This window comes from Actinoplanes sp. L3-i22 (assembly GCF_019704555.1).
Lineage (GTDB): Bacteria > Actinomycetota > Actinomycetes > Mycobacteriales > Micromonosporaceae > Actinoplanes.
In genome coordinates, this window is the sequence record NZ_AP024745.1 from 10789661 (window position 1) to 11706938 (window position 917278).

839 protein-coding genes, 12 tRNA genes, 1 other RNA gene, 3 pseudogenes and 1 riboswitch (2 of these 856 cut by a window edge) are annotated in these 917278 nt (G+C 71.3%); of the genes and pseudogenes, 341 read left to right on the forward strand and 514 right to left on the reverse strand.

Translation table 11 applies throughout. The annotated features are described in order from the left end of the window. Positions 1-1756 carry the beginning of a chromosome segregation protein SMC gene (gene smc / locus L3i22_RS47730; protein ID WP_221324007.1) on the reverse strand. 1826 nt of this gene lie to the left of the window's left edge, so the window shows 1756 of its 3582 coding nt (coding positions 1-1756); it begins with the start codon at positions 1754-1756; its stop codon lies off the left edge, out of view. A gap of 467 nt (positions 1757-2223) precedes the next feature. After that, positions 2224-2418, reverse strand: a complete 195-nt coding sequence (locus tag L3i22_RS47735) for a hypothetical protein (protein WP_221324008.1) — start codon at positions 2416-2418, stop codon at positions 2224-2226. Between the two features lie 1125 nt (positions 2419-3543). Between L3i22_RS47735 and L3i22_RS47740 the strand changes: the two genes are divergently transcribed. The 3 genes from L3i22_RS47740 (at position 3544) to L3i22_RS47750 (ending at position 8484) form a co-directional block, all read left to right on the forward strand. After that, positions 3544-5046: a DUF3492 domain-containing protein gene (locus L3i22_RS47740; RefSeq protein ID WP_221324009.1), complete on the forward strand. Its 1503-nt coding sequence runs from the start codon at positions 3544-3546 to the stop codon at positions 5044-5046. A 211-nt stretch (positions 5047-5257) separates the two neighbouring features. Continuing rightward, entirely contained in the window at positions 5258-7918 is a 2661-nt protein-coding gene (locus tag L3i22_RS54195) for a hypothetical protein (protein WP_255657696.1), read from the forward strand. Then, positions 7915-8484 (forward strand): spherulation-specific family 4 protein, encoded by a 570-nt coding sequence (locus tag L3i22_RS47750; RefSeq protein WP_221324010.1) that lies wholly within the window; start codon positions 7915-7917, stop codon positions 8482-8484. The genes L3i22_RS54195 and L3i22_RS47750 overlap by 4 nt, the downstream gene beginning before the upstream one ends. A 386-nt stretch (positions 8485-8870) precedes the next feature. On the opposite strand, the gene mutM is transcribed toward L3i22_RS47750, so the two are convergent. From mutM to rsmD, 9 genes are all read right to left on the reverse strand, one after another. Continuing rightward, entirely contained in the window at positions 8871-9713 is an 843-nt protein-coding gene (mutM, locus tag L3i22_RS47755) for a bifunctional DNA-formamidopyrimidine glycosylase/DNA-(apurinic or apyrimidinic site) lyase (RefSeq protein WP_221324011.1), read from the reverse strand. A gap of 9 nt (positions 9714-9722) precedes the next feature. Then, the gene (locus tag L3i22_RS47760; protein WP_221324012.1) at positions 9723-10922 is read right to left on the reverse strand and encodes a mannosyltransferase family protein; all 1200 of its coding nucleotides are present in this window, start codon (positions 10920-10922) and stop codon (positions 9723-9725) included. Continuing rightward, entirely contained in the window at positions 10900-11637 is a 738-nt protein-coding gene (gene rnc / locus L3i22_RS47765) for a ribonuclease III (protein ID WP_221324013.1), read from the reverse strand. The genes L3i22_RS47760 and rnc overlap by 23 nt, the downstream gene beginning before the upstream one ends. Next, the gene (locus L3i22_RS47770) at positions 11630-12490 is read right to left on the reverse strand and encodes a phosphate acyltransferase PlsX (RefSeq protein WP_255658785.1); all 861 of its coding nucleotides are present in this window, start codon (positions 12488-12490) and stop codon (positions 11630-11632) included. The genes rnc and L3i22_RS47770 overlap by 8 nt, the downstream gene beginning before the upstream one ends. 111 nt (positions 12491-12601) lie before the next feature. Then, positions 12602-12775 carry a 50S ribosomal protein L32 gene (rpmF, locus tag L3i22_RS47775; protein WP_014694262.1) on the reverse strand — a complete coding sequence of 58 codons (174 nt, stop codon included), beginning with the start codon at positions 12773-12775 and terminating at the stop codon, positions 12602-12604. A gap of 5 nt (positions 12776-12780) precedes the next feature. Further along, entirely contained in the window at positions 12781-13389 is a 609-nt protein-coding gene (locus L3i22_RS47780) for a DUF177 domain-containing protein (protein ID WP_221324015.1), read from the reverse strand. A 75-nt stretch (positions 13390-13464) separates the two neighbouring features. Further along, positions 13465-13962 (reverse strand): hypothetical protein, encoded by a 498-nt coding sequence (locus L3i22_RS47785; protein ID WP_221324016.1) that lies wholly within the window; start codon positions 13960-13962, stop codon positions 13465-13467. Between the two features lie 94 nt (positions 13963-14056). After that, positions 14057-14536: a pantetheine-phosphate adenylyltransferase gene (gene coaD / locus L3i22_RS47790; protein WP_221324017.1), complete on the reverse strand. Its 480-nt coding sequence runs from the start codon at positions 14534-14536 to the stop codon at positions 14057-14059. Then, a complete protein-coding gene (gene rsmD, locus L3i22_RS47795; RefSeq protein WP_221330511.1) occupies positions 14533-15096 on the reverse strand; it encodes a 16S rRNA (guanine(966)-N(2))-methyltransferase RsmD in 564 nt (187 codons plus the stop codon). Before rsmD ends, coaD begins: the two co-directional genes overlap by 4 nt. 401 nt (positions 15097-15497) lie before the next feature. On the opposite strand from rsmD, the gene L3i22_RS47800 reads away from it, so the two are divergent. Further along, positions 15498-16430: a hypothetical protein gene (locus tag L3i22_RS47800; RefSeq protein WP_221324018.1), complete on the forward strand. Its 933-nt coding sequence runs from the start codon at positions 15498-15500 to the stop codon at positions 16428-16430. 97 nt (positions 16431-16527) lie between these two features. Then, a complete protein-coding gene (locus tag L3i22_RS47805) occupies positions 16528-17823 on the forward strand; it encodes an LAETG motif-containing sortase-dependent surface protein (protein ID WP_221324019.1) in 1296 nt (431 codons plus the stop codon). 33 nt (positions 17824-17856) lie between these two features. On the opposite strand, the gene L3i22_RS47810 is transcribed toward L3i22_RS47805, so the two are convergent. From L3i22_RS47810 to L3i22_RS47820, 3 genes are read right to left on the reverse strand one after another with little or no spacing between them, the layout of a single operon-like run. Continuing rightward, entirely contained in the window at positions 17857-18204 is a 348-nt protein-coding gene (locus L3i22_RS47810; RefSeq protein ID WP_221324020.1) for a DUF952 domain-containing protein, read from the reverse strand. Then, positions 18201-20384 (reverse strand): ATP-dependent DNA helicase RecG, encoded by a 2184-nt coding sequence (gene recG, locus L3i22_RS47815; RefSeq protein ID WP_221324021.1) that lies wholly within the window; start codon positions 20382-20384, stop codon positions 18201-18203. Before recG ends, L3i22_RS47810 begins: the two co-directional genes overlap by 4 nt. Next, the gene (locus L3i22_RS47820) at positions 20381-21952 is read right to left on the reverse strand and encodes a DAK2 domain-containing protein (protein WP_221324022.1); all 1572 of its coding nucleotides are present in this window, start codon (positions 21950-21952) and stop codon (positions 20381-20383) included. Before L3i22_RS47820 ends, recG begins: the two co-directional genes overlap by 4 nt. Before the next feature lie 159 nt (positions 21953-22111). Between L3i22_RS47820 and rpmB the strand changes: the two genes are divergently transcribed. Continuing rightward, the gene (gene rpmB, locus L3i22_RS47825) at positions 22112-22303 is read left to right on the forward strand and encodes a 50S ribosomal protein L28 (protein ID WP_122980959.1); all 192 of its coding nucleotides are present in this window, start codon (positions 22112-22114) and stop codon (positions 22301-22303) included. A 68-nt stretch (positions 22304-22371) separates the two neighbouring features. Here the strand turns inward: rpmB and L3i22_RS47830 are convergent, their stop codons facing one another. The 3 genes from L3i22_RS47830 to L3i22_RS47840 are packed head-to-tail and all read right to left on the reverse strand — an operon-like array spanning position 22372 to position 24358. Next, on the reverse strand, positions 22372-22836 hold the full coding sequence (locus L3i22_RS47830) for a GNAT family N-acetyltransferase (protein WP_221324023.1): 465 nt from the start codon (positions 22834-22836) through the stop codon (positions 22372-22374). A 23-nt stretch (positions 22837-22859) separates the two neighbouring features. Next, on the reverse strand, positions 22860-23438 hold the full coding sequence (locus L3i22_RS47835) for a hypothetical protein (RefSeq protein ID WP_221324024.1): 579 nt from the start codon (positions 23436-23438) through the stop codon (positions 22860-22862). Next, a complete protein-coding gene (locus tag L3i22_RS47840; RefSeq protein WP_221324025.1) occupies positions 23420-24358 on the reverse strand; it encodes a thiamine-phosphate kinase in 939 nt (312 codons plus the stop codon). Before L3i22_RS47840 ends, L3i22_RS47835 begins: the two co-directional genes overlap by 19 nt. A 123-nt stretch (positions 24359-24481) precedes the next feature. On the opposite strand from L3i22_RS47840, the gene L3i22_RS47845 reads away from it, so the two are divergent. Both L3i22_RS47845 and L3i22_RS47850 read left to right on the forward strand, forming a co-directional pair. Beyond that, entirely contained in the window at positions 24482-24715 is a 234-nt protein-coding gene (locus L3i22_RS47845; protein ID WP_221330512.1) for an Lrp/AsnC ligand binding domain-containing protein, read from the forward strand. Positions 24716-24717: 2 nt separating this feature from the next. Beyond that, on the forward strand, positions 24718-25386 hold the full coding sequence (locus L3i22_RS47850; RefSeq protein ID WP_221324026.1) for a DUF3515 family protein: 669 nt from the start codon (positions 24718-24720) through the stop codon (positions 25384-25386). On the opposite strand, the gene L3i22_RS47855 is transcribed toward L3i22_RS47850, so the two are convergent. Further along, on the reverse strand, positions 25380-26474 hold the full coding sequence (locus tag L3i22_RS47855; protein ID WP_221324027.1) for a D-alanine--D-alanine ligase family protein: 1095 nt from the start codon (positions 26472-26474) through the stop codon (positions 25380-25382). The genes L3i22_RS47850 and L3i22_RS47855 overlap by 7 nt on opposite strands. Positions 26475-26637: 163 nt before the next feature. Here L3i22_RS47855 and L3i22_RS47860 point away from each other — a divergent pair, with 163 nt between their 5' ends. Further along, positions 26638-27030, forward strand: a complete 393-nt coding sequence (locus L3i22_RS47860) for a hypothetical protein (protein ID WP_255657697.1) — start codon at positions 26638-26640, stop codon at positions 27028-27030. A gap of 470 nt (positions 27031-27500) precedes the next feature. Here L3i22_RS47860 and L3i22_RS47865 read toward each other — a convergent pair whose 3' ends face one another. The 4 genes from L3i22_RS47865 to L3i22_RS47880 are packed head-to-tail and all read right to left on the reverse strand — an operon-like array spanning position 27501 to position 30674. Beyond that, a complete protein-coding gene (locus L3i22_RS47865; RefSeq protein ID WP_221324029.1) occupies positions 27501-27860 on the reverse strand; it encodes a hypothetical protein in 360 nt (119 codons plus the stop codon). Next, positions 27857-28960 (reverse strand): cystathionine gamma-lyase, encoded by a 1104-nt coding sequence (locus L3i22_RS47870; RefSeq protein WP_221324030.1) that lies wholly within the window; start codon positions 28958-28960, stop codon positions 27857-27859. The genes L3i22_RS47865 and L3i22_RS47870 overlap by 4 nt, the downstream gene beginning before the upstream one ends. Then, positions 28957-29952 (reverse strand): NAD(P)H-dependent glycerol-3-phosphate dehydrogenase, encoded by a 996-nt coding sequence (locus tag L3i22_RS47875; protein WP_221324031.1) that lies wholly within the window; start codon positions 29950-29952, stop codon positions 28957-28959. The genes L3i22_RS47870 and L3i22_RS47875 overlap by 4 nt, the downstream gene beginning before the upstream one ends. Next, positions 29949-30674: a 1-acyl-sn-glycerol-3-phosphate acyltransferase gene (locus tag L3i22_RS47880; protein ID WP_221324032.1), complete on the reverse strand. Its 726-nt coding sequence runs from the start codon at positions 30672-30674 to the stop codon at positions 29949-29951. Before L3i22_RS47880 ends, L3i22_RS47875 begins: the two co-directional genes overlap by 4 nt. A gap of 138 nt (positions 30675-30812) precedes the next feature. Here L3i22_RS47880 and cofC point away from each other — a divergent pair, with 138 nt between their 5' ends. The 4 genes from cofC to L3i22_RS47900 are packed head-to-tail and all read left to right on the forward strand — an operon-like array spanning position 30813 to position 34866. After that, positions 30813-31448 carry a 2-phospho-L-lactate guanylyltransferase gene (cofC, locus tag L3i22_RS47885; RefSeq protein ID WP_221324033.1) on the forward strand — a complete coding sequence of 212 codons (636 nt, stop codon included), beginning with the start codon at positions 30813-30815 and terminating at the stop codon, positions 31446-31448. A 10-nt stretch (positions 31449-31458) separates the two neighbouring features. Continuing rightward, complete coding sequence (locus L3i22_RS47890; protein ID WP_221324034.1) at positions 31459-31656, forward strand: cold-shock protein; 198 nt, start codon at positions 31459-31461, stop codon at positions 31654-31656. Positions 31657-31711: 55 nt separating this feature from the next. Further along, on the forward strand, positions 31712-33988 hold the full coding sequence (locus L3i22_RS47895; RefSeq protein WP_221324035.1) for an RNA degradosome polyphosphate kinase: 2277 nt from the start codon (positions 31712-31714) through the stop codon (positions 33986-33988). Then, positions 33988-34866 (forward strand): NUDIX hydrolase, encoded by an 879-nt coding sequence (locus L3i22_RS47900; protein WP_221324036.1) that lies wholly within the window; start codon positions 33988-33990, stop codon positions 34864-34866. The genes L3i22_RS47895 and L3i22_RS47900 overlap by 1 nt, the downstream gene beginning before the upstream one ends. Here the strand turns inward: L3i22_RS47900 and L3i22_RS47905 are convergent. From L3i22_RS47905 to leuC, 4 genes are all read right to left on the reverse strand, one after another. Further along, positions 34823-35233 carry a hypothetical protein gene (locus tag L3i22_RS47905; RefSeq protein WP_221324037.1) on the reverse strand — a complete coding sequence of 137 codons (411 nt, stop codon included), beginning with the start codon at positions 35231-35233 and terminating at the stop codon, positions 34823-34825. The two genes, L3i22_RS47900 and L3i22_RS47905, sit on opposite strands and share 44 nt — an antisense overlap. A 91-nt stretch (positions 35234-35324) precedes the next feature. Next, positions 35325-36086 (reverse strand): HU family DNA-binding protein, encoded by a 762-nt coding sequence (locus L3i22_RS47910; protein ID WP_221324038.1) that lies wholly within the window; start codon positions 36084-36086, stop codon positions 35325-35327. A gap of 161 nt (positions 36087-36247) precedes the next feature. Continuing rightward, positions 36248-36838: a 3-isopropylmalate dehydratase small subunit gene (gene leuD, locus L3i22_RS47915; RefSeq protein WP_221324039.1), complete on the reverse strand. Its 591-nt coding sequence runs from the start codon at positions 36836-36838 to the stop codon at positions 36248-36250. A 16-nt stretch (positions 36839-36854) separates the two neighbouring features. Further along, entirely contained in the window at positions 36855-38309 is a 1455-nt protein-coding gene (gene leuC / locus L3i22_RS47920) for a 3-isopropylmalate dehydratase large subunit (RefSeq protein WP_221324040.1), read from the reverse strand. Positions 38310-38358: 49 nt separating this feature from the next. Between leuC and L3i22_RS47925 the strand changes: the two genes are divergently transcribed. Beyond that, positions 38359-39045 carry an IclR family transcriptional regulator gene (locus L3i22_RS47925; RefSeq protein ID WP_014447202.1) on the forward strand — a complete coding sequence of 229 codons (687 nt, stop codon included), beginning with the start codon at positions 38359-38361 and terminating at the stop codon, positions 39043-39045. Between the two features lie 224 nt (positions 39046-39269). Here L3i22_RS47925 and L3i22_RS47930 read toward each other — a convergent pair whose 3' ends face one another. The 8 genes from L3i22_RS47930 to L3i22_RS47965 all read right to left on the reverse strand — a co-directional run bounded on the left by L3i22_RS47930 (position 39270) and on the right by L3i22_RS47965 (position 43946). Further along, the gene (locus tag L3i22_RS47930; RefSeq protein ID WP_221324041.1) at positions 39270-39938 is read right to left on the reverse strand and encodes an N-acyl homoserine lactonase family protein; all 669 of its coding nucleotides are present in this window, start codon (positions 39936-39938) and stop codon (positions 39270-39272) included. A gap of 378 nt (positions 39939-40316) precedes the next feature. Further along, positions 40317-40392 (reverse strand) — tRNA-Glu (locus L3i22_RS47935). A 316-nt stretch (positions 40393-40708) separates the two neighbouring features. Then, positions 40709-40781, reverse strand: a tRNA-Glu gene (locus L3i22_RS47940). Positions 40782-40837: 56 nt separating this feature from the next. Next, a tRNA-Gln gene (locus tag L3i22_RS47945) sits at positions 40838-40909 on the reverse strand. A gap of 202 nt (positions 40910-41111) precedes the next feature. Then, positions 41112-41906 (reverse strand): fumarylacetoacetate hydrolase family protein, encoded by a 795-nt coding sequence (locus L3i22_RS47950; protein ID WP_221324042.1) that lies wholly within the window; start codon positions 41904-41906, stop codon positions 41112-41114. Between the two features lie 38 nt (positions 41907-41944). After that, complete coding sequence (locus L3i22_RS47955) at positions 41945-42187, reverse strand: helix-turn-helix transcriptional regulator (RefSeq protein ID WP_221324043.1); 243 nt, start codon at positions 42185-42187, stop codon at positions 41945-41947. Then, positions 42187-43026 carry an ABC transporter permease gene (locus tag L3i22_RS47960; RefSeq protein WP_221324044.1) on the reverse strand — a complete coding sequence of 280 codons (840 nt, stop codon included), beginning with the start codon at positions 43024-43026 and terminating at the stop codon, positions 42187-42189. The genes L3i22_RS47955 and L3i22_RS47960 overlap by 1 nt, the downstream gene beginning before the upstream one ends. Continuing rightward, positions 43023-43946 carry an ABC transporter ATP-binding protein gene (locus L3i22_RS47965; protein ID WP_255657698.1) on the reverse strand — a complete coding sequence of 308 codons (924 nt, stop codon included), beginning with the start codon at positions 43944-43946 and terminating at the stop codon, positions 43023-43025. The genes L3i22_RS47960 and L3i22_RS47965 overlap by 4 nt, the downstream gene beginning before the upstream one ends. Before the next feature lie 47 nt (positions 43947-43993). On the opposite strand from L3i22_RS47965, the gene L3i22_RS47970 reads away from it, so the two are divergent. Then, positions 43994-44173 (forward strand): hypothetical protein, encoded by a 180-nt coding sequence (locus tag L3i22_RS47970; RefSeq protein WP_221324046.1) that lies wholly within the window; start codon positions 43994-43996, stop codon positions 44171-44173. 41 nt (positions 44174-44214) lie between these two features. Further along, positions 44215-45156, forward strand: a complete 942-nt coding sequence (locus L3i22_RS47975) for a 3-methyladenine DNA glycosylase (protein WP_221324047.1) — start codon at positions 44215-44217, stop codon at positions 45154-45156. 98 nt (positions 45157-45254) lie between these two features. Here the strand turns inward: L3i22_RS47975 and L3i22_RS47980 are convergent, their stop codons facing one another. Next, positions 45255-45998: a tyrosine-protein phosphatase gene (locus L3i22_RS47980; protein ID WP_221324048.1), complete on the reverse strand. Its 744-nt coding sequence runs from the start codon at positions 45996-45998 to the stop codon at positions 45255-45257. A 254-nt stretch (positions 45999-46252) separates the two neighbouring features. On the opposite strand from L3i22_RS47980, the gene cimA reads away from it, so the two are divergent. Beyond that, complete coding sequence (cimA, locus tag L3i22_RS47985) at positions 46253-47827, forward strand: citramalate synthase (RefSeq protein ID WP_221324049.1); 1575 nt, start codon at positions 46253-46255, stop codon at positions 47825-47827. Here the strand turns inward: cimA and thrS are convergent. The 5 genes from thrS to L3i22_RS48010 form a co-directional block, all read right to left on the reverse strand. After that, the gene (gene thrS / locus L3i22_RS47990) at positions 47806-49008 is read right to left on the reverse strand and encodes a threonine--tRNA ligase (protein ID WP_221324050.1); all 1203 of its coding nucleotides are present in this window, start codon (positions 49006-49008) and stop codon (positions 47806-47808) included. The two genes, cimA and thrS, sit on opposite strands and share 22 nt — an antisense overlap. Positions 49009-49149: 141 nt before the next feature. Beyond that, on the reverse strand, positions 49150-49686 hold the full coding sequence (locus L3i22_RS47995) for a GNAT family N-acetyltransferase (protein ID WP_221324051.1): 537 nt from the start codon (positions 49684-49686) through the stop codon (positions 49150-49152). After that, entirely contained in the window at positions 49683-50678 is a 996-nt protein-coding gene (locus L3i22_RS48000; RefSeq protein WP_221324052.1) for an endonuclease/exonuclease/phosphatase family protein, read from the reverse strand. The genes L3i22_RS47995 and L3i22_RS48000 overlap by 4 nt, the downstream gene beginning before the upstream one ends. A gap of 36 nt (positions 50679-50714) precedes the next feature. After that, entirely contained in the window at positions 50715-52055 is a 1341-nt protein-coding gene (locus tag L3i22_RS48005) for a pitrilysin family protein (protein ID WP_221324053.1), read from the reverse strand. 58 nt (positions 52056-52113) lie between these two features. Beyond that, positions 52114-53439, reverse strand: a complete 1326-nt coding sequence (locus tag L3i22_RS48010) for a pitrilysin family protein (protein ID WP_255658786.1) — start codon at positions 53437-53439, stop codon at positions 52114-52116. 131 nt (positions 53440-53570) lie between these two features. On the opposite strand from L3i22_RS48010, the gene arfB reads away from it, so the two are divergent. Further along, a complete protein-coding gene (gene arfB / locus L3i22_RS48015; RefSeq protein ID WP_221324055.1) occupies positions 53571-54011 on the forward strand; it encodes an alternative ribosome rescue aminoacyl-tRNA hydrolase ArfB in 441 nt (146 codons plus the stop codon). Between the two features lie 379 nt (positions 54012-54390). On the opposite strand, the gene L3i22_RS48020 is transcribed toward arfB, so the two are convergent. Together L3i22_RS48020 and L3i22_RS48025 are read right to left on the reverse strand one after the other, a co-directional pair. Further along, the gene (locus L3i22_RS48020) at positions 54391-55488 is read right to left on the reverse strand and encodes a branched-chain amino acid aminotransferase (protein WP_221324056.1); all 1098 of its coding nucleotides are present in this window, start codon (positions 55486-55488) and stop codon (positions 54391-54393) included. Positions 55489-55652: 164 nt separating this feature from the next. Next, positions 55653-56678, reverse strand: coding sequence for a 3-isopropylmalate dehydrogenase (locus L3i22_RS48025; protein ID WP_221330513.1), 1026 nt, complete (start codon positions 56676-56678; stop codon positions 55653-55655). Between the two features lie 386 nt (positions 56679-57064). Here L3i22_RS48025 and L3i22_RS48030 point away from each other — a divergent pair, with 386 nt between their 5' ends. Next, a complete protein-coding gene (locus tag L3i22_RS48030; protein WP_370644579.1) occupies positions 57065-57400 on the forward strand; it encodes a hypothetical protein in 336 nt (111 codons plus the stop codon). Here the strand turns inward: L3i22_RS48030 and serA are convergent, their stop codons facing one another. The 5 genes from serA to L3i22_RS48055 form a co-directional block, all read right to left on the reverse strand. Then, complete coding sequence (gene serA, locus L3i22_RS48035) at positions 57401-58969, reverse strand: phosphoglycerate dehydrogenase (RefSeq protein WP_221324058.1); 1569 nt, start codon at positions 58967-58969, stop codon at positions 57401-57403. It lies immediately after the preceding gene. A 278-nt stretch (positions 58970-59247) separates the two neighbouring features. After that, the gene (ilvC, locus tag L3i22_RS48040; RefSeq protein ID WP_221324059.1) at positions 59248-60261 is read right to left on the reverse strand and encodes a ketol-acid reductoisomerase; all 1014 of its coding nucleotides are present in this window, start codon (positions 60259-60261) and stop codon (positions 59248-59250) included. A gap of 31 nt (positions 60262-60292) precedes the next feature. Continuing rightward, positions 60293-60811 (reverse strand): acetolactate synthase small subunit, encoded by a 519-nt coding sequence (ilvN, locus tag L3i22_RS48045; RefSeq protein WP_221324060.1) that lies wholly within the window; start codon positions 60809-60811, stop codon positions 60293-60295. Next, complete coding sequence (locus L3i22_RS48050) at positions 60811-62640, reverse strand: acetolactate synthase large subunit (protein ID WP_221324061.1); 1830 nt, start codon at positions 62638-62640, stop codon at positions 60811-60813. The genes ilvN and L3i22_RS48050 overlap by 1 nt, the downstream gene beginning before the upstream one ends. Positions 62641-62781: 141 nt before the next feature. Continuing rightward, positions 62782-65166, reverse strand: coding sequence for a putative bifunctional diguanylate cyclase/phosphodiesterase (locus L3i22_RS48055; protein ID WP_370644312.1), 2385 nt, complete (start codon positions 65164-65166; stop codon positions 62782-62784). Positions 65167-65266: 100 nt separating this feature from the next. Here L3i22_RS48055 and ilvD point away from each other — a divergent pair, with 100 nt between their 5' ends. Continuing rightward, positions 65267-67114: a dihydroxy-acid dehydratase gene (gene ilvD, locus L3i22_RS48060; protein ID WP_221324062.1), complete on the forward strand. Its 1848-nt coding sequence runs from the start codon at positions 65267-65269 to the stop codon at positions 67112-67114. A 152-nt stretch (positions 67115-67266) separates the two neighbouring features. Here ilvD and L3i22_RS48065 read toward each other — a convergent pair whose 3' ends face one another. From L3i22_RS48065 to L3i22_RS48080, 4 genes are all read right to left on the reverse strand, one after another. Next, complete coding sequence (locus L3i22_RS48065; RefSeq protein ID WP_221324063.1) at positions 67267-67875, reverse strand: hypothetical protein; 609 nt, start codon at positions 67873-67875, stop codon at positions 67267-67269. Positions 67876-68059: 184 nt separating this feature from the next. Then, positions 68060-73102, reverse strand: coding sequence for a peroxidase family protein (locus tag L3i22_RS48070; RefSeq protein WP_221324064.1), 5043 nt, complete (start codon positions 73100-73102; stop codon positions 68060-68062). Between the two features lie 146 nt (positions 73103-73248). After that, entirely contained in the window at positions 73249-74016 is a 768-nt protein-coding gene (locus tag L3i22_RS48075) for a hypothetical protein (RefSeq protein ID WP_221324065.1), read from the reverse strand. Further along, positions 74016-75689, reverse strand: a complete 1674-nt coding sequence (locus L3i22_RS48080) for a multicopper oxidase family protein (RefSeq protein ID WP_221324066.1) — start codon at positions 75687-75689, stop codon at positions 74016-74018. The genes L3i22_RS48075 and L3i22_RS48080 overlap by 1 nt, the downstream gene beginning before the upstream one ends. A gap of 128 nt (positions 75690-75817) precedes the next feature. Here L3i22_RS48080 and L3i22_RS48085 point away from each other — a divergent pair, with 128 nt between their 5' ends. Continuing rightward, positions 75818-77539: a BTAD domain-containing putative transcriptional regulator gene (locus L3i22_RS48085; RefSeq protein ID WP_221324067.1), complete on the forward strand. Its 1722-nt coding sequence runs from the start codon at positions 75818-75820 to the stop codon at positions 77537-77539. Between the two features lie 32 nt (positions 77540-77571). On the opposite strand, the gene L3i22_RS48090 is transcribed toward L3i22_RS48085, so the two are convergent. After that, a complete protein-coding gene (locus L3i22_RS48090; RefSeq protein ID WP_221324068.1) occupies positions 77572-79698 on the reverse strand; it encodes a PKD domain-containing protein in 2127 nt (708 codons plus the stop codon). A gap of 263 nt (positions 79699-79961) precedes the next feature. On the opposite strand from L3i22_RS48090, the gene L3i22_RS48095 reads away from it, so the two are divergent. Beyond that, complete coding sequence (locus tag L3i22_RS48095) at positions 79962-80978, forward strand: LacI family DNA-binding transcriptional regulator (protein ID WP_221324069.1); 1017 nt, start codon at positions 79962-79964, stop codon at positions 80976-80978. A 279-nt stretch (positions 80979-81257) separates the two neighbouring features. On the opposite strand, the gene L3i22_RS48100 is transcribed toward L3i22_RS48095, so the two are convergent. After that, positions 81258-83879 carry a bifunctional diguanylate cyclase/phosphodiesterase gene (locus L3i22_RS48100; RefSeq protein WP_221324070.1) on the reverse strand — a complete coding sequence of 874 codons (2622 nt, stop codon included), beginning with the start codon at positions 83877-83879 and terminating at the stop codon, positions 81258-81260. Between the two features lie 195 nt (positions 83880-84074). On the opposite strand from L3i22_RS48100, the gene L3i22_RS48105 reads away from it, so the two are divergent. From L3i22_RS48105 to L3i22_RS48115, 3 genes are all read left to right on the forward strand, one after another. Continuing rightward, complete coding sequence (locus L3i22_RS48105) at positions 84075-84500, forward strand: PH domain-containing protein (protein WP_221324071.1); 426 nt, start codon at positions 84075-84077, stop codon at positions 84498-84500. Positions 84501-84570: 70 nt separating this feature from the next. Further along, on the forward strand, positions 84571-85731 hold the full coding sequence (locus L3i22_RS48110) for a sorbosone dehydrogenase family protein (protein ID WP_221324072.1): 1161 nt from the start codon (positions 84571-84573) through the stop codon (positions 85729-85731). 49 nt (positions 85732-85780) lie between these two features. Beyond that, positions 85781-87448, forward strand: a complete 1668-nt coding sequence (locus L3i22_RS48115) for a metallophosphoesterase (protein ID WP_221324073.1) — start codon at positions 85781-85783, stop codon at positions 87446-87448. Positions 87449-87460: 12 nt separating this feature from the next. Here the strand turns inward: L3i22_RS48115 and L3i22_RS48120 are convergent, their stop codons facing one another. Further along, a complete protein-coding gene (locus tag L3i22_RS48120; RefSeq protein ID WP_221324074.1) occupies positions 87461-88426 on the reverse strand; it encodes a tetratricopeptide repeat protein in 966 nt (321 codons plus the stop codon). Between the two features lie 128 nt (positions 88427-88554). Continuing rightward, on the reverse strand, positions 88555-90054 hold the full coding sequence (gene gatB, locus L3i22_RS48125; protein ID WP_221324075.1) for an Asp-tRNA(Asn)/Glu-tRNA(Gln) amidotransferase subunit GatB: 1500 nt from the start codon (positions 90052-90054) through the stop codon (positions 88555-88557). Between the two features lie 142 nt (positions 90055-90196). Between gatB and L3i22_RS48130 the strand changes: the two genes are divergently transcribed. Then, entirely contained in the window at positions 90197-91645 is a 1449-nt protein-coding gene (locus L3i22_RS48130; RefSeq protein WP_221324076.1) for a M1 family metallopeptidase, read from the forward strand. A gap of 20 nt (positions 91646-91665) precedes the next feature. Here the strand turns inward: L3i22_RS48130 and gatA are convergent, their stop codons facing one another. The 9 genes from gatA to L3i22_RS48175 form a co-directional block, all read right to left on the reverse strand. Beyond that, positions 91666-93129, reverse strand: a complete 1464-nt coding sequence (gene gatA, locus L3i22_RS48135) for an Asp-tRNA(Asn)/Glu-tRNA(Gln) amidotransferase subunit GatA (RefSeq protein WP_221324077.1) — start codon at positions 93127-93129, stop codon at positions 91666-91668. 2 nt (positions 93130-93131) lie between these two features. After that, positions 93132-93431 carry an Asp-tRNA(Asn)/Glu-tRNA(Gln) amidotransferase subunit GatC gene (gene gatC, locus L3i22_RS48140; RefSeq protein ID WP_221324078.1) on the reverse strand — a complete coding sequence of 100 codons (300 nt, stop codon included), beginning with the start codon at positions 93429-93431 and terminating at the stop codon, positions 93132-93134. 45 nt (positions 93432-93476) lie between these two features. After that, entirely contained in the window at positions 93477-95501 is a 2025-nt protein-coding gene (locus tag L3i22_RS48145; protein WP_221324079.1) for a bifunctional diguanylate cyclase/phosphodiesterase, read from the reverse strand. A gap of 318 nt (positions 95502-95819) precedes the next feature. After that, positions 95820-98015, reverse strand: a complete 2196-nt coding sequence (gene ligA / locus L3i22_RS48150; protein ID WP_370644313.1) for an NAD-dependent DNA ligase LigA — start codon at positions 98013-98015, stop codon at positions 95820-95822. 64 nt (positions 98016-98079) lie between these two features. Further along, on the reverse strand, positions 98080-99075 hold the full coding sequence (locus L3i22_RS48155; protein WP_221324081.1) for a methionine synthase: 996 nt from the start codon (positions 99073-99075) through the stop codon (positions 98080-98082). Next, positions 99068-100156: a tRNA 2-thiouridine(34) synthase MnmA gene (mnmA, locus tag L3i22_RS48160; RefSeq protein ID WP_221324082.1), complete on the reverse strand. Its 1089-nt coding sequence runs from the start codon at positions 100154-100156 to the stop codon at positions 99068-99070. Before mnmA ends, L3i22_RS48155 begins: the two co-directional genes overlap by 8 nt. Before the next feature lie 42 nt (positions 100157-100198). Beyond that, positions 100199-101374: a cysteine desulfurase family protein gene (locus L3i22_RS48165; RefSeq protein WP_221324083.1), complete on the reverse strand. Its 1176-nt coding sequence runs from the start codon at positions 101372-101374 to the stop codon at positions 100199-100201. 751 nt (positions 101375-102125) lie between these two features. Next, positions 102126-103058: an electron transfer flavoprotein subunit alpha/FixB family protein gene (locus tag L3i22_RS48170; RefSeq protein WP_221324084.1), complete on the reverse strand. Its 933-nt coding sequence runs from the start codon at positions 103056-103058 to the stop codon at positions 102126-102128. Positions 103059-103072: 14 nt separating this feature from the next. Continuing rightward, on the reverse strand, positions 103073-103852 hold the full coding sequence (locus L3i22_RS48175) for an electron transfer flavoprotein subunit beta/FixA family protein (protein WP_221324085.1): 780 nt from the start codon (positions 103850-103852) through the stop codon (positions 103073-103075). 404 nt (positions 103853-104256) lie between these two features. Here L3i22_RS48175 and L3i22_RS48180 point away from each other — a divergent pair, with 404 nt between their 5' ends. The 3 genes from L3i22_RS48180 to L3i22_RS48190 are packed head-to-tail and all read left to right on the forward strand — an operon-like array spanning position 104257 to position 105390. After that, positions 104257-104643: a YidH family protein gene (locus L3i22_RS48180; RefSeq protein WP_221324086.1), complete on the forward strand. Its 387-nt coding sequence runs from the start codon at positions 104257-104259 to the stop codon at positions 104641-104643. Position 104644: 1 nt separating this feature from the next. Beyond that, positions 104645-104947, forward strand: coding sequence for a DUF202 domain-containing protein (locus L3i22_RS48185; RefSeq protein ID WP_221324087.1), 303 nt, complete (start codon positions 104645-104647; stop codon positions 104945-104947). 38 nt (positions 104948-104985) lie between these two features. Continuing rightward, positions 104986-105390, forward strand: a complete 405-nt coding sequence (locus L3i22_RS48190; RefSeq protein WP_221324088.1) for a PLDc N-terminal domain-containing protein — start codon at positions 104986-104988, stop codon at positions 105388-105390. Between the two features lie 4 nt (positions 105391-105394). Here the strand turns inward: L3i22_RS48190 and L3i22_RS48195 are convergent, their stop codons facing one another. The 3 genes from L3i22_RS48195 to L3i22_RS48205 are packed head-to-tail and all read right to left on the reverse strand — an operon-like array spanning position 105395 to position 110152. Next, positions 105395-107071, reverse strand: coding sequence for an acetolactate synthase (locus L3i22_RS48195; RefSeq protein WP_221324089.1), 1677 nt, complete (start codon positions 107069-107071; stop codon positions 105395-105397). A gap of 12 nt (positions 107072-107083) precedes the next feature. Beyond that, the gene (locus L3i22_RS54200) at positions 107084-109336 is read right to left on the reverse strand and encodes an Hsp70 family protein (protein ID WP_255657700.1); all 2253 of its coding nucleotides are present in this window, start codon (positions 109334-109336) and stop codon (positions 107084-107086) included. Positions 109337-109378: 42 nt separating this feature from the next. Continuing rightward, positions 109379-110152: an enoyl-CoA hydratase/isomerase family protein gene (locus L3i22_RS48205; protein ID WP_221324090.1), complete on the reverse strand. Its 774-nt coding sequence runs from the start codon at positions 110150-110152 to the stop codon at positions 109379-109381. Between the two features lie 76 nt (positions 110153-110228). Here L3i22_RS48205 and L3i22_RS48210 point away from each other — a divergent pair, with 76 nt between their 5' ends. Genes L3i22_RS48210 through L3i22_RS48225 form a run of 4 tightly spaced genes read left to right on the forward strand, consistent with a single transcriptional unit; the run spans position 110229 to position 112591 of the window. After that, positions 110229-110690, forward strand: coding sequence for a DUF6232 family protein (locus L3i22_RS48210; RefSeq protein ID WP_221324091.1), 462 nt, complete (start codon positions 110229-110231; stop codon positions 110688-110690). 25 nt (positions 110691-110715) lie between these two features. Next, positions 110716-111069, forward strand: a complete 354-nt coding sequence (locus L3i22_RS48215) for a hypothetical protein (protein WP_221324092.1) — start codon at positions 110716-110718, stop codon at positions 111067-111069. 44 nt (positions 111070-111113) lie between these two features. Beyond that, entirely contained in the window at positions 111114-111656 is a 543-nt protein-coding gene (locus L3i22_RS48220) for a PAS domain-containing protein (RefSeq protein WP_221324093.1), read from the forward strand. 14 nt (positions 111657-111670) lie between these two features. Then, positions 111671-112591, forward strand: coding sequence for a methyl-accepting chemotaxis protein (locus L3i22_RS48225; RefSeq protein WP_221324094.1), 921 nt, complete (start codon positions 111671-111673; stop codon positions 112589-112591). A gap of 226 nt (positions 112592-112817) precedes the next feature. Here the strand turns inward: L3i22_RS48225 and L3i22_RS48230 are convergent, their stop codons facing one another. From L3i22_RS48230 to L3i22_RS48240, 3 genes are read right to left on the reverse strand one after another with little or no spacing between them, the layout of a single operon-like run. Then, positions 112818-113705: a ribokinase gene (locus tag L3i22_RS48230; protein ID WP_221324095.1), complete on the reverse strand. Its 888-nt coding sequence runs from the start codon at positions 113703-113705 to the stop codon at positions 112818-112820. A gap of 1 nt (position 113706) precedes the next feature. Beyond that, positions 113707-114531: an ABC transporter ATP-binding protein gene (locus L3i22_RS48235; RefSeq protein WP_221324096.1), complete on the reverse strand. Its 825-nt coding sequence runs from the start codon at positions 114529-114531 to the stop codon at positions 113707-113709. 49 nt (positions 114532-114580) lie between these two features. Continuing rightward, the gene (locus tag L3i22_RS48240) at positions 114581-115759 is read right to left on the reverse strand and encodes an ROK family transcriptional regulator (RefSeq protein ID WP_221324097.1); all 1179 of its coding nucleotides are present in this window, start codon (positions 115757-115759) and stop codon (positions 114581-114583) included. A 172-nt stretch (positions 115760-115931) separates the two neighbouring features. Between L3i22_RS48240 and L3i22_RS48245 the strand changes: the two genes are divergently transcribed. Both L3i22_RS48245 and L3i22_RS48250 read left to right on the forward strand, forming a co-directional pair. Beyond that, entirely contained in the window at positions 115932-117476 is a 1545-nt protein-coding gene (locus L3i22_RS48245) for a glycoside hydrolase family 3 N-terminal domain-containing protein (RefSeq protein ID WP_221324098.1), read from the forward strand. 920 nt (positions 117477-118396) lie between these two features. After that, entirely contained in the window at positions 118397-119005 is a 609-nt protein-coding gene (locus L3i22_RS48250) for a type IV toxin-antitoxin system AbiEi family antitoxin domain-containing protein (protein ID WP_221324099.1), read from the forward strand. A gap of 644 nt (positions 119006-119649) precedes the next feature. On the opposite strand, the gene L3i22_RS48255 is transcribed toward L3i22_RS48250, so the two are convergent. Then, the gene (locus tag L3i22_RS48255) at positions 119650-124650 is read right to left on the reverse strand and encodes an NAD-glutamate dehydrogenase (RefSeq protein WP_221324100.1); all 5001 of its coding nucleotides are present in this window, start codon (positions 124648-124650) and stop codon (positions 119650-119652) included. A gap of 211 nt (positions 124651-124861) precedes the next feature. Between L3i22_RS48255 and L3i22_RS48260 the strand changes: the two genes are divergently transcribed. Then, positions 124862-126766 (forward strand): penicillin-binding transpeptidase domain-containing protein, encoded by a 1905-nt coding sequence (locus L3i22_RS48260; protein WP_221324101.1) that lies wholly within the window; start codon positions 124862-124864, stop codon positions 126764-126766. Positions 126767-127435: 669 nt separating this feature from the next. Here the strand turns inward: L3i22_RS48260 and L3i22_RS54785 are convergent. The 3 genes and pseudogenes from L3i22_RS54785 to L3i22_RS48275 all read right to left on the reverse strand — a co-directional run. Continuing rightward, positions 127436-128578, reverse strand: a pseudogene (locus L3i22_RS54785) (arginase family protein); the annotation flags it as partial. After that, complete coding sequence (locus tag L3i22_RS48270; protein WP_221324103.1) at positions 128579-129517, reverse strand: tetratricopeptide repeat protein; 939 nt, start codon at positions 129515-129517, stop codon at positions 128579-128581. Positions 129518-129782: 265 nt separating this feature from the next. Then, positions 129783-130967 carry an NAD(P)/FAD-dependent oxidoreductase gene (locus L3i22_RS48275; protein ID WP_255657701.1) on the reverse strand — a complete coding sequence of 395 codons (1185 nt, stop codon included), beginning with the start codon at positions 130965-130967 and terminating at the stop codon, positions 129783-129785. Between the two features lie 56 nt (positions 130968-131023). Here L3i22_RS48275 and L3i22_RS48280 point away from each other — a divergent pair, with 56 nt between their 5' ends. From L3i22_RS48280 to L3i22_RS48290, 3 genes are all read left to right on the forward strand, one after another. After that, positions 131024-131608, forward strand: coding sequence for a PadR family transcriptional regulator (locus tag L3i22_RS48280; RefSeq protein ID WP_221324105.1), 585 nt, complete (start codon positions 131024-131026; stop codon positions 131606-131608). 67 nt (positions 131609-131675) lie between these two features. Next, positions 131676-132542 (forward strand): helix-turn-helix transcriptional regulator, encoded by an 867-nt coding sequence (locus tag L3i22_RS48285; protein ID WP_221324106.1) that lies wholly within the window; start codon positions 131676-131678, stop codon positions 132540-132542. Further along, complete coding sequence (locus tag L3i22_RS48290; RefSeq protein WP_221324107.1) at positions 132539-133381, forward strand: oxidoreductase; 843 nt, start codon at positions 132539-132541, stop codon at positions 133379-133381. The genes L3i22_RS48285 and L3i22_RS48290 overlap by 4 nt, the downstream gene beginning before the upstream one ends. Before the next feature lie 8 nt (positions 133382-133389). On the opposite strand, the gene L3i22_RS48295 is transcribed toward L3i22_RS48290, so the two are convergent. Next, the gene (locus tag L3i22_RS48295; RefSeq protein WP_221324108.1) at positions 133390-134574 is read right to left on the reverse strand and encodes an acetyl-CoA C-acetyltransferase; all 1185 of its coding nucleotides are present in this window, start codon (positions 134572-134574) and stop codon (positions 133390-133392) included. 82 nt (positions 134575-134656) lie between these two features. Here L3i22_RS48295 and mce point away from each other — a divergent pair, with 82 nt between their 5' ends. The 4 genes from mce (at position 134657) to L3i22_RS48315 (ending at position 139653) form a co-directional block, all read left to right on the forward strand. Further along, a complete protein-coding gene (gene mce, locus L3i22_RS48300) occupies positions 134657-135154 on the forward strand; it encodes a methylmalonyl-CoA epimerase (protein WP_221330515.1) in 498 nt (165 codons plus the stop codon). 250 nt (positions 135155-135404) lie between these two features. After that, positions 135405-136730 (forward strand): cell division protein DivIVA, encoded by a 1326-nt coding sequence (locus L3i22_RS48305; protein WP_221324109.1) that lies wholly within the window; start codon positions 135405-135407, stop codon positions 136728-136730. A 241-nt stretch (positions 136731-136971) separates the two neighbouring features. Next, complete coding sequence (locus L3i22_RS48310; protein ID WP_221324110.1) at positions 136972-138393, forward strand: Laminin subunit beta-1; 1422 nt, start codon at positions 136972-136974, stop codon at positions 138391-138393. A gap of 87 nt (positions 138394-138480) precedes the next feature. Next, positions 138481-139653, forward strand: coding sequence for an AI-2E family transporter (locus tag L3i22_RS48315; protein ID WP_221324111.1), 1173 nt, complete (start codon positions 138481-138483; stop codon positions 139651-139653). 176 nt (positions 139654-139829) lie between these two features. Here L3i22_RS48315 and L3i22_RS48320 read toward each other — a convergent pair whose 3' ends face one another. Then, positions 139830-140630, reverse strand: a complete 801-nt coding sequence (locus L3i22_RS48320; protein WP_221324112.1) for an alpha/beta hydrolase — start codon at positions 140628-140630, stop codon at positions 139830-139832. A gap of 10 nt (positions 140631-140640) precedes the next feature. After that, complete coding sequence (locus L3i22_RS48325; RefSeq protein ID WP_221324113.1) at positions 140641-140976, reverse strand: hypothetical protein; 336 nt, start codon at positions 140974-140976, stop codon at positions 140641-140643. Positions 140977-141029: 53 nt separating this feature from the next. Here L3i22_RS48325 and L3i22_RS48330 point away from each other — a divergent pair, with 53 nt between their 5' ends. From L3i22_RS48330 to L3i22_RS48340, 3 genes are read left to right on the forward strand one after another with little or no spacing between them, the layout of a single operon-like run. Continuing rightward, positions 141030-142523 (forward strand): aldehyde dehydrogenase family protein, encoded by a 1494-nt coding sequence (locus L3i22_RS48330; protein WP_221324114.1) that lies wholly within the window; start codon positions 141030-141032, stop codon positions 142521-142523. A gap of 9 nt (positions 142524-142532) precedes the next feature. Next, positions 142533-143171, forward strand: coding sequence for an ATP-binding cassette domain-containing protein (locus L3i22_RS48335; RefSeq protein WP_221324115.1), 639 nt, complete (start codon positions 142533-142535; stop codon positions 143169-143171). Then, positions 143168-144658 (forward strand): DUF6297 family protein, encoded by a 1491-nt coding sequence (locus L3i22_RS48340; RefSeq protein WP_221324116.1) that lies wholly within the window; start codon positions 143168-143170, stop codon positions 144656-144658. Before L3i22_RS48335 ends, L3i22_RS48340 begins: the two co-directional genes overlap by 4 nt. Positions 144659-144697: 39 nt before the next feature. On the opposite strand, the gene L3i22_RS48345 is transcribed toward L3i22_RS48340, so the two are convergent. Both L3i22_RS48345 and nucS read right to left on the reverse strand, forming a co-directional pair. Next, positions 144698-145111, reverse strand: coding sequence for a hypothetical protein (locus tag L3i22_RS48345; RefSeq protein ID WP_221324117.1), 414 nt, complete (start codon positions 145109-145111; stop codon positions 144698-144700). 60 nt (positions 145112-145171) lie between these two features. Beyond that, complete coding sequence (nucS, locus tag L3i22_RS48350; RefSeq protein ID WP_221324118.1) at positions 145172-145831, reverse strand: endonuclease NucS; 660 nt, start codon at positions 145829-145831, stop codon at positions 145172-145174. A 62-nt stretch (positions 145832-145893) separates the two neighbouring features. On the opposite strand from nucS, the gene L3i22_RS48355 reads away from it, so the two are divergent. The 4 genes from L3i22_RS48355 to L3i22_RS48370 are packed head-to-tail and all read left to right on the forward strand — an operon-like array spanning position 145894 to position 151256. Beyond that, positions 145894-146514: a DUF4126 domain-containing protein gene (locus L3i22_RS48355; RefSeq protein WP_221324119.1), complete on the forward strand. Its 621-nt coding sequence runs from the start codon at positions 145894-145896 to the stop codon at positions 146512-146514. 8 nt (positions 146515-146522) lie between these two features. Then, positions 146523-147848: a hypothetical protein gene (locus L3i22_RS48360; RefSeq protein ID WP_255657702.1), complete on the forward strand. Its 1326-nt coding sequence runs from the start codon at positions 146523-146525 to the stop codon at positions 147846-147848. A 47-nt stretch (positions 147849-147895) separates the two neighbouring features. Continuing rightward, on the forward strand, positions 147896-150508 hold the full coding sequence (locus L3i22_RS48365; protein WP_221324121.1) for an FtsK/SpoIIIE domain-containing protein: 2613 nt from the start codon (positions 147896-147898) through the stop codon (positions 150506-150508). Then, positions 150495-151256, forward strand: a complete 762-nt coding sequence (locus L3i22_RS48370; RefSeq protein WP_221324122.1) for a hypothetical protein — start codon at positions 150495-150497, stop codon at positions 151254-151256. Before L3i22_RS48365 ends, L3i22_RS48370 begins: the two co-directional genes overlap by 14 nt. A gap of 398 nt (positions 151257-151654) precedes the next feature. Here the strand turns inward: L3i22_RS48370 and L3i22_RS48375 are convergent, their stop codons facing one another. Then, positions 151655-152503, reverse strand: coding sequence for a 3-hydroxyacyl-CoA dehydrogenase family protein (locus tag L3i22_RS48375; RefSeq protein ID WP_221324123.1), 849 nt, complete (start codon positions 152501-152503; stop codon positions 151655-151657). A 181-nt stretch (positions 152504-152684) separates the two neighbouring features. Between L3i22_RS48375 and L3i22_RS48380 the strand changes: the two genes are divergently transcribed. Next, complete coding sequence (locus L3i22_RS48380) at positions 152685-153056, forward strand: hypothetical protein (protein WP_221324124.1); 372 nt, start codon at positions 152685-152687, stop codon at positions 153054-153056. Between the two features lie 21 nt (positions 153057-153077). On the opposite strand, the gene murA is transcribed toward L3i22_RS48380, so the two are convergent. Further along, the gene (gene murA, locus L3i22_RS48385; protein ID WP_255658787.1) at positions 153078-154388 is read right to left on the reverse strand and encodes a UDP-N-acetylglucosamine 1-carboxyvinyltransferase; all 1311 of its coding nucleotides are present in this window, start codon (positions 154386-154388) and stop codon (positions 153078-153080) included. A 195-nt stretch (positions 154389-154583) separates the two neighbouring features. Between murA and L3i22_RS48390 the strand changes: the two genes are divergently transcribed. Continuing rightward, complete coding sequence (locus L3i22_RS48390) at positions 154584-155186, forward strand: cob(I)yrinic acid a,c-diamide adenosyltransferase (protein ID WP_221324126.1); 603 nt, start codon at positions 154584-154586, stop codon at positions 155184-155186. Between the two features lie 5 nt (positions 155187-155191). Continuing rightward, positions 155192-155581, forward strand: coding sequence for a VOC family protein (locus tag L3i22_RS48395; protein ID WP_221324127.1), 390 nt, complete (start codon positions 155192-155194; stop codon positions 155579-155581). A gap of 6 nt (positions 155582-155587) precedes the next feature. Here the strand turns inward: L3i22_RS48395 and L3i22_RS48400 are convergent, their stop codons facing one another. The 14 genes from L3i22_RS48400 to glyA form a co-directional block, all read right to left on the reverse strand. Then, positions 155588-156421 (reverse strand): PhzF family phenazine biosynthesis protein, encoded by an 834-nt coding sequence (locus L3i22_RS48400; RefSeq protein ID WP_221324128.1) that lies wholly within the window; start codon positions 156419-156421, stop codon positions 155588-155590. A gap of 138 nt (positions 156422-156559) precedes the next feature. Continuing rightward, complete coding sequence (locus L3i22_RS48405) at positions 156560-157027, reverse strand: DUF2550 domain-containing protein (RefSeq protein ID WP_221324129.1); 468 nt, start codon at positions 157025-157027, stop codon at positions 156560-156562. Positions 157028-157037: 10 nt separating this feature from the next. Then, positions 157038-157319 (reverse strand): F0F1 ATP synthase subunit epsilon, encoded by a 282-nt coding sequence (locus tag L3i22_RS48410; protein ID WP_014694384.1) that lies wholly within the window; start codon positions 157317-157319, stop codon positions 157038-157040. Between the two features lie 74 nt (positions 157320-157393). Then, on the reverse strand, positions 157394-158452 hold the full coding sequence (locus L3i22_RS48415; RefSeq protein ID WP_221330516.1) for an LCP family protein: 1059 nt from the start codon (positions 158450-158452) through the stop codon (positions 157394-157396). Positions 158453-158727: 275 nt separating this feature from the next. Continuing rightward, the gene (gene atpD, locus L3i22_RS48420; protein ID WP_221324130.1) at positions 158728-160170 is read right to left on the reverse strand and encodes a F0F1 ATP synthase subunit beta; all 1443 of its coding nucleotides are present in this window, start codon (positions 160168-160170) and stop codon (positions 158728-158730) included. Beyond that, positions 160170-161099, reverse strand: coding sequence for a F0F1 ATP synthase subunit gamma (locus L3i22_RS48425; protein ID WP_221324131.1), 930 nt, complete (start codon positions 161097-161099; stop codon positions 160170-160172). The genes atpD and L3i22_RS48425 overlap by 1 nt, the downstream gene beginning before the upstream one ends. Before the next feature lie 2 nt (positions 161100-161101). Further along, the gene (gene atpA, locus L3i22_RS48430) at positions 161102-162670 is read right to left on the reverse strand and encodes a F0F1 ATP synthase subunit alpha (protein ID WP_221324132.1); all 1569 of its coding nucleotides are present in this window, start codon (positions 162668-162670) and stop codon (positions 161102-161104) included. A 101-nt stretch (positions 162671-162771) separates the two neighbouring features. Beyond that, positions 162772-163593, reverse strand: coding sequence for a F0F1 ATP synthase subunit delta (locus L3i22_RS48435; RefSeq protein WP_221324133.1), 822 nt, complete (start codon positions 163591-163593; stop codon positions 162772-162774). Beyond that, on the reverse strand, positions 163593-164129 hold the full coding sequence (locus L3i22_RS48440; protein WP_221330517.1) for a F0F1 ATP synthase subunit B: 537 nt from the start codon (positions 164127-164129) through the stop codon (positions 163593-163595). Before L3i22_RS48440 ends, L3i22_RS48435 begins: the two co-directional genes overlap by 1 nt. 43 nt (positions 164130-164172) lie before the next feature. Continuing rightward, positions 164173-164403, reverse strand: coding sequence for an ATP synthase F0 subunit C (locus tag L3i22_RS48445; RefSeq protein ID WP_221324134.1), 231 nt, complete (start codon positions 164401-164403; stop codon positions 164173-164175). Between the two features lie 80 nt (positions 164404-164483). Further along, positions 164484-165275, reverse strand: a complete 792-nt coding sequence (gene atpB / locus L3i22_RS48450) for a F0F1 ATP synthase subunit A (protein WP_370644580.1) — start codon at positions 165273-165275, stop codon at positions 164484-164486. A gap of 12 nt (positions 165276-165287) precedes the next feature. Beyond that, positions 165288-165521, reverse strand: a complete 234-nt coding sequence (locus L3i22_RS48455) for an AtpZ/AtpI family protein (protein ID WP_221324136.1) — start codon at positions 165519-165521, stop codon at positions 165288-165290. A 210-nt stretch (positions 165522-165731) separates the two neighbouring features. Continuing rightward, a complete protein-coding gene (locus L3i22_RS48460) occupies positions 165732-166238 on the reverse strand; it encodes a hypothetical protein (RefSeq protein WP_255657703.1) in 507 nt (168 codons plus the stop codon). Further along, positions 166235-167524, reverse strand: a complete 1290-nt coding sequence (gene glyA / locus L3i22_RS48465; protein WP_255657704.1) for a serine hydroxymethyltransferase — start codon at positions 167522-167524, stop codon at positions 166235-166237. The genes L3i22_RS48460 and glyA overlap by 4 nt, the downstream gene beginning before the upstream one ends. An 81-nt stretch (positions 167525-167605) precedes the next feature. Here glyA and L3i22_RS48470 point away from each other — a divergent pair, with 81 nt between their 5' ends. Then, positions 167606-169054, forward strand: a complete 1449-nt coding sequence (locus tag L3i22_RS48470) for an SDR family oxidoreductase (protein ID WP_221324138.1) — start codon at positions 167606-167608, stop codon at positions 169052-169054. A gap of 364 nt (positions 169055-169418) precedes the next feature. On the opposite strand, the gene L3i22_RS48475 is transcribed toward L3i22_RS48470, so the two are convergent. The 4 genes from L3i22_RS48475 to prmC are packed head-to-tail and all read right to left on the reverse strand — an operon-like array spanning position 169419 to position 172527. Next, entirely contained in the window at positions 169419-170390 is a 972-nt protein-coding gene (locus tag L3i22_RS48475; RefSeq protein WP_221324139.1) for an L-threonylcarbamoyladenylate synthase, read from the reverse strand. Next, positions 170387-170977, reverse strand: coding sequence for a phosphotyrosine protein phosphatase (locus tag L3i22_RS48480; protein ID WP_221324140.1), 591 nt, complete (start codon positions 170975-170977; stop codon positions 170387-170389). Before L3i22_RS48480 ends, L3i22_RS48475 begins: the two co-directional genes overlap by 4 nt. Position 170978: 1 nt before the next feature. Next, positions 170979-171623 (reverse strand): L-threonylcarbamoyladenylate synthase, encoded by a 645-nt coding sequence (locus tag L3i22_RS48485; protein ID WP_255658788.1) that lies wholly within the window; start codon positions 171621-171623, stop codon positions 170979-170981. Positions 171624-171660: 37 nt separating this feature from the next. Further along, a complete protein-coding gene (gene prmC / locus L3i22_RS48490) occupies positions 171661-172527 on the reverse strand; it encodes a peptide chain release factor N(5)-glutamine methyltransferase (RefSeq protein WP_221324141.1) in 867 nt (288 codons plus the stop codon). Between the two features lie 79 nt (positions 172528-172606). Between prmC and L3i22_RS48495 the strand changes: the two genes are divergently transcribed. Together L3i22_RS48495 and L3i22_RS48500 are read left to right on the forward strand one after the other, a co-directional pair. Next, the gene (locus L3i22_RS48495) at positions 172607-174103 is read left to right on the forward strand and encodes a diguanylate cyclase (protein ID WP_221324142.1); all 1497 of its coding nucleotides are present in this window, start codon (positions 172607-172609) and stop codon (positions 174101-174103) included. Positions 174104-174157: 54 nt separating this feature from the next. After that, on the forward strand, positions 174158-175465 hold the full coding sequence (locus L3i22_RS48500; RefSeq protein ID WP_221324143.1) for a PQQ-binding-like beta-propeller repeat protein: 1308 nt from the start codon (positions 174158-174160) through the stop codon (positions 175463-175465). Here L3i22_RS48500 and prfA read toward each other — a convergent pair. Together prfA and rpmE are read right to left on the reverse strand one after the other, a co-directional pair. Next, entirely contained in the window at positions 175449-176540 is a 1092-nt protein-coding gene (gene prfA, locus L3i22_RS48505; protein ID WP_221324144.1) for a peptide chain release factor 1, read from the reverse strand. The two genes, L3i22_RS48500 and prfA, sit on opposite strands and share 17 nt — an antisense overlap. A gap of 83 nt (positions 176541-176623) precedes the next feature. Further along, a complete protein-coding gene (rpmE, locus tag L3i22_RS48510) occupies positions 176624-176848 on the reverse strand; it encodes a 50S ribosomal protein L31 (protein WP_221324145.1) in 225 nt (74 codons plus the stop codon). A gap of 197 nt (positions 176849-177045) precedes the next feature. Here rpmE and L3i22_RS48515 point away from each other — a divergent pair, with 197 nt between their 5' ends. The 3 genes from L3i22_RS48515 to L3i22_RS48525 are packed head-to-tail and all read left to right on the forward strand — an operon-like array spanning position 177046 to position 179631. Then, positions 177046-178116, forward strand: coding sequence for an RNA ligase (locus L3i22_RS48515; protein ID WP_221324146.1), 1071 nt, complete (start codon positions 177046-177048; stop codon positions 178114-178116). After that, the gene (locus L3i22_RS48520) at positions 178113-179009 is read left to right on the forward strand and encodes an AAA family ATPase (RefSeq protein ID WP_221324147.1); all 897 of its coding nucleotides are present in this window, start codon (positions 178113-178115) and stop codon (positions 179007-179009) included. The genes L3i22_RS48515 and L3i22_RS48520 overlap by 4 nt, the downstream gene beginning before the upstream one ends. Before the next feature lie 4 nt (positions 179010-179013). Beyond that, entirely contained in the window at positions 179014-179631 is a 618-nt protein-coding gene (locus L3i22_RS48525; protein WP_221324148.1) for an RNA ligase family protein, read from the forward strand. On the opposite strand, the gene L3i22_RS48530 is transcribed toward L3i22_RS48525, so the two are convergent. The 6 genes from L3i22_RS48530 to L3i22_RS48555 form a co-directional block, all read right to left on the reverse strand. Further along, positions 179628-180203 carry a hypothetical protein gene (locus L3i22_RS48530; protein WP_221324149.1) on the reverse strand — a complete coding sequence of 192 codons (576 nt, stop codon included), beginning with the start codon at positions 180201-180203 and terminating at the stop codon, positions 179628-179630. The two genes, L3i22_RS48525 and L3i22_RS48530, sit on opposite strands and share 4 nt — an antisense overlap. Positions 180204-180214: 11 nt before the next feature. Beyond that, positions 180215-181381 carry a nitric oxide synthase oxygenase gene (locus L3i22_RS48535; protein ID WP_221324150.1) on the reverse strand — a complete coding sequence of 389 codons (1167 nt, stop codon included), beginning with the start codon at positions 181379-181381 and terminating at the stop codon, positions 180215-180217. A 133-nt stretch (positions 181382-181514) separates the two neighbouring features. Further along, a complete protein-coding gene (gene rho / locus L3i22_RS48540; RefSeq protein ID WP_221324151.1) occupies positions 181515-183644 on the reverse strand; it encodes a transcription termination factor Rho in 2130 nt (709 codons plus the stop codon). Positions 183645-183939: 295 nt separating this feature from the next. Beyond that, positions 183940-184884: a homoserine kinase gene (thrB, locus tag L3i22_RS48545; protein ID WP_221324152.1), complete on the reverse strand. Its 945-nt coding sequence runs from the start codon at positions 184882-184884 to the stop codon at positions 183940-183942. 9 nt (positions 184885-184893) lie between these two features. Beyond that, positions 184894-186138, reverse strand: a complete 1245-nt coding sequence (locus tag L3i22_RS48550) for an MFS transporter (protein ID WP_221324153.1) — start codon at positions 186136-186138, stop codon at positions 184894-184896. A gap of 98 nt (positions 186139-186236) precedes the next feature. Beyond that, positions 186237-189509 (reverse strand): efflux RND transporter permease subunit, encoded by a 3273-nt coding sequence (locus L3i22_RS48555; protein ID WP_221324154.1) that lies wholly within the window; start codon positions 189507-189509, stop codon positions 186237-186239. Positions 189510-189548: 39 nt separating this feature from the next. Here L3i22_RS48555 and L3i22_RS48560 point away from each other — a divergent pair, with 39 nt between their 5' ends. Then, on the forward strand, positions 189549-190109 hold the full coding sequence (locus L3i22_RS48560; RefSeq protein ID WP_255657705.1) for a MarR family transcriptional regulator: 561 nt from the start codon (positions 189549-189551) through the stop codon (positions 190107-190109). On the opposite strand, the gene thrC (L3i22_RS48565) is transcribed toward L3i22_RS48560, so the two are convergent. The 5 genes from thrC (L3i22_RS48565) to argS form a co-directional block, all read right to left on the reverse strand. Continuing rightward, on the reverse strand, positions 190095-191144 hold the full coding sequence (gene thrC, locus L3i22_RS48565) for a threonine synthase (RefSeq protein WP_221324155.1): 1050 nt from the start codon (positions 191142-191144) through the stop codon (positions 190095-190097). The genes L3i22_RS48560 and thrC (L3i22_RS48565) overlap by 15 nt on opposite strands. 78 nt (positions 191145-191222) lie before the next feature. After that, positions 191223-191594 carry a VOC family protein gene (locus L3i22_RS48570; RefSeq protein WP_221324156.1) on the reverse strand — a complete coding sequence of 124 codons (372 nt, stop codon included), beginning with the start codon at positions 191592-191594 and terminating at the stop codon, positions 191223-191225. Beyond that, positions 191594-192892 carry a homoserine dehydrogenase gene (locus L3i22_RS48575; protein WP_221324157.1) on the reverse strand — a complete coding sequence of 433 codons (1299 nt, stop codon included), beginning with the start codon at positions 192890-192892 and terminating at the stop codon, positions 191594-191596. Before L3i22_RS48575 ends, L3i22_RS48570 begins: the two co-directional genes overlap by 1 nt. Beyond that, complete coding sequence (gene lysA, locus L3i22_RS48580; RefSeq protein ID WP_221324158.1) at positions 192889-194274, reverse strand: diaminopimelate decarboxylase; 1386 nt, start codon at positions 194272-194274, stop codon at positions 192889-192891. Before lysA ends, L3i22_RS48575 begins: the two co-directional genes overlap by 4 nt. A 2-nt stretch (positions 194275-194276) precedes the next feature. Then, positions 194277-195938, reverse strand: a complete 1662-nt coding sequence (argS, locus tag L3i22_RS48585; protein ID WP_221324159.1) for an arginine--tRNA ligase — start codon at positions 195936-195938, stop codon at positions 194277-194279. A gap of 86 nt (positions 195939-196024) precedes the next feature. On the opposite strand from argS, the gene L3i22_RS48590 reads away from it, so the two are divergent. The 3 genes from L3i22_RS48590 to L3i22_RS48600 all read left to right on the forward strand — a co-directional run bounded on the left by L3i22_RS48590 (position 196025) and on the right by L3i22_RS48600 (position 197613). After that, the gene (locus L3i22_RS48590) at positions 196025-196834 is read left to right on the forward strand and encodes a DUF3105 domain-containing protein (protein ID WP_221324160.1); all 810 of its coding nucleotides are present in this window, start codon (positions 196025-196027) and stop codon (positions 196832-196834) included. Further along, positions 196834-197487 (forward strand): DUF305 domain-containing protein, encoded by a 654-nt coding sequence (locus L3i22_RS48595; protein ID WP_221324161.1) that lies wholly within the window; start codon positions 196834-196836, stop codon positions 197485-197487. Before L3i22_RS48590 ends, L3i22_RS48595 begins: the two co-directional genes overlap by 1 nt. A gap of 54 nt (positions 197488-197541) precedes the next feature. Next, positions 197542-197613 (forward strand) — tRNA-Arg (locus tag L3i22_RS48600). Positions 197614-197986: 373 nt separating this feature from the next. Here L3i22_RS48600 and lepB read toward each other — a convergent pair. Continuing rightward, on the reverse strand, positions 197987-198619 hold the full coding sequence (gene lepB / locus L3i22_RS48605) for a signal peptidase I (RefSeq protein WP_221324162.1): 633 nt from the start codon (positions 198617-198619) through the stop codon (positions 197987-197989). 45 nt (positions 198620-198664) lie between these two features. Beyond that, on the reverse strand, positions 198665-201184 hold the full coding sequence (valS, locus tag L3i22_RS48610) for a valine--tRNA ligase (protein WP_255658790.1): 2520 nt from the start codon (positions 201182-201184) through the stop codon (positions 198665-198667). Positions 201185-201314: 130 nt separating this feature from the next. On the opposite strand from valS (L3i22_RS48610), the gene L3i22_RS48615 reads away from it, so the two are divergent. Further along, the gene (locus L3i22_RS48615; protein ID WP_221324163.1) at positions 201315-203066 is read left to right on the forward strand and encodes an FAD-binding dehydrogenase; all 1752 of its coding nucleotides are present in this window, start codon (positions 201315-201317) and stop codon (positions 203064-203066) included. A 5-nt stretch (positions 203067-203071) separates the two neighbouring features. On the opposite strand, the gene L3i22_RS48620 is transcribed toward L3i22_RS48615, so the two are convergent. Beyond that, positions 203072-205222, reverse strand: coding sequence for a bifunctional polysaccharide deacetylase/glycosyltransferase family 2 protein (locus L3i22_RS48620; RefSeq protein ID WP_221324164.1), 2151 nt, complete (start codon positions 205220-205222; stop codon positions 203072-203074). 117 nt (positions 205223-205339) lie between these two features. Between L3i22_RS48620 and L3i22_RS48625 the strand changes: the two genes are divergently transcribed. After that, the gene (locus L3i22_RS48625; RefSeq protein WP_255657706.1) at positions 205340-206380 is read left to right on the forward strand and encodes a glycosyl hydrolase; all 1041 of its coding nucleotides are present in this window, start codon (positions 205340-205342) and stop codon (positions 206378-206380) included. On the opposite strand, the gene L3i22_RS48630 is transcribed toward L3i22_RS48625, so the two are convergent. Next, complete coding sequence (locus L3i22_RS48630) at positions 206377-206625, reverse strand: hypothetical protein (RefSeq protein ID WP_221324165.1); 249 nt, start codon at positions 206623-206625, stop codon at positions 206377-206379. The genes L3i22_RS48625 and L3i22_RS48630 overlap by 4 nt on opposite strands. 96 nt (positions 206626-206721) lie before the next feature. Continuing rightward, on the reverse strand, positions 206722-207486 hold the full coding sequence (locus L3i22_RS48635; RefSeq protein WP_221324166.1) for an isocitrate lyase/phosphoenolpyruvate mutase family protein: 765 nt from the start codon (positions 207484-207486) through the stop codon (positions 206722-206724). A gap of 59 nt (positions 207487-207545) precedes the next feature. On the opposite strand from L3i22_RS48635, the gene L3i22_RS48640 reads away from it, so the two are divergent. After that, a complete protein-coding gene (locus L3i22_RS48640; RefSeq protein ID WP_221324167.1) occupies positions 207546-208490 on the forward strand; it encodes a DUF5937 family protein in 945 nt (314 codons plus the stop codon). A gap of 15 nt (positions 208491-208505) precedes the next feature. On the opposite strand, the gene L3i22_RS48645 is transcribed toward L3i22_RS48640, so the two are convergent. After that, on the reverse strand, positions 208506-210071 hold the full coding sequence (locus L3i22_RS48645; RefSeq protein ID WP_221324168.1) for a serine/threonine-protein kinase: 1566 nt from the start codon (positions 210069-210071) through the stop codon (positions 208506-208508). Positions 210072-210220: 149 nt separating this feature from the next. Here L3i22_RS48645 and L3i22_RS48650 point away from each other — a divergent pair, with 149 nt between their 5' ends. After that, on the forward strand, positions 210221-211861 hold the full coding sequence (locus L3i22_RS48650) for a CocE/NonD family hydrolase (protein WP_221324169.1): 1641 nt from the start codon (positions 210221-210223) through the stop codon (positions 211859-211861). On the opposite strand, the gene L3i22_RS48655 is transcribed toward L3i22_RS48650, so the two are convergent. Beyond that, positions 211818-212186, reverse strand: a complete 369-nt coding sequence (locus tag L3i22_RS48655) for an SgcJ/EcaC family oxidoreductase (RefSeq protein WP_221324170.1) — start codon at positions 212184-212186, stop codon at positions 211818-211820. The two genes, L3i22_RS48650 and L3i22_RS48655, sit on opposite strands and share 44 nt — an antisense overlap. Before the next feature lie 139 nt (positions 212187-212325). Between L3i22_RS48655 and L3i22_RS48660 the strand changes: the two genes are divergently transcribed. Next, a complete protein-coding gene (locus L3i22_RS48660; protein ID WP_221324171.1) occupies positions 212326-212784 on the forward strand; it encodes a hypothetical protein in 459 nt (152 codons plus the stop codon). A 20-nt stretch (positions 212785-212804) separates the two neighbouring features. On the opposite strand, the gene L3i22_RS48665 is transcribed toward L3i22_RS48660, so the two are convergent. Next, positions 212805-213131 carry a helix-turn-helix domain-containing protein gene (locus L3i22_RS48665; protein ID WP_221324172.1) on the reverse strand — a complete coding sequence of 109 codons (327 nt, stop codon included), beginning with the start codon at positions 213129-213131 and terminating at the stop codon, positions 212805-212807. Positions 213132-213198: 67 nt separating this feature from the next. Here L3i22_RS48665 and L3i22_RS48670 point away from each other — a divergent pair, with 67 nt between their 5' ends. The 3 genes from L3i22_RS48670 to L3i22_RS48680 are packed head-to-tail and all read left to right on the forward strand — an operon-like array spanning position 213199 to position 216244. Further along, positions 213199-214008, forward strand: a complete 810-nt coding sequence (locus L3i22_RS48670) for an alpha/beta hydrolase (RefSeq protein WP_221324173.1) — start codon at positions 213199-213201, stop codon at positions 214006-214008. A 41-nt stretch (positions 214009-214049) separates the two neighbouring features. Next, complete coding sequence (locus tag L3i22_RS48675) at positions 214050-214676, forward strand: TetR/AcrR family transcriptional regulator (protein WP_221324174.1); 627 nt, start codon at positions 214050-214052, stop codon at positions 214674-214676. Continuing rightward, positions 214673-216244, forward strand: coding sequence for an MDR family MFS transporter (locus L3i22_RS48680; protein WP_255657707.1), 1572 nt, complete (start codon positions 214673-214675; stop codon positions 216242-216244). The genes L3i22_RS48675 and L3i22_RS48680 overlap by 4 nt, the downstream gene beginning before the upstream one ends. Positions 216245-216366: 122 nt before the next feature. On the opposite strand, the gene L3i22_RS48685 is transcribed toward L3i22_RS48680, so the two are convergent. Then, entirely contained in the window at positions 216367-216723 is a 357-nt protein-coding gene (locus L3i22_RS48685; protein ID WP_221324175.1) for an STAS domain-containing protein, read from the reverse strand. Positions 216724-217009: 286 nt separating this feature from the next. Here L3i22_RS48685 and L3i22_RS48690 point away from each other — a divergent pair, with 286 nt between their 5' ends. Next, positions 217010-218005 carry an AraC family transcriptional regulator gene (locus tag L3i22_RS48690; RefSeq protein WP_221324176.1) on the forward strand — a complete coding sequence of 332 codons (996 nt, stop codon included), beginning with the start codon at positions 217010-217012 and terminating at the stop codon, positions 218003-218005. A 45-nt stretch (positions 218006-218050) separates the two neighbouring features. Here the strand turns inward: L3i22_RS48690 and L3i22_RS48695 are convergent, their stop codons facing one another. Continuing rightward, the gene (locus L3i22_RS48695) at positions 218051-218410 is read right to left on the reverse strand and encodes a hypothetical protein (RefSeq protein WP_221324177.1); all 360 of its coding nucleotides are present in this window, start codon (positions 218408-218410) and stop codon (positions 218051-218053) included. Between the two features lie 338 nt (positions 218411-218748). Between L3i22_RS48695 and L3i22_RS48700 the strand changes: the two genes are divergently transcribed. Beyond that, positions 218749-218937, forward strand: a complete 189-nt coding sequence (locus L3i22_RS48700) for a hypothetical protein (protein WP_221324178.1) — start codon at positions 218749-218751, stop codon at positions 218935-218937. Positions 218938-218961: 24 nt separating this feature from the next. On the opposite strand, the gene L3i22_RS48705 is transcribed toward L3i22_RS48700, so the two are convergent. Then, positions 218962-219858, reverse strand: coding sequence for a Gfo/Idh/MocA family protein (locus tag L3i22_RS48705; RefSeq protein WP_221324179.1), 897 nt, complete (start codon positions 219856-219858; stop codon positions 218962-218964). A gap of 77 nt (positions 219859-219935) precedes the next feature. Between L3i22_RS48705 and L3i22_RS48710 the strand changes: the two genes are divergently transcribed. Together L3i22_RS48710 and L3i22_RS48715 are read left to right on the forward strand one after the other, a co-directional pair. Continuing rightward, positions 219936-220301 (forward strand): hypothetical protein, encoded by a 366-nt coding sequence (locus L3i22_RS48710; protein WP_221324180.1) that lies wholly within the window; start codon positions 219936-219938, stop codon positions 220299-220301. Then, complete coding sequence (locus L3i22_RS48715) at positions 220294-220734, forward strand: hypothetical protein (protein WP_221324181.1); 441 nt, start codon at positions 220294-220296, stop codon at positions 220732-220734. Before L3i22_RS48710 ends, L3i22_RS48715 begins: the two co-directional genes overlap by 8 nt. A gap of 626 nt (positions 220735-221360) precedes the next feature. Here the strand turns inward: L3i22_RS48715 and L3i22_RS48720 are convergent. The 7 genes from L3i22_RS48720 to L3i22_RS48750 form a co-directional block, all read right to left on the reverse strand. Beyond that, positions 221361-221765 carry a nuclear transport factor 2 family protein gene (locus L3i22_RS48720; protein ID WP_221324182.1) on the reverse strand — a complete coding sequence of 135 codons (405 nt, stop codon included), beginning with the start codon at positions 221763-221765 and terminating at the stop codon, positions 221361-221363. Between the two features lie 114 nt (positions 221766-221879). After that, on the reverse strand, positions 221880-223346 hold the full coding sequence (locus L3i22_RS48725; RefSeq protein ID WP_221324183.1) for a glutathionylspermidine synthase family protein: 1467 nt from the start codon (positions 223344-223346) through the stop codon (positions 221880-221882). Positions 223347-223353: 7 nt separating this feature from the next. After that, positions 223354-223776, reverse strand: coding sequence for a hypothetical protein (locus tag L3i22_RS48730; RefSeq protein ID WP_255657709.1), 423 nt, complete (start codon positions 223774-223776; stop codon positions 223354-223356). Positions 223777-223812: 36 nt separating this feature from the next. Continuing rightward, a complete protein-coding gene (fabG, locus tag L3i22_RS48735; RefSeq protein ID WP_221324184.1) occupies positions 223813-224577 on the reverse strand; it encodes a 3-oxoacyl-ACP reductase FabG in 765 nt (254 codons plus the stop codon). 53 nt (positions 224578-224630) lie between these two features. Continuing rightward, a complete protein-coding gene (locus L3i22_RS48740; protein WP_221324185.1) occupies positions 224631-226277 on the reverse strand; it encodes an alpha-amylase family protein in 1647 nt (548 codons plus the stop codon). Beyond that, the gene (locus L3i22_RS48745; RefSeq protein ID WP_221324186.1) at positions 226270-227220 is read right to left on the reverse strand and encodes a hypothetical protein; all 951 of its coding nucleotides are present in this window, start codon (positions 227218-227220) and stop codon (positions 226270-226272) included. The genes L3i22_RS48740 and L3i22_RS48745 overlap by 8 nt, the downstream gene beginning before the upstream one ends. Continuing rightward, on the reverse strand, positions 227217-227564 hold the full coding sequence (locus L3i22_RS48750; RefSeq protein ID WP_221324187.1) for a PadR family transcriptional regulator: 348 nt from the start codon (positions 227562-227564) through the stop codon (positions 227217-227219). The genes L3i22_RS48745 and L3i22_RS48750 overlap by 4 nt, the downstream gene beginning before the upstream one ends. A 72-nt stretch (positions 227565-227636) precedes the next feature. Here L3i22_RS48750 and L3i22_RS48755 point away from each other — a divergent pair, with 72 nt between their 5' ends. Then, positions 227637-228281, forward strand: coding sequence for a DedA family protein (locus L3i22_RS48755; RefSeq protein WP_221324188.1), 645 nt, complete (start codon positions 227637-227639; stop codon positions 228279-228281). A 10-nt stretch (positions 228282-228291) separates the two neighbouring features. On the opposite strand, the gene L3i22_RS48760 is transcribed toward L3i22_RS48755, so the two are convergent. From L3i22_RS48760 to L3i22_RS54205, 4 genes are all read right to left on the reverse strand, one after another. Further along, on the reverse strand, positions 228292-229569 hold the full coding sequence (locus L3i22_RS48760; RefSeq protein ID WP_255657710.1) for a tachylectin-related carbohydrate-binding protein: 1278 nt from the start codon (positions 229567-229569) through the stop codon (positions 228292-228294). Positions 229570-229636: 67 nt separating this feature from the next. After that, positions 229637-230932, reverse strand: coding sequence for a tachylectin-related carbohydrate-binding protein (locus tag L3i22_RS48765; protein ID WP_221324189.1), 1296 nt, complete (start codon positions 230930-230932; stop codon positions 229637-229639). Between the two features lie 77 nt (positions 230933-231009). After that, positions 231010-231285: a hypothetical protein gene (locus L3i22_RS48770; RefSeq protein WP_221324190.1), complete on the reverse strand. Its 276-nt coding sequence runs from the start codon at positions 231283-231285 to the stop codon at positions 231010-231012. 4 nt (positions 231286-231289) lie between these two features. After that, positions 231290-231424, reverse strand: a complete 135-nt coding sequence (locus L3i22_RS54205; RefSeq protein ID WP_255657711.1) for a hypothetical protein — start codon at positions 231422-231424, stop codon at positions 231290-231292. A 234-nt stretch (positions 231425-231658) separates the two neighbouring features. On the opposite strand from L3i22_RS54205, the gene L3i22_RS48775 reads away from it, so the two are divergent. After that, the gene (locus tag L3i22_RS48775; protein WP_221324191.1) at positions 231659-232642 is read left to right on the forward strand and encodes a LuxR C-terminal-related transcriptional regulator; all 984 of its coding nucleotides are present in this window, start codon (positions 231659-231661) and stop codon (positions 232640-232642) included. Positions 232643-232706: 64 nt separating this feature from the next. Here the strand turns inward: L3i22_RS48775 and L3i22_RS48780 are convergent, their stop codons facing one another. The 5 genes from L3i22_RS48780 to L3i22_RS48800 form a co-directional block, all read right to left on the reverse strand. Continuing rightward, positions 232707-233903, reverse strand: coding sequence for a glycosyl hydrolase family 18 protein (locus L3i22_RS48780; protein WP_221324192.1), 1197 nt, complete (start codon positions 233901-233903; stop codon positions 232707-232709). A 38-nt stretch (positions 233904-233941) separates the two neighbouring features. Then, positions 233942-235222 (reverse strand): chitinase, encoded by a 1281-nt coding sequence (locus L3i22_RS48785; protein ID WP_221324193.1) that lies wholly within the window; start codon positions 235220-235222, stop codon positions 233942-233944. A gap of 168 nt (positions 235223-235390) precedes the next feature. Beyond that, positions 235391-236764, reverse strand: coding sequence for a carbohydrate-binding protein (locus L3i22_RS48790; RefSeq protein ID WP_221324194.1), 1374 nt, complete (start codon positions 236762-236764; stop codon positions 235391-235393). 322 nt (positions 236765-237086) lie between these two features. After that, a complete protein-coding gene (locus L3i22_RS48795; RefSeq protein WP_221324195.1) occupies positions 237087-237788 on the reverse strand; it encodes a membrane protein insertase YidC in 702 nt (233 codons plus the stop codon). A 99-nt stretch (positions 237789-237887) separates the two neighbouring features. Then, complete coding sequence (locus tag L3i22_RS48800; RefSeq protein ID WP_221324196.1) at positions 237888-238160, reverse strand: DUF6412 domain-containing protein; 273 nt, start codon at positions 238158-238160, stop codon at positions 237888-237890. Positions 238161-238228: 68 nt separating this feature from the next. Between L3i22_RS48800 and L3i22_RS48805 the strand changes: the two genes are divergently transcribed. Continuing rightward, complete coding sequence (locus L3i22_RS48805; protein WP_221324197.1) at positions 238229-239410, forward strand: glutamate--cysteine ligase; 1182 nt, start codon at positions 238229-238231, stop codon at positions 239408-239410. A 292-nt stretch (positions 239411-239702) separates the two neighbouring features. Further along, on the forward strand, positions 239703-240920 hold the full coding sequence (locus L3i22_RS48810; protein ID WP_255657712.1) for a polysaccharide deacetylase family protein: 1218 nt from the start codon (positions 239703-239705) through the stop codon (positions 240918-240920). On the opposite strand, the gene L3i22_RS48815 is transcribed toward L3i22_RS48810, so the two are convergent. After that, positions 240910-241728, reverse strand: a complete 819-nt coding sequence (locus L3i22_RS48815) for an Fpg/Nei family DNA glycosylase (protein WP_221324198.1) — start codon at positions 241726-241728, stop codon at positions 240910-240912. The two genes, L3i22_RS48810 and L3i22_RS48815, sit on opposite strands and share 11 nt — an antisense overlap. 172 nt (positions 241729-241900) lie before the next feature. Here L3i22_RS48815 and L3i22_RS48820 point away from each other — a divergent pair, with 172 nt between their 5' ends. The 4 genes from L3i22_RS48820 (at position 241901) to rocD (ending at position 245507) form a co-directional block, all read left to right on the forward strand. After that, positions 241901-242506, forward strand: a complete 606-nt coding sequence (locus L3i22_RS48820; RefSeq protein ID WP_221324199.1) for an ATP-dependent Clp protease proteolytic subunit — start codon at positions 241901-241903, stop codon at positions 242504-242506. 126 nt (positions 242507-242632) lie between these two features. Then, positions 242633-243208 carry a DUF4190 domain-containing protein gene (locus L3i22_RS48825; protein WP_221324200.1) on the forward strand — a complete coding sequence of 192 codons (576 nt, stop codon included), beginning with the start codon at positions 242633-242635 and terminating at the stop codon, positions 243206-243208. Positions 243209-243498: 290 nt separating this feature from the next. Further along, a complete protein-coding gene (gene ddaH, locus L3i22_RS48830; RefSeq protein WP_221324201.1) occupies positions 243499-244296 on the forward strand; it encodes a dimethylargininase in 798 nt (265 codons plus the stop codon). Continuing rightward, positions 244293-245507 (forward strand): ornithine--oxo-acid transaminase, encoded by a 1215-nt coding sequence (rocD, locus tag L3i22_RS48835; RefSeq protein WP_221324202.1) that lies wholly within the window; start codon positions 244293-244295, stop codon positions 245505-245507. Before ddaH ends, rocD begins: the two co-directional genes overlap by 4 nt. Before the next feature lie 315 nt (positions 245508-245822). On the opposite strand, the gene L3i22_RS48840 is transcribed toward rocD, so the two are convergent. Further along, positions 245823-246971, reverse strand: a complete 1149-nt coding sequence (locus tag L3i22_RS48840; protein ID WP_221324203.1) for an FHA domain-containing protein — start codon at positions 246969-246971, stop codon at positions 245823-245825. A gap of 171 nt (positions 246972-247142) precedes the next feature. On the opposite strand from L3i22_RS48840, the gene L3i22_RS48845 reads away from it, so the two are divergent. Further along, on the forward strand, positions 247143-247937 hold the full coding sequence (locus tag L3i22_RS48845) for a hypothetical protein (RefSeq protein ID WP_221324204.1): 795 nt from the start codon (positions 247143-247145) through the stop codon (positions 247935-247937). A 13-nt stretch (positions 247938-247950) separates the two neighbouring features. On the opposite strand, the gene L3i22_RS48850 is transcribed toward L3i22_RS48845, so the two are convergent. Together L3i22_RS48850 and L3i22_RS48855 are read right to left on the reverse strand one after the other, a co-directional pair. Continuing rightward, positions 247951-248991, reverse strand: a complete 1041-nt coding sequence (locus L3i22_RS48850) for a 1-acyl-sn-glycerol-3-phosphate acyltransferase (RefSeq protein WP_221324205.1) — start codon at positions 248989-248991, stop codon at positions 247951-247953. Continuing rightward, positions 248988-249827 carry a patatin-like phospholipase family protein gene (locus tag L3i22_RS48855; protein ID WP_221324206.1) on the reverse strand — a complete coding sequence of 280 codons (840 nt, stop codon included), beginning with the start codon at positions 249825-249827 and terminating at the stop codon, positions 248988-248990. The genes L3i22_RS48850 and L3i22_RS48855 overlap by 4 nt, the downstream gene beginning before the upstream one ends. A 60-nt stretch (positions 249828-249887) precedes the next feature. Between L3i22_RS48855 and L3i22_RS48860 the strand changes: the two genes are divergently transcribed. Then, on the forward strand, positions 249888-250259 hold the full coding sequence (locus L3i22_RS48860) for a MerR family transcriptional regulator (protein WP_221324207.1): 372 nt from the start codon (positions 249888-249890) through the stop codon (positions 250257-250259). Continuing rightward, positions 250241-250588 carry a co-chaperone YbbN gene (locus L3i22_RS48865; RefSeq protein ID WP_221324208.1) on the forward strand — a complete coding sequence of 116 codons (348 nt, stop codon included), beginning with the start codon at positions 250241-250243 and terminating at the stop codon, positions 250586-250588. The genes L3i22_RS48860 and L3i22_RS48865 overlap by 19 nt, the downstream gene beginning before the upstream one ends. Positions 250589-250597: 9 nt before the next feature. Here the strand turns inward: L3i22_RS48865 and L3i22_RS48870 are convergent, their stop codons facing one another. The 7 genes from L3i22_RS48870 to L3i22_RS48900 all read right to left on the reverse strand — a co-directional run bounded on the left by L3i22_RS48870 (position 250598) and on the right by L3i22_RS48900 (position 259619). Continuing rightward, a complete protein-coding gene (locus tag L3i22_RS48870; protein WP_221324209.1) occupies positions 250598-250813 on the reverse strand; it encodes a hypothetical protein in 216 nt (71 codons plus the stop codon). 8 nt (positions 250814-250821) lie between these two features. Beyond that, on the reverse strand, positions 250822-253929 hold the full coding sequence (locus L3i22_RS48875; protein WP_255657713.1) for a cyclic nucleotide-binding protein: 3108 nt from the start codon (positions 253927-253929) through the stop codon (positions 250822-250824). Positions 253930-254130: 201 nt separating this feature from the next. Beyond that, positions 254131-255699, reverse strand: a complete 1569-nt coding sequence (locus L3i22_RS48880; RefSeq protein WP_221324211.1) for a S1C family serine protease — start codon at positions 255697-255699, stop codon at positions 254131-254133. A gap of 39 nt (positions 255700-255738) precedes the next feature. Further along, positions 255739-257292: a HAMP domain-containing sensor histidine kinase gene (locus L3i22_RS48885; RefSeq protein ID WP_221324212.1), complete on the reverse strand. Its 1554-nt coding sequence runs from the start codon at positions 257290-257292 to the stop codon at positions 255739-255741. Positions 257293-257301: 9 nt separating this feature from the next. Beyond that, a complete protein-coding gene (locus tag L3i22_RS48890; protein WP_221324213.1) occupies positions 257302-258015 on the reverse strand; it encodes a response regulator transcription factor in 714 nt (237 codons plus the stop codon). Positions 258016-258084: 69 nt separating this feature from the next. Then, positions 258085-258852 (reverse strand): 1-acyl-sn-glycerol-3-phosphate acyltransferase, encoded by a 768-nt coding sequence (locus L3i22_RS48895; protein ID WP_221324214.1) that lies wholly within the window; start codon positions 258850-258852, stop codon positions 258085-258087. 5 nt (positions 258853-258857) lie between these two features. Further along, positions 258858-259619 (reverse strand): GNAT family N-acetyltransferase, encoded by a 762-nt coding sequence (locus L3i22_RS48900; RefSeq protein ID WP_221324215.1) that lies wholly within the window; start codon positions 259617-259619, stop codon positions 258858-258860. A 93-nt stretch (positions 259620-259712) separates the two neighbouring features. Here L3i22_RS48900 and L3i22_RS48905 point away from each other — a divergent pair, with 93 nt between their 5' ends. From L3i22_RS48905 to L3i22_RS48925, 5 genes are all read left to right on the forward strand, one after another. Further along, entirely contained in the window at positions 259713-260354 is a 642-nt protein-coding gene (locus L3i22_RS48905; RefSeq protein ID WP_221324216.1) for a hypothetical protein, read from the forward strand. 233 nt (positions 260355-260587) lie between these two features. Beyond that, entirely contained in the window at positions 260588-264286 is a 3699-nt protein-coding gene (locus L3i22_RS48910) for a multifunctional oxoglutarate decarboxylase/oxoglutarate dehydrogenase thiamine pyrophosphate-binding subunit/dihydrolipoyllysine-residue succinyltransferase subunit (protein ID WP_221330526.1), read from the forward strand. Positions 264287-264345: 59 nt separating this feature from the next. Next, on the forward strand, positions 264346-264522 hold the full coding sequence (locus L3i22_RS48915) for a DUF6104 family protein (RefSeq protein ID WP_221324217.1): 177 nt from the start codon (positions 264346-264348) through the stop codon (positions 264520-264522). A gap of 110 nt (positions 264523-264632) precedes the next feature. After that, a complete protein-coding gene (gene pta, locus L3i22_RS48920) occupies positions 264633-266705 on the forward strand; it encodes a phosphate acetyltransferase (RefSeq protein ID WP_221324218.1) in 2073 nt (690 codons plus the stop codon). Continuing rightward, positions 266702-267817, forward strand: a complete 1116-nt coding sequence (locus L3i22_RS48925; RefSeq protein ID WP_221324219.1) for an acetate/propionate family kinase — start codon at positions 266702-266704, stop codon at positions 267815-267817. Before pta ends, L3i22_RS48925 begins: the two co-directional genes overlap by 4 nt. Before the next feature lie 165 nt (positions 267818-267982). Here the strand turns inward: L3i22_RS48925 and L3i22_RS48930 are convergent, their stop codons facing one another. The 4 genes from L3i22_RS48930 to L3i22_RS48945 form a co-directional block, all read right to left on the reverse strand. Beyond that, positions 267983-268141, reverse strand: a complete 159-nt coding sequence (locus tag L3i22_RS48930) for a hypothetical protein (protein WP_221324220.1) — start codon at positions 268139-268141, stop codon at positions 267983-267985. Between the two features lie 244 nt (positions 268142-268385). Next, positions 268386-269327, reverse strand: a complete 942-nt coding sequence (locus L3i22_RS48935; RefSeq protein WP_221324221.1) for a zinc-binding dehydrogenase — start codon at positions 269325-269327, stop codon at positions 268386-268388. Positions 269328-269855: 528 nt separating this feature from the next. Further along, on the reverse strand, positions 269856-271037 hold the full coding sequence (locus L3i22_RS48940; RefSeq protein ID WP_255658791.1) for an NADP-dependent malic enzyme: 1182 nt from the start codon (positions 271035-271037) through the stop codon (positions 269856-269858). 213 nt (positions 271038-271250) lie between these two features. Then, a complete protein-coding gene (locus L3i22_RS48945; RefSeq protein ID WP_221324223.1) occupies positions 271251-271619 on the reverse strand; it encodes a S26 family signal peptidase in 369 nt (122 codons plus the stop codon). A gap of 25 nt (positions 271620-271644) precedes the next feature. On the opposite strand from L3i22_RS48945, the gene sodN reads away from it, so the two are divergent. After that, positions 271645-272049, forward strand: coding sequence for a superoxide dismutase, Ni (gene sodN, locus L3i22_RS48950; protein ID WP_221324224.1), 405 nt, complete (start codon positions 271645-271647; stop codon positions 272047-272049). Positions 272050-272145: 96 nt separating this feature from the next. Beyond that, positions 272146-272553, forward strand: coding sequence for an ATP-binding protein (locus L3i22_RS48955; protein WP_221324225.1), 408 nt, complete (start codon positions 272146-272148; stop codon positions 272551-272553). Here L3i22_RS48955 and L3i22_RS48960 read toward each other — a convergent pair. Together L3i22_RS48960 and L3i22_RS48965 are read right to left on the reverse strand one after the other, a co-directional pair. Continuing rightward, positions 272531-273238 (reverse strand): FadR/GntR family transcriptional regulator, encoded by a 708-nt coding sequence (locus L3i22_RS48960; RefSeq protein ID WP_221324226.1) that lies wholly within the window; start codon positions 273236-273238, stop codon positions 272531-272533. The genes L3i22_RS48955 and L3i22_RS48960 overlap by 23 nt on opposite strands. 38 nt (positions 273239-273276) lie before the next feature. Then, a complete protein-coding gene (locus tag L3i22_RS48965; protein WP_255657714.1) occupies positions 273277-273672 on the reverse strand; it encodes a hypothetical protein in 396 nt (131 codons plus the stop codon). A 52-nt stretch (positions 273673-273724) separates the two neighbouring features. Between L3i22_RS48965 and L3i22_RS48970 the strand changes: the two genes are divergently transcribed. Both L3i22_RS48970 and L3i22_RS48975 read left to right on the forward strand, forming a co-directional pair. After that, complete coding sequence (locus tag L3i22_RS48970) at positions 273725-274675, forward strand: diacylglycerol kinase family protein (protein WP_221324227.1); 951 nt, start codon at positions 273725-273727, stop codon at positions 274673-274675. Between the two features lie 411 nt (positions 274676-275086). After that, positions 275087-275341: a WhiB family transcriptional regulator gene (locus L3i22_RS48975; RefSeq protein ID WP_067697263.1), complete on the forward strand. Its 255-nt coding sequence runs from the start codon at positions 275087-275089 to the stop codon at positions 275339-275341. Positions 275342-276364: 1023 nt separating this feature from the next. Here the strand turns inward: L3i22_RS48975 and L3i22_RS48980 are convergent. From L3i22_RS48980 to L3i22_RS48990, 3 genes are all read right to left on the reverse strand, one after another. Further along, the gene (locus L3i22_RS48980; protein ID WP_221324228.1) at positions 276365-277162 is read right to left on the reverse strand and encodes a sirohydrochlorin chelatase; all 798 of its coding nucleotides are present in this window, start codon (positions 277160-277162) and stop codon (positions 276365-276367) included. Continuing rightward, positions 277144-277908, reverse strand: a complete 765-nt coding sequence (locus tag L3i22_RS48985) for a phosphoadenylyl-sulfate reductase (RefSeq protein WP_221324229.1) — start codon at positions 277906-277908, stop codon at positions 277144-277146. The genes L3i22_RS48980 and L3i22_RS48985 overlap by 19 nt, the downstream gene beginning before the upstream one ends. 151 nt (positions 277909-278059) lie before the next feature. Beyond that, positions 278060-279751, reverse strand: coding sequence for a nitrite/sulfite reductase (locus L3i22_RS48990; RefSeq protein WP_221324230.1), 1692 nt, complete (start codon positions 279749-279751; stop codon positions 278060-278062). A 413-nt stretch (positions 279752-280164) separates the two neighbouring features. Here L3i22_RS48990 and L3i22_RS48995 point away from each other — a divergent pair, with 413 nt between their 5' ends. Beyond that, positions 280165-281589, forward strand: coding sequence for a glycosyltransferase family 39 protein (locus L3i22_RS48995; RefSeq protein ID WP_221324231.1), 1425 nt, complete (start codon positions 280165-280167; stop codon positions 281587-281589). A 23-nt stretch (positions 281590-281612) separates the two neighbouring features. On the opposite strand, the gene L3i22_RS49000 is transcribed toward L3i22_RS48995, so the two are convergent. Together L3i22_RS49000 and L3i22_RS49005 are read right to left on the reverse strand one after the other, a co-directional pair. Continuing rightward, on the reverse strand, positions 281613-283160 hold the full coding sequence (locus L3i22_RS49000; RefSeq protein ID WP_221324232.1) for a sensor histidine kinase: 1548 nt from the start codon (positions 283158-283160) through the stop codon (positions 281613-281615). Positions 283161-283189: 29 nt separating this feature from the next. Further along, a complete protein-coding gene (locus L3i22_RS49005) occupies positions 283190-284206 on the reverse strand; it encodes an SIS domain-containing protein (protein ID WP_221324233.1) in 1017 nt (338 codons plus the stop codon). 161 nt (positions 284207-284367) lie between these two features. Between L3i22_RS49005 and L3i22_RS49010 the strand changes: the two genes are divergently transcribed. Beyond that, entirely contained in the window at positions 284368-285909 is a 1542-nt protein-coding gene (locus L3i22_RS49010; RefSeq protein WP_221324234.1) for a tetratricopeptide repeat protein, read from the forward strand. A 4-nt stretch (positions 285910-285913) separates the two neighbouring features. Here the strand turns inward: L3i22_RS49010 and L3i22_RS49015 are convergent, their stop codons facing one another. Next, the gene (locus L3i22_RS49015; protein WP_221330528.1) at positions 285914-286135 is read right to left on the reverse strand and encodes a biotin/lipoyl-binding carrier protein; all 222 of its coding nucleotides are present in this window, start codon (positions 286133-286135) and stop codon (positions 285914-285916) included. Between the two features lie 126 nt (positions 286136-286261). On the opposite strand from L3i22_RS49015, the gene L3i22_RS54790 reads away from it, so the two are divergent. After that, positions 286262-286336, forward strand: a complete 75-nt coding sequence (locus L3i22_RS54790; RefSeq protein ID WP_369700219.1) for a 50S ribosomal protein bL37 — start codon at positions 286262-286264, stop codon at positions 286334-286336. A 37-nt stretch (positions 286337-286373) separates the two neighbouring features. Here the strand turns inward: L3i22_RS54790 and rsrA are convergent, their stop codons facing one another. The 5 genes from rsrA to L3i22_RS49040 all read right to left on the reverse strand — a co-directional run bounded on the left by rsrA (position 286374) and on the right by L3i22_RS49040 (position 289401). After that, a complete protein-coding gene (rsrA, locus tag L3i22_RS49020) occupies positions 286374-286658 on the reverse strand; it encodes a mycothiol system anti-sigma-R factor (RefSeq protein WP_221324235.1) in 285 nt (94 codons plus the stop codon). A 4-nt stretch (positions 286659-286662) separates the two neighbouring features. Beyond that, on the reverse strand, positions 286663-287478 hold the full coding sequence (locus L3i22_RS49025) for a sigma-70 family RNA polymerase sigma factor (RefSeq protein WP_221330529.1): 816 nt from the start codon (positions 287476-287478) through the stop codon (positions 286663-286665). 26 nt (positions 287479-287504) lie between these two features. Continuing rightward, positions 287505-288119: an alpha/beta family hydrolase gene (locus tag L3i22_RS49030; protein ID WP_221324236.1), complete on the reverse strand. Its 615-nt coding sequence runs from the start codon at positions 288117-288119 to the stop codon at positions 287505-287507. Positions 288120-288133: 14 nt separating this feature from the next. Further along, positions 288134-288532: a WhiB family transcriptional regulator gene (locus L3i22_RS49035; protein WP_221324237.1), complete on the reverse strand. Its 399-nt coding sequence runs from the start codon at positions 288530-288532 to the stop codon at positions 288134-288136. 191 nt (positions 288533-288723) lie between these two features. After that, positions 288724-289401, reverse strand: coding sequence for an SOS response-associated peptidase (locus tag L3i22_RS49040; protein WP_221324238.1), 678 nt, complete (start codon positions 289399-289401; stop codon positions 288724-288726). Positions 289402-289550: 149 nt separating this feature from the next. On the opposite strand from L3i22_RS49040, the gene aroA reads away from it, so the two are divergent. From aroA to L3i22_RS49075, 7 genes are all read left to right on the forward strand, one after another. Beyond that, entirely contained in the window at positions 289551-290846 is a 1296-nt protein-coding gene (gene aroA / locus L3i22_RS49045; RefSeq protein ID WP_221330531.1) for a 3-phosphoshikimate 1-carboxyvinyltransferase, read from the forward strand. Between the two features lie 2 nt (positions 290847-290848). Continuing rightward, on the forward strand, positions 290849-291940 hold the full coding sequence (gene rsgA, locus L3i22_RS49050) for a ribosome small subunit-dependent GTPase A (protein WP_221330530.1): 1092 nt from the start codon (positions 290849-290851) through the stop codon (positions 291938-291940). Between the two features lie 34 nt (positions 291941-291974). Further along, positions 291975-292775 carry a histidinol-phosphatase gene (gene hisN, locus L3i22_RS49055; protein WP_221324239.1) on the forward strand — a complete coding sequence of 267 codons (801 nt, stop codon included), beginning with the start codon at positions 291975-291977 and terminating at the stop codon, positions 292773-292775. A 122-nt stretch (positions 292776-292897) separates the two neighbouring features. Next, positions 292898-293611: an ATP-binding protein gene (locus tag L3i22_RS49060; protein ID WP_255657716.1), complete on the forward strand. Its 714-nt coding sequence runs from the start codon at positions 292898-292900 to the stop codon at positions 293609-293611. A gap of 44 nt (positions 293612-293655) precedes the next feature. Next, positions 293656-294219, forward strand: a complete 564-nt coding sequence (locus L3i22_RS49065; RefSeq protein ID WP_221324241.1) for a DUF5709 domain-containing protein — start codon at positions 293656-293658, stop codon at positions 294217-294219. Between the two features lie 113 nt (positions 294220-294332). Further along, positions 294333-295067 (forward strand): family 16 glycosylhydrolase, encoded by a 735-nt coding sequence (locus L3i22_RS49070; RefSeq protein ID WP_221324242.1) that lies wholly within the window; start codon positions 294333-294335, stop codon positions 295065-295067. A 111-nt stretch (positions 295068-295178) separates the two neighbouring features. After that, positions 295179-296417 carry a glycoside hydrolase family 16 protein gene (locus L3i22_RS49075; RefSeq protein ID WP_221324243.1) on the forward strand — a complete coding sequence of 413 codons (1239 nt, stop codon included), beginning with the start codon at positions 295179-295181 and terminating at the stop codon, positions 296415-296417. Here the strand turns inward: L3i22_RS49075 and L3i22_RS49080 are convergent, their stop codons facing one another. Together L3i22_RS49080 and L3i22_RS49085 are read right to left on the reverse strand one after the other, a co-directional pair. Further along, positions 296418-297668 (reverse strand): chitosanase, encoded by a 1251-nt coding sequence (locus L3i22_RS49080; RefSeq protein WP_255657718.1) that lies wholly within the window; start codon positions 297666-297668, stop codon positions 296418-296420. It abuts the gene before it with no gap. Between the two features lie 24 nt (positions 297669-297692). Further along, positions 297693-297947, reverse strand: a complete 255-nt coding sequence (locus L3i22_RS49085; protein ID WP_221324244.1) for a hypothetical protein — start codon at positions 297945-297947, stop codon at positions 297693-297695. A 94-nt stretch (positions 297948-298041) separates the two neighbouring features. Between L3i22_RS49085 and malQ the strand changes: the two genes are divergently transcribed. Next, positions 298042-299967, forward strand: a complete 1926-nt coding sequence (gene malQ, locus L3i22_RS49090; RefSeq protein ID WP_221324245.1) for a 4-alpha-glucanotransferase — start codon at positions 298042-298044, stop codon at positions 299965-299967. Then, the gene (locus tag L3i22_RS49095) at positions 299964-300143 is read left to right on the forward strand and encodes an antitoxin (RefSeq protein WP_221324246.1); all 180 of its coding nucleotides are present in this window, start codon (positions 299964-299966) and stop codon (positions 300141-300143) included. The genes malQ and L3i22_RS49095 overlap by 4 nt, the downstream gene beginning before the upstream one ends. A 241-nt stretch (positions 300144-300384) precedes the next feature. Here L3i22_RS49095 and L3i22_RS49100 read toward each other — a convergent pair whose 3' ends face one another. From L3i22_RS49100 to L3i22_RS49110, 3 genes are all read right to left on the reverse strand, one after another. Continuing rightward, positions 300385-300759, reverse strand: a complete 375-nt coding sequence (locus L3i22_RS49100) for a hypothetical protein (RefSeq protein WP_221324247.1) — start codon at positions 300757-300759, stop codon at positions 300385-300387. Positions 300760-300825: 66 nt separating this feature from the next. Further along, positions 300826-302085 (reverse strand): DUF1501 domain-containing protein, encoded by a 1260-nt coding sequence (locus L3i22_RS49105; RefSeq protein ID WP_255657719.1) that lies wholly within the window; start codon positions 302083-302085, stop codon positions 300826-300828. Positions 302086-302102: 17 nt separating this feature from the next. Next, a complete protein-coding gene (locus L3i22_RS49110) occupies positions 302103-303698 on the reverse strand; it encodes a DUF1800 domain-containing protein (protein ID WP_255657721.1) in 1596 nt (531 codons plus the stop codon). Between the two features lie 82 nt (positions 303699-303780). On the opposite strand from L3i22_RS49110, the gene L3i22_RS49115 reads away from it, so the two are divergent. Together L3i22_RS49115 and L3i22_RS49120 are read left to right on the forward strand one after the other, a co-directional pair. Then, positions 303781-304632 (forward strand): spermidine synthase, encoded by an 852-nt coding sequence (locus tag L3i22_RS49115; protein ID WP_221324249.1) that lies wholly within the window; start codon positions 303781-303783, stop codon positions 304630-304632. A 159-nt stretch (positions 304633-304791) separates the two neighbouring features. Beyond that, complete coding sequence (locus tag L3i22_RS49120) at positions 304792-305841, forward strand: translation initiation factor 2 (RefSeq protein ID WP_221324250.1); 1050 nt, start codon at positions 304792-304794, stop codon at positions 305839-305841. 222 nt (positions 305842-306063) lie between these two features. Here the strand turns inward: L3i22_RS49120 and L3i22_RS49125 are convergent. From L3i22_RS49125 to L3i22_RS49135, 3 genes and pseudogenes are all read right to left on the reverse strand, one after another. Further along, positions 306064-307053: pseudogene (locus tag L3i22_RS49125) on the reverse strand (TerC family protein); the annotation flags it as partial. Between the two features lie 53 nt (positions 307054-307106). After that, complete coding sequence (locus L3i22_RS49130) at positions 307107-307862, reverse strand: pentapeptide repeat-containing protein (RefSeq protein ID WP_221324252.1); 756 nt, start codon at positions 307860-307862, stop codon at positions 307107-307109. Positions 307863-307895: 33 nt separating this feature from the next. Continuing rightward, complete coding sequence (locus L3i22_RS49135) at positions 307896-309095, reverse strand: acyltransferase (protein WP_255657723.1); 1200 nt, start codon at positions 309093-309095, stop codon at positions 307896-307898. A 194-nt stretch (positions 309096-309289) separates the two neighbouring features. Between L3i22_RS49135 and L3i22_RS49140 the strand changes: the two genes are divergently transcribed. Next, positions 309290-310120 carry an alpha/beta fold hydrolase gene (locus L3i22_RS49140; protein WP_221324253.1) on the forward strand — a complete coding sequence of 277 codons (831 nt, stop codon included), beginning with the start codon at positions 309290-309292 and terminating at the stop codon, positions 310118-310120. A 388-nt stretch (positions 310121-310508) separates the two neighbouring features. Here the strand turns inward: L3i22_RS49140 and L3i22_RS49145 are convergent. Together L3i22_RS49145 and L3i22_RS49150 are read right to left on the reverse strand one after the other, a co-directional pair. Beyond that, positions 310509-310582, reverse strand: a tRNA-Met gene (locus L3i22_RS49145). A gap of 166 nt (positions 310583-310748) precedes the next feature. Continuing rightward, complete coding sequence (locus L3i22_RS49150; protein WP_255657724.1) at positions 310749-312212, reverse strand: MFS transporter; 1464 nt, start codon at positions 312210-312212, stop codon at positions 310749-310751. 102 nt (positions 312213-312314) lie between these two features. Here L3i22_RS49150 and L3i22_RS49155 point away from each other — a divergent pair, with 102 nt between their 5' ends. Then, positions 312315-312695, forward strand: coding sequence for a MarR family winged helix-turn-helix transcriptional regulator (locus L3i22_RS49155; protein ID WP_221324254.1), 381 nt, complete (start codon positions 312315-312317; stop codon positions 312693-312695). Here L3i22_RS49155 and L3i22_RS49160 read toward each other — a convergent pair. Next, positions 312610-314037 (reverse strand): MFS transporter, encoded by a 1428-nt coding sequence (locus tag L3i22_RS49160; RefSeq protein WP_221324255.1) that lies wholly within the window; start codon positions 314035-314037, stop codon positions 312610-312612. The two genes, L3i22_RS49155 and L3i22_RS49160, sit on opposite strands and share 86 nt — an antisense overlap. 67 nt (positions 314038-314104) lie before the next feature. On the opposite strand from L3i22_RS49160, the gene L3i22_RS49165 reads away from it, so the two are divergent. Next, positions 314105-314689 (forward strand): helix-turn-helix domain-containing protein, encoded by a 585-nt coding sequence (locus L3i22_RS49165; protein ID WP_221324256.1) that lies wholly within the window; start codon positions 314105-314107, stop codon positions 314687-314689. Here the strand turns inward: L3i22_RS49165 and L3i22_RS49170 are convergent. From L3i22_RS49170 to L3i22_RS49185, 4 genes are all read right to left on the reverse strand, one after another. Next, positions 314670-316610, reverse strand: a complete 1941-nt coding sequence (locus tag L3i22_RS49170) for a galactose oxidase-like domain-containing protein (RefSeq protein WP_255657725.1) — start codon at positions 316608-316610, stop codon at positions 314670-314672. The genes L3i22_RS49165 and L3i22_RS49170 overlap by 20 nt on opposite strands. Positions 316611-317622: 1012 nt before the next feature. Continuing rightward, a tRNA-Met gene (locus tag L3i22_RS49175) sits at positions 317623-317696 on the reverse strand. Positions 317697-317769: 73 nt separating this feature from the next. Next, positions 317770-320772, reverse strand: coding sequence for a UPF0182 family protein (locus L3i22_RS49180; RefSeq protein ID WP_221324258.1), 3003 nt, complete (start codon positions 320770-320772; stop codon positions 317770-317772). 61 nt (positions 320773-320833) lie between these two features. Beyond that, a complete protein-coding gene (locus tag L3i22_RS49185) occupies positions 320834-321865 on the reverse strand; it encodes a PDZ domain-containing protein (RefSeq protein WP_221324259.1) in 1032 nt (343 codons plus the stop codon). Positions 321866-321955: 90 nt separating this feature from the next. Between L3i22_RS49185 and L3i22_RS49190 the strand changes: the two genes are divergently transcribed. Then, entirely contained in the window at positions 321956-323209 is a 1254-nt protein-coding gene (locus tag L3i22_RS49190) for a zinc-dependent metalloprotease (protein ID WP_221324260.1), read from the forward strand. Positions 323210-323365: 156 nt separating this feature from the next. On the opposite strand, the gene L3i22_RS49195 is transcribed toward L3i22_RS49190, so the two are convergent. Continuing rightward, positions 323366-323962: a hypothetical protein gene (locus tag L3i22_RS49195; protein WP_221324261.1), complete on the reverse strand. Its 597-nt coding sequence runs from the start codon at positions 323960-323962 to the stop codon at positions 323366-323368. A gap of 734 nt (positions 323963-324696) precedes the next feature. Further along, positions 324697-325227 (reverse strand): M48 family metallopeptidase, encoded by a 531-nt coding sequence (locus tag L3i22_RS49200; protein WP_221324262.1) that lies wholly within the window; start codon positions 325225-325227, stop codon positions 324697-324699. A 462-nt stretch (positions 325228-325689) separates the two neighbouring features. On the opposite strand from L3i22_RS49200, the gene L3i22_RS49205 reads away from it, so the two are divergent. From L3i22_RS49205 to L3i22_RS49215, 3 genes are all read left to right on the forward strand, one after another. After that, a complete protein-coding gene (locus tag L3i22_RS49205) occupies positions 325690-325863 on the forward strand; it encodes a DUF5679 domain-containing protein (RefSeq protein ID WP_221324263.1) in 174 nt (57 codons plus the stop codon). 203 nt (positions 325864-326066) lie between these two features. Next, a complete protein-coding gene (locus L3i22_RS49210; protein ID WP_221324264.1) occupies positions 326067-327191 on the forward strand; it encodes a hypothetical protein in 1125 nt (374 codons plus the stop codon). Between the two features lie 78 nt (positions 327192-327269). Continuing rightward, complete coding sequence (locus tag L3i22_RS49215; protein WP_221324265.1) at positions 327270-328628, forward strand: AarF/ABC1/UbiB kinase family protein; 1359 nt, start codon at positions 327270-327272, stop codon at positions 328626-328628. A gap of 324 nt (positions 328629-328952) precedes the next feature. Here the strand turns inward: L3i22_RS49215 and L3i22_RS49220 are convergent, their stop codons facing one another. The 3 genes from L3i22_RS49220 to L3i22_RS49230 all read right to left on the reverse strand — a co-directional run bounded on the left by L3i22_RS49220 (position 328953) and on the right by L3i22_RS49230 (position 332034). Beyond that, a complete protein-coding gene (locus L3i22_RS49220; protein ID WP_203742752.1) occupies positions 328953-329315 on the reverse strand; it encodes a WhiB family transcriptional regulator in 363 nt (120 codons plus the stop codon). A 145-nt stretch (positions 329316-329460) separates the two neighbouring features. Beyond that, positions 329461-329769: a hypothetical protein gene (locus L3i22_RS49225; protein ID WP_221324266.1), complete on the reverse strand. Its 309-nt coding sequence runs from the start codon at positions 329767-329769 to the stop codon at positions 329461-329463. Between the two features lie 120 nt (positions 329770-329889). Then, positions 329890-332034 carry an ATP-dependent DNA helicase UvrD2 gene (locus L3i22_RS49230; RefSeq protein WP_221324267.1) on the reverse strand — a complete coding sequence of 715 codons (2145 nt, stop codon included), beginning with the start codon at positions 332032-332034 and terminating at the stop codon, positions 329890-329892. 83 nt (positions 332035-332117) lie between these two features. Here L3i22_RS49230 and L3i22_RS49235 point away from each other — a divergent pair, with 83 nt between their 5' ends. After that, positions 332118-332360 carry a mycoredoxin gene (locus tag L3i22_RS49235; RefSeq protein WP_221324268.1) on the forward strand — a complete coding sequence of 81 codons (243 nt, stop codon included), beginning with the start codon at positions 332118-332120 and terminating at the stop codon, positions 332358-332360. 52 nt (positions 332361-332412) lie between these two features. Here L3i22_RS49235 and L3i22_RS49240 read toward each other — a convergent pair whose 3' ends face one another. From L3i22_RS49240 to L3i22_RS49255, 4 genes are all read right to left on the reverse strand, one after another. Next, positions 332413-333294, reverse strand: coding sequence for a phytanoyl-CoA dioxygenase family protein (locus L3i22_RS49240; RefSeq protein ID WP_221324269.1), 882 nt, complete (start codon positions 333292-333294; stop codon positions 332413-332415). Between the two features lie 85 nt (positions 333295-333379). Continuing rightward, positions 333380-334339 (reverse strand): NAD(+) diphosphatase, encoded by a 960-nt coding sequence (nudC, locus tag L3i22_RS49245; protein ID WP_221330536.1) that lies wholly within the window; start codon positions 334337-334339, stop codon positions 333380-333382. Positions 334340-334386: 47 nt separating this feature from the next. After that, positions 334387-335703, reverse strand: a complete 1317-nt coding sequence (locus tag L3i22_RS49250; RefSeq protein WP_221324270.1) for a pitrilysin family protein — start codon at positions 335701-335703, stop codon at positions 334387-334389. Continuing rightward, on the reverse strand, positions 335700-337007 hold the full coding sequence (locus L3i22_RS49255) for a pitrilysin family protein (protein ID WP_221324271.1): 1308 nt from the start codon (positions 337005-337007) through the stop codon (positions 335700-335702). Before L3i22_RS49255 ends, L3i22_RS49250 begins: the two co-directional genes overlap by 4 nt. A 168-nt stretch (positions 337008-337175) precedes the next feature. Between L3i22_RS49255 and L3i22_RS49260 the strand changes: the two genes are divergently transcribed. From L3i22_RS49260 to L3i22_RS49275, 4 genes are read left to right on the forward strand one after another with little or no spacing between them, the layout of a single operon-like run. Continuing rightward, positions 337176-337589 (forward strand): Rrf2 family transcriptional regulator, encoded by a 414-nt coding sequence (locus L3i22_RS49260; protein WP_221324272.1) that lies wholly within the window; start codon positions 337176-337178, stop codon positions 337587-337589. A 12-nt stretch (positions 337590-337601) separates the two neighbouring features. Then, on the forward strand, positions 337602-338684 hold the full coding sequence (locus L3i22_RS49265; protein WP_221324273.1) for an ABC transporter substrate-binding protein: 1083 nt from the start codon (positions 337602-337604) through the stop codon (positions 338682-338684). 27 nt (positions 338685-338711) lie between these two features. Beyond that, complete coding sequence (locus L3i22_RS49270) at positions 338712-339488, forward strand: ABC transporter ATP-binding protein (protein WP_221324274.1); 777 nt, start codon at positions 338712-338714, stop codon at positions 339486-339488. Beyond that, positions 339478-340431 (forward strand): ABC transporter permease, encoded by a 954-nt coding sequence (locus L3i22_RS49275; RefSeq protein ID WP_221324275.1) that lies wholly within the window; start codon positions 339478-339480, stop codon positions 340429-340431. The genes L3i22_RS49270 and L3i22_RS49275 overlap by 11 nt, the downstream gene beginning before the upstream one ends. Before the next feature lie 9 nt (positions 340432-340440). Here L3i22_RS49275 and L3i22_RS49280 read toward each other — a convergent pair whose 3' ends face one another. Next, the gene (locus L3i22_RS49280; protein WP_221324276.1) at positions 340441-341322 is read right to left on the reverse strand and encodes a hypothetical protein; all 882 of its coding nucleotides are present in this window, start codon (positions 341320-341322) and stop codon (positions 340441-340443) included. 101 nt (positions 341323-341423) lie between these two features. Between L3i22_RS49280 and L3i22_RS49285 the strand changes: the two genes are divergently transcribed. Together L3i22_RS49285 and L3i22_RS49290 are read left to right on the forward strand one after the other, a co-directional pair. Then, positions 341424-342137: a 1-acyl-sn-glycerol-3-phosphate acyltransferase gene (locus L3i22_RS49285; protein WP_221324277.1), complete on the forward strand. Its 714-nt coding sequence runs from the start codon at positions 341424-341426 to the stop codon at positions 342135-342137. A gap of 105 nt (positions 342138-342242) precedes the next feature. Next, positions 342243-342824: an O-methyltransferase gene (locus tag L3i22_RS49290; RefSeq protein ID WP_221324278.1), complete on the forward strand. Its 582-nt coding sequence runs from the start codon at positions 342243-342245 to the stop codon at positions 342822-342824. 139 nt (positions 342825-342963) lie between these two features. Here the strand turns inward: L3i22_RS49290 and L3i22_RS49295 are convergent, their stop codons facing one another. After that, the gene (locus tag L3i22_RS49295; protein WP_014447450.1) at positions 342964-343167 is read right to left on the reverse strand and encodes a cold-shock protein; all 204 of its coding nucleotides are present in this window, start codon (positions 343165-343167) and stop codon (positions 342964-342966) included. Between the two features lie 233 nt (positions 343168-343400). On the opposite strand from L3i22_RS49295, the gene L3i22_RS49300 reads away from it, so the two are divergent. Further along, a complete protein-coding gene (locus tag L3i22_RS49300; RefSeq protein ID WP_255657726.1) occupies positions 343401-343799 on the forward strand; it encodes a pilus assembly protein CpaE in 399 nt (132 codons plus the stop codon). A 29-nt stretch (positions 343800-343828) separates the two neighbouring features. On the opposite strand, the gene L3i22_RS49305 is transcribed toward L3i22_RS49300, so the two are convergent. The 4 genes from L3i22_RS49305 to L3i22_RS49320 all read right to left on the reverse strand — a co-directional run bounded on the left by L3i22_RS49305 (position 343829) and on the right by L3i22_RS49320 (position 353085). Beyond that, positions 343829-347317, reverse strand: coding sequence for an ATP-dependent DNA helicase (locus L3i22_RS49305; RefSeq protein ID WP_221324280.1), 3489 nt, complete (start codon positions 347315-347317; stop codon positions 343829-343831). Then, positions 347314-351570 (reverse strand): UvrD-helicase domain-containing protein, encoded by a 4257-nt coding sequence (locus L3i22_RS49310; protein WP_370644316.1) that lies wholly within the window; start codon positions 351568-351570, stop codon positions 347314-347316. Before L3i22_RS49310 ends, L3i22_RS49305 begins: the two co-directional genes overlap by 4 nt. A gap of 175 nt (positions 351571-351745) precedes the next feature. Beyond that, on the reverse strand, positions 351746-352303 hold the full coding sequence (locus tag L3i22_RS49315; RefSeq protein ID WP_221324281.1) for a TIGR00730 family Rossman fold protein: 558 nt from the start codon (positions 352301-352303) through the stop codon (positions 351746-351748). Continuing rightward, positions 352303-353085, reverse strand: a complete 783-nt coding sequence (locus tag L3i22_RS49320) for a TIGR00730 family Rossman fold protein (protein ID WP_221324282.1) — start codon at positions 353083-353085, stop codon at positions 352303-352305. The genes L3i22_RS49315 and L3i22_RS49320 overlap by 1 nt, the downstream gene beginning before the upstream one ends. Before the next feature lie 198 nt (positions 353086-353283). Here L3i22_RS49320 and L3i22_RS49325 point away from each other — a divergent pair, with 198 nt between their 5' ends. Beyond that, positions 353284-353469 carry a hypothetical protein gene (locus L3i22_RS49325; RefSeq protein WP_221324283.1) on the forward strand — a complete coding sequence of 62 codons (186 nt, stop codon included), beginning with the start codon at positions 353284-353286 and terminating at the stop codon, positions 353467-353469. A 65-nt stretch (positions 353470-353534) separates the two neighbouring features. Here the strand turns inward: L3i22_RS49325 and dapE are convergent, their stop codons facing one another. Further along, the gene (gene dapE / locus L3i22_RS49330; protein WP_221324284.1) at positions 353535-354608 is read right to left on the reverse strand and encodes a succinyl-diaminopimelate desuccinylase; all 1074 of its coding nucleotides are present in this window, start codon (positions 354606-354608) and stop codon (positions 353535-353537) included. Positions 354609-354684: 76 nt separating this feature from the next. Between dapE and dapD the strand changes: the two genes are divergently transcribed. Further along, positions 354685-355632, forward strand: coding sequence for a 2,3,4,5-tetrahydropyridine-2,6-dicarboxylate N-succinyltransferase (dapD, locus tag L3i22_RS49335; protein ID WP_221324285.1), 948 nt, complete (start codon positions 354685-354687; stop codon positions 355630-355632). A 1-nt stretch (position 355633) separates the two neighbouring features. On the opposite strand, the gene L3i22_RS49340 is transcribed toward dapD, so the two are convergent. Continuing rightward, positions 355634-356455, reverse strand: a complete 822-nt coding sequence (locus L3i22_RS49340; protein ID WP_221330538.1) for a LysR family transcriptional regulator ArgP — start codon at positions 356453-356455, stop codon at positions 355634-355636. A gap of 71 nt (positions 356456-356526) precedes the next feature. On the opposite strand from L3i22_RS49340, the gene L3i22_RS49345 reads away from it, so the two are divergent. From L3i22_RS49345 to L3i22_RS49380, 8 genes are all read left to right on the forward strand, one after another. Further along, positions 356527-357129, forward strand: a complete 603-nt coding sequence (locus tag L3i22_RS49345) for a LysE/ArgO family amino acid transporter (RefSeq protein WP_221324286.1) — start codon at positions 356527-356529, stop codon at positions 357127-357129. Between the two features lie 56 nt (positions 357130-357185). Then, a complete protein-coding gene (locus tag L3i22_RS49350; protein WP_221324287.1) occupies positions 357186-358235 on the forward strand; it encodes a MerR family transcriptional regulator in 1050 nt (349 codons plus the stop codon). Between the two features lie 105 nt (positions 358236-358340). After that, entirely contained in the window at positions 358341-359090 is a 750-nt protein-coding gene (locus L3i22_RS49355; protein ID WP_221324288.1) for a class I SAM-dependent methyltransferase, read from the forward strand. Between the two features lie 451 nt (positions 359091-359541). Further along, positions 359542-360030 (forward strand): hypothetical protein, encoded by a 489-nt coding sequence (locus L3i22_RS49360; RefSeq protein ID WP_221324289.1) that lies wholly within the window; start codon positions 359542-359544, stop codon positions 360028-360030. A gap of 78 nt (positions 360031-360108) precedes the next feature. Beyond that, positions 360109-360570, forward strand: coding sequence for a hypothetical protein (locus tag L3i22_RS49365; protein WP_221324290.1), 462 nt, complete (start codon positions 360109-360111; stop codon positions 360568-360570). Then, a complete protein-coding gene (locus tag L3i22_RS54520) occupies positions 360567-361259 on the forward strand; it encodes a hypothetical protein (protein WP_221324291.1) in 693 nt (230 codons plus the stop codon). The genes L3i22_RS49365 and L3i22_RS54520 overlap by 4 nt, the downstream gene beginning before the upstream one ends. A 385-nt stretch (positions 361260-361644) precedes the next feature. Then, positions 361645-362250, forward strand: coding sequence for a hypothetical protein (locus L3i22_RS49375; protein WP_221324292.1), 606 nt, complete (start codon positions 361645-361647; stop codon positions 362248-362250). 36 nt (positions 362251-362286) lie between these two features. After that, positions 362287-363291 (forward strand): SDR family oxidoreductase, encoded by a 1005-nt coding sequence (locus L3i22_RS49380; protein ID WP_221324293.1) that lies wholly within the window; start codon positions 362287-362289, stop codon positions 363289-363291. Between the two features lie 238 nt (positions 363292-363529). Here the strand turns inward: L3i22_RS49380 and L3i22_RS49385 are convergent, their stop codons facing one another. From L3i22_RS49385 to fdxA, 4 genes are read right to left on the reverse strand one after another with little or no spacing between them, the layout of a single operon-like run. Further along, the gene (locus L3i22_RS49385) at positions 363530-364777 is read right to left on the reverse strand and encodes a DUF4407 domain-containing protein (protein ID WP_221324294.1); all 1248 of its coding nucleotides are present in this window, start codon (positions 364775-364777) and stop codon (positions 363530-363532) included. 50 nt (positions 364778-364827) lie between these two features. Next, positions 364828-365481 carry an SIMPL domain-containing protein gene (locus L3i22_RS49390; protein ID WP_221324295.1) on the reverse strand — a complete coding sequence of 218 codons (654 nt, stop codon included), beginning with the start codon at positions 365479-365481 and terminating at the stop codon, positions 364828-364830. Beyond that, a complete protein-coding gene (gene dapC, locus L3i22_RS49395) occupies positions 365481-366578 on the reverse strand; it encodes a succinyldiaminopimelate transaminase (protein WP_221330539.1) in 1098 nt (365 codons plus the stop codon). The genes L3i22_RS49390 and dapC overlap by 1 nt, the downstream gene beginning before the upstream one ends. After that, positions 366575-366901: a ferredoxin gene (fdxA, locus tag L3i22_RS49400; protein WP_221324296.1), complete on the reverse strand. Its 327-nt coding sequence runs from the start codon at positions 366899-366901 to the stop codon at positions 366575-366577. The genes dapC and fdxA overlap by 4 nt, the downstream gene beginning before the upstream one ends. A gap of 82 nt (positions 366902-366983) precedes the next feature. On the opposite strand from fdxA, the gene L3i22_RS49405 reads away from it, so the two are divergent. Beyond that, a complete protein-coding gene (locus tag L3i22_RS49405) occupies positions 366984-367943 on the forward strand; it encodes a GNAT family N-acetyltransferase (protein WP_221324297.1) in 960 nt (319 codons plus the stop codon). Here L3i22_RS49405 and L3i22_RS49410 read toward each other — a convergent pair. The 3 genes from L3i22_RS49410 to mshB all read right to left on the reverse strand — a co-directional run bounded on the left by L3i22_RS49410 (position 367940) and on the right by mshB (position 369896). Beyond that, on the reverse strand, positions 367940-368407 hold the full coding sequence (locus tag L3i22_RS49410) for a hypothetical protein (RefSeq protein WP_221324298.1): 468 nt from the start codon (positions 368405-368407) through the stop codon (positions 367940-367942). The two genes, L3i22_RS49405 and L3i22_RS49410, sit on opposite strands and share 4 nt — an antisense overlap. A 131-nt stretch (positions 368408-368538) precedes the next feature. After that, entirely contained in the window at positions 368539-369015 is a 477-nt protein-coding gene (locus L3i22_RS49415; protein WP_221324299.1) for a hypothetical protein, read from the reverse strand. Continuing rightward, positions 369012-369896, reverse strand: coding sequence for an N-acetyl-1-D-myo-inositol-2-amino-2-deoxy-alpha-D-glucopyranoside deacetylase (gene mshB / locus L3i22_RS49420; RefSeq protein ID WP_221324300.1), 885 nt, complete (start codon positions 369894-369896; stop codon positions 369012-369014). Before mshB ends, L3i22_RS49415 begins: the two co-directional genes overlap by 4 nt. A 154-nt stretch (positions 369897-370050) precedes the next feature. On the opposite strand from mshB, the gene L3i22_RS49425 reads away from it, so the two are divergent. The 7 genes from L3i22_RS49425 to L3i22_RS49455 all read left to right on the forward strand — a co-directional run bounded on the left by L3i22_RS49425 (position 370051) and on the right by L3i22_RS49455 (position 379162). Continuing rightward, positions 370051-371802 carry a prolyl oligopeptidase family serine peptidase gene (locus tag L3i22_RS49425; RefSeq protein WP_370644581.1) on the forward strand — a complete coding sequence of 584 codons (1752 nt, stop codon included), beginning with the start codon at positions 370051-370053 and terminating at the stop codon, positions 371800-371802. 36 nt (positions 371803-371838) lie between these two features. Next, positions 371839-373266 (forward strand): TldD/PmbA family protein, encoded by a 1428-nt coding sequence (locus tag L3i22_RS49430; protein ID WP_221324302.1) that lies wholly within the window; start codon positions 371839-371841, stop codon positions 373264-373266. Next, complete coding sequence (locus L3i22_RS49435) at positions 373263-374693, forward strand: TldD/PmbA family protein (RefSeq protein ID WP_221324303.1); 1431 nt, start codon at positions 373263-373265, stop codon at positions 374691-374693. The genes L3i22_RS49430 and L3i22_RS49435 overlap by 4 nt, the downstream gene beginning before the upstream one ends. A 193-nt stretch (positions 374694-374886) precedes the next feature. Beyond that, positions 374887-375678 (forward strand): hypothetical protein, encoded by a 792-nt coding sequence (locus L3i22_RS49440; protein WP_221324304.1) that lies wholly within the window; start codon positions 374887-374889, stop codon positions 375676-375678. Between the two features lie 12 nt (positions 375679-375690). Next, complete coding sequence (locus tag L3i22_RS49445) at positions 375691-377574, forward strand: fumarate reductase/succinate dehydrogenase flavoprotein subunit (protein ID WP_221324305.1); 1884 nt, start codon at positions 375691-375693, stop codon at positions 377572-377574. Then, positions 377571-378569: a succinate dehydrogenase/fumarate reductase iron-sulfur subunit gene (locus L3i22_RS49450; protein ID WP_221324306.1), complete on the forward strand. Its 999-nt coding sequence runs from the start codon at positions 377571-377573 to the stop codon at positions 378567-378569. The genes L3i22_RS49445 and L3i22_RS49450 overlap by 4 nt, the downstream gene beginning before the upstream one ends. Positions 378570-378592: 23 nt before the next feature. Beyond that, positions 378593-379162, forward strand: coding sequence for a GNAT family N-acetyltransferase (locus L3i22_RS49455; RefSeq protein ID WP_221324307.1), 570 nt, complete (start codon positions 378593-378595; stop codon positions 379160-379162). Here L3i22_RS49455 and L3i22_RS49460 read toward each other — a convergent pair whose 3' ends face one another. Both L3i22_RS49460 and L3i22_RS49465 read right to left on the reverse strand, forming a co-directional pair. After that, positions 379163-379687, reverse strand: coding sequence for a GNAT family N-acetyltransferase (locus tag L3i22_RS49460; protein WP_221324308.1), 525 nt, complete (start codon positions 379685-379687; stop codon positions 379163-379165). 101 nt (positions 379688-379788) lie between these two features. Next, the gene (locus L3i22_RS49465) at positions 379789-380520 is read right to left on the reverse strand and encodes a TetR/AcrR family transcriptional regulator (RefSeq protein WP_221324309.1); all 732 of its coding nucleotides are present in this window, start codon (positions 380518-380520) and stop codon (positions 379789-379791) included. Positions 380521-380606: 86 nt separating this feature from the next. Between L3i22_RS49465 and L3i22_RS49470 the strand changes: the two genes are divergently transcribed. After that, positions 380607-382103 (forward strand): MFS transporter, encoded by a 1497-nt coding sequence (locus L3i22_RS49470; protein ID WP_221324310.1) that lies wholly within the window; start codon positions 380607-380609, stop codon positions 382101-382103. Then, positions 382100-382741, forward strand: coding sequence for an alpha-ketoglutarate-dependent dioxygenase AlkB (locus tag L3i22_RS49475; RefSeq protein WP_221324311.1), 642 nt, complete (start codon positions 382100-382102; stop codon positions 382739-382741). Before L3i22_RS49470 ends, L3i22_RS49475 begins: the two co-directional genes overlap by 4 nt. A gap of 793 nt (positions 382742-383534) precedes the next feature. Here L3i22_RS49475 and L3i22_RS54525 read toward each other — a convergent pair. After that, positions 383535-384761 carry a DUF4328 domain-containing protein gene (locus L3i22_RS54525; RefSeq protein ID WP_221324312.1) on the reverse strand — a complete coding sequence of 409 codons (1227 nt, stop codon included), beginning with the start codon at positions 384759-384761 and terminating at the stop codon, positions 383535-383537. Between the two features lie 230 nt (positions 384762-384991). Between L3i22_RS54525 and L3i22_RS49485 the strand changes: the two genes are divergently transcribed. From L3i22_RS49485 to L3i22_RS49530, 10 genes are read left to right on the forward strand one after another with little or no spacing between them, the layout of a single operon-like run. After that, positions 384992-385846, forward strand: a complete 855-nt coding sequence (locus L3i22_RS49485; protein ID WP_221324313.1) for an ABC transporter ATP-binding protein — start codon at positions 384992-384994, stop codon at positions 385844-385846. 59 nt (positions 385847-385905) lie between these two features. After that, the gene (locus L3i22_RS49490; protein ID WP_221330540.1) at positions 385906-386643 is read left to right on the forward strand and encodes an ABC transporter ATP-binding protein; all 738 of its coding nucleotides are present in this window, start codon (positions 385906-385908) and stop codon (positions 386641-386643) included. Between the two features lie 2 nt (positions 386644-386645). Beyond that, a complete protein-coding gene (locus L3i22_RS49495) occupies positions 386646-387524 on the forward strand; it encodes a branched-chain amino acid ABC transporter permease (protein WP_221324314.1) in 879 nt (292 codons plus the stop codon). After that, positions 387521-388537 (forward strand): branched-chain amino acid ABC transporter permease, encoded by a 1017-nt coding sequence (locus tag L3i22_RS49500; RefSeq protein WP_221324315.1) that lies wholly within the window; start codon positions 387521-387523, stop codon positions 388535-388537. The genes L3i22_RS49495 and L3i22_RS49500 overlap by 4 nt, the downstream gene beginning before the upstream one ends. Next, complete coding sequence (locus L3i22_RS49505) at positions 388534-389796, forward strand: ABC transporter substrate-binding protein (RefSeq protein ID WP_221324316.1); 1263 nt, start codon at positions 388534-388536, stop codon at positions 389794-389796. The genes L3i22_RS49500 and L3i22_RS49505 overlap by 4 nt, the downstream gene beginning before the upstream one ends. A 39-nt stretch (positions 389797-389835) precedes the next feature. After that, positions 389836-390582: an SDR family oxidoreductase gene (locus tag L3i22_RS49510; protein ID WP_221324317.1), complete on the forward strand. Its 747-nt coding sequence runs from the start codon at positions 389836-389838 to the stop codon at positions 390580-390582. After that, positions 390579-391352 carry an SDR family oxidoreductase gene (locus tag L3i22_RS49515; RefSeq protein WP_221324318.1) on the forward strand — a complete coding sequence of 258 codons (774 nt, stop codon included), beginning with the start codon at positions 390579-390581 and terminating at the stop codon, positions 391350-391352. The genes L3i22_RS49510 and L3i22_RS49515 overlap by 4 nt, the downstream gene beginning before the upstream one ends. Then, a complete protein-coding gene (locus L3i22_RS49520) occupies positions 391349-392329 on the forward strand; it encodes a phosphotransferase family protein (RefSeq protein ID WP_221324319.1) in 981 nt (326 codons plus the stop codon). The genes L3i22_RS49515 and L3i22_RS49520 overlap by 4 nt, the downstream gene beginning before the upstream one ends. Beyond that, a complete protein-coding gene (locus tag L3i22_RS49525) occupies positions 392329-393534 on the forward strand; it encodes an acyl-CoA dehydrogenase family protein (protein WP_221324320.1) in 1206 nt (401 codons plus the stop codon). The genes L3i22_RS49520 and L3i22_RS49525 overlap by 1 nt, the downstream gene beginning before the upstream one ends. A gap of 28 nt (positions 393535-393562) precedes the next feature. Beyond that, on the forward strand, positions 393563-394138 hold the full coding sequence (locus tag L3i22_RS49530) for a TetR/AcrR family transcriptional regulator (protein ID WP_221324321.1): 576 nt from the start codon (positions 393563-393565) through the stop codon (positions 394136-394138). A 51-nt stretch (positions 394139-394189) separates the two neighbouring features. Here L3i22_RS49530 and L3i22_RS49535 read toward each other — a convergent pair whose 3' ends face one another. Continuing rightward, positions 394190-396757 (reverse strand): LuxR C-terminal-related transcriptional regulator, encoded by a 2568-nt coding sequence (locus tag L3i22_RS49535; RefSeq protein ID WP_221324322.1) that lies wholly within the window; start codon positions 396755-396757, stop codon positions 394190-394192. A 19-nt stretch (positions 396758-396776) separates the two neighbouring features. On the opposite strand from L3i22_RS49535, the gene L3i22_RS49540 reads away from it, so the two are divergent. Both L3i22_RS49540 and L3i22_RS49545 read left to right on the forward strand, forming a co-directional pair. Next, a complete protein-coding gene (locus L3i22_RS49540; protein ID WP_221324323.1) occupies positions 396777-397148 on the forward strand; it encodes a hypothetical protein in 372 nt (123 codons plus the stop codon). 37 nt (positions 397149-397185) lie between these two features. After that, positions 397186-397407 (forward strand): AlpA family transcriptional regulator, encoded by a 222-nt coding sequence (locus L3i22_RS49545; RefSeq protein ID WP_255657727.1) that lies wholly within the window; start codon positions 397186-397188, stop codon positions 397405-397407. 29 nt (positions 397408-397436) lie between these two features. Here the strand turns inward: L3i22_RS49545 and L3i22_RS49550 are convergent, their stop codons facing one another. From L3i22_RS49550 to L3i22_RS49570, 5 genes are read right to left on the reverse strand one after another with little or no spacing between them, the layout of a single operon-like run. After that, positions 397437-398021 carry a Uma2 family endonuclease gene (locus L3i22_RS49550; protein ID WP_221324325.1) on the reverse strand — a complete coding sequence of 195 codons (585 nt, stop codon included), beginning with the start codon at positions 398019-398021 and terminating at the stop codon, positions 397437-397439. Positions 398022-398047: 26 nt separating this feature from the next. Beyond that, positions 398048-398590 (reverse strand): DUF6886 family protein, encoded by a 543-nt coding sequence (locus tag L3i22_RS49555; RefSeq protein ID WP_221324326.1) that lies wholly within the window; start codon positions 398588-398590, stop codon positions 398048-398050. Positions 398591-398595: 5 nt separating this feature from the next. Next, positions 398596-399684 carry an alcohol dehydrogenase catalytic domain-containing protein gene (locus L3i22_RS49560; RefSeq protein ID WP_221324327.1) on the reverse strand — a complete coding sequence of 363 codons (1089 nt, stop codon included), beginning with the start codon at positions 399682-399684 and terminating at the stop codon, positions 398596-398598. Further along, positions 399681-401090, reverse strand: coding sequence for an aldehyde dehydrogenase family protein (locus L3i22_RS49565; protein ID WP_221324328.1), 1410 nt, complete (start codon positions 401088-401090; stop codon positions 399681-399683). The genes L3i22_RS49560 and L3i22_RS49565 overlap by 4 nt, the downstream gene beginning before the upstream one ends. Further along, positions 401087-401716 (reverse strand): TetR/AcrR family transcriptional regulator, encoded by a 630-nt coding sequence (locus L3i22_RS49570; RefSeq protein WP_221324329.1) that lies wholly within the window; start codon positions 401714-401716, stop codon positions 401087-401089. Before L3i22_RS49570 ends, L3i22_RS49565 begins: the two co-directional genes overlap by 4 nt. Before the next feature lie 105 nt (positions 401717-401821). Here L3i22_RS49570 and L3i22_RS49575 point away from each other — a divergent pair, with 105 nt between their 5' ends. Further along, entirely contained in the window at positions 401822-403360 is a 1539-nt protein-coding gene (locus L3i22_RS49575; protein ID WP_221324330.1) for a long-chain fatty acid--CoA ligase, read from the forward strand. On the opposite strand, the gene L3i22_RS49580 is transcribed toward L3i22_RS49575, so the two are convergent. Beyond that, positions 403349-403771: a (deoxy)nucleoside triphosphate pyrophosphohydrolase gene (locus L3i22_RS49580; protein WP_221324331.1), complete on the reverse strand. Its 423-nt coding sequence runs from the start codon at positions 403769-403771 to the stop codon at positions 403349-403351. The genes L3i22_RS49575 and L3i22_RS49580 overlap by 12 nt on opposite strands. A gap of 182 nt (positions 403772-403953) precedes the next feature. On the opposite strand from L3i22_RS49580, the gene L3i22_RS49585 reads away from it, so the two are divergent. From L3i22_RS49585 to L3i22_RS49595, 3 genes are all read left to right on the forward strand, one after another. Next, a complete protein-coding gene (locus tag L3i22_RS49585; protein ID WP_221330541.1) occupies positions 403954-404268 on the forward strand; it encodes a pterin dehydratase in 315 nt (104 codons plus the stop codon). Positions 404269-404292: 24 nt separating this feature from the next. Beyond that, positions 404293-404655, forward strand: coding sequence for a PH domain-containing protein (locus L3i22_RS49590; RefSeq protein WP_221324332.1), 363 nt, complete (start codon positions 404293-404295; stop codon positions 404653-404655). A gap of 258 nt (positions 404656-404913) precedes the next feature. Next, positions 404914-405120 (forward strand): hypothetical protein, encoded by a 207-nt coding sequence (locus tag L3i22_RS49595; protein ID WP_221324333.1) that lies wholly within the window; start codon positions 404914-404916, stop codon positions 405118-405120. 17 nt (positions 405121-405137) lie between these two features. On the opposite strand, the gene L3i22_RS49600 is transcribed toward L3i22_RS49595, so the two are convergent. The 3 genes from L3i22_RS49600 to L3i22_RS49610 are packed head-to-tail and all read right to left on the reverse strand — an operon-like array spanning position 405138 to position 407570. Next, a complete protein-coding gene (locus L3i22_RS49600; RefSeq protein ID WP_221324334.1) occupies positions 405138-405884 on the reverse strand; it encodes a peptidase E in 747 nt (248 codons plus the stop codon). Further along, on the reverse strand, positions 405881-406714 hold the full coding sequence (locus tag L3i22_RS49605) for a DNA polymerase subunit beta (RefSeq protein WP_221324335.1): 834 nt from the start codon (positions 406712-406714) through the stop codon (positions 405881-405883). Before L3i22_RS49605 ends, L3i22_RS49600 begins: the two co-directional genes overlap by 4 nt. A 31-nt stretch (positions 406715-406745) precedes the next feature. After that, positions 406746-407570: a G5 domain-containing protein gene (locus tag L3i22_RS49610; protein ID WP_221324336.1), complete on the reverse strand. Its 825-nt coding sequence runs from the start codon at positions 407568-407570 to the stop codon at positions 406746-406748. A 303-nt stretch (positions 407571-407873) separates the two neighbouring features. Here L3i22_RS49610 and L3i22_RS49615 point away from each other — a divergent pair, with 303 nt between their 5' ends. Next, positions 407874-408281 (forward strand): MarR family winged helix-turn-helix transcriptional regulator, encoded by a 408-nt coding sequence (locus L3i22_RS49615; RefSeq protein WP_255657728.1) that lies wholly within the window; start codon positions 407874-407876, stop codon positions 408279-408281. 15 nt (positions 408282-408296) lie between these two features. Here the strand turns inward: L3i22_RS49615 and L3i22_RS49620 are convergent, their stop codons facing one another. From L3i22_RS49620 to L3i22_RS49650, 7 genes are all read right to left on the reverse strand, one after another. Then, positions 408297-408782: a GNAT family N-acetyltransferase gene (locus tag L3i22_RS49620; RefSeq protein ID WP_221324338.1), complete on the reverse strand. Its 486-nt coding sequence runs from the start codon at positions 408780-408782 to the stop codon at positions 408297-408299. Positions 408783-408855: 73 nt separating this feature from the next. Further along, the gene (locus L3i22_RS49625) at positions 408856-409446 is read right to left on the reverse strand and encodes a phosphoesterase PA-phosphatase (RefSeq protein ID WP_221324339.1); all 591 of its coding nucleotides are present in this window, start codon (positions 409444-409446) and stop codon (positions 408856-408858) included. 64 nt (positions 409447-409510) lie between these two features. Beyond that, entirely contained in the window at positions 409511-410293 is a 783-nt protein-coding gene (locus L3i22_RS49630; RefSeq protein WP_221324340.1) for a hypothetical protein, read from the reverse strand. 128 nt (positions 410294-410421) lie between these two features. Then, positions 410422-410817: a PIN domain-containing protein gene (locus L3i22_RS49635; RefSeq protein ID WP_221324341.1), complete on the reverse strand. Its 396-nt coding sequence runs from the start codon at positions 410815-410817 to the stop codon at positions 410422-410424. Then, entirely contained in the window at positions 410814-411053 is a 240-nt protein-coding gene (locus tag L3i22_RS49640) for a hypothetical protein (protein WP_221324342.1), read from the reverse strand. The genes L3i22_RS49635 and L3i22_RS49640 overlap by 4 nt, the downstream gene beginning before the upstream one ends. A gap of 103 nt (positions 411054-411156) precedes the next feature. Beyond that, complete coding sequence (gene ychF, locus L3i22_RS49645) at positions 411157-412242, reverse strand: redox-regulated ATPase YchF (protein ID WP_221324343.1); 1086 nt, start codon at positions 412240-412242, stop codon at positions 411157-411159. Between the two features lie 23 nt (positions 412243-412265). Beyond that, entirely contained in the window at positions 412266-413039 is a 774-nt protein-coding gene (locus L3i22_RS49650) for an alpha/beta fold hydrolase (RefSeq protein ID WP_370644317.1), read from the reverse strand. Between the two features lie 75 nt (positions 413040-413114). On the opposite strand from L3i22_RS49650, the gene L3i22_RS49655 reads away from it, so the two are divergent. The 4 genes from L3i22_RS49655 to valS (L3i22_RS49670) all read left to right on the forward strand — a co-directional run bounded on the left by L3i22_RS49655 (position 413115) and on the right by valS (L3i22_RS49670) (position 419085). Next, entirely contained in the window at positions 413115-414086 is a 972-nt protein-coding gene (locus L3i22_RS49655; RefSeq protein ID WP_221324344.1) for a hypothetical protein, read from the forward strand. 148 nt (positions 414087-414234) lie between these two features. Continuing rightward, positions 414235-415731, forward strand: coding sequence for a DNA-3-methyladenine glycosylase 2 family protein (locus L3i22_RS49660; protein ID WP_221324345.1), 1497 nt, complete (start codon positions 414235-414237; stop codon positions 415729-415731). Between the two features lie 147 nt (positions 415732-415878). Further along, positions 415879-416376 (forward strand): methylated-DNA--[protein]-cysteine S-methyltransferase, encoded by a 498-nt coding sequence (locus L3i22_RS49665; RefSeq protein ID WP_221324346.1) that lies wholly within the window; start codon positions 415879-415881, stop codon positions 416374-416376. Between the two features lie 207 nt (positions 416377-416583). Then, a complete protein-coding gene (valS, locus tag L3i22_RS49670; RefSeq protein WP_221324347.1) occupies positions 416584-419085 on the forward strand; it encodes a valine--tRNA ligase in 2502 nt (833 codons plus the stop codon). A gap of 113 nt (positions 419086-419198) precedes the next feature. On the opposite strand, the gene L3i22_RS49675 is transcribed toward valS (L3i22_RS49670), so the two are convergent. After that, the gene (locus tag L3i22_RS49675) at positions 419199-420452 is read right to left on the reverse strand and encodes a Gfo/Idh/MocA family protein (RefSeq protein ID WP_221324348.1); all 1254 of its coding nucleotides are present in this window, start codon (positions 420450-420452) and stop codon (positions 419199-419201) included. Between the two features lie 103 nt (positions 420453-420555). Between L3i22_RS49675 and L3i22_RS49680 the strand changes: the two genes are divergently transcribed. Further along, entirely contained in the window at positions 420556-421137 is a 582-nt protein-coding gene (locus tag L3i22_RS49680; RefSeq protein ID WP_221324349.1) for a hypothetical protein, read from the forward strand. 281 nt (positions 421138-421418) lie between these two features. Here L3i22_RS49680 and L3i22_RS49685 read toward each other — a convergent pair whose 3' ends face one another. After that, positions 421419-422213, reverse strand: a complete 795-nt coding sequence (locus L3i22_RS49685; RefSeq protein WP_221324350.1) for a hypothetical protein — start codon at positions 422211-422213, stop codon at positions 421419-421421. Positions 422214-422267: 54 nt separating this feature from the next. Between L3i22_RS49685 and L3i22_RS49690 the strand changes: the two genes are divergently transcribed. Beyond that, entirely contained in the window at positions 422268-423401 is a 1134-nt protein-coding gene (locus tag L3i22_RS49690) for a DNA recombination protein RmuC (RefSeq protein ID WP_221324351.1), read from the forward strand. Here L3i22_RS49690 and L3i22_RS49695 read toward each other — a convergent pair. Continuing rightward, positions 423394-424455, reverse strand: a complete 1062-nt coding sequence (locus L3i22_RS49695) for a 4-hydroxy-3-methylbut-2-enyl diphosphate reductase (RefSeq protein ID WP_370644318.1) — start codon at positions 424453-424455, stop codon at positions 423394-423396. The genes L3i22_RS49690 and L3i22_RS49695 overlap by 8 nt on opposite strands. A 2-nt stretch (positions 424456-424457) precedes the next feature. Here L3i22_RS49695 and L3i22_RS49700 point away from each other — a divergent pair, with 2 nt between their 5' ends. From L3i22_RS49700 to L3i22_RS49715, 4 genes are read left to right on the forward strand one after another with little or no spacing between them, the layout of a single operon-like run. Further along, on the forward strand, positions 424458-424949 hold the full coding sequence (locus L3i22_RS49700) for a hypothetical protein (protein ID WP_221324353.1): 492 nt from the start codon (positions 424458-424460) through the stop codon (positions 424947-424949). A 46-nt stretch (positions 424950-424995) separates the two neighbouring features. Continuing rightward, positions 424996-425538 carry a hypothetical protein gene (locus L3i22_RS49705; protein ID WP_221324354.1) on the forward strand — a complete coding sequence of 181 codons (543 nt, stop codon included), beginning with the start codon at positions 424996-424998 and terminating at the stop codon, positions 425536-425538. A 9-nt stretch (positions 425539-425547) separates the two neighbouring features. Continuing rightward, positions 425548-426870 carry an exodeoxyribonuclease VII large subunit gene (gene xseA / locus L3i22_RS49710; protein ID WP_221324355.1) on the forward strand — a complete coding sequence of 441 codons (1323 nt, stop codon included), beginning with the start codon at positions 425548-425550 and terminating at the stop codon, positions 426868-426870. 23 nt (positions 426871-426893) lie between these two features. Beyond that, entirely contained in the window at positions 426894-427097 is a 204-nt protein-coding gene (locus L3i22_RS49715; protein WP_221324356.1) for an exodeoxyribonuclease VII small subunit, read from the forward strand. Between the two features lie 396 nt (positions 427098-427493). Here L3i22_RS49715 and L3i22_RS49720 read toward each other — a convergent pair whose 3' ends face one another. After that, complete coding sequence (locus tag L3i22_RS49720; RefSeq protein WP_255657729.1) at positions 427494-428081, reverse strand: DUF4245 domain-containing protein; 588 nt, start codon at positions 428079-428081, stop codon at positions 427494-427496. Positions 428082-428549: 468 nt separating this feature from the next. Here L3i22_RS49720 and glpX point away from each other — a divergent pair, with 468 nt between their 5' ends. Beyond that, a complete protein-coding gene (gene glpX, locus L3i22_RS49725) occupies positions 428550-429590 on the forward strand; it encodes a class II fructose-bisphosphatase (protein WP_221324357.1) in 1041 nt (346 codons plus the stop codon). A gap of 45 nt (positions 429591-429635) precedes the next feature. Here the strand turns inward: glpX and L3i22_RS49730 are convergent, their stop codons facing one another. The 5 genes from L3i22_RS49730 to L3i22_RS49750 all read right to left on the reverse strand — a co-directional run bounded on the left by L3i22_RS49730 (position 429636) and on the right by L3i22_RS49750 (position 435132). After that, positions 429636-431168, reverse strand: coding sequence for a hypothetical protein (locus L3i22_RS49730; protein WP_221324358.1), 1533 nt, complete (start codon positions 431166-431168; stop codon positions 429636-429638). 53 nt (positions 431169-431221) lie between these two features. Continuing rightward, positions 431222-431836 (reverse strand): rhomboid family intramembrane serine protease, encoded by a 615-nt coding sequence (locus L3i22_RS49735; protein WP_221324359.1) that lies wholly within the window; start codon positions 431834-431836, stop codon positions 431222-431224. Positions 431837-431883: 47 nt separating this feature from the next. Beyond that, entirely contained in the window at positions 431884-432675 is a 792-nt protein-coding gene (locus L3i22_RS49740) for a serine protease (protein WP_221324360.1), read from the reverse strand. An 80-nt stretch (positions 432676-432755) separates the two neighbouring features. Further along, positions 432756-433457 (reverse strand): lytic transglycosylase domain-containing protein, encoded by a 702-nt coding sequence (locus tag L3i22_RS49745; RefSeq protein ID WP_221324361.1) that lies wholly within the window; start codon positions 433455-433457, stop codon positions 432756-432758. A 256-nt stretch (positions 433458-433713) separates the two neighbouring features. Beyond that, entirely contained in the window at positions 433714-435132 is a 1419-nt protein-coding gene (locus L3i22_RS49750) for a PhoH family protein (RefSeq protein ID WP_221324362.1), read from the reverse strand. 273 nt (positions 435133-435405) lie between these two features. Here L3i22_RS49750 and otsB point away from each other — a divergent pair, with 273 nt between their 5' ends. Then, positions 435406-436212 carry a trehalose-phosphatase gene (otsB, locus tag L3i22_RS49755; RefSeq protein WP_221324363.1) on the forward strand — a complete coding sequence of 269 codons (807 nt, stop codon included), beginning with the start codon at positions 435406-435408 and terminating at the stop codon, positions 436210-436212. A gap of 145 nt (positions 436213-436357) precedes the next feature. Here otsB and L3i22_RS49760 read toward each other — a convergent pair whose 3' ends face one another. Together L3i22_RS49760 and L3i22_RS49765 are read right to left on the reverse strand one after the other, a co-directional pair. Next, the gene (locus L3i22_RS49760; protein WP_221324364.1) at positions 436358-437128 is read right to left on the reverse strand and encodes an isoprenyl transferase; all 771 of its coding nucleotides are present in this window, start codon (positions 437126-437128) and stop codon (positions 436358-436360) included. Positions 437129-437317: 189 nt separating this feature from the next. After that, positions 437318-439123, reverse strand: coding sequence for a phosphoenolpyruvate carboxykinase (GTP) (locus L3i22_RS49765; protein ID WP_221324365.1), 1806 nt, complete (start codon positions 439121-439123; stop codon positions 437318-437320). Between the two features lie 301 nt (positions 439124-439424). Between L3i22_RS49765 and L3i22_RS49770 the strand changes: the two genes are divergently transcribed. From L3i22_RS49770 to L3i22_RS49780, 3 genes are all read left to right on the forward strand, one after another. Next, the gene (locus L3i22_RS49770; protein ID WP_221324366.1) at positions 439425-440189 is read left to right on the forward strand and encodes a sigma-70 family RNA polymerase sigma factor; all 765 of its coding nucleotides are present in this window, start codon (positions 439425-439427) and stop codon (positions 440187-440189) included. 82 nt (positions 440190-440271) lie between these two features. Next, entirely contained in the window at positions 440272-440718 is a 447-nt protein-coding gene (locus L3i22_RS49775) for a GtrA family protein (RefSeq protein WP_221324367.1), read from the forward strand. Between the two features lie 63 nt (positions 440719-440781). After that, entirely contained in the window at positions 440782-441330 is a 549-nt protein-coding gene (locus L3i22_RS49780; protein WP_221324368.1) for a GtrA family protein, read from the forward strand. Here the strand turns inward: L3i22_RS49780 and L3i22_RS49785 are convergent. The 3 genes from L3i22_RS49785 to L3i22_RS49795 form a co-directional block, all read right to left on the reverse strand. Beyond that, complete coding sequence (locus L3i22_RS49785; RefSeq protein WP_221324369.1) at positions 441272-441847, reverse strand: PH domain-containing protein; 576 nt, start codon at positions 441845-441847, stop codon at positions 441272-441274. The genes L3i22_RS49780 and L3i22_RS49785 overlap by 59 nt on opposite strands. 4 nt (positions 441848-441851) lie before the next feature. After that, positions 441852-442706, reverse strand: a complete 855-nt coding sequence (locus tag L3i22_RS49790; protein WP_221324370.1) for a biotin--[acetyl-CoA-carboxylase] ligase — start codon at positions 442704-442706, stop codon at positions 441852-441854. 196 nt (positions 442707-442902) lie between these two features. After that, positions 442903-444018: a hypothetical protein gene (locus tag L3i22_RS49795; protein WP_221324371.1), complete on the reverse strand. Its 1116-nt coding sequence runs from the start codon at positions 444016-444018 to the stop codon at positions 442903-442905. A gap of 122 nt (positions 444019-444140) precedes the next feature. Here L3i22_RS49795 and L3i22_RS49800 point away from each other — a divergent pair, with 122 nt between their 5' ends. Beyond that, positions 444141-445712 carry an acyl-CoA carboxylase subunit beta gene (locus L3i22_RS49800; protein ID WP_221324372.1) on the forward strand — a complete coding sequence of 524 codons (1572 nt, stop codon included), beginning with the start codon at positions 444141-444143 and terminating at the stop codon, positions 445710-445712. Between the two features lie 195 nt (positions 445713-445907). Here the strand turns inward: L3i22_RS49800 and L3i22_RS49805 are convergent, their stop codons facing one another. From L3i22_RS49805 to L3i22_RS54795, 3 genes are all read right to left on the reverse strand, one after another. Next, the gene (locus tag L3i22_RS49805) at positions 445908-446642 is read right to left on the reverse strand and encodes a M50 family metallopeptidase (protein WP_221324373.1); all 735 of its coding nucleotides are present in this window, start codon (positions 446640-446642) and stop codon (positions 445908-445910) included. A 179-nt stretch (positions 446643-446821) separates the two neighbouring features. Next, positions 446822-447037 carry a hypothetical protein gene (locus L3i22_RS49810; protein ID WP_221324374.1) on the reverse strand — a complete coding sequence of 72 codons (216 nt, stop codon included), beginning with the start codon at positions 447035-447037 and terminating at the stop codon, positions 446822-446824. Positions 447038-447118: 81 nt separating this feature from the next. Continuing rightward, on the reverse strand, positions 447119-449998 hold the full coding sequence (locus L3i22_RS54795) for a protein kinase (RefSeq protein ID WP_370644319.1): 2880 nt from the start codon (positions 449996-449998) through the stop codon (positions 447119-447121). Between the two features lie 101 nt (positions 449999-450099). Here L3i22_RS54795 and L3i22_RS49820 point away from each other — a divergent pair, with 101 nt between their 5' ends. The 6 genes from L3i22_RS49820 to L3i22_RS49845 all read left to right on the forward strand — a co-directional run bounded on the left by L3i22_RS49820 (position 450100) and on the right by L3i22_RS49845 (position 456449). After that, positions 450100-450303 (forward strand): acyl-CoA carboxylase subunit epsilon, encoded by a 204-nt coding sequence (locus L3i22_RS49820; protein WP_221324375.1) that lies wholly within the window; start codon positions 450100-450102, stop codon positions 450301-450303. A 70-nt stretch (positions 450304-450373) separates the two neighbouring features. After that, positions 450374-451018: a hypothetical protein gene (locus L3i22_RS49825; RefSeq protein WP_221324376.1), complete on the forward strand. Its 645-nt coding sequence runs from the start codon at positions 450374-450376 to the stop codon at positions 451016-451018. Continuing rightward, positions 451018-452322, forward strand: coding sequence for a hypothetical protein (locus tag L3i22_RS49830; RefSeq protein ID WP_221324377.1), 1305 nt, complete (start codon positions 451018-451020; stop codon positions 452320-452322). Before L3i22_RS49825 ends, L3i22_RS49830 begins: the two co-directional genes overlap by 1 nt. Positions 452323-452356: 34 nt before the next feature. Then, the gene (locus L3i22_RS49835) at positions 452357-453412 is read left to right on the forward strand and encodes a S8 family serine peptidase (protein ID WP_221324378.1); all 1056 of its coding nucleotides are present in this window, start codon (positions 452357-452359) and stop codon (positions 453410-453412) included. A 288-nt stretch (positions 453413-453700) separates the two neighbouring features. After that, positions 453701-454315 (forward strand): nucleoside triphosphate pyrophosphatase, encoded by a 615-nt coding sequence (locus L3i22_RS49840; RefSeq protein WP_221324379.1) that lies wholly within the window; start codon positions 453701-453703, stop codon positions 454313-454315. A 382-nt stretch (positions 454316-454697) separates the two neighbouring features. Continuing rightward, positions 454698-456449, forward strand: coding sequence for a biotin carboxylase N-terminal domain-containing protein (locus L3i22_RS49845; protein WP_221324380.1), 1752 nt, complete (start codon positions 454698-454700; stop codon positions 456447-456449). Here the strand turns inward: L3i22_RS49845 and L3i22_RS49850 are convergent. Beyond that, on the reverse strand, positions 456446-457087 hold the full coding sequence (locus tag L3i22_RS49850; protein ID WP_221324381.1) for a TetR/AcrR family transcriptional regulator: 642 nt from the start codon (positions 457085-457087) through the stop codon (positions 456446-456448). The genes L3i22_RS49845 and L3i22_RS49850 overlap by 4 nt on opposite strands. A 304-nt stretch (positions 457088-457391) precedes the next feature. Here L3i22_RS49850 and L3i22_RS49855 point away from each other — a divergent pair, with 304 nt between their 5' ends. Further along, positions 457392-458081: a DedA family protein gene (locus tag L3i22_RS49855; protein ID WP_221324382.1), complete on the forward strand. Its 690-nt coding sequence runs from the start codon at positions 457392-457394 to the stop codon at positions 458079-458081. Here the strand turns inward: L3i22_RS49855 and L3i22_RS49860 are convergent. After that, entirely contained in the window at positions 458008-459408 is a 1401-nt protein-coding gene (locus L3i22_RS49860; protein ID WP_221324383.1) for an NAD(P)H-quinone dehydrogenase, read from the reverse strand. The genes L3i22_RS49855 and L3i22_RS49860 overlap by 74 nt on opposite strands. Before the next feature lie 87 nt (positions 459409-459495). On the opposite strand from L3i22_RS49860, the gene L3i22_RS49865 reads away from it, so the two are divergent. Next, on the forward strand, positions 459496-459960 hold the full coding sequence (locus tag L3i22_RS49865; protein ID WP_221324384.1) for a gamma-glutamylcyclotransferase: 465 nt from the start codon (positions 459496-459498) through the stop codon (positions 459958-459960). Between the two features lie 4 nt (positions 459961-459964). On the opposite strand, the gene L3i22_RS49870 is transcribed toward L3i22_RS49865, so the two are convergent. From L3i22_RS49870 to L3i22_RS49885, 4 genes are all read right to left on the reverse strand, one after another. Continuing rightward, entirely contained in the window at positions 459965-460933 is a 969-nt protein-coding gene (locus tag L3i22_RS49870) for a GNAT family N-acetyltransferase (RefSeq protein WP_221324385.1), read from the reverse strand. Positions 460934-460981: 48 nt separating this feature from the next. After that, complete coding sequence (locus tag L3i22_RS49875) at positions 460982-461719, reverse strand: hypothetical protein (protein WP_221324386.1); 738 nt, start codon at positions 461717-461719, stop codon at positions 460982-460984. Between the two features lie 334 nt (positions 461720-462053). Then, complete coding sequence (locus L3i22_RS49880; protein WP_221324387.1) at positions 462054-463058, reverse strand: hypothetical protein; 1005 nt, start codon at positions 463056-463058, stop codon at positions 462054-462056. Between the two features lies 1 nt (position 463059). Next, positions 463060-463695 carry an MBL fold metallo-hydrolase gene (locus tag L3i22_RS49885; RefSeq protein ID WP_221324388.1) on the reverse strand — a complete coding sequence of 212 codons (636 nt, stop codon included), beginning with the start codon at positions 463693-463695 and terminating at the stop codon, positions 463060-463062. 129 nt (positions 463696-463824) lie between these two features. Here L3i22_RS49885 and L3i22_RS49890 point away from each other — a divergent pair, with 129 nt between their 5' ends. Continuing rightward, positions 463825-464766 (forward strand): DUF4349 domain-containing protein, encoded by a 942-nt coding sequence (locus L3i22_RS49890; protein ID WP_255657730.1) that lies wholly within the window; start codon positions 463825-463827, stop codon positions 464764-464766. A gap of 272 nt (positions 464767-465038) precedes the next feature. Here L3i22_RS49890 and L3i22_RS49895 read toward each other — a convergent pair whose 3' ends face one another. After that, entirely contained in the window at positions 465039-466295 is a 1257-nt protein-coding gene (locus L3i22_RS49895; RefSeq protein WP_221324390.1) for an amidohydrolase, read from the reverse strand. A 501-nt stretch (positions 466296-466796) separates the two neighbouring features. On the opposite strand from L3i22_RS49895, the gene L3i22_RS49900 reads away from it, so the two are divergent. Then, complete coding sequence (locus L3i22_RS49900; protein WP_221324391.1) at positions 466797-468719, forward strand: serine/threonine-protein kinase; 1923 nt, start codon at positions 466797-466799, stop codon at positions 468717-468719. A 23-nt stretch (positions 468720-468742) separates the two neighbouring features. Next, complete coding sequence (locus tag L3i22_RS49905; RefSeq protein ID WP_221324392.1) at positions 468743-470395, forward strand: phospho-sugar mutase; 1653 nt, start codon at positions 468743-468745, stop codon at positions 470393-470395. 28 nt (positions 470396-470423) lie between these two features. Here L3i22_RS49905 and L3i22_RS49910 read toward each other — a convergent pair whose 3' ends face one another. Genes L3i22_RS49910 through L3i22_RS49920 form a run of 3 tightly spaced genes read right to left on the reverse strand, consistent with a single transcriptional unit; the run spans position 470424 to position 476423 of the window. Further along, entirely contained in the window at positions 470424-471107 is a 684-nt protein-coding gene (locus tag L3i22_RS49910) for a GPP34 family phosphoprotein (RefSeq protein WP_221324393.1), read from the reverse strand. Positions 471108-471124: 17 nt separating this feature from the next. Next, positions 471125-474424: a CDP-glycerol glycerophosphotransferase family protein gene (locus L3i22_RS49915; protein ID WP_221324394.1), complete on the reverse strand. Its 3300-nt coding sequence runs from the start codon at positions 474422-474424 to the stop codon at positions 471125-471127. Beyond that, positions 474417-476423 (reverse strand): bifunctional glycosyltransferase family 2 protein/CDP-glycerol:glycerophosphate glycerophosphotransferase, encoded by a 2007-nt coding sequence (locus L3i22_RS49920; protein ID WP_221324395.1) that lies wholly within the window; start codon positions 476421-476423, stop codon positions 474417-474419. Before L3i22_RS49920 ends, L3i22_RS49915 begins: the two co-directional genes overlap by 8 nt. Before the next feature lie 134 nt (positions 476424-476557). Here L3i22_RS49920 and L3i22_RS49925 point away from each other — a divergent pair, with 134 nt between their 5' ends. Then, positions 476558-477082, forward strand: a complete 525-nt coding sequence (locus L3i22_RS49925) for an acyltransferase (protein WP_221324396.1) — start codon at positions 476558-476560, stop codon at positions 477080-477082. Between the two features lie 67 nt (positions 477083-477149). Here L3i22_RS49925 and L3i22_RS49930 read toward each other — a convergent pair whose 3' ends face one another. Together L3i22_RS49930 and L3i22_RS49935 are read right to left on the reverse strand one after the other, a co-directional pair. Further along, entirely contained in the window at positions 477150-478433 is a 1284-nt protein-coding gene (locus tag L3i22_RS49930; protein ID WP_221324397.1) for a nucleotide sugar dehydrogenase, read from the reverse strand. Between the two features lie 25 nt (positions 478434-478458). Next, on the reverse strand, positions 478459-479937 hold the full coding sequence (locus L3i22_RS49935; protein WP_221330544.1) for a glycosyltransferase family 4 protein: 1479 nt from the start codon (positions 479935-479937) through the stop codon (positions 478459-478461). 360 nt (positions 479938-480297) lie between these two features. On the opposite strand from L3i22_RS49935, the gene L3i22_RS49940 reads away from it, so the two are divergent. Together L3i22_RS49940 and L3i22_RS49945 are read left to right on the forward strand one after the other, a co-directional pair. Further along, positions 480298-481707 (forward strand): glycosyltransferase, encoded by a 1410-nt coding sequence (locus L3i22_RS49940; RefSeq protein WP_221324398.1) that lies wholly within the window; start codon positions 480298-480300, stop codon positions 481705-481707. Continuing rightward, positions 481704-483836 (forward strand): glycosyltransferase family 1 protein, encoded by a 2133-nt coding sequence (locus L3i22_RS49945; RefSeq protein ID WP_221324399.1) that lies wholly within the window; start codon positions 481704-481706, stop codon positions 483834-483836. The genes L3i22_RS49940 and L3i22_RS49945 overlap by 4 nt, the downstream gene beginning before the upstream one ends. A gap of 55 nt (positions 483837-483891) precedes the next feature. Here the strand turns inward: L3i22_RS49945 and L3i22_RS49950 are convergent, their stop codons facing one another. The 5 genes from L3i22_RS49950 to L3i22_RS49970 form a co-directional block, all read right to left on the reverse strand. After that, a complete protein-coding gene (locus tag L3i22_RS49950; RefSeq protein WP_221324400.1) occupies positions 483892-485448 on the reverse strand; it encodes a glycosyltransferase family A protein in 1557 nt (518 codons plus the stop codon). A 157-nt stretch (positions 485449-485605) separates the two neighbouring features. Further along, positions 485606-486610, reverse strand: coding sequence for a Gfo/Idh/MocA family protein (locus L3i22_RS49955; protein WP_221324401.1), 1005 nt, complete (start codon positions 486608-486610; stop codon positions 485606-485608). After that, positions 486607-487710 carry a DegT/DnrJ/EryC1/StrS aminotransferase family protein gene (locus L3i22_RS49960; RefSeq protein WP_221324402.1) on the reverse strand — a complete coding sequence of 368 codons (1104 nt, stop codon included), beginning with the start codon at positions 487708-487710 and terminating at the stop codon, positions 486607-486609. Before L3i22_RS49960 ends, L3i22_RS49955 begins: the two co-directional genes overlap by 4 nt. 219 nt (positions 487711-487929) lie before the next feature. Further along, the gene (locus L3i22_RS49965; RefSeq protein ID WP_221324403.1) at positions 487930-489966 is read right to left on the reverse strand and encodes a glycosyltransferase family 4 protein; all 2037 of its coding nucleotides are present in this window, start codon (positions 489964-489966) and stop codon (positions 487930-487932) included. Beyond that, a complete protein-coding gene (locus L3i22_RS49970; RefSeq protein WP_221324404.1) occupies positions 489963-491273 on the reverse strand; it encodes a glycosyltransferase in 1311 nt (436 codons plus the stop codon). Before L3i22_RS49970 ends, L3i22_RS49965 begins: the two co-directional genes overlap by 4 nt. 106 nt (positions 491274-491379) lie before the next feature. Between L3i22_RS49970 and L3i22_RS49975 the strand changes: the two genes are divergently transcribed. Beyond that, positions 491380-491868: an 8-oxo-dGTP diphosphatase gene (locus L3i22_RS49975; RefSeq protein ID WP_221324405.1), complete on the forward strand. Its 489-nt coding sequence runs from the start codon at positions 491380-491382 to the stop codon at positions 491866-491868. A gap of 37 nt (positions 491869-491905) precedes the next feature. On the opposite strand, the gene upp is transcribed toward L3i22_RS49975, so the two are convergent. Continuing rightward, entirely contained in the window at positions 491906-492538 is a 633-nt protein-coding gene (gene upp, locus L3i22_RS49980; RefSeq protein WP_221324406.1) for a uracil phosphoribosyltransferase, read from the reverse strand. Positions 492539-492598: 60 nt separating this feature from the next. Between upp and deoC the strand changes: the two genes are divergently transcribed. The 6 genes from deoC to L3i22_RS50010 all read left to right on the forward strand — a co-directional run bounded on the left by deoC (position 492599) and on the right by L3i22_RS50010 (position 499941). After that, positions 492599-493528 carry a deoxyribose-phosphate aldolase gene (gene deoC, locus L3i22_RS49985; protein WP_221324407.1) on the forward strand — a complete coding sequence of 310 codons (930 nt, stop codon included), beginning with the start codon at positions 492599-492601 and terminating at the stop codon, positions 493526-493528. Positions 493529-493533: 5 nt separating this feature from the next. Next, positions 493534-494958, forward strand: coding sequence for an aldehyde dehydrogenase family protein (locus L3i22_RS49990; RefSeq protein WP_221324408.1), 1425 nt, complete (start codon positions 493534-493536; stop codon positions 494956-494958). A gap of 22 nt (positions 494959-494980) precedes the next feature. Next, a complete protein-coding gene (locus L3i22_RS49995) occupies positions 494981-495796 on the forward strand; it encodes an aldehyde dehydrogenase family protein (RefSeq protein ID WP_221324409.1) in 816 nt (271 codons plus the stop codon). Positions 495797-495900: 104 nt separating this feature from the next. Then, on the forward strand, positions 495901-496770 hold the full coding sequence (locus tag L3i22_RS50000; RefSeq protein WP_221324410.1) for a DNA primase: 870 nt from the start codon (positions 495901-495903) through the stop codon (positions 496768-496770). A gap of 64 nt (positions 496771-496834) precedes the next feature. Further along, entirely contained in the window at positions 496835-499138 is a 2304-nt protein-coding gene (locus tag L3i22_RS50005) for a transposase (RefSeq protein ID WP_370644321.1), read from the forward strand. A gap of 92 nt (positions 499139-499230) precedes the next feature. Further along, the gene (locus tag L3i22_RS50010; protein WP_221324411.1) at positions 499231-499941 is read left to right on the forward strand and encodes an HAD family hydrolase; all 711 of its coding nucleotides are present in this window, start codon (positions 499231-499233) and stop codon (positions 499939-499941) included. Between the two features lie 76 nt (positions 499942-500017). Here the strand turns inward: L3i22_RS50010 and L3i22_RS50015 are convergent, their stop codons facing one another. From L3i22_RS50015 to L3i22_RS50035, 5 genes are all read right to left on the reverse strand, one after another. Further along, entirely contained in the window at positions 500018-500608 is a 591-nt protein-coding gene (locus L3i22_RS50015; RefSeq protein ID WP_189328935.1) for an ATP/GTP-binding protein, read from the reverse strand. Between the two features lies 1 nt (position 500609). Beyond that, on the reverse strand, positions 500610-500990 hold the full coding sequence (locus L3i22_RS50020; RefSeq protein WP_203743089.1) for a DUF742 domain-containing protein: 381 nt from the start codon (positions 500988-500990) through the stop codon (positions 500610-500612). 89 nt (positions 500991-501079) lie between these two features. Continuing rightward, positions 501080-501484, reverse strand: a complete 405-nt coding sequence (locus tag L3i22_RS50025) for a roadblock/LC7 domain-containing protein (protein ID WP_014447580.1) — start codon at positions 501482-501484, stop codon at positions 501080-501082. Next, positions 501481-504966, reverse strand: a complete 3486-nt coding sequence (locus L3i22_RS50030; RefSeq protein ID WP_221324412.1) for a nitrate- and nitrite sensing domain-containing protein — start codon at positions 504964-504966, stop codon at positions 501481-501483. Before L3i22_RS50030 ends, L3i22_RS50025 begins: the two co-directional genes overlap by 4 nt. Before the next feature lie 452 nt (positions 504967-505418). Further along, a complete protein-coding gene (locus tag L3i22_RS50035) occupies positions 505419-506540 on the reverse strand; it encodes an adenosine deaminase (protein WP_221324413.1) in 1122 nt (373 codons plus the stop codon). Between the two features lie 26 nt (positions 506541-506566). On the opposite strand from L3i22_RS50035, the gene L3i22_RS50040 reads away from it, so the two are divergent. Beyond that, the gene (locus tag L3i22_RS50040; RefSeq protein WP_221324414.1) at positions 506567-507415 is read left to right on the forward strand and encodes a putative RNA methyltransferase; all 849 of its coding nucleotides are present in this window, start codon (positions 506567-506569) and stop codon (positions 507413-507415) included. A gap of 17 nt (positions 507416-507432) precedes the next feature. Here L3i22_RS50040 and L3i22_RS50045 read toward each other — a convergent pair whose 3' ends face one another. From L3i22_RS50045 to trpS, 12 genes are all read right to left on the reverse strand, one after another. Next, positions 507433-508113, reverse strand: coding sequence for a DUF4272 domain-containing protein (locus tag L3i22_RS50045; protein ID WP_221324415.1), 681 nt, complete (start codon positions 508111-508113; stop codon positions 507433-507435). Positions 508114-508119: 6 nt separating this feature from the next. Next, complete coding sequence (locus tag L3i22_RS50050) at positions 508120-509397, reverse strand: thymidine phosphorylase (RefSeq protein ID WP_221324416.1); 1278 nt, start codon at positions 509395-509397, stop codon at positions 508120-508122. Then, positions 509394-510113 (reverse strand): cytidine deaminase, encoded by a 720-nt coding sequence (locus tag L3i22_RS50055; RefSeq protein ID WP_221324417.1) that lies wholly within the window; start codon positions 510111-510113, stop codon positions 509394-509396. The genes L3i22_RS50050 and L3i22_RS50055 overlap by 4 nt, the downstream gene beginning before the upstream one ends. Positions 510114-510194: 81 nt before the next feature. Then, positions 510195-511463 carry an ABC transporter permease gene (locus tag L3i22_RS50060; protein ID WP_221324418.1) on the reverse strand — a complete coding sequence of 423 codons (1269 nt, stop codon included), beginning with the start codon at positions 511461-511463 and terminating at the stop codon, positions 510195-510197. 4 nt (positions 511464-511467) lie between these two features. Beyond that, positions 511468-512727 carry an ABC transporter permease gene (locus L3i22_RS50065; protein ID WP_221324419.1) on the reverse strand — a complete coding sequence of 420 codons (1260 nt, stop codon included), beginning with the start codon at positions 512725-512727 and terminating at the stop codon, positions 511468-511470. Further along, a complete protein-coding gene (locus L3i22_RS50070; protein ID WP_370644322.1) occupies positions 512724-514202 on the reverse strand; it encodes an ABC transporter ATP-binding protein in 1479 nt (492 codons plus the stop codon). The genes L3i22_RS50065 and L3i22_RS50070 overlap by 4 nt, the downstream gene beginning before the upstream one ends. A 157-nt stretch (positions 514203-514359) precedes the next feature. Beyond that, a complete protein-coding gene (locus tag L3i22_RS50075) occupies positions 514360-515457 on the reverse strand; it encodes a BMP family protein (RefSeq protein WP_221324420.1) in 1098 nt (365 codons plus the stop codon). Positions 515458-515714: 257 nt separating this feature from the next. Then, a complete protein-coding gene (locus L3i22_RS50080; RefSeq protein ID WP_221324421.1) occupies positions 515715-515951 on the reverse strand; it encodes an SCO4848 family membrane protein in 237 nt (78 codons plus the stop codon). 22 nt (positions 515952-515973) lie between these two features. Then, positions 515974-516360: a hypothetical protein gene (locus tag L3i22_RS50085; RefSeq protein ID WP_221324422.1), complete on the reverse strand. Its 387-nt coding sequence runs from the start codon at positions 516358-516360 to the stop codon at positions 515974-515976. An 8-nt stretch (positions 516361-516368) separates the two neighbouring features. Further along, on the reverse strand, positions 516369-517289 hold the full coding sequence (locus L3i22_RS50090; protein ID WP_221324423.1) for a YihY/virulence factor BrkB family protein: 921 nt from the start codon (positions 517287-517289) through the stop codon (positions 516369-516371). Between the two features lie 21 nt (positions 517290-517310). Continuing rightward, the gene (locus L3i22_RS50095) at positions 517311-517841 is read right to left on the reverse strand and encodes a 2'-5' RNA ligase family protein (RefSeq protein WP_221324424.1); all 531 of its coding nucleotides are present in this window, start codon (positions 517839-517841) and stop codon (positions 517311-517313) included. A gap of 5 nt (positions 517842-517846) precedes the next feature. Beyond that, the gene (trpS, locus tag L3i22_RS50100) at positions 517847-518872 is read right to left on the reverse strand and encodes a tryptophan--tRNA ligase (RefSeq protein ID WP_221324425.1); all 1026 of its coding nucleotides are present in this window, start codon (positions 518870-518872) and stop codon (positions 517847-517849) included. A 179-nt stretch (positions 518873-519051) separates the two neighbouring features. On the opposite strand from trpS, the gene galE reads away from it, so the two are divergent. The 3 genes from galE to L3i22_RS50115 all read left to right on the forward strand — a co-directional run bounded on the left by galE (position 519052) and on the right by L3i22_RS50115 (position 522384). Then, a complete protein-coding gene (gene galE, locus L3i22_RS50105; RefSeq protein WP_221324426.1) occupies positions 519052-520026 on the forward strand; it encodes a UDP-glucose 4-epimerase GalE in 975 nt (324 codons plus the stop codon). Continuing rightward, positions 520023-521165, forward strand: coding sequence for a galactokinase (gene galK / locus L3i22_RS50110; RefSeq protein ID WP_221324427.1), 1143 nt, complete (start codon positions 520023-520025; stop codon positions 521163-521165). Before galE ends, galK begins: the two co-directional genes overlap by 4 nt. 391 nt (positions 521166-521556) lie before the next feature. Then, a complete protein-coding gene (locus L3i22_RS50115; RefSeq protein ID WP_221324428.1) occupies positions 521557-522384 on the forward strand; it encodes an ATP-binding protein in 828 nt (275 codons plus the stop codon). Here L3i22_RS50115 and cysN read toward each other — a convergent pair. The 9 genes from cysN to L3i22_RS50160 form a co-directional block, all read right to left on the reverse strand. Further along, positions 522377-523669 (reverse strand): sulfate adenylyltransferase subunit CysN, encoded by a 1293-nt coding sequence (cysN, locus tag L3i22_RS50120; protein ID WP_221324429.1) that lies wholly within the window; start codon positions 523667-523669, stop codon positions 522377-522379. The genes L3i22_RS50115 and cysN overlap by 8 nt on opposite strands. Continuing rightward, positions 523669-524580, reverse strand: a complete 912-nt coding sequence (gene cysD, locus L3i22_RS50125) for a sulfate adenylyltransferase subunit CysD (protein WP_221324430.1) — start codon at positions 524578-524580, stop codon at positions 523669-523671. Before cysD ends, cysN begins: the two co-directional genes overlap by 1 nt. Positions 524581-524631: 51 nt before the next feature. Continuing rightward, entirely contained in the window at positions 524632-525522 is an 891-nt protein-coding gene (locus tag L3i22_RS50130) for a 3'(2'),5'-bisphosphate nucleotidase CysQ (protein WP_221324431.1), read from the reverse strand. Positions 525523-525542: 20 nt separating this feature from the next. Beyond that, the gene (locus L3i22_RS50135) at positions 525543-527282 is read right to left on the reverse strand and encodes a sugar transferase (RefSeq protein ID WP_221324432.1); all 1740 of its coding nucleotides are present in this window, start codon (positions 527280-527282) and stop codon (positions 525543-525545) included. Between the two features lie 137 nt (positions 527283-527419). After that, entirely contained in the window at positions 527420-528031 is a 612-nt protein-coding gene (pth, locus tag L3i22_RS50140; protein ID WP_221324433.1) for an aminoacyl-tRNA hydrolase, read from the reverse strand. Positions 528032-528109: 78 nt separating this feature from the next. Next, positions 528110-528727, reverse strand: coding sequence for a 50S ribosomal protein L25/general stress protein Ctc (locus tag L3i22_RS50145; RefSeq protein ID WP_221324434.1), 618 nt, complete (start codon positions 528725-528727; stop codon positions 528110-528112). 357 nt (positions 528728-529084) lie between these two features. Beyond that, positions 529085-530065, reverse strand: coding sequence for a ribose-phosphate diphosphokinase (locus L3i22_RS50150; protein WP_221324435.1), 981 nt, complete (start codon positions 530063-530065; stop codon positions 529085-529087). 109 nt (positions 530066-530174) lie between these two features. Beyond that, the gene (glmU, locus tag L3i22_RS50155; protein ID WP_221324436.1) at positions 530175-531617 is read right to left on the reverse strand and encodes a bifunctional UDP-N-acetylglucosamine diphosphorylase/glucosamine-1-phosphate N-acetyltransferase GlmU; all 1443 of its coding nucleotides are present in this window, start codon (positions 531615-531617) and stop codon (positions 530175-530177) included. 77 nt (positions 531618-531694) lie between these two features. Beyond that, positions 531695-531765: transfer RNA gene (locus L3i22_RS50160), tRNA-Gln, on the reverse strand. A gap of 145 nt (positions 531766-531910) precedes the next feature. Between L3i22_RS50160 and L3i22_RS50165 the strand changes: the two genes are divergently transcribed. Beyond that, on the forward strand, positions 531911-532609 hold the full coding sequence (locus tag L3i22_RS50165) for a TetR/AcrR family transcriptional regulator (protein WP_255657731.1): 699 nt from the start codon (positions 531911-531913) through the stop codon (positions 532607-532609). Between the two features lie 45 nt (positions 532610-532654). Here L3i22_RS50165 and L3i22_RS50170 read toward each other — a convergent pair whose 3' ends face one another. The 5 genes from L3i22_RS50170 to L3i22_RS50190 form a co-directional block, all read right to left on the reverse strand. Continuing rightward, positions 532655-533080, reverse strand: a complete 426-nt coding sequence (locus L3i22_RS50170) for a DUF4383 domain-containing protein (RefSeq protein ID WP_255657732.1) — start codon at positions 533078-533080, stop codon at positions 532655-532657. Positions 533081-533195: 115 nt separating this feature from the next. Beyond that, positions 533196-534992 carry an ABC-F family ATP-binding cassette domain-containing protein gene (locus L3i22_RS50175; protein ID WP_221324438.1) on the reverse strand — a complete coding sequence of 599 codons (1797 nt, stop codon included), beginning with the start codon at positions 534990-534992 and terminating at the stop codon, positions 533196-533198. Between the two features lie 8 nt (positions 534993-535000). Next, positions 535001-535948 carry a 4-(cytidine 5'-diphospho)-2-C-methyl-D-erythritol kinase gene (locus L3i22_RS50180; protein WP_221324439.1) on the reverse strand — a complete coding sequence of 316 codons (948 nt, stop codon included), beginning with the start codon at positions 535946-535948 and terminating at the stop codon, positions 535001-535003. Then, entirely contained in the window at positions 535945-536832 is an 888-nt protein-coding gene (gene rsmA, locus L3i22_RS50185) for a 16S rRNA (adenine(1518)-N(6)/adenine(1519)-N(6))-dimethyltransferase RsmA (protein WP_221324440.1), read from the reverse strand. Before rsmA ends, L3i22_RS50180 begins: the two co-directional genes overlap by 4 nt. A 31-nt stretch (positions 536833-536863) precedes the next feature. Continuing rightward, positions 536864-537790, reverse strand: a complete 927-nt coding sequence (locus tag L3i22_RS50190) for a TatD family hydrolase (RefSeq protein ID WP_221324441.1) — start codon at positions 537788-537790, stop codon at positions 536864-536866. Between the two features lie 70 nt (positions 537791-537860). Here L3i22_RS50190 and L3i22_RS50195 point away from each other — a divergent pair, with 70 nt between their 5' ends. Then, a complete protein-coding gene (locus L3i22_RS50195) occupies positions 537861-538895 on the forward strand; it encodes a hypothetical protein (protein WP_221324442.1) in 1035 nt (344 codons plus the stop codon). Positions 538896-538970: 75 nt separating this feature from the next. On the opposite strand, the gene L3i22_RS50200 is transcribed toward L3i22_RS50195, so the two are convergent. Together L3i22_RS50200 and metG are read right to left on the reverse strand one after the other, a co-directional pair. Next, complete coding sequence (locus L3i22_RS50200) at positions 538971-540260, reverse strand: PKD domain-containing protein (RefSeq protein WP_221324443.1); 1290 nt, start codon at positions 540258-540260, stop codon at positions 538971-538973. A gap of 374 nt (positions 540261-540634) precedes the next feature. Further along, the gene (metG, locus tag L3i22_RS50205) at positions 540635-542431 is read right to left on the reverse strand and encodes a methionine--tRNA ligase (protein WP_221324444.1); all 1797 of its coding nucleotides are present in this window, start codon (positions 542429-542431) and stop codon (positions 540635-540637) included. Between the two features lie 119 nt (positions 542432-542550). On the opposite strand from metG, the gene L3i22_RS50210 reads away from it, so the two are divergent. Further along, entirely contained in the window at positions 542551-543513 is a 963-nt protein-coding gene (locus L3i22_RS50210; RefSeq protein ID WP_221324445.1) for a hypothetical protein, read from the forward strand. 4 nt (positions 543514-543517) lie between these two features. Here the strand turns inward: L3i22_RS50210 and rsmI are convergent, their stop codons facing one another. Next, positions 543518-544375, reverse strand: coding sequence for a 16S rRNA (cytidine(1402)-2'-O)-methyltransferase (gene rsmI / locus L3i22_RS50215; RefSeq protein WP_221324446.1), 858 nt, complete (start codon positions 544373-544375; stop codon positions 543518-543520). Positions 544376-544435: 60 nt separating this feature from the next. On the opposite strand from rsmI, the gene L3i22_RS50220 reads away from it, so the two are divergent. From L3i22_RS50220 to L3i22_RS50230, 3 genes are all read left to right on the forward strand, one after another. Continuing rightward, positions 544436-546016, forward strand: a complete 1581-nt coding sequence (locus tag L3i22_RS50220; RefSeq protein ID WP_221324447.1) for a dolichyl-phosphate-mannose--protein mannosyltransferase — start codon at positions 544436-544438, stop codon at positions 546014-546016. A gap of 582 nt (positions 546017-546598) precedes the next feature. Beyond that, positions 546599-547294, forward strand: a complete 696-nt coding sequence (locus L3i22_RS50225; RefSeq protein WP_221324448.1) for a hypothetical protein — start codon at positions 546599-546601, stop codon at positions 547292-547294. A gap of 50 nt (positions 547295-547344) precedes the next feature. After that, positions 547345-549663 carry a bifunctional polysaccharide deacetylase/glycosyltransferase family 2 protein gene (locus L3i22_RS50230; RefSeq protein WP_221330548.1) on the forward strand — a complete coding sequence of 773 codons (2319 nt, stop codon included), beginning with the start codon at positions 547345-547347 and terminating at the stop codon, positions 549661-549663. A gap of 52 nt (positions 549664-549715) precedes the next feature. Here the strand turns inward: L3i22_RS50230 and L3i22_RS50235 are convergent, their stop codons facing one another. Then, entirely contained in the window at positions 549716-550960 is a 1245-nt protein-coding gene (locus tag L3i22_RS50235; RefSeq protein ID WP_221324449.1) for a GAF domain-containing sensor histidine kinase, read from the reverse strand. A gap of 143 nt (positions 550961-551103) precedes the next feature. Here L3i22_RS50235 and L3i22_RS50240 point away from each other — a divergent pair, with 143 nt between their 5' ends. After that, on the forward strand, positions 551104-551616 hold the full coding sequence (locus L3i22_RS50240) for a DUF2199 domain-containing protein (protein ID WP_221324450.1): 513 nt from the start codon (positions 551104-551106) through the stop codon (positions 551614-551616). A gap of 249 nt (positions 551617-551865) precedes the next feature. Here the strand turns inward: L3i22_RS50240 and L3i22_RS50245 are convergent. The 6 genes from L3i22_RS50245 to L3i22_RS50270 all read right to left on the reverse strand — a co-directional run bounded on the left by L3i22_RS50245 (position 551866) and on the right by L3i22_RS50270 (position 558257). Beyond that, positions 551866-551942 (reverse strand) — tRNA-Ala (locus L3i22_RS50245). Positions 551943-552302: 360 nt separating this feature from the next. Then, entirely contained in the window at positions 552303-553061 is a 759-nt protein-coding gene (locus L3i22_RS50250; protein WP_221324451.1) for a hypothetical protein, read from the reverse strand. Between the two features lie 112 nt (positions 553062-553173). Continuing rightward, positions 553174-553809: a GNAT family N-acetyltransferase gene (locus L3i22_RS50255; RefSeq protein WP_221324452.1), complete on the reverse strand. Its 636-nt coding sequence runs from the start codon at positions 553807-553809 to the stop codon at positions 553174-553176. Then, positions 553810-555120, reverse strand: coding sequence for a gephyrin-like molybdotransferase Glp (glp, locus tag L3i22_RS50260; protein WP_221324453.1), 1311 nt, complete (start codon positions 555118-555120; stop codon positions 553810-553812). After that, a complete protein-coding gene (locus L3i22_RS50265; protein ID WP_221324454.1) occupies positions 555117-556028 on the reverse strand; it encodes a UTP--glucose-1-phosphate uridylyltransferase in 912 nt (303 codons plus the stop codon). The genes glp and L3i22_RS50265 overlap by 4 nt, the downstream gene beginning before the upstream one ends. 60 nt (positions 556029-556088) lie before the next feature. Continuing rightward, positions 556089-558257 carry a diguanylate cyclase gene (locus tag L3i22_RS50270; RefSeq protein ID WP_221324455.1) on the reverse strand — a complete coding sequence of 723 codons (2169 nt, stop codon included), beginning with the start codon at positions 558255-558257 and terminating at the stop codon, positions 556089-556091. An 80-nt stretch (positions 558258-558337) separates the two neighbouring features. On the opposite strand from L3i22_RS50270, the gene L3i22_RS50275 reads away from it, so the two are divergent. The 3 genes from L3i22_RS50275 to L3i22_RS50285 all read left to right on the forward strand — a co-directional run bounded on the left by L3i22_RS50275 (position 558338) and on the right by L3i22_RS50285 (position 560380). Further along, a complete protein-coding gene (locus L3i22_RS50275) occupies positions 558338-558964 on the forward strand; it encodes a 5-formyltetrahydrofolate cyclo-ligase (protein ID WP_221324456.1) in 627 nt (208 codons plus the stop codon). 270 nt (positions 558965-559234) lie between these two features. Beyond that, positions 559235-559621: an FmdB family zinc ribbon protein gene (locus tag L3i22_RS50280; RefSeq protein WP_221324457.1), complete on the forward strand. Its 387-nt coding sequence runs from the start codon at positions 559235-559237 to the stop codon at positions 559619-559621. A 231-nt stretch (positions 559622-559852) separates the two neighbouring features. Beyond that, positions 559853-560380: a hypothetical protein gene (locus L3i22_RS50285; protein ID WP_221324458.1), complete on the forward strand. Its 528-nt coding sequence runs from the start codon at positions 559853-559855 to the stop codon at positions 560378-560380. A gap of 299 nt (positions 560381-560679) precedes the next feature. Here L3i22_RS50285 and L3i22_RS50290 read toward each other — a convergent pair whose 3' ends face one another. Next, a complete protein-coding gene (locus L3i22_RS50290) occupies positions 560680-560859 on the reverse strand; it encodes a hypothetical protein (RefSeq protein ID WP_221324459.1) in 180 nt (59 codons plus the stop codon). A gap of 64 nt (positions 560860-560923) precedes the next feature. Between L3i22_RS50290 and L3i22_RS50295 the strand changes: the two genes are divergently transcribed. Further along, entirely contained in the window at positions 560924-561256 is a 333-nt protein-coding gene (locus L3i22_RS50295; protein WP_255657733.1) for a translation initiation factor 2, read from the forward strand. Positions 561257-561394: 138 nt separating this feature from the next. On the opposite strand, the gene L3i22_RS50300 is transcribed toward L3i22_RS50295, so the two are convergent. Further along, a complete protein-coding gene (locus L3i22_RS50300) occupies positions 561395-561823 on the reverse strand; it encodes a DUF2231 domain-containing protein (RefSeq protein WP_255657734.1) in 429 nt (142 codons plus the stop codon). Positions 561824-562033: 210 nt separating this feature from the next. On the opposite strand from L3i22_RS50300, the gene L3i22_RS50305 reads away from it, so the two are divergent. After that, positions 562034-562465: a Fur family transcriptional regulator gene (locus L3i22_RS50305; protein ID WP_221324462.1), complete on the forward strand. Its 432-nt coding sequence runs from the start codon at positions 562034-562036 to the stop codon at positions 562463-562465. Positions 562466-562472: 7 nt separating this feature from the next. Continuing rightward, positions 562473-563342 (forward strand): oxygenase MpaB family protein, encoded by an 870-nt coding sequence (locus L3i22_RS50310; RefSeq protein WP_221324463.1) that lies wholly within the window; start codon positions 562473-562475, stop codon positions 563340-563342. On the opposite strand, the gene L3i22_RS50315 is transcribed toward L3i22_RS50310, so the two are convergent. The 7 genes from L3i22_RS50315 to L3i22_RS50345 all read right to left on the reverse strand — a co-directional run bounded on the left by L3i22_RS50315 (position 563277) and on the right by L3i22_RS50345 (position 568230). Then, the gene (locus L3i22_RS50315; protein WP_221330549.1) at positions 563277-564155 is read right to left on the reverse strand and encodes a PD-(D/E)XK nuclease family protein; all 879 of its coding nucleotides are present in this window, start codon (positions 564153-564155) and stop codon (positions 563277-563279) included. The genes L3i22_RS50310 and L3i22_RS50315 overlap by 66 nt on opposite strands. 95 nt (positions 564156-564250) lie before the next feature. Continuing rightward, complete coding sequence (locus tag L3i22_RS50320) at positions 564251-564868, reverse strand: MarC family protein (RefSeq protein WP_221324464.1); 618 nt, start codon at positions 564866-564868, stop codon at positions 564251-564253. Positions 564869-564919: 51 nt separating this feature from the next. Then, a complete protein-coding gene (locus L3i22_RS50325; protein ID WP_221330550.1) occupies positions 564920-565774 on the reverse strand; it encodes a PHP domain-containing protein in 855 nt (284 codons plus the stop codon). Further along, the gene (locus tag L3i22_RS50330; RefSeq protein WP_221324465.1) at positions 565771-566586 is read right to left on the reverse strand and encodes a PH domain-containing protein; all 816 of its coding nucleotides are present in this window, start codon (positions 566584-566586) and stop codon (positions 565771-565773) included. Before L3i22_RS50330 ends, L3i22_RS50325 begins: the two co-directional genes overlap by 4 nt. 9 nt (positions 566587-566595) lie before the next feature. Then, positions 566596-566754, reverse strand: a complete 159-nt coding sequence (locus L3i22_RS50335) for a hypothetical protein (RefSeq protein WP_221324466.1) — start codon at positions 566752-566754, stop codon at positions 566596-566598. A 107-nt stretch (positions 566755-566861) separates the two neighbouring features. Continuing rightward, positions 566862-567536 (reverse strand): DUF6758 family protein, encoded by a 675-nt coding sequence (locus tag L3i22_RS50340; protein WP_370644323.1) that lies wholly within the window; start codon positions 567534-567536, stop codon positions 566862-566864. A 61-nt stretch (positions 567537-567597) separates the two neighbouring features. After that, on the reverse strand, positions 567598-568230 hold the full coding sequence (locus L3i22_RS50345; protein ID WP_221324467.1) for an RNA methyltransferase: 633 nt from the start codon (positions 568228-568230) through the stop codon (positions 567598-567600). Positions 568231-568707: 477 nt separating this feature from the next. Between L3i22_RS50345 and trxA the strand changes: the two genes are divergently transcribed. From trxA to L3i22_RS50360, 3 genes are all read left to right on the forward strand, one after another. Next, positions 568708-569130, forward strand: a complete 423-nt coding sequence (trxA, locus tag L3i22_RS50350) for a thioredoxin (RefSeq protein WP_221324468.1) — start codon at positions 568708-568710, stop codon at positions 569128-569130. A gap of 133 nt (positions 569131-569263) precedes the next feature. Beyond that, a complete protein-coding gene (locus L3i22_RS50355) occupies positions 569264-571189 on the forward strand; it encodes an intein-containing Rv2578c family radical SAM protein (RefSeq protein WP_221324469.1) in 1926 nt (641 codons plus the stop codon). Positions 571190-571658: 469 nt separating this feature from the next. Further along, positions 571659-572066 carry a CoA-binding protein gene (locus tag L3i22_RS50360; RefSeq protein ID WP_221324470.1) on the forward strand — a complete coding sequence of 136 codons (408 nt, stop codon included), beginning with the start codon at positions 571659-571661 and terminating at the stop codon, positions 572064-572066. Positions 572067-572551: 485 nt separating this feature from the next. On the opposite strand, the gene L3i22_RS50365 is transcribed toward L3i22_RS50360, so the two are convergent. The 3 genes from L3i22_RS50365 to L3i22_RS50375 form a co-directional block, all read right to left on the reverse strand. Further along, positions 572552-573487, reverse strand: a complete 936-nt coding sequence (locus L3i22_RS50365) for an SDR family NAD(P)-dependent oxidoreductase (protein ID WP_221324471.1) — start codon at positions 573485-573487, stop codon at positions 572552-572554. A gap of 134 nt (positions 573488-573621) precedes the next feature. After that, entirely contained in the window at positions 573622-574266 is a 645-nt protein-coding gene (locus L3i22_RS50370) for a hypothetical protein (protein WP_221324472.1), read from the reverse strand. Between the two features lie 265 nt (positions 574267-574531). Further along, a complete protein-coding gene (locus tag L3i22_RS50375) occupies positions 574532-575440 on the reverse strand; it encodes a DMT family transporter (RefSeq protein ID WP_255657735.1) in 909 nt (302 codons plus the stop codon). A 161-nt stretch (positions 575441-575601) separates the two neighbouring features. On the opposite strand from L3i22_RS50375, the gene L3i22_RS50380 reads away from it, so the two are divergent. Next, on the forward strand, positions 575602-576300 hold the full coding sequence (locus L3i22_RS50380) for an HAD family hydrolase (RefSeq protein WP_221324474.1): 699 nt from the start codon (positions 575602-575604) through the stop codon (positions 576298-576300). A 5-nt stretch (positions 576301-576305) separates the two neighbouring features. Beyond that, complete coding sequence (locus tag L3i22_RS50385) at positions 576306-576806, forward strand: hypothetical protein (RefSeq protein WP_221330552.1); 501 nt, start codon at positions 576306-576308, stop codon at positions 576804-576806. Between the two features lie 144 nt (positions 576807-576950). On the opposite strand, the gene L3i22_RS50390 is transcribed toward L3i22_RS50385, so the two are convergent. Then, positions 576951-577820 (reverse strand): PhzF family phenazine biosynthesis protein, encoded by an 870-nt coding sequence (locus L3i22_RS50390; protein WP_221324475.1) that lies wholly within the window; start codon positions 577818-577820, stop codon positions 576951-576953. Positions 577821-577847: 27 nt separating this feature from the next. Between L3i22_RS50390 and L3i22_RS50395 the strand changes: the two genes are divergently transcribed. From L3i22_RS50395 to L3i22_RS50405, 3 genes are read left to right on the forward strand one after another with little or no spacing between them, the layout of a single operon-like run. Continuing rightward, entirely contained in the window at positions 577848-579125 is a 1278-nt protein-coding gene (locus L3i22_RS50395; RefSeq protein WP_221324476.1) for a magnesium transporter MgtE N-terminal domain-containing protein, read from the forward strand. After that, entirely contained in the window at positions 579122-579646 is a 525-nt protein-coding gene (locus L3i22_RS50400) for a DUF1003 domain-containing protein (protein WP_221324477.1), read from the forward strand. Before L3i22_RS50395 ends, L3i22_RS50400 begins: the two co-directional genes overlap by 4 nt. Before the next feature lie 21 nt (positions 579647-579667). Beyond that, the gene (locus tag L3i22_RS50405) at positions 579668-580816 is read left to right on the forward strand and encodes an Mrp/NBP35 family ATP-binding protein (RefSeq protein ID WP_221324478.1); all 1149 of its coding nucleotides are present in this window, start codon (positions 579668-579670) and stop codon (positions 580814-580816) included. 39 nt (positions 580817-580855) lie between these two features. Here the strand turns inward: L3i22_RS50405 and L3i22_RS50410 are convergent, their stop codons facing one another. Then, positions 580856-581293 (reverse strand): preprotein translocase subunit TatB, encoded by a 438-nt coding sequence (locus tag L3i22_RS50410; RefSeq protein WP_221324479.1) that lies wholly within the window; start codon positions 581291-581293, stop codon positions 580856-580858. Positions 581294-581362: 69 nt separating this feature from the next. Beyond that, positions 581363-582619: a S1C family serine protease gene (locus L3i22_RS50415; RefSeq protein ID WP_221324480.1), complete on the reverse strand. Its 1257-nt coding sequence runs from the start codon at positions 582617-582619 to the stop codon at positions 581363-581365. 291 nt (positions 582620-582910) lie between these two features. On the opposite strand from L3i22_RS50415, the gene L3i22_RS50420 reads away from it, so the two are divergent. Further along, positions 582911-583483: an O-methyltransferase gene (locus L3i22_RS50420; protein WP_221330553.1), complete on the forward strand. Its 573-nt coding sequence runs from the start codon at positions 582911-582913 to the stop codon at positions 583481-583483. Here the strand turns inward: L3i22_RS50420 and L3i22_RS50425 are convergent. Further along, positions 583448-584848 carry a M17 family metallopeptidase gene (locus L3i22_RS50425; protein ID WP_255657736.1) on the reverse strand — a complete coding sequence of 467 codons (1401 nt, stop codon included), beginning with the start codon at positions 584846-584848 and terminating at the stop codon, positions 583448-583450. The two genes, L3i22_RS50420 and L3i22_RS50425, sit on opposite strands and share 36 nt — an antisense overlap. A 92-nt stretch (positions 584849-584940) precedes the next feature. Further along, on the reverse strand, positions 584941-585108 hold the full coding sequence (locus L3i22_RS50430; protein ID WP_014447667.1) for a DUF3117 domain-containing protein: 168 nt from the start codon (positions 585106-585108) through the stop codon (positions 584941-584943). A 272-nt stretch (positions 585109-585380) separates the two neighbouring features. On the opposite strand from L3i22_RS50430, the gene L3i22_RS50435 reads away from it, so the two are divergent. Further along, positions 585381-586196: a PaaX family transcriptional regulator C-terminal domain-containing protein gene (locus tag L3i22_RS50435; protein ID WP_221324482.1), complete on the forward strand. Its 816-nt coding sequence runs from the start codon at positions 585381-585383 to the stop codon at positions 586194-586196. Next, positions 586193-586978: an enoyl-CoA hydratase-related protein gene (locus tag L3i22_RS50440; protein WP_221324483.1), complete on the forward strand. Its 786-nt coding sequence runs from the start codon at positions 586193-586195 to the stop codon at positions 586976-586978. Before L3i22_RS50435 ends, L3i22_RS50440 begins: the two co-directional genes overlap by 4 nt. Here L3i22_RS50440 and L3i22_RS50445 read toward each other — a convergent pair. The 5 genes from L3i22_RS50445 to ndhC are packed head-to-tail and all read right to left on the reverse strand — an operon-like array spanning position 586975 to position 589509. After that, on the reverse strand, positions 586975-587487 hold the full coding sequence (locus tag L3i22_RS50445) for a hypothetical protein (RefSeq protein WP_221324484.1): 513 nt from the start codon (positions 587485-587487) through the stop codon (positions 586975-586977). The genes L3i22_RS50440 and L3i22_RS50445 overlap by 4 nt on opposite strands. 4 nt (positions 587488-587491) lie before the next feature. Beyond that, entirely contained in the window at positions 587492-588070 is a 579-nt protein-coding gene (locus L3i22_RS50450; protein ID WP_304523448.1) for a DNA-3-methyladenine glycosylase I, read from the reverse strand. Beyond that, positions 588067-588561 carry an SRPBCC family protein gene (locus L3i22_RS50455; RefSeq protein WP_221330555.1) on the reverse strand — a complete coding sequence of 165 codons (495 nt, stop codon included), beginning with the start codon at positions 588559-588561 and terminating at the stop codon, positions 588067-588069. Before L3i22_RS50455 ends, L3i22_RS50450 begins: the two co-directional genes overlap by 4 nt. Beyond that, positions 588558-589079 carry a DivIVA domain-containing protein gene (locus L3i22_RS50460; RefSeq protein ID WP_255657737.1) on the reverse strand — a complete coding sequence of 174 codons (522 nt, stop codon included), beginning with the start codon at positions 589077-589079 and terminating at the stop codon, positions 588558-588560. The genes L3i22_RS50455 and L3i22_RS50460 overlap by 4 nt, the downstream gene beginning before the upstream one ends. Positions 589080-589131: 52 nt before the next feature. Next, on the reverse strand, positions 589132-589509 hold the full coding sequence (gene ndhC, locus L3i22_RS50465) for an NADH-quinone oxidoreductase subunit A (protein ID WP_221324485.1): 378 nt from the start codon (positions 589507-589509) through the stop codon (positions 589132-589134). Between the two features lie 164 nt (positions 589510-589673). On the opposite strand from ndhC, the gene L3i22_RS50470 reads away from it, so the two are divergent. After that, the gene (locus tag L3i22_RS50470; protein ID WP_221324486.1) at positions 589674-591527 is read left to right on the forward strand and encodes a 2-oxoacid:acceptor oxidoreductase subunit alpha; all 1854 of its coding nucleotides are present in this window, start codon (positions 589674-589676) and stop codon (positions 591525-591527) included. Beyond that, positions 591520-592542 carry a 2-oxoacid:ferredoxin oxidoreductase subunit beta gene (locus L3i22_RS50475; RefSeq protein WP_221324487.1) on the forward strand — a complete coding sequence of 341 codons (1023 nt, stop codon included), beginning with the start codon at positions 591520-591522 and terminating at the stop codon, positions 592540-592542. Before L3i22_RS50470 ends, L3i22_RS50475 begins: the two co-directional genes overlap by 8 nt. A gap of 375 nt (positions 592543-592917) precedes the next feature. On the opposite strand, the gene L3i22_RS50480 is transcribed toward L3i22_RS50475, so the two are convergent. From L3i22_RS50480 to L3i22_RS50490, 3 genes are all read right to left on the reverse strand, one after another. Continuing rightward, complete coding sequence (locus L3i22_RS50480; RefSeq protein ID WP_221324488.1) at positions 592918-593934, reverse strand: TrkA family potassium uptake protein; 1017 nt, start codon at positions 593932-593934, stop codon at positions 592918-592920. Positions 593935-594015: 81 nt separating this feature from the next. Continuing rightward, complete coding sequence (locus tag L3i22_RS50485; RefSeq protein ID WP_221324489.1) at positions 594016-596625, reverse strand: adenylate/guanylate cyclase domain-containing protein; 2610 nt, start codon at positions 596623-596625, stop codon at positions 594016-594018. Positions 596626-597536: 911 nt separating this feature from the next. After that, a complete protein-coding gene (locus tag L3i22_RS50490) occupies positions 597537-597749 on the reverse strand; it encodes a zinc ribbon domain-containing protein (protein WP_221324490.1) in 213 nt (70 codons plus the stop codon). Positions 597750-598347: 598 nt separating this feature from the next. Between L3i22_RS50490 and L3i22_RS50495 the strand changes: the two genes are divergently transcribed. Together L3i22_RS50495 and L3i22_RS50500 are read left to right on the forward strand one after the other, a co-directional pair. Further along, a complete protein-coding gene (locus tag L3i22_RS50495; protein WP_221324491.1) occupies positions 598348-599310 on the forward strand; it encodes a hypothetical protein in 963 nt (320 codons plus the stop codon). A 371-nt stretch (positions 599311-599681) separates the two neighbouring features. Continuing rightward, entirely contained in the window at positions 599682-600698 is a 1017-nt protein-coding gene (locus L3i22_RS50500) for a GNAT family N-acetyltransferase (RefSeq protein ID WP_221324492.1), read from the forward strand. A 316-nt stretch (positions 600699-601014) separates the two neighbouring features. On the opposite strand, the gene hemB is transcribed toward L3i22_RS50500, so the two are convergent. The 8 genes from hemB to L3i22_RS50540 all read right to left on the reverse strand — a co-directional run bounded on the left by hemB (position 601015) and on the right by L3i22_RS50540 (position 609513). Next, positions 601015-602004, reverse strand: a complete 990-nt coding sequence (gene hemB, locus L3i22_RS50505; protein WP_221324493.1) for a porphobilinogen synthase — start codon at positions 602002-602004, stop codon at positions 601015-601017. 67 nt (positions 602005-602071) lie between these two features. Then, the gene (locus tag L3i22_RS50510) at positions 602072-603658 is read right to left on the reverse strand and encodes a uroporphyrinogen-III synthase (protein WP_221324494.1); all 1587 of its coding nucleotides are present in this window, start codon (positions 603656-603658) and stop codon (positions 602072-602074) included. Then, entirely contained in the window at positions 603655-604611 is a 957-nt protein-coding gene (gene hemC, locus L3i22_RS50515; RefSeq protein ID WP_221330556.1) for a hydroxymethylbilane synthase, read from the reverse strand. The genes L3i22_RS50510 and hemC overlap by 4 nt, the downstream gene beginning before the upstream one ends. A 5-nt stretch (positions 604612-604616) precedes the next feature. Beyond that, positions 604617-605930, reverse strand: a complete 1314-nt coding sequence (locus L3i22_RS50520; RefSeq protein ID WP_221324495.1) for a glutamyl-tRNA reductase — start codon at positions 605928-605930, stop codon at positions 604617-604619. Then, on the reverse strand, positions 605927-606667 hold the full coding sequence (locus tag L3i22_RS50525) for a redox-sensing transcriptional repressor Rex (RefSeq protein ID WP_221324496.1): 741 nt from the start codon (positions 606665-606667) through the stop codon (positions 605927-605929). Before L3i22_RS50525 ends, L3i22_RS50520 begins: the two co-directional genes overlap by 4 nt. A 232-nt stretch (positions 606668-606899) precedes the next feature. Further along, positions 606900-607541, reverse strand: coding sequence for an HAD family hydrolase (locus L3i22_RS50530; protein ID WP_221324497.1), 642 nt, complete (start codon positions 607539-607541; stop codon positions 606900-606902). A gap of 9 nt (positions 607542-607550) precedes the next feature. Continuing rightward, positions 607551-607799, reverse strand: a complete 249-nt coding sequence (locus L3i22_RS50535; protein ID WP_221324498.1) for a glutaredoxin family protein — start codon at positions 607797-607799, stop codon at positions 607551-607553. Positions 607800-607872: 73 nt separating this feature from the next. After that, on the reverse strand, positions 607873-609513 hold the full coding sequence (locus L3i22_RS50540) for an AMP-binding protein (RefSeq protein ID WP_221330557.1): 1641 nt from the start codon (positions 609511-609513) through the stop codon (positions 607873-607875). A gap of 338 nt (positions 609514-609851) precedes the next feature. Between L3i22_RS50540 and L3i22_RS50545 the strand changes: the two genes are divergently transcribed. Next, positions 609852-610703, forward strand: coding sequence for an ECF subfamily RNA polymerase sigma factor, BldN family (locus tag L3i22_RS50545; RefSeq protein ID WP_370644583.1), 852 nt, complete (start codon positions 609852-609854; stop codon positions 610701-610703). Between the two features lie 175 nt (positions 610704-610878). Then, complete coding sequence (locus tag L3i22_RS50550; protein WP_255657740.1) at positions 610879-612042, forward strand: DUF5667 domain-containing protein; 1164 nt, start codon at positions 610879-610881, stop codon at positions 612040-612042. A gap of 167 nt (positions 612043-612209) precedes the next feature. Here L3i22_RS50550 and L3i22_RS50555 read toward each other — a convergent pair whose 3' ends face one another. From L3i22_RS50555 to L3i22_RS50575, 5 genes are all read right to left on the reverse strand, one after another. Next, positions 612210-613253, reverse strand: coding sequence for a lysophospholipid acyltransferase family protein (locus tag L3i22_RS50555; protein WP_221324501.1), 1044 nt, complete (start codon positions 613251-613253; stop codon positions 612210-612212). 6 nt (positions 613254-613259) lie between these two features. Beyond that, on the reverse strand, positions 613260-614348 hold the full coding sequence (locus tag L3i22_RS50560; RefSeq protein WP_221324502.1) for an NAD-dependent epimerase/dehydratase family protein: 1089 nt from the start codon (positions 614346-614348) through the stop codon (positions 613260-613262). 97 nt (positions 614349-614445) lie between these two features. Continuing rightward, on the reverse strand, positions 614446-614547 hold the full coding sequence (locus L3i22_RS50565; RefSeq protein ID WP_007465623.1) for a 30S ribosomal protein bS22: 102 nt from the start codon (positions 614545-614547) through the stop codon (positions 614446-614448). Positions 614548-614713: 166 nt separating this feature from the next. Next, positions 614714-614926, reverse strand: a complete 213-nt coding sequence (locus L3i22_RS50570; RefSeq protein ID WP_014694808.1) for a helix-turn-helix domain-containing protein — start codon at positions 614924-614926, stop codon at positions 614714-614716. 159 nt (positions 614927-615085) lie between these two features. After that, positions 615086-616006 (reverse strand): proline dehydrogenase family protein, encoded by a 921-nt coding sequence (locus L3i22_RS50575; protein ID WP_221324503.1) that lies wholly within the window; start codon positions 616004-616006, stop codon positions 615086-615088. 89 nt (positions 616007-616095) lie between these two features. Here L3i22_RS50575 and L3i22_RS50580 point away from each other — a divergent pair, with 89 nt between their 5' ends. Then, positions 616096-616659 (forward strand): CGNR zinc finger domain-containing protein, encoded by a 564-nt coding sequence (locus tag L3i22_RS50580; RefSeq protein ID WP_221324504.1) that lies wholly within the window; start codon positions 616096-616098, stop codon positions 616657-616659. Positions 616660-617056: 397 nt separating this feature from the next. Here the strand turns inward: L3i22_RS50580 and L3i22_RS50585 are convergent, their stop codons facing one another. After that, on the reverse strand, positions 617057-617863 hold the full coding sequence (locus L3i22_RS50585; protein ID WP_221324505.1) for a sugar phosphate isomerase/epimerase: 807 nt from the start codon (positions 617861-617863) through the stop codon (positions 617057-617059). A gap of 85 nt (positions 617864-617948) precedes the next feature. On the opposite strand from L3i22_RS50585, the gene L3i22_RS50590 reads away from it, so the two are divergent. Then, a complete protein-coding gene (locus L3i22_RS50590; RefSeq protein WP_221324506.1) occupies positions 617949-618788 on the forward strand; it encodes a hypothetical protein in 840 nt (279 codons plus the stop codon). 6 nt (positions 618789-618794) lie between these two features. On the opposite strand, the gene L3i22_RS50595 is transcribed toward L3i22_RS50590, so the two are convergent. Beyond that, entirely contained in the window at positions 618795-619478 is a 684-nt protein-coding gene (locus tag L3i22_RS50595; protein WP_067697652.1) for a response regulator transcription factor, read from the reverse strand. A 29-nt stretch (positions 619479-619507) separates the two neighbouring features. Continuing rightward, a complete protein-coding gene (locus L3i22_RS50600; RefSeq protein ID WP_221324507.1) occupies positions 619508-620794 on the reverse strand; it encodes a cell wall metabolism sensor histidine kinase WalK in 1287 nt (428 codons plus the stop codon). Between the two features lie 200 nt (positions 620795-620994). On the opposite strand from L3i22_RS50600, the gene phoU reads away from it, so the two are divergent. Then, positions 620995-621648 carry a phosphate signaling complex protein PhoU gene (phoU, locus tag L3i22_RS50605; protein WP_221324508.1) on the forward strand — a complete coding sequence of 218 codons (654 nt, stop codon included), beginning with the start codon at positions 620995-620997 and terminating at the stop codon, positions 621646-621648. Positions 621649-621746: 98 nt separating this feature from the next. Here the strand turns inward: phoU and L3i22_RS50610 are convergent, their stop codons facing one another. Next, positions 621747-622493: a phosphoglyceromutase gene (locus tag L3i22_RS50610; protein WP_221324509.1), complete on the reverse strand. Its 747-nt coding sequence runs from the start codon at positions 622491-622493 to the stop codon at positions 621747-621749. Positions 622494-622606: 113 nt separating this feature from the next. Here L3i22_RS50610 and L3i22_RS50615 point away from each other — a divergent pair, with 113 nt between their 5' ends. After that, positions 622607-624064, forward strand: coding sequence for an MFS transporter (locus tag L3i22_RS50615; RefSeq protein WP_255657742.1), 1458 nt, complete (start codon positions 622607-622609; stop codon positions 624062-624064). A 1109-nt stretch (positions 624065-625173) separates the two neighbouring features. Beyond that, positions 625174-626667, forward strand: coding sequence for an MFS transporter (locus tag L3i22_RS50620; RefSeq protein ID WP_255658799.1), 1494 nt, complete (start codon positions 625174-625176; stop codon positions 626665-626667). A 686-nt stretch (positions 626668-627353) separates the two neighbouring features. Here the strand turns inward: L3i22_RS50620 and L3i22_RS50625 are convergent. Then, positions 627354-627854, reverse strand: a complete 501-nt coding sequence (locus L3i22_RS50625; RefSeq protein WP_221330559.1) for a YbjN domain-containing protein — start codon at positions 627852-627854, stop codon at positions 627354-627356. After that, positions 627848-629155 (reverse strand): D-inositol-3-phosphate glycosyltransferase, encoded by a 1308-nt coding sequence (gene mshA / locus L3i22_RS50630; protein ID WP_370644584.1) that lies wholly within the window; start codon positions 629153-629155, stop codon positions 627848-627850. Before mshA ends, L3i22_RS50625 begins: the two co-directional genes overlap by 7 nt. A gap of 111 nt (positions 629156-629266) precedes the next feature. Between mshA and L3i22_RS50635 the strand changes: the two genes are divergently transcribed. After that, positions 629267-630022: an SDR family NAD(P)-dependent oxidoreductase gene (locus L3i22_RS50635; RefSeq protein WP_221324511.1), complete on the forward strand. Its 756-nt coding sequence runs from the start codon at positions 629267-629269 to the stop codon at positions 630020-630022. 3 nt (positions 630023-630025) lie between these two features. Further along, complete coding sequence (locus L3i22_RS50640) at positions 630026-630778, forward strand: class I SAM-dependent methyltransferase (protein WP_221324512.1); 753 nt, start codon at positions 630026-630028, stop codon at positions 630776-630778. Here L3i22_RS50640 and L3i22_RS50645 read toward each other — a convergent pair. Both L3i22_RS50645 and L3i22_RS50650 read right to left on the reverse strand, forming a co-directional pair. Then, positions 630775-631194: a response regulator gene (locus L3i22_RS50645; protein ID WP_221324513.1), complete on the reverse strand. Its 420-nt coding sequence runs from the start codon at positions 631192-631194 to the stop codon at positions 630775-630777. The two genes, L3i22_RS50640 and L3i22_RS50645, sit on opposite strands and share 4 nt — an antisense overlap. A gap of 154 nt (positions 631195-631348) precedes the next feature. After that, a complete protein-coding gene (locus tag L3i22_RS50650) occupies positions 631349-632656 on the reverse strand; it encodes a S8 family peptidase (protein ID WP_221324514.1) in 1308 nt (435 codons plus the stop codon). A gap of 271 nt (positions 632657-632927) precedes the next feature. On the opposite strand from L3i22_RS50650, the gene L3i22_RS50655 reads away from it, so the two are divergent. Together L3i22_RS50655 and L3i22_RS50660 are read left to right on the forward strand one after the other, a co-directional pair. Further along, positions 632928-633140, forward strand: coding sequence for a hypothetical protein (locus L3i22_RS50655; RefSeq protein WP_221324515.1), 213 nt, complete (start codon positions 632928-632930; stop codon positions 633138-633140). Between the two features lie 35 nt (positions 633141-633175). Then, entirely contained in the window at positions 633176-634993 is a 1818-nt protein-coding gene (locus L3i22_RS50660; RefSeq protein WP_221324516.1) for a PAS domain-containing sensor histidine kinase, read from the forward strand. A gap of 199 nt (positions 634994-635192) precedes the next feature. On the opposite strand, the gene L3i22_RS50665 is transcribed toward L3i22_RS50660, so the two are convergent. The 7 genes from L3i22_RS50665 to L3i22_RS50695 all read right to left on the reverse strand — a co-directional run bounded on the left by L3i22_RS50665 (position 635193) and on the right by L3i22_RS50695 (position 640579). Then, on the reverse strand, positions 635193-635981 hold the full coding sequence (locus tag L3i22_RS50665) for an SRPBCC family protein (protein WP_255657744.1): 789 nt from the start codon (positions 635979-635981) through the stop codon (positions 635193-635195). A gap of 74 nt (positions 635982-636055) precedes the next feature. Continuing rightward, positions 636056-636805: a hydrolase gene (locus L3i22_RS50670; protein WP_221324517.1), complete on the reverse strand. Its 750-nt coding sequence runs from the start codon at positions 636803-636805 to the stop codon at positions 636056-636058. A 117-nt stretch (positions 636806-636922) separates the two neighbouring features. After that, positions 636923-637159, reverse strand: a complete 237-nt coding sequence (gene csrA, locus L3i22_RS50675; RefSeq protein ID WP_221324518.1) for a carbon storage regulator CsrA — start codon at positions 637157-637159, stop codon at positions 636923-636925. Between the two features lie 111 nt (positions 637160-637270). Continuing rightward, positions 637271-637693 carry a flagellar assembly protein FliW gene (gene fliW, locus L3i22_RS50680; protein ID WP_255657745.1) on the reverse strand — a complete coding sequence of 141 codons (423 nt, stop codon included), beginning with the start codon at positions 637691-637693 and terminating at the stop codon, positions 637271-637273. A 17-nt stretch (positions 637694-637710) separates the two neighbouring features. After that, on the reverse strand, positions 637711-638649 hold the full coding sequence (locus L3i22_RS50685) for a flagellin (protein ID WP_221324520.1): 939 nt from the start codon (positions 638647-638649) through the stop codon (positions 637711-637713). An 11-nt stretch (positions 638650-638660) separates the two neighbouring features. Continuing rightward, complete coding sequence (flgK, locus tag L3i22_RS50690; protein ID WP_221324521.1) at positions 638661-640094, reverse strand: flagellar hook-associated protein FlgK; 1434 nt, start codon at positions 640092-640094, stop codon at positions 638661-638663. Continuing rightward, positions 640094-640579 carry a flagellar protein FlgN gene (locus tag L3i22_RS50695; RefSeq protein ID WP_221324522.1) on the reverse strand — a complete coding sequence of 162 codons (486 nt, stop codon included), beginning with the start codon at positions 640577-640579 and terminating at the stop codon, positions 640094-640096. The genes flgK and L3i22_RS50695 overlap by 1 nt, the downstream gene beginning before the upstream one ends. Positions 640580-640822: 243 nt before the next feature. Here L3i22_RS50695 and L3i22_RS50700 point away from each other — a divergent pair, with 243 nt between their 5' ends. The 14 genes from L3i22_RS50700 (at position 640823) to L3i22_RS50765 (ending at position 654938) form a co-directional block, all read left to right on the forward strand. After that, a complete protein-coding gene (locus L3i22_RS50700; protein WP_221324523.1) occupies positions 640823-642082 on the forward strand; it encodes a flagellin in 1260 nt (419 codons plus the stop codon). 148 nt (positions 642083-642230) lie between these two features. Continuing rightward, on the forward strand, positions 642231-643637 hold the full coding sequence (gene fliD, locus L3i22_RS50705) for a flagellar filament capping protein FliD (RefSeq protein WP_221324524.1): 1407 nt from the start codon (positions 642231-642233) through the stop codon (positions 643635-643637). Positions 643638-643700: 63 nt separating this feature from the next. Beyond that, entirely contained in the window at positions 643701-644081 is a 381-nt protein-coding gene (gene fliS, locus L3i22_RS50710; RefSeq protein ID WP_221324525.1) for a flagellar export chaperone FliS, read from the forward strand. A gap of 8 nt (positions 644082-644089) precedes the next feature. Continuing rightward, positions 644090-644410 carry a hypothetical protein gene (locus L3i22_RS50715; protein WP_221324526.1) on the forward strand — a complete coding sequence of 107 codons (321 nt, stop codon included), beginning with the start codon at positions 644090-644092 and terminating at the stop codon, positions 644408-644410. Between the two features lie 177 nt (positions 644411-644587). Beyond that, on the forward strand, positions 644588-644935 hold the full coding sequence (locus L3i22_RS50720) for a flagellar basal body protein (protein ID WP_221324527.1): 348 nt from the start codon (positions 644588-644590) through the stop codon (positions 644933-644935). Between the two features lie 2 nt (positions 644936-644937). Continuing rightward, a complete protein-coding gene (locus L3i22_RS50725; protein WP_221324528.1) occupies positions 644938-645330 on the forward strand; it encodes a flagellar basal body rod protein FlgC in 393 nt (130 codons plus the stop codon). A 2-nt stretch (positions 645331-645332) separates the two neighbouring features. Beyond that, entirely contained in the window at positions 645333-645692 is a 360-nt protein-coding gene (fliE, locus tag L3i22_RS50730) for a flagellar hook-basal body complex protein FliE (RefSeq protein WP_221324529.1), read from the forward strand. 1 nt (position 645693) lies between these two features. After that, on the forward strand, positions 645694-647316 hold the full coding sequence (gene fliF / locus L3i22_RS50735; protein ID WP_221324530.1) for a flagellar basal-body MS-ring/collar protein FliF: 1623 nt from the start codon (positions 645694-645696) through the stop codon (positions 647314-647316). Between the two features lie 39 nt (positions 647317-647355). Continuing rightward, positions 647356-648381, forward strand: a complete 1026-nt coding sequence (gene fliG, locus L3i22_RS50740) for a flagellar motor switch protein FliG (protein ID WP_221324531.1) — start codon at positions 647356-647358, stop codon at positions 648379-648381. Next, positions 648365-649033, forward strand: a complete 669-nt coding sequence (locus L3i22_RS50745) for a FliH/SctL family protein (protein ID WP_221324532.1) — start codon at positions 648365-648367, stop codon at positions 649031-649033. Before fliG ends, L3i22_RS50745 begins: the two co-directional genes overlap by 17 nt. Beyond that, positions 649030-650337 carry a FliI/YscN family ATPase gene (locus tag L3i22_RS50750; RefSeq protein ID WP_221324533.1) on the forward strand — a complete coding sequence of 436 codons (1308 nt, stop codon included), beginning with the start codon at positions 649030-649032 and terminating at the stop codon, positions 650335-650337. Before L3i22_RS50745 ends, L3i22_RS50750 begins: the two co-directional genes overlap by 4 nt. A 999-nt stretch (positions 650338-651336) precedes the next feature. Beyond that, entirely contained in the window at positions 651337-651816 is a 480-nt protein-coding gene (locus L3i22_RS50755; protein ID WP_221324534.1) for a flagellar export protein FliJ, read from the forward strand. Continuing rightward, a complete protein-coding gene (locus L3i22_RS50760) occupies positions 651813-652799 on the forward strand; it encodes a transglycosylase SLT domain-containing protein (RefSeq protein ID WP_221324535.1) in 987 nt (328 codons plus the stop codon). Before L3i22_RS50755 ends, L3i22_RS50760 begins: the two co-directional genes overlap by 4 nt. Positions 652800-652925: 126 nt before the next feature. Beyond that, complete coding sequence (locus tag L3i22_RS50765; protein ID WP_221324536.1) at positions 652926-654938, forward strand: flagellar hook-length control protein FliK; 2013 nt, start codon at positions 652926-652928, stop codon at positions 654936-654938. Between the two features lie 84 nt (positions 654939-655022). Here L3i22_RS50765 and L3i22_RS50770 read toward each other — a convergent pair whose 3' ends face one another. From L3i22_RS50770 to L3i22_RS50890, 25 genes are all read right to left on the reverse strand, one after another. Next, positions 655023-655250, reverse strand: coding sequence for a hypothetical protein (locus L3i22_RS50770; protein ID WP_221324537.1), 228 nt, complete (start codon positions 655248-655250; stop codon positions 655023-655025). Next, entirely contained in the window at positions 655247-656851 is a 1605-nt protein-coding gene (locus tag L3i22_RS50775) for a hypothetical protein (protein ID WP_255657747.1), read from the reverse strand. The genes L3i22_RS50770 and L3i22_RS50775 overlap by 4 nt, the downstream gene beginning before the upstream one ends. Next, on the reverse strand, positions 656841-658883 hold the full coding sequence (locus tag L3i22_RS50780) for a flagellar biosynthesis protein FlhA (protein WP_221324539.1): 2043 nt from the start codon (positions 658881-658883) through the stop codon (positions 656841-656843). The genes L3i22_RS50775 and L3i22_RS50780 overlap by 11 nt, the downstream gene beginning before the upstream one ends. Positions 658884-659029: 146 nt before the next feature. Further along, entirely contained in the window at positions 659030-660115 is a 1086-nt protein-coding gene (locus L3i22_RS50785; protein WP_221324540.1) for a flagellar biosynthesis protein FlhB, read from the reverse strand. Positions 660116-660134: 19 nt separating this feature from the next. After that, entirely contained in the window at positions 660135-660899 is a 765-nt protein-coding gene (locus L3i22_RS50790; RefSeq protein WP_221324541.1) for a flagellar biosynthetic protein FliR, read from the reverse strand. After that, entirely contained in the window at positions 660896-661801 is a 906-nt protein-coding gene (gene fliP, locus L3i22_RS50795) for a flagellar type III secretion system pore protein FliP (protein ID WP_255657748.1), read from the reverse strand. Before fliP ends, L3i22_RS50790 begins: the two co-directional genes overlap by 4 nt. Then, on the reverse strand, positions 661801-662265 hold the full coding sequence (locus tag L3i22_RS50800; protein ID WP_221324543.1) for a flagellar biosynthetic protein FliO: 465 nt from the start codon (positions 662263-662265) through the stop codon (positions 661801-661803). Before L3i22_RS50800 ends, fliP begins: the two co-directional genes overlap by 1 nt. Before the next feature lie 11 nt (positions 662266-662276). Then, positions 662277-663047, reverse strand: coding sequence for a flagellar motor switch protein FliN (gene fliN / locus L3i22_RS50805; protein WP_221324544.1), 771 nt, complete (start codon positions 663045-663047; stop codon positions 662277-662279). Further along, on the reverse strand, positions 663044-663994 hold the full coding sequence (locus tag L3i22_RS50810) for a flagellar motor switch protein FliM (RefSeq protein ID WP_255657749.1): 951 nt from the start codon (positions 663992-663994) through the stop codon (positions 663044-663046). Before L3i22_RS50810 ends, fliN begins: the two co-directional genes overlap by 4 nt. 125 nt (positions 663995-664119) lie before the next feature. Continuing rightward, on the reverse strand, positions 664120-664569 hold the full coding sequence (gene fliL, locus L3i22_RS50815; RefSeq protein ID WP_221324545.1) for a flagellar basal body-associated protein FliL: 450 nt from the start codon (positions 664567-664569) through the stop codon (positions 664120-664122). Positions 664570-664584: 15 nt separating this feature from the next. Next, positions 664585-665652, reverse strand: coding sequence for a flagellar motor protein MotB (locus tag L3i22_RS50820; protein ID WP_221324546.1), 1068 nt, complete (start codon positions 665650-665652; stop codon positions 664585-664587). Between the two features lie 4 nt (positions 665653-665656). After that, positions 665657-666448 carry a flagellar motor protein gene (locus L3i22_RS50825; protein ID WP_221324547.1) on the reverse strand — a complete coding sequence of 264 codons (792 nt, stop codon included), beginning with the start codon at positions 666446-666448 and terminating at the stop codon, positions 665657-665659. 1 nt (position 666449) lies between these two features. Beyond that, positions 666450-666761: a flagellar FlbD family protein gene (locus L3i22_RS50830; protein WP_255657750.1), complete on the reverse strand. Its 312-nt coding sequence runs from the start codon at positions 666759-666761 to the stop codon at positions 666450-666452. Positions 666762-666959: 198 nt separating this feature from the next. Further along, the gene (locus L3i22_RS50835; protein WP_221324549.1) at positions 666960-668234 is read right to left on the reverse strand and encodes a flagellar hook protein FlgE; all 1275 of its coding nucleotides are present in this window, start codon (positions 668232-668234) and stop codon (positions 666960-666962) included. Positions 668235-668284: 50 nt separating this feature from the next. After that, positions 668285-668731: a flagellar hook assembly protein FlgD gene (locus L3i22_RS50840; protein ID WP_221324550.1), complete on the reverse strand. Its 447-nt coding sequence runs from the start codon at positions 668729-668731 to the stop codon at positions 668285-668287. Positions 668732-668887: 156 nt separating this feature from the next. Further along, positions 668888-669376, reverse strand: a complete 489-nt coding sequence (locus L3i22_RS50845) for a hypothetical protein (protein ID WP_221324551.1) — start codon at positions 669374-669376, stop codon at positions 668888-668890. A gap of 7 nt (positions 669377-669383) precedes the next feature. Next, on the reverse strand, positions 669384-669746 hold the full coding sequence (locus L3i22_RS50850) for a response regulator (RefSeq protein WP_221324552.1): 363 nt from the start codon (positions 669744-669746) through the stop codon (positions 669384-669386). Next, complete coding sequence (locus L3i22_RS50855; RefSeq protein WP_221324553.1) at positions 669743-670228, reverse strand: chemotaxis protein CheX; 486 nt, start codon at positions 670226-670228, stop codon at positions 669743-669745. The genes L3i22_RS50850 and L3i22_RS50855 overlap by 4 nt, the downstream gene beginning before the upstream one ends. Then, on the reverse strand, positions 670225-670620 hold the full coding sequence (locus tag L3i22_RS50860; RefSeq protein WP_221324554.1) for a response regulator: 396 nt from the start codon (positions 670618-670620) through the stop codon (positions 670225-670227). Before L3i22_RS50860 ends, L3i22_RS50855 begins: the two co-directional genes overlap by 4 nt. Continuing rightward, complete coding sequence (locus tag L3i22_RS50865; protein ID WP_221324555.1) at positions 670617-671462, reverse strand: protein-glutamate O-methyltransferase CheR; 846 nt, start codon at positions 671460-671462, stop codon at positions 670617-670619. Before L3i22_RS50865 ends, L3i22_RS50860 begins: the two co-directional genes overlap by 4 nt. After that, complete coding sequence (locus L3i22_RS50870) at positions 671459-672655, reverse strand: chemotaxis response regulator protein-glutamate methylesterase (protein WP_221324556.1); 1197 nt, start codon at positions 672653-672655, stop codon at positions 671459-671461. The genes L3i22_RS50865 and L3i22_RS50870 overlap by 4 nt, the downstream gene beginning before the upstream one ends. A 13-nt stretch (positions 672656-672668) precedes the next feature. After that, a complete protein-coding gene (locus tag L3i22_RS50875; RefSeq protein WP_221324557.1) occupies positions 672669-673541 on the reverse strand; it encodes a hypothetical protein in 873 nt (290 codons plus the stop codon). Further along, positions 673541-673978 carry a chemotaxis protein CheW gene (locus tag L3i22_RS50880; RefSeq protein WP_221324558.1) on the reverse strand — a complete coding sequence of 146 codons (438 nt, stop codon included), beginning with the start codon at positions 673976-673978 and terminating at the stop codon, positions 673541-673543. Before L3i22_RS50880 ends, L3i22_RS50875 begins: the two co-directional genes overlap by 1 nt. 1 nt (position 673979) lies before the next feature. Beyond that, on the reverse strand, positions 673980-676328 hold the full coding sequence (locus L3i22_RS50885) for a chemotaxis protein CheW (RefSeq protein ID WP_221324559.1): 2349 nt from the start codon (positions 676326-676328) through the stop codon (positions 673980-673982). Between the two features lie 124 nt (positions 676329-676452). After that, on the reverse strand, positions 676453-677151 hold the full coding sequence (locus tag L3i22_RS50890; protein WP_185038054.1) for a response regulator transcription factor: 699 nt from the start codon (positions 677149-677151) through the stop codon (positions 676453-676455). Positions 677152-677559: 408 nt separating this feature from the next. Between L3i22_RS50890 and L3i22_RS50895 the strand changes: the two genes are divergently transcribed. After that, a complete protein-coding gene (locus tag L3i22_RS50895; protein WP_221324560.1) occupies positions 677560-678219 on the forward strand; it encodes a CAP domain-containing protein in 660 nt (219 codons plus the stop codon). A gap of 4 nt (positions 678220-678223) precedes the next feature. On the opposite strand, the gene L3i22_RS50900 is transcribed toward L3i22_RS50895, so the two are convergent. Further along, complete coding sequence (locus L3i22_RS50900) at positions 678224-679297, reverse strand: UDP-N-acetylmuramate dehydrogenase (protein ID WP_255657751.1); 1074 nt, start codon at positions 679295-679297, stop codon at positions 678224-678226. Between the two features lie 61 nt (positions 679298-679358). Here L3i22_RS50900 and L3i22_RS50905 point away from each other — a divergent pair, with 61 nt between their 5' ends. The 3 genes from L3i22_RS50905 (at position 679359) to L3i22_RS50915 (ending at position 682676) form a co-directional block, all read left to right on the forward strand. After that, positions 679359-680120 (forward strand): maleylpyruvate isomerase family mycothiol-dependent enzyme, encoded by a 762-nt coding sequence (locus tag L3i22_RS50905; protein ID WP_221324562.1) that lies wholly within the window; start codon positions 679359-679361, stop codon positions 680118-680120. A 118-nt stretch (positions 680121-680238) separates the two neighbouring features. Continuing rightward, positions 680239-681642 (forward strand): GH1 family beta-glucosidase, encoded by a 1404-nt coding sequence (locus tag L3i22_RS50910; RefSeq protein ID WP_221324563.1) that lies wholly within the window; start codon positions 680239-680241, stop codon positions 681640-681642. A gap of 20 nt (positions 681643-681662) precedes the next feature. Then, complete coding sequence (locus L3i22_RS50915) at positions 681663-682676, forward strand: LacI family DNA-binding transcriptional regulator (protein WP_221324564.1); 1014 nt, start codon at positions 681663-681665, stop codon at positions 682674-682676. A 57-nt stretch (positions 682677-682733) separates the two neighbouring features. On the opposite strand, the gene L3i22_RS50920 is transcribed toward L3i22_RS50915, so the two are convergent. The 11 genes and pseudogenes from L3i22_RS50920 to L3i22_RS50970 form a co-directional block, all read right to left on the reverse strand. After that, positions 682734-683246, reverse strand: a complete 513-nt coding sequence (locus L3i22_RS50920; protein ID WP_221324565.1) for an O-acetyl-ADP-ribose deacetylase — start codon at positions 683244-683246, stop codon at positions 682734-682736. A gap of 298 nt (positions 683247-683544) precedes the next feature. After that, complete coding sequence (locus L3i22_RS50925; RefSeq protein ID WP_255657752.1) at positions 683545-684345, reverse strand: EI24 domain-containing protein; 801 nt, start codon at positions 684343-684345, stop codon at positions 683545-683547. A gap of 412 nt (positions 684346-684757) precedes the next feature. Then, entirely contained in the window at positions 684758-685126 is a 369-nt protein-coding gene (locus L3i22_RS54530; RefSeq protein ID WP_221324566.1) for a hypothetical protein, read from the reverse strand. 453 nt (positions 685127-685579) lie between these two features. Then, a complete protein-coding gene (locus tag L3i22_RS50935) occupies positions 685580-686464 on the reverse strand; it encodes an alpha/beta fold hydrolase (RefSeq protein WP_221324567.1) in 885 nt (294 codons plus the stop codon). 7 nt (positions 686465-686471) lie between these two features. Then, positions 686472-686792 carry a DUF2516 family protein gene (locus tag L3i22_RS50940; RefSeq protein ID WP_221324568.1) on the reverse strand — a complete coding sequence of 107 codons (321 nt, stop codon included), beginning with the start codon at positions 686790-686792 and terminating at the stop codon, positions 686472-686474. A 60-nt stretch (positions 686793-686852) separates the two neighbouring features. Continuing rightward, positions 686853-687329 (reverse strand): hypothetical protein, encoded by a 477-nt coding sequence (locus L3i22_RS50945; RefSeq protein ID WP_221324569.1) that lies wholly within the window; start codon positions 687327-687329, stop codon positions 686853-686855. A 127-nt stretch (positions 687330-687456) separates the two neighbouring features. Continuing rightward, a pseudogene (locus L3i22_RS50950) lies at positions 687457-687799 on the reverse strand (helix-turn-helix domain-containing protein); the annotation flags it as partial. Between the two features lie 95 nt (positions 687800-687894). Further along, the gene (locus L3i22_RS50955) at positions 687895-688806 is read right to left on the reverse strand and encodes an asparaginase (RefSeq protein ID WP_221324570.1); all 912 of its coding nucleotides are present in this window, start codon (positions 688804-688806) and stop codon (positions 687895-687897) included. Continuing rightward, positions 688803-689636 (reverse strand): 3-keto-5-aminohexanoate cleavage protein, encoded by an 834-nt coding sequence (locus tag L3i22_RS50960; RefSeq protein WP_370644324.1) that lies wholly within the window; start codon positions 689634-689636, stop codon positions 688803-688805. The genes L3i22_RS50955 and L3i22_RS50960 overlap by 4 nt, the downstream gene beginning before the upstream one ends. An 82-nt stretch (positions 689637-689718) precedes the next feature. Further along, the gene (locus L3i22_RS50965; RefSeq protein WP_221324572.1) at positions 689719-690771 is read right to left on the reverse strand and encodes a folate-binding protein; all 1053 of its coding nucleotides are present in this window, start codon (positions 690769-690771) and stop codon (positions 689719-689721) included. After that, the gene (locus tag L3i22_RS50970; protein WP_221324573.1) at positions 690753-691175 is read right to left on the reverse strand and encodes a Fur family transcriptional regulator; all 423 of its coding nucleotides are present in this window, start codon (positions 691173-691175) and stop codon (positions 690753-690755) included. Before L3i22_RS50970 ends, L3i22_RS50965 begins: the two co-directional genes overlap by 19 nt. A 31-nt stretch (positions 691176-691206) precedes the next feature. Between L3i22_RS50970 and L3i22_RS50975 the strand changes: the two genes are divergently transcribed. Next, positions 691207-691941, forward strand: a complete 735-nt coding sequence (locus L3i22_RS50975) for an aminotransferase class IV (RefSeq protein WP_221324574.1) — start codon at positions 691207-691209, stop codon at positions 691939-691941. A gap of 27 nt (positions 691942-691968) precedes the next feature. On the opposite strand, the gene L3i22_RS50980 is transcribed toward L3i22_RS50975, so the two are convergent. Together L3i22_RS50980 and mtfM are read right to left on the reverse strand one after the other, a co-directional pair. Then, a complete protein-coding gene (locus L3i22_RS50980) occupies positions 691969-692526 on the reverse strand; it encodes an FABP family protein (RefSeq protein ID WP_221330563.1) in 558 nt (185 codons plus the stop codon). A 38-nt stretch (positions 692527-692564) separates the two neighbouring features. After that, positions 692565-692669 carry a small membrane protein MtfM gene (gene mtfM, locus L3i22_RS54535; RefSeq protein WP_275408060.1) on the reverse strand — a complete coding sequence of 35 codons (105 nt, stop codon included), beginning with the start codon at positions 692667-692669 and terminating at the stop codon, positions 692565-692567. Between the two features lie 14 nt (positions 692670-692683). Between mtfM and L3i22_RS50985 the strand changes: the two genes are divergently transcribed. Then, positions 692684-693058: a DsrE family protein gene (locus L3i22_RS50985; RefSeq protein WP_221324575.1), complete on the forward strand. Its 375-nt coding sequence runs from the start codon at positions 692684-692686 to the stop codon at positions 693056-693058. Here the strand turns inward: L3i22_RS50985 and L3i22_RS50990 are convergent. From L3i22_RS50990 to L3i22_RS51000, 3 genes are read right to left on the reverse strand one after another with little or no spacing between them, the layout of a single operon-like run. Then, positions 693052-693942: a hypothetical protein gene (locus tag L3i22_RS50990; protein WP_255657753.1), complete on the reverse strand. Its 891-nt coding sequence runs from the start codon at positions 693940-693942 to the stop codon at positions 693052-693054. The two genes, L3i22_RS50985 and L3i22_RS50990, sit on opposite strands and share 7 nt — an antisense overlap. A 24-nt stretch (positions 693943-693966) precedes the next feature. Then, positions 693967-694386, reverse strand: a complete 420-nt coding sequence (locus tag L3i22_RS50995; RefSeq protein ID WP_221324576.1) for an NUDIX domain-containing protein — start codon at positions 694384-694386, stop codon at positions 693967-693969. After that, a complete protein-coding gene (locus L3i22_RS51000) occupies positions 694383-696290 on the reverse strand; it encodes an ATP-dependent DNA helicase (protein ID WP_255658801.1) in 1908 nt (635 codons plus the stop codon). Before L3i22_RS51000 ends, L3i22_RS50995 begins: the two co-directional genes overlap by 4 nt. A 154-nt stretch (positions 696291-696444) precedes the next feature. Between L3i22_RS51000 and L3i22_RS51005 the strand changes: the two genes are divergently transcribed. Beyond that, positions 696445-696951, forward strand: a complete 507-nt coding sequence (locus L3i22_RS51005) for a DUF402 domain-containing protein (protein ID WP_221324578.1) — start codon at positions 696445-696447, stop codon at positions 696949-696951. Here L3i22_RS51005 and sigJ read toward each other — a convergent pair. Beyond that, positions 696931-697821 (reverse strand): RNA polymerase sigma factor SigJ, encoded by an 891-nt coding sequence (gene sigJ, locus L3i22_RS51010; protein WP_221324579.1) that lies wholly within the window; start codon positions 697819-697821, stop codon positions 696931-696933. The genes L3i22_RS51005 and sigJ overlap by 21 nt on opposite strands. Before the next feature lie 78 nt (positions 697822-697899). Here sigJ and L3i22_RS51015 point away from each other — a divergent pair, with 78 nt between their 5' ends. The 3 genes from L3i22_RS51015 (at position 697900) to L3i22_RS51025 (ending at position 700518) form a co-directional block, all read left to right on the forward strand. Further along, positions 697900-698814 carry a hypothetical protein gene (locus L3i22_RS51015; RefSeq protein ID WP_255657754.1) on the forward strand — a complete coding sequence of 305 codons (915 nt, stop codon included), beginning with the start codon at positions 697900-697902 and terminating at the stop codon, positions 698812-698814. Between the two features lie 67 nt (positions 698815-698881). Then, on the forward strand, positions 698882-699508 hold the full coding sequence (locus L3i22_RS51020) for a DUF47 domain-containing protein (RefSeq protein WP_221324580.1): 627 nt from the start codon (positions 698882-698884) through the stop codon (positions 699506-699508). Positions 699509-699510: 2 nt separating this feature from the next. After that, a complete protein-coding gene (locus L3i22_RS51025) occupies positions 699511-700518 on the forward strand; it encodes an inorganic phosphate transporter (RefSeq protein WP_221324581.1) in 1008 nt (335 codons plus the stop codon). A 621-nt stretch (positions 700519-701139) separates the two neighbouring features. On the opposite strand, the gene L3i22_RS51030 is transcribed toward L3i22_RS51025, so the two are convergent. Continuing rightward, positions 701140-702120, reverse strand: a complete 981-nt coding sequence (locus L3i22_RS51030) for a Gfo/Idh/MocA family protein (RefSeq protein ID WP_221324582.1) — start codon at positions 702118-702120, stop codon at positions 701140-701142. An 89-nt stretch (positions 702121-702209) separates the two neighbouring features. Here L3i22_RS51030 and L3i22_RS51035 point away from each other — a divergent pair, with 89 nt between their 5' ends. Then, positions 702210-702980 (forward strand): NUDIX domain-containing protein, encoded by a 771-nt coding sequence (locus L3i22_RS51035; RefSeq protein WP_221330565.1) that lies wholly within the window; start codon positions 702210-702212, stop codon positions 702978-702980. A gap of 245 nt (positions 702981-703225) precedes the next feature. Here the strand turns inward: L3i22_RS51035 and pstB are convergent, their stop codons facing one another. The 6 genes from pstB to L3i22_RS51065 form a co-directional block, all read right to left on the reverse strand. Beyond that, positions 703226-704002, reverse strand: a complete 777-nt coding sequence (gene pstB, locus L3i22_RS51040; RefSeq protein WP_221324583.1) for a phosphate ABC transporter ATP-binding protein PstB — start codon at positions 704000-704002, stop codon at positions 703226-703228. Positions 704003-704015: 13 nt separating this feature from the next. Then, positions 704016-705065, reverse strand: a complete 1050-nt coding sequence (pstA, locus tag L3i22_RS51045; RefSeq protein ID WP_370644585.1) for a phosphate ABC transporter permease PstA — start codon at positions 705063-705065, stop codon at positions 704016-704018. A gap of 32 nt (positions 705066-705097) precedes the next feature. Further along, the gene (pstC, locus tag L3i22_RS51050) at positions 705098-706168 is read right to left on the reverse strand and encodes a phosphate ABC transporter permease subunit PstC (RefSeq protein ID WP_221324585.1); all 1071 of its coding nucleotides are present in this window, start codon (positions 706166-706168) and stop codon (positions 705098-705100) included. A 43-nt stretch (positions 706169-706211) separates the two neighbouring features. Beyond that, positions 706212-707312, reverse strand: coding sequence for a phosphate ABC transporter substrate-binding protein PstS (gene pstS / locus L3i22_RS51055; protein WP_221324586.1), 1101 nt, complete (start codon positions 707310-707312; stop codon positions 706212-706214). A gap of 348 nt (positions 707313-707660) precedes the next feature. Beyond that, positions 707661-708497, reverse strand: coding sequence for a mycothiol synthase (gene mshD, locus L3i22_RS51060; RefSeq protein ID WP_221324587.1), 837 nt, complete (start codon positions 708495-708497; stop codon positions 707661-707663). Positions 708498-708508: 11 nt separating this feature from the next. Next, on the reverse strand, positions 708509-709231 hold the full coding sequence (locus L3i22_RS51065) for a response regulator transcription factor (RefSeq protein WP_221324588.1): 723 nt from the start codon (positions 709229-709231) through the stop codon (positions 708509-708511). A gap of 263 nt (positions 709232-709494) precedes the next feature. Here L3i22_RS51065 and L3i22_RS51070 point away from each other — a divergent pair, with 263 nt between their 5' ends. The 5 genes from L3i22_RS51070 (at position 709495) to L3i22_RS51085 (ending at position 712886) form a co-directional block, all read left to right on the forward strand. Continuing rightward, on the forward strand, positions 709495-710505 hold the full coding sequence (locus L3i22_RS51070) for a hypothetical protein (protein ID WP_255657757.1): 1011 nt from the start codon (positions 709495-709497) through the stop codon (positions 710503-710505). 32 nt (positions 710506-710537) lie between these two features. Next, complete coding sequence (locus L3i22_RS51075) at positions 710538-711368, forward strand: DUF2993 domain-containing protein (protein ID WP_255657758.1); 831 nt, start codon at positions 710538-710540, stop codon at positions 711366-711368. 68 nt (positions 711369-711436) lie between these two features. Then, positions 711437-711514 carry an Ms5788A family Cys-rich leader peptide gene (locus L3i22_RS54800; RefSeq protein ID WP_369009918.1) on the forward strand — a complete coding sequence of 26 codons (78 nt, stop codon included), beginning with the start codon at positions 711437-711439 and terminating at the stop codon, positions 711512-711514. A gap of 176 nt (positions 711515-711690) precedes the next feature. Beyond that, complete coding sequence (locus tag L3i22_RS51080) at positions 711691-712539, forward strand: sulfurtransferase (RefSeq protein WP_221324589.1); 849 nt, start codon at positions 711691-711693, stop codon at positions 712537-712539. Between the two features lie 5 nt (positions 712540-712544). Further along, positions 712545-712886: a DUF1416 domain-containing protein gene (locus tag L3i22_RS51085; protein ID WP_221324590.1), complete on the forward strand. Its 342-nt coding sequence runs from the start codon at positions 712545-712547 to the stop codon at positions 712884-712886. Between the two features lie 335 nt (positions 712887-713221). Here L3i22_RS51085 and L3i22_RS51090 read toward each other — a convergent pair whose 3' ends face one another. Further along, complete coding sequence (locus L3i22_RS51090; protein WP_255657759.1) at positions 713222-714484, reverse strand: AI-2E family transporter; 1263 nt, start codon at positions 714482-714484, stop codon at positions 713222-713224. 180 nt (positions 714485-714664) lie between these two features. On the opposite strand from L3i22_RS51090, the gene L3i22_RS51095 reads away from it, so the two are divergent. Next, positions 714665-714961: a co-chaperone GroES gene (locus L3i22_RS51095; RefSeq protein ID WP_220142867.1), complete on the forward strand. Its 297-nt coding sequence runs from the start codon at positions 714665-714667 to the stop codon at positions 714959-714961. Here L3i22_RS51095 and L3i22_RS51100 read toward each other — a convergent pair. Both L3i22_RS51100 and L3i22_RS54540 read right to left on the reverse strand, forming a co-directional pair. Continuing rightward, positions 714952-716553, reverse strand: a complete 1602-nt coding sequence (locus L3i22_RS51100) for a PrsW family intramembrane metalloprotease (RefSeq protein WP_221324591.1) — start codon at positions 716551-716553, stop codon at positions 714952-714954. The two genes, L3i22_RS51095 and L3i22_RS51100, sit on opposite strands and share 10 nt — an antisense overlap. 72 nt (positions 716554-716625) lie before the next feature. Then, the gene (locus L3i22_RS54540) at positions 716626-717789 is read right to left on the reverse strand and encodes an aromatic acid exporter family protein (protein WP_221324592.1); all 1164 of its coding nucleotides are present in this window, start codon (positions 717787-717789) and stop codon (positions 716626-716628) included. Positions 717790-717810: 21 nt separating this feature from the next. Here L3i22_RS54540 and L3i22_RS51110 point away from each other — a divergent pair, with 21 nt between their 5' ends. Next, complete coding sequence (locus L3i22_RS51110; protein ID WP_221324593.1) at positions 717811-718458, forward strand: metal-dependent phosphohydrolase; 648 nt, start codon at positions 717811-717813, stop codon at positions 718456-718458. A gap of 678 nt (positions 718459-719136) precedes the next feature. Here the strand turns inward: L3i22_RS51110 and L3i22_RS51115 are convergent. Both L3i22_RS51115 and L3i22_RS51120 read right to left on the reverse strand, forming a co-directional pair. After that, the gene (locus L3i22_RS51115) at positions 719137-719409 is read right to left on the reverse strand and encodes a DUF4031 domain-containing protein (protein ID WP_221324594.1); all 273 of its coding nucleotides are present in this window, start codon (positions 719407-719409) and stop codon (positions 719137-719139) included. Beyond that, positions 719406-721205, reverse strand: a complete 1800-nt coding sequence (locus L3i22_RS51120) for a glycerol-3-phosphate dehydrogenase/oxidase (protein WP_221324595.1) — start codon at positions 721203-721205, stop codon at positions 719406-719408. The genes L3i22_RS51115 and L3i22_RS51120 overlap by 4 nt, the downstream gene beginning before the upstream one ends. A 90-nt stretch (positions 721206-721295) precedes the next feature. Between L3i22_RS51120 and L3i22_RS51125 the strand changes: the two genes are divergently transcribed. Further along, positions 721296-726287, forward strand: a complete 4992-nt coding sequence (locus L3i22_RS51125; RefSeq protein WP_221324596.1) for an Ig-like domain-containing protein — start codon at positions 721296-721298, stop codon at positions 726285-726287. Here L3i22_RS51125 and L3i22_RS51130 read toward each other — a convergent pair. Next, complete coding sequence (locus tag L3i22_RS51130) at positions 726226-727137, reverse strand: winged helix-turn-helix transcriptional regulator (protein ID WP_221324597.1); 912 nt, start codon at positions 727135-727137, stop codon at positions 726226-726228. The genes L3i22_RS51125 and L3i22_RS51130 overlap by 62 nt on opposite strands. 25 nt (positions 727138-727162) lie before the next feature. On the opposite strand from L3i22_RS51130, the gene L3i22_RS51135 reads away from it, so the two are divergent. Continuing rightward, positions 727163-728416 (forward strand): MFS transporter, encoded by a 1254-nt coding sequence (locus tag L3i22_RS51135; protein WP_221324598.1) that lies wholly within the window; start codon positions 727163-727165, stop codon positions 728414-728416. Positions 728417-728626: 210 nt separating this feature from the next. On the opposite strand, the gene groL is transcribed toward L3i22_RS51135, so the two are convergent. Next, a complete protein-coding gene (groL, locus tag L3i22_RS51140) occupies positions 728627-730249 on the reverse strand; it encodes a chaperonin GroEL (protein ID WP_221324599.1) in 1623 nt (540 codons plus the stop codon). Between the two features lie 438 nt (positions 730250-730687). On the opposite strand from groL, the gene L3i22_RS51145 reads away from it, so the two are divergent. Then, positions 730688-731194, forward strand: coding sequence for a GNAT family N-acetyltransferase (locus tag L3i22_RS51145; protein WP_221324600.1), 507 nt, complete (start codon positions 730688-730690; stop codon positions 731192-731194). Beyond that, the gene (locus L3i22_RS51150) at positions 731194-731646 is read left to right on the forward strand and encodes a hypothetical protein (protein WP_221324601.1); all 453 of its coding nucleotides are present in this window, start codon (positions 731194-731196) and stop codon (positions 731644-731646) included. The genes L3i22_RS51145 and L3i22_RS51150 overlap by 1 nt, the downstream gene beginning before the upstream one ends. A 221-nt stretch (positions 731647-731867) precedes the next feature. Here L3i22_RS51150 and thrC (L3i22_RS51155) read toward each other — a convergent pair whose 3' ends face one another. The 5 genes from thrC (L3i22_RS51155) to L3i22_RS51175 form a co-directional block, all read right to left on the reverse strand. Further along, positions 731868-733151, reverse strand: coding sequence for a threonine synthase (gene thrC, locus L3i22_RS51155; RefSeq protein WP_221324602.1), 1284 nt, complete (start codon positions 733149-733151; stop codon positions 731868-731870). Between the two features lie 11 nt (positions 733152-733162). Beyond that, a riboswitch (SAM riboswitch) is annotated at positions 733163-733295 on the reverse strand. A gap of 463 nt (positions 733296-733758) precedes the next feature. Beyond that, complete coding sequence (locus tag L3i22_RS51160; RefSeq protein ID WP_221324603.1) at positions 733759-734814, reverse strand: GNAT family N-acetyltransferase; 1056 nt, start codon at positions 734812-734814, stop codon at positions 733759-733761. 12 nt (positions 734815-734826) lie between these two features. Continuing rightward, complete coding sequence (locus tag L3i22_RS51165) at positions 734827-735690, reverse strand: ABC transporter permease (protein WP_221324604.1); 864 nt, start codon at positions 735688-735690, stop codon at positions 734827-734829. Further along, complete coding sequence (locus tag L3i22_RS51170; protein ID WP_221324605.1) at positions 735687-738392, reverse strand: alpha/beta fold hydrolase; 2706 nt, start codon at positions 738390-738392, stop codon at positions 735687-735689. The genes L3i22_RS51165 and L3i22_RS51170 overlap by 4 nt, the downstream gene beginning before the upstream one ends. A gap of 48 nt (positions 738393-738440) precedes the next feature. Beyond that, positions 738441-739028 carry a hypothetical protein gene (locus tag L3i22_RS51175; protein WP_221324606.1) on the reverse strand — a complete coding sequence of 196 codons (588 nt, stop codon included), beginning with the start codon at positions 739026-739028 and terminating at the stop codon, positions 738441-738443. Positions 739029-739128: 100 nt separating this feature from the next. Here L3i22_RS51175 and L3i22_RS51180 point away from each other — a divergent pair, with 100 nt between their 5' ends. Further along, positions 739129-741342 (forward strand): AAA family ATPase, encoded by a 2214-nt coding sequence (locus L3i22_RS51180; protein WP_221324607.1) that lies wholly within the window; start codon positions 739129-739131, stop codon positions 741340-741342. 3 nt (positions 741343-741345) lie between these two features. Here L3i22_RS51180 and L3i22_RS51185 read toward each other — a convergent pair whose 3' ends face one another. The 4 genes from L3i22_RS51185 to L3i22_RS51200 form a co-directional block, all read right to left on the reverse strand. Then, on the reverse strand, positions 741346-741693 hold the full coding sequence (locus L3i22_RS51185) for a DUF3263 domain-containing protein (protein WP_221324608.1): 348 nt from the start codon (positions 741691-741693) through the stop codon (positions 741346-741348). 91 nt (positions 741694-741784) lie between these two features. Beyond that, positions 741785-742783: an ABC transporter permease subunit gene (locus L3i22_RS51190; RefSeq protein WP_221324609.1), complete on the reverse strand. Its 999-nt coding sequence runs from the start codon at positions 742781-742783 to the stop codon at positions 741785-741787. After that, the gene (locus L3i22_RS51195; protein WP_221324610.1) at positions 742780-743757 is read right to left on the reverse strand and encodes an ABC transporter ATP-binding protein; all 978 of its coding nucleotides are present in this window, start codon (positions 743755-743757) and stop codon (positions 742780-742782) included. Before L3i22_RS51195 ends, L3i22_RS51190 begins: the two co-directional genes overlap by 4 nt. Before the next feature lie 40 nt (positions 743758-743797). Further along, the gene (locus tag L3i22_RS51200; protein WP_221324611.1) at positions 743798-744583 is read right to left on the reverse strand and encodes a DeoR/GlpR family DNA-binding transcription regulator; all 786 of its coding nucleotides are present in this window, start codon (positions 744581-744583) and stop codon (positions 743798-743800) included. A 177-nt stretch (positions 744584-744760) separates the two neighbouring features. Between L3i22_RS51200 and L3i22_RS51205 the strand changes: the two genes are divergently transcribed. From L3i22_RS51205 to nagA, 3 genes are read left to right on the forward strand one after another with little or no spacing between them, the layout of a single operon-like run. After that, a complete protein-coding gene (locus tag L3i22_RS51205; protein WP_221324612.1) occupies positions 744761-745693 on the forward strand; it encodes an SIS domain-containing protein in 933 nt (310 codons plus the stop codon). Then, on the forward strand, positions 745690-746616 hold the full coding sequence (locus L3i22_RS51210; RefSeq protein WP_221324613.1) for an ROK family protein: 927 nt from the start codon (positions 745690-745692) through the stop codon (positions 746614-746616). Before L3i22_RS51205 ends, L3i22_RS51210 begins: the two co-directional genes overlap by 4 nt. Beyond that, positions 746613-747698 (forward strand): N-acetylglucosamine-6-phosphate deacetylase, encoded by a 1086-nt coding sequence (gene nagA, locus L3i22_RS51215; protein WP_221324614.1) that lies wholly within the window; start codon positions 746613-746615, stop codon positions 747696-747698. The genes L3i22_RS51210 and nagA overlap by 4 nt, the downstream gene beginning before the upstream one ends. A gap of 3 nt (positions 747699-747701) precedes the next feature. Here the strand turns inward: nagA and L3i22_RS51220 are convergent, their stop codons facing one another. Continuing rightward, positions 747702-748343 (reverse strand): MBL fold metallo-hydrolase, encoded by a 642-nt coding sequence (locus L3i22_RS51220; protein WP_221324615.1) that lies wholly within the window; start codon positions 748341-748343, stop codon positions 747702-747704. Between the two features lie 48 nt (positions 748344-748391). On the opposite strand from L3i22_RS51220, the gene L3i22_RS51225 reads away from it, so the two are divergent. Then, complete coding sequence (locus tag L3i22_RS51225) at positions 748392-748823, forward strand: MarR family winged helix-turn-helix transcriptional regulator (RefSeq protein ID WP_221324616.1); 432 nt, start codon at positions 748392-748394, stop codon at positions 748821-748823. Positions 748824-748877: 54 nt separating this feature from the next. On the opposite strand, the gene L3i22_RS51230 is transcribed toward L3i22_RS51225, so the two are convergent. Then, on the reverse strand, positions 748878-749567 hold the full coding sequence (locus tag L3i22_RS51230) for a phosphatase PAP2 family protein (RefSeq protein WP_221324617.1): 690 nt from the start codon (positions 749565-749567) through the stop codon (positions 748878-748880). Between the two features lie 9 nt (positions 749568-749576). Then, positions 749577-750944, reverse strand: coding sequence for a serine protease (locus L3i22_RS51235; RefSeq protein ID WP_221324618.1), 1368 nt, complete (start codon positions 750942-750944; stop codon positions 749577-749579). 89 nt (positions 750945-751033) lie between these two features. On the opposite strand from L3i22_RS51235, the gene L3i22_RS51240 reads away from it, so the two are divergent. Beyond that, positions 751034-752245, forward strand: a complete 1212-nt coding sequence (locus L3i22_RS51240) for a DUF4032 domain-containing protein (protein ID WP_221324619.1) — start codon at positions 751034-751036, stop codon at positions 752243-752245. Here L3i22_RS51240 and L3i22_RS51245 read toward each other — a convergent pair. After that, the gene (locus L3i22_RS51245; RefSeq protein ID WP_255657760.1) at positions 752242-753939 is read right to left on the reverse strand and encodes a TrkA family potassium uptake protein; all 1698 of its coding nucleotides are present in this window, start codon (positions 753937-753939) and stop codon (positions 752242-752244) included. The genes L3i22_RS51240 and L3i22_RS51245 overlap by 4 nt on opposite strands. 125 nt (positions 753940-754064) lie before the next feature. Here L3i22_RS51245 and L3i22_RS51250 point away from each other — a divergent pair, with 125 nt between their 5' ends. Next, positions 754065-754931 (forward strand): hypothetical protein, encoded by an 867-nt coding sequence (locus tag L3i22_RS51250; RefSeq protein ID WP_221324621.1) that lies wholly within the window; start codon positions 754065-754067, stop codon positions 754929-754931. A gap of 48 nt (positions 754932-754979) precedes the next feature. On the opposite strand, the gene L3i22_RS51255 is transcribed toward L3i22_RS51250, so the two are convergent. Further along, positions 754980-755408 (reverse strand): GNAT family N-acetyltransferase, encoded by a 429-nt coding sequence (locus L3i22_RS51255; protein WP_221324622.1) that lies wholly within the window; start codon positions 755406-755408, stop codon positions 754980-754982. Positions 755409-755527: 119 nt separating this feature from the next. Here L3i22_RS51255 and L3i22_RS51260 point away from each other — a divergent pair, with 119 nt between their 5' ends. Next, the gene (locus tag L3i22_RS51260) at positions 755528-757225 is read left to right on the forward strand and encodes a PQQ-binding-like beta-propeller repeat protein (protein WP_221324623.1); all 1698 of its coding nucleotides are present in this window, start codon (positions 755528-755530) and stop codon (positions 757223-757225) included. A gap of 62 nt (positions 757226-757287) precedes the next feature. Here the strand turns inward: L3i22_RS51260 and L3i22_RS51265 are convergent, their stop codons facing one another. Further along, positions 757288-758373 carry an ABC transporter ATP-binding protein gene (locus L3i22_RS51265; RefSeq protein ID WP_221324624.1) on the reverse strand — a complete coding sequence of 362 codons (1086 nt, stop codon included), beginning with the start codon at positions 758371-758373 and terminating at the stop codon, positions 757288-757290. A 150-nt stretch (positions 758374-758523) separates the two neighbouring features. Between L3i22_RS51265 and L3i22_RS51270 the strand changes: the two genes are divergently transcribed. Together L3i22_RS51270 and L3i22_RS51275 are read left to right on the forward strand one after the other, a co-directional pair. Further along, positions 758524-758597 (forward strand) — tRNA-Thr (locus L3i22_RS51270). Between the two features lie 114 nt (positions 758598-758711). Further along, positions 758712-759650: a thaumatin family protein gene (locus tag L3i22_RS51275; protein ID WP_255657761.1), complete on the forward strand. Its 939-nt coding sequence runs from the start codon at positions 758712-758714 to the stop codon at positions 759648-759650. A 52-nt stretch (positions 759651-759702) separates the two neighbouring features. On the opposite strand, the gene L3i22_RS51280 is transcribed toward L3i22_RS51275, so the two are convergent. After that, positions 759703-761586, reverse strand: coding sequence for a VCBS repeat-containing protein (locus L3i22_RS51280; protein WP_221324625.1), 1884 nt, complete (start codon positions 761584-761586; stop codon positions 759703-759705). Positions 761587-762112: 526 nt separating this feature from the next. On the opposite strand from L3i22_RS51280, the gene L3i22_RS51285 reads away from it, so the two are divergent. Beyond that, positions 762113-764005 carry a VCBS repeat-containing protein gene (locus L3i22_RS51285; protein ID WP_221324626.1) on the forward strand — a complete coding sequence of 631 codons (1893 nt, stop codon included), beginning with the start codon at positions 762113-762115 and terminating at the stop codon, positions 764003-764005. Positions 764006-764072: 67 nt separating this feature from the next. Here L3i22_RS51285 and rlmB read toward each other — a convergent pair whose 3' ends face one another. From rlmB to L3i22_RS51310, 5 genes are all read right to left on the reverse strand, one after another. Beyond that, positions 764073-765206, reverse strand: a complete 1134-nt coding sequence (gene rlmB, locus L3i22_RS51290) for a 23S rRNA (guanosine(2251)-2'-O)-methyltransferase RlmB (protein WP_221324627.1) — start codon at positions 765204-765206, stop codon at positions 764073-764075. Then, complete coding sequence (cysS, locus tag L3i22_RS51295; RefSeq protein WP_221324628.1) at positions 765206-766615, reverse strand: cysteine--tRNA ligase; 1410 nt, start codon at positions 766613-766615, stop codon at positions 765206-765208. Before cysS ends, rlmB begins: the two co-directional genes overlap by 1 nt. Positions 766616-766693: 78 nt before the next feature. Then, entirely contained in the window at positions 766694-768346 is a 1653-nt protein-coding gene (locus L3i22_RS51300) for a S8 family serine peptidase (RefSeq protein ID WP_221324629.1), read from the reverse strand. An 80-nt stretch (positions 768347-768426) separates the two neighbouring features. Further along, a complete protein-coding gene (locus tag L3i22_RS51305; protein WP_255658802.1) occupies positions 768427-769782 on the reverse strand; it encodes an aspartate ammonia-lyase in 1356 nt (451 codons plus the stop codon). A 61-nt stretch (positions 769783-769843) separates the two neighbouring features. Continuing rightward, positions 769844-772780, reverse strand: a complete 2937-nt coding sequence (locus tag L3i22_RS51310; RefSeq protein ID WP_370644586.1) for a BTAD domain-containing putative transcriptional regulator — start codon at positions 772778-772780, stop codon at positions 769844-769846. A gap of 269 nt (positions 772781-773049) precedes the next feature. On the opposite strand from L3i22_RS51310, the gene L3i22_RS51315 reads away from it, so the two are divergent. Next, positions 773050-773550: a hypothetical protein gene (locus L3i22_RS51315; RefSeq protein ID WP_221324632.1), complete on the forward strand. Its 501-nt coding sequence runs from the start codon at positions 773050-773052 to the stop codon at positions 773548-773550. A 199-nt stretch (positions 773551-773749) separates the two neighbouring features. Here the strand turns inward: L3i22_RS51315 and L3i22_RS51320 are convergent, their stop codons facing one another. From L3i22_RS51320 to L3i22_RS51330, 3 genes are all read right to left on the reverse strand, one after another. Continuing rightward, complete coding sequence (locus L3i22_RS51320; protein ID WP_221324633.1) at positions 773750-775417, reverse strand: fumarate hydratase; 1668 nt, start codon at positions 775415-775417, stop codon at positions 773750-773752. A gap of 72 nt (positions 775418-775489) precedes the next feature. After that, positions 775490-776767, reverse strand: coding sequence for a PQQ-binding-like beta-propeller repeat protein (locus L3i22_RS51325; protein WP_221324634.1), 1278 nt, complete (start codon positions 776765-776767; stop codon positions 775490-775492). A 62-nt stretch (positions 776768-776829) separates the two neighbouring features. After that, positions 776830-777315 carry an Lrp/AsnC family transcriptional regulator gene (locus L3i22_RS51330; RefSeq protein WP_221324635.1) on the reverse strand — a complete coding sequence of 162 codons (486 nt, stop codon included), beginning with the start codon at positions 777313-777315 and terminating at the stop codon, positions 776830-776832. Positions 777316-777449: 134 nt separating this feature from the next. On the opposite strand from L3i22_RS51330, the gene hppD reads away from it, so the two are divergent. From hppD to hisC, 3 genes are read left to right on the forward strand one after another with little or no spacing between them, the layout of a single operon-like run. Then, complete coding sequence (gene hppD / locus L3i22_RS51335) at positions 777450-778568, forward strand: 4-hydroxyphenylpyruvate dioxygenase (protein WP_221324636.1); 1119 nt, start codon at positions 777450-777452, stop codon at positions 778566-778568. A gap of 53 nt (positions 778569-778621) precedes the next feature. Further along, complete coding sequence (locus tag L3i22_RS51340) at positions 778622-779689, forward strand: RDD family protein (protein ID WP_221324637.1); 1068 nt, start codon at positions 778622-778624, stop codon at positions 779687-779689. Beyond that, the gene (hisC, locus tag L3i22_RS51345) at positions 779686-780768 is read left to right on the forward strand and encodes a histidinol-phosphate transaminase (RefSeq protein WP_221324638.1); all 1083 of its coding nucleotides are present in this window, start codon (positions 779686-779688) and stop codon (positions 780766-780768) included. Before L3i22_RS51340 ends, hisC begins: the two co-directional genes overlap by 4 nt. 142 nt (positions 780769-780910) lie before the next feature. Here the strand turns inward: hisC and L3i22_RS51350 are convergent, their stop codons facing one another. Continuing rightward, positions 780911-782131 carry an MFS transporter gene (locus L3i22_RS51350; protein WP_255657763.1) on the reverse strand — a complete coding sequence of 407 codons (1221 nt, stop codon included), beginning with the start codon at positions 782129-782131 and terminating at the stop codon, positions 780911-780913. A gap of 46 nt (positions 782132-782177) precedes the next feature. Between L3i22_RS51350 and L3i22_RS54545 the strand changes: the two genes are divergently transcribed. Beyond that, positions 782178-783620 carry an ROK family protein gene (locus L3i22_RS54545; protein WP_304523449.1) on the forward strand — a complete coding sequence of 481 codons (1443 nt, stop codon included), beginning with the start codon at positions 782178-782180 and terminating at the stop codon, positions 783618-783620. Positions 783621-783866: 246 nt separating this feature from the next. On the opposite strand, the gene L3i22_RS51365 is transcribed toward L3i22_RS54545, so the two are convergent. The 8 genes from L3i22_RS51365 to L3i22_RS51400 form a co-directional block, all read right to left on the reverse strand. Further along, positions 783867-784991, reverse strand: a complete 1125-nt coding sequence (locus L3i22_RS51365; RefSeq protein ID WP_221324640.1) for a PQQ-binding-like beta-propeller repeat protein — start codon at positions 784989-784991, stop codon at positions 783867-783869. Between the two features lie 60 nt (positions 784992-785051). Further along, entirely contained in the window at positions 785052-785894 is an 843-nt protein-coding gene (locus tag L3i22_RS51370; protein WP_221324641.1) for a hypothetical protein, read from the reverse strand. 44 nt (positions 785895-785938) lie between these two features. Then, the gene (locus L3i22_RS51375; RefSeq protein ID WP_221324642.1) at positions 785939-786595 is read right to left on the reverse strand and encodes a hypothetical protein; all 657 of its coding nucleotides are present in this window, start codon (positions 786593-786595) and stop codon (positions 785939-785941) included. Positions 786596-786761: 166 nt separating this feature from the next. Next, a complete protein-coding gene (locus L3i22_RS51380) occupies positions 786762-788042 on the reverse strand; it encodes a hypothetical protein (protein ID WP_255657764.1) in 1281 nt (426 codons plus the stop codon). 18 nt (positions 788043-788060) lie between these two features. Next, on the reverse strand, positions 788061-788447 hold the full coding sequence (locus L3i22_RS51385) for a PPOX class F420-dependent oxidoreductase (RefSeq protein WP_255657766.1): 387 nt from the start codon (positions 788445-788447) through the stop codon (positions 788061-788063). Between the two features lie 306 nt (positions 788448-788753). Then, a complete protein-coding gene (gene ispF / locus L3i22_RS51390; protein ID WP_221324644.1) occupies positions 788754-789242 on the reverse strand; it encodes a 2-C-methyl-D-erythritol 2,4-cyclodiphosphate synthase in 489 nt (162 codons plus the stop codon). Between the two features lie 387 nt (positions 789243-789629). Continuing rightward, positions 789630-790343, reverse strand: coding sequence for a 2-C-methyl-D-erythritol 4-phosphate cytidylyltransferase (ispD, locus tag L3i22_RS51395; protein WP_221330571.1), 714 nt, complete (start codon positions 790341-790343; stop codon positions 789630-789632). Between the two features lie 44 nt (positions 790344-790387). After that, on the reverse strand, positions 790388-790873 hold the full coding sequence (locus L3i22_RS51400) for a CarD family transcriptional regulator (protein WP_014447856.1): 486 nt from the start codon (positions 790871-790873) through the stop codon (positions 790388-790390). A 334-nt stretch (positions 790874-791207) separates the two neighbouring features. Here L3i22_RS51400 and L3i22_RS51405 point away from each other — a divergent pair, with 334 nt between their 5' ends. Beyond that, positions 791208-791984 carry a hypothetical protein gene (locus L3i22_RS51405; RefSeq protein ID WP_221324645.1) on the forward strand — a complete coding sequence of 259 codons (777 nt, stop codon included), beginning with the start codon at positions 791208-791210 and terminating at the stop codon, positions 791982-791984. A gap of 264 nt (positions 791985-792248) precedes the next feature. Here L3i22_RS51405 and L3i22_RS51410 read toward each other — a convergent pair whose 3' ends face one another. The 3 genes from L3i22_RS51410 to L3i22_RS51420 are packed head-to-tail and all read right to left on the reverse strand — an operon-like array spanning position 792249 to position 794533. After that, positions 792249-792701: a DUF6023 family protein gene (locus L3i22_RS51410; RefSeq protein WP_221324646.1), complete on the reverse strand. Its 453-nt coding sequence runs from the start codon at positions 792699-792701 to the stop codon at positions 792249-792251. Next, positions 792698-793765 (reverse strand): type III polyketide synthase, encoded by a 1068-nt coding sequence (locus tag L3i22_RS51415; RefSeq protein WP_221324647.1) that lies wholly within the window; start codon positions 793763-793765, stop codon positions 792698-792700. The genes L3i22_RS51410 and L3i22_RS51415 overlap by 4 nt, the downstream gene beginning before the upstream one ends. Further along, the gene (locus tag L3i22_RS51420) at positions 793766-794533 is read right to left on the reverse strand and encodes a bifunctional 2-polyprenyl-6-hydroxyphenol methylase/3-demethylubiquinol 3-O-methyltransferase UbiG (protein WP_221324648.1); all 768 of its coding nucleotides are present in this window, start codon (positions 794531-794533) and stop codon (positions 793766-793768) included. It lies immediately after the preceding gene. Positions 794534-794672: 139 nt separating this feature from the next. Here L3i22_RS51420 and L3i22_RS51425 point away from each other — a divergent pair, with 139 nt between their 5' ends. The 4 genes from L3i22_RS51425 to disA all read left to right on the forward strand — a co-directional run bounded on the left by L3i22_RS51425 (position 794673) and on the right by disA (position 798996). Further along, positions 794673-795500: a UbiA family prenyltransferase gene (locus tag L3i22_RS51425; RefSeq protein WP_221324649.1), complete on the forward strand. Its 828-nt coding sequence runs from the start codon at positions 794673-794675 to the stop codon at positions 795498-795500. A gap of 94 nt (positions 795501-795594) precedes the next feature. Continuing rightward, positions 795595-796278, forward strand: coding sequence for a hypothetical protein (locus L3i22_RS51430; protein ID WP_221324650.1), 684 nt, complete (start codon positions 795595-795597; stop codon positions 796276-796278). Between the two features lie 31 nt (positions 796279-796309). After that, positions 796310-797731, forward strand: a complete 1422-nt coding sequence (gene radA, locus L3i22_RS51435; RefSeq protein ID WP_221324651.1) for a DNA repair protein RadA — start codon at positions 796310-796312, stop codon at positions 797729-797731. Positions 797732-797895: 164 nt separating this feature from the next. Then, positions 797896-798996, forward strand: a complete 1101-nt coding sequence (gene disA, locus L3i22_RS51440; protein ID WP_370644587.1) for a DNA integrity scanning diadenylate cyclase DisA — start codon at positions 797896-797898, stop codon at positions 798994-798996. Between the two features lie 131 nt (positions 798997-799127). Here disA and L3i22_RS51445 read toward each other — a convergent pair whose 3' ends face one another. After that, entirely contained in the window at positions 799128-799637 is a 510-nt protein-coding gene (locus tag L3i22_RS51445; protein WP_221324653.1) for a 2'-5' RNA ligase family protein, read from the reverse strand. A gap of 2 nt (positions 799638-799639) precedes the next feature. Further along, on the reverse strand, positions 799640-800398 hold the full coding sequence (locus tag L3i22_RS51450; RefSeq protein ID WP_221324654.1) for an adhesin: 759 nt from the start codon (positions 800396-800398) through the stop codon (positions 799640-799642). Between the two features lie 166 nt (positions 800399-800564). Here L3i22_RS51450 and L3i22_RS51455 point away from each other — a divergent pair, with 166 nt between their 5' ends. Genes L3i22_RS51455 through L3i22_RS51465 form a run of 3 tightly spaced genes read left to right on the forward strand, consistent with a single transcriptional unit; the run spans position 800565 to position 802917 of the window. Then, a complete protein-coding gene (locus L3i22_RS51455) occupies positions 800565-801461 on the forward strand; it encodes an A/G-specific adenine glycosylase (protein WP_221324655.1) in 897 nt (298 codons plus the stop codon). 53 nt (positions 801462-801514) lie between these two features. Then, entirely contained in the window at positions 801515-802039 is a 525-nt protein-coding gene (locus tag L3i22_RS51460) for a SigE family RNA polymerase sigma factor (RefSeq protein WP_221330572.1), read from the forward strand. Beyond that, positions 802036-802917 carry a hypothetical protein gene (locus L3i22_RS51465; RefSeq protein ID WP_221324656.1) on the forward strand — a complete coding sequence of 294 codons (882 nt, stop codon included), beginning with the start codon at positions 802036-802038 and terminating at the stop codon, positions 802915-802917. Before L3i22_RS51460 ends, L3i22_RS51465 begins: the two co-directional genes overlap by 4 nt. Here the strand turns inward: L3i22_RS51465 and L3i22_RS51470 are convergent. The 12 genes from L3i22_RS51470 to L3i22_RS51525 all read right to left on the reverse strand — a co-directional run bounded on the left by L3i22_RS51470 (position 802880) and on the right by L3i22_RS51525 (position 815568). Continuing rightward, entirely contained in the window at positions 802880-803467 is a 588-nt protein-coding gene (locus L3i22_RS51470; RefSeq protein ID WP_221324657.1) for a DUF4291 domain-containing protein, read from the reverse strand. The two genes, L3i22_RS51465 and L3i22_RS51470, sit on opposite strands and share 38 nt — an antisense overlap. A gap of 17 nt (positions 803468-803484) precedes the next feature. Beyond that, the gene (locus tag L3i22_RS51475) at positions 803485-804009 is read right to left on the reverse strand and encodes a hypothetical protein (protein ID WP_221324658.1); all 525 of its coding nucleotides are present in this window, start codon (positions 804007-804009) and stop codon (positions 803485-803487) included. Between the two features lie 136 nt (positions 804010-804145). After that, positions 804146-806668: an ATP-dependent Clp protease ATP-binding subunit gene (locus tag L3i22_RS51480; protein WP_221330573.1), complete on the reverse strand. Its 2523-nt coding sequence runs from the start codon at positions 806666-806668 to the stop codon at positions 804146-804148. 329 nt (positions 806669-806997) lie between these two features. Next, entirely contained in the window at positions 806998-807354 is a 357-nt protein-coding gene (locus L3i22_RS51485) for an Lsr2 family protein (protein ID WP_221324659.1), read from the reverse strand. 103 nt (positions 807355-807457) lie between these two features. After that, positions 807458-808966 (reverse strand): lysine--tRNA ligase, encoded by a 1509-nt coding sequence (gene lysS, locus L3i22_RS51490; protein WP_221324660.1) that lies wholly within the window; start codon positions 808964-808966, stop codon positions 807458-807460. 61 nt (positions 808967-809027) lie between these two features. Then, on the reverse strand, positions 809028-809786 hold the full coding sequence (locus tag L3i22_RS51495) for a type III pantothenate kinase (protein WP_221324661.1): 759 nt from the start codon (positions 809784-809786) through the stop codon (positions 809028-809030). 54 nt (positions 809787-809840) lie between these two features. Beyond that, complete coding sequence (nadC, locus tag L3i22_RS51500) at positions 809841-810698, reverse strand: carboxylating nicotinate-nucleotide diphosphorylase (RefSeq protein ID WP_221324662.1); 858 nt, start codon at positions 810696-810698, stop codon at positions 809841-809843. Next, complete coding sequence (locus tag L3i22_RS51505; protein ID WP_221324663.1) at positions 810695-812341, reverse strand: L-aspartate oxidase; 1647 nt, start codon at positions 812339-812341, stop codon at positions 810695-810697. The genes nadC and L3i22_RS51505 overlap by 4 nt, the downstream gene beginning before the upstream one ends. 62 nt (positions 812342-812403) lie before the next feature. After that, positions 812404-813360, reverse strand: coding sequence for a septum formation family protein (locus tag L3i22_RS51510; protein WP_221324664.1), 957 nt, complete (start codon positions 813358-813360; stop codon positions 812404-812406). Between the two features lie 92 nt (positions 813361-813452). Then, the gene (panD, locus tag L3i22_RS51515) at positions 813453-813881 is read right to left on the reverse strand and encodes an aspartate 1-decarboxylase (RefSeq protein WP_221324665.1); all 429 of its coding nucleotides are present in this window, start codon (positions 813879-813881) and stop codon (positions 813453-813455) included. Beyond that, positions 813881-814714, reverse strand: coding sequence for a pantoate--beta-alanine ligase (gene panC / locus L3i22_RS51520; protein WP_221324666.1), 834 nt, complete (start codon positions 814712-814714; stop codon positions 813881-813883). Before panC ends, panD begins: the two co-directional genes overlap by 1 nt. After that, positions 814711-815568, reverse strand: a complete 858-nt coding sequence (locus tag L3i22_RS51525; RefSeq protein ID WP_221324667.1) for a Rossmann-like and DUF2520 domain-containing protein — start codon at positions 815566-815568, stop codon at positions 814711-814713. The genes panC and L3i22_RS51525 overlap by 4 nt, the downstream gene beginning before the upstream one ends. 853 nt (positions 815569-816421) lie before the next feature. On the opposite strand from L3i22_RS51525, the gene L3i22_RS51530 reads away from it, so the two are divergent. Together L3i22_RS51530 and L3i22_RS51535 are read left to right on the forward strand one after the other, a co-directional pair. Further along, complete coding sequence (locus L3i22_RS51530; RefSeq protein ID WP_221330574.1) at positions 816422-817435, forward strand: SAM-dependent methyltransferase; 1014 nt, start codon at positions 816422-816424, stop codon at positions 817433-817435. 213 nt (positions 817436-817648) lie between these two features. Then, positions 817649-818773: an NADH-quinone oxidoreductase subunit D gene (locus L3i22_RS51535; RefSeq protein ID WP_221330575.1), complete on the forward strand. Its 1125-nt coding sequence runs from the start codon at positions 817649-817651 to the stop codon at positions 818771-818773. A gap of 39 nt (positions 818774-818812) precedes the next feature. Here L3i22_RS51535 and L3i22_RS51540 read toward each other — a convergent pair whose 3' ends face one another. From L3i22_RS51540 to L3i22_RS51555, 4 genes are all read right to left on the reverse strand, one after another. Then, complete coding sequence (locus L3i22_RS51540) at positions 818813-820252, reverse strand: hypothetical protein (protein ID WP_221324668.1); 1440 nt, start codon at positions 820250-820252, stop codon at positions 818813-818815. 186 nt (positions 820253-820438) lie between these two features. Continuing rightward, the gene (locus L3i22_RS51545) at positions 820439-821440 is read right to left on the reverse strand and encodes a glycine betaine ABC transporter substrate-binding protein (protein WP_221324669.1); all 1002 of its coding nucleotides are present in this window, start codon (positions 821438-821440) and stop codon (positions 820439-820441) included. 141 nt (positions 821441-821581) lie between these two features. Next, positions 821582-822298, reverse strand: a complete 717-nt coding sequence (locus L3i22_RS51550) for an ABC transporter permease (RefSeq protein WP_221324670.1) — start codon at positions 822296-822298, stop codon at positions 821582-821584. Further along, positions 822295-823017 carry an ABC transporter permease gene (locus L3i22_RS51555; RefSeq protein WP_221324671.1) on the reverse strand — a complete coding sequence of 241 codons (723 nt, stop codon included), beginning with the start codon at positions 823015-823017 and terminating at the stop codon, positions 822295-822297. Before L3i22_RS51555 ends, L3i22_RS51550 begins: the two co-directional genes overlap by 4 nt. Between L3i22_RS51555 and L3i22_RS51560 the strand changes: the two genes are divergently transcribed. Then, positions 822990-823988 carry an ABC transporter ATP-binding protein gene (locus L3i22_RS51560; RefSeq protein WP_221324672.1) on the forward strand — a complete coding sequence of 333 codons (999 nt, stop codon included), beginning with the start codon at positions 822990-822992 and terminating at the stop codon, positions 823986-823988. The genes L3i22_RS51555 and L3i22_RS51560 overlap by 28 nt on opposite strands. Here L3i22_RS51560 and L3i22_RS51565 read toward each other — a convergent pair. The 7 genes from L3i22_RS51565 to folP form a co-directional block, all read right to left on the reverse strand. After that, positions 823985-824479: a hypothetical protein gene (locus L3i22_RS51565; protein ID WP_221324673.1), complete on the reverse strand. Its 495-nt coding sequence runs from the start codon at positions 824477-824479 to the stop codon at positions 823985-823987. The genes L3i22_RS51560 and L3i22_RS51565 overlap by 4 nt on opposite strands. Positions 824480-824525: 46 nt before the next feature. Beyond that, complete coding sequence (locus tag L3i22_RS51570; protein WP_370644327.1) at positions 824526-824807, reverse strand: hypothetical protein; 282 nt, start codon at positions 824805-824807, stop codon at positions 824526-824528. Between the two features lie 16 nt (positions 824808-824823). Then, entirely contained in the window at positions 824824-826050 is a 1227-nt protein-coding gene (locus L3i22_RS51575; protein WP_221324675.1) for an ABC transporter permease, read from the reverse strand. Between the two features lie 127 nt (positions 826051-826177). Further along, the gene (locus tag L3i22_RS51580) at positions 826178-826711 is read right to left on the reverse strand and encodes a DUF3180 domain-containing protein (protein WP_255657775.1); all 534 of its coding nucleotides are present in this window, start codon (positions 826709-826711) and stop codon (positions 826178-826180) included. Next, positions 826708-827235 (reverse strand): 2-amino-4-hydroxy-6-hydroxymethyldihydropteridine diphosphokinase, encoded by a 528-nt coding sequence (gene folK / locus L3i22_RS51585; RefSeq protein ID WP_221324676.1) that lies wholly within the window; start codon positions 827233-827235, stop codon positions 826708-826710. Before folK ends, L3i22_RS51580 begins: the two co-directional genes overlap by 4 nt. Further along, positions 827232-827597: a dihydroneopterin aldolase gene (gene folB / locus L3i22_RS51590; protein WP_221324677.1), complete on the reverse strand. Its 366-nt coding sequence runs from the start codon at positions 827595-827597 to the stop codon at positions 827232-827234. The genes folK and folB overlap by 4 nt, the downstream gene beginning before the upstream one ends. Positions 827598-827659: 62 nt before the next feature. Further along, on the reverse strand, positions 827660-828469 hold the full coding sequence (folP, locus tag L3i22_RS51595; protein ID WP_221330577.1) for a dihydropteroate synthase: 810 nt from the start codon (positions 828467-828469) through the stop codon (positions 827660-827662). A gap of 366 nt (positions 828470-828835) precedes the next feature. On the opposite strand from folP, the gene L3i22_RS51600 reads away from it, so the two are divergent. The 10 genes from L3i22_RS51600 (at position 828836) to L3i22_RS51640 (ending at position 841458) form a co-directional block, all read left to right on the forward strand. Continuing rightward, positions 828836-829132, forward strand: a complete 297-nt coding sequence (locus L3i22_RS51600; protein WP_221324678.1) for a hypothetical protein — start codon at positions 828836-828838, stop codon at positions 829130-829132. A 1-nt stretch (position 829133) separates the two neighbouring features. Then, positions 829134-829496, forward strand: coding sequence for a hypothetical protein (locus tag L3i22_RS51605; RefSeq protein ID WP_221324679.1), 363 nt, complete (start codon positions 829134-829136; stop codon positions 829494-829496). A gap of 31 nt (positions 829497-829527) precedes the next feature. Continuing rightward, positions 829528-832833 carry an ATP-binding protein gene (locus tag L3i22_RS51610; RefSeq protein WP_221324680.1) on the forward strand — a complete coding sequence of 1102 codons (3306 nt, stop codon included), beginning with the start codon at positions 829528-829530 and terminating at the stop codon, positions 832831-832833. Between the two features lies 1 nt (position 832834). Next, on the forward strand, positions 832835-834820 hold the full coding sequence (locus tag L3i22_RS51615; protein ID WP_221324681.1) for an MFS transporter: 1986 nt from the start codon (positions 832835-832837) through the stop codon (positions 834818-834820). Positions 834821-834824: 4 nt separating this feature from the next. Beyond that, positions 834825-835370 (forward strand): hypothetical protein, encoded by a 546-nt coding sequence (locus L3i22_RS51620; protein ID WP_221324682.1) that lies wholly within the window; start codon positions 834825-834827, stop codon positions 835368-835370. Beyond that, entirely contained in the window at positions 835367-836488 is a 1122-nt protein-coding gene (locus L3i22_RS51625) for a M23 family metallopeptidase (RefSeq protein WP_221324683.1), read from the forward strand. Before L3i22_RS51620 ends, L3i22_RS51625 begins: the two co-directional genes overlap by 4 nt. Beyond that, positions 836488-837090 carry a hypothetical protein gene (locus L3i22_RS54230; protein WP_255657776.1) on the forward strand — a complete coding sequence of 201 codons (603 nt, stop codon included), beginning with the start codon at positions 836488-836490 and terminating at the stop codon, positions 837088-837090. Before L3i22_RS51625 ends, L3i22_RS54230 begins: the two co-directional genes overlap by 1 nt. A gap of 794 nt (positions 837091-837884) precedes the next feature. Next, a complete protein-coding gene (locus L3i22_RS51630; protein ID WP_221324684.1) occupies positions 837885-840479 on the forward strand; it encodes an FtsK/SpoIIIE domain-containing protein in 2595 nt (864 codons plus the stop codon). Next, positions 840476-841177, forward strand: coding sequence for a hypothetical protein (locus L3i22_RS51635; protein ID WP_221324685.1), 702 nt, complete (start codon positions 840476-840478; stop codon positions 841175-841177). Before L3i22_RS51630 ends, L3i22_RS51635 begins: the two co-directional genes overlap by 4 nt. A gap of 20 nt (positions 841178-841197) precedes the next feature. Beyond that, positions 841198-841458 (forward strand): hypothetical protein, encoded by a 261-nt coding sequence (locus L3i22_RS51640; protein ID WP_221324686.1) that lies wholly within the window; start codon positions 841198-841200, stop codon positions 841456-841458. Between the two features lie 441 nt (positions 841459-841899). Here L3i22_RS51640 and folE read toward each other — a convergent pair whose 3' ends face one another. The 6 genes from folE to dacB form a co-directional block, all read right to left on the reverse strand. Continuing rightward, positions 841900-842526 carry a GTP cyclohydrolase I FolE gene (gene folE / locus L3i22_RS51645; RefSeq protein ID WP_370644588.1) on the reverse strand — a complete coding sequence of 209 codons (627 nt, stop codon included), beginning with the start codon at positions 842524-842526 and terminating at the stop codon, positions 841900-841902. Positions 842527-842543: 17 nt separating this feature from the next. Next, positions 842544-844556 carry an ATP-dependent zinc metalloprotease FtsH gene (gene ftsH / locus L3i22_RS51650; RefSeq protein WP_221324687.1) on the reverse strand — a complete coding sequence of 671 codons (2013 nt, stop codon included), beginning with the start codon at positions 844554-844556 and terminating at the stop codon, positions 842544-842546. Positions 844557-844852: 296 nt separating this feature from the next. Beyond that, a complete protein-coding gene (gene hpt / locus L3i22_RS51655; protein WP_221324688.1) occupies positions 844853-845428 on the reverse strand; it encodes a hypoxanthine phosphoribosyltransferase in 576 nt (191 codons plus the stop codon). A 64-nt stretch (positions 845429-845492) separates the two neighbouring features. Further along, positions 845493-846467, reverse strand: a complete 975-nt coding sequence (gene tilS / locus L3i22_RS51660) for a tRNA lysidine(34) synthetase TilS (RefSeq protein WP_221324689.1) — start codon at positions 846465-846467, stop codon at positions 845493-845495. Positions 846468-846469: 2 nt separating this feature from the next. Then, positions 846470-847528, reverse strand: a complete 1059-nt coding sequence (locus tag L3i22_RS51665) for a zinc-dependent metalloprotease (RefSeq protein WP_221324690.1) — start codon at positions 847526-847528, stop codon at positions 846470-846472. Between the two features lie 61 nt (positions 847529-847589). Further along, entirely contained in the window at positions 847590-849401 is a 1812-nt protein-coding gene (gene dacB, locus L3i22_RS51670) for a D-alanyl-D-alanine carboxypeptidase/D-alanyl-D-alanine-endopeptidase (RefSeq protein ID WP_221324691.1), read from the reverse strand. Positions 849402-849695: 294 nt separating this feature from the next. Between dacB and L3i22_RS51675 the strand changes: the two genes are divergently transcribed. Beyond that, positions 849696-850199 (forward strand): inorganic diphosphatase, encoded by a 504-nt coding sequence (locus L3i22_RS51675; protein WP_221324692.1) that lies wholly within the window; start codon positions 849696-849698, stop codon positions 850197-850199. A 71-nt stretch (positions 850200-850270) separates the two neighbouring features. On the opposite strand, the gene eccD is transcribed toward L3i22_RS51675, so the two are convergent. Further along, positions 850271-851653 (reverse strand): type VII secretion integral membrane protein EccD, encoded by a 1383-nt coding sequence (gene eccD, locus L3i22_RS51680; RefSeq protein WP_221324693.1) that lies wholly within the window; start codon positions 851651-851653, stop codon positions 850271-850273. Between the two features lie 130 nt (positions 851654-851783). On the opposite strand from eccD, the gene eccCa reads away from it, so the two are divergent. Continuing rightward, a complete protein-coding gene (gene eccCa / locus L3i22_RS51685; protein WP_221324694.1) occupies positions 851784-855704 on the forward strand; it encodes a type VII secretion protein EccCa in 3921 nt (1306 codons plus the stop codon). Positions 855705-855773: 69 nt separating this feature from the next. Then, positions 855774-857315 carry a type VII secretion-associated serine protease mycosin gene (mycP, locus tag L3i22_RS51690; protein ID WP_221324695.1) on the forward strand — a complete coding sequence of 514 codons (1542 nt, stop codon included), beginning with the start codon at positions 855774-855776 and terminating at the stop codon, positions 857313-857315. Between the two features lie 252 nt (positions 857316-857567). Here the strand turns inward: mycP and L3i22_RS51695 are convergent, their stop codons facing one another. From L3i22_RS51695 to L3i22_RS51715, 5 genes are all read right to left on the reverse strand, one after another. Next, on the reverse strand, positions 857568-858746 hold the full coding sequence (locus L3i22_RS51695) for a MarP family serine protease (protein WP_221324696.1): 1179 nt from the start codon (positions 858744-858746) through the stop codon (positions 857568-857570). Positions 858747-858773: 27 nt separating this feature from the next. Beyond that, on the reverse strand, positions 858774-859502 hold the full coding sequence (locus L3i22_RS51700; protein WP_370644328.1) for a CoA pyrophosphatase: 729 nt from the start codon (positions 859500-859502) through the stop codon (positions 858774-858776). 58 nt (positions 859503-859560) lie between these two features. Then, complete coding sequence (locus L3i22_RS54805) at positions 859561-860223, reverse strand: TlpA disulfide reductase family protein (protein WP_221324697.1); 663 nt, start codon at positions 860221-860223, stop codon at positions 859561-859563. Beyond that, a complete protein-coding gene (gene nth / locus L3i22_RS51710; protein WP_370644589.1) occupies positions 860220-861017 on the reverse strand; it encodes an endonuclease III in 798 nt (265 codons plus the stop codon). Before nth ends, L3i22_RS54805 begins: the two co-directional genes overlap by 4 nt. A 78-nt stretch (positions 861018-861095) precedes the next feature. After that, positions 861096-862280 carry a CapA family protein gene (locus L3i22_RS51715; protein WP_221324698.1) on the reverse strand — a complete coding sequence of 395 codons (1185 nt, stop codon included), beginning with the start codon at positions 862278-862280 and terminating at the stop codon, positions 861096-861098. Between the two features lie 205 nt (positions 862281-862485). Here L3i22_RS51715 and L3i22_RS51720 point away from each other — a divergent pair, with 205 nt between their 5' ends. The 3 genes from L3i22_RS51720 (at position 862486) to L3i22_RS51730 (ending at position 866765) form a co-directional block, all read left to right on the forward strand. After that, positions 862486-863163: a Crp/Fnr family transcriptional regulator gene (locus L3i22_RS51720; protein WP_014447921.1), complete on the forward strand. Its 678-nt coding sequence runs from the start codon at positions 862486-862488 to the stop codon at positions 863161-863163. Positions 863164-863376: 213 nt separating this feature from the next. Next, positions 863377-864750: a carboxyl transferase domain-containing protein gene (locus tag L3i22_RS51725; protein WP_221324699.1), complete on the forward strand. Its 1374-nt coding sequence runs from the start codon at positions 863377-863379 to the stop codon at positions 864748-864750. An 11-nt stretch (positions 864751-864761) separates the two neighbouring features. After that, positions 864762-866765 carry a biotin carboxylase N-terminal domain-containing protein gene (locus tag L3i22_RS51730; protein ID WP_221324700.1) on the forward strand — a complete coding sequence of 668 codons (2004 nt, stop codon included), beginning with the start codon at positions 864762-864764 and terminating at the stop codon, positions 866763-866765. A gap of 258 nt (positions 866766-867023) precedes the next feature. Here the strand turns inward: L3i22_RS51730 and L3i22_RS51735 are convergent, their stop codons facing one another. The 5 genes from L3i22_RS51735 to L3i22_RS51755 all read right to left on the reverse strand — a co-directional run bounded on the left by L3i22_RS51735 (position 867024) and on the right by L3i22_RS51755 (position 873138). Continuing rightward, positions 867024-868004, reverse strand: coding sequence for a serine/threonine-protein kinase (locus L3i22_RS51735; protein WP_221324701.1), 981 nt, complete (start codon positions 868002-868004; stop codon positions 867024-867026). Positions 868005-868035: 31 nt separating this feature from the next. Beyond that, the gene (locus tag L3i22_RS51740; protein WP_221324702.1) at positions 868036-871635 is read right to left on the reverse strand and encodes an adenylate/guanylate cyclase domain-containing protein; all 3600 of its coding nucleotides are present in this window, start codon (positions 871633-871635) and stop codon (positions 868036-868038) included. Further along, entirely contained in the window at positions 871632-872405 is a 774-nt protein-coding gene (locus L3i22_RS51745) for an MBL fold metallo-hydrolase (protein ID WP_221324703.1), read from the reverse strand. The genes L3i22_RS51740 and L3i22_RS51745 overlap by 4 nt, the downstream gene beginning before the upstream one ends. 95 nt (positions 872406-872500) lie before the next feature. Beyond that, on the reverse strand, positions 872501-872986 hold the full coding sequence (locus tag L3i22_RS51750) for a RidA family protein (protein ID WP_221324704.1): 486 nt from the start codon (positions 872984-872986) through the stop codon (positions 872501-872503). Next, entirely contained in the window at positions 872983-873138 is a 156-nt protein-coding gene (locus L3i22_RS51755) for a DUF4177 domain-containing protein (protein ID WP_221324705.1), read from the reverse strand. The genes L3i22_RS51750 and L3i22_RS51755 overlap by 4 nt, the downstream gene beginning before the upstream one ends. A gap of 115 nt (positions 873139-873253) precedes the next feature. Here L3i22_RS51755 and L3i22_RS51760 point away from each other — a divergent pair, with 115 nt between their 5' ends. Genes L3i22_RS51760 through L3i22_RS51770 form a run of 3 tightly spaced genes read left to right on the forward strand, consistent with a single transcriptional unit; the run spans position 873254 to position 876141 of the window. Then, positions 873254-873976, forward strand: coding sequence for a hypothetical protein (locus L3i22_RS51760; protein WP_221324706.1), 723 nt, complete (start codon positions 873254-873256; stop codon positions 873974-873976). Positions 873977-874009: 33 nt separating this feature from the next. Further along, positions 874010-874963: an ArsA-related P-loop ATPase gene (locus L3i22_RS51765; RefSeq protein ID WP_221324707.1), complete on the forward strand. Its 954-nt coding sequence runs from the start codon at positions 874010-874012 to the stop codon at positions 874961-874963. A gap of 47 nt (positions 874964-875010) precedes the next feature. Then, positions 875011-876141: an ArsA family ATPase gene (locus tag L3i22_RS51770; protein WP_221324708.1), complete on the forward strand. Its 1131-nt coding sequence runs from the start codon at positions 875011-875013 to the stop codon at positions 876139-876141. 19 nt (positions 876142-876160) lie between these two features. Here the strand turns inward: L3i22_RS51770 and L3i22_RS51775 are convergent, their stop codons facing one another. Next, positions 876161-876463: a WhiB family transcriptional regulator gene (locus tag L3i22_RS51775; protein WP_014695048.1), complete on the reverse strand. Its 303-nt coding sequence runs from the start codon at positions 876461-876463 to the stop codon at positions 876161-876163. Positions 876464-876796: 333 nt separating this feature from the next. Here L3i22_RS51775 and L3i22_RS51780 point away from each other — a divergent pair, with 333 nt between their 5' ends. After that, entirely contained in the window at positions 876797-879190 is a 2394-nt protein-coding gene (locus tag L3i22_RS51780; protein ID WP_221330581.1) for a transglycosylase domain-containing protein, read from the forward strand. Positions 879191-879277: 87 nt separating this feature from the next. Here L3i22_RS51780 and L3i22_RS51785 read toward each other — a convergent pair whose 3' ends face one another. Beyond that, the gene (locus L3i22_RS51785) at positions 879278-879730 is read right to left on the reverse strand and encodes a GatB/YqeY domain-containing protein (protein WP_221324709.1); all 453 of its coding nucleotides are present in this window, start codon (positions 879728-879730) and stop codon (positions 879278-879280) included. 25 nt (positions 879731-879755) lie between these two features. Here L3i22_RS51785 and L3i22_RS51790 point away from each other — a divergent pair, with 25 nt between their 5' ends. After that, positions 879756-880649, forward strand: a complete 894-nt coding sequence (locus tag L3i22_RS51790) for a metallophosphoesterase (RefSeq protein WP_221324710.1) — start codon at positions 879756-879758, stop codon at positions 880647-880649. A gap of 74 nt (positions 880650-880723) precedes the next feature. Further along, positions 880724-880800: transfer RNA gene (locus tag L3i22_RS51795), tRNA-Pro, on the forward strand. Positions 880801-881039: 239 nt separating this feature from the next. On the opposite strand, the gene L3i22_RS51800 is transcribed toward L3i22_RS51795, so the two are convergent. After that, positions 881040-881336 carry a hypothetical protein gene (locus tag L3i22_RS51800; RefSeq protein WP_221324711.1) on the reverse strand — a complete coding sequence of 99 codons (297 nt, stop codon included), beginning with the start codon at positions 881334-881336 and terminating at the stop codon, positions 881040-881042. Between the two features lie 151 nt (positions 881337-881487). On the opposite strand from L3i22_RS51800, the gene pyrE reads away from it, so the two are divergent. After that, the gene (gene pyrE, locus L3i22_RS51805) at positions 881488-882018 is read left to right on the forward strand and encodes an orotate phosphoribosyltransferase (protein ID WP_221324712.1); all 531 of its coding nucleotides are present in this window, start codon (positions 881488-881490) and stop codon (positions 882016-882018) included. Between the two features lie 700 nt (positions 882019-882718). Here the strand turns inward: pyrE and L3i22_RS51810 are convergent. Continuing rightward, positions 882719-883774: an aspartate-semialdehyde dehydrogenase gene (locus L3i22_RS51810; RefSeq protein WP_221324713.1), complete on the reverse strand. Its 1056-nt coding sequence runs from the start codon at positions 883772-883774 to the stop codon at positions 882719-882721. An 8-nt stretch (positions 883775-883782) separates the two neighbouring features. Then, positions 883783-885048: an aspartate kinase gene (locus L3i22_RS51815; RefSeq protein WP_221324714.1), complete on the reverse strand. Its 1266-nt coding sequence runs from the start codon at positions 885046-885048 to the stop codon at positions 883783-883785. Between the two features lie 158 nt (positions 885049-885206). On the opposite strand from L3i22_RS51815, the gene L3i22_RS51820 reads away from it, so the two are divergent. The 5 genes from L3i22_RS51820 (at position 885207) to L3i22_RS51840 (ending at position 890655) form a co-directional block, all read left to right on the forward strand. Next, entirely contained in the window at positions 885207-886016 is an 810-nt protein-coding gene (locus L3i22_RS51820) for a hypothetical protein (RefSeq protein WP_221324715.1), read from the forward strand. A gap of 192 nt (positions 886017-886208) precedes the next feature. After that, complete coding sequence (leuA, locus tag L3i22_RS51825; protein ID WP_221324716.1) at positions 886209-887936, forward strand: 2-isopropylmalate synthase; 1728 nt, start codon at positions 886209-886211, stop codon at positions 887934-887936. A gap of 68 nt (positions 887937-888004) precedes the next feature. Beyond that, on the forward strand, positions 888005-888682 hold the full coding sequence (locus L3i22_RS51830) for a DUF1524 domain-containing protein (RefSeq protein WP_255657782.1): 678 nt from the start codon (positions 888005-888007) through the stop codon (positions 888680-888682). Then, on the forward strand, positions 888682-889053 hold the full coding sequence (locus L3i22_RS54240) for a hypothetical protein (RefSeq protein WP_255657784.1): 372 nt from the start codon (positions 888682-888684) through the stop codon (positions 889051-889053). The genes L3i22_RS51830 and L3i22_RS54240 overlap by 1 nt, the downstream gene beginning before the upstream one ends. A gap of 24 nt (positions 889054-889077) precedes the next feature. Next, positions 889078-890655 carry a beta-N-acetylhexosaminidase gene (locus L3i22_RS51840; RefSeq protein ID WP_255657786.1) on the forward strand — a complete coding sequence of 526 codons (1578 nt, stop codon included), beginning with the start codon at positions 889078-889080 and terminating at the stop codon, positions 890653-890655. A gap of 47 nt (positions 890656-890702) precedes the next feature. Here the strand turns inward: L3i22_RS51840 and L3i22_RS51845 are convergent, their stop codons facing one another. From L3i22_RS51845 to ffs, 9 genes are all read right to left on the reverse strand, one after another. After that, positions 890703-891740, reverse strand: a complete 1038-nt coding sequence (locus L3i22_RS51845) for an ABC transporter ATP-binding protein (RefSeq protein ID WP_221324717.1) — start codon at positions 891738-891740, stop codon at positions 890703-890705. Between the two features lie 19 nt (positions 891741-891759). Next, entirely contained in the window at positions 891760-892782 is a 1023-nt protein-coding gene (locus L3i22_RS51850) for an ABC transporter ATP-binding protein (RefSeq protein ID WP_221324718.1), read from the reverse strand. A gap of 11 nt (positions 892783-892793) precedes the next feature. After that, the gene (locus L3i22_RS51855) at positions 892794-893795 is read right to left on the reverse strand and encodes an ABC transporter permease (RefSeq protein ID WP_221324719.1); all 1002 of its coding nucleotides are present in this window, start codon (positions 893793-893795) and stop codon (positions 892794-892796) included. A 104-nt stretch (positions 893796-893899) separates the two neighbouring features. Then, on the reverse strand, positions 893900-895684 hold the full coding sequence (locus L3i22_RS51860) for an ABC transporter substrate-binding protein (protein ID WP_221324720.1): 1785 nt from the start codon (positions 895682-895684) through the stop codon (positions 893900-893902). A 75-nt stretch (positions 895685-895759) separates the two neighbouring features. Further along, on the reverse strand, positions 895760-896767 hold the full coding sequence (locus tag L3i22_RS51865) for an ABC transporter permease (protein ID WP_221324721.1): 1008 nt from the start codon (positions 896765-896767) through the stop codon (positions 895760-895762). Between the two features lie 410 nt (positions 896768-897177). Next, positions 897178-897771, reverse strand: coding sequence for a recombination mediator RecR (gene recR / locus L3i22_RS51870; protein ID WP_221324722.1), 594 nt, complete (start codon positions 897769-897771; stop codon positions 897178-897180). 4 nt (positions 897772-897775) lie between these two features. After that, entirely contained in the window at positions 897776-898099 is a 324-nt protein-coding gene (locus L3i22_RS51875) for a YbaB/EbfC family nucleoid-associated protein (RefSeq protein ID WP_221324723.1), read from the reverse strand. Positions 898100-898567: 468 nt separating this feature from the next. Then, a complete protein-coding gene (locus tag L3i22_RS51880; protein ID WP_221324724.1) occupies positions 898568-901864 on the reverse strand; it encodes a DNA polymerase III subunit gamma and tau in 3297 nt (1098 codons plus the stop codon). A gap of 92 nt (positions 901865-901956) precedes the next feature. Then, positions 901957-902052: signal recognition particle sRNA small type (gene ffs / locus L3i22_RS51885), an RNA gene on the reverse strand. Between the two features lie 83 nt (positions 902053-902135). On the opposite strand from ffs, the gene L3i22_RS51890 reads away from it, so the two are divergent. After that, positions 902136-902223 (forward strand) — tRNA-Ser (locus tag L3i22_RS51890). A 40-nt stretch (positions 902224-902263) separates the two neighbouring features. Here the strand turns inward: L3i22_RS51890 and L3i22_RS51895 are convergent. The 4 genes from L3i22_RS51895 to L3i22_RS51910 all read right to left on the reverse strand — a co-directional run bounded on the left by L3i22_RS51895 (position 902264) and on the right by L3i22_RS51910 (position 904344). After that, positions 902264-902896: a hypothetical protein gene (locus L3i22_RS51895; RefSeq protein WP_221324725.1), complete on the reverse strand. Its 633-nt coding sequence runs from the start codon at positions 902894-902896 to the stop codon at positions 902264-902266. Between the two features lie 211 nt (positions 902897-903107). Next, positions 903108-903449: an STAS domain-containing protein gene (locus L3i22_RS51900; RefSeq protein ID WP_221324726.1), complete on the reverse strand. Its 342-nt coding sequence runs from the start codon at positions 903447-903449 to the stop codon at positions 903108-903110. Positions 903450-903700: 251 nt separating this feature from the next. After that, positions 903701-903910, reverse strand: coding sequence for a hypothetical protein (locus L3i22_RS51905; RefSeq protein WP_089295037.1), 210 nt, complete (start codon positions 903908-903910; stop codon positions 903701-903703). Positions 903911-904254: 344 nt separating this feature from the next. After that, positions 904255-904344: transfer RNA gene (locus L3i22_RS51910), tRNA-Ser, on the reverse strand. Positions 904345-904460: 116 nt separating this feature from the next. Here L3i22_RS51910 and deoD point away from each other — a divergent pair. After that, the gene (gene deoD / locus L3i22_RS51915; RefSeq protein ID WP_221324727.1) at positions 904461-905174 is read left to right on the forward strand and encodes a purine-nucleoside phosphorylase; all 714 of its coding nucleotides are present in this window, start codon (positions 904461-904463) and stop codon (positions 905172-905174) included. A gap of 6 nt (positions 905175-905180) precedes the next feature. Here deoD and L3i22_RS51920 read toward each other — a convergent pair whose 3' ends face one another. The 4 genes from L3i22_RS51920 to L3i22_RS51935 all read right to left on the reverse strand — a co-directional run bounded on the left by L3i22_RS51920 (position 905181) and on the right by L3i22_RS51935 (position 906849). After that, the gene (locus tag L3i22_RS51920) at positions 905181-905627 is read right to left on the reverse strand and encodes a nucleoside deaminase (RefSeq protein ID WP_370644330.1); all 447 of its coding nucleotides are present in this window, start codon (positions 905625-905627) and stop codon (positions 905181-905183) included. Then, positions 905624-906139: a tRNA adenosine deaminase-associated protein gene (locus L3i22_RS51925; protein WP_221324728.1), complete on the reverse strand. Its 516-nt coding sequence runs from the start codon at positions 906137-906139 to the stop codon at positions 905624-905626. Before L3i22_RS51925 ends, L3i22_RS51920 begins: the two co-directional genes overlap by 4 nt. 90 nt (positions 906140-906229) lie before the next feature. Further along, complete coding sequence (locus L3i22_RS51930) at positions 906230-906433, reverse strand: hypothetical protein (RefSeq protein ID WP_221330612.1); 204 nt, start codon at positions 906431-906433, stop codon at positions 906230-906232. A gap of 77 nt (positions 906434-906510) precedes the next feature. Further along, positions 906511-906849 (reverse strand): hypothetical protein, encoded by a 339-nt coding sequence (locus tag L3i22_RS51935; RefSeq protein WP_221324729.1) that lies wholly within the window; start codon positions 906847-906849, stop codon positions 906511-906513. 87 nt (positions 906850-906936) lie between these two features. Between L3i22_RS51935 and L3i22_RS51940 the strand changes: the two genes are divergently transcribed. The 3 genes from L3i22_RS51940 (at position 906937) to L3i22_RS51950 (ending at position 909456) form a co-directional block, all read left to right on the forward strand. Then, on the forward strand, positions 906937-907626 hold the full coding sequence (locus tag L3i22_RS51940; RefSeq protein WP_221324730.1) for a M23 family metallopeptidase: 690 nt from the start codon (positions 906937-906939) through the stop codon (positions 907624-907626). A gap of 223 nt (positions 907627-907849) precedes the next feature. Next, positions 907850-908827 (forward strand): prephenate dehydrogenase/arogenate dehydrogenase family protein, encoded by a 978-nt coding sequence (locus tag L3i22_RS51945; protein WP_221324731.1) that lies wholly within the window; start codon positions 907850-907852, stop codon positions 908825-908827. A 56-nt stretch (positions 908828-908883) separates the two neighbouring features. Next, positions 908884-909456: a DinB family protein gene (locus tag L3i22_RS51950; RefSeq protein ID WP_221324732.1), complete on the forward strand. Its 573-nt coding sequence runs from the start codon at positions 908884-908886 to the stop codon at positions 909454-909456. Here L3i22_RS51950 and mtnA read toward each other — a convergent pair. After that, positions 909453-910415 (reverse strand): S-methyl-5-thioribose-1-phosphate isomerase, encoded by a 963-nt coding sequence (gene mtnA / locus L3i22_RS51955; protein WP_221324733.1) that lies wholly within the window; start codon positions 910413-910415, stop codon positions 909453-909455. The two genes, L3i22_RS51950 and mtnA, sit on opposite strands and share 4 nt — an antisense overlap. A gap of 10 nt (positions 910416-910425) precedes the next feature. After that, positions 910426-912282, reverse strand: a complete 1857-nt coding sequence (locus tag L3i22_RS51960; RefSeq protein ID WP_221324734.1) for a M48 family metallopeptidase — start codon at positions 912280-912282, stop codon at positions 910426-910428. A 123-nt stretch (positions 912283-912405) separates the two neighbouring features. On the opposite strand from L3i22_RS51960, the gene L3i22_RS51965 reads away from it, so the two are divergent. The 4 genes from L3i22_RS51965 to L3i22_RS51980 form a co-directional block, all read left to right on the forward strand. After that, positions 912406-913353 (forward strand): DUF4034 domain-containing protein, encoded by a 948-nt coding sequence (locus tag L3i22_RS51965; RefSeq protein WP_221324735.1) that lies wholly within the window; start codon positions 912406-912408, stop codon positions 913351-913353. Positions 913354-913373: 20 nt separating this feature from the next. Then, a complete protein-coding gene (locus tag L3i22_RS51970; RefSeq protein WP_221324736.1) occupies positions 913374-914432 on the forward strand; it encodes a PHP domain-containing protein in 1059 nt (352 codons plus the stop codon). Between the two features lie 43 nt (positions 914433-914475). Next, complete coding sequence (locus tag L3i22_RS51975) at positions 914476-916146, forward strand: DUF885 domain-containing protein (RefSeq protein WP_221324737.1); 1671 nt, start codon at positions 914476-914478, stop codon at positions 916144-916146. Positions 916147-916601: 455 nt separating this feature from the next. Next, on the forward strand, positions 916602-917278 hold the 5' portion of the coding sequence (locus L3i22_RS51980) for a hypothetical protein (RefSeq protein WP_255657793.1). It continues 430 nt past the right edge of the window; the window shows 677 of its 1107 coding nt (coding positions 1-677); its start codon is at positions 916602-916604; the stop codon falls past the right edge of the window.

Below are 917278 nucleotides of genomic sequence, written 5' to 3' on the forward strand. Positions count from 1 at the left end.
GCAGAGCGTCCAACGACCCCTGCATCCCGGGCCCGGCCGGCGCCGCGATCACCAGCGCGGCTCGGCCGGCATCAGAGATCTTGAGGGTACGGACGGCCTCCACCGCCTCGTCCAGACTCGCCAGCGCGACCGAGTCGGCCAGCGTGTCCAGCGCCGCGGACAGCGCCGTCTCGTGCCCGGCGCGCACGGTCAGCAACGAGGCCAGGCTGCCGAGCAGGCCGGGCACCTGGCCCGGCTTGGCCAGCAGCGCGCCGGCGCCGTCCTTGCGCTGCAGGCCGAGGGCGAGCGCCTCCTCGCGGGCCTTCAGGCTGGCCGCGTCCTTCTCCGCCAGGCGCTCGGAGTCGGACCGCTCGCGGACCACCGCGGCGGCCTTGTCGTGCGCGGCGACCGCCTCGTCGTGCTTGGCGTCCAGGTCGGCGTTGTCCCGGTCGGCGTCCGACGACTCGGCCGAGACCACGTCGACCTCGGCCTGCGCGGCCTCGGCCCGCATCAGCGCGTCCTCGTGCGCGGCGGCCAGGCGCTCGATCTCCTCGGCGGCGCTGCTCGTCCGGGCGCGCGCGGCGTTCACGTTGCCGACGAGCTTGGCCAGGCCCTCCCGGCGGTCGGCGATCGCCTTCGCGGCGGCCCGCAGCTCACCCTCCGCGGCGGCCAGCTGGCGCTCCAGCTCCTGCCGGTGCTCGACCGCCTCGGCCAGGCGCATCTGGTCGTCGGTGAGCGCCTCGCGGAGCTCCTCCTCCTGCTCCCGGACCCGCTCGGCCTCGGCCTCGAGCATCTCCGGGTCCCGGCCCGGGCGCTCGTCGTCCGGGGTGGCGGCCAGGTGCCGGAACCGCTCCGAGGCCAGCTGCTCGGTCGAGCGGAAGCGCTCCTGCAGGGCGGACAGCTTGTACCAGGTGTCCTGGGCGGCCTGCAGCAGCGGCGCGTCCTCGGCGTGCGCGAACTCGAGATCGGCGAGCATCCGCTGGACCTCGCGGTTCTCCTCCTCGACCTCGCCCCGCCGGGACCGCATCGCGGACTCGTCGGCGATCTCCCGGTCCAGCGTCGTCCGCAGCGTGAACAGGTCGTCGGCGAGCAGCCGCAGCCGCGCGTCCCGCAGGTCGGACTGGATGCCGGCGGCCCGGCGGGCCACCTCCGCCTGCCGGCCCAGCGGCTTCAGCTGGCGGCGCAGCTCCGCGGTCAGGTCGTTCAACCGGTTCAGGTTGACCTGCATCGCGTCGAGCTTGCGGACCGCCTTCTCTTTCCGCTTGCGGTGCTTCAGGACGCCGGCCGCCTCCTCGATGAACGAGCGGCGGTCCTCCGGCTTGGCGTGCAGCATCGCGTCCAGCCGGCCCTGGCCGACGATGATGTGCATCTCCCGGCCGATCCCGGAGTCGCTCAGCAGCTCCTGGATGTCGAGCAGCCGGCAGGTGTTGTTGTTGATCTCGTACTCACTGGCGCCGTCGCGGAACATCCGCCGCGTGATGGACACCTCGGTGTAGTCGATCGGCAGCGCGCCGTCGTTGTTGTCGATCGTGAGCGTGACCTCGGCCCGGCCCAGCGGCGCCCGCCCCGCCGTCCCGGCGAAGATGACATCCTCCATCTTGCCGCCGCGCAGCGCCTTCGCCCCCTGCTCGCCGAGCACCCAGGCGATCGCGTCGACGACGTTCGACTTGCCGGAGCCGTTCGGCCCCACCACACAGGTGATGCCCGGCTCCAGCCGCAAGGTGGTGGCGGACGCGAAGGACTTGAAGCCCTTGACCGTCAGGCTCTTGAGGTGCACGGATCTCCGAGGGTCGGCGGTGGTCTCTGCTGGGTGGCAGGCTACCCGCAGGTGGCACATGGGGCGGGGCTACGCCGCGCCCGGCACGTCCTGGCCGACCAGAATATCCGCCGGGGTGCGCTTGTCACCCCCGTGCCGTTCGCCGCTCACCGCCCGTTTCGCAGTCGGTCCCCCGCGCCGCCGGCCGCTCGCCGCTCATGCCGCACCCGGCCCCGGCGCCGACGTCACTCGCGGCCCGTCACGCCCGGCCCGCTACCTGTCGGCCGCGTCGCGCTCGGCCCCGGCGTCGCTCGTGTCGTGCCCGGTTCGGCGGCCTCGGCGCCGGTTTCGCACGGTTCAGGGCTGACAAAAAGCTGCGCGCCGCCACGTGATGTGGAGGCGCGCTTTTCTTCGGTGCCTTCTGTGGTGCGAGGGGGGATGATCGCCGGTCGGTCACCCCGCAGAGACGTCCCGGCGAACGGTCAAGCTCAGGTCAGTGCCGGCTCGGTCAGCCGCAGAATGTCGTCCGCCTCGGCAGCCGCCGCCGCCAGCCGGTCGTTGTCCGCCCGGAGGCGGGTGACCTCGAACTCCAAGGCCTGCACCCTGGAACGCAGTCGGGTGACCTCGTCGAGCAGGCGCCGATCGGGCGCCGCACCTACGTGGCCGTAGAGGGCCTTCGCCATCGTGACTCCTTGTGACGCGGTGCGTCTCATATGTTGTGAATGCTTCGCCGGACTTGACCGGCCGAAATGTGCGCCCAGCGCGAACTGACGCACTGAAGCACTCACGGGCACGCGTGAGCACAGAGTTCTGCCACTGCTGCGGCGGAACTCTACTTAAGTGCGGATGCCCAAGCCACGAATGGAACCGGGGCATGAGGCGGCGCGACTGGCGACATCTCCATAGTCCGCCCGAACCCATGCTCCGTCAAGCCGAGCGCACACGGATGCCCGGCCGACGTCAGTGAATCACGCCACCAGGGGGTCTTGAACAGCGATTATGCGCGTCCCCAGCAGCTTGTCGATCTCGGTGGGACACTCCCCACCGGCTTCACTCGACGAAGTTCGATCAACACCGTACGCGTTGGCCGTCCCTCCGGGCCACTTATTTGATCAAGAAAATCCCACCTCCGCACCCCAACACACTCCCCTTTACTCCCCAATAACTCCCCAGATCACCCCTGCCCCACCCCAGCACCCCCGGCTACCCGCCGTCCCGCCGGCCCCACCACCCCGCCGACCCGTCAGCCGCACCACCCCGGCGCCACAGGTCGGCGTGCCGCACCCCGACATCACAAACCGACCGGCTACACCCCGGCGCCACAGCCCAACCATCTGCGCCACGGTCCTAAGCTCCGCCCGGGGCCGAGCGCGCGGCTGGGCCTGGCGTGGCCGCTGGGTCGCGTGGGTCCTTTGAAACCGCAACCACCCGCGGACGCCGCCCTGGAGGGTCTCGCGTTCTGGGCGCCCCGCGCCCTGCGAGACCCGGAAGGGTCCCCGCGGGAGCGACGGTCAGTTATTGGCCGCAGCCGAGGCAATGAAGAATTTGACCTTGATCTGGAACGCCTGCCGGGGTGGCGCCCGGAGGGGATGGGGACGGACTTCCGGTTCGGGGTGCGGCGGCCGGAGGGGATGATCTCGCCGGGGACGGGGTTCGATCCGGGGTGGGCGCGAGTGCGGCGCGAACAGCGTGGCCTTTCGGGCAAATTCGGGCAAAGCTGGGCGACAAACTAGGACAAAGAGTACGTATTTCTGTCGCCTAGCTGACATGCTCCGGTGGCCTGGGGGCGTTCTGTCGTTGCCCCCAGCGTGAATCCGACCCCGTCGCGCGAGCGCATCTGTCTGCTCACCGGCGGCGGGTACCCGTACCGCCGGGATGCCCTCGGAGGTTGGTGCCGGACGCTCGTCGACGGGCTGCACCGGTTCCGCTTCGAGTTGCTGACCGTCACGGACCGGGAACTGCCGTCCGCTCCCGCGTACCCGCTTCCGCTCAACGTCGGCTCGGCGCGCGCCATCGCGCTGAGCCGCAAACCGGCCCGCTTCGAGCGGCGCCGCGCCCATCTGCCCGACAGCGCCTCGGACGCCGTCGCCCAGTTCTGCCACGGTCTGCTCGACGAGTCGGCGACCGACGTGTTCGCCGACGGGCTGCGCGGCCTCGCCGAGATGGCCGGCAACCGGCCGAGCCCGCTGCCGCGACTGCCGCTCGCCGAGAAGCTGCTCGACGCGTGGCGGTGGGGGCTGCATCCCGAGCCGGACAACTTCCCGAAGCTCAGCGTGCGGGACGCGCGGATCGCGGCGACGCTGCTGCGGCACGCGCTGCGCGCCCTCGCCGTGCCGGTCCCGGACGTGGACCTGGTGCACTGCGTGGGCGGGACGACGCCGCTGCTCGCGGCGCTCGCCGGGCGGTGGCGCAGTGGCACGCCGCTGCTGCTCACCGAGGCGCGCACGCCGGTGACCCGGCGGCGGCCGGGCGAGGAGCGCCTGTCTCCCGCGGTCCGGCTGGTGCTGCGGCGGTTCCGCAGCGCCGTTGCCCGCACCGGATACGCCGAGGCCGAGATCATCGCCCCGCTCAGCGGTTACCACCACGGCTGGGCGCTGGACCACGGCGCGGAGCCGACCCGCCTGGTCCGGGTGCCCGCCGGGGTCGACCCGAAGGAGTATCCGGGGGCGGTCGAGGTGGAGAACCCGCCGAGCGTGGTGTGGGCCGGCAGCGGCGGCCCGGACAGCGGGCTGACCCCGATGCTGGACGCGTTCGCCGAGATCACGGCGGCGTTGCCGGGCACCGTGCTGCACCTGGTCGGGGTCACCGCGAAGCACGAGGAGTACTGCGCCGACCGGATCGAGCAGACCGGTCAGGCCGGCGCGATCCGGATGAACCCGCTGCCCGCCGACCCGCGCGAGCGGTTCACCGTCGGGCAGGTCGTGGCGCACGTGCCGGGGCCGTCCGATCCGCCGTCCCGGCTGATCGAGGCGATGATGTCGGGCCGCCCGGTGGTGGCTCTCGACGTCGGGCCGGCCGCCGAGACGCTCGGCGAGACCGGGGTCGTGGTGCCCGCCGACGACCCGTCCGAGCTGGCCATCGCCATCGTCGACCTGCTGCGGGCGACGCCCCGGCGGCGGGCGCTGGGCGATGCGGCCCGGCAGCGCGCGCTGAACCACTTCACCGCCGACCGGGTGGTGCGGGTGTACGGCGCGCTCTACACCGATCTGGCCGCGCCGCCTCCGGCGCAGGCCTTCGAACTGGCGCTCGCCGTGCCGGCGCCCCGCACCCCCATGCCGGCCACACTGCGCTGGCTGACCAGGGAGGACTGAAATGACGATCACTCCCCCACGCGGGAACTCCGGTACCGCGCGGACCGCGTCACGCAACCGGCGGCGGCGTCCGCAGCCGGGCGAGCCGCGCCATGCGGCGAATCCGCCGGCGTCCGCCCCGGCTGTCACTCCGGCGTCCGCTCCGGCTATCACTCCGGCTTTCGCTCCGGCTTTCGAGGAGGCGCCCGCTTCGCGGCGCCGGAACACCAGGATGCCCGGCGATGGTCCGGGTGGGCGGTTCGGTGACGACTTCGACCAGGATTTCGACGTACGGGCGGAGCCCGGTCCCGCCGAGCCGCAGGACGGGCTCGGCGCGCAGCTCTACGAGGTGATGTCGGACTCCGAGCGGGAGACGGCGGTCGCCGAGACGCTGCTGTTCCGCAGGCCGGACTTCGGCGAGGAGCCGCCGGCCGCCGTGCTGCCGCCCGCCGCCGAGACCATCCTGTTCACCCGGCCGCCGGAGTGGGACGAGCACTATCCGGCCGACCCGGACAGCCACGACTTCGCGCCGCCGGCCCGCCGGGAGGTCAGCCCGCTGACCGAGACGTTCCTGTTCGGGACGCCGGCGCCGCTGTTCGGGACGCCCGCGCCGCACGCACAGGAACCCCGGTCGCCGATCGACGGGGCGGCCGAGACGCTGCTGTTCGCCGGGCTGGCCCGGGCGCTCGCGACCCCGGCGCCCGAGCCCGCCGCGTGGGAGAAGACTCCCGCCGCCGAGCCCGCCGCGTGGGAAGCGCCCGGTCCCCTCGCTTGGGAGACACCCGCGCCCGAGCCCGCGGCGTGGGAGGCGCCGGCTCATATCGCGGACAGCGCGGGGTGGGCCGCGGGCACCGAACTGACGCCGGACGCGATCGCCGAGCCGGTGGACTGGACCGGGGACGGCGGGGGGTGGGCGGAACCTCCGTACCCGCAAATCGCGGAGCAGGACCGTCGCATCGCGGAAGGTCCGCGGCGGGCCTGGGCGGAGATCGATCGGAACGCGGCGCAGCCGCTTCCGGCGCCCTCGCCCTACCCGCGCAAGCGGAAGACCTACCCGGAGGACTTCGAGACCGGGGCGGCCGGCCTGGAGCGGCCCGGACGCGTGGTGAACCGGAAACGGTCCCGGGCCGCCGAGATCGACCGCAACACCCCGGCGCCGGACGCCGCCTATGCACAGGCGCCGAACCACTCGTGGCACGACTCGCTGGTCGAGGGCCAGGACCGGCAGTGGCACGACCCGGTCGTCGAAACGCCGGGCCGGCAATGGCACGACTCGGTCGTCGAGGCGCCGGGCCAGCAATGGCACGACTCGCTGGTCGAGGCGGAGCCGGGCGGCCCGTGGACCGCGGCGAGCCAGCCGGAGCACAACGCCGCCTGGACCACCGCGAATCCGGAGGAGCTGAACGCGGGCTGGACCACCGCGAACCCGGAGGAGCCGAGTGCCGGCTGGAGCGCGGACGACCTGCAGGACCTGAACGCGGACTGGAACCTCGATGATCCCCGCGGACTCCAGGTCGATCAGGCCGGCCTGGTTCCCGAGGACCTGCCCGAGGCCGACCCGCTGCTGCTCGGCGCGGAGACCTCGCGCGAGCTGAGCCCGGCCGCCGAGGCCGCCTGGCGGGCGTTCGCCGTCGGTGACCGCGAGCCGGGCACCGAGATCCGCACCAACCGCCGCGCGAAGAGCCGCTGGACGACGTTCACCGGCGAGTCCGAGCCCGAACAGCCGAAGCGCCGGATCTTCCTCTGGCCGGTGTTCCTGCGCTGCCTGCTCTACCTGGGCCCGCTCAGCGTCGCGGTCGCCGGGGTCGGCGCGCTGGGTCACGTCGCCTGGCCGGTCCCGGCCGTCACGCTGCTGCTCGGCTGGGCCGCCGCACAGGCCCTGACCAGCGTCGGCGTCACCGTCGCCCGGCGGGCCGACCCGGAGGCCGCGGTCCGGCTGATCGGCGTCGGCTTCGCCGCGGTCACCGCCCTGTACTGGGCGCTCGTCTGGATCGCCCCGGCCTCGCTCCTCGGCCACGACCGCCTGCTCGCCGCCGCCGTCGGCGCCGGTGGCCTGGCCACCCTCGCCACGGTGACCGCGGCGCTGGTCACCCGCTCCGAGACCGCGGTGATCCTCTGGTACCTGCCGTGCTGGCTGCTGGCCGGCACCTCGCTCGCCGCCGGCAGCGGGGCGAGCTGGGCCGGGCACATCCCGGTGGCGACCCTGCTGCCGGGCGCGATCGTGGCGGTGCTGATCCGGGCGTTCAAGCCGGCCGTGCTGATCGGCCGGGAGTGCCGGATCCCCCGGCTGACCCCGGCGGAACGGCGGCGCGGACTGGCCTACCTGGTGATCGGGGCCGCCCAGGCCAGCTGCGTGGCGCTGCTCTGGCAGGCCGGTCCGGCCGGCGCCGGCGTGCTGGCGGCGCTGCCGCTGCTGCTCGCGGTGCCGATGCTGGAGGCGCTGATCGGCTGGCACACCGACCGGATCGACGCCGGGCTGGACTCCGCGCAGACCGTCGCCGAGCTCGACCGGCACGTCCGCAACGTCACGGTGATCACGCTGGCCGGGCTGCTGCCGCCGCTCGCCGCCGGTGGGGCGCTGGCGCTGGCCGCGTACCAGCTGCCGTACCAGCTCGCCGCGCTCGGCGGGACCCGGGCCGCGGTGCTCGCGCTGGCCGCCGGCACGCTGCTCGGCGGGGTCTTCGCGATCACGTTCCTGCTGGCCACGCGGGCCCGCACCGGGATCGCCGCGACCCTGGCCGCGGCTCCGCCGGTGGCCACGCTGGCCCTGCCCGTCCTACCGCAACCCGACGCCGGGCCGCTGCCGCTCGCCGTCGCCGTACTGGCCGCGACGCACGTGGCCGGACTGCTCATCGTCGCCATGACCGCCGCCGATCTCCGGAGGACTTCGTGAAAACCCTGTTCCCCGCGTACGCACATCCCAGCCCCGAGCTGGAGCTGGACGCCGACACCTGGATCGTCCGCGAACACCCCGGCGACCGCAGCACGCTGCACCAGTCGCTCGGCCGGATCGACCTGGACTGGGGCTCGCGCTCGCTGGCCGACGTCCTGCAGGACGTCGACGCGTGGCGGGCCGACGGCGTCGAGGGCCTGTTCCTGGACCGCGCCCCGGCCGGCTCCGGCGGGGTCGGGCCGGTCGCCCTCACCGTCCGGCTCGCGGCCCGCCGGGGCCTGCACCGCGTCGTGCTGAACCCGGGGGTGCCGACGCATCCGCTCTACCGCGACCTCGGGGTGCGGATCTGCACGTTCGAGGGGCCGTGGTCGGCGTACCAGAGCTGGGACGGCGACGGGACCCGGCCCGGGGACGGGCACATCGTGCACGGGGTACCGGCCGCGCTGCTCACCGCGGCCCGCCGGCTGATGGGGCGCCGGGGGGCCGGCTTCGGCCTGGCCACCGACGCCAGCCCGGACCTGAGCCCGGCCGGAGCTCCCGGCGGCGGCGCCCACAGCGCCGACTGATTCGACGGTACGGCCGTGAGCGGCGCCCGTGTCCCGCCCTCGGCGGGCCCTTGCCGGCGCCCGAGCCCCATCCTCGCCGCGGCCATTGTCGACGCCGTGCCGTTGTCAGCGCCCCCGCCTGCCCTCGGCGCGACCCTTTGCCCCGCCGGAGCGCGAGGTGGCCACCACCCCGGGTCACCTCGTGCTTCGGCGTGCCCGGGGCTGCGTGCTGGCGCTCCGATGGGATCGGCGGGTGCGTCGAGCACATCGGAGCGTCAGGCGCGGGTTATCCACACCGGCGGGTTATCCACAGGCCGTCCACATGATCTTCCGGGTCTCGCCACAATGGCGGGGAGCTGGAAGGAGGCAGCACGGGGCGGGGCGCACGGCGTACCAAATTGGGGGTTTTATCGGGGTTTTGGCTGGCAGCGGGGGCAGCTGAAGGAGGAGCGGTTCATGAAGCTCTCCCGTCGCATGATGGCGCCGCAGCGTTTGCAGGGCTCGCCCTCCCGGCCGTAGGCGTTCAGCGACCGGTCGAAGTAGCCGCTCTCGCCGTTGACGTCGACATACAGCTCGTCGAAGCTCGTCCCGCCGGCCACGATCGCCTCGGAGAGGACGTCGCGGACGTGGGCCAGCAGCCGGTCCACCGCGGGCTTCGAGAGTTTGTCGGTGGGGCGGGTGCCGTGCAGCTTGGCGCGCCACAGTGCCTCGTCGGCGTAGATGTTGCCGACACCGGAGATCAGCGTCTGGTCGAGCAGGGCGCGTTTGATCTCGGTGTGCCGGCCGCGCAGCCGGGCCGAGAACGCGGTGTCGTCGAAGAGCGGGTCCATCGGGTCGCGGGCGATGTGCGAGATCTCGTCGGGGAGCTCGGCGCCGCCCTCGGAGACCGACAGGCCGCCGAACGTGCGCTGGTCGACGAAGCGCAACTGCGGGCCGCCGTCGGTGAACGTGAAGCGGACGCGCAGGTGCTTCTCGTCCTCGGCGTCGGCCGGCTGCATCAGCAGCTGGCCGCTCATGCCCAGGTGGGCGATGACGGAGTCGCCGGAGTCGAGCGGCAGCCACAGGTACTTGCCGCGGCGGGCGACGTCCAGGACGGTCCGGCCGGTGAGCATGGCGATGAAGTGGGCGTCGCCGGGCAGGTGGCGGCGGATGGCGCGCGGGTGGTGCACCTCGACCGCCGCGATCGTGCGGCCGGTGACCCACTTGGCGAGGCCCATCCGGACGGTTTCGACCTCGGGAAGCTCGGGCAACGGGGGTCCTCACATGGTGTAGGGCCAGATGGTGATCAGGTAGGCGCCGTACCAGAGGCCGAAGACGGCCCACGCGGTGATCGACAGCACCGCGACCCGGGGGCGGGCGCGGGCGGCGGCGACCACCGACGGCAGCAGCGTCAACAGTACGGGCAGCAGCAGCCGTGGCTTGGAATGGTAGAAGCCGGCCTGGCCGTAGACCAGGATCATGGCGATCACCCCGTAGACGACCAGCGGCGGCCACGGCTTCTGGGCCAGCGCGACCCCGGCCGCGGCGAGCGCGGCGAGCAGGATCAGCCCGACGCTGATCTGCACCCAGCCGTCGCCGGTGGTGAACGTCGCGCGCAGGAACTCAACCGTGCTGCGGCCGTAGTCGAACGACGTGCCCCAGCCGGCCGTCTGGATCTTGAACCAGGCGTCCCACTCGCCGACCCGCCAGCCGACCCAGCCGAGGAACAGCGGCACCCCGACCAGTGCGGTCGCGGCCGCCGCGAGCGGCTTGACCTTGTTGGGCGAGTCCCGCAGCGCCAGCAGCGCGGCGACCGCCAGGGCGAGCGCGGCGGCGGCCCCGGTCGGCCGGGTCAGCGCGGCGCCGAGGCCGAGCAGGGCGGCCGGCAGCCAGGCCCGCCGGTGGGCCGCCGCCAGCATGCCGGCGACCAGGGCGAGGAACAGGCTTTCCGAGTACGCCATCGAGAGCACCACGGAGACCGGCGCGGAGCAGCAGATCGCCACCAGCGCCCAGCCGGCCCGCTTGCCGTACAGGGTGGTGCCGAGCAGGTGCAGCGCGACGGCCGCCCCGATCGAGGCGATCCAGGCGACGCCCACGGCGGCGGTGCCGGGCGCGACGCCGAGCAGCGAGACGCCGCGGATCAGCATCGGGTAGAGCGGGAAGAACGCCAGCTCGTTGGCCTGCAGCACGTGATTGTCGTCGAACGTGTACCCGTGCGGGTACCCGTTCGTCGCGACCCGCAGGAACCAGCCGCCGTCCCAGACCAGCAGCCGCTGCCAGACGCCGCCGTTCGACGTCGAGGCGCCGCCCAGCCACCAGATCATCAGCAGCTGGGCGACCCGGGTCAGGGCGAGCAGCCCGATCGCGACGGCGACCCCGCGACCGCCGCCGGCCTTCTCCCAGAGCGATTCCGGCGGCTCCTGGTCGACGGGCTGGTCCGCGGCGACCACGGTCGCCTCACTCGGGCTTGTCGTCGCCATCGGCTTCGTTCCGGTCGGTGAGCGTCCGCCAGGCGGCCGCCGCGGCACGCTGCTCGGCCTGCTTCTTGCTGCGGCCGTCGGACCCGCCGTAGCGGATGCCGGCCACCACCACCCACGCGGTGAACGTCTTCGCGTGGTCCGGGCCGGAGTCCTCGATCACGTAGTCCGGCACGCCCAGCCCGAGCGCCGCGGTCAGCTCCTGCAGGCTGGTCTTCCAGTCCAGCGCGGCGCCCCGGCCGGCCGACTCGGCCATCAGCGGGTCGAAGAGCCGGTGGATCACCTCGCCGGCCGTCTCCAGGCCGTGCTCCAGGTAGATCGCGCCGAGCAGGGCCTCCAGGGTGTCGGCGAGGATGCTCGCCTTGTCCCGGCCGCCGGTGGTCTCCTCGCCCTTGCCGAGCAGCAGGTGCGGGCCGAGCCCGCCGGCGCCCAGGCCGCGCGCCACGTCGGCGAGCGCGTGCATGTTGACCACGCTGGCCCGCAGCTTGGCGAGCTGGCCCTCGGGCAGGTCCGGGTGGTTGTGGAACAGGGCCGACGTGATCACCACGCCGAGGACCGAGTCGCCGAGGAACTCCAGGCGCTCATTCGTGGGCAGGCCACCGTTCTCGTACGCGTACGAGCGGTGCGTCAGCGCACGTTCCAGCAGGTCGGCCTCGAACGGAATGCCGAAGGCCTCTTCCAGGGGGAGGGTTGGGGGACGGCGGCGCTTGTCATTCATGCGATACCTCGTTGTACGACAGCATGGTGGAAGTCAGCAATGCGATGACAGCCGCGAGGGAGGCGCGGCGATGCAGGTCCGCGGCGAACGCGATGCCGCCGGCCAGATCGGCGCCGGTGGCGGCGCCGTGGCAGACCACGACGATGCCGGCGACGCCCAGCAGGACGGCCGCGCGCGTCTCGTCGCGTTGTTGCCCGGAGTACGCCGTCTCAAGAGCCTTGAGCAGGACATTTCCGGTGAAACCATCGGTGACCACCACGTCGGCAGCGGTGCCGCGAACCACGTCGCCGCCCTCGACCAGCCCGGCGTACCGCAGTGGCAGGTCCTCGAGGAGCAGGGCCGCGGCCCGGCGCAGGCGATCGCCCTTGCCGCGCTCGCTCCCGATGGTGAGCAACCCCACCCGGGGGTCGGGGATGCCGTGGACCGCGACGGCGTAGGCGGCGCCGAGCCGGGCGTGCACGGCCAGGGTCGCCTCGTCCGGATCGACGGTCGAACCCACGTCGAGCAGGATCAGGCGACCGGCGGCGGTGGGCAGCACGGCGGCGAGCGGCGGTCGGCGGATACCGGGCCAGCGGCCCAGGGCACGTGCGGCGGAGACGACCGTCACGGCGGTGTCGCCCGCGGAGACCAGCGCGTCGGCCAGGCCCGCGGCGACGGCCTCGGCGGTGGTGCCGCCGGGCACGACGGTGATGCGGTGGCGCTGCGCCGGATGAAGGGCGCGAAGCACCGCGTCGGCGGCTTCAGCCGGGCCGACGAGAGTCAGGTGCAGGGCCGGATCGTCCTCGAGGGCACGCAGAGCGCCGTCAACCACGACGGCGGGAGCCTGGTCCCCGCCGAGGAGGTCGACGGCGATCCGCGCGGTGCCCGGCTCCCCGACAGTCCGCTGTCCGGGAGCCGTGGCACCGGTGGAACGCCACTGCTCAGGTACGACCCGCCCGATGATCGGGCGCGTCACTAGGCGACGTCAGACCTCAAGGACCTGACGGCCGTTGTAGGTCCCGCAGACCGAACAAGCGGTGTGCGGCAGCTTCGGCGACTTGCACTGCGGGCAAGCCACGGTCGAGACCGCGGTCGCCTTCCAGTTCGCCCGCCGCGAGCGGGTGTTGCTGCGCGACATTTTGCGCTTCGGGACGGCCACGGTTACTACTCCTCGTCGAATTTTTGCGGGTGTTGCGGCGGAGCCGCCTCGGGCTGCTCAGCTTTCGTGAGATTGCGCAAAGCGGCCCAACGGGCATCGACTTCCTCGTGGCTGTGGTCAGCCGGAAGGTCGTCGAAATGCACCCCGCACTCGGGGCACAGCCCTGGGCAGTCCGGCCGGCAAAGCGGGTTGGTCGGCAGGGTCAGCACCACCGCGTCCCGTACCGCCGGTTCCAGGTCGAACAGGTCGCCCTGCATCCGGCCCACCTCGTCCTCGTCGGTGGTCTCCTCCGTGGTGCTGGCCTCATAGGCATACATCTCCTTGAGGTACACCGCGAACGAGCTGTCGATCTCGTTGAGACACCGCCCGCACTCGCCCTTGAGCGAGCCACGCACGGTGCCGCTGACATAGACCCCTTCGGAGACCGACGTCATGCTCAGATCGAGCTCGAGGTCGGACCCTTCCGGGATCGAGATCAACTCCAGGTTGAGGTCCGCCGGCGCCGGCACCACCCGTTTCAGGGCACGCGTCGCACCAGGTTGCCGCGGCAGCTTCGTCGTGTCGACGACCAGCGGCTTCCTGGGATCCAGGTGACTCTGCGGTGACTTGGGCATCATGTTCCTCAGCCATGGGTAGGCCGACCGAAAACATTACCTGAGCTTGTACGACATCGTCGAATCGGCTCAGGCTCAGAACGGTAGTGGCCGCTCCGCGTCCTCACCCTGGAAGGTTCCGATCTCGCGGAGCGCATGCATTTTGTCACGGCCGCGCTCGATCGATGCCAGCGCCCTGGTCAGGAACTGCTCGAAGTTCGCCAGCGCGGTGTCGACGTAGTCGTCGACCTCCTCGCGCAGCCGCTGTGCCTCGCCTCGCGCGTCGGCGATGATCCGGGCGCCCTCGTGCTCGGCCGACACGGTGATCTCGTTCACCGAGACCAGGCGAGCGTGCTCGGCCTCGCCCTCGCTGACGATCCGATCCGCCTCGCGACGACCGGCCTCGATGATCCGGTCACGCTCGTCCAGGACGGCGGCCGACTTGCGCAGCTCGGAGGGGAGCTCGGCGCGGAGCTCCTCCAACCGCTCGATCATCTCGCCCCGGTCGAACATGAAGTTCGTCCGTGACATCGGAACCGAACGCGCGTCCTGGACGTGCTCGATGAGCTCGTCGATACGGTCGAGCGGATCCACCGGTGTCTCACTCCCGTCGTCGAACCGCCACCCAGCGTGGTGCGATCACGTTACTGTGCCGCCGCCCGCCCTGGTTCCGGCGCGCCGGTGGCTCCTAATTCTGCTTCAGCCGATTGACCAACCGGGCCAGCACCGGGTCCGGGAGGTACGCCGAGGCGTCGCCACCCCACTTGACCACGTCCTTGACCAGACTGGAAGACAGGAACGAGTACAGCGGGTTGGTCGGCATGAACAGTGTCTCCACACCGGAGAGCCCGATGTTCATCTGCGCCATCTGCAACTCGTAGTCGAAGTCGCTGACCGCGCGGATGCCCTTGACCACGACGTCGGCGCCCTGGTCCCGGCAGAAGTCCACCAGGAGCCCATGAAAAGCCATCACCCGGACATTCCCGTACGGGGCGGTCACCTCGGAGAGCATCTCGAGACGCTCGTCGATGGTGAACATTCCGGACTTCGTCTGATTGATCAGCACCCCGACGATGACCTCGTCGAACAGCCGGCTGGCCCGGCCGACGATGTCCAGGTGACCGTTCGTGACCGGGTCGAAGGAGCCGGGACACACCGCTCGTCTCATGATCGGCGACCGTACCAAAGAGTGGTCTCGCCATAACGCCGGGTGCGGTCGCCGGAGAGGCCGTCCACCCAGCTCAGCGGCTCCGTCCGAGTCGAACGCTCGAACACCACCACCGCGTCCGGGGCCAGCCAGTCGTTGGCGATCAGCTGCTGTTGCACTGTGTCCACCTCGTCACTACCCAGCGCATAGGGCGGGTCGGCGAAGACCACGTCGTACGGTCCCCCGGCCGGGGGATCCGCGAGCACCTGCGTCACCTTGCCGGTGACGAGTCGCGCGGCCGGGCCGACACGGAGCGCCACCACGTTGTCACGGACGACGCGTGCCGCCTTGCTGTCCGATTCGACCAGAAGGACGTGATCGGCACCGCGGGACAGCGCCTCCAGGCCGACCGCGCCGGATCCGGCATAGAGGTCGGCGAACCGCGCTCCGGACAGATCCGTCATCGTGTCGAGGGCACTGAAGAAGGCCTCACGAACCCGGTCAGATGTGGGCCGAGTGTTCACACCGGACGGAACGGACAGACGCCGCCCGCCATGTGCCCCGGCGATAATCCTCGTCATCGTCCACGACGCTAGTGCACCCCAACCGAACGGCCACCAGCGCGTAAACAATTCCCTCGTCACAGGCACTACGCGCAACGGGACCGTTCCGTTGCAGTGAAAAAAGATCACGGGTTCATAACAAGACCCTTATGTGACGCTGAGACGTTTCTTTGATCGCAGGAAGTGGCTAGGGTCGGGCCTCGTTGCGAACGTCCTTCACGGACCGTCCGCAGGCGACGTGGGGAGGCGTCGTCGCAGCCCTCGCTGATTTTCCATAGCGAGCGGCCGATGTCGCGTTGCCTCCTTGCGCACTCTTCTTCCTGACCCCGTTCCCAGGAGTAAAGCGCGTGAACCTGTTCAAGTCCCCCTCTCGTCGGGCCGGCTCCGTCATCGCCGGCACGGCCCTTGGCCTCGTTGGTGTGCTGAGCTCCGCCGTGCCCGCCCTGGCCTGCCACCCCCAGGCCAACGACACCACCACCTGTGCGAACGCCGACGGCAGCTGGGTCGTCAACTGGAAGGTCTCGACCACCGACAACGCGTTCGGTGACGGCTACGTCAAGTCGGTCGAGTACACCCCGGACACCAACAACGGCACGGTCTCCTTCGACGGGATCAAGGCCGACGACAAGCTGTCGCACAACGGTCACATCGAGGCGACCCAGGTTCTGAAGGGCGAGGCCACCACGGCCACCCTCCAGGTCGTCGGCAAGTGGCACAACCGCGGTGGCTGGTTCTACGCCGGCTTCGAAAACGGCCCGGTGACGGCCAGCAAGCCGACCAAGCTGTGCGACGGCCAGCAGACCACGCCGCCGCCCACCGAGACCACCACGCCGCCGACCACCACGCCGACGACGGAGCCGACCACCACCGCGCCGACGACGGAGCCGACCACCACGGCCCCGACGACCGAGCCGACCACGACCGGCCCGACCACCGCGCCGACGACCGAGCCGACCACGGCCCCGACCGACACCCCGGTCGTCACCGAGCCGCAGCTGCTCTACGACACCACCTGTGACACCTTCACGGTCGGTATCGAGGTCCCGGCGGACAACACCACCGACGTCACCGTCAAGTTCACCCCGACCAAGGGCGACGCCAAGACCGTCACCGCCAAGCCGGGCGAGACCAAGACCGTCGACTTCGACGCGTTCGCGGGCCTGAAGGTCACCGCCAGCTCCGAGGGCCAGGCCGACACCACCATCGCGTACGAGGCTCCGGCCGACTGTGACGTGCTCGCCCTGACCGGCACGAACACCAGCACGATCGCCGGTGGCGCCGTTCTGGTCCTGCTCGTCGGCGCCGGCCTGTTCTTCATGGCCCGCCGCCGCAAGATCCGCTTCACCGCCTGATAACTCGGGTGCTTCACCGCTAGCAGCAAGGGGCGCGTCGACTTCCGGTTGGCGCGCCCCTTTCCGTCCCCCCACACACCCCGTACCAGGAGCACGAATGAAGTTCACCCCCCGTCTGCGGAACGTCGCGGCCCTCGCGGCCGGCGCCCTGCTCAGCCTCGGCAGCCTGGTCGCCTTCGCCGCCCCGGCGCAGGCCGCTGTCGGCTGCACCATCGCCGCGAACGCCAAGTTCGAGCACAGCTTCAACGGCCCGGCCGGCACCGCGAGCATCAAGCTGCTGAACGGCCCGATGTGCGAGAACCAGACGGTCCCGCTGTCGCTGGTCTCCTACACCGCGCCGTCGGCGTCGTTCTCGCTGCCGCAGTACGTGCTGGACAGCTCGACCCAGTACTTCACCTCCACCACCCCGGAGAAGAACGGCGAGCTGCGGCTGGACTTCACGGTCGCCGTCCCGACCTGTTTCACCCAGGTCGACTTCGTCTTCGGCGACAAGGTCATCAACCCGCTGACCGACAAGAGCGACCGGTACAACAACGACAAGGTCGGCAGCCCGGCCGCGCCCGGCTCGCAGTCGACGCCGGCCTCGGGTCAGCCGCAGAACGCCTGGTGGAACGGGAACAACGGGGACGGCAAGGACGGCGCCTGCAAGGCCGAGCCGGCCGTCGAGGCGATGCCGGACTGTGACGGCAACGTCAAGCTCTCGCTGATCAACCGGGACACCAGCGTCACCGCGGTGCGCTTCGAGATCACCGCCGACGGTGGCTACTCCCAGAGCGTGAAGGTCGACAAGAACGCCAAGGGCGACGTCACCATCCCGGCCGCCAACGCCAAGGACATCAAGGTCACCGCCGGTGGCAAGGAGCTGTACTCGGGTTCCTGGGCCAAGCCCGCGGAGTGCACCAAGCCCGAGGTCGGCGCCCCCACGACCGAGATCAAGAGCACCTGTGACTCGCTGACCTTCACCCTGGCGAACCCGGAGAACGGCGCCGAGTCGCTGGGCGCGACCTTCACCCCGAACAAGGGCGAGGCGCAGACCGTCAGCGTCAAGGCCGGCCAGACCAAGACCGTGACCTTCCCGGCCGCCGAGGGCCTGACCGTCGCCGTGACCGGTGACTTCCTCAAGCTGAACGGCGACGTCAAGTGGACCGCGCCGGAGAGCTGCACCACCGCGCCGACCACGGCGCCGACCACCGGCTCGCCGAGCCCGTCGGCGTCCGCCACCACGGAGACCCCGGGCACCGCGACCCCGTCGACCAGCTCGACCGACGGTGGCGTCCTCGCGCTGACCGGCTCCAACTCCAGCACGATCGCCGGCGGGGCGGTCCTGCTGGTGCTCGTCGGCGCCGGCCTGTTCTTCATGGCCCGTCGCCGCAAGCTCAACTTCAAGGCCTGATAGCCCGTAGGCCCTGAACGAGGGGCGTCGACCTTACCGGTCGGCGCCCCTCTGCCATGCCGGGAACGACCCGTCGGGCAGCGGCTGGTACTCGTGGACGGCGAGCACGGCGGTGGCGGGCAGAACGCCGTACACATGCGGGAATTGCCGGCCCGAAGGGTCCGGTGGGCTGCCGTCCTCCCAGATGACCGGGACGTCGACCCGGGACGGGTCGATCTCCAGCAGGACCAGGTCGGTCCGGCCGCGGTAGAACAGCGTGGCCGGGACGTGCACCCATTCCGGGTCGGAGCAGTGGACGAAGCCCTCGGTGGCAAGCGAATCAGCGGTGTAACTGTCCGAAACCGACGCCCACACCGAGCGTGGGCAGAGGTGGAAGATCATCCCTTCTCCAAGTACTCGGCGCGGTCCTCGTCGACCAGCGCGGCCACCGAGGCGGCCAGCGCCGGGTGCGCGGTCAGGTCGGGGTCGTCGCCGACCAGCTCGGCCGCCTCGACCCGGGCTTCCTTGATCAGTTTCTCGTCCCGCAGCAGCGAGAGCAGCCGCAGGTGGGAATGCTTGCCGGACTGGGACGCGCCCAGCACGTCACCCTCGCGGCGCTGCTCCAGGTCGATCTCGGAGAGCTTGAAGCCGTCGGTGGTGGAGGCGACCGCGTCGAGCCGCTCGCGCGCGGCCGAGCCCTCCACCGCCTCGGTGTGCAGCAGGCAGACGCCGGGCGCCGAGCCCCGGCCGACCCGGCCGCGGAGCTGGTGCAGCTGGGAGACGCCGAACCGGTCGGCATCCATGATGATCATGACGGTGGAGTTCGGCACGTCGACGCCGACCTCGATCACCGTGGTCGCCACCAGCACGTCCAGGTCACCGGCGGCGAAGCCGCGCATCACCGCGTCCTTCTCGTCGGGCGGCATCTTGCCGTGCAGCATCGCGATCCGCAGGCCCTTCAGATATTCCTGCTCGAGCGCCGGCAGCACCTCGGTGACGGCCAGCGGGGGCCGCCGGGCGGGTTCGTTGTCCGACGGCGGGGCGGAGTCGTCCTCCGGGCCCTCACCGATCCGGGGACACACCACGTACGCCTGATGGCCGGCCGCGACCTCCTCCTTCACCCGTTTCCACGCGCGATCCAGGTAGGCCGGTTTCTCCAGGGCCGGGATCACGTGGGTGGCGATCGGCGAGCGCCCGCGCGGCAGCTGCGACAGCACCGACGTCTCCAGGTCGCCGTAGACGGTCATCGCGACCGTGCGCGGGATCGGCGTCGCGGTCATCACCAGCACGTGCGGCGGACGGGCCGCCTTGGCGCGCAGCGCGTCCCGCTGCTCCACCCCGAACCGGTGCTGCTCGTCCACGACCACCAGGCCCAGGTCGTGGAAGTCGACACCCTCGTACAGCAAAGCGTGTGTCCCCACCACGATGCCGGCGGTCCCGGCCGCGACCTTGGCCAGCGCCGCACGCCGGGCCGCCGCGCCCAGCGAACCGGTGACCAGGGACAACTGCGTGCCGGACGGGTCGCCGTCGAGCTCACCGGCGCGGCCCAGCGCCCCGAGCTGCGCGCTGATCCCGCGGAAGTGCTGGGTGGCGAGCACCTCGGTGGGGGCGAGCAGCGCGGCCTGGCCGCCGGCGTCGACGACCTGGAGCATCGCGCGGACCGAGACCAGCGTCTTGCCCGAGCCCACCTCGCCCTGCAGCAGCCGGTGCATCGGATGCGCCCGGGTCAGGTCGGCGGCGATCTCCTCGCCGACCGACGCCTGGCCCTCGGTCAACTCGTACGGCAACCCGGCGTCGAACTTGTCCAGCAGCCCGCCCTCGACGCGCGGCCGGGCGGTGCCGGGCGCGGCCGCGGCCCGGGCCCGGCGCTGCGCCAGGGTCAGCTGGACGGCGAACGCCTCGTCCCACTTCAGCCGGTGTTTCGCCGAGTAGAGCGCGGCGTCCGAGCTGGGCCGGTGGATCTCCCGCAGGGCGGTGCCGATGCCGACCAGGTTCCGATTCGCCCGGACCGTGGCGGGCATCGGGTCGGCCGGCGGCTCGAACGTGTCCAGCAGGGTGCGCACGCACTTGGCGATCGTCCAGGTCGGCACGGCCTGGGCGGCCGGGTAGACCGGGATCAGCGCGCCGGCGAACTCCTCGATCTCCTCGGCCGCCTCGTCCTGCGTCGCGTCCGCCTTGAGCAGCTGATAGGCCGGGCCGTTGAGCTGCCGCTTGCCACGGAAGTCGGTGACCTTGCCGGCCCACAACCCCCAGCGGCCCCGGGTCAGCTCCCGCTCGCGCCACGCCTGGTTGAAGAACGTGCAGGTCAGGGTGGCACCGGAGCCGTCGCCGATGGTCACCTCGAGCATGTTGCCCCGGCGCTGGCGCATCGGCTTGAGACCGATCCCCTGCACCTGGGCCAGCACGGTGACCTGCTCGCCGATCTCCAGCTGGCGCAGGTCGGTGTGCTCGCCGCGCTCGTCGTAGCGCCGCGGGAAGTGATAGATCAGATCCCCGGCGGTGTGCAGGTCGAGGTGCTCGGCCAGGGCTTTCGCCGTCTTGCCGCCCAGCACCTTGTCCAACGGTGTGTCGGTCGTGGTCATTCGACTCCTGCCAACAGGTGGTAGCGGGGCTGCCCGCCGGCGTAGCACTGCAACTCGATGAACGGCCAGGTGCGGTGCACGTGACCGCGGAGGTCCTCCTCCAGCTCGGGCGGGGCGTCCGCGCCGAGGACCAGGGTGACCAGCTCGCCGCCGCCGCCGAGCATCCGGTCGAGCAGGCGGCGGCTGACCTCGGCCAGATCGGCGCCGATCACGTGCACCTCGCCGTCGACCAGGCCGAGCAGGTCGCCGGCGCGGCACGGGCCGGCGATGGTCAGGGCGTCGCGCTGGGCGGTGCAGACCTCGCCGTACCGGCACGCGCCGGCGGCCTCGGCCATCGCGATCACGTCGTCGGTGAACGGGCGGCCGTGATCGCGCACCGCGAGGGCGGCCAGGGCCTGCACCGGGGAGCGGGTCGGCACCACGCTGACCCGGACGCCGGTCGCCTCCGCCTCGCGGGCCGCGGAGACCGCCACGGCCTGCGTGTTCGCGTCGTTGGGCAGCAGCACCACCGCGGCGGCGCCGCAGGCGTGGATCGCGGCCAGCATCTCGGCGGTGGACGGGTTCCGATCCACCACCAGCGCGCCCTCGGCCTCGAAGAGCGCGGTCAGCCCGTCGCCGGCGGCCACCACGACCGCGCCCCGGGAATCGGCGCTCGGCCGCTTCTCGTCCAGCGGGGTGACCCGGATCCGGAAGGGCCGCCCGGCCTCGACGCCGGCCTCGATGGCCGGGCCGATCTCGGCGACGTGGACGTGCACGTTCCACGTGCCGTCCCCGGTGCCGACCACGACCAGCGAGTCCCCCAGCCCGGCCAGCACGTCGCGGAGCTTCTCGACCGCCGCGGGGGTGGCGTCGAGCAGATACTGCACCTCGTAGCCGAAGCCGGTGCAGTCGTCGTGCTCGTGCGGCGCGGGGGCAGTCACGACCGGCAGCGGCGGCGTCTCGAACGCGCTCTCCTCCACGGTGTCGACCAGCGCGTCCAGAAGCACGCAGAGGCCGCGGCCGCCGGCATCCACCACCCCGGCCCGGGCGAGCGCCGGGAGCTGCTGAGGCGTGCGATCCAGGGCCTCGGCGGCGGCCCGCGCGGCGGCTCGCGCCACGGCCACCAGGTTGTCCGACTTGATCCGGCCGGCCCCCTCGGCGGCGGCGGCCACCACGGACAGCACGGTGCCCTCGACCGGGCGGGCGACCGCGCCGTACGCCGCGTCGGTGGCCTGCCGCAGCGCGCGGGCCAGCTCGCCGCCGCGGACCGTGACCGCGCTGGCGAACGAGTCGGCCATGCCGCGCAGGATCTGCGAGACGATCACGCCGGAGTTGCCGCGGGCGCCGAGCAGGGCGCCGCGCGCCATCCGGCCCATCAGCCGGCCGAGCGGGGTGCGCGGCTCATCCAGCAGGGCGGACTCGATCGCCTCCTGCGCGGCGGTGAGGGTGAGGACCAGGTTGGTCCCGGTGTCGCCATCGGGGACGGGGTAGACGTTCAGGTCGTCGATTTCACGCTGGTGGGCCCGGAGAGCCTCCAGCCCACCGTCGCACCAGCGGTGCACGGCAGCGGCATCGAGGGTCTCCAGCACGCGAAAATCGTACTAACCACCCCTGACAATCGCTGGGTACGCACCCTGACCGGGGGCGATTGGGTGTTCGCCCACCCGGTCGGGTAAGCTCGCCGGGTTGCCTGGCGAGTCTTGCTCCTGGGCCTTTTCAGATCTTCGAATCAAACCCAGGAGTATCCCGTGGCTAGCGTGTGCGACGTCTGTGGCAAGGGACCGGGCTTCGGCCACAACGTGTCCTTCTCGCACCGGCGGACCAACCGCCGCTGGAACCCGAACATCCAGTCGGTGCGTACCCCGGCCGGTGGCGGGACGACCAAGAAGCTCAAGGTCTGCACCTCGTGCATCAAGGCCGGCAAGGTCACCCGCGCCTGAGCTGACAGCTTTGCGGACAGCCGCCTGGTCATCGACCAGGCGGCTTTTCTCTGTCCTTTTGGAAAAAATCAGATCTTCTTTGCGTACGACAACACGCCGTCATGCCCCTTGTAATACCCGAAGTCCTCGATCCGCTCGTACCCCGCGGACTCGTACAGCGCGATCGCCTCGGGCTGCTTGTCACCGGTCTCCAGGATCACCCGCACGCAGCCGGCCGCCCGCGCGGACTCCTCCAGGGCGCCCAGGATCCGCCGGGCCACGCCCTGACCCCGCGCCTCGGGCCGGGTGAACATCCGCTTCAGCTCCGCGTCGGTGCCGTGCCGGCGCCAGCCCGCACTGCCCACGATCCGGTCGTCCTCGGCCCGGACGGCGACCAGGAAGTCACCGGCCGGCGGCCGGAAGTCGGCCGCCGTGATCGGGGTGTCGTCGCCACTGCCGCCGTACCGCTCGGAGAGGTCGCGCATGTTCTCCGCGACCAGCTCCGCCACGCCCGGCTCGTCGAACCGGGCTGTTCTGATCTTGATCTGTCCCACCCGGCCAGCGTAGAACGCCGCGGTCAGGCCTTGGTGGCCGCGTAGCCCCGGATCACATCCGCGATCTCGCCCACGCCCGGGTTCGCCCGGACCTGCTCGGCGAACAGGCTCTCCAGCTCGGCGGAGGGCCCGTTCTCGGCGAGGATCCAGGCCCGCATCCGCCAGGCTCCGCCGCCGAAGATCTCCTCCAGGCGGCTGTCCAGCTCGGTGCGGTCGAGCAGCCCGACAAGGCCGGGCAGCACCTCGTCGAGCTGGGTGACCACGGCGTCCAGGACATGGGTCATGGTCGCCTCGTTGACGATCCGCCAGCTGTCCTCGTACGGACTGACCGGCCCGATCCGGGTGAGCAGCCGCCCCGTCTCGGCCTGGAGGTGCTCCCACGTCGGATTCAGCAAGAGGAAGACGTTGACGAAGAAGCGCGCCTCGTCGTCGGTCCACAGCTTGGCCTGCTGAAACTCGACGATCAGCGCGTCCCGGTGCTCCGAGAAGCGGCGGAACGTCCACTCGTCGGCCTCGAACCCCTGCCCGGCCAGGTAACCACCGAGCCGGACCGCGAACTCGTCGAGCAGCGCCTCGGCGTCCATCACCGGAAGTGATCCCACCCCAGCGGCCCGTTCCACGGCTTGCGATCCACCGTGACGCCGGAGCCGTCATGCACCGAGCCGATCTCCAGCCACCCGTCCGGCAGCCTCGTCCCGGCCGGGAACGTCGCGGCGAACGGGTGATCGTCGCCACCCGCCAGCACCCACTGGTACGGATCCACCCCGAGCGCCTTCGCCGCGTCCCGCATCTGGTCCGGCACGTCGAACGCCCCGGACCGGATGTCGATCCCGACCACGCTGGCCATCGCCAGGTGCCCGACGTCCTGCAGCAGCCCGTCCGACACGTCGATCATCGAGGTCGCGCCGTGCCGGGCCGCCTCCGGGCCGGCCGAGTACCGCACCTGCGGCCGCCGGTACGCCTCGACGAGGATCTTCGGCGTCCGGAAGCCCCGGGACAGCACGGTGTACCCGGCCGCCGCGTACCCGATCCGCCCGCACAGCGCGAGGATGTCCCCCGGCTGCGCCCCGTTGCGCCGGACCGGCTCCAGCCCGCCCAGATCGCCCAGGGCGGTCACCGCGACGGTCAGCGTCGGGCTGGACGACGTGTCCCCACCCACCACCCCCGCCCCGCACAGCGCCGCCTCCGCGCTCAGTCCGTCGGCCAGCCCCTCGGCCCACTCCGGGTCCAGGTTCCCGGGCACGCAGAGCGCGACCAGCAGCGCGGTCGGCGTCGCCCCCATCGCGGCGATGTCGGCCAGGTTGGCGGCGGCGGCCCGGTGCCCGACGTCGGCCGGGCCACACCAGTCGCGCCGGAAGTGCCGGCCCTCGACGAGCACGTCGGTGGAGGCCACCACCCGGCCGTCGGCCGCGCGCACCACGGCGGCGTCGTCGCCGGGACCGAGCAGGGTGGCCGAACCGGCGCCGAGGCGCGTCACAATTCGGCCTATTAGTCCGAATTCACCGGACTCTGCGATGCTCACGTGCACGTCCTTCGATGGTGGCGTCCCGCTGCCGGGTCACTTCGTACGGTAGTTTCACGATCGGGGATCACCGACGGTGGCGGATCAGCGATGGCGGATCTGCGTGGCGGATGGGAGTCGATCGTGGTCCAGGCATACATCCTCATTCAAACGGAGGTCGGTAAGGCCCGTGACGTGGCCGCAGCGATCGAGAAAATACAAGGGGTGGTCCGCGTCGACGCGGTCACCGGGCCGTACGACGTGGTGGTGCTCACCGAAGCACACACGGTCGACGAGCTCGGCGGCCTGATTGTGAGCAAGGTCCAGTACGTGCCGGGCATCACCCGGACCCTTACATGCTCCGTGGTAAACCTCTGAGCATGGTCGACGTGGACACCTCGCAGGACGCCCCCGCTCAGGGGGAGAAAAAGCCGGACAACACCACTCGGATCGCCGCCATCTGGGCGACCGCGGTGGCCGTGCCGATCGTCCTGATCGTGGGGCTCGTCGCTTTTTCACAGATCCGGAAGTCGACGGCGCCGGAGGCCGACCCGGCGCCGGCGGCGAGTGGCCCGGTCGCCGTGCCCAGCACGGCGGTCGAGTTCGCCGCGCCCAAGCTGAGCGAGCGCGCCGCGGACGTCTGTCTCTCGGTCACCTCGCAGCTGCCCACGCAGGTGCGGAACCTGCCGGCCCGCAAGGTCAGCGCCGGCCCCGAGCAGAACGCGGCGTACGGCGAGCCCCCGCTCACCGTCGCCTGCGGCGTCCCGCAGCCGAAGATGTGCGAGACGGTCGACGACACCTCCGGCACCTGCGTGCCGCTGGTCGCCGACCTGCTGCTGATGAACCGGGTCTGCTGGTATTACCAGGACCGGAGCGGGCAGACCACCTTCACGACGATGGACCGCGAGGTCCCGGTGCAGGTGGTCGTGCCGTCGGCGTACGAGAACCGCGCCCAGTGGGCGAACGAGTTCTCCGACATCGTGGTGGAGACCGACAAGTCGATCACCGAGGGCGTGCCCAGCGGGTGCGACCCCGGCCTGGGTCAGTGAAGCCCGGTCCCCCGGCGTAGTGCGGTGCGGATCAACCGGTCCACGACCTTCGGGTACTCCAGGCCGGTGGCCGCCCACATCTGCGGGAACATCGAGGTCGGCGTCATCCCCGGCATGGTGTTGATCTCGTTGAGGAAGATCTCGCCGTCCGGCGTCACGAAGAAGTCGACCCGGGCCAGGCCGGCGCAGTCCAGCGCGGTGAAGGTCCGCTGCGCGAACTCCTGCACCTGCTTGGTCAGGTCGTGGCCGAGCGCCGCCGGGATCGTGTAGCGGCTGCCGACCAGGTACTTCGTCTCGAAGTCGTACCACTCGGCGCCGTCCACGTGGATCTCGGCGAGCAGCGACGCCTCGGGCGCCCCGCCGGCCTCGCTCTCCAGCACCCCGCACTCGATCTCGCGGCCCACGATCGCCGCCTCGACCAGCACCTTCGGGTCGATCTCGCGGGCCTTCGCGATGGCCGCGTCCAGATCGGCCCAGTCCGAGACCTTGGTGATGCCGGTGGACGAGCCGGCCCGCGACGGCTTCACGAAGACCGGCAGGCCCAGCCGCTCCTTGTCCGCCTCGGCGAGCGAGACGCCGGCCCGGAGCACCGCGTACGGCCCGACCGGGATGCCCTCGGCGATCGCGAGCTTCTTGGTGAACTCCTTGTCCATCGCCGCCGCCGAGGCGAAGACGTTGGCGCCGACGTACGGAATCCCGGCCATCTCCAGCATTCCCTGGATCGTGCCGTCCTCGCCGTACGCCCCGTGCAGGACCGGGAAGACCACGTCCACACCGGCCAGTTCGGAGACGCCCTCGACGGCGTCCCGCACGATCAGCTCGGTCGCCGTCGGGTCGGCCGCGAGCACCACCGCGCTGCCCGAGGCGGCGGTGATCTCCGGGAGCTTGGCATCCGCGATCGCGAGCTGCGACGGGTCGCCGGCGGCCAGCACCCAGCGACCCTCCCGGGTGATTCCCACCGGGACCGCCTCGTACTGATCCGGGTCCAGCGCACCCAGGATCGCGCCCGCGCTCACGCAGGAAATGGCGTGCTCAGTGCTACGCCCGCCGAACACGATCGCGACACGGGTCTTCCGGGGGGTCGTCACTCTTCTCTGCGCCTCTCGCTAGCGGGCATGCCGGGGGTGACCCTACTCTGCGTAAGCCAGAATCGGGATTGCGGCGGCCGCTGCCATGGCAGGGGGAGACGAACAGTAAATGGGACCAGCACTCCACGTGATCGCGGGGCCGGGGCCAGGGCAGTTGGCAACGATGGCACACCCCGGTGACGAACCGTGGTCACCGCAGGAGCTGGGTGCGCTGGCGCGCGCCGGCGTCCAGATTCTGGTGTGCGGCGCCGGGCATCGCCCGGCCGCCGCCGAGAGCGCCGGGATCGAGCTCGTCGCCTACCCCGATCCGGACGATTCGGCCCCGCGCAAGGAGGCCACCGCGATGGTCGCGCTCGCCACCCGGCTCGCCCAGGAGGTCCGCTCCGGCCGTTTCGTGGTCACCCAGTCGAGCTCCGAACTCGGCCGCACGACCCTGCTCGCGACGATGACCCTGGCACTCCTGGGCATCCGTCCGGGCGAGGCCCTCCGCCGCATCGGCATCGGCCCCGGCCAACCGGTCCCCCAGGACTGGCTGCACGACTTCGTCGCCCGATAACCCCCACAAAGCCTTATTCGGTACGGCCTGAGCCCCGCCCCACCAAGCCAAGCCGCCCACCAAGCCAAGCCGGCCCGCCAAGCCAAGCCGGCCCAAGCCGCCCCACCAAGCCGCGCCGCCGCGTCGCCGAGCCACGCCCGGGCCGCGCCGCCGAGCCACACCCGGGCCGGGTCGGGCCTCGCGCCGCGCCCGGGCCGAGCCATCGCGCCACGCGCCGGGCCGGGCCGAGGCGCGCCGGGCCGGGCCATCGCGCCGCACTGAGTCGCCGGGCTGCGCCCGCCCAAACCGGGCGCAGCCTTCCGAACCAGCCACACCCCGGCAAATCGGGCGCGACCCAAAGTCGATCAAGAAAGGCCCCACCACCCAGTCCCCACCCCAACCTTGGGGGCAGACCACCCACGACCCATTGTCGTCCGCCAGGCCATGATCACGTCGGGGCCCTGTGGACAACGCGGCGCTGTGGACAACCGCTAAGCGGCGAAGGTCTGTGGTAACGCGCCGGCGTCCCAGAGCTCGTCCAGGTGGGCGAGGAACCCGGTGAGACTGCCCTCCACCGCCCGACGCTCCTCGGCGGACATCGCCGCCAGCGGGTCGGAGAAGATCAGCCCGTCCGGGTGCTTGGCCCGGGTGCCGACGAACTTGCCGCACCCGGTGCACCAGACGTAGCTGACCAGCGTGGGCCGCCGTGCGTTCGCCGGGGCGGTGAAGTACGCCCGCAGGCGGTGCTCGCCGCACCCCGGGCAGTCCCGCTCGCCCGGCGCGAGGAAGAAGCTCTCGCCCTGGGTCAGTGCCGCGACCTCGTCGCCGCTGAAGCTGTTCCAGGCGGTCACTTCGAGGCGTCCAGCGCCTGGCTCACGTCGGCGACCAGGTCGGCGGTGTCCTCGATGCCGCAGGAGAACCGGACGAACCCGGGGGACGTGTCGTCGCCGAACTGCGCCCGCCGGTCGGCCGTGGTGTGCACGCCGCCGAACGAGGTCGCCGCGAACACCAGCTTCGCCGCGGTCAGGAACCGGGCCACCCGCTCGGCGCTGCCCAGGTCGAACGCGACGATTCCGGGAATCCGCCGCATCTGCTCACGAGCGATTCGGTACGACGGGTCGGTGGCCAACCCGGGCCACCGCAGCCCGGTCACGTCGGAGCGCCCGGCCAGCAGCTCGGCGACCGCGGCCGCGTTCTGGCTCTGCCGGGCCAGCCGCAGGTCCATCGTGGCGATCGAGCGGTGCGCCAGCCAGCAGTCGAACGCGCCGGGCACCCCGCCGGTCAGCTTCCGCCAGTTCTCGACCTTGGCCAGCAGCTCCGGGTCGGTCGCCGCCACGTAGCCGAGCAGCAGGTCGGAGTGGCCGGTCAGGGCTTTCGTGCCGGACGCCACGACCAGGTCCGCGCCGAGGGCCAGCGGGTTCTGCCCGAGCGGGGTGGCCGCGGTGTTGTCGACGGCGAGCAGCGCCCCGGCGGCGTGCGCGGCGGCGGCCAGCGCGCGGATGTCGGCGACGTCCAGGCCGGGGTTCGCCGGGGTCTCCACCATCACCAGGCGCAGACCGGCGAAGTCCGGGTACGGCCCGGCGGTCGGCACGAGCACGCTCGCCACGCCCAGGTCGGCCAGCGCGCCGCGGGCGAACGCCCGTACCGGGAAATAGCCGTCGCCCGGGAGCGCGACCGTGTCGCCTGCCTTGACCACCGACAGGAGCATCGCCGTGACGGCCGCCTGGCCGCTGGCGAAAGCCAGCGCCGGACCGCCCTCCAGCTCACCGATCGCGGCCTCGAGCGCCTCGCGGGTGGGTTGCTCGGTGCGCGCGTAGCCGTGCTCGCCCGGCCCGGTCACCGGGTCGAGATGGTACGGCGCGGCGAACACCGGCCCGGGCAGGAACGGCTCGCCGACCACCGGCTCCGGAAGCCCGGCATGAACAGAGCGGGTGCCATCGGCGTACGTCATGATTCGGGTTTCATCTCTCGGGTCATCAGCAGCTTGACGGCGACGCGCGGGTCGGCGCCCTCGTGGCAGACCCGCTCGACCTGTTCCACGATCGGCATCTCGACGCCGTGCGCCCGGGCCAGGTCGCGGATGGACAGGCAGCTCTTGACGCCCTCGGCGGTCTGCCGGGTGGCGATCTGCGCCTGCTCCAGGCTGTCGCCGCGGCCCAGGTGCTCGCCGAAGGTCCGGTTCCGGGCCAGCGGGGAGCAGCAGGAGGCGACCAGGTCGCCGAGGCCGGCCAGGCCGGCGAAGGTGAGCGGGTCGGCGCCGAGCGCCACGCCGAGGCGGGACGTCTCGGCCAGGCCGCGGGTGATCAGCGAGGCCTTGGTGTTGTCGCCGAGCCCGATCGCCGAGGCCATCCCGTAGGCCAGGGCGATCACGTTCTTGGTCGCGCCGCCCAGCTCGCAGCCGAGCACGTCGTCGCTGGTGTAGGGACGGAAGTACGGGGTGGCCAGGGCGTGCTGGACCTGGCGGGCCCGGGCCTCGTCGGTGCAGGCCACCACGGTCGCGGTGGGCTGCTCGGCGGCGATCTCGGGGGCCAGGTTCGGGCCGGAGACGACCACGACGCGGTCGGCCGCGACGCCGGCGGTCTCCACGATCACCTCGCTCATCCGCTTGAGCGTGCCGAGCTCGATGCCCTTCATCAGGGAGACGACCGTGGCGTCCGCCGGGAAGAACTCGGCCCAGTCGGCCAGGTTCCCGCGCAGCGTCTGGGAGGGGACCGCGATCGCGATCAGCTCGGCGCCGGCCACCGCCTCGGCCAGGTCGGTCGTCGCGGTGACCCGCTCGGACAGCCGGATGCCGGGCAGCGAGCCCTCGTTGCCGTGCTGCTCCCGGATCTCCGCGGCGACCTTCTCCCGGCGCGCCCACACGGTGACCTCCGAGCCGGCCTCGCCGAGCACCTTGGCGAACGCCGTGCCCCAGGCTCCGGATCCGATGACGGCGGCCCTCATGACGCGTCCTCCGATTTCGTGACCCGTCGCGCGGGCCGGTCGTAGAGCGCCGGCGGTTCGCCGTCGCGGATCGTACCGAGCAGATCACGGATGCCGAGCATGATCTTCTCGGTCATCTCCTCCAGCACCTGACGGGTCGGCTCGGCGCCGGACCAGCGGCTCAGGTCGATCGGGTCGCCGGTGGTGACCGTCACGGCGGCCCGGGTCATCTTGAGCTTGTTGGTCCGCGGGTCGAACACGCGCTGGGCGCCCCAGTTCGCGATCGGCACCACCGGGGCGCCGGTGAGCAGGGCCAGCCGGGCCGCGCCGGTCTTGCCGCGCATCGGCCACAGGTCCGGCTCCCGGGTGGTGGTGCCCTCCGGGTAGATCACCACCGCGCCGCCCTCGTCCAGTGCGGCGACCAGCGTCTCCAGCGACTTCACCGCCTCCACACTGCCGCGTTCCACCGGCACCTGCAGGGTCTTGACCAGCAGTGGCCCCACCAGTGGCACCCGCCACAGGCTGGCCTTGCCGAGGAAGCGGGGCCAGCGGCCGACCTTGTAGATGTAGTGCGCCACCACGAGCGGGTCGAAGTGCGACACGTGGTTGGGGACCAGGATCACACCGCCCGACTTCGGGAGCTTCTCCTTCCCGAGCCAGGTCCGCTTCGTCCAGAGCGTCATCGTGGGAATCACCAGCATCACCGCGAAACGCTGCCAGAATCCGAGCCGCTGCTGCGTCACGGCCTCCCCCGTCCCTCGATCGGCGACCACGTCGCCCGTCACCTGCGACGAAATCATGCCCCTTCACTGCCCGCCGTACCAGGCAGGGGTATTGCCAGTTAATTCGTGCAAACTTGCTGGGTGGTAGCAAGGAAGTGGATGACGGTCGTGCCGGTCAAGGGGCTGAGTGCGGCGAAGAGCCGGTTGCGGGGCGCGGTTCCGGAGGAACGGCATCCGGAGCTGGTGCTCGCCATGGTGCGGGACACCGCCCTGGCTGTGTTGAGCGCCACCACCGTGGCCGAGTTGATCATCGTCACCGACGACCCGGTGGTGGCCGCGGCGGTCCGGGAGCTCGGGGCCAAGGTGGCGCCGGATCCCGGGGCCGGGCTGAACGCCGCCCTGCGGTTCGGCGCCGACGAGGTGGCCGGCCTCGACGCGTACCGCGCGGTCCTCACCGGCGACCTGCCCGCCCTGCGCCCCGCCCAGCTCGACGCCGCCCTGGCCGCGGCCGACCGGCGGACGTTCGTGCCGGACGCCGAGGGCACCGGCACGGTGCTGCTCGCCGTCCCGCCGCGGGAGTCGCTCGACCCGCGGTTCGGCCCGGGCTCGGCGGCCGCGCATCGGGCCTCCGGCGCGACCCCGCTGGCCGGCGACTGGCCGGGCCTCCGGCAGGACGTGGACACCCCCGCGGACCTGGCGGCCGTGCTCCGGCTGGGGGCCGGCGAGCGAACCCGGGCGCTGCTACGTGATCTCGGACTCAGCCAGGCGTGCACACCGGCCGCCTGCGCCGGGTAGCGTCTGTCGCATGCAGGGCACCATCGCCACGTTCGACGCGGGCACCCACCACGGCACGCTGCTCCTCGACGACGGCTCTGAGCTGGCCTTCGGGGCGGAAGCGTTCGCCCGTTCCGGTTTGCGCCTGCTGAGACTCGGGCAACGTGTCTCGATCGAGGCGGAACCGGACGGCCGGGTGCACCGGGTGTTAATTCCCGGAATCGCCTGAGTTGATCATCCGGTAGTTCGTTTCACGTTCCGCTCGGAACGGCAAGAATGAACGCATGAACCCGCCCCGGACCCCCGAGACCCGCCGGCGTGGCCCGAACGGCCGCTTTCTCCCCCGACCCGAGCCCGCCGACGGCGTCGCAGCAATCGAACCGGTCCCGGCCGAGCCCGTGGTGGAGGTAGAGGTAGCGGTGAACAGCACCGAGGTGGCAGTCGTCCCCGTCGAGGCCGCGTCGGAGGCGGCCGACGTCGCCGACGACGAGTACTTCCTGCCCGACGACCGGTTCCTGAACCGGGAGATGTCCTGGCTGGACTTCAACGCGCGGGTGCTCGCGCTCGCCGAGGACCCGGGCACCCCGCTGCTGGAGCGCGCCAAGTTCCTCGCGATCTTCGCCAGCAACCTGGACGAGTTCTACATGGTCCGGGTGGCCGGCCTGAAGCGCCGGCTGAGCGCCGGCCTGCCGGTCCGCGGCGGGGACCGATCTCCCCTGCGGCTGCAGATCGAGATGATCACCGGGCGGACGGCGGACCTGGTCACCCGGCACGCCGCCTGCTTCGCCGACGAGGTCCGGCCGAAACTGGCCGCGGAGAGCATCGAGCTGGTCAGCTGGAAGGAGCTGGACGCGCCGGAGCAGGGCCGGCTGCGTACGTTCTTCCGCGAGCAGGTGTTCCCGGTCCTCACGCCGCTGGCGGTGGATCCGGCGCACCCGTTCCCGTACATCTCGAGCCGGTCTTTGAATTTGGCCGTTGCCCTTCGCTATCCGGACGGTGACAACCCCGAGTTGTTCGCCCGGATCAAGGTGCCGAACAACGTGTCCCGCTTCGTGACCGTGCAGAACGACGGCCGTGGCGTGCGGTTCCTCCCGATCGAGGAGTTGATCGCCAACCACCTCGACCAGCTGTTCCCGGGCATGCAGATCCTCGAGGTGCACGCGTTCCGGGTGACCCGCAACGCCGAGCTGGAGGTCGACGAGGACCGCGACGAGGACCTGCTGCAGGCCCTGGAGCGGGAGCTGGCGCAGCGCCGGTTCGGCCCGCCGGTCCGGCTCGAGGTGGCCGCCTCGATCAGCGACCACGTGCTCGACCTGCTGGTCCGCGAGCTCGACATGGACAGCCACGACGTGCTGCGGGTGCCCGGTCTGCTCGACCTGTCGGCGCTCTGGCAGGTCTTCGGCGAGTGCGACCGGGATGATCTGAAGGACCGCCCTTTCGTCCCGGCCACGCATCCGCAGCTGGCCGACGGCGAGGTCCCGCGGAGCGTGTTCAACCGGTTGCGTGAGTCGGACATCCTGGTCCACCACCCGTACCACTCGTTCTCCACCAGCGTGCAGCGGTTCATCGAGCAGGCCGCGGCGGATCCGAACGTGCTGGCCATCAAGCAGACGCTGTACCGCACGTCGGGCGACTCACCGATCGTCGACGCGCTGGTCGACGCGGCCGCCGCCGGCAAGCAGGTGGTGGTGCTGGTCGAGGTGAAGGCCCGGTTCGACGAGGTGGCCAACATCGCCTGGGCGCGCACCCTGGAGCGGGCCGGCTGCCACGTGGTCTACGGCCTGGTCGGGCTGAAGACGCACTGCAAGACCGCCCTGGTGGTCCGGCAGGAAGGCAACCAGCTGCGGCGCTACTGCCACATCGGCACGGGCAACTACCACCCCAAGACCGCCCGGCTGTACGAGGACTTCGGCATGCTGACCGCCGACCCCGAGGTGGGGGCGGACGTCACCGACCTGTTCAACGTGCTCACCGGATACAGCCGGCAGACCACGTTCCGGCGCCTGCTGGTCGCCCCGCACGGGGTCCGCAAGGGCCTGCTGGAGCGGCTCGAGGAGCAGGCCAAGATCGCCCGCTCGGGCGGCGAGGCGCTGGTCCAGTTCAAGGTGAACTCGCTGGTCGACGAGGAGACCACGGACGCGCTCTACCGCGCCTCGCAGGACGGCGTGAAGATCGACCTGATCATCCGCGGGATGTGCGCGGTGCGCCCGGGCGTGCCCGGCCTGTCGGAGAACATCCGGGTCCGCTCGATCGTCGGCCGGTTCCTGGAGCACTCGCGGATCTTCCGGTTCGGCGCCGGCGACGACTCGGAGTACTGGATGGGCTCGGCCGACCTGATGCACCGCAACCTGGACCGCCGGGTCGAGGCACTGGTCAAGGTGACCCTGCCGTCGGCGCGCGAGGAGATGCGCTACGTGCTGGAGCTGTCGATGGGCGAGGGCACCGAGGGCTGGGACCTGGACGGCGACGGCCTCTGGCACCGCAACGTCGGCACCCCCGGCAAATCGCAGCTCCACCTGCAGGAGGCCCTGCTGCGGCGCGTCATCGGCAAGAAGAGCTGATGCCCGAACCGGTCCGCGCGGCCGGCGGTGTGCTCTACCGCCCCGGAGCGGGTGGCGTGCCCGAGATCTGTCTGGTGCACCGCCCGCGGTACGACGACTGGAGCCTGCCGAAGGGCACCTACAAGCCGGACGAGCCCGCGCTGGCCGCCGCGATCCGCGAGGTGGCCGAGGAGACCGGCGCGGCCGGCAGTCCGGAGCTGGGGCTGCCCGAGGTGACGTACCGGTTGCCCGACGGGCGGCCGAAGACCGTGCGGTTCTGGTTGATGCGCGCCGCGGACGACGGCCCGATCCAGGACACCGCCGAGGTCGACGAGCTGGCCTGGCTGCCGTTGCCGGAGGCCGCGGCGCGGCTCACCTACCCGGCCGAGCGCCCGCTGCTCGACCTGGTCGCCGGCCTGCCGCCGGTGACGTCGGTGGTGGCGCTGGTCCGGCACGCGCACGCCGGCGAGCGCAAGCACTGGTCCGGTCCGGACTCGCTGCGCCCGATCAGCTCGAAGGGCGCCAAGCAGGCCGCCCGGGTCGCCGAGCGGCTCGCCACGTTCGGTCCGCACCGGCTCTTCGCCGCCACCCCGCTGCGCTGCTCGCAGACCCTGCAGCCGCTGGCCCGGGCGACCCGGCTGCCGCTGGTGGTGGACAACGCGTTCGCCGAGCCGGAGACCGCCGAGGAGCTGCCCGGCCGGCTGGCCGCGGCCCGGGCCCGGCTGGCCCAGGTACGGACCGCCGGCCGGGTCGTGGTGTGCAGCCAGGGCAAGGTGATCCCGGCCCTGCTGGCCTCGGTCGCCCGGGACCCGGACGTGGCCGCCTACCGCACCCGCAAGGGCGAGGGCTGGCTGCTCACCTGGTCCGGCGAGAGACTGCTAGGGATCTCCCGCTGGTGACCTGGTCGGCCCGCCAGTAACCGATCAGGTCGCCGGTGAGCCAGCGCGCCCGCCACAGTTCGTCGCGGCGTGGCTCCCAGTCCCGGCAGGGCAGCAGCGCGAGCCGCCAGCTCAGCACGCCGGCCAGATACCAGCCGTAGAGCGGGATCGCCCCGGCCAGCCCGTCCCGGGCCCGGTAGGACGCCCACGGGGCGAACCCGGCCACCACCAGGCCCGACCAGCCGCAGGTGAGCAACCAGTCCAGCACCGGCCAGCCGGTCGCCCGCTCGGCCCAGTCGCCGAGCGACCAGCCGGGCACGATCGCGACGGCGAACAGCAGTGCCGCGACGCTCGCCCGGGCGACCAGCCCTCTCGGTCTGCGTTCCATGCCCGGACGGTAGGCCCGGCGCCGGGTCCGCCCGGCACAAACGAAAAGGCGTCCACCGTACGGGTGGACGCCTTTCGTTGTTCCGGACCGGTCAGCGAGCCTTGCGGCTGGACGCCGCCCGGGCCGTCGCCGGGCTCTTGGCACGCGCCGAGGACGCCACCGGCGCCGCGGTCTTACGAGCCGTGGCCTTCTTCGCCGGCGTCGCCGTCTTCTTGGCCGCCGCGGTCTTGCCGGCGGTGGTCTTGGTCGCGGTGGTCTTCTTTGCCGCCGCGGTCGTCGCCGTCGTCTTCTTCGCCGGTGCCGCCGCCGTCGTGGCGGTCTTCTTGGCCGCCGCCTTGGTCGTCGTCGTCGCCGGCTTCGCAGCCGTCTTCGCCGCCGTCTTGGTCGCCGCCTTGGTGGCGGTCGCCTTGGTCGCCGGCGCGGCCTTGGTCGCGGCCGTCTTCCGTGCCGCGGTGGCCGTCGTCTTCACCGGCGCGGCCTTGGTGGCCGCGGTCTTCCGGGCAGTGGTGGCAGTCGTCTTCGCCGGGGTGGCTGCCTTGGTCGCGGCGGTCTTCTTCGCCGTCGCGGCCTTGGCGGGCTTTCCACTGGCGACGAGTTCCCGGAAGGTGTTGCCGGCCCGGAATGCGGCGACCGACGTCTTCTTCACCTTCACGGCCTCACCGGTTCGCGGATTCCTTGCGGTGCGCGCATTACGCGTCCGCTTCTCCCAGGATCCGAAGCCGGTGAGGGAAACTTTGTCACCCTTGGCGACGGCGTTCTGCACCTCACTGATGAACGCGTCCAGGGCAATCGTCGCCGTCTTCTTGTCCCCCAGCTTGACGGCGAGCGCCTCAATGAGCTCGGCCTTGTTCACGGTTTCCTCCCGGACGTGAGAACTGGCCCGTCGCAGGCCATTCTGCGCGCACCGTATGCCCTCTGACCTGGAGACACAAACATTCGTGGCAAAAATCCGTTGTGTCCCAACGAAATTCGCCCCCACCGGCGACACCGATGGGGGCGAATTCAGTCTTTGAGTTAAAGAACGACGACCGGCTTGAAAGACGGGCGGTCCTTCTCGTACGCGCTAATCGCGTCCTCGTGGCGCAACGTCAGTCCGATGTCGTCGAGCCCCTCCATGAGACGCCAACGGCTGAAATCGTCGATCGGGAACGGGTATGCCGCGTCGTCCACGCGGACCGCCCGGGCATCGAGATCAACGGTTATCTGCTTTTCCGGCTCGCTCTCGGCGAGGTCCCAGAGGCTCTCCACGATCTTCTGGTCCAGCTGGACCGGGAGCAGCCCCTCCTTGAGCGCGTTGCCCCGGAAGATGTCGCCGAACCGGGCCGCGATCACCACCTTGAAGCCCCAGTCGCGCAGGGCCCAGACGGCGTGCTGACGGGACGAGCCGGTGCCGAAGTTCGGCCCGGCCACCAGGATGGTGGCGCCGGCGTGGGCCGGGTTGTGCAGCACGAAGCTCGGGTCCTCGCGCCAGGCGCTGAAGAGGCCGTCCTCGAAGCCGGTGCGGGTGACCCGCTTGAGGTACACCGCCGGGATGATCTGGTCGGTGTCCACATCGGAACGGCGCAGCGGCATGACCTTGCCGCTGTGGGTGACGAATTTGTCCATGACTGTCTTCCCCTACTCAGAGGTCGGCCGGAGCGGCCAGCTTGCCGATCACCGCGGTGGCCGCGGCGACCTGCGGCGACACCAGGTGGGTACGCCCGCCCTTGCCCTGCCGGCCCTCGAAGTTGCGGTTGGAGGTGGACGCCGCCCGCTGCCCGGGGGAGAGCGTGTCCGGGTTCATGCCGAGGCACATCGAGCAGCCGGCGAAGCGCCACTCGGCGCCGGCGTCCGTGAAGATCTTGTCCAGGCCCTCGGCCTCGGCCTGCTCGCGCACGACGTAGGAGCCCGGGACGATCATCATCCGGACGCCGTCGGCGACCTTGTGGCCACGGATCACGTCGGCCGCGGCCCGCAGGTCCTCCAGCCGGCCGTTGGTACAGGAGCCGACGAAGACCACGTCGACCGGGACCTCGCGGAACGGGGTGCCCGGGGTCAGGTCCATGTACGCCAGCGCGCGCTCGGCGGCGCCACGCTCCTGCTCGTCCAGGAAGTCCTCGGGGTTCGGCACGACGCTGTCCAGTGCGGCGCCCTGGCCCGGGTTGGTGCCCCAGGTGATGAACGGGCTGATCGCCGACGCGTCCAGGACGATCTCGGTGTCGAACTCGGCGTCCTCGTCGGTGACGAGGGTCTTCCAGTACGCCACCGCGGCGTCCCAGTCGGCGCCCTGCGGGGCGTGCTTGCGGCCCTTCAGGTACGCGAACGTGGTCTCGTCGGCCGCGATCATGCCGGCCTTGGCGCCCCACTCGATCGACATGTTGCAGATCGTCATCCGGCCCTCCATGGAGAGCTTGCGGATCGCCTCGCCCCGGTACTCCACGATGTGGCCGTTGCCGCCGCCGGTGCCGGTCTGCGTGATCAGCGCCAGGATCAGGTCCTTCGCGCTCACGCCGGGACGCAGGTCGCCGACGACCGTGACGGCCATCGTCTTCGGCTTCGACTGCGGCAGCGTCTGGGTGGCGAGCACGTGCTCGACCTCGCTGGTGCCGATGCCGAAGGCCAGCGCGCCGAACGCGCCGTGGGTCGCGGTGTGCGAGTCGCCGCAGACGATCGTGGTGCCGGGCTGGGTCAGGCCCAGCTGCGGGCCGATCACGTGCACGATGCCCTGGTTCACGTCACCGAGCGGGCGGATCTCGACACCGAACTCGGCGCAGTTCTTCCGGAGCGTCTCGATCTGGGTGCGCGAGACGGTGTCGGTGATCGTCAGGAGATCGCCGCGACGGGTGTTGAACGACGGATCCGCGTACCCGGTCGGGGTGTTGTGGTCTTCCGTCGCGAGCGTGAGGTCGGTCCGTCGAACGGGCCGGCCGGCCAACCGCAGGCCGTCGAACGCCTGCGGGCTGGTGACCTCGTGCAGCAGGTGCAGGTCGATGAAGAGCAGGTCCGGCTCGCCCTCGGCCGTGCGCACCACGTGGTCATCCCAGACCTTCTCGGCCAGGGTCCTGGGTTTCCCGCTCTGGGGAGTGACTCCCACCATCTGGACATCCTAAATTCTGGAATGTATGTTTCGGCTTGTGGGACACAGTATGAGCGGTGTTGGCGTTCTCGACAAGGCGGTTGTCATCCTCGCCGCCTGTGTCGACGGCGCCAGCCTGGCCGAGTTAGTCGAGCGCACGAAGCTGCCCCGGGCGACCGCACATCGCCTGGCCCAGGCCCTGGAGATCCATCGGATGCTGGTCCGGGACACGCAGGGAAGATGGCGTCCCGGGCCCCGTCTGGGCGAGTTGGCGAACGCCGCACCGGACGTTCTGCTGACCGCCGCGGAGCCCCTGCTTTCCGCATTGCGGGACGCGACGGGAGAGAGTGCACAGCTTTACTTGCGCCGGGCGGACGAACGGATCTGCGTCGCCGCGGCCGAGCGCGCCAGCGGTCTTCGCGACACCGTCCCGGTCGGCTCGGTGCTCCCGATGGTCGCCGGTTCGGCCGCGCAGATCCTGCTCGCGTGGGAGCCGCCGGAGGCGGTGATGCCGCTGCTGCCGCGCTGCAAGTTCACCGGCCGCACCCTCGCCGAGGTCCGCCGCCGCGGCTGGGCGCAGAGCGTCGCCGAGCGCGAGCCGGGCGTGGCGAGCGTCTCCGCCCCGATCCGCGACCGCACCGGCCGGGTGATCGCGTCGATTTCAATAAGCGGTCCGATCGAACGACTGGGCCGCCGCCCCGGCGAGCGTCACGCGATGGCCGTCGTCCGCGCCGGCCAGCGCCTCTCCGGCCTGTAGGACCCGCTTCCCCCGACCCCCCGTCCGCTTGCTTCTCGCGCCCGATGGCCGCCTCCGCGCCCATCGGGCGCGCGCATTTCCACAACCCACCAACCCCTCAAGACAATTTTCCCGTACGGCGGTAGCCCGCGCCCCATGACCTTCGGCCCGTCGCCGCCGCGCTGAAGGCTGACGACCGCCGTATTCAGTGGGATTTTTCGGGCACACGACCCGCGTGACCGGTCTCAGGGGGTCCAGACGGCGTTGTCGTGGGCGAAGAGCACCCGGCGCGGATCCAGGGCCAGCAGCCGGTCGAGCCAGGCCGGCGGCCGCCCGACCCCCGCGCGCCGGCCCAGCACGTCCCCGGTGAACGCGGTCGCGTGATCATGGCTCTGACCGGCGACGATCACCGTGCCGTCGCCGGTGGTGACCACGACCGACTGATGTCCGGCGGTGTGCCCGGGCGTGGGCACGATCAGCACCCCGGGAAGGATCTCGGTCTCCCCGTCGAGCTCGGTCAGGACGGCGCCGGGATGATCGACCAGCTCGGCGAGGTACTCCTCGGACGTCCGCGCCAGAGCCAGCTCGTTCCGCTGTGTGAAGACCGGAGCCCCGGCCAGCTCCGCGTTCCCGCCGCAGTGGTCGAAATGCAGGTGACAGTTGACGACGTACCGAATCTCGTCGATCTTGCCACCGGCAACCGCGAGCGCCTCGCCCAGAGCGACCCGGCGGGGTTGATAGTGCGCGTCCACCCCCGGCACCCGCCCCATCCCGGTATCCACCAGGATCCGGCCGGCCGGATGGTCGATCAGGTAGCCGAGCGCGGGCTCGACCCGCGCCGCCCCGGTCCCGGTCTCCTCGGCCGGCCGGACAAAATACCCATAGTCCACGCGCCGAACAGTGATGTCGGTCATCAGGGCAGTATCCGCACCGCGCCCGGCCGGTCACAGAAACTCTGCCACCAGCAGAGCGGCCACCCACACCAGCCCACACCCCGGCCGCGGCCGGCACGAGCGCCCAGAACCGGCCCACGCCCCGGCTGCACCCAGCGCGATCACCCGCACCAGCCCACTCCGCGACTGCGCCCAGCGCAATCACCTACATGGCGCTCGCCTCAGGGCAACCGGGGCCAGCGGCTCGCTTCCCATCGGCGGCGGGCGCGGGGAAGGCGGCCCCGGGTCCGCCCTGGCCGACGGGTTCGTCCCGCCACTTCCGAGGACCTCCGCTGGATCCTCGACCTGCCGGCTGAAACGAAAGTGGCCCGCATCGCGAACGATGCGGGCCACTTCTCGTGGTAGTCCCAGCGGGATTCGAACCCGCGCTACCGCCGTGAGAGGGCGGCGTCCTAGGCCACTAGACGATGGGACCAAGAGCCTTCCGTACACCGCCTGCTTCAGCGGCGAGAGGAACTTTAGCAGCACCGCAGCCGAATCCTCGAATCGGCCGCCCCGCCTCGTGACCACCCCCACAGCCGCGCCCACCGGCGCCCAAGACCGACCCCACAGCCGCACCCACCGACGCCCGGAACCGGCCCCACAGCTCCGCCCACCCGGCGCCCAGGACCGGCCCCGCAGCCGCACTCATCAGCGCAAGAAACCAGCCCGCAGCCGCACCCACCGACGCCGGAACCGGGCCCGGAATGCGGAAAAACCCGCATCCGACGGATGCGGGTTTCACCTGCTTGTAGTCCCAGCGGGATTCGAACCCGCGCTACCGCCGTGAGAGGGCGGCGTCCTAGGCCACTAGACGATGGGACCAAAAACTGCTGTTGCGGTGAAGCTCCAGCGACGCCAACCCCGAAAGATCGACAGCGCTGGGGTACCAGGACTCGAACCTAGACTAACTGGACCAGAACCAGTTGGGCTGCCAATTACCCCATACCCCATTTGGCCCCGTTTGCTGAGCCGTGGAGAACTTTACCCGAGCCTCCCCGGCCCGCCAAATCGGGTTACCCAAACCCGTCTCCGTGATCATGCAACCACTCCGGGTAACCGCCATTCCGGCCCCAGGAGCAGCTCGAACACCACCGCCGCAACCGGCCGCGCACCACCTCGACGCCGGGGTGGTGGCGCGGCCCGCGGCGGCGGTCAGTCCAGCGCCACCACGGTGTTGCGCAGCTCGCCGATGCCCTGCACGGTCACCGACACGGTGTCCCCCGGCTCGATCTTGCTGACGCCGGCCGGCGTGCCGGTCAGGATCACGTCGCCGGGCAGCAGCGTCATCACGTGCGAGACGTAGGACACCAGGGTCGGGATGTCGAAGACCATGTCCTTGGTCCGGCCGATCTGCCGGACCTCCATGTTCTGCGCGTTGCGGCCGACCTCACACCGCACCTCCAGGTCGCTGACGTCGAGGTCGGTCTCGATCCACGGCCCGAGCGGGCAGAACGAGTCGAAGCCCTTGGCCCGGGTCCACTGCGGATCCTTGCGCTGCAGGTCCCGGGCGGTCACGTCGTTGGCGCAGGTGTAGCCGAAGATCGCCTTCTCGGCGCCGGCCCGGTCGACGCGGCGGGCGCCGCTGGCGCCGATCACGACGGCGAGCTCGGCCTCCTCCTCGACCTGGGTGGTCACCGACGGGATCCGGATCGCGTCGTTCGGCCCGATCACCGAGGTGGACGGCTTGATGAAGATCAGCGGCTCCTTGGGCACCTCGTTGCCCATCTCGGCGGCGTGGTCGGCGTAGTTGCGGCCGACCCCGATCACCTTGCTGGAGAAGATCGGCGCGAGCAGGCGCACGTCCGGAAGCGCCCAGCGCTGCCCGGTGAAGGCCACCTGTTCGAACGGGAGGCTGCTGATCTCGGCCACCGTGAGGCCGGAGGCGCCGTCACCCTCGACGACGCCGAAGGACACTCCCTTGGCATGAACAAAGCGGGCGAAGCGCACGGGTAAACCCCATCTTCAGAAGGACGGACCCCTGAAATCTACGCCGGACGGGACGCCGCACCGAGCCGCGGGAACGGCTCCAGGGCGAACACCACCTCGACCGGGACCTCGAAGTACTGACAGATGCGCAACGCGAGGTGGAGGCTCGGGCTGAACTCGCCCCGCTCCAGGTAGCCGACGGTCTGGTAGTGCACCCCGAGCGCGTCCGCCAGCTGCCGCCGGGAGATGCCCCGCTCGGCGCGCAGCATCGCGATCCGGTTGTACGTGATCTCGCTCGCCATCAGCGCCCCACTCGGGACAGCGCCCGCTCCCGCCGGGCCTCGACGGCCGAGCCGGACTCGCGGGCCGCCATCCGCCGCAGCAGCACCGGGGCCAGCAGCAGCCCGACGACCGCCCAGCCGGCCAGCACCCCGAACGTCTCCAGGTGCCGCCAGGAGTGCCCGATCTCCACCGCGGCCAGGGAATCGGGCAGGAAGACCGAACGCATGCCCAACCCTAGCCAGTACATCGGCAGGACCTGGGCCAGGCCCTGCAGCCAGCCGGGGAAGTCGCTGATCGGATAGAAGATGCCGGAGATCGCGATGGTGCCGAAGATCGGCAGCACCACCAGGGCCATGTTGCGCGGGTCGTCGAAGAGCGAGCCGATCGCCGCGCCCAGCGGCAGGGTGGCCGCGAAGCCGATCGGGATCAGCCAGGCCAGGGTCAGCCAGCCGCCGCCGTCCACCGACAGGCCGTCCACCAGGAACAGGCCGGGGATCAGCTGGATCAGGAAGCCGACCAGCGTCATCCCGCCGATCAGCACCACCTTGCCGGCCAGGTAGCTGGTCATCCCGCTCGGGACGGCCTTGGCCCGCAGCAGCGTGCCGTCCTCCCGGTCCATGATCAGCTGCTGGGCGGTGGTCATCAGGCCGCCCATCGCCATGCCCATGCCGAAGACGCTGGGCAGGGTGCGGGCGCCGAGCGAGAACGAGGTGCCGGGCACCGTCGCGTTCCGCATGAAGAAGACCGTGCCCAGCAGCAGGACCGCCGGGAACAGGTACGACCACAGATCGGTCCCGTTGGTGAGGGTGTGCCGGATCTCGATCCACCCGCGCCGGAACCCCATCTTGATCGGAGTCATCGGGTCGCCTCCGCCTGCTGGACCAGCTTCATGTACGTCTCCTCCAGACTGGACCGGCGCACCTCCAGGTCACCGATGGCCTCGCCGTACTGACGGAAGAGCTCGCGCACATAGGCCGTGGCATCCGCCGTGGAGTGCACGAACCGCTGCCCGTCCCGGGTCCAGCGGATCTCGGTCTCGCCGGCCACCTGCCGGGACAGCTCGTCGGCCGAGCCCTCGGCGATGATCCGCCCGCCGGCCAGGATCAGGATCCGGTCGGCGAGTTTCTCCGCCTCGTCCAGGTCGTGCGTGGTGAGCAGGACCGTGGTGTCGGCCATGTCGGTCAGCTCGTGGATCAGATCGTGGAACTCGCGCCGGGCGGCCGGGTCGAACCCGACCGTCGGCTCGTCCAGGAAGAGCAGCTCGGGACGGCCGACGATGCCGATCGCCACGTCCAGCCTGCGGCGCTGGCCGCCGGAGAGCTTGCTCACCCGGGTGCGCCCGGAGTCGGTCAGGCCGACCGCGGCCAGCAGCTCGTCGACCGGCCAGGGGCGGACGATCCGGTCGGTGGTGAACGGCGCGAAGTGCCGGCCGATGTGCTCCAGCAGCTCACGGACCTGCCACTTGCCGTGGTCGCGCCAGGACTGCAGGACCACGCCGAGCCGGGCCCGCCAGCGCTCGTTGCCCCGCTCCGGGTCGACGCCGAGCACCCGGACGTGGCCGGCCGAGCGGCGCCGGAAGCCCTCGAGGATCTCGATCGTGGTGGTCTTGCCGGCACCGTTCGGCCCGAGCAGCGCGATCACCTCGCCGGGCTGCGCCGCGAAGCCGATGCCGTCCAGCACCTCTTTGGGGCCGTATCGCATCCGCAGGTCACGGACCTCAATGACCGACTCGGCGACCAGCGGCTCGCCGCTGGCGCTCTTCAGTACCGCCTCCGTCATGTCCATCAGGCTATCAAAGCTGTAGTAGATGTACTACATTGCTGAGTATGGCTTCTGTCGTTGTCCTGACGCTGGGTCTCGGGCCCCGGCTGGGGTTCGCGCTGCCCGGCGCACCCGGGCTCGGCTGGCCGCCGGCACGCCGGAACCAGCCCATATCAGAAGAAAACGAAAGCGACGCACCGGTCGCGCCGAAAGAACACGCCGTGGCGGACCTCATTCGCGCCTAACGGTGATCGTGTTGATCGCTTCGGCTAGATACATTGGTGCGATGGGGATCAAGCAGGTGAGGGCACTCACCACCACGCTGCCCTCGGCTACCTGGACACCCCTCGCCCGGGCGCACGCCGAGCGTGCCGACCAGATGACCGCGGGCCACCGCGCCCGCCGGGCGACGGGTGAGAAACACGCCATCGAGGATTTCCTCTACGACTACTACAACACCCGCCCGGCGATGCTGCGCCGCTGGCATCCGGGCGTCGGCGCCGGCCTGACCCCGGCCCCCGACGGCCTGGCCGAGCACGCCGGGTGGAAGTTCTACGCGACCTACGAGGACGACGTCGTCGCCCTCGACCTGGACGCGTTCGTGCACGCCCGGGGCGAGAGCGTGCGGTACATCCACGGCCTGCTCACCGCGACCGCGTCGCGCCCGGTCTTCTCCGGGTGCTTCGGCCTGCACGAGTGGGCGATGGTCTACCGCGACCCGGAGCACCGGCATCAGCTGCCGCTGCGCCTGGGCCAGTCGGAGACCGACAAGGTGGTCGAGCAGCACACCATCCGCTGCACGCACTTCGACGCGTTCCGGTTCTTCACGCCGGAGGCGGTCGGTCTCAACCGGCTGCAGCCCACCCGGGCCACCCAGGTCGACCTGGATCAGCCGGGCTGCCTGCACGCGGCGATGGATGTCCACAAGTGGGCGCAGAAGCTGGGGCCGGCCGTCCCGGGCGCGCTGGCGCTGGACTGTTTCGCCCTGGCCGGCGAGATCCGCCTGCTGGACATGCAGGCGAGTCCGTACGATCTGACCTCCTACGGGCATCCCCCGGTGAAGATCGAGACCCCGGACGGCAAGGCGGAGTACGTGGGCCGGCAGCGCGAGCTGGCCCGCCGGGCGGCCGGGCTGCGCAGCCGCCTGATCCGGGTCTGCGAGGCGCTTCTCGGGCCGGAGGGCGCCGCCCGCAATCGCGAGGCGGTCGCCCCTTACAACCACCGTTGACCGGATTCAGCCAGAAACGCCGGAATCCGCTCTCCCGGGCCGCCGCCCACACAAGCGGCCGCCGCCCACACAAACGGCCGCCGCGGACGGCAGCCGGGTCAGTCGGTCAACAGGTGGCGGCGCATCGCGGCGATCTCGGTCCCGGTGAGGCCGGTCTCGCGGACGTAGTTCTCCACCGACCCGTGCAGCGCGCGCAGGTCGGCCAGGAAGAGCAGCATCGCGGCCGGCGGCGAGTCGAACATGTGCTCGTTGCCGCGCACCGCCTCGGGATCGGTCCGCAGCAGGTATTCGGTGAGCGGCGCCATCGCCTCGGTGGTCAGCGCGTAGTCCGCGGCGATGTCCGCGTCGTCGACCCCGAGCAGGGACAGCGTCAGCGCGCAGACCGTGCCGGTCCGGTCCTTGCCGGCCATGCAGTGCACCACCACCGGGGCGGCCGCCGGGTCGGCGATCAGGCGCAGCGAGTCGCGGATGCTCTCCCAGCCGTCCTCGGCGAAGTTCAGGTACCGATCGGCGAGCCAGCGCTCGTGCACCGTCCCCTCCGGATGGCCGACCTGCTCCCAGTCGACGTGCTGGAGGGTGAGGTTGCGGTAGTCCAGCCCGTACCGCTCGTGGACGCGGCCGAACTTCTCCACCTCGAACGGGCGGCGCAGGTCGATCACGGTCCGGATGCCCAGGGCGGTGAAGGCGGCGGTGTCCGCCTCGTCGATCCGGTGCAGCGAGTCGGCCCGGAAGAGCCGGCGCCAGCGCACCTGACGGCCGTCGAGGCCGGGGTATCCCCCGACGTCGCGGAAGTTGTAGGTGGCGGAGAACCCGAGATTTCGCGAGTAAGATTCGGCAACCACGGCTCCAACCTATCCCCGCGACCGATCGGCGGGGATCGACGGACCCGGGTGACATCGGACTCAGACCCGTCCCAGCTTGTGGATTTGTCGTCCCACCCACCACAGAGCGTGGCATGCTTCGAATCGTGACCCACCTCGTGCTGATTATTCGCACCTAGCGCGCCGGCTGACGATTTCGCCGACGCGCAGACCTCCCGCATCCGCGGGGGGTCTTTTTGTTGTGGTGTGGGTTGACCGACTGAAAGGACCTCCCGATGGACTATCAGGTGTTCGACACGACGCTGCGCGACGGGGGGCAGCGCGAGGGAATCAGCTACACGGTCGCCGACAAGCTCGCCGTCGCGCGGTTGCTGGACGAGTTCGGCGTCGGTTTCATCGAGGGCGGCTGGCCGGGCGCCATGCCGAAGGACACCGAGTTCTTCGAACGCGCGAAGACCGAGCTCGAGCTGAAGAACGCGGTCCTGGTGGCATTCGGGGCGACCCGCAAGGCCAACGTCGACGTGGCCGGGGATCCGCAGGTCAAGGCCCTGCTGGACGCGGGCACCCCGGTGGTCTGCGTGGTGGCCAAGTCGGACGTCCGGCACGTGGAGCGGGCGCTGCGCACCACGCCCGAGGAGAACCTGGCGATGGTCCGGGACACGGTCGAGCACCTGGTCGCGAACGGCCGGCGCGCGTTCGTGGACTGCGAGCACTTCTTCGACGGCTTCCGGTTCGACCCGGCGTACACCTCGTCGGTGGTCAAGACCGCGATCGACGCCGGCGCCGAGCGCGTGGTCATGTGCGACACCAACGGGGGCATGCTCCCCTCGATGATCACCAAGGCGATCAACGAGGTCGTCGAGCGCACCGGGGTGAGCGCCGACCGGCTCGGCATCCACTGCCAGAACGACACCGCGTGCGCGGTCGCGAACACCATCGCCGCGGTCGAGGCCGGGGTCGAGCACTTCCAGTGCACCGCGAACGGATACGGCGAGCGCCCCGGCAACGCCGACCTGTTCGCCGTGGTCAGCAACCTGCAACTCAAGCTCGGGCGGAAGGTCCTACCGGACGGATGCCTGGAGAAGGCGACGCGGGTCTCGTCCGCGCTCGCCGAGATCGCCAATATCGCCCCCGACACCCACCAGGCCTATGTCGGGGCCGCGGCGTTCGCCCACAAGGCGGGCCTGCACGCGAGTGCGATCAAGGTGGATCCGCTGCTGTACAACCACGTCGACCCGGCGGTTGTCGGCAATGACATGCGGATCCTGGTGACCGAGATGGCCGGCCGGGCCAGCATCGAGCTCAAGAGTCGCGAGCTCGGCATCGACCTGGCCGGCCATCCGGACACCCTCTCCACGGTCACCCGGAAGGTGAAGGACCTGGAGGCGGGCGGCTGGTCCTTCGAGGCCGCGGACGCCTCGTTCGAGCTGCTGGTGCGGAGTGAGCTCCCGGGCAGCGAGGTCACCACGCCGTTCACGCTGGAGTCCTACCGGGTGCTGGTCGAGCACCGTGAGGACGGCAAGGTGATCTCCGAGGCGACCGTCAAGATCCGCGTCAAGGGCGAGCGGGTGATCGCCACCGCCGAGGGCAACGGCCCGGTCAACGCCCTCGACGAGGCGCTGCGCGGGGCGCTCTCCAACCACTACCCGGCGCTGAAGTCGTTCGAGCTGACCGACTTCAAGGTCCGGATCCTGGAAGGCACCCACGGCACCAACGCGATCACCCGCGTCCTGCTGGAGACCGGTGACCACCAGCGCGAGTGGACCACGGTCGGCGTGCACGAGAACATCGTCGAGGCCAGCTGGACCGCGCTGGTCGACGCGCTCACCTACGGCTTGAGCAAGAGCTGATCAGGTAGTCGGGCGGCGGCGACCGCGCTGATCAGTGCGATCGCCTCCGCCCCCGGCATCGGGTCCAGCTGCCGCCCGTCCCGCAGCCGCAGCGAAACCAGGCCCTCGGCGGCCTCTCGGGCGCCGATCACCGCGACGTAGGGCACCTTGGACGCAGCCCGGATCCGCGCCCCGAGCGAGCCGTCGTGATGTTCGGAAACCCGCAGCCCCGCGGCGACGGCGTCCCGGGCGAACGACGAGTCGACGCCGAGGGGCATGACGGCCAGTTGGATCGGGGCGTACCAGACCGGGAACGCGCCGCCGTGCTCCTCGATGAGCTGGCCGAACAGGCGCTCCATCGACCCGGCCAGACTCCGGTGGACCATCACCGGGCGGGCCTTGGCGCCGGACGCGTCGATGTACGACAGATCGAACCGCTCCGGCTGGTGGAAGTCGATCTGGACGGTGGCGATGGTCCACTCCCGGCCGGCCGCGTCCACGACCTGCACGTCGATCTTGGGACCGTAGAACGCGGCTTCGCCGGCCTTCACCTCGTACCCAATCCGCTCTGCAGAAAGCGCGCCCCGCAGCAAGGCCTCGCCGGCCGCCCAGGTCTCCTCCCGCCCACCGTATTTCTTTCCCGGCCCGCGCAGCGAGAGCTGGAAGCTCGCCGGCCGCAGGCCGAGCGCGGCGTGGGCCTCCCGCATCAGCCGCAGCACCCCGGCGACCTCGTCGGCGGCCTGCTCGGGCGCGCAGAAGACGTGCGAGTCGTTGAGCGCGATCGACCGCACCCGGGACAGGCCGCCGAGCACGCCGGACCGCTCCTGGCGGAACATCTGGCCCAGCTCGGCGATCCGCACCGGCAGATCCCGGTACGACCGTTGCCGCGCCCGGAAGATCAGCGCGTGATGCGGGCACATGCTGGGCCGCAGCATCAGCTCGTCCGCACCGACCGGCATCGGCGGGAACATGTCGCCGGCGAAGTTCGCCAGGTGCCCGGAGAGCTCGAACATCTGCCGTTTGCCCAGCACCGGCGAGTACACGTGCTGGTAGCCGTGGCGGCGCTCGAGGTCGTGCAGGTAGTTCTCCACCTCGCGGCGCGCGGCGGCGCCGGCCGGGAGCCAGAACGGCAGGCCGGCGCCGATCAGCGGGTCGGAGTCGAAGAGGTCGAGCTCGCGGCCGAGTCTGCGGTGGTCGATCATGACGGGTCTCCTTCGAGAGAGGGCAACCCGCGGCCACGAAACAGGCCCCGGGCGATTGCCCGAGGCCAGAGTCGTCAGCGCGACTCGACGCCGGGAGGTCCCGGCGTGGTCGTCATCGCGCTGCTGTACATGTCGCCGACCTTAGGCCCGGTCGTCATGACGGGCCAACCAGTTTTCCGCGACGATCTGGTACAGGTGGTGGTCCTGCCACTCCCCGGCGATCTTGAGGTAGCGCGGCGCCGTGCCGAACCGCTCGAAGCCGTTCTTCAGCAGCACCCGCTGCGACCGCTCGTTGGTCAGCAGCGTGCCGGCCTCGACCCGGTGCAGGTCGTACTCGGTGAACGCGCGCCGCAGGATCTCGGCGACCGCGAACGACGCCACCCCCCGGCCGGCGTGCGCCGAGGCCACCCAGTAGCCCAGGCTGCACGACTGGAACGGGCCGCGGACCAGGTTGTTCAGGTTGACCCGGCCGATCAGCTCGCCGTCGGCCCGGATCACGTGCGGCAGCGAGCCGCCGCCGCGCAGCACCTCCGAGACGATCTTCCGCTGGCCGTCCTCGGTGTAGTAGCTGTCGTCGCGGATCGGGTCCCAGGGCGCCAGGTAGTCCCGGTTCGCGGCCAGGACGGCGGCCAGCTCGGGCACGTCGTCCACGGTCAGTGGGCGGATGGTCAGGCTCATGACGCCGCCGGCAGGATCAGCTCGGCGACCACGCTGCGGTGATCGGAATCCCGCACCGGGTGAACGGACACCTTCGTCACTCCGATCTGCTCGTCGACAAGAACATGGTCGATGATGACCGGTGGGATCGGATCGCCGTCGTACGGCCCCCAGGTGCCGATCAGGCCCCGGCCCACGGTGTCCGCCGCGTCCCGGTAACCGTGCGCGATCAGCCGCCGCAGCGCGCCGTGGTCCAGCGTGGAGTTGAAGTCGCCGAGCAGGATCCGGCGCGGGTTGTCCCCGTCCGAGCGGGGCTCGTTCGCCAGGTCGGTCTTCCAGCCGGCGAACGTGTCCGGCGCGGACGGCGCCAGCGGATGCACCGACTCGACGAAGACCGGCGCGGCACCCGGCGGCTGGATCGTGCCGAACGTCTGCCAGAAACCGCCACGGTTGCGCTGGGAACCGGGCTCGATCAGCGGAAACCTCGAGTACAGCCCGGAGCCGCTCGCGCCCGGCTCGGCCGCCAGCGAGTGGAACGGCAGCAACTCGCCCAGACCGGCCGCGGCCAGCCGGGTCTCCGCGCCCGGCGAGAACTCCTGCAGCGCCAGCACGGCCACGTCGTTCTGCCGCACCAGGGCGACGATCTCGGCCGCGTCCGCGCCGCCGAACAGCAGGTTCGCGGTCATGAAGCGCACCCGGACGCCCTCCGCCGCGCCCCGGTCCAGATCCGGCAGGGTGCGCGGCAGGACGCACGCCGCCAGCGTGCCGGCGATCACCACGGCCACCACGCCGGCGAGCCAACGGCGAAAGATCAAGGTCAAGAGCAACGGGATCAAAGACCCGATTGCGACGTACGGCGTGAAGGCCATCAGCTGGATCAGCCGCCCCGGCTCCCAGCCCACCAGCCGGAGCCCGGTCCACACCAGACCGGGCACGACCAGCAGCCAGAGCAGAACGGTGACCGAGCGGCGCCGGATCGGGCGCGCCTCCACCGGCGCGTCGATGATCGTCATGGCCGCGACGCTAGTACGTCGCGGCCATGAACCCGGTCACACCACGGCGTCGGAGAGGTCGCCGAACTCGGCGAGCTCCGCGCGGATCTTCTCGCCGTCGCCCTCGACCACCAGCGTCAGACCGTCCACCGCGAGGTGGCGGCCGGCGGCCTCGGACACCTGCTCGACGGTCGTCTCCAGATACTCCCTGCGGAGCGTCTCGTAGTAGTCGTCCGGCAGGCCGTGCACGACCATCCCGGCCAGCGCCCCGGCGATCGCGCCCGGGGTCTGCATCTCCACCGACAGCTGACCGGCCCGCCAGGTGCGCGCCACCGCCAGCTCCGCCTCGGTGACCCCCTCGGCCTGGGTGCGCCGGATCTCGCCGAGCGTGTCCTTGATCGCCGGGCCGGTCACCGCGGTCTGCACGCCCGCGGCCACCTCGAAACGGCCGGCGCGGCGGGTCATCGCGTAGGAGCCGCGGATCCCGTACGTGTAGCCCTTGACCTCGCGGATCAGGTGGTTCAGCCGGGACGTGAACGCCCCGCCGAGCACCGTGGCGGCCAGCGTCATCGGCACGTAGTCCGGGGTGGCCCGCTCCGGCGCGCGATGCCCGATCCGCAGCGTCGACTGCACCGAGCCGGGCCGGTCCACCAGGATCACCCGCGGCTTCGCCGGGATCGCCAGGCCGAGCGGCGCGTCCAGCGACAGCGACTGGCCGGTGGTGTCCGCGAACGCGACCTCGGCCAACTCGGCCAGGTCCAGCCCGTCCAGGTCGCCGGCGACCAGCAGCACGCCCGGCCGCAGCATCCACTCGGCGTGGAAGGCGAGCACGTCGTCCACCGTCACCGCGGCCACCGACGTGGGATCGCCGTGCAGCGGCCGGCTGTACCGCCCGTCCGCGGCGAACAGGGCGCCACGCAGCGCGGCGTCCGCCCGCGGGCCGGGCTGCGCCCAGTCCATCCGCAGCGCGGTCACCTCGTCGTCGCGGACCCGGACCACGTCGGCCGGGTCCAGCTTCGGGGTGCGGGCCGCCTCGGCGGCCAGGCGCAGCGCGCCGACCAGCTGCGGGGCCGGGGCGGAGACCCCGATCCGGAACGCGTCCCAGTCGACCGACGGGGACAGCTCGGCGCCGAGACCCTCCAGGGCCAGGGCGTACGCCGCCGAATCGCGCTTGCGCGTGCCCTCCTCCAGGGACTTGGCGAGCACCGTGGCGGTGCCCTCCCGGCCCTCGGACTCGCGGGCGGCGCTGGCGTCCAGCAGCAGCACCGCGGTGGCCAGCACCTGGCCGGGCAGGTGGGCGGCGATCACGGTGCCGCCGTGCGCGGTGACCCGGCGCAGGACCGGGAACGCGTACGGCCGGGCCGTGCCGGCCTCCGGGCGCGTCGTGATGAGCGTCATTTTGCTGCGCCTTTCTTCGCGTGCTCTCCCGGCCCTTGCTTCGCTGCGGTGCGGTCGATCACGCGGGACCCTCCTCGGGCAGGTAGATGAGGGTGACGCGGGAGTCGGCGCGGAGCATCCGGGTGGCCGCCTCGGTGACGTCGTCCGCGGTCACCGCCTGCCACGCCGGGAGCCGGTAACCGGCGGTCGCCGGGTCACCGAACTGGGTCGTGTACCGCCCCAGCGTGTCGGCCCGGCCGCCGACCGTGGACACCTGCCGCCACCAGCTCGTGGTCAGCAGCGCCTTGGCCCGGTTCAGCTCGTCGTCGGTGACCGGCTCGTCGACCAGGCTCTGGATCACCTCGGCCAGGCCGGCCTCCAGCGTCGCCACGTCCACGCCGTCCTTCGCGGTGGCCGTGATGATCAGCGGGGCCGGGGCGTGTGCCAGGTCGACCCCGTACGAGCCGATGTAGTCCGGCTGGGCGATCCGCTTGCCGTCGGCCAGCCGCTGGTAGAGCCGGCTGCCCCGGCCGCTGCCCAGCACCGTCGCGAGCACGGTGACCGCGTCGTAGCCGGACGTGCCGAACGGGTACGTCCGGTGGGACAGGTAGATCCGCGGGGCCGGGACGGCGGCGGTGACCGTCTCCCGGACCGGCTCGGTGGCCGGCCCGGCCAGGTGCCCGGCCGGCGCCGGCGGGATGTCCGGCACCGGGTCGATCGCGCCGAAGTACTTCTCCGCCAGCGCGAAGACCTCGTCCGGCGAGGCGTCCCCGGTGACCGTGAGCACGCAGTTGTTCGGCGCGTAATACTGCTGGTGGAACGCCTTGAAGGTGTCCAGGCTCGCCGCGTTCAGATCCTCCATCGACCCGATCGTGGCGTGATGGTACGGATGCCCCTCGGGGTAGAGCAGCTCCAGCAGACGCAGCCAGGCGTCGCCGTAGGGCACGTTGTCGTACCGCTGGCGGCGCTCGTTCTTCACCACCTCGCGCTGGTTGTCCAGCGTCTCCTGGGTGAGCGCCGGGACCAGCCCACCCATCCGGTCGGCCTCCAGCCAGAGCGCCAGCTCCAGATGCTCCGACGGCATGCTCTCGAAGTAGTTCGTCCGGTCCGGGTTCGTCGTCGCGTTCAGCGAACCGCCGTTGCCCTGCACCAGCTTCATGTGCTCGGTCTTCTTCACGTGCTGCGAGCCCTCGAACATCAGATGCTCGAAGAGGTGCGCGAAACCGGTCTGACCGGGCGGTTCGTGCCGGGAGCCGACGTCGTACCAGAGATTGACGCAGACGACCGGAGCGGTCCGATCCTCGCTGACGACGACGCGCAGGCCATTCGCCAGCCGCGTGGTTTCGATGGGCCACGGATACCCGGTCGTGGCGACCGGAGCGGTTGGGGACGTCACCCGACCCATCATGCCCTGTAATGCCGTGCTTCGGCCCCGCTGTGCCGGTCCGTTCGCTCTCGGCGTCTCTCCCGGGCTCGCCCCGAATGTCTCCCGATGTCGATCTATAACCCGATGGCGGCGGCGCCGGTCCGGGTGCGATGCTGGGCGACGTGCTTGAGGACGTACGGGTGAACGACCGCCTGACCATCCCGGCGGCGGAGCTCGCGTGGCGTTTCTCCCGCTCCGGTGGCCCGGGCGGTCAAGGCGTGAACACGACCGACTCGCGGGTCGAGCTGTCCTGGGACCTGCTCGGCTCCGACCTGCTGCCCGCGGCGCTGAAGGAGCGCGCGCTCGAGCGGATCGGGGCCCGCCTGATCTCCGGCGTGCTCACGATCACCGCCTCCGAGCACCGTTCGCAGCTGCGCAACCGCGAGGCGGCCGCGGCCCGGATGGGCGCTCTGGTCGCGTCGGCGGTCGCCGCGCCGCCCCGGGCCCGCCGCGCGACCCGGCCGACGAAGGGCTCCGTCGAGCGCCGCATCGCCGCCAAGAAGCGCCGCGGCCAGACCAAGTCCAACCGCCGCGACTACCCCACCGACTGACCCAGAGCACCCCGGCCCACCGGCCGAGCCCGCGCCCCGCGCCACCAGCCCAGCCGCGCTCGCGGACCCGGCTGGCAGTGAGAGCCGCTTCGCGCGCTCGGAACAGCCGTGACCACCAGCCGACGCCGCGAGCCGCGGCTGGGCCTGGCGTGGCCGCCGGCTCGCGTGGGTCCTTTTGAACCGCGACCACCCGCGGACGTCGCCCTGGAGGGTCTCGTGTTCTGGGCGCCCCGCGCCCTTGCGAGGCCCGGAAGGGTCCCCGCGGGAGCGACGATCAGTTATTGGCCGCAGCCGAGGCAAAGAAGAACTTGATCTTGATCCGGAAAGGCCGGCGGAAGCGCAATGCCTCCGCCGGCCTGTGACAAGCGTCTTCGGGTGATCAGAAGACGCGATGCACCCAGCCGAAGCTGTCTTCGGCGCGGCCGCGCTGGATGTCGACGAGTTCCTTGCGGAGGCCCATGGTGATCTCGCCGGGGCCGCCGTCGGCGACGGTGAAGTCGCCGTCCAGGCTGCGGATCGTGCCGATCGGGGTGATCACCGCGGCGGTGCCGCAGGCGAACGCCTCGCGGACCCGGCCGGAGGCGGCGCCGTCGCGCCACTCCTCGAGGCTGATCGCGCGCTCCTCGACCCGGCGGCCGGCGCGCTCGGCCAGCTTGATCACCGAGTCGCGGGTGATGCCGGGCAGGATCGTGCCGGTCAGCGGCGGGGTGACCAGGGTGCCGTCGTCGAGGACCAGGAAGACGTTCATCCCGCCGAGCTCGTCGATGTACTTGCGCTCCACCGCGTCCAGGTAGACGACCTGGTCGCAGCCGTGCTCGATGGCCTCGGCCTGGGCGGAGAGGCCGGCCGCGTAGTTGCCGCCGCACTTGGCCGCGCCGGTGCCGCCGGGGGCCGCGCGGGTGTAATCCGGGGTGACCCAGACCGACACCGGCTTGACGCCGCCGGAGAAGTACGGCCCGACCGGGGACGCGATGACCAGGTAGAGGTACTCCATCGAGGGGCGCACGCCGAGGAAGACCTCGCTGGCGTAGGCGAACGGCCGCAGGTAGAGGCTGCCGTCCTCGCCCTCGGGGATCCACTGCCGGTCGATCGAGATGATCTCGTGCAGCGACTTGAGGAAGATCTCCTCCGGCAGCTGCGGCATCGCCATCCGCTGGGCGGACTGGGCGAACCGGGCGGCGTTGGCCTCCGGGCGGAACATCGCGACGCCGCCGTCGGGCAGCGTGTACGCCTTCAGACCCTCGAAGATCTCCTGCGCGTAGTGCAGCACGGCACTGGCCGGATCCATCGGGATCGGCGCGCGGGCCTCGACCCGGGGCTCATACCACCCCTTGCCGTCGGCGTAGCGCACGGTGACCATGTGGTCCGTGAAGATCCGGCCGAATCCGGGGTTGGCCAGCATCGCGGCACGCTCGGCGTCCGTTACGGGCGCCGGGTTCGGGCGGATCTCGAAGTCGAGGCTGTCACCACCGCTCATGGCAAAGGGACCTGCTTTCTGCGGAAAGACCAAAGAGGGGCACCCAGAGTGCGCCCATGAATCTACCCCGAACGGTCGTTAAAACAACGGTCCTAGGGGCTTCGCGAACTGAACCGGGGCCGCGCAGCGAGTGGGGGCCGGCAGCCCAAAACAGAACTGCGCCGTTAGACGGCGGCGGCGACGCGGTCGCCGACCTCGGCGGTACGCAGCGGCGCGCCCGCGGAGCGGGACGCGACCTCGGCCGCGACCGCCTCGGTTACTCGCGCGGCCTCGGCGTGCCTACCCAGGTGCTCCAGCAGCAGCGCGGCGGAGAGGATCGCGGCGGCCGGGTCGGCGATGCCCTGGCCGGCGATGTCCGGCGCGGAGCCGTGCACCGGCTCGAAGGTCGACGGGAACTTGCGCTCCGGGTTGACCGAGCCGCTGGCGGCCATGCCGATGCCACCGGTCACGGCGGCGGCGATGTCGGTGAGGATGTCGCCGAACAGGTTGTCGGTGACGACCACGTCGTACCGCTGCGGGTTGCTGACCATGAACATGCTGGCCGCGTCGATGTGCTGGTACTCCGTGGTGACCTCGGGGAACTCGGCGGCGACCGCGGCGAAGGCGCGCGACCACAGGTTCCCGGCGTGGGTGAGCACGTTGGTCTTGTGCACCAGGGTCAGGTGCTTGCGGTCGCGGCGCTGGGCGCGGGCGAACGCGTCCCGGATCACCCGCTCGACGCCGTACCGCGTGTTGAGGCTCTCCTCGGTGGCGATCTCGGCGGGAGTGTCCTTGTGCAGGACGCCGCCGGCGCCGACGTAGAGCCCCTCGGTGCCCTCGCGGACCACGACCATGTCGATCTCGCCGGCCTTGATGCCGGCCAGCGGGCTGGTGGTGCCGGGCCAGAGCTTGGACGGGCGCAGGTTCACGTACTGATCGAAGTCGAACCGCAGCTTCAGCAGCAGGCCGCGCTCCAGGACGCCCGGCGGGACGCTCGGGTCGCCGATCGCGCCCAGCAGGATCGCGTCGTGGCCGGCCAGCTCGGTCTGGACCGCGCCGGGCAGGACCTCACCGGTGCGGTTGTAGAGGCGGGCGCCGAGGTCGTACTCGTTGTAGTCCACCCCGGGGAGGACGGCGTCGATGACCTTCCGGGCCTGGGCGGTCACTTCGGTTCCGATGCCGTCGCCGGCCACCACCGCGATCCGCGCCACGCTCACGTCGACTCCCTGCACACGTCCGGACAATCAACACACACCGTAACGCGCCATCCCGGCCTCCGGAACGACAGTCCCATTCCTTGAAAGATCATTTAAGAAAGTCCGGGGAAACGAACAGCCCCCGGATCGCGGCAAACGATCACGGGGGCTGATGCAGCGATGACGCGTGGCTCGGTCCCGCCGAAATCCCACCGCCCGGCCCGCGGCGGACGCCATCACCCGAAGACGTGCCCACCCAGAACGTGCGGCTGGGACCAACGCTAGCGATGCGGACTAAAGACGCGCAAGACGCATCCCCGCGTGTCGGCCTACCGGTTCTCAACGTCAGGCTCCGGTGATGGCACCATGCGCCGGTGAGTTTCGACCTAGTGGTGTGGGCGATGGAGCCCGCGGCGACTCCGGACGCGGTCCGCGCCGCCAACACGCGGTGCGCCGAGGGCGTTCACCCGCAACGCCCGGCCGACCCCCGCGTCGTCGCCTTCTACGATGCCCTGACCAGCAGCTATCCGGATCGGGGGCCACGGGCCACGGCGCCCGGGTCGCCGTGGGCCAGCTCGCCGCTGCACGCCGCGGCGGACCACATCCAGATGCGGCTCGACGAGAACTGCCCGGATGTGGTCCTGGAGACGATCGAGCGGCTGGCCGCCGAGCTGAATCTGGCTCTGCTGGACCTGCAGGACGGCACCGTCTACCCCCCGACCGTGTCCACCGGCTAGTCAGTCGGCGCGTAGGTCGACGGCGGCGGAGTGGGGGGAGTCGATCTCGGCGGCGACCGTGGCCAGCAGGTCCGGGTCGACCGACGAGTCGACGGTCAGGGTCATCAGGGCCGCTCCGCCGGCGGCCCGGCGGGCGACCTGCATTGCCGCGATGTTGACCCCGGCCCGGCCCAGCGTCGTGCCGATCCGGCCGACCACCCCGGGCCGGTCCCGGTAGCGGAAGAACAGCAGCACGCCCTCGGCCGGCAGATCCAGCTCGAAGCCGTCCACCTCGACGAGCTTTCCGGCTGCGCCGGCCACCGCGACGGTACGGCCGTCGGCCAGCGCGCCCCGGACCACGAGCAGGCTCGCGTGCTCGCCGGCGTCCTCCGACGTCGCCAGCCCGACCGCGACCCCGCGCTCTGCCGCCAGCCGGGGCGCGTTCACGTAGGTGACCCGCTCCTCCACCACCGAGGTGAACAGCCCCTTGGTGGTGGCCAGGCCGAGCACCCCGACGTCGTGCGCGGCGACCTCGCCGCGCACCTCCACGGTCACCTCGGCGGCCACCCCGCCGGCGACGGCGGTGAAGACCCGGCCGAGCTTCTCGGCGAGCGGGAGCAGCGGCCGTACGTCCTCGTGCACCGGCCCACCGGTCCCGACGTTCACCGCCTCCGGCACGAACTCGCCGCGCAGCGCCAGCCGGACGCTGCGGGCCACCGCCACCCCCGCCTTGTCCTGCGCCTCGACGGTGGACGCGCCCAGGTGCGGGGTGACCGTCACGGAGTCGAAGGCGAACAGCGGTGACTCGGTCAGCGGCTCGGTCTCGAACACGTCCAGGCCGGCCGCGGCGACCCGGCCGTCGGCGAGCGCGTCGGCCAGCGCGCGTTCGTCGACCAGGCCGCCGCGGGCCGCGTTGACGATGCGGACCCCGGGTTTGACCTCGGCCAGCTGCTTCTCGCCGATCAGGCCGACCGTCTCCGGGGTGCGCGGCAGGTGCACCGAGATGAAGTCGCTCTCCCGGATCAGCTCGTCGAGGGTCACCAGCCGGACGCCGAGCTGCGCGGCGCGGGCCGGCTGGACGAACGGGTCGTAGGCGATCAGGGTCGTCCCGAAGGCGGCCATCCGCTGGGCGACCAGCACGCCGATCCGGCCCAGCCCGACCACGCCCACGGTCTTGCCGAACAGCTCGACGCCCAGGGAGCGTTTCCACCGGCCGGACTTGAGCGCCGCGCTGGCGCTCGCGGTGTTCCGGGCGGTGGCCAGCAGCAGCGCCACCGCCTGCTCGGCGGCCGAGACGATGTTGCTGGTCGGCGCGTTGACCACGAGCACCCCGCGGGCGGTCGCGGCCGGGATGTCGACATTGTCGAGCCCCACTCCGGCCCGCGCCACGACGCGCAGGCGGGGTGCGGCTTCCAGGGCCTCGGCGTCGATCCGGGTGGCGCTCCGGATGATCACCGCCTCGGCCTCGTGCAGTGCGGTGAGGAGCGCGGGCCGGTCGGTGCCGTCCACCTGACGGACGTCGAAGTCCGTGGTGAGTACGTCGATCGCGGCGGGCGCCAATTCCTCGGTTACCAGGACGACGGAAGTCATGGCCCTCCATCCAGGTTCGTCGGCATTGACGGACCCAAATGGTACGGAGGTCGGAGGACTCCGGTTCATTTCATTCACGTCGCCGAGGATTTCCGGAACCAAAAGCGGACAGTGAAGGGCACGGCGATCGCTTTGGACGCGCAGCGGCCAGATCGCCGGGCCCGGCCCGCGCGGGAGCATGCGGTCTGTACCCGGCTGGGCCGGCGTATATGTATATAAAGATTTTTGGGTACGAAAAAGCGCCCGGCCGTGATCGACCGGGCGCCCTTTCTACGGAATTACGCAGTCTCGGTGATCGGGCGGTCCACCCAGCTCATCATGCCGCGCAGCTTCTTGCCGGTGACCTCGATCGGGTGGGCAGCGCCCTCCTCGCGGTACTTCTTCAGCTCGGGGCCGCCGGCCTCGTCGTCCGCGATCAGACGCTTGGTGAATTCACCGGTCTGGATGTCGGAGAGGATCCGCTTCATCTCCTCCTTGACCGACGCGTTGATCACGCGCGGGCCGGAGACGTAATCGCCGAACTCGGCGGTGTCCGAGACGCTGTACCGCATCCGGGAGATGCCGCCCTCATACATCAGGTCGACGATCAGCTTCAGCTCGTGCAGGCACTCGAAGTACGCGATCTCCGGGGCGTAACCCGCCTCGGTGAGCACCTCGAACCCGGTCTGGACCAGAGCGGCGGTGCCGCCGCAGAGCACGGCCTGCTCACCGAAGAGGTCGGTCTCGGTCTCCTCCTTGAACGTCGTCTTGATGACGCCGGCGCGGGTGCCGCCGATCGCCTTCGCGTACGACAGGGCGAGCGCCTGGCCCTCGCCGGTCGGGTCCTGCTCGACCGCGATCAGGGCGGGCACGCCCTTGCCGTCCACGTACTGACGGCGGACCAGGTGGCCGGGGCCCTTCGGGGCGACCATCGCGACCGTCACGTCCGCCGGCGGCTTGATCAGCTCGAAGCGGATGTTCAGGCCGTGGCCGAAGAAGAGCGCCTTGCCGGCGGTCAGGTTCGGCGCGATCGACTCGGTGTAGATCTTGCGCTGGGCGGTGTCCGGCGCCAGCACCATGATCACGTCGGCCCACGCGGACGCCTCGGCCGGAGTCTTCACGGTGAGGCCCTGCTCCTCGGCCTTCGGCCGGCTCTTCGAGCCCTCCTGCAGACCGACCACGACGTCGACACCCGAGTCACGCAGCGACAGCGAGTGGGCGTGGCCCTGGCTGCCGTAGCCGATGACGGCGACCTTCTTGCCCTGGATGATCGACAGGTCGGCGTCGCCGTCGTAGAACACTTCCGCGGTCATGACTTCCTTCTTCTCTGTGTTCGGGGAAAACCTAGGCGGCACGGAGCGCGGGGCCCGTGGTGATGGACCGGGAGCCGCGGCCGATGGCCACGAGTCCGGACTGGACCATCTCCTTGATGCCGTACGGCTCGAGGTCGCGCAGCAACGCATCCAGTTTGTCGGGATTACCGGTGGCCTCGATCGTCAGGGTGTCCGGAGCGACGTCGATCACTCGCGCCCGGAACAGCTCGACGGTCTCGAGCACCTGACTGCGCTGCGCCCGGTCGGCGCGCACCTTGACCAGCAGGAGCTCGCGCTGGACCGACTGGGTCGGGTCCAGCTCCACGATCTTCAGGACGTTCACCAGCTTGTTGAGCTGCTTGGTGACCTGCTCCAGCGGCGAGGAGTCGGCGTTGACCACGATCGTGATGCGGCTGACGTCCGGGTTCTCCGTCTCGCCGACCGCCAGGGAGTCGATGTTGAAGCTGCGCCGGGAGAACAGCCCGCTGACCCGGGCCAGCACCCCGGGCTTGTTCTCGACCAGCACGGAGAGCGTGTGCTTGTTCGTCATCAGAGGTCGTCCTCTTCGAAGGCGGGCCGAACGTCCCGGGCGAACATGATCTCGTCATTGCTGGTGCCGGCCGCGACCATCGGCCAGACCATGGCGTCCTTGCCGACCGTGAAGTCGATGACCACCGGCGCGTCGTTGATCTCCATGGCCTGCTGGATGATCTTGTCGACGTCGTCCTTCGACTCGCAGCGCAGGCCGATGCAGCCGAGCGCCTCGGCCAGCTTCACGAAGTCCGGGATCCGGTGCTTGTGCGTGCCCAGCTCGGTGTTGGAGTACCGGCCGTCGTAGAACAGGGTCTGCCACTGGCGGACCATGCCCAGGTTGCCGTTGTTGATCACGGCGATCTTGACCGGGATGCCCTCCAGGGCACAGGTGGCCAGCTCCTGATTGGTCATCTGGAAGCAGCCGTCGCCGTCGATCGCCCAGACCTGGGCGTCCGGCCGGCCCACCTTGGCGCCCATCGCGGCCGGCACGGCGTACCCCATGGTCCCGGCGCCGCCCGAGTTCAGCCAGGTGCCCGGCTTCTCGAACTTGATGAACTGGGACGCCCACATCTGGTGCTGCCCGACGCCGGCGCAGTAGATCGCGTCCGGGCCGACCAGCGCGCTGATCCGCTCGATCACGTACTGCGGGGCCAGGGTGCCGTCGGTCGGCTCGTCGTAGCCCAGCGGGTACCGCTCGCGCAGGTCGTTGAGCGTGTTCCACCAGCCGGGGTACTGCTCGACGCCGCCGGCCGTGGCGGACACCGCGGCGATCAGCTCGTCGATCACGTGCCGGGCGTCGCCGACGATCGGGACGTCCGCGTGCCGGTTCTTGCCGATCTCGGCCGGGTCGATGTCGGCGTGCACGATCTTGGCGTCCGGCGCGAACGAGTCGAGCTGGCCGGTGACCCGGTCGTCGAACCGCGCGCCGAGCGTGACCAGCAGGTCCGACTTCTGCAGCGCGTAGACCGCCGGGACGGTGCCGTGCATGCCGGGCATGCCCAGGTGCTGCGGGTGCGAGTCGGGGAACGAGCCGAGCGCCATCAGCGTGGTGACCACCGGCATGCCGGTCAGCTCGGCCAGCTTGCGCAGCCCGTCGGTGGCGCCGGCCTTGAGCACGCCGCCGCCGACGTAGAGCACCGGGCGCTTGGCCCCGGCGATCAGCCGGGCCGCCTCGCGGATCTGCTTGCCGTGCGGGTGCAGGGTCGGCCGGTAGCCCGGCAGGTCCAGCGTCGGCGGCCAGCTGAACGTGGTCTGCGCCTGCTGCACGTCCTTGGGGATGTCGACCAGGACCGGGCCGGGCCGGCCGGTGAGCGCCAGGTGGAACGCCTCGGCCATGATCCGCGGCAGCTCCTCGGGCGTCTGCACGAGGAAGTTGTGCTTGGTGATCGGCAGGGTGATGCCCTGGATGTCCGCCTCCTGGAAGGCGTCCGTCCCGATCGCCGCCCGCGACACCTGGCCGGTGATCGCGACGATCGGCACCGAGTCCATGTAGGCGTCGGCGATCGCGGTCACCAGGTTCGTCGCACCCGGGCCGCTGGTCGCCATGCAGACCCCGACCTTGCCGGTGGCCTGCGCGTAGCCGGTGGCCGCGTGCCCGCCGCCCTGCTCGTGACGGACCAGGATGTGCCGGACCGTGGAGTCGAACAGCGGGTCGTACGCCGGCAGGATCGTGCCGCCCGGGATCCCGAAGACGACCTCCACGCCGAGCGCCTCGAGCGACCGGACGAGCGCGCCGGCACCCGTGGTGGCTACCGGGGCGATGGTCGCCGGAGCGGTGTTCACGGCCGCCGCGACGGTGGCCGGAGTGGCTCGATGGGCAAGAGTTTCAGGCGTGGGTCTCGTCATGGCAGTTCAGACCTTTTCGGTTTGGCGTCCGGCACTCGAGCAACAAAAAAGGTCCTCGTGCGAATGCACGGGACCTAGCGCACCCTCCTGTAGCAGGAGTGGTGCGCTCACATAAGTACTCGGGACGCGAAGCACATGCGGCTAACCTTGCCCCATCTCGCGGGCTGAGTCAACTGATCCCACATTTTGATCATCGCCCTTCGCCGAGAATTCCGGATCGGTCGGCAGCAACGCTCTGAGCTGCCGCATTCCCGGTCCGAGCCGGACCACCTGACTCCGGGCCGGTGCGTTGACCAACGGCCCCGAGCGCGGCGCCGGCAGCGGCCGCGGGCCGATCGGGCGCAGCCCGTCGAGGCGCGATTCGAAGTGCTCGGCCGGCACTCCCCAGCCGAACAACGAGCCCTGACCGAGCCGGCAACCCGCCTCCTCGACCACCTCCCGCTGGGCCGGCGTGCCGATCCCCTCGGCCAGCACCTCCAGCCCGAGCCGGTGGCCCAGCCGGACCACCACGTCGACCAGCGGCGCGGCCGTCCCGGTCCGGGACTCCGGCTCGGCGACCAGCGCGTGATCGATCTTGAGAATGTCCACCGGAAGAGTGCGCAGCTGGGTGAGCGACGAGTACCCGGCGCCGAAGTCGTCCAGCGCGATCCGCACCCCGGTCTCGCGCAGCTCGGCCAGCCGCCGGACCAGCTCCTCCATGTCGGTGGCGACCGCGTGCTCGGTCACCTCCAGCACCAGCCGCTGCGGCGGGACGCCCAGCTCGGTGAGGATGTCGGCGACCTGCCGGGGGTAGTCGGCGTTGTGCAGCTCCTTGGGTGACAGGTTCACCGACATCCAGATGTCGTGACCGGCGGCCAGCCAGTCGGCGAGCTGCCGGCAGGCCTGCTCCAGCACCCAGGCGCCGATCCGGTTGATCAGGCCGGACTCCTCGGCCACCGGGATGAACTCGTCCGGCCGGACCGGGCCCAGCTCCGGGTGGGTCCAGCGGAGCAGCGCCTCGGCGCCCACCGGCCGCATCGACGGCAGCGCCACCACCGGCTGGAACACCAGGCGCAGCTGGTCGCGGTCGATCGCGTGGCGCAGCTCGCCGGTCAGCGTGCCGCGGCGGCGCAGCAGCTCGTCGTAGCCGGCCTGGTACTGCTCGACCCGATTCTTCCCGCGCTGCTTGGCGTAGCGCAGCGCCAGGTCGGCGTCGTGCAGCAGCTCGCCGGTGGAGGCCACCCCGACGCTGGCGGAGAGGAAGATCTGACCGCCGTCCACCTCGTAGGGCTCGCCCAGCACCGCGAGCAGCCGGTGCGCGGCGAGGACCGCCTCCTCCGCGTCGCCGCGCATCAGCACCGCGAACTCGTCGCCGCCCAGCCGGGCCGCCACGTCGCCGTCCAGCAGGTTGCGGCTGAGCCGGGCGCCGACCTCGGCCAGCACCGCGTCGCCGACGTCGTGCCCGCGCAGGTCGTTGACGGTCTTGAAGCCGTCCATGTCGATGCCGATCAGGGCCTTCTCGACGTCGCCGGCCTCGAGCAGGGCCAGCTGCAGGCCGCGGCGGTTGGCCAGGCCGGTCAGCGGGTCGGTGTGGGCCAGGTCGCGGAAGTGCTTCTCCCGCTGCCGCAGCTGGACCGTGTAGCGCCGGACGTCGTCCAGCGCCAGGAACTGCCGGGCGACCAGGGCCAGGCCCTCGACGCTGATGCCGAAGTAGCCGTACGCGTCGAGCGTCCCGCCCCGGGCCAGGTGATAGCCGAGCGCGGCGACCACGAAGAGCATCGGGACCACCGCGTACGCCCCGCCGCGCTCCAGCACGTCGCCGGTGACCCGGACCGGCTTGTCGGCGGCCTGCACCGCCCAGGCCACCAGGATCAGCCCGGCGCTGAGCAGCAGCACCGAGGTCAGCACCTGCTCGTCGCCCTGCCGGCAGATGCCGCTGGACACCCCGGCCGACGCGATCGCGGTCAGGCTCACGCCGAGGCCGACCCGGACGGTGTGCCGCCGCGGGCGGTGCGCGTGCAGCGCCAGCACCCCGGTCAGGCCCAGCGCGATCACGCCCAGCACGGCCGGGATGATCACCGAGGCGCATCGGTACGGCGTGGCGTCGCCGAGGATCCGGGTCGGCCGGGCCAGCAGCGCCCAGCCGACGAACCACACCGACGCGGCGATCACCAGGCCGTCCAGCACCTGCCGGAGCGCGGCGGCCGGCCCGCGGGCGGCGCCCGGCAGCGCGACCGTGCCGGCCAGCAGGGCGAGGGTGCCGAACGCCATCCCGATCGCCATCAGCGTGGCCAGCGTCCGGCTGCCGGAGGACATGTCGTGGTGGTGCTCGGTGAGCACCGCGGTGGCCAGGCCGGCCAGGGCGGCCCCGGTGACGATCGCTCCACCCGCGGCGAGCAGCAGGTGGGCCCGGCGGGCCGCGCCGGTGTGCCGGCGGCCCGATCGCCCGAGCAGCGCGACCGCCGGGACGGCGGCGAGCAGGCCGGCCAGGCCCGCCAGCTCCATACCGGACGGTGAGTGCACGGACACACTCTGCCTGATCTTCATCTATCGCGAAAGAGTTCCGGCCCGGGTCCCGGTACCCGGGGCGTCCCGAGCTGTGGACGGCACTGGCGATCGACGCCCTGGCCGGTGGCACTATGGGGAAATGCCTGAGCTGCGCTCCCGGACCTCGACCCACGGTCGAACAATGGCCGGCGCCCGCGCCCTGTGGCGGGCCACCGGCATGACCGACAACGACTTCGGCAAGCCGATCGTCGCCATCGCCAACAGCTACACCCAGTTCGTACCGGGGCATGTGCACCTGAAGGACCTCGGCGGCCTGGTCGCCGACTCGATCTTCGAGGCCGGCGGGATCGGCCGCGAGTTCAACACGATCGCGGTCGACGACGGCATCGCGATGGGCCACGGCGGCATGCTCTACTCGCTGCCCAGCCGCGAGCTGATCGCCGACGCGGTCGAATACATGGTGAACGCGCACTGCGCCGACGCCCTGGTCTGCATCTCGAACTGCGACAAGATCACCCCCGGCATGCTGATCGCCGCGCTGCGGCTGAACATCCCGACGGTCTTCGTCTCCGGCGGCCCGATGGAGGCCGGCAAGACGGTCGCCATCGAGGGCATCGTCCACGAGAAGCTGGACCTGGTCGACGCGATGAGCGCGGCCGCCAACGACAACGTCACCGACGAGCAGCTCGACACGATCGAGCGGTCGGCCTGCCCGACCTGCGGCTCGTGCTCCGGCATGTTCACCGCCAACTCGATGAACTGCCTGACCGAGGCGATCGGGCTGTCGCTGCCCGGCAACGGCTCGACGCTCGCCACGCACGCGTCCCGCAAGGCGCTCTTCGAGGAGGCCGGCCGGCTGATCGTCGAGATCGCCAAGGACTACTACGAGAAGGACGACGAGTCGGTCCTGCCGCGCTCGATCGCCAACCTCAGCGCGTTCGAGAACGCGGTCGCCCTGGACGTGGCGATGGGCGGCTCCACCAACACGGTGCTGCACCTGCTGGCCGCGGCCCGGGAGGCCGGGCTGGACTTCAGCGTCTCGGACATCGACGCCATCTCGCGCCGGGTGCCGTGCCTGAGCAAGGTCGCGCCGAACAGCCCGAAGTACCACATGGAGGACGTGCACCGGGCCGGTGGCATCCCGGCCCTGCTCGGTGAGCTGAACCGGGGCGGCGCGCTGAAGACCGACGTCCGGTCGGTGCACTCGCCGTCGCTGTCCAGCTGGCTCGACAAGTGGGACATCCGCGGCGGGTCGCCGTCGGCCGAGGCGCTGGAGCTGTTCCACGCGGCGCCCGGCGGGGTGCGGACGACCAAGGCCTTCTCCACCCAGAACCGCTGGGCCAAGCTCGACACCGACCAGGAGGGTGGCTGCATCCGGTCGGTCGAGCACGCGTACACGGTCGACGGCGGCCTGGCCATCCTCTTCGGCAACCTCGCCCCGGACGGCTGCGTCGTCAAGACCGCCGGCGTCGACGAGTCGATCTGGAAGTTCACCGGCCCGGCCCGGGTCTACGAGTCGCAGGACGACGCGGTCACCGGCATCCTCGGCAAGGAGGTCGTCGAGGGCGACGTCGTGGTGATCCGCTACGAGGGTCCCAAGGGCGGGCCGGGCATGCAGGAGATGCTCTACCCGACCTCGTTCCTCAAGGGCCGTGGCCTGGGCAAGGCCTGCGCGCTGATCACCGACGGCCGGTTCTCCGGCGGCACCAGCGGCCTGTCGATCGGCCACGTCTCCCCCGAGGCGGCCGGCGGCGGCCTGATCGCCCTGGTCGAGACCGGCGACGAGATCATCATCGACATCCCGGGCCGCAGCATCACGCTCAACGTCCACGACGACGTGCTGGCCCAGCGCCGGCACGAGCAGGAGCGGCGGCCGAAGCCGTTCTCGCCGATCTCCCGCGAACGGCCGGTCTCGGCGGCACTGCGCGCCTACGCCTCGATGGCCACCAGCGCGAGCGACGGCGCCTACCGCCTCGTCCCGGAGTAACCCACGTTTTCCCGGCGCCGGCCAGACTTCCTGGCCGGCGCCATCTTTTCTTTCAAGATCAAAACCGGTTTCCGGTACGGCGGTGAAGCGCGCCCGCCGCGCCACCCCGGTGACCGGCGACCGCCGCGGGTTCGCCGGCCCGACGCCCGCGCCTACTCCGTCGGCCGGTGGCCGCCGTAGGACGCGATAAGCGCGTCCACGACGATCTCGGCGTCCGCCGCGGCCACGTCATCCGGGTAGACCGGAAGCAGATCGTCCCAGATCGGCAGCCACGAACCGTAGAACTGAGCCTGCCCCTCGGGTCGCGCGAAGAACCACAGATGCAGGTGAGCCGCGCCGTCCCCGACCCGGTAGACATGCGCCCGGGTCACGTGCGGCAACGCCTGGACGTGCCGGACGAGGTGCTTGGTGAGCACGCCCATCTCGGCGGCGAGTTCGTCGGGCAACTCGGCCATGTCGTGGTGCTCCCGCGGATGCAGCATCAGGATCAGCGGCACCCCGGCCCCGGCGATCCTGGTCAGCCGCCAGTGCTCGTGGAGCCAGATCCCCTGGTCCCGGTCCCGGCAACTGTCGCAGGCCGAGGGGTCCTCGCCGTGCCGGGGCGACTCCGGCAGAACGGGCGGCCGGAGCGGCGAGACCCGGAGCCCGGCCGGCTCGAACGGGCTCACGTCCCACATCGTCATCCGCGCCAGCGGGAGTCTCCGCTCGTCGTCCGCGGCGGCGAGCGCGCGCTCGTAGAACTCGTCCGGTCGCAATGCCATGGCCGCAGGCTAATACCCACCCGCTCACCATGATCGATCCCGGTCCCGATCCCCCGGCCGGAACGGGCCGCGCCCGCCGGCGCGACTGGCGGGTCGCGGCCGGCGGGCACGGGGCTCGGTGGGTCAGTGGGTCAGTGGGTCAGTGGGTCAGTGGGTCAGTGGCCTCGGGGCTGGGCCCGGGCGGTCAGCGGACCTGGGCGGTGGCGGTTCGGGCGGGGCCCTGGCCCGCGGCGTTGAGGGCCCGCAGGGTGAAGCGGTAGCGGGTGCCGGCGGCCACGCCCGCCGGGGCGGTGAAGGTGGTGGTGCGTTTGCCGGCCGGGAGAGACAGGACGAACGGTGCTCCGGTGAGGGTTCCCTTGCCGGTCAGGCGCTGGACGGTGAGGCGGTAGCCGGTGATCGGGGCGCCGCCGGTGCCGGCCGGGGTGGTCCAGCGGAGGGTGGTGGTCCGGGCGCCGCCGGTCGGGCCGGGGGTGGCCGTCAGGGAGCGCGGGGCGGACGGGGTGGTGCGCGGGGTGACCGCCGCGCTGGTCGTGGACCAGCCGCCGGCGCCGATCTTGTTGACGGCCCGGACCTGGAAGCGGTAGGCCGTGCCGTTCGCGAGCCGGGTCACGGTCTGCGCGGAGGCCGTGGCGGAGGCCACCCGCAGGGCTCCGACCTGGCGATTCTTGCTGTCCAGGACGCGGATCTCGTAGCGGAGGATCGGCGAGCCGCCGTTGCTGACCGGGGCGGCCCAGCGGACCACGGCCAGGGCGTTGCCGCGGGCCGGGGTGCCGATCCGGGCGGCGCCGGGGACCGTGCGGGTGGCCGGCGGGGTCGTCGGCGTCGTGGTGGGACCGCCGCCGGGCGACGGGGTTCCGCCGGGTGACGGGGACGCGGTGGGTGACGGGGTCGGGTCCGGGGTGCCGCTGCCCGGGTCGCCGGTGGGAACGGCGGGGGTCACCCGGTTGGAGACGGCGGAGAACTCGCTGGCGCCGGCCGCGTTCACGGCGCGGACCCAGAAGGCGTAGGGCAGGCCGTTGGTCAGGCCGGTCATGGTCAGCTCGGTGGCGTCCGGGCCGGTCGCGTCGACGCCGACCACGATGCCGGTCTCGTCGTCGAGGGCCTGCACCTCGTAGCCGTAGATCGGGCTTCCGCCGTCGTTCGCCGGAGCCGTCCAGCGGACCACCGCGTTCTCGTCCCCACCGGTCGCCGTCCCGATGATCGGCGCGTCCGGCGCCACCGGAATGACCGGCCCGGTGGGAGGAGCAGTCGTAGGAGCCGCAGTCGTGGGAGCAGCAGTCGTAGGAGCGGCCGTCGTAGGAGCGGCCGTCGTAGGAGCGGCCGTCGTAGGAGCCGGAGTCGTAGGAGCGACGGTCGTAGGAGCAACGGTGACGGGAGGGGTGGTGACGGTAGGTGAAGGCGTAACAGTGGGTGACGGCGTGACCGCTACCGGCGTGACCGCATCGGACGGCTCGCTGAGCGCGCCATCCCCGACCACCGTCTCCGCCCGAACCCGGAACGTATACGCCACCCCGTTCGTCAGCCCGGAAACCACCAGCTCACGAACCTCCGCACCGAGCGACGTGGACACCGTGGTCCCGTCCGACCCGCTGCGGACCAGCGTCACCCCGCTGAGCACCGCCCCGTCCGGAACCGTGACCAGCACGGTCGCCGCCCCGTCCCCGGCGAACGCCGACACCCCCAGGAACGCCTGCAGCCCGGAGATGTCCACGGTCCGGTCGTCGAAGCGGAGCAGTTCGACGTTGCGCACGGTGTCGGTGCCGTCCGGCCCGGAGACCTGCACGCCCCCGACGATCGGGGTTACCGCGTAGGACGCCCGGTCCCCGGCGAATACCGCGGTGTCCAGGTCGTGGGTCGGCGACGACGCGATCTCCCGTACGAAAGCGAGGTCCGCGGGGTTGATCTTGCCGGCCATGACGTCGGCCTCGATCGCGGACAGTGACCGCCCACGGGTTCCGAGACCGACCGTCAGGTAGCGGTCGCCGTCGATGATGTCGTCGCCGCCGCGGCCCTCCAGGATGTCGTTGCCCGGCCCGCCGAGCAGCACGTTCCCCGCTCCCCAGACGCTTCCGGCCAGGTCGCAACCGCGGCCGGTCCGGTTGACGACCGCGGAGACCGGCGTCGTCAGCGACGTCACCACCTGGTCGAGCCCGCGGATCCGGGCCACCCCGGCGGCGTCCAGGGCGTCGCAGCCCATCCGGCCGTCGTCGGTCGGCACCAGGTTGTCGCCACGGAGCGTGTCGTCGTGCACGCCGCCGGAGAGCGCCTCGACCTCGCGGTAGCGGTCCATCGTCTCGCCGGCCGTCTCGGTCACCGGCAGGCGGGCGAGGTCGGCGTCCATCGGCAGGTCGTCCCCGCCCTGATCGGAAGTGGACGCGATGGACCAGTCGAAGCCGGAGCCGCCGTCGTACCGGTCGACGCCCGGGCCCTGGACGCCGATGTCGTCGCCGCCCTCCATGTCGTAGTCGTCGTCGCCGCCCTGGCCGATCAGCACGTCGTGGCCGGGCCGGTTCGCGTCGTCCAGGACGAACGGGTTGCCGCTGTCGCCCTGCAGGACGTCCGGCCCGTCACCGCCCTCTTCCCAGTCGTCGCCGGAGTCGCCCCACACGGTGTCCGCGCCGTCCCCGGCGGTCACCCGGTCGTCGCCCTCGCCGCCGAACACCTCGTCCGCGCCGGTGCCGCCCTCGACGAAGTCGGCGTCGTCGCCGCCGAGCACCACGTCGGCGCCGGGCCCGGCGTCGATCGCGTCGTTGCCGGGCCCGCCGTGCGGCATGTCGGCACCGCCGGAATCGGTCAGGATGTCGTCGCCCTCGCCGGCCAGCACGGTGTCGTCGCCGGTGCCGCCCTCGATCACGTCGTCGCCCTCGTCGCCCCAGACCGTGTCGTCGTCACTGCCGGCGCCGATCCGGTCGGTCCCCTCGGTGCCGAGCCAGATCGACTGGGCCGGGGCCTTGGCCCGCTGCTTGATCGTGCCGTCCGGGAAGCGCAGAAGCAGGGCGGACTCGTCGCACTCGGAGGCCGGGTCGTCGAGGACCCGGGTGCCGGCGACGGTGATCCGGGACAGGTCGAAGGTGCAGTCGGCGGTCGCGAACGAGTCCGCCCGCAGCCCGGTCGCGCCGGTGTTGCGCATGGTGAGCTCGGCGAACGTGTTGCCCTCGAGCTGGCTGCGCAGGTTCATCCCGGCGGTGCGGGCCAGGTAGTAGAGCCGGTCGCCGTTCTGCAGGGCGGTCAGCTGCTTGCTGAAGACGGTGTCGAAGGTGCTGCCGAGCAGGCCGCCGAACGGCTCGCCGGCCTCGGCCAGCCCGCCGATCCACAGGTCGACGTCGTCCAGGCCGGAGGAGGAGGCCGGGGCGTACATGAAGTCGGGTGAGTCCATCAGGGCCTGCGCCGCGGCCCGCTTCGCCGGGACCGTCGCCGCGGACGTGATCGAGCGGTCCGTGCCGTACGCCGCAATGAAGTTGATCAAAGATTCCGGGTTTTTCAGGTGTTCGCCGAAGTCGACCCAGCTCTGGTACGGCGTGAGCCGCACCGCCCGCCGGAACGCGTTCAGCGGCGGCACCCCCTCGGACCGCCCGCGGGCGATGTTGATCGCGGCCAGGTCGCTGGGCAGTCCGAGCAGCTTGTTCCGCAGCGTCTCGGTGACGAACTCGTCGATGTCGTTGCCGACCTGCTTCGACATCCCGGTCACCACCTCGGCGGCGGCCTGTTCCGGGCTGAGCGTCCCGCCGTCGGTGAACTTCTCCGGGTTGAGGAAGCCGTCGAGCAGCGGCACCGAGTCGTCGGAGCCGTCGGCGGCGGTCCGGGCGATCGTCTCGGTCAGCATCGAGTGCCCGAACCGGAAGACGGCGTGCGCGAACTCCGCGTAGATCGCCGGGTTGATCTCGTCCTGGTACGCCTCGAACGGGTCGATCGCCGGCTGGATCTTGCGGGCGAACTCCTCGAAGACGATGTGCTGGTACTCCATCTCGTTGATGAAGCGGGCGGCCTGGAAGAGCCGGGTCCCGGTCCACTCCGCGGAGTCGCCCACGATCCGCTGGAGGTCGCCGACCAGGCGGTTGTGCTCGGAGTGGAAGATCTGATGAATCGCGGTCAGCCCGATGTTCTCGTTGACCCGGCCGTCACCGGCGACGTAGTGCTTGTCCAGCAACGCGGCGTCGTAACCGGGCTGGGACGGGTCGGCGGCGTGGGCGATGTCGGCCAGGAACGGGGTGCCGACGCGCAGCACGTTCGACGGCACGGCGACCGGGGCGGCGGTGTCGCCCTCGACCAGGCCGGTGCTGGTCACGTACTGCGGAAGGCCGCGCGCGGGGCCCGGCACGAAGTTTCCGTACGCGTCGGCCAGCACCGTCGGCACGTTCAGCGCGTCGGCGTCGGTCAGCCGCAGCCCGAGCACGTCAGCGGCCTGCCGCTTCACGTCCGCCCAGGTCGGCAGCCCGCCCGCGGCGCCGCCGAGCAGCCGGCCGGTGTCGTGCGCGATCGCGTCGTACTCGCGCAGGAAGACCTGGTGCGCGGCGTGCGACGTGTAGGTCTGCGAGTTGTCCACGTACGGCGAGACGGTGTTGCCGACCGAAGCCCTGGTCAGCACCATGAACCGCAGCGCCGGCGGCAGGTTCTCGCTGATCACCAGGGGGTCGTCGGCGGCCAGCGGGATGATCACCGCACCGCCGGCCTTGACCGTCAGGTCGACGCCGTGGTCGAAGAACTGCCCGAAGAGCGTGAACCAGGAGTTGTACGGCGCGGAGAGTCCGGCGTCCGGCGTGACGTTCGGGATGCCGGCGGCGGGGTCGTTGCCGTGCGCCGCCGCGACCGCCGCCGGGTTGCCCGTGCTCTGGTCGGCGATCAGGTTGCTGATCATCCGGGGCTGGGCGTCGGTCGCGTTCCGCCCGGTGTAGCCGGGCCGCAGCTGCGCCGGGGCCAGCCGCGGGAAGGCCTGGTCGGAGGCGCCGTAGGTGGTCTGGCCGGCACCGAGGTGGTTGCAGGAGCCGTCGACGGTCCGCAGTCCGAGCGGCTCGGTCGGGCCGATGGCCAGGGCGCCGCACGGTCCGGTCGCGCTGGTGGTGTTCGCGACGTGCGCCTCAGCGATCTTGATCTGCTTGAGGATGTAGGCCAGGTCGGCCGCGGTCACGGTGAACCCCTGGCCGATCGGCGCGGCGTGGGCCGCGGGGGTGACCAGGATCGTGGCGATCAGCACGGTCGCGACGGCGACAACGGAACGGAGCTTCGGCACGGACGCCCTCCAAGGACGATGCCCGATTAGCACGGGAATTTCGTACATGTTGCGATGGGTGGCTGAGGTCCGCCTCAAGCCGAACTGAGGCGGCCTTCGCCAGGCCGCCTCAGGATCAAATTCCGCTCGGGTACGCCGTGAGCACCTCAGTGCCCGTGGTGTTCCGCAGCCTCGTCCAGGTCCGGGACACCGCCGGACAGGTCCACGCCGCCGCCCGCCTGGTTGGCCTCGACGGTCACCCGGTCGGGCGTGGTGCCCGCCGAGCGCGCCATCGCCGCCCGGACCGCCGCGATCCGCCCGTCGCTCAGCAGCGCCCCGAAGTACCGGACCGTCAGCCCGGCCGGCTGCACGCTCGTCACGTAGTGGTTGAGCGAGTCGCTGAGGATCCCCTCGGCGTCCTCCCGCCGCGCCGCCTCGGCCGGGGTGACCCCGTCGGTCACCACGGCGAACGTGAGGTCGTGCACCAGCACCGTCTGCGCCACGTAGAACGCCACGTCACCGGGCTCGTGGTCGCGCATGAACGCCTCGGCCCGCTGCACCGTGACGCCCTCCGGCAGCACCAGCGTCAGCTCCGGCACCAGGTACTTCAGCAGCTCCGCGCTGAACACCGCGAACGTCGCGTCGGTCAGCTCGCCGACCCCGGCCGCCTTCGCCGAGGCCCGCAGCTCCGCGGCGACGTGCGCGCGGTCGGCGCCCTTGGCCGGGAGGATCGCCAGCGCCGCCCGCTCGCGCACCAGCGGCCCGTCGAACGTGGTGGTGGCCAGCTCGTCACCGGCGTCGTCGGTGATCGTGGCCGCCTCGGCCGGCGTCCCGGCCGGGTGCGGCGCGAACCAGCCACCCGACCAGGCCGCCACCGTGAACGCGACGAGCACCAGCGCGAGGCTGAGCACCGGGCCCCGGAGCTTGGCCGGCATCACGTGCCCAGCGGGTAGCTCGCCGCGTACGCCGCGGGCATCTCCGCCTCGGTCTCCGCCTTCGCCGGGTCCATGGTGATCGGGTTGTTGTTCTCCAGGTCGCCGACCGCGAACTGGATCATCATGTCGCTGTCCTCGTGGACCAGGTTGTGACAGTGCGTCATGTACCGGCCGCCGACGTTGCCGTCGCCGGTGGTGAACTGCATGAGCGCGGTGACCGTCTCGTTCTCGCCCAGGTAGAAGACGTCCTTGCCACCGCCCTCCCACGGGTGCGCCTTGCCGTCCGAGGTGGTGTTGCGGGCGATGATCTGGGCGTCGATCAGGTGGATGTGGAACGAGTGGTACCAGCCACCGGACTCATTCACCAGGTCCCAGATCTCCACGTCGTACGGCTTCGGGTTGCCGAACACCCGCTTGAAGCCGGAGTCCTCGACGTCCGCCCAGGTCTCGCCGTTGACGGTCCACTCGCCGTGCTTGCGCTCGACGCGCAGCCGGCGGCGGGCGGTCGCCATGTCCGGGGTGAGCTTGTTGACCTCGACGGCGCCGCGGTTCGCGTACGGCTGCGGGCCCAGATCCAGGGTCGTCGGGATCTGGTACGGGTCGGCGGCGCCGGCGTCGGCGACCACCTCGAACTGCATGACCTTGCCGGTGTTGGCGAAGTCGACGTTGTTCTTGTTGCTCAGGTTCTGCAGCTCGATCTTCGTGCCGACCTTGTACTTCCGGAAGTCGATCAGCACCTCGTAGCGCTCGGCCCCGCCCTGCCGCCACGACTTGACCGCGTTCACCTTGGGCGTCATGCCGGCGTCGTTGCCCACCACGTAGAACGGATCGCCGGTGCTCAGCGCGAACCGCCAGGACCGGGAGATCGAGGCCGCGAGCACCCGGAACCGGTAGACCCGCGGCTTGACCTTCATCTTCGGCCACGGCACGCCGTTGACCATGATGATGTCGCCCATGAAGCCGGCATTGCCGTCCGGCTCGAACGCGACCGACCCGTCGGCGTTGAACGCGACGTCGCTGACCACCAGCGGCACGTCGAATTCACCCTGGGGCAACTGGGCGGTTTCGTACGGGTCTTTCAGGTGATATTGGGCGGCCAGACCCGAGTAGACGTTCTGCGCGGTGTCCCCATGGTTGTGGTCGTGGTACCAAAGGGTCCGTCCCTGCTGCCAGTTCGGGTACTTGTACGTCTTCACCTGACCAGGTTTTGTCTGATCATTGGCATAACCGTCGTACTGCGGCAGGGAGGCGGACCCGTGCAGGTGGGTGACCGTGCTGAACGGGCGTCCGTTGAGCGTGTTCACGTCGGAGAGGGCGTTGCAGATCCGGACCTCGGTGCGGGTCCCCTGCTTCACCCGGATGGTCGGCCCGGGGAAGATCCCGTTGTAGCCGGCGATCGTCGTGCTCAGGCCGGGCAGGATGCTGGCCTTCGCGAGCTTCTGGGTGAGCCGGTACTTCTGGAACGGCCCCTGTTCGTCGACGCCCTCCGCGGCCGGCATCAGCACCGGCGGGCGACGGAACATGTTCGTGTACGGGGTCGGCATGTTCTTGGCCGAGAGCTTGCTGGACGCCGCGACGACCTCGCCACCGGCGGTCATCACGATCAGTCCACCGCCGCCGAGGGCGAGCGCGCCCTTGAGCAGGTCGCGCCGGTTCATACTCCCGCGTGCCATCGGACACCTCTTCTTCCCAGGGTTTACACAGGGAGCCGTAACCTAGAGACCCGTTCTGAGGTGTTCCGTTGGCGATCCTGAAGTCTGCTGTTTCTCAACTCCGGACCGATTCTGGCGATCACCAGAACGTGGGACTCCGAGTCAGCGTGCTGGGACAGCTCACCGTCGTGGACGGCGCCGGTGGCGTGCTGCCGGCCGGTGAGCTGCCCCGCCGGGCCCGCCAGGTGCTGGCCGTGCTGGCCGCCCGGCACGACCGGATCCAGTCCAAGGACGCGCTCGCCGACGCGGTGTGGGGCGAGGACCTGCCGGGCAACCACGCCGGCGCGCTGGAGCACTACGTCTCGGTGATCCGGCGCCGGCTGCAGCCGCAGGGCTCGCCGGCGAACTGGTTCATCGTCACCCGCTCCGGCGGCTACCTCTTCGACACCTCGCGGGCCGGGCTCGACCTCGCCGGCCTGCGACAACTCGTCCGGAAGCTGGACACGCTCGGGCCCGGCGACCCGGAACAGCTGCGGGTGCACGAGGAGATCCTGGGGCTGGCGCGGCACCTGCCGTTTCCGGAGGACCCGTACGCCGACTGGGCCGAGCCGGTCCGCGCCGAGGTCTCGGTCGCCGCCGTGAACGCCCTGCTCCGGCTCGCCGCGGCGGCCCTGGCCGAGGACGCCCCGCGGTCGTTGCGGCTGGCCCACGAGGCGATCGAGCTCAACCCGTTCCTGGAGTCCGGCTACCACGCCGCGATGGCCGCCGCGGTGGCGATGGGCCGGCCGGACGACGCGCTGCGCATCTTCGAGCGCTGCCGCCAGGTGCTGGACAGCGAACTGGGCGTCGCGCCGTCCGCCGAGCTCGCGATGATCAAGCAATCGGTGCTGGCCAGCCGTGCTCCGGCGGCCGATCCGGCGCCCGCGCCGGCGCCGGTCGCCTCGCCCGCGGCCGCCAAGCCCGGTGAGCGGTTCCTGGGCCGGCTCACCGAGATCCGGCTGATGGTCGAGCCGGGCACGCCGCCGGTGGTGCACTTCGTCGGGCCGAGCGGCGCCGGCAAGTCCGCGTTCCTGGCCGAGCTGGGCCGGCACACCCCGGGCCGGATCGGCATCGGCGACGCCGGCCCGGCCGTCGGCGTGCTCCGCCTGTCCTGGCTGCGCAGCGTCCTCACCGACCTGGACGCCGCCCCGGCGGCGATCGAGGCGGTGGACCGGGCGCTGCCCGACCACCCGCTCGGCCAGCCCGACCTGGAGCTGATCGCCGCCACGTTCGACCGGCCGGAGCAGGTCTTCCTGGCCGTCGACGACGCCCGGGACCTGGACGCGGCGAGCGTCGCCGAGCTGGCCTGGCTCAGCGGGCACTGCCCGGGCCTGCGGATCGTGCTGACCTACGACTACCCGTCGCAGCTCTCCGGCCGGCCGCTGGCCGGGCTGGGCACGCCGGTGGTGATGCGGCTCGGCCCGCTCACCGCGCAGGAGTTGGAGCCGCTCGGCGACCCCGGCGTACGGGAGCTGACCGGCGGCATCCCGGCCCTGGTCGCGGTGGCCCGGCGGCCCCGCCCGGTGGCGAGCGCGGTGGCCATGCAGGTCGCCCGGCAGCGCACCGAGTGGATGCCGCCGCTGGCCTGGGAGCTGCTGCGGGTCTGCGCGGTGCTCGGCGACCTGGGCGCGGCCGAGCTGGCCACGCTCACCGGGCAGCCCGTCACCGACGTGCTGACCTGCGTGGACGCGCTGGTGCACGCACACCTGCTGCGGGAGTGCCCGGACGGGAAGGTGGGCCACGCGGGCACCCTGGTGCGTGCCGCGGTGGCCGAGCAGGTCTCCGCCGCGACCGTGCTCTACCTGCGCAAACAGTTGGCGGCGGCCTCCTAGGAAGGAAGCCGCCGCCGTCGGGGTTGCCGGGACTAGTTGGTGACGTTCACCACGATCGCCAGCTGACGACCGCCGGTCGCGGTCACCACGCTGACCGTCCGGACCGTGCCCGGCGCCGGGCCGGTGACCCGGATGCTGAACGCGCCCGCCGCGTCCACGTTCGCCGTGCCGATCACCCGGCCGGTGAGCGTGTCACCGAGTACCGCGGTGATCCGCTGCCCGGCGAGCAGGCTGCTGGTGCCGGTGATCCGCCATTCGTTGTTGCCGGTCCGGTACCGGACGGTCACGCCGCCCGGGAACGTCTCGGCCTGCGGCCGGATGGTGACCCGGTCGGTCGCCGTGCCGCTCGGGTTGGTGGTGGTCAGCTCGAGCACCACCGGCTCGTTGTCGTAGACGAACGCGGCGTTCGGCCCCGGCGAGGCCGGCTGCGGCTGCACCGGGTAGACGAAGGTGGGCTTCGCCGACGAGGCCCCGACCAGGGTCACCGCCGGGCCGGACACCTGCCGCCAGCTGTACGTCTCGGCTCCGGCCGTGCCGGTGCTGTCCAGCGTGACCGTCTTCCCGCGGAGCACGGTCTGGTCCGGACCCGCCTCGGCCACCGGACGGGTGGCCGCGACCACGGTCACCGCGACCTCGGCCGGCTGGCTCTGGCCGCCCGGCCCGGTCACCGTCAGCTTGAACTTGTAGGTGCCGGCCTGGGTCGGCACGAACGAGGCCGAGGCGGTGGTCGCGCCGGTCAGGGTGACCGACGGGCCCTCGCTCTGGGTCCAGTTGTACGTGTCGATCTCGCCGGTCGATCCGGTGCCGTCCAGTTTGACGACCTGACCGACCACCGGGCCCGGGTCGGTGGTGGCCGCGGCGACCGGGGCCACCGGGCCGAACGCCGCGCCCGAGCCGGCCAGCGAGGCGATGGCCGAACCGCCGGCCGACGAGGTCACCGTGATCGCCGCGGGCGGCGCGAGCACGTTGGTGAACGGCTGGCCGGTGATCGGGCCGTAGCCGGTGACACTCAGCACGCCCGGGTTGCTGTCCTGGTCACTGCTGGTGGCGGCGACCGTGAGGGTGTGCGCGTCGGAGTCGTACGCGGCCCGGGTGACCTGCACGACGTCGATCAGCTTGCGGGTCTTCTTCGCGGTCGGGCGGTCCGAGGCGTTGACCACGTCGACGCTCGCGTCCGCGGGCGGCGGACCGGCGAGCGGGAAACGGCCGTAGTAGTGGCCGTTCGACTCGCGCAGCCGGGTGCCGCGGATGCCGAGCGCCGCGTTCGAGGCGATCTCGATGGCCTGACCGGGCTCGCTCGTCGCGTAGACCTCGACCACACCCTTGCCGTCCGGGCCGGTGGTGTACGTGGCCTGGTCGACGTCGACGCCCGCGTTGGTGGCGTACCGGCCCTGGACACTGAACTGGTCGGAGAACCCGACCTGGCCGAGGACCGCGCCGGACCGCGGGTCGAGCTCCTCGATCCGGATGAAGTTGGTGCCGTACGGGCTGCCCACCACCTTGTGGTCGACGCCCGGGTCACCGGTGTAGCCGGCCGGGGCCGCCGGGGCGACCGCCGGGTCCCACTTCAGGAACGGACCGACCCGGCCGTTCAGCACCCCGCCGAACGCACCGGGGATGGTGCCGACGTCCTCGGTCATCCGGACGCCCTTGTCGTCGGCGGTGAGGTCGTCGATGCCGTACGGATGGGTGATCCGGAATCGCCGGCCGGCCGTGGCCGCGAAGCGGATCCGGACCCGGCCGAAGACCATCTGGTCGCCGGGCACGACCGCGTCGTTCGCCCAGGCGCCCTCGACGTTCAGGCCGATCACGGCCTTGGTGCCGTCGGTGAGCGTCAGGGTCGAGTCGACGAGCTGGTAGAAGAACTCGCCCGGGAAGTTGTCCGGGTACGAGACGGGCAGGTCCGGGTTGGGGACCTCGTCGGGCAGGACCGCGCAGAGCGGGTCGTCCGCGGTGTAGCAGGGCTCCAGACGAGCCCCGGTGCTGTCCCGGTACCACGCCGGGAAGCCGTGGTCGGCGATCGGGCCGACCTGGGTGAGCCGGCCGTTCCGGGCGATCGGCGGGGTGATGACGGTGGCGTTGGCGCTGCCCGCCAACGGAGCGACCACCGCCAAGGTCACCCCTACCGTGACCGACCATCGCAACAGATGGTTTCGCATCGGACTCCTTGAGTTTCAGCAGAGTTCCGAGACGATGACGTGGGGCTCAGTGGCCGGGCTCACGTAAACCTGAGTAAAAGCTGAGTCCTCTCTGGCAAAACCCTTGGGGCTCGAAATTCGTATCCCCCTGATCCGGCCGCGCCGGAGAGGGATCGCGGTGGATCTCCCCCTGACTTAACCGGTCAAGTACACTCTGGATGCCGGTTCGGTTACGCCGGTGCTACGCCCGATAAGCTCAGCGCCACGGGACAGAGGGAGACTGAGTGAAGCGGCCCACGATCGCCGACATCGCCCGGCGTGCGGGTGTGTCCAAGGGCGCCGTGTCCTATGCGCTGAACGGTCAGCCCGGTGTCTCCGAGGCCACCCGCAAACGGATCCTCGCGATCGCGCAGGAGATCGGCTTCAATGCGAACAGCGCCGCCCGGGCCCTCTCCGGCGCCCGCGCCCGCGCCGTCGGCCTGACCCTCTGCCGGCCCGCCCGGATCCTCGGCATCGAGCCCTGGTTCATGGGCCTGATCAGCGGTTTCGAGGCCGAGCTCGGTGCCCGGTCCTACGCGCTGACCCTCCAGGTGGTGGCCAGCCCGGAGCAGGAGGTCGAGGTCTACCGCCGCTGGTGGGGCGAGCGCCGGATCGACGGCGTGATCGTCACCGACCTGCGGGAGAACGACGTCCGCATCCCGGTCCTGCATCAGCTCCAACTGCCCGCGGTGGTGATCGGCGGCTCCGGTGAGCCCAGCCCGGTCACCCAGATCTGGTCCGACGACGGCGGCGCGATCACCGAGGCGGTGCGGTACCTGGTCGCCCTCGGCCACTCGCGGATCGCCCGGGTCAGCGGCGTGCCCGACCTGCTGCACACCCAGGTGCGGACGAAGGCGTTCAACGCGGTCTGCGCCTCGCTCGGGCTCGGCGACGCGGTCACCGTGCCGGCCGACTACACCGGCGAGGAGGGCAGCCGGGCCACCCGGCGCCTGCTCATCGGCGGCGACCGGCCCACCGCGATCATCTACGACAACGACGTGATGGCGGTCGCCGGGCTCGCCGTCGCGCAGGAGATGGGCCTGTCCGTGCCGGGCGACCTGTCGATCGTGGCCTGGGACGACTCGCCGCTGTGCAGCCTGGTGCACCCGCCGCTGACCGCGCTCAGCCGGGACGTCTCCGGCTACGGCGCGCAGGCCGCCCGCGAGCTGCTCAACGCCGTCGACGGCAAGAAGGTCGGCAACGTCAAGGCGCAGACCGCCCACCTCACCCCACGAGGCAGCACGGCTCCGCCGCGCAATTAACCCCCTGCTTGGGTACGTCGTGAGCCCGCCGCCCGTCCGGTGACACTCACGCGACCACCTGCCCACTCCCGGCCGCCCCGCGCTCTCGGTCCCGGCTGGCGCTGAGGGCTGTAAAACCGGCCTGAAACAGCCGCCAACACCAGCTGAGAAGCCCGCCCCGCGCCGCCGGCCCAGCCCCGGCCGCACCGCACGCCGGCCCGGCCCGGCGGCAGCGCGGTGGGCGTTTGTCGGATCGGCGCGGGGCTTTGGTCGTACCAAAGCGGGGTTTAACGGGTTTTGTTATTGATTGCGGTCGGCTCGGTGGCTCTCCAGGTAGGCCTCGATGCGCTCGGCCGGAGCCGGCGGGGCCAGCGCGAGGCCCTGGCCGAACCGGCAGCCGGCGGCCGCGGCGCGCTCGATGCTCTCCGGGGTCTCCAGACCCTTGGCCACGATGTCGAGACCGATCCGCCGGGCCAGGCCGACCACCACGTCGAGGGTCGCGGCCTCGGACGCGTCCTGCGCCAGGCTCGCGTTGAGTTTCAACATGTCGACCGGGAGGCGGCGCAGGTTCGCCAGCGAGGTCTGGCTCGAGCCGAAGTCGTCCAGCGCCGCGCGGACCCCGAGTTTCCGCAGGCCGGACAGCGCGGAGACGATCGCCGGCAGGTCCTCGGCGATCCAGGTCTCGGCGACCTCGACGACCAGCCGGTCCGGGGCCATCTGGTACCGCCGCAGGGTGCCGGCGACCTGCTCCGGGAAGCGGGCGGTGAGCAGCTCGCGCGGCCCGACGTTGACCGACACCCAGAACTCGCCGTCGTCGCCGACCCAGTTCCGCAGGTGGCGGCAGGCCTCGTCGAGCACCCACTCGTTCAGCTCGGCGATGATGCCCAGCGCCTCGGCGATCGGCAGCAGCTCCTCCGGCAGGATCGTGCCGAGCTCCGGATGCCGCCAGCGCAGCAGCGCCTCGACCCCGGCCGGGCGGTCGTCGCGCAGCCCGGTCACCGGCTGGAAGACCAGGTCCAGCTCGCCCTGACCGGCCGCGCCGGGCAGCTGGCGCTCCAGCTGCATCCGGCGCTGGAGCTGGAGCTCGACGTCCGGGTCGTACCACTCCACCGAGTCGCGGCCGAGCTGGTGGGCGCGCTGCCGGGCCAGGTCGGCGTGCCGGAGCGCCTCGTCCGGCCCGTCGGCGCCGGCCAGCTCGGCCAGGCCCACGCTGGTCTGCAGGCGCACCTGCGCGCCGGGCAGCTGGAACGGCTCGGCGAGGGCCGCCACGATCCGGGTGGCCAGGGCGTATGCCGGGACCGCCGACTCCGGGGTGAGCACCGCGAACTCGTCGCCGCCCAGCCGGGCCGGCACGTCCTCGGCGCGGGTCAGGGTCCGCAGCCGGCGGGCCACCTCGGTCAGCACCGCGTCGCCGACCTCCCGGCCGTGCGTGTCGTTGACCTCGGCGAGCCCGTGCAGGTCGACCACGAGCAGGGTGCCGTGCGGGCCGGGGCGGCGGCGGAAGGCGAGCAGGTCACGCATCAGCGCCTGCCGGTTCGCCAGGCCGGTGAGCTGGTCCAGGTACGCCAGGCGGTGCAGGGTGCGCTCCAGGTGGCGGCGCTCGCCGACGTCCCGCACGTGCACCACCAGGGCGGCCACCTCGGGCACCGCGCGCTGGTCGGAGATGGTCGACTCGGTGTCCCGCCAGAGCTTGGCGCCGTCCCGCAGCCGGGCGCTGACCAGCACCGGCGGGCCGCCCTCGTGCTCGCCGGCGAGCACCGACCCGATCACCGCGAGCGCGTCGCCGGCGTCCTCCGGGTGGATCATCTCGCCGAACGCCCGGCCCAGCACCTGGTCGTCGCGCAGCCCGAAGAGCCGGGCCGCGGCCGGTGACTGCCAGCGCACGGTGAGCCGCTCGTCGAGCACCAGGGTCAGGTCGGTGGCGCCGGCGACCAGGGAACGGAAGTGCGCCTCGGTGACCCGCAGCCGGCCCGCGTACAGCCGGATGTCGCGGACCACCAGCAACTCCCGCATCACCAGGACGCTGATCATGATGACCGCGAAGATCACGCCCTCGGTGTCGAAGCCGGGGGTGGTCAGCAGGTGCCACACCGCGGCGATCACGCCGACCGCGGCCGGCACCGCGAGCAGCGGATAGCTCGCCAGATAGCGGTCCGGATTGACCGGCTCGGCGGGCGGCACCGGCAGGCCCCGGCGCGAGCCGCCGCCCGCCGCCGCGGCCAGGCCGGCCACCATCGGCAGACCCAGCAGCGGGACGGCCGGACCGGTCACGCCCAGCGCCAGCAGCTCGGCCAGCACCGCGAGGGCGATCAGCACCAGCACCGAGCCGGCCGCGCACCAGACCGCCGGGACCGGGCGCGGCCGGGCCCGGAGCACCACGACGGTGACGATCGAGGCGCCGCCCGCGGTGATCAGCACGGCCGGCAGCGCGGCCGGGTGGGCCTGCCCGTCCGGCGGGATCAGGTAGGCCGCGAAGCCCAGGCTGACGCCGAGGCCGAGCCCGTCGAAGCCGCGCCGCAGCCGGATCGGCCAGTTGCGCGCGGCGCCGGGCAGCAGCGCGGCGCCGAGCACGTAGCACCCGGCGGCCGCGGCCAGCCCCACGGTCAGCCAGACCACCTCGCCGGGCGGCGACCACCAGGGCACCAGCACGGTCAGCGCGGTGGCCAGCGCGCCCATCCCGACGAAGCCGGCGCCGCGACAGGCCACGAACGTGCCGTCGGCGTGATGGATGTCCAGCGCCGAGCGGACCAGGTAGGCGGCGGCGCACAGGCCGGCGGCGCCCACGGCGAGGGCCAGCGCGACCGGGCCGGGCAGCAGGCCGGTGGCGCCGGCGAGCAGCACCAGGACGGCCGTCGACGCGACGGTGAGCAGGGTCGCCCGGCCATGTTCGGGCCGGGCCGGCGGGAGGGGCGGCACGGCCACGACAGGTCCTCTGCGTTCATGCCGAGGGGATCGGCTCCCGACGGACGGGGGCGGAACAAGAGGTCGTTGTATCCGGACAACGATCGATCGGTGGGTCCGGTTACGGCGGCCTCTTCCGGATCGTCGACCATGGACGGTCGCCGGTCAACCAGGGCCTGTGGATAACCCCGCCGGGGGCGGTGGGAAGATGGGTCGGTGAGCAGACGTCCCGCCCTTCGCGTACGCAAGTCCGGCACCGCCCTGGTGGCCTCCGGGATCGCGTTCGCCGGCGCGATGCCGCTGGCCGGCGTCTCCACGGCGTACCTTCCGGTGCTGTTGATCCCGCTCACCGCGCTGATCTGGTCCTGGCGGGCCGGCACCGACGTCTTCCCGGACGAGCTGCGGGTCCGTGCCCTGTTCGGCGGCAACCGCGTCCCGTGGAGCCGGATCACCGAGCTCGCGCCGGACCAGCGCGGCCGGGTCTCCGCGCTGCTGGACAACGGCAACGTGATCCGGCTGACCGGGGTGACCCGGGACAACCTGCCGCTGGTGCTGGCCGCGGCCGGCAAGAGCCCGGCCGCGTCCGAGGACGACGGCGACACCGCCGACGCGGAGGGCGAACCAGCCACCGTGGAGCCGTGACCGCCTCCCCGGGAACTGTCAGGGGTCGCGGTTACCCTGGTCGGCAGACTAGCTAGGGGGTGGTTGAGCCGTGCGTTCCCGCCGGGGCCGTGCCGCGGTCGCGACACTCGCCGTCGTGCTGACCCTGACCTCGGGGTGCAGCTTCGGCCCGCCCGGGCCGGATCAGGCCGGCAGCGCGCCCAATCTGCCCGGCCCGTCGGTCGCCGCCACCGCCAGCGCCGCGGCCGACGACTCGGAGATCGCGATCACCGTGCTGGCCAAGGGCCTCGAGGTGCCGTGGGGCATCGCCTTCCTGCCGGACGGGTCGGCCCTGGTCACCGAGCGCGACACGGCCCGCATCCTGAAGGTCGGGCCGGAGTCGGACGCCGACGGCCTCAAGGTCTCCGAGGCGACCCGCCTCGCCGAGGTGCGCGCCTCCGGTGACGGCGGCCTGCTCGGCATCGCCGTCTCCCCGAAGTATGCGTCCGACAAGACGATCTTCGTCTACTACTCGACCACCACCGACAACCGGATCGGCAAGCTGGTCCTGGGCGGCCCGCTGACCCCGATCCTGACCGGCATCCCCCGCTCGGCGGAGGAGAACGGCGGCGCCCTGGCCTTCGGGCCGGACGGGTTCCTCTACGCCGGCACCGGCGACGGCACGCCCACCGGCACGTTCGCGCAGAATCCGAAGAGCCTGGGCGGCAAGATCCTGCGGATGACCACGGCCGGCAAGCCGGCCCCGGGCAACCCGGTGAAGACGTCGCTGGTCTGGTCCTCCGGCCACCGCAACGTGCAGGGCCTGACCTGGGACAAGACCAAGCGGATGTTCGCCACGGAGAACACCCAGCCCAAGTTCTCCGAGCTGAACATCGTGGTGAAGGGCAAGGACTACGGGTGGCCCAAGGCCGACGGCAAGGCGGGGAACGCGAAGTTCGCCGATCCCCTGGTGGCCTGGCCGACCGCCGACTCGTCGTGCGGCGGGGTGGCCGCGTTCGAGAGCACGGTGGCCACCGCCTGCCTGCTCGGCAAGCGGCTCTACCTGCTGAACGTGACCGGCAACGGCACCGTCCTGGGCACCCCGCAGGAGCTGCTGACCGGGAAGTACGGCCGGCTCCGCGCCCTGGTCGCCGCCCCGGACGGGTCCCTCTGGGTGAGCACCTCCAACCAGGAGGACGCCGGCGAGCCGGATCCGGAGGACGATCGTCTGATCCGGCTCGTCTTCTCGGACGGCGGCGCCGGCCGGAGTTGACGGGTGATAACTGTTTCGCCACGAGCCAGGGTGGGCAGGTGAGCCCGCGATGAGTGAGTTCGCGGCCCCGGCCGCACCCCCCTGGCGCCGTCGCCTCCACTCGGCGGTCGATCTGACCGTCCGGGTGTGGCGGCACCGCTGGTTCCGTAACTCCCGGACAGTCGCCGCCGTCGGCCTGGTCAGCATCACCTCGGCGGTGATCGGCGTGATGCTGTTCGCGCACACCGAGATCGCCGTGGGCCCGTTCAAGGCGGAGATGTCGCTGCGCCCCAGCCTGGTCGGCGGCACCGAGGTGGACATCCCGCCGCTCGGCTCGCTGCACCTGGACAGTCACCGCGGCACGCTGCACCTCAAGGTGGCGCTCGGCTCGCTCGACCAGAGCCGGACCGAGGAGCTGATCGACAACCCGACGGCGATCAGCTCGGCCGGTGACCGGGCCGTCGACGAGGTCACCACCGGGGTGACCCAGCTGGCGCTGCGCGCGGTCGGGCTGGCCGTGCTGAGCGCGATCATCGCGGCCGGGCTGATCTTCCGGAACGTCCGGCGCACCGCGGCGGCCGGGCTCACCGCGCTGATCGCCGCGGCCGGCAGCATCGGGCTGGCCGCCGCCACCATCCGGCCGAACGCGATCAGTGAGCCCCGCTACGAGGGGCTGCTGGTCAACGCCCCGGCCGTGGTCGGTGACGCGCGACGGATCGCGGACAACTACGGGCGGTACGCCGATCAGCTCCAGCAGATCGTCAGCAACGTCAGCCGGATCTACACGACCGTGTCGTCGCTGCCGGTCTACGAGCCGGCCGGCAACACCACCCGCATCCTGCACGTCTCCGACCTGCATCTGAACCCGTCGTCCTGGGGCCTGATCCGGACCGTGGTGCAGACCTTCGACATCGACGCGGTGGTCGACACCGGGGACATGGTCGACTGGGGCAGCAGCGCCGAGACGTCGTACGTCTCCTCGATCCCGTCGATCGGCGTGCCCTACATCTACGTCCGCGGCAACCACGACTCGGTCGCGATCCAGGCCGCGGTCGCCAAGCAGCGCAACGCGATCGTCCTGGACAACGGGCTGACCGTGGTCGACGGCCTGACCATCGGCGGGATCGGCGACCCGCAGTTCACCCCGGACAAGAGCGAGACCAACACGGCCGGCGACAACTCCGGCGCCGAGCTGCTCACCGCGTCCGGCGAGCGGCTCGCCAAGACGATCCAGGACTCCGGCAAGAAGGTGGACATCGCCCTGGTCCACGACCCGGCGATGGCCCAGCCGCTGTCCGGGCTGGTGCCGCTGGTCCTGGCCGGTCACAAGCACAAGCGGTCGGTGGCGATGCTGCCGGCGCGCGCGGCGCCGACGCCCGACCCGTCCGCCTCGGCGATCCCGTCGCCCACGCCGTCCGCCTCGGCCGCGATCCTGGGCCCGGTGTCGACCCGCCTGATGATCGAGGGCTCGACCGGTGGCGCCGGGCTGCGCGGGCTGGAGGGCGAGGAGCCGACGCCGCTGTCGCTGTCGGTTCTCTACTTCGACGAGCATCACGACCTGAAGGCGTACGACGACATCCAGCTGGGCGGGACCGGCGAGTCCAACGTCGAGATGCAGCGCAACGTCGTCGGGCTCGACGACGAGGGCCCGCCACCCAGCCCGACCCCGTCCGTCCCGGCCGGCGTCCCGGCCGAGTCGGCGTCCACGATCCCCGCGCCGGGCCGGTCGAGCCGCTGACCCGGGCGTCCGTCAGGTGACGGCGCGGCGGCGGATCGAGCGGCGCAGGCCCATCGTGCATGACGTGGCGAAGAGGCCCGTGATCAGCAGAAGGGCCACGGCGCCGGCCAACCGGGTGCCGGTGAGAAGTACCGGGACGGCGACAAAGGCCGTGGCGGCCACCGGGATGACCGGAAACGCCCAGCCCGGCAACGCCCGGACGACGCCCCCGCGACTGCCGAGCGCCCAGCGCAGCACCGCGGTGAACAGCGGCAGCACGGCCACCACCGCGAAGCCGCCGAAGATCGCCGCCTCCGGCGAGCCGGCCAGCATCAGGGTCAGGACGCCGAGCACGATCACCACCGGCATCGCGACGGCGTTGACCACCGGCATCCAGCGGGCCACCGGCGACCCACCCTTGGCGAGCACGAGCAGCGCCGCCCGATGGCCGGGAGCGATGGCCAGCGCGGCCCGCGCGGCGTCCTCGGCGGCTCCCGCCCGGCCCTGCGCCGACAACGCCTGGGCGAGCAGCGCGTGCGCGTCGGCGCTGCCCGGGTCCAGCTCGACGGCCCGGGCCGCGGACGGCTCCGCCGAACCCCAGCCGTGCAGGTAGCCCTGGGCGAGCCCGCGCATCAGATGCGCCGGCGCCCGGGCCGGATCCAGCTCGACGGAGCGGTCGGCCGCCGCGAGCGCCGTACGGTACTGACCGAGACCGATCCGCGCCCCGGCCAGCCGGTGCCACGCCCGCGCGTCCTCCGGATGCGCCCGCAGGAACTCCTCCAGCAGGTCGACCGCGTCGGTGAACCGCTGCTCGTGCACCGCCACGTGGGCCGCCGCGACCAACTCCGGCTCGCCCTCGGTGTCCGGCCGCGGCGGGACCGGCCGGGCGTAGGGCACCGGCAGCTCCGGGGTCGCCACCACCGGGGCGCCGACCGGCAGCGCGGGCGCACCGGACGGCAGCGGCCAGGCCCCGTCGGCGGACGGCGTGACGTCGGTCATGGCGAGCTCCCCGGATCGAGGCGAACGAACGATCGCCGGCCGACTCTAATCGACGCTCACGAGTACCCGGAAACGACGTCGCCCGGTCCCCCTGACGGCGGGCCGGGCGAAACGTCGTACCGAAATGGTCAGGAAACCCCGAGCCGGGACAAGATCAGGTCGCGGACGGTCTTGGCGTCGGCCTGGCCTCGCGTGGTCTTCATGACCGCGCCGACCAGCGCGCCCGCGGCCGCCACCTTGCCGTCGCGGATCTTCGCGGCGATGTCCGGGTTGGCGGCGATGGCCTCGTCGACCGCGGTCTGCAGCGCGCCGGTGTCGGACACGACGCCGAGGCCGCGCGCGGCCATCACCTCGGACGGCGAGCCCTCGCCGGCCGTCACGCCCTCCAGCACCTGGCGGGCCAGCTTGTCGTTGAGCTTGCCCTCGTCGACGAGTTTCTGCAGCTCGGCGACGTGCGCCGGGGTCGCGCCGACCTCGGCGAGCTCGACGCCCAGCTCGTTGGAGCGACGGGCCAGCTCGCCCATCCACCACTTGCGGGCGCCGGCCGGCGAGGCGCCGGCGGCGATGGTCTCCTCGATCAGCTCGACCGCGCCGGCGTTGGTGGCCGACTGCATCTCCAGCTCGGTGATGCCCCAGTCCTCGCGGAGGCGGGCCCGCTTGACGCTGGGCTTCTCCGGCTGGGAGGCGCGCAGCTCCTCGACCCAGGCCGGGTCGGGCGCGATCGGGACCAGGTCGGGCTCGGGGAAGTACCGGTAGTCGGTCGCGGTCTCCTTGGAGCGGCCCGCGCGGGTGTCGCCGGTGGTCTCCTGGAAGTGCCGGGTCTCCTGGAAGATCCGGGTGCCCTCGTTGAGCAGCCCCGCCTGCCGGATGATCTCGGAGCGGACCGCGCGCTCGACCGAGCGCAGCGAGTTCACGTTCTTCGTCTCGGTGCGGGTGCCCCACTCGTCGCCGGGCAGGTTCAGCGAGGTGTTGACGTCGCAGCGCATCGAGCCCTGCTCCATCCGCACGTCGGAGACGCCCAGCGAGCGGACGATGTCGCGCAGCTCGGCGACGTAGGCCTTGGCGACCTCGGGGGCGAGCGCGCCGAGGCCGGGGACCGGCTTGGTGACGATCTCGACGAGCGGGATGCCGGCCCGGTTGTAGTCGACGAGCGACTCGGTGGCGCCGTGGATGCGACCGGTGGCCCCGCCGACGTGCAGGGTCTTGCCGGTGTCCTCCTCGATGTGCACCCGCTCGATCTCGACCCGGTACTCCTTGCCGTCCAGCGTGACGTCGACGTAGCCGTCCACGCAGAGCGGCTCGTCGTACTGCGAGGTCTGGAAGTTCTTCGGCATGTCCGGGTAGAAGTAGTTCTTCCGGGCCATCCGGCACCACGGGGCGATGTCGCAGTTCAGCGCGAGGCCGATCCGGATGGTCGCCTCGATCGCGGCGCGGTTCATCACCGGCAGGGCGCCCGGCAGGGCCAGGCAGACCGGGCAGACCTGGGTGTTCGGCTCGGCGCCGAACTCGGTCTTGCAGCCACAGAACATCTTGGTCTGCGTGCCCAGCTCGACGTGCGTCTCCAGGCCGATGACCGGCTCGTAACGGCTGAGTGCGTCGTCGTAGGACGGCAGCGCGATGGTCGTCATGTGCTTCGGCTCCGGCTCACTGCGGCATCGGGATACGGACAGGGGTCAAGCCTAGTCGCCCGGTATGACGGGACGACGCCGGGTTTGCACGTCAGGGTCGGCGGGGCACCCAAAAAATGATCTCCACGATAGCGTGCCGTGCATGTTTCGATCTCTCGCCGGCGTGGCGCTGACCGCGACGGTCCTGTGCGCGGGCTGCACCGACACGCCCGCGCCGCCCGCCGCGAACCCCTCCGCGGCACCGTCCGACGCGGCTCCGGCGGTCGACTACACCGCCTGGTCGGCGGGCCGGTCCACGCCGGTCGCCGACAAGCTCTACCCCGAGCACGGCAATGCCGGTCTCGACGTGCTGCGGTACGACCTGAAGCTCGATTGGCAACCCACGACCAAACAGCTTTCCGGTACGGCCACCCTCCGCATCCGCCCGGCAGCCGCCGCCGGTGCGATCACGTTGGACTTCGCGAACCTGACCGTCGACAAGGTCACCGTCGACGACCGGCCGGCCACCGGCACCGTCGCCGAGGAGAAGCTGACCGTCCCCGCCGAGCTGGTCGCCGACCGGCCGGTGACGCTCGTCGTCGACTACCACGGCACGCCGAAGCAGGTGAAGTTCCCGTCGCACCGCTCGGACGCCAAGGAGGGGCTGGGCCTGCGCCCGACCGCGACCGGTGGCCTGTGGACGATGCAGGAGCCGTGGGGCGCGATGACCTGGTACCCGGCGAACGAGTTGGTCTCCGACAAGGCGCTGTACGACATCAAGGTCACCGTCCCGGCGGGCTGGGCCGCGGTCGCCAGTGGCACCCCGGGACCGGCCGAGGGCGAGTTCAGCTCGTCCGTCCCGGTGGCCGCCTACCTGACCACCCTGGCCGTGGACCGGTACACGAAGGTCACCCAGGCCGGGCCACACGGCGTACAGCTGAATTATTGGGTTTTGCCGAAGGCCGACGACAAGGTGCTGACCTCGCTGAAGAAGTCGCCGCAGATCCTGACCTGGCTGGAGAGCATGCTCGGGGCCTACCCGTTCGAGACCGGCGGCGCCCTGCTGAACGGCTCGGTCTCGGCGATGGAGACCCAGCAGATGCTCAGCATCGGCCGGTCGCTGGCCGGGAAGTGGTCCAAGGACGACCAGGCCTACTTCGAGGAGGTCCTGGTCCACGAGTACGCCCACCAGTGGTTCGGCGACGCGGTCACCCCGTCGACCTGGACCGATCTGTGGCTCAACGAGGGCTTCGCGCAGTACCTGCAGTTCCTCTGGGAACAGAAGGTCCAGAAGTTCAGCGACGCCGACCTGGAACGCTTCCTGCGCAAGCGGGACGCCGAACTGCGCAAGTCGGTCGGCCCGCCCGGCCGGCCGAAGGCCGCCAACTTCGCCGAGAGCAACGTCTACATCTGCGGCGCGGCGATGCTCAAGGAGCTGAACGACGCCCTCGGCGACAAGAAGTTCTTCGCCCTGATGACGGCATGGGTCGCCGAGCACCGGGACACGAACCAGGACCGGGCCGCGTTCATCGCCTTCGTGCAGAAGAACACCGGCAAGGACTTCAGCAAGCTGATCAACACCTGGCTGGACTCCCCGAAGACCCCGGCCTGACCGGGGCCTTCGGGAAACGGTCAGAGGGCCGGCGGGCTGAACGTGCCGATCGCCGACTCCAGGGCGCCGGCGACCCGGTACATCCGGTCGTCGGCCATGGTCGGGGCCATGATCTGGAAGCCGACCGGCAGGCCCTCGGAGAGCCCGCACGGAACCGAGATCGCCGGCCCGCCGTACAGGTTCGTCGGGATGGTGAACAGGTCGGCCAGGTACATCTGGTACGGATCCGACGTGCGCGACCCGAACGGGAACGCGACGAACGGCGTGGTCGGCGAGACCAGCACGTCCACCTTCGCGAACGCGGCCTCGAAGTCCCGCGTGATCAGCGTGCGGACCTTCTGCGCCTGCCCGTAGTACGCGTCGTAGTACCCGCTCGACAACGCGTACGTCCCGAGGATGATCCGGCGCTTGACCTCGGGACCGAAGCCGGCCTCCCGGGTCAGCGACATGACCTCTTCGAGCGAGTGCTGCCCGTCGTCGCCGGTGCGCAGGCCGTACCGGACGCCGTCGAAGCGGGCCAGGTTCGAGGAGGCCTCGCTCGGGGCGATCAGGTAGTAGGCCGGCAGCGCGTACTGGAAGTGCGGGCAGGACACCTCGACGACCTCGGCGCCGAGCTTGACCAGCGCCTCCAGCGACTCCTTGAACGCGGCCACGACGCCCGGCTCGGAACCGTCCCCGGCGAACTCCTTGACCAGGCCGAGCTTGACGCCGGTCAGGTCGCCCTGCAGGCCGAGCCGGGCCGCGGCGACCACGTCCGGCACCGGCTGCTGGATCGACGTCGAGTCCCGCGGGTCGTAGCCGGCGATGACCGAGTGCAGCAGCGCGGTGTCCTCGACGGTCCGGCCGCACGGGCCCGGGGTGTCCAGCGAGGAGGAGAACGCGATCAGGCCGTAGCGGGACGTGCCGCCGTAGGTCGGCTTCGCCCCCACGGTGCCGGTGACGGCGCCCGGCTGCCGGATCGAGCCGCCGGTGTCGGTGCCGATCGCCAGCGGCGCCTCGTACGCCGCGAGCGCCGCCGCCGAGCCACCGCCGGAGCCGCCCGGGATCCGGCCGAGGTCCCACGGGTTGTTCGTCGGCCCGTACGCGGAATACTCCGTGGACGAGCCCATCGCGAACTCGTCCATGTTGGTCTTGCCGAGGATCGGCAGGCCGGCGGCCTTGAGCCGCTCGACGATCGTCGCGTCGTACGGCGGCTTCCAGCCCTCGAGGATCTTGGAAGCGGCGGTGGTCGGGACCCCCTTGGTGGTGACCACGTCCTTGACCGCGATCGGCACCCCGGCCAGCGGCCCGGTGATCTCGCCCGCGTCCACCCGGCGGGCCGCGTCGAGCGCGCCCTCCCGGTCCACGTGCAGGAACGCGTGCACGCGCTCGTCCACGGCGTCGATCCGGTCCAGGTGAGCGGTGGTGACCTCGACGGCCGACACCTCCTTGGCGGAGATCAGCTTGCTGAGCGAAGCCGCGCTCAGCAGGGTCAGGTCGCTCACGGTCATTCCTCCTCGTCCAGGATCCGCGGCACCCGGAACCGGCCCTCGTACGCGTCGGGCGCGCCGGAGAGCGCGGCCTCCTGCGTCAGGCTCGGCCGGGGAACGTCGTCGCGGTACACGTTGGTCAGCGGCACCGAGTGGGAGGTCGGCGGGATGTCCTCCGCGGCCACCTCACCGACCCGGGCGACCGACTGCAGGATCACGTCGAGCTGTCCTGCGAACCGGTCGAGCTCCTCTTCGGTCACGGCGAGCCGCGACAGGCGCGCCAGGTGCGCGACCTCTTCGCGGGAGATGGCGGCCATCCTGCCCCCTTGTGATGTTTGTGCGTCTGCGTGCAAACCCAGAGTCTATTTCGCCGGGCTCCAGGGTCCGCGAAGAACCCCGGGCCGAATGGGCCGATAGCGCGAGAGCCACTCGGCCAGCTCACCGGCGGGCATCGGCCGGGCGTGGAACCAGCCCTGCGCGGCGTGGCAGCCGGCCGCCGCGAGCAGCCGCCAGGTCACGTCGTCCTCGACGCCCTCGGCGACCGCGCGCAGCCCGAGCGACTCGGCCAGCCCGATCACCGAGCGGACGATCGCCGCGTCGCCGCGGTCGGTCGCCATCCCCAGCACGAACGACCGGTCGATCTTGACCTCGGCGAGCGGCAGCCGGCGCAGGTGCTGCAGCGAGGAGAAGCCGGTGCCGAAGTCGTCCAGGGAGATCGCCACGCCCATCCGGTCCAGCCGGGTGATGGTGTCCAGCACCCGGTGCGGGTCGGTCATCAGCGCGCTCTCGGTGATCTCCAGTTGCAGCAGGTCGGCCGGGACCTCGTGGTCCCGCAGCAACCCGCCGACCAGGTCGGCGAACTCCCCGCCGTGCAGGTCGCGCGCGCTCACGTTGACCGCGGCCCGCAGCGGCCGCCCGGCGAACCGCCAGGCCGCGAGCTGGGTGACCACCTCCGTCAGCACCCGGGCGGTGAGCAGCCGCATCACCGGGGTCGGCTCGGCCACCCGGAGCAGCTCCTCCGGCCCGACCAGGCCGCGGCGCGGGTGCCGCCAGCGCAGCAGCGCCTCGACGCCGACCACCTCACCGGTCGCGATGGCGATCTGCGGCTGGTAGTAGAGCACTATCCCGTCGTCGGGCGGGTCGCGGCGCAGCGCGGTACGCAGGTCGGCGAGCAGGGCCAGGCGTTCCGGCGAGGCGTGCGGCGCGTCCGGCCCGTGCACGGTGACCTGGTCGCCGTGCTGCTTGGCCTCGTACATCGCGGTCTCCGCCTCGCGCAGCAGGGTCGCGCCGTCGCGGCGGCCGGACTGCAGCGCGATGCCCATCGAGGCGGTCAGCTCGACCGGGGTGCCGTCCATCGGGAACGGCCGGCTCAGCGCCTCGGCCAGGTGCTCGGCGATCCGCCGGGCCGACGCGGCGCCCTCGACCCGGGTGGCGAGCACCGCGAACTCGTCCCCGCCGAGCCGGACGACCAGGTCGTGCCGGGGCACCGCGGCGGTGAGCCGGTCGGCGACCCGGGCCAGCAGCCGGTCCCCGGCGCCGTGCCCGAGGGCGTCGTTGACGGTCCGGAACTGGTCCAGGTCCAGCAGGATCAGCGCCCGCTGCCGGTCCGGCCCGCGTTCGGACATGGTGGACTGCAGGGCGCGCCGGTTCGGCAGGCCGGTGAGCGCGTCGACCCGGGTGGCCTGCTCGGACTCGCCGGCCCAGCGGACCATCCGGTGCACGGCGTGCAGCGCGAGCAGGGCGAGCGGCAGCAGCACCGGGCTGACCTGCGCGGCGACCAGCAGGACCGGGGCGAGCAGCAGCAGGGCGGCGCTGGCCAGCAGGTCGGCGGGGGCCCGGCGCCGATGCCGCGGCCGCCGTTCCGCGGTCCAGCGCCGCACGACGGCCGCCACGGTGTACCGCGCGGCGATCCAGGCGGCGGCCGCGGCGCAGGTCAGCGCGGCGTCGCGCAGATCCGGCCGGGGTCCGATCCGCCAGGCGACCAGGCCGGCCACCACCGCGGCCGCGCCGAGCCCGGCGGCGTGCTGCAGCGCGAGGTGGATCGTGCGCGGCACGGCGTGCCGCATCCGCACCCCGGCCACCGTCACGGCGATCAGCTGGACCGCCAGTGCGGGCACGAATCCCCAGGCCAGCACGATGGCGAAGGTGAAGCAGGTGGACGGCAGCACGACCCGGCTGACGCGGCGCCCGGGCAGCGGATGCGGCCGCGCGTCGGCCACCACGGCCAGCACCGCCATGATCCAGTACGCCATCGGCAACATGCGGAACGTTCCGGGGGCGACCGCCCAGAGCGCCAGGTCCGCCAGCACGGTCAGACCCGCGGTGACGATCAGCGCACGCCGCAGCCGGGGGCCGGAGGCAGCCGTACGGGGACGAACGGCTTCCATGCGACCTCCACGATTGGCCATGCTCACCGATCGCCTACACGATAGATCCACATGTCGCATTTGCCGCTAATGCACTTACCCGTTATTACATTCACATAGGCAGCCAAACCCTCATTTCATCCCATAGGGGTACAGGCCGCTCAGTCGCGGCGAGGATCGTCCGAAAATCAAGAACTTCATGTCCCATGTCCGCCGGGGTACAGACCGCCGCTCCCGCGGGGACCCTTCCGGGCCTCGCAAGGGCGCGGGGCGCCCAGAACACGAGGCCCGCAAGGGCGACGTCCGAGGGTGGGCACGGTTTACCCCAAAAACCCGTCCTCAGCCCTCCGGCGCGATCTCCGCCACGGCTCGGGCCGCCTCCGCGCCCTCGGCGAGCAGCACCTCGAAACCGGCCTCGTCCAGCACCGGCACCCGCAGGGCGACCGCCTTGTCGTACTTGCTGCCCGGGTTCTCCCCGACCACCACGAACCCGGTCTTCTTCGACACCGAGCCGCTGACCTTGCCGCCCCGGGTGGTGATCGCCTCAGCCGCCTTGTCGCGGGTGAACCCGGCGAGCGTGCCGGTGACCACGAAGCTCAACCCGTCCAGCGGCCGGGGCCCGGTGTCCACCCGCTCGTCGGCCATCCGCACGCCGGCCTCGCGCCACTTGCGGACGATCTCCCGGTGCCACGGCACGGTGAACCACTCCCGCAGGCTGTCCGCGATGATCGGCCCGACGCCCTCCACCGCCGCGAGTGGATCAACCGCCTTGGCCTTCCGCTTCGCCGTGGCCACCTCAGCGGTCCCGGCCTCCGCCCCGGCCTCCTCGATCGAAGCCGCCTCCGCACTGGCCGCCACCGCCACCGGATCGGCCGCCGTCCGCGCCAGCACCTCTTCCAGCGCGTCCATCGACCCGTACTCCACGGCCAGCGCCTCCGCCGCGGTCGGCCCGACGTGCCGGATCGACAGGGCGACGAGCACCTTCGCGAACGGCCGCGACCGGGCCTCCGCCAGGCTCTGCAGCATCTTCCCCGCGTTCGTACCGAGCTGCCCGTTCTTGTTGACGAAGAACGGCACCCGCCGCAGGTCCTCCTCGGTCAGCGTGAACAGGTCGCCCTCGTTGTGCAGCACCCCGGAGTCGAGCAGCGCCTTCGCCGATTTCTCGCCCAGCACCTCGATGTCGAGCACGTCCCGGCTCGCCAGCGTGGCCAGCCGCTGGAACAGCTGCCCCGGGCAGGCCTCGCTGTTGGGGCACCGGATGTCGATGTCCCCCTCCTTGGCCGGCGCCAGCGGCGTGCCGCAGGACGGGCACTCGGTCGGCATCACGAACGCCCGCGCATCGGCCGGCCGCAGGTCGATCACCGGCCCGAGGATCTCCGGGATCACGTCGCCGGCCTTGCGCAGCACCACGGTGTCGCCGATCAGCACGCCCTTGCGGACCACCTCCTGCGCGTTGTGCAGGGTCGCCTGGGACACCTCGGAGCCGGCGACCTTCACCTTCGCCACGATCGCGTACGGCGTCACCCGGCCGGTGCGCCCCACGTTCACCGCGATGTCGAGGAGCCTGGTGGTGACCTCCTCCGGCGGGTACTTGAAGGCGATCGCCCAGCGCGGCGCCCGGCTGGTCGACCCGAGCCGCCCCTGGATCGCCACCGGGTCGACCTTCACCACGACCCCGTCGATCTCGTGCTCGACGTCGTGCCGGTGCTCGCCGTAGTACCCGATGAACTCCCGCACCCCGGCCATGTCGTCGACCACCTTCCAGCGCGTGCTGGTGGGCAGCCCCCAGGCCCGCAGACGGTCATACGCCTGCGACTGCGACACGGGACGGAAACCCTCCCGCGCGCCGATGCCGTGCACCACCATCCGCAAGCCGCGGGACGCGGTGATCCGCGGGTCCTTCTGCCGCAGGCTGCCGGCCGCCGCGTTCCGCGGGTTCGCGAACGGCGCCTTGCCCTGCTCGACCAGGGTCGCGTTGAGGTCGGCGAACGCCTCGCCGGGGAAGTAGATCTCGCCGCGCACCTCGATCAGGTCGGGCACGTCGTCCCCGGTCAGCCGTTCCGGGATCTCCCGGATCGTCCGCACGTTGGCCGTCATGTCGTCGCCGCTGCGCCCGTCCCCCCGGGTCAGGCCGCGGATCAGCCGGCCCTTCTCGTAGAGCAGGTTGATGGCCAGCCCGTCGACCTTCAGCTCGCACAGGAACGGGACCGGCCCGCCGGCGTCCCGCACCGTCCGCTCGGCCCAGGCGTCCAGCTCGTCGAAGCTGAACACGTTGTCCAGCGACATCATCCGCTCGACGTGCGGGACCGTGACGAAGTCGGTGGAGAACGTGCCGCCCACGTTCTGCGTCGGCGAGTCCGGGGTCCGCAGCTCGGGGAACTCGGTCTCGAGCGCCTCCAGCTCGCGCAGCAGCACGTCGAACTCACCGTCGGCGATGGTCGGCGCGTCGAGCACGTAATACCGATACTGATGGCCGCGGATCTCCTCCGCGAGCTCAGCGTGACGCGCGCCGGCCTCGGAACTCGGTGAAGTCACCACAACCTCCGTGTCTCGAACAACCTACGAGGCACGGTAATACCAACCCCCGACAATTCCGGGCTCACACCTCGGAGATCCGCCGGCCCGCCTCGTGACATGCCTTGAGCAGCGCACGGACGTAACCGGGAGCGGCGCCCGCCAGCCCACAGGCCGGGGTGATCACCACCTGCTCGGGCAGCCGGGCCTCCGGGAAGCCGAGCCGCCGCCAGAGCTTCTGGACCCGCTCGGCGATCCGCTTCGAGTCGGGCCGGGTGCCGGGCGCCGGCCGGGTCGGCGCCGCGCCGACGAACAGGCCCAGCCCGGCCTCGATCGCCTCGCCCACCGGGTCGAGGTCCTTGAGCAGCGAGAGGTCGAACGCGGCGGCCGTCGCCCGGGAGTCCCGGACCACCTGCCAGGGCAGGTCCGGCGCGCAGCAGTGCAGCACCACCGGGGCGTCCACGGCCTCGATCACGGTCCGCAGCCCGGTCGCGGCGGCCGGCCCGTCGACCGCCCGGTACGCACTGAGCCCGCTCTCGGTCGGCACCTGCCCGGCCATCACGGCGGGCAGCGACGGCTCGTCGAGCTGCAGCAGCACGGTCCCGCCCGGAATCCGTTTCCGCACGTCGGCGACGTGCCGCCGGAGCCCTTCGGCGAGCGAGTCGGTCAGGTCCCGGACGGCGCCCGGGTCGCGCAGCATCCGCCCGCCGATCGGCAGGTCGAGCGAGGCCGCCAGGGTCCACGGCCCGGCCGCCTGGATCTTGACGGTGCCGGTGAAGCCGTCGGCCTGCTCGGTGAGCTGGTCCAGGTCGCGGTCCAGCAGGTCGGCGGTGTGCCGCTGGTCCCGGCCGGGCCGGGCGGCGATCTGCCAGCGCCCGACGTAGAGCTCCACCGGCAGCTCGACCAGGAAGCCCGCGCCGCGGCCGATCAGGTCCGCACCCGGGCCGCGTTCCGGCAGCTCGGGAAGGTGCGGCAGGCTCGGCAGCTCACCGAGGACGATGCGCTGGGCCTCGGTGATGTCGGTGCCGGGCAGCGAGCCGATGCCGGTCGCGGACCCGGACGGCCACGGGAAGTCAGGCATGCGCCGACGCCCGGAGACCGGCGGTGATGGTGGCCGAGCCGAGCACGATGTCACCCTCCGGGTCGGGCCGGTAGGCGACGATCGCCTGCCCGGCGGCCACGCCACGAGCGGGCGTCGCCAGGGTCGCCGTCAACGACGCCCCGTCCACGGCGACCGACGCCGCGACGACCTCACCATGCGCCCGAAGCTGAACCTCACACCGGACATTCCCCGAAACTTCATGCCAGATCGGGCGGGTGGCGGTCACCGTGTCGACCTCGAGATCCTCCCGCGGCCCCACCGTCACGGTGTTCGTCACCGGAGTGATCGAGAGCACGTACCGAGGCCGCCCGTCCGGCGCCGGAACCCGCAGGTTCAACCCCTTGCGTTGACCGATCGTGTACCCGTACGCCCCGTTGTGGGTGCCCAGCTTCGCCCCGCTCCGCCCGTCCACGATGTCCCCGGGCGCGGCCCCGAGCCGCCCCTCCAGGAACCCCCGGGTGTCCCCGTCCGCGATGAAGCAGATGTCGTGCGAGTCCGGCTTGTCGGCGACCGCCAGCCCGCGCTCGGCCGCCTCGGCCCGCACCCGCTCCTTGGTCCAGTCCCCCAGCGGGAACATCGCCCGGTCCAGCTGCTCGCGGGTCAGCACGGCCAGCACGTACGACTGGTCCTTGGCCAGGTCGACACTGCGCCGCAGCAGCCCGTCGGCCCCGAGCCGGGCGTGGTGCCCGGTGACGACCGCGTCGAAGCCCAGCGCGACCGCCCGGTCCAGCACCGCCTCGAACTTGATCTTCTCGTTGCAGCGCAGGCACGGGTTCGGCGTCCGGCCGGCCGCGTACTCCTCGACGAAGTCGTCGACGACGCTGGCGTGGAACTCCTCGGCCATGTCCCACACGTAGAACGGGATGCCGATCACGTCGGCGGCGCGCCGCGCGTCCCGCGAGTCCTCCAGCGTGCAGCAGCCGCGCGCCCCGGTCCGGTACGCCTGTGGATTACGGGCCAGCGCCAGGTGAACCCCGGTCACGTCGTGACCGGCCTCCTTGGCACGGGCCGCGGCGACCGCGGAGTCGACACCGCCGGACATGGCCGCAAGAACTCGCATACCCCAAAGCCTATCCGGGCGTCCGGCGAGCGATCGCCGGGCTTATCTGGGTGTCTTCCACGCACCGGCCCGGCGGGCCCGCTCGACCACGCCCGGCAGCGCGGCCAGCAGCGCGTCGAGGTCCGCCGCGGTGCTGTCGTGCCCGAGCGAGAACCGCAGCGACGACCGGGCCCGCGCGTCGTCCGCACCCATCGCCAGCAGCACGTGACTGGGCTGCGCCACCCCGGCCGAGCAGGCCGAGCCGGTCGAGCAGTAGATCCCCTGCGCGTCCAGGAGCAGCAGCAGCGCGTCGCCCTCGCAGCCGGGGAAGGAGAAGTGGGCGTTGCCGGGCAGCCGCCGCTCCCGGTCCCCGTTGTAGATCGCGTCCGGGATCGCCGCGAGCACCCGCCGGACCAGCTCGTCGCGCAGGGCGGCGACCCGGTCCGCGTACTCCAGCCGGGCCTGCACGGTCGTCTCCACGGCCACCGCGAACGCCACCACCCCGGGCGTGTCCAGCGTCCCGGACCGCACGTCGCGCTCCTGGCCACCGCCGTGCAGCAGCGGCGTGCAGGTCACGTCACGCCCCAGCACCAGCGCGCCGACCCCGACCGGCCCGCCCAGCTTGTGCCCGGTCAGGGTGAGCGCCGCCACCCCGCTCGCCGCGAAGTCCACCGGCACCTGCCCGACCGCCTGTACCGCGTCGGTGTGGAACGGGATGCCCGCCGCGGCGGCCAGCGCGGCCAGCTCCGGAACCGGCTGCACCGTGCCGACCTCGTTGTTCGCCCACTGCACGCTGACCACGGCGATCTCGTCACCGAAGTTCCGCACCAGCTCGGCGAATCCGTCCGGGTCCACCCGCCCGGCCCCGTCCACCGGCAGGTAGGTCACGTCCGCGTCCTCGTGCCGCCCCAGCCAGTCGACCGCGTCCAGCACCGCGTGATGCTCGACGGCCGAGGCCACCACCCGGCGCAGACGCGGGTCCGCGTCACGCCGCGCCCAGAAAACCCCCTTGGTGGCCAGGTTGTCCGCCTCGGTCCCACCGCCCGTGAAGATCACCTCGGAGGGCCGCGCGCCGATCACCGCGGCGATCCGCTCCCGCGACTCCTCGACCAGTCGCCGGGCGCCACGACCGGCCGCGTGCAGGGATGACGGATTGCCGATCTCCCGCGCCGCGGCCGCATAGGCGTCCAGCGCGACGGAGAGCATCGGCGTGGTCGCCGCATGATCGAGGTAGGCCATTTTTCCCACTCTAGAACCTGTTTCTCGAAGCAACCTTCGCCGTCCTACCGCGCATTCCCGGCACCCCTCGACCGGCTGACGGCGCGCCCGCGCAGTCCACCACAAGATCAATACAACAGATCAAGATCTTCATTGCCTACGCTGCGGCCAATAACTGATCGTCGCTCCCGCGGGGACCCTTCCGGGCCTCGCAAGGGCGCGGGGCGCCCAGAACGCGAGGCCCTACAGGGCGACGTCCGAGGGTGGGCACGGTCTACCCCAAAACCCGGAACGGCCACCGGAGGCTGTCCCGGCTCCACGGGTGGGCGCGACGTACCCCAGTTCCCGGAACGGCCACCGAGGCCGCCTCAGCTCCGCCGATGGGTTGCGCCTTACCCCAAGATCCGACCCCGTGGGAGTTGTCCACACTGCGGCGTCGTCCACAGCCCCCCGGCACGATCTTGGCAAATCGAGCGACAATTACGGCAGAGGCGGTGGCCCCCCTCAGGGTTGGGTGGGCCCTGCTCGCGGGCTGGGTGGGCCCTGCTCGCGGGCTGGGCGGGCCCTGCTCGCAGGCTGGGCGGGCCCTGCTCGCAGGCTGGGCGGGCCCTGCTCGCAGGCTGGGCGGGCCCTGCTCGCAGGCTGGGCGGGCCCTGCTCGCAGGCTGGGCGGGCCCTGCTCGCAGGCTGGTCACGGGCGTGGGCCGGGGCCGTACCCCCAGGAAAGCGAGCGGCCCGGCGGAGGACCGCCGGGCCGTGACCAGAATCGGTCTTTACTTCCGCTTGCGGATCTCGTCCGCGGCCTGCGGGACGACCTTGAACAGGTCGCCGACCACGCCGAAGTCGGCGAGCTCGAAGATCGGGGCCTCGGGGTCCTTGTTGACCGCGACGATCGTCTTCGAGGTCTGCATGCCGGCCCGGTGCTGGATCGCGCCGGAGATCCCCAGCGCGACGTAGAGCTGCGGGGACACCGTCTTGCCGGTCTGGCCGACCTGGAACTGGTGCGGGTAGTAACCCGAGTCGACCGCCGCGCGGGACGCGCCGACCGCGCCGCCGAGCAGGTCGGCGAGCTCCTCGACCAGCTTGAAGTTGTCGGCGTTGGCCACGCCGCGACCGCCGGAGACGACGATGCCGGCCTCGGTGAGCTCGGGGCGGGAGCCCTTCTGCTCGGCGACCCGCTCGGTGACGGTGGCCAGCTTGTCCGCGTCGGAAACGGTCACCGACAGCTCCTCGACGGCCGGGCTCGCCGCGGCGGCGACCGGGGTGGTCGAGTTCGGACGGATGGTCACGATCGGCAGGCCCTTGGTGACCTTGGACTTGACGATCGTGGAGCCGGCGAAGACCACCTGGGTGGCGGTGCCGTCGGCGGCGACGTCGACCGCGTCGGTGAGCAGGCCGTTGTCCAGCTTGACGGCCAGCCGGCCGGCGATCTCCTTGCCCTCCTGGGTGGAGGCGAGCAGCACGGCGGCCGGGGAGACCCGCTTCACCAGCTCGGCGACGGCGGTCGCCTTGGGAGCGGCACCGTGGTCGAGCACGTCCGCACCGGACGCGGTGTAGATCTTGGCCGCGCCGAACTCGGCGAGCTTGGCCTGGTCGGCCTCGCCGAACACGACCGCGGACACCTCGCCGAGCCCACGAGCGATCGTGAGCATCTCGAGCGTGACCTTCTTGACGCCGGCCTCGACGACAACGAGTACTTCAGCCATGACGAGACCCCTTCTCAGACGAACTTCTCGGTGGCGAGGTACGCGACGAGCTGCTCGCCGCCGTTGCCCTCGTCGATGACCTTGGCGCCGCCGCTGCGAGCCGGCCGCTTGGTCCACTCCAGCACCTGGCTGGTCGCGCCGGCCGCGCCGACCTCGTCGCCGCTCACGCCCAGGTCACCCAGGGACAGGCTCTGCAGCGGCTTCTTCTTGGCGGCCATGATGCCCTTGAAGGACGGGTACCGCGGCTCGTTGATGGTGTCCCAGACGCTGACGATGGCCGGCGTCGAGGCGGTGACCACCTCGTAGCCCTCGTCGGTCTGCCGCTCGATGGTCAGCTGCGCGCCGTCCACGGTGAGCTTGCGGGCGCCGGTCAGCGCGGCCACGCCCAGGCGCTCGGCCAGCATGTGCGGGACGACCTGCACGCGGCCGTCGGTGGACTCCGCGCCACAGAGGATCAGGTCGGCGTTCAGCTGCCCGAGGGCGGCGGCGAGCACCTTGGAGGTGGCCACCGCGCAGGAGCCGTGCAGGGCGTCGTCCGACACGTGGACGGCCTTGTCCGGCCCCATCGAGAGCGCCTTGCGGATCGAGTCGGTCGCACCGGACGGGCCGACCGTCAGCACGGTCACCTCGCCGCCGTGCGCCTCCTTGATCTTCAACGCCTCCTCGATGGCGTATTCGTCCATCTCGTTGATGACGTTGCTCGCCGAGCCACGCTCGACGGTGTTGTCGCTCGCGCTCAGGGTGCGCTCGGCACCGGAGTCGGGCACCTGCTTCACCAGTACGACGATGTTCATCGCGCTACTACGACCCTCCTGTATTGAACGCACCGTTGCGATCGACCTGCACACGTCGGCCGGCCTCGCCTGGCCGCGCATTGCCGGATCCAGAACCGTGTCGGCCAGGTTACCCGCCAGTAGCTTTGCTGTTGCCGGCCACCCAGAGTGACACGCCTCACTAGCATGCCCAGGAGGAGGTGTCATGACATGTCCGGCCAATACGCAACGCTCTTGGACGCTGTGAACCTGCCCGGCCCCCATCCTCTCGCAAACGCGAACGACGCGGAGCCGCAGTCCCATGGCCGGTCCGGTCCCGACTCTCCCTGGTGCCGGTGCGGCCGTCCACGGGAAGCGTGCGTGAGTGACGAAGTACGCAACCTGTGGCACCCGCCTTCTTGACCGATCAGGTCAATAATCGGCAGGTGTTCGGAGGCCTGATCCACTGGTTCGACCCGGAGAGCGCCCACACCGAGGGCACCACTCCGGATTACCGGTTCTCGCTGGCCAACGAACGGACGTTCCTCGCCTGGATCCGCACCGGCCTGGCCCTGATCGCCGGTGGGCTGGCCTGCGCCCAGTTCCTGCCGCCGCTGCCGATCGCCCGGCTGCGCGAGATCATCGCGATCACGCTGCTGGTCCTCGGCGGGCTGGTCGCGCTGCGTGCGGTCGATCACTGGGCGCGCGCCGAGCGGGCCATGCGGCTCGGCATCGACCTGCCGCGGTCCAGGTTCCCGGCGATCCTGGCGATCGCGGTGGCGATCGGCGCCCTGCTCCTGGTCGTGAGCGTGTCGTACCGGCTGTTCCGGTGACATGACGCGGGACCCCGGCGCCTCCCCGGAGCGCACCCGCCTGGCCTGGCGGCGCACCGGCATGTCCGCGGCGGTCGTCGCGCTGCTCGCCGCCCGCCCCGCCTTCCACCCCGGCGCCGGGCCGGCCGAGTGGCTGGTCGCCGCCGCCGCGATGGCCGGATGGGCGACCCTGATCGCGCTCGCCCTGCTCCGCGCACCGGGCCTGCGCACCCGCCCGCCACCGTCCGCGGCCCGCACGATCCGGGCCTACGCGCTGATCACCGCGGCCTTCGCGGTCATCGGCGGGTTGGTTGTCATGCTCTGATCGTCGCCGGGCGGGCGCGGGCGGGGCATCATTGCCCCATGGTCCGGTTGTTCATCCTCTTGGTCGCGGTCGAGCTCGTGCTGCTGATCCTGGCGCTCATCGGGTGCCTGTCGGCGGAGCGCGTGCGGGTCCTGCCGCGGCTGCTCTGGGTCCTGGTCGTGGTGCTGATCCCACTGGCCGGGCCGATCGCCTACTTCCTCTGGGGCCGTCCGGGCCACCCGGCGACCCGTCCACCGGCCCGCCCGGTCTCCCCGGACGACGATCCGGACTTCCTGCGCTCGATGGACTCCGAGCAGTCCCGCCGCGACCGCGAGCTGCTCGCCCAGTGGGAGCGTGAGCTGCGCAAGGAGGAGAAACCCCCGCCCCCGCCGCCGGACCGGCACCGGGACGACGAGCCCCAGGCGACCGACGACACGCCCCAGGCCCGCGACGACAAGCCCTGAGGCGTCAGGCCAGGGACGACGATCGTGGATAGGCGTCGGCCGGGTCGGTGAGCACGTTCACCAGGTAGGGGACGCCCGAGTCGAACGCCCGGCGCAACGCCGGCCCCAGCTCGGCGGCCGCGGCCACGGTCTCCCCGGCCCCGCCGAGCGCCCGGACCACGTCGTCGTAGCGGAGCCCCGGCTGCAGGTCGGCGGCCACGTCGAAGCCGTACATCGCCCGCATCGGGTGTTTCTCCAGGCCCCACACGCCGTTGTTGCCGACCACGAGCACCGCGGGCAGCCCCTGCCGGACCAGGGACTCCGCGTCCATCAGCGAGAACCCGGCGGCGCCGTCCCCGATCAGCACACAGATCTGCCGATCGGGGTAGGTGACCCGCGCCCCCATCGCGTAGCCCAGCCCGGTGCCGAGGCAGCCGTACGGCCCCGGGTCGAGCCACGTCCCCGGCTGGGCGGGCTCCAGGTAGCGGCCGGCGTACGACACGAAATCCCCGCCGTCCCCGATCGTGACCGCGTCCGGGGCGAGCACTTTGCGCAGTTCGCCGTACACCCGGGCGGGTTTGATCGGGTCGGAGCCGGCCGCCATCGCCTCGTCGTCCCGCCGGCGGGCCGCGTCCTCGGCCACCCGCAGCCCGGCGATCCAGTCCGCACGATCCGCGGCCGATGCGGCGCGCCCGGCGCCCGGCGTGGAAGAACCGGTGGCCGACGTGGAAAGGCCGGCGCCCGCGGCCAGCCCGGCCAGGATCAGCCGCAGATCGCCGGCGGGCGAGACCTCCGGCGTGACATGCGTCGCACGCTGCCCCACCGCGTCCACGATGTGCACGATTTGCGGGTTCTCACCAAACGCGCCGAATCCCAACCGGAAGTCGAGCGGAGTCCCGACCACCGCCACCACGTCAGCCTGCCCGAGCGCCACCCGCCGCGCCCGTGAGAACGCCAGCGGATGCCCCGGCGGCAGCACGCCCCGCCCCATCCCGTTCGCGAAGACCGGTACGCGCAGCGCCTCCGCGGCGGCCCGCAGCTCGTCGACCGCGTCCCCGGTCCAGACGTCCGAGCCGGCGACGATCACCGGCCGCGCGGCCCGCGCCAGCAGCCGGGCGGCCCGCGCCACCTCGTCCGGATCCGGCTCGGCGACCGGGATCACCGGCCCGGCGGGCGCCACCGCCGACCCGGTCGAGAAGATCACATCGAGGGGCAGATCGAGGAAGGCCGGCCCGCGGTGCGGGGTCAGCGCCGCGGTCAGAGCGGCGGCGATCGCACCGGGAATCGCCGCGGTGTCGCCGACCGTCGCCGCATACTTCGTGACCGGCGCGACCAGCGGCACGTGATCGAGCTCCTGCAGACTCCCGGCGCCCCACCGGAAGGCCGGGGCGCGGCCGCCCAGCACGAGCACCGGGGAGCCGTTGAAGTGCGCGCTGGTCAGCCCGGAGATGCCGTTGGTCACCCCGGGCCCGGCGGTGAGCACCGCCAGCCCCGGGCGGCGCCGCAGCTTGGCGACCGCCTCGGCGGCGAAGACCGCGGACTGCTCGTGGCGGACGTCGTACACCCCGAACCCGGACTCGTGCGCCGCGGCGTAGAGCGGGAAGACGTGGCCGCCGGAGAGCGTGAACATCTCGGTCACCCCGAACGCGCGCAACGCGGCCAGCGCCAGCTCGCCACCGTGCCCGTCGATCGGCTCCGGCATGGCCCGTACGTCCTACTTCGTCTTCAGGTGCAACAGGACCGCGATGTCGTTGAACACGTTGATCGCGTCCTTCTCCCAGGGCACGCCGTTGCCGTAGCCGTACGCCAGGACCAGGGCGATCAGCGGGACACAGATCATCGTCAGGATGCTGAGCAGCACCTGCAGGAACCGGAGGAACGGATTCCTGCGCCGCTGCCGGGCCGGTTTCGGCGGCTTCCGTTTCGGCTCCCGCACCGGGGCCGGGGCCGGCGGCGACACCACCGCCCGGCCGGAGGCCGGCGCGGGCGCCGACGAGATCGGCCGGGCATGCGCCACCGGCTGGGCGGTCCGGTTCGGGCCCGATTCGTTGGTCCTCGGTACGGCGTTCTGCCGCGAAGACCCACCGCCCTGCCGCGCGGGTGCGCCACCCGGCCGCGAAGCGCCGCTGCTCTGCCGCGCGGGCGCCCCGTTCTGCCGCGACGGTCCGCCGCGCTGCTGCGCCGGTGCCCCGTTCGACCGCGACGACAGCGGCGTCCGCCCCTCGTGCGGCGGCGGGCTGGTCGGCATCGTGGCATCCGGATCGGGCTGCCAGTGCGGCGGGTCGGCATCCGGCCACGGGTCGACCGGCGGCCGCATGTGCGGCGGGACGACGAGCTCCGGCCGGATCTCGGTCTCCCGATTGTCCATCCTGGCCGGCCGCGAGGCGGGCGGAGCGGACCGCTGCGCCGGAGCAGCGGAAGCCGGGGCTGCGGAAGCCGGCGCGGCGGAGGTGGATGCAGCGGCGGCCGCCGGGGTCTCGGCGATGGCCGCCCCGGGCTTCCGCGACGGCAGCGTCTCCGCGGCCATCGGCGCCGGCCCCTGCTCAGTCGGCTCCGAGAAGGTTTCCTCGCCGGTCGGCTCCGAGAACGGCGCCGCCAGCTCGGCCAGCGCCGCCGCGGCCTCGGGCGCCGTCGAGTCGGGCGCCCGGGTCGGCAGGGTCGTCCCGGCGGCCTCCGGGATCGACCGGGCCGCCACCGGCTGGGTGACCACCGGCATCGCGCCCAGCTCGGTCGCCCCGTCCACCGCCTCCGGCGCGGCCTGCGCCAGCACCGCCTGGGTGGGCACCGCGGGCGCCGGCTGGGTGAGCACGGTCGCCGAACGCTCCGGGAACGCGGGCATGGACTGCGAGGGCAACCGCATCTCCGCGGTCGGCCCCGGCGCGGCCGGCTCTGAGGTCAGCAGCGCCGCCCGGGCCAGCACGCTGCCCTCGGCGACCACCAGCTCCGGCTGCTCGATGACGACCGGCGGCTCGCCCAGCTCGCGGTGCAGCAGCGTGGCCATCAGCGGGATCCGGCTGGCCCCGCCGACCAGGAACACCCCGGCCAGCCGGCCCTCCGGCAGGTCGGCGTGGGTCAGCAGGTTCCGGGTGATCCGGACGGTCTGCTCCAGCACCGGCCGGGCGACCTCTTCCAGCTCGTCCCGGGTCAGGTGCACCTCGGCGTCGAGCAGCGGCACCACGAAGTCGGCGGACTGCGCCCGGGAGAGCCGCTCCTTGGCGATCCGGACGTCGTCCCAGAGCTGCCGGCGGGCCCGGCGCTCCTCGATCGTGGTCGGCTCGAGCAGGCGTTCCCAGGCATCGGTCCGCAGGTGCTCGACCAGTGCCGCGTCCACGTCCAGGCCGCCCAGGTCGTCGCGACCGTCGACGGCGAGCACCTCGAAGCCGGTGGCGGTCCGCGAGACCAGGCTGGCGTCGAACGTGCCGGCGCCGAAGTCGTGCACCATCAGCACCGAGCCGACCGGCACCTCGCGTTCCAGCACCTCGGCGAAGTAGGTGGCCGCGGCGACCGGCTCGGCGACCAGCCGCGCGCCGGACAGGCCGGCCCGGGCGGCCGCCTCGGCGAGCAGGGTCCGCCGGGCGGCGCCCCAGGTCGCCGGGCAGGTGAGCGTGGTCTCCGGACGGTACGGCCCGACCGCGCGGTGCCACTCCTCGACCACCCGGGCGAGCACCGCGGTGATCAGGTCGATGACCTCGAACTCCCGCTCGCCGAGCAGCACCTGGCCGTCGTCGACGCGGCGTTTCGGGTTCGGCTCGAAGCGGGCCGGCTCGAGCCGGGCGCTGTGCACCGCGTCCCGGCCGACCAGAAGGTTCCCCGCGGCGTCGGCGTAGATCGCGGAGGGCAGCAACGGGGAGCCGTCGACCAGGATCGGCCGCGCCCGGCCGTCCGGCCACCGCGCGACGGCAACGGTGTTCGAGGTGCCGAAGTCGATGCCGAGGGCGTACTTCGGACCACCCTGGTCGATGGACATGTGCGCAGTCTAGGCGGTGCCTGTGACACGTAGCGGTGGTGACTACTGTCCGGTGAACTTCGGCTTGCGCTTCTCGACGAAAGCGGTGGTTCCCTCCACCCGATCGTCGGTGGCGAAGAGCCCGGCGAACAGGTGCGACTCCAGCGCCAGGCCGGCCGCGAGGTCCATGCTGAGTCCGGCGTCGACGGCCTGCTTGGCGGCGCGCAGGGCGAGCGCCGGGCCGGTCACGTACGGCCGGACCAGCTCGAGCGCGGTGGCCAGCACCTGATCGGCCGGGACCACCCGGTCGGCCAGCCCGATCCGCAACGCCTCCTCGGCATCCACCATCCGGCCGGAGAAGATCAGCTCCTTGGCGCGGGCCGGGCCGACCAGCCGGGCCAGTCGCTGGGTGCCGCCGGCGCCCGGGATGATGCCCAGCTTGATCTCCGGCTGGCCGAGCTTGGCGTCCTCGGCGACCACCCGCCAGTCGCAGGCCAGGGCCAGCTCGCAGCCGCCGCCCAGCGCGTACCCGGTGATCGCGGCGACGACCGGCTTGGGGATCCGGGCGACCGCGTCGAACGCCCCGGAGAGCGCCGTGGCCCGGCCCACCATGTGCTGGTAGGTGACCGTGGTGAACTCGGTGATGTCGGCGCCGGCGGCGAACACCTTCGCGCCGCCCCAGACCACGACGGCGCGCACGTCCGGGTCGCCGGCCGCGGCGGTGGCGGCCGCCCGCAGCTCCTCCTGGATCTGCGTGTTGAGCGCGTTCATCGGCGGCCGTTCGAGTCGGATCGTGCCGATCCCGTCCGCGATCTCCAGCCGTACGAACTCACTCACGCCGACCTCCGTTGGTAGCCGTTTGGCCGCCAGCCTACGACGGGTACCGGATAGATTGGACCCCCTGGGAGGAACGATGACCACGTACTACCGGGATCCGGACGTACTGATCACGTCGTCCGGGGTACACATGAACGGCCGCGAGTTCCGCCTGCCCGAGCTGCTCCAGGTCTGGCACACCCGCGGCGACCGCTCCTGGTCGGTGATCGCCAAGCGGGGCGCGCTGGGCCTGGCCATCCTGCTGCCGCTGCTGGTCGGCGCGCTGGCGATCGGCGTCGCGCTGATCGTCCACACGGACGTGGCGCACTCGATCGCCATGCTGATCGGCGGGGTGCTGGTCGGCCTGGCCGTGGTGCCGGTCGCCGACCTGCTGCTGGAGCGGGTCGACCGGTCCTACGACGCGGGCAGCCGGACGATCGAGATCTGGGGCCGGGTGCAGGGCGGCGAGGTGCTGCTGCTCCGCACCACGAACGCACAGCGGTTCGGCCGGATCTACCGCGCCCTGCAACGCGCGATGGAACCCGCCATGCGACCGTGATCGCGTGAACAACGACGGTAACCGCATGGACAAAGACGCCGCCGGCCTCGCCGCTCTGCTCGCCACCTCGGGCGTGCTGCATTTCGTGGCGCCGAAGCCGTTCGACGCGATCGTCCCGCGAGCGCTGCCCGGATCGGCGCGGCAATGGACGTACGTAAGCGGATTTTGTGAATTGGCGGTTGCCGCCGCCATCGCGCATCCCCGCACCCGGAAGGTCGGCGGCCTGGCCGCCGCGGCCCTGTTCGCGGCGGTCTTCCCGGCCAACGTCAAGATGGCCTGGGATTGGCGGAACGCGTCCCCGGCCAAGCGCGCGATCGCCTTCGGCCGCCTCCCGTTGCAGGCCCCGCTGATCGCCTGGGGACTGCGCGTTTCTCGCTGATTCGTCAAAAAGCCGGACCGAAATTCGGCACGATCTAGAACATCATGAGAGCGACGCGGACACGGCCCACCGGGATCGAGCGGACCTTCGGCGACCACGAGATGATCGTCACCAAGACCGATCCACGTGGCGTGATCACCTACGCCAACGACGTGTTCCTGCGGGTCTCCGCGATCCCGGAGGACGCGGCGGTCGGGCAGCCGCACAGCGTGATCCGGCACCCGGACATGCCCCGCGCGGTGTTCAAGCTGCTCTGGGACGTGCTCGGCGAGGAGCGGGAGATCTTCGCCTACGTGCTGAACCTGGCCGCCGACGGCGCCCACTACTGGGTCCTCGCCCACGTCACGCCCTCCTACGACGCCACCGGCCGGGTCGTCGGATACCACTCGAACCGCCGCCGTCCGGCGCCCGCCGCGGTCGCCGCGATCAGCGATCTCTACGCCCGGCTCCGAGCCGCCGAGGCCCGCGAGAGCCACACCCCGGACGCCGTCGCGGCCGGCTTCCAGGCGTTGCGGGACATCCTGGCCGAGCGCGGGATGGACTACGACGAGCTGGTCTGGTCGCTGACGAACGGATCCGCCCGGTGAGGCGGTCCCGGCCGATGAGCACGGCCGTGGCCCCGTCGCCCGCGCCGTCGGCCGAGGCCGCGCTGGCCACGATCGCGGCGATCTGCCGCCGGATGACGGCCGGCGACTTCGAGGCGCGACTCCCCCCGATCGGCGACCACGAGGCCGCGCTGGCCGCCCGCACCGCGCTGAACGCCCTGCTGGACCGGCTCGACGCGTTCGCCCGGGAGTCCGGCGCCGCCTCCGCCGCGGCCGCCGACGGGCGCTTCCACCGCCGCTTCCTGACCACCGGGCTGCAGGGCACGTTCCGGCTGTCCGCCGAGCAGATCAACGCCTCGGTGACCGCGATGCGCCGCAACGCCGACCAGATCGCCGAGGCGACCCGGGCCCGGCACGCGCTCGCCGACGAGCTGGAGTCCGCCGTCCTGACCGTTTCCGAGCAGGTGGCGACGGCGGCGACCGAGATGGGCGCGTCCGCGAACGGCCTGGCCCAGTTCGCCAAGGGCGCGGTCAACGACGCCGAGCGCGGCCTGGACACGGTCACCTCGCTGCGCACCGCGTCCGAGGAGATCCGGCACGCGGTCGACCTGATCAACCAGGTGGCGTCGCAGACCCGGCTGCTGGCGCTGAACGCGACCATCGAGGCGGCCCGGGCGGGCGAGGCGGGGCGCGGCTTCGCGGTGGTCGCGAACGAGGTCAAGGAGCTCGCGAACGAGACCAGCTCGTCCAGCGAGGAGATCATGGGGCAGGTCAACACGGTCCAGCAGGCGGCGGCCGACGCGGTCGGTGTGCTGGAGGCGGTGACCAGGAGCTTCCGCGAGATCAACAACCTGATCGACGGGATCGCGCGGGCGGTCGACGGGGGCGGCGCGGCGGGCATGGCCGGCCTGTCGCAACTCGCCGAGGTGCTGCGCGCCGAGGTCACCCGCTTCCTCAGCACCGCCCGGCAATCCTGACCGCTTCAGATCAAGATCAAATTCTTTATTGCCTACGCTGCGGCCAATAACTGATCGTCGCTCCCGCGGGGACCCTTCCGGTCCTCGCAGGGCGCGGGGCGCCCAAAAACGCGAGGCCCGAAAGGGCGACGTCCGTGGGTGGTTGCGGTTTCAAAGGTCCCCGCGGGCCGGCCTGTGGTTCCGGCCCAGCCGCGCGTCACGGGACCGGCCGGCGCCGAAGGGCGCGTCAGGCGGTGAAGATGGCTTCGATCTCGGCGCGCTCGGGCAGGCCGACGCTGGCGCCGATCTTGCGGACCGAGGCGGCCCCGGCCGCGTTCGCCCAGCGCACCGCGTCGACCAGGTCCCGGCCCTCGGCCCAGGCCACGGCCAGTGCACCGCAGAACGCGTCCCCCGCCGCCGTGGTGTCCGCGACCTCGACCGGGAACGCGGGCACGTGCACGTCCCGCCCGTCCCGGTCGGCGTAGCGCGACCCGTTGCCACTGAGCGTCAGCACCACCCGCGGCACCAGCGCGAGCAGCGCGCCCAGGTCCGACGCGGACCCGCCGGTGATCGCCCGCGCCTCGGTCTCGTTGACCACCAGCAGGTCGACCTGGTCGAGCAGGCCGAGCGGCAGCTCCCGGGCCGGCGCCGCGTTCAGGATCGTCCTGGTCCCGGCGGCCCGACCGGCGATCAGCGCCGCCGCGACCGTGGCCATCGGGATCTCCTGCTGGCAGAGCAGCACGTCGGCCTCGGCGATGCAGGCCCGCTCGTCGTCGGTCAGGTCGAGGAAGGACCGGTTGGCGCCCGGGCTGACCAGGATCGAGTTCTCCCCGGCCCGGTCCACCATGATCACCGCGACGCCGGACGAGCCGTAACTGGTCCGCAGGTGGGTGGTGTCCACCCCGGTCGCCGCCAGCCGGGAGCCCAGCGTGACACCGAACGCGTCGGACCCGATCGCCCCCAGGAACGTGGTCGTGCCACCCGCCCGGGTGGCCGCGATCGCCTGGTTCGCGCCCTTGCCGCCCGGGGTCATCACGAAGTCGTCGCCGAGCACCGTCTCACCCGGCCGGGGCAGATGCTCGGCCAGCCCGACCAGGTCCATGTTGGCGCTGCCGACGACCGCGACCCGGGGCATGTCAGGACGCCCGGGCGGTGTACCGGTCGCCGAACCGGTCCACGATCAGCGGCAGCCCGAACGTCTTCGTCAGGTTCTCCGCGGTCATCACCTCGCCGAGCAGGCCGGCCGCGACCACCGAGCCCTCGCGCAGCAGCAGCCCGTGGGTGAACCCCGGCGGGATCTCCTCGACGTGGTGGGTGACCAGCACCATGGCCGGCGCGTCCGGGTCCAGGGCGAGCTCGGTCAGGTGCTGGATCAGCACCTCCCGGCCGCCCAGGTCGAGGCCCGCGGTCGGCTCGTCGAGCAGCATCAGCTCGGGGTCGGTCATCAGCGCGCGGGCGATCTGGGTGCGCTTGCGCTCCCCCTCGGACAGGGTGCCGAACTCCCGGTCCAGGAACGCGGTCATGCCCAGCTGGGCGAGCAGCGCCCGGGCCCGCTCGACGTCCTGCGGGTCGTACTCCTCCCGCCAGCGGCCGACCACCGACCACGCGGCGGTGACCACGACGTCGAGCACCTTCTCGTCCGGCGGGATCCGGTCGGCGAGCCGGCCGGTGGTGATCCCCACCCGGGTGCGCAGCTCGTTGACGTCGACCCGGCCCAGCCGGTCGCCCAGCACCCAGGCCTGACCGCGGGTCGGGTGCAGCCGGCCGGACGCGATGTTGAGCAGGGTGGTCTTGCCGGCGCCGTTCGGCCCCAGCACCACCCAGCGCTCATCCAGCTCGACCTGCCAGGACAAACTGTTGATCAGGTGATTCCCACCGCGGACGACGCTGACCCGGTCGAACGCGATCACGGTGTCCTCGTCGGGCGGAACGGTTACGGCAGCCTCAGGCACGCCGTCCATCCAACCATGTGCCCACGCTGGCAATTCGGCGGCGTGCCGGGAATGCCCCTCAGTCGGTGGTCGATCCGAACACCTCGTCGCGGACCGCGTCCAGCGCCGTGTAGAGGGCGCCGTGCAGCACCGGCTCGTCGTCCACCCCGGTCACCACGACCTTGGGCGAGACCAGCGTTATCGCGGCCACCTCGCGTTCCACCCGGTCGGCCAGCGCCGTGCCGCCGGCCCGGCCCACCTCGCCGGCCAGCACCACCAGCGGCGGGTCCAGCACCAGGCAGGTCGCCGCGACGCCGAGCGCCAGGCGGCGGGCCAGCTCGTCGAGCACCGGCTCGCCGGCCGGACCGGCGTCGACCGCGGCCCGCACCACGTCGGCGGCCTCGGCGCCGCGGAACCCGTGCTGCTTGCCGATCGCCTTGACCGCCTCGGCCGCCGCCAGGGTCTGGAACGCGCCCTTCACGCCCCGCTTCGACGCGTTGTGCGGCACCTCGGCGCCGCCCACCGGCAGGTAGCCGATCTCGCCGGCCGCACCGGTCGCGCCCTGGTGCAGACGACCGCTGATGACGCTGGCCAGGCCGACGCCACGACCGATCCAGACCAGCGCGAAGTCGGACATCCCGGCGGCCGCGCCGGTGGTCGACTCGGCGACCGCGGCCAGGTTCACGTCGTTGCCGAAGACGACCGGGGTGCTCAGGTCCCGCCGCAGGTCGGCCAGCAGGCCGCGGTGCCAGCGGGGCAGGTCCCAGGCGAAGGAGATCTCACCGGACTGCGGGTCGACGAGACCGGGGGTGCCGAGGACGACACGTCGTACCGAAGTGATGTCGGTCTTGGCGTCGGTCGCGGCCTGGACCACCGCCTGGTGCACCACGCCGACCGGGTCGTCGGTGTCCTTGGTGCTCAGCTCGGAGCGGCCGATCACCGCGCCGGTGATGTCGGCGCAGGCGGCGATCACCGAGTCCGGCCCGACCTCGACGCCGATCACGTGCGCGCTGCCCGGCGTGACCGCGTAGAGCTGCGCGTTCGGCCCGCGGCCGCCGGCCTGCTCGCCGACGCGCCGGACCAGCCCGCGCTCCTCGAGCCGCTCGACCAGCTGGGAGGCGGTGACCTTGCTGAGGCCGGTCAGCTCGCCGAGCTGGGCCCGGGTCAGGGGACCTCGGGAGAGCAACAGGTCCAGCGCCGCGCGGTCGTTGAGTGCGCGCAGCAACCGGGGCGTGCCCGGAAGGCGAGTGGCGGCCATGGTCGTACCCCTAATATTAAAGATTGTTTCCTGTTACAGTGGCGGCGCTCAGCATGCAGCCGCAGCGTAACGGTCGGCAATGTTGCCCGTCCGTACGGTGGCTATCGACTGCGAGCGATCATGGCAGCTCGGCGCCCCCGGTGGCCAGAGCAACGTCACCGGAAGGACACTCATGGCCACCGACCCCGGTCTTCGCCGGCTCGCCCTGCGCACCCTCCTCGCCGCGTTCCCCGGCCCGTCCGCGCCCGACTGGACGCTGGATCTGCTCGCCGACGGACTCGCCGGATTCACCCTGTTCGGCACGAACGTGACCACCCCGGAGGAGCTGACCCGGCTCACCGCGCGGCTGCGATCCGCCCGGCCCGACGCGCTGATCGCGATCGACGAGGAGGGCGGCGACGTCACCCGGCTCGGCCATCGCACCGGCAGCCCGTACCCCGGGAACGCCGCCCTCGGCGCCGCCGACGACCTGGAACTCACCCGTCAGGTGTACGCCGCGATGGCCCGTGACCTGGCCGCGGCCGGCATCAACCTGGACCTCGCGCCGACCGTCGACGTGAACACCGCCGCCGAGAACCCGATCATCGGGACCCGGTCGTTCGGCGCCGAGCCGGGACTGGTGGCGCGACACAGCGCGGCCGCGGTCCGGGGCCTCCAATCGGCCGGCGTCGCCGCCTGCGCCAAGCACTTCCCCGGCCACGGCGCCACGGTGACCGACTCCCACCTCGAACTGCCGACGATCGACGAGCCGCTGTCGGTCCTGCGTGACCGGGACCTGCCACCGTTCGCGGCGGCGATCGCGGCGGGCGCCCGGGCGGTGATGAGCGCGCACATCCGGGTTCCGGCGCTGACCGGGGACGGGCCGGCGACGTTCAGCCGGGAAGCGCTCGAAGGGTTGCTGCGATCCACGTACGGCTTCGGCGGGGTGATCGTCACCGACGCCCTCGAGATGCGCGGGGCCGCCGGAGCCGCCGGGGGGATTCCGCGGGCGGCGGTCGCGGCGCTGGCCGCTGGGGCGGATCTGCTCTGCATCGGGGCGTTGGTGGATCAAGACCTGGTGCTTGCGGTCGCTGACGAGGTCGCGGCGGCGGTCGGGGACGGGAGGCTTGCTCTGGTACGGCTCGAGCAGGCCGCCAACCGCAACGCGGAGCTGGCCGAGTGGACGGCCCACACGCGGGCCACCGCGTCGCCGCAGCCGGCCACGCACGCGCCCCTCGCCTCCGAGATGCCCCGCGACTCCGCCGAGCTCGGGATCGCCGTGGAGCTTCCCCTTGACCCCGCTGAGCTCGGGATTCACGCGGCGCGGCGGGCACTGCTCGTCGAGGGCGAGCCGGCGGCGCTGGGCGAACCGCTGGTCGTGCAGCTCATCACCGGGCACTCGATCGCCGAGGGGAAGGTTCCGTGGGGGCTGCGTCCGTTCCTCGGCAACGTCGAGCAGATCGACGTCGTCGCGGCGGAGACCACCGCCGACCAGCTGATCGAGCGCGCCGCGGGACGCCCGATCCTGCTGGTCGGGCGTCGGGTGCATCAGGCGGCGGCCAGTCGTGACCTGGCGGAGAAGCTCTCGGCGACCTGGCCGACCGGGGTCGTCGAGATGGGGTGGCCGTCGGCCTGGCGGCCCGACGGGGTCCGGGCGTTCCTGGTCACCCACGGCGCGAGCCTGGCCAGCGCCCAGGTGGCCGCCGAAGCCCTCGGCCTCGGCCCGGCCGGCCACTGACCGCCCTTCGGCCTCGGCCCAGCCGACCGTCGACCGACCTCGGCCTCGGTCCGGCCGACCGCTGATTGCCCTCGGCTTCCGATCGTCGCCGGGCCGGTCGCTGACCGACTTCAGCCCGGCCGGCCGCCGACGGCCCCCGCCGGGGCGGTTACTGAACGTTACGCCGACGGTTGATCACTCACGGTAGCGGATATCCGAAAAACCGGACAACCGACGGATAAATCCGCTCATCCGAACGGCCAGAGCACACGCTCAGCACTTCCTCCCCACAGCGTCCATCACGTAGCGTCATGCCCGCAGGTGGATCTGGGGAGACGTCGCGGGAATCGCCCTCGGGAAAAGTGCGACCGCGACGCATGGGTGAGCCGGGCACGGCAGGACTTCGGGAGCAGTCCGCCGCCGCCCGGCTCACCAGCTTTGGTGAGCCCCGTCGACCCAGCATCGCCGGCCCCGAGCTCAGGACTGCCCGCCCCGCACTCACGACTCGCGCGCCGCATCTCCGCCCCGCCGCTCAGGACTCACGCGCCGCATCTCGTGTGGGACCCGCCCACCGCATCTCGCGCCAATTTCGTCCTCTTTGTCGCGTAGGCTTCCTCCCGCCCGGCTCCTGCTCGCACCTTCTTCTTGCGCGGCTCTCCTCCTGAACCGGCCCGCTGCACATCTCTTCTTGCACGGCCCGCCCGCATTTCGCATGTCCGCTGCCCGGCGAATGACCCGCTCAAGCGCCGTCGCGCCACGATTCACCGCGGCCGACCGGTCATCCTGACTCCGCTTCTTGCGGACGGCTGCCCGCCGATCACGGCCGTACCTCTATTTCTTGCGCGTACCACCAAAGCCCCCCCGCGCAGGAGTTATCCACACCGCGCGTCTGTCCACAGGCCCCGAGGCACGCGACGCCCGCCGACGGCAAGCTGCCTGACATGGCACAACTCGACGAGATCAGCCGACACCAGCGCGGAGTGGTCACCCGCCGCCAAGCGCTCGCGGCCGGCGTCTCCGACCGCGAAATAAGGGAACTGGTCCTGACCGGCCAGTGGCAGCGCCTGCTGCCCGGGATCTACGCGACCTTCGCCGGCCGTCCACCGCCGGCCGCGATGCGCTGGGCCGCGATTCTCTATTCCGGCTCCGACGCGATGCTGTGCCACCGCTCCGCGGCCGAGGAGGCCGGTCTCGCCGTCCCCGTGCCCGGCGTCGTCCACGTGCTCATCCCGGAGCAGCGCCGCGTCCGCCCGAACCCGGTCGTCGCCGTCCACCGCTCCCGCCACGCCACCGCCCGGCGGCATCCGCACCGCCGGCCGCCCCAGACCCGTCTGGAGGACACCGTCCTGGACCTGGCCTCGACCGCCGCCGACGCCAAGGAGGCCCTGCACTGGATCACCACCGCCTGCACCCGGCACCTGACCACCCCGGCCCGGATCGCCGACGCCCTGGCCCGTCGACCCCGCCTCACGCACCGCCGGGAGGTAATCGCCCTACTGGCCAACGCCACGAACCGATCCGCCGCACTCCCCCACTGGCCCACCCCATGACCAGCCACTCCACCGCATGACCGGCCCGCCACCGCATGACCGGCCCGCCACCGCATGACCGGCCGCTCCAGCGCATGACCGGCCGCTCCAGCGCACGGCCAGCCGCTCCAGCCCATGACCGGCAGCTCCACCGCATGACCAGCTGTTCCACCGCCGACCCGCCGACCGGCCGCTCCACCGCATGACCAGCTGTTCCACCGCCGACCCACCGACCCATGACCGGCCGCGCGACCTAGTCGCCCCCACTCATCGCGCGGCCATTTCCCCGATTGTCACGAGAGAGGAGACCGCACAGGAACGATTCCACGGAGGACAGCAACTGCCGGCGGCATCCGGCAGGCCCGGCATCCGTGCGCCGGGCAAAGTCCGGGACAGAGCACGTCCCGGACGGTCGGCCGGCGCAACCGCACCGGCCGACCCCAAACCTCATCCACGTCCACCCAGCACACCCGCGCCCGTGCGAGAACCAGGCCAGGCCGCCGGGCCGAGCCGGGCCGCGCCGAGGCGCGCAGCGCAGGGCCGAGGCGCGCCGCTGCGCTGCGCTGAGGCGGACCGAGCCCGAGCCGAGGCCGAGCCTCCGAGCCCGGGGCGAGGCCGAGCCCGGCCCCGGGAACGCTGCTTCCCGGGCGGGGCCGGGAAGTGGGTCAGCTGGCGGACGAGGTTTTTACCAGGGTGCGGATCTGGCGGAGCAGGACCGACAACGCCGCCAGGTCGGCCGGGGACTCGTCCACGTCGCCCATCGCGTTGGAGGCTCGGGCGATGGATGCCGCGTTGACCTGTTCCCACTGGGACACGCGGTCCTCGGGGGCGATCGACGCCGGGGTCGACTGGAGGACCTCGGCCGTCAGGGCGGCCAGGGCCGCGTACAGGTCGTAGCGGAGGGCCATCCGGGCCAGGGTCTGCCAGCGGTCGCCGCGGGGGAGGCGGGAGATGTGTGAGAGGAGGACGTCGACGCCGAAGCGTTCGGAGAGCACGAAGTACACCTGCGCGACCTCGGTGACGTCCCGGTCGATGCCGCTCGCGGTCTCCAGGATGTCCAGCAGGCCGAAGCCGTAGAACACCCGGGCCACCTTGTCGGCCAGGTCGTCAGGGACGCCCTTGCCGGCCAGGGTCGCGACGCGTTCGGAGAACGCGCGGCGTTCGGCGCCGACGATCACGTTCGGGAGTTGCGGCAACAGCGTCTCGACGCCGGGGCGCAGCTTGGTGATCTCGCCGGCCACGTCGATCGGCGAGCGCCGGGTGCTGACCAGCCAGCGGACCGCCCGGTCGAGCAGCCGCCGGGTCTCCAGGAAGGCCAGCGTCTGCGCGGGCGTCGGCACCTTGTTGTCGAGCCCCTCGGCCGCCGCCCAGATGTCACGGAGGCCGTAGACGTCGCGGATCACGACGTACGCGCGGATCACGTCGGCGGCGGACGCGCCGCTCTCCTCCATGGCGCGGAAGACGAACGACGTGCCGCCCCGGTTGACCACCTCGTTGACCAGCGCCGTCGAGATGATCTCCCGGCGGAGCCGGTGGCCGGCCATCCGGGCCGCGTACCGCTCGCGCAGCGGGGTCGGGAAGTAGCGGTGCAGGACCGTGTCGGTCCAGGCCTCGTCGACCAGTTCGTCGGCGAGGACCTCCCGCTCCAGACTGATCTTGACGTAGGCGAGCAGCACCGCGAACTCGGGTGCGCTGAGGCCTTCGCCGTTCTCGTAGCGGAGGGCCAGCTCCTTGTCCGTCGGCAGCGCCTCCAGCTCCCGGTTCAGCTCACCGCGCTGTTCGAGCGCGATCAGCATCCGGCGGTGCACCGGCAGCAGCGAGTGCGCCTGCGCCCGGGCGTTGCCGAGCGCCGTCGCCTGCTCGTAGTTGTCCCGCAGCACCAGCGCCCCGACCTCGTCGGTCATCGCGGCCAGCAGCTCGTCCCGCTCCGGCATGGTGAGCTCGCCGTCGGTGACCGCCCCGCCGAGCAGGATCTTGATGTTGACCTCGTGGTCGGAGCAGTCCACGCCGGCCGAGTTGTCGATGAAGTCGGTGAAGATCCGGCCGCCGATCGGCTTCCCGTTGGCGCCCGGGCCCCCACCGGACCGGGCGAACTCGATCCGGCCCTTCTGGGTGAGCCCGAGGTTGCCGCCCTCGCCGACGACCTTGACGCGCAGTTCGGAGCCGTTCACCCGGATCGCGTCATTGCCCTTGTCGCCGACGTCGGCGTGCGACTCGGAGGCCGCCTTCACGTACGTACCGATGCCGCCGTTGAAAAGCAGATCCACGGGCGCCTTGAGGATCGCCCGCATGAGCTCGCCCGGGCTGACCGCGGTGACCGTGTCGGCCAGGCCGAGGACGGCCCGCACCTCCGGGCTGACCGGGATCGACTTGGCGCCGCGCGGGTAGATGCCGCCGCCTGCGGAGATCAGCGACGAGTCGTAGTCCGCCCACGAGGAGCGCGGCAGGTCGAAGAGCCGCCGCCGTTCGGCGTAGGACACCGCCGCGTCCGGCGACGGGTCCAGGAAGATGTGCCGGTGGTCGAACGCGGCGATCAGCCGGATGTGCTCGGACAGCAGCATGCCGTTGCCGAAGACGTCGCCGGACATGTCGCCGACGCCGACCACGGTGAAGTCCTCGCTCTGGGTGTCCGTGCCCAGGTCGCGGAAGTGCTTCTTGACCGACTCCCAGGCGCCCCGGGCGGTGATCCCCATCTTCTTGTGGTCGTAGCCGACCGAGCCGCCGCTGGCGAACGCGTCGCCGAGCCAGAAGTCCTTGCCGACCGAGATCGCGTTGGCGATGTCGCTGAACGTCGCGGTGCCCTTGTCCGCGGCCACCACCAGGTACGGGTCGTCCCCGTCATGCCGGACCACGTCCCGCGGCGGCACGATCTTGCCGCTCAGGATGTTGTCGGTGACATCCATCAGCGCGGTGACGAAGCGCTTGTAGCACTCGACCGCCTCGTCCCGGTCGCCCGGCTTCTGCTTGAGCACGAAGCCACCCTTGGCGCCGACCGGCACGATCACCGAGTTCTTCACCATCTGGGCCTTGACCAGGCCGAGCACCTCGGTGCGGAAGTCCTCGCGCCGGTCCGACCAGCGCAGACCGCCGCGGGCGACGGCGCCGAAGCGCAGGTGCACGCCCTCGAAGCGGGGTGAATAGACGAAGATCTCGTACTTCGGGCGGGGCTGCGGCAGGTCCGGGATGGCTTCCGGGTTCAGCTTGAAGGCCACGTACGACTTGGGCCGCCCGTCCGCCCCCCGCTGGAAGAAGCTGGTCCGCAGCGTCGCCTCGATCAGCGTCAGGTAGGAGCGCAGGATCCGGTCCTGGTCCAGGCTGTCCACCTGGTCGAGCAGTTCGGTGATCCGCCCGGCCACCTCGCCCGCGCGCCGCCCGCGTTCGGTCTCGCCGAGTTGCAGCGCCGGCGAGAAGCGGACCTCGAAGAGCTCCAGCAGCAGCCGCGCGATGTCCGGGTAGGCGATGAACGTCGACTCCACGTACCGCTGGGAGAAGACGTTGCCGGCCTGCCGCAGGTACTTCGCGTAGGCCCGCAGCACCACCACCTGACGCCAGGTGAGCCCGGCCCGCAGGACCAGCTCGTTGAACCCGTCCACCTCGGCCTCGCCCCGCCAGGTGGCCGCGAACGCGTTCTCCACCTGTGGTCGCACCTCGGACAGGTCCCGGTGCACCTTGGGTGGGGTCAGTCCGAAGTCGTACAGGTAGACCAGCCCGTCGTCGCGGCGGATCTCGTACGGCCGCTCGTCGCTGACCTGCACGCCGAGCGAGTGCAGCACGGGCAGCACCGCGGAGAGCATCATCGGTTCGCCGAACCGGTACACCTTGAACCGGATGTCGTGCTCGTCCGGCTCGGGCGCCCCGTCCGCGCCGAGTTTGCGCCGCCGGTACAGGTGCATCTCCAGCTGGCCGGGCTCCTCGAGGAGTTCCAGCTTGGCCAGGTCCTGCATGCCCTCGTACGGCGTGTGCCCGTTCTTGTAGCTCTCCGGGTACGCGTGGGCGTACCGGTTGAACAGGTTCTTGGCCGGCTCGTCGCCGAGTTTGCGCTCCAGCACCAGGCTGAAGTCGTCGTCCCACATCCGGGTCGCGTCGGCGAGCTTCTCGGCCAGCGTGTTCGGGTCGAGCGGCCCGGGCGGCGCGGCCGGGTCGGTCCGCACGATGAAGTGCACCCGCGCCAGCATCCGCTCGGTCACCCGGGTGGTGTAGTCGACGCCGACGCCGTTCAGCTCGCGCAGCAGGATCTCCTGCATGCGCAGCCGGTTGCCGGTGGTGAACCGGTCCCGGGGCAGGTAGATCAGGCACGAGATGAACCGGCCGTACCCGTCCCGGCGCAGGAACAGGCGCAGTTGCCGGCGGCCGGCCATCCGCAGCACGCCGATGACCGCCTCGTACAGGTCATCGGTCTTGATCTGGAAGAGCTCGTCCCGGGGGTAGGTCTCCAGGATCTGCAGCAGGTCCTTGCCGGAGTGGCCGCGCGGCGACAGGCCGGAGCGGTCCATCACCTCGGTGACCTTGCGCTTGACCACCGGCAGCTCGCGGACGCTGGTCCGGTACGCCGAGCTGGAGAACAGCCCCAGGAAGCGCCGCTCGCCGGCCACCTTGCCGTCGCCGTCGAAGACCTTGACGCTGATGTAGTCGAGGTAGGCGGAGCGGTGCACGGTGGCCCGGGAGTTCGCCTTGGTGATCACCAGCAGCCGCTTCTCCATGGCCCGCCGGTGCGCCTCGGGCGCCATGCTGTCGAGCCGCCGCGGCTTGCCGTCGCCGCGCAGGATGCCCAGGCCGGTCCCGTGCACCGTGTGGAGGACGCCGTCGTCGTCCAGCCGGTACTCCCGGTAGCCCAGGAACGTGAAGTGATCGTTCGCCAGCCACTTGAGCAGGTCGATCGAGTCGGTGACGTCCTTCTCCGGGACCGGCAGCTTGCCCTCCGACCCGCGGGCGGCGGCCAGCTCGTCGGAGATCACCAGGGCCCGCTGGCGCATCCGCGGCCAGTCCTCGACGGCCTCGCGCACGTCGGTGAGCACCCGGCGGACCTCGTTGAGCAGCTGCTCGCGGGCGTCGGCGCGGCGGACCGGATCGATCTCGATCCTTATCCAGCTCTCCACCAGGTCGCCCTCGATGGCGTCGTCCGGCTCGACGTCCGCCTCCAGCTCGCTGAGCGCGCCGAGCGGCTCGCGCCGCACCACGATCAGCGGGTGCACCATCAGGTAGACCTGCAGGTTGTGCGCGGTCAGCAGCGCTATCACCGAGTCGACCAGGAACGGCATGTCGTCGGTGACGATCTGCAGCACGGTGTGCGCCTGGGAGCCGCGCGGCTCGGTGAGGTCCAGCTTCAGCTCGCCGGGCAGCCGGTTACGGGCCAGCTCGCGGTGCTCGATCGCGGCGGAGAACATCTCCTCCGGCGTGTAGCCGACCAGCTCCTCGTCGGGTGCGAACCGCCAGAAGCGGTCGACCAGCGACGCGGTGGCATGGTCCTCGCCGGCTCGCTCCACGGCCTGAGCAACGAGTCGCTCGGCGTTCGGAACCGGCTCGTCGAGATCGCCGTCATCGGTGGACGCACCCAGCCGCCCGGTCAGGGCGAGCCCGGGGCCTGGGGCCGGCAGATCGGGCACAGTCTGCTCGGAACCCTCGTCCTTGTGATCAGAATCGGTCGCTGCCTCGTCGGTGACAGGCATGTCCGGCGCTCCCCTCACCCACCACACTGTGGGTTCGAACGTGTCGGGCACAGCCTAGAACCACCGGGCGCGGGTGCTTCACACCCAGGGTGTGCCAGCCCGACTGGTGGGCTGATATGCGAGGTTTCGCATGGTGCGGGGAAGCGCGAACGGGCCTCCGGCGACTACCGTGCGATCAGCCCAGCAAGTCGTACCCACAGGGGGAAACCTCATGCGTCGCGCCACCATCGGATTGACGACCCTGCTCGTGCTGGTCACGAGCGGACTGGCCGGATGCTCCGGGGACCAGCCACAGGACGCCGTCGTCGCGTTCCTCAACGGCTGGAAGGACGGCGACCTGAGCAAAGTGGGCTTCGTCACCGCGGACGGCGGCAAAATCGCCTCGGCCGACGTGCTGACCCAGATCCGGGACTTCTACGGCGACCTCAAGGACCAGCCGCTCGCCGTCTCGGTCGCCGGCGACCCGGTCGAGGCCGGCGACATCGCCACCACCCCGGTCGACCTGAAGTGGACCCTGCCCGGCAACGTGACCTGGGAGTACAAGTCCAGCGTCCGGATGACCAAGCGCAGCGGCGACGGCTGGCAGGTGATCTGGGAGCCGGCCGTGCTCCAGCCCGACCTGGAGACCGGCGAGAAGTTCCGGCTGCGCCGGGTCGGCGCGCAGCGCGGCACGATCCTGGACGCGACCGGAAAGGCCCTGGTCGGCCCGCAAAAGGTGGTCGTCATCGGGGTCAGCCCGGAGAAGATCAAGGACCTGCCGGCGCTGACCAAGTCGCTCACCGCGGCGTTCAAGAAGATCAAGGTCGACGTCGGCATGACCGACCTGAAGGCCCGGGTCGCCAAGGCCGACGACGGGGCGTTCCTGGATCTGGTCACGCTCCGCCGTGCCGATTACGACAAAATTCGGGATTTGGTACGACCATTGCCCGGCACCGTGTTCCGCGAGGAGACCCGCCAGCTCGCCCCCACCCGGGTCTTCGCCCGCGCCCTGCTCGGCGCCGTCGAGCCGGCCACCAAGGACGACCTCGATCAGCGCCCCGACGAGTTGACCACCGGTGACCAGGTCGGGCACGGCGGCCTGCAGGGCAAGTACGACAAGGAGCTGCGCGGCACCCCCGGCCTGTCCGTGGTGGTCTCCGCCGAGGCCGCCGACGAGTCCGTCCAGGACCAGCCGGTCTTCACCTCGAAGCCGGTCGACGGCAAGAACATCAAGATCACCCTGGACACCGCCACCCAGAACGCGGCCGACGCGGCGCTGGCCGCCGAGAAGCAGCCCAGCTCGATGGTCGCGCTGCGGGTCAGCGACGGCTCGGTGCTGGCGGTGGCGAACGGGCCGGACCCGAGCGCGGTCGACACGGCGCTGACCGGGCAGGTGCCGCCCGGGTCGACGTTCAAGATGGTCTCCGCGTACGGGCTGCTGCAGAAGGGCGCGGTCACCGCGGACACCGCGGTGGAGTGCCCGAAGACGGCGGTGGTGGACGGCCGTACCTTCAAGAACTCGGCCGGCGAGGTGCTCGGCAAGGTCCCGTTCCACGTCGACTTCGCCAAGTCCTGCAACACCGCGTTCGTCGGCCTGTCGCCGAAGCTGGGCGCGGACGGGCTGAAGTCGGCGTCGGGCGCGCTGGGCCTCGGCGGCGACTGGAACATCGGCGTCGACGCGTTCACCGGCAAGGTCTCCGACGGCGCCAGCGCGACCGAGCTGGCCGCCGCCACCTTCGGCCAGGGCAGCACCGCGGTCAGCCCGATCGCGATGGCCGCCGCCACGGCCGCGGTGGCCAAGGGCGGTTTCCAGCCGCCCAAGCTGGTGCTCGACCCGGCGCCGGCCACCCCCGGCACGGCCGGGACGCTGGACGCGAAGTCCCTGGACGCGCTGCGGTCGATGATGCGCGAGGTGGTCACCGGCGGCACCGGCACCGGGCTGAAGGGCGTGGCGGGCAAGCCGGTGTACGGCAAGACCGGCACCGCCGAGTTCGCGAACGACTCGGACGAGACGCACTCGTGGTTCGTCGGCTACCAGGGCGACGTGGCGTTCGCGGTGATGGTGCAGAAGGGCGGCGCCGGCGCCGAGGCGGCGGTCCCGATCGTCAAGCGCTTCCTGACCACGCTGAACAAGTAACGGCAGCCGTCAGGCGACGCCCGGCGGAAACTTCCCGAATCGCGGGGTGTGCAGCGTGAACGCCCCGGCGGCCGGCGGATCGGCCGGCGGCCGGGGTCGCAGCATCCCGGGCCGGGTGGCCGGCAACGGCTCGGAGTCCAGCAGCGGCGCCGAGCCCAGCGGCCGGGAGAGCAGCCGCACCTCGGGCCGCACCGGAGTCGCCCCGACCGGCTCCCCGTCCTCGGCGGGCTCCGGATCGCCCGGCTCGCCCGGCTCGGCGTCCGGCTCCACACTCGAGTCCAGCGCGAACTCCCCCGGGCCCTCGTCCTGTAGGCCCTCGTCCTGTGGTTCCTCGTCCGCCGGCTCGTCATCCCCCGGGGAGTCGTCGTCCGCCGGCTCCGGAGAGTCGTCCTCGGTCAGCTCCGGGAAGTCCTCCTCCTCGAGCGCGGCCGACGCCTCCGCGTCCAGTTCGCCGGTCAGCTCGTCCTCGGCCAGCTCCACGGCGGCCTCGTCGGCGGCATCGAGGCCGGCCTCCCCCGCCGCATCCGCATCCCCGACCGCCGCGTCCGCCGGGTCGACCGGGTCGACCGGGTCCGCATCGGACCCCGCCACGAACTCGGGATCAACGCCCCCATCAGCCACGACGGCATCCGGAAGAGCCGGGTCGGCGACCGCGGCCACGGGATCGGCGACCGGCGGCTCGGCGTCGACCACCGGGGCCACCGGGACCGCCACGGCGGCCGGCGGGACCACCGGGATCGGCGCCCGGGAAGCCGCGAAGCCGTTCGGGACCGAGACGGCCGGGCGCGCCACCGCGGCCACCGCCGCCGCCCGATCCGGCTGGTTGGCCAGGTCACGGCGGGCCGCGATCAGATCGGGTCGCGGCGTGACCGTCCGCACCGGCGCCAGCCCGCTGACCACCGCCGCGGTGATCTCCTCCGCGTACCGCCCGTCCGGGTCGTAGTCCGGGTCGAAGACGGTGATCTCCACCCCGAGGCAGTGCGGCGAGTCGACCAGGCCGGTGAGCAGCAGCTCCAGCTCCGGGAACGCGATGCCGCCGGGATCCGGCGCGTCCACGGCCGGCATCACCGCCGGGTCGAGCACGTCCACGTCGACGTGCACCCAGTACCCCGCGCAGTCGACGAGCTGGTCCCGGGCCCACTGCGCGCTGCGCGCCGCGCCCTCGGCCCGCAGGATCGGCACCGGCCGGGTGATTATCCCGGCGGCCTGCAGGTCCAGCCGGTACTCGTCCTGCGCCCGGATGCCGAGCACCACCACGTCGACGTCCCGGAAGTACGGCCGGCGACTCTCGATCGCCGCCAGGTTCGCCTGCCCGCGGCCGGTGACCAGGGCCAGGTCCTCCCCGGCGGCCGCGCCGACGTACGACGCGTTGCCGGGGTGCCGGAAGTCGGAGTGACCGTCCACGAAGACCAGCCCGATCCGCCCGCCGACCGCCTCGCCGAGCCGGTGCATGGCCAGGCCGGAGCCGATCAGGATGGAGCAGTCCCCGCCGAGCACCACCGGGAACTCGCCGCCGTCGATGATCGCGCCGATCCGGTCGGCCAGCGCCCGGGAGTACGCGGCGATCTCGGCCGCGTGCGCCACCCCGTCGCCGGGCCGCCAGTCGCCCGGGTCGTACCGCGGCGGGGTGAGGCAGCCGGCGTCCCGGGCGGCGAGCCGGGTCAGCAGGCCGTGGTCGCGGAGGGCGCCGGGCGCCTTGGCGCAGCCCGGCACCGACGTCGGCGTCGGCGGGCGCAGGCCGAGATTGGACGGCGCGTCCAGAACGGCGATGCGTCGCACGACGCCCTCCCGCTTTTCTCGATGCTGTGGGATCTAGAAGAGTGCGCTCGCCAGTGCCCTGCGGGCGCCGGCCACCGCCGGGTCGTCCGGCCCGGCGACGGAGAACAGCGACAGCAGATGCTTGCGCACCACGTCACGATCCTCTCCGCTGCTCCGCTTGACCAGAGCGACCAGTCGCGCATATGCGTCGGCGGCCTGACCGCTGAGCACCTCGATGTCGGCGGCGAGCCGCTGCGCCTCGACGTCGGCGGGGTCGGCGTCGGCCCGGGCCAGCACCTCGGCCGGGTCCTGCCCACCGATCCGCCGGTACAGCTCGACCTGCGCGAGGCCGGCCTCGGCGGCCGCGTCGGCCGGCGACTCGGCCAGGATCTTCTTGTACGCCGCCTCGGCCGCGTCCAGGTCACCGACCATCAGCGCGTCGTCGGCGGCGTCGAGCCGCGGGTCCTCCACCGCGGCCGCGCCGGAGTTGACCCCGGCCGCCTTCAGCACCGCGTCGATGTACTGCTTGACCTGCACCTCGGGGAGCACGCCGGTGAAGCCCTCGACCGGCTGGCCCCCGATCACCGCGAGCACCATCGGAATGCCCTGCACCCGGAACGCCTGGGCGAGCCGCGGGTTCGCGTCCACATCGACCTTGCCGAGCACCCAGGCGCCCTGGGCCTCGACGGCCAGTTTCTCCAGCACCGGGGAGAGCTGCTTGCACGGCCCGCACCAGTCGGCCCAGAAGTCCAGGACCACCGGAGTGGTGAGCGACCGCTCCAGGACGGTGCTCTCGAAATTGGCCTCGGTGATGTCGACGATGGTCTCCGGGGCCAGGCCCGGCAGCGTGCCGGGAAGGTCGCCGGACGGGGCGTCGCCGGAGTCGGCGGGACGGCTCGGCGCGGCCGGTTTGGCCGGCGCCGGCGTACGCAGCGCGCTGAGATCGACCGCGCCGCGGGTGAAGATCGACGGAGTGGTCCGTGGGTCGCTCATGGTTACCAAGTCTCGCACGCTGTCCACCCTGTTCGCGCCGCCGCCGCCGGGGCGATATCGCCCGTCACAGTGCTGCCGTCCGCCCAGTCGCCACCTGCCGCTTTACACCCCACATCGCACACCCGTCCCGGCGGCGCACCGGAGTGCTGCATGACAAGGGTTTTCCCCACTATCGGCGGGTGGGCGGAGGCGGCAAAGTCGAGCCGAACCCTTCCATCCCCACCGCCCCGGCAGAGTCCGCCACTCTGCCGGGGTGCGGGCGGGATCACGCCGGCCGGAGCGGCGGCAGGCGGTGGTCCAGGATCCAGGCCTGCGGGTTGCCCTTGCGCATCAGCAGCCGGAAGACCACGGGCATCATGGCGTCCCGGATCGCGGCGCCGACCGGGCCGGCCACCTTGCCGCTGTTGCCGCGACGGCCGTAGGCGGCGACCTTCTCGACGCGCGGCCGCCGGCTCCCCTCGTACGCCAGCAATCCGGTTTTGATCTCGGGATTTTGCCGCAGGCTGTGACCGAGGACGACCGCGTCCTCCAGGGCCTGCGAGGCGCCCTGTCCGCTGGTCGGCGCCATCGCGTGCGCGGCGTCGCCGATCAGCACGATCCGGTCGTCGTGCCAGATCCGGACCGGCCCGAGGTCCTCGGTGTTCCACGGCCCGACCACCTCGTCGCTGGCCCGGACGATCGCCGCGGCCGGCTCCCCGGCGAAGAGCTCGATCAGGTGCGCCTTCCAGGACTCGGCGGTGAACGAGGCGGGGTCGACCGGCCGCTTGCTCGGCGGGTTCGCGAACCACCAGACCGAGCCGTCCGGCGCGGTCGCCCAGCCGAAGAACGCCCGGCGGCCGAACGACATCCGCATCACCCCCGCCGGCGGCCCGTCCACCGGGCCGGCGGTGAACCCGCCGGCATTGAGCAACCCGAGGTAGTGCGGTTCGCTCGCGCCGGGATCAAGAGCCTTGCGGGTACGGGATCGCAGCCCGTCCGCCCCGACCAGCAGATCCGCCCGCACCCGTCGCCCGTCGGCGAACTCCGCCTCGACCGCGTCCGGCCCGGTGACCGCCCCGGTCAGCGCCGCGCCGTAGACGACCGGAACGCCCCGCGCCTCGGCCTCGGCCCGCAGCGCGGCGTAGAGATCCGACCGGCGGATCGTGGTGGTCACCGTCCCGTCCGCGTCCGGCCCGCCCAGCGGCAGCTCGACGAGCAGCCGGCCGGCCGCGCCGTAGAGCCCCATCGTCGCCGTCGGGAAGCCCCGGGCCAGCACCTTCGCCGGGTCGAGGCCGAGCGAGCGGAGCGCGTTGAGCCCGTTCACCGCGACGGTGAGGAACGCGCCGCGCTCGTCGGCGACCCCGCGCTCGTGACGTTCGTAGACGACCGGGTCGAACCCGGCGCTCTGCAGGGCGATGGCCGCGGCGGTGCCGGCGACGCCACCACCGATCACGGCAGCTGTTTTAGTCATAGAATGACTATCCATAGAATGACTATGGTCCGTCAAGAGATCGTAGGCTGCTTGGCATGAAGCGCTCCCCACTTGCGATGCTGCTGCTGGCGCTGCTGGTGGAGGCGCCGATGCACCCGTACCGGATGCAGCAGGTGATCAAGGAGCGCGGGCAGGACCAACTGGTCAACGTGGCCCAGCGCAACAGCGTCTACCAGGCGCTGGACCGCCTGGTGCGGGACGGTCTGGCGCGCGCCGGCGAGACCAGCCGGGAGGCCGGGCGGCCGGAACGGACCGTCTACGAGGTCACCGAGGAGGGCTCGGCCACGCTGCGCCGCTGGCTGCTGGAGATGCTGCCGGCGCCGGCCCGGGAGTTCCCCGAGTTCCCGGTCGCGCTGGCGTTTCTCGCCCTGCTCAGCCCGGTGGAGACCCGGGAGCTGCTGAACCGCCGGGTCGAGACGCTGGCCGAGCGGGTGGCCGCGATCGACGCCCAGGCCCCGCCCGGCCTGCCCCGGCTGTTCCTGATCGAGGACGAGTACCGGGCCGCCATGCTCCGCGCCGAGCTGGCCTGGCTCCGCGGCGTCGTCACCGACCTCGACAACGGCACGCTGACCTGGGACTGGGCCATGATCCAGGAGACCATGGCCCGGTTCGCCGGCTGATCAGACTGGCCCTGACAGGGATAGCTTCGCCCTTGATCCGGCCGGCTCCGCCGGGAGGATTGGGGGCATGGCGCTCAACCGGCAACTCGGCGACTTCCTCAGGTCCCGGCGCGCGGCCCTGACCATCGACGACGTCGGCCTGCCGGCCGGCGGTGCGACCCGCCGGGTGACCGGCCTGCGCCGCTCCGAGGTGGCCCAGCTGGCCGGCGTCAGCGTGGAGTACTACACCCGCCTGGAGCAGGGGCGCGCCGTGCACCCCTCGGACCAGGTGCTGCACGCGCTGGCCGACGGGCTGCGGCTCGACGACCTGGAGCGGCGGCACCTGATCGACCTGGCCCGGCCGGCTCCCACCGCCACCGGCCCGGCGCCGGCCGCGCGGGTCCGCCCCGCGCTGCGGCAGATGATCGAGGCGATGGAGCTGTCCCCGGCCTACGTCCGCGACGCCGGCCTGGACATCGTCGACGGCAACGCCCTCTGGAAGCTGGTCTTCCCGCAGGTTGCCGCGTTGCCCCGGCGGGAGCGGAACATGGCCCGCTGGACGCTGCTGGATCCGGCCGCGCGCGACGTCTGGGTGGACTGGGAGCAGGTCGCCCGGGAGCACGCGCGGGTGCTGCGGGTCACCGCCGGCGCCGAGCCGCACAACCGGCGGGTAGCCGCACTGGTCGCCGAGCTGACCGCCGCCAGCCCGGACTTCGCCCGCTGGTGGGGCGAGAACCGGGTGCACGAGCGGACCACCGGGATCAAACGGATCCGGCACCCGGTGGTCGGCGACCTCGAGCTCGGCTACGAGGTGCTGCGGCCGCTCGCCGATCCGGGACACACCCTGCTCGTCTACACGGCGCCGCGCGGCTCGGTCAGCTCCGAGCGCCTGCGCCTGCTCGCCAGCTGGGGCGCGACCGCGCCCCTCTCCGTGGAAGGAACACCATCACCATGAGCAAGACGTTTCTCGTCACCGGTGTCAGCTCCGGCCTCGGCGCCGCGATCGCCCGGCGGGCGCTGGCGGCCGGGCACCGGGTCGCCGGGACCGTGCGGACCGAGGCCGACCGGGTGGCCTTCGAGACCGGGGGCGCCCGCGGCTACCTGCTCGACGTGACCGAGGAGGACCGGATCGGGCCGGTCGTCGCGCGGGTCGAGGCCGACCTGGGGCCGATCGACGTGCTGGTGGTCAACGCCGGGTACGGCCACGAGGGCACCTTCGAGGAGTCCTCGATGGCCGACCTGCGCCGGCAGTTCGAGGTGAACGTGTTCGGCGCGGTGGCCACCATGAAGGCGGTGCTGCCCGGCATGCGGGAGCGGCGGAGCGGAAGCATCCTGGTGATCACGTCGATGGGCGGGATGACCACGTTCCCCGGCGTCTCCTTCTACCACGGCAGCAAGTACGCCCTGGAGGGCATCGTCGACTCGCTGGCGCAGGAGGTGGCCGGGTTCGGCGTGCACGTGACCGCGGTGGCGCCGGGCGGGTTCCGCACCGAGTGGGCCGGCCGCTCGATGGTCCGGGCCGGCCGCAGCGTCCCCGACTACGACGAGGTGTTCGAGCCGGTCCGGGCCCGGCGGGCGGCCAACAGCGGGCACCAGGTCGGCGACCCGGACAAGGCCGGTGACGCGATTCTCGCCCTGGTCGCGGCGGCGAAGCCGCCGGTGCACGTGCTGCTCGGCTCGGACGCGCTGCGGCTGGTCGCGGCCGGCCGGCAGCGGGTGCGGGACGACCTGGACGCGTGGAGCGAGCTCAGCCGGTCGACCGACCACGCGGACGGCGGCCGGACGATCGGCTGAGCTGGGGGTCAGGCGGCCGGGACCTTGATGATCAGCGCGTCGCCCTGACCACCGCCGCCGCAGAGCGAGGCCGCCCCGGTGCCGCCGCCACGGCGCTTGAGCTCCAGCGCCAGGGTGAGCACCAGCCGGGCGCCGGACATGCCGATCGGGTGCCCGAGGGCGATCGCCCCGCCGTTCACGTTGACCTTGCTCTCGTCGACCTTCAACTCACGCATCGACTGGATCGCCACCTGCGCGAACGCCTCGTTGATCTCGATCAGGTCGAGGTCCTCGACGGTCAGCCGGGCCTTGTCCAGCGCGTGCCGGATGGCGTTGGCCGGCTGGGACTGCAGCGAGCTGTCCGGCCCGGCCACGTTGCCGTGGGCGGTGATCTCGGCGAGCCAGGTGAGCCCGAGCTCCTCGGCCTTGGCCCGGCTCATCACCACGACGGCGGCGGCGCCGTCGGAGATCGGCGAGGCGGTGGCCGCGGTGATGGTGCCCTCCGGACTGAACGCCGGGCGCAGCTTGGCCAGCGACTCGGCGGTGGTGTCCGGCCGGACGCCCTCGTCGGTGTCGATCGGGCCGGGCGCCTTCCGGTCACCGGACGGCAGCGGCGCGATCTCCTCGGCGAACCGGCCCTCGCGCTGCGCGGCGGCGGCCCGCTGGTGGCTGAGCGCGGCGAACGCGTCCTGCTCGGCGCGGCTGATGTTCAGCCGGACGCCGGACTCCTCGGTGGTCGCGCCCATCGAGACGCCGGCCCACGGGTCGGTCAGCCCGTCCAGCGCCATGTGGTCCTTGACCACGGTGTCGCCGAACTTGGTGCCACGGCGCTGGTCCATCAGCAGGTGCGGGGCGTTGGTCATCGACTCCATGCCGCCGGCCACCACGATGTCGAACTCGCCGGCCCGGATCAGCTGGTCGGCCAGGGCGATCGCGTCCAGGCCGGAGAGGCACACCTTGTTGACGGTGACCGCCGGGACGCTCATCGGGATGCCGGCCCCGACCGCCGCCTGACGGGCGGTGATCTGACCGGCGCCGGCCTGCAGGACCTGGCCCATGATCACGTACTGCACCTGGTCGGGGGCGACGCCGGCACGCTCCAGGGCGGCGGCGATGGCGTGCGCGCCGAGGGCCGTACCGCTCAGGTGCTTGAGGTTCCCGAGCAGCCGGCCCATCGGGGTCCGGGCGCCACTGATGATCACGGAGCTGGTCATGGGTCACGTCCGATCTGCGTCGGCGGGGTGTGGTGGGTCACCCGGGCCGGGCTTAACGATGAGTCAGGTCGAGACTAGTGGCATGACAGAGGACACATCGAGTACCGGCCATTTCGAGAATGTCACACTCGCCGGCGTCGAATTGCTCCGGATCGACCATGTCGGCATAGCTGTTCCCGACTTGGACGAGGCGATCCGGTTTTACGAGGAAAACTTCGGTTTGCGGTGTGTGCACCAAGAGGCCAATGACGAACAGGGTGTCCGGGAGGCGATGCTCACCGTCGGTGACGGCACCGGCCCGCGGCTCCAACTGCTCGCCCCCGCCCGGCCCGACTCGGCGATCGCCAAGTTCCTCGACCGCAGCGGGCCCGGCCTGCAGCAACTCGCCTACACGGTGGCCGACGTGGAGGTCGCCTCGGCCGCCCTGCGGGCCCGCGGGATGCGGCTGCTCTACGACACCCCGAAGCGCGGAACGGCCGGGTCGAGGATCAATTTCGTCCACCCGAAGGACGCCGGCGGGGTGCTGGTCGAGCTGGTCGAGCCGGCCGGGGTGGTACGTCTCCCGGGTGATTCAGCCTGACGTGAGCCCGGCCACCTGGCAGGATCGGTGCCATTGAGCAGGTCCGACGACCCCATCGGCCGGGGCCCGATCACCCGAAGCCCCGAGTCAGCAGGTGGCGGCGGGAGGGCGCCGGGCTCCTCCGGTGAGTGACTGTCGTCCTCCGAACGGCCCGGCACCCGCCCGCGCACCAGCTCAAAGCTGATCTACATTGGGGTTCGAGAGTCACTTCGCCCTTGCATGTCCGCCCCCTTCTCGCCAGGATGGCGCAATGCCCCAGCAGCAGGATCAGTCCGTGGACTTCTTCGAAACCGCGAATACCCAGCACGACTTCACCGTCGTCCTGCGTGGTTACGACCGCCAGCAGGTCGACGGCCACATCGGCCGGCTGCTGGCCGCGCTGAACCAGGCCTATCAGGCCCGCGGCGAGGCCGAGCAGCGGATGAACGACGCCCAGCGCCGCCTGCGCCAGGCCGAGCAGCGGCTGAACGTGCTCGAGCAGAAGCTCGCCGACAGCAACAAGCTGCTCGAGGAGAACAACCGGCCGACGCTCTCCGGGCTGGGCACCCGGGTCGAGCAGATCCTGCGGCTCGCCGAGGAGCAGGCCAACGACCACCGGGGCGAAGCCAAGCGGGAGAGCGAGGGCATCCTCTCCGCCGCACGGCTCGAGGCCCGGGAGATCACCGACAAGGCGCGGGCCGAGGCCGCCGCGATGAAGGCGACCGCCGAGCGCGAGGCCGGTCAGGTCCGCACGCACGCCGAGCGCGAGGCCGCCGAGGCCCGGGTCCAGGCCCGCCGCGAGGCCGACACGCTCCGGTCGGACGCCGACCGCGAGACCAAGCAGCTGCGTACGGTCACCGCGCACGAGGTCGCCGAGCTCAAGTCGACCGTCGAGCGCGAGGTCTCCTCGCTGCGCGCCACCGCCGAGCGGGAGATCACCCAGGCCCGGGCGAAGGCCGGCCGCGAGGCCGAGGAGAAGCGCGCCGAGGCCACCAAGATGCTCGCCGACGCCCGGGACAAGCGCGACAAGGACCTGCAGGCCCTGGCCCTGGAGATCGCCGAGCGCCGGGAGAAGGCCGAGACCGAGGAGTCGCAGCGGCACGCCGCCCAGCTCCAGGCCACCCAGAAGATGGTGTCCGAGGGTGAGGAGCGGGCCCGCGCCGCGGAGGACCGCGCCAAGGAGATCGAGCAGCGCGCCGAGAGCCGCCGCATCGAGTCCGAGCGCAGCGCCGCCGAGGCGGTGGAGAAGGCCCGCGCCCTCGCCGAGAAGACCGTCTCCGAGGCCCGGTCCGAGGCCAACCGTCTGCTCAGCGAGTCGCGCACCGAGGCCGAGCTGACCACCCAGGCCGCCCGCCGCGAGGTCGAGGACCTCACCCGCCAGAAGGACGCGGTCACCAACCAGCTGGGGCAGATGCTCTCCGGCCTTTCGGGTCTGGTGCCCGGTGTGGGCGCTGCCGCGGCGGCTCCCGCGGCTGCCGCAGCGGTGGCCGCTGCCGCCGCTCCGCAGCAGGCCACGGCCCCGAAGCCGGGCCAGCCGGCCCCGTCGGCCGAGACCGAGACCGGCGACGAGCCGGTGGCTGCCAAGACGAATTCGTAACCCTCCGTCCCGGTCTCTCCGGTTGCGGACTCCTCGCGAGTACGCAACGGTGAGACCGGTCGGCGGCTTTTGTGACGCGGGCCGTTCCGGAGTTTCTCCGGTGCGGCCTGTCTCGTTTCGGCGCGTAGCCTGGGTTCCGCACGGCACCTGGTCGGACAATTCGTAACTACTCCGCATAGTCCCGCTCAAGCCGGTGTGTAACGACATGCCGTAGGACTAGGCGTATGTGAGGATGGACAGCATGTCGCACGGCGGTGAAATCTTCGGCCTTGGCGGAGACTCGGCCACCGAGCCGAGCTTCGAGACCGCTCTGCGAGGTTATGAGCGGAAGCAGGTCGAGAGATACGTCGCCCGCGCCGAGAACGAGATCGCCGCGCTGGCCGCCGAGCGTGAGCAGGCGTATTCGCAGATCCAGGCGATGGCCGCGCAGATCGAACGGCTCCAGCAGGAGATCACTCAGGCCCGCCGCAACAACGGCGTCTCGGGCGAGGTCTCCTTCCGGCACCTCGGGCACCGGGTCGAGCAGATCCTGGTCCTCGCCGAGGAGCAGGCCGAGGTGATCAAGGCCTCGGCCACCGACGACATCGCCGGCCGGCTCGCCGAGGCGGAGCGGATCCGGGCCGAGGCCGAGGCGCACGCCCACGACGCGGTGCGGGACTTCGAGGTCGCACTCGCCGCCCGCCGCGCCGAGGAGGAGAAGTCCGACACGATCAAGCGCACCGCCGCGGACAAGGCGGTCGCCACCGCCCGGCAGACCGCCGAGCAGATCCGGACCGAGAGCGAGGCCATGCTGGCCCGCGCCCGGGCCGAGGCGCAGCACCTGGGTGACAAGGCGGCGAGCGAGGCCCAGCGGGCCCGCGCCGAGGTGGACGGCTACGTCCAGTCCACCCGGGTGCAGGCCGAGCAGGAGCTGAAGGCGCTGCGCGAGAAGACCAACCAGGAGATCACCACCCGCCGGACGGACGCCGAGCGCGAGCAGTCCGACCTGAAGGCCGCCGTCGAGCACGAGCTGGCGCTGCGCCGGCACGCGGTGATCGAGGAGATGGGCCAGATGCGCGCCGGCGTCGAGAAGCAGTGCGCCGACCTGCGCAGCGAGGCCGACAAGTACGCGGAGGAGGTGCTCCGCCGCTCCGACGAGCAGGCCACCGCCACCCGCAAGGAGCTCTCCACCCAGCAGGAGAAGATCGGCCAGGCCGGCCGTGAGCTGGAGGCCGCCCAGGCCAAGGTCGCCGAGTCCGAGCGCCGCCTGGCCACCGCGCAGGACCACGCGCGGACCGCGGAGAAGGAGACCGAGCTGGTCGAGCAGCGGCTGGACGAGGCCCGCAAGCAGCTGGAGAGCGAGCTGCAGCGGGTGGAGAGCGCGCAGCGGGCCGGCGAGGCCGCCGAGCGGCACGCCACCGACGTCCGCCGCCAGGTGCAGCTGGAGGCGAAGCGGGTGGCCGAGCTGGCCGCCGCCGCGGTGCTGGCCGCCGCCGCGTCCCCGGCCGAGGACCACGAGGCGGACCACAAACCCGCCACCGCCGACAAGGCCCCGCTCACCGTCGCGGAGAAGAACGAGAAGAACGACAAGGCGGAGAAGCCGGCGGCGCAGCCCGCCAAGGTGACCGCCTCGGCGAAGGTGACCGTGCCCCAGGCGAGCCGGGTCCCCGCGGACGCTGAGTGACCACGAGGGCCGCCATCCGTCGATTGGCGGCCCTTGCACCGCGGCGATAGCCTCCGGAGGCTCGTCGTCCGCTGTGGAGGTCCCCGCATGTCATCCGAGCCCGTGGAGGCCCCGGCCGCCGAGCCGGTGCCGGAGCCGGACCAGGTTCCGGCGGCGGCCACCGAGCCGGCCCCGGCGGCGGTCACCGAGCCGGAGGGGCCGGTCGGCAAGAGTCGTTTCGGCGCGCCCGGCCAGCCGCTGAACCGGCGCAGCCCGTTCCTGTTCGGCTTCCTCTTCGGACTGGGCGTGATCGTGGCGTACGCCCTCTTCCTGGGCGTCCGCAACGCCGCCTCGATCCTGGTCCTGATCTTCATCGCGCTGTTCCTGGCGATCGGGCTGAACCCGGCCGTGGTCCGGTTGCGCCGCTGGGGGCTGCCCCGCGGGCTGGCCGTGACGATCGTCGCGCTGCTGGTGGTGGCGCTGCTGGCCGGCGGCATCGTCGCGCTGATCCCGCCGCTGGTGACGCAGACCACCGAGCTGATCAACAACGCCCCGGCGACCATCGACGACCTGCGCCGCAGCGAGACGGTCAACGAGCTGGTGCAGCGCTACGACATCGTGAACAAGGTGCAGAGCGCGGTGAACGCGGGCACGATCGGGAACGCGCTGGGCGGGGTGGTCGGCGGCGCCAAGCTGATCTTCGGGACGATCTTCAACGTCCTGACCGTGCTGGTGCTGACGATCTACTTCATGGCCTCGTTCGAGCGGCTCAAGGAGGCCGGGTACTCGCTGGTCCCGTCCTCGCGCCGGGACCGGGTGCGGCTGCTCACCGACGAGATCCTGACCAAGGTCGGGGCGTACATGGTCGGCGCCATCTCGATCGCGGTGCTGGCCGGCCTGAGCACGTTCGTGGCGGCGATGCTGCTCGGGCTGCCGTACCCGTTCGCGCTGGCCGTGGTCGTCGCGGTCTGCGACCTGATCCCGCAGATCGGCGCGACCATCGGCGCGGTCATCGTCAGCCTGGTCGGGCTGGCCTCGTCGGTCACCGACGGGGTGATCTGCATCATCTTCTTCATCGTCTACCAGCAGATCGAGAACTACCTGATCTATCCGGGCGTGATGCGCCGCTCGGTCAAGGTCAGCGATGTCGCCGCGGTGGTGGCGGCGTTGCTCGGGGTCGCGCTGTTCGGCGTGGTCGGCGCGCTGGTCGCCATCCCGATGGTCGCCGCCATCCAGCTGATCATGCGAGAGGTCCTGGTCCCGAGCATGGACCAGCGTTAAATCAAGATCAAAACCGGTTTCCGGTACGGCGTCAGCCCGGTCCCGCCGCCACCCCCGCCCGCGACGCCCGCCGGCCGCGCCGCGGACCTCGAGTGGCCGCCGCCTCGCGCCGCCCCTCCCCGGCCGAGCGGCGCGGCCGGGGCCGGAGTGGCCGCGGGCTCGCGCCGTACGGGAAATCAGTCTTTGAGGGGTTGGGGAACCTCGACGTCGGCGAAGGCCGCCACCGTGCGATTCGCGTAGGCGTTCATGTCGCCGGTCTCCATCGGCCCGTCCCAGGTGCGCGGCAGCGGCGTCGGCACGCCCGGCGCGACCCGCGCCACGATCCGGTCCAGCACGTTCTCCGCGTCGCCGACCCACAGGTGCTTGGCGCCGGGCATCGGGACGACCTCGGCCTGCGGGATCGCCGCGAACCGCTCGATCGCCTCGGCCGGCCGCAGGTAGTCGTCGTGCTCGGGGATCAGCGCGGTCAGCGGCTTCCCGTCGGCGGCCCACGCGGCCAGGTGCTCCGGCTGGGAGAACCGCAGCGGCGGGGAGAGCAGGACGGCGCCGGTGACCGCCGGCTCCAGGCCGTACATCAGGGTCAGGTCGGTGCCGAAGGACCAGCCGACGAGCCAGATGTCCGGCAGGTCGGCGAACTCGGCGAACTCGATCGCGGCGGCCACGTCGAACCGCTCGGCGTCACCTGCGGAGAACTCGCCGCCGCTGGTGCCGCGCACGCTGCCGGTGCCGCGGGTGTTGAAGCGCAGCACGGCGAGCCCGGCCAGCGCCGGCAGCCGCCAGGCGGCCTTGCGGAACACGTGGCTGTCCATCATCCCGCCGTGCGTGGGCAGCGGGTGCAGGCAGACCAGGGTGGCCACCGGCGGCCGGTCCAGCGGCACGGCCAGCTCACCGACGAGGGTGACGCCGTCCGCGGTGTGCAACTCGATGTCCTCGCGTTTGGCGGGCAGGATCGAGTTGGCGCGGATCTGATTGCTCATGGAGGAAGTGTTACCCATACCTGGGGGCGTTTCTCGACCGCTCCACCCCGGGGCCACGTCGGGCACGGGCGCGCCAGCAACCGGTGTGCCAGTGCCGCCGGTCCGCCCCGTCGCCGAGGTCGTCGGCCGGCCAGGCCACGATGTGCGCCACCCCGGGCCGGACGTCCTGCATGCAACCGGGGCACAGGTAGGTCTTGGTGGCCGCCGCCCCGAAGATGTTGCGCACCATCCACTCGCCGTCCTGCCATTGCTGGACGCGCTGCTCGGTGATGCCGGGACGATCCGGCTGCGGCGGCGGAGTCTCGTCGGACGGCCGGCGGCGGGGGTGATTGCGGCGGGGGCTCACAAGGTTAATCGTACGTAGTGACTCGCCGGTAACATTCGGCCTAGACTCCGGACATGACGGCGACGCACGCTCCCGGCCTGCCCGTGATCGAGGACGGCCAGCTGATCTCCACGAACCCGGCCACCGGCGCGGAGGCGGGTCGGGTGCCGGCCGCCGACGAGAAATCGGTGATCGCCGCCGTCGACCGCGCCCGCGAGGCCGCCGTCTGGTGGCAGTCGCTCGGCTGGGAGGGGCGCAAGACCCGGCTGCTGCGCTGGCGCACGCTGCTGGTCGAGCGGATCGAGGAGCTCGCCGAGCTGACCCGGCTGGAGACCGGCAAGCCGCTGAACGACGGGATCATCGAGATCACCGCCGCCGTCGAGCACCTGGACTGGGCCGCCCGGCACGCCAAGCGGGTCCTCGGCCCGCGCCGGATGCGCACCCGCCTGCTGCTCGCCGAGCACGTCGGCCACCTGGAGTACCAGCCGTTCGGCGTGATCGGCGTGATCGGCCCGTGGAACTATCCGATCGTCACCCCGATCGGCCCGATCTCCGGGGCGCTCGCGGCCGGCAACGCGATCGTCTTCAAGCCCAGTGAGTACACGCCGGTCGTCGGCCAGTGGCTGGTCGACTCGTTCGCCGAGATCGTGCCGGAGCACCCGGTCCTGCAGGCGGTGCACGGGCTGGGCGACGTCGGCGGCGCGCTGTGCCGCGCCGGGGTCGGCAAGGTCGCCTTCACCGGCTCCACCGCCACCGGCAAGAAGGTGATGGCCGCCTGCGCGGAGAACCTGATCCCGGTGGTGATCGAGGCCGGCGGCAAGGACGCGCTGATCGTGGACGCCGACGCGGACGTGCGGGCGGCGGCCGAGGCCGCGGTCTGGGGCGCGATGACCAATGCCGGTCAGACCTGCATCGGGATCGAGCGGGCGTATGTCGTCGAGCCGGTCTACGACCGGTTCGTCGCGGCGGTCGTGGAGAAGGCCGGGAAGCTGCGCACCGGCGAGGAGATCGGCCCGATCACCATGCCGAAGCAGCTCGAGATCATCCGCGACCACATCGAGGACGCGCTGGCCAAGGGCGGCCGGGCGGTGCTCGGCGGGGCGGACGCGGTGAGCCCGCCCTACGTCTCGCCGACGGTCCTGGTCGACGTCCCGGCGAACTCGTCGGAGATCCGCGACGAGACGTTCGGGCCGACGCTGACCATCACCAAGGTCCGGGACGCGGAAGAGGCCATTCAGAAGACCAACGATTCGCCGTACGGCCTGGGCGGCGCGGTCTTCGGCAAGAAGGACGCGATCCGGATCGCCCGCCGGATGCGCACCGGCATGGTCGCCGTCAACGGCACGCTGACCTTCGTCGGGATGGGGAACCTGCCGTTCGGCGGGGTCGGCGAGTCCGGGTTCGGCCGGATCCACGGCGAGGACGGGCTGCGCGAGTTCGCCCGGCCCAAGGCGATCACCGTGCGCCGCGCGAAGTCGCTGCTCCCCGCGATGACCTTCGAGCGCACCCCGGCCCAGGTCAAGCAGATCATCAAGGCCCTGCGACTGCTCTACGGACGCAAGCCCTAGTCTGTCGAGGTGGCTGACCACCCAGCGGTTGAGGTAAGCGATCTCACGGTGAGCTACGGCTCGACACCGGTCCTGGCCGGGGTCGCGCTGACCGTCCCGGCCGGCACCGGCGTCTGCGTGACCGGTGAGAACGGCATCGGCAAGTCCACCCTGCTGCGCTGCGTCAGCGGCCTGCAGCGGCCGGACGAGGGCCGGATCCGGATCTTCGGCGCCGCGCCCGGCTCCAGCCCGGAGTTCTGGGCCGCGGTGGTCACCACCGTGGAGCCGCCGACCTGGTACCCCGGGCTCACCACCCGCGAGCACGCCGAGCTGATCTGCCGCGCGCACGGGCAGGACCCGGACGAGGCCGGCGCCGACGAGGCCCTGGAACGGTTCGGGCTGGCCGGGCACGCCGACGCGATCCCGCCGTCGCTCTCCTCCGGGCAGAAGCAGCGGCTCACCCTGGCGCTGGCGCTGCTGCGGCCGAGCTCGCTGCTGATCCTGGACGAGCCGGAGCAGCGGCTGGACCCGGAGGGCCGGGCCGCGGTCGCCGCGATGCTCGTCGACTACCAGGCCGGTGGCGGCTCGCTGCTGATGGCCAGCCACGACGACAAGTTCGCGGTCGCCTCCGGCGCGGAGCTGACCACGATGGAGTCGCTGACCCGATGACCGTCATCGTGCCGCTGCGGCCGGTCCGCCGCTGGATCCACCAGCGCCAGGTGTCCCATCGGGAGCGCGGCGCGACGCTGGGCAACCTCTACTTCGCGGCGCTGCTGATCGCGGTCGTCGGCGCGATGACCCACCGGCAGCTCGCCAAGATCTTCTGGCCGTCCGCACCCGACCTGGGCACGCTGCCGGCCCTCGCGCTGAGCCTGCTCGGCGTCGCCCTGCTGCTGAAGATCATGCGCGCGGTCGGGCCGGTCACGCTCGGCCGCCCGGCGGCGTACTTCCTGCTCACCGCGCCGGTGAGCCGCCGCCGCCTGCTGCTGCCGTCGCTCCGGCTGGCCGCGCTCACCGCCGCCGGCGCCGCCGCGGTCATCGCCACCGGGATCGCCGGGCACACCGCGCCGCACCACCTCGCCGGGCCACTGATCGCCACCGGGGCGCTGCTCGGCGTGGGCCTGCTGATGATCGCCGTGGTGGCGCAGCGGGCCGGCGGCTGGGCCACCGCCACCGACCGGGTGGCGACGCTGGTCGCGGCCGCCGGGCTGCTCCTGCTGATCGTCGACAACCTGGCGGGCGGCGACCGGCCCGCGATCGACGGGTGGCCGTCCGGGCCGTCGCTGGTCACCGTGGCCGGGGCCCTCGCGGTCGTGGTCGGCGCCGGGACGGCATTGATCGTACGGAATCTGGCCCGCACCCCGGACGACCGCATCCTGGACGCCGCGAAGACCACCGGAACCATCTTCGACACCGCGTTCGGGATGGAGCCGTCGTTCGTCACCGACATGGTGGCCCGCCGCTACTGGGCCCGGCGCCGGCTCACCAGCACCCGCCCGCCGGCCCGGCTCCCGGTCCTCACCGGTCAGGACTTCCTGATGCTGCGGCGGCGCGTGCCCCGGCTGCTGTGGCTGCTCGCGGCCACCCCGGTCCCGCTGCTGCTGGGCGCCGCGCCGGCCTGGGTCACCGCGGTCGCCGTGCTGCTCGGCGCGATGATCGCCGGCGGCACCACGACCCGGACGGTGAACACCGACGCCGGGAACCCGGTGCTGCTCCGGCTGCTCGGCCTGAGCTCCCGCACGGCCCTGACCCAGCGGCTCTGGATCCCGGTCGCGCTGGCCTTCGCCTGGTCACTGATCGCCCTGGTGCTGATGCAGGTCGCCGGGGACCTGCCGGCCGGCCCGTGGTTCCTGCTCAGCGTCCCGGCCGGGGTGACCGGCGGGCTGGCCGCGGTCCGCCGGGCGCGGGCCGGCTTCGTCCGCAACGACATGCTGCCGCTCGACACACCGATGGGCACGGTCTCGACCGGTCCGCTGGTCTACGCGTTCGCCGGGCCGGACGCCCTGATCCTGGGCATCCCGATGGTGATCGCTATCGGCCAGGGCACGCCGCTGACGTGGACGCTGCTGCTCTTCCAGACGGTGCTGGCCGGGCTCGGCGCCCGCGCCTATCTGGCCGGCACCACCGACCCGGAGCGCGTCGAACTCCAAGCCTGACCACCCGGACCGTCCAGCCCGGACCGCCCCGCCCGGCCGTCAGGGGCAGTCGATCTGGTGCCAGGTCGTCGACTTGTAATGGTCCCAGCGCAGCTCGAAGCGCACGCACCTGATCTCGTCCGTCTGACCGTCCGCCCCACCGCGGAACTCGGCGTCGACCCAGGAGTACGGGTCGGCCAGGACCTCGTGCTCATCGGCCCGGGACGCGAGGACCGTCCCGCCGTAGTTGCCGATCGATGCCGTCAGCCTCTCGAACCCGACCGTCGGGTACTCACCGGGGCTGATGTCCGCCACCGCCAGATCGACGTGGCGGGCCAGGACCCGGGCGGTGATGTCGATGGACTGCCACGCCGGGTCGTAGGAGTCGATCCGGTACAGCAGCCAGGCCGCCCCGGCGGCCAGAATCACGAACACCGCCGCGACGAGACCACCGAGGACTTTGATCACCTTCACTGCCGCAGTATGCCCACGGCCCGCAACGCCCGATCGCCGTACCGGAAACCGGGGTTGATCTTAAAAGAGGGTGAGCTCGTTGCGCTCCATGCCGCGGAGCTTGTCGTAGTCGACGACCACGCAGCGGATCCCGCGGTCGGTGGCGAGGACGCGGGCCTGCGGTTTGATCTCCTGCGCCGCGAAGACGCCCTTGACCGGGGCGAGCAGCGGGTCCCGATTCATCAGTTCGAGGTACCGGGTGAGCTGCTCGACGCCGTCGATCTCGCCGCGGCGCTTCACCTCGACGGCGACCGAGACGTTCTCGGCGTCCTTGAGGAGCAGGTCGACCGGGCCGATCGCGGTCATGAACTCGCGGCGGACCAGGGTGTGGCCCTCGCCGAAGGTCTCCGGGTGCTCGGCGAGCAGCTCCTGCAGGTGCGCCTCGACACCGTCCTTGACCAGGCCGGGGTCCACGCCCAGCTCGTACGAATAGTCCTGGAAGATCTCCTCCAGGGTGATCCGCAACTCCTCACCGGCCTTGTTCACCACCTTCCAGACGCCCGGCGACTCCTGCAGCTTGCAGGGCGGGCTCATCCAGTTCAGCGGCTTGTAGGCACGGTCGTCGGCATGGATCGACACCGACCCGTCCGCTTTCACCATCAGCAGCCGGGTGGCCAGGGGCAGGTGGGCGGAGAGCCGCCCGACGTAATCCACAGAGCATTTCGCGATGACCAGACGCACCGGACGACACTATCCGACGGCCCCGGAACGAAAATGTCGCACGCCGGTGCCATGCTGACTCCGTGTTAGAAGCATTGACCGGCACCGGTCTAGCGGCATCCGCCGGACTGAATGCCTACATCCCCCTGATGACCATGGCCCTGCTGGCCCGCTACACCGACGCCATCGACCTGCCGTCCAGCTGGTCGTGGATCACCAACGGCTGGACCATCCTGATCCTGGCGGTCCTGCTCGCCATCGAGGTGGTCGCCGACAAGGTGCCCGTCGTCGACCATGTGAACGACGTGGTCCAGACGTTCATCCGGCCGACCGCCGGTGGCCTGGTCTTCGGCGCCGGCTCCGCGTCGCAGACGGTGACCGTCTCCGACCCCGGCACGTTCTTCAGCTCGCACCAGTGGGTTCCGGTGCTGACCGGCACGCTGATCGCGCTCAGCGTGCACGGGGTGAAGGCGGCGGCCCGTCCGGTGGTCAATGTCACCACGGCCGGTTTCGGCGCTCCGGTGGCCAGCACGATCGAGGACATCAGCAGCGTCCTGCTCGCCGTACTGGCAATTCTCCTGCCAGTGCTGGTCCTCGTCGGACTCGCGCTGCTGGTCTGGGGCGCGGTGTGGGTGTTCCAGCGCCGCAAGCGCCGTAAGGAAGCGAAACTTGCGGGTGTCGAAACGCGTCGACTGTTTGGTTGACTCTCCCGGTGCCCGCGTTCGCCGTTCCCGCTTTCGTCCTGTCCTGGTGGCTGGCCGGCTATCTGATCGGCCGGGATCCCGGGCGGCCGGCGTTGCGCTGGGCGAGCGCGGGGCTGATCGCGTACGCGGTCGCCGTGGTCACCTGGACCACCGCACCGGGTTCCCGGACCGCCCAGATCCTGATCTGTCTCCCGGCCCTGGCCTGGGCCGGGAGTGTGGTCGCGCTGCTGCCGCTGGCCCCGGCCGAGCGGCGCCCGATCGACATCGGCGCCCTGGTGCTCGGCGTGAGCTTCCAGCTGATGGTGGTGGCGCTGCCCGGCGCCGGGAAACTGGTCGCGCTGACCCCGCTGGTCGGCGCGCTGGTCCTGCTCTGGCGCAACCATGAGCAGGTGGTGCCGCGCAGCCTCCCGCTGGCGCTGAGCCTGATGGCGGTGCTCTACGCGGGCAGCCTGGCCGTGCTGCTGCTCCCGGTGGACACCGGCGGCCCGGCCCCGGCGCTCGCCGCGAACGGCCTGGACCTGCTGGTCTTCGGCTATCTGATCGCGGTGGCGCACGCGATGGCCGGCGGCGAACGGCTCCGGCCGGACCTGCGTCGCTCGGTGGTCGCCGGTTTCGCCGTGCTGGTGCTGGTCGGCGGCCCGGCGATGCTCACCATGTACGCGACCCGCGGCGACGACACGGTGGCCGTGCTGCAGTTCGTGCCGCTCGCGGTGGCCGCGACCGCGGCCGGGCTGACCGGGCGGCTGAGCCGGCTGATCGACCGGGTCGCGCTGGCCGGCGACGACCGGCTGCGGCAGGACCGGGCCACCCTGTTCCTGAACGCGGACGCGCTGCTGCGCCTGCGTGAGCGCCGGCGGCTGGCCGAGGTCGGCGAGCCGGAGTTCCTGCGGCTGACCCGGCGCGCGCTGGACGACTTCAACGATCTGAACCGGCTGTCCCGCAGCCCGCTGACCGATCTGCCGGTGGTGGCCCGCCGGGTCGCCGGGCGCGGGGACGATCAGCCCCGGGCGCGGGCCCGGGAGCTGCGGGCGGTGCTGCGCGAGGCGGTGTCGGCGCTGCGGCCGGCCGGCGCGTTCGGCACCTCCGACGACTGGCGGTACTACAACACCCTGCAGTTCTGCGGGGTGCTCGGGCTGAATCCGTACGCCCGGCGGCAGCGGCTGGACGGGCTGAGCCGGGAGGCCCGGATGGCGGTCGACTGGTTCCGGCGCAACGTCCCGCGGGACACCATGCAGCAGTGGCAGCGGGAGGCCGCGATGGTGGTGGCCGGCCGGCTGTGGACCGAGGCCTTTTCGGGCGACAGATCACGACACGCAATGCCTAATCCGTCATAATGGTGGAAAATCGCTAAAATCCCCCCACATGGATTCCGGGGGGTCGCGTGGGTAGTCACCGCAACGCGCTGGTCGCCGTGGTCCGGCAGGAACTCGCCGAGGCCCGGGGCTCGGCGCGGGCGTTGCTGGCCGCCGCGGAGTCCGCCCGAGGCGAGGCGCAGAACCGGCGCCGGCTGGTCCGGGACGCGTACAGCACCTGTCTGAGCCAGCTCACCGCCGCCCGCGAGGCGGCCCGCGACGACGTGCAGCGGCGCTACCGCGGCGAGGCCACCCGGCTCGCCGGGCACCTGCGCGGCCTGGCCACCTTCAGCGCCACCGGCGCGGCCGGCGCGCCCTGGCGGCTGTGGTCGCCGAGCGAGCCGGACCCGGGCAGCCGCCCCGGGCTGCTGCGGATCGGCGCGATCACGTTCGAGGAGACCGCCGCGTTGCCCGGCCTGGTCCCGCTGCTGGACGCCGTGCACCTGCACGTCTCCGGGCCGACCCGGCAGGTCGACGACCTGATCACCGGGGTGCTGCTGCGGGCGCTGGGCAGCACCCGGGCCGGCGACGTGCACCTGACCGTCTACGACCCGGAGAACCTGGGCGGGACGCTCGCCCCGTTCGCGCCGCTGAACCCGACCTTCGTCGGGCCGGGCGGGCTCGGGTCGCTGCTGAACGATCTGGCCGACCACATCTGCCGGGTGAACGAGTCGCTGGGCGGGCAGTACCCGTCGCTGGCCGAGCTGTCCGCCGCCCGGCCCGGGCCGCGCCCCGAACCGTGGAAGCTGGTGGTGCTGCTCGCCGACCGGGCCACCTCGGGCGAGATGACCCCGGCGCAGCGGGCGCAACTGGACCGGATCGTGCGGACCGGGGTCGCCTGCGGCGTGCACCTGGTGGTCCGCGGCCTGGCCCTGGAGGACGACCCGACGGTCGAGCGGATCGTGGTCCGCGACCAGACCGCCACCTGTGGGTCGCTGGGCAGCCTGGAGATCCGGCTGGACCCGCCGCCCCCGCCGGAGCGGATCGCCGCGTTCTGCCGGACCACCGCCGAGCGGATGCGGGCCGGCCCGGACCCGGCCCGGCTCGCCGACCTGGAGCCGGCCGAGTACTGGGCGGAGTCCTCGATCCACGGCCTGGTCGCGCCGATCGGCGACAGCACCGACGGCACGCTGGTCGAGGTGCCGCTCGGCGACGACCCGCCGCACGCGCTGATCGGCGGGCCGTCCGGCTCCGGCAAGACCAACCTGATCTACACCTGGCTCGGCTCGCTGGCCACCCGGTACGGCCCCGAGGAGCTGGCGCTCTACCTGCTCGACTTCAAGGAGGGCGTCTCGTTCGCCCGGTACGTGCCCGGCCCGCGCGACCCCGGCTGGCTGCCCCAGGTGCGGCTGGCCGGCATCAACGTCAACGGCGACCGCGAGTTCGGCCTGGCCATGCTCCGGCACCTGGGCGAGGAGCTGCGAGTCCGGGCCCAGGCGGCCAAGCGCTTCGACGCCGGCAAGCTCGCCGAGCTGCGCGCCGAGGACCCGGGCGGGCACTGGCCCCGGATCGTCGCGGTGATCGACGAGTTCCAGGTGCTGCTGGACGGCCGGGACGCGGTCGCCGACGAGGCGGTCGGGCTGCTCGAGGACCTCGCCCGGCGGGGCCGCTCGCAGGGCATCCACCTGGTGCTCGCGTCGCAGGACGTGGCCGGGATCCAGGCGCTGTGGGGCCGGGCCGGGCTGATCGCCCAGTTCACCCTCCGGATCGCGCTGCCCAAGGCGCGCCGGATCCTGGCCGACGACAACCTGGCCGCCGCGGTCATCCCCCGCTTCCACGCGGTGGTGAACGCCGAGTCCGGGATGTCCGGCGCGAACCGGATCGTGCGCCTGCCGGACGCCGGGGACCGGAACTCCTGGCGGTCGGTGCAGCGCAAGCTGTGGCAGGAACGGCCGGCCGGCTGCGAGGAGCCGCGGCTCTTCGACGGCGACGCGGTGCCCCGGCTGCCGGCCGCCCTGCGGCCGTCCGGACGACTCCCGTCCCCCGCGTCGCCCGGCGCGCAGGCCGGGTCGTCGCCCGGCGCGGTGCTCGGCGAGCGCATCGACGTGGCCGCTCAGCCGGCCCGGCTGCGGCTGGGCCGGATGCCCGGACGCAACCTCGCGGTGCTCGGCACCCGGGCCGACGAGGCCGCCAGCGTCCTCACCGCGGCGGCGCTCAGCCTGGCCGCGCAGGGCCCGGCGCACTTCAGCGTGGTCTGCCTGGACACCGACCTGGTGCCGGCCGCGGCGCGGCTGTTCACCGAGCTGCCGTCGGCGGACTGGTACGACGCCGGCAACGTCCACTTCGACCTGGGCCCGCGCGACGTCCCGCACTACGTCGTCGGCTTCGCCCTGGACGCGGCCCGCGACCCGGCGCTGAAGAAGCTGCTGGCCGAGGGCCCGGAACAGCGGGTCCACGTGCTCGGCTGGTGGCGCACGGTGCCCCGGCTCCGCGACGACCTGGGCGGGATCGGCGCCCGCTTCGACACCATCGGCGCCTGGGTGGCGCTCGACGTGCACGGGGCCGACCTGGCGCCGCTGCATCCCCAACCCGGGGGGCCGGTCTGGTATCCACGGCCCCGGCGGGCGTTGTTCTTCGACCGCTCGGTGCACCGCACACCCGAAGTCATCATCCCGTACGAGGTGAACAGTGACCACACGTGACCGGCAGCCGCCCGCCCGCGACTACCAGTTGATGGTGAGCGCCCTGGCCGAGGTGACCCGGCGGCGCGACGCCGAGCTCGACGAGGCCGAGCAGGCGTATCAGGACAACGCCGCCCGCGCGGCCGGTGAGCTGGCCCGCGCGGAGAACGACGCGCTGGCCGCGGACCGGTGGGCGGGCGCCGCCGCGGCCCAGGTCCTGGACGTGGACCGGGAGGCGGCCCGGCTCTGGAGCCAGCTGCGCCGGGCCCGCGGGCTGCGGGTCCGGGCGCTCGGCGAGGTGCCGGACCCGGCGCCGGTCGAGGCGCTGCCCCGGGTCCTTCCGCAGCGGCGGCCGGCCGATGCCGATCCGGACGGGATGATCACCGAGCACGGCCGGCAGTCGCCGCGCGCGCTGCTGGCCCGCGCCGCCGACCGCCTCGAGGACCGGATCCGCCCGGGCAGCCGGCGGCCGTTGCCGCGCTGGTCCCTCGCGCTGCTCCCGGTGATCGGCGCGGTGGCCTCGACGCTCGCCGGGCTGGTCGCCGCTGGGCTGGTCACTTTCGGTCATCAGATGGTGTTCGGGGGGCTGCTGATCCGCGGGGCGGGCTGGCTGGTCTTCATCCTGGCGCCGTCCGCCGGGGTGCCGGCCGCGGCGTTCCTCGCCCATCGCCGGCTGCGCGCGCGGCTGGACATCGGCGGAATCGGCCTGACCCTGCTGGGCGGCATGGTCGCGGCGACCTTTCTGTCGCTGTCCTTCGCAACCCATTAACCCCATTTGGTACGGCGTCGGCCTCGGTCCCGTGGCCCTCCGTCGCGAGGCTGCGGCCACCCCGGGCCGCCCGGGCGCCGCGCTCAGGGTCCCGGGGACGCGAGGTCCGCTGTGCTCCGGGTCGCGGCGCGGGCTCGCGCTCCCGGCTGGCACTGAGGGTTGTTCTGCGCGCTGGGAGGAGCCGTGAGTGCCAGCCGGGAAGCGGGGCCCGCGTGGCGGCCCGGACCGGGCCGGAGCCTCGCGTCCGCGGGACCCTGGGCGAGTCGCCGGGGCGGCCCGGGGTGGGCCGGAGCCTTGCGACGGAGGGCCACGGGGCCGGGCTCACGTCGTACCAAATCGGATTTTGAATGTCGAAAGCCCCGGAGCGCACCCCGGGGCTTTCGGATGATCGGACGCGGTCAGTAGCTGTAGAAGCCCTTGCCGGTCTTGCGGCCCAGGTCGCCGGCCGTGACCATCCGCTGCAGCAGCTCGGGCGGGAAGAACTTCTCGTCCTGGGTGTCCCGGTAGATGTTGCCGGCGGCGTTGAGCATGACGTCGAGACCGGTCAGGTCGACGGTGGCGAGCGGGCCCATCGCGTGCCCGAAGCCGAGCTTCATGACGGTGTCCAGGTCGGCGGCGGAGATGACGCCCGACTCGACCAGCTTGATCGCCTCGACCAGCAGCGCCGAGAAGAGCCGGTTGGAGACGAAGCCGGCGACGTCGCGCTTGACCTCGACACAGGTCTTGCCGACCCCCTCGGCGAAGTCGCGCGCGGCGGCCAGCGTCTCGTCCGAGGTCTGGTAGCCGCGGACCAGCTCGACCAGCTTCATCATCGGGACCGGCGAGAAGAAGTGGATGCCGACGACCGACTCCGGCCGCGAGGTGATCGCGGCGATCTGGGTGATCGGGATGGCCGACGTGTTCGTGCCGAGGACCGCGCCGGACTTGCAGATCTTGTCGAGCTGCCGGAAGACGTCGTGCTTGGCCTCGACCTTCTCGAAGATCGCCTCGACCACGACGTCGGCCTCGGCGACCGCGTCCAGATCGGTGGTCGGGGTGATCCGCTGCAGGGTGGCCTCGACGTCCTCCTCGGCGATCCTGCCCTTGGCCGCGAAGCGGGTCAGCGAGTCGCGGACCGCCGCGAGACCGCGCTTGAGCGAGGCGTCGTCGACGTCCCGCATCGTGACCTGCCAACCGGCCAGCGCCGAGACCTGCGCGATGCCGGAGCCCATCAAACCGGAACCGATGACCGCGAGACGACCCGCCATGCTCCACTCCTTTGTCAGATGCGGCCACAGTGTAGCGGTGTTACTTAACGGAAACTTAGGCCCCATGGGTGGGGTTTCCGGTTTTCCGCCGACCCGATTCTCCGGTCACGGACCCGGGTTCGCCGGTCCCGTTCGGGGCAAATCACCGGAATACCGACTGCCGCGGTGCCAGACTGTGCGCATGGCCACGAGCGACGGCTGGTACCTCATCGGACCGTTGATCGCCGTCGGGCTGGTCGGCTTCCTCGGCGCCGTGTTCTGGCGCATGGGCCTGCAACCCACCGGCCCCCACGACGGGGAGTCATTCCGGGACGGGTACGCGGCCGGTCTGGCGATCTTCGGCGAACGGGCCGAGCAGGACGACTACGGCCTGCTCTGGCCCGCCGCGGTCACCGACGAGCCCGAGGTCGCCGACGAGATCCGGCGGTTGCTCAAGGACGCGGGCATCCGGGCCACCCAGGCGACCCGGCGGGACGGGCGGGTCAGCGTGCTGGTCTTCGCCGAAGAGGTGGAGGCGGCGCGGCGCCTGGTCGGCGACTCCCCCAGCCTCTAGCTCCCGCCGTCTCGGCCACGATCAGAAATCGAAGGTCGGCTCCGGCACGTCGGTGCGCTCCACCTCGACACCGAGCCGCGCCAGGTCGGCGACGAAGTCCGGGTATCCCCGGTCGATGTGGTGCACCTCGCCCACCTCGGTCACCCCGTCCGCGCACAGTCCGGCGATGACCAGGCCGGCGCCGGCCCGGATGTCGGTGGCCCGCACCGGAGCGCCGGAGAGCCGCGCCCGCCCGTTGACCACCGCGTGGTGCCCGTCGGTGCGGATGTCCGCGCCCAGCCGGACCATCTCGTTCACGAACATGAACCGGCCGTCGAAGATGTTCTCGGTGATCAGCGACGCGCCCTCGGCGACCGCGGCCAGCCCGATCGCCATCGGCAGCAGGTCGGTGGCGAAGCCCGGGTACGGCAGCGTGACGATGTCGACGTGCCTGGGCCGCTCGGTCATCCGGACCCGGAACTTGTTGTCGCCCGGGTCGACCGTCGCCCCGGCCGACACCAGCTTGTCCAGCGCGATGTCCAGGAACTCCGGCCGCACCCCGTGCACGGTCACGTCGCCCCGGGTCATGGCCGCGCCGTAGGCCCACGTGCCGCCGACGATCCGGTCCCCGACCGTGGTGTGCCGGACCGGCTTGAGCGGCCCGTCCACCCCCTCGATGACCAGCGTCGACGTGCCCGCCCCAGCGATCCGGGCGCCCATCGCGGTGAGCATCTCGCAGATGTCGACGATCTCCGGCTCGCGGGCGGCGTTGTCGATCTCGGTCACGCCCTTCGCCAGGACCGCGGCCATCAACAGGTTCTCGGTGGCGCCGACGCTCGGGAAGTCCAGCCAGATCTTCGACCCGCGCAGCCCGGCCGGGGCCGACGCGATCACGAAGCCGTGCTCGTTGGAGATCTCCGCACCCATCCGGGCCAGGCCGGAGACGTGCATGTCCAGCCCCCGGGAGCCGATCATGTCGCCGCCCGGCAGCGCGACCCGCACGTAGCCCCGGCGGGCCAGCAGCGGGCCGAGCACGCAGATCGACGCACGCAGGCGGCGGACCAGGTCGTAGTCGGCCTCGGCGCCGGGCTCCAGCGGCACGTCGATCACCGCCTCGGTGCCCTGCAGCGTCACCTCACAGCCGAGCCGGCGGAGCACCTCCGCCATGATCGCGATGTCGGTGATCCGGGGAACGTTCTCGACGACGCTGCGGCCCTCGCCGAGCAGAGCCACCGCCATCAGCTTGAGTGCCGAGTTCTTCGCGCCACCGACCGTGACGTCACCGGTGAGCGGCGCGCCGCCCTTGACCCTGATCACATCCACGCGGGCCATCGTAGGAGCCGCGACCCACATCCGCCGCACAGGGACCTCCCCCGTGTCGCGATTCCCACCCCCGGACCGGTCCCGCCGGCTTCTTCGCGGCGTGGATCCCGCGCCCGGGCCGGTCCCGCCGGCTTCTTCGCGGCGTGGATCCCGCGCTCGGGCCGGGCACGCCGCCGGGTGGGCGAGGCGCTTCGTGCTCGGCGGGCGAGGACCTAGGCTCGGGTCATGGCTGTGCATCTCACCCGCATTTACACCCGTACCGGCGACGCCGGCCAGACCCGGCTGGTCAACAACGAGGTCGCGGCGAAGACCGATCCGCGCATCGCGGCATACGCCGACGCGGACGAGTGCAATGCCGCGCTGGGCGTCGCGCTCGCGCTGGGCGCGCTCTCCCCCGAGGTACGAACGGTGCTGGGCCGCATCCAGAACGATCTCTTCGACCTCGGGGCGGATCTCGGCAACCCGCTCGACGAGAACCCGCCGTGGCCGCCGCTGCGGATCACCGAGGAGTACGTGACCCGGCTCGAGGGCTGGTGCGACGAGTTCAACGCCGCCCTTCCCGCGCTGGACAGCTTCATCCTGCCGGGCGGCACCCCGGGCGCGGCGCTCCTGCACGTGGCCCGGACCGTGGCGCGGCGGGCCGAGCGGTCGGCGTGGGCGCAGATCGCGGCCGACCCGGAGCGGACCTCGGTGCTGCCGGCCAAGTATCTGAACCGCCTCTCCGACCTGCTCTTCATCCTGTCCCGGGTGGCCAACCCGGACGGCGACGTGAAGTGGGTCCCCGGCGGCGTCCCCGCCGCCCCGGCAGAGTCCGACGACCCCGCCTGATCCCGATGAGCGGCGCGCTGCACCACGTCGAGCTCTGGGTGCCCGACCTCGACGGGATGACCGGGCCGTGGGGCTGGCTGCTCGGCGAGCTGGGCTGGACCCCGTTCCAGGACTGGCCGGGCGGCCGGTCCTGGCGGCACGGCAACGGCACCTACCTGGTGATGGAGCAGTCGCCGGCGCTGTCCGGCACGGTCCACGACCGGCTCGCGCCCGGCCTGAACCACCTGGCCTTCACCGTCGCCGGCCCGGCCGAGGTGGACCGCCTGACCGCGGCCGCCCCGGCCCACGGGTGGGCGCTGATGTTCGCGGACCGGCACCCGTACGCCGGCGGCCCGGACACCTACGCCGCCTACCTCGAGGACGCCTGGGGATACGAGGCCGAACTCGCGACCTGAACCGGGTCAGGCGGCCGGGAGCTCCACCTGGAGGTCGCCGTCGATCGTGGTGACCGCGTGCCCGCCGAGCAGGGTGCGGTCACCGCGGAGGGCGACCCGGACGAAACCGCCCCGCGCCGACGCCTGGTAGCCGACCAACTCGGCCCGGCCCAGCCGCGCGGCCCAGAACGGCGTCAGCGAAGTATGGGCAGAACCGGTCACCGGATCCTCGTCCACGCCCGCGGCGGGCGCGAAGAAGCGGGACACGAAGTCGTAGCCGGCCGCCGGATCCTCCGCGGCCGCAGTGACCAGCACGCCGCGACCGCTCAGCCGGGCGAGCGCGCCGAGATCCGGGGCGAGCGAACGGACCGTCTTCTCGTCCGCCAGCTCGACCAGCACGTCGTCGGTGACCGGGCCGGTCCAGTGCGCCGAGAGCGCCTCCGCGCCGAGCGCGGCGACCAGCGCCGGGTCGATGTCGAGCGGGCTCAGCGGCGAGGCCGGGAAGTCCAGGGTGATCAGGCCGTCGCCGTCGACGTCCGCGGTGAGGATGCCGCTGCGGACGGTCCGGAACCGTACCCGGCCGTCGATCAGCCCGGCCCGGTGCAGGACATGGGTGGTGGCGAGAGTGGCGTGCCCGCAGAGGGCGACCTCGACCGCCGGGGTGAACCAGCGCAGCGCCCAGTCCGCGTCCGCGCCGGCGGGCAGGCGGTGCAGGAAGGCGGTCTCGGAGTGGTTGACCTCGGAGGCGACCCGCTGCATCCAGTCGTCGGCGGGGAAGGCGTCCCCGTCCAGGATCAGGACTCCGGCCGGGTTCCCGGCGAAGGGGCGATCGGTGAAGGCGTCGACGATTCGAATCCGCATGATTCCGACGCTAGGCCCACGTCCCCCCGCCCACGACAGCCAATCCGCAAGCGGTGGAAGCCCCGCGGCCAACCGCCCACCTCCGCCGGCGCCGCGCCGAACCCGGCTTGGAGGCCGGCGCCCGGGAGCGACTCCGCGTCAGCTTTCGAGCTGGCGGGGGCCGAAGATGGACCGGCCCGGCGAACTGCCCGGATCCCGCGGCGGCCCCGCCTCCAGCCAGGAGAGGAAGCCGGTCACCGTGGTCTCGGCCATGGCGATCTCGAGCTGGGTGTCCCCGGTGTCGCAGCGCAGGATCACCCAGTGGCCGGGCATCGTCAGCCGTTCCGGCCCGGTCGGCAGGCGGCGCTCCGCGATCGTCAGGAGTCGCCGGTCGAGCATCCGTTTCGGGCGGATGGCCAGGCTGAACATCTTGTGGAAGCGCAGCTCGTCACCGACGAACTGGCCCAGGCCCGGCGCCCAGCCCCGGCCGGGCACCATCTTGCTGGTGCGGACCTGCAGGCGAATGGTTCCGCCGCCGAGCATGAGCAGCCGGCGGCGGAAGAAGATCGCGAAGAGGAGTACGAGCAGCGCGACGATGCAGATCCCGAAGACTTCGAGAACCCGCATCGCCGGGGTGTCAGTGCTGCTCGGGAGTGGCCGGCGTCGCGCTCTCGGCGAGCACGGTGACGCCGTTCGCGTCGATCGAGAGGAAGCCCCCGGCGACGTCGTAGGTGAGCTGCTCGCCACCGGCGAGTTTCACCCGGACCTGGGACGGCTCCTTGAGCAGGCCCAGCAGCGGCGAGTGGCCCGGCAGCACACCGATCTCACCCTCGGTGGTGCGCGCGACGAGCATCTCGGCCTCACCGGCCCAGACCTTCTCCTCGACGGCGACGACCTCGACGTGAAGTTGGTTGGCCACGCTGTCTCCCTTTGACGCTGCGAACCGAATGGGTGAAAGTCTAATCGGCGCCGGCCGCGGCCGTTCGCCCGGGGCTAGCTGTTCTTGTTGACGAACTCCGGGTGGGCCAGCAGAAACTCTTGGATCTTGTCCTGCTTGACCGCCTCGAAGAACTGGTCGGACCCGTCCGCGAGCTTCTCCCCGAGGTACTTGTTGCCCTCGTAGAGACCGCCGCCGGACAACTTGATCGAGACCATGCTGTCGGTGTCCAGGCCCTTCAGCGCGAGCCCCCAGTCGAGCACGCTGTGCCCGTTGCCGTCGAAGGTGAGCGCGTCACCGGCGGCGCCGAGGATCTTCGTCATCTTGGCCGGGCTGGTGATGACCCCCTTGGTCATCACCTCCTTCGCCATCGCCTTGATGAACTGCTGCTGGTGCCGCTGACGGTCGTAGTCACTGTTGGGCAGGCCGTACCGCTGGCGGACGTAGTCCAGCGCCTCCCAGGCCTCCAGGTGGTAGGTCCCGGGCTTGTACGTCTTCTGCGGTCCGATGTACGGGTGCGCGCACTGGTTGTTGGAGCACTCCGGGCGGCGCGGCCGCGGCTTCCCGTTCGGCTGGAGATGCTCGGACTTGACCGTCATGTCGATCTTCATCGTCACGCCGCCCATCGCCTCGACGATCTTCTTGAAGCCGCCGAAGTTGATGATCGCGCCGGCGTCGAACGTCTTGATGCCGGTGAGCTGGGTGACCGTCTTCGCCAGCAACTGGAAGCCCTGCTTGACGTCGTGCTTCCCGTTACCGACCGAACTGCCGTACGACATCGCGGCGTTGATCTTGGATTTGCCCCCGCCGAAGCCGGTCTTGGAGAAGGACGGGATGTCCACGTAGAGGTCCCGGGGGATGGAGAACATGTAGACCTGGTCCATGCTCGCCGGGATGTGCGCCACGATGATCGAGTCGGACAGCGGCGCGGTGTGGTCGTCGCGCGGGTCGATGCCGGCCATCAGGATGTTGATCGGGCCCTTGATGTCGGCCGGCGCCGCCTTGGTGGCGCCCGCGGCGGGCTCGCCGATCAGGCTGCCGTCGGCATCGATCGAGCCGGTGTACTTCGAGATCAGGGTCGAGCCGGTGACCAGGACGCCGCCACTGGTCACCATGAGCACGGCACCGAAAATCGCGGACAGTCTGGCCCACAGCGGTGCGCGGCGTTTCCCGGACTTAGCCACCCGATCCCCAAACCCTGACGGAACATGAACACGGGACTACCTCTGAAGCGCGGCCAAGCATACCCAAGGCGAATTTCGCGTTTCTGTCGGCCGTTTTCCCGCGAGCGGTGTCTGATTTGTGGTATTTCATCCCTCAGACAACGAGAAGCCGTGCCGGTTGGTACCGGCACGGCTTCCTGTTCGTCAGACTTGTGAAAAGGCTGAGATCAGCCCTTCATCAGCTCGTGCGCGTTCTTCTCCAGGTCCTCGAGACCGCCGCACATGAAGAAGGCCTGCTCCGGGTAGTTGTCGTACTCACCCTCGGAGATCTTCTTGAACGCCTCGATGGTCTCCTTCAGCGGGACCGTCGAGCCGGGGACGCCGGTGAACTGCTCCGCCGCGTAGGTGTTCTGCGACAGGAACCGCTCGATCCGCCGGGCCCGGGCGACCGTGACCTTGTCCTCCTCGGACAGTTCGTCCATACCGAGGATGGCGATGATGTCCTGCAGGTCCTTGTACTTCTGGAGGATCCGCTGGACCTCACGGGCGACCGTGTAGTGCTCGACGCCGACGTACTCCGGCGCCAGGATCCGCGAGTTCGAGGCCAGCGGGTCCACGGCCGGGTAGATGCCCTTGTCGGAGATCGACCGCTCGAGGTTGGTCGTCGCGTCCAGGTGGGCGAACGTGGTCGCCGGCGCCGGGTCGGTGTAGTCGTCGGCGGGCACGTAGATCGCCTGCAGCGAGGTGATCGCCTTGCCCCGGACCGAGGTGATCCGCTCCTGCAGCTGGCCCATCTCGTCGGCCAGGGTGGGCTGGTAGCCCACGGCCGACGGCATGCGGCCGAGCAGGGTGGAGACCTCGGAACCGGCCTGGGTGAACCGGAAGATGTTGTCGATGAAGAGCAGCACCTCCTGGTTCTGGACGTCCCGGAAGTACTCCGCCATGGTGAGGGCGGTCAGGGCGACCCGCAGACGGGTGCCCGGCGGCTCGTCCATCTGGCCGAAGACGAGGGCGGTCTTGTCCAGCACGCCACCCTCCTCCATCTCCAGGATGAGGTCGTTGCCCTCACGGGTGCGCTCGCCGACGCCGGCGAACACCGAGGTGCCACCGAAGTTACGGGCAACGCGGATGATCATCTCCTGGATGAGCACCGTCTTGCCCACGCCCGCGCCGCCGAACAGGCCGATCTTGCCACCACGCACGTACGGCGCGATCAGGTCGAGCACCTTGATGCCGGTCTCCAGCATCTCGGTCTTCGGCTCGAGGTCCGCGAACGCCGGGGGCTTGCGGTGGATCGACCAGCGCTCCTGGATGTCCAGCGTCGACGGGTCGACGTTGAGCACCTCGCCGAGGGCGTTGAACACGTGGCCCTTGGTGACGTCGCCGACCGGCACCGAGATCGGGGCACCGGTGTTGACGACCTCCTTGCCGCGGACCAGGCCATCGGTCGGCTGCATCGAGATCGCGCGGAGCAGGTTGTCACCCAGGTGCTGGGCGACCTCCAGCGTCAGCGTCTTGGTGCCCTCGGAGAGGGTGACCTCGACGTGCAGCGCGTTGAAAATCGCGGGCATACCGTCACGGGGAAACTCGACGTCGACGACCGGGCCGATGACCCGGACGACACGGCCGACAGCGGTCTCCGCCTTAATGGGCTCAGCAACAGCAGTCATCACACATCACTTCCCGCCGCGGCCAGCGCGTTGGCGCCGCCGACGATCTCACTGATTTCCTGGGTGATCGCAGCCTGCCGCGCGGAGTTCATCTCGCGCGTGTACCGCTTGAGGAGGTCGTCGGCGTTGTCCGACGCGCTCTTCATCGCCCGCCGCCGGGATGCCGACTCACTCGCGGCCGAGTCCAGCAACGCCGCGTAGATCCGCGTGTTGAGGTACTTCGGCAGCAGCGCGTCGAGCAGCTCGTCGGCGTCCGGCTCGAACTCGTAAGCCGCTTGCAGGCCCTCGGACTTCTCGGCCTGCACCTCGACCTGAACCGGCGCGAGCGGCTTCGACTGCGAGGTCTGCGTCATCAGGGACTTGAACTCGGTGCTCACGATGTGCAGCTCGTCCACGCCCGGGATGCCCTCGGGACCGAAGGTGCCCTCGGTCGCCGAACCCGCCGCGAACGCCTCGATCAGACCGTCGCCGATCGTCTTGGCGTCGGCGAACGTCGGGCGCTCGGAGAAACCGGTCCAGCTGGCGGCGATCTCCCGGTTACGGAACCGGTAGTACCCGGTGCCCTTGCGGCCCACCACGTACAGCGCCACCTCCTTGCCCTCCGAGCGGAGCTGAGTGATCAGCTGCTCGGCGGTCCGGATGGCGTTGGCGTTGTAGGCGCCGGCCAGGCCCCGGTCACTGGTGATCACCAGGACACCCGCCCGCTGGACGCGCTCCCGCGCGACCAGCAGCGGGTTGTCCACCGAAGCGTTCGACGCCAGGGCGGCCAGCACCTTGGTGATCGCCACCGAGTACGGCCGAGAGGCGTTGACCCGTTCCTGGGCCTTCGCGATCCGGCTGGTCGCGACGAGCTCCTGCGCCTTGGCGATCTTCTTGGTCGACTTGACCGTTCGGATCCGCCGACGCAGCGCCTGTACCTGACCGGCCATGCCTAGTTACCGCTCTCGGTCGCGGCCGAGCCGGACTGGAACGACTTCTTGAACTCGACGACCGCGCCCTCGAGGCTCGCGATGTTGTCGTCGGTCAGGTTGTTCGTCGACTCGATCGAGGTGTAGACGTCGCTCAGGTTCCGCTTGATGTGCTCCAGCAGCTCCTGCTCGAACTTCCGCACGTCGCCGACCGGGATGTCGTCGAGCTGGCCGGTGGTGCCGGCCCAGATCACGATGGTCTGGTCGGTGACCGAGTACGGCGAGTACTGCGGCTGCTTGAGCAGCTCGACCAGGCGGATGCCCTTCTCGAGCTGGGCCCGCGACGCCTTGTCCAGGTCGGAGGCGAAGGCCGAGAAGGCCTCCAGCTCACGGAACTGGGCCAGGTCGAGGCGAAGCCGGCCGGAGACCCGCTTCATGCCCTTGACCTGCGCCGAGCCACCCACCCGGGACACCGAGGTGCCGACGTTGATCGCCGGGCGGACACCCGAGGCGAACAGGTCGGACTCCAGGAAGATCTGGCCGTCGGTGATCGAGATGACGTTGGTCGGGATGTAGGCCGAGATGTCGTTGGCCTTCGTCTCGATGATCGGCAGACCGGTCATCGAGCCGGCACCCAGCTCGTCGGAGAGCTTGGCGCAGCGCTCCAGCAGGCGGGAGTGCAAGTAGAAGACGTCGCCCGGGTAGGCCTCACGACCCGGCGGGCGGCGCAGCAGCAGCGACACCGAGCGGTACGCCTCGGCCTGCTTCGTCAGGTCGTCGAAGACGATCAGGACGTGCTTGCCGTTGTACATCCAGTGCTGACCGATGGAAGAACCGGTGTATGGCGCGATGTACTTGAAGCCGGCCGGGTCGGACGCCGGGGCCGCGACGATCGTCGTGTACTCCAGCGCGCCCTGCGCCTCCAGGGTGCCCCGGATGCTGGCGATGGTGGAGGCCTTCTGGCCGATCGCCACGTAGATGCAGCGGACCTGCTTGGTCGGGTCGCCCGACTCCCAGTTGGCCTTCTGGTTGATGATCGTGTCGATCGCGACCGTGGTCTTACCGGTCTTGCGGTCGCCGATGATCAGCTGGCGCTGGCCGCGGCCGATCGGCGTCATGGCGTCGATCGCCTTGATGCCGGTCTGCAGCGGCTGCTTCACCGGCTGGCGCGCCATCACGTTCGGCGCCTGCAGCTCGAGCTCGCGGAAGCCTTCGTTCGCGATCTCGCCACGGTCGTCGATCGGGTTGCCCAGGGCGTCCACGACGCGACCCAGGAAGGCGTCGCCGACCGGAACCGAGAGAACCCGGCCGGTGCGCTTGACCGGCTGGCCCTCCTCGATGGTCGCGAAGTCACCCAGGATCACGGCGCCGATCTCACGGACGTCGAGGTTCAGGGCGACACCCAGCGTGCCGTCGGCGAATTCCAGAAGCTCGTTCGCCATCGTCGAGGGCAGGCCCTCGACGTGCGCGATACCGTCGCCCGCATCGGAGACGATGCCGACCTCCTCGCGGGAGACCTCGGGCGAATAGGACGAGACGTAGCGCTCTAGCGCCCCCCGGATCTCGTCCGAGGAGATGGTCAGCTCGGCCATCCTCTGCCTTCTCTGTCTAGCTCGGGACGTCGCCGCCACCGAGGGGCTTCTCGATAAGGAATCGAGGGGAAAGGACTATTTGGCGAACGCCTGCTTGGCGCCTATTTGGCGAACGCCTGCTTCGCCGCGTTGAGACGCCGCAGGATCGTGCCGTCGTAGAGATCGGAGCCGACACGGACGCTCACACCGCCGATGATCGCGGGGTTCACATCCACCTTCAGCGAGACCTCGCGGCCGTAGATGGCGGAGAGCTTGGCGGCCAGAGCGGCCTCCTCGGCGTCGCCGAGGGGCTTGGCCACCGTCACGTACGCCACCTCGCGGTCACGCCGGGCGGCGGTCAGCTCGACCAGCCGGATCAGCGAGGCCTCGAAGCCACGGCCACCGAATCCCTCGAGCGCGACCTGGACGAGCCGAACCGTGGTCGCCTGGGCCTTGCCGTTGAGCAGGTCCCCCACCAGCTTAGTCCGGGGGGCCACCGGAGCGCCGATGTCACTGAGCGTGGCCGCGAGCTGCGGCGTCCCGGAGACGATCTGCGAGAACCGGAAGAGCTCGTCCTCGACCTCCGCCAGCGCACTGTCCTTCGCCGCCGAGCTGAGCAGGGTGTCCACACCCAGCCGCTCGGTGGCGTCCAGCAGGTCGCTCGGCTTGGAGAAGCGGCCGGCCACCAGCTCGGCCAGCGCGTTGACGGTCACCTCGGTGGCCTTGCCGGCCAGCAGCGAGCGGAACAGGTCGGAGCGGTCGTCGCCCGGCCGGGACGGATCGGTCAGCGCCCGGCGCAGCCGAGGCTGACCCCGCAGCAGGCCGGCCACCGACAGAAGCTCGTCGGCGACCGTGGCCAGCTGCGCGCCCGTCAACGTGGTGGTGTCGGCGTGGAGCCGCTCCACCGCGTCGGCGAAGGCCTGGATGGTGGCGCCCGACGCCATCAGCGCCTGCCCGCCGTGCCGGCGGCGTCGAGGTCCGCGATGAAGCGCTCGACGGTGCCCCGGGTACGGGCCTCGTCGGCCAGAGCCTCGCCGACGATCTTGCCGGCCAGGTCGACCGCGAGCGTGCCGACCTCGGCACGGAGCTCCCGGACGATCGAATCACGCTGCGCCGCGAGCTGCTCGCGACCGGCCGCGATGATGCGGTCGGACTCCTCGCGAGCCGTGGCGAGCACGTCCTGCCGGATGCCCTCGGCGTCGGCCCGGGCCTCGTCGCGGATGCGAGCGGCCTCGGTCCGGGCCTCGGCGAGCTGCGCACGGTACTGCTCGAGCAGCTCGTTCGCCTCCGCCTGGGCGACCTCGGCACGCTTGATACCGCCCTCGATCGCGTCCACACGGGCGCGGAACGTCTTCTCCATCTGCGGGAAGACGAACTTCATCAGGACGAAGCAGAGCACCGCGAAGGCGACCGTACCGACCACGAGCTCTTCCCACGCGGGAATGATCGGGTTGTGCGGGGCCTTGGCTGCCTCGGCCAGAACAACGATGTTGATCACGGGAACCTCCTGTCGAGGTTGAAGATCAGACCGCGCCGGCCCAGACGAAGCCGAACGCGATACCCAGCAGCGCGAGCGCCTCGACGACGGCGAAGCCGATCCAGACGTACGGCAGGGTCAGGCGGGACGACTCCGGCTGACGAGCGGTGGACTGGATGTAAGCAGAGAAGACCAGACCAACACCGATGCCGGGGCCGATCGCGGCGAGGCCGTAACCGATGGCGGCGGTGCTACCAACAACTTCGGCGAGTGGCATTTCTCAGTTCCTCCTGGTATCTCGCGTGACTGCCACGCGGGACGACAAACGGGGTGTGACTCGAAACAGGTGGAGCAAAATCAGTGCTCGTCGGCGAGCGAGCCCTGGACGTAGCTCGCCGTCAGCACCGTGAAGACGTAGGCCTGGAGACAGATCACCAGGAACTCGAGGAAGGTCAGCGCGATGCTCAGCGCCCAGGACAGGATCGACACTGGGGCGAGCCACGGCGTTGCACTGATCATCGCGAAGCCGCCGAGCGTGAACACCAGCAGCAGGATGTGGCCGGCGAACATGTTGGCGAAGAGACGAACCGCCAGCGAGAACGGGCGGACCAGGAAGTTCGAGAAGAACTCGATCGGGATCAGCAGCGGCAGGATGAAGCCCGGCGCCGGCGGGATCAGGGAGACCTTCAGGTACTTCAGGAAACCGTGCTTCCGGATGCCGACGTAGATGAACATCACGTAGCTGATGACCGCGAGGATCGCCGGGAACGCGATGTGCGAGTTCGGCGAGAGCTGCACGAACGGGACGATGCCCCAGAAGTTGTTCAGCAGGATGAACATGAACAGCGTCGTCAGGTACGGCGCGAAGGCCACACCCTTCGGGCCGATCATCTCCACGGCGATGTTGTTCCGCACGAAGCCGTAGATGCTCTCGGCGAGCCACTGCTTCTTGGTCGGGACGAGTTCCGGCTTCCGGTACGAGACCAGGAAGAAGATGATAATCGCCGCGACCGCCACCCACACCAGGAACGTGATCTTGGTGAACCAGTAATTGTCGTGGGCGCCCCACGGCAGGATGCTGGGCAGGTAGAAGTCCTCGACGCTGGGCGGGAATTCCGCCGCGAGGACCACCGACTGAGCGATCACCAGGGCCCTTTCCTGTCAGGCGCCGAGACGGCGCACGATGAGGTACACACCTAGGCCGACTCCGAGCACCGAGCCGATGCCGGTGAAGATGCCCGGGGTTCCGACGTAGTGGTCGACCAGCCAGCCGATCCCGCCCCACACCAACATGCCCGCGATGAGATAGGTGACCGCCGTCATGCCCGCGCCTGAATCGGGCGGGGGAGGGCCTTCGTCACCGCGGTTGTCGTGGGGGGGTTCCTGACCGGTCATGACGGCCCGAACGATATCAGCCGGAAATACAAGGATGAGCGGGACCCCCCGCACAACCGTAGTTGTCCAGGCGTCAGGGGTCTCGCAACTGGAAGCACACGGTACTCCTGTCGCGCCAAAACGGAACAAGGCACGGCCGGACACATCACCGGTTCGTGGCAGTTGACCGGCCAAACCTCCGCTGACCAGGGAGGACGCCCGTGCTTCAGATCACCCCCGGAGAGTTCGGCGAGTCACCCACCAGGCCTGGACGCCGGTCCAGACCACAACCCCGGCGACCACCCCGAGGCCGAGCGCCTTCTTACCCGACCAATCGGACGAGACGCCAACTGCCAGGATAATGCCGAGCAAAGAGTATTTGACGACATACGTCAACATTCCCAGCGGCATGACCAGGGCCGGGCGCACGGTGTCCGCCCAGGCCACCACCAGCGTGGTGAGGGTGTGGCTGACCAGCACGATCAGGACGCCGCCGGCCGCGGCCAGCGCGGCGGTCGGGCCGCTGACCAGGTAACCGACCGAAGCGGCGCAGAGCATCAGGGCGAACGAGACCGTGGTCAGGAAGCCGAGATGCTCGACCTTCCAGCGCGGATCCTTCGGCAGCGGCGGCAGATCCGGCAGCGGGGTCTCGTCGACCTTCTCCGGCGTACCAGGAATTTCCCCGAAAGCCCCGGAACGTTCACCATCGCGCTCGGCCAAAGGCGAAGAGCCGCTCAAGCCAGAACCTCCTGCTCCACATAGAACGGGAAGCGCCGCACCAGGCCGGTCACCTCCTCGCCGACGTCGGCCAGCCGGGACATCCCGGCGACCGTCTCGGGATCGCACCGCACCGCCACCCCGATCAGCTCCGCGATCCGGCGCATCTCGGGCTCCCGCATCCCCTGCGAGGTCACACCCGGCGCGCCGACCCGGATCCCGGAGGCCACGGCGGGGCGCTCCGGATCGTACGGAATGGCGTTCTTGTTGAGAGCGATCCCGGCGATGGCGCAACGCGCCTCCGCCTCCCGGCCGCTGATCCCCAGATCGCGCAGATCGAGCACGGCGAGATGGGTGTCGGTGCCACCGGTGACCGGGCGCATCCCCTCGGCGGTCAGCCAGGAGGCCAGCGCCTGCGCGTTACGCACGGTCTGCGAAGCGTACCCCTGGAAGGCCGCGCCGCTCGCCTCGCGGAGGGCCACCGCCTTCGCCGCGACCGCGTGCATCATCGGGCCGCCCTGCGCGAACGGGAAGACCGCCTTGTCGATCCGCTGGGCCAGGTCCGCCCGGCAGAGGATCATGCCGCCGCGCGGGCCGCGCAGCGCCTTGTGCGTGGTGCAGGTGACGACGTCGGCGTACGGCACCGGGGACGGGATCGCCCGCCCGGCCACCAGGCCGATGAAGTGCGCCGCGTCGACCAGCAGGTACGCCCCGACCTCGTCGGCGATCTCGCGGAACCGGGCGAAGTCGATCAGCCGCGGGTACGAGGTCGCCCCACAGATGATCAGTTTCGGCCGGTGCGCGAGCGCCAGGTCGCGTACCTCGTCGTAATCGATCAATTCGGAGACCGGATCCACCCGGTACGAGATCGGGTGGAACCACTTCCCGGAGAAGTTCGCCTTGCTCCCGTGGGTCAGGTGCCCGCCGTGCGGCAGCCCCATCGCCAGCACCGGGTCGCCCGGCTCGGCCAGCGCGGCGTACGCCGCCAGGTTCGCCGACGCCCCGGAGTGCGGCTGCACGTTCGCGTGGTCGGCGCCGAACAGCTCGACGGCCCGCGCGACGGCCAGTTCCTCGGCCCGGTCGGCCTGGGCGCACCCGCCGTAGTAGCGGTTGCCCGGATAGCCCTCGGCATACTTGTTGGCGAGCGTCGAGCCGAGCGCGGCCAGCACCGCCGGCGAGGTGAAACTCTCGCTCGCGATCAGCGTCAACGTGTCGCGCTGGCGGGCCACCTCGTCGAGAAGCACGCCGGCGATCTCCGGGTCGTCGCGCTCCAGCGCGGCGAAGTCCGGACCCCAGAAGGTCCTCACCTGGGCCTCCCCGAGCTCGGTGACGCGGCCTGCATCGAGCATATGGCTGAATCACCACGATTCGGGGCACAGTCTGAAGTTATGCGTTGTCTTGTCACGGGTGCGACCGGCTACATCGGCGGCAGGTTGGCCCCTCGCCTGGCCGAATCCGGTCATCAGGTGCGCTGTCTCTCCCGCAGCGCGGGGCGTCTGCGGGACGTCCCGTGGGCCGATCAGGTGGAGATCGTCGAGGCCGACCTCGCCGATCCGGCCAGTCTCCGCCCGGCCTTCGACGGCATCGAGGTCGCCTACTTCCTGATGCACTCGCTGGGTCAGCGGGACTTCGAGCGCCGCGACCGCGAGGCCGCCGCCAACTTCGCCGCGGCGGCACGGGCGGCCGGCGTACGCCGGATCATCTACCTGGGCGGCCCCGAGCCCCCGCCCGGCGACCGCCCGTCCCCGCACCTGCGCTCCCGCGCCGAGGTGGCCCGGATCCTGCTCGCCAGCGGCGTGCCGACGGCGGTGCTGCGCGCCCCGGTGATCATCGGGTCCGGCTCGGCCTCGTTCGAGATGCTGCGCTACCTCACCGAGCGACTGCCGGCCATGGTCTGCCCGCGCTGGGTCGGCAACCGGATCCAGCCGATCGCGGTCCGCGACGTGCTCCGCTACCTGATCGACGCGGCCGGGCTGCCGCCGGACGTGCACCGCGGCTTCGACATCGGCGGCGCCGACGTGCTCACCTACGCCGAGATGATGCGCCGCTACGCCACCGTCGCCGGACTCCCCCGCCGGATCATCCTGCCCACCCGGGTGCTCAGCCCGTGGCTCTCCGCGCACTGGGTCGGCCTGGTCACCCCGGTCCCGAACGCGATCGCCCGGCCGCTGGTCGCCAGCCTGGTGCACGAGGCGGTGGCCCGGGAGAACGACCTCGCCGCGCTGCTGCCCGGGCCCGCCCCGATCGGCTTCGACGAGGCGGTCCGGCTCGCACTGGGCCGGATCCGCGACGCCGACGTGGAGACCCGCTGGACCAGCGCGTCCGGCCGGGACGCGGCCGCCGAGCCGCTGCCCAGCGACCCGGACTGGTCCGGCGGCAGCATCTACACCGACGAGCGGCGCCGCCCGGTGCACGCCCCGGCGGACCGGCTGTGGCAGGTCATCGAGGGTGTCGGCGGGGACAACGGCTGGTACTCGTTCCCGCTCGCCTGGTCGGTGCGCGGCTGGCTGGACCGGCTGGTCGGCGGGGTCGGGCTGCGCCGCGGCCGGCGCGACCGGAACCGGCTGCGGGTCGGCGAGGCACTGGACTGGTGGCGGGTCGAGGAGATCGTGCCCGGCTCACTGCTGCGGCTGCGGGCCGAGATGCGGGTGCCGGGGCGTGCCTGGCTGGAGATGCGCGCCGAGCCGGACGGGGACGGGGGCTCGGTCTATCGCCAGCGGGCGGTGTTCCTGCCGCGCGGGCTGGCCGGGCACCTCTACTGGGCGTCGGTCTGGCCGTTCCACGGGATCGTCTTCAACGGGATGGCCCGGAACATCGCTCGCGGGGCTGAGGGCTGAAAACCGCCGCCCGCCGGTCGGTCGGTCGCGGCTGCGGCCCGCTCGCTGTTTTGCTTGCCAGGCACCGCCCGCTGCTGGTCGCGGCTGCGGCCGCCACTTGCGGGAGTTGCCGCTTGCGGTGGCTTCGGAGGTACGCCGTGGTCCCGCTCCGCCGACGCCGCAAGCCCGCCGGCCGGCCCTCAGGGGTGCCTCAGCCCGGCCGAGGCACCCTCACGACCAGCTGGGCCCGATGCGCTGGCGCCTATGGCTGTTGCGAAGATCGGTTGCGGTCTCGGGCGGTGAGGATCCGGGGCGTTGCCGTGATCGCCGGGCGGCGGCTCACGTCGCGAGAAACGCGCCCGAGCCCGCTGTGGACAACCCCGCCTCAGGCCGCCGCCCGTGCTAGGCGATCCCGCACCGCCAGCCAGTCCTCACCGTCCGGCGGCTCCTGGATCAGGATCGTGGCCACCCCGGCGTCGTCCAGACGATGCAGGGCCGCGTACAGGTCCGCCGCAAACTCACGGGGGTCCGCGGACAGAACCTCAACGATGTCGTACGGCGGGTACCCGACCCCCTCGTACGTCAAAATCGCCGAAGGCGCCGTCAACCCGGCCCGATCCGCCTCCCGCAAGTCCCGCATGAGCAGGGTCTTCGCCCGAGGCGCGTAGTGCCGCCGGCTCATCCCCGGCGACGGCCGGGCCGCGCCGTCCGCGGTCTCCTCGTCGCGCACCGCGATCGCCCCGGTCACGTCCCGGAGCGCCCGCAACGGCAACGCCCCCGGCCGCAGCAGCGTCGGCACCGGCGTGGTCAGATCGAGGACCGTCGACTCGATCCCCCACGAGCTCGGCCCCCCGTCCAGCACCAGCGGCACCTCCGGCAGGCTGCGCACGACGTGCTCGGCGGTGGTCGGCGAGATCGACTCGGAGCGGTTGGCGCTGGGCGCGGCGAGCGCCAGCCCGGACGCCGCCAGCAGGCGCAACGCGACCTCGTGCGCGGGGATCCGGATCGCGATGGTGTCGTTGTCGGCACCGACGCCGGCCAGGTGTGCGGCCCGGCGCACGACCAGGGTCAGCGGGCCGGGCCAGAACGCCGCGGCCAGCTTCTCGGCCGCCTCGGGCCACTCCGCGGCCAGTTCGCGGGCCGCGTCGACGGTGGCGACGTGGACGATCAGCGGGTTCCAGCCGGGCCGGTTCTTCAGCCGGTAGACCTCGCCGATCGCCTGCCGGGAGAAGGCGTTGGCGCCGAGGCCGTAGACGGTCTCGGTGGGGAAGGCGACGACCGAGTCGGCGCGGAGGAGTTCGACGGCCCGGCGCAGCCCTTCGGCATCGGGGGCGGCGATCTGTGGGAAGGCGCTCATGGAAGGAGCAACGTGGCGAGCGGGACCGTGGTGTCCTCGATCTCGTCGCCGACCCGCTGGAACGTCTGGTCGCCGCGGCCCCACGGGTCGTCCAGGTCGTCGGTGAGCAGCGGCGCCGCGCCGGCCCGCAGCCGGTGCACGGCCTCGACGATCGCCACGCCGCGCTGGTGCACGGCGTCCGGTTTCGACTCGGCCGGGGGCAGGGCGGCCTTGTCGACGCCGTGCAGCAGCCGGCCGAACTCGCCGAGGACGAACGTGCGCGCGGCCGCGTCCGGGCGCAGGGCGACCACGTAGTCGTACTGATCGGCGGTCGCGGTGAGGATCAGGTCGGCCTCGTCGATGAAGTCGCCGCGCAGTTTGCGGGCCGCGAAGCCGTCGGCGGAGCCGCGCCGGGCGCGGACCTGACGGGCCGCCGGCGGGTTCATCTCCTCGCCCTCGTGCCAGCCTCCGGTTCCGGCGCTGAGGCTGCGCAGCAGCGGCTCGTCGTGCTTGACCCGGTCGTGGACGGCCCGGTCGAGCAGGCGTTCGGCCATCGGCGACCGGCAGATGTTGCCCATGCAGACGTGCAGGACGGTGAACGGCGCCACCTCAGGCCTGCCCCTCGACGATCTCGGGCACGACGTCGCGCAGCTTCTCGACCGGGATCGAGCCGACCCGCAGCACGCGTGGCACGTCCCCGGTCACGTCGACCACGGTGCTCGGCCACGGATCGACGGCCGGGCCGGCCTCCAGGTAGACGCGCACCGAGTACTCCAGCTGCTCACGGGCCTCCTCGGCGGTCAGCGGCGACGGCGAGCCGACCTTGTTGGCCGTGGTCACCGCCATCGGGCCGACCTCGCGCAGCACCTCGAGGGCGACCGGGTGCAGCGGCATCCGCACGGCGATCACGCCGCCGGTGTCGCCCAGGTCCCACTGCAGGCTCGGCGAGTGCTCCACGATGATGGTCAGCGCGCCCGGCCAGAACGCGTCGGCCAGGTCCCGCGCGGCCCGGGGCAGCGAGTAGACCAGCCCGTCGAGGGTGTGTCGGGAGCCGACCAGCACCGGCGGCGGCACCCGGCGGTCCGACCCGCGGGCGTGGTGCAGCTGGGTGATCGCGTGGGCGGTGAAGGCATCCGCACCGACCCCGTACACCGTGTCGGTGGGCATGACCACGAGCTCACCGCTCTTGGCCGCCTCGACGGCGGCGGCGATGCCGCGATCACGATCGGCGATGGCAGCGCAGTCGTAGAGCATCACGCTGTGCAGTCTGCCATGCGGTTGATCTGCTCAACTAGCGGCGGCGGGCGGTCGCATAGCGTGGGCGGCCGGTGAAGTCCTCGTGCGCGGTCACCTCGGTGAACCGGCCGTCCGCGCGGAGCAGATCGGGCACCGCGGCGCCGTGCACGTCATCATGTTCGATACCGACCGATCCGCCCGATTTGAGAAGAGCACCGGCCAGCGCGATCACCGGCCGGATCACGGACAGCCCGTCGGCCCCGCCGAAGACCGCCTCGGCCGGATCGTGATCGGACACCTCGGGTGGGACCGGAGTGCCGTCCGGCACGTAGGGCGGATTGCAGAGCAGCACATCCACCTGACCGTGCAGATCGGACAACAGTTCCGGATCGGTCACATCACCTTCGACGATCAAAACCTTGTTCGCGTACGGCGTGACGTTGCGCCGCAGCCACGGCAACGCTTCCGCGGACCGTTCCACCGCGATCACCCGGCCGGCCGGCGACTCGTCCGCGACCGACACCGCGATCGCCCCGCTGCCGCTGCACAGGTCGACCACGGTCGCCCCGGGCGTGGTCCGCTCGATGCCCCAGCCGGCCAGCAGCTCGGTCTCCGGGCGGGGCACGAAGACGCCGTCGCCGACCGCGAGTTCCACATGCCGGAACGCGGCCGTGCCGAGCAGATGTTGCAACGGGATCCGGTCCGCCCGCGCGGTGACCAACTCGCGCAGCCGCTCGGCCTCGTCCGCGCGGATGGCGTCGATCAATATCAGCCGCCCACGCGGCACCTGGAGCACGTGCGCGGCCAGCAACTCGGCGTCCACCCGGGGCGAGGACACACCGGACGCCGAGAGTTCGGCGGTCGCCGATGCGAGCTCGGGTGCCAGACGGGTCCGGCGGGGGTGTTCGTCAGGCGGCGTCACGGCATAATCATGAGACGTCGCGCACGCCGGGGATCGGCCGGGTCGCCCAGCGCCGCGCCGAGCCCGTGGGAGGCGCCTGGTGGGTTGGTTGGACCAGCTCGCGGAACATGTCGAGGATCTGCGCCGGGCCGGGGAGCTTCAGCAGAACGGCCGCTCGGCACAGGCCCTGCCGATCCTGGACTCCGTGCTGGCCGTGAGCGTCGATCCCACCGCCCGGGCGTACGCGTTGATCCAGCGCTTCGGCGCCCTGATCAACCTGGGCCGGGTCGCCGAGCTGGCGGCCGCGATGGCGGCCGCCGCCGAGGCGGTCCGCGAGGTGCCGGATCCCTATCTCCGCGGCCAGATGCACGCCTTCGCGGCGCTCGGCGCCCATCTGCAGAGCAATCTGGACCGTGGGGTCACCCACCTGGTGCAGGCGTCCCGCGCCCTCGCCGCGGTGCCGGAACGCGACCAGGAGACCGCCTGGGGCTGGCACGACCTCGCGATGGCGTATTCCTATCTGGGCTTTCACGGCCAGGCGCTGACCGCGATCGAGCAGGCCCGGGAGGTGGGCGCGAGCGCCGGCCTGACCCCCGAGGTGTTCGCCGCCCCCGGCATCCGGCTGCGCAACGCGGTCTCCCTGGACCACTGGGGCGACACCGACGGCTGCCTGCGGGTGCTGCGCGACATCGACGCCGAGCTGTCCCGCTACGTGGCGACCGACCAGCTGCGCCCGGGCAGCCGCGCGGTCTACGGCTACGCGCTGGCCCGCCGCGCCGCCCTGGGCGAGCCGACCGAGGACGGCGCGGCCCGCTGGCTGACCGGCGGCGGCGACAGCGCGCGCACCCGGGACCTACGACACCTCGGCTCGGTCTGCCTGACCATCGCGGCCGGCAAACCGGAGCGCGCGCTGACCATGCTGGAGGCGATCCCGGTCTCCGCCGAGGTGCTCGGCGCCCCGGAGCCCGCCCGGTTACGCAGCATCTGCCACGCCAGCGCCGGCGACCACGCCGCCGCGCACGCCGCCGACCGGTACGCGTTCCGCCTCGCCGCCCAGCGCATCGACCAGCTGCGCGACGGCTACCTGGACGGCGTCGCCGCCCGCCTGGACGCCCAGGAGACGCAACGCGACCCGCACCGGTACGGCGACGAGACGCTCACCGACCCGCTGACCGGCCTGCCCAACCGCCGCCAGCTGGAGCACTACGTGGACGGGCTGCTGGCCCGCGGCGAGCGGGCCGCGGTCGGGGTCTGCGACATCGTCGGCTTCACCACGGTCAACATGCGGCACGGCCGGCACTGCGGCGACCTGGTGCTGCAGCGGATCGCCGGGGTGCTGGCCCGGGTGATGCGCCGCGGCGACTTCGCGGCCCGGTTCGCCGGCGACGAGTTCGTCCTGGTCCTGCCGGGCGCCGGCCCGCACCACGCGGCCGAGGTCTCCCGCCGGATCAGCGCCGCCGCCGCCGCGGAGAACTGGCAGGTCCTGGTCCCGGGCACGCCGATCGGGCTGGCCGCCGGCTGGTCCGAGGTGGGCACCAACGGCCGCGGGCTGAGCGCCGCCCTGGCCGCCGCCGCGGCGAGCCGGAAACCGACCTGAGACGTCCGTGATCGAGCCGGGTGGGTGCCCGGGCCGCATAGGATCGGCGACACCATGGCGATCATCGAACTGGGCGACGTCAGCGCGCCGGACTTCGTCGAGGAGCCCGCGCCGGCACCCCCGTTGCGCCGGATCGGGCTCCGCCGGCCGGTCGCGGCCGTCCTCGCGGTGCTCGCCGCGGTCGCCCTGACCGGCTCCGGGCGGCCCGCCCCACCGTCCTTCGCCGAGAGCTGGTCGGCCGAGATCGGGCTGGACAGCTGGCCCTACCCGTTCGCCGGCATCGTCCTGGTCAACCAGGGCACCCCGGAGAACCAGGAGTCGGTCGCGTACGACCTGGGCACCGGCCAGGTCCGCTGGCGCCTGCACGACAAGGAGCTGCCGTCCTGGCTGAACCCGGACCCGGACAGCAACCAGCTCTACGCCCCCGCGAAGATCCGCACGGTCGAGGTGGACGGCGGCACGACGTACTTCGGCACCGACACCCGGGCGCTGGACGCCGGCACCGGGACGGAGCTCTGGCGGCGGTCCGGCGACGAACTGGCCGCGACCGCCGGCGAGGTGCTGCTCGGCGACCGCGACGACCGGGCCCGGATCACCGGGCTGCACCTGGTCCGGGCCACCGACGGCACCGCGCTCTGGGACCGCCCGATCGACCCGGCCGACAACGTGGTCGTCTCCGAGGACCCGGCGGACACCACCCGGATCGTCCTCGCCACCGCGGCCGGCCGGCTGACCACGCTCCGGTACACCGACGGCGCTGTGCTCGCCACCCGCCAGGTCGACCGGCCGCACACCCAGCTGACCTGGGGTCCGCAGCTGCTCGGCGGGCGGTTCTTCGACGTCCGGCACGACGGTGCGGTCACCACCCTGGTCGCGTACGGGACGGACAGCCTGACCGACCTGTGGCGCTTCACCACCACCGGCGACGTCTACGTCCAGAACTGCGGCCCGGTGCTCTGCGTCAACGACACCCACCTGACCACCGCCCTCGACCCGGCCACCGGCACGCGGCTCTGGCAGCTGCCCAGCGGCGACGCCACCCCGCTGACGAACGGCCGGCTGCTGATCGCCGACAGCCGGCAGATCGCCACCGAGCAGGCCGTGGTCGACGCCCGCACCGGCCGCGCCGTCCGGACCGCCCCGCCGCACAGCCGGATCCTCGCCGTGGACGGCGACCGGCTGCTGGAGCTGCGCGACACCACGACCGCGCCCTACCGCGTGACGATCGCCCGCTGGGACCCGGACACCGGCCGGCGGACCCTGCTCGGCGCGGTCCTCGGCCGCTCCGACACCTGCCAGCTCAGCGGGCACCGGATGCTCTGCACCGGCGCCGGCCGGCTCAGCGTCACTGACGTCGGCTGAGCTCGGTGTCCCCGGCCAGCCGGGCCTCCCGGTCCGCCGCGGCCAGCGCGTCCAGCACCCCGTCCAGCTCGCCACCGAGGACGAGATCGAGGTTGTACGCGGTGTAGCCGATCCGGTGGTCGGTGATCCGGTTCTGCGGGTAGTTGTACGTGCGCACCCGCTCGGAGCGGTCGACCGTCCGCACCTGGGCCTTGCGCGCGTCGCCGGCCACCGCGTCCGCCGCCTCCTGCAGCTGCACCAGCAGCCGGGAGCGCAGGATCCGCATCGCCGACTCCTTGTTCTGCAGCTGGCTCTTCTCGTTCTGGCAGCTGACCACGGTCCCGGTCGGCAGGTGCGTGATCCGGACCGCGGAGTCGGTGGTGTTGACCGACTGGCCACCCGGCCCCGACGAGCGGTACACGTCGATCCGCAGGTCGCCCGGCTCGATGTGCACCTCGACGTCCTCCGCCTCGGGCAGCACCAGCACACCGGCCGCCGAGGTGTGGATCCGGCCCTGCGACTCGGTGACCGGGACCCGCTGCACCCGGTGCACGCCGCCCTCCCACTTCATCCGGGACCAGACGCCGTGGCCGCCCTCCGGCAGGCCCCGCGTCTTCACCGCGACCGAGATGTCCTTCACACCGCCGAGGTCCGACTCCTGCGAGTCGATCACCTCGATCACCCAGCCGTGGCGTTCCGCGTACCGGGTGTACATGCGCAGCAGATCCGCGGCGAACAGCGCGGACTCCTGGCCGCCCTCGCCCGCCTTGATCTCGACGATCACGTCCTTGGCGTCGTTCGGGTCGCGCGGCATGAGCATCTCGCCGAGCTTCTCCTCCAGCGCCGGCAGCACCGCGGCGACCGCCTCGACCTCACTCGCGAACGCCGGGTCCTCGGCGGCCAGCTCCTTAGCGGCGGCCAGGTCGGCGCGCGCGGCCTCCAGCTCGGCGTGCGCGGTGTAGAGCGGCGCGAGCTCGGCGAAGCGCCGGCCGACCCGGCGGACCAGCGCCTGGTCGGAATGGATCGACGGGTCCTCCATCCGCTTCTCCAGATCGGCGTATTCGTCGAGAAGCGCGGTCAGGCGGTCGGTGCTCATCGGTCACTCCAAGTCGTGGAAAAGCGGACCAACACGCGAACGGCGCCCGCCCCGGTTTCCCGGGACGGGCGCCGTTGAAGCAGTTACTTCTTCTTCGCGGCGTTGACCTTGGCGTACTTCGCCTGGAACTTCGCGACCCGGCCCGCGGTGTCGAGGACGCGCTGCTTGCCGGTGTAGAACGGGTGGCAGGCGCTGCAGGTCTCGACGCGGATCTCGCCGCCCTTGGCGGTGCTACGGGTGGTGAAGGTCTCGCCGCAGGAGCAGATGACCTCGGTGGTCGTGTACTCCGGGTGGATGCCGCTCTTCATGTCTGCTCGGTCCCTCTCGATGATGCGGGTCGCCGGGTCGCCCTGTGATGAATGAGGACGGGAACCGGAACCCTTACTGGCCGATGTACCAGTCTGCCAGATCCCGGTAGCAGCCGGAAATCAGGAGGTGCAACTGGTTACGACCTCGATAACGTGAGCGCCCCTTCGGTAATTCCCGCTCACTGAGGACCACCGCCATGACGCTGCTCCACGAGGTCTTCGATCCGGTCAAGCTGGCCGAAGCGGTCGGCAACGGGCTGATCCGGACGCAGCGTCATCCGAGCCTGCCGTTCACGATCTACAACTACACCGAGGCCTGCCAGTACTCCGGCGCTTGGAGCCCGGTCACGCTCGCCTGTCGTGGCCTGATCGTGCACGAGTCCGGACACATTGCGGCTCGTGTCATGAATAAGTTCTTCAACCATTCTGAGCCGTCTGCGCCGGTTCTCGACGCAGCGGCGGCGGTGACGGTCACTGACAAGGTGGATGGGAGCCTGGGCATCGTCTACCACGACGGCTCGGGCTGGGCGGTGGCGACGCGCGGGTCGTTCGCCTCCGATCAGGCGCGGCATGCGACGAACCTGCTGCGTACGCGGTACGCGGAGTTCGTCCCGCCGGCCGGCCTGACGGTGCTCGTGGAGATCATTTACCCGGACAACCGGATCGTCGTCGACTACCGGGGTCTCGACGACCTGGTCCTGCTCGGCGCGGTCGAGATCGCCACCGGCCGCTCGCACGGGCCGGAGGCGGTGCCGGACTGGCCGGGCCCGGTGGTCGAGACGTTCGGGTACGCGACGCTGGCCGAGGCGCTCGCCGCTCCCCCGCGCGACGGGCGGGAGGGGCTGGTGGTGCACTTCACCGCGGCCGACCAGCGGGTGAAGATCAAGTACGCCGACTACGTCCGGCTGCATCGCCTGGTGACCGGGCTCACCCCCCGTACCGTATGGGAGATCTTGGCGACCGGCGGCGACCTGGACCCGATGCTGGCGCCCTTGCCGGACGAATTCCATGTCTGGGCCAGCGGCGTAGCCGCGGAGCTCACCGCCGAGGTCGACGCGCGCGCCGCGGCGGTCGAGGCGGCCTACGACGGGATCGTCGGCGGGCTGCCGGCCGGTTGGGGGCGCAAGGAGTTCGCGCTGGCCGCGGTGCGCAGCCCGCACCGGGGTGAGCTGTTCCAGCGTCTGGACGGTCACGACTACCGTCCTGGCCTGTGGCAGCGGGTTCGGCCGTCGGGAGACAAGGCGGCCGGTGGAGGAGCCGAGGAATGACGCGACTGTTGATCACGCGGGGTCTGCCCGCGTCCGGGAAGACCACGTTCGCCCGCAAGCTGCAGCCCGGGGTGGTCCGGGTGAACCGGGACGACCTGCGGCGGATGCTGCACGGGCAGCGCCTGTTCACGCAGTCGGCCGAGGCGCAGGTCACGCACGCGCAGCGGGCCGCGGTCGAGGCGCTGCTGCGGACCCGGGCCAGCGTGATCGTGGACGACACGAACCTGCGGGCCAAGGTGGTCCGGGAGTGGGCCGAGATGGCCGCCCGGCACGGCGCGTCGTTCGAGGTGCACGACTTCACCGACGTCCCGCTGGCCGAGTGTCTCCGGCGGGACGCCGAGCGGCCCGCGGACGACCAGGTCGGCGAGGACGCGATCCGGCGGATGCACGAGCGGTATCTGGCCGGGAAGAACGTGCCGCTGCCGGTGCCGTTCGTCGACCCGGGTGGGCCGGGCGTCGTCTACCAGCCGGATCCGGAGCTGCCGCCGGTGGTGCTGGTGGACATCGACGGGACGGTCGCGCTGATGGCCGGGCGGAGTCCGTACGAGTGGCACCGGGTCGGTGAGGACGCGCCGAACCCGGCGGTGATCGCGGCGGTCCGGGCGATGCACGCGGCCGGGCACGCGATCGTCTTCTGCTCCGGGCGCGACGAGGTGTGCCGGGCGGAGACCGAGGCGTGGCTGGAGTTGTTCGTCGACGTGCCGTACGAGGGCCTGTTCATGCGTCCCGAGGGGGACAGCCGGAAGGACTCGATCGTCAAGCGGGAGATCTTCGACTCGGAGATCCGGAACCGCTGGCGGGTCGTGGGGGTTTTCGACGACCGCCAGCAGGTGGTACGTATGTGGCGTGCGCTCGGCCTGACCGTGTTCCAGGTCGCGGAAGGGGACTTTTGAGTTGGTGAAGTATCCGCGTACGTTCCATCTGCCCGATTCCCCGGGCGCCTCCGGCGACGACCGGATCCAGTCGGATCTGTCGTGGCTGGACGGTGAGCTCGTGGTGACCGAGAAGATGGACGGCGGGAACCTCACCTTCACCCGGGACGCGATGTACGCGCGGTCGGTCGACTCCGGCACGCATCCGTGGGATCGGCCGGCGAAGGCGCTGTGGGCGATGACGGCGTACAAGATCCCGGACGGGTGGCGGGTCTGCGGCGAGTCGATGTGGGCCCGCCGCAGCGTCGCGTACACCGATCTGCCCGGGGTCTTCCTGGTCTTCGGCATCTGGGACGAGACGGACACGCTGCTGGGCTGGGACGACACGGTGGACTGGGCCCGCCGGCTGGAGCTGCCGGTGGTCCCGGTCCTCTATCGCGGCGGCAGCCTCTCCGAGGCCCGCGCCGCCTGGCTCGCGCTGCGCGAGGAGAAAACTTCCGAGGGGTACGTCGTTCGCGCGGCCGGCCGCATCCCGGCCGCCGAGTTCCCGGTCAAGCTGCTGAAATGGGTCCGGGCCGAGCACGTCCGGACCGACGCCGCCTGGCGCCACCGCGACGACTTCGCGGTCAACGAGTTCGCCTAGCCCGCGGCCGGCCAGCGCGCGGCCATCGCCGCCAGGATCATCCGGTCGAACGGCTCGGCCACTTCGATGCCGTCGCGCCAGCAGATCTCGTCGCCGTCGCCCTCCCGGTCCAGGACGCACAGGACCGCGCCGGCCGACGCGGCCAGGTCGGTGAAGACACGGCGGACGCTGGTGGAGTCCGCGAACAGATGGCTCATGCCGGTGGTGGCTGCGGTGTAGCTGAGGTGGGCGTAGCCGGGGCGCGGCGAGTACCGGTACCAGACGGACAGGTAGATGTAGCCGATCCGGATCGGGTCCTCGGCGCTGTCGTCCCCCTCGGCCCAGGCCCGGATCACGTCGTCGCGGACCGGGAAACGCAACAAGGTGTCGAGCTGAACGTGACCGTCCCCGGCCCGGACGTCGACCGGGTCGGCGCGGAAGCCCGACGTGAACGGGAGAAGCAGTTCCGCACCGTCGGGCAGGGTCACCCGGACCGGGCCCTTGCCGGGGTGGGCGAGGGCGGCGGTGGCCCGGAGCGCCGTCGCGACGTTCCGGGCCGGCAGGTGGATGTCGTACGCCCAGTCGATTCCCATCGAGGACGATGCTAACGATGCGGGCAACCCCGCATGCCCTCGCGAGCCAGGGCGGCCGCGTCGTCGTCGAGGTAGAACGCCGGCCGCAGGTCCAGCTCCTCGTAGTAGCGGTGGAAGACCGGGGTGATGCCGCCGGACATCGGCGGGACGATCCAGGTCCAGTCGGCCGGGACCGGGCGGCCGGCCTTCGTCTCGTTGTCGATGTGCTTGAGGAAGCGCCGTGACTCGGTGTGGTGGTCGCTCATCTTGACCCCGGCCGCCTCGAAGCTGTGCAGGACGGCGAGGTTCAGCTCGAGCAGCGCCCGGTCCCGCCAGAGCGACGACTCCCGGGTGGTGTCCAGGCCGAGCCGGCCGGCGAGCACCGGCAGCAGGTCGTAGCGGTCCGCGTCGGCGAGGTTGCGGGCGCCGATCTCGGTGCCCAGGTACCAGCCGTTGAACGGGGCGAGCGGGTAGTGCACGCCGCCGATGGTGAGCCGCATGTTGGCGATCGCCGGGACGGCGTGCCAGCGCAGCCCCAGCTCGGGGAACCAGGCGTACTCGGGGTGGGTGATCGGGACCTCGCGGATCGCACGCTCGGGCAGCTCGTAGAGCCGGATCCCGTCGGCCGGGGTCTCGATCACCAGGGGCAGCACGTCGAACGCCTCACCCTTGCCCTGCCAGCCGAAGGCGCGGACCGCGGTGGTGAACTCGCGCAGCCGTGGGTCGCCGACCGGCACGCCGTCCTCGGCGCGGTAGCCGGCGTACCGGATCAGTTGTTCGTTCCAGACCCGGGCGTACGGCCGGCCCGGCTGAGCCGCCGGGAAGACGCTGATCACCGCCCGCAGCTGGCCCTCGCCGGCGGTCTGCAGGTGCTGTACGAGCAGCGAGTAGATCTCGTCGGCGGTCCGGGCCCGGCGCCGGTCGAGCACGAGCAGGCTGCGCCAGTAGAGGCGGCCGATGCAGCGGCTCGCGTTGCGCCAGGCCATCCGGGCGCCGTGGGTCAGCTCGTCGGTGGTGTGCACATAGGTGCCGGTGGCGGCGATCTGCGCGCGGACGATGGCGAGTCGTGGCTCGACCGGCCCGAGCCGGGGATTTTCCGTGTAGCAGCGGCGGAGAAAGTCCTCCGCCTCGGCCGGGTCGGCGGGCGCGTCCGGATCCCAGGGCTCGGTCGGTTGGTCCCGGTAGCCGGGCACGAACATCGAGCGCCTCCGGTGAATCGAGGGATGGGGACACCGGAGGTTCGCACGACCCCGTACGGGTCGAACCAGACAGCTTGTGCGACAAAAGCCGCGAGCCCCACCCGATCGGGTGGGGCTCGCGGCTTTTATGCGTTTATTCGCCAGGAGTCGACTTGGCGATCTGCATCAGGAACTCGATGTTGGTCCGGGTCTGCTTGAGCCGGTCCATCAACAGGTCCAGGGCAGCGCCGGACTCCAGCGAGCTGAGCACCTTGCGGAGCTTGTGGATGATCGCCAGCTCCTCCTTGCCCAGCAGGATCTCTTCCTTACGGGTGCTGGAGGCGGAGACGTCCACGGCCGGGAAGACCCGCTTGTCGGCGATCTTCCGGTCCAGCTTGAGCTCGGCGTTACCGGTGCCCTTGAACTCCTCGAAGATCACCGTGTCCATCATCGACCCGGTCTCCACCAGCGCGGTGGCGAGAATGGTGAGCGAGCCACCGTTCTCGATGTTGCGCGCCGCGCCGAGGAAGCGCTTCGGCGGGTAGAGCGCGGTCGAGTCGATACCACCCGACATGATCCGGCCGGAGGCCGGCGCGGCCAGGTTGTACGACCGGCCCAGCCGGGTCACCGAGTCGAGCAGCACGACCACGTCGTGGCCCAGCTCGACCAGCCGCTTGGCCCGCTCGATGGCGAGCTCGGCGACCGTGGTGTGGTCCTGCGGCGGACGGTCGAACGTGGCCGCGATGACCTCGCCCTTCACCGTGCGCTGCATGTCGGTGACCTCTTCGGGCCGCTCGTCCACCAGCACCACCATCAGGTGGCACTCGGGGTTGTTGCGGGTGATCGCGTTGGCCAGGGCCTGCAGCACCATGGTCTTACCCGCCTTGGGCGGGGAGACGATCAGGGCGCGCTGGCCCTTACCGATCGGCATGACCAGGTCGATGATGCGGGTGGTGAGGATGTGCGGCTCGGTCTCCAGCCGCAGACGCTCCTGCGGGTAGAGCGGCGTGAGCTTGTAGAACTCGGGACGCCGGCGGGCCTCGTCGGGCTCCATCCCGTTGATGGTGTCCAGGCGGACCAGCGGGTTGTACTTGTCCCGCCGCTGCCCGTCACCGTCGCGCGGGGCGGAGCGGACCGCACCGGTGACCGCGTCACCGCGACGCAGGCCGTACTTCTTGACCTGCGACATCGACACGTAGACGTCGTTCGGGCCGGAGAGGTAACCGGTGGTCCGGACGAACGCGTAGTTGTCGAGCACGTCGAGGATGCCGGCCACCGGGACGAGCACCTCGTCCTCGGCGACGTGCGGCTCGCGGCCGCCGGTGTCCCGACGGCTGTCGTCGCGCTGCGGGGCGTCCTCGCGGTCCCGGCCACGGCGACGGTCCCGGAAGCGGCTGCGCCGGCTCCGGCGACCGCCTTCGCCGTCCGCGTCGTCGTCGTCGTGACCCTGATCGGTCCGGGGGCCGCGGTCGGCGCCGGTCCGGTCGTTGTCGCGCGGACCGCGGTCGTTGCGGTCGTTGTCCCGCGGACCACGGTCGTTGCGCTCGGGGCGCTCACCGCGCTCCGGACGCTCGCCACGGTCGACCCGCTCCGGGCGCTCGCCGTCGCGCGGAGTGCGCTCCGGACGCTCGGCGCGCTCAGCACGCTCCGGACGCTCGGTGCGCTCCGGACGCTCGCCCCGCTCACCGTCGCGCGGGGTGCGCTGCCGGTCGCGGTTGCGGTCGCCGCGCTCCGGGCGCTCGACGCGCTCGGTCGTGGTGGCGGTGGTCTCGGCCGGTGCGGCCGGGGTCTCGAGCACGACGGGGGCGGCCTCGGTCTGCACCGGGGCGGTCTCGCGGGGTGTCGTCTCGCGAGCGGCCCGCTCGCGGCTGCGCCGGGACGGGCGCTCCGCGGCCGGGGCGGCCTCGGTGGCCGGCGGGGTGGCCGGAGTGCTCTCGGCCGGGGCTGCTGCGGTCTGCGGCACCTCAGCCGGAGCCGGCTGGGCGGGCGCCGCCTGAACCGGCGCGGCCTGAACCGGGGCGACTGCCTCGGTCCGCGGGCGCGGAGCCGGCTCGGTGGCGGCGGAGCCACCGCTCTGACGCTCGGTGATCGCGGTGATCAGCTCGCCCTTGCGCATCCGGGCGGTGCCGGAGATGCCCAGGGAGGCAGCGAGGCTCTGCAACTCGGGCAGCAGCATCGCGGACAGCCCGGTGCCGCCTCGGCGGCGCTTCGTGGCGGTCGCGGTGGTGCCGGCGCCGTCAGCGACGTCAGAAACACCCGACGTCACGTCGGTGGTGTCGCTCAATGGATTCCTTCCGTCGGAAAAACCCGAGTCCACCCGGAACTGCAGCCTGGGCCGGGTGCCCTCGGAACCCGCTTCGCAGCAGCGGCGCGGGGTTTTCATCAGCACGGCAGCTCGACGGTTTCCCTGCCCGTCATACCTTGCCGGGTAGGTCTCGGCGAGTGCAGCGATCTATGGACTGCTGCGCGGCGTAAGCCTTGGTGAGAAGTGAGACGAGCCATGACGGCCCAGAAATCTCGGGGGTGCGCCGAACCGCAGAGATCGCTTGCTTCGCGGCTGTGCTAGGTCTAGAGCGTAATCAACTCTTGCGACCTGCGGCAACAGGACCCCGCTCGGCGTGTTCCACCATACCCCCTTTCACAACAGCACCGGCGCCGTCCACGCCCAGCACTTCGCCGTGCCAGTGCGCGCCCGGGTGGAAATCGGCCGGGACCTCGGTCAATGCCAGTACGGTCGGGCCCGCGCCACTGACCACGGCGGCGACCCCGACCGACCGCAGGGCGGCCACCAGCGACGTGGTGCCGGGCATGCCCTCGGCCCGGTAACCCTGGTGCAGCCGGTCCTCGGTGGCCGGGAACAGCAGCCCCGGATCGCTGGTCAGAGCGTGCGTGAGCAGCGCGGATCGACCGGCGTTGAACGCCGCGTCGCGGTGCGGCACCGTTGCCGGCAGCGCGGCGCGGGCGGTCGCGGTGTAACCCCGCTCGGACGGGACGAAGACCGTCGGGCGCACGCCGGCGGCCGGGTCCAGCCGCACCGCACGCGCGCCGGCGCCCTCGGTCCAGGCCACCGTGAACCCGCCGAGCAGACACGGCGCCACGTTGTCCGGATGGCCCTCGATCTTCGCGGCGATGCGCAGCGCGGCCTCGTCGTCGATCAGCTCGAGGCCGCCCCGGATCAGGCCCCGGGCCAGTTGCACGCCGCCGACGATGGCCGCCGAGGAGCTGCCCAGGCCGCGGGCCTGCGGGATCCGGTTGACGCAGCGCACGGCGAGCCCGGGCGGGCGCTCGCCGAGCGTGTCGAACGTCGTCAGCATGGCCTGGACGACCAGGTGACCGTCGTCGGTGGGCAGCTCGCCCGCGCCCTGCCCGCTGATCTCGACGGTGAATCCGGCCGCGGTGACCGAGGCGGTCAGGTCGTCGTAGAGGGTCAGCGCGAGGCCCAGCGCGTCGAAGCCCGGACCCAGGTTCGCGCTGGTCGCCGGGGTGCTGACGGTTACCGGATCGGTGGCGAAGGTCAGGCCCATCGCCACATGCTAGGGCTTGATCATCTCAGCGTGATTGCCACGCCCGGAGAATCCCGCCATCCGGCGCGTGGCCAGCCACCAGCCGGCCGCGTAGACCACCGTGATCAGGCCGCAGCCGGCCAGCACCACCGACTGGTCGACGTGGTCGACGACCGCGCTCGCGCCCAGCTGGCTGAGCGCGATCGAGAGCGTCGCCAGCATCATGTCGGTGGCGAACACCCGGCCGCGCAACTGGTCGGGCACCTCGGCCTGCAGGGCGTAGTTGGAGAGCACCCAGTTGGTGCCGCCGGCGAAGTGCGCCACGAAGACCAGCAGCAGCACCAGCGGGAACCACGGGGCGAAGGCGACGCCCAGGTAGCCGAGGCCGTACAGGCTCATCGACAGGGCCAGGCCGGTGAACAGCCAGGCCGGCCGGGCCAGCACCGGCCGCATCACGAACGGGCCGACCAGCGCGCCCAGCCCGCGGACCGCGAAGAGCAGGCCGGCGCCCAGCCCGCCGACCCCGTGCGCGACGGCGATCAGCGGGAACACGGTCAGCACGCCGTTGCCGAGGCCGACCGCGGACTTGACGGTGACCAGCGCGGTGATCCGGGGCCGGTGCAGGATGTAGCGCAACGCCTCGGCCAGCGCCCGGCCCGGCCGCGGGCGGTCGCCGCCGGCGACGCGCTCCGCCTGCAGCGGACCCCGGACCAGGACGGTGATCAGGCTGGCGGCCAGGAGTCCGGCCGCGGTCACCGAGAAGCTGACGTACGGCCCGAACGCGCTGCTCACCACGCCACCCAGGGACGCCCCGAGCACGGTCATGGTGCCCCACGCCGAGCCGGCGATCGCGTTCGCGGCGGGCAGGTCGGCCGGGGCCACCACGTTCGGCAGCGCGGCCGAGCTGGCCGGCTGGTAGAACGCCTTGGCCACGGCCATCGCCCCGATCGCGACCAGGGCGAGCGGCGCGGTCGCCGCCGACCGGACCGCGAAGAGCAGCAGCACCGCCACGAACGAGGCCAGGTTCGCGAAGATCAGGATCTTCCGGCGGTCCAGGCGGTCGGCGACGGTTCCGGTGTACGGCAGCAGCAGCGCGTTGATCCCGGTGTCCACGGCCAGCACCAGGCCGCCCCAGAAACCGTGCCCGGTGAGCTCCGGGAGCAGCACCAGCAGCGGCACCATGACGAACCAGTCGGCCCCGAAGACCACCAGCTCAGCGGCGAACAGACGGCGGAAGTCGCGATTACGGGTAAGGACCGAGAGCGTTGCTGGCACGTACCGGAATCTAGTCGTACCGAAGAAAAGGCCGATGCCCGGCCGGAACGGCCGGGCATCGCAATTCCTTATTTCTTACTTATTTTTTCGGTACGGGCTCAGCCCTGCTCCTGCGGCTTGTTCGGCCCCTTCGGCATCTTGAGCACCTCGAACTGATCGGTGTACCCGCGCAGCGCGCCGTTGGGCTGCTCCGCGGACGGCGGCGCGGCGTCGTCGGGCACGGTGACCGGTTCCTCGGCGGCCGGGGTGGCCGGCGCCTCGGGGGTCGCCGGGGCCGCCTCGGCCGCCGGCAGGCCGGCCTTGCGGGCCCGGCGTGCCGCCCGCTTGGTCCGGCGCTTCTCCTTGCCGGTCTCCACCATCGTGTAGAGGGTCGGGACCAGCACCAGGGTCAGCAGCGTCGAGCTGACCAGGCCACCGATGACCACGATGGCCAGCGGCTGCGAGATGAACCCGCCCTCGCCGGTGAGGCCGAGCGCCATCGGGATGAGCGCGAAGATCGTCGCGATGGCGGTCATCAGGATCGGCCGCAGCCGGTGCCGGCCGCCCTCGATCACCGCCTCCCGCACGCCCATGCCGTCGGCGCGGTAGTGGTTGATCAGGTCCATCAGCACGATCGCGTTCGTGACCACGATGCCGACCAGCATCAACACACCGATCAACGCCGGTACGCCGAGCGGGGTGCCGGTCGCCAGCAGCAGGCCGATCGCGCCGGTCGCCGCGAACGGGATGGAGACCAGCAGGATGATCGGCTGCCCGATGCTGCGGAACGTCGCCACCATGATGATGAAGACGATCGCGATCGCCGCCAGCACGGCGAGGCCGAGCTGCTTGAACGCGTCCGCCTGGTCGGCGCTGACGCCACCGACCGTGTAGGAGGCGCCGGGCGGCATGGTCAGCGCGTCCAGCTTGCTGGTCAGGTCCTTGTTGACCTGGCTGAGGTTGGAGCCGGTCACCGAGCCGGTCACCGTCGCGGTGCGGTTGCCGTCCGTCCGGGTCACCTGCTCCGGGCCGTTGACCTCGTTGACCTCGGCCACCGTGCTCAGCGGCACGACGCCCTTGGGGGTGGTCAGCGGCAGCGCCTTGAGGGCGGCCGTGTCGGCCGGGGCGGACCCGAACGAGATGACCACGTCCTGGCTGGCGCCGTCGATGCTGATCGTGCCGGCCGGGGCGGAGCGGAACATGCCGGCCACGGTCTGGCCGATCTGCGCCTCGGTGAGGCCGGCCGCCGCGGCGGCCTTGCGGTTCACCACCACGTCCAGACGCGGGACGCTGGCGGCCAGCGTGGTGTCCACGTCGGCGACCCCGGTGATCCCGGCCATCGCGGCGCGGACCTGGTCGGTCGCGCTGGTCAGCACGTCGTTGTCGGCCGCGGTCACCTCGACGGACAGCTGGCTGCTGCCCAGGCCGGAGCTCTCCTGGCCGATCTTGATCTCACCGGCGTCGGTCAGCTTGCCGAACTCGTCGCGCAGCTGGTCGGAGACCTTCGCCGCGTCGGCGTTCTCGTCCAGCGCCACGTTGAACGTCGCGGTGCCGGCGCCGCCGCCCCCGGCGAACGGGTTCGCCGAGTTGCCGCCGACGGTGACCTGGTACGTCGTCACGTCGTCCCGGTCGGCGATGATTGCCTCGACCTTCTTGGCCGCCTCGTCGGTGGCCGCCAGGCTGGTGCCGACCGGCAGCTCCTGGGTGACCGTGATGCTGTCCTGGCCGGACTCGTCCAGGAAGTTCGTCTCCAGGCGGGTGGAGAGCGCGAACGTGCCGATCAGCACCGCGATGCCGATCAGCACCGTGGTCCAGCGGCGGGTGGTGGCGAAGTTGATGACCGGCAGGTAGCCGCGCTGCAGCGGGCTGCGCAGCTCCTTCTCCTCGGCGGCCCGGCGGATCGCCTCGGCCTCGGCGGCGTCACCCTTCGGCGGGCGCAGGAACCAGTACGCCAGCACCGGGACCACGGTCAGCGCCACGAACAGCGACGCCAGCAGGGCCACCGTCACGGTGATCGCGAAGGACGAGAAGATCTGCCCGATCAGGCCGCCGACCAGGGCGATCGGGGCGAAGACGGCGACCGTGGTGAGCGTGGAGGCGGTGACCGCGCCGGACACCTCGCGCACGGCCGAGAGGATGGCGTGCACCTTCTCCTCGCCGTACTCAAGATGTCGTTTGATGTTTTCCAGAACGACGATCGAGTCGTCCACCACCCGGCCGACCGCGATCGTCAACGCGCCGAGGGTGAGCAGGTTGAGCGTGTAGTCGCCGACCCAGAGCGCGATCAGCGCGACCAGCACCGACAGCGGGATGGAGACCGCGGTGACCAGCGTCGAGCGGACGCTGAGCAGGAAGATCAGGATCACGATGACGGCCATCGCGAGGCCGAGCAGGCCCTCGGTGGTCAGGCTCTTGATCGAGCGCTCCACGAACGGCGCCTGGTCGGTGATCACGGTGAGCTTGGCGCCGGAGTCCTTCTCCAGGTCGGCGAGCATGTCGCGGACCTGGTGCGAGATCTCCACCGGGTTGCCGTCCGGCCGCGCGGTGACCGCGATGCCGAGACTGTCCGCGCCGTCGGTGCGGGTGTAGGACTCCGCGGCCGGCAGCTTGCTCTCCACCGCGGCGACGTCGCCGAGCCGCACCGGCCCGCGCGCGCCGGTCAGGAAGACGTCCTGGAGCTGCTCGACCGTGGTGATCGGGGTGCCGACCTGGACGGTCAGCGACTTGCTGCCGTCGGTGACCGCGCCGGCCGGGATGGAGACGCCGTTGGCCTGCAGCACCGTGGTCAGCGAGGCCGGAGCGACCCCGGCCGCGCCCATCTTCGCCAGATCCGGCGTGATCACGACCTGCTTGGCGCGTGCGCCGGTGACCTGGGTGTCGCGCACCCCGGTGATCCCGTTCAGCTCCGGCACGACGGTCTCGTTCAGCTTGTTGAGCAGGTCGCTCTCGTCGCTGCCGCCCGACGCGGCCAGCACGATCGCCGGGATGTCGTCGGTGCCGCCGGCGAAGACCTGCGGGTCGACGTTGTCCGGCAGCTGCGACTGGATCCGGTTGAGCGAGGTGGTGACCTGGTTGACGGCGGACTGGATGTCCGTGCCGTACTCGAACAGCACCACGACGCTCGTCACGTTCTCCCGCGACGTCGAGGTGACCGTGTCGATGCCGTCAATGCCCTTGACAGCGTCCTCGATCGGCTTGGTGACCTGCTCCTCGACCGTCTCCGGCGAGGCGCCGGGCAGCACCGCGCTGACGAACGCGGCGGGCAACTCGATCGACGGGAAGAGCTGCTGTTTCAAGGACGGGATCGCAAAGAGGCCGAAGCCACTGATCACGATGGCGATCAGGGCTACCAGACCTCGGTTGGCAAGGCTTAGCCGTGTCAGAGCTGACATGGGCGCTCCCCCGAGATAATTTCGTCCGACACTGATAGTTTGCCTGACGCGAACAAATGGTTTTCGATGGGGTCCCGCTGGTACCGTCCGTCATCAGATGGACTCACAACGGCCATCGGCGGGTCACAAGAGGAGTGGGCGCTGAGCGAGAAAGAGCAGCTCATCGCAGAGATCATGGGCGCGCAGATCCGGATGCAACACCTGTTTGCCGACGACCGGTCGGACCCGCTGTTCTCGTCCCATCTGACGATGTCCCAGTTGAAAATACTCTTGTTGCTCGCCCGCCACGGCACGATGGCCGGTGGCGAGCTGGCCCGGTCGGTGGGCGTCGGCGCCGCCGCGCTGAGCGGCATGATCGATCGACTCGTGGTGCAGGACCTGGTCACCCGCACCGAGGATCTGCACGACCGGCGGGTCCGCCGGATCGGGCTCACCAAAGCGGGCAGGGAACTCATCGACGGCATCGTCACGGCCGGGATGGCGAAACACCGCGAGCTCCTCAGCCGTCTCACAGCTGAAGAGCTCGCGGTGGTGTCTCAGGCGACCGACATCCTGCTCCGGGAGGCCGGCGCGGCGCGGCGGGAATCAGGCGAGGTCTAGCGCCTTCGCCGCGATCAGGGCGTCGTTCGCGATCACGGTCGGCGACGGGGCGGTCGAGATGGCCCACTCCGGGTCCTTCAGGCCGTGCCCGGTCACCGTGCAGACCACCCGCGACCCGGCCGGGATCTTCCCGGCCGCCGCCTGCTGGAGCAGGCCGGCCACGCTCGCCGCGCTGCCCAGCTCGACGAAGACGCCGACCTCCCGGGCCAGCAGGCGGTACGCGTTGAGGATGTCCCGGTCGGTCACCGCGGCGATCAGGCCGCCCGACGAGTCCCGCGCGTCGAGCGCCTTGGTCCAGCTGGCCGGGTTGCCGATGCGGATCGCGGTGGCGATCGTGGAGGGCTGCTCGACCACCTTGCCGTTGACGATCGGGGCGGCGCCGGAGGCCTGGAAGCCGTACATCTTCGGCAGGCGCGTGCTGTTGCCGGCCGCCTGGTCCTCCTGATAACCCATCCAGTACGCCGAGATGTTGCCGGCGTTCCCGACCGGGAGGCAGTGGATGTCGGGCGCGTCACCGAGCGCCTCGACGATCTCGAAGGCGGCCGTCTTCTGCCCGTGCAGGCGGAAGATGTTCACCGAGTTGACCAGGGCGACCGGGAAGTCCTGGGAGAGCTTCGAGGCCAGCGCGAGGCAGTCGTCGAAGTTGCCCTCGACCTGGAGCAGCTTCGCCCCGTGCACCAGCGCCTGGGACAGCTTGCCGAGCGCGATCTTGCCCTGCGGCACCAGCACCGCGCAGCCGATCCCGGCGCGGGCGGCGTAGGCCGCGGCCGACGCCGAGGTGTTGCCGGTGGACGCGCAGATGATCGTCTTCGCGCCCTCCTCGACCGCCTTGGAGACGGCCATGGTCATCCCCCGGTCCTTGAACGAACCGGTCGGATTGGCGCCCTCCACCTTCAGGAAGACGTCCGCGCCGACGCGCTGGGACAGCACCGGCGCCGGCACCAGCGGCGTGTTGCCCTCGTGCAACGTGACCACCGGGGTGGCCTCGGTCACCGGGAGCCGGTCCCGGTACGCCTCGATCAAACCCCGCCACATGGCCGGCACTCCTTCGCTCAAGCTGGGCATTCGCGCACAGCGTGCCCCACGCATCCGATCTTTGGGACCGGATGTCCATTATTCAGGACGGTGACTCACGGCCTCGACGTTGTTGCCGTCCGGATCCCGTACGAAAGCGCCGTAGTAGTTCTCGTGGTACTCCGGGTGCAGTTTCGGCTCGTGCAGCACCTCGGCCCCGGCCTTCGTCGCGGCCTCGAAGAACGCGTCGACCGCGGCCCGATCGGCCGCCGAGAACGCGATGTGCGACTCGCGGAAGCCGTCGCCCTCACTCAGCCCGCTGATCCAGAAGTCGGCGTGCTCGCCGACCCCGAACCCGATCGCGACCTGGAAATCCGCCAGCCGCCGGCCGCCCAGCGGGGCCAGCACGGCGTCGTAGAACGCGGCGCTGGCCGCCAGGTCGGTGCATTGGAACCCCACGTGGTCGAGCACTAGCCGGCCCCTCCCTCGACGCGCAGCACACTCGCGATCGAGCGGACGATGTCCAGCCGCGCCAGTGCGTCGACGGTAGCCGCCAGCGCGGCGTCCGGGGCGCTGTGGGTCACGATGACCAGTTTGGCGTCATCCGCCCGGCCGGACTGCCGGACCGTCGCGATCGACACCTCGTGCTGGGCGAAGACCCCGGCCACGGTCGCCAGGACGCCCGGCCGCTCGGCCACGTCGAGGCTGATGTGGTACCGCGTCATCGACTCGCCGATCGGGCGGACGGTCAGCTCGGCGTAGTTGCTCTCGCTCGGCGCCCGGGTCCCGGTCAGCTTGTTGCGGGCCGCCGCGACGATGTCGCCGAGCACCGCGCTGGCCGTCGGGCGGCCACCGGCGCCCCGGCCGTAGAACATCAGCGGGCCGGCCGCCTCGGTCTCCACGAACACCGCGTTGAACGCGTCGCCCACCCCGGCCAGCGGATGGCTCAGCGGGATCATCGCCGGGTGCACCCGGACGCTGACCGAATCCGCCGTGCGCTGAGCGATGCACAGCAGCTTGATCGTGCAGCCCATCTCCTTGGCGCTGGCCATGTCGCCGGCGGTCACCCCGGTCATGCCCTCGCGGAACACGTCGGCCGCGGTGACCCGGGTGTGGAACGCCAGCGAGGCCAGGATCGCGGCCTTGGCGGCGGCGTCGAAGCCCTCCACGTCGGCGGTCGGGTCGGCCTCCGCGTACCCCAGCTCGGTGGCCTCCTCGAGCGCCTCGTTGAAGCCGGCGCCGGTGGAGGCCATCGAGGAGAGGATGAAGTTGGTGGTGCCGTTCACGATGCCGGTCACCGCGGTGACCCGGTCCCCGTGCAGCGACTCGCGCAGCGGGCGCAGCAGCGGGATCGCGCCCGCCACCGAGGCCTCGTAGTAGAGATCGGCGCCGCCCTCGGCGGCCGCGTCGTGCAGGGTGCCGCCGTCCTCGGCGAGCAGCGCCTTGTTCGCGGTGACCACGCTCTTGCCCGCGCGCAGCGCCTCGACCAGCCAGGACCGGGCCGGCTCGATGCCGCCGACCACCTCGATCACCACGTCCACGTCGTCGCGCTTGATCAGGCCCAGCGCGTCCGAGGTGAACAGGGCCGGGTCGATCGGCAGGTCGCCCCGCTCACGGCCGAGCCGGCGCACGGCGATGCCGGCCAGCTCCAGCGGGGCACCGATCCGGGCGGTCAGATCGTCGGCCTGCTCGTGCAACAGCCGGACCACTTCGGTACCGACGGTGCCGCAGCCGAGCAGGGCGAGGCGGACCGGTCTCGTTGGGCTCATCCAACATCCAATGCAAGCAGGTCGCCCTCGGTCTCGCGCCGCACGATGACGCGGGAGGCGCCGTCGCGCACCGCCACCACGGGCGGCCGAGGAACGTGGTTGTAGTTGCTGGCCATGCTCCGGCAGTAGGCACCGGTACCCGGAACGGCAACAAGATCTCCGGACTGCACGTCGGCGGGCAGGAATTCATCCTTCACGACGATGTCCCCGGACTCACAATGTTTTCCCACAACGCGGGCGAGCATCGGCTCCGCAGCCGAGATCCGGTTCGCCAGCGTGGCCGAGTACGACGCGTCGTAGAGGGCGGTCCGGATGTTGTCGCTCATCCCGCCGTCCACACTCACGTACGTCCGGATGCCGTCGACGTCCTTGACCGTGCCGACCTCGTACAGCGTGAAGACGGACGGCCCGACGATGGCCCGGCCCGGCTCGATCGACAGGCGGGGCACCCGGAGCGAGGCCGACTCGCACTCCGACTCGACGATCTTGTTGATCCGCTTGGCCAGGTCGCCGGGGGTCGAGGGATCGTCCTGCGTGGTGTACGCGATCCCGAACCCGCCGCCCAGGTCGAGCTCCGGCAGCTCCACCCCGCGCGCGTCCCGGACCTGCGCCTGCAGCTCCAGGATCCGCCGGGCGGCCACCTCGAACCCGCTGGTGTCGAAGATCTGCGAGCCGATGTGCGAGTGCAGCCCGCGCAGGTCGAGCACGCCCTCGTCGAGGATCCGCGCGCAGGCCGCGAACGCCGCCCCGCCGGCCAGCGAGAAGCCGAACTTCTGGTCCTCGTGCGCGGTCGCGATGAACTCGTGGGTGTGCGCCTCGACGCCGACCGTGACCCGGACCAGCACGCCCGGGCGCTTGTCCAGCTCTTGCGACAGTGCGGTCAGGCGCTCGATCTCGTCGAACGAGTCCACGATGATCCGGCCGACGCCGGCCTCCAGCGCGCGGCGCAGCTCGGACGCCGACTTGTTGTTGCCGTGGAAGCCCATCCGCTCCGGCGGGAACCCGGCGGCCAGCGCCACCGCCAGCTCACCGCCGGTGCACACGTCGAGGAAGAGCCCCTCCTCCTCGACGATCCGGACGACCGCCTTGCACAGGAACGACTTGCCGGCGTAGTAGACGTCGGCGTCGCCGAACGCGGCCGCGAAGTCCCGGCAGCGGGCCCGCAGGTCCTCCTCGTCGAGGAAGTACGCCGGGGTGCCGTAGTCGGCGGCCAGGTCCGTGACGCTCACGCCGCCGATCTGCAACGGCCCGGACTCGGTGCGGGTCACGGTGCGCGGCCAGAGCCCGGTCAGAAGGGCGTTCACATCCTCCGGCGTACGCAACCAGGCCGGACCGCGGTTGCCGAGGTCGCCGTGCAGCGCCCCGGCCTCGTGTGCGCGCATGCCTACATCTTCTCCGGAGCCGAGACGCCGAGCAGCGCCAAACCGTTCGCGATCACCGTACGGGTGGCCTCGGCCAGCCACAGCCGGGCCACGTTCACGTCGGTGGCCGGGTCCTCGCCCTTCGGCAGCACCTGGCAGGCGTCGTAGAACCGGTGCCAGTCGGTGGCCACCCGCTCCTCCAGGTAGACCGCGATCCGGTGCGGCTCGCGCAGCTCGGCCGCGCTGGCCACCACGGCCGGGAACTGGCCGAGCGTCTTGAGCAGGTTGTTCTCCCGCTCGTGGGCGAGCAGCGACGGGTCGTACGAGTCACCGCGGCTGATCTTCTTCTCCACCGCGTTGCGCAGGATCGAGGAGATCCGGGCGTGCGCGTACTGCACGTAGAAGACCGGGTTGTCGCTGGAGTGCTTGGTGATCTCCTCGATGTCCAGGGTCAGCATCGAGTCGGTCGAGGAGCGGGCCAGCGAGTACCGCGCGGCGTCCGCGCCGACCGCCTCGAGCAGCTCGTCCAGCGTGATGATGTTGCCGGCCCGCTTGGACAGCCGCACCGGCTGGCCGGCCCGGACCAGGTTCACCAGCTGGCCGATCAGGATCTCGATGTTCTTCGACGGGTCGTCGCCGGCACACGCCGCGATCGCCTTGAGCCGGCCGATGTAGCCGTGGTGATCCGCGCCGAGCAGGTAGATGCACCGGTCGAAGCCGCGCTCGCGCTTGTTGATGTAGTACGCCGCGTCGGCCGCGAAGTAGGTCTTCTCGCCGTTCGACCGGATCAGCACCCGGTCCTTGTCGTCGCCGAAGTCCGTGGTGCGCAGCCAGATCGCCCCGCCGTCCTCGAAGATGTGCCCCTGCTTGCGCAGCTCCTCGATGGCGTGCTCGACCGCGCCACCGTCGTGCAGGTCCTTCTCCGAGAACCAGACGTCGAAGTGCACGCCGAAGCGCTCCAGGCTCGCCCGGATCTCGGTCAGCATCAGGGCGTAGCCCCGGGACCAGAAGACCGGCAGCGCGGTCTCGGCCGGCTGACCGGCCAGCTCCGGCTCCTCGCTGAGGATCCGCTGGGCGATCTCGGCGATGTAGTCGCCGCCGTAGCCGTCCTCCGGGGCGGGCTCCCCGTTCGCCGCCGCGAACAGCGACCGCGAGAACCGGTCCACCTGGGCGCCCGCGTCGTTGATGTAGTACTCACTGGTCACCTCGGCGCCGGCGGCGGCGAGCACCCGGCGCAGCGAGTCACCGACCGCGGCCCACCGGGTGTGCCCCAGGTGGATCGGCCCGGTCGGGTTCGCCGAGACGAACTCCAGGTTGATCCGCTCGCCGGCGAGCTGCTCGTTCCGGCCGTACGCCGGGCCGGCCTCGACCACCGTGCCGGCGATCGTCCCGGTCACGGCGGCGTCCAGCCGGATGTTCAGGAAGCCCGGGCCGGCGATCTCCACCGACGTGATCCCGTCCCGCTGGGCCAGTTCCGCGGCGAGGGCCGCGGCCAGCTCACGCGGTGGCACCCCGGCCTTCTTGCCCAGCTGCAGAGCGAGCGTCGAGGCGTAGTCGCCGTGCTCGGGATTGCGGGGCCGCTCCACCACGGTCGTCGCGGGCAGCGCCGCCAGGTCGAGGCCGCGCGTCTCGAATACGGCACGAGCAGCTGAGAGAACGGTGTCAGCAAGGTTGGCGGGAGTCACTGGGCCATGCTATCGGGGGTAGACTTCTGCGTTCGGCGGCCACCCGAGCCCCGCCCTTCCCCTTTTTGAAGAATCGACGAGGCGCGATGAGTATGAGCACGCCGGGTCCCGAACGGGTCCCGTCCACCGTGAAGGTCGGCAAGACCACCGGTCAGGGTAAGCCTCCGGCCAACAAACCGGGCGCGAATCGGCCCGGCGGCAAAGGCCAGGGCGGCGGCAAGGGCCGTAAGCCGGTCACCCCGGTGAAGGTGAGCGGCAGCCGCAACTGGGGCCCGATCGCCGTGGCCGGTGCGGTCGTGCTGATCGCCGCCGGCATCATCGGGTACGGCGTGTACGCCTCCGTCCAGGGCTCCCGCGACTGGACCGACAAGCTCGCCGACATCCAGGGCGTCGTCAACTACCGCGCGCAGAAGAACGCGACGCTCGACGACCGGACCCACAAGGACGGCGCGCTCACCTACGTGACCAGCCCGCCGGTCGGCGGCGCGCACAACCCGACCTGGCAGAACTGCATGGGCGACGTCTACACCGAGCCGATCGCCAACGAGCACGCGGTGCACAGCCTCGAGCACGGCGCGGTCTGGGTGACGTACAAGCAGGGCCTCGCCGCCGACCAGGTCGCCGTGCTGCAGAAGAAGGTCGAGGGCAAGGACTACATGTTCATGTCCCCGTACACCGGCCTCGACAAGAACGTCTCCGTCCAGGTCTGGGGCTACCAGTACAAGACCGACGACGTGAACGACGCGAAGATCGACTCCTTCATCTCCGCGGCCCGTCTCAAGGCGTCCATGGAGCCCGGCGCGGCCTGCTCCAGCGGCAACACCACCACCGGCCCGGTCACCGCGGCCACCAGCAACGGCGCCAGCATGGACACGCCCACCACCAGCGGTAGCTGATGATCTCGGACCGCACCTCCCCGGCCGCCCACCCGGCGGCCGGGGAGGGCCCCACCCGGCGTCACTTCGGATACGCCGCGGTCGCCGTGCTGCTCGTCGGCATCGTCCTCGGCGCCGCGATCGGTCTGGTCATCCCCCGCTTCCAGACCCCCGGCACCGACTCGGTCGAGGCCGGCTTCCTGCGCGACATGTCCACCCACCACGCCCAGGCCGTCGAGATGGCGATGCTCGCCCACGCCGGCTCGGACACCCCGGGCATCGTCACCCTGGCCGCCGACATCGCCACCACCCAGCAGGCCCAGATCGGCTACATGCAGGCCTGGCTCCGCGACTGGGACCTCGACCCGACCGGCGACCAGCCGGCCATGGCCTGGATGCCCGACGCCGCCGGCTCGGTCGTCAACGGCCTGATGCCCGGCATGGCCACCCCCGAGCAGCTCGCCACGCTCCGCAAAGCCACCGGCAAAGAGCTCGACGTGCAGTTCCTCACCCTGATGCGGGCTCACCACCTCGGCGGCATCCACATGGCGCAGGAGGCGGAGAAGCTGTCCGACAACAAGGACGTGGACTGGCTGGCCGACAGCATGGTCACCGCCCAGCAGGGCGAGATCCAGCTGATCGACGACCTGCTCAAGCAGGCCCAGGCGGGCTGACCGGTACCGGTTGGCGGTGGTTCCGGACAGCCTGCTAGGCTTTCGAATCACTGGGCCCCCGTAGCTCAGGGGATAGAGCGTCGCCCTCCGGAGGCGAAAGCGCAGGTTCGAATCCTGCCGGGGGCACGATTAGGCAGGCGTCGTTTGTCCGCGGAAAGCGCGGACGCGGCGCCATCGTGCTTTCTAGCCTGGGGCCCGAGCCCCAGACCCCACGCCGGGGATACCCCGGAACCCCATCAGGCCTCGCTTCGCTCGTCCGGGCCGCTCGTGGAGACGTTGCTTCGCTCGTCCGGGCCGCTTTTGGATCGGGCCTCGCTTCGCTCGTCCGGGTCGCTTGTGGAGACGTTGCTTTGCTTGTCCGGGCCGCTTGTGGTTTTGGGATTTGGGGCCATTTGGGTACGGGGTGGGGCTGGCTTGCGTGGCGTTGCCTGGGCGGCGCTCGCGCCGGGGCTTCGGGCGGGTGGAGTTTGCCGGGGCGCCTTGGGGGTGCCCCCGGCGGTTACTTCGCGGCGGGGACGGCCTTGAAGGTGTCGGGGACTGACAAGGACGTCCAGTGGGAGACCGGCCAGTAGATGGCGAAGGCTCGGCCGGCCACCCGGGAGATCGGGACGGTGCCGAGGTCGGCGTCCATGTGGGCCCGGGAGTCCGCGGAGTCGGAGCGGTGGTCGCCCATCACGAAGAGGCGGCCGGCCGGGACGGTCACGTCGAACTTCTCGTCCGAGGGGGCGTCGCCCGGGTAGAGGTAGTGCTCGTCCAGGGCCTGGCCGTTGACCGTCAGGCGGTTCTGCGGGTCGCAGCAGATCACGTGGTCGCCGGGGGTGCCGATGATCCGCTTGATGTACTCCTGCTCGCCCGGGCCGGCGCCCCACGCGGACGGGGGCTGGAAGACGATCACCTCGCCGCGGTGCGGGTCGCGGAACCGGTAGAGGAGCTTGTTGACCAGCACCTTGTCATTCAGGAGAAGGGTGTTCTCCATCGAGCCGGACGGGATGTAGAAGGTCTGGAGCAGGTACGCCCGGACCCCGGCGGCGACGACCACCCCCACCACGATGAGCACCAGGAGCTCGAAGCCCTTGGAGCGGTAAAAGGGACGTTCGCTGATCTTGTCCTCGGACACGGGCGGAGCGTACATCAATCGTCACAGCCCGGCAGGAAACAACCGGGCTGTGACGACTGATCAGGCCAGCCGGACCTCGGCGGTCAGCGGGCCGTCGGCCGCCGCGGTGGTCACCTCGCGGATCACGCCGGCGGCCAGGACATCCCGGCTGACCAGCTGGAACGAGGCGGCCGGGCCGCCCAGGGAGAGGTGCGCCACCTCGCTGCGCATCGACTGCTTGGCCTCCGACTTCGCCTTGCGGACCAGGCCCAGCACGGTGCCGGCGAGGGTGAGCAGGCCGGTCGGCAGGTCCGGGTCGAGGGCGGGGGTGAACTCGGCCGGGGACGGCCACGGCGCGCGGTGCACCGAGCCGTCCTGCCACCAGGACCAGGCCTCCTCGGTGACGAACGGGACCATCGGCGCGAACAGCCGCAGCAGCGTGCCCAGGGCGATCGCCAGCGCGGCGTGCGCGGACCGGGTCGCGGGCTCGGCCGGGTCCCCGTACGCCCGCTCCTTGACCAGCTCCAGGTAGTCGTCGCAGAACGTCCAGAAGAACTGTTCGGTGCGCTCCAGAGCGCGGGCGTAGTCGTACCCCTCGAAGTGTCCGGTGGCGTCAGCGACCACCGCGGCCAGATCGCTGAGCATGGCCCGGTCGAGGGCTTCGGTGACGTCCGCGGCGGCAAGATCAGAGGCAACCCCGAATCGGAGTACGAACTTGGTCGCGTTGAGGATCTTGATGGCGAGCCGGCGGCCGACCTTCATCTGACCGGTGTCGAACGCGGTGTCGGTGCCCGGCCGGCCGCTGACCGCCCAGTACCGGACCGCGTCCGAGCCGTACTCCTCCAGCAACGCCATCGGGGTGACGGTGTTGCCCTTGGACTTCGACATCTTCTTCCGGTCCGGGTCGAGGATCCAGCCGGACAGCAGCGCGGTGGTGAACGGCAGGCTGCCGAACTCCTGGTGCGCGCGGAGCACCGTGGCGAACAGCCAGGTCCGGATGATCTCGTGGGCCTGCGGGCGCAGGTCCATCGGGAAGACCCGCTGGAACAGGTCGTCGTCGGTGCCCCAGCGGCCGGCGATCTCCGGGGTCAGCGACGAGGTGGCCCAGGTGTCCATGACGTCCGGGTCGGCGGTGAAGCCGCCCGGCTGATCGCGCTGGTCCTCGGTGTAGCCGGGCGCGGTGTCGCTGCTCGGGTCGACCGGCAGCGCGGTGGCCGCGATCGGGGACGAGTAGTCCGGCTCGCCGGCCGCGTCCAGCGGGTACCAGATCGGGAACGGGACGCCGAAGAAGCGCTGCCGGCTGATCACCCAGTCGCCGGCCAGGCCGTCCACCCAGTTCTCGTAGCGGGTCCGCATGAACGCCGGGGACCAGGTCATCTCCCGGCCGCGCTCGATCAGGGCGGCGCGCAGCGCGGCGTCCCGGCCGCCGTTGCGGATGTACCACTGCCGGGTCGTCACGATTTCCAGCGGCTTGTCGCCTCGTTCATAAAACTTCACTTGCTGTACGGTCGGCCGCGGCTCGCCGTCCAGCGCGCCGGCCTCGCGGAGCAGCGAGACCATCGCCTCTTTCGCCGAGAAGGCGGTTTTCCCGGACAGGGGCGCATAGGTCGCCGGGTCGATCCCCGAAGGCGGAGTGGCCAGCAGTCGCCCGTCACGGCCCATCACGGGTCGGGTCGGCAGATCCAGCTCTCGCCACCAGATCACGTCGGTCAGATCGCCGAACGTGCAGATCATCGCGATCCCGGAGCCTTTGTCCGGCTGAGCCAGCGGGTGCGCCCTGATCGGCACCTCGACCCCGAAAACCGGCGTACTGGCATTTTTCCCGAAAAGGTGCTGGTACCGCTCGTCATCCGGGTGTGCGACGAGCGCCACGCAAGCCGGAAGCAGCTCGGGCCGGGTCGTCTCGATGTGCACGACGCCGCCGCCGGGAAGCCCGAACGCGAGCCGGTAGTAGGCACCCTGCCGCTCCCGGTCCTCCAACTCGGCCTGGGCCACCGCGGTGCGGAACGTGACGTCCCACAGCGTCGGGGCATCCGCCAGATACGCCTCGCCGCGGGCAAGGTTGCGCAGGAACGCCCGCTGCGAGACCGACCGGCTGTTGTCGTCGATCGTGCTGTACTGCAGCGACCAGTCGACGGAGAGCCCGACCTGGCGCCACACGTCCTCGAACGCCTGCTCGTCGATCGCGGTCAGCCGCTGGCACAGCTCGACGAAGTTCCGCCGGGAGATCGGCAACGGCCGGCTCGGCGGGGTCTCCGGCGGCGTGAAGTCCGGGTCGTACGGCAGCGACGGGTCGCACTGCACCCCGTAGTAGTTCTGCACCCGGCGCTCGGTCGGCAGCCCGTTGTCGTCCCACCCCATCGGGTAGAACACCGCGCGGCCGGTCATCCGCCGGTAGCGGGCGATCGCGTCGGCGTGGGTGAACGAGAACACGTGCCCGACGTGCAGTGACCCGCTGACCGTCGGCGGCGGGGTGTCGATCGAGAAGACCCGGGACCGGGGCGCCGTGCGGTCGAAGGTGTACGTGCCGTTCTCGGCCCATACCGCGCGCCATTTCCGCTCGAGGCCGTCGAGGGTGATCTTTTCTGGCACGGATCTCATCTCGGTCACCGGAAAACCCTACGCAACAGCGCCGGGCGACAACGACCGAGTTTTGCTTTGGTCCCCAGCGACTACCGCGCCGGACGGCCGCCTTGCTTCCATCAAGGCCCAGGAAAAGCGAGGAGGGCTCATGAATCGGCGCACCGTACTTGCGAGCACGGCCGGGGCGGCGCTGGCCGCCACCGGGGCGACACCCGCGTTCGGCGCCGCCGCGGCCACCGACGCGGACGCGATCGTGGTCGGGCACGGGCTGGCCGGGCTGGTCGCCACGGCCGAGCTGGTCGCGGCCGGCCGCAAGGTGCTGCTGCTGGACCAGGAGCCGGAGGCGAGCCTGGGCGGGCAGGCATGGTGGTCGTTCGGTGGGCTGTTCTTCGTCAACTCGGTCGAGCAGGGCCTGATGGGCGTCAAGGACTCCTACGACCTGGCCTGGCAGGACTGGCTCGGCACGGCCGGCTTCGACCGTGGGATCGACGACCCGGCCGGGCAGGACTACTGGGCGTACAAGTGGGCGCAGGCCTACGTGCAGTTCGCCGCCGGGGAGAAGCGCTCCTGGCTGGCCGGGCTGGGCCTGCAGTGGTTCCCGGCGGTCGGCTGGGCGGAGCGCGGCGGCGGGAAGGCCGACGGGCACGGCAACTCGGTGCCGCGGTTCCACGTCACCTGGGGCACCGGGCCGGCGATCGTCGAGCCGTTCGAGAAGAAGGTGCGGGCCGGGGTGGCGGCCGGGAAGGTGGTCTTCAAGTTCCGGCACCGGGTGGACGAGGTGGTGGTCACGAACGGGGCGGTCACCGGGGTTCGCGGGGCGATCCTGGAGGCCAGCACGGCTGCCCGCGGGACGCCCTCGTCCCGTACCGTAATCGCCGATTTTGATCTGAAAGCGCCGATCGTGATCGTCACCTCCGGCGGCATCGGCGCGAACCAGGACCTGATCCGGCAGAACTGGCCGGCCCGGCTCGGCACGCCCCCGGGTTTCATGGTCACCGGCGTCCCCGCGCACGTCGACGGGCGGATGCTGGCGATCACCCAGAAGGCCGGTGGGCGGATCGTCAACCCGGACCGGATGTGGCACTACACCGAGGGACTGCGGAACTACGCGCCGGTCTGGCCGAACCACGGCATCCGGATCCTGCCCGGCCCGTCCTCCATCTGGCTCGATGCCAAGGGGAAGCGGTTCTCCGCGCCGGACATGCCCGGCTACGACACGCTGCACACGCTCGGCACGATCACCGCGTCCGGTTATGACTACTCCTGGTTCGTCACCACGCAGAAGATCGTGGACAAGGAGTTCGCGCTCTCCGGCTCCGAGCAGAACCCCGACCTGACCGGGAAGAACCTCTGGCTGCTGCTGTCCCGGATCTGGCAGACGCCCGAGCCGATCCAGAAGTTCCAGAAGTACGGCGCGGACTTCGTGCAGGCCGCGACACTCCCCGAGCTGGTCGCCGGGATGAACCGGCTGGCCGGGAACAGCCTGCTCGACCCGGCCGACGTGAAGCGGCAGGTGGACGCACGGGACCGGGAGATCGACAACGCGTACAGCAAGGATGCCCAGGTGATGGGCATCCGGAACGCGCTGGACTACCTCGGCGACCAGATCAGCCGGACCGCGTCGATCCACAAGATCCTGGACACTTCGGCCGGGCCGCTGGTCGCGGTCCGCCTCAACGTGCTGACCCGCAAGACCCTCGGTGGCCTACAGACCGACCTGTCGGGCCGGGTCCTGAACGCGGCCGGGGCGGCCATCCCGGGCCTCTACGCGGCCGGCGAGGTGGCCGGTTTCGGGGGCGGCGGGGTGCACGGCTACCGCTCACTGGAGGGCACGTTCCTCGGCGGCTGCCTCTTCTCGGGCCGCCAGGCGGGCAAGGCCGCAGCCGCCGCTCTGGCGTAAAAGGATCAGGAGCGCGGCGTGCCGATCAGGGCGTTCAGCCCGCCGGTGCGCCGCAGCTTCTGCCAGCCCAGCCGGATCCCGCCGAGCGCGGCCAGCGTCGACTGGATCAGCACCAGGTACATCAGCTGGCGGTAGACGAACTGCTGCAGCGGCACCCGCCACAGCGGTTTCAGCGACTCCCCGTCCAGCCGGAACGCGTAGATCGTGCTGATCATCTGGACCGCCAGCATGGCGACCCAGGCGGCCACCGTCTTGACCGGGTCGAGGAAGAACAGGCCGTAGATCAGGAACACGTCAATCAGCGGCGAGAGCAGCGGCAACAGCGTCTGGAACAGGGCCAGGTTGAGCAGCCCGCGCCGCCCGAACCGCCCGCCCGGGCCCTTCTCGAACAGCGCCCCGCGGTGCTTCCACATCGCCTGCATGGTCCCGTAGCTCCACCGGTACCGCTGCCGCCACAGCTGGGACATCGTCGCCGGCGCCTCGGTCCAGGCCCGGGACCGCTCCTCGTAGACCACCCGCCAGCCGGCCCGGATGATCGCCACGGTCAGGTCGGTGTCCTCCGCCAGGGTGTCCTCGCTCAGGCCGTCGACCTGCCGCAACGCCTCCCGCCGGAACGCGCCGATGGCTCCCGGGACGGTCGCCATGCAGCGCATCACGTCGTAGGCGCGGCGGTCGATGCTGAAGCCGACCACGTACTCGATGTGCTGCCAGAGCGCGACCATGCTGTTCCGGTTGGCCACCTTGGCGTTGCCGGCCACCGCGCCGATCCCCGGGTCGGCGAACGGCTGGACGAGCAGGCGCACGGTGTCCGGCTCGAACACGGTGTCGCCGTCCATCATCACGACGACCTCGGTCTTCGCGTGCGCGATGCCGTTGTTGAGGGCGCTGGACTTGCCGCCGTTCGGCTGCCGGACCACCGTCACGTTCGCGTGGCCGAGCGCCTCGGCGATCTCCGCGGTGCCGTCGTCCGAACCGTCGTCGACCACCACGATCTCGATCGGGTGGGTACTCGCCACCAGCGACTTCAGGGTGTCGGCGATGCACTCCTTCTCGTTGTAGGCGGGCACGATCACGGTCACCGGCTCGGCGTACGCCCCGCCCCACGGATCCGGGTCCTTCTTGTAGCGATTGGCATGCTTTCGACCCAAAATCAACATCAGAATCAGCCGTACGACCGTGAGCACGCCCAGTGCGAGCAGCAGGTAGGAGAAGCCGATCGTCACCCCCTTGGCCAGCCGGATCGCGCCGACCACGCCCAGCCCGATCGCGTGATCCCGGCTGCTCGCCGCGGGATTGATCGTGCTGTTGCCGGTGAGCGCCGCCACCGTGGTGAAGGTGTAACCCTCCTTCTGCAGGGCCGGGATCACCGTCTTCAGCGCGGTCGCGGTCTTCGACCGGTTACCGCCGCCGTCGTGGAAGAGCAGGATCGCGCCGGCCCCGTCGTCCGGCATCACCGCGTCGGCGATGTCGGCCATCGTGGCGCCCGACTCCCAGTCCCGGCTGTCCAGGTTGTTGACCACGGTCAGGTAGCCGCGCTCGCCCATGTCGGCCATCACGTTCCAGGTCTTGTTGTCCAGCGCCTTGACCGTGGACGAGTACGGCGGCCGGAAGATCAGACTGGTCACGCCGGCCGCCCCGGCCAGCGCGAACTGGGTCTCCTGCATCTCCACGCCGCGCCGCCGCTCGCCCTTGGAGGACATCTCCGGGTGCGTGAACGTGTGGATGCCGATCTCGTGGCCGGCCTCCTTCACCCGCTTGACCAGGCCCGGGTACTGGCTGATCTGCGAGCCGATCATGAAGAAGGTGCCCGGGACGTCGTACTCCTTCAGCACGTCCAGGATCTGCGGCGTGTACGTCGGGGACGGCCCGTCGTCGAAGGTCAGCACGATCTGGTTGTCCGGCACGGTGACCGTGGTCGTGGTGCTGCCGTCGGTCTGGATGATCGGGCCGCCGGTCAGCGCGGCGCTCGGCACCTGGTCGGTGTCGTCGGTCGCGGCCGCGGCCCCGTCCTGGGTGAACTCGCCCTGCACGATGCCGTTGACGACGAGGATGCAGGCGAACAGCCCGAGCACCACGGTCAGCACGATCCAGCGGGGCGAGGGCACGGGCACCCGGACACGCCGCCGGCGCGCCCCCTCCGACGTCTCGACGGACACCGATCTCCCCCTCGCGGCGCGGCGACGCCGGACGAGGCACGGGCCGGCGCTGGCTCACCAGCCCTATCGGCCGGAATTCCACACACCTGAGGCATTTGCCGGTGAGATAGTGCTCAGGTGGCTTTTCTCCGCTTGGCGTCGGTATCGGCAACCGCCCTTCTCCTGCTCGGCGGCGGCTCCGGTCTCCTCCTCGGCGGCTGTTCCGGGGATGACGACACCAGCGACACCAGCGCGACCACCGCACCGACCACGTCGACATCCGCGTCGGCCGCCGCGATCACCATCCCGGCGACGCTGAAGTCGGCGCCGTACATCGACATCCTCAGCGGCACGGTCGACGTTTCGGACGTGGCCACCAAGACCGGGCAGAAGGACTTCGCGCTCGCGTTCGTGCTGGCCGACAGCACCGCGTGCACCCCCACGTGGGGCGGCACGACGGCGATCGGGGACAGCAAGGTCGCCGCCGAGATCGACAAGATCGACGCGGCCGGCGGGAGCTCGATCGTGGCCACCGGCGGCGCGACCGGCACCTACCTGGAGAGTGTCTGCTCGAAGGATCAGCTGGTCACGGCGTACGAGGCGGCCCTGGACGCGGCCGGCAGCAACCGTCTCGACGTGGACATCGAGCAGTCCGTCACGGTCGAGACGGTGGCCGGGGCGCTGGCCGCGCTGCAGAAGGCCCGGGGCACCGCGATCACCCTGACCCTGCCGGTGGCCGGCACCACGCAGGGCCTCGCCGACGCCGGCATCGAGCTGCTGAAAGCCGTCGAGGACACCGGCGTCCAGGTCACTGTCAACGCGATGACGATGAACTTCGACGCGGCCGGCGGCGGGTGGGGCCTGGCGATGACCCTGGCCGCCGCCGCGGTCAAGGCCGACCTGGCGAGCATCTGGACGGACAAGACCGACACCGAGCTGTACGCGATGCTCGGCGTCACCCCGATGATCGGCGTCAACAACACCGGCGGCACGACGAAGACGGCCGATGCGAAATATCTGCTCGACTGGGCCACCGGCAAAGGCGTGGGATTCGTCCGTTTCTGGTCGGTGAACCGGGACAACGGCAACTGCACCGACGGATCGGTCGCGGCCGACTGCAGCGGCATTTCCCAGACGGAATATCAGTTCACCGACCAGTTCCACGCATTCGCCGATTAGCCCGCCGTGGCGGTGGCGGTGGCGGTGGCCGTCGCGGACGCGGTGGCCGAGGTCGACACCGTGGCCTTCGTGGTCAGCGCCGAGTCGGCGGCCTGGACCACGCTCGCCCCGACGATACCCATGTAGAGCGCGGCGAACAGGGCCACGAAGAAGCCCGTGACGGCGAGCAGCCGCTTGCGGCGCCCGGTCGCGTCGACGAACACCTGGGTGCCTTCCTCGGCCGGCATGGCAGGAGTGCGAATCATCGTTCCGATTCCTTCCGATTGGTCACTCATGACCCTAGGAATGGAATCTACGAATCACCTTTGCCGACCACCGACGAATTCTGTCAATAATTCTCACTAATTGTCGGCAGCGCCATTACTGAGAGCATTCATGCGGCCGTAGTCGACCGCGCCGGTCAACTCCTGGTAGGTACCCGGGCCGAAGACCTCCCGGGCGGCACGGTCCACCAGGCCGTACGCCGCCTGGGCCACCGCCGAGCCGAGGCTGATCCGGGCCACCCTGAGCTTCGCCAGCTCCCCGATCGACGGCGCGCCCGGACCGGCCATCACGTTCACCGGCCCCGGAATCGCCTCGACCAGCGCCCCGATCGCCGCCGGATCGGTCACCCCGGGCACGAAGATGCCGTCCGCGCCGGCCGCCAGGTACGCCCGCCCGCGGGCGATCGCCTCGGCCAGGTCACCGAGCCCGAACAGCAGCGTGTCGATCCGGGCGTTCAGGAAGACCGCCGGGGCGGCCGCGTGCGCCGCGGTGATCCGGGCGACCTGCTCGCCGGCCGACCGGGCGCCGTCCTCCAGGTTGACGCCGGCCACCCCGGCCGCGGCCATCTCGCGCAGGGTGCCGGCCGGATCGCCGTAGCCCGCCTCGACGTCCACCGAGACCGGCACGGACACCGCGGCCACCACCCGGCGGGCCGCCGCCACGGCGAGCTCCCGGGCCAGTGCGTCGCCGTCCGGCGCGCCCAGGCTCCAGGCCACCCCGGCGCTGGTGGTGGCGACCGCGGCGGCCCCGGCCGCGGCGACGATCCGGGCGCTCGCCGCATCCCAGGCGTTGACCAGGACGAGCGGGGAACCGGGCTGGTGCAGGGAACGAAAGTCAGTCACCCTCGGAAGTCTTCGCGCCCGGGCACCCTCGGGACAGCTATTTAGCGGAGACTAAAAGCATGGTCGCGATCGCGTTGCCGCCGGACGCCGCCACCCGGATCAGATTCGCGGTGTCCTGCCTGTGGGAGGTGCTGGCCAGCCTGCGGGTGCTGCACGGGCGCGGGGTTCCGTCCGTACATCGGAAATGGGCTCTGGAACAGCGGCCCGGACCGGACGGCCTGCTCGCCCGGCTGATCCCGCCCGCCGGGGGCTATGCCCCCGATTTTCTGACGCCGCCGCCCGCCGGCCTGACCGCGGACCTGGACGCCGAGCTGGCCGTGCTCCGGGCGACCGGCCCGTCGACGGTCCGCGCGCACCTCGCCCTGCTGCCCGGCGGCACCGACCTCGACCTGTACCGCGATCCGGCGGCCGGCCTGGCCCGGCTCAGCGACGAGATCGCGGCGTACTGGGCGCGGGCGATCGCTCCGGACTGGCCCCGGATGCACGCGCTGCTGGACGCCGACGTCCGCCGCCGCGCCCACCACCTGGCCACCGACGGCGCCGCCGCGGTCCTCAACGACCTGCACGAACGCGTCGCCTGGCGGGACGGCACGCTCCTCGTCGACCAGCGGCACTGCACCGCGCCGGACGTGGCCGACGGCAGCGGGCTGGTGCTGATCCCGTCGGTCTTCGCCTGGCCGTCGGTGCTCACGGTGTCGTCGTGGGGGACCCCGCAGGTCGCCTATCCGGCCGCCGGGGTGGCCACGCTGTGGGAGGAGTCGTCCCGGCTGCCGGGAGCGCTGGACGCGCTGGTCGGGGCCGGGCGGGCCCGGATCCTGAGCGAGCTGGGGAGTCCGCTGTCGACCACCGAGCTGGCCCGGCGGACCGGGATCACCGCGGGTGGGGTGTCCCAGCATCTGCGGATCCTGCGCGCGGCGGGGCTGATCGCCACGCATCGGGAGGGACGGTTGTTGCTGAACTCACGGACCCGGGCAGCGGAGGTACTGCTGAGCGCGGCCGGGTGAGCCCCGCGAACCGGCCTACAGCGGCAGGACCACCGCCGACGGCTTGCCGGCGAAGCAGGTGATCGACATGCGGTATCGGCTCAGCCCGCCCGCGAAGACCACCGACGCGGTCAGCCCCGGCCCGGGATCCACCCGCTCCGCCACGAAGCCCTCGGCCGGCTCCCAGCTGAGGATCTGCGCGTTCCCGGAGACACAGATGGCGTAGACCGCGCCGCCCTTCGACTCCAGCCGGGTGCTCTCCGGCACGTCCGAGGTCGGCGGCGCGCTGTCCCCGGCGCTCGGCTCGGGAACCGCGGACGGGGCCGCCGAGCCCGGTATCGAGGGGTTCGCGCTGGCCGGCAGCTCGCTGGTCACCGCGGCGGCGCGGCGATCCGGCCGGGTGCCGGAGGGGCTGGGCGTGGCGCCGGCCGACCTGGCCACGCCGGGCGGGCCGGCCGCCCGGCTGGCCGGCGGGGCGGCGTCGATGCCGGCCGGCCTCGGATCGCCCTCGCGGGTGACCCACACTCCGGCGACGAGGATGAGCAGCGCCACCATGACGCCGCCGGCGAGCAGCAGCCGGGCGCGCTGCTGGGGCGCCACGAGCCGGCCCAGGGAGATCATCTCGGTCGCGTCGTCGAACCGGGTGGGCGGCAGCTTCGGGGCCTTCGCCATCCCGGCCTCGAACTCCGGGATCTCCGCCGGCTCCACCTCGGCTTCGACCGGAGCCGGGGCGGGCGGGTCCGGGACCGGCGCGGCCGCGGCCCCGGCGTGCTGGGCGGTTATCGAGACGGCCTCGGCCGCGTCGCCCAGGATCGCGGAGACCTCGGCCGCCGACGGCCGGTCCGCCGGATCCTTGGCCAGGCACCGGTCGACCAGCTCGGCCACCCCGGGCGGCACCCCGGGCAGCTCCGGCAACGGCATCGGCTCGGCGTACATGTGCGCCGACAGCATCTGCGTGGTCGTCTCCACCGTCCACGGCGACTCGTCGGCGAGCAGCCGGAACAGCAGCACGCCGAGCGCGTAGACGTCCGAGGCCGGCTCGATCGCGCCGCCGGTGAGACGCTCCGGCGCCAGGTATGCGGGCGTGCCGAGCAGCCCCTCCTCCGGTTCGGCGGGGCCGGCCGCCGCCGCGATCCCGAAGTCCACCACCTTGGCGCCGGACGGGGTCACCATCACGTTGGCCAGCTTGATGTCCCGGTGCACCAGGCCGTCCTCGTGGGCCGCGGCGAGCGCCGCCGCGACCTCCCCGCAGATCCGGAATACCCGCCGGGGCGGCATCGGCGCTTCGGCCAGACGTTGCTGCAGCGTGGGGCCATTGATCAATTCCATGACGACGTACGGAACAAGCGTCCCGTCCTCGTCCGATTCGCCGAAGTCGTGGATCTGCGCGATGTTCGGATGCGACAGGGTCGCCGCCGCCCGCGCCTCGTGCAGGATCCGGGAACGGAACCGGTGGTCGGCGGCGTACCGCCCGGCCAGCACCTTCACCGCGACCGGCCGGTGCAGCACCTCGTCGGTGGCCCGCCAGACCACGGCCATTCCGCCCCGGCCGAGCTCTTCGTGCAGCAGGTACCGTCCGCCGAGCCTCTGTCCCTCGTCCACTCGTCGCAGTGTGCCTAAATGCTCGCCGATTCGCACATCGGCAATCCCGCGAATGCCATTCATCTTTCACATTCCGCAACGCCTGGATATCTTCGGTGCGCGCGGAGAATGCGGAGAATGCGGCGAGCACAACCGGATAAGAGGTTCCCATGGCGATGTCGAAACGGCAGCGGCTGGCCGACGCGGCGCTGAGCCGGCTGCTGGGTCTGGCCCGGGCCGCGAACGGGTACACGGTCGAGCAGGTCAGGACCCCGATGCGGGACGGCGTCCGGCTGCTCGGCGACCACCTCGTCCCGGACACCGGGGAGTCGAAGGGGACGGTGCTGATCCGTACCCCCTATGGTCGTGATCTTCCTAATCCGGTGATGAACGGCCGGATCCTCGCGGCCCGGGGCTATCACGTGTTGTTGCAGAGCGTGCGCGGCACCTTCGGCTCCGAGGGGGTCTTCCGCCCGATGGCCCAGGAGGCCGAGGACGGTCAGGACACCGTGGCGTGGCTGCGCGAGCAGCCCTGGTTCGACGGCCGGCTGGCCACTCTCGGGGCGTCCTACCTGGCCTGGTCGCAGTGGGCGCTGCTGCAGGACCCGCCGCCGGAGCTGCGCACCGCGGTGATCTACGTCGGGCCGCACGACTTCCGTGAGGCGGTCTTCGGGACCGGCGCCTTCACTCTCGGTGACTTCCTCGGCTGGAGCTACCAGATCGCCCACCAGGAGGACGGGCCGGCCGGCCGGGTGTTCAGCATGGTGACGTCACAGCGCCGGCTGCGGCCCGCGCTGGAGGGGCTGCCACTGGCCGACGCGGCCGACCCGGTCCTGCTCGGGCGCGCGCCGTGGTACCGGGAATGGCTCGACCATCCGGAGGGCGACGACCCCTGGTGGACGCCGTACCGCGCGGGCGCCGCGCTGGCCGGCCTGAACGTCCCGGTGCTGCTGATCGGCGGCTGGCAAGATCTATTTCTGGATCAAACCATGATTCAGTACGAGGCCCTGCGCGCCCGCGGCGTCGACGTCGCCCTGACCGTCGGGCCGTGGACACATCTGCAGGCCGGGCTGCACGGCGCCGGGGTCGTCACCCGGGAGAGCGTGGCCTGGCTCGATCAACACCTGGCGGACGGCCCGGCCGCGCGGAAATCACCCGTTCGAGCGTTCCGGACCGGGGAGCGCGCCTGGCACGAGATGCCCGCGTGGCCGCCGGCGACCGAACCGGCCACGTTCCATCTGCGCGCCGGGCGCCGGCTCACCACCGCCGAACCCGAGGGGCCGGAGGGCGTCGCCGAGTTCCGCTACGACCCGGCCGACCCGACCCCGTCGGTGGGCGGGCGGACCCTGGTCGGCTCGATGGGCGTGAAGGACAACCGGCCGCTGGAGGCCCGGCGGGACGTGCTGATCTTCACCACCGATCCGCTGCCGACCGCGGTCGACGTGATCGGGAACCCGGTGCTGGACCTGACGATCACGGTCGACAACCCGCGGGCGGACGTGTTCGTCCGGCTCTGCGACGTCGACCCGCGCGGGCACTCGCGCAACTTCGCCGACCAGTACCGCCGGCTCGATCCGTCGGTGCCGGCCGGGGAGTCGCAGCGGCTGACGCTGACCCTGGACCCGTGCTTCCACCGGTTGCCGGCCGGGCATCGGCTGCGCCTGCAGATCGCCGGTGGCGCGTTCCCCCGGTTCGACCGGAACCCGGGCACGGACGGGGCCGGGCTGGCCGCGTCCGGGCACACCGTGGACGTGACCGGGTCGCGGCTCACGCTGCCGGTGGCCGCGGCAGCTCCATCCACCATTCGGTGAACTGACGGGCCTGCCCGGTGTGGTCGAGACGCAGCACCCACAGGTTGCGGTACTCGGTGTCCGGGTAGACCGTCCGTCCCTCGATCACCGCGAGCTCCTCGGTGATGATCACCGGCTGCCAGGTGAACGTGGTGCTGCCGGGCGGGTCCTGATGGCCGAGCCAGCCGGCGACGATCGCCTCGCGGCCGACCCAGGGCGGGTCGTACGGCGCGGTGAAGTACGCCGCGTCGTCCGCGAAGAGATCCCTGATGTGCTCCGGGTCGTTCGACTCCCACGCCCTGCGGTAGCGGTCCACCCACGCGGTCACCGCGTCCAGGCTCGTCATGGCACCCTCTCCCGGGGTCGACGGTCAATCGCTCGTGTTGACGGTCAATGTGAATCAACACATGGACTGCACACAACAGTCATCAATGTTGATCCAGTCAAGTCAACAGGTGGATCGGCGGCCCGGATAGGGTCGCCGGGTGACTCAGAGCTGGCGGCACCTGCCGCCCCCGGCCCGCCCGGTCGCGACCGCCACCACCGCGGCGGTCGCCGCCGTCCGCGCGGCCGACGCGGCGGCCCTGGATTCCGCCGTCGACGCCCTGGCCGTCCTGGACGCCGCGCAGACCGGCCTGATCCTCGGCACCACCATTCGCCTGCTGCTGGAGGACGGGCACCCGGACGGCCTGGCCGCCGACGACATCCGGGAGACGCTGGCCGGCTGCATCCGCGCGCACCCCGAGGCGCACCCGCAGGTCATCCTCTGGCTGCTGGCCGGCGCGCTCGGCGTCCTGGAGGAGGACAGCATCCCGGCGCCCCGGCCGGACGCCCTGGCCCGCAACGCCGCGCTGCTGCTCACCGACCTGCTGGCCGGGCGGGAGCTGTCGCTCTGGCTGACCGCCGCGCTCACCGACATCCAGCACACGCAGCTGAACGACTGAGCCCGGCCGCGGAGGACGCCTCATCCGTGCTCCCGCGCCCAGGCGCAGATCGCGGCGAGCGGCTCGCGCAGGGTCCGGCCGAGCTCGGTCAACTCGTACTCCACGTGCTGCGGCGGGTCCGGTTTGTACACCCGGCGGGTGACCAGGCCGTCCGACTCCATGCCGCGAAGCGTCTCGGTGAGCATCTTCGGCGTGATCCCAGGGATCCGCCGGCGCAGCCGGGCCGGGCGCTGCGCCCCGTCGGCCAGCGCGTAGATCAGCAGCACCCGCCATTTCACCGCGAGCCGTTCGAGCGCCTGCCGGGTCACGCAGCCCTCTTCCAGCACGTCCGGTACGACCAGCTCCACGCCCACCCCCATGGGTACCCGAAAGTGCCTTCTGTCCGCGCCGCCGGTTGCAGCCTAGCGTCGCAGCGTGACCGAGACAGTGACGTTCTTCAGTGCTGGACTGCGACTCGAAGGGGTGCTCCGATCCGCGCCGGGCCGGCGCGCCGCCGTGCTCACCGGACCGTTCAGCGGTGTGAAGGAGCAGGTGGTGGCCGAGTACGCGGAGCGTCTCACGGCGGCCGGCCTCACCACGCTGACGTTCGACCACCGCGGCTTCGGGGCGAGCGAGGGCCGCCGCGGCCACGAGGACAGCCAGGGCAAGCTGGCCGATCTGCGGGCCGCCGTGAGCGTGCTGGACGGCTACGACCGGGCGCTGGTCGGGGTGTGCCTGGGCGCCGGGTACGCGATGCGCGCCGCCGCCACCGATCCGCGGGTGCGGGCGGTCGCCGGGATCGCCGGGGCCTACAACAGCCCGGCCTGGTTCGCCGAGCGGATGGGCCTGGCCGGCTACCGGGCGGCGCTCGCGGACATGCTGGCCCGCTACGACGAGGAGATCCCGGCGGTGGCGCTGGAGGGCGAGGCGGCGATGCCGGGCGAGGAGCCGTGGTCGTACTACTCGAAGTGGATCGGCTCAGAACACTGGGCGAACCGGGTGACCCGTGGCTCGCTGCACAGCCTGATGACGCTCGACGTGCTGGGCGTGCGCCCGCTGCTGCCGCCGAGCCTGATCGTGCACGGCCGGGTGGACGACTACTGCTCGCCGGAGCTGGCCGAGGCGATGCACGCCGACGAGACGGTGTGGCTGGACTGCACCCGGCACGTCGACCTGTACGACGTGGACGAGCACGTCACGCGCGCGGTGGCAGAGACCGCGGCGTTCCTGGACCGGACCCTTTAATATTTTGCAGTCTCTGCAAAGTTTGTCGTAGCCTCTCCGGCATGAACCGGGACGACAAGCGGCGGCAGACCCGTCGTGCCCTGATCGGCGCCGCGCTCCGGCTCACCGACGAGCGCGGCGCCGATCGCGTCACGGTCGACGAGATCAGCGAGGCCGCGGGCGTCTCCCCGCGGACGTTCTTCAACTACTTCGCCACCAAGGAGGACGCCCTCGTCGGCGATCCCCTGGAGGGCTGCACCGATCCCCGGGCGCTGCTGCTCGCCGCCCCGCCCGGCCCCGCGCTGGCCGCGGTGGAGGCCGCGCTCGCCCCGGCGATCCGGCTGATCCAGGAGGACCGGGAGCTGTGGCTGCTCCGGCTCCGGGTGATCCGGAACAGTCCGCAGTTGCTCCCCCGGCTGGCCGCCATCGCCGCGACCGCCGAGCAGGAGATGAGCACCGCGATCGCGGGACGCCTCGGGCTGCCGCCGGGCCACGCCTATCCGCCGGCGCTGGCCGCGGTCACCGGCGCGGTGCTGCGGGTGGCGCTGATGAGGTGGGCCGAGAACGCGCAAAACGGCGTTCCGGACGTACCGGAAATAAGCCTTTCTGATGTTGTTCGCGAGGCCTTCGGCATGGTCGCCGGCGGCCTGGCGGATCCCACCCCATCGAACGCACGAGGATCTGCATGACCGCTGTACCCGTCCCGACCGACACCGCCGAGGCGACCGGCCGGATGACCCATCGCGAGGTCGTCCAGGCCCTGTCCGGCCTGATGCTGGGCATGTTCGTCAGCATCCTGGCGTCCACCGTGGTCGCCAACGCCCTCCCGAAGATCATCGCCTCGCTGGGCGGCAGCCAGTCCGTCTACACCTGGATCGTCACCACCGAGCTGCTCGCGATGACCGCCACCGTCCCGCTCTGGGGCAAGATGGCCGACCTCTACAGCAAGAAGCTGCTGATCCAGCTCTCGCTCGGCCTGTTCGTGCTCGGCTCGCTGATCGCCGGCCTGGCGCCGAACGTGGAGGTCCTGCTGGTCAGCCGGATCGCCCAGGGCGTCGGCGCGGGCGGCATGTCGGCCCTCGCGATGATCGTGATGGCCGCCATGATCCCGCCCCGCGAGCTGGGTCGGTACTCCGGCCTGTTCGGCGCGGTCTTCGGCGTCGCGACGATCGCCGGCCCGCTGATCGGCGGCGTCCTGGTCGACACGTCCTGGCTGGGCTGGCGCTGGTGCTTCCTGATCGGCGTGCCGTTCTCGCTGGCGGCGATCGCGATGCTGCAGAAGACCCTGCACCTGCCGGTGACCCGCCGGGAAGTGAAGATCGACTGGCTGGGCGCGCTGCTGATCACCGGCGGCGTGAGCACCCTGCTGATCTGGTCGACGCTGGCCGGCCAGCACTTCGCCTGGGCCTCGGCGGAGACCGCCGCGTTCGTCGCGGGCGGCCTGCTCCTGCTGGCCCTGGCCGTCCGGGTGGAGTCCCGGGCGGCCGAGCCGATCGTGCCGCTGGGCATCTTCCGGCACCGCACGGTCAGCCTGACGGTGATCGCGAGCGTGCTGGTCGGCGTCGCGATGTTCGGCGGCACGGTCTTCCTGTCGCAGTACTTCCAGATCTCGCTGGGCAAGTCGCCGACGGTGGCCGGCCTGATGAGCCTGCCGATGATCTTCGGACTGCTGGTCTCCTCGACGGTCGCCGGCCAGCTGATCACCAAGTTCGGCCGGTGGAAGATCTACCTGGTCGCCGGCGCGGTCGTGATGACCGGCGGGATGCTGCTGCTGAGCACCATCGGCGCGGACACCTCGGTGCCGCTGATCTCGGTCTACATGGCCGTGCTCGGCGTCGGCGTCGGCATGCTGATGCAGAACCTGGTGCTCGCCGCGCAGAACGACGTGCCGGCCACCGAGCTGGGCGCCACCACCTCGGCGCTCACCTTCTTCCGCAGCCTGGGCGGCTCGATCGGGGTCAGCGCGCTGGGCGCGGTGCTGGCCGCCAAGGTCACCTCGCTGGCCACCGAGAAGTTCGGCGCCGCGGCCGCCTCCGGCGGCACGGCGAAGGTGCCGGACCTGGCCACTCTTCCGCCCGCGGCCCGAGCGATCTTTCAAGACATTTACGGTACGGCGACCGCCCACCTGTTCATGATCGGCGCCCCGATCGCGTTCCTCGCGGTGATCGCCGTCCTGTTCATCAAGGAGAAGCCGCTGTCGACGCTCTCCGGCGACGAGCGGGCGGCCCAGGAGCAGGCCGGCGCGGCCCTGCACTGATGCCGACGAAACGGCCCCCACCCCGAATCGCGGGGTGCGGGCCGTTTCGTGTTCAGGAGTCGGAATCGGTCAGCCGTCGCCACCCACCCGGGTGAAACGGCCGCGAGGAACGCGCGCGGACTTCAGGAGGGCCGCAGGCCCACCGAGGTGCGCGGCGACGGTGGCTCGGCGCAGCCGAGCAGGCCGACCAGGCCGGAAACCCAGAGTTGCCGGTAGACCGTGGCACTGGGGTGGCTCACCACCAGCTTGATGCCGCTGGCCGCGGCGGTGTGGAAGCACGCCACCAAGATGCCGATGCCGATGCTGTCGATAAGCATCACGCGCTGCAGATCCAGAGAGATCTTGCTGGGTGTCATGGTGGTCAGGACGTCGTTCACGGCGTCCCGCATGACGTGCGCGTTGTCCAGATCCACCTCGCCACTCGGGGCGATCTCGACAGTGCCGTCGGCCAGCTGGCGGGTCGTGATCGGCAGATACACAGCTGCCCTCTCTTCTGGCGTCGGGAGATCCGGCGCCGACTTTCCGCGGGACACGGTGCGACGGCCGATGAAGAGGTCGTACGCACGCGGCGTTCGCTGGGAGACGCCACAGGAACCCGCGTTCCTACAACAATCCGCTGGTCTGCAAGTTACGCCACGTAGGCGCGGAACGCCAGAGTAGTTCATATGGCCGGAATGTGCTGGAACGGTCACTGCGTGGCGACCACGTTGACTGTCCACTGAATTTGAACGAATACTCACCGTATGCGATGGAGCACCGGACGGCATGCGTGACGCCGTACCGGGAGCCGGTTCCACACCGGCCCCGGGGACCGTCTACTTCGACAGCGTCGGCGTCCATGAGGCCCGTGACGTTCTGAATCGTTTCTATCACCCGATGTCGCTGGGGGCGCCGGAGAGCGCGGACACCAAGGTCGGGATGGAGGTGATCCAACTCGGACCGCTCACCGTCGGTCATCTCACGTTCGCCGTGAGCGTGACGCTGGTCGCCGCCGCGGCCGACGCCTACCACGTCACCCTGCCCGTCGCCGGCCGCGTACTGGCCCGTCGCGACGGCCGGGACGTGACCGCCGGCCCGGCCACCGCGCTCGCCTTCGGGCCCGGGGATCCGGTCTTCCTGCGCCCCGAGGCGCACTCCGCGGAGATCGACGTACGCATCGAGCGATGGGCCCTGGAGAGTGAACTCGCCGCGCTCCTGGGTCACCCGGTCGAGGGACCGATCGACCTGCCGGCCGCCTTCGACCTCACCGGCGGCCCGGCGCACAGCTGGAGCCGGCTGATCCGGCTGCTGCACGACGAGCTCGATCACGACACCAGCCTGATCTTCCAGCCGACGATCGCCGAGCAGCTGCGCAGCAGCGTGCTGAGCGGGCTGCTGCTGAGCGTGCCGCACCGCTGGCACGAGGAGTTGATCACGCCGGCCGGCGCCGGGCCGCCCCGGGCGATCCGGCGGGTGCTGGACGCGATCAACGACGAGCCGGACCGGTCGTTCACCGTCGCCGACCTGGCCGCCATCGCGCTGACCAGCGTGCGCTCGCTGCAGGAGGGGTTCCGGCGGCACCTCGGGTGCACGCCGATGGCGTACCTGCAGCAGACCCGGCTCGACCGGGCGCACGAGACGCTGCGCGCGGTCGACCCGGGCATGGTCACCGTTGCCGCGGTCGCGAGCCGCTGGGGCTTCACCCACCTGGGGCGGTTCGCGTCGGCGTACCGGGGCAGGTTCGGGGTCTCCCCGTCGGAGACCCTCCGCCGGCCGGGCTGAGCCTCACTCGCCCGGATCGCACCGCCGCGGCTGCGGCACCCCGCCTCACTCGCCCGGATCGCACCGCCGCGGCTGCGGCACCTCGTTGATCCGCCGGGCGCCCCGCGCCGCCGGTCCACGATGCGCCCCGAAGAGATGGCCACGGCTCGGCACCCAGTCCCGCCACGGGCCCAGCACCGGCGACAACGCGATCGCGTCACCGTCCCCCGGCCCGCGTAACTCCCGCAGGTAGCCCTGCACCCGGGCGGCCGACGAGACGCTGTTCTCGACCAGCTGCCGCATGATCCGAAGGGTCTCCGCGTCCGGGGGCGACGCCGCCGGATCCCGGCCCAGCAGTGCGGCCAGGCCGTTCAGCGCCCGCACCACCTCGCCCGCGTCCCGCTCGGCGTCCCAGAGCCCGGTCATACCGGGCCTGCCTTCGGCGTTCCCTCCCGGCCGTCGCCTGCATTGCCGTTGTTCGGTGCGGCGGGCTGCCGCTCGTTGCGGTCGGTCATGCAGATCTTGTCCCCTCACCTCACGCACAGCCACGGCATCCCGCGGGCCCGCGGGGCCGGTCGTCGGGGCGGCTCACCCCGACCGTGCATGACAGGCGAAAATGTATTCGGCTCGCTACTTTGCGTCCATCCGTAACGCGCAGGTTCTGTCCAGTTAGCGCTCAGTTCGGGCCCCTTGCCCCCGACCGGCGTACAGAATGAGAATCCGGGTACGAAAACCGCCTGGTGGATCACGTGGAGGGGGCCGTCATGAGCACTATCCGGACAGCGTCGGAAGAGAGCGGGCCGCCCGTCTGGCGCACCGGCGCCGAGCAGCCCTGGGACCCCGAGGATCTGGCCGTGGCCCAGGGCAGGTACCCGACGCCGGAGAACATCGCCCGGGCCCGCGCCGAGCTCGACCGCGACGGCGCCGCCGCGATCGAGCGCACCGTTCCCTAGCAGGGATTACGCACAGTGTCCGGCTCAGCCGAGCCGGACCGTGCGGCCCTCCGCGATCGCCTGATCGGCAGCGGCCAGGACCGTCGTCACCCGCACCCCGAACTCGATGTCGACCGGTGATTTCGGGCCGCCCGCGGCGGCCACCAGCAGCTGGTCGACCGCCTTGCCGAACATCTCGACGGCGTCGAACTCGACATCCGGGACCGGCCGCACGCCGGCCGCACCGGCGAACTCGCCGGACTGCCGGGCCGCCGCCGCCGGGGCGTCCACCGAAAGGGTGAGCCTGCTGATCGCGCCACCTTCGTGGCGCAGCACCACCGCGGTCAGGTCGTGCTCGCCGGCCAGGCCGGTGACCTCGGTCACCGGGCCGAGCACCGGCAGGACCAGGGACAGCGCGTGCGGGCCGACGTCCCAGAGACCGCCGCGCTCACGCCGCCACGCCGAGGCGCCGAACGGGTTGTCCGGCGTGAAGATCGAGCCCAGGTGGTCGATCCGGGCCTCGGTCCAGCCACCCGCGGCGATCGCCTCGGCCAGGAACGCCTCGTTCTCCGGCACGAAGCGCCGGGTGAAGAAGACCACCGACGCCACGTCGCCGGCCGCGACGGCCGAGGCCAATTCAAGAGCCTCTTCGGTACGGAGGGAGACCGGCTTGTCCAGCACGAGGTGCCGTCCGGCGCGCGCCGCGCGGATCGCGATCGGCGCCTGCACGTCCGGCGGCAGCGCGATCGCCACCGCGTCCACGTCCGCGATCAACTCGTCCTGGTCCGCGTAGGCCCGGGTCCCGTGCTTGGCGGCCAGTTCCCCGGCCTTGTCCGGGTTCCGCCCCCAGACGCCGACGAACTCGACTTCCGGGTGCCTGGCCAGGGCCTCGGAGTGCACCATGTGTGCCCAGGGGCCGGTACCGAACAATCCGAAGCGCACTGTTTCCCACTCTCCTAGAAAAAGATCTCCAGGGGCCGGAAGTTACCAGCCCAGGCCCACGTCAGTAACCTGGCCGGGTGAACGGTCCCCTCTCGGTGGCGACGATCGTCGTCGCTCTCCTGCTGGCGGCGTGGTATTTCCTGCGCAGCGCGCTCGACCGCGCGCCCAGCCGCCTCGATCTGCTGGGCATGGTGGCGTTCAGCGCCCTGGTCGCGGTCCTGGTCGTCACGGCCGCGGTCGGCCTGATCGGCGGTCCCCGCCCGTCCGACACCGCGACCTTCGGCGGCTACCTGGTCACCACGATCTGCTTCGCCCCGGCCGCCGTCTGGCTGGCCAAACTGGAGCCGACCCGCTGGGGCAGCCTGATCCTCGGCGTCGGCGCCATCGTCCTGCCCGTCCTAGTGCTGCGGCTGCAGCAGATCGCGTCGGTGACCGGTGCCTGACGACTCCCCCTCGACGACCTCCACCCGCCCCCGCGACGCGGCGCTCGGCTCCGGCCTGGGCCGGGTGCTGCTGCTGGTCTACGGCACGTTCGCGCTCTCCGCGAGCGCCCGGGCCCTGGTCCAGATCACCACGCACTTCAGCGAGGCCCCACTGGCCTACCTGCTGTCCGCGCTGGCCGGCGTGGTCTACATCGCGGCGACCGTCGGCCTGGCCGTCGGGGGCGCCCGGGGCCGCCTGATCGCCCTGGTCAGTTGCACGATCGAGCTGCTCGGGGTGCTGATCGTGGGCACCCTGAGCATCGCCGACACGGTGGCCTTCCCGGACGACACGGTCTGGTCCCGCTTCGGCAGCGGGTACGGCTACGTCCCGCTGATCCTGCCGTTCATCGGCCTGTGGTGGATCTGGCGCTACCGGCCGCAGCCGACCGAATAGCCGCGCTGACCAGGACATACCCGGCCTCTGAGTTATCCACAGAAGCCGGTTGTCCACAGGCCACCCGCCGGCCACCGCCATTTCGCGCCATAATTACGGCTGTGGAGGTGGCCCCCCTTGGGTAGGGCGGGTCCTGTTCAGTTGCGCCCCGCTGACTGCCAGTTGATCATCGCTCACTTGATCATCGCCGCCGCCCCGATTTCGGCCTCCGTCCGCGCGGGCAACCAGACCAGGTCCGCCGCTGGTCACCGCCACTGACACCAGACCAGGTCCGCCGCTGGTCACCGCTGCTGGCCAGGCCACGCCCGCGCTGCTCCCGGCGCCTGCCGCCGCTGGTCACCGCTGCTGGCCAGGCCACGCCCGCGCTGCTCCCGGCGCCTGCCGCCGCTGAGGCTGCGGCATGGGCACGGTCGCCGGCCTGCGGTACGCGTCACACGGGCACGCTCCGGCTGGCGCTCACGGCTGGAAACAAGCTCCGGAACAGCCACCAGCACCAGCTCGACCAAGCCAGCTGGCGCTCACGGTCGAAAAGCGAGCCCGGAACGACCGTGAACGCCAGCCCGGTCAGGTCGGCTGGCGCTCACGGTCGAAAAGCGAGCCCGGAACGACCATGGACACCAGCCCGGTCAGGTCGGCTGGTGGGCACGGTCGAAAGGCGACGTGAGGGTCAGGGGTGACTCGTGGTTCAGGTAGAGGACGACCTTCAGGTGCGTCCCGTCGTCGTGCAGCAGGTAGGACGAGGTCATCGTCACCGGGTCGCCTCCGGTCAGGCGGGGCGCTGTCCACTCTGTCCGGGCCAGCACATAGTGCTGATCCAGCCGGGTGCTGGTCAGCTCGGAGAGTTCCGCGCGGCCGATTCCCAGGTCGGCGAACATCTCGGCTCGGCGGGGCAGGGCCCGCAGGAAGTCGGCCCGGCTGACCGGTCGCGCCCCGGCCGCGTCGGCGACCAGGAACTGGTCGGCGAAGCAGGCGCCGACCTCGTCGGGGGCGAGCCTGGTGAACGTCTCGAAGAACTGCTCGACGGAACTCACCGAAACCTCCGGAGATGCGAACGGCGCCGCGCGAGACCACGCGACGCCGACCACATTAAGCAGCTTCCCGGTGAATCATACCACTTTGTCTATTTTATTGATAGCACCGAACGGTCAGTTGTTCGACTCGATGGCGTGCGGCAGGAAGTTGCAGTTGTCCTTGGTGACCAGGCCTTCGACGCCGATGCCCTCGCGGATGCCCATCCCGGCGGGCTCGCCGTCGATCAGCCACGAGCCGATCACCGGGTGCACCGTGCCCTCCAGCCCGTCGAAGGACGGCAGCTCACAGAGCTCCTGCACGACGTAGCGGCCGTCCGACCCGTACTCGGACGGGTTTTCGGTGATCGGCACCCCGTCGCGGACCAGGGTGACCGATCCGCCCTCCCGGCCCCAGATGGGTTTCTTCGCGTAGGACGTCAACTCGGCCGCCTTGGAGGACTCCGCGAAGTACGCCGGCAGCAGGTACTTTCCGCGCTCCGGGTCGGTGCCGAACAACTTCCACAGCACCGGGAGCAGCGCCTTGTTGCCGAGCAGCGCGGCCTTGTAGGGCGGCTCGATCCACACCGTGCCGCGCTTCGACGGGTCGGCCATGTTCCGGAAGAACGCCTTGCCGCCCTCCTCGTGCCAGAACCACTCCCACGGGTAGAGCATGAAGATCACGTCGATCGGCTGGGCGTCGTTCTCCCGGCCCGGCGCCGGCACGTACACCACCCGGTCGCCGGCCACGTCCCAGCCGATCTGGCTCATCGCGATCAGCTCGACCGGGAAGCCGGCCTCCTCGGCCGTGGACATCAGGTAGGCCACGTTCATGCGATCCTCGCCGGAGGTGTCCGACGTCTCGTACGCAAAGAAGATCTTGGGTTTTTCCGGGAGCCAGGTGCGGGCCTCGCGCAGTTTGGCGATGTTGCGCCGCCAGGCGCCCGGGTCGGCCGGCTCACCGTCCGGGGTGGCCTCCCAGCCGACCAGCCGGTCGTGAATGGAGTTCCACTGCCGCCACGGGTGCTGGGTGATGCCGGTCTGGTCCATCCAGTGCCACTGGATCACCGCGGCCTCGACCAGCGATGTCGGCGTCTGCGCGTTGAACTCGAGCAGCCGCGGGGTGCTGCCGGCGCCGTGGTACCAGAGGTCGAAGCGGCCGTAGACGGACGGCGAGAAGTCCGGCGTCTGCATCGGCGTGCGCATGTCCGGGTCCTTGTCGTAGTGCGTCCACGTCTCCGCGTCGCCGTCGAACCAGGTCCGGATGATCTGCTCGTGGGTGTATTCCGGGATGCCGATGCGGCTCAGGAAACACGCCTCCGGCGTGCAGATCGAGGACATGAAACCCCGCCTACGGCCTTCGACGGTACGTCGTGGGCACTGCTCGACCATCCAGTCGCCGGCCTCGAGGCACATGTCGTAGAGCACCGTGGTGGCCGTTTCCAGCTCCTCGATCTCGCCCGCGGTGAAGTCGTAGTACGGCCCCTCCTGCCAGTACGAGTACATCGACCCGTCGGGGAGCACGTCGTCGTTGTACGTCAGCCCGAGACTGAAGTTGGTCAGTTGCCAACCGTCCCGGACCGGGCCGTAGGGAATCCGCCGCATCTAAAGATCATCCACCCGAGGAGCCGTGGCCCGTGGAGCCGTGGCCGGTGGAGCCGCTGCCGCCTTTGCCGACCACGCCGGTCTTGACCGTCCCGTTGCCGACCCGGCCGGTCGACGGCAGCCCGTACGTGCTGCGGGAGGCTGAGTCGTTGTAGGCGAACCGGCTACCGCCGGACGGCAGCTTCTGGCCGACCTTGTAGCCGGAGCGGTAGCTCGGCGAGTGGTAGATGTAGTAGCCCCCACCGCCGTGGTAACCGCTGCCGTTGTTGTCGTCGCAGTAGTCCTCATCGACGATCACGCCGTTCTCGTCGGCGCAGTAGAAACCCTCGTCGTGATACTTGTTGCTGCTGCACGCCGCCGTGCCGCCCGCCGCGAGCAGCAGGAATGTGCTGGTCAGCGACACGCTGCGGGAGCTCATGCGTCGGTTCATCACTTCTTTGTAGCCGCTCTCAGCAAGTTGCCAGTATTAATCTCTCGGCCCACCGGCGACATAAATCACCTGACCGGACACGAATCCGGCACCCTCGCTCGCGAGGAACGAGACGGTGTTCGCCACATCCTCCGGACGACCCGCGCGGGCCACCGGGATCTGACCGATCGACGCCTTCTCGAAGTCGGCGAAGTCCACGCCCATCCGCGCCGCGGTGGCCCGGGTCATGTCGGTGACGATGAACCCGGGGGCCACCGCGTTCGCGGTGATGCCGAACTTGCCGAGCTCGATCGCCAGCGTCTTGGTGAAGCCCTGCAGCCCGGCCTTGGCCGCCGCGTAGTTCGCCTGACCGCGATTGCCCAGCGCCGAGGTGCTCGACAGGCTGACGATCCGGCCGAAGCCGGCGTCCACCATGTGCTTCTGCACCGCGCGGCTGAACAGGAACGAGCCCTTCAGGTGCACGCTCATCACGATGTCCCAGTCATCGTCGGTCATCTTGAAGAGCAGGTTGTCGCGGAGCACGCCGGCGTTGTTGACCAGCACGGTGGGCGGGCCGAGCTCGGCCACGACCCGCTCCACCGCGGCGGTCACCTGCTCCGGCTTCGACACGTCGGCGCCGATCGCGACCGCGGTGCCGCCGGCGTCGTGGATCGCGGTGACCGTGTTCGCACAGGCGCCCTCGTCGAGGTCGACGACCGCCACGGACATGCCGTCGGCGGCGAGCTTGAGGGCGATCGCCTCACCGATGCCGCGGGCGGCTCCGGTGACGATGGCGACCCTCGACGATGCGGACTGCGACACTGCGGCCTCCCGTTGTGATCTTCGCTGCTCCTGACCGGTGACTCTAATCCGAGTCAGGCGGTCCTGTGGAGGCGGATCCAGCGGTAGCCATGTCCGGACACCTTGAGGTCGTCGAGCTTGCCCGGTTCCGGGTACTCCGAGTCGGCCAGGACGTCGTTGGGCAGTTCCGCCTCGCTCGCCAGACTGCTCAGGTCCACGGTCACCTCGTCGGGACCGAGGTTGTGCAGGAACAGCATCGTCCCGGTGTGCCCGTCGGCGCGGTGCACGAGCAGGCTGCGGGGCGCGGGCACGTCGACGTGCGTGCACGAGCCGACGCCGACCTCGGGCGCCTCCCGCAGGGTGCGGATCATGCGCTCGAACCACGACAGCAGCGAGGCCGGGTCGTGGCGCTGCCGGGCGACGTTGATCTGCTCGTACCCGAAGCCGTCGTCGGTGACGACCGGGCGGACCAGCTGGTCCGCGGCGGCGGTGGAGAACCCGGCGTTGGGCAGGCCGTTCCACTGCATCGGGGTGCGGATCGCGTCCCGGCCCTCGAGCGCCAGGTCGTCGCCCATGCCGATCTCCTCGCCGTACCGCAGCACCGGGGTGCCGCGCAGGCTGAACTGCAGGGCGTAGGCCAGCTCCAGCCGGCGCCGGTCGTTGCCGAGCATCGGCGCGAGCCGGCGGCGGATGCCCCGGCCGTAGAGCTGCATGTCCTCGTCCGGGCCGAACTTGGCGAAGACGTCCGCGCGCTGCTCGGCGGTCAGCCGGGACAGGTCGATCTCGTCGTGGTTGCGCAGGAACGTCGCCCACTGGCCGCCCGGCGGCAGCGTCGGGGTGTCCCGCAGCCCGTCGATGATCGGCTCCGGGTCCTCCCGGGCCAGCGCGAGCACCATCTTGGCGTTCAGCATGAAGTCGAACAGCATGTGGATCCGGTTGCCGGACCCGCCCTCGTCGCCGAAGTACGTGACCAGCTGCGCCGGCTCCACATTGGCCTCGGCCAGCAGCACCGCGTCGCTCTTGCGCCACTGCAGGTGCGAGCGCAGCTCGGTCAGGTAGGCGAAGTCCTTGGGCGCGTCCGACCTACCGGGCACGGTCTCCTCGATGATGAACGGCACCGCGTCCATCCGGAACCCGGCCACCCCGAGCTGCAGCCAGAACGCGCAGATCTTCTTGATCTCCTCGCGGACCTCGGGGTTCTTGATGTTCAGGTCCGGCTGGAACTTGTAGAACCGGTGGTAGTACCAGAGCTTCGCGGTCCGGTCGAAGCTCCAGGTCTCGGCCTGTTCGCCGGGGAAAACCATGCCCTGGTGGCGGTCCGCCGGCGCGGTCTCGCTCCAGACGAACCAATCACGGTACGGCGAATCGGGCGACGACCGTGCCGAGACGAACCACGGGTGCTTGTCCGAGGTGTGGTTGACCACCAGGTCGATGATCACCTTGATGCCCCGGTTGCCGGCCTGGTGCAGCAGCTCGGCGAAGTCCCCGAGGGTGCCGAAGCGCGGGTCGACGTTGTAGAAGTCGGCCACGTCGTAACCGTCGTCACGGTCCGGCGACGGGTGGATCGGGTTCAGCCAGATGCAGGTGATCCCGAGCCGGGACAAGTAGTCGAGCCGGCCGATCAGGCCGGGGATGTCACCGATGCCGTCCCCGTTCGAGTCGGCGAACGTGTCGATGTCGAGGCAGTAGACGACGGCCTGCTGATACCACCGGTCACTCATGCACCCTTACTTGTCCCCGCTTCCGGGCGGCAAAACGTTCGCCGCCCCAGAGCGCGACTGCCAATCCCGCGAAGATCGCGACCGGAGCCAGCGCCAAGCCGGCCGAGCGGGTCTGGCCCCCGGCCTGGCCGATCACGATCAGATCCCAGGTCAGCACGACGGCGGCCGGCACGAATCCGATCGCGAGGGACAGCACCACGACACGCGCCCGCACCGGCCGGTCGAGGAGCACCACCGCGCAGCCCACCAGCGAGAGCGGGACGACGAACCCCAGCAACTCGCAGAGCGGCCGGTTCTGCACCGCGCCCGTCGCGGCGAACGAGACCGCGCCCGCCACGACCACCCAGGAACGGCGCCGGCCCAGCACGGAACGGGCCGGGATCGCCGCGGTGAAGGCCGCACCGGTCAGCACCGCGATGATCAAGCCCCAGGCCATGCGGTTCGCGTACCACGACGACATGAACGACATCTCGGCCACGTCGGCGACCAGCTCGGCCAGGAACGCGGGGCCGCAGAGCAGGGCCGCGACGCGATGGCGGCCGCGCAGCGCGGCGACACCGACGGCCAGCCAGGCGAGGGCCCGTAGGGACGAGCCGAACACGTCAGACGGGCCGAACAGCTCGATCGGCGCCTGATGCAGCCGGGGCACCACGCTGTCGAGCACCATGAACACGGCCCCGGCCGTCATGAACAGCGCGGTCAGCAGCGCGGTGACCGCGGCGGCGGCGCGCCAGCCCGTACCGAAAGCGGATCTTGATTGTTGGGCGAAGCGGACCGTGAGGGCCGAACGCAGCAGGTCCACCGCATCGGCCGGGCTGGGGAATCGACGGCCGGGAGGTGAGCCGGCCAGCAGCACGCCGAGGATCTCCTCCTCGTAGACGGCTCGGTGATCGGCCGGATAGAACCGCAACAGCCTGCGGTAACGCGACTCCAATGTGGTCACGCGGGGGCTCCCCCGAGGTTGGCGCGACGGACCTTCAAACGGGTCTCGGCGATGGTGGCCTGCTGGCGCAGGCGGGCGGACTCGGTGGCCAGGCTCTGCTCGCCGGCTCCGGTGAGGCGGTAGTAGCGGCGCAGGCGGGACTGGACGACCTCCTCGCGGTCGACCTCGATCAGGCCGTCGATCCGCAGGCGGTCGAGGGCGGCGTAGAGCGTGCCGGCGCGCAGCCGGACCCGCCCGCCGGTCATCGTGGCCACGTCCTCGATCACGGCGTAACCGTGGCGGGGCTCCTCGGCCAGCGCGGTGAGCACCAGAAACGTGGGCTCCCGCATCGGGGCTTCGCTCATGGCGGAAGAATATACCGATGATCGGTATATACGGAAGTGGTTGCCATCGTGATCGCCGGGTACCAGTGATGGATGGCAGAACTGAGCGGACTGGCCGGTTGGGTCGCCTCGGTCATCGACACGCTCGGCGAGACCGGAGTCGGCCTGCTCGTGGCCCTGGAGAACCTGGTTCCGCCGATCCCCAGCGAGATCGTGCTGTCCATGGCCGGGTACCTGGCCAGCGAGGGCCGGGTCAGCCTGGTGCTGGTGTGGGCCGCCGCGACGCTCGGGGCGCTGATCGGCGCGCTGCTGCTCTACTGGCTGGGCCGGGGGCTCGGCGAGGAGCGGCTGCGGCGCTGGCTGGACCGGATCCCGCTGGTCGACGCCGCGGACCTCGACCGGGCCGACCGGTGGTTCGAGCGCCACGAGAACGCGGCCGTGCTGGTCGGGCGCTGCGCTCCGGTCGTGCGCAGCCTGGTGTCGATCCCGGCCGGGGCCAACCGCATGCCGGTCGGGCGGTTCGCGCTGTTCACGGCGATCGGCAGCGGGGTGTGGAACGCGCTGTTCGTCGGGGCCGGGTATGCGCTCGGGTCGCGTTGGCAGGACGTGGAGAAGTACAGCCACTGGTTCGACTACGGGGTGTGGGCGTTCCTCGCGATCACCGTCGGCTGGTGGATCACCAAGAAAGTGCGGAAACGGCGGAACGCGGCCGCCCGGGTGGACGACCGCGCTTCCTGACCGCGTTCTCTCAGGTGTTCGACGGCTGAGCGGAGAGCAGGATCTGCGTCCAGCCCCGGGTGTCCACCGGGTCCGCGGTGTAGTAGGTGAGGTCAGCGCCGGACAGGTCGAACGGATTCGCGTCGTAGTAGTGGTACATCGCGCCGTCCGAGGTGCGGCCGTAGTAGACCCCGTGCCCCGGCGAGACCAGGTGCGAGAAGGTGCTCCACCGGCTGGCCAGGGTGGCGCCGGACCAGCCGCCGTCCGCGGCGATGTGGTACGACCGCAACTCACCGGCGGTGCTCACACCGAGCAGCCAGTCGTCGCCGGTCGAGGTCAGGTTGGTCAGGGTGAAGCCGGTGCCGATCACCTTGCGCTGGCCGATCTGCTCCGCGCCCGGCTTGTCCCGGGAGACCACGTACTGGATCAGGGTGCCGTTGGCGATGCCGTACAGGTGGCCGTAGCCGTCGTAGGTGAGCTCGTCGTGGGTCCAGCCACTGGCGATCAGGGCGGGTGGGCTGAACGTCAGCGAGGTGTTGTTGGTGATGACGTCGACGCGGTAGAGGACGCCGGCCGGCGACGTGACCAGCAGCGTGTTGAAGTTCAGGGTGGCCAGCGCGACCGGGACGAAGCCGAGGGTGTCGGTGCTGGTCACGGTCTTGGTGCGGTCGCCGGTGGCGTTGGCGATGGTGCTGTAGGTGAGACGGCCGTCGGCGAGTGCGCCGTAGATCGAGGCGGTGCCGGCGGGCGGGCCACTGAGCGCGTCGACGATCCGCTGCGCGTCGGCCGCCTGCGGCTGGTACCGCTCCGGGTACGCGGAGACCTGCACCTTCTGGCAGACAGTACCGACCGCCTCGTCCTGCCACGCGTTGTCCGGGTAGGCCCGCACCATCTTGTCCAGGAAGGCGTTCGTGGCCCACGCCGGGTTGAGCCGGTCGGACGCCGAGCCCCAGGAGTCCAGCTGCTGGAAGAGGCCGACACTGGAGTCATCGCCCCCGGTCACGTTCCGGAGGGTGCTCTCCACGATCGTCGTGGTGACCGCGATCACGGCCGCCCGGTCGGACAGGCCGCGCTGGTGCACCGCGTCGATCACGGCACGGGCGCAGGACACCCGGTAGGCGGTCATCGCCCCGGTGAGCGAGCCGGTGAGGACGGTGTTCAGCTGGGTGGCGGTCGTGCCGTCGGCGGCGGTCGGGCCCCCGGAGACGCAGTCGACCGTGGTGTCGGCGTGGGCGGCGGTCGGGGCGACGAGGGTTAGCAGGCCGGCCAGCACGGTCGAGGCGGCCAGGCCCAGGCGGGAGATCTTCATCGGACTACGACTCCAGGGGCGAGGAGGGGTGCCCGGCGCCGCGCGGGCGCCGGGCGGGGCGGAGATATCAGGCGCCGGGCGGGGTGACGTAGCCGGAGATGGCCAGGTCGTCGGCGCCCGAGCGGGCGGTGTCCGGGTCGATCACGGACTTGCGCACTGCGTCCGACTGGTTGCCGCCGACGACGGTCAGCGTCCCGTCCGGGTGCACGGCCGTGATGATCTGGACGTGGCCGCCACTGGCGTCCTCCGGCGTGCCGTAGATCACCCAGTCACCGATCTTCGGGCTGCCCTTCGCACTGCCACTGCGGGACTTGAAGAGGCCGTTGGACTGCCCCCAGGCGCCCAGGCCGCGAGCGAAGTTGGTGGACGGGACCGAGCTGACCCCGGCCTGCTTCCACACCCACTTGGCGAACATCGCGCACCAGGCGATCTCCCCGCACCCGGATCCGTACTTCGTGCAGTTGGACTCGGGGGTCCCGACCTCGGCATTGGCAGCGGTGACGATCTTCGAGCGCAGCGGGTTCACCGGCGCCTTGTACGTGCAGGTCTCCGGGCTCGCCGAGAGCAGGTTCTGGGTCCAGCCACGCGAGGCCACCGGGTCGTCCAGGTGGTAGGTGATGTCCGAACCGGAGCCGTCGGTCGGGTTCTGGTCCTCGTACCAGTACATGGCGCCATCGGGGTTCTTGCCGTAGTAGAGGCCACCGCCCGGCGAGAGCAGGTTCGCGAAGCTCTGCCAGCCGCGGTCGTCCAGCTGAGAGCGGACCCAGGTGCCGCCGTCCGGGATGGCGTAGCTGAGCAGCTGACCGTCCGACGTGGTGCCGACGATCCGGTCGTCGCCGGCGCCGGCCAGCGTCTTCAGCGTGAACCCGGTGCCGATCACCTTGCGCTGGCCGATCTGGTCGGTGCCCGGCTTGTCCCGGGAGACCACGTACTGGATCAGGGTGCCGGCGGCGATGCCGTACAGGTGCCCGTGGCCGTCATAGGTCAGCAGGTCGTGGGTCCAGCCGCCGCCGAGCGCGACCGGCGTGCTGAAGACCAGGCTGTCGCTGTTCGTCGTGATGTCGACCCGGTAGAGCGTGCCTCCGGTCGAGGTGATCAGGACGGTGTTGAAGTTCAGGGTGGCGATCGTCTTCGGGGTGAAGCCGAGGGTCGCGGTCGAGGAGACCACGTGCGTGAGGTTGCCGTTGTCCGGGTCGATCACCGAGTACGTGAGGCGGCCGTCGGCGAGCGTGCCGTACACCGACACGTTGCCGGTGCAGCTCGCGTCGGCGAACGCCGGCGCGCTGGTCATCGTCGTGGTCACGGCGACCGCGCCGAGCATCATCGGAGCGGCCATCAGAACACCGGCGAACTTGCTGCGCATCTTGGACATGATGATTGGACCCTTTCCGGGGTGGCATTCGAAGAATGGAGAGAAAATCAGAATAAAAAGAGCGAGAATCAAATTTGCGGTACGCCGGAGCGAACGTTTCCGAGTGCCCAGCGCCGCAGTGTCGCGGAGCTTCGCAGAGCGCGCTCCACCACTTCCCGGGCGACCTCGGGCCCGGTGGCCGCGAGGTAGATCCCGATCTCCAGTTGCCCGTCCGGGCCGGCCCGCGCACTGATGTGTTCGACCTGATCAGAGGGCCGCACGTGCGCCCAGAGGATGTCTCGGAGGGTGGCCGCCGCGACCGGTGGCCCGGCGCCGGGCAGGAGCGTCAGCAGGGTCATCCGCATGCGGTCATTCCCAGATCAGGCCGTCGGTGCTGAACGTCGTGGCGCTGGTCGCGGTCGGCCCGGAAACGGTCGAGGCGACACCAGCGACAGCTCCGGCGACGATCAGGAAAAGAGCGGCGAGCTTGATCGAAAAACGCATGGCGGTACCCCGTTCGGAATTCGTGGAAGTTTGTTTCTTTCGCTTCGTTCGCCCCGCGGCGTCCGTCGCTATGAATAGTTTTCCCCGGGCCGGAATGCAAAGGAAGGGGTACGGCCTGGACGCAAGCGGCCATGGCCCATCGCGTCCACCGGCCTTGCCCGCCCGCGACCCCCCGTGACAAGATCGGCGGGCATCGCTGGGGAGCGAACAGGCCTACGGGGAGGGCTGACGTTCATGCTGGCTGCGCTGGGTTTGGACCGTTCCGCGGAACGCGTCTATCGGGAGATGCTCGCCCGACCGGACATCGGCATCACCGAGCTGGCGGACGCCGCCGGCATCACCGTCGACAAGACACGCGAGGCGCTGGACAGCCTCTTCGAGCTCGCGCTGGTCCGCGAATCCGCCGACCGGCCCGGCGTCACCCACGCGGTGAGCCCGGAGGTCGGCCTCCGCCAGGCGCTGGCCCGCCAGCAGGCCGAGCTCGCCGCCCGGCAGCAGCAGGTCGCCGAGTGTCAGACCGCGGTCCTGCAGCTGATCGAGGACTTCGGCACGAGCCGGCCGGCGTCGGACGGGTCGATGGTCCGCAAGCACGAGGGCATGGACGCGGTCCGCGACACGCTGGACCGGATCAGCCGGGAAGCCCAGTTCGAGATCCTGACCTTCATGCCCGGCGGCGCGCACAAACCGGCCTCGCTGGAGCACGCCCAGCGCAACAATCTGGCGATGATGGCCCGCGGCGTCCGCTTCCGGTGCATCGGCCTGGACAGCATCCGCAACGACCCGGCGACGCTGGACTACGCCCGGGTGTTCAGCGACAACGGCGGCGAGTACCGGACCACGCCCACCCTGCCGCCGCGGATGATCCTGGCCGACCGGCGGTCCGCGCTGGTGCCGATCGATCCGCAGAACACCGGCGCCGGCCTGCTCGAGTTGGTCGGACCGGGCCTGGTCATGCCGATGCTCGCCCTGTTCGAGCAGATCTGGGACATCGCGACGCCGTTCGGCGCGGTCGCCGACCCGGAGCGGGAGGGCCTCACCAAGCAGGAGCAGGTGCTGCTGAAGCTGCTGGCGCAGGGCCTGACCGACCTGGCCGCGGCGACCCGGCTGGGCGTGTCCCAGCGGACCGCCCGGCGGATGGTGGCCGGCCTGATGGAGCGGATGGAGGCCCGCAGCCGCTTCGAGGCCGGCCTGAAGGCGGCGCAGCGCGGCTGGCTGTGAAACGAAGCGAGGGGTGGCCCTTGTGGGCCACCCCTCGTCTACTCAGTGATCAGAAGCTCAGCGATCAGAAGCCCGCGCTGATCTTGGTGAAGGCCCAGTCGGACTGCGCGATGCCGGAGCAGTCGGAGACCACGCCGCCGCCGGCGCAACCGCGGTCCCGGTTGACCGACCAGAAGGTGAAGCGGGCCAGGTTGTTGTTCCTGGCGTAGTCCCGGAGCCGGGTCCAGGTGTCGACCGTGGTCAGCTCCTGCTGGTCGGAGAGACCGTTCATGCCGGAGATGCCGATGTGCGCGTAGGCCTGCGCGTCGGTGTAGCCGAAGGTGGTCTTGACCAGGTTCTTCAGGCCCTCGGTCGCGCCGACCGTGGAGGCGTACATGTCCGCGCCGCCGCCGAAGTCGAACGGCATCTGGGTGAAGATGTCGATGTTCGCGCCGAGCGCCTTGGCCTGCTGGACCAGCCGGGTGCCGTAGTAGTTCGGGCCGGTCGGCGAGGTGCCGAAGGTGACGATGGTCTTCACCGACGGGTTGTTGGCCTTGATGACCTTCAGGGCGCCGAGGATCCGGTCCTGCACCGCGGTGTTCTCGAACTCGTCGGTGTTCTCGATGTCGATGTCGATCGCCTTGAGACCGAAGGCGTTGATCACCTTCTGGTACGCGCCGGCCAGGGCGTCGACCGTGGTGCAGTTCGGGCCGAGCTTGTTGCCGCTCCAGCCGCCGATCGACGGGACGACGTCCGCGCCGGCCGCCTTGATCTGCGAGATGTAGCTGGCGTGCACGCCGCCGGTCAGGCCGGACTCGCCGTCCCACACCGGGTTGCAGCCGTTGGCCAGCACGAACGCCATCGTGAAGGACTTGATGCCGGTGGCGTTGACGACCGTGGCCGGCGCCGGCGGGTTGCCCCAGCCCGGGTAGACGTACGGCGCCGAGGCCATCTTGGTGCCGGTGGTCGGCGGCGTGGTGGTCGGGCCGGTGGTCGGCGGGGTCGTGGTCGGCGGGGTGGTGGTGCCGCCACAGGCGCCGCCGTCGATCCAGACGTCCCACTGGCCGCTGTGCGTGGCCGGCGACTCGTTCTGGGTCCACCACTTCGCGGTGTAGTTGTGGCCGCTCTGCGAGGCGACGTTGTCCTTGACGTACACCGAGCTGGCGGACCAGGCGGGGGCGCACGCGGTGGCCGCGCTGGCGAAGGTCATCGGGAGGACGGCCGCGGCCGTGCCCACCGTGGCGACCGACGCCAGGAGCGCGATCTTCCTGCTGAACTTCATGTCGGGGAGCTCCCTGGGGGTGAGGGGTGGGGGAACGATCAGGGCAGGGTGGACAGGTGCGGGTCGATCGTGTTGGCCCAGTTGTTGCCGTTGGTGACGTCCCAGTTGATCGACCAGGTCATCGCGCCGCGGATGCCCGGGTAGGTCGCCGGCGGCTTGAACGTCCCGCAGTTGGTGCCGCGGGCCAGGCAGTCCAGGGCCGCGTTGACCACCGACGGGGCGACGTATCCGCCACCCGCGGCGCTGGTGCTGGCCGGCAGGCCGAGCGAGACCTGGTCGGGCCGCAGGCCGTTCTGGGTCTGGATGCAGGCGAGCGCGGTCAGGAAGTTCTCGTTGCCCTGGCTGTACGCGTTCATCTGGTCGCAGCCGAGCATCGCGCCGGAGTTGTAGAACTGCGTGTGGACGACCGTGAGGATGTCCTTGATGGACAGCGCCAGCGCGAAGTACGACGAGCCGGTGCTCTGCATGTCGATGGTCTGCGGCGCCATCGTGATGATCAGGTTCGCGCCGGCCTTGGCCCGCAGCGACCGCAGCGCGCTCGCCATGTAGGTCGCGTTGAGCCCGTTCTCCAGGTCGATGTCGACGCCGTCGAAGCCGTACGCCTGGATCAGCGAGTAGACCGAGTTCGCGAACGCGGTGGCCGCCGCGTCACTGGCGACGCCGACCGAGCCCTTCTCACCGCCGACCGAGATGATCACCTTCTTGCCGCGCGAGTGCAGCGTGGCGATGTCCGCCTTGAACTGCGCGTCGGTGTAGCCGCCGACCGCGCTCGCCAGGCCGGGGTCGAGGGTGAAGCTGACCGCGCCCGGGGTCGAGGTGGCGTCCGCGAAGGCGACCGCGATCAGGTCGTACGTGGTGGGGACGGCGGCCAGCTTGAGCGGCGCCGCGCCGTTCACGAAGTTCTGCCAGTAACCGGTGAGGAAGTGCGCCGGGAGTGATCCGGTGCCGGTCGGCTGGACGGTCGGGCTGGTGCTGACGGTGGGGCTCACCGTGGGGCTGCTGGTCGGGCTGCTCGTCGGGCTGCTGGTCGGGCTGCTGGTCGGTGGCGTGGTGGTGGTGCCCCCGCCGCAGGTCCCGTTGTCGATCCAGACGTCCCACTGGCCACTGTGGGTGGCCGGCGACTCGTTCTGGGTCCACCACTTCGCGGTGTAGTTGTGCCCACTCTGCGAGGCGGCGTTGTCCTTGACGTACGTGGCCGTCGAACTCCAGGCCGCGGCGCAGGCGGTGGCGGCCGAGGCGTCACCCGCGAACCAGGTTGCCGTGCCTGCGGCGGCCAGGGCCGTGACCGTCGCGAGAAGTACCGATCGGGAGCGCTTCATAGCTGTCCTTCCATGCGCCTCCGGTGAGATACGTCAATCTTTAAGACTGTTAACAGTAAAAGTAAAGGGGGTGGGAACCTTAAATATCTTTAAAACTCGATCCGTTACAAAGGCACGACAACGAGCCGTGACCACTGGTCAGCGGCCACGGTCCATTGATAATCTTTTTTACTTGCGGAACTGGATCCAGTTCACGTTGACGAAGTCCGCCGGCTGACCGCTGGTGAAGGTCAGGTACACCGTGTGACTCCCGGTCACGTTCGAGACGTTGCCCGGGATCGACGTCCAGGTCTGCCAGCCGCCGGTGCTGCCCAACGCGAAGCTGCCGATCGGGGCGTTGCTCCGGCTGTCGATCCGCACCTCGATGAGGCCGCTCACCCCGCTCGCGGCGCCGGACGCGACCCGGGCCACGAAGTCCTTCACCCCGCCGGTTCCGAAGTTCACGTTGTCGAACTGCAGCCAGTCACCGTTCGCGATGTAGCCGACGTCCTGGCCACCCTCGGAACACGTCTCGACCGTCACCCCGGCCGCGGCGTTGTACGACTCGGCCTGGATCTGCGCGTACGCGTCCCGGCTCCCGCTCGCCGGCGGCGTGGTGGTCGGCGGCGTGGTCGTGCCGCCACCCGACGACTGGTACACCGCCACGTAGTCGACCAGCATCGGCACGCCGGACTGCGTCGCCGAGGTCGGCCCGCCCCCGAACGCGGCCGGGAACCCGCCACCCATCGCCACGTTCAGGATCACGAACACGCCGTGGTGGGTCGCGTTGTTCCAGGTGGTCGCGTCGACCTGGGACGAGTTCAGGGTGAAGTAGTTGCTGCCGTCCAGGTACCAGCGCAGCTGCTCCGGCGAGGTGCTGCGGTCATACTCGATCGCGTAGGTGTGGAAGCCGGTCTGACAACCCGAACACGCCCGCTCGCCGCTGGTCAGGCCGGTCGTCTCGTTGCAGACGCCGCCCGGGTTCGTCCCGCAGTGCAGCGCCGCGAAGACCGAGGACCGGCCGTTGATGTCCTCCATGATGTCCCACTCGCCGATGCTCGGCCAGTTCGTCGCGCCGACCGGCCGGGCCGCGTCACCGAGCGCCCAGAACGCCGGCCAGTAGCCGGCCGCCGCCGCGCCGCTCACGTTCGGCTGCTGGATCCGTGACTCGATCCGCACCTTGCCGCCGGCCGGCGCCGCGAAGTCGGTGCGCTGCGTCTCCACCCGCCCGGACGTCCACGCCCCGGACGAACTCCGGATCGGCTTGATCGCCAGGTTGCCGGCGCCGTCCTGGTACACGTTCGCGGTCGAGTCGGTCATCGTCTCGACCTCGCCGGTGCCCCAGTTCGCCGCGCCGCCGGGATAGCCGGTGCCGGTGTCGTAGAGCCAGTTCGACCGATTCAGCCCAGTCCCGGACGCGCCGGTGAAGTCGTCGCTGAAGACCAGCGACATGCCGGCCGGCGGGGCGGGGACCGCCGCTTGGGCCTGCGACACGAAGGTGACGGACGCGCCGACGGCCACGACCGCCGCGGCGACGGCGAGAAGTCTTCGGGGAGCTGCCATGGGGAACACGCCTTTCCGCGGGGATGGGGGGACGTGAGAGCGCTCTCAGAAGAAGATTGCACGCTTGTTTCCGCAACTTGTCAACGGATGTCGATGCCTCCGGACCATCAAGATCTTTATTGCCTCGGTCCGCCGGGGTACAGATCGTCGCTCCCGCGGGGACCCTTCCGGGCCTCGCAGGGCGCGGGGCGCCCAGAACGCGAGGCCCTCCAGGGCGACGTCCGAGGGTGGTTGCGGTTTAAAAGGGCCCCCGGCCAAGGCCCAGCCGCGCCTCCCGGCCCAGCCGCAACACCGGGCGCGGCTGGAGCGGACGGGGCCAGGGTCAGGTGGTCGGGGTGGGGACCAGGCGGCGGCGGACCAGTTGTTCGGTGGCGGTCCAGGCGGCCGAGGTGACCAGGTAGAGGCCGCCGGCCAACGGGAGCCAGGCGACGGCCAGGACGGACAGCCAGGGGAGGTATTTCAGCATCTTGGCGGTCATCGCGGTGGCCTGGGCCGTGGGATCCGCGGACTCCGCGGAAGCGGCGGGCAGTACCGGGGCGATCGCCCGGCGGGAGGTCCACCAGGCGATGCCGGCGGCGAGCGCCAGGAGGACCGCGAAGACCGGGAGCCCGGCGGAGAGGTGGGCGGTCAGCGGAACCCCGGCGATCGAGCCGGCCGGCGGGTTCATCGCCACCCGGTACATGACCATGAAGAACGGGGCCTGGGCGAGCGCCGGAAGGAGCCCGGCGAACGGGCCGATGCCGTGTTCCCGCTGCAGGGCCAGGGTCGCGGTGGCCAGCTCCATCGGGTCCTTGTGTTTCTTGCGGAGCTTCGCCACCTCCGGCGCCAGCACGGCACGGCGGCGCTCGGTGCGGATCTGCAGGTAGGTGAGCGGCGTCAGGCCGGCCCGGACGAGCAGGGTGAAGACGACGATCGCGCATGCGGCGGCGAGGCTGCCGGCGACCGGGTCGAGGTGTACGGCAAGGCTGGTGATGCCGGCGTGCGCGGCATCGACGACGGCGTGGAAGAGACCGGAAATGGACATGGACGTACCCCAAGGGTCCGAAGGTTTTGGACACTGAGGCGGCGCGCAAAAAGCACAAAATGCCCGAGGAGAGCAGAAAGAGTAAGCGCTAGAAGGCTTTTACGCGGCCGCGGGGCACGCGGTCGGGGCTCGCGGACGCGGACGGCCGGGAGCACCCGGATCCAGCAGCCGCGGCGCGGCCCGGCGGACCCGGCGGGCGAACGCCCGCAGACCCGGCAGCAGGCCGGTGGCCGGCACCGGGACGGCGACCGCGGCGACCAGCAGCAGCGCGGCGGTGACCAGAGCCAGCGCCAGGACCAGGCGCGGGCCGCCACTCAGACCGGGCTCGAGCAGGGCAGTGCCCGCCAGCGCCCAGTACCCGAGAAGCAGCATGCGACAAGCCTACCGCCGGCGGGCAAGGTCCGGTTTCCCGAGGAAACCCGCCGGGTAACCCTGCGCCCATGGAACCCGGTGCCGAGGGCACGACGACAATCGACCCGCGACTGGCCGCCCGCGCCGAGCGACGGGACCTTCTGACACTCGGGATCGAGGAGGAGTACCTGCTCGTCGACGCGACCGAGCCACGGGGCGTGGAGACCGTCGAGGCGGTGATCGAGCAGGTCTCGGAGGAGCTGCGGGCCAGCGTCCAGCACGAGTACCTGCGCAGCCAGATCGAGGTGGCGAGTCCCCCGCAGCTGGAGCTGGTCGGGCTCTACGAGGCGATGACCACCCTGCGGACCGGGCTGGCCGACGCGGCCGAGCGGGCCGGGTCACGGCTGGTCGCGGCCGGGTGCGGGCCGGCCGCCGGGCCGAACACCCGGCTGGTGGACAAGCCGCGCTACCACCGGATGCGCGAGCGTTTCGGGGACCTCTCCCCCGGTCAGGGCCTGTGCGGGACGCACGTGCACGTGAGCATCCCGGACGACGAGACCGGCGTGCGGATCCTCAACCACCTGCGCCCGTGGCTGCCCGTGCTGCAGGCGGCGACGGCGAACTCGCCGCTGTTCGGCGGGCGGGACACCGGGTACGCCAGCTGGCGCTCGATGATGTGGGAGCGCTGGCCCACGGTCGGCCCGACGCCGTACCTCCAGTCGTACGACCACTACCTGACGCTGATCTCGGACCTCGAGGCGAGCGGCGCGATGCTCGACGAGGGAATGCTGTACTGGTACGCCCGGCTCTCGGCGAACTATCCGACCGTGGAGATCCGGATGGGCGACGTGACGCCCACGCTGGACGACGCGATGCTGCTCGCCGCGCTGGCCCGCGGGCTGGTCGCGACGCTGCTGGCCGAGGTGCGGGACGGCGCCGAGGCCCCGGACGTGCCGCATCCGCTGCTGATGGCCGCGCACTGGCGGGCCGCCAAGGACGGTCTCGAGGGGCTCGGCCTGGACATGGCGAGCCGGGAGCCGCGGCCGGCCTGGCGGCTGTTGCGGCAGCTCGTCGACTACGTGCGGCCGGAGCTGGAGCGGCACGGCGACGGGCAGCTGGTGACCGTCCTGACCGACCGGCTGCGGTCGCGCGGGACCGGCGCGGCGCGGCAGCGGGCACTGCTCGCGAAGGGCGTCCCGGTGGCCGGGGTGGTCGACTGGCTGGCCCGGACGACCCGCGGCGAGACGGAACGCGATGAGAATCTCAGCTGAACGGCAACAGATATTGCACACAGCTTTACGGTGAGTGACCAGCCTAAACAGCGATGAGTGACGGCGCGATGACCGATCTGGTATCGCGCCTGATCTTGTCAACCGGTAGGCATGACCAATGCCGCCGTATACCTCGCCGCAACTGACGAGCCCCGGCGACGTAGCCGCGACGGGTGGGCGGCACCGTCGGCCGGATTCAGCCGACGGCTCGGAGAGCGTGACGCGGGTCACCCCGCGCACGGATTTCCTGGGGCCGTCGCTGCGCTCCTCTGTGGACGCCCCCGAGCCATCGGTGACACCGACCCGGAGCGCTCGCCACCGCGCGGGCGACACCGGGTCGTACAGCACCGTCCGTACCCCCAAATCAACGCCATCGCGCAGCGCGCGGCACTCGGCCGGCCCGGCGCGGTCTCGCGCGAAGCGGCCGGTCAGCGGCTCGCACCGCGCGCCCGGCACGCTGCCGCTGGAAACCTGGCTGGAAGCGGCCCGGAACCGGCCGACGACCGTGCTCGGCACCCTGGTGGTGGCCGGGCTGCTGATCACCGCGGTGCCGCTGTCCCAGCCGGGCAAGAGCGACCCGGGCGAGCTGACCGCCGCCGCGCAGGCCGCGGCCTCGGCGCAGGCGGCGAAGCAGCGCGACAAGAACGGCGACACGGCCGGGAAGCAGAGCGACGCGCAGGCCGATCCGGTCGCCGGCGGCGCCACCCGGCCGACCCCGGAGGCGACCGTCACCGGCCGCCCCGCCGGGCTTCCGTCGACGCCGCTGGCGCAGGGCGCCGGCCCCGGCAGATCGCTGCTCACCACCGGCGGGCAGCAGGTCGCGCTGACCTTCGACGACGGCCCGGACCCGCAGCAGACCCCGAAGATCCTGGCGATGCTCGACCAGTACCAGGTGAAGGCCACGTTCTGCCTGGTCGGCTCGCAGGCGAAGAAGCACCCGGAGCTGGTCCGGCAGATCGTCGCGGCCGGGCACACCCTGTGCAACCACACGTTCGACCACGACCTGACGATCGCCAAGAAGAGCACCGCGACGATCCGGGCCGATCTGGAGAAGACGAACGCCGCGATCCGGGCCGCGGTGCCGGACGCGAAGATCGCGTTCTTCCGGGCGCCGGGCGGCAACTTCACCGACAAGCTGGTGAATGTGGCGCACACCGAGGGGATGTCCTCGCTCTACTGGGAGGTCGACCCCCGGGACTGGGAGCACACCGAGAACGAGACCGACGCGGACCACGTCAAGCGCGTGATCGCGTCGGTGAAGAAGGGCGTCAAGCCGGGCGCGATCGTGCTCTCGCACGACTTCAACCAGCCGGACACGATCGCGGCGTACAAGGAACTGCTGCCCTGGCTCGCGGAGAACTTCCAGCTGGGCGTCCCGTCCGGCACCGGCGAGACCCCGCGCACCCCGGCCACCACCGAGCCCACCCCGGCCACGCCGTCCCCCAGCACCACCGTCGAGCCGATCGCCCCGACCACCGCCCCGACGGCGACGCCGGCCGCTACCGCTTGACGGCCGGCTGGCAGGTCGGACACCAGTAAAGATTGCGCCCCGCCAGCGGGCCGATCGCCACGGCGGTGCCGCAGACCAGGCAGGGCTGGCCGGTGCGGCGGTAGACGTACACCTCGCCGCCGTGCCGGTCGACGCGCGGCGCCCGGCGCATCGCCTCCGGCGTGTGCCGGGTGTGCACGGTGTCGATCCGGCCGCGGGCGACCCCCTCCTTCATCAGGGCGCGCAGGTCGTCCCAGAGCGCCGACCAGCACTCCCGGTCGATCGCGGTGCCCGGGGTCAGCGGCGACAGACCGGCCCGGAAGAGCACCTCGTTGGCGTAGATCAGCCCGCAGCCGGCCACGATGGACTGGTCCAGGAGCAGGGCGAAGAGCGGCTTGGTGCTGGACCTGACCCGGGTGTACGCCCGGCTCGGGTCGGCGTCGTCGCGCAGCGGGTCGGCGCCGAGCCGGGCGCGCAGCAGCTCCACCGCCGGCGGCTCGAGCACCTCGCACGCGGTCGGCCCGCGCAGGTCGAGCCAGTGCCCGGGGCCCGCCATCCGCATCCGGACCTGGCCCACCGGGTCGGGCAGCGGCGGCTCGCCCTCGGTGAACTTGCCGTACAGCCCGAGGTGGACGTGCAGGATGCGGTCGTCGTCGTAGTGGTGGAGCAGGTGCTTCCCGTACGCCTCGGTGTCGCGCAGCACCCGGCCGTCGAGCAGCGCGGCACCGCTCGCGAAGCGGCCCTGCGGGCTGGAGACGGCCACCGGGTGCCCGGCGAAGAGCTCGCGATGGCGGGTGGCGAGGCGGTGAATGGTATGTCCCTCGGGCACGAGCCAAAGGTATCCGCCGACACCGCGGCACCCGACTCTGCGTGATCAGTACCACGCGCCGCCGGGCATTCTGCCGTGAGCGGATTCGCCCTGAGGGGAATCGCTGGGATCTGACACTCCCCTTGGGAGAGGGTGTGAGACGTAGACGAGCGGATGCGAGAGGGTTGGGCTCATGACTGTTGACACGACCATGCGCGGTGGCGGCGCGTCCTTCGACGACCAGGTCTTCGAACGGCTGCTCCGGGAGCGGATCATCTTCCTCGGCAGCGAGGTCAACGACGAGGTGACCAACCGGATCTGTGCGCAGATGCTGCTGCTCGCCTCCGAGGACGCGGAGCGCGACATCGCGCTGTACATCAACTCCCCCGGCGGCTCGATCAGCGCCGGGATGGCGGTGTACGACACCATGCAGTACATCAAGAACGACGTGGCCACCATCGCCATGGGCATGGCGGCCTCGATGGGCCAGTTCCTGCTCTGCGCCGGCACCGCCGGCAAGCGGTACGCACTGCCCCACGCCCGGGTGATGATGCACCAGCTCTCCGGCGGCATCGGCGGCACCGCGGCCGACATCGCCATCCAGGCCGAGAGCATGCTGCACATCAAGCAGGTGATGAACGAGCGGATCGCGTTCCACTCGGGCCACACCCCGGAGGAGATCAACCGCGACTCCGACCGGGACCGCTGGTTCACCGCCCAGCAGGCGAAGGACTACGGCCTGGTCGACCACGTGATCAGCAAGGCCTCCGACGTGAACGCGGTCTCGTCGCTGGTCTGATCCACGGTCCTCGGTCCGAGGGGCGCACAGCATGGGCTGTGCGTCCCTCGTGTCGTTTCCGGGCCACGGGGGTATAGAGCCCGGTAACAGGACATCCCCGAGGATTCGCCAGAAGGAGGTGCTGACGTGAGGATGCCGACCTTCTCGCGTACGGCCACGAGTGACACCGACGAGACGACGGCCCGGGTTCCGGTCCAGACCCGCCGGGACGACGAGCCCACCACGCAGACCATCACCAAGCCGCGCCCGACCAGCACGGTCACCCCGCCCACCGAGACCGAGCGGAGCAGGCCGATCACGGTCGGCCGCCCGGTCACCCCGGCCGAGCCGGTCACCGCGAGCGCCAAGCCGGTCACCGCCGAGCCCGCCCGGGTCCGCCGGCCGCGGGCCAGTGGCCTCGCCACGGTCGGCCTGATCGTCAGCATCGCCGGCATCGCCCTGGTGCTCTCCGGCCCGCTCGCCGGCTGGGGCATCGGCGTGGCCGGTCTCGGCCTGCTGCTCTCGGTGGCCGGGCTGAGCGCCACCCGCAAGCAGCACGTGGCCGGCAAGGGCGACGCGATGATCGGGATCGCCGTGTCGATCGGCGCGATCGTGCTCGGCGTGCTGGCCCTGAACGGTCAGCTGAGCTGGCTCGGCACCGACACCCAGCCGGCCACCAACCTGCGCGAGTGGCTTGACGCACAGTTTGCGAACCGGTTCTGACGGGTACCTGACATCTACCGGCAGCGATACGCTGGTCGGTAAACCTTCGGAACCGGGACGACCCGTAGCGGTCGGCCCGCCCCGAATTCTCGGCGGTTCGCCGGGCAATCCGGCGGTTCGCCGGACGACCCGCACGGGCGCCGGGAGCGGTATGAAAATGCCGCCCCCGGCGCCCGTGTGGTGTGTACACAACGAATCTCCACCGGCCCCGAAGATCACGCAACGATCCGCCGCCGGACGCAACATCAAGCCGGGGTACGTGATACTCCCGCGCACCTAGCGTCTTCCCCATGACCGCCAAGCGCCGCTATCTGATGTGCCGGCCCACCCACTTCGCCGTCACCTACCGGATCAACCCGTGGATGGATCCGACCGCGCCGTACGACAACGCGCTGGCCGTCCGCCAGTGGGAGAGTCTGCGCCAGGTCTTCCTCGACCTCGGGCACACGGTCGACCTGATCGACCCGCTGCCCGGTCTGCCGGACATGGTCTTCGCCGCGAACGGCGGCACGATCGTCGACGGTCGCGCGCTGGGCGTGCAGTTCCGCGACGCCGAGCGGGCCGACGAGGCGCCGGCGTACGCCGCCTGGTTCGCCGGGGCGGGCTTCGAGGTCGAGATGCCCAAGCACACCAACGAGGGCGAGGGCGACATCCTGCTCGCCGGGGACGTGCTGCTGGCCGGGACCGGGTTCCGCACCTCGCACGCGTCGCACGCCGAGACGCAGGAGTTCCTGCACCGGCCGGTGATCACGCTGCAGCTGGTCGACCCGGCGTACTACCACCTGGACACCGCGCTGTGCGTGCTGGACGAGACGAACATCGCGTACCTGCCGGCGGCGTTCTCGCCCGGTTCGCAGGCCGTCCTGCGGCAGCTCTTCCCGAACGCGATCATCGCGAACGCCGAGGACGCGGCGGTCCTCGGGCTCAACGCGGTCAGCGACGGCCGGAACGTGGTGCTGCCGGTGCAGGCCGTGAACCTGGCCGATGAGCTGCGCAAAGCCGGATACCATCCGATCGGGGTCGACGTGTCCGAGCTGCGCAAGGCCGGCGGCGGCCCGAAGTGCTGCACCCTGGAGGTCCGTCCGTGACAACGGTTGAATTCCGTACGCCGGCCGCGCTCGCCGACGCCGAGCGCTGGACCGCGCACAACTACCACCCGCTGCCGGTCGTCGTCGCCGAGGCCGAGGGCGCCTGGGTCACCGACGTCGACGGCCGCCGCTTCCTGGACATGCTCGCCGGCTACTCGGCGCTGAACTTCGGGCACCGGCACCCCGCGCTGATCGCCGCCGCGCACGCCCAGCTGGACCGGCTCACGCTGACCAGCCGCGCGTTCGTGCACGACCAGTTCGCCACGTTCTGCGCGGGCCTGGCCGAGCTGTGCGGCAAGGACCTGGTGCTGCCGATGAACACCGGCGCCGAGGCGGTGGAGACCGCGATCAAGGTGGCCCGCAAGTGGGGCTACCAGGTCAAGGGCGTGCCGGACGGGCAGGCCGAGATCATCGTGGCGGACGGCAACTTCCACGGCCGGACCACCACGATCGTCAGCTTCTCCACCGACCCGCAGGCCCGGGCCGACTTCGGGCCGTACACGCCGGGCTTCGTGGTGGTGCCCTACGGCGACGCCGCCGCGCTGGCCGCCGCGATCACCCCGAACACGGTCGCGGTGCTGGTCGAGCCGATCCAGGGCGAGGCCGGCGTGCTGATCCCGCCGGCCGGGTACTTCGCGGCGGTCCGGGAGGCGTGCACCGCGAACAATGTGCTGCTGATCGCCGACGAGATCCAGTCCGGCCTGGGCCGGACCGGGAAGACGTTCGCGATCGAGCACGAGGGCGTCGTCCCGGACATGTACCTGCTGGGCAAGGCGCTCGGCGGCGGCATCGTGCCGGTCTCCGCGGTCGCGGCGAACCGGGACGTGCTGGGCGTGCTCAAGCCGGGCGAGCACGGCTCGACGTTCGGTGGCAACGCGCTGGCCTGCGCGGTCGGCTCGGCGGTGGTCGAGCTGCTGCGGACCGGGGAGTTCCAGGAGCGGTCCGAGCGGCTCGGCGAGCGGCTGCGGGACGGGCTGTCCGGACTGATCGGCAAGGGGCTGCTGGCGGTCCGCGGGCGCGGTCTGTGGGCCGGGGTGGACATCGACCCCGCGCTGATGACCGGGCGGGAGGCCTGCGAGCGGCTGGCCGAGCGCGGGGTGCTGGCCAAGGACACCCACGACTCGACGATCCGGCTCGCGCCGCCGCTGGTGATCACCGAGGCGGACCTGGACCACGCGGTCGCCCAGCTCGCCGCGGTGCTGGCGGGCTGAGACCCGATCCGAAAGGCGCCGCTGCCGAGACCCGTCACCGGGCCGGCAGCGGCGCCTTTTCCGTCTTTCAAGATCAAAACCGCGATTTGGGTACGGCCGGTGCCCGGCCCCCAGCCGCGACGCGCGGCTGGGGATCGCCTCGGAAGCCACCTCGCGTGGGTCCTTTGAAACCGCGCCCAACCGCGGACGTCGCCCTGTAGGGCCTCGCGTTTTTGGGCGCCCCGCGCCCTGCGAGGACCGGAAGGGTCCCCGCGGGAGCGACGATCAGTTATCGGCCGCAGCCGAGGCAATAAAGATCTTGAAGTTGATCTTCGGTTATCGGCCGACCGGGCGGATGGCCATCGTCGGCGCCTCGGCCATCACCGACTGCGGCTGGACATTGCCGCCGTTCGCCCAGAGCTTGGCGCGGCCGACGTGGATGCCGGCGTAGAGCTCGACGATGTCCTCCGCGGTGAGGACCCGTGTCTCGTCGCGGTGCAGGGTGACCCGCTCCTCGTCGTCGAACGAGCCGTTCGGGCGGAAGCCGGTGCCGTTGGTGCTGATGTCCTTCGCGGTGATCTCGCCGGCCCGCAGGGCGAACCGGACGTGACCGCGACTGATCCACTTGCGCGCGTCCGCGGTCAGCCACTGGCCGAGCATCACGCCGCCGCCACCCTCCGGCGCGCGGCCGACGACGACCGGCTGGTCCTCCGAGACGGTGAACCGCTTGCGGATCACGCCGTCGATCCGGACCGCGAGCACCTCGATGGCCGGGCGCGGACCGGCGTCCTTGAGCCGCTCACCGTGCCGCGGGCAGGTCGGCACGCCGGCCCGCAACGCCGGCGGCGGCTGGGCGACCGGGCTGGTGAACGTGCGCATGTCCGCGAACGGGCTGTCCGAGTCGCCGCCGGTGCCGAACGTGGTGCAGTTGAAGTCCGGACACTTCCAGAGCCGCGCGAGCAACCGGTCACCGAGCGGCGAGCGGGTCGTCGGCGGGACCGTCTCGCCCCGGCCGACCCGGGCCACCAGCGCCGGACCGCCCTGCTGCGACACCAGGGCCAGCAGCCGGCCCGGCTCGGCGACCCACGGCCGGGTGGCGCGGAAGCGGTCCTCCCGGTCCCGGGTGAGCACCGGCAGGCCGAGCATCTCGGCCACCTCCAGCACCCGGTCGTCCATCTGCGGCACGACCTCGACCTTGCCGTCGTCGGCCCAGCGGCGCACGACCATCCGCTCGTTCGACGTGAGGTCGGTGTCGGAGAGCAGGCCGCGCGGGGCGATCACGTAGACCGGGACGTTCTCCTCGGCCACGTACCTCCCGTAGGCGTCGACCAGCAGCCCGAGCCGGACCAGGCTGGCCGGCCGGCCGCCGTCGAGATCGGCGTACCGCACGACCTCCGACAGATCGACCACCGCCCGAGCCAGCGCCGGGTCGGTGGTGAGCTGGGCCTCGATGGCGTCGAGGACCTTGCTGACCTCGAATCTCACGAGTCCTCCCCCTGTCCTGCAAACACGTATACCTCCGGTCATCATGCCCCGGACATGATCCGAGCGGCGAACCGGGCGGACGCCACGCCACGCTTTGCCCGCGGGTGTCCGTTTGCCGATTCTCACGATCGGGAACTTTCGTCATCGATGGTTCTTAACGAGAGGACACCCATGCGGACTTCACGGCTCGCTCTCACGGTGGCCACGGCCGCCCTCGCGGTGGCGGGCTGCACCGCGAACGGGACCACGGCGACCTCGTCGTCGGCTGCCCCCGAGGCATCGGCGGCGACCCCCACCACCAGCGCCGACCCGGCCGCCGTCAAGGCGCTGTCGGACGCCGCGGCGAAGCTCGGCGACACCAGCTTCAAGATGACCATGACGAACGGGAGCGGCTTCCAGCTCGTCGCCAACATCGACACGCCGCACGGCAACGGCAACGCGGAGATGTCGGCGAAGGGCACGAACACCTCGCTCACCGTCAAGACCCTGCTGTTCGGCCAGGACCTCTACGCCCAGATCCCCGGGGTCACCACCGGTGACACCTGGACCCACCTGGACATGGCCCGGCTGCCGGACGGGGCGAACATCGGGCTCAAGCCCGGCCAGATCGACCCGGCGAACACCGCGCAGCTGCTGACCAGCACGTCCGACGTGCAGACGGCCGGCGAGGGGGCGTACTCCGGGACGGTCGACCTGACCAAGGCGGCCGGGGTGGCCGGGATCGACAAGGTGACCGTCGACGGGTACGGCGCGGACGCGCAGAAGGTGCCGTTCGAGGCCACTCTGGACCCGCAGGACCGGCTCGAGACGCTGACCCTGCGCCTGCCCGCGGTGAACAACGCGACGACGCAGCCGCTCGTGGTCAAGTACAGCGACTACGGCCAGACGGTGACCGCGGAGAAGCCGCCGGCCGGTCAGATCACCGAGGCGCCGGCCAACGTCTACCAGGCGCTCGGCGGTAAGTGACGGCTCAATGAGGTCAGACGCCGCGGTCCATCCACCAGGGCCGCGGCGCCGGCTTGTTCTCCTCGATCCAGGCGTCGATCCGGGCCCACCAGGCGTAGAGCCAGTCGACCCGCTCCTGCTCGCCGACCGGCACCTCCTCCGGCGGGACGCTCCAGAACCGCATCACCAGGCGCTTGTCCATCGGCAGCTCACGCCACACGTCGCCGACCGTGACCATCCGGTCCAGCCCGGTGTGCGCCACGAAGATCACCCCGGCGTCCGGCGCCGCGTCGATCGCCGCGAGCAGGCCACCCGGCTTCGGCGGGAGCAGGTTCCGCAGGTTCTCCGCCTTCACCGCCATCTCGTCCAGGCCGCTGGCCCGCAGCCGGGCGATCGCGTTCACCTTGCGGCGGGGCGTGAAGTTGCCGCCCTCCGGGAAGATCACGAACGCGTCGTTGTCGTCCAGCCCGGTGGCCAGCTCGCCGATCTGCTCCTCGAGCGTGTCGGTGGCCGTCCGCCCCGGCGTGATGAACCGGTTGGGCAGGCGGTTGAGCAGCACGTCCACCGCCGGATCCCACTGCAGCGCGGCCTTCAGCACGATCCGCGGCTCCCGGGCGAACCAGTTGACCAGGGCGTGGATCAGGGTGAACGAGTCACCCGGGCCGGCGTGCCGGCTCACCACGATCTCCGGCCGGCCCGGCTGGGCGGTGTCCGGATCGGTGCCGACCACGTCGATCGCCAGGTGCAGCGACCAGCGGGCGAACCAGAACAGGGTGCGCAGGAACCAGCCGGTCACCACGTAGTGCGCCCGCTGGAAGAACGGGTTCCGGATCCGCAGGCCGAAGCCCGACGCCAGCCAGAGCGCGGTCAGCACGATCAGGGCGGCGGCGTCCCACACCACATAGACGATCAGCAGGAAGACCAGCCGGGGCACCCGCAGCCGGCCCGGGACCAGCGGCGACACGGCCAGCGCGAAGAGCAGCCAGATCGGCAGAGTGGTGAGCAACGTCACGGCGAGCAGGACGACGGCCGGGGCGATGACGAGGCGGCGGACCCAGGTCGGCGGAAGTCTCACGGCAGCGGGTGCACATTGGCGGCCAGGTAGCGCCGGGACGCGGTGTAGGCCCGGCTGATCCGGCGGCCGACCCGGGCCATGTCCCGGTACGCCCACGGGGAGTCGTCGCCGCCCTCGGCGCTGCCACTGGGCAGGACGTGCACCCGGACACCGGTCGGCAGGGTCGCCATGTCCCGGGCGAAGCGGTGCCGCCGGGCGATCTCGAACGCCACCTGCGCCACCTCCCACGGCCGTCGGGGCACCGCGAGTGGTCGCTCCACCCGGCCGACCTGGAGCACGAAGATGAGCCGCGCGCCGAGCCGGACCGCCTCACTGATCGGGATCGAGTTCACGATCCCGCCGTCCACGAAGTGCTCCCCGCCGATCTCCATCGGCGGCAGCAGCCCGGGCACCGCGGACGAGGCGAGCACCGCGTCGACCAGCGGTCCACTGTCGAACCAGTGCTCGGCGGCCCGCTCGATGCTGGCCGCGCAGCAGTGGAACGGCACCTTCAGATCGCCGAACGTGGCGGCCTCGCCCAGCTCACCCTCGAGCAGCCGGCGCAGCGGGAGCGGCGAGTGCAGGTGGGTGCGGGCCGCGAACCGGCGCAGCTGCCGGCCGATCGAGTCGCCGTAGACCGCCGCCGCCTCCGGGGACGCCCAGAGCCGGACCAGCCGGTCGGTGACCGCCTCCCCCGGCTCGGCGGCGACCAGGGCGCCGTTCACCGCCCCGATCGACGTACCGACCACCACGTCCGGGCGGAAGCCGGCCCGGAACAGGGCACGCAGCATGCCCACCTCGACCGCCCCGAGCACACCGCCACCACCGAGCACGAACGCCACCGGACCGTCGACCATGTCGCCCATCGTTCCACGAGGCTTGCCTTGACGCCGGTGTCAGGCCGTAGCGTCGGCGGCATGCTGATCGGGGAGCTCGCGGAGCGGGCCGGGACGAGTCCGCGCACGCTGCGGTACTACGAGGAGCACGGGCTGGTCCGGGCGCGCCGGGACGCGAACGGCTACCGGCAGTACGACGACGGCGAGCTGCGCGTCGTGCACGAGATCCGCACGCTGCTGGCGTCCGGGTTCGGCCTGGACGACATCCGGCCGTTCGTCGCCTGCCTGCGGGCCGGGAACAGCGCCGGGCACGTCTGCCCGGACTCGGTCGCGGTGCTGCGCCGCAAGATCGCCGAGGTGGACGACTACCTCGGGCAGCTCACCGACGTCCGCGCGCGCCTGCACGACCAGCTCAATCAAGCATTGGAGAACCCATGCCGGCGAGCCCGCTGATCACGATCACCGACGCCACCTTCGACGAGCTGGTCCGGCAGGCCCGGCAGCCGGTGGTGGTCGACTTCTGGGCGACCTGGTGCCCGCCGTGCGGGCCGATGTCCCGGGTCCTCGCCGAGCTCGCCCCGGAGTTCGACGGGCGGCTGACGATCGGGACGCTGGACGCCGACGAGAACCCGGTGAGCACGCTCGCCTACCGGGTGATGGCGATGCCGACCCTGCTGTTCTTCACCGGCGGGGTGGTGACGTCGTCGATCGTCGGGGCGCGGCCGAAGTCGGTGCTGCGGGCGGCGCTCGGGAACGTGGTCACGCCGTACGTCAATCGGTAGTTTTCTCTTTCAATCGAGCTCGGGCATCGCCACCGGCTGGGGCCGGGGGTGGCAGGCGCCGCACTGCACGGCGTCCTCCACCACCAGGGCCTCGGCCCGGTCCCGGTGCACCGACCTGGTGATCTCCAGAACGTACGGGCCGAAGCGCGCGTGCTCGGCGCACACGCCACGCCCGCAGAAGCGGCAGGCGCCCCGGGCCGACTCGGCACAGAACCAGCAGAGCATTGTTCCCCCTATTGGCCGGAGGCCGTCGCCTCCGTCGTCGGCACCGTGGTCGGCGTGGTCGTCGGCGGCGTCGTCGTCGGCGCAGTGGTCGCGGCCGTCGTCGTCGGAGCCGTCGTCGTCGGCCGGGTCGTCGTGGGATTCGTGGTCGGCCGGGTGGTCCGGGTCGGGACCGTGGTCAGGGTCGGCGTGGCACTCGTGGAGGCCGACGGGGACGGGGACGCCGACGCGCTGGCGCTGCTCGAGCTGACGCTCGGGACCGGCGCGACGCTGCCGGACGGCTCCGCCGAGGCGGACGGGAACGGCTCCTCGGTCGGCTCGCCGCCCTCGGTGCCGGTCGTCGGCGGGGTCACCTTGACCCCGTCACCACAGGTCAGCGTGGTGCCGGTGGGCTCACTGGGGACACCGCCGGCGGTGACCGTGCCGGTCGAGACCACGACCGTCGTCAGGTCGGCCGAGAACCAGGCCTTGCCGTCGTTCGTGACGTCGCCGGCGGACCGGGCCACGGTCAGGGCGAGCGGACGGTACGCCCCGCTCGTGCCGGTCGTGCCGGCCAGCACCCGCCCGGTGGCCAGGCTCACCTGGCCGGACGGGGCCGCCTGACGGCCGCTCGCCACCGACGCGGCGTCCAGCGTGAGCCGGGTGCCGGGGCAGATCCGCAGCGCGCCGCCACCCGGGAAGGTGAGCCAGGCGCGGCCCTTCTTCGGGGCCTCGACCTGCGCGCCGACGGCCAGATAGCGCCGGTCGCCGACGGCCAGCTTGTCCTTGACCCCGCCGGTCTGCACGGTGGCGGTGCCCTCGTCGACGGTGAGCAGCGCCTTCGCGCTCGGCATCTCGGCCCAGGCCGGGCCGGCGCTGAGATCCAGGGTGACCCCGCCGAGCACGACGACCAGCAGCAGGCTGACGAACACCCACATCCGCTTCTCGAAGTGCCGGTCGACGTCGAACTCCTCGTCGCTGTCCGGCGGGCCGGGCGGCACCGCCAGCGGCGGGTGCACGGCGCCGGGCCGGACCGAGTGCGGGCTGCCGGGGCGCAGGCTGGGCATCGGCGCGCCGGGCCGGGCCTCGAAACCGATCAGCGGCGGCAGGTCCGAGGCGTCCGGGATGATCCAGAGCCGGACCGGGGTACGGGTCTGCGCCACCATCCCCGGCGTGCCGTCCCCGACCGGGCCGACCAGCGTGCCGCGGCGCAGCTCGACGCCGTCCGGCATGGCGATCACCCCGGACTCGACGACCACCGCGTGGGTCGGGCCGTGCAGGATCACCGGGGCGCCCGGCTCCAGGTCGACCGGGTGCGCGGCGGCGATCAGCGCGAGCTGCTGATCCTCCTCCAGGCCGGCCAGCGCCGGGGTGTCGGCGAACAGCGCCTCGGCCTCGGCCCGCTCCATCGGCGGCGGGCCGGGCAGCGGGCCGACCACGGTGGCGACCGTCGAGGTCGGGATCGCCAGCAGGGCGGCGCCGCCGGCGGCGTGCCAGTCCAGCGCGGCGGTGCGGTTGGTCAGCGCGGCGGCCAGGCCGACCACGATGCCCGGGCCGGCGTGGTGCCGGATGCTGCCGCCCGGGTCGCCGGGGCGACGGCCGTGCAGGGCGCCCTCGACCACCACGTAGACCGCGGCCGGCTCCTCGCCGGCCAGCACCAGCTGCCGGCCCACCCGCGGGTGCTCCCAGCGGGCCCGGGCGGCCAGCGACTGCAGCGCCGGCTCGGGCAGGCCGCCCAGGTCGGAGGCGTGCAGCGCGGCCATCCGGCGCGGCATGTCGCGCTCCTGGTCGCGCTCGGCGGCACGCCGGCGCCACCGGCGCCAGCCGCTGCCGAACCGGCCGGCCAGGAAGTAGAGCGGCGGGGCCAGCAGGCCCAGCACCATCACGGCCAGGAGCAGCTGGGACGCGACGCCCTCGTACCAGAGGCCGAGGACCAGGCCGGCGACCCGGTCGGTCCACAGGCGGTAGCCCAGCGCCACGGCGGCGGCCAGCCAGAAGAGGGCGAGCAGGCCGTACAGCGCGATCAGCCGGCCCTCCCGGTCCAGCACCGACCAGCGCGGGCCCCGGCGGCGCAGCCGGCCGCTGATCCAGGCCAGGCCGCGGGCCCGCAGGTCGGGGATCTCCAGCCAGTCCATCAGCAGGTACTGCCCGTCCAGCGGCAGCAGCGGGCTCATGTTGAAGAACGTGTGCAGGTAGAACAGGAAGGCCAGCTTGAAGGCGAAACCGCCGGTGGCCGGCGCCGCCAGCCCGATCACCTGGACCAGGCCGGCCAGGGCCAGACCGGTCGCCGGGCCGGCCGCGGTGACCGCGATCCGGGCGCGCCGGCCGGCCATCCAGACGTCGCTGGTGTCGACGAAGACCGTGGGCAGGCCGAAGTTCAGCAGCAGCCCGGCGGACGGCACCTCCCGGCCGACCCGCTTCGCCGCCAGCGCGTGCCCGAGCTCGTGCAGGGCCATCGCGACCACGTTGAGCAACAGCAGCGAGATCGCGCCGAGTAGGTAGGAGTCACCCGAAAGGAACAGGGCGTGCCCGCCCCGCTGCCAGCTGAGCACGAACAGCACCCCGCCGACCGCCGCCAGCAGGGTGCCGAGCCAGACCGCGGGCCGGGTGAAGAGCAGCTTGCCGACGCTGTTGTAGAGGCCGGTGAGCGCGGCGTCGACCGGTACCGAGAGGACCCGGCGGCCCCGGATCGGCGGCTTCGGCGCGGGCGCCCGGCTCATCTCGCGCAGCGGGCGGAAGGCGTCCCGCGGGAGGTCCTCCAGCATCCGGTTGCCGGCCAGGTCGGCGACGACCCGGCGGACCTGGTCCGGGGCGAGCCGGCCGGCGATCCGGGCGAACTCGGCGACCAGGCGGGCGACCGTGCAGGAGCCGTCCATCATCAGGGCGAGCTGGTACTCCTCCGGGCTGAGCCGGAGGTAGCAGCTGCGGCCGCCGTCCTCGGGGGAGCGGAGCATCACGTACCGCCCACCGCGGACGGTGCTGCGGTGCCGGACCTCGATGCCACCGCGCAGCTCGGGACGGGCGCTGCCGGGTTTCAGCCGGTCGGCGACGGCATGCCAGAGGCCGGAGTCAGCGGGACCGGGGTCCGCGCCCGGGGCGCGTCCGGCCAAAGCTTCCCAGACGCTGGTCCGGGTCTCCACGTACGTCAACTCGCAGGGCCTCTCACTTCGCCGCCGATGGCGCTAGGAGATTAGAAGGTCTCCTGACCAAAACGCGAGCCCCCGACGGCAATATTGCCCGTTCGTCGTGAAGGTCCTCAATCGCGGCATAGATAGGAATACGGCGGGTGACGTGCCCACCCCTGGTCACGTCACCCGCCGTAGCGAAAGGAGCTGAAGTCTTTACTGGGACTCTTGCAGCGTCACGGAGACCTGCTTCTCCGCCCCGTTCCGGGTGAAGGTGATGGTCATCTTCTGCCCGACGGTGCCGGACTGGACCGCGGCCACCAGGTCGTCCGACTCGCTGATGTCCTTGCCGTCGACCTTGGTGATCACGTCACCCTGCTGGATCCCGGCCTTGCCCGCGGCGCTGCTCGCGGTCACCTGGCTGACCAGGGCCCCGCCGTTCTCCGCGGTGGTGACGCTGACGCCGAGCGCCGGGTGGCTGACCTTCTTGCCGGACATCAGGGACTCGGCGACGGTCTTCGCCTTGTTGCTCGGGATCGCGAAGCCCAGGCCGATGTTGCCGGAGCTGGAGCCGGAGGTGGCGATCGCCGAGTTGATCCCGATCACCTCGCCGTTCACGTTGACCAGCGCGCCGCCCGAGTTACCCGGGTTGATCGGGGCGTCGGTCTGCAGCAGGCCGGTCATCGTGGTGCTGGTGCCCGACTGCTGTTGCTGCTGCGACTGGCCGAACGGGTCCGAACCCTGGCCCTGCTGGTCACCCTCGCTGCTGGACTCGATCGTGCGGTCCTTGGCGCTGATGATGCCGGCGGTCACCGAGCCCTCCAGGCCGAGCGGGCTGCCGAGCGCGAGCACGGTGTCGCCGACCTGCATCTGCGAGCTGTCGCCGAAGGTCGCCGCCTTCAGCCCGGAGACCCCGGTCGCCTTGACGACGGCCAGGTCGGTCCGCGGGTCGGTGCCGACGATCGTGGCGGTGGCCTTCTTGCCGTCCGCGAAGATGATGTTGACCGTGTCGCCGGTGGCGGTGGCCACCACGTGGTTGTTGGTGACGATGTAGCCGTCGGCGCTGAGGACCACGCCGGAGCCCTCACCCGTCTGGGTGGTGATCGAGACGACGCTGTCCTGCACCGCGGCGGCGATCTGGGCCAGCGACGAGCGGTCCACCACCCGGCTGACCGCGGTGTTGCCGGACTTGACCCCGGCCGTCGAGCTGTCGTCGTGCATCGCCAGCGCGGTCGCGGCGCCGACCCCGCCGGACAGCAGCGCGATCAGCACCGCCGCCGCGCCGGCCAGGATGAACTTGCGGCCGCGGCCGTTGCGCGGGGGCTCGTTGCCGCCCGCCTGGGCCCAGACCGGGACGACACCCTCCGGGTTGGTGGTCTGCTGCCAGCCGCCCTCCGGGGTCTGCTGCCAGCCCTGGTACTGCGGCTGCTGCGGGTACTGCCCGTAGCCGGCCTGCTGACCGTAGTGCGGGTAACCGGAGGCCGGCGTCGCGGAGACCGGCTGCTGATGCGGGTATCCGGAGGCCGGAGTCGCGGAGACCGGCTGCTGCCACGGGGACTGGGGTGCCTGGGCCGGCTGGGGCGGCTGCGGGGCGGCCGGCGGCTGGGGGGCGTGCTGCGCCCACGGGTTCTGCTGGGTGGGCGGCACCGGCGGCGCGGGGGCCGCGGACTGGTGAGCGGCGGCCGGCGGCTGTGCCACAGTCGCCTGCTCAGACTCCACCCGCTCCGTGCTGCTGTGCTCAGCGTCGGCGTCCGCGGGCTGCGGGTTGGACTCGTTCTCGTTCATGTTCCCTACTCTGCCCCGTGCGACTCGTACCGAACTGTGCTAGTCCTGGATGTTTTCTGTGAACCCTTTATCCACATTTATGGTCGGCAGCGTAACCCGGAACGTGGCGCCCTTGCCGGGCTCGCTGAGCACGTCCACGGTGCCGTTGTGGGACCGCACGATGGCGGCCACGATGGCCAGCCCGAGGCCGGTCCCGGTGGCCTCCCGATCGGTGTTCCGGGTCCGCGCGCCGTCCGCGCGGTAGAACCGCTCGAAGACCCGGGCCCGCTGCTCCTCGCCGAGGCCGGGGCCGGTGTCCGACACCTCGACCACGGCCCGATCCTCGCCCTCGGCGTGTATCCGCAGCGTCACCGTGGCCTCGGCCGGGGTGTGCACCAGCGCGTTCATCATCAGGTTGCCGATCACCTGGCGCAGGCGGGCGTCGTCCCCGTACGCCACCAGGCGCTCCGGCTCGTCCCGTACGTCCAGCTCGATCGTCCGGTCCGGCGCGGTCGCCCGCGCGGCCTGCACCGCGTCCATCGCCAGCACCGGCAGCTCCACCGGCGCCAGGTTCAGCGGGCGCTCCCGGTCCAGTCGGGCGAGCAGCAGCAGGTCCTCGACGAGCAGGCCCATCCGGGCGGCCTCGTCCTCGATCCGCCGGACCAGCCGGGCCACCGCGTCCGGGTCGGACACCGCGCCCTGCCGGTAGAGCTCGGCGAAACCGCGGATGGTGGTCAGCGGGGTACGCAGCTCGTGCGAGGCGTCCGCGACGAACTGCCGCATCTTCTCCTCCGAGCGCACCGCCCGCCCCTCGGACAGCTGCGCGGACTCGGCGGCGGCCTTGGCGTGCTGCTCGGAGGCGGCCCGGGCGTGGAAGGACATCTCGATCTGGGCGAGCATCGAGTTCAGCGCGGTGGAGAGCCGGCCCAGCTCGGTGGTCGGCTCGCCACCGTCCACCTCGGGGTCGGGGACCCGCTGGCTGTAGTCGCCGGCGGCGATCCGGCCGGCCGTGCGCTCGATCTGGAGCAGCGGGACCAGGCTCTGCCGGACCAGGGCGGCGCCGACGATCGCGAGCGCCAGCAGGACGCCGACCCCGACCAGCACGTCCACCCAGATCAGCCGGGCGATGACCGCGTCCACCCCGGTCATCCGCTGGACGACGTAGACCACCGAGCCGGTGTCGGTCACCTCGGCCAGGATCCGCCACATGTACTTGCCGTTGATCGAACGCACCGTGTACGTCTTGCCGTCGTGCGCCTGGACCGCGGCGACGCCCTTCAGCACCGGCGGGAGATCCTGCTCCGAGACGTGCAGGCCCTTGGCCGCCCGGCCGGTTCCGCTGACCGAGGCGGCCGCGATCATCCAGTCCATCGGCATGTACACCTGGAACTGGGCGTCCGCTATCTCGCCGAGGTCGTTGTAGACGTCGTGCAGCTGCCCGTCCATCCGGCTGATCATGTACGTGTGCAGCGCGATCGTGCTGGCCGAACTGATCAGGGTGAGCGCGGCGAAGACCAGCACCAGCACCGACGCGACCAGTTTGGTGCGGAGGGAGACCTTGCGCAGATTCGTCTGCTGCGGGAGCGCGAAGCGGACCCGCTCGGTGATTGCCATCAAGACGACCTAGACAGCTGGTTTGCGCAGCACGTACCCGACCCCGCGGAGGGTGTGGATCAGCCGCGGCTGCACGTTGTCCACTTTCCGTCGCAGGTACGAGATGTACGACTCGACGATGTTGTCGTCACCGCGGAAGTCGTACTTCCACACGTGGTCGAGGATCTGCGCCTTGGAGAGCACCCGGTTGGCGTTCAGCATCAGGTACCGCAACAGCTTGAACTCGGTCGGCGACAGCTGCACCCGGGTGCCGGCGCGGTACACCTCATGGGTCTCCTCGTCGAGCTCCAGATCCGCGAAGACCAGCCGGGACGGCTGCTCCTCCCCGGCCGAGGTGCGCCGCAGGACCGCCCGGATCCGGGCGGTGAGCTCCTCCAGGCTGAACGGCTTGGTGACGTAGTCGTCGCCGCCCAGGGTCAGCCCGCGGATCTTGTCGTCGGTGCCGTCCCGGGCGGTGAGGAAGACCACCGGGGTGCGTTGCCCGCCCTCGCGCATCAGCCGGATCACCTCGAACCCGTCGAGGTCGGGGAGCATCACGTCGAGCACGACCAGGTCGGGCGCGGCACTGCGGGCCGCGCTGACCGCGGCGCTGCCGCTGGTCGCGGTGGTGACGTCGAACCCGGCGAAGCGCAGGCTGGCGGAGAGCAACTCGAGGATGTTCGCGTCGTCCTCGACGACGAGCAACTTCGCCTCACTCTGCTTGGGCTGGGTCTGAGCGGCCATGCGGCCATTCTTTCCCCGGCCCCTGCGCCCTCGCTGCAGGCTTGCTGAAAATTATCTGTGAGGAGTACGTCAGGCGGCCAATCGGTACCCGTGCCCGGCCATGCTCCGCTCGGCGGCGCGGGCCAGCGCCTTCCGGTCGGCGCCCGGCATCGGCCGCAGCGCCGGCGCGGTGATCACGGTGATCGTGGTCCGGCGTACCCGGGCCACCCGCAACAGCGAGGCCACCAACGTGTCGTCGCCGATGAACGACGCCTCGGTGGTGTCATAGATGATCGAGGTAGGCACCACCGGGGCGCCGGAGTCGATCGCGGCCTGGAACAGCGCCGGACGGAACCGCCCGTGCTCGCCGCCGCAGAACGTGGTGCCCTCCGGGAAGGCCGCGACCGACCGGCCGGACCGCAGCGCGTCGGCCACCTCGCGGACCGTCACCGGCAGCTCCCGCGGCCGGCTCCGGTCGATGAAGATCGTGCCACTGCGCCCGGCCGTGCCGCCGATCCCGGGCCAGCCCTTGACGTCGTGCTTGGCCACCAGGCTCACCGGCGAGACCGCGATCAGCGCCAGGATGTCCATCCAGGAGATGTGGTTCGCGACCAGCAGGCTGCCCGGGCGCGGCACCGGGCCGCGCAGGACCAGCTTCACCCCGAGCGCCGACAGCAGGCCCCGGGCCATCCCCCGGACCGCGCGGCCGTGCAGCAGCGCCACGGCCAGCGAGCCGACCAGCATCACCAGGGCCATCCCGGCCAGCCGCAGCCCGGCGGTCCACGCCGAGGCCCGCGGCCCGCCACCCGGCCGGCAGCGGTCCCCGCAGGTGGAGGCGGGCTGCCAGAGCGTGCTCATCGTGGTCATCGCGACGCGCCCAGGAAGTGCCGCCGGTACCGCGGGTCAAGCCGGTCCAGCGAGAACAGCACGTAGAAGTCGACGCAGTCGAAGGCCGGGTCGAAGGCCGGCTCGCCGCAGATCCAGCTGCCCAGTCGCAGGTAGCCCTTGAGCAGCGGCGGCACCGCCACCTTCGGGTCCGGGACCAGGCCCGCCGGGGGCGTCCACGGGTTGCGCGGGATGACCCGGAGCGCCGGCGGCGCCAGGTGCTTGCCGTTGATCCGCTCCCGGACCCCGGCCGCGACGACGCCGCCGTCGGCCAGCGGCACCGAGGCGCAGCCGCCGAGCCAGCGCAGGTTGTTCAGATGCAGGTAGCGGGCGATGCCACTCCACATCAGATTCATCACCGCGCCGGTCCGGTGATCCGGATGCACGCAGGAGCGGCCGATCTCCACCAGCTGGTCGCGCAGCGGGCGGAGGGCGCTCATGTCGAACTCGTCGTCGGCGTAGCGCCGGCCGGCCCGCTCGGCGGCGCGCGGCGGCATCATCCGATAGGTACCGACCACGTCACCGGTCGCATCGTCGCGCACGATCAGGTGGTCGCAGAACTCGTCGAACTCGTCCACGTCGTGGCCGTCGACCGCGGTCGTGAGGGTCGCTCCGAGCTCGCCGGCGAAAACGTCGTGGCGCAGTCGCTGGGCGGCCTTCACCTGTGCCGCGTCGTCCGCGATGAGAAGCGTGTAGCCGCTGGTCCCGGTGGGTGCGGCGGCTGTCATCAGAACTGCCATGTGATCTGTGTAAGGGTGACAACTGCCGATGGAGTGTCGCGTCAGGTGGCGATGCGTGTCCGGTAAATGAACGGCTTGTGCGATCGTCGGAGGATGCGTATCCCGGCACGCTTCAACGGCCCGCCCGGCACCGGAAACGGCGGGTGGTGCGCGGGCACTTTCGCCGTCGCCACCGGGGCCACCCAGGTGACCTTGCGCCTGCCGCCACCCCTGGAGACCGAGATCAAGATCAAGGACGATTCGGCGTACGCCGGTGACCGCCTGATCGCCACCACGGGCGAGGGCGACGCCGGCCCGGGCGTCGAGCCGGTCTCCTGGGACACCGCGGTGGCCACCTCCCGGGACTATCCCGGCTTCCGCGCCCACCCGTTCCCGACCTGCTTCGTGTGCGGTCCGGAGCGGGCCGAGGGCGACGGGCTGCGGATCTTCCCGGGGCGCCTTCCGGACGGCCGTACCGCCGCGCCCTGGTCTGTTCCGGACGAGGTGAGCGTGCCGCTGCTCTGGGCGGCGCTGGACTGCCCGGGCGGCTGGGCCGCGATCCGCGAGGACAGCGCCTACGTCCTGGGCCGGATCGCGGTCGCGGTGGCCGAGCTGCCGGAGCCGGGCGCACGCTGCGTGATCACCGGCACGGTGGCCGAGTCGGCCGGGCGGAAGGCGCTCGTCGATTCCGCGGTGCACGGCCCGGACGGGCGCCGCCTGGCCGTCGCCCGAGCCACCTGGATCAAGGTCAGTTGAGATCACTGTCGCCCAATCCCACCCGCCCGGCCCCGCACACCCCAGCCCGGGGTCACGATCACGCGCGATCAAAGTCTGCAAGTCCTGGTTGGTCACAGACCGGACGTCCGGGCGGGGCGCGCTCATGCACGGCGTAGCCTGGTACCGGATCCTAGCCCGTCGCGCGTGACGAGTCGGGCCTGGGCCGGAGTAGTCACGTGATGACAAACACGGTGAAAGAGGCGAACGCGGCAGTGTCGACGCAGCAGACTTCGCAGGACAACCCACTCGCGGATTTCGGTCCCAACGAGTGGATCGTCGACGAGATGTATCAGCGGTACCTTGCTGATCCGACCAGCGTCGACCCCGCCTGGCACGATTTCTTCGCGGACTACAAGCCGGCGAACGCCCCCGGCGCGATCGTGACGCCCGACGAGGCGACCGCGGCGAACGCGACCAAGAGCGCCGCCAAGGCCGGGACCGACGCGCCCGCCGCCGTCACGGTGGCGCAGCCCAAGTCGGTGACCCCACCCACGCCGGCGAAGAAGGCGGAACCGGTCAAGGCCGCGCCCAAGCCGCAGGTCCAGTCGGCCCCGGCCGGGGCGAAGACCACGGTCCTGCGCGGCGTCGCCGGCAAGATCGTGCAGAACATGGAGGCCTCGCTCCAGGTCCCGACCGCCACCTCGGTGCGCGCGGTGCCGGCGAAGCTGATGATCGACAACCGGATCGTGATCAACAACCACCTCTCCCGCGGGCGGGGTGGCAAGGTCAGCTTCACCCACCTGATCGGCTGGGCGCTGGTCCGTGCGGTGGTCGCGCACCCGGAGATGAACAACAGCTACGCCGAGGTCGACGGCAAGCCCACCCTGGTGCAGCCGGAGCACGTGAACCTCGGGATCGCGATCGACCTGGCCAAGAAGGACGGGTCGCGCACCCTGGTGGTGCCCTCGATCAAGAACTGTGAGCAGCTCGACTTCCGGCAGTTCTGGCAGGCGTACGAGGACATCGTCCGCCGCGCCCGCCGCAACGAGCTGACCATGGACGACTACAACGGCACCACGATCTCGCTGACCAACCCGGGCGGCATCGGCACGGTGCACTCGATCCCGCGCCTGATGAACGGGCAGTCCGCGATCATCGGCGTCGGCTCGCTGGAGTACCCGGCGCCCTACGCCGGCATGAGCGACGAGACCCTCACCGACCACGGCGTCTCCAAGGTCACCACGCTGACCAGCACCTATGACCACCGGGTGATCCAGGGCGCGCAGTCCGGCGAGTTCCTCAAGGTGATGCACGAGCTGCTGCTCGGCGGCCGGGACTTCTACGACGAGATCTTCACCTCGCTGCGGATCCCGTATGAGCCCGTGCGCTGGGTGCGGGACGTCGCGCGCACCTCCGAGGGCCAGATCGACAAGGCCGCGCGGGTGATCGAGCTGATCCACGCGTACCGGGTGCGCGGTCACCTGATGGCCGACACCGACCCGCTCGAGTTCACCATCCGCAAGCACCCCGACCTGGACGTGCTCCAGCACGGCCTGACCCTGTGGGACCTGGACCGCACGTTCCCGGTCGGCGGCTTCGCCGGCAAGGAGAAGATGCGGCTGCGCGACGTGCTCGGTGTCCTGCGGGACAGCTACTGCCGCCGGATCGGCATCGAGTACATGCACATCCAGGACCCGGAGGAGCGCCGCTGGGTCCAGGAGCGGATCGAGGTCAAGTACGCCAAGCCGGACACCGACGAGCAGAAGCAGATCCTGCTCCGGCTGAACCGGGCCGAGGCGTTCGAGACGTTCCTGCAGACCAAGTTCGTCGGGCAGAAGCGGTTCTCGCTCGAGGGCGGCGAGTCGCTGATCCCGCTGCTGGACGCGGTGCTGCGGCTGTCCGCCGAGTCGGGGCTGGACGAGATGGTGATGGGCATGGCCCACCGCGGCCGGCTCAACGTGCTCACCAACATCGTCGGCAAGCCGTACGAGAAGCTCTTCAACGAGTTCGAAGGGTGGATGGACCCGAAGTCGGCGCACGGCTCCGGCGACGTGAAGTACCACCTGGGCCAGACCGGTAAGTACACGACGCCGGACGGCCAGCACTCCACCACGGTCAGCGTGGTCGCCAACCCGTCCCACCTGGAGGCCGTCGACCCGGTCCTGGAGGGCATCGTCCGGGCCAAGCAGGACCGCCTGGACCTGGGCCTGCACGGCTACACGGTGCTGCCGGTGCTGGTGCACGGCGACGCCGCGTTCGCCGGCCAGGGCGTGGTCGCCGAGACGCTGAACCTGTCCCAGCTGCGCGGTTACCGCACCGGCGGCACGATCCACGTGATCGTGAACAACCAGGTCGGCTTCACCACCGCCCCGGAGTACAGCCGCTCGTCGATGTACTCGACCGACGTCGCCCGGATGGTCGAGGCGCCGATCTTCCACGTCAACGGGGACGACCCGGAGGCCGTGGTCCGGGTCGCCAAGCTGGCCTTCGAGTACCGCCAGACGTTCAACAAGGACGTCGTGATCGACATGATCTGCTACCGCCGCCGCGGTCACAACGAGGGCGACGACCCGTCGATGACCAACCCGCGGATGTACCAGATCATCGACACCAAGCGCAGCGTCCGGAAGCTCTACACCGAGGAGCTGATCGGCCGCGGTGACATCACCGTGCAGGACGCCGAGGAGCAGCTGCGCGACTACCAGTCCCGCCTCGAGGAGGTCTTCAAGGCCACCCGGGACGCGGCCGGCCGCCCGCCGCGGCCGCACATCATCGCCGAGGAGCCGGAGCCCGAGGTCCGCTCCGCGATCCGGGCGGACGACGTCCGGGCGATCGGGCAGGCGCACGTCGAGCTGCCCGAGGGCTTCACCCCGCACAAGCGGGTCCAGCAGCTGCTGGACCGGCGCGCCAAGATGTCCACCGACGGCGGCATCGACTGGGGCTTCGGCGAGCTGATCGCGTTCGGCTCGCTGCTCGCCCAGGGCGTCACCGTCCGGCTCGCCGGGCAGGACTCGCGCCGCGGCACGTTCACCTCGCGGCACGCCTCGATCGTCGACTCGAAGACCGGCAAGGACTTCCTGCCGATCTCCACGCTGACCACCGGCACCGCGCGGTTCTTCGTGCACGACTCGCTGCTCTCCGAGTACGCCGCGATGGGCTTCGAGTACGGCTACTCGGTGGAGAACCCGGACGCGCTGGTCCTCTGGGAGGCCCAGTTCGGTGACTTCGTCAACGGCGCCCAGTCGATCGTCGACGAGTTCCTCTCCTCCGGCGAGGTGAAGTGGGGCCAGAAGTCGTCGCTGGTGCTGCTGCTCCCGCACGGCCAGGAGGGCCAGGGCCCGGACCACTCGTCCGGCCGCCCGGAGCGCTTCCTGCAGCTCTGCGCGCAGGACAACATGCGGGTGGCGAACACCACCACCCCGGCGAACTACTTCCACCTGCTGCGCCGCCAGGCCCTGTCCAGCAAGCGCAAGCCGCTGGTGGTCTTCTCGCCGAAGTCGCTGCTCCGGCACAAGCTCGCGGTGTCGTCGGTCGCCGACTTCACCACCGGCGGGTTCCAGCCGGTCCTCGGCGACGCCGGGGTCAACGGCCAGGCGCTGGACGCGGCCAAGGTGAAGCGGGTGCTGCTCTGCTCGGGCAAGGTCTACTACGACCTGTTCCAGGCGCGGGCCGACCGGGGCATCACCGACACCGCGATCATCCGGATGGAGCAGATCTACCCGCTGCCCGTCGAGGAGCTCAAGGCCGTCCTGGCGCAGTACCCGAACGCCGAGGACTTCGCCTGGGTCCAGGAGGAGCCGGCCAACCAGGGTGCCTGGTCGTTCGTCGCGCTCAACCTGCTCGAGCACCTGGAGGGCGTCCGGCTGCGGCGGATCTCCCGCCCGGCGGCGGCCGCTCCGGCGGTCGGTTCGGCCAAGATGCACGAGGCCGAGCAGCAGGCGCTGATCGAGGCGTCGCTGCCCCGCCCGTGACGTTCTGAACTGATGGGGGCGCTCCGCCGCGGCGGGGCGCCCCCTTTTACGATTCCGGCATGTACTTCACCGATCGGGGCATCGAGGAGCTGGCTCAGCGGCGCGGCGAGGAGACCGTGACGCTCGAGTGGCTCGCCGAGCAGCTGCGCACGTTCGTCGACATGAACCCGGAGTTCGAGACCCCGATCGAGCGTCTCGCCACCTGGCTCGCGCGCGACGACGAGGACGAGGAATAACCCCGAGACCCCGATTTGGTACGGCGTGAGCACCCGCCCGGGCCCAACGGTTGTCCACCGGCGGGACCTTCGGCCCGGCGGCCCGGACGCCCGGCCGGTAGGTTGAGGGCGTGGCGCGCAGTGTCTATGTAGCGGGTTTGGGCCCGGGTGTCGGTAAGGGCACGGTCGCCCTGGGGATCGTCGAGCTGTTGTCTCGACAGGTCGCCGGAGTCGCGGTGTTCCGTCCGCTGGTGTCGGCGGCGGACAGTGATCCCCTGCTGTCCACCCTCCGCGAGCGTTATCGCGGGCCGGTGCCCCTGGCCGAGTCGTTCGGGGTCACCATGGCCGAGGCGTCGGCCCTGATCGCCGACGGCCGGCGCGAGGAGCTGATCGGCCGGATCGTCGAGCGCTATCGCGCGGCCGAGCGGCAGAGCACCTCCGTCGTGATCATCGGCAGCGACTTCGCCGACCCCGGCGCCGAGGCGCGCGACGAGCTCCCCCGCGAGCTGGCCTTCAACGCCCGCCTGGCGACCGAGTTCGGCAGCGTGGTGGTGCCGGTGGTCAGCGGCGCCGGCCGCAGCCCCGAGGCGCTCGCCGCGGCCGCCCGCAGTGCCTACCATTCGCTCGCCGACCTCGGCGCGACCGTCGCCGCGGTGATCGCCAACCGGGTTCCCCCGGGCGCCCCGGTCGTTCCGCCGCCCGGCCTGCCGGTCCCCTTCTGGGCGATCCCGGAGGTGGCCGTGCTCGCCGCGCCCACGGTCGGCGAGGTCGCCCGCGCGCTGGACGCGACAGTCCTCTCCGGCGCCCCGGCCGCCCTCGACCGCGACGTGCTGGACTACGTCGTCGGCGCCGCCCACGTCCCCACCGTGCTGGACCACCTGACCGACGGCGCGCTGCTGATCACCCCCGGCGACCGGGCCGACCTGCTGGTCGCCGCGAGCGCCGCGCACGCGGCCGGCACGGTCACCCTCGCCGGGCTGGTGCTGACCCTCGGCGAGCCGCCCGACCCGCGCGTCGTGCAGGTCATCGAGCGGCTCAACACCGGCCTCGCGATGCTGGTCACCAAGGGCGACAGCTTCCACACCATCGCCCTCTCCGACCGCGTCCAGGCGCGGCTCAGCACCCCGCGCAAGGTCCAGGCCGCGCTCGGCGCCTTCGAGGCGCACGTGGACACCACCGAGCTCTCCAAGGTGCTCGACGTGGCCCGCTCGTCCCGGGTCACCCCGCTGATGTTCGAGAACGACCTGATCGACCGGGCCCGCACCGACCGCCGCCACCTGGTCCTGCCCGAGGGCACCGAGGAGCGGATCCTGCGCGCCGCCGAGACCCTGCTGCGGCGCGGCGTGGCCGACCTGACCCTGCTCGGCGACCCGGCCGAGATCAACCGGCGGGCCCGGGAGCTCGGCGTCGAGCTCGGTGACGCCCGGCTCGTCGACCCGGCCACCAGCCCGTGGCGGGACGACTTCGCCGCGCGCTACGCGGAGATCCGCAAGCACCGGGCGGTGACCCTGGACCTGGCGTACGACGTGGTCCGCGACGTGAACTACTTCGGCACCATGATGGTCGCCGCGGGTTATGCCGACGGCATGGTCTCCGGCTCGGTGCACACCACCGCGGCCACCATCCGCCCGGCCTTCGAGATCATCAAGACGGTGCCCGACGTGTCCGTCGCGTCCAGCGTCTTCTTCATGCTGCTGGCCGACCGGGTGCTGGTCTACGGCGACTGCGCGGTCAACCCCGACCCGGACGCCGCCCAACTCGCCGACATCGCGCTCTCCTCGGCGACGACCGCGGCCGCGTTCGGCATCGAGCCGCGCGTCGCGATGCTCTCCTACTCGACCGGCAGCTCCGGCGCGGGCGCCGACGTGGAGAAGGTCGCGGCCGCCACCGCCCTGGTCCGGGAACGGCGCCCCGACCTGCCCGTCGAGGGCCCGATTCAGTACGACGCGGCCGTCGACCCGGCCGTCGCGGCCGCCAAACTGCCCGGCAGCGCCGTCGCCGGCCAGGCCACCGTGCTGATCTTCCCGGACCTGAACACCGGGAACAACACGTACAAGGCCGTCCAGCGCTCGGCCAACGCGGTCGCCGTCGGCCCGGTCATGCAGGGCCTGCGCCGCCCGGTCAACGACCTGTCCCGCGGCGCGACGATCAAGGACATCATCAACACCGTGGCCATCACGGCGATCCAGGCGGGAGCGAAATGACCCGGGTGCTGGTGCTCAACTGCGGCTCCTCGTCGGTGCGCTACAAGCTCTTCGACGGTGACAAGGCGCTGGCCAAGGGCCACATCGAGCGGATCGGCGAGGACGGCGGCGAGGCGCCCGACCACGACGCGGCGCTGCGCGGCCTGATGGACCGGCTCGACCTGAGCGACCTGGCCGCGGTCGGGCACCGGGTCGTGCACGGCGGCGAGCGGTTCACCTCGGCCACCGTGATCACCGACGAGGTGGTGGCCGCGGTCGAGGAGCTGATCCCGCTGGCGCCGCTGCACAACCCGGGCGCGCTGACCGGCGTCCGGGTGGCCCGCAAACTGCTGCCGGACGTGCCGCAGGTGGCCGTCTTCGACACCGCGTTCCACTCGACGATCCCGCCCGAGGGGGTGCTCTGGGCCGTCGACCGGGAGCTGTCCCGGCGGTGGGGCCTGCGACGGTACGGATTCCACGGGACGTCGCACGCGTATGTCTCCCGCGAGACCGCCCGGATCCTCGGCCGGCCCGCCGCCGAGACCAACGTGATCACCCTGCACCTGGGCAACGGCGCCAGCGCGGCCGCGGTCCGCGGCGGCCGGTGCGAGGCCACCTCGATGGGGATGACCCCGCTCAGCGGCCTGGTGATGGGCACCCGCTCCGGCGACATCGACCCGAGCCTGGTCTTCCACCTGCACCGGGTGGCCGGCCTGCCACTCGACCAGATCGAGGACTCGCTGACCCGGCACGGCGGGCTGGCCGGCCTGGCCGGCGCGAACGACATGCGCGAGGTGCTCCAGCGGCGCGAGTCGGGGGACGCGGACGCGGAGCTGGCCTTCGACGTCTACATCCGCCGCCTGAAGGAGTACGTGGGCTCCTACCTGGCCGTCCTCGGCCGGGTCGACGCCATCACGTTCACCGCCGGCGTCGGCGAGAACGCGCCGGTGGTGCGCGCGGCCGCGCTGGCCGGCCTGGAGCCGCTGGGCATCACCGTCGACCCCACCCGCAACGAGGCCGGTGAGCTGGTCATCTCCCCGGCGGGTGCGGCGGTCGCGGTGTGCGTCGTGCCGACCGAGGAGGAACTGGAAATCGCCAACGAGTCCCGGCGAGCCCTCGCCTTGAACCCCTAGCCCGCCACCCTCACCACCCAGCCGCACCGCCCGGCCATCCGACCTCACTGACCGGCACGCGGCTTGATTGTCGACCCGCGCTCGGGCGTGCTTCCGTGGCGGGGTGTCCGCTCTCCGCCCGGCTCGCGCGGGCGGCCGCGGAGCCGGGCGGGTGAGACAGAGTTCCTACAGGGCGAGCCAGGCGATCAGGGCGATCACGACCACGGCGGCGACGACGCCACCGATGATGTAGGGCATCTTCGACGATGCCGCGTCCTCCGGCTTTCCGGTGAACGCCCGGAACGCCTCGGTGTTCCCACTCGGGTCGACGCTGTTGTCAGACATGCGCCCGACCCTAACCAAGCCACGCACGCTTTCGCCAAGAGCACGACGCCCCGACGGACGTCCTGTGCGACACCACTTCCGGTCGCCCCGAGGGGGTGTATCCCAGGGCCGCGAAACACCTCCGCGGATCCGGCACCGGCCGATGCCGGAAGCCGCCTCGCGGGCCGGCGGCACCGGCTGAGGGCGGAGCCCGGTGTGTCGCCGGCACAGGCTGAGGGTGGACGCAGTCTCGCGGGCCGGGCGGTCAGTGTTCGATGAGCACCTTGCCGAAGACCTCGCCGGAGGAGAGGCGGCTGAAGGCCTCCGCGATGCCGGCGAACGGGTACCTGGAGTCGATCACCGGGTGGAGCCGGCCGGCGGCGCACATCTTCAGGAGCTCGGTCAGTTCGGCGGGGGTGCCCATGCTGCTGCCGAGGATCTCCAGCTGCATGGCGAAGACCCGGCGCAGGTCGACCCGGGCCAGGTGACCGCCGGTCGCGCCGCAGACGACGATCCGGGCGCCCGGGGCGGCGCACTTCATCGAGTGGTCGAAGGTGGGCTCGCCGACCGACTCGATCACCACGTCGACGCGTTCCGGGAGGCGGGCGCCGGGCTCGACGGCGACCGCGCCCAGCTCCGCGACCCGGTCCCGTTTCGCCTGGTCGCGGCTGGTTGCGTAGACCCGCTTGCCGAGCGCCACCCCGATCGCGACCGCCGCGGTGGCGACCCCGCCGCCGGCGCCCTGGACCAGGACGGCACCCGCGTCGGCGGCCCGGCCCCGGGTGACGAGCATGTGGTACGCCGTCAGCCACGCCGTGGGCAGACACGCCGCCTCGGCGAACGACACCCCCTCGGGGATCGGCAGCAGGTTCTCCCGCGGGGCGGCGACCTGATCGGCCAGCGTGCCGGGATACCGCTCGGAGAACAGTGAATACCCCCGAGGGTCGGCCTTGTCCTCGACCACCGGGTAGACCAGCACCGGAGCGCCGTCCGGGGTCACGCCGGCCGCGTCGCAGCCGAGGATCATCGGCAGCCGGTCGGCGGGCAGCCCGACCCCGCGCAGCGACCAGATGTCGTGCTGGTTGAGTGAACTGGCCCGCACCTCGACCGGCACCCACCCGTCCGGCGGAGCGAAGGGCAGGTCACCGACGGTCAGGCCGCTCAGCGGCGCGTCAGGCTGGAGCGAGGAGGCATAGGCGGCGCGCATCCCCCGACCCTAACTCCGCCCCCACGTCCCGCACATCGATCAACCCGAAATCCCCGCCCGCGGCCGAGACACCCCACGGCCCCAGCCACCAACAGCGAGACTCGCCCCGGGCCCGTGCCGCTCGCGCCTCCGGCTGGCCCTCAGGGTCGCTCATCCGGCCTGAAGCAGCCCTCAACACCAGCCGAGAGCGGGAGGCGCGTGGCGGCCCGGAGTCCGACGAGGGTCGCGTGGGTTCTTTGAACCGCAACCACCCTCGGACGTCGCCCTGTAGGGGCTCGCGTTCTGGGCGCGCCAGCGCCCTGCGAGGACCGGAAGGGTCCCCGCGGGAGCGACGATCTGTACCCCGGCGGACCGAGGCAAAGAAGAATTTGATCTTGATCTTGGGAGGAACGAGCCCGGAAAAGCGGCGCGCCGCCCCACCAGGTGGTGGGACGGCGCGCCGAGGAAGAGACCGAGGGCCAGGCAAGCCGACAGGACCGGTTTGGCGCCTGAGCCAGGCAAACTGGCTGGTCCGGGTGGGTTTCGGGGTCAGGCCGGCTGGCGGGCCTGGGCCGGGGTGGAGGCCGGCGCGGGGGCCGGGGCCGGGGCCGGAGTGCGGCGGGCGACGCCGTCGCGGATGGCTGCCTCCGCGACCGCTGCCGCGACCGCCGGGGCGACGCGGGGGTCGAGGGGTGACGGAACGATCGCTTCCGGACGGAGATCGTCGGAGACGATCGCGGCGATGGCGTCCGCCGCCGCCACCTTCATCGCGTCGGTGATCGTCGTGGCGCGGACGTCCAGCGCGCCGCGGAAGATGCCCGGGAACGCGAGGACGTTGTTGATCTGGTTGGGGAAGTCGCTGCGGCCGGTGGCGACGATCGCGGCGTACTTGTGGGCGATCGTCGGGTGGACCTCGGGGGTCGGGTTGGCCAGCGCGAAGATGATCGCGCCCGGCGCCATGCCGGCGAGGGCCTCCTCCCCGATCGTGCCGCCGGAGACGCCGACCAGCACGTCCGCGCCGATCAGGGCCTCGGTGACGCCGCCGGTGCGACCGGAGATGTTGGTGGTCGCGCCGAGCTCGGCCTTCATCCCGGACAGGTCGCCGCGCTCGGCGTGGATGATGCCCCGCGAGTCGACGACGATCATGTTGGCGCCCTGGACGCCCGCGGCGATCAGGGTCCGGGTGATCGCGACCCCGGCCGCGCCGGCGCCGCTGATCACCACCCGCAGGTCGGCGAAGGAGCGGCCGAGCAGCTTGGCGGCGTTGCGCAGCGCGGCGAGCGTGACGACCGCGGTGCCGTGCTGGTCGTCGTGGAAGACCGGGATGTCGAGCTCGGCGTCGAGCCGGCGCTCGATCTCGAAGCAGCGCGGCGCGCTGATGTCCTCGAGGTTGATCCCGCCGAACGACGGGGCCATCGCCTTGACCGTGGCGATGATGCCCTCGACGTCCTGGGTGTCCAGGCAGATCGGGATCGAGTCGACCCCGCCGAACTGCTTGAACAGGACCGACTTGCCCTCCATGACGGGCATCGCGGCCTTGGGCCCGATGTTGCCCAGCCCGAGCACCGCGGAGCCGTCGGTGACGACGGCGACGGTGTTGGCGGTCCAGGTGTAGTCGGGGTAGAGCGACTCGTCCTCGGCGATGGCCTCGCAGACCCGGGCGACGCCCGGGGTGTACGCCAGGGACAGGTCGTCCCGGCTGGCCAGGGGAACGGTCGCGCTCATCGTCATCTTGCCCCGGCGGTGCAGGTCGAAGACCGGATCGGCGGCGAGGGCAGGATCGAGCTCGAAACTGAAGAATGACACGGTGAACTCCACACGGCATCGACATTGATACGTGGCACCTGCACAAACTGGTCGCGAGTATGCGCCAGGAGGCGGTGCGATGCGGGGGTCACCCGGGAAAGCGACCGCAGCGCGGGTGTGCGCTGGGGATACTGGAGACTAACGTAACCGCCCTGGGCTGGGGTAGTAGCGAAACACCACGCGGCCGATGACATCTGCCACGCCGTACGCACGTGAGTCGTCCTGGACGAACTCGTTGTCCCCTTCCAGCCACCAGCCGTCGTCCTGTTCCCGCATCGTCCGCTTAACGACGAGCAGGTCCGGGCGGGAACGGAAGCGGGCGACAACGATGTCGCCGGTCCTTACCGAGCCGCCTCGACGGACGATCAGGGCATCCCCGTGGCGCAGCGCCGGGGCCATCGACGGGCCGCTCACCAGCACGGCGAACAGTGGTAATTGCCATCTCAAGGCATCAAGCCTCCGTCGCGTTAGCCCAAGGATGTAAGGGGTAGTGTCAAGGCGGATCATCGCAAATTTCTATGGAGGAGTCCTGATGCGACTTCCGCGTTTCCTCACCCCGAGCAACGTGGTCAGCGCCCACTGCGACCTGCCGTGCGGCGTCTACGACCCGGCCCAGGCCCGGATCGAGGCCGAGTCGATCAAGGCCATCGCCGAGAAGTACGCGGCGAACACGGACCCCGAGTTCCGCACCCGGGCGATCCTGATCAAGGAGCAGCGCGCCGAGCTGGTCAAGCACCACCTGTGGGTGCTGTGGACCGACTACTTCAAGGCTCCGCACTTCGAGAAGTACTCGAACCTGCACCAGCTCTTCAACGAGGCCACCAAGCTCGCCGGTGCCGCCGGCGCCAAGGGCTCGGTCGACGTCGCCATCGCTGACCAGCTGCTCGGCAAGATCGAGGAGATCTCCAAGATCTTCTGGGAGACCAAGCAGGCCTGAGCAGTACCGGAGCCGGCGCGCTCGCATGAGCGCGCCGGCCTCTGCAATAACTCGCTGTAACCGGTTAGAGTCTCCACCGACAGGAGGAGGTCGCGGGTGAGTCAGTTGACCCAGACGGAGCCGGAAGTCGGAGACGACGTCGTTCTCCTGACCGTTCCCGCCGACGGTGGTTACCTCGGCGTGCTCCGGACAGCCACCGCGGGCCTCGCCGCCCGCCTGCACTTCGCCCTCGACGAGATCGAGGATCTGCGCATCGCCGTGGACGAGGCCTGCGCGATGCTGCTGGCCATCGCGACCCGCGGCGCCGAGCTGGAGTGCCGGTTCGCGGTCACCGACGACGCGCTGACCGTCGAGGTCACCGTGTCGACCGTGCGCGGCGCGCGGCTGCCCTCGGAGTCGTCCTTCGCGTGGAAGGTGCTGACCGCGCTGACCACGTCCGCCTCCGCCGAGGCGAACGGGCAGTTCGCGACGATCCGCCTGCTCACGCGCCGGACGGAGTACTAGTCGCCGCGGCGATGTAATCGAGGTGCCGGGCAGCGGTGAGCATGGCCGCGCCGGCGTCCCGGACCACCAGATGGTCCAGCAGCTCCCGATGGTCGGCGTCGATCCGCGACCAGTATTCCGGCGGCAGGTCGGCGACCACCTCCTCGCCGTAGGAGGCCTGGTAGAGCGGCCTCCCGACCAGCTCGAACAGCGGATTGCCGGTCGCCTTGGCGAGCACCCGATGGTAGGCCGAGTGGGCCGCCATCATCGTGTCGAAGTCGTCGCTCGCCGGGTCGAACAGCGCCGCGCGCAGCTCCACCAGGTGAATGTCGGTACGCCGCTCGGCCGCGAGCCCGGCCGCCGGCACCTCGAGCGCCCGCCGCAGCTCGAGCAGATCCGCGAGACCGACCCCGGCCGAGTGCGCGAGCAGCGCGAACCCGGTGGAGAGCCCCTCGGCCAGCTGCCCGGCATCCGGGTGCGAGACGAAGCTGCCGCCGGTCACCCCGCGGGTGGTCACGATCAGATGCTGGCTGGCGAGCAGACGTAGCGCCTCACGCACCGTGCTGCGACTGACGCCGATCTTGACGCACAGCTCGGGCTCAGGCGGCAGCCGCTCGCCGGGCTGCAGCCGCCCCGAAGTTATCTCCGCCCGTAACTCGTCCGCTAGCTGCTGATAGGCGGGCGGGCGCACCGTTGAGCCGGTCACTCGTCCAGGTTAGGCCCTGATCGGCCACACCGGACCCGCTAATCGACACCCAACGCCCGACTACTTGCCGGGACCAGCACCAGCACCGCGGTGATCGCGCCGAGAACCAGCAGCACGAGGCCCAGCCAGACCGGCCCCAACTGGACCAGGAAACCACCGGTGGCCAGCACGAACAGCTGCACCACGACGGCCGGGCCACGAGCCCGGACCTTCCGCCGGCCCAGGCCCCGGGCGACGAAGAAGATCACCACGGCGGCCAGGGCCGCCATCCCGGTCAGCGAGGCCGCCACGCCGAGGTTCGCATCATGGCTGGTCAGATCAAGGACAATTAGGTACGCCGTGAGCCCGGCCATCCCCACGCTCTGCAAATAGAGCAGCCGCACGCCCCAGTCGAGGGTCGCGGCCACCGAAGTCACGGGATTCTCACCGGTCACGGCTGCACCATACCGGCAGTCAGAACCGGTTCCGGCAGGTAAGGTGCCGCCCATGCGTGCGTTGCTGGTGGTCAACCCCAGAGCGACGGCGACCACCGAGCGCAGCCGGGACGTCCTCGTCCGGGCGCTGGAGAGCGCCGTCGATCTGACCGTCCGCTACACCGAGCGTCGTGGCCACGCCGCCGACCTCGCCCGCACCGCCGCCGAGAACGGCATCGACGTGGTGGTCACGCTGGGCGGCGACGGCACCGTCAACGAGGCGGTCAACGGACTGATGACCGCGCCCGGGGCGCTCACCGGGCTGACCGGCCCGCCGGCCTTCCGGTTGCCGGCGCTCGCCGTGGTCCCGGGCGGATCGACCAACGTCTTCGCCCGCGCGCTGGGTCTCCCCCGCGACTGGGTGGACGGGACGAGCGTGATCCTCGACGGACTCCGCGACGGCCGGCACCGGGTGATCAATCTCGGTCGCGCCGACGATCGCTACTTCACCTTCACGGCCGGCCTCGGCTGGGACGCCGCGGTGATCCGCCGGGTCGAGCAGGCCCGGCTGCGCGGCCGCACCTCGACGCCGGGCCTCTACGCGCGGTCGATGGTCAGTCAGTTCTTCACCGGCGTCGACCGGTCCGATCCGCCGATGGCCCTGGAACGTCCGGGTGAGACACCGGAGGCCGGTCTGGGCACGGTGATCATTCAGAACACGGCCCCCTGGACGTACGCCGGCGACCGTCCGGTGGACCCGAATCCGGACGCATCATTCGATCTCGGGCTCGATGTCTTCGCCCTGCGTAAACTCAAGGTTTCCGCAACAGCCAAGACGGTGACACAACTCGCGTGGCGATCGGGTGATCCGCGGGGTAAACAAGTAGTTCGTCTGCACGACCTTGCCGAGTTCACCGTGATCGCGTCCCGACCCCAGGCATTCCAGCTGGACGGCGACTATCTCGGCGAGCGGCAGAAGGTGCACTTCGTGTCCGTCCCATCAGCGCTACGTGTGATCTGCTGACGCCGGGGTACGTCTTTCGGGACTTGCTCACGATCCGTTACAGAAACACGGGCAAAAGGTCGGCGAAGTGGCCGGGACCGTACTACATTGATGGGAGCGTTCGTCAACCGGCTCTGGCAAGAGCAGCAGAACCGGACATAAGGGTGCGTGAGGCAGCTCACCCGCTGGAAGAAACTTCCAGCGCTACCCTTGACATCGCGAGAGTTCGTGAAAGCATTCACAAGCGATAAGAAGTAACCGGTAGCGGCTTGTGCGCGTTCCTAAACAAGAAGCGCAGAACGGCTACCAATCACAAAGGCTTGCTGACGCTCCGGTGAGTGTACGGGTACAACCCGTCGGCACTGCGGGCGCATGCATATAGGTAAACAGCACTGTTTTCATTACCCCATCCGAAACAAGGAGTTTGCCGCCATGGACTGGCGTCACGATGCGATCTGCCGCGACGAGGACCCGGAGCTGTTCTTCCCGATCGGGACGTCCGGCCCCGCGCTCCTGCAGGTCGAGCAGGCCAAGGCCGTGTGCCGGCGGTGCCCTGTGACCGAGTCTTGCCTCCAGTGGGCACTCGAGTCCGGCCAGGACGCCGGCGTATGGGGCGGAATGAGCGAAGACGAACGGCGCGCGGTCAAGCGTCGTGGCGGCCTTCGGGTCTCCGCTCCCACTGCCTGATTTCAATCCCCCACACAGCATTCGCGCCCCGAGCCATGTCGGCTTCGGGGCGTCTTGCTGTTTCGGTTCGCTTACCCACTGCTGCCATTCCGCTGAGCGTCAATTCGATCACCGTACGTTTCCCCGTACTCCTGAAATGATCTCGAAATTGGCGCTTGATCGGTTTCCGTCGCTACTCCGGCACACTCCGCTGTGGATCATCCAATCTCGACTTCGGTTGTTGCATAGCGCAGAGTGATCGTTACTTTGGGTAGCAGATCGTTGGTGATCGACTTGTGGGTGGGGATGGCGGGGGATCCGGGTCGATGGCTCGGGTGGTTGTCCACAGCAATGGGTTGTCCACAGGGCGGCAGCGGGATCTTGCCGTTTCGCGGGACAATTGCCATTGGGGGGGACCCCCAGGTAGTAGGTGTGCTGGCCGGCTTCCTTGAGCTGATCGCCTGGCCTCGGGCCGAGGCTGGGCACGGCGGCTCGCCAGGCGGCGTCCGCGTCCGGTCACCCACGGCGGCGCCAGCCAGGGCCGAGGCTGGGCACGGCAGCTCACCAGGCGGCGTCCGCCTCCGGTCACCCACGGCGGCGCCACCCACGGCCGAGGCTGGGCGCGGTTCCTGCCCGGGGGGGGGTACGGGCGGTGCCGGCGGCGGCTGCCACTAGCGGCTGTCATCCGCTCGGGTACGCGACCACCAGCGCCGGCCGAGCCGCTTCAGCCGGCGACCACGGCCACAAACGGCCCTCAGCGACGGCCGCCCTCCGCCGGCCGTCATCCGACCGGGTGACAGCAGTGGGCGCGAGTTGCGGTTGTGACGGGGCTCTGGACGTACCCAAGCAGGCAGGTGACCGCGACCGCCCACGACCGGAAACCGGCGGCCGCCACCGTGACCAACAGCGGACGCCGCCTGGCAAGCCACCGCGCCGAGCCGCCAACCGCCACAGGCGGCCGCCACCGTGACCAACGGCGGACGCCGCCTGGCAAGCCACCGCGTCCCGCCGCCAACCGCAACTGGAGGCCGCGACCGAGCGGTCTCAGGCCGCGGCGGCCATCCGCACACCGGCAGCCGCCACCCGGGCACTGATCAGCCCGACCAACTCCGGCGCATCCCCGAGCGGCTCCGCCACCGCGACCGCCCCGGCTTCCCGAGCCGACTCCACCGCCATGTCATACAGCAACCCAGGCGCGAGGAAGTACCCCGCCACGGCAACCCGCCGGGCACCGAGCTCCCGCAGCCCCCGCACCGCGTCCCCGGCCCGAGGCCCCACCCCGGACGAATAGGACACCGCCGCCGGCACCCCCAGCCGGGCCCCGAGGGCCGCCGCCGCATGCTCCACCGTCCCGCGAGCCGCCGCGTCCCGGGTCCCGGCAGCGGCCAGGACGATCCCGTCGAACCCGGCCGGCGGTAGCCGCCGGACCAGCCCGTCCAGCAGCAAACGAGGGACCCGCACCGGAGTCCCGACCGGCGGCCCGAGCACCTCGGCCAGCACCACGTCAGCCGCCAGGGACGACGCCAAGGCGACCACCGCGGGAAGATCAACCCGTCCGTGGTACGCCGAGGTCAGCAGCAACGGCACCAGCACCGCCCGCCGGGCCCCCAGCCCGGCCAGCACGTCGAGCGGCCGCGGCCCGGCATGGTCCAGGTAGGCCGCCCGCACCAGCCACTCGGGCCGGGCCCGCCGCACCGCCCGGGCCAGCGCCTCGGTCGACTCGGCCGCCCGGGGGTCCCGGCTGCCGTGCGCGACGAGCACCACGGCGGGCCGGGGCCGCAACGACCGCGTCTTGACAAGGCGCGGCTCGGCGAGGCCCGGGATCAGACGTGCAGACCGCATTCGGTCTTCTCGAACATCGCCCACCGGCCGGCCCGCGGGTCCTCGCCGGCCTTCGTCTGCCGGGTGCACGGCCAGCAGCCGATCGAGCCGTAGCCCTTCTTGAACAGCTCGTTCACCGGCACGTTCCACCGGCTGATGTAGCGGTCCACGTCCGTCTGGGTCCAGGCCGCGATCGGGTTGACCTTGACCTTGCCCTTCTTGGCGTCGAACGCGACGACCGGCGTGTTGGCGCGGGTCGGCGACTCGTCGCGGCGCAGGCCGGTGGCCCAGGAGTCGTACTCGGCGAGGGCGCGCTCGAGCGGCTCGACCTTGCGCATGAAGCAGCACTCGTCGGGGCTGCGGGCGAAGAGCCGGGGACCGTACTCCCCGTCCTGCTGGCCGACGGTCATCCGCGGGCGGATCGAGCGGACGTTCACGTTCATCGTGCGGGCGACCGTGTCCCGGATCTTGAGGGTCTCCGGGAAGTGCAGGCCGGTGTCGAGGAAGACCACGTCCACGCCGGGCGCGACGCGCGAGAACAGGTGCGCGACCACGGCGTCGGCCATCGAGCTGGTGACACAGAACCGCGCGCCGAAGGTGTCGGTCGCCCACTTGGCGATCTCTTCGGCGGGGCGGCCCTCGAGGTCGCGGGCGGCGGCCAGGGCCAGCTCGCGGAGCTCGTCGGGGCCGCGGCGGGCGGGGTCAGCGGGGGCGCTCGGGGCGCCCAGGTTGATCAGGCCCAGACCGGTGGCGTTGAGGATGCTCATGACGTGGCTCCCTTGGACAACAACCCGATGAACTTGACCGAAAAGACGCGGGCGCAGGAGTGGCACTCCCAGGCGCCGTGCGAGGACTCGTTGGGGCGGAGGTCCTCTTCACCGCAGTAGGGGCAGTAGAGCGGTGCGGATCGGGCGTCGCTCATTTGAGGAGCTCCTCTTCCGCACGCATCACCCAGTTGGCGAAGGTCTCGCCGTCGGTGCGGCCGCCCAGGTAGTTGCGGGCGACGCGTTCCACGTACTCGGGAAGCTCTTCCGCCGTGGCCTTGAGGCCCCGCAGCTTGCGGCCGAAGCCGGCGGTCTCGCCCTTGGCCATGCCGAGGGCGCCGCCGAGGTGGATCTGGAAGCCCTCGACCTGCTCGCCCTGCGCGTTCAGCACCAGCTGGCCCTTGAGTCCGATGTCGGCGACCTGGGTGCGGGCGCAGGCGTTCGGGCAGCCGTTGATGTGCACCGAGATGTCCGCGTCGAAGTCCTTGAGCCGCTCCTCGAGCCGGGCGACCAGCTCCTCGCCGCGGGCCTTGGTCTCGACGATCGCGAGCTTGCAGTACTCGATGCCGGTGCAGGCCATCGTGCCGCGCCGCCAGGCCGAGGGCCGGGCCTCCAGCCCGATCCCGCGCAGGCCGGTGATCAGCGATTCCACCCGGTCGTCCGCGACATCAAGGACAAGGAGCTTTTGGTACGCCGTGAGCCGCACCCGATCCGACCCGTGCTGCTCGACCAGGTCGGCCAGGGCGGTCAGCTGCTTGCCGGAGGACCGGCCGACGATCGGGGCGGCGCCGACGTAGTTCCGCCCGTCGTTCTGCTTGTGCACGCCGATGTGGTCGATCGGCTTCTCCGGCAGGTCCGGCGACGGCCCGTCGAGCAGCGTGCGGCCCAGGTACTCCTTCTCCAGGATCTCCCGGAACTTCTCCACGCCCCAGTCGGCGAGCAGGAACTTCAGGCGGGCGCGGTGCCGCAGCCGGCGGTAGCCGTAGTCCCGGAAGATCCCGACGACGCCCTCCCAGACGTCCGGGATCTCGGCGAGCGGCACCCAGACGCCGAGGCGCTCGGCCAGCCGCGGGTTGGTGGAGAGGCCGCCGCCGACCCAGAGGTCGAAGCCGGGGCCGTGGTCCGGGTGCTCGACGCCGACGAACGCGATGTCGTTCGCCTGGTACGGCCCGTCCGGCAGCCAGGAGATGACCGACTTGAACTTGCGCGGCAGGTTGGAGTAGCGCGGGTCGCCGACATACCGCTTGACGATCTCGTCGATCGCCGGCGTCGCGTCGATCACCTCGTCGACCGAGACCCCGGCGACCGGGCTGCCCAGCACGATCCGCGGGCAGTCGCCGCACGCCTCGGTGGTCTGCAGGCCGACCGACTCGAGCCGGCGCCAGATCTCCGGCATGTCCTCGACCCGGATCCAGTGCATCTGGATGTTCTGCCGGTCGGTGATGTCGGCGCTGTCCCGGCCGAACTCGGTGGCGATCTCGCCGATCACGCGCAGCTGGGCCAGGCTCAGCTGGCCGCCGTCGATCCGGACGCGGAGCATGAAGTACTCGTCCTCGAGCTCCTCCGGCTCCAGCACCGCGGTGCGGCCGCCGTCGATGCCCGCCTTGCGCTGGGTGTAGAGGCCCCACCAGCGGAACCGGCCGCGCAGGTCGGCCGGGTCGATCGAGGCGAACCCGCCGTGGGCGTAGATGTTCTCGATCCGGGCCCGGACGTTGAGCGGGTTGTCGTCCTTCTTGCTGCGTTCGTTGGGGTTGAGCGGCTCGCGGTGTCCGAGCGCCCACTGACCCTCGCCGCGCGCCTTACGGGGGCGAGCGGCGGGCGTTGCGGGTGTGTTGCTGGGCGCCATGGCGGCGGTCCTCCGGGTTTCGTGGGCACCGGAGGACAATCGCGGCCTTGTGGAGGCTCCGCGACTTCAGCGTCGGGAGGGGGCCGGCTTGTCGTCCGCGCCCGGAATAAAGGGGGGCGGCGTCAGGAAGCCGGACACATCGCGCTGAAGACACGGCCGTAGTCGACGTGGCGGCGGGCCACGAAGCGGCGGTCAATTGCAGCGGTCATGCCGGTAAGCCTCTCACGCAAACCGAATGTGGGCCAGTGAGGTCCAGATTTCGAGAATGTGTCACGCGGCACTTGGGGGACTTCTCCTACTGTCGTTACAAAAACGTGACATCGCAGGTCGGGGGCTTTCATTCATCGACGGTGATCCTCTCCCGGGGGAACGAGGGCGCAACCGGAAACACATCGGTCCTAGGCTGGCCGTCGATGACTTCCCCCCGCCTGTGGTTCCTCGCCCCGTCCGCGCTTCCGGCGACGCTGATGCTGCTGGTCGGCTTCATCCGGATCGGCCACCCGTCGCTCGGCTGGGACGAGAACGCGAGCTGGCTGGTCAGTCAGCGGACGCCGGGGCAGATCGTCGAGCAGGCCGGGCACTTCGACGGGGTGATCTCGCCGTACTACCTGTTCCTGCACTTCTGGACCGCGGTCTTCGGCGTCTCGGAGATCGCGCTGCGGATGCCGTCGCTGATCGCGGTCGCGCTCGGCGTCGGCGTCGCCGGCGAGCTGGGCCGGCGCCTGTTCAGCCCGGGCGTCGGCCTGCTCGGCGCGCTGCTGCTGGTCGCCGTGCCGCAGATGAGCCGCTACGCGCAGGAGGCCCGGGCGTACGGCCTGGCCTTCCTCTTCGCGACCACCGCGACGCTGCTGCTCTACCGGGTGATCGATCGCGGTCGCTGGTGGCGCTGGCTGCTCTACGGCCTGGCCGTGACGCTGACCGGGCTGGCGCACATCTTCGCCCTGCTGATGCTCGCCGGGCACCTGTTCATCGTGCTGTCCCGCTGGTGGCTGAGCCGTGAGCGGTCGCTGTTCCGCTGGTTCCCGGTCACCGTCGTCGCCCTGCTGCCGGTGCTGCCCTTCATCTATCTGGGCGCCACCCAGCGCGGCAACCAGTTGGACTGGATCAAGGACATGTCCGCCGGGACGGTTCGTGCGGCGCCCGGCGCGATCTTCGGCGCCACCGTCGCCGGGGTGCTGGTGATCGGCCTGGCGCTGGCCGCGCGCTGGCCGGACCGGGCGCTGATCCGGGAGCTGGCCGTGCTGGCGTGGGTGCCCCCGGCCGTACTGATCGGGGTCTCGTTCCTCACCGATCCGGTCTGGGTTCCGCGGTACGTGCTGTTCGTGCTGCCCGCCTTCACCCTGAGCGCCGCCGCCGCGCTGCACGGCCTGCGCCTGCGCGGCCTGCTCGTGCTGGCCCTGGTCGCGGTGACCGCGGTCCCGGAGCAGCGGGACCTGCGCGGGCCGGCCACCCACATGGGCCCGGACTTCCACGCCGTCGCCGGGATCATCGCGCGCGAGCTGCAGCCGGCCGACGCGATCGTCTACGCCCGGTCCGGCAACTGGTCGCTGCGCGCCGGCATCGACTACCAGCTGCGCGGCCGGGCGCACCCGTTCGACGAGTTGCTCACCACGCCGTCCGCCCAGGTCGGCGAGCTCGCCGCGGTGGAGTGCACCGAGCCGGTCGACAGCTGCCTGGGCCGCCCGCAGCGGATCTGGTACTTCCGGCAGTGGACGACCGGTCAGCCGCTGGACGGCGCCGGCGCGTTCGAGCCGATCCTGTCCCGGGACTACCGCCAGGTGAACGTCTGGACCGCGACCAAGGCCACCCTGGTCCTGCTGGAGCGCCGCCCCGGCTGACGCCTACCGAGCCGGGGCCCAGGTCAGCGCTTGCCGAGCGGGACCACCAGGACCGCTTCCGTGCCGCCGCCGGACCGGTTGCGCAGCTCGATGCTGCCGCGCAGCTCGCCGGTGGCCAGCGCCCGGACGATCTGCAGGCCGAGCCGCCCACCGGCGTCCGCCTTGAAGCCCTCCGGCAGCCCGCGCCCGTTGTCGGCGACCGTGACGTGCAGCTGCTTGCGGAACTTGTGCGCGGAGACCACCACCTCGGCGCCCTGCTCCGGCGGCTCCGGCGCGTCGGCCTCGTCGTCGTCCGGCGTACCGAAGCCGTGCTCGACCGCGTTGATCAGCAGCTCGTTGAGCACCATCACCAGCGAGGTGGCGATCTCGGCGGGCAGTATCCCGAACGTGCCCTCGCGGCGCATGCCGACCGGGAAGCTGGTCGAGGCGACCTCGGTGGCGGCGGTGGCGACCCGGTCCACGATGCCGTCGAACTCGACCGCCTCGTCGCTGGACATCGAGAGGGTCTCGTGGACCAGCGCGATCGAGGCGACCCGGCGGACCGACTCCTCCAGCGCCATCCGGGCCTCCGGGGCATCCACCCGGCGGGCCTGCAGGCGCAGCAGCGCGGCCACGGTCTGCAGGTTGTTCTTCACCCGGTGGTGGATCTCCCGGATGGTGGCGTCCTTGGTCATCAGGGCGCGGTCCCGCCGGCGGACCTCGGTCACGTCCCGGACCAGCACCAGCCCGCCGATCGGCACCCCGGCCGGGAGCAGCGGCAACGACCGGGTCAGCACGGTCGCGCCGCGGGCGTCGAACTCCATCCGGGGCGGGAACTCGCCGCGCAGCGCGGACCGGATCCGCTCGGCGACGTCGTTGCCCTCCAGCGGGTCGGCGGCCAGCCGGCTGGACAGGTGCGCGAGCTCCTCGCCGACCAGGTGCGCGTTGAAGCCGAGCCGCCGGTACGCCGACTGCGCGTTCGGACTGGCGTAGGTGACCTTGCCGGACGCGTCCAGCCGGATCAGGCCGTCGCCCACCCGGGGCGCCGAGGTGGTCATCTCGCCGGGCTGCCGGGCCGGCGGGAACGTGCCGTCGGCGACCATCTGGGCCAGGTCGTCCGCGGTGGTCAGGTAGTTCAGCTCGAGCTGGCTCGGGGTGCGGGCGGTGCTCAGGTTGGTGTCCCGGCCGATCACCGCGATCACCTCGCTGCGCCCCTCCTCGTGGTCGTTCTCGGCGCGGCGGCGCACCGGGATCGCCTCGTGGCGGGCGGGGGTGTCGCCGTACCAGACCGGGTCGCCCTCCCGCCAGATCCGTTCCTGGGTGAAGGCCACGTCCAGGTGGGCCACCTCGGGGCCGCCGAAGATCTTGCCCACCTGGTCGTCCTGATACGCCGTCGGCGCGGTGGTCGGACGCACCTGCGCCACGCAGAGGAACTGACGCGGCTTGTCCCCCTTGATCGGCACCCACAGGAGCAGGTCGGCGAAGGAGAGGTCGGAGAGCAGCTGCCAGTCACCGGCCAGGCGGTGCAGGTGGTCGATGTCGGCGGAACCCAGGTTGGTGTGTTCCTCGACGAGATCGCGCAGGGTGGACACGGCCCAAGCCTGCCACGCCGATGTTTCGATCAGAGCGTGCTGGTCACCTTCTTCAGCCCGCGCGGCGCGTCCGGGTCCTCGCCCTTGGCCAGCGCCAGCGCGAGCGCCAGTCGCTGCAGCGGCAGGATGTCGAGCAGCGGGCTGTACCGCTCGTCGATCGGCGGGACCACCAGGCGCCCCTCCGGGCCGACGGTCAGCACGTCCGCCTTGCGCTCGCTCAGCCGGGCGAGCACGTCCCGCATCGACTGGCCACCGGGGCCGCCGCCGACCACGGCGATCACCGGCACGTCGGTGTCGGTCATCGCGAGCGGGCCGTGCAGCAGGTCGGCGCCGGAGAACGCGAGCGTCGGCACGTACGACGTCTCCATCAGCTTGAGCGCGGCCTCCCGGGCGGTCGGGTACGCGTACCCCCGGCCGGTGGTGACCATGTGCGGCGCGAACCGGTAGCGCTGCGCGATCTCGTCCACGGTCCGGTCCGCGAGCACCGTCTCGGCCAGCGCCGGGAGCCCGGCCAGCGCGGCGCGCTCGCTCTCCGGCAGCCGCCCGTCGCCGGCCCGGATCCCCTCGACCAGCAGCAGCAGCGCGAGCAGCTCGGCGGTGTACGTCTTGGTCGCCGCGACCGCCCGCTCGTGCCCGGACGCCACGTCCACGGACAGCTCGGCGGCCCGGGCCAGCGGCGAATCCGGGTTGTTGGTGACCGCGAGGGTGAGCGCGCCGGTCTCCCGGGCGGCGGAGAGCACCCCGGTCAGGTCGGGCGAGCCGCCGCTCTGGCTGACCCCGATGACCAGGGTCCCGGTGAAGTCGGGGCGGGCGCCGTAGAGCGTGATCGCGCTCGGCGAGGCGCTCGCCACCGGCAGACCCAGCCGGATCTCGGCGAGGTACGCCCCGTAGAGCGCCGCGTGGTCGGAGGTGCCGCGCCCGACGAAGATCACGTTCCGCGGACGGCGGGCCGCGATCTCGGCCGCGACCTCGGCGATCGCGTCCGCGTGCGGGCCCTCCAGCAGGCGGGCGAAACCCGCCGGCTGTTCCGCAATGTCCGCTGCCATCCCGTGGCCTCGCTCTGTCACGTCATCCTCCCCAGATGAGCAGTTCTCGCGCAATTGCTGCGCAGTCTTGCAAGAAAAAGATTAGTAAGTCAATCTTTCGCGCACAACTGCGCAAACGTGAGGACTGACAGATCGCTCCGCTGCCCGTACTGTCTTCACTCGTGGACGCCCACCCCCAGGTCCCGCACGACCTCGCCCTCGCTCGCGCGGCCCTCGACCGCGGTGAGATGGATCAGGCCGCCCGGCACCTGGCCGGGGCGTTGCTCCAAGCCCCCACCCTGCCGGAGATCCACGAGCTGCTCAGCCGATTGGCGGCACACACCGACGGGGCCCTCGACCTCTTCCCGCTGGAGCCGCACGCGCCGGCCGGCCGGGTCGCCGCGCACGCGCACCTGCTCGCCGCGGCCGGGCGCCCGGAGGACGGCCTGCCCCTGCTCGCCGCGGCCAGCGGCCACACCCCCGGGGTGGACTGGGCCGGCGTCCCGTGGGTCAGCGACCCGGTGCTCGGCGGGCGGATCGACCCGGAGGCGCTGGCCCGCGTGCTGATGCGGCTCTGCACCGCGGTGGGCGACCCGGCGCCGGCCGCCGCCGCGGCATCGCTGCGGCCCTACCTGACCGTGGTCCGGCACGCCGTCGACGCGCACGGCGACCACGCGATGCTGCTCGGCGCCGGCTCGGCGCTGGCCCGCCGGCTCGGCGAGGCCCGGCTCGCCGTCGACTGGGCGATCCGCGGCGCCCGGGCCCGGCCGTCCAAGCTGGGCGAGATCTGGCTGGGGTACGCGTACCGCAGCGCCGGCCGGATCCCGGAGGCGCTCGCCGCGCTGCGCCGCGCCGTCATGTACGACCCGGACGACCTCTCGGTCTACGCCGACGTCGCCGCCACCCTGGCCGACCTGGGCCGGTTGGAGGAGGCGCTGAGCTGGACCGACCGCGCGCTGCAACGCGACCCGCGCTTCGACTGCGTGGTGCACACCGCGCACCGGCTGCGGTTCCGCGGCGACGGCGACGTGGCCCACCTGATCGCGCTCGCCGACTTCATCCGCGACCACCCGGACGACACGCACGAGCACACCGACCTGGCCGAGTGCTGCCGGGACACGGCGTGGCTGGGCGGCGCGCCGGCCGGCCTGTCCCGGCTGCCGTCCGGCCGGGCCACGGTCAACGCCGAGCCGTCGGCGGACGCGGTGGACCGGCTGCTCCGGGTCGCCACGGCCGGCTGGCCGCACCCGCCGGCCGCCTACGACCGCGCGCTCGGCCTGGTGCTGGTCGAGCCGTGGGAGCTGCTCGCCATGCTCGGCCACCCCGCGGTGACCGGCGCGGAACGCCCCGGCGCCGCGGAGATCTGGGCCTGCCTGGGGCTGCTGCACCACGGGACCGAGGAGCCCTGGCTGGACTCGAGCCGGCGGCGGCTGCTGCTGGGCCTGCTCGACGGGGACGTCGACCGGGTCGCCCAGGCGGCGCTGTTCGCGCTGGTCACCTACGCCTGGGTGGATCCGGCCGCGCGGGCGGACGTGGCGGCCGTGATGGCCGGGCGGCTGGCCGAGACGGCCGGCGGGCCGCACGCCCGGGCGATCGCCGAGCTGGCCCTGGTCACCCCGGAGCTGGACCGGGCGACCCGGGAACTGGCCGCGGCCACCGTCCGGGTGCCGGTGGTCCCGCGCCAGCGCAGCCGTTCCTACCTGCTGCGATGGCTGAAGAAATAAGAGCTCAGCCGATGACGGCGATCAGGTCGCCGGCCTGGACCACGTCGCCCTCGTCCACCGCCAGCTGATCGACCGTCCCGCGGGACTCGGCCACCACCGGGATCTCCATCTTCATGGACTCCAGGATCACCAGCGTGTCCCCCTCGGCCACGGTGTCGCCGACGCCGGCCACGATCTTCCAGACGTTGGCCACCATCTCGGCCCGGATCTCCTCGGACATTCCGATCGCTCTCCTCGCCACTTCCGGTGCTGGAAACGTCATCACATCACGGATCTGGAGCGGGTGAGTCCAGGCCGGGGAGACCGGCCGACTACGATCGGCGACTGAGCAAGCGTGAGGAAGGAGGCCCTTATGGCCAAGAAGGCTCGCAAGAAGAAGGCCCGTAAGAAGAGCGGCGCGAACCACGGCAAGCGCCCCAACAGCTGAACATGGAAAAGGGCCGGCTCGCGCCGGCCCTTTTTCGTCAGGGGAGGTATTCCCGCGTCTCGGTCTGCACCTCGAGCTGGTCCAGCTTGTGGCGCAGCCGGTCCCGCAGCTCGGACGGTGCCCGCTCGTCGCCGCAGCAGCGGCCGACCAGCGCCTTCACCTCGTGTTCGATACCGAACTCACGGAGGCAGAAGGTGCACTCGTCCAGGTGCTTCTGGATCAGCTGACGGCGGTCCTCGCTGCACTCCAGATCGAGGTAGAGGTACACCTCGCTGAGCACGATGTCGCAGTCGGTCTCGTGTTCGCCCTCGGCGCTCGACATCGGCTCATGCCTCCTGCGGCTCGGACGCGGTCCGGGTGATGCCCCGGTCGACGGCGTACTTCTCCAGCAGGTTGCGCAGGTTGCGCCGGCCGCGGTGCAGCCGGGACATGACGGTGCCGATCGGCGTACCCATGATGTCGGCGATCTCCTTGTACGAGAAACCCTCGACATCGGCGAGGTAGACGGCGAGCCGGAAATCCTCCGGCAGGGACTGCAGGGCCTCCTTGATGTCGCTGTCCGGAAGCCGGTCCAGCGCCTCGGTCTCGGCCGAACGCAGACCCGACGACGTGTGCGACTCGCTGGAGGCGAGCTGCCAGTCGGTGATCTCCTCGGTCGGCGCCTGCAGGGGTTGCCGCTGCTTGCGCCGGTACGAGTTGATGTAGGTGTTCGTCAGGATCCGGTACAGCCAGGCCTTGAGGTTCGTACCCTCCTCGAACTGGTGAAACGCGGAGAACGCCTTGAGGAACGTCTCCTGCACCAGGTCTTCGGCATCGGCCGGGTTGCGGGTCATCCGCAGGCCGGCGGCGTACAACTGATCCACGAACGGCAGCGCGTCACGCTCGAAGCGCTCACGACGCTCGTCGACACGCTCTTTCTGGGCCACCCTGGACTCCCCCCTCGACCGCCCCGCCGAGGATACGGGTAGTGCCCCGTTCACGCTCTCGAAAACCGGTGTGCTCACGCTCACCGGCGTGGCGGGGGCCGCCGGCTCCACGGCCGGCCATTCCGGCGAGGCCAGGAGTTCCCGGACCCGGGTCGTCTCCCGGCGCTCGTGCTTGACCGCACGCAATGCAGACACCCCTTCCGATGAAAAAACCATCCGGTGCTGTAACGCCATGCCCACGATCAGAATTCCGCCGCCCAGCCATGTCGCGCAAGCCACACGATCGCGAGCCGCGCGGTGCCCGGCAGGTCCTTCCGCAGGTCGTGCACCGCGCCGGGCCGCACGATCACCTCGATCGATCCGGACGGCTCGGGCACCCCGAACGGATCCCGGTCGCCGTTCAGGACCAGGGTCGGAATTCCGGCGGGCAGCTCATCCGCGCGGCTCTTCTCCGGCCTGCCCGGCGGGTGCAGCGGAAAGGCCAAGGCCAGCACCCCCGCGGCGGCCAGCGTGGGCGCGGTCCGCGACGCGACGCGCGCTCCGCTCGACCGACCACCGAAGATCAACGGCAGCTTGGGTACGGCGACCGCCCGCACCACCGCGGTCCACGCCTCGTCGAGGTGCCCGGCCGGAGCCGGCGCCTTCCGCCCGGCCACCCGGTACGGCTGGGTCACCAGCACCACGCGCACCCCGGCCGCCACCGCGGCGTCGTGCACCGCCACCAGATCCGGCGCGTCCACGCCACCACCGGCCCCGTGACCCAGGAAGAGCTGGCTGCGCGACGGGCCGGCCGGTTCGGTGATCCGAACCCGGGCCGGCCCGCGCGGTGTCTCGACGTTCTTCTCGGAGCTGCTCACAGGCTCCGTTTCTATCAGCGACTCGCCGGTTCCAGCGTCAGGAAACGGCGGTCCTCCTCGTCCGTGGAGTCGTCCTCGACCGACTCGCCGTCGGGCCGGACGCGCTCGCGCCAGGCCACCAACATGGCACGCCGTTCACGTGGCGTGGTGCCGCCCCAGACGCCGTGGCAATCGCCGACCTGCAGCGCCCAGGCCAGGCACGGGCCCTGCACAGGGCAGGTGCCACAGAGCGCGACGGCTCCGCCGGACGGCTCGTTGGGTGCCGGAAAGAACGTCTCCGGGTCGACGGTCCGGCATGCTCCCCGGGTCCGCCAAGCCTCGTCGGTACGGCGTTGCGCAATTGCGTCGAGCAACCGCGGGTCACGTCGCGCGATAGCCACTTCGTGCGGACGCGGCATGCGTGCTCGTGTCATCAGCCCACCTCCCCCGTGGGACCGGAACTGCTGTGGCCGCCGCTACGCACCTTGCGGACCGGCACCACTCCGGCGCTGGTTTGTACCGCACCGTACAAGATCAGAACAAGGGTTTGATCTATCTTGAAACAAACTTGTCAACGGAGAATCCGCGCATACTCCGACAAAGAACTTCGTTGATCTCCTGGAGTTCAGAAAAGCGTTACCTTCGGGGGAGGGTTCAGCAACTCCGGACCGTTGTTGCGGACATTGCCCACCGCCGGGCCCACCGGGCGAATCACGATCGACGCCAATCCCGCCTCGTCGAGCGGGCGGAGCAGCGGCTCCGGATCACCGCCGCCGGCCAGCCAGGCGGACCACCGCTCGCGCGGCAGGATCAGCGGCATCCGGTCGTGCACCCGGGTCAGCTCACCGAGCGCCGCCGTGGTGATGACGCTGCAGGTCAGCACGGATTCCTTGCCCCACGCGGACCAGATCCCGGCGAGCGCCAGCGGGGTGCCGTCGGCCGGGGTCAGGTAGAAGGCCTGCTTCTGCTTGCCGTCGCGGACCCACTCGAACCAGCCGTCCGCCGGGACCAGGCAGCGCCGGCGTGCGAAGGACGGCGCGAACGCCTTCAGGCCGGCCACCGTCTCGGCCCGCGCGTTGATCATCCGCGCGCCCTGCCGCAGGTCGGCGGCCCACGACGGGACCAGGCCCCAGCGCGCGGTGTCCAGCACCCGGGCGGCGTGCGTGACCGACTCGCGGATCAGCGGGACCGGGTCGGTGGGCGCGACGTTCCAGCTCGGCGACAGCTCCTCGGCCACGTCGGCCGCCTCGAAGAACTGGCTGAGATCCGCGTTGCTCCGCGTCGTCGCGTACCGCCCGCACATGGGGAGCAGCGTACGCCAACGGAAACGGCGGCAGGGGGCACCGAACACCGAGGAAAAGCCCATGGTGGAACGTGCACAGGCGCCGAAAGGGGCAGCCATGTCCCGGGAGCCGGGAATGCGCCGCGGAAATGTCGGCGGCCCCCGGCAGAATGGCGGCCATGGCTGCTGAACTCCGCCCCTGGCTCGCCCCGTCCGCCGCCGGCCCGGTCACCGCGACCGTGCGGTTGCCCGGCTCCAAGTCGATGACCGCCCGGGCCCTGATCCTGGCCGCGCTGGCCGACGGCCCCTCGGTGATCGAGGCGCCGCTGCGGGCCCGAGATACCACGCTGATGGCCGCCGGCCTGCGCGCGCTCGGCGTCGCCGTGGACACCTCGGCCGACGACCGCTGGGTGGTCGAGCCCGGCCCGCTGCGCGGCCCGGCCACCGTGGACGTGGGGCTGGCCGGCACCATCATGCGGTTCCTGCCCCCGGTCGCCGCGCTGGCCGACGGCACGGTCGAGTTCGACGGCGACCCGCACGCCCGCAACCGCCCGATGGGCCCGATCCTCGACACGCTGCGCGCGCTCGGGGTGCGCCTGGCGGCCTCGGCGACCGGCGGGCTGCCGCTCACCGTGCACGGCGCCGGCCTGGTCGAGGGCGGCGAGGCGGTGGTCGACGCGTCCGGCTCCAGCCAGTTCGTCTCCGGCCTGCTGCTCTCCGCGGCCCGGTTCACCAAGGGCCTGACGCTGCGGCACGAGGGCCCGCCGGTGCCGTCCGCCCCGCACCTGCGGATGACCACGCACATGCTGCGCGCCGCCGGCGCCGTGGTGGACGAGAGCGTGCCGCACGTCTGGGTGGTCGAGCCCGGCCCGCTGCGCGGCCGCACCTGGACCATCGAGCCGGACCTGTCCGGCGCGCTGCCGTTCTTCGCCGCCGCGATGGTCACCGGCGGCGAGGTCACCCTGGCCGGCTGGCCGGCCGAGAGCTGGCAGCCGGTCGGGCAGCTGACCGAGCTGCTCACCGCGTTCGGCGCCGAGGTCACCCGGTCGGCCGACGGGCTGACCGTGCGCGGCACCGGCACGCTGCGCGGCATCACCGCCGACCTGTCCGACGTGAGCGAGATGACGCCGGTGCTGGCCGCGCTGGCGGTGCTCGCCGACGGGCCGTCCGAGCTGCGCGGGGTCGAGCACATCCGCGGCCACGAGACGGACCGGATCGCCGCGCTCGCCGCCGAGCTGACCAGGCTCGGCGCGGGGATCACCGAGTTCCGCGACGGGCTGCGGATCGAGCCGGCGCCGCTGCACGGCGCCTCCTTCGAGACGTACGCGGACCATCGGATGGCGCACGCCGCCGCGGTGATCGGACTCGCCGTCCCGGGCGTTCAGCTCACCGACGTAGGTTGTACCTCGAAGACGTTGCCCGAGTTCCCGGAACTCTGGGCCGGCCATGCCCACCCGAGGAGCTAGCACTGCCAGGGCGTAAGCGGGAGTACGACGAGGACGATGTCCGGGTGCGGCCGGGGCGGTCGTCCCGTCCGCGCACCCGGACCCGCCCCAAGCACGACGACGCGACGGACGCGCTGGTGATCACCGTGGACCGGGGGCGGTACGGCTGTGTCCAGGAGGACACCGGCGCCGAGCCCGAGGTGATCACCGCGATGCGGGCGCGTGAGCTGGGCCGCAAGTCGGTGGTGGTGGGTGACCGGGTGGCCCTGGTCGGCGACGTGTCCGGGGACGCCGGCTCGCTGGCCCGGATCGTCCGGATCGGCGAGCGCACCTCGGTGCTGCGCCGGACCGCGGACGACGACGACACCACCCCCGAGGGCCGCCTCGAACGGGTGGTCGTCGCGAACGCGGACCAGCTGGTCATCGTCAGCGCGCTGTCCGACCCCCCGCCGCGCACCGGGTTCATCGACCGGTGCCTGGTCGCGGCGTACGACGCCGACATCGAGCCGCTGCTCTGCCTGACCAAGGCCGACCTGGCCGGCCCCGAGCAGGTCCTCGACTACTACGCCGAGCTGGACCTGCCGCACGTGCTGATCCGCCCGGGCAGCGACCTGGCCGAGCTGCGCGAGCGGCTGGCCGGCCGGATCTCGGTCCTGGTCGGGCACTCCGGGGTGGGCAAGTCGACGCTGGTCAACCGCCTGGTGCCGGCCGCGCTGCGGGCGGTCGGCGTGGTCAGCGCGATCGGCAAGGGCCGGCACACGTCGACCAGCGCGGTGGCGCTGCGGCTGCCGGCGGTCGGCCCGGGCGCGAAGAAGGGCAAGGTCCACAAGGACCCGGGGTGGATCATCGACACGCCCGGCATCCGGAGCTTCGGGCTGGCCCACGTGAGCGCGGAAAGCCTGCTGCACGGGTTCGCCGACCTGGTCGAGGGCACCCTGGAGGACCAGCCGAACTGCGGACACACCGCCGCCGACGCGGACTGCAAGCTGGACGCGTGGGTCGCGGCGGGGCACGCCGATCGGCGGCGCCTGGACTCGTACCGAAGGCTCCTCGCCTCTCGGGCCGGCGACCTGGACTCGCGAGATCACCAGGTGGACGGCGGACTCAGCGCCTGACGCCGGGTCCGCGGCGTCTCGATAAAATCCCCCCATGGCCGGATATGCGGACGATCTCGCTCTTGCCCACACGCTCGCCGACTCGGCCGACTCCATCGCGATGGCGCGGTTCCGTGCGCTGGACCTGAAGGTCGAGGCCAAGCCCGACCTGACCCCGGTGTCCGACGCGGACACCGCGGTGGAGAAGGCGATCCGCGCCACGCTGGCCCGGGCCCGGCCGCGCGACGGCGTGCTGGGCGAGGAGTTCGGCCGGTCCGAGGCGGCGGCCGGGCCGGGCACCCGGCACTGGGTGATCGACCCGATCGACGGCACGAAGAACTTCGTCCGCGGCGTGCCGGTCTGGGCGACGCTGATCGCGCTGATGGAGGGCGACACCCCGGTGGTCGGCCTGGTCTCCGCCCCGGCCCTGGGGCGGCGCTGGTGGGCCGGGCGCGGCCTGGGGGCGTTCGCCGGCAGGCACCAGCACGCCGCGACCCGCATCGGGGTCTCCAGCGTCCGCAAGCTCACCGACGCGAGCTTCTGCTACGCCAGCCTGAACGGGTGGCAGGCGAACGGCCGCCTGCCGCAGATGCTGGACATCCTGCTCGGCGTCTGGCGCAGCCGGGCGTACGGCGATTTCTACGGCTACATGCTGATGGCCGAGGGCGCCCTGGACGCGATGGCCGAGCCGGAGCTGTCGCTGTGGGACATGGCCGCGCTGATCCCGATCATCACCGAGGCCGGCGGCAAGGTCACCGATCTCGACGGGCGGACCTGCGCGGACAAGTCGTCGGTGATCGCCACCAACGGCCTGCTGCACGAGAGCCTGCTGACCGCCCTGACGCCCCGGGGTTGACCGCACCCGGACGGGGTACTCCCTGTGCATGCCCGTCGTGGGCAAATGTCCGGTTCGTGCCGGAGCTGCCGGCCGCTCGCCGAAATGCGCGGAGGCTACGCGTTATGCACAATGGAGTGATCATGCCGAGCGAGGTTCGTCACCTGGTGGACCGCGGCCAGAGTTATCCCCTGGTCCGGCTGACCGGGGTGCTCGACGACCAGACCGCCGGGCAGGTGCGCTCCACGCTGCTGGACGTGCTGGCCGGCCAACCGGAAGCGGTCGTGGTGGACGTCGCCGGCCTGCGGGTTCCGGGTCCGGACGCGCTCGCCGGCCTGCGCGCGGTGCTGGACGAGACCCGGGACTGGCCGGCCGCGCGGCTCGCGCTCTGCGGTGGCGCCGACGGCACCCCCTGGGACTCGACCGGCTGGCTGATCGCGGCGGACCGGGAGGACGCGTACCGCGCGCTCGGCAAGCCGGACGAGGGCCTGCGCACCGGGCTGGAGCTGGAGCCGGTGCTCGGGGCCGCCCGCCGGGCCCGGGAGCTGATCACCGAGACCTGCGCGCGGTGGGACGCGCCCGCCCTGACCGGGGACGTCTGCATCGTGGCCACCGAGATGGTCAACAACGTGGTGGCGCACGCCCGGACCGCGATGTCGGTGCTGCTGGCCCGGCACGGCACCGCGATCAGCGTGGCGGTCCGGGACGGGTCGGCGGTGCTGCCGCGGTTCACCGGGCCGGTCGCGCCCACGGCGTACGGCGGCCGGGGTCTTCTCCTGATCGATTCGGTGGCGTCCCGGTGGGGCCGGTTGGCGGTCCCCGGCGGCAAGGTCGTCTGGGCGCTCCTGAACCCGTAACGGATCAACGTATGACCTGACCGGCACGCGGGTAGATTGCGCACATGCGAGACAACGACTACCCCACCGAGGTGAGCGATCCGGAGGCCGCCGGCCTGCCGGACACCGCCGACGACGACTCCACCGCCTACGACGAGGTGGACAGCGGCCGATGGGCCGACGGTCCGGACCCGGCGGCGCTGGCCGGGGTCGGCCCGGGCGGGTCGAACCGGTTCGGTGACACCCCGGCGGAGGCTCTGCAGGGCGAGTCGCTCGACCGGCGGCTGCGCCAGGAGGAGCCGGACTTCGGCGCCGAGGACGAGGCCGAGGACGCGCCCCGCCGGGACCCGGTCGACGAGACCGTCGACGACTCCGGCCAGGAGCGCTTCGACCGGGACGTGTGGGGCGAGAGCCCGACCTCCGACCCGCACTCGCCGGTCTCGCTCTACGACGACGGGCAGCTCGACGGCGACGAGCCGGGCCGGGTCGGCCGGCTGGTCGCGCCGGACGGCGGCTCCGGCCTGGACGACGAGGAGGACAGCGTGGCCTGGGACGCGGGCTCGGCCGGCGGCGGCGCGAGCGCCGAGGAACTGGCGATGCACGAGACCACCGCGCCGGACTACGACTAGGCCCCGGACCAAATCTTGGTAAGGGATCAATAAACAACCCGCCGTTGGTCTTGCCGTCACCACCGGACCCGGGCAGAGTCTGAGCGCTGGATGTCCGAGGTGGGGGTAAATCGATGGGTCACGGCGCGCGGTGGCTGCGGTCGCTGGTGGCGGCCGCGGTCGTCGTCTCCGGGCTGGCCGTGTCCGGTCCGGCCCGGGCCGAGACGGTGACCAGGACGGTGTTCAGCGACGACTTCGGCGCGAGCCGGGGCGCCGGCGTGGACACCGCCAAGTGGTCCGGCAACACCTGGAACGCCTGGCAGGACGGTAACGGCCGGCTGGTCCTGGACTCGTACTCGGCGATCAACACGGCGACCGCGTTCAGCCAGTCGAGCGGGCACGCGTCGGCGCGGATCCAGGCCGGGTACACCGACGCCGCCTGGGAGGCGTTCAGCGTGCTGAGCGCGAGCGGCGGGGCGATCGCCGGCCGGGTCGACCCGCTCGGCGACGGCGGGACCCACGACGGGGACTTCCACACGTACGCGATCGACTGGACCCGGAGCACGTTCGTCTGGTCGGTCGACGGCCGGCAGGCGCAGCGGCTCACCCCGGACGCCGCCGGGCAGCCGTTCCGGCTGGCGGTGAACCTGGGCGGGGGCGGCCGCCGCTCGGACGGGATCCTGGTCGACTCGGTGACCGTCACGGTGAAGCTGACCGTGGTGCCGCCGGCCGCGTGGACCGCGTTCGCGAACTACAAGGTCGGCGACCGGGTCACCTACAAGGGCGCGACCTGGGCCGTGAAAGAGCAGCACACCGCCCTGCCGGGGTGGCAGCCGGGCCTGGTCCCGCAACTCTTTCAAAAACTCTGAACAAACTTGTGTTATCCGGGGGTTCCGGAACCCGTCTCCATTGACCCACGACAGTCAATCTCTAAAGACTGTTTGGAGTAACGGCACCCTCTCCCCCCGGAGGTATCCCCCATGCGCAAGTTACGGGTCCTGCTAGCCGCGGCGGTGGTCGCGACCACCCTGGGAACGTCCCTGTTCCTGTCCTCGCGGAACGACCACGCCGACGCGGCGGTGGTCTGGAACGAGGACTTCAGCGGCGCGGCCGGCGCCGGTGTCGACACCTCGAAGTGGAACTTCGACACCGGCGGCAGCGGCTTCGGCAACCAGGAGCTGCAGTACTACACCAGCGGTACGAGCAACGTCGCCCAGGACGGCGCGGGCCACCTGGTCATCACTGCCCGCAAGGGCAGCGGCGGGCACAACGACTGCTGGAACGGCACCTGCCAGTTCACCTCCGGCCGGATCCAGACCGCCGGCAAGTTCACCCAGCAGTACGGGCACGTCGAGGCCCGGATCCAGGTCCCGAACGGCTCCGGTCTCTGGCCCGCGTTCTGGATGCTCGGCGGCGGCAACTGGCCGACCGACGGCGAGATCGACATCATGGAGATCGTCGGCCGCGACCCGAACCGCCTCTTCGGCACGCTGCACGGCCCCGGTTACTCCGGCGGCAGCTCGTTCGGCGGCCAGCTCGTCGCCGGCTCGCCGTGGTACCAGGCCTTCCACAACTACGCCGTGGACTGGTCGCCGAACCTGATCGTCTGGACCGTGGACGGCCAGGAGTACTTCCGGGCCACCCCGGCCTCGCTGCAGGCCGCCAAGGGCAACGTGAACTGGGTCTACGAGCACCCGTTCTTCATCATCCTGAACCTGGCCGTCGGCGGTAACTTCGGTCAGGGCAACCCGGCCGGCCTGCCCGCCGAGAGCAAGATGCTGATCGACTACGTGCACGTCAACACGTCGACCGGCAGCACCACCCCGCCGACCGGCAGCGGCAACGCGCTGAAGAGCAACCTGAACGGCCGCTGCGTCGACATCCCGTCGGCGAACCCGGTCGACGGCGCCCGCCTCCAGATGTGGGACTGCAACAACAGCGCCGCGCAGCAGTGGACGGCGAACGCCGACGGCACGTTCCGCGCGATGGGCAAGTGCATGGACCCGGCCGGTGGCGCGCTCACCAACGGCACGCCGATCCAGCTGGTCACCTGCAACGGGAACCCGGTCCAGCGGTTCACCCTCTCGGGCGCCGGCGACCTGGTGAACGTGTCGGCCAACAAGTGCGTCGACATCAAGGACAACAACGCCGCCAACGGCGCCCAGCTCCAGCTCTGGGACTGCGCGGGCACCTCGAACCAGAAGTGGACCCGCGGATAATCAGCGTTTGATCGCGTACTTGTCGCCGTAGACGTGCCAGGTCAGCGGCGCCACCAGGTCGAGATTGCTGCCCTTGAGGAAGACTCGCTGGGCGGTATCGACCCGGGTGGTGTCGCTGTGCGCCGCCTCCTTGCGCATCTCGGTGTCCCGGGAGTCGAGGAAGGCGCCCAGGTACGCGATCTCGTCCCCACCCTGGGACGGCGTCTTCCGGGCCCGCACCGCCCGCTCGCGGATGGCCCGGAGCCCGTTGACGCCGTGCATCACCGCCGCGTCGTAGTACGCGAACTGCCCCAGCGCCCGCAGCCCGTCGGTCTCGGCCAGCCGCACGGCCGGCGTGAAGTACATCCGGTCCCGGGCGTCCTGCTGGGTCTGCTGGAAGACCGGGTCCCGCGCGGCCGTCCGCCAGGCCGCCGGGAACCCGGGGTCGAGCCCCCGGTGCGACTCGGTGCCGTCCACCGCCCGCAGCGCCGGGAGGTACTTCGCCAGCGCGTTCGACGGCGACCGCCGGGTGTAGTCGGTGACCATGTCGAGCATGTCGCCGGTCCCCGAGCAGAACCCGATGATCCCGCCGGTGTAGCCGCGCCCGTCGCCCAGATCCTCGAGGTAGCCGAACTCGCCGCGCCAGTTCAGCGTCGAGTTCTCCGCGCTCGCGACCAGTTCCAGCGCGGTCTCCTTCTTGACCCGCGCGCGCAGGTCGCCGGCGACCGCCGGGACGCCCGCGCCGGGTGCGGTCGCCGACTCCGGGAGCTTCGCGGCCGGCCCCGGACCGTAGGCCCGCACGTCCCACAGCGAATACCCGCTCGGGGTGGCCCGCTGGGTGGCCAGGATCCGCAGATACCGCCCGTGCCCCTTGAGGTTGCGCAGGTCGTCGACGCCGCCGTTGCCGGCCGCGGTCCGGTACGCGTCCGCCCAGGTCGCCCCGTCGTCGGAGAACTGCACCCGGTAGCCCCGGGCATACGCCGTGGCCCAGTGCAGCCGCACCCGGGTGACCTCCTGCGCCGCGCCCAGATCGACGCGCAGCCACTCGGTGCCGGTCCCGGTGCCGCTCGCCCAGCGGGTGCCGGTCCCCCGGTCCACCGCGGACGAGGCCAGCCACGCCACGCTCTGCGTCGAGGACGCGAGCGCCGGGCGGGCCATGCTGAGCAGCACGTCCGCGGACGCGTTCGCGGCCACCGACACCGCGGGCGGGACGCAGAGAATCGCGGCGATTCCGCCACCCAGGGCCATCGATCGCCTGCTACGCGTCCGCATCCTCCCAAACTAGGGCGGGGATCCTCAGCGGCGCCTGCGATTGCGGGAAATCAACACGATCGTCAGCACCACGCCCCCGACGATCAGCAGGCAGCAGAGTCCGCCGAAGGCGAAGAACCCGAATCCACCCCGGCTCCGCGTACGCCGTTTCACCGCCTCGGTCGCCACCTCACCGGCCCCGCTGCTCGCCGCCCACGCGTGCACCGGGATCACCAGGGACAGCACCGCGCCGGTCAGCGCCGCGGTCAGCCGCGACCACCACTTCACCATGTCAGCCATGTGCCCCATGCTGACCGATGTAAGCAACGGCCGCGACACCGAGTAACCACCGATGATCACGGGTAAGTGGCCGTCACCGAACGGAAGGGGCAGCATGGACGCGAAGCTCGAGGCGCTCGCCGCGGCATACGGGGTGGCCACCCGGTACGAGAACTTCCAGCGCCGCGACACCGAGGTCGCCCCCGAGTCGGTGATCGGCGTGCTCGGCCTGCTCGGCGTCGACGCCGCCACCCCGGCCGCGGTCGAGGCCGCGCTCGCCGGGGTCAAGACGTCCGACGATCTGCCGGGGACGATCGTGCTGCGCGAGGGCCAGCGCCGGGAGTTACCCGCGTCGGCCGAGCTGATCTTGGAGGACGGGACCGTCCGGACCGTCAGCGTGCTGGCGGACCTGCCGCTCGGCTGGCACCGGCTCGGGCGGACCACGGTCGTGGTGGTCCCGGTGGAGCTGCCCCAGCCGCCGGCCACCTGGGGCTGGATGCTGCAGCTCTACGCGCTGCACTCGGCCGAGTCGTGGGGCATGGGCGACCTCGGGGACCTGCGGTCCTTCGTGGAGCAGTGCGGGGACGCCGGGCTGGTGCTGCTCAACCCGCTGCACGCGATCACGCCGGTGCCGCCGGTGCCGGCCTCGCCGTACTCGCCGTCCAGCCGGCGCTTCGCGAACCCGATGTACCTGCGGATCTCCGACACGGCCGAGTATCGGGGCGCGGACCAGGCCGTACAAAATCGGATCGATGCTCTTAAGCCGAAGGCCGAGAAGCTGATCGACTACACCGCCGTGTGGGAGGCCAAGCTCGCCGCGCTGGAGCTGCTCTGGCCCCTCGCCGAGCCGGTCGACCTGGCCGACGATCCGGGGCTGACCGACTTCGCGCGGTTCTGCGCGCTCGCCGAGCGGCACGGCCCGAACTGGCAGGCGTGGCCCGAGGAACTGCGCCGGCCGGACGCCCCGGCCGTGCTCGCCTACCGCAGCGACCGGATCGCCTTTCACGCCTGGGTCCAGCGACTCGTCGAGCAGCAGCTGAACCTGGCCCGCGAGGCGGCCGCCGGGATGCCGGTCGGCATCGTGCACGACCTGGCCGTCGGCATCGACCCGACCGGCGCGGACGGCTGGCTGCTGCAGGACTCGCTCGCCCCGGGCGTGCGGGCGGGCGCCCCGCCGGACGCCTTCAACCAGCTCGGCCAGGACTGGGGGCTCGCCGCGTGGCGGCCCGACACGCTGATCGAAACCGGCTACGCCGCCTACCGCGACATGCTGCGACGGATCTTCCGGCACGCCGGCGGGCTCCGGGTGGACCACGTGGCCGGGCTGTGGCGGCTCTGGTGGGTGCCGCCGGGCATGGGGCCGGCCGAGGGCACCTACGTGCACTACGACCCGGAGGCCATGCTCGGCATCCTGGCCCTGGAGGCGCAACGCGCCGGCGCCGTGGTGATCGGCGAGGACCTGGGGACCGTCCTGCCCGAGATGACCGACACCCTGGAACGGATGAACATGCTCGGCTCGTCCGTGCTGTGGTTCACCCGGGACTGGGACACCGGCGAGTTCCGGCCCTCGGCCGACTACCGCCGCAACGCGCTGGCCAGCATCTCCACCCACGATCTGCCGACCGCCGCCGGGTTCCTGGCCGGGGCGCAGGTCGAGGTCCGGGCGCGGCTGGGCCAGTTGGCCGGCACCGCCGAGCAGGAGTGGGCCACCTGGCGCGCGGACAAGGCGGCGCTGCTGGACCGGCTCCGGGCCGAGGGCCTGCTCGACTCGGAGCGCCCCGAGGACGTGGTGCTCGCGATGCACGAGTTCCTCGCCCGCACCCCGTGCCGGCTGGTCACCGCGTCCCTCTACGACGTGCTGCTGGACGAGCGCCAGCCGAACCTGCCCGGAACCTTCGACGAGTACCCGAACTGGCGAATTCCGCTGCGCCCCGCGCTCCCGGAGGTGTACACCGACCCACTGTTCCGCAAGGTTGCGGAAATTCTGGGTAAGCGGAACACCGGAACAACTGAGGCAGAAGTGAAGGGAACCGAGCGATGAGCTTCCTCGACAAGGCCAAGGACTTCGCCGACAAGCACGACGAGCAGATCGACCAGGGGCTGGAGAAGGCCGGCGACCAGATCGACCAGCGGACCGGCAACAAGTACTCCGAGCAGGTGGACCGGGGCGTCGACGAGGCCCAGAAGCGCACCGGCGCCGGCGACACCCAACCCTGATCATGATCCCGCGCTCGGCTGATCGCTTCCGGTCAGCCGAGCGCGGGCCCATCAAGATCAAATTCTTTTTTGCCTACGCTGCGGCCAATAACTGATCGTCGCTCCCGCGGGGACCCTTCCGGGCCTCGCAGGGCGCGGGGCGCCCAAGAACGCGAGGCCCTCCAGGGCGACGTCCGCGGGTGGTTGCGGTTTCAAAGGACCCACGCCCCGGCCGCGTGGGCCGCGGGCTCGGTGGTGGCGGTCAGAGGCTGAGCGGGACGGGGCCGGGGTCGTCGTCGACGGCGTAGAGCATCGGGTGCAGCGGAAGATACGTGTCCGGCTGGCGGCAACTGGCCGGAGGCAGCAGCGACGACCGGTGGTCCGGGTGCTCGTGGCAGTGCCGGGTCGCCCGGGAGATCGCGTCCGGGTGGTGCCGGCCCCCGCCGTATTCGCCGCAGCTCTCGCAGTCCCACCGCCAGAACGGCAGGCCCTCGTCCGAGGTGTGCCGGCGGATCCGGAGCGGCGGCCCGGCCCGGTGGCGGGCCGCGCGCAGGATCGCCGGCATCTCCCGGGCGGGCGGCGGGCCGGACGGGCGCCGCTGACCCCCGATGAGCTCGGCCAACAGGTTGCTGGTCACCGTCACCTCCGTACGTCGAAATGTCGGTGACAGTGTGAAACAGCAACCTCGCGCCGAAAGGCGAATTCAGCGTGCGGTCACCAATCCGAGCGAGGATGCGGTCACGCCCGGGAAGACCGGGGCCAGGCTGCCCACGCCGCACCGGGCGCGGAGGATCTCGCCGATCACCGCGCGATAGTCGGTGGTCACCGCGAGATCGCCGTCACGCAGCCGGTCCGCGGCCAGGCCCGGCCAGGTGCCGTAGACCTGGCCGCCGCGGACCCCGCCACCGAGCACGAACATGGCGTTGCCGTACCCGTGGTCCAGTCCGCCGGACCCGTTCTGCCCGACCCGGCGGCCGAACTCGCTGATCGTGACCAGGGTGACCCGGCGCAGCCCGTCCGGGCCGAGGTCGGCGGCGAACGCGGCGATCGCGCCGGCCAGCTGGGCGAGCTGGTCGTGCATGCGGCGGCCGGGCTGGGCGGCGCCCAGGTTCTCGTGCATGTCCCAGTCGCCGGAGTCGACGGTCGCGGTCATCAGCCCGGCGCCCGCCTTGATCATCCGGGCCACGTCCCGCAGCGCGGCGCCGAGGTCGGTCGACGGGTACGCCGCGCCGTTCGCCGGGGTATAGCCGACCGCGCGCAGCTCCCTGCCCCGGTCGAGCGCGCCGGTGAGCTGCCCCGCGGTCCGCGCCAGCGCGGCCGGCGCGCCCTGGTAGAGCGCCGCCATCGCGGCCGACAGCGGCTTGGCCGCGTCGTCGCCGGTCAGCGCGAGCCCGTCGACCGAGCCGAGGCCGAGGTACGGCGCCGGCCCGTCGAGCACCCGCGCCGGTCGCGCGGTGCCCATCGCGATCGCGTTGAACGGGTCGTCGGCGCCGAGCGAGCCGAGCATCCGGTTCAGCCAGCCGGTGCGCAGCGAGGTGCCCGGCGCGGCCCGTTCCAGCTCCTCCATCGCGGAGAAGTGCGACCGGTTCGGGGCCGGCTGCCCGACCGCCTGAACCGCGGCCAGCTTGCCGGACGTCCAGTAGGGCAGCAGCGGCGCCAGCGCCGGGTGCAGCCCGAAGTACGTCCCGCCGCCGATCAGCTGCGACTTCGGCACCGCGATCGACGGCCGGGCGGCGTAGTACGCCGGGTCGCCGGCCGGGACGACCGCGGACAGCCCGTCGAACCCGCCGCGCAGCGAGAGCAGCACCAGCACGTCGCCGGCGTACGCCGGGTCGGCCGCGAACGCCAGCTGGGTGTCGAGTTGCGAGCCGGCCAGCCCGGCGAACGCCCCGGCCGCCCCGGCGGCGAGCAGCCGGCGCCGGGACAGACGGGCCCGGCGGTCCTCGTCACAACCACAGTTCACAGTTCCCACCTCAGCGGTCATCGCAGCGCGAAGTTCGGAGAGTTCAGCAGCATGGTCAGCAGGTACGGATACATCCAGCCAACCGCGGGATCGTTGGACTTCAGTTGCGACGCCGGTGTCTTGCCGTAGAAAGCCGCCACCGCCGCGGTCTGCGACGTGCCGAGGGCGACGCCGAGCAGCCGTTTCGCGGTCGCGTCGATCAGCGCGCCGTAGGTGGCCGGCCGCGCCCCGATCAGCCCGGTCAGCAGGTCGGCCGGTTTGACCAGGTCGGCGGGCCAGTACCCGGCGGCGATGGTGAGGTGGAAGTTCCACCGCACGAGCAGGCCGGAGGGCGACGCCCACGCGGCGGCGACGTCCGGGTAGCCGTTCGGCGGCCCCCAGCCCAGCGGCGCCTGGCCGGCGTTGCGGGCCATCCAGTACAGGCTCTCGTACGTCTTGGTCCCGCTCGGCGGGGGACCGTAGCCGAGGATCCGCACGGTGGCCGCCAGGTCCTCCAGCGGCGTCCGGGTCTTCGCGCCGACCGAGCTCGCGAACTCCTCCGAGCCGAACAGCGCCCGCAGCACCGGCACGATCGCCGACCGGTTGTCCAGATAGACCTTGACCAGCTTGGTGACCAGACTCGGCGGCGGCACGTCGGCGACGAACCGGACGCACAGCTTGGTCGCGATCCGCCGGGCGGTCGACGGATGGATCGCCAGGTGGTCGAGGAGCGCCAGGGCGGCCGCCTCGCCGCCGGTCGTGGTCGCGTTGGCGTGCGCGAAGGTGAGGATCTTCACGGCCCCGGTCACGTGGTTCGCCGCGTCGTACCGGTACTGCCCGGTCGCGTTGTCCACGGTGAGCCCGCTGAGCAGCTTCGCGGCGTCCTTCACGTCGGTCTCGGCGTACTCCAGCCCGACGGTGTGCAGCTCCAGCAGCTCCCGGCCGTAGTTCTCGTTCGGCGCCTGCCGGGTGGAGAACCGGTTGTCCAGGTAGGTCAGCATCGCCGGGTGCCGGGCCGAGGCCTTGAGCAGGTCGGCGAAGGTGCCCAGGGCGTACTTGCGGATCACGTTCCGGTCGTAGTCGGCGCGGCTGTCCCAGACATCGCCGGACGGGCAGGTCACGTTGAGGTGGTTGGCCCAGAAGTCGGCCATCACCTCGAACAGCTGGCGCTCGCTCCAGATCGCCCGGATCGGGGCGGCGAACGAGACCTGCCACATCGGGGTCCAGTCGAACTGCTTGAGCTGCCCGGCGGCGACCTTGGCGCGGATCTCGGCGATGCTCAGCCCGCACAGCGGGAGCCGGGCGACCAGCTGGTCGGCGACCGGGTCGTCGATGCCGGCCGGCTTGAGCTGCCGCTCCAGCCAGGCGGTCGCGCCCAGCTTGCGGATCTCGGCGATCGACGACGGGCTCGGCCCGAACGTGGCCCGGCGCAGCAGGTGCAGCAGCGGGTCGGCGGGCAGCAGCCCGGCCACTCCCGGGTCGGCCTCGATCACCACGCCCGGCTCGACCGCGGCGTGCATCCCCGGCTCGGCGGCGAGGGCCGGTGCGCCGGTGGTGAGCGCGGCGGCGGCGCCGGCCGCGACCGCGCCGCCGAGCGCGGTTCGCCGGTTCAGGGTCTGCTCGATAACCGTCACGGGGTGCAGGATCGGGAGTTGCCGCGCCCACTGTCGGCTTCCCCGCCCGGTGCTCCCGATTCGCTCCCGGGACAATTGCCCGATGGCACAGCGCAGGGCGTCGCGACGGCGTATGGAGACGGTCGCCTCGGGCGTCGCGGAACTGGTCCCGGACCCGGACCGGGACACCGCGTTCACGCTGCTGCTGGACGGCGCCCCGCAGTCACACGTGGACCTGGCCGATCCGGAGTACCTGCAGTTCGAGTACATCCGCCGGATGGCCGCGGCGCTGGACCTGATGGCCGAGCCGGGCCGCCCGCTGCGCGCGCTGCACCTGGGCGGCGGCGCGCTGACCCTGCCGCGCTACCTGGCCGCGACCCGGCCCGGGTCGGCGCAGCGGGTGGTGGAGATCGACGGGCCGCTGGTCGAGATGGTCCGGCGGGAGCTTCCGCTCCCGGCGCAGGCCGGCATCCGGGTCCGGGTGGCCGACGCGCGCGAGGCCGTCGAGGGGATGCGCGACGGCGGGTACGACGTGATCGTCCTCGACGTCTTCGCCGGCGCCCGCACCCCCGCCCACCTGGCCTCCCTGGAGTTCGCCCAGCAGCTGGCCCGGGTCCTGGACCCAGCCGGCCGGCTGATCGCCAACGTCGCCGACGGCCCGCCGCTCAAGCACGCCCGCGCCCAGGTCGCCACGATCCGCGCGGCCCTGCCGCAGGCCTGCCTGGTCGCCGACGCGGCGGTGCTGCGCGGCCGCCGGTTCGGCAATCTGGTGGTGCTCGCCGGGCGCACCCCGCTGCCGGTGGCCGAGCTGACCCGGCGCGCCGCGGGCGACTGGTTCCCGGGGCGGGTAGAGACCGACCTCGATCGGTTCGCGGCCGGCGCGACGCCGGTCCCGGACGCCACCGCGGTCGCGTCCCCGTCTCCGCCGGAAGGTCTCTTCGGTAACCGAAAGTGATCGCCTGTTCGGCCGATGGTGCATCGGTCATCACTGTCCGGTGTCACTTTCCGAACTTACGCTGTGATTCGTGCCGGGTCACTGGCGACACTGGGATCTGAAGGCTGTAATCGTCTCGGCCGTGTTTTACCGATCGCGGCGTGAACGGGGAAGGCAATCATGTTCCACCAGCACTTCCTGTCCGCACCGGGCACCGACCTCGGACCGCTCGACAGCGGCGAGCGGTTGCTCTGGCGTGGCCGCTGCGCCGTGGCGGAGTATGCGTTCGACGAGGCGTCCTCGCTACCGCGATGGACCCTCCCCGAGGAGACCGAGGTCCTGGTCACGGACCGTCGGGTTCGCTATACGTATGCGGACGAGAGCACGCTGAGTAGCGGCGAGCTCTTCTGGCTCTGGCCGCAGCACCTGCGGGTCCAGCCGGGCAACCGGGACATCGGGCGGACCGCCACGGTGACCCAGATCCAGCTGGTCTGCAACGGGCCGGACGGCAGCTTCCCGGCCCTGGTGTTCGCCGGCGGCGACCTGGCCACGGTCGGCGACGCCGACAAGCTGGCCAACGTGCTGCGCCAGGCGATCGCCCGGTTCCGGGTGGAGAACCAGACCGAGATCGGGGTGGCGCCGGCCCACGCGCGGATGCTGTCGCGCCTGGTGATCGGGCCGGAGTTCAGCAACTACCAGGGCGGCGAGGGGCAGACGGTGACGCTGCTCGGCTCGGTCCAGGTGCCCGCTCCGGAGCCGGCCGAGCCGGTCTACGCCGAGGCCGTCTACGACGAGCCGGCCTACCAGGAGCCCGCGTACGCGGAGCCGGCCTACCAGGAGACGTCGTACCAGGAGCACGCGTTCCAGGAGCACCTCTACCAGGAGCCGGTCTACCAGCAGGACCAGCACTACCAGGAGCAGGCCTACGCCGAGCCGGTCTACGACGCCGTCCCGGTCTCCTCGGTGCCCACCTCCGCGGCGCCGACCTCCGGCTCCCGGGCCCAGGCGGAGCGCCCCGGCCGGGCCGCCGACGCGGTCCGCGCCGAGCAGGCCGCGCGCGCCGAGCAGGACGCCCGCTACACCGAGCCGGACCTGGCGTCCCGGGCGTCGAGCCTGGCCGCCCGGGTGGCCAGCCTGCTCTCCACCGACGACGAGGACGCCCGGTTCGAGGGCCAGACCACCAACCTGTCCGCCTACCTCAACCGGGCGGACGACCAGTCACGCCGCTGACGGCTCCGGCCGGGCGTAACAGCCACCGGTGGCGACCCGCTCCGCGTGCACCCGGTGCGCGCGGTGCAGCAGCTCGGTCAAGCCGCCCTGCCGGGCCCGCTCGCGATAGCGCTCCGGCAGGGTGTCCAGGTTCCGCTCCTCGTCGAGGAGCTGGTGGTACACCTCGTCGCAGTACGCCGGGTCCTTCTCGATCTCGAGGAACTCGGTGGCCCGGCGGCGGGCCGCGGCCGCGTACGTCCGGGCCCGGCCCTTCGGGCTCAGCAGCGACGCCACCACGGTGACCAGCAGCACCCCGATGATGATCCCGAGCGACGCCACGGTCGGGATCTCGGTGACCCCGATGTGCTCGCCGTCGTTGATGAACGGCACGTTGTTCTGGTGCAGCGCGTGCAGGATCAGCTTCACGCCGATCAGCGCGAGGATCGCGGCCAGCCCGTAGGACAGGTAGACCAGCCGGTCCAGCAGGCCGTCGATCAGGAAGTACAGCTGGCGCAGGCCGAGCAGCGAGAACGCGGTCGCGGTGAAGACCAGGTAGACGTTCTGGGTGAGCCCGAAGATGGCCGGGATCGAGTCCAGCGCGAACAGGATGTCGGTGCCGCCGATCGCGACCATGACCAGCAGCATCGGGGTCAGCACCCGCTTGCCGTCCTGGTAGGTGACCAGCTTGTCGCCGTCGTAGGTGTCCGAGGTCCGCAGCACCCGCCGGGCCAGCCGGATCACCAGATTCTCCGGCGCCTCCTCCTCGTCGTTCTCGTCCCGGGCGCGCACCAGGTTGCCCGCGGTGAGCAGCAGGATCAGCCCGAAGATGTAGAAGATCCAGGCGAACGAGTTGATCAGCGCGGCGCCCAGCAGGATGAACGCGGTCCGCGCGACAAGCGACACCGCGATCCCGACGAGCAGCACCTTCTGCTGGTCGGCGCGGGGCACCTTGAAGCTGCCGAGCAGGAGCAGGAAGACGAAGAGGTTGTCGACCGAGAGCGCCTCCTCGGTGACGTAGCCGGCGAAGTACTCCGCGCCCATCGTGGACCCGCCGAAGATCCAGACCCCGACGCCGAACAGGATCGCGATCGACACGTAGATCCCGGTCCAGAGCGCCGCCTCGCGCAGGCGCGGAACGTGGGCGCGGCGGACATGGACGAAGAAGTCGAAGAGCAGAAGACCGATGATCCCGAGAACCGTCAGAAGCCACACCACGCCGGACACATCCTGCATCGGACCAGCTTAAGGCCGATCGGCGTGGCTCACTGTCCGGCCCCGGGTGATCTTCACGCGTCGTCCGTCACGGCCGCGCGCAGCTGGGCCGGGGTCAGGAAGATCGCGCCGGTCAGGTCCGCGCCACGCAGATCCGCACCGCGCAGGTCGGCGCCGGTGAAGTCGGCCCGCCGCAGGTCCGCGCCGCGCAGGTCGGCGCCGATCAGCACGGCGCCGCGGAGACTCGCGCCGCGCAGGTCCGCCCCGCGCAGCTTGCGGCCGATCAGCTGGGCGCCGCTGTGGTCCGGGCGGCGGCCACCGGTGCGGGCCCGGGCCAGCTCGCTGACGCTTCGCAGCAGGGGCACCACCCCTTTGCGGTACGTGTCCACGTCCAGTCCCCGGAGCTCGTCGGCCGGTCGGGCGGCCACCTCGTCGATCTCCTCGTACGCCGCCCGCAGCCTCGGGTGCAGCCGCCGCGCCTCGTCCAGCCCGAGCGCCTCGGTGAGCAGCCAGAGCAGCTCGTGCAGCTGGCGCACGACCGGCAGGGTCGCGAACATCGCCCCGGCGATCTCCGGGTGCGCCCGCCAGTCCCGCCCGCCGAACGTCTCCTGGGTGATCCGCTGCCCGGCCCCGAAGCAGTCGAACACCACGCAGCCCCGGAACCCGCGCTCCGGCAGCTGCTCGTGGATCGTGCAGCGGAAGTCGTCACCCAGGTTCCGGCAGGGCTGCCCGGCCGGCTTGTTCACCGCGAAGTCCGAGGACTTGGCGAAGGCGGGGGCGACACAGCAGAGCGCCGCACACCGCGTGCAGTCGGCTTCCAGCGTGGTCACGTCAGCGCTTCCCCGCCCGTACGTCGGAAAGAATCATCGCTCCTCGCGCCCGTGCGCGGACCGCAACAACCGGCCCTCCCGATTCTGCCGCGGCAGGCCGGCGCCGGCCGCGTCGGCCGCCGACGCCGAGCGCAGCTCGGCCAGGGATCGCCGCAGGCCGTCCCGCAGCCGCTTGGCCAGCGGCCGCTCCACCAGGCGGTAGACCAGCCAGGACAGGCCGAGCAGCAGCACGATCGTGCTCGCCACCAGGGCCCAGGCGGGCAGGTTCGTCGACTCGTGCGCGTGCCGGATGAAGGTGTACCCGATCCGCTGGTGCAGCAGGTAGAACGGGTAGGTGAGGGCGCCCGCGGTGGTCAGCCAGCGCCAGCGGATCCGGTCGGTCCAGCCCAGCGCGATGGCCAGCACCGCGGCGTAGGCGAGCGTGATGATCAGGACGCCCGGCCAGACCGGCACCCGGAAGCCGGGGTGGATGTCGGTCACCCGGTCGATGACCCGCGCGACACTGATCAGCCAGGCGAACCCGACGATGCCGAACAGCAGCGGCGACCGCCCGAAGCGGTGGATCAGGAACGCCGCGATCCCGGCGATGAAGTACGGCGCGTACTGCGGCACCGCCAGCACCTGCAGCGCCGTGCTGCCCAGGGCCGGCCCGATCGCCGCGACGGTCATCCAGATCGCGCAGAAGAGCACCACCCGGCGGTACGTCAGGCCGAACGCCACCATCACCGCGAACAGCAGGTAGAACCGCAGCTCGACGAAGAGCGTCCAGTAGACCGTGTCGACCGCCGGGATGCCGAGCGGCTCCTGCAGCATGGTCAGGTTCGCCGCGATCTCCCGCAGGCCGGGCTCGCCGGTGACCGGCACCCCGCCGGCGATCGGCGCGAGCGTGACCACGGCCGCGGTGATCAGGACACAGATCCAGTAGGCCGGGTAGAGCCGGCTGACCCGGGACGTGAAGAAGTCACCCAGGCTGCGGTTCCAGCTGCTCATCCCGATGACGAAGCCGCTGATCAGGAAAAACAGCTCGACCCCGAGGAAGCCGTAGACGGTGACGTGGGTCAGGTGCGGCAGGAAGTGCTCCGGCTCCCGGCGCCCGTCGATCCGCCAGGCGACGGTCAGGTGGAACGACGCGACGGCCAGGGCGGCGATCAGCCGCAGGGCGTCGAGCGTCGCCAGGCGTACCGGTCCGCGCGGCGCCGGCCCGGCCACCGGCGGGGTGGCGGGGCGCGTCATCGTGGCCTCGATGACCTCTTTCTCCTGACTCCTCGGCGGCAACAGCATGCCATTCCGCCGGATTGGTCCGGTTTGCTCGCTGTTCGCCATGTTCTTGTTAGGCATCGGAGCGGAATATAGCCGCCGGCGTCAAAAACTCAACCTCCAGCAGCGGCAATATGTCCGTTCCATTCGACGGTACGTAAGATCCACGCATGAATTCCGCGCCGCTGCCCGTGCGTTACAGCCGCCGGGAGGCGTTGCGGCACAGCGCCGCGCACCCCCGGGGCCTGCCGCCCGGCGCGCAGGCCGCATCCGCCTCGTCGCCCGGCGCGCAGGCCGCGTCCGCCTCGCCGCCCGGCGCTCCGGCCCGGCCCCCGGTGGTGCTGGTGCACGGCACCAACGGGCGCTCCTCCTGCGACTGGTTCACGCTCGCCCCGCTGCTGGCCAACCACGGGCGGCAGGTGTACCCGTTCGACTGGCGGCGGGCCCGCCCCGAACCCGGGACCAGCGCCACCCACCGGCACGCGCTGGAACTGGCCGCGCACGTCGACCAGGTCCGGGCCACGACCGGCGCCGAGCGGGTCGACGTGGTCGGCCACTCCTGGGGCGCGGTCCTGGCCCACTACCTGGTCCGCTGCCTGCCCGGAGAGCCCGCGTCCGGGGCCGTGCGCACCCTGGTCGGCCTGGCGCCCACCTACGGCGGCACCACGCTGCACGGGCTGCTCCGCCGGCCGGACCGGCTGCCCGCCGGGCTGCGCCGCTGGCTGGACGCGAAGATCCCGACCTGGCGCGAGCAGGTACCCGGCTCCCCGGTGCTGACCGCGATCCGGTCCGCCCCACCCGCACCGTCGACCCGCCTCACCACCATCGTCACCCGCTACGACCAGTTGGTGACGCCCTACACCGCGTCCCTGGCCGCCGCCCCGGACGCCACCCACGTCGTGCTGCAGCAGCACACCCCGCGCGCACGCCCCGGCCACCTCGGCATCCTCCACCACCCAGCCGCCCTGACCCAGGTCCTCCAAGCCCTCAAAGCCCCCTGACCCGCAGCCACCATCACGATGACGCCGGAGCACTCATACCTGGATCAGGTTGCCCAGCCGCGACCCCACGGCACGGTCACCCCGCGCGCGACCTCCCGCAACGACTCACGCTCTCCGACAGCACCTGGCCCCAGCCCGGCCGAATCCACGGGCACGCACACCCACGTACCAAAGCAATCGGTTTAACCAGAAACCGAACCGCCTGCCGCGCCCCGCCATCGCGGCCAGGAACCAAACCGCCCAGCGCGCCCAGCCGTCGCGGCCAGGAACCGAATCGCCTGGCGCGCCCCGCCGTAACGCGGGGTTTCAGGGGGCTCGGCCCCCTGAGCAAAATGCGAAGAGGGGCCCCGGTCCGCGCTTTCCGCGGACAGGGACCCCTGCCATCTCGTAGCGGGGACAGGATTTGAACCTGCGACCTCTGGGTTATGAGCCCAGCGAGCTACCGAGCTGCTCCACCCCGCGTCGGTATGGGTAAAGCTTAGCTCCTCCTGAAGGGGGCTTCACACCGGGGTCACCCGGAGGCTTAATCCCCAGGTCACCCGCCCTTTACCGGCCCCCAGCCGGGACCGCGGGCCGCCTCGCCGCTCGGAGAGAAAGTGGCGAGGCGACCCAAAAAGTCCAGGATTTCTCAGATCGCGGCCGGAACCGCCCGCCGGGACCGCACCTTGGCGGCCCCCAGCGCGGCCACGTTCAGGATCAGCCCGGCCACCGCGACCCCGGTCACCAGGTTGACCCCGGGCCGGAACGGCGTGAAGTCCCCGGACGCCGCGGTGGTGGCCGAGGCGATCAGCCCGCTGACCACGGCCAGCACCAGCGCGGTCCCGACCTGCCCGGACGACTGGACCAGCCCGGAGGCCAGGCCCTGTTCGTCGTCGGAGATCCCGTCGGTGGCCTGCGCCATGATCGAGCTGAAGCCGAACGCGAAGCCCCCGCCCAGCAGCAGCATCGTCGGCAGCACGGTGACCAGGTAGTCGGGCCGGCTGCCGGCGGTGGCGAGGAACCAGACGTAGCCGGCGCTGAGTGACACCATCGCGGCCACGATCAGCGGCGCGGTGCCGTGCCGGTCGATCAGCCGGCCCATGAACGGCGAGCCGAACGCCACCAGCAGCCCGGCCGGCAGCAGCGCGAGGGCCATCCGCAGCGGCGTCCAGTGCAGCACGTCCTGCAGGTAGAGCGTCATCATGAACTGGAAGCTGACGTACGACCCCATCAACGCGACCATGCTGGCGTTGGCCCGCACGATCGACCCGACCCGGAAGATGCTCAGGCGCACGAGCGGGTGCCGGACCCGGTTCTCGGCGATCACGAACGTGACGAGCAGCACCACGGCGAGCGCGGTGATCGCGATCATGACCGGGTCGAAGCCGCGCTGCGGGGCGGTGACCACGGCGTACACCGCGAGCAGCATGCCGCTCACCAGGGTGACCGCCCCGATCAGATCGTGGCCGCCCTCGGCCGCGGGCTTGTCCCGGGGGATCAGGAAGATGCCGGCGATCAGCGCGGCGAGCGCGAGCGGCACCGGGACGAGGAACGTCCAGCGCCAGCCGAGGCTGGTGAGCAGCCCGCCGAGGATCAGGCCGGACGAGTATCCGCTGGCCCCGAAGACCGTGAAGATCGAGAGCGCCCGGTTCCGGGCCCGGCCCTCGGGGAACGTGGTGGTCAGGATGCTCATCGCGGTCGGCGCGGTGAACGCCGCCGCGAGCCCCTTGACGAATCGGGTGGCGATCAGCAGGCCGCCGTCGTCGACCAGGCCGCCGACCAGCGACGCGACGGTGAAGACGCCGAGCGCGATCAGGAAGACCTTGCGCCGGCCGAGCAGGTCGGCGGTGCGCCCGCCGAGGAGCAGCAGGCCGCCGTAGCCGAGCACGTAGCCGTTGACGATCCACTGCAGGGACGTGGTGGACAGGCCCAGCTCGGAGCCGATCGAGGGGAGCGCCACCCCGACCATCGAGACGTCGAGACCGTCGAGGAAGAGGACCGCGCACAACACCGCGAGCACGCCCCAGAGCCGCGGAGTCCAGCGGTGTTCCGCGGCGGCGACGGCGCTGTCGCCGCTCGCCGCGGACGGGGTCAGGGATTCGGTGATAGTCACGGAAACGACACTAGATGCACGCGCATCTAATGTCCACGCATCTCATGCCGTCGCATAAATTTCACAAGCATTAACCTGAGGGTACGGAGTAAGATGCCCCCCATGGAGCCGGAAACCGACCTCGTCGATCGCTGGCGATCGCTCCTGACCTGCTACAACGAGGTGGCTTGCCATCTCGAGCGGGCTCTGGGCGACGCCCACTCCCTCACCCTGAGTGAGTACGAATCACTCGACCGTCTCACCACCCAGGAGTGTGGCAAGCGCCGCATGCAGGACCTGGCCGAGACGATGTATCTGAGCCAGAGCGCCCTGTCCCGCACGGTCAGCCGGCTGGTGAAGAGCGGCCTGGTCGACCGCACCCACTGTGAGGACGATCGCCGCGGCGTCTACGTCGAGATCACCGAGGCCGGGCGGCAACGCTGGGCCGAGGCTCGGAAGACGCATCTGTCCGTGCTGTCGGAGCACCTCGCCCCGGTCGGGTAGGGGACAGCCCCGCCACCACCAGCACCACCGCACCGCAGGCCGCGACCACCACCCATCCCGGGCGGGTCGCCGCCGCAAGCCCGGCCGGTCCGACGTCCGCGACCAGCCCGCCGGCCAGCGCGATGCCGAGCGCCGCGCCGACCTGCCGCGAGGTCGAGGCGATCCCGCCGGCCACCCCGGAACGCTCCGGCGGCAGGCCGCTGACCGCGGTGTTGGTGATCGGCGCGTTCGCGAAGCCGATGCCGATCCCGACGAACAGGTACGCGACCAGCAGCACCGCCACCGGCGTGCGGTCGCCGAGCCCGATCAGCAGGGCGCCGCCGAGCACGGTGCTCGCCCCGGCCAGCCGCAGCGGCAGCCGTGGCCCGACCCGCCCGACCAGGTACCCGGAGAACGGCGCGCAGACCGTCGCGGCGAGCGCCATCGGCAGGGTGACCGCGCCGGCCGCGAGCGGGCTCAGACCCCGCACCTGCTGCAGGTAGAGCGTGCCGAGCAGCAGCGTCACGTTCAGCGCGACGAACATCACCACCGCGCCGCCGACCGCCGCCGCGAACGGCGGCCGCCGGAACAACCGCAGGTCCATCAACGGTTCGGCCCGGCGCGCCTCGACCCGGGCGAAGATCAGACCGGCAACGGCGATGATCCCGTACGCCGTGATCAGCCACCCGGACCACCAGCCCCGTCGCGGCCCCTCGATCAGCACCGCGACCACCGTCCCGACCAGCAGGATCAGCAGCGCCTGACCGGGCGGGTCGAGGCGCCGCGGCCGGGCCGAGCGGGACTCCGGGACGTACGCCACGGTCAGCGCCAGCACGATCGCGATGATCGGCAGGTTGGCCCAGAAGACCGTCCGCCAGCCCAGCCCGGTGATCAGCGCCCCGCCGAGCACCGGCCCGGCCGCCATGCTGAGCCCGAACACCGCCGCCCAGACCCCGATCGCCTGCGCCCGCTCCCGCGGATCGGTGATCACGCTCACCACGATGGCCAGCGCCACCGGGCTCAGCATCGACCCGCCGACGCCCTGCACCACCCGGGCCGCCACCAGCAGGTCCAGGCCCGGCGCGAGCGCGCAGCCGGCCGACCCGAGCGCGAACAGCACCAGCCCGAGCCGGAAGATCCGGCGGCGCCCGACCCGGTCGGCCAGCGCGCCCGAGGTGATCATCAGCCCGGCCAGCACCAGCGTGTAGGCGTCGACCGTCCATTCCAGTTCCCGGATGCCGAGGCCCAGGTCCCGCCCGATCGACGGCAGCGCCACGTTGACCACCGTGGTGTCCAGCCCGACCAGGAAGATGCTGGTGCAGCAGACCGCCAGCACCAGCCATCGGCGTGTTCTCTCTGTCATGACCGGAATGCTGGGCCCGCGCACCCCGGCCTACCCAGCAAACTTGCGAAGACCGCAAACTGCTCTGGTGGACCCTTCCCTGGCCGAGCTGCTCGACGGCATCGGCCCCCGGTTGCGCCGGATCCGGCAGGACCGCGGCCTGACCCTGGACGACCTGGCCACCGCCACCGGCCTGTCGGTCAGCACGCTCTCCCGGCTGGAGTCCGGCAAGCGCCGGCCGACGCTCGACCTGCTGATCCCGCTGGCCCGCACCCATCGGCTGGCCCTCGACCACCTGATCGGGGCGCCGAACACCGGCGATCCCCGCGCGCACCTGACCCCGCACCGCACCGAGCCCCGGACCGGCAATCCCAGCGTGGTGGTGCCGTTGACGACGTACCCCGGACGCCTTCAGGTCTTCAAACAGATCCTCGGAACCGGCCGGGACGAGCCGCGACTCGTGTCCCACCCCGGCCACGCCTGGTTCTATGTGCTCTCCGGGCAGGTCCGGCTGCTGCTCGACGACCGCGAGCAGCTACTGGGGCCCGGGGACACGGCCGAGTTCGACACCGCCGAGCCGCACTGGTTCGGCCCGGCGGGTGACCGGCCCGCCGAGATCCTGCACCTCTACGGCCCGCACGGCGACCGGCCGGTCACCACGTCCACTTCGTGACCGGCACGCCGTTGCACTTGGCCAGGAAGACCCCGGCCTGATTGTCGGCCGACGTCGCGGCCAGGCAGATCGTGGTGTTGCCGACCGGCCGGATCGTGCCGTCGGTGCCGAACTGCCACTTCTGCGCGGCCGAGCCGTTGCAACTGAAGATCCAGATCTTCTGACCAAGGGCAAAATTCGACGACGGTACGTCGAGACAGCTCCCCAGCACCCGCAACGTCCCGTCGCTGGTCAGCCGGGTCAGCGCCTGCGCCTTGGACTTGTTGCAGTTGTAGGTCTGCAGATAGGTCTTCGGCGTCAGCGAGGACGACGGCACGTCGACGCACCGGCCGGTGCTGTTGGTCAGCGGGCTCATCAGCGGGTTCGGGCCCTTCGCGACCTGGACCATCTTGGCGACCGACGGGACGCCGTCGGTGCCGACGATGAAGAGCATGTAGTAGCCGGGCGGCGCCACCCCACCGGTCGGCGGCCCGGTCACGGTCAGCGTCGTCCCGGAGACCGAGAAGTTCAGCGGGACGTAGCGTTGCCCCTGGTCCACACTGTGCGTCGCGTCACCGAGGCCGACCAGCGCGACCTTGCCGACGTTCGCCGCGTCCGGCGAGGTGACGGTGAAGCCGGTGTTGATGCCGACCGTGGCCGGCGCCGCCGAGATCACCGGACGGGTCGCGAGGTCGCCGCTGCCGTCCTTCTTGTACAGGTAGGGCGGCGTGAAGTACTCGACGTTCTTCTCCAGATAGCCGGCCGTCACGCAGACCCCGCAGACCCCGCCACCCCCGGTCATCACCCGGCCGTCCGGCAGCAGCACCGCCGTCGAGTGGTACTGCCGGATCCGGCTCGCACTGGCCAGCACGGTCCACTGCCCGGTCGCCGGATCCCACCGCTCGGCGGCCGTCGCGGCGTGCGCCAGGTCGACGAACCCGCCGGTCGCAGCGCTGGTCATGCCACCGGTCGCGAGCACCGAGCCGTCCGCGAGCAGCGTCGCGCTCTGCTGCCGCCGACCGACCGACATGGACCCGCTGGCCACGGTCGACGGGGTGAGCCCGGTCCCCGAGCTCATCACCACCGAGGTCTTGGTGGGAACCTTCGCCACCCCACCCTCGGTGAGAATGCCCCCGCCGAGCACCAGGGTCTTACCGACGTCGTACGTCGCGAAACTCCCGTAGTCCCGCGAGATGTTGTCCCGGGTGGTGGTCGCCGTGATCTGCCCGTTCCCGGAGGTCGTGACGGTGTACGCGGTCGGATACGGGCCGTACATGGCAAGCCCGGTGTCCGGCCGCGACCCCAGGAACGGATAGAGCCGCGCGTTGTACTTCGTGAACCCGGTCAGCGACCGCAACGCCCCGTCGTTCTGGTAGACCTCCGCGGTAGCCGGCCCACCCCCGATGATGACCTGCTCGCCGTTGGCGGTCTCGGCCACCGCCGGATACCACCGCCCCGCCGCCATGTCCTTCCCCCGGCTCCACGTCTCGGACTGCCAGTTGAAGATGTACGTGGTAACCGTCCCGGCCAGGCTCGCGTTCAGATTCCCGCCGGCCACCAGGATGTTGCCGTTCGACATGTGCGCGAACCCGGCACAGAAGATGTTGTTCCCCTGCAGGTCAACCCGCTTGTTCGTGTTGTCGACCGGATTCCAGACCATCGCCCGGGTGAACGTGTGATCCGGATACGACTCCGCGGCGTTGTCCCCCACCGAGTCCCAGATCAACACTTTCCCGTTCGGCAGCACCGCCTCGAACACCGGCACCACCGGCGTATCGGCAACCGCACTCCACGCCCCGGACACGGCCGGATCCGCTGCCACCTTCGCCTTACTCCGGGTGTTCCCCGGCCGCAACCCGGTCTCCCGCTGGATCCGAGCCGCGTTCACCCCGGTCTGCTTCTCGATCTGATCCATCGGCGTCCCCACCAGATCCTGAGCCATGTGCTCAGCAAGATCCGGGTCGCCGGGCTCCCCTTCCGCATGCTCATGCGGCGCGACCTGCGCAGACCCCGAGTGCTCATGCCCCACGACCGCTTCCCCACCGGTGGCGACGGCCCGCTCGGGCGGCCCACTCAAAGCCCCGAAAAGGAATAGGACGGACAACACCCCAAAAACAATAAATCTGCGCCCCGTACGCATGCGAGCAGTCCTCCCGCCGGATTCCACGCGGCGGTCCGCACCCATTCACGGCGCGCAAACATGGCCCGGCAGCAACCGCCCCCAGCCCCACCCACCTCACGTGTCCAGTCCAGTCACACTAACTCGCCACTAAGTCGTTCCTCAATGTCCAATTCCCGGCAACCATCCCTCAGGCAACCCCCCAACCAGGCAAAACACCCCCCACCCCACCCCCCAAACAACCCCCGTCGCCCCTTTTATCGCGAAATTCCCCGCCACCCCACCCACCCAAATCCCCACCCCAATTTGACCTTGCAGCCAACAACTCCCCACCAACAAGCCACCCCCCATTCCCCGCATTCCCCCCACCCCCGCCATCCCCCCACCTCAATACCCGAACCCCCACAATCCCGCCCAACCCAAGGACCAAGCCCCAAGGTCCAACCAGGAGATGCAGGAGACGCAGGAGATACAGGCCAGCAAGCCAAACGCGGCACCCAACGGCACAGAACACGGCAGAGTGCGGCCAAGCGCAGTCAGAGCCGGCAGGGGCCACCTGAGGGCCACAGAAGGCGGTGCTCAGCGGCGACAACTCAGCCAACGACCGCAACCGGGCAAAGAACGAAAGTCACGGGACACAGACACCGAACGTACAAAAGCAATTGCTTTAAGCAGAAACCAACCCACCCAGCGCGCCCAGCCGTCGCGGCCGGGAACCGAACCGCTTAGCGCGCCCCGCCGTAACGCGGGGTTTCAGGGGGCTCGGCCCCCTGAGCAAAATGCGAAGAGGGGCCCCGGTCCGCGCTTTCCGCGGACAGGGACCCCTGCCATCTCGTAGCGGGGACAGGATTTGAACCTGCGACCTCTGGGTTATGAGCCCAGCGAGCTACCGAGCTGCTCCACCCCGCGTCGGTATGGGTAAACACTAGCGCACTCTCCCCGGGGGCCGCAAAGCAGCCCCCGGGGCAAGCGTTTGTACTGGTCAGCCGCCCGTGCTCGGGGTCGGTACGGCGGACGCGGACGGGGCGACGCCGGGTGCCGGGGTGGCTCCGGTGGCGCCCTGAACCTGTTGGAAACGGGTCATGGCCTCGTCGAGGGCCTTGAGCGCCGTGCCGTAGGCCGCGAAGTCACCGGACTTCTGGGCGGTGCGCACGTTCTCGATGGCCTTGTCGACGTCGGCGGCCGCGGCGGCGAGGTCGCTCGGCACGGTCGTGGACGGCGCGGTGGGCTGGGTGGTCGGTGGCGTGGTGCCGGTGCCGCCCGGGTTGGTGGTGCCGGTGGTGGGCCCCTTGTTGAGCTTGGCCAGGGCTTTCAGGCCGTCGGTGAGGTTGTTCTCCAGCACCACGTTGGAGCCGTCGCCGTACGACATGAGCACCTTCTGCAGCAACGGCGGCGCGCTGGCCTGGGTGCTCTTCACGTAGACCGGCTCGACGTACAGGATGTTGTCCTTCAGCGGCAGCGAGATGAGGTTGCCGTAGAGGACGGTGGCCTGGCCGCTCCGGTTCAGGCTGAACAGCTGCTGCGAGATGCTCGCGTTGTTGACCATCAGGCGGTGCACCTGGACCGGGCCGGGTGTCACCGCGTTGTTGGGCAATTTGAGTACCTGCAGCTGGGGTTCGCCGGCCGCGGTGTACGACCCGGAGATCAGCGCGGCCATGTTGTCCCGGTTGACCGGGGTGACCCCGGAGGTCAGCTGGAACGTGGTCGCGGTCTGCTCGGGCAGCTTGACGTTCAGGTAGAACGGCGGCTGCTTGACCCCGCTCTGCGGCGCGTCCGGCGCGTTCGGCACCTGCCAGAAGTCGTCGCCGTTGAAGAACGTCGACGGGTCCTCGACGTGGAACTTGGTGAGCAGGTTGCGCTGCACCTTGAACATGTCGGCCGGGTACCGGAAGTGCGCGGCCAGGTCGGTCGGGATGTCGGCCTTGGGGACGACCAGGTCGCCACCGAACGCCTTGTTCCACGCCTTGAGGACCGGGTCCTTGTCGTCGAACTCGTAGAGCTTGACGGTGCCGTCATACGCGTCGACGGTCGCCTTGACCGAGTTGCGCATGTAGTTGACGTCGTCCCGGGCCAGCGCGAACGACCCGGTCCCGGTGAGCTCGTCCCGGGTCTCGGTGGCCAGGTTGATCTTCTGCGAGTACGGATACGTCGACGCCGTGGTGTACCCGTCGAGGATCCACACGATCTTGCCGTCGACGACCGCCGGGTACGGGTCGCCGTCGACCGTGAGGAACGGCGCGACCTTCTCCACCCGCTCGCGCGGGGTCCGGATGTACATCACCTTCGACGCGGAGTTGACCCGGTCGGAGAGCAGGAAGTTGCTCTCGGTGTTCTTGATCGCGAAGACCAGCCGGCGGAAGACCGAGCCGATCGAGACGCCGCCCTTGCCGTCGTAGGTGTAGTTGACCTCGGCGTTCTTGTCCTGCTGCTGCGGGCGGTCGAACTCGACGTTCTTGTTCTTGTCGGTCTGGCCGACGATCGCGTACTCCGTCGACTGCTCGCCGTAGTAGATCCGCGGCTGGTCGGCCTCGAGCTCGTCGGTCGGCGCGGAACAGGTGCCGGAGTTGGTGTCACCGAGGAAGCCCGACACGAAGTACGGGTACCCGGTGCCGGCGCACACCTTGTTGGCGGGGGCGGCGACCAGGCCGTACCCGTGGGTGTAGACGGTGTGCCGGTTCAGCCAGTTCCGCTGCTGGGCGGAGAGCTTGTCGTCGTTGATCTCCCGGGCGCCGACCACGTAGTCGCCGGTCTTGCCGTCGATCGTGTAGCGGTCGACGTCCAGCTTCTCGCCGAAGTCGTAGAAGCTGCGGGACTGCTGCGACTGGGTGAACGCCTCCGAGACCAGCTGCGGGTCGATCACCCGGACGTTCTGCGCGCTGGTGTCGTCGGCCAGGTCGGTCGGCGGCGTGGTGGTCCCGTCCGGGTTGGTGGTCGGGGTGTAGTTGCTGGTGTTCTTGTCCGTGGTGCCCAGGTCGAACGCGGCTCGGGTGGCCTGTATGGCGCGTTCGATGTATGGCCGTTCCTTGTCCGACAGGCTCGGCTTGACCTGGAAATTCTGCACCGCGAGCGGGTAGATGCCGCCGATCGCCACGGCCGAGACGGCCAGCAGCGCCAGCGAGACGCCGGGCCAGACCAGGTTCCGCATCACCGCGTTGGAGAACACGATGATCGCGACGGCGACGACGATCGAGATGTAGGCCAGGATCTCCTTGGCCGGGAGCAGCGCGTTGACGTCGGTGTAGCCGGCGCCGTACAGCCCCGGGGAGACGTGCTGCTCGAGCAGCAGGGCCCGCCGGTCCAGCACGTACGCCACCGCCTTGAGCAGCACGAACACCGCGACCAGGGTGGTCAGGTGGGCCCGTGCGGCGGTGGTCATCCGGTCGCCGACGCCCTGCAGGCGCACCCCGCCGAAGATGTAGTGCACGGCCAGCGCGCCGAGCACCGACAGCACCACCGCGGTGAAGCCGACGCCGAGCACGTAGCGCAGCAGCGGGTAGTCGAAGATGTAGAACCCGATGTCCACCTTGAACTGCGGGTCGGTCTGACCGAAGTCACCACCGTTGCGGAACAGCATCCAATCGGTCCAGCGGCCCTGCGCGGAGAGCCCCGCGAAGAAGCCGATCACCAGGCTGACCACGGTGATCCAGGTGCCGAGCCGGGGCGCGAGAACCATCCGGTACCGCTCCAGCGTGGCCTGTTCCGCCGAGTGCGGCCGCAGCAGCGGGCGCAACCGGTAGGCCAGGTACAGGTTGACGCCGACCACCAGGGCCATTGCCGCGCCGACCGACAGGAACAGCAGCAACTTGGTGACCAGCACCCCGGAGAAGACCTGGGTGAACTGGACCTCGTTGAACCAGAGATAGTCCGTGTACGCGTCGATGCCCCAGCCGAGCAGCGTGAAAAGTATGAAGACCCCGACCAGGACGCCGACGGTGACGCGACCGCGCCGGCTCATCCTCGGTAGGGGGCTATTACGCATTACCAACGTTGGCTCCACACTTCGTCGGGCGGTGACTCACCTTACGATCTCCGATCACTGCCAGTGGTCATGATGCCGAGCATGGCGTCGGGGTGCCACCCGACGTGAACGTCTTGAGGGCGGTGAGCGCATCGTCCACGGTGGCCACCTTCGCCATCGGGAGCCCGGGCACGGCGTTGCGCAGCGCTTCCGCGCAGTTGTCCTTGGGGACCAGGAAGATCTTCGCGCCGGCCTGCTTCGCGCCGTTCAGCTTCTGCGGGATGCCGCCGATCGGGCCCACGTTGCCGTCGTCGTCGATGGTGCCGGTGCCGGCGATGACCTTGCCACCGGTCAGGTCCTCGTCACGCAGCTTGTCGATGATGCCGAGGCTGAACATCAGGCCGGCGCTCGGCCCGCCGATCTTGTCCAGGTCGATCTTGATGGTGAACGGGTGCGGCTGCTTGGTGTCGATCTCGATGCCGAGCCGCGGCGTCTTCTTGTCGTCGGCGGCGGCCTTGGTGGTGACCGCCACGGTGCCCGGCTTGTCGGCCCGGGTGTAGCCGACGGTCAGCGCGGTGCCCGCCGGCTGCGCCTTGACCAGCTCGGTGAGCTGGGCCGGGCCGGCGACCGCGGTGCCGTTGATCGAGGTGATGACGTCGTTCTCCTGGAGCTTGCCGACCGCGGCGCCGTCCGGCGTGACCTTGCGCACGTACGTCTGCACGGGGTAGCCCAGCTCGCGCAGCGCGACCGTCTCGGCGCTGGTCTGCGAGTCCTTCCACTCCTGCGCGTTCTGCGCCTGGACCTGCTGCTCGCTGCGGTCCGGCGGGTAGATCAGCTCGCGCGGGACGACCGCGTCCTTGCCGCTCAGCCAGCCCTGGATCGCCTGGACCAGCTCGACCTTCGACTGCACGTTGACCGTGGTGAGGCGGAGCTCGCCGGCCGACGACGAGGTCTTGGCCCCGGTCACCTGGATCACCTCGGTGCCCTCGGCCGAGCCGAGCGTGTTCACCGTGGGGCCGGGGGTGAGCACCACGTACGGCAGGTCGGAGATCATGACACCGGCAGCCAGCAGGGCGGTTATCAGGGCGCCCAGGATGACGGTGACACCGCGACGTCTCATGCGCGTGAGACTACCCACCCTGTCTGAGTTCTCTCTGAGCTGACACCACCATCAGTCCGCTACGAGCGTTTCGCGCGTACCGTGGGGGTCGTGCCTGATATCCCGTTCGGCTTCTCCCTGCCGGGCGCTCAGCCGCCCGATCCCTCCGATCCGCAGCAGATGCAGCAGTTCATGGCGCAGCTGCAGCAGATGTTCGCCGCCCCTGGCAGTGGCCCGGTCAACTGGGACCTGGCCCGGCAGGTCGCCGCCAGCCAGCTCTCGGCCAGCGGCGACCCGGCGGTGAACATGCACGAGCGTCACCAGGTCGAAGAGGCGCTCCACCTCGCCGATCTGTGGCTCGACCCGGTGTGCGCGCTCCCCAGTGGCATCCACAAGGCGGTCGCCTGGAACCGCAACGAGTGGATCTACAACACTCTCGACGTCTGGAAAAAGCTGTGCGAGCCGATCGCCGGCCGCATGGTGGGCGCCATGGGAGACCTGGTGCCCGAGGAGGCCCGGGCCCAGCTCGGCCCGATGCAGTCGATGGTCGCCACGCTCGGCGGCGCGCTCTTCGGCGGCCAGCTCGGCCAGGCGTTCGGCCAGCTCGCGGCCGAGGTGCTCTCGGCCGGCGACATCGGCCTGCCGCTCGGCCCGGCCGGCACGGCCGCGCTGATCCCGGCCAACATCAAGGCGTACGGCGAGGGCCTCGAACTCCCCGAGGACCAGGTCCGGCTGTACGTCGCCCTGCGTGAGGCCGCCCACCAGCGGCTCTTCGGCCACGTCCCGTGGCTCCGCGCGCACGTGCTGAGCGCCGTCGAGACGTATGCGAACGGCATCACCGTGAACCGGGAGGCGATCGAGGAGGCGATGAGCCGCGTCGACCCGACCGACCCGGAGTCGATGCAGGCCATGGCGCTGGAGGGGATCTTCACACCGGAGGACACCCCGCAGCAGAAGGCCAGTCTGGCCCGCCTGGAGACGGCGCTCGCGCTGATCGAGGGCTGGGTCGGCCACATCGTCGACGAGGCCGCCGGTGACCGTCTGCCGTCGGTCGCCGCGCTGGGCGAGGCGTTCCGCCGCCGCCGGGCCGCCGGCGGTCCGGCCGAGCAGACCTTCGCCGCGCTGGTCGGTCTCGAGCTGCGGCCGCGCCGCCTGCGCGAGGCCGGCGCCCTGTGGTCGGCGGTCGCCGAGCAGCGGGGCACCGCCGGGCGCGACGCCCTCTGGGACCACCCGGACCTGCTGCCCACCGACGAGGACTTCGCCGACCCGCAGGCGTTCGCCAGTCCCCGGTCGGACTGGGACATCAGCGAGCTGGAAGGCCTCGACGGCAATCCCGAACCCGGCCCCGAGACGCCGGAGAAGTAACACCCGTTCCTTGATCCCGGGGGCGGCGCTCTGCGCCGTCCCCGTTCTCTTTCCCGAGGCGCCGGGTCAGCTCTTTCCCGAGGGCGCCGGGTCCGCCGAGCTCCAGGTCACCGATTCGGCGGTACGGCCGGTGCCGCGTCCCCGGGGCCACGCTGATCAGCCGCCGAGCAGCGCCCGGGTGTTGTCCCAGCCCTCCAGGGCGATGTCAAGCGTCCCCAGGTCGGCCGGGCCACGCAGGCGCCGCCAGGGCGGGGTGGTGGTGACGTCCCCGGGCGCCGGAGCGTTCCTGCGCAGCAGCTGCGCGGAGGCCCCGTCCAGGTCGTGATCGGCCAGCCACTCCGGCGCGGGCAGGCTGGTGGCCACGCCGAGCACCCCGCCGCCCGGCCCACCGGGGGCGACCGCGACGGCCTTGCTCTCCAACGGCGCCAGCAGCTTGCCCAGGATCATGCCCGGCACGTCCGGGGCGTCGGCGGCGATCACGGCAGCCTGCTCGAAGCCGTCAGCGGTGGCGGCGGCCAGCACCGGCAGCACGGTGACCTGCGGAACCTCATAGATCCGCATGCCCGGCCAGGCGATCTCCTCGGCCAGCGGCCGGTCGGCCGGCGTGGTGGCGATCGCGGCCTCGGCCTGGGCCAGCCGCGCGAGCAGGTCGACAAGGTCCTCGGCGAGGGCGGCGCGCCAGGCGGCCGGATCCACCCCGGGCGGACTCCACGGCACCGGGACCAGCATCGCCACCACCACACGCCGCGTCACAGGAGCACCCTACTCAGCCCACCACCCGGAGCACCGCTCCCGCTCCCCGCCTTGACCCCAGCCCCCCGGCCCAGCCCCAACTCCGACCCCAGCCCAGCCCGGCCCGCAGACTCAGCCCAGCCCGACCCGGCCCGACCTGACGCAGCCCGACCCGGCCGAGCCCAGCCCGACTCGGCCCGACTCAGCCCAGCCCGGCCCAGCCGCAGCCCGGCCCAGCCCGACCCAGCCCGACCCGACCCGGCCCGACCCGGCCCGACCTGACGCAGCCCGGCCCGGCCCAGCTCCAGCCCGACCCCGCCTTAGCCCTTTGCCATGGCCTTGGCCTTGGCCTTGGCCTTGGCCTTGGCCTTGGCCTTGGCCTTGAGAATCGATCTTGAAAGGTTGATCTTGGGCCGCTGATCTTGGGTAGCCGCGCCGGGTGCAGTCCCACCCTCCCAAGGGGGCGGCCCTTACAAACATTGTCCCGTGGCGATGGGTTGCCGCGCTTGGTGCCTGTGGACAACTCGCTGGTGTGGATAACTCGCCGGGGGAAAGCCGCAGGCCAGCGCCTCGCTGGCGCAGGCAGCGCGCTCACGCCGGCAGCGCACTCACCCGGGCGGGGCGCTCACGCGGGCGGGCGCTCACGCGGGCGGGGCTTACGGCCGTACCGTCGCAATCGCCGGAGGCGCCCGGGAGCCGGCGGCGGATGGCGGATCTTGCACCGGGCGGGGGCGCGGCGCCGTAGGCGTGCGCGGTTACTCGGCCAGGACCAGCGAGCCTGAGGCGGCGACGCCCTCCAGGTAGCCGCGGGCGCGTTCGGCCTTGGGGAAGCGGTTGACGAGTTCCCAGAAGCGCGCGTTGTGGCTGGGCACGACCAGGTGGGCGAGCTCGTGCAGGAGCACGTAGTCGATCACCCAGTCGGGCATCTCCTGGATCCGGTGGGAGATGCGGATGGTGGCGTCGTCCGGGGTGCAGGAGCCCCAGCGGCCGTTCTGGTTGGTCACCCAACGCACGCTCGCCGGGGCCACCACGTCGGCGTAATCGTCCAGGTAGCGCGCGGTGAGGCGGCGGGCGCGGTTGAGCAGCTCGGCGTCGGTGCACCGGAGACGTTCCTCACGGGCGGCCAGCCGGGCGAGCATCCGCTCGACCCACTCGGTCTCCTCGGCGCGCGAGAACCGGTCCGGGATGAGCACGACCACGCGCTCTCCGTCGCGATACGCGGACACCGTCCTGCGCCGGCGCTGACTGCGCCGCACTTCCACGACAGGTTTGCGCACGCGGGCCATTACCGGCTCGCGAGGCCCAGATTCGGGTTCACGTTGAGACGCTAATCCGCGAGACCCTGGTCACCGCAAGAGTACGCCCAATGACTGTCACGGAATACGGCCGGTTCGTCCGCATATACCCGAAAAAATTTTCCTCAGCCGCAACATCTGAGACAGGCGTCAACCTAGACCATCTTCGACTCAGTGGACTACTGGGGGCTCACATCCCTTTCGTGCCGTTGTGAGACCAATCGTCGGCGTGTCAGGGCAAACCTGTACGAAAAGGGCACTTCCTCCCGGCACACTCACGTCGTCGGCGACACCGCCGACACCGCGCTGACATGGAACCGGCCTGACCTGGGTAAGTCCACGCCCCGGACGAGGGCCACGCCACATGGCGGCCCAGCGCCGCAGACAGGTTCGCGCCCGTCGCCGCGAGAAGGCACGGGGCCCAGCGGCCGACGACACGAACGAGGAGGAACCGTGGCCGAGACCACGTACAACGGCTATTGCGTCAAGTGCAAGGAGAAGCGTGACTTCCAGGGCAACGTGGAAGTCTCGAAGACCGGCATGAACATGGCCAAGGGCAAGTGCCCGGTGTGTGGAACGACGATGAACCGGATCCTGGGCAAGGCCAAGCCGGCCGACGCCAGCTGACGAGCGGCCCGGGTAGGGCGGCCACCTCGGCCGCCCTCCCCGGACAGCCGTAACCGTGTCCGGATCGGCACGTTGAGTTATTCAGGGGCTTCGCATCTTCCTGTGGATAACTCGCACCATCCTGTGGATAAAGCAGCCGAGTGGCTCGTGGGGCTGTGGATAACGAACCCGCTCCGCAGCCTCGCGGTGACAACCTGTCACTCATGACCTCTCGGCCCCGCCCGTCGCCACGCGTCCCACTGCCCCGGCCCACCCTGATCCCCGGGCTCACCCGGGTCTGGCGTGGGCCGATCGAGTTGCAGCTCGGGATGGACCCGGCCCGCGCCGTGCGCCTGGAGCTGCCCGACCCGCGCCTGGCCCGGGTCCTCGACCTGCTCGACGGCAACCGCCCGGAGCGACAGGTCCTGCTGCACGCCGCCGAGCTCGGGGTCGCCCCCGACGAGGCCCGCCAGCTGCTCGATCTCCTGCACCGCGCCGGCCTCGTGCTGCCCTCCGCCGCGCTCCTGCCCGCCGGGCTGCCCAATGCCGAGCGGCGCCGGCTGACCGGTGAGGCGGCCGCTCTCGCCCTCGGCACCCCCGTCCCCTCCCCGGCCCGCACCCTGCGCCGCCGCCGGTCCGCCCGGGTCGTCCTGGCCGGTCGCGGCCGGCTCGGCTGCACCGTCGCGGTCGCTCTCGCCGAGGCCGGCGTCGGCCACGTCTTCCCGGACCTCTCCGGCATGGTCGGGCCGGGTGACCTGGCCGGCAGCGCCCTGCAGACCGCCGACCTGGGCAGCCCGGCCCGCGCCGCGGTGGCCGCCGCGATCGTCCGGGCCGCGCCGGGCACCGACGTGCGGGAGGTCCGCCGCAGCCCGGCCAGCCTGGTCGTCCAGCTCGCCCACGACGAGCCGGCCGCCCTGGTCGCCGCCGCCCACGCGGCCCGCCGCCAGCCGCACCTCGCGGTGCGGATCCGGGACGGCGCGGCGGTCGTCGGCCCGTTCGTGCCGGCGCTCGGCGGTCCCTGCCTGAACTGCCTGGACCTGCACCGGCGGGAGCGGGATCCGGGCTGGCCGGGCGCTCCCGCGCCGCCGGGGCCGGACGCCGCCGAACCGTGCGCGGTGGCGACCCTGCTGACCGCGACCGGGCTCGCCACGGCCGAGGTGCTGACGTTCCTGGACGGGGCGACCCCGGAGACGCTGGGTGGGGCCGTCGAGATCAGCGCGCCCGGGCGGTCCCGCCGGCGCACCTGGCCGCCCCATCCCCGCTGTTCCTGCCACCGCCGGACGCGTCGCGCCCGGGTGCCCGGTTCGGGACCGGAATCGCTGAAGTGTGGAGGAAGTGTGGATCCTTAATCGAACCTTTGTCGCATAACCTGGCAAACCCGGGCTCGACGGGCCGAGTAAGGCCCCGTCGTCGGTCACAATGATCTGGTGACGGACATACCGCGCCGCGCGGCCTCTCGGACAGCCAAGCTGGCCGCACTGCCCCTCGGCTTCGCCGGCCGCACCGCGCTCGGTCTCGGGAAGCGAGCCGTCGGGATCGCCGCCGATGTCATCTCCGCGGACATTCAGCAGCGCACCGCCGAGCAGCTGTTCAGCGTGCTGGGCCAGCTCAAGGGCGGGGCGATGAAATTCGGTCAGGCGCTCTCGGTGTTCGAGGCCGCCATGCCGGAGGAGATGGCCGGGCCCTATCGGCAGGCGCTGACCAAGCTGCAGGAGGCCGCCCCGCCGATGCCGGTGGCCAGCGTGCACAAGGCCCTCGCCGAGCAGCTCGGACCGGACTGGCGGGACGGTTTCGCCGAGTTCGACGACAGCCCGGCCGCCGCGGCCAGCATCGGCCAGGTGCACCGAGCCGTCTGGAAGCTGCCCCCGGCCCGGAAGAACGGGAAGCCGAGGTTGCTGCCCGTCGCCGTCAAGGTGCAGTACCCGGGGGCCGGCGAGGCGCTGGTGTCCGACCTCAAGCAGCTGTCCCGGCTGGCCGGCATGTTCAAGATCATTCAGCCCGGGATCGACGTGAAGCCGCTGCTGGCCGAGCTGCACGAGCGCGTCGTCGAGGAGTTGGACTACGAGATGGAGGCGGAGACCCAGCGCGTCTTCGCCACCGCCTACGCCGACGACCCGGACATCTTCGTGCCGCGGGTGGTCGCCTCCGCGCCGCGGGTGCTGGTCACCGAGTGGGTCGACGGCACCCCGCTGGCCAGTGTGATCGCCGACGGCACGGTGGCCGAGCGGGACGAGGCCGGCCGGCTGATGGCGATCCTGCACTTCTCCGCGCCCGGGCGGGCCGGGTTGCTGCACGCCGACCCGCACCCGGGCAACTTCCGGATCCTGCCGGACGGCCGGCTCGGCGTGATCGACTTCGGTGCGGTGGCCCGGCTGCCGGAGGGGCACCCCGAGCCGATCGGGCGCCTGGTCCGGCTGGCCCTGGCCGGCGACGCCGACGGGGTCGTGGCGGGGCTGCGCGACGAGGGCTTCATCAAGCGGGACGAGACGATCGACGCGGCGGCCGTGCTCGGCTTCCTGCGCCCGATGATCGAGCCGGTGGCGGTCGATCGGTTCCGCTTCACCCGCGCGTGGCTGCGCGGCGAGGCGACCCGGATCGCCAATCCCCGGTCGCCGGCGTACCAGCTCGGTCGCAAGCTGAACCTGCCGCCGTCGTACCTGTTGATCCATCGGGTGACGCTCGGCTCGATCGGCGTGCTGTGCCAGTTGGAGGCCGAGGCGTCGTACCGGGAGATCCTGGAGAAATGGCTGCCGGGATTCGCGCCGGAGCATTCCGCGGCGTCCTGATTTCGACCCTCCACAGCCGATCCGGCGAAATCGGAAAGGCCCGTCCGCATTGGCGGACGGGCCTTTTATTTCCCGGGTAGCGGGTCTATGCGGGGATCTCAGTAGCCGCCGACGCCGAGTTCGCGGGCAGCCTGCTTGCGGGCTTCCATCGCGATACGGCGGGCGGATCGGTAAGCCTCAGGTGCACGGTCACTCTGAGGCTGACGCATTCGAGCCCTCGACAAGGCCTCTTGGATGAGTCTCACTTTGGTGGCTCCATTCGGGTGCACGGTTCCGGTGCTCGGCTTTCGTTCATCAATTTCGGGGTGGGCGAGGACGGTCATCTCAGGCCGCCAGCCGCACGCTGTTACGGGAGTCGAGACCGTTCGCGGCGAGCCGCTCCTCGACCTCGACAGCGAGCTCGGCGTCCCGAGCCACGTCCGCCTTACGCGGACGGCCCCGCGGCCGCTTGCGCGGAACCACGGCACCACGCTCGAAGATCTCGCCGCCCCAGACACCCCAGGGCTCGCTCCGCTCCACCGCGCCGGCGAGGCACTCGACGCGCAGCGGGCAGTCCCCGCAGAGCGACTTGGCCAGCTCCAGCTGGGCCGGGGAGTCGGAGAACCACAGGTCCGGGTCGAACTTCCGACAGGGCAGGTTTGCCTCGATGTCGACAGGGATGTCGATCGGGGCCAGCGCCAGACTCATAAAGCCCGGTCACCTCTCTCTTCTTCGCGATCTTCTGGATCGTCTTCCGGGGTCAAACACCGGCGGGTGAGCCGGCAAAAGAAATGAGGCCGCGGATCCCGGTTAGGGGTTCCGCGGCCTCGAGGTGAGCCGGAGGTCTGGTCTATCAGACCGGCCGTCCTCGAGGCGGGGCACCGCCACCATCCGTGTAGCGCTTGATGGAGGTGGAGTCGCTGCCCTTGAATGCAGTGGTGGTGCCAGTGGTGCCATTGATTCCGTCGACGAGCACTCGCGCGACAGCCCATTTGCCCAGCTCGGCCTGGGGCTGGCTGACGACGTGGTGCGCCTGCGGAACCAGGACCCGCTCAGCGACCAGCAGCGCCGACGGAGAGGCGGTAGCGGGCAGCAGAACGGACGGAGCACAGGCGGCAGACGGCAGCAACGACGAACGCATCAGCATGGTGTTGATCCTCATGATTGCCACCTCCTCCGTATACCTGCACTCGTGGTTTGATCTCGCCCGGGAAGGTTCCCCGGCCAAGGTGTGTTCTGAGGCTATGCCTGCCCTACAGGGGAGGGCAAACGAATTAACGGACTAGTTTTCAAAGTTTTTTCGGTCGAGCTCATCGGGGCTCGCGCCACCCACCAGAGCGAAGACCGCGTCGCCGTACTGGCCCAGCTTGCGAGGCCCGATTCCGGCAATCGCCAGCAGTTGCGCCGGATCGGCCGGGCGGCGTTCCGCGACGGCCACCAGGGTGGCGTCGGTGAACACGACGTACGCAGGAACTTTCAGCTCCGCGGCGGTACTCGCCCGCCAGTCCTGGAGCCGCTGGAAAAGATCCTCGTCCATGTCCGACGGACAGGTCGGGCAGCGGCCCAGTTTCCGGTCCGCGCCGGCCATCAGGGTGGCCCCGCAGACCCGGCACGAGGACACCTTCGGCGGACGGCGGTCGGGTTTCCGACTGCTCCGTTCGCCGGTGACTTTGGGGAACCCGCCGGCCGAGCGCTCCACCTGCGGGAGGAAACGGCACGGCCGCCGGGTACGGCCGCCCGGCGAGCGGGCCTGGCCCAGCGACAGCCACAGGAGCTGGCGGGCCCGGGTCACCCCGACGTAGAGGAGGCGGCGCTCCTCCTCCAGCTGCTCGGCGGTCTTCGCGTACGTCGTCGGCAGCGTCCCGTCCGCGAGCCCGACCAGGAACACCGCGTCCCACTCCAGCCCCTTGGCGGAGTGCAGCGAGGCGAGCGTGACCCCGGCCACGGTCGGCGCGTGCTGCTGCTCGGCGCGACGGACCAGCTCGTCGTTGAACGCGGAGAGGCTGATCTCGCGCTGGACCCGGCCGGCCTCGCCGATCGGCAGGATCTCCGGCTCCGCGGCGTACTCCTCGGCGAGCACGACCAGCGCGGCGAGCGCCTCCCACTGCTCCCGGGCGGCGCCGCCGGGCGGGGGCCGCAACCTGTTCCAGCCGGCCCGGGCCAGGCCTTCGTGGACCGCCTCGACCAGCGGGGTCTCGCCCGGGATGGAGCGCACCGCGGCGCGCAGGGCGACCATCGCCTTCCGCACCTCGGCGCGCTCGAAGAACCGCTCGGCGCCCCGGACCAGGTACGGCACCTGCGCCTCGGCCAGGGCCTCCTCGTACGCCTCGGACTGCGCGTTGGTCCGGAACAGCACCGCGATCTCGCTGGCCGGGGTGCCCGCCGCGATCAGCTCCCGGCAGCGCCGGGCCACCGCGTTCGCCTCCCCCGGCTCGTCCGGGAAGACCTTGAGCTCCGGCTCCGGGCCGGACGGGCGCTGACCGACCAGCTCCAGGCGCAGCTTCGCCTCGGTGCCCCGGGCCTGCCGGATCACCGCGTTGGCCAGCCCGACCACCTGCGGGGTGGAGCGGTAGTCGCGGACCAGGCGGACCACCACGGCCTCGCGCCACTTGCGCGGGAAATCGATCAGGTACGACGAGGTGGCGCCGGTGAACGAGTAGATCGTCTGGCTGGCGTCGCCGACCACGGTGAGGTCGTCCCGGCCGCCCAGCCACGCCTCCAGCAGGCGCTGCTGGAGCGGGTTGACGTCCTGGTACTCGTCGACGACGAAGTGCCGGTACTGCGCGCGGATCTGCTCGGCGACGTCCGGGTGCTCCTCGATGCCCCAGACCGCGGCGCGCAGCAGGTCCTCGAAGTCGATCACGCCCTGGGCGCGTTTGAGCGACTCGTACGCCGCGAACACCTCGGCCACCCGGGCCGGCTCGAACGGCGGCTCACGCATCGCCTTGGCGGCGGCGACGGGGTATTCGGACGGCTCGACGAGGGACGACTTGGCCCACTCGATCTCGCTCGCCAGGTCCCGGGCGACCGCGCGGTCGGCCCGGACCCCGGCCTTGGCGGCGGCCAGGCCGACCACCCGGATCTTGCTCTCCATCAGCTCCGGCATGGCGCGGCCCTCGAGCAGGCGGGAGGCGAAGTAGCGGACCTGGCGCAGTGCGGCCGCGTGGAACGTGCGCGCCTGGACCCCGCCGGCGCCGAGCGCGGTGAGCCGGGCGCGCATCTCGGCGGCGGCCCGGGCGGTGAACGTCACCGCGAGCACGTGCCGCGGGTTGATCTCGCCGGACAGCGTCCGGTGCGCGACCCGATGGGTGATCGCCCTGGTCTTGCCGGTGCCGGCGCCGGCCAGGATGCAGACCGGGCCGGCCGGGGCGGTCACCGCCGTCCGCTGCTCGGGGTCGAGCCCTGCCAGCACCGCTTCAGTCCGCACGGTAGGGAATCATGACACCCCCGCGGCGTGTTGTGCTGTAAGGCGTAGTGCCGTGTGACCCGTATCCGAAGGAGCCCTGTCCGATGCTGACCATGTACTCGACGTCCTGGTGTGGGTACTGCCACCGCCTCAAGTCGCAGCTCGATCGGGAGGGCATCGCCTACGAGGTGATCGACATCGAGCAGGACGAGGCCTCGGCGGCCTTCGTGCGGAAGGTCAACGGCGGCAACCAGACCGTGCCGACCCTCAAGTTCGACGACGGATCGGCGCTGACCAACCCGTCGATCGTGCAGGTCAAGAAGCACCTCGAGTCGATCTCGGCGTAACCCGCGCACCGAAAAGGGGCCGTCCACCCGGACGGCCCCTTTTTCTGCGTCCTTACGGAATCAGAGCCGGGATGGTCGAGTCGAGCAGGCCCCGCTCCTTGAGCGCGCCGTAGAGCGGCGTGCTCGCCGGGTAGTGACCCCACTGGTGGTCACCGTCACCCTTGCCGAAGCCGCCGAGCAGCTGCTTCTGCACCTCGGTCTTGCCGTCCCACTCCGGCTGGGCCGGCAGGTCGGCGACCTCGTCGCGGATCGCGATCCAGCGCGGGGTGTAGCCGAAGAACGCGCCGACCCGGGTGATGTCGGAGTAGTTGTCCGACCGGGCGTGCCAGATGCGCCGGTCGAAGACGACCAGGTCACCCGCGTTGGCGGTGATCTGGACAGCACCCTCGGGCTGCGGCCACGGGACGCCACGGCTCGGCGGGCCGGGCAGCCAGTTGGTCTTGTGGCTGCCGGGCAGGACGGTGAAGTTGCCGCGGCCGGTCTCGCTGACGTCGGAGAACCAGTAGGCCAGCTTCACGGACAGCATCGGGCGGGGATCGGTCTCGATCTCCCGGTTCTGCCGGCCGCCGTCCTGGTGCCAGTGCCACCATTCCTTCTGCTGTTCGTGCAGCTTGGGGTGCACGTCGATGTGCGAGTGGTACACGTGGATGTTCCACCCGAGCAGCGACCAGATGTACTTGAAAGCCTTGGGGTGATCGAGCAGGAAAGCCAGCTCGGGCACGTAGGCGATCGGCGAGAGCTGGTGCAGGGCGCCGGTGGCGCTCAGCTTGCCCTCGGCCTGGGCCTTCTCGTAATACCCCAGAATCGCGGCCCGGCCGGCCTCGATCTCGCTCTCACTGAGCACCGACGGCACGACGATGTAACCGTCGCGGTCGAACGCCTCCCGCTCCTCCGCGGACATCGGCGTCCACGCCGGCGCTTCCACCTGGGTCATCGGATCCCCTCTCGTCTTTGTAAGCATGACGCACCGGGACGGTACCCAGGTTGCCGCCTAAACGAGAAATTCTCTGATCAGACGTTTATTCGTGATCTTGGGCACTGCCGGCGAGCCATTTCTCGATGAGATAGAACGCGATCGACGACCGCATCGGCAAGCTCATCGGAACACCCGAATCCGGGTGCACGAAACCGCCGGCGATCATCTTGGCGATCTGCTCCCGGGTGAACCAGTGCGCTTCGTCGATCTCCTCCGGGTCCAGCCGCAGCGGTTGCGACGGGTCCGCGGTGGCCAGGAAGCCGAGCATCAGGGAACCCGGGTACGGCCAGGACTGGCTGCCCTCGTACGCCAAGGAATTGATCTTGATGCCGACCTCTTCGGTGACCTCGCGAGCCACGGCGGCCTCGGCCGACTCCCCCGGCTCGACGTAACCGGCCAGGCAGGAGAACCGGGTCAGCCCGTCCGCGCCCCGGCCCCAGCCCGAGTTGTGACCGAGCAGACAGCGACCGGACGGACCGGCCACGCCGTCGTGCACCACCACGATCATCGCCGGATCGGTCCGCGGCCACATCAGGTCACCGTTGGTGTCGGCGCGGGCCCAGCCGGCCTCCACCGCGACCGTGGGCCGGCCCGAGCGCGGCGAGAACCGGTGGCTGGCATGCCAGTTGGCCAGCGCGGCGGCGGCCGTGAACAGGCCGGCGTCGCGCGCGTCGAGCAGGTGCCCGACCTCGCGCAGGGTCACCGCCCGCGTCCCCTCGGCGGGCGGCGGGGTGGTGTCCATGGTCCAGACCGGGGTGCCGTCGGTGTCGACGCCGAGGAACCAGCGCTCCGCGTCCGGCGCCTCGGCGGCCGGCACCAGGACCAGCGCGGCCCCGCCGTCGGCCCGCTCGGTGACCAGCGCCCGGCCCCCCTTGGCCAGGTCCACCACCAGGACCTGGCCGCGGGTCCAGGCCTCGGCCAGCCAGGCCTCGTCCTTGCGATGATGCGCGGCGCGGTCCAGCGTGGTCCGCGCCAGCGGTGGGGTGCCGGGCTGCTCGCCCAGATCGGGCTGCTCCGCCTGGTCACCGGGGTCGGGTTGTTCGGAACTGGTCACCGTGCGCTGCGCTCCACCACGGTCAGGGCGGCGAGCTGGGCCTCGATCTTCTCGGCGTCGCCGAGGACCACGGTCACCGCGCGGGACGGCGCCAGGTGCTTCGCCGCGGCGGCGGCGACCTGCTCGCCGGTGGCCGCGGCGAGTGCGGCCGAGTGCTCGCGCAGGAAGTCGAGGCGCAGGCCGAAGCCGGCGTAGACGGTGGCCAGGCCGGCCAGCCCGGCCTGGGTGGACATGCCCAGGCGGAGGGTGCCGAGCGCGTACCTCCGGGCCTGCTCCAGCTCCTCCTCGCCGGGCGGGAGGCTGGCGATCCGGCCCAGCTCGTACGTCGTCTCGAGCAGCGACGGACCGGTCACCTCGGTCGCCACGTCGGCGGCGGCGACCAGCGCGGAGCCGGCCGCGAAGTGCTCGATCACCGAGTGCGAGCCGTACGTGTAGCCCTTGTCCTCGCGGATGTTCTCCACCCAGCGGGACGAGAAGTAGCCGCCGAAGAGCAGGTTGGCCAGGGACAGCGCGGCGTAGTCGGGGTCGGTGCGGGTCAGCGCCGGCAGCGCGATCCGCAGCGAGGACTGCACCGAGCCGGGCCGGTCGACCAGCAGCAGCGCGCCGGGCCGCAGCGCCGGGGTGGGCGGGATGCCGCCGTCGACGGCGGCGCCGGACCAACCGCCGAGCATCTTCTCCGCCACGTCGATGGCCTGCTCCGGGTCGATGTCGCCGACCAGGACCAGGATCGAGCCGGCCGGGCGGACCCGGTCGGCGTGCAGCTCGCGCAGGGTCTCCGGCTCGACCGCGCGGACCTCCTCCGCGGCGGGGGTCTGCACCGCGTACGGATGATCGACGAACATCCGCTTCAGCAGCGCGACCCGGGCCAGGTGGGCCGGCTGACTCAGGGCGACCTGGATGTTGTCGACCAGGCGCTCCCGCTCGGTGACCACCTCCTCGCCCGGGTAGGCGGCGTCGGTCAGCACGCCGGCCAGGATCTCCAGCGTCCGGCCGAGGCCGTCGGCCAGGGCGTTGCCGCTGATCTGGAGCCGGTCCGGGTCGAGACCGGCGCCCAGGCCGCCGCCGACCGCCTGCAGTTCGGCGGCGATGTCGAGCATCGACATCGAGCCGGTGCCGGTGAACAGCGCCTGGGACAGCAGGGTGGCCGCGCCCAGCGGGGCGCGGCCGAACGGGATGCGCAGCCGCACCTCGACCAGCGGCACCGCGGCGCGGCGGATGGCGATCACGGTCAGCCCGTTGGACAGCTTGCGCTCCGCCTGGGGCGGCAGGACCAGCTCGGTGTTGGGGATCAGGTCCGGCAGAGTGTGGGTCATGCTCCGGCTCCCGGGAGGACTTCGACGACGGCGCGACGCTCGGGCCGCAGGGTCGCGGCGGCGGTGACGATCTGCTCGGCGGTGACCTCGCTGATCAGTTTGGGCAGCTCGTTGAGCAGCTCCGGGCGGCCGCGCTGCAGCTCCAGCACGGCCATCGGCAGGGCCCGCCCGAGCACCTCGTCGGTGCCCTGCAGCAGGCGGGCGCCCATCCGCGCCTGGGTGCGCTCCAGCTCGCCGGGCTGGAGGCCGTCGGCGACCAGCCGGTCCAGCTCCTCGTCGACGGTGCGCAGCACCTTGCCGGCGTCGCCGCCGGGCGGCATGTGCGCCTGCAGCAGCAGGGCGGTCGGGTTGCGCACCTGGTATTCGTCACCCATGAAGCCCAGGTAGCCGCCGACGTTGGTGACCGAGCGGTCGCGCTGGATCAGGCGCTCGACCAGGCGGGACGCGTCGCCGTCGGTGAGCACCTCGGCGAGGACCGAGAACGGCAGGTAGGCGTCGAAGGCGGCGATCGGGTCGGGCACCCGGTAGGCCGCGGCGACCGCCGGCAGCGGGGCGATGCGATCCGTGTACGACTCCCGGCGCTCGGCGGTCAGGTCGGGCTCGTCGAAGGCGGGCAGCAGCGGGGCGGGCCGGGCCGGCACGTCGCCGAAGTGCCGCTCGATCATCGCGGTCGCCTCGGCCACGTCGAAGTCGCCGGCGACCGAGAGCACCGCGTTGCCGCAGGCGTAGTACTTGTCGAAGAAGCTCTGCGCGTCGGCGACGGTGGCGCTCTCCAGGTCCTCGAACGAGCCGTAGCCGTCGTGGGCGTTGGGGAACGTCTCGAACATCACCGACGGGAGCTTGAGCCAGGGGAACCCGCCGTACGGCCGGTTCAGGACGTTGACCCGGATCTCCTCCTTGACCACGTCGACCTGGTTGCGCAGGTTCTCCTCGGTCAGGCGGGGACCGCGCATCCGGTCGGCCTCGAGGAACAGCGCCCGCTCCAGGGCGCCGGACGGCAGCACCTCGAAGTAGTCGGTGTAGTCCAGGTGGGTGGAGCCGTTGAAGCTGCCGCCGGCGCCCTGCACGTGCCGGAAGTGCGCGAGCTTCTCCAGGTTCGCCGAGCCCTGGAACATCAGGTGCTCGAAGAGGTGGGCGAAGCCGGTGCGCCCCTCGGGCTCACTGCGGATGCCCACGTCGTAGACGACGGCCACGCCGACGACCGGAGCGCTGCGGTCCGGTGCGAGGACCACGCGCAGGCCGTTGGCGAGGGTGAATCGTTCAACCGGATATTTCGTCGCGGGGATCTGGATTCTGGACGCCACGAGGTGACATTAGCGCGCTGCGTGACCACCCGTGGGCCGACGTCGGGCGACCCCCATCGAGTCCCGTCATACGGTCGGGCGCTTGACGCACCAAACCCATCTGTTCCACTATTCCCATCCAGCAGATAGATTAAGCAAAGATTGATCCATCGGGAGGGGGCCCACGCCGTGTACGTATCGGCACGCACGGACTATGCGGTCCGCGCCATGCTCGCCGTCACCGCGGCGCACCCACGTCTCGTCAAGGCCGCCGGGCTGGCGGCCGCGCAGGACATCCCGCTGAGCTTCCTGCAGGGCATCCTGCTCGATCTGCGCCGCAACGGGCTGCTGCACAGCCACCGCGGCGTGGACGGCGGGTACGCCCTGGCCCGGGCGGCCGAGGAGATCACCGTCGGCGACGTCGTACGCGCCGTCGGCGGAGCGCTCACCACCGTCCGCGGGTTGCCGACCGCCACCGCGACCTACCACGGAGCGGCGACCGCACTGCACGACGTGTGGATCGCCGTCGAAGCGGCCATCGAGGGCGTGGTCGACCACCGAACCCTGGCCGAACTCTCCTCCATATCGATAAAGAACAATTAGGAGTTGTTGAGCATGCGCCCCCGCACCCTTCGTGCGCTCGCCCTTGCCACGGCCGCCCTCGCGGCCACGACTGCTCTGGCCGCTTGCGGATCCGACGACGACAGCAACAAGAAGGCCGACACCGCCGCCGGCGCCGAGGCCGAGGCGAAGACCATCAAGCTCGGTTACTTCCCGAACATCACCCACGCGCCGGCCCTGGTCGGGGTGAACAAGGGCCTCTTCAAGGACGCGCTGACCGGCACCGAGCTGCAGACGCAGACCTTCAACGCCGGCCCGGCCGCGCTGGAGGCACTGCTCTCCGGGGCGATCGACGCCACCTACATCGGCCCGAACCCGGCGATCAACGGCTGGGCCAAGTCCAACGGCCAGGCCCTGAAGATCATCGCGGGCAGCACCTCGGGCGGCGCCGGCCTGGTGGTCAAGTCGACCATCAACGGCCCGGCCGACCTCAAGGGCAAGAAGATCGCCACCCCGCAGCTGGGCAACACGCAGGACGTCGCGCTGCGCGCCTGGCTCAAGGAGAACGGCCTCAACGCCGACACCAACGGCGGCGGCGACGTCTCGATCCTGCCGCAGGACAACGCGACCGCGGTGCAGGCCTTCGCCCAGGGCGCGATCGACGGCGCCTGGCTGCCCGAGCCCAACCTGAGCAAGCTGGTGCTGGAGTCCAAGGGCAAGCTGCTGGTCGACGAGAAGACCCTGTGGCCGAACCAGGACTTCGTCACCACGCACCTGATCGTCAGCCAGAAGTTCCTCAAGGAATACCCCGGCACGGTCAAGAAGCTGCTCAAGGGTCACCTCGCGGCGATCAAGTACATCAACGACAACAACGCCGACGCGCAGAAGGCGGCCAACGCCCAGATCGAGGCGCTGACCGGCAAGGCCCTCAAGGACGAGATCCTGACGGCGGCGTTCAAGAACCTGAAGTTCACCAACGACCCGATCGCGTCCTCGCTCTACACCAGCGCGAAGCACGCGGAAGAGGTCGGCCTGCTCAAGACGGTCGACCTGAAGGGCATCTACGACCTCGGCCCGCTGAACGAGCTGCTCAAGGCTGACGGTCAGCCCGCGGTCAGCGACGCCGCGGCTTCCTGACGGATCGACGGGAGGGCGGGTAAGAGCATGAGCATCCTCGAAACCACCGGCGTTCGTACCGAATCGGTCGTGCGCATCGAGAACGTCTCCAAGACGTACGGATCGGGGAGCAATGCTCTGCTCGCCCTCGACCGCGTCTCGCTGGACGTCCAGCAGGGCGAGTTCGTCTGCCTGCTGGGCGCCTCCGGCTGCGGCAAGAGCACGCTGCTCTCGCTGGTCGCCGGGCTCGACACGATCAGCAGCGGCAGCCTGGACACCGGCGGGCGCAAGGTCGCGCTGATGTTCCAGGAGGCCGCCCTCTTCCCCTGGCTCTCGGTGGCCGGCAACGTCGAGCTGCCGCTGCGGATCCAGGGTGTCGGCAAGGCCGAGCGCCGCAAGCGCGCCCAGGAACTGCTGGAGATCGTCCGGCTGTCCGGCTTCGCCGACAAGCGGCCGCACGAGCTCTCCGGCGGCATGCGGCAGCGGGTCGCGCTGGCCCGGGCCCTGGCCCAGAACGCCGACGTGCTGCTGATGGACGAGCCGTTCGGCGCGCTCGACGCGATGACCCGGGACATCCTGCACGACGAGCTGGAGCGGATCTGGCGCGAGCAGAACCTGACCGTGCTCTTCGTGACCCACAACGTGCGCGAGGCGGTCCGCCTCGGCGACCGGGTCATCCTGCTGAGCAGCCGGCCGGGCCGGGTGATCGAGGACTTCGCGATCAGCCACCCGCGCCCGCGGCGCATCGACTCCCCCGAGGTCTCCGGCCAGGCCGCCGAGATCACCGACCGGCTCCGCGCGGAGGTCGCCCGTCATGCCAACTGAACAACCCACCCCGATGAAGTACGCGGGTGCCCGCGCCGGCCTGGAAGGCGCCCTGGGCGGCGAGATCGCCCCGGGCCCGGAGCCGCAGAAGATCCGGACGCTGAGCTCCGACGAGGTCAGCGGACTCGACGCGCTGGAACTCCAGCCGAAGCGCGACAAGGTCAACCTCGGCCTGCGGATCTGGCGGAGCGCCTGGCCGAAGCTGCTGGCCATCCTGATCGTGCTGGCGATCTGGGAGATCGCCTACCTGAGCGAGTGGAAGCCGGCGTACGTCTTCCCCTCGCCCCTCGACGTCTTCCCGCAGCTGGGCGACCTGCTCACCACGGCGGACTTCTGGGACGGCGTCCGGCTGACCATGACCCGCGCGGTCACCGGCTTCGCGATGGCGGTGGCGCTCGGCACGGTCATCGGCGCCGCGGTCTCCCGGTTCGCCCCGCTGCGCGCCGCGATCGGCTCGCTGATCACCGGGCTGCAGACGATGCCGTCGATCATGTGGTTCCCGCTCGCCATCCTGCTGTTCCAGCTCGGCGAGCAGGCGATCCTGTTCGTGGTGGTCATCGGCGCGACGCCGTCGGTGGCGAACGGCCTGATCAGCGGCATCGACTACGTGCCGCGGTCCTGGCTGCGGGTGGGCCAGGTGATGGGCATGAAGGGGCTGGACCGGTACCGGCACCTGATCCTGCCGGCGTCGCTGCCGTCCTTCGTGTCCGGGCTCAAGCAGGGCTGGGCGTTCTCCTGGCGCAGCCTGATGGCCGGTGAGCTGCTGGTCATCGTGCCCGGCACGGTGTCGATCGGGGTCCGGATGCAGAACGCCCGCGACCTGTCCGACACCTCGCTGGTGATCAGCTACATCCTGGTCGTGCTGGTCATCGGCATCCTGATCGACCAGCTCTTCAACGCCGCCGACAACGCCCTGCGCAAGCGCTGGGGTTTGTTGAGTTGATCCGAGTGGTCAGAGGACTCGGACGGAGTCGAGGACGTCGTTGATGACGTAGTCGAACTGCTGGTGGGTGTTCGGGATGGAGATGTAGAGGACGGCCGCGGTGGGTTTGCCGACGTCGATGACCGCGACCGCGGAGAGCTCGGCGGTGGCGGTCAGGCCGGCCTCCTTGAAGTGCAGGCGGAACTCGCTGACGTACGCCGGGCGCCCGCCGACGGTCGTGACCTCGTCGCGGATCGTCTCCAGCGTGTTCGGCTGGGGGTAGTAGTTGGCCCGGACGTCCGCCGTGACCTGCCGGCCGACGCACTCCAGGTCCAGCGAGACCGCGTCGTTGTCGGCGGCCGGGACCGCCGCGGACAGGATCGAGGCGTGGTACTCCCCACCGCTGTAGTCCTCGGTGACGAAGTGCTGGCCGACCCGGTACGGCACGTCCAGCGTGCCGGCCCGCCACACCTCGTTCCACGTCTCCCAAGGTGCGCCGTACCGCTTGTAGGAGATGCCGGCCTGAGTGTCCACGGTCCGGGCGCCGGTGACCGCCGGGGGTGACGCGGGCGCCCGGGTGGCCCCGGCGCTCGGCGACCCGGTCGGCGCCGGGCAGGCCTGGGCCAGCGGCGGGCGGAGGTCGGTCGGCGACGACGCCTTGCCCCCGAACGGGTTGCCCTCGCTCCCGAACAGCACGACGAGCAGCACGATCAGGCCACCGGCCAGGATCGCGCCGGCCACCCCGCCGAAGATCATCAGCTGGCGGCGGCGCAGCTCGGCCGGGGTCTTCCGCGGCGCGTCCGGCGGCACCGGCGCGGGCGCCGGCGGAGCGGGCACGCCGGTCACCGTGCCCGAGGACCACGCCCCGCCCGGCCGGGACCAGACGGGCTCCTGCGGGTGCGGCTCGGACATGACCACCAGTGAACACCACGAGGCTGGGAACCGCCGAAACGCACGTGCGGAAAGTCCACCCGGCCCAGACGTTTCCCAGAATTGTCCGCTACCGTGCCTCCATGGAACTGGTGTATCCCCCGGTCGTCGCCTTGGCCAAGACGATGTTCCGCGTGCTCGACATGAAGATCGAGATTGAGGGTGGCGAGAACATCCCGACCACCGGCGGGGCGGTTCTGGCCAGCAACCACTCGAGTTACCTGGACTTCATCTTCTGCGGTCTCGGCGCGCAGCCGACCAAGCGGCTGGTTCGCTTCATGGCGAAGAAGCAGGTCTTCGACCACAAGATCAGCGGCCCGCTGATGCGCGGCATGCGGCACATCCCGGTCGACCGCAAGGCCGGCACCGGGGCGTTCCGCGAGGCCATCACGGCGTTGAAGAACGGTGAGGTGGTCGGCGTCTTCCCGGAGGCGACGATCAGCGAGTCGTTCACCGTCAAGGGGCTCAAGACCGGCGCCGCGCGGCTGGCGCAGGAGTCCGGCGTCCCGCTGATCCCGATGGCGGTCTGGGGCCCGCACCGCCTGTGGACGAAGGGGCGGAAGAAGGAGCTCACCAAGCGCCACGTCCCGGTCCTCATCAAGATCGGCGAGGCGATCCACCTGCCCGAGGGCGCCACCCCGGAGGCGATCACCGCGACGCTGAAGCAGCGACTGTCCACGCTGCTCGACGCGGTCCAGCGGGCCTACCCGGAGAAGCCGTCCGGCGACGACGACCGCTGGTGGCTCCCGGCGCATCTCGGCGGCACCGCGCCGCTGCCGCAGGCCGCCTCGGTCTGACCGATTCTGCACAGGCAAGGCCCCGGGCGCGCCCGGGGCCTTGCTCGCTTTTCGCGCACGGTCCGCCTCTTCCGATTAGGGGTACGGAGGCAGCACGCTGACCACATGGACGACATCGTGGAGAAGCTGCTGGCGGACCTGCACCGCGAGGGAACCGCGTTCGACGCCGCGCAGACCGAGCGGGCGCTGACCCGGCGGAACCTGGAGCCGGACGGCGCCGGGCTGCTCTGGTCGCTGGCCGGCATCGTGGGCGCCCGGCGGGTCGTGGAGATCGGCACCTCGAACGGGTACTCGGCGATCTGGCTGGCCGACGCGCTGCGGGGCACCGGCGGGCGTCTGGTCAGCGTCGATGTCGTCGCGGATCCGGGGGCCGCGGAGAACCTGGTCCGGGCCGGGCTGCGGGATCTGGTCGAGCTGCGGCACTCCGACGGCGGGGCGTACCTGACCGCGCTCGCCGACGCGAGCGTGGACCTGCTGTTCCTGGACGCCGAGCGGGTCGAGTATCCACGCTGGTGGCCGCATCCGGTGCGGGTGCTGCGGCCGGGCGGGCTGCTGGTGATCGACAACGTGCTGTCGCATCCGGGCGAGGTCGCCGAGTTCCTGGAGCTGCTGGCCGGCGAGACCAGCGTGACCGGGCGGACCGTGCCCGTCGGCAAGGGCCTGCACCTGGCCTGGCGCTCACACTGACCGCGGCGCGGCGAGGGCGGCGCGAGGGCGAGGGCGAGGGCCGGGGACGGAAACGGCGCCGCACCCGGGCGGGTGCGACGCCGCATCACAGTCACACGTTGTCAGCGGCCACCGGCAGGCAGCCGTTGATCAACGCGAATCAGACGGAACGGATGTTCGCGGCCTGCGGGCCCTTCTGGCCCTGCGTGACCTCGAACTCAACCCGCTGGTTCTCCTCCAGGCTGCGGTAGCCCGACATCTGGATCGCGGAGAAGTGGGCGAAGACGTCGGCGCCGCCGTCGTCCGGGGTGATGAACCCGAAGCCCTTGTCCGCGTTGAACCACTTCACAACGCCGGTAACCATGATCGTCTCCTCGACGGTCGATCGCTCCCGCCCATTATGGACGTGAACGAGGTAATAAGACCCGCATTCTGCGGGACTCGTGTCGCCGTACTGATCGCCCGTACCGGAGAAACCCGGGTTACGACAAAGAGCGCCTGGGGCAGACTTCCCCACAGGCGCTCCTGAGTACTTGGGAACCAAACTGACAACGCTGGTGAGCGTATCACGGCGACGGAGGTCAAAAAGTGCTCGGCATGCACATGGCGCGGCAGCTCAAGGCCGCCGGACTGAGCTGGAAACCGCGTCCCGGAGACCGCTTCGCGATCCCCGATCGGGACCTCGACGACGAGATGTTCGTGCTCAGCAACATGACGATCCAGGTCCACGATCGGCCGGAGGGGCGGATCATCGGTTTCAACGGCACGACCGAGTGGGCGCTCGACGACGTGGAGCTCGACGAGACCGTCTGGCTGCCCCGCGAGGACCAGTTGCGGGACCTGCTCGGCGGGACGTTCCACGCCCTGGACCGGCACCGCGGGGGCTACCGGGTGCGCATCGAACTGCTCGGCGAGATGCTCGCCTTCCCGGGCGTGTCCCCCGCCGAGGCGTACGCGGCGGCGCTGCTCCACCTCCTGGAGGCGGCCGGTCTCTAGAGCTCCTGCTCCCGGAGGCGGGCCGATCTCTAGAGCTCCTCCTCCGGGATCTCGGTGATCAGGGTGGCCAGCGCGGTCACGTCCATCAGGTCGGCCGGGCGGACGGTCACCTGCTCCCGGACATAGTGGAAGCCGGCCCGGACCCGGCTGACCGGAACCCCGGCCAGGGTGGCCCAGGCGATCCGGTACGCCGAGAGCTGCACCGCGGCGGCCTCCGCCTCGGCGCCGGTCGGGCGGCGGCCGGTCTTCCAGTCGATCACGTCGAACCGGTCCTCGGGGTCGGCGAAGACCGCGTCCATCCGGCCGCGCAACACCACCCCGCCGACCGTCGTGGCGAACGGGACCTCGACGTCGACCGGGCTGCGGTCCGCCCACTCGCCGGTCAGGAACGCCTCCTGCAGCGCGGCCAGTTCCTCGTCGGCGGCCGCGTCGGCGTCCGCCGCCCCGGGCAGCTCGTCGATGTCGATCAGCCGGGCCGCGCCGAACCGCTGCTCCAGCCAGACGTGGAACGCCGTGCCCCGGCGCGCGTGCGGAGCCGGACGCTGTGGCAACGGGCGGCGCAGCGAGCGGGCCAGCGCCTGCGGGTCCCGGCGGAGCACGACGAGCTGGGAGACCGAGAGGTGCGGGGGCAGGGCGACCTCGATCGGGCCGAACCGGCGGGTGCGTTCGTCCCGCTCGGCGAGCAGCAGGCGCGCCTCCTTACGCCAGCGGGCGATCTCCGGGTCCGAGGCGGTGGCGACCCGGTCCGCCGCCGACGCCGCGGCCAGCACCGACGCCCGATCGAGCGCGGGACCGGCGGGCCGGTTGGACGCGGGCGCGGGACCGGCGGGCCGGGTGGACGCGGGCGTGGGCTCCGCCCGTACGGGAAAATCCTGGTTTTGATCTTGATGGGCGGCCGCCAGGCCCGCCAGGTCGGCGGCCAGGCCGGCGCGCGCCGCGATCTCCGGATCGGCCGCCGCGAGGTCGGCGAACGCCTCCGCGGCGGACGCGTCCGGCGCGGCGATCATGCGGCGGATCAGGTCGGCGGCCGCGGCCATCGCGGGCCGGCGCAGGCCCAGCGGATCGGCCGGCCACTCGGCGATCGACACCACCTCGTCGCTCGGATTGGTGTCGCCCGGCGCCGGCTCCGGCGTCCAGGCGGCCACCACGCCGGCGCCCGCCGCGCAGGTCGCGCGGACCTCGTCGAGGAAGACCGACGGACCGCGCGGGCGCTTGACGCCGTCGCCCCACCAGTAGCCGGAACAGAGCAGCAGGCGGCGGGGGCGGGTCATCGCCACGTACGCCAGGCGGCGCTCCTCCCGCTCGTCGTGCTCGCGCCAGGTACGGCCGAACGCGCCGAGCGCCGCGTTCACGTCCTTCTGCTCGACGGCCTCGTCCAGCTCCAGCCCGGGCAGCCCGGACGCGTCGCCACGCAGCGGGAACGGCAGCACGCCGATGCCGCCGAGATAGTGGTCGGAGGCGCGGACCAGCCCCGGCCAGACGCCCCGGCACAGGCCGGCGACCGACACGACATCCCACTCCAGACCCTTCGCGGCGTGCGCGGTGAGGATCTGCACCGCCCCCTCGACCACGTCGACCTGACCCGGCTCGAGCCCGCGCTCCTCCTCCTCGGCGGCGGCCAGGAAGGCCAGGAAGCCGGCCAGCGTGCCGGTCTCGTTCTCGCTGGAATACCTGGTCGCGGCCTCGCCGAGGGCGTCCAGGTGGGCCCGGGCCAGACCGGCGTCACCGGCCGCCCAGCCGCGGACCGCGACCTCGACGTCCAGCCCGGCGGTCCGCTCGATGTCCGCGAGCAGATCGGGAAGCGGCTGGTCCAGGCGCAGCCGGAGGGCGCCGAGTTCCCGGCTGAACGCCGCGAGCCGGGTGAAACCCTCCGCCGAGTACTGCTGCCGGGCGCCCAGGTCGGCCATCGCCTCGATCAGGGTCGCGTCGTCGAGCCGGTCGGCCAACAGGTCCTCGTCCTGCTCCTCGGTCCGCTCGACCCGGGCCGCGGCGATCACCCGCGACCGCCGGTGCAGGGCCACCAGATCCCGCGGGCCGATCCGCCAGCGGGCCCCGGTCAGCAACCGCAGCAGCGACGCGCCGTCGGTCGGATCGGCGAGCACCCGCAGCGTGCACACCACGTCCCGGACCTCGGGCGTGTCGAGCAGGCCGCCCAGGCCGACCACCTCGACCGGCAGGCCACGGGCGCGCAGCTCCTCCTCGATCACCGGGATCTGGCTGCGGACCCGGACCAGCACCGCGCTGGTCGGCCGGCGGTCGAGCGGGATCTCCCCCGGCAACGCCCTCGGCATCCCGGCGGTGATCCGCCAGGCGGTCAGCATCGAGTCCGCGATCCAGGACGCCTCTTCCGCGTACGTCGTCAGCAACGCGCACGTCACGGTCCGCCCGCCGACCGCCTCGGCCACCGTCTCGGCCGGCCGGAGCACGCCCACCCGGGCCCGCAGCGGCGCCGAGATCACGTTCGCCACCTGCAGGATCTCCGGGCGGTTGCGCCAGCTCCGGGTCAGGCTGTGCACCCAGGCCGGGCGGCCCTCCGCGTCCGGGAACTCGGTGGGGAACCGCTCCAGGGTGCCGGCCGACGCGCCCCGCCAGCCGTAGATCGACTGGCACGGGTCGCCGACCGCGGTCACCGGGTGTCCGCCGCCGAACAGGTTGTTCAGCATCGTCACCTGGGCGTGGCTGGTGTCCTGGTACTCGTCGAGCAGGACCACCCGGTACCGCCCGCGCTCGACCTCCCCGACCGCCGGATGATCCCGGGCGACCAGCGCGGCCCGGGCCATCTGATCCCCGAAGTCCATCGCCTCCAGGTCGAGTTTGCGCTGCTCGTAGAGGCGGACCAGGGGCAGCAGGGTGAGCCGGTGCTGCTGGCGGCGCAGCATCTCGGACACGTCCTTGTACATCCGGCCCGGGAACGACTGCACCTCGGCGAAGAAGCGGCCGGTCCACGCGGCCAGATCATCCGGCGACTTCAGGTGCTCGGCGAGCTCGGCGGAGAGCGCCAGCACGTCGTCGGTGACCGTGCCCGGCGCGCGGTTCAGCCCGGTCATCTCCCCGGTATACGCCCGGACCAGCGAGTCGACGATCTGCCAGCGGGCCGCCTCGGTGAGCAGCCGGGCGGACGGCTCGAAACCGCCGCGCAGGCCGTGCTCGGTGACCACCCGGGCGGCGTACGAGTGATACGTCGAGATGGTCGCCTCGCCGGCCAGCGCGTCGTCCCGCCCGCCCAGCCGCCGGGCCAGCTGGCCGAGCCGGGTCCGCACCCGGTGCGACAACTCGCCGGCCGCCTTGCGGGTGAACGTCAGGCCGAGGATCTCGCCCGGATGCGCGTAACCGTTCGCGACCAGCCAGACCACCCGGGACGCCATCGTCTCGGTCTTGCCGGAACCCGCGCCGGCGACCACCAGCAGCGGCTTCACCGGGTGCGCGACGATCGCCGCCTGCTCGTCCGTCGGCGGCGGCAACCGCAGCAGCCGGGCCAGCTCCAGCGGGGTGTACCGGGGACCGGCGTCAGCCCTCATTTCGGCGGCTCCACAACCTGCCGGCCCTTCCCCGAGATCGGGCAACTCGTGCGGACCGGGCAGACCCGGCAACGGCTGTTCGCCACCGCGGAGAACGTCGAGGCGGCCATCGTCTCGGCGGTGCGGCGGACCATCGCGTACGCCCACTGGGGGTCGGTGGCCTCGGTCGCCGGCACCTGCATCTGCTCGCGGGCCTCCTTGCCCGGGCCGAGCTGCACCAGGGCCGCGCCACCGGTGTCCGAGCCGAAATCGCCGAACGCGCCCGCCTCGACCGCCGCCTGATAGCCGGCGAGCTGCGGGTTCTCCGCCACGTCCGCGGAGAGCGCGGTCGACTTGCCGGTCTTCAGGTCGATCACCACGAGCCGGCCGGCCTCGTCGATCTCCAGCCGGTCGACCCGGCCGGTCAGCTGGATCGGGCGGCTCTCGTCCTCCAGCCGGACGGTGAACTCGTGCTCGATCGCCAGCAGCCGGCGCGGATTCGCCGCCAGCCAGCGCAGCAGCTTGTCGACCATCGCCTCGGCGCGCTCCTGCTCCGGGCCGGCCATCCAGCGGGCGGCCAGCTCGATCGAGTCGAACCGGGCGCTCACGTACTCGACCAGCTTCTCCCGGTCGGCGTGGGCGTCCTCGGCGAGCATCGCGGCGGCGTGCACCAGATTGCCGATGCCCTGCGCCGGGCCGGCCGGGGCCGCTCCGCCGTGCCGCTCCAGCAACCAGCGCAGGCTGCAGCGGAGTGCGCTCTCCATGGACGACGGGGTGACCTTGACCGGGACGCCGGCGTCGACCAGCGGGCGCTCGTCGGAGAGTGGGCGCAGGCCCCACCACTCGTCCGGATGCGCCCCGGGGACTCCGGCGGACGCGAGGCGGGCGAGTTCGGCGGCGGCGGCGCGGCGGCGGCTGGGCGCTTCGCTTGCGGAGACCACTACGGTACGGAGTTCTGCCACCAGGGCGGCGAGGGTCAGCGCCCGGGGAGCCCGGCCGACCTCCAGCTCTACGTCCGCCTCAGCGTCGGCCTCCCCGTCCTCGTCGGTCTCGTCTGTCTTGGCGTCGGCCTCGTCCTGGTCTGTCTTAGCGTCGGCCTCGTCCTGGTCTGTCTTAGCGTCGGCCTCGTCCTGGTCTGCCTTGGCGTCGGCCTCGTCCTCGGTCGTCGCCTCGCCGCTTGCGCCGGTCGCCGAGGGCAGCTCCGCACCGTGTCCGGACGCAGGGCCCGAGCCACTATCTCCGGACATTTCCGGAATGTCGCCTGGCTGGCGGATGATGCCTCGCTCAGAAGGGTCGTCCGCACGGCTCAGTGCGGCCTCGCCGTTCAACCGCACATCGTCCGGCGAAGGCCGGGCTTCATCGACCGCGAATCCGGCGGTGGCGGGCGCGGGCAGGGCGGCGCCGGCCGGGGGTGGGATGTCATCCGGCGCGGGCGGGCTGTCGCCGGGCGAGGGTGCGGCAGCGTCGGGCGGGGGTGGGGTGTCGTCGGGCGAGGGTGCGGCGGCGTCGGGCGGGGGTGGGGTGTCGTCGGGTGCGTCGGGGCCCCAGAGATCGGGGTCCGGCGGGTCGTCCGGCGGGGGCGGGTCCTCCGGGGGCGGGACGTCCGCGTAAGGGTCGTCCGGGCCCGGCGGGCGGGGGCCGGCCGCGGCGAGTTCGCTGAGGAAGCGGCTGGGCTGCTCCTCGATCGCCGCGCCGCCACTGCCGGCCGAGGCCACCGCGGTCGCGACCAGGCGGCGGCGGGCGCGGGTGGCGGCCACGTAGAACAGCCGGCGCTCCTCGTCGAGCAGGGCAGAGGTCTCGGCGACGATCGCCTCCGAACCCGACGCGGGGCGGCCGGCGACCGCGTCGACCAACCGTTCCGAACCGAGCAGGCTGCCGCGCAGACGCAGGTCGGGCCAGATCCCCTCCTGCACGCCGGCCAGCACGACAACGTCCCACTCCAGGCCCTTCGCGGCGTGCGCGGTGAGCAGGCGGACGGCCTCCCCCCGGTCGGCGCTGGGCGCGATCGTGTCGGCCGGCAGGTCCTGGCCGAGCACGTGGTCCAGGAAGACGCCGACGCCGGCGCCGGGCAGCCGGTCGACGAAGCGGGCGGCCGCGTCGAAGAGCACGACCATCGCGTCCAGGTCACGGTCGGCGGCCTCGGCCCGCCACTGCCGGGCTCGGCCGGCCTGCGCCGGGTCGGTGACGCGGAGGTTCCCGGTGCTCAGCGCGTACCACCGGTCGGCGAGACCGCTGGCCTTCCAGACCGTCCAGAGCACGTCCTCGGCCGAGGCGCCGGGCTCGGCGGCGGCCGTGCGGGCGACGATCAGCAGGCGGGCGATGGTCTGCGCGGGGCGGGCCCAGCGGCGTTCCACCAGGTCCAGGCCGGCCGGGTCGCGGACCGCGTCGACCAGCAGCTCGCCGGAGGGCCGCCGGTCGCCGGCCGCCACGGCGAGCGCCCGCAGGCCCTGCCGCAGCCGGCGCTCGGCCAGCGGGTCGGCGCCGCCCAGCGCCGAGTGCAGCAGCCCGACCGCGGCCTCCTCGTCGAGCAGGTCCGGGTTCAGCGCGCAGCGCAGTAGCAGCAGGACCGGGGCGACCGCGGGCTGCAGGTGCAGCGGCAGGTCCTCGGCGTGGATCACGGTCGGCACCCCGGAGGCGGCGAGGGCCCGCTGCACGGACGGCTGCTGCAGCGCGGCGGATCGCATCACGACCGCCATCCGGGACCAGGGCACGCCGTAGAGCAGGTGCGCCTCGCGAAGCGCGTGCGCGATGAAGGCGGTCTCCGCGGCCGGTGACCGGAATGTCCGCACCACCGCCTCCGCCACCGGCCCGAACTGCGAGATCTCGTCCCCGGTCGCAGCCGCACCCGCACCCGCACCCGCAGCTTCACCGGCAGCCGAAGCCGCACCGTCGGCGTCGACCACCGCCCCGGCCTTCCCGCCGCCCGCCGCGATCTCACCGTCGACGCCGGCCCCGCCGTCAGCCGGAGCGCCACCAGCGGCCCCGGCCCCGCCCCGAGCAGCAGCCTCGCCGGCAGCCGGACCGGAGGCCTCGGCTGCGGTGGGGCCCTGCGTGACGAGTTGGGGCGCGGCCGGCTCGGACTGGGCGGACTCGGACTTGGCCAACTTGGGCTCGGTGGGCTCGGGCTCGGCGGGCTCGGACTGGGCCGGCTCGGGCTCGGTGGGCGGTAGCGGGGGTGGGGGGAACATCAGGCGGTGGGTGATCGGGCCGCGCATCCGGCGGGCCACCCCCGACGCCGCCGCGAGCAGGGACGGCGCCGCGCGATAGTTCGTGTGCAGGGTGATCGTCTCGGCCGGAGTGCCCGCCGCTGTCCGGAATCGATCGGTGAAGCCGCCGACCACCCCCGGATCCGCGCCACGGAAGCCGAAGATCGAGGAGTCCGGGTCGGCGAACGCGACCAGCGGCGTGCCCCCGCCGGCCACCTGGGCGAGCAGGTCGACCTGAGCCGGGTCGGTCTCGGCCAGCTCGTCGACGAACACGAAGGCGAGCCGGCGGCGCTCGGCGGCCAGCAGGTCGGGCTCGTCGGCGAGCAGCCCGGACGCGGCCCGGACCAGCTCGGCCGGGTCGTAGGCGACCGAGCCGCGGGTGGTGGCGTCGCGGAGGGACAGAACCTCCACATACTCCCGGAGGAAGCGGGCCGCCGCGGCCCAGTCGTCACGGCCCAGGTCGGCGGCGTAGCGCGCCAGCTCGAACGGGCCCACGCCACGCTCGGCGGACCGCTGCATCAGGTCACGCAACTGCTGGGCGAAGGCCCGGGTGGGCAGGGCCGGGCGCAGCGACTCCGGCCAGCCGATCGTGTCGGCGGCGTCCGGATCCTCGATCACGGCGAGCAGCTCGCGGATGATCAGGTCCTGCTCCGGGCCGGTGAGCAGCCGCGGGGCCGGCTCGCCACGTTCCGCCGCGGCCCGGCGGAGCAGGCCGAACGCGTACGCATGAAACGTCCTGACCAGCGGCTCGTGCACGATCCGCCCGGGGTCGCCGGCGACCCGCGCCTCGATCCGGTCGCGCAGGGCGGCGGCGCCGCGGCGGCCGAAGGTCAGCACCAGGATCCGCTCCGGGTCGACGCCCTCGGCGATCCGGGCGGCGACCGCCTCGACCAGCACGGTGGTCTTGCCGGTGCCGGGACCGCCGACGACCAGCAGCGGACCGCCGGTGTGCGCGGCGACTCGCCGCTGGACGGGGTCGGCGCGCAGCTCGGGCGCGGCCGGGCGGGGGCGCCGGACCAGGCGGTAGGCCGGCCGGCGCACCGGGGACTGGGGGGCCGGCGTGCTCACGGCATCTATGAGAGCACGCCGGTACGACGTTTCCACCAGGTCACCCGGCCCACGGCGGCGAGCGACGGCGCGAAAGTAAGCCGCATCACCCGGCCCGTGCCGACGAACAGCGGCGCGAAAGCAAGCCGCGTCACCCGGCCCACCGCGGCGCGTGACGGCGCGCGAGTAAGCCGCGTCACCCCGCGGGAGCGGCGAGCGCGCCCTCGATCGCGTCCAGCGCGTCCGGCAGCGAGCGAGCCACCAGCACCGTCTCCATCGCCCCGGCCCGCACGAACTTCGTCGCGACCAGCCCGTTGAGCCACGTGATCAGACCGTCGTAGAAGCCGTCCGGGTCGAGGACGACGATCGGCTTGCGGTGCACGCCCAGCGTCGCCGTGGTCCACACCTCGAAGAGCTCGTCCAGCGTGCCGAGGCCGCCGGGCAGGGTGAGGAACGCGTCCGACCGGTCGATCATCAGGTTCTTCCGGCCGCCCATGTCGTCGGTGACGATCAGCTCGTCGGAGGCGGTGTCGGCCACCTCCATGTCGATCAGACACTGCGGGATGATGCCGAGGGTGTGCCCGCCGGCGGACCGGGCGCCCTCGGCGACCGTGCCCATCATGCCGACCCGGCCGCCGCCGGAGACCAGCGTGTGCCCGCGCGCGGCGAGCGCCCGGCCGGTCTCGGCGGCGAGGTCCAGCCAGCGCTGCTCGACGGTGTCCGACGAGGCGCAGAACACGCAGATCGCGGCCATCAGGACGGGTCCTCGTCGGCGAGGGCGGTGGCCATCCCGGCGTCGACGATGATCCGGACCGCCTCGTCGACGTCGTCGGTGACCTGCATCAGTTCGAGGTCGGCCTCGTTGATCTTGCCGTCCTCGAGCATCCGCCGCTTGATCCAGTCGAGCAGGCCGCTCCAGTAGTCGACGCCCATCAGGATCACCGGGAACCGGGTCACCTTGCGCGTCTGGACCAGCGTGATCGCCTCGAACAGCTCGTCGAGCGTGCCGAACCCGCCGGGCAGCACGACGAACGCCTGCGCGTACTTCACGAACATGGTCTTGCGCACGAAGAAGTAGCGGAAGTCGATGCCGATGTCGACCCAGTCGTTGAGGCCCTGCTCGAACGGCAGCTCGATGCCGAGCCCGACGGACATCCCGCCGGCGTCGGTGGCGCCGCGGTTCGCCGCCTCCATCACGCCTGGGCCGCCGCCGGTGATCACCGCGTAGCCCGCCTCGGCGAGCGCGGCGCCCAGCCGGGTGGCGAGCTCGCACTCGGCGCTCTCCGGCTTGCTGCGGGCCGAGCCGAAGACGCTGACCGCCGGTGGCAGGTCGGCCAGGGTGTCGAAGCCCTCGACGAACTCGGAGAGGATCCGCAGGGCGCGCCATGCGTCCTTCGTCTTCCACTCGCTGCGATGATGTGAGTCAAGCAATTTCTCGTCCGCGGTACTCGGCGGCACGGCGTCCCGACGCAGTGTGACCGCACCCCGATGACGCTGCGGCGCGGCCGGTGGTCGCCCGTTGGTGCTCTCCGTCATGCGTCCAAGGTAGTGCGGACGGTCAGTACCCGGTGAATAACCGGCTGCGTTTCGGTAAGAGGATTGCGACGTGGAGACCTTTTTGCCAGATTGAAGCAACGGACGGTAGCTCTGGCACGTCTATACAGTTACCGAGCCGCGTACACACGGCAGGCACGGCGCCCGGAGCCCGGGTGTCCCGGTGAAAGGGCGGCCACCGTGACGAACCGATATGAGCGGCTCAAGATGCACCGTCGCATGCAGCGGCGGATCCAGCTGGTGGTGGAGGAACGCCGGGTCGCCTTCGCGGCGCGGCAGCCCGATCCGGCCTTCGACCCGGAGACCACCATGGAGGTCTCGGTGCCCCAGCGCGCGATCGGCCGGGCGGCGATACCCCAGCTCTGAGAAGCCTGGCCGCGATACGCCGGCTCTGAGAAGCCGGGCCGCGATCCCCCAGGTCCAGGGGCGGGTCAGGAACTGGCCAGCCAGCGGTGCAGCGTGGCCGCGCCGTCCCGGATCTGGCCGATCTCGACGTGCTCGTCCGGCGCGTGCGCCAGCGACGGGTCGCCGGGGCCGTAGTTCAGCGCCGGGATGCCCAGCTGCGCGAACCGGGCCACGTCGGTCCAGCCCAGCTTGGCGGCCGGCTCGACGCCGACCGCGGTGAGGAACTCCCGGGCCGCGGCGGCGTCCAGGCCGGGCAGCGCGCCCGGCGCGGAGTCGGTGACCGCCAGGTCGAAGCCCTCGAAGACCTCGGTCAGGTGTGCCAGCGCCTGTGCTTCCGAGCGGTCCGGGGCGAACCGCAGGTTGACCTCGACCGCGCATTCGTCCGGAACAACATTTCCGGCCACACCCCCACTGATGCGTACGGCGTTCAGCCCTTCCCGATACGTGCACCCGTCGATCGTCACGGTCCGCGGGTGGTACGTGTCCAGCCGCCGCAGCACCTCGCCGGCCGCGTGGATGGCGTTCACCCCGCGCCAGGCCCGGGCCGTGTGCGCCCGCCGCCCGTGCGTGCGCACCAGCGCCTTGAGCGTCCCCTGGCAGCCGGCCTCGACCACCCCGTACGTCGGTTCGAGCAGCACCGCGAAGTCGGCCCGGAGCCAGTCCGGATGGCTGGCCGAGACCAGGTTGAGCCCGTTGAACTCGGAGTCGATCTCCTCGGCCTCGTAGAACAGGTACGTCACGTCGTACGCCGGATCCGGCAGGGTGGCCGCGAGGTGCAGGGCGATCGCGACCCCGGACTTCATGTCCGACGTCCCGCAGCCGTAGATGAGATCGTCGACGACAGTGGACGGCCAGTTGTCGTCGATCGGCACCGTGTCGAGGTGCCCGGCCAGCACCACGCGCTGTGCCCGGCCGAGTTCGGTGCGCGCCATCACGGTGTTGCCGACCCGTTCGACGGTCAGGTGCGCGGCGCTGCGGAGGACGTCCTCGACGCAGTCGGCGATCACCTTCTCGTCTCGGGACACGGATTCGATGTCGACCAGCGCGCGGGTCAGCTCGACCGGGTCGACAAGCACGTCCGGGGTCAGCGGGTTGGCCATGTGCGCACCATACAAGGCCATCCCGAGCATCGGACGCGCCCGATCCGGCACCCCCGTGCCTAGTAGGGTTCATGCCGTGGATACCGCGATCTCGACCTCGCCCGCCTGGGGCCTCGGTCTGGCCACCGTCACCGCCGAGGGGCAGGTGCTGGACACCTGGTTCCCGGCCGGCTTCCTGGGCCTGGGTGAGGAGCCGGCCGACCTGCCCGCGCTGCCCGCCGGGCTGACCGGCCCGAAGCTGCTGCCCGGCCTCTCGACCGTCGAGGTGCACGTCACGGTCAAGTCGCTGGCCGAGCCGATCACCGACAGCAGCGAGGCCTACCTGCGGCTGCACCTGCTCTCGCACCGCCTGGTCCGGCCGAACGAGCTGAACCTGGACGGGATCTTCGGCAAGCTGGCCAACGTCGCCTGGACCTCGGCCGGCCCCTGCCCGCCGGACCGGGTCGACGAGCTGCGCTTCCTGGAGCGCGCCGCGGGCCGGCACCTGAGTGTCCACGGCATCGACAAGTTCCCCCGCCTGACCGATTACGTCTCGCCCACCGGCGTCCGGATCGCCGACGCGGACCGGGTCCGGCTGGGCGCCTACCTGGCCCCGGGGACGACGATCATGCAGGAGGGCTTCGTCAACTTCAACGCCGGCACGCTGGGCACCTCGATGGTCGAGGGCCGCATCGTGCAGGGCGTGGTGGTCGGCGACGGGTCCGACATCGGCGGCGGTTCGTCGATCATGGGCACGCTCTCCGGCGGCGGCAAGGACAAGATCCGGATCGGCGAGCGCAGCCTGCTCGGGGCGAACGCGGGCGTCGGCATCTCGCTGGGCGACGACTGCGTGGTCGAGGCGGGCACCTACATCACCGCGTCGTCGAAGATCGGGCTGCCCGACGGGCGTGTGGTGAAGGCCATCGAGCTGTCGGGTGTGAACAATCTCCTGTTCTGGCGGAACTCGGTCTCCGGCGCCCTGGAGGCCCGCCCCCGCAAGGGCACCGGCATCGAGCTGAACAGCGCCCTGCACGCGAACGACTGATCTAACGCAACACTGAGGCGGCCGCCGTGCGAACGGCGGCCGTCAGTGTGTTCAGCAGGTCCGACTCGATCCGCCAGTACTGCCAGTAGAGCGGGATGTCCAGGAAGACGTCCGGAAATATCTGGACATATTCGCCGGAGGCCAGCAGCGGCCCGGCGTTCTGCTCCGGCACCGTGCCCCAGCCCAGCCCCAGCCGGATCGCCTCGTTGAACGCCGACGCCGCCGGCACGTAGTGCACCCGCTCCGGCGGCCGCCCGCCGACCAGCTCCAGGAACCGGTGCTGCAGCTGGTCCTTGCGGTTGTAGACGATCATCGGCGCGGTGTCGAAGGCGAGGCCCGGCGCGGCGACCGCCAGGTAGCGCATCGCCCCCAGCCGCTCCACCCGGCAGCCCTGGACCGCCACGTTCTCCGCGGTCACCGCGGCCATCGTGGTCCCCGACCGGAGCAGGTCGGCGGTGAAGTCCTGATCGTCGGTGTGGATCTCGAAGGTGGCGCCCGGTACCTCGGTCAGCACCGGCATGAACCAGGTGTTGAGCGAGTCCGCGTTCACCACGATCGAGATCCGGGTGCCGCCGCGGGCCTGCGCCAGCGCCTCCCGTTCGAGCAGCGCCACCTGCCCGGCGAAACGGACCAGCGCCTGCCCGGCCACGGTCGCGGTGCACGGCTTGGCCCGGCGCACCAGCACCTGGCCGACCGCCCGTTCGAGCGCCTTTATCCGCTGGCTGACCGCCGATGGGGTGATGTGCAGCACCCGGGCGGCGGCCTCGAAACTGCCCTGTTCGACGACGGCCTGGAAGGTTTCGAGCTGTACCTGGTCCACGATTAAGTATCGCTAATCCATCCTGAAAATCTTTAGCTGGATTTCACATCCGGGTGAAACCTAGCGTCGGGGACGTGCTCACCTCGATCGTCGCCGGCTTCCTCGCCTCCGCCGTCCTGATCATCGCCATCGGCGCCCAGAACGCCTTCGTGCTCCGCCAGGGCCTGCGCCGCGAACACGTCCTCCCGGTCGTCCTCGTCTGCGCCGTCTCCGACCTGGCCCTGACCTCGGCCGGGATCGCCGGCCTGGGCGCCGTCGTCGCGGCGCGCCCCGGCCTGGTCACCGCGATCCGCTGGATCGGGGCGGCGTTCCTGATCGGGTACGCCGTGCTCGCCGCCCGCCGCGCGCTGCGCCCCGAGGGCAGCCTCGACCCCACCGGCAAGGCCCCGGCGAGCCTGCGCGCGACCCTGCTCACCACGCTCGCCCTGACCTACCTCAACCCGCACGTCTACCTGGACACCGTGCTGCTGCTCGGCTCGATAGCGCAGCAGCACGCGTACCACTGGTTCTTCCTGATCGGGACGACCCTGGCCAGCTTCACCTGGTTCGCCCTGCTCGGTCTCGGCGCGCGCAAGCTCGGCCCGCTGCTCGCCCGGCCGGGCGCCTGGCGGGTGCTGGACGGGCTGATCGCCCTGGTCATGACCGCGGTCGCCGGGACATTGTTGCTGGGGAACTGACACGCTTGACCCTCGACCAGGTCGAGACACCAGGGTCATCGGCTGTGAGGAGCGAGATGCGGAGCATCGGCGAGGCGGCCCGGGCCAGCGGTCTGACGGTCAGCGCGCTGCGCTGGTACGACGGCGCCGGCGTGCTGGTCCCGGCCGCGGTGGACCCGGCGACCGGCTATCGCCGCTACACCGCCGACCAGATCCGGGCCGCCCGGCTGATCGCGGGGCTGCGCCGGGTCGGGATGCCGGTGCCCGAGATCGCCGCGGCGGTCCGTGAGCTCGGGCGCCCCGATCTCGTACGGGAACGGCTCGAATCGCATTTGTCCCGGCTGGAAGCCGGGCTTGCCGACGCCCGCCGCGAGCTCCTCCGCCTGCACACCCTGCTCGATCTGGAGGAGAACCTGATGACCCGCATCACCCTGTCCGCTTCTGATCTCAAGGCCGCGCTCGCCGCGGTGCGCTTCGCCGCGACCGACCCGATCCCCGGCGCGCCCTTCCCCGGCGGCGTGCTGTTCGAGACCGGCGACGGCACGCTGACCCTGGTCACGACGGATCGCTACCGTCTCGCGGTGGCGACGGCGCCGGCCACGATCGAGGGGCCTCCGGCGCGGCAGTACCTGCCGCTGGCCTTCGCCGACGAGCTCCGGCGGATCGGTTCCGGGTCCGTCACACTCGATGTCACTTCCGATTTTGTACGTACGGAAGGCGCCGGCCAGGAGCACCGCACGGCGCCCCTGGACGTCGAGTTCCCGGACTACCGCCGTCTGATCGGCCCCGGCGGTACGGCCGCCCGGCGGATCACCGTCGACCGGGACGAGCTGCGGAAACTGGTGTCGGCGGCGCCCGAGGTGCGGCGGGAGCAGGACGGCTCGGCGTACCCGGTCGCGATCCTCGCCCCGGACCCGGCCGGCGGCCTGCGCGTCGCCGCGGAGTCCGAGTGGTCCGCCGACACCGCCACGCACGTCGCGGTGAACCGGGAGTTCCTGCTCCAGGCCGTCGACGCGGGCGGCCCCGGCCAGCTGCTGCTCGAGCTCGACGGGCCGGTCCAGCCGCTGACCATCCGCATCGCCGGGGACGAATCCCGTTTCTCCCTGCTCATGCCGGTCCGGGCCTGACCGTCACAGCGCGTTGCGTCGCGGATTGAACACGGTTCAGCCACGACTTCCGTGAACGGTGAGACCACCGCGACTTTGAGCACGCACGCTGGCTACCGTCGGCGTGTGCGCAGCAGCCCGCCGGATGACGACCTCAACACCGCGGCGGCCGGCGCGTCCATGACCGGGTGGGAGTTCGCCTGGCTGGACGGGCTGGCCGTCGCCGCCGAGCCGTCCTGGTCCTACCCGGAGATCGCCCGTCCCCTGGTGCGCCCGGCCGGCAGCCTGCTCGACCTGGACACCGGGGGCGGCGAGTTGCTCGCCGCGCTGGCGCCGCTGCCGGCGTACACGGTCGCCGTGGAGAGCTGGGCGCGGAACACCCCGATGGCCCGGGAGCGGCTCGCCCCGTTCGGCGTCGAGGTGCTGACCGAGCTCCCCGCCGGGGAGGACGAGTTCGACGTGGTCCTCAGCCGGCACGGCCGGCTCCCCGCCGACGACATCGCCCGCCTGCTCCGGCCCGGCGGGGTCCTGCTCACCCAGCAGGTCGGCAGCGACGACCTGGCCGAGCTGAACGAGGTGCTCGGCGCGCCGCCGCCGTCCCCCCGCCGGTGGGACGCCCAGGTCGCGGCGGCCACCCTGACCGCGGCCGGCCTGCGCGTGACCGACGTCCGGGAGGAGCACCCGGTGCTCGCCTTCCGGGACATCCGGGCGGTGGTGCACCACCTGCGCACGGTTCCGTGGCAGGTTCGGGACTTCACCCCGCAACGGTACGAACGTGAGCTGGCCCGCCTCACCGCGGTCATCCGGGCTCGCGGCGAGTTCACCGTGCGGGCGCACCGGTTCCTGCTCCAGGCCCAGCGGCCGACAGAGGCATAGCCCGAAAGCCTCTTTCAGGGGAACGCCGGTTCGATCGGCTTACCCCGTTCGGGGCAGATGCCCGGAATTTCCCTTCGGAAACTTCACCTCTCAACCATCACCCAGGCCTCTCCCAGCATGGTTTCGGCCATGTGAGGCGAGTTCGGGCTTGACTTCGACCGTTGGAGATCGAAGCAGGTCACGGGCCTTGCGGGGTGGCGCGCGGTTACGGCTTGGGCGACTTGTTCGCACTTGCGGGGTAAGCGCTTCGGACAGCGGTAGTGACCGGATCATCCGTAACAGGCGGGCTGGAAGCCCTATCGCCGGGTCTGGGCGGGTCAGCCATCTTTGTCCCAGCGCCGGGACGCCAAACGGGCTCCGGCGACACCAGATCAACGACGCGCTCGCCATTCCGTCGCCCGCAACGCGCCGGAATCGCATGTCGCGAAACCGTTCCAGGAGGAACTTTCCCATGCGCAAGCTCACCAAGCGTTCCACCGCTGTCGTCGCCGGCGTCGCTGTTGCCGTGATCGGCGGAGGCGCGGCTTGGGCCGCCGTCACCGGCTGGAGCATCAACGGCTCCGGGTCGGCCGACGCCACCGCGGCTTCGATCACGCCACTGACGGCGACGTCGACCCTCGCGGGGACCATCTACCCCGGCGTCACGACGACCGTCAACAGCGGGGTCGTCAACCCCAACGACTTCCCGGTGCAGCTCACCGCGTCCTCCGCGGGCGTGACAAGCTTCGAAGGCACCACCGATGCCGGCTGCAAGAGCGCTCTGATCGCCAACCCGGCCATCTTCACCACCACGTTCCCCGGCAACCCGGTCATCGGCCCCCACGCCGCAGCTCCCGGGCAGTCGATCTCCTCGAGCGTGACCATCGGCGATCTGCCGCAGGCCTGTGCCGGCAAGGCGATCAAGATCAACTACACCTTCACCGGTGTGAGCGCGGCCTGATCCGATCGCCGAGGTGGGGTGGCCCAGCCACCCCACCTTCTCGCTTCCCGGGGGCAGCTCATGTCGAAGAAGTGGTGGATGGCGGCCGCGTCAGCGGCGGCCCTGATCACGGCCGCGTTCGTCGTGGCGACCGATTCGTCGGGAACGCCGGACGATGGCAACCTCGTCCTGGTCGGGCAGGGCAGCCACCAGGATGGTCCGCTCTACTTCCAGCTGAAGGGGAAGCCGGTGAAGGGCCTCTACCCCGGAGCGGTCAAGCAGATGCGGATCACCGTGATCAACCCGCTCGGCTACCGGCTCCGGGTGCAGAGCCTGACCGCCCGGGTGTCCGACTCGAACCGGCGCGGTTGCCACGCCAACTCGGAGAATCTGCAGATCCGGGGGTACGACGGCCAGCTGCCGATCATGGTGGCAGCGGCCGGCCGGACCGAACTGAGTGGAGTCTTCCCGGTCACGATGCCGCGCGGCGCGACCCGGAAGTGCGCGGGGGCTCGGTTCACGGTCTCGATCTCGGGGGTCGGCCGGCGGGTGACGGGATGAGGCGGGCCGGGCGGATCCTGCTGATCGGCGCGGTGGTGGGCTCCCTCGGGGTGGCCGGGACGGTCTTCGCCTACGCCGGTGGCTGGATCGTCACCGGCAAACCGACCCGGCTCACCGCGAACGTCGCCAAGATGCCGCGTGGGGCCGAGCCGAGCGTGGCCAAGCAGGGCAGCGACGCGGTGGTCAGCTGGAGTGCTCAGGAGATCGCGCCGGGCGTGCGGATGGATCACTACGTGGTGACCGCGCACAGCGTGGACGAGCCGGTCCAGCCGGACATCGCACGGACCGTGACGGCCGGCAGCGGGCCGGCCGAGACGGTCGTGTTCGCGGCGGCCGAGGTGGCCGGCGGGAAGTGGCGCTGGTCGGTCGTGCCGAAGTACCGGGACTGGACCGGTGAGGCGAGCAAGCCGAGTCAGCGCCTGGTCTTCCCGGCCCTGCCCGCCGCTCAGGTGGCGGCCCTGCCCGCGCCGGATCCGGGGGCGAAAGCCGGGTCGACGGCCCCGACCCCGGGGGCGTCGGCGCAGAGCACTCCGGCGAGCGGGGCGACGACCGGCCCGGCGCAGGAGGAGGAGAAGACGTCGCCGACGCCGGCCGCGAAGCCGGACCCGACCACACCCGCGGCGGATCCGGGTCCGACTCCGCCGGTGGCCCCGGCCGATCCGGACCCGGCGGGTTCCTCGGCGTCCTGACCCGCATGCACGGTTCGAGCCCCCGGTGTCCGTACCCGCCGGGGGCTCGATCCGTCCGCCTCGACGGTCGCGGATTTGAGTCGGCGGACGGTGGCCGCTAGGTGCGCATCGGTGCTGGTCGCGGCGGACCCGGAGAGCATCGTGGACGGTTTTCCCGGCGCGTCGGAGCGGGTCCGATCCCTCGGGCGGGGTAAACCGGTTGGGTGGATCGTTCCGATTTATGCGCCTACTACGGCGGACGGAAAACCGATCACATCGGACATCTCTATCAGGGAATGTTGTATGAACGCCAGCCTGGCCCTTTCCACCGCGTCCGAGGAGGAGCGAGCCGCATGCTTGATCTGAGCGATCCGCCCGCGGCTGCGGCCTCGGGGGCCGGCTCGTGATGCGGCGGGACGTCCTGACCAACTCGCAGCACGGCGCCGGGCAACCGGAGGGCCGGATCGAGCTGGATCCGGTCGACCACGAGGAGCCGACCTGGGAGGTACGGTCGCCGCGGCGAAAACGGTTCGATCGGCGGTCGCGGACCATTCTCGGGGTGGCGGCGCTCGCGGCGATCCTGGCGAACGCCGGTGCGGCCTGGGCGTACTGGAAGATCACCCAGCCCGGGGAGCAGGTGGCCGCGGCGCCGCCGGCCGCGGTCGACATGGTGCTGCGCGGGCGCAACGACCTGAACCAGACGCTGCGGCCGGGGGACACCGGGAACCTGATGGTGACGGTGACCAACGACAGGAGCGTGCCGATCCGGATCACCTCGATCCGGCGGGGGCCCGGGAACGTGGTGGCCGACCCGGAGCACCGGGACGCGGGGTGCGTGGATCCGGGCGTGCGGGTCAACCGGTCGGTCTTCCCGGTCTCCTGGGAGGTGCCGCGGAACACCGTGGGCGCGTTCACCGTGGCCGGGGCGCTGACCATGCCGGACGGGGTGCCGAAGGCGTGCGTGGGGGCGACGTTCACCGTGCCGCTGCGCGCGGAGGGTGTCCAGCGCTGAGGTTTCCCCCCGCCGGATCCTGGTCATTCCCTCGGTATGACCAGGATTTCGGTAGTGACCGGGGCGAGTGGCGGAATCGGCCGGGCGGTCGCCCGGCGGCTGGCGGCCCGGGGTGACACCGTCGCCCTGCTGGCCCGCGGGGCGGACGGGCTGGCCGGTGCGGCCGAGGACGTACGCCGGGCCGGTGGCACCGCGCTGGCGATCGAGGTGGACATGGCCGATCACCTGGCGGTGGACGCGGCCGCGGAACGGGTGGAGAAGGAGCTCGGGCCGATCGGGCTCTGGGTCAACAACGCGTTCTCCAGCGTCTTCGCCCCGTTCACCGAGATCGAGATGCCGGAGTTCGCCCGGGTCACCGAGGTCAGCTACCTGGGGTACGTGTACGGCACGCACGCCGCGCTGTCCCGGATGCGGACCCGTGACCAGGGGGCGATCGTGCAGGTCGGGTCGGCGCTGGCGTATCGCGGGATCCCGCTGCAGAGCGCGTACTGCGGGGCGAAGCACGCGATCCAGGGGTTCACCGAGTCGCTGCGGGTGGAGCTGCTGCACGAGAAGAGCAACGTGCACGTGACGATGGTGCAGATGCCGGCGGTGAACACCCCGCAGTTCGGGTGGGTGCTGTCCCGGCTGCCGAAGAAGGCGCAACCGGTGCCGCCGATCTACCAGCCGGAGGTGGCGGCGCGGGCGGTGGAGTACGCCGCGGACCACCCGCAGCGCCGGGAGTACTGGGTGGGCGGGTCGACCGCGCTGACCCTGGCGGCGAACGCGATCGCGCCCGGGATCCTGGACCGGTATCTGGCGTTGACCGGGTTCAAGGGGCAGCAGACGAGCGAGGCGCGGCCGGCGGACCAGCCGGCCAACCTGTGGGAGCCGGCGGACGGGCCGGGCGAGCCGGACGCCGGGGCACACGGGGCGTTCGACGACCGGGCCACGTCGCGGAGTCTGCAGCTCTGGGCGTCGCAGCACCACGGCCTGCTGGCCGCGGTGGGCGGTGGACTGGCCGCGGCCGGTGCGGCGTGGGCGTTCGGCCGTCGCTCTTGATCTTGGGGGTTGCACCGCAACCACCCGCGGAATGAAATGGCCTACGCGAGCGGCATCGTGGCCCGGGCAGGGACGCGGCTCAGGGTCTTGGGTTTTACCGCAACCACCCACGGATGTCGCCCTGTAGGGCCTCGCGTTTAGGGCGCGCCAGCGCCCTGCGAGGCCCGGAAGGGTCCCCGCGGGAGCGACGATCAGTTATCGGCCGCAGCATAGGCAAAAAAGATCTTGAAATTGATCTTCAGGCGTCGATGCGGTCGTGCCAGAAGCGGCGTTCCAGCTCGGCCGGGTCGACGATGACCGCGGTGTGCAGGACGGCCCGGGCCCGTTCGGTCGCGGCCCGGGCGAGTTGGGCATCGTGGCTCGCCGCCTCGATGCCGTCGGCGACCACCTTCGCGGTCGCGTCGCCGTAGGTGCGCGCGTCGTGCACCTCACGCTCGTGGATCAGCGCGGCCTCGTGCTCACGCAGCCGCGCGGACCGGGCCTCGTTGCGCTCGTAGGCGTTGCCGCGGGACGCGAACTTCAGCCCGATCGCCGCGCAGTCCAGCGCGACCAGCAGCAACGCGATGCCCAGGTAGTAGATGCCGACGCCCCAGACGTCCGCGGTGACCAGGTGCCACATCGCGGCGGTCCGCGCGCCGAAGCCGGAGTCGCCGCGCACCGCGTCGGCGTTCGCCGAGCGCTCGTCGTTGATCAGCGCGGCCAGCCGGGACTGCTCGCCGGCCCGGGCCGCCCGCTCCGCGCGCTGATCGCGCTGCAGGTCGGCGGCCTGCCGGTCGAGCGCGGCGGCCTGGTCGTCCAGCGCGCGGGACCGGTGGACCAGGTGGTCGCAGTAACCGCCGCGCGGGCAGCCGGGACTGCGGGTGACGCCGGAGCCGGCCGAGTCGGCGAGGGCCTGGCGGTAGAGCGTGCGGGCGTCGTGGCGCTTGCCGGCGGCCCGGTCGGCGAGCTTCTGGACCGCCGTGTCGTCGTCCCGGGTCTCCCGCCGCAGTTCGGCGAGCCGGGACTGGTAGCCGGCCACCGCACCGCCCGCGTCCAGGCTGCTCAGCTGGGTGCTGTGGGTGACGGCGAGCCGGGCGTCGATCTCGCCGCGGTAGCGGGCCAGCATCAGCGGCTCGGTCACCACCACCGCGAAGAGCAGCGCCAGACCGACCCGGCCCAGGTAGAGGCCGAGCGTCGGCGGGCGCAGCAGGTGCCGCGGGTCGGTCGAGTCCAGATTGTCGTAGCTGATCCCGACCCGGCCGACGACGGCCCGGTCGTAGGCGACCACGCCGATCGCGACCAGCGGGCCGACCAGCCACTGGTACCAGGGGTGCCGATAACCACTGCTGGCGTCGACGAACGCGGCGCCGCCGATCGTGGCGTAGAGGAAGTAGAGCAGGATGAAGACACCGATCGAGCGATACAGCACCCGGTCCGAATGCGTCGTCACGCTGCGCGGATTCACGTTCGCCACCCGCAGGAGCAGATGCCCGAGGCCCGTGCGCATGCGGTCGAGTCTTGCCGAACCGGGCCCCGGCCGGGCCCGGAATCGGCAGATCAGGCCGTCGGCAGGGTCGGCTCGGTGATCGTGACGGTGACCTTGACCGTGGCCTGCACGGTCTGCAGCTCCGGTTCCAGCTCCAGGGCCTGCGCCTCGTCGCCGCCGCCCTTCGACCGCATCATGGCGCCGGCCACCCCGCCCCGGAACCCGCCGTCGGACAGCGAGTCGGTGATCTCGACCAGCCGGTCGACCCGGGCGCCGACGGCGGCGGCGTATTCCGCCGCCTTCACCAGCGCGTCGGCGACCGCGGCCTGCCGGACGTCGGACCCGGCCCGGCTGTCCGGCCGCATCCGCCACCACGGGCCGTGCACGCTGGTCAGCTCCTCGGAGCCGAGTTTCAGCATGAGGTCGCCGAGCACGGTGAAGTCGGTGACGATCACGTCGATGCCGATGCTGCCGTGGTAGGCCAGCACCTCCTCGCCGCGCCGCTTCATCTGCGGGCGGATGTGCAGGCCGGCCGACTCACGCCGCTCGATCGCGGCGGTGAACTGGTCGAGCACCACCCCGATCGCGGCCGACCGCTGGGTGAGACGCTCCAGCACCGACTCCCGGCTGCGGCCCTTCGACTCCGACCGCACACTGACCACGGCCTGCTCGGGCAGCACTTCCCGGACGGCCTCGCCGGTGGCGACAACGATCGGCTCGGTCATCAGAGTCCTTCGGCGAGACGGTCGGCGGCGGCGGCGACCCGCTCGTCGGTCGCGGTCAGCGCGACCCGCACGTGCTGGGCGGCGGACGGGCCGTAGAACGCGCCCGGAGCGGCCAGGATGCCCCGCTCGGCGAGCCGGTCGACGGTCTGCCAGCAGTCCTCACCACGGGTCGCCCAGAGGTAGAGCCCGGCCTCCGAGTGACTGATCGCGAAGCCGGCCTTGGTGAGGGCGGCCCGCAGGATCTCGCGGCGGGCCGCGTAACGCTCCCGCTGCGCGGCCACGTGCTCCTCGTCCCGCAGCGCCGCGACCATGGCCGCCTGCACCGGGGCCGGCACGATCATGCCGGCGTGCTTGCGGACCGCGAGCAGCTCACCGACCAGGGCCGGGTCACCGCCCACGAAACCGGCGCGGTAACCGGCCAGGTTGGAGCGCTTGGAGAGCGAGTGGACGGCGAGCACCCCGGTGTAGTCGCCACCGGTCACCTCGTCGGCGAGCACCGACACCGGCTCGGCGTCCCAGCCGAGCGACAGGTAGCACTCGTCGCTGACCACGATCGTGCCCCGCTCACGGGCCCAGGCGACGACCTTGCGCAGGTGCTCGGCGGGCAGCACCTGGCCGGTCGGGTTGGACGGCGAGTTGATCCAGATCAGCTTGACGCGTTCCGGGCCGACCGCGGTGAGCGAGTCGGACCGGATCACCTCGGCGCCGGCCAGGCGCACCCCGACCTCGTACGTCGGGTAGCAGACCTGCGGGATGACCACCTTGTCGCCGGGCCCGACGCCGAGCAGCGTCGGCAGCCAGGCGACCAGCTCCTTGGAGCCGATGGTGGGCAGCACGCCCAGCTCACCGGAGGCCCCGCAGGCACGGGCCAGCCAGCCCGCGATCGCGGCCCGCAACGTCGCGGTGCCCGCGGTCAGCGGGTAGCCCGGCGCGTCGGCGGCCTCGGCGAGGGCCTGCCGGACGACCGCGGGGACCGGGTCGACCGGAGTGCCGACCGAGAGGTCGACGATGCCGCCCGGGTGGGCGGCGGCGCGCGTCTTGGCCGGCTCCAGCAGGTCCCAGGGGAAATCCGGCAGGGCCGACGACAGTGCGCTCAGTGCGCGTCCCCACGCGGCGGCTGGGCGATCACGAACGGCGTGTCCTTGTCGATCTTGCCGACCTTGGCGGCGCCGCCGGGTGAGCCGAGGTCCTCGAAGAACTCGTAGTTCGCGTTCGTGTAGTCCTTCCACTGCTCCGGGACGTCATCCTCGTAGAAGATCGCCTCGACCGGGCAGACCGGCTCACACGCACCGCAGTCCACGCACTCATCGGGGTGGATGTAGAGCATCCGATTGCCCTCGTAGATGCAGTCGACCGGGCATTCCTCGATGCATGCCTTGTCGAGAACATCGACGCAGGGCTCAGCGATGATGTAGGTCACGGGTCTTTCCCTTCAAAGCCACGCCGCGTGGACCGCCGACGACAAATGCAGAGCCTAGTATTCCCGCCGAAGGAGGTAATACGTGCTCCGACAGCAGGATGTGGGACACCGGGTGGTGGTACGGCGAATTGTAGGCGTATCCGAGGATCGGCCGCTGTACACGGATGCCCTCGGTGAGCTCGTCGACCTCACGGAGACCGAACTCACACTCGCCACCGACAAGGGAACCCTGCGGGTGCCGCTGCGCGAGGTGCACCGGGCCAAGCGGGTCCCGCCCGCGCGCCGCCCGCACGCCGCCGCGGTGATCGCCCTCGAACTCGCCGCCGACCAGGCCTGGCCGGCCCCGGTGCGGGCGAAACTCGGCAACTGGCTGCTGCGGGCCGCGGACAACTGGACCGGCCGGGCGAACTCGGCGCTCGCCGTCGGCGACCCGGACCGCCCGCTCGACGCGGCGATCGACGCCGTCGAGAAGTGGTACCGGGACCACGGCCAGCGCCCGATGATCAACGCACCGATGCCGCTGGCCGCCCCGGTCAACGCGACGCTCGACGCCCGCGGCTGGTCGGCCCGGCCGCTCACGCTGGTGCAGACCGCGTCGCTGGCGCCGATCCTGGCCGCGCCGGGCCGGACCGACCTGCCCCCGGTCGACCTGGCCGACTCCCCCGGCGACGACTGGTACGCGATGGTCGCCGATCACAAGGGGACGCTGCCGCCGGCCGCGATCCGGATCCTCACCGGCGTGCCGGAGAAGGTCTTCGCCCACGTGCACGACGCGGACGGCGCCCTGATCGCGGTCGCCCGCGGCACGGTCACCGGGCCGGACCGCTGGCTCGGCGTCGCCCTGCTGCAGACGGCGCCGGCCGCCCGGCGGCGCGGCCTCGGACGGCACGTCGTGCGCGGGCTCGCCCAGTGGGCCGCACAGCACGGCGCGACCCGGGCCTACCTCCAGGTGGAGGAGCGGAACACGGCGGCGGTGGCGCTCTACGGCCGGCTCGGCTTCAGCACGCATCACACCTACCTGACCAGGGAGGCGCCCGGCTAGCGCCGGACCACCCGGCGCGGCTTCATGGTCTTCGCCCGGGTGTACGCCTGGAGCGAGCGGGAGCGGTAGTCCTTGGCGAGCATCACCGCGATCCAGTAACCGACCAGGGTGCCGGCGATCGCGCAGCCGCTGTACAGCCAGATCTGCGCGAAGAAGTCGCCGCCCCCGTTCGCGAACGGCTCGCTGCCGCTCAGGAACGGTCCGGCCAGGACGGTCACCAACATCCCGGCGAGCGCGCCGAAGCCCAGGTCGGGCAGCCAGTCGCTCGGTCGGCGGTGCTGGCACCAGACGAAGGCGATCGCGCCCAGCACCAGCGCGACCAGCGCGAACATCACGATCGAGCCGCGGCTCTGGGCGGTGTCCGTCGCGTCGAATCCGAAGCGGACGACCAGTCTGGTCACCGCGTTGATCGCGAACAGCGCGACCGCCAGCACCGTGATCCGGAACCAGCGCTGCTGCCTCATCAGTCCTCCCGGGGAACGTTTCGTGGCCGGGATCGTAGCGCCCGGGAAACCCGTGGTGCTCGATCTCCCGGCCATCTTCGCGGATGATGCGCGACAGTTCCTACCGGCGAGCTGTGAGTCCCCTGAAAAAATCAGGTCTTCTTCAGAGGCTTCATGATCATTTTGTACGCGTACACGGCGAACGCCAGGCTGCCCGCCAGGATCATCACCAGGGCCACCCAGTTGTCGGCGCCGAGCAGATAGTCCCCCTCGGTGGTCCGGGTGCCGGCCGCGCCGAGGATCAGCAGCGTCCACAGCGCCCAGGGGACACCGATCGCCCAGCCGCGCGCGATCGTGGTGGTGGCGAACCAGGCCAGCGCCAGGTTGGCCGCGACGGTCACCGGGATGGCCAGGCCGATCAGCTCGCCGGTGCCCTGCCAGGCGGCGAAGTCGCCGTGGAACAGCCCGGTGACGCCGCCGACCCGCAGGACGCTCAGCTCCAGCTCGATCAGCGTGATCACCAGGGTGGCGACCACGCTGACCAGCACACCGGCGACGCGGACCAGGACGTCGCTCCTCGGTGCGGACTGCTCCTCGACCTTTTCCGCGGGCGCTTCGGTCACCGTCATCTGCCGTCCAGATCCAGGCCCGCGAACAGGTCGGTCTCCCACTTGAGCGGGCCCTCGCCGGGGCCGCGCTCCCCCTTGGCCAGGGTGTAGTGCTCCATGCCCATGAACTCGCCGCCGAAGTCGCCGGCCATCCCGTACAGCCAGGAGTTGTCCGGGATCTGGGTGGCGTGGGCACGCATCGCGGCGATCTTGTTGGGGTAGAACTCGGTGCCGTCGATGCGGGCCGCGATCTCCTCGTCCGGCGTGCCGAACGGCAGGTCCTCGACGCTCGCCACGTCGGCGAACGGGTTGCTCTCCGACTCGCGGAACGCCTCCATGCCGTCGCGGAGCACGCTCAGCGGCTGGGCCGTCCAGTAGATCTTGGACGGGCCGTCCGGGCCGGCCAGCTCGGCGGCGCGCATCGCGACCCGGTGCGCCTGGATGTGGTCCGGGTGACCGTAGAAGCCGTTCTCATCGTAGGTGATCATGACCTGCGGGCGGATCTCCCGCATGATCTCGACCAGGTGCGCGGCGGCCTCGTCCAGATCGGCGCCCCAGAACGCGCGGGGGTGCTTGTTCGTCTCCAGGCCCATCATGCCGGAGTCCCGGTAGCGGCCCGGGCCGCCGAGCATCCGGCGGTCGGCGACGAGCAGCGCGTCACACGAGCGCTCCCACTCGACGAGACGCCACCCGCCGAGCTGGTCGGCCTGGCCGGCGGCGAGCTGCGACAACGCCGGGACGTGGATCTCGCCCTCCTCGCCGAGGGTGCAGGTCACCAGCGTCACGTGGGCGCCGTCGGAGGCGTAGTGCGCCATCGTGGCGCCGGTCCCGATGACCTCGTCGTCGGGGTGCGCGTGCACCAGCAGCAGACGACGGGCGGGCAACGAATCAGGTGCGGTCACGGCCGATACTGTACGCGCGACCACCGACACGTTCGCCCGACGAGCCCGACGGTTTACCCGGCGGGAGCCCACCTTGATCAGCGATGCTGAGGGCGTGGACTACCCCGGACTCGCCGGGCGCACCGGCGACTTCAGCCACGGCGCCCCCCATGCCGTGACGGTCGGCGCCGACGGGGCGCGGGTCGTGTTCCTGCGTTCCACCGGCCCGTTCGAGGCGGCGGCCGGGCTCTGGGTGCTCGACCTGGAGACCCTCGCCGAGCACCTGGTCGCGCCGGGGCCGGTCGACTCGTACGCGGTGGACCGGGACGCCCGGGTGGCCGCCTTCGCCCGCGGCGGCCGGCTGTTCCGCGCCGACCTGGTGGCCGGCGCGGTCACCGCGATCCCGACCGGCGAGCCGGTGCACGATCCCCGGCCGGACCCGCAGGGCCTGCGGATCGGCTACGTCACCGACCCGGGCGGCTCGGCGTCGCTGCGGCACACCGGGCCGGACGGGGACCGGCTGCTCGCCGGGGAGCAGGGCAGCGCCTGGCGGGAGCACACCGGCAACATCGCCTGGGGGGTGGCCGGGACCGGCGCCGCCGAGTTCGGCCGGACCCGCGGCTGGTGGTGGTCGCCGGACGGGCGCCAGGTGCTGGCCGTGCGCACCGCCGGGTCGATCAGCCTGCACCTGCTCGACCTGGACGACGGCTGGGTGGACGTGCACTGGGACCGGGAGACGTACCCGCACCTGGCCCAGGTGCGCTGGTCCGGCGGCGGTCCGCTGATCACCGTGCTGCGCCGGATGCAGCAGCACGGGCTGGTGCTCTCGGTCGACCCGCGGACCGGCGAGACCCAGGTGCACGCGGAGCTGGCCGACGCCCGCTGGGTCGAGCCGATCCCGGGCACGCCGCGCCACCTGCCGGACGGCCGGGTGCTGGTCGGCGGGGAACTGGCGCACGACGGGTTCGACGCGCGCTGCCTGTTCGCCGACGGCAGCCTGCTCACCCCGCCCGGCCTCTACGTGCGGCGGGTGGCCGGCACGCTGCCCCGCCCGGACGGGCCGGCCGGCGCGCCGGACCTGATCGTCGAGGGGAGCCTGGGCGATCCCGCGGTGCGCGAGATCTTCCGGGTCCGCACGTCGCTGGGCGGCGGCGGGCCCGAGGTGACCCGGCTGACCACGGCCGCGGCGGAGCTCGCCACCGGCGGGGACGTGCTGGTCGCGGGCGACCGGGTGTGGCGGGGGGACCGGCCGGTGGGGACGCTGCGGTCGCTGGCGGCGGCGCTGCCGTACCACCCGGAGCCGGTTCTCTCCCGGGTCACCGATCGTCGTCTGCCGGCCGCCGTGCTCTATCCCACCGGGTTCGTCGGGGGCGGCCTTCCGGTTCTGGTCACCCTGGGCGACGGTCCGGGAATTCAGGGGGTACGGGCGGAGCCGCCCGCCTGGCAGGAACGCCAGTGGTGGGCGGACGCCGGCTTCGCCGTCGTCAGTGTCGACTCCCGCGGTACGCCCGGGATCGCGCCCAGCTTCGAGAAAGCCGTCCACCGGCGGCTCGCCGACCTGGTCCTGACCGACCTGGTGGACGCGCTGCGGGCGCTCACCGGCAAGCACCCCGACCTGGACCTGACCCGGGTCGCGGTGCGCGGCCGCGGGCTGGGCGGCTGGCTCGCCGCGCTGGCCGTGCTGCGCCGCCCGGAGGTGTTCCGCTGCGCGGTGGCCCGGGACCCGGTGCTGGACTGGTCCCGGCTGCCGCGGCCGGTGGCCGAGCGCTACCTGGGCGACCCGGCCGACTCGGCGCACGTCTACCGCAACCACGATCTGACCGCTGAGCTGGCCGAGGCCGGCTCGGACGGGCCGGTGCGGCTGGCCGGCGCGGAGACCGGACTGGCCGAGGAGCTGGCCTGGATACAGCAACTGTTGGCCACCTAGTCGGTTTTGTCGTACGCGGCACCTAGGGTCGAGGGCATGAGCCACTTCGATGAGGCGGGTGCTGCCGTCCAGGCCGCACTCGACGCCGGCGCCCGTTATGCGGACGCCCGTGTCATGGTCTGCCGCACCGAGTCGATGACGGCCCGCAACGGGGCCGTCGAGGATCTGGGCTCCGACGAGAGCGCCGGCCTGGGCGTGCGCGCCCTGGTCGGCTCGAGTTGGGGCTTCTACGCCGTTCCGGACCTGTCCGAGCCGGCGGCCCGGGCCGCCGGGCGCCGCGCCGCGGAGATCGCCGCGGCCAGCGCCCAGGTGGCCGGCCCGCCCGCCGAGCTGACCACGTCCACGCCGGTGACCGCGAGCTGGGCCAGCGACTGCAAGGTCGACCCGCTCACCGTGCCGCTGGCCGACAAGGGCGACCTGCTGGTCCGGGCCACCGCCGCGGCCAAGGCGGCGGGCGCCGACCAGGCCGAGGCGAGCTACGCGATCTGGGACACCCACAAGTGGTTCGTCTCCAGCGAGGGCCACCGCGTCGACCAGCACATCCGGGAGTGCGGCGGCGGGGTGAGCGCCATCGCCATCGGGGACGGCGAGGTCCAGCGCCGCTCCCTGCCCGGGCAGTACGGGACCCGCGGCTGGGAGCTGATCGACGAGCTCGACCTGGTCGGCAACGCGCCGCGCCTCGCCGAGGAGGCCCGCGAGCTGCTCACCGCGCCGCTCTGCCCGGCCGGCGAGACCACGCTGATCCTCGGCGGCTCGCAGCTCGCGCTGCAGATCCACGAGTCGGTCGGGCACGCCATCGAGCTGGACCGGATCCTCGGCTGGGAGGCCGCGTTCGCCGGCACCAGCTGGCTGGACCTGACCCGGCTGGGCTCGCTGCGGTACGGGTCGGACCTGATGAACATCACCATCGACCCGACGTTCCCGGGCGCGCTGGGCAGCTTCGGCTTCGACGACGAGGGCACCCCCGCGGTGAAACGGCACGCGGTCCGCGACGGCATCTGGGTCGGCGTGCTGGCCGGGCGGGACTCGGCCGCGGTCGCCGGGCTGGACTACGCCGGCAGCGTGCGCTCCGACGGCTGGTCCCGGCTGCCGATGGTGCGGATGACCAACGTCGGCCTGGAGCCCGGGCCGCACACCCTCGACGAGATCATCGCGGCCACCGACGACGGCGTGTTCATGGACGTCAACCGGTCCTGGTCGATCGACGACCGGCGGCTGAACTTCCAGTTCGGCTGCGAGATCGGCTACGAGATCAAGAACGGGAGACGGGGCCGGATGCTGCGCAACCCGACCTACACCGGGATCGGCCCGAAGTTCTGGCAGTCGATGGACATGCTGTCCGCCGAGACCGTCGCCTGGGGCACGCCGAACTGCGGTAAGGGCCAGCCCGGCCAGATCGGGCACACCGGACACCCGGCGGCGCCGGCCCGGTTCACCGGCGTCCGGGTGGGGGTTCGAGGATGAGCACCGAGATCGAGCTGGCGGCGAAGGTGGTGGAGCTGGTCCGGGAGTTGGCCGGGCGGTCCGCCGAGGCCGAGGTCAACGTGCGGCACCAGGCGCTCGCGCTGACCCGGTTCGCCAACTCCGCGATCCATCAGAACGTGGCCGAGGCGACCACCGGCGTGCGGCTGCGGCTGCACCTGGACGGCCGGACGGCGACCGGCTCCACCACGCTGACCGGCGTGGACGGCCTGCGCTCGCTGGTCGAGCGGACCGTCGCCGCGGCCCGGGTGACCCCGCCCGACCCGGGCTGGGCCGGCCTCACCCGGCCCGCCGCGCTGCACATCTCGGCCGCGCACCCGGGCTCCGGCGAGCACTCCGGACTGGCCTTCGGCTTCGACGAGGCGACCGCCCGGGCCACCCCGGGAGAACGGGCCGAGCGGGTCCGCGCGTTCGTCGACGCGGCCGGCGGCCTGGAGACGGCCGGTTACTGCAAGACCGAGTACCTCTCCGCCGCCTTCGCGAACACCGCCGGCCAGGCCGTCGAGGGCCGCACCGCGGAGGCCGCGATGGACGGCATCGCCCGCAACAACGGCGCCGACGGCGTGGCCCGCCTGCTCGCGTCCCGGCTGAGTGACCTGGACGGGGCCGCGCTGGGCGCCCGGGCCGCGGCCAAGGCCCGCGCCGCGGCCGACCCGATCGAGCTCCCGCCGGGGCACTACGAGGTGGTCCTCGAACCGACCGCGGTCGCCGACCTGCTGCAGAACTTCTCGATCTTCGGCTTCAACGGCAAGTCCTGGACCCAGAAGCAGTCCTTCGCCGAGCTGGGCAAGGAGCAGTTCGACCCGTCGGTGACCATCGTGGACGACCCGCTGGGCAGTCGCGGGGAGCCGGCGCCCGGCCTGCCCTTCGACGACGAGGGCACCCCGGCGCGGTCGCTGGTGCTGGTCCGGGAGGGGATCACCCGGGCGGTGACCCACGACCGGACGTCCGCGGCCGAGGCCGGCGCCACCGAGTCGACCGGGCACGCCTCCCCGGCCTCCCGATCCTGGGGGCCGTTCCCCGGGCACCTGCGCCTGGAGGCGGGCCCGGCCGGCGGCACCGCGGACGGCCCGGCGGCGGTGGCCGGGTCGGCCCGGCCGTTCGTCGCCCGGATGCGCCGCGGCCTGCTGGTCACCGACCTCTGGTACACCCGGGTGCTGGACCCGAAGACGCTGGTGGTGACCGGACTGACCCGCAACGGCGTGTGGCTGGTGGAGGACGGGGAGATCACCCGCCCGGTGGGCAACCTGCGCTTCACCCAGTCCTACCCGCAGGCGCTGGGCCCGGGCCAGGTGCTCGGGATCGGCGCCGAGTCGGTGCTGCTGCCGGATTCCTGGGGCGGCGCGCGGTACGCGGCACCGGCCCTGCACCTGGCGTCGTGGAACATCACCGGCAACGCCTCGGGCTAGATCCAATAACGCATAGGTGATCGTCTTTGCGGGCCGGGATGATGTTTTTGTGACCCGGCCCGCAAAACCGTCAGACCTTCGGCGTAACGTGTGCCACACATCACCGTCGCACGAGGACGGCTGAGGAGCAGGCACCACTGTGTCCGCTTCCGGTCGGCCCGTGCACCTGGCGCGGCACCGGCAGGGGTATGACATGACGACGACGGCAACGTGGCCGGGTGGGCGACGCCTGCGCGCCGCGATCTCGGCGCGAACACTTCGGACCGATCGGTGGTGGCTGGCGCCGCTGATCACGTTCCTCGGGCTGACCGCCTGGGTGGCGTACGCGACGGTCCGGGTCTTCATGCACAAGTGGTTCTACGTCGAGGAGTATCACTACCTCACGCCGTTCTACTCACCGTGCATCACCGACCGCTGCGGTGAGGCGGCCGAGTTCGGCACTCCCCTGCCGAGCTTCTGGCTGATCCCGGAGGCGTCGTTCACCCTGCCGTTCCTGCTGCTCTTCCGGCTGACCTGCTATTACTACCGGAAGGCGTACTACCGGGCGTTCTGGTTGTCCCCGCCGGCCTGCGCGGTGCCCGACGGTCATCAGACGTATTCCGGCGAGACCCGCTTCCCGCTGGTCTTCCAGAACGCCCATCGGTACGCGTTCTACGCCGCCGGGATCATCTCGCTGATCAACACCTGGGACGCGATCCGTGCCCAGGCGACCGGGATCGGCCTGGGCAACGTGATCCTCTGGGTCAACGTGATCATGCTCTGGGCGTACACGCTGTCCTGCCACTCCTGCCGGCACATCGCCGGCGGCCGGCTCAAGCACTTCTCCAAGCACCCGGTGCGGTACCGCTTCTGGACCTTCGTGTCCAAGCTGAACACCCGGCACATGCAGCTGGCCTGGATCACCCTCGGGACGCTCGCGCTGACCGATTTCTACATCATGGCGGTCTCCGCCCACTGGTTCTCCGACCTTCGGCTCATCGGTTAGGCGGCACGGACGATGACCACCCTGGAACGCCATCTGTACGACGTCGTGGTGATCGGTGCCGGTGGCGCCGGGCTGCGCGCGGCGATCGAGGCACGACTGGCCGGCAAGAAGACCGCGATCATCTCCAAGTCGCTGTTCGGCAAGGCGCACACGGTGATGGCCGAGGGCGGCGCGGCGGCCGCGATGGGGAACGCGAACTCCCGGGACAACTGGATGGTCCACTTCCGGGACACCATGCGCGGCGGCAAGTTCCTGAACAACTTCCGGATGGCCGAGCTGCACGCCAAGGAGGCCCCGGAGCGGATCTGGGAGCTGGAGACGTACGGGGCGTTGTTCGACCGTACGAAGGACGGAAAGATCTCCCAGCGGAACTTCGGCGGCCACGAGTACCCGCGGCTGGCCCACGTCGGCGACCGCACCGGCCTGGAGCTGATCCGCACCCTGCAGCAGAAGATCGTCTCCCTGCAGCAGGAGGACTTCGCCGAGACCGGCAGCTACGACTCGCGGATCCGGGTCTTCCAGGAGACCACGATCACCGAGCTGATGCTCGACGGCGACCGGGTGGCCGGCGCGTTCGGCTACTACCGCGACTCCGGCGACTTCCTGCTCTTCGAGGCGCCCGCGGTGGTGCTCGCCACCGGCGGCGTCGGCCGCAGCTACAAGGTCACCTCGAACTCCTGGGAGTACACCGGCGACGGCCACGCGCTGGCCCTGCGCGCCGGCGCGACCCTGATCAACATGGAGTTCCTGCAGTTCCACCCGACCGGCATGGTCTGGCCGCCGAGCGTCAAGGGCATCCTGGTCACCGAGTCGGTCCGGGGCGACGGCGGCGTGCTGCGCAACTCCGAGAACAAGCGGTTCATGTTCGACTACGTCCCTGACGTCTTCCGCAAGCAGTACGCGGAGACCGAGGAGGAGGCGGACCGCTGGTACGAGGATCCGGACAACAACCGGCGACCGCCCGAACTGCTGCCCCGCGACGAGGTGGCCCGGGCGATCAACAACGAGGTCAAGTCCGGACGGGGCAGCCCGGCCGGGGGCGTCTTCCTGGACATCGCGAGCCGGCTGCCGGCCGAGCAGATCGTCCGGCGGCTCCCGTCGATGCACCACCAGTTCAAGGAGCTGGCCGACGTCGACATCACCAAGGAGCCGATGGAGGTCGGCCCGACCTGCCACTACGTGATGGGCGGGGTCGAGGTCGACCCGGACTCCGGCGCCGCGTTCGGCTCGGTGCAGGGCCTGTTCGCGGCGGGTGAGGTGTCCGGCGGCATGCACGGCTCCAACCGGCTCGGCGGCAACTCCCTCTCCGACCTGCTGGTCTTCGGCAAACGGGCCGGTGAGCACGCCGCGGCGTACGTGGACGCGCTCGCCAAGCGCCCCAAGCCGGACCGGGTGGACGTGGCCGCCGCGACCGAGGTCGCGCTCGCGCCGCTGGCCCGGACCGAGGGCGAGAATCCGTACACCCTGCAGCAGGACCTGCAGGCGGTGATGGGCGACCTGGTCGGCATCATCCGCCGGGAGGGCGAGCTGAGCGACGCGCTCAAGCGGCTGCACGAGCTGCGCGTGCGGGTGGCGAACGTCGCGGTCGGCGGCGGCCGGCTCTACAACCCCGGCTGGCACCTCGCCCTCGACCTGCGCAACATGCTGGTCGTCTCGGAGTGCACGGCGAAGGCGGCGCTGGAACGCGAGGAGTCGCGCGGCGGCCACACCCGGGAGGACTTCCCGAAGATGAGCCCCGAGTGGCGGCGGCTCAACCTGGTCTGCTCGCTCGACGAGGCCGGTGAGGTGCACCTGGAACGCAAGCCGGTGCCGGCCATGCGCCCCGAGCTGATCGACCTCTTCGACCGCAGCGAACTGACCAAGTACATGACCGACGAGGAGCTGGGGGCAGAGTGAAACGCCACTTCCGTGTCTGGCGAGGCGATTCGTCCGGCGGCGACCTGGAGAACTTCGACGTCGAGGTCAACGAGGGCGAGGTGGTGCTGGACATCATCCACCGGCTGCAGGCCACCCAGACCCCCGACCTGGCCTGCCGGTGGAACTGCAAGGCCGGCAAGTGCGGCTCCTGCTCGATGGAGATCAACGGCATGCCCCGGCTGGGCTGCATGACCCGGATGTCCACGTTCACCCCGGACGAGACCATCACGATCACCCCGCTGCGGACCTTCCCGGTGATCCGCGACCTGGTCACCGACGTCTCCTTCAACTACGAGAAGGCGCGCGAGACCCCCGCGTTCGCGCCGCCCGCCGGGGTCGCCCCGGGGCAGTACCGGATGCAGCAGATCGACGTCGAGCGGAGCCAGGAGTTCCGCAAGTGCATCGAGTGCTTCCTCTGCCAGAACACCTGCCACGTGGTCCGCGACCACGAGGAGAACAAGGAGTCGTTCTCCGGCCCGCGCTTCTTCATCCGCGCCGCCGAGCTCGACATGCACCCGCTGGACGCCCGCGACGACCGCAAGCAGTACGCCCAGCAGAGCCAGGGCCTGGGCTTCTGCAACATCACCAAGTGCTGCACCGAGGTCTGCCCGGAGCACATCAAGATCACCGACAACGCCATCATCCCGATGAAGGAGCGCGTCGTGGATCGTCGTTACGACCCGCTGGTCCGGCTCGGCCGCAAGATCTTCCGCCGCGATCAGCTGGAGGCGGGCGCCACCGAGGTGCCGGCTCAGCGGATCACCGGGGAGACCCCGTTCGGCCAGCGTCTGCCCGAGGGGCCGCCGGTCGGCCCGGACGGGCGGCTCGACGTCGCCGAACTGGCGGCGCCGATCCAGGGTGGCCTGTCACCGTTCGGCGAGGACACGACGTTTCCGCTGCCCCCGGAGCGGGTCGCCTACCACCACCCGGAGCCGGACCCGACCCTGCCGCCCGAGGCGCCGGCCCATCCGTGAGGGCGACGGCCTAGGGTCGTCGCATGCCTTCGCTCGTCACCCCCGCGCTCGCGACCGGCACGCTGGCCGCCTCGACCCAGCCGGAGATTCCCGGCGACGACCTGCTGCTGCGACCGTGGCGGGCGGCGGACCGGGCGGCGGTGGTGACCGGCTTCGCCGATCCGGCGATCCAGCGCTGGCACTGCCGGGTGCTGGACGACGACGAGGCGGCGGCCTGGATCGCCGACTGGCCGCACCGCTGGCGGAGCGAGTCCGGCGCGAGCTGGGCCGTGGTCGCGGCGGGTGAGGTGGCCGGGCAGATCGGTCTCCGGCGGATCGACCTGGCCGAGGGCGCGGCCCACCTCTCCTACTGGGTGCTGCCCGGGTTCCGCGGGCGCCGGATCGCCCCGCGCGCGCTGACCGCGCTGACCACCTGGGCGTTCACCGGGCTGGGCCTGCACCGGCTGGAGCTGTGTCACTCGACCGCGAACCCCGCCTCGTGCCGGGTCGCCGAGCAGGCCGGTTACCCGGCCGAGGGCACCCGGCGGTCCGAGGCCCGGCACGCCGACGGCTGGCACGACATGCACCAGCACGCGCGCCTCGCCACCGACTGATCAGGCCGGGTCGGCGGGGGCGGCGGTGGACGGCGTCAGGAAGAGCTGGGTGATGGCCACGTCGTGCCACGCGTCGTGCTTCCAGCCGATCCGGGCGTGGGTGCCGACCGGCTCGAAGCCCAGGGCCCGGTGCAGGCCCATGCTCGCGTCGTTCGGCAGGGTGGTCTTCGCGACCGCGACCCGATAGCCACGGGCGATCAGCCGCGGCAGCAGCACCTGGTAGAGGGCCCGGCCGGCGCCGGTGCGGCGGCGGTCCGCCGCCAGGTAGACGCTTACCTCGCAGGACCAGCGATAGGCCGCGCGGGCGGCGAACGGCCGAGCATACGCATAGCCGATGACCTGGCCGTCCAGCTCGGCGACCAGCCAGGCGTGGGTGGCGGCGGACTCGGCGATCCGGGCGGCCATCTCGGCCGGCGTCGGCGGGTCGGTCTCGAAGGTGATCGCGGTGTCCAGCACATACGGCCGGTAGATGGCGGCACAGGCCGCCGCGTCGGCGGCGGTGGCATCCCGGATGAGCAGCGACATGCGCACCACGGTACGGCGCGGCGACGGTCCGTCCCGCCGGTCGGCGGCGGGGCGCGCCGACCTGACCGGGCTCGGGCGGGCGTGCTTCACGACGTACAAAATCAGGCGGCTTTTTGGGGTTGGGCTTCTTTGGCGAGCCAGAGGGCCAGGCCGTCGAGCAGGCGCTCCAGGCCGAAGGCGAACGTGGTTGCCATCATGTTGTCCGGGTCGGGGCCGGCGACGCCGTTGGCGCGGCGCCACGCGTCGTAGTGCGGATAGTCGCCGGCCATCCGGTCGACCAGCGGGGCGATCCGGTCGACCATCTCGGCGGGGCTCACACCCGCGCCGGCCAGCGCGGACTCGGTGGTGGCCGAGCCGATCGCATGCGAGTGCAGCAGGGAGCCCGCGTAGGAGACCGCCATGCCGGCGAAGCCCGCGGCGGTGAGCAGCGCGACCGTCCGGTCACCCAGGCGCATCGCGTTCGGCCCCAGGGTGGGACGGACGCCGAGCTGGCCGAGCGCCCACGGATGACGCAGCAGCGCCGCGCGCATGCCGTTGGCCAGGATCGACGCGCCGACGCGCCAGTCGGTGTCGCCCGGCTCGGGCACGTAGACCTCGCCGAGCACCTCGTCGACGGCCAGCTCGAGCAGCTCGTCCTTGTTCGCGACATGCCAATAGGCCGACGTGGTGCCGGAGCCCAGCCGGGTGCCCAGGCGCCGCATGCTCAGGCCGGCCGGGCCCTCGGCGTCGAGCAGCTCGATCGCGGCGCGGACGATCTGCTCGCGGCTGAGCGTGGGCTGGTCACCGCGGGCGGGGCGGGGCGGATGGGCCCACACCGAGTTCAAGTCGGGCATGGTCCGATCCTAGCGAACCTCGTACGGCGTTCGAGGCGATGGTACGGTGTATGAGTCATCGAACGCCGTACGAGAGAAGGCCGGTCATGCCCGAGCGCGATCCTCGACGCTGGTTGATCCTCGGTGTGCTGTGCCTGGCGATGCTGGTCGTCGTCGTCGACAACATGGTGCTGAACATCGCGATCCCGGCCCTGATCCGGGACCTCGGCGCGAGCACCGCCGAGATCCAGTGGATCATCGATGCGTACATCCTGGTCTTCGCCGGCCTGCTGCTCACCGCCGGTGGGCTCTCCGACCGGCACGGGCGCCGCCGCGGCCTGGTGATCGGCCTGGTCGTCTTCGGTGGCGCGTCCCTGCTGGCCACCATGTGCCAGACCCCCGGTCAGCTGATCGCGACCCGCGGCCTGATGGGCGTCGGGGCGGCGTTCCTGATGCCCGGCACCCTCTCCATCCTCACCACGGTCTTCGACGACGCCGAGCGGAAGAAGGCGATCGCGATCTGGGGCTCGGTCCTGATGCTCGGCGCGCTGGGCGGGCCCAGCCTGGGCGGCCTGCTGCTGGAGCACTTCTGGTGGGGCTCGGTCTTCCTGATGAACATCCCGATCGCGGCGCTCGGCGTGCTCGCCGCACTCGTGATCATCCCGGAGTCCCGCGGGCCGGCCGGGCGGCCCGACCTGGTCGGCGCGCTCGCCTCGACGATCGGGATGACCGCCCTGGTCTGGGGCGTGATCTCGGCGCCGAAGGAGGGCTGGGGCTCGCCGAGCACGCTGGGCGGGTTCGTGGTCGCCGCGGTCGCGCTGGTCGTCTTCGCCCTCTGGGAGCGGCACACCGACGAGCCGATGTTGCCGCTCGCCCTGTTCCGCAACCGCAACTTCGCCGGGGCCAGCCTGTCCATCGTGCTGCTGTCGTTCTCGGCCGGCGGCGTGATGCTCGCCCTGACGCAGTACGTGCAGTTCGTGCTCGGATACGAGCCGCTCAAGGCCGGGTTCGCGTTCGTTCCGATGATCGTCAGCGGGCTGGTCTTCAACGGGATCGGCGTGGTGATCGACAAGCGGTTCGGTGCGCGGGCCGCCCTGACGCTCGGGCTGCTGCTGATGGGCGGCGGGTTCGGGGTGCTCGCCTCGCTCGGCCCGGCCGACGGCTACCTGAAGCTGGCGATCGCGCTGGTGGTGATCGGGGCGGGCAGTGGCACGGCGACCCCCGCCGCGGTCGGGACCCTGCTCGCGGCGCTGCCGAAGGAGCGGGCCGGGGTGGGCTCCGCGGTCAACGACACCGTTCAGCAGTTGGGGGCGGCGCTCTCGGTGGCGGTGCTGGGCAGTGTGCTGACCACGGCGTACCGGGCGGCGATGCCGGCGTCCGCGCCGGCGTCCGCGCGGGACTCGATCGGGGACGCGCTGCGGATCGGGGACCCGTCGCTGGCCCGGGTCGCCAAGGCCTCGTTCGTGGACGCGATCGCCACGACGTCCTGGCTGGGCGTCGTCGGCGGGGTGGCGGCGGCGGTCGTGGCCGTGCTCGTGCTGCGGCCGGGGTTATCCACAGGGGTGACCGAGGAGGCGAACATCAGTACTAATATTGCGGCATGAGCAGCGCATATCAGCCTTCGATGCTCGACCTGATGTCGGCGGGCGACTCGGCCTCCCCCACGCTGGAGCCGCTGGCCGGGGCGACCCGGCACCAGCTCACCGCCGGGGCATGGGTCGACGTGCTGCCGGGGTGGCTGCACGGGTCCGACGCGGTGTTCGAGACGCTGCTCGGCATCGACTGGCGGGCCGAGCGGCGGAAGATGTTCGACGACGTGGTCGACGTGCCGCGGCTGCTGCGGTGGTTCCGCGAGGACGAGCCGCTGCCGCACCCGGCGCTGACTTCGGCGCGGGCCGCGCTGAACTCGCACTATGCGGCGGAGCTCGGCGAGGAGTTCGCCACCGCCGGGATGTGTCTGTACCGGGACGGGCGGGACAGTGTGGCCTGGCACGGGGACACGCTCGGGCGGTCGGCCACCGAGGACACCATGGTGGCGATCCTGTCGGTGGGGTCGCCTCGGAATCTGGTGCTGCGGCCTCGGGCTGGGGGGCATGAGACGTTGCGGTTTCCGCTGGGGCACGGGGATCTGATCGTGATGGGCGGGTCCTGTCAGCGGACCTGGGAGCATGCGGTGCCGAAGACGGCTCGGGGGGTGGGGCCGCGGGTGAGTGTTCAGTTTCGGCCTCGGGGGGTGGCTTAGCGCTTTCCTGGCCGCGCCCGGGCTGGGCCGGGCCGCGGGTGCGGGTGCGGCCGCGGGTGCGGGTGCGAGCGGCGGGTGTGGGCGGCAGGCACGGGGCGCGGGCGGCAGGCGCGGACGTGGGGTGTGGGGCGGCCGGCGCGGACGCGGGCATGGCAGTCGGGTTACGCCGTGCGGCGTTGGGCTGCACCGGGCCGCGCCGGGCCGCGCCGGGCTGGTCCAGGCCGGGCTACCCCGGGCCGCGCCAAGCCGCGCCAAGCCGCGCCGCGCCGCACCGGGCTGGGCTCCGCCGGGCTGCGCCCGGATGGGCTGGACCGCGCCGCACTGGGCCTGGCCGGGCTACGCCGCGCCAGGCTGGGCAAGGCCTCGCCGTGCCGCACGGGGCTGGCTCCACCGGGCCGGGCCGCGCTGCGCTGCACGGGGCTGGCTCCGCCTCGCCGCGCCCGGACGGGCTGGACCGCGTCGCGCCGCGCAGGGGCCAGGCCGGGCCGCACAGCGCGGAGCTCCGCCGGGCCGCGCGCCGGGCGGGCTGAGCCGGCCGGGCCGGGCCGCGCGCCGGGCGGGCTGAGCCGGCCGGGCCGGGCCGCGCCCGGGCGGGCTGAGCCGGCCGGGCCGGGCCGCGCGCCGGGCGGGCTGAGCCGGCCGGGCCGGGCCGCGCGCCGGGCGGGCTGAGCCGGCCGGGCCGGGCCGCGCGCCGGGCGGGCTGAGCCGGCCGGGCCGGGCCGCGCCCGGGCGGGCTGAGCCGGCCGGGCCGGGCCGCGCCCGGGTGGGCTGAGCCGGGACCCGGGTGGGCTTGTCAGTAGGGCTGGGGGAACTGCTGTTGCTGGTCGGCGGTTACTCGGCGGACCAGGAGGATGGCGGCTACCGCGGCTACCGGTAGGGCGGCCATCGACAGGATTCCCAGGGCGGTGGTCGGGCCGACCGTGGTGCCGGTGGCGCGCTCCAGGACCAGGTCCAGGGACCAGGCGACGGCCCAGATCGTGAAGAGGGCCGGGCCGTGGTCGCGGGTTTCGCGGTCCACCTCGCGGACTACGAGCAGGGGCATGACCAGGTTGGCTACCGGGATGAGCCAGGCGCCGATGGTCCAGCCGGGGCGCCACTTCATCGCGTGGCCGGTGTTCCAGAGGTTGGTCGACGCCCGGTGGAGCCAGGTCAGGAACGACGCGGCGGTGAAGATGAACACGGCGGCGTAGCCGAGGAACACGCCGATCAGGAACCCGGGTTCCGCGCGGTCGAAGGTCGTGCTCGTGACGGAGGCGGCGACCTGGAGGAGCAGCGAGTACACCGCGGTCAGGGCCAGGCCGGCGACGGCCAGGCGGGACGGGACGTAGAGCGGCTTGACCGGGCCGTCGGCATACGACCGCGGGTAGGTGTAGGGGGCCGGTCCGTAGTCGGCCGGCGGGGGCGGATAGGCGGAGGCCGCGCCGGGGTAGCCCGGATGGCCCGGGGCGGGGTAGGCCGGAGCGGGGTATGCCTGCGGCGGGTAGCCCGGCTGCTGCGGCGCCGCCGAGGTGGGCGGATACGACTGCTGGTACGGGCCCTGCCAAGGCTGCTGCGGCGCTCCCGACGTGGGCGGATACGACGGCTGCTGCGGCGCGGGCGGGGCGTAGGCGGGCGGCGGGGCGTAGGCGGGCGGCGCGGCCGAGGCCGGCGGCGCGGCGTAAGCGGGCGGCGCGGCCGAGGCCGGCGGAACGGCTGAGACTGAGGGCGCGGCTGAGGCCGGCGGCGCGGGCGGTGATGACGGGGCTGCCGCCAGCGGGTCGGCGGCGGGCTGGGCGGGAGCCTGGAACAGCGGGTCCGCGAGGGCCAGCGGGTCCGATGAGGACAGCGGCGCCGCGGACGACCACGGATCAGCCGGCGGGGTGAGCTCCGGAGAACGCGGGTCACCCGACGGTCCGAAGCCGTCCGGCGAGCGCGAGCCATCCGAAGGACGCGGGCTCGGAACAGCCGGCGCGCCGGCGCCGTCCGACGGTTGCGGGGTGGGCTGGTTGTCCCGGCTGGGCGGGGTGGGCTCTGCGGTCATCGGGCACCTCGCGCGGATCGGTGGGCTCAAGGCGCAGGGTAGCCGGGCCGGACAACGCGACATTGGGGGCGTTTTCGCTGATCACCGCAGGGATGGCGGAATTGCCGGTCGCTTCAGGTAACGGGGATGTTGCAAGTAGTTGACGAGCCGGATCAGAAAGTTACACTCCTAGTGTAAATAGTTGACCATCACTCTCCACTGTGGATCCTCGCGGTCCGAACGAGGTGGCAATGTCGACGAAACCCCCTGCTCCTGAGCTTGTTCTCGACCACATAACGGTTCGCTTCGGCGGGCTGGTCGCTCTCGATGACGTGTCCCTGCGGGTGCCCGCGGGGCGGATCATGGGGGTGATCGGGCCGAACGGGGCCGGTAAGACCACGCTGTTCAACATCATCTGCGGGTTCGTGACGCCGACCGCCGGGGAGATCACCCTGGACGGGCGGCCCTGGCGACCCCGGCCGCACCACCTCAACCGGCTCGGTATCGCTCGCACGCTGCAGGGCGTGGGCCTCTTCAACGGCCTCACCGTGCTGGAGAACGTGCAGGTCGGCGCGCGCGGGCACCGATCCGGGACGGACCTCCCGCCGATCACGGCCAGCCCCGCAAAAGCCGCCGAACCGACGGGAACGGGCCGGGTCGACGACGAAACCGGCGCGGATCACGGGGCCACGGCCCGGCCGGAGAGCGCCCCACCCAAGGGCCGCGAGCGACGGTCCGAACAGGACGCCCGCGCGGCCCTGGAACGATGCGGCGTCGCGGAATACGCGCACGCGCATCCCGGCGCACTGCCCTACGCGATCCGCAAGCGGATCGAGCTGGCCCGCGCCCTCGCCGCCCGGCCCCGGATCCTGATGCTCGACGAGCCGGCCGGCGGCCTGGACCCCGACGAGATCCACTGGCTGGCCGGGCTGATCCGCGCGACCGGCACCACGGTGCTGCTGGTCGAGCACCACATGGACCTGGTCATGTCGGTCTGCGACGAGATCCTGGTGCTGGACTTCGGCAAGCCGATCGCGCTCGGCTCCCCCGCCGAGATCAGCGCGAACGACCGGGTGACCGAGGCCTACCTGGGAGCCGCCGCGTGAGCGACGGGACCAGCGCGAACGACCGGCCCGGGAGCCGCCGCGGAAGAGCGGAACCGAACCTGGACGAGCCCTACCGGAAGACCACCCCACTGCTGGAGGTCGAGGACCTCACGGCCGGCTACGGCGCCGCCCCGGTCCTGCACGACGTCCGGCTCAGCGTGCGGCCCGGCGAGATCGTCGCGGTGCTGGGCGCGAACGGCGCCGGCAAGACCACCCTCCTGCGTACCCTCTCGGGTCTGGTGAAAGCGGACCACGGCCGGATCCGCTTCGACGGCGAGGACCTGCGCCGGACGAAGGTCGAGCAGATGGTCCGCCGCGGCATCGCGCACGTCCCGGAGGGCCGTGGCGTCGTCACCGAGCTGACCGTGGACGAGAACCTGCGGCTCGGCGGCCTGTGGCGACGTGACCGCGCGGACGCGACCCGCGCCCTGAACGAGGTCTACGACCTCTTCCCGGCGCTGGCACAACGGCGTGCCAGCGCCGGGCACCAGCTCTCCGGCGGCGAGCGGCAGATGCTCGCGCTGGGCCGCGCGCTGGTCGGGCGGCCGCGGTTGCTGCTGCTCGACGAGCCGTCGCTGGGCCTGGCCCCGAAGATCACCGCCCAGATCCTGGCCCTCCTGCGGGACCTGCGGGACCGCACCGGGCTGGCGGTGCTGCTGGTCGAGCAGAACGTGCGCAGCGCGCTCTCGGTGGCCGACGAGGGCATCGTCCTGTCGCTCGGCCGCGTGGTCACCCGCAACTCCGCTGCCGATCTGCGTGATGACGCCGATCTGCGTCACGCCTACCTGGGGTTCTAGCGATGGACAGATTCGTCTACCTGACCTTCGACGGGCTCAGCCGGGGCGCGGTCTACGCCGCGTTCGCGCTGGCCCTGGTGCTGATCTGGCGGGCCGCCCGGATCGTCAACTTCGCCCAGGGCGCGATGGCGGTGGCCGCCGTCTACGTGGCGTACTCGGTGACCGAGAAGACCGGCTCGTACTGGCTCGGTTTCGCCGCCGCGCTGGTCTTCGGCCTGCTGCTGGGCATCGCGGTGGAGAAGGCGGTGATGCGCTTCGTCGACCACTCGTCGCCGCTCAACGGCGTGGTCGTCGCGCTCGGCCTGGTGCTGATCGTGCAGGGGGTGCTCGGCATCGTCTACGGCAACGAGTTCCGCCCGGTGCAGACGCCGTTCCGGCGGGACGCGTTCGACATCGGCGGGATCGCGGTGCTCAGCCGCTACGACGTCTTCGTCTTCGCCGCGGTGGGCGCGGTGGTCATCGGGCTCACCGTGCTCTTCACCCGGACCGCGGTCGGTCTGCGGATGCGGGCCGCGGCGTTCGCGCCGGACGTCTCGCGGCTGCTCGGCGTCCCGGTCGGCGGCATGTTGACGCTGGGCTGGGCGCTGGCCGCCGCGGTCGGCTCGCTCGCCGGGATGCTGGTGGTCCCGACCGAGCTGGGCCTGAATCCGAACGCGATGGACGTGCTGTTCGTGTCCGCGTTCACCGCGGCCGTGGTGGGTGGTCTGGACAGCCCGATCGGCGCGGTGACCGGGGGGCTGATCGTCGGGCTGCTGCTCTCCTACGTCAGCGGTTATCTGGGCGCGACGGTGGCGCCGATGGCGGTGCTGCTCCTGCTCGTGGTGGTGCTGCTGGGCCGGCCCGGCGGCCTCTTCTCCAGTTCGAAGGCGAGGCTGGCATGACGGACATCAAGGAGAAGCGCCCGGCGATCACCCCCGAGCAGACCACGAGCAAACCCCGGAAAAGACCACATCCGATTTGGTACGCGATAGCCGGCGCCGTCCTCATCGCGGCGCTCACCTACTACCTGCCGCCGTTCCGGAACTACCAGCTGGCCACCGTCGGCGCGTACTTCACCGTGACCGCCGGCCTGACCGTCCTCACCGGACTCAACGGGCAGCTCTCGCTGGGCCACGGCGCCCTGATGGCCACCGGCGCGTACACGTTCGCGCTGACCCAGAACCGGTGGCTGACCATGCCGCTGAGTTTCCTGGCCGCCGTGCTCGCCACGGTCCTGGCGGGCGCGGTGATCGGGCTGGCCGCGGCCCGGCTGCGGGGTCCCTACCTGGCCGGGCTCACGCTCGCGGTCGCGGTCGTGGTCCCCTCGGTGGCGAGCACGTTCGACGACACGCTCGGCAGCGACATGGGCCTGTCGATCGCGCTCGACCCGCCGCCCGGGGTGATCCCGATGGAGCGCTGGCAGGCCTGGCTCTGCTGGGCCGGGGCGCTGCTCACCGCGCTGCTGCTGGCGTTGCTGGTGCGCGGCCGGTTCGGGCGGGACCTGCGCGCGGTGCGGGACGACGAGACCGCGGCCCGGTTGGCGGGCGTGCACATCGCCCGTACCCAAATCCTGGCTTTTGTCGTCAGCGCGGCCTGCGCCGGCCTGGCCGGCGCCCTCTTCGCCTTCCTTGCCCAGAGTGTCTCGCCCGGCGCGTTCCCGCTGACGCTGTCGCTGTTCCTGGTGATGGCGATCGTGATCGGCGGCCTGGGCCGGCTGTTCGGCGCGCTGCTCGGCGCGTTGCTGCTGGTCCTGCTGCCGGCGCTGGCCCAGTCCGTCGCGGAGGGCTCCGGCTCACAGCATCTGGAGGGCAACCTCGCCCTGGTGATCTTCGGCGTGGTGCTCGTGGTCGTCATGCTCGCCGCCCCTGGCGGCCTCGCGTCAATCCGATTCACATCTATCAGGAGGAAACGATGAAACGCACCACGGCGGTGTTCCTCGCCGTCCTCTTGTTCGCGGGAGCATGCGACTCCGGCAGCGGAGGCGGCAGCTCCTCATCCACCACTACGCCAGGGGTCACCGACACCGAGGTCGTCGTCGGCACGCACATGCCGCTGACCGGACCGGCCGCGGCCGGATACTCCAAGATCTCGCCGGCCACGAAGGCCTACTTCGACTTCGTGAACGCGGGCGGCGGGATCAACGGCCGGAAGATCACCTACAAGGTCAAGGACGACGGCTACAACCCGGCGACCACCCAGCAGGTGGTCCGGGAGCTGGTGCTGCAGGACAAGGTGTTCGCGATCCTGAACGGCCTGGGCACCCCGACGCACTCCGGCGTGCTGGACTTCCTGAAGACCAACAAGGTGCCGGACCTCTTCGTGGCCAGCGGCAGCCGCAGCTGGAACCAGCCGGACAAGTATCCGGGCACGTTCGGCTTCAACCCGGACTACACGGTCGAGGGCAAGATCCTCGGCACGTACGTCAAGGAGAACCTGGCCGGCAAGAAGGCCTGCTTCCTCGGCCAGGACGACGACTTCGGCAAGGACAGCCTGGCCGGGATCGAGAAGGTCCTGGGCGCGGTGGTCGCCAAGCAGAACTACGTGACCAGCAACCCGAACGTCGGCCCGCAGATGGGCGCGCTCAAGGCGGCCGGCTGCGAGGTGGTCCTGCTGGCCACCATCCCGGGCTTCACCGCGCTGTCGATCGGCACCGCCGCGAAGATCGGCTTCAAGCCGCAGTTCGTGGTCAGCAACGTGGGCGCCGACCCGACCACCGTCGGCAAGGCGCTGGGTGCGGCCGCGCCGCTGCTGGAGGGCGTGGTCTCGGCGAACTACCTGCCGATCAACACCGACGACACGAACCCGTGGATCCAGCTCTTCAAGAAGGTCAACGACCAGTACAACGCGGGTGCGGAGTTCGACAACAACATCGTCTACGGGATGGCCGTGGCGTACCTGTTCGTGCAGTCGCTGCAGTCCGCGGGCAAGGATCTGACCCGTGACGGCATCGTCGCCGCGGTGCAGAAGAACGGATTCCAGGGCCCGGGTCTGGTCCCGCTGCGCTTCGCCGACAAGGATCATTCGGGGTACGGCGGTGAACAGCTCACCAAGGTGCAGGGCGGCAAGGCGGTGTTCTTCGGTCAGCCGTACACCACCGACGACGCCGACGGCGCCGTGCAGCCCTACACCGGTCAGGCCGTGACACCGCCGCAGAACGGGATCCCGGCGGCGTAATATCCGCACTCTGAGTGCAAGTTACTAGGAGGTAATGCGATGGCGGACCAAGTGGCAGTCGTGACCGGAGCAAGCCGGGGAATCGGGTTCGCCATCGCGCAACGCTTCGTCGCCCAGGGCGCGAAAGTGGCGATCACCGGGCGGGACGCGGACGCCCTGGCGGCCGCGGTGAAGGAGCTGGGCGGCCCGGAGGTCGCTCTCGGGGTGGCCGGCAAGGGCGACAACGCGGACCACCGGGCAGCGGTGATCGACCAGGTCAACGCGGCGTTCGGGCCGGTCACCACCCTGATCAACAACATCGGGATCAACCCGGCGTACGGGCCGCTGGCGACGCTCGACCTGAACGCCGCCCGCAAGATGGCCGAGGTCAACCTGATCGGCACGCTCGGCTGGGTGCAGGAGGCGCTGCGTGGCGGCCTCGCCGGGTCGGGCGGCTCGATCGTCAACATCTCGTCGGTCTCCGGGGTCCGCCCGGCGCCCGGCATCGCGTTCTACGGCACCACCAAGGCCGCGCTGATCCACCTGACCGAGGAGCTGGCCGTCGAGCTCGCCCCGAAGATCCGGGTGAACGCGGTCGCCCCGGCCGTGGTCAAGACCCGCTTCGCCGCCGCGCTGTTCGAGGGCCGGGAGGAGCAGGTCGTCGCGACCTACCCGCTGAAGCGCCTCGGCGTGCCGGAGGACGTGGCCGGCACGGTCGCGTTCCTCTGCTCGCCGGACGCGTCCTGGATCACCGGCCAGACCATCGTCCTCGACGGCGGCGTCACCCTGACCGGGGTGGTCGAGTGAAGCGGGTCGTCGTCACCGGCGCCGGCGGGGGCATCGGCGCGGCGCTGGCCCGGCGGTTCGCCGCCGACGGCGCGAAGGTCGTGGTCAGCGACATCAACCCGGACGCGGCCGGCAAGACCGCGGCCGAGATCAACGGAATCGCCGTCGCCGCTGACGCCGCCTCGGAAGAAGATGTCCGGAACCTCGTCGAGCGGGCGCACGCGGAGCTGGGCGGGATCGATCTGTTCTGCTCGAACGCCGGCGTGCTCAGCGCCGGTGACGAGAACACCCCGGACCAGCAGTGGGAGCGCGACTTCGGGGTGAACGTGATGTCGCACGTCTACGTCACCCGGGCACTGCTGCCGAAGTGGCTGGACTCCGGCGAGCCGAAGCGGCTGCTGATCACGGTCAGCGCGGCCGGCCTGCTGACCCTGCTGGGCAGCGCGACCTACTCGGTGACCAAGCACGCGGCGCTCGCGTACGCGGAGTGGCTGCGGGCGACGTACGCGCACCGGGGTCTGATCGTCCAGGCGCTGTGCCCGCAGGGCGTCCGCACCGACATGCTGACCGGCGGGAACGCGCGGGGCAGCGGGAGCGCGGCGCTGCTCTCCGAGGGCGCGCTGGAACCGTCGGAGGTCGCCGAGCTGGTCGCTGCGTCCGTACGGGAAAATCAGTTTTTGATCCTCCCTCATCCGGAGGTGGCGGAGTACTACCGCTTGCGCGCGGCCGATCCGGACCGTTGGCTGGGTGGCATGAACAAGATGCAGCGCGGGTTCGAGGCCCGGAAATGAAGGGGCTGGACCTGGCGAAGCTCCAGGCCTATCTGGACAGTCCGCCGCTGAGCGCGACGATGTTCGCCGGTGGGCGGTCGAACCTGACCTACGCGGTGACCGACGGGACGAACCGCTGGGTGCTGCGCCGGCCGCCGCTCGGGCACGTGCTGCCGACCGCGCACGACATGGCCCGCGAGCATCGCGTGCTGTCCGCGCTCTCGCAGGCCGGCTTCCCGGTTCCGGCGCCGGTCGTGCTTTGTTCTGATATTTCGGTCATCGGTGCTCCGTTCTATCTCATGGAGCACGTCGACGGAAAGATCTACCGGGACGCCGCGGACCTGGCGAAGATCGACCTGCGCGCGGTGACGTTCACGCTGGTCGACACGCTCGCCGACCTGCACGCGCTGGAGCCGGAGAAGATCGGGCTGGGCGACTTCGGCAAGCCGGAGGGCTTCAACGCCCGCCAGGTGCGGCGCTGGAAGCAGCAGCTCGACGCGTCCCGCAGCCGTGAGCTGACCGGGATCGAGGAGTTGCACGCCCGGCTGGCCGCGGAGATCCCGGCTGGTGGACCGGGCACGGTCGTGCACGGCGACTTCCGCCTGGACAATGTGCTGATCGGCCCGTCCGGCGAGGTCAACGCGGTGCTCGACTGGGAGATGTCGACACTCGGCGATCCGCTCAGCGACCTCGCCCTGATGCTGGTCTACGCCGGCCGCCCGCTGCTGTTCAAGGACGGCAAGCCGTTCGCCCCGATCGACCTGCCCGGCCACCCCTCGCTCGACGAGATGGCCGCCCGGTACGCCGAACGCAGTGGCCGCGACGTCGGCGACCTGCACTGGTACGTCGGGTTCGCGGCGTTCAAGCTCGCCGTCATCCTGGAGGGCGTGCACTACCGCTACACCAAGGGCCAGACCGTCGGCGCCGGCTTCGACACCGTGGGCGCGATGGTGCCCGAGCTGATCGAGCAGGGCCACCGAGCGCTGGAAGGACACTGATGGACTTCGAGTTCGACGCGACGACCGAGGACTACCGCAAGCGGCTGCTCGCGTTCATGGATGAGCACATCTATCCGTTCGAGGGCGATTTTCACGCCGCGGGCGACGGCTGGGAGGTGCCCCCGGTCCTGTCCACCATGCAGGCCGCGGCGAAGGCGGCCGGCCTCTGGAACCTGTTCCTGCCGGGTGAGCACGGCGCCGGGCTGACGAACCTGCAGTACGCGCCGCTGGCCGAGATCATGGGGCACAGCCCGGCGATCGCGCCGGCCGCGTTCAACTGCAACGCCCCGGACACCGGCAACATGGAGGTGCTGGCCGAGTTCGGCACCCCAGCGCAGCAGGAACAGTGGCTGAAGCCGCTGCTCGAGGGTTCCATTCGCTCCGCGTTCGCGATGACCGAGCCGCAGGTCGCGTCGTCGGACGCGACGAACATCGGCACCCGGATCGAACGCGACGGCGACGACTACGTCATCAACGGCCGGAAGTTCTACATCACCGGCGCGATGAACCCGAACTGCAAGATCTTCATCGTGATGGGCAAGACCGACCCGGACGCGGACCGGCACGTCCAGCAGAGCCAGATCCTGGTCCCCCGGGACACCCCCGGCCTGACCGTCGTGCGCGGCATGACCGTCTTCGGCTACGCCGACGGCGACCACGGCGGCCACGCCGAGCTGCTCTTCGAGAACGTCCGGGTGCCGGCGAGCAACCTGATCGGCGTCGAGGGCGGCGGCTTCGCGATCTCCCAGGCCCGGCTCGGCCCCGGCCGGATCCACCACTGCATGCGGCTGATCGGGATGGCCGAACGCGCGCTGGAGCTGATGTGCAAGCGGGCGCTGGCCCGCACCCCGTTCGGCAAGCCGCTCGCCGAGCAGGGCGTGATCCAGGACTGGATCGCCGAGTCCCGGGTCCGGATCGAGCAGGCCCGCCTGCTCGTGCTCAAGGCCGCCTGGCTGATGGACACGGTCGGCAACAAGGGCGCGCACACCGAGATCCAGTCCATCAAGATCGTGGTGCCGCAGACCGTCGAATGGATCCTGGACAAGGCGATCCAGGCCCACGGCGCGGTCGGCACCAGCCAGGACACGCCGCTCGCCCAGCTCTGGGTGGCGGCCCGCACGCTGCGTCTCGCCGACGGCCCCGACGAGGTGCACAAGCGCTCGCTGGCCCGGCGGGAGCTGAACCGTTACCGGAGTCGTACGTGACCTCGCTGAATCTTTGCCGGAGTCGTCAGTGACCACACCTCCTCGCGTCGACGGTCGCACCGCGCGGTCCGAACGGACCCGCAACGCGATCGTCGACGCCCACCTCCGGTTGATCGCCGAGGGCGACCTGCGCCCGACCGCGGACCGGATCGCCAAGCTGGCCGGGGTCTCGCTCCGGGCACTGTGGAGCCACTTCGCCGACATGGAGGCGCTGATGGCGGCCAGCGGGCAGCGGGTCCTGGAGCAGCGGGACGTGTCGTACCAGCCGATCGCGCCGGACCTGCCGCTGGCCGAGCGGATCGAGTCGTTCTGCCGGCAGCGGGCCCGGATGCTGGAGGAGATCGCGCCGGCGGCTCGGGCGTCCGCGCTCAAGGAGCCGTTCTCCAGCGCCCTGCAGCGGTATCGGCGGGTGCACGTGGCCCGCGTCCGGGACGAGCTGACCAGCACGTTCGCCGAGGAGATCGGGGCGGACGAGGAGTTGCTGAACGCACTGACCGCGATCAGCCTCTGGCCGACGTGGTCGACCTGGCGCGAGGCGATGGACCTGCCGGTGGAGGTGGCCCAGGCCGCCCTCGCCCGCGGCGTCCGCGCCCTGCTCACCTGACGTCGGGACGGGTGGGCCGGCCTCCGATCCGGGGCCGGTTCCCCCGTTCGATCAGTTCGGCGAGGTCAGCCCGAGCCGGGTGGCTTCGGCGGCGGCCTGGCCGCGGCGGGAGACGCCGAGTTTGCGGAGGATCGCGGAGACGTGGTGGTGGACCGTCTTGGTGGACAGGAACAGCCGCTCGGCGATCTCCACATTCGACAGACCCTGCTGGACCAGCGTCAGCACCTCCACCTCGCGCCGGGTCAGCTCGGCCGGGTTGCCCCGGGTCCAGCGCTGCGGGCCGCGCGGAATGTCCCGGACGCCGCGCGACCGCAGCCGGCGGGTGACGACCGCCGCGGCCGGGCGGGCGCCGAGCCGCTGGAACTCGGCGAGCGAGGCCCGCAGGTCGGCCACGTCCGGGCTGCCGGCCAGGGCCAGCGCGGCATCGTAGGAGCAGTCGCGTTTGCGCCAGCGCTCGGCGGCCGCGTTCACGTCGCCGGCGAGCTGCACGGCGTACGGCTCAAGCAGTGTGATCTTGTGAAGGTCTTTCCCGGGCTCCCCGGCGAGCCGGCGCAGCCAGGCGAGCTCGCCCAGCACCCATGCGGACCGCCGGCGTTCCGCGAGCTCCCAGGTGGCGGCGATCTCCGGCTCGACCGGCAGCCCGGCCAGCCACGCCGCCTCGGCCCGCGCGGTCGCCGCCGGCGCCAGGTACTGCAGCTCGGTCCGCCCGACGGTCAGCGCGCGCATCTCGTCCAGGACCGGCCACGGGTCGGTGTCGCCGCGCCGGGCCGCGATCAGCCCGACCACGCTCAGCGCGATGATCCGCAGCAACGGCACCGGCCCGCAGTTGGCCAGGATCCACTCGGCGTCCGCGGCCGCCGCCTCCCAGTCGCCCATGTCCAGGTGGTAGCGGGCGCGGTGGGCGAGCACGTAGTGCTTCCAGCCGTCCAGCCCCAGGTCGTCGCAGACCGTGACGCCCCGGTCCAGCCAGGACGCCAGGTGGTAGGAGCGGACCCGGGTCATCGCCCAGCCGGCGTGGATGTACGCGCGGCCGATGTGCTCCTCCAGGCCCTCCCGCTCGGCCGTGGCGAGGCTGCGCTCCAGCTTGCCGATCCCCTCCGGCTCGCCGTTGAGCATCATCATCGTGCCCAGGTTGTTCAGGCTGTGCACGACGACCTCGGCATCGTCGTACTCCTCGCCGAGCCGCAGCGCCCGGGTGCCGAGCTCGATCGCGTCGGCGTACTCCTCGATGTTCAGCGCGACCGCCGCCTGGTTCGTGTACGCGACCGCCAACTCCCGCCCCGGCATCGACTCCAGCAGCCGCAACGCCTCCCGGCCGGCCTCGGCCGCGTCGTCCGGGAAGCCGCCGCACCACAGCCGGCGGGACAGGTTCGACAGCGCGACGCCCTCGCCGCGCTGGTCGCCGATCCGCCGGCGCTCCCGGATCGCCTCCCGCAGCGCCGCGATCGAGTCCGGCGTCTGCTCGGTCAGATAGCACTCGTAGGAGCGGCGCTCCAGCAGGTCGGCGCGGTCCTTCGGGGCCAGGTCCGAGGCGAAGCGCAGGGCTCGGGCGTACTGCGCCGCCGCCTCCCGATGCGCGCCCGACGCCGCGGCCTGCTCGGCGGCCCGCGGCGCCCAGTCCAGGACGACCGCCGCGTCGCCGGCCGCCTCCGCGTGGTGCGCGATCCGGCTCGGGTCGGCGGTCTTCTCCAGCAGCGCCGCCAGGACCCGGCGATGCAGCTCCAGCCGCCGATGCGGGGCCAGCGACTCCTCGACGGTGAGCCGCGCCAGCTCGTGCCGGAACGCCACCCCGCCGGGCACGCTGACCAGCATCCCCGCTCGCAGCGCCTCGTCCAGTCCGTCCTCTTCGACGATCACGTGCATTTCGGCGTACGGCGGAATGATCGAGACCACGTCGAGAACCGCGCCCGCCGCGGGACTCAGCCGGGCCGCCCGGGCGAGCACCGCGTCCCGCACGGTCAGCGGCACCTCCCCGCCGTCCCGGGCCAGCACCTCGGTCACGAAGAACGGGTTCCCGCAGGTCGCCCGGTGCAGCGCGGGCCCGTCCCGGCCGTGCTCCGCGGCGAGCTCGCCGACCGCCGCGGCGGACAGCGGCTCCACGCTCAGCCGCCGGATCGCCGCGCCCTGCAGCTCGCCGAGCAGCCGCCGCAGCGGATGCCCGCGGTCCACCTCGTCACTGCGGTAGGTGGCGATCACCAGCGCCGGGATCGTGCCGATCCGCCGGCCGAGCAGGCTCAGCACGTCCAGGGTCGCCTCGTCCGCCCAGTGCAGGTCCTCCAGCACCAGGATCAGGCCGGGCCGCTCCCGCACGTCCCGGATGATCCCGGCGGCCAGCTCGTACGACTTCCCGGCGAAGTCGGTCAGCTCGTCCATCTCCAGGAACGGCCCGAGCGGGCGCGGGGTGTAGAGCGGATCGCAGGCGCCCCAGAGCACCGGCCGGCTCGCCCGCGCCTCCGCCCGGAACTGCCGGACCAGCGCCGTCTTGCCGCCGCCGGCCTCCCCGCCGAGCAGCACCAGGACCCCACTCCGGGTGGCGGCGACGGACGCGTGGGCCTGGTGCAGCGCAGCGAGCTGGACGGACCGCTCCAGCAGCCCGTTCCGGGCAGACAACTCCCCCATCGCCGCACCATGTCACCGAGTGCCGTCCACCTCCATCACCTATCCGACATCCGAAAACTCCGATCAACTACCGCACGTCCGGTCCGGCTGGTCAGGTGTAGCGATTTCCAGACTCCGCCATCGTGAAAGACGAGTTCCGCAGCCGGATCTCGTCGCGCGGGAGCGCGGAGGCCTGACCATGACCAGGTATTTCACGTGGAGTGACATTCGCGCCGAATTCGTCGCGCAGGCGGGTGGCGAGGAGGCGATCGCCGAGGCTCGTCGGCAGAGCCAGGCCTACATCGACGCCTATCGGCCGGCCGAGCAGCGGATCGCCCAGGGACAGGACGTCACCGTGGGCGACGAGGCGAGCGAGCCGCCGGTGATTCGCCCCGAAGTGGAGGCCGCCTAGGTATCCAACCGTTTCGCGGATGATTACTGTGATATCGGTGGGAACCAAGGGAAAGCTCTACACGACCGGGGACATCGCCGGGCGACTCGGCGTCAGCCGGCAGCGGGCATACGCGCTGGCGAACCGAGAAAGCTTCCCGGAATCCTTCGACGACCTGCCCGGCGGCTCGGTGTGGCTGGTCGGCGAGGTCGAATCCTGGATCGGCGTGCACCGCCCGGCCCGCGCCAGAAACTTCGAGGACGGAATCGTGCCCGGCTGATCGATCACCCGGGCACGAACCCGGCCGGGTCAGCCCTTACGCCTGGTGAGCAGTGCGTCCAGGTCGAGCTCGATAGCGAACGGCACACGGCTGCGCAGCTCACCGCGGTGGATGCCGGCCGATGTGTAGGACCGTGTCGGCTCGTCGAGTTCGTAGGCATGGACGACTGGCAACTCGTCCTCTTTCTCGACACGCCAGTAGTGCGCAATGCCGGCTTCCGCGTACTTGCTCAGCTTGACGATCCGGTCACGGTGCGCTGACTCCGGCGAGACCACTTCGCCCACCAGGAGCACCTGTTCGGGAACGTAGAAGGTGAGATCCGGCCGGTAGGGCACTGTTGTCACGACAAAATCCGGTTCCGGACGATTGAGCTTGTCAAGCCGGATCGTCATCTCCCGCTCGACCTCGATGCCTGCCGGCGCCTGCTCGTTGAGTGCGTTCACCAAAGCAGTGACGATCCGGCCGTGCCAGAGGCGCTGGGGGGACATCATGAAAACGAGCGCTCCATCGATCAGTTCGGTATGGCGAGGCGCTTCCGGAAGGTGGTCAAGGTCGTCGGCGAACCACCCCTCCTCGCGGGGCGGGTTCATCCACTCGGGCACCGCTGACGTCATAGCTCCACCGTAACAATCCGGGCCGGTCAGCGGGGACGGGCGTTGCGGAGGCGGATGCCGCTGAAGTCCAGCGTGCTCGCGGTGACCGCGTCCCAGAACGGCCACAACCCGGGCAGGATCCGCAGCTGGATTCCCGCCGCGGAGTGAACCTCGATCAGGTCGCCGACCGGCGACGGCGGCGCCAGCGGCGTGACCGGTGAGGTCGCCACCCAGGCGTGTGTGCCGAACGGCCGGAACCGCTCGGCCGGCAGGCGGTAGGCGTACAGCGACGTCGATCGCATCGCCGCGAGCCACGAGAACTCGATGGCATGGACCCGTTCCCCGCACCCTGCCCCGACGATCCGGTCGCGATCGGATTCGGTCGTCGACGGCACGGTCCAGGCGAGCGCACGCGGGCAGTCCCGCGGAAACCAGTAGGACGGCGCCTGCTCCGCGTCGACCGCCCAGACATACGGCTCGGACTGCTGAGCGGTAGCGGCGACGTGCGGCACGAACCGGGTGATCGACGGATCCTCGGAGAAGTGCAGCACCTCACCGGGCGCGGGCCGGCTGAGCCCGGTGAGGCGCATCGTGATCAGAGCCGGACGACCGACCGGGCGCCCTCGCCCCGGGCCATCCGCTCGAAGGCGGCCGGCACGCCGGCCAGCTCGATCCGGTCGGTGATCAGGTGGTCGAGCGACAACCGGCCGTCGAGCACGTCCCGGGCCAGCGCGGGCACCGCCACGTCCGGGTCGGCCTGGCCGTAGACCGAGGCCCGCAACGTCCGCGCCGACGAGAAGATGTCGAGCGCGGCGATCTGCACCAGGTCGTCGGCCGCGCCCATCCCGACCACGGTGACCTGGCCGCCGCGCCGGGTGGCCCGCCACGCGGCGCGGATCGTCGACGCCCGGCCGACGCATTCGATGGCGTGGTCGGCGCCGCGTCCCTCGGTGCGCACCCGGATGTCCTTGGAGAGCGCGTCCGTCGACACCACGAAGTCGGTCGCGCCGGCCGCCTCGGCCAGCCCCTTCTTCGCCTCGCTGACGTCGACCGCGATGACCTGGCCGGCGCCGGCCGCCCGGGCCGCCGCGACGACCGACAGGCCGACCCCGCCGAGCCCGATGACCAGCACCGATTCGCCCGGCTGCACGTTCGCGGTGTTCCGGACCGCGCCGGACCCGGTCAGCACCGCGCACCCGAGGAGCGCCGCAACGTCAAAATCCAATTGCGACGGTACGGCGATGACCGCGTTCTCCGGGGCCACCACCTGCTCGGCGAACGCGCCCAGCCCGAGGGTCACGTGCACCGGCGCGCCGTCGAGCGTGATCCCGTTCTCCAGCGCCGCGACGCCGGACGACGTGGAGCAGAGCCACGGCTGCCCGCGCTCGCAGAACCAGCAGTGCCGGCACGGCGGCTGCCAGTTCAGCACCACGTGGTCGCCGACCGCGGCCCGGGTGACGTGCTCGCCGATCTCGACGACCTCGCCGGCCGCCTCGTGGCCGAGGACGAGCGGGTGCGGCGGGCGCAACGTCCCGTTGATCATCGACAGGTCGGAGTGGCAGACGCCGGCCGCCCGGACCCGGACGCGGACCTGGCCGGGCCCGATCTCGGGCAGGCGCAGCTCCTCGACGGTGGCCGGCCCGTCCGGCTCGCGAACGACCAGCCCGGGCACATAGTGGGTCATCGCTGAATCGCCTTGACCTGCTGGAACTCCTCCAGGCCGAACTGACCCAGCTCCCGGCCGACGCCGGACTGCTTGTACCCGCCGAACGGGGCGAACGGGTTGAACGAGCCGCCGTTCACGTCCACCGCGCCGGTCCGGATCCGCCGGGCCACCGCCAGGGCGTGCTCGTCGCCGCCCCAGACGCCACCGGCCAGGCCGTACTTCGAATTGTTGGCGATCTCGACGGCCTCGTCGTCGGAGTCGAACGGGATGATCGACAGCACCGGGCCGAAGATCTCCTCCTGGGCCAGCTCGCTGTCCGGGTCGACGTCGGCGAAGACGGTCGGCGCGACGAAGTGCCCGGTGTCCGGCAGCGGCGCGTCCAGTCCGCCGGCCACCAGCCGGGCCCGCGCCCGCTCGATGAAGCCGCGGACCCGGTCGCGCTGGGCGGCGGAGACCAGCGGGCCGAGCCGGGTGGCCGGGTCGAACGGGTCGCCGACGGTGTAACCGGCCGCGGTCTTGGCCGCGAGCGCGACCGCCTCGTCGTAGTGACCGCGGTGCACCAGCATCCGGGTCCACGCCGTGCAGGTCTGCCCGGAGTTCAGGAACGCGTTGCCGACCCCGACCTTGACCGCCTTGACCAGGTCGGCGTCGTCCAGGATCACGTTCGCCGACTTGCCGCCGAGCTCCAGGGAGACCTTGGCGATCCGGTCGGCGGCGGCGTGGGTGATGGCCCGGCCGGTCGCGGTGGAACCGGTGAACGAGATCAGGTCGACGTCCGGGTGGCCGGCGATCGCCGCGCCCACCGCGGCGCCGGTGCCGGTGACCAGGTTGAGCACGCCGGGCGGCAGGCCGGCCTCGTCGGCCGCGTCGAGCAGCAGGTACGCCACCAGCGGCGTGAGCTCGCTCGGCTTGAGCACCACCGTGCAGCCGGCCGCGAGCGCCGCGCCGACCTTCGCCACCACCTGGTGCAGCGGATAGTTCCACGGGGTGATCGCACCGACCACGCCGGCCGCCTCGCGCACGATCAGCGAGTTGCCGATGGTCCGTTCCTCCGCGGGCGCGAGCGCCAGATCGGCGTACCCCCGAAGGACCGTGAGGGGCAGGCCCGCCTGGACCGCCTGCGCGATCTTGACCGGTGTCCCGAGCTCCTGGCCGACCGTGCGGGCGATGTCCGCGGCGCGGGCCGCGAGCGCCCGGTGCAGGCGGTCCAGGTGGGCGCCGCGCTCCGCCATCGGCAGCGCGGACCAGCCGTCGAAGGCCTGCCGGGCGGCCGAGACAGCGAGGTTCACGTCCTCCGGCGTGCCGGCCGGGACGTGCCCGATGACCTGCTCGGTGTACGGGTTCTCCACCTCGATCCGCTCGCTGGAGTCCGGCGGCACCCACGCGCCACCGATGTAGAGCTGTTCGCGGAATTCCGACGTCATCGGCGTACCCCCTGGTCGTAGTGGTCGGACAGGCCGGCGATGAGCACGTCCAGCCCGAGTTCGAACGCGCCCTCGTCGACCGCGGCGCGATGGGCCGACAGCTCGTGGGCGCGGTGCAGGTGCGGATAGCGGTCGTACAGCTCGGGGTCGCTCTCGAAGCCGAGCGCGAACGAGCCGAGCGCGGACCCGGTGATCAGGTATCGCATCAGCGCGCCGATGTGGGTGGCCCGGGTGCGGGACCAGCCGGCGTCGATCAGCGCGCCGTAGACGGCCTCGGCCATGGCCAGCCCGTACGGCCGGCGGCCGGGCCCGGTGGCCAGCACCGGGATGATGTGCGGGTGGGCGGCGAGCACCGCGTGGTACGACTTCGCCCAGAGCCGCAGCCCGTCCCGCCAGTCGCAGTCGGCGAACACCCCGATGTCCACCTCGGCGACCACCGACTCGGCGACCGCGTCGACGATCTCGGCCTTGGTCGCGAAGTGGTTGTAGAGCGACGGGCCCTGCACGCCGAGCTCGGTGGCGAGCCGGCGCATCGACAGCGCGTCCAGGCCCTCCGCGTCGATCAGCGCGGAGGCGGCCTCGACGATGCGCTCGCGGGTCAGCAGCGCCTGTCTCGGCCGGGCCATGTTGGCAACTCCCTGGAAATCAGCAATCAACACTGGACGCGCAAAAACTTACGCCGCTAGTTTATGCGGAAGCTGCGACGTACATCACTCCTGAGGGGAACCAGCATGACGACTCTGTCCCTGGCCACAGTTCTGGCGGAGAGCGCACGCCGGTACCCGGAGAAGGTCGCGGTGGTCGACGCGGGCGCCCGGATCACCTATCGGGAGCTGTGGCAGCAGACCCGGGAGTACGCGGCCGGCCTGCAGGCGCTCGGCGTCGGCCCGGGCAGCACGGTCGCCGTGATGATCCCGAACGTCGCCGACTTCCCGCGGGTCTACTACGCCGCGCTGGCCGTGGGCGCCCGGGTGGTGCCGGTGTCGCTGCTGCTCCAGCCGGCCGAGGTGGCCTACGTGCTGACCGACAGCCAGGCCGACCTGATCGTCACCCACTCCGCGTTCCTGCAGGTGGGCGCGGCCGCGGCACAGCTCGCCGGCACCCCGCTGGTCAACGTCGGGCCGCTGCCGGCCGAGCTGCCGAGCCCGCCGCGGCGCCTGGAGGAGGTGTCCGCCGGCGTCCCGGCGCTGCGCACCTACGTGACCCGCGAGGCCGAGGACGTCGCGGTGATCCTCTACACCAGCGGCACCACCGGCCAGCCGAAGGGCGCCCTGCTCACCCACCTCAACCTGGTGATGAACGCCGCGGTGAACGTGTTCGACGTGCACCCGCTCACCGGCGACGACATCGTGCTGGGCTGTCTGCCGCTGTTCCACACGTTCGGCCAGACGGTCGGGATGAACGCGACGTTCCGGCTCGGCGGGACGCTCGTGCTGCTGCCCCGGTTCTCCGGCGAGGCGGCGATCGACCTGATCCTGCGGGAGCACGTGACGATCTTCCACGGCGTGCCGACCATGTACATCGGCCTGCTGGAGGCGGCGGCGAAGGCCGAGCAGCTGCCCAAGCTCAAGCTCTGCGTCTCCGGTGGGGCGTCGCTGCCGGTCGCCGTGCTGGAGCGGTTCGCCGAGACGTTCGGCTCGCACATCTGGGAGGGCTACGGTCTTTCCGAGACATCGCCTACGGCGACCACCAACCAGCCGGCGTACGGCGCCAAGCCCGGCACCGTCGGGCATCCGATCTGGGGCGTCGAGGTGGAGATCGCCCGGCCCGAGGTGCCGGAACGCATCGAGTTCCTGCCGGACGGCGAGCTGGGCGAGATCGTGATCCGCGGGCACAACATCTTCGCCGGCTACCTGAACCGCCCGGAGGCGACCGCCGAGGCCATCGTCGACGGCTGGTTCCGTACCGGTGACCTGGGGATCAAGGACGACGAGGGCTTCATCAGCATCGTCGACCGGACCAAGGATCTGATCATCCGCGGCGGCTTCAACGTCTACCCCCGCGAGGTGGAGGAGACCCTCGCCCGGCACCCGGCGATCCAGCAGGTCGCGGTGATCGGCGTGGCTGACCCTACGCACGGCGAGGAGATCTGCGCGGTGGTGGTGCTCGACGAGAAGGGCTTGACCGAGCAGGAGCTGATCGACTGGTCGCGCGAGCGGCTGGGCAAGCACAAGTACCCGCGGCAGGTGCGGTTCGCCGAGTCGCTCCCGCTCGGGCCGAGCATGAAGGTCCTCAAGCGGGAGCTGCGCAAGCAGTACTCAGGCCAGTAGTTTCGGCAGCTCGGCAACGATCGGGACGTCCGCCGGCAGCCACGGGACACTGTCCAACTGGTCCACGGCCAGCCAGCGCAGAGCCATGTGCTCCAGCGCCTCCGGCACGCCGCCGTCGAGCACCGCGGCGGCGTAGACCCGGAGCACGGCCCGGCCGTGGGCCAGCGGCACGTCCGGGCCGACCCGGTCGCCGACCTCGACGCTGATGCCGAGCTCCTCCACGCATTCGCGGGCCAGCGCCTGCTGGTCGGTCTCGCCGCGCTCGACCTTGCCGCCGGGGAACTCCCACTTGCCGGCCGCCTCCGGCGGGGCGCTGCGCTGGCAGGCGAGAACCCGCCCACCCTCGATGATCGCCGCCGCCACAATCACCCTGGGTGATGGCAGGCGCTTGACGTACTGTTCCGACGGCATGAGAAACAAGATCGCACAAAACTTCGCCGATCAGGTTGCCCGAGCCGCCCCGATCGTCCCCCAAACGCGGATATGTGGGCGTGGACATCACTGTCCCAACGGACGAGACTGTGCGTACCGACCATGACGACACGGCGACAGTTCGGCCACAAGCCGGCAACGACGCTTTGGGGGGTGGTGCCATGCGGGCTAGAAAACGCCGGACCAATACCGGCTCGGACTATCTGAGCGACGCCCTCGCGCTGTTGAGCGGCTGGACCCGGGACGGCGTGCAGCTGCGCCGCGATCTCGCGTGCGACGACAGCCAGCATGCCGCATTGACCGAGCGGATCAAGGTGGCGGCGGACACACTCTCGATCCGGCCGATGATCCGGCGCGTCGACGGGCACACCCAGATCTGCCTCGGTGAGCGGGACGGCGACGCCATCACGGACGGTGAGGTCACCCTGGCGGCCCGGATAGAGGACTTCTATCGCACCGTGCTGGAGCATCCGTAGCCATCTCGGGCTACGCTGCGCCGCATGGCAGACGTGATCTATGACAACAAGTCTCAGCTGGAGCAGGTCGAGAGCGGCCTCCTCGAGGGCGAGACGGTCATCGCCGTATACGACGCGATCGGCGTGGGCACCGGGTTCCTGGGCCTGACCAACCGCCGGATCATCATCCAGGACAAGTCGTTCGTCGGTAAGAAGTTCGCGATCACGAGCATCCCCTACAACAAGGTGAGCTCGGTCAGCGTGGTCAGCAACAAGAGCTGGGTCGGCCAGTTCTTCTCCAGTGGCGAGATCGCCATCACCGTGGGCCAGCACGTCTACGAGGTCGAGTTCCGCGGCTCGGACAAGGCCCACCACGCGCACAACCTGATCCTCGGCTACGCCTCCTGACGTCAGCGCCCGCCGACCGCCTCCGTCAGATCCCAGACGTACCGGCGGCCGGCGGGCTTTCTCGTCGCGGCCGCAAGAGCTTCGGCTCGGCCGTTCGGCCCGTGCGCGACGGCCGGACGGCGGATGTCGCATGCCAGACTGAACCGTCGGCCAGGAGTCGTCCGCGGCAACTATTGCCGCCCCGACCGGCCCGCCGCATGCTACCCGGGAGAGTCCCCGCGACCGATCGATGCCGCTGCCCCCTGGAGGCGTTCACCGATGCTGGCTCACCTGCAGAAACCGCTGACCCGACGGCCGAGCCACGATCTCTTCGACAGCGATCCCGGCCTCGCGCCGACGATCGGCGGCGGTGAAGGGGGCCGGTCGCACCGGCCGGTCGGGCCGCTCGCCGCGAACCCGGTGTTCACCCTGGCGCTGCTGCTCACGGCGGTGCTCGCCGGCCTCGCCACGGTCGCGCTGCGCTGACCCGGCCGCCGGCTCGGTCAGTTCGGATATTCCGGGAGAACCCGGGTCGGCAGCGGCGTCTCGGTGACCGTCCCGTCGGCGGCGCGCTTCAGCTCGTACCCAAGCGGCCCTTCGCGATCCGCGACCACCGCCTCGAGTGAGGTGCCCCGGTAGACCAGCCCCGCGCCGTCGTCGGTGGCGAAGCCATCCGACAGCGTGCCGTCACCGATCAGCTCGTGCATCTTCGGGCGGCGCTGCTCCTCGTGGTCGTAGTGCACGCCGTTGCTGTACGGCAGCCAGCCCAGCCCGTCGGTGAACCCGCGCAGCTCCAGCCCGTAGCTGTCGGTGCTGCCGCCCTGGTGCCAGCAGATCGAGCCGGCCGACACGCCGCTCATCACCACGCCGGCCTGCCACGCCTCGTGCAGGATCTCGTCCACCCCGTGCACCCGCCAGAGCGCGCAGAGGTTCGCCACGCTGCCGCCGTCCACCCAGATGATGTCCTGGGCCAGCAGGTGCGCGCGGATGTCGTCGACGTTCGGCATCGGGAACAACTGCAGGTGGGACATGGTGAACCTGGTGCCGGCGAAGGCCGAGTAGAACGCGCCGATCCGGGCGTCGGGGTCACCGGTCGCCTGGGTCAGCACGCAGATCTTCGGAGCCTCGGTGGCGTTGGCCAGCTCCGCCGCGAAGTGGTGGATGCGGCCGGGCCGCATGTCGAAGAGGCCGTACCGGCCGCGCTGGAAGCTCGCGCTGGTGGCCAGAATGGTAGGAATGTCCGCGGTCATCGCAACATCATCGCGCACGCCTCGGTGGTCTCCAGCACGAGATCGGCGGCGATGTCGATGGCCAGCGTGAGCCGCAACGGATCGCTGGTGATCGCAGCGAACGCGGCGTCCACCCGCTGCTGGAACTTCGCCGGCGCGCCCGGCAGCCGACCGGCCGCCGCCACCGCGCCCTTCTCGTTGACCAGCCACTGCCCGGCCGCGCCGTGCAGCGCGTGCGCACACACCCCGACCAGCCGGAACAGGCAGCCCGCGACGTAGCTGGTGTCGGACCGGGAGACCCCCTTGCGGGCCAGGCCGACCAGGAAGTCCGCCTCCCAGAGCCGGGTGACCAGGGCCTCGGCCAACGGCCTCGGAAAGACCCGGACGCGGCGTTGCAGCGCCACCAGCTCGCCGGTCGGATCGGCCAGGATCCGGCCAAGACCCAATTCGCCGGCGTACGCGAAGTCCGGCACCCCGAGCGGATGTCCGCCCTGTGCGTGGAACTCGTAGCGGCCCTGCTCGGCGTCGGCCCAGCTCCGGTGCACCCGGTCCAGGTCCCGGTAGAGCCAGTCCACCGGGTGGTCGCCGATCCGCAGCCAGCCGCCGCCGTCGACCCACGGCCCCCACTCGCCCGGCGCGGTGACCCGGGCGTTGGCGCCGGCGACCGCGATCGCCAGCTCGCCGAGCCGGTCGGTGTCGAACGGCGCCCGGTAGTAGAGCCCCAGATCGGTGTCGGACTCCACCGTGTGCGTCTGCCGGTCGCGGCTGCCGCCGAGCACGACCCCGACCACCCCCGGAACGGTGAGCAGCCGCTGGGCCATCTCGGTCAGTTCGGCGTCGGAGAGTGCCATGTCCCGAGCCTATGACGATCGGCCGGCCGGTTCAGCACACCGTGGCCGGTTCCCACCTGAGGTCGGTGAGCGCATCCGGGTCGAGCAGCGCGAGGTCCTCGTCGGTGACCGTCGGCGGCCCGTCCTCGGTCTCGGTGACCGTCGTCCTCGGGGCCGGGGTGGCGGGCGCCGGCTCGTCCGGGCACGTGGTCCGGCGGCCGAGCGGCACGCAGAGGTCCAGCGCGCTCGCGCAGTCCTCCTGGACGCCGAAGACCACCACGCGCTGCTGCGGCTGCCGGGTGACCGTGGTGCCCAGCACCCGCCGGCCGGACGGCTTCCCGTCGACGAGCGTGACCAGGTAGCGGATCGTCTGCTCGCCCGGCGTGCCCGGGGTCTGCACCCGGCGGAAGCCCTGCGGCAACGAGTCGTCGCGGACCACCCGGGTCCGGAACGGGATGGGCTGGGTCTCCACGTCGGTCCGGGTGGTGACGACCGGCTCGGCCTTCGCGTGGCTGCTCCCCGGCTTCTTCTTCGCCGCCGGCTTGTCCGCGGCCGTGCGCGAGGAGCGCGGGACGCGCGGGCCGGTCCGGTCGGCCGGGTCCTCGCCGCGGGCGCGGCTCAGCTCGGCGCCGGTCTCGGCCGGCTGCCCGGCGATCGGGGGCGCGGGCTGCACCGGGACGTGCACGTGCCGCTGCGGCAGCGGCTCGGCGGCCGCCGCCTCCCGGCTGACGATCTCCGGGTCCTGTTCCAGGTGCGCGGCGCCGGGGTCACCGGCCAGCGTCTGCTCGGCGGTCCGCCCGCCGTCGCCGGACAGCACGGCGGCGCCGGCCACCCCGCCGCTGAGGAGCGCCAGCAGCGCGCTGGTCCCGGCGAGCATGCGAACACCGAACGGCAGACGGGCCCACCAAGACTTTCGTGGCAATTCGAGCAGATGCTGCATTGAGTCACTAGTTGTCTGGTTTTGCACCAAAGCATTGTGACTTGTCCGGAACGAAAGGCAAGCGTCCGACAGTCCCCCGAAATGCTGACCGCCGCAGCCCGTCACCGCGTGAATCGTTCACTCCACGAGGCGAAATATCGCCGTTCCGGCCCCGCGGGCGGGATGCGGGGCGGCCGTACGATCACAGACATGCCAGCATCTGGACCCCCCGTCCCCCTGAGCCCGGCGGAGGAGGCGGTGATGCGCGCACTCGGGCGCTTCCTTCTGGTCGTGCCCCGCGCGCTGGACGCCGACCTGATACGCGAGCAGCGGATGTCCGCCAGTGAGTACTCGGTGCTCCGGCACCTCTCCGAGACGCCGGACCGGCGGATGCGGATGAGCGAGCTCGCCGCGGCCTGCGACATGTCGCTGAGCGGGATGACCCGGCTCGCGGCGAAACTGGAGTCGCTCGGCTACCTGAAACGGATCCGGTGCGAGGAGGACGCCCGCGGGGCGAACGCGGTGCTCACCGAGAGCGGGCTGGAGCGGCTGCGGGAGGCGTGGCCGACCCACCTGGACAGCGTGCGCCGGCACATCTTCGACCACCTGGGCGAGCTGGACCTGGAACGGCTGGCGGCGGCGTTCTCGGCGATGGCGACCGAGAGCTAGGCCCTGGCTCGTCGATCATGCGGAGCGAGGCGGGGCCTGGAGCGCCTTCTCGAAACAGCGGGAGATCGGGGAGCCGAGGTACTTGCCGTACAGCGGGATCTCCCGGTAGCCCTCCCGCTGGTAGAAGCGGATCGCGTCGGGCTGGGCGGTGCCGGTCTCCAGACGCAGCGTCAGCCAGCCGCGCTGTTTCGCGGCGGCCTCCAGGGCGCGGAGGATCGCGGGGGCGACGCCGGAGCCGCGGCCGGCCGGGGTCACGTACATCCGTTTGACCTCGGCGCTGTGCTCGTCGAGCCGTCGCAACGCGCCGCAGCCGATCGCCGTCGCGCCGTCGTCCCGCACGTGCGTCGCTACGAGGAAGACGTCGATCTCGGCGGCGGACGGGGCGCCGCCCGGCTCGTGGTCATCGGATCCGTAGCGGGCGTCCAGCTCGGCGCGTTGGGCCAGCCGGAGGGCCACGCCGGCCGGGTCGTCCCAGGGGCGCTCCTCGATCGTCCACGTCATGCGGTCACGGTACGACGGCCGTACGGCAGATGTGTTTCGGTTTTTCTGGTCGCTTCTCTGGTCGGCTTCGCTGTCAGCGGAGCACCGGGAAGATTGTGCCGGCGACGACGGCGCCGGCCAGCGCGCCGACCACCACCTGGGCCGGGGTGTGCGCGGTCAGCCGCACCCGGGCCCACCCGCCGAGCACCACCAGCGGCGCCCCGAGCAGCGCCACCGGTCCGTAGATCGCGATCATCGTCGCCAGGGTCCCGGCGGCCACCCCGGCGTGTATCGACATCTTCCACCAGTGCGTGACCAGCGCGAAGATCACCAGCCCGGTGCCGCCCGCGACGAGCAGCGCCAGCACCTCCCGGGGGGCGCCGAGCAGCACCAGCACGATCAGCCCGGCGGTCAGCGACGCGACCCCGAACAGCAGCGGCAGCCGCCGGTCGGCCCGGTCCGGGATGTGATGGTCGGTGAGGCGGCCGGTGCGCACCCCGTGCAACACGTACCCCAGCGGGATGACCGCCGCGAAGATCGCGCCCGGCAGCCCCCACCAACGGGAGACACCGGGCGCGTCACCGGCGTGCCACCCCACGGCGACCAGCAGCGCCGCCACCAGCACGGCCGGCGCCAGCACTTCGGAGACGATGCGAGCGACGCGCTCGCCCAGGGTGTTGATCACGCTTCATTCTGGCAGGCAGGCGCGGATTCACCGCTGATCATCGCCGTGGGTGGTCCGGTGTCGGTCAGGCCGGGCTGGTCAAGATCCGGCCCACCTCGGCGGCGCGGTCGCCGAGCGCGGCCCGCAACGCCGCCGCCACCTGGTGCGGCGGCGTGGCCGGCGACGACAGCGACGCGATCCACTGCTCCACCACGCCGAGCCGGGAGTCGATCGACGTGTAGCGGTCGTTCGCCTCCGACGCCTTGTCGTCGCCGCGCGCCGCGTATATCACCGCGAGCTGGAGCAACGTCGCCGCCGTCATCTTCTCGCCGGCCTTGCGGCCGAGCTCCTTCGCGGTGTCGGCGGTCAGCGTGATCTGGTCGTTGGCCAGAGCCATGTCGTCCTCCTCCAGCAGCCCCCACGGGCTGGTGTCCTGCTCCTGCGCGGTCGTGTACCGGGACGAGAAGTGCGCGTGGTCGGTGTGCGGATCCGTCGTCGACGTGTAGGTCCGCCAGCGCCAGTTGTCGACCGAGCGGTTCGCGATCCGGTGGTTCCAGATCACGTACTGCAGCCGGTCGTCCGCACCGGTGCGATGCCGGTCCACGATGGCCTTGACCGCCTGGTCGAACCAGGCGGCCCCACCCGGCCACGGCCCCGAACTGTCGATGTCGAGGGCGTGCACCTCGTTCTTCGAGTCCGAGTCGTGGTCACGCAGGATGTCCGAGTCCTCATCCGGCGTGTGGTCGGACGAGGACGTGTGCGCGCTGTCCCCGATCGACCCGTCGGAACCCTTGTCGCGGGATGGGGAGACGGCGTTGAACTCGGCCCGCAGCGTTACCAGACACGGCACCAGAACCCAGTCAGACATCGGCAACCCCTCGAAGTGGTCCGTCGTACACGGACGAACGTTCCCACGAGACCGGGGGTGTCAATCGCACTCCGCGTGCCTGGAATCACCCGATGGGGGCAGCGAAGGCCGATGTGGAAGAAACCCGGCTACAGCCCGATGACCCGGACCTGCCGCCCGCACAGCTTGATCATGTCGTCCACATCAGACGTCAGGACGGCCACCGGTGCGGGCAGGCGCAGCGCGACGTCGGCGACCATGGCGTCGATGGCGTACTTGTGCCCGTGCAGCCCAGCCCCCTTCAGCAGCTGCGCACTGCGACGGGCACTTTCCTTCGTCACCGCTTCCACCCGGATCCGGGACAGCAACCAGCTCAGCCGTGCGGCGTCCACGCCGGGGTGGGAGACCTCGATGATCGTGGCGGCCGACATGGCCAGATCGGCCCCGTCCCGCTCCGCCTGCTCCAGCAGGCGCATCACCTTGCGGTCCCGATCGATCCACCCCGAGAAGCCCTGCGAGTCGAGCACCAGCGACTCGAGGCTCACGCCGCGCGCTCCGCCTCCTCGGTCCCGTGCAGGAGCGCCCGGGCCTCCGCCATCTCCGCGTCCGAGAACGCCCCGAACTCACCCTGGTAGCGGTCCAGTTCCTCGCGCAGGAGCCGGCGGCGCTCGGCCCGCTCGGCCAGCTCGGTGAGGTAACCGGAGACGTTGTCGGTGTGCGACTTCATGCTCTCCAGCAGCTCCACCGGCAGCGTGATCGTGACCTTTTTCGTCCTCGCCATGCATCGACCATACCATGGTGTTACCGCATCGCGACGCACCCGAACGGCGCCGGAAGCCACCCCGGGGAGGGTGGCATCCGGCCGGACGAACGTCGACACGAAATCAGACGTTGAAGCGGAACTCCACCACGTCGCCGTCCTTCATGATGTATTCCTTGCCCTCCATGCGGACCTTGCCGGCGGCCTTCGCCGCGGACATCGACCCGGCCGTCATCAGGTCGTCGAAGCTGACGATCTCGGCCTTGATGAAGCCGCGCTGGAAGTCGGAGTGGATCACGCCGGCCGCCTCCGGGGCGGTCGCGCCGACCGGGACGGTCCAGGCACGGGCCTCCTTCGGCCCGGCGGTCAGGTAGGTCTGCAGGCCCAGCGTCTCGAAGCCGACCCGGATCAGCCGGTTCAGCCCGGGCTCGGACTGGCCGGTGGACTGGAGCAGCTCCAGCGCCTCCTCGTCGTCCAGCTCGATCAGCTCGGACTCGATCTTGGCGTCCATGAACACCGCCTCGGCCGGCGCGACCAGGGCACGCAGCTCGTCGAGGAACGCCGCGTTGCCGAGCTCGGCCTCGTCGACGTTGAACACGTACAGGAACGGCTTGGTGGTCAGCAGGTGCAGCTCGGCCAGCAGCTCCAGCTCGATGCCGGCCGCGGCGGCGCCCTGGTAGAGCGTGCCACCGTCGTTGAGCAGCTTGAACGCGGCCTCGGCGGCGGCCACCGTGGCCGCCTTGTCCTTCTTGAGCTTCGCTTCCTTCTGCAGGCGCGGCAGCGCCTTCTCGACCGTCTGCAGGTCGGCCAGGATCAGCTCGGTGTTGATCGTCTCGATGTCGTCGGACGGCGACACCTTCCCGTCGACGTGCAGCACGTTCGGGTCCGAGAACGCGCGCACGACCTGGCAGATCGCGGACGCGTCGCGGATGTTCGCGAGGAACGCGTTGCCCCGGCCCTGCCCCTTCGAGGCGCCCCGGACCAGGCCGGCGATGTCGACGAAGCTCACCGGCGCCGGCAGGATCTTCTCGCTGCTGAACAGCTCGGCGAGCTTGCCCAGCCGCTCGTCGGGCAGTCCGACCACGCCGACGTTGGGCTCGATCGTCGCGAACGGGTAGTTCGCGGCGAGCACGTCGTTCTTGGTCAGGGCGTTGAAAAGGGTGCTCTTGCCGACGTTGGGCAGGCCGACGATTCCGATGGTGAGGCTCACGGAACGCCAGTCTACGGGTTCCGCTATCCGAAGAACCTCCGCAGTTCCGCGGCGACCAGGGCGGGCTTGCCGCTGTTGTCGGCGGCGAGATGACCGACGCCGGTCAAGGTCACCCGGGACGCTTGCGGCAGCACCGGCTCAAGGCCGCTCAAGACCGCTTTGAGGTACGCCGGGGACCGGTCCCCGCCGAGCAGCAACGTCTCCGCCGTCACCCGCGCATACGTGGTCAGGGGGCCCGCCGCGTCCTCGACGACCGCCGCGTCGAGTCGCATCGTCGGCACCAGATCGGCGAGCTCCGAACTGCGCACCGCGAGACCGGCCAGCGGGAGCATCGCCGCGCGCGGCACGAACCGGGCGCCGCCGGTGCCCTTCACGACCGTGGTGAACGCGGCCGCGGTCCGGCCACGGGACAGCTCCGCCTCGTACCTCGGAAGCCAGGCGACCGGATCGTGCCCGCCGTGCTTGAGCGGGGGTTCGTAGAGCGCGAGTCGCTCGATCGGCAGTTCGAGGGCCGCCCGCAGCGCGATGACCGCGCCGGAGCTGAGGCCGAACACGTTGCGCGCGCCGGTCTCGTCGAGCACCGCGGCCAGGTCCGCGATCTCGGCCCGCAGGCCGTGGCCGGGGGCGGCCGGGCCGCTGAACCCGCGACCGCGCCGATCCGGGAGATAGACGGTGAAGTCGCCGGCCAGCTCATGGGCCAGTCTCGTGAAGTTCGCCGAGGTCTGCATACCGCCGTGCAGGAGCACGACCTTGGGGCCGCCGTCACCGAAGGCGCGCCACCGGATGTCCGTGTTCACCAAAGCCATCATGCGTCAACCGTAGTTGACAGCATGCCGAGTCGTCAACCGTAGTTGACACTAGCCTTGTCGGTCATGCGTCCCCGACTGCTCGCCTCGGTGGCCGGCCACCCCGGGGAGACCTGGCCGATCGCGACGGGTGGATGGCTGACCACGTACTACAACGCCCAGCACGTCTGGATCCTGGACCGGCGGCTCGAGGTGATCGCGGCGATCCCGTACGCCGACGGCTTTCCCTACACCGACGGCCGGCACCTGGCCGTGGTGAATGACCACGAGATCGTGGTGACCGACATGCGGCGGCGGCCGCGGTGGCGGCGGGCCGGCACCGGGATCCGCACCTGCCACTTCGACGGCGACCTGCTGCGGATCCTCACCGACGAGACGCTGACCACGGTCCACGCCGGCACCGGTGAGCGGATCGGCGAGTCCCGGCACGGGATCGACCACGTCGACACCGCCTGGATCACCGATCCGGCGCACGGCCGGATCGCCCTGACCGCCGAGACCCAGGGCCGGGCGGCTCGCGGCCGGCTGCTGGACTTCGACCCCACCGGGGTCCGGGTGACCGAGCTGCCCGCGCCGCTCCTCGACTTCCACCGCGGGCAGCCGCGCTACCTGTCGATCTCGCCGGACCGGCACCGGCTCACCATGCGCGACGTCGCGACCGGGGCCGTCGTGGCGAGCTGCAGCGACGAGGAGCTCGGCGGACCGGACGCGGAGCTGAGCCCGTACGGGAACGCCGTCGTCTCCGAGTCCGTGATCGTCACGGAGATCGAGGACCACTACGGCGAGCCGTCGCGGCACGTGCTGCTGTGTGCGGAGACGTTGCAGCCCCGGGCGGTCGTCGACTACCCCCGGCCCGGGCAGCGCACCCCGAAGCGGTCGACGGAGTCCGGCACGTGGCTGACCTCGGAAACCGGCGGCGGCCTGTGCCTCTGGCAGCTCGACGGGCCGCTCGGCGACGGCGCGGCGGCGTGGCCCTGGGCCGCGTCCGTACGGCCGGCGCCACCGGCAGTGCTGCCGGGCCAGCTCGACCTGTTCTGAGCGCCCCCTCCCGAGCAGCCCCTCCCGAGCAGCCCCTCCCGAGCAGCCCCTCCCGAGCGGGCCCTCCCGAGCGGGCCTTTTGAGCGGCGCACGGTCATGTCCGAAACCCGCCAGCCGGTGGGTGGGTGCGCGGAGCAGACTCGAAGACATGGAGCTGGACTTCGAACATTGCTACCGCGCTGTCGACAGCCGTGACCAGCGGTTCGACGGGTGCTTCTACACCGCGGTCCGGACCACCGGGATCTACTGCCGGCCGTCCTGCCCGGCCGTCACACCGAAACGGCAGAACGTCACGTTCTACGTCAGCGCGGCCGCCGCCCAGCGCGGCGGGTTCCGCGCCTGCCGCCGGTGCCGGCCCGACGCGGCGCCCGGATCGCCCGAATGGGACGCCCGCGCCGACACCGTCGGACGGGCCATGCGCCTGATCGGCGACGGCATCGTCGACCGGGAAGGCGTCACCGGACTCGCGTCCCGGCTCGGCTACACCGAACGGCACCTCAACCGGATGCTGACCGCGGAACTCGGCGCCGGGCCGCTCGCACTCGCCCGGGCGCAACGGGCCCAGACCGCCCGGATCCTCGTCGAGACGACCGACCTGGGGCTCGCGGAGATCGCGTTCGCGGCCGGGTTCGGCAGCGTGCGGCAGTTCAACGACACGATGCTCGAGGTGTACGCGCAGTCGCCCAGCCGGTTGCGGGAGAAACGGCCCGTGGCCCGGGGCGAGGCCGGGGTGATCAACCTGCGGCTGGCGTATCGGGCGCCTCTGCACGCGGCGGCACTGCTGGAGTTCCTCGGGGCGCGGACGTTGCCCGGCGTGGACGAGGTGGTCGGAACGACGTACCGGCGTGGTTTGGCTCTTCCCCATGGGACCGCGAATGTCTCGTTGCGGCCTGGGGAGCGGTGGGTTTTCGCGGAGCTGCGGTTGAGCGATGTGCGGGATCTGGCGCCGGCGGTGGCCCGGTGCCGGCGGCTGTTCGATCTCGACGCTGATCCGGACGCGGTGGACGCGATGCTCGGGGCGGATCCGGCGCTGGCCGATGCGGTGCGGGCGGAGCCGGGGGTGCGGGTGCCTCGGGCGGTGGATGGGTTCGAGATCGCGGTTCGGGCTGTTGTGGGGCAGCAGGTGAGTGTTTCTGGGGCTCGGACGACGTTGGGGCGGATTGTTCGGGCGGCGGTTGAGGGTTCGGTGGGTGATGTTGACGGACTGGACGGACTGGACGGACTCGGCCCTTCGGGCCCCGCCCCCGCCCCCACCTCCACCAACCAACTTGCCGGTTTTCCGTCGGCGGCCGTCGTAGCCGACCTGCCGGACTCCGCCTTCGGCATGCCCACGGCACGTCGCGCCACCATCCGAGCCCTAGCCACCGCCGTAGCCGACGGCAAGCTCGACCTCGAGCCCGGCGCCGACCGCGCCGAAACCACCGCCCGCCTGCTCGAGCTCCCCGGCATCGGCCCCTGGACCGCCGGTTACGTGGCGATGCGCGCCATCGGTGACCCGGACGTCTTCCTCCCCACCGATCTGGCCGCCCGTCGTGGCGCGGCCGCGCTGGGTCTTCCGCACTCGGCGAAGGCGCTCGCCGAGCATGCCGAACGCTGGCGCCCATGGCGTTCGTACGCCCTGATCCGGCTGTGGCGGGCGGCCTGACCGGGCTGCGACCAACCTAGCCCGGACGGCCACCGCGAAACGCGTTGTCCACAGGCGAGTTCGTTGTCCACAGGCGGCGAAGAAAGTTGTTCCCGGCCGACGGAGTTCGGCCAGGCTGTATCCCCCGATTCAGAGGAGTTGAGCAGCATGTTGCGGCATTCGATAATGGAGACCCCGGCCGGCCCGTTCACCCTGGTGGTCGCGGATTCCGGCGCGGTGCGGGCCGCCGGCTTCACCACGAACGTGCCCGGCCTGATCAGCCTGATCCACCCGGCGCTGGTGGAGACGACCGAGCCGGCTGACGACGTGGGCCCGGCTCAGGCCGCGGTGCGGGCGTATTTCGCCGGCGACCTGACCGCGCTGGACACGATCGCGGTCGAGCAGCGCACCGGCGGCGAGTTCATGGGTCACGCCTGGCAGGTGATGCGGGAGATCAAGCCGGGCAACCCGGTGACGTATTCGCACTATGCGGAGCTGTCCGGGCGTCCGGCGGCGATCCGGGCGGCGGCCGCGGCGTGCGCGCGCAACGCGGTGGCGCTGATCGTGCCGTGTCACCGGGTGTTGCGGACGGACGGTTCGCTGGGTGGCTACCGGTGGGGCCTGCCGGTGAAGTCCTGGCTGCTGGAGCACGAGTCGGCGGGCTGAGCCCCGCCGAGAGCGGTCCGGGCTGTGGACAACCGGGGCCGGCCTGTGGACGACGCCGCGACGCGAGCGGCCGCCGAGCCCTCCAGGGATCGACGGACATCGAAGACAGCGGCGTCGGGGCCAGCCCGGCTGGTCCATTTCGGAGAGTTATCCACAGGCAGGAAAATGGCCTGGCCGGGGCCGTCGCGGCGAGCCTAGGGTGACCGCATGACTGATACGGGAGCCGGGCGCCCCGGTCTTCCCGAGCGGCCGTCGCCGGACGGGCTCGAGGAGAAGTGGGCGCCGAAGTGGCAGGAGGAGGGCACGTACACGTTCGACCGGGAGAAGGGGCGGTCGGACGTATTCGCTGTCGACACCCCGCCACCAACCGTGTCGGGTGAGTTGCACATCGGGCACGTCTTCTCGTTCACCCACACCGACACGGTCGCGCGCTTCCAGCGTATGCGCGGCAAGGCGGTCTTCTACCCGATGGGCTGGGACGACAACGGCCTGCCCACCGAGCGCCGGGTCCAGAACGTGTTCGGCGTCCGCTGCGACCCGTCGTTGCCGTTCGAGCCGGGCTGGCAGCCGCCGGCCACTCCGCCGGATCCACCGGTCGCGATCTCCCGGCGCAACTTCGTCGAGCTGTGCGGCCGGCTGACCGCCGCGGACGAGAAGGCGTATGAGGACGTCTGGCGGCGGCTCGGCCTGTCCGTCGACTGGGCACTGACGTATACGACGATCGGCGACCGGGCGCGGGCGGTCTCGCAGCGGGCGTTCCTGGCGAACGTGGCTCGCGGGGAGGCCTACGCGGCGGAGGCCCCGACGCTGTGGGACGTCGGCTACCGGACCGCGGTCGCCCAGGCCGAGCTGGAGGACCGGGAGCGGCCCGGCGCGTTCCACACGCTGCGGTTCCGCGGGCCGGCCGGGCCGGTCGAGGTCGACACCACCCGGCCGGAGCTGCTGCCGGCCTGCGTCGCGCTGGTCCATCACCCGGGTGACGAGCGGTTCGCCGGGCTGACGTCGGCCCGGTCGCCGCTGTTCGGGGTCGAGGTCCCGGTGTTCGCGCACCCGCTCGCCGCGCCGGAGAAGGGCACCGGCATCGCGATGGTCTGCACGTTCGGCGACCTGACCGACGTCACCTGGTGGCGGGACCTGAGCCTGGACACCCGGGTGGTCCTGGGCCGCGACGGCCGCTTCCTGCCGGAGGCGCCGGCCGGCGTCCCCGCCGAGACCTATCGCCCGCTGGCCGGGCTGACCGTCAAGGCCGCCCGGCGGGAGGTCGTCCGGCTGCTGCGCGAGTCGGGTGAGCTGCTCGGGGAGCCGCGGCCGGTCACGCATCCGGTCAAGTTCTTCGAGCGGGGCGAGACACCGCTGGAGATCGTCACCAGCCGGCAGTGGTTCATCCGCAACGGCGGGCGGGACGCGGAGCTGCGCGAGCGGCTGCTGGCCCGCGGCCGGGAGCTGCGCTGGGTCCCGGAGCACATGCGGCACCGGTATGAGCACTGGGTCGCCGGCCTCACCGGGGACTGGTTGATCAGCCGGCAGCGGTTCTTCGGCGTGCCGTTCCCGATCTGGTACCGGCTCGACGACGCTGGCGAGCCGGACTTCGACCAGCCTCTCATACCGGACGATTCGGCACTGCCGGTCGATCCGACTTCCGACTGCCCGCCCGGCTTCGACGAGGCCGCGCGGGACCGGCCGGGCGGCTTTACCGCCGATCCGGACGTCATGGACACCTGGGCCACGTCCTCGCTGACCCCGGAGATCGCCGGGCTCTTCCCGATGGACCTGCGGCCACAGGGTCAGGAGATCATCCGTACCTGGCTGTTCTCCACGATCCTGCGCGCCGAGCTGACCCACGGGGTGCTGCCCTGGCACACCGCGGTCCTCTCCGGCTGGATCCTCGACCCGGACCACAAGAAGATGTCGAGCTCCAAGGGCAACGTGGTCACCCCGGCCGAGCCGCTCAAACGGTTCGGGGCGGACGCGATGCGCTACTGGGCGGCGAGCGGGCGGCCCGGCGTCGACATGGCCTACGACGAGGCGCAGCTGAAGGTCGGGCGGCGGCTGGCGACCAAGCTGCTCAACGCGTCGAGGTTCGCGCTCGGGCTCGGCGCCGCCGACGCGCTGCGGCAGCCGGTCGCCGAGCCGCTCGACCGGGCGATGCTCGGCCGGCTGGCCGACGTGACCACCGCGGTCACCGACGCGTTCGACCGGTATCAGCACACCGACGCGCTGCAGGCCGCCGAGGCGTTCTTCTGGACGTTCTGCGACGACTACATCGAGCTGGTCAAGGACCGGGCGTACGCGTCGGGCCCGCCCGCCGACTCGGCCCGGGCCGCGCTGGCCGCCGGGTTGTCGGTGCAGTTGCGGTTGTTCGCGCCGTTCCTGCCGTACGTGACGGAGGAGGTCTGGTCGTGGTGGCGGTACGGGTCGGTGCACCGCGCCACCTGGCCGACGAAGTACGAGCTGACCCGGGTCGCGCCGGACAGCGAGCCGGCCCTGCTCGACCTGGCCGGGGACGCCCTGCGCCAGGTCCGCAAGGCGAAGTCGGACCGCAAACTGTCGATGCGGGCCGAGGTGCCGCTGGCGGAGGCGCTCGGGCCCGGGCCGCTTCTCGACCAGCTGAAACTGATCGAGGGTGACGTCCAGGCGGCCGGGCGGATAACCCGGCTCGATCTGCTTCCAGGCCGAACACCGGAGCTGATCATCGCCTGCGCGTTCTGACGCACACGGCGCGGTTCGGCCTGCCCGAAAACAGGTCGAACCGCGCCGCCGAACCAAGGCGTGGTGGGGGTGGGGGGAGGGCCCTCAAGAACAGCGCACAACAGCCCCCCAGCTCACAACGTGACCACAACCCCGCCGTGCCGAGCCTCCTCAGCCGCCCACACCACCCGATGACTGTCGAGACTCGCCGCCGCCCCAGACCCCAGATACGACTCATCCCGGCTGATCACCGCCGACAGAAACGCCTCCACCAGCCCGGCGTCCCCACCCCCGTGCCCCCCGGCCGCGGTCCCGCCGTCCCCCGCCGGCACCACGATCACCCGCTCACTCCCGTCCCGGAAGTCGGTCACTGTCATCGACCGCCCGTCCCCGTCCAGACTCCCGTGACTGCCGAAGATCCGGGTCCGCCGGTACCCGTCCGACGGCGAGAACGCGGTCATCGTCAGCGTCGCCGTCGCACCGCCCACGAACTCGAAGTTCACCACCTGGTGATCCACCACGTCGTTGTCGCACCGGTAGACGCACCGCCCGTACGGCCCGTCCCGCAGCGCCCGCAGCACCCCGTCCTCGGTAGCGTCCGAGGTCACCGGCCCGAGCGGCCACCGTTCGCGGCTCGGGTCCCCGAGGCAGCCGAGGTAGAGGCGCTTCGCCGAGTACGGGCACCCCGCCTCCACGCCGCAGTCCAGGCACCGGTCCGCGGCCCCGGCCGGCTGCTTCTCCGGGCGGAAGTGGGCGAGCCCGCCGAACGACGACACCCGGGCCACCGCGTCCCCGACCAGGTGCATGATCCAGTCCACGTCGTGACAGCTCTTGGTGAGCAGCATCGGCCCGGAGCCGGCCTCGGAGCGCCAGTTCCCGCGGACGAACGCGTGCGCCTGATGCCACCACCCGACCGGTTCCAGGTGCTGCACGTTGATCACGTCACCGAGCGCCCCGTCCCGGATCAGCTCGCGGATCATCGCGGTGTACGGGGTGTACCGCAGCACATGGCACACCCCGAAGATCCGCCCGCTGGCCACCGCCGCCGCCGCGATCCGTGCGGCCTCCGCGAGCGTGGGCGCCATCGGCTTCTCCAGCAGCACGTCATACCCGTGCCCGAGCAGCGCCACCGCCGGCTCCACGTGCAGCCGGTCCTGGGTCGCGACGATCACCGCGTCGGCGGCCCGCGGCCCGTCGACGAGCCCCGTCCAGTCCCGGTGGACCTGTGACGGGTCCAGGCCGAACTCGGCCGCGAACCGTTCCCGCCGCTCGTCGTCGGGTTCCGCGACGGCGACCACCCGGGCCCGCCCGCTCGCCGCCGCCACCCGGGCGTACATCCCGCCCCGGCTGCCGGCGCCCACTACCGCGACGCTGACCGATTCTGTCATTTCCGCCTCCCCGTTCGCTTCCGTAACGGCCGGGCGCCGGCCCGGGACGGCAAATGCCGCGATCCCGGGAGCGGAGCCCGTGGTTCGGTCCACCATAGGAGGCATGCCGATCGCCCCGGAGGAGGTCGAGGCGCCGGCCGTGGACACGATGTTGTTCCGGTCGTCGCCGGCCCGGACATTCGTCGCGGTGTTCGCCGTGCTGATGCTGTCGTACCTGGTGGTCTCGCCGGTCGTGGGCCGATTGGCCCGCGACACCGGCGATCCGTGGTGGGTCACCACCGCCCAGGCGGTCATCGTCGGCGGCGCGGTCGCCGCTTTCTACTCACTGTCCGCCCGGGCCGCGCTGTCCACCTGGGTCCGGGTGTCGACCGGCGGCCTGGAACTCGCCGCGCAGGGCAGTGACCCGATCATGCTGGCCTGGGCGGACGTGGCCGCGGTCACGGTGCGCCGCAGCGGCCTGCGGACCGTGCTCGAGGTGACCCCGGTCGACATGGACACGGTCCACCCGCTGCAGGACGCCGGCGAGGGCTGGCCGGCGCAGACCGTCACCCCGCGCGGCCCGGCCTTCGTCGCCGACCTGACCCAGATCTGGCCCAGCCCACGAGCGCTGCGCCGCGAGCTCACCCGCCGCCTGCACCCCTACACCCGCCCGGCCGCCGCCGTCACACCCGCTCAGCCCTGGTAAAACACCCAGATCAAGATCAAATTCTTGATTGCCTACGCTGCGGCCGATAACTGATCGTCGCTCCCGCGGGGACCCTTCCGGGCCTCGCAGGGCGCGGGGCGCCCAGAACGCGAGACCCTCCAGGGCGACGTCCGCGGGTGGTTGCGGTTCCAAAAACCCGGAACAGCCACCCACGCTGTCAAAGCTCCGGTGAGTGGTCGCGGCTTCAAAGGACCATCGCAAGCCGGTCCATGGTCCCGGACCGGCCGCGCCTCCCGTTCAGGAGACGCGGCTCGGAAACGCTAGAAGTCGCCGCCGAAATCTCCGCCGCCGAAGTCACCGCCACCGAAGTCGCCGCCGCCCCAGCCGCCGCCGTCGCCACCACCGAGGTCGTTGCCACCCTGGTCGTTGCCACCGAAGTCACCGGCCGCGTCGACGTCGTTGCCGGCGTCGAAACCGTCCTGGTAGCCGTCCGCGTAACCGCCGGAGTCACCGAAGGCCGGCGAGAACAGCGCGTCGAAGATCAGCATGCCGCCGAGCACGCCGGCGCCCGCCCCGAGCGCGGTCTTCCAGACCGGTGTCGAATACCACCCGGCCGGCACCGGGCGACCCTGCACCCGCCCGCCCGGGTAGTAGTAGGGAGTGTCGGCCCCGGGCTGCGGCCCGGCCTTGTACGCGTGACCCTGCACGCTGACCTCGCGCTCCTGGGTGAGCTGCCCGGCCCCACGGGACGCGGCCAGCGGGGGCAGGTCGGGCCCCGGGTCGATGCCCATCGCGAGGCGGGCGGCCCGCACGTAGGCCAGCCCCTCCAGAGCGGACTCACGGGCCAGCTCGAACTGCCGGACCGAGTTGGCCTGCTGCAGCTGGCCGCCGGCGGCGTTGTACCGCTCGCTCGCGTCGGCCAGGGCCTGCCGGGCGGCCGCCTCGTCGGCGTGCAGGTTCATCACCTGACCGCCGAGCCGTTCGTACCACCTCGTCGCCTCGGCTCGGGCGTCCTCCAGCTGGGTCTGCTTCAGTTTGCCGCCGCCGCGCTGGACGCCGACGACAACCAGGGCGACGATCGCCACGATGGCCAGGATGAGCAACACGCCGTTCATGTTTTCCAAAGTACCCTCGGCGGTCTTGTCGTACCTGTCTGGCAATCTGCGGTGGTGACGTACTCGACGCTCGGTGTGATCCTGGTCTGTCTGGCAGTCGGCGCCGCCCTGGGCTGGCTGGCCGCCCGGGCCCGGGCCGCGGCCGACGTCGCCCGGCTGGAGGCGACGGTGGCCGCGGCCCGCGACGGTGAGCAGCGGCTGGAGCAGTCGATGCGGGCGCTGTCCTACGAGTCGACCGCGCAGTCGCAGGAGGCGGTGGCCCGCGCCGTCGCGCCGCTGCAGGACACCCTGCGCCGCTACGAGCAGCGGGTCGCCGACCTGGAGCGGGACCGCGTCGACGCGTACGCGGAGCTGCGCGAACAGGTCCGGGCGATGGGCGCGGTCTCCACCGAGCTGCGCGGCGAGACCCGGCAGCTGGTGTCGGCGCTGCGCACGCCGCAGGTGCGCGGCCGCTGGGGCGAGCACCAGCTGCGCCGGATCGTCGAGGCGGCCGGCCTGCTGGAGCACTGTGACTTCAGCGAGCAGGTGTCCGGTGAGACCGATCATCAGGTGGTCCGGCCCGACCTGGTGGTCCGGCTGCACGGCGGCCGCACCGTGGTGGTCGACGCGAAGGCCCCGCTGGAGGGCTATCTGTCCGCCATGGAGGCCCGGGACGAACGTGACCGGGATCTCTACCTCGATCAGCACGCCCGGCACCTGCGCGCGCACGTGGACGCCCTGTCCGCGAAGGAGTATTGGACGGCCTTCGCCTCGTCACCGGATTTCGTGGTCCTGTTCGTGCCGGCCGACCCGTTCCTGGACGCGGCGCTGCAGCGCGACCCGGTCCTGATGGAGTACGCGTTCCGCCGCAACGTGGTGCTGACCACCCCGGCCACGCTGGTCGCGATGCTGCGCACGGTCGCGTTCTCCTGGCGGCAGGAGACGCTGACCGGCAACGCGGTCGCCGTGCACACCCTGGCGCGGGAGCTCTACGGCCGGCTGGCGACGATGGGCGAGCACGTGAGCCGGCTCGGCGTGTCGCTGAACGGGGCGGTCAGCGCGTACAACAAGGCGGTCGGCTCTTTGGAATCTCGGGTTTTGGTCAGCGCACGGAAGCTCGCCGAGATGGGCGTCTCCGACGAGGAACTGGCGCAGCCACCTCAGATCGAGATCGCCCCACGCCAGCCCCAGGCCCCGGAGCTCAGCTAGCCGCGCGGGCCGCGGCGGCGGCTTTCATGTCGCGGCGGAGCTCCTGCGGGAGGCTGAAAGTCAGCCGCTCCTCGGCGGTGGTGAACTCGGTGACCTCGCCGAAGCCGCGGTCGGCCAGGTGCGCGAGCACCTCCATGACCAGGTCTTCCGGCACGCTCGCGCCGGACGAGACACCGACCGTGGTCGCGCCGGTCAGCCACTCGTCCTGGATCTCGCTCGCGTAGTCGACCAGGTGCCCGGCCCGGGCGCCGGCGCCGAGCGCGACCTCGACCAGCCGCACCGAGTTCGACGAGTTGGTCGAGCCGACCACGATCACCACGTCGCACTCCGGCGCGATCTCCTTGATCACGTGCTGCCGGTTCGACGTGGCGTAGCAGATGTCGTCGCTGGGCGGCGACTGCAGCAGCGGCAGCCGGGTCTTGAGCCGGGCCACGGTCTCCATCGTCTCGTCGACCGAGAGCGTGGTCTGCGACAGCCAGACGACCTTGGCCGGGTCCCGGATCACCACGTTGGCCACGTCGTCCGGACCGTCGACCAGCTGGATGTGCGCGGGAGCCTCACCGGCGGTGCCGATGACCTCCTCGTGCCCCTCGTGCCCGATCAGCAGGATGTCGTAGTCCTCGGCGGCGAACCGCTTCGCCTCGTGGTGGACCTTGGTCACCAGCGGGCAGGTCGCGTCGATCGCCTTGAGGTTGCGCTCGCGGGCCTGGTCGTGCACCTCGGGGGCGACGCCGTGCGCGGAGAAGACCACGGTGGCGCCCTCGGGCACCTCGTAGTTCTCCTCGACGAAGATCGCGCCGCTGGCCTCCAGCGTGCTGACCACGTGCTTGTTGTGCACGATCTGCTTGCGCACGTAGACCGGGGCGCCGTAGAGCTTCAGCGCCTCCTCGACGGTCTGCACGGCGCGGTCGACACCGGCGCAGTAGCCACGCGGCTTGGCGAGCAACACCCGCTTACGAGGTTCAGTCACCCGGCAATGGTACGTGCCCGCTCCCGGCCGCCGCCCTCCTGCGATCAGTGCCACAGCCCTTGCGTTCGGGTGGTAGAGATCCATCCATGACGACCGACACCAGGATCGCCGATCACCCGTACCAGGTGCTGGTCGCCGCCGGGACCGTCGCGATCGGCGCGATCGCGGTCGTGTTCACGCCGGCCGGCCTGGTGCTGCTCGCCGCCGGCGCGACGATCGCGTTCTGGCATCGGCTGCGGCCCTCGGCCGCGTTCGCCGCGGTGGGCGCGGTGGCCGGTGCGGTCGCGGGTCCGCTCGCCACCCTGGGGGTACGGACGGAGCAGCTCTGCTGCATGTTCGGCTGGTCCGAGGACCGGGGCTGGCCGTCCGCGTGGCTGTCCCGGTGGGCGTCCGCGGACACTCCGGAGCAGGCCCGGGCGCTGGCGATCGCGGGCGGCTGGCAGCCCGACCCGGTCTACCTGGCCACGGACGTGGTGCTCTGGGCGTACGCAGGCCTCTTGGTCTTTGTGGTGATCAACCTGGCCGGGCGCGCCTACCGCGCGCACCGCGGACCTCGGCCCGCCCCGAGCGGCTCTTGATCCGTTTCGCCCCTTCCGGGCGGTAAGGGACGGGATACTCGGGCTCATGAGCGCCGAGCGGGACGACGGGTGGCCCTCGATCCCGACCGTCACGCGGGTGATGGCCGGCTGGTTCCTCTTCGGCGTCGGGCTGCTCGACCTGGTCACCGGCGTCGACGGCGTGGTCTACGTGACGTTCCACGTGGCGGTGACGCTCGGCGGGATGGTTCTGCTGGCGCTGCACCGGATCCGGCCGGGCCGCGCGGGCTGGATCACGGCCGCGCTGGTCACCGTCGCCGGGCTCGCGACCGGCCTGCTCGTCGACACGTCCCGGTGCTGCCTGGCCGATCATCCGCAGCGCCGGGGCTTCCCGTTCCCGTTCCTCGGCCTCGGTGACGGGATCCACGCCGATCCCCGATATCTCGGCGCTGACCTGGTCTTCTGGGCGTGCGCCGGGCTGGTCACGCTGGTTCTCGTGCGGTTCGTCGAAAAACAGATGCCCGAGCGACGTACGCCGGTGGACCTCACCGGATACGTGGGACGGCACTCCGAGGCACACGCCTACTCGGCGCAGCATCGCGCCGACGAAAATGTCGGTGGGCTGACCTAGTCTGGCCGGGTGACTGAAGCCCAGGCTGCCAGCGCTTCCCCGACCGGGTCGGCGCCGGCCAAGAGCACCGCCGACGATCCGTGGCCGGTGCGCGTGGTCAGCCAGAAGATCGGCGCCTGGATCAGCAAGCTCGGCTGGGTCTGGGTGGACGGGCAGGTCGCCCAGATCAACCGGCGCTCCGGCTCCCGCGGCCTGGTCTTCATGACCGTGCGTGACCCCGCCGCGAATCTGAGCCTCACCGTCACCACGCACGAGGAGGTGCTCGAGGCGGGCGCCCCCGAGCTGGCCGAGGGCGACCGGGTGACGCTGCACGCCAAGCCGGAGTTCTTCCCGATGCGCGGCACGATGAGCCTGCGCGCCGACGAGATCCGCCAGGTCGGCATCGGTGAGCTGCTGCTCCGGCTGGAGCGGCTGAAGAAGCTGCTCGAGGCCGAGGGCCTGTTCGACCGCCGCCGCAAGCGCCCGCTGCCGTTCCTGCCCACCCGGATCGGCCTGATCACCGGGCAGAACACCGCCGCCGAGCGGGACGTGCTGTCGAATGTCCGGCGCCGCTGGCCGGGCGCCGAGTTCCGGGTCGCGCACGTCGCCGTGCAGGGGCCGAGCGCGGTGCCGCAGATCCTCGGCGCGCTCAAGGTCCTCGACGAGGACCCGGCCGTCGACGTGATCGTGATCGCCCGTGGCGGCGGCAGCGTGGAGGACCTGCTGCCGTTCTCCGACGAGGCGCTGTGCCGGGCGGTGTTCGCCGCGCGCACCCCGGTGATCAGCGCGATCGGCCACGACCCGGACACCCCGCTGCTGGACTACGTGGCCGACTTCCGCGCCTCCACCCCGACCGACGCGGCCAAGCGGGTCGTCCCCGACCTGGCCGACGAGATCGACCGGAACTCCGAGGCCCGCTATCGGCTGGACCGGGCGATCCTGACCAAGATCGACCGGGAGCGGCAGCGGATCGACGCGTGGCGGTCCCGGCCGGTGCTGGCCCGGCCGGAGACGCTGGTCGAGCAGCGGGCCGCCGAGGTGACCGCGCTGCGCGACCGGGCCGGCCGCAGCCTGGAGCACCGGGTCCGCCGCGCCGACGACGAGATGCGGCACACCCTGGCCCGGCTGCGGGCGCTGTCCCCGCTGGCCACCCTGCAGCGGGGGTACGCGATCGTCCAGCGCGCCGACGGGCACGTGCTGCGGGCGGCCGGCGAGGTCGGCACCGGCGATCCGCTGCGGGTGCGGCTGGCCGAGGGCACGGTCACCGCCGTGGTCACCCCGGAAGAAGACGTGGTCACCCCCGAAGAAGTGGTCACCCCGGAAAAAGTGGTCACCCCGGAAAAAGAAGCGTGATGACCGTGACGGGAGAGAAGCGAATGAGCGACGAGAGTCTGAGCTACGAGCAGGCGCGGACCGAGCTGGCCGAGGTGGTCGGCCGGCTCGAACAGGGCGGCGGCAGCCTGGAGGAGTCCCTGGCGCTGTGGGAGCGCGGCGAGAAGCTCGCCGACATCTGCCAGAAGTGGCTCGACAACGCCCGCGAACGCATCGACACCGCCCGAGCCGCCCGCGCCACCGAGTAAACCGCTCGCCCGCCCCACCGGCCGACGCGCCCGCGCCGCCGGGTGTCCGCGCACCGGGCGCTCGCGCCACCGGACGGCTCGCCCTGCCGAGCGCCCACACCGCCGGGTATCCGCGCACCCGGCGCCCGCGTCGGCGGGCGGCTCGCCCTCCCGAGCGCCCACCCTCCCGAGCGCCCGCGCTGCCGGGTGTCCGCGCTGCCGGGTGTCCGCGCCGCTCACGCTGCCGGACAGCCGTGGCTCGTGCCGCCGACGGCGCGGGTGGGCCGCTTCACGACGCCGACCCCGGCGTGGGCACGCGGGCGGGCTCCACGCCGCTCCACACCGCCGATCGGTGGGGGCACGCGGGCGGGCTCCACGCCGCTCCACACCGCCGATCGGTGGGGGCACGCGGGCGGGCTACTTCAGGGAGTTGGCGAGGTTCTCCAGGTTCGGCCGGCTGGTCTGGCCGATGATCAGGACCGTGCGCTTGGCCTCGGTGTAGATCAGCGCGGTCTCCTTCGGACGGCCGCTGTAGACCAGCCAGCTCCGGGCGTCGGTCCGGTAGATCCCGGTGCGCTTGCCGTCCTTGCCCACCTCGGCGGGGACCAGGGTGTCCGCCGGGATCGTGCTCTCCACCAGCTGGACCGGCTTGTCGTCCGGGTCGACGTAGCCGATCCGGAGGGTCGCGCCGCCGCTCTCCCGCTTGAAGGTGGCCGTGGTGACCCGCCAGTCCGGGCCGAGGCCGGTCGGGGCGAGCACGGTGAATTCCCGGGACGCCAGGTCGATCGACGAGGCCGGGTCGACGGTCAGCGGCTCGTCGCCGCTGAGCACCACCCGGTAGAAGGCCAGCAGCAGCACGATCGGCACCATCAGGACCACCAGCGACAGCGCCATGTCCCGCGGCGACCGGCCCTCGCGCTTGCTCAGCCGCGGCGAGTCCTGAACGGGCGCGTCCGACTCGACCGGCACCCCCGTGGCGACCGGAACGGCCAGCGCGTCCAACACGTCCGAACCGCCTCCCGCGCCGGAACCGTCGGCCGCACCCGAGCCCGTCGCACCCGAGCCGGCGGCACCCGAGGAGCCGGCCGCGCTCGGGGAATCCGAGGAGCCGGCCGCGCTCGGGGAATCCGAGGAGCCCGACGCAGCCGGAGCACCCGGCGACCCCGAGGCCGCGGCGGCCGGCGTGCCCAAGACGGGCGAGGCCGCGGAGGCCGGCGTGCCCAAGACGGGCGAGGCCGCGGCGGCCGGCGTGCCCAAGACGGGCGAGGCCGCGGGCGCCGACGCGCCCGGAGCGGCCGCGGCGGGCGTGGCCGGCGCGGGCTGGGCAGGGGCCGGGGAGGCGGTCGGCGAGGTCTCGGGAGCAGCGGGTTCCACCCGCTCATTGTTAACCATGTCGCTGAACCGGGACTTGGCAGTCCTGAGGTGCCAGGATCAGGGGATCCACCAGCCCCGCAACGACGCGAGGAGGCCGACATGCCTGCACGGATTCCCCAGGATCTCGACCGTAACATCGCCCTCGACCTGGTCCGGGTGACCGAGGCCGCCGCCATGGCCGCCGGTCGATGGGTCGGGCGCGGCGACAAGAACGGCGGTGACGGCGCGGCCGTCGACGCCATGCGCAAGCTGATCAACTCGATCCAGATGCAGGGCGTCGTCGTCATCGGCGAGGGGGAGAAGGACGAGGCCCCGATGCTCTACAACGGCGAGCGGGTCGGCGACGGCACCGGGCCGGAGGTGGACGTCGCGGTCGACCCGGTCGACGGCACCACCCTGATGAGCAAGGGCATGCCGGGCGCCGTGGCGGTGCTCGCGGTCGCCGAGCGCGGCGCGATGTTCGACCCCAGCGCGGTCTTCTACATGGACAAGATCGCGGTCGGCCCGGACTGCGCCGACGTGATCGACATCAACGCCGGCCGGACCGAGAACCTGCGCCGCATCGCGAAGGCCAAGCGGTCGAGCATCTCCGACGTGACCGTCTGCATCCTGGACCGGCCGCGGCACGCGGCGCTGGTCGAGGAGGTCCGGCAGGCCGGGGCGAACATCAAGTTCATCTCGGACGGGGACATCGCCGGCGCGATCTCGGCGGCCCGCGCGGAGTCCGACGTGGACGTGCTGATGGGGATCGGCGGCACACCGGAGGGCATCACGGCGGCCTGCGCGATCAAGTGCCTGGGCGGCATGATCCAGGCGAAGCTGTGGCCGCTCGACGACTCGGAGCGGCGCAAGGCGATCGACGGCGGTCACGACCTGGACCGGGTGCTCACCACCGACGACCTGGTCACCGGCGACAACTGCTTCTTCGTGGCGACCGGGGTGACCTCGGGCGACCTGCTCAAGGGGGTGCGCTACCGGGCCGGTGGCGCGCACACCCAGTCGATCGTGATGCGGTCGAAGAGCGGGACGATCCGGGTGATCGACTCCTACCACCGGCTGGAGAAGCTGGCGCTCTACTCCGCGGTCGACTTCGACGGCCACCTGCCGACCGTCCCGATCGGCGAGGAGCCGATCATCTGAGCAACGATCCGGTCCGGGGCGGCGCACACCGCCGCCCCGGGTCGGTCACCGTGCCGGCCGCGCCCAGGCCGGCACGGGTGGCGGCGGCGCCGGGCGGACCGGCGTGCGGGCGGCCAGCCGGGCCAGCGACCGCACGGCGACCGCGAACACCACCGCGTCGGCGACGATCAGGAGCCAGTGCCGATCGGTGCCGGTCCGGGTCCAGATGAGATAGCCGGCCAGGTGGGCGAGCCCGAGCAGGCCGGTGATCGTGGCCGTGGCCCGGTACCAGGCCCGCCACCCGTCCAGTCGACGGCGCACCTTGAGCAGGGCGACCGGCACGCAGACGGCGGCCAGCCCGGCCACGCCGACCAGCAGCAACGGGATGGCCAGGCCGAACACCGAGCCCGGCGCGGCCACCCCGGCCCAGGCGAACGGGACCCCCGGCATGGCGAGGGCCAGCAACGGTGCCGCCGGGTTCCACGCCTGCGCGTCCCCGGCCCGGCGCAGCACCAGCGCGGCGCCGACGGTCACGGCCAGGACGAGCGACAGGGCCGCCAGGATCAGGGCGAGCGATCGGTCGTCGGGCAGCACCCGGTCGGCGGGCAGGAGGTAGGGCGTGTCCGCGTAGGCCGTCGCGTTCTCCGGGACCGGCGGCACCGGGAAGCCGATCCGCCGCCAGGTGCCGTCCGGGTCACGCACGGCGAAACCGTCCCGCCCGTTGGCCACCACCACGACGTGCCCGCCGCCGGCCGCGGGCTTCACCGCGAGCGTCGTCGAGGACAGGTCGTCGCCGAGCGTGTCCATGTCCCCGTAGGCCCGGTAGAGCGTGCGGCGGTCGTCCCGGCCGATCGCCCAGGCGGTGACCCACGGGCCGGCGCCGGTCCGGCTCTCGACCGCGAGCTGCCCCGGCACGACCCGGTAGCAGGTGTCGCCGGCGCAGCTGTCCTGCCGGTGGGCCGACGCCACGACCAGCGGGACCGGGCGCCACGTCCGGCCGTCGTCGTGGCTGACCGCCCAGACCGCCGAGTCGGACCACTCGACGGTGCTGACGTAGACGGCGTCGCCGTCGGTGACCACCTGCACGGCCCGGGCGGGCCGGGTGGCGCTGGTCGCGGCGACGCCGGCCAGGGCCAGTGGTAGCAGGACGCCGACGCGCAGGGCCCGGAAGCGGCGCGTGCCCACCCGGGCCGGGGCCCGCCCGGCGCGGCGCAGCGACCAGGCGCACACCGCCAGCGCCGGCAGGGCCAGCAGGTCGGTCGGGTCGGCGCGGACCAGGGACGGCGTGATCAGACTCCAGGCGGCGGTGGCGAGCTCCGCGCCGTACGCCCAAGCCTTGGTCGTGGCGAAAGCGGCCGCGACCGTGAGTATCGCGGCATGCCCGGCCGGTCGCGCCGGAAGGCGCGGAACGACGAGGACCGCGAGCGCCGCCAGCAGCGGCGGCGCGAGCACCAGCCCGGCCAGGTCACTCAGCTTGCCGGTGACCCAGCCCGGGAAGGCGGCCTTGAGCAGGTGGTCGTTGACGATGAGCAGCAGGAGCGCGGCCACCGTGGACGGATGGCCGAGCCAGGCGAACGTGATCCCCCGATTCGTGTTCACAGTGGACAAGATCACACTGTGAGGTCACGGCACCGGCACGCTCCGGAGTCGAATCAGCGGCGGCGGAACAGGAACGCGGAGATCAGGCCGCCGAGCAGGCCGAGCGCGTGGCCCTGCCAGGAGACCGCGCGGTCGGTCGGCAGGATGTTGTAGATCTGGTACCAGTAGAGCAGGCCGATGAACGCGGCGACGCCCAGGTTCCACCAGCTGCGCTCGACGAAGCCGCGGGCGAAGAGCAGCCCGAGATAGCCGAAGATCACGCCGCTGGCGCCGACCACGACCGTGCCCGGGTCCCCGACGAACCACACGCCGAGGCCGCTGACCAGCATGATCGTCAGCGTCGACCAGATGAACCGGCGCGCGCCGCCGGCCAGGGCGAACGTGCCGACCAGGATGAGCGGCACGGCGTTGCCGTAGAGGTGGTCCCACCCGGCGTGCAGGAACGGGCTGAACAGCACCCCGTCCAGACCGTCCAGCCGGCGCGGGATGATGCCGCCGGCCATGTCGAGGGTGCCGGGGCCGAGCGCCACGTCCAGCGCCTCGATCAGGAACAGCAGCGGGATCACCGCGCACATGGTGACGAACGCGCGCCCCATGGACGCGTAGAAGCTCTCGGTGCCGAATCGGACGGCCTCGTCGTTACGCGTGTCGGGGAGCCCGTAACTCATGACTCGATGGTGGCAGGTGACCGGGGCGGCGGCCACCCGTGCGCGGGTCAGGAGACTTTGCGGGTGGCGGCGAGGATCGCCGTACGAAACTTGGAGATCTGGGTGTAAACCCCCGGATAGGCGTCCCGGGCGCAGCCCAGCCCCCAGCTCACGATGCCGACCTGGGCCCACCGCCCGTCCGGCCCGCGCCGGACCATCGGCCCGCCGGAGTCGCCCTGGCAGGTGTCCACCCCGTGCCGCCCGGCGCAGATCGAGTCCTCTTTGACCAGGGTCACCTTCGCGGCCAGGTACGCCTTGGCGCACGCGTCGTCGCCGATGGTCGGCACGGTCGCGTAGTGCAGCCGCTGCTCCTGGCGCAGCGAGCCCTCCTTGGTCAGCCCCCACCCCATCACGGTGACCTCGCCCTGGTCGCTGCTCGCGTCCGGGACCAGGTCGAGGGTGGGTAGGCCGAGCGGCTTGTCGAGCTTGACCACCGCCCAGTCGTTGCCGCGGGTCTCGGTGGTGAAGCCGGGCGCGCGGATCACCTCGACGGAGTGCGCGGTGACCGCGTTGCGGGCTTTCAGGTCGGCGACCCCGGCGGTCACCAGGATCTTCGTGTTCGGGCCGGTCGGGCCGACGCAGTGGCCGGCGGTGAGCACCACCCGGGGCGCGGTGAGGGTGCCGCCGCAGCCCATCGAGAGCCGGACCGTCCAGGGGAACTCGCCGGTCTTGGCCACGTTGCCGCCGACCACTTCGAGGATCGGTGGTCCGCCGACGCCCGCGCGGGCCGGGCTGTCACCGGCGGCGAGGACGACCGCCACGGCGGCCGCCAGGACAAGCAAGGCGACATTTCGGACCATACGGACATTTGATCACAATGGAACGGGGCCGAACGGCTTTGCCGCGCGGCCCCGTTACCGAAGCGTGCCCCAAGGGAGGGTCAGTACCAGCCGACGCTCTCCGAGTGGTTCCACGCGCCGCACGGAGTGTCGTAACGACCCTCGATGTAGCCGAGACCCCACTTGATCTGGGTGGCCGGGTTGGTCTTCCAGTCGCTGGCGATCGAGGCCATCTTGCTGCCCGGCAGCGCCTGCGGAATCCCGTACGCCCCGGAACCGGTGTTGGTGGCCTTGTAGTTCCAGCCGCTCTCGCGCTTCCACAGCTTGTCGAGGCAGGGGAACTGGTCGATCTTGAAGCCGGCGTCCAGCATCAGCGCGCAGCCGACGCCCCGGCTGCCGGAGAACTCGCTGCACGAGGACGGGATGTCGCCGGTGTACGGCACCGCCCCGCCGGACTCGGCGGCCTTCTTCTCGGCCGCGGCCTGCTTCTCGGCGGCCGCCGCGGCGATCGCCTTCTTCTCCAGCGTGTGCGCCTTGGACGCGGCGGCCTTGGCCTCGACGGCGGCCTTCGCGGCGGCGGCGTCCTCCGCGGAACGCCGGTACGCCCGGGCCGCGGCGTGGTCGGCCTGGCGCTCCTTGAGCAGCGAGACCTCTTCCGCGTTCGCCTGCATGACGAGCTGGGAAGCGTCGCTCTGCTGCTGGACGTCCCGGTCCTTGCCCAGGTACACACCACCGCTGAGGCCCACTACCAGCAGACCGACAGATGCCGTGCGCACTCCGAGCCGGCTCCAGAGCCGATTCACGAAGGATCCCTTCGTCGGGGGCAATGACGCGGCACGACTCGCGCTGCTCAGCGCAGTGGTCGTGCCGCGAGCACCGCGGCCCCGCGAGGGGTCCGGCCGGCCGACGACGCGATCCTCAACGTCACAGCCACGGCTTGGTGCTCGCCAGACACCATGGCGCAGCGTGACGGGGATGGGAAATGCCAGCGCGGATCTGTGACTTTAGTCACCGAAATTTTCCCTACATTCGGGACAAAAGATCCGCGCTGGCGTCACCTCACAGGGGAATGTCCTCCAACAGGTCGGTAACCACCTCGGCGATCGGGGAACGCTCCGAACGGGTGAGGGTCACGTGCGCGAAGATCGGATGCCCCTTCAGCGCCTCGATGACCGCGGTGACCCCGTCGTGCCGGCCGACCCGCAGGTTGTCCCGCTGCGCGACGTCGTGCGTCAGGATCACCCGGGAGTTCTGCCCGATCCGGGAGAGGACGGTGAGCAGCACGTTGCGTTCCAGCGACTGCGCCTCGTCCACGATCACGAACGCGTCGTGCAGGCTGCGGCCGCGGATGTGGGTCAGCGGCAGCACCTCGAGCAGACCGCGGGCCATCACCTCGTCGACCACGTTCGCGTGCACCACGGCGCCGAGCGTGTCGAAGACCGCCTGCGCCCAGGGCGACATCTTCTCCGACTCGCTGCCGGGCAGGTAGCCGAGCTCCTGACCGCCGACCGCGTAGAGCGGGCGGAACACGATCACCTTCTTGTGGCGATTGCGCTCCATGGTCGCCTCCAGGCCGGCACAGAGCGCCAGCGCGGACTTGCCGGTGCCGGCCTTGCCGCCGAGCGACACGATCCCGATCTGCTCGTCGAGCAGGATGTCCAGGGCGATCCGCTGCTCGGCGGAGCGGCCGCGCAGACCGAACGCGTCCCGGTCGCCGCGGACCAGCTTCACCGTCTTCTCCGGGGTGACCCGGCCCAGCGCCGACCCGCGCGGCGAGTGGATCACCAGGCCGGTGTGGCAGGGCAGGGTGTCCGCCTCGTCGACCGCCAGCTCGTCGCCGGAGTAGAGCGCGTTGACCTGTTCCTCGCCGAGCTCCAGGTCCGACATGCCGGTCCAGGTGGGGTCGCTGGCCTGGCCGTGCCGGTACTCGTCGGCGGTGAGCCCGACCGAGGCGGCCTTGACGCGCAGCGGCATGTCCTTGCTGACCAGCGTGACGTCCCGGCCCTCGGCGAGCAGCCCGAGCGCCACCGAGAGGATCCGGGTGTCGTTCGAGTCGTTGCGGAAGCCCTGCGGGAGCACGCTCTGGTCGGCGTGGTTGAGCTCGACGCGGAGGGTGCCACCCTCGTCGTTGCAGAGCACCGGCCGGTCCAGGCGGCCGTGCTTGATCCGCAGCTCGTCCAGCATCCGCAGGGACTGCCGGGCGAACCAGCCGAGCTCGGGGTGGTGACGCTTGTCCTCCAGTTCGGAGATGACCACGAGGGGCACGATCACCTCGTGGTCGGTGAACCGGCGGAACGCCGCCGGGTCGGACAGCAGGACCGAGGTGTCCAGGACGAAGACCTTGCCGGCGGGGGCCGGCTCGGCGTCGGCGTGCCGGTCCCGCACCTTGCGGCGGGACGTCGTGGCACGAGTCCTGGTGACCTTGTCGGCCGGGTCGGAAGAAGAAGCGACACCGGCATCGGTACGGCGAGATGTCACAGGCCTGCTCCAGCGGGCGTGCAACCCGCCACCCGCGGTCCGCCACCTCCGGTCGCCGGCACATGCACAGGGACGGATTGCGGGCCCTGTGGCGCATGAAATCGCAGGTCCGGGCCGACCGGCTGGCCCGGGATAACCCCGTGCCATGACACAAACGCTAGCGGTCAACTGCCTCCCGCGGTAGTGCGCAAAATCGGGCACCGCCGAGTGACGCTCGACCCACGCGAATTCCACCGGGCATAAAAGGTCACCCGCCACGGGTAGTCTGGCGACGTGGCAGAGACCGAGCGTCCGACCCATCCCGCGAGCGCTGACGACGCCTGGGCGCGAACCGCCCGAGACGCGTCGAGGACCACGTTCTTCTTCGATTTCGACGGCGTTCTCTCACCGATCACCGAGGACCCGGAAAGCTCCCGGCCGGTGGCCGGAATTCCGGAGGTGCTGGACCGTCTGGCCGCAAAGGTCGCCCGGGTGGCGATCGTCTCGGCCCGGCCGGTCACCTTCCTGCACTCGCACTTCGGGTCGCTGGCGCACGTCGACCTCTTCGGCCTCTACGGGCTGGAGGTGTGGCACGAGGGCCAGGTGGTGACGAAGCCGGCCGCGCTGAGCTACCAGGAGCCGATGCAGCGGCTGGCCGAGGCCGCCCGCGCGGAACTGGAACGCCCGGTCGAGGTGGAGTACAAACGGCTCGCCGTCGCCCTGCACTACCGCAAGGACCCGGCGCGCGCCGCCCAGGTCGAGAAGTGGGCCCTGGAGCAGGCCGAGGAGCACGGGCTGCTGATCCAGCGCGGGCGCATGGTGGTCGAGCTGAAGCCCCCGGTCGACCAGGACAAGGGCATGGTGATCACCGAGGCCGTCCGGGACACCGGCTCGGCGTGGTATTTCGGGGACGACATGTCCGACGTCAAGGCGTTCGACGCGCTGCGTGCCCGGGAGGCGGTCGACCCGGCCTTCTTCGGCATGGCGATCGCGATCGCCAACGACGAGACCGGCGCGGAGGTCTCCAACGCCGCCGACCTGACCCTCGACTCCCCCGGCGCCGTCGTGAAATTCCTCACCGAGGGCCTGGACCGCTTCTAAAAACCCGATTCGACGGTACGAACGGTGGGCGCGGTCCGCCGTTCGCCGCCGGGTTTTCCGCGGTACGGACGATGGGCGCGCCCGAGCCGGCCCGCTCGGCCGGGACCGGGGCTGACGCCGTACGTCGCAATCGTGTTTGTGGGTCTTAAGCGCCGTAACGACGCTGGCGGCTGCCGTAGGAGCGCAGCGCGCGCAGGAAATCGATGCGGCGGAAGTCCGGCCAGTTGGCGTCGTGGAAGTAGAACTCCGAGTGCGCCGACTGCCAGAGCAGGAAGCCGGACAGCCGCTGCTCGCCGCTGGTCCGGATGACCAGGTCGGGGTCGGGCTGGCCGCGGGTGTACAGGTGCTCGGCGATGTGCTCGACGTCGAGGATCTCGGCGAGCTCCTCCAGGGTGCCGCCGGACGCCGCGTGCTGCTGCAGCAGCGAGCGCACCGCGTCGGTGATCTCGCGCCGGCCGCCGTAGCCGACCGCCATGTTGACCTCGACGCCGCCGGAGCGGTCCTGGGTCTTCTCCTGGGCGGCCTTGAGTGTCGCCGCGGTCGGCGCGGGCAGGATGTCGAGCGCGCCGACCATCCGCAGCCGCCAGGGATTGCCCTCCTCGGCCAGCTCGGTGGCCAGATCCTCGATGATCTTCACGAGCGGATCCAGCTCGGCGGCCGGGCGGCGCAGGTTGTCGGTGGCCAGCAGGTAGAGCGTGACGTGCTCGATGCCGGCCTGATCACACCAGGTGAGCAGTTCCTTGATCCGGGCGGCGCCGACGCGGTGCCCGTCGTTGGGGTCGACGAAGCCCATCTCGCGGGCCCAGCGCCGATTGCCGTCGCACATCACGCCGACGTGGCGGGGCACCGGCTTGCCGACCAGCTTTCCGGCGAGGCGCCGTTCATAGAACCTGTAGACCAGCGAGCGCAGACTCATCACCGGCAAGGGTAGCCATGTTCGCCGCGCACTCAAGCGGCGACGGTGTGCGGTGGAACCATCCGGGCCTGGATAAACCTGTTCGTGCCATGACCTCGTGGGCCGTCCGGGTGACGGACCTTGTCGAAAGCGTTATAGAAAGCCGGCCGCGCCCACCCGCGCCGTTGCGGGCGGGCGCGGACCGCGTCCCTAGGCGTCGGCCAGGCGTGCGCGCAGCGCGTCCAGCTCGGCCCAGAGCACCGCGGGCAGCTTGTCGCCGAACTTCTCGAACCACTCGGTGATCTGCGGCAACTCGGCGAGCCACTCGTCCTTGTCGACGCGCAGCACCGCCTCCAGGGCGGCCGGGTCGATGTCCAGGCCGGTGACGTCGAGCGCGGCCGGGGTGGCGACGTGCCCGATCGCGGTCTCCACCGCGTCGCCCTTGCCGTCCAGCCGGTCCATCACCCACTTGAGCACCCGGCTGTTCTCGCCGAAGCCGGGCCAGAGGAACCCGCCGTCCGCGTCCCGCCGGAACCAGTTCACGTAGAAGACCTTGGGCAGCTTGGCCGCGTCGCCGGAGGCGCCCTTGGCCATGTCGATCCAGTGCTGGAAGTAGTCGCCGGCGTGGTAGCCGATGAACGGCAGCATCGCCATCGGGTCGCGGCGGACCACGCCGACCTGGCCGACCGCGGCCGCGGTCGTCTCGCTGGACAGGGTGGCCCCCAGGTAGACGCCGTGCACCCAGTCCCGGGCCTCGGTGACCAGCGGGATCGTGGTCTTGCGGCGCCCGCCGAAGAGGATCGCGTCGATCGGCACGCCGCGCGGGTCGTGGTACTCGTCGGCGAGGATCGGGCACTGCTCGATCGGGGTGCAGAACCGGCTGTTCGGGTGGCTCGACGGCGCCTCCGACTCCGGCGTCCAGTCCTGGTTCTTCCAGTCGGTGAGGTGCGCGGGCGGCTCGCCCATGCCCTCCCACCAGATGTCGCCGTCGTCGGTCAGCGCCACGTTGGTGAAGACCGAGTTGCCCTTGGCCAGCGTGCGCATCGCGTTCGGGTTGGTGTGGAAGTCGGTGCCGGGCGCGACGCCGAACAGCCCGAACTCCGGGTTGGTGGCCCAGAGCCGGCCGTCCTCACCGAAGCGCATCCAGGCGATGTCGTCGCCGACGGTCTCCACCTTCCAGCCCGGCAGAGTCGGCTCGAGCATGGCCAGGTTGGTCTTGCCGCAGGCCGACGGGAACGCGCCGGCGATGTAGCGGACCACGCCCTCCGGCGAGGTCAGCTTCATGATCAGCATGTGCTCGGCGAGCCAGCCCTCGTCGCGGGCGGCCACGCTGGCGATCCGCAGCGCGAAGCACTTCTTGCCGAGCAGCGAGTTGCCGCCGTAGCCGGAGCCGAACGACCAGATCTCCCGGGTCTCCGGGAAGTGCGAGATGTACTTCGTCTCGTTGCACGGCCAGGCGGCGTCCTGCTCGTGCTTGCCGAGCGGCGCGCCGATCGAGTGCAGACATGGCACGTAGTCCGCGTCGTCGCCCATCGCGGTCAGGACCTCGGCCCCCATCCGGGTCATGATCCGCATGCTGGCGACGACGTACGGGCTGTCGGTGAGCTCGACGCCGAACATCGGGTTGTCCGCGTCGAGCGGGCCCATGCAGAACGGCACGACGTACATCGTCCGGCCCCGCATCGACCCCCGGTACAGCTCCGTCATCAGGGACTTCATCTCGGCCGGCGGCATCCAGTTGTTGGTCGGGCCGGCGTCGGCCTCGTCGGCCGAGCAGATGTAGGTGCGCTCCTCGACCCGCGCCACATCGGACGGGTCGGTCCGGGCCCAGAACGAGTTGGGCTTCTTCTCCTGGTCCAGCCGGACCAGCGCGCCGGACTCGACGAGCTCGTCGGTCATCCGGGTCCACTCGGCGTCCGAACCGTCGCACCAGACGATCCGGTCGGGCGTTGTCAGGGCGGCGACCTCGTCGATCCACGCCAGCAGACGGGGATGCGAGGTGTGGGGGTGAGACAAAGTGAAGCTCCTTCGGTCGGCACTGACCAATGACGGAGCAACCGGAGAAAAACCGGCTGTTGTCATGGGAGTCACATCAGGTTAAGCCCCGCACCCGTGCAGTTCATCGGCTGAACCTGTGGACAACCGCACAATCTTTGGTTGCGGTGCGCAATGACGATTGATTCTTCGCCGCAAAGCGCACGAGCGCGCAGTCGGGCCAGCCACACCGCCACACCCGACAACTTTCGCAAAAGGGACATAGCGCCGTACACTTTCACCTAATCGGGCTTTCCACGCATTTCCTGCCACAGGAGGCGGAATGACGACCCCGGGCAACGACGTGGACTCGGACACGGATCTACTCGCCGCCGTCCGGGCCGGCGACACCGCCGCCTACGGGACGCTCTACGAGCGCCACCGGGCGGCGGCCCGCCTGTTCGCGTACGGCCTGGCGCGCGACACCGCCGACGCCGACGACCTGGTCGCCGAGACGTTCGCCAAGGTGTTCGCGTCGCTCCGGGCCGGCCGCGGCCCCCTGGTCGCGTTCCGCGCCTACCTGCACACCACCATGCGGCACGTCTGCTACCAGCGCGCCCGCTCGGACCGGCGGCTGGAGTTCACCGACGACCTGAGCCGCTACGACGCCGGCGAGCCGTTCACCGACCCGGCGCTGGACCAGCTGGAACGCAGCTTCGCGGCGGCCGCCTTCCGGCAGCTCCCGCCGCGCTGGCGGGACGTGCTCTGGCAGACCGAGGTGGAGGGCAGCACGCCGGCCGAGCTCGCCCCGCAGATGGGGCTCACCCCGAACGCGGTCGCGGTCCTCGCCCACCGCGCGCGGGAGGGCCTGCGCAGTCTCTATCTACAGCAGCACGTCACGGTGGCCGAGCACCCGGAGTGCCGGTGGGCCGGCGACCGGCTCGGCCCCCAGGTGCGCGGCCGGCTCGCCGCCCGCGACGCCCACCGGATGCGCACCCACCTGGGACGATGCGCGGACTGCCGGGGACGGCTGGCCGAGATCCGCGAGATCGACGGCTTCCGTCACGTTCCGTACCGCCAACGTCACCATGCCGGTACCGCTGGTTGAGACTGTGCAACGGGGTCAGCACGGAGTGCCCGGCGGCGGTACATTCGGTCGCGTGCCCCCACCCTCGTCGCGGCCTGCCGGAATGCGTGCCCGGCTACGCGCCCTGGCCCGGGAGGCGAGCAAGTTCGGCACGGTCGGCGCCATCGCGTTCGGCGTCGATCTGATCATCTTCAACCTGCTGCTGAGCACGGGCAGTGAGACCCTGACCGCCAAGACGATCTCCACGATCGTGGCCACCACGCTGGCCTTCTTCGGCAACCGGTTCTGGACGTGGCGCGACGGTGCGCACACCCACATGGCCCGGCAGTACACGACGTTCTTCGTGCTGAACGCGATCGGCCTGGGCATCGCCCTGGCCTGCCTGGCGATCAGCCACTATGCCCTCGGCCACTTCTGGCCGGCCCTGCGGAGCCAGGCCGCCGACAACATCGCGGGGCAGCTCGTGGGCACCGCGATCGGTACGATCTTCCGCTTCTGGTCCTATCGGAAGTTCGTTTTCCGGCCCGACATGGACCGGACCCCGGTGTGACATCGTCGTCACCCACACTTCCGTGATTCGGCGTTCTCGCCCTCGCCCCCGTAAGGTTGCCCAATGCCTTCCGCCCTACCACTGACGGATCGCCTGCGTCGTCTCGCCCCCGAAGCCGTCGCCTTCGCCATCATCGGAGCCGGGAACACCCTGCTCTACATGGCGATCCTCTGGGTGACGCTGCCGATCGGCGCGGTCAAGTCGAGCATCGTCGCCACCGTGATCACCACCACGCTGGCGTACCTGGCGAACCGCTACTGGACGTACCGGAACCACACCCGGACCGCGCTGCGCCGGGAGTACACGCTGTTCTTCGGCTTCAACCTGATCGGCATGGTCATCCAGTCCGGTCTGGTCGCGGTCGGGAAGTACGGCTTCGGCCTCTCCGAGGAGACCGACGAGCTGATGTTCCTCGGCGTCACCGTGGTCGGCATCGGCATCGCCACGATCTTCCGCTTCTGGGCGTACCGGACGTTCGTCTTCCTCAAGCCGCCGGTCGACGGGCACGAGGGCGCGATCACCGAGATGGACGCGACCGCCGGTTTCGCCGAGCTCAGCGCGATCGACGTGCCGGGAAGCGCGGCCGAGCTGGACGCCCGGCTGAAGAGCTGACCTCTTCCGGCTCGTCCTCGTCGTCCTTCTCCTCCGGGGCCTGCTCGATCAGCTCGTACAGCGTCGTCTGCACCTGCTGAGCGCGCGGGACCCCGGCCAGCCGGGCACTCTGCTCCCCGATCGAGTCGATCACCAGGGTGCCCGTGCCGAACATCCGATCCAGCAGCGACTGGGTCAGCGCGTGGTCGTTCACCCGGTTCAGCGGCAGGTCCCGGCGCTGCCGGACGAAGACGCCGCGCTGCGTGAGGATCCGCTCGTCGGTGATCACCCAGTGCGTGCAGCGCCACTGGGTGAGCGGGAGAACGCCGTACCGAATGCCGTTGTAGAGCATGATCGCGGCGACCAGCCCCAGGCCGATCCGGCCGCCCTCATTGTCCGGCAGCAGCACCCAGGCCATGATCGAGCCGGCCAGGGTCAGCACGACCACCAGGGCCGGGCCGACCACCGACTTGCCGTGCGGGCGCAGGTGGAGAACGACCTGCTCCTGCTCCGTGAGAACTTCCGCCGGGAACGCCACGCGGTCAGCGTACGTGCAGCACATCACCCGCCGAGACGCGATGTTCGGCGCCGTCCACCGTACGGATCACCAACTGCCCGTCCCGGTCCACCGTGGCCGCCTCGCCGGTCAGCTCGCCGCCGCCGGGCAGCAGCACCCGCACCTGACGGCCGATCGTCGAGCACAGCCGCTGGTACTCCCCGAGCAGCCCGCACATCTCGGCGTCACCACCGGCTTCGCGCCAGCCGCCGTACCACCGCTCCAGCCCGCGCAGCAGCGCCCGCAGCAGCGGATCCCGGTCCAGACTCTCCGCGCCGGCCACGCGCAGTGACGTCGCCGGCACACCGGTGGTCTCCGGCAGCTCCTCGGCGTGGGTGCTCACGTTCAGTCCGATGCCGACCACGATCGCGTCACCGGCCATCTCGGCCAGGATCCCGGCGCACTTCCGGTCCTCGATCAGCAGGTCGTTCGGCCACTTCAGGGTCGCTTCCACGCCGGCCACCCGGGACACCGCACCGGCCAGCGCCACCCCGGCCAGCAGCGGCAGCCAGCCGAACGTGCCGGGCTCGGCGGCCGGCCAGTCCCGCTCCGGATTCGCGGCCGCGGGCCGCAGCAGCACACTCAGCGTGAGCCCGGCGCGGGCCGGGCTCAGCCACTGCCGATCCCGCCGGCCGCGGCCGGCGACCTGCCGCTCGGCGACCACGATCAACCCCTCGGGGGCGTCGGCGCGGGCGGCCTCGGCGGCGTCCGCGTTCGTGGAGCCGGTCTCCTCGCGGACCTCGATCCGCGACCAGAGGCTGCCGGGCTGGACCAGGGCCCGGGTCAGGGCACGCTCGGAGAGCGGCGGACGGTCCAGATCGGTGTACCCGGATGCGGCCATTCCGGCAGCCTATTCCCGCTCCTACCCGGCCGGCCGCCCCGGTCCCGCCTGCTCCCTCAACCGTGCGGCCCCTCTTGCTCAGCCATGCGGGCCCGCTCGCTCTCAACCGTGCGGGCCCCCGCTTGCTCAACCGCGCGGGCCAGCTCGCTCTCAACCGCGCGGGCCGGCTCGCTCTCAACCACGCGGGCCGGCTCGCTCAACCGTGCGGGCCGGCGGCGTGGCGGCTTCGGTAGGACGAGTCGGACTCGGCCGCGGCGGGGCGGGGGCGCGGGCGCGGCCGGGGGCCACGGTCCCGGGCCGGTTCGGCGTCGGCCGCGATGCGGCCTCGCCGCGACGGGTCGTTCCAGGAGGGTTCCGCACGGTTGAATCCGATTTCGGTACGACGCCCGCCCCGCCCCTGCTCATCCCGCGTCGCCCAGGACCGGGGCAGCCGGATCTGGTGCCCGGAACCCGGCGGTGTCCAGTTCGGCATCAGCGTGGTGGGCTCGGCCGCCTGCACCGGAGTCAGATCAAAACCGGTCGCCGACTCGTAGTCGGGGACGGACGGAAGGCGCTCCACCGGGACCGGCCAGCCGTACCCGCGAGCCGACGGCTCCGGATCGGCGTAGAGATCGTCCGGGACCGGGGTCCAGTAGTCGCCGGCCGGCGGCCGGTCGTCCAGATCCCGGTAGCGCGGGCGGACCCAGCCGTTGATCCGGTCGCCGTAGCCGCGGTCCGAGCGGTCGATCGGGGCCGGGCGGGGCGGCGGCCCCTGGTACCCACCGGACTCGCTGACCAGTATCCAATCGTCCTCCGCCGGTGCCGGCCCGGGCTCGGGCCGCCAGGGAGTGTTGTCGATGAACCGGGAGGCCTCGTCGTGACCGGGCTCACCCGGCTCCTCCGGATAGTCGTAGTCGCGGACCTCCTCGGGGACCTCGTCCTCGTCCTCGTCCGGGAGCTGGTCGTCGTACCAGGAATGGTCGTCCTGCCACGACTCCTCGGCCAGGCCGACCGAGGCCAGGCCGCGCCGCCGATCGGCGTCCGCCTCGGAGCGCCCACTGAAGGCGGCCGCGAGCCGGCGGCCACGACCCGGTTCGTTGTCCACCGGCGGCTCGTCGTCCTGCGGATACCCGGTCTCCCGGTGCGGTGCGCGGCGGGCCCGGGCCGGCGGCGCCGGGATCCGCGGGCGGTGCTCGCGCTCCGGGGGCGCGGCGGCCCGGGCCTGGCCCTCGTCATCGTCCCCGGCGCCGAACAGCACAGCGCGGAAACTGATCAGTGTGGCGAGGCCCCCCGCGATGAAGGCGAGCCCGGCCGCGGTCATCCAGTTCGTCACGTGAGGCGTAACGAATGGGACAAGGGGTGTGAAACGGACGCCCAGCGACGCCCCCTTTCGGCGGCGGGTCCGCGGCTACGATCATCGGAGTGCATCGCCGCCCGCCGAGCGTGGAGACCATCGTGACAACGCAGCCCGACATCCACACCACCGCCGGTAAGCTCGCCGACTTCGCCAACCGCTCCGAGGAGGCCGTCCACGCGGGCTCCGCGCGGGCCGTCGAGAAGCAGCACGCGCGCGGGAAGAAGACCGCGCGGGAGCGGATCGAGCTGCTGCTCGACAAGGACTCCTTCGTCGAGCTCGACGAGCTGGCCCGGCACCGCTCCACCGCCTTCGGCCTGGACAAGAACCGGCCGTACGGCGACGGCGTCGTCACCGGCTACGGCACCGTCGACGGCCGGCAGATCTGCGTGTTCTCCCAGGACTTCACGATCTTCGGCGGCTCGCTCGGCGAGGTCTTCGGCGAGAAGATCGTCAAGGTCCTCGACCTGGCCATGAAGATCGGCTGCCCGATCATCGGGATCAACGACTCCGGCGGCGCCCGCATCCAGGAAGGCGTCGTCGCGCTCGGCCTCTACGCCGACATCTTCTTCCGCAACGTCCGGGCCAGCGGCGTCATCCCGCAGATCTCCCTGATCATGGGCCCGTGCGCGGGCGGCGCGGTTTACTCCCCCGCGATCACCGACTTCACCGTGATGGTCGACCAGACCTCGCACATGTTCATCACCGGCCCGGACGTGATCAAGACGGTCACCGGCGAAGAGGTCGGGATGGAGGAGCTGGGCGGCGCCCGCACCCACAACACGCGCAGCGGCAACGCGCACTACCTGGCCTCCGACGAAGAGGACGCGATCGACTACGTACGCGCGCTGTTGTCCTATCTCCCCAGCAACAACCTCGACGAGCCGGTCGTCTACGAGGAGGACGCCGACCTCGCCTCCAGCAACGCCGACCTGGCCCTGGACACGCTGGTGCCGGACTCGCCGAACCAGCCGTACGACATCAAGACCGTGGTCGAGACGGTCGTCGAGGACTTCCTCGAGGTGCAGCCGCTCTACGCGCAGAACATCGTGATCGGCTTCGGCCGGGTCGAGGGACGCCCGGTCGGCGTGGTCGCCAACCAGCCGATGCACTTCGCCGGCACGCTCGACATCGCCGCCAGCGAGAAGGCCGCCCGCTTCGTGCGGACCTGCGACGCGTTCAACATCCCGGTGCTGACCTTCGTCGACGTGCCCGGCTTCCTGCCCGGGACGTCCCAGGAGTGGGACGGGATCATCCGGCGCGGGGCCAAGCTGATCTACGCGTACGCCGAGGCCACCGTCCCCAAGATCACGGTGATCACCCGCAAGGCGTACGGCGGGGCGTATGACGTGATGGGCTCCAAGCACCTCGGCGCGGACATGAACTTCGCCTGGCCGACCGCGCAGATCGCGGTGATGGGCGCGCAAGGTGCCGTCAACATCCTGTACCGGGGGGAGCTGGCGTCGGCTGAGGATCCGGCGGGGCGGCGGGCCGAGCTCATTCAGGAGTATGAGGACCGGCTGGCGAATCCGTACATCGCGGCGGAGCGGGGGTATGTGGATGCGGTGATCCGGCCGTCGGACACCCGGGCGCAGGTGACGCGGGCGCTGCGGATGCTGCGGACGAAGCGGGAGTCACTGCCGCCGAAGAAGCATGGGAACATCCCGCTCTGAGGGTTTTACGGGCTATGCCCGGTTAGCCGCGATCGATCCCGGTCTGTCCACGAAGAAGGCATTCGCGAAAAAGACGGCCCCCGCCCTCCCAGGGGGGCGGCCCCAATGCCATTATCGCGAAGTCGGGAAAGATCACGCGGCTGCCCTGTGGACAGACCCACGCTGTGGACAACCCGCCCGTGCCCCGCCGATCTGCTAGCCGGCCACCGGGAGCCACTGACCGGCGAGCAGGAACGCCCCGCCAACCAGCGCAGCAACGTTGACCGCAAGGAAGACCCCGACCCAGAACAGCGCCGGCACATGGGTGATCCGCGCCAGCTGGTCCGGGTCCGAGTCACGCATCCGCCCCCGGCTGCGCAGGCTCTGCAGCTCGAACACCGGCCGCACCCCGCCGAACAGCAGGAACCAGACGCCCGCGTACGCGAAAGCCGACTGCACCTCCGGCGACGCGTACCAGGACACCGCGAACACGATCGCGCCGGTGACCAGCAGCGAGATCACCCCGAACAGGTTCCGGATGTTGATCAGCATGAGCAGCAGCAGCGCCACCGCCAGCCAGAGCAGCAGCGTGATCCGGTTACCGCCGAGCAGCCACGCGCCCAGCACCCCGACCAGTGACGGCGCGATGTAGCCGCCGAGCAGGGTCAGGACCATGCCGATGCCGGTCGGGCGCCCCGACGACAGGGTCAGGCCGGACGTGTCGAACTCCAGCCGGATCCCGCGCAACCGGCGGCCGGTCAGCAGCGCGAACAGGGCATGACCACCCTCGTGCGCGATGGTCACCGCGTTCCGGGCCACCCGCCAGGCGGGACGGAACGCCACCGCGAGGAGGCCGGCCACCGCGGTGAGAGCCACCAGCAGGCCGGGCGGGTCGGGCTGGGCGCCCAGAAGCTGGTCCCAGAGGTCGCTCACACCGTCGATCGACAACACGCGGGGGACTGTAGCCGATCTCGCTGGCAGTCGCGTCGCACCGGTTGTCGTTCCCTGCCGCAGCCTGCTGTTTCGCCTTCTGCGGTGCCAGATCAAAACCTTCGGTCAAAACACGATTTCGACGTACGACCGGAAGCGCGCCCGCGCGTCGACAACGCGCGCCGCGAGGCATTCCGGGGTCAGGCGCGACGCCGGAACTCGCCCTTCCCCGTCGCGGGAGTCCGTCGGCCGAGACTGCGGGCCGCGTAGACACCACCGGCCGTGACCAGCAGTCCTGCGATGATCAGCAGCATCAGGGCGGGGCCGGCGGCGGTCGCGATGATCGCGACGTCGGCGAGGGCGACAAGCATCCACAGGGCGACTGTGGGCTTACTGCCGTGCGGTCGGCAGCTCATGACGTACCTCCATCCGTGATTCTCGACAACTACCCGCGTTGCCGAGGAATCACGCATGAAGTTCGGGTTTTCGCCGCGCGCTCAGCTCAGCTTGAAGCCGGCGAAGACCGCGGCGAGGTCCTTCTGCGACGCGTCCCAGTCGTCTTCCATGGCGTACCAGCGGATCTCGTAGGTCATGCCGCCGACCTTGAAGCCACGCACCAGGACCCGCTGCTTCCCGCCGTTGCCGGTGCTGCGGTAGTACTGCCAGTCGGCGGCCGGCCGGCCCTGGTAGGTGGTCTTCTCCAGGCTGATCTGCCCCTGGAACCCGGACGGGCGAGGATTCAGCGGGAACATCGTCGCCGCGTCTCCGCCGCCGCCGTAGTGGAAGATGTACAGCTGCCGGCCGTTCCAGTCGGCCTCGTCGGCGCTGCCACTGGCGCTCGCCGGCACCGCGACCGAGTAGCCGCTCCCCGACAGCGTCTTCCAGCCGGCCGGGACGGTCGCGGCCGGGGCGCTGGACGCCGGCGGGGCCGAGGTCGGCTTGCTCGCCGCCGGGCTGCCGGCACCCTTGCTCGACTGCGCGGCCGGGGACTTGCCGCCCACCGCCGCCGGGTTCGTCGCCTTCGGGCCGGCCTGCTTCTCGTCGCCGCCGCCGAACGCCTGCACCAGGATGATGCCGACGAGCAGCACGAACGTCAGGACGATGGACGCGCCGATGATCGCCTGGCGACGGGTCAGGGTGGTGCCGAAAATCGTGATGCCGTCGATCCGGCGGACCGGCGGGCGGGTGGAGATCGGGGTCCAGGCCGGACGGTTCGACGGGGTGAACCCGGCGCCGCCGGGCCCGCCGCCCTGGCCGCCGTTCCCACCGTGCGGACCGCCGTTCCCACGCTGCGGACCGCGGCGAGCCGCCGGCATCGAGCTGACGACGCGGGTGGCGCCGTCGTCCGGGGTGGCGGCCGGGGGCTGCGGGGCCATCGCGGCGAAGTTGACGACCGAGGTCCGGTCCTCGTCGACCGGCGCCGGGGCGGGTCGCTGACCGGGGGTCAGGGGCGTTGCCGGGCGCTGGGCGACGGCCGGCTCGGCCTTGGTGGGCTCAGCCTTGGCGGGCTCCGCCGCTTCCGGCTCCGGGTCGGGCGTCGGCTCGGCGGGCGCTTCCGCCACCGCCGGGCTCTCAGGCGTCTCGGCAACCGCCTCGGGAGCGTCCTCGACCGGCGCGACCGGCTCGGCGCTGTCCGATTCGGCCTGGTCAACATCGGACTTCGAGGGCTCCGCCTCGTACGTCTCAATGGTGGTTTTCCCGGCCGGAGCGGTGACGCTCTCGTCGGCCTGAGCCGGCGTGGTTTCCGCCTTTTCCGACTTCTCGGTCTCGGCGTGTTCCGGCTCGGGCCGCTCCGGCTCGGGCTCGGCCGGGGTGGCCGCGGCCTCGGGCTCCGGCGCGGGCGTCTCGATCGACGGCACCTCGGCGGGCGTCGCCGGCTCGTCCTCGGCGGTCTCGGCGACCGCGTCCGGGACCGCGACCACGGGGTATGCGCCGGTCGCGGCGGCGAGGGAGGCCTCGTGCTCCGGCGCGGCCTGCTTACGGCGGTTGGCGGCCACGTCGGCGGCGGTGAAACCGACCCGTGCGGTGTTGACCACGCGGGCGGACGGCTCAGCCGGGGTCGCGCGGCCGGGGACCGAACCCGCAGCGGTGCCGCGAGCCGGAGGCGTCTGGCGCGGACCCGCGGGATCGGCCGGGCCACGGGTGCCGGGCGTTTCGGACGGCTTGCCGGGTTCGTCGCGGACCGCCGGGCCGTCGAGCTTCGTCGCGTCCAGCGGCTTCTGCGCCGGACGCACCGGGGGCGCGGGCGGCACCGGGTTGCCCACCGTGGCGCGGCCGGGCGCGAAACTCGACCGGCCGACCGGCGGGGCCGGCGGACGGCCCTGACCGTTATTGCCCACGCCGCCGGGACCGCTCTGCGAACGGCCCTGCGCGTCACCCGGACGGGACGCCGCCGGCGGGCGCGGCGTCGGGACGACCGGGGCGGAGCCGGTGGCGGTGACGAAACCGCTGCCCGGCAGCACCGGCGGGCCACCCGGGCCGCTCGGCAACGACGGCCGCTCACGGCCGACCCCCGGCCGGCGCATGGTCGGGCTCATCGGGAAGCTGATCTTCGCCCGGCGGCCGGCGGCCCGCGCCAGCAGCCGCTCCGCCTCGTCGGCATCGATGCGATGTGCGGGATCTTTCCGCAACAACCCATTGAGTACGGGCTTGAGCGGGCCCGCGTTCCGCGACGGCGGAACGTTCTCGGTGGCCAGCGCGGCCAGCGTGGCGATCGCCGACGGGCGGGCGAACGGCGACTGGCCCTCGACCGCGGCGTACAGCGTCGCGCCGAGCGACCAGAGGTCCGCGGCGGGGCCGGCGGTGCCGTCCCGGGCGCGCTCGGGAGCGATGTAGGCCGGAGAGCCGAGGACGAGACCGGTGCGCGTCACGTTCGGGTCACCGGGAACGGTGGCGAGACCGAAATCGGTCAGCACTACGCGGCCGTCGCCACCCATCAGCACGTTGCCCGGCTTGATGTCGCGGTGCACGACGCCGGCCCGGTGCGCGGCCTTCAGCGCGTTCAGCACGCCGAGGCCGATCTCCGCGGTGCGGACCGCGTTGTACGGCCCGTCGGCGGCGAGCACGTCCTGCAGCGAGCGGGACGGCACGTACTCCATGACGATCCACGGGTCGGCGTCCGTCCGCAGCACGTCGAAGACGCGGACCACGTTGATGTTGTTGAGGCGGGCGATGGCCCGGGCCTCACGCAGGGAACGCTCGCGCATCTCCTGCCGCTCGGACGGCGTCAGCCCAGGCGGGGGGACCAGTTCCTTGATGGCGACCTCGCGGTGCAGGACGACATCGGTCGCCCGCCAGACGCGACCCATCCCGCCCTGACCGAGCGGCGCGATGAGCCGGTACCGATCAGCGACAATGAGCGGGGGAGAAGAAGACATCACGCAGAAAATACCTGGTTCTGTCGAGCGGCCGCGAATTGATCAGCCGAGTGTGGGACACGTGTCACCGGAAGCCGGGGCACCCGTCGTACGCTCGGCCAATGAATGAGGAACCGCTGGTCGGAGTCGTACGTGGAAGCCTAGACGATCATGAGCTCGCCGCTCTGGTCGCCATCCTGGCAGTCGGATCTACTTCGGTCAATTCCTCGACCCCGCCCCGCACCGCCTCAGACTGGATCCGATCAGGGCGTCCGTCCGCCGGGGCACGCTCCTGGAAGACCTCCGCACTCCCCCGGCTGCACTAGTCACCCGCTCTGTCCACAGGCTCTTCCACAGGGGTCGATGTAGCGTGCGGTGAGCGGCTAACCTCGCTGCGTGGCTCCCAACGACGACCTATGGCGCGACGACGGTCACATCTCGGCCGACATCACCGCGATGGAAGACTTCGCCAAAAAACTTCTGGCGTACGTCGACGACCACTACGCGCCGTCCGCCGACACGCTCGCGAACCGGATGTTGTCCGGCCTGCCCCCGACCGACAGCCAATTCGGCGAGCTGTCCGCGTTCGTGACGGTGCTGGCCTCCGCGCAGGACACCTGCCAGCAGAACATCTACAACTTCGCGAACGGCACCCACGGCTTCGCCAAAGCAGCCGAACAGGTGAGCGCGCAGTACCGAGGCTCGGACGCATTCGCCCACGCCCGCCTGTCCGACGTCGAGTCGGCGCTGGTGACGGCCGGCCTGCTGCCACCGTCGGCGACTCCGCCCGGTTCCTCATCGGCTGCCTCGTCAGGTGGGGTTTCTGACCGCCTGGCCGAGGCGTTCGCCTCCGACCATTCCGTCCCGTTCGACCCCTCGGCGGGATCGTCCCCACCGCCGCCCAGCCCAGCGTCACCGCCGCCATCGTCGTCACCGCCGCAGGCAGCGCCATCGTCGCCGGCAGCGCCGCTGTCGTCCTCGCCGTCCTCGCCGTCACCGTCCTCGCCGTCACCGTCGCCGTCAGCCAAGGGGGAGGCCTGATGTTCGCCGAGTTCGACAACAAAGGCGGGACGGACTGGGCGCAAAAGAGCGTCCCGCAGATGTGGTCCATGCTGGCCGCCCACGACGGAACAGCCCACAAGAACTTGCTGGTCACGTGGCGACAGTCCGCCGACCTGCTGATCGACCACCTGTCCCGGGTGAAGCGCTACCGGGACAACCTCGCCGAGGCCTGGCCCCCGGACAAGAGCCAGGCAGCCGCAAAGTACATGGACCGCCTGGACGACCTGATCGGCCACCTGAGCAGCACCTACCACGCAACCGTGGAAAACCATCGAGCCTTGGGCATCGCAACGTCCGCCCTGGTCGGCGCCCGGCTCAAGCTGGAGTCGATCTATCGACAGCACATGGCCAGCCAGCAGGAACTGGACGCCTACACCCGGAAGTTGGAGACCAATCAGCAAGTGACCGGCAAGTACCGCCCGATCACTCTGAACCCACCGACGGCGGCGCAGGCTCGCCAGGCCGAGCTCCAATTGCAGGCCCAGTCCGTGATGTCCAACCTGAGCACAGACTTGGCCCAAGCCCAGCTCAACATCACCACGCCAAAGCTTTACAGCCCCTATGGGAAGTTTTACGAAAGCGAGCCATTCAATCCGGACGGAATCGGATCAACGGCGCCTTTCCCCACCAGCAGCCCTTCGGCGGGAGGTTCGCCGACCACGCCTTCCGCTTCCTCAGCAACTCAAACCTACCAAACAAATCCGATTTCCAATTCCTCGCACATCGCGCAATCCGCCATACAGCAGACTGGGCAGCAAGGCCCCCCTTTGAGTGGACCAACTCCGCCTTCCGCAGAGCTAGATGTTCCCCCTTCAGTACCGACTCAACCGAACAAAGTAACTCAACTCTCGAACAACCCAAACAGCTTCATCCCAATATCAGGTACCACTCCCTTCTCGCCGCAGCCAACCTACCCTCGATCCTCGACCTACCCTCTACAGGAATCAACTAGTTCAGAACTTCGTAAAACGCAAAATCCGATTACTGGCGGAATAATCGGTGGCCCCCCGCCCACAGGAGGCACCCGTCCAGGGATGAACACCCCTCGAACTCGGCAAGTAAATCCAGTCGGCGGGATCATCGGCGGCCATGGTGCCGCTACTGGAAGTCCCATTGGGCCCGGCAAGAAATCCGGTTCGCGCGATGACGAAACAACAAGAAAGAGCTGGGATCCGGACGACCCATGGGCCACGGAAGAAGGAATCAGCCCAATTCTGCTTCCTCCTGAAAAGAAAGCAATCGACCCAGGCCCCGCTATCGGGCTACCGCCATATGGCGGCTAAAGTGGCGCGACGCCTCATCAACGCAGGGCTAGCCATGTCCGTGGCGGTGCCAAATGCGACCCTTCTCCGCGCGGACCCAGTGCGTGACGCTGAATGGTTCCTCGACTACCTCAAGATCGACAAGGCCCACTCGATAAGCATGGGCGCAGGCGTCACCGTCGCGATAACTGACACCGGCATCGACCCTCACGAGGATTTCATCCACAACATTATCCCCGGCATCGACTTGATAACAGGTGACATTGGCCAGGAAAAAGTCGACATCGACGGACACGGAACCGGGATGGCAGGCCTCATAGCCGCCCATGGGCACGGTTCCGGGGCAGGAATAATTGGCATCGCTCCACAATCGCATTTGCTGCCAATTAAGGTAGCTGAAGCCTCCTCATTACCGTCTCAGTTAGCGGCCGGAATCAAGTTTGCCGCCACGTCCGGCGCGCAAGTAATTAACGTATCGACAGGAACATCACCGTCTAAAGAGCTCATAGATTCTATAGGCCTCGCAACAAAAGAGGACGCCGTTGTTGTTGCCAGCTCAGGAAATGACTTCAATGCGTCTCAGATTGCTTACCCCGCCGCGATTCCGGGAGTACTGGCGGTAGGCGCCGTCGACCAGAACGGAAACGTTGCATCCTTCTCTAAATCTGGACAGAACCTCGGAATTTGCGCCCCCGGAACCGATATAGTCACAACCGGACTAAATCAGAAATACAGCAAGACTGACGGCACCTCTGCGTCCACTGCGATTGTTTCGGGGGCGGCGGCGCTGGTTCGGGCCAGGTTTCCTGGGATTTCGGCTCGCGAGACTATTCATCGGCTTACTGCAACGGCTACTGATATTGGGCCGCCTGGGCGGGACGAGCAGTGTGGGTTTGGTGTGCTCAATATTGTTAAGGCGCTGACTGCGGATGTGCCGCCGCTTGATGGTGAGGTCAGTTCCGGGGCTACGGGGGCGTCTAGCGCGGCGGAGCCTGGTGATGCTGGGCCTGGGCTTAAGAACGGGATTCTTGGGGGGATTGCCGCCGTACTTGCGGGTGGGGTTTTGGTTGGCTTTCTTGTTGTTCGGCGGCGGGGGCGGAAGCCGGTTTGAAGTGCTGCGGGGCTGGTCTGGCCTGCTGGCTGCGCGGTTCAACCACGCTTGGGCGGGGCCCGGGTCTGCTGCGAGGACGTGAACGTGCGGCTGCGGCGTGAGCGGCCTTGGGCTGGGTGGTGCGGCTGCTGGTCGGGCGGGGTGGCTGCTGGCTGAGTGGTGCGGCCACTGGCGGGGTGGGGCACGGGTTGGTGGGGTGGGTGGTGGTGACTGGGTTGGTGGGATTACCGGTGGAAGATGGGGCTTGCGTGCACTTTTGGGTGGCCAGGGCTTGTAGTCTCATTTTTTGTGCAGAGTGACAACGCGTATCGGCTGATTCTTGCCTCGGCCAGCCCTGCTCGGCGGGCACTGCTCACCGGGGCCGGGATTGATGCTGAGGTGATCGTCAGTGGGGTGGACGAGAGCGTCGTGGAGGCGGAGGACGCCTACACGTTGAGCCTTGCGCTGGCTCGGATGAAGGCTCGGACCGTGGCGGCGGAGCTGCCTGCGGATCCGGCGGCGCTGGTGCTCGGGTGTGACTCCGTGCTGGCCTTCGAAGGGGAGATCTTCGGGAAGCCGGCCGATGGGCGGGAAGCGGCTCAGCGGTGGATGGCGATGCGGGGGAAGTCCGGGGTGCTGCACACCGGGCATCACCTGACCGGGCTGGTCAGCGGGCGGCAGGCGGAAGCGGTCGGGACGACCGTGGTGCACTTCGCCGACGTGACCGATGCGGAGATCGAGGCGTATGTCGCTTCCGGGGAACCGCTTCAGGTGGCCGGTGCGTTCACGCTGGACGGGCGGGGTGGGGCGTTCGTGGAGCGGATCGAAGGGGACCCCGGCAATGTGATCGGGCTGTCGCTGCCGCTGCTTCGCACGCTGCTCGCCGAGATGGGTGTTCCGATCATCTCCCTCTGGCGCCGCTGATCTTGGGGCGCGGCGTCATTGAGTGCGCTTGTCGCCCTTAACGAGTACTCCCGCAGCCCTTGGCAGCGAGGCAGCGGCACGCCCCGACCAGGCGGGCAGCGAGGGCCGGCTGCTGTGCCGCGCCGGCGCCCGGCGGGTCGACAGCGGGACAGCAAGCCATTGGGCCGAGCCGTGGCGGCAAGAGAAGCGGCTGACAGAAGCGGCAAGGCAGCCGGCCGGCGGAAGCGGCGAGGCAGGCGGCCGGCGGAAGCGGCAGGCGGAGCCGACAAAGACAAGCGCAGGCAGAAGCGGCAAGAAGTACAGCCAGCGGAGCGGCAAGAAGAACATGAGTAGCCCTCGGACGGGCCGCGACGCCAGGCTGAACTGCCGTTAGGCTCTAGCCGTGCGGAAGATATTGATCGCCAACCGCGGCGAGATCGCCCTCCGGGTCATCCGGGCCTGCAAGGACGCCGGCCTCACCAGCGTCGCCGTCTACGCCGACAGTGATCGCGACGCGCCACACGCCCGGCTCGCCGACGAGGCGTACGCACTGGACGGCGAGACCGCCGCCGACACGTACCTCCGGATCGACAAGTTGATCGACGTGGCGACCAGGGCCGGCGCTGACGCCGTACATCCGGGTTATGGGTTTTTGTCAGAAAATGCCGAATTTGCCGAGGCGGTCGAGACAGCGGGCCTGACCTGGATCGGCCCGAGCCCGCAGGCGATCCGCGACCTCGGCGACAAGGTCACCGCCCGGCACATCGCGCAGCGGGCCGGCGCGCCCCTGGTCCCCGGCACCCCGGACCCGGTCGCGAACGCCGGCGAGATCGTCGCGTTCGCCGAGGAGCACGGCCTGCCGGTGGCGATCAAGGCGGCGTTCGGCGGCGGCGGCCGCGGCCTGAAGGTGGCCCGCACGATCGAGGAGATCCCGGCGCTGTTCGAGAGCGCGACCCGGGAGGCGATCGCCGCGTTCGGCCGGGGCGAGTGTTTCGTCGAGCGCTACCTGGACCGCCCGCGGCACGTCGAGGCCCAGGTCATCGCGGACACGCACGGCAACGTGGTGGTGGTCGGCACGCGGGACTGCTCGCTGCAGCGCCGCCACCAGAAGCTGGTCGAGGAGGCCCCCGCGCCGTTCCTCAGCGAGCTGCAGAGAAAAGCGATCCACGACAGCGCGAAGGCGATCTGCCGCGAGGCCGGCTACTACGGCGCCGGCACCGTGGAGTACCTGGTCGGTCAGGACGGGACGATCTCGTTCCTGGAGGTCAACACCCGGCTGCAGGTGGAGCACCCGGTCAGCGAGGAGACCGCCGGTATCGACCTGGTCCGGGAGCAGTTCCGGATCGCGGCCGGTGAGCCGCTGGCGATCACCGAGGACCCGGAGCCGCGCGGGCACGCGATCGAGTTCCGGATCAACGGCGAGGACGCGGGTCGCGGCTTCCTGCCCGCGCCGGGCACGGTCACCGCGCTGACCTGGCCGTCCGGCCCGGGCGCGCGGGTCGATTCCGGGGTCGAGGCGGGCAGCGTCATCGGCGGCAACTTCGACTCGATGCTCGCCAAGATCATCGTGACCGGCGCGACCCGGGAGCAGGCCCTGGAGCGTTCCCGGCGGGTGCTCGACGAGACCGTGATCGAGGGCCTCGCCACGGTCCTGCCGTTCCACCGCGCGGTGGTCCGCGACGAGGCGTTCACCGCCGAGCCGTTCACCGTGCACACCCGGTGGATCGAGACCGAGTGGAACAACGAGGTCAAGCCGTTCCTCGCGCCCGCCGCCGGCGGCGGCGAGGCCGCCGAGCGCGAGACCGTCGTGGTCGAGGTCGGCGGCCGGCGCATCGAGGTCCGCCTCCCCAAAAACCTGATTGGGGGTACGGCCGGAACCCCGTCCCCGCAGAAGCGCGCCGCCCGCCCACGCGGCGGTGCCGCGGCCGCCACGGCGAGCGGGGACAGCCTGACCGCCCCGATGCAGGGCACCATCGTCAAGGTCGCCGCGCAGAACGGTGACCAGGTCAACGAGGGTGACGTGATCGTCGTCGTCGAGGCGATGAAGATGGAGCAGCCGCTCTCGGCGCACAAGGCCGGCACGGTCGACGGCCTGTCGCTGGAGGTCGGCGCCACGGTCACGGCCGGCGCCGTGGTCTGCACGATCGAGGACTAGCCACCCATCTGGCGGACGCGGCCCAGGATCTGCCGGGCCGCCTCCACCGGGTCCTCCTGGGCGCTGTCCGGGAAGGCGCCGCTGAGCCAGAGCGTGGCGAAGCCGTGGACCATCGACCAGGCGGCCAGCCCGACCTCGCGGACCTCGTCGGAGACGATCTCGGCGGTGCCCTCCCGGGCGGCCTTGGCCGGGCTCGCGGCCGAGGCGGACGGGTCGGCGAGCGGCGCGTCGGGCAGGTCGGTCATCCCGGCGTAGAGCGCATCGGCGGCCTGGCGCCGCGCGGCCAGCAGATCCGGGTCGTCCGCGTGGTAGAGGTCGGTCCGGAACATCACCTCGAACGTGGCCCGGTTGGCCAGCGCGAACCGCAGGTACGTCACGCCCAGCTCGAGCAGGCTGTTGCTGGCCAGCCGCGAGGTGGCGAGCGCCTTGGCGAGTTGCTCGAACCCGTCGGTGGCGAGCGCGGTGAGCAGGCCGGCCCGGTCCTCGAAGTGGTGGCCGGGAGCGGCGTGCGACACCCCGGCCCGGCGGGCCAGGTCACGCATGCTGAGCGCGTTGACGCCGGTGTCGGCGATCGCCTCGGACGCCGCCGTCAGCAGGGCCCGCCGCAGGTCACCGTGGTGGTAGCGCTGCTTCGTCATGCCCCCAGAGTATCTTGTCGCTGACAAGATGCCCCAGTGGGCGGGCCGCCGATACGGGACCTACCGGCGGCCCGCGGCCCCGGCGCGTCGGAACGGGGGATCCGGCGCCGGCGGGCCGCCCCAACGGTACGCCCCGCCGCTGTGCACTCCGGGAAAACCACGGGCGGTACGGGGCCTTTCGGCCGTACCGTGGCGGGCATCACGGCCTGGTTCGACACGGAGAGGCGCATGCTGAACACAGCGCTCTCTCAGGTGCGCTCGCGGAGAATGCCGTGAGCCCTGAAACCGCGAGGTGGCCCCTGCGATGACCGATCTGCTGACGATGGTGACCGCCCCGCTCTGGGTCTACCTCGCGCTCTTCGGTTTCCTCGCGGTCGACGCGCTGATCCCGGTCGTGCCGATCCAGGCCATCATGATCACTTCGGGCGCGCTGACCGTCTACGGCGACCTGCACCTGGCCGTGGTGATCGCGATCGGCGCGCTCGGCATGTTCACCGGCGACGCCGTGGCGTACATCCTGGGCCGTTCGACCGGGCACCGGCTCAGCGCGTTCCGTGCCCGGTTCGCCCCGCGAAGTGAGGATGGCGGGAATTCGCGGACCAGGCAGGCCGCCGAGCGCTTCACCCGCGGCCTGCGCCGGCCCGGCCCGCTCGTGATGCTGCTCTGCCGGTTCGTCCCGGGCGGCCGGATGGCGTCCGGCTACAACGCCGGTCGCACCGGCTACCCGATCCGCCTCTTCGTGGCCTACGACGGCGCCGCCTCGCTCTGCTGGGCCTGTTACGGCGGGCTGGTCGGGCACCTCGGGGGCACCGCCGTCACCCAGTCCGCCTGGCGGCTGTTCGCGATCGCGGCCGGCGCCGCCCTCGTCTTCGGCACCGCCGGCTGGATCCTCGCCCTGTTCGGGGGCAAGGAGCCGGCGGCTACTGAATCTCGTGCTGCATCAGCTGACGAGCCGCTTCCGCGATCGAACCCGACAGCGACGGATAGATCGTGATCGTGTGGGCCAGCTGGTCCACGGTCAGGTTGTTCTCGATCGCCATGGTGATCGGCAGGATCAGCTCGCTCGCCTTCGGCGCGACCACCACGCCGCCGACGATCTGGCCCGTTGCCGGACGGCAGAACAGCTTCACGAACCCGTCCTGCAGGCCGGCCATCTTGGCCCGGGCGTTGCCGGTCAGCGGCAGCATCACCTGACGCGCCGGGGTCCGGCCGGAGTCCACCTCGTTCTGCGAGACGCCGACGGTGGCCAGCTCCGGGTCGGTGAACACGTTCGCCGAGACGGTGCGCAGGCGCAGCGGGGCGACCGCCTCGCCCATCGCGTGCCAGATCGCGATCCGGCCCTGCATGGCGGCGACGCTGGCCAGCGGCAGCACGCCGGTGCAGTCACCGGCGGCGTAGATGCCCGGCACGTTGGTGCGCGACACCCGGTCGACGGTCACGTAGCCGCCGTTGCCGACCGCCACGCCGTACTCCGCCAGGCCCAGCTCGTTCGTGTTCGGCACCGCGCCGACCGCGATCAGCGCGTGCGAGGCCTCGATCACCTTGCCGTCGGAGAGGGTCACCCGCACGCCGTCGCCGGTGTTCACCACCGAGTCGCCGCGCGACTGGCTGAGGATGGTCATCCCGCGGTCCCGGAACACCCGCTCGATCGCCATCGCGGCGTCGGCGTCCTCGTGCGGCATCACCCGTTCGCGACTGGAGACCAATGTCACCTTCACGCCCATCGCCAGGTACGCACTCGCGAACTCGGCGCCGGTCACCCCGGAGCCGATCACGACCAGGTGCTCGGGGAGCTCGGTGAGGTCGTAGACCTGCCGCCAGTCGAGGATCCGGACCCCGTCCGGACGGGCGGTGGGCAGCACCCGCGGGGTGGCGCCGGTGGCCAGCAGGACGGTGTCGGCCTCGACCGCGAACTCCGCCCCCTGGTCCGGGGTGATCAGCACCTGGTGGGTGTGACCGAGCCGGTCCTCACCCAGCCGCGCGCGGCCGCGGACCACGTCCACACCCGCCTTGACCAGCTTGGTCTGGATGTCGCCGGACTGCGCCAGCGCCAGTCTCTTCACCCGCTCGTTGACCGCCGCGGCGTCGACGCTGACCCCGTCGAGCCCGCTGGAGCGGATCCCGAAGCGCTCGTTGTGACGATATCCGGTCATCACCTCCGAGCTGGCGATGAAGGTCTTCGACGGCACGCAGTCGGTCAGCACGCAGGCGCCACCGGGCCCGTCCGCCTCGACCAGGGTCACATCGGCATCGAGCTGGGCGGCGACCAGGGCCGCCTCGTACCCGCCCGGTCCGCCCCCGATGATCACGATCCGACTCACGATTCCCCGACCTCCAAATAACGGCATCTGTGCCGACACGCACGTCTCATATTCTCACCGACGGTCAGGGCGACTATCGTCGTCGCCGTGCGTCATTACGCCGCGTATGGCTCGAACCTGGACCCAGCCCGCATGCTGGCCTACTGTCCGCACTCCCCCATGGTCGGGGTCGGGTGGATCGAAGGCTGGCGCCTGACCTTTGCCGGAGAAGGGGAAATGGGCTGGGAGGGGGCCGTGACGACGATCGCCGAGTCGCCTGGCGACCGCGTCTTCGTCTCCCTCTACGACGTCCATCCGTGGGATGCTTCACAACTCGACGAGGTCGAGGGGGTGCCGGCCGGCACCTACCAGAAGCTCACCGTGCGTGTATCGACGCTTGACGGTGAGGTGCCCGCCTGGGTCTACGTCTTCGCCGGCTACGAGGGCGGCCTGCCGACCGCGTGGTATCTCTCCGAGATCGCCACCGCGGCCGAGAAGGCCGGCGCTCCCGACGACTACGTGAGCGACCTGCGGCACCGCCCGACCCGGACGGCGTCGCCCGAGGTTCCCTGAGCCGCTAGGACCGGGCCGCCGTCACGGTGGTCTGGTACACGTTCGCCCGGTAGAGCGGGGTCATCCCGACCTTCCGGTAGAGCCGTGCGGCCTCGGTCGGGTTGGCCATGTCGACCCCGAGGCCGACCTGCGGCCGGCCCTTGGCGGCGTAGGCGGCGAACGCGCGGCGCAGCAGGGCCTCGCCGATCCCCCGCTTCCGGTACGGCCGCAGCACCGCCAGATACCGCACCCAGGCCTCGTCGCCGTCGTCCTCCGGGCCGGTCGACTGCAGCACCCCGGCGACCTCGCCGTCGGCCCACGCCACGAACCACTCGTCGTAGGCGACCGTGCTGTCCCCCTCGAACTGGCGTCGCCAGTCCTCGTACGCCATCGAGGGGTGATCCGAGTCCTGGAACGCCTCCTCGATGATCGCGTGGAAGCGCCGCATCTCGCCGTCGTCGTCGTGACGCACCGCCCGGATGGTCACGCCCACCGGCGGCGCCGGGGCCTCGGCCGGAACGCCGGCCAGCGGCATCCGCATCCGCGCGTGCTGCTTCAGGAACGTGAACCCGGCCGCGGTGAGCGCCTCGATGTACGCCGTCTCGTTCGGGATCGCCCCGGCCCGCACGGTGTAGACGTCGTGACCCAGCTCGGCGGCGCGCCCGGCCATCCGCGCCATGATCAGGTCGAGCAGCGGACGTTGCGCCGGCAGGCCCCGCTCGGGCCAGACGTAGACCTCCAGGAAGTCCCGGGCCTGCCCGGTGTGATTGCGCGGATAGGCCCACCCGGCGAGCCGCCCGGCCTCGTCGAAGGCCAGCCACGAGTCCCGGGACATGTCGGTGTTCGGCCCGGTCAGCTCCTCGCGCACCTCGTCGGCGCTGAAGTCCGGCTCACCGACCGCGGCGATGTCGCTGGCGTGCACCAGCTCGAGAATGCGCGGCACGTCGTCGAGGGTGGGCCGGCGGATGGTCCAGCCGGTCGGGAGCGCGCTCATGCCCGGCATCGGATCACGCCGATAGTCATCTGCCAATCGAATTCACCCTCAGCGGGTAAACCGATGGGAGAGCGATTCCAGCAGGCCGGCCAGTTCGACCCGCTCCGGACGGTCGAGCGTCTCGAACGCGTGGCCGGCCATCGAGTTCGCCACCGCCTCGGCCCACATCAGCCGGCGGACCAGCGGCCCCGCGGACGGATAGGGCGACTGCCAGCCGAGCGCCACCGCCCCGGTCTCCCCCTCCGGCCCGGCGATGATCGCCTCCAGCGGGGTCAGCCCACCGGCCCGGACCGCGATCACGTGGATCCCCTGCCGGTGCTCGTGCAGCAGGTGCAGCAGCACCGCGGCCCGCGCGCCCGGGTCCTGGCTCGGCATCGGCATCGCCTGCCAGGCGGCGAAGAGCGGCAGCCCGGCCGGGTCGACCGCGTCCACCACCCGCTCGGCCAGCTCCAGCAGCCGGGTCAGCCGCGGGAAGCCGCCGACCTGCTCCTCGCCCCAGGTGCACAGCTCACGCAGGTGCCAGCTGGCCACCTCGGACGGCTGCGAGCTCTTCGCCGTCGCCTCCCACCCCTCGGTGACCGCCTCGGGCGCGATGAACGCGATCGCGGCCGCCACCGTCTCCGGCCGCACGTCGCCGAGCGCGCCGGCCCGGGCCGACACGTGGTAGGCCCAGCCGCTCAGCCCGAGCAGGCGGGCACGGCGCAGGGTCTGCGGGGATTCGGCGAAAGCTCCGACGATGGTGGCGACGCTCGCCTTGGCGTTGGCCGCTGCCTGTTCGGGGGTCACCGCCCGATTCTGCTCCGCTTGACCGATTAAGAAAACGCTCTACTTGTCCGCCGCCGTCCGGAACCGGCCTCGGTGCCGGGATCGATCACCGCCGTGGCCTGCCCCGGAAGACCCCAATCAAGATCAAATTCAAGAGATCGATGTCGTAGGCTGCGGCCGATAACTGATCGCTGCTCCCGCCGGGGCCGGGCGCGGCGATCTGGCCGCTGGCGCGTCCAGGACGATCGCCGCACCCTTCATTCTGCGTGGGTGGTTCCGGAAACCCTTGTCCGGTTCACCAGCCGATGATCAGTCCAGCTCTTCCAACGCGGCCGCACGCCTCACCAGCCGATGATCAGTCCAGGTCCTCCAGCGCGGCCTGCACGTCACCGACCCGGCGCCGGGCGGCCGCGGACTCGCGCTCGGCGGTCCGCCGGCCCAGCTTGCGGCGGCCCACCTCGGCGACCGCCTCGGTACGCCGTCGCTCCAGCTCGGCCAGCTCCGCCTCCAGGTCGTCGACCAGGCTCTCCGCGTCCCGCTCCGCCGACTCCGCCCGTTTCAGCTGGTCATCGGCCCGGCGTTCGGCGGCCTCGGCGGCGCTCAGTTCACGCTCCAGGTCCCGGCGGCGGCGCTCGACCTCCCGGCGGTGCCGCTCCCGAGCCGCCCGTTCCCGAGCCGCTTCCTCCCGAGCCGCGTCGTCATGCCCGGCCTCCCCACCGCCGGCGTCCCGGCCGCCGGCGTCGCTCCGGCCGGCTTCGACGCCGTCCGCGCCGCCCCATCCCGGCTCGCCGCCGCTCCGGCCGGACGACGGATCGGGCTGCTCAAGATCGTCGCCGAGGTCCTCGTCGCCACCGGTGATCAACCGCAGCCGCGGCCGCGGCACCTCCCCGAACCCGGCATACGCCGCGGCCCGGATCAGCCGCCCGGTCCGCACCTGCCCGGCCACCTCCGGGTCGGCGAGCGCCGCGGTCAGCGTCGCCTCCACCTCACCCAGCGGCAGCTTCCCGGCCCCCGCCCCGGCCGCCACGGCCAGCTTGCGCGCCGCCGTGACCAGCGCCGACACGAACGCCCGCCGCTGCTGCGAGAGCTCCCGCAACTGGTCGCCCCGCAGCTCCCGCTGCGCGGCCCGCAACGCCCCGGACAACTCGACCAGCTCCCCGATCAGATCCGGGCGCCTACGGGCCAGCAGGTTGACCACCCACGCGGCCACGGTCGGCTTCTTGAGGGCGGCGAGCCGCTTGGCGGTGTCCCGGTCACCGGCCGCCCGGGCCGCCTCGATCGCGGCCGACCGGGTCGCCACGAAACCGTCCGGCGGCTCCTCGTAGAGCCGCCGGACCACGTCGTCGATCAGCTCCGGCACGTCAGTCGAGCGTGGTGCCGGGTGCCAGGTGCTGATAGCGGGTCTGGGCGAACTTCTCCAGATGACCGTCGGAGACGGCCGCCCCGCGCTCGTTGAGCAACCCGTCGTGGATCGCGAACGCCCGCTCCGGCCGGACCGCCCGGGCGAACTCGATCGCCTCGGAGATCTTCATCCACGGCGCGTTGAGCGGCACGCCGAGCGCCTCGACGGCCACCCCCTCGGGCACCACGAACGAGTCGCCCGGGTGGTAGACGTTCGAGCCGCCGTCCGAGATCAGGTAGCCCAGGTTGGCGATCCGCGGGATGTAGTCGTGGATCACGGCGTGCCGGCCGCCGTACGCCCGGAGGGTGTAGCCGGCCGCCTCGAACTCCTCGCCCGGCTTCACCGCCGTGGTCGCCCCGGCGACGTCGCCGAGCTTCGCCAGCACCTCCTCGTGCGCGAAGATCCGCAGCTCGGGACGGCGCCCCACCGCCGCGGTCACCGCCGCGACGTCGAGGTGATCGAAGTGCTCGTGGGTGATGACCACCGCATCCGCACCGTCCAGCACCGACTTCTCGGAGAATTCGCCCGGATCGACGACGAGCACCCCCGCCCCCTCGATCCGTAGACAGGCATGGGTGAACTTCGTGACACGCACGGTGCTCCTCCGTCGCTGAATCGTGACCGGTCAACTCGCAGTCTGCCGGAACCGGGAACCGGGCGTCGAACGTCCCAGCGGTCAGTCGTACCGACGATCGGAGTGGTGATGCTGAAGCGGGGATACATAATGCTCGGCGCTGTGGTGCTCAGCGGCGCACTTCTGGCCGGCTGTGGCAATGACAGCGCGACCGACGATTCGGGCGCGTCCAGCGCGGACAAGGCGGCCGCGCCCGCCGCGGGGCGGGCCGACTCACAAGTCGACCCGCAGGCCGCGCCGCAGGGCGAGGCCCAGGCCGGCGCGGACGCGGGGCAGGGCAAGGACACCACCGCGCAGGCGCCGGATCTGCGGGTGGACCAGCGGTCGATCATCTACACCGGCACGATCACCATCCAGGTGAAGGACGTCAACGCGGCCGCCGCACAGGCCACCGGCATCGCCGGCGGGACCGGCGGGTTCATCGGCGGCGACGACCGGCAGAGCGGCGGGGGCGGCACCGACACCGCCACGCTGAAGCTGCGGATCCCGGCCGACAAGTTCGCTTCGGCGCTGGAGCAGATCGGCAAGCTCGGCACCGAGAAGAGCCGGGCGATCAGCACCGAGGACGTCACCGAGCAGGTCGTCGACCTGGACGCCCGGATCTCGGTGCAGCAGGCCCGGGTGGACAGCGGCCGGAAGCTGCTCGGCCAGGCCAAGTCGCTCAACGACCTGGTGATGCTGGAGAAGGAGGTCGCCACCCGGGAGTCCGACCTGGCCTCGCTGCAGGCCAAGAAGCGGCGCCTGGCCGACCTGAGCGCGCTCAGCACGGTCACCGTGGTGCTGCTCGGCCCGGACGTCCCGGCGCCGGCCGGCGACACCCAGGAGCCCGGCTTCCTCAGCGGCCTCGCCGACGGCTGGCACGGCCTGCTCGCCTCGCTGTCGGTCCTGCTGGTGATCATCGGTGCGCTGCTGCCCTGGCTGCTGGTCCTCGGCCCGCTCGCCTGGCTGGTCGTCTACCTGCGCCGCCGCCACCAGCGCACCCACCCGCTGACCACGCCCACCAAGCCCACCGACTCCCCCGCCACCCCCTGACCCAGCCCCGCGCCCGCGGCACCCGGCTGGTCCCCACGGCTGTTTCGGGGCGCCGAAGGCAGCCCCCAGCACCAGCCGGGGCCGGGAGGCGCGGCTGGGCGTTGGGCCGGCGACCGGGGCGCGTGGGTCCTTTGAAACCGCAACCACCCGCGGACGTCGCCCTTGCGGGTCTCGTGTTCTGGGCGCCCCGGCGCCCTTGCGAGGCCCGGAAGGGTCCCCGCGGGAGCGACGATCAGTTATCGGCCGCAGCCGAGGCAAAAAAGATCTTGAAGTTAGAAAGCGGCGGTGGCGAGCGCGGCCAGCGCGGTGTGCGTCATCACCCGGATGCCGTGGCCGATGCAGTTCTCGTCGACGTCGAAGTCGCCCTGGTGCAGGTCGTGGCGGACGTCCGAGCCGGGCACCGCGGTGCCGAGGCGGATCATCGAGCCGGGGACGTGCTCCAGGTAGAACGAGAAGTCCTCGCCGCCCATGCTGATCTCGGCCTCGACCACCCGGTCGGCACCGAGGGCGGCGCCCGCCGCGCCCGCGATGATCGCGGTCGCCATCCGGTCGTTGATCACCGGCGGGACGCCGCGGCGGTACTCCACCTCGACCTCGGCGCCGGTCGCGGCGACCACGTCACGGATCAGCTTGGTGATCATCTGCGGGGCCTCGCGCCAGGCCTCCCGGTTCAGGATCCGGACCGTGCCGCTGACCTCGCCGGTGCCCGGGATCGCGTTGAACGCCTGGCCGGCGTGGACCGAGCCCCAGACCAGCGAGACGCCGGCGCGCGGGTCGACCCGGCGGTCCAGCAGGGCCGGCACGTCGACGATGACCCGGCCGAGCGCGTGCACCAGGTCGGCGGTCAGATGCGGGCGGGCGGTGTGGCCGCCGGGGCCGTTGAGCGTGACCTTGACCGTGTCCGCGGCGGCGGTGAACGGGCCGGAGCGGACCCCGACCAGGCCGGCCGGCAGCTGCGGGTAGCAGTGCAGCGCGTAGATCGCGGCGACGTCCTTGAGCCCGCCGGCGGCGATCACCTCGGGCGCGCCGGACGGGATCGCCTCCTCGCCGGGCTGGAACAGCAGCCGCACCCGGCCGGGCAGCTCGCCCTGCTCGTTGAGCTGGGCCAGGGCCAGGCCGAGGCCGAGCAGGATGGTGGTGTGCACGTCGTGGCCGCAGGCGTGCGCGACCTTCTCCACGGTGCTCCGGTACGGCACGTCCTTGAGGTCGTGCAGGGGCAGCGCGTCCAGGTCGGCACGGAAGGCGATCACCTCGTCGCCCTCGCCGATGTCGCAGATCACGCCGTTGCCGCGGGGCATCAGGCGCGGCGCCAGGCCGGCCAGGGTCAGCTCCCGGGCGACCAGCGCGGCCGTCTCGAACTCGGAGTGTGACCGCTCCGGGTGGGCATGGATGTGCCGACGGAGCGCTACCAGCTCGGCTCCCCGGGCGGCGAGCCAGCGGTCGAGCCGGCCGGGCAGGGGGTCGGCACCGGGCAGGGGCGCCGGCCACGCCGTATCGGCACCCTCGGGCGCCGTCAGAGCAGTAGTCACGTCGACTTCCAGATCAATCTCGTGTTTCGTCGGATTTTGCGACGCGCGACAGCTTAATCCGATTTTGGTCACGCTGTGTAACGGTCGGGTAAACATGGCCGGCCCCGGTGGTGCGGTGCTGCGGACGGTTCGCCGCGGCCCACGGGAGATCGTCCCGGGCCGTCAACTCCATCAACGGGTAGCGAATCGCGGAGGTGACGCGACACACCACGCGTACGTTTTGCAGCCTGACAGGCCGATGGTCGGCCCGCATCCCGTGCGGTTTTGTGACAGACCTCACTCACCGTCGCACGCGGGCGCAACACCATCATCCTCAACCGTAGGACCACGATGGTCCCAGCGGTGGCCTTTTCGGTTCGGCGGCGTCCACCGTCGGCCACTCCGCCACTACCCTCGGTCGTTTCCCGATGAACAGTCCGGTCGCGACTTTCGTTGCGGGAGGCGAGCGGGCAAGATAGCTGCGTTGGCCCGGCCCCCTAGACCCCCTCGGTGGCATCCTCAGTGACTCAGATTCCGACGTGGAGCAGCGGCGACGCGGCTTCCCTAGGTGGACGCGCTGCCCCCGGCACCCTGATCGGCGGGCGGTACACGCTGCGCGCCGCAGTGGGTCATGGCGGCATGGGCACGGTCTGGCGCGCGGCGGACACGCTGCTGCGCCGCGACGTGGCGATCAAGGAGGTCATCCTCCCGCCCGGCCTGGCCCCCAGCGACCGCGACTCGATGTATGAGCGGACCATGCGCGAGGCCCGGGCCGCGGCCGCGTTGCAGCACCCCGCGGTCGTCCAGGTCTACGACGTCGTCCACGAGAACGGCCGGCCCTGGATCGTGATGGAGCTGCTGGACGCGCGCAGCCTCGCCGACATGGTGATCGAGGACGGGCCGGTCTCGGCCCGTGTCGTCGCCAAGATCGGCATCGCCCTGCTCGGCGCGCTCGAGGTCGCCCACGCGCACGGCGTGCTGCACCGCGACGTCAAGCCGGCCAACGTGCTGATCTGCAACGACGGTCGCTGCGTGCTGACCGACTTCGGCGTCGCGCGGATGCCCACCGACATTCAGCTGACCACGCCGGGCATGGTGCTCGGCTCGCCGCACTTCATCTCCCCCGAGCGGGCCATGGGGCAGGACTTCGGGCCGCCCAGCGACCTGTTCTCGCTCGGTGTGACGCTCTACACGGCGATCGAGGGCCGGCCCCCGTTCGACAAGGGCGACCCGATCGAGACCATGCACGCGGTGGTCGAGGACCCGCCCGCCCCGGTGCAGCGGGCCGGCTCGCTCACCCCGGTGCTGATGGGCCTGCTGGAGAAGAACCCGGCCCAGCGGATGGACGTGCAGACCGCGCGCACCATCCTGCGGCAGCAGCTGGCCGGCGTGCTGGCCAGCAAGGCGCCGCCGCACATGATGACCGACCCCTACTCGGTCGTCCCGGCCACGCGCCCGGTGTCGCCGCCGCCCGCGGCCGAGACCCAGGCGATCCCGCCGCAGCCGTCGGGCCAGATCGGCGGCCGGGCGATGCTCTCGGCCGGCGAGTCGCTCACCGACCACCTGACCAAGCTCGAGCAGCAGAACTCGGGTGGCGGCCGCCGGCGCGCCCCGGAGCCGGCCGACGCCGGTTACCCGACCGGCATGCTGCCGGCCCACAAGATCCCGCAGCCGACCGGGCCGACCAGCGTCATCCCGCCGCAGAGCGCGTGGCAGCAGCAGAACGCCCGGCCGGGCACCGTGGTGACCAGCCCGGCCGCGAAACGCCGGATGGCGCTGGAGAACGTGACCCGGACGGTCAAGGACACCAGCGGCCGGGCGATGGCGACGTTCCAGGGCTGGCCGCGGAACAAGCAGCTGGCGGTCGGCGGTGGCGGCGTGGCCGCGCTGCTGGCGATCATCCTGATCTTCTCGCTGACCGGTGGCGGCGACAAGGACCAGCCGCAGGCGCAGACCCCGGTCGGCGACGCGCAGTCGAGCGCTCCGGCCGCCTCGGGTGACGTGCAGACCCAGGCGTACAAGGGCAACAAGGCGATCTCGGTCAACGTCCCGGCCGGCTGGAAGCGGACCGCGGGCGGGTCGTACGTCGACTACATCGACCCGGCCGACAAGCTGCGCAAGGTGCGGGTGCTGGCCGAGGCGGGCAAGGCGACGCCGGAGAAGTTCGTCACCAGCAACGCGCCGACCGGGCTGAAGAAGTCGGCGAACTGCCCGAGCCCGTTCAAGTCGATCGGGACCAACACCGACGTGCAGATGGCCGGGCGGCCCGCCGCCGAGCTGGAGTACACCTGCGGCACCGGCGACACCGCGCGGCACGGCATCTGGCGGATGACCCAGGTCGACGGGACGATGTACTCGTTCTTCCTGACCACTCCGGCGGCCGAGTTCGACGACAGCAAGAAGTATTTCGACGCCATGGCGGAGAGCTTCCAGCTCAACCTGTGACGGCTCTGTGCTATCAATCCGTAATGGCACCAGAAGTTGATATTGATTTGAGGGCGACGGCCGAGGCCTGGCTCGCGGACGATCCCGATCCGGTGAGCCGGGCCGAGTTGCGTGAGCTGATCGACGGGCTGCCGGCCACCGCCGGGGAGCTGCGCGACCGGTTCGCCGGTCCCCTCACCTTCGGCACCGCCGGCCTGCGCGGGCGGTTGCGGGCCGGGCCGAACGGGATGAACCTCGCGGTGGTCACCCGGGCCGCGGCCGGTCTGGTGACCTGGCTGGCCGAGCAGAACGGCGACGGCCCCCTGGTGATCGGGTATGACGCCCGGCACGGCTCGCTGGAGTTCGCCGAGCAGACCGCCCGGGTGGCGACCGGCGCCGGGCGCGCGGCGCTGCTGATGCCCGGGGTGCTGCCGACCCCGGTGCTGGCCTACGCGGTGCGCGCGCTGGACGCGGTGGCCGGCGTGATGGTGACGGCCAGCCACAACCCGCCGCAGGACAACGGCTACAAGGTCTATCTCGGCGCCCGACTGGGCGGTCCGGCCGGCTCCGGCGCGCAGATCGTGCCGCCGGCCGACGCCGGCATCGAGGCCGCCATCCGCGCGGTCGCCAGCGCCGCGTCGGTCCCGCTGGGCGACGCGGGCACGGTTCTGGATCAGAAGATCATTGCGGGGTACGTCGACAGCGCCGCCGCCGTCCTCACCCGGAACGGCCCCCGCGACCTGGCCGTGGCCTACACCCCGCTGCACGGCGTCGGCGGGGAGACCCTGGTCGCCGCGTTCGCCGCGGCCGGCTTCGCCACCCCGGCCGTGGTCGCCGACCAGGCGGAGCCGGACCCGGAGTTCCCGACCGTCACGTTCCCCAACCCGGAGGAGCCGGGCGCGATGGACCACCTGGTCGCGCTGGCCGGCTCGACCGGGGCGGACCTGGCGATCGCCAACGACCCGGACGCGGACCGCTGCGCGGTGGCGATCCCCGGGGCGGGCGGCGCCTGGCGGCCGTTGCGCGGGGACGAGCTCGGGGTGCTGCTCGCCGATCACCTGATCCGGCGCGGGACGCCCGGGACGTACGCCACCACGATCGTCTCGTCGTCGCTGCTGGGTCGTCTGTGCGCGGCGCGCGGCGTGCCCTACGCGGAGACCCTGACCGGCTTCAAGTGGATCGTCCGGGCCGCCGAGGAGCTCGCCTTCGGCTACGAGGAGGCGCTCGGCTACTGCGTCGCCCCGGCCATGGTGCGCGACAAGGACGGCATCACCGCCGCGCTGACCGTCGCGGAGCTGGCCGCCGGGCTCAAGGCCGAGGGGCGCACGCTCGGCGACCGGCTGGACGAGCTGGCGGTCGAGTTCGGGGTGCACGCCACCGACCAGCTCTCGGTCCGGGTGGACGACCTGGCCGAGATCGGCGCGGCGATGACCCGGGCGCGGCAGGACCCGCCGGCCGCGCTGCTCGGCACCGCGCTGACCGAGGTCACCGACCTGCTCCCGGCGAACGACGTGCTCACGTTCCGGACCGGGACGGCCCGGGTGGTGATCCGACCCTCGGGGACCGAGCCGAAGCTCAAGGCGTACCTCGAAGTGGTCGAACCGGTCGGGGACGGGGACGTGGCCGCGGCCCGGAGCCGCGCCTCCGCCGGGCTGGGTGCCCTGCGTGCGGAGATCGCGGCCGTCCTCGGCGTCTGATCCACCGGCCCGGGCGTTCCAGGGGCTCTCAGGAGACCTTAGGAGCGCCCAGGGCGGCCGAGATCGCCCGGCCCAGGGTGAGGACCACCAGCGCGACGCTGGGGCGGACGATCGAGTCCTCCATGCTGGCGCCGCCGGCGAAGCCGGCCCCGGCCGAGATCGCCTCGAGCCGGCGGTGGGCCTGCTCGGCCTCCTCCGGCGGAAGCTTCAGCGCCGGCTCCATCCGGGCGGCGCAGAGCAGGGTGGCCAGCGCCGCGGTGCGCTCGTCCGGCACCGTGTCGGTGGTCAGGGCGGTCTTCAGGCGGCCCCGGATCTCGGTCTCGAACGCGTGGTCGGTGGTCGGGTAGCGGTGCACGTGAATGAACTCGAGCTGGGTCTCGTCCACGTCCTTGATCACGCCGCGGGCGCACAGGTCCTCCAGGACCCGGGTGCGCAGCCGGTGCCGCAGGCGCTGCAGCCACTGGGCGGGGGTGTGCGGCGGGTCGCCGGCCAATTTGGTGAGCACCGCGTCGGCGATCGTGTCCCCGATCGGCGTCGCGTCCTTGACCTGCAGGTAACCGTCGACATAGGCGACCCGGCCCGCCAGCGCGAGATCGATCAGCACAGCCGCGGCCATGCCAAGATCGAGCCCGATCCGGGAACCGGTCGCTTTGCCCGTCTGATCGTCGTACGCGAGAAGTAGGAGTTCCTCGGCGAGCGGAATGGAGGTCATGGACAAAACATAACGGCTCAGCGCTCCACCGACAGCAGCCAGTCGACCAGGTTCGCGGAAGCCCGCCCGGCGGCCCGGGGTCCGTGGGCCGCGGCGAAACTCTTCGTAGCCGCCGCATAATCCGCCGTGACCGTTTCCAGATCCCGCAAAGCGTCCGCCACCTCGGCCGACGTGCTCAGCAGCGGTCCGGGAGCCGATGACTCGACGTCGAGGTTGAGGCCCGGGGAGGATCGGAAATCCGCCAGATCGGGTACGTACAGCAGGACCGGTCGGCCGGTGGCCGAGTAGTCGGCGATCAGCGACGAGTAGTCGGAGATGAGTACCCCGACGGCGGGTAGAAGATCACTCGCCCGGGGCAGGGTGGACACGTCCAGCACCCCGTCGGCCAGCCCGGCCACGTCGTCGTGCAGTGCCGGATGGCGGCGGACCAGCAGCCGGTGGCCGGCCGGCAGGGCGTCCGCCACCAGGCGCAGGTCGAGCAGCCGGCCCGGGTCGCTCCAGCCCCGCTTGCGCAGGTCCATCAGGCGGCGGGTGGGGGCGTAGAGGACGAACCGGGTCGCCGGGTCCAGCCCGAGCCGCTCGGCGAGCGCGATCCGGGCGCTCTCGTGGTCGCGGTGCTCCAGCACGTCCGCCGCGGGGCGCCCGAACTCCAGGACCGGGCCGTCGAAGCGCAGCTCCTGGCGCAGCACCGGGGTGGCGTCCCGGCCCGGCGAGGCGACCGCGGTCCACTTCCCGGCGTCCGCGGTGAGCTGCTCGATCAGCGTCGCGCCGTACGGATGAGCCGCCGCCAGCGCCCCGAACCGGGCCACCGGCCAGCCCCCGGCCAGCCGCAGCACGGTCTGCCCGGCGCGCGGCCGGAACCAGCGGGGCAGGTCGTCGTTCGTGATGATCCAGCGGCTGGTGGCCAGCGCGGCCCGCCACTGCTCGCCGCCGAGCCGCACCCCGGTGGCCCCGTCCGGGACCGGCTCGCCGTGCTCGGCCGTCCAGAGCGCGACCGGCGCGCCCGGCCGGCCGATCAGCTCGTCCAGCAGCGCGGCCGGGTCGTCGAAGTAGCGCCGGCCGGGCGCGGCGTCGAAGAGCACCACGTCCCGCAGCGGGAGTTCGGCCCCCGGCGCCGACGTGACCTCGGCCGCCGCCACCGACACGGTGATCCGCTCGGCGGGCGCCCGGCGCAGCGCGATCCGGGTGCCGTCGGCGGTGGTGACCGCGCCGGGCAGCTCGGACCAGGCCTCGTCGGCGAACCCGAGCGGCGCGATCACCGGCCGGCGCTGCCCGTCGGCGCGGAACGTGACGTCCCAGACGCCCGACACCAGTGGCAGCGGGCCGGCCAGGGTGGGCACCGCGGTCAGGTCCACCACGGCCGTCCACGGGCCGTCGGCGGCCCGCAGCGGCACGGCCAGATCCTTGTGCCGGCCGCGCAGCCGCAGGAGCAGCTCGCCGTCGACCGGGCGGCCGCTGTCGCCGCGCAGGGTCAGGACGCCGGCCGGGCTCAGCTCGGCGGCGGTGACCACCGGGCCCAGCGGGCGGGTGCAGAGCCGGACCTGGCGGGTCTCCGAGACGGCCAGGTAGACCTCGTCGGCGCCGTACGCGGTCCGGGTCGCCCGGAAATCGTCGGCCGCCGCCAGCGGCACGGTCTTGCCGCCGGCCACCAGGTCCACGGCGAGGCGCTGGGTGTACAGGCCGGTCGCGTGGTTGTCATCGGTGCCCGGCAGCGCGACCGCGGCCAGCGGCACCCGGGCGGTGAACGTCAGGTCGTCGGCCACCTCGGCCGGGACGGAGTGCGCGACGACGCCCTTGGCCCAGCTCAGGTCGATCCGGGCGGGGTCCGCCGGGCGGGTCCGTAGCCGGCCGGTCAGCACCAGATCGGCGCCGTCCCGGTGGCCGCCGGCGAGCGTCCCGGCCGCGCGGGTGACCTGGATCCGCAGGTGCTTCTTGACCTCGACCGGGGTGACCCGGACCCCGTCGGCCAGGGTGTGGCCGGGCGGCATCGCGTTGAACTCGAGGGCGAGCCGGACCGGGAGCTTGCGCGGGCGGTGCAGGCCCTGGGTGGTCGCGCCGGCCACCGTCCAGGAGTTGCCGGCCAGCAGCGCGGCCGGGTCGACGACGATCCGGAAGCCGCCCGGGCCGGCCGCGCGGTGCGGGCGGGCCCAGAGCGGGATCCGGCGGCGACCGCCGAGCACCTTGAGCCAGTAAAGCCGGACCACGCCGGCGCGCGGGCTGCCCGGCGGGGTGGAGGCGGTGCCGATCAGCTCCAGCCGGCCGTCCCGCCAGGCGACGTCGTGGATGATCGCTTCCGGTCGCGCCGCGGTCCGGGCGGCGTCCGCGGCCTGGCCGTCCCGGTCGACGAGGGTGACCAGGTCGTCCATCCGGCGCTCGCGGACCAGCTGCCACTGGCGGCGGATCGCCGGCGGCTGGTCGGCGAGCGCGTCCGGGCCGGCCTGCTCCAGGTACGCGACGGCCAGGTCGAGGAACGTGTCCCGGTACTCCGGGGACGCCCCGGGCAGGAACTTCAGGTAGTTGCTGAGCTTGTCCCAGATCGCCTGGCGCTCGTAGACCCGGCGCAGGTCCGGGCGGCCGGCGTCGTCGAGCAGCTTGCGGGTCAGGTTCGTGGTGTAGAACCGGTCGACCAGGTTGCGCAGGTCGTTCTCGGTCTGGGTGATCGAGCGGACCGCGCCCTCGCGGGCCCGCCAGAAGTAGATCGGCTCGGCGACCACGGCGACCTTGCCGGCCAGGGCGTGCGCCGGGATGGTGACCGGCACGTCCTCGAACAGGCGGCCGACCGGGAACTCCAGGTGGTGCCGGTCGTAGAACTCGCGGCGGTACAGCTTGTTCCAGACCGTCCGGTCGCGCAGCAGCGCGTGGTCCCGGGAGACGTGCGCGGCCAGGTCGGTGCGCTTGAGCGCGTCCCGGTGCAGGCCACCCTGGTACGGCCCACGCGAGTTGAGCCGCAGCACCCCGCCGGCCGCGAAGTCGGCGCCGCCGTCGAGCGCCCGGACGAGCAGCTCGTAGCCGTGCGCGGCGACCACGTCGTCGCTGTCCACGAACGCCAGGAACTCGCCGTCGGCGGCCGGCAACCCGTTGTTGCGGGCCGCCGAGAGCCCGGCGTTGGCCTGGGTGATCACCTGGAAGCGGGGGTCGGCCGCGGCGTACTCGGCGGCGATCGCCGCGCAGCCGTCGGTCGAGCCGTCGTCGACCAGCACGACCTGGACGTCGGGGTAGGTCTGGGCGCGCAGCGAGTCCAGGCAGTCACGCAGGAACGGGGCCACGTTGTAGATCGGGACGACGACGCTGACCCGGCCGGGCACGTACTCAGACAAGGCGCTCCCCCAGGAAGACCCGGCGGACGACGCGCTCGGCGGCGTGCCCGTCCTCCAGTGAGCAGAACCGCTCGCGGAACCGGGCGCGGTACCCGGCCGCCTCGGCACTGTCCACCCGACCATCGCGGAACGCCTCGACCAGGTCGTCGAAGGTGCGCGCGAACGTGCCCGGGTGCTCGGTCGGCAGGTCGAAGGTGACCCCGCGGACCGCCTGGTAGACGTCCCAGTCCGGCGCGAAGATCACCAGCGGGCGGTCCAGGACGCCGTAGTCGAACATCACCGAGGAGAAGTCGGTGATCATCGCGTCCGACGCGATCATCAGCTGCTCCACCGACGGGTGCCGGGACACGTCGAGCACCCGCGGATGCTGTGGCGGGAAGCCCAGCGAGTCGTAGAAGTAGTGCCCGCGCAGCAGCACCCGGGTGTTCGGGCCGAGCGCCTCGGCGAGCGCGTCGACGTCCAGCACCGGGGTGAAGGCCGGGTGCCACTCGCGGTGCGTCGGCGCGTAGAGCACGACCCGCTCGCCCGGGGCGATGCCGAGCGCGGCGCGGGCCGCGGCGGTGTCCTCCGCGGTCGCCCGGGCCAGCACGTCGTTGCGCGGGTAACCGGTCTCCAGGGTCTCGCCCTTGATCGGGAACTGGCGGTCCCAGAGCAGCGTGGTGTGCCGGTTCGCGGTGACGCTGAAGTCCCACTTGGCGATGTTGCGGAGCATCCGCTCGGCGTTGAACTTGCCCAGCGAGGCCGGGAAGCGGGGCTGGTCCAGGCCCATCGTCTTGAGCGGGGTGCCGTGGTGGGTCTGGACGTGGATGCTTCCGGGGCGCTTCACGACGTACGCCGGGAAGGTCGCGTTGTTGATCAGGTATTTGGCCCGGGCCAGCGCGCGGTAGTAGGCCCGGGTGCCCGGCTTGACGGCCGGCACCCCGGGCGGCACCTCGCCCTTGCTCACCCAGACGCCCTTGACTCCGGGCGCGAGCTCTTTCGCGGCCTCGTAGATCGCGGCCGGGTTGCAGGCGTAGCCGCGGTACCAGTACGCCGCGTAGACGGCCAGGTTCTCGTCCATCGGCAGCCGCAGCTGCCAGCGGTAGTAGGCGCGCAGCAGGCCCTTGCGCAGCTTGCCGCGCAGTTTGCCGGCGAACCCGCGCAGCTTTCCGGTGAGGCGCTCGGTGCGGCGGGCGGCCAGCAGGCGGCTCGCGCGCACGCCGTATCTACCCAGCAGCGCCGAGATCTCGCCGAGCATGGCGCGGCGCGCGGTGGCCGGGACCCGGCTCTCCAGGATGTCGAGCAGCTCACCGCCGACCCGCTCGACGGTCGCCCGGGACGGCGTGGCCAGGCTCAGGACGTGCTCGTACTGCGCGACCGCGGCGCGGTTCGCGGCGGCGCGCTTCGGCTGCCGCGGCACCCGGTGCACGTAGCAGGCCGCCTCGACGGTGGCGACGTTGTCGGTGGCGGTGAGGACGTCGTACCCGAAAGCGATCTCCGCGAGTGGGCCGGGCCGGAAGCGGATCGCCTGCTCGGCCAGGAATTCCCGGCGGATCACCAGACCGCCCAGCGGCGTGGGCGGCGCGGTCAGCGCCGCGGCCCCGGTCCGCACGTCGGCCGGCGCGGTCCAGCGGGTCACCTTCCGGTTCCACGCCTCCCGGGCCACGCCGACGACCAGCACGTCCGGCTTCTCCGCGACGAGCCGCGCGACGACCACCGCGAGCGCGTCCGGCACGATCCGGTGATCACCGTCGACGAACCAGACGTAGTCGCCGGTGGCCCGGGCCAGGCCGAGGTTGCGGGCGTCGCCCGGGTCGGTGAGGTGGACCGCGACCACGCGCGGGTCCGCGGCGGCGCGCTCGTCGATCAGCTCACCGCCGTGGTCCGAGGAGGCGTCGTCGACCGCGACCAGCTCGACGCCGGCGGTCACACGCTGTTGCGTCAGAACCGAATCAAGGCACTCGGTGAGGTAGCCCTGGATGTTGCGGACAGGAGTGATCACCGTCAGTGAACTGGTCATGTGTCGGGGGCAGACCAATCGTGGATGTGATTCAAAGGCAGCGCAAAGGTTAACACCGGGTGGACCGGAGGCCATGACCACGAGGAGGCGGTCCGGTTACGTGCGGATAACCCGCGCGGGCGACACTAGCCTGCATGAACTCCAACTCAACCGAGCCGTTCATCCACCCGTCGGCGGACGTGGAGGACGGCGCCCGGATCGGGGCCGGCACCAAGGTGTGGCACATCGCGCACGTGCGTAACAGCGCGGTCGTCGGCGAGGAATGCGTGATCGGCCGGAACGTCTACCTCGACGCGAACACGGTGATCGGCAGCCGGGTCAAGATCCAGAACAATGTCTCGGTCTACCAGGGCGTGACCATCGAGGACGAGGTCTTCGTGGGCCCGTGCGTGGTCTTCACGAACGACCTGCGGCCGCGCGCGCAGAACCCGGACTGGACGATCACCCCGACCCTGATCAAGCGCGGCGCGTCGATCGGCGCGAACGCGACGCTGGTCTGCGGCATCACGGTCGGTGAGGGTGCGATGATCGCGGCCGGCTCGGTGGTGACCAAGGACGTGGCGCCGTACCAGCTGGTGCGCGGCAACCCGGCGCGGCCGGCGGCCTGGGTGGACGAGAAGGGCGAGATCGTCAGCCGGGACCCGTCCACGCGCCCCTGACTTTCACGAAACGGCCCCTGGCATCTCTGCCAGGGGCCAATTCACAACCGATTGCCTGGGTACGGCGTCAGCCGCCGATCACCACGCGACGGATCGAACCGAGCCGCTCGGCGTCCGTGACCCGGCGGCCGTCCACGACCACCTCGACGCCCGGCAGCTCGGCCGGGGTCAGGTTGCGGTACTCCGCGTGGTCGGCCTGCACGATCGCGGAGTCGACCGCCTCGCCCTCCCACGCGGGCAGGCCGTGCGCGACCAGCTCCTCGGAGGTGTACATCGGGTCCGAGACGTACGCGGTCGCGCCGCGCGCCCGCAGCTCCTCGACGGTCGGGAAGACGCCGGAGAACGCGGTCTCCTTGACGCCACCCCGGTAGGCCGCGCCGAGCACCAGCACGCTGCGGCCCTTCAGGTCGCCGACCGCGGCGGCCAGCAGGTCCACCGCGTACGACGGCATGCCGGCGTTCGCCTCGCGGGCCGCCCGGACCACCGTGGCGGTCGGGTCGTTCCACAGGTAGAGCCGCGGGTAGACCGGGATGCAGTGCCCGCCGACCGCGATGCCCGGCCGGTGGATGTGGCTGTACGGCTGGGTGTTGCAGGCGTCGATGACCAGGTTCACGTCGATGCCGAGGGTGTCGGCGTAGCGCGCGAACTGGTTGGCCAGGCCGATGTTGACGTCCCGGTAGGTGGTCTCGGCCAGCTTGGCCAGCTCGGCCGCCTCGGCGTTGCCCAGGTCCCAGACGCCGTTGCCCTGCGCCAGGTCGGGGCGCTCGTCGAAGTCCAGCACGGCCTCGTAGAACGCGATGCCGGCCGCGGCCGACGAGTCGTTCACGCCGCCGACCAGCTTCGGGTACTTGCGCAGGTCGGCGAAGACCCGGCCGGTGAGCACCCGCTCCGGGCTGAAGACCAGGTGGAAGTCCTCGCCGGCGACCAGGCCGGAGCCCTCCTGCAGCAGCGGCGCCCAGCGGTTGCGGGTGGTGCCGACCGGCAGCGTGGTCTCGTAGCTGACCAGCGTGCCCGGGCGCAGGCCGCGGGCGATGTCCTTGGTGGCCGACTCCATCCAGCCGAAGTCGGGCTTGCCGTCCGCGTCCACGAACAGCGGCACGACCACGACGACCGCCTCCGACTCGGCGACCGCGGCCGCGGTGTCGGTGGTGGCGGTGAGGAGGCCGGCGCTGACCGCCTCCTTCAGCTTGACGTCGAGGTCGGCCTCACCCGGGAACGGGACCTCGCCCGCGTTCACCTTGCGGACGGTCGGCTCGGACACGTCCGCGCCGATCACGGTGTGTCCCTTGGAGGCGAACTGGACGGCGAGCGGCAGCCCGATCTTGCCCAGGGCGACGACACAGATCTTCATGCTGACTGTTTCTCCTCGAGAGGGTTCAGGCCTGGTCGAGCAGGCCCCGGTACACGTCGATCAGGACCTGGGCCTGCGAGTCCCAGGTCCAGGTGTCGAGCAGCCCAGGCTTGTCGTAGACCGCCCGGTAGCGCTCCGGATCGGCCAGCACCGCCTGCACGGCACGGAGGTAGTCCTCGGTGTCCTCGGCCTTGAAGACCTCGCCCTGACCGGTGGCGCGGACCGTGGCCGACATCGTCCGCACGTCGCTGACCACCAGCGGCAGGCGGGCGTGCGAGTACTCGAAGAACTTGGTGATCAGCGCGATCTCGTGGTTCGGCCAGTGGTGGATCGGGATCACGCCGAGCGTCGCGCCGGAGAGCAGCGGCACGACCTGCCAGTGCGGCACGTAGGAGAGCAGGTGCACGCGGTCGCGCACGCCCAGCTCCTCGGCCTTGCGCATCAGGCCCATCATGTAGCCGCTCTGGTGGTTGTTGGTCACCAGCGCGACGTGCACACCCGGCTGCTTCGGCAGCGCGTCGACCATGATGTCGAGCCCGCGCTGCGGCGCCGCGGCCCCGCTGTAGACGACCAGCGGCACGTCCGGCCCGACCTCGCACATCGCGCGCAGGTCGACGCCGGGCACGTCCTCGTCGTCCTCCGGGCCGTGCTCGAAGGCCGGCGCGTTGAGCATCACCTTCGGCGTCTCGGCCAGGCCGTGCGACTCCTGCAGCATCTTCGCCAGGTCGTCGGAGACGGTGGTGACGGCGTCCGCGTACGGCGCGTACTCCCGCTCGTGGGCCATGTGCCCGATCCGCCAGCGGGCGTGCTGGGTCCACGGGCGCACGCCGGGCAGGAACTCGTGCGCGTCCCAGACCAGCTTGATCGTGCGGCCTTCCGAAGCGGCGCGGATCTTCGCGCGCGCGCCGACGCCGAGCATCCGGAAGTCGTTGGCGTGGATCAGGTCGGGGCGCAGCTCGTCGATGACGTCGCCGTAGGCCAGCTCCCAGTCCCACAGGCCGGGCTCGATGCGCCGCCACGAGCGGTCGCCCATGGCCCGCTGCCAGAACCAGGTGTAGAGCTTGTCGGACGGGGTCTCCAGCGACTTGCGGGCATCCCGCGCCCGGACCATCTGCCCGCGCCGGATCGCGACCCAGCGGCCGGCCGCCCGGGCGGCCAGGCCCTCGGCCCGCAGCACCATCCGGTTCACGCCGTCCGGGTTCTGCGCCCGCTTGACCTTGAGGTCGGCCTTCCACGCCTTGACCGCCTGCGCGCGCTGCGCGTGGACGCCGGTGGGCGGGTACGCCAGCGGGGCGGTCAGCGGGTGCCGGCGGAACTCGTGCGGGCGCTTGGACAGGTCGATCTTCATCGGCACCAGGCGGACCTTCGCCGGGCCGAGCGTCCAGTGGTGTTCCAGGTTGTCCGGCGAGCGGCCCAGCAGTGTCACGTCGAAGCCGGCCTCGGCAGCCGATCGCGCCTGCTTCTGCACGCGCGAATCGCCGTTCACACCGTTGTCCACCAGCATGACGATCCGACGCCCAGACGGCGCGGTCTCGTCAACATCCATGGCGTTCTCTTCCGTTCGAGCTCCGGGTCTTCCGATCAAATCCGGTGCGGAGCGAATGCGGGCACACCCTGTCCAAGACTCCGGGCGAGTCGGACCTTAGCGGTTGATTATCACAGGGCCAAACGAACGGAAGCTGTGGACCCGCTGCCATGAAAGGTACTTCGCGTTGCCAAGATAACCTGTGAGCGTGGATACTCTGCCGGCGACTTGCCGCGGCATTCGATTTCCCCCGAATCGCCGGAGATAGCCGCTTCTCCCCCGCAGCCCCACCCCACTTCGTAGACGACCGCATTTACCAGTGCCAGTGAGGCCGCACACATGACTCGAGAACACCGGTCGATCGGCCGGCGCTGGGCCCGGGTTACCGGCCCCCGCCGACGTCCCGACACCGGCCGCCCCCACGCTTACTACCTGGCCATCGGGTTCCCTCCGGCCGCGAAGAGCTCCGCCTACCGGATGCGCGAGACGGCGAACCAGCTGTACGCGGCCGGCTGGGACGTCACGGTGATCACGATCTGCCAGGAGGCGTGGGAGCGCGAGTTCGGCCTCGACCACAGCCTCTCCGCCGAGGTGCACCCGGCCATCCGGATCGTCGAGCTCCCGCTCATGCGGCAGGACCTGGAGACCGACGTCCGCAAGTTCGGGCGGGACCGGTCCCTGGACCCGCAGCGCTGGACCGCGGAGGAGGTCGTCCGGCACCGGGAGCAGTTCCCCGAGCCCCGCTTCGGCGGCTGGCGGCCGGCGCTCGAGGAGGCGATCCTCGACCTGCACCGGAGGGACCCGGCCGACCTGGTGGTCACCACCTGCGCGCCGTACGTGAACCTCGCGCCCACCTGGCGGCTCTGGGAGGAGCACCGGGTGCCGTACGTCGTGGACTTCCGCGACGGCTGGTCGGTCGACGTGATCGGCGGCGGCGAGGCGTTCCCCAAGTCGTCGATCTCCGGTCAGTGGGAGGCCAAGCTGCTCGGCTCGGCCGCCGCGATCTGGTGCGTCAACGACCCGATCGCCGGGCACTACCGCGCCCGGTACCCGGAGCTGGCCGACCGGATCACCGTCGTCCGCAACGGGTACGACGAGGGCAGCGTCCCGGCCACCACCCGGACCCCGGACCCGGACGCCGGGCTGCGCTTCGGTTACCTGGGCACGCTCACCTTCCAGCCGACCCTGTTCGCGGCCGTGCTGGAGGCCTGGCACCAGGCCCGGCTCGACGAGCCGGCCCTGAAGAACGCGACGTTCGAGATCCGCGGGCACATCGGCGCGGGCTCGGCGCGCGAGGACAACGCGTACATGGAGATGCTCCGCAAGGCCGAGGGCGACGGGGTCCGGTTCGCCGGGCCGGTCGCCAAGGCCGAGGTGGCCGGGGTCTACGCGGGCTGGGACGTGATCGTCTTCATGGTGATCGGCGGCCGGTTCATGACCTCCGGCAAGGTGTACGAGATCCTCGCCTCCGGCCTGCCGGTGGTCTCCGCGCACGAGGTCGAGCACGACGCGTCGACCGTGCTGAGCGACAGCCCGCTCTGGACCGGCGCCGTCGGCTTCGACGCCGGCCTGCTCGCCGGCTCCTTCGCCAAGGCCGCGCGGATGGCGCTGGACACCACGCCGGAGGTGCGGGCCGAGGTCCGGGCGATGGCCGGCAAGTACGCGCGGGCCGCTCAGATCGAGCCCGCCGTGCGGGCCGTCACCGCCACCGTCCTGCAGGGCGCGCACGCCGGGGAGCAGCCGTCATGACCCACGTCCTGATCGTTTCCAACTGGATACCGGGCCGCCCCTCGGTCCTCGCCGACACCGTCCGGCAGCTGCACGCCGACGGAGTGCGGGTGAGCGTCGTCTGCGGCTGCGACCCGGAGAAGATCACCCTGCCCGAGGGCACCGGCCGGGTGTTCGGCCTGGTCGCGACGAAGCAGCTGTCGCACGGCGACCGGATGGACTACCGCGACGCGCTGAAGAGCCGCAAGCTGTGGCTGCGCGCCCGGGCCGACAAGCGGCTGCGCAAGCTCGCCTCGACCGCGGACGTGATCGTGGCGCTGGACGTGACCGCGGTGCACACCGTGTGGCAGCTGGCTCGCCGGTTCCGGACCGCGGACGCGGTGATCGGGCTGGTCCCGGCGGTGCAGGCGGTCAAGAACCGGGCGACCAGCCCCAGCCGGAGCGCGCTGCGCCGGGTGCTGCGGCCGGTGCCGTCCCCCGCGCTCGCCGTCGAGCAGGTCGGCGAGCGGACCGGGCGCCTGGTGGAGAAGGTGGCCCGCCGGGGCGCCGGCCGCCGGGTGCTGCGCGACCCGCGGGGCCGGGCGGCCTGGCGGTTCCTGCTGGACGCGCCGCTGCTCGGCGACGCCCGCCGGGCCCGCTGGGGCGAGCGGGTGGCGGACAAACTGCTCGAGATGAAGATGCCGGACGAGGCCGGGCGGACCCGGGCGGCCACCGCCCGCCGGATCCACCACACCAACGAGACCGCCGACAAGCTGGACGAGGCGGCCAAGGCCGAGTTCGAGGCCGGCCGGATCCCGGTCTTCATCCGCGAGGCGGCCGCCGCCCACCTGGAGCTCGCCGACAAGGCGCTGGCCCGCGACGACCTGACCGAGGCCACCAAGCGGTTCGCCAAGGTCATTCCGCTGCTGTTCAACCGCGCGGTGCACTTCGACTCGCTGGAGTCGCCGAGCGCCAAGGACCCGCGGGGCTTCCTGGCGCCGCTGCACGAGAGCGCGGTCGGGCAGGCCCTGGCCGCCCCGCGCGGGCGTCGCACGCCGGCCGCGCCGGCCCCGGCCGACCGGCCGCAGCGGCTGCTCTTCGTGACCCACACCAACGTCTACTTCCTGAACGACATCATGGCCCGCTACCAGGAGGACCCGCGGTTCGAGGTCCGGCACCTGGAGCTGACCAGCAACGACGACTGGGCGCTGCTGAGCCGGCAGACCGGCCGGCTGATCAACCACCAGCTGGCCCGCGCCTCGGAGTACGGCGACGCGCTGCGCGAGATCTTCGCCGACGGCGTCGACTGGGCGGACACCATCTTCGTGGACTGGTCGCTGGGCCACGCCGCGATGCTGTCCACCCTGGACCCGGGCACCACCCGGGTGGTCGTCCGGCTGCACAGCTACGAGGCGTTCACCGTCTTCCCGCACCTGATCGACTGGTCCCGGGTGGACGACCTGGTCTTCGTCTCCGAGCCGCTGCGCGAGTTCACCATGGCCGCGGCGCCGCGGCTGGCCGGGCCGGGCGCGCCCCGGACCCCGGTGATCACGAACGCTGTCCGGCTGGCCCGCTACCGCCGGCCGAAGGCCGCCGAGGCCCGCTTCACGCTCGGCCTGGTCGGGCTGAGCGCGATCGCCAAGGACCCGCGCTGGGCCTTCCAGGTGCTGCGTGAGCTGCGCCGGCAGGACGAGCGCTACAACCTGGTGCTGGTCGGCAAGGAGATGGACGGCGGGCCGAACGCGGTCGCCGCCGCCTACCACCGTAAGTACGCCGCCGACGTGGCCGACCTGGAGGGCCACGGCGCGCTGCGCCGGGTCGGGCAGACCGACGACGTCGCCGGCGCGCTCACCGACGTCGGGGTCATCCTCAGCACCTCGGTCCGGGAGAGCTTCCACCTCGGCCTGATCGAGGGGGCCGCCAGCGGCGCGCTGCCGGTGGTCCGGGACTGGCCGTTCTTCGCCCACCAGCAGCACGGGGCGAGCAGCATCTTCCCGGCCGACTGGGTGGTCGCGTCGCCGGCCGCCGCGGCCGAGCGGATCCTGGAGCACACCGCGACCGAGGAGGCCTGGCGCAAGGCCGGCGAGGCCGCCGCCGAGCACGCGCTGATCACCTGGGACTGGTCGGTCACCCAGCAGCAGTACGACCGGCTGCTGCTGCCCGAGGGCTGACCGGGCCGGAACTGACGACGGGGCTGCCGGTTCACCGGCGGCCCCGTTTCCCGTCCTAGCGGCCGAGCTTGCGGCGCAGGCCGCGGGCCAGCTGGCCGACCGCGAGCGGGAGCACCACCAGGCGCAGCGCGCCGTCCTTGTCCGGCGCGACGCCGATCAGGAACATCCGCGCGCCGACCCGGTGCAACCGGCCGCGCACGGCCGAGACGTCCTTGATCGACAGTGGGTATCTGGCCTTCTGCCCCTCGGCGGTCCGGACGAACGAGACCGCCCGGGGGCCCAGCCGGGGGCGGCCCCCGGCGAGCGCGTCCAGCGGGATCGCCGCCGTCGCCGTGACCTGGCCGAACTCGCCCCGTACCGCGACCGGGACGTCGAGGCCGCCGCTGATCCGCAGCACCGGCTCGGCCTCGTCGGGCTGGGCCGGCAGCCAGGTCGGCCAGCTCGCGGTCAGCGCGGGCCGGCCGTCGGCGGTGCGGCCCCAGGCGAGCCGGGCCGGGCCGAGCTGGTGCTCGCCCTTGTATGCCTCGGCGGTGGCGTCGAACCACTCGTCCGGGAAGCCACCGGCGCGGAAGCCCGGGAACGCGGCGTAGAAGCGGCCGCCGTCGTGCACCAGCGGTCCGGCCCCGTGCTCGGCGTAGTGCTCGGCGACCGCGGCGACGTCGTCGGCGGTGCCGTGCTGCGCCACGCTGATCGCGACCCGGTGCCGGACGTCCAGGCTGCGCCGGACCTCGTCGGTCAGGTACGACTCGACGAGCTTGGCGACCCCCTGCCGCACCGCCTCGCGGTCCTCCGGCCCGGCGGCCAGGAAGCGGGCGCCGACCAGCTTGCTGACCTCCCAGCTGAAGTGCCGGCGGAGCACGTTGAACCGGGCCCGCGGCTCGGTGATCAGCGTGTCGGCGAAGGCCATCAGCGTCTCGGTGTCGTGCAGGAACCGGGTCACCGAGGTGCGGAACGTGATGTTGCTGGAGTCGGTGCGCCGGACCGCGTAGTAGAACTCGTAGCCGGTGCGGACCGCGATGCGCCGGGCCGCCAGCAGCGCCCGGATCGTGAACGGCTGGTCGCTGCAGGAGGCCATGTCCTCCGGGTAGCGGATGCCGTGCTCCTCGATCAGCGACCGGCGGAACAGCTTGGTGTTGGAGAGCGCCCAGGACAGCTGGGCATCGGCCAGGCTGATGTCGTCCTGGTCGCCGGGGCGGAAGACGGCCTGGTTGACGTAGCGGCCGCCGGCGCCGACCAGGCGGCCGAGCAGCACGTCGGCGTCCAGCTCGTCGGCGGCGCGGACCAGTCGCTCCAGCGCCTCGGCGCCGAGCCGGTCGTCGGAGCCGACGAAGAACACGTACCGCCCGGTGGCGTGCTCCAGCGCGAGGTTGCTCGGGCCGGCCGGGCCGCCCGAGTTCGGCTGATGCAGGACGACCATGCTGTCCGGGAATCGGGCCGCCCAGCGGTCCAGCTCGGCGCCGCCGCCGTCGGTGGAGCCGTCGTCGACGGCCACCACCTGCAGACGATCGGTGCCGATGCTCTGCGCGAAGAGCGATTCCAGACACTCGGTCAGGTACGGCATCGTGTTGTACACCGCGACGACGACCGTCACGTCCGGAACGTGCTCTTCCACCTAAGCCCCGTGCTCGGTCGCGGAGTGGAATTCAAGATTCCACTGTCTGTTTGAATTCGCGGCAGTTTAACCGCACCGAAATATCGGCACAACCGTACCCCGAATAGCACTCAGGGTGGCGCGGGGCGCCACCCTGAGTGAATTGTTGATCGGTATTTCAGGATTCGATCGCGGTGACGTCCACAGTGATGCTCTCGCGCGCGGAACGCAGCACCGAAGCCGCCACCTGAACGGTCCGCATGCCCTGCTGCAGGGTGACGATGTCGCTCTGCTTGCCCTCCACCGCGTCGCGGAAGCGCTCGTGCTCGACGAGCAGCGGCTCCCGCTTCGGGATGGCGTAGCGGACCATGTCGCCCTCGCTGACCCCGCGGAACGCGCGCAGCGCCTCCCACTCGGTGCCGACCGCGCCGTTGGCGTAGAAGGTCAGGTCCGCGGTCAGGGTGTCGGCGACGAAACTGCCCCGCTCACCGGTGATCACAGTGGACCGCTCCTTGAACGGGCTCAGCCAGTTCACCAGGTGGTTGGCCATCAGGCCACCCTCCAGGCTCGCCACGGCGGAGACCATGTCCTCGTGCGGGCGGCCGCTGCGGGACGCGGTACGGGCCGAGACCGTCTGGTACTGCCGGCCGGTGACCCACGCGGTCAGGTCGATGTCGTGGGTGGCCAGGTCCATCACCACGCCGACGTCGGCGATCCGGCCCGGGAACGGGCCCTGGCGACGGGTGACGATCTGGTAGATCTCGCCCAGCTCGCCGGCCTCCAGGCGGGACCGCAGGCTCTGCAGCGCCGGGTTGTACCGCTCGATGTGGCCGACCGCGCCGACCAGGCCCTTACTGGCGAACGCCTCGACCAGCCGGCGGGACGCCTCCAGCGAGGGGGCCAGCGGCTTCTCGATCAGGGCGTGCACACCGGCGTCGGCCAGGCGCAGGCCCAGCTCCTCGTGCAGGCCGGTGGGCGAGGCCACCACCACGTAGTCGACGCCGAGCTTGAGCAGCGCCTCCAGGTCGGGGACGACCGGGACGCCGTGCGGGGCGACCGCGGACGGCGACGGGTCGGCCGCGCCGACCAGCTCGACCCCGTCCAGCAGGTTCAGCACGCGGGCGTGGTTGCGCCCCATCGCGCCGAGGCCGATCAGGCCCGCGCGCAGAGTCTTCTCGGTCATGCGCCGGCCACCTCGTTCACGGCCGCCACGATCTGCTCGAGGTCCTCGTCGGTCAGGCTCGGCATGATCGGCAGCGAGATGACCTCGCCGGCCGCTTTGTCGGTCTCCGGCAGCTTCCACGGGCCGACGTTGCCGTCCGCGTCCAGGAACGGGCGCAGGCGGTGGATCGGGATCGGGTAGTAGACGCCGCTGCCGACGCCGCGCTCCTTGAGGCCAGCCTGGAACTCGTCCTGACCGCCCTGCACCCGGATCGTGTACTGGTGGTAGACGTGGTGCGCGCCCTCGTCCACCGGCGGGACGGTCACGCCCTTGAGGTTCGCGTCCAGGTAGGCGGCGTTCGAGCGGCGCTTGTCGGTCCAGCCGAGGAGCTTGCCCAGCTGCACCCGGCCGATCGCGGCGGCCACGTCGGTGAGCCGCATGTTCGCGCCGACGATCTCGTTCTGGTAGCGCTGCTCCATGCCCTGGTTGCGCAGCAGCCGCAGCTTGCGCGCGAACTCGGCGTCGCCCGTGGTGATCATGCCGCCCTCGAGCGAGTGCATGTTCTTCGTCGGGTAGAAGCTGAAGCAGCCGGCGATGCCGAACGCGCCGACCGGCGTGCCGTCCACGGCCGCGGCGTGCGCCTGGGCGGCGTCCTCCACCACGGCGAGGCCGTGCGCCTCGGCCAGGGCCATGATCTGGGTCATCCTGGCCGGGTGGCCGTACAGGTGCACCGGCATGATCGCGACGGTGCGCGGGGTGATCGCGGCGGCCGCGGCGTCCGGGTCGATGCAGAAGCTGCCCGGCTCGATGTCGACGAAGACCGGAGTGGCGCCGGCCAGGCGGACCGCGTTGGCCGAGGCGGCGAACGAGAAGGACGGGACGATGACCTCGTCGCCGGGCTTCAGGTCGAGCGCGAGCAGCGAGAGCTGGAGCGCCGACGTGCCGGAGTTGACCGCGACGCAGTGGCGACCGGCCACCAGCTCGGAGAACTCCTGCTCGAAGGCGGCCACCTCCGGGCCCTGCACCACCATGCCGCTGCGGAGGACCCGGACAGCGGCCTCGATCTCTTCCTCGCCGATCACGGGACGGGCCGGTGGGATGAACGCACGGGAGCCCGTCATGGGCCTTCCTCCTGCACAGAGAGTTAAGACTCGGTGACCGTGGCCGGCCCATTCCACAAGAGGTGTCCAGTCGGATCCTCGTCGGCGGAGTGGTGGCCGATTGGCCGTGGCCAACGGTTGGCGCAGGCCACAGTACAACATCTCGGGGAGGTGTCCGATTACCCGGACCTCGGCCCGATTACCCGCGCGGCGACGAACCTGCCACGCTGGGTGACGTGATCAGGATCGCCCCTGCCCCGGCAGCTTGAGCGCGAGCGTGACGGTCAGACCGGGGTGGCGCCGGGCGATCTGCCACCCGATCCGCTCGGCCAGCACCCCGTTCACCACGACCTGACGGACCTTGGTCATGTCGATCCCGGGCAGCACGGTCCGGGTGTCGCGCCACATGGTGTGCGGCCGGAAGAGCGCCGCCGGCACCCTGGTGACCTTGTGACGCAGGCTCCGCGCCCGACCCTCCAGCGTGCGCGCCACCGCCGCGGCCATCGGTGACCCGGACACCTGAGCCGGCCGGCGACCCGGCTCGGGGCGCAGGCCGTGCACCCGGATCCCCGGGTCGGCGGTCTCCGCGGCCCACTCGTCCGGGTCCTCGACGATCAGGTTGACGCCGAAGCCGCGTTCCCGGGCCTGGCGCACGAAATCCCGGGTTTTGGCGACCCGGGGCGGGCGGATCGAGATCACCACGATCCGATCGACCGGCTCCTCGGCCGGGGCCGGATTAACCGGCACGGGGGCCGGCTGCTGGTAGATGTTCAACAATTGTTCACTGACCGCCGCGAAGCCGTAGCGCTCGCGCAGCCGCTCCCGGGCGCCGGCCGGATCCAGCTCCGCCCACCGCTTCCGCAGCTCGCGGTAGACCTCGGCGAGCAGCTCCGGATCCTTGGTCACCGGGAACAGCCGGCCGGCCACGCCGTCCAGCCCGGCCAGCGTCTCGGCCGGCCCCTGGCTCGCGGCGACCAGCACCGGGGTGCCGGTGGCGACCGCCTCGACCACGGTCATCCCGAACGTCTCCACCTCGCTCGCGTGCACCAGCAGGTCGTGCTCGTGCAGCAGCGCGGTCATCGCCTCCGGCGCCACGGCCGGGCGCTGCTCGACCCGCCCGGTCAGGCCGTGCTCGCGGATCCGGTCGCGCAGGTCGTCCTCGAGCTTGCCCGAGCCGACCAGGGTCAGCGTCACGTCCGGGTCCTCCGCGGCGATCAGCGCGAACGCCTCCAGCAGGGTCCGGACGCCCTTGTGCTCGAGCATCCGGCCGGCGTAGAGCCAGCGGCGCGGGTGCTCCGGCGCGGCCGGGCGGACCGCGAACCGGCCGAAGTCGATCGGGTTCGGCACCACCCGCAGCTTCCCGGCGTGCCGCGGGAACTCCGCGGCGATCTGGTCGCGCAGGTGCCCGCTGACGCAGAGCACCGCCTCGACCCGGGTCAGCATCGCGGCGTACTGCCGGCGCGAGGCCGGCTGCCTGAACACCTCGGCCAGGAACGTGGCGTGCTCGGTCACCACGATCCGGGCGTCCGGCCGGGCCAGCTCGGCGGCCATCACGCCGCCGAAGTGGCCGGTGTGCGCGTGGATCAGCGGCGCCTCGATCCGGCCGGTCGGCAGCGCCGCGCGCAACCGGCGGACCTGCTCGTCGGCCCAGACCGCGTACGGCTGCTTGCGGGGCTGCGGCGCGACCACCCGGGTCAGCTCGCCCTCCGGGAGGTCGTGCACGGTGACCCCGCCGGAGCGGGCCAGCTCCCGCTCCAGGGTGATGTCGATCAGGTTCCCGGCCAGCCGCCACGGCGGGTAGAACCAGTGGTCGGTGTGCAGGATCGAGACCGCGCCGGCCCGGTCGCCGACGGCCTCGATCGCCGCCTTGACGAACGCGCCGGCGAAGGCGTCGTTCGGCGACGGATACCACGGGGTGACCACGGCCAGGTCGGCCGGCGCGGGCCGCCGGTCCGGGTCACCGGCCGGGTCGGTGCGGACGGTCAGGGCCGGGAAGGCGCGGCGGGCGCTCTCGGCGACCGGCATCGCCGCCGGATCCCCGGCGACCAGCAGGTCGGCGCCGGCCAGCAGCGCGCGGACCACCGGCCAGGGCTTGTCGCCGGCCCGCCGGAGCGTGACGCCGGGCGCCGGGCGGACGCCGGTCCACTCCGGGCCGGCGCCGACCACCAGGGTGACCGCCGTGCCCTCGGCGGCGAACGCGGCGGTGTGGGCCAGGGCGGCCTTGATCCGGAATTCGCCCAGCGCGACGTACACCATCGTCTTGAAGGTTTTTTTCATGATTTGCCCTCGGCCAGTGCGCGCAGGCGGTGCTCCCACGGGGTGAGCGTGGCGTCGCGGGTGTACCGGTCGGCGTGCCGCAACGCCGCGTCGAAGGTGGGCCGGTCCAGGTCGCGGGCGGCCTTCGCGGCGGCGATGAACGACCCGGCGACGCTCTCCGCGTCCAGCTCGGCGCCGTGGAACCAGAGCGGGTAGCCGTCGAGCACGTCGGCGGCGGCGATGTCCGGCGCGTGCACCGAGACGATCGGCTTGCCGGTCGCCATGTACTCGAAGACCTTGCCGGAGGTCACGAACTTCGCGCCGGGCACGCAGAACACCAGGGCGTCGGTCTCCCGGTAGACCCGCGCGGCGTCGGTCTTGGAGAACGAGCCGTGGTAGACCACGCCGGCGTCCGCGCCGGCGTCCAGGCGCGGCCGGATCTCGGCCGCCTCCGCCGGGAAGAAGCCCAGGTGGCCGTGCACGTCGAGGACCGCGTCGGCGAGCAGCGGATGCTGCCGGGCCAGCCGCCAGCCCTCGACCAGCACCTCGATCGGCAGGTACGAGGTCACCGTGCCGAGGTAGCTGAAGCGCAGCGGCCGGCCCGGGTCGGCGGCCCGGTACTCCGGCCGGCCGAGGATCTCCGGCTCCCAGCCGTTCGGCACCACCTCCATCCGCGACGCCGCGGCCGGGTAGCGGTCGGCGTACCACCGGCGCATCCCGTCGTTGACGAAGACGATCTCGGCGGCGTCCCGGACGACCTTCTCCTCCCACTGGGTCATCAGGCCGCCCTCGGGGAAGCGGACCTGCTCGGTGAACTGGTTGAAGATCCAGGCGTCCCGGTAGTCGACCACGTACGGCACCCGGAACAGCTTGCCCAGGTGGTGCGCGACGGCGAACGAGATGAACGGGTTGCCGGTCGCCACCACCAGGTCGAACCGCTTGCGCAGGTGCCGGGTCACGGCGGTGCGCAGCACGCCCGGCACCCAGCCGATGTAGTGCTCGCCGAAGATCCGCTTCTGCGACTCGTGGTAGAGCTTGCTGGCCACGTTCGGGAACATCCGGCGGAACAGGCCGAAGCGGCGCACGTCGTTCTCGTACATGTACGTGTTCATCGCCGGGCGCTCGACCTTGATCCGCGGGTCGACTGTCGCCTCCAACGCCGGGTCGACCGCGCCGTCCAGGTGGTACTCGAAGAAGTCGCGGGGAGCGGTCACCACGGTGACGTCCCAGCCGGCTCGCACCAGATGATTGGCGGTGGCCAGGGCCCGGAAGACGCCGCTGGCCCGGCTCGGCGGGAAGTAGAAGGACAGATAGAGCACCCGTGGCATCGGTGAACCAGCGCCCCTGACGTAGTGGTGAGAACGACGCCCGTCGGCGGCGGGCGAGACGGTACCTCCCACCGGTGAACCCGAGGCGTCTCTAGGATGGCGACCCGTGAAAGCCATTCTCGCAACGCTCGGCTACGTCCTGTCCACGGACGGCTCCCGGGTGCTGATGATCCGCCGGGACACCCGCCCCGACGACCTGCACTACGGCTACTACAACGGCCTGGGCGGCAAGCTGGAGCCGGACGAGGACGTGGCCGGCGGGATGCGGCGGGAGATCGCCGAGGAGGCTGGGCTGGACTGCCACCGGCTGGACCTGGCCGGGACGATCTCGTGGCCCGGGTTCGGCCGGGGCGGGGAGAACTGGTTCGGCTTCCTGTTCCGGATCACCGAGTGGTCCGGCACGCCGCTGAGCGGGAACGACGAGGGGTCGCTGCACTGGGTGGAGCGGGACGAGCTGCTGGCCGGCCGGCTGCCCATGTGGGAGTCCGACCGGCACTTCCTGCCGCTGGTCTTCGCCGAGAAGCCCGAGGTCTTCCACGGCGTCATGCCGTTCCTCGACGGCAAGGCCCAGTCCTGGAACTACTCGACGCTCTGAGCCGGGCCCACGTCGTACCCAAGCCAGGGTTTGATCTTTAAAAGCGGCGCATGCCGCCGAACTGGCGGTCGCCGGCGTCACCGAGGCCGGGGACGATGTAGGCCTTTTCGTTCAGGCCCTGGTCGATCGAGGCGGTGACCAGGCGCAGCGGGAGGCCGGACTTCTCCAGGCGCTCGACGCCCTCGGGGGCGGCCAGCACGCAGCAGACGATGATGTCGGTGCAGCCGCGCTCGGCCAGCAGGTTGCAGCAGTGGATCAGCGAGCCACCGGTGGCCAGCATCGGGTCGAGGACCAGCACCGGCTGGTTCGCGAGATCGACCGGGAGCGACTCCATGTACGCCCGGGGCTCGTGGGTCTCCTCGTCGCGCGCCAGGCCGACGAAGCCCATCGACGACTCGGGCAGCAGCGCCAGCGCGGCGTCGGCCATGCCCAGGCCGGCCCGCAGCACCGGCACGATCAGCGGCGGGTTCGCCAGCCGGGTGCCCTCGGTCGGCGCGACCGGGGTCTCGATCGGGAACTTCTCGACCGCGAACAGGCGGGCCGCCTCGTAGACCACCATCGTGGTCAGCTCGTGCAGGGAGGCGCGGAAGACGCCGGACTCGGTCTCGGTCCGGCGCATCGCGGTGAGCCGCGTCTGGGCCAGCGGGTGATCAACTACTAGGACGTCCACGACGATCAACCTACCGTTCATTCAAGATCAACTGTCGGGAGGTCGCATAGAATCGCTTTCATGACTGCGACAGCGCCCATCGGGCTGTCCGATCTCCGCACCTACCTGCACGGCCTCCCCGGGGTCGACAAGGTGGGCGTCGAGGCAAGGGCGGCCGCGCTCGGCACCCGATCGGTGAAGACGAGCAGCAAGGCCAAAGCCATCGACCTGGCGATCCGGATGGTCGACCTGACCACGCTCGAGGGCGCTGACACGCCCGGCAAGGTGCGCGCCCTGTGCGCGAAGGGGAGGCGGCCGGATCCGGCCGACCCGGGCTGTCCCTCGGTCGGCGCGATCTGCGTCTACCCCGCGATGGTCGGCGTCGCCGCGGCCGCGCTGGCCGGCTCCGGAGTGCACCTGGCCAGCGTCGCCACCGCGTTCCCGTCCGGCCAGGCCCCGCTCGAGGTGAAGCTCGCCGACACCCGGGCCGCGGTCGCGGCCGGCGCCGACGAGATCGACATGGTGATCAGCCGGGGCCGCTTCCTGGCCGGCGACTACCAGCACGTCTTCGAGGAGATCGTCGCGGTCAAGGAGGCGTGCGGCAGCGCGCACCTCAAGGTGATCCTGGAGACCGGCGAGCTCGCCACGTACGACAACATCCGCCGCGCGTCCTGGCTGGCCATGCTGGCCGGCGCCGACTTCATCAAGACCTCCACCGGCAAGGTCTCGGTGAACGCGACGCTGCCGATCACGCTGGTGATGCTGGAGGCGGTCCGCGACTTCCGGGCCGAGCACGGGCGGCAGATCGGTGTGAAGCCGGCCGGTGGCATCAAGAACACCAAGGACGCCATCAAGTACCTGGTGCTGATCAACGAGACGGTCGGCGACGACTGGCTGAGCCCCGACTGGTTCCGGTTCGGCGCGTCCTCGCTGCTCAACGACCTGCTGATGCAGCGCACCAAGCTGACTACCGGGCATTACTCCGGCCCTGACTACTTCACCCTGGACTGAGGCCGATGTTCGAATACGCTCCCGCGCCAGAATCCCGCTCCGTCGTCTCCCTCGACTCGTCCTACGGCCTCTTCATCGACGGTTCGTTCGAGCCGGCCAAGGAGGGCGGCACCTTCAAGACCGTGAACCCCGCCACCGAGGAGGTCCTCGCCGAGGTCGCTCTCGGTGACGCCGAGGACGTGGACCGCGCGGTGGCGGCCGCCCGGCGCGCTTTCGGGTCCTGGTCCGCGCTGCCCGGCGCGGAGCGGGCGAAGTATCTGTTCCGGATCGCACGGATAATTCAGGAGAGATCCCGCGAACTGGCGGTTCTCGAGTCGCTGGACAACGGCAAGCCGATCAAGGAGTCGCGCGACGTCGACCTGCCGCTGGTCGCCGCGCACTTCTTCTACTACGCAGGCTGGGCCGACAAGCTGGCCTACGCCGGCTTCGGGCCGGACCCCCGGCCGGTCGGCGTCGCGGCCCAGGTCATCCCGTGGAACTTCCCGCTGATGATGCTGGCCTGGAAGATCGCGCCCGCGCTGGCCACCGGCAACACCGTGGTGCTCAAGCCGGCCGAGACCACCCCGCTCTCCGCGTTGTTCTTCGCCGACGTCTGCCGGCAGGCCGAGCTGCCCGCGGGCGTGGTCAACATCGTCACCGGGGCCGGCGACACCGGGGCCTACCTGGTCGCCCACCCGGACGTGGACAAGGTGGCGTTCACCGGCTCGACCGAGGTGGGCCGGGAGATCGCCCGGACGGTGGCCGGCACCGGCAAGCGGCTGACCCTGGAGCTGGGCGGCAAGGCGGCGAACATCGTCTTCGACGACGCGCCGATCGACCAGGCGGTGGAGGGGATCGTCAACGGGATCTTCTTCAACCAGGGGCACGTGTGCTGCGCCGGGTCGCGGCTGCTGGTGCAGGAGTCCATCGCCGATCAGCTGCTGGAGTCGCTCAAGCGGCGGATGGCGACGCTGCGGGTCGGCGACCCGCTGGACAAGAACACCGACATCGGCGCGATCAACTCCGCGGCACAGTTGGCCCGTATTTCGGAATTGTCGGAAATTGGGACGCAGGAGGGCGCCGAGCGCTGGTCGCCGCCCTGCGAGCTGCCCGACCGCGGGTTCTGGTTCGCCCCGACGATCTTCACCGGGGTGACCCAGGCGCACCGGATCGCCCGCGAGGAGGTCTTCGGCCCGGTCCTGTCGGTGCTCACCTTCCGCACCCCGGCCGAGGCGATCGAAAAGGCCAACAACACGCCGTACGGGCTTTCCGCCGGCATCTGGTCCGAGAAGGGCTCCCGCATCCTGGCCGTCGCCGACAAGCTGCGCGCCGGGGTGGTCTGGGCCAACACGTTCAACAAGTTCGACCCGGCGTCGCCGTTCGGCGGCTACAAGGAGTCCGGCTACGGACGCGAGGGTGGCCGGCACGGCCTGGAGGCGTACCTTGCCTAAGACATCGAAGGTTGCGGAACCGGTGGCGCCCACGCGCCTCTCGGTGCGCAAGACCTACAAGCTCTACATCGGCGGCAAGTTCCCGCGCAGCGAGTCAGGACGGACGTTCGTGGCAGACGGCGACAACGTGGCCCTCGCCTCGCGCAAGGACGCCCGTGACGCGGTGGTCGCGGCCCGGGCCGCGCAGCCCGGGTGGGCCGGCGCGACGGCGTACAACCGTGGCCAGGTGCTCTACCGGATCGCCGAGATGATCGAGGCCCGGCGGGGCGAGTTCACCGCGCTGGGCGTCCCGGCCGACGAGGTGGACGCCGCGATCGACCGCTGGGTCTGGTACGCCGGGTGGTCCGACAAGATCGCCCAGGTCACCGGCGGCGCCAACCCGGTCGCCGGGCCGTTCTTCAACATCTCCGCGCCCGAGCCGACCGGCGTGGTCGCGATCGTCGCCCCGGCCGGCCTGCTCGGGCTGACCAGCGTGCTCGCCCCGGCCGTCGTCACCGGCAACACCGCGGTGGTGCTGGCCGCCGACCCGCAGGTCGCGATCACCCTGGCCGAGGTGCTGGCCACCTCGGACGTGCCGGGCGGCGTGGTGAACATTCTCACCGGAAAGTACGCCGAGACCGCCCCCTGGCTGGCCGCGCACGCCGACGTCAACGCCCTGGACCTGACCGGGGTGGAACACGCCGAGCTGGCGGCCGAGCTGGAACGGGCCGCGGCCGGCACGCTGAAGCGGGTGTTGCGCCCCCGGCCCGGCGGGCCGGATCTCACCGCGGACCCCGGTCTGAAGCCGATGACGGCGCTGCTGGAGACCAAGACGGTGTGGCACCCGAAGGGTTACTGAGCAATGGGGAAGGGGACGGGGCCGCTGTCACACAGCGTTGCGGACTAGGGTATGTGCCGGTAGTCACCCGTCCCGCCACCCCAGATCAACCCGGAGGTCAAACCGTGACCAGCCAGTCCGACGAGCCCGAGGCGTCCGCGCCGGTGGCCGAGAAGTCCTCAGCGGAAGGACTTGCCGGGCGTGAGCTCTGGGATGAGGTTCGCGTCGAGCCGGTCGAGATCGCTCTCCCGGGCGGCGTCGGCCTGACCCTCCGTGCGTACCGGAAGGCCTCCGAGCTGACCCCGACCGAGATCGAGGTCGAGGAGGAGGACCCGTTCGACGCCCGCAAGCGCGCCGCCCTCGACGAGGACGGCGAAGAGGGCGTGATCGTCGACGAGGAGTACGAGGCCCTTCTGGCCGAGGACGACGCGGACGAGAAGAAGGACGGCGCCGACGAGGAGACCGACTCCGACGACGAGAAGGAGGAGGTGACCGCCGAGACGGACGACGAGGAAGTGCCCATGTTCCTCAGCCACAAGGGCCGGTTGCTCGCCTTCAAGAACGCCGAAGCGCTGGTCTCCTTCATTCGTTCGGGTGCTCCGCACGATCTCGCACAATTGGACAGCTGGGGCGACCTCGCGGAGCGGGTACAGTCGAGCGACATCGACCCCCTGCCGGAGGAGCGCTACGAACTCGACCTCGTGGTGGAGAACCTGCGCGGCGGCCACGACACCTGGGATCTGCCCCTGCTCATCGCCGCCGGTGAGGTGGCCCGGGACCTCGGGCACGCACTCCGGCTCAAGCCGGTGATCCTGGCGCTGTCGCCCGGCTCCCCGCTGGATGACCTCGACGAGTCGCTCCGTGCCACGGAGAACGGTGGTATGGGCGGTTTCTTCGGTCGTCGCCGACTGAAGAAAATCGGGGCACAACAGGCGAGTCTCGGCTGGCGGTCGGTAATCAGCAAGATCTCTGCTGCTGTGGACTGGCGTGACTGACCGATTACCAGGGAACATCAGTCCTTGGCCACAGAGAAGCACTCCCGGGGAGGAGGACGACGCCGTGGCGCTCGTGCGCGTGTACTGCGGTCTGGCGTCGGCTGATGAATCGGTGCGTTCGGCCTCGGCCGCTCCACTGACCATCGCCGTGGTGGACGACGCAGGCCGGTTGCTCGGCGTCCACGAGATCAGCGACGACCCGGCCGGTTACGCCCTGCTGGGAACGCTGCTCGTGGAACGGACGACGGGATTCAGCGACGCGGCCGTGGCCGCCGACAGTGACGACCACGTCGTCACCTCGCTGCTCACCGCCGCCGGCCGGCCACTGGTCGTGGTCGACGACGACGACGCCGACGACTTCGCCGAGCGCTTCTCGGACGACGACTCCCCAGAGGAGATCTCCGCCCCGGCCGCCGCCCGGCGCGCGGTCGGGCTGGCCCGGGCCCTGCAGGCCGGCGCGATCGCCGCGGTGAACCTGCCGACGCCGCGCGAGCTGGTCAGCTACAAGCCGGTCCTGGCCGCGCACGTGGCCATGCTGACCGGCCGGAACGCGGCCGCGGTCGCGCTCCGCGAGGTGCTGCGCGAGCTCTACCCGGCCGCCCTCCGGGCGTATCCGGACCCGGCGCACCCGCTGGCCATGGCCGTTCTCGAGGCGATCCCCGAGCCCGGCCGGCTGACCGGCCGCAGCGGCGACCCGGAGCACACCGCTCAGGACGTCGCCACCGACCTCACCCGGGCCGGCGCCGGCACCGAGGACCAGGTGATCTCCGCGGTCACCGCGCTCCAGGTGGCGATCAGCGAGTCGCCGCGCCGGGGCGGGGTCAACAAGTCACTGGCCCCGGCCGCCGCCGAGGCGGTCCGCCAGGCCGTCGCCGCGGTCCGCACCTGCGACGCCGCGTGCGCCGCCCTGGTCGGCACGCTCACCGCCCGGGCCACCAGCCAGGCCACCGAGCCGAACGTCGGCCGTCGGGCCGGGCGCCGCTCGGCCGAGCCGGCCCCGGTCGCCCAGGCCCCGGTCAGCACCGACCTCGGGTCCCGGTTCAGCCGTCGTGGCGGCCGTCCCGAGCCCTCGGTCGCCGGTCTCGGCGGTCCGGCCATGCCGCAGCCGATGAACGCTCCCCCGGTCGCTCCGGACCCGATCACCAAGCCCCCGATCGCGCCCGCCGCGGCCAACGGGCTGCCCACCCGGATCAGCAGCACCCCCGGCAACCGGCCGGTGTCGGTGCCGCCGCCCCCGCCGGGCATGACCCCGATCACGCCGGGCACCCGGCCGGTGCCGGGCTCCCGGGCACCGGGCGCGCCGATGTCGCCCGCCGCCCGCAACCCGATCTCCCCGGCCGCCCGGAATCCGATCTCGCCGGCCGCTCGCAACCCGGTCTCCGCGGGGGGCCTGGCGAACAGCCCGGCCGACGCGGGCGAGCCGTTCCGGCCCACGCTCAGCAACGCCGAGCTCACCCGGGCCCGGGCCGAGCGGCAGCGCACGGTCATCCCGTCCCGGCCGACCACCCGTCCCGCCACGTCGCCCGCGGCGAACGGGACTCCGGCCGGCCCGGCCGACTACTCGCTGCCCATGCAGTCCCAGCGGCCGGCCGAGGAGATCCCGGAGCCCGGCTCCCGGGCCAACTGGCCGCTGCTGAACTCCGGCGACGACAACGCGCTCCCGCAGCGGCCGACGGCCGCCTCGGTCAGCGCGCCCGGCGCCGAGGGCCGGGTCCGGCCCCCGTGGCAGGACATGCCGAAGGAACCGCCGGCCCTGCACCTGGTGGACACCCAGCTGAACGGCGGACGCGGCAAGGCGCCCGGGATCGACCAGCTCGGCGACCCGCCGTCGCTGCGCCTGATCGACGGCGGCAACCGGATCGTGCCGATCGAGAGCCTGCCGCCGCGGATCACCGCGCTGGACCGGAGCACCGCCCCGCCGGTCTCGTCCGACGGCGGCGACGGTGACCTGCTGATCTTCGCCGCCGCCAGGTCCGCCTGGTTCACCGGCGGCACCAGCGACGAGACCGCCAACGTCGAGTGGGCCAACCCGAACGACAGCGGCTGGCGTGCCGCGCAGAAGGCGTCCACCCCGGCCGTCGCCGCGGAGACGTCGGCCGGCCTGCCCAAGCGGGTGCCCCAGGCGAACCTGGTGCCCGGCACCACGGTCCGCGAGGAGCGGCCGCTGCGGATCGTCCGGGACGCCGCCTCGATCGCCGCGCACACCACGGGTTACTTCCGGGGCTGGCGGCGCGGGCAGGAGATCGGCGGCTTCGCGATGGGCGGGCGCCCGGGTCGCGAGGCGGCCGGTGGGTGGGACTTCACCCGCGACGGTCAGCCCGCTGACGAGTATCGGAACAACGGCGCCGGCTACGGCGGGGGCCGCTGAGGTTTTCCCGGAAACGGCCGCGACCCGCTGGGTCGCGGCCGTTTCACATTCCCGAAGCCGGCAGCATCCAGGCCATCCCGGAAACTGGCGGCATGCGGGCCATCATCTTCGATTTCTTCGGTACGTTGACCGACCCGTCCGCCGAGTCCGAACGTCTCGCCACGTTCGCCGCGACCGCGGAGTCCCTCGGGGTCCCGGTGGATCGCTTCACCGCGGCGATGACCGAGAGCTTCCCCCGCCGGATCACCGGCACCTACGGCGGCACCCGGGACACCTTGCTCGCGATGGCCCGGGCGTGCGGCGTGGAGCCGGACCCCGCCCGGCTGACGGCCGCCGTCACCACCCACCGCGCGGGGGCTGAGCGCGTCCGCAGGCCACGACCGGAGGCGCTACGGGTACTCGGGGCGGTCCGGGATCTCGGATACGCCGTGGGGCTTCTCAGCGACTGTTCGAGCGAGCTCTGCGAGGCCTGGCCGGAGACGCCGTACGCGGAACTGGTCGACGTCCCGGTGTTCTCCTGGCGCGAGGGGTGCCACAAGCCGGACCCGCGCCTCTACGCCACGGTGAGCGAACGACTCGGGGTCGCCCCGGCCGAGTGCTGGTTCGTCGGCGACGGCGGCAGCCGGGAGCACGACGGCGCCCGGCTGGCCGGGATGCGGCCGGTCCTGGTCACCAACGAGGCCTACCCGGGGGCGGGCCGGTTCCGGACCGACCCGGGGGTCTGGGCGCCGGCCGACCGGATCCCCGACCTGGCCGCGCTGCCCACCCTGCTCACCAACCCCACAGTTACTCAGCGTAACTGATCGGCTGCGCCGAGAACCTGTCCGAAGACGCGCGAAAGCCCCGCTCCGACTCGCGGAGCGGGGCTTTCACCGTTCGTCAGGCGGGCGCTACCGCGCGCGTGCGACGCATCGTCAGCACATACTCGACCAGCGAGATGAGGACGTTCTTCGTCGATTCACGGTTGCGGGCGTCACAGCTCACCACCGGCACGTCGCCCGAGATCGCCAGAGCGTCCCGAACGTCCTGCGGGTTGTGATACTGCATGCCATCGAAGCAGTTGATCGCCACCAGGTAAGGAAGGCGACGGTGCTCGAAGAAGTCGATGGCGGCGAAGCAGTCGGCGAGCCGACGCGTATCCACCATGACCACCGCACCGATCGCGCCCCGGACCAGCTCGTCCCACATGAACCAGAACCGCGTCTGGCCAGGCGTTCCGAACAGGTACAGGATCAGGTCGCGATCGATGCTGATCCGGCCGAAGTCCATTGCGACCGTGGTGGTCATCTTCCCCGGCACCTGCCGGTTGTCATCGACGCCCACACCGGCCGAGGTCATGATCGCCTCGGTGGTCAGTGGGGTGATCTCCGAGACCGAGCCCACCAGCGTCGTTTTACCGACGCCGAAGCCACCGGCGATGACAATCTTCGCCGATGTCACGCGTCCGCCCGCAGCGGGACGTTGCGACATGTCAGAGCCTGCGAAGTCCACTCAGCACCCTTTCCAGCAGTTCCGTGCCTACCGCGTCGGTCTCGTCTTCAAGCGAGGTGGGCTCGTACACCGCGAGTAGGCCATCGGAGGCCATATCGGCGACGATCACACGTGCCACACCGAGCGGCAGCTGCATGCGTGCGGCGATTTCGGCGAGCGACTGCACTCGACCGTTGTCGCACATCTGCGCGATGTACTGATGCTCGCCGCCACCATGCCCGCCACGGAGCATGCCGGAACGGCCACGCACGGTTGTCTCGACCAGCGCTTCCAGCGCTATCTCAAGCTTCGGCCGGGTTCGACCACGGGTCACGGCATACGGCCTGACCAGCGCGCCGGTCGGCTCATCGCGTTCAGGCATCGTCACCGTCAACCCCTCCCTCGGCCACTCGAAGTGTATTGGTTCTCAAGTTTTTGGACAGTAGCCGGATGGGCCGGCTCACTGCGCCTTCAGCCCAGCACCCCGGCCGCGGAACGCGGCGCGGGAGTCAGCGCCTCGCCGACGCGGTCGACCAGGAGGGCCATTTCGTAGCCGACCTGCCCGACGTCGCAGCTACGAGCCGCGAGCACCGCGAACGAGGAGCCGTCAGAGATGGACATCAGGAACAGGAACCCATTGTCCATCTCCACGACCGTCTGCAGAACGGCCCCACCCTCGAAACACCGCGCAGCGCCCTGAGTCAGGCTGACCAGACCGGACGCGATGGCCGCGAGCTGGTCCGCACGGTCTCGCGGCAGGTCCCGCGAGGCCGCCAGGAGCAGGCCGTCGGCGGAGACCGCAATCGCGTGCGCGACTCCGGGAACGCGGTCAGCAAAGTTGGCCAGCAGCCAACCGAGATCCTGCGTAGATGTCATGCCTCATGCTCCTTGCCAGCCTGCGAGGGCTGCTGCCCTCCCGGAGTCTCCTCCAGGTTGGTCGATTGTTCCTTGGTGCGACCGCGTTGCACACCCCGGTGGTACGCGGACAGCAGACCGCGGACCCCCTCGGGCGAACGGCGCTGGACGGAGTTAGCGGTCCGGTCAACACCGCCGGGGACAAGTTGCGCCATCGGCGTGCGCTTCGGAAGGCCCGCCGTGGTCGTCGTGTCGATCGAGACTTCAGCGGCCTTCTGAGCGGCCTGCCAGCCGTCGTCGGCCGCGGTCTGCCACGGGCTGGACGGAGCGCCGCCGCCGTACGAACCGGCACCGCCGGCCGCCGCGGACGCGCCCACCTTGGCCGTGTCGAACTCGCGGGCCTCCGGGGAGACCGCCTGCTGCGGGACTCCAGCGGTCCGTACCGGCTCGCCGGTCGGGATCCGCTGCGAGACCACCGCGTCCTCGCCGACACCGGCGACGGACGGCTTGGTGGCGGTCGCCTGGGTCGTGGTGAACCAGGCCGACTCGAGCTCCCGGAAGATCGGCAGCTCCATCGTCTCGTCGGCGAACGGCACCGCACCCTCGCGGGCGGAGGAGATCTGCGCCGCCGCGGTCGCCTGGTCGACGGCCGGGCTGCTGACCGGGTTGAGCGACGAGTCGTACGCCGGCGGGGCCGACGCGGGCAACGCCGCCGTGGGCGGGTTGACCGGACGGGCCACCTCGGGGTGCGGCTCGGCGTTCTCCGGACGGTACCTCGGGATCTCGGCGGTCATGTCGAGCGCCGCGGCGAGGTTCTCCGGCACGTGCGGGGTCTCCCGGTCGCTGGCGACCGGCGGCCAGGCCGGCGGTGCCGAGGCGAAGGAGACCGGCTCGTTCGGGCCGGAGACCGGCGCTGCCGAGTACGGCGGCGCGGACGGCACCGGCGGAGCCGAGGTGACCGGCGGGGCGGACGGCACCGGCGGGGCGGAGACCGGCGGCATGAACGGGTTCCGGCCCTGGCTCTCCGGGTTCGCCGGGAGCTGACGCGGAATGGTCGCGCCGTAGCCGTTCATGTCCCCGTCGGGACGCTGGTAGTCGTTGCCGTTGCGGCGCTGGGCCAGCTCGTCCAGCCCGGCGAAGCCCTGCGGGCCGGAGCTGATCGGACCGGACGGCAGCGGCGGGAGCGGCTCGTTGCTGCGCGGGCCGAAGCCCCCGCTGGGCGAGCCGTTGAAGCCGTTGGCGCCGTTGAGCCCGCCGTTGAAGCCGTTGGACCCGCCACCGAACCCGTTGGATCCGCCGTTGAAGCCGTTGGGCCCGCCGCCGAACCCGTTGGACGGGGCGGCGCCGGTCAGGTCGGACCAGGACGGTGCGGAGCCGTTCGAGCCGTTGCTGCCCGGGTACCCACCGCGACCGCTCTCCAGGGCGAGGGGCTCGCCGAAGGACGGCATCGCGGCCGGCGGTGCGTCGTAGCCACCACCCGGAATCCGGCCGGCGGTCGCGCTGGCCAGGACCGAGGTGGGCAGGCCCACTTCGGCGACCGTGCCACGCTCGCGGTCGGCCGGGCGGAGCTCGACACGGACCCCGTGCCGGTTCGCCAGCCGGGCGACCACGACCAGGCCCATCATCCGGGAGACGGCCACATCCACCGTGGGCGGGTTGGCGAGACGCTCGTTGAGGTCCCGCAACTGCTCACGGCTGATGCCGATGCCGTGGTCCTCCACCGAGAGCACCGCGCTGTCGCCGACCCGGCGGGCCTCGACCAGCACGTTGGAGTTCGGCGGGGAGAACGCGGTCGCGTTGTCGAAGAGCTCGGCGACCAGGTGGACCATGTCGTTGACGGCGTGCGCCGAGACTTCCAGCTCCCGGTCGATGACGCCGAACTCGATCCGGGTGTAGTGCTCGACCTCGGACTGCGCGGCGCGCAGCACGTCGATCAGAGCAGCCGGCTCGCGCTGCACACGGGTGGAGTCGGCGCCCGCGAGAACCAGGAGGTTCTCGTCGTTACGCCGCATTCGGGTGGCCAGGTGGTCGAGCTGGAAGAGCTCGGCCAGCCGGTCCGGGTCCTCCTCGCCGCGCTCCAGCCGGTCCAGGTGACCGATGAGCCGGTCGACCAGGATCTGCGAACGGCGGGCGAGGTTGACGAACATGGTCGCGACGGAGGCCCGCAGGGCGGCCTGCTCGGCCGCGGTCCGCACGGCTTCCAGGTGGACCGCGTTGAACGCCTCGGTCACCTGCCCGAACTCGTCCCGGCTACGCACCGGGAGGGGCTCGGCGATCTGGTCGGCGACCTGGGCCGGGGTGAGCGACGCGGAGAGCGACGGGTCCCGCAGCCGGCTGACCGCGTGCGGCAGGCCGAACTGGGCGACCGCGAGGGCACCCTGGCGCAGCTCACGCAGCGAGCGGGCCATCGACCGGGCGACGAGCCAGGCGAACAGGATGGCCAGCAGCAGCATGCCGAGCAGGACGCTGGTCTCGACGAAGACCGTCCGGTTCGTCGAGTTCCGCTTGTCGGTGGCCTCGGTGACGATGCTCTTGTCGAGCTGCTCCTCGACCTGACGGAACGTGTCGTCGTAGCCGGACAGCGCCTGGTCCCACGCGTCGGTGGTCAGGTGGTTCTGCGAGATGTCCGAGCCCGGGTTGGCCAGCAGCGGGGTGATCAGGTTCGTCGCCGCGTACTGCGCCGTGTTCGCCGTCGTGGTCTTCTCGAAGAGCGAGTTCTCACCGTTGGTCGACACCGCTTCGAGGTTGGCCTTGGCCAGGTTGAAGCCGGTCTGGGCGGTGAGGAACGTCTGCCGCAGCGTGGCGTTGAACTTCTGGAGCCCGATCACCTCGTGACCGATGTACCGCTGCTGGGAGACGAACTCCTTGGCCCGGGCCACCTCGGCGACCGCCCGCAGGTGGTCGCTCAGGTTCGCGTCACTGGCCTGCTGGGCAGCGGCGTCACGCACGCTGAGCAGGTCGGTGATGAGCGTGTTGTAGGTGGTCTCGACGCTCTCGACGCTCTCGCCCTTGGTGACCTTGCTGCGGTAGGCGGCGAGGTCGGCGAGGTTGTTGTCCAGGCGGCCGAGCATGATGTTCACGCGCTCCGGCTGGCCCTCGACCGCGGACCGCTGCTGCGCGTAACGCTGCGTGGCCGCTTCCACCTTGCTGTGCACGGCGTTGTACTTCGGCACGGCATAGTTCGCGAGGTTGGTGTTCGTGGAACCGCTGAACTGCTTGTCCGTCGCGACGGCGATCTCCATCGCGAAGGCGCGCTCGTCCTGCAGCTGATCAGCGAGGCCACCCGCGGCCTCGGCCAGCACGGCGAGGGTTCGGGTGTTCTCGGCGGTGTTGGCCTGGTCGATGTGCTCGATGAGACCGTTGACGCCGACGAAGATCGTCGCGATGGTCGGCACGAACATGATCAGACCAAGCTTGGACCAGATGGGTAGGTCTCGCAGACGACCCGTAGGTCGACGCAGACGCGACATGACGCCGTCCGCCTCACTTGGGCGCTTGCTCACGTCACCGTCCTCCTGATTCGGGCCCGGCATTCGGCTCGCCGGGCACCGCACACGGCCGACTCGCCGGGTCGGGCCCCCGAGATTCCATCACGACGAGTGTCAAAGAGAAAGAGCAGGCGGACACGGACCGGTTGTGTGACGCGATGTTGCAACGTCGCAGTTGGACATCGCCGGTCTGAAATCACTACCTGTACAGGTGCAGGTTTCTCAAGGTCACTCGAACGCGGTCGGCGCGGCGTTGGGGGGTGGGGCGCAGGCCGACGAGTCAGATCGTAGTCGATCGCGACAGGAGAGACGATGGCTCGGTTCCACCGCGATCTGCAAGGCAAATGCCGGATTATGCCAAGTTTGTAGGCCGCAGTGTAGCCGAACGGTGGAGCCCGGGATCCGGACAGGTAATTTCGTCTGCCGTACGTTCGCTCGTATCCCAAAAAAGGGCGAAAAGCCCGACTTCAGCCGAGCAACTTGGCATACGCCGGCTTGATGACCTCGTTGATGAGCACCAATCGCTCGTCGTACGGGATGAACGCCGACTTCATCGCGTTGATGGTCAACCACTGCAGTTCCGCCCAGCCCCACCCGAACGCCTCGGTCAGCAGGGTCATCTCCCGGCTCATCGAGGTCCCGCTCATCAGCCGGTTGTCCGTGTTCACGGTGACCCGGAAGCGCAGATCGCGGAGCAGCTTGATCGGGTGCGCCGCGATCGACTCGGCCGCGCCGGTCTGCACGTTCGACGACGGGCACAGCTCCAGCGGGATCCGCTTGTCCCGGACGTACGCCGCGAGCCGCCCCAGCACCGGCGGCGCCGCCTCGGTGCCCCCGGTCGCGGTGACCGAGCTCGGCCCGGCCGCTCCGACGGTGATGTCGTCGATCAGCCGGACGCCGTGACCCAACCGGTCGGCGCCGCACCACTGGATGGCCTCCCAGATCGACGGCAGGCCGAACGCCTCACCCGCATGGATGGTGAAGTGGAAGTTCTCCCGCTGCAGGTACTCGAAGGCGTCCAGGTGCCGGGTGGGCGGGAAGCCGGCCTCGGCGCCGGCGATGTCGAAGCCGACCACCCCGGCGTCCCGGAACCGGACGGACAGCTCGGCGATCTCCTGCGAGCGGGCCGCGTGCCGCATCGCGGTCAGCAGCGTGCCGATCCGGATCGGGGAGCCGTTCGCGGCCGCTTCGGCGCACCCCTCGCGATAGCCGGCCTCCACCGCCTCGACCACCTGGTCCAGGGTGAGACCGCGCTCCAGGTGCTGTTCCGGGGCGTAGCGGACCTCGGCGTAGACCACGCCGTCGGCGGCCAGGTCGAGCGCGCACTCCTTGGCCACCCGGTGCAGCCCCTCGGCGGTCTGCATCACCGCGACGGTGTGCGCGAACGTCTCCAGGTACCGTTCCAGCGAGCCGGAGTCGGCGGCGGCGACGAACCACTCGCCCAGCCGCGCCGGGTCGGTCTCGGGCAGCTCATGGCCCACCTGAGCGGCCAGCTCCACGATCGTGGACGGGCGGAGTCCACCGTCCAGATGGTCGTGCAACAGAGCCTTGGGAGCCTTGACGATGTCCGAGTACGAGATGCCAGCCATCCGGAAAGCCTAGAGGGAACCAGCCGATGATCGATGGCGCATTGCCGTTCCTCAGGTGCCCGGTGTGTCGGAAGCCGCTGGATCGGCGCGAGCGGGCCTTGCGCTGCCCCGCCGGGCACAGCTTCGACATGGCCCGCCAGGGCTACGCCGACCTCAGCGCGGGCCGGCTGCCGCACACCGGCGACAGTGCCGAGATGATCGCCGACCGCGCCGATTTCCTGGCCGCCGGCCACTACGCCTTCATCGCCGCGGCGCTCGCCCGGGCCACGGCCGACCTTCAAGATCAAAATCAAGATCCGATTACGGTACGGCCTGAGCCGCCCCTGATCCTCGACGCCGGCACCGGCACCGGCGACTACCTGGCGCACGTCCTCGACGCCGCCCCGGCCGCCACCGGCCTGGGCCTGGACGTGTCGAAACCGGCCCTCCGCCGGGCCGCCCGGGCCCACCCGCGCGCCGCCGCGGTGCTGACCGACCTGTGGCGCCCGCTCCCGGTCGCGGACGCCTGCGCCACGGTGATCCTGAACGTCTTCGCCCCGCGCAACGGGCCGGAGTTCCATCGGGTGCTACGACCGGACGGCCGGCTGCTCGTGGTCACCCCGGCCGCCGACCACCTCGCCGAGCTGGTCGCCGCGCACGGCCTGATCCAGGTCGACCCGGACAAGGCGGCGCGGGTCAGCGAGACGCTCGACGAGCACTTCCGGCCGGCCGGGACGACCACCCTGCGGCAGGCGATGCGGCTGACCGGCGACGAGGTGCGCACGCTGATCGGGATGACCCCGAGCGCCCGGCACGTGCCGGTCGGCGACCTGCCGGCCCGGGACGTGACGGTGACCGCGGCGGTGGAGCTCACGGCGTACGCAAGAAGGGGTTGAAAGGGTTTGATCCCGGCCTAGACGGACAGGTCGACTTCTTCCCATTCCGGCGGCTTGTCATGGTAGGGACCGTGGAAGATGACGGCCCACTCCAGCGCCCACCGGCGCTGCCCGATCGCGTTGCTGTCCACCTCGCCGGGCAGCTCCCGGCCGGCCTGCTCGGCCTCCTGGTACGCCCAGTCCAGGCAGTAGTAGAGATCGAGCAGCACCGCGGCCTCGGCGGCGTCCCGGACCGCGACCAGCGACCGGGACCGCCAGCGGCCGAACGTCTCGCCGGCCGGCAGATCCGGCATCTGCGCCATCAGGTGATCGTCCGGCGGCACCGTCGGGTCCAGGTGCCGGCCCAGCCCGAGCAGGTAGGCCAGCGCGAACACCGCGTCGTGGTGCAGCACGAACGACCGGTGGTCGCCCTTGGCCCCGATCACGAACTGCCACTCCGGCGGGGTGACCAACTCGACCAGATGGGAGGCGAGCAGCCAGCTCATCGCCGCCTCGGTGGGCATCCCGAAGCAGCGGGCCACCACCACGTGCAGCACCGCGGCCCGGGCCTCCAACTCGGCCACCGGGCGCAGCTCGACCGTGTCGCCCAGCTCCCACACCAGTGGGAAGGACGGCGGCGGCAACGGCAGAGCCAGCCTGGTCAGTTCGTCCAGGCTGGCCTCGCGAACCGCGCGTGGATCGGGAGCGGCCTTCGTCATGGTGCGTCAGGCTATGCGGTCCAGGAGCAACCCGGCAGAGGCGGGGGCATCGGCCCCGATCATGATCGCCGCGACAGCATCGGCGCGGGCCGCCTCGATCCGGGACTGCTCATCGGTACGCAGCTCGAGCAGCACGTCACCGGCCTTCACCCGGTCGCCCGGCTTGACCCTGAGCTGCACGCCGGCACCGAAGCTGACCGGGTCCTCCTTACGGGCGCGACCGGCGCCGAGGCGCCAGGCGGCGACCCCGATCCCGTACGCGTCCATGGTGGTCACCACGCCGTCCGCCTCGGCCCGCAACACCTCGGTGTGCGCCGCGGTCGGCAGCGTCGCGTCCGGGTCGCCGCCCTGCGCCCGGATCATCGCCTTCCAGGTGTCCATCGCGGCGCCGGAGGCGAGCACCTTCTCCGGGTCGGCGTCCACGCCCGCGGCGGCCAGCATCTCCCGGGCCAGTGCCAGGGTCAGCTCGACCACGTCGGACGGGCCGCCACCGGCCAGCACCTCGACCGACTCGGCGACCTCGTTGGCGTTGCCGACGGCCAGGCCGAGCGGGGTGCTCATGTCGGTGAGCAGGGCGACCGTGGTGACCCCGCTGTCCTTGCCCAGCTGGACCATGGTGCGGGCCAGCTCCTGGGCCTGTGCCAGGTCCTTCATGAACGCGCCGGAGCCGACCTTGACGTCCAGGACCAGCGCGCCGGTGCCCTCGGCGATCTTCTTGCTCATGATCGAGCTGGCGATCAGCGGGATCGCCTCGACCGTGCCGGTGACGTCGCGCAGGGCGTACAGCTTGCGGTCGGCCGGGGCCAGGCCGTCACCGGCCGCGCAGATCACCGCGCCGATCTCGTCCAGCTGGCGCTTGAACTGCTCGTTGGAGATCCGGGCCTGCCAGCCCGGGATCGACTCCAGCTTGTCCAGCGTGCCGCCGGTGTGGCCCAGGCCGCGGCCGGAGAGCTGCGGCACGGCCACGCCGCACGCCGCGACCAGCGGGGTCAGCGGCAGCGTGATCTTGTCGCCGACGCCGCCGGTGGAGTGCTTGTCCGCGGTCGGCCGGGACACCGCGGACAGGTCCAGCCGCTCGCCGCTGGCGATCATCGCGGCGGTCCAGCGGGCGATCTCGGCCGGCGTCATGCCGCGCAGCAGGATCGCCATGGCCAGCGCGGACATCTGCTCGTCGGCGACCACGCCCTTGGTGTACGCGTCGACCACCCAGTCGATCTGGGCGTCGGTCAGGACATGCCCGTCCCGCTTGGCCCGGATGACGTCGACCGCGGCAATCCCGCTCATGCTTGTTCCTCTTTTTGCCAGCGCTGCGGAATTCCGTCCGGCAGCTCACCCTCGCCCGCCCAGGACAGAGCGCCCTCGGCGTCCACCACCACGACCCGCGGACTGCGGACCAGACCCCAGGCCACCGCGGCGGAGGCGGTCGGGAAATTCGGCCCCTCCTCCAGGATGCCCTTCTCCTCGCCGCTGCCCGGGGCGCCCGACGAGCGCTCCCAGTACCCGGTCCAGATCGTCGCGCCGCCGGACAGGTCCGGGTGCACGAAGACCGTGCCGCGCCCGCGCCAGCGAGCCAGCTCGGCCGGGACCTCCGGGCCGCCGGCCGGGCCGGTGACCTTCTCCATGTCCACCCAGCCGAACGCGTGCGGCAGCAGCTCGTCCATCCGCAGCGGCCGGGGCAGCGCCTCGACCAGCATGTCCGGGCCGCCGTGCTCCCACAGGAGCTGGCGGCAGCGCCCGCACGGCATCAGCGGGCCGCCGGTCGCATCCACGCAGGACATCGCGACCAGCTTGCCGCCGCCGGTCGCGTGCAGCGAGCTGACCATGCCGCACTCGGCGCACAGGGTCATGCCGAGGGACGCGTTCTCCACGTTGCAGCCGACCACCACCCGGCCGTCGTCGACCAGGGCGGCCACGCCGACCGGGAAGTCGGACGCGGGCACGTAGGCACGCCGCATCACCTCGATGGCGGCTGCTCGTAGCGCCGCCCAGTCGATCTCCATGATCTCGATTCTGCCCCACTGTCCGGTCCGCGAACGACAGATGCCCGGGCCAGGCCCGGGCATCTGATGTTCAACGGAGAATCAACTCTTGATATACGGGACGCCGTCGGCAGCGGGCGCGCGCACCCGGCCGACCAGACCGGCCACCGCGATGATCGTCGCCAGGTACGGCAGCATGCTCAGGAACTGGTTCGGCACCGGGCTGTTGATCGCGCTCAGGTAGAACGCCAGCTTCTGCGCGAAGCCGAAGAACAGCGCCGCCCCGAACGCCCCGATCGGCGTGTACCGGCCGAAGATCAGCGCCGCGAGCGCGATGAACCCGGCGCCGGCGGTCATGTTCTTGGTGAAGCTACCGGTCGCGACGAGCGTGAAGTACGCCCCGCCGAGGCCCGCCACCACGCCGCCGAGCAGCACGTTCATATACCGCAGCCCGCGCACCCGGATGCCGACCGTGTCCGCCGCGGTGGGGTGCTCGCCGACCGCCCGGGTCCGCAGCCCCCAGCGGGTCCGGTTGAGCCCGAAGTGAATCACCGCGACCAGGATCAGCGCGATCCAGAGCAGCGGGGTGGCGTCGAAGAACACCGGCCCCAGCACCGGGATGTCGGCCAGCCCGGGGATCTTCACGCTGGGCATCTGCGGCGGCGCGTTGTACTTCATCGCGTCGGGCTGCATCAGCCGCTCGTAGAGGAAGCCGGTGATGCCGAGCGCGAACAGGTTGAGCACGATGCCGACCACGGTCTGGTCGACCAGGTAGCGGATCGAGAGCACGGCCAGGATCGCCGCGATGATCACACCGCCGATCGCCGCGCTGATCAGGCCGGCCCAGACGCTGCCGGCCATCGTGCCGATCAGGGCGCCGGCGAACGCACCCATCAGGAACTGGCCCTCGATCGCGACGTTGACCACGCCGGACCGCTCGCCGAGCACCCCGGCCAGCGCGCCCAGCACCAGCGGCAGCGCGAGGTCCATCGTGCCGCTGAGGGTGTCCTCCAGCGACATGAACTGGCCGGCCACCTGCCAGCACAGGAACGACAGCACGAACGTCACGATGCCGAGCACCAGCAGCGTGTTCGACCAGCGCTTGAGCAGCCCGGCGACGAGCAGGCCACCGGCCACCAGGGTCAGCACGCCGAACAGCACCGCGCCGAACTGGCCGTTGATCGAGAGAGCGGCGCCCTCGGCGTCCTGGGTGAGCGTGAACCGGGCGTCCTTGCTCGGCGCGAGTGATCCGAACAGCACCGCGGCGAGCGCGCCGAGCACCAGCAGGGCCACGCCGAAACGGCGCTGCCTGGTCCAGAACGGTTCCGGCGCGGCGACCTCGGTCGGCGCCTCCACAGTCGCGGTCGACATGTCCTCAGCCCTTCGCCGGAGAGACGCCGAGCCCGGCGGCGCGGGCGGCACGAAGTTGGAAGATCGCTTTCACCAGGGCGGGGGCGGCGATGAAGATGACGATCAGGGCCTGCAGCACGTTGACCAGCTCGAGCGAGATGCCGGTGAACGACTGCATCCGGTTGCCGCCGGCCCGGAGCACGCCGAACAGGATCGCGGCGAGCAGGGTGCCCCACGGGCGGTTCCGGCCGAGCAGGGCGACCAGCAGGCCGTCGAAGCCGATGTTGCCGGCCACCGAGGGGGTCAGGGCGTACGCCGTACCCAGCACCTGGGTCGCGCCACCGAGCCCGGCGAGACCACCGGCCACCGCCATCAGCAGCGTGTACGTCTTGGCCACGCTGATCCCGGCGGTCCGCGCGGCGTGCGGGTTCGCGCCCACCGCGCGCAGCTCGAAGCCGAACGCCGACCGGTTCAGCAGCCAGGCCACCCCGGCGGTGACCAGCACCGCGAGGATGATGCCCAGGTGCACCCGGAGCACGCCGCCGAACGACGGCAGCTGCGCGGACTCGGCGACCACCTTGCTGATCGCGTCGGTCCGGCCGGGCTGCTGGATGCCCTTCTGGATGACCAGCCAGGCCAGGAGCAGGCCGGCGGTGTAGTTGAGCATGATCGTGGTGATCACCTCGTGGGCGCCGGTCCGGGCCTTGAGCAGGCCGGGCAGGAAGCCCCAGAGGGCGCCGCCGAGCGCGCCGGCGACCAGCGCCACGAGCAGGTTGAGCACGATCGGCAGGCCGAACGTGAAGCCGGCGATCCCGGCCGCGATGCAGCCGAGCACCGCCTGGCCCTGGGCGCCGATGTTGAACAGGCCGCCGCGGAACGCCAGCGAGACCGACAGGCCGGTGAAGACCAGCGGCGCGGCGTAGGTCAGCGTCTCGGAGATCGGGGCGAACGCGTTCTGCCAGGTGCCGGTCCCGGAGAACCAGGCGTTGATCGCCTCCGGGTCGCCGAGCGAACCCTTGAGCAGGTCGGAGTAGGCCGAGTAGATCAGCGTCCAGCTGGCGTCGAGCGCGTCGCCGGGCCGGGCGGTGAAGTAGCTGAACTTCGCCAGCACCGCCGAGTCGGAGACCACGATCAGCACCGCGCCGATGAGCACAGCCAGTACGATCGAGAGGACCGTGACGGTGACGCTGTTGGACGACCAGAGGTTGCGTACGAAGACGCTGAGGAACGTCTCCTTCTCGGCCGGTTCCTTCTCCTTGACCGGTTCCTTGGTCTCGGCGGTCACTTCTTCTCCTCGTTGCCGCCGGTGATGCCGGCCATCAGCAGACCGATCTCCTCGCGCGGGGTGTCCGGCGAGACGACGGCCAGGATCCGGCCGCGGTACATCACCGCGATCCGGTCGGCGAGACCGACCACCTCGTCGAGCTCGCTGGAGACCACCAGCACCGCGGTGCCCTGGTCGCGCTCGTGGATGATCTGGCCGTGGATGAACTCGATCGAGCCGACGTCCACCCCGCGGGTCGGCTGGGACGCGATGAACAGGCGCAGCGGGCGGGACATCTCCCGGGCGATGACGACCTTCTGCTGGTTGCCGCCGGAGAGCGTGCCGACCGGTGACTCCGGGGTCTGGCACCGGATGTCGAACTGCTCGACCCGCTCCTTGGCGTTGCCGCCGACCTTCGCCAGGTCCAGGCGGAACGCGTTGCCGAACGGCTCCCGGTCGTACATGTCCAGGATCAGGTTCTCGGCGACGGTGAACTCCTTGACCACACCGTCGTGGCTGCGGTCCTCCGGGACGTACCCGACCCCGGAGCGCAGGATCCGCTTGGTGCTCATCCCGGCCAGGTTCTCGCCGTCCAGCTCGACCGCGCCGGCGCGCACCTCGCGCAGCCCCATCACGGCCTCGACCAGCTCGGTCTGCCCGTTGCCCTGCACGCCCGCGATGCCCAGCACCTCGCCGGCCCGGACCTCCAGGTCCACCCCGTCGACCGCGCGGATGCCCCGGTCGTCGTCGACGATCAGGCCGGACACCCGCAGCACGGCGCGACCCGGCTCGGCCGGGCCCTTCGCCACCTCGAGGCTGACCGCGCGGCCGACCATCAGGGCGGCCAGCTCGTCCTCGCTGGTGTCCGGGCTGGCGGTGCCGACCACCTGACCGCGCCGGATCACGGTGATCCGGTCGGCGATCTTCTTGACCTCTTTGAGCTTGTGGGTGATGAAGACGATCGACTTGCCCATCTCGGTGAGCGAGCGCATCACCGCGAGCAGTTCGTCGGTCTCCTGCGGGGTGAGCACCGCGGTCGGCTCGTCCAGGATCAGCAGGTCGACGTTGCGGGTCAGCGCCTTGACGATCTCCACCCGCTGCTGGGCGCCGACCGGCAGGTCCTCGATCAGGGCGTCCGGGTCGACCGGCAGGCCGAACTTCTTCGAGGTCTCGATCACGTCGCGGCGGGCCCGGCGGCGGTCCAGCCAGCCGAGCGGGCCACCGCGGGTCTCCTCGGCGCCGAGCGCGATGTTCTCCGCCACGGTGAAGACCGGGACCAGCATGAAGTGCTGGTGGACCATGCCGATGCCGGACGCGATCGCGTCGCGCGGGCTGCGGAAGACCTTGGGCTCGTCGTTGACGACGATCTGTCCCTCGTCCGGCTGCAGCAGGCCGTAGAGCTGGTTCATCAGGGTCGACTTGCCGGCGCCGTTCTCGCCCAGCAGGGCGTGCACCTCGCCGGGCTCGACGGTGATGTCGATGTGGTCGTTGGCCACCAGGTCGCCGAAGCGCTTGGTGATGCCGCGCAGTTCCAGTTTCAGCGGAATCTCCCCGACGTCGGTTGCTGGCCTGGTGGACGGTTAATGCGAGCCGCCGCGCGGCCACCGGTGCGAGCCGGTGGCCGAGCGGCGGCCGAATGCTACTACCGGAAGGTCACTTCGGTGCGCTGGCCGACTCGGCCTTGACCGTTCCGCTGATGATGTCCTTCGTGAGCTGGTCGATCTCGGTCTTCAGCGTCGCGTCGACCTTGCTGTCGAACTGGTTGTACGGCGCGAGGCTGACACCCTTGTTCTCCAGCGTGCCGATGTAGCCCGGGGTGGCGGAGAGCTTCTCGCCCTTGGCGCCCAGCACCACGGACTCCTTGACCGCCTCTTCGACGTTCTTGACGACCGTGCTGAGGAAGACGTCGCAGTACTGCGCGGCGCTCTTGCAGCCGTCCTGGTCGACCCAGATGACCGAGACCTTGCCGGACGAGTCCTTGGCGACCTGGGCGGTGCCCAGGCCGGTGCCGCCGGCGACCGGCAGGATCACGTCGGCGCCCTGCGAGACCAGGGTCTGGGTGATCGTCTTGCCCTTGTTCTGGTCGATGAAGCTGTCGGCGAAGGTGCCGTTCTGCTTCGCCTTGTCCCAGCCCAGGACCGTGACGGTCTTGCCCTTCTTCTGGTTGTAGTAGGCGACGCCGTCGGCGAAGCCGTCCATGAAGATGGTGACCGGGGCGATCTTCAGACCGCCGTACGTGCCGACCTTGCCGGACTTCGAGTAGCCCGCGGCCAGGTAGCCGGCGAGGAACGCCGCCTGCTGGGTGGCGAACTGCATCGGGTAGACGTTGGCGCCGGAGCTGCCGCTGTCCACGATGGCGAACTGCGAGCTCGCGCTCTCGGTCGCGACCTTCTTGGTGGCGTCACCCATCAGGCCGCCGACCGCGAGGATGTAGTCGCACTTCTGGGTCACGAAGTTCCGCAGACCCGGCTCGTAGTCGGCCTCGGAGGACGAGGAGACGTACTTCGGGTCGACGTTGCTCGCCTCGGCCTTGGCACCCTGGATGCCGGCCCACGCCGAAGCGTTGAACGACTTGTCGTCGATGCCACCGGTGTCGGTGACCATGCAGGCCTTGTATGCCGCGGCGGTAGCAGCCGAGCTGGCGCCGCCGGTCGGGGTGTCCGCCGGGGCGTCACCACAAGCGGCGGCTGCGAGCGTCAGCCCACCTGCCGCGAGAATCGCCACGATCCGCTTCCCACGTACTGGGCGCAAGACGCCCTCCTTCCACTGCTCACCGACACTCTCGGTGGGTCTCAGGTCGGCAGCGTAGCTGCGGTCCAGGTACCCGGCAGGCGTTCGGTACGGACTGTTGGCGCACCGTTATCGCGCCGCAATCACCAGGGCTTTTGCCTGCCGCTTTAGGTGGGTTCACAGGGGAATTGTCACGTGGGCGCGTAACCCAGGATTAATCTTCGGCGCCGGACAACCCCCGCCGATAACGGTTCGTCTCGATTGCGGTCACCGTTTGGTCACGACGGCTTCTTCGGTGCGGCCCGCCACGCCCTGACGCCCAGGACCCCGACCGTCGTCCCGATGATCAGGGACGCCCCGATCAGCAGCGCGTGCACCCACAGGAACGCCGTCGGCGTGTTCCCGTCGAACGCGCGGTCGTCGTTGTAGATCGCCAGGCCGAACCGGGGCCAGATCACCCACGTCCACACCCCGACCGCCACCAGGAACCCCGCCCACCGCCGTGTGATCACCACGGCGACGAGTATCGCAGCGCCCTCAGCGGGCCAGCCGGGCGGCTATCCGGCGCCAGCCGTCGTGCACCTGCGCCGGCTCCGGGGTCGGCGGCGGCGGCCCGCCGGCGCTCGGCTCGGCGCGCAGGTCGTCGGCCGGGGCGGTGTCGTCCTCGGCCAGCGCCCGGGCCGCCTCGATCTCGGTGCGGATCGCGTCCGCGGAGTCCAGCGGGTACATCGGCTCGACCACGGCCATCAGGTCGTCGTCGGCGACCACGGCGCGCGCGAGGGCGATGGCGTGGTCCCTTTCGTACGGTCCGCAGACGACCGGATCCCAGCCCTCCCGGTCGCCGAGCGAGCCGATGGTGATCACCCACGGCGCGTCGGTCAGCGGTGAGCCGGGTGGCAGATGCAGCGTGACGAGAGTCCCCACGCGAGACATCATCGCGGGCGGGCGTCCCGGATCCAGAGGTTTTGCCCCACCGGAGCGGTTTTATCGTCAGCCGACAGGTCCACCACCCGCCCGTGCGGGCTGGTCGCCGCCCAGGCCGCGCCGAACAGCAGCAGCTGGTGGAAGACGTACAGGTAGACCAGCGCGCCGACGGCCGAGCCGACCAGGCCGTACGCCGGGTTGCGCTGGACCATCGCGACGAACGTCTTGCCCACCGTGTTGAGCAGCATCAGTCCGATCGCGACCTGCAGCACCGGCGGCGCCATCCGCCGCACGGTCATCCGCAGCCGCGGCACGGCGGCCAGCAGCGCCGCCGCCAGCAGCATGTTCACCCCGAGGGTGAGGATCAGGCTGACCACCGCCAGGGTGTTCTGGAAGCCGCCGTCGGCCAGCCAGTCGAGCAGCGCCTCCAGGCCGTAGACGGCCAGTTGGGTGAGCGTCAGCAGGATCAGCACGGCGATCAGCACCCCGAGGTCGACCGCCTGCCGGATGCCGAAGTAGCCGGGCTGCTCGCGCAGCCGCCAGATGTGCCGCTGCGAGGAGCGGATCGCCTCCACCCAGCCGATGCCGGTGAAGGTCAGCCCGAGGATGCCGACGATCCCGACGGTCTTCTTGCTGTCCAGGATCGCCTGCACGTCGAGGAACGGCAGGTTCTGCCGGAGGAAGTCGTGCACCAGATCGAAGAGCTGGGTGTTGCTGGTCAGCAGGAACCCGAAGATCGAGTAGCCGATCAGCAGCAGCGCGAACACCGCGAAAAAGCCGTAGTACGCGCTGGCCGCGGCGAGCCGGCCACCCTGGACGCCCTCGTACCGCAGCAGCGCCCGGCACAGGTGGTCGAAGTAGCGGGAGCGGTACCGCACTTCCATGATCCGGGCCGCGACCGCGTCATACGCCCGATCGATAGGGTTCACCGCGCGACCGTAGCCGACGGATCAGCCACCGAGGGGGAAGTCACGCCGGGGCCGCCACGGGCCCTCGCCACCGTGCGAGAACAGGGTGAACGACGGCACCGGGAACCGGCAGGAGAATCCGGCCAGGTCGTCGAAGACCGCGTCGAGCGCCTCCGGCGCCACGTCCTGCGCCACCGTGACGTGCGGGTGGTACGGGAACCGGCTGTCCCGGTGGATGTCGGCGGACCTGGTGATCGCCTCGGCAAGCAGCTCACACTCGCTGATACCCATCGCCAGGCTGACGAACACCACCTCGGTGATCGGCCGGAACGTGCCGGTCCCGCGCAGGTGGACGGTGAACGGCGGCTGCGCCGACGCGATCGCCTCGAGGTGCTTCTCCACCGCCGGCAGCGCGTCCGTGTCCACCTCGGTCGGCCCGAGCAGGGTGACGTGCGCCGGCGTCCAGGCGGCCTGCGGGTCGCCGGCCTCCGCGCGCCGGCGGGTCAGCGCCGAGCCCCAGGGCTCCGGGATGTCGATCGCCACGCCGATACGCGTGCGAGCCGGATCACCCACCGGGGTCAGGCCCCGCGCGCGGGGCTGAGGAAACCCACGTTCTTGTACGTCTTAGCCAGCGTCACCGACGCCACGGCGCGGGCCTTCTCCGCACCGACCGCCAGGATCTTGTCGAGCTGGGCCTTGTCGTCCAGGTACGCCTTGGTCTTCTCCTGGATCGGCCGGACGAACTCGACCAGCACCTCGGCGAGGTCCTTCTTGAGGTCGCCGTAGCCGCGCCCGTCGTACTGCTCCAGCAGCTCGTCTATGGTCCGCGTGGTGAGCGCCGCGTACATCGTCAGCAGGTTGCTGATGCCGGGCTTGTTCACCTCGTCGTAGAGGATCTCCCGCCCGGTGTCGGTGACCGCCGACCTGATCTTCTTGGCCGAGCGGGCCGGGTCCTCCAGCAGCTCGATGATCCCGTTCGGCGAGGAGGCCGACTTGGACATCTTGCTCGTCGGGTCCTGCAGGTCGGTGATCTTCGCGGTGTCCTTGACGATGTACGCCGAGGGCATCGTGAAGGTCGGCGCGAACCGGGTGTTGAACCGCTGCGCCAGGTCGCGGGTCAGCTCCAGGTGCTGCCGCTGGTCCTCCCCCACCGGAACCTGGTCGGCCTGGTAGAGCAGGATGTCGGCGGCCTGCAGGATCGGGTAGGTGAACAGCCCGACGGTGGTGCTGTCCTGCCCGGCCTTGGTCGACTTGTCCTTGAACTGGACCATCCGGCCGGCCTCGCCGAACCCGGTGATGCAGCTGAGCACCCAGCCGAGCTGCGCGTGCTCCGGCACGTGCGACTGGACGAAGAGCGTGCAGCGCTCCGGGTCCAGGCCGACGGCGAGCAACTGCGCGATCGAAACCCGGGTACGGTTACGGAGTGCGACCGGATCATGGCCCATCGTGATCGCGTGCAGGTCGACCACGCAGTAGAACGCGTCATGCGTGTCCTGCATCGCCACCCAGTTGCGCACCGCGCCCAGATAGTTGCCGAGGTGGAAGGAATCGGCGGTCGGCTGGATGCCGGAGAGCACTCGCGGGCGGCGGGCAACGTCGGACATGAGGGCCATTGTGTCAGTCTCGAACCGGATACCGAAAACCCCCTCGGCACCGTTGTCGGATGTTCGAACCTGTTGACTTATGAGCGCTTCCGCGTGATTCTATGATCGCCATTGCTGGGCTAGCCCCGCCGCGGAAAACAAAAGGTCAACCCGCGAATGTGAAGAAAGGGCCTCTCCCCGTGAAATTGCTCGTCACCGGCGGCGCCGGATACGTGGGCAGCGTGACCAGCCGGCTGCTGCTCGACGCCGGCCACGAGGTCGTGGTGCTGGACAACCTGCGCACCGGCTTCCGCGAGGCGGTCGCCCCGGACGCCACCTTCGTCCAGGCGGACATCGCCGACGCCGCCCAGGTGCTCACCCCGGACGCCGGCTTCGACGCGGTGCTGCACTTCGCCGGGCTGATCGCGGCCGGCGAGTCGATGGCCAAGCCCGAGCTCTACTGGCACGAGAACGTGGTGAAGTCGCTGGCCCTGCTGGACGCGATCCGCGCCGCCCGGGTCCCGCGGGTGATCTTCTCGTCCACCGCCGCGGTCTACGGCAACCCGGTCGAGATCCCGATCAGCGAGACCGCCGCCAAGGCGCCGACCAGCACGTACGGGTCGACCAAGCTGACCTTCGACCTGGCGCTGACCTCCGAGACGTTCGCGCACAACCTGGCCGCGGTGTCGCTGCGCTACTTCAACGTGGCCGGGGCGTACATCGCCGACGGCCACGAGATCGGCGAGCGGCACGACCCGGAGACGCACCTGATCCCGATCACCCTGCAGGCCGCCGCCGGCAAGCGGGACAAGCTGCAGCTCTTCGGCGACGACTACCCGACGCCGGACGGCACCTGCGTGCGCGACTACATCCACGTGGCGGACCTGGCCCGGGCGCACCTGCTCGCGCTGGAGGCCGGCACCCCGGGCGAGCACAAGATCTACAACCTGGGCAACGGGAACGGCTTCTCCAACAAGCAGGTCGTCGAGGCGGCCCGCGAGGTCACCGGCGCGGCCATCCCGGTCGAGATCGCCCCCCGCCGCGACGGCGACCCGGCGACGCTCGTCGCGTCTTCCACCCGCGCCCGCGAGGAGTTGGGCTGGACTCCGGAGAAGAACACCCTCCAGGAGATGATCGGCGACGCCTGGACCTTCTACCGGAAGCACGTGGCATGAGCGTCGAAGATCAAGCCCGGAAGAACTTCATTGCGACGTACGGCGTGGAGCCGGCCGGCCTCTGGGCGGCTCCCGGCCGGGTCAACCTGATCGGCGAGCACACCGACTACAACGACGGCTTCGTGCTGCCCTTCGCCCTGCCGCAGCGCACCGTCGCCGCGGTCGGCCCGTCCCCGGACGGCACCTGGTCGGTCAGCTCCACCCTGGCCCCCGAACCGGTGACGTTCGGTGTCACCGAGCCGGGTGAGGTGACCGGCTGGGGGGCGTACGTCGCCGGCGTGATCTGGGCGCTGCGCGAGGCCGGCTTCGAGCCGCCCGCGGTGCGCATCGCGATCGACTCCGAGGTGCCGCTCGGCTCCGGCCTGTCGTCCTCGGCCGCGCTGGAGTCCTCGGTGCTCACCGCGCTGATCGACCTGGGCGGGCTGGACGTGCCGCTGGAGCGGCGCCCGGCGATCGCCCAGCGCGCCGAGAACCTGTACGTCGGCGCGCCCACCGGCATCCTCGACCAGTCCGCGTCGATCCGCTGCGAGGCCGGCCGGGCGCTGTTCCTGGACTGCCGCTCGTACGCGATCGAGCAGATCCCGTTCGACCTGGCCGCCGCCGGCCTGGCCATCCTGGTGATCAACAGCAACGCCCCGCACCAGCACGTCGACGGGGAGTACGGTGCCCGCCGCAAGAGCTGCGAGGAGTCCGCCGCGATCCTCGGGGTGCCGGCGCTGCGCGACATCGCCGTCGACGACCTGCCGGCCGCCCTGGACCGGCTCGGCGACGAGGTGCTGCGCAAGCGCACCCGGCACATCGTCACCGAGAACCAGCGCGTGCTGGACACCGTGGCGCTGCTCCGCGACGGCCGGGTCCGCGACATCGGCCCGCTGCTGACCGCCTCGCACGCCTCGATGCGCGACGACTTCGAGATCACCGTCGCCCAGGTCGACCTCGCGGTCGAGACGGCCCTGTCGGCCGGCGCCCACGGCGCCCGGATGACCGGCGGCGGCTTCGGCGGCTGCGTGCTGGCCCTGATCGACACGGCCCGGGCCGACGAGACCGCCGCCGCGGTCGCCGCCGCCTACGCCGAGCACGGCTTCACCGCCCCGACGAGCTGGGTCGCGGTCGCCGGCCCGGGCGCCACCAAGCTCTGACCCCACCCCCGGCCGCGCCTCGCGGCACTCGGCTGGTGCTCAGGGCTGCCTCGGGATGCCGAAGGCAGCCCTGAGCACCGGCCGGGACCGGGAGGCGCGGCCGGGCCGGGACCACGGGCCGGGCTCGCGTGGGTCCTTTGAAACCGCAACCACCCGCGGACGTCGCCCTGGAGGGCCTCGCGTTCTGGGCGCCCCGCGCCCTGCGAGGCCCGGAAGGGTCCCCGCGGGAGCGACGATCAGTTATTGGCCGCAGCGTGGGCAATATTGAATGTGATCTTTGGGAAGCGGCCGGAACCTGGCGGATCGGCCCTCCCCCACCTGGCCTTTCGCCCGATCACCCGCAGGAGCGAGGCCTTCGGCTCCGGGCCGGGAGCGCGGTTATGGTGGCGGCATGGCGGTCAGCCCACCGGATCTCTCCGACCACACCGAGCAAGGCGACACCGAGCAGGGTGTCTCCGTCCGCGTCGACTTCGGCGCCGACGCCGCCGTCTCGCTGCTCACGGTTCGCGGGCCCTGGGACGGGCGGCTGCAGCGCAGCGCGTCGGTCACGCTGCGCCGGTGCTTCACCGAGCATCCGGACGCGTTGATCGTCGACCTGAGCCGGCTGCTCGATCCGCACAGCGAGAGCGCGCCGACCTGGACCACCGCGCGGACCGTCGCCGCGACCCTGCGGCCGCCGGTGCAGCTGGCGCTGTGCGTGCCGCCGGAGCTGCCGCTGGCGGACCGGATGCAGACGCTGGACGCGGGCCGGTTCCTACCGGTCTACGCGAAGGTGCGGCAGGCCCGGGTGGCGGTGGCCGGGCGGATCCCGGGCAGTGAGCGGCTGGTCGCGACGCTGCGGCCGGATCCGGACGCGCCGAGTCTGGCCCGCAACCTGGTCAGCGACGCGTGCCTGGCCTGGGGGCTGGCCGGGCTGCTGCATCCGTGCCGGCTGGTGATGTCGGAGCTGGTGACGAACGCGGTCGAGCACGCCGGCACGGAGATCCGGGTGGTGGTCTCCCGGCGCGGCCCCGGCCTGCACCTGTCGGTCGCGGACGGTTCGCCGGTGCTGCCGCGGCTGCTGCGGTTGACGCATCCGCTTCCGGGGCAGCCGCTGGACGAGCGCGGGCGCGGGCTGCGGACCGTGCACGAGACCGCGGAGCTGTGGGGCGCCGAGCCGGCCGGGGACGGCAAGGTGGTGTGGGCGACGGTCCGGGACCGCCGCCCGTCGATCAACTAGCTTCGATGATCATGCCGGCCGCGACGGTCCGGTTCGTCGCCTCGTCGACCAGGATGAAGCCGCCGGTGGTGCGGTTGCGCCGGTACTCGTCGGCGAGCAGCGGCACCGTGGTGCGCAGCCGGACCCGGCCGATCTCGTTGAGCGCCAGGGCGTCCGCCGCCTCGTCGCGGTGCAGCGTGTTCACGTCCAGCCGGTACTGCAGGCCGCGGACCACGGTGCGGGCGGTCCGGGTGGTGTGCTTGATCGTGTACTTCCCGCCGACCCGCAGCGGGGCGGTCTCGTCCATCCAGCAGACCATCGCCTCGATGTCCTGCGCGACGGCCGGCGCGTTGTGCGGACGGCAGATCATGTCGCCGCGCGAGATGTCGATCTCGTCGTTCAGCCGGACGGTGACCGACATCGGCGGGAACGCCTGGTCGACCGGGCCGTCCGCGGTGTCGATCGCGGCGATCGTGCTGTGCAGGCCGGACGGCAGGACCATCACCTCGTCGCCGGGCTTGAGCACGCCGGAGGCGACCTGACCGGCGTAGCCCCGGTAGTCGGTGACCGTGGTGGACTGCGGGCGGATCACGTACTGCACCGGGAAGCGGACGTCGACCAGGTTGCGGTCCGACGCGATGTGCACGTGCTCCAGGTGGTGCAGCAGGGACGGGCCCTCGTACCACGGCGACTTGTCCGAGCGGGACGCGATGTTGTCGCCGTTGAGCGCCGAGATCGGGATGATCGTCAGGTCCGGGGCGTCGAGCTTGGCCGCGAACGAGGTGAACTCGTCGGCGATCTTGTCGTACACCTCCTTGTCCCAGTCGACCAGGTCCATCTTGTTGACGCAGAGCACCAGGTGCGGCACGCGCAGCAGGGTGGTCAGGAACGCGTGCCGGCGGGACTGCTCGACCAGGCCCTTGCGGGCGTCGACCAGGATCAGCGCCAGGTCGGCGGTGGAGGCGCCGGTGACCATGTTCCGGGTGTACTGGATGTGCCCGGGGGTGTCGGCGATGATGAACTTGCGCTTCGGGGTGGCGAAGTACCGGTACGCCACGTCGATCGTGATGCCCTGCTCCCGCTCGGCGCGCAGGCCGTCGGTGAGCAGCGCGAGGTTCGTGTACTCGTCGCCGCGGGAGGCGCTGGCCACCTCGACCGCCTCGAGCTGATCCTCGAAGATCGTCTTGGTGTCGTACAGCAGGCGCCCGATGAGGGTCGACTTGCCGTCGTCCACGCTGCCGGCGGTGGCGAACCGCAGCAGGTCCATGGTGCGCGCGGACCCCGGCTCCAGAACGGCCTGGCTCATCAGAAGTAACCCTCTCGCTTACGGTCTTCCATCGCGGCCTCGCTGACCTTGTCGTCACCGCGGGTCGCGCCCCGCTCGGTGATCCGGGTCGCGGCGACCTCGTCGATCACCTTCTCCACCGTGTCGGCCTCGGAGAGCACCGCGGCGGTCTGCGAGGCGTCGCCGACCGTCCGGTACCGCACCCGGCGGACCTCGGCGGTCTCCCCGTCGCGCAGCTGGATGAACTCGTTGACCGCGTAGAACATCCCGCTGCGCTCGACGACCTCACGGTCGTGCGCGTAGTAGATGCTGGGGAGCTCGATCTGCTCCTTGGCGATGTAGTGCCAGACGTCCAGCTCGGTCCAGTTGGACAGCGGGAACACCCGGATCGACTCGCCGGGGTGGTGCTTGCCGTTGTAGAGCGCCCACAGCTCGGGGCGCTGGTTCTTCGGGTCCCACTGGCCGAACTCGTCGCGGAAGCTGAACATCCGCTCCTTGGCGCGGGCCTTCTCCTCGTCGCGGCGGGCGCCGCCGAAGAGGGCGTCGAACCGGTACTTCTCCACCGCGGCGAGCAGCACCGGGGTCTGGATCCGGTTGCGGGTGCCGTCCGGCAGCTCACGGACCGTGCCGGCGTCGATCGCCTCCTGCACGCTCGCGACGACCAGGTTCAGCCCGAGGGTGGCGACCCGGCGGTCCCGGTACTCCAGGACCTCGGGGAAGTTGTGCCCGGTGTCGACGTGCATCACCGGGAACGGCACCCGCCCCGGGGCGAACGCCTTCTCCGCGAGGCGGAGCATGACGATCGAGTCCTTGCCGCCGGAGAAGAGCAGCACCGGGCGCTCGAACTCGGCCATGACCTCCCGCATGACGAAGATGCTCTCGGCTTCGAGGGCATCCAGGTGCGAGACGCGATAGTCCTTCGTCTGGCTCATAAGTTCAATCCCCAGCTCATTCTGCGATTTTCCACGGCCGTAGCCGGCTCGTCATTCTGGCGGAAGATGCCTGCTGATCGCAGCAAGCAACCGAGGAGCGAGATCTTTGCGACATACGACCAGGTCAGGGAGCTTTGGATCGGCCCGGTTGTAGGCCAGCGGGGTGCCGTCGACGCGGGACGCGTGCAGGCCCGTGGCCAACGCCACAGCGACCGGCGCCGCCGAGTCCCACTCGTACTGCCCGCCGGCGTGGACGTAGGCGTCCGCCTCGCCGTTGATCACCGCGGCGATCTTCACCCCGGCCGAGCCCATCGGCACCAGCTCGGCGCCCAGTTCCCGGGCCAGCGAGGTGACGAACGCCGGGGGCCGGGTCCGGCTGGCCGCGATCCGGATCGCCCCGCCGGTCGCCGACTCCAGCGGCATCGGCGGGTACGCCGGCGCGTGGTCGGTCGCGATCGTCCGGTGCTGCGCCGGCATCGCCACCGCACCGGCCGCCAGGCAGGCCGGATTCGACGAGTCGGCGGTCCAGAGCGCCACGTGCACCGCCCAGTCGGAGCGGCCCTCCTCGGAGAACTCCCGGGTGCCGTCGAGCGGGTCGACGATCCACACCCGGGACGCGCCGAGCCGGTCCGGGCGGACCATGTCCGGCTCGCCCTCGCGCCAGGCCACCCGCGCGTGCTCGTCCTCCTCGGACAGCACCGCGTCGGCCGGCCGCCAGCGGGCCAGTTCGGCGCGGAGCAGGTCGTGCGCGGCCTTGTCGCCGGCCACCTTGAGCGCCTTGCCGTCGGCGAAGCCCATCTCGGCGCGGACCCGCAGCAACTCCTGGCCGGCCCGCTCGGCGAGCCAGCGGGCGAACGCGGCGTCGATCACCGGCGGCGCACCGCTGTCGGCGCCGTCCCGCTGCCCGGCCACGCGTGCGGACGTCTTCGTCGGCTCGCCCATCGTCTCGCTCCTCATCCGCGTCAATACGCTCCCGACGAGCGCACCACTGCAGTCATCGTCCTCAACAGGATCACCAGATCCAAACTGAGCGACCAGTTCTCGACATAGCGCAGGTCGAGCCGGACCGCTTCCTCCCAGGAGAGGTCCGACCGCCCGGACACCTGCCACAGGCCGGTCATCCCCGGTTTCACCGCCAGCCGGCGCCGCACGTCGTCCGCGTAGGCGGCGGCCTCGGTGGGCAGCGGCGGCCGCGGGCCGACCAGCGACATCCGCCCGGAGAGTACGTTCAGCAGCTGTGGGAGCTCGTCCAGCGAGAACCGGCGCAACCACCGGCCGACCGGGGTGACCCGCGGGTCGTCGCGGATCTTGAAGAGCACACCGTCGTGCTCGTTGAGATGCCTCAGCTCGGTCAACCGGGCCTCGGCGTCCACATACATGCTGCGGAACTTGAAGATGCGGAATTTCTGCCCATCGCGTCCCACCCGTACCTGCCGGAAGAGTACCGGCCCGCGGGACGTCACGCGCACGCAGAGAGCCACCGCCAGCAGCACCGGCGCGAACAGCACCAGCAGCAGGATCGCGCCGACCCGATCGACCAGCTCCTTCACCAGGCGCGATCCGCCGTGCAGGCGGGGATGCTCGACGTGCAGCATGGGCAGCCCGTCGAACGGCCGGATCGTGGTCCGCGCCCCGGCCACGTCGACCAGCGCGCTGGACACCACGAGATCCACCTCGTCGCGCTCCAGCCGCCAGGCCAGCCGGCGCACCGCCGCGCCGTCCAGCTCCGGGCAGCTGAGCACCACCACGGTGTCCGCGTCGGCCTGCTCCACCGCCGCCGCCACGTCGTCGAACGTGCCGTAGACCGGCAGCCCGACCTCGATCCCGTCGGCGCCCGGCGGCAGGCACGCGCCGACCACCTCCAGGCCGTGGTAGCGCTCGCGGCGCAGCTGGCGGGTGATCCCGATGACCGACAGCTCGTGTCCGACCACGATCACCCGGCGCAGCGCCTCGCCCCGGGCGCGGGCCCAGTGCAGCCGTTTGCGCAGCGCGAATCGCAGCACCAGAACCGAGGCGACCGCCGCCGGCAGGGCCGCGAGCACATAGGCCCGGGCCAGATCGAGATCCAGCGCGTACGACACCAGGGCCACCCCGGCGACCAGACCGCCCCCGCCGCGGATCACCCGCTGATACTCGTCCGAACCGACGAACAGGTAGCGGCGCTCATACGCCCGCGCCACGGCCAGCACCGCGAGCAGCACCAACGGCAGAAGAGCCGAGATCAAAAGATAATTGCGGTTGTACGACGTCACGTCGTCCCCGAACCGCAGCCCGAACCCGGCCGCCCCGGCCGCGATCCCGGCCACCAGATCGGCCAGCACCAGGGTGCGCACGTAGCGCCCCTCCCACCGCTGCCGCCGCGACATCGCCGCGTGCCGCCCCCGCGCCCGGGTGAACGGGCGGGCCGCCGACGACCGGTTGCGCTGCGGCGACCAGTGCCGGTCGATCGCCCGGTTCCGGGCCGGGTCGGCCGCGGCGCGCACCACGCGGGGCGCGCCGTTGCGGCCCTCGGCACCGGACGGTGGCGGGCTCAGCGGGGCGACCGGGCCCGGGATCCGTGCGTTACGGCCGGACACGTACCGCAGCGGAGGATGCTGCGGGCCCTGATTGACGGACGGCTCGCGCTCGGGCCGCACCACCGGCAGGCTCACCGTGGGCTCGGTCAACGCGTCCGTCCGGCCCTCGGACACGTCCTGAGACATCCCACGAACCCCCCGTCACGTCGGCGGCGCATCGAATGCGTGCGCCTGTGGTGACCAACGGACGGACGGCGGACCCGTCACGGTATGACCCGCCAGACAAATCGACCCAAACGGTCGCTAAGTTCCGGCCCGGCCCATCAACTTCCGTGGTATTTGTTCTGCGCCCACTCGACGCCCTCGAGCACGACCGCCTCCACCACGTCAGCCGCGCGATCCACCAGAAAGTCCAGCTCCTTGCGCTCCGCCGAGGAGAAGTCGGCCAGCACGAAATCGGCCGGCTCCTGTCGTCCCGGAGGCCGCCCGATGCCGAAACGGACCCGCGCGTACTCCTTGCTCGCCAGCGACTTCGACATCGAACGCAGCCCGTTGTGGCCACCCTCACCGCCGCCGAGCTTCGCCCGAACCTGGCCGAACGGCACATCAAGCTCATCATGCACCGCGATCACATGCGCCACAGGCACTTTGAAGAACTGCGCCAGCTGCACCACCGGAGCCCCCGACAGGTTCATGAACGTCAGCGGCTTCACCAGCACCAGCTTCGGCCCACCGAACCCCAGACGACCCTCGGCGACCTCGGCCTGCATCCGCTTCGCCCGGCCCATCTTCGCGCCCAGCCGGGACGCCAGCAGATCAGCGACCATGAACCCCACGTTGTGCCGGTTCGCCGCATACTCCTTGCCCGGATTGCCCAGGCCCACCACCAGCCACGGCGCCTCGTCCGTCACCCTCTCCGCCTCCCGGATACACATCAGGGAAAGTGCCGGTCGGCACTTTCCCTGATGAACTGGCTTACCGCGGACCCGCGACGCGCGCGAGCGCCGAAAAAACTACTCTGCCGCAGCCTCGGTGGTGGCGGACTCGCCCGCAGCGGCCTCGTCCTCAGCGGCGGTGGTGGTGCTCTGCGCCGCGTTGATGAACGCGAGCACGGTGTCCGCGTCGACCGCGAGCTCGACACCGGCCGGCAGGGTCAGCTCACCGGCGGTGACGTGCGAGCCGGCCTCCTTGCCGTCGAGCGACGCGAGCAGCTCGGACGGCAGGTTCAGCGCGTCGGCGATCACGGCGACCGTGTTCGACTCGTGCGTGATCAGGGTGTTCTTGGCGGCCTCGCCGGTCAGCGTCACCGGGACGTCGACCTGGATCTTCTCGCCCTTCTTCACGATCAGAAGGTCGATGTGCTCGTACGTGTCCTTGATCGGGTCACGCTGGATCGCCTTCGGCAGCGCCAGGGTGGCGGCCGCGTTGCCGGCGATGTCGATGGTGAAAATCTGGTTCAGGCCACCGTGCCGGATGGCAGCGGCGAACTCACGGGCCGGAAGCGCGATGTGCTGCGGCGCCTCGCCGTGCCCGTACAGCACGGCGGGCACCAGGCCGGCCCGGCGCGTGCGGCGGGCACCACCCTTGCCGAACTCGGTACGGGGCTCGGCGCTGATCTTTACCTCGGACACGGGGAAACTCCTGAAACTCTTCGATGCGGGCTGCGTCTAAGTCTGCGGCTGCGGTATTCCGGCAGTGCTGGTGATCAACTACGGTGTGGAAACCGTCGTCGGCGCTGCCGGGCAAGGGGGCGCGCTGGGCACAGGCCCGGAGCACCGCGTCGATCACGGAGCCTCGAGCGGACTGCGAACCTCAGCAGACCGCGGGGCACCCTCGCCGTGGCAACCGTATTAGCTTACCTGCTGCGAACCAGTAGAAATCAGCGGGTCCGGCACGCCCCCGGGGGAAACCGAAAAAATCATCCGGGACACGCGGAGAGCGCCCGCCGCCGGCCAGACCGGCGAACGGGCGCTCTCACCCCTCGTGAACTAGCTCAAACCACCGAACAGGGTGGTCACCGACCCGTCGTCGAACACCTCGCGGATCGCCCGCGCCAGCAGCGGCGCGATGGACAGCACAGTGATCTTGTCGAGCTGCTTCTCCGGCGTCAGCGGCAACGTGTTCGTCACCACCACCTCGGAGATCCGGCTGTTCTTCAGCCGCTCGGTCGCCGGGTCGGACAGCAGCGCGTGCGTCGAGGCCACGATCACGTCCGCCGCGCCCTCGTCGAACAGGATGTCCGCGGCCTTCGCGATCGTGCCACCGGTGTCGATCATGTCGTCCACGATCAGGCACACCCGGCCCTCGACCTCGCCGACCACCCGGTTCGCCACCACCTGGTTGGGCTTCATCGGGTCGCGCGTCTTGTGGATGAACGCCAGCGGGCAACCGCCCAGCCGGTCCGTCCACCGCTCCGCCACCCGCACCCGGCCCGAGTCCGGCGCGACCACGGTCATCGGCCGGCCGGCGAACTTCTTCTCCACGTACTCCGCGAGGATGTCCATCGCGAACAGGTGATCCACCGGGCCGTCGAAGAAGCCCTGGATCTGCGCCGTGTGCAGGTCCACCGTCAGGATCCGGTTCGCCCCGGCGGTCTTCAGCAGGTCCGCCACCAGGCGGGCCGAGATCGGCTCCCGGCCGCGGTGCTTCTTGTCCTGCCGCGAGTACGGGTAGAACGGCAGCACCACGGTGATCCGCTTCGCCGACCCGCGCTTCAGCGCGTCGACCATGATCAGGGTCTCCATGACCCAGCGGTTCACCCCCTCGGTGACCGACTGCACCACGAAGGCGTCCGAGCCGCGCACCGACTCCTTGAACCGGACGAACAGTTCGCCGTTCGCGAACTCATAGGAATCCGACGGCGTCGGTGCCACGCCGAGCACCTGACCGATCTCGTCGGCCAGTTGCGGGAAGCCCTGGCCGGAAAAGAGCATCAAACTCTTACGGTTCTCCGCGACGATGCTGCCCATCGGCTCGCTGCTCCCGTGAATAGGGGGTGGGTTCCCGTGAAGTATCCCTTGCGGTCACGTAACCGCCACGTTTCCAGGGCACCACGTGGGATGCCTCACCCCCACTGGATCAGTCCTGCTCAGGGGTGATATCCGCGGCCCGCGCCGCGGCCTCGGCCGACACCGTGCCCGGACGCTTCATCGCCACCCAGCCCTCGATGTTGCGCTGCTGCGCCCGGGTGACCCCGAGATTGCCCGCGGGCACGTCCTTCACCACCGCCGAGCCGGCCGCCACGTAGGCGCCCGGACCCACCTCCACCGGCGCGATCAGCACCGAGTCCGAGCCGACGAACGCGGCCTCGCCGATCACCGTCCGGCTCTTCCGGACGCCGTCGTAGTTCGCGAAGATCGTGCCGGCGCCGATGTTCGCCTTCGCGCCGATCTCGGCGTCCCCCACATACGACAGATGCGGGACCTTCGCGCCCTCGCCCAACTCGGCGTTCTTGGTCTCGACGAACCCGCCGACCTTCGACTTGCGGGCCAGCTTGGTCCCCGGCCGGAGGTACGAGTACGGCCCCACGGTGGCCTCCGGGCCGATCAGCGCGCCCACCGCGTGCGACCGCAGCACCGTCGCGCCGGCCGCCACCGACGTGTCCACCAGAGTGGAGTCCGGACCCACGACCGCGCCCGTCGCCACCGACGACGTGCCCTGGATCTGGCAGTTCTGGTCGACCACCGCGTCCGGCTCCAGCGTGGCCGTCACGTCGATCCACGTCGTCGCCGGGTCCAGCAGCAGCACGCCCGAGCGCATCCAGCCGTCGTTCACCCGGTCGCGCATCAGCACCCGCAGGTGGGCCAGCTCGGCGCGGTCGTTGCAGCCCAGCGTCTCGTACGCGAACTCGGCCACCTCGATCGCCACCGGGTGCCCCTGGCCCGCCAGGATCCCGAAGACGTCGGTCAGGTACTCCTCGCCCTGCGCGTTGTCGGTGGAGAGCTTGCCCAGCGACTCCCGCAGCAGCGCCGCGTCGAACACGTAGATGCCCGAGTTGACCTCACGGATCGCCAGCTCGTCCGGTGACGCGTCCTTCGCCTCGACGATCCGCTCCAGGTTGCCCTTCGCGTCCCGCACGATCCGGCCCAGCCCGGCCGGCCGGTCCACCTCGGCGCTCAGCACCGTCGCCGCCGCGCCGGCCCGCTCGTGCGTGGCCAGCAACGCCTCGACCGTCTCGGCGCGCAGCAGCGGGACGTCGCCGCTCAGCACCACCACGGTCCCGGTCAGCTCGGGCGCGGCGGCCAGCGCGATGCGCACGGCGTGGCCGGTCCCGTTCTGCTCGGCCTGCAGCACCGGCGTCGCGGCCGGCGCCACCTCGGACAGGAACGCGCCGACCTGGTCGGCCTTGTGCCCGACCACGACCAGGGTGCGGTCGGTCCGGATGTCCGCGGCGACGGCCAGGACGTGGCCGAGCAGGGTGCGCCCGAGAAGCGGCTGCAGCACCTTGGGCGTTGCGGACCTCATCCGCTTGCCCTCACCGGCGGCGAGAACGACGACAGTACGGCTGGGGGCCTGGCTCACGCGGAACTCCAAGTTCGCAATAGGCGATATCGACAGTCGATGCGGCCCAGCGTCGGCCGGGCCGCAGACGCGAAAAGCTCCCGGAGGAGGATTCGAACCCCCACAAACGGCACCAAAAGCCGCGGTCCTGCCATTAGACGATCCGGGACCAAATTTGGACATTTCCCCAGGGGCATGTCCACCGGACACATGATAGCGGTCTCACTCTGATCTTCGCCCACGGCAATACCTCTCCGGCGACTTTCGCTCGCGCGGCCGGAATCGCCGCCGGTCCACCCTGGCAGGATGGACAAATGACCGAGGAGACCGACAAACCGCGCCCGCACCACCCGCGCCCCGAACCGTCTCCCCGGGTCCGGATGTCCGCTGCCCAGCGCCGCGAGCAGCTGATCACCATCGGCCGCCGGCTGTTCGCCGAGCGCGGCTACGACGCGGCGAGCGTCGAGGAGGTCGCGGCGCGCGCGAAGGTGTCGAAGCCGGTGGTGTACGAGCACTTCGGCGGCAAGGAGGGGCTGTACGCGGTGGTCGTCGACCGCGAGGTCCGGGCGCTGCTGGAGCGGATCACGGCGGCGCTGACCGCGGGTCACCCGCGGGAGTTGCTGGAGCAGGCCGCGCTGGCGCTGCTGGACTACATCGAGGACGAACCGCACGGCTTCCAGGTGCTGACCGCGCGGCAGGCGCCGGTGCTGGCGCCTGCCAACTCGTTCTCCAGCGTGATGAACGACGTCGCGCACCAGGTCGAGCACATCCTGGGCGGGGAGTTCCGGGCCCGCGGCCTGGACCCGAAGTTCGCCGAGCTGTACTCCCAGGCGCTGGTGGGGATGGTGGCGCTGGTCGGCCAGTGGTGGCGGGAGGCCCGCCGGCCGAAGAAGGAGATGGTCGCCGCGCACCTGGTGAACCTGGCCTGGAACGGGTTGTCGCATCTGGAGGCGAAGCCCGAATTGATCACGCGAAACGGCCGTACCAAACAATCGGGTGGAAAAAACGAATGACCGCCGCGCCGGAGATGGAGGCGTGACGGTCATCGTCGGGGCAGGTCAGGCGGTACGGCCCTCGCGGACCTGGCGCGGGGCGCCGGCCTTGCCGGGCGCGGCGACCTTGCTGTAGAGGCTGATCGTGACCAGCAGCAGGCCGACCAGGTACGTGACGATGACCGTGGACATGCTGGCGCCGAAGAGGTTGGCGTCGGTCCGGATGGTGGCCATCGAGTAGGTGCCGAGGACGAGGATCCCCCAGCCGAAGTACTTGTCGACGGCGACGTCGATGTTGCGGCCGACGACGGCACCGAGGATCACCAGGGCGCCGACGACGAGCGTGATGATCGACCAGAGCAGGTTGCTGCTCTGGCCGAGCACGCGGTCGCCGGTGTGCCCGGTGAAGCTGTCACCCGCGGTGACGCCGAAGCCGATGATGCCGAAGACCACCAGGTACGCACCGGCGACAAAACCGGCCAAGCGGTACATCGGCCGAAGGGGGTGGTTGACCGGAATATGCGCCATGCTGTCCGTCTCCAAGGTCAGGTGTTGTCATCCCGATTCTCGCGTATCCGCGACAAGCGGCGCAGGCACACCCCCCGGATCAGTTTCCGGGCACCTGCTCGGCCAGTTCCAGCCAGGCCATCTCGGTCTCTTCCCGCTCCTGACGAACGGCCTTGAGCTGGGCTTCCAGCTCGACGATCTTGTCGTAGTCGCTGCCGTGCTTCGCCAGGCTCTCGTTGATCCTGGCCTCCTTCTCGGTCAGCTTGTCCATCTGCCGTTCCAGCCGGGAAAGATCTTTCTTCGCCTGGCGGAGCTCACCCGAGGAGAGCCCGGGCCCGGCCGCAGCCGATCCGGCCGGCGTCCCCGTCACGGCAACGGCCTCGGTGCCGTGGATCCGGGCCAGGTATTCGTCGATGCCGCCGGGCAGGTGGACGAGCCGCCCGTCGCCGAACATGCCGTAGGCCACGTCGGTGACCCGCTCGACCAGATAACGGTCGTGGCTGGCCACGATCATCGTGCCGGGCCAGGAGTCGAGCAGGTCCTCGAGGGACGCCAGGGTGTCGGTGTCGAGGTCGTTGGTGGGCTCGTCGAGGAGCAGCACGTTCGGCTCGGTGGCGAGCAGGCGCAGCATCTGCAGCCGGCGACGCTCGCCGCCGGAGAGGTCGCTGACCGGCGTCCAGATCCGCTTGTCGGTGAAGCCGAACACCTCGGCGAGCTGACCGGCGGACAGCTCCCGGTCGCCGAGCTGGACCCGCCGGGCGACCTCCTCGACCGCTTCCAGCAGGCGCAGGTGCCCGGGCAGCTCCTTGAGCTCCTGGGACAGGAACGCGGGCTTCACGGTCGACCCGGTGACCAGGCGCCCGCCGTCCGGCTTGGTGACCCCGGCGAGCAGGCGCAGCAGGGTGGTCTTGCCGGCGCCGTTGGCGCCCAGGATCGCGATCCGGTCGCCCGGGCCGACCTGGAAGGTCAGGTCCCGGAAGATCGGCTTGGGCCCGGCGTTGAGCGTGATGTTCTCCAGGTCGTAGACCTGCTTGCCGAGCCGGGTGGTGGCCAGCCGCTGCAGGCTGACGGTGTCCCGGGCCGGCGGGACGTCGGCGATCAGCTCGTTGGCCGCGTCGATCCGGAACTTCGGCTTGGACGTCCGGGCCGGCGGGCCGCGGCGCAGCCAGGCGATCTCCTTGCGGAGCAGGTTCTGCCGGCGGGCCTCGACGGTGGCGGCGACCCGCTGGCGCTCGGCGCGGGCCAGGATCCAGGCGGCGTAGCCACCCTCGTACGCGTGCACCTGCTCGTCGACGACCTCCCAGGTCGCCGTGCAGACCGCGTCGAGGAACCAGCGGTCGTGGGTGACCACGACCAGCGAGCCGCGGCGGGTGAGCAGGTGGTTGGCGAGCCAGTCGACGCCTGCCACGTCGAGATGGTTGGTGGGCTCGTCGAGGATCAGCAGGTCGCTCTCGCGGACCAGCAGGGCGGCCAGGGCGACCCGGCGGCGCTCGCCACCGGACATCGGGCCGACCGGGGTGTCCAGCCCGAGGTGGCCCATGCCGAGGCCGTCGAGCACGATCCGCACGCCGGCGTCGCCGGCCCACTCGTGCTCGGCGCCCATGCTCTGCGGCAGCCAGGCGGTGCCGAGCACGACGTCCCGCACGGTCGCCTCGGCGGCCAGGTCGAGAGTCTGCGGCAGGTTGGCGACGCGCAGGTCCCGGCGGTGCGTCACGCGTCCGGAGTCCGGCTCCTCGATCTTGGCGAGCATCCGCAGGAGGGTGGACTTGCCGGCGCCGTTGAGGCCGACGATGCCGACGCGAGCGTCGTCGTCGAGGCCGAGTGAGACGTCGGTGAGCAGCTGACCGGCGGCGCCGTAACCCTTGTTGACCCGGTCCAGGTTGATTATGTTCGCCACGATGGGGCCTAGATTACCCGCGCCCCCGGCTGCGGCCCGCGGGCGGTGACCGCTCCGCGGCAGACCCCGGCGGCGGTGAGGTTGTCGGCGATCTCCTGCGCGTGCGCGGCGTTGCCGGCGAGGAAGACACACGTCGGGCCGGAGCCGGAGACCAGCCCGGTCAGCGCGCCGGCCTCGGTGCCGGCCTTGAGCACGTCGGCGAGCTGCGGGCGCAGGGCCAGCGCGGCCGGTTGCAGGTCGTTGCCGAGGACCGCGGCCAGCACCTCCGGGTTGCGCTGGCGGAGCGCGCCCATCAGCCGGTCGGCGTTGCCGAGCGGGGCGGGCGGGAAGGAACCGGCGCGCAGCGTGTCGAGCTCGCGGTAGACGGCCGGCGTGGCCAGGCCGCCGTCGGCGATCGCGACCACCCAGTGCCAGGTGGTCGGGCGGGCCAGGATCGGGCTGACCGCCTCGCCGCGGCCGGTGCCGAGCGCGGTGCCGCCGTGCAGCAGGAACGGGATGTCCGAGCCGAGCTGGGCGCCGACCTCGGCGAGGTCGTCGCGGGACAGCCCGAGGCCCCAGAGCAGGTCGCAGGCGATCAGCGTGGCGGCGGCGTCGGCGCTGCCCCCGGCCAGGCCGCCGGCCAGCGGGATCGACTTGCGCAGGTGCAGCCGGGCGTAGGCCGGGACCCGGGCCCGGGCGGCCAGCGCCCGGGCGGCCCGCATGATCAGGTTGGTCTCGTCGAGCGCCAGCTCGCCGGTGCCCTCGCCCTCCATGGTGACCGTGAGGGTGTCGCCGTGCCGGGCGGTGATCTCGTCGAACAGGCTGATCGCGTGGTAGACGGTGGTCAGCTCGTGAAAGCCGTCGGAGCGCAGCGCGCCGACCCCGAGGTGCAGGTTGATCTTCGCCGGCACGCGGACCTTGACCGGGCCGTTGTGCGGGCGTGGCTCGTCGTCGTCCGGACCCCAGGCCTCGGTCATGCTTCCGCCTCCTCGGGCTGTGCGCCGGACGGGCTGAGCTTACCGCCGTGCTCGGACGTTTTCGCCGCCGCCGCGATCGCGACGAACTGCTCCACGGTCAGCGACTCGCCACGGGCCTGCGGGCTGATCCCGGCCGCGACGAGCACCCGTTCGGCGTGCGCGGCGCCACCGGCCCAGCCGGCCAGGGCGGCCCGCAGGGTCTTGCGGCGCTGCGCGAACGCGGCGTCGACGACCCGGAACACGTCCGCCCGGGCGGCTCCGGCCGGCGGTTCCCGGCGGGTGAAGGCGACCAGGCCGGAGTCCACGTTGGGCACCGGCCAGAACACCGCGGGCGGCACCTTCCCGGCCGGCTTGGCGGTGGCGTACCAGGCCAGCTTGACCGAGGGGATGCCGTACACCTTGGACCCGGGACCGGCGGTGAGCCGGTCGGCGACCTCCTTCTGCACCATGACCAGGCCACCGCGCAGCGTCGGCAGCTCGGCGAGCAGGTGCAGGACGACCGGGACGGCGACGTTGTACGGCAGGTTCGCCACCAGCACGGTCGGCGCCGGGTCGAACCGGTCGCCGGTGACCCGGAGCGCGTCGGCCGGATGGACGGTCAGGTGCGCGGCGGTGACGGTCGCCGGCAGTGCCGCGGCCAGGACCGGGTCGATCTCCACCGCGTGCACGTGCCGGACCGCGCCGGCCAGGCCCAGGGTGAGCGAGCCGAGGCCGGGGCCGACCTCCAGCGCGACGTCCTCCGGGCGCAGGGCGGCGGCGGCCACGATGCGGCGGATGGTGTTCGGGTCGTGCAGGAAGTTCTGGCCGAGCTTCTTGGTCGGCGCGACGCCGAGGCGCGCGGCGAGTTCCCGGATCTCCGCCGGGCCGAGCAGTCCGTCAGCCATGTGAGCAGCCTAGGCGGCCGACTACCACCGCTCAGGCCCAGGGGCCGAAGACGCGGTTCCCGGTGGCCGAGATGGTCGCGCAGAGCTCGTCGACGTCGACGCCCCGGGCGGCGGCCAGGGCCCGTACGGTGATCGGGATCAAATAGGACGCGTTGGGCCGGCCCCGGTGCGGCACCGGGGTCAGGTAGGGCGCGTCGGTCTCGACCATCATCAGCTCGGGCGGGGTGATCGCGGCCGCCTCGCGCAGGTTGGTGGCGCTGGCGAAGGTGATCGTCCCGGCGAAGCTCAGGAAGTAACCGCGGCGTACGCACTCGGCGGCGAACGTGGCGTCCCCGGAGAAGCAGTGCAGCACCACGGTGTCCGGCGCGCCCTCGGAGTCGAGGATCCGCAGCACGTCGTCGTGGGCCTCCCGATCGTGGATGATCAGCGCCTTGCCGTGCCGCTTGGCGATCTGGATGTGCGCCCGGAAGCTGGTCTCCTGCGCGGCCCGGCCCTCGTCCTGGGTCCGGAACGTGTCCATCCCGGTCTCCCCGATGCCACGGACCCGGGGCCGGGCGGCCAGCGCCTCGATCTCGCGCAGCGCCTCGTCGAGGTCGGCCAGGCGGGGCGCGTCGTTGGGGTGCAGGGCGACCGCGGCGAGCACCGACTCGTGCCGGTCGGCCAGGTCGGCGCCCCAGCGCGACGAGTCCACGTCGACGCCGACCTGGACCAGGCGGTCGATGCCGTTCTTGGCGGCCGCGGCGATCAGCGCCTGGACCGGGTCGCCGCCCGGCTCGACGCCGGGCACGCCGGCCTCCTGAATGGTCAGGTCGAGGTGGGTGTGGCTGTCGAAGACCGGCACCGCGAGCGGTTCCGGGGCGGGCGGGAACTCGCCGGCCCGGCGGGCGGCGTTGGCCCGGCGTTTCTCCGAAGGCGTCGGTGATCCGCTTGACGGGGGAGTCGAAGGCATGTGAGACATTCTGCACGTCGCATTTTTCGGTAACCGGGCGTTCATCCGATATCCACCGGGATCACTTAAATTCCCGCCCGTGACCGTGATCGGTGAGGACAGCCAGCTGGGCGCCGACCCGCTCGAGCCTCCTCTGATGGCACCGTTGCGCCGCGATCTGACCTGGCAGGCCGTGCAGTCGATGAGCCAGTCCGCGGTGCACCGGGACGACCTCTCGCTGCGTGCGATCCGGGAGACGGCGGCCGTGCGCCGCGGCACCCGGATGACCAAACTCCTGTCTCCGGCCCAGGTCGCGGGGCATCTGGGCGGCTGGCTGCCATACGGCTTCTGCTACCGCTCGTGCGACATCGCGCACCTGTCCGAGCCGGACCAGCTGACCCTGCTGCGCACCGACGGCGCGGCCGACGACCGGGTCGCGTTCGCGCTGCGCTGGCGGGCCACCGACCCGGCCGACTACGAGCTGCCGGCCCCGCCGTCCCAGCCCGGCCTGGCCGCGCTGCCGGCCCACTCCCGGATCGGCGCGATGGTGCTGGGCACCGGCTTCACGCCGAGCATGGACGACCTGATCCCGGAGTACATCACCGCCGGGTTCGCCGACCTGCCGATCCCGGCGAACGCGCAGCTGGTCGCGCACATGCCGGGCGGTGACGAGGTGGTGCTCTACACGTACCAGCCGGAGCAGCACGGCTGGCTGCGGCTGGCCGGCCCGCGCTGGCGCGGCCTGCTCGGCGAGATCCCCGGGGCGAGCCCGGACCGGGAGTACGTGCCGTGCACCGCGGCCGGCACCGCGCGGCTGGTTGGCACGATCAACGACAAGGAATACGAGGCGGTCGCCGACCCGCCCGGTGAGTTCCGGGTCCGGGCGCTGACCCGGGCCGCCCGCTACCAGGTGCAGACCCTGAGCCGGCGGGCCGAGCAGGCGCTGTGGCGCGGGGTGCCGTGCTGGGTGCTGCAGCGGGACGAGACGTGGGCCCGGCTGCGACTGCTCCGGCCGGACGTCGACTCGCTGAGCGCGACCGGGGCGCGGTGTTACGAGCGCGGGGTCTACGAGGCCTGGGCGCCGATCGACGAGCTCGCCGACCATCACATCGCGGAGATCGCGTACCAGATCTGATACCGGATCCGAACGGGGACACGAAAAAGGGCCGGCTCGCGCCGGCCCTTTCCCATGTGTGGTGCGACTAGCTCATCAGCTGCGGGTCAGCTTGACGTGCAGGCCCCGGTAGCCGAGGTGGTCGGCCCAGTCCTGGGCGTACGCGTCGATGTACAGGTCACCCTTGGCCTGGCCGGAGACCTTGAAGGACCACTTGCCCGAGACGACCTTGGCGGCCACCGCGGTGCACTTGGAGTAGTAGTCCGCGTCGCTGTAGACCCGGATCCACTTCTTCTTGGCGGTGAAGCAGTACACCTTGGAGCCGCTGACGCGGGTCAGGTAGACGTAGGCGTACGGCGCGCCGGAACCGGTGTCGGTGACGGTGCCCTTGACCACGGACCACGACTTGACGCGGTTCGAGCTCGACGGCTTCGTGATCTTCACGACCGGCGTCCAGGCGTCCCGCTTGACCGAGACCGAGCCGGCGTTGATCCAGCTGGAGTAGCCGTTCTTGTTCCGGTACTGGATCAGGAGCTGCTTGGTGCCGGTGACGACCGACTCCGAGCCCTTGTAGTGGTAGTAGTAGCCGGTCACGTTCTGGTTCTTGCCGGTGAACGTGTCGATCCAGCCGTCGCCCCAGTTCAGCTTGAACGCCAGGGTGCCGGCCGGAACGCTGGTGACCTTGGCGGTGAAGCGCTGGCCGGGCCACACGCTGTGCGAGGTCAGCGAGACGCGCCCGGGCAGGGCGACGACCACGGACTTCACGATCGGGGCGGAGGCGTTGCCGGCGGTGTCCGTCAGCGTCTCGGCGATCTTGAAGGTGCCGAACTTCGCGTACGTGTGCGCGATGCTGCTCTGACCGGCGGTCAGCGTGGTGTTGGTGCCGTCGCCGAAGTCGATGTACCGCGTGATCGCGGCGTCAGCGTCCTTGTTGTCGGCGTACTGCGCCTCCGTCTGGGTGACGGTGACCGTCTGCCCGACCCAGATCGAGGTCAGGTTCAGGCCGAACGTCCCGGTCGGCGCCTCGGTGTCCGCGGGCGGAACCGTGGTCGGGTCCGTCGGCGGCGTCGTGGTCTCGGTCGGGGCGACCGTCGTCGGCTCCGTGGTCGGCTCCGTCGGCGGCGTGGTGGTCTCGGTCGGAGCGACCGTGGTCGGCTCCGTGGTCGGGTCCGTCGGGTCGACGGTCGGCGACGTGGTGGTGTCGGTCGGCTCCGGCGTCGGCGTCGTGGTCGCCTCGGTCGGGTCAGCCGTCGGCTCGGTGGTCTCGGTGGCGACCGTGCCGCCGGTGGTGTCGGCGTAGGCCGGCGAGGTCGCGACCGCGCCGCCGGCGAGCAGCGCGCCACCGACGATGGCCGCGAGCAGCGGCCGGGACAGGCGTGGTTTCAAGGAAGTTCCAGCTCCTTAGAGGGGTACCAGAACCACATGAGAAGGGTTGGCCCGGCCGAAGCGGAACGTCAGAACGCACCCGTATCGACAAAACGCCAACGTGCCCCCGTGGCGTCGATCAATCTAACCTCTTCGGAGCAGGTGATCAATCCCGTTTCGATCGATGCCCGGTGCGCTTTGGCACAGTCTTGCGCCTGATGCACAAAGGACAATCGGTGCTGGCCCGCGCCGAGACGCCGCCGTAGCGATGAAACGCCTGCGTATCTCAGATGGCGCGGTCACGGTACCCGGTGGATAACTTCATGATCAATATCTGCCCGGCCCACGAAAAAGGCCCGGCAGTGCCGGGCCCCTCTCACCTGTTCAGCCGATGGTCACTCGCCCAGGCGGGCCAGCTCCTCCTCGATCACGGACGGCTCCAGCTTGCGGAACACCGGCTTCGGCGTGCTCAGCGGTGTGCCGGCCACCAGCGGCACCGACTCCCAGCGCGCGCCGACCGTGTAGTCGCCGGTCAGCACCGGGTAGCCCGGGCCGCCGTCCAGGTCCTCGACCTCGACGATCCGCGGCATCGGGGCGTGCACCCCGGTGCCGCCGAGCAGCTCGTGCACCTTCTGCGCGGAGTGCGGCAGGAACGGCGTGAGCAGCGTGTTCGCGTCGCTGACCACCTGCAGCGCGACGTGCAGGACGGTCGCCTGACGCGGCTTCTCCTCGTCCGACTTGAGCTTCCACGGGGCCTGGTCGGACAGGTACTTGTTGGCCTCGGCGACGACCTTCATGGCCTCGGCGATCGCGGCCTTCTGCCGGTGCTTGCCGATCAGCTCGCCGACCGTGGTGAAGCCGACCCGGGCCACCTCGAGCACGGCCCGGTCGTCGTCGGTCAGCTCGCCCGCCTCGGGGATCACGCCGAAGTTCTTCGCGGCCATCGAGATCGAGCGGTTGACCAGGTTGCCCCAGCCGGCGACCAGCTCGTCGTTGTTGCGCCGGACGAACTCGGCCCAGGTGAAGTCGGTGTCGTTGGACTCCGGGCCGGCCGCGGCGATGAAGTACCGCAGGGCGTCGGCGTCGTAGCGCTCCAGGAAGTCGCGCACGTAGATGACCACCTTGCGGGACGAGGAGAACTTCTTGCCCTCCATCGTCAGGTACTCACTGGAGACCACCTCGGTCGGCAGGTTCAGCTTGCCCAGCGAACCGGCCTGGCCGCCCTTGTCGCCCTCCCCGGAGTAGCCCAGCAGCAGCGCCGGCCAGATCACCGAGTGGAAGACGATGTTGTCCTTGCCCATGAAGTAGTAGGCGGACGCGTCCTTGCCCTGCGCGTCGGCCGACCACCACTGCCGCCACGCCTCCGGGTCACCGGTGCGCCGCGCCCACTCGATCGACGCCGACAGGTAGCCGATGACCGCGTCGAACCAGACGTAGATGCGCTTGTCGGCCCGGTCGCGCCAGCCGTCCAGCGGGATCGGGACGCCCCACTCCAGGTCCCGGGTGATCGCCCGGGGCTGCAGGTCGTCGAGCAGGTTGCGGGAGAACTTCAGGACGTTGGGCCGCCAGTTCTCCCGCTGGTCCAGCCAGTTGCCGATCGCCTGGGCGAAGGCCGGCAGGTCCAGGAAGAAGTGCTCGGTCTCGACGAACTTCGGGGTCTCCCCGTTGATCCGGGACTTCGGGTTGATCAGCTGCTCGGGGTCGAGCTGGTTGCCGCAGTTGTCGCACTGGTCGCCGCGGGCGCTGTCGTAACCGCAGATCGGGCAGGTGCCCTCGATGTAGCGGTCGGGCAGGGTGCGTCCGGTGGACGGGGAGATCGCGCCCAGCGTGGTGCGGGCCACGATGTACCCGTTCGTGTGCAGGCCCTCGAACAGCTCCTGCACCACCGCGTAGTGGTTGCGCGTGGTGGTCCGGGTGAACAGGTCGTAGGACAGGCCCAGCCCGTGCAGGTCCTCCACGATCACCCGGTTGTACCGATCGGCGAGCTCGCGCGGGGTGACCCCGTCGGCGTCCGCCTGGACCTGGATCGGAGTGCCGTGCTCGTCGGTGCCCGACACCATGAGCACGTCGTGGCCGGCCATCCGCATGTACCGGCTGAAGACGTCGGACGGCACCCCGAAGCCGGACACATGACCGATGTGGCGCGGGCCGTTGGCATATGGCCAGGCGACCGCGGCGAGAACGTGACTCATGACGTCCAGCGTAGTGACCCGCCCGGACCGGCCGCGAAGGGATAAGCGAGCGACCGATTTGTGCCGACACGCCCGATCATTGGCAGCTTTGACGGCGGACCCCGTAGTTGACTGGACGGGTGACCGGAAACACACCGCAACCAGGGGACCACCCGTGGGCCGAGGTCGATCCGGACCCCACGTGGTGGCAGGGCGACACCGACCGGCTGCCGACCTCGCAGGAGTGGGCCGACCGGGCCGGCGACGAGGCCCGGGCCGCGGGCGCCGCCGACGTCGCCGAGCACCTCGACAACGAGCGCCTGGCCACCGCCGACCAGCTGATGATCATCGAGCCGGGGCAGCCGGCCGAGGTCGTACCGAAGGCTCCGGTCCTGCCTGAGCCCAGCGACCGCAACCGGCCCACCGTGGCCCTGGACCCGCGGCGCCCACTCGGCGGGCCGCTGCCGCCGCTGCCGGACGGCGGCGTCTCGGCGGCCACCGCGAACCGCCTCGAACGGGTGGAGAACTCGCCGTTCTGGGAGACCGACGAGGCCCGGATCGTCGCCGAGGCCCGCGACGACCGGCCCGGGCGCCGGCGCCGCCCGCCGGCCACCCACCCGGTCCCCTCGCTGCTGGCGCTGCTCGCGCTGAGCCTGGTGGCGGCGTTCTTCGCCTGGGTCAGCGCGGAGCCGTTCTGGCTCGCGGTGGGGCACGGCGACCGGGGGTACGCGACCACCGCGCACTGCCAGGGCGACGGTCTCACCCAGCGCTGCACCGGCCGGTTCGCCAGCACGGACGGCCGGATCAGGTCCGGCCGGGTGACCCTGCTCGGAATCTCCGGCAGCGCCCGCGCGCCCGGCGCGGTCACCGGCGCGCGGATGGTCAGCCCGCGCAGCGCACAGGCCTACACCGCGCCGCCCGGCCTGCTCATGCACCTGCGCTGGGCGCTGGGCTTCCTGCTCGTGCTGATCTGCGGGTACGGCATCGCGGGCGCGACCGGCGCCCGCCGGCTGGAGTCCCCGCGCGCCCGGCGCGGCGCCCTGCTGGGCAGCGTCGCCGGCCCGGTGCTGCTGCTGATCGGCTTTCTGATCGCCGCCTACTGATCGCTCACGGGGCGCTGTGGACCAGCGTGTAGACGTCGCGCTTCTTCAGGCCGTACTGATCGGCGATGGTCTGAACGGCGTCCCGCCGCGACTCGCCGGCCGCCTCGCGCGCCGCCACCGCCGCACGCAGCTCGTCGTCGCCCGGACGCTCCGCGGACCGGGCCGGCGCGCCACCCACCACCAGGGTGATCTCGCCGCGCGGCGCACCCTCGGCGGCCCACTTGGCGAGCTCTTCACAGGTGCCGCGGCGGATCTCCTCGTACGTCTTGGTCAGCTCCCGGCAGACCGCGGCCGGCCGGTCCGCGCCGAAGGTAGCGGACAGGTCGGTGAGCGCCTCGGCGATCCGGTGCGGCGCCTCGAAGAAGACCAGCGTGCGCGGCTCGGCGGCCAGCTCCCGCAGCCGTGACCGGCGGTTCGACCCGGTGCGCGGCAGGAAGCCCTCGAAGACGAACCGGTCGCTGGGCAGCCCGGAGAGCGCGAGCGCGGTGGTCACCGCGCTCGGGCCGGGCGCCGCGGTCACCGGGTAGCCGGCGTCGAGGGCGGCCCGGACCAGTCGGAACCCGGGGTCGGAGACGCTCGGCATGCCGCCGTCGGTGATCACCACGACGGTCGCGCCGGCGGCCAGCTCGTTGACCAGGTCCAGGGTGCGCCACTCCTCGTTGCCCTCGAAGTAGGAGACGACCTTGCCGCGCGTGGTCACCTCGAGGTCCTTGACCAGACGGCCCAGCCGGCGGGTGTCCTCGGCGGCGATCACGTCCGCGGTGGCGAGCACTTCCCGGAGCCGGGCCGAGGCGTCGCCGATGTTGCCCAGCGGAGCCCCGGCCAGGACAACCCGGCCGATTCCTACTTCTTCACGAGACACCGGGAAAGTGCATCACACGCCCGGGCATCAGTTCAAAGCTCGGCAGCCTACGATCGCGGGGTGACGACGGCGACAGCTGAGACTGACCTCACCACCGGGGACTCCCCCGCCGGGGCGGAGTCGTCCCGGAGCGTGCGCGTGGTGCCCGACCTCGTCCGGCGGCGCCTGTCGACGCTGGACAACCGCCTGGAGCCCTGGTCCTGGCTGGTCACCGCGGTGATCACGCTGGCCGCGGGGATCCTGCGGCTGGCCGGGGTGGACAAGCCGAAGGGCTACATCTTCGACGAGGTCTACTACCCGACCGACGCGTGGGACATGCTCCAGCACGGCGTCGAGTGGGACGAGAAGACCAACGGCCCGGCGTACGTGGTGCATCCCCCACTGGGCAAATGGCTGATCGCCCTGGGCGAGCAGATCTTCGGCAACCGTGAGCTGGGGTGGCGGTTCACCGCCGCGATCGCCGGCACGCTGATGATCTTCATCCTGATCCGGGTGGCGTACCGGATGTTCCACTCCACTGTCCTGGCCGGGATGGCCGGCCTGCTGATGACCCTGGACGGGTTCCAGCTGGTGCTGTCCCGCACCGCGCTGCTGGACATCTTCCTCGGGCTCTTCGTCCTGCTCACGTTCGCCTGCATGGTGCTGGACCGGGACCATTACCGGCGGCGCTGGCGCGACGAGCTGGCCAAGGGCTTCGACCCGGCGGCCACCCACCGGATTCCGAAGATCGTGCCGTGGTGGCTGCTGGCCAGCGGCGCGTTCTTCGGTCTGGCCTGCGGGGTGAAGTGGAGCGCGCTGTTCTTCGCGCCGTTCTTCGCCGCGCTGGTGATCGCCTGGCGCTGGCAGGCCCGCCGGTCGGCCCGGGTGCGCGGCCCGTTCGTGGCCGGCATCCTCGGCGACTTCGGCTACCTGGTGCTCAGCTTCGTCCTGAGCATCATCTTCTACCTGGCCACCTGGACCGGCTGGTTCGTCACCGACACCGGCTACTTCCGGCACTACCGGGAGGCGAACGGGCTCAGCGAGCCGCCGATCCTGGGCGCGCTGCTGAACCTGATGCACTACCACTCCGAGGCGTACAACTTCCACAGCGGACTGACCGAGAAGCACGTCTACCAGTCCTGGCCGTGGCAGTGGCTGCTGCTCGGGCGGCCGGTCGCGTTCTACTGGAACGGCAACGGCAACTGCGGGGCGACCAGTTGCGCCGCCGAGATCCTGCTGCTGGGCACGCCGCTGCTGTGGTGGTCGTTCCTGCCGGCGCTGTTCGCGCTGGTCTGGTTCGGGATCGCCCGGCGCGACTGGCGGGCGTACGCGATCTTCGCCGGGTCGATGGCCGGCCTGCTGCCGTGGTTCTACTTCGCGGTCAAGGACGGCCGGACGATGTTCTCGTTCTACGTGATGCCGGGGCTGCCGTTCCTGATCCTGGCGGTGGTCTACGTCCTCGGGGCGATCATGACGCCACCGGGCGGGATGACCGTCGGAGCGGCGCGCACCGACCGGCAGTTGATCGGGACGGTGGTCGCGGCGACGTACATCGTGCTGGTGGCGCTCTGCTTCGCGTACTTCTATCCGGTCTTCGTGGGCAAGACCATGCCGTACGACGACTGGTCCATCCGCATGTGGCTGGGCAGTCGCTGGATCTGATCCGGCCCCGCACGGACGAAGCCCGGCGTTTTCGCCGGGCTTCGTGGCTTTCAGGGGATCTTTACGGACTTGGCCGGTGCATCGATCTTTGCACCTTTTCGCTGATCACGGCGCATCCGCTCGGTGATCACAGAACGCCCGGACCGGACACGGGCGGAAAATAGGGCGCGCCCCGATCGCCTGCCACGGGGGAAGCGGGCGATAGGGGCGCGCAAGATGCAGCTTAACGAGCCTGGATGAGCGGCACAACGGGTGTCCGCCACGGATTGCCGTGTCGATGCCAGCATCCCAGCGATTCGGACAATATGCTCTTTTTACATTAACATCGCATATCCGCTCATGAATACGATTCAACTCCAGGGTCAGGAATGCGACAGCAAATAGATCCGAATTCTGGCGTAACGTATTCGGCCCGTGAGTCGCACCGCAGCTCAGCGGATCGAGGGTCGCCCGACATACATGAGTCGCCACCGGGTCAAATCACTGGGCTCGGCATTTCGTCCCTTTTCGGGGGATCAGTCGGCCATCACCCTTATAGGTGACAAGCGCCAAGATCGCGATAAATGTTCTTAAGCTCGCCGCGTGACAACGCAGGAGCACCAACACCAACAGACCGCCGACCAGCGAATTCCGGACACGGAAGTGATCGCCGTTGCGACGCCGGCTCCGGTGTTCGTCGACTCCACCGGGCGACGGAGCCGCATGCTCCGCCGGATCGCGCTGGCGTTCGGCATCCTCGTCGTCTCCTACGGCGGGCTGGTCAGCATCAGCCTGGCCGGCGGCCCGGTGAGTTCGAGCGCCGTGCTGCCGCTGCCCGGCCTGGATGACGACGAGAAGGCCGATCCGGTGCCGCCCCGGCCCGGACCGGCCCCGGCGGCGATCCCGTCGAGCACGCCGGCCCGGGCGCCGGTGGAGTCGACCGGCAACCCGGCCCGGCAGCCGGCCCGGCCGGCGAGCGTGACCGCCAAGCCGGCCGCGTCCACCAAGCCGGCGGCGACCAAGGCGCCGACCAAGGCGGCCACCAAGCCGACCCCGGCCAAGACGACGCCCACCCCGGCCGTCACCACGACCAAGCCCACCGAGTCGACCACCACCCCGGCGACCACCGAGCCGGCCACCACCAAGGCGCCCGACCCGGCGCCGCCGGCCCCGCCGGTCACCACGAAGAGCACCACCAGGAGTGAGCCGACCGCGCTGCCCACGCTCGCGCCGGTGCTCGGTGCCGATCCGGCCGACAACGACTCGCCCGGGCCCTCGTCGTCAGGGGCCTCGGCGTGAGCCGTAACCGGGGCCGCAGCCGCCGGCGCATCCTGCCCCGGCCCCGGGTGATGCTCGCCTCGCTGCTGCTCGGGCTCTTCGTCGCGGTGCTCGTGGTGCAGGCGTACATCAACTCCGAGTTCACCGCCGACCACAAGGAGACCGAGGTCGGCGACCAGGCCGGCGTGCCGTTGTCGATCCGCGGCGGGGGGCCGATCATCAACACCACCGGCGGGCAGGAGAGCACCAGCCGCCTGCCGGACCGCACCATCGCGCTCACCTTCGACGACGGCCCCGACCCCACGTGGACCCCGAAGGTGCTGGAGGTGCTGCGGGAGAACGACGCCCACGGCACGTTCTTCGTGGTCGGCTCGCAGGTCGCCCGGCACCCGGCGCTGGCCAAGGACATCGTCACCGACGGCAACGAGCTGGGCCTGCACACGTTCACGCACCCGAACATGCAGCTGCTTGCCCCGTGGCGGCGGCACCTGGAGCTGTCCCAGAACCAGACGGCCATCGCCCGGGCCACCGGCGTGCACACCAACCTGGCCCGGTTCCCGTACTCGTCGAAGGCCGACGCGATCGACGAGACCAACTGGAAGATCGTCAAGGAGGCCGGCCAGGCCGGCTACCTGGTCGTCGTCAACGACCTGGACAGCGAGGACTGGCAGCGCCCCGGGATCGACCAGATCCTGCACAACGCGATGCCGGCCGGCGAGAGCTCGGCGATCATCCTGTTCCACGACGCCGGCGGCGACCGCGCGCAGACCGTCGCGGCGCTGGGCAAGTTCATCCCGATGATGAAGGCCCGCGGCTACCGGTTCACCACCGTCACCGAGGGCCTGAACCTGGGCATCGAGGAGCAGGCCGCGGCGGTCAAGGAGGGCCGGGCGCCGGAGAGCACCTCGGTCATCCCGACCCTGCCGGAGAACCCGCCCGCGGCCCGCGGCGACGAGTGGCGCGGCGCCGGGCTGATCTGGACCGTACGCCTGGCCGACGGCCTGGTCACCGTCGTCGCGGCGCTGTTCGTCGTGGTCGGGCTGCTGACCATCGGCCGGACCGCGCTGCTGTTGCTGCTCGCCACCCGGCACGCCCGGCAACGACGGAAGGCGAGCTGGAGCTGGGGCCCACCGGTCACCGACCCGGTCTCGGTGATCGTGCCCGCCTACAACGAGAAGGAGGGCATCGAGGCCGCCGTCCGCTCGCTGGCGCTCGGCGACTACCCGGTGATCGAGGTGGTGGTCGTCGACGACGGCTCCACCGACGGCACCGCCGACATCGTGGACCAGTTGCGCCTGCCCAACGTCCGGGTGGTCCGGGTCCCCAACGGCGGCAAGCCCAACGCGCTGAACACCGGCATCGCGCTGGCCCGGCACGACCTGATCGTCACCGTCGACGGCGACACGATCTTCGAGGAGGACTCGATCCGCCGGCTGGTCCAGCCGTTCGCCGACCCGACGGTCGGCGCGGTGGCCGGCAACGTCAAGGTCGGCAACCGGTCCAGCCTGGTCGCGACGTGGCAGCACATCGAGTACGTGATCGGCTTCAACCTGGACCGCCGGCTGTACGAGACGCTGAACTGCATGCCGACCGTGCCCGGCGCGATCGGCGCGTTCCGCCGCGAGGCGCTGACCAAGGTCGGCGGGGTCAGCGACGAGACGCTCGCCGAGGACACCGACGTCACCATGGCGATGTGCCGGGAAGGCTGGCGGGTCGTCTACGAGGAGCACGCCAAGGCGTGGACCGAGGCGCCGACGACGCTGGAGCAGCTCTACCGCCAGCGGTACCGATGGAGCTACGGGACCATGCAGGCGATGTGGAAGCACCGCCGGGCGCTGTTCGACAAGGGCCCGTCCGGGCGCTTCGGCCGGGTCGGCCTGCCGTTCCTCGCGCTGTTCGGGGTGGCGCTGCCGATGCTCGCGCCGGTCGTCGACATCATGCTCGTCTACGGTCTGGTCTTCTGGGAGCTGCAGGAGACCCTGATCGCCTGGCTCGGCATGCTGGCGCTGCAGCTGTTCACCGCCGCGGTGGCGTTCCGCTTCGACCGGGAGCCGCTCAAGCCGCTCTGGCGTCTGCCGTTGCAGCAGTTCGCCTACCGCCAGCTGATGTACCTGGTGCTGATCCAGAGCGCGACCACCGCGATGACCGGCGGGCGGCTGCGCTGGCACAAGCTGAACCGGACCGGGCTGACCGCACAGCCGGCCACGCCCCCACCGCCGCCCCCGGCCCCGACCCCGGCCCCGCCGCCGGCGGCCAGTGCACCGGTGGCCCCGGCCGTGGACAGCTGGCCGCCCACCGTGCGGGAGGTGCCCCGGCAGCAGCAGCCGATGGGCCGGGCGTCCGCCCCGCCGACCACTCCGGCGGTGCCGTCCCGGGCCTACCGGGATTGAAAGAGCCACGCCCGCGTCCCATCGACCTGCAGCCGGTGGGACGCGGGCGTTTCTATGCCACTGCCAGATCCCGGAGCAGCTCGTCCGGCGTCATGTCGGCGTACGGGAACACCACGTGCAGTGACGTCCCGTCCCCGGGCCGGTCGGAGAGCGCCACCGTCGCGTGGTGCGCGTCCAGGATCCGCTTCGCCACGGCCAGCCCGCGGTCCGGGCCGGGCACGTCAGCGGGGTTCGCGATCGCGCCGTAGTACAGGTGCGGGAACAGGTCCGGGCGCAGCCCGTCGGGCAGGTCCATGTCGTCCAGGCGCACGGTCGGCCCGGACTCCATCTCGGTGCCGACCCGGACCCGGCCGCCCTCCGGTGTGTACTTCACCGCGGCGAACAGCAGATGGGTCAGCACCTGCTCGAGCCGGACCGGGTCGGCGATGATCGGCAGCGACGGGCCGCCGGCCTGGTTCAGGATCCAGATGTGCTTGCTGGCCGCGATCGGGCGGACCGCCTCCACGGCCCGCTGCGTCACCCGGGTCAGGTCGCACTGGCGCATGTGCAGGCTGTCCCCGCCCAGCCCGGCCTCGGCCATCTGGGTCAGGTGCTCGATCAGCTCCCGGAAGCCCCGGCAGTGCGCGGCGGCGGCCCGCCCGACCAGATCGGCCAGCTCGGCGTCGTGGTAGCCGGTGTGGCCGAGGTTGTCGAGATACGACCCGATCAGCCGCAGTGACGAACGCAACTCCCCGCCGACCAGTCCGGCGATATCGTCCTTGTGGCGCTCCAACTCCTGGAGCCGGGCCGTCGTGTTGGCCAGCGCGTACGCGTACCGCCGCAACTCCAGCTGGGCGGTCACCTGCCGGGCCAGCGCGCGCAGCGCTTGCTGCTGCTCCATGGCCAGCCGGCGCGGCTCGGTGTCCATCACGCAGAGCGTGCCGAGCGCGAACCCGTCGGTGGTCATCAGCGGCGCCCCGGCGTAGAACCGGACCCCGTCAGAAGCGGTCACCGCCGGGTTGTCGGCGAAGCGCAGGTCGGCCCGCGCGTCCGGCACCATCAGCAGATCCCGGCCGAGGATCGCGTGCGCGCAGAACGACACTTCGCGGGTGGTCTCGATGAAATCCGAGCCGGTCCTGGCCTTGGCCCACTGCCGATCCGCGTCGACCAGGCTGACCATGGCCATCGGCGTCTCACAGACACTCGCGGCCAGCGCGACGATGTCGTCGAAGTCCTTCTCCGGCGGGCTGTCCAGGATGTCGAGCGAGTAGAGCGCGGCCAGCCGCTCGATCTCGTTGTCGGGTAGCGGTGCTTTCATTACGGTCACCTCCGAGACTTGCTACAGAGGTATCACGCAAAAGTAGCGTCCTTCACATTTCGCCCAAATCCCGCGTCGAACTGGTGTGACTTTGGCCGACGCGCCACTGATCACTCAAGGTCACGGCCGTATGCTTCGCGGCCATGAACACCGACGAGTTCGCGTGCGGCACGTGCGGCTCGACACACAGCGGCCCACCGCTGAGCTTCGCCGCACCGGCCCCGGACTTCTGGCTCCCGGAACTGGCCGAGGCCGAAGGTTGCCTGCTGGACACCGATCTGTGCGTGATCAGCGGCGAGCGGTTCTTCATCCGCGGCCTGATCGAGCTGCCCGTCTGGGACACCGGCGACGTCTTCACCTACAGCATGTGGGTCTCGCTGAGCCGCCCGAACTTCACCCGGGCCGTCGACGTCTGGGAGTCCGCCGGGCGGGAGAACGAGCCCCCGTACTTCGGCTGGCTCTCCAACGAGATCGCCGGCTACGAGCCGACGACCCTCAACCTCAAGACCAACGTCCACACCCGCGCCGTCGGCCAGCCCCCATACATCGAGCTGGAGCCGACCGGCCACCCCCTCGCCATCGAACAGCGCGCCGGAATCTTCCGCGCCCGGGTCGAGGAGATCGCCAGCTTCCACCTCCACCGCGACCAGATCTGAAACCCTCAAGATCTTTTTTGCCTCGGTCCGCCGGGGTACAGATCGTCGCTCCCGCGGGGACCCTTCCGGTCTTCGCAGGGCGCTGGCGCGCCCAAAACGCAAAGCCCTACAGGGCGACGTCCGAGGGTGGGCACGGTCTACCCCAAAACCCCGGCCGGCAGCCCCCGCGTGACAGCAAGACCGCCTCGCGGACATCGGCGTGACAGCAAAAAGGCTGCCTCGGGAAGACCCGAAACAGCCTAAAGATTTTGGTGGAGCTGTGGGGATTTGAACCCCAGACCCCCTCGATGCGAACGAGGTGCGCTACCAGACTGCGCCACAGCCCCTGGTCGGTCCTCGGTGAGGCCTTCACCGTGGAACCTCCGAAAGGCTAACAGGTCCCCCGCCACCCCCGCGAACCACCCCTCCGAAAAACCCGACACCGTCCGCACACCGCAGAGCTTCCGCACAGAGCCGACCCCACGCCGCAGACCATTCCAAGGGTGGCCGGTGCCGGTTTTTAGGACCGCAACCACCCTCGGACGTCGCCCTGGAGGGCTTCGCGTTCAGGGCGCGCCAGCGCCCTGCGAAGCCCGGAAGGGTCCCCGCGGGAGCGACGATCAGTTATTGGCCGCAGCCGAGGCAATAAAGCTCTTGAACTTGATCCGCAACGGCGGAAATCGCACGCCGCGCGGTGTCCTAGCTGGTCAGGCCGTGTGGTTGCGGCCGCCGGCCTCGTAGGGGCGGCCGCGCAGACCGCCGCGCCGGCGGTAGGAGACCGAGCCGCCGTTGGCCGCGACCGGCAGGTCGGACGGTTCGCGGTCGAGGCCCATCGCCGCACGCCGGACCGCTTCCTTCTGGGCGGTGAGCCGGCGCTGGGCCTCGCGGCGCGCGGCGGCCCGGCGGGCCTGTTCGCGGCGGACCTCGGCCTGGCGGGCGGCCAGCCACGCCGCCTCGCGGGCCTGGACGCGGCGGCGCCGGCGGTCGATCAGGGCCCGGTTGCGCAGGTGCACCAGGTAGAGCCCGAGGAGCGTGCCGGTGACCGCGAAACCGATCCAGAAGCCGGGCCCGACGGCCAGCACACCGACCAGCTCGATCGCGTTGAGCAGGGCCAGCGCGGCGAACACCCGGCGGCGGCGGACGACCGCGGGAGTTCCGCGGCGGCGCGGCACGCGGCGGTGCGGGCGGCGGCCGGTGACCAGGCGCAGGCGGCGCTGCGGTGGCGGGGTCGCGGATTCACCCGATGGGGCGGGCAGCGTAACCGTAACCAGGCGGGCGGGGTTGATCGGTCGGCGTCCGGGCACAGTACGTCGACGGCGCTGGCGTTGGAGCACCCGCGCCGTCGACGACGCCCGTTCCGCGGCGAGGCGCTCGGTGGCGTCGTACCGGCGAACCAGCGCCGGGGCGAGGGCGAGCAGCCCGGCCGCGGCGAGGACGGCGAGGAGCACCGAGGTCGGCACCCTCACCCCTTTCGTTCCGCCACGACAGATCAGAGGAAAAATGACACGACGAATGCGAGGTTACGGGCGGTAGCGGGGATATTTCGCGCGCCGCGCCGAACCCGTATCGACGCCTAGATCACTTGGCGGCGCGAACGCGCTTCCACCGGGCCAGCAGGCCACCCTCGACGGCTACCTCTTCGCTGGTCATCGAGTACCCCAGGTGATCGCGCCAGCCGCCGTCGATGTGCATGTAGCGCTGGTGGTACGCCTCCTCGCGGAAGCCCAGCTTCTCCACCACGCGACGGCTCGGCCCGTTCTCCGGGCGGATGTTGACCTCGATGCGGTGCAGGCCGCCGGGCCCGAACGCGTGGTCGACGGCGAGTGCCAGCGCGGTCGGGATCACGCCGCGGCCGGCCACCCGGTAGTCGACCCAGTAGCCCGCGTACGCCGACGCGAACGCCCGCCGCACGATGTTGCCCAGGTTCACGTGCCCGACCAGGCGTTCCCGGCCGTCCTCGAGCAGGCAGACGGCGAACGGCATGCTGTCGCCGCGCCGGGCGGCCCGCTTCATGTCGCGGTAGACGTAGCCGTACGCCCGGGTCGAGTTCATCTCCGCCCACGGTCCGGGCGGCGCCGACTCCCAGGGCGCCAGCCAGGCCTGATTGGCGATCCGCACCTCGGACCAGGCCCGCGCGTCAGAGCGCTTGTACGGCCGTAGCAACACCGGCCCGTCCGCCAGCACAGCGGGCCAGCCGGGGGTCGCCCCGAGCATTCATCGCCTCCGGTCGAGCAGCAACACGTCCACGGTCGAGCCGGCGGCCGCCGTGGTGACCCGCTCACCGAGCACCAGCAGTCCGTTGGCCTCGGCCAAACCGGAGAGAGTGTACGGCCCACCGGCGAGCGGCTGCACAGTGTAACCACCGCCACGCCGCTCCGCGATGTGCGCCGGGCGGAACTCGCGCAGCCCGCCGGGCGACGAGATGGTCTCCAGCAGGTGGGCCTTGACGCTCGGGCGGAACACCGGCTCGGCCCCGGCCAGCAGCTGGATCGCCGGCCGGGCCAGCACCTCGAAGCCGATCAGCGCGGATCCGGGCTCGCCGGGGAGGCAGACCACCGGGACCTCCTCGCCGCCGACCGTGCCGAAGCCGAGCACGGTGCCCGGGCAGAGCGCGACGTCGGTGAACTCGACGGTGCCGCGACCGGTGCCGGGGCGAGAGAGGACCCGGCGCAGCATGTCGCCGGGTCCGGTACCGGTGCCACCGGTCGTGATGATCAGATCGGCCCGCAGCGTCTGGTCCTCCAGCAGGCCACGCAGCCCTTCCGGGTCGTCATCACAAATTCCTATTCGGTACGCCAGAGCCCCCGCCTCCACCGCGGCCGCGGTCAGTGCGTGGGAGTTGGCGTCCACCACCTGGCCGGGCTGGCTGGGCCGGCCCACGTCGACCAGCTCGTCGCCGGTGGCCACGACCACCACCCGGGGGCTGGGCCGGACCAGCACGTGACCGATGCCGGCGGCGGCGAAGGTGGCGACGAGCGGCGGCGTCACATAGGACCCGGCGGTGGCGAGCACCTGGCCGACGGCCAGTTCCTCACCGGCCCGCCGCACCCCGGAGCCGCGTTTCGGGGCGTGCAGGATCTCCACCGCGGCCATGCCCTGATCGGTCCAGTGCACCGGGACCACGACGTCGGCGCCGAGTGGCAGCGGCGCGCCGGCCGCGACCGAGAAGCAGGTGCCGGCGGTCAGCCGGACCGGGCGCCAGCTGGCCGCGCCGAGGTCGCCGACCACATTCAGCCGGACGCCGCGGGCCGGGTGGTCGAACTGGCCGAACGACGGGTGCGAGCCGATCCGCCCGGCGCCGGCCAGGTCCTCCCAGCGGGCCGCGTAGCCGTCGACCGCGGCCTGGTCGAACGCCGGGAACGGGTGCGGCGCGATCACGTCGGCCGCGAGCACGTTCCCGTGCGCCTGGGTGAGATCGAGGTCGAGCGGAGGCAGCGCCCGCAACCTGCGCAGCACGCTGCCCAGGTACTCGGCGAGAGGCATCAGCTCGTTGGCGGCCGCCTCGGCATCGGCCGTAGCGGTCATCCCTTCTGACCACCGACGAAGTCGGTGAGCCAGGCCCGGAACTCCGCGCCCAGGTCGGCCCGCTGCGCGGCGAGCTGGACGACGGTCTGCAGGTAGCCCAGCGGCTGGCCGGTGTCGTACCGGATGCCGCGGTAGACGATGCCGTGCACCGGGGTGCCGGCCTCCAGCAGCGTGGCCATCGCGTCGGTCAGCTGGATCTCGCCACCGCTGCCGGGCTTGGTGTCGGCGATCACCTCGAAGATCTTGCCGGGCAGGATGTACCGGCCGACGACGGCCAGGTTGCTCGGCGCCTCGCTCGGCGCCGGCTTCTCCACCAGGCCGGTCACCTCGACGACGCCCTCACCGAGGTCGGACTCGCGCACCGAGGCGATCCCGTAGCGGGACGTCTCCTCCGGCGTGACCTCGATGAACGCGAGGACGATGCCGCCGGTGCGGGCCTGCAGGTCGAGCATGTCCGGCAGCAGCGGGCTGCCCTCATCGACGAACTCGTCGCCGAGCAGCACCGCGAACGGGTTGTCGCCGACGTGCGAGGCGGCGGTGCCGACCGCGTGCCCGAGCCCGAGCGGCTCACCCTGGCGGACGGTGTAGATGTCGGCGAGCTCGCTGGTCCGGCGGACCGCGGCGAGCCGCTCCAGGTCGCCCTTCTCCTCCAGCCGCTGCTCCACATCGGGGCGGCGGTCGAAGTGGTCGACCATCGAGGTCTTGCCGCGCCCGGTCACCAGCAGCACGTCGGTGATCCCGGCCGCGGCCGCTTCCTCGACGATGTACTGCAGGACCGGCCGGTCGACGACCGGTAGCAGCTCCTTCGGAACGGCCTTGGTGGCGGGCAGGAAACGCGTCGCCATGCCGGCCGCCGGGATCACCGCTTTCACCGCGCGCTTGCCAGACCCTTGCGCGTTCGTCGTCATCAGTCACCGCACCTTTGCTGGATCGTGCCCGGCCGTATCACTCGCACGCATGCCGCGAGACTATCGGCCGAGAGCGCGTCTCGGCTGTTGTGGCCCGCTTCCCGCCGGGGCGGGATCGAAATTCCCCTCGGAGGTACGGGACGAAACGCTCTCCGCGAGACGATACGTATCGCGGCCCGCGTTCTTCGCCGCGTACAGCGCCTCGTCGGCGGCGTCGAGCACGTCCTGCGCGGTGGCGCCGTGCTCGGGGAAGACCGCGATACCGATCGAGACGGTCACCGGAATGCGGTCGGCGAGCCCGGGGCGCCGCGGGTCGATGTGCACCGGCCGATCCCGGACCAGGGCGCCGAGCCGTTCGGCGACGATCACCCCGCCGTACGCGTCGGTCTCCGGCAGCAGCACCACGAACTCCTCCCCGCCCTGTCGGAACGCCACGTCCACCTCGCGCAGGCCGACCCGGATCCGCCGGGCGAACTCGCCCAGCACCTGGTCCCCCGCCGGATGCCCGTACGTGTCGTTCACGTCCTTGAAGTGGTCGAGGTCCAGCATCAGGACGGTGAGCATCCGGCCGAACCGGTTCGCCCGCTCCACTTCCCGGCGCAGCACCTCGCGCAGATAACGGTAGTTCCACAGCCCGGTGAGCGGATCGGTCAGCGACAATCTCTGCGCCTCCTCGTGCATCCGCACGTTGTGCACGGCCACCCCGGCCTGCCCGGCGAAGGTACGAAGAGTCCGCAGGTCGGCGTCGTCGAACGCGGGACTGCCGAGCCGGTCGTAGAGCGCGAGCACGCCCAGCACCCCCGGTCCCGGCTCCGCGTCTTCACCCGAAGGTGGCGCGCAGATCGGCATCGCGAGGTACGACTGGCAGGCCGGCTCCTCCGCCCCGGTGCCGGTGCCGCCGCGCAACGGGGTGCCGGACGCGGCCACCGCCCCGAGCACGCCCCGCCCGGCCGGCAGCCGGCGTTGCGCCAGCTCGGCGGGGGTGAGGTCCCAGTCCCCGGTCAGCCCGGCGCCGCAGCGGGCGGCCAGCGACCCGTCGGCCGGATCGACCAGCAGCACCAGCCCGGCCCGCGCGCCGGTGGCGGTCATCGCGGTGCGCAGGATCACCGGCAGGATCCGGTCCAGGTCGTGGGTGCTGGACAGGGTGTCCCCGAGGATCGCCAGGTGCCGCCGCAGCTGGTCGCGGCTGGCGGTCAGCGCCTGCACGTAGGACTGCAGCTCCCGGGTCATCCGGTTGAACGTGCCGGCCAGCCGGCCCAGCTCGTCGGGCCGCGGGATCGGCACCCGGGTGTCCAGGTCGCCGTTCGCGACCCGGTCGGCGGCCCAGGCGAGATCCCCGAGCGGCCGGGTGGTGGAACGCGCCAGCCACCGCGCCGCGACCACCGCGACGGCCGCCGTGACCAGCACGATCAGCGGGATGATCGCGTACCGGAAGGTGGGCTCGGCCGGCGCCACACTCAACGTCAGCGGCAGCGGCTGCCCCGGCCCGGCCGCGACTCGTCGCACCGCCCCGACGGCCTTCCGATCCTGGACCGCCGCGGTGCCGGGCCCGGCCGGAGTGTCGAGCGCCACCGTGACATCGGCGGCGTCGGCGAGGCGGCGCAGCAGGGCGGAGTCGACCGGCCGCGCGGCGAGCACGCTCACGCCCGCCGCCTGCGCGGACGCGGCCAACGCGGTGACCTGCGTCCCGCCCGGCGCGGCGCAGTCCTGCCAGCCCACCTGGACCACCGGCTCCTGGGCGGTCACCGCGCCCGGCAGCCCGATCCGCGGCATGGGCACATCCGCCGCAGACCCGTCCGCCGCAGACCCGTCCGGCGCAGGCACTCCCTGCGTGGGGACGCCCTGCGTAGGCACCGCCTGCGTGGGCGCATCCGGCGGGGAGGCTTCCGGGGGCACGGCGGCGCGGGCCCGCCGGGCCAGGTCCGCCGGGCCGGCCGACTCCGCGCCGGTGAACCGGATGTCCACGGCCAGACCGCGGGCGATCAACTGGTCGGCGACCGCGGCGCGCGCGTCCGCCGGGACCACCGCGACCGCGTCGGCCGCCGCCTGCAATTGCCCACAGATCGCCCCGACCGCCGCCTGGACGGTCGTCACCGCATGATCGAGACGCTCGTTCGTCCGCTCACGGCTGACCGCCGCGACGGTCAGCGCGACGAAGATGGAACCGAGCAGGACCGGACCGAGCACGACCACCAGGAAGGCGCTGGTGAGTCGGCCACGTAATGTCACACATCCTCCCGGGAGTGGCCTCTTTGGAGCGATGCTGACATAGTGTGCACCGTTTGCCGCTTTTCAAAAGGGGGTGTTGCATGTCGGATTTAGCTGGCGCCGCGGAAAAATCACCCCACAACAAGATCACGCTGCGCACACAGCTACTTACCGCCCGTCGATCGCTTTCGGCCACCGACCGCTCGGACGCAGCCCGTCAACTTCAAGATCAAACCCTTGCTCTCGTACGGCGGAAGACCCCGTCCACCCTCGCCGCCTACGTCCCGTCCGGATCCGAGCCCGGTGGCCCCGACCTGCCGGACGTACTCCGCGCCGCCCTTCCCCCGGGCGGCCGCCTGCTCCTGCCGGTCCTGCTACCTGACAACGATCTGGACTGGGCCGAGCACACCGGCACCCTCACCACCGGCCGGCGTGGTCTCCTGGAGCCGATCGGCCCCCGGCTCGGCGTGACCGCTCTCCGCTCGGCGGACCTGATCCTGGTCCCCGCCCTCGCCGTCGGCCGCGACGGTCTCCGCATGGGCCGTGGCGGCGGCTCCTACGACCGGGCCCTGTCCCGCCTGCTCACCCCGGCCGGGTCACCCGGACCACTGGTCGTGGCGCTCCTGCACGACCACGAAGCTCTCGACGAGGTCCCGGCCGAACCCCACGACCGCCCCGTCCACGGCGTGATCACTCCCACGGCCGGCTTCACCCCTCGCCCCGCCTAGGGGGCGCGTCGTTCGTTACACAGGCGGCGGACCGAAACCGCGAGCGCGTGATTCGTCACAACCGTCACACCCCGGGATTGCCGGCCGGGAGCGCGTGATTCGTCACAACCGCCGCACCCCGGGATTGCCGGCCGGGAGCGCGTGGTTCATCACATCCGCAGGCACGCCGGGGCCTCAGCCCGAGGCCGGAGTGGACGAATTGACCTCCGATGCCGCAACATTGGCACTCGGAGTTGGCGAGTGCCAGCAGCCGACAGATCCGGAGGAGCCGTGCCTACCTACCAGTACGCCTGCACCGAGTGCGGTGAGCAACTCGAAGCCGTGCAGTCCTTCTCCGACCCGGCGCTCACCGAGTGCCCGAACTGCGAGGGCAAGCTCCGCAAGGTCTTCAACTCTGTCGGCATCGTCTTCAAGGGCTCCGGCTTCTACCGCAACGACTCCCGCTCCGGCAACGTGAGCGCGGAGAAGTCCGGCACGGAGAAGTCGGGCGCGGAGAAGCCGAGCGGCACCGGCGACACCCCGGCGAAGAAGACCGAGACCGCCCCGGCCGTCTCGACCAGCAGCTCCTCGTCGTCCACGAGCAGCGGCTCGTCCTCGTCCTCCTCGTCGTCGAGCTCCAGCGGCGGCTCCGGAGCGAAGGCCGCCGCGGCCTCCTGACCGCTGTGAACGCAAGGGCGTGCCGGATCACGGCACGCCCTTCGTCGTACCCAAATCGCTGTTGTCTTGTCAAAAATCGGCCTCGCCGCGCGTGAGCCAAACCTAGCCCCGCCGGACGCCGCGCCTTCGGTTATCCACAGCGCGAAGTTGTCCACAGGGCCGGCCGCGGCCGTTCCGGATTTCGCCTAGCCTCGCCCGCCTGAACATCGCCAAGGGCAGGGAGGCGGAGCGATGGGAAGATCCCGCGATCAGGGCGAACGTCTGGATCCGGTGCGATGGCGCCCGAGCCGGGGCGGTCTGCTGCGGCTCGCCGCGATAGCGGTCCTGCTGGTCACTGCGGCCGGCCTGGTCTGGTTCCGCTCGGCGGTCGAGCCGTGCGCGGTTCCGGTCACCGCCGCGACGGCCGCTGCCGACAGCACCGCCGCCGCCGGGAGCACCGCTGCGGCCGCTCTTGACCGGGGCGCCGCGCCGCAGGTCAGCGGCAGACCGGCGATCCCCACGGGGCGGGTCGGGGTGCCGGTGCGACTGGCCGATCCGACCGCGCTGTCCCTGGTCCACCCAGGCAACCTGGTCGACCTGCTACGGCTCGACAACGAGGGCGACAGCACCCGGATCGCGAGCGCCGCGCTGGTCCTCGACGTGACCGGCGCCGATGATCCGATGACCGGTGGGCTGCTGCTGGCGCTCGCTCCAGAGCAGGCCGGGCAGGCGGTCGCCGGGCAGGGCCACGGCTTCGCCATCCTGATCCGTCCCGGCTGACACCCGTGCACGCGGAAACCAGCGCACGAGCGAAGCCGAGCCTGTGCCGTCCGCACTGACACCCGCGCACGACCGAAGCCGAGCCTGCGCCGTCCGCACTGACACCCGCGCACGACCGAAGCCGAGCCTGCGCCGTCCGGGCCGAAACCCGCATGCCGACGCCCGCGCGGGAGCGAAGCCCAGCCTGCTCCGCGCGGGTGATCGCCCGCGCGGAAACTTGCGCGCGGGCGAGAGCGGGTGAAACACGACCGCCGACGGGTCAACGCGACCCGTCGGTGAGCCGGCGAGATGCCGGAATGTCAGCCCCAGTGCGGCGGGCGGTCCTCGAGCAGGCGATCGTCGTTGGAGGTGCCACGCTCACCCCAGCCACGCTCGGTGTCGTCACGAGTCTGGTCGGGCAGCAGCGGCTCTTCCTCCGACTCGAAATCCACCACGCGCTCGGCGTCGTTGTCCCGCTCGGGGCCATCGAGGATGTCCACGCCTAGAAGGGTAAGCCGACATCGCTTCGGCCGTCGTCCCCCTCCGGCTGTACCGTCGGTGAACGTGAGCTCCCCCACCAGTGGACCGGACGGCGACGCGTACTGGCAGCGGCCCGAGCCCGGCGCCGAGTCGCTCGGCCGCCCGCCTCAGGACCAGCCCGCCACCCCCGAGGCGCCGGCCTATCCCGGCCCGCCCCGGACGGACCCGCCGTCGCCGCACTGGCGCCCGCCGACGATCGCCACGCCACCCCCGCCACGCCACATGCCACCCCAGGACATGGACGCGATCGACGAGGCCGAGGGCTCGGCGCGGACCGTGACCTATGGGGTCGGCCTGGTCGCCGGCGCGATCGCGCTGATCCTGATCTGCCTGCTCTGCGGCCGCTCCCTGCTCTGACCAACAGCTCCCGCAGCGACAGCCCGACAGCCCGGCGGTTTCAAAGAGCGACAGCCCGCAGTTTCACCAGCGACAAACGACGACGCCGCCGGGTCCATCGACCCGGCGGCGTCGCGACTGCCATGCGAGACCGGCCCGTCAGTAGGTACCCCAGACGGCGGTCGCCCCCGAGTCCCCGGTCTTGAAGACGTAGTACCCACTCCCCGCCGCCAGCACCAGCGTCAGCACGATGAAGGCCAGGTTCGCCACCACCGGCAGCTTCCGCCCCGCCCGAAGGGTCAGCGCCACCATGATCAGGCTGACGATGCCGAGCCCCAGCACGAACCAGAACGTCATCGAGCCGAAGTGCATGTGGTCCGCGAGGATCTGCTTGCCCTTGGGCGAGAACGTCGAGAGCTTGCTGTCGTAGAGCTTCTGGCCGGATTCCTTGGCGACGAACGTGGCGACCGGCGCGGCGATCGCGAGCAGCCCGACCGCCCAGCCGAGCTTTGGACGCCACGACGCCGCGAGCGCGTAGACCACCGCACCGATGGCGAGCAGCGGCACGAACACCACCGCGAGGTGCAAGACAAGAATATGTACGGGCAAGCCGTTGACCTGGTCGAACACTTTTCCTCCTGGGTCCGGGGTGATCGCTAGCTTAGAGTTGCCTGACGGCGCAAACATCCCCTCGTCAGGAACTACCTCGGAAATCCGATTCCGGTTCAGTCACGGACCAGGGGATCTGTGACTTCTCTGAAGGTTGGGGAAACCGCCCCGCCGTGCTGTCATGGACGCATGTCGACGGGTGAGGAACTGCTCCGCACGCACGGCCTGCGGGTCACCCGCCCGCGGCTGGCCGTGCTCGAGGTGCTGACCGGCGGCGGGCACCTCGAGGTGGACGAGATCGCCCGGCGGGTCCGCTCACGGCTCGAGTCCGTCTCCACCCAGGCCGTCTACGACGTGCTCGGCGCGCTCTCCCGGGCCGGCCTGGCCCGGCGGATCGAGCCGGCCGGCAGTGCCGCCCGGTTCGAGGCCCGGGTCGGCGACAATCATCATCACATCGTGTGCCGGGGTTGCGGCGCGATCGCCGACGTCGACTGCGCGGTCGGCGAGCGGCCCTGCCTGGCGCCGAGCGAGAGTCACGGCTTCGCGCTGGACGAGGCCGAGGTGACGTTCTGGGGGCTGTGCCCCGACTGCCAGGGCAGACGGCTCGCCGACACGGCATGATTCACCGATGAGGGCCACGCCGCACCACCCGGACACCGGGCTCTTCGGGCCGGACTCGATCACCTGGAAGCTGCACCGCGAGCCGATCGTGATGCTCGGCGGGCTGCGTTCGCTCTACCTGCAGGCACTCCATCCGCGCGCCGTCGCGGGGGTTGCCCAGAATTCCGATTACCGGTCGGACATGTGGGGCCGCCTGGCCCGCACGGCCGACTACGTCGCCACGGTGGTCTACGGCAGCACCGCCGACGCCGAGCAGGCCGGCGCCCGGCTGCGCCGGGTGCACTCGAGGCTCAGCGGCACCGATCCCCGGACCGGGGAGAGGTTCCGCGTCGACGACCCCGACCTGCTGCGCTGGGTGCACGTGGCCGAGGTGGAGTCGTTCCTGACCACCGCGCAGCGCGCCGGGCTGGGCCTGACCGCGGCCGAGGTCGACGCCTATTACACCGAGCAGTTGCGGTCCGCCGTGCTGGTCGGCTTGGACCCGGCGACCGTGCCGGCCACCGCCGCCGAGGTGGCGGCCTACTACGCGATGATGCGCCCGGAGCTGGGGCTGACCCGGGACGGCGCCGAGGCCGCGTTCTTCGTGACCGTCCCGCCGGCCCCGGACATCCGGGGCGGCCGGGCGCTGCGGCTCGGCCTCACGCTCGGGCCGCCGCGCTGGGCCTACCTCGGCCTGGCCGGCACCGCGATCGGCCTGCTGCCGCCGTGGGCCCGCAAGTTGTACGGCGCGCCGGGCTGGCCCACCGCCGATCTGGCGGCCGGCCTCTCCGCCCGTGGCCTGCGCGCCCTGCTGGCCGGCGTCCTGGCGGTGCTACCGCCCGGTTACCGCATCTCCCCGGCCCATCGGGCCGCCCTGGCTCGGGCCGGTTTGGCCTAGGTGCTCGACGGCGGCCCACGGCTCCTTGCCCGTCACGCCGGTCGCCGCCGGGCACGACTTCCGGAAATCGCACCACGCGCACAACGCGCCCGGGCTCGGCGGGAACGCCTCGTCCGGATCCGTCCCCGCGGCCACCGCCTTCTCCGCGGCGATGATGTCCTGCGCGGTCTCCTCGGCCCGCCGCACCTGCCGGGCCAGCGACTCGTCGGTGTGCTCGTGCACCGCCGTCGTCCCGGTCGGCAGGTGGTGCAGCTCGACCCGATAGCACGGCCGGCGGAACACCCGCTGGGCCGCATACGCGTACAGCGCCAGCGCCTGGGAGCCGCGCGCGTCGTCGGCGTCCAGCCCACTGCGGCCGGTCTTGTAGTCGACGATCACCGCTTCCGGCCCCTGGGGGCCGACCCGCGCGTCGATCCGGTCGGCCCGCCCGTTCAGCGCGAGGACCGAGGTCTTGGCGGCGACCACCCGCTCGACGCCGAGCGGCTCCTCCTCCGGGTCGAGGGTCGCGACGTAGGTCACCAGCCAGTCGAGCGCCTTCCGGTACGCCGCGCGCTCCAGCTCGACGTCCCGGTAGCCCTCCCGCACCCAGGTGCTCTTCAGCAGCGTGGGCAGCGCCTCCGCGGAGCGCCGCTCGGGCGGCAGGGCATACCAGTTCTTCAGGGCGGTGTGCACGCTCGCGCCCAGGGAGTTGTGCGCCCAGGGCGGGCCCTTGGGCGGGGAGGGCCGGTCGACATACGAATATCGATACCGCCGGGGGCAGTCGAGGTAGGCCCCGAGCTTGCTCGGGGTGCAGACGAACAGTTTCTCGGGCATCCCGGCGAAGCCGAGTTGCTCGGGGACGGCGGCGGCACGGTTCCTGGTGGGAGGCACGCGACAATCCTGCCAGCCCCCTCCGACAAAAAAGAAAGTCAGAACCGTGGGGCGTACAACTGCACGAAGGCGAAGATCGCGTCCGCGATGAGCTGCACCGCGATGGCCGCCAGCAGCAGACCGGCGATCCGGGTGAGCACCTCGATGCCGGCCGGGCGCAGCAGTCGCACGATCAGCCCGGAGAAGCGCAGCACCAGCCAGACGGTGGCCATCACGGCCAGGATCGCGGCGCCCAGGATGAGGTACTCGTCCATGCTCTTGGCCCGCTGCACGAACAGCATGGTGGCGACGATCGCGCCCGGGCCGGCCAGCAGCGGCGTGCCGAGCGGGACGAGCGCGACGTTGCTGGTGCCGGCCGCTTCCTCGGGCTCGTCGGTCTTTCCGGTGAGCAACTGCAGCGCGACCAGCACGAGCAGCAGACCACCGGCCGCCTGCAGGGCCGGCAGCTGCACGTGCAGGTAGTCCAGCAGGGTCTGGCCGGCGACCGCGAACCCGATGATCACGCCGAGGGCGAGCAGCACCGCCTGGGTGCCGGCCCGGTTGCGGGCCTTCGCGGGCATGGCGCCGGTGAGGGCGAGGAAGACCGGGACCATGCCGGGCGGGTCGACGATCACCAGCAGAGTCACGAAGAACTCGCCGAACAGCTTGAGATTCACCCGATCAAGGTAGGTGCCGGGGCTCGCCCGCGCAGGCTGGTGCGGCGATCGTCACCCGAGGACGGGCACTCCGGTGGCGGCGGCGACGATCTTGTCGTACATCTCCGGGGCGGTTCGGTTGGCACCCAGGCGCACTGTCTTGTGCGTACCGTGAAAATCGGACGAACCAGTAACCGCCAGGCCCAACCTCTCGCCCAGCGACCGGATTTCCGCCCGTTCCGCGGGCGAGTGGTCCTCGTGGTCGGCCTCCAGGCCGAACAGGCCCGCATCGGCCAGCTCGACGATCAGCTCATCCGGCACCACGCGACCGCGCTTCGTCGCCCGGGGATGTGCGAAAACCGCCACCCCGCCAGCCGCACGCACCGCGGCGACAGCTTCAAAAACATCAAGATCCGATTTGGGTACGAAGTACCGCGCGCCCAGCCAGTCCGACGCGAACGCCTCGTCGGTACTGCTCACGAGTCCCGCCCGGATCAGCGCCTGGGCGATGTGCGGCCGTCCGACCGAACCGCCCGCGGCATACCCGAACACCTCGTCCCAGGTGATCGGCACCCCGTCGGCCCGCAGCAGGTCCACGATCCGCTCGCCCCGCTGCTCCCGGTCGGCGCGCAGCAGCAGCATCGCCGCGGCCAGCGCCGGATCGTCCGGATCGAACAGATAGGCCAGCAGATGCAGCGAGATCCCGGGCTGCACCCCGTGCCACCGGCAGGACAGCTCCGCGCCACGCACCAGCCGCAGTTCTGCGGGGCGCGCCGCGGCCGCCTCGGCCCAGCCGCCGGTGGTGTCATGGTCGGTGATCGCCATGACGTCCAACCCGGCAGCCGCACCTGCCCGGACCAGCTCGGCCGGGCGCAGAGTCCCGTCGCTGGCGGTGGAGTGGCAGTGCAGATCGATCCGGCGACTCAGGCGTCGTCTCCCTCGTCGTCCTTGCCGAGCCGGGCCTCGACGGCCTGCGGCTCGTACATCTCCTCGACCACGCGCAGGTAGAGCTCGTTCGGGTTGGGCAGGTGCTTGACCTCGCGGAGCGCCTGGTCCTGACCGGCCGACTCGAGCACGAACGTGCCGTAGCTGAGCATCCGGCCGAGGGCGGACTGCTCATACTTCATGTCGGTGACCCGGAGCAGGGGCATCATCGCCACCTTGCGGGTGACGATGCCGTTGACCACCATCACCCGTTTGTTGGTGAGGATGAAACGGTCGAAGTACCAGTCGAAGACCTTCCAGGCGACCCAGCTGATCACGCCGAGCCAGATCAGCACCGCGACGGTGACCATGCCGTCGACGTTCTGCCGGGTCAGGAAGCCGGCCAGGTAACCCAGCAGGAGGGTCGCGCCCGCGCCGACACTCAGCGGGAGGGACAGGTGGATCCAGTGCCGCTTCCACTCACCGCGATAGCGCTCGGTGGGGAACAGGTAGCGGGCGACCAGTGTGGTCGGTTCATCCTCCAGGGGGAGGAAGCGCCGCGGCCCGCCGCTGCGGTCGAGGCCTTCCAGCTCCTCCTCGGTGAAGACCGGGGACTCGTACTGGTCGGCGTCGTCGAACTCGTCGCCACGCCGCGCACGGGCGGTGAACCGCTCGTCGTCCGGATAGGTCTCAGCCGTCGTCCGACCAGGATCGGTGTCCTCGAACGCGGGGTCCCGATATCCGAAGGCCTCATCGTCGTCCCGAGGGCGCTGGGCGCCCTCGCCTCGCGGGTCGCGCGGCTCACCAGGATCCATATACAGATGCTATGCGACGAGGTCGGTGAAGAAGGTGCCGAAGCCTCGTGCGATATCAGCGATCGTGCCTCCGAGTGACTCGAAGACGGCCGCCGCCGCTCTCGGGTTGAAGGCGATAAAGAAGATCAAGAACGCAATACCAAGCCAGGTGAGCACCTTCTTGATCATGGCGGGCCTTCTCCTCTGGTGCGGGTGACAATCAGCGCCGCGGCAGTACTGACGGTATCAGCTCAGTAGCTTCGTGTGAACAAAGTGCCCGGAAAGCCCATTGCCGGTCAGACACGACCGTGCAGATACGGCGAGGGAGCTCCGAACACGAGCTCGGGCGGCACGCCTTCGGAGAGGTCGTCCAGGACGACATGCTCCGCGAGGAGATAGCCCGCGCTTGCGGGCCACGCTACCGCATAGAGCCAGATTCCTTTTGCCTCACTCACGTACGCGCTGCGGTCCTCCGGGGACTTGACACACCAAAGTGGAGTGGGATGGCCGCCCACTTTGATCTTCGCGTGCGGCCCGGCGCTCGCCCGGCAGTCCGCGATCGTCTCGGACAACAGGTGACCAGGGTCGATACCGGGGATTCCGGCGAAGCGGTTGCCCAGTCCGACGCCCGGCTGCTCGGCGATGAAGACGAGGTCGGCCGGCCCGCCGCCGAGCGGCTCCGGTCCACTGCAGGCGAGCGCGGTGGCCCGCACCCCGGACCGGTCGTCGCCGGCCCAGCCCACCCCGGTGACGGTCCAGCCGGGCGGCAGCGGCCAGGGCCCCCAGAGCGGCATCCGCTCCGCGCCCGAGGCCGATTCCCGCAGCACCGTCCCGACGATCTCCGCGCTGATGTGCTCGGCAACGTGGAACGGCGGAACGTCGCCACAGTTGTCGCAACGCCAGTTGCTGTGCATCAGATCCGGCTTCCGGACCTGAGCAGCGCATCTGGGGCAACTCACGGTGACACCCACACTCCATACCGTGCGGGTCCGGCGGGCCGCCGTCAAGCGGATCGGCAGAAGACCCCGAAGCTCAGACGGGTGGTGGGCCGGCGTGCTCGCGGATCCAGGCGTGCATCGCGATCCCGCTGGCGACGCCCGCGTTGATCGATCGGGTGGAGCCGTACTGAGCGATCGAGAACAGCTGCGAGCACGCCTTCCGCGCCGTGTCGGAGAGCCCCGGCCCCTCCTGCCCGAACAGCAGCACGCACCGCCGGGGCAGCGTGACGCTCTCCATCGGCCGCGAGCCGGGCAGGTTGTCGATGCCGATCACCGGAATACCCGCGCCGGCCGCCCAGGTCACGAAGTCGTCGATCGTCGGGTGATGCCGCACGTGCTGGTAACGATCGGTGACCATGGCGCCCCGCCGGTTCCACTTGCGCAGGCCGACGATGTGCACCTCGGCGGCGAGGAACGCGTTGGCGTTGCGGACCACCGTGCCGATGTTCAGGTCGTGCTGCCAGTTCTCGATCGCGACGTGGAAGTCGTGGCGGTGGGTGTCCAGATCGGCGATCACCGCCTCGCGACTCCAGTACCGGTAGCGGTCCACCACGTTGCGCCGGTCGCCGGCCGTCAGTAACTCGGGGTCGTAGTGCTCACCGACGGGCCATTCGCCCACCCAGGGGCCCACGCCGACCTCGGTGGATTCGTCCTCGCCTGCGGTCATGGGGCGTTAGGCTACCCATCCGGCGCGGAAGCTCTCACGCGGCCGGGAATCACTCGCCCGGGCAAACCGGGGGGAGACGCAATGAGCGGCGGGGCCCTCCCCGGCACCCGCCGCCCACGCTCTGTTGGGAAAGAGTTTGCCTCACCGTCCGTATCCATGTGAAGGAGTTTCGGATGTGACGCAGCTCACATTTAGGTTTATTAACAGTTCCTTATGTCGCGTGGGCGCGTTCCCACAGGCGACACACAGCCAGGGCAAATACCCCAGATGACGTGATCATGGATAGATCGCACACCTGGCCAGTGTCGGCAACCTGACACCGTACGCCTACTATCAGTTACTATGGTGGCTCCAAGGTCGCCGAGCCCGCCCGCCGAAGGTGCCGTAGGACACGTGTCGCGGCGTCCGCAGCGGGAATGGTGAACGGGTACCCGGAGTTTCACCCGACGAAAGCGATTCCCGCAGACGGAGGCAGCAATGGCGACGGTTACGCTGACCACAGCGAACTTCGACGAGGTCACCAGCACGGACGGCATTGTCCTGGTCGACTTCTGGGCCAGCTGGTGTGGCCCCTGTGTGCGCTTCGCGCCGACTTACGAGCGCTCCTCGGAGAAGCACACCTCGATCACCTTCGGCAAGGTGGACACCGAGGCCGAGCAGGCCCTGGCCGCCAAGTTCGACATCCGGTCGATCCCGACCATCATGGCGGTCCGCGACGGCATCGTGGTGTTCGCCCAGCCGGGCGCGCTTCCCGAGTCCGCGCTGGAGAGCCTGATCGAGAAGGTCGAGCAGCTCGACATGGACGAGGTGCGCGAGCAGGTGGCGGCCCACAAGAAGGGCCACGAGCCGCAGGCACGCAGCACCGAGGAGCCGGCCGCGGCGAGCGCCGCAACAAACTGACCAGCTGAAACATCAGGCCCGCGGACCGCTTACGGTCCGCGGGCCTTTCTGTTTTCCACAGCGGTACGCCGTACGTGTCCACAGTCTCCGGAAGCGGTGGACATGATCTCGAACGTGTGTTCGAATGTCCGCCATGCGATGGTCCAACCTGTCGGCGCACGCCGACGACGGCTCGCTCCCGGACAGGGCAGCGTCGGCGGCTCCACCCCTGCCGCTGGCGCTGCCCGGTGCGACCGTCCGCACCTTCGACACCCCCGGGTTCGCCGGCATGACGTTCTACGAGATCCGCGCGAAGTCGCTGATCAACCGGGTCCCCGGCGCCTCCCGCGTGCCGTTCGAGTGGACCGTCAATCCCTATCGTGGCTGCTCCCACGCCTGCACCTACTGCCTCTCCGGCGACACCCCGATCCTGCTCGCCGGCGGCTCGACCCGGCGGCTCGCCGAGATCCGCCCGGGTGATTCGGTGATGGGCACCATGGGCGCCGGCCCGCACCGGCGCTATGTGCCGACCACCGTGCTCGACCACTGGGCCACCAGCAAGCCCTCGTTCCGGGTCACCCTCTCCGACGGCACCCGCCTGGTCTCCAGCGGCGACCACCGGTTCCTCACCGACCGCGGCTGGCGCTACGTGAGCCCGTCCGAGCCGCACCAGCCGACCCTCGCGATCGGCGACCTGATGTTCGGGGTGGGCCACTTCGCCGAGTCGCCCAAGGAGTCGCCCGACTACCAGTCCGGCTTCCTCTGCGGTCTGCTCCGGGGGGATGCCGCCAGCCGAGCCGCCCGCGAGGGGGACGCCTGGATCCGCGCCGACAGCTATCTCGACGACGTCTCCCTTCCGGACGCCCTGCGCTGGCCCGAGGCGCCCTCCGGGGAGTGGTACAAGGGCTTCCTGGCCGGCGCGTTCGGCGCGGTCGGCCGGTCCGAGCGGCTCGCCGTCGCGTTCGAGAGCACCGACCGCATCTACCTGCGCTGGATCACCGAGGCGCTCACCCACCTCGGCCTGACCAGCCGTACCCCGGTGCCCTGCCGGGCCGGGCGCCCCGGCCGCGTCGAGACCGGCCGTGACCTCTGGTCCGCGCTGCGCTTCCGCCACCTCACCGGCGTGCTGGACGCCCCACTGGACGCGTCCGGCGTCGGGGTCCGCGCCGACCGCCGGCTCGCCGTGGCCGACATCGAGGATCTCGGGCTCACCCTGCCGCTGTTCGACATCTCCACCGGCACCGGCGACTTCATCGCCGACGGCGTGGTCAGCCACAACTGCTTCGCCCGGGGCACGCACAAATACCTCGACCTCGACCCGGGCCACGACTTCGACAGCCGCATCGTGGTGAAGGTGAACGCCGGCGACCTGATCCGCCGTGAGCTCGCCGCCGCCCGCTGGTCCGGCGCCCCGATCGCGATGGGCACCAACGTCGACGTCTACCAGCGCGCCGAGGGGCGCTACCGGCTGATGCCGGAGATCCTGGCCGCGCTGCGCGACCACGCCAACCCGTTCTCGATCCTCACCAAGGGCACACTGATACTGCGCGACCTGGAGCTGCTCACCCAGGCCGCCGCGGTGACCGACGTCAGCCTGGCCTTCTCGGTCGGCTTCGTCGACGAGCAGGTCTGGCGCTCGGCCGAGCCCGGCACGCCCAGCCCACGCCGCCGCCTCGACGCCGTCCGCCGCCTGACCGACGCCGGCTTCTCGATCGGCGTCCTGCTGGCCCCGATCCTTCCCGGCCTCACCGACACCGAGGAGTCCCTCGACGAGACCGTCGCCGCCATCGCCGCGGCCGGCGCCACCAGCGTCACCCCGATCCCGCTGCACCTGCGCCCCGGCGCGAAGGAGTGGTATGCGGCGTGGCTCGCCCAGGAACATCCCCACCTCGTCCCCCGCTACCGGGAGCTGTTCGCCGACGGCGCCTACTCCCCGCGCACCTACCAGGACGAGCTGTCCGCCCGCGTCCGCATGGCCGCCCGCCGCCACGGCCTCCACCGCCCCACCCCGGCCCAGATCCGCACGGTCCCCACCCCGGAGTCGCCCATCCCCCAGTCCAGCCAGCTCACCCTCCTCTAGCCCAGCCGCCCCGCCCCACGTCACCCTCGCCCCCACGTCACCCCTGCCCCACATCACCCCTGCCCCACGTCACCGTCGTCTCGGCCCCACCCCACCCGCGTCACGGCATCGCACCAACCAACGCGGGACCGCGGCCGATCCGACCAGACAGGCGCAGCAAGGCCGGCCCGAGCGGACAGGGCCTGACGCCGCGGCTGCGCCACCCGGCGGCGGTGCCGCACGCCGCAGCGCCGCGCGAGGCCCCGGCCGGATTCGCGGCAGCCGGCCGGCCACGGCGGGCTCGGCTGGCCCCGGCGGGCTCGGCTGGCCCGGGCTGGCCCGGCGGAACCGGGCTGGCCCCGGGCTGGCCCCGGTGGGCTCGGCGGCGGGATCCCGCTCGCTGTCGTGTCGGCCGCGGCCCTTCGGGGCCGGGTGTGAGGGAGGGATCAGGCACGGGCGGATCGCAGTGGGGCGTGGCTAGAGTCGAGGCATGCGGAGTGCTCGGCAGATCTTGGCGGATGCGAATGTGATCGCGGTGGTCGGCGCTTCGCGGGATCCGTTCAAGGCGGCGCACTCGGTGCCGCTGCAGATCCTGCGGCACGGGTGGCGGATCATTCCGGTGAATCCGTTCGTCGACGAGGTCTTCGGGGTGAAGACCGTGCCTACGCTGGCCGATCTGGACGAGCCGGTCGACCTGGTCAACATCTTCCGGCCGGCCCGGGATGCGGTCGACGTGGTCCGGCAGGCCGTGGCGATCGGGGCGCCCGCGGTGTGGCTGCAGAGCGGCATCGTCTCCGCGGAGGCGCGCCGGATCGCCGCGGAGGCCGGCATCGACTATGTCGAGGACCGCTGCCTGGCCGTCGAACGAGCCGTCAACAGCCTCACCAAACATCCCTGAGCCCGCCGACCCGGCCCGCACCCGGCTGGCGCTGACGGCTCAAAACAGCAGCCCAGCCAACCCCCACCGCCAGCCGACCACGGTCAGCACAGCAGCCCGACCGGCCGTGACCGCCAGCCGACCGTAGTCAGCTGACGGTGAGGGCCGGGAAACTGGTCACGGCCGACCGCAAGCGCCAGCTGACCAGGGGCAGCTGACCCTGAGAGCCGTATGGGACCGGCTGGCAAACGGACCGACTGGCCAACGCCAACGGACCCGGCTCGGCGACGGACCAGCTGATCAGCGCGGCGGGGCGTGACGCGCAGGTCAGCTCAGCGCGGCGTGACGTGACGCGCGTAGGTCAGCTCACCGTGGCGTGGCGTGGCGTGGCGTGGCCGTGGCGTGGCGTGGCCGTGGCGTGGCGTGGCGTGGCCGTGGCGTGGCGTGGCCGTGGCGTGGCGTGGCGTGGCCGTGGCGTGGCGTGGCGTGGCCGTGGCGTGCGGAGGTCAGCGGAACTGGGCCTCGCGGACGCTGTTGCCGCCATCGACGACCAGCATCTGGCCGGTGATGTACGAAGCGGCCGGCGAGCACAGGAAAGCCACCGCCGCCGCGACCTCGTCCGGAGTGCCCGGGCGCCCTATCGGCGTACCCAAGCCTTGTTTGATCTCTGTCACCGTCGACGCGGCCGTGTAGATCGTCCCGGGGGCCACACAATTCACGTTGACCCCGTCGGCGACGAGCTCCATCGCCAGCGCCCGGGTGAGACCCACCACCCCGGCCTTCGCCGCCGCATAGGCCGCCTCGGTCGGCAGCGCGTTGACCGGCCCGGCGGTGGCGGACAGGTTCACGATCCGGCCCCAGCCGCGCTCCGACATCCCGCCGACGAACGCGCGGCTGCACAGGAACGCGGTGCTCAGGTTCCGGTCGATCTCGGCTTTCCACTCGTCGAGGGTGAGCTGGGCGACCGGGCGGAGCACCTCGGGGCTGGCCCGGCTCGCCAGGCCGGCGTTGTTGACCAGGACCTCGACGTCGCCGAGCTGGTCGGTGATGGCGTCGGCGAGCGCGCCCACCTCGGACTCGTCGGTCAGGTCGGCGACGAAGCCGATCACCCCGAGCTCGGAGGCGCGCTCGTGGATGCGCCGGGTGGTGGACACGATCGCCACCCGGGCGCCCAGGTCACGCAGCCGGCGGGCGGTCGCGTACCCGATCCCGTCCGGGCTGCCGGCGCCGGTCACCAGCGCGACCTTGCCGTCCAAACGCATCGTCACCGCGGCCTCCGCACTGGCTTCCTCGAACTCCGCCTCGACCACCTCGGGCGTGATCTCGACCGGGCGGTCGGGATCGGTGCCGGGCACGCCGGACCGGGGTGGCCGGCCGTCTGCCGGACGGGTGGCGTCACGCCGCGAGGGGCTGCCGCCGGTGGAGCGGGCGTCGAAGACCATGCGGCGATCCTGCCTGCTCCCGTCAACAGGGGCAAACATCCGCGGCCCCGTGGCGCACCCGGCGTCCCGGTCCCGTAGAAGGCCCGACCTGCGACCTCAGTATCCCGGACCCGAATTTCCGACACGCCGGAAATTCAGTCGTCGTGTTCCGGGAGTACCACCCAGGCGTCGGTGAACGGCGTGGCCGGGCCCTGTTCGACGAAGATCAGCGGCGCGCCGGCGCCGTAGTGGGCCGGCATCTCGTGGCGGGCCTTCGCCACGTCGCGGGTGCCGATCTCCAGGCCCGCGCCGTCGTGGCGGCTGCCGACCGTGACGATCCGCACACCCCGAACCGTCCAGTAGGCGAGATCGGCGACCACCCGGTCGTGCCAGAGGCCGAGTTCCGCGACGCCGTGCGCGGCGTTCCGGACCACGATGCAGTTGTCGTCGGCGGTCTCCCGGATGAAGTCGTCGAACTCGGTGGACTTCGCCGGCACCCGGTAGACGATCGCGCGGACCCGCTGCTGGTCGACCTCGAGCCCGGCGAACGTCGCCGCGAACCGCAGGCGGCCGGCCTGCTCGATCCGTTCCATGGCGGCGCTCAGCGACGGCGGGGTGACCGGCATCCGGAAGCCGCTCCGCTCGACGAATTCCGGGGCGCGGGCGAACTCGCACCCGACTGTCCGCCAACCGGCTGTCACGGCGGACGATTCCGGCTGGCCGGCGGTCTCGAACTCGCCGCAGCCGCCGATCATGAGCGCTCCGGCGAGGAGCAGCCGGCCGAGCCGTACCCGATGCATCGCATCCCTCCTCATTACCGTGCCCACCCCCGTCCCGCCACCCCAGCGGCGCACAAGGCCGACCGATGGGTGCAACGACCGGCCGGGGCCGCCCGGTCACGGCCGGAAGACCACTAAAAGCCGCAAATCAGGCAATGAGGTTGACGCTCCAGGTCCGGCCGCCGCTCACGCGCCGTTTCGGCCCAACCAAAACCCATTGGAGGTACGGCATTCAGCACCGCCCCCACGAAGAACGCCGCCCCGGTCGAAGAACGCCGCCCCGGTCCTAGTCGGCGAGCGCCGGAGCCCCCGCCCGGCGATTCGCCCGCGCCGCCCCGAGGATCGTCACCGCCACCCCGGCCAGCAGCAGACCCAGCCCGGGCAGCGCACCGGCCCGTGGCGTCTGGCCCAGCCAGAGCCAGGCCAGCAGCGCCGCCCCCGGCACCTCGAGCAGGATCAGCACACTGACCGTGGTCGCCGAGGTGTGCTCCAGGGCGTAGTTGAACATCGAGTGCCCGAGCAGTTGCGCACCCGCCACCAGCGCCAGGATTGCCGCCCAGGTCCGGCCGTCGTACCCATGCAAGGGAATGCCACCGGTCACGCAGACCGCAGCCAGGACCACCGCACAGACCCCATAACAGATCCAGGTGTACGTCGTCGTGCTCAGTGCCGCCCGGGCCTGTTCGCCGAGCGCCGTGTAGATCGCGGCGAAGATCGCCCCGAGCACGGCCAGCACGTCGGCGAGCACCGCCTGCCCGGAGACGCCGACGTCGGCGCCGGTCGCCCAGGCCGCGCCGGCCACCGCCAGGGCGATGCCGGTCCACCCGGCCGCGGACGGCCGCCGTCCCTGCCAGGCCGCGATCAGTCCCTGCCACACCGGCTGGGTCGCGACCAGCGCCGTCGAGGTCGCCACCGTGCCCAGCTGCACGCTCGGCATCCACGTCCCGAAGTGCGCGGCCAGCGCCAGGCCCGCGAGCAGGCAGAACATCCCGGCCCGGCGCCGGGAGCCGCGGATCGCGTCGCGCACCTCGCCGCGGCGCGGGCCGAGTGCGACAGGCGTCAGCGCCACCGACGCGAGCCCGTTGCGCCAGAACGCGATCGCCAGCGCCGGGGCCGACGCGAACGCGATCAGCGGCGCCGACGAGGAGACCGCGAGCACCGCCACCACCAGCGCGAACACCGTCAGCGGCGCCATCCGATGCCCTGATGAGCGCACATTCATCACCGACCGTCATTTCTTGCACACAGCAGCTGGGGTGTTTGCCACTGTCGGTTGGCGGACAGTGACGGAATCGCTACAGTCACCGACGGCCCTATGCCGATTTCTACCCCTCGATGCCTTGGAGGCCGATTCCCATGCCCGCATTCCGTGCGGTGGTGTTCGACTTCTTCGGCACGCTCACCCGCTCGGTTCAGCGCGGTCCACAGCACGCGGACATCGCCCGGTCGCTCGGCGCCGACCCGGAAGCGGTCCGGGGCGTGCTGGACCGGACCTTCCGGGCCCGGGCCTGCGGCCGGTACGGGTCGGCCGAGGCCACCCTGCGCTGGGTGATCGAGCAGGCCGGTGGGGCGCCCCGGCCGGGCGCCATCCGCGCGGCGATGCCGGCCCGGGTCGACGCCCTGCGCGCCGACACCCAGCTGCGGCCGGACGCGGTCGGCGCGCTCACCGCGATCCGCCGCCGCGGCGTGCGCACGGCACTGATCAGCGACTGCACCCACGAGCTGCCCGCCTTCCTGCCCGGGCTCCCGGTGGCGCCACTGCTGGACGCCCAGATCTTCTCCGTCGAGCTGGGCATCTGCAAGCCGGACCCGCGGATCTACCGGGCCGCCTGCGACGCGCTGGACGTGGCCCCGGAGGACTGCCTCTACGTCGGGGACGGGGGCAGCCACGAGCTGACCGGCGCTGCCGCGGTCGGCATGACCCCGGTCCGGCTGGCCGCCCGCGACCTGGCGAACCACCTGGTCTTCGACGCGGACACGAACTTCGCCGGCCGCACCGTCCGGTCCCTCACCGAAGTGCTCACGCTGCTGGACCACACTCCGGTGCTGGTCTGACTACCATCACAGGCGTGACCGGAGTGCTGGACGAGGCGATCAAGAAGGCGGCCATCGCCTGGATCTCGGTGGGCGACGGGCCGGCCTACGCGCTCTGGTGCCTGCCGGTGGAGACGTCGCTGGCGGTGATCAGCGGGCCCGGCGAGCAGTTCGCACCCGGCCTGGCCGAGGCCGACCGCGCGACCGTGCGCCTGCGCGGCGACCACGGCGGCCTGATCGTGACGACCGAGGCCACCGTCGCCCGGCTCGATCCGAACGGCCCGGAGTGGGCGGAGATCGCGCCGCAGCTCGCCACCAAACGCCTGAACGCCTCCGGCAGTGCCGACGAGCTGACGGCCCGGTGGGCGGCCGCGGACTGCGCGCTGGTCCGGCTCACCCCGGTCGAGGAGACCCTGATCGCGGCCCCGGACCTGGGCGACGCGGCCGGCTCGGCGACTCCCCGGGAGACCCCGGCCCGCGTCGAGACCCGCAAGCCGTTCCGCCTGCACCGCGTCACCCGTCGCTGACCTGCCGAAACGCTCCACGGAGTTATCCACAGTCCGGGGTTGTCCACAGGCCCCCAGCGCGGCGCCGCCCATTCCCGCGACAATGGCACTGGGACGTCCCCCCGGTGGTGGGTGGGGGACTGATCTGGCGGTGATCTTGGGCAATCAGCCGATGAACGGTGGGACAGCGATCTTGCCGCTGGCCACCGGATAGACGTGACCGCTGACCGTGGCTGACGTGGCGGCGCCGGACTCGGCGGTCACCGTGCAGTCCAGGATCGAGGGGCGTTTCATCTCGACGCCCTGGTGGACGCGGAACGTCGAGACACCCTCGCCCGGGAGCCAGCCCGCGGCGACCAGCCACACCCCGAGACCCAGGGCTGCCGAGCCGGTGGCCGGGTCCTCCCAGACCGCGTCGCCGGGGACGAACACCCGGGCGTGCGCCTGGCCGTCGGCCCAGGAGAAGACGCTCAGGCCGGTTACGCCGTGCCGGGCGGCGGCCCACGGGTCCAGGTGGATGGTGGCGAGGGCGGAACGCCGTACCGGAAAGAAGATCCAATCGAGACCACAGCCGGCCTCGCGCGGAACGGCGGAGGTCTCCCGGTCCTCGGCCGTCAGGCCGGTGATCTCCAGCAGCGCGGCCGGGTCGGCCGGAGCGCCGAGCCGGGGCGGAGCACCGGTCAGCGTGGCCGCGCCGGCGGCGGTCACGTCGAGTGGCAGCAGCCCCGCGCCGCACTCCTGCACCACCCGTCCGGGGCCGAAACGGCCCTGCCGCATCAGCGTCACCGCGGTGCCGACGCTGGGGTGACCGGCGAACGGCAGCTCCTGCGAGCCGGTGAAGATCCGCACCCGGTAGGTCGCCGCGGGATCCGTCGGCGGGAGCACGAAAACGGTCTCGGCCAGGTTGAACTCCCGGGCCAGCAGCTGCATCTGGGCGGTGTCCAGATGCTCGGCCCCGAGGACCACCGCAAGCGGATTGCCGGCAAAGGGTCGATCCGTGAACACGTCGACGATCTCGTAGGCCACGGTGGACATGTCCGGACCCTAACCTAATCTGGGGCTGTGACCATGGGGACGAGGGTTTATCTGGCCCGCCTGGCCGGTCTGCCGGTGTTCGACCCCAACGGCGATCGTGTCGGCCGGGTGCGGGACGCGGTTGTCCGGCTGCGCACCACGAACCGACCGCCGCAAGTCGTCGGCCTGGTGGCCGAGATGGCGCTGCGGCGACGCATCTTCCTGCCGATCGGCCGGATCACCGGCATGGACGCCGAGTCGGTGGTGCTCGGGACCGGCTCGCTGAACCTGCGCCGGTTCGAGAAACGGCCGAACGAGCTGCTCGTCCTGGAGGACCTGCTGGACCGCCGGGTCACCGTCGAGCCCGAGCAGGCCGGCGGGGTGGAGCACATCGGCGTGGTCCTGGACATCGGGATGGAGCTGAACCGGAACACCGAGTGGGTCGTCTCCCGGGTCGCGGTCCGCGAGCACACCGGGCGGCTGGCCCGTCGCGGCCACGTCTACCAGGTGGAGTACGACCGGGTCCGCGGCCTGGTCGGCCCGACCGACACGCAGGGCACGTCGAACCTGCTCGCCCTGCTGGAGCAGATGCGCCCGGCGGACATGGCGAACGCGCTGCAGGACCTGCCGGACGCCCGGCGCAACGAGGTGGCCGCCGCGCTGAGCGACCGCAAGCTCGCCGACGTGCTGGAGGAGCTGCCCGAGCACGACCAGGTGGAGATCCTGGCCCGGCTGGACCGGGAGCGGGCCGCCGACGTGCTGGAGCGGATGGACCCGGACGACGCCGCCGACCTGCTGGCCGAGCTGCCCAAGGCGGAGCAGGCGGTGCTGCTGGACCTGATGGAGCCGGAGGAGGCCGCGCCGGTCCGTCAGCTGATGAACTACCGCCCGGGCACCGCGGGCAGTGTGATGACCTCCGAGCCGGTGATCCTCACCCCGGACGCGACGGTCGCCGAGGCGCTGGCCCGGATCCGCGAGCCGGAGCTGTCGCCGGTGGTCGCCGCGCAGGTGTTCGTGGCGCGGGCACCGAGCGCCACCCCGACCGGGAAGTATCTGGGCATGGTCCACTTCCAGCGCCTGCTGCGCGAGCCGCCGGCGTCGATCGTGGGCGGGCTGGTGGACAGCGACCTCGAGCCGCTGCGGCCGGACATCGGGCTGCCCGAGATCACCCGGCGGATGGCGATGTACGACATGGTCGCGATGCCGGTGGTCGACGGAACGAATCGGCTGCTCGGCGCGGTCACCGTCGACGACCTGCTGGACCACTCGCTGCCTCGGGACTGGCGTGACCGCGACGCGCACGACGACGAGGAGCTTCCGACATGAGCGAAACTCGGCGCGACCGGTTGGATCAGCCCCGCGAGCCGGGGCGGATGCAGCTGCCCCGGTTCGACCCGGAGGCGTTCGGCCGGTGGTCGGAGAGCATCGCGCGGTACATGGGGACGGCGAAGTTCATCGTCTACATGACGATCGTGATCGGCGCCTGGTTCGCCTGGAACACGCTGGCGCCGGACGCGATGCGGTTCGACCCGTACACGTTCACGTTCCTCACCCTGATCCTGTCGCTGCAGGCGTCGTACGCCGCCCCGCTGATCCTGCTGGCGCAGAACCGGCAGACCGACCGGGACCGCCTGGGCATGGAGGAGGATCGACGCCGGGCGGCCATGCAGAAGGCCGACACCGAATTCCTGACCCGGGAGATCGCTTCCCTGCGGATCGCTCTGGGCGAGGTTGCGACCAGGGATTTCGTACGGTCTGAGCTGGCTCGCCTGGCCGACGAGTTGGACGAGGCGGCGCACCGCAGGGAGAAGCGCGCCCGTATGGAGTGGGAAGAGGACCACCCCTGACGTGGACGTAACATAAGCAGCATGTCCGCACCCGCATCCACCCTCGAGGACGCCGTTCAGGCAGCTCTGGCGACCGTCGACGACCCCGAGATCCGCCGCCCGATCACCGATCTCGGCATGGTCCAGGGCTTCACCGTCACCGATGGCCTGGTCAAGGTCGACCTGCTGCTCACCGTCGCCGGCTGCCCCCTGCGCGACAAGCTGACCAACGACATCACCGCCGCGGTCACCAAGGTCCCCGGGATCACCGGCGCCGAGATCAACTTCGGCGTGATGACCGAGGAACAGCGCAAGTCGCTGCAGACCACCCTGCGCGGTGGCGGCACCGAGGAACCGGTCATCCCGTTCGCCCAGCCCGGCTCCCGGACCAGGGTGTACGCGGTGGCCAGCGGCAAGGGCGGGGTCGGCAAGTCCAGCGTGACGGTGAACCTGGCCGTCGCGCTCGCCAAGCGGGGCCTGTCGGTCGGCGTGGTCGACGCGGACATCTACGGCCACTCGGTGCCGCGGATGCTCGGCGTGGAGAGCCGCCCCACCCGGGTCGAGGACATGATCATGCCGCCGCAGTCGCACGGCGTGAAGGTGATCTCGATCGGCATGTTCACCGCCGGCAACGCCGCGGTGGTCTGGCGCGGCCCGATGCTGCACCGGGCGCTGCAGCAGTTCCTCGCCGACGTCTACTGGGGCGACCTGGACGTGCTGCTGCTCGACCTGCCCCCGGGCACCGGCGACGTGGCGATCTCCCTGGCCCAGCTGCTGCCGAACGCGGAGATCCTGGTCGTCACCACCCCGCAGATGGCCGCCGCCGAGGTGGCCGAGCGGGCCGGCGCGATCGCGCTGCAGACCCACCAGCGGCTGGTCGGCGTGGTGGAGAACATGTCCTGGCTCGAGCTGCCGGACGGGTCCCGCATGGAGGTCTTCGGCTCCGGCGGCGGGCAGACCGTGGCCGATTCGCTGAGCCAGACCATCGGGGCGCGGGTGCCGCTGCTCGGCCAGATCCCGCTGGACACCCTGGTCCGCGAGGCCGGCGACGCCGGCAACCCGATCGTGCTGGCCGCCCCGGAGTCACCGGCGGCGAAGGCGCTCGACGCCGTGGCCGACAAACTGGCCGTCCGCCGAGAGTCCCTGGTCGGCAAGCCGCTCGGCCTCATGGTGAACGCCAAGCGGGGCTGACACTCCTCGGGCCGCGGTCTTCGGACCGCGGCCTTCGTTTTACGTCGCGTCGAGGTCGAAGCGCTGGGCCGGGCGAGGCGCCTCGACCGGCGTGGCGGCCGGCTTCCGGGTGGCGGCGCCCTTGATGTCGGCGGCGGTCTCGTTGAGGTGGGACTTCACACCGTTGAGCTCCGTCTTGACGCCGTTCAGATCCTGCTTCACATCCTCGAAGAGGCTCTGCAGCGGCTTGCGCAGCGACTGCTCCTCGTCCTCGCTGAGGATGTGCTTGCGGATGAACGCCTTCGGATGCAGATCCTCCAGCTGGATGTCGGTGCCCAGCTCACGGCTCAGGTCCGAGGTCGCGTTCTGCGCCATGGCGCGCAGCCCGCGGAGCATCTTCAGCCCCTCCCCGATCACCTTGGGCAGGCGTTCCCCGAAGATCAGCAGCGCCAGCATGAGCAGCGCGCCGATCTCCCACCAGTTCAGATTCTCGAACACGAGCGGCCTCCCGAGCGTCCGGGAGCAAGCGTACGCACGGAGTCTGTCCGCGAACACCCCACCGGGCTGTTAGTTGGTGTCTGCGGCGAGCGTCACGGAGGCCGAGGCGGTCTTGGTGCCGCGCCGGTACTCCACCGCGACGACCGCGCCGGGGGCGTGCTTGCGCACCAGGGCGATCAGGTCGGTGCCGTCCTGCAGCGGGCGGCCGTCGAGCTTGGTGAGCACGTCACCGGCCTTCAGACCGGCCGCGGCGGCCGGACCGGCCGGCTCGACCGAGCGCAGCTTGGCCCCGGTGGCGCCGCTGCCCCCGGTGGTGACCTCGGCGCCGATCACGGTGCGCCGGGCCTTGCCGGTGTCGATGATGTCCTGCGCGATCCGCTTCGCCTGGTTGATCGGGATGGCGAAGGCGAGACCGATGTTGCCGGCCTCGGTGTCCGCGCCGCCGACCGAGCGGATCACCGAGTTCACCCCGATGACCTGACCGGCCGCGTTCACCAGCGGGCCGCCGGAGTTGCCCTGGTTGACCGCGGCGTCGGTCTGGACGGCCGCGTAGTAGCGCGTGGTGCCGCCCGACTCGCCGGCCTCGATGGTGCGGTCGAGGGCGCTGACGATCCCGTACGTCACGGTGTTCTCCAGCGCGAGGGGTGAGCCGAAAGCGAGCACCGGGTCACCCACCGCGATCGCGTCCGAATCCCCGAACTCGACCGCGGGCAGATTCGGCTTTGCGACTTTGATCACCGCGATGTCGGACTCCGGAGCCCGCCCGACCAGCTTCGCGGCGGCCGTGGTGCCGTCGCTGAAGGAGACCGACATGGTCGTCCCGGCGCCGTCCACCACGTGGTCGTTGGTGATCACGTAGCCGTCCGCGGAGACCACGAAACCGGACCCGATCGCACCTGTCACGTGCACGGTGACGACGCTCGGCTGGACCTTTTTCGCCACCCCGGCGAGCGATTCCGGGTCCCGGGCGGCCACCGCCGGGGCCTGCTGACCGGACGCGCCGAGCTGGGTGCCGCCGCCGGTGACGTAGCCGCCCCGGACCGCGAAGACGAAGCCCAGGGTCCCGCCGACACCCCCCGCGAGCAGGGCGGTGAGCAGGCAGATCAACAACACTGGAGCGTACGACCGGCGGGGCGCGTCCGGATCCGGAACCGGGTCCAGCGCGGGGCCGCCGGTGGACGCCGGCGCCGGCAGCACGACCGCGGCCGGGGCATGCGGGTCCCGCCACGGATCGTTTGTCGCGTCGCTCCACCAGGGCGACCCGGACGGCGGCTGCTCGTGCCCGCCGGGCACAGACGACGGGCGCCAATTCCAGCCGTCGGTCACGTGGGGCCTCCAGTCATCGCTCGCCCGGCTCCGCATCCAGGATGACACGGATTACGAGCGCCGTGCCGTCCAGCCGAGGCCCTGCCGCCCCGAGTGGCCTGTTTATCCATCGACAGCACCGTGCATCACGGGTAGTCATCGCTCTACTCTCTTATCCGATGTGCGTGGTTAGCCGCGACATCGCACCCCGCCGCACGGAGGTTCGTCATCATCGGTCCCGCCGCCCGCTCCTTCGGCCAGCAATCCGGCCACTCCACGCCGTTCGCCGAGACCTACGCGACCGAGGACCCGATCCTGCAGACCGCCCGCTCGCTCGCGCACGAGCTCGGCCTGCCCTGTGTCTCCCCCGGCGCCGGCTCCGTGCTGCGCCTGCTGGCCGCGGCCGGCAACGCCAAGGCCGTCGTCGAGATCGGCACCGGCACCGGCGTGAGCGGCATCTGGCTGCTCCGCGGCATGCGCCCGGACGGGGTGCTCACCACGATCGACGTCGAGCACGAGCATCAGCGGATCGCCCGCCGGGTGTTCGTCGAGGCCGGCTTCGCGCCGGGGCGGACCCGGATCATCAGCGGCCGGTCGCTCGACGTGCTCCCCCGGCTCGCCGACGGGGCGTACGACCTGATCTTCGTGGACGCCGACACCACCGAGTTCGCCGCGTGCACCGAGGCGGCACTGCGGCTGCTGCGGACCGGCGGCGTGCTGATCGTGAACGGGGTGCACGCCGGCGGCCGGATCAGCGACCCGTCCGCCCGCGACGTGGACACCCTGACCGTGCGCGAGACGGTGAAGTCGATCCGCGAGTCCGAGGACTGGATCCCGGCGGTCATCTCGTCAGGCGCCGGATTGCTGACCGCCGTCAAGCGTTGACAGGTAGCGCACCAGCATGCGGGCGCCCCAGCCGGTGGCGCCCTTGGTGAGGGCGCCGTCGTGGGCCTCGGCCCAGGACGGGGCGGACATGTCCAGGTGGGCCCAGGGGGCGGCGCCGAAGAAGTCGCGCAGGAAGAGCGCGGCCATCACCGAGCCCGGCCCGGACGGGGCGCTGACCCGGTCGGCGATGTCGCTGCGCAGGTATTCCACGTAGTCGCCGGGCATCGGCAGCCGCCACATCCGCTCGCCGGCCGCGTCACCGGCCGCGGCGAGCGCCGCCGCCAGCTCGTCGTCCGGGCTGTAGAGGGCGGCTGTGCGCTTGCCCAGCGCGACCGCGTTCGCCCCGGTCAGCGTCGCCAGGTTGAGCACCAGGTCGGGCTTCAGCTCGGCGGCCGCGTACGCCAGCGCGTCGGCCAGCACGATCCGGCCCTCGGCGTCCGAGTTCGTGTTCTCGCTGGTCGACCCGTCGTAGTGGGTGATCACGTCGCCGGGGCGGAAGGCCGCGCCGCCGATCGCGTTCTCGGCGAGCGGGGTGAGTGCGGTGATCCGGACCGGCAGGCCCAGGTCCGCCGCGGCGAGCGTGGCGGCGACGACCGCGGCCGCCCCGCCCATGTCCTTCTTCATCAGCTTCATCGCGTCGCGCGGCTTGATCGAGATGCCGCCGGTGTCGAACGTGATGCCCTTGCCGACCAGCACCACGTGCCGCGGCGACGGCACCCCCGGCGGGGTCCAGGAGAGCTCGGCGAAGCGCGGCGGCGAGACCGAACCGGCGCCGACCGCCCGCAGGCCGCCGAACCGCTCCAGCTCGGCACCGGCGAGCACCTTGACGGTCACGCCCGGCCGGCCCGCCGCCTCGGCGACCACCTGGGCGGCGAACCACTCCGGGGTCTTCAGCGACGCCGGCGTGTTGGTCAGGTCCCGGGCCAGCCACGCGGCGGTGGCGGTGGCCCGCGCCTGGGCGAGGCCACGTTCGTACCGTGATGGGTTGTCGCTGATCAGATCCGCCGGGCCGGACCGAGGCGGGGTGGGCGCGTCGCGATAGCGGTAGCCGCCCAGCCAGAGCCCTTCGGCGAGGCCGCGCACCGCGGCCTCGGACGCACCGTCCGGAATCTTGATCTGGGCATGTTCGTCGTCCGCCAGCGCCCGGACGATCGCCGCGCCGGCGGCTCGCCAGCCGGCCTCGTCGCCGTCGCCGAGGCCGGCCAGCAGCACCCGGGACGGGCGCCTCAGCGGGCGCGGCAGGACGGTGATCTCGCCGGTTCCCAGCGCTCCGGGAAGCGCGGCCAACTCGGCGCCGACGTCGCCCGGCAGCACCTCACCGACCGGAACAACCCAGGTGCGCTGATCGTCCAGCACTTCAGTCAAGCCGATGGAGAACACGGGAGGATGACCTTTCCGTAAGACGTGGAAAGCCCGCCGGTACGGGCGGTACCGTACCGGCGGGCTCGCGTGAAACGTCAGCCGGCGATCGACTTCAACGCGTCACCCAGCGCGTTGGCCTCGTCCGGGGTCATCTCCACGACGAGACGGCCACCACCCTCCAGCGGGACGCGCATGACGATGCCACGGCCCTCCTTGGTGACCTCCAGCGGACCATCGCCCGTCCGCGGCTTCATCGCCGCCATTTTGTCTCCCCTCAGACCTACGTCAGGGTTGGTGGGTTACCCCACAGCCACTTGCTCCTGGAATGCCAGCAGCGCGTCACGTGCTCAGCCCCACGTGATGCGGTGCTCGTTTCCGACCGGCGGCCGTACAGGCCGTTTCACGCCTTCGCGTGTCGCGGCCCACCGTGCCGATCAAACATTTTCCCTGATGAACACCGGCGAACCCAAACCCAGCCCGGGCGGATGTGACAGCGTCTAGCATATCGTCTTTCGGGCTGTCACAATGTGCGGTCATGCAGGCGCGGTCCGCACTCTTCGACCTGTACGGCGACTACCTGCGCACCCGGGGCTCCCGAGCACCGGTCGCCGCCCTCGTGCGGCTGCTCGCTCCGCTGGACATCGCAGCCCCAGCGGTCCGCACTGCCGTGTCGAGAATGGTGCGACAAGGCTGGCTTCATCCGTTGCGTCTGGCCTCCGGACCGGGCTATCTGCTCACTCCGAGGGCCGCGCGCCGGCTGGACGAGGCCACCGCCCGGGTCTATCGAACCGGACGCGGCGGCTGGGACGGCCGATTCGACATGATCATGCTGCACGATCCGCCGCTGGCCCGGCGGGAGGCCGAGCGCGTGGCGTTCCTCGGCTACGGGCCGCTCAGCGATCAGATCTGGGTCGCCCCGCGCGCGTCGGACGAGCTGGAGGCGGCGCTGCAGGAGGCCGGCACGGCATACGACCGGTTCAGCGCCAGCCACACGGCCGGCTCCGCGGGCGCCGCCGCGATCGTCGGCCGGGCCTGGGACCTGGACCGGATCGGACGTTCGTACCGGGCCTTCGAGGACGAGTTGCTGCCGGTGGTGAAAGCGGTCAACGGGCGCAGTTCGGACGAGGAGGCGTATGCCGCGCGTTTCCGGCTCGTCCACGCCTGGCGCTCGTTCCTGTTCCAGGATCCGCAACTGCCCGCCGCGCTGCTGCCGTCCGGCTGGCCGGGTCTGCACGCCGCGGTCTTCTTCGACAAGCACGCCGCCCGATTGCGCCCCGCCGCCGACCGGTACGTCGAGCGTTGCCTGCACGCAGCTCAGAAGAGCGCCCGTGTGGGATTCTCTGACACATGACCGACGTGCTCCTCGTCGACCGCACTGACGCGGTCGTCACACTGACCCTGAACCGGCCCGAGGCGATGAACTCCTTCACCGTGGACCTCAAGGAGGCTCTGCGGGACACCCTGGCGCAGCTGGAGACCGACCGGTCCTGCCGGGCGATCGTGCTGGCCGGCGCCGGGAACGCCTTCTGCGGCGGGCAGGACCTGCGCGAGCACGCGGCGCTGCTGGAGAAGAGCACCGACCTGGACACCGTCCGGGTGCACTACAACCCGATCGCCCAGCGGCTGGCCAGCATGCCGAAGCCGGTGGTCGCCGCGGTGCGCGGGATGGCGGCCGGCGCCGGCGCGTCGCTGGCGATGCTCGCCGACTTCCGGATCGGCGGGCCGAAGACGTCGTTCCTGATGGCGTTCGCGAACGTCGGCCTGGCCGGCGACAGCGGCATCTCCTGGTCGCTGCCGCGGATCGTCGGGCACGCCCGGGCCGTCGAGCTGCTGCTGCTCGCCGAGCCGGTGAAGGCCCAGCGAGCGTACGAGATCGGCATGCTCTCCCGGCTCCTCGAGGACGACGAGCAGGTGCTCCCGGTCGCCCAGGAGCTGGCCGCGCGCCTGGCCGCCGGCCCGACCGTGGCCTACGGCGCGATCAAGCGGGAGCTGTCCATCGGTGACGCCGGGACGCTCTCCGACGCGCTGGCCGCCGAGGCGCAGGCGCAGTCGATCTGCGGGGCCACCGCCGACCACAAGAACGCGGTGGACGCGTTCGTCAACAAGCGGAAGCCGGTTTACGAGGGCCGCTAGTCCTCGTCCTCGTCCTCTTCCTCGGGGTCCTGGTTCGCCTCGACCCCGAGGACGAAGGCCTGCATGGCCAGCTCGTCACCGGACGGCCAGACGTAGGTCGGCAGCTCCCGCGGGCCCAGCTCGTTCACGTGCGACCAGTACTGCCGGACCGCCTCGGCCGGGCTGACCGCCTCGATCGGCATGGCCACGCTGACCAGCCAGCTCCGCTTCGGCGGGGTCTGGCCGAGCCGGTCGGCGAAGCGCCGGAAGTCGGCCTCGGCGAGCGGGCCGCTGCTCAGCCCGGCGGCCGGGACCGGCTCGTCGAAGGCGCGGCGCAGGTAGGCCAGCGCGGTGTACTCGGCGGCCTTCTCGACCCGGGTCAGCGCGACCACCTGCTCGTCGGCGACCAGCAGCACCTCGTCACCCGGGGACAGGCCGGCCGGGGCGCCCCGCACCACCACGACGTCCTGCTGGAACAACCGTTCCGTCGCCCACTGCTCCGCGTCCATGACCACCGACCACCGTTCCATGCCCCTATCCCATCACGGGCACCCAGCAGCCGATCAGATGGTCGTCAACCATGCCGGTGGCCTGCATCAACGCGTACGCCGTGGTGGGTCCGACGAATTTGAAACCGCGCTTCTTCAGCGTCTTGGCCATCGTCGTGGACTCCGGGGTGACGGCCGGAACGTCCTTCATCCCGGCCGGCCGCGGGCGCTTCGCCGGCGCGAACGACCAGAGCAGCTCGGTGAGCTCGCCCGGCGCCAGGTCGGCGGCGACGCGCGCGTTGTGCATCGCGGCGTCGACCTTCATCCGGTTCCGGACGATGCCGGCGTCGGCCATCAGGCGGGTCGCGTCGCTCTCGTCGTACGTCGCGACCTTGGCGATCGCGAAGTCGTCGAACGCGGCCCGGAACGCCGGGCGCTTGCGCAGGATGGTGATCCAGGACAGGCCGGACTGGAACGCCTCCAGGGTGAGCCGCTCGAACAGGGCGTCGTCACCGCGGACCGGCCGGCCCCACTCGGTGTCGTGGTACGTCGCGTACTCCGGGGAGCTGCCGCCCCAGAAGCAGCGGGCCTTGCCGTCATCCCCGATCGCGAGATCGTCCGTCACGGCAGGCGCCCCTGTTCGATCAGGCGGCCGAACTTCTTCAGCGCGCCGGTGAAGCCGAGCTTGGAGCCGGGCCAGAGCACCGGCCAGGCGATCTTGCCGACCGGGCCGGCCGGCAGGTGGAACCACTCGTGCAGGACCACCTGGGTACGGTCGCCGGACATCGCGGTGCAGCGCATCGAGCCCGGGCCGCGGAGCACCTTGCCGCAGTGCACGACGCGGACCTCGTACGGCGCGTTCACCTTCACCACGCGCAACTCGTCCCGCAGCACCGCCGGGCCGATCGCGGTGACCGCCTCGACCAGGCTGCCCTCGCCGCCGTCGCCCTCGACCACCCGGACCCGGGTGAACGGGATCCACTCGCCCTGCTTCTCCCAGTCCATGAAGGCCGCGAAGACCTTCGCCGCCGGGGCGTTCACGATCACCGTGGCGGTGAACTCCCCGGAGCCGGGACGGGCGGCATCGTCGGCGCCCCCGGCTGGGCCGCTGCTCATCGAGTCTCCGCCGGCTCCTCGTCGGTGGCGGGCGGCGGGATCTCCGCCACCTCGACGACCGGGCCGGCGTTCTCGTTCTCGGCCTTCTCGCGGTCGGCCTTCAGGTTCTCGGCCTTCTCGCTCTCGGCCTTCTCGCTCTCGGCGGCGGCCTGGGACGGCGCGATCGCGGCCTCCCGGGCGGCGCGCAGCGCGTCGGCGTCCTCGGTCCGGCCCTCGCGCAGCGCTGCCACCTCTGCCTCCAGCACGCCGATCAGCTCACCCTTGTAGCCGATGTCGTACGCCGCGCGCTGCAGCGCCTGGTCGACCTGAGCCATCCGGTACCCCCGCCAGGCCGTGTCGAACCTGGTCTTCGCGATGTCCTCCTCGCCCAGCGGGCGATCGCCGGGCAGCGGCACCGACTGGCCATCGGGCTCGACCGGGGTGAGCCCGGAGTCGCCCCCGCTCAGCAGAACGGTCACGCCGAAGACGATCGTCCCGACGACCAGTGCTACGACAATGAAGAGCAGAAGCTGACTCATGCGCACGATGTTGACATGTCGGCTTTCCGGAGGCGAGTCCGCCACCCAAGTCTCACGTCCAGGTCAAGATCTTCTTACGCCACGCATAGAGGATGCCCAGGGCCAGCACAGCCACGAAGACGGCCATCTCGGCGATCGCGGCGCCGCCGAAGCCGGGAAGATCGAAGATCACGGCCCACGGGAAGAGGAAAACGGCTTCCACCGCGAAAAGCACATAAAGGTACGCATACACGTAGTACCTGATCTGCGCCTGCGCCCAGTCGCCGCCGACCGGGTCGATGCCGCTCTCATACGGGATCCGCTTGCCGGCCGGCTCGGCCGGACGGGCCGGGCGGAGTAGACGGTTCGCCCCGAACGCGGCCACGAACAGCAGGACCCCGGCGGCCAGGACCAGGCCGAGCATGGCGTACGAGCCGAGATATCCCTCCACGATCGGGCAGCCTACCCAAGAGCACTAGCTGGCGGGAGCACTGCCTGGCTACTGTGGGCAACGGTCCGCGGCTGCCTCCGTAAGGAGCGGCGACGTAGTGTGGAAGTGACGATGTGCGGGCCTGCTTCATCGACGTGCGCCCGCGCTCTTTGGAGGTTTGAAACGTGGCCGCTCCCGCGAAGCGAGTCGAGCAGCTGGACCGGGTGGTGATCCGATTCGCCGGGGACTCCGGAGACGGTATGCAGCTCACCGGAGACCGGTTCACCTCGGAGACCGCGCAGCTGGGCAACGACATCTCGACGCTGCCCAACTTCCCCGCCGAGATCCGCGCGCCCGCAGGAACCCTGCCGGGCGTCTCCAGTTTTCAGGTCCACTTCGCCGACTACGACATCCTGACCCCCGGCGACTCGCCGAACGTGCTGGTCGCGATGAACCCGGCCGCCCTGAAGGCGAACCTGGCGGACCTGCCGCCCGGGGCCGACATCATCGTCAACACCGACGAGTTCACCAAGCGCAACCTGGCCAAGGTCGGCTACCCGGCCAGCCCCCTGGAGGACGGCTCCCTCGCCGAGTTCGCCGTGCACCCGGTCGCGCTGACCTCGATGACCGTCGGCGCGCTGGCCGATCTCGGCATCGCCAAGAAGGATGCCGAACGCGCCAAGAACATGTTCGCGCTGGGCCTGCTGAGCTGGATGTACTCGCGGCCCTTCGAGTCCACCCTGCGGTTCCTGGAACGCAAGTTCGCCAAGCGGCCGGAGCTGGTCGCGGCGAACAAGACCGCGTTCCGCGCCGGGTGGAACTACGGCGAGACCGCCGAGCTGTTCTCGGTGCGCTACGAGATCAAACCGGCCAAGATGCGACCGGGGACCTACCGGAACATCACCGGCAACCAGGCGCTCGCGCTCGGGCTGGTGGCCGCGACCGTGCGGTCCAAGCTGCCGCTGTTCCTCGGGGCGTACCCGATCACCCCGGCCTCGGACATCCTGCACGAGCTGTCCAAGCACAAGCGGTTCGGGATCACCACGATGCAGGCCGAGGACGAGATCGCGGCGATCGGGGCGGCCCTGGGCGCGGCGTACGGCGGCGCCCTGGGGGTCACCACCACCTCGGGGCCGGGCGTGGCGCTCAAGGGCGAGACGATCTCGCTGGCCATCGCGCTGGAGCTGCCGCTGATCATCGTCGACGTGCAGCGGGCCGGCCCGTCGACCGGGATGCCGACCAAGACCGAGCAGGCCGACCTGAACATGGCGCTGTACGGCCGGCACGGCGAGGCGCCGCTCGCGGTGATCGCCCCGAAGTCACCGTCGGACTGCTTCCACGCCGCGTTGGAGGCGGCGCGGATCGCGGTCACCTACCGGACTCCGGTCATCCTGCTGTCGGACAACTACGTGGCGAACGGGTCCGAGCCGTGGCTGCTGCCGTCGGTCGACGAGCTGCCTGACCTGTCCGTCGAATTCGCCACCGCGCCCAACGCGGAAGACGGAAAGTTCCTGCCCTACCTGCGCGATCCGGTGACGATGGCCCGACCATGGGCGGTCCCGGGCACGCCGGGGCTGGAGCACCGGATCGGCGGGCTGGAGAAGGCCGACAAGACCGGCGACATCTCCTACGACCCGGCGAACCACGAGTTCATGGTCCGCACCCGGGCCGCCCGGATCGAGGCGATCCAGGTGCCGGACGTGGACGTGGAGGACCCGTCCGAGGCGGCGCGCGTGCTGGTGCTGGGCTGGGGCTCGACCTACGGGCCGATCGGGGCGGCCTGCCGGGCGTTGCGGCAGCGCGGGCTGACGATCGCGCAGGCGCACCTGCGGCACCTGTCGCCGCTGCCGGCCAACCTCGGTGAGGTGCTCGCGGCGTACGAGAAGGTGGTTGTCCCGGAGATGAACCTCGGCCAGCTCGCCCACGTGATCCGGGCCCGGTACCTGGTCGACGCGGTGCCGTTCAACCAGGTCAGCGGTCTTCCCTTCACGGCGGCGACGCTGGAGAGCATGCTGGAGGACGTGGTCAAGAATGGCTAGTTCCACGGTGCCGCTGAAACTGACGATGAAGGACTTCAAGTCCGATCAGGAGGTGCGCTGGTGCCCGGGCTGCGGTGACTACGCGATCCTGGCCGCGGTCCAGAGCTTCATGCCCGAGCTGGGCATCCCCCGGGAGAACATCGTCTTCGTCTCCGGGATCGGCTGTTCGTCCCGGTTCCCGTACTACATGAACACGTACGGGATGCACTCGATCCACGGGCGCGCGCCGGCGATCGCGACCGGGCTCTCCGCGTCCCGGCCGGACCTGAGCGTCTGGGTGGTGACCGGGGACGGCGACGCGCTCTCGATCGGCGGCAACCACCTGATCCACGCGCTGCGCCGCAACGTCAACCTGAAGATCCTGCTGTTCAACAACCGGATCTACGGCCTGACCAAGGGGCAGTACTCGCCGACCTCCGAGCTCGGCAAGATCACCAAGTCGACGCCGGCCGGGTCGGCGGACTCGCCGTTCAACCCGCTCTCACTGGCGCTCGGCGCCGAGGCGACGTTCGTGGCCCGGACCATCGACTCCGACCGCAAGCACCTGCAGTCGGTGCTGCGGGCGGCGGCCGAGCACGAGGGTTCCGCGTTCGTCGAGATCTACCAGAACTGCAACATCTTCAACGACGGCGCGTTCGACCTGATCAAGGACGCCGAGTCGCGGGACGAGCACCTGATCCGGCTGGAGCAGGGGCAGCCGATCACTTTCGGTCGCGAGAACGAGTGGTCGGTCGTGCATCCGGAGGGCAGTTTCGGTCTCAAGGTCCAGTCGGGCGGGACGCCGATCGTGCACGACGCGACCGTCGAGGACCCGGCGTACGCGTTCGCGCTGTCCCGGCTCTCCGGGTCGGATCTGAACACGACGCCGATCGGGGTGTTCCGGAACGTGCAGCGGCCGTCCTACGACGAGATCGTCCGGAAGCAGTTGCTGGACGCTCGGGCGGAGACCACCGGCACGCCCGAGGAGATGCTCGACGATCTCCTCAACACCGGCGACACCTGGACCATCCTCTGATCAAAACCGGCGGTTCGGTCCGGCATCCTTCGATGCCGGGCCGTTCTTGTTCGGTACGGCCTGAGCACCGCCCGCACCCGAGCACCGCCCGCAGCCCCGCCGCAAGCCCGGCCGGCGCGGCGCTCGCGGCACTCGGCTGATCCTCAGGGGTGTTTCCGGTCGGTGCCGGCCGGGACCGGGAGGCGCGGCCGGGTCTGGAGCAGCGGCCGGCTCGCGGGGTCCTTTGAAACCGCAACCACCCGCGGACGTCGCCCTTTCGGGCCTCGCGTTCTGGGCGCCCCGCGCCCTGCGAGGCCCGGAAGGGTCCCCGCGGGAGCGACGATCAGTTATTGGCCGCAGCCGAGGCAATAAAGAATTTGATCCTGATTTTCCGGCTCAGAAGGAGACGCCGGTCGGCGCGGCCTCGTCGGCGCGGATGTAGACCAGCAGGTCGCCGGTCTCGATGTTGACGATCTGCTCGCCGCCGAGCGGAAGGACCTTGCCGCGGCGGATCAGGGCGACCACCAGGGTCGAGAGCTGGCGCGGGTTCTGGCCGACCTCGGAGCGTTCCGCGGAGCGCATCGCGAGGGCCATCCCCTGGCCGGGGGTGAGCAGGTCCTCGACGACGTCGATCAGCGGCGGCGCGGTGGTGGTCAGGCCGAGCAGGCGGCCCGCGGTCGACGAGGAGACGATCACGTGGTGCGCGCCGGACTGCTTGAGCAGCGCGGCGTTCTCCTGCTCGCGGACCGCGGCGATGATCCGGACCTGGCCGGCGGTCAGCTGCCGGACGGTCAGCGTGATCAGCACCGACGCCTCGTCCTGGTCGGTCGCGATGATCACCGACTTGGCGTTCTTCACGTCCGCCTCGAGCAGCACCGCCGAGCGGGTCGCGTTGCCCTCGATCACCACGAAGCCGTTGGAGGTGGCCTGCCGGACGGCGACCTCCCGGTTCTCCACGATCACGATCCGGGACTTGTCGTAGCCGGTCTCCAGCAGCGCGGCGACCGCGGCCCGGCCCTTGGTGCCGTAGCCGCAGATGATCACGTGGTCCTTCAACTTGCGCCTCCACCGGCTGATCCGCAGGCCCCTGCGGTACTGATCGGTCAGCACTTCCAGGGTGGTGCCGACCAGGATGATCAGGAAGAGCACCCGGGCCGGCGTGATGAACAGGACGTTGACCAGCCGGGCGCCCTGCGTCGCCGGGGTGATGTCGCCGTACCCGGTGGTGGAGAGCGAGACGACCGAGTAGTAGAAGCAGTCGAGCAGGCTGAGCCCGTCCCCGTTGACGTCGCGGTAGCCGTCCCGGTCCGAGTAGACGACCGCGACCGCGCTCAGGACCAGGAAGATCGCCATCGCCAACCGGACGGCGAGAGCTCTCAACGGTCCCTGTCGGACCAGCGGAAGATGAATCATGGCAGCGCCTGCACGGACACACCCTAATCAGATCAGTAGTCGGAGTGATCCGCATCATCCGATCCTCAGAATGGGCCCGATTCAGCGGACTATCTGGGCAAACCGTGCGGCGCCGTCCTCCAGGTCCGGGTGCTCGACGGCCAGCGCCATCGCCACCACCCGGTCGAAGCCCAGGGTCGCGCCGTCCGCGTAGGCCGCGTCGAACGCCGCGTCGCCGAGCGCCAGGCGCAACGCGATCTGCTGCGCCGACCAGAACGCCCCGAACGACTCGGTGCGCCGCGCCCCGCGGGCCGCCTCCGCCCCACCGAACAGGACCGTCGCGGTCACCGTGTCACCGCCCAGCGCGCACCGGGCCGCGATCGCCGCCACCGCGTCCGCCGCCGCGCCCCGGAAGCCGTGCCGCAGTCGCGAGCGCAGCGCCACCACCAGGTGATCGTGCGCGGCCACCAGGTCACCCCGGCGCAGCGCGACCATGCCGAGCAGCCAGTCCACCGCCCGCCGCCCGCGGTCCTCGGGACGGCCGGCCTCCAGCTGACGGGCCCCGCCGAGCAGCTCGGCCGCCTCGGTCAGCGCGTCCCGCCGCCAGAACAGCTCGGCCAGCGCGAGCACGGCCGGCAGCGACTCGGTCGCCACCCCGGCCCGCTCCGCCTCGGCGATCACCGACCGGCAGGACGTCTCGGTGGCCTCCGCGCCGTGCTCGTCCAGCCGGATCCGGCGGCTGCCCAGGGCCCGGACCAGCAGCGCCGGGTCACCGGCCCGTCGCGCCGCGGCCTCCGCCCGGAGCAGGAACTCGTCCCGCTCGCCCGGGTCGTCGGCCAGGTCGGCGTGGATCAGGTAGGCCTGGGCCAGCTCGGCCGGCTCGGTGGCGTCGTCGGCGCGCCGGTACAGCCCGGCGAGCAGGGAGCGGCCCTCACCGGCGCCGCCGTGCTCGCGCCACCACGGGTTCAGCGCGCCGGCCAGGCGCAGGCCGGCCCGGACGTCACCACCCGCGGCCGCCCAGCGCAGCGCGGTCTGCCACTCCGCCACGTACGGCCCGAAGTCGGTCAGCGACACCGTGCGGAGCTGGCCGTCGGTGTCCACCGCGACGTTCGTCAGCGTCTCCAGCGACCAGGCGAGATGCCGGTCCCGGACGGTCGGCTCGTCACCGGCGTCGGCGAGCCGGCGCAGCGCGTACGACCGGACGTGGTCCGACATCCGGTAGCGCGGCCCCGGCACCACCTCGATCAGCGACTTCTCGGCCAGCTCGGAGAGCGCGCTGAGCGCCCCCTCGCCGCACCAGTCCACGGTCGGGAGATCCACCGGCCCGGCGAAGACCGCCAGCCTGCGCAGCAGCTCGGCGGCCCGGCTGCCCAGGCTCCGGTACGACCAGTCCAGGTTGTTCCGCAGACTCTCGTGCCGCCCCTCGCCGCACGCGTCGTTGTCCAGCGCACCGATCGGATCGTCCAGCCGGCGGGCCAGCAGGTCGGCCGGCAGCAGCCGGAGCCGGGCCGCGGCCAGCTCGATCGCGAGCGGCGAGCCCTCCAGCCGCGCCGCCAGCCCGGCCAGCTGCTCGTCGTCGTCCCCGCGCCGGCCCCCGCGAGCCGCCGTCGCCCGCTCCTTGAGCAGCGCGAACGCGTCGGCCGGGGCCATCGGCGGGATCCGCCACACGGTCTCCCCCGGCAGGCCCAGCGGCGCCCGGCCGGTGGCCAGCACGTCCAGCCGGCGGCAGCGGGTCAGCAGCCGGTGCGCCAGCGCCGCGGTCAGGCCCGGCGCCGCGTCGCAGGTCTGCAGGACGACCAGCATCCGCCGCTCGGCGCACTGCTCGACCAGCGTGTCGATCATCGGGCGGCCCGGCTCCGGCCGCAGGCCCAGCGCCGCGGCCAGGGCGGTCGGCAGGCCACCCGGCGCGCTCACCGCGTCGATCGTCCACACCCCACCCGGGTACGCGTCGGCCACCTGCCCGGCCACCGCCAGGCTCAGCCGAGTCTTGCCCGCGCCACCCGCGCCGACCACGCTGACCAGCCGGTGGTGGCTGATCAGCTCGGCCAGCTCGGCGATCTCGGCCGGCCGCCCGACGAACGAGCTGTGCTCGGCCGGCAGGTTGTGCCGGGGCGCCTCGGCCGTCCGCGGACGCGGAAACTCCCGGTCCAGGCCGGGGGCGAGGACCTGGAAGATCCGCTCGTCGTCGTCGAAGCCGCGCAGCCGGAACGCGCCCAGATCCAGCAGATCCACGCCGACCAGCGTCTCCGCGGCGGCGGTCGCCGTGCCGTAGGTCGTGGTCACGGCGAGCGCGGTGGCCTCCGAACACAGCACCTGCCCGCCGTGCGCGGCCGCGGCGACCCGGGCCGCGCGGTGCACCTCGGCGCTGGCGTACTCGGTGCCGATCGGGGTGGCGTGTCCGGTGTGCAGTCCCATCCGGACCCGGGGGACGGCGTCGGCGCGCGGCCAGTCGAACGCGGCGAGCCTCCGCTGAGCCTCCACACAGGCCGCAACGGCCGCATCCGCGTTGTCGAACGCCACGAAGAAGGAGTCACCCTCCGTAAGGAGTTCGACACCACTGAAGTCACTCAGCGCAGCGCGTAACACAGAGCGATGTGCGTTCAGCACAGCGCGATAGGTGTCACCGAGCATCCTGGCCAGCCGCGTGGATCCCTCTATGTCTGTGAACATAAAGGTCACGAGGCCGCTGGGTAGCTCGAGCCGTCCCGACACGGTTGAACCTCCGCCCCCTTGGGAAGTCGCGACTCATGGTGCCGTATCTCAGAGTCACCGCCCATCGTAGAAACGGACGGTAACCATGTTCCCGCCACGGCCGACCCCTTACGGAGGACATCTCCAATCGTGGGATCGACGTCGGCATACGGGACTACGCGTGTCGTAACGAAAGAGATCGAACGCGGAAACGATGCGGTCGGGCAAAACCGCCGGGCTGTTCGGGTGTACCCGTACGTGTCGTCCCAGTTTCTGGGATATCGGGCCTGAGCTGGGCGGATTTGTCGGCAGTGGGTTCAAGGGCGGATACCGAGGGTGAGAATGGACAGGTGGTTGGCGGCCAATGTCGACGGACGACCGGTATCGAGCGGTTTGCAGTAAGGAGTGACGCAGATCACTTTGTAGTGTGAGTGGGTCTCGCGTTTCATCGACCGTTTCAATAGGTCCCGGGCGGTTGGTTGCCACGTTCGGGGCGTGCTGCTCGGGCGCGGCGATGCCTGGGCGCGGGGGCTTTTGAGATCAAGATCTTTTATTGCCTCGGTCCGCCGGGGTACAGATCGTCGCTCCCGCGGGGACCCTTCCGGGTCTCGCAAGGGCGCGGGGCGCCCAGAACACGAGACCCTCCAGGGCGATGTCCGTGGGTGGTTGCGGTTTAAAAGGACCAACGCGAGGGGGCTGCCCGCTTCCGCTACCGCCGCGGGTCGCGGCGTCAGCGGATCCAGGGCGACCTGGTCGGTCGCGGCGCCGTCAGGCGTCGCGGTCTTGATCGGCGGTCGCGGTTCCCGGTGGGCGGTGTCGGTTCGGTGGGCTCGGGCCGGCCGCCGTTCGGTAGGCCTCGGGGGCGGCCGGCCGATGGTTTGGCGGGGTCGGGTTGGTCTGGCCGGGCGCGGTGCTGGTGGGGCTCGGGTGGGTCAGCAGCCGCAGGAACCGCCGCAGCAGCCTCCGCCGCCGCTGCTCGGGGCCGGGGTGGCGCCGCCCCGGCCGGTGACGGCGACTGTGGACAGCAGTTTGACGGTGTCGTCGTGGCCCTCCGGGCAGGCGGCCGGGGCGCTGGCCTCGCGCATCGGGCGGCTGAGCTCGAAGGTGGCGCCACAGGCGCGGCAACGGTAGTCATAACGCGGCATCGGACCAGCGTAAAGCCCCTTTGCCGAGGCGTTGTCCACAGGCCTCCGGCGACTTTCCCAACGTTGGTCGTGGCCCGGTAGGGTCGAGCGCGTGGCGGAGGTACGGAAGAACCCAGCAGAGCGGCCGGAGCTGCGGGCGGCAGCGCCCCATCAGGGCGGCCCCCTGGGCAGTTCCGGAGCGGCTCCGGCCGAGGAGACCTCGGGCGGGAAGCATGCGCTGCCACCCGAGTCCGGCAAGTCGGACACGTCCGCGGCTCCGTCGACGTCCGCAGCCGTGTCCGGGTCCGGGTCCGCGTCGACCTCGGGTGATGCCGGGTCTGCGGGCGGAAAGGCGTCGGAGTCTGACAAGGGCGGGGCTTCGGGCGAGCCGGGTAAGGGCTCAGCCCAGACCGCGGAGGCCGGCAAAGCCTCGGACGGTTCAGGCAAGGCCTCCGAGGCGGGCAAGGACTCGGCCACGGGCAAAGACGCGACAGGCAAGGACTCAGCGGCCGGCAAAGACTCGCCTGCGGACAAAGACTCCGCTGCGGGCAAAGGCTCGGAGGCTGACAAGGGCTCGGCGGGCGACAAGGCTGGGGCCGCGCCGGTCAAGCAGGGGCTGGTGCGCCGGTCGGTGGGGCTGGTCGGCCGGGGTGGGCGGGGCGTGGCGGCCTGGGCGAAACGGCCCAGCGGGCGCGTGATCCTGCCCAGTGTCGTGGTCGTGGCGCTGATCGGGCTCGCCGGCACGGCCGGGGTCTACCTGGTTCCCCGGGCGCTGGAGGCGGCGCCGACGCCGAGTGCCACGCCGACGTTCGGGGCGGCCGGGGCCGTTCCGGCGCCCTCGGCGAGCGATCCCTACGGCCTGGGCGGGCTGCCGTCCGCGCCGGCCGGGGGCGCGTTCCCGGGCTACACGCTGCCGGGCTACACCGCGCCGACGACCGCGTTCGGGGTGCCGAACACCGGGATCGGCACGCCCGGCGGGGTCACCGTGAACCGCCCGGCGGATTCGCTGGCCGCGTGGGCGCAGACCGCCGGCACCAAGGCCGGGATCCCGGTGATCGCGGTCCAGGCGTATGGCTATGCCGAGCTGGTCGCCTCGCAGACCACCCCGACCTGTCACCTGAGCTGGACCACGCTGGCCGCGATCGGCAAGATCGCGTCCGGGCACGGCAGCTCGAACGGCGCGGTGCTCAGCGTCGACGGGGTGGCGCAGCCGACGATCTACGGGCTGCCGCTGGACGGGCAGGGCGGCCGGCTCCTGGTCCAGGACACCGATCAGGGCGTGCTCGACCAGGACACCACGTATGACCGCGAGGTCGGGCCGATGAAGCTGGTGCCGAGCGCGTGGAAAGCATTCCAGGTGGACGCGGACCGGAACGGCACCGCCGACATCAACGACATCGACGACGCCGCGCTGGTCGCCGCGACCCAGCTGTGCAAGGACGCGAAGGGTGGCGTCCGTGACCTGTCCCGGGCCGACTCCTGGTGGGACGGGATCCTGAACTACAACGGCGGCACGCTCCGCGCGTCCGCGCAGAAGATCTTCGAGGCGGCCAACGACTACGGCCAGCGCAGCCGCACCTGACCCGCGCACCGGTCCACGCGGCGCCGAGCCGACCGCGGACGCCCGAACGGCCGGGCCGGGAGCGCGCGGGCGCGGGTGTGACGCGCGGACGCGGCACGTGTGGGTGCGGCAGCGTGGGTGTGGCGCGCGCGAGTGCGGGTCTGGGTGCGGCGCGGGCGCGGCACGTGCGGGGTGCGGCGGCGTGGGCGTCAGGTGGGGTGCGGAGGGGCCGGCGAAGGCTTCGGGTGGTTCGGGCGGGTGTCGGCGACAGGGGCGGAAATGGCTTGCGTAGGGGCGAATCGCATCGCGGTGTGGCGACGCTCGGTGAGTGGATGCGTACTTTTGCGTGGTCAGCACTTCCCTGAAGGTCTGCTAAACGGCACGATGTACGAGTGAGGGTGCGTGAATGGGATCCCCGCTCCGCGTCCGGGGGTGAGATCCACTCGCTGGTGGAGACGGTCAACGCGGTGCTCGCAACTGACCTTCCCGACGATCCACCCTGGCGTGACGTGCAGGTCAGGGACTATCTCGCCGAGACCATGCCGGGCGAGCGCCGGATCTGCTGGGTCGCCGAGGACGACCGTCTGCCGGAGGGTGAGAGCGAGATCTACGCCATGGTCAGCATCCTGCTGCTGGGCGACATCGGCGTGCTCGAGATCCTGGTCAAGCCGCAACTGAGGCGCCGTGGACTCGGGCGGGAGCTGCTCGCGGTCGCGGTCCGACGGGCGTACCTCGAAGGATTTTCCTCGATCGGCGTGGAGGCGATCGGCGGCACCCCGGCGATCGGCTTCTACGAGGCGCTCGGCTTCGAGCGGGAGTATGTGGAGACTCGCAGTGTCCTGAGTCTGGACACCGTCGACTGGGCGGCGCTGGGCGCGATGGCCAGCGGCATCAGCACCGGCTACCGGGTGGAGTATCACCCCGGTGGCCCGCCCGCCGGCCTGCTGGAGCCCTACGCCCGGGCCAAGGCGGAAGCGCAGACGGACGACGACGACCTGGACCTGACACCGCGCTCGTCCGACCCGGAACGGCTGCGGGAGTCGCTGGACACGCTGCACCGGCGGGGTCTGAAGCCGTACATCGTGCTGGCGATCCACGAGTCGACCGGGTCGGTGGCCGGGCTGACCGAGGTGGTCGTCCCGGCGCAGCACCCGGAGCGCGCCGATCAGTACGACACGATCGTCGTCCGCGAACACCGGGGCTACGGCATCGACCGGGCGATCAAGGCCCGGATGCTGTTCGAGCTGCGCGCCGCCGAGACCGGCCTGCGCCAGGTGCAGACCTGGAACGCACAGCACAACGAGTCGATGCTGAAGGTCAACGCCGAACTGGGCTACCAGTCGGATCGGGACTGGTTCGAGTACATCGCGGATGTGGGTCAGTTGGTGCAGAGGTTGGAGCCCAGTTAGAACCGGTTTGGGGGTTTTTGGGAACCGGTTTTGGGGGTTTTGGGAGCAGGTTGACAGGCGCAGACTGAGCTGGCTTGGCTCCGCTTCGCTCCGCGCACAAAGCGCCTGATACCCGATGGGGAGTCAGTTGATTTTCCGACGCCGCAAAACCCGCGGCGTCGGAAAATCAGCTGCCTCCCCATCGGCGGCGCTTCGTGAGAAGCACAACCGGTGGGGTTGGTGAAGATCGGACCAGCGGTGCTTTGTGAGAAGCACGACCGGTGGGGTTGGTGAAGATCGGGCCGGGGGCGCTTTGTGGAAAGCGGAACCGGTGGGGTTAGTAGCGGTTGCGTAGCAGGTGGGCGGCTTCTAGGGCCCAGTAGGTGAGGGTGATTTGGGCGCCGGCTCGCTTGATTGAGGTTAGGGACTCGAGGATTACTCGTTCTCGGTCGATCCAGCCGTTGGCGGCGGCGGCCTCGACCATGGCGTACTCGCCGGAGACCTGGTAGGCGGCGACCGGGATGGTTACGCGGTCGCGGACGGCGGCGATCACGTCGAGGTAGGGCAACGCGGGCTTGACCATGACGATGTCCGCGCCCTCGGCCACGTCCAGGTCGACCTCGCGGAGCGCCTCCCGCAGGTTCGGCGGGTCCTGCTGGTACTGCCGCCGGTCGCCCTGCAGCGTCGACTCGACCGCCTCACGGAACGGGCCGTAGAACGCGCCCGCGTACTTGGCGGCGTACGCCAGCACCGAGACGTCCTGGTAACCGGCCCGGTCGAGGGCCTTGCGGACCACGCCGATCTGGCCGTCCATCATCCCGGACGGGCCGACCACGTGCGCGCCGGCGGCCGCCTGGGCGACCGCCATCTCGGCGTAGACGTCCAGGGTCGCGTCGTTGTCCACGGAGCCGTCCGGGGCGAGCACCCCGCAGTGCCCGTGCGAGGTGAACTCGTCCAGGCAGAGGTCGCTCATGATCACGGTGGCGTCGCCGACCTCGGCGATCAGGTCGCGGATGCCGAGGTTGAGGATGCCGTCCGGGTCGAGGCCGGCCGAGCCGGTCTCGTCCTTGCTGGTGTTCTCCGGCACACCGAACAGCATCAGCCCGCCGATCCCGGCGCTGACCGCCTCGTGGGCGACCTTCCGGAGCGATTCGCGGGAGTGCTGGACGACCCCGGGCAGGGAGCTGATCGGGCGCGGCTCGGTCAGCCCCTCCTTGAGGAAGAGCGGCAGGACCAGCTCGGCCGGGGCGAGGCGGGTCTCCTCGACCAGTCGGCGGATCGCGGGTGTGCGCCGGAGGCGGCGCGGGCGGATGTCAGGAAAGGACACCTGTGGCCTCCAAAAGGAAGAACGCGCCGGGGACGTCCCCGGCGCGTTCACAGCGTTCAAAGCGACGTCAGCGGAAGCGGAGCGCCGTCGGCCCCTGCACCTTGGAGCCGCGACGCTGCTTGGCGGGCATCGCCGCCAGCTTCTCGCGCAGTTCCAGGGCGTACTCGGCGAGGGCCTCGACCAGGTCCGGCACCGAGGCGTTCTGCGGCTGGCTGTCCACCCGCAGGCCGAACTCGATCGCGGTCTCCGCGGTCTTCGGGCCGATCACCGCGACGACCGTACGGGCGTGCGGCTTGCCGGCGATGCCGACCAGGTTGCGAACGGTCGAGGACGAGGTGAAGAGCACCGCGTCGAAGCCACCCGACTTGATCGCGTCGCGGATCTCGGCCGGCGGCGGCGCGGCCCGCACCGTCCGGTACGCGGTCACGTCGTCCACCTCCCAGCCCCGCTCGATCAGGCCGGCCGCGAGGGTCTCGGTGGCGATGTCGGCGCGCGGCAGCAGCACCCGGCCGACCGGGTCGAGGATCTCGTCGTGCGGCGAGAACTCGGCCAGCAGGCCCTCGCTGGACTGCTCGCCGGCCGGGATCATCTCGGGCTGGATGCCGAACGCGCGGACCGCCTCGGCGGTGGCCTCACCGATGCAGGCGATCTTCACGCCGCCGAAGTGGCGGGCGTCCAGGCCGTGCTCGGCGAACTTCTCCCAGACCGCGCGGACCGCGTTCACCGAGGTGAAGACGACCCAGGCGTACCGGCCGTCGACCAGGCCCTTGACCGCGCGCTCCATCTGCGCCGGGGTGCGCGGCGGCTCGACCGCGATGGTCGGCACCTCGCACGGGATGGCGCCGTACGCCCGCAGGCGCGCGCTCATCGCCCCGGCCTGCTCCTTGGTCCGCGGGACCAGGACCTTCCAGCCGTACAGCGGGCGGTTCTCCCACCAGCTGAGCGCGTCCCGCTCGCCGACCTCGGCGCCGACGGTCAGCACGACCCGGCCGGTGAAGCCGAGCGCGGCGGCGACGAAGCTGTCCACCGTCGAGGTGGTGGTGTACTGCGTCTCGCCGGTGCCGTCGCCGGTCACGCCGACCGGGACACCCGGCTCGACGCCGGCGGCGAGCAGCCCGTCGCGGACCGCGGCCAGGTCACCGGCGTCCACCGCGACGGCGAACGAGCCCTTCTGGGCCGCGCCGGCCAGCGCGTCGAAGTCGAGCGTGGTGACGTCGTCGACGTCGGCGGCGATCCGGACGCCGGGCAGCGGCACCCCGGCGTAGGCGGCGACGCCCTCGGCCTGGCCGATGCCCGGGATCACCTCGAAGTGCACGGCGGTACGCGCGACCGCCTGCACCTCCTTGACCACGGACTCGTGGCCGAACGGGTCGCCGGCCACCAGGTGCACGGCGGACAGGCCGGACTTGGCCGCGGAGAGCAGCACCTTGGCCACGTCACCGGGGGCGCCTTCGGCCGGGCTGAACTGGGCGTCCGCCTTGGCGTCGGCGCGGACCGCGGACAGCAGCGAGTCGGGCACGCCCCGGTCGTAGACCACCTGGTCGGCCTCGGTCAGCGCGGCATACGCGCGGCGGGTCAGCAGCTCCGGGTCGCCGGGTCCGGCGCCGATGAACGCGATGCGTCCGGCTGGCTTACGGGCGGTGCGGGTGGTCATTCTGTGCTCCCCATCAGGGTATCGGCGCCGGCGTCGAGGAGTTCGGCGGCGAGTGCCTTGCCGATCTCCGCCGCGCTGGCGGGCGTTCCGGTGCGCGACAGCCGGATGGCTCGAACCCCATCCGGGCTGAACACCGCACCGCGCAGGTGAATCATCTCCTCGCCGTGCCCGTCCCCGGGGACAGAGCTGGGGTTGCCACCCCGGACGAGTCGGGCATAAGCGGCGACCGGGGCGGCACACCCGGCCTCCAGCGTGGCCAGCAACGACCGTTCCGCCATGACGGCGGCCCGGGTCGGTGCGTGGTCGAGCGCGGCCAGCAGCTCGACCAGATCGCCGTCGGCGGACCGGCACTCGACCGCCAGCGCCCCCTGTGCGGGGGCGGGCAGCATGAGCATCGGGTCCAGCGTCTCGGTGATCTCCGCGGTGCGGCCGATACGGGCCACCCCGGCGTGCGCGAGAACGACCGCGTCGAGGTCGGCCTCCGGGCCGAGAACTCGCGCGATACGCGTATCGATGTTGCCTCGAATCGGCGTGACCTGCAACTCCAGCCCGAGGGCGCGCAGCTGCGCGATCCGCCGGACCGCGCCGGTGCCGATCACCGAACCGGGCGCCAGGTCGGCGAGAGTCCGCCCGTCCCGGGCCACCAGAGCGTCCCGCGGGTCCTCCCGGCGCGGGACGGCGGCGATGTCCAGACGCGGGTGCTCGGCGGTGGGCAGGTCCTTGTACGAGTGCACGGCGAAGTCGATCTCGTCGGCCAGCAGCGCGTCCCGCAGCGCGGAGACGAACACGCCGACACCGAGCTGGGCGACCGGCGCGGACGACGTGTCGCCGCGGGTGACGATCCGGACCAGCTCGACCGGACGGCCGGTGGCCGCGGTCAGCTGGTCGGCGACCAGCTGCGACTGGGTGAGCGCCAGCGTGCTCCCCCGGGTCCCGAGGCGCAGCGCCTTGATACTGGTCACGCTTTACCTCCGATCTCGGGTACCGCGTCGGCGTGAATGGCTGAGGGGACGTCCAGGTCGAACAGCTCGCGGAGCAGCGCGGCGTACTGATCGCCACCCGGCTCGGCGGCCAGCTGCCGCACCCGCACGGTCGGCGAGTGCAGGATCTGCTGGACGACCCGGTGCAGGGTACGGGAAACGTCGGCCCGTTGCTCCTCGGTGAATTCCGGCCGCCGGCTCAGGAGCTTGCGCATCTCGGCCGAGACGACGTCCTCGGCGCGGGTCCGCAGGGCGGCCACGGTCGGCGCGATCTCGGCCCCGCGCATCCAGCCGAGGAAGTTCTCCACCTCGCCGGCGACGATCTGCTCGACCGCGGCGGTCTCCGCGACGGCCGGCGCGGACCGGCGACCGGCGGCCAGCCCGTCGATGTCGACCACGATCAGGCCGGGCAGGCCGGCCGCGTCCGGGGCGACGTCGCGCGGCACCGCGAGGTCGAGCACGACCAGCGGGTTCGGCGAGGTACGCGCCGCCAGCGCGGTGCGCAGCCGGTCCCGGGTCAGCACCGGCTGGGTGGACGCGGTCGCGCTGACCACGATGTCCACCTCGCTGAGCGCACGTTCCAGGTCCTGGATCGGGACCGCGGTCGCGCCGTACGCCTCGGCCAGCCGCTCCGCGCGGTCGGCGCTGCGGTTGGTGATCCGCAGCGGGCCGACGCCGGTCCGGGTGAGCGTGGCGATGGACAGCGCGCCCATCGCTCCGGCCCCGATGACCAGCGCGGATCGCCCGGTCAGGTCGCCACCGAGGTGCTCGGCGGCGACGTCGAGGGCGGCGGTGACGACGCTCTGACCGGCCTTGTCGATGCCGGTCTCGGCGTGCGCGCGCTTGCCGACCCGCAGCGCCTGCTGCATCAGCTCGTGCAGCAGCCGGCCGAGGGTGTCGGACTCGGTGGCCGAGTGGTACGCGTTCCGGAGCTGCCCCAGGATCTGCGCCTCACCGATGACCATCGAGTCGAGGCCGGACGAGACCTGGAACGAGTGCCGGACCGCGGCCTCGCCGTAGTGCACGTAGAGGTGGCCGGCCAGCTCGTTGGCCGGGATCCCGGAGTGCTGGGCGAACACGTTGCAGATGTCACCGAGGCCGCCGTGGAAGCCGCTGACCGCGGCGTACACCTCGACCCGGTTGCACGTGGAGACGACCACGGCCTCGCTCACGTACGGCTGAGCGACGAGTTTCTGCAGGATCGCCGGGACCTCGGTCTCCGGGATGGTGAGCCGTTCCAGGACGGCGACGTCGGCGGTGCGGTAGGACGCACCGATGCTGAGGAGATTCACGACCCGACTGCCTCCTGGTCACCCGCGGTGTCGCTGACTCCGCCGGGAAGGGCGGTCAGGGACGCCTTGCGGTGTTCATGGAAAGAGAGGATCTGCAACTCGATGGCGAGATCCACCTTGCGCACATCGACGTTCGGCGGAACCGACAGCACGCATGGCGCGAAGTTCAGGATGCTTGTCACACCGGAGGCGACCAGCAGGTCGGCCACGGCCTGGGCCGCGGTGGGTGGGGTCGCGATGACGCCGATCGCGATCGACTCCTCGGCGGCCACCCGTTCCAGGTCGCCGATATGACGTACGGCCATGCCGTTTATCACTTCGCCGACCTTCTTGCGGTCGGCGTCGAAGAGCGCGACGACCCGGAAGCCGCGACTGGCGAACCCGGCGTAACCGGCCAGCGCGTGCCCGAGGTTGCCGACGCCGACCAGGCAGACCGCCCGGTTCGTGTTCAGGCCCAGGATGTACTCGACCTGGTCGACCAGCAGGGTGACGTCGTAGCCGACGCCGCGGGTGCCGTACGACCCCAGGTGCGAGAGATCCTTGCGAAGTTTCGCGGAGTTGACCCCGGCTGCGGCGGCCAGACCCTCGCTGGATACCGTTTCCGCACCGGCCTCGGCCAGATGATGCAGAGCCCGAAGGTATTCGGGCAGCCGCGCGATAGTCGCCTCCGGGAGGTCCGGGAAGGCCGGGACGCCACCGGCCTCGCCGGGCGTGCTTCCGTGACGCTGCTGACTCATCTGACTCCGTGCCGACGAGGCGAAACTGCGGTGAGCCCGATCTGTGCGATACCGGTGAAACCCTCGTGGGGTGACTGTGGTAGCGGGGGCCGTCGGAGTCACACAGTAGGCGCTTGTGAAGGCGTGCACAAATCGCGATCTTGCCGGGACAATTGGACAGGAACGACTCGGCTGTGTTAGCCGAGCCGACCCGTCGAGTATTACCGTTCCGACCCCACCAGGGCCAACTGACTCAGAGTGACATGGCCATCTTCACCGCGTCGACGAGTGAGTCGGCCACCGGACGGCCCGATTCCCGCAATCGCACCGGGTCGGTGAAGCCGCCGGTATAGAGCACCGAGCCGGCGCCGACCGAGTCGGCCGCGGCGGCGTCGTCCAGCGAGTCGCCGATCAGCACCACGTCGGTGCCGGCCACGCCGAGGCCGGCCAGGTGCCGCGCGAGGTGGCCGGCCTTCAGGTCGCCGCCCACCTCGGTGCGCAGGCCGTCGATCCGGGCGAAGACCCCGGCCAGGCCGTACGTGTCGACGGCCGGCACCAGCTCGCTGTGGAACCACATGGAGAGCAGCGACTGCGTGCCCGGCCACGTCTTGAGCGCGGTCATCGCGTCGGCCGCGAGGGCGATGTCGGTCAGGCCGAGCCGGTACGCGTCGTGGAAGATCCGGTCCAGCCGGCCGAACTCCTCCTCGTCCACCGCCCGGCCCAGCATCTCGGCGTAGAACTCGGCGACCGGCCGCCGGAAGGCCCGCCGGTGCTCGTCCGCCTCGACCACGCGCCCGCCGACCGTGGCGAAGGCCTCGTTGGTCGACGACACGACCAGGTGAAGATCGTCGAGAAGGGTTCCGTTCCAGTCCCAGACCAGGTGCTTAGCTGTCACTCGGGCAATTTACAGGTGCGGCTCGCCCGGCTGTCGAGCCAAATCCCGGATCAGCCGAGCCTCTTCGACCCGCCAGTACCCGTGCTCCTTGCCGTCCAGCAGGATCACCGGCACCCGATCGTCGTAGTCGCGCTGCAACTCGACCGAGGAGTCCACGTCCACCCGGGTCCAGTCGCCGGGCGCGATCCGCTCCAGCGCCTGCTCGGCCACCTCGCACAGATGGCAGCCATCCCGGCTGATCAAGGTAACGCGACTCATGCCGCCACCTCCGCTGCGCTCCGGCGTCGGCATGAGTTGACGACTGAGCCCGATGATTCGCTCGCAAGCTCGCTCATGACAGCTCCCTCTTCCGCACTTTGCCGCTGGGCGATCGGGGCAACGAGGCGACCAGCTCGATGCTCGGCAGCTTGAACCGGGCCAGCCGCGCGGCGCAGTGCACCTGCAGCTCGGTCACCGACGGCGCCGGGTCGCCCTCGACCACGACGTACGCGTGCGGCCGCTGCCCGGCCTGCCGGTCCGGCCGCGCCACCACCGCGGACTCGACCACCCGCGGATGCGCGTCGAGCACCCGTTCGATCTCCGCAGGATAGACGTTGAAGCCGTTGACCAGGATCAGCTCGCCGATCCGGTCGACCAGGATGAGGTCGCCGTCGGCGTCCGCGTAGGCGATGTCCCCGGTCGGCCACCAGCCGTCCGGGTCCGGCCCGCCGGCGGCGTCCGGCCAGTACCCGGCGAACAGGTTGGGGCCGCGGACGACGATCTCCCCCGGGTCGGTTCCGGCCGACACGGCCGGCGCGAGGTCGAGCTCGGCGAGATCTTCCTCCGGCGACACCGTGCCGTCCCGCCACAATTCAAGACCATTGCGCGTACGCAGGGACAGCTCCACCCCGGGCAGCGGCCGCCCGATCGAGCCGGTCTTGCCCCGGTCGCTGACCGCCGTGGTGGTGAGCACCGGGGAGCACTCGGTCAACCCGTACCCGATCAGGATGCTCTTGCCGGCCGCGGCCCGGAAGCGCGCCGCGGTCGCCGGGTCCAGCGGCGCCGCGCCGCACACCGCGGTCCGCAGGCCGGCCAGCGCCTCGGCCCCGCCCGGCACCTGGGCCCAGGCCTGATACATCCCCGGAACGCCGACCACGACGGACACTCCACGGTCCGCGATCAACCGCAGCGTGGCCGCCGGCTCGAACCGCTCGACCAGCACCCCGGTCGCCGCGTGGTGCGCGACGCTGCCCAGCCCGGTGTTCAGCCCGTAGGCGTGGAAGAACGGCACGGCGAGCAGCACCACGTCGTCCGGACCGATCACCGGCGGCTCGATCCGGTCCAGTTGCTCGTGGTTCGCCGCGAGGGCGCCGTGGGTGAGCATCGCGGCCTTCGGCCGGCCGCTGGTGCCGGAGGTGTAGAGCAGCACGGCGAGATCGTCCGCGGCGACCGCCGGGAGTTCAACCGGTGCGGCGCTGTCGAACTCCGGACGGACGCACAAATCGCCGAGCCCGAGGCGTAACTCGTCGGTCTGTCCGATGACGATCAGCGCACAGCCGGCATCGGTGAGCGCGTGCGTCACCTCGTCGGCGGTGTAGCCCGGATTGAGCGGAACCGCGACCCGGCCCGCCCGCAGGATGCCGAACCAGGTGACCGCGAAGTCCACGGTATTGCCGAGCACGGATGCGACGCGGTCGCCCGGCGCCGTCCGGCCGGCCACGAAATGAGCCGCCGCGGTGACCCTGGCGTCCAGATCCGCCCAGGTCACGACGATGTCATCGGCGATCAGGGCGGCTGCGTCCGGGCGGCGGGCAGCGGCCTCGGCGACCGGGTCACGGGCGGGTTCCTCCACGACGCCCGAGTCTGGCACAAACGTCACCCGACCGGGATAGCGGACAGCCCGTCCGTTGCTCCGGGCTCCGGATCGGAGAGGGTGACCTTGATACCGGATGCCGACTAAGGACTGATTCGCGGCTTTTCGCGCAGCGCACATGGTGTGCGACTCACCGTGTCCGAACTCGGCGATACTTCCGGTCTGCGTAACAGACTCCACACGAACGGGTGAGGTCACCGGCGATTTCCGCGGGTTGCCCCACCCCTTTTGTATGCGAGTGACCACCCTCATTCCGAGGAGGCCGCTGTGCCACACAAAGGACGGAAACGTCGTGAATCCCTGTCTGGCGGGACGGATTCACGGTCGCCGCAGGCCCGCCGGGTTGAGGAGGCGCAGTGACTCATGTGTACGCCGGGGACCCGTACCACCGCGACGTCCTTGCCGGGAGGCATGCAATCAGTGACGGGTTGAACGCCATCCGTGAATCGGTCGACGGCATGATCACCAACGCGATCCGCGGCGACGGCCCGCGACGCACCGGTAATCGACGCCCGATCAACAACTCGCCGTCCGTACCGGCGCCGAACACCAGCGGCAAGTTCGGTGGGAACCGGCTCGGCTCGCCGCGGCCGCCGTCCCAGCCGACGGCCGGGCAGCGCTCGAACCTGCCGGAGAGCGAGGCGCCGGGCACCGACCACACGGTCGTACTGCCCGCGCAGAGCAAGACCGGTCCGCCGACCGAGACCGAGCCGCCCAAGCACCCCGCGCGGCCGGACCGGGGCGACCCGGCCGCCGCGGTGTGGGCGCTGGTCGAGCGGGCCCAGGCCGGCGAGACCGAGGCGTTCGGCCTGATCTACGACCGGTACGTGGACACCGTGTTCCGGTTCGTCTACTTCCGGGTCGGCAACCGGCAGCTCGCCGAGGACCTCACCTCGGACACCTTCCTGCGCGCCCTCAAGCGAATCGGCAGCTTCACCTGGCAGGGCCGTGACCTGGGCGCCTGGCTCGTCACCATCGCCCGGAACCTGGTCGCCGACCACTTCAAGTCGGGCCGGTACCGCCTCGAGGTGACCACCGGCGACGTGCTCGACGCCGACCGTGAGGACCGGGGTCCGGAGGGTAGCCCGGAGTCCGCGGTGGTCGACCACATCACCAACGTCGCCCTGCTCACCGCGGTCAAGCAGCTCAACCCGGAGCAGCAGGAGTGCATCGTGCTGCGCTTCCTGCAGGGCTTCTCGGTGGCCGAGACCGCGCAGACGATGGGCAAGAACGAGGGCGCCATCAAGGCACTGCAGTACCGCGCGGTGCGAGCGCTCAACCGACTGCTGCCGGAAGGGTTCCAGTCTTGATCGGCCGCTCTCGGATGTCGATCTCCGATACCCGATGGTCCCCCTCCGCACCCGTAACCGGACCCGCGTGTCGCGCGTTTGTCCGGATGCGACCCGTGGCCACCGCTTGGAGCCAGGTCGCCGACGCCGGCACACGGGCCGGCGGGACACTCACGAGCGAGGGGAGGTGCCCACGGTGAAGTTCCCTTTTCCGAGCTCCCGGAGCGCCGAGCGCTTCGCGGAGCAGATCGACGACGATCCCAGTGGGGCCGGACGGCGCCACATCCGTGGCCACGCCGATGACGAGCTGACCGAACTGGTGGCGCTCAGCCACCGCCTGTCCGCCACCCGGCCGGCCGGGCAGGTCGATCCCGAATTCCGCGTCGGCCTGCGGGCCATGCTGGTCGCCACCGCCGAACGGGACGGCATCGGCCGGACCGCCGTCGAGGCCGAGCCCGAGCCGCCGGCCACGCTGCCGGAACGCCGGGCCGTCTTCGCCCGCCGGTTCCGCACCCGGGGCGCGATCGTGCTCGGCGTCGCCGCCGGTGCGATGGCCGTCTCCGGGATCTCCGCGGCGAGCGAGAGCGCGACGCCGGGCTCCGCACTGTACGGCGTGAAGCGCTCCACCGAGCGCGCCCAGCTGGCCATCGCCGGCTCGGACGCCAGCCGCGGGCAGCTGTCCCTGGACTTCGCCCGCAACCGGCTGCAGGAGGCGACCGCGATGGGCGGGAACGCCGACGGCTTCCGCGCGGTGCTGGAGGACATGGACGCGGACACCCGCAAGGGCGTCAAGCTGATCACCACCGCGGCGGTGTCCCGGAAGGACGCCACCCAGCTGAACGCCCTGGACACGTTCGTCACCGAGCAGCGCGCGACGTTCGCGCCGGCGCTGCCGAACCTCTCCACGGTCAACCGGGAACGGGCGCTGACCTCGCTCGGCCTGCTGGAGGACGTGACGCACCGGACCGAGACGCTGCGCACCGGACTGGACTGCGAGAAGCTCGTCCCGGCCGGCACCGACCAGCTCGGCCCGAAGCTGCGCGGCTGCGGCGACGAGCCGACCGACAAGACCCCGCCGACCGGTACGCACGGCAGCGGCAACGACAAGTCGACGACCAAGCCGAACAACACCGGCACCACGCCGACCAAGCCGGCCCAGACCGACCCTTCGGCCGCCCCGGGAACCACCTCCGGCGTCAACGGCCAGCGAACCAAGTCGGCCCAGGTCACCACCGCCCCGGCCGGCACCCTCACCACCAGCCCGACCCCGGCGGCAACCCTGCCCGGCGACGGCGTCGAGTCCGACGACGACGGCGTCCTCGGCGGCCTCTTGGGCAACCTGTTCATCCTCCGGTTCTGACCCGGTTTTGATCAGGCTCTGACCTGGCCCTGATCCGACTCAATTCCCCGGGCGTTGACCTCACGTCAGCCCGTGCATTGCGCCCCATCAAACATGGCGAGGGGCGGTGCCGGATTACTCCGGGGCCGCCCCTCAATCGTCACTATAGGACGATTGAGGGGCACCCGTCACCGGGCGAACGGGTCCGGGCGTTTCTGCAGCAACTCGTGCAGGGTCGCCTGGATGGTCTCCCGTACCTGGTCGGCGAGGTTGTAGACGACCAGTGGATCATCGGCGTACTCGGTGAGATGTGCGGTCGGGATCGGCGGGCAGAACTCGATCAGCCACTTGCTCGGCAGCGGGATCAAACCCAGCGGCCCGAGCAGTGGGAACGTCGGCGTGACCGGGAAGTACGGCACGCCGAGCAGCCGGGCCAGCGGCTTCAGGTCGGCGAGGATCGGGTAGATCTCCTCGGCGCCGACGATCGCGACCGGGACGATCGGGGTACCGGTGCGCAGGGCCGCCGAGACGAAGCCGCCGCGACCGAAGCGCTGCAGTTTGTACCGCTCGGAGAACCGCTTGCCGATGCCCTTGAAGCCTTCCGGGAACACCCCGACCAGCTGATCGTTGGTCATCAGGCGCTCGGCGTCCGGGTTGCAGGCGACCGTGGCGCCGGCCGCGCGGGCCAGCTCGCTCATCCCCGGCATCCGGAAGACCAGGTCGGCGCCGAGCAGCCGGAGGTGCCGGCGGCGCGGGTGACTCTCCCGCAGCGCGACGGTCAGCATCAGCGCGTCCAGCGCGAGCGTGCCGGAGTGGTTGCCGACCACCAGGCCCGGGCCCTCGGCCGGCACGTTCTCGATGCCGAACACCTCGGTGCGGAACCAGTCGCGGTAGAGCACCCGCAGCATCGGGTGGAACACCGCTTCGGTCAGCTCCGGGTCGAAACCGAACTCGTCGACCTCGTACGCCCCGGCCAGCCGGCGGCGCAGGAAGGCCAGGCCGTTGGCGACCCGGCGGTCCCACACGTCCAGGGCGGCGGCCGGTTCCGGCTCGACGGCCGGTTCGATCGCCGGCTCGGCGGTCGGTTCGGCGGTCGATTCCAGCTTGGCCACCTGCTCGTCCGGCTTCTCCGGGATCGGGCGCCGGCCGTTCATCTTCTTCGGCGGGGCCGCCTCGGGCAGCCGGAACTCGGCCGTACCGGGCAGCATGTCGCGGAATTCATCCTGACTCACAAGCAGTCACGCCTTTGGATGAGCGGAGTCGGCCCGGGCCGCGTCAGCAGCCGCCGCCCGCATCCGCCGGACGCCGTCCAGGATCGCCCGCTCGGCGGCGGCGAGGCGGTCGGCGGTGAGCGAGGAGCCGGCCAGGTGCGCCTGGATGAACTCCTCGAACGCGGTGGCGGTGCTGCGCGGGGTGAAGCCGAACTCACGGATCAGCCGGGAGGTGTCGACCACCCGGCCGTGCACGAAGAGGTCGATCTGGTCCAGGCCGATCTGCTCGACGCCCAGACGGCGGACGAGCGCGGCGGCGGTGGACAGCCCGGTCTCGGGCAGCGGCACGGCGACCCGGCCGGCCCGGCGGACCGCCTGGGACAGCATCAGCACGCCGGAGCCGGCGACGTTGAACGTGCCGGGATGATCCTCGATGACCGAGCGGTGCAGCACTTCGAGCGCGTCGTCCACGTGCACGAACTGCAGGCGGGCGTCGCGGCCGAGCACGGTGGGCACCAGCGGCTGGGCGAAGTAGCGGGTCAGCGACGTCTCGGCGGACGAGCTGATCATCGGGGCGAAGCGCAGCACGGTGGCCGCGACCTCGGGCCGGCGCCGGCGGAAGCCGCGGACGTACCCCTCGATGTCGAGGATGTCCCGGGCGAACGGGCCACGCGGCACCGCACGCGGCTCGGTGTCCTCGGTGAAGACCGCGGGGTCGCGGAACGACGCCCCGTACGCGGCCGTGGAGGAACGCACCACCAGCTTGCGCAGTCGCGGCGCGCCCTGTGCGGCGGCCAGCACCTGCATGGTGCCGATGACGTTGTGTTCCTTCATCCCCGCCCGGCCGCCGTGCGCCGGGTCGGGAACGCTGGTCACCGCGAGATGGACGACGGCTTCGGCGCCGAGTTCCGCGATGGCCTCGGTGGCCGCGCGCGCGTCGGCCCGGATCCGCTCCACACCGTCCAGCAGGCCGAGAAGGCGTGCCGGGGGGTCATGCGGGTCCAGACCGACGACACGGTCGATCCGGGGATCTGCGGCGAGGCGGGCGGCCACGGATGCGCCGAGAAATCGGCTGACTCCGGTGACCACGACAACGCTGGGCGGTGAGGTCACCACGAGCGCACCTTTCGATGCTGAGCCTCGGAACTAGGCCCCCGAGAGGGCCCGGGTCGGCAAGCGACGACGAAGGCCGGGACAAGCACCCGGCCGGCCGTCACTTGCCCAAACGGCGACGCTGGACGCGGGTCTTGCGCAGCAGCTTGCGGTGCTTCTTCTTCGCCATACGCTTGCGGCGCTTCTTGACCACGGAGCCCATACGACAGCCTCTCGAACCATGTTTGAGTGGAACCGGCGCGGCCGGTACCGATCTGGACGGCGCCCGGAACGGCGCCGCTGCTGGGCGGCACGCGTCAACCCGGGAGCCAACCGGTCCAGCGTACCGGCCCGCTCCGCAGGGGCCAACACGACCCCGGTTCCCGCACTCAGGCGGTCTGGGAGAAAGCACCGCGCAGATACTCATGTACCGCGTGCTCGGGCACCCGGAACGAACGGCCGACCCGGACAGCGGTGAGGTCGCCACCGTGCACGAGCCGATAGACCGTCATCTTGGAGACGCGCATCAACGTGGCCACCTCGGCCACGGTCAGGAACCGTACCTCCGAGAGGCGTTCCTCGGTCTGGGCTGGACCCGTCATCTCGTCGCACCGATCCTTTCGCAGGCACGCTTTGGTCGCGAACGTGCGTGTCATCAGAACCGTATCGATGCGGCTGTGACCAGGGCGTCGCGTTCCGTAATTTGCCCACAAAAAGTCAAGTGCGACACGCCGGATCCGTGTCTGTTTCGCCCGAAAGAATCACTTCCGGGAAGAAACCGCCTTCGCGGCGAACGCGACCGCGGCCGGGCTCTCGGCGAGCCGGCGCATCAGGTAGCCGTACCACTGCGTCCCGTACGGCAGGTACACCCGCACCGTGTGGCCACCGGCGGCCAGCCGGGCCTGCTCCTCCGGCCGCACGCCGTGCAGCATCTGGAACTCGTACTCCCCGGTCGAGCGGTCGAACCAGCGGGCCCGGTCCTCGGCGATCGCGATCAGCCGCGGGTCGTGCGTGGCCACCATCGGATAGCCCGCGCCGGACATCAGGACATTCAGGCATCGGACGTACGACTTGTCGACGTCCAGCGGCGACGGGAACGCCACCGACTCGGGCTCCGCGTACGCCCCCTTGCAGAGCCGCACCCGCGACCCCGCCGTCGACAGCTCCCGGCAGTCCCCCTCGGTGCGCCGCAGCTGGGCCTGCAGCACCGCCCCGGTCGACGGGAAGTCCCGCCGCAGGTCGAGCACGGTCTCCAGGACCGCGTCGGTGGTGGTGTGCTCCTCGGCGTCGAAGGTCACCGTGGTGCCGGCCTCCGCCGCGGCCGCGCAGATCGCCCGGGCGTGCTCGAACGCCACCTTCTCGTCGAGCCGCTGCCCGAGCGCGGACAGCTTCACGCTGACCTCGGCGGCCGGGGTCAGACCGGTGGCCCGCAACCGGGCCAGCAGCGCGACGTACTCGTCACGGACGGCCTGGGCCCGCTCGAGCGACCCGGTGACCACACCGAGGTGATCGAGGCTGACCGCGAGCCCGTCGTCGGCCAGCTCCCGGGCCGTGACCAGCGCTTCCTCGGCGCCACCACCGGCGACGAAGCGTCTGACCACCCCCCGGCTGACGGGCGCGGACTCGACCAGCCGCTCCAGCCGGGCGGAGCCGGCCGCGGCGAGAAACAGGGAACGGAGCATGGGCCTACGTTAACCGCCGGGCCCGGAAGCGGCGCGGCAGTGGCGTCGAGGAATCGCACCTCGTGGCCGGTTGCGGCTACCGTGGTCGGGTGAACTTCGATGCGTACGCGCGGACGGCGGTCGACCTCGTCAACGCCGGCCTGGACGATCTCGCCGGGCTGCGGGCTCTGTTCGCCGGCGATCTGGAGTACATGCGCGACCAGGTCGTCGAGAAGGACCTGGCCGTGTTCCGCCGCGCCCAGCGCCGGCTGCGGGAAGTCTTCGAGTACGGGACGTCCGGCCGGGACGGGCAGGCGGTCACCGAGCTGAACGGGCTGCTCGAGGCGTTCCCGGTGCAGCCCCGCATCTCCGGCCACGACGCCAGCGACTGGCACATGCACGTCGCCAGCCGCGGGTCCTCGGTCAGCGCGGAATACCTGGCCGGCGCCGTGTGGGGGCTGTCGGTCTGGCTCTGCGAGTACGGGAGCGCCCGGTTCGGCATCTGCGCCGACGAGCGCTGCGGCAACGTCTACCTGGACACCTCGTCCAACAACTGCCGCCGGTTCTGCTCGGAGCGCTGCGCGACCCGCTCCCACGTCGCGGCCCATCGTGCCCGCAAGCGTGCCGCGCAGGCTCCCGAGGTCCCGGCCTCGGAAACCCTCACCCCCGCTTAAAACCCTTCTTCGGTACGTCGTCAGCCCCGCGCCCGCGCCGGCCGGTCGTGCGGGCTGTTCCGCCGTGCCCGAACGGCCCTGAGCGCTGCCGGGTCCGCGAGCCGCGCCGCGACTTCACGCCCAGCCGCGCCTCGCGCCGCCGGCTGGCGCTCACGGCTCTTCCCAGGCCCGGAAACAGCCCTCACCGCCAGCCGGAACCGCGAGGCGCGGCTGGGCCCGGACCCGGCAACCGCCTCGCGTGGGACCTTTGAAACCGCAACCACCCACGGACATCGCCCTGGAGGGCCTCGCGTTCTTGGGCGCCCCGCGCCCTGCGAGGCCCGGAAGGGTCCCCGCGGGAGCGACGATCAGTTATTGGCCGCAGCCGAGGCAATAAAGAATTTGATCTTGATTGGCGCTACGCCTTGGAGACGGCGGACTCGGCCAGGTGGCGGCGGGCGAACTCGAGGGACTCGCGCAGGTCGGCCTCGCGGACCGCGCGGCTGGCGGCCTTGCGGGTGTTGATCTCGCAAGCGACCGAGCCGGTGAAGCCGTCGGCGACCAGGGACCGCAGCAGCTCGGCGCAGGGCTGGGTGCCGCGGCCCGGGACCAGGTGCTCGTCGCGGGCTTCGCCGGTGCCGTCGCCGAGGTGGACGTGGCGCAGGGCGGCGCCCATCTTCGCGGCCATCTCCATCGAGTCGATCCGGGCGGCGGCGCAGTGCGAGAGGTCCAGCGTGTACGCGTCGAAGCCGGTCTCGGTGGGATCCCAGCCCGGGGTGTACGGCACGAACCAGCGGCCGGCCATCTTGACCGGGAACATGTTCTCGATCGCGAACGTCAGGTCGGGGTGCCGGGCCTGGACCTTGGCGAGCCCGGCGGCGAAATTCTTCGCGTAGTCACGCTGCCAGGTGAACGGCGGATGCACCACGACCGTCGGCGCGCCCAGGGACTCGGCGAGCTGGGCGGCGCGGTTGAGCCGCTCCCACGGGTCGGGGCTCCACACCCGCTGGGTGACCAGCAGGCAAGGCGCGTGCACCGAGAGAACGGGCACGTCGTAGTGCTCGGCCAGGCCTTTCAGGGCGCCGGCGTCCTGACTGACGGCGTCGGTCCAGACCATCACTTCGAGTCCGTCGTAGCCCACCGTGGCCGCCATCTCGAACGCGGCCGCCGTCGGCTCGGGGAAGACCGAGGAGCTGGAGAGTAGAACGGGAACTCGGGAACTCACGCCCTCCAGCGTAGCCACGTCCGGCGCGCCCGGATATATCCGTGCCAAACGGTCATGATCCATGCAGGCGCGTAGGCTGAGTGGGATGAGCCGCGCCCGACGCCCCGTGGAAGTACCGCTCGACTTCCCTCGGGAATGGATCGAGTTCCTCGACCCCGCCGACGAACAGCACCTGGTCCGAGCCGACCTGACCTGGTTGCTCTCCCGCTGGACCTGTGTGTTCGGCTCGTCCTGCCACGGCATTCTGCCCGGACGTGCCGAGGACGGCTGCTGCTCGCACGGCGCGTTCTTCACCGACGCCGACGACGAGAACCGGGTCAAGGCCGCAGTCCTCAAGCTCACCCCGGAGACCTGGCAACGGCACCGGCGCGGGTTCAAGAACTGGACCGAGATGGACACCGTGGACGGCACGAAGCCGGCCCGGCGGACCGCCACCCGATCGGAGGACGGGCCGTGCGTGTTCCTCAACGACGCCGACTTCCCCGGTGGGGGCGGGTGCGCGCTGCACGGGCAGGCGCTGCGGGACGGGGTGCATCCGCTCAAGTACAAGCCGGACGTGTGCTGGCAGCTGCCGATCCGCCGCGAGCAGGACTGGATCGACCGGGCCGACGGCACGAAGCTGCTGCAGTCCACGCTGACCGAGTTCGATCGCCGTGGCTGGGGGCCGGGCGGGCACGATCTGGCCTGGTGGTGCACGTCGTCGCCGGAGGCGCACGTCGGGACCGAGGCGATGTACCTGTCGTACGCGCCGGAGCTGACCGAGCTGATCGGGGAGCCGGCCTACCAGAAGCTCGCCGAGCTCTGCGACGCCCGCCTGAAGGCCGGCCTGGTCGCCGTCCACCCGGCAACGGTGGTGGCCCTGGCCCCACCCACCATGCCGAAACGGCGAGGCGGGCGTGAGCCGGCCTCGCCGCCTTCCACATAGGCCCTATCAGGGCTCGAATTTATAGCCGAGCCCCCGGACCGTGACGATGTAGCGGGGGGCGCTGGGCTCCGGCTCGACCTTCGACCGCAGGCGCTTGACGTGCACGTCCAGGGTCTTCGTGTCACCGACGTAGTCGGCGCCCCAGACGCGGTCGATCAGCTGACCGCGGGTCAGCACCCGGCCGGCGTTGCGCAGCAGCAGTTCGAGCAGCTCGAACTCCTTCAGCGGCAACTGCACGCCGGCGCCGTCGACGGTCACCACGTGCCGCTCGACGTCCATCCGGACCGGACCGGCGGCGAGCGTCGGGGTGCTCACCTCGGCGGCCTCGCCACCCTGGCGGCGCAGCACGGCGCGGATCCGGGCGACGAGTTCGCGCGGCGAGTACGGCTTGGTGACGTAGTCGTCGGCGCCGATCTCCAGACCGACCACCTTGTCGATCTCACTGTCCCGGGCGGTGACCATGATGATCGGGACGGCTGACCGCTGCCGGAGCTGACGGCACACCTCGGTGCCGGACATCTCGGGCAACATCAGGTCGAGCAGCACGATGTCGGCACCGGTCCGGTCGAACTGCGTCAGGGCAGAGGTTCCGGTCGCGGCGACCGACACCTCGAAGCCCTCCTTGCGCAGCATGTACGACAGGGCGTCGGAGAACGACTCCTCATCCTCGACCACGAGCACGCGGGCCAATGAAGTTCCTTCCGTCGTCGGTGACCAGGTCATTGCCCGGTCACACCGGACTCGATTTCAATTGCCGTCGGTGACGGCGAGGGGGATTCGGAGGGGCGCGCCGGTAGGCGCAGGGTGAACGTCGAGCCGGCGCCGAGTGCGCTGGTCACGTCCACTCGACCACCGTGATTGGTGGCGATGTGCTTGACGATGGCGAGGCCGAGGCCGGTCCCGCCGGTCGCCCGGGAACGGGCTTGATCGGCTCGATAGAACCGTTCGAAGATCCGATCCACGTCCTGAGGAGAGATGCCGATGCCCTGGTCCGCGACATCGATCTCGATCCAGTCGTCTTCCTGCCGCATGGTCAGTTCGACTTTGGTGTCCGGCCCGGAGTACGCGATCGCGTTCTCGACCAGGTTCGCCACGGCGGTGGCGAACTGGCTGTCGCTACCGTACGCCATCAGGCCCTTAGGTCCGGAATAAGTAATCTCGATGCTCTTCGCGGAAGATGTCGTTCTGGTCCGGTCGAGCACCTCGGCGATCACCCAGTCCAGCGCGACCGGCTCGGGGCTGGGCAGCGGCTCGGCGCCCTGCAGCCGGCTGAGCTCGAGCAGCTCGCTCACCAGCCGGCCCATCCGGGCCGACTCGTGGTGGATCCGCTCGGCGAACCGGCGGGCCGCCATCAGGTCCTCGGACTGCGCCTCGGGCACCGACTCGGGCAGCTGGGTGGCGTCCAGCAGGGCCTCGGCCAGCAGTTGCAGCGCGCCGATCGGGGTCTTCAGCTCGTGGCTGACGTTCGCCACGAAGTCCCGCCGGACCCGGGCCAGCCGGTGCGACTCGGTCACGTCGGCCGCCTCGACGGCGACGTGCGTCGAGTTCAGCGCGACGGCCCGCAGGTGCAGCCCGAGCGGGGCCTGCGCCCCACCGGCCCGGCCCCGCGGAAGATCAAGTTCAACTTCCCGGCGTACGCCGGTGCGCCGCACCTGGCCGGCCAGCGTGCGCAGGATGGGGTGCGCGGCGATGGTGCCCGGCGCACCACCGGAACGCAGCAGGCCCATCGCCCGGGCGGCCGGGTTGACCAGGACCGGGTAGTCGTCCGCGTCGAGCACGACGACGCCGACCCGCAGCGAGTCGAGGCTCTTGCGGCCGAGCCCCTTGAGTCCGTTCTTGCCTGCCGGGCGATCGTCGTCCGGTTCGATGGCGGCTCTCCCCTCCGGTGAGCCGACCCGGACCGCATCCGCCGCCGGCGGGCGGCGGAAACGGGCGAGAGTCAGCCCAGCACCGACACCGACGGCCAGCGCGGCTGAGACCAAGCCGACGGCGTATCCCCATTCCACGCTGCGATCGTAGGGTCATTGTTTACCTGGATCGCAACGCCAAAGGGACGAACCGGGCGCGCGTCGAATAATGTTCACCGCCGGGCCTGGCGTCGTTCACCGGCGTTCATGTCCGGGAAGCCCTACCGACCTACCGTGAGCTGCACACATCGGCCGTATCCCAGGCAGCGGGGCGGCCCCGACAAATGGGACTTTAAAACATGCGCGAGGAGTTCCAAGCCGAACTCACCGAAGTGACTCGGCTGCTGGTGACCATGGCGGAGTCGGTGCGTGCCGCGCTCCGCAAGGCGACGTCCGCACTGCTGACCGCCGACCTGGAGGCGGCCCAGTCCGTCATTCAGCGCGACGCGGACGTGGACGCGATCTTCAGTCAGGTCGAGGCGAAGGTGGCCGACATCATCGTCCGGCAGGCGCCGGTCGCGGTCGACCTGCGCCGGGCGATCACCGCCCTGCACATCTCCGCCGACCTGGAGCGGATGGGCGACCTGGCCGAGCACGTGGCCAAGACCGCCGCGCGCCGGCACCCGTCCCCGGCCGTGCCGGCCGAGCTGCGCCCGGTCTTCAAGGGCATGGCCGACATCGCCGACCAGATGGCCGAGAAGATCACGACGGTGCTGACCCACAGCGACGCAGGTCTCGCCGCCGAGCTGGAGAAGGACGACGACGCGATCGACGATCTGGAGCGTCAGCTCTTCAAGATCATGCTGGCCGACGACTGGCCGTACGGAGCGGAGACCGCGATCGACGGGGCGCTGCTCGGCCGGTTCTACGAGCGGTACGCGGACCACGCCGTGAACATCAGCGAGCACACGATCTACCTGGTCACTGGAGAGCCGGTCGCGGGTCAGGACTGACCGCCCGGTTCACGCGGGGGCCGGGACACCACGGGGGTGTCCCGGCCCTCGCCCTTTACTCAGCTCTACTCAGCTTTGTTCAGCTTGCTCAGCTTTGCTCAGCGGCCCTGGTTGGCGACCGCGGCCGCGGCCTCCTTGGCCGCCTGCGGGTCCAGGTACGTGCCGCCCACCGTGATCGGACGCAGGTTCTCGTCCAGGTCGTAGCGCAGCGGGATGCCGGTCGGGATGTTCAGCTTCGCGATCGCCTCGTCGGAGATGTCGTCGAGGTGCTTCACGATCGCGCGCAGCGAGTTGCCGTGCGCGGCGACAAGCACGGTCTTGCCGGCCCGCAGGTCCGGGACGATCGCGTCGTACCAGTACGGCAGGGCGCGCTCCAGCACGTCCTTCAGGCACTCCGCCTTCGGCTTGATCTCCGGCGGGAGCGCCGCGTAACGCGCGTCACTCGCCTGGGAGAACTCCGAGTCGTCCTCGATCGGGGGCGGCGGGACGTCGTACGAACGACGCCAGAGCATGAACTGCTCCTCGCCGTACGTCTCCAGGGTCTGCTTCTTGTCCTTGCCCTGCAGCGCGCCGTAGTGGCGCTCGTTGAGGCGCCACGAGCGCTTCACCGGGATCCAGTGGCGGTCGGTGATGTGCAGCGCGATCTCGCTGGTCCGGATCGCGCGTCGCAGCAGGCTGGTGTGCACGACATCGGGCAACACGTTCTGTTCCTTGAGCAGCTCCCCGCCGCGCCGGGCCTCGTCCTCACCCTTGGCGTCCAGGTCCACGTCGACCCAGCCGGTGAAGAGGTTCTTGGCGTTCCACTCGCTGTTGCCGTGCCGCAACAGCACCAGGGTTCCAGTCATGACCACATCTTCCCCGCAGGATCCGGCGACAGTCCGGGCGGGTGGAAAATCGGTTGCGAGATCACCTAGGTTGTAAGGGAGCAAATGCTGTTCCAGTGCTTACGGGGGATCTTGTGCGAGGGTGGCTGCAGCAGGCTGCGGGTGGGCTGCCCCGGCAGTTCTGGTTCCTCTGGACCGGCACGCTGATCAACCGGCTCGGGTCGTTCGTGGTGCTGTTCCTGAGCATCTACCTGACCGGGGAACGGCACTTCACGCAGAGCCAGGCCGGGTTCGTGATCGGCCTCTACGGCGTCGGCGGCGCGATCGGCACGATGACCGGCGGCGTCCTCGCCGACCGGTGGGGCCGCCGGCCGACCATGCTCGTCGCCCAGTTCGGCGCGTCGGCGCTGATGCTGACCCTCGGGTTCGCCCACACGTACCCGCAGATCCTGATCGTGACCGGCTTCCTCGGGCTGTTCGCCGAAGGCGTGCGGCCGGCGTTCTCCGCGATGATGGTCGACCTGGTGCCGGAACATGACCGGGTGCGGGCGTTCTCGCTCAACTACTGGGCGATCAACCTCGGGTTCGCGCTCGCCGCGATCGCCGCCGGGTTCGCCGCGCAGTTCGACTACCTGCTGCTGTTCGTCGTGGACGCGGCCACCACACTGGTCACCGCGACGATCACGCTGGCCTTCCTGTCCGAGACCCACCCGTCCGCCCGCCGCGCCACCGCCTCCGGGTCCGGGTCCCGCCGCACCGCCCGCCGCACCGGCGCCGGTTCCGGCGCCGCCGCCTCCGGGTCCAGGGCCCGCCCGGCCGCCCGCCGCGCCGCCGCCGGCTCCGGGGGCGCCGCCTCCGTGCCCGGGGCCCGCCCGGCCGCCCACCGCGCCGCCGCCGGTTCCGGGGGCGCGTCGGGTGGGGGGATGCGGGCCGCCCTGAACGATCGGGTCTTCCTGGTCTTTCTGGTGATCAACCTGCTGTCCGTGATGGTCATCCTGCAGCACGCGTCGACGCTCCCGATCGCGATGCTGGCCGACGGGTTCTCGGCCGCGACCTACGGGTGGGTGATCGCGGTCAACGGGATCCTGATCGTGTCCGGGCAGCTCTTCGTGCCCCGGCTGATCGAGGGTCACCGGCCGTACCGCGTCCTGGCCGTCGCCTCGGTGATCGTCGGAGTCGGGTTCGGGCTGGTCGCGTTCGCCCACGCCGCCTGGGTCTACGCGCTGACGGTGGTGATCTGGACGCTCGGCGAGATGCTGCAGTCACCCAGCAACGCGGCGACGCTCGCGGCACTGTCCCCGCCGGCGTTGCGCGGCCGGTACCAGGGCCTCAACTCGCTGTCCTGGTCGGTCGGGACGGCGCTGGCGCCGGTACTCGGTGGGCTGACGCTTCAGGGGTGGGGGTCGATGGCGTTGTGGTTGGGGTGCTTCGGCCTTTGCACCCTGGCGGGCGCCGGCCACTTGCTGACCGGCCCGGCTCGCGAGCGGAGAGCCCTTTTGCGCCGTACGGAGGAAGCCCCGCCCCGTCCCGCCCCGTCGTCCCCGTCCGCAGCACCTGCTGACGATCTCGCGCCGACCGCACCCGCCGGCTGACCGCCGCTTGCCCGGGACCACGCAGCACCCAGCAATCACCCCCCGCCCGGGCAAGCCACCACCTGACAGCCACCCGTCGACACACGCTCCCACCAAGCGCTGCACGTCAGGCCACGCCGCGCCGCACCACCCGCCGCGCCGCACCTCAGAGCCACGCCGCAGCCAGCCCAGCGCATCAGGTCGCGCCTCACCGCACCGCCGCCGCATCGCGCCGCACCGCTGCACCGCCGCCGCACACGTCACTACCGAGCGCTGCACGTCAGGCCACACCGCACCGCCACCGCGACGCACCACGGTGCCGCGCCCTGGCGCCACGCCTCAGAGCCGTGCCTCAACTCAGATCCACAACCAGCGCAGACACTTGACCGTCGCCGGCTGGCGCCCCAGGCCAGAGTGGACCTTGCCACCGGGACACCGTCCGAACGGCAATATCTCCCCCCTCTCGCTCAGTCGTTCGATCGGCCGCACGCCCGGTCGCCGCACACCGGTCGCCGGCCTCCCGGCACGCCCTGTTGATCGCCACAAGCCTAGGGCGACTTTGATGATCGTTTAGGTTTTCCACAGCGGCGGGTTATCCACAGGGGACGAACGGGATCTTGGATTTTTCCGGGATAATGGCTGGTGGCGGACTGCCCCCTGGGTGGGCGGGGCTTTGTCCGCGGGCCCGCGCGGGCAGGACTCTCGGGCAGTCCTCGGCTTCGAGGATGCTCGTAGGCGAGGCACGCTGACGGGCCGCGTAGCCGGGCTTCGTCGGCGCCGCCCGCGGGCGGGGCTCGCGGGCGAGGCGGTCGGATCGCGGCGTCGCGGGTGTGGAGGCGGACGACCTTCCAGGAGCAGGGATCGGCCTTTCCGACGCGGCACCCTCACCCATTACAGTTAAGAATGTTTGCTGTTTATTGTCTGGCGACGCTCGGGCGCTGGGCAGACCGCTGGCGTGCCATGGCTGGCGCTGCATGACATGGCTGACGCGGCGGAGCAGGCGAGGCCACAGCATGGCCGACGCGGTGGAGCCGGCGCGGCGCGAACTGGACGGCGGGGACGACGCGGCGCGGCAAGGCGGGGCCGGCGCGGCAGGCAGGGCGGCGCAGGCGGGGGCGGGGGTGCTGGGGATGAGGGGTGGCGCGGTGCGGGGGTGGCTGCGGGGTGCTGTCGGTGGGCTGCCCGGGGTGTACTGGTTCCTCTGGGGTGGGCTGCTGATCAACCGGATCGGCGGGTTTGCGGTTCTCTATCTTTCGCTCTACCTGACCTCGGAGCGTGGGGCCGGGGCGGCGCTTGCCGGGGTCGTGGTCGGTACCTATGGGATCGGTGGCGTTGTCGGGACGCTTTTCGGGGGTGTGCTCACCGATCGGTGGGGGCGGCGGGCGACCCTGATCTGGTCGCATCTGGCCTGCGCGGGAGTGCTGGCGGCGCTGGCCTTCAGCACGCCGATCCCGGTGATCTCGGGGCTGTGTCTGCTGCTTGGGCTGGTTCAGGCGATGCCGGGGCCGGCGTTCGTGGCGGCGATCACCGACATGGTGCCGGCGGGGCATCGGCTGCGGGCTTTCAATCTGCAGTTCTGGGCGTTCAACCTGGGTACCGCGGGGGCGTCGCTGCTGGCCGGGCTGCTGGCGCGCTGGAGCTACCTCGGACTCTTCCTACTGGATGCCGCCAGCACGCTGGTCACCGCGCTGATCATCGCGTGGAAGGTGCCGGAGACGCTAAGCCGGGCCGTGCGGCCGGAAGGGGCAAAAGCCGGAATACGGACGAAAGCCAGGACGGAAACGAAAGCCGGGACGCAAACGAAGACCGGGACGCGAGCGAAGGCCGGGATGCGGACGGTTCTTGCCGACCGGGTCTTTCTGGCCTTTGTCGGGCTGACCGTGCTGCAGGCGCTGCTGAGCACCCAGGTCAACACGATCGTGCCGCTGGCGATGCACGCCGATGGGCTCGGGCCGGGTGACTACGGGCTGGTGACGGCGCTCGGCGGGGCGTTGATCGTGGTCGGGCAGCTGTTCGTGCCGGGGGTCATCGACGGGCGGCGCAAGGATCGGGTGCTGGCGCTGTCGATGGTGGTGATGGCGGGCGGGTTCGCGGTGCTGGCGGTGGCCGACAGCCTGCCGGTCTATCTGGGCGCGGCGGTGATCTGGACGGTCGGCGGGATGCTCGCCGCGCCGCCGAACGCCGCGATCAACTCGGAGCTGGCGCCGCCGCTGCTGCGTGGGCGCTATCAGGCGGTGTTCTTCCTGAGCTTTCCGGCGGCGGCGTTCGTGGCGCCGGCGCTGGGCGGGGCTGGGCTGGAGGTCTTCGGCTCCGGGCACTGGATCATCGTGGCCGCGATCGGCCTCCTGGGCGCGGGACTGCACCTCGTAGCAGGCCCGGCACGCGAAGCAGCAAGCCAGGCACGCGAAGCAGCAGGCCCGGCACGCGAAGCGGCAAGCCAAGCACGCGAAGCAGCAGGCCCGGCACGCGAAGCGGCAAGCCAGGCACGCGCGACGGCAGCGCCGGCACACGAGGCGGCAGCGCCAGCACGCGAAGCGGCAGAGCCGGGGCACGAAGCAGGAAGCCGGGCACACGCGGGGCCGGGGCACGCGAAGCGGCAAGCTGGGCACACGAGCGGCGAGTAAGCCCAGTCACCGTCCACTGTGAATGGACACCACCGACAGATACACATCGGACGGATGTGCACGGTCCGTGCAAGAAACGATGCGACGCGCCCCGAATGGGAAGCTGAGAATTAGATGAACGCGAGATCCTCAGCGCCCAGACCCGCAAACAAAAGCACCGGCGGCGGCGGGCGACCCCCATCCCCATAGGCGTCGCCCGCACTAACCGCCGGTCTCGGGTCGCGCCGTCCCCCAACGGCTTATGCCACCCGTCCCCAAACGCCGAACCGCGGAGATCATTGCTGATCGTCCCGTTCCCCGAACTAACGGCTCGGCGTCCATCGACCACGCTAGTTGGGCCCGTCAAGCCTCACAACCCGTATTCGTGTCGACATCTGTCTGAGGCGTCACAATCACCAACAACCAGCCGATCGGACGATCCGCGAATCACTCGTCCGGACTCCCGGACACCGGGAGAAATAACGACTCTTACCCGCCGAGGAAATGATGAGCGTCGAATCAGTGCGGTCGTCACGATGACCTTGACGGCCGGTGACGAGTAGGTGAATTCAAGCTGGGAAGATCGCGTTTGCGCAGGCCAGCCCGATCTTGCGGATCCGAAGCGGGATCCGAAGCAGGATCCGGGGCAGGATCCGAGACGGGTCCGCGGGCGGATCCGGGGCGGGGCCGGGCGGATCCGGGACGGGTCAGCTCGCGGCCGGTTCGCCCGCCGGCGGAGCGGCGAAGTGCTTGAACGCCTGGAGGTTCGCCAGGGACTCGCCACGCTTGACGCGCCACTCCCACTCGCGGCGGATCGACGATCCGAATCCGATCTCCAGCATCGTGTCGAAAGACTCGTCGGAGTACGTCAGAACGGCGCCCAGCAACCGGTCCAGCTCGTCCTCGTCGAGGCCCTTCAGCGAGACCCGTCCGGTCAGGTAGACATCGCCGTTGGCGTCGATCGAGAACGACACCCCGTACATCCGGGCGTTGCGCCGCAGCAGCCAGGACCACAGTTCCTCGCGGCGTTCGTCGGGCTGGCGCATCACGAACGCCTCGATCCGCAGCGCGTGTTCGCCGACGATCAGGTTGCAGGCGGTCTTCAGCTTGTGCGAGCCGGGCAGCGAGACCACATAGGACGACTCGCCGGTGGCCTCCCATTCCAGCTCGCGATCGTCGAGAACCCGCTCGATCAGCTCGGTCACCATGCCCACGCCGCCCCCTCCAGCCGTGCCGCGATCATCGCCCGGTGCTCGCTCACCGCGTCACGGTAGACCCGCAGCAGGTGCTCGACGGTCCGATCCCAGGAGAACTGTGCGGCGTGCGCGACCGCGCCGGACGACAGCCGGTGCCGGAAGCCGGGCGCGGCGAGCAGCCGGTCCAGTACGCGCGCCCAGTCGGCCGGGTCGTGCCCGTCGACCAGGACGCCGCTCTCGCCGTCGCGGACCGCGGTGACCAGGCCGCCGACCGCCGCCGCGACGACCGGGGTGCCGCACGCCTGGGCCTCAAGGGCGACAAGACCAAAGCTTTCGTTGTACGACGGGACAGCCACCAGGTCCGCGGCCCGGTAGAGCGCGGCCAGGCCGGCGCCGGTCTGCGGGGGCAGGAACACCACCGAGTCGGTGACGCCGAGCGAGGCGGCCAGGTCGATCAGCGCGGTCGGCTTGTCCAGCCCGCTGCCGCTGGGGCCCCCGCAGATCACCAGCGTCACGTTCTCGGTGCCGCGGGCGCGCAGCTCGGCGAGCGCGGAGATCAGCACGTCGGGCGCCTTGAGCGGCTGGATCCGGCCGACGAACGCGATGACCCGGTCCCGCTCAGACAGGCCGAAGCGGGCCCGGTCGGCGGTGCCGGGGCGAAAGCGCTCCAGGTCGACGCCGGGCTGCACGACGCTGACCCGGGCCGGGTCGGCCTGGTAGTACGTGATCAGGTCCTGCGCCTCGAACCGGGTGTTCGCCACCAGCCGGTCGGACTCGGCGACCACCTGCTCCTCGCCGATCACCCGGGCCTTCGGCTCGGGGCGGTCGCCGGTCGCGATCAGCCGGTTCTTCACCTTGGCCAGGGTGTGCGCGGTGTGCACGTGCGGCACGCCCCAGCGCTCCCGGGCCAGCCAGCCGACCTGGCCGGAGAGCCAGTAGTGCGAGTGGATCAGGTCGTAGTGGCCCGGCGGGTGCGCCGCCTCGGCCCGCAGCACGCCGGTGGTGAACGCGCAGAGCTGGGAGGAGAGCTCCTCCTTGTTGAGGCCCTCGTACGGCCCGGCGGTGACGTGCCGGACGTGCACGCCCGGCGCCATCTCCACCATCGGCGGCAGGTCGCTGGAGGTGGCGCGGGTGAAGATCTCCACCTCGACCCCGGCGGCGGCGAGTCGCTTGGACACCTCGACGATGTAGACGTTCATCCCGCCGGCGTCACCGGTGCCCGGTTGCTCCAGCGGGGACGTGTGCACCGAGAGGGTGGCGATTCGCCGGGGTGTTGGCCAGCTGACCTCGACCACGTTCAATCCCTCCGCCAGAATTCAACCGGAACAAGCCTGTTGCACACTTGTCATCTTCCCCATCGGCGTGGGCTGAACCACTACGCAGCCGGGCCGGGGTGACTCAGGTCATGCGGTTAGATCGGAACCATGCAGAGAATCGCAGTGGTCACCGGAGCGTCCAGCGGGATCGGCGCGGCGACCGCACGCCGTCTGGCCGGGGAAGGATTCCACGTGGTCGCCGCGGCCCGCCGGGCGGACCGGCTGGACGCGCTGGTGAAGGAGATCGGCTCGAACGTCACCGCGGTGGTGTGCGACGTGACCTCGGACGAGTCGGTGGCCGCGCTGGCCGCCGCGGTCGACGGGCTCGGCGCGCCGGTCGCGCTGCTGGTCAACAACGCCGGCGGGGCGGTCGGGCTGGACCCGGTCGCGAGCGGCGCGGTCGCCGACTGGCAGTCGATGTTCGACGTGAACGTGCTGGGCACGCTGCGGGTCACCAAGGCGCTGCTGCCGGCGCTGGAGGCGAGCGGGGCCGGGACGATCGTGACGGTCGGCTCGACGGCGGCCTTCACGCCGTACGAGGGCGGTGGGGGTTATGTCGCGGCGAAGCACGCGCAGACCGGCCTGGTCGGGACGTTGCGCCTGGAACTGTCCGGAAAGCCGGTGCGGGTGATCGAGATCGACCCGGGCATGGTGCGCACCGACGAGTTCTCGCTCAACCGGTTCGGCGGGGACCAGGCGCGGGCCGACGCGATCTACGCCGGGGTCCGGGAGCCGCTGGTCGCCGACGACATCGCGGACGTGATCGCGTTCGCCGCCACCCGGCCGCAGCACGTCAACATCGACCGGCTGGTGATCCGGCCGATCGCCCAGGCCGCTCAGCACAAGGTGCACCGGGAGCTGTAACAGGTGAAACCGGTCGGCGCGATCACCCGGGGCACCACGAACCCGAACCGCCTGCGGCGGGTGGACAACTTCATCGCGTACCGGTGCGAAGGTCTTCTGCGCTCGGCGGACGTGCCGCTGGTGATCGATCTCGGCTACGGCGCGTCCCCGGTCACCGCCGTGGAACTCCGGGGCCGGCTGGCGGTCGCGGTCCGCCGGGACGTCGCGGTCGTCGGTTTGGAAATCGATCCGGTACGGGTGGAAGCCGCCCGTCCCTTCGCGGATCCCCCGCTCCTGGAGTTCCGGCGCGGCGGCTTCGAGCTGGCCGGGCTCGCGCCGGTGGTGGTGCGCGCGTTCAACGTGCTCCGGCAGTACCCGGAGGACGAGGTGGCCGCGGCCTGGCGGCAGATGACCGGCACCGGCGCGCTGCTGGTCGAGGGCACCTGTGACGAGTTGGGCCGGATCGCCACGTGGGCGGTGGTCGAGGCGGGCGTGCCGTCGACGCTCACGCTGTCGGTCCGGCTGCCGGTGCTGGACCATCCGGCGGTGCTCGCCGAGCGCCTGCCGAAGGCGCTGATCCACCACAACGTGCCCGGTCATCCGGTGTACGAGCTGCTGCGCGCGCTGGGCCGGGCCTGGGACACCGAGGCGACCCCGTTCGGTCCGCGGCAGCGCTGGCTGGCCACGGTCCGGCGGTTGCGCGACGAGGGCCGGCCGGTGCTCGACGGCCCGGCCCGCTGGCGGCTGGGCGAGCTCACCGTCCCCTGGCCCGGCTAGGAAACCGCCCCGGCCTGGTCGGGGCCGTCGCCCAGCACCCGTCGCAGGGCTTCGAGCAGGGCGTCCGCGGTGAACGGTTTCTTCACCAGGATGTCGTCGTCGCTGACCAGGCCCTTGGCGACCGCGATGTCCTTGGGCAGGCCGGAAATGAAGATCACGTGGATCCCGGGCCGCATCTTCCGGACCGCGGCGGCCAACTCGCCCCCGGTCTGCTCGCCGGGCAGCGTCAGGTCGGTGACCATGACGTCGATCTTGCCGGCGTGGTTCTGGCAGATCGCGGTGGTCTCGTCCGGGTCACCCGCCGTGATGGCGGCGTAGCCTTTGCGCTCCAGCATGCGGCGCATGATGTCGCGGAGGTCTTCTTCGTCGTCGACGACCAGGATGGTCGGCGTTTCGGCGACCGGCGCCTCGGACATGGGTCCTCCTCGCGGGCTGGGGTCGATCTCACGCTAGCCGCCCCGGACCGAAGAGTTGGGCACTTTGCCGCAGCGCTGGCCGGACGACCGAAGTCTGAGAAAACACGACGCCGCGCGACGCTTGGAGCGTCCCGCGGCGTGTGCCCGGATCAGGTCAGCGGCGCTTCTTGTCGGCCTTCGCCTTCGCCTTCGCCGCGGCCTTCGCCTTGGCGGCGGCCTTGGCCTTCGCGACCGCCTTGGCCTTGGCCGCGGCGGCGCTGTCATTCAGGTAACCGGTGTAGAGGACCTTGTTCGGCGAGCCCGCGCCGGGGCTGCGGACCAGGCCCGAGTCGGCGTTCGCGACCAGGTCGTCGCGGACCTGCTGCGGGGTCCAGGACGGGTGGGCGCCGAGCACCAGGGCGGCCGCGCCGGCCACGTGCGGGCTGGCCATCGAGGTGCCGCTCATCAACGCGGTGGCGGTGTTCGAGGAGTTGGAGGTCGACTTGACGTTCACGCCGGGCGCGAAGATGTCCAGGCAGGTGCCGTAGTTGGAGAACGAGGCCCGCTTGTCCGCGGTGTCCACGGCGCCGACGGTGATCGCGTTGCTGGTGTCGGACGGCGAGAACCTGCAGGCGTTCCGGTTGTCGTTGCCGGCCGCGACGGCGAATGTGATGCCCTTGGCGATCGCCCGGTTCACCGCGTCGTCGAGCGCCTTGTCCTTCGGGCCGCCGATGCTCATGTTGGCGACCGCGGGCAGCTTGGCGTGCGCGGTCACCCAGTCGATGCCGGCGATGAAGTCGGAGTACGAGCCGGAGCCGTCACAGTCCAGCACCTTGACGCCGACCAGCTTGACGTCCTTGGCCACGCCGTAGGTGGCGCCGCCGATGGTGCCGGCCACGTGGGTGCCGTGCCCGTTGCAGTCGTCCGCGGTCTTGTCGCCGTCGACGAAGTCCCAGCCGCTGGTCGCCCGGCCGCCGAAGTCCTTGTGCGAGGTGCGGATGCCGGTGTCGATGACGTACGCGGTGACGTCCTTCGCCGAGCGGTACGTGTACGTCCGGTCCAGCGTGCGGGCGCGCTGGTCGATCCGGTCCAGGCCCCACGTGGCGTTCGGCTGGACGGCCGCGGTCGTGATCTTGGCGTCCTGCTCGACGTACTGGACGGCCGGGTCGGCCGCGAGGCGGGCCGCCTGGGTCTCGGACATCCGGGCGTGGAATCCGCGTACGGTGGCCTTGTAGTTGTCCAGGACCTGACCGCCGTAGCCGGCCACCAGGTCCTGCGAAGCGGAAGCGCCGGCCTTGAGCACCACGATGTAACTTCCCGGGATGGCCGTGGCGGCGCCGGCCTCCAGGATGGTCCCGGTCGCCGGAGCGGCCGGAACCGGAGCGGCCGAGGCCGGCCCGGTGAAACCGTAAAGAGAAGCGGTGGCGGCGCTCGCGACGGCCGCGAAACGGACGGCCAAGCGACGGGCGTCGGAACCGAGCATCAAAGTCTCCCTCAGGTTGAGTGCCCCGGCTCCAGATGGAATGCCGTGGCGACTTGAGGGAAATCTTGTAGAGGAATCAGTGCGCGGCCGGGTCTCGCCGGGGTGCACCACCGTTGCACCGAACCGGGGCCGATTCGACCGGCCGGATCACTGGGGAAGCGCCGGTCGAAACCTAAGGCACCCTGACCGAGGGCCGATTAAGTCCGCTGTCAGGACCGCTGCACACCGCCGTTGAGCCCCGTTCATTCGGCCCATGAGCAAGGAGAGCGATATGACCACCCTGCTGTCGCCCGAGATCGACACCGTCGGCGAACTGACCGATCGCTGTGATCGCTGTGGCGCGGCCGCCAAGCTGGAGGTGACCCTGAGCAGCGGCGGCGATCTGGCCTTCTGTGGCCATCACGCGAATCGGATGCACACGGAGATCTCGCGGGTGGCCAGCAAGATCCGCCTGGAGGAAGGGTTCGCCTGGGCGGGTAAGTAACCGCTCGCGTCGCGATATGATCATTTCCTCACGTCATGGGGGGATATGTGCACATCGCGGCACGCGGCGTGGGCAGGCTGTCCCGGCTGATCGCCGGGAGCGCCGGGGTCACGGTCACCGTCCTCGGCGTCCTGAACACGCACACGTCCGATCTCACCGCGCCGCCGGAGGGGCTCCCGCCCGCTCCGGCGTTCGCGTTGGTTCCGGCCGGTCTCGCCCTGCTGCTGCAGGTCGTGCCGCTGACCACCGGAGTCGCCGGCCGGCTGCGCGCCGGGGCCGCGGCGGGCTTCGCGCTCGCCGCGGCGATCCTCGGCTGCCTCGCGCTGGACCGGCATCCGGCCGTCGCGGTGGCCACCCTGCTGTCCGGGCTCGCGCTCGCCTGCCTGGACCTGCGGCTGCCCCGCCGGGTCGGCGCGGTCCCGGTCCGGGTCGCCGACCCGCTGCTGCTCGGCGCCGCCACCATCGCGCTGGTCGCGCTCGTCCCCCGGCTCTTCGCCGCGACCTTTCCCAGCGGGCAGGAGCCCGCCGGCGTGATGCCGCTCTACCTGGCCGTCGGACTGCTCACGCTGACCGCCGGCGCCATCCTGGCCCGTCCGGAGGCCGGGCCGCTGCGCACCCTCGACCAGTCCGGGCCGCGGACCGCGGTCCGTCGGCTGGCGCCGGCGCTGATCGCGGCGCCACTGATCGCGGCGCTGGTCAGCGCGTTCGCGGTGCGCACCGGGCTGAGCCGCCCGGCGGCGGCGGTCAGCACCGGCGCGATTCTCGCCGCGCTCGCGCTGCTGGGACTACTGGCCTTTCTGGTCCGGACCCTGGACGTCGCCGATCGGCGCCAGCGCCGGCTGGTCGCCGAGCTGCGGGACCGGCAGGACTTCGCGGACACGCTGCTGCAGTCGATGAACGAGGCGGTCATGGTGCTGGACGCCAACTACCGCGTGATCGACGTCAACCGGCGCTGGCGCGAGCTCACCGGACAGCACGACGACCTGGGCGAACCGCCCCCGCTCCCGCCACCGGGCAGCGGCGGGGACTGGCTGCTGCCCCGCGCCGACGGGACCGCGGTGCCGGTGCTGGCCACCATGGCGGCCATCCCGGACGCCGCCGGGGCGCCCCGGGGCTACGTCGCGACCTGCGTCGACATCGCCTCCCGCAAGGAGGCCGAGGAGGCGCTCAGCGAACACGCCGCCGAGCTCGAACGCGGCAACGCGGACCTGGCCGCGGCGCTGGCCTTCAAGAACGACCTCACCTCGATGCTGACCCACGACGTGGCCCAGCCGATCAGCTCCATCGCCAGCCTCGCCGAGCTGCTCTGCGCGGACTGGGCGGACCTGCCCGACGACATCCGGCTCGAGCTGGCCCAGAAGATCGACAAGAACACCCGCCGGCTGATCAAGATGATGAACGACCTGCAACTGCTGTTCCGGCTGGACACCGGGGCGGTGACCGCGCGGCGGGTGCCGGTGCCGCTGCACGAGCTGGCCCGCTCGGTGGCCGGCGCGGACGGGCAGGTGGAGATCGCGATCGACGAGGACGTGGCGGCGCTCGCCGACCGCGGGCACCTCGCGGTGGTGGTGGAGAACCTGGTGAAGAACGCGGTCACGCACGGGGCCGCGCCGGTGGTGGTCAGCGCGGGCCGGCAGCCGGGCGGCACGGTGCTGCTGGTGGTGCAGGACAGCGGGGCCGGGATTCCGGAGGACGTGCTGCCCAGTCTGTTCGGGCGGTTCATCCGGGGGGCCGGGCTCGGGCTGTTCATCGTGCGGCAGCTGGTGGAGGCGAACGGGGGGTCGGTGCGCTACGAGCACGCCTCGCCACGTGGGGCCCGGCTGCTGGTCACCCTGGAAGCCGCGCCGCGCTGACGAAACGGCCGCCGCTCCGGGTGGAGCGGCGGCCGTTCGGGGTCTTCGGTTTTACCGCGCCCACCCGCGGACGTCGCCCTTGTGGGCCTCGCGTTCTGGGCGCCCCGCGCCCTTGCGAGGGTCGCAAGGGTCCCCGCGGGAGCGACGATCAGTTATCGGCCGCAGCCGAGGCAATAAAGAATTTGATCTCCGATTTTGGTCAGCCGATGCCGCGGTCTTCCTCGTTGATCATGCCGCTGCCCCAGATGTCGCTGGCCGGCGTGCGTCCGCCCATCCGGGCCGAGCCGGCCGAGCCGCCGCTGACCCAGCCGCCGTCGGGCTTGCTCGACGCGCCGGCCGCGTGGTGCAGCGGGTTCTCGGTGAGGCCGGTGCCGGTCGGGTCGGCATTGCCCAGGTCGGCGGCGCCGTTGTCCCACCCGGCGCCCGGATGGGGAGCGGGCTGCGTCGCGGGTGGGTGCCGGTGGACGCGCGTGGCGACCGAGGCCGGCGAGGCGAACTCCGGGCTGAACAGCGTGTGCGAGGGGCCGGGGAAGAGCTTGGTGGCGGCGCCGGTCGGCATCGCGCGGCCGCCCAGGACACCGCTCTCGACCAGGCCCTTGAACGTGGTCAGGTCGGCCTTGAGGCGGCGGTTCAGCGATTCCTGGCCGTGCCGGTCGCTGGGCATGAGGAACGCGATGTCGGCCTCGAGCTGGGCGACGATCTGGGTCTTCGTCTCCCCCATCGGGCGCAGGGTGAGCGTCTCGGCCAGAAGTGGGCCCTCCATGGTGGACCAGGAGACCCGTTCATCCGGGGTCCGCTCGATGATCTGGGCGTCGAACTCGCGGCGTTTGCCGTCCACGTCCATGATCCAGTGGGTCTGGTCCGTGCCGGTGGTGGTCACCTGGCGAACGCCGGTCATGAACCGCGGATAGTTCTCGAACGCGGCGAGTTGCTCGTACACCGTGTGCAACGGTGCACTGACCTCGATGGCCTGCTGAACCATACTCATCGCATCTCTCCCATGCTGAAGTGCTGGCATGACAGAGCGTACGGAGACCAGTGCGGCCCGTGTTCGCCTTTCGTTCAGACTCGTCGCAGGTACTGCCAGCCGCCCACCTCGGCCGCGTACCGCGCGTCACTCGCGGGCACCAGCGTCACATCCGCGTCCCGCAGCATCGCGATCAGGCGCGGGGACGGGCTGCGCCACGCCTCGCTGATCTCCACGACGGTGCCGGTGCCACGGCAGGCGGCGGCCAGGTCGGCGATCAGCGCCGGTGACACCGCGGCGTCGTCGACACCCGCCTGGGCCAGCAGTGCCAGCGGGCGGGCCAGCTGGGTGGGCACGTAGCGCGAGGCCCGCTCGAGACCGCGCACGGTCGCGGCGACCAGCAGCTCGGCGACGTGCTCGGCGGTGGTCCCGCCGGCCGCGAGCAGGGCGCGGACCGCGCGGGCATCGAGCAGATCATCGCCGTACGGCAGGGCGGAGGTCGCCACCGACAGCGCGTCGAGCTGGGTCAGGTCGGCCGGCAACGCCAGCCAGCCGTCCGGGCGGACCACCTCGACCTCGGCGGCGACCCGCAGGGTCATCTCGGTCCGGTGCCGGGCCCGGCGCACCGAGTCGGCGTAGGCGGTCAGCCAGGTGGTCTCCGGCCCGGCCTGGTCGGCGAAGGTCAGCGCGGTCAGGCCGGCCCGGTCGGCGGCCGAGACCACCACACCCACCGCGTCCCGCCCGGCGGAAAACCCGGTGTGCACGTGGGCATCCACCGTCAGATCCAGCGCACACACGGCGCCGATGACACCGCCGCCGATGACTGATTCACGCTCTGCGCCCACGATCGCTCCCCGACTGAAGTTCCCCGTCGACGAGAAGAATGCTTGTCGCGCGTTGTCTCCGGGGTCAGCCGCCGGTGCAGGTGTGGTGCGCCCGCCACCGGCGGCGGCGGGCCACCCTCATTCGTCCGGCTTGTCGAACATCTTGGTGATCGCGTCCACCTCGGCGTCCGACGGCGAGGCGGCGGCCCGGTTCGCGTCCTGCAGCTCCCGGTACACCTCCTCGCGGTGCACCTGCACGTCACGCGGCGCCTGGATGCCCAGCCGGATGACGTCGCCGCGGGCCTCCAGCACGGTGATCACGACGTCGTCGCCGATCATCACGCTCTCTCCGGCCCGCCTGGTCAGCACAAGCATCGACGTCCTCCTCCATCCACGGAACGGACAGCATGACAAAGGCGCGGCCGCGAGGGAACGCGACCGCGCCTGGGCTGAGGGTTATTCGCGAACAACCCCCGGGTGGAGGATTCAGAACGCCCGGTTCATGATCGCTCGGACGGGATAGCCCGAGCCGGTGAGGATCGTCTGCACGGCCCGCATGCTGTCCCGGTCCACCACGATCGGAGCAAGGAGATTCGCGGTGGTCTCGTCCTTGTTCGCGGTGATGACGGTCAGCAGCAGCACGCGGTCCGGGTCCTTGGTGTTCAGCGCGGCGAACACCGCCTCGTCGATCTCCGGCGCGTACTCCGGGAAGAACGGCTCCGGAGGCGCCACCAGGAAACGCAGATCCGGGTCGTTGATCGAGGTGAGAGCGTAGAGCAGACCGTCGTCGTTCAAACGCACCAGGACGAATTCCTTGTGCGCCGGGAACCCGGGCATGGGCGTCGCCATCGAGATGGTCGGCAGGCCCAGCGACGGGTCGGTCATGGTGGCCTCGATCGGTCGGGACATGGTGCGAGTAGTCATGGTCACCTCAGGAAATCGATGAGCGAGGGCTGGATCACCTTGGCCGTGGCGGCCAGGGCGGCCTGATACGAGGTCTGCTGGAGCTGCAATTCCATGATCGCCTTGGGCAGGTCGACATCCTCGATGTCGGACAACTGCGACGACACGGACATCAAGCGATCCTCCGAGGACTGCTTCATCTGTGTAACCCGATTGTATCGGGCGCCTACGTCCGAAAGAGTGGATTTCACGAGATCAGACGCTTTATCGAGGTTCTGTAGGCCGGTGTCCAGGGCGTCCGCATCTCCGGACTTCATCGCGTCGATGATGTTGTCCAGAACCTTGAACATCTGGTTCGGGTTGTCCACCTTGGTACCGCTGCCGGCGGGGTCGTCGATCTGGTCCGCGCCGAACACCTCCGGGCCGCGGACGTCGACCCGGACCTTGGCGTTCGGGCCGATCGCCCGGAGCGTCTCGCCGGCCCCCTCGCCGACGAACTTGCCGCTGTTGTCGTAGGCCGACGAGTCCGGCGTGGACCCGCCGAACACCGGGCGGTCCAGATACTTGGAGTTGGCGAACTGGACCAGGTTGCCCTTGAGCTGCTCGAGCTGGGCGGCCCGGGCCTTGTTCGCCTCCGGCGTGCTCTGCCCGCCGTTCCTGGCCTCCAGGGTCAGGTTGCGGGCCACGGTCAGCAGCTCCACCGAGGACTGCAGGTTGTCCTGCACCACGCCGAGCCGGCCGACCGCGTCGTCGGCGTTGGCCGAGTACTTCTTGTTGGCCCGCACCTCGCCGCGCAACTGCAGCGCGGTGACCGTGCCGGTCGGCGAGTCCGACGGGCGGTTCAGCTGCTTGCCGCTGGAGATCTGATCTTGTGCCTGCTGGGTCCGGCCCAGATTGCGCTGCAGGCTGGCCATGGTCCGGGTGCGTACGCTGCTCTCGGTGACCCTGGGGCTGCTGCTCATGACGGGCTCCCTTACCTACCGACCATGCCGGTGCGGTTGATCAACTGGTCAAGCATCGAGTCGACGGTGGTGAGCACGCGGCTGGCCGCCTCGTACCCCCGCTGGTACGTGAGCAGGTTGGTCATCTCCTCGTCGAGGTTGACCCCGGACTCCGCGTCCCGGGACGCGTCCACCTGGTCGGTCACCGCGTTCTGCACGTCCCGGCGACGGATCGCGGACTGCGCCGAGACGCCCAGCTCGCCGATCATCGACTGGTACTCGGCGTCCGCGTCGGTCTTCGAGTCGGCCAGGTCGGAGATCTGGTCGGCGACGTTGCCGTCCAGGACCTTCGGGGTGCCGGTCGGGTCGCCGCTGGAGATCTGCAACTTGGCCGGATCGGTGACCGCCACCTTGATCTGCGAGGCGGTGACGTTGCTGGTCGAGTCGTTGTCGGTGCGCACGAAGAACGGCTGGCCGGTGGTCCCGTCGGTGGCGTAGCCGGCGCTGTAGGCCTTGTTGACGGAGTCGGCGAGCTTGCTCGCGACCGTGTTCAGCCGCTGGGTGACGGTGTCCAGCGTGCCGCCCTTGGCGAGCAGCTCCATCGAGGCGCCCATGCTGCCGCCGGCCGCGACCGCGGCCTTGGTGTCCGCCCAGCGCAGGTTGACCTCGCTGGTGTTCAGGTCCTCCAGCCGGGTGGCGCCGCCCGACTCGATCTCGATCTGGCGCGTGCTGAACCCGCTGACCAGCGGCGCGCTGCCGACGAAGACGTTGATCGAGCCGTTCGGCAGCTCGGTCGCGCTCGCCCCGGTCAGCTCGGACAGCTTGAGGATCTGCTGGGCCCGCTGGTCCTGCAGCTCATTGGCCTGCAGCCCGGCCTGGGTGGCGACGACGATCTGGTTGTTCAGCTTGGCCACCGAGTCGGCCGCCTTGTTGACGTCGTTCACGTAGGTGTCCAGGCCGGTCCGGGCCGCCTTGTACTGGTTGTTCAGCGACGCGGCGGCGTCGTTCAGCGTGGAGGCGACCGTGGTGGCCTGCTCGATCACCGCGGACTTGCCGGCCAGCTGGTCGGGGTTGGTGGTGATCGCGTTCCACCCGTCCCACATGTCCGCCATGCGGGCCTGCAGCGCGGTGTCGCTGGGTTCCGCGAACACGTCCTCGATCTGGTTGTAGGCCCCGGCCCGCGCGTTGTGGTACGCCGAGTTCGCGTGCTCGGTGTAACTGCGCTGGTCCAGTGCCGCGTTGCGGAGGCGGTCCACCGAGGAGACAGCGACGCCGTTGCCGACCGCCGTGGTGGTGGCGTACACGCCGGGCACCAGGTTGGCGTTCTGCGACTGCATCGTGACGCGCTGCCGGGTGTACCCCTCGGTGTTCGCGTTCGCGATGTTCTGGCCGGTGACCTCCAGGCCGCGCCGCTGCGCGTACAGGGAGGTCAGGGCGGTGTTGAGTCCACTGAAAGTGCTGCCCATCAGATCGCCTCATCAACGAGCGTGGGGCGGCGAGCGCCGCCGGTGACGGTCTGGCCCTGCGGCCCGTACGTTTCCACAGTCTCGGCAAACACGAGCATGGTTTCGCGAGCCGCCCGCTGCCCCGCGGTGAGCAGTTCGCGGTTGACGTCGGCCAGGGCCCGGATCTCCGACGTCAGGAGCAGGAATGCCTTGCGGTGCTGGTGCAACAGGTCCGACCAGGGATCAGGTGCGGCGTCGGCGAGCTCGCCGAGCGACGCTTCCGGGTTGAGGCCGAGCTCGGCGGCGACCTCCTGGGCGTACGCGGCACGGATGACCTCGGTCTGCCGGATCTGATCCAGCACCACCTCCACCTCCCGGGTGGCGTGGCTGAGCCAGCGCGACCGATTGGCCGCGAGCAGCAACTGCTCCTCCTCCAGCTTGAACAGCAGCATCTCCAGCAGCTCGCGAGAGCGCCACAGGACACTGGCCAGGTCGGTCAGGCTCACCCGGTCCTCCGTGGTTTCGCTGTCGGGCCGCACCCCTTTGGCAACCCGCTCATTCGGACAGGTCGGCATGTTCGCGGTGCCGCTGAGTGGTTTCCCCCGATCGGCATTTCTCCGGATGGCCCGAAAAGCCCGAAGAATTCTCGGAGAATCCTCAGGGCCTTCCGGCGGATCGCCGAAGGGAAAGGCGCAACACATCGGCTCATGGACGGGCCGCTCAAGACCCCACTCAAGGAGGAAAACCCCATGGGTCTTCGCATCAACCAGAACATCGCCGCCCAGAACGCGTACCGGAACCTGTCGGTGACCGACGGCCAGATGCAGAAGTCGCTGGAGAAGTTGTCCAGTGGTTTCCGGATCAACCGGGCCGCCGACGACGCGGCCGGCCTCTCGATCTCCGAGGGCCTGCGCGCGCAGACCGGTGGCCTCAAGGTCGCGGTCCGGAACGCGCAGGACGCGATCAGCGTCGTGCAGACCGCTGAGGGTGCGCTCAACGAGACCACGAGCATGCTGCAGCGCATGCGCGACCTGTCGGTGCAGGCCAACAACGCGTCGCTCGACGACGACGCGAAGAAGGCCGCCGGGGCCGAGTTCAACCAGCTCTCGGCCGAGATCGACCGGGTCAGCGACACCACCGCGTTCGGTAAGTCGAAGCTGCTCGACGGCTCCTTCGGGATGGCCGCGGAGCAGAAGGGCACGGCCATCCCGGGCACCGCGGCGACCGCGACCACGCCGGCCGTCGCGGCGGTGCCGGCCACCTCCGGTGCCATCTCGATCAGCACGATCAACGGCCAGCTGACCAAGGACTCCACCGGCGCGGCGGCACCGATCAACGTCGCGGACGTCGCCCTCACCGACAGCAAGGGCAACGCGCTCAGCCCGCAGGAGGCGGCCGCCAAGATCAACAACGCCATCTCCAGCGCCATGAAGGACGCCGGCTACGGCGACACCACGATCGAGGTGTCCGCCGAGGTGGACAAGACCAGCGGTGCGCTCACGTTCAACCTGAACGGCACCTCCGGCTTCACCACCGACTCCACCGGCAACCTGGGCATCACCGCCGGCGCCTCGACCGCGAAGGCCGGCGCCACGCCGGGCGCCTTCCAGATCGGTGCGAACTCGGGCGAGACCCTGAGCGTCGGCATCGGCGCCATCAACTCGAAGGGCCTCGGCCTCAACGGCCTGGACCTGACCCGGGCGGCCGACCCGGTGGCCGGCACCAAGTCCGGCGCCGCCGAGGCGATGGACGCGCTGGACACCGCGATCCAGTCGGTCTCCGACACCCGGGCCAAGCTGGGTGCGCACCAGAACCGCTTCGAGCACACCATCAACAACCTCAACGTGTCGGTCGAGAACCTGTCCGCGTCGGAGTCCCGGATCCGGGACACCGACATGGCGCAGGAGATGGTGTCCTTCACCCGGAACCAGATCCTCACCCAGGCCGGCACCTCGATGCTGTCGCAGGCGAACCAGTCCGCGCAGAACGTGCTGTCGCTGCTCCGCTGACCGCGGACCGCAACCGGATAGCTACCGGTAGCGGCTGAAATGCCTCGGCCAACGGCCGAAGAGTTGGGGGTAGCCGGGAAATTCGACCGGCTGCCCCCGCTCCGCTCCCGCCCCCGGTACGACGTCCCGGCAGGAAAGGCAGGCACCAGTGACCAGCTCCGTCGACGGCCTCGTCAGTGGCCTCAACACCACCTCGATGATCACTTCGTTGATGCAGGTCGAGGCGGCCCCACAGACCAAGCTCAAGACCAAGGTCGAGACCGCGCAGACCGCGGTGGCCTCCTACCAGTCGGTCAACGCCAAGCTCAAGTCGGCGAAGTCGGCCGCCGAGTCGCTGGCCTCGCTCGGCTCCTGGCGCGCCCTCACCGCGACCTCCAGCTCGACGAGCGTCACCGCGACCGCGACCGGCGGCCTGACCGGCATGTCCGGCACCGCCACCTTCGACGTCACCTCGGTGGCCCGCTCACAGGTCAGCGTGCTGCAGGTCGACGACACCACCGCCGAGCAGTCGGTCCCGTCGTCGGTCACCGTCCAGCCCGGCACCTGGTCGAAGGACGCCAACGGCGCCGACCAGTTCACCGCGGTCGGCGACCCGGTGACCATCACGGTCGAGGAGCCGAAGACCGCGGCGAAGCTGACCACCGCGGTGAACTCGCAGTCGGCCGCCCTGGGCATCCGCGCGACGGTGGTCAACACCTCGGGCAACAAGGGCGTCGTGCAGTTCAGCGGGATGAAGAGCGGCGCCGCGAACGGCTTCCAGATCACCGGCCTGGAGACCACCGGCAGCGGCGGCACCGGGCCGACCACCACGGCGTCCAAGGACGCGGTGCTGACCATGAACCCGGGCACCTCCTCGGAGTACAAGGTCAACAGCAGCACGAACACGTTCAGCGCGCTGATGCCCGGCGTGACCCTCACGGTCGCGAAGGAGGAGACGGGTGTCACGGTCGACGCGACCACCGACACCACCGCCATCGCGTCCAAGATGAAAGCGCTGGTCGACGCGGCCAACGCCTCGATCGCCGAGATCAAGACCCAGACGACGTACGACACCGACACCAAGCAGGGCTCGCCGCTGACCGGTGACTTCACCGTCCGGCAGATGAACGCGGCGCTGCTCAGCATGGTCAGCAACGGGCTGTCGTACGACAAGACGTCGAAGGACAGCAACGGGGTCGAGAGCACCTCGACGGTGGACTTCGGCTCGCTCAACCAGCTCGGTGTCTCGCTGACCAAGGACGGGACGCTGTCGTTCGACGAGGCGGCGTTCACCCAGGCGTACAACGACAATCCGGCCAAGGTCCAGGAAGCCGGCATCGCGTTCGGCAACAAGGTCCGGACGCTCACCGACAAGCAGACCACCGCGGTCACCGCGGTGATCACCGGCCGGAAGAACGAGATCGACTCGCTCAACGACCAGATCGACAACTGGGACGTACGGCTGGCGGCCAAGAAGGTCGCCCTGCAGCGGCAGTACACCGCCCTCGAGTCCTCCCTCGGCAGTCTCAAGAGCAAGTCCACCTGGCTCTCCGGGCAGCTGTCCAGCCTCGGCTGACCCGCTCGCCCGCCCGCACGACCGACGACCCCGCCCAGCCGCCGGCCCTGACCGAGGAGATCCATGACCGCGTCCAACCTTCGCGACCGTTACCTGCAGGACTCGATCAACACGGCTTCTCCCGCGAAGCTGCTGACCATGCTCTACGACCGGTTGATCCTCGACCTGAACCACGCCGAGGACGCCCTGCTCAAGGGTGACCGGGAGCTGGCCAACGACAAGCTCAACCACGCGCAGGAGATCGTCCTGGAGCTTCGGGTCTCGCTCGACGTGGAAGCGTGGGACGGCGCTCCCGGCCTGGCCAACCTGTACGGGTACCTGCTGACCGAACTGATCGGCGCGAACATCGCCCGGAGCCCGGAGCGGGTGGCCACCTGCCGCGCGCTGCTGGAGCCGCTGCGGGACGCCTGGCGCGAGGCCGCCGTGACCGCCGCGAAGGTGTGAGCAGAGCGATGACCGAGGACTGGCGGGGCGCCTGGACAGCGGCGCTCGACGAGCTCGAGATGGACGTCGCGACGATCGAGGCGATGCTCGCCGACGAGCATCGCTACGCGGAGAGCCCGCCGGCCGACATCTGGAAGCCGCCCACCGAGCTGGGCGCGCTGCCGCTGGAGCTCAAGCCGCGGGCCGACGAGATCCTCACCCGCCAGCTGGCCGCGGCCGAGGAGATCGCCCGGCGGCTGACCGCGAACCGCCAGCAGACGGCGATGACCGCCCGCATCGAGACCGGAGAGGCGGTCAAACGACCGGTCTATCTGGATTGCGCCATGTAAGACGCGAACGTCCCGGAAACCCCATGGGGGTCCGGGACGTTTTCGTGTGCAACCTCGCAGCAACCGTCTGACGCTCAGCCGATCACCAAGCTCGCCGAACTGCATGGTACGAGCACGGATTGCTCACCGAAAAGCCACGGAACGGCGACCGAGACGGATCGATCAGGGAGCTGCGAAGTGTTCGACGACCTTTCCACGTCTGCACTGCGCGTCGCTGTCACCGGCCTGTCGGCCCGGCAGAACGCCATTGCCAACAACATCGCGAACGTCGAGACCCCGGGCTTCCGTGCCCGTAAGGTCAAGTTCGAGGAGGCCCTCCAGGGTGCCGTCGCTCGCGGCCAGTCGCCGCTGGGCATCACGCCCAGCACGAGTGAGTCGCTGGAGCCCACCCGGCTCAACGGCAACAACGTCAACCTCGACGAGGAGACGCTGTCGCACATCGACACCACGATGCGCTACCAGCTCACCCTCCGGGCCATCGACAGCAAGTACGGCCTGCTGCGCGACGCCATCAAGGGAGCCTGAGGATGAGCATCTTCAACGCCATCGGGGTCGCGGGCACCGGCGTGACGGTCTACCGCAAGTGGCTCGACGCGGTCTCCGACAACATCGCGAACATGAACAACACCAGCCGTACGTCCGAGAACGCGTTCCAGGCCCGATATGTGCAGGCCCGGGCCGCGCAGGACGGCAACGGCGCCGAGGTCGCCGGCGTTCAGCTCGGCAACGCGCAGGGCATCCTGGCGTACGAGCCGGACAACCCGCTCGCCGACGCGCAGGGCTACGTCCGCCGGCCGGACATCGACATGGGCAGCCAGATGGCCCAGATGATCATGGCGCAGCGCTCCTACCAGGCGAATCTCTCGGTCGTCGACCGGGCGCGGGACGCCTACGCCGCCGCTATCAACCTCGGGAAGTGATCATGAGCGCGATCAATCCCATCGGTGGAATCTCTGGATTCAGCGGAATCTCCGGAATTTCGGGTATGTCAGGTGCGGCGGGCATTTCGGGCGTCAGCGACAACCTGGACTTCGACGAGGCCGCCAAGACGGCCAGCCCGAACACCGACTTCGCCCGGATGCTCTCCAAGGGACTGGAGAGTGTCCAGGCCTCCCAGGACAAGGCGAGCGACCTCGCCGTCCAGGTCGCCAACGGGACGCTGCAGGACCCGGCCCAGTACACGATGGCCGCGAACGAGGCGTCTCTCGGGCTTCAGATGACTCTTGCCGTACGGAACAAGGCCGTCGAAGCCTTCCAAGAGATCATGAGGATGCAGGCCTGACATGACTGACCGCCTTCCCGCTCCGGTACGCCGCATAACGGACACCTTCAAGTCCTTCACGCCGGGACAGAAGGCTGTCACGATTTTCGCCATCGTCGCCATCGTCGTCGGGGGGTACTTCTTCGCGACCTGGGCGGCGAAGCCGTCGTACGCGATCCTCTTCAACAACCTGTCGACGAAGGACGCCGGCGCCATCGTCGAGTCGCTGCAGAAATCCGGCACCAAGTACGAGCTGGCGAACGACGGCCAGACCATCATGGTGCCGCGCGACCAGGTGAACGCCCTGCGCCTGCAGCTCTCCGGCGAGAACCTGCCGAACGACGAGGGCACCGGCTACTCGCTGCTGGACCAGCAGGGCATCACCACCAGCGACTTCATGCAGCACGCCAACTACCAGCGGGCGCTCGAAGGCGAGCTCGCCAAGACCATCAAGTCGATCGACGGCGTCGAGGCGGCCACCGTGCACCTGGTGCTGCCGCAGAAGGACGTCTTCGCCGACAACACCGCCAAGCCGACCGCGTCGGTGCTGGTGGCCTCCAAGTCGACCAGCCCGTTGAGCGGCGACCAGGTGCAGGCGATCGTGCACCTGGTCGCCTCCAGCGTCGAGGGCCTGGACCCGACGCAGGTCACCGTCGCCGGTGCGGACGGCAAGATCCTCTCCACCGGCGGCGGCGCGACGATCGCCACCGGAGGGGACAGCGGCACCGAGGCGCAGACCGTCGAGTTCCAGAACCGGATGAACTCCGCGCTGCAGACCATGCTCGACCGGCTGGTCGGTCCCGGGCACTCGGTCGTCACCACGACCGCCGACCTGGACTTCGACCAGACCGAGACGCGCAGCAAGTCGTACAGCTCCGACCCCTCCCTCCCGTCGCTCTCCGAGACCTCCTCCTCCGAGACCTACAGCGGCAGCGGCGTCGGCAACGGCGGCGTGCTCGGCCCGGACAACATCCAGGTGCCCAGCGGCTCCGGCTCCAACGGCCAGTACGCCAACAAGAACGACGCCCGGCAGAACGCGCTCAACGAGACGCAGGAGGTCCGCCGGAAGGCGCCCGGCAGCATCCGGCGGCTGAGCGTCGCGGTCCTGCTGGACAGCACCACCGCCGCCTCGGTCGATCCGACCCAGGTGCAGCAACTGGTCAGCTCGGCGGCCGGCATCGACTCCACCCGCGGGGACACGATCGCGGTCAGCGCCATGCCGTTCGACACCTCGGCCCAGCAGGCCGCCAAGAGCGAACTGGCCGCCGCGGCCGCCGCGGACAAGCAGAGCAAGCAGCTCACCCTGGTCAAGACCGGGGCGCTCGCGTTCGTCGTACTGATGCTGATCTTCCTGGCCTGGCGGGCCAGCCGGCGCGCCAAGCGGCGTCAGCAGCTCACCGCCGAGGAGAAGGCGCACCTGGAGGAGATGCAGGCCGCGCTGGACGCGCAGCGCCAGGCCGAACTGGAGGCCACCCAGGCCATGCACGCCGCCGGAATGATCGAGGGCGGTACCCCCGTCGAGGAGCACGACGAGGCCCGCGAGGAACGGCACCGCTCGATCGAAGAGATGGTCAAGGAGAAGCCGGACGAGATGGCCACCCTGCTGCGCGGTTGGATGTCCGCCGACGCGACGACACACCACTGACCCCCAGACAGGCACGGAAGACGGTTCGAGGAGTACGCGTTGACCACACCCGCGCTCACCACGCTCTCCATGACGGGCGTCCGCAAGGCCGCCATCATGCTGATCCAGTTCGGCAGGGAACAATCCGCGCAGGTGCTGGCGAGTATGTCCGAGAAGGAGGTCGAGTTGCTCTCCGCGGAGGTCGCGCGGCTGGGCAAGCTCGACCCCGTCCAGGTCGACGACGTGATGGACGAGTTCTACGCCATGGCGACCACCCGGTTCGCCGGGACCGGCGGCATGGACTACGCCCGTGAGCTGCTGGAAGCCTCGCTCGGCAAGGAACGCGCGGCGCTGATCCTGGACCGGCTCGAAGCGTCGATGAACGACATCCCGTTCAACTTCCTCAGCAACGCCGACCCCCGGCAACTTCTCTCGTACGTGCAGTACGAGCACCCGCAGACCATCGCGCTGGTCCTCGCGCACATCCCGGCCGGCCTGGCCTCGTCGATCCTGGCCGGCCTGCCGCTGGAGGTGCAGACCGAGGTCGCGCACCGGATCGCGATCATGGACCGCACCTCGCCGGACATCATCCGCCAGGTGGAGAGCGCGCTGCAGCGCAAGCTGTCCAGCGTGCTCCAGCCGGACGAGCTCTCCACGGTCGGCGGCCTGCAACCGCTGGTCGACATCATCAACCGCGCCGACCGCACCACCGAACGGCTCATCCTGGAAGCCCTGGACGCCCGCAGCCCCGAGCTGGCCGAGGAGATCCGGCGCCGGATGTTCATGTTCGAGGACATCATCAACCTGGAGGACCGCGCGGTGCAGCTGATCCTGCGCCAGGTGGAGCCGGCCGACCTGGCCACCGCCCTCAAGGGCGTGCCGGAAGGCGTCCGCGACAAGGTCACCAAGAACCTCTCCGAACGCGGCCGGGAGAACCTGCTCGAGGAGATCGACCTGCTCGGCCCGGTCAAGGTCAAGATGGTCGAGGAGTCGCAGGCGAAGATCGTCGGCGTCATCCGCACGCTGGAGGACTCCGGCCAGATCGAGATCCAGCGCGGCGGCGAGGCCGATGAGCTCATCGCCTGACAGCCCGATCCTGCGCGGGGTGATCGCCGAGAACGCGGCCGCCGCCCGGTTCGCGAACGACCTGCGCCTGCCGGACCCGCACGACCCGAAACTCATCGAGGACGAACGGCAGAGCGCCCGGGCCGCCGGCTACGCCGAGGGCTGGGCCCAGGGCAAACGCGACGCCGTGGCGGCCGCCGAGGACGCCGCGGCCCGCGCGCACGCCGCCGAGCAGCACCACGAGCAGCGGCGCACGACCGCCCTGTCGCACGCCGTCAACGCGCTCGGCCGGGCCGTCACCGGGCTGGAGGACCAGCTCATGCCCACCTTCACCGAGCTCCAGGAAGTCGTGCTGAGCAGCGCGTTCGAGCTGGCCGAGGCGATCGTCGCGCGCAACCTGCGGGACGACCCGGAGCGCGGGCAGGACGCGCTGCGCCGGGCCATGACCGCGGCGCCGGAACACGGCAATGTGCTGGTCCGGCTGCACCCCGAGGACTACGCGAACCTGGTCGGCGACGCCGGCGGCACCTTCGACTACCAGGGCCGGCCGATCAACCTGCACGCCGACCCGGCCCTGCGCCCTGGCGACGCGATCGCCGAGACCGGCACCGCGACCGTCGACGCCACCATCGAAGCGGCGATCGCCCGGGCCCGGGAGGCCCTGCGGCTATGACCGACGTCTTCCACCACCGCCTGCAGAGTGCGGTCCGGGCCGCCCGCCCCACCGTCAGCGGCAAGGTCACCGGCGCCGTCGGCCTGCGGGTCACGGTCAGCGGCCTGGCCGCCCGGGTCGGCGACCTGCTGCGGATCGGCACCGGGCCGGACGCGGTGCTCGCCGAGGTCGCGGCGCTCGACGGACAGCAGCTCAACTGCCTGCCGCTCGGCCCGATCGCCGGGCTCGGCACCGGCACGCCCGCGATGAACACCGGCGGGCCACTGCGCATCTCGGTCGGCCCGGACCTGCGCGGCCGCATCCTGGACGGCCTCGGCCGCCCGATGGACGGCGGACCGCCGCTGCGCGGCGAGCTGGTCGGCATCGAACAGGGCCCGCCGTCGGCGATGGAACGCCAGCTCGTCGACCGGCCGATGTCCCTGGGCGTACGCGTCCTCGACACGCTCGTCCCCTGCGGCCGCGGCCAGCGCATCGGCATCTTCGCCGGCTCCGGCGTCGGCAAGTCCACCCTGATGAGCATGATCACCCGGGGCACCTCGGCCGAGCTGAACGTGGTCGCCCTGGTCGGCGAGCGCGGCCGCGAGGTCCGCGAGTTCATCGAGCACGACCTCGGCGAGGAGGGCCTGGCCCGCTCGGTCGTGGTGATCGCCACCTCGGACACCCCGCCGCTGGTCCGGCTCCGGGCCGGCTCGGTCGCCACCCGGATCGCCGAGTACTACCGCGACGAGGGCGCCGACGTCCTGCTCATGATGGACAGCGTCACCCGCGCGGCGATGGCCCAGCGCGAGGTCGGCCTCTCCGTCGGCGAGCCGCCGGCCACCCGCGGCTATCCCCCGTCGGTCTTCGCCATGCTGGCCAGCCTGCTGGAACGCGCCGGGCCGGGCGCCCGCGGCAGCATCACCGGCCTCTACACCGTCCTGGTCGAGGGCGACGACCACAACGAGCCGATCGCCGACGCGGCCCGCTCGATCCTCGACGGCCACATCGTCCTGGATCGCAAACTAGCCACCGCCGGGCATTTCCCCAGTATCCAGGCGCTGGATTCGATCTCCCGGGTCGCCAACAAGATCACTTCCCGGGAGCAGCGCGCGGACGCCACCGAACTCCGCCGACTGATGGCCGCCCACCGCGACGTCCGCGAACTGGTCGAAATCGGCGCGTATGTACCCGGCACCAACCCGGAGGCGGACCGGGCCAACGCGGCATGGCCGCAGATCAACGCGTTCCTGCGCCAGGACATCGACGAACGGGTCACGGCGGACGGGGCCTGGGCGGCGTTGCGCGCCCTCCTCGCCACCACGTAACCCCAGCGGCACGCTGCGGCGATGCGCGCCCTCCCGGCCCGCCGCGGCGCGATGCGCGCCCTCCTCAACACCACCAAACCCGACGGCACGCTGCGGCGATGCGATTGGTTGCGGTTCAGGCCTCGGCGGTACGGCGGAAGCCCCGCACCGCGCGGCCCGGCACGGCGCACGTGGCATGACCGTTGCCCGCTGGGCCGTTCACGCATGCGGGCGGCGGGACTGGGCGCAGCGCGGTCGAGCAGGCGGGTGCCGGGACTGGGCGCAGCGCGGTCGAGCGGGCGGGCTGGCGTCCTGGGCGCAGCGCGGTCGAGCGGCCGACCCATGGCAGGCCGCGTGGTCGGAGGGCCGGGGCCGACAGGCCGCCCAACTGAGGGCCCCGGGCGTTAGCACGCCGCGCGGGCAAGTGGCGGTTTTCCACAGCGGCAGGTTGTCCACAGGCCACCAACGTGATCTTGAAGAATCCGGCGACAATGGCAATAAGGGACCTCCCCCAAGGGAGGGCGGGTCCAGAAGTTAGGGCGCGGCCACAGAACGATCATGGCCAGGGCCAGCGAAAAGACCAAACACGAGAACTGAACCATGCCGGGAGCCGGGCCGCCGGACAGGCCCGGCGAGGCGGCGCGGTGGCGCCAGGCACGGCGCGAGGTAGCGCGGCCAGCCGCGGGGCGGTGCGGGGCGAGCGCGGCACGACGCAGGGCGAGGCGGGCGCGGGGCAACGCAGGGCGAGGCGGCCGCGGGGCGGCGCAGGGCGAGGCGGGCGCGGGGCGGCGCAGGGCGAGGCGGGCGCGGGGCGGGCGCGAGGCGGGCGGCGCGAGACGGGCGGGACTTTTATCGCCGTACCGAAGGAAAACGGGCAATCCGTGAGTCGCCGGGCTGAGCGGGAGCACCGCGGACGTCGCGAGGTGCCAGGTCGTTGCGGGTTGGGTGCAGGGCCTCAGCGGATCTGGCCGAAGGCCGAACCGGGAGTGTGAGGGCCCGTCGCCCCGCTAGGAGGCCAACGTGAACCGCATCTTCCGTCTCACCCCGGTTCTTCGTGCGCGTCAGGCGCAGGAGGATGCCGCTCGCGGCGAGCTGGTCCAGTCGCGGGCGGAGATCCGGGAAGCTCAGGCGCTGGTCAAGCGCCGGCAGCTGGACCTGGTCGGGCAGGACGCGCCGAGTGAGGGGTCGGCGCGGGCGATGGTGGCGGCGCTGGTGGCGCGGCAGTCGCTGGCGGCCGGGGTGTTCGGGGCGCAGCGGATGGTGAACGACGCCGAGGAGGTCGAGCGGGAGAAGATGGCCGCGCTCACCGACGCGGCGAAGCGCAGACGGGCCGTGGAGCTGCTGTCCGAGCGGCACGCCGCGATGGTGAAGGCCAACGACCTGCGTATCGATCAGGCCAACCTGGACGAGCTGGCGGTCACCGCGAAGGCCCGGAACGCGGCCCGCGGCTCGGCCGCACCGGCGTCCCGCGGGGACGAGTCGGACGGGGGGCGGCCATGAGCCTGGGTGTCGGTGGGGTCCTGTCCCGGGTCGCCGAGTTGCAGGAGCAGCTCGGTCTGACTCCGCCGCCGGCCGCGATGCCCGGCTCGACGTCGGGGGACAAGTTCGCGTCGGCGCTGGCGAAGGCGTCCGGACCGGGTCAGGGTACGAGCACGGCTTCCGGGCCGAGCGGCGGCGATGTGGTGGCCGCGGCCCGTAAGTACCTGGGTACGCCGTACGTATTCGGCGGCACCGACCCGAAGAAGGGCCTGGACTGTTCGGGTCTGGTCCAGCAGGTGTACGAGGACCTGGGCGTGAAGCTGCCCCGCAACTCCTGGCAGCAGGCGACCGCGGGCCGTCCGGTGGCGAGCCTCGGCGACGCGAAGCCGGGTGACGTGCTGGCGTTCGGGTCGCCGGTGCATCACGTGGCGATCTACATCGGTGACAACAAGATGATCGCCGCGCCCAAGCCGGGCGATCACGTGAAGGTGGAGTCGGTGTACGAGAAGCCGGCCACCATCCGCCGGATCCTCGACGACGTGCCGGCCGCCGCGGTGCAGGACATGTCGTCGCTGCGCCCGGCCGGGCTGCGCGGGTCGGTGTCGGGTTCCGGGCTGGCCGGAGTGCCGTACGCGGACCTGTTCCTGAAGGCCGGCGCGAAGCACGGCGTGGACCCGAAGCTGCTGGCCGCGGTCGCGAAGGTGGAGTCCGGGTACGACCCGAAGGCGGTCAGCCCGGCCGGCGCGCGCGGAATGATGCAGCTGATGCCGGGCACCGCGAAGGGGCTCGGGGTGGACAACCCGTTCGATCCGGAGCAGGCCGTGGACGGCGCCGCGAAGATGCTGAAGGGCCTGCTGAAGGAGTTCAAGTCGATGCCGCTGGCGATCGCCGCGTACAACGCGGGCGGCGGGGCGGTGCACAAGTACGGCGGCATCCCGCCGTTCAGCGAGACCCAGGCGTACGTGCCGAAGGTGCAGAGGGCCCTGGCCGCGCTCGGCGGCTGAGCGGCCACGGTAACCAGCACAGCCATCGGAACCAGCACAGCCACCGGAACCAGCACAGCCATCGGAACCAGCAGAGCCACCGGAACCAACGGAGCAGTGAGGAGCCGCACCATCATGCCGAGTTCCGTGACGGGACCTGAGCACCGGCCGTCGATCGACACCGGCCGACGGCCGGCGGCACGGCGCGAGGACGGCGCGGACTTCGGTTCCGCGCTCTCCGCCGAGCTGGACCGCGACGACCGGGACGAGGCGGCCGAACAGGCGGCGGACCTCCGGTCGGCGAGCCGGACCGCCGACCAGCGGGCCGCGGACCGGGCCGCCACGGAGCGTGCCCTGGCGAGCCGGGCGGCGACCGAGCGGGCGGCCCTCGGCCGGGGCCGGGCGGACCGGCCCGAGCTGGACCGGCCGCAGCCGCCCCGCCCACCGGCGGACCGGGCCCCGGACGAGCGCGCCGCCACGAACCGGACCGACCAGGACCGGGCCGCCACCCAGCGGGCCGCCACCCAACGAGCCGCCGATCAGCGGGCCGCCGATCAGCGGGCCGCCAGTCGCGAGACGGCCGACCGGGCGGCGGCTGCTGATCACGCGGCCGCCGACCGGGCCGCGGCCAAGTCCGCCGCCGCCCAGCGGGCCGCGGCGAGCCGAGCCGCCGACCGGGCGGCCGCCGCGAGCCGCGCCGCCGCCGATCGTGCCGACGCCGCGAGCCGGGCGGCGAGCGACCACGCGGACAGCGCCGACCGGGTCACCGGCGACCGGGACGACGACATCCGCCCGGTCGACAACGACGACAACGACCGGGACACCGGCGCGGCCACCGAGTCGCACGGCCCGGACCGCCCGGCCACCAACCGTGCGAAGGCCAAGCCCGTCCGCGGCGAGGCCACCGAGAAGACCGAAACCGATCCGGCCACCGCCGCGACCGCCGTGGCCCAGCCGCTGGTCAACCCGATCGTCCCGATCCCCGGCAAGATCGCCGGGCAGGTTGCCGGGAAGGCCACCGACAAGGTCCCTGGTGAGGTCCCCGCCGTGGCGACCCCGGGCCTGGCCGCCGTGACCGGGTCGATCGCCGCCGTCGGCGACGCCAAGGCCGCCACCGGCCCGAAGGCCACGCCGGCCGCCACTCCCGGCACGGCTCAGGCACCACCGGCAGCCGGCGATGCCCAGCAGCCGGCCGCGGCCGGCCTCGCACCGGCGGCCGGGCCGGCTCAGCCCGGCCCGGGTGGGCCCGGCGCTCCGGCAGGCGGTGCGGTTCCCGGAACTCCCCAGCCCGGCACGGCCCAGGGCGCCACGCCGCCGGCCACGCCCGCGGTCGCCGGCACCCCGGCCCGCCCGGCGTGGGCCTCGGCCGCCCGGGCCGGCACGGAGACCGCCGGCGCCGAGAAGGCCGCGCCCACCGACGGCGCCGCGGCGGCGACTCCCGGCGCGCAGGCCCCGGCGCCCGGCGCGACGCAGAACCGCAGTGGTGAAGGATCACCGGACGGCTCGGGGCGGCAGGCGGGGGCGGAGACGTTCCGTACCGTCGAAAACGCGCCGGACGCCGCGGCCGCGGCACCCACCGTGCCCACCGCGATCCCGGCGGCGCAGCCCGCCGCCGGCGATGCCGGGCTCCCGCCCGGCGTGCCGCTGCCCGGAGTGACCGGCCCGCAGGCCGCCGCACCGGCCGCACCGGCGACTCCGGTCGCCCCGGCCGAGAACAGCACCCCGGTCCCGACCGGCCCGCCGGCCGAGCAGATCGCGATGCGGATCGCGCCGCTGCGGCTGGACGCGGACGGCGTGCACCGGCTCACCGTGCAGCTGCACCCGGTCGACCTGGGCCCGGTGCAGGTGGTGGCGGAGATCCGCAACGGCGACATCAGCGTGCAGCTCACCGGCGGCACCGAGGCCGGCACCGACGCGCTCCGCCAGGGGCTCGACGACCTGCGGCGGGAGCTGCAGGAGTCCGGGTTCGGGAACTGCTCGCTGGACCTGCGTCAGGGCTCGCCACAGGACCAGGCGCGGCAGCAGTTCGAGTCGGCCGGCGGGTTCGGACGGCGCGGCGGCGGGGACGGGGGCGGTGGTCGCGAGGCGGAGGGCCCGGTCGAGCCGGCTCCGGTGACCACCCGGCGGGCCGGTCCGGGCCGGTTCGACACGACCGCCTGAGACGCGAACCGGCGCCGGCCCGTGACGGGCCGACGCCGGTGTCGGAACTGATAGCTCTTCCCCAAGGCACCAGTTCCGCAGTTGTTACTCCGCGTCCATCGGTTTCGCTTCGACCCGCGTCGCCGGGGTCTCCTCGGTGATCCCGTATCCCGAGGTCACCAGCCGGAGCGCGGCCAGCAGGATCGCCGCGATCGGGATCGCGATCAGGAACCGGATCAGCACCTGGGTGAGCTCGAGCTGGTCGAACAGCAGGCGATACCACGCCGGCAGGCTGATCAGCAGTGCGAAGCCCAGGACGGCCGGTCGGATCATCGCCGGGTGGTACGCGTGGCCCGCCTCGGTGAGGCGGCGGCCGGCATGACCTCAGCGGCGATCCGGGCGCACAGCATCGCGGCCCAGGCGTGCGGAGTGGCCGGCTTGCCGTCCAGCGAGAAGATCGGCACCTCCAGCCCGAGCACCGACGCCGGGTCCGAGGTGAGTTCCACGCTGTGCACCACGAGTGCCTCCACCTCGCCGAGATTACGCAGGTGGCGAGCGGTGTCCGCGGTCTTGCGGGTGGCGTCGACGACGGCCCAGAGCGCGGTGGCGCCGAGCGCGTCACACATCTCGTTGACCCAGAACTCGTCGGTGCCGCCGACCGGCGCGTCGATCACCACGATCCACGGATGGTCGGAGGTCTGCAGCTTGTCGGCGCGGGACTCGGCCGCGCCGGGGCTGGAGATCAGCCGGGACGAGTGCAGCCCGGTGCCGGCCGTGGACGGCGCCGCGAGCAGCAGGTGGGTCTGGTCCACGTGGATCTGCTCGAGAAGCACCTTGGCGATCGGCACCGCGGTGTGCACCTCACCCGCGATGACCAGGATCTCGCCCGGGCCGTCCGGGATGCCGGGCGCGGCCGGGCGGGAGGCCAGGACGCTGAGCACGCCGGCGTAGGTGTCCCCGCCGGTGATCTGCCGGGCCATCTCCTCGGGCATCCCGACGGTCATCAGGTTGCTCTGCACCGGGTCGAGGCCGCTGCCGGCCTTGGCCCGGACCGGCGCCGGCTTGGGCACCGGCGGCGGGGCGGCGGCGGCCGGTGAGACCGGGGCCGGGTCGTCGTCCGACAGGCCGTAGACCTCGGCGGCGGTTCGCGCCGGCGTCTGCGGCGTGGTCTGGAACGCGGCCCGGGGTGGCGCCGCGCTGGGCTCGGCGGTCCGCATCGGGGTCGCCGACGGGTTGTGCGGCACCGCCCGGCGGGCGTGCGGGGCCGGTTCCTCCGGCGTCACCGTGACCGGTGCGGGCGAGACCGGGATCCGCGCGGCGGCCGGCGAGACCGGACGCGCCCCGGCCGGTGAGACCGGTGCGGACGGTGGCGGCGCGGCCCGGCCGGGCAGGGCGGCCGGCAGGCTGGGCCGCCCGCCCCCGTTGACCGGGGACTCGCTCGCGGTGGCCGGGGTGAACGGCCGCACCGCCGGGTCGGCCGGTGGCCGGACCCGATGGCCGGGCCGGGTCGCCTCGCCGAGATGGCTGGCCACGTCCAGGCCGGCCATCAGCTCGGCGAAGGCCGCCCCGGTGTCCCCTACGTCCGGCCGGCCGATCCGGTCGGCCAGTCCCGACCCGGGGCCGAGCTTCGGTGCCGACGGCCGCCCCGGGGAACCGGACGGCGCGTCAGCGCTGAACCGATCCCGGGACTCGGCCTGTTCGAGCAGCCGTTCCAGTGGATTTGTGCCGTTCTCGGCAACGGTCTGTCGCGCCATGTCCTCACTGTCCTCGTGTACGTCCGGTACTTCGACGGAGAGCTCGTAGTGCTGCTTCGCGAAGAAGCCTCCGAGACCACCGCTTCGTACCTTGTCGGCGGAGATGATCCGGACGCGCGAGCCGTACTCGTCACGTACCTGAGCCAGTAACGGCTCGATGGCCGGTCCCTCAAGCAGCACCCGCGTAGGCACCGTTCACCACCCCTATCGTCTCGATCTGTGCGGTGGAACCAGAGATTTCGCTGTACGACAGCACCTGCACCCGGCGTGAACCGGCGCGCAGCAGTCGCATCAGCGGCAACCGCAGCTGTGGCGAGCAGGCCAGGACCGGGTTCAGGCCCTGCTGCTCGGCGGCCTCGGCAAGCCGGCTGGCCTCGCTGACGATCGCCTCGGCACGCATGCCGTCGATCGCCATGAAGGCGCCGGTCTCACTGGGCCGGAGTGACTCGAGCAGACTCTGCTCGAGCATCGGGTCGAGCGTGATCACGGTGAGCCGGCCGCCGCTCGCGTACTGCGCGGCGATCGCCGGGCCCAGCGCGCTCCGGGCGGCCTCGACCAGGCCGTCGTGATCCACGGAGAGCTTGGCGCGCAGCGACAGCGACTCGAAGATCCGGACCAGGTCGCGGATCGGCACGCCCTCGTCGAGCATCGACTGCAGCACCTTCTGGATCTGTCCGAGGCTGAGCAGCCCCGGGGTCAACTCCTCGACCACCACCGGGTGGGTGCGCTTGACCATGTCGCTCAGCGCGCGCACGTCCTCCCGGCCGAGCAGCCGGCTGGCGTTGTTGCGGACCACCTCGGCGAGGTGCGTGATGATCACCGACGCCCGGTCGACGACCGTGGCGCCGGAGAGTTCGGCCTGGTAGTGCAGCTCGGCCGGGACCCACTTGCCGGCCAGGCCGAAGACCGGCTCGACACCGGCCCGCCCGGGCAGCGCCTGCAGTCCCTCGCCGATCGCCAGGACGGTGCCGGGCGGGGCCTGACCGGTGCCGGCGTCGGTGCCGGAGATCCGGATCGCGTACGACGACAACGGCAGGTCCAGGTCGTCCCGGGTCCGTACCGGCGGCATGATCACACCCAGCTCCATGGCCATCTTGCGGCGCAGCGCGCGGACCCGGTCGAGCAGGTCGCCGCTGCTGGCGTCGACCAGGTCGACCAGGTCCGGGGCGAGGGCCAGCTCCAGCGGGTCGATCCGCATCTCGCCGAGCAGCGACTCGGGCGAGTCCGGCGACGGCATCTCGACCGCCTCGGCGATCGGCGCGATCTCTTCCGGCGGCTTGTCCTTGACCCGCTGCGCGATCGCCAGCACCGCGACGCCGACCACCAGGAACGGCACCTTGGGCAGGCCCGGGATCACGCAGAGGGCGAGGGCCGCGGCACCGCCGATGCGCAGCGCCAGCTTGTTCTGGCTGAGCTGCTGGGTGACGCTCTGGCCCATGTCGCCGGAGGTGGCCGAGCGGGTCACGATCAGACCGGTGGCCACCGAGAGCAGCAGCGCCGGCACCTGGGAGACCAGGCCGTCGCCGATGCTCAGCATGCTGAACTGGTTCATCGCGTCGGTGGGCGACAGGCCGTGCTGGAGGATGCCGACCGCGAAGCCGCCGATCAGGTTGATCAGCGTGATGATGATGGCCGCGACGGCGTCACCCTTGACGAACTTGGAGCCACCGTCCATCGCGCCGTAGAACTCGGCCTCGGCGGCCACCTCGGCGCGCCGCTTCTTCGCCCCGGCCTCGTCGATCAGGCCGGCGTTCAGGTCGGCGTCGATCGCCATCTGCTTGCCGGGCATCGCGTCGAGGGTGAACCGGGCGCCGACCTCGGCGACCCGCTCGGCACCCTTGGTCACCACGATCATCTGGACGATCACCAGGATCGAGAAGATCACCAGGCCGATCACCAGGTTGCCACCGACGACGAAGCTGCCGAACGCGTGGATCACCTTGCCGGCGTCGCCGTCGCGCAGCACCAGCCGGGTCGCGCTGATGTTGAGCGCCAGCCGGAACAGCGTCATCACCAGCAGCAGCGCCGGGAAGACCGCGAAGTCGAGCGGCTTCTCGACGAACATGCTGGTCAGCAGCACCAGCAGGGCCACCGTGATGTTGACCGCGATGAACAGGTCGAGCAGGAAGGTCGGCAACGGGACGACCATCATGATGATGATGCCGATCACCCCGACGGGGACGGCGAGCTTGCTGAGGCTGCCCTTTTTCACGACACCTCCGCTCGGCGTTCCGTCGCTGTCACTGGGACCCCTGTGGCACCGCCACGCCCCGATCCTCCCTGCTCGCCGCCCGCGATGTGAGTAAATCTCCCGAAATTTCGGTTACGTCATGGCGGAACTGGGGTTGGAGTGGCGATCTAGACCGACGTGGGGTTGGGGCTGCGGTGCAGACCGGCCGCCGATCCCCGCGCCTTCAGGCTCATCACGAACGCGAGCACCCGGGCCACCGCACCGAAGAACTCGGCCGGGATCTCCTGCCCGATCTCGCAGCCCGAGTTCAGTGCCCGGGCCAGCGCGACGTCCTCGACCATGGGTACCCGGTTCTCGGTCGCCAACTCCCGGATCTTGGCGGCCAGCGGGCCCTTGCCCTTGGCGACCACCCGCGGCGCGCCCTTGGTCGGCTCGTAGCGCAGCGCCACCGCGACGTGCACCGGGTTGACCACCACCACGTCCGCGGTCGGCACGTCGGCCATCTGCCGGTTGCGCGACATGGCCATCTGCCGGGCCCGGATCTGGGCCTTGATCAGCGGGTCGCCCTCGGTGTTCTTGTTCTCCTGCTTGACCTCCTCCTTGGTCATCCGCAGTTGCTTCTGGGTCCGCCGGCGCACCACCAGGTAGTCCGCGCCGGCCATCGCGATCCCGGCCACCGCGGCCGCCCGGATCAGCGCGGTCACCGCGTCGGTGACGATCGCCAGCAGCGCGGTGATCGGCAGCCGGCCGGCGGTCATCAGCTGCGGCACGATGTCCTTCAGCGTCATGACCAGCACCGCGCCCAGCACCAGGGTCTTGAACAGCGACTTGGTGAGCTCCCAGAGCGCCTGCGGACCGGCGATCTTCTTCAGCCCGGAGAACGGGTTGAGCCGGTTGAACTTCGGCACGAACAGCTTGGTCGCCACCCGGATGCCGCCCTGCGCACCGGCCGCCGCGACGCCGACCGCCATCAGGGTCAGCGCCAGCGGCGCCACCGCCCAGGCCGCGCCGAAGAGCCCCTCCTTGAGGATGGCCAGGCTCTTCGCCGGGTCCGGGTTCGCGATGACGTCCGGGATCTTGCCGAGCACCTCCTCGGCGTGCTCCATCGCCTGCTTGAGGGTGCGCGGCAGCAACACGCTCGCGGCCAGCATGCCGAACCAGGCGCCGAGGTCGGGCGTACGCCCGATCTGCCCTTCCTGTCGCGCCTTCTTGAGCCGTTGCTGTGTCGGTTGCTCGGTCTTCTCCCCGGACACCTGGGCACCCCCTTAGGACTTACCCACCACTGAGGTGGAGCACCGCGGCAACCGCCCGCTCGACGAGGTTGTGCACGATGCCCGGGAGCATCGAGACGGCCAGCCCGACCGTCGAGACCACCAGCAGGATCTTGACCGGGAAGCCGAGCTGGAACGCGTTCAGCGCGGGCGCGACCCGGTTCAGCAGGCCGAGCGCCACGTCGGAGAGGAAGAGCACGCAGATCAGCGGGCCGGCGATCTGCAGGGCGGACAGGAACATCTCGCCGATCCCGGCGACCAGCAGCCGGCTGAACGTCTCCATCGAGAACGTGGTGTCCAGCGGCAGGGTCCGGAAGCTCTGCAGGAACCCGCGCAGGATCAGCTGATGCCCGTCGCTGGCGAAGAGCAGCGTGATCGCGATCAGGTTGTAGAAGCGCCCGAAGATCGAGGCCTGGCTGTAGCCCATCGGGTCGTACGCGGTCGCCAGCTGGAACCCGCCGAACAGGTCGAGCAGGTCACCGGCGGCCTGCAGGGCGGAGAACAGCAGCGCGGTGACGGCGCCCAGCCCGATCCCCACGGCGACCTGCAGGAGGATGCTGGCGATCAGCGCGGACGTCTCCATCGACGGCAGGGTGCCCTGCAGGTACGGCGCCATCGGCAGCGTCATCCCCACCGAGAGCAGCGCCTTCACCGGCCCGGGGATGAGCCGCGAGTTGAACGGCGGGCAGATCGCCATCCACGCGCCGGTCCGGCAGGCCCCCAGCAGGATCGCCAGCATCTCGGCGATCGGGATGTCGAGGTTCATGTCTTGTACGAGCCGACCAGCGCCGTGATGATCAGCCCCCACCCGTTGACCAGCACGAACAGCAGCAGTTTGAACGGCAGCGCGACGGTCACCGGAGGCAGCATCATCATGCCCAGCGACATCAGCGAGGCCGAGACGACCAGGTCGATGATCAGGAACGGGATGAAGATGACGAACCCGATGATGAACGCGGCGCGCAGCTCGGAGAGCACGAACGCGGGCACCAGCGTGGTCAGCGGCACCGCGTCCCGGTTGGCCGGCTGCTTCTCGCCGGACACCTTGATCAGCAGGGCCAGCTCGTCCTCGCGGGTGGTCTTCCACATGAACTCACGCAGCGGTTTGATGCCGTCGGTGAACGCCTGCGACTGGGTCTTGTCGCCCTTCAGATAGGGCTGCACCCCGACGTCGTTCATCTGGGACACGGTCGGGCCCATGATGAAAAGGCTCAGGAACAGGGCCAGCCCGGCGATCACCTGGTTGGGCGGCAGGGTGGTCAGGCCCAGCGCGTTGCGGGTGATCCCGAGGACCATGAAGACCTTGGTGAAACACGTGCAGAGCAGCAGCAGGGCCGGCGCCATCGACAGCACCGTCAGACCGAGAACGATCACCAGGCTGGAGGCTGGGCGGCTGCCGTCCGGGTTCGTACCGTTGATGTTGAGGTTGATGCTCGGCGGCGAGGTCTTCGGTGCCTTCGGCACCAATCGCGGTGCTCGCGGCAGCTGTTTCGCCGCCGGGTTCGCCGGCGCCTGCGGCGCTTGCTGGGGTACGGCCATGGGCGCGCGAGCCACCACGTCGACCACCACCACGGCCACCGGCGGTGGTCCGGGCGCCGCCTCCGCCGCAGCGGGTGTCCCGAGCGCCAACCCGGCACCCGCCATGAGCAGCAGGATCGCGCGTCGCATCATTTTTTCCTCGTCGTCCGCTCACGCAGGAAGTCCAGAGTGGAGTTCCAGGTCTTCGGCGACAGGATCGAACCGTCCAGCCGTCCGTGATGCTCCTCGTGCCACCCGGGGCCGGCCGGCGCCGCGGGGTGCCGTCCGGGCAGGACCGTCCCGCCCGGATCGATCAGCTCGGTCGGCTCGATCACCAGGTGGTCCCGGTGCTCGTGCGGCGCGGTCTCGAACATCTCCAGCTGGGCCTCGCCCAGGTAGCTGATCTGCTGGTCGGTGACCCCGAGGACCAGCGCCCGGTCGGCCACCTTGATCACCGCCACCGCCGCGCCCCGGCTCAGTTGCTGCCGGTTGAGCACCGCGAGATGGCCGTGACTGCTCTTGCCGAACGGCCGCCGCATCGCCCGGGCCAGCCCCCACATCATGAGCAGCACGACCAGCAGGGAGAAGCCGACCTGGATCAGGAGCCGGAACAACGTCGTGACTCCTAATCGGCGCTGGGCGAGACGATCTCGGTGATCCGGATGCCGAAGTTCTCGTCGACCACGACGACCTCGCCGCGGGCGATCAGCCGGCCGTTGACCAGCAGGTCGGCCGGGCTGCCGGCGGCGCGGTCCAGTTCGACGATCGCGCCCGGGGTGAGCGAGAGCAGTTCCCGGACGCTCATCCGGGTCCGGCCCAGCTCGGCGGAGACCTCCATCTCCACGTCGTGCAGCATGTCCAGGCCGCCGCCGCGCGCGCCGGCCGCGGGGGCCGCGCTGCGCTGGGCTATCCCGCCACCGCCGGTCGCGGCCGCCACCAGCGGATCGTCGCTGGGCCAGGGGCTGAGGGCGAGGGCGAGCACCGCCCGTACGTCCTCGCCGTCCCGCAGCGGGATGGCGACCGAGCCCTCCTTGGCGGCCAGCGCGCTGAGCGCCACCTGCGGCTCCATCAGCTGACCGGGGTCGAGGACCACCGGCCCGAAGACCCGGGAGGCCGCCTCCAGGGCGGGCCGGACGGCGGCGGTCAGGTCGAGCTCGCCGAGCGGGCTCTCCTTGAGCGCGTCCGCGAGGTCCTGGCCGACCACCACGACCACCTCACCGGTGGCCGCGCCGCTGAAGCGCGCGGTGATCGCCTGTCCCTCGATCACCGTCCCCGCGTCGGGCGCCACCGGGTCGCCGGCCACCAGCGCATGGCTGGTCGGAAGGACGGCCAGGGCGGCGTCGGCGGCGTTCCGGGCGAGGATCAGCTGGGGCGCGGTGATGGTGGGGGCGGTCATGAGCGGCCAGACTCCTTGGACGAGTTCTCGTGGGGCGGCGGCACGACGAGACAGGCGAGCCGGGCGCCCTGATTGCCCGGAACGGCATGCGCGAAGACGATGTCGTTCACGGTCACCTCGAGCGGCCGGCTGGTCATATGGCCCAGCGGCACGACGTCACCCGGACGTAGATCCACGATGTCATCGGTACGCATCCGAATGGGCTGGAATCGCACTGCTACGTCGATCGGAGCAGCGGAAAGTCCGGCGGTGAGGTTCCGCAGCGCCTTGTCCTTGGCCTGCCGCTCGGCCGCGCTGAGCACGATCGTCTCGGTCTTCGAGAGCACCGGCAGGATCGTGTTGAACGGCAGGCAGATCGTGGCGATGCACTCCTCGGCGCCGATCTTGGTCTCGAACGAGGCCACCACGACCGCGTCGCCGGGCGCGTGCGCGCGCAGGAACTGCGCGTTGTACTCGATCTCCTTGAGATGCGGCGTGATGTCGACCAGGCTCTCGAAGCCGTAGCGCAGCTCGCCCAGCATCCGTTCGATCAGGCCGCGCAGCAGCGGCATCTCCACCTCGGTCAGCGGCCGCTCCGGCTGGGAGCCGCCGGGGCCACCGAGCATGTGGTCGATCGCGGTCATCACCGCGGACTGGGCGATCTCGATCAGGACCGTGCCGGGCAGCGGGTCGAGCGTGACCACCCCGATGATCGTGGGGTTGGCCAGCGACGCCACGTACTCGTCGTAGTTCAGCTGCTCGATCGAGATCAGCGAGACGTTGCTGACCGCGCGCAGCCGGGTGGTCAGCAGAGTGCCACAGCTGCGGGCGTAGGTCTCGAACGCGATCTGCAGGGTGCGGACGTGTTCCCGGGACAGCTTGATCGGCCGGCGGAAGTCGTACGCCGTCGGCCCTGCGGCGTTGCCACGGCGCGACATCTTGCCCGGGGTGCGTGCGGCAGTGGTCACGTCGTCCTGATCGGCGGACTTCGCGAACCGCTGAGCCCTGGGGCCGTTTTCTGCCCTTATTACACGTCTGGGCGGATCTCCGTGAAGGAGACCCGCCCCGGTCGTGCCGGCTGTTACCGCGTCGGTTACTGCGTCACGAAGGAGGTGTAGTAGATGTCCATGACCTCCTGCTTACCGTCCACCGTGTAGGCCTTGACCAGCTTCGTCAGCAGGTCCGCCTTGAGCTTGGCCCGGCCCTCCTCGGTGGCGAGGTCGGCGATCTTCACACCGGTGTACTCGTCGATCGCCAGCTCGTACGCCTCGTTCAGGTCGACCGCCTCGGTGCTGACGTCGGTCTGCTGCAGGGCGAAGCCGAGCTTCAGGTAGTGCCCGTCGGCCAGGTTGACCGTGATGCTGCTGTCGGCCGCGGTGACGATGCCCTTCGTCGGCGCCGCCTGAGCCGAGTCACCCCGGAGCATGAAGAACGCTCCGGCCCCACCGCCGCCCAGGACCACCAGGGCCGCCGCGATCACGATCATCATCATCTTCTTGGACTTCTTGGGCGCTTCCGCCGTCGTGTCCTTCTCGTCCGCCATGTGAACTCCCCCCGGTCAGTTCTTGGTGTCAGCGATAGTCGTGGAGTAATTGCTGTTCGTGCTGGTGTCCGTGGTCGTGCTCGGGCTCGTGGAGTTGCTGGCCGCGACCTTCTTCGCCGCGGCTTCCGCGGCGGCCTTGGCCTCGGCCGTGGTCTGGCCGGCGTGCAGCTTGCTGTCGGTGCCGGCCGCGTCGGGCAGCAGCGCCGCCTGGTCGGCGGAGAGCATGGTCAGCACAACCACGTCCACCCGGCGGTTCATCGTGATCGAGCGCGGGTCCTTCGGGTCGATCAGCGGCTTGGTGTCGGAGAAGCCGACCGCGCTGAGCCGCTTCTTCGGGATGCCGTGGCCGGTGAAGTACCGGACCGTGGTGGAGGCACGAGCCGCGGAGAGCTCCCAGCCGCTCGGGTAGTACTTGGTCCGCGCGTTCAGCTGGTTGGTGTTGCCGTCCACCTCGATGCTGTTCGGCAGCTTGGCCAGCGACGGGGCGATCGCGTTGAGGATCTTCTCGCCGGTCGGGCGCAGGTCGGCCCGGTCGCCGGCGAAGACGACCTCGTTGGTCACCACCGTGATGATCAGGCCCCGCTGGTCGATCGTGAACTTCACGTTGTTGAGCAGCTTGGCGGCGGCCAGCGCGTCGGAGATCTTGTTCTCGATCGCCTTCATGTTCTCCGCCTCCTTCGCTGCCTTCTCGGCGTTGGCCGAAGCCTTGGCGCGATCCTCGGCCTTGACCGCCCGCTCGACCGCTTCCTTCTGCTTGGTGCTCAGGCCCTCGGTTCCGGAGGACCCGTCACCCGGGTTGGAGCCCGGGTCGATCTGCACGATCTGGGCGTTGTTCGAGGCGCCGTCGAGCGGGGCGTAGTTCCCCTGGAAGGCCGCGCTCTTGGAGCCGAAGCCCGCTGACAAACCCTGCGCCAGCTGGGCGAACTTCTTCTGGTTGATGTCACTCATCGAGAACAGAACTACGAAGAGGACGAACAGCAGGGTGAGCATGTCGGCGTACGACACGAGCCAGCGCTCGTGGTTGACGTGCTCTTCATGCTCCTCATGCCCTTTCTTCTTGCGCTTCGCGCCGCCAGAGCTCATCGGATCAGGCCGCCTTCTTCGAGGAGGCCATGGCCTCAGCCTTCTTCATCTCGTCCGGCGGGAGCAGGCTCCGCAGCTTCTGGGCGACCAGACGCGGGTTCGAGCCGGCCTGGATCGCCAGGACACCGTCGATCACCAGCTCCATCTCCTCGGCCTCGACCGCGCTCAGCCGGGTCAGGCGAGCCGCCATCGGGAGCCAGATGATGTTCGCGCTGAGCACGCCCCACAGGGTGGCGACGAACGCCGCGGAGATCGAGTGGCCCAGCGTCTCGGGCTTGTCGAGGTTCTCCAGCACGTGCACCAGGCCCATGACCGTGCCGATGATGCCGATCGTCGGGGCGTAGCCGCCCATGTTCTCGAAGAACTTCTTGGCCGCGTTGTCGGCCTTCTTCTTCGCGGCGACCTCGGCGTGCAGGATGTCGTGCAGCTCATCCGGGTCGGTGCCGTCGATCGCCAGCTGCAGACCGCGCTTCAGGAAGGGGTGCTCGACCGTCTTGACCGCGTCCTCGAGGGCCAGCAGGCCCTCGCGGCGGGCCCGCTCGGCCAGCTTCACGACGTTGTCGAGCAGCTGGGTCGGCGGCGTCACCTTGGCGGTGAAGGCCTTCTTCAGCACCCCGACGAACCCGGTCGCGTCCTTCAGGACACCGCCGGCCATGGCGGCGGCGAACGCGCCACCGAAGACCAGGATCATCGACGGGATCAGGAGGATGGAGGACGGCGAACCACCCTCCAGGATCTGGACGGTGAAGACGATCACCAGTCCGGCGAGAACTCCGACGATTGTTGAGATGTCCATGTCAGCGGTCCTTCCGGTGCAGCGGGAGCACCTTGGCGTCGAGGTCGTCGTCGTCAGACGAGGAGTGGGCGGCGGCCGTGGGCTCGGGCTCCATGCGACTCGCTTGGGCGATGAGCGAGGCGCGATAGTGACGCACCGAGTCGATGAATTCGGGCACTGATTCAGAGATGACGTACTTGGTGCCGTCCACCAGCGTGACGACCGTGTCCGGCGTGCAGTCCACACGCTCGACCAGGTCCGGGTTCAGCGCGAACACGGCACCGTTGATACGAGTTACGAGGATCAAGACTGTTTCCGTCCTTGGTTGTCTCATCTGGTGTCTGGCCCTCCGTGGCCCTACGCCTAGTACTTCGGCCCGACCTCGGTTGCCGATGAGATCGAGCCGGTCGCTATCCGGGTGCGACCTGCGCCGGTTTTTCCGGACATCCGGGCACCCCCGGGGCAGTACGACAGCGGCCGGGACAGGCACGTATGCCCGTCCCGGCCGCCGGCCGAGAGACTGCCGCTACCGCTAGCGCTTCATGCTGACGAGCTCCTGGAGCAGCTCGTCGGAGGTCGTGATGATCTTCGAGTTGGCCTGGAAGCCACGCTGCGCCACGACCAGGTTGGTGAACTCCTGGGCCAGGTCGACGTTCGACATCTCCAGGGCACCACTGATCACCTGGCCCATGCCGGCCGTGCCGGGCTGGCCGATCTGGGCGTACCCCGAGTTCACCGTGTTCCGGTATTGCGAGTTTCCGACCTTTTCCAGGCCGTCGACGTTCTTGAAGGTGGCCATCGCGACCTGGCCGAGCGTCTGCTTGAGCCCGTTGCTGTAGACGCCGACGATCTCCCCGGTGTCCGAGACGGTGTACGCGAGCGACGTCAGCGCACCGGCCGTCTGCCCGTCGGTGGAGAACACCCGGGCATCGGTCTGCCCCGAGTACATCGTGATGTCGGACAGGTTGAGCTTGTAGTCGCCGATCGTGGCGTTGCCGTCCTTGTCCAGCTCACCCTGGGCCGGCGAGTCGGTGGCGCTGACGATCGCCTTGCCGGTGGTCAGGTCGAGCTCGCCGGTGGCGCCGGAGATCGCGTTGCCGTCCGGGTCGTAGAGCTGGATGTCCCACGTGGTGTCCGGAACGGTGGTGGAGTCCCGGTTGGGGTCGATCGTGCGGGTGAACTTGGCGGTCACCGTGCTGGTGGCGCCCTTGTCGTCGAACACCTTCACCGGGATCGAGACCACGTCCTCGGTGGCCAGCTTGTTCTCCGGGTAGTCCGAGGTCAGGTTGCCCTTGAGGGTGATCGTGCTGGTCTTCGCCGGTGGGATGGTGGCGCCCAGCGGCATCTTGATGTCGCCCGGCTGGCCCTGCGTGTTGACCACGCCGTCGGTCGCCGTCCAGCCCTGCACCGGCTCACCGGTGGTGGTGACGAGCGTGCCGTTGCCGTCGAAGAAGAACGAGCCGGCCCGGGTGTAGAGCTGCTCGTTGCCGCTGCGGGTGACGAAGAAGCCGTCGCCCTGGATCATCATGTCGCCGGACTTGCCGGTGGTCTGCGCGGAGCCCTGGCTGAAGTTCGAGGTGATGCCGGCAACCCGGACACCGAGGCCGACCTGGGACGGGTTGGTGCCGCCCATCCCGCCCTGCGGGGAGCCGGCCGCGCCCTGCATCTGGCTCAGGGCGTCCTCGAACTGCACCGACGCCGACTTGTAGCCGACCGTGTTGACGTTCGCGATGTTGTTGCCCGTGACGTCCATCATCTGCTGGTGCGCGTGCAGGCCACTGATACCGGAGTAGAGAGAACGCAGCATTAAAGATCGTCCTTAGGAATCGAGAAACGGATTGGCAATGGGCGGTCTTATCAGGCGGTCTGCTGAATCTCCGTGACCTTGGACAGCTCCACATCCGTGTTCCCGACCTTGAGCATCGGTTCGCTGTCTCCGTTGAGCTTTGCCGCGGACACCACACCGGTCTGGGTCTGACCGAGCGGGTCCTGGTACGTCACCGTCTTGCCGACCAGCTGGGCCGCGCTCGTCATGCGCTGGCCCTTCATCATGCTGATCATGTCTTCCAGCTTCTCGACCTGCGTGAACTGCGCGGTCTGCGCGAGGAACGCGGTCGAGTCCGCCGGGTTCGACGGGTCCTGGTACTTGAGCTGGGCAACCAACAGCTTCATGAAGGTGTCCTTGTCGCCCAGGTCCTTGTCCTTGGCCTGTTTCTTGACGGCATCGGCCTTCATCGCCTCAGCGGCACGTGCGGCGTCGGAAGAGGCGCCGGTGGCGCCGAATCCAGAGGTCGGCGAGGTCATTGACTTCTCCTGTCCCTTGGCAAGCTCAACTAGTCCTTCGGCCCGGTTGAGGAATTGCTTAGTCCCAAAAAAGTCGCGGGCCCACCGAATTCCGGTGGGCCCGCTACAAGCGATCTTCAGTTTTATCCGCGTGGTCAGCCGCGGCCCGCTGCCCCCTCAGGGCGCCAGCGAGAGGCTGAGCTTGCCCTTGCCGTACCGGCTGACCTCACACATCAGGTCGAGCCGGCGGCCCAGCGCGAGCAGCACCGCGCGGGCGTCGCTCGGCAGCTCCATCCCCGGGTAGATCACCTGGTAGAGCTTGACGTGCGGCCCCCCCTCCTTGTTGAGGAGGCTGGTGAAGATGTTGCACAGCTCGAAGACGTTCTCCGCCAGGTTCGGGAAGAGCTGCTTCTCGTCGATGCTGTCCTCGGCGGCGCCGGCCGGCAGCAGGCCGAGCGCGGCGCCGGCGTTCGCCGCCAGACTCAGCTGCAGACCCATGGCCGCGTAGATCTTCTGGCCGGCGTCGGTGAAGATCGCGACCGTGGCGGTCCGGACCTCTTCCGCGCTGAGCGGGTCGCCAGGGCTGACCGTGACCTCACGACCGAGAAGGTCCTCGAACAGGTTGCGTACGGCTAGAGAGCCGGGAAGAACCGAGACGTCTGACATGTCGCAATCATCCCAAAATAGGAGCGAAGACTTCGTCGAATCGCTCAGCGGTGAAAGGTTTGACGATGAAGAACGCCGAGCCCGAGGCTTCGGCGGCGGTCTTCATCTCGGGCGTGCACTCCGAGGTGACGAAACCGAACTTGACGCTGTTGCCGGCCGCCCGGAGCTGCCGCAACACCTCGATGCCGGTCATCTGGGGCATGTTCCAGTCGGAGATCACCAGATCCGGCTGCTCCGACGTGGTCTTGTCGAACGCCTCCTGCCCGTCGGCGGCCTCGATCAGGTCGTGGTCGCCGAAGCCGGCCTGACGCAGGGTACGGACGACGATCTGCCGCATCACCCGGCTGTCATCGGCGATGAGGATCTTCATGCACCCTCCTCCTTCGTGTCGGTGCTGCTCTGCCACATCGAAATGGACACCGGCTCGCCTTCCCAGAGTCCATAGACGCCGCTGATGCGTTCGGTGTTCGGATAACGCGCCGAGCTCTCCGGCGCGAGCACTACCTGCGGGAGGGACAGTTGCGCGCCCGGCGGGAGCATCGCCTTCACGTTGCCACCGACGATGTTCGCCAGTTCACCGAGCGTGTCGGAGATGTCCTCCTCGCTCACCTCGTCCAGCTCCATGGCCAGGAACGCGGCCGCGGCGCGCTGGGCGGCGGCCCGGGAGGACGAGTACACGATGTGCCCGCTCCACGACCCGGTGATCGATACCGAGGAATGCACCTCGGAGGGCTGGTTCTCGTCGTACGTCTGCATCAGCGGGCTGACGCCCTCCGGATCCAGGTACGCCTCCCACACCTGCTCCACCATCTCAGCGAGGTCGTTCTCGTCCACCTCGACTTCGACACTCATGAGTTCGCTCCGGTTGGCACGAGGCCCAGAAGGGCCAGCTTCTCGATCATGGCGCCCTCGGTGAAGGGCTTGATCACGTACTCGTGGGCACCCGCGGCGAGCGCCCGGACGATCTGACTCTGTTCGCTCTCGGTGGTGACCATCACCAGGGTCATCTCCCGGAGGCGGGGCTCGGCCCGGGCCTTCATGACGAACTCGAGCCCGTTCATGTTGGGCATGTTCCAGTCGATCAGGGCCAGTTCCGGCACCTCGGCCATATCGGCCAGCAGGTCGAGAGCTTCCTTGCCGTCGCCGGCCTCCACCGCCTCGAAGCTCAGCTTCGTGACGATGCGCTTGAGGATCATGCGCATCGCGCGCGAGTCGTCGATAACCATGGCGCGCATCGGCGTCATCCCCTTCTCCCGGCGCCCGCGGGCACCGCGCTACGGATTCGGTAGGCGGATGTGCGGCCGGCGGCCACCCGCTCGTAGTTGTCGTCGATCCCGATCGTCGTCTCGGCGGCGCCGAGGAACAGCCAGCCGTCGGGGCGCAGGATCTTGGCCGCGTTCTGGAGCACCTGCCGCTTGGTCGCGACGTCGAAATAGATCAGGACATTGCGCAGGAAGATCACGTCGAACGGCTGCATCGGCGGGAACGGCGCGGTCAGGCTCATGTGCTTGAACGAGACGTTCCGGCGCAGCGCCGGGATGATCCGCCAGTGCGCGCCGGCCCGCTCGAAGTACTGGACCAGTTGGGTGGCCGGCAGCCCGCGGTTCACCTCGACCTGGCTGTACTCGGCCTTCTCGGCCCGCTCGACCATCGCGGTGGAGATGTCGGTGCCCTGGATCTCGAAGGACCAGCCGGCGGGCAGCGATTCCTGCAACGTGATGGCCAGGCTGTACGCCTCCTGGCCGCTGGAGCTCGCCGCGGACCAGAAGCGCAGCTTGCGCGTGCTGGCCCGCGACTTGATCAGTTCCGGCAGCACCACGTCGGTGAGCGCCGCGAACGGCTCCCGGTCCCGGAAGAAGGACGTCTCGTTGGTGGTCAGCGCGTCGATGATCTTGCGCTGGTGCTGCGGGTTCGGGCGCTTCTGCAGGTCCGAGATGAAGTCGTTCACGTTCGGCGCCCCGACCGCCCGGGCGACCGGGATCAGCCGGGCCTCGACCAGGTACTCCTTGCCGGGCGCCAGCACGATCGACGCCTCGCGCCGCACCATGTTGGCGACGAACGTGAACTCCGCCGAGGTGAGGGTCATCGCGCCACCGCCGGCGACCGACCCACCCGCACCCGGTTCAGGAGGGCGCTCGCGATCCGATCCAGAGGCAGTATCTCGTCCGCCAGACCGGCACCGACCACGGCGCCGGGCATGCCCCAGACCACCGAGCTCGCCTCGTCCTGTGCCAAGATCTCAGCGCCCGCGTCTCGAAGCACTTTCGCACCACCTCGTCCGTCTTGTCCCATTCCAGTGAGCACGGCCGCGAAGGCCGTGCCGCCGTACAGAGCCGCCACCGATCGGAACATCACGTCCACGGCGGGGCGGCAGGAGTTCTCCTGCGGTGCGGTGCTGAGCTGGGTCAGGGTCGACGTGCCCCGGCGGTTGAAGACCAGGTGGCGGTCGCCCGGCGCGATGTAGACGGTGCCGGCCGTGAGCTCCATGCCGTCGCCGGCCTCGACCACCTTCAGCGGAATGCCGCGGTCCAGCCGCTCGGCGAACATCTTGGTGAAGACCGGCGGCATGTGCTGGGTGATCACCACCGGCACCGGCAGGTCCGCCGGCAGGCCGAGCAGCACCTTGGTGAGCGCGTCCGGCCCACCGGTCGAGGAGCCGATCGCCAGGATGTCGATCCGCCCGCTCGGACTGCGCCGCGCGGGCGCGCCGGCCGGGCGGGCCGGGGCCGGGCCGGCGGTGGCCGGACGGGCCGCTCCGGCCGGGGTGAGCCCGGGCCGGCCGGGCACCGGACCGGCACCGGGACGCGGACCGGCCGACGGGGCCGGACCGGCGGACGGTGCGGGACCGCGCGGCGGAGCGCCGGCCGGCGGGCGGCGACGCCCGCCGAGCGCCTGGATCTTCGGGACGAGCTGCTCCCGCACCGCCGCGATGGACTCCTGCACCGAGCCCACGTTGCTGGGCTTGGTGACGTAGTCGGTCGCCCCCGCGGCGAGTGCCTCCAGGGTCGCGCTGGCACCGGCGGCGGACAGCGTGCTGAACATGATCACCGGCAGTTGCGTGTGCCGTTTGCGCAGCTCACGAACGGCTTCGATGCCGTCCATCTCTGGCATCTCGATGTCCATGGTGATCACGTCGGGCTTGAGCTGGTCGATCTTGGCCTGCGCGAGCAGGCCGTTCGCCGCGGTGCCGACCACCTGAATGCCCGGCGCTTCCCCGAGAGCGTCGACGATCAGCCGACGGACCACCACGGAATCGTCGACGACGAGAACCGAGATCATTCGACCACTCCCTTCAACCGAGCCAGGCCGGACCGAGCGCCGCGACGACCGGCGCGAGCAGCCGGTGCGCCGTTGCGGTGTCCAGCAGATCGCGGACCACCAGCGCCTGAACGGCGCCGCTGAGCATGTTCCAGACCCCACCGGCCCGGTCGGCCAGAGGTATGTCGGCCGTGTCCACCGCCTGGACCAGCAGCATCTGTGCCGCGGCCGCGGTGCGGACCCGATCGGAGAGATACGCCGCCCAGGACGCCGAGTGCACGGCGGGCGACCATCCGGCGGTGTTGCGCCGGGCGTCGTCGGCCGCGGTAGCCACCCGGGCCCGGTCCTCCGGCCGCAGCGTGCGCAACCGGTCGAGCAGGGCGGAGACGGTGTAGTGGTGCGGGCCGAGGTCGATCGGCGCACCCATCGGCAGCTTCTTCAGCGCGCCGACCCAGCCGGCCCCGAGCCGTCTGCGGGTGTCGTCGTCCAGCACCTCGCGCAGGTAGCAGCCGACCGCGGCGTCGCAGAGCAGCGCCGTCGCGGCGGACGCCTCCTCGGTCTGCCGGGCGGCCCGGCCGGTGCCCTCCCAGGTCCACGACATCACGTCATACCGAAGGCAGGTGAGCAACGCGTCGACCGAGCCGATCGGCGCCCGCTCGACCAGGGCGAGGTTGCCCGCCGGGTCGTCCTTGGACATGCCCTTGAGGTTGGGCATCCGGCGGGCGGCGCTCTCCACCTCGACCCAGAGCGGGCCCCGGACACCCTCGTCCGGGAGCCGCTCGGCGAGCAGGGGCAGGTCGTCGCGCTGCAGGCGCAGCCCGCGCAGCAGCACGTCGGCCGCCGCCGACCCGCCCGCCAGGCGGGTCAGGTCGAAGCCCAGCACGGGGGCGCTGACCAGGCTGTACATCAGTTCGTAGCGCGGTACGTATCGACCGCCTGATTGACGTCGAGGGCCAGCATCAGGCGCCCGTCCAGCTTGAACGTGCCCACCACCAGCTCCCGGGTGGGCCCGCTCAGCGTGTCCGGCGGGGGTTCGAAGGTCTCGTCGTCCAGGTCGACCACTTCACCGATCTTGTCCACGAGCAGGCTCACCGGCTCCCCGTCGCCACGCAGGATCACGTTCATCACCGGGCCCTGCAGCGCCTGCCGGGCCAGTCCGAGCTGCACCCGCAGGTCGACGGCCGCGATCACCTGACCGCGGAGGTTGAACAGGCCGCCGACGGCGGACGGTGCGAGCGGCACCGGGGTGTACTCGTTGTACGAGAGCACCTCCTGCACGGTGTGCACCTCGACCCCGAAGAGTTGCCCGTCCACCTCGAAGGTGGCGAACTGGCGACTGGCCATGTCAGACCTCCACCAGCATCTCGTCGCCGGCCTCGTTGTAGAAGTTCGGGTCGGCCGCGAGGATCGCCCGGCGTACGTCGAGCAGCTCGGTGACCCGTTGCTGGATCACCGCGGTGCCGACCAGGCCGTCCTCGTCGGCGTCCCGGCGGGCCGTCGTCGAGTTCTCCGCGATGTCCACGATCCGGTCCACCACCAGGGCGACACTGCGGCCGCCCTCGCTGTAGACGACCACCGAGACGGTGTCCCCCTCCGGCTCCTCGCCGTACGCCCCGAGCAGGTGCGACAACCGCACCAGCGGCAGGATCTGGCCCCGGTACTGGACCACCTCCCGGGAGCCGGCGTGTTCGAGCCGGTCCCGCGGGAACTCCTCGAGCCGGGTGACGGTGTCGAGCGGGATCGCCACGCGGCGTTCGCCGACCGCGGTGACCAGCAGACGTTCGGTCCCACCACCGGCGGCCGTGCGCTTCTCGACGACGTTCTCGCGCTCCGAGTCGACCGCCAGGTGCGAGCGCCGGGCCAGCGAGGAGACGTCCAGGATCAGGCCGACCTTGCCGTCGCCGAGGATGGTGGCGCCGGCGTACATCCCGATGTCCTTCAGGCGCGAGTTGAGCGCCTTGACGACGACCTCCTCGGTGTTCAGCACCCGGTCCACGACCAGGCCGAACCGCCGGCCGTCGGCCTGCAGCACCATGATGTAGACGCCCTGGTCGCCGCCGACCTCGAAGCCGAGCGCCCGGTCCAGCCGGACCAGGGGCAGCAGCTTGCCGCGCAGGCGGTAGACGGGCGCGCCGGAGGCGTACTCGACCTTGGTGGTCTTGCCGTCCACGAAGACCAGCTCGAGCACCGCGACCTGGGGCACCACGTAGCGCTGGTCGCCGCAGTCGACGGTGAGCGCCTGGATGATGGCCAGGGTCAGCGGGATGGTGAGCCGCCAGACCGTGCCCTCGCCGGGCGTCGAGTCGACGCTCACCGCGCCGCCGATGCTCTCGATGTTGGTCTTCACCACGTCCATGCCGACGCCGCGGCCGGACACGTTGGTGACCTTGGCCGCGGTCGAGAAGCCGGGCTGGAAGACCATCGCCATGATGTCGCGCTTGTCCATGTTCGGAACCTGCTCCGGCCGGAGCAGCCCGTTCTCCACGGCCTTCTGCGCGATCCGTTCCACGTTCAGGCCGGCGCCGTCGTCGGCGACCTCGACCGCCACGTGCCCACCCTCGTGGTACGCGCGCAGCGTCAGCGTCCCGACCGGCCCCTTGCCGGTGGCGGTCCGGCGCTCCGGCTCCTCGATGCCGTGGTCGACCGCGTTGCGGACCAGGTGGGTCAGCGGGTCCTTGACCGCCTCCAGCAGGCTGCGGTCGAGCTCGGTCTCCTTGCCCTGCATGACCAGCTCGACCTGCTTGCCGAGCGAGTTGCTCAGGTCCCGGACGACTCGGGGCAGCTTCGACCAGATGTGCTCGATCGGCTGCATCCGGGTCTTCATGATGCCCTCTTGCAGCTCACTGGTGATCATGCCGAGCCGCTGCGCGCTGCGCACCAGGCCGGAGTCGCCGATCTCCATCACGCCGCGGACCAGCTGGTTCCGGGCCAGCACCAGCTCGCCGACCATGTTCAGCAGGGTGTCGAGCAGATCGACGTCGACCCGGATCGCGCTGTCCGCGATGCTCCGCTTCGGCGTCTGGGACTGCAGCGCCTCGTTGACCGCGGCCGGCTGGGCCTTCCCCTCGTCCAGCAGGATCGTGCCGAGCTTGCGCTCGTCGCCCTCGATCTGCTGCTGCAGCGCCGACGCGACGTCGGAGGACTGTGCGGCGCCGGCGTCGACCAGGATCTGGCCGAGCGGCTGCCGCTGGTCGGCGATCGGCTCGGGGGCCGGGCGGGTGGCGGCCGGCTCCTCCTCGACCGAGACCGGAGCGGCGGCCGGAGCCGCCGCGGGCGCGGCCGCGGCCGGCGCCGCGGCACCGTCGGTCGGCGCGTCCATCTGCGCCTTGATCCGGACGATCATCGTGTCGACGTCGACCTCGTCCTCGGTGCCCTTCTCCTCGATGGAGGCGAGCAGCGACCGGACGCCGTCGATGCAGAGCAGCAGGACGGTGATGGTCTCCGGGGTGACCGGTTGAACGCCGTCCCGGAGCCGGGACAGCAACGACTCACCCGCGTGCGCCAGCTTCTCCAACCGGGAGAACGCCAGGAACCCGCTGGTGCCTTTGATCGTGTGGATCGCCCGGAAGATGCGGGAGATCAGGTCACGCGAGTCCGGTTCCTGCTCGAGGCTGACGAGATCCCGGTCGATCTGGTCCAGGTTCTCGTGCGACTCCATCAGGAATTCGCCGACGATCTCGCCAAGGTCTTCCACGACACCTACCTCCTGCTCGGCTTCACAGCCCTCATCGACCCCTGCTCGCGCCAACTGAGAAGACTCGTCCGGAACGCCTTTTTCCCTGGGTATCCGGCCATCGGCCCCGTACCCGGCGAAAAGGTCAGGCTTCTCCGCCCGGACGGCGGTAGCGATAGCCGAACCCTCGAACCGACTCGATCGGCGATTCATCCGGATCGGACCAGCCGAGCTTGCGCCGCAGCCGCAGCACCGCGAACTTGACCCGCTCCTGGCCGATGCCGGTCGGGTCGTCCCAGGCCTGGGTCAGCAGCTGGTTCGGCGAAAGCACTGCCCCGGCATGCCGGACCAGTGCGTTGAGCAGGCGGAATTCGGTCGGCGTGAGCCGCTTCTCCTCGCCTTTGACATAGACCCGGCGCTTGGTCGGGTCCAGGTGCACCAGACCGTCGTCGTAGATCTGGCTGGCCCAGCTGTTCTGTCCGCTCGACGAGCGGCGCAACAGCGCCTCGACCCGGGCCAGCAGCTCGTTGTTCGCGAACGGCTTGGTCAGATAGTCGTCGGCCCCGCCCCGCAGGCCACGGACCTTCTCCGCCTCCTGGCCGTGCGCGGTGAGCACCAGCACCGGCACGTCCGAGACGTCCCGCAACCGCTCCAGCACCTGCCAGCCGTCCATCTCCGGCAGACCGACGTCGAGCACCACCAGATCGGGGTGCTCGGCATAGGCCTCCTTGAGACCGGACCGGCCGTCCGCGGCGTGGGCCACCTCGTACCCGGCCCGGCTGAACAGCAGCCGCAGGGCGAGTGCGATGTCCGGGTCATCCTCGACCACGAGTAGGCGACTCATCGTGTGCTCACCCTTGCCCCCAACCCGTGCTCGCGCCCGGTTTCGGGCACGGCCGATCCCCGGGCGCGATCGCGCCGGAGATTCGGTGTCTTGCCTGGCACCGCCCACATGACCGCAGGCGGGATATTCAAAGGCGCAAAAACACCATAGCGTGATGTCACGGCCTATTTACGGACAGTGACAGTTTAGGGGTAAAGGCGGTGTACACGGGCTGGTCTTCCAGGAACCGGAGACCCGAGGCCGCGGGTGGGCACGGTCCGCTTTCCGCCGCCGGGCGGCCGATCCCCTCAGGATTTCATTTCCGGTACGGCTTTTCCGCCATTCCGCGAAAGATGTGACAAGTGGCCAAGTACGGGGTCGGATATCCCTGGTGGACGAATCGCGTCCACGCGGATCCGGGAGGAACCCGTGTTCGAGAAGGTGGTACGCCGCGCCTCAGTGGTCGCGGCCGCGCCCGCACTGATCGCCCTGCCCGTCGCACTGTTCGCGTTGCCGCACGCGGTGCACGCCCAGGGTCCGGTGGTCCCGGCGCGCCAGGCACCCCGAGTGATCATCACCCCGGGGCCCGAACCGGACACGTCACCCGACCCGGCGACTTCACCGGCCACCCCGGCGGCGCCGATCACCCCGAACATCGCCGCGGCCCCGGCCGGCGCGGCCACCCCGGATCCGGAGAAGGCCCGGGCACGCACGCTGATGCACCAGGTCATCCGGCTGACCAACCGGGAGCGGGCGGCGAACGGCTGCCCGAAGGTGGGGGTCGACCACGAGCTGATCGTGGCGTCCGCCGCACAGAGTTACTACATGGCGCGGACCCGGCTGTTCAGCCACGTCTGGCGGGACGGCTCCACCTTCGCGATGCGGGCGACCCGGGCCGGGTACCGCGCGCCGGCCGGCGAGAACATCGCCTGGGGCTACCCGACCGCGCCCGAGGTGATGCGGGCCTGGATGGCCAGCCCCGGGCACCGGGCGAACATCCTCAACTGCGGGGCCCGCAAGATGGGCGCGGCCATCGTCTACGCGGCGGACGGCACGCCGTACTACACCCAGACGTTCGGCTGGCGCTGAACCGCTAAAGAGCGCAGTTCACCAGGACGGGCTCGGGGTGCAGGTCGATGCCGTACCGGTCACGCACCCCGTCCCGGATGGTCCGGGCCAGCGCCAGCAGCGCGCCGGTGGTCCCGGCGCCACGGTTGGTCAGCGCCAGCGTGTGCTTCGTCGAGATGGACACCCCGTCGCCGGCGAAGCCCTTCGGGAAGCCGGCGTGCTCGATCAGCCAGGCCGCCGGGACCTTCACCGTGCCATCGGCGCCCGGCCAGCCCGGGATCTCGCCCCGGGCCGCGGTCAGCTCCGCGAAGAGCTCCGCGGGGATCACCGGGTTGGTGAAGAACGAGCCCACCGACCAGGTGTCCCGGTCCTCCGGGTCGAGCACCATGCCCTTGCCGGCCCGCAGCTTCAGCACGGTCTCCCGGGCGAGCTGCAGCGGCACCCGGTCGCCCGCCTCGACACCGAGTTGGCGGGCCAGCTCGGCGTACCGGATCGGGGCCGAGAGATCCTCCGCGGCCAGCCGGAAGTCGACCGCGGTGACCAGGTAGCGGTCGTTGTGCTTGAACACGCTGGAGCGGTACCCGAAACGGCACTCCGCCGGGGTCATCGCCAGCTGCCGGTCGTCGATCCGGTCGTAGGCGTGCACCGCCGCGATGGTGTGCGCCACCTCCTGACCGTAGGCGCCCACGTTCTGGATCGGGGTGGAGCCGGCCGCGCCCGGGATACCGGACAGGCACTCGACGCCGGACCAGCCCTTGTTCACCGCGTACGCCACGAAGTCGTCCCAGGGCTCGCCGGAGGCGACCCGGACCAGCACCTCGCCGGCGCCCTCCGAGACCACCTCGATCCCGCGGTTGCGCAGCAACAGCACCTCGCCGGCGAAGCCGGCGTCACCGATCACGACGTTGCTGCCGCCGGCCAGGACCAGCAGCGGGCGTCCCCCGGCAGTGGCACGTCGCACCGCGGCGACGGCCTCGCCCGTGTCGACAGCGGTGGTCACCGTGCCGGCCGGGCCACCGAGGCGTAGCGTCGTATGAGCCGCCAAGTTGGGGTATGTGTCGGCCAAGTGATCGGCGAATGCGTCGGGCACGCCGTTCACCCTAAGCTCACCAGGCGGATGTGATTGCACCGGCGGTCCGGCCGAGCGGGAGACGACTGCGATGAACAGGTTGCACGCGACGAAGGACTTCTGGCTGGCGGCCCTGCGGGCCGACGGCCCGGCCCTGCGGGACGCCGTGGCCGAGACCGGCCCGGACGTGCCCGTCCCCGGGGTGCCCGAGTGGACCACCGCCGGCCTCACCTTCCACCTGACCGACCTGCTGCGCTGGGTCCGCGCCACGGTCACCCGCGGCGTGACCGACCGGCCCGAGCCGGTCACCGCGCCGGACTCGCGCCCGGAGTGGGACGAGGCGCTCGACCAGCTCCGGCGCGAGCTGACCGGGACGATCGAGACGCTGGAGGCGCTCGACCCGGACTTCGCCGCGTGGAACTGGGCGCCGCAGCCGAAACGGGCGGTGTTCTGGGACCGGCGGATCGCGCACGAGGTCTCGGTGCACCGCTGGGACGCCGAGGCGGCGGCCGGGCGGCCCACCCCGATCGAGACGAAGCTGGCCACCGACGGGGTGGCCGAGATCCTCGACACCTGGCTGCCGGCCGGCCGGCGGCAGGGGCCGACCGATCTGCACGGCGTGGTCCACCTGGTCGGTACGGACGCCGAGCAGGAGTGGTTCGTCCGGCTGCGCGGCGAGGGGATCGCGCTGCTGGACACCGGGACGATCCTGGACAGCGACGATCACCACGCCCGGGCCAAGGCGATCGGCACGACGAGTGATCTGCAGCTGGCGCTGATGGGCCGCAAACGCCCCGACCAGCTCGCGATCAGCGGCGATCCGCGCTTGTTCCAGGCCCTCCGAACCGGGTAAGGCCCGCACGCTCAGCTCTGCTGCGGGGAGATGACGTCCCGCTATCGGTTCCGTCTCGTAAGATGAACCGGTTAAGTTAGGGCGGACTGATCATGCGGAACAAGGAAGCGGTGAAGACATGACGGCAACCGTCACGTCCACGTCGGCGCAGCCGGCGCGTGCGGGGGTCACTTTCCCCGACGGCTTCGTCTGGGGCGCGGCCACGGCCTCGTACCAGATCGAGGGCGCGGCACGGGAGGACGGTCGCGGCCCGTCCATCTGGGACACGTTCAGCCGGACACCCGGAAAGGTGTACGGCGGTCACACCGGCGACATCGCCTGCGACCACTACCACCGGTACGTCGACGACGTCGCGCTGATGGCCGACCTGGGCCTGGCGTCGTACCGGTTCTCGGTCGCCTGGCCCCGGGTCCGCCCGGACGGCACCGGCCCGGTCAACACCCGGGGCCTGGACTTCTACGACCGGCTCACCGACGAGCTGCTCGGCAAGGGCATCGACCCGGTGGTCACGCTCTACCACTGGGACCTTCCGCAGACGCTGGAGGACCGCGGCGGCTGGGCGAACCGGGAGACCGCCGAGGCGTTCGGCGAGTACGCCGAGATCGTCTACCGCCGCCTCGGCGACCGGGTCGGCACCTGGACCACGCTGAACGAGCCGTGGTGCTCCGCCTACCTCGGCTACGGCTCCGGCATCCACGCCCCCGGCGTGCAGGACCCGGCCAAGGCGCTGGCCGCGGTGCACCACCTGAACCTGGGCCACGGCCTGGCCGCGCAGGCGCTGCGGGCGGCCGGCGCGCAGCGGATCAGCATCACGCTGAACCCGTGCGAGGTCTACCCGGTGGACCCGGAGCGCGAGGCCGACCGGGACGCCGCCCGGCTGATCGACGGGCTGGCCAACCGGATCTTCTTCGACCCGCTGCTGCGCGGGGAGTACCCGGCGGACGTGCTCGAGCACATCGCCCGGCTGACCGACCTGTCCTGGCTGCGGGACGGCGACCTGGCGATCATCAACCAGCCGCTCGACGTGCTGGGGATCAACTTCTACAACCCGGCGTACGTGTCGGCCAAGCCGGGCGCGCCCGGCGACCTGTCCTACCCGGGCAGCGAGGGCATCGCGTTCCGCCCGCCGGTCGGCCCGGTCACCGACATGAACTGGCCGATCGAGCCGGCCGCGCTCACCCGCCTGCTCACCCGGATCCACCAGGACTACCCGGGCACCCCGCTGATGATCACCGAGAACGGCGCGGCGTTCCCGGACGGCCCCGGCCCCACCGGCGAGGTCGCCGACACCCGCCGGATCGACTACGTCGACGGTCACCTGCGCGCCTGCTACGACGCACTGGCCGCCGGTGTCGATCTGCGGGGATACTTCCTGTGGTCGCTGATGGACAACTTCGAATGGGCCGAGGGCTACCGTAAGCGCTTCGGTATCGTGCACGTCGACTACACGACGCAGCAGCGCGTGCTCAAGGACAGCGCGAAGTGGTACCGCGAGGTGATCCGGCGCAACGGCCTGGAGTGACCCGGATTTAGGAGCAGTTTGTGACGACGCGGGAGCGGCCCACCCTGGAAGCGGTGGCCCGGCGCGCCGGGGTGTCCCGCGCGACCGTTTCCCGCGTCGTCAACGGCTCCACCACGGTGGCCGTCGCCATCCGGGAGGCGGTCAACCGCGCCGTCGAGGAGTTGGGGTACGTGCCCAACCAGGCCGCCCGCAGCCTGGTCACGCAGCGGACCGACTCGGTCGCGCTGATCCTGCCGGAGACGGCGAACCGGGTCTTCTCCGACGACCTGTTCTTCCCGGCGATCATCCGCGGGGTCGGCATGGAGCTGGAAGCCGCCGACAAGCAGCTCGTGCTGATGATGACCGGCTCCGAGGCCGGCCATCACCGGGTCGAGCGCTACGCGGTCGCCGGTCACGTCGACGGCGTCATGTTCGCCTCGATCCACGGCGCCGACCCGCTGCCCGGCATGCTCGCCCGGCGTGGCATCCCGGTGATCTGCAGCGGCCGCCCGATGACCGCCGAGCCGCCGGTGCCCTACGTCGACGTCGACCACGCCGGTGGGGTGGCCGCCGCGCTCCGGCACCTGATCACCGGCGGGCGGCAGCGGATCGCCACCATCGCCGGCCCGCAGGACATGGTCGCCGGGATCGAGCGGCTGGCCGGCTACACCGACACGCTGAGCGCGGCCGGGCTGCCGGCGACCGTGGAGATCGGCGACTTCACCCGCGAGTCCGGGATCGCCGCGATGCGCGCGCTGCTCGACCGGGACCCCGGGCTGGACGCCGTCTTCGTCGCGTCCGACCTGATGGCGCACGGCGCGCTGCTGGCCCTGCGGGAGGCCGGGCGCCGCGTCCCGTCGGACGTCGCGGTGATCGGCTTCGACGACTTCGACATCAGCCGGTACAGCGATCCGCCGCTCACCACGGTCCGGCAGCCGATCGGCGAGATCGGCCAGACGCTCGCCCGGCAGATGCTGCGGCTGATCAGCGGAGAGTCCGAGGTGCCGGAGTCGCTGGTGCTCCCGACCGAGCTCATCGTCCGCGATTCCGCTTGAAGATCTTTTAAGACCCTCAACCCGCGACGGTACGACCGGTGCCCGCGCTTCCGCTTTTCACAGACCCGCGACGGTACGGGCCGTGGCCGCGACCTCCGGGCCGAACAGCACCAGGCTGGCCGTCCGCAGGTGCTCGGGCTCGGCGGCGCGCAGCACGTCCAGCGCCTGCCGGACCGCGTCGTCGACCGGCCAGCGGTAGATCCCGGCCGAGATCAGCGGGAACGCGATACTCGCCGCACCCAGCTCGTCGGCGACCCGCAACGAGTTGGCATAGCAGGATCGCAGCAGCTCGGAGCGGTCCTCGGTAGCGCTGAAGACCGGCCCGACGGTGTGCACCACCCAGCGGGCCGGCAACCGGCCGGCGGTGGTCGGGACGGCCTGCCCGGTGGGCAGCCCCCGGCCGTACTTCGAGGCCCGCAGCATCCGGGTCTCGGCGAGGATCTCCGGGCCGCCCTTGCGGTGGATCGCCCCGTCCACCCCGCCGCCGCCGAGCAGCGAGGAGTTGGCGGCGTTGACGATCACGTCCACGCGCTGGCCGGTGATGTCCCCTTCAACCAGCTCGACCTTCATCTCACCCTCCCCATGCCGGCCATCCGAACGGTCACCAGCAACGCACGCCCCACCCGGACCGTCAACGCCTTTCCCCTTACTCAAGCGCACCCCAGCGGGGCGGGAGGCGCGGCTGGGCCGGGAGTGGCGGCTGGCCGGCGTGGGTCCTTTTGACCGCAACCACCCTCGGACGTCGCCCTGGAGGGCTTCGCGTTCAGGGCGCGCCAGCGCCCTGCGAAGCCCGGAAGGGTCCCCGCGGGAGCGACGATCAGTTATTGGCCGCAGCGTAGGACCGGAATTTCCCGAATTTGATCTTGATCTAGAGCGAGCTGACCGTGGTGATCTCGATGGGGCGGCCGAGGACCCGGCGTGACAGCAGGGTGGCGCCGGCGATCGCCGCGGGCATCAGGAAGATCGCGCCGAGCGGGATCAGGAACGTGCAGAACACCGCGACGCCGAAGCCGAGGGTGAGCGGCACGTTCCCGGCGAGCGCCACGCGGCGGTGCCGCAGACGCTGGCCGCGCCGCTGGAACGGGACGCCGGTCAGCTCCAGCGCGAGCAGCCAGCCGCCGACCGCGCCGGCCAGCACCGGGATCACCGTCTGGCCGACCAGCGGCAGGAAACCGAGCAGGAAGAGCGGGATGCCGGCCAGGATCGACAGGCCGATCAGGCGCAACGAGTCGGCCAGGCTGCGGCGCAACGACGCCCAGAAACTCACCTCGACCGCGTCGGGCACGCCGCCGAACCGGTCCTCGACCAGCTCGGAGATCTTCTCGTAGAACGGATCCCCGATCAGCAGCGTCACCGCCGTGAAGGTCAGCACGCCCAGCAGCAGCGCCAGCCCGACCAGGCCGGCGCCGGCCAGCACCTCGACGAAGTCCCGCCAGAAGCCGGACCAGCCGCCGGCGAACCAGGTGACCCGCTCGGACAGCTGCGGCAGGAACCGGACCAGCAGGACCAGGCCGATCGTGTAGAGCACCCCGGAGATCAGCGCCGGGAGCAGCCCCAGGCCGAGCAGCCGGGGACTACGCAGAACCAGGCCGAGCCCACGGCCGAGCAGCCCGGCCCCGGTCACGAATTGGCGGACGGCGGTCAGCGGCCGATTCTGATCTTCCTTCACGAACCGCGAGCTTAGTGGTGCGTGTCTCGTCCGGCATGTCCTGGCGCGGCGCGTTCCACGCATTGATCCCCGCTACCGGCCCGGCGACGCCCAGCCGCCCGGCCACACCATGCCCGCGCTGTCGCGCCGCCCGGCCACACCGCGGCGCCCAGCCGCCCGGCCACACCGCGCCCGCACTGTCGCGTCGCCCGGCCACAACTCGCCGCGCTGCCACGCCGGGCCGCAACGTCCGGCCGCACGGCCCAGCCTCGCGGGCGCTTCGCCCCACCTGCGCCGCGCCGCCCACCTGCGCCGCGCCGCCCACCTGCGCCGCGCCGCCCACCTGCGCCGCGCCGCCCACCTGCGCCGCGCCGCCCACCTGCGCCGCGCCGCGCCGCCGGCCTCGCCGGGGCGCGTTGCTCGGCCGTCTGGGTCAGGAGCCGGAGATCGGTCCGGCGGAGGGGGCGTCACTTGCGGTTGGGGCGAGGGTCTCGGACGGCGTCGGGGTCGGGTCCGGCGGGCCGGTGACCTGGGTCGGCGTGGGTACCGGCGGCATGCTCAGGATCGGCGGCGGGGACGAGGTCGGCACGGTGGCCGGGGGCGCCGAAGCGGCCACCGTCACGGTCTTGGTGATCACCGTGCTGCTGACGACCACGACCGGTGAGGGCCCCGCGTCAGCCGGCCGCCCGGCGTATCCGGCGGTGGCGGGCCTGGTCCGGCCGGGGGCGACGCCGAGACCGCCGCTGCCACCGGCGCCGCCGGAGTCGAGCGCCGAGTCGGTACGCACGACGGGTGTGCCCATCGCCCAGCCGACCACGACCGCGAAGGGCAGTCCGATCGCTACAAGACCGATAAAAACGGATTTAGGGGACAATCGCACATCAGAAGCATCGCCCAAGAGCGCGAAAAGTTACGGTTTTCGGACACGAACGGCCTAAAGGCTGGCATAAGCCCCTCATCCTTTCGGCCATCCCGCCAAAGCCCGCATCCGGCCCGAAGCCGGCCCGAAGCCGTGCGCCAGGTTTCGGCTCGTGAACCGCCTCGGCGGCTCCCCGAGGCAACGCCCGCCAGGCTTTCGGGTGCGGGTCGCGATGGGATGCGGCGCCGGGGCGCTGCCAAGCGCGGGCGCTGCCAAGCGCGGGCGCTGCCAAGCGCGGGCGCCGCAGAGCGCGGGCGCTGCCAAGCGCGGGCGCCGCAGAGCGCGGGCGCTGCCAAGCGCGGGCACCGCGAGGGGTGGGTGCCGCGAGGGGTGGGGCTAGTCGTTCAGGAAGGTTGAGATGCGGTCGCGCAGGTCGGTCCGGTCCGTCCACAGGACCGACGGGCGGTCGTAGACGTGCAGGTCAGCGCCGAGCAACCCGGCCAGCCGCTCCGCCCACGACACCGGATGGATCTCGTCGTCCCGGCAGCCCAGGATCAGCGCCCGCCCCCGGAACGCCTTGAGCAGCGACTCGTCCGGGACGGCCGGATCGGTCCAGAGCGTCGCCAGCTCTGGGGCCAGCCCCTCGCGCTGCAGTTGCTCCACCCGCTGCCGCAGGTAGCTCCAGCCGGCCGGGGTGTTCCGGACCGAGGGTGGCAGCTCCGCCTCGACCGCGTCGGCGATCATCGCGGCCTCGCCGGACTCGACGGAGGCGAGCAGCCGGTCGAGGCGCTGCACGGCGGCGGCGGGGCGGCGGCCGTCGAGCGGGGCGGGCAGGTAGAGGACGATCCGGTCGAAGCGGTCCGGGGTGTCGGCGAGCAGGCGGCACAGCGCGCCGGCGCCCATGCTCACGCCGAGGGCCCGGGTCGCGCCGGCCAGGTCGGCGACGCCGCGCAGGTCGGTGGCGAGGTCGCCGAAGCTCCACGGGCCGGGCGGCGCGTCGGAGCGGCCGTGCCCGCGGAACTGGAAGAACGTCCGGCGGCCGAGGACCGCACTGCCGAGCGGACGGGTGCTCGCGATGTCGCCGGCCAGCCCGTGGGCGAAGACCGTCCGCGGCTCGCCGGTGCCGGTGGTGAGCTGCTCCACCCGTACCCCGGAAGCGAGGGTGACCAGCTCGGTGGCCGAACCCGGCAGCGTAGGGCGACCGGAGCGCGGCCCGGTCCGGTCGGAGCGCTGGGAGCGGGGCCCGCCGTCCGGCGGCGGCGCGCCGAAGCGACCCCTCACCGACGGATCACCAGAAGCCCTTGCCGTCGGCGATGTCCTTGAGGCCGGGCCGGACGTCGAGCAGGTACACCAGCGCCGCGGCGATGCCGATCATGCCGAACAGGCCGATGCCGAGCGCACCGCGACCCAGGTACGTGAAGAGGATGCAGACGCCGAGGATCGCCGCCCAGGCGCCTTTCGGCAGCGTGCCGAGGGCCTGGAAGGCCGGGCCACGCTGAGTCAGGCAGTGCACGAACGCCACCGTCTCCAGGATCAGGGCGGCGATCATGATCAGGTTCTGGACGTAGTACTGGACGTCGTCGATGAAGATCGGCGCGGAGAGAACCATGCCGGGAATTCTATGCCGCGGGCCCCGGCGTTGCCGGGGCCCGCGGATCATGTCGAACTGTTACTCGGCCGACTTCGGCGCGGTGGCCGGCTTGACCCGCTTGCGCGGCTTCGGCGTGGCCTCGGCGGACTCGACCGCCTGGGCCTCCTCGATCGCGGCCTCGACGGCCTTCGGCGCCTCGGTGGCCTCGATGTCGGCGTTCACCACATCGGCGGACTCGACGATGCCGGTGCCGACGACCTTCTCGCCACGGGCGACGAGGGCGGTGTACGCCGCCACCGCGCGCTCCTGGGCGACCTGCGCGAACGCGGTGGCCGCGGTGGTGGCGTTGCTGCGGATCGCGTCGAAGTCCGTGGTGGCGGCCTTCTTCTGCAGCTCGCCGGCCTGCACGTTGGCGGTGCGCAGCGAGGCGACGGCGCGGTCGCTCAGCTCGGTGAGCACGGCCGGCAGCTTGCGCAGCTGCTGGTAGGCGAGGTCACCGGCGCCGGCCGCGGCGTACAGCGGGGTCGGGATCTTGGTCTTGGTCTGCTCGGTCATTTCGTCTCCTCGGCGATCGGGGTGGTCCGGGGTGCGCCGTTCTCCTGGGCGAGCACGGCCTGTTTCAACAGCTCTTCCTCTTCCGAGGGGTCTGTCATGGGTGCGGGCTCGTCGGGAACCGGCGCGTTCCGAGCGTTCTCGTTACGGAACGTCTCGTAGATCTGCGACAGGGACTGCTTCTGCGCGATCGTGAGCTCCGGGTCGACCGCGATGGCCGCCAGCACACCCTGCTGGCCCTCGCCATCGAGCAGTCCGGCCCGCAAATACATCGCGGGCGTCGACACACGCAAGGCGCTGGCGATCTGCTGCAGCACCTCGGCGCTCGGCTTACGCAGGCCACGCTCGATCTGGCTGAGGTAGGGGTTGCTCACCCCCGCCTTGTCGGCAAGCTGCCGCAACGAGATCTTCGCGGTCTGCCTCAGGTCGCGGATGAAGGTTCCGATGTCCTGCGGCAGGTCCTTGTTGGCCATGACCCAAAGTTAGCCCGGAGTGCTAGCTCCTGCAAGCAAAGTGCTAGCAGGAGCTAGCGTGAAGCGCGTCACCCGGAGAGAACTCAGGGTCACCCCTAGAAGATCGCGCGCACCTCGCCGACCACGCGCCCGCCACCGAGCACCGGCTCGTCCAGCACCGGTGGCGTGACCCCCAGCCGGCGCAGCGCCGCCAACAGCACCGGGACCCGCGCCCGGGCCGCGCCGTCGGAGATCTTCAGGGCGATCCCGGCGACACCCGGCACGGCCGCCGCGACCACGCCGTCCGCACCGCGCTTGACCAGCAGGCCCGGCACCGCCCGCATCAGGATGGTGTCCGCCGACCCGGTGCCGGCGACCAGCTCCGGGCGCGCCCGCATCGCGTCGGCCACCCGCCGCTCGGGCGTGCCCGGCGCGGCGTCGACCAGCCGCAGGAATGCCCGGGCCAGCGCGGTCGGCGAGATCGCCAGCACCGGGGCGCCGCAACCGTCCACCCCGGCCGCGGCGATCGGCTCACCGGCCAGCTCGCTGACCGCGTCGGCCAGCGCCACCTGCAGCGGGTGCTTCGGGTCCAGGTACGACTCCAGGTCCCACCCGTTCGCCACACACGTCGCGAGCATCCCGGCGTGCTTGCCGGAACAGTTCATCAGAATCGGCTCGGCCGCACCGCCGGCCCGCAGGTGCGCCTCCCGGACGGCGTCGCTGAGTGGCAGGTCGGCGGGGCAGCGCAGCGCCTCCGGACCGAGCCCGGCCGCGGCCAGCATGGCGGTGACCCGCTCGACGTGGAACGGCTCGCCGTCGTGGCTGGCGCTGATCAGGGCGAGGTCGGCCGCCTCGCGCGGCACGAGTCCGCTGCGCAGCATGCCGACCGTCTGCAACGGCTTGTTCGACGAGCGGGGGAAGAACGGGCTCGCGCCGTCCCCGACGCCGGTCCCGTCACTGAACGCGACGACCCCGTGGTGCACGCTCTCCACAAACCCGGAGCGAACCACTTCCGCCACCACGGTCATCGGGCCGGCACCCCGAGCAGCTCACGGGCCTGGGCCGGGGTCAGCGGCGGGCGCTGGGCCAGCTGCGCGAAGCCGACCGCGCGGGCCACCAGCTGCATGTTCGACTCGACGGGGCGACCCTTCGCGTACGTCACGGTGTCCTCCATCCCGACCCGCAGGTGACCGCCGGCCGACAGCGACGCCAGGATCACCGGGATCGTGCTGCGCCCGATGCCGGTCGCCGAGAACGTGGTACCCGCCGGCAGGTCCCGGATCACCTGCTCGCACGCGACGAGCGCGGCCGCGGTGCCGGGCATCCCGCCGGGCACGCCCATCACCAGGTCCAGGTGCACGTGCCCGCCGAACGGCAGCCCGTGCCGGCTGAGCAGCCGCTGCAGGGTGGTGAGCTGGCCCAGGTCGAAGATCTCGTACTCCGGGACGACGCTCTTGTCCTGCATCCGGGTGTGCAGGTCGACGATGAAGTCCCAGCGGTTCATGAAGACGTCGTCGCCGAAGTTGACCGTCCCCATCGTGCAGGAGGCCATCTCCGGGCCGGCGTCCAGCACGGCCAGCCGGTCGTTCTCCGGATCGGTCACCGCGCCGCCCGAGGAGAGCTGAACGATCAGCCCGGTCGACTCGCGCAACGCCGTCACCGTGGCCCGCAGCCGCCCCTGGTCGAGGGTCGGGCGGGCATCCGCGTCCCGGATGTGCACGTGGATGATCGAGGCGCCGAGCGCCTCGCACTCCTTCGCGGTCGAAACCAGCTCGTCCAGGGTCACTGGCAGAGCCGGCACGTCCGCCTTGCTGCTCTCCGCGCCGGTCGGGGCGACGGTGATCAAGGTCCCGGTCATGCCGGTCATCCTGCCACCGCGCCCGCGGCGCAGAAAACCGAAACCGCTTTCGACGTACGGCGTGAAGCCCCGCCCGCCCTCGTCAGGCGTCGATCGCCGCCGCCGACTCCCCCACGATCAGGCGCGCGTCGTCGGCCACGTTCCGCTTCAGCACGGCCAGCGCGACCACCCCCAGCTCGTGATGCCGCACCCCGGTCCCGATGAACCCGACCGCCCGCCCGTCCAGCTCCACCGGAGTCCCGTGCACCGGCGGGTGATCGGTGGCGATCCCGTCCAGGTGCAGCAGCACCAGCCGGCGCGGCGGCCGGCCGAGGTGGTGCACCCGGGCGATCGTCTCCTGCCCGCGGTAGCAGCCCTTGTCCAGGTGCACGGCGGCCGCCTGGAAGTCCGCCTCGGCGGGGATGGTCTTGTGGTCGGTCTCGTGACCGAGGCGCGGGGTGCGGGCGGCGACACGGATCGCCTCATAGGCCCACAGGCCGGCCCGGGGGACGCCCAGCTTCTCGATCACGGACGTCTTCGCGTGCCGCGGGATCAGCAGGTCGACCCCGAGCGGGACCCGACGGGCCAGGCCGCCCTCGAACGCCCGTACCGAATAGAGCGCCGTGGCCTCGGGTGGCACGGACCCGGCGGCGAACTTCGGACCCGGCACCGCGCCCACCCGGGGTTTCGCCAGGTCGGGGAAGAGGTCGGCGGCGCCCGGCCCGACCAGCGACAGCACCGCGATCTCGGACGTCGCGTCGCGCGGCTCCACCTTGGTGAAGAAGCGCATCATCGTCAGGTACTTCAGCAGGCCGGCACCGGCGCCCGGCTCGGTGTCGAGCCACGCCGTCGTGCCGTCCTCGGTGACGAAGGCGTGCTGCTCCACGTGCCCGTGCGGGGAGAGGACCAGCAGCTCACTGCCCTGATTCGCGGTGAGGTCGGAGAGGTGCTGGGTGGTCAGCGTGTGCAGCCAGCTCGCGCGCTCCTCGCCCGGCACCGCGAGCACGTCCCGGTTCGACCGGTCGACCAGGCCGACCGCGGTCTCCAGGAGGCGCTGCTCCTTCATCGGGTCGCCGAAATGCGCCGGCACCCCCGCGTCAGCCGAACCCGGGTCGAGATCATCGACCATCACCACGGTCACGCCGACTCCTTGCATTTGCCACAGACACCGAAAAGGGAGACGTGCCCCACGTCGACCCGGAAATCCCGTTCCTCGAGCAGCCGGTCGCAGACCGGGAGCAGCACCGCCGGGTCCATCTCCTCGATCGACCCGCAGGAACGGCACACCAGGTGCACGTGCTGATGATCGCCGGCCGCGTGGTAGGTCGGCGAGCCGTGCGAGAGGTGGGTGTGATTGACCAGGCCGAGCTCTTCCAGCAGCTCCAGCGTCCGGTACACCGTGGTGATGTTCACCCCGGCGACCCGCTCCCGGACCGCGTTGTGCACCGTTTCGGGGGTCGCGTGGCCGAGCTCGTGCACCGCTTCGAGGATCAGCTGACGCTGCGGGGTGAGCCGCAGGCCGCGCTCCCGGAGCATGGCGGCAAGTGAAGTGGCGGGCACCCCACGAGCATAGTTCGCTAGTTTCAAGTTGATGAACGAGCAGATCCTGGTGGACCCGGCCGACCTCCTCGGCGACGGGGTGTTCGAGACCCTGCACCTGCGCCCGTCCGGCCCGTGGCTCCTGGCCGAGCACCTGGAGCGCCTGGCCCGATCCGCCGCCCTGCTCGACCTGCCCGCACCACCCACACCCGAGTTGTCGGCCTTTGCCGGACAAGTCGGTGCGATGAGAATCATCTACACCCGGAACCTGCTGCACACCGGCGTCTCCGAGATCCCCGCGTCGGTGCTGCGGGAACGCCGGGACGGGATCCGGGTGCTCAGCGCCGACCTCGGGGTCACCGCGGGGCACCGCCCGCCGTGGTCGCTGTCCGCCGCCAAGTCACTGTCCTACGCGAGCAACTTCGCGGCCCGGCGCTGGGCGGCGCGGCAGCACGCCGACGACGTGGTCTGGCTCTCCACCGAGGGGTACGCGCTGGAGGGCCCCACCTCGTCGATCGTCTGGCTGACCGGCGACGAGCTGGCCACGGTCCCGTGGGAGCGGGCCGGGATCCTGCCCGGGATCACCGCGGCCCACCTGCTGTCGGTGGCGCCGTCGGTGGGCCTGCGGCCGGTCCAGCGCATGATCACACTGCCGGAGCTGGCCGCGGCCGACACGATCTGGCTGTCGTCGTCCCTGCGCGGGCTGGCCGAGGTGGTGTCGCTGGACGGGGTGCGGCGGGCCCGGTCGCCGTGGACGCCCCGGTTGCTGGAGCTCCTCGGCTTCTGACGACCCGCCACCCCGTCGCCCTCGCGGTCAGCCGCCGATACGCAGCAGCCGCGCCGACATGTGCGGCGTCAGATCACTGTTGTCGATCGAGATCTCGTGCGCGTAGAGCAGCGCCCCCTCGACCACGCCGAACAGCCGGTGCCCGCCGGTCACGTGCAGCCCGGACGGCGTGTACGCCACCGCGTCGGTGCCCATCTCCAGCCGCGTGCTGGCGGCCTTCCCCAGGTACAGCTCGGCGACGCCGTCCGGCCGGATCATCGTGGCTTCCATCTCGTCGCCGGGCTGCCCGTCCTTCAGCACCGGACGCCAGAAGCCGGACTCGGTCAGCGCCTGCCCGAGCGACTTCGACTCGTCGTCGAGCAGCCAGGCCCGCGACTCGAAGCGCAGGAAGTCCCGCCCGTCGTGGCTGATCCGGATCTCCTGGGCGAAGTTGTAGTCCTCCTCCGCCGGGAAGCCGCCCTGCCCGCGACCGCGCCACAGGCCGACGAACGGCAGCAGCCCGAGCAGCGAGTGGTGCAGGTCCGGACCGACCCGCAGGTCGTGGGTGTCCTCGTAGGGGTAGGCGTCGACCGGCGGGGCGTTCATCCACGGCGGCGGGCCCAGTGGGTTCTCCGTCTCGCTGCTCACCAACGCCCCCTCGAAATACGCATCGCCAAATAGCCGAAACCGCCCGCCAGCGCGCCCATCCCGGCGACCAGCAGGCTCACGAACCCGATCTCTGTAACCATGACCGGCCCATCTTATGCTGGCCGCTATGGCACGTTTGCTGGTCGTCAAGGCCACCGCGGGCGCGGACGCCCCAGAACGCTGCAACCAGGCCTTCAACGTCGCGACGACCGCCGCCACGGCCGGGGTCGACGTGTCGTTCTGGCTGACCGGCGAGTCCACCTGGTTCGCCCTGCCCGGCCGCGCCGCCGAGTTCGAGCTCCCGCACGCCGCGCCGCTGCCCGACCTGATCGAAGTCCTGCTCGAGGCGGGCCGGATCACCGCGTGCACGCAGTGCGCGGCTCGGCGGAACATCGGCCCGGACGACATCCTGCCGGGCATCCGGATCGCCGGCGCCGCCGTCTTCGTCGAGGAGATCATGACCGAGGGCGCGCAGGCCCTCGTCTACTGACCGCAGGCGGTGGTCACGCTGACCTGCAGGTTCTCGCCGCTGTCGGCAACGACAAAAGATTCAGAGCCGATTCGGTACGCCCAGCCGCCCGCCCCGGCCCACACCGGCGTCACCCCGGCCGGCACTCCCCGCGGCCCGTCCCCGCTCGCCCCGGCGGTCGCCTCCCAGGTCGCCGCCGATCCGCCCGCGGCACACGCCACCACCTGCGCCGACACCGCCGCGCCGGCCGGCCCGCCGAGCGCCCGCACCGTCCCGGTCAGGGTCGCCGGCGCCGGACCCGCGGCCGGATCGCTCCCGAGGTCGGCCGGGCCCGGCCGGCAGCCGGTCGACGCCGACAACGTCAGCACCTGGTCGTCGGCCTTCGCGTCGGCGTCGATCGCGATGAAGTCGCCGGCATCCGCGAACAACGACAGCGTCGTGCCGACCCGCGCGGCCACCACGCCGGCCCGGTAGCTCTCCGGCAGGATCCCGGCGACCCGCCCGAGCGCGGCCCGGGCCAGGCCCTGCGGCACGTAGAGGAACACGTCACGGCTCACGTCCACGCCCTCCCGGACGGGCGTCAGCGGGCAGCTGGCGGTCCGGATCGCGCCCAGCCGCACCGCCCACGGCAGGCCGTCGGCGGGCACGCCGTCGGCGCCCTCGTTCCTGGACGGCACACCCGCGCGCGTGGCCGCGTCCAGCAGCACCCCGGCCGCCGTCCGCAGCGCCGGCATGGCCTGCCTGACGTCGCGCTGCTCGGGCACGGTCGCCGGGTCGTTGCGGATCGACCACCAGGACAGCAGCGCCAGCACCACGATCCAACCGGCGACGACCGCGCCGATCCACCGGCGCCGGCGCTTCCGCGCAGCCCCGGCGACCTCGAACCCCATCCCCGGCCCCGTCACGGCAGCCATGGTGACACGAGTGGCCTACGAGCCGGTGATGGCCGCCTGGTACTCCGGCGAGCTGAGGAACCGGGCGATCACCTCGGCGCTGCCCGGGGTGAACGGCCGGTCCAGCACCTCGGCGGCCGGGACGAACAGCATCGCGGCACCCTCGCCGAGCACCACGTCCGCCTGCGTGGCGGTGGTGCGGCCGACGAAGTAGTGCTTGACCCGCCCCTCGGCCGGCAGCTCCTGCCGCTCGAACAACCGCAGCGGCCCGTCGGCCCGCAGGCTCGTCTCCTCCAGCAGCTCCCGCGCGGCCGCCTCGATCGGGGTCTCCCCCGGCTCGACCGACCCGCCGGGCAGCCCCCAGACGTTCGGGTAGTAGGGCGCCCGGTCGTCGCGCAGCTGCAGCAGCAGCGACCCGCCGGGGGCGACCAGGAACGTGCACGAGATCAGTCTCATGAGCCGGCCAGCCGGGTCAGCGCACCCATCGCGACCTCGGAGCGGGTCGTGTACCAGAACGGGGGCAGCGAGTTCCGCAGGAACGCCCCGTAGCCCCGGGCCGTCTCCAGCCGGGAGTCGAGCACCGCCACCACGCCCTTGTCGCCGGTCGACCGGATCAGCCGGCCGACGCCCTGCGCCAGGCGGATCGCCGCGATCGGCACGCTCACCGACACGAAGCCGGAGCCCGGCCGGGCCGCGTCGGCGGCGGCCGAGCGGGCCGCGGCGAGCGGCTCGTCCGGCCGCGGGAACGGCAGCCGGTCGATGACCACCAGCTGGCACGCGTCGCCGGGCACGTCCACGCCCTGCCAGAGCGACATCACGCCGAACAGGCAGCTGTTCTTGTCCTCCCGGAACTTGCGGACCAGGATCGGCAGCGTCTCGTCGCCCTGGAGCAGGATCGGCAGGTCGGTCCGGGCGCGCAGCAGCTCGGCGGCCTGGGTGGCCGCCTTGCGCGAGGAGAAGAGCCCGAGGGTGCGCCCGCCGAGCGCCTGCACCAGCTTGAGCAGTTCCTCCCCGGCGGCGTCGGGCAGACCGGACGCCATCGGCCGGGGCAGGTGCGCGGCCACGTACAGAATGCCCTGTTTGGGGTAATCGAACGGGGAGCCGACGTCGAGCGACGTCCAGCCGTCACCGGAGGCCGGAGCATCCCCCTGGGTCGCCGCCACCGGCAGGCCCAGCGACCGGGCGACGGTGTCGAAGCGGCCGCCCAGGGTCAGCGTCGCCGAGGCGGCCACCACCGTCCGGTCCTCGTAGAGCGCCTGGGCGAGCGTGCCGTGCACGGAGAGCGGCGCGACGACGAGTGCCCGGCGGCCGGCGCCGATCTCGGACTTCTCCACCCAGGCGACGTCGAAGTCGTCCTCCTCGAGCAACCGCTGGGCGGTCGTCGACAGTTCGTCCAGGACCGCCTTGGCCTGCTGTTTCCGGACCGGATCGGGGTCGTCGCTCTTGACCTCGCCGATCCCGGTGAGCCCGGCCCGGGTCGCCGTCTCCAGCAGCGCGACCGCCTGGCGCAGCCCGTCGGGCAGCCCGTCGGTGATCCGCCCGGCCGGCACGTCGGCGAGGCCGATGGTGAGCGCGTCGGCGGCCTCGGCCAGCGCCTCGGAGGCGGCCGGCGGGATCAGCGTGCGGGAGCGCCGGCCGGCCCGCTCGATCGCCTCCGGCGTGAGCTCGGCCTGGGAGGCCGAGGAGACCCGCTCGGCGAGCTCGTGCGCCTCGTCGACGACGAGCAGCTTGTGCGGCGGGATGATGTGCCGCTCGGAGAGCATGTCGACGGCGAGCAGACTGTGGTTGGTGACCACGATGTCGGCCTCGCGGGCCCGCACCCGGGACGCCTCGGCGAAGCACTCCTGGCCGTAGGGGCAGCGCGCCGCGCCGACGCAGTCCCGCGCCGGCATCGAGACCGAGCGCCAGGCCGTCTCGTCGACGCCCGGGTCGAGCTCGTCGCGGTCACCGGTCTGGGTCTTGTCGGCCCACTTCCGGATCCGGACGACCTGCTTGCCGATCCGGCCCGCCTCGCCCAGCCACTGGCCGGCCTTGGGCGCGGGCGCGTCGTCGAAGAGCGTGTCGGTGGGCGCCTCCTCGTCGACGTGCTCCAGCTTGGCCATGCAGAGGTAGTGGTGCCGGCCCTTGAGCACGGCGAACGTCGGCTTGCGCCCGAGCACCGGCTCGACCGCCGTGGCCAGCCGGGGCAGGTCGTGCTCGACCAGCTGGTTCTGCAGGGCGAGGGTGGCCGTGGAGACCACCACCGGGCCCTCGACGAGCAACGCGGGGGTGAGATATCCCAGGCTCTTCCCGGTGCCCGTGCCGGCCTGCACGAGCAGGTGCTCACGATCCCGGATGGCCTTCTCGATCGCGGCGACCATGGCCTGCTGACCTGGGCGCGCGGAGCCCCCGGGGACGGCGCCGACCGCGGCGGCGAGGAGTTGTTCGGCGGACGCCTTCTTCTTGGTAGCTGCGGGCACGCAGGAACCGTACCCGGCACCACCGACATATCCGGGTCACCGTTAGGGTGCACCCATGCCGAGCGAGATGGTCCGGGTCATCTACACCAAGTACGACGGCTCCGCCCATCGTGACTATCCGGCCCGCCGCCTGGCCGAGGACGACCTGGGCATCTGGGTCGGCGTGACGCACGGCACGGCCTCGGTCTACCACGGCCGGCCGTCCGTCGAGCAGATCCCGTTCGTCCTGCTCGTCCCGCATCACGCGTGGTGGACCGGGATGTTCAACCCGCCGCCGCGGACCAGTGAGGTCTACTGCGACATCACCACCCCGGCGCGCTGGGAGGGTGACACGGTCCACATCATCGACCTGGACCTGGACGTGGTCCGGCGGCGTGAGACCGGCCTGGTCGAGCTGCGCGACGAGGACGAGTTCGAGGAGCACCGGGCGTTGTTCGGCTACCCGGAGGACCTGGTCGTCGAGGCGAACGCGGCCGCTGCGCTGCTGATGGGCCGGCTCGGTGACGGCACCGAGCCGTTCGCCACGCACTACCGCAAGCACCTATCCGAGGTCACCCAGTAGGACCTTCGCCGGGTTCTGCTGCACGAAGAGCCCGGTGATCCGCCCGTCCTCGACGGCCGCGGTGAGCACCACAAGCAGCCGGGAGCCGTCCCCCCGGACGCCGCGCAGCAGCATCCCGGCGTCGCCCTCGATCAGCACCGGCTCGACCCGCATGTCGCGCACGTCGTCCAGCCGGCGGCTGAGCAGGCCGTGGAAGAAGCGGCTCACCTTGTCCGAGCCGAAGATCGGGCGCAACGCCGCGCGCACCACGCCGCCGCCGTCGCTGATCGCGACAACGTCAGGGGCCAGAACCGAGGCGAGCGTACGGACGTCGCCGCTCTGCGCCGCGATCAGGAAGGCGTTCAGCACCCGCCGCTGCTCAGCCGGCCCCGCCGAGTGCCGGATCCCACCGTCGGCCGCCGCCCTGCGTCCCCGCGACGCGTGCTGCCGAGCCGCCGCCGGCGTCGTGTCGAGCACCGTCGCCACCTCCTCGAACGGCACGCCGAACGCGTCGTGCAGGACGAACGCGACCCGCTGCTCCGGGGTGAGCCGCTCCAGCACCACCAGCAGCGCGATGCTGACCTGGTCGGCCCGCTCGGCGAGGACGGCCGGGTCGGCATCCGGGTCGACGGCGAAGGCCGGCAGCCACTCGCCCGGGTAGGACGTACGGCGGACCCGTGCGGAGTTGAGCTGGTCCAGGCAGATCCGGCCGGTGACGGTGGTGAGCCAACCCCGTACGTCGCGAATCTGAGTTTGATCCTGCGGCGCGAAGCGCAGCCAGGCTTCCTGGACCGCGTCCTCGGCCTCGGCCCGGTTGCCGAGCATGCGGAAGGCGACAGCCGTCAGGTACGGCCGGTGGACCTCGAACTCGCTCGGGGAAGGCGACGGCATGACGCAATTCTGCGCGGGATGCCGAGGGTCGGGTATCACCTGTGCCACAGTATAAAAGGTATTTTTAGGCTAAATAGGGTGGTGCACGTGCAGGACATGGCAACTCTCGCCGGCAGCCTGGCCGGACTCGCCGGCGCGGGCGGGGCCATGTCGATCGCCCTCGCCCGCCGGCCCCGCGGCTGCCTCGCCGGCGGACACGCGCTGATCACGGACCGGTTCGACGACCCGCTGCCGGCGGTGCTGCGGCTCGGACTGGGCGGCATGACCGTGCGGGTCGTCCCCGGGCCGCACGGCGAGCTGTTCCTCGGCCCCGGCGCCCCGCGGCCCGGCCGGACCCTGCGGCGCCTCGTGCTGGCGCCGCTCTTCACCCGCGCGCAGAGCAGCGCCGGGCGGCTCTGGCCGGACCAGCGCACGCCGTTCCAACTGGCCGTCGAGTTCGCCGGGCCGAACCGGGACACCGAGTCGCTGCTGCGCGCCTACCGGATGCTGGACCAGCAGCTGCGCGACCACGCGCCGCTGCTCAGCCACTGCGCCGGCGGCGAGATGACGCCGGGCGTGGTGACCGTGACGGTGACCGGCATCGTGGACGCCCGGGACCTGCTCGCCGCCCAGCCGGTGCGGTACGCGTTCGCCGACGGCACCCTCGACGACCTGGACTCCCGATCCGCCCCGGCGGAGCTGGCACCGGTGCTCAGCGAGCCGTGGACACACCGGTTCGGCTGGGACGGGCGGGAGCCGATCGCCGCCGAGGAGCGGCATCTGCTGCACGCGCTGGTGCGGGCGGCGCACCAGGACGGCCGTACGGTCCGGATCAGCGGACTGCCGGACGGCGCCAAGCGGGCCCGGGCCGCGGTCTGGTCCGAGCTGCTGGCCGCCGGCGTGGACGTGATCGCCGACACTGACCTGCACGGGCTCGCGCGCTTCCTGCGCAGCTCTGGCCAGGCCGAACGTGCGGCATCCCGGACACGATTCAGCACCGTGACGGAAGGGTGAACCACGGGGGACCGATATCATGCGGGTCGGAGATCAAACGAATAGCCCGTCGATCGAGGTCCGCGCCGTGAAGTTCTCATTCCGTCCCGTCGAGGGTATTTTCTACGACCTCTTCAGCAAGGCCTCGTACAACCTGGTCAAGGGGACCGAGCTGCTCAATGAGCTGGCCCTGCCGGGGGTGGACGTGCAGTCGGTCAGTGAACGGCTGAGCGACGTCGAGCACGACAGCGACGCGATCACGCACGAGCTGTACAAGAAGATCAACTCGACGTTCATCACCCCGTTCGACCGGGCCGACATCTACTCGCTCGGCTCCCAGCTGGACGACGTCATGGACCACCTCGAGGCGGTCGGCAACCTGCTCTACCTGTACGGGCTGACCGAGCTGCCGTCGCTGCCCCGGGAGATGCACGAGCTGATCACCGTGCTCGACCAGCAGGCGAAGATCACCGCGGACGCGATGCCCCGGCTGCGGTCGATGAAGAATCTCGAAGAGTATTGGATCGAGATCAACCGCCTGGAGAACGACGGTGACCGCGCCTACCGGATGCTGCTGGTCCGGCTCTTCTCCGGAGAGTACGACGCGCTCACCGTGCTGAAGATGAAGGAGGTCGCCGACGAGCTGGAGGCGGCCTGCGACGCGTTCGAGCACGTGGCCAACACGGTCGAGACCATCGCGGTCAAGGAGTCCTGAGGTTGTCCCCGGAACTCGTCGCCGTCCTGGCGGTGATCGTCGCCGCCATGGTGTTCGACTACACCAACGGCTTCCACGACGCGGCGAACGCGATCGCGACCAGCATCAGCACCCGTGCCCTGACCCCGCGAGTGGCCCTGGCGATGGCCGCGGTCGGCAACTTCATCGGCGCCCACCTCGGCACCAAGGTCGCCCAGACCGTCGGTGAGGGCCTGGTCCACCTGCCGGTCGGCATCCCCAGCCTCGGCATCGTCTTCGCCGGCGTGCTCGGCGCGATCGTGTGGAACCTGATCACCTGGTACTTCGGGCTCCCGTCCAGCTCGTCGCACGCGCTGTTCGGCGGCCTGGTCGGCGCCACCCTGTTCGCCGGCATCGGGACCGTCCAGTGGGCGACGATCATCCAGAAGGTCCTGATCCCGATGATCCTGTCGCCGGTCGTCGGCCTGATCCTCGGCTTCATCGCGATGGTCGCCATCATGTGGATCTTCCGGCGGGGGCACCCCGGCCGGCTGAACCGCGGCTTCCGCAACGCACAGACCGTCTCGGCCGCCCTGATGGCCGTCGGCCACGGCACCCAGGACGCCGCGAAGACGATGGGCATCGTGGTCCTGGCCCTGTACAGCGGCGGCTACCAGAGCGACACCACGCACATCCCGCAGTGGGTCTACTGGGCGTCCGCGACGATGCTGGCGATCGGCACGTACACCGGCGGCTGGCGCATCATCCGCACCCTGGGCCGCAAGATCATCGACCTGGGGCCGGCCGAGGGGTTCGCCGCGGAGACCGTCGCCAGCACGGTCCTGTACTTCAACGCCTGGGTCCTGCACGCCCCGATCTCGACCACCCACACGATCACCTCGGCGATCATGGGCGTGGGCGCGACGAAGCGACTGAGCGCGGTCCGCTGGAACGTCGCCGGCAACATCGTGATCGCCTGGGTGACCACGTTCCCCGCGGCCGCCCTGATCGCCTGCGTCCTCTACTTCGTAGTCCGCCCGCTCTTCGCCTGACTCGGTTCTTCACCTGACCGCCGCCTGGTCTCGGCCCGGCACTCGCGGTCCTGGCCGGCCGTGCGGGCCGCCCCCACGTGCTCACGGTCCTGGCCAGCCCTGAGCGCTGCCCCGCGTGCCCACGGCCCAGGCCGGCCCTGAGTGGCTGTCCCCGCGTGCCCACGGTCCAGGCCGGCCTTGAGCGTGCTCGCGGCCCGGGCCGGCCGTGAGGGGCTGTCCCCCGCCTGCTCGAACAGCCCTGAGCGCCGCGCGCTGTGCCTCTGGGGCACGCCAGCTGTGCCCCTGGCCCGCACCATAGGTGGAAAAGCGCCCGGCCCCGTAAAGAGCAGGTCCCGCCCTCCCTGAGGGGGGCCACCGCCTCTGACGTAATTGTCGCGTGATTCGCCAAGATCGTGTCCGGGGCCTGTGGATGGCCCGGCAGTGTGGATAACTCCCACGGGTTCGGATCTTGGGGTAGAGCCCAACCACCCTCGGACATCGCCCTGGAGGGCCTCGCGTTTTGGGCGCCCCGGCGCCCTGCGAGGCCCGGAAGGGTCCCCGCGGGAGCGACGATCAGTTATCGGCCGCAGCCGAGGCAAAAAAGATCTTGAACTTCGATGAGAATCGCCTGCCGGGCCCGCGCTACTCGTAGAAGACGCCGATCTGTTCGCGAATCGAGTCGAGGAGGTTCATGACCTCCAGGGTGGTGGTCTGGGAGACCAGCGGGCTCTCCAGCTCCCCCGCGGCCAGGCAGCGCTGCACCTCGGCCGCCTCGAACTGGTAGCCGCTGCCCGGGAAGTCGAACTCGAAGGTCTCCGGCGCCTTGTCCGGGCGGTTCAGGGTGAACGAGCGCGGCACCATGAAGCCCGGCGGGATCTCGATCCGGCCGTCGGTGCCGGTGATCGTCGCCGCGTTCCGGCTGTTGCCGTTGATGCTGCAGGTCAGCGCGCCGATCGCGCCGGACTGCCAGCCGAGCAGGATGCCGGTGTGCTCGTCGACGCGTTCCGGGGTGAGGTGCGCCCAGGCCTGGACCGAGCTGGGCAGGCCGAGGAACAGGTGCGCCAGGTGGATCGGGTAGACGCCGAGGTCGAGCAGGGCGCCGCCGCCGAGCTCGCGGGCGCGCAGGCGGTGCTCGGCGCCGAACGGGCCCTGCAGGCCGAAGTCGGCGTGGATCGCGCTGACCCAGCCGATCGCGCCCTCGTCGACCAGTTCGGCGGCCTTGCGGATGGCCGGGTTGCAGCGCATCCACATCGCCTCCATCAGGAAGACGCCGCGCTCGCGGGCGGCCTCGACCAGCTGGGCGGCGGACGGCAGATCCAGCGTGATCGGCTTCTCGACCAGCACGGACTTGCCGGCCTCGATGCACAGCAGCGCGCCGGCGTGGTGGTAGGCGTGCGGGGTGGCGATGTAGACGACGTCCACGGCGTCGTCGGCGGCCAGCGCGGCGTAGGAGCCGTGCGCGCGGGCGAATCCGTGCTTCGCGGCGAAGGCGTCGGCGGTCGCCTGGTCGCGCGAGCCGACCGCGGCCAGTTCCGCGCCCGGCACCAGGGGCAGGTCGGCGGCGAAGGTGTCGGCGATCCCGCCGAGCCCGAGGATTCCCCAGCGAACGTTCTGTCCGGTCATGATCGATACCGTATCTCCGGAGGAAAGCGTCTGTCCGGGAGCCATCGGAGACGGCCGGATGGTGGCAGGATCGGGCGGTGACCGAGCCGATGCCACTTCCACCCGCGATGATCAAGAGGGCGCGGGAGTTCACCGGGCCGCCCGCGCCGGCCCGCCCGGCCGCCACGGTGGTCCTGCTGCGGCCTTCCGGACAAAGCTTCCAGGTGTACGTGCTCCGCCGCATGACGTCGATGGCGTTCGGCGGCGTGTACGCGTTCCCCGGTGGCGCCGTTGACCCGTCGGACCGTCCGGAGACGCTGCGCGACGACTGGGCGGCCCGCCTCGGCGTGCCGGAGGAGCAGGCCCGGGCCGTGGTCGGCGCGGCCGCGCGGGAGCTGTTCGAGGAGGCCGGCGTGGTGCTGGCCGGGGCGGCCGCCGAGCCGGACCGGACGGTCGCCGACGCGGACGACCCCACCTGGGAGTCGGACCGGGCGGCGGTGCTGCGGCGCGAGCTGACGATGGCCGAGCTGCTCGATCGGCGGGGGCTGCGGCTGCGCGACGACCTGCTGCTGCCGTGGGCCCGGTGGATCACCCCGGAGTTCGAGCCGAAACGGTTCGACACCTGGTTCTTCGCGGCGCTGCTGCCGGAGTCGCAGGCGGCCCGCGACGTCTCCGGCGAGGCCGACCGGACGGCCTGGATCGACCCGCTGGACTCGGCGGACCTGCCGATGCTGCCGCCCACCCGGCACACCCTGAACCAGATCGCGGCCGGCGGCACGATCCCCGGCGTGGTGGCCGCTTCGGCGCACCGGGACGCGGCCAACCCGGTGATGCCCCGGGTCGAGATCGGCCCGGACGGCACCGCCACGCTGTCGCTCTAGGCGGTTGTCCACAGCAGTGGGCTGTCCACAGGCAGATCCCGTGATCTTGCGTTTTGGCTGGATAATGGGCGGTGGGCGGCCTGCCCCCGGTTGGGGTGGGGACCGCCCACAGGAACCAGCACGCATTTCGCCCGTCGTTGCCGAGAGTGCCGAAAAACGACCAGCGAAGCGCAGTTGTTTTTCGGCACTCTCGGCAACGGCTCAAAGGGGCGAAATGCCCGCCGAGCGAAGCGAGGCCATCGAGCTCAGCCGAAGCGGCCGGTGATGTAGTCCTCGGTCTTCTTCTGCGACGGGTTGCTGAAGATCTTCTGCGTGTCGTCGTACTCGATGAGACGGCCGGGGTCGCCGGTCTTGTCGATGGAGAAGAAGCCGGTCTTGTCGCTGACCCGGGCGGCCTGCTGCATGTTGTGCGTGACGATGATGATCGTGAAGCGGTCCTTCAGCTTGAACATCAGGTCCTCGATCGCCAGCGTCGAGATCGGGTCGAGCGCGGAGCACGGCTCGTCCATCAGCACGACCTGGGGCTCGACCGCGATCGTGCGGGCGATGCAGAGACGCTGCTGCTGACCGCCGGAGAGGCCGGCGCCCGGCCGGTCCAGGCGGTCCTTGACCTCGTCCCACAGGTTCGCGGAACGCAGCGACTTCTCGGCGGCGTCGTCGAGGATCGCCTTCTTCTTGACGCCGTTGAGCTTGAGGCCGGCGACCGCGTTCTCGTAGATCGACATCGTCGGGAACGGGTTCGGGCGCTGGAAGACCATGCCGATCATGCGACGGACGGCCGTGATGTCCACGTCCGGGTCGTAGATGTTCTGGTCGTCGATGGTCAGGCGACCCTCGATCCGCGCGTTCGGCAGGACCTCGTGCATGCGGTTGATCGACCGGAGGAAGGTCGACTTGCCGCAGCCGGACGGGCCGATCAGGGCGGTGATCGTCTTCGGCTCGACGGTCATCGAGACGTTGTCGATCGCCTTGAAGGAGCCGTAGTAGGAGGAGACGTTGCTCGCTTCGATGCGCTTGGCCATAGGAGGTCCTTCTTTACCGGGTCAACTTGTTGCGACGGGCGAGCAACTTGGCGGCGATGGTCAGGATGAGCACGAGCGCCACCAGGGTGAGCGCGGCCGTCCAGGCCCGGGCCGGGGCGTACTTCGAGGCGTCGGCCGCCTGCTGGTACACGTAGAGCGCCAGGGAGGCCTGACCGCCGCTGAACGGGTCGAAGTTGATCCGCGCGAGACCACCCGCGACCAGCAGCACCGGAGCCGTCTCGCCGGCCGCACGGGCGATGGCGAGCATGACGCCGGTGACGATGCCGGGCGCCGCGGTGGGCAGGACGACGCTGACGATCGTCTTCCACTGCGGAACGCCGAGCGCGAACGCACCCTCCCGGAGCGGCCCCGGCACCAGGCGCAGCATCTCCTCGGTGGAGCGCACGATGGTCGGCAGCATCAGCACGGTCAGCGCGAGCGAGGCCGCGAAGCCCGAGTACTCCGGGTTGCCGTTGTTGAACCACTTGCTGACGATCAGGACCCAGAAGGAGAGGACGAACAGGCCGGCGACGATCGACGGGATACCGGTCATGACGTCGACGAAGAACCGGATCACGCCGGCGAACTTGCCCTTGCCGTACTCGGTCAGGTAGATCGCGCCGAGCACGCCGAGCGGCACTGCGATCAGGGTGGCGATGCCGACCTGCTCCAGGGTGCCGATGATGGCGTGGTAGGCGCCACCGTTCGCGTCGCGGGCGCCGATGTTCGCCATCGAGCTGCCGAAGAAGTCGCCGTCGAGCCGGCTGGTGCCCTTGGAGATCAGGGTCCAGACGACCGAGGCGAGCGGCAGCACGGCCAGCAGGCAGGCGGTGTAGATGGCCGTCTGCCACATCCGGTTACGGGCGGCGCGCTTGCCCTCCACCCGACCGGCGGCGAAGTTCAGGCCGACCAGGTAGAGCACGCCGGCCAGGACGATCACCAGCACCCAGTTGCCGATGCCGGTGGAGAGCACCACGACGGCCGAGACCACGATCGCGGCGACCGCGACGAGCAGGTTCTGGACCAGCGGGAACTTCTTGCTGCGGATGTTGTCCGGCGTCATGACGACGTCCGGCATCTCCCGATCGAGAAGGCTCATGCTGCACTGTCCCGGAACTCGCGGCGGCGGTAGATGATCGCCCGCGCCGTCATGTTGACGATCAGCGTGATCGCGAACAGGACCAGACCGGACGCGATCAGCGCGCCACGACCGGTGTCGTTCGCCTCGTTGAAGGAGTTGGCGATGTTCGCCGCGATCGAGTTGCCGCCGGTCTGGATCACGTTGAACGAGATCTCCCACGTGATGCCCAGGGTCAGCGCCAGCGCGATGGTCTCGCCGAGCGCGCGGCCCAGGCCGAGCATGACCGCGGCGATGACACCGGGCTTGCCGTACGGCAGCACCGAGATGCGGATCATCTCCCACTTGGTCGCGCCGAGAGCCAGCGCGGCCTCCTCGTTCATCGCCGGGGTCTGCTGGAAGACCTCACGCGAGAGGGAGGTGACGATCGGGAGCACCATGATCGCCAGGACCAGACCACCGAGCAGCAGCGACTGGCCGAACGGGCCCTCGCCGCCGAAGATCGGGATCCAGCCGAAGTAGTGGTTCAGCCAGACCGAGAAGTCCCGGACCGGCTCCTGGAACAGGTCGCGGCCCCAGAGGCCGAAGACGACGCTGGGCACCGCGGCGAGCAGGTCGATCACGAAGCCCAGCGGGGTGGCCAGGCGCTTCGGGGCGTAGTGCGACAGGAACAGGGCGATCCCGATCGCGATCGGCACCGCGACGACCAGCGCGATGATCGACGAGAGGACCGTGCCGAGCGCCAGCACCGCGATACCGAAGGCCGGCACCGTCTCGTTCGGGCTCCAGCGGTTGAACGTCAGGAAGTTCTCATGGTCGGCCCGGATGGCCGGCACTGCCTTCGAGATCAGGAAGATGGCGATCGCGACGATGATGACCAGCACCATCGCGCCTGAAGCGGTGGAGATGCCGCGGAATCCGGTCTCCATCGAGAACCTGGACTTCTTCGGCAGGGCACCGCCCCCGCCAATCGGGGGCTCTTCGTGACTGCTCGGGGATACACCAGAGCCGGCGCCCCGAGCGTGACGGGGAGCCACGTTCAGGTCGCCGGCGGTGTAGTTCTCCGAGCGGGAGGGGTTGTCACCCATCTACGCGCTCGCTGTCGTCTCGGAGGGATTCAGAACCGGTGGTTCAGGAAATCTTGGCGACCGAGGCGGCAACCTTGGCGCGAACCGTCTCCGGCAGCGGCGCGTAGCCCAGGTCCTTCAGCTTCGACTGGCCCTCGGCGGAGGACGTGTACTTCAGGAAGCCCTGGATGGCCTTGCCCTTGGCGGCGTCGGCGTACTTGGTGCAGACGATCTCGTAGGTCGCCAGGACGATCGGGTAGGCACCCGCGGTCTTGGTGTTGTAGTCGATGTCCAGCTTCAGGTCGTCGCCGGTGCCCTTGACGGTCGCACCCTCGATGGTCTTGCCGGCCGACTCGGGGGTCAGCTCGACGAACTCACCGGCACCGTTCTTCACCTTGGCCGTCTGCAGGCTGCTGTTCTCCGCGAAGGACAGCTCGACGTAGGAGATGGTGTTCGGGGTGCCCTTGATCTTGGCGGCGATGCCGTCCGACTTGTTGGCACCGGTGCCGCCCTTGGTGGCCGGCCACGCCTTGGCGTTGCCGAACGTCCAGTCGGCCTCGGCGGTCTTGCTCAGGTACTTGGTGAAGTTGTCGGTGGTGCCGGACTCGTCGGCACGGTGGACAGCCTCGATGGTGGCGTCCGGAAGCTTCGCGCCGGCGTTCTCGGCGGCGATGGCCGGGTCGCTCCACTTGGTGATGGTGCCGGCGAAGATCTTCGCCAGGGTGGACGACGAGAACTGCAGGCCGTCAGCGCCCTGGACGTTGTAGACCACCGCGATCGGGCCGGTGACCATCGGGAGGTTGAGGGCCGGCGAGGCGCACTTGGCGTCAGCCGTCGGCTGCTCGGTGTCCTTCAGCGCGGAGTCGGAGCCGGCGAAGTCGGCGAGGCCCGAGGTGAAGGCCTTCACGCCGGCGCCGGAGCCGTTCGGGTTGTAGTCGATCTTGGCGTCGGCACAGGAGGCCGTGTACGCCTTGATCCACTCGTCCATCGCGTTCTTCTGAGCGCTGGAACCCTGAGCCGAGATGGTGCCACCAACACAGGTACCCGCGGACGGGGCGGCGGCGCCGGCCTCCGGCTCCTTGGTGTTGTCGGAGCCGCACGCGGTGAGTGCGATCGTCGCAGTCAGAGCAATGCCGGCAATCAGACCGGACCGCTGGAACTTCACGGTTGTTGTCCCCTTCAGGTTCAGTGCAACCGGTCGCTCACCGGCTCGGTGAGAAAACTAAGAGTGCCAAGTGACCGCTGAGCCGGGCCCAAATGAACTAGGGGTGAACTCGTTTCCCCTGGAAAGTGTCCGTCCACTGAGGGAGAGTTGTCCGTTAAGTGAACCGCACGCTTGCTACCCGAAATGTCGGATATTCCGCCCACCTTGTGACCCTAGCGAGATACCGCAGTGTCCGGGGCGTTATCAATTACGGCCGGCAACTACGCGTCGACGAGCGCCGATAACCGAGAGTGTCAGCCGCCACAAGCCGTCGGCGGATCCGCGTCATCCGCGGAAAGCACCACTCGATCAGGCGCGGTGGTAATTGATGTCGGCCTGGTGGATCTCGAATCCGAGGCGCCGGTAAAGCTTCACGGCGGCGTCATTCGACTCGTCCACATAGAGGCTCGACCACTCGAGCCCGGCGGCCGCGAGATGGCGCAGCCCGGCCACGCTCAGCGCGGCGCCCAGCCCGCGCCGGTGCCCGCTCGGGTCGACCCCGAGCACGTAGATCTCCCCCAGCGCCGGGTCGTCGCCGGTCGCCGGGTGCACCTTGGTCCAGTGGAAGCCGAGCAGCGTGTCGGTGATGTCGACGGCGAGCAGGAAGCCGGCCGGGTCGAACCACGGCTCGGCCTCGCGCAGCAGCAGGTCCTCGACGGTCCAGCGGCCCTGCTCCGGGTGGTGGGCGAAGGCGCGCGCGTTCACCTCGAGCCAGGCCTGCTCGTCGGAGCCGGGCCGGAAGCCGCGGACGGTCACGCCGTCCGGCAGCGGGATGTCGGGCAGCGGCTCGAGCAGCGAGCGGCGCATCTGCCAGAGCACCCGGGCCCGGGTGAAGCCGGCGCCCTCGGCGAACGCGCGGGCGCCGGGATCGTCACCGTGCGCCCAGATCTGCAGCGGGCCGGGGCCGGCCGCGGCGAGCAGCGCGATGCCGTGCCCCTGCCGGCGGTGTGCCGGATGGACGACCAGCTCGCCGGCGCCGTCCTCGAAGAACGCGTAGCCGGCGAGGCTGCCGTCCGGTGCGTGGGCGAGCACGTGCTCGCCCCCACCGTTGCGGACGCGCAGCAGCACGTCCTCGGAGAGGGCATAGTCCGCCGCGGCGGCCAGGGCCAGGACGGCCTCGGCCTCCGAGGCGGACAACCTCTCCATGATCAGATGCGTCAGACCGGGATCGAGACCGGGTCGTTGTCCGGCAGCTGGCGGCCGTTCGGCGGGGTCACGAACTTGTAGCCGACCTGGCGGACGGTGCCGATCATCGACTCGTACTCCGAGCCGAGCTTGGCGCGCAGGCGCCGGACGTGCACGTCGACGGTGCGCGTGCCACCGAAGTAGTCGTAGCCCCAGACCTCGCGCAACAGCTGGTCGCGGGTGAAGACCCGGCCGGGGTGCTGGGCGAGGAACTTGAGGAGCTCGAACTCCTTGTACGTCAGGTCGAGCGGCCGGCCCTTGAGCTTCGCGGCGTAGGTGTCCGGGTCGATGTTGAGCTCGCCGGCCCGCACCGAGCCGTTGGCACCCGCGGTCAGGTTGTTCAGACGGCCCACGCAGAGCCGGAGCCGGGCCTCGACCTCGGCCGGGCCGGCGCTGGCCAGGATCACGTCGTCGACGCCCCAGTCGGCGTTCAGCGCGATCAGGCCGGCCTCGGTGACGACCGCGAGGAGCGGAACACCGATTCCGGTGGCGTGCAGCATGCGGCAGGTGGCACGCGCCTCGGAGAGCTCCGAGCGAGCGTCGACCAGCACGGCGTCGGGGCTCGGCCCGGACACCAGGGTGCGCACGTCGCGGGGGGCGGTCCGTACCGAGTGGGGCAGAAGGTCCAGGGCGGGCAGCACGGCAGAAGGCTCACCGGCACGTGCCGTGACCAACAGTAGGATCTCCACACTCACCTCCGTCCTCGCGGCATTTCGAGAGCCGCTCGGGTGACCCGGTTTGCGCAGCTCAGAGCTTCGCCACCGGAGAGACAGGGCCCGGCGTCACCGACGGGTGGGTTGCGGTTACCTTAACCGATACATTCGGCCTCGTGACCTGTTAGCGCTCGCAAGTGATGTAGAGAACGCCTGCTAGGTGGCATAACGCCCGGTTCGTAACAAGCCTTTTACATACGCTCGGCGAATTGGGTGCTGGGCCCGGTTCTGGCACGATCGCTGTCGTGTTCCCCTCCATGCCACAGGACGACCCCTGGGACGCCGACGCCTCCCGTGACGTCGCGCGCCTGAATCCGGGCCGCCCGAAAGCCGGGACGTACGGCGCCGTGCCGGACGACGACCCGGAGGAGCGCCCCTCCTCCGACGACCCGGACTCCGGCGAGGAGGAGTTCGAGGAGATCGAGGTCGTCCCGGTCCGGGCCAAGCTGTCGGTGGCGATCGGCGGCTTCGCGGCGCTGCTCGCGACGGCGCTGATCCTCGGGACGCTGACCACCGGGCCGGACGTGCGCGCGCCGTACGCGATCGTGCTCTTCGGCATCCAGCTGCTCGGCCTGCTCTCCTGGACGATCGCGCTGGGCCCGCCGGCCGCCACCGCGACCGCCGCGGTGATCGGGGTGACCGGCCTGGCCGCCTGCTATCTCACCGCCACCGCGGACAAGCCCGGCCTGCTCCCACTGCTCTACGTGACGGTGGCCGGCTACCTGGCGTCCCTGGTCCCGCAGCTGTTCAAGCGCGAGGACCGGCACCGGATCAGCGACTCGTTCCGGACCACGCTGCTGATCGTGCTCGGCGTGGTGGCGTACACGATTCCGATCGTGCTCAGCCGCGAGCCGCTGGGCAGTCAGACGATCCTGGTCTGCTGCACCGGCGCCGGCCTGGCGCTGCTGGTCGCCCGGCTGACCGACGCGGTCTTCCCGAAGCCGCGGATCGCCGCGCAGGTGCCGCGCGGCGCGGCCGGGGTGGTGCTCGGCGCGATGGTCGGCACGTTCGCCACCGCGTGGCTCGGCAGTCAGCTGGTCTTCCCGTTCACCCCGGCGAAGGGTGCGGTGGTCGGCCTGGTCGCGGCGGTCGCGGCGATCCTGATCGACCTGGCGGTGAACTTCGGTGAGGCGGGCCGCCGGCTGGCCGGCGAGGCGCCGACGTTGTGGCTGGCCCGGCACATGACCGGCCCGCTCGGCGGGTTCGCGCTGATGTTCGGCACCGCCTGGATCCTGCTGCACCTCTATCTCACCTGAACCATCCGTTTCAGGGCGCCGTGGACCGGGGCATGTACGGTCCTCAACAGTTCCCGAACCTGGAGGGCCCCGTGGCCGAGGTGTACGAGACCGCTCCGCCGCGCCGCCGCCGTCGGGGCCGCGGATTGCTGATCTTCGTGGTGATCCTGCTGCTGATCCTGCTGGGCGGGGCGTTCGTGGCCGACCGGTGGGGCCGCGGCTTCGCCGAGGGGGTCATCGCCGACAAGGTCGCCGAGCAGGTGCGCACGCAGAAGGCCACCAGTGACACCCCCGAGGTGACCATCGAGGGCTTTCCGTTCATCACCCAGGTCCTCGCCGGGGAGTACAAGGAGATCCGGATCCAGCTGCCGAACTTCGCCGGCCCGACCGGCACCGGCGACGACATCCGCCTGGACCTGCTGGACATTCACGCCAAGAACGTCAAGGCGCCGCTGGACGCGCTGCGCAGCGGGCAGGGCGACGTGGTGGCCGGCAGCCTCACCGCGAACGGGAAGATCGACTACCCGCAGCTGGTGAACCTGATCGGGCAGAAGGGCGTGACCCTGTCCGCGAAGGACGGCAAGCTGGTCGGCTCGGCCAAGGTGACGGCGCTCGGGCAGCAGCTCGATCTGGCCGGGACGGCCAAGCTGACCGTGGTCAACGGGGGGATTCAGGTTCGTTTCGCCGACGTGAAGGCGACGAATCTGCCGGACGTTCCGCTGTTCCAGAGCTTCATCAACTCGTACGCCAAGAAATTGGCCGTCGATGTTCCGGCGCCGAAGCTTCCGCTGCAGCTCAAGGTCCAGGCGGTGACCCCGGAGGCGGACGGCCTGAACGTCACGTTCGGGGCGACCGACGTGAACCTCAACGCGGGCGGTCTGTGACCCCCGTAACGTCCCGTATCGTGGTCGGTACTGTTCCGCGGTCTGGAACCGCTGGTAGGGTCCGTCGTATGAGCCCGTTGCTCACGAAAAGGCGCGCGATCGACCTGTGTCGCGTGGCCGCGTGCCTGTGTCGCCCCGTCCTCTGAGACGGGCCACAGTGCTGAGCACTTTTCTCTAGCTGGCCAAGGGCAACTTTTCTGCCCGGCAGTGGCGCCGTCGCAAACCAGCCCGTGATCCCACCAATTTCGATGGGTCCGCGCGGGGTGCGACAACACCTCCGTGCGCTGACTCTCCCCTCACCCACTTTTCAGGGAGTGAATCGATGAGTCGCGACACCGCACTCGTTTCGGCCGACTGGGCCGAGAAGAACCTCGACACCCCCGGGTACGTCTTCGTCGAGGTCGACGAGGACACGTCCGCCTACGACGGCGGCCACATCCCCGGCGCAGTGAAGATCGACTGGAAGAGCGACCTGCAGGACCCGGTCCGGCGGGACTTCGTCAACCAGGAGCAGTTCTCCGCGCTGCTGTCCGCGAAGGGCATCAGCAACGACGACACCGTGATCCTGTACGGCGGCAACAACAACTGGTTCGCCGCCTACGCGTTCTGGTACTTCAAGCTGTACGGCCACGAGTCGGTCAAGCTGCTCGACGGCGGCCGCAAGAAGTGGGAGCTGGACGCCCGCGTCTACTCCAAGGACGTGCCGGCCCGTGCCGAGACGTCGTACTCGGCCAAGGCGCCGAACCTGGAGATCCGCGCGTTCCGCGACGAGGTCGTCCAGGCCATCGGCGTGAAGAACCTGGTCGACGTGCGCAGCCCCGACGAGTTCGCCGGCCGCCTGCTCGCCCCCGCGCACCTGCCGCAGGAGCAGTCGCAGCGGGCCGGTCACATCCCGACCGCGATCAGCGTGCCGTGGAGCAAGGCCGCCAACGAGGACGGCACGTTCAAGTCCGACGCGGAACTCGCCAAGATCTACGGCGACGCCGGGCTGGACGGCAGCAAGGACACCATCGCGTACTGCCGGATCGGCGAGCGCTCCTCGCACACCTGGTTCGTCCTCAAGGAGCTCCTCGGCCAGGAGAACGTCAAGAACTACGACGGTTCCTGGACCGAGTACGGCTCGCTCATCGGTGTGCCGATCGCCCTCGGCGACGAGCCCGGAAAGGCCTGATCACCATGACTTCTCCCACCGCCGCTGCCAACATCGCCGCCGGTTGCGCCGCTCCTGACCAGTCCGCTCCCCTCCCCGCGAGCGTCGACCTGCAGAAGGAAACCGTCATCACCGGCCTGGTGAGCACCGCCGAGGGTGAGCTCGTGGGCGGCGCGTACGTGCGCCTCCTCGACTCGTCCGGCGAGTTCACCGCCGAGGTCGTCACCTCGCCGGAGGGCGTCTTCCGCTTCTTCGCCGCGCCCGGCTCGTGGACGCTGCGCGCCCTGAGCCGCTTCGGCAACGGCGAGCTCGCCGTCGACGCCACCCGTGGCGTCAACGAGGTCGCCCTCAGCGTCGCGGCTGCCTGACCTGCTCACGCTCTGTTGAGAAAGGCGGGATTCCTCCGGGGATCCCGCCTTTCGCTTTACCCCATTTGCGGGTACGGGCGATGAGCACGCCCCCTGCGAGCCGGGGCGCGAGGTCGCTTCGGCCCCGGGCCCCGGGCGCGCCGGGACCCGCGGCCGGGCCCCAGACCGGCAGTCGGGCTCGCGTGGGACCTTTTGCACCGCAACCACCCACGGACATCGCCCTGTAGGGCCTCGCGTTCTTGGGCGCCCCGCGCCCTGCGAGGACCGGAAGGGTCCCCGCGGGAGCGACGATCAGTTATCGGCCGCAGCCGAGGCAATGAAGAATTTGATCTTGATTAGCTGCCGGCGGTGACCACGACCGCGTCCGGAGGGATCTCCGGGCGGCGGCGGGACAGGCGGCGGACGCCGGTGTTCATGACCGCGATCAGCGGGACCGCGACCAGCGCGCCGATGATCCCGGCCAGCACCACGCCGCAGGCGATCCCGATGATCACCGCGAGCGGATGGATCGCCACCGCCCGGCCCATGATCAGCGGCTGCAGGACGTGGCCCTCCAGCTGCTGGACCAGGATCACCGCGCCCAGCGTGATCAGCGCGACCACCCAGCCCTGGGTGACCAGCGCGACCAGCACCGCGACCGAGCCGGAGACGGCGGCCCCGATGATCGGCACGAACGCGCCCAGGAACACCAGCGCGGCCAGCGGGAACGGGAACTGCACGTGCAGCAGCACCAGGGCCAGCCCGATGCCGACCGCGTCGATGAACGCGACCAGCACGGTGGCCCGCACGTAGGCGCCCAGCGTCGTCCAGGACGCGTCGCCGGCGTCGGCCAGTGACCAGCGCGCGTTCACCGGGAACAACCGGACGACGAACCGCCAGATCTTGCGCCCGTCGCGCAGGAAGAAGAACGTCGAGAAGAGCACCAGCAGCAGGCCGGTGAGCAGCTCGAAGACGGTCGTCGCGGTGGAGATGCCGGTCGAGGTGAGCGACGAGGTGTTGTCGTTCACCCAGTTCTGCGCGGAGTCGATGGCCTGGTCGACCTGGTGGTCGGAGAGGTGCAGCGGGCCGGTCCGCGCCCAGTCCTGGATCTGCCGGACGCCGGCGCTGGCCTTCTCGGTCAGCTGCGGCACCCCGTCGATGAACTGGTTCACCACCAGGGTCAGCGTGCCGGCCACCGCGCCCAGCCCGCCGATCAGCACCAGGAACGTCGCCAGCGACCGCGGCAGGTGCAGCTTGAGCAGCCAGCCGACGGCCGGGCCGAGCAGCGCGGTGAGCAGCAGCGCGATCGCGAGCGGGATGACCACCACGCTGACCAGGCCGATGAACCGCAGCCCGACGTAGCCGACCAGACCGACCACGATCAGCCGCCAGCTCCAGGCCGCGGCGATCCGCAGCGAGTGCGGCACGTCCACGTCGTCCAGGCTGTTCGTCGACCCGTGCACGACGGCCGGCTCGGGTGGCGCCGGGACGAAGCGCTCGACGTCGTCGTCCTCCGGCTCGGGCTCCGGCGGTGGCTTGATCCGCGCCATCCGGGCCGCCTCCCGTCCCGTGTCGTAGGCCTTCCGCAGGTTCTCCCGGACACGTTGCAAGCGGTTCACCCGCCTACCCCCTCGCGCTGTCGTGTCACCCCAACACCGTAGTGCTCACACGTCACGTAAGCGCCCGGTGACCCACCCGGCGCGATCCGGACCACTCGGACCGGCCGGACCGGTGGCGGCGTACCGTCTGCATTCGTGAGTTCCGACACCACCCGTACCGAGACCGGACTGCCGATCCGGATGTTGCACGACCGAGTCCTCGTCCGGCAGGACGGCGGGGAGGGTGAACGCCGGTCCACCGCGGGCATCGTCATCCCGGCCACCGCGTCGATGGGCCGGCGGCTGTCCTGGGCCACCGCGGTGGGCGTCGGGCCGAACGTCCGCTCGATCGTGGTCGGTGACCGGGTCCTGTTCGACCCGGACGACCGTTCCGAGGTGGAGCTGCACGGCAAGGGCTATGTGCTGCTCCGCGAGCGGGACGTGCACGCGGTCGCCGCCGACCGGGTCGAGCCGGACGGGACCGGCCTCTACTTGTAGGGCGGCGGGTACTGCCCGGGGTATTGCCCGGGGTACTGCGGACCCGGGTGCTGCGGCGGCATCGGCGCGAACGGCGGCGGGCCGTAGCCCCCCGGGCCACCCGGAGGCGGCGGGCCGTAGGCCCCGGGGCCGCCCGGGTATCCCCAGCCCGGCGGGTACACCGGCATCGGCGGCGGGAGCTGCACCGGCACCGGCATGACCGGCTCGGCCGGCGGCGCCACCGAGCGGACCACCCCGTCCGGGAACGCGATCCGGTAGCTCTGCCCGTCCCACCAGGCCGGCGGGGTCTGCGGGTCACGCCCGGCGAACACCCCGCGATAGCCGGTGATCGCGCCGAGCAGCTCGCGCTCCTCCAGCGTGGCCTTGGTCATCTCGCGCGGATCGCCGGCCAGCCCGCGCTGCATGCCGTCGCGCACGATCGCCAGCCGGGTCGCGGCGAACTGGAAGCTCTTCATCGCCTTGCCACCGGCCGGGCCGGCCACCCGCTTCGCCCACTGGCGGGCCGAGTGCCGGCGACCCAGGCTGCCCAGTGCGGCCACCTCGGGCGGCGCGAACCACCCGGTACGCACGTAGAGGTGCAGGACCCGCTCGGTGAGCCGGCCCTCCCAGCTGCGCAGCGCGATCGCGAACCCGACCACCGCGAAGAAGAACGGGACCATGAAGCCGAGATAGCCGTACAGCATGATCAGGGTCTGCCCGGTGGCCGCGGAGAGCGTCGGCAGCAGGTTGAACGTGCCGTGCAGGATCATCGCGAGCAGCAGGCCGCCGATCGGGGCGAGCCAGCGCACGTGCTTGTCGGCCGAGCGCGCCGCGATGCCCAGGCCGATGCCGGTCATCGAGGTGAAGAGCGGGTGCGCGAAGCCGGTGAACAGGATCCGGACGATGAAGATCAGGAAGACGTTGGTCAGGCCGGTGGCCGGACCGTACTGCTCGGCGCCCGCCGCGTAGCCGTGCCCGCCCAGGTAGAGCACGTTCTCCACCATGGCGAAGCCGAGCGCGGAGAGCCCGCAGTAGACGATGCCGTCGGTGATGCCGGACCACTCGGCGCGGCGCCGCCAGAACAGCAGGATCGGGCCGAGCGCCTTCATCGACTCCTCGATGAACGGCGCGACCAGCACCGCGACCAGCGCGTCCGGCAGGCCGACCTTGTCGAACAGCCAGGAGGCGCCGGTGTTCACCGCGAGCGCCGCCGCGGTCGCCACCGCGGCGCCCCAGGCGAAGCAGAAGATCAGGTACTTCACCGGCTCCGGCTCGTACCGATCCAGCCAGGCGAACGCGCTGGCCAGCAGCGGGACCGGCAGGATCGCCGCGGTCAGGCCGATGGCCAGACCGGCCAGGCCGATGTTGTAGCCCAGGAAGATCAGCATGCCGATCGCGGCCGAGGCGATCAGCGCGATCACACCGGTGACCGGGAGCCAGCGGCGCCAGCCGGAGCGGCGGCCCGGGATCGGGGCGACGGTCTGCACCGCCTCGGTGGGGAACGGGGGCACGGCGTCCGGCGCGACCTCCACGGCCGTCACGGTGCCCGGCGCGGGGGAGTTCTCGGTCTGCGGGACCGGATCGGGTGATCCGGTCGGTGGTACGTCGGCCATGCCCGCCAGCGTAGTCACCGACGGCGCGCCCGGCGTGCCCGAGGAGCGCCGAAGCGATCAAATACGCATCGATCAGGCCGACTCGGCCGGCGGCGCGGGCGGCACCGGCCGGGCCCGGACCGTCCGGTTGCGGGCCCCGTGCGGCCGCCCGCGCCAGCCGATCGCGGCCCGCACCTGCCGGGTGGCCTCGGCATACTCCACCCCGGTGGCGCGCAGCAGGTCGGCCACCGAGGTACGGATCTGGGCCACCACCACCCCACCCGAGTACCCGACGCCGGTGTCGTACGCCCGCCCGGACTCGGCCGCCGCCCGCAACGCCCGCTCCCGGGTCGCCACCGGCTCGACCCCGCGCGCCCACTCCATCCGGAGCAGGTCCACCGCGTCGCCCAGGTGCCGCACCGAGGCCGGCAGCATCTCCGGGACGCGCTCGCGGTCGCTCAGGGCGGTCTGCGCCCTGCGGATCATCACGCGGACGTTCCGCAGGGCGTAGGTGAGCTGGGGGGCGCCCTCCACGTACTGCGCCAGGGCGCCGCGGTTGCGCCATCGGGCGGGGGCGAAGGCGACGTTCTCGCGGGCGGCGTCGATGGCCGTACGGAAAGCGGCAAACGTCCCCTCCGCGGACCGCAACCGGTCCAGCGCGGCCTGGATGACATCCGGATCGCCGTCGGAGAGCCCCAGCGCGGCCTCGTGCAGCCCGGCGGTGAAGGCGCGCAGCGCCGGATCCGCGGCCCGCCGCACCACGGTCAGCGGGTTGAGCGGCAGCAGCACCGTCATCACCACCAGCCCGATCCCGCCGCCGACCAGCGCGTCGAAGAACCGCGTCCACGGATGCCCGGTGGACACGGTCAGCGTCGCGACCAGCACCGCGGACGAGGCGGACTGCACGATCAGCGGGGCGCCACCGCCGACCGCGGTCGCCACCAGCACCGCGAGGAGCACGATCAGCCCGATCTGCACCGGCCCGTTGCCGATCAGCAGGATCAGCCCGTCGCCCAGGCCGATCCCGCCGGCGACCCCGGCGACCAGCTCGGCGGTGCGGCGCAGGCGCTGCCCGACCGACGAGGCCAGCGTGATCACCGCGGCGACCGGCGCGAAGAACGGCGCGGGCCGGCCGATCAGGTCGTGCGCCACGAACCAGGCCAGCCCGGCGGCGAGCCCGGACTGCACGGCCAGCATCAGCCCGGCACGGGCCCGCTTCGCCGCCGCGCCGAGCCGATCCTTCGCGACGCCGATCATGCCCGCTACCTCCATGCCAGGATGGCCATCGTGACATCTTTGCCCGACCAGTTCCGGACGGCGGCGCGCGGCGCCGGCGCCACCGCCGCCGACGCCGACCTCGACTCCGCCGCAAACTACCTGCTCACCCGGTGGAACGAGCCGCAACGCCACTATCACGACGAGACGCACCTCGCCGCCGTGCTGACGGTCGTCGACCGGTTCGCCGAGCTGGCCCCGCACCCGGACCGGGTCCGGCTGGCCGCCTGGATGCACGACGCGGTCTACGACCCACGCGCGCTGGGTGACGCGAACGAGCGGGACAGCGCGGAGTTCGCCTCCGGCCTGCTGGTCACGCTCGGCGTGCCGGACGAGGTGGCGGCCGAGGTGGCCCGCCTGGTCGGGCTGACCGCGGGGCACGCGACCGAGGACGACGACCCGGACGGCGAACTGCTCTGCGACGCCGACCTGGCGATCCTGGCCGCCGACGAGGAACGCTACGCCGGCTACAGCGCCGCGATCCGCCGCGAGTACGCCCACGTGCCGGACAGCGACTTCCGGGCCGGCCGCTCCCGGGTCCTGACCGAGCTGCTCAAACTCCCGTCGATCTACCGCCTCGCCCCGATCCGCGAGGCCTGGGAAGCCCGCGCCCAGGCCAATCTGAAGGCCGAGCTGGAACTGCTCGCTTAACCCAGAGGATCAAATTCTTTATTGCCTCGGCTGCGGCCGATAACTGATCGTCGCTCCCGCGGGGACCCTTCCGGGCCCCGCAGGGCGCCGGGGCGCCCAAAACGCGAGACCCTCCAGGGCGACGTCCGAGGGTGGTTGCGCTCTACCCCAAGATCCGAACCCGTGGGAGTTATCCACACTGCCGCGTCATCCACAGGCCCCAAACACGATCATGGCGAATCACGCGACAATTACGTCAGAGGCGGTGGCCCCCCTCAGGGAGGGCGGGACCTGCTCTTTACGGGGCCGGACGCTTTTCCACCTATGGCGCGGGCCAAGGGCACAGCTGGCGTGCCCCAGAGGCACAGCGCGCGGCGCTCAGGGCTGTTCGAGCACGTGAGGACAGCCCTGACGGCCGGCCGGGGGTGCAAGGCACGGCCGGGGCGCAAGGCGCTGCTGGGGCCTGGCCACGGCGGGGTCCGCGTGCGCCGGCGCGGCGCGGCGGGGTCCGCGTGCGCCGGCGCGGCGCGGCGGGGTCCGCGGGCGTCAGCGCGGCGCGACCCGGCCCGGCGCGGCTCGGCCCGGCGCGGCCCGGCGCGGCCCGGCGCGGCCCGGCGCGGCGGGATCCGCGGGCATCGACGCGACGGGGGCTCGCGGGCGTCGGCGCGGCGGGGTTCTGTCGACGTACTGCGGCGGGGCTTACGCCGTACCCCGGGAAAGGTGTTTGGGACGGCGTAAGCCGGACGTGCGGAGGCGGGCCGCCAGCTCGCGCGAAGGGACCAGGGTGGCCCCGAGCCACAACGCCGAGCGGAACCGCGCGGCCGGAATGTCGTAATGATCCCGGTCGAAGGCGCGGCGCGGCGAGCCGAGCATCTCCGCGAACGCGTGCAGTTCGGCGTAGGAGACGTCGCTGACCAGGTGTGACCAGAGGTGGCCACGACCCGGCCAGCGCGGCTCGTCGACGAGTATCAAAGGTCCACGTGCAGCAGCGCGTGACCGCGGTCGGCGGCCAGGCCGCGCACGTCCGGAGCGCCGACCCGGGCGGCGTCCGCGGCCAGGTCGTCCGGCATGGTCTGGGACTCCCGCTCGGCGGTGACCCGGGCCAGGTAGTGCTCGACCTCGCGCTTGCGGACGGTCTCGTCCCAGCCCAGGACCCCGCCCATGATCCGGGCGGTGTGCTCGGCGGACTCGGCGCCGCGGTGCGTGGTCTCGATCGAGATCCGGGTGCGGCGGGTGAGCGCGTCGTCGAGGTGGAGGGCGCCCTCGGCGAGCGCCGCGTACGCGATCTCGACCGCCAGGTATTCCGGCGCGCCGTCGAGCGGCACGGCCAGCGACGGGTCGGCCGCCATCATCGCGAGCAGGTGGACGGTGAGCGTGCCGTACCGCTCCAGCAGGTGCTCGACCACGCCGGTGGTGACGCCGTGCCGGCGGGCCATGTCCTGCCGGTCCCGCCAGGCGGCGGCGTAGCCGTCGGCGCCGAGCAGCGGCAGCTGATCCGTCCGGGAGGCGCGGAACTCGCCGCCCAGCCGCCGGACCGCCTGGTCGATCACGTCGGCGGCCATCACCCGGTACGTCGTGTACTTCCCCCCGGCGACCATCAGCAGGCCGAGCATCGGCTCGACGACGGCGTGCTCGCGGGACAGCTTGGACGTGGAGTCCGCCTCACCGGAGAGCAGCGGGCGCAGCCCGGCGTAGACGCCCTCGATGTCGTCCGTGGTCAGCGGCCGGTCCAGCACCTCGTTGACCTGGTCGAGCAGGTAGCGGATGTCCCGGGCGGAGGCGGCCGGGTGGGACCGGTCCAGCTCCCAGTCGGTGTCCGTGGTGCCGATGATCCAGTGCCCGCCCCAGGGCAGCACGAACAGCACCGAGGTGGCGGTGCGCAGGATCAGCCCGGCCTCGCCGGTGATCGCCGAGCGGGGCACCACCAGGTGCACGCCCTTGGAGGCGCGCACCCGCAGGCCGGGGCGGACCCCGACGTCGCGGAGCATCTCCGACATGTCGTCGCTCCACACGCCGGTGGCGGCGACGACGGTCTTGGCCCGGACCTCGAACTCGGGTGACCCGGGTGACTCCAGGTCCCGCAGTTTGACGCCGACCACCTCGCGCGCCTCGCGCACGAAGCCGGTGACCCGGGCGCTGGTGACCACCGCGGCGCCCTGGGCGGCCGCCGTCCGGGCCAGGTTGACCACCAGGCGGGCGTCGTCCATCTGGCCGTCGTAGTAGCGGATCGCCCCGGTGATCTTGTCGGCGCGCAGGCTGGGGAAGAGGTGCCGGGCGCCGTCGCGGCTCAGGTGCCGGTGCAGCGGCATGCCCCGGCCCCCGCCGAAGACGCCGGCGAAGACGTCGTACGCCGCGACGCCGAGCCCGTAGTAGCCCCGCTGCCAGACCCGCTTGGCCGGGTTGGCGGCGGGCAACGGCACCATGATCGGCACCGGGCGAACCAGGTGCGGGGCGATCCGGGTGGCGAGCAGGCCGCGCTCGGTGAGCGCCTCGTGCACCAGGTGCAGCTCGAGCTGCTCCAGGTAGCGCAGGCCGCCGTGGATGAGCTTGCTGGATCGGCTGGAGGTGCCGGCGGCGAAGTCACGCGCCTCGACCAGGGCCACCTTGAGACCGCGGGAGGCGGCGTCGACCGCCGCACCGGCCCCGGTGACCCCGGCGCCGATCACCAGGACGTCGAAGTTTTCGTCACGCAGCCGCCGCAGGTCGGACGCGCGGCGAATCGGGGAGAGCCGGCCGGCCGTGTAGCGGGAGACGGAGGGATCGCGCACCCGTCCCAGGTTAGCCCTCACCGGTGTCACCCATGCGGAGGAATGTGGTCCGCCCCACACGTGTCCCGGACAGCGATTAGCGTCGTGATCATGCACCGCACCGGCGCCGCGGGCCTCCTGCTCTGCGCGGTCGTCCTGGCCACCTGCGCGTTTCTGGCCGGCCCGAGCCGGGCCGCGACCGCCGGGTTCGCGCTCCGCTTCGAGGCGAACACGAACGGCTCGGTCCTGATCCGGGGCAACGCCAACCTGGTCTGCCCGGTCGCCGATCCGGCCTGCGCGAACGGCCGGGCCGGGCTCGGCGCGAAGCTGAACGACAACGACTTCGCGATGGTCGGCGCGGATGCCGACCACGACCCGGCGACGGTCAACGACAGCACCGCGACGGTGGCCCTGCCGCCGGGCAGCACGGTGCTCTTCGCCGGCCTGTACTGGAGTGCCGACCTCACCGCCGCACCCGTTCCGGCCAACAAGAACAAGGTCAAATTCCGGACCGCTTCCGGTACGGTCTGGCAGCCGGTCACCGCCTCGACCGTCTACACCACCGGCTCCGCCTATCAGGGCTTCGCCGACGTGACCGCGCTGGTCGCCGGCGCCGGCAGCGGCGTCTACGGCGTCGCCGACATCCAGGCCGGTGTCGGCGTCAACCGGTTCGCCGGGTGGGCGCTGGCGGTGGCGTACCGGAACCCGGCCGAGGTGCTGCGTGCCCTGCGGGTCTACGACGGCCTGGAGACGGTGAGCGGCTCGGGCACCCTGGACATCCCGGTGAGCGGCTTCGAGACCCCGCACTCGGGCGCGGTGCGGGCCGAGGTCGGCACCGTCGCGTACGAGGGTGACCTGGGCACCAAGCTCGACGCGCTGCGCCTGAACGGGCAGCCGATGTCGGACTCCGCGAACCCGGTCGACAACTTCTTCAACAGCACGGTGAGCAGCGGCGGCGCGCCGGTCGGCGGGCGCGACCCGGGCTACCCCAACCTGTTCGGCGTCGACATCGACCAGCTCGACGCGACCGGCAAGCTGGGCCACGCGGTCACCTCGGCCACCCTCACGCTCACCACCAGCGGGGACACGTACTACCCGGGGGTGGTCACGTTCGCCATCGACCTGTACGCCCCGAAGCTGGTCACCACGCTCGCCGGCACCGACCTGAACGGCGGCGATCTGCAGGCCGGCGACCTCGTCGAGTACCGGATCGACGTGCGCAACGACGGCAACGACACCGCGGACGGGACCGTGCTGTCCGACGCGATCCCGCCGTACACCAGCTACGTCCCGGGCTCGATGCGGATCGAGGGCGTCCCGGCCGCCGACGCGTTCAGCGGCGGCCGGATCGACGTCACCCTCGGCGACATCGCCTACCAGGGCGCCACCTGGGTGACGTTCCTGGTGCGGATCGATCCGGGCGCGCCGGCCGGTTACGCGGTCACCAACCTGGTGTCGCTGAGCTACACCGGGCACACCGCCGGGGTCGGCGTCTCCGGGCTGGCCGGCACGGTCGCCAGCGTGGTCGCGCCGGCCCAGTCGGACCTGGCCGCGACGCTGAGCGTGGCGCCGGGCGTGGTGCAGCAGGCCGCGCTCCCGGCGATGGTCACCTACCTGGCCACCGTGACGAACAACGGCGCCTCGGCCGAGCCGGACGCCGGCGCCGAGCTGACCCTGCCGGCCGGCGCGACGACCGGCGCCCTGCCCGCCGGGTGCACCGCGTTCGCGCAGGTGGTGACGTGTGCGCTCGGGCCGCTGCAGCCGGCCTCCAGCGCGAGCGTGGCGATCCCGGCGACCGCGGTCTCGGCGACGCTGCGGGTCTTCGGCACGAACACCGATCCGGTGCCCGGCAACAACACCGGCGTCGCGAGCGTGGTGGTCAACGCGGCGCCGCAGGCGGTCGCCGACCCGGCCGCGGCGCCGGGCGTCATCGCGGTCCTGGCCAACGACAACGACCCCGACGGTACGGTCGGTGCCCTCACCGTCACGATCACCACGCCCCCGGTCCACGGCACGGCGATCGTGCTGGCCGACGGCACGATCGCGTACACCCCGGCGGCGGGCTGGGCCGGGACTGAGCCGTTCACGTACACGATCACCGACGCGTACGGCGGCAGTTCGAGCGCCGTCGTCACGGTCCGCACCCCGAACGCCGCCCCGGTCCCGGCCGACGACGCCGCGGCGGTCGACACCGGCGGCACCGTGACCGTCCCGGTGCTGGCCAACGACTACGACCCGAACGGCGACCCGCTCACCGTCACCGCGGTCACCGACCCGAGCCACGGCACCGTCACGATCACCGGCAACGCGATCGTCTTCACCCCGCTGCTCAGCTTCGTCGGCACGGCGACCTTCACCTACACGGTCAGCGACGGCCAGGACACCGCGACCGCGCGGCTCGACGTCGACGTCGCGAACGCGATCCCGACCGCCGCCGACGACCTGGCCTCGGTCGCCTACCTGGCCGCGGCCACGGTCCCGGTGCTCACCAACGACACCGACATCAACGGTGACCCGCTGAGCATCGTCTCGGTGGCCACCCCGGCGCACGGCACCGCGACGGTCGCCGGCGGCACGGTCGTCTACCAACCGGCCGTGGGCTTCTCCGGCGCCGACACGTTCGGCTACACGATCACCGACAACCACAGCGGGACGTCGGTCGCCCAGATCACCGTGCTCGTCGCCGACGCGCCGCCGACCGCGGTGGACGTCACGCGGAGCACGCCCTACCTGACCCCGGTGGCGGTGGACCCGCCGGTCTGGGGCACCGACCCGAACCCGGGTGACACGCTCGTGGTCAGCGGGGCGGCCAACCCCGCGCACGGCAGCGTGGTGCGCAATCCGGACGGGACGCTCACCTACACGCCGTACGCCGGCTGGTCCGGCACCGACGTCTTCACGGTCACGGTGAGCGACGGCCGGGGCGGCACCGACACCGGCACGGTCACCATCGTGGTGGCGAACGCCCCGCCGACCGCCCGCCCCGAGTCGGTGACCCGGCCCGCCGGGCTGCCCTCGACGATCGACGTGCTGCTCAACGACGACGACCCGAACGGCGACCCGCTGACCGTCACGGTCGACACCCCCGCGACGCACGGCACGGCCACCGTCGCCGCCGGCCGGGTCGCCTACCAGCCGGTCGCCGGGTACGCCGGGCCGGACGCGTTCCACTACACGATCGCCGACGGGCACGGTGGCACGTCCGGGGCCACGGTCACGATCAGCCTGGTCAACGCGCCGCCGACGGCCCGCCCGGACACCGCGTCCACGCCGACCGACACCCCGGTCACGATCGACCCGACCGGCAACGACGACGACCCCAACGGCGACACGCTGACGCTGCTGACCTGGACCGCGGCGGCGCACGGGACGCTCACCGCCGGGGCGGGCGGAACCGTGGTCTACACCCCGGCGGCCGGCTTCACCGGGACGGACAGCTTCGGCTACACGATCGCCGACTCGCACGGCGTGCCGGACTCCGCGATCGTCACGGTGGTGGTCCGCAACGCGCCGCCGGTCGCGGTGGACGACACGTTCCGGGTGCGGGCGCAGGGCGCGACCGCGCTCGCCGTGGTCGCCAACGACCACGACCCGAACACCGGGCAGGCGCTGAGCGTGCTGTCCACCGGCTCGCCCGCGCACGGGACGGTCGCGGTCACCGGGCCGCTCACGATCGGCTACACCCCCGCGCCGGGCTTCGCCGCGGACACCTTCAGCTACGTGCTCACCGACGACCTGGGCGGCACCGACAGCGCCACGGTCACCATCGCGGTGGACCCGGCGCCGGTCGCGGCCGACGACACCGCGGAGACCGGCGCGGCTACCCCGGTCACCATCGACGTGACCGCGAACGATCACGACCCGCTGGGCGACGCGCTGACCGTGAGCGGCACCGGCGCACCCGCGCACGGCACCGCGTCGGTGCTGGCCGGCGGCCGCGTCCGGTATCTGCCGGCGGCCGGCTTCGCCGGGATCGACACGTTCGGCTACGACCTCGGCGACCCGATCGGGAACACCGCCCACGCCCAGGTCAGCGTGCTGGTCCGGCCCGCCCCGACGGCCCGGCCGGATCACGCCGCGGTGCACGCCGGGCAGTCCGTCGACGTGGACGTGCTGGCCAACGACACCGGCAACGCGTTGACCGTGACCGCCGTGGACGCGCCGGTCCGGGGCACCGCGACGCTCGCCGGGGGCACGGTCCGCTACGCGGCGCCGGCGCTCTGGACCGGATCCGAGACCTTCCGGTACGTCGTGACCGACGCCCTGGGCGGGACCGCCGACGCCACCGTGACGGTGGTCGTCACCGACGTCACGCCGTTCGCCGTGCCGGATTCCCGGGTCACCGCGTACCGCAAGGCCGTCACCGTCCCGGTGCTGGCCAACGACCTGGTCGAGGACGCGCCCCTGCGGATCGTCGGGGTGACCGACCCGGATCACGGCACGGTGGTGGTCAACGGCGGCCTGACGGTCACCTACACGCCGCCGGACGACTTCTCCGGGCCGGCCACGTTCCGCTACACCGCCGAGGACGCCACCGGGCACCGGACCTCGGCCCCGGTGACGATCACGGTCGGGACGCCGCCGGTCGTGCCGGACAAGGCGGTCAGCACCCCGGCCGGGCAGCCGACCTCGGTGTCGCTGCCCGGGACCGACGCGCTGGGGCGGCCGGTCGCGGACCGGCGGATCACCCAGCCGGCGCACGGGCGGGCGCGGCTGAACGCGGACGGGTCGGTGACCTACACCCCGGATCCCGGGTTCACCGGGCAGGACCGGTTCACCTACGAGATCGTCGACGCGGACGGCAACGTGGCCCAGGGCACGATCGTCGTCACGGTGCCGCCGCCGGCCACGTCGCCCAGCGCCTCCCCCAGCGCGTCCCCGTCGGGGCCGGCGACCAGGTCGCCCACACCGTCGCGGGCGCCCGCGCACACCCCGGCGCCGGAGTTGCCGACCACGAGCGGGCCGGCGCCGACGCTGATGTTCGGCACGGCCGGGCTGTGCACGCTGCTGGGGGCGATGCTGCTTGCGGTGGGGCGGCGGGCTACGACCGTACCCCCGAATCGTCTTGGAAAATGCCGGCCCGGGCGGCATCGAGCGCGGTGAGCATCTCGTCGACCGAACCGGCCGGGTCGGTGACCGGGAACTGGACCGCGCGGATCGTGGCCGCCGGGTCGATCAGCATGGTCAGGCGCTTGAGCCGGTCGGCGCCGCCGGCCCGGAACGTGGGCAGGCGCAGCGCGGTGGCGAGCCGGCCGTCGGCGTCGGAGAGCAGGTCGTAGGGCAGCGCGGCATGCTCGGCGTAGGCGCCGAGCTGGTCGGTGCGCTGGGTGCTGACGCCGTGGATCCGGGCCCCGGCGGCGGCGAACGCCCCGGCCCGGGACGCGTAGGTCATCGTCTCCAGCGTGCAGCCGGACGCGCCGGGGATGTCGTTCCAGAGCGGCGGGTAGGCCTGCGGGCCGGGCGCGAACGCGCCGGGGAAGCAGAACAGCACGGTCCAGACACCGGGCTCGGCGGCCGGGGTGGGCGTGCCGTCCGCCCGCGGCAGGACGATCTCCGGCAGGCGGCGCCCGACCAGCGCCCGCGCACGACGGTGCTCGGCCGACCCGCCGGCCGTGGTGGCGGTCAGCGAGCCGTCGCCGAGCACGAAGCGATCACCCCACTCCTGCAGCGCGAGCAGCACCGGGAGCAACCCCTCGCCCTTGGCGGTGAGCACGTAGTCGTAGCGCGGCGGGCGGTCGGTGTATCGCCGGCGCTCCAGCACACCCTGCTCGACCAGGGCGGCGAGCCGCTCGGCCAGGGCGCGGCGGCTCATCCCGAGCTCCTTCTGCAGAGCGTCGAAGCGGGTCACGCCGCCGGCCACGTCCCGCACGATCAGGAACGTCCACCAGTCGGTCAGCACCCCCAGGGCCTGCGTGATCCCGCAGTCCACGTCATCCAGGTCGACTCGCCTCACGCTCACCACTATAGTCAGTTCCATTATGAAACTTACTGCGTTCTGGCGTTTGTGGACCGCGGGGGCGACGAGCCACCTCGGTTCGGCGGTCACCGGCGTGGCCCTGCCGCTGGCCGCACTGACCGTGCTGCACGCGTCCGCCTTCGAGATGGGCCTGATCACCGCCGCCACCTACCTGGCGTACCTGCTGATCAGCCTGCCGGCCGGGGTGATCGTGCAGCGGCTGCCGCTGCGCCGCATCCAGGTCGGCGCCGACCTCGTCCGGGCCGTCGCGGTGGCCTCCATCCCGCTGGCCTGGTGGGCCGGGTGGCTGACGATCGCGCAGCTGATCGGGGTCGCGCTGGTGGTCAGCTTCGCGACCGTGCTGTTCGACGTGGGGAACCAGACGTTCCTGCCGACGATCGTCCCGGCCGAGCAGATCCAGTCCCGCAACAGCCTCAACTCCGGCATGCACGCCGCGACCCAGCTCGGCGGGCCGTCCCTGGGCGGTCTGCTGGTGCAGGTGCTCGGGGCGGTGCCGACGCTGCTCACCGACGTGGCGAGCTACCTGTTCTCGGCGGCGCTGCTGCGCACGCTGCCGGAACGCCGGGTCGAGCCGGACCGGGACCGGCCGCCGATGCTCGTGCTGATCCGCGAGGGGTTCGGCTACGTGGTCCGGCACCCGATCATCGGCCCGTGCATGTGGGACGCCACCGCGATCAACTTCGTCTGCGGCGCGCAGCTCGCCCTCTTCCCGTTCTACCTGGTCCGCGAGCTGCACACGGCGCCCGGCCTGGCCGGCCTGCTGCTCGCCGCGGACGGCCTGGGCGCGCTCGTGGGTGCGGCGCTGACCACCTGGTTCACCAGCCGGTTCGGCACCGCCCGAAGCCTGATGATCACCGCGGTGACCGGCGTGGCCGGCGCGCTGATCATCCCGCTCGGGACCGGGGCGGCCGCGTACCTCGCGTTCGCGGCCGGCTGCGTGATCTTCTCGGTCTCGACCGTGGTGCTGAGCGTGACCACCCGGACGTACCGGATGACGGCCAGCCCGCCGGAGCTGCTGTCCCGGGTGATCGCCACGGTCAAGTTCGTGTCCTGGGGCGCGATCCCGATCGGCGGCCTGGTCGCGGGCGCGCTGGCCGGGCCGCTCGGCGCGCGGACGACGCTGCTGCTGTTCGGCGCGCTGACCGCGATCTCCCCACTGATCTACCTGTTCTCCCCGATCCGAAAACTCCGCGACCTGGAAGACCTCGCCATCCCCACCCCACAAGATCAAAACCTGTTGTCCCGTACGCCGTGAGCCCCGCCCCGCGGCAGCCTCCCGCACAGCCGGCCCGCCTCGCGGGAGCCGCACGCGAGGGCGGGAGTCGCGGCGCGGCCCGGTGACGGCACCGCCTCGCGCGCCGACGCCACGGGACCGGGCTGACGGCCGTACCGCACAAGGTTGTTGAAATGCGAAAAGGCGGGCCGCCGAAGCGACCCGCCTTGACTCAGTACTTCAGGGCTGGACTCAGAAGTCCATGTCCCCGCCGCCGGGGCCACCGGCCGGAGCCGGGTTCTTCTCCGGCTTGTCGGCCACAACGGCCTCGGTGGTGAGGAACAGCGCGGCGATCGACGCGGCGTTCTGCAGCGCCGAGCGGGTGACCTTGGCCGGGTCGATGATGCCCGCGGCCAGGAGGTCCACGTACTCACCGGTCGCGGCGTTCAGGCCGTGACCCGCGGGGAGGTTGCGCACCTTCTCCACGACGACGCCACCCTCGAGGCCGGCGTTCACGGCGATCTGACGCAGCGGGGCGTCCAGCGCGACCTTCACGATGTTCGCACCGGTCGCCTCGTCGCCGACCAGGTCCAGCTTGTCGAACGCGGTCTTGCCGGCCTGAACCAGCGCGACGCCACCACCGGGGACGATGCCCTCCTCGACGGCCGCCTTCGCGTTGCGAACGGCGTCCTCGATGCGGTGCTTGCGCTCCTTGAGCTCGACCTCGGTGGCCGCGCCAACCTTGATCACCGCAACGCCACCGGCCAGCTTGGCCAGGCGCTCCTGCAGCTTCTCACGGTCGTAGTCGGAGTCCGAGCGCTCGATCTCGGCGCGGATCTGGTTGACCCGGCCCTGGATCTGCTCGCCGTTGCCGGCGCCGTCCACGACGGTGGTCTCGTCCTTGGTGATGACGATCTTGCGGGCCGAACCCAGCAGGGACAGGTCAGCGGCGTCCAGCTTGAGGCCGACCTCCTCGCTGATGACCGCGCCACCGGTGAGGATCGCGATGTCCTCCAGCATGGCCTTGCGGCGGTCACCGAAGCCCGGGGCCTTGACGGCGACGGACTTGAAGGTGCCACGGACCTTGTTCACGACCAGGGTCGCCAGGGCTTCGCCCTCGACGTCCTCGGCGATGATGACCAGCGGCTTGCCGGACTGCATGACCTTCTCCAGGACCGGGAGCAGGTCCTTGACCGCGGAGATCTTGCTGTTCGCGATGAGGATGTACGGGTCGTCGAAGACGGCCTCCATCCGCTCCGCGTCGGTCATGAAGTAGGCCGAGATGTAGCCCTTGTCGAAGCGCATACCCTCGGTGAGCTCGAGCTCGAGGCCGAAGGTGTTGCTCTCCTCGACGGTGATGACGCCTTCCTTGCCGACCTTGTCCATCGCCTCGGCGATGATCTCGCCGACCGTGGTGTCACCGGCGGAGATGGAGGCGGTGGAGGCGATCTGCTCCTTGGTCTCCACGTCCTTCGCCAGCTGCGACAGCGCCTCGGAGACGCTCGCGACAGCAGCCTCGATGCCCCGCTTCAGGCCGAGCGGGTTCGCACCGGCGGCCACGTTGCGCAGGCCCTCGCGGACCAGCGCCTGGGCCAGCACGGTCGCCGTCGTCGTGCCGTCACCGGCGACGTCGTCGGTCTTCTTGGCGACCTCCTTGACCAGCTCGGCGCCGATCTTCTCGAAGGTGCCCTCGAGCTCGATCTCCTTGGCGATGGATACACCATCGTTGGTGATCGTGGGAGCGCCCCACTTCTTCTCGAGAACGACGTTGCGACCCTTCGGGCCGAGCGTCACCTTGACCGCGTCGGCGAGCTGGTTCATGCCGCTCTCGAGGCCGCGGCGAGCTTCCTCGTCGAATGCAATGATCTTGGCCATACGGCGTTGTCCTCCCGGACATCCGCGGCGCCGGGCCTGCTCGGCCCCGCCCGCACATTGAGGAAGTCTGTGGACGTCACCACCTGGCGATGTGACGTCCTCAGGCCGAGCCGGATAGCCCGCGACGACCGGTTTCGTGCCCCGGCACCGATGGCGGCGCCGTGACCGGAACCCCACCGTCCCGACCTGCTTGGCACTCACAGGTCGCGAGTGCCAATCACTTGTTTAGCACTCCGGGGTACCGAGTGCAAGAAACCCCATCTTCCCGCGAATCGCCGGGCCCGGCCCGCGAACCGGTTAAAGATCTTCAGCCCCTGGTCAGGGCGATCCTTAAGCTCTGCGCGAAGTCCCACGCCGCGCGATCCGTTCGCGGACACCCCGGTCCCGTTTAGGGCAAGAAGGTTGCCCGCGCCCGCCGCTGGGAGTAGTCAGGACGACATGGAGAGTTGGACCGTACGCCGGGTCACCGCGCACGACGCCGGGCGGATGCGCGCCCTTCGCCTGGAGATGCTGGCCGACAGTCCGCTCGCCTTCCTGGAGACGCTCGCCCAGGCCGCCGCCCGCTCGCACGAGGGCTACCGGCAGCGCCTCGACATGGCGGCCGCGGGGCCGGAGCTCGCCCAGTTCGTCGCCGATCCGGGTGACGGCCCCCTGGTCGGGCACGCCGGCGGCACCTCGATCCCGGACGAGCCGCTGGTCACCGTGGTGTTCTCGGTCTATCTGACGCCCACCCACCGGGGCGGCAAGGTGCTGGCCGGCCTGGTGGAGGCGGTCGCCGACTGGTCCACCGCGGCCGGGCGGCACGAGCTGATGCTGGAGGTCGTGGTCGGCAACGGGCGGGCCGTCCGGGCGTACGAGAAGCTCGGTTTCCAGGACACCGGCGTGCGCCAGCCGCACCCCACCGTGCCGGTCCTCACCCAGCTCCAGATGCGCCGGCGGATCTGATGCCGGCCCGGCGCCGCCACCTCGCGCGGACGGTCCTGACCGCCGCGAACGGGACCACCGGCGCCGGGTTGCTGCTCGCGCTCGTCACCCGGACGAGGGTCCGCCGGGGGCGCGACGGGGTGCTGATCGCCGAGGGCTGGCGGCTGCCGATGCCACCGGCGTCCTGCTTCACGGTCGGTTCGGTGATCATCACGCGGCGCAGCGCCGAGTGGCTGCTGGCCGAGGAGCGGGCCGCGCTGTTCGCCCACGAGAGCCGGCACGCCGGGCAGTACGCGGTGCTCGGCCCGCTCTTCTGGCCGGCCTACTGGGTCGCTTGTGGCTGGTCGCACGTGGCGACCGGCTCGTGGGGCGCGCGCAACTGGTTCGAACGCCACGCCGGCCTGGCCGACGGCGGATACCCGGAGGATCTCCCGCTGCGCCCGTGGATCCACCGGATCCGGCGCAAGCGATAGGAATTTGGTCGGGAGGACGGAACGCACAGCGCCTCCGGCACGTGGCCATTGGGTCAGCGCTGGGGTCGTTGGGTCCCTCGAGATTGTCGCCAAGCTCAGGTGAGGGGCCTCTTACGGCGTCGCGTCCTCCCGCGACAAGCATCTTCCCGATCCCGAGATCGGCGCGCAAGTCCTCGGAGGAAGGAATATTCAACAACCGGCAGATAGCCGATTACCGACAGTTATCCCAGCAGGCCGGCCTCGCGAGCGGCCCGCAGCGACGGCTTGATCCGGTGGGTCGGGCCGACCTCGGCGGCGATCGCGTCCAGCGTCTTCAGACCCTCGCCGGTGTTGTAGACGACGGTCTCCTTCGCGGGGTCCAACTTGCCGCTTTCGACCAGCTTCTTCAGCACCGCGACGGTGGTGCCACCGGCTGTCTCGGCGAACACGCCGGTGGTCCGGGCCAGCAGGCGGATGCCCGCGCGGATCTCCTCGTCGTCCGCGTAGTCCATCCAGCCACCGGTCCGGCGGACCGCCTCGATCGCGTACGGCCCGGCGGCCGGGTCGCCGATGTTCAGCGACTTCGCGATGCCGGTCGGCTTCACCGGGGTGATCACGTCGGTGTCGTTGTGCAGCGCCACCGCGATCGGGTTGCAGCCGGCCGACTGCGCGCCGAACACCGTCCAGCCGCCCTCCGGCGCCTCGACCAGTCCGATCTCGACCAGCTCGCTGAACGCCTTGTCCACCTTGGTGAGCAGCTCACCGGAGGCCATCGGGATGACCACCTGCGCCGGGATCCGCCAGCCGAGCTGCTCGGCGACCTCGTAGCCGAGGGTCTTCGAGCCCTCCGCGTAGAACGGGCGGACGTTCACGTTCACGAACGCGGTGTCCTCGAACTCGTCGGTCTCGACCAACTCGCTGCAGAGCCGGTTCACGTCGTCGTAGGAGCCCTCGATCGCGACCAGCTCACCGCCGTACACCGCGGTGGTGACGACCTTGCCCGGCTCCAGGTCGCTCGGGATGAACACGATGCTCGGCACCCCGGCACGGGCCGCGTGGGCGGCCACCGAGTTCGCCAGGTTGCCGGTGGAGGCGCAGGAGAACCGGGTGAAGCCCAGCTCCTTGGCGGCGGTCAGGGCCACCGAGACGACCCGGTCCTTGAACGAGTGGGTCGGGTTCTGCGAGTCGTCCTTGATCCAGAGCTGGCCGGTGATGCCCAGCTCGGCGGCCAGCAGCGGGGCGCTGACCAGCGGCGTCAGCCCGGGATCGAGGGTCACCCGGGTCGCCGGGTCCTGCCCCGCGGGCAGCAGCGCCGCATAGCGCCAGATGTTCTGCGGGCCCGCCTCGATCTGGGCCCGGGTCACCCGCGCGAGCGCGGCCTCGTCGTAGGCCACCTCGAGCGGGCCGAAACACTCGTAACAGGCATGCTGCGCGGCCAGCGGGTATTCGGCGCGGCACGCGCGACAGATCAGGCCGCGGGCGGGCGAGGTGGTGATAGCAGCAGGTGCACTGACGGTAGACGTCATCGAGGCCTTCCCTCTCATCTTTCCCGGCGGCGACCTGCCGGCGGGACGGAATTAGCACCTGCCGCGCGCGGCCTCGTCATCGAGACATACGCGGTGGTTGCCGGGGCTTCACAGGGCCGTTCCCTCTGCCCCTCTGGATGAGGTATTCAGTTGTTTCCCGAAGCTTACGACGAAGCTTCGGGTTCTCCCCAGTGACTTCCCGATGTGTGAGCGACCCCCTACATCGGCAGCCCGGGTTTCACCCTTTGAAGATCAAGTTCTTTTTTGCCTCGGCTGCGGCCAATAACTGACCGCCGCTCCCGCGGGGACCCTTCCGGGCCTCGCAAGGGCGCGGGGCGCCCAGAACACGAGACCCTCCAGGGCGACGTCCGAGGGTGGTTGCGCTCTACCCCAAGATCCAACCCCACGGGAGTTATCCACACCGATGGGTTATCCACAGCCCCCCACCACGATCTTGGCAATTCGAGCCACAATTACGTCAGAGGCGGTGGCCCCCCGTGGTGGGTGGGTCCTGCTCTTCGCCAGTGGGGCATGTGGGCCTTTGTCAGTATTCGGCGTTACTCGTGGGTCTTTGCCCTTATTCAGGGGTATGTGTTGAGCTTTGCCCTCAGGTGGTGGGGTCGGTCAAGGAGCCCACGCAGGCGAACTGGGTGGCCACCGGGCGATAGCCGAGTCGGTCGTTGACCGCCAGCATCGGCAGGTTGGACTCGTCGTTGCTGGTGAAGGCCATGGTCGCGCCGGTCGCCGCGGCTCGGATCAGGGCCTCGGTCTTGACGCGGCGGGCCAGGCCTCGGCCGCGGAGGTCCGGGACCGTTGCGGTCATGTCCGACCAGATCCGGGTGCCGTCGCGAATCACCAGGGAGAACGAGACGATCTCGGTTCCGCGCAGGGCGATCGTGCTGGCGCGGTGGTCGAGGCCCGGGTTCTCCCAGATGTCGTGGCACCAGGCGGCGAACGGCAGCGGCTGGGGCGGGACGTCGCCGGGCTCGTCGGTCGCCGCGGCCACGTCGGCGGCGTACAGCTCCTCGGCGGTGATCTCGATCAGTGAGGCCAGCCGGACGCCCGGAGGGAGATCGGCGGCCGGCGGAAGGTCGGCAGCGGCCGGCTTGACGGCGCCCGGGGCCGGAGGCAGGGCCTCAGCGGCCGGAACGAAGGCGCCAGGGGCCGAGGCCGGGGTTGCGGCGGCTGCGGCCGGGGTTGGGGCGAGGTGGCGGTGGGGTGGGGTGAAGGTGGTCAGGTCGAGGGCTGAATAGCGCAGCTCGCGGGTGGGCTCGAAGCCGCGCCTGCGGGCGAAGGCCACCCCGTCCGGCACGGCGATGGTCGAGGCCCGGCGGATCCCCACCGACCGGAGGTGGTCGGCGGCGGCCTCGAACAGGGCGGTGCCGATGCCGCGGCGGCGGGCCGCCGGGTGCACCTGGAGCAGGGAGATCCGGCCGAAGTCCGGCTCGGCCGAGCGGCCGTCCCGGCTCGCCGACACCCAGCCGACCAGGTCGCCGTCGAGCTCCACGGCGAAGGCGGCCCAGTCCTCGCCGGGGGGCGGTTCGGCGATCATGCGGTTGGTGCGGGCTTCACCTCGTACCAAATAGGGGTGGATCTCGGTGTTGAGCGCGACGACCGCGGCGGCATCGCTCGGCACGGCCCGGCGGAGGAGGAAGTCAGCCATCGGGCGATCCTCTCAGGACGTGATGTCCTTGCGGGTGAAGCGGAAGAAGGCGATGCCCCAGAAGACCACCGCGTAGATGATCGCCGAGATCGCGCCCTTCGCCAGGTCCTCGGTCTGGACCGGGGTGGAGAGCAGCCCCATCCACGCGTCGCTGTAGTGGGTGGGCAGCGCGTTGCGGATCGAGCCGAGCGCGGTGATCTGGTCCAGGATGCTGGAGAGGATCCAGAGCAGCACGGCGCCGCCGACCGCGCCCAGCGCCGCGTCGGTCAGCACCGACAGCAGGAAGGCCAGACCCGCCACGACCAGCAGGATCACCGCGAGGTAGGCGAGGATCCCGAGCAGCCGCAACACGCCCTGACCGGGCGGGATCTGCGACGCGATGGTGCTGCCCAGCGGATGCCAGCCGTAGCGCAGCGTCCCGACCAGCAGCCCCGTCCCGGCCAGCAGGAACAACGCGACGAACGCATAGCCCAGGGCCACCACCAGCTTGACCGCGAGCAGCCGCGCCCGCGGGACCGGGATGGCCAGCAGATAGCGCAGGCTCCCCCAGCTCGCCTCGCTGGCCACGGTGTCCCCGGCGAACAGCGCGAAGACCACCACCAGCAGGAAGCCGGCCGAGACCGCCAGGCAGAACAGGGCGAAGTTCAGCCCGCCCGAGGTGGCCAGGTCGACCAGGCTGCTGAACGCGCCGCCGCCGTTGCCGTTGTCGTCGCCGTTCCCGCCGCCGAACTCGAAGGCGACCAGGATGATCAGCGGCAGCAGCACCATGAAGCCGAGGGCCAGCTGGGTGCGCCGCCGGGACGCCTGCCGGCGGATCTCGGCGACGATCGGCAGCGTCCGTGACGGTCGATAGCCCGTCGCCGCAGAGGTGCTCATCGGTCTCCACTCCCCCGGGAGTTGTCGCCCACCAGGGCCAGGAACGCGTCCTCCAGGCGGCGGCGCGGGACCACGCGGTCGACGCCGACGCCGGCCCGGACCAGGGAGGCGACCAGCTCGGCGCGCGGTGTGCCGTTCATGTCCACGATCAGGCCGGAGGCGCCCTCCGGGGTGACCGAGCGGACGCCCAGCCCGGTCAGGATCGCGGTGGCGGCCGGCACGTCGGTCACGTCGATGGTCACCGACGGCGACTCGCCGACGATGTCGTCGACCGGGCCGGACGCGACGATCCGGCCCTTGTTCACCACCACGGCGTGCGTGCAGGTCTGTTCCACCTCGGCGAGCAGGTGGCTGGAGACCAGCACGGCCCGGCCGTCGGTGGCGTAGCGCTGCAGCACCCGGCGCATCTCGGCGATCTGCGGCGGGTCCAGCCCGTCCGTCGGCTCGTCGAGGACCAGCAGCTCGGGCAGGCCGAGCATGGCCTGCGCGATGGCCAGCCGCTGGCGCATGCCGTGGCTGTAGTTCTTGGTCCGGCGGTGCACCGAGTCGCCCAGGCCGGCGATCGTCAGGGCCTCGTCGAAGCGGGCGTCGGCCCACGGGCGGCCGGTGGCCCGCCAGTACGCCTCCAGGTTCTGGTGCCCGGTCAGGTGCGGCAGGAAGCCGGGGCCCTCGACCAGCGCGCCGACCCGGGACAGGATCTGCGCGCCGGGGACCAGCCGGTGCCCGAAGACGTGGATCTCGCCGGCCGTTGGGGTGGTCAGGCCCATCAGCACCCGCAGCGTGGTCGTCTTGCCGGCGCCGTTCGGCCCGAGCAGGCCGACGACCTGGCCGCGCTGGACGGTGAAGCCGATCTCCTCGACCGCGACGAAACCGTCCTGGTACGCCTTGCGCAGGCCGGTGACGACCAGCGGGGTGTCGGCGAGGTCCGGGTTCACCGCGGTCACCCGGCGGCGACGGCGCGCGCGCCGGATCAGCAGCAGCACGGCCAGGCCCAGCAGCAGGGCGACGATCAGCGCGCCCAGCACGTACCAGTAAATTGCCGCCGGCGACGCGATCGGCGTGCCCACCAGGGTCGGCAGCGTCAGCTGCCCCTCGACCGCCACGGTGTAGGTCACCGGCGCGGCCGGCGTGAGGAACGCCTGGTCCGAGGTGGCGACGACGACCCGCAGGGTGTGCCCGGCCTCGAGCCGCCGGACGATCGCCGGCAGCGTCACGGTCACCGGCTGCGCCGCGCCGATGTCGGTGGGCAGGCCGGTCAGCCGGACCGGGGCGACCAGCCCGGCGCTGAGCGTCGGCGCGCCGCTCTGGTCGACGTCGTAGAGCTTGACGAACAGCGTCGCCGTGCCGGTCGGCGACGCGGCCCGCAGCCGCACCGTGGGCGCGCCGGCGACCTCGATCGCGCCGGTCAGCGGCGCGGTGGCGAAGGTGGCGTGCTGCCCCGGGACGTCGCTGGCGACGTTGCCGCTGAGCAGCGAGGAGAGGCGGCTGCCGAGGCCGGGCAGCGAGGAGAGCGCGCCGGGGTTGCCGTTCGGCGGGTTCGCGATCGGCTGCGCGGCGCCGGTGAGGTCGAGGGCGGTGCTCCCGGTGCCGGTGATGCCCGGGTACGCCGTCGCCGAGTACCCGTTGGTGACCAGGTCCCGGTCCATCGCGCTGAAGCCGGCCACCCGGGACCAGGTGAAGTCGTTGTCCGGGGTCGCGCCCGTGCCCTTGAGGTAGTGGTCGAGCCACTGCACGGTGAGGAACTTGACCCGGTCCTGGTCCGAGCCGGGCCCGGCGCCGCCGTCGTGGCCGCCGGTGAACCAGGCGACCTTGACCGGGGTGCCGGTGGCCGCGATCCCCTTGGCGTTGTAATCCGCCTCGGAGAGCGGGAAGAGCGTGTCCACCGCGCCCTGGATCAGCAGCGACGGCGCCTTGATCCGGTCGAGCACGGTGGCCGGGCTGGACTTCCGGAGCAGGTCGAGGGTGGCCTGGTCGGGCGTGCCGGTGGTGGCCATCGTCAGGTACGCCTTGCAGACGTCGGCGGCGAAGCGCCCGCAGGCCGGGTCGTCCCCGCCGGAGCTGGAGCCGAAGAAGACGCCGGCCCAGCCCTTCTTGAACACCCCGGTCGCGCTCGTCTCGGCGGACTGCGGGAGGAAGGCGCGGCTCAGGTCGTTCCAGGTGATCGACGGGACGATCGCGTCGACCCGCTGGTCCTGGCCGGCCAGGAGCAGGGCGAGCGCGCCGCCGTAGGAGCCGCCGACCACGCCGACCCGCGGGTCGCCGGCCGCGTCGGTCTGCACCTCGGGGCGCGCGGCCAGCCAGTCGAGCAGCCGGGACGCGTCCTTGACCTCGTAGTCCGGGCTGTCCAGGTGGATCTCGCCGGTGCTGCGGCCGAAGCCCTGCGCGGTCCAGGTGAGCACCGCGTAGCCCCGGGCCGCGAGGGACTCGGCGTCCGAGCGCACCGAGTCCTTGCTGCCGCCGAAGCCGTGCGCGAGCAGGATCGCCGGGACCTTGCCGGAGCGGTCCCGGGGCAGCAGGAACCGGGCGTCCAGGTCGACCGGCTGGTCGTCCCCGGGGCCGGACCGGACGGTGATCCGCAGATCCTGAGCGGTCCAGGCGGTGCGCTCGGGCAGCACCGCCCAGATCGTCGCGGCGGCGATCAGGACGAGCACCACCGCGGCGGTGACCGCCCGGCGCCGGGTCACCCGGGGTAACGCTGACATGGCGCCCAACCTAGCCGGGCGCGCCTGAGCATGACCTGTGAAGCCCGGTCAGCAGCCCTGACCGGTAGTGAACACCTTCGTCACGGTCTCGGTCGTCCCGGCGGTCATCGCGGTCACCTTGTCCGCGGTGATCTCGAGGAGCAGCGTGTTCGCGCCGGACGGGACGGCCCAGCCGGTCGCCCCGCCGGTGCCGGTGAGCACGGCGCCGCCCGGGTACGCCGCCTGCACCTGGGCCAGGCTCTGCCCGATCGGGGTGCCGGTCCCGCCGGTGACCCGGACCTGGGCCAGCTTGCCCTGGGCGAAGACCAGCGACGGCGGGTTGAAGACCGCCGCCCCGGTCGCGGTCACGCAGTCGTCGCCGGTGTCCTTGGGCGATTCGACCATGCCGTCCGCGTCCAGGTCGGCCCGGGCCGTGCCGATCTGGAACGCCCCGAAGCCGGTCGCGGCGACCGGGTCCGCGCCCGGGCGGGCGGTGGCGCCCGGGATCTCCGGCAGCGGCGGCTTGGACTCGTCGATCTCGCTGGGCGAGGCCGACGGGGCGGGCCCCTGGGCGGCGGGTTTCTTGTCGTCGTCACTGCAGCCGGCCAGGCTCACGGCGAGCGTCACAGCGGTCAGTACGGCCAAACGGCGCTTCATGGACAGCCCTCTCCCCCGACGCCGCGGGGCGATCCGTTCGACCCCGGGCGGATAGCGTTGACACCCTAGAGCCCCAGACGATCAATCGGAGGCATCCGCGGTGGCAGATGATCTCACGCTGACCGTGACTTTGCGGCCCGCGGCCCTGGATGCCCGGCGCGGCATCGTCCGTCTGCATCCGGAGGTGATGGCCGCGCTCGCGCTGAACCCGGGTGATCCGGTCCGATTGGCCGGGGTCCGGGTGACCGCCGGGATCGTGGCGCGGGCCGAGGCCGGCGCCAGCCGCGCCCTGCTCTACGCCGACGATCTCACGCTGGGCAACCTCGGCATGCGGGACGGCGGCCAGGTCACGATCACGCCGGTCCCGGTGACCGGGGCCCGCCGGGTGATGCTGACCGGGGCGCCGGAGATCGTCGCCGTGGTGTCGCCGGAGATGCTGCGCCTGGCGCTGCTCGGCAAGGTGGTCAGCGCCGGGGACGACGTGTCGCTGCTCCCGCAGGACGTGCTGCCCGCCGCCGGGAACCGGTCGCTGGTCGAGGCGGCCCGGCGCAGCCTGGCCAACCGGGTGGGTTACGGATGGACCAGCACCCTGCTCACCGTCGTCGAGGTGACCGACGCGGACGCCGCGCTGGTCAGCATGGACACCGTGGTGGGCTGGCAGGACGGCGCGGTGGCGACCCCGCCCGACAGCCTGGTCCCGCCGCTCCCGGTGCGGACGGCCACGCCCGGCAGCACCGGCCCGGAGACGCCGCCGCCGAGCATCGAGGACCTGCCCGGCCTGCGGGCCCAGGCCAAGGAGCTGGAGGAGCTGCTCGACCTGGGCTTCCACCACCGCGAGGTGCTGACCAAGCTGGGCACCCGGATCAGCCTCGGCGTGCTGATCTCCGGGCCCGCTGGGTCCGGCAAGTCCGACCTGGTCCACGCGGTCGCGGCCGCGGTCGGTGCGGTCGTGCACCCGGTCTGGGGGCCGGAGCTGGCCGCGCTCACCAATGACTCGGCCGCCCGGCGGCTCCGCGCCCTGGTCGCCGAGCTGCGCGGGGAGCGGCCCGAGGTGCTGCTGATCTCGGACGTGGAGGCGCTCACGCCCCGGGAGGATCCGGGCCCGCTGTCCATCGTCTTCCGGCAGGTGCTGGCCGAGCTGGTGGCCCGCGGCGCGGCGGTGGTCTGCACCACCAGCAAGCCCGAGTCGGTCGACCCGTCGCTGCGCGCCCCGAACCTGCTCGCCATGCAGCTCACCGTGGCGCTGCCGGACGCCGCGATGCGCCGCGAGCAGCTCGGCGTGCTGACCCGCGGGATGCGGGTGGCCGAGGACGTACGCCTGGACGACGTGGCCGGGCGGACCCCGGGATTCGTCGCCGCCGACCTGGGCGCGCTGGTCCGGGAGGCCGGCGTGCGGGCCGCGCTCCGCCAGCGGCTGTCCGAGTCGCCGAGCGTGACGATGGCCGACTTCGAGGCCGCGCTGGACGTGGTCCGGCCCACCTCGATGGCCGAGTCCACGCTGGAGGTCGCGGCGGTCACCCTGGACGACGTCGGCGACCTGGCCGAGGTGAAGCAGGTGCTCACCGAGTCGGTGCTGTGGCCGCTGACCTATCCGGACACGTTCGCCCGGCTCGGGGTGTCGCCGCCGCGCGGGGTGCTGCTCTACGGGCCGCCCGGCTGCGGGAAGACGTACCTGGTCAAGGCGATCGCCGGGACCGGGAAGGCGAACGTGCTCTCGGTCAAGGGCGCCGAGCTGCTCAGTAAATGGGTGGGCGACAGCGAGCGGGCGGTCCGGGAGCTGTTCCGCCGGGCCCGGGAGGCCGCGCCGACCCTGGTCTTCCTGGACGAGGTGGACGCGCTCGCCCCGGCCCGTGGTCAGGGCACCGACGGCGGGGTCACCGACCGGGTGGTCGCGGCGCTGCTCACCGAGCTGGACGGAGTGGAGGACCTGCGCAACGTGGTGGTGATCGGGGCGACCAACCGGCCGGACCTGATCGACCCGGCGCTGCTGCGGCCCGGGCGGCTGGAGCGACTGATCTACGTGCCGCCGCCGGACGGGCCGGCCCGGGCCGCGATCCTGCGGGCGTCGTCGCGGGCGGTGCCGCTGGACGAGGCGGTGGACCTGGACACGCTCGGGGCCGAGCTCGAGGGGTTCTCGGCGGCGGACTGCGCGGCGCTGATCCGGGAGTCGGCGCTGGCCGCGATGCGCGACTCGCTGGAGGCGTCCACGGTCACCCTGGCGAACGTGACCGCCGCCCGGAAGCGGATCCGCCCGTCGCTCGACGCCGCGCAGGTGGCGTGGCTCGAGACGTACGCCGAAAAACGGAATGCCTAGCGGTCAGCGCCGCCGGGCCCGGGCCCGGGTGGATCGCAGCCGCCGCAGGCGGCCGATCAGGACCGGATCGTGCTCGAGCGCGGCGGGGTTGTCCAGCAGCGCGTTGAGGAGCTGGTAGTACCGCGTCGAGGAGAGGTCGAACGCGTCCTTGATCGCCTGCTCCTTGGCGCCGGCGTGCTTCCACCACTTGGCCTCGAAGGCGAGGATCTGCGCCTCGCGCTCGGTGAGCGCGGGTCCCGCCTCGACGGCCGGCTGCGGGGGCAGCGCCTCGGGCTCGGCGGTCCGCGGGGCGGGGATGTGCTGCTGCTCCTCGACCGGCTGGTCACCGGTCGGTTCGGCGGCGGGCTGCATGGCACTCCCTGACGGCAGATATTGGTCGGCACAGATATTTACGCGGGAAACGCCAGCATAATCGGCACCGGCGAGTCCCGCGTAAGCTACCTCAGGTGATATCCCGGCTACGGATCGTCCACATTGCGGCACCCACAATGATGACTGACACGGCGGCGAACAACCCTCCCGCCATCTCCCAGGTAACGGTGTAGGTCGGCGCCTCGCACCCGTTGACGGCCGAGTAGTCGCACGGCGCGTTGTTGTCGATGACCTCGTAGGACTTGGCCATCCAGGCGCCGATCCAGGCCGGCAGCAGGTAGATCTCGTAGAACCGCACCCGCGCCAGGCTCAGCACGATGGCCAGGCCGAACTGGAAGATCACGATCACCCCGATCGCCGCGCCCAGCGCCGCCGCGGTGTGCCGCCCGATCGACGCCACGCCGAAGCCGATCGCCCCGGCCACCAGCACCAGGCCCAGGCCGCGCAGCCCGGTCAGGCCGAGCGACTGCCAGGTGCCCGGGGTCATCCCGCCGGTGGTCCCGCGCAGCGTCGCGATCAGCCAGAACAGCCCGGTCCAGGCCGCGCCGGTGAGCACACTCAGGCCGAACAGCCAGGTCAGCAGCGCGGACAGCTTGGTGGACAGCACCCGCACCCGTTGCGGCCGCCAGAGCAGCAGGTTCATCATGCCGCCGCTGTTCCACTCGGCGCCCACGAAGGACGCCCCGATGACGAACGCGACCAGGGCGAGCAGCGCCGCCCAGACGGTCACCATGACCGGGAAGTCCTCGCGGAAGCTGAACGGCGGGGTGAGGAACTGGTCGGCCGGGATCTGATCGCGGGTCGGCGGGATCAGGCCGTCACAGTTGCCGCCGTACGAGGCCGGGTCCTTCTGACACTCCTGCTTTGCCTGGTCGGCGTAGCGGAGCTGGTCCTGGTACTCCTGGTCGGCCCGGGCCTCGGCCGCCGCCCGGGTCGACGCGGTGGTCTTCTCGTGCGAGTACGCGGTGCCGCCGGCCACCAGGCCGAGCACGAGCAGCGCCATCAGCACGAAGAACCTGGTGAATCGACGCTTCGACACCCGCCGGGTCTCGGCTCGGAACAGGCTCACTGACCCCACGCACCCTTCGCCGCCACCTGATCGACCTGCCGGTTCGCCCCGTCGACCGGCGCGGTGCCGGTGAGCTCGAGGAACACGTCCTCCAGGTCGGCCGAGACCGGGGTCAGCTCGGAGACGTAGATCTGCTTCTCGGCCAGCAGCTTGGTGATCTGGGCCGGGTTGCCGGCGTTCGCCACGGTGAAGTGGTCGCGCTCGACGGTCAGCGCGGCGCCCGCCGCGCGCAGGATCGCCGCGGCGCCGGTCAGGTCCACGCCCGGCTCCAGGCGCACCCGCACGGTCCCCGAGGTGTGGCTGGCCAGCACGTCGGCGACCGACCCGGCGGCCACCCGCCGGCCGGCCGAGATGATCGTCACCGAGTCGCAGATCAGCTGGATCTCACCGAGGATGTGGCTGGACAGCAGCACGGTCATCCCGGACTCGGAGAGGTCCCGCATCAACGTGCGCATCTCCCGGATGCCGCCCGGGTCCAGCCCGTTCGCCGGCTCGTCCAGGATCAGCAGCTTCGGCTCCTTGAGCAGCGCGGACGCCACCGCGAGACGCTGCTTCATGCCGAGCGAGTACGTCTTCACCCGGTCCTTCGCCCGGTCCCGCAGGCCGACCAGCTCGAGCACCGCGGGCACCCGGTGCCGGTTCACGCCGCCGGCGTCGGCCAGCAGCGACAGGGTGGTCTCCGCGTTGAAGTTGGCGAAGAACTGCGGGCTCTCCACGATCGCGCCGACCTGGCCGGCGACCTGCGGCAGGTGGCGGGGGACCTCCTGGCCGAGGATCGTCATCCGGCCGTCGTTCGGTTTGATCAGGCCGAGCAGCGTCCGGAGGGTGGTGGTCTTGCCCGATCCGTTCGGGCCGAGGAAGCCGTGCACCTGCCCGGCCTCCACCACCATGTCGAAGCCGTCCAGCGCCTTCCGGACACCCTTGCGGCCGCGATAGGTCTTCCGCAGCCCTGATATCTCGAGTACGGCGGTCATCGCCGCACCTTAAGTGATCAGCGCCAATCCCGGGAGGCCGTCAGGCGCAGATGACCTCGACCCCGGCCTCGCGGAACGCGGCGATCGTCGAGGACGACGCGCCGGAGTCGGTGACCAGGGTTTCGATCTGGGTGATCGGGCAGATCCGGGCGAACGCGTGACTGCCCAGCTTCGATGAGTCGGCGATCACCACGACCCGCTTGGCCCGCGCCACCATCAGGCTGTTCATCGCGGCCTCGCCCTCGTGGTGGGAGGCCGCGCCGAGCTCGACGTCGAGCGCGTCCACGCCGAGCAGCGCGATGTCCAGCGTGACCTCCTTGAGCAGCGCCCCGCCGAGCGGGCCGACCACCTCGAAGGACTGCGGGCGGACCACGCCGCCGGCCACCACGATCTTCATCCGGGAGCGAACGAGCAGTTCGTTCGCGATGTTCAGGGCGTTGGTGACGACGGTCAGCTGGGAGCCCTCGCCGCCGGCGTTCAGGTCGGGACGGACCGCCAGCGCGCGGGCCACCTCGGTGATCGTGGTGCCGCCGTTCAGGCCGACCACCGTGCCCGGGGTGACCAGGCGGGCCGCGGCCTCGCCGATCCGCTGCTTCTCGGCGGAGTGCTTGGCGCTCTTGTAGCGCAGGGGCAGGTCGTACGACACGCCGTTGGCGACCGCACCACCGCGCGTACGGGTGATCATCTGCTGCTGGGCGAGCTGGTCGAAGTCACGCCGGATGGTCGCCTGGGAGACGTCCAGGCGCTCGGCCGCCTCCTCGACGGTCACCCGGCCGCTGTCCGTGAGCAGCTCAAGCAGGGCATTCCACCGCGCGTACCGGTCCACCCAGACTCCCCGATGCACGTTCCATGATAAGTGTGTGCACATTAGTGCGCGAAAGGCCGCGAAGCAAAGAGAGCCCGTGCGCGGTACTTGCCCCCGCGCCAGCGCCATGAGCACAATAACGCGCGAAATACCCGGCTACCGAGCGCGAATGCGCAGCACAACCGGTGAGGATGAGCCATGACGCACGTTAAGGCGGAGATCGCCAGCCAACCGGACTGTTGGCGGCAGGCCGCCAAACTGGCCGGATCGCCGGGGCTTCCGGGCCGCGGGGAACGGGTCGCCGTGGTCGGCTGCGGGACCTCCTGGTTCATGGCGAAGTCGTACGCGGTGCTGCGCGAACAGGCTGGCCACGGCGAGACCGACGCGTTCCAGGCCTCCGACTTCCCGTACGGGCGACGGTACGACCGGCTGATCGCGATCACCCGCTCCGGCACCACCACCGAGACGCTCGACGTGATGCGCGAGGTCGGCCAGAACACCCCGGTCACCGTGATCACCGCCGACCCGGCCCAGCCGGCCGTCGACATCGCCGGTGACGCCATCGTGCTGGGCTTCGCCGACGAGCAGTCGGTGGTCCAGACCCGCTTCGCCACCAGCGTGCTCGCCCTGCTCCGCGGGCACCTGGGCCACGACATCGACGCCGCCGCGATGGACGCCGAGGTCGCGGTGCGCCTGCCGCTGCCGGTGCACCCGGCGCTCACCGACCAGATCACGTTCCTGGGCCGGGGCTGGACCGTGGGCCTGGCCGAGGAGGCCGCCCTCAAGTGCCGGGAGACGGCCGGGTTCTGGACCGAGTCGTACCCGGCCATGGACTACCGGCACGGCCCGATCTCGATCGCCGGCCCGCGCCGGGTGGTGTGGGCGTTCGGCGACGTGCCGGCCGGCCTGGCCGACGAGGTCGAGGCCCGCGGCGCCGCCTTCGTGCACAGCCGCCACCACGGCGGATACGCCTCGCTGGGCCGCTGGGTCGGCGGCCGGGCGCCGCTCGACCCGATGGCCGACCTGGTCCTGGCGCAGCGCGTGGCCGTGCTGCTGGCCACCACCCAGGGCCTCGACCCGGACCACCCGCGCGGCCTGACCCGTTCCATCGTGCTGCCCGAACACCCGTGAGCGACACCGTCGTCATCGCCCTCGACGTCGGGGGCACCGGCATGAAGTGCGCGCTGGTCCGCCCGGACGGCGTGGTGCACCACCAGGAGCGCCACCCGACCCACGCCGAGCGCGGCGGGGCCGCCCTCACCGAGAGCATCCTGGACATCGCCGAGGGGCTGGCCGCCAAGGCCCACGCGGACGGGCTCACCCCGGTCGCGGCCGGCATCGCGGTGCCCGGCGTGGTCGACGAGGTCACCGGGGTCGCGGTCTGGGCGGCGAACGTGGGCTTCCGCGACGTGCCGCTGCGGGACCTGGCGAGCCGCCGGCTGGGCCTGCCGGCGGCGCTCGGGCACGACGTCCGGGTGGGCGCCCTCGCCGAGGCCCGCCTCGGCGCCGGACGCGGCCGCCGCCACGTGCTCTTCGTCGCGATCGGCACCGGCATCGCCGGCGGCCTGGTCGTGGACGGCACCGGCTACTCCGGCGCGCACGGCGCGGCCGGCGAGATCGGGCACGTCATCGTCCGCCCCGGCGGCATCCCGTGCGGCTGCGGCTCCCGCGGCTGCCTGGAGACCGAGGCGTCGGCCCGGGCCGTCGGCCGGCGGTACGCGGAGCTCTCCGGCCAGGACGACGCCACCGCCTACGACGTGGCCACCCGGGCCGCGGCCGGCGAGGAACTGGCCACCCGGGTCTGGCAGGACGCGGTCGAGGCGCTCGCCGACGGGCTGCTGACCGCGCAGGCGCTGTTCGACGTCGGGGTGGTCGTGCTCGGCGGCGGGCTGGCCGAGGCCGGCGACGGGCTGCTGCTCCCGGTCCGGGACGCGTTCGCCCGGCGGGTCACCTTCCACCGCACCCCCGAGATCGTCCGGGCCGAGCTGGGCGACGTCGCCGGCTGCCTGGGCGCCGCCCTGCTCGCCCTCGATTCCCTGGGGACCCCGAAATGACCAGCATCTCCGGCCGGATCGTCACGCCCTCCTCGGTGGTCCGCGGGCGCCTCGACATCACCGACGGGCGGATCGCCGGGATCGTGCCCGACGACACGGCCGGCGACGACGTCATCCTGCCCGGCTTCATCGACCTGCACTGTCACGGCGGCGGCGGGCACACGTTCACCACCGGGGATCCGGTGGCGGCGCGGGGTGCGGCCGGGTTCCACCGCTCGCACGGCACCACGACCATGCTGGCCAGCCTGGTCAGCTCCCCGTTCGAGCTGATGCGGTCGGCGACGCTGGCCTATCGGGCGCTGGTCGACGAGGGGGTGCTCGCCGGGATCCACTTCGAGGGGCCGTACCTGTCCGCGGTCCGCTGCGGCGCGCAGAACCCGGCGTACCTGCGGAACCCGGTGATGTCCGAGATAACGGAAATAATCAAAATCGGCGAGGGCGCCGTACGGATGATGACCATCGCCCCCGAGCTCGACGGTGCCCTGGACGCCATCTCCCACCTGCGCGACGCCGGGGTCCTCGCCGCGGTCGGGCACACCGACGCCTCCTACGAGCAGACCCACGCCGGGGTCGCCGCCGGCGCGACCGTGGCCACCCACCTGTTCAACGGCATGCGCCCGGTCCACCACCGCGAGCCCGGCCCGGTGATCGGCCTGCTCTCCTCGACCGCGACCGTCGAGCTGATCGCCGACAACATCCACCTGCACCCGGGGATGCTGGCGTTCGCCGCGGGCAGCGCCGGCCCGGACCGCTCGATCCTGGTCACCGACGCGATGGACGCGGCCGGGATGCCGGACGGCTCGTACGAGCTGGGCGGCCAGGCGGTCGTCGTCACCGACCGGGTGGCCCGGCTGGCCGAGGGCGGCTCGATCGCGGGCAGCACGCTGACCATGGACGTCGCCTTCCGCAACGCGATCGCCGCCGGCCTCTCCCTGACCGCCGCCGCCGCGATGTCCTCGACCACCCCGGCCCGCCTGCTGGGCCTGACCGACCGCGGCGCCCTCACCCCCGGCCTCCGCGCCGACATCGTCGTCCTGACCCCGGACTTCGCCCTCAAGCAGGTCCTGTCCGCCGGCGCCTGATCCTCAGAGCTGCTGGGACTCGCCGGCCGCCAGGTGGAGGTAAGGCGCGCCGGTCGGGGCCGGACCCTGGTCGCCCAGGAAGTTGGCCAGCATGGCCAGGCCGACCGGGTTCAGCGCGCCGTCGTGCACGCCGATGGCCCGGACCGGCTTGACCTCGCGGACCCAGTCGATCAGGTCGGCGACCCGGGACCACGGGCCGTGGATCGGCAGCAGCAGCGTCCGCACCGGGACGTCCGGCACGGTCAGCGCGTCGCCCGGGTGGAAGAGCGCGCCGTCGATCAGGAAGCCGGTGTTCGGCACCCGGGGCATGTCCGGGTGCACCTCGGCGTGCCAGCGGCCGTAGGCGCGCACCTCGAACCCGTTCGCGGTGAACGTGTCGCCCTCGCCGACCACGTGCACCCGCGCCGGGTCGCCGTCAAACGCGGCGGCCACCGCGGCGTTGGTCCAGACCTCCAGCGCCGGGTTGGCGGCCAGCGCGGCGGCCAGTTTCGGCCCGCTGAAGTGGTCGAAGTGCTCGTGCGTGACCAGCACGGCGTCCGCCCCGGCGAACGCGTCCTCCGGGGTCAGGCCGCCCGGGTCGACGACCAGCCGGCGGCCGTCCCGCTCCAGCGTCACGCAGGCGTGCCCGAATTTGCGCAGTTCCATGTCAGCTCCTCCCACCACAGTTGTACAACACTGTTGTACATTAGCGGCATGGCCCCGAGCAACGAACCGGATCTGCCCGACCTCGCCGAGCAACTGCGGCAGGCGATCGGCCGGCTGGTCCGGACCACCCGCGCGCAGGCCGACTCGCTGCCCCGTACGCACGCCGAGACGCTGGGGTATCTGAGCCGTGAGGGGCCGCGGACGATCGCCGAGCTGGCCGCCCTGCGCCGGGTCACGCACCAGAGCATGAGCCGGACGGTCGGCGAGCTGGCGGCGCTCGGGTTCGTCAGCCGCACGCCGAACCCGGCCGACGCGCGCGGCTTCGTGATCACGCTGGCGCCGGCCGGCGGGGTCGCGCTGGACACCGACCGGGCCGCGCGGCGCGAGTGGGTGGCGGCGGCGATCGCGAACCGGCTCACCCCCGAGGAGCAGCGCCTGCTGGCCGCGGTCCCGGCGCTGCTGGACCGGCTGGCCGACTGATCTCCCGGAAGCGCGGGGCGGGGCTGACGGCCGTACCCAAGCGGGGGTTAAGGGTTAAAAAGCCGGACCGGTCCAGGGACGTCGCGGCAGCGGGATGGCGTCCCAGCGGATGCGCTCGACGAGGCGGGCCAGGACCAGTCCGAGGAGCAGGCCGGCAACCGAGTCGGTGAGCCAGTGGAAGCCGGTGTAGACCGTGGTCACGAAGACGATCGCCACCGGGAGAACCCGGATCGCGAAGGATTCCCACCTGGTCAGGGTGCGCCGGAGCAGGGCGGCGGCCAGGATCGCGAAGACCGCGTACCAGACCAGCGAGTTGCCCATGTGGCCGGAGGGGAAGCTGCGGCTGTCGGAGCCGCTCGCGACCGGGTTGAACATCTCGGTCTTGAACGGCCCTTTGTAACGCGGCGCCGCCCGGTCGAAATAGAGCTTCATCGGGCCGATCGTCAGATATGTCACGACATAGGCGGCGAGGAACGGGAACAGCGCCCGCACCGACCGCGTCCGGTAGACGAGCAGCCCGGTCAGGATCAGGCCGACCGGGGTGAGCACCTGACCGCCCTGGCCCAGATAATTCAAGACCCGGGCGGTCCAGTACGGAATCCGCGGCTGATGCCCGATCGCCCAGTCCGCCACCCGCTGATCGAGCGTCAGCAGGTGCCCCTGGATCAACGCCACGGTGAGCGCCCCGAACGCCGCGAGCAGCAGAACGTCGGGCCACCAGGGCATCGTGCGGCGTTCGATCATCAGTAGAAGTTAAAGGTACTGGTGCAACTTGACCGCGAGCAGGTCACCCCGCACGCCGGAGTTCGGGCAGCCGCCGAAGTGGTGCAGCGCGATCACCTTGTTCGTCTTGCGGGACAGCACCGGCGAGCCGGACGAGCCGCCCGCGGTGTCACAGAGGTACGAGACGTCGGAGTGCGCCGCGTACCCGGTGTAGTCCGGGTTGTCGACCGCGCAGTTGCCGGCCTTGTCGCCCTTCGCCCCGGCGATCCGGGTCGGCTCCCCCGCCGGGTGCTGCGGCACGTACAGCTCGGTGCCCTTGACCGGCCGCGCGGTGTCCAGCGTGAGGTAGCCGAACTTTCCGATCGTGTCGAAGCCGTCGACGCTGAACAGCGTGTAGTCGAGCAGGTGATCGGTGGAGAGGACCTGGTTGCCCCAGACCTTGGTGGGCTTGAAGACGTCGTACCCACCGCACTGCGCGCACTGGTAGTTGAACCAGACCTCGGTGTCGTACGCCTCCTCCGAGGTGGTCAGGCAGTGGTTGTTGGTGAGCATCCGGTTCTTCGGGCCGACCCGCCAGCCGGTGCACAGCTCGGTCCCGTTGATCAGCAGCCGGGCGATCGCCTTCGACTTGACGTAGGCGACCGGGTCCGAGGACTGGTAACAGACCGCGTCGTTGGAGGTGTCCGGGCCGCAGATGGACTCCTCGCGCCCGGTCCGGCCGGGGCGCACCGAGGCCTCCGACGGGACCCGGGCCTGCTCGGTACGGCTGAACCCGCGCGCCACATGATCGACGCTGACGCCCATCCCCTCCAGGGCGGTGCGCAGGCCGAGCGGGTCGATCGCCCGGTGCACCGCCACCACCGCGGTGTCCCCGGTGATCGACATCGCCCAGCGGCCGGTGGTGCCGGGGTCGTAGCGGTACGACTCGCTGCGGTCCGGGTTCGAGACGGTCAGGTAGTCGCCGGGGAGCATCGCCATCCGGCTGAAGTGCAGCTTGACGTACGAGGCGCCGGGGTAGCTGAAGGTCTGCGCCGGGGGGCCGGCGAGGTAGCCGAGCAGGGTGGTGACGTTGAGGAGCTCGCCGACCTGTTGCCGGCCGGGGGTGGCGGTCGCCGATTCGAGGACCCGCTCACCAGGCGTGGGCGATTTGTGCTCTTTTTTCGTGACACTGGCGCTTGGCGTGGAGCGCGTCGGGCGCGTCGATCGCTCCGCCGGCGATGACGACGAAGTGGCCGGCAAGGGACCCTCGGCCGCCACCGCGGTACGCGCCACCCCGGGCGCCTGATGCCAGGTACTGACCGGATCATCGCCGCCGCGCGTCGCCGTTACCGCACCGGCCACTCCGGCCAGCACGAGCGCGGCGCAGGCCCCGACGACGATCGCTGTCTTGCGTCGCATGCCACTCCCGGTACGTCTAGGCGTTTTGGCACCTGTGTAACGAGCCACGTACGACCTCGACGCGGAGAGCGAACGGGCACACTTGGTCGGTGCGCATCACCTCCGCCCTCATCGACCCCGCGCTGCTGGACCTGCCGTGGCACGTGCCGCTGGAGGAGTGGCCGGCCGATCACCTGGTCGCCCTCCCGCAGGGCATCTCCCGGCACATCGTCCGGTTCGTGAAGCTGAACGGCGCCGTCTACGCGATGAAGGAGACCCGCGAACGGATCGCCGAGAAGGAGTACGACCTGCTCCGCGCCCTGGAACGGATCGACTTCCCGGCCGTGCAGGCGATCGCGATCGCCACCGACCGGCAGACCCTGGAGGGTGAGCCGCTGGAGACCGTGCTGGTCACCCGGCACCTCCAGTTCTCCCTGCCGTACCGTGCGCTCTTCTCCCGCGTGCTGCGCCCGGACACCATGAACCGGCTGCTCGACGCGCTGGCCGCGCTGCTCGTCCGGATGCACCTGACCGGGTTCTCCTGGGGCGACTGCTCGCTCTCCAACACGCTGTTCCGGCGGGACGCGGGCGCCTTCGCGGCGTACCTGGTCGACGCCGAGACCGGCAACCTCTATCCGAAGCTCTCCGAGGGGCAGCGCCTGGAGGACATCGAGATCCTCCGGCTCAACATCTTCGGCGAGAGCCTCGACCTGCAGGCCGCCGAGCTGCTGCACGAGTCGATCGACCCGGAGTCGGTGGTCGACGACATCGTGGCGCGGTACGAGCGGCTGTGGCACGAGGTGACGTACGAGCAGGAAGTGGCGAAGGACGCCCGGCACCACATCGAGGGCCGGATCCGACGGCTCAACGAGATGGGCTTCGACGTCGCCGAGGTGTCGATGTCCACGGTGGACGGCGGCTACCGGGTCCGCCCGAAGGTCGTCGACGCCGGGTACCACACCCGCCGGCTGATGCGCCTGACCGGCCTGGACGCCGAGGAGAACCAGGCCCGCCAGCTGCTCAACGACCTGGACGCGTACCGGGCGGAGAGCGCGCTGACCGACGAGCAGCAGGCCGCACACCGCTGGCTGACCGAGGTCTTCGAGCCGGTGGTCCGCGCCGTCCCGGCGAACCTGCGGAACAAGCTCGAGCCGCAGGAGATCTTCTCGCAGATCATCCAGCACAAGTGGCTGCTCTCCGAGCAGGCCGGGCGGGACGTCGGGATGGGCCCGACGGTCCAGTCGTACCTGTCCGACGTGCTGGTCAACAAGCCGGACGAGCAGGCCGTGCTCGGCGTCGACGCGGAAGAGCTGGTCTCCTAACCGGCCAACGCGCGCAGTGCTCGCTGGCGGGCGACGACCAGGACCCGGTCGCCCGCGGCGAGCACCCGGCGCGGGTCCGGCCGCCAGTCGATCCACTCCTGGCCGGCCGCCGACATGCCGATCACCCGGGCCTGCCCCGGCTGGTCCACGCCGTCGAGCAGCGCACCGTCCAGATCGGACCCGGCGACCACGGTGACCGTGCCGACCAGCAGCACGTGCCGGTCGACCGGGATGCTGGCGTGCACGTTGCGCTCCAGTAGGGCGGCGGCGAACGCCGGGGCGCAGAGCCGGGACACGCTGCGGGACGTGCTGATGTCGAAGGCCGCGCCGATCCGCTGGGCGAAGTCGTCGTCGAACAGCCGCAGCACCACCCGCAGGTCGTCGCGGATGGCCCGGGCGTGCAGCGCGGCCTGCAGGTTCACCGGATCGTTCGTGGAGACCACGACCAGCGCGCGGCAGGTCGCGATCTGCGCCGCCTGCAGGGTCTCCTCCCGGGACGCGTCCCCGATGATCACCGGGATGCCGCGCCGCTGCGCGGACTTCACCCCGCGGGCCTCGGCGTGCCGGTCGATGGCCACCACCCGGACGCCGAGGTCGTGCAGCTGGCGCAGCACCTGGGTGCCGACGTTGCCGAGCCCGACCAGCACGATGTGGTCGCGCAGCTGCCCGGCCAGCCGGCCCTGGCTGAGCGCCAGCCGGGCGTTGACCATGCCGTCCACCACCGCCGCGGTGATCAACGGGAGCAGCGCCAGGCCGGCGATGGTCAGCACCAGCTGGGCGGCCTGGGCCACCGCGTTGCGCTTGTCCTCCACATCGGACGCACCGACCGCGGTCATCAGCGTGACGTAGATCGACTGCCACAGGTTGTGCCGGGTGTCGTCCCACGCGTTCAGCACCGCGCCGGCCAGCACCGTGGTGACCAGGGTGATCAGCACGGCGACGCCGAGCTTGCGGTTCAGCGCGGCGCGCAGGGCCCGGCCGATCGCGGTGAACGGGCGGCGCCGGCGGCCGGAGCGGGCCAGCAGGCGGCGGGTCACGTCGCCCTCGGCCGAGGTGCCGACCGCCTCGGCCAGCACGAGATCGTCCGGCCCGGCGGTGGCCGGCTCGACCGGCAGGACGGTCACCTCGCCGTCGGCCTCGGTGGCCAGGGTGACCATCACCCGGCGGTCCGGCACGTCGGCGCGGTGGGCGACATAGAGCGTCCGGTCGCCGTGCCGGAAGTGCGTCGGAGCGACCTCGCCGAGCGCCGCCGCGACGAACGCCGGCCCGGCCATCTGGGCGTCGGAGAGCACCACGTTGTCGGTGAAGATCCGGCTCACGCTGCCGCTCAGCCCGGTGTTGAACATCCGGACCACCACCCGCAGCTTCTCCTCGACCTCGCGGGCGCAGAGCGCGGCGTGCAGGTTGACCATGTCGTCCGGCATCACCAGGGCGAGCGCGGCGGCCCCGGCCAGCCCGGCGTCGCGGAACGTCTGCTCGTCCAGCCGGTCGGCGTGCCGCAGCTCGACGCCGTGCGCCTCCAGGGCCCGGAGGTCGGGCACATCGGCGCGGATCTTGTGCGGAGTGATCACGGTCAGCCGTAGCCGATGGCGGGAATTCGCCAATTCTTCGGCGAGTGTCCACACCAGGGCATCGGCGCCACAGACGACCAGGTGGGGACGGGTATCAGCTTCCGAAGGGATCAACGCACTCACGTTCACGAATCGTAGTCAGCCGTTACCGCCTGGTGGGGCCGCCCGTTGCCCCATCCGACACCATTCGTCCGAGTTGGTGGGTATTTCCAGCAAACCCATCGTCCGAAGTGGTCTGGAGAAGATCAGTGCGTAAGTTGTGGTATGCCGGAGCCGGAGTGATCGCCGGTGGGCTCCTCTTCCTCGGGACCGCCCCCGCCCAGGCGGACGTCACGTCCCCGGACCCGGGCGCCTCCATCACGCCGTATGCCGATCCGGTCGGCGACGCGCTCGCCCGCACCAACGGCCTGCGCCTGGCCAGCCCGGTCGGCAGCGACCCGCTGGGCCGCGCGCCGCTGCTCACCCTCGGACAGGGTGACCAGCAGTTGTTCCAGGTCAAGCCGGGTCAGAACAGCGTCGGCCGGGTCCTCCCGGGGCATCACGAGGAGCGCCCCGAGGCCGGCGGTCAGCCCCCGGCCGCCGACGTGGTCGGCACCGAGTTCCCGAAGGCGGCCGGCGTCCCCTTCACCGACGCGAACACCGGGTCGGTACGCCTGCCGCTGGTCCGTAGCCTGCCGATCGTCGGCGGCATCCTGCCCGACGGCAGCCACACCCTGGAGAGCACGTCCAGTCAGTACCCGCTGCTGGACGACCTGGACGGCACGCTCTCGGTGCGCGGCCTGCCGAAGCGGATGGCGGACTCGAACCGGGCCGGCCTGGCCGGGCTGCCGCTCGGCGGGACGCCGGTCGCCCCGGCCGACCTGCTGCCCGAGGCGACGGCGACCGGGCGGGCGACGCCGGCGCCGTACGCGAGCACCCCGGCCGTCCCCGGAACCACCGCGCCGTCGGTCGCGCCGTCGTCCGCGGCCCCGGTCGCGGTGATCCCGTCCGCCGAGGTCCCGTCGGCCGAGGCACCGTCCGCGGCGGCCCCGGCGTCGGTCATGCCGTCGGAGGCGCCGTACACCAAGAACACCGACGACCCGCGCCTGATGGAGGAGCCGGTCGCCGGCAACTGACCCGAAGCATCGGGTGCCGTGGTCTCCGGACCGCGGCACCCGATCCGGCTATTCCGCCGGATCGATCAGGAGATCCCAGCTGAGCAGCGTGAACGTGGTCTCCTCGAGCGCGCCCGCGGATCGATAGGTGGCCAGCCCGGCGGCGTTGTCGTTCTCGGTCGCCACCCACATGCCGTAGCACCCGTTCTTCCGGGCGAGGTCGGCCAGCGCGGAGACCAGCGCCGTCCCGATCCCCTGCAACCGGGCGACCGGCGCGACGCCCAGCTCGTAGACCAGCATCTCGGTGCCCTTGTCCGGGTGGGTCGTCTCGACCCCGGAGATCATCCCGACCGGCCGGTTCTCGTCGTCGTAGGCGAACAGCAGGTGATGCGTCGCGTCGGCGAGGAACCGCCGGGTCGCCTCGGGGATCGGCGGCGCGTCGAACAGGTCGGCACCCCGCTGGATCTCCGCCGCGTCGGTCACGCGTTCGATGCGCATGGCGCCACCCTAACGATGGGTATGCGGTCCCCGCTGCGGGCCGGACGTGAGCGGTCGGGATCGACGCGCGTGCGCTCGGTAGCATGACGGGCCGAAAGCATGACCGTGGAGGCGACGAAATGCCAGCTCCGGGTGACGGCTCGCAAACCCCAGATCAAGATCACGACATTTCGCCGTACGCCACGGGCACCGCCGCCGCCGCGACGCCGACCCCCACCGCGCCGACCGCGCCGCACGAGCCGACCGCCGCGCACGAACCAACCGCCGCGCACGAGCCGACCGCCGCGCACGAACCGACCGGGCAGTACGCCGCGCCCGTCGACCCGTGGGCCGAGGGCGAGGCCCGGGCCCGGGCGTCCGGCGCCCCGCTGCCGTACTCGATGGACCCGCCCACGTCACCGGCTCCGCACGCCGAGCCGCTCACCCCGGCCGATCCGGGCGGCGCGACCGAGACCGTGGCGGTGACCGGGCCCCGGTCGTACCGCAAAGGCTTCTGGATTCTGGGTGGCGCGGCCCTGGCCGCGGCCGTCGCCCTCGGGGTGACCGCCGCGCTGCTGCTCCGGCCCGGTTTCCCGCCCCGCGACTACCACTCCCTCGCGGAGGTCGCCCGGTTCGAGCCGATCGCGCCGATCACCTCCTACTGGTCGGACGCCGAGGTGATCGGCGACCGGGCCTACTTCGCCGGCGTCGACGACCAGGGCCGGGCCGGCGTGACCGCGGTCGACCTCGACTCGGGCCGGGAGGCCTGGAAGAGCACGGCGGCCGGCGCCGCGAAGAGCTGGGCCCGGATGATCGCCCTGCCGGACGCCGTCGTGCTGATCTCCGACCCGGACTACACCACCAGCCAGGCGCGCCTGGTCCGGCTCGACGGCAAGACCGGCGACCTGAGCTGGGAATACGCGCTGGGCAGCGCCGACACCGTGCACTTCGGCGCCGGCGTGGCACTGGTCGTGGACCGCGAGCACGGCGTCCTGCACGGCCTCGACCTGGCCACCGGCAAGGAGCGCTGGCAGACCGCCAACCCGGACGGCGCGGCCGCCAGCGCGATCCTCGACGTGACCACCCCCGACGACCTGACCGGCCCGGCGGGCTCCCTCGGCCGCCCGTTCGCGCCGCACCTGAGCGACGACGACCAGGTCGTGCAGATCGCCAGTGACCGCTCGGCCCGGGTGATCGACCTGAGCACCGGCAAGGCCGGCAAACCGCGGCCCGACGTCGCCTACACCAGCGACAAGATGGTCGCCCATCACGGCCGGCTGTTCGTCGAGGAGTCCGGCAGCGACCGGCTGCTCGCCTACGACCTGGCGAAACTCGACTCCGCCGAGCCGGCCATCCTCTACACCACGCCGAAGGACGCCCGGGTCGACGCGCTGACCCCGTGCGGCGACGACCGGATCTGCTTCGTCGAGACCGTCGGCTACGCCAAGGACAAGACCGAGATCATTGCGTACGACCTGAAGGAGCACCAGGAAGCCTGGCGCCGGCCGGCCCCGGGCGCCGAGTCGCTGGTCCCGGTCGGCGACGGGGTGCTGGCCCTGACCGACGAGGCCAGCACGCTGTTCGACGCGACCGGCAAGGCCCGGTGGACCGACGTGCCCGGCACCGCGGTGCGCCTGGACGCCGGCAACGTGCTGCAGTTCTCCGACCCGCTGTCCAGCTCGGTCGGCGACCAGACGCTGGTCGGCGTGCACCCCGGCGACGATCCGGTGCAGCTCGGGCTGCTCCGGAAGGTGCGTAGTGGCACCTGCGCGTGGAACACGTCCGTGCTGGCCTGCGTCGCCGAGAAGGACTTCGTGGTCACCCGGTTCGCCGGCTGACCTGCCTTGGACAGACAAACGGGCCGCCCGTCGCCGGGCGGCCCGTTCGGTCAAGCGTTACGTCAGATCCGGATGCCGTTGGTGGCGTGGAAGACGTGGATCGCGTCCGGGTTCGGCTTGATGTAGACGGTCTCGCCCATCGACGGCATGTAGCGACGCTCGGTCCGCACGACGAAGCGCTCCTGGCTGCCGCCCAGGTCGGAGTGGCCGTACACGTTCGCGTCCGAGCCCAGGTCCTCGACCAGGTCGACGACGACCGGCAGCGCGCCGGCCGACTCGGTGACGACGGTCGCGGCCTCCGGCCGGAAGCCGATGGTGACCTTGCCGTCGCCGCCCTGCGCCGCCGCGACCTGCTCACGGGTCAGCGGCACGCTCAGCGCGCCGAAGGTGGCGCCCGCCTCGGTCAGGGCCACGGTCTTGATGTTCATGGCCGGGGAGCCCATGAAGCCGGCGACGAAGACGTTGCCGGGGGTGTCGTAGAGCGCCCGCGGGGTGTCCACCTGCTGCAGCACGCCGTCCAGCATGACCGCGACCCGGTGACCCATGGTCATGGCCTCGACCTGGTCGTGGGTGACGTAGACGGTGGTGACGCCGAGCTTGGCCTGCAGCGTGGCGATCTGCGAGCGGGTCTGGACGCGGAGCTTGGCGTCGAGGTTCGACAGCGGCTCGTCCATGAGGAAGACCTGCGGCTGACGGACGATCGCGCGGCCCATCGCGACACGCTGACGCTGACCACCGGAGAGCGCCTTCGGCTTGCGGGAGAGGTACTCCTCCAGCTGGAGCAGGCCGGCGGCCTCCTTCACCGCGCGGTCGATCTCCGCCTTCGGGGTCTTGCGCAGCTTCAGGGCGAACGCCATGTTCTCGTACACCGTCATGTGCGGGTAGAGCGCGTAGTTCTGGAACACCATCGCGATGTCCCGGGACTTCGGCGGGAGGTGCGTGACGTCCTTGTCGTTGATCAGGATGCGGCCGCGGTCGACATCCTCCAGGCCGGCGAGCATGCGCAGGCTGGTGGACTTGCCACAACCGGACGGGCCGACGAGGACGAGGAACTCGCCGTCGCTGATCTCGAGCTCGAGCTCGTTGACCGCGGGGCGCTCAGTGCCCGGGTAGATCCGGGAGGCCTTCTCGTACGTGACGGTAGCCATGGTGAAACGACTTCCTTTCCACCGGCAGGAACGTGCCGGACGATCCGAGTAGAAGGAACAGCCTCGCAACCGTATTCGTTTCTAACCGACCTGCCAAGATGGCGAACCCATTTCCGGACGTTATGCTGACCCGGTCGCTGTTCAAACAGTGCCCCTGTAGCTCAGATGGCTAGAGCACCCGTCTTGTAAACGGGAGGTCGTCGGTTCGATCCCGACCGGGGGCCCTTGGGAAGAGGCTCGTGTTTCGCGGGCCTCTTTTGTGTTATCCGGTGGCCGGTCCAACCCTCTCCCCATGGGGCGGCGCTGTGGGGCGCCCGCGGTCGTGAGGAGCAGGGGTCGTGGGGACTTTCCGGAGACGCGGCTGGGCCGCACTGGTGGTGGCCGGGCTGATCGCGACGTTGACCGGGTGTTCTGCCGGCGGGGACGAGGTGCCCGCGCCCCTTGCCGCGTCGAGTGAGCCGGTCTACGTGTCGATGGATCCGTCGCCGGCGGCCGGGCAGAGTGCCGCCGCGGCGAAGCCGTCGCCGGCGAAGACGTCCAAGGCGCCGGTGAAGAGCAGCGTGCCGGCGCATGCGGCCGGGGCGCACACGGTGACGATCGTGAACGCGACGCGGGAGACCCTGTGGGTGGCGGCCACCCAGCAGAAGGAGCATCCGATCGCGAAGACCCGGTGGACGCTCGCCCCGGGCGCGTCCACCAGCGTCAAGCTGCCCAAGGGGTGGGGCGGCCGGATCTGGGCCCGGGCCGGCTGCAAGATCGACGGCAGTGGGCGGACCGTGTGCCGGTCCGGCTACTGCGCCGACAGCGAGAAGTGCGTGCAGCCCGACCCGGCCCCGACCACGCTGGCCGAGTTCGCCCTGGACGCCTGGGGCGGCATGGACTTCTATGACGTCAGCATGGTCGACGGCTCGAACCTGCCGATGTGGATCAATGTCTTCCACACCGTCACCAAGGATCCGGTGAGCGCCAAGGGCTGCTCGAAGCAGGGCTGCACCAAGCCGGTCGACTGCCCGGCCTCGATGGCCGTGAACAGCGGCGGCAAGCTGGTCGCCTGCAAGAACCCGTGCACGGCGTTCAACACCGACGAGACCTGCTGCCGGGGCGCCTGGGCCGGCCGGGAGAAGTGCGTGCCGGCCAAGTGGAAGGTCGACTACACGCAGGTCTTCAAGAAGGCGGAGCCGTTCGCCTACTCGTACGCCTTCGACGACTCGGCCACGATGTCCTGCAAGGGCGCCTGCGACTACCGCGTCACCTTCGGGCTCAGCCCGGCCACCTGACGCGGAACGGCCCGGCGGTCACCCGCCGGGCCTCCCGAGTCGTTCCTCGCCGTCAGCCGATGCGCTTGAAGCCGGCCCAGCGTCCGCCGGTCCCCCACATCGCCGTCCCGCCGGACAACTTGCCGGCTCCGTCGCCGACATACAGCTTCATGTCGTTGCCGGCGTCGATACCCGCGATGTCGGTCTTCCGGTCACCGTTGAAGTCACCCGCGACGATCCCCTTGAAGCCGGACCAGTGCCCACCGACCGGCCACATCACCGTGCCGGCAACGATCTTTCCGGCGCCGTCACCGGCGTACAGCTTCATGTCGTTGTTCGCGTCGATGCCGGCGATGTCGGTCTTCCGGTCACCGTTGAAGTCACCCGCGACGACTGCCTTGAACCCCGACCAGCCGCCACCCATCGCGCCACCGTCGGTCACCTTGCCGGTGCCGTCGCCGAGGTACAGCCTCATCGCCCCGGCCGCGTCGATACCGGCGACGTCGGTCTTGCTGTCGCCGTTGAAGTCACCCGCCACGAGCCCCTTGTAATTCGTGAAGACGCCGCCCGTCGGCCACATCGCGCCGCCCTCGGACAGCTTCCCGGCACCGTTACCGACGTACAGCTTCAGGTTGCCGACAGCGTCGACGGCGACGACGTCCGCCTTCAGGTCGCCGTTGAAGTCACCCGAGGTGATCCACTTGTGGTTCTTCCAGAGACCGCCGGTCGCCCACATCGCGCCGCCCTCGGACAGCTTCCCGGCACCGTCGCCGATGTAGTACTTCATGTCGCCGTTGGCGTCGATACCGACGATGTCGCGCTTGCGGTCACCGTTGAAGTCCCGGACGAACGTCGCCACCCAGGTGTCGTCCTGCGCACGGGCCACGTCCTGGCCCTTCAGGACGAAGGTCTGCAGGCCGAGCAGGGTGTTGTCGGCGAGCGCCTGGTTCGCCGCGGCGACCAGACTCGGCTGCCAGCCGTCAGCGACCGCCGCGTCGCGGATGGCGGTGACCCGGGTGCGGTAGGCGGCCAGCTCCTTGGCCGCGGCAACCTGCTCGTCCTTGGTGTTGGCAGCGGCGCCGTCGGTGAAGATGAAGTCGGACAGCGCCTTGTCGAGGTCGGCGTCGGCGGCGTTCAGCGCGGCCTGCGCGGCGAGAACGACCTCGGTGCCCTTGGCGGTGGCATGCACGGACAGCACGAACTGCCGGTTCGGGGCGTCGATCAGCTCCTGGGTGACCGGGAGCAGCAGCAACTGCAGCAGCGACTTCTTCGCGGCGGCGAGCTGCTCGGCCCGGATCCGGGCGGCCTCGGCCTCGGTCGCGTCCTTGAGCTGCTTGTCGATGTCCGCCGCCCGCGCGGTAGCGGCCCCGGTGGTCAGGAACGTGGTCCAGTCGGCCTGGGTGCCCTTGATCGCTTCGGCGGCGGCAGCCTGCACGAAGCTGCCCTCCTCGACCCGCTGCCAGACGGCGATGATGAAGTTCAGATCGGTCAGATCCACCAACGCGGTATCGGACGAATCCAGACCGATCGTGACCAGCACCGAACGACGCAACGCCTTGGCGTGCTCAGCGGCGATCTCCGCCTGCGCGTCATCCGCGGCCGCAGCGAACACCCCGACGGTGATGAACTGATAGGCGGCCTGCGGATCCGAATTGTCGTAGGCCCGCAACGCCTCGGCCTGCACATAGCTGCCCGGCAGGGCGTTGCGCCACAGCGCGAGGACGAACGCCTGGTCGTCGGCGAGCAGCATCTCGACGGTGATGTTGACGCCGATCGCGGCGGCCGCCTTGACCTTCTCCTCAGCGGACGCCAGGTTCGTCGGATCGGCGACCACGCCGGCCGCCGCGGCGGTCGCGACCTCGGCGGCCTGCACCGGTGCGCTCAGAACGGTCGACCCGACGGTGGTGGCGGTGAGTCCGGCCAGCAACAGATGCGCGGCCCGACGTTTTGTAGACACAAATTCCCCCATGTGAGAAGCCGTCCGTTCCGGGCTTCCCGGCACCGGAAATCCCTGGGTGCCGAATTGCGATCGGAAGGTGCGGCCGAGTGACGCTGGACAATGTAAGGCAAGCCCCGGCACGGCGTCGCTCCCCTCCACGGGATGGTGCAGGCAATCACCCGGGCCGATGTGACGAGTTCCACAATCAACCTCGGCTATCCGTACATATCGGACAGTGGGGTTGCCTACGAGCCCTCGGCATCTGTGAAGATCCTGACGAAGATGCGATCGAGTTCTGACCGGTTGTCCCGTTTGTGGGGCGGACCAGGCGAGTCTCGGGCCGGCGCTGCCGGTGATCGCTGCTACGGGGGGATGCGCAGTGGACGGTCGACGACATCGGTCGCGGTCAGGGCCCTCATCGGCAAATGAAGCGCAGATGACCGCCGGAAGAACGCGTCACATCACCGCCTGACCATTTTCGCGGGGCGATCCGGCGAACGTGTCCCTGACTCACGGCTGTTCGTTTCCATCAATGGGGGAATTTGTGTCTACGAAACGTCGGGCCGCGCATCTGTTGCTGGCCGGACTCACCGCCACCACGGTCTGGTCGACCGTTCTGGCCGCGCCCGTACAGGCCGCGGACGTCACCACCGCGGCGGCCGGGGTGGTGGCTGATCCGACGAACCTGGCCACCGACGAGGACAAGGTCAAGGCCGCCGCCGCGATCGGCGTGAACCCGGACATCGAGATGCTGCTCGCCGACGACCAGGCGTTCGTCCTCGCGCTGTGGCGTAACGCCAAGCCCGACAGCTATGTGCAGGCCGAAGCCCTGCGCGCCTACGACAACGCCGACCCGCAGGCCGCCTACCAGTTCATCACCGTCGGCGTCTTCGCCGCCGCCGCTGATGACGCGCAGGCCGAGATCGCCGCCGAGCACGCCAAGGCGTTGCGTCGTTCGGTGCTGGTCACCATCGGTCTCGACCCGGCGGACACCGCGCTGGTGGATCTGACCGACCTGAACTTCATCATCGCCGTCTGGCAGCGGGTCGAGGAGGGCAGCTTCGTGCAGGCTGCCGCCGCCGAAGCGATCAAGGGCACCCAGGCCGACTGGACCACGTTCCTGACCACCGGCGCCGCCACCGCGCGGGCCGCGGACATCGACAAGCAGCTCAAGGACGCGACCGAGGCCGAAGCCGCCCGGATCCGGGCCGAGCAGCTCGCCGCCGCCAAGAAGTCGCTGCTGCAGTTGCTGCTGCTCCCGGTCACCCAGGAGCTGATCGACGCCCCGAACCGGCAGTTCGTGCTGTCCGTGCATTCCACCGCCAAGGGCACCGAGGTCGTCCTGGCCGCGCAGGCCGCTCTGAACGCCGCCGACGCCGACCTCGACAAAGCGCTGTCCGACTTCATCTTCACCGACGGCGCCGCCGCCAACACCAAGGACGAGCAGGCCGCCGCCGCCAAGGAACTCGCCGCCTACCGCACCCGGGTCACCGCCATCCGCGACGCCGCGGTCGTGGACGGCTGGCTGGCCAACGTGGTCGCCGCGGCCAACCAGGCGCTGGCCACCAACACCCTGTTCGCGGTGCAGAACTTCGTCCTGAAGGGCCAGGACGAGGCGCACCTCAAGGACAAGAAGTCGTGGGCGAGCGTGTCGCTCTCGGTTGACCGGGTCGGCGTCCTGACCACCGACGGGGTCGCCTACGTCAAGGACGGCACCCCGACCGCCACGTCCTGGGTGAACGAGCGGACGAACGTGAAGCAGCTCGTCCTGGCCGGCGACCGGATCGGCGTGCTGACCACCGACGGCGAGGTGTACGTCAAGGACGGCGCCCTGAGCGCCGGCTGGGTCAAGGAGCACACCGGCATCAAGCAGCTGGCCATGGCCGGCGACCGGATCGGCGTGCTGACCACCGGCGGTATCGCGTACGTCAAGGAGGGTGGCCTCAGCGCCGCCTGGCTCACCGAGCAGACCGGTGTCCAGCAGCTGGCCCTGACCACGAACCGGATCGGCGTGCTGACCACCGGCGGCATCGCGTACGTCAAGGAGGGCGGCCTCAGCACCGCCTGGGTCTCCCAGCGCACCCTGGTCAAGCAGATGTCGCTGACCACCACCCGGATCGGGCTGCTGGGCAACGACGGCACCGCGTGGGTCAAGGAGGGCGCCATCACCGGCACCACCTGGGTCAACGAGCTCGGCGGCGTCAAGCAGCTGGCCCTGACCGCCAATCGGATCGGGGCCCTGACCACCGGCGGCGTCGCCTGGGTCAAGGACGGCGGCCTGAGCGCCGGCTGGGTCAACGAGGAGGACAACGTCGTCAAGCTGGCGCTGGACGGTGACCGGATCGCGGTCCTGTTCGCCGACGGGACGACCTCGCTCAAGGACGGCGGGCTGAGCGCCGCCTGGAACACCCAGCTGGCCGCCGGCCCGCTGAGCTGACCCCTCGGAGAAAGCACAGTGCCCCGGTCCGCGAGACGGACCGGGGCACTCGTGTACTCGGGGTGGATCAGCCGTGCGTGCGCCGCCGGGCCACCTCGGCAAGGGTGACCGCCGCCGCGACGCTGGCGTTGAGGGACTCCACGTCCGACGCCATCGGGATGCTGACCCGCAGGTCACAGGTCTCGCCGACCAGGCGGGACAGCCCGCGGCCCTCGGAGCCGACCACCACCAGCAGCGGGCCGACCGCGGCCTCCAGCTGGTAGAGATCGGTCTCGCCGTCCGCGTCCAGGCCGATCGCGGTGAAGCCCTGCTTCTGCGCCGCCTTGATCGCCCGGGTCAGGTTGACCACCTGCGAGACCGGGACCCGAGCGGCCGCGCCGGCGCTGGTGCGCCACGCGGTCGCGGTGATGCCGGCGGCCCGCCGCTCGGTCATGAAGACACCGTGCCCGCCGAACGCGGCCACCGACCGGATCACCGCGCCCAGGTTGCGCGGGTCGGTGATCCCGTCCAGCGCGACCAGCAGCGGCGCGGTCTGCTCCAGCGAGGCCGCGACCAGGTCGTCGAAGTTCTCGTACGCGAACGGCGGCACCTGCAGGCCGATGCCCTGGTGCAGCACGCCACCGGTCATCCGGTCCAGCTCGGCGCGGCTGATCTCCAGGATCGGGATGCCCCGGTCACCGGAGGTCCGGACCGCCTCGGAGACCCGGTCGTCGATGTCGATGCCCACCGCGACGTAGAGCGCGGTCGCCGGCACCAGCGCACGCAGCGCCTCGACCACCGGGTTACGGCCGAGCAGCAGCTCGGGCCCTTCCTTGGTCGGGTTGGAGCGACGCCCCGGAGCGATCCGCGGGCCGCGCGGACCGGCTGCCCGGCCGCCACCGCCACCGCGGGTCGCGGCGGTCCGGGTCATGCCGGGGGCACGACCGCCGCCGCGACCCCAGGTGGTGTCCTTGGTGCCGGGCTGGCCGATCTTGGGCGCCCGGCCCTCGGCCGCCGCCGCCCGGCGCTCCTTGTCCTGCTTGCGCGCGGTCTTGTCGGGCAGCTTCTCAGTGCCCGAGTAACCCTTGTGCCACGGCCGCTCGTCGGCCGGCAGGGTCTTGCCCCGGCCCTTGAGGCTGGCCCGGTTCTTGCCTCCGGAGCCCGCCGCGGCACCCTTCTTCGAGGTCGCCCGCTTGCTCGCGTTCTGTGAATTACCCGGCATCAGTGCTGCTCTCCTACCGTCCAGCGCGGCCCGGCCGGAGTGTCCTCCACCTGAATACCCGCGTTCTTGAGCTGGTCGCGCACCTGATCGGCGGCCGCCCAGTCCTTCCGTGCACGGGCCTGCGCCCGCTGTTCCAGTGCCAGGGCGACGAGACCGTCGACCACCGGCCTGAGGTCGTTGCCGCCCTCGCCGCCGCCCCACGCCGCGTCGAGCGGGTCGAGGCCGAGCACACCCAGCATGGCCCGGACCGCGGTCAGCGCGCCGCGGATGCCGGCCTCGTCGCCGGCGGCCAGGGCGGTGTTGCCCTCCCGGATCGTGTCGTGCACGATCGCGAGCGCCGCCGAAGTGTTCAGATCGTCGTTCATCGCCTCGGCGAACGCCGGCGGCACGGCCTTGGGCCGGCCGGGGCCGACCACCTCGGCCGCGCGGTGCACGAAGCCCTCGATCCGCTTGTACGCCACCGCGGCCTCGCGGAGCGCGTCGTCGGTGTAGTCGATCCGTGAGCGATAGTGCGGGCTGCCCAGGTAATAACGCAACTCGACCGGGCGGATGCCGGACTCGATCACGGCGGGCAGGTCGATCACGTTGCCCAGCGACTTGCTCATCTTGGACTCGCCCAGGTTGAGCAGGGCGTGGTGCACCCAGAAGTTGGCGAAACCGTAACCGGCCGCGCGGGACTGGGCCAGCTCGTTCTCGTGGTGCGGGAACGTGAGGTCGAGGCCGCCGCCGTGGATGTCGAACGCGTCGCCCAGGTAGCGCCGGGCCATCGCGGAGCACTCGATGTGCCAGCCGGGCCGGCCCTTGCCCCACGGGGACGGCCAGTACGCGTCGGTCGGCTCGGACTCCTTGACGCCCTTCCAGAGCGCGAAGTCCTGGTAGTGGCGCTTGTCGGGCTCACCGCCGCCGGCCGGCACCCGCATGTCGGCCGGGTCCTGCCCGGAGAGCGAGCCGTAGCCGTCGAAGGACGGCACGTTGAAGTAGACGTCACCGTTGTCGGCCGGGTACGCGTGACCGCGTTCGATCAGCGTCCCGATCAGCTCGTGCATCTCGGTGATGTGCCCGGTGGCCAGCGGCTCGTAGGTGGGCGGCAGCACGTTGAGCGAGCGGTAGTCCCGGTCGAGCAGGAGCCGGTTCTCGAACGCGATCGACCAGTACGGCCGGCGCTCGCGGATCGCCTTCTCCAGGATCTTGTCGTCGACGTCGGTCACGTTCCGGATGAACGTCACGTCCAGCCCGGTGTGCAGCAGCCAGCGGCGCAGCACGTCGTAGTTGACCGCGGAGCGGAGGTGGCCGATGTGCGGCGACGACTGGACGGTGAGACCACACAGGTAGATCCCCACCTGACCGGGCGTCAACGGGACGAAGTCCCGGACCGATCGGGTCGCGGTGTCGTACAAGCGCAGAGTCACCTTACAAGGGTACCGACCGGTGGAAACCGAAAACCGCCCCGCCCGTACGACACGGGCGGGGCGATCTTCAAATGGCGATCAGCGTCCGCCGACCGCGGCGTACGCGTCGACAATGCCGTACCCGTAGAAGCCGTTGAAGTTCTTCCCGCCTTCGCAGAGCGCGTCGAACTCGGTGGACCGGCCCTCCTGCACGTAGCTCTGCAGGCGCGGGGTCGGGCAGGCCGTCTCGGCGGCCGAGCGGTAGAGGATCTGCTCGACCAGGTTCGGCGCCAGGGTCTTGCCGCCGCGGCGGAAGTCCGGAACGCCGTAGCGGCTGACGATCAGGGCGCCGACCCCGGCCGCGTGCGGCGAGGCCATCGAGGTGCCCTGCAGGTACGTGTAGTAGCCGCACTTGCCGGCCTTGGTGCAGTCCTTGAACACCGACGCCGCGCCGGCCGTGGTGATGTTGCCGGCCGCGTCGACCAGGCCCTCCTCCTGCAGCACCTTGAGCGGGTAGGTGGAGAGGATCTCGTTGCCCACGGTCTGGAACGTGTCGGTGCCGTAGCCGTCGCGGTACCAGCCGCCCGGCGCCGCGACCGAGATCTGCTCGGTGCCGTAGTTGGAGAAGTCCGACTTCTTGCCGGACGGGCCGAGCGCGGACACGCCGATCACGTGCGGTCCCTCGACCGGCAGGTCCCAGCAGGACGAGTTGTCGATCGGCCGCGAGTACGGGTCGCTGCCGTAGTCCGGGCTGGAGATGTCGGTGCGCGGCTTGCCCAGGTCCTCGTGGTTGTTGCCGAGCGCGCCGAACATCGACACGCCGCGGGCGTGCGCGTAGTTGAGGGCCCGCTTCATGCCGGCGATGATCGCCTGCTGCTCGGCCTGCTGGGTGGGGTTGTCCGCCGGGTTGGCGGTGCAGTTGTAGAGCCACGGGTCGACGTAGAACGACATGTTGACCACGTCGATGCCCTTGTCGCCGGCGTAGGTCAGGGCGTTGACCACCGGGTCGAGGAAGAAGTAGCCGGAGTCCTGGCCGCCCTTGAGCTCGACCAGGCTGACGTTCGGCGCGACGCCGGAGACGCCGGTGCCGTTCAGCGCGGCGCCGATGGTGCCGGCCACGTGCGTGCCGTGCCCGCCGTCGTCGGTGCCGGCCGGGTCGAGACAGCTCGCCACCTCGCACGGGCCGTCGATGTCGACCAGGTCCGGCGCGAAGTTCTTGGAGAGCTTGCTGTTGTAGTTCGGCGCGAGGTCCGGGTTCGACGAGTCCAGGCCGGTGTCCAGGACGCCGACCGTGACGCCCTTGTCGCCCGACTCGATCTTGCGAGCCTTGTCGGCCTTGATCATGGCCAGGCCCCAGAGCTTGTCGTCCAGCGGGTCGGCCTTGGCCGGGCCGTGGCCCTTGCCGCCCTTGCCCTTGAGACCCTGCTCGACCTTCTCCACGCCGTTCGGCGCGTACCCGATGGCCTTGCGCACGCTCGCGCCGATCAACTCGGCCGAGGCGGTCGCCTTGCTCTCGAACTTCGCGTCGGTGGAGGTGACCCGGTAGACCCCGACGGCGTCGTTACCGCTGACGATCGAGCCGCCGGCGGCCTTGATCGCGGCCGTCGCGTCGGCGGCGGAGACCCCGTCGGCGGCGACGACCGTGTAGTCGGTCACGGCCGTCGGCTCCGCCTGGGCGGAGCCTGGGACCGTGGTAAGGAACGCCAGACCCGTCAAGGTGACGACGGCTCCGACAGTGAGGCGTCTTCTCATGGAATGCGCTCCTCCTGAGAGTTAGATCCCCGCATCCCATCGAGAAAGGTCGCTCGGCGCAAGGTCGAGAAGTGTCTTCTTTACGGGCGTGTCATCTTCAGAACATCGAGCGCCTCGTCGAGCTGCGCTTCGGTTAGGGTGCCCGAGCTGACGTGGCCGCGTTCGATCACTACCTCGCGAATCGTCCGATTGGTGGAAAGCGCCTGCTTCGCGATCGCGGCCGCCTCGTCGTAGCCGAGGACCCGGTTGAGCGGGGTGACGATCGACGGCGAGCCCTCGGCGTACCCCCGGGCGATCTCCTCGTTCGCCTCCAGCCCGGCCACGCAGCGGTCGGCGAACAGCCGGGCGACCGCGGCCAGCAGCCGGATCGACTCCAGCACGTTGCGGGCCATCACCGGGAGCATCACGTTCAGCTCGAAGTCGCCCTGGGTGCCGGCGAAGCCGACGGTCGCGTCGTTGCCGATCACCTGGGCGGCGACCTGCCGGACCGCCTCGGGCACCACCGGGTTCACCTTGCCCGGCATGATCGACGAGCCCGGCTGCAGGTCGGGCAGGCGCAGCTCACGCAGGCCGGCCCGGGGACCGGAACCCATCCAGCGGATGTCGTTGGCGATCTTGTAGAGGCCGACGGCCACCACCCGGAGCTGCCCGGAGGCCTCGACCAGCGCGTCCCGCGCGCCCTGCGCCTCGAAGTGGTCGCGGGCCTCGCTCAGCGGCAGGCCGGTCTGCTCCTTCAGCAGCGCGATCACCGCCGGGGCGAAGCCGGGCGGGGTGTTCACGCCGGTGCCGACCGCGGTGCCGCCCAGCGGCAGCTCGCCGAGCCGGGGCAGGGTCGCGGTGAGCCGCTCGACGCCGTTGGTGACCTGCTGGGCGTACCCGGAGAACTCCTGCCCGAGGGTGACCGGGGTGGCGTCCATCAGGTGCGTGCGGCCGCTCTTGACCACCGCGGCCCAGGTCCCGGCCTTGGCCCGGAGCGCGCCGGCCAGGTGCTCCAGGGCCGGGATCAGGTCGTTGCGGACCGCCTCGGTGGCGGCCAGGTGGATCGACGACGGGAACACGTCGTTGCTGGACTGGGACGCGTTCACGTGGTCGTTCGGGTGCACCGGCCGGTCCAGCGCGCGCGACGCCAGGGTGGCGATCACCTCGTTGGCGTTCATGTTGGACGAGGTGCCCGAGCCGGTCTGGAACACGTCGATCGGGAACTGGTCGTCGAACCCGCCGTCGGCCACCTGCGCGGCCGCGGTCACGATCGCCGCCGCCAGGTCCTTGTCCAGCACCCCGAGGTCCGCGTTGGCCTGCGCCGCGGCGCCCTTGATCCGGGCCAGCGCGTGGATGTGCGACGGCTCCAGGCCCCGCCCGGAGATCGGGAAGTTCTCCACCGCACGCTGGGTCTGCGCCCGCCAGAGGGCGTCGGCGGGGACCCGCACCTCGCCCATCGTGTCGCGTTCGATCCGGAAACCACTCGTATCAGTTGTCACCGGTCCATCGTCCCTCTGATCATCGCTCGTCGTATGTGATCCCCATCCGATCGAAGAGCTCGGCCGACTGCGCCCGCAGCCGCCCGGCCTCCGGGTCGTCCGGGTCCAGGCAGGCGGCCAGGCCGGCCTGGGCCCGGGCGAGCACGTACACGTTGCGGCCGGCCCGGGCGGCCCGCAGCGACTGCTCGGCCATCGACCGGGCGGCGTCCCGGTCACCGAGCCGCCGGAGGGTGACCGCCCAGTTGTGCCGGAACTCCGCCATGTGCCGGTTGTCCTGGAGCCGGACCGCCAGCTCCAGGGCCCGGCGATGGTCGGCGATCGCCTCGCTGAGGCGGCCCGCGGCGCGCAGCAGCCGGGCCCGGTCGTCGTACGCGTCCGCCTCGATCGACCGGTACCCGGTCCGCCGCACCAGTCGCAGGACCACCTCGACGTAGTGATGTGCGGCCGCCCCGGGGAGCGTGCCGCCCCGGTACCGGGCCCGCTGCAGCGACAGCAGCGCCGCGGCCAGGTCGTCCTCGGCCCGGTACTCGATCGCGGTGAACATCCGCAGCCGGCTGATCCGGGTCGCCTCGTCGTACCGGCCGAGCAGGATCAGGACGTCGGCGAGCAGGCCCAGCGCGGCGGCCGGTGAGGGCCGGTCCCGGATCCGGACGGTGGCCCGCATGGCGGCCTGCACCGCCCCGGCCGCCTCGGCGAGCCGGCCCTGCGAGATGTAGGTCTGCCCGAGGTTGAGCAGCCCGCTCGTCACCCCGCCCAGGTCGCCGAGCTCGGTACGCAGCCGGATGGACAGGCGCAGGTGCTCCACGGCCTTGTCGATCTGACCGGCCCGGCCGAACGTGCCGGCCAGGTAGTTGGCGGTGGTGGCGATCCCGGCCCGGTCGTCCGCCGCCCGGGCCGCGGCCAGGGCCAGCTCCTGCAGCTCACGCAGGTCGTCCATGTAGCCCCGGAAGAACAGGAACTGCCAGGCCGCCCGCGGGATCAGCCAGGCGTAGTCGGCCCGGCCGGCCGCCGTCGCCGCCGACACGAAGGCCACCAGCTGGGGACGTCCCCGATCGAGCCGGGCGGCCGGGTCCGCGACCGTCAGGTCGGGCCGGGCCGGCTGCCGGTTCCCCAGGTCACGCAGCATGGTGACGCGCTGGGTGGCGATGGTGGCGGCGGCCGCGGCGTGCAGCTCGAAGTCGAGGGCCGCGACGAGCGCCGCGGTCCGGTCGGCGGCCGGCAGCTCGGCGGCCAGCATGCCGGCGTACTCCCGGACCAGGTCGTGCATCCGGTACACCCCGGACCCCGGCTCGTCGACCAGGTTCACGTCGACCAGGTCCTCAAGCGCGTTCTCGGCGTCGTCCCGGGCCAGGTCGGTGAGCGCGGCCACCGCGAGCGCGTCGAACTCGGTACCCGGGTAGACCCCGAGCAGCCGGAACACCCGCTGGGTCAGCGGCGGCAGCTGGCGGTAGGTCAGGGTGAACGCGCCGGCCATGGTCCGCGTCTCGGCGGCCAGCTCGGGCAGGGCCACCTCGGCCAGCCGGTGCAGCAGGTCGGCCACCCGCCACCGCGGCCGATGCGCCAGCCGGGCCCCGGCCAGCCGGATCGCCAGCGGGAGGTACCCGCACCGCCGGGCCACCTCGGCCGCCGCCGCCGGCTCGGCCCCGACCCGCGGGCCGGCGATCTGCGCCAGCAACGACACCGCTTCGACCGGGCTGAGCACCGGCAGCGACTCCACCCGCACGCCGTCCAGCCCGGCCAGCCGCCGGCGGCTGGTGACCAGGGCCAGGCTGCCCGGCGCGGCCGGCAGCAGGTCGGCGAGCTGGGCGCTGGACGCGGCGTTGTCCAGGATCACCAGCACGCACCGGCGGGACGCCTCGGTCCGCCACAGCGCGACCCGCTCGGCCGGTTCCAGCGGGATCTCGCCGGCGCTCAGGCCCAGCTGCCGGAGCAGGGCGAGCAGCGCGGCGCCCGGCTCGACCGGCTCGCCCTCGCTGTGTCCCTGCAGGTCCAGGTAGAGGTGCGCGTCCGGGTACCGGTCGCCGATCCGCGCGGCCACGTGCAGGGCCAGCGTGGTCTTGCCGCTGCCGGCCATCCCGTCGATCACCACGGCGACCGGGCCGAAGCCCGCGGCGATCGCGGCGAGCAGGCGCTCGACCTGCTCGGCCCGGCCGGTGAAGTCGCCGACCGTACGCGGCAGGCACCGCACCGGGCCGACCGCCCGGACCTCCGCCGCGACCTCGCCGCTGAGCACCTCCCGATGCCGGCGCTGCAGCTCCTCGCCGGGCTCGATGCCCAGCTCCCCGGCGAGCAGGTCGCGCGCCTTGCGGAACTCCGCGAGCGCGTCCGCCTGCCGCCCGGACCGGGCCAGCGCCAGCATCACCTGGCCGCGCAGCCGCTCCCGCAGCGGGAACCGTTCCGCGAAACCGCCCAGTTCCCCGGCCAGCTCGCGCTCGTTCCCGGCGGCCAGCTCCAGGTCCGCCCAGTCCTCGACGGCGAGCGCGTACCGCTCGTCGAGCGCGGCGGCGGCGTGCCGGATCGCCGGAGTGTCCAATTCGGCACAGGCCGGACCGCGCCAGAGATCCAGTGCCGCGCGCAGCGCCGCCCGGTCGCCGGCCGCCCGGGCCCGATCCACCGCACGGGCGAAGACCTCGGCGTCCAACTCGTCCGGTCCGACCCGGATGCGATAACCCGCCCGATCGGTAAGAATCACCCCGGGCTGGAGAATTCGCCGCAATCGCGATATACATGACTGCAATTGCCCGCGCGCGGTCACCGGCGGGGCGGTGCCCCACAGCGCGTCGATGAGCTCGCCCGCACCGACGATCCGATTCGGATTGACGAGCAGCATGGCCAGCACGACCCGGTCACGCCCAGCCGTCACAGCCACGGATTGTCCGGCTTCGGTGACGGACAGTGGCCCCAAGATGCGGTAGCGCACAGTAGCCACCCCGTTCCCCCGTGCCGGTATCGACACTAACCGAAACGTGAGAGCGGTTCGACAGCGGAACGAGAGCGCGGTCCCGCACAGTGCTGACAGCGCCGTTCCATCGTCGATGCTTCGCCATCGCCCCCAGAACGCGATGGGACGGCCTGAGCTTTCGATCACGGGGGCGAACAGCCCGCTCACGGTTACCGTGAGCGGGCTGTTCGTATCTTGACGATCACTCTCGGTTGGACGCGAGCGGAAACTGAACGTACCGTCGGCGGAGCTTTGGCATTCCCCCCGACGAAGAGGATCCACAGATGCGACCCGCCATCCTGGCCGTGCTCGCCGGCGGCGTTCTGCTGACCGGTGCCGCCTGCGAGAGCGATGCGCAGGTTTATAACGCCGGTGCGCCGGCCCCGTCCCCGTCGATCTCGGAGACGCCGACCGACTACTCGGACGACACCGCCCTCGTCTGCGGCAAGCTGGACAAGATCTTCACCGGCGAGCTGGACGACTTCGGCGCCGCGATCGGCAAGATGATCGCCTACAAGGAGGCGAAGCAGACGGCCGAGGCGGTCAAGGCCGAGAAGGCGGCCGCCGCCGAGCTGCAGTCGGCCGGCACGCAGATCCGCAAGGAGACCAGCGTCGCGCAGAACCCGGAGCTGCAGACCGCCGGCGAGGCCTCCGCGCGGAAGCTCGAGACCAGCGCGAAGGACCGCAAGTACATCAAGAAGATCGCCACCACGGCGGATCTCGACAAGACCCTCAAGCCCCAGCTGGCCGAGTGGCTGAGCCCGGTCGCCGGCTACTGCGCCTAGCCAACCGAAGATCAAATTCTTTTTTGCCTCGGCTGCGGCCGATAACTGATCGTTGCTCCCGCGGGGACCCTTCCGGGTCTCGCAAGGGCGCGGGGCGCCCAGAACACGAGACCCGCAAGGGCGACGTCCGCGGGTGGGCACGGTCAGAGCGGAAAACCCGGGACCGTGCTCACGCCGTACCCAAATCGGATTTTGATCTTCAGCGTTTGCCGATGCTGAGGACCGGTTTGGTGACCGCCTCGAAGAAGTCGTTGCCCTTGTCGTCGACGACGATGAAGGCCGGGAAGTCCTCGACCTGGATCTTCCAGACCGCTTCCATGCCGAGCTCGGGGAACTCGAGGACCTCGACGTGGCGGATGCAGTCCTGCGCGAGGCGGGCCGCCGGGCCGCCGATCGAGCCGAGGTAGAAGCCGCCGTAGGTCTTGCAGGCGTTGGTGACCTGCTGTGACCGGTTGCCCTTGGCCAGCATGACCATCGACCCACCGGCGGCCTGGAACTTCTCCACGTAGGAGTCCATCCGGCCGGCCGTGGTCGGGCCGAACGAGCCGGACGCGTAACCCTCCGGAGTCTTGGCCGGGCCGGCGTAGTAGACCGCGTGATCCCGCAGGTACTCCGGCATCGGCTCGCCGGCGTCCAGCCGCTCGGCGATCTTGGCGTGCGCGATGTCCCGGGCCACCACCAGCGGACCGGACAGCGACAGCCGGGTCTTCACCGGGTACTTCGACAGCTCCGCGCGGATCTCGGCCATCGGGCGGTTGAGGTCGATCTTGACGACCTGCTCCGCCTCCAGGTGGTCCTCGGTGACGTCCGGCAGGAAGCGCGCCGGGTCGGTCTCGAGCCGCTCCAGCCACACGCCGGACGGCGTGATCTTGGCGACCGCCTGGCGGTCGGCGGAGCAGGAGACCGCGATCGCGACCGGGCAGGACGCGCCGTGCCGGGGCAACCGGATCACCCGCACGTCGTGGCAGAAGTACCGCCCGCCGAACTGTGCGCCGATCCCGAAGTCCCGGGTCAGCTCCAGCACCGCGGCCTCCAGCTCGACGTCCCGGAAGCCGTGCGCCAGCATCGAGCCGGCGGTGGGCATGTTGTCCAGGTACTTCGCGCTGGCCAGCTTCGCCGTCTTGAGCGCGTGCTCGCCGCTGGTCCCGCCGATCACGATCGCCAGGTGGTACGGCGGGCAGGCGGACGTGCCGATCAGCCGCAGCTTCTCGTCCAGGAACTGCATCATCCGCTGCGGGTTGAGCAGCGCCTTCGTCTCCTGGTACAGGTACGACTTGTTGGCCGAGCCGCCGCCCTTGGCCATGAACAGGAACTTGTACGCGTCCGGGTGCCCGTTCGGGTCCTCCGCGTACAGCTCGATCTGGGCCGGCAGGTTGGTCCCGGTGTTCTTCTCGTCCCACATGGTCAGCGGGGCGAGCTGCGAGTACCGCAGGTTGAGCCGGGTGTAGGCCTGGTAGACGCCGAGGGCGATGGCTTCCTCGTCGAGCCCGTCGGTCAGGACGTGCCGGCCGCGCTTGCCCATCACGATCGCGGTGCCGGTGTCCTGACACATCGGGAGCACCCCGCCGGCCGCGATGTTCGCGTTGCGCAGCAGGTCCAGGGCGACGAACCGGTCGTTCGGCGACGCCTTGGGGTCCTCGATGATCGCGCGGAGCTGCGTCAGGTGCGCCGGCCGCAGGTAATGCGCGATGTCGTGCATGGCCTCGGCGGTGAGCTGGGTCAGCGCGGATGGCTCGACGGTCAGGAAACGGCGCCCGCCCGGGCCCTCGACAACGTCCACGCCCTCGTCCGTGACCAGGCGATATTCGGTCAGGTCGTCGCCGGTCGGCAAGAGCGGCGAGTAGGTGAAAGCGGCGCCTCTGCTCATGAGCGGCAAGCCTAGGCCAGCGGGGCGGGGGCATGCGAACCCGGCACCCCCGCACACGCGCCTGTCGGCGTGTCAGCTGTACGGCAAATAGGCCATGTCACGCCCGGAAACCAAGATCAAACCATTCGGGGCGGCGGTGAAGACCTTCGCATCCGTCCGCACATCGGCACGTACCGCACCATTCGCCGGATTCAGTGCCGTCACCCGTCCGGACGAGACGACGATCACCGCGTACGACGTGATCATCGCCCCGGCCTTGGCCCGGCCGTTCTGCCGCCACACCGCCTTGCCCCGGCTGAACGACCAGCCGCGCAGTGAGTCGCCGGTGCGGATCACCGCGTACCGGTCGTCGACGGCCAGCACCTCGGCGGTCTTGTCGCCGTACCAGAGGTTCCGCCCGTCCGAGGCGTTGATCAGCTCCTGGCGGCCGTACGGATCGACGCCGAGCACCACGTCGTACCCCCCGGCCGGGTCCCGGTCCTGCTTGCAGTCGCTCTCCGCGGTCCGCAGGTTGAGCCCGTCCCGCTTCCACACCGTCCGGTTGCCGGGCGGGCTGGTGGCCACCACGCCGTAGTAGCAGGTGCCGTCCTTGGCCGTGCCGGTGATCGTCAGCACCCGGCCGCCGGTCACCGCGACCCGCTGGTCCGGGCCGGGCGTCGCGGTCTGCACCAGGCGCCCGGTGGCCGTGTCGATCACCCGCACCTTGCCGTCGTCCGGGATCCCCAGCAGACCGGGCATCATCGCCGGGCCGGCCGCGTCGTCGTCGACGTCACCGCTGCCGAGCCGGCGCGAGTCCGGCAGGTCCGGGTTGTTCGCGTGCAGCACGAAGCCGATCCCACCGGTGCCGACCGACCAGAGCTGCGAACCGGCCCGCGGGTCCCAGGCGGTGAGCCGGCAGTCGCTGCTGGCCGCGCAGTGCATGTCGACGATCCCGTTCTGGTACGCCCAGACCGCGCTCGCCTCGGTGTCGGCCCGCTTCACCGTCCCGGTCCGCGGGTCCAGCACCTGGTAGCCCTTGGTGAGCAGCCGCCCGGTGACCACCACCGCGTCGTCACCCTGCCCGGCGACCGTGGCCCAGTCGGCGTCCGAGTCCCACATCTTGACGGCCGTGGTCAGGTTGTAGGCCTCCACCGAGGTCCGGTACTCGACGACCACCGACTCGCCGATCACCGAGACACTCTGCGGCGTGCCGGTGAGCCGCTGCTGCCACCGGGTCCCGGGCGCGACCGGCCCGCTGGTGTTCACCCACTCCCAGAGCTGCGGGAACGGGTTCCACACCCCGGTCGAGGCCAGCACGGTGACCGTGACGGCAGCGACCAGGGTGACTCCCTTCCACGTGCCCGAGGCCATGTCGGCACACTAATGACCTCGATCCACAAGCCCCGTGAGCGTAGAAAGCCCGTGTCATGGGCTTATATCCGGGTTGCCGCCTTTGTCAGCGGCACGGTCCGGTACGGGATCAGCTCCGCCAGCGCGATGATCGTGTGCGCCCGCCGGATCCCCTCGTAGCCGACGATCTGGTCGATCACCCGCTGCAGGTCGGCGTTCGAGCGGGCCACGATCCGGCACAGGATGTCGCCCCCGCCGGTGATCGTGTGCGCCTCCAGCACCTCGGGGATCTCCGCCAGGTGACTCGCCACCGCGTCGTGCCCGTAGCGCTGACTGATCTCCAGGGTCACGAAGCTCATCACCCCGAAGCCGATCACGGCCGGCACCACCTCCGGCCCGAAGCCCTTGATCGCGCCGCGGCTGGTCAGCTTGTCGAGCCGGGCCTGCACCGTGCCGCGGGCCACCCCGAGCCGCCGGGAGAGCTCCAGCACGCCGATCCGCGGTTCGTCGGCGAGCCACTGGATCAGCTTCGCGTCGAGCTCGTCGAGCTGGACAGACTGCTCGGTCACAACCACATCCCACCCTACCGATTGCACAGATTGACCAGCGCTTTTCCTGACTCTTGCCCAGCGCTGTGACCTGCGTCAACCTCGGCCGAGGACGTGCCGCTCACGAGGCGGCCGCCGAAGGAACCGGAGGGACGATGCAACCCGAGACCCGAACCCCTGACGTCTTTCCCGTCAAGGGTGTCGACCACCTGCGCTTCCTGGTCGGTAACGCCCGGCAGGCCGCACACTTCTACTCGACCGCGTTCGGCATGAAGTGCGTCGCGTACCGCGGCCCCGAGCAGGGCTATCGCGACCACGCGGAGTACGTGATGGTCAGCGGCGGCGCCAAGTTCGTGCTGACCGGCATGGTGCACGCCGGAGCGCCCGGCGCCGACCACGTGGCCCGGCACGGCGACGGGATCTCGGACATCGCGCTGGAGGTGCCCGACGTCGACGCCGCGTACCTGCACGCCACCTCGGCCGGCGCCCGCGGGGTGCTCGAGCCGCACGACGTGAAGGACGAGCACGGCACGGTCCGGACGGCGGCGATCGCGACGTACGGCGACACCGTCCACTCCCTGGTCGACCGTTCCGGCTACGACGGTCCGTTCCTGCCCGGCTTCGTGACCCGGGACCCGATCGTCGCTGTCCGTCCGAAGCGGTTTTTCCAGGCTGTCGACCATGTCGTCGGCAACGTCGAGCTCGGCAAGATGGACGAGTGGGTGGAGTTCTACCGCAAGGTGATGGGCTTCACGAACATGGCCGAGTTCATCGGCGACGACATCGCCACCGACTACTCCGCGCTGATGTCCAAGGTCGTCGCGGACGGCACCCGCAAGGTCAAGTTCCCGCTGAACGAGCCGGCCGTCTCGCAGCGCAAGTCGCAGATCGACGAGTACCTGGAGTTCTACGGCGGCCCCGGCGCCCAGCACGTCGCGCTGGCCACCAACGACATCCTGAACACGGTCGACGCGATGCGCGGGGCCGGCGTCGAGTTCCTGAACACGCCGGACTCGTACTACGACGACCCGGAGCTGCGCGCCCGGATCGGCCAGGTGCGGGTGCCGATCGAGGAGCTGAAGAAGCGCAAGATCCTGGTCGACCGGGACGAGGACGGTTACCTGCTGCAGATCTTCACGGCCCCCGTACAGGACCGGCCCACCGTATTCTTCGAACTGATCGAGCGGCACGGCTCCCTCGGTTTCGGCAAGGGCAACTTCAAGGCCCTCTTCGAAGCCATCGAGCGGGAGCAGGAGCGGCGCGGCAACCTGTGACGTGGTGACCTGCGCGCAGGGAACCGTCAGGCACTTCTGGTAAAGGTTTGCGCATGAGTTCCCTTCCCGCGGGTTGGTACAAGGACCCGGCCGACACCAGCACCCAGCGCTACTGGGACGGTGAGGGCTGGCTGGGCAAGGCCATCCCGGCCGACGCGGTCCCTCCGGAGGGGCCGCCGCCGGTGGAGGCGGAGCCACCCATCACGCCCCCGCAGGCCGTCCCTGAGCAGCCGCAACAGCCGTCCTACGGCCCGCCGCCGGGCTGGGCTCCGCCCGGATCCCAGCCCCCGCCGCCGCAGGGCTGGCAGCAGCCGCCACCCGGTTGGCAACAGCCCCCGCCCGGTTGGCAACAGCCGCCGCCGGGCTGGCAGCAGCCGCCGCCACAGGGCTGGCACCAGCCCCCGCCCGGTTGGCAGCAGCCACCCGCGAATTTCCAATATCCGCAGGCCCCGCCGGGCTGGCAGCAGCCGCCGCCGGGCTGGCCGGCCCCGGCCCAGCCCCCGCACGCCTACCTCTACCCGATGCCGGAGGCCCGCCCGCACGGCCTGCCCCTGGCGAGCCTCGGGCAGCGCCTGGCCGCCCGGCTGATCGACATCGCGATCGTGCTGCTGCTCAACGTGGTGGTCAACGGCTGGTTCGCCTACCAGTGGTGGCAGGACTTCCGGCCGATCCTCAGCCACTACCTGGACCAGGTGCGGGCCAACACCCAGCCGGACATGGTGCAGCCCACCGGCCGGATGGAGTCCCTGCAGGTGGTGATCATCCTGATCGCCACCCTGCTCTGGCTGCTCTACGAGGCCCCGGCGATCGCCGGCCGCGGGCAGACGCTGGGCAAGATGATCGTCGGCATCAAGGTGGTCGGGCTGGACAGCCCGGCCCCGATCGGCTTCCGCCGCGCGTTCGGCCGCTGGGCCGGGCTCGGCATGTGGACACTGCTCTGGTCGTGCCTGATCGGCTTCGTGATCCAGTTCCTGGACTCGCTCTCCGTCACGTTCGACCCGCGCCTGCGGCAGGCCTGGCACGACAAGTCGGCGCGGACCGTCGTCGTCGCGGTCCCGCCCGGCGCCCAACCGACCGTCGAGGCCGCGCCGCGCGGCGAGAACCCAGGAGGACCAGAATGACCCGCCTCACCCGCGCCGACCTGGACGCCCTGCCCGCGTACGTGCCCGGCCGCAACGTCGCCGACCTGGCCCGCGACCTGGGCATCGCCGAGGCGATCAAGCTGGCCAGCAACGAGGTGCCGTACGGCCCGCTGCCCGGTGTCGTGGAGGCGGTCACCGAGGCCGCCCGGGAGATGCACCGCTACCCGGACATGGGCGTGCTCAAGCTGCGCGACGCGCTCGCCGAGCGCTTCGGGGTGGCCGCCGAGCGGGTGGTCACCGGCTGCGGCTCGGTGGCGCTGGCCGAGGTCCTGGTCAAGGCCACCTGCATGCCGGGTGACGAGGTGCTCTACGCGTGGCGCTCGTTCGAGGCGTACCCGATCATCGCGGCCGGCGCCGGCGCGTCCAGCGTGCGGGTGCCGAACCTCGGCGACCACGGGCACGACCTCGGCGCGATGGCCGCGGCGATCACCGACCGGACCCGCCTGATCTTCGTGTGCAACCCGAACAACCCGACCGGCACCGCGCTGCGCCGGCCGGAGCTGGACCGGTTCCTCGCGGCGGTGCCGTCGGACGTGCTGGTGGTGCTCGACGAGGCGTACCGGGAGCTGGTCACCGACCCGGCGGTGCCGGACGGCCTGGCGACCTACGGCGACCGCGCCAACATCGTGGTGCTGCGGACCATGAGCAAGGCCTGGGGCCTGGCCGGCATGCGGATGGGCTACCTGGTCGCCCAGCCCGAGGTGGCCGCCGCCGTGCGCAAGGTGCTCACCCCGTTCTCCACCAGCCTGGTGGCGCAGGCCGCGGCGCTCGCCGCGCTGGCCCAGGAGGCCGAGGTGGTCCGCCGCTGCGCGCTGGTCACCGCGGAGCGCGACCGGGTCACCGAGGCGCTGCGCAAGCTCGCCATCGACGTCCCGGACAGCCAGGCCAACTTCGTGTGGCTGCCGCTCGGCGACCGGTCGGCGGCGTTCGGCACGGCGTGCGAGAGCCGCGGCGTGATCGTGCGTCCGTTCCAGCCGGACGGGGTCCGGGTCACGATCGGCACCCCGGAGGAGAACGACGCCTTCCTGGCCGCAGCCGAGGCCGCGCTGGCGGGCTAGACCTTCAAAACAAATACCTGGCCGGCCCGCGAATCCGCCGCGGGCCGACCAGGCATTTTCCTTGCGGCCGAGGTCGACGTTAGCCGTACCGATCGCGCAATTCGTCCCCTACCCGGGGCATTGACCACTAACGAGTGGTAGATCAGTGCGCGGCCGCGGCCTCCGCCGAGATCCGATGGTGGTCGTCCGCGCTGATCCGGAACGGGAACACCGAGCGCGAGGTAGCCACCAGGATCGCGGCGAACACCGCGAACAGCCCCGCGATCAGCGGCAGCGCCCCCAGCGCGCCGGCGGTCACGAACCGCTCCCCGACGAACGCCCCGCCGCCGATGCCGATCTGGAACGCCACCACGTACACCGCCGACGCGGCGTCCCGGGCGGTCGGCGCCACCCGCATCGGCGCCGCCCCGAGGAAGATCGGCACGGCCGTGAACGCGCCGCCCCACAGCAGCGTGACCAGGATCGTCGGCCCGGTCCCGAGCACCGGCGCGAGCAGCGTCACCGACCCGGCCTGCACGGCCAGCAGGATCAGCAGCACCCGCCCGGGGCTCCGGTCGACGTAGCGCCCGAGCAGGAACGTGGTCAGCAGGCCGACCGCGCCGTACCCGAGCAGCAGCACGCTCAGCCCGGCCCCGTCCAGCCCGGCGTCCCGGCGGACCAGCGGCGCGATGTACGTGTACGCCGCGAAGTGCCCGATCACCAGCACCGCGGTCATCGCGCAGAGCCGCGCCACTTTGCCGTCCCGCAGGATCCGCACCGCGTTGAGCAGCTGCTGCCCGGTCCGGGTGGTCATGTCCCGGGGCAGCGGCGGCAGTTTCGGCAGCACCGCGAGCAGCAGGGCCACGCAGACCGCCCCGCCGACCGCCATCAGGCCGACCGCCACCCGCCAGCCCAGCCACTGTCCGAGCGCGGTGCCCAGCGGCACGCCGAGCACGATCGCCAGCGAGTTGCCCAGGAACGTCATCGCGGTCGCCTTGCCGATCTGGTCCGGCGGGGCGAGCCGGGCGATGATCGGCCCGATCACCGACCAGAACACGCCGTGGGCGAGCGCGCAGATCAGCCGGGCCGACGCCAGCACCAGAAACGTCGGGGCGAACGTCGCGGCCGCCTGGGACACGGCGAAAATCGCTACGGTTACGGCGATCAGGGTGTGCCGGGGAACCCGCATGGTGAGCGCGGTGAGCGGGATCGTGCTCAGGGCGGCGACCACGGCGTAACTCGTCAGCAGCAGGCCCACCTGGGCCTCGGTGACGTGCAGGCCGGACGAGATCTGCGGCAGCAGCCCGACCGGCAGGGTTTCGGCGGTGACGTAGAAGAACGCGGATGCTCCGAGAACGACCAGCGCGGGGCGGTTGAAACTCACTCCCGCAGAATAAGCTCCGAGCAAGAGCAAAAGAAGGGGAACGGCTGTGACAACGCGCTCCACCGAACTTCTCCGGGTGGTCCACCACAGCCCCGGCGTCACCCGCGCCGACGCCGCCCGCCTGCTCGGCGTCGGCACCGGCGCGGCCACCGAGCTGGTCACCAAGCTCAGCCGCGCGTCGTTGCTGGTCCAGGGCCCGGCCGCGCCGAGCGGCACCCGCGGCCGGCCGACCACCGTGCTCCTGCCGCACCCGTCCGGCCCGCTCGCCGTGGCCGTCGCGATCACCCACGAGATCTGGCGGGTCGAGGTCGTCGAGCTGGGCGGCGCCAGCCCCGCCGCGCTGCAGGGCCGGCACGCGGGCGCCGCCTGGCCCGAGGTCCGCTCGGCGGTCCAGGCCGCGATCGGCAAACTTCGCCTTCGGTACGGCGACCGCCTGCGCGCCGTCGGCGTATCCGTCCCCGGCACGGTCTCCCGCGACCTGCGCCTGGACGCGGTCGGCCCCGGCTGGCACGACGTCGACCTGACCGCCCTCTGCCCGGACGCCGAGGTCTTCGTGGCCGGCAACGACGCGACGCTGGCCGCCACCGCCGAGTCCCGCCGCGGCGCCGCGGTGAACGCCTCGGTCGCCCTGCACCTACGGATCGAGGCCGGCCTGGGCGGCGCCGTGGTCGAGGACGGCCGCCCGGTGATCGGCGCCCGCGGCGCGGCCGGCGAGTTCGGCCACATGCCGTTCGGCGACCCGGCGATCCGCTGCCCGTGCGGCGCCCGCGGCTGCTGGGGAATCGCGGTCGACGGCCACGAACTGGCCCGCCTCCTCGGCGACCCCACCCCGGTCGACACGCTCACCTACGCCCGCCGCGTGATCACCACCGCCGCCCAGGCCCTCACCAGCACCCGGCCCGCCGACCCCTGGACCACACCCCCACCCCGCAGCCCCCGAACCACGCCGCCGCTCGACGCCCCGTGGACCACACCCTCACTCGACGCCGCCCGAACCACGCCCCCACCCGGCGCCGCCCGAACCACGTCGTCATCCGGCGACCCCCGGGCCACGCCGCCACCCGGCGACCCCCGGGCCACGCCGCCACCCGGCAGCCCCCTGGCCACGCCACCATCCGACGGCCCCCGGGCCACGCCGTCGCCCGGCGACCCCCGGGCCACGCCATCCCTCGGCGACCAGCCGGTCTCGCCGGCGACGTTCACCGCGGTCGAGGCCGTCGAGGCGGTCCGGGCCGTCGCCGCGACCCTGGGCCGGGGCATCGCCGGCCTGGTCAACGGCCTGGACGCGGACCTGGTCACGCTCGGCGGCCTCGGCGCGGACCTGCTGGCCACCGTCCCGCACGAGATCGACGCCGCCTACCGCGACGGCCTCATGTCGATCCACCGCAACGCCCCGCCACCGATCCTCGCGGCCGCCCTGGGCGACAACGGCCCGATCGCCGGCGCCGCCGAGGAAGCCTGGGCCGCTCTCCTACCCCACCTGGCATAGACCGGTCTCCTACCCCACCCGGCATAGGCCGGCGGGTTGGACTGGGCCAGACATGCCCCACAAATCGGGCAAGCGAAATGACCCCGGCAATCAAAACAAGCCGAACAACCGGCATGATCCGGACAGCCGCGGCGGGCCAACCACATCACCCACCCACCCGAGGGGGAAGGCCCGCTGACCATTGTCGCGAGAATTCGCAAGATCCCGCTCGCGCCCTGTGGACAACCCCGCGGTGTGGACAACCGCTCAGAGCGCGACCAGCAACACCGTGTCCGTCACGTAGTAGTAGAGCGGCGACTCCGGATCATCCGGCCCGCCCTCACGCAGCCGCTCGATCGCCAGATAGTGCTCGGAGACCTGCACGCCGCCCAGATCCCACTTCACGTCTTCCTTCTTGAAGGCGAGCCGGATCGCGTAGATCACCCCGCCGGTGGCGCTGTCCAGCGCGACCAAGTTGTGCTCCGGCGTGAACAGAAGCACCCGCCCGGGCACCCCGCCGAGCACCTGCGCCGGCCCGGCCCAGTTCCACAGCGTGGTCCCGTCCTCCCGGTACGCGGTCACCACGCCGTTCCCCGTCGAGACCACCACGCCGTCCGCGACGGTCGCGTCCGCCCGGTCCAGCGCGGGCGCGCGGCGCGGGGCGGTCAGCGACGTCAGCCAGCCCTGCCCGGCGCCGTCCCGGAAGCCGGCGCAGTCCGAGTTCGCCACCGCGCAGCCGACCGCGGTGAACGGTCCGGCCGGCCAGCCCGGCGCGGCCTGCCCGGTGCCCAGGTCGTAGGCGCCGGTGGCGCACACGTACACCCCGCCGTGGGTGGTGAACCCGTCCGCGCAGCCGGCCGGCGTCGTGACGCGCCAGCGCAGGGTTCCGGTGCTCACGTCGTACCCAAGCAGCTCTTGATCGGCAGTGACCACGACGACGCCGGAAGCGATCCGCAGGCCGGTGGGGTCCCAGACCGTCGCGGCACCGGTCCGGTGGCCGGCGTAGCCGGGCGCGTCCGGGCCGGCCGCCCGCCAGGCGATCTTCCCGGTCCGGCCGTCGAGCGCCACCAGCGCGCCGTCCGACCACCGGGTGATCACCGTGGCGCCCTGCGCGACGACGCCGCTGAGCTGCTCCGGCCAGCGCCGCAGCGACCACCGGGTGGTGAAGACGTTCCGGCCGTAGACCGGCTCGTCGGCGCGCACCTGGTGCTTCGCGGCGTAGACCCGCAGCCGGTCCTCGAGGATCAGCGGCGCCACGTTGATCCGCCCGGTCACGCCGGGCGAGGACACCACCAGCGGTGGGTACGGCGCTTTCGACGTCGCCAGCACCTCGGCGGGCTTGAGGACTCGCCAGCCGACCAAGACGGTCGCCAGCAGCAAAAGCACCGCCACTGAAGCTCGTAGCAGCACCCGGGTCACAGCCGGGAGTATCTCAGGTTCGATCCAGGTCGATCATTCGTACCCACCGTTGATCAGCCCGAGGCGGACCAATTCGGTCAACGGCTCGACCACGTTCGCCGCGCCGAAACCCGCGAAGAGCGGGCGGGGAGCGTCCCGATGCGCCCGGGCCGGCTCGACCAGCGGCACCGGATGCGTCGCGGCCAGCGCCTCGGCGACCTCGGCCACCTCACCGCCGTCGGCCGCGAGCAGCGTGGCGACCAGCACGTTGAGGAACCCGTGATGGGTGAAACCGGTCTCCGGGTCGGTGTGCCGGGTGGCGTGCCGCAGCCCGGCGGCCAGCTTGAACGGCAACTCCCGGTCCCGGCAGGCGCAGATCACCGCGGCCAGCTCGACCGGGGTCGGGAAGAGCTCGGCGGCCAGGCCACCGACGCGGAACTTCGGCGCGATCGGCAGCCCCTCGGCCCGGGCCTCGGCCAGCGCGTCCAGCGCGCCGATCAGCCCCCAGCTCAGCGGGATCTCCGCCCAGACCTTGGTCCCCGGGTCGGCGGAGGCGAACGTCCGCAGCAGCGCCAGGCCGGGCTGCGGGTCCTCCCCACGCCGGGCCACCGCCGCCTCGACGTGCTCGATCACCATGCCGGCGGCGCGCAGCTTCTCCACGGTCGAGGGCAGCGTGCCGGCCGGGATGTCGCCGATCAGCGCCGCCACGAGCCGGGGCACCGGCTCGGAACCCACCACCGACGCCGGGACCAGCAGGTTGCCGATCAGACCCGCGAACCACGCGCTGGTGTGCTCGTGGAACTTCGACTCGGCCTCGGCGAGGCCGGTCGGGCTGGGCGGCAACAGGGACGCGTCATCGACGAGCCCGGCATACAGCGGAGGCACCATCGTCGACACCAACCGAACCTAACGGACCGCGCGCGAGCCGGACAACAGTGCGCTCAGACCGCCCAGACCGCCGTTTCGATGGACAGGGCCGTGGGCAGCGGTTTCTCCGCCGGGAACACCGGAATCCGGAAAGCGATCACCTGCCGGGGATCGGTCGTCAGGCGCATGCAGTACGCCCGGCCGGCCTCCAACTCCAAGTATTGCGATTGATATGTGACGCCGTTGGCCTCGGCGCACGCCTCCGGCCCGGCGAACGGATCGCCGGCCGCCCGGGCCACCACCGACCGCTTCGCCAGCGGATCCGCGCTCCACACCCGCGGGTCGTCGCCGGCGCAGTTCTGCACGGTGTCGCCCTTGCCCGGGGTCGAGCAGATCAGGGACACGTCGCCGGTCCAGGCGTCCGGGCCCGGGCGCGGCGGATTCAGCAGCAGGATCGCGGTCTGCGGATACTTGTCGCCGGCGGGCAGCGGCAGATCCAACCGTTGCACGGCGGCGCCGAGCGCGGCCTGCGGCGGCTGGGCCGCCGACGGCTTCGCCTCGTCGGGCCGGTGCGACTTGTAGAGCAGCACGCCGGTCGTGGCCGCGGCGAGCGTCATGATCACCAGGCCGGCCACGAAGTAGGCGCGGCCGAGCGTCTCCGCCCGGAACAGCACGACCAGCACGACGGCCAGGGCCACCAGGGCGAGCGCGGCAATCAGAAGATCGGCCATGCGGCCAAAATACCGGGGACGCCGGTCAATGCCGCTGCTCGGGTTCCGCTTCAACATCAATTCGCCGTACGGCGGCAGCCTCTGGTTTTTGCGCGTCGGCGGCTGCGAGTCCCGTGCCTCATCGACTGCCCTGTTTGCGCCGCCGGCGCCTGCTCTGCTTGCGGCGTCAGCGGCGGCGGATCAGCACCATCAGGTCGGCGACGCCGGCCAGCACCATGCCCGCGATCAGCGTGGGCAGCCCGCCGACAACCGCGTAGGCGAGAAGGAACAGCGGCGCCGCGAAGGTCAGGTAGAGCGCCGCCGCCAGCACCCGCTGCCCGGACCGCAGGCGGGCCAGCACGACCCCGACCGGTTCGGTGAGCCGACTGCGGAACCACAGGATCACCGCGGCGAAGACCAGGACGCCGATCAGGCCCGCCCAGACCCGCGAGATCCCCGGGCTGACCAGCGTCATCGTGGCGGTGAGCACGGCCGCGACCAGGGTGCCGTTGGCGCCGTAGCGGACCGTCTCCAGCACCGCGTCCGTCGAGTCCGCGGAGACGTCCAGCACCGGCTTGCGCGGCCGGCTGACCGCCGGCGGCTCGGACCAGTTGGACGGCGCCGGCTTGGCCCGGTCGACCGGAGCTCCGTCCGGTTCCGCCGGCGGAACCCCGAGCGACGCCTCCTCGGCCAACTCCTCCAGCGCGCGCGCCCAGCGCCGCCGCTCGAGCCGGACGATCCCGACATCCTGCCCGGCATCCCCCACCGCAGGATCAAGATCCAGAGCTTCGGCGTACGCCCGTTGGGCCAGATCGAAGAGCCGCAGGCGCGCCGCCACGACGGCCAGGACCAGGTGCGCCTCCGCCTCGGCCGGCGCCACCCGGACGCCGTTCCACGCGGCGTTCAGCGCCTCCTGGCCGTTGCGCGACTCACTCAGGAGCGCGGCGCCGGTGCGTTGCGCGTACGGATCCTCGGGCCACGCCCGCAGCAGCTCCGCGGCCAGCTGAGCCGCCTCGCCGAACCGGCGGCTGTCGATCAGCGCCATGGCCCGTACCACCAGCGCCGGCATCGCACCGGGCCCGATCGCGGCGGCCCGGTCAGCGGCGGCCAGCGCCTCCGCCGGCTGCTCGGCAACCAGGTGGATCCGGGCCAGCGTGGACAGCAGCGCAGCCTCGTCCGGCCCAGCCCCGCCCGTTCCAGACGCACCCCACACGGGGTCACCCGTTCCAGCCGCGCCCCACAGGGGGTCACCCGGCGCAGCTCCGCCTGGCCCAGCTCCACCCAGCGCGTCCTCGCCCGGCGCGGTGTTGTCCGACGCGGGGCTGCTCGACGCGGTGCCGCTCGATGTGCCGCTCAGGCCGGCGGCGATCTCCTCAGTGGCCTCGTCGTAGCGGCCGAGGTCGGCGAGCAGCAGCGCACGCTGGCGGTGCTCCTCCGGCGTGGTGTCGGGCTCCATGGGCACAGGCACAGTCGGAGCGTAGGCGGTCTACCTGAAGATGACATGGGTCGGGGTGAGCCGGCACACCACGCGCACCACCTCCGGCCCGTCCCCACTCCACGGCTCATTCGCGTACTTGTAGCTGAGCATCCCGATCAGATCCTCTTGATCGTCGCTGAGCGTGACCGACCCCTCGACAGTGCAGTACGACGAAGGCTGCGCCGGGTCGTAGGCACAGATCGACACCCGCCCGTCCCGCTCCATGTTCGTCGCCTTCCGCCGCCCACGAACCGTGGAGAACAGAATGTCGTCCCCGTCCCGCTTGACCCAGATGACCGTCGATTGCGGCGTGCCATCCGCATTGATCGTGGTGAGCACCGCATAGGTAGGGTTGTCGATCAATCGGCGAGCAACGCCAGGCAACACGACAGTCATGATCGTCATCATGCCCGAGCCGCTCCGCCCCGCTCGTGACGCCGACCACCCCCACCCCGTGACAGGCATCTCGCCCCGCCCGCAGCCACTCACCCACCAGCCGCCCAGCCCCGCCCAGCCCCGCCCAGCCCCGCACGGCCCAACCAACGACAGCCCCGCGCCGCCCAGCCGACGGCGACCCGCCAAACCGATGTCGACCCCTCGGCGCCTGGCGACGGCAGCCTTCTCGCCGCGCGCTCAGCAACAGGCGTCTCGCCGTCATCCAGCGAGAGGTGTTTTGCCGGTTCGTTCAGCGGCGGGCTGCCACTATTCGGCGAAAGTCATCTCGCTGTAGACCATGGCCACGGCGATCCCGGCCAGACCCTCACCACGGCCGGTGAGCCCCAGCCCGTCGGTCGTCGTCCCGGACACCGTCACCGGAGCCCCCACCGCGGCGGAAAGCACCTTCTCGGCCTCCGCACGCCGCTTCCCGATCTTCGGGTGGTTCCCCACCACCTGCACCGAGACGTTCCCGATCGCATAGCCGGCCGCCCGCACCAGCCGCGCCGACTCCGACAGCAGCATCACCCCGGCCGCCCCGGCCCACTCCGGCCGACTGGTACCGAAGTTGCTCCCGAGATCCCCAAGCCCAGCCGCCGAGAGCAGCGCATCACAAGCGGCATGCGCGGCCACGTCAGCATCCGAATGCCCGGCCAGCCCCGGCTCATCAGGCCATTCCAGCCCGGCCACCCAGCAGGCCCGACCAGCCTCGAATGCATGCACGTCCGTGCCGATACCCACCCGCGGAATGATCACCCCGCCACCCTAACCACCACCCCGCCCAGCCCTCTCCCCATCCGCCAACGCTCGCCACCGTCCACCACGCAACACAGCGCGCGGCACGGGCAAGACGCGAACCGCAGCGCGGGCAGCGCGGGCAGCGCGGGCAGCGCGGGCAGCGCGGGCAGCGCGGCAAGGCGCGGCGCGGGGCGCGGCGGGCCGGCGCGGAGCAAAGCGCGGCGCGCGGGCCGCGCAGGTGGGAGTGCAGCGCCCTCCCGGGCAGCCCAACTGGATAACCCACCCGCCCTGGGGGAGGTCCCATCAACCATTGTCGCGCGAAAGCCCAAGATCGTGCCGACAGCCTGTGGACAACCCGCTGCTGTGGAAAACGCCGACGTGCATGAAAAGGCGCGTAAGGCCAGGTCAACCAGCAGGCGCGTCAGGGTCGGGCATCGCCAGGAGGTAGGTGGCCATCGCCAGGTCCAGCGGCCGCGTGATCTTCAAAGCCAGATCCGAACCAAGAACGCACCGAACCGGAATGCCAAGTTTCTCAACCGCCCCGGCGTCGTCCGTGTGGGCGGACGCGGCGGCCTCGTGTGCAGCGCGCAGCACATCGGCGCGGAAACCCTGGGGTGTCTGGACCGCCCGCAGCACCGACCGGTCGACCGTGCCCAGCACGATGTCGTCGGCCCCGACTTCTTTGATCGTGTCGACCACCGGAAGGACCGGGATCACCGCATCGGCACCGTCCCGGACGGCGGCGGCCACCCGCTCGGTCACCGAGGGTGGGGTGAGGCAGCGGGCCGCGTCGTGCACCAGCACGATGGCGATCTCCGGCGGGACGACGGCGAGTGCGGCGGCCACCGATTCCTGCCGCTCGGCGCCGCCGGCGACCACGGTGACCGGAGCCACCGGCGCGAGCAGGGCGTGCACCGCGTCGACGTCGGCGGGCGGCGCGGCCACGACGATAATCCGGACCGATGGGGCGGCGGCGAGCCGGCGCACGGCATGCACGAGCAGCGGCTCGCCCTCGAGCAGCCGCAATGCTTTGGGCGCGCCCGGGCCGAGCCGCAGACCGGCGCCCGCGGCCGGAACGACGACCGCGACGTCACCGCGAGCATTGAGCTGCGCGGTCACGTCGCGGTCGGCGATCACGGTGTTGAAAGATGCGTCGAGGTGGATCAGGCCTCGGTGAGGACCTTGTCGAGCAGGACCTCGGCCTCATCCTTCGTGCTCTTCTCAGCGAGGGCGACCTCGCCGACCAGGATGTCGCGGGCCTTCGCGAGCATGCGCTTCTCGCCGGCCGAGAGGCCGCGCTCCCGCTCGCGACGCCAAAGGTCGCGAACAACCTCGGCAACCTTGAGCGGGTTACCGGAAGCGAGCTTCTCCAGGTTGGCCTTGTAGCGCCGCGACCAGTTGGTCGGCTCCTCGGTGTGCGGAGCGCGGAGGACGTCGAAGACCTTGCCCAGGCCTTCCTCGCCAACCACTTCGCGCACGCCAACTTCCTCGGCGTTCTCAGCGGGCACCCGAACCGTCAGATCGCCCTGGGCGACACGCAGAACGAGATACTGCCTTTCAACGCCCTTGATGACCCTAGTCTCGATTGCCTCGATGAGTGCGGCCCCGTGGTGGGGGTAAACAACGGTCTCGCCGACACTGAAAACCATAGGTTCGAAACCCCTTTCGCTGTGTCTAGGGTAACACGCTCACGCGGCGCTGTCTTGCCCTGGCGGTCACTGTTAGTGCAGCTCAGGGGCCCTGTGACGGGGCTTTCTACCGCTTGACAGCAGAGCGGGAAGCTGCCTAAGTAACTGAAAGTGACTGAGACGTCACCCCAGCTGCTGATGAGTCGGAAATTCCGGACCTGATGGCTTTGCGAGATCAAGCGTATCGCTGAGGTCCACACCGCCCCACCACTGGCGATGCGGCGTAGCGTGCGAGACGCTGGACGGAAGTTCCCCGACCGAAGCAAGATCTGGTCGGCCAGGGGGGAGGTGAGTCATGGCAGGCGCGAGCGACAACGGTGGCTGGCCGCCGCCCGACGGCGGTTCCCCGGACGAGCTGCCCGACCTCCCCGAGGAGTGGGGCGTCATCGTCATTCCGGACGACCTCTCGGAGCTGTCCGACGAGGTTGAGGCGGTGCGTGCCGAGCTGCACCTGGCCCCGCCGCCGAACCGCTGGCAGCGCCTGGCGCGCCGGCCCGCGATGCGCCGGCTGCGCAAGGTGGGCACGCTGATGCTGCGCGCCCCGGTCCTGATCATCTCGATGGCGGTGCTGGTCACCGTGGCCAGCCTGTTCGCCTCGGCGTGGCCCGGCCCGGCCCGGCAGCCGGCCAACCAGCGCACCTCCGGCAGCACCCCGGCCCCGATCACCACGCTGCCGGCGCTCGAGCTGATCGGCACCGACGGGCAGCCGGTGCCGGTGCGCGGCCAGTTGCCGGTGGTCATCCTGCTCACGGACGGTTGCGACTGCGACGCGCTGATCGCCGAGACGATCGCCGCGGTCCGGCCGGACATCGCGGTCCTCGCCGTGTCGAGGTCCACGCCGTCGGTCGTCGCCTCCCACAGCCAGCTGACCACCGCGCAGACCCCGCGCGCCGACGGCAAGAACTTGCTCTTCCTGCGCGACCCCACCGGCACCCTGCGCGAGCAGGTCGGTCTCACCGCACAGGACGGGACCGCCTCGGCCATCCTGGTCACCGGCACCGGCACCATCCTTCGTAAGGTCTCGCACGTCGTCTCGGCCGGAGCGCTCCAGCCCGACCTCGACCGCCTCTGACCCGCCGAAGGACCCCCGACGCCACCTTCCCAACGACGTACCCACCCGGGTCGCCGCGTGTTCCGCAAAAAAACACGAATTAGGCAAAAGGCGTGTCACGTGCAAAGGGAACAAAACAGTCGGGCACGGTAAGCGACGAACGGGGGAAACCGGGCAGCGGGGCGCGGCGCGCCACGGTGTAGGAATCGGCCGTCGCACGCCAGAACGAAACGGTTTGCCAACCCGACAAACGCCGAAGACGAGTGGCGAAATAGAAACCGGCAATCAGTTCGGAGCGGCGCGTTCCAGCGTGTAGCGGAAAACGACCGGGCCCTGTTCGTCGACCGTCACGCGCACCCGTAGCTGAGAGCCGACACCGACGCTGAACACCTCCGGCGTACGGGTCCCCGAGCACGGCAGCCCTCGGCCCGACTCGTCGTCCCCGAAGCTGACCCGCACCCGGCTGCCGTCCGCCCCGGCGCACACCACCGCCACCTGGAACGCTCCCCCGTCGAGATCGGCGTCCTTCTCGTAGTTCCCGGACGCCGCCACCACCACGGTGTCGGACAACTCCTGGTCACCACTCTCCGGCAGGAGCTGCTCGGCGGTCAGCCGCCAGGACAGCAGCCGCGGATCGGAGTCGTCGTGCGGCGCGGCCCGCCACCACCAGACCCCGCCGGCCACCAGGATCAGGGCGGCCGTCCCGTGCAGGATCGCCCCGCGTACCCGTTCGCTCACGCTGCGACTGTAGAGAACTCGAGCAGCGCCCCGTACAACGTGAGGCCGGGACCGAACGCGAGCATGACCACCCGACGCGGCGGCCGCGCCTGCCGGCGCAGCGCTTCCAGGGCCAGGAGGACGGTCGGTGAGGAGCAATTTCCGTACGCCGACAGCACGCCCCGCGAGGCGGCGAGTGCCTGGTCGTCGAGGCCCAGCCGGTCCTGCACCACGTCGAGGATCTTCGGCCCGCCCGGGTGCACGGCCCACCCGTCCACCTCGCCGATCGTCAGCAGGTTCCGTTTGAGCAGGTCCTCGACCAGCGCCCGGACGTGCAGGGACAGCACCGACGGCACCTCCGGGGACAAGCCCATCCGGAAGCCGAGGTCGGTGACCTCCCAGGTCATGTGCCCGGCCGTGGTGCTGTCGGTGACCGCGGCCACCTCGCGAACCACGTACCCCGGAAGGTTTTGCGAGGCCGGGGTCAGCACCGCGGCCGCCGCCGCGTCGGAGAAGAGCGCGTGCGAGACGATCTGCTGCACGTCCGGCACGCCGTCGCCGGCCGGCTGCATGTGCAGGCTGGTCAGCTCGGCGCAGAGCAGCAGCGCGGGCCGGCCGCGGGCGACCACGTAGTCGCTCGCCGTGCCGAGGCCGGGCAGCGCCGCGTAGCAGCCCATGTGGCCGACGAAGAGCCGCTGCACGTTCGGTGACATGCCCAGGTCACGGGCGAGGACGATGTCGAGCCCGGGCGTCGCGTACCCGGTGCAGGAGCAGACCGCGAACAGCCCCAGATCGGACGCGGCCAGCCCGGCGTCGGCCAGTGCCCGGGTGACCGCGGCGCTGCCGAGCGGGATCGCCTCCGCCTGGTACCGCCGCATCCGGCGCTCGGTGGACCAGCCGGACACGTCCTCGTCCAACGGGCTCACCGCGGCCTGCCGGGTGACCACCCCGGAGTTCGCGAAGATCCGCCGGGCCAGGCCGCGGCGGCCACCCGCGTAGTGCCCGGCGAAAAAGCCCTCCCAGAGCGCGTCCTGCCCGGCGGAGGGCGGCAGTGCCACGCCCAGCCCGCTGATCACCGCCGCCACCTAGAGCCGTGCTTCCTGAGCCGCGGACGACGCTGTCGGCGAGGCCGCGGGCGACGCCGAGAAGGTCCCGACGCCCTGGTAGAGGACGGCGGTCGAGAAGGTGGGCACCATCCGGCCGAGGGGGCCGTCATCCGGCGCCCGCCGCCCGGTCAGCCACCGCGCCAGCCCGGCGGCGCTCGGCCGGACCCCGCGCACCGCCAGCCGCACGCCGTGCCGGGCGAACTCGGCCCGCAGGCGCGTCGGCGTCACGAACAGCCCCGGATCGTGCAGGCCGGCCGGTGCCACCCCGACCCGCTCACCCAGGGTGACCGTGATGAACCGGCTCAGCGCGTTGTCGTTCACCGTGTCCAGCACCACGCGCCCGTCCGGCCGCAGCACCCGGCACAGCTCGGCCACCGTGCCGCTCAGGTCGGTGACGTGCTCCAGGATCTCGCCGGCCGCCACCACGTCGACCGACCCGCTCGCGAACGGCAGCGCGGCGACATTCCCCGCGACCGGCACGACGCCCTGCTCACGGGCCAAACCCAACCCGGCGGTACGGAGGTCGACGCCGACGTGCTGATAGCCCATCGCGCGCACGTGCGGCGCGAGCAGCCCGCCGCCGCACCCGGCGTCCAGCAGGACCCGGCCGGGCCCGGCGGGTGGCGGGATCAGCTCGGCACGCGCCGCGGCCAGCCAGTGCAACAGCTCGAACCCGCCGCCTGGCCGCCACCACTCGCCGACCAGGTCGTCGTACTGGCACGGATCGTTACGCCGGATCGACAGCATGTGATCGAGCGTGGCACGGTTGCGCCCCGCCCACCACCGGAGACGATCAGCCTGTGGAAAACCCCTCCGGCCGTGAAGACGATCCGGCTGTGGAAAACCCGGCTGGCACGGTGGCCTCGTGAACCGCAGACTGCTTGGCATGTCCCGAGCCCTGGCCCTGCTGCGCTCGTCCCATCCGGAGCCGGGCGCCGCGGTCACCGTGGCGATGACCCTGCTCGCCTTCGGCGCCGGTCATCGCGGGTGGCGGCTGCTCTGCGTCTTCCTCGCGGTCGGGGCGAGCCAGCTCGCGGTCGGCTGGGTCAACGACTGGCTGGACGCCGACCGGGACCGGCTCGCCGGCCGGCGGGACAAGCCGATCGCGGACGGGGCGATCTCCCGCCGTACCGTAGGAATCTCGGGTTTGATCGCGGCCCTGGCCGCGCCTCTCGCGGCAGTTCCGCTGGGCGCGGCAGCCACCGTGACCATCGCCCTCGCCGCGATCTTCGGGCTGCTCTACGACTGGCCGCTGAAGTCGACGGCGTTCTCGGTGGTGCCCTATCTGGTGGCGTTCGGGCTGCTGCCGGCCTTCGTGGTGGTCGCCCTGCCGGGGCGTCCGATGCCGCCGTTGTGGCTGGTCGCGGCGGGTGCACTGCTCGGCGCCGGGGCGCATTTCGCGAACGTGCTGCCGGATCTGGAGGACGACGCGGCGACCGGGGTCCGCGGTCTGCCGCACCGGATCGGCGCCGCGGGCTCCCGGTTGGCCGCCGCGGTGCTTCTGCTGGGCGCGACGATCACGCTGGTCCTGGGACCACCCGGAGCGCCGTCGTGGTCCGGGTGGGCGGCCGGCGCGGCCGCCGTCGTGGTCCTTCCGATTGGCTGGTACGGAGCCCGCCGCGCGCACGGCCGACCGGTCGCACTGTTCCGCGCGGTGATCGTCGTGGCGCTGATCGACGTTCTCTTGCTGATCTTCAGTGGGCGCGTGGTGTGATCCACTCCGGCCGGATGGATGGGTCGGCGTACGCGGCCGTTTGCCGCCCACTAGGCTGATCTCACACCTTGGTGTCGCTATTTGGAGGATCGTGATGCGCTCGCTGGTAACCCGTCGCGCCGCCCTGGTCGCGGGTGTCGCCACCGCCGGTGCCATCGCGCTGGCCGGTTGCTCGGCCGGCCAGGTTGCCGAGACCGCCGCGCTGGACACGCCGATCGCCGGGGTGAACGCCGACGCCAAGTCCGCCGACGGCCTCGTCTCGGTCCGCAACGCCCAGGTGGAGTACAACGGGCTGAAGGGCTATGCGAAGGGCGCGAACGCTCCGCTCGAGCTGAGCCTCTACAACCAGACCGAGAAGGACGTCACGGTCACGATCGCCAGCACGCCGGCGACCCAGCCGCAGGTCGTCTCGGGCACCCAGGTGGGCTTCGTCACCGAGGCCGCGCCGGTCCAGCCGGCCGCCGGTGCCTCCGAGCCGGCCGTGGGCGCCTCGGTGGACGCGTCCGCCCCGGTCCTGCCGGTCACCCCGGCGGCCCCGACGGTGACCCCGGCGGAGATCAAGATCAAGGCGCTCGGCTCCGCGCTCTACCGTTCCTCCGACGCGCAGAAGCTGCAGATCATCGGCCTGAGCGACAACCTGGTCCCCGGCGCGAAGGTGAACCTGGTGTTCCACTTCAGCAACGGCGCGCCCGACCTGACCATCCAGGCGCCGGTCGCGATCCCGCTGACCCCGGCTTCCCGCGCGCCCGGCCTGGAGCACGAGAACACCGAAGAATGACGTTGTCGTACCCGGCGGCTAACTTGGCCGGGTGACGACCTCTCGGACAAGTTCCAAGGCGGCCCGGCCGGCTTACGTCTGCGACGCCTGCGGCCACCAGCCGCCCAAATGGCTGGGCCGGTGCCCGGAGTGCGCCGAGTGGGGCTCGATCATCGAGTCGACGGTCACGGTCGGGGTCTCCGGCCGGGTGGTCAGCTCGCAGATGCCGTCCGAGCCGGCCAAGCCGATCTCGCAGATCAGTGCCGCGCCCGCGCGCGCCGTGCCGTCCGGGGTCAGTGAGCTCGACCGGGTGCTCGGCGGCGGCATGGTGCCCGGCGCGGTGGTGCTGCTCGCCGGTGAGCCGGGGGTCGGCAAGTCGACCCTGCTGCTCGACGTGGCCCAGCAGTGGGCGGCCGGCGCCGGCAGCCCGTCGCTGGTGGTCAGCGGTGAGGAGTCGGTGAGCCAGGTCCGCCTGCGGGCGGAGCGGCTCGGCGCCTTGCACGAGCGCCTGTTCCTGGCCGCCGAGAACGATTTGGGTACGGTCATCGGCCACCTCGACGCGGTCAAGCCGGGCCTGCTGGTGCTCGACTCGGTGCAGACCTTCTCGGTTCCCGGCACCGAGGGCGTGCCCGGCGGGGTCACCCAGGTCCGCGCGGTGACCGCGGCGCTGGTCTCGATCGCCAAGGAGCGCGGCATCGCCACCGTCCTGGTCGGCCACGTGACCAAGGACGGTCAGGTCGCCGGTCCCCGGGTGCTGGAGCACCTGGTCGACGTGGTGCTGCACTTCGAGGGCGACAAGCATTCGTCGTTGCGCCTGGTGCGCGGGGTGAAGAACCGGTTCGGCGCGGCCGACGAGGTGGGCTGCTTCGAGATGCACGAGGGCGGCATCACCAGCCTGTCCGACCCGTCCGGGCTGTTCCTCACCCGCTACCAGGAGCCGGTGCCGGGCACCTGCGTGACGGTCGCGATGGAGGGCCGGCGGGCGCTGGTCACCGAGGTGCAGGCGCTGATCGGCGCCGAGGTGCAGGGCTCCCCGCGGCGGACGGTGTCCGGCCTCGACAGCGCCCGGCTGGCGATGGTGCTGGCGGTGCTCGAACGGCGTACCAAGCAGTTGAAGCTCTACAACCGCGAGGTCTTCGCGGCGACCGTCGGCGGCATCCGGCTGACCGAGCCCTCCGCCGACCTGGCGATGGCCCTGGCGGTGGCGTCCGGCGGGCTGGATCTGGCGATGGCGCCGACCCTGGTGGCGATCGGTGAGGTCGGCCTGACCGGGGAGATCCGCCGGGTGAGCGCGATCGGCCGGCGGCTGGCCGAGGCGGCGCGGCTCGGTTTCCGGGTGGCGCTGGTCCCACCGGGGAGCACCACCACCGGCGAGGGCGTCGCACCCAAGGGCATGCAGGTGATCGAGGTCGGCGACCTGCGGTCGGCGTTGCAGAGCGCGGCGCGCGCCTCGGCCGAACACAACAAAGGGTGACCCAGAGTGACGAATCATCACGCTACGGAGCATTCATCGAACCATGCCTCGTTGCTCTGTTTCGCAGTTCGTAGACTGTACCGGTGCCGCTCGACCGCGATGGTTCCAAGTCCGCCGCCAGTTCAACGCCGCGCCCCGGCGTCAACGGCACGGGCCACCGTGCCGTGGCCCCGTTGACCGGCGTCGGCCTCACCGGAGGCGCCAGCGATCCGATCCGGGCCAACCTCGCCCTGATGGCGCCCGGCACCGCCCTGCGCGACGGGCTGGAACGGATCCTGCGCGGCCGCACCGGCGCGCTGATCGTGCTCGGCTACGACTCGACCGTCGAGCAGATCTGCACCGGCGGCTTCCCGCTCGATGTGGAGTTCTCCGCCACCCGGCTGCGTGAGCTGTGCAAGATGGACGGCGCGGTGGTGATGTCCAGCGACGGCACCCGCATCCTCCGGGCCGCCGTGCACCTGATGCCCGACCCGTCCATCCCGTCGGAGGAGTCCGGCACCCGGCACCGCACCGCCGAGCGGGTCGCCAAGCAGACCAGCTTCCCGGTGATCTCGGTGAGCCAGTCGATGCACATCATCGGGCTGTATGTGAACGGCCAGCGCCACGTGCTGGACGACTCGGCCGCCATCCTGTCCCGGGCCAACCAGGCGCTGGCCACGCTGGAGCGGTACAAGCTGCGGCTGGACGAGGTGTCCGGCACGCTCTCCGCGCTGGAGATCGAGGACCTGGTCACCGTCCGGGACGCGGTCGCGGTGGTGCAGCGGCTGGAGATGGTCCGCCGGATCGCCGACGAGATCTCGGGCTACGTGGTGGAGCTCGGCACCGACGGCCGGCTGCTCGCCCTGCAACTCGACGAGCTGATGGCCGGCGTCGACTCGGACCGCACCCTGGTGATCCGGGACTACCTGCCCACCGGCCGCAAGGCCCGCACGCTGGACGAGGCGCTCGTCGAGCTGGACCTGCTCACCGCGACCGAGATGATCGACCTGGTCGCGGTCGCCAAGGCGATCGGCTACCAGGGCGCATCCGACGCGCTGGACGCGGCGGTCTCGCCGCGCGGGTTCCGGCTGCTGGCCAAGGTGCCGCGGCTGCCCGGGCAGATCGTGGACCGGTTGGTGGATCACTTCGGCAGCCTGCAGCGGCTGCTCGGGGCGACGGTGGAGGACCTGCAGGCGGTCGAGGGGGTGGGCGACGCGCGGGCCCGTGGGGTGCGCGAGGGGCTGTCCCGGCTGGCCGAGGCGTCGATCCTGGAGCGTTACGTCTAGGCGGGGTTATCCACACCAGCGCGTTGTCCACAGGCCCCGGCATGATCTTGGGGTGGCGCGGGATAATGGTTGTGGGGCCGCCCCCCGGTGAGGGTGGGGGCTGTTTTTTCGCGGTTCCATGATCACGCCCCTCACAGGGGATGTGCGATGTCGTTCGCGTGGTCGGCGATCGCCGCGCCGGTCACCGTCGCGGTCAGCGGCAGGATCTCCAGGCACCGCCGGATCGCCGGCGCCATCATCGGGTTCGGCACCCGCATCGACACCGTGCAGTGCGGCACCCACAACCCCGGCCGATAGTGCTCCCAGACCTCCACACCGCCCGCTGAGAGCCGTTCGTGCACCACCCGGTGGTGCGCCATCAACTCGGCCGTCATGGTCACACCGAGCCACAGGACCCGTCCGACGAACTGGCCGGCGAAATCCATCCGCAGGGTCAGGCCCCGCCCGACGGTGAGGCCGTCCAGGGCGGCCGCCGCGGCATGCGGGTCGATGGTCCGCGCCGCCGCGAGCGAGACGTGCGGCCGGTGCTTCTGGTGCAGTGCGCCAAGGGTGGGGATGCCCTCGTCGCCGAGGGCACGCCACAGTGTCCGGATCCGCCGCGTCGCGTCGACGTCCAGGTAGAGCTCGAGGGCGGCGACCAAGCTCAGGAGATGGTCAGGTCGACCGGGCTGCTGACGATCGTGTCCAGCCGGCCGCGCAGGGTGTACTGCCCGGCGGCGGGGGCCGGACCGGACGCTTCCACGCCGCTGCACGCGGTGGACTGGCGACCGTTCCAGGTGATGTTGTAGTTCCGCTGCTCACCGGGCTTGAGCGTCTGCACGTCGCTGCCCTTGGCGGTGCTGCACTTGTCGGAAGACCAGTACTTCTGGGCGCCCTGCTCGAGGTAGAGCTCTTGCGGGTCGGCGCCGACGTCGCGGGTACACGTACGGGAACCGATGTTTTTGATCGTCAAAGTGATCGCCAGGTTGGCGCCGCGCTTGACCGTCTTGGCGGCCGGGACCGGTGTGACGGAGATCTCGGTGTCCGCGCAGGCGGTGCCGGACTGGCCGTTGGCGTTGGTGTTGGTCCCGTTGGTGTTCGTGTTGGCGCTCGGCAGCAGGCCGCTGTCACCGTCGGTGGACTGCGGCTGCACCGGGTCGGGGTAGGCCTGACCGCCGGGCGGCGCCGAGTCGATCAGGCCGTCGTCGGTGGGCGACGCCGAGCTGGACGGCGCTTTCGCCCCGCCGGAGGCCGGTGCCGGGGTCGGCAGGGACGACGAGGCGTTCTTCTTGTCCGCCGGCTTGTCGTCCTGTTGGGAGCACGCCACGAACAGCGCGATGAGGCCCAGCAGCAGAGCGCCGAGCACGACCGCGCGTCGCCGCCAGTAGACCGCGGAGGGGAGGGGACCAACCGTCGTACGCATGATGTGGCCCACCGTAAACCCGACCCCGGTAGCCGTCGCGCGCGACGCGCCGAGCGACCGAATCCGACTCCCCGATAGTTCGTTAGAAATAGACCTCGCGCGGAAATTTCTGTCCGGCGTAGTGATCGATCTCGTGCTCCCCCGCCCGCCTACAGTAGGTCTCGCTATGACTCTCGCCGACGAAGTAATCGCCTGGTACGACCTCAACGCCCGGGACCTGCCGTGGCGGCAGCCGGCCACCACCCCCTGGGGTGTCCTGGTCAGCGAGGTGATGCTGCAGCAGACCCCGGTGGTCCGGGTCGAGCCGGCCTGGCGGTCCTGGATGACCCGCTGGCCCACGCCCGCCGCGCTCGCCGCCGACCCGCAGTCCGAGGCGGTCCGGATGTGGGGGCGGCTCGGGTACCCCCGGCGGGCGATGCGGCTGCACGCGTGCGCGCTGGCGATCGTCGAGCGGCACGGCGGCCGGGTGCCGGACGAGCTGGATCAGCTGCTGGCGCTGCCCGGGGTGGGGACGTACACCGCACGGGCGGTGGCGACGTTCGCGTACGGCCAGCGCCACCCGGTCGTCGACACGAACGTCCGCCGGGTGGTCTCCCGCGCCGTCGAGGGCAAGCCGGACGCCGGCCCGGCGACCACCGCCGCCGACCTGGTCGCGATGGAGGAGCTGCTGCCCGAGGAGACGGCTCGCGCCGCCCGGGCCAGCATCGCGTTCATGGAGCTCGGCGCGATCGTCTGCACCGCCCGCGCGCCGAAGTGCGTGGACTGCCCGTTCCATCAGGTCTGCGCGTGGCGGCTGACCGGCGAGCCGCTGCCGGCCGGGCCGAGTCGCAAACCGCAGCGGTACGCGGGCACCGACCGTCAGGTCCGTGGCCTGCTCCTGGAGGTGCTGCGGCACGCCACCGGCCCGGTCCCCCGCCAGCGCCTCGACGTGGTCTGGGCCGACGAGGTGCAGCGCGCCCGGGCCCTGGCCGGCCTGGTCGAGGACGGGCTGGTGGAGTCGCTCGGGGCGAACGACTTCGTGCTGGCCGGCGACGCGCCTGCGTTCGAGCGCCAAATTCTTTGAGTCGGGGCGGCAACCCTCTTCGGACGGTCGGCGTGTGAAGGGTTGTGAATGCAATCACGGGGGTCACGGAGGACTTCACCGACTTCGTCCGATCCCGAACGCCGGCGCTGCTGCGCACGGCCTTTCTCCTGACCGGTGATCGGCACCTCGCCGAGGACCTGGTCCAGGACGCGCTCGCGCGGACCCACCGGGCCGTCCGGCGACTCTCGGCGGACGGACATTACGAGGCCTATACCCGTACGGCGATGTATCACCTCCAGGTGAGCCGCTGGCGGCGCCGCCGGGTCGCCGAGTCGCTGCCCGGCGAGCTGACCGACCGGGCCGACCCGGGCAGCGACCACGCCGGGCGGGTCAGTCTGCAGATCGCCCTGCACAAGGCGCTCGCCCAGCTCACCCCCCGCCAGCGGGCGGTGCTGGTGCTGCGCTTCTTCGAGGACCGGACCGAGAGCGAGGCCGCCGAGATGCTCGGCTGCTCGATCGGCACGGTCAAGAGCCAGACCAGCAAGGCGCTGGCGCGCATGCGGCAGATCGCGCCGGACCTGATGAACGCCGGGCAGATGGAGGGAGTGGATCGATGAACGAGGATTTCAGCGTCCTGCGGGAGACGATGGGCCGGCTCTCCGAGCACGGCGGCGAGGCCGATCTGCACGACCGGATGCTGGCGACGTCGCGGCGGATCACCCGGCGCAACCGGGTGGTCGGGACCGCCGCGGTGGCGGTGGCGATCGTCGCGATCGGCACCCCGTTCGCACTGGCCGGGACGCGCGGAGCGGCGCCCGATCCGAACGTGGCGACCCAGCCGTCGGTCACCTTCTCGCCCGCACCCAGCGTCTCCGGTTCCCCCTCCGCCACCCCGTCGTCGCCCACTTCGTCCAGGTCGTCCACGTCGTCGACGCCGACCGTGCAGAACGGCTGCCCGGTCACCTCGCAGGTGCTCTTCGACGCCGTCGAGGCGGACGGCGGGCAGGTCAAGAGCGGTGACAAGTGGCGTGACATCGAATGCCACGACGGGTGGGCCTCGGCCTGGTACCTGCAGAAGGTCCCGACCGGTGACCCCGGGGCGACCGTCTTCAAGTACAGCGAGGCGGCCGGCAAGTGGACCGCGGTGGGCAGCGGCAGCGGGGACTACTGCACGGCGTACCTGCCGCGTGGTGAGTGGAGCAAGTTCGCCAAGGCGTGCGACGGCGTCGACCCGGCCGCGCCCTGCCCGACCGGGAACACCGAGACGGTCGACGCCATCGAGGCCGGCCAGTGGGCCGGGGACGTGCGGGCCGGGGACGTGTTCCAGGAGCTGGCCTGCGGGGACAAGTACGCCGTCCAGCAACTGATCGACGGGTCCAAGAAGACGTTCGTGATGCGGTGGGACTCCGGGCGGGAGCGGTGGACGGCCATCGCGGCCGGCGCCTGCAAGGCGGTCGTCAAGAGTCCCTACGGCAACCCGTCGATCTGCCCCTGACCTCCGGATAGACGCGCTCGGGCGGCAGCAACGCCACCGCCCGGGCCTCGTCGCCCGCGTCCAGGTGCCGCCGGATCTCCCGGACCCGATCGGTCACGTCGGTGATCCCGGTGGTCCACTCGTCGACGTAGCGGGGCACCGCCGCCCCGCCGATGCCGAGCTGCAGCGATCGGTACGGCAACTCGCGCAGCCGCAGGTCCCGCTCCGGATCCCACTGCACCCGGACCGGCGCCCGCTTCAACTCCCGCTGCCAGTCGGCGCGGCTCGCGTGGACCCCGCGCTGGTAGCTGCTGTGCGCGGCGTGCGCCAGCGCCCACTCGAAGCCCGCCCGGGTGATCGTGACGGCGAGCACGTGCTCCTGGCCCTCCTTGGTGGCCCAGCCGCAGCGGTACATCATCCACAGGAACGACGGCTTGATCCACGTCATCCGGTCCCGTTTGAACGGCGGAACGAACCGCCCCGCGCGCACCGCCGGCACCGCGATCGCCGGTGAGTAGGCCTGGTAGACGGTGATCGTCTGGTCGTCGTAGACCGCTCGGATCTCATGCACGCCCACATCGTCCGCGATCAGATCTGCCGGAGCCACCCGATAAAGAACAGCGCTCCGGCCGCCCCCGAGAGGATCACCACCGGCAGCACCCAGGCTCCGCCCGGCGCCCCGGCCAGACGGGCCGTCCAGCGCCGGTGCAGGGCCGCGAGGCCGGCCATCATGAACAGCCCGGCGACGGCCAGCGCCGCACCGATCACGGCGTGCGCGGTCCAGGCGCCGGCCAGGCCGGGGCCGCCCCAGGCGGTGTCGTAGGGCCCGGGGTCCACCCAGCCGTAGCCGAGACCACGGATCGGGAAGATCAGCTCGAAGCCGAGCGGGATCAGCGCGAAGAGGCCGAGCAGCAGCCCGACGGCCGCGTTCGCGGCGGCCGGCAGGACCCGGCCGGGCAGGTCCGGCGGCGGGCCGATCCGGCTCTGCCAGGCGGTGGAGAGCCGTGCCGCGGCGGCCGGGCGGCCGGTCACCGCCAGGCCGAGACTAGCGGCGCTGACCAGACCGAGCCCGGAGCAGTAAACAACGAACTGACCGATGCGTCTGATGTCCATGCATCGGAAAATATGGATCGACTCGGGTCGCCGGCATCAACCCGGGGAGCCGTCCGCCACGTAGTACCCCGGTATGACGCGGAACGGCCCGGCCGCGAAAACGCAGCCGGGCCGTTCCGTCATGCTGACTTGCGGATCACTCCTCGCCGGTGGCCGCACCGAGGTCGGCCGGCACCGCGTCGGGCACCGCACCCGCCTTCTCGGCACCGCGGAAGACCAGCTTGGACTTCTCGATGTTGGCCGGGTCGCCCTCGCAGTCCACGACCACGATCTGGCCGGGGCGCAGCTCGTTGAACAGGATCTGCTCGGACAGCGTGTCCTCCAGCTCGCGCTGGATCGTGCGGCGCAGCGGCCGGGCGCCCAGGACCGGGTCGAAGCCCTTCTTCGCCAGGTACTTCTTGGCGTTGTCGGTCAGCTCCAGACCCATGTCCTTGTTCTTGAGCTGGCCCTCGATCCGCGCCACGAAGATGTCCACGATCTGCAGGATCTCCTGCTCACGCAGCTGGTGGAAGACGATCGTGTCATCGATACGGTTCAGGAACTCGGGCCGGAAGTGCTGCTTGAGCTCGTCGTTGACCTTGATCTTCATCCGGTCGTAGTTCGACTCGGTGTCCTCCGAGGCCTGGAAGCCCAGCGACACCGCCTTGGCCACGTCCCGGGTGCCGAGGTTGGTGGTCAGGATGATCACCGTGTTCTTGAAGTCCACGATCCGGCCCTGGCCGTCGGTCAGCCGACCGTCCTCCAGGATCTGCAGGAGCGTGTTGAACACGTCCGGGTGGGCCTTCTCGATCTCGTCGAACAGCACCACGCTGAACGGCTTGCGACGGACCTTCTCGGTCAGCTGCCCGCCCTCGTCGTAGCCGACGTAGCCGGGAGGGGCACCGACGAGCCGGGACACCGTGTACCGGTCGTGGAACTCCGACATGTCCAGCTGGATCAGCGCGTCCTCGGAGCCGAACAGGAACTCGGCGAGCGCCTTGGACAGCTCGGTCTTACCCACACCGGACGGGCCGGCGAAGATGAACGAGCCGGACGGGCGCTTCGGGTCCTTCAGACCGGCACGGGTACGCCGGATCGCCTTGGAGACGGCGCGGACCGCGTCCTCCTGGCCGATGACGCGCTTGTGCAGCTCGTCCTCCATGCGCAGCAGGCGGGAGGTCTCCTCCTCGGTGAGCTTGTAGACCGGGATCCCGGTCCAGTTGCCCAGCACCTCGGCGATCTGCTCGTCGTCGACCTCGGACACCACGTCCAGGTCGCCGGCCTTCCACTCCTTCTCCCGCTGCGCCTTCTGGCCCAGCAGGGTCTTCTCCGAGTCGCGCAGCTGGGCGGCGCGCTCGAAGTCCTGCGCGTCGATCGCGGACTCCTTGTCGCGACGCACCTGGGCGATGCGCTCGTCGAAGTCACGGAGGTCCGGCGGCGCGGTCATCCGGCGGATGCGCATCCGTGCGCCGGCCTCGTCGATCAGGTCGATCGCCTTGTCCGGCAGGAAGCGGTCCGAGATGTACCGGTCGGCCAGCGTCGCCGCGGCCACCAGGGCGGCATCGGTGATGCTGATCCGGTGGTGCGCCTCGTACCGGTCGCGGAGACCCTTGAGGATCTCGATGGTGTGCGCCAGCGACGGCTCGCCGACCTGGATCGGCTGGAAGCGGCGCTCGAGCGCGGCGTCCTTCTCCAGGTGCTTGCGGTACTCGTCCAGAGTGGTCGCGCCGATCGTCTGGAGCTCGCCACGCGCCAGCATGGGCTTCAGGATCGAGGCGGCGTCGATCGCGCCCTCGGCGGCGCCGGCGCCGACCAGGGTGTGGATCTCGTCGATGAACAGGATGATGTCGCCGCGCGTGCGGATCTCCTTGAGCACCTTCTTCAGGCGCTCCTCGAAGTCACCGCGGTAGCGCGAGCCGGCCACCAGGGCGCCCAGGTCCAGCGTGTAGAGCTGCTTGTCCTTCAGCGTCTCGGGCACCTCGCCCTTGACGATGGACTGGGACAGGCCCTCGACCACGGCGGTCTTGCCGACGCCGGGCTCGCCGATCAGCACCGGGTTGTTCTTGGTACGGCGGGAGAGCACCTGCATGACCCGCTCGATTTCCTTCTCCCGGCCGATGACCGGGTCGAGCTTGCCCTCGCGGGCGGCCTGCGTCAGGTTGCGCCCGAACTGGTCGAGGACCAGCGACGTGGACGGTGCGGCCTCGCCGGTGGCGGTGCCCGCGGCGGCCGGCTCCTTGCCCTGGTAACCGGAGAGCAGCTGGATGACCTGCTGGCGGACCCGGTTGAGGTCGGCGCCGAGCTTGACCAGCACCTGGGCGGCGACGCCCTCGCCCTCGCGGATCAGGCCGAGCAGGATGTGCTCGGTGCCGATGTAGTTGTGCCCGAGCTGCAGGGCCTCCCGCAGGGAGAGCTCCAGCACCTTCTTGGCACGCGGCGTGAACGGGATGTGCCCGCTCGGCGCCTGCTGGCCCTGGCCGATGATCTCCTCGACCTGCTGCCGGACTCCCTCGAGAGAGATGCCGAGGCTCTCCAGAGCCTTCGCGGCGACGCCCTCTCCCTCGTGGATCAGACCGAGCAGGATGTGCTCTGTTCCGATGTAGTTGTGGTTGAGCATCCGGGCCTCTTCTTGGGCCAGGACGACAACCCGTCGCGCTCGGTCGGTGAACCGCTCGAACATGCCCTCGTGCTCCTCACGTGCCGTGCGCCAATGCTGATCTTGATCCGACAGCTGGCGGGGCCAGCGCACGGGCATCGGTGATACCCGTGCAGTAACTCTATCGCCGCCCGGAGGATCCGCTGGGCCCTCGCAGCCCCTCGAAACGATCCGCGACGTTGATACAGCCAACTTCGCACGGTCAGCGCCTGTTCCCCTACCCGAACGTGTACGCGGACAGCGAAATCCCGGTAGTCCACAGGCTGTGGACAACTGGGGTCGGCCTGTGGATAACGGTACTGGAAGCACGAAGAGGGCGTACCGATGATCGGTACGCCCTCTTCGCGACGAGCTCAGGCCCGGCCGGGGCCCTTCGCGTGGTACTCGTCGACGATCTCCTGCGGGATACGCCCGCGGTCGGAGATGTCGTAGCCGGCCTTCTTGGCCCACTCGCGAATCGCCTTGTTCTGCTCCCGGTCGGCTGCCGCCCCGCCACGGCCACGAGCCGCGCGGCCACCGACGACCACACCGCCCCGGGCCACCTTGCTGCCGGCGCCGACGTACTGAGCGAAGACCTCCCGCAATTCTGCGGCGTTCTTCTCCGAGAGGTCGATCTCGTACTGAATACCGTCGAGCGCGAACTTCACCGTCTCGTCGGCGTCGCCGCCGTCGATGTCATCGACCAGCTTGTGAATGATCTGCTTGGCCACGCGCCGTTATCCTCCCGAACACAGGTACTCTCCCACGCAATGGGAGAACAATAACGCCAGGGGCACATCGCCCGTCAATGGCGGGGCGATAATTGACGATCGGCTACTCCGCGCGGACCAACGGGAACAGGATCGTTTCCCGAATGCCCAGGCCGGTGAGCGCCATCAAGAGCCGGTCGATTCCCATTCCCATGCCACCGCTGGGCGGCATTCCGTACTCCATGGCACGCAGGAAATCCTCGTCCAGCTGCATCGCCTCGGCGTCCCCACCGGCCGCCAGCAGGGACTGCGCGACGAGACGTTCCCGCTGGATGACCGGGTCGACGAGCTCCGAATACGCGGTGGCGAGCTCGAAGCCGCCGACGTAGAGATCCCACTTCTCGGTCAGGCCGGGCGTCTCCCGGTGCGGCGCGGTCAGCGGGGCGGTCTCCTCCGGGTAGTCCCGGACGAACGTCGGCTGCTGCAGGCTGTCCTGGACGAGGTGCTCGAACAGCTCCTCGGCCAGCTTGCCCGCGCTCCACTTGGGGTCGACCCCGAGCTGGACCTTCTCCGCGTACTGCCGGAGCTGGGCCAGATCGGTCGCGATGGTGACCTCCTCGCCGAGCGCCTCGGAGATCGCGCCGAACAGGGTGATCTGCTTCCACTCGCCGCCGAGGTCCAGCTCGGTCCCGTCGTAGTGGGTGACCACGTGCGAGCCGGAGACGGCCTGCGCGGCCTCCTGAATCCACTCCTGCACGGCGGTCTGCATCACGTTGTAGTCGGCATACGCCTGATACGCCTCCAGCATGGCGAACTCCGGGGAGTGGGTGGAGTCCATGCCCTCATTACGGAAGTTCCTGTTGATCTCGAAGACCCGGTCGATGCCACCGACCACGGCGCGCTTCAAAAATAGTTCCGGCGCGATCCGCAGATAAAGATCGGTATCCAACGCGTTGCTGTGTGTCACAAACGGACGGGCCGCCGCGCCGCCGTGCAGCAACTGCAACATCGGCGTTTCCACCTCGAGATAATTGCGGCGGAACAGCGACTCACGAAGACTACGGATCACGGTTGCGCGAGTACGCACAGTGTCCCTGGCCTGCGGACGAACGATGAGATCCACATAACGCTGCCGCACCCGGGTTTCCTCGGAAAGCGGCTTGTGCGCGACCGGAAGCGGGCGCAACGCCTTCGCGCTCATCGCCCAGGAATCGGCGAGGACCGAGAGCTCCCCGCGCCGGCTGGTGATCACCTCACCGGTGATCGCGACCAGGTCACCCAGGTCGACCAGGCGCTTCCAGTCCTCCAGGCGCCCGGCGCCGACCCGGTCCAGCGAGAGCATCGCCTGCAGCTCGGTGCCGTCCCCCTCGCGGAGGGTGGCGAAGCAGAGCTTGCCACCGTTCCGGATGAAGATCAGCCGGCCGGTGATCGAGACCTGGTCGCCGGTGGCGGTGTCGGTCGGGAGTTCCGCGTACTGCTGGCGGATCTGGGCCAGGCTGATCGTCCGGGCGACGGTGACCGGGTAGGGCGCCTCGCCGTTGGCCAGCATCTGGTCCCGCTTCGCCCGGCGGACCTTCATCTGCTCGGGAAGGTCCTCGGCGGGGTCAGTCACTGGCACGTTCTGCTCGGTCACGGCACGGTCTTCCTGTGTAGTGGGGGGCTGTGCAAGACCTGGAAAGCCTACTCAGCCCGGTTCAGACGTTCCGCTCATATACCATCCGCAGCCCGATCAGCGTGATCATCGGCTCGTGCGCGGTGAGCGTGTGGCACTCGTCCTTGACCAGCCAGGCCAGGCCGCCGGTGGCGATCACCGCGCGGACCGGGCCGATCTCCTCGACCATCCGCTCGACGATCCGGTCCACCTGACCGCCGAAGCCATAGTAGAGCCCGGCCTGCAGGCACTCCACGGTGTTCTTCCCGATCACCGAGCGCGGCTTGGTCGGCTCCACCTTGCGCAGCTGGGCGGCGCGGGCGGCGAGCGCGTCGAAGGAGATCTCGATGCCCGGCGCGAACGCCCCACCGAGGAACTCGCCCTTCGCGCTGATCAGGTCGAAGTTCGTGGTGGTGCCGAAGTCGACCACGATCGACGGTCCGCCGTAGAGGGCGTGCGCGGCCAGGGTGTTCACCACCCGGTCGGCGCCGACCTCCTTCGGGTTGTCGATGGCCAGCTGCACGCCGGTCTTCACGCCCGGCTCGACGATCACGCTGGGCACGTCGCCGTAGTAGCGCTTCAGCATCGTGCGCAGGTTGCGCAGCGCGGCCGGCACCGTGGAGCAGGCCGCCACCCCGGTGATCTCCACCGCGTCACCGGCCAGCAGGCCACGGAACATCAGGCCGAGCTCGTCGGCGGTCGAGGCGGCGTCGGTCTTGATCCGCCAGTTGTGCACCAGCTTGTCACCGTCGAAGGTGGCCAGCACGGTGTTCGTGTTACCGATGTCAATGCAAAGCAGCACAGAGGCCCCTAAGAATCAAAATCAAGACCCCTATTTTGTACGGGGGCAGCACGGTCATCGCGGACGCAGGTCCAGTGCGATGTCCAGGATCGGCGAGGAGTGGGTCAGACCGCCCACCGACAGGTAGTCCACGCCGGTCGCCGCGTAGGCCGCGGCCGTCGCGAGCGTCAGGTTCCCGGTCGCCTCCAGCTCGGCCCGCCCACCGATCGCGGCAACCACCTCGGCCAGCAGTTCCGGGCTCATGTTGTCGCAGAGCAGGAACGTCGCGCCGGCCGTGACCGCCTCCTCCGCCTCGGCCAGCGTGGTCACCTCGACCTGCACCGCCACGTCCGGGAAGGTGTCCCGGACCAGGCGGTACGCGGCGGTGATGCTGCCCGCGGCCAGCTTGTGGTTGTCCTTGATCATGGCGACGTCGTACAGGCCCATGCGCTTGTTGGTGCCGCCGCCGACGCGGACCGCGTACTTCTCCAGCGACCGCAGCCCGGGGGTGGTCTTCCGGGTGTCCAGCACGGTCGCCTTGGTGCCCTCGAGCTGGTCGGCCCACCTGCGGGTGTGGGTGGCCACCCCGGACATCCGGCTGATCAGGTTCAGCGCGGTGCGCTCGCCGGTGAGCAGCGCGCGGGTCGGCCCGGTGATGGTGGCCAGCACGTCGCCCCGCACCACCCGGTCGCCCTCGCCGGTGATCTGCCGGAACTCGGCGTGCCCCTGCGAGGTGACCGCGAAGACCTCGGCGGCGACCGGCAGCCCGGCCACCACGCCGTCGGCCCGGGCCACCAGCTCGGCGGTGTCCACCTGGCCGGCCGGGATGGTCGCCTCGCTGGTCACGTCGCGGGGCGGGGCGCCGAGGTCCTCGGCGAGCGCGGTCAGCACGATCCGCTGGACCTCCGCGAAGTCCAACCCGAAGTCGATCACTGCATCTCCTGGAAGTCTTGGCTCATGCTGCCGTCCGGGTTGATCGCGTTGAGCAGGTGGCCGCGCCACTCGTCGGCCGCGGTCGGGTAGTCCTCCCGCCAGTGGCAGCCGCGCGTCTCCCGGCGGCTGCGGGCCGAGGCGACCAGCGCGGTCGCGACGGTGAGCAGGTTCGTCGCCTCCCACGCCGCGGTGTTCGGGGTGGCCCGCGACTCGGCCAGCCGGGACAGCTCCTTGGCCGCGGTGGCCAGCGAGTCCGCCGAGCGCAGCACGCCGGCCCCGCGGGTCATGGTGCGCTGCACGTCGGCACGGATCGCCGCGTCGGCGACCCAGGCCGGGGTCATGTTCATCCGCACCGGGTCGGCCTGGGCGGGCAGGTCCCGGCCGATGTCGTCGGCGATCCGCTTGGCGAAGACCAGGCCCTCCAGCAGCGAGTTGCTGGCCAGCCGGTTCGCGCCGTGCACGCCGGTGCAGGCCACCTCGCCGCAGGCGTAGAGCCCGGCGATGCTGGTCCGCCCGTGCAGGTCGGTCCGCACCCCGCCGGAGGCGTAGTGCGCGGCCGGGGCGACCGGGATCAACTCGGTCGCCGGGTCCACGCCGGCCGCCCGGGTGGACGCCATGATCGTCGGGAAGCGGCCCTCCAGGAACTGCTTGCCGAGGTGCCGCGCGTCCAGGTAGACGTGGTCCGCCCCGGTCGACCGGAGGACCCGGTAGATGCCCTTGGCGACCACGTCGCGCGGGGCCAGCTCGGCCTGCTCGTGCTGGCCGACCATGAACCGGGTGCCGGTCTCGTCGACCAGGTGCGCCCCCTCGCCGCGCAGCGCCTCGGAGATCAGTGGCCGCTGCACCGAGCTCAGGTCGGCGGTGACGAACGAGGTCGGGTGGAACTGGACGAACTCCACATCGGTGACCGCCGCGCCGGCCCGCAGCGCGAGCGCCACGCCGTCGCCGGTGGAGACCGACGGGTTCGTGGTGGAGGCGTAGATCTGCCCCATCCCGCCGGTGGCCAGCACCACCGCGCGGGCCAGGATCGCGCCGACGCCGTCCTCCGAGCCCTCGCCGAGCACGTGCAGGGTGATCCCGCAGGCCCGGCCGTCGGCGGCCCGCAGCAGGTCGAGGACGAGCGCGTGCTCGACCAGCCGGATCCACGGGTCGCGGCGGACCGCGGCGTGCAGGGCGCGCTGCACCTCGGCGCCGGTCGCGTCGCCACCGGCGTGCACGATCCGGTCCGCCCGGTGGCCGCCCTCGCGGGTCAGCATCAGCGAGCCGTCCGGGTTGCGGTCGAACTCGGCGCCCCGGCGGATCAGCTCGCGAATCCGCGCCGGACCCTCCTCGACCAGCACCTTCACCGCTTCCGGGTCGCACAGCCCGACCCCGGCGATCTCGGTGTCGTAGGCGTGCGCCTGCGGCGAGTCCAGCGGATCGAGGACCCCGGCGATCCCGCCCTGCGCCCAGCGCGTCGAGCCGTCGTCGATGTTGACCTTGGTGACCACCGTGACGTGCAGGCCCAGCTCGCGCAGGTGCAGCGCGGCGGTCAGCCCGGCGACGCCGGACCCGACCACGACCACGTCGGTGGTCTCGTTCCAGCCCGGCTCGGCGGCGGCGAGCCGGCGCGGCAGTGCCGGCAGATCCGCGAGAGGTGACATGTGTGTCAGTACACTCCGCCCGTGCGCACCCGTCACGGCGGGGGCACCATCAGTGGTCACCGTTACTTGTACTGGACCGGCAGGGCCTTGGTCCCCTTGCCCTTCATCGAGGCGGTCAGCTCGGCCCCGTCCAGCCACAGATAGCAGCGGACCCCGCGGTCACCCTGGGCCCAGACGTCGGAGTTGCCCGGCAGCGAGACCACTCCGGTACGGAACTGCAGGTTCTTGTCGTCCGGCACCCCGGCCCAGGCGGCGACCACGGTCCGGCAACCGTCGTGGAAGGCCTCCCACGCGGTGTCGCCCTTCGGGTACGACGCGTCGGCGGGCGCGTCCCAGACCCCGACGAACTCGGCGTTGTGCTTGTCCGTGCAGACGGCCCGCGGCATGGTGTCGATCGCGCCGCTGTCGTTCAGCTTGATCGCGTAGCAGCCGAGCTCCAGGTCGGAGCCGCCGGCGAGGGTGCCCCGCAGGCTGCCCTGCCGCTCGACCAGCGCCCCGTCGTCCTCGATCGAGTCGAGCTCGACCACGTCGCAGCGGAACCAGCGGGAGCCACCGGTCCAGGCCGCCGGCGACGGATGCGTCACGCCGATCCACAGCCTCGCGGTACGCCACGGCCCACCCACGTACGCCGAAGTCTTTTGATCGCAGGTTTGATAGGCGGCCTCGGCCGCCGCGGAGGTCTCGGCCGGCGGCTGATCGCCGTCCGCGGCCGTCCCGGTGTACGCGCCCACGTAGACCGTCTCGGTCCGGTGCTGGACCGAGCAGTCGACCTCTTCGTAGGTCGCCCGCGGGCCGGTCGCCGCGAAGTTCGCGAGGTGGCACGTGTCGGCGATCGGCTCGAACCCGGTCGCCGGCGCCATCGCGCCCCAGTCGTTGGTGAGGTCGCCGTCGACGTTGCCGGGACTGCCGCAACCCGCGGCGACCAGCAGGATCACGCCGAGCGTGGCGGCCAGGTCGAAGCCGAGCCACGGGCCGGACCAGGACTCCCGGTCACGCCATCGGGCCCGCCAGTCTCGCATGAAGGACCCTCCCACACGCCGCCGATGTCCGATTTATCGATCATATGGTGATCGCAGCGGTTCATCGGCGGCGTTCCGGAAAGTCAGTCCCCTCAGCGCGCCGACCGCGTCAGATCACCCCGGACCAACTCGTCGGCCATCCCGGCGACCGCCTCGGCCGGGTCCGTACCCAGCTCGATCACCCGGTTGTCGGCGTCCACGTGCACCACCCGCGGCTGGTGGGCGCGGGCCTCGGCGCTGTCCATCTGTCCGTAGGAGATCAGGATGACCAGGTCTCCGGGGTGCACCAGGTGCGCGGCGGCGCCGTTGATCCCGATCACGCCGCTGCCCCGCTCGCCCGGGATCACGTAGGTCTCCAGGCGCGCCCCGTTGGTCACGTCGACGATCGCCACCTGCTCGCCGGGCAGCAGATCGGCCGCTTCCATCAGGTCGAGGTCGACGGTCACCGAGCCGACGTAGTGCAGGTCGGCCTGCGTCACGACGGCCCGGTGGATCTTCGACTTCAGCATGGTGCGGAGCATCAGGCTTCCTTCCGGAGAGCGATCGGGACGTTGTCGATCAGACGGGTGGCGCCCACTTTCGCGGCCACCAGGAGGCGGGCGGGACCATCGGCCGGCGGGTCGCCCAGATCCACACCGGTCAGTTCCAGGTAGTCGACACGTACACCGGGCTCTTCCGCCAGAATCTTGCCGGCGGCCGCCAGAATCGCGTCCCGGTCGCTCAGCGCGGCGCCCTCGCGCAAAGCGCGGGAAAGTGCCAACGCGGAAGCCCGCTCCGCCGGCGAGAGGAACCGATTCCGGCTGGAAAGAGCAAGACCATCAATTTCCCGTACGGTCGGAACGCCCACGATCTCCACGCCGAGCTCCAGATCCACGACCATCCGGCGGATCAACGCCAGCTGCTGGAAATCCTTCTCGCCGAAGAACGCGACATCCGCGCGGGTGAGCCGCAACAGTTTCTCGACCACGGTGAGCATGCCGGAGAAATGGCCCGGCCGGCTCGCGCCCTCCAGGATCGCGCCGAGCGGCCCCGGATTCATCGTGATCGACGGCGCGCCACCCGGATAGACGTCGTCCCGCCCCGGCGCGAAGACCACCGACGCGCCCTCCGCCCGGCACGCCGCCAGATCCTGCTCGAGCGTCCGCGGATACTTCTCGAAATCCTCGCTCGGGCCGAACTGCAACGGATTCACGAAGATCGTCACGACCACGAAGGCGGACCGCTCCCGAGCCACCCGGATCAACTGCCGGTGCCCCTCGTGCAGCGCCCCCATGGTCATCACGACGGCGACGTCGGTGTCCGCTTTTGACAGCTCAGCGGCAAGCTCGTCGCGGGTGTGCGCCACCTGGGTCACGCGGGACTCCCAACCTCGGCTCGGTAGAGGACTTCCAGAAGGGCCGCGGCATCCTGCGGGCGCAATCTCCCGGCCGCGAGGGCACGGTCCGCGGTGCGCCGGGCAAGAGCCAGATACGCCGGTACGGCGTCCGCCGGCAACCGGTCGAGATGCTTCGCGACCGTGCCCGCGTCACCCCGCGAGACCGGCCCGGTCAGCGCCGCGTCACCCATCCGCAGCGCGTTGTCCAGCGCCGCGGTCAGCAACGGCGTCAGCAGCCGGGCCGGCTCGGCCACCCCCGCCGCGCGCAGCGTGTCGGCCGCCTCGTTGACCAGCGTGACCAGGTGGTTCGCCCCGTGCGCGAGCGCCGCGTGGTAGACCGGCCGGGCCTCCTCGGCGATCCACTCCGGCACCCCGCCCAGGTCCGCGACCAGCCGGGTGGCGAACGCCCGATCCCGGGTCGTCACCCCCCAGGCGATCCCCGGCAGCCGGGCCAGATCGGAGTCCGCGCCGGTGAACGTCATCGCGGGATGCAGGGCCATGCCGTTCACATCGCCAAAAACGTCCAGCCCGTGAGCCCCGGAAGTGTGAGCAACAACCTGATCCGCGCGCAGCGCCCCGGTGCGGTGCAGCCCGGCGACCACGCCGCGCAGCGAATCGTCCGGAACGGCGAGCAGCAGCAGATCGGTGGCGGCCCGGGCGACCTCGTCGGCCGGCCGGATCTCGGCCCCGGGCAGCAGCCGCGCGACCCGCTCACGGGAAGCGGCGGAGACAGCGGCGGCGGCGACCACGCGATGCCCGGCCGCGGTCAACGCCGCGCCCAGCACCGCGCCGACCCGCCCGGCCCCGACCACGCCGACGGTCAATTCGTTCATGGATCCAGTCCTCACGCGCGGGTACCGGTCGAGCGCCAGTATGCGCCGCCGTAACACGCGTGTAGCAACCACGTGTGAACAACCGCACGACCGTTTCCTCCCAGCTTCGGCTCGGCGCCCCCGGCACTGAGCCTTTACCCCCACCCCGAGGCCCACACCTCCCCTACGTTGACCGATTCCTCCCGTCGCCGTTCCGGCCGCCCGCGCCCCGCTCCCTCAGCCGGCACCCCGCCCCTTCAGCCCGCGCCCTGCCCCCTCAGCCTTTGCCGCTCCCCATCGGCCTTCGCCGCGCTCTCTCCGCCTTCGCCGCGCTCTCTCCGCCTTCGCCGTGCCCGGCCTCTCGCCCGCCGCCCTTCGCCCGCGCCGCCGCGCTCCCCGCCGCGCCGCCTCTCGCGATCGCTCTGCCGCACGTCTCCCGCCTCGATCACCTTCGCTCTTCACCGCTCCTACCAGGCCGGATCTGGCTCCGAGCGCCCCGCGAGGTTTTCCACAGCGGGCGGTTATCCACAGCCCGTCGGCGTGATCTTGGGAATTCCCGGGAGAATGGGCTGTGGGGGCCTACCCCCTTGGGTGGGCGGGCCCCTGGGTAGGCGGGCCCCTGGGTGGGCCTTAGGTGGACACGCCCTGGGCAGGCGCCAACCCGACCGCAACCCCACATATCGCCTCGCCCCAGACAGGCGGTCGTGGCCGGGCAGGCATCGCGGGCCGGGCAGGCATCGCGGGCCGGGCAGGCAGTCGTCGCCGGTAGGCATCGTGGCCGGGCAGGCAGTCGTCGCCGGTAGGCATCGTGGCCGGGCAGGCGGTCCTCGCCGGGCAGGCTTGTCGGCTGGTGGGTGCCTAGGCTGGCGTTGTGGTGGGCATTGGGTGGCGGCTGGCGATGGATTCGGCTCTCTACGGGCCGGAAGGGTTCTTTGTGCGGCCGGCCGGTGGGCCGGCCGATCACTTTCGGACCAGCGTGTTGGCTTCGCCGCTGTTTGCCGGGGCTCTGGCGCGGGTTGTCGAGCGGGTTGACGCGGCGCTCGGGCGTCCGGAGCGGTTTGATCTCGTGGATGTCGGGGCCGGGCGCGGAGAGTTGCTCACCTTGCTCTGTCTGATGCTTCCGGGGGATCTCGCCGGCCGGGTTCGGCCGGTGGCCGTCGAGGTGGCCGGGCGGCCCGACGGGCTGGACGCACGGATCCGGTGGCGGCGGGACGTTCCCGAGTCGGTGACCGGGCTGTTGATCGCCACCGAATGGCTGGACAACGTGCCGCTCGACATCCTCGAGACCGGGCCGGACGGGCGGCTGCGGAAAGTGCTCGTAGACCGGCATACCGGGGTGGAGACGCTCGGTGGGCTCGCCGATCCCGCCGAGATCTTCTGGACCAGCCGCTGGTGGCCGACAGCGGGACGAGCCGAGGCCGGAGCATCCCGGGACGGGGCCTGGACAGGGCGGGTTGAGGTCGGGGCGGCTCGGGACGCGGCTTGGGCGGGGGCCGTCGAGCGGGTGCGGCGGGGGGCGGCGCTCGGTATCGACTACGGGCACCTCCGGGCGGAACGGCCGCCGATGGGGACGCTGACCGGGTTCCGGGCGGGGCGGCAGGTGGCGCCGGTGCCGGACGGGAGCTGTGACGTCACGGCGCATGTCGCGATGGACTCGGCGGCGCTGGCCACCGGGGTTCCCTATCGGATCGTCCGGCAGCGGGCGGCGCTGCGCGGGCTCGGGGTCAGCGGGGCGCGGCCGCCGCTCGCCCTGGCCGGCAATGATCCGGCGGCCTATCTGCGCGCGCTGTCGTCGGCCGGCGAGTCCGCCGAGCTGACCTCCGGCACCGGTCTCGGCGCGCACTGGTGGCTCTGGCACCCGATCGGCATCGACCTCGACCTCGGCTGAGCGGGACGGCTACGGCCGTACCGGGAAATGGTCTTGAAAAAGCTGGCGGCGCGGGGCGGCCCGGACCCGGGGAATGGTCGCGATGGGGCTGGAACCGGACCGGCGGGCTGGACCACCGGAACCGCGTGATCCGGGCGGAAAGCGGGTCGGCGGAGCGGGACCGGGTGGGGCGCGGCGTGCGACGATGCGTCGGTGACGGATGCGCTGCGGGAGATGACGGTCGGGACCGGCGCCGGGCTGGAGACGGCGGACATGGTCCTCAACATCGGGCCGCAGCATCCGTCGACGCACGGCGTTCTGCGGCTGAAGCTGACGCTGGACGGGGAGCGGGTGGTGGCCTGCGAGCCGATCGTCGGGTACATGCACCGCGGCGCCGAGAAGCTGTTCGAGGTGCGGGACTACCGGCAGATCATCATGCTGGCGAACCGGCACGACTGGCTCTCCGCGTTCTCGAACGAGCTGGGTGTGGTGCTCGCCGTCGAGCGGCTGATGGGCATCGAGGTGCCGGAGCGGGCGGTCTGGCTGCGGATGGCGCTGGCCGAGCTGAACCGGGTGCTCAACCACCTGATGTTCCTCGGCTCGTACCCGCTGGAGATCGGCGCGATCACGCCGATGTTCTACGCGTTCCGGGAGCGGGAGACGCTGCAGACCGTGATGGAGGAGGTCTCCGGCGGGCGCATCCACTACATGTTCAACCGGGTCGGCGGGCTGAAGGAGGAGGTCCCGGCCGGGTGGACGAAACGGGCGCGGCGCGCGGTGGCGCTGGTCCGCAAGCGGATGCCCGACCTGGACCACATCATTCACCAGAACGAGATCTTCCTGGCCCGTACGGTCGGTGTCGGGGTGCTGTCGGCGGCTGACGCCGCGGCCTTCGGCGCGTCCGGGCCGGTCGCGCGGGCGAGCGGTCTGGATTTCGACGTACGGCGGGACGAGCCCTACCTCGCGTACGACGAGTTGGACGTGCCCGTGGTGACCAGGACCGCCGGTGACTGTCACGCCCGGTTCGCGGTGCTGCTCGAGCAGGTCCGGGTGTCGCTCGACCTGGTCGACCAGTGCCTGGACCGGATCGAGCGGATCGGCGGGCCGGTGAACGTGCGACTGCCCAAGGTGGTCAAGGCGCCGGAGGGGCACACGTACGCGTGGACCGAGAATCCGCTCGGGGTGAACGGGTACTACCTGGTGTCCCGGGGGGACAAGACGCCCTGGCGGCTCAAGTTGCGGACCGCCTCGTACGCGAATGTGCAGGCGTTGGCGACGCTTATCCCGGGATGCCTGGTCCCTGACCTGATCGCGATCCTCGGGTCGATGTTCTTCGTGGTCGGCGACATCGACAAATAGCCGGCCCGCGGAGCTACGCCGGGCCGGCGGGGTCTCGTCCTACCAGCCGGCCTGGGGGTCGTCGCGGTAGCCGGGCATGTTGGCGAAGTCGGCCAGGGAGCCGACGTTGGTGTCGTTGGCCGACGGGCGGTGGCGGCGGGCCTTGTACCGGGCGTCGCCCTGGGCCGGATCGCCCGGGCCACCCTGGCCCGGACCGCCCGGGCCGAAGCCGCCGCTGCCGTCGTCGGGGCCGTAGCCGTCCGCCGGGTCGAAGCCGTTGTCCGGGACGTAGCCACCGTTCGGGCCGTACCCGTCGTCCGGCTGGAACCCGCTCTCCGGGCCGTAGCCGTTGTCGGGACCGTAACCCTGCTCCTGGCCATAGCCCGGAGCCGCGGGACCGCCGTAGGCGGCCTCGTAGTCGTCGCCCGGGGCGCTGTAGCCGTTCGCGGCGCCGAAGTCGCCGTTGGGGACGTCCGGGCGACCGTAGGTGGCTCCGGGCCGGACCGCGGCGGACGCGCGCTGACCGGGCACCGCCGCCTGGCCGCCGGCACCGTAGACACCCGGGCCGGGCCCGGCCGGCATCGGGCCGCCCGGGCCGGGCGGCCCGACCGGGGCGCGGGCCGCGCCGGACGCCGGCGGGGGCACCGAGGCGGCGCCGCGCTGGCGTGGCATGGGCCCGGCCGGGGACGGCACCTGGCCGTTCATGGCCGGCATCGGGCCGTTCGCGGGCGGCGGGACGACCGCGGCGCCGACGGACGCGGAACCGGTGGGGACCGCGGCGGACGCGCGACCGGCCGGGCCGCCCGGTGACATCGGGCGGGCGCTGCCGCCGACCACCGCGCGGCCGCCGTTGGGGCGGGGCGGCTCGGGGACGTACTCGTCGTAGTACTCGTCCTGCTGGCCGGGGGCGTAGCCCGGGTCGGCGTCGTAGCCGTTCGGACCCGGGCCGTAGGTGGTCGGCTCCTCGAACGCGGGACCGGGCCGCCCGTTGTAGCCGGGCTGGCCGTTCGTCCCCGGCTGGCCGATGAACTTGGGCTGGCCGGTCATCACCGGCTGGCCGTTGAAGTTCGGCTGGTCCTCGAACGCGGGCTGCTGGTTCTCGTAGCCGCCCTGATCGTGGTGCGGCTGGTCGCCGAAGAACCCGTTCGCGGAGTCGTCCGGCGGGAAGCCGAACTCAGCGCCCCGGTTCGACTGCGGACCGTAACCATTGGGGGCCGCGGCGGCGACCGGGGGCTTGCGCGGGTTCAGCGGCGGGCGGTTCGGATCCGGCCCGGCCGCGGCCTGCGCCTTGATCTCCGCGGTCAGCTCCCGGCGGAGGCGGTCGATCTCCTCCGCGACGCGGTCCTCGACATCCATCCGGAGCAGCACCGGATCGCTGCGGATCAGCACGGACGCGCCGACCAGCACGACACTGACGGCGACCAGGAGCACCCCGAACCGCACGGTGCCCGGGCTGCCGCCGATCAGCACGAGGGCCGCGGCCAGCGGGGCGAGAATCACCCCCGCCCATAGAAGACCACGGAGCAGGCGTGCGCTGTGTCCCGCTTGGGAGTCGCGTTCCGGCATGGGCGCTGATGTTACCGAGAGTGCGCCCAGGACGAAACGGCCGAACGCCGGGTGGCACACACCAACCCGGCGTTCGGTACATCTTTTCTGACCGACCCGTCAGCCTTTCTGACTGACGCGTCAGCCCGCGGCCAGTGCGCCGTCCGAGCTGAAGACCAGGCCGACCGAGATGGTGCCCTGCTTCAGACCGTTCTTGGTGAGCGGGCCGCCCGCGTCCAGGGTGTCGAACTTGCCGGCCTGGAAGTTGTAGACCGAAACCAGGCCCTGCTGGCACTTGGGCCGCTGCGGGCACTCGGCCGGGCCGCCGAGCACGGTCGCCGCGCCGGAGCACTTCGACGCCAGGTCGGAGAGCGTGGTCAGCTGGTTCTTCTCGGCGAAGGCGGTGGTGACCGCGAACGCGTTCTGGTCCTGCGCCTGGCTGGGCTGGCCGAAGACCAGGCCGCGCTTGTCGCCGAGCGCCGTCAGATTCGTCACCGTGGTGGTGAGGTCGGACGAGGACGGGTCCGCCGCGTTCTTGTCGACCTTGCCGGAGAGGAACGTGGCGAGGGTCGCCGCGTACTCCGGGACCACCGTGATGTCGCCCTTCTCCAGGGCCGGCTCGTAGAGCTCGCGGTTGCCGATCTGCTGCACCTTGACGGTGTAGCCGGCCGCGGTCAGGACGATGCCGTAGAGCTCGCCGAGCGTGGCGTTCTCACTGAAGTTGGCGGCGCCGACGGTGACGCTGCCGCCCTTGCCCTTGGTCAGGCCGGCGGTCAGGTTGTTCGCCGTGGCGAAGTCCTGCGCGGCGGCCTTGGAGGACTTGCGGTCGATGTCGACCGCCTTGTTCAGCTCGACCAGCTTGGGCGTGTCGAGCGCCGCGGACACCTTGTCCAGCGCGGCGATCAGCTCGGGGCTGGACGCCTTCTTGTTGATGGCCGGGATGACGTTGTCGGTGTTCTGCAGCTTCTTGTCGTCGGTGAGGACGACCAGCTTGTCCCCCGCGACCGGGGCACAGCCGGCGCCCGCACCGGCCGCGGCCGACGGGGGCGCTTCGGTGCCGGAGGAGCCGGCCTTGCCACAGCCGGCCAGGACGACCACGGTCGCGGCGAGAACACCGGCCGTACGGAATAGGTTGTGACGCATTGCTTGCCGCCTTCTGTGTCCCGGCGCCGCCCCGGTGGCGATGCCGCGTGTCCGGCGGGCGGCCGAGGTGCGGTGCCCGCGTATTGCTCACGTCCTTCGTACCCGGTGGGTACGACAAGATCGGCCATTGATGCCGGAGCGTTATGGCGTGCTCACCGTCACAGCCGACCGGCGCCGCTTCCGAACCCGCAGCGCAGGGGGTGTGACCAGGCGCTGGAAGATCGCCAGGAGGCCCTCCACCAGCAGTGCGAGCAGCGCCACAGCGAGGCCGCCGGCGACGATCTGGCCACCGCCGCCGTTGCTCATCCCGATGCCGAAGCCGGCGCTGATGATCTGCCCCAGCCCACCGCCGTTGACCAGCGCGGCCAGCGCCGCGGTCGCGACCACCTGGACCGACGCGGTACGCAGGCCGGCCGCCAGGTACGGCACCGCCAGCGGCAGCTCCACCTGGCGCAGCAGCTGCCCGCCGGAGAGGCCCATCCCGCGGGCCGCCTCCCGGGTCTCCGGGTCGATCGAGCGCAGCCCGGTGACCGCGTTGGCCAGCAGCGGCGGCACCGCGAAGACCGCGAGGGCGACCACCACCGGCGGCTTGCCGAACCCGAGCGGGGTCAGCGGCAGGATGGTGAGCAGCGCCAGCGTGGGAATGGCCAGGGTGAGGTTGGCGATCGTGACGGCGGTGGCACCGCCCCGGCCGCGGTGGCCGAGCCAGATGCCGATCGGCCAGCCGACCACGCAGCCGAGCAGCACCGCCCAGAAGCTGATCACCAGGTGCTCGGTCAGCCGGTTGAGCAACCCGTCGGGATTGGTCCAGTTCAGCGGGTCGTTCAGCCAGGTGATGCCCTCGTTGAAGTAGCTCACGCGGTCCTCCCCCGGGTCCACGGGGTGAGTGCGCGGCCCAGCCCGGCCAGGATCAGGTCGAGCACCAGGGCCAGCCCCACGCAGAGCAGCGTCCCGGTGAGGATCTCGGCCTTGTAGAAGTTGTTCCGGAAGCCGCCCAGGATCAGGTCGCCGAGGCCGCCCTGCCCGATCAGCGAGCCGACCGTGACGAGAGCCACAGTCGAGACGGTGGCCAGGCGCAGGCCGGTCAGGATGCCGGGCAGCGCGAGGGGCAGCTCGACGCGGAGCAGCCGGCCGAACCGGCCGTACCCCATGCCGGTGGCGGCGTCGATGACCTCGGGCGGAACCTGGGTGAGCCCGGCCAGCGAGTTGCGGACCAGGACCAGCAGCGCGTACATCACCAGGGCGATCAGGACCGAGGTGGTGCTCGTGGTGCCGACGAGTGGGGCCAGCAGCGAGAGCAGCGCCAGCGAAGGGATCGTGTACAGGATGCCGGAGAGTGCGAGAATCGGCGCGGTCAGCGGTTTGATCCAGTAGGCGACGACCGCCAGCGGCACGGCGACGACCAGTGCGAGGAGCACGGTCTGCGCGGTCAGCCCGGCGTGGAAGCGCAGGGCGGTGCCGATGGTGTCGGCGTTCTCGTGGACGTACCGCCAGGAGAACCACGGATTCCCCGGGCCGTCATCCGCGGGTGCGGCCACCGGCGTCAGCGATGCCGGTCCCCAGGACAGGAGAGACATACGTGGACGCTACCGCGGCATCGATCACCCTGGCGGACGTCGGCAAGGTCTATCCGGACGGCACCGTCGCGGTCGACAAGTTCAGCCTCGAGGTGGGCGCCGGCGAGCTGGCCGTGCTGATCGGCGCCTCCGGCTCCGGCAAGTCGACCATCCTGCGGATGATCAACCGGCTGATCGAACCGACCCGCGGGACGATCACGATCGACGGCCGCGACGTCCTGAAGCAGGACCCGGTGCAGTTGCGCCGGCAGATCGGCTACGTGATCCAGAACGTCGGGCTCTTCCCGCACCAGAACGTGCGGGCCAACGTCGGTACGGTCGCCCGGCTGCTCGGCTGGGACCGCAAGCGGGTCAACTCGCGCGCCGACGAGCTGCTGGAGCTGGTCGGGCTGGACCCGGCGCGGTACGGCAAGCGCTTCCCGCACGAGCTCTCCGGCGGTCAGCGTCAGCGGGTCGGGGTGGCCCGGGCGCTCGCCGCGGATCCGCTGGTGCTGCTGATGGACGAGCCGTTCTCGGCGGTCGACCCGATCGTGCGGGCCCGGCTGCAGGAGGAGTTCCTGCGCCTGCAGGCCGCCGTGCGCAAGACGATCGTGCTGGTCACCCACGACATCGACGAGGCGGTCCGGATGGGCGACCGGATCGCGGTGCTGGCCGAGGGCGGCCGCCTGCTGCAGTACGCGACGCCGGCCGAGCTGCTGAGCCGACCGGCGTCCACCGAGGTGCGGGACTTCGTGGGGACCGACCGTGGCATCCGGCGGCTGGCCGTGACCCCGGTCCGGGACGTGATGACCGCCGTCGAGGGCCCGACCGGCGACCTGCCCACCGTGGACGCGTCGGCGACGCTGCACGACGCGCTCGCGATGATGCTCACCGAGAACGCCACCACGGTCGTGGTGACCGAGGCCGGCCGTCCGATCGGCCAGGTGACCCGGACGGCCGTGTTCGAGACGCCCGCGGGGACGGCCGCCTAGTCGCCGGTGCCCCGGCGGCCGCCGAGGGTGGCGATGCCGATGATCCAGCCGACGAACATGCCGTACGCGGCGCCGCCGCTGCTCGCCCCGAAGATGCCGAGCAGCGAGGGGTCGGTGTAGAAGAGCGTGGACAGGAGCGCGGCGAACGCGCCCGCGAAGATGTACGCGGCCCAGCCGGCCAGCAGCTGCGCCACCGTGCCGCGGGCCCGGGCCAACTGCGTGCCCGGGAGCAACACCAGGAACACCAGCGTGAGTACGACGACCAGGATCGCCCGCAGGTCGCCGACGATCACGCCGCGCATCGAGTTGGAACTGTCGACCGTCCACGCCGGCCAGTGCAGTAGATGGAGCCACCAGCCGAGACCGGTCTTCTCGTCGACTGCCTCGTTGACCCAGTCCCCGTACCAGGGACTGCCGAAGATGAGCACGAGCAGGAACGCAGCGAGCGTGCCCGCCCCGGTTGCGGTCTTGTACCTGCTTTCGAGAGCCATGGCCCCTAATTCCCTGGCGGGCCACGGCCTCAAACGACGACTGTCACTACCTCGACAGATAATCGATGAACGCGGCACGCAACAGCGGCTCCTGCTCGCCGAGGTTCCGGCCTTCGAACTCACGGAAGAGCGCGACGGCCTCCTCGACGGTCGGGCCGATCGAGTTCGGCGCGCCGTCCAGGGCGGCGGCCTCGTCCGCGTCCGGCAGGTGCTTGAGCACCGACCAGAAGAAGCGGACGTCGTGCTTCTCCCGAGCCTTGGTGAAGGCGCGTTCCCGCAGCTCTTCGGTGGGCAGGGCGTCCAGTTCGGCGAAGCCGGGCAAGGTCATGCCGGAAAGCATACGTTCAGCGGGTGGCGCCCCACGGGCCGTCGTCCCACCGGTCGCTGCGGGCCGGCTGGGCCGGGGTGTTCCAGGTTTCCGGCATGGTCGGCGACCAGCTGGTGTCCAGCCCGCCGGAGGGCGCGGCGTTCCAGTCCTGGGTGGTCGCGGCGGTGGCCAGGCGACCGTAGGACTCGACGATCCGGGTGGCGATCAGGCCCGCGGCGAAGACCGCGCCGGCGATCGCGAAGAGCGAGATCTGCAGGTCCCGGCGGTCCTGGTAGTCGAGGAACAGGGTCAGCCCGATGACCGCGAAGAGCGTGCCGAAGATCCCGCCGCGGCGGCCGTAGGCGCTCGTCCCGCCGAGCAGCGCCAGGCCCAGGCCGATGCCGGTCCACTCCAGGCCGGTGCCGGGCCGGACCGGGTCGGTGGACTGGGCGGCCAGGATCACGCCGGCGCCGGCCGCGAAGACCGACGAGCCGATCAGGGCCACCAGGACCGGCAGCACGACCGTGAGGCCGCGGCGCCCGGCCGGGTCGCCGGAGGTCCGCATCCGGCCGAAGAAGCGGCGCACCGGGCCGATCGCGCCCAGCATCGCGCCCACGATCGCCAGCAACGCGAACCCGCCGAAGAGCAGGAACGCGCGGCTGGTGGGCTCCCAGTCGCCCTGCACCACGACCGCGTTCACCCGGAGCTGGTCGAAAGTGATCACGCCGAGCGCGGCGGCCAGGGTGGCCGCCCAGCCGGGCACGTGCAGCACCAGGATCAGCACGGCGACGATCAGACCGCCACCGGCCGCGATGATCAGGGCCGGGACCAGGGCCTGCAGGATGCCCTTGTCCCCGTTCTCGGCGAACTGGAACTGGGCGGCCAGCACGATCGGGCCGATCGCCAGGTTCGGCACGCCGGCCCGCAGGGACAGCCCCGCGCCGAGCGTGATCAGGCCGATCGCGGCGCCGGTGACGAGCAGCGCGTCCAGCGCCGGGCGCTGCAGGGCGGCCGAGCTCTCCCGCCAGAGCAGGAAGCCGAGCACGCCGGCCGCGACCAGGAGGACGACCTCCCAGCCCAGGTGGACGCCGAGCCGGTCCCGGCCGTCATCCTCCGCCGGGCCCGCGGTCACCGGGGCGCGCAACGACTGGTCGAGGGTGTTGCCTCCGGTGTCGTCGAGCTGGACCCGACGCCGGTACGCAGCCGGGTCGGTGTCGGCGGTGCTCTCGCCGGGCCGACGGAACGTCGCCTCGTCGTACGCCATGGTCCGCGCCTCCTTACGCCCCCAACCAGCGGTTCGAGGCGCACGCTACTCCGGGACGGGTCGCCCGCCGCACAGGATACGGATACGAAGCGGCCTCAGTTCAGAGCATGCAACGCTGTGACAAGTGTCAACGTCTGCCGGTCTGCCGACCGGTGCCGTCGCCCTCCCGATCGGGGTCGTCCGGCACCCGGCAGGCGCGCTCCAGCCAGAGCGCCGTGCCGATCAGCGCGACCGCCGCGACCAGCGTGGTCGCGACCGTCGGAAGATCCGTCCGGGCCGAGTCGGTCGGCTCCATCACGAGCCAGATCAGGATGCCCGCCGAGAAGCCCGCGGTCAGCGAGCCGACCAGCGAGGACGCCTTGGCGAGCGCGACGTAGCGGGCCACCACCAGCGGCTCGACGCGCGGCGCGCCGGGCCGGCGCTGGATCCGGGCGCTGGTGTTCTGTGCCAGATAGCCCTCGGCCACGGCGAGCGCGAACAGCACGATCGCCGCCGTCCAGGGCAGCGGGGTGACCTTGTAGAACAGCTGGTTGTAGCCGAGCAGCAGCCAGCCCACGGCCGCGCCGACGAGCGCTGCCAGCACCAGTGCCGAGATGCTCGTCGGTTGCAGTGACGGGTCGGTCCGGCGCTCGTTCGGGGAGCCGTCGGGGTTGGTGCTCACGCCGTCGACTCTAGCTTCAGATCCGGACGCGCCGTCACTCCGGCGACGTCCGTGGCGAGTTCCGGCGCGGCGAGCAGATCGGCCAGCGGCGGGTGCCCCGGCAGGCCCTCGCCGGGGTGCAGGTCGAGCCACGGCCGCAGCACGAAGGCGCGCAGGTGGGCGCGCGGATGGGGCAGCGTCAGCTCGGGGTCGTCGCTGATCACCGGACGGCCGTCGGCGTCCCACACGGTGATCACGTCGACGTCGAGGGTGCGCGGCCCGAACCGGCGCGCCGGATCCCGCTCGCGGCCTTCGGCCGCCTCACAGGCCCGGGCCCGGTCCAGCCAATCGTGCGAGGTCGCGGCCGGGTCCCGGACAAAGACCACGGCATTGAGGTACGGCGGTTGGTCCGGATCGCCCCACGGCGGCGTCTCGTAGACCCCGGAGACCTCCCGGACGCCGGCGCCGAGCAGGGCGACCGCGGCCCGCAGATGCGCCAGCCGGTCGCCCAGGTTGCTCCCGAGCGAGAGCACCGCCTCGCTCATGCCGTCGCGCTCCGGCGCAGGGTGACGGCCACGTCGGCGAACTCGTGCGGGATCGGGGCCTGCGGCTTGTGCACGGTGACCTCGGCGGCGGACACCCGCGGGTCGGCCAGGCAGACGTCGAGCAGCCGGTCGGCGAGCCGCTCCAGCAGGTTCACCGGCTCGCCGGTGAGCACCCCGACCAGGGCCGTCGCCAGCTCGCCGTAGTGCACGGTGTCGGCCACGTCGTCGGTCTCGGCGGCCCGGCTCAGGTCCAGGTCCAGCCGGACGTCGACGACGAAGTCCTGGCCCTGCTCGCGCTCGAAGTCGTAGACCCCGTGCCGGCCGTGGGCGCGCAGCCCCGTCAGCGTGATCTGTCCGGTCACCACGGTTCCCCTGTCTCGCTCGTGGTCGGCGGGCGGGTGCTCACGCCGTACCGAATAATTCTTTAGATCTTGGAAAGTCGCGGCGAGCCGGTGGCGCGCCAGACGGCCCGGGCATCGACGGTCTCGCGGACCTCGTGGACCCGGACCCCCCAGGCGCCGGCGGCGAAGGCCAGCAGCGAGGTGGCGAGGGTGGCCGCCTCGCGGCCGTCGACCGGGCGTGGCGTGCCGTCCGCGGCGGCCAGCAGCCGGCCCAGGTAGGTCTTGCGGCTGGCCGCGAAGAGGACCGGGAAGCCGAGGCCGATCAGGACGTCGAGGTGCGCGCTGAGGGCCCAGTTGTGCTCGGCGGTCTTCGCGAAGCCGAGGCCGGGGTCGAGGATGATCCGGCCGGGGTCGACGCCGGCCCCGATCGCGGCGTCCGCCCGGGCCCGCAGCTCGTCCCGGACCTCGGTGACCACGTCCTGATAGGTGGCCAGCCGCTGCATGTCGCGGGAGTGCCCGCGCCAGTGCATCAGGATCCAGGGGCAGCCGGCCGCGGCGGCGACCGCGGCCATGCCCGGATCGGCCAGCCCGCCGGAGACGTCGTTGATCACCGAGGCGCCCGCCTCGAGCGCGGCCGCGGCGACCGCGGCTCGAGTCGTGTCGATGCTCAGCGGCACCCCCCGGGCGGCGAGCCGTTCGATCACCGGCACCACCCGGGACGCCTCGGTGGCGGCGTCGACACGCTCCGCGCCGGGACGGGTCGACTCGCCCCCGACATCGATGATGTCCGCGCCCTGAGCAAACAGAGAAATGCCATGTTCGACGGCGGCGTCGAGCCCTGACCAGCGGCCGCCGTCGGAGAACGAGTCCGGCGTGACGTTCAGGACGCCCATCACGACCGGGTGATCCCGATGCAGCAGTTCAACCGCGGTGACCTGGGGTTCTGTCGGCGGAGTGAGCACGTGCCGAGCGTACGGGGCCAGGGTCTTTCGAACAGGTGTACGATGCCTCGGTGACTCTCATTCATCCATTCCTTCACCTTGGGTAACGAAACGGACGCTTGTTGCTCGCAAGTACGAGCCGTACTCTTCGGAACTGGGCATCATGAAGTGACCGAAGAGAGCAGAGACAAGCATGGCAGTGCCCGAACGGCTCACTCGACGTGGTGAGCTACAGGCAGCACGATATGGGCAGTGCCGTACGGCTTTACCACTGCAGCGTGTCCGTAACCCCCATACCGGACACGGGGAGGTTTACCGATGATTGCCACCGAGCTCGCCGGTCATGTCGCGACGGCGCTCCAGAGCGGTGTGCTCGCCGCCGCTGCTGAGCCAACCGGCATCAACACGTCGGGAATCGTCACTTTCTTCGCGAAGAACATCGCGCCGATCCTGCTCGCGGTGCTCGGCGTGATCTTCATCGGCCGCGCCAGCCGCGGTGAGGTCTCGAAGGTGCTGACCAGCTCCGCGATCGCGATCGTGGGCCTGGCCTTCATCGCCGGCGCGGCGACACTGTTCTTCGTCGGTGACGCCCTAATTAAGTTGATCTTCAACTGAGATGCGGCTCAGGACCGACGACGACATCTACCGGGCCCGCCTGCTCTATCTGGGCCCGCCCGGTTACACGCTGCCGATCCACCTGCCGTACGCGCAGTACGGCATGTTCGTCGTGCTGGTGCCACTCTTCATGGTCCTGCACTACCTGATCACGTTCAGCTTCGACATCTTCCCGGCCTGGGAGATCGCCCTGGCCATGGTCACGACGTCGTACGTGTTCCGGCACGTCGATCCCGATCGGCCGGCCCGGGTCGTCATCCGTACCGCGCTGACCGACTGGCGCCGCACCCGCGAGCCCGCCGCGGAACGCCGCGACCCCAGACTTGTCGCCACTCGTATCCGGGTTCGGGAGGAGTTGGTATGACCGGTTCTGCCATCCTCGGCGGTGTTCGCGCATGACCGCGAATCCCCCCTCGCGCCAGCCGGCTGCCGGCCAGCCCGGCTCCCGTCAGCCCGCCTCCCGCCGGCCGGGGGACTACTCGGCGGCTGATTCTCTGGAAGAGGTCGAAGAGCTTGTCGCCGCGCCCGGGCACGGCGGCGTGGGCGTGTTCCAGGCGCCCAACGCGGTCCGTTCGGCGGCGGTCCCGCTCGACACCACCATGGACATCGACTCGCCCTTCCTCGACCTCTTCGGCGGGGCCGCGCCGGTTCCGCCGCCGCCGGCTCAGCTGCCGCCCCCACCGGCCCAGTTGCCGCATCCGCCGGCCCAGTTGCCGGCGCCGCCGCCGGCCAACGGACGTCGGTCGAACGGGGCCGGTCCAGCGCCGTTGCCGGCCGGTCCGGCGCCCGCCACCAACGGGGCGCAGGGTGCGTCCTTCACACGGGCTCCGGCCGGGCCGGAGCCCGACTTCTACGCCGAGCCCGCCCCCTCCCCTGCCGAGCCCGGCGCCGGCCCCGGGCAGGTCCCGGATGATGTGGACGAGTGGGCCGAGTTCGACGAGTGGCCGCCGCAGCCCGCGGTCGCGCCGCCGCACGTCGCGCCGCTGAGCAGCGCGTCCGCGCCCCGCCTACCGGCCGCCCCGGCGCCGCTCCCGGTGCCGATGCCGGAGAAGGCCCCGTCCCGGCGCAAGGAGAAGGCCCCGGCGCGCCGCGAGCCCAAGCCGGTCAGCCGCAAGGAGAAGAAGGCGGCGCCGCTGCGCCCCCAGAAACTCAAGTTCAGCGACCGCGACCCGGCGATCGAGCTGGCGATCAGCGAGATCGCCGGGCACCTGACGTTCACCCAGAGCACCGTGACGGCGTGGTATTCGCTGCCCGAGGTGCGCTGGGCGTTCCGCCCCGACGCGGAACGGGAGGCACTGCTCAGCGCGATCTCCGAGCAGTACGCCGGCCTCGCCGGGTTCCGCCTGCACCTGCGGCGCACCACCCGGCCGTTCCCGGCCGACGAGTGGGCCCGCGCGGTCGACTCGTTCACCACCAAACCACTGCCCGACGTGCAGGGCGCGACCTCCTGGTCGGACCACCTGGTCGCGGCGCAGCGGCACCTGCTCTCGGTGAACCACGCCGAAGGGCAGACGTTCCTCGGCGTCACATTCGCCCGGCGCTCGCTCGGCGACACGTTCTCCGAGCGGATCCTGCGCGCCTTCGGCAAGGGCACCTCGGAGAACGAGCGCCGCAAGCTGGGCCGGACCGTCGAGCAGTTCGACGAGGTGCTCAACGCGTTCGGCATGCGCGGCCGGCGGGTCACCCCGCAGGAGCTGGAATGGCTGCTGTTCCGCTCGGTGGCGCTCGGCATGTCGCCGCCTGGGCTGCTCTCCCCGGTCTCCAACGGGCACTGGGAGACCGGTGACCTGCTCGCGCTGACCGAGCAGGTGGAGCGGTACCGGACGCCGTACGGCTCCACGGTCAAGCTGGTCAACCGGATGACCGGCGAGGAACGCCACGTCGCGGTCCTCTCCGTCGGCCGGATGGAGCCGCTGGAGATCCCCGAGAAGCACGAGCCGTGGCTGCACTTCCACGAGCGGCTGCCGTGGCCGATGGAGCTCTCCTCCCGCCTCGACATCCTCGGGTCGAACAGCTCGTTCAAGAACCTCGAGCACCGGCTCCGGATGATCCGCTCCCAGCAGCTCGACTACGCCGAGCACGGCATCGACGCCCCGCCGGAGCTGGAACGCCTGGCCAAGCGCGCGCTGGTGATCGGCGACGAGATGACCACCGGCCTGCCCACCGACTCGGCCCGGGCACACGGCTGGCACCGGATCGCGGTCAGCGGCGCCAACCGCGAGGAATGCCTGGAACGGGCCCGCCGGCTGATCCAGCTCTACTCCCGTGAACTGCGGATCTCCCTGCAACACCCGAAGAACCAGGACCAACTGGCCCGCGAGTTCATCCCGGGCGAGCCGATCGCCAACACCGGGTACGTCCGGCGGATGCCGGTCAAGCTGCTGGCCGCGGCCCTCCCCCAGGCCGCCTCCACGGTCGGGGACAAGCGCGGGGACCTGATCGGGCGGACCTCCGGCACCTGCCGCCGGCCGGTCTTCCTCGACCTGCACTTCCCGATGGAGGTGCGCGAACGCTCCGGGCTCGGCGTCTTCGTGGCCGAGCCGGGCGGTGGCAAGTCGACCCTGATGGGTGCGCTCGGGTACCTCAACGCCCGGCGCGGCGTGCAGGTCACCCTGCTCGACCCGTCCGGGCCGCTCGCCCGGTTGTGCCAGATGCCGGAGCTGCGGCCGTACAGTCGCGTCCTGAATCTCACCGGCTCCGAGCAGGGCACCCTCGCTCCCTACGCGCTGATCCCGACCCCGGTCCGATCCGAGTTCTCCACCGGCCCGAGCGGCGACCGGGAGTTCGAGATCGCGGTCTCCAACGCCCGCGCCGAGCGCCGCATGCTGGTCCAGGACATCTGCTCGATGCTGGTGCCCCCGCAGGTGGCCAAGGAGGCGTCCACCGCGACCCTCCTGCGGCACGCCGTGCGACAGGTCCCGGCCGAGGAGACGTCCACCCTCGACGACGTCGTCACCACCCTGCGGAACCTGGACGACGACGAGGGCCGCGAACTGGCCAACCTGCTCCTGGACACCGCGGAGATGCCGCTCGCGCTGCTCTTCTTCGGCCGGCCGCCACAACACCTGCTCGGTGCCGACGCCGCGCTCACCGTGATCACCATGGCCGGCCTGCGACTCCCCGACCTCAAGATCGAGCGGGAGTACTGGTCGGCCGAGGAATCCCTCGCCCTGCCGATGCTGCACACCGCGCACCGCTTGGCGGTCCGGCGCTGCTACGGCGGCTCGATGTCCAGCCGCAAGATGGTCGGCCTCGACGAAGCCCACTTCATGGAAGGCTGGCGCTCCGGCCGCTCGTTCCTGGTCCGGCTCGCCCGCGACTCCCGGAAGTGGAACCTGGCCGCGCTGGTCGCGTCGCAGAACCCGCGCGACATCCTCGGCCTGGACGTACAGAACCTCGTCTCGACCGTCTTCGTCGGCCGGATCGCCGAAGATCAAGAGATCGCCTCCGAAGCCTTGCGCCTCCTGCGGGTGCCGGTCCATGACGGGTATGAGGCGACACTTGCCTCGCTCTCCCAGGTGGATACGTCGTCGCAGCATCGGCTCGGCTTCCGGGAGTTCGTGATGCGGGATGTGGACGGGCGGGTTCAGAAGGTTCGCGTCGACGTTTCGTACGTCGAAGGGCTGCTGGAACATCTGGACACGACGCCTGGAACACCGGCGCCTGCGGTGGTGCCGCTTCCGTCCGACCTGGAGGTTTGAGATGGTGCGGCGGGGGGTGGCGCTGTTTTCGGCTCTGGTCGTGATGGTGGTCGCATCAATCGCCTGGGCGGTGGCAGCGCCAGCCGGCGCCTACGCAGCCCCAGCCAAAGCACCAGGAGGCGCCTGCAGCGTCGAAGAATGGAAAACGAATCTCAGCCAGTGCGTCAATCGGCTCATCGAGACGGTCGGCGACAAGGCGAAATGTGAAAACGCGCCCATCCCCAGTACCCCGGATTCCGGCCTTGCGGGCTGGTTTGCGGAAAGGCCGGCAGCATCTAGCGAACCCGGCCCCAAAGGCATGTACACCCTGTACGGATATGCCGGATACAGCTTGCCAAGCTACGATCAGAACGGCGGATGCGCTGCTGCGGTCACCGAAGCCGATTCGCGAGTCGAAACAACCATCGCAAACGGTGAGTTTATGGTCGCGACCGCAACCATTGGGGCCTCGAATGCTCTCCGTGAACGCGCCTGGGATCCGCAGTCGCTTTGGGGGTGGGCCGACACCCTTGTCGAACAGGCAACAAAGGCGGTCTACGAGAAGGTATTTACCGTATTCGGTGTAATCACTCTCGCAGTAGTCGGTCTGTATCTGCTTTGGCGCTCCCGGCAGGCAGATATGGGCGCAGCCACCACAACGGCCGGGTGGGCGATTTTGGTCATGGTCGGCGTTACTGCAATCGCGGCATGGCCCGTCCGCTCAGCCAACATTGCCGACCAGAGCCTTGTTACATCACTCAGCGTAATCCATGATGCAATCGGCCCTCAGCCCCAAAGCGCAGGCCCTGGAACGGACTGCAAGCTCGGCAAGGCCGATGCATGCACCGATAAGCGACCTCCTGCAGTCCGCGCAAGCGATACGGCAACAGAGACTATGCTTTATCGAAACTGGCTGCGCGGTATTCTAGGGTCGGCGGATAGCGAGACCGCCCAAAAATACGGCTTCGCACTTTATGATGCGCGCTCCTTGCGATGGGACGAGGCCGAAGAAATTCGGAAGAATCCCGCTCTTCGAGATGCCATGATCGAACGCAAACAAAATCAGTGGAAGGCGCTTGCCGCGCAAATCAACACTGAGGACCCGGAAGCATATCAATACCTGACGGGCACCAACGGCATGGAGCGTATCGGGTCCGGATTCATCGCCGCACTCGCCGCACTCATGTTTGCCATGTTCGACCTCACAGCCTCAATCCTCGTACTTCTCGGATTCCTAATCTTTAGATGGGCCGTCATCGCGGTTCCCATTCTGGGAACAGTCGGTCTCCTCCGTCCCGCGAGTGCCGGGATTCGACGTCTCGGAAACGCTGTCATAGCAGCCCTCTTCAACATCGCCATTTTCGGCACCGGTTCTGCGATTTACCTCTTCGCCGTCGATTTGATTATGAACACGGCGACACTCCCAGGATGGCTCCAGGTGGTCCTGGTTTGGCTGTGCGGCGTGGTCGGGTGGCTTCTGCTTCGTCCATACCGGCGCATTACTCAACTCGGCGGTAAGGACGGCGCCGCTGCCATCGCATCCGGAGGATCGTGGCACCGTCGGTTCTTCCGTGACATGCGGGAGGCGGCGAAGTTCGACATCGCGGAGGGCGGTGGCACCCGGGAGCCGACGTTCGGCAAGGATAGCCGGACGGTCTTCGTCGAACCGCGGAACATGCGTCCCGAGTCTCGGTTGGAAGATCCGTCGCACTCAGCTTCAACCCGCCGCGAGCCGACCCACACCACTGCGGCAGACGACTCGAAGCTGCCGGTGCCAACGCGACCGGACGGCAAGGAAACGGTCCGCAACGAAAGACCGGTCGCGGAATCAACAAGTGACAGGACCAGCAGCGGACGTCCTGCTCAGACTCGGCCCAGGACCCGGCGTACCGAATGGACCGAACCGGACGTAGTCGAGCAGCCGGCGTCGTACACGATCTACCGACCGGCCACGGGCTCCACAGCCCAGGAGCCAGTCACCCCGCGGGTGCGTTCCGAGGCACGGTGATCGCATGTCGGGGATAGTCGCGCGCGCACTCAATGCCCTCTTCCGTACGCGGTGGGGCGTCGCACTGGTCTTGGTTGCAATCGTGCTGGCCATCGTCGGCGTCGGCCGGCTTTTGTCGGATGGAAAGTCCAGTTCACCCGCGGTCGGATTGGGCTCTCCTGCTCCCGCGATCAGCATCGACCCCTCTGAGGACGACAGCATCGTCTCCTCGCAAGCCCCGCCCAAACCGAAGACCAGTCCGGGGCGGGCCCAGCCGGAGCAGGTGGCCTACGCCTTCGCCTCTGCTTGGGTGAGCCACACCAACGTCACCTCGAAGAAGTGGCTGGACCGGCTGCTGCCAAACGCCACATCCGACCTTGCCGACCAACTTCGCGGAGTGGACCCGGCCGGAGTCCCCGCCGATCAGGTGCTCGGGCGTCCCACTCTTGAGGTGGTCAACGAAACCCAGGTCAACGCAATCGTCACGATGAACTCCGGTCAGCTCAGCCTCCGGCTGGTCGCGCCCGAAGGTCACTGGCTGGTCGACGGCATCGACTGGGAGGGTGCATGACTTTCCGGCGCCCTCGCAAGGCCGTGCTGCTAGTCGCACTGGTTGCAACACTCGCCCTAATGTGCTGCGGCGGAAGTGTCGCGATACTTCTCTTCGGTGAACTCGCCGACGATAACAGCCAGAGCAACCTAAACTCTGCGGCGTTCGACTGCGGCCAGGGCGGGCCGATCGATGCGAATGCGAAACTGCCAAAGGCCCGGGAATACGGCGCCCAACAAGTCCGCAACGCCGCCGTCATCATCAACGTCGGCTCAAAACTAAAGTTGCCCCCTCGTGCCTGGGTAATCGCCGTGGCCACCGCGATGCAGGAGTCCCGGCTGTCCAACCTAGGCAACCTAGGTTCTCGTAACGACCACGATTCCCTCGGTCTGTTCCAGCAACGGCCGAGTTCCGGGTGGGGGACACCACAGGAGGTCCAGAATCCGGAGTACGCCGCCACGAAGTTCTACGAGAAGCTCAAGACAATCAAGGGTTGGCAGAGCATGTCGCTGACCCGGGCAGCGCAGGCCGTGCAGATCAGTGCGTACCCGGATGCGTACGCCAAGCACGAATCCGCAGCCACCCAGATGGTGAACATGCTGGCGCATGGCGCGGCGAATGCCGTGGGGAACTCGCTTTCCATGTCATGCGCCTCGGCCGGACAGGTCGCCGCATCCGGTTGGACCATCCCGGTGAAGGCGGAGGTGGGTTCCGGCTTCCGGAGCCCGGAACGACCCAATCATCAGGGCGTCGACCTGATCGCATCGCGTTACACACCGATCGTGGCGGCCGCGAGTGGCATCGTGTCGGTAGTGAAGTGCGATGAGGATTTCAAGGGACGGAAGACGTGCGACGTCGACGGGTACCCGGGCAAGGGCGGATGCGGCTGGATGGTCGAGATCCAGCACGCCGGAAATGTCATGACCCGTTACTGCCATATGGTGCAGCACCCCTTCGTAAAGGTGAATCAGAAGGTGACCGCAGGCCAAGTACTTGGCCGAGTCGGAACCAGCGGCAACTCGTCCGGTCCCCATCTCCACTTCGAGGTTCACTACAATAATGATCGATCAAGCGCGGGCGCAACTAATCCCGTACCGTTCATGCAGAAGCAAGGCGCACCGCTAGGCAACGCAGGATAATGGACGAATCTTTTTCAGACCCATTCTCGAAAAATGATCGCTGGGAGCTTGATCCGCCACGCCCGATCGCTCCGACTCCTGCCACTATGACCGATACATTACGTGGCCGTCGTGTATTGATCGGACTTCCCGGACTCGGCTGGCGTGGAGACCTTCGCGCAGACGAAAAAGTTATCCAGGGAAGCAGGACATACATTCCGGTAATGCCAGAGGCAGAATGGTACCGAGCAGAGGCAGAACAGACCGAAGTATTTGCCGTTCTCGTCCCAGTTGATCGGGTGTGGGTAGAGGAATTAGGGGTGGTTAGCACACAAAACCGTGCTGGGCAATTGCACCCCAGGGGCGTATCTCTTGATTATCCACCTCGGCGGCCACCGACACAGTCAGACCAGGCGGGGCCGATAACGGGTCGACGCTCAATAAGGTTGCTCGACGATGGAGGCGAGCAGCGAGATCTACGCGTGACGACGGAGCTCTACGCCAGCCAGAACGGTGATATCTGCGCACGAGTTTGCGTCGAACTCGAATGGTATCGATGGTCCTGGACTGGAAATGTTCCGCAAACGCTGGAAGTTCCTGCAACACTTCTCTGGATCGAGTGACTTAAGAAGCTGGACTAGCCGAACAGACTCTCCAGCCGTCCTCGTCAGACATCTCGAACTTCCAGGGATCAAATGTTTCTTCAGAGCCACCTGAGATTGTACGAACAATATCTACCGACGCGGAAGCATGACTGCCAGAAGCTTGAACATTCAAGTTCTTCCAGCTAACCATCACACCGATAGAAAACTTCCCCTCTGTCCTTCGAACCTCGTCACGAAATGCGCCCAACCGACTGAGATCAATATTTTTTTTACAGGTATACAACTCAGCCTCCTGGTCATCTCGGTCTGTCAGGTAGGCCCCCAGAAAGTTTACTAGGACGACACTCGGGTCGGTACGCTTGATTTCGGTAGCATTGTCGTAAACCGCGACAATCACCCCAACACCGCCCAGGCAGAGCAGCGCCACGACCCCGGCGCCCAAGGCCAGTAGCAACCGCGCTCGCCGACTTCGAAATCGACCGACACGTCGCTGCGACTTTGCGGTGACGGGAGGCTCCTGCGCGCCACCCCTGTCGATCCCCGCCATCGGCACCGCGGGGGTCGATGGCACGTTCGGTGATGCTGGGCCGAGTCCGGGTTTTGGGTCGTGCGGCTGCATACATACGACACTAATTCGTCATCGCTCGCCCATCACGGTAGGGACAGCACCGAACCTCACCCGCCCCGCGCCCGTACCCATGATCACAAGCTCCTGATAGGACACTCCCGACATCCGGGACCCGAACCCGCACCGGGACCGCATTGCGTGGACCCTCGCTGGTCTGGGATAGGTTTTATGCGCGCGACAGGAGGTGACAGCAGTGGCGGATTCGGCTCTGCGGGTCCGGCAGGCCGCTGCTTTGCACCGGCAGGCGGTGGCGACAGCGGATGCGGCCTCCGCTGCCCTGGAGGCATATGCGCCGGGCACTGCCGACCCTGGGGAACAACATCGTCTGGCTCAGCGACTGCAGCAGGCCGCGGCGATGGTCGCGCCGGGCTGGCTCGGGGCGCCGCTCGACGCGCTCACGCCGAAGGCTCCGCTGGGTGGCGGGCTGACGCCGCAGTTCGTCCGGATCGGGGTGGCGCAGCCGCTCGACGACGTCCGGTTCCCGGCGATTGTCCCGCTGCTCGGGGTGGGTCATCTGACGATCGACGCGAGCGCCACCGATCCTCGGGTGTTCGGCCTGCTCAGGTCGCTTCTGTTGCGCATGCTCGCGGCTGCCCCGGCCGGTTCGCTGCTGGTTCGCACGGTGGACGGGGTGGGTGGCGGCGCGGTCTTCGAGCCGTTCGAGGAGCTGGCCGACGCCGGCCTGATGTCGCCGCCGGCGACCGATCGGCAGGGGCTTCGGGACGTGCTGTCCGAGGCGGAGAAGTGGCTGCGCCCGGTCCGGACGGGCAGCAAGAAGGTCCGGCGGGACCGGATGCTGCTGGTGATCATCGCCAGTCTGCCGGAGATGACCGAGGGCGAGGAGTTGCGCCGGATCGCCGCGCTGGCCCAGCAGGGGCCGGATTCGGGGCTGCACCTGATCGTGGCCGGCTGGCCGCCTCCGCCGTTGACCGCGGAGACCACGCAGGCCCCGCTGCCGCGCACCACCGCCGTCTCGGTGCGTAATCCGTTCGCGGTCGTCGGTGACCCGCCGGGCGGCTCGTTCGGGTCGACGCCGGAGGCGCCGTGGCTGAACGCGCCGGTCTTCCTGGACGAGGAGCCGCCGCCGCACCTGGTCGACGCGGTCTGTCAGGAGCTGGCGGCGCATTCCGCGGCCGCGTCCCGGGTGACCCTGGCCGACCTGTTGCCGGAGCCGGCCGAGGAGCTGTGGTCAGCGGACGCGTCGGCCGGGGTGGAGACGGTGGTCGGCCATCACGGCGACGTGCCGCTGGTGCTGCGATTCAACGACCTGACCCCGCACTGGATGGTCGGCGGGCGGTCCGGCGCCGGCAAGACCGCCTTCCTGATCAATGTGTTGTACGGGCTGGGCGCCCGCTACTCCCCGGACGAGCTGGCCTTCTACCTGCTCGACTTCAAGGAGGGCGTGTCGTTCGCCGAGTTCGTGCCGACCCGGCGGGACCGCACCTGGCTGCCGCACGCGCGGGCGGTCGGCGTCGAGTCCGATCGGGAGTACGGGCTGGCCGTCCTCCGTGAGCTGGACGCCGAGATGACCCGCCGCTCGATGGCGTACAAGCGGGCCGGCGTCTCCCGCTTCGCCGATCTGCGCGCGGTCGCCGCCGAGGAGGGCCGGGGTCGCCCGCTGCCCCGGGTCCTGTGTGTCATCGACGAGTTCCAGGTGCTGCTGGCCGGCAACGATCCGACGGCGGCCGAGGCGGTGGGTCTGCTCGAGTCACTGGCGCGCAAGGGCCGGTCGTACGGAATCCATCTGGTTTTGGCAAGTCAGACGGTCCTCGGCGTCGAGGCGCTCTATGCCAAGCGCGATTCGATCTTCGGCCAGTTCCCGGTGCGGATCGCGTTGCCGGGCGGCGGTGACGTGCTGGAGCCGACCAACGATTCGGCGGCCGGCCTGCCGCTGGGCAGCGCGGTGGTGAACACGGCCGGCGGTCTCGGCGGCCCGCGCGGGGCGACCCGGGGACACGAACGGGTGGTTCGGTTCCCGGATCCGCACGCCGACCAGGATTTGCTGAGTGACCTGCGACACAAGCTGTGGGGCGCCCGCGATCCGGAGTCGATCCCCCCGCGCATCTTCGCGGGGTACGCGCTGCAGCACCTGGCCGACGACCCGACCTATCGGGCCGCGCTGGCCGGCCGGGCCAGCCGCCCGACCGCGCTGGTCGGCCGGATGATCGACGTGAGCCTGTCGACGGCCGCGTTCGCGCTGGACTCGTCGCCGGGCCGGCACCTGGCGATCCTGGGCTCGCAGGTGACCGGTTCCGAGGTGCTGGACGCGGCGGCCCGCAGCGTGGCCGCCTGTCACGCCCCGCGGACCACCCGGTTCGTGATCGCCTCCCTGGTCGCCGAGGGCGACGCGCTCGCCGCCGAGCTGGCCGCCGAGATCGCGCACCGGCAGGAGGTGGTCGTGGTGGACGCCGCCGGCCTGGCCGCCGAGCTCGCCGCCGACCAGCCGGGCTACCGGGTGGTGTTCGGGATGGACGCCGCCCCACCGGGCAGCCTGTCCGGCCTGCGGCAGCTGCTGCGCGAGGGCCCGAGCCGGGGCGCGCATCTGCTCTCCTGGTGGCGCGGCGTGCGCCGGTTCAGCGAGGAGACCGGCGGCAGCCTGGGCCGGGAGGACGTGGCCGGCCTGCTGTTCCTGAATGTGCCGCAGTCGGATGTGACGCTGATGCTGGGCCGCGCGGTCGACTGGCAGCCGAGGCCGAACCGTGCGCTGCTGCATGACCGGCACACCGACCGCACGACCACCGTGGTTCCGTTCGTGCAGCCGGAGGGCGACAACCCATGACGGACCAGGAGCAGGCAGCGCAGAGCGGGGTGGTGCCGGCTCAGGCCGGTCCGCCGGCCGACGGTCCGTGGGCGGCCTATCTGGCGGCGGCCCGGGATCTGGACGCGGTGCGCCGGGCGGCCAGCACGGTCGCCGGCGAGCAGGCGGCCACGATCGCGACCGCGCGGCAGGAGCTCGACGCGGTTCGTGCTCGGCTGGCGCCGCAGCGGGCTCGGCTGGTGCGCGATTTCGGCGTACCGGAAATGGATCTGATGCCGTTGGAGGGCGAGCGGGCAACCGCTCTCGCGGCGGTGACCGGTGGTCCGGGTGCCGTTCTTTCCGCGCTGCGGCAGGCCCGGCTCACCGCGGACGCCGCCGATCATGCCTTCATCGGTCCGCTTCCGGCCGGCTCCGGCCGCCCCTGGGCGCGGAATCTGCTGGTCTACGGCCCGTTCGCGGCCGCGGTGCTGTTTGTCCAGATCATCCTCTACCTGGTGGCGCCGAGCGGCTCGCTGCCCACCTACACGCTGCTGTGCGGCCTCAGCATGCCGCTGCTCGCCTTCGGCCTGGGGTGGGCCACCATCGGCTTCGTCTGGGGCGCTGACGGCGAGCAGGGCGGGCCGCAGGTGGATCGCACGCCGGTGGTGGGCATCGTCGCGTGCCTGACCCCGGTCCTGCTCACCTGCATGGGCGTCGGCCTGCAACAGCTGGTCAGCTGACTCACGAGAGGACGAGAACAGTGGCGAACGTCGAAGAGATCAAGGTCAACATCGCCGCCTCGGTGGACGGCGCGGACCGCGCGATCGCCGGCATCCAGACGGTTTCCGATCAGCTCGACCAGTCCCTGGCCATGCTCCGCCTGACCGCGATCGGCTCGTTCCACCCGGCCGCCGCGGCCGCCATCGCCCACCTCGAGCAGGCCCGCACCCGTCTCGACGAGGCGACCCAGCTGACCCGCGCCGCGATGGACTCCGCCAACCAGTACCGCAGCATGATCTAGTGCGTCCGAGATAGATCAAGATCAACTTCAAGGTCTTTCTTGCCTCGGTCCGCCGGGGTACAGATCGTCGCTCCCGCGGGGACCCTTCCGGTCTTTGCAGGGCGCGGGGCGCCCAGAACGCAAAGCCCTACAGGGCGACGTCCGAGGGTGGGCACGGTTCAAAAGAACCCACGCGACGCGGCGGCCACACGAGGTCCAGCCGCGTGTCACGCCCCCGGCTGGCGCTCACGGCTGTTCCCGGCACGCAAAGCAGCCCTGAGCACCAGCCACGACCGCACCCCGCGAACCGGCCAGAGCCGCGAGCACCACGCGAACCGGTCAGAGCCGCGAGCACCACGCGAACCGGTCAGAGCCGCGAGCACCGCGCGGGACCGTGGCCCGAAACGAGCATGAGCACCCGCCGACCGGGTCGGCTGGTGCTCATGGCTGTGACAAAAGAGCTCAGCGGGCGTTTATCAACGCCATCGCCTCGGCCCGGACCTTGCCGTCGGTCTGGAACGCACCCCGGACCGCCGACGTCACCGTCCGCGCGCCGACCTTGCGGATCCCGCGCATCTCCATGCAAAGGTGCTCGCACTCGAGGACCACGATCGCCCCGCGCGCGCCCAGCTTCGCCATCAGGAGATCGGCTATCTGCGACGTGAGGCGTTCCTGCACCTGGGGCCGGCGGGCGTAGACCTCGACCAGGCGGGCCAGCTTCGACAGCCCGGTGATCCGCCCATCGGTGCCCGGGATGTAGCCGATGCTCGCGACGCCCTTGAACGGCAGCAGGTGGTGCTCGCACATGCTCTGCACCTCGATGTCGCGGACCAGGACGAGTTCCTCGTGGTCCGCCTCGAAGGTGGTGGTCAGCACGTCGGCCGGCTCGACCCGCAGGCCGGCGAAGAGCTCCGCATAGGCGCGGGCGACCCGAGCGGGGGTCCGCTGCAGGCCGTCCCGGTCCGGGTCCTCACCGATCGCGATGAGGATCTCCCGGACCGCCTTCTCGATCCGCCCGAGGTCGACGGCGTCCTCCACCGGAGTTCCGGTGAGCTTGCCGTCGACCAACCGGGCAGCGAGATAATCGATTTCGTCGCGCGTGCTGATCAGTTACTGCCTTCCACGGCGCCGTTCGCGTTCGGTCCGACCGCGAGCTGCCCGTCCGACTCGGCCTGCGCCTTGAGCTTCTCCCGCTCGGCGGGGGTCAGCACGGGCGGGGCCTCCGACGGCAGACGCTTGCCGAAACCGTTGAACGGCGACATGGGCGGCCGCTTCTGCACCCGGGCGCAGATCCGGTCCATGTCCTCGCGGGTGAGCGTCTCTTTCTCGATCAGCTCGAGGACCATCTCGTCCAGGACGTCCCGGTACTCCACCAGGATCTCCCAGGCCTCGTCGTGGGCGAGCTCGATGAGAGCGCGCACCTCGGCGTCGATGTCGGCCGCGACCGAGTCCGAGTAGTCCCGCTCGTGGCCCATGTTGCGGCCCAGGAACGGCTCGTCCCCGCTGGTCCCGTACTTCACGGCACCCAGCTTGGAGCTCATGCCGTACTGCGTGACCATGGCACGGGCCAGACCGGACGCCTTCTCGATGTCGTTGCCGGCGCCGGTGGTGGGCTCGTGGAAGACGAGCTCCTCGGCGGCCCGGCCACCCAGCGCGTACGCCAGGGTGTCGATCATCTCGGCGCGGGTCTGGGTGTACTTGTCCTCGACCGGCAGGACCAGCGTGTGACCCAGCGAGCGGCCACGCGGCAGGATCGTCACCTTGTGCACCGGAGCGGAGTGCGGCAGCGCGTAGGCGACCAGTGCGTGTCCACCCTCGTGGTACGCGGTGATCTTCTTCTCGTTGTCGCTCATCGCCCGGGTACGGCGCTCGGGGCCGGCGATGACCCGGTCGATCGCCTCTTCGAGGAAGTAGTTCGAGATCGCCCGCTTCTCGTTACGCGCGGTGAGAAGCGCGGCCTCGTTGATCACGTTGGCCAGGTCGGCACCGGAGAAGCCCGGCGTCCGGCGAGCCACCGAGTCGAGGTCGACGTCCGGCGTGAACGGCTTGCCCTTGGCGTGCACCCGGAGGATCGCCTTACGGCCCTCCATGTCCGGGTTGTCCACCGGGATCTGCCGGTCGAAACGGCCGGGACGCAGCAGCGCGGGGTCCAGGATGTCGGGCCGGTTGGTGGCCGCGATCAGGATCACGCCACCCTTGGTGTCGAAGCCGTCCATCTCGACGAGCAGCTGGTTGAGCGTCTGCTCGCGCTCGTCGTGACCGCCGCCCATGCCGGCACCACGGTGCCGGCCGACCGCGTCGATCTCGTCGACGAAGACGATCGCCGGAGCGTTCGACTTGGCCTGCTCGAAGAGGTCGCGGACCCGGCTCGCGCCGACACCGACGAACATCTCGACGAAGTCCGAGCCGGAGATGGAGTAGAAGGGCACGCCGGCCTCGCCGGCGACCGCGCGGGCCAGCAGCGTCTTACCGGTACCCGGCTGACCGAAGAGCAGGACGCCCTTCGGAATCTTGGCGCCGAGTGCCTGGTACTTCGCCGGGTTCTGCAGGAAGTCCTTGATCTCCTGGAGCTCCTCGACCGCCTCGTCGGCGCCCGCCACATCGGCGAACGTCGTCTTGGGCGTGTCTTTGGTGATCATCTTCGCTTTGGACTTGCCGAAGTTGAGCACCCGGGAGCCGCCGCCCTGCATCTGCGACATGAACAGCAGCAGGAGGACCACCAGAATGGCGATCGGCAGCAGGTTGATCAGCAGACTGAGCAGGATGTTGTCGCCGGAGACGGTCGCATTGATCGTCCCCGTGATCCGCCCCGCCGACTTGGCCTGCTCGACGTCATCCCAGATTGCGCTGGTGACCTCGTACGGATACTGGGTCTCGATCTTGTCCGTGCTCTTGCCGTTGAACTGCTCGGTGCTCTTGAGATCGATCTGGAGCGTCTGCTCCTTGTCCTTCTGGACGACCTTCTCGATACCGGGCTGGTTCAGACGCTCGAGAGCGACGGAAGTGTCTACCCGTTGGTAGCTGGGACCGCTGGTGAAGATCGAGCTCAGCGCGACTACGCCGATGATCACCAGAATGATCCAGACCACCGGGCGGCGGAAGAAACGCGTACGTTCCATACTGTTGTCGGGCGCCAAGCGCCCGGACCCTCCTGATCGGCGTCCTGGTCACCTCAACGTGGCCGCCCACCGGCGGCAGCCGGAATCAATGCCCCCGTTTGGTGACGGTGAATCACTCCCGGCCCCTCCGGCGCTCGTGACACCACGCCGTCGGTCACTCGACCGTACACCGTGGGCACGGATTGCGAACCCGTGAGGCCGTAGGGCGAACTCCACGTAACCCCCCGCAATCCGGCGCGTTTCAGCAATAAAACGGTTCATAACCACCATTACTGAGAACACGCTGAGAAAGCGGTTCAGCTACGGGCGTAGACCTCCGGCTTGAGAACCCCCACGTACGGCAACTCGCGGTAACGCTCCGCGAAGTCCAGTCCGTAACCGACCACGAACTCGTTGGGGATGTCGAAGCCGACGTAACGGACCGGAACCTGCACCTTGACCGCGTCCGGCTTGCGGAACAGCGCGACCACCTCGACGCTGGCCGGCTGCCGCGACTCGAGGTACTTCATCAGCCAGGACAGGGTCAGCCCGGAGTCGACGATGTCCTCGACGACCAGCACGTGCCGGCCGGCGATGTCCCGGTCCAGGTCCTTCAGGATGCGCACCACGCCGGACGAGGTGGTCCCCTGTCCGTACGACGAGACGGCCATGAACTCCATCTCGGTGGACGGGCCCTGCCGTCCCAGCGAGCGGGCGAAGTCGGCCATGAACATGACCGCGCCCTTCAGCACGCAGACCAGGAGGATGCCGTCCGGAGCGTCGGCGTGGTCCGCGGCCACCTGCTTCGCCAACTCGTCGATCTTCTCGCGGATCTGCTCCTCCGAGATGATCACGTGGTCGATGTCGGTGTCGTACCAAGAACCATCAGCCATGGGCCTAAGCCTGCCGCATCGAGGTTACCGTTCGTGAAACGGGGCCGGATTCGCTCCGGATCGTTCAGCTGACATGGGTCGGAACCACCCGAACGAGGTCGTTCTCCCGTCGCGCCACGGCGATCCCGCCGGGCAGACACGCCGGCCCCTGCCCGTGCCAGTCGGTCACCAGCGCGTCCAGGGCGGTCACGTGGCCGTACGCCAGCGCGCCCCCGGGCGCCCCCAGCTCCCGGGCCCACCGGTGCAGCACCCGCCCCCGGATCGCGCCACGCAGCCCGGCCAGCACCGGCACCGCCAGCCCGGCGGCCGACCGGGCCCGGGCCAGGGCGTCGGCGGCCAGCTCGTCCAGCGTCTCGTTGTCCGCCGCGAGCAGCGCCGCGGTCCGGGCCAGGTTGCCGATCACGGCCGGGCCCAGCTCGGCGACGAGGGTGGGCAGGGCGGTGCCACGGACGCGGGACCGGGCGTACGCCGGATCGGTGTTGTGCGGATCCTCCCAGGGGGCCAGGCCCAGGGCGGCACACGCCTTCCGGGTGTCCGCACGGGCCACGTCGAGCAGCGGCCGGCGGAACACCCCGCGCCGCGGCGGCATCCCGGCCAGCCCGCGCGGGCCGGCGCCCCGGGCCAGCGCCAGCAGCACCGTCTCGGCCTGGTCGTCGCGGGTGTGCCCGAGCAGCACGGCGGCCGCCCCGAGCTCGCCGGCGGCGGTCTCCAGCGCGGCGTACCGCGCGGTCCGGGCGGCCGCCTCCGGCCCACCGGGCAGGCCGGCGACCGTGACGGTCGACACACTGACCGGATCGAAGCCGGCGTCCCGCGCCCAGGCGGCGACCGAGCGGGCCCGGCGATCCGAGCCCTCCTGCAGCCCGTGATCCACGGTGACCAGCCCGACCCGGCCGGAGACGAACCGGGCCGCGGCGGCCAGCGCGAGGGAGTCGGCGCCGCCCGAGCAGGCGACCAGCACCAATGCGCCGGACGGCAGATCCGCCAGGCCGCGACGGACGGCCGTGCGGACCGCGGCGACCGGCGCCGGGATCCGGGCCACGGTCAGTCGAGGGCCGGGCGCGCGCCGTGCACCCGCGCCACCCAGGCATCCGGATCGCTGAGCTCCTCCAGCCAGGGCAGGGTCAGCGGGGACTCGAAGATCTTGTTGAAGCCGTCCATCCCGACCCGCTCGACCACGGCGTGCACGAACTTGTGGCCCTCCGCGTACTGCCGCATCTTGACGTCCAGGCCGAGCAGCCGGCGCACCGCCTTGTCCAGCGGGTTGCCGCCCTCGCGGCGGCGGTTGAACTTGGCCCGGATCGCCTCGACGCTGGGGATCACCTCGGGGCCGACGCCGTCCATCACGAACTCGGCGTGGCCTTCCAGCAGGGTCATCAGCGCGGTCAGCCGGTCCAGCACGGCTTTCTGCCCGGGGGTCTGCACGATGTCCAGCACCGAGACCCGGCTCTCCGAGTCGCGCAGCGCGTCGGAGAGGGTGGCGACGCCGCGGCGCAGCCGCTCCAGCATGTGCTCGCCGCCCTGCGAGGCGTCGACGAACGCCTGCACCTGGCCGAGGAAGTACCCCCGCATCCAGGGGACCGCGGTGAACTGGGTGCGGTGGGTGACCTCGTGCAGGCAGACCCAGAGCCGGAAGTCCCGCGGGTCGGCGCCGATCTTGCGCTCGACCTCGACGATGTTCGGCGCGTTCAGCAGCAGCTGGCCGGGGTCGCCGGAGAACACCTCGTACTGCCCGAGGACGCGGCCGGACAGGTAGGCCAGGATCGTCCCGGCCTGCACGCCGGTCACCCGGGAGCCGATCGCCTCGGCGAACGCGCCCGGCGGCTTGTCCCCGGAGAGCTTGGTGACCAGCGGATTGATCACCTGTTGGAGGCCGGCGATGTTCACCTTGGCCCAGTCCCGCCGGTCGACCACCCGGACCGGCGGCACCTCGACCTGGGCGACCAGGCCGGTGAAGGCCGCCACGTGGCCGGCTGCCTCCTCGGTCAGATCCCGCAGCTCGGACACCACCTGAGCGGCCTCGTCGTAAGAGACCGCCGGGCCTGATTTGGACAGCGCGCCCGCGGTCGCGGCGGCCAGATCCCAGTCAACGAACTGCGCCATGCAGCCGACAGTACCCGCGCGGCTCCATAGCGCACTCCGGTGAAACCCCTAGGACCCCGCGCTACGCGCAACCGCAGGCGACCAGGGCCGTCGCCACCTTGTCCAGCGCCGCCTTGGCGCTGCTCGCGTTCGAGGTGGCGCTCGCCATGATCGCGAAGGAGAGCACCCGCCCGTCCTTGGTGACCAGCACGCCGGCCAGCGTGTTCACGCCGCTCAGGGTGCCGGTCTTGGCCCGTACGACGCCCTGCGCGGCCTGGTTCGGGCTGGGCGTGACGAACCTGGTCCGCAGCGTGCCGGACCAGCCGGCCACCGGCAGGCCGTTGAACATCGCGGAGAGCTCCGGCTTGGTGCCGCCGGCCGCCAGGGCCAGCGTCTGGACCAGCAGGGTCGGGCTGATGCCGTTGTGCCGGGAGAGGCCGCTGCCGTCGTACAGGTCGGCCTCGTCGCCGGGCAGGCCCAGCTCGCGCAGCTTGGCGATCATCGCCTCGGAGGCGCCGTCGAAGCTCGGCTCGTCCCCGGCGGCCAGCGCGACCTGCCGGGCCATCGTCTCGGCCAGCGTGTTGTCGCTCTGCTGCAGCATCCAGTCCAGGATCTGCACCAGTGGCGGCGACTCGACCCGGCCCAGCTCCTGACCCGGGGCGACGCCCGCGCCGGCGGCCGCGGAGGCCGGTGCGGAGGCGTCGGCGGCCGGCGCTTCGCCCTTGGCGACCTTCGACGAGGCCACCCCGAGCTGCTTCGCGAACGCCTTGCCGGCCGACAGCGCCGGGTCGGTGAAGCGCGGGTCGCCGCCGTTCTCGTGGTGCACCGGGGTGACCCGGCCGGCGTTGGTCATCAGCGACTGGATCTTGGCCACCTGCCCGTCCGGCGAGACGTCGCCGGACGACCAGCCGAGCGCGGTGGTCGGGCCCTTGAACAGCGAGACGTCCACGGTCACCTTGGTGATCGGGGTGTCGCCCATCGCCGTCTTCACCTGCTTGGCCAGCAGATCGAGCCGGGCCGCGCCGGGGAACTGGCCCTTCGCGTCGATCGACAGGGTCGGGTCGCCGCCCCCGATGATCACGACTTCGCCCGGGTTCTCGCCGGCCACCACCCGGGTGGCCAGCCGGTAGGCCGGGCCGCGGGCGGCCAGCACGGTCACCGCGGTGAGGATCTTGGTGGTGGACGCCGGGGTGGTCGGGATGTCGGCGTTCTGCGCGTAGAGGACCTGCGACGACGCCACGTCCAGGACCGAGACGTGCACGGTCGAGCCCAGCGCCGACGACTTGACCAGCGGATCCAGGACCGCCTTGACCGCGGACGCGCTCGGCGCCTGGCCCTGCGACGTCGCGGCGGCGAGCACCGGCGTCGGGGTCGGCTCGGGCGTGGTCGCGTTCGGCGTCGGGGTGGTCGCGTCGCCGAACCAGCCGGCGATCGGGCCCGGCTTCTCCACCAGGCCGACCACCACCACGGCCAGCGCGACGACCACCGCGAGGACGATCGAGGCGACCTTCGTACTGGAAAAGATCCCTGGTCCGGAATCGGCCGATTCGGTCTCGACGGCCGGTTCGGCGGCGGCCTTCGGCGCCGCGGGTGGCCGGGCGCCGCCGGACAGCGCCGGCACCGCCGGGCGCGCGGTGTTCAAGGGCACAGAGGCTTTCCCGTACGCGTCCACGCCGCTCGCCGCGGCCGGCGTCGGAGCGGCCGGCGGCCGCACGGGTGGCGGCGCGGCCGGTGGCGGGGAAGCGGGCTGCGGCGGCGTGGGCTGCGGCGGCGTGGGCTGCGGCGGCTGCGGACCGCTGGGCGGATAGCTCCCGGCCGGTGGGATCGGAACCGTGGTCTGCGCGTCCGGCGACGGCGGCGGGAAGCTCGCCCAGCCGGGCGCAGCCGTCGGCATGCCCGGAACGCCGGACTTCGGCGGAAGCTGGGACGTGGGCACGTCGGACCAACCGGGCTGCCTTTTACCGGCATCCGGGTGATTCGCCCCGTCCGACACGCCGCTGTTGTCCGGACCGCTCTGTGAATCTTGCCTCGTCACACGCCCCTCCTCGCCCGTGGCGTCAGACTTAGGGGAGACTAGCGACATCCGGCACACCGTTGCGCGCGGATCCTGCGGGCCTGCTTCCACTCCCCCGCTTCCCCGCCCGGCGGCCCGGTCTAATCAGCGGGCAAGCTTAAGGGGAGCGACATAATGGATTTCGACGTTCTGGTTGAGATCCCCAAGGGGCAGCGCAACAAGTACGAGGTGGACCACAAGACCGGGCGCATCCGGCTGGACCGGACGCTCTTCACGGCCACCCAGTATCCGGCCGACTACGGCTTCATCGAGGGCACCCTGGGCCAGGACGGCGACCCGCTCGACGCGCTGGTGCTGATCCAGGAGCCGACCTTCCCCGGCTGTCTGGTCCGCTCCCGCGCGATCGGGATGTTCCGGATGAGTGACGAGAAGGGCCGCGACGACAAGGTCCTCTGCGTGCCGTTCGAGGATCCCCGCCAGGAGCACCTGCGCGACATTCACCACCTGGGCGAGTTCGACCGGATGGAGATCCAGCACTTCTTCACGGTCTACAAGGACCTGGAGCCGGGCAAGTCCGTCGAGGGCGCGACCTGGGTCGGCCGGGTCGAGGCCGAGGCGGAGATCACCGCCTCGTTCAAGCGTGCCGCGGACGCCGAGGCGCACGAAGAAGCGCACTGATCGCTCGCATCCCCTGATACCGCTGACGACCGCACCTGCGGGGCCCGGGCCTCGCAGGTGCGGTCGTATGGCTACCCGAAAGCTATGCCGCTGACCGCGCTGTAGAGGCCGGCCACCGCGCAGGCGACCGGGATCACCGCGACCGTGGCCAGCACGTCCAGCAGCTCCGCGCCCCGGCTCAGGTACCCCGAGGGCGGCCGGTCCGACCAGGTCACCCCGACCGCCACCACGATCAGGGCGAGCACCACGCACCCCACGGTCACCACCGGCAGCGCCACCTCGGGCGCCCCGCCGACCAGGTCCGCGCCGAGCGCCGCGGCGGCGGCCAGCCCGCCGGCAATCAGCGCCAGCCGATGCCGCCGCGCGCGGAACAGCCGGGAGCGCAGCAGCAGCGCGACCGCGGCCGCCGCGAGCAGGATCCGCGCGGTCCGGGTGCCGGTGACAGCGAGGACGGCCGCCGCCCCGGCGACCAGCACCGCGTGGCCGAGCAGCAGACCCGCCAGGAACTCGTCGGCACGGCGGGCCGCGGCGAAGACCACCTCCCGGTCCGGGCGCCGGCGCATCGCCTCCAGCGCCACGCCGGCCGGCTCGTCCGCCGGGTCCGCCGGCAGCACGTCCGGTGGCGCCGGGGTGCGGCCCAGGCGCAGGGCCAGCGCCGGGAGCAGCGCGACCCCGCAGACCAGCAGCGCGAGCAGGGCCGCGGCGCCGGCCGCCGGATCCGTCGCCAGGGCGATGAGCGCGCCCAGGGCGCCGAGCACGCCCACGGTCGAGCCGGCCGTGAAGACCCGCGGGCCGGCCGCCACCCCGGCCCCGCCGAGCGCCGCCGTCAGCAGCACCGCGACCGAGCCGGCGAGCACCTCGGGAGCGCCGAGCCGGTCCTGGCCGGGCAGGGTGACCAGGGCGGCCGCGCCCAGGAACGCGTACGGCATGGCGAACCCGCCGAGCACCACGCCGGCGATCGCCACCCGGTAGGCCCGGGCGGCGGCCGTCGCGGCCACGACGAGTAGGGCGGCCAGGCCCAGGCCGGTCCAGCCGGTCGGGTCCCCGCGCAGCGCGACCAGGCCCAGGGTGAGGACGACACCGGCACCGAGCAGGGCGGCCGCCCGGGTGGACGCCGGGCTCCAGACGCCGCCGCGCCGGCGGGCGCCCTCGGCGACCGCTTCGACGACGTCGTCGTACTCCAGCTCCGGCCAGTCCTCGTGGGCCGGGCTCAGGTGCAGCACCTCGCCGTCGCGCACCCCCTGTGGATGCAGCCCGCTGCCGACCTCGAGCTGGACGCCGTCGGCCCGCCGCAGCACCCAGCCGCCGTGCCGCTCGCCGGTGTCGGCGAGGTCCTCGCCGGCGTGCCGGAGCACCTCCGGGAGCAGCTCGGCCAGGGGCACGTGCTCGGGGAGCGCCACGTCCACCCGGCGCTGCGGGGCACTGATCGTCACGCGAGCCAGACCGGTATCCACCAGGCCCCTCTCGGTTATCCACAGGGGAGGAAGTTGATGCTGCGGGATCGACCGAACTTTATCTAGCATGGGCGCGTCGTGATGCCCCGTGATCGGCGAGGCACGGTGAGCGACGGAGAGGCGGCGTGGGATGGGCACCGTGGCGGTCAAGCGGGCCGAGCGCCGGCCGGCGCCCGAGATCCCGTTCGGCGACCTGCCGGTCGAGCCGCCACCCGAGGTGCCGCCGCCGCTGGCCGGTCGGTGGCAGCAGGCGCTGATGGTGCTGCCGATGCTGGGCGGCACGGTGGCCATGGCGATGATGATGGGCCAGGGGCGGGGCGGGGCTTACTCGTACGTCATCGGTGGTCTTTTCGGGGTTTCCTCGCTCGCGATGCTGGCGACCTCGTTCGGCTCGGCCACCGGCCCGCGCCGCGCCGAGATGGCCGCCGCCCGGCGCGACTACCTGCGCCACCTGGCCGTCCTGCGGCGCCGGGTCCGGGAGACCGTGCGCCGGCAGCGCGCCGGCCTGCTCTACCGGCATCCCGACCCGTCCCGGCTGTGGTCCACGGTGTCGAGCCACCGGCTCTGGGAGCGCCGGCCCGACGATCCGGACTTCGGCGTGGTGCGGGTCGGGCTCGGGCCGCAGTCGCTGGCCACTCCGCTGCAGGCGCCGGTCGCCCGGCCGCTGCACCAGTTGGAGCCGATGACCGCGGGCGCGCTGCGACGTTTCCTGGACGCCTGGTCGGTGGTGCCGGACCTGCCGGTGGCGATGTCGCTGCGCGGGTTCGCCCGGGTCCACCTGCGGGGCGGCGAGCCGGCCCGGGCCCTGGTTCGCGCCGCGGTCATCCAGCTCGCGGTCTTCCACGCGCCGGACGATCTGCTGGTCGCGGTCTGCGCCGGGCCGCGGCGGCGGGCCGAGTGGGAGTGGGTGAAGTGGCTGCCGCACGGCCTGCACCCGGAGCGCGGTGACGCGCTCGGCCCGCTCCGGCTGGTGGCCGGCTCCGGCGACGAGCTGGACCGGCTGCTCGGCGACGTGCTCGCCGGCCGGTCCCGGTTCCAACCCGGCGCGTCCGGCGGGGCCGGGCCACACGTGGTGATCGTGCGGGACGGCGCCGACCCGCTGCCCGGCGACGACGGGCTGGACGGCGTGACCGTGCTGGACCTGGACACGCCACCGCCCCGGCTGCTGGACCGGGCCACCCTGGCGCTGGAGGTGGACCGGTCCGGCGCCCTGCGCACCCTCACGATGGAGGTCGAGACCGAGGCCGGCCGGGCCGACGCGCTGCCGGTGACCGCGGCCGAGGCGATCGCCCGGCGGCTGGCCCCGCTGCGGCTGGCCGGGCCGGCCGATCCGGACGGGGCGCCCGCGCCGGCCGAGGCCGGGTTCACCGACCTGCTCGGTCTCGGCGACCCGGAGAGCTTCCGGCCGGCTCGGGGCTGGCGGCCGCGCTCGGCCCGGGAGCGGCTGCGGGTGCCGATCGGGGTGACGCTCGAGGGCCTGCCGGTCGAGCTGGACCTGAAGGAGTCCGCGCAGGGCGGGATGGGCCCGCACGGCCTGCTCATCGGCGCCACCGGGTCGGGCAAGTCGGAGCTGCTGCGCACCCTGGTGCTCGCGCTGGCCGGCACGCACTCGTCGGAGTCGCTGAACTTCGTGCTGATCGACTTCAAGGGCGGGGCGACGTTCGCCTCGCTGGACCGGCTGCCGCACACCGCCGCGCTGATCACCAACCTGAACGACGAGCTGCCGCTGGTCGACCGGATGGCCGAGGCGATCGACGGCGAGCTGATCCGCCGGCAGGAGCTGCTGCGCCGGGCGGGCAACTTCGCCGGCCTGCCGGACTACGAGCGCGCCCGGGCGGCCGGTGCGACGCTGCCCCCGCTGCCGTCGCTGTTCCTGATCGTCGACGAGTTCGCCGAGCTGCTGATGCACAAGCCGGACTTCATCGAGATGTTCCTGCAGATCGGGCGGGTGGGGCGATCGCTCGGCGTGCATCTGCTGCTGGCCAGTCAGCGGCTGGAGGAGGGCCGGCTGCGGGGGCTGGACACGCATCTGTCGTACCGGATCGGGTTGAAGACCTTCAACGTCGTCGAGTCGCGGGCGGTGCTCGGTGTGCCGGACGCGGCCGACCTGCCCAGCGCGCCCGGGCACGCCTACCTGAAGTTCGGCAGCGGGCCGCTGACCCGGTTCCGGGGGTCGTTCGTGTCCGGGCCACTGCGCCGCGCCGGGGGCCGCGGTGGCGGGGCGGCCGGGGCGCGGGAGGCGCGGGTGATGGCGTACACGACCCGGGCGGTCGCGACGCCCGTGACACCCCTGCCGCTGCCCTCGGCCGAGCCGGCGCGGGACGGGCCGACCCTGCTCAGCGTGCTGGTCGACCGGATGGCCGGGCAGGGGCCGCCGGCCCACCAGGTGTGGCTGCCGCCGCTGGACCGGTCCGCCGCGCTGGACGACCTGCTCGGCCCGCTGGTGGTCGACGCGGATCGCGGGCTGGCCTGCGCCAACCCGGCGCTGCACGCCGCCCTGCAGGTCCCGGTCGCCCTGGTCGACAAGCCGCGCGAGCAGCTGCGCGACGTGCTGTGGCTGCAGCTCGGCGGGGCGGCCGGGCACGTGGCGGTGGTCGGCGGGACGCTCAGCGGCAAGTCGACCGCGCTGCGCTCGCTGATCTGCGGGCTGGCGCTGACCCACACCCCGACCGAGGCCCAGGTGTACTGCCTGGACTTCGGGGGCGGGTCGCTCGGCGGGCTGCGCGGGCTGCCGCACGTCGGCGGGGTGTTCGGACGGCTGGAGGCGGAGGGCGTGCGCCGGACGGTCGGCGAGATGGTCACCCTGCTGGCCGAGCGGGAGCGGTCGTTCGCCGAGCTCGGCGTCGGGTCGATGGCCGAGTTCCGGCGCTCCCGGGCCGGCGCCGACGTGTTCCTGGTGGTGGACGGCTGGGCCACCGTGCGGACCGACTTCGAGGAGCTGGAGCCGGTGCTGACCGACCTGGCCACCCGCGGCCTGTCGTACGGGATCCACCTGGTGGCCGGCGCCTCCCGGTGGATGGACTTCCGGCCGGCCCTGCGGGACCAGTTCGGCTCCCGGGTCGAGCTGCGACTCGGCGACACGTCGGACTCGCACGTCGGGCGGCGGGCCGCGGCGGCGGTGCCGGATCAGCCCGGGCGGGGCGTGACCGAGCACCCGGCGGTCAAGGGACAGGGGCTGCACCTGCTCACCGTCCGGCCCGAGGTGGGCTCGATCGGCGACACCGCGGCGCTGGTCAAGGCGGTGGCCGCGGCCTGGTCCGGGACGGTGGCGCCGCGGGTGCGGTTGTTGCCGCCGATGGTGGCGTACTCGGAGATCGCCGGCGCCGGTGCGGGCCTGCGGCTGCCGATCGGCCTGGCCGAGGCCGACCTGAAGCCGGTGACCATCGATTTCGCGACCGACCCGCACTTCCTGCTCCTCGGGGACGCCGAGTGCGGCAAGTCGTCGTTCCTGCGCGCCCTGGCCAGGTCGGTGACCAGCCGATTTGAGCCGGAGCAGGCCCGGCTCATCCTGGTCGACTACCGCCGCAGCCTGATGGACGTCCCGGAGACCGAACACCGGATCGGGTACGGGATGCAGACTCAGCCCACCCTCGACCTGATGCACTCGGTGGCGGGCTACATGGCGAAGCGCCTGCCCGGCCCCGAGGTCACCGCCAAGCAGCTCCGGGACCGCTCGTGGTGGACCGGGCCGGAGCTGTTCGTCCTGGTCGACGACTACGACCTGGTGGTCGCCGGGCCGGTCAACCCGCTCACCCCGCTGCTCGAGTATCTGCCGCAGGCCCGGGACATCGGGCTGCACCTGGTGATCACCCGACGGGCCGGCGGGGCCGGGCGCGCGCTCTACGAGCCGGTGATCCAGCGGCTGCGTGAGCTCTCCGCGCCCGGGCTGGTGATGTCCGGGGCACCTGAGGAGGGCGCTCTGATCGGCACCGTCCGGCCGGAACGGATGCCGCCGGGGCGTGGTCGGCTGATCACCCGTCGTGAGGGAATTCGGCTGATTCAGCTGGCTCATCCGGAATACCAGCCGGGGACAGACTCCCAGTGCGATTAGGGACCCCGGACCGCAGCGATGCGCAACGTTTTCGGAGTAATCTCCCCCCATCGACTGACCATCGTGAGAATGGCGACGCCGACCCGTGACCAGATTGAGCGCAACGTTCCGGCCGCAACGGCCGCGGTGTCGTGCGCCCTTCGGCGGTGCCCGTTGCTGAGCGGACGCCGTTTCGGGGCGGCGGCCCTGGCCGGATTCATCGCGTTGGCGCCGGCGACCGCACCCGCTTTCGCGGCCGAGCCCGTGCGCGCTTTAACTGAGCCGGTTCTCGGCTCGCCTGCGCTGGCCGCACCCGTCCTCGCCGTGCCGGTTCGCGGCGCGCCTGCCCTGGCCGCGCCCGTCGTCGCTGAGCCGGTTCGCGGCGCGCCTGCGCTGGCCGCACCCGTCCTCGCTGAGCCCGGTGTCGCCGACGAGATGGTTGAGGACAGCACGCTGGGCCGGCCGCTCGCCGATCCCGGCGCCGCGATCGACACCGTCCGGGCCGACGAGTGGCAGCTGCAGACCCTCGACCTGGCCGACGCGTGGACCTATGCGGACGGCACCGGCGTCACCGTCGCGGTGATCGACTCCGGGGTCGACGCGCACCACCCCGACCTGGAGGGTCAGGTCCTGCCCGGGCTGGACCTGGTCAACACCAAGGGCGACGGCGACACCGACCCGGTCGGCCACGGCACCACGGTCTCCGCGATCATCGCCGGCCGCAACGACGACAGCACCGGCGTGGTCGGCATCGCCCCGAAAGCCAAGATCCTCCCGGTCCGGGTGCTGAACGAGGAGAACCGGTACGACGACGCGCTCATCGTGGCCAAGGGCCTGCGCTGGGCCGTCGACCACGGCGCCCGGGTGGTGAACCTGTCGCTCGGCGGCAGTGCGAACAGTCCCGCGCTGGCCGCCGCCCTGGACTACGCGTTCGCCAAGGACGTGGTCGTCGTCGCCTGCACCGGCAACGTGAACGCGTCCTCGTCGACCGCGCGCGGCGTGTGGTACCCGGCGCGCGAGCCCGGGGTGATCGCGGTCGCCGGCATGGAACGCAACGGCACCGACCTCTGGGACGGTTCGATCACCGGCAAGGAGACCGTGGTCACCGCGCCCGCGACCGAGCTGGTCGGGGCGAAGCCGGGTGGATACTGGCGGGTGCAGGGCACCAGCTTCGCCGCGCCGATGGTGACCGGCACCGCGGCGCTGATCCGCTCCCGCTGGCCGGACATGTCGGCCAGCGACGTGATCAACCGGATCATCCGGACCGCGAAGGACCGGGGCTTGCCGGGCCGCGACGACGTCTTCGGCTTCGGCCTGATCGACCCGACCGGGGCACTCACCGCCACCGTGCCGGAAGCCGCGACCAACCCGCTGGACAACACGCCGCCGGCCGGGGTGGCCCGGTTCGGCAGTGCTCCGGCTTCGGGCGAGGCGCAGTCCGCGCCGAGCAGCGAGGCCGGTCGCCAGACGGAGGCGGCGGCCCCGGGCACGAACGCTGGGGGCTGGGCAGCTCCGGCGACCGCTGAGCCCGGCGGGTCGCATCGGGGGCGCTTTGTCGCGATCGCTCTGTTCGTGATCTCCGCGCTGGCGGCTCTCGTGACCATCCGCCGCTTCGCCAGCACCGCCGGCTGACCCACCCACCACCAGCCGTTCCCCACCTCCAGTCGCGCGCTGGCGGAGGGTTGGCCACGCGTTGGGCCGCCGGAGCCCGCCAACGGAGGTTGGCCACAGGACCAGGCTGCCTCAAAGGTCAGGGGGCGCCGAGGTCAGGCGGGCTCGGGGGTCAGGCGGGCCTGGGGGTCAGGCGGGCTCGGAGGCCAGGCGGGCCTGGGGGTCAGGCGGGCTCGGAGGCCAGGCGGGCCTGGGGTCAGGCGGGCCTGGGGGTCAGGCGCACTCGCCGGTCTTGACGGCTCGGGTGCTTTCGCGGCCCAGCTTCGCGATCGGCGCCGCCTCCGCGGCCGTCAGAGCGAAGCCCACGTTCTTGTCATCAGCGGCCGCCGCGAAGATCACGCCCAGGACGTCGCCGTTGGGAGCGATCAGCGGCCCACCCGAGTTGCCGCTCCGGACCAGGGACTTGATCGTGTAGATCTCCCGGGTCACGTCACCCGACTCGTAGATGTCCGGCCCGGTGATGTCGCCCACGTCCCGGACCCGGGCGGACTGCGCGTTGTACGGCCCGTCTTGCGGATACCCCAGCACGATCGCGCTCGCCCCGGTCGCCGCCTTCTTCGCGACGAACGGCATGACCGGCGCCTTCAGCCCGGGCACCCGGATCACCGCGAGGTCGCGTTTCGGGTCGTACACCACCACGGTGCCTTCCAGCTGCCCACGGGTCGTCTCGACGACCACGTCCCGGGTCCCGGCGACCACGTGCGCGTTGGTCATCACCCGCTCGTCCGCGTAGACGAAGCCGGTCCCCTCGATCCGCCGGGAGCAGCTGGGCGCGGCGCCGAGCACCTTGAGCACGGACTGCTTGGAGGTCTGCACGATCTTCGAGTTCCGCAGCGCCGGGTCCGGCTCGGCGACCTCTTTGGCCTGGGTCCGGGCGAGCCCGCCGAACACGTCCGGGAAGCCGTTGGTGTCCAGCGTCTCGCGCAGCGCCGAGGAGAGCGCCTGCGCCTGCTCCGGCATCAGCCCGTTGATGCCGCCGAGGATCGCGCTGCTCCGGACCGCCTTGTTGATCCCGGGGAACGGGGTCGAGCCCATCGGCACGGCGACCAGCCACGCGGCGAGCAGGACCGCGACCACCGACACGAGCGCGCCACCGGCGTCGTCGACGTGCTGCAGCGGGCGGTTGAAGATCGCCTTGCGCAGGCTGGTGCCGAGCCAGCCGGCCAGCGTCTGCCCGAGCACGGCCAGCGCGAGGATCACGGCGAGGGCGACGACCATGCGGACTGTGCCGTCGGCGAACTGCTTGGCCAGCAGCGGACCGAGCTGCAGCCCGATCAGGACGCCGCTGAAGAAGCCGCCGAGGGACAGCGCGCCGATCACGAACCCCTGGCGGTAGCCGCTGATCGCGAACAGCAGCATGAGCACGATCAGGAAGACATCGACCACGGGCACTCACTCAACATAGAAGTCAGGTGCACGTCACGGCACCACCTCGTCGGGCGCACCGCCACGCGCCGCCGGAACCGGGGCCGCGGCGTCGGGCAGCTCGACGATACGACCCGGCTCCCAGGGTGCCGCCCAGCCCGCCATGTCCAGCAGAACCGAGATCACCCCCGCCGTGAAACCCCAGACGAGCAGTCCGCGGACCTGGAAGGCCGGTCCGATCCAGCCGCTCGGGTGTCGCACCCGGATACGGTTCGCGGGGTCGGCAAGTTCACTGATCGGCAATCTGGCCACGTGGGCGACCTCGGTCACCTGCCGCGGCCGGACCGGGTGCGGGCGCCGCCACCAGGCCAGCACCGGGGTGACCGAGAACCCGCTGACCGGGATCCACAGCTCGGGCAGCAGGGCCAGCGGCTCGGCGCTGGCCGGGTCCAGCCCGACCTCCTCGTCGGCCTCGCGCAGCGCGGTGGCGATCGCGTCGGCGTCCTCCGGGTCGGTGGCGCCGCCCGGGAACGCGGGCTGGCCGGCGTGGTTCCGCATGGTCGCGGCGCGTTGCAGGATCAGCAGGTCGGGGCCGCCCGGGGTGTCGGCGGCCGGCGGGCTCTCGCCGAGCAGCACGAGCACCGCGCTGGCCCGCCCGGCGGCGCCGGCCGGCTTGCGCAGCACGCTGAAATCCTCGGTGCGACAGGCGGCGACCCGGGTGAGCAGCGGCTCGAACCACGACGGCAGATCATCGGGCCGGTCCAGCAGCATTCCGCCGCTCATGCGACCGATCCGAAAAATCCAGAATCAGGGGTACGCCCCGGAGCAGTCCCGCCACCATTCACAGCTGCACCGAGATTCCGGTGTGCTCGCGCACCAGTTCGGTCAGCCCGGCGGCGTCCATCGGATAGCGGTGGACATACGTCTTCCCGCTCGCGTCGACGAAGATCGTGCTGGGCAGGTTGACCACGCCGAGCCGGCTGATCGCCGTGCGGTCGGGGTCGTAGAGGGTCGGCATGGTCACGCCGTGATCGGATCCGAACGACGCGGCCGCCTGCCGGCTGTCCCCGGTGTCCAGGCCGAGCACGGTCAGCTTGCCGGTGTCGGCCAGCCGCTGCACGACCGGCAGCTCTTCCCGGCAGGGCCCGCAGTACGTGGCCCAGACGTTGATCACCGCGGGACCGCGCAGCTCCCGCAGATTGACCGCGTCACCCCCGGCAAAGCACTCAACCGAAATATCCGGAAGATCGGACACCCCGGAGGAAGCCGCAGCACCGGCAAGCGCGGCAGCGGAAGCGCTGGAAGCAGAGGCACCGGGCGAGCCTGCAGCGGACGAAAGAGCGTCCGGCGAGGCAGCAGCGGACGAAGGAGCTTCAGCCGGCGGAGTGCAAGCCGTGAACGGCGAAGAGACCGCCGCCGACTCCTCGGACCGAGCCGCCGCCGAGCACCCGGCCAGCAGCACCGCGCCCACCGCGCCGGCAACGATCGGAAGACCAGCCCTCACGGTTCCTCCGGCGCGAGCACGGCCGCGGCCGGCACCAGCTCCGGGTCGACCCCGGCGGCCGCCGCCAGATCCCGGGCCCGGGGCCCCTTGAGGAGCTTGGCGGCCGGCGCCGCCTCGGTCGGCCCGGTCCCGTACGACGGGCAGGACGCCGCCAGCGTGCAGGCCCCGCAGGCCGGCTTCCGCGCGTGGCAGACCCGCCGCCCGTGGAAGATCACCCGGTGCGACAGCATCGTCCAGTCGCGCTTCTCGATCAGGTCGGCGACCAGGAACTCGATCTTGACCGGATCCTCCTCGTGGACCCAGCCGAACCGGTTGGTGAGCCGCCGGAAGTGCGTGTCGACGGTGATCCCGGGCACGTCGAACGCGTTGCCGAGGATCACGTTGGCGGTCTTGCGCCCGATGCCGGGCAGCTTCACCAGCTCGTCGAGCTTGCCGGGCAGCCGGCCGTCGTGCGTGGCCAGCAGCGTCTGACCGAGGTTGATCAGCGAGTTCGTCTTGGCCCGGAAGAACCCGGTCGGCCGGAGGATCTCCTCCATCTCGGCCCGGTCGGCGGAGGCGTAGTCGGCCGCCGACTGATATTTCCGGAACAGCCGCGGGGTCACCTGGTTGACCCGGACGTCGGTGGTCTGCGCGGACAGGATCGTCGCCACGGCCAGCTCCAGCGGCGTGCTGAAGTCGAGCTCGCAGTGCGCGTCCGGATGGGTGTCGGCGAGCACCCGGGCCATCTTCCTGGCCCGGCGCTTCACACCGATCGGCGTCTCGCCCGCGAAACGCTTCATCGACCGCGCCAGCACGGCTGGCCCGGGGTCGGCGGGCGCGGTGCGGGGACGGGTCACCGGTAAAGAGTACGTCGGCCCGCCCACCGCTTCGCCTCACGCCGACGGCTTGATCGTCCCGTCGTCGCCGATCGTCACTCCGGTCTGCGGGAAGTCCGCCGCCGTCAGGGAGGTGACCAGCTCACGGCCGTGCTCCCCGGCGGCGTCCCGGGTGGGCAGGCCGTTGCTGTTCAGGGCGGTCGAGACGAACTTCCCGCCGCCGTACGACCCGTCCTTGCGCAGGGTCACGCGCAGGATCCCGGCGTACTTCAGGATGCCGTCCTTGGAGAGCGTGTGGCCCCCGCCGGCGAAGTTGCCGAGGCTGTACGCGATCAGCTTGCCCCGGTAGAACTCCATGCCCCGGACCACGTGCGGCCCGTGCCCGATGACCAGGTCGGCCCCGGCGTCGACGGCCGCGTGGGTGAACTTGACCGGGTCGCCGCGGTTCTCCCCGAGGTAGTTCTCGGTGCCCGGCGTGACGTGGTTCTTCGTGACCCCTTCGGCACCCATGTGCACCTGGACCACGACCAGGTCGGCCGCCGCCTTGGCCTGCTTGATGACGGTCCGGGTGTGCGCCAGGTCGTTCAGGTTGTTGGTGCCCGCGTACGGCGAGAACCCGATCACCGCGATCTTGATGCCCTTGACGTCGACGGTCGTGATCTCGTCGGTCGCGCCGGTGTGTTCGAGCCCGGCGCCCTCGAGCGCCTCGATGGTGTTGCGGTTGCCGGTCGTACCGAAATCTTTGGCGTGGTTGTTGGCCAAATTCATCAGCTGGAAGCCGCCGGCCTTGAGGTGCCCGGCATAGGAGGGCGGCGAGCGGAACGCGAAGCAGCCGCTGCGAGCCGGCGAACCGCACTTGGAGGCGCCGGTGTCCTCGGTGAGCGGCTGTTCGAGATTGCCCATCACCAGATCGGAGGCGAGGTCCTTGCGAACCGCGTCGAAGAATCCGGCGCCGTTCTTCGGCGGCAACCCGTTCGGCGCGCTGGACATCATGATGTCGCCGGTGGCCGAAAGTGTCACGGATTCGACGGTGGTCGACTCCTCGCGGACGGCGGCGGTCTTGCCCGGGACTGCGGTGCCGGGTGCGGATGCGGAATGCCAGCTCGCGTCGCTGCCGCTCCCCCGATTGGCCAGGGCGACGCCACCCACGGCCACGCCGGCGGCAACGGCGAGGACAAGGGTGATATTCAGGGCAGAACGCCCAGAAAAGCTTTTGCGGTGGGACCGGGGGTGCGAATTCATCGACCGGGACGATACCGTCGGCTCGCAAGCGGGAGCGACCGACGAAAGTGCCGTCCCGAATTACCCGTACCGTCGAATTGTCACCGACGGTCCAGGCGATTCTGGTTACCGTCCAGTATCTGGATCAAGGGGTGGCCGCCCGTTTCCCGCCCGCGTGCGCCTAGACTGATCGAGCGCAGACGTTGCGCGTTTCGGAGGTGCGGCGATGGATGAGGTACTGGCGCGCAGCGGAATCTTCCAGGGCGTTGACCCGGAAGCCGCAGAGGCGCTCGCCAAGGAGATGGACACGATCGAGGTCCGCAAGGGCGACGTGGTCTTCAACGAGGGCGAGGCCGGCGACAGCCTGTATATCGTTCTGTCGGGAAAGATCAAGCTCGGTCGCCGTGCTGCGGACGGACGGCAGAACCTCGTCTCCATCATGGGTCCGTCCGACATGCTGGGCGAGTTGTCCCTCTTCGACCCTGGCCCGCGTACGGCCACGGCGACCGCGGTGACCGACAGCCGGCTCGCCCGGCTGAAGAAGTCGTCGCTGCGTCCGTGGCTGAACAATCGGCCGGAGATCGCGGAGCAGCTGCTGCGGGTCCTGGCCCGTCGGCTGCGGCGGACGAACGACGCCCTGGCCGACCTGATCTTCACGGACGTGCCCGGTCGGGTGGCGAAGAATCTGCTGCAGATGGCCGGCCGGTTCGGTACCCGGGACGGTGGTGTGTTGCGCGTCACGCACGACCTCACCCAGGAGGAGCTGGCCCAGCTGGTCGGCGCGTCCCGCGAGACGGTGAACAAGGCACTTGCCGACTTCGCCTCGCGCGCGTGGCTGCGACTGGACGGTAAGAGCGTCATCATTCTCGATCCGGAACGACTCGCCCGGCGCGCTCGCGTCTGACGTTCCGAGGCATCACGTAATAAGGGGCTGTCCAGGTGGACAGCCCCTTAAACGTGCTTGATCCACTCTTCCCGGTGACCGGCCCATGCAGGCCGGATCCGTGTCGCGCCCGCACAGCCGCTCGTTACGGAGGTGGCCGAGAGGCACCGGCGTGACAGGGAAGGGCGCGGCATTGAACGCAGGCAGGCGCGTAACGGGCATCGGGGTGTCGTCGTGACCGTGCTCGACACCACGCTGGACCCGCGCGACCCCGCGTACCTGGAGGGTCGCGGCACCACCATGCAGTGGCTCGCCTCGTTGGAGGGCGCGCTCGACGAGGCGCGCGCCGGCGGCGGCGAGAAGTGGGTGACCCGGCACCACGCGCGGGGGAAACTCCTGCCCCGGGAACGCATCGAGATGTTGCTCGACCAGGACGGCCCGTTCCTCGAGCTGTCCCCGGTGGCGGCCCGCGGCTCGGAGTTCCCGGTCGGCGCGAGCGTGGTCACCGGCATCGGCGTGGTCGAGGGCATCGAGTGCGTGGTGATCGCGAACGACCCGACGGTGGCCGGGGGCGCGGTCAACCCGTACACCGCGGAGAAGATCCGCCGGGCCGCCCGGATCGCCTCGGAGAACCGGTTGCCGCTGGTCAACCTGGTCGAGTCGTCCGGCGAGGCGGCACCGGCCGGGAGCATCGCCCGCGAGCTGAGCCGGCTGACCGCCGACCGGGTGCCGACCGTCTGCGTGGTCTTCGGGTCCACCAGCGGGGACGCGGCGTACCTGCCGGCGCTCTCCGACTACACGATCGTGGTGCGGGGGCACGCCAAGGTGCTGACCATCCACCCGCAGCGCAGCGGGGTCGAGGTGCGGGCCACCCCGGTGGTGCCGGCCGGTCCGCCCGGGCCCGCCGACCAGCTGGCCGAGGACGAGCGGGACGGGCTGCGGCTGGCCCGCCAGTGCGTGCGCCGCTTCAACTGGCGCAAACAGGGGCTGTCGGCCCGGACCACCCGTCCGGGCGAGCCCCGTCACGACCCGGAGGCCCTGCTCAGCCTGGCCGCCGCGGACCCGGCGACGTTCGATCCCCGGGAGGTGCTGGCCCGGATCCTGGACGACTCCGACTTCGACGAGTTCAAGCCGGGCCAGGGCAGCGTGCTGGTGGCCGGCTGGGGCGAGCTGCACGGCTACCCGCTCGGCGTACTGGCCGGCCCGGGCGTCTGGCTCTCCCCGGCCGAGTCGCAGAAGGCCGTGCACTTCCTGCAGCTGGCGAACGCGACCGCGACGCCGGTGCTGTTCCTGCGGTATCGAGGGGAGATCAAGAACAACGACGAGGCCGGCGTACGGCAACACGACGCCCCCCTGGTCCACGCCGTTGCCAAGTCGACCGTGCCGCACCTGGTCGTCACCATCGGCCCGGAGCCCGGGGGCCCACCGGACCGCGCCGACCAGCCCCGATTCCAGTTCAGCTGGCCGCGTCCCCCGGCGGAGCCCGCCGCGGCCGACGACGGCGTCATCGACCCCCGCGACACCCGTACGGTCCTCGGCCTCTGCCTCTCCGCAGTGCACAGCGCCGCCGTGGCTGGTGCCGAGCACGTCGGCGTGTTCCGACCTTGAAAGGTAGACCCGTGATCCGACGACTCTTGGTCGCCGACCGTGGTGAGATCGCCCGCCGGGTGTTCGCCACCTGCCGTCTGGTCGGTATCGAGACGGTCGCCGTCTACTCGGACGTCGACACCGACGCCCCGCACGTCAACGAGGCCGACTACGCCGTCCATCTGGAGGGCAACACCCCGGCCACGACGTACCTGGAGCAGCACGCGCTGATCGCCGCCGCCAAGCGGGCCGGCGCGAACGCGGTGCACCCGGGCAACGGGATGCTCGCCGAGGATCCGGAGTTCGCCGCCGCGGTCACCGACGCCGGGATGATCTGGGTCGGCCCGCCCGCCGCGACGCTGCGCACCCTGCACCGCAAGAGCGAGACGAAGAAGCTGGTCGCCGAGGCGAAGGTGCCGGTGCTGCCGACCTTCACCGACCCGGCGACGGTGCCCGGGTTCCCGGTCCTGATCAAGCCGGACGCCGGCATCGGGGGCGCCGGCATGCGCGTGGTCCGGGACGCGTCGACGCTGGCCGAGGCGGTCGCGTCGGCCCGGCGCGAGGTGGACGGCGACGTGTTCTGCGAGCCGTACGTCGCCAACGTCCGGCACATCGAGGTGCCGATCCTGGCCGACGCGATGGGCGCGGTGGTGCCGTTCGGCGAGCGGGAGTGCTCGGTGCAGCGGCGCTACCAGAAGATCGTCGAGGAGACCCCGTCCCCGGCGGTCGACGCGGCGCTGCGCGAGGACCTGTGCCGGGCGGCGATCGTCGCGGTCCGGGCGCTCGGGTTCGTCGGCGCCGGCGCGGTTGAGTTCCTGCTCGACTCGGACGGCGACTTCTGGTTCCTGGAGCTCACCCCGACCCTGCAGACCGATCACGCGGTCACCGAGTGCACCTCCGGCTACGACCTGGTCCGGCTGCAGCTGCTGATCGCCGAGGGCGGCAGCCTGCCGATGCCCGGGCCGCCGCCGATCCGCGGGCACGCCATCGAGGTGCGGATCTGCGCCGAGGACCCGGCCTACGCCTGGTTGCCGAGCGCCGGCACCCTGCACCGGTTCGCGGTGCCGGACGTGGCCGGCGCGTTCCGCCCGCTGCCGCAGCCCGGCCTGCGCCTGGACTCCGGCGTCGCGGACGGCTCGGTGACCGGGGTCCAGTACGACCCGATGCTGGCCAAGCTGATCGCCTGGGCGCCGTCCCGGCAGGAGGCGGCCCGGATGCTGGCGTCCGCGCTGGCCCGGGCCCAGCTGCACGGCGTGGTCACCAACCGGGACCTGCTGGTCCGCACGTTGCGGCACCACTCGTTCCGGGCCGGCGACATCGACACCGGCTTCCTGGACCGGCATCCCGAGGTGTTCGCCCCGCTGCTCTCCTCGGTGGACGCGGTCCGGCTCTCCTGCCTGGCGTCCGCGCTGGCCGGGGCCGCCGACCGGCGGGCCAGCGCGCCCGTGCTCGGCACCCTGCCGTCCGGCTGGCGCAACGTCCCGTCCGGCTCGCAGACCGCGGTCTACGACGGCCCGACCGGCCCGGTCGAGGTCGGCTACCGGATGAACCGGCACGGCGAGCTGGCCGGCTGGTGGGTCCGCTCGGTCGACCCGGAGGAGCTGGATCTGGCCGGTCTCGGTCAGGCGCCGGTCGACGAGCACCCGCCGATCACCGTCGTCTCGGCGAGCCGCGACCGGGTGGTCCTGAACGTCCAGGGCATCCGCCTGGCGGTCCTGGTGCACCGCGTCGGGGACGTCTCCTACGTGGACAGCCCCGAAGGATCGGTCACGCTGCGTGAGATCTCACGCTTCCCGCTGCCGGCCCCGGAGGCCGCGGAGAGCTCGCTGATCGCTCCGCTGCCGGGGGCGGTCCGCCGGGTCCTGGTGGTGCCGGGGCAGCGGGTCCGGGCCGGGGAGCTGCTGCTCACGCTGGAGGCGATGAAGCTGGAGCACCCGGTGCACGCGCCGTCCGCGGGCGTGGTCTCCTCGCTGCCGGTTCATCCGGGAGCCGAGGTGGACACCGGCGAGCTGTTGGCGATTCTTGACCCTGAGTAATATTTATTTCCTACGCTGCGGCCAATAACTGATCGTCGCTCCCGCGGGGACCCTCGCGACCCTCGCAGGGCGCTGGCGCGCCCAGAACGCGAGGGCCGCAAGGGCGATGTCCGAGGGTGGTCACTCAAAAAAGAATGGGCGGACCACCGCGAGGAAACGCCTCAGCCCGGATGCGGCCCAGCGGCCCGGAGGGGCAGCGGCCTGGCGCTGCTCCCACGGGGCTCGGCCCAGGCCGTACCAAAGCATGATCTTAAAAAGTCACCAGCTGAACCACTTGGCGAAGAAGCCCTTGCGGTCCTGGGTGTGCACGGTCGGGGTCTCGTCGAGTGTCGGCGTGGACGGCGGGATCGGCCGCGGGCGTGGCGCCACATACGTCGACGCGGAGCGGTAGACGGTCGGTGGCGGCCCGTTCGGGTCCAGGCGCAGGTTGCCCAGCTCCTCGAGCAGACCGGACGCGGACGGGCGCCCACGCGGGTCGTTGTGCATGCCTCGGCGCAGCACCTCGAGGAGGGCGCGCGGCACCCCGGGCAGGTCCGGGATCGGCCGCAGGAAGAGGTCCATCAGCGTGATCAGACTCGGACTGCGGTCGGTGTCCCAGCGCGGCGGGCGACCGCTCATCACCGCGTAGAGCGTGGCGCACAGCGAATACACGTCGGCGGCGCCGGACGGCTGCTCGTGGCGGAACATCTCGGGCGGCGCGTAGGCCGGCGTCAGCACCTCGAGGGTGACCGACGAATCCCGCATCTCGCCCAGCACGGCCAGCCCGAAATCGGCCAGCACCGCCTGGTTGAACTGCGAGTAGAGGATGTTGGCCGGCTTCACGTCGCGGTGCAGCACGCCGTTGGCGTGGGTGTGCACCAGCGCGTCGGCGATCTTCACCCCGACGTCGCGCGCCTCGGCCGGGGTGAGCGGCTTGACCCGCATCCGGTCCAGGTACGACCCGTCGCAGAGCTCCATGATCAGGTACGGATGCTGGTCGACCGTGACGCCCACGTCGAACAGGTCGACCACGTGCGGGTGCGAGGACATCCGCCCGGCGGCGCGCGCCTCCCGCAGGAAGCGGGCCTGGTCCCGGGCGTTGTCCAGGGTCCGGTTCTCCATCTTGATGGCGACTTCCCGCCCGACGGAGTCCTGGGTGGCTCGGTAGACGGTCGCGTATCCCCCGCGGGCCATGACCGACAAGCCGGACATGCCCGGGACATACGGCACGGGCAGGGCCCCAGGCGGTGTATCGGTCACGGCTTAGAAAATACGCCAGCGTCGGGGGAGATCATCCGGGCATGTCAGACGCGTAGGCGACAGTTTCCGCCGGAGGGGGTTCGATCTCGGTCACCGCGAGGGTGTCCCGCAGTTCCTCGGCGGCATTCCGCTCGCTCGCCTGCTCGGTCGAGTAGGCCAACCGGACGGCGTCCTCGGCCGACGCGCGGGCCGCCACGAACCGCTCCGACGCGGCCAGCACCCGGGCCCGGACCATCGCGGCCAGCACCCCGCTGCGGACATCCTCGGCCTGCGCCTCCCGGGCCCGGTCGATCCAGGTCAGCGCCTCGTCGACGCGACCCTCGGCGAGCAGGGCGGACGAGTACGACGCGAGCGCGTGCCGCCGCGAGAACAGCAGCGACGGCGCGGACGTGTCACTCGCGATCGGCGCCAGCAGCCCGATCGCGGTCGCCGCGTCCCCGGCCCGGGACCGCGCCTCGGCGAGCAGCACCCGCGGGCCGACCTGGGCCGGCGCCAGCGCGTTGTGCGGCTCCACCGCGGTCATCACCCGGCGCGCGTCCGCCTCGGCGGTGGTCAGGTCGCCCAGCTGCATCGCGACGAACCCGTGCAGTGTCCCGGCCATCCCGAGCAGCAGCGGGTGCCCGGTCCGGTCGGCGAACCAGAGCGCGTCCCCGAGCAGGTCCAGAGCGTGATCGAACTCACCCAGCCCGCGCGCGATCGCCCCGCGGACCACCATCGCCAGCCCGCAGCCCCAGTCGTCGGAGACCTCCTGGAACTCCCGGTAGGCCCGCCGCGCCTGGCTGTCGGCCGCGCCCAGGTCGCCCAGCTCGGCGGCGGCGTACGCCTCGACGACCCGCAGCGTGCCGACCGCCCAGCCCTCGCCGACCCGGTCACCGAAGGGCAGGAAGATCCGGGCCAGCCGGCGCGCCTCCTGCAACCGGCCGGCCAGCAGCCGGGCGAACGCCGTGGTGCCGCGCAGCCAGGACCGGCCGACCGGGTCGCCGAGCTCGGCGAAGAGCCGGGCAGCCCGGCCCAGCACCGCGTCGGTGCCGGCGAAGTCGCCCCGGGTGGTGGTCACCCAGGCCAGGTTCTGCAGCGCCCAGGCCTGGCCGTGCCGGTCACCGGCGGCCAGCGTCACCTGGTAGGCCGCGGCGAACCGGCTGCTCGCCTGGCTCAGCCGCCCGTTCAGGAAGTCGGCCATGCCGAGCCGGCGCATCGCGTTGGCGCGCTCCGGCAGCAGCTGCGCCTCGGTCGCCACCTCGAGCGCCTCCTGCCAGGCCGCGACGGCCCGGCCGCTGTCGCCGAGCGCCTCGTGCGCGCGCCCGACCACGATCATCGCCTCGGCCCGGCAGACCGGGTCCTCGGCGGCGCTCTTGGTGATCTTCTCGCCGTAGGCCAGCGCCTCGTCGGCCCGGCCCAGCCGCAGCAGCGCCCGGGCCAGCACCAGCTGGTCGGGCAGCGGCAGGTCGCCGCCGGTCAGCACGGTGGCGCGCTCCGCGTACTCGATCGCGGCGGCCGGCTCGATGTTGGCCAGCGCCCGCCGGGCCATCCGGCCCAGCGCGGCCACCGCCAGGGCGACCACCTCGCGGACCGTGGCGTCCGGCCGGAGCCGGACCGCGTCGGCCAGCTCGATCGCGGCCTCCGCGTGGGCGGCCACGAACGCGTCCCGCTCGTTGTCGGTCAGGTTCAGCCGGGTCGCGTCGACGGTGTGCCGGCCGACCGACTCCGGCGCGGCCCAGGTCGCCAGGTAGGCGTGCCGCTCGGCCAGGTCGGCCTTGCCGATGCCGGCGTACGCCCCCTCGCGCATCAGCGGGGTGGTGAACTGGAACCCGCCCCGGCTGCGGTGCAGCATCCGCCGTTGCAGCAGCTCGTCGACGGCCGGCTCGAGATCCTCCCCGGGCGCGCGGCGCTCCTGCAGCGCCTCCAGCACCCCGGTCGGCACGGTCGTCCCGGCCACCGAGGCGTCCCGCAGCACCGCCCGCGGCTCGGCCGGCAGCGCGTCGATACGCGCCGCGAGCACCGCCGCGAGGTCCCGGGAGAGCAGCTGGCTGCCGAGCGAGCCGGCCGCGAGCTGCCACTTGCCGGCTGCGTTGGCCCCCACCGCCGGGGTGAGCGCGCCGCGCTCCATCAGCAGGGTGACCATCTCGGCCAGGTAGAACGGGTTGCCCTGGGCGGTGGCCAGCATCCGGTCGGTGTCCGGCTGCGGCAGCTTCCCGCCGGTCAGGTACGACGTCAGCAGGCGCGACGCGTCCGCCCCGCGCAGCGGTGGCAGGTTGTGCACCTCGGCGTCGGCCACCCGGGTCAGCGCGCCGGTCCGGACCAGCTCCGGCCGGCCCAGCAGGAGCACCACGACCGGACCCTCCAGCAGCGACAACGTGCTGCCCAGCGCGTCGACCGTGGTGGCGGTGGCGTCGTGCAGGTCGTCGACGATCACCATCAGCGGGGTGGTGGTGGCCATCGCGTTCAGCAGGTCGGCGACCGCGATCGAGATCGCCTCGGCGTCGACCCGCTTGGCGCTGCGCGGCCAGTCGGCGGGCGCGGCCGGGCCACCCGGGTTGACCGGGGCCTCGCCGTACCCCAGCAGGACCAGCAGCCGGTCGATGTCCAGCGGCACGCCGAGCCGCTGGGCGACCTTGCGCAGGCGCTCCTCGACGACCGTGCGGCCGACCGAGGAGACCACGTCCTTGGGCAGGCCGGCGGCCTTGCGGACCAGGTCGGCCAGCGGCGCGTAGCGACGGCGCTCACCGAACGCGCGACACCGCACCCGCAGCACCCGGGCGCCGTGCCCGGCATAGGGCCCGGTGCCGACCTCGTAGCCGGCCGCGAGCCGTTTCACCTCGCCGGCGAAGCGGGACTTGCCGATCCCGGCCTCGGCGGTCATCACCAGGACCCGGGGCGTGCCCGAGTCGATCGCCTCGGCGAGCCGGCCGGAGACCCGGCCCAGCTCGGTCTCCCGGCCCACGAACGGCGCCTCGTCGCCCAGCCCGGAGCGGGTGCCCGGGGCGTCGTGCAGGCCGAGCAGCTCGAACGTCGGCACCGGCTCGCGCTTGCCCTTGAGCCGCAGCGGCCGCAGCTGCCGCCAGGAGGCGACGTGCCGGGTCCCGTTGCTGGTGCGCTCGCCGGCGTAGACCGCGCCGACCGCGGCGGCGTCGGCCAGCCGGGCGGCGGTGTTCACGGTGTCGCCGATGACGGTGTATTCGATGCCGGCCTGCATGCCGGCGACCACCTCACCGGTGTTCAGCCCGACCCGCAGGCCGAGCGGGGCGCCACCGCCGCGCTCGTCGTCCAGCACCCGGCGGACCGCGCGCTGCATGCTCAGCGCGGCCCGGACCGCCCGCTCGGCGTCGTCCTCGTGTGCGACCGGGGCGCCGAAGACCGCCATGATCCCGTCGCCGGTCAGCTTGTCCACGTGGCCGCCGAACGTCTTCACCGCGCCGGCCAGCGCGGCGAGCACCCGGTCGGTGACCGCGCCGACGCGTTCCGGGTCGAGGTCCTCGGACCAGGAGGTGAAGTCGGAGAGGTCGCCGAAGAGCACGGTGACGATGCGGCGCTCGGCGGCCGGCAGCAGCGCGGTCGTCGGCAGCGCCGAACCGCAGTGATGGCAGAAACGCGCACCGGGGACCGCGACGGTGCCACACACAGGGCAGGTCACAGCCGGTCCAAACCGTCGGCCCTCGCCGCTGATTCCCGGATCAGGTGATCGATCTGCGCGGCCGCCGACCACTCGGCTGCGAACCGCACCCGTGGGTCGATGTCCGGGTACACCACGTCGACCACCGCTTCCGGGGTCCGCGCGCCGGCCGCCATCGCGGCCCTGACCTGGGCAAGGCGTTCCGTCCGGTGCTTCAGGTACTCCTCGGCCAGGGCCGCGGTGTCGGCGCGGGCCGGTCCGTGGCCGGGCAACATAATTACTTTTTCGTACGCCCGGAGCAGCTCGAGACTCGCCAGATAGTCGCTCAGGTTCCCGTCGGGTGCGGCCACCACCGTGGTGCCGCGGCCCAGGATCGTGTCGCCGGTGAACATCACCCGCTCGCCCTCACACTCGACGAGGAAGCACACCGAATCACCGGTGTGTCCCGGAGTGTTCAGGACCTGTATTTCCAGACCGTTCCCACCGGGGCTCTCGCGTGGGTCGAAAGACTCACCGAGGATCTCGACGAGCCGCGGGACGCCCTCGACATGATCATGGTGACCATGCGTGACCAAGATCGACTGATAGGGCCCCGACTCGGCGATCCGCCGCAGGTGCCCCTCGTCGAGCGGACCGGGATCGATCACCGTGGCGAACTCCGCCCCGGGCGCGCGCAGGATCCAGGTGTTCGTGCCGTCCAGCGTCATCGGGCCCGGGTTGGGAGCACGCAGCAGCGACACCCAACCCGGCAGCCGGTCGACCTCGGCCGACGTGGGCTCAGCACCCCCCATGCCGAGAATCGTACGTCGCGATCCCGGTGTGAGCGGAGACACGATGTCCGTTCCGGTCACCATGGGTGAGCAAACCCGGCCGAACCCGCACAAGATCACGCCACTTCGGCGATGACCTCTACTTCCACCGGCGCGCCCAGCGGCAGCTCGGCCACGCCGACCGCGCTGCGGGCGTGCCGCCCCTGCTCCCCGAAAACCTCGCCGAACAGGTTCGACGCGCCGTTGATCACGGCCGGCTGACCGGTGAAGCCCGGGGCCGAGGCCACGAACCCGGTCACCTTGACGATCTTGACGAGCCGGCCCAGGCCGACCAGCGACTCGATCGCGGCCAGCGCGTTCAGCGCGCAGACCTTGGCCAGCTCGGCGGCCTCCTCGGCGGTCACCTCGGCGCCGACCTTGCCGGTCTGCGACAGCTTGCCCTCGACCATCGGCAGCTGGCCGGAGACGTAGACGTAGTTGCCGGACTGGACGGCCGGCACGTACGACGCCAGCGGCGGGACCACGGTCGGCAGGGTCAGGCCCAGCTCGGCCAGCCTCGCGTAGGCGTCCACGCCACCCTCGCCGGCCACCGGCGTCGTCATGCCTTGGCCCGCTTCATGTAGGCGATCAAATTGTCCGGGTTGGGACCCGGCACGACCTGGACCAGCTCCCAGCCGTCCTCGCCCCAGTTGTCGAGAATCTGCTTGGTCGCGTGTACCAGCAGGGGCACGGTCACGTACTCCCACTTCTGCATGCTCGGACACTCCTTAGTCGGGTATCGGCACAGCTTAGGGCCCGATGTTCCCGCCGGTTGGCTAGGCTGAGCGGGAAAACGCACGGAAAGCACGTAAGTGATCGCGGAGGGTTACGTGACGCAGGCCGAGCCCGAGCCCGAGCCGTCCCATCACGCCCGGCACGCCCTTCCCGACGCGACCATGGAGCACCCGGCCGTCGAGCCCTGGCACCAGCCGCCCCCGCAGGGCCCCTGGCACGCCCGGCACGAGAAGCCCGGCGAGTGGCAGCACCCGCCGCCCGAGCACCTGGCCTGGGAGCACTCCCCGCCGGCCGAGGTCCAGCCGCCCGAGCCGGAGCCGATCTGGGTGAGCCTGACCGGCTCGGGCCCGCACGCGCCGGCGCCGGACACCGCCACCGAGCGGCGCTCCTCGTTCTTCATCTCCGCCGCCCTGGTGGCCACGCTCGCGCTCTGCGGGGGCGGGGGCGTCTCGGCGTACCTGCTGTTCCGCGACACCGACAACCCCGGCTCGCCGGACCCGACCACCGCGGTCAACCGGTTCCTCACCGCGGTCTACACCCAGCAGGACCCGGCCGCCGCGCAGGACCTGGTCTGCCGCAAGGCCCGGGACGAGACCAAGCTGGCCGACCAGGTGCGGCAGATCCGCGACTACGCCGACGGCTACGAGGGCGCCAGCTTCCGCTGGGACGAGCCCGCGGTGAGCAACAACACCACCAACCAGGCCGAGGTCGGCGTACGCGTGGTGATGTCGACCGAGGACGAGCGAACCGCCGCTCAGGACCTGGAATTCACCGTCGTCCGCAAGAGCGGGTGGCTGGTCTGCGAAGTCTCCGGCTGAGCCACCTTTCCCGAACGCCGTAACGTGGACGACATGGGCGAGCATCACGGCAACTGGCCGGAACGACTGCACATCGTCACCGGCAAGGGCGGCACCGGCAAGACCAGCGTCGCCGCCGCGCTGGCCCTGGGTCTGGCCGCCGGCGGCCGCCGCACGCTGCTGGTCGAGGTCGAGGGCCGGCAGGGCATCGCCCAGCTGTTCGGGCTCGACCCGTTGCCGTACGCGGAGCGCCGGATCGCCACCACCACCGGCGGCGGCGAGGTCCGCGCCCTGCCGGTCGACCCCGAGGAAGCCCTCCTCGAATACCTCGACATGTTCTACAAGCTCGGCGCGGCCGGCCGGGCGCTGCGCAAGGTCGGCGCCATCGACTTCGCCACCACGATCGCCCCGGGCCTGCGGGACGTGCTGCTGACCGGCAAGGTCAAGGAGGCCACCACCCGGTCCTCGGACGGCCGCCGGGTCTACGACGCGGTGGTGCTCGACGCCCCGCCCACCGGCCGGATCGGCCGCTTCCTGAACGTGACCGCGGAGACCGCCCGGCTGGCCAAGATGGGCCCGATCAAGACCCAGAGCGACGGCGTCTCCTCCCTGCTGCGCTCGCCGATCACCGCCGTGCACATCGTCACGCTGCTGGAGGAGATGCCGGTGCAGGAGACCCTGGACGCGGCCGAGGAGCTGACCGGCCTGGGTATCCGGGTCGGGCGGATCATCCTGAACGGCGCCCGGCCACCGCTGCTGGCCGGCGGGAAGGTGACCAAGGCGGAGCTCAAGCGCGGCCTGGCCGCCGCCGGGCTGCCGACCGCCCCGGCCACGGTCAACCAGCTGGCCGCCGAGGCGCAGGCCCACCTGACCCGGCGGGAGCTGGAGGAATCGCTCCGGGTCGAGCTGGCCGAGCGCCGCCGCCCGATGGTCGAGCTGCCGCAACTCCCCGACGGAGTGGATCGGGCGGGGCTGGATGTCCTCGCCGACCGCCTGATGAGCGTTTGATCACCTCGCGTCCGATCAAGACGCATTACTCTGGAGTAGTGGTTGACGTGACCGCTCCCCGACTCGACGTCGACGGCCTGCTCGCCGATCCGGGCATCCGGATCGTGGTCTGCTGCGGTTCCGGTGGGGTCGGCAAGACCACCACCGCCGCCGCACTCGGGCTGCGGGCCGCCGAGGTGCACGGCCGGCGCACGGTGGTGTTGACCATCGACCCGGCCCGCCGGCTGGCCCAGTCCATGGGCCTGACCGAGCTGGACAACACCCCTCGCCAGGTCAAGGGCATCGACGCCGGCGCCTCCGGCGGTGAGCTGCACGCCATGATGCTGGACATGAAGCGCACCTTCGACGAGGTGGTGGAGCAGCACACCCGGCCGGACCGCGCCGCGGAGATCTTCGCGAACCCGTTCTACCAGGCCATGAGCTCGACCTTCGCCGGCACGCAGGAGTACATGGCGATGGAGAAGCTGGGCCAGCTGCGGGCCGGCGACGAGTGGGACCTGATCATCGTGGACACCCCGCCGTCGCGTTCCGCGCTGGACTTCCTGGACGCGCCGGCCCGGCTCTCCCGGTTCCTCGACGGCCGGATGCTGCGGATGCTGGTGGCTCCCGCACGCAGCGGCGGGCGGAGTGTGTTCAGCCTGGTCACCGCGTCGTTCGGGCTGTTCTCCCGGGCGGTGCAGAAGATTCTGGGCGCGCAGCTGCTGACCGACCTGTCGGGCTTCGTCGCCGCGCTGGACTCGATGTTCGGCGGCTTCCGGCAGCGCGCCGACCAGACGTACCGGATCCTGCAGGACCCGCAGACCTCGTTCCTGCTGGTCGCCGCCCCGGAACGGGACGCGATCCGGGAGGCGGCCTACTTCGCCGAGCGGCTGGTCGCGGAGCGGATGCCGCTCAGCGGTCTGGTGCTGAACCGGATGCACGAGACCGAGCCGGCCGGCGTGCCGGCGGCGGAGAGCGAGGCCGCGGCGGAGCGCCTGGCCGCCGCGGGCGACCAGGCGGTCACCGCGGACGTGCTGCGGATCCACGCCGCGCTGCTGCGCCAGTCCGAGCGGGAGATCCGGGTCGCGGCCGCCTTCACCGAGGCGTTCCCGGAGGTGCCGACGACCTCGGTCGCAGCACAGCCCGCCGACGTCCATGACGTCGACGGGCTGCGAACGATCGGCGCGTTGCTCGCCTAGGCAAGCGCTGCTCGCCTGATCAGCGGGTGGAGACCAGCACCTTGTCGGCGCCTTTCTCCTTCAGAGCGGCCTCGAACATCTTCCGCCAGCTCGCCACGTGCGGGTGGCGGCGCAGCAGGGCCCGCCGCTCCCGTTCCGTCATGCCTCCCCAGACGCCGAACTCGATCCGGTTGTCCAGGGCGTCGGCGAGGCATTCGTAGCGCACCGGGCAGCTGCGGCAGATCCTCTTCGCCACGTTCTGCTCGGCGCCCTGCACGAACAGCGCGTCAGGGTCGCCACTCTGACATGCCGCCATGCTGGGCCAGTCGCTGATCATCCCCATTGGTAAACGTCCCCCCTTGCTTTCACCCCCGAACGTCCAGCGCGGCTGCCCATGTCCCCCAAGGCCGCGCAGACGTCATGCGAGATGTCTCGCCGGACCATCATGCTCTGTAGTTGGGTGATTACGCAACGTTGTCCCTCAAATACGTATAGCCCGGTAGTTCCGGGCAAAGCGACCGCAGCGCAAGGGCCGGTCGGGGGTATCTTTGGTGCAGATGGGGGAAATCGACCCGCCGAAGCGGGTGACAGGTCACACTCATAACGGGCGAAGGCCACCCTCTCGACGGGCGGTCGCGTGCACTGTTCGCGTATCCTGCCTCGGGTGACCTCCTGGATGCGCAGACGCGATCACAACATCTTCACCAACGCGACATCGCTGCTGGTCTGTGGCCTGCTGGCGGGTGTGGTGGTGGCTGCGGCCGCCTTCCCTGCCGCCGCGATGTCCGGCCTCGCGGCGAAAGCTGGTGGGACGGGGTTCGCGAGTCTGCCCAGTGAGCTCAAGGACTTCAGCTCCCCGCAGATCACCCGGGTCTATGCCTCGGACGGTCGCACGCTGCTGACCACCTTCTTCGACGAGTTCCGCAGCGACGTTCCGCTGAAGGACATCTCGAAGAACGTGCAGACCGCGATCATCGCGGCCGAGGACCGGAAGTTCTACGAGCACAACGGCGTCGACCTCAAGGGTGTCGCCCGCGCGTTCGTGAGCAACAACCAGGGCGGCGCCCAGCAGGGCGCCTCGACCCTGACCATGCAGTACGTGCGGATGTCGCTGGCCTATTCGGCCACCAACCCGCAGGAGGTGGTCGACGCGACGAAGGACACCCCGAAGCGCAAGATCACCGAGATGAAGTACGCGCTGCAGGTCGAGAAGCAGCTCTCCAAGGAGCAGATCCTGGAGCGCTACCTGAACATCGCGCCCTTCGGCAACCAGGCCTACGGCATCTACGCCGCGAGCCAGGTCTACTTCAACAAGAAGCCGAAGGACCTGGACGTCGCCGAGGCCGCGATGCTGGCCGGCATGGTGAAGGCCCCGTCCAGCTTCAACCCGACGGTGAAGTCCGGGCACGACCAGATCCAGGCCCGCCGCGACAACTACATCATCCCGGGGATGGTGGAGATGGGCGCGATCACGCAGGCGGACGCGGACAAGGCCAAGAAGGAGAAGATCCCGACCAAGGTCAAGTCGGTCGGGAACGGCTGTGTCTCGGTCACCAAGAACAGCTGGGGCTTCTTCTGTGACTACTTCTACCGCTGGTGGATGAGCCAGGAGGCGTTCGGCGCCACGTCGTACGACCGGGAGCGGCGGCTCAAGAGCGGCGGCTACAAGGTGGTCACCTCGATCGACCTGAAGGGCACCGAGTCGGCCCGCGCCGAGATCGCCGACCGCCAGTCCGACAGCAGCCAGAACGCTCTGCTGCTGGCCGGCGTCGAGCCCGGCACCGGCAAGGTCCGGCTGCTCGCCACGAACCGTAAGTACGCGCTGGACGACTCGGCACACCCGACGAACAAGCTCTCGCCGGACCCGGCCAAGAAGAAGAAAAAGATCCGCGGCTCGTTCCCGAAGACCACGAACCCGCTGATCACCGGTGGTGGCGACATCACCGGTTACCAGGCCGGCTCGGTGTTCAAGATGTTCACCATGGTGACCGCCCTGGAGAAGGGCATCCCGCTCAACTACCCGATCAACGCGCCGGCGGTCTTCCACTCGAAGTACAAGACCTCCCCGACCGACAGCTCGGCCTGCCCGGGCTCGGACGACTGGTGCCCGCGCAACGCCAGCGCCAAGGAGGCCGGCGTCTTCAACATGTGGACCGGCTTCGGCGCCTCGGTGAACACGTTCTTCGTGCCGCTGGAGCAGAAGGTCGGCGCGGACAACGTGGTCGCCACGGCCAAGCGGTTCGGCATCCAGTTCCGCACGAGCACGGACATCCTCCAGGCCAAGAACGCGGCCGGCTGGGGCTCGTTCACCCTCGGCGTCATGAACTCCACACCGCTGGAGATGGCCAACGCCTACGCGACGCTCGCCGGTGACGGCAAGTACTGCGAGCCCACCCCGATCGAGCAGATCACCACCCAGGACGGCGAGAAGATCGACGTCGGCAAGCCGCACTGCATCCAGGCCACCACCAAGGACGTCGCCCGTGCGGCGCTGGACGCGGCCCGCTGCCCGGTCGGCGACTCGTCGCAGCTCGGTAGCTGTGGCGGCCACTCCACCGCCGGCAACACCCACGGCATCGTCGACCACCCGGTCTTCGGCAAGACCGGAACCACCGACGACAGCAAGACCGCGTCGCTGATCATCGGCACGACGTCCCTGGTGGTCGCCGGTTACATGGCCAACCCGGACTGGCAGAACCACCACGACCAGATGTCGCACCCGATCATCAACGCGGCGGTGCAGTACACGCTCAAGGACTACATGAAGGGCAAGCCGAAGGTTCAGTTCAAGACGCCGGGCAACGACAAGATCTCGACCGGCGACCTGCGCAGCATCCCGGACGTGACCTGCGACTCGATGAGTTCGGCCAAGGACAAGATCAGCGGCGCCGGCTTCGACCCGGTGACCGGCCCGACGGTCGACTCGGACTGCCCGGCCGGCACCGCCGCGGGCACCTCGGAGGACCGCACGATCAAGGGCGGCGCGGTGACCATCGAGGTCAGCAACGGCAAGAAGAACCAGCAGCAGAACCCGCAGCCGGGCACCACCACCAAACCCGGCAGACGGTAGGACCACGAGAAACGGGCGGGAGACGCGATCTCCCGCCCGTTTTTCGTTGCCTGGCCAAAGCTCGGGGAAAGCCCCTGAGACGCGGCGTCAGGCGAGCCGGCGGCGCACCTCGGCAGCCACCCGGCCGCCCTCCGCACGCCCCGCCACGGCCGCCTGAGCGGCCTTCATCGCCGGGCCCATCTGCGCCTTGCCGGTGAAGCCACCGGCCGCCAGCGCCCCGCCCACGATCTCGGCGATCTCCGCGTCGGTCAGCTGCTTCGGCAGGTACCGGTCGAGGACCTCGCCCTCGGCCGTCTCCTTGGCCGCCTGGTCGACCCGGCCCGCGCCGGCGAACGCGGTGGCCGCCTCGCGACGCTTCTTCGCCTCCCTGGTCAGCACCGCCAGCACCTCGTCGTCGGAGAGCTCCCGGGCCTCGTCGCCGGCGACCTCGGCGGTCCGCACCGCGGACAGGGCCATCCGCAGCGTCGAGGTGATCAGTTCGTCCCGGGACTTCATCGCGGCGTGCAGGTCATCGTTCAGGCGGTCTTTCAGCGTTCCCATGGACGGAGAAACTACCCTTGCCGTCATGCGTAAGCGCTCCCTTATTACCACCGCCGCCGCGCTGGCCGCCGTCGGCGGCGCGACGTTCGCCTATGCCTCCCTCGTCGAGCGGAACATGTTCACGCTCCGGCGCTTCGACGTGCCGGTCCTCGAGCCGGACGCGGAGCCGCTGCGCATCCTGCATCTGTCCGATCTGCACATGATGCCGGACCAGCGGCGCAAGCAGGAGTGGGTGGCCGGGCTGATCGGCACCGACCCGGACCTGGTCGTGGTCACCGGCGACAACATGGCCTCGCCGTACGCGGTGCCCGGCGTCCTGCGCGCCCTGGAACCCCTGCTCGACGTCCCCGGCGTGTTCGTCTTCGGCAGCAACGACTACCGCGGCCCGGTCTTCAAGAACCCCCTGCAGTACCTGCTCCCCGACCGGGAGTACGTGCAGGGCGTCGAGCTGCCCGCCGAGGACCTGCGCGCCGCGTTCACCGACGCCGGCTGGGCCGACCTGAACAACGCCCGCATCGTCCTGAAGGCCGGCGGCCGCTCGATCGAGCTGGCCGGTGTGGACGATCCGCACGTCGAGCGGGACGACTACCCCGCGGTGGCCGGCCCGATCAGCGCCGGCGCCGACCTGCACCTCGGGGTCACCCACACGCCGGCCTCCCGGGTGCTGGACCCGATGGCGGCGGACGGCTTCGAGCTGCTGCTGGCCGGGCACACGCACGGCGGCCAGGTGTGCGTGCCCGGCTACGGCGCCCTGACCACCAACTGCGACCTGCCCACCCGGATGGCGAAGGGCCTGCACCGCTGGCCCGGCTCGGACGCGTGGCTGCACGTCTCGGCCGGATTGGGCACACACCCGACCGCACCGATCCGCTTCGCCTGCCGCCCGGAGGCCTCGATCCTCACCCTGATCCCGCGCTGACCTGCACAAACAGCGTTTAGGGGTCCCGGATTTCGGGGGTGCTCCGGAGTCCGCTAGTATTCTTTCTGCAGCACCGGGGTGTGGCGCAGTTTGGTAGCGCGCTACGTTCGGGACGTAGAGGCCGTGGGTTCAAATCCCGCCACCCCGACCAGCTTGCAGACAGGCCCGGCTTCCGGAAACGGAGGTCGGGCCTGACTTCTTTCCAGGGCGCTGCCGCTCCGGCGATCCCCGGGCTTCCGGGGCGCTGCCACCCGGGCGATCCGCAGGCTTCCGGGGCGCTGCCACCCGGGCGATCCGCAGGCTTCCGGGGCACTGTCGCCCAGGTGATCCCGCGCACGACAAAACGCCCCGCGCTTCTCTAACGCGAGGCTGCGACCTGCTCCGGACGGGTCAGACCGCGAACCCCGGCCGCACCGGCACCCCGGCCACCGCCGGCCCGACCGGTCGCGGCGCCATCTGCTGCGGCACCGCGTACGGCCCGAGCATGGTCTCCACCACCGGCGCGATCGTCTGCCGCTCGCCGAGCTGCATGAGCCGCGTGGCCCGGGCCAGCGAGCCGGTCTCGCCGTCCCGAAAGCCCTCCCGGTAGCCGCGCTCGTAACGCTCGCCACGTCCGAAGGCCCGGCCGACCGCGAAGCAGGACGATCCGGCGAAGGCGAGCAGGAAGAGGATGGCGAAGGGTGTCACAGCAATGTTCCTTCCGGGCACAAGCCGCTAATTAGGCGAAAACTACCCCAAACAGACATAGAATGCCGTATTGCGGAGATCAAGTACGCCAACGAGTGACGACCGGGGTGGTCGCGCGTCGCCGTACCCTCGCCTGACAAGCTCAGACCTTGTGACTGACTCCATCGACCTCGCCCGCCAGGTGCGTTCCGTGAGCCGCCTGACCGGCGAATTCACGCTGCGTTCCGGCCGCATCGCCAACGAATACTTCGACAAGTACCAGTTCGAGGCCGACCCGGTGCTGCTCGACCGGCTCGCCGAGCGGCTCGCCGTGCTGATCCCGGACGGCACCGAGGTGCTCGCCGGCCTGGAGATGGGCGGCATCGCGGTGGTCACCGCGCTCGCCCGGCACGCCCAGCTGCCGACCGCCTTCGTCCGCAAGGAGGCGAAGAAGTACGGCACCGCCCGGCTCGTCGAGGGCGCCGAGATCGCCGGCCGCCGCGTGCTGGTCGTCGAGGACGTGGTGACCTCCGGCGGCCAGGTCGTCATCTCCACCGGCGAGCTACGCAAACTCGGCGCGCACGTGGACCACGCGCTCTGCGTGATCGACCGGCAGGAGGGCGGCTCCCAGGCCCTGGCCGCCGACGGCATCACCCTCCGCGCCCTGCTCACCCGCGCCGACCTGGACGCCGCCGCGTCCTGACCGCCCCTGGCTCGATATGGCGCGTCCCGGGCGCGTCCTGACCTGCTCTGGCTCAATGTGGCGCGTCCCGGGCGCATCATGACCTGCCCTGGCTCGATGTGGCGCGTCCCGGCGCGTCACATCGAACCCAGGATCAACTTCAAGACCTTTCTTGCCTCGGCTGCGGCCAATAACTGATCGTCGCTCCCGCGGGGACCCTTCCGGGCCTCGCAGGGCGCTGGCGCGCCCAGAACGCGAGCCCCTACAGGGCGACGTCCGAGGGTGGGCACGGTCTAAAAGGTCCGCAAACCTGCAGCCCACTCCCACCCCGGCCGCCGCGCCCCACGGTCGCCGGCCGGCACTCACGGCTCGCTCTGACGCCGCACACGACCGCAAGCGCCGGCCAAGGACCGCAACCACCAAGCAAACTCAACCGCCGCGCAGACCCAGCCCGCCACAAGCCCAACCCGCCGCGTGAACCCAACCGCCACGCGACTCAACCGCGCGCAGACCCAACCCGCCGCGCGGACTCAGCCGGCAACGCGGCTCGCGGTCAGTGGACCCTGTTGAGCGGGGCTGGCGGCGCGTTGTCATGTTGATGTGTTGACTCGACTGTTGACTGCACTTGACGGCTGTCTCAAATCAACATGTTGAGTGCGTCAAGTCGAGTCAACATGTCAACATGACCGGCTCCCGGGGGCTGTCTGACGCCGCCGGCGGGTCACTTGCTCAGTTCGGCGGCGAGAAGCTCGGCGGTCTGGACCGTGTTGAGGGCGGCGCCCTTGCGCATGTTGTCGCCGGTCACGAAGAAGTCCAGGGCGCGTGGGTCGTCCATCGCCCGCCGGATCCGGCCGACCCAGGACGGGTCGGTGCCGACCGCGTCGATCGGCATCGGGAACTCGCCGGCCTCCGGGTCGTCGACCAGGATCACGCCGGGCGCGTTGCGCAGCACCTGGCGGGCGCCGTCCGCGGTCACCTCGGCGGCGAAGACCGCGTGCACGGCGACCGAGTGCCCGGTCACCACCGGCACCCGGACGCAGGTCGCGGAGACCTTCAGCGCGCCGATCCCGAGGATCTTGCGGGTCTCGTTGCGGAGCTTGAGCTCCTCGGCGGACCAGCCGAGCGGCCCCAGATCGCCGGCCCACGGCACCACGTTCAGCGCCAGCGGGGCCGGGAACGGCCCGAGGTCGTCGCCGACCGCCTGCCGTACGTTCCCCGGCCGCGACCCGAGCAGCCGGTCACCGGCCACCTTGGTCAGCTGGTCGTGCAGCGTGTCCACGCCGATCTGGCCGACCCCGGAGGCGGACTGGTAGGTCGCCAGCACCAGCTCGCGCAGGCCGTACTCGTAGTGCAGCGGGGCCACCGCCATGATCATCGCGGCGACCGTGCAGTTCGCGCTGGAGACGATGCCGCGCGGGCGGTACCCGAGCATGTCGCGGTTGATCTCGGGCACGACGAGCGGCACGTCCGGTTCCATCCGGAACTGGGCGGAGTTGTCGACCACGACGGCGCCCCGGGACACCGCGATCGGCGCCCAGTGCGCGGCCACGTCGTCGGGCACGTCGAACATCGCCACGTCGACGCCGTCGAAGACCTCGGCGGTCAACGCCCGTACCTCAAGGGTCTCGCCTCGGCAGGTCAGTGACTTGCCGGCGGACCGTGCCGAAGCGACCAGCCGAATCTCGCCCCAGACGTCACGCCGGGACGAGAGCAGGTCGAGCATGACGGTCCCGACGGAACCGGTGGCTCCGACGACGGCGAGCGTGGGCCGCGCCATCGTGCGGCTTACCGGCCTGTACCGCCGTAGACGACGGCCTCCTCGGCCCCGCCGAGCTCGAACTGGTCGTGCACGGCGCGGACCGCGGTGTCGAGGTCGGTGTCCCGGCAGACGACCGAGACCCGGATCTCCGACGTGGAGATCATCTCGATGTTCACCCCGGCCTCACCGATGCAGGCGAAGAAGGAGGCGGCGACGCCCGGGTGCGAGCGCATGCCGGCGCCGATCAGCGAGACCTTGCCGACGTGGTCGTCGAAGAGCAGGCTCTTGAACTTGATCTGGCCCTTGATCTTGTCGAGGGCGCTCATCGCGGTCGACCCGTCCGCCTTCGGCAGGGTGAACGAGATGTCGGTGCGGCCGGTGCCCTCGGTCGACACGTTCTGCACGATCATGTCGATGTTGATCTCGGCCTGCGCGACGGTCTCGAAGATCCGCCCGGCCGAACCCGGCTCGTCGGGCACGCCGACGATCGTGATCTTGGCCTCGCTGCGGTCGTGCGCGACCCCGGTGATCAGTGCTTGTTCCACGTCAGGGTCCTCCATCGAGCCGGTGACGAGCGTGCCTTCTTTGTTCGAGTACGAAGATCGTACGTGGATCGGCACCTTGAAGCGCCGCGCGTACTCCACGCATCGCAACATCAGCACCTTCGCACCGCCGGCCGCGAGCTCCAGCATCTCCTCGTAGGTGATCTTCTTGATGTGCTGGGCGTCCGGGACGATCCGGGGGTCGGCGGTGAAGACGCCGTCCACATCCGTGTAGATCTCGCAGACGTCGGCGTGCAGCGCCGCGGCGAGCGCGACCGCGGTGGTGTCCGACCCGCCCCGGCCGAGCGTGGTGATGTCCTTGGTGTCCTGCGACACGCCCTGGAAGCCGGCGACGATGGCGATGGCGCCCTCGTCCAGCGCGGTCCGCAGGCGGCCGGGGGTCACATCGATGATCCGGGCCTTGCCGTGCACCGAGGTGGTCAGCACGCCGGCCTGGGAGCCGGTGTAGGACCGCGCCTCGTAACCCAGGTTGTGGATCGCCATGGCCAGCAGCGCCATCGAGATCCGCTCGCCCGAGGTGAGCAGCATGTCCAGTTCCCGGCCCGGCGGCAGCGGGCTGACCTGGTTGGCCAGGTCCATCAGCTCGTCGGTGGTGTCGCCCATCGCGGAGACGACCACGACGACGTCGTCACCGGACTTGCGGGCGGCCACGATGCGCTCGGCCACGCGCTTGATGCGCTCGGCGTTCGCCACCGACGAGCCACCGTACTTCTGCACCACAAGAGCCACGGCCAACCAATCCTTTCAGGGCAATCGCCACCACCCTAGCCGCGCGAGGTCGCGACCTCGACAGACGATCCCAGAATCCGGCCGTTCCGGCGCGACACGCCGGGCGGCCGGGACCGGCGTGTCGCACGCATCGGGCGGTATGAGGCGAGAATGTCTCGGTGCGCCTTCCCTCCGGATCCGGGCGCGGCCTGTCCGCGCTGACCGTCGCCGTGCTGGCCCTCGGCCTGGCCGGCTGCGGCGGTGACGACCCACCCGACGCCGCCCCGGCGAGCTCGGCCCCCGCCTCGGCGACCGCGACCGCCGGCGGCCCGGACTTCCGGGTCCAGCTGGCCGGCCTGGCCGCGCTCGCGATGGACCGGCACTACGCCGCGCTCTACTCCTTCACCGGCGGTGACGGGGTGGCCCGCAACGTGGTCGCCACGGTCGCCAACGACGGCAGCTGGCGGGTCGACATCGCGAACGGCGCGCTCGGCGGCTCCGCGGACGTGTCGATCGTGCACAACCCGAACGGCGTCTACCAGTGCACGATCTCGATGACCGGGGCGCCGATCACGCCCGGCTGCGTGCACGTGGCGTCGAAGGGGGAGAAGGTGCCGAGCCGGTACGACCCGAAGGTGCAGCGACTGTTCCGGCAGTGGCTGCCGGTCTTCACCGACCGGGACGCGGCGCTCGCGGTCTCCGCGGTGCAGCCGCTGGCCGGCGCGCAGGGCGGCACCTGCTACTCGGTCGACTCGATCACCGCCGGGTTGGACGCGCCGGTCGACGTCGGCGTCTACTGCTACGCGCCGGACGGGCTGCTCACCGCGGCCCGGGTCGGCTTCGGCGTGCTCAAACTGGTCCGCCAGGTCGCCGCCCCGGCCGCCGTGCAGTTCCCCGGGCCGGAGGTCGGTGGCGAGGCGATGGGCATGTCGGACCAGCCGGGTACGCCGTCCGAGCAGGACACCGCCCCCTCCGCGGCGGCCGGCTGACCGGCATGCGGAAATCCCACGATCCGGTCGTACGGTTAGCCGCCCCGATCGGGATCACGTAACGTGGGCTGCGACATGTGGCAGGTGACTCTCCTCCTTCTCTGCCGCGACGGGGCCTCATTCCAGGCCGGCACCCCGTCGCGGTGGTGACGCGCGCCGCCTGCTCGTCTTCTTCCTGACTGGAGCAGTCACATGTCCACGTTCGCCGATAATTCGCAGCGCGCCAGCTCGATGCCGTTCCAGCGGTACGAGTCGTACCAGAAGCAGTTCTCGATCCCCCTGCCCGATCGGCAGTGGCCGAGCCGGGTCGTCGAGAAGGCCCCGCGCTGGTGCGCGGTCGACCTGCGCGACGGCAACCAGGCCCTGATCGACCCGATGTCCCCGGACCGCAAGCGGCGGATGTTCATGCTGCTGGTGAAGATGGGTTACAAGGAGATCGAGGTCGGCTTCCCGGCGGCCAGCCAGACCGACTTCGACTTCGTCCGCCAGCTGATCGAGCAGGACCTGATCCCGGACGACGTCACCATCCAGGTGCTGGTGCAGTGCCGCGAGCACCTGATCGACCGGACCTTCGAGTCGATCCGCGGCGCCAAGCGCGCCATCGTGCACTTCTACAACTCGACCTCGGTGCTGCAGCGGCGGGTGGTCTTCGGCCTGGACAAGGACGGGATCACCGACATCGCGACGACCGGCGCCCGGCTCTGCCAGAAGTACGCGGAGATCCACACCCCGGACACCGAGATCTTCTACGAGTACTCGCCGGAGTCCTACACGGGCACCGAGCTGGAGTACGCGCTGGAGATCTGCTCCGCGGTGATCGACGTGATCGACCCGACCCCGGCCCGGCCGCTGATCATCAACCTGCCGGCCACCGTCGAGATGGCCACCCCGAACGTCTACGCCGACTCGATCGAGTGGATGCACCGGAACCTGCCCCGCCGGGACAGCGTGATCCTGAGCCTGCACCCGCACAACGACCGGGGCACCGCGGTGGCCGCCGCCGAGCTGGGCCTGCTGGCCGGGGCGGACCGGATCGAGGGCTGCCTGTTCGGCAACGGCGAGCGCACCGGCAACGTCGACCTGGTCACCCTGGGGCTGAACGTGTTCTCCCAGGGCATCGACCCGCAGATCGACTTCTCGAACATCGACGAGATCAAGCGCTCGGTGGAGTACTGCAACCAGCTGCCGGTGCACGAGCGGCACCCGTACGCGGGTGACCTGGTCTACACCGCGTTCTCCGGCTCGCACCAGGACGCGATCAAGAAGGGCTTCACCGCCCTGCAGGCCGACGCGGACTCGGCCGGCGTCGAGATCGACTCCTTCACCTGGGGCGTCCCCTACCTGCCGATCGACCCGAAGGACGTCGGCCGCACGTACGAGGCGGTCATCCGGGTCAACTCGCAGTCCGGCAAGGGCGGGGTGGCGTACATCATGAAGGAGGAGCACAAGCTCGACATGCCGCGGCGGCTGCAGATCGAGTTCTCCGGCGTGGTGCAGCACCACACCGACGAGGAGGGCGGCGAGGTCTCCCCGCAGCAGATGTGGGACATCTTCGCCCAGGAATACCTGGTCGAGCACCAGCTGGCCAGCGCGTTCAAGGTCCAGACGTACAGCACGGCCACGGTGGACGGCAAGGTCGAGATCGACGTCGAGGTGATCCACCGCGGCATGCGGCGCCCGCTGGTCGGCGTCGGCAACGGCCCGATCGACGCGTTCACCCAGGCGGTCGAGCCGCTGGGGATCAAGGCCCGGGTGCTGGACTACCAGGAGCACGCGCTCACGTCGGGTGGGGACGCGCAGGCCGCGGCGTACGTCGAGGTCGAGGTCGGGGACCGCGCGTTCTGGGGCGTCGGCATCGACGCCAACATCGTCAGCGCGTCGATCAAGGCTGTCACCAGCGCGATCAACCGCGCTCGCTGAGGTAACAAAGTCACTCCCCCGCGTGCTGCCAGGAGGCGACACGCGGGGGACGGCCTTACTCTGAGCGAGTGCCCCCACGTAACGCTGTTCGATGGTTCCTTCCGTTCCTGATCACCGCCTCCCTCACCGCCGGCTGCGAGACCGTCGACGCCGGTGATCCCGGTGGCACCGCGCCGACCAGCGGCTCGGGTTCCACCTCGGGTGCCAAACCGGGCTCCGCGAAGGACGCCCACGCGCTGCTCGGCAAGCTGACCGTCGTCGCCAAGACCGGGACGATGGCCGGCTACAGCCGGGAGAAGTTCCCGCACTGGAAGAGCACCGGCAAGAACTGCGACGTCCGGGACTCGGTGCTGGAGCGCGACGGCACCAAGGTGAAGCTCTCCGGCTGCAATGTGGTCGCCGGCACCTGGAAGAGCCTCTACGACGACAAGACCGTGACCACGCCGGGCGCGGTGGACATCGACCACATGGTCCCGCTGGCCGCCGCGTGGCGCTCGGGCGCCGCGGCGTGGACCACCGATCAGCGCGAGGCGTTCGCCAACGACCTGGACCGCCCGCAGCTGGTGGCGGTCTCGGCCGGCTCGAACCGGTCGAAGGGCGACCAGGACCCGTCGACCTGGAAACCGCCGGCGCAGGATGCCTGGTGCTCCTACGCCCAGGACTGGGTAACTGTGAAGAGCTACTACAAGCTCAACGTCACCCAGAAGGAGAAGGACGCCTTGAAGGACATGCTGGGAACCTGCTGATGACCGAATCTGACCAGAGCAAGGCGCCGCCGGCCGAGAAGCCCGCCGAGCCCGCGGCCGCCGAACCAGCGGCGGCCGCGGCGCCGGCCGCCGAAACACCCCCGGCCGCGCCGGAGGCGACGGGCCCGAGCAAGACGACCGACATCGTGCCCGGCCCGGGCGGCGTAATGACCGACGAGGTCGGCGTCGTCACCGGCGACCTGACGCTGCGCACCGAGCTCGTCGGGACCGATCTGACCCTGCGCGTGCAGTACAAGGACGCCGAGGAGTGGTACGTCGTCACCGGCGGCAAGGCCAAGCTGGCCGATCCGGCCGACCTGGACGCCGTGCACAACATCGCCGTCGGGATCCTCAACCGCCCCGAGGGTTGATCGACATTCGTAGTGTTCGGGGGCGTGCCTACCCGAATGCTGTTCCGGATGGTCGTCGCGGCGGGCCTGGTGCTGGCCGCGACGACCGGCTCGGCGGCGCACCGGCCACCGCCCGCGACGACGCTGGGCAGCGTGATCCCGGTTCCGGTCGAGGTCGTACCGTCGAAATCTGATCCTTTTCGGCTCACCGCGGCCACCGTGCTCACCGCGACCGGTGCCGCGACGCCGGTCGCCGAGCAGCTCGCCGCGATCCTGCGCCCGGCCACCGGCTATCCGTTCCCGGTCCGCCCGGCCGACGGGACCGATGGGAACGCCGTCGACCTGCGGATCAACACCGTCACCGACCCGTGGCTGGGTGCCGAGGGCTATCGGCTGGAGATCGACAGCACGGCCGTGGCGCTGCGCGCCAACGGCCCGGCCGGGCTCTTCGCCGGCGTGCAGACCCTGCGCCAGCTGGTCCCGCCGGCGATCGAAGCGACGACGGTACGACACCAGGACTGGGCCATTCCCGCCGGCGTGATCCGGGACCGGCCGCGGTTCGCGTACCGCGGCGCGATGCTCGACCTGGCCCGGCACTTCCACCCGCCGGCCGACGTGAAGCGCTACGTCGACGAGCTCAGCCGCCTGAAGATCAACTATCTGCACCTGCACCTCGCCGACGACCAGGGCTGGCGGATCGAGATCGACGGCTGGCCCCGGCTGACCACGGTCGGCGGCGGGCCGGGCACCGGGGTGCGCGGGATCGGCGGCGGCTACCTGACCCAGGACGACTATCGGGACCTGGTCGACTACGCGGCGCGGCGGTTCGTGACGATCGTCCCGGAGATCGACATGCCCGGGCACGTGAACGCGGCCCAGGTGGCGTACCCGGAGCTGACCTGCGACGGGGTGGCGCCGCGGCCGCGGATCGACATCCGGGTCGGGTACAGCTCGCTCTGCGCCGGCAAGGAGGTCACGTACCGGTTCGCCGAGGACGTGATCCGCCAGCTCGCCGCGCTGACCCCGGGCCCCTACCTGCACCTGGGCGGGGACGAGGCGATGTCCACCCCGCACACCGACTACCTGGCGTTCGAGCAGCGGGTGCTGCCGCTGGTCGCGAAGTACGGAAAGACCGCGACCGGCTGGGAGGAGATCGCGAACGCGCCCGCGGCGACGGACGCGGTGATCCAGTACTGGGCGGTCACCCGGGACCGGCCCTCGGTCGCCGCGGCGGCGCGGGGCGGGGCGAAGGTGATCCTGTCCCCGGCCGACCGCACCTACCTGGACATGCAGTACGACCTGCTCACCCCGGGCGGGCTGCACTGGGCGGGGACGATCGAGATGCGGACCGCGTACGACTGGGACCCGGCGACCTGGGCGCACGGCGTCCCGTCGAGCGCGGTGCTGGGGGTGGAGGGGCCGCTCTGGTCGGAGACCCTGCGCGACTACGACGACGTGGAGTTCCACGCGTTCCCGCGGATGGCGGCGATCGCCGAGCTGGGCTGGTCACCGTGGGCGACGCACGACTGGATCTCGTTCCGGGACCGGCTCGGTGGGTACGGCGAGCGATGGATCCGCCGGGACGTGCACTTCTACCGGTCGCCCGAGGTCAGATGGTCCTGACCTCGGGCGCGGTGCGCACGTCGTACCGAATAATCGGTTTTTGAGCCTTAAGCCGGCGCGGAGGCCGGCGTGCGGCCCGCGACCGCCTCGTCGTCGACCACCGGGAAGTGGCAGGCGGTCTGGTGCGACTCCGGGTCGTCCAGCCGCGTGACCAGCGGCGGCTCCTCGGTCGCGCAGATGTCCTGCGCCTTCCAGCAGCGGGTGCGGAACCGGCAGCCGGACGGCGGGTTGATCGGGCTCGGCACGTCGCCGGTGAGCAGCACCCGGTTGCGCTGCGCGCGGTCGCGCCGGACCGGGTCCGGCACCGGGACGGCCGACATCAGCGCCACGGTGTACGGGTGCCGCGGGCTCTTGTAGAGATCGTCGCGGTTGGCGATCTCCATGACCTTCCCGAGGTACATCACGGCGACGCGGTCGGAGATGTGCCTGACCACCGACAGGTCGTGCGCGATGAAGACGTAGGTCAGGTCGAACTCGCTCTGCAGGTCCTCCAGCAGGTTGACCACCTGCGCCTGGATCGACACGTCGAGCGCGGAAACCGGCTCGTCGGCGATGATCAGTTTCGGCCGCAGCGCGAGCGCCCGGGCGATGCCGATGCGCTGGCGCTGGCCGCCGGAGAACTCGTGCGGGTACCGGTTGTAGTGCTCCGGGTTGAGCCCGACCAGCTCCAACAGGTCCTGCACGGCCTTCTTCAGGCCCTGCGGGGTCGGGATGTTCTGGATCTGCAGCGGCGCGGAGATGATCGTGCCGATGGTGTGCCGCGGGTTCAGCGACGAGTACGGGTCCTGGAAGATCATCTGGACGTCCCGGCGCAGCGGCCGCAACTGGACCATGTTCCGGTGACTGATGTCCTGGCCCTCGAAGAGGACCTTGCCACCGGTCGGCTCCAGGATCCGGGTAAAGAGCCGGCCGGCCGTCGACTTGCCGCAGCCGGACTCGCCGACCAGGCCCAGCGTCTCGCCGGACCGGACGGTCAGGTCGATGCCGTCCACCGCGCGGACCGCGCCGACCTGGCGCTTGAACAGCCCCTTCGTGATCGGGAAGTGTTTCTGCAGCCCGGTCACCTCGAGCAGGTTCTCGCTCATGGTTCTCTCTCTTCCCCGCTCAGAGGTTCGGTGCTACTTCTTCCTTGAACAACCGGGTGCGTTCCTCCGGCGGCAGGTGGCAGGCGACCGCGTGCCCCTCACCGATCAGGAGCGGCGTCTCGGTGAACGACCGGTCGCCGTTGCGGCCCGCGTACGGGCAGCGCGGGTGGAAGGCGCAGCCGGACGGCAGGTTGATCAGGCTGGGCGGCGTGCCCTTGACCGGGGTGAGCCGGTCGCGCACCTCACGGTCCAGCCGCGGCATCGAGCCGAGCAGACCCCAGGTGTACGGGTGCTGGGGCCGCTGGAACAGGTCGATCGTCGGGCCCCGCTCGATCACCTTGCCGCCGTACATCACCAGGACGTCGTCGGCCAGCTCGGCCACCACACCCAGGTCGTGCGTGATCATGATGACCGCCGAGCCGAACTCGTTCTGCAGGTCCCGGATCAGGTCCAGGATCTGCGCCTGGACGGTCACGTCCAGGGCCGTGGTCGGCTCGTCGGCGATCAGCAGCTTCGGGTCGTTGACCAGCGCCATCGCGATCATCGCGCGCTGCCGCATACCCCCGGAGAACTGGTGGGCGTAGTCGTTGAAGCGGCGCGCCGGCTGCGGGATGCCGACCCGGGCGAGCATGTCGATCGCCCGCTCGCGGGCCACCTTCTTGTTCACCCCGGGGTGGTGCACCCGGTACGCCTCGACGATCTGCGAACCGACCGTGAAGTACGGGTGCATCGCGCTCAGCGGGTCCTGGAAGATCATCGACATCTTGCCGCCACGCAGGCCGCGGACGGCCTCGTCGCCGGCGGTGACCAGTTCCTGGTCGTCCAGCCAGATCTCGCCGCTGACCTTGGCGTTGCTACGCGTCCGGTGCAGGCCGAGCAGGGCCAGCGAAGTGACGCTCTTGCCGGAGCCGGACTCGCCGACGATGCCGAGCGTCTTGCCGGCCTCCAGCGAGAACGTCGAGCCGGAGACCGCCTGCACGATGCCGTCGTCCGTCTCGAACCGGACGTTGAGATCCTTGACCTCGAGGAATGGGCGTGACATTCGCTCTCCCCTCAGCCCAGCCGCACGCGCGGGTCGATGGCGCTGTAAACCAGATCGACGATCAGGTTCGCGGTGACGATGAAGAACGCGGCGATCAGGGTGACGCCCAGGATCACCGGCAGGTCGCTGGTCTTGATCGCCTGGAACGCCTGGTAGCCCAGGCCGCGCAGGTTGAAGACGGTCTCGGTGAGCAGCGCGCCACCGAGCAGCGCGCCGAGGTCGAGGCCGAAGACGGTGACGATCGGGGTCAGGCCCGAACGCAGCGCGTGCTTGCCGATCACCGCCCGCTCCCGCAGGCCCTTGGCCCGGGCCGTCCGGATGTAGTCCTCGCCGAGGGTCTCCAGCATGTTCGCCCGGGTCAGCCGGGCGTAGGTGGCCGCGAAGAGGAACGCCAGCGTGATCCAGGGCAGCAGCATCTGGATGAACCAGTCACTGGGACTCTCCAGGAAGGGCACGTAGTTGCCCTCCGGAAGCCAGCCGAGCCAGTTCACGAAGATCTGTTTGGACAGCAGGCCGGTGAAGTAGATGGGTAACGAGACGCCGGCCAACGCGACGATCATCACCGAGCGATCGGAGATCGAGCCCTTTTTCAGGGCCGAGATCACCCCCGCGACGACGCCGCCGAGCAGCCAGAGGATCGCCGCGCCGACAGCCAGCGAGAACGTCACCGGCAGGTCGTCCATCAGGAGCGGGGTCACCTCCTGCTCGGTCTTGAACGAGTAGCCGAGGCAGGGCGCGTCGCAGTGCTGGACGTCCGGGCCGTTCGCGTAGTCGCGGCCCACGACGATGCCTTTGAGGAACTTGCCGTACTGCACCAGGATCGGGTCGTTGAGGCCCATCTTCTCCCGGATGCCCTCGAGCGCGACCTTGTCGGCGGTCTTACCGATGTAGAGCAACGCCGGGTCACTGCCGGTGAGCTTCGGAACCATGAAGAAGATGCCGAAAGTCACGAGTGTGACCACGAGCAGCGTGACGACGGCGTTGATCAGCCGCCGGATGAGATAAGCCACCACGTCGTTCGGCCGAAGGACGGGCGGGCACCGGTGTGACCCGGCACCCGCCCGCCGCGGGCGGCCTTCACCAACCCTTCGAATTTCCCGGTGCGATCAGGGACTGGTTACTTGCCGTCGCTGGTGCCGAGGGCCTGGAAGTCCACCATGCCGAACGCGTCGTGGATGTAGACGTTCGTCAGCCGCGGGTTGCGGTAGTTGAGCGCCTTGTCGACCACGAACGGCATGTAGTAGGCGCCTTCCATGATCTTGTGGTTGATCTGCGAGTAGATGTCCGCCGCCTTGGTGGCGTCGGTCTCGCCCGCGGCCTGGTCGAACAGCGCGTCGATCGACGGGTCCTTGATGAGCGGCAGGTTGTAGTTGCCGTTCTTCAGGATGAACCGGCTGTCGGCCAGCGGCTGCAGGTAGCCCGAACCGGTCGGGTAGTCGGCGCCCCAGCCGGCGATCTCGATGCCGTAGCCCTTGGCCTTGACGTTGTCCGGCGCACCGATGACGGAGGAGATGTTGCCACCGTCGTACTGCTCGATCTGCGCGTTGATGCCGACCTGCTTCAGAGCGGCCTGCAGCGCCTCGGCGGTCTTGACCTCAGCCGGCTTGTTGTTCCGGACCGCGATCTTGGTGTCGAAGCCGGTCGGCTTGCCACACGCGGCGAGGGCCTTCTTGGCCTCCTCGGCCTGCGGCTTGCCCTGGAGGCGGTTGAACGGGTCGTACTTGGTGTCCGAGCCGGCGATGTTCGGCGGCAGCATGCTGGTGCCGATGTCGCCACCCGCGATCGGGCCGCCACGGGCGGTCTGCAGCGAGGTCGGGTCGGCGGCGTAGATGACCGCCTTGCGGCACTCGACGTTGTCGAACGGCGCGACGTTGGTGCTGAGCGCGGCGTAGCGGAGGAAGCCGGTGGTCGGGGTGTCCGCGTTCGCCTTCAGGGTCGGGTCCTGGAGGATCTTGGTCCGCGCGGCCGCCTGCACACCGGTCTGGCCGACGTCGAGGTCCGCGGTACCGGCGATGAGCCGGCTGTCCATGTCCTCGGCGTTGGTGGTGACGGTCAGGTTGATCTGGTCCGGCAGCGCCTTGCGGATGGTGTCCGTGGACGCGTCCCAGTTCGGGTTGCGGACCCAGGTGGCACCCTTACCGGGCTGGATGCTGCCTTCCTTGAACATGTACGGGCCCGAGGAAGCCGGGGAGGCGTTGTACTGCGCGCCCTTGTCCCGCTTCTGCGGCACCGGGCCGGCGCCCGGCATGGCCAGCAGGTAGAGGAAGTCCGACTGCGCCTTCTTCAGGTGGAAGACGATCGTCGAGTCGTCCGGCGTCTCGACGGTCTTCAGGCCCAGCTTGTTCGGGTCGGTGTCCTTGTACGGACCCTTGTAGCCCTGGCCCTGGTCGAGGATGTCGATCAGGTAGACCGGGCCGCCCGGCAGCACGTCCTGCGCGAAGATGCGCTCGATGCCGTACTTGATGTCCTTCGACGTGATCGCGGTGCCGTCGTCGAACTTGATGCCGCTCTTCAGCTTGAAGGTGTAGGTCAGCTTGTCCGCGCTGATCTCCGGCATCGCCGAGGCCAGGTCGGGCTGGAGCGCCAGACCGGCCTTCTCCGGCGCTGACGCGTAGTCGACGAGCTTGCGGGTGTAGAGCCGGTTCAGGTTCCAGACGAACGCGTAGTAGCCACGCGCCGGGTCCCAGAAGTCGGCGTCCTGCGCGGACCACAGGTTGAGCGTGCCGCCCTTGGCAGTGGACGGGTTGACCACGCTGGTGATCGCGGCGTTGTATGCGGCCTTGCTGCCGCTGGAGCTGTCGCTCTTGTTGTCATCGCTCTTGGAACCGCCGCATGCGGCGGTCGTGAGGCCGAGCGCGAGCGCGACGCCGGCCGCCGCAATCGCCCTAGTCTTCCTGGACACCTGTACTCCTACCTCCTCGAACAGCGGAACCGTGCGGTCCGCGAAACATGCGATGTTCCAGCCGCAGCTGAAGAATCAGCGGGCCTTCGGGTCGAGCGCGTCACGCAGGCCGTCACCGAAGAGGTTGAAGGCCAGGACGGTAATGAAGATCAACGTGCCTGGAATGATCATGAACATCGGGTCGATCTGGTAGATCGGCACCGCCGACGAGAGCATGCCGCCCCACGACGGGTTGGGCGGCGGGATACCGACGCCGAGGAAGCTGAGCGCGGCCTCGGTGAGAATGTTCGTCGGGATGATCAGCGTGGTGTAGACCAGGATCGGCGCCGCCAGGTTCGGCAGCAGCTCCCGCACCAGGATCCGGGGGGAGCGGGCGCCCATGCTGCGGGCCGCCTCGACGAACTCACGTTCGCGCAGCGACAGCGTCTGCCCACGGACGATCCGGCCGATGTACGGCCAGCCGAAGAAGCCGATCACGCAGACCAGCACCGCGACCCGGGACCATCGGGCGTTGAGCCCCAACAGTTCGTACGGCAGAACCGAGACCAGTGCGATCGAGAAGAGCAACTGGGGGAAGGCGAGCAGGAAGTCCATCACCCGGCTGATCACCGAGTCGACCCAGCCGCCGAGGAAGCCGGCCGCCAGGCCGAAGGCCACGCCGAGGATGGTGGAGACGAGCGCGGAGAGGAAGGCGACCGTCAGCGAAGTCTGCGCGCCGTAGAGGACCCGGCTGAAGATGTCCCGGCCGGAGTCCGGCTCGACGCCGAGGATGTATTCCTTGCTGATGCCACCGAACGCGCCCTTCGGAGTACCGAAGGTCGGGTCCAGGGTGTCGTTGTGGAACTCGTCGATCGGATGACCGAGCCATTTCGACAGCAACGGCGCCAGGATCGCGACCACGATCAGGAAGATGACGACACAGGCGCCACCGAGGGCCACCTTGTCCCTCTTCAGACGGCGCCACGCGATCTGCCTCAGCGAGCGGCCGGCGATCGCCTTCTCGGCGGGCCCCCGCACATCAGCCGCGTCGGCCGCCGGTGCCGAGTCCTCGTCGGTGACCGACGCTTCTGGGCCAAGCGACATCTGTTTCGCCGGTCCTCTCCCGGCCACCGCGCAGCAGAGAGCCCACAGCCTTCAGACGCGTGGTACACGGAAGCTCCCACGGCCCGGAGACGATGGCCCACGCTGCAAGCGGTAAACCGATCGGTTATCGCATGCCTCGAGTGCCGGCCCTCGTCGCGGCCGGCCAAGATCGGGCCGGAGCCACGAAGGCACCTGACAGCGGGTGTGGCCGCCATCGAGAGGAACATTCACCTAGTGCGGTGCCCGGGTCAAGCTCACCGACCGCACGCGGATGCTTCCGTGTCTCCCTCGTGATGTCACCGTGACCTAGACGCCGAACAAACGGAAGGTACCGCGTAAGGGGCCCGCAAGTAGCCAATCCGGGCCAAACTGGCTGCGAGGCGTTACGTCCGCGTTACGACGTGTAAATTTCAGACCGCGCGGCGGCCCTCGAAGGCCCTACCGAGGGTGATCTCGTCCGCGTACTCCAAGTCACCGCCGACCGGCAGACCACTCGCCAGCCGGGTCACCGCGATCCCCATCGGCTTCACGAGCAGCGCCAGATAGGTCGCCGTCGCCTCACCCTCGGTGTTCGGATCGGTGGCCAGGATCAGCTCCTTGATCTCCCCGGTACCGAGGCGGATCAGCAGCTCACGGATCTTCAGGTTATCCGGCCCGACGCCCTCCAGCGGGTTGATCGCCCCGCCGAGCACGTGGTACCGCCCACGGAACTCACCGGTCCGCTCGATCGCGACGACGTCCTTCGGCTCCTCGACCACACACAGCACCTCGTTGGTGCGGCGCGGATCGCGGCAGACCCGGCACTGCTCGGACTCGGCCACGTTGAAACAGGTGGTGCAGAAGCGGACCAGCTCCTTCACCTTGCGCAGAGCCGTCGACAGCCGATTCACGTCGGCCGGATCCGCGGAAAGCACATGGAACGCGATGCGCTGGGCCGACTTCGGGCCGACGCCCGGCAACCGGCCCAGCTCATCGATCAGGTCCTGGATGGCGCCCTCATACACGGGATCAGAACCCCGGCAGGGACAGGCCACCGGTGGCCGGACCCATCTTCTCCTCGGCCAGCTCCCGCTGCGCCTCGGCGGCATTGTGGATCGCGGCGAGCACCAGATCCTCCAGCGTCTCGACGTCGTCGGCGTCGACCACCTTCGGGTCGATCTTGACGGCCTTGTACTCACCCAGGCCGGTCACCGTCACCGTCACCAGGCCACCGCCGGCCGTACCGGTCAGCTCGGCCTCGGCCAGCTCGGCCTGCGCCTGGGCGACCTGCTGCTGCATCTTCTGCGCCTGCTTCATCAGCTGCTGCATGTTCGGCTGTCCACCGGGGCGCATCGCATTGCTCCTCTGATTAGTCGCTCATACCTTCGGACCGGACAACCACCGTCAATGACCGGCGGGCTGTCCCGTCAACCGCCGCCAGCGTAGCCGCCGCCCTCCCGGATCCCGGTCAGCCCACCGCCGCGCCGCGCCTTTCCCCCAACCACCGCCGGCCGGCGGTACTTCCCGTTACCCGCGGCCCGGTCCGCCGTCACCTCCAGGCTGCGGCGTGGTCGCCAATTGCCGGCTTTCCGGTACGTCGTTCTGCCGGCCGCCCCATTCGTCCAAGCCCCGGTGCCGAACCCAAGCCGGCAGTACTACACCGATTCGGCGGCGAATGGTCCGGCCACTCCGCACGGGCGACCGGCCCGGCCTCGCCGACGGCGAATGGCGTGCGTCGACATGTCTGCCACCGATGCCGCGCGTGGCGGACATGAAGAACCGCCGGCCCCGCACTCGCGGGACCGGCGGCTCGTCCGGGTTCTACATCTCGCCGATCTTCTCGGCACCGAAGGCGTCGCGGAGCAGTTGGAGGGCGTGTTCCTCGCTGCTCTGGCGGGCCGTCTTCTCGTCGATGACCTCGTCCGACGGCTCATCCCCCGGGTCGAAGCCCTCGAATCCGCCGGCCTGGGGAGGCGGCGCGCCGTCGTATTCCGGGTCGTAGGGCGCCTCGCCGATCGGCGTGCCGTCCGACCAGGCAGAACCGCCCGGGCCGCCGGACGGGGCCGCGGCCTTGGTCGTCGGCTTTCCGGCGTTGGCGGCGGCCGCGCGGGCGGCGGCCAGCCCGCTGTTCGGGCTCGCGTTCCCCCCACGCGACGCGGCAGCCCGAGCCGCCTCCATCGCCGCCGACCGAGCCGGCGCCCCCGAAACCGCGCCGGCCCCCGAAGCGGACGCCCCCGCATTCGCAGCCGACGCGGCCGCCTGCGGAGCGATCGCCGCCGCCCGCGCCGCAGCAATCGCCGACCCAGCCGGCCCATCCGAACCAGACCCAACCGAACCAGACCCAACCGAACCAGACCCGGCCGGAACACCGGCCCCAGGGCCCGCCGAGACGCCGGCCCCCGGCCCAGGCGCGCTGCCGGAGCCGCGATCTTCCACAGTCGGCGCCGGCGCGGCCGAGGCAGCCGCGGACCCGGCGGGATTCATCGCCGGGCCGGTCGAGGCCGCGGAGATGCCGCCATCCGACGCCGAATAAGCAGTCGAGCCGAGGCCCGCGGGCACCGCGGTGGCCCGAGCGCTGTCAGCCACCTGGCCGGCAGGTGCCGCGGAGGCGTAGGCGCTGCCGGCCGGGACCGCTCCGCCGGCCTGCGGCTGGGAGCCGGGTTTGACCGGTTCCGGCCAGTCATCGTCAGCCGGGGGCGGGACCGACCGCAGAGTCGCCGTGCCCGGACGAACCGGCTCCGGCCAGTCGGTGTCGGCGCTCTGCTGAACCTCACCGGCGGACGGCTCGGAAGGGCTCGCGGAGTCGGCGTAAGGATCATCGGCAGGTTCCGGCGGCAACGGGCCGGGATCGGCCGGAGCAGACCGGCTGTCACCCGCCGACTCGGGCGGGCGCGCGCCGGACGGAGCCGAACGGGCTGCCGCCGGGCCGTGGTCGTCGGTCGGCTCGGGCGGGAGTGGCGTGGACGGGGCCGGCTGGGAAGCCGCCGGCCAGTCGTCGGCATCGTCGGTGGCCGGGGCTCGCTGCGGCCGGGACGGGCGGGACTCCGTGCGCCCGGTGTTGCGCTCGGGCGCCGCCGACGAGGGCGCCGCCGAAGAGGTGGCCGCGGGCGAGCCGGCGGACGACGGCGGGCGGGCGGCCGGCATCCGGCGGCCCGCGGACTGGTCCCGGCCGGTCGCCTGGTCGCGGCCCGCGGCCTGGTCGGCGGACGGAGCGCGCCCCTGGGGAGCCACGTTGTCGCGGGCCGGAGCCTCGGCGACGGCGTCACCCACGTCGCAGCGGATCTGCCAGCGGCCGCCGAGCTCGCCGGCGAACTCCGCCGCGATCCGGTCGGTGTAGGTGAGGAAACGTTCCGCATACCTCGGGTTCGGGGCGGTGAACCGGACCGTCTCGCCGTCCACGTCCCGCAGGCCGATGCCGTGCGCCTGCATCGCCTGGATCTTGTCGTCCTTCGCGCCGAAGGCCAGCCAGACCGTGCGGACCTGGGGCAGCCCGGCCCGGGGCGGCGCCGGCGCGGCCGGTTCCGAGTCGGCCGGCGGTTCCTCGTCCCACGGCGGCTCGTCGTCGTAGTAACCGCCGTCGGCCACCTGGTTCCAGTCAGCCTCCGCAGGCCCACCCCCGGGAGCAGCCGAAACCGGCGCCACAGAAGCAGGAGCAGGAGCGACCGGCGCGGCCGAAACCGCAGGCGCGGCAGAAACCGGCGCAACAGCAGGAGGAGCCGGGTCAGCCACCGCCGGAGCGGGCGCAGACGCGGGCACAGCGGAGACCGGAGCAGCCGCCGGCGAGACGGGACGTGCCGACCCGGCCGCCTTCCCCCGAGCCGCCGCCGCGGCAGCCGCCCGTGCGGCAGCCAGCCCACCACCGCCGGCGGAGTCCGGCGCGACCGCGACCGGCCCACCGGCGGGCGCCACGACCTCAGCGCCCGACGACGGGACCGGAGCCACCGCCCGTACGTCGGAAATCGGTCCTTGTTTTTCCAGACGCTCCAACCGCTGCAGCAGCGCCCCGGCCGAGTCGTCGGCCCCGGGAAGCAGCATCCGTGCGGTGATCAGCTCCAGCAGGAGCCGCGGTGCGGTCGTCCCGCGCATCTCGACCAGACCGTTGTGCACGATGTCCGCGCAGCGGGAGAGGGTCGCCGCGCCGAGGACGGCGGCCTGGCCGTGCATCGCCTCGAGCTGGTCGGCCGGGCCGTCGATCAGGCCCTTGGCGACCGCGTCCGGCACCTGCTGCAGGATGATCAGATCGCGGAGGCGTTCGAGCAGGTCGGACGCGTACCGCCGGGGGTCGTGGCCGGCCTCGGCGACCCGGTCGATGGTCTCGTAGGCCGCGGCGCCGTCCCCGGCGGCCAGGGCGTTGCACATCTCGTCGATCAGGGCCGCGTCGGTGACGCCGAGCAGGGCGACCGCGCGGGCGTAGCTCACCCCGTCCGGCCCGGCGCCGGCGATCAGCTGGTCGAGGACCGAGAGCGAGTCCCGCGCGCTGCCGCCGCCGGCCCGCACCACCAGTGGGAACACCGCCGGCTCGACCTTGACGCCCTCGGCCTCGGTGAGGGTCTGCAGGTATGGCCGGAGCGTCGCGGGCGGGATCAGCCGGAACGGGTAGTGATGCGTCCGCGAGCGGATCGTGCCGAGCACCTTGTCCGGCTCGGTGGTGGCGAAGATGAACTTCACATATTCCGGCGGCTCCTCGACGAGCTTGAGCAGCGCGTTGAAGCCGGCCGACGAGACCATGTGCGCCTCGTCGATCACGTAGATCTTGTAGCGGCTGTTGGCCGGCGCGAAGAACGCCTTCTCCCGCAGCTCACGGGCGTCGTCGACACCGCCGTGACTGGCCGCGTCGATCTCGATCACGTCGATCGAGCCGGCGCCGTCGTTGGCGAGCGACTTGCAGGACAGGCAGACGCCGCACGGCTCCGGCGTGGGGCCCTGCTCACAGTTGAGCGAGCGGGCCAGGATGCGCGCGCTGGACGTCTTGCCGCAGCCGCGTGGCCCGGAGAAGAGATAGGCGTGGTTCAGCCGGCCGCTGCGCAATGCCTGCGACAGCGGCTCGGTCACGTGCTCCTGACCGATGACCTCGGCGAACGTGCGAGGTCGGTACTTGCGGTAGAGGGCGAGAGCCACTCCTGCCACCTCCTGAACGACCGCGTCATTCTCCGTCGAGGGTGTGACAAGAACAAACGACATGCCCCGGGAGTGCATGCCAAGCCGGAGACATAAAGGACCCCTCGTGCACCCGCCAGAGCCCGCTTATCCTTGCTGCCTTCCGGCCCTGGGGAGGTTCACAGGATGACGCCGCACGAGGGGCTGATCGACAGCCTACCTGCCCGGCGAAACCCGGTCGGGCCGACCCCCGTGCGTTGAACGCCGGGCCCAGGTCTGTACTCTGGAGCGCGGAGGATTCGCCTAGTGGCCTAGGGCGCACGCTTGGAAAGCGTGTTGGGTTAACACCCTCACGAGTTCGAATCTCGTATCCTCCGCCAGCCGGAAAAGGCCGGGCCCTCGGGTCCGGCCTTCGGCATTTCAAAACCCTTTCGCCGTACGACCCCAACCCCGCCCCGTGACTAGAGGACGCCCCTGCGTGCGGCCCCGCCGGATCTCGTATGCTCCGGCACGAAAACAGTGCAGGCGAGGGCCGGCCCGATCGGGCCGGCCCTCGCCGTCTGTCAGCGCTTGATCGTCAGCGAGGACCCGGTCGCGCCCCTGATCACCTTGCCGTTCAGCAGCCACTGGTACCGGTAGGCGTCCGGCCGCGGCGTCCACGTGCCGATCGACACCGTGACCTTGCGGCCGGCCCGGACCGTGCCGCTGACCTTTGACGCCTTGGTGGCCTTCGGCGCGGCAGGTGTAGGCGTAGCTGTCCAGCGTGACGTCGGCGATCTGCGCGTCGCTGAGCTTGCCGAACCCGCCCTGGGCCAGGGTCTCGCAGCCGGTCGGGCGGTCGGTGCGGACCAGCCGCAGCGGGTAGTCGAGCGGGCTGCCGTTGTCGTCGGTGCGGAAGAACGTGTGCGTCCCGTCCCCGGTCAGCGTGCAGGTCCCGCCGGTGTACCGGATCGGGCAGACCGGGTCGCCGGCCGCGGTCCACACCGTGCCCTGCAGCGACGCGGTCTGGCCGTCGACCCGGCTGGCGGCGCTCGTCTCGACGTCGAGCCGCATCCCGGCCTCGCCGGCGAAGCGGTAGCAGTCGCCCGCGGCGGGCGCTCGGGAGATCCGCTCGCCGGGCAGCGGCGCTCCAACGCCTCACGACATCCCCCGGACTGTCGACGATCAAATCGACAGGATCTTGCCAGGGTAAATATCTACCGACGCGACTATTCCACTAGTTCGGAATCAGCAGCTCCAAGGAGGCGACGGGTCCGTTGCGGCGTCACAGCTGGCCGGCCGCGATGGCGTCGTCCACCTCCGGGAAGATCGCGAAGTAACGGGCCAGCCCGACGGTCACCAGCAGTCTGGTGAGAAACGGGTTCGCGGAGGCGAAGCTGAGCCAGCCGCCCCGGGCCGCGATGACCTCTTTACTGATGATGAACGTGCTCAACCCGATCGAGTCGCAGAATTTCAGCTCGGTCAGGTCCACCACGATCCGTGGCACCGGGCGATCCAACAGTCCGGAGAAGACGACGCGCAGCTCGTCGGCGGTGTCCGCGTCGAGCTCGCCCTTGAGGTGCAGCACGGCAACATCAGGCCGGTGCTCGGTGACGGTGGCGCGCATGGCAATCGCTTTCTACCCAGTTTCGACGGAATTTAAAGGGTAGATTGCGCCGAATCGCGTACATCGGACTGCCGGTGCGTCGTGGACCGGCTTGACATCCGCCCCGGAGCGCTATCCGCGAAAAATCTTGGGAGTCGCCAAAACCCCCACGAATAGGAACGGGCCGGACCCCAGTGGGGTCCGGCCCGTCTCAAAGGCTGGCCGAGACAGTCAAGCACCGACGGCACAGCCCAAAGGGCTCCTGGCGCGACTTACAACTCGCGCCACCGCCAGCGTGGACCTCGCCACGCGTCGGCCAGGATCATCGCTGACGCCCGGCCGGGACACTGCTGCACCTTCGACTTCCCGTCGGGTCCGCCCAGTTGGGCTTCGACCTCCCAGGTGCTGCCGTCGGTGCGGACGTAGACATCGCGGCGCTGGAGCCGGACGTCGCCATTCCACCAGTGATGCTCAACTCTCACATGTCAAATCTACGACAGGCATCGACGAACCTGCGTTGGGGCGTTTCTGTGAATGTTTCTCACCGCCCGGTCGGAACCGCATTGTCTGATCCGGTGTATTTGGTCTGCGTGACTTGCGCAACACCCTATGTCGCTGGGCCGTCCATGATTCACTACGCACCGTAATTCAAGGCGTTGACGTGCGACGACATCCCGTTGTTACAAACCCGGCGCTGATCATGTGGAACGACCGAACGGACGAGCCGCACGCGGTACGCGCGAACGATCCGGATTCAGGGCACACAGAGTGACGTATGTGACGGGAGAAAACAAGAGAGCCCGATCCATGAAGGATCGGGCTCTACTGGCGGTGGCGGCGGGATTTGAACCCGCGGAGGGCGTAAACCCTCACACGCTTTCGAGGCGTGCTCCTTAGGCCACTCGGACACGCCACCGACGAGTACGTTACCGGACGCCTCGCGCGCCCCGAAGCCGGGTCACCCATAACCTCCCGGGCCCTCGTTGACCTGGCAAGATCGGCGAGAGTAGTCAAACGAGACGGAGATACGGCATGAGCGTGCACATCGGGGCGAAGCCCGGGGAGATCGCCGAGCGGGTGCTGCTGCCCGGTGACCCGGTGCGGGCCAAGTGGATCGCGGAGACGTTCCTCGAGGACGCGGTCTGCTACACCCAGGTCCGCGGGATGCTCGGCTTCACCGGCACCTGGCAGGGGCAGCGGGTCTCGGTGCAGGGCTCCGGCATGGGTATGCCGTCGGCGTCCATCTACACCCACGAGCTGATCAACGAGTACGGGGTGAAGTCGGTCATCCGGATCGGCTCCTGCGGCGCGCTCGCGATGGACCTGAACCTCGGTGACGTCGTCGCCGCGATCGGTTCGGCGACCGATTCCAACATGAACCGGGCCCGCTTCGACGGCCTGATCGACTACGCCCCGGTGGCCGACTTCGGCCTGCTGCGCACCGCGGTCGACATCGCCGAGGCGCGCGGCGTCCCGATGCGGGTCGGCCCGATCCTGGCCGCCGACGCGTTCTACACCGACCGCCCCGACCTGTACGACGCGCTGGCCCTCTACGGCGTGCTCGCGGTCGAGATGGAGTCCGCCGCGATCTACACCATCGCGGCCCGCTACGGCGCCAAGGCGCTGACCATCCTGACCGTGAGCGATCACATCAAGCGGGGCGAGGCGATGGCCGCGGACCAGCGCGAGCAGGGCTTCAGCAACATGGTCAAGATCGGTCTCGACACGATCATCGCCGGCGCCTGACGGCGGTCAGCGGAAGAAGTCCCGCATCAACCGGGCGCACTCGGGCTCCAGGATGCCGCCGTAGACCTCCGGCCGATGGTTCAGCCGGGGGTCGCGGACCACGTCCCACAGCGACCCGACCGCCCCGGTCTTCGGCTCCCAGGCGCCGAAGACCAGCGTCGAGATCCGGGCGAGCACCAGCGCGCCGGCGCACATCGTGCACGGCTCCAGGGTGACCACCAGGGTGCAGCCGTCCAGCCGCCACTCACCGCGGACCGCGGCCGCCCGGCGCAGCGCCAGGATCTCGGCGTGCGCGGTCGGGTCCCCGGTGAGCTCACGTTCGTTGCCGGCGACGGCCAGCTCGGCGCCGTCCGGGTCGAGGACGATCGCCCCGACCGGCACGTCCGACGGCGAGGTGGACGCGACGGACAGGGCCCGCCGCATCCACAGCTCATGCCGCCCGCGACGAATCACGCCTCGCGCAGCTCCTCCATCTCGTCACCGCACCCGATCTTCTGACAGATCTCGGCGGTGATGTCGGACGGCAACATGCCCTCCATGCCGCACAGCGACAGCAGCCGCTGCGCGGGGATGCCCAGGTCGTTCAACAGGTCGGCATCGCCGATCGGATCGGCGTCCGGGTCCGCGGCCGGCCGGTCGTCCTCATCCTCGTCGTCGTGCGCGGCCAGGTCGTCGACCTCGACAGCCGGTGTCTCCACCTCACCGAGCAGCACCGATCCGATCCGGGACTCCTCGGCGAAGCCCGAGTCCGACCCGAAGACCCGCAGGTCCTCCCCCTCGTCGAGGCGCAGGATCGACAGGTACTCGTCGTCGCTCTCGACGAACAACAGCGCCAGCTCGGCATCCGGCTCGGCATCCCGGAGCGCATCCACCACCTCGTCGATGTCGGCCAGGCCTGAAAGGTCCAGCTCCGACGCAGTCCACCCGTTCTTTCCCCGGGCGACAGCGGCAGCGAAAATCGACACGATTCCCCCAACGCGGTTCTAATCCTCAGCGCCTGACGGTAGCTGGTGGGGCGGCGGGCGCGACGCGCCACGCCCTTTCTCGTAGCGAGATCAGTTCGTAGTACGGCGGCGGGTGGCGATCAGCTCGCGCAACCGCATGTCACGCGCACGCAGCGGGGGCGCCGACGCACGCGCGGATTTCGCCTGGGCCAGGGCCGCCAGCAGTTCCAGACGACGACGGCAGCGTTCCGCGTCCAAGCGCTGCGGTGAGGGCGACATGCTGCCGAGAGTGCCGAGCCGACCGGCGTTCGTCAAGGGTCGATCCGCACTTCAGGAGGACCCGTGCGGAGGGCGATCAAGGCCCTCCGGAGCGTCGCCGACGGTGAGTCCGATCACCACAACGGGAAGTTCAGCGTGTCGATCCAGCGCAGCGCCACGAAGCCCAGCGCGACGGCCAGGCCGACCCCGCTCGAACAGGCCACGCCGAGCGCCACCCCACGGTCCCCGATCAGGGTCAGGACCAGGGAGATCAGCCAGCCGGCGACGGTGGCGGCGATGGTCCACCACGCATACGACGCCAGGTCGTGCCCGAGGCTGCCGAAGAGCAGCAGCCAAACGGCCCCGGCCGCGAGACCGCTGAACACCGGGCCGGCCCCGATCGGGTTCGGCTCGCGGTAGACCGGGCGCGGCGGCAGCCCGGCGTAGTAGCCCGGCGGCGGCTGCGGCTGCATGGGATCTCCCTCCGAACTCCTGGAAGAGGTCGTGGAACCAGACTATCCGGGACAACGGAAAACACGGATGTCTGCCAGGATGTCGCGGTGCGCGTACCCCGAATCCTCTCCGGCCTGACCATCGCGGCCGTGCTTCTGACCGGATACGGCATCGCCTCCGCGGCGGAGCCCGCCACCCAGTCGGTCGCCGTCGTCACGGATGTGGCCCTGCCCGTCCCGACGGTGAAGCCGACCAGTGCGATCGCGGCGATCAAGGCCGCCACCGCGACCAAGAAGTACGCCTTCCCGGTCGCCGTCAAGAACGCTTCCTGGCACAACACCCACTCCGGCTACCCGGCCACCGACATCTTCGCGGCCTGCGGTTCCAAGGTGGTCGCCACCACGACCGGCGTGGTCCTGGAGATCAGCCTGAAGGACAAGTTCAAGAAGGGCATGAAGGACGGGCCGTACAACGGCGGCCTGTTCGTCTCGATCCTCGGCGACGACGGTGTGCGGTACTACGGGTCGCACCTGCAGTCGGTGACCACGGGCATCAAGAAGGGCGTCCGGGTCAAGGTCGGCCAGCAGATCGGCAAGGTCGGCCACACCGGCAACGCGAGCGGCGTCTGCCACCTGCACTACGGCATCTCGCCGTCGTGCGCCAAGGTCGGCGACTGGAAGGTCCGCCGCGGCGTGATCTGGCCGTACTCGTACCTCGCCTCGTGGCGCAAGGGCGGCCAGAAGAGCGCGGTCTCCGCGGTCAAGGCCTGGCAGAAGAAGCACGGCTGCAAGGCCTAGTTTCAAAGGCAAGTTCAAGTTCAAGATCTTTTTTGCCTCGGTCCGCCGGGGTACAGATCGTCGCTCCCGCGGGGACCCTTCCGGGCCTCGCAGGGCGCGGGGCGCCCAGAACGCGAGCCCCTACAGGGCGACGTCCGAGGGTGGTTGCGGTCAGAGCACAAGATCAAAGGCAAAACCCGGGGCCCGTGCTGACTGCGCGGGCCCCGGCGTCTATAACCGATACGTGCGGATTGCAGTCATCGGACTGGGACTGATCGGCGGGTCGCTGCTGCGGGCCCTGGCCGCGGCGGGACATGAGGTATCCGGTTTCGACGCCGACGCGGCGACCCGGGAGCTGGCCCGGGCGGCGGGGCACCGGGTGCCGGACTCCGCGCCCGAGGCGGTCGACGGGACCGAGGTGGTGGCTCTCGCCGTACCCCTGCCGCATCTGCCGCAAGCCATCGCCGACCTGGCGGATTACCGCGGCCTGGTGACCGATGTGACCTCGGTGAAGGGCCCGGTACGGGCCCTCGCCGAGGAACGCGGGTTGCGCCGTTTCGTCGGCGGGCACCCGATGGCCGGCACCGCCGCGTCCGGCTTCGCCGCCTCCGACCCGGAGCTGTTCCAGGGCTGCATGTGGGTGCTCTGCGTGGAGCCGCACGGCACCGACCTGGACGACTGGCTGACGCTGGCCCGGCTCTACACCGCGCTGGGCGCCCGGGTGCTGCCGATCACCGCGGCCGAGCACGACAACGCGGTCGCCGCGATCAGCCACGTCCCGCACCTGCTCGCCGCCGCCCTGACCGAGTCGATCAACGAGCGCCCGCTGGCCGCGGCGCTGGCCGCCGGCTCGTTCCGGGACGGCACCCGGGTCGCGGCGACCCGGGCCGAGCTGACCGCGGCGATGTGCGGCGGCAACGCGAACGAGGTCATCCGCGAGCTGAACCACGTGATCGACGATCTCGAGCAGTTGCGGGACCAACTGGAGCTCGACGATCCGGTGAGCGCGCTGGTGCCGCATCTGAAAGCCACCGAGGAGCTCCGGCGGGCCTGGCCGCCCGCGCCGGGGGCCACGGAACGCCTGGCCTGGCCGCCGACCGCGACCTTCCTGGCCGCGCCGGCGCACACGCTGCTGGAGCTGGGCCGGGCCGGCGGCTGGGTGACCGCGGTCGGCGACGGCGAACTCGTCGTGGTGCGACCGAAAGAAGCGGCCGGAAACTGACCGCTATTCCTTCTAGCGTGGTTCTCGACGGAGAAACCACGACAGAGGAGTCGGCAATGCCCGGTCAGGTCGGACCCATCAGCAACGAGCAGGAAGGCCTGCTCGCCTACCTCGCCCAGATGCGTTACGTGCTCAAACTGACCGCCCACGGCCTCACCCCGGAGCAGCTCCGGGCCACGCCGAGCGCCAGCCCGCTGAGCGTGGGCGGCCTGATCAAACACTGCGTCTCCACCGAGGAGGGCTGGATCGCGCAGCTGACCGGCGGCGACCAGAAGCCGGACTTCGCGAAGTACCAGGAGAACTTCGCGCTGACCGACGACGAGACCATCGAGGACGTGTTCGCCCGCTACGACCGGGCCGCGACGACGACCGAGAAGACCATCGCCGAGATCGGTGACCTCGGCCACCGCGTCCCGATCGTCGACGCGGCGCCGTGGAACCGCCCGGACCTCGACCACTTCACGCCGCGCTGGGTCCTGCTGCACCTGATCCAGGAGACCGCGCGGCACGCCGGCCACGCCGACATCATCCGCGAGTCGGTCGACGGCGCCACGGCGTACCCGCTGATGGCGGCCGCCGAGGGCTGGCCGGAGTCGCCGTGGCTCAAGCCGTGGAGCAAGGAGAGCTAGGGCCGCTCGCCGCGGTCCAGCCGGATCACCCGGCGGTCGGTGACGATCGCGGTGACCAGGTCGTGCGGGGTCACGTCGAAGGCCGGGTTGACCGCGTCACTCCACGCGGTCACCTCGGTCGCGCCGCGGTCCTCGATCTCGACGTGCCCGCCGGTCGGCGTCGTCACGTCCACCGTGGACTCCGGCGCCACCACCAGGAACGGGATACCGGCGCGACGGGCGCCGAGCGCGTGCGCGTACGTCCCGATCTTGTTGATCACGTCGCCGTTGGCGCAGATCCGGTCGGCGCCCAGGATCACCGCGTCCACCTCGCCGCGGGCCATCAGGAACGGGCCGGCCGAGTCGACCGCGACCCGGTGCTCGATGCCCCACCGGGTCAGCTCCCACGAGGTCAGCCGCGCGCCCTGCAACAGCGGCCGGGTCTCGCTGGCGATCACCCCGCCGAGCTGCCCGCGCCGGTGCAGCTCGCCGACCACGCCGAGCGCGGTGCCGATCACCACGGTGGCCAGCCCGCCGGTGTTGCAGTGGGTGAGCAGCCGCGGCCGGTCGCCGCGCAGCTCGACGACCAGGTCGGCGCCACGGACCGCCATCGCCTCGGACGCCGCGATCTCCTCGTCCCGGATCGCGCAGGCCTCGGCCAGCACCGCGTCCGGCCCGGTGGACAGCCAACTCGCCGCGCGCCGGGCGCCGCGGGCCAGGTTCACCGCGGTCGGCCGGGCGGTCTCGATCCGGTGCACGGCGTTGTGCAGCGCGGCCGGATCGTCGGCGTGCACCCGGGCGGCCAGTGCGACCCCGAACGCCCCGGCCACGCCGAGCGCCGGCGCGCCCCGGACCGCCAGCGACTGGATCGCCGCGATCAGCTCGCCGACCGTGTGCAGCCGGAGCACCCGCAACTCCCCGGGAAGCACCGTCTGGTCAATGATCTCGACAGCGCCATCCACCCAGTCGATCGTCCGCATGCCCCGAAGGCTAGCGGTCACCCTTATTTCTGATCTCGGCCAGGATCTCGCGGAAGACGTCGTCGCTCTTGCCGACCCGGTCCGAGGTCCAGCGCTCCTGCACGGTGACCGTCCGGCCGCCGTGCAGCAGCAGGGTCGCGTTCAACGGCACCTGCCGGTCGATCCGGGCGGTCTCGACGTCCTCGTAGGCCACGTACCGGTAGCGCGCGGCCAGCTCGGCCGGGCTGTGGTGGGCCAGCAGCGCGGCGATCCGCTTCTCGCCGTCGTCGGTGTCCTTCGGGCAGGGCACGAAGACCAGGCCCTCGTCCAGCAGGATCACGTCCGCGTGCCCGCCGTCGACCTTGGCGTTCGGCATCGCGCCGAGCACGTCCGCGCCGGTCGCGGTGGCCCGGGCGGCCATCACCTGGACCGCCTCGACCCGGATGCCGGTCTCGGCGAGCCGGGCCCGGGCCTCGTCCACGCTCTCCTTGGCGACCGCGAGCTTGGCGATCTCGCTGTAGTCGACCGGCTCGCCGTCGGTGCCGACCAGCCGGGCCGGCCCGGACCAGGAGTGCTGCCAGCGGGCCAGGCCGGAGCGGACCGCGGCCAGCTCGATCAGGGTGTCCATCACGACCACGAACTTGCCGGCCGCCTCGCGCCGGGTCGCGTTCGGGAAGAACTCGGCCGCGACCTCGCCCAGCTTCCCGTTCTCGACCAGGCCGAGCACCTCGGCGAGGCCGGGCTGGGCGACGCCGGTGCGCCGGGCCACCGCGCGGAACACCCGGTCGGCCTGGCCCTGGACCCGCAGCGTGGTGGCCGCGGCGGTGAAGTCCGGCCAGGGCAGGACGGTCCGCCGCCCGAAGTCGACCACCTCCCGCTGCAGCGCCAGCCCGAGCGCGGCGGCGTCGGGCACCAGCACGGTGGCCCGGCGGTCGTCCGCGGTGCGGTCGACGACCGGCGCATCCCGCATGGCGGCGGTCCGGTCGGCCAGCGACGGGTGGGTGTCCCAGCGGGACGTCTCGTGCTCCGGCGGGTTGTCGCGGAACTCGGCGAGCTCGTCGGTGCGCGCGGCGTAGAGCTGGCCGAAGCCGCCGAACAGGTCGTCCGGGGCGTAGCCCAGCTCCAGCCCGTACTCGACGTACCGTCCGAAGTAGAAGTTCCAGGCCAGCTCGGTCGCCTCGACCTCGCGCAGCGCGCTGATCGCGGCGGCGGGGCCGGCGACCCGGACCGCGGCCCGGTCCGCCTCGTACTCCTTGTCCCGGCCGACCGCGGTGCTGACCAGGCGGTAGAGCCAGGCATAGGCCCGGAACGCCCAGCCGAACACGTTCCACGCGCTGACCTCGTCGACCGTGCCGTGCATGGCGAGCCGGCCGCGGTACGCGATCGCGCCGAGGCGGGTGTGCGCGCCGGAGTAGTGCCCGAGCTCGTGCCCGATGACCGCGCGCAGCTGGTCGACGCTGAGCGCCTGCAGCAGCGGCAGGCCGAGCACCAGGATCCGCCGCCCGGGGATCAGGCCGAGCAGCTTGGTCTCCTCGGTGACGCCGGCGTTGACGTCCGGGATGAGCCGGATCTCGTCCGGTCCCCGGGTGCCCATCTCACCGGCCAGCTCGTGGATCTGCTGCCAGAGGGCCGGCGCCTGGTCCGGCGTGACCAGCAGGCCGCCGGGCGCGCCGGGCTTGGCCCGCATCGCGCGCCACAGGCCGGCCACCGCGGCGCCGACCCCGATGACCAGCAGGTAGCTGAGTTTGGCGGCACCCGGGCCGTGCCCGTGCGCGTGGGTCCAGATCGCGTACAGCAGCACACCGACGACGGCCAGCTGGACCAGGCCGAGCAGATAGAAACCGGCCAGCATGGCGACCGAGATCGCGGCGCGAAGCGAAGCGGGCATCGCGGTTGTTCTCCCCCTTGACGGCGCGCCTCCCCCGGCACGGCGCAGGGACCATACCGATGTGAATCTTTACTGGGCAAGCCCGTTACGATCTTCGATCAGTAAACGGGGGAGTTGATACCGATGTGGCCGTTCCGGCGCGTACCGACCATTGATCCGACGAACGGCGATCCGCGGGCCCGGGCCCTGATCGCCGCGTTGACCGCTCGCGACCGCACCGCGGTCCGGGAGATCTTCGCGTCGACCACCGATCCGGATCACCGGACCTTCCTGATGAACATCGTCAGCGACACGTCCGGCGTGCAGGACTGGATCGGGCAGTGGATCGCCGACGAGCCGGCGGCCACCCTGCCGCTGCTGATCCGGGGCTGCCACGCGGTGGGCTGGGCCTGGGACGCGCGCGGTGCCGCCTATGCCAGCCAGACCGGCTCGGAGCAGTTCGCCGAGTTCTTCCGCCGGCTGCGGATCGCCGAGGACTGCCTGGACGAGGTGACCGAACGCGACCCGGACGAGATCCTGGCCTGGACCTGGCTGATCACCTCGGCGCGGGGCCGGCAGCTCGGTCCGGAGCAGGCCGCGGCCCGCTTCCAGGAGGTGGTCAAGCGGGCGCCGTACCACCTGATGGCGCACTCGCAGCGACTGCAGCAGCTGTGCCAGAAGTGGAGCGGCAGCCACCAGGAGATGTTCGCGTTCGTCCGGGAGGCGACCGCCGCCGCGCCGGCCGGTCATCCGCTGCCGGCGCTGCTCGCCACCGCGCACTTCGAGTACTGCATGGCGCTGCCTTCGGGAGAGCGCAGCTCGTACATCGGGAGCTGGCCGGTCCGGCAGGATCTGGTCGCCGCGGCTGACAAGTCCGTGCTGAACCCGGCGTTCGTCCGGGTGCCCGGCTGGGCGTCCCGGGCCAACACGTTCGCGATGCTGTTCTGGTTGAACGGGCACTACTCGTACGCCAATCGCGTCTTTGATCTGATCGGCGACCAGGTGACCGAGTCGCCGTGGGAGCACCTGTCGGACGAGCCGGCCGCACGGTTCGCCGCGGCCCGTCGTGAGGTGCGGCGCAACGGCGGGTGATCCCGCCTAAGGTGGGGCGTATGGCTTCTCGTGACCCGGTTGCTGACCTGCGGCGCATCGCGTTCCTGCTGGAGCGGGCGAACGAGGCGACGTACCGGGTGAAGGCGTTCCGGTCGGCGGCCGCGACGGTGGCGAAGACGCCGCACGACGAGCTGGCCGAGCGGGCCGCCGCCGGCACGCTGGCGAAACTGGCCGGGGTCGGCGAGGTGACCGCCCGCTGCGTGACCGAGTCGCTGGCCGGTGAGGAGCCGGTCTACCTGCGGCGGCTGCTCAGCACCGAGGGCGCCGACCTGCCGGCCGAGGCGACCGCGCTGCGCGAGGCGTTGCGCGGCGACCTGCACGTGCACTCGGACTGGTCCGACGGCGGCTCGCCGATCGAGGAGATGGCGCTGGCCGCGGCCGAGGTCGGTCACGAGTACTTCGTGCTCACCGACCACTCGCCGCGGCTCACCGTGGCGCACGGCCTGACCGCCGAGCGGCTGCGCCGCCAGCTGGACCACGTGGCGAAGCTGAACGCGCAGATGCCGGACGGCTTCCGGATCCTGACCGGCATCGAGGTGGACATCCTCGAGGACGGCTCGCTCGACCAGGAGGACGAGCTGCTGGCCCGGCTGGACGTGGTGGTCGGCTCGGTGCACAGCAAGCTGCGCGACGACTCGGCGAAGATGACCCGGCGGATGCTGGCCGCGATCGCGAACCCGCACCTGGACGTGCTCGGCCACATGACCGGGCGCAAGGTCGCCGCGGCCGGCGCCGGGGACGCCGCGCACCGGACCGCGCGGACCCGCCCGCCGAGCACGTTCGACCTGGAGAAGGTGCTGGCCGCGTGCGTCGAGCAGGACAAGGCCGTGGAGATCAACTCGCGGCCGGACCGGCTCGACCCGCCGAAGCGGATGCTGACCGTCGCGGTCGAGGCCGGCTGCCGGTTCAGCATCGACACCGACGCGCACGCCCCGGGCCAGCTGGATTGGCTCGGCAACGGCTGCGAGCGGGCCGCGCTGTGCGGGGTGCCGGCCGACCGGGTGGTGAACACCTGGACCGCCGATCGGCTGCTGGAATGGGCTCGATCGCATGGGTGAAATGGGATGACTCACGCAACCTGAGATCCCATAGGGTCGGCTGGTGGGAAGAATTGACGAACTCGCCGACCGATACGTGGACGACTGGGCCGAGCTGAACCCGATCGGTGCGACCGCCGTCGGGATCTCGGGTCACGACGACAGGACCGACGACCTCTCCCCGGAGGGCTTCGCGGCTCAGGGGGAGCTGATCCGCCGTACCCTCAATGATCTTGATGTGGTCGAATCGGAACACGAGAGCGAACAGGTCGCCAAGGACGCCATGATGGAGCGGCTGGGCCTGGAGCTGACCCGGCTCGACACCGGCTTCGCGGCGACCGAGGTCAACGTGATCTCCAGCGGGCTGCACAGCCTGCGGATGGCGCTCGACCTGATGCCCACCGAGGGCGAACAGGCGGTGGCCAACATCGCCGCCCGGCTGGACGCGTTCCCGGCCGCGCTCACGCAGTACCGGCGGACCCTGCTGGAGGGCGCCGACCAGGGGCTGAACAACGCGAAGGCGCAGCTGGCGGCGGTCGCCGAGCAGTGCGACGCGTGGACCGACCCGGCTCGGGACAACTTCTTCCACGGCCTGACCGCCCGGCTGGACGCCTCCGGGGCGCTGGCCACGAGCCTGCGCCAGGGGGCCGACGCGGCCGCCGCCGCGACCGCCGACTTCGGCCGGTTCCTGCGCGACGAGCTGGTTCCGCGCGGGCGGGAGAAGGAGGCGGCCGGGCCGGAGCGCTACGAACTGGCCTCGCAGTACTTCCTCGGCGCGAAGGTGGACCAGCACGAGACGTACCTCTGGGGGTTCGAGGAGCTGCACCGGCTGGAGCGGGAGATGCTCACGGTCTCCGCGGCGATCGCCGGCCACGGCGCCTCGGTGGACCTGGCGGTCGCCACGCTGGACGCCGACCCGGCCCGCAACATCGAGGGCAAGGAGCGCTTCCGGGACTGGATGCAGTCGCTCTCCGACCGGGCGATTAGCGAGCTCGACGGCACCCACTTCGACATCGAGCCACCGGCCCACAAGCTCGAGTGCTGCCTCACCCCGACCAGTGACGGCAGCATCTACTACACCGGCCCGAGCGAGGACTTCTCCCGTCCCGGGCGGATGTGGTGGGCGGTGCCGGAGGGGCAGGAGGTCTTCTCCACCTGGCGCGAGGTGACCACCGTCTACCACGAGGGCGTGCCCGGTCATCACCTGCAGGTCAGCCAGTCCCTGCTGCGGGCCGACTCGCTGAACCGCTGGCGCCGGCTGCTGGCCTGGTGCTCCGGGCACGGCGAAGGCTGGGCGCTGTACGCCGAGCGGCTGATGGACGAGCTCGGCTACCTCACCGACCCGGGCGACCGCCTCGGCATGCTGGACGCGCAGGCGCTCCGGGCGTGCCGGGTGATCGTCGACATCGGCATGCATCTCGAGCTGGAGATCCCGAAGGACAATCCGTTCGGCTTCCATCCCGGTGAGCGGTGGACACCGGAGCTGGGCTGGGACTTCCTGCGCGAGCACACCCGGCAACCGGAGGAGGTGCTGCGCTTCGAGTGGAAGCGGTACCTGGGCTGGCCGGGGCAGGCGCCGTCGTACAAGATCGGCGAGCGGATCTGGTTGCTGGCCCGGGATGAGGCGAAACACCGCAAAGGCAGTGACTTCGACCTCAAAGCCTTTCATCGGGACGCGCTGAACCTCGGCCCGCTCGGCCTGGACCCGCTGCGGAAGGCACTGAGCAGGATTTGAGTCATTAGGGCCTCTCCTTACCGAAAACGGGACGGAGAGGCCCTTTCTTATGTGATGGATCAGTTACCGAACGTATTTTTACTTCCTTTAGTAATTGCGTTGGCACTATCTGTGGGTGGCACTGCACCCAAGACGTAACGAATCCGAAGTAGAACTCATATTCACGTCTCCCCCGCGGGCCGGATACCATCTGCCCGGCACTTGTCACCCAGCCGACAGAAATCCCCCGAGAGAGCGGGCGGCGGTGCTGCGTATCCCCCGATCAGCCGAGCGAACTCTGACCCTTGGAAAGGGGTTTCTTGAGGATTTCTCGGATAGATTGACCCGGATTGGTGCGCCCGCACGGCTACGTTCAGTAGCCCCCAATGGCCCATCGCGTGTGTGCATGGCGGAGGACGAAAGCAATGTCAGTCTCGGTGAACAGCCGGCGAACCCGTTTACGCTCCACCCTCGCGGTGCTGCTGACGGTTCTTGTCCTGCTGCCTGCCGCAGGCCTGTTCCTGCGGGTCCTGCAAGAGAACTCGAAGCAGCGTGACAACGTCCAGCTGGAACAGGACGGCGTCGAATACCTCACCGCCCTGGGCCCGCTGATCTCGGCACTCGCCGAGTCCCAGTCCTCGGCGCTGCAGGGCGTCGCGGCGGAGCCGGCCTCGGTGACCGCCGCGGTGGCCCGCGTGCAGGGCGTGGACGAGCGTTTCGGCGAACAGCTGGGCACCAAGACCCGCTGGGCCGACCTCAAGGACAAGATCGCCAAGCTCCCGAAGGTCACCGGCTCCGACGACAAGGTCTACACGGCCCACGTCGAGGTCGCCGACCTGACCATCGAGCTGTTCGACGTGGTCCGGGAGTCCTCGACGCTGAACCGCGACCCGGACAGCGACATCTGGTTCCTCCAGGAGGTCGTGGCCCAGGAGATGCCGGTCGCCGTCACCGCCGTCTCGCGGATGAGCGACCTCGCGAACCGCGCCGCCGCCACCACCGGCAAGGTCCGGGCCGGTCTGATCGTGCAGTTCGGCTACCAGGCCCTGAAGGTCCAGGAGGTCGTCGGCGACCTGACCAACGGTCTCCAGGAGGCGGTCGACAACACCAACAGCGACACGCTCAGCGGCAACCTGGTCAGCAACCTCGACTC

Bases quoted from the DNA above. Each gene is read 5' to 3' on its own strand.
- L3i22_RS48630 (WP_221324165.1), bottom strand. From the start codon at position 206,625: ATGATTCGCACTCCTGCCATGCCGGCCGAGGAAGGCACCCAGGTGTTC.
- L3i22_RS49715 (WP_221324356.1), top strand. From the start codon at position 426,894: ATGAGCGACGAGAGTCTGAGCTACGAGCAGGCGCGGACCGAGCTGGCC.
- mshD (WP_221324587.1), bottom strand. From the start codon at position 708,497: ATGGAGAGGTTGTCCGCCTCGGAGGCCGAGGCCGTCCTGGCCCTGGCC.
- L3i22_RS49770 (WP_221324366.1), top strand. From the start codon at position 439,425: ATGACGACCCCGGGCAACGACGTGGACTCGGACACGGATCTACTCGCC.
- L3i22_RS49675 (WP_221324348.1), bottom strand. From the start codon at position 420,452: ATGACAGAATCGGTCAGCGTCGCGGTAGTGGGCGCCGGCAGCCGGGGC.
- L3i22_RS48330 (WP_221324114.1), top strand. From the start codon at position 141,030: ATGACGGCGACGCACGCTCCCGGCCTGCCCGTGATCGAGGACGGCCAG.
- L3i22_RS47780 (WP_221324015.1), bottom strand. From the start codon at position 13,389: ATGCCCAAGTCACCGCAGAGTCACCTGGATCCCAGGAAGCCGCTGGTC.
- L3i22_RS50345 (WP_221324467.1), bottom strand. From the start codon at position 568,230: ATGACCGCAGGCGAGGACGAATCCACCGAGGTCGGCGTGGGCCCCTGG.
- L3i22_RS49680 (WP_221324349.1), top strand. From the start codon at position 420,556: ATGCCGATCGCCCCGGAGGAGGTCGAGGCGCCGGCCGTGGACACGATG.
- L3i22_RS50565 (WP_007465623.1), bottom strand. From the start codon at position 614,547: ATGGGCTCCGTGGTCAAGAAGCGCCGCAAGCGTATGGCGAAGAAGAAG.
- L3i22_RS49135 (WP_255657723.1), bottom strand. From the start codon at position 309,095: ATGACGCGCCCCGCCACCCCGCCGGTGGCCGGGCCGGCGCCGCGCGGA.
- L3i22_RS51510 (WP_221324664.1), bottom strand. From the start codon at position 813,360: ATGCGAGACTGGCGGGCCCGATGGCGTGACCGGGAGTCCTGGTCCGGC.
- L3i22_RS50535 (WP_221324498.1), bottom strand. From the start codon at position 607,799: ATGAGTCGCGTTACCTTGATCAGCCGGGATGGCTGCCATCTGTGCGAG.
- L3i22_RS50750 (WP_221324533.1), top strand. From the start codon at position 649,030: ATGACCGACGTCTTCCACCACCGCCTGCAGAGTGCGGTCCGGGCCGCC.
- L3i22_RS48375 (WP_221324123.1), bottom strand. From the start codon at position 152,503: ATGGCGGGTCGTCTCGCGGTCATCGGTTCCGGTTTGATGGGCTCCGGC.
- dapE (WP_221324284.1), bottom strand. From the start codon at position 354,608: ATGGCCAACCCGCTGACCCCGGACGTGCTTGTCGACCCGGTCGAGCTG.
- L3i22_RS48165 (WP_221324083.1), bottom strand. From the start codon at position 101,374: ATGGCCTACCTCGATCATGCGGCGACCACGCCGATGCTCTCCGTCGCG.
- L3i22_RS49210 (WP_221324264.1), top strand. From the start codon at position 326,067: ATGACCTCTCGGCCCCGCCCGTCGCCACGCGTCCCACTGCCCCGGCCC.
- L3i22_RS49080 (WP_255657718.1), bottom strand. From the start codon at position 297,668: ATGCGGACGCGTAGCAGGCGATCGATGGCCCTGGGTGGCGGAATCGCC.
- L3i22_RS48470 (WP_221324138.1), top strand. From the start codon at position 167,606: ATGCGTTGTCTTGTCACGGGTGCGACCGGCTACATCGGCGGCAGGTTG.
- L3i22_RS48915 (WP_221324217.1), top strand. From the start codon at position 264,346: ATGTACTTCACCGATCGGGGCATCGAGGAGCTGGCTCAGCGGCGCGGC.
- L3i22_RS50440 (WP_221324483.1), top strand. From the start codon at position 586,193: ATGACCGACGTGCTCCTCGTCGACCGCACTGACGCGGTCGTCACACTG.
- L3i22_RS49380 (WP_221324293.1), top strand. From the start codon at position 362,287: ATGACCAGGATTTCGGTAGTGACCGGGGCGAGTGGCGGAATCGGCCGG.
- L3i22_RS49505 (WP_221324316.1), top strand. From the start codon at position 388,534: ATGAAACGCACCACGGCGGTGTTCCTCGCCGTCCTCTTGTTCGCGGGA.
- thrB (WP_221324152.1), bottom strand. From the start codon at position 184,884: ATGGGCCTGACCTTCGCCACCGATCCGGTAACCGTCAGCACCCCGGCG.
- L3i22_RS54195 (WP_255657696.1), top strand. From the start codon at position 5,258: ATGCCCGGCGATGGTCCGGGTGGGCGGTTCGGTGACGACTTCGACCAG.
- L3i22_RS48640 (WP_221324167.1), top strand. From the start codon at position 207,546: ATGGTCGCGATCGCGTTGCCGCCGGACGCCGCCACCCGGATCAGATTC.
- L3i22_RS50820 (WP_221324546.1), bottom strand. From the start codon at position 665,652: ATGAGCTCTGGCGGCGCGAAGCGCAAGAAGAAAGGGCATGAGGAGCAT.
- L3i22_RS48475 (WP_221324139.1), bottom strand. From the start codon at position 170,390: ATGAGCGCCTTCCCACAGATCGCCGCCCCCGATGCCGAAGGGCTGCGC.
- mtnA (WP_221324733.1), bottom strand. From the start codon at position 910,415: ATGCGGACGATCGACTGGGTGGATGGCGCTGTCGAGATCATTGACCAG.
- L3i22_RS51475 (WP_221324658.1), bottom strand. From the start codon at position 804,009: ATGGACATCAGACGCATCGGTCAGTTCGTTGTTTACTGCTCCGGGCTC.
- L3i22_RS50390 (WP_221324475.1), bottom strand. From the start codon at position 577,820: ATGTCCACCGTGGCCTACGAGATCGTCGACGTGTTCACGGATCGACCC.
- L3i22_RS48280 (WP_221324105.1), top strand. From the start codon at position 131,024: ATGAAGCGCTCCCCACTTGCGATGCTGCTGCTGGCGCTGCTGGTGGAG.
- L3i22_RS51135 (WP_221324598.1), top strand. From the start codon at position 727,163: ATGAAACTTACTGCGTTCTGGCGTTTGTGGACCGCGGGGGCGACGAGC.
- L3i22_RS50405 (WP_221324478.1), top strand. From the start codon at position 579,668: ATGTCCGCACCCGCATCCACCCTCGAGGACGCCGTTCAGGCAGCTCTG.
- L3i22_RS49220 (WP_203742752.1), bottom strand. From the start codon at position 329,315: ATGAGTCTGGCGCTGGCCCCGATCGACATCCCTGTCGACATCGAGGCA.
- L3i22_RS51700 (WP_370644328.1), bottom strand. From the start codon at position 859,502: ATGAGCGGCGGAATGCTGCTGGACCGGCCCGATGATCTGCCGTCGTGG.
- L3i22_RS51865 (WP_221324721.1), bottom strand. From the start codon at position 896,767: ATGTCGCTTGGCCCAGAAGCGTCGGTCACCGACGAGGACTCGGCACCG.
- fliP (WP_255657748.1), bottom strand. From the start codon at position 661,801: ATGCGACGCGCGATCCTGCTGCTCATGGCGGGTGCCGGGTTGGCGCTC.
- fliN (WP_221324544.1), bottom strand. From the start codon at position 663,047: ATGACCGCCCCCACCATCACCGCGCCCCAGCTGATCCTCGCCCGGAAC.
- L3i22_RS50460 (WP_255657737.1), bottom strand. From the start codon at position 589,079: ATGAGTCAGCTTCTGCTCTTCATTGTCGTAGCACTGGTCGTCGGGACG.
- malQ (WP_221324245.1), top strand. From the start codon at position 298,042: ATGGACGCGAAGCTCGAGGCGCTCGCCGCGGCATACGGGGTGGCCACC.
- aroA (WP_221330531.1), top strand. From the start codon at position 289,551: ATGGCGGCCATGGCTGCTGAACTCCGCCCCTGGCTCGCCCCGTCCGCC.
- L3i22_RS48395 (WP_221324127.1), top strand. From the start codon at position 155,192: ATGAGCGGCGCGCTGCACCACGTCGAGCTCTGGGTGCCCGACCTCGAC.
- L3i22_RS50435 (WP_221324482.1), top strand. From the start codon at position 585,381: ATGCAGGCGCGGTCCGCACTCTTCGACCTGTACGGCGACTACCTGCGC.
- L3i22_RS49580 (WP_221324331.1), bottom strand. From the start codon at position 403,771: ATGCCGTCGGAACAGTACGTCAAGCGCCTGCCATCACCCAGGGTGATT.
- L3i22_RS49695 (WP_370644318.1), bottom strand. From the start codon at position 424,455: ATGGATCTCTACCACCCGAACGCAAGGGCTGTGGCACTGATCGCAGGA.
- L3i22_RS48050 (WP_221324061.1), bottom strand. From the start codon at position 62,640: ATGACGAGACCCACGCCTGAAACTCTTGCCCATCGAGCCACTCCGGCC.
- L3i22_RS48740 (WP_221324185.1), bottom strand. From the start codon at position 226,277: ATGAGTGACCGGTGGTATCAGCAGGCCGTCGTCTACTGCCTCGACATC.
- L3i22_RS50760 (WP_221324535.1), top strand. From the start codon at position 651,813: ATGAGCCTGGGTGTCGGTGGGGTCCTGTCCCGGGTCGCCGAGTTGCAG.
- L3i22_RS48250 (WP_221324099.1), top strand. From the start codon at position 118,397: ATGGCACAACTCGACGAGATCAGCCGACACCAGCGCGGAGTGGTCACC.
- L3i22_RS48230 (WP_221324095.1), bottom strand. From the start codon at position 113,705: ATGCCCCGGGTCGCGGTCGTCGGCAGCGCCAACATGGACCTGGTCGGG.
- L3i22_RS51100 (WP_221324591.1), bottom strand. From the start codon at position 716,553: ATGGCCGACGTACCACCGACCGGATCACCCGATCCGGTCCCGCAGACC.
- L3i22_RS48435 (WP_221324133.1), bottom strand. From the start codon at position 163,593: ATGGCGTCGGGCGCCACCATCCAGGCCTTCGCCGACGCGGTGGAGCGG.
- fliE (WP_221324529.1), top strand. From the start codon at position 645,333: ATGAGCGCGATCAATCCCATCGGTGGAATCTCTGGATTCAGCGGAATC.
- L3i22_RS51405 (WP_221324645.1), top strand. From the start codon at position 791,208: ATGGCAGGCGCGAGCGACAACGGTGGCTGGCCGCCGCCCGACGGCGGT.
- L3i22_RS50865 (WP_221324555.1), bottom strand. From the start codon at position 671,462: ATGACCCTCACCTCGGCGGAGTTCACGTTCGTCGCCAACATGGTGCGG.
- L3i22_RS49005 (WP_221324233.1), bottom strand. From the start codon at position 284,206: ATGGCAGCGGACATTGCGGAACAGCCGGCGGGTTTCGCCCGCCTGCTG.
- L3i22_RS48770 (WP_221324190.1), bottom strand. From the start codon at position 231,285: ATGCGGATGACCCTGCTGACGCTCCTGCCCGGCGCCGGGCCACCGGTC.
- L3i22_RS49120 (WP_221324250.1), top strand. From the start codon at position 304,792: ATGTTCCACCAGCACTTCCTGTCCGCACCGGGCACCGACCTCGGACCG.
- L3i22_RS48260 (WP_221324101.1), top strand. From the start codon at position 124,862: ATGCGTCGCGCCACCATCGGATTGACGACCCTGCTCGTGCTGGTCACG.
- L3i22_RS54540 (WP_221324592.1), bottom strand. From the start codon at position 717,789: ATGATCGGCGTCGCGAAGGATCGGCTCGGCGCGGCGGCGAAGCGGGCC.
- L3i22_RS49275 (WP_221324275.1), top strand. From the start codon at position 339,478: ATGCCAACTGAACAACCCACCCCGATGAAGTACGCGGGTGCCCGCGCC.
- L3i22_RS51755 (WP_221324705.1), bottom strand. From the start codon at position 873,138: ATGCAGAAGTGGGAGTACGTGACCGTGCCCCTGCTGGTACACGCGACC.
- L3i22_RS51560 (WP_221324672.1), top strand. From the start codon at position 822,990: ATGCCGGTCCCCAGGACAGGAGAGACATACGTGGACGCTACCGCGGCA.
- L3i22_RS48755 (WP_221324188.1), top strand. From the start codon at position 227,637: ATGGCAGAACTGAGCGGACTGGCCGGTTGGGTCGCCTCGGTCATCGAC.
- L3i22_RS50335 (WP_221324466.1), bottom strand. From the start codon at position 566,754: ATGATCAAGAAGGTGCTCACCTGGCTTGGTATTGCGTTCTTGATCTTC.
- L3i22_RS51185 (WP_221324608.1), bottom strand. From the start codon at position 741,693: ATGCAGCCCGCCGCCGAACCGACCGGTGACCAGCCGGTCGAGGAGCAG.
- L3i22_RS48945 (WP_221324223.1), bottom strand. From the start codon at position 271,619: ATGATCCGCCTTGACACTACCCCTTACATCCTTGGGCTAACGCGACGG.
- L3i22_RS48820 (WP_221324199.1), top strand. From the start codon at position 241,901: ATGACTGTTGACACGACCATGCGCGGTGGCGGCGCGTCCTTCGACGAC.
- L3i22_RS49890 (WP_255657730.1), top strand. From the start codon at position 463,825: ATGCTCGGCGCTGTGGTGCTCAGCGGCGCACTTCTGGCCGGCTGTGGC.
- L3i22_RS48940 (WP_255658791.1), bottom strand. From the start codon at position 271,037: ATGACGATGAGCGCGACCGTTCCCCTGGCCAGCCGGGACGACCTGTCC.
- L3i22_RS49965 (WP_221324403.1), bottom strand. From the start codon at position 489,966: ATGAAAAAAACCTTCAAGACGATGGTGTACGTCGCGCTGGGCGAATTC.
- L3i22_RS50920 (WP_221324565.1), bottom strand. From the start codon at position 683,246: ATGAAGGTCGAGCTGGTTGAAGGGGACATCACCGGCCAGCGCGTGGAC.
- rlmB (WP_221324627.1), bottom strand. From the start codon at position 765,206: ATGCCGGGTAATTCACAGAACGCGAGCAAGCGGGCGACCTCGAAGAAG.
- rnc (WP_221324013.1), bottom strand. From the start codon at position 11,637: ATGAATGACAAGCGCCGCCGTCCCCCAACCCTCCCCCTGGAAGAGGCC.
- L3i22_RS50130 (WP_221324431.1), bottom strand. From the start codon at position 525,522: ATGGGCGAGCCGACGAAGACGTCCGCACGCGTGGCCGGGCAGCGGGAC.
- L3i22_RS48855 (WP_221324206.1), bottom strand. From the start codon at position 249,827: ATGGTCGACGGTCCGGTGGCGTTCGTGCTCGGTGGTGGCGGTGTGCTC.
- L3i22_RS49595 (WP_221324333.1), top strand. From the start codon at position 404,914: ATGCTGGCTCACCTGCAGAAACCGCTGACCCGACGGCCGAGCCACGAT.
- L3i22_RS49225 (WP_221324266.1), bottom strand. From the start codon at position 329,769: ATGAGGATCAACACCATGCTGATGCGTTCGTCGTTGCTGCCGTCTGCC.
- L3i22_RS50880 (WP_221324558.1), bottom strand. From the start codon at position 673,978: ATGGCCAGTCGCCAGTTCGCCACCTTCGAGGTGGACGGGCAACTCTTC.
- L3i22_RS54520 (WP_221324291.1), top strand. From the start codon at position 360,567: ATGAGGCGGGCCGGGCGGATCCTGCTGATCGGCGCGGTGGTGGGCTCC.
- L3i22_RS50840 (WP_221324550.1), bottom strand. From the start codon at position 668,731: ATGACCTCGCCGACCTCTGGATTCGGCGCCACCGGCGCCTCTTCCGAC.
- L3i22_RS50045 (WP_221324415.1), bottom strand. From the start codon at position 508,113: ATGACGAAGGCCGCTCCCGATCCACGCGCGGTTCGCGAGGCCAGCCTG.
- L3i22_RS49940 (WP_221324398.1), top strand. From the start codon at position 480,298: ATGACTCGAGAACACCGGTCGATCGGCCGGCGCTGGGCCCGGGTTACC.
- L3i22_RS50265 (WP_221324454.1), bottom strand. From the start codon at position 556,028: ATGACGACGAACGCGCAAGGGTCTGGCAAGCGCGCGGTGAAAGCGGTG.
- L3i22_RS49555 (WP_221324326.1), bottom strand. From the start codon at position 398,590: ATGCGCCTCACCGGGCTCAGCCGGCCCGCGCCCGGTGAGGTGCTGCAC.
- ddaH (WP_221324201.1), top strand. From the start codon at position 243,499: ATGACCGCCAAGCGCCGCTATCTGATGTGCCGGCCCACCCACTTCGCC.
- eccCa (WP_221324694.1), top strand. From the start codon at position 851,784: ATGGGCACCGTGGCGGTCAAGCGGGCCGAGCGCCGGCCGGCGCCCGAG.
- L3i22_RS50945 (WP_221324569.1), bottom strand. From the start codon at position 687,329: ATGACCGAGCAGACCAAGACCAAGATCCCGACCCCGCTGTACGCCGCG.
- L3i22_RS48185 (WP_221324087.1), top strand. From the start codon at position 104,645: ATGACGCGGGACCCCGGCGCCTCCCCGGAGCGCACCCGCCTGGCCTGG.
- deoD (WP_221324727.1), top strand. From the start codon at position 904,461: ATGAGCGTGCACATCGGGGCGAAGCCCGGGGAGATCGCCGAGCGGGTG.
- L3i22_RS49040 (WP_221324238.1), bottom strand. From the start codon at position 289,401: ATGTGCGGGCGGTACGCGACGACGCGGAGCAACGCGGATCTCAGCCAG.
- L3i22_RS49295 (WP_014447450.1), bottom strand. From the start codon at position 343,167: ATGGTTACCGGCGTTGTGAAGTGGTTCAACGCGGACAAGGGCTTCGGG.
- L3i22_RS51895 (WP_221324725.1), bottom strand. From the start codon at position 902,896: ATGCGGCTCGACGTCGAGACGAGCGCCGCCAGCCGGGTCGACGGCCAG.
- L3i22_RS49945 (WP_221324399.1), top strand. From the start codon at position 481,704: ATGACCCACGTCCTGATCGTTTCCAACTGGATACCGGGCCGCCCCTCG.
- L3i22_RS48455 (WP_221324136.1), bottom strand. From the start codon at position 165,521: ATGACCGGTCAGGAACCCCCCCACGACAACCGCGGTGACGAAGGCCCT.
- thrC (WP_221324155.1), bottom strand. From the start codon at position 191,144: ATGTGGCGGGGTTTGATCGAGGCGTACCGGGACCGGCTCCCGGTGACC.
- L3i22_RS48790 (WP_221324194.1), bottom strand. From the start codon at position 236,764: ATGGCAGCTCCCCGAAGACTTCTCGCCGTCGCCGCGGCGGTCGTGGCC.
- trxA (WP_221324468.1), top strand. From the start codon at position 568,708: ATGGCGACGGTTACGCTGACCACAGCGAACTTCGACGAGGTCACCAGC.
- L3i22_RS50940 (WP_221324568.1), bottom strand. From the start codon at position 686,792: ATGGTTCTCTCCGCGCCGATCTTCATCGACGACGTCCAGTACTACGTC.
- L3i22_RS50480 (WP_221324488.1), bottom strand. From the start codon at position 593,934: ATGATTCATCTTCCGCTGGTCCGACAGGGACCGTTGAGAGCTCTCGCC.
- L3i22_RS50995 (WP_221324576.1), bottom strand. From the start codon at position 694,386: ATGAGACTGATCTCGTGCACGTTCCTGGTCGCCCCCGGCGGGTCGCTG.
- L3i22_RS49525 (WP_221324320.1), top strand. From the start codon at position 392,329: ATGGACTTCGAGTTCGACGCGACGACCGAGGACTACCGCAAGCGGCTG.
- L3i22_RS50150 (WP_221324435.1), bottom strand. From the start codon at position 530,065: ATGGGCAGCATCGTCGCGGAGAACCGTAAGAGTTTGATGCTCTTTTCC.
- L3i22_RS47860 (WP_255657697.1), top strand. From the start codon at position 26,638: ATGGCACACCCCGGTGACGAACCGTGGTCACCGCAGGAGCTGGGTGCG.
- L3i22_RS51545 (WP_221324669.1), bottom strand. From the start codon at position 821,440: ATGCGTCACAACCTATTCCGTACGGCCGGTGTTCTCGCCGCGACCGTG.
- L3i22_RS48145 (WP_221324079.1), bottom strand. From the start codon at position 95,501: ATGGAAGCCGTTCGTCCCCGTACGGCTGCCTCCGGCCCCCGGCTGCGG.
- groL (WP_221324599.1), bottom strand. From the start codon at position 730,249: ATGGCCAAGATCATTGCATTCGACGAGGAAGCTCGCCGCGGCCTCGAG.
- L3i22_RS50455 (WP_221330555.1), bottom strand. From the start codon at position 588,561: ATGAGCAGCGGCCCAGCCGGGGGCGCCGACGATGCCGCCCGTCCCGGC.
- L3i22_RS50510 (WP_221324494.1), bottom strand. From the start codon at position 603,658: ATGACCACCCGCACCGCCCGTAAGCCAGCCGGACGCATCGCGTTCATC.
- L3i22_RS48985 (WP_221324229.1), bottom strand. From the start codon at position 277,908: ATGAGCATCCTCAACGCCACCGGTCTGGGCCTGATCAACCTGGGCGCC.
- L3i22_RS51610 (WP_221324680.1), top strand. From the start codon at position 829,528: ATGACCGCGAATCCCCCCTCGCGCCAGCCGGCTGCCGGCCAGCCCGGC.
- L3i22_RS51320 (WP_221324633.1), bottom strand. From the start codon at position 775,417: ATGAGCAGAGGCGCCGCTTTCACCTACTCGCCGCTCTTGCCGACCGGC.
- ilvC (WP_221324059.1), bottom strand. From the start codon at position 60,261: ATGACCGCGGAAGTGTTCTACGACGGCGACGCCGACCTGTCGATCATC.
- leuA (WP_221324716.1), top strand. From the start codon at position 886,209: ATGTCCACGTTCGCCGATAATTCGCAGCGCGCCAGCTCGATGCCGTTC.
- L3i22_RS51780 (WP_221330581.1), top strand. From the start codon at position 876,797: ATGCGCAGACGCGATCACAACATCTTCACCAACGCGACATCGCTGCTG.
- L3i22_RS48115 (WP_221324073.1), top strand. From the start codon at position 85,781: ATGAGTGAGTTCGCGGCCCCGGCCGCACCCCCCTGGCGCCGTCGCCTC.
- L3i22_RS48930 (WP_221324220.1), bottom strand. From the start codon at position 268,141: ATGTCTGACAACAGCGTCGACCCGAGTGGGAACACCGAGGCGTTCCGG.
- L3i22_RS47810 (WP_221324020.1), bottom strand. From the start codon at position 18,204: ATGATCTTCCACCTCTGCCCACGCTCGGTGTGGGCGTCGGTTTCGGAC.
- L3i22_RS51205 (WP_221324612.1), top strand. From the start codon at position 744,761: ATGACGCACGTTAAGGCGGAGATCGCCAGCCAACCGGACTGTTGGCGG.
- thrC (WP_221324602.1), bottom strand. From the start codon at position 733,151: ATGACGTCTACCGTCAGTGCACCTGCTGCTATCACCACCTCGCCCGCC.
- L3i22_RS50830 (WP_255657750.1), bottom strand. From the start codon at position 666,761: ATGAGACAACCAAGGACGGAAACAGTCTTGATCCTCGTAACTCGTATC.
- L3i22_RS48275 (WP_255657701.1), bottom strand. From the start codon at position 130,967: ATGACTAAAACAGCTGCCGTGATCGGTGGTGGCGTCGCCGGCACCGCC.
- L3i22_RS51255 (WP_221324622.1), bottom strand. From the start codon at position 755,408: ATGCGCATCGAACGCGTGACCGACGCGGCGGAGATCCAGCGGGGTGCC.
- L3i22_RS51950 (WP_221324732.1), top strand. From the start codon at position 908,884: ATGCCCGGTCAGGTCGGACCCATCAGCAACGAGCAGGAAGGCCTGCTC.
- L3i22_RS51400 (WP_014447856.1), bottom strand. From the start codon at position 790,873: ATGGTTTTCAGTGTCGGCGAGACCGTTGTTTACCCCCACCACGGGGCC.
- cimA (WP_221324049.1), top strand. From the start codon at position 46,253: ATGGACTATCAGGTGTTCGACACGACGCTGCGCGACGGGGGGCAGCGC.
- L3i22_RS50365 (WP_221324471.1), bottom strand. From the start codon at position 573,487: ATGGTCTTCGACGCCCGCTCCACCGGCGGCAGCCCCTCGCGGCGTGAC.
- L3i22_RS50330 (WP_221324465.1), bottom strand. From the start codon at position 566,586: ATGGATCCTGGTGAGCCGCGCGACCCGCGAGGCGAGGGCGCCCAGCGC.
- L3i22_RS51095 (WP_220142867.1), top strand. From the start codon at position 714,665: ATGTTGCACGACCGAGTCCTCGTCCGGCAGGACGGCGGGGAGGGTGAA.
- L3i22_RS48975 (WP_067697263.1), top strand. From the start codon at position 275,087: ATGGACTGGCGTCACGATGCGATCTGCCGCGACGAGGACCCGGAGCTG.
- L3i22_RS49155 (WP_221324254.1), top strand. From the start codon at position 312,315: ATGGAGCCGGAAACCGACCTCGTCGATCGCTGGCGATCGCTCCTGACC.
- L3i22_RS50370 (WP_221324472.1), bottom strand. From the start codon at position 574,266: ATGCATCGGGTACGGCTCGGCCGGCTGCTCCTCGCCGGAGCGCTCATG.
- sigJ (WP_221324579.1), bottom strand. From the start codon at position 697,821: ATGCCGTCGCCTTCCCCGAGCGAGTTCGAGGTCCACCGGCCGTACCTG.
- gatB (WP_221324075.1), bottom strand. From the start codon at position 90,054: ATGACGACCATCGCGCTGCCGTCCTACGACGACGCACTCAGCCGTTAC.
- L3i22_RS50960 (WP_370644324.1), bottom strand. From the start codon at position 689,636: ATGACCGGGACCTTGATCACCGTCGCCCCGACCGGCGCGGAGAGCAGC.
- L3i22_RS48055 (WP_370644312.1), bottom strand. From the start codon at position 65,166: ATGAAGATCAGGCAGAGTGTGTCCGTGCACTCACCGTCCGGTATGGAG.
- L3i22_RS48970 (WP_221324227.1), top strand. From the start codon at position 273,725: ATGCGTGCGTTGCTGGTGGTCAACCCCAGAGCGACGGCGACCACCGAG.
- rsmD (WP_221330511.1), bottom strand. From the start codon at position 15,096: ATGACGAGGATTATCGCCGGGGCACATGGCGGGCGGCGTCTGTCCGTT.
- L3i22_RS48155 (WP_221324081.1), bottom strand. From the start codon at position 99,075: ATGCCTGACTTCCCGTGGCCGTCCGGGTCCGCGACCGGCATCGGCTCG.
- L3i22_RS49830 (WP_221324377.1), top strand. From the start codon at position 451,018: ATGTTCGCCGAGTTCGACAACAAAGGCGGGACGGACTGGGCGCAAAAG.
- L3i22_RS49740 (WP_221324360.1), bottom strand. From the start codon at position 432,675: ATGGTCCGAAATGTCGCCTTGCTTGTCCTGGCGGCCGCCGTGGCGGTC.
- L3i22_RS49315 (WP_221324281.1), bottom strand. From the start codon at position 352,303: ATGGCCGCGATCTGCGTGTTCTGCGCCTCGTCGGACACCGTCGAGCAG.
- L3i22_RS48925 (WP_221324219.1), top strand. From the start codon at position 266,702: ATGACCCGGGTGCTGGTGCTCAACTGCGGCTCCTCGTCGGTGCGCTAC.
- L3i22_RS47900 (WP_221324036.1), top strand. From the start codon at position 33,988: ATGCCCGAACCGGTCCGCGCGGCCGGCGGTGTGCTCTACCGCCCCGGA.
- L3i22_RS51875 (WP_221324723.1), bottom strand. From the start codon at position 898,099: ATGCGCCCCGGTGGACAGCCGAACATGCAGCAGCTGATGAAGCAGGCG.
- L3i22_RS51750 (WP_221324704.1), bottom strand. From the start codon at position 872,986: ATGACGACGCCGGTGGCCGGCGAGGGTGGCGTGGACGCCTACGCGAGG.
- L3i22_RS50570 (WP_014694808.1), bottom strand. From the start codon at position 614,926: ATGACGGGTCCAGCCCAGACCGAGGAACGCCTCTCGGAGGTACGGTTC.
- L3i22_RS49360 (WP_221324289.1), top strand. From the start codon at position 359,542: ATGCGCAAGCTCACCAAGCGTTCCACCGCTGTCGTCGCCGGCGTCGCT.
- ftsH (WP_221324687.1), bottom strand. From the start codon at position 844,556: ATGGAACGTACGCGTTTCTTCCGCCGCCCGGTGGTCTGGATCATTCTG.
- L3i22_RS48680 (WP_255657707.1), top strand. From the start codon at position 214,673: ATGACCGCTGTACCCGTCCCGACCGACACCGCCGAGGCGACCGGCCGG.
- L3i22_RS48445 (WP_221324134.1), bottom strand. From the start codon at position 164,403: ATGCCACTCGCCGAAGTTGTTGGTAGCACCGCCGCCATCGGTTACGGC.
- L3i22_RS49550 (WP_221324325.1), bottom strand. From the start codon at position 398,021: ATGACGTCAGCGGTGCCCGAGTGGATGAACCCGCCCCGCGAGGAGGGG.
- L3i22_RS49415 (WP_221324299.1), bottom strand. From the start codon at position 369,015: ATGACGGTGACCGAAGCGCCCGCGGAAAAGGTCGAGGAGCAGTCCGCA.
- hppD (WP_221324636.1), top strand. From the start codon at position 777,450: ATGCAACCCGAGACCCGAACCCCTGACGTCTTTCCCGTCAAGGGTGTC.
- L3i22_RS51325 (WP_221324634.1), bottom strand. From the start codon at position 776,767: ATGGCCTCGGGCACGTGGAAGGGAGTCACCCTGGTCGCTGCCGTCACG.
- L3i22_RS48795 (WP_221324195.1), bottom strand. From the start codon at position 237,788: ATGTCCATTTCCGGTCTCTTCCACGCCGTCGTCGATGCCGCGCACGCC.
- trpS (WP_221324425.1), bottom strand. From the start codon at position 518,872: ATGTCCGACGTTGCCCGCCGCCCGCGAGTGCTCTCCGGCATCCAGCCG.
- L3i22_RS49575 (WP_221324330.1), top strand. From the start codon at position 401,822: ATGACGACTCTGTCCCTGGCCACAGTTCTGGCGGAGAGCGCACGCCGG.
- L3i22_RS50035 (WP_221324413.1), bottom strand. From the start codon at position 506,540: ATGGCTGGCATCTCGTACTCGGACATCGTCAAGGCTCCCAAGGCTCTG.
- L3i22_RS51715 (WP_221324698.1), bottom strand. From the start codon at position 862,280: ATGAATTCGCACCCCCGGTCCCACCGCAAAAGCTTTTCTGGGCGTTCT.
- L3i22_RS49265 (WP_221324273.1), top strand. From the start codon at position 337,602: ATGCGCCCCCGCACCCTTCGTGCGCTCGCCCTTGCCACGGCCGCCCTC.
- L3i22_RS48000 (WP_221324052.1), bottom strand. From the start codon at position 50,678: ATGACGATCATCGACGCGCCGGTGGAGGCGCGCCCGATCCGGCGCCGC.
- L3i22_RS49495 (WP_221324314.1), top strand. From the start codon at position 386,646: ATGGACAGATTCGTCTACCTGACCTTCGACGGGCTCAGCCGGGGCGCG.
- L3i22_RS50855 (WP_221324553.1), bottom strand. From the start codon at position 670,228: ATGAGTGTCGAAGTCGAGGTGGACGAGAACGACCTCGCTGAGATGGTG.
- L3i22_RS54230 (WP_255657776.1), top strand. From the start codon at position 836,488: ATGGACGAATCTTTTTCAGACCCATTCTCGAAAAATGATCGCTGGGAG.
- L3i22_RS48090 (WP_221324068.1), bottom strand. From the start codon at position 79,698: ATGCGAAACCATCTGTTGCGATGGTCGGTCACGGTAGGGGTGACCTTG.
- L3i22_RS54240 (WP_255657784.1), top strand. From the start codon at position 888,682: ATGACCGAATCTGACCAGAGCAAGGCGCCGCCGGCCGAGAAGCCCGCC.
- L3i22_RS48005 (WP_221324053.1), bottom strand. From the start codon at position 52,055: ATGACGCTCATCACGACGCGCCCGGAGGCCGGCACGGCCCGGCCGTAC.
- L3i22_RS49565 (WP_221324328.1), bottom strand. From the start codon at position 401,090: ATGACGTCGGAATTCCGCGAACAGCTCTACATCGGTGGCGCGTGGGTG.
- L3i22_RS51555 (WP_221324671.1), bottom strand. From the start codon at position 823,017: ATGTCTCTCCTGTCCTGGGGACCGGCATCGCTGACGCCGGTGGCCGCA.
- L3i22_RS47805 (WP_221324019.1), top strand. From the start codon at position 16,528: ATGAAGTTCACCCCCCGTCTGCGGAACGTCGCGGCCCTCGCGGCCGGC.
- L3i22_RS54800 (WP_369009918.1), top strand. From the start codon at position 711,437: ATGAGCCCGTTGCTCACGAAAAGGCGCGCGATCGACCTGTGTCGCGTG.
- L3i22_RS48860 (WP_221324207.1), top strand. From the start codon at position 249,888: ATGCTGATCGGGGAGCTCGCGGAGCGGGCCGGGACGAGTCCGCGCACG.
- L3i22_RS49305 (WP_221324280.1), bottom strand. From the start codon at position 347,317: ATGAGGGCTGACGCCGGTCCCCGGTACACCCCGCTGGAGCTGGCCCGG.
- murA (WP_255658787.1), bottom strand. From the start codon at position 154,388: ATGTGGGTCGCGGCTCCTACGATGGCCCGCGTGGATGTGATCAGGGTC.
- L3i22_RS51965 (WP_221324735.1), top strand. From the start codon at position 912,406: ATGTGGCCGTTCCGGCGCGTACCGACCATTGATCCGACGAACGGCGAT.
- metG (WP_221324444.1), bottom strand. From the start codon at position 542,431: ATGAGTCACGTTCTCGCCGCGGTCGCCTGGCCATATGCCAACGGCCCG.
- serA (WP_221324058.1), bottom strand. From the start codon at position 58,969: ATGACTTCCGTCGTCCTGGTAACCGAGGAATTGGCGCCCGCCGCGATC.
- L3i22_RS48695 (WP_221324177.1), bottom strand. From the start codon at position 218,410: ATGACCGGGCTCTGGGACGCCGAGCGGGACGCGGGCGAGGTGGTGCGG.
- L3i22_RS51085 (WP_221324590.1), top strand. From the start codon at position 712,545: ATGACTTCTCCCACCGCCGCTGCCAACATCGCCGCCGGTTGCGCCGCT.
- cysD (WP_221324430.1), bottom strand. From the start codon at position 524,580: ATGAGCCAGACGAAGGACTATCGCGTCTCGCACCTGGATGCCCTCGAA.
- L3i22_RS50770 (WP_221324537.1), bottom strand. From the start codon at position 655,250: ATGATCCGACCGGCCGTCCTGGGCTTCGCACTGCTGATCAGCCTGCCG.
- L3i22_RS50445 (WP_221324484.1), bottom strand. From the start codon at position 587,487: ATGGAACGGTGGTCGGTGGTCATGGACGCGGAGCAGTGGGCGACGGAA.
- L3i22_RS49620 (WP_221324338.1), bottom strand. From the start codon at position 408,782: ATGACGTGGACGATCGAGGAGCGCCCCTGGGACGACCCGGCCGGCGTG.
- L3i22_RS47970 (WP_221324046.1), top strand. From the start codon at position 43,994: ATGGCTTCTGTCGTTGTCCTGACGCTGGGTCTCGGGCCCCGGCTGGGG.
- L3i22_RS50870 (WP_221324556.1), bottom strand. From the start codon at position 672,655: ATGATCTCGGTTCTCGTCGTCGACGATTCCGTGGTGGTCCGTCGGCTG.
- L3i22_RS49630 (WP_221324340.1), bottom strand. From the start codon at position 410,293: ATGTCTGACTGGGTTCTGGTGCCGTGTCTGGTAACGCTGCGGGCCGAG.
- L3i22_RS48425 (WP_221324131.1), bottom strand. From the start codon at position 161,099: ATGGCCGGTCAGGTACAGGCGCTGCGTCGGCGGATCCGAACGGTCAAG.
- L3i22_RS48700 (WP_221324178.1), top strand. From the start codon at position 218,749: ATGAGCACTATCCGGACAGCGTCGGAAGAGAGCGGGCCGCCCGTCTGG.
- L3i22_RS47975 (WP_221324047.1), top strand. From the start codon at position 44,215: ATGGGGATCAAGCAGGTGAGGGCACTCACCACCACGCTGCCCTCGGCT.
- flgK (WP_221324521.1), bottom strand. From the start codon at position 640,094: ATGGGCAGCACTTTCAGTGGACTCAACACCGCCCTGACCTCCCTGTAC.
- L3i22_RS50060 (WP_221324418.1), bottom strand. From the start codon at position 511,463: ATGTCGACCGCGACTGTGGAGGCGCCGACCGAGGTCGCCGCGCCGGAA.
- panD (WP_221324665.1), bottom strand. From the start codon at position 813,881: ATGCTCCGCACCATGCTGAAGTCGAAGATCCACCGGGCCGTCGTGACG.
- L3i22_RS49470 (WP_221324310.1), top strand. From the start codon at position 380,607: ATGCCCGAGCGCGATCCTCGACGCTGGTTGATCCTCGGTGTGCTGTGC.
- L3i22_RS49250 (WP_221324270.1), bottom strand. From the start codon at position 335,703: ATGACCCACACTCTGCCGGACCTGATCCCCAACACCGAGCTGGTCCTG.
- L3i22_RS48075 (WP_221324065.1), bottom strand. From the start codon at position 74,016: ATGCCGGCCAAGCTCCGGGGCCCGGTGCTCAGCCTCGCGCTGGTGCTC.
- L3i22_RS48780 (WP_221324192.1), bottom strand. From the start codon at position 233,903: ATGAAGTTCAGCAGGAAGATCGCGCTCCTGGCGTCGGTCGCCACGGTG.
- L3i22_RS48885 (WP_221324212.1), bottom strand. From the start codon at position 257,292: ATGGCAATCACCGAGCGGGTCCGCTTCGCGCTCCCGCAGCAGACGAAT.
- L3i22_RS48845 (WP_221324204.1), top strand. From the start codon at position 247,143: ATGCGGACTTCACGGCTCGCTCTCACGGTGGCCACGGCCGCCCTCGCG.
- L3i22_RS48315 (WP_221324111.1), top strand. From the start codon at position 138,481: ATGTCATCCGAGCCCGTGGAGGCCCCGGCCGCCGAGCCGGTGCCGGAG.
- L3i22_RS50360 (WP_221324470.1), top strand. From the start codon at position 571,659: ATGCGGAGTGCTCGGCAGATCTTGGCGGATGCGAATGTGATCGCGGTG.
- L3i22_RS50980 (WP_221330563.1), bottom strand. From the start codon at position 692,526: ATGAACGCCCCGCCGGTCGACGCCTACCCCTACGAGGACACCCACGAC.
- L3i22_RS50715 (WP_221324526.1), top strand. From the start codon at position 644,090: ATGACCGAGGACTGGCGGGGCGCCTGGACAGCGGCGCTCGACGAGCTC.
- L3i22_RS51790 (WP_221324710.1), top strand. From the start codon at position 879,756: ATGCGTAAGCGCTCCCTTATTACCACCGCCGCCGCGCTGGCCGCCGTC.
- L3i22_RS49700 (WP_221324353.1), top strand. From the start codon at position 424,458: ATGACGACCGACACCAGGATCGCCGATCACCCGTACCAGGTGCTGGTC.
- L3i22_RS51375 (WP_221324642.1), bottom strand. From the start codon at position 786,595: ATGGCCGATCTTCTGATTGCCGCGCTCGCCCTGGTGGCCCTGGCCGTC.
- L3i22_RS51570 (WP_370644327.1), bottom strand. From the start codon at position 824,807: ATGACCTTGCCCGGCTTCGCCGAACTGGACGCCCTGCCCACCGAAGAG.
- L3i22_RS48195 (WP_221324089.1), bottom strand. From the start codon at position 107,071: ATGCCGGAGCCGATCGACGGGCACGGTGGCGAGCTGGCGCTGGCCGCG.
- L3i22_RS51525 (WP_221324667.1), bottom strand. From the start codon at position 815,568: ATGAACGAATTGACCGTCGGCGTGGTCGGGGCCGGGCGGGTCGGCGCG.
- L3i22_RS50015 (WP_189328935.1), bottom strand. From the start codon at position 500,608: ATGTCGCAACGTCCCGCTGCGGGCGGACGCGTGACATCGGCGAAGATT.
- nagA (WP_221324614.1), top strand. From the start codon at position 746,613: ATGACCAGCATCTCCGGCCGGATCGTCACGCCCTCCTCGGTGGTCCGC.
- L3i22_RS51420 (WP_221324648.1), bottom strand. From the start codon at position 794,533: ATGCTGTCGATCCGGCGTAACGATCCGTGCCAGTACGACGACCTGGTC.
- L3i22_RS50235 (WP_221324449.1), bottom strand. From the start codon at position 550,960: ATGAAAGCACCGCTACCCGACAACGAGATCGAGCGGCTGGCCGCGCTC.
- fliF (WP_221324530.1), top strand. From the start codon at position 645,694: ATGACTGACCGCCTTCCCGCTCCGGTACGCCGCATAACGGACACCTTC.
- L3i22_RS51665 (WP_221324690.1), bottom strand. From the start codon at position 847,528: ATGGCGCAGTTCGTTGACTGGGATCTGGCCGCCGCGACCGCGGGCGCG.
- L3i22_RS50240 (WP_221324450.1), top strand. From the start codon at position 551,104: ATGAACACCGACGAGTTCGCGTGCGGCACGTGCGGCTCGACACACAGC.
- L3i22_RS48380 (WP_221324124.1), top strand. From the start codon at position 152,685: ATGGCCACGAGCGACGGCTGGTACCTCATCGGACCGTTGATCGCCGTC.
- L3i22_RS48870 (WP_221324209.1), bottom strand. From the start codon at position 250,813: ATGCTCTGCTGGTTCTGTGCCGAGTCGGCCCGGGGCGCCTGCCGCTTC.
- L3i22_RS48865 (WP_221324208.1), top strand. From the start codon at position 250,241: ATGCCGGCGAGCCCGCTGATCACGATCACCGACGCCACCTTCGACGAG.
- L3i22_RS51605 (WP_221324679.1), top strand. From the start codon at position 829,134: ATGCGGCTCAGGACCGACGACGACATCTACCGGGCCCGCCTGCTCTAT.
- L3i22_RS49390 (WP_221324295.1), bottom strand. From the start codon at position 365,481: ATGACCGAGCCGATCGTTGTCGCCACCGGCGAGGCCGTCCGGGAAGTG.
- L3i22_RS48655 (WP_221324170.1), bottom strand. From the start codon at position 212,186: ATGACGAGCCTGGACGCGGTGACCGCGTGGGTGGACCGCTACCGCAGG.
- gatC (WP_221324078.1), bottom strand. From the start codon at position 93,431: ATGGCCGCCATCTCCCGCGAAGAGGTCGCGCACCTGGCGCGCCTGTCG.
- L3i22_RS49200 (WP_221324262.1), bottom strand. From the start codon at position 325,227: ATGGCCCGCGTGCGCAAACCTGTCGTGGAAGTGCGGCGCAGTCAGCGC.
- L3i22_RS51340 (WP_221324637.1), top strand. From the start codon at position 778,622: ATGAGTTCCCTTCCCGCGGGTTGGTACAAGGACCCGGCCGACACCAGC.
- L3i22_RS51110 (WP_221324593.1), top strand. From the start codon at position 717,811: ATGGCCATCGTGACATCTTTGCCCGACCAGTTCCGGACGGCGGCGCGC.
- L3i22_RS50660 (WP_221324516.1), top strand. From the start codon at position 633,176: ATGGGGGGATATGTGCACATCGCGGCACGCGGCGTGGGCAGGCTGTCC.
- mnmA (WP_221324082.1), bottom strand. From the start codon at position 100,156: ATGCGAGTTCTTGCGGCCATGTCCGGCGGTGTCGACTCCGCGGTCGCC.
- L3i22_RS48980 (WP_221324228.1), bottom strand. From the start codon at position 277,162: ATGCGGTCTGCACGTCTGATCCCGGGCCTCGCCGAGCCGCGCCTTGTC.
- L3i22_RS49280 (WP_221324276.1), bottom strand. From the start codon at position 341,322: ATGTCCGAGCCGCACCCGCAGGAGCCCGTCTGGTCCCGGCCGGGCGGG.
- L3i22_RS51195 (WP_221324610.1), bottom strand. From the start codon at position 743,757: ATGACCGCCGTACTCGAGATATCAGGGCTGCGGAAGACCTATCGCGGC.
- L3i22_RS49510 (WP_221324317.1), top strand. From the start codon at position 389,836: ATGGCGGACCAAGTGGCAGTCGTGACCGGAGCAAGCCGGGGAATCGGG.
- L3i22_RS50490 (WP_221324490.1), bottom strand. From the start codon at position 597,749: ATGCCGCGTTATGACTACCGTTGCCGCGCCTGTGGCGCCACCTTCGAG.
- L3i22_RS50650 (WP_221324514.1), bottom strand. From the start codon at position 632,656: ATGCTCGGTTCCGACGCCCGTCGCTTGGCCGTCCGTTTCGCGGCCGTC.
- L3i22_RS47870 (WP_221324030.1), bottom strand. From the start codon at position 28,960: ATGACGTACGCCGATGGCACCCGCTCTGTTCATGCCGGGCTTCCGGAG.
- L3i22_RS50180 (WP_221324439.1), bottom strand. From the start codon at position 535,948: ATGACCGAGGCCTGGGGTCCGGACGACGACGAGCCACGCCCGCACAAC.
- L3i22_RS50845 (WP_221324551.1), bottom strand. From the start codon at position 669,376: ATGTCAGACGTCTCGGTTCTTCCCGGCTCTCTAGCCGTACGCAACCTG.
- L3i22_RS51620 (WP_221324682.1), top strand. From the start codon at position 834,825: ATGTCGGGGATAGTCGCGCGCGCACTCAATGCCCTCTTCCGTACGCGG.
- L3i22_RS49385 (WP_221324294.1), bottom strand. From the start codon at position 364,777: ATGCGCACGGGCCTCGGGCATCTGCTCCTGCGGGTGGCGAACGTGAAT.
- L3i22_RS49705 (WP_221324354.1), top strand. From the start codon at position 424,996: ATGAGCGCCGAGCGGGACGACGGGTGGCCCTCGATCCCGACCGTCACG.
- L3i22_RS51960 (WP_221324734.1), bottom strand. From the start codon at position 912,282: ATGCCCGCTTCGCTTCGCGCCGCGATCTCGGTCGCCATGCTGGCCGGT.
- pth (WP_221324433.1), bottom strand. From the start codon at position 528,031: ATGTGTATCCGGGAGGCGGAGAGGGTGACGGACGAGGCGCCGTGGCTG.
- glp (WP_221324453.1), bottom strand. From the start codon at position 555,120: ATGACCGCTACGGCCGATGCCGAGGCGGCCGCCAACGAGCTGATGCCT.
- L3i22_RS48270 (WP_221324103.1), bottom strand. From the start codon at position 129,517: ATGAGCGACCCACGGACCACTCCGTCGATCTTCACCCGCGGCGCGGTC.
- L3i22_RS51465 (WP_221324656.1), top strand. From the start codon at position 802,036: ATGAACGAGGATTTCAGCGTCCTGCGGGAGACGATGGGCCGGCTCTCC.
- fliS (WP_221324525.1), top strand. From the start codon at position 643,701: ATGACCGCGTCCAACCTTCGCGACCGTTACCTGCAGGACTCGATCAAC.
- L3i22_RS50685 (WP_221324520.1), bottom strand. From the start codon at position 638,649: ATGAGCAGCAGCCCCAGGGTCACCGAGAGCAGCGTACGCACCCGGACC.
- L3i22_RS49240 (WP_221324269.1), bottom strand. From the start codon at position 333,294: ATGACCCAGGTGGAAGCGCCGGCGTGGACGCCGATGTCCGCGGAGGAG.
- L3i22_RS49095 (WP_221324246.1), top strand. From the start codon at position 299,964: ATGAGCTTCCTCGACAAGGCCAAGGACTTCGCCGACAAGCACGACGAG.
- cofC (WP_221324033.1), top strand. From the start codon at position 30,813: ATGACGGTCGTGCCGGTCAAGGGGCTGAGTGCGGCGAAGAGCCGGTTG.
- L3i22_RS48595 (WP_221324161.1), top strand. From the start codon at position 196,834: ATGATCTCGGACCGCACCTCCCCGGCCGCCCACCCGGCGGCCGGGGAG.
- L3i22_RS51225 (WP_221324616.1), top strand. From the start codon at position 748,392: ATGGCCCCGAGCAACGAACCGGATCTGCCCGACCTCGCCGAGCAACTG.
- L3i22_RS50985 (WP_221324575.1), top strand. From the start codon at position 692,684: ATGCTGGCCGCTATGGCACGTTTGCTGGTCGTCAAGGCCACCGCGGGC.
- L3i22_RS51745 (WP_221324703.1), bottom strand. From the start codon at position 872,405: ATGGGGGGTGCTGAGCCCACGTCGGCCGAGGTCGACCGGCTGCCGGGT.
- L3i22_RS47995 (WP_221324051.1), bottom strand. From the start codon at position 49,686: ATGAGCCTGACCATCCGCCCACTGACCGTGGACGACGTGCCCGAGCTG.
- L3i22_RS51175 (WP_221324606.1), bottom strand. From the start codon at position 739,028: ATGAAGCGCCGTTTGGCCGTACTGACCGCTGTGACGCTCGCCGTGAGC.
- L3i22_RS51535 (WP_221330575.1), top strand. From the start codon at position 817,649: ATGACGGTCGGGACCGGCGCCGGGCTGGAGACGGCGGACATGGTCCTC.
- L3i22_RS48765 (WP_221324189.1), bottom strand. From the start codon at position 230,932: ATGCGCAGCAAGTTCGCCGGTGTTCTGATGGCCGCTCCGATGATGCTC.
- L3i22_RS49500 (WP_221324315.1), top strand. From the start codon at position 387,521: ATGACGGACATCAAGGAGAAGCGCCCGGCGATCACCCCCGAGCAGACC.
- L3i22_RS50430 (WP_014447667.1), bottom strand. From the start codon at position 585,108: ATGGCGGCGATGAAGCCGCGGACGGGCGATGGTCCGCTGGAGGTCACC.
- L3i22_RS48880 (WP_221324211.1), bottom strand. From the start codon at position 255,699: ATGAACGAGAACGAGTCCAACCCGCAGCCCGCGGACGCCGACGCTGAG.
- L3i22_RS54200 (WP_255657700.1), bottom strand. From the start codon at position 109,336: ATGTCCATCGACCAGGGTGGTCCGAAGTACGCCCTCGGCATCGACTTC.
- pstB (WP_221324583.1), bottom strand. From the start codon at position 704,002: ATGGCCAAGCGCATCGAAGCGAGCAACGTCTCCTCCTACTACGGCTCC.
- L3i22_RS48210 (WP_221324091.1), top strand. From the start codon at position 110,229: ATGACCACGTACTACCGGGATCCGGACGTACTGATCACGTCGTCCGGG.
- L3i22_RS47760 (WP_221324012.1), bottom strand. From the start codon at position 10,922: ATGGCGACGACAAGCCCGAGTGAGGCGACCGTGGTCGCCGCGGACCAG.
- L3i22_RS48285 (WP_221324106.1), top strand. From the start codon at position 131,676: ATGGCGCTCAACCGGCAACTCGGCGACTTCCTCAGGTCCCGGCGCGCG.
- L3i22_RS48615 (WP_221324163.1), top strand. From the start codon at position 201,315: ATGAATCGGCGCACCGTACTTGCGAGCACGGCCGGGGCGGCGCTGGCC.
- L3i22_RS49035 (WP_221324237.1), bottom strand. From the start codon at position 288,532: ATGACACGAGCACGCATGCCGCGTCCGCACGAAGTGGCTATCGCGCGA.
- L3i22_RS49320 (WP_221324282.1), bottom strand. From the start codon at position 353,085: ATGACGGAGAGCACCAACGGGCGACCACCGGCCGCGCCGCAGCGTCAT.
- lepB (WP_221324162.1), bottom strand. From the start codon at position 198,619: ATGTACGCTCCGCCCGTGTCCGAGGACAAGATCAGCGAACGTCCCTTT.
- rsmA (WP_221324440.1), bottom strand. From the start codon at position 536,832: ATGGCTGACGGACTGCTCGGCCCGGCGGAGATCCGGGAACTCGCCGCG.
- L3i22_RS48785 (WP_221324193.1), bottom strand. From the start codon at position 235,222: ATGAAGCGCTCCCGATCGGTACTTCTCGCGACGGTCACGGCCCTGGCC.
- L3i22_RS50055 (WP_221324417.1), bottom strand. From the start codon at position 510,113: ATGGAGATCGACTGGGCGGCGCTACGAGCAGCCGCCATCGAGGTGATG.
- L3i22_RS50850 (WP_221324552.1), bottom strand. From the start codon at position 669,746: ATGAAGATCCTCATCGCCGATGACAGCCGGGTGATGCGGCAGATCGTC.
- L3i22_RS49475 (WP_221324311.1), top strand. From the start codon at position 382,100: ATGAGCAGCGCATATCAGCCTTCGATGCTCGACCTGATGTCGGCGGGC.
- L3i22_RS51160 (WP_221324603.1), bottom strand. From the start codon at position 734,814: ATGGCTGACTTCCTCCTCCGCCGGGCCGTGCCGAGCGATGCCGCCGCG.
- phoU (WP_221324508.1), top strand. From the start codon at position 620,995: ATGCGCGAGGAGTTCCAAGCCGAACTCACCGAAGTGACTCGGCTGCTG.
- L3i22_RS49430 (WP_221324302.1), top strand. From the start codon at position 371,839: ATGAGCCACTTCGATGAGGCGGGTGCTGCCGTCCAGGCCGCACTCGAC.
- L3i22_RS51675 (WP_221324692.1), top strand. From the start codon at position 849,696: ATGGATTTCGACGTTCTGGTTGAGATCCCCAAGGGGCAGCGCAACAAG.
- L3i22_RS54205 (WP_255657711.1), bottom strand. From the start codon at position 231,424: ATGCGTTTTTCGATCAAGCTCGCCGCTCTTTTCCTGATCGTCGCCGGA.
- L3i22_RS50860 (WP_221324554.1), bottom strand. From the start codon at position 670,620: ATGACGCCGATGCGCGCCATGGTTATCGACGACTCGCGCGCGATGCGC.
- mycP (WP_221324695.1), top strand. From the start codon at position 855,774: ATGGCGACGCCGACCCGTGACCAGATTGAGCGCAACGTTCCGGCCGCA.
- L3i22_RS49820 (WP_221324375.1), top strand. From the start codon at position 450,100: ATGAATGAGGAACCGCTGGTCGGAGTCGTACGTGGAAGCCTAGACGAT.
- L3i22_RS49485 (WP_221324313.1), top strand. From the start codon at position 384,992: ATGTCGACGAAACCCCCTGCTCCTGAGCTTGTTCTCGACCACATAACG.
- L3i22_RS48805 (WP_221324197.1), top strand. From the start codon at position 238,229: ATGGAACCCGGTGCCGAGGGCACGACGACAATCGACCCGCGACTGGCC.
- L3i22_RS51305 (WP_255658802.1), bottom strand. From the start codon at position 769,782: ATGGGCGAGGTGCGGGTCCCCGCCGACGCCCTCTGGCGGGCGCAGACC.
- L3i22_RS50315 (WP_221330549.1), bottom strand. From the start codon at position 564,155: ATGCCCGAGAAACTGTTCGTCTGCACCCCGAGCAAGCTCGGGGCCTAC.
- L3i22_RS49060 (WP_255657716.1), top strand. From the start codon at position 292,898: ATGCCGAGCGAGGTTCGTCACCTGGTGGACCGCGGCCAGAGTTATCCC.
- L3i22_RS49520 (WP_221324319.1), top strand. From the start codon at position 391,349: ATGAAGGGGCTGGACCTGGCGAAGCTCCAGGCCTATCTGGACAGTCCG.
- L3i22_RS49910 (WP_221324393.1), bottom strand. From the start codon at position 471,107: ATGACCTCCATTCCGCTCGCCGAGGAACTCCTACTTCTCGCGTACGAC.
- L3i22_RS51900 (WP_221324726.1), bottom strand. From the start codon at position 903,449: ATGCGCGCCACCGTCACCGAGCACCGGCCTGATGTTGCCGTGCTGCAC.
- L3i22_RS49365 (WP_221324290.1), top strand. From the start codon at position 360,109: ATGGCGGCCGCGTCAGCGGCGGCCCTGATCACGGCCGCGTTCGTCGTG.
- L3i22_RS49610 (WP_221324336.1), bottom strand. From the start codon at position 407,570: ATGCTCGCCGGGACCAGCGCGCTGCTGGCGCTCCTCAGCGGCGGGGTG.
- L3i22_RS48220 (WP_221324093.1), top strand. From the start codon at position 111,114: ATGAGAGCGACGCGGACACGGCCCACCGGGATCGAGCGGACCTTCGGC.
- L3i22_RS50700 (WP_221324523.1), top strand. From the start codon at position 640,823: ATGGGTCTTCGCATCAACCAGAACATCGCCGCCCAGAACGCGTACCGG.
- L3i22_RS50165 (WP_255657731.1), top strand. From the start codon at position 531,911: ATGACCGAGGAGACCGACAAACCGCGCCCGCACCACCCGCGCCCCGAA.
- L3i22_RS49615 (WP_255657728.1), top strand. From the start codon at position 407,874: ATGCGCGCACTCGGGCGCTTCCTTCTGGTCGTGCCCCGCGCGCTGGAC.
- L3i22_RS50905 (WP_221324562.1), top strand. From the start codon at position 679,359: ATGAACAGGTTGCACGCGACGAAGGACTTCTGGCTGGCGGCCCTGCGG.
- L3i22_RS51035 (WP_221330565.1), top strand. From the start codon at position 702,210: ATGCCACTTCCACCCGCGATGATCAAGAGGGCGCGGGAGTTCACCGGG.
- L3i22_RS47905 (WP_221324037.1), bottom strand. From the start codon at position 35,233: ATGGAACGCAGACCGAGAGGGCTGGTCGCCCGGGCGAGCGTCGCGGCA.
- L3i22_RS51005 (WP_221324578.1), top strand. From the start codon at position 696,445: ATGCCGAGCGAGATGGTCCGGGTCATCTACACCAAGTACGACGGCTCC.
- L3i22_RS51145 (WP_221324600.1), top strand. From the start codon at position 730,688: ATGGAGAGTTGGACCGTACGCCGGGTCACCGCGCACGACGCCGGGCGG.
- L3i22_RS49160 (WP_221324255.1), bottom strand. From the start codon at position 314,037: ATGACAGAGAGAACACGCCGATGGCTGGTGCTGGCGGTCTGCTGCACC.
- L3i22_RS50955 (WP_221324570.1), bottom strand. From the start codon at position 688,806: ATGACCGTGGTGGCGGAAGTGGTTCGCTCCGGGTTTGTGGAGAGCGTG.
- hpt (WP_221324688.1), bottom strand. From the start codon at position 845,428: ATGGCTGATGGTTCTTGGTACGACACCGACATCGACCACGTGATCATC.
- L3i22_RS50790 (WP_221324541.1), bottom strand. From the start codon at position 660,899: ATGAACCTCGACATCCCGATCGCCGAGATGCTGGCGATCCTGCTGGGG.
- L3i22_RS51220 (WP_221324615.1), bottom strand. From the start codon at position 748,343: ATGGAACTGCGCAAATTCGGGCACGCCTGCGTGACGCTGGAGCGGGAC.
- L3i22_RS51170 (WP_221324605.1), bottom strand. From the start codon at position 738,392: ATGTCAGCGTTACCCCGGGTGACCCGGCGCCGGGCGGTCACCGCCGCG.
- L3i22_RS49535 (WP_221324322.1), bottom strand. From the start codon at position 396,757: ATGGGGGAGTTGTCTGCCCGGAACGGGCTGCTGGAGCGGTCCGTCCAG.
- L3i22_RS51845 (WP_221324717.1), bottom strand. From the start codon at position 891,740: ATGAGCGAGAACCTGCTCGAGGTGACCGGGCTGCAGAAACACTTCCCG.
- L3i22_RS48750 (WP_221324187.1), bottom strand. From the start codon at position 227,564: ATGAGCGAAGCCCCGATGCGGGAGCCCACGTTTCTGGTGCTCACCGCG.
- L3i22_RS50050 (WP_221324416.1), bottom strand. From the start codon at position 509,397: ATGAGCGGGATTGCCGCGGTCGACGTCATCCGGGCCAAGCGGGACGGG.
- mtfM (WP_275408060.1), bottom strand. From the start codon at position 692,669: ATGGTTACAGAGATCGGGTTCGTGAGCCTGCTGGTCGCCGGGATGGGC.
- L3i22_RS50400 (WP_221324477.1), top strand. From the start codon at position 579,122: ATGAGCGAAACTCGGCGCGACCGGTTGGATCAGCCCCGCGAGCCGGGG.
- L3i22_RS51480 (WP_221330573.1), bottom strand. From the start codon at position 806,668: ATGTTCGAGCGGTTCACCGACCGAGCGCGACGGGTTGTCGTCCTGGCC.
- L3i22_RS49185 (WP_221324259.1), bottom strand. From the start codon at position 321,865: ATGAGACGTCGCGGTGTCACCGTCATCCTGGGCGCCCTGATAACCGCC.
- L3i22_RS49600 (WP_221324334.1), bottom strand. From the start codon at position 405,884: ATGACCGCGGACATTCCTACCATTCTGGCCACCAGCGCGAGCTTCCAG.
- L3i22_RS51785 (WP_221324709.1), bottom strand. From the start codon at position 879,730: ATGGGAACGCTGAAAGACCGCCTGAACGATGACCTGCACGCCGCGATG.
- L3i22_RS49990 (WP_221324408.1), top strand. From the start codon at position 493,534: ATGTTCGAATACGCTCCCGCGCCAGAATCCCGCTCCGTCGTCTCCCTC.
- L3i22_RS49780 (WP_221324368.1), top strand. From the start codon at position 440,782: ATGCCTTCCGCCCTACCACTGACGGATCGCCTGCGTCGTCTCGCCCCC.
- recG (WP_221324021.1), bottom strand. From the start codon at position 20,384: ATGACCACGACCGACACACCGTTGGACAAGGTGCTGGGCGGCAAGACG.
- L3i22_RS49760 (WP_221324364.1), bottom strand. From the start codon at position 437,128: ATGAGTCTGCGCTCGCTGGTCTACAGGTTCTATGAACGGCGCCTCGCC.
- L3i22_RS49935 (WP_221330544.1), bottom strand. From the start codon at position 479,937: ATGCTGGTGGACAACGGTGTGAACGGCGATTCGCGCGTGCAGAAGCAG.
- L3i22_RS49570 (WP_221324329.1), bottom strand. From the start codon at position 401,716: ATGGCCCGGCCGAGACAGGCGCTGCTGACCCGCGAGCGCATCGTCGAG.
- L3i22_RS48500 (WP_221324143.1), top strand. From the start codon at position 174,158: ATGGCGATCATCGAACTGGGCGACGTCAGCGCGCCGGACTTCGTCGAG.
- deoC (WP_221324407.1), top strand. From the start codon at position 492,599: ATGACTGCGACAGCGCCCATCGGGCTGTCCGATCTCCGCACCTACCTG.
- L3i22_RS50115 (WP_221324428.1), top strand. From the start codon at position 521,557: ATGGCGGTCAGCCCACCGGATCTCTCCGACCACACCGAGCAAGGCGAC.
- L3i22_RS48190 (WP_221324088.1), top strand. From the start codon at position 104,986: ATGGTCCGGTTGTTCATCCTCTTGGTCGCGGTCGAGCTCGTGCTGCTG.
- leuC (WP_221324040.1), bottom strand. From the start codon at position 38,309: ATGGTGGGAGTCACTCCCCAGAGCGGGAAACCCAGGACCCTGGCCGAG.
- L3i22_RS49660 (WP_221324345.1), top strand. From the start codon at position 414,235: ATGGAGCTGGACTTCGAACATTGCTACCGCGCTGTCGACAGCCGTGAC.
- L3i22_RS49445 (WP_221324305.1), top strand. From the start codon at position 375,691: ATGACCACCCTGGAACGCCATCTGTACGACGTCGTGGTGATCGGTGCC.
- L3i22_RS49300 (WP_255657726.1), top strand. From the start codon at position 343,401: ATGCACATGGCGCGGCAGCTCAAGGCCGCCGGACTGAGCTGGAAACCG.
- L3i22_RS49375 (WP_221324292.1), top strand. From the start codon at position 361,645: ATGCGGCGGGACGTCCTGACCAACTCGCAGCACGGCGCCGGGCAACCG.
- L3i22_RS51030 (WP_221324582.1), bottom strand. From the start codon at position 702,120: ATGACCGGACAGAACGTTCGCTGGGGAATCCTCGGGCTCGGCGGGATC.
- L3i22_RS49350 (WP_221324287.1), top strand. From the start codon at position 357,186: ATGCGGAGCATCGGCGAGGCGGCCCGGGCCAGCGGTCTGACGGTCAGC.
- L3i22_RS50230 (WP_221330548.1), top strand. From the start codon at position 547,345: ATGCTCGCCTCGCTGCTGCTCGGGCTCTTCGTCGCGGTGCTCGTGGTG.
- L3i22_RS49235 (WP_221324268.1), top strand. From the start codon at position 332,118: ATGCTGACCATGTACTCGACGTCCTGGTGTGGGTACTGCCACCGCCTC.
- glpX (WP_221324357.1), top strand. From the start codon at position 428,550: ATGCCTGCACGGATTCCCCAGGATCTCGACCGTAACATCGCCCTCGAC.
- thrS (WP_221324050.1), bottom strand. From the start codon at position 49,008: ATGATCGACCACCGCAGACTCGGCCGCGAGCTCGACCTCTTCGACTCC.
- L3i22_RS48215 (WP_221324092.1), top strand. From the start codon at position 110,716: ATGGACAAAGACGCCGCCGGCCTCGCCGCTCTGCTCGCCACCTCGGGC.
- L3i22_RS49920 (WP_221324395.1), bottom strand. From the start codon at position 476,423: ATGACCAGTTCACTGACGGTGATCACTCCTGTCCGCAACATCCAGGGC.
- L3i22_RS48995 (WP_221324231.1), top strand. From the start codon at position 280,165: ATGACTTCCCCCCGCCTGTGGTTCCTCGCCCCGTCCGCGCTTCCGGCG.
- L3i22_RS51850 (WP_221324718.1), bottom strand. From the start codon at position 892,782: ATGTCACGCCCATTCCTCGAGGTCAAGGATCTCAACGTCCGGTTCGAG.
- L3i22_RS47955 (WP_221324043.1), bottom strand. From the start codon at position 42,187: ATGGCGAGCGAGATCACGTACAACCGGATCGCGATGCTGCGCGCCGAG.
- L3i22_RS49440 (WP_221324304.1), top strand. From the start codon at position 374,887: ATGACGACGACGGCAACGTGGCCGGGTGGGCGACGCCTGCGCGCCGCG.
- L3i22_RS50475 (WP_221324487.1), top strand. From the start codon at position 591,520: ATGGCTAGTTCCACGGTGCCGCTGAAACTGACGATGAAGGACTTCAAG.
- L3i22_RS48175 (WP_221324085.1), bottom strand. From the start codon at position 103,852: ATGAACATCGTCGTACTGGTGAAGCAGGTGCCCGACTCCGGTGCCGAG.
- L3i22_RS48065 (WP_221324063.1), bottom strand. From the start codon at position 67,875: ATGGCATTGCGACCGGACGAGTTCTACGAGCGCGCGCTCGCCGCCGCG.
- L3i22_RS49810 (WP_221324374.1), bottom strand. From the start codon at position 447,037: ATGAGCTGCCGACCGCACGGCAGTAAGCCCACAGTCGCCCTGTGGATG.
- lysA (WP_221324158.1), bottom strand. From the start codon at position 194,274: ATGCGCGCACACGAGGCCGGGGCGCTGCACGGCGACCTCGGCAACCGC.
- L3i22_RS49930 (WP_221324397.1), bottom strand. From the start codon at position 478,433: ATGAAGATCTGTGTCGTCGCCCTGGGCAAGATCGGGCTGCCGCTCGCC.
- L3i22_RS49655 (WP_221324344.1), top strand. From the start codon at position 413,115: ATGCGTCCCCGACTGCTCGCCTCGGTGGCCGGCCACCCCGGGGAGACC.
- L3i22_RS49605 (WP_221324335.1), bottom strand. From the start codon at position 406,714: ATGGCACTCTCCGACGCCGAACTGACCGAGATGGCCCAGCGGCTGCTC.
- L3i22_RS51600 (WP_221324678.1), top strand. From the start codon at position 828,836: ATGATTGCCACCGAGCTCGCCGGTCATGTCGCGACGGCGCTCCAGAGC.
- L3i22_RS50575 (WP_221324503.1), bottom strand. From the start codon at position 616,006: ATGCTCCGTTCCCTGTTTCTCGCCGCGGCCGGCTCCGCCCGGCTGGAG.
- hisN (WP_221324239.1), top strand. From the start codon at position 291,975: ATGGCCGGATATGCGGACGATCTCGCTCTTGCCCACACGCTCGCCGAC.
- L3i22_RS48030 (WP_370644579.1), top strand. From the start codon at position 57,065: ATGGAGCCCGCGGCGACTCCGGACGCGGTCCGCGCCGCCAACACGCGG.
- L3i22_RS50545 (WP_370644583.1), top strand. From the start codon at position 609,852: ATGATCACCAACGCGATCCGCGGCGACGGCCCGCGACGCACCGGTAAT.
- csrA (WP_221324518.1), bottom strand. From the start codon at position 637,159: ATGCTTGTGCTGACCAGGCGGGCCGGAGAGAGCGTGATGATCGGCGAC.
- valS (WP_221324347.1), top strand. From the start codon at position 416,584: ATGACTGATACGGGAGCCGGGCGCCCCGGTCTTCCCGAGCGGCCGTCG.
- L3i22_RS50655 (WP_221324515.1), top strand. From the start codon at position 632,928: ATGACCACCCTGCTGTCGCCCGAGATCGACACCGTCGGCGAACTGACC.
- L3i22_RS51235 (WP_221324618.1), bottom strand. From the start codon at position 750,944: ATGCGACGCAAGACAGCGATCGTCGTCGGGGCCTGCGCCGCGCTCGTG.
- L3i22_RS51000 (WP_255658801.1), bottom strand. From the start codon at position 696,290: ATGGTCGCCGCGATCGAGAAGGCCATCCGGGATCGTGAGCACCTGCTC.
- L3i22_RS50020 (WP_203743089.1), bottom strand. From the start codon at position 500,990: ATGCCTGAACGCGATGAGCCGACCGGCGCGCTGGTCAGGCCGTATGCC.
- L3i22_RS54795 (WP_370644319.1), bottom strand. From the start codon at position 449,998: ATGTCTTCTTCTCCCCCGCTCATTGTCGCTGATCGGTACCGGCTCATC.
- sodN (WP_221324224.1), top strand. From the start codon at position 271,645: ATGCGACTTCCGCGTTTCCTCACCCCGAGCAACGTGGTCAGCGCCCAC.
- L3i22_RS49640 (WP_221324342.1), bottom strand. From the start codon at position 411,053: ATGGCGAGGACGAAAAAGGTCACGATCACGCTGCCGGTGGAGCTGCTG.
- galK (WP_221324427.1), top strand. From the start codon at position 520,023: ATGAGCGTCGAAGATCAAGCCCGGAAGAACTTCATTGCGACGTACGGC.
- L3i22_RS50310 (WP_221324463.1), top strand. From the start codon at position 562,473: ATGAGGGCCACGCCGCACCACCCGGACACCGGGCTCTTCGGGCCGGAC.
- L3i22_RS48650 (WP_221324169.1), top strand. From the start codon at position 210,221: ATGGCGATGTCGAAACGGCAGCGGCTGGCCGACGCGGCGCTGAGCCGG.
- L3i22_RS48990 (WP_221324230.1), bottom strand. From the start codon at position 279,751: ATGGCGCCCAGCAACACACCCGCAACGCCCGCCGCTCGCCCCCGTAAG.
- L3i22_RS49560 (WP_221324327.1), bottom strand. From the start codon at position 399,684: ATGACCCACTATGTGCCCGGGCTGGTCGTTCGCGAGCCGGACGGGCCG.
- L3i22_RS51315 (WP_221324632.1), top strand. From the start codon at position 773,050: ATGCGACCCGCCATCCTGGCCGTGCTCGCCGGCGGCGTTCTGCTGACC.
- L3i22_RS49925 (WP_221324396.1), top strand. From the start codon at position 476,558: ATGAACTCCAACTCAACCGAGCCGTTCATCCACCCGTCGGCGGACGTG.
- L3i22_RS49065 (WP_221324241.1), top strand. From the start codon at position 293,656: ATGCGAGACAACGACTACCCCACCGAGGTGAGCGATCCGGAGGCCGCC.
- L3i22_RS49075 (WP_221324243.1), top strand. From the start codon at position 295,179: ATGCGCAAGTTACGGGTCCTGCTAGCCGCGGCGGTGGTCGCGACCACC.
- L3i22_RS48390 (WP_221324126.1), top strand. From the start codon at position 154,584: ATGGCTGTGCATCTCACCCGCATTTACACCCGTACCGGCGACGCCGGC.
- ilvN (WP_221324060.1), bottom strand. From the start codon at position 60,811: ATGACGAACAAGCACACGCTCTCCGTGCTGGTCGAGAACAAGCCCGGG.
- L3i22_RS48535 (WP_221324150.1), bottom strand. From the start codon at position 181,381: ATGTTCGTGCCCGGCTACCGGGACCAACCGACCGAGCCCTGGGATCCG.
- L3i22_RS48080 (WP_221324066.1), bottom strand. From the start codon at position 75,689: ATGGCACGCGGGAGTATGAACCGGCGCGACCTGCTCAAGGGCGCGCTC.
- cysN (WP_221324429.1), bottom strand. From the start codon at position 523,669: ATGAGCCAGGCCGTTCTGGAGCCGGGGTCCGCGCGCACCATGGACCTG.
- L3i22_RS49955 (WP_221324401.1), bottom strand. From the start codon at position 486,610: ATGACCGAGAAGACTCTGCGCGCGGGCCTGATCGGCCTCGGCGCGATG.
- L3i22_RS50610 (WP_221324509.1), bottom strand. From the start codon at position 622,493: ATGACTGGAACCCTGGTGCTGTTGCGGCACGGCAACAGCGAGTGGAAC.
- L3i22_RS51080 (WP_221324589.1), top strand. From the start codon at position 711,691: ATGAGTCGCGACACCGCACTCGTTTCGGCCGACTGGGCCGAGAAGAAC.
- L3i22_RS51300 (WP_221324629.1), bottom strand. From the start codon at position 768,346: ATGAGAAGACGCCTCACTGTCGGAGCCGTCGTCACCTTGACGGGTCTG.
- L3i22_RS48170 (WP_221324084.1), bottom strand. From the start codon at position 103,058: ATGGCTGAAGTACTCGTTGTCGTCGAGGCCGGCGTCAAGAAGGTCACG.
- L3i22_RS48225 (WP_221324094.1), top strand. From the start codon at position 111,671: ATGAGCACGGCCGTGGCCCCGTCGCCCGCGCCGTCGGCCGAGGCCGCG.
- L3i22_RS51150 (WP_221324601.1), top strand. From the start codon at position 731,194: ATGCCGGCCCGGCGCCGCCACCTCGCGCGGACGGTCCTGACCGCCGCG.
- L3i22_RS51075 (WP_255657758.1), top strand. From the start codon at position 710,538: ATGTACGGTCCTCAACAGTTCCCGAACCTGGAGGGCCCCGTGGCCGAG.
- L3i22_RS48905 (WP_221324216.1), top strand. From the start codon at position 259,713: ATGCGTATCCCGGCACGCTTCAACGGCCCGCCCGGCACCGGAAACGGC.
- L3i22_RS51625 (WP_221324683.1), top strand. From the start codon at position 835,367: ATGACTTTCCGGCGCCCTCGCAAGGCCGTGCTGCTAGTCGCACTGGTT.
- L3i22_RS48725 (WP_221324183.1), bottom strand. From the start codon at position 223,346: ATGCGGCGGATTCCCTACGGCCCGGTCCGGGACGGTTGGCAACTGACC.
- L3i22_RS49435 (WP_221324303.1), top strand. From the start codon at position 373,263: ATGAGCACCGAGATCGAGCTGGCGGCGAAGGTGGTGGAGCTGGTCCGG.
- L3i22_RS48310 (WP_221324110.1), top strand. From the start codon at position 136,972: ATGTCGCACGGCGGTGAAATCTTCGGCCTTGGCGGAGACTCGGCCACC.
- fliW (WP_255657745.1), bottom strand. From the start codon at position 637,693: ATGTCCCGACCGATCGAGGCCACCATGACCGACCCGTCGCTGGGCCTG.
- L3i22_RS48295 (WP_221324108.1), bottom strand. From the start codon at position 134,574: ATGACCAGCTCCGTGATCATCAGTGGCGCCCGGACCCCGATGGGCCGG.
- L3i22_RS49855 (WP_221324382.1), top strand. From the start codon at position 457,392: ATGACCGATCTGCTGACGATGGTGACCGCCCCGCTCTGGGTCTACCTC.
- L3i22_RS49685 (WP_221324350.1), bottom strand. From the start codon at position 422,213: ATGAACGGCGTGTTGCTCATCCTGGCCATCGTGGCGATCGTCGCCCTG.
- L3i22_RS51970 (WP_221324736.1), top strand. From the start codon at position 913,374: ATGGCTTCTCGTGACCCGGTTGCTGACCTGCGGCGCATCGCGTTCCTG.
- L3i22_RS51575 (WP_221324675.1), bottom strand. From the start codon at position 826,050: ATGGCGTACGACGAGGCGACGTTCCGTCGGCCCGGCGAGAGCACCGCC.
- L3i22_RS51565 (WP_221324673.1), bottom strand. From the start codon at position 824,479: ATGGCTCTCGAAAGCAGGTACAAGACCGCAACCGGGGCGGGCACGCTC.
- L3i22_RS50645 (WP_221324513.1), bottom strand. From the start codon at position 631,194: ATGTCCGAGGCGCCGGTCGCCGAAACGCCGACCATCCTGGTCGTCGAC.
- L3i22_RS51635 (WP_221324685.1), top strand. From the start codon at position 840,476: ATGACGGACCAGGAGCAGGCAGCGCAGAGCGGGGTGGTGCCGGCTCAG.
- L3i22_RS51455 (WP_221324655.1), top strand. From the start codon at position 800,565: ATGACTCTCGCCGACGAAGTAATCGCCTGGTACGACCTCAACGCCCGG.
- L3i22_RS50620 (WP_255658799.1), top strand. From the start codon at position 625,174: ATGAGGGGTGGCGCGGTGCGGGGGTGGCTGCGGGGTGCTGTCGGTGGG.
- L3i22_RS49960 (WP_221324402.1), bottom strand. From the start codon at position 487,710: ATGACGGGCTCCCGTGCGTTCATCCCACCGGCCCGTCCCGTGATCGGC.
- L3i22_RS54530 (WP_221324566.1), bottom strand. From the start codon at position 685,126: ATGGGCACACCCGTCGTGCGTACCGACTCGGCGCTCGACTCCGGCGGC.
- L3i22_RS48775 (WP_221324191.1), top strand. From the start codon at position 231,659: ATGCTGGCTGCGCTGGGTTTGGACCGTTCCGCGGAACGCGTCTATCGG.
- L3i22_RS51385 (WP_255657766.1), bottom strand. From the start codon at position 788,447: ATGACTGTCGTGTTGCCTGGCGTTGCTCGCCGATTGATCGACAACCCT.
- L3i22_RS49665 (WP_221324346.1), top strand. From the start codon at position 415,879: ATGTTGCGGCATTCGATAATGGAGACCCCGGCCGGCCCGTTCACCCTG.
- L3i22_RS48555 (WP_221324154.1), bottom strand. From the start codon at position 189,509: ATGTCAGCTCTGACACGGCTAAGCCTTGCCAACCGAGGTCTGGTAGCC.
- L3i22_RS51450 (WP_221324654.1), bottom strand. From the start codon at position 800,398: ATGCGTACGACGGTTGGTCCCCTCCCCTCCGCGGTCTACTGGCGGCGA.
- L3i22_RS49465 (WP_221324309.1), bottom strand. From the start codon at position 380,520: ATGCCCGACTTGAACTCGGTGTGGGCCCATCCGCCCCGCCCCGCCCGC.
- L3i22_RS50305 (WP_221324462.1), top strand. From the start codon at position 562,034: ATGTCGACGGGTGAGGAACTGCTCCGCACGCACGGCCTGCGGGTCACC.
- L3i22_RS50635 (WP_221324511.1), top strand. From the start codon at position 629,267: ATGCAGAGAATCGCAGTGGTCACCGGAGCGTCCAGCGGGATCGGCGCG.
- L3i22_RS49790 (WP_221324370.1), bottom strand. From the start codon at position 442,706: ATGGCCGCATCCGGGTACACCGATCTGGACCGTCCGCCGCTCTCCGAG.
- L3i22_RS50540 (WP_221330557.1), bottom strand. From the start codon at position 609,513: ATGTGCGCTGCGCGAAAAGCCGCGAATCAGTCCTTAGTCGGCATCCGG.
- L3i22_RS48120 (WP_221324074.1), bottom strand. From the start codon at position 88,426: ATGACCGACGTCACGCCGTCCGCCGACGGGGCCTGGCCGCTGCCGTCC.
- L3i22_RS48590 (WP_221324160.1), top strand. From the start codon at position 196,025: ATGAGTATGAGCACGCCGGGTCCCGAACGGGTCCCGTCCACCGTGAAG.
- L3i22_RS48800 (WP_221324196.1), bottom strand. From the start codon at position 238,160: ATGCTGCTTCTCGGGTACTGGGCGCTGGCGGGCACTGCCCTGCTCGAG.
- fliL (WP_221324545.1), bottom strand. From the start codon at position 664,569: ATGGCGGACGAGAAGGACACGACGGCGGAAGCGCCCAAGAAGTCCAAG.
- L3i22_RS48935 (WP_221324221.1), bottom strand. From the start codon at position 269,327: ATGCGCGCCGCCTATGCCTCCTCGCTCCAGCCTGACGCGCCGCTGAGC.
- L3i22_RS50910 (WP_221324563.1), top strand. From the start codon at position 680,239: ATGACGGCAACCGTCACGTCCACGTCGGCGCAGCCGGCGCGTGCGGGG.
- coaD (WP_221324017.1), bottom strand. From the start codon at position 14,536: ATGAGACGAGCGGTGTGTCCCGGCTCCTTCGACCCGGTCACGAACGGT.
- L3i22_RS50285 (WP_221324458.1), top strand. From the start codon at position 559,853: ATGGGAAGATCCCGCGATCAGGGCGAACGTCTGGATCCGGTGCGATGG.
- L3i22_RS49290 (WP_221324278.1), top strand. From the start codon at position 342,243: ATGGACGACATCGTGGAGAAGCTGCTGGCGGACCTGCACCGCGAGGGA.
- L3i22_RS51260 (WP_221324623.1), top strand. From the start codon at position 755,528: ATGCCAGCTCCGGGTGACGGCTCGCAAACCCCAGATCAAGATCACGAC.
- L3i22_RS49140 (WP_221324253.1), top strand. From the start codon at position 309,290: ATGAATTCCGCGCCGCTGCCCGTGCGTTACAGCCGCCGGGAGGCGTTG.
- folK (WP_221324676.1), bottom strand. From the start codon at position 827,235: ATGAGCGAGGCGGTGCTCTCGCTCGGGAGCAACCTGGGCGACCGGCTG.
- L3i22_RS48340 (WP_221324116.1), top strand. From the start codon at position 143,168: ATGACCGTCATCGTGCCGCTGCGGCCGGTCCGCCGCTGGATCCACCAG.
- L3i22_RS48320 (WP_221324112.1), bottom strand. From the start codon at position 140,630: ATGAGCAATCAGATCCGCGCCAACTCGATCCTGCCCGCCAAACGCGAG.
- L3i22_RS48520 (WP_221324147.1), top strand. From the start codon at position 178,113: ATGACGCGACTGTTGATCACGCGGGGTCTGCCCGCGTCCGGGAAGACC.
- L3i22_RS49850 (WP_221324381.1), bottom strand. From the start codon at position 457,087: ATGACGAAGCAGCGCTACCACCACGGTGACCTGCGGCGGGCCCTGCTG.
- L3i22_RS50190 (WP_221324441.1), bottom strand. From the start codon at position 537,790: ATGTCTCACATGCCTTCGACTCCCCCGTCAAGCGGATCACCGACGCCT.
- mce (WP_221330515.1), top strand. From the start codon at position 134,657: ATGACAGAGGACACATCGAGTACCGGCCATTTCGAGAATGTCACACTC.
- L3i22_RS49460 (WP_221324308.1), bottom strand. From the start codon at position 379,687: ATGTCGCTGCTCATCCGGGATGCCACCGCCGCCGACGCGGCGGCCTGT.
- L3i22_RS50040 (WP_221324414.1), top strand. From the start codon at position 506,567: ATGATCGATGGCGCATTGCCGTTCCTCAGGTGCCCGGTGTGTCGGAAG.
- L3i22_RS47925 (WP_014447202.1), top strand. From the start codon at position 38,359: ATGAGCGGTGTTGGCGTTCTCGACAAGGCGGTTGTCATCCTCGCCGCC.
- L3i22_RS51615 (WP_221324681.1), top strand. From the start codon at position 832,835: ATGGTGCGGCGGGGGGTGGCGCTGTTTTCGGCTCTGGTCGTGATGGTG.
- L3i22_RS49870 (WP_221324385.1), bottom strand. From the start codon at position 460,933: ATGAGCGCGCTCCCGACCGGCTGGACCATCCGCCGGCCCACCCTCGAC.
- L3i22_RS51430 (WP_221324650.1), top strand. From the start codon at position 795,595: ATGCGCTCGCTGGTAACCCGTCGCGCCGCCCTGGTCGCGGGTGTCGCC.
- L3i22_RS50665 (WP_255657744.1), bottom strand. From the start codon at position 635,981: ATGAGTATGGTTCAGCAGGCCATCGAGGTCAGTGCACCGTTGCACACG.
- L3i22_RS48415 (WP_221330516.1), bottom strand. From the start codon at position 158,452: ATGGTGACCAGTGGCGGCGTCCTGGTCACCGGCTCGACCCTGATCTCG.
- L3i22_RS48895 (WP_221324214.1), bottom strand. From the start codon at position 258,852: ATGAGCACGCTCTGGCAGCCCGCCTCCACCTGCGGGGACCGCTGCCGG.
- atpD (WP_221324130.1), bottom strand. From the start codon at position 160,170: ATGACTGCTGTTGCTGAGCCCATTAAGGCGGAGACCGCTGTCGGCCGT.
- L3i22_RS50135 (WP_221324432.1), bottom strand. From the start codon at position 527,282: ATGTCTCAGGACGTGTCCGAGGGCCGGACGGACGCGTTGACCGAGCCC.
- L3i22_RS48690 (WP_221324176.1), top strand. From the start codon at position 217,010: ATGCGTGACGCCGTACCGGGAGCCGGTTCCACACCGGCCCCGGGGACC.
- L3i22_RS48305 (WP_221324109.1), top strand. From the start codon at position 135,405: ATGCCCCAGCAGCAGGATCAGTCCGTGGACTTCTTCGAAACCGCGAAT.
- L3i22_RS48515 (WP_221324146.1), top strand. From the start codon at position 177,046: ATGACGCTGCTCCACGAGGTCTTCGATCCGGTCAAGCTGGCCGAAGCG.
- L3i22_RS50380 (WP_221324474.1), top strand. From the start codon at position 575,602: ATGCCCGCATTCCGTGCGGTGGTGTTCGACTTCTTCGGCACGCTCACC.
- L3i22_RS47875 (WP_221324031.1), bottom strand. From the start codon at position 29,952: ATGAGGGCCGCCGTCATCGGATCCGGAGCCTGGGGCACGGCGTTCGCC.
- L3i22_RS50625 (WP_221330559.1), bottom strand. From the start codon at position 627,854: ATGGTGACCGAGCTGATCGAGCGGGTTCTCGACGATCGCGAGCTGGAA.
- pstA (WP_370644585.1), bottom strand. From the start codon at position 705,065: ATGACGCCGGACAACATCCGCAGCAAGAAGTTCCCGCTGGTCCAGAAC.
- L3i22_RS50025 (WP_014447580.1), bottom strand. From the start codon at position 501,484: ATGACATCTACGCAGGATCTCGGTTGGCTGCTGGCCAACTTTGCTGAC.
- L3i22_RS48290 (WP_221324107.1), top strand. From the start codon at position 132,539: ATGAGCAAGACGTTTCTCGTCACCGGTGTCAGCTCCGGCCTCGGCGCC.
- L3i22_RS48890 (WP_221324213.1), bottom strand. From the start codon at position 258,015: ATGGCCGCTCAGACCCAGCCCAAGCAGAGTGAGGCGAAGTTGCTCGTC.
- L3i22_RS50975 (WP_221324574.1), top strand. From the start codon at position 691,207: ATGAACGAGCAGATCCTGGTGGACCCGGCCGACCTCCTCGGCGACGGG.
- L3i22_RS51165 (WP_221324604.1), bottom strand. From the start codon at position 735,690: ATGAGCACCTCTGCGGCGACGGGCTATCGACCGTCACGGACGCTGCCG.
- L3i22_RS49585 (WP_221330541.1), top strand. From the start codon at position 403,954: ATGCGGGCTAGAAAACGCCGGACCAATACCGGCTCGGACTATCTGAGC.
- L3i22_RS49085 (WP_221324244.1), bottom strand. From the start codon at position 297,947: ATGGCTGACATGGTGAAGTGGTGGTCGCGGCTGACCGCGGCGCTGACC.
- L3i22_RS48900 (WP_221324215.1), bottom strand. From the start codon at position 259,619: ATGGCAGTTCTGATGACAGCCGCCGCACCCACCGGGACCAGCGGCTAC.
- L3i22_RS49410 (WP_221324298.1), bottom strand. From the start codon at position 368,407: ATGAGGCAGCAGCGCTGGTTCCGGATCACGGTGCTGGCGGTCGCGCTG.
- L3i22_RS50725 (WP_221324528.1), top strand. From the start codon at position 644,938: ATGAGCATCTTCAACGCCATCGGGGTCGCGGGCACCGGCGTGACGGTC.
- L3i22_RS48010 (WP_255658786.1), bottom strand. From the start codon at position 53,439: ATGGGTCGGGTGACGTCCCCAACCGCTCCGGTCGCCACGACCGGGTAT.
- L3i22_RS51810 (WP_221324713.1), bottom strand. From the start codon at position 883,774: ATGGCGCGGCCCACGCTCGCCGTCGTCGGAGCCACCGGTTCCGTCGGG.
- pstC (WP_221324585.1), bottom strand. From the start codon at position 706,168: ATGGGTGACAACCCCTCCCGCTCGGAGAACTACACCGCCGGCGACCTG.
- L3i22_RS48255 (WP_221324100.1), bottom strand. From the start codon at position 124,650: ATGCCTGTCACCGACGAGGCAGCGACCGATTCTGATCACAAGGACGAG.
- L3i22_RS51775 (WP_014695048.1), bottom strand. From the start codon at position 876,463: ATGGGGATGATCAGCGACTGGCCCAGCATGGCGGCATGTCAGAGTGGC.
- L3i22_RS49285 (WP_221324277.1), top strand. From the start codon at position 341,424: ATGGAACTGGTGTATCCCCCGGTCGTCGCCTTGGCCAAGACGATGTTC.
- L3i22_RS47930 (WP_221324041.1), bottom strand. From the start codon at position 39,938: ATGACCGACATCACTGTTCGGCGCGTGGACTATGGGTATTTTGTCCGG.
- L3i22_RS48485 (WP_255658788.1), bottom strand. From the start codon at position 171,623: ATGCTCTACGACTGCGCTGCCATCGCCGATCGTGATCGCGGCATCGCC.
- L3i22_RS47735 (WP_221324008.1), bottom strand. From the start codon at position 2,418: ATGGCGAAGGCCCTCTACGGCCACGTAGGTGCGGCGCCCGATCGGCGC.
- prfA (WP_221324144.1), bottom strand. From the start codon at position 176,540: ATGAGCACCGACCGCCTGACCGCGCTTCTCGACGAATACGCCGATCTG.
- L3i22_RS50745 (WP_221324532.1), top strand. From the start codon at position 648,365: ATGAGCTCATCGCCTGACAGCCCGATCCTGCGCGGGGTGATCGCCGAG.
- L3i22_RS49970 (WP_221324404.1), bottom strand. From the start codon at position 491,273: ATGCCACGGGTGCTCTATCTGTCCTTCTACTTCCCGCCGAGCCGGGCC.
- dacB (WP_221324691.1), bottom strand. From the start codon at position 849,401: ATGCCGACGGCTGCGCCCGGCTGGGCGAGCTTCCCGCCGCCGTCGCCG.
- L3i22_RS50375 (WP_255657735.1), bottom strand. From the start codon at position 575,440: ATGGCGCCGCTGACGGTGTTCGCGCTGGTGGTGGCGGTGCTCGCGGTC.
- L3i22_RS48575 (WP_221324157.1), bottom strand. From the start codon at position 192,892: ATGAGCCCAACGAGACCGGTCCGCCTCGCCCTGCTCGGCTGCGGCACC.
- L3i22_RS49115 (WP_221324249.1), top strand. From the start codon at position 303,781: ATGGCACAGCGCAGGGCGTCGCGACGGCGTATGGAGACGGTCGCCTCG.
- rsrA (WP_221324235.1), bottom strand. From the start codon at position 286,658: ATGTCGAGCGCCGAGGGCGAACACGAGACCGACTGCGACATCGTGCTC.
- L3i22_RS50835 (WP_221324549.1), bottom strand. From the start codon at position 668,234: ATGCTGCGTTCTCTCTACTCCGGTATCAGTGGCCTGCACGCGCACCAG.
- L3i22_RS49775 (WP_221324367.1), top strand. From the start codon at position 440,272: ATGCGTGCCCGGCTACGCGCCCTGGCCCGGGAGGCGAGCAAGTTCGGC.
- L3i22_RS48675 (WP_221324174.1), top strand. From the start codon at position 214,050: ATGAACCGGGACGACAAGCGGCGGCAGACCCGTCGTGCCCTGATCGGC.
- L3i22_RS50170 (WP_255657732.1), bottom strand. From the start codon at position 533,080: ATGTACCGCTTGGCCGGTTTTGTCGCCGGTGCGTACCTGGTGGTCTTC.
- folP (WP_221330577.1), bottom strand. From the start codon at position 828,469: ATGGGCGTCCTGAACGTCACGCCGGACTCGTTCTCCGACGGCGGCCGC.
- L3i22_RS51935 (WP_221324729.1), bottom strand. From the start codon at position 906,849: ATGCAGCCGCAGCCGCCGCCGGGCTACTACGCCGGGCTGCCGCCGCGC.
- atpA (WP_221324132.1), bottom strand. From the start codon at position 162,670: ATGGCCGAGCTGACCATCTCCTCGGACGAGATCCGGGGGGCGCTAGAG.
- L3i22_RS48240 (WP_221324097.1), bottom strand. From the start codon at position 115,759: ATGGCCGCCACTCGCCTTCCGGGCACGCCCCGGTTGCTGCGCGCACTC.
- L3i22_RS49735 (WP_221324359.1), bottom strand. From the start codon at position 431,836: ATGAGTTACGGGCTCCCCGACACGCGTAACGACGAGGCCGTCCGATTC.
- L3i22_RS49025 (WP_221330529.1), bottom strand. From the start codon at position 287,478: ATGGTTTTTTCATCGGAAGGGGTGTCTGCATTGCGTGCGGTCAAGCAC.
- ilvD (WP_221324062.1), top strand. From the start codon at position 65,267: ATGCCTGAGCTGCGCTCCCGGACCTCGACCCACGGTCGAACAATGGCC.
- L3i22_RS48235 (WP_221324096.1), bottom strand. From the start codon at position 114,531: ATGGACGGCGTGCCTGAGGCTGCCGTAACCGTTCCGCCCGACGAGGAC.
- hisC (WP_221324638.1), top strand. From the start codon at position 779,686: ATGACCCGCCTCACCCGCGCCGACCTGGACGCCCTGCCCGCGTACGTG.
- L3i22_RS48405 (WP_221324129.1), bottom strand. From the start codon at position 157,027: ATGCGGGTTCTCGAAGTCTTCGGGATCTGCATCGTCGCGCTGCTCGTA.
- arfB (WP_221324055.1), top strand. From the start codon at position 53,571: ATGCTGGGCGACGTGCTTGAGGACGTACGGGTGAACGACCGCCTGACC.
- leuD (WP_221324039.1), bottom strand. From the start codon at position 36,838: ATGGACAAATTCGTCACCCACAGCGGCAAGGTCATGCCGCTGCGCCGT.
- L3i22_RS51720 (WP_014447921.1), top strand. From the start codon at position 862,486: ATGGATGAGGTACTGGCGCGCAGCGGAATCTTCCAGGGCGTTGACCCG.
- L3i22_RS49905 (WP_221324392.1), top strand. From the start codon at position 468,743: ATGGCACCAGAAGTTGATATTGATTTGAGGGCGACGGCCGAGGCCTGG.
- L3i22_RS51505 (WP_221324663.1), bottom strand. From the start codon at position 812,341: ATGTCACCTCTCGCGGATCTGCCGGCACTGCCGCGCCGGCTCGCCGCC.
- L3i22_RS48530 (WP_221324149.1), bottom strand. From the start codon at position 180,203: ATGGGAATCGACTGGGCGTACGACATCCACCTGCCGGCCCGGAACGTC.
- L3i22_RS49590 (WP_221324332.1), top strand. From the start codon at position 404,293: ATGGCAGACGTGATCTATGACAACAAGTCTCAGCTGGAGCAGGTCGAG.
- L3i22_RS47850 (WP_221324026.1), top strand. From the start codon at position 24,718: ATGGTCGACGTGGACACCTCGCAGGACGCCCCCGCTCAGGGGGAGAAA.
- L3i22_RS49835 (WP_221324378.1), top strand. From the start codon at position 452,357: ATGTCCGTGGCGGTGCCAAATGCGACCCTTCTCCGCGCGGACCCAGTG.
- L3i22_RS47965 (WP_255657698.1), bottom strand. From the start codon at position 43,946: ATGACGGAGGCGGTACTGAAGAGCGCCAGCGGCGAGCCGCTGGTCGCC.
- L3i22_RS50010 (WP_221324411.1), top strand. From the start codon at position 499,231: ATGCGGGCCATCATCTTCGATTTCTTCGGTACGTTGACCGACCCGTCC.
- L3i22_RS50590 (WP_221324506.1), top strand. From the start codon at position 617,949: ATGAGCCGCGCCCGACGCCCCGTGGAAGTACCGCTCGACTTCCCTCGG.
- rpmE (WP_221324145.1), bottom strand. From the start codon at position 176,848: ATGAAGAGCGGCATCCACCCGGAGTACACGACCACCGAGGTCATCTGC.
- L3i22_RS49070 (WP_221324242.1), top strand. From the start codon at position 294,333: ATGGGTCACGGCGCGCGGTGGCTGCGGTCGCTGGTGGCGGCCGCGGTC.
- L3i22_RS48130 (WP_221324076.1), top strand. From the start codon at position 90,197: ATGTTTCGATCTCTCGCCGGCGTGGCGCTGACCGCGACGGTCCTGTGC.
- L3i22_RS50275 (WP_221324456.1), top strand. From the start codon at position 558,338: ATGTCGGATTTAGCTGGCGCCGCGGAAAAATCACCCCACAACAAGATC.
- L3i22_RS54525 (WP_221324312.1), bottom strand. From the start codon at position 384,761: ATGACCGCAGAGCCCACCCCGCCCAGCCGGGACAACCAGCCCACCCCG.
- L3i22_RS50355 (WP_221324469.1), top strand. From the start codon at position 569,264: ATGCGATGGTCCAACCTGTCGGCGCACGCCGACGACGGCTCGCTCCCG.
- L3i22_RS51125 (WP_221324596.1), top strand. From the start codon at position 721,296: ATGCACCGCACCGGCGCCGCGGGCCTCCTGCTCTGCGCGGTCGTCCTG.
- L3i22_RS50255 (WP_221324452.1), bottom strand. From the start codon at position 553,809: ATGCTCGGGGCGACCCCCGGCTGGCCCGCTGTGCTGGCGGACGGGCCG.
- L3i22_RS48730 (WP_255657709.1), bottom strand. From the start codon at position 223,776: ATGAACCGACGCATGAGCTCCCGCAGCGTGTCGCTGACCAGCACATTC.
- L3i22_RS51230 (WP_221324617.1), bottom strand. From the start codon at position 749,567: ATGATCGAACGCCGCACGATGCCCTGGTGGCCCGACGTTCTGCTGCTC.
- L3i22_RS47895 (WP_221324035.1), top strand. From the start codon at position 31,712: ATGAACCCGCCCCGGACCCCCGAGACCCGCCGGCGTGGCCCGAACGGC.
- L3i22_RS51425 (WP_221324649.1), top strand. From the start codon at position 794,673: ATGTCCCGAGCCCTGGCCCTGCTGCGCTCGTCCCATCCGGAGCCGGGC.
- L3i22_RS49455 (WP_221324307.1), top strand. From the start codon at position 378,593: ATGCCTTCGCTCGTCACCCCCGCGCTCGCGACCGGCACGCTGGCCGCC.
- L3i22_RS50875 (WP_221324557.1), bottom strand. From the start codon at position 673,541: ATGTACAGCCTGGTCAGCGCCCCCGTGCTGGGCTTCGACCTGACCCGC.
- L3i22_RS51765 (WP_221324707.1), top strand. From the start codon at position 874,010: ATGGGCGAGCATCACGGCAACTGGCCGGAACGACTGCACATCGTCACC.
- L3i22_RS48020 (WP_221324056.1), bottom strand. From the start codon at position 55,488: ATGAGCGGTGGTGACAGCCTCGACTTCGAGATCCGCCCGAACCCGGCG.
- L3i22_RS47890 (WP_221324034.1), top strand. From the start codon at position 31,459: ATGCAGGGCACCATCGCCACGTTCGACGCGGGCACCCACCACGGCACG.
- L3i22_RS50890 (WP_185038054.1), bottom strand. From the start codon at position 677,151: ATGAGTCGCCTACTCGTGGTCGAGGATGACCCGGACATCGCACTCGCC.
- valS (WP_255658790.1), bottom strand. From the start codon at position 201,184: ATGAGATCCGTGCCAGAAAAGATCACCCTCGACGGCCTCGAGCGGAAA.
- L3i22_RS48400 (WP_221324128.1), bottom strand. From the start codon at position 156,421: ATGCGGATTCGAATCGTCGACGCCTTCACCGATCGCCCCTTCGCCGGG.
- L3i22_RS49170 (WP_255657725.1), bottom strand. From the start codon at position 316,610: ATGGCTCAGGATCTGGTGGGGACGCCGATGGATCAGATCGAGAAGCAG.
- L3i22_RS50525 (WP_221324496.1), bottom strand. From the start codon at position 606,667: ATGAGTCAGCAGCGTCACGGAAGCACGCCCGGCGAGGCCGGTGGCGTC.
- L3i22_RS47960 (WP_221324044.1), bottom strand. From the start codon at position 43,026: ATGACTCCGATCAAGATGGGGTTCCGGCGCGGGTGGATCGAGATCCGG.
- L3i22_RS48245 (WP_221324098.1), top strand. From the start codon at position 115,932: ATGGCCACCGACCCCGGTCTTCGCCGGCTCGCCCTGCGCACCCTCCTC.
- L3i22_RS50965 (WP_221324572.1), bottom strand. From the start codon at position 690,771: ATGCAAGGAGTCGGCGTGACCGTGGTGATGGTCGATGATCTCGACCCG.
- L3i22_RS50825 (WP_221324547.1), bottom strand. From the start codon at position 666,448: ATGGACATCTCAACAATCGTCGGAGTTCTCGCCGGACTGGTGATCGTC.
- L3i22_RS51265 (WP_221324624.1), bottom strand. From the start codon at position 758,373: ATGGCTACCGTCACGTACGAGAAGGCCTCCCGGATCTACCCGGGCACT.
- L3i22_RS49270 (WP_221324274.1), top strand. From the start codon at position 338,712: ATGAGCATCCTCGAAACCACCGGCGTTCGTACCGAATCGGTCGTGCGC.
- L3i22_RS48760 (WP_255657710.1), bottom strand. From the start codon at position 229,569: ATGAAGATCTCCCGCCTGGGCCTGGCCGCCTCGACCGTGCTGGCCGGC.